This is a genomic window from Cupriavidus sp. TMH.W2 (assembly GCF_050847365.1).
Taxonomy (GTDB): domain Bacteria; phylum Pseudomonadota; class Gammaproteobacteria; order Burkholderiales; family Burkholderiaceae; genus Cupriavidus.
Genome location: NZ_CP193792.1, coordinates 2,150,779 through 3,058,078, shown reverse-complemented (window position 1 = coordinate 3,058,078; position 907,300 = coordinate 2,150,779). Strand labels below are relative to the sequence as shown.

Here is a 907,300-nt window from a genome sequence, read left to right as displayed (position 1 = left end):
CGGCATGGGTACAATCGGCGAATCCGATATTGTAAGGCCACGGGCGCGCTTGCCGCCGGGCCGGGTGTGATACCGGCTATTCGCCAGTGCCGCGCCAGCCAGCCATGCTGAACCGCAGCGATTGCTGATTATTTCTTGCCGATGCCCGGAACCGCCGCCGAACCGATCCACGACCCCGCCGACGCCGCCAAGGACACGGCGGCGCCCGCGCGCGGCAAGGCAGGCGATGCCAAGGGCAAGGCCGCGGCCTCCGGCACGTCCACCGCGGCCGCCCGGCTGGCCAAGCTCGGCCTGCGCCGTCCGGTCGACCTGGTGCTGCACCTGCCGATGCGCTATGAGGACGAGACCACGCTGGCGCCGATCGCCGAGGCGATCCACCGCGCCGGGCTCGGGCTGCCGGCGCAGGTCGAAGGCGAAGTCATCTCCAACGAAGTCACGTTCCGCCCGCGCCGCCAGCTGGTGGTCAAGATTGCCGACGACAGCGGCGAGCTGACGCTGCGCTTCCTGAACTTCTACGGCAGCCAGACCAAGCAGATGGCCGAGGGCGTGCGCCTGCGCGTGCGCGGCGAGGTGCGCGGCGGTTTCTTCGGTGCCGAGATGGTCCACCCGACGGTGCGCCCGGTGGTGCCAGGCGAAGCGCTGCCGGATCGCCTGACACCGGTCTATCCGTCCACCGCCGGGATTGCGCAGGCCTACCTGCGCAAGGCCATCGGCGGCACGCTGTCGCGCACGCCCATGCCCGAGACGCTGCCGCAGGCGCTGCTGGAGGGGCCGCTGGCACGCCTGCACCTGCGCCCGCTGGCCGATTGCCTGCGGCTGCTGCACGCGCCCCCGCCGCAGGAGAGCGAAGCCGCGCTGGCCGACCGCTCGCACCCGGCCTGGCAGCGCATCAAGTTCGACGAGCTGCTGGCGCAGCAGATCTCGCTGCGGCGCGCGCACGCGGCGCGGCGCGAAAAAAATGCGCCGACCATGCCGCGCCGCGAGGGCGGGTTGCTCACGCGCTTCCTGGCTGCATTGCCATTCCGGCTGACCGGGGCGCAGCAGCGCGTGGTGGAGGAAATCGCCGCCGACATGACGCGCCCGCACCCGATGCACCGGCTGCTGCAGGGCGATGTGGGCAGCGGCAAGACCATCGTCGCCGCGCTGGCGGCCTGCCAGGCCATCGACGCCGGCTACCAGGCCGCGCTGATGGCGCCCACCGAAATCCTGGCCGAGCAGCACTACCGCAAGCTGTCCGCGTGGCTGGAGCCGCTGGGCGTGGCGGTGGCGTGGCTGGCCGGCAGCCAGAAGGCGCGCGAGAAGCGCGAGGCCGTGGCGCGCGTGGAATCGGGCGAGGCGCAGCTGGTGATCGGCACCCATGCGCTGATCCAGGACACCGTGCGCTTTGCGAAGCTGGGACTGTCGGTGGTCGACGAGCAGCACCGCTTCGGCGTGGCGCAGCGGCTGGCGCTGCGCGGCAAGGCCGGTGCCGCCGAGGTGTCGGCGCCCGACGCGGTACCGCACCAGCTGATGATGTCGGCCACGCCGATCCCGCGCACGCTGGCCATGACTTACTACGCCGACCTCGATGTGTCGGTGATCGATGAATTGCCGCCGGGCCGCACCCCCATCGTCACGCGCCTGGTCAACGACGAGCGGCGCGACGAAGTGATCGGACGCATCCATCACGCCGCCGCCGAAGGCCGCCAGGTCTACTGGGTGTGCCCGCTGATCGAGGAAAGCGAGGCGCTGCAGCTGCAGACCGCGGTGGAGACCTATGAAACGCTGGTCGCGGCGCTGCCGGACCTGCGCGTGGGCCTGGTGCACGGGCGCCTGCCGCCGGCCGAGAAGGCATCGGTGATGGATGACTTCAGCGCCAACCGCATGCAGGTGCTGGTGGCCACCACGGTGATCGAGGTGGGCGTGGACGTGCCCAATGCCTCGCTGATGGTGATCGAGCATGCCGAGCGCTTTGGCCTGGCGCAGCTGCACCAGTTGCGCGGACGGGTGGGGCGGGGCAGCGCCGAATCGGTCTGCCTGCTGATGTACCAGGCGCCGCTGTCGCCCACCGCGCGCGAGCGCCTGGCGACCATGCGCGAGACCACCGATGGCTTCGAGATCGCCCGGCGCGACCTGGAGATCCGCGGCCCCGGCGAGTTCCTGGGCGCGCGCCAGTCGGGCGAAGCCATGTTGCGCTTTGCCGATCTGCAGACCGATGCGTGGCTGGTGGAATACGCGCAGGAGGCGGCCGAACTGATGCTGGCGCGCTACCCGGAAGCGGTGGAAGCGCACCTGTCGCGCTGGCTGGGCGGGCGCGAGCATTACCTCAAGGCCTGATCTTCCCGCCTGCGCGGGAATGACGGGATTGAGCCGGCGTCGCTGAGGTCTTACGTATGTGGCCAATAATGCGCACGCTTGCGGCGCTCTGACAGAAGCGGCAATCGAAGGTAAAATCTATCGCCTACCGCAAATTGATAAGTCATGACGCTCACCGAACTCAAGTACATCGTCGCCGTGGCGCGCGAGCGCCATTTCGGCCGGGCCGCCGAAGCCTGCTTCGTGTCGCAGCCGACGCTGTCGGTCGCGATCAAGAAGCTGGAAGACGAACTCAACGTGCAGATTTTCGAGCGCGGCACCTCCGAGGTGTCGGTGACGTCGGTCGGCGAGCAGATCGTGGCGCAGGCCCAGCGCGTGCTCGAACAGACCATGGCCATCCGCGAGATCGCCAAGCAGGGCAAGGACCCGCTGGCGGGGCCGCTGCGCGTGGGCGTGATCTACACCATCGGGCCGTACCTGCTGCCGTCGCTGGTCAAGCAGATGATCGAGACCGTGCCGCAGATGCCGCTGATGCTGCAGGAGAACTACACCCACAAGCTGATCGAGCTGCTCAAGCAGGGGGAGATCGACTGCGCGGTGATGGCCGAGCCGTTCCCGGATTCGGGCCTGACCGTGCGCCCGCTCTACGACGAGCCCTTTGTCGTCGCCGTGCCGCGCGGCCACCAGCTGGCGCAGGCGCAGGCCATCGACCCCGATGAACTGAAGCGGCAGACCATGCTGCTGCTGGGCAGCGGCCACTGCTTCCGCGACCATGTGCTGGGGGTGTGCCCGGAGCTGTCGCGCTTCTCGCAGGCGGCCGACGGCATCCAGAAGACCTTCGAGGGATCGTCGCTGGAAACCATCCGCCATATGGTGGCCAGCGGGGTCGGCATCACCGTGCTGCCGCGCACCTCGGTGCCCGACCTGAAGGCCAAGGGCGACATGCTGTCTTATGTGCCGTTCGCCGACCCGGTGCCCGACCGGCGCGTGGTGCTGGCCTGGCGCAAGAGCTTTACCCGCCTGCCGGCCATGGAAGCGCTGGCCAACGCCGTGGCCGCCTGCGAGCTGGCCGGGGTGCGCAAGCTCGACGCCAAGGAGCTGGCCGAAGCGGCCTGATCTTCCTGCCTCGCAGTACCGGCAAATCCCACGGCCGCAGCGGAGATTCCGCTGCGGCCGTTTTCATTCCTGGCCCCGCAACGGGGCATTTCGGGAACCTGTCTTCGGGCGGTCACTCTCCGCTGCGATAAGTTGCAGAAATCCCGGATAGATTTGACCTAATACATAGGTATAAATAATTGAATTCTCATTTCGATAGATCGTTGGTAGGCTGACTCCTGTCGGTGCGGATGGCATCGATCGAAGATCTTTTCAGCCAACCCACAAGAAGGAAAAAATGAGCAAGAAGGACATGCTTACCACCGCCGCCGGCGCACCGGTCGCCGACAACCAGAACTCGCAGACAGCAGGCCCGCGCGGCCCGATGCTGCTGCAGGACGTGTGGTTCCTGGAAAAGCTGGCCCATTTCGACCGCGAGGTCATCCCCGAGCGGCGCGTGCACGCCAAGGGCTCGGGCGCCTACGGCACGCTCAGGATCACGCACGACATCAGCAGGTACACCAAGGCTTCGGCCTTTGCCCAGGTCGGCAAGGAAACGCCGCTGTTCATCCGCTTCTCGACCGTGGCCGGCGAGCGCGGCGCGGCCGATGCCGAGCGCGACGTGCGTGGCTTCTCGATCAAGTTCTATACCGATGAGGGCAACTGGGACCTGGTCGGCAACAACACGCCGGTGTTCTTCGTGCGCGACCCGCTCAAGTTCCCCGACTTCATCCACACGCAGAAGCGCAACCCGCGCACCAACCTGCGCGACCCGATCGCGGTGTGGGACTTCTGGTCGCGCCATCCGGAATCGCTGCACCAGGTCACCATCCTGATGAGCGACCGCGGGCTGCCGCAGAACTACCGCCAGATCCACGGCTTCGGCTCGCACACGTACTCGTTCATCAATGCCGGCAACGAGCGTTTCTGGGTCAAGTTCCACTTCAAGTCGCAGCAGGGCATTGCCAACTGGACCAATGAGGAAGCGGCCAGGGTGGTCGCCAACGACCGCGAGAGCGCGCAGCGCGATCTGTTCGAGAACATTGAGCAAGGCAATTTCCCGCGCTGGAACCTGCGCGTGCAGGTCATGCCCGAGGCCGATGCGGCCAGGTACCACATCAACCCGTTCGACCTGACCAAGGTCTGGCCGCACAAGGACTACCCGCTGATCGACGTGGGCGTGGTCGAGCTCAACCGCAACCCGGACAACTACTTTGCCGAGGTCGAGCAAGTGGCGATGAATCCGGCCAACATCGTGCCGGGCATCGGCTTCTCGCCCGACAAGATGCTGCAGGGGCGGTTGTTTTCCTACGGCGACACGCAGCGCTACCGCCTGGGGATCAACCACAGCCAGATCCCGGTGAACGCGCCGAAATGCCCGTTCCACAACAGCTTCCACCGCGACGGCGCGATGCGCGTGGACGGCAACCAGGGCGGCAAGCTGAACTACGAGCCCAACCGCGACAGCGCCTATGGTGCCAGCGAGCGCGCCATGGAGCCGCCGCTGGCACTGGAAGGTGCCGCCGACCGCTGGGACCACCGCGTCGACACGGACTATTACAGCCAGCCCGGCGCGCTGTTCCGCCTGTTCGACGAAGGCCAGCGCCAGCGCCTGTTCGCCAATATCGCGGCGGCCATGCAGGGCGTGCCGGAAGCGATCGTGCGCGTGCAGCTGGAGCATTTCAGCAAGGCCGACCCGGCCTACGGCGAGGGCGTGAAGCGCGCGCTGAACCTGAAGTAAGCGGCAACCTGGCGCGGCCGTGATATGCGCCAAGATGGCCCCGGGTTTGGCCGGGATCGTTGGCTGATGCAATAATGCGAGGTACCGCGTCGCCCGGCCCCGGATGCACGGGGCAAGCCCGGCGGCGCCCCTCGTGCCTTTACCAGAACGGAGCATACCTGCCATGGCAAAGAAGAATGAGATGAGCGTGAATATCGGTATTTCGGACAAGGACCGCAAGAAGATTGCGGAAGGTTTGTCCAGGCTGCTGGCGGACACCTACACCCTCTACCTCAAGACCCATAACTTCCACTGGAACGTGACGGGTCCCATGTTCAATACGCTGCATCTGATGTTCGAGACCCAGTACACCGAACTGGCGCTCGCGGTGGACTCGATTGCCGAGCGTATCCGCGCGCTGGGCTACCCGGCGCCGGGCACCTACAAGGAATACGCCCGCCTGTCGTCGATTGCGGAAGAAGAGGGCGTGCCCGAGGCCACCGAGATGATCCGCAAACTGGTCGAAGGCCAGGAAGCCGTGGTGCGCACCGCGCGCTCGATCTTCCCGGTGATCGATGCCGCCGGCGACGAGCCCTCGGCCGACCTGCTGACCCAGCGCATGCAGACGCATGAGAAGACCGCGTGGATGCTGCGCTCGATGCTGGCCTGAGGCCTGCTGGTCATCTCTGGCTGCCCCGGCTGTCCTTCTCCGGCAGCCGGCACTGCGCGTCGCAACCATCCGGGCTGCGGCGCGTTTTCATTGAATCCTCCTTCCCGGATCCGCGCTGTGCAGACCCTCTCGCCGTTGCCCCCCACGCCCATGCTTGAACGCCTTTCCCTCTACGCGCGCCTGGTGCGCATCGACAAGCCGATCGGCACGCTGCTGCTGCTGTGGCCGACGCTGTGGGCCATGTGGATGGCCGCGGGCGGTCCGCCGGCCTGGGGGCTGTTCTGGATCTTCGTGGCGGGGACCTTCCTGATGCGCTCGGCCGGCTGTGCCATCAACGACTGGGCCGACCGCGATTTCGACAAGCACGTCAAGCGTACCAGGGAGCGGCCGCTGACCGCGGGCAAGATCGCCGCGTGGGAAGCGCTGGCCGTGGCCGCCGTGCTGGCGCTGGCAGCCTTTGCGCTGGTGCTGCCGCTCAATGCGCTGACCAAGTGGCTGGCGGTGGTGGCGGCGGTGGTGGCGGGCACGTACCCGTTCTTCAAGCGCTTCTTTGCGATTCCGCAGGCTTATCTTGGCATTGCCTTTGGTTTTGGTATCCCGATGGCATTTGCCGCGATCCAGGACCGGGTGCCGCCGGTGGCGTGGCTGATGCTGCTGGCCAACGTGTTCTGGGCGGTGGCGTATGACACGGCCTATGCGATGGTCGATCGCGACGATGACCTGCTGATCGGCATGAAGACTTCAGCCATTACCTTCGGGCGTTTCGACGTGGCGGCAATCATGCTTTGCTACGCCGCGTTCCTGGCGCTGATGGCCTGGGCGGGTGGGCTGCTGGGGTTGGGATGGCCGTACTGGGTGGGGCTGGCCGCGGCAGCGGTTTGCGCCGGGTACCACTACACGCTGATTCGCGATCGGGACCGGATGCGCTGCTTCGCCGCGTTCCGGCATAACAACTGGCTGGGGGCCTGTGTGTTTGCGGGGACGGCGTTGGCTTATGCGATTCGGTGATCTATTCGATTGCTAATGGTTCGCAACTGGTTTGCTCCCCTCTCCCGCTCGCGGGAGAGGGGCAGGGGGTGAGGGTAGGCGCTGGCATACCGACGCGCCTCACTGCGTGGACACTCCGGCCCTCACCCCCACCCCTCTCCCGCAAGCGGGCGAGGGGAGCGTCCACAAGGGGCGGCAGCCAGGCCAGAGCACCTGCGGTTTGGCCGCGCCTCAATCCTTCCCGAACTCGGCCCCCATCTCCTTGCCCCGCGCCGCCGCCGCATGCATGGCACGCACGAAGGCATCACCGATGCCCGAAGCCTCCATCGCCGTCAGCGCCGCATAGGTCGTACCACCTTTTGACGTCACGCGCTCACGCAGCGTCGACACCGGCTCAGGCGACTGCCCGGCCAGGGCCGCCGCGCCGCGGAAGGTCTCCACGGCCAGCTCACGGCCTTGCTCCGCCGTCAGGCCCAGTTCCGTGGCGGCGCGTTCCATCGCCTCGACAAAGTAGAAGACATAGGCCGGCCCGCTGCCCGAGATGGCGGTGACCGCGTCGATCTGGTCATCCCCATCCACCCACACGCACTTGCCCACGGCCTCGGCCACGGCGCCGGCGATCGCGCGGTCTTCGGCCGACAGCCCGGCCTGCGCGGCCAGCCCGGTCATGCCCATGCCCGCCAGTGCCGGCGTATTCGGCATCGCGCGCACCAGGCGGGTGCGGCCGTCCAGCCAGCGCTGCATGTCCTGCAGGCGGATGCCGGCGGCCACACTGATCACCAGGTTGCCGCGGCCGCTGGCCGGCAGATGCGGCAGCAACTGCGCCGCGGCGTCGCGGAACTGCTGCGGCTTGACCGCCAGCACCAGCACGTCGCTGGCGCCGAAAGCGGCGTCCGGCGCCCCGGCGGCATGCACGCCGAGGTCGCGCGCCAGGCGCTGCCGGGCCTCGGGGAAAGGGTCGACCACGCGGATCGAGCCGGCCGGCACGCCGCGGGCAATCAGGCCGCCGATCAGTGCGGTGGCCATATTGCCGCCGCCGAGAAAGCCAAAGGTAAGGGTATCGAGCATGAGAATCCGTTGGGGGGCTGGAAGGGAAATGACAGGGCGCGCCGGGCTACGTGTACTGGCGCGCGCCGAAGATGGCGGTGCCGATCCGCACCAGCGTGGCGCCTTCGGCGATGGCGGCGTCCATGTCGCCCGACATGCCCATCGACAGCGTGTCGAGGTCCAGGCCGTCGGCGCGCAGCGCCTGCAGCATGGCGCGCATGGCCGCGAACGGACGGCGCTGCGCGGCGGGGTCGTCCTCGGGCTCGGGGATTGCCATCAGCCCGCGCAGCCGCAGGCCGGGCAGCGCGGCGACGGCATGCGCCAGCGCCGGGACCTCCGCCGGGGCGACGCCGCTCTTGCTGGCTTCGCCGCTGATATTGACCTGGATGCAGACCTGCAGCGCCGCCATGCCGGCCGGGCGCTGGGCCGACAGGCGCTCGGCGATCTTGAGCCGGTCGATGGCATGCACCCAGTCGAAATGCGCCGCCACCAGGCGGGTCTTGTTGCTTTGCAGCGGGCCGATGAAATGCCAGCGCAAGTGGCTGCGCAGGTCGGCCAGCGCGGCGATCTTGTCGACCCCTTCCTGAACGTAGTTCTCGCCGAAGGCAAGCTGTCCGGCGGCGTATGCGGCCCTTATGTGGTCGGGGGAAACGGTCTTGGAAACGGCCAGCAGGGCGATGTCCCCGGGCCGTCTGCCGGCTTGTTGTGCGGCCGCCGCGATGCGCTGGTGAACGGCTTGCAAGTTGGCGGCAATTACAGACATAATCCGGCGAACATACAAAAGAAGTACGCAAAGTACCGATAACTATTCAGGGTGGGGTCATTATAGATGGACATCGCGCAGCTATTGGCTTTCGCTGTCAAGAACAAGGCGTCTGATCTTCATCTCTCCGCGGACATGCCGCCGATGGTGCGGATCCATGGCGACATGCGCCGGATCAATGTCGCCTCGATGACGCACAAGGATGTCCACGCCATGGTGTACGACATCATGAGCGACACCCAGCGCAAGGCCTACGAAGAACGCCTCGAAATCGACTTCTCGTTCGAGATCGCGGGCCTGTCCCGCTTCCGGGTCAATGCCTACAACACCCAGCGCGGCGCCGCCGCGGTGTTCCGTACCATTCCCTCCAAGGTGCTCACGCTCGAAGAGCTGCGCGCGCCGGCCGTATTTGCCGACCTGTGCATGAAGCCGCGCGGACTGGTGCTGGTGACGGGCCCGACCGGCTCGGGCAAGTCCACCACGCTGGCGGCGATGGTCGACCATCGCAATGAAAACGACATGGGCCACATCCTGACGGTGGAGGACCCGATCGAATTCGTGCACAGCTCCAAGAAGAGCCTGATCAACCAGCGCGAGCTGGGGCCGCATACGCATTCGTTTGCCAATGCGCTGCGCTCGGCGCTGCGTGAAGACCCGGACGTGATCCTGGTGGGCGAACTGCGCGACCTGGAAACCATCCGCCTGGCGCTGACCGCGGCCGAGACCGGCCACCTGGTTTTCGGCACGCTGCACACCAGCTCGGCGGCCAAGACCATCGACCGCGTGGTCGACGTGTTCCCGCCGGAAGAGAAAGACATGGTGCGCACCATGCTGTCGGAATCGCTCGAGGCGGTGATCTCGCAGACGCTGCTGAAGACGCGCGACGGCAACGGCCGCACTGCGGCGCACGAGATCATGATCGCCACGCCCGCGATCCGCCACCTGATCCGCGAGAACAAGATCGCGCAGATGTACTCGATGATGCAGACCAGCAGCGGGCTGGGCATGCAGACCCTGGACCAGTGCCTGTCGGACCTGATCAAGCGCAGCGTCATCAACTACAACGACGCGCGCGCCATTGCGAAGAATCCGGACGCGTTCATGGGCTGAGGCCCGCCCCATTAGCAGGACACCGCCATGCTCGATCGCGAATCCGCCGCCAAGTACATCAACGACCTGCTGGAGCTGATGGTCAGCAACCGCGGCTCGGACCTGTTCATCACCTCCGACTTCCCGCCGGCGATCAAGGTCGACGGCAAGCTCACGCCGGTGTCGCAGCAGCCGCTGAACCCGACCCAGGCGCTGGGCCTGGTGCGCTCGGTGATGAACGAGCGCCAGGTGCAGGAGTTCGACACCAGCCGCGAATGCAATTTCGCGATCACCGCGCCCAAGGCCGGGCGCTTTCGCGTTTCAGCCTTTATCCAGCAGGGCAAGGCCGGCATGGTGGTGCGCACCATCAATACGCGCATCCCTTCGGTGTCCGACCTGGACCTGCCGCCGACGCTGCATGACGTGGTGATGGCCAAGCGCGGGCTGGTGATCGTGACCGGCGCCACCGGCTCGGGCAAGTCGACCACGCTGGCGGCAATGCTCGATCACCGCAACGCGCATTCCTACGGCCACATCATCACCATCGAAGACCCGATCGAGTACGTTCATGCGCACCAGAACTGCATCGTCACGCAGCGCGAGGTGGGCATCGATACCGACTCCTGGCACGTGGCGCTGAAGAACACGCTGCGCCAGGCGCCGGACGTGATCCTGATCGGCGAAATCCGCGACCGCGAGACCATGGAGTACGCGCTGCAGTACGCCGAGACCGGCCACCTGTGCCTGGCCACGCTGCACGCCAACAACGCCAACCAGGCGATCGACCGGGTGGTCAACTTCTTCCCCGAGGAAAAGCGCCAGCAGCTGCTGATCGACCTGTCGCTGAACCTGAAGGCGATGATCTCGCAGCGCCTCCTGCCGCGCGCCGGCAAAAAGGGGCGCGTGCCGGCGGTGGAGATCATGATCGGCACGCCGCTGGTGGCCGACCTGATCTTCAAGGGCGAGATCCACGAGCTCAAGGAAGTCATCAAGAAGTCGCGCGAGCAGGGCATGATCTCGTTCGACCAGGCGCTGTTCGACCTGCACGAGGAAGGCAAGATCACCTACGAGGACGCGCTGCGCAACGCCGACTCGCTCAACGACCTGCGCCTGATGATCAAGCTGCACAGCGCGAGCGCCAAGGACACCGACCTGGGCGCCGGCACCGAGCATCTGAACGTCATCTGATTCGTGCACTGTCGTGCGCATGGCGGTATGCTTGGGCTACTTTGAGGAGTCCGCCATGAGCAATGTCTACCAGTTCGAAGCCAACTCGCTGGCCGGCCAGCCGGTACCGCTGTCGCAGTTCCAGGGCAAGGTGATGCTGGTGGTCAACACCGCCAGCGAATGCGGGTTCACGCCGCAGTACGAGGGCTTGCAGAAGCTCCATGACGAATACCAGGGGCGCGGCCTGGCGGTGCTGGGCTTCCCGTGCAACCAGTTTGGCAAGCAGGAGCCGGGCAATGCGCAGCAGATCGGCCAGTTCTGCGAAACGCGCTTTGCGGTGCGCTTCCCGATGTTCGCCAAGATCGACGTGAACGGTGCCGACGCCCATCCGCTGTACAAGTGGCTGACCACGGAGAAGCGTGGCGTGCTCGGTACCCAGGGCATCAAGTGGAACTTCACCAAGTTCCTGCTGCGCCGCGACGGCACGGTGTTCAAGCGCTACGCGCCAACCACCAGGCCCGATGAGCTGCGTGCCGATATCGAGAAACTCCTGTCCGATCCGGCCGCCTGAGTCCTCGCGGAATCAAAGTCACTGGATCCCCGCTTACGCGGGGATGACGTTCGAAGGTCCGAAGGCAATTCAATCTCCGTCGTTCCCGCGAAGGCGGGAACCCAGCGTCTTGCAGCAGCGCCTCGAAACGACGCTTACGTCGTTCATGACACCCCGCTGGCGCGCACCGCGCGCAAAAAGCCATTGAGCGAGCGGTCCGGGGTTTCATGGAAGTGGTCGTCCAGCATGCGGATGGCGCGGCAGCGGTCCAGCCGGAAGCTGCGGTAGTCCGAGCGCGTGGTGCACCACGCCGCCAGCAGCCAGGCATTGCCCCAGAAGAACAGGCCCAGCGGCATCACCACGCGTTCGGTGATGCGCTGCTGCACGTCGCAGTAGTCGAGCAGCAGCAGCTTCTGCTCGCCCAGCGCGCCGTGCACCACGTCGAAGGCCTGGCGCACGTGCGCCTGGTTGACGTATTCCGGCGCGAACACGCGGCTTTGCTGCGCCGCCAGCCGGCGCGGCGGCGGCAGCGCGGCCATCAGTTTTTCCAGCGCGGGATCGGCCGCGGCGGCCAGCGCGCCACCGCCCCAGGCTTTCAGCAGGCGCAGGCCGGCGACCAGCGCTTCCACTTCCATGGCGGTGAACATCAGCGGCGGGACATCGAAGTCGGCGCGCAGCCGGTAGCCGATGCCGGCCTCGCCCTCGACCGGCACGCCTGACAGCGACAGCGCCTGGATATCACGGTAGACGGTGCGTTCCGACACCCCGAGCCGCTGCGCCAGCAGCGCCGCCGTGGTCAGGCGGCGCCCGCGCAGCACCTGCACGATCTGGAACAGGCGGTCGGCCCGGCGGCTCATCGGTATTGGCCTGCCATGGGCTTATCCGGCCACTGGCTCATGCAGCCCGATGCGGTTGCCTTCGCTGTCGGTGATATGGGCGATGCGGCCGATCTCGCCCGGCAGGCGCAGCGGCCCGAACACGGTCTTGCCGCCGGCGCGCGCGGCGCGCTCCAGCAGCAGGTCCAGTTCCGGCGCGTGCAGGTAGGGCACGGTGCCGTAGTAGTTGCTGGGGCGGTAGCCCTCGCCGGACACCAGCGCGCCGCCCGGGTCCGGGTGCGGGAACACGGCCATGTCGACCTGGCTCATGGTCTCGCGGCGCAGCTGGACATCGAACACCTGCTCGTAGAAGCCGACCGCGCGGTTCATGTCGACCACGGGGATTTCCAGCCAGTTGATCAGACGGTTGCTCATGATGGTCTCCTTGGTTCCAGGTGAAGGGGAGTGAGGAGTTCGCATCATGCGCGGGGGCTGCTGACAGCGTCCTGTCAGGAGGGTGTCAGTGTGGCATCCACGCCGCCATCACCGGCACCAGGATCGCGGTCAGCACGCCGTTCAGGCCCATGCCGAGCGCGGCGAAGGCGCCGGCTTCCTGGTTGACCTGGAAGGCCCGCGCGGTGCCGATGCCGTGCGCCGCCACGCCGGTGGCGAAGCCGCGCACGGTGTAGTCGCGGATGCGCAGCAGGTTCAGCACGCTGGTGGCGCTGACCGCGCCGATGATGCCGGTTGCCATCACCAGCACCGCCGTCAGCGACGGCAGCCCGCCGATCTTCTCGGCCACGCCCATGGCGATCGGGATCGTCACCGACTTGGGCGCGAGCGAGCGCACCGTCTCGGGCGACGCGCCGAGCAGGTAGGCGATGCCCACCGCCGAGACCACCGCTACCACCGAGCCTGCCACCAGCCCCGCCAGCAGCGGCAACACATGGGTGCGCAGCTTGGGCAGCTGCAGGTACAGCGGCACCGCCAGCGCCACCGTGGCCGGCCCCAGCAGGAAGTGCACGAACTGCGCGCCGTCGAAGTAAGTCTTGTAGGGCGTGCCGGTGACGGTCAGCACCGTGACCAGCAGCGCCACCGCGATCATCACCGGGTTGGCCAGCGGCGAGAAGCGCGAGCGCTCGTAGATGCGGAAGGCGAACACGTAGGCCAGCAGCGTCGCGGTCAGCCCGACCAGCGGGCTTGCGGCCAGGTAGACCCAGATCTCGTTCAGGCGGGGCGTCATCATGCCTGCTCTCCTTTGGCATCGGCGGGCGGCACGTCGGGCGTATCCGGCGTATCGGCGCGCTTGCGCATCAGCATGCGGGTGACCACGGCGGTGGTGGCGATGGCCAGCCACGTGGATACGACCAGCGCCACCAGGATCGGCATCCACTCGCCCTCGATGCGGCTGGCGTGGACCATGATGCCGACGCCGGCCGGCACGAACAGCAGCGACAGGTGCTTGAGCAGTTCAGAGGTGGTGCCCTGGATGATGGGCAGCAGGCGGTCGTCGAAGACGAGCCAGCCGAACAGCAGGATCATGCCCAGCACGGGGCCGGGCACGGGCAGCTTCAGCGCGTAGCTGATCACCTCGCCAACGGACTGGAAAACCAACAGGATTGCAAAGGTCTGGAGCATGGGGCGTGGCGTTTGGACGCAGATGCACGGCGCGCGTCCGGAAGGGATGCGCGCTGCCACCCATGCTGCCCGCCCGCACTAGCCGAGCATCTTGTCGACCAGTTCGATCCAGTGCATCACCGGGGTGCCGGTGCCGCTCTGCAGGTGCGAGATGCAGCCGATATTGGCCGAGACGATGGCTTCGGGCTGCGTGGCCTGCAGGTTGGCGAGCTTGTCGTCGCGCAGGCGGTAGGCCAGTTCCGGCTGCAACACCGAATAAGTGCCCGCCGAGCCGCAGCACAGGTGGCTGTCAGCGCAGAGTTTGACTTCCACGCCGAGGCCGGTCAAGAGCGCTTCGACTTTGCCGCGGATCTGCTGGCCGTGCTGCAGCGTGCAGGGCGGGTGGTAGGCCACGCGCCGGCGGTCGCGCGGGACCGCGCCGGCGGCCGCGCGCAGGCCGTCGGCAAAGTCCGGCAGGACCTCGGACAGGTCGCGCGTCAGGGCCGACACGCGGTGCGCGCGCTCGGCGTAGGCGGGATCGTCGCGCAGCAGGTGGCCGTAGTCCTTGACCATCGCGCCGCAGCCCGAGGCCGTCATCACGATGGCCTCGGCGCCCGCTTCGATATGCGGCCACCAGGCGTCGATATTGCGGCGCATATTGTCGAGGCCGCCATCGTGGTCGCCGGTGTGGAAGCGGATCGCGCCGCAGCAGCCGGCATCGCGCGCCACCACCAGTTGTACGCCGACACGGTCGAACACGCGCGCGGTGGCGGCATTGATGTTGGGCGACATCGCCGGCTGCACGCAACCGTCGAGCAACAACATCTTGCGCGCATGCACAGTGCGCGGCCACACGCCTGGCGCGGCAGCGCTGGACAGCGCCGGCACCTTGTTGCGCAGCGCGCCCGGCAGCAGCGGGCGCACCATCTGGCCCAGGCGCAGCGCGGTGCCGAACAGCGCCGGGCGCGTCAGCCCTTCGCGCAGCACCCAGCGCGCGATGCGCTCGCTGGCGGGGCGCTGCACGCCTTCGGCTTCGAGCTTGTCGTCGACCAGCTTGCGGCCGATATCGACCAGGCGCCCGTAGCGCACGCCCGACGGGCAGGTCGATTCGCAGTTGCGGCAGGTCAGGCAGCGGTCCAGGTGCAGGCGCGTGCTTTCGGTGATGGCATGGCCTTCCAGTACCTGCTTCATCAGGTAGATGCGTCCGCGCGGGCCGTCCAGCTCATCGCCGAGCAGCTGGTAGGTGGGGCAGGTGGCGGTGCAGAAGCCGCAATGCACGCACTTGCCGACGATGGATTTGGCTTCCTCGCCTTCGGGCGTGTCGCGGAGAAAATCGGCCAGGGTCGTTTGCATGGTGTGGGGAAGTTGTGCCTGGGGGTGTCAGGGCGTGCCGGATCAGAGTCCGGGGTACATGCGCTGCGGATTGAAGATGCCGGCCGGGTCGAAGGTCTCCTTCAGGCGGCGGTGGATCGCGGCCAGCGGCGAGGCCAGCGGCGTGAACACGCCCACGGCCTTGTCGCCGTTGCGGAACAGCGTGGCATGGCCGCCCGCAGCCTGTGCCACGGCGCGCACGCTTTCGGCATCGGTCCTGGCGGACCCGTCTTCAGGCAGCCACCAGCGCTGGCCGCCGCCCCATTCGATGAGCTGCGTGCCGGGCAGCTCCAGCGGCGCGGCAACGGTGGGCACTGCCAGGCGCCACAGCGCGCGGCCGGCCTGGGCCGGGGCAAAGAACGGGTGGGTCTGCTCGCGCAGCGACTGCCACAGCGATGCGGCCTGCGCCGGGTCCGCGCGCTCCCCGCCCAGCCTGGCGCACGCGGCGCGCACGGCGGCGGTGGCGCCGGCCAGGCGCACGTGCAGCACGCCCGCGTGCCAGGCCGAGGACGCCAGCGGCAGCGGCTGGCCGCCCCACTGGTTCAGTTGGCGGATGGCTTCGGCCTGTGCCAGTTCGAAGCGCAGCGTGGCCTCGTCGAACGGCGCCGGCAGCACCTTCACCGACACCTGCAGAATCAGCCCCAGCGTGCCGAGCGAGCCCGCCAGCAGCCGCGACACGTCATAGCCCGCCACGTTCTTCATCACCTGGCCGCCAAAGTCCATCACCTCGCCGCGCCCGTCCATCAGCTGCGCGCCCAGCACGAAGTCGCGCAGCGCGCCCACCGCCTGCCGGCGCGGGCCCGACAGTCCCGCGGCGACGGCGCCGCCCAGTGTCGCGGTGCTGGGCTGGCCGGGCAGCGCAAAGTGGGGCGGCTCGAACGCCAGCATCTGCCGCCTGTCGGCCAGCGCGGCTTCGATCTCGGCCAGCGGCGTGCCGCAGCGCGCGGTGATCACCAGCTCGGCCGGGTCGTAGTCGACGATGCCGGCATAGGGGCGCGTGTCCAGCAACTGGCCTTGCGGGGGCTGCCCGTAGAAGTCCTTGCTGCCGCCGCCGCGCAGCTGCAGCGCGGTGCGGGTCTCGGTGGCTTGCCTGACGGCGTCGCGGAAGGCGTCGAGGGTGGCTTGCATAGGCGTCGTGGGGTAGGGAGAGTCGGCTCAGGTGCCGGCGGGTCCGCCGGGCACTTCCGGCCGGTCGTTCCGGTATTCGGGCAGGTGGCTGCCGCAATGCTTGCAGTACAGGGCGTCGGGCTCGTGGCCCTCGGTCAGGCAATGGGTGCAGGTGCGCGTGGTCAGCGGCCGCTTGATGATGCTGGCGGCCAGCTCGGCGCCGACGATGCCGGTGGGGAAGGCGATGATGCCGTAGCCCAGCAGGATGGTCAGCGAGGTGATGAACTGCCCCAGCGGGGACTTCGGCACCATGTCGCCGAAGCCCGTGGTGGTCAGCGTCACCACCGCCCAGTACATGCTGACCGGGATGCTGGTGAAGCCGTGCTGCGGTCCTTCCACCACGTACATCACGGTGCCCAGGATCACGGTGATGATGAACACCGTGCCCAGGAACACGAAGATCTTGCGCCGGCTGTTGGCCAGCGCGCGGTACAGGATCTCGGCTTCCTCGAAATACACGGTCAGCTTCAGGATCCGGAACACGCGCAGCAGCCGCAGCAGGCGCACGTCGATCAGGAAGTGCAGCTCGGGCAGGAAGAACGCCAGCCAGGTCGGTATGATCGAGATGAAGTCGATGACGCCGTAGAAGCTGAACACATAGCGCCACGGCCGGCGCACCACCAGGATGCGCATCGCGTACTCGGCCGTGAAGAACAGCGTGAACATCCATTCCAGCACGGTGAACAGCGGACCCAGGCGGTCGTGCACCGCGGGCAGGCTGTCGAGCATCACCACCATCACGCTGGCGACGATGGCGATCAGCAGCGCGACGTCGAAGAGCCGGCCCGCGCGGGTATCGGCCTCGAAGATGATGGTGTACCAGCGCTGGCGCCAGCCGGTCTCGGGCTGGCCCAGGCGCTGGCGGATAAACGCTTCCTGCTGCTGGCGTCGTTGCGGGTTGGGCATGGCGTGGGTCAGAAGCGCGGCAGCTCGGGATGCGGCAGCAGGCCCTTCTTCACGTGCATCTTGCCGTACTCGGCGCAGCGCGCCAGCGTGGGGATGGCCTTGTCCGGGTTGAGCAGCCGCGCCGGGTCGAAGGCGGCCTTGACGCCGAAGAAGGCCTCGCGCTCGGCGGGCGAGAACTGCACGCACATCGAGTTGAGCTTCTCCACGCCCACGCCGTGCTCGCCGGTGACGGTGCCGCCCAGCTCGACGCAGGTTTCCAGGATGTCGGCGCCGAACAGCTCGGCGCGGTGCCATTCGTCCTGGTCAGCGCCATCGAACAGCACCAGCGGGTGCATGTTGCCGTCGCCGGCATGGAACACGTTGATGCAGCGCAGGCCGTACTTGCCCTCCATGGCCTCGATGCGCTTGAGCAGCGTGCCGATATGCTTGCGCGGGATGGTGCCGTCCATGCAGTAATAGTCCGGCGAGATCCGCCCGGCCGCCGGGAAGGCGTTCTTGCGCCCGCTCCAGAAGCGCAGGCGTTCGGCTTCGTTCTGCGAGACCACGATGCGGGTGCAGCCCGATGCCGTGAGCACCGCGCTCATGCGCTCGATCTCCTCGGCCACTTCTTCGGGGGTGCCGTCGGATTCGCACAGCAGGATGGCGGCGGCGTCCAGGTCATAGCCCGCATGCACGAACTGCTCGACCGCGACCGTGGCGGGCTTGTCCATCATCTCCAGCCCGGCCGGGATGATGCCGGCGGCGATCACTTCCGCCACCGCGTTGCCGCCTTTCTCGACATCGTCGAAGCAGGCCATGATCACCTGCGCCAGCTGCGGCTTGGGGATCAGGCGCACCGTGACTTCGGTGACCACGGCGAGCATGCCTTCCGAGCCGATCAGCACCGCCAGCAGGTCCAGGCCCGGCGAGTCGGGGGCCTCGGAGCCGAACACCACCACCTCGCCCTCCATCGTCACCGCGCGCACGCGCAGCACGTTGTGCACGGTCAGGCCGTACTTCAGGCAGTGCACGCCGCCCGAGTTCTCGCTGACGTTGCCGCCGATGGTGCAGGCGATCTGCGACGAGGGGTCCGGCGCGTAGTACAGGTTGTGCGGCGCGGCGGCGTCCGAGATGGCCAGGTTGCGCACGCCCGGCTGGACCACCGCGGTGCGCGCGTACGGATCGACCGACAGGATGCGCTTGAACTTGGCCAGCGACAGCACCAGGCCCTCGGCGATCGGCATGGCGCCGCCCGACAGGCTGGTACCGGCGCCGCGCGGCACCACCGGCACGCCCAGCTTGTGGCACAGCCGCAGGATGGCGCAGACCTGTTCCTCGGTGTCGGGCAGGGCCACGGCCATCGGCACCTGGCGGTACGCGGCCAGGCCGTCGCATTCATAGGGGACGGTGTCTTCCGGCTTGCTCAGCACCGCGGCATCCGGCAGGATCTGCGCCAGGCCGGCCAGCAGCGCGCTGCGGCGGCCTTCGGCCGTGGCCTGGGCGCTGCCGGTGGCGATGGTTTGGGCTTCGTGCGGGGCATTCATGAGCGACTCCTGTGGGGTCTCCGGGATGGCGGCCGGTGCGCGGCCTGCCGGCCGCGGCGGTGCAGGGCCTGCCGCGGGGGACGGGTGACTATAGCGCAGGGCACCTGGCGCGGGCACCACGCGGGACGTGAATTCCGCATGGCAGGCCGATCAAAAATCCTCATCATGACGTTGCCGCCAGTGCTGCTACAGCCACCAGGGCCAACGGCAGCGGATGCAAGTCCAGCGTAGCACCGCAGCGCGCGGGCAGGGAAGGCTGCCTGCGTGGGCTCAGCCGGCCAGCGGCTTGCCAGGTCCTACCAGTCCAGGCTCAGCAGCCAGTCGACGAAATAGCGCGCCTCGGGCTTGAGCGGGGCCTGTTCGCGCTCGACGATGTAGTAGCCGTGCGGCGACACCGATTCCACATCGAGCAGCCGCACCATCTGGCCCAGCGACAGCCAGTGCCGCGCCATGCGCTGGCGCACCAGCGCCACGCCCTGGTTGGAGGCGATTGCCTCCAGCATCAGGCCGATGTCGTTGAACTGCGGGCCGGTCTGGGGCTCGGGCCAGTCCAGCCCGGCGGTCTCGAACCATGGCTTCCACGGCTCCAGCGGGCTGCGCAGCAGCACCAGGCCGTGCAGGTGCTCGGGTCTGGTGATGGCGCGGCCGTTGACGCGCTCGTAGTACTCGCGCCCGCAGGCCGGGAACACCGGCTCGACCAGCAGTTTGGTGGTCTTCAGGCCGGGGTAGCGGCCGGTGCCGTAGCGGATCTCGACATCGGTGTCCTCGGCCTTCACGTCCAGGAACGGGATCGCCAGGTGCAGCTCGAGGTCGATATGCGGATACAGCGCGCCGAACTCAGGCAGGCGCGGCACCAGGTGCTGGCGCCCGAAGGTGGGCGGGATCGCCACCCGCAGCCGGGTGCGCTGCTTGTTGTACTCGGGCCGCGCCAGCTCGTTCAGCGACTTGAGCGCGTCCTGCACGTTGCGCAGGTAGCGCGTGCCGGCGGCGGTCAGCCGCAGCGCCGCGTTGGCGCGCACGAACAGGTCTTCGCCCCACAGCTCCTCGAGGTTCTTGATCCGGTGCGAAACCGCGCTGGGCGTGACCGACAGCTCCTCGGCCGCGCGCGCGAAGCTGCCCAGGCGCGCCGCCGCCTCGAAGGCGATCAGCAGGTGCAGCGGCGGGACGCGATTGAACATGGCGGCCATCAGCCAGGCGCCTTACCGCGAGCCGCCGCGCGTGGCGCTGAAGATCTTGCCCGGGTTCAGGATACGGTTGGGATCCAGCGCGTCCTTGATCGCGCGCATCAGGTCGAGCGCGTCCTCGCCGTGCTCCGCCACCAGGAAGCGCTGCTTGTGCAGGCCCACGCCGTGCTCGCCGGTGCAGGTGCCGCCCATCGCCAGCGCGCGTTCGACGATGCGCTGGTTGATGGCCTCGGCCTCGGCCATTTCCTCGGGCTTGCCGGGGTCGACCAGGATCGCCACGTGGAAGTTGCCGTCGCCGACATGGCCGACGATGGGGCAGGGCAGCGCCGAGGCGTTCAGGTCCTTCTCGGTTTCGGTGACGCAGTCGGCCAGGCGCGAGATCGGCACGCACACGTCGGTGGTCACCGACTTGCAGCCCGGCTTGAGCTGCAGCATGGCGAAGTACGCGGTATGGCGCGCGTTCCACAGCCGGCTGCGGTCTTCCGGGCGCGTGGCCCACTCGAAGCCCTGTCCGCCGTGCTCGGCGGTGATCTGCTGCACGGTCTCGGCCTGCTCGCGCACGCCGGCCTCGGTGCCGTGGAATTCGAAGAACAGGTGCGGGGTCTCGGGCAGGGTCAGGCTGTCGTGGCGGTTGATGGCGCGGATCGCCAGCGCATCGACAAACTCCACGCGCGCCACCGGCACGCCCAGCTGGATGGTCTGGATCACCGCCTGCACCGCGCTGCCCATGCTGGGGAAGGCGCACACCGCGGCGGAGATCGCCTCCGGCTGCGGGTAGAGGCGCACCGTCACCTCGGTGATGATGCCGAGCGTGCCTTCGCTGCCGATAAAGAGCCGGGTCAGGTCATAGCCCGCCGACGACTTGCGCGCCTGCGTGCCGGTGCGGATCACGCGGCCGTCGGCGGTCACCACCGTCAGCGCCAGCACGTTCTCGCGCATGGTGCCGTAGCGCACCGCGTTGGTCCCCGAGGCGCGCGTGGCGCACATGCCGCCGAGCGAGGCATCGGCGCCCGGGTCGATCGGGAAGAACAGGCCGGTGTCCTTGATGTCCTGGTTCAGCTGCTTGCGCGTGACGCCGGGCTGCACGGTCACGGTCAGGTCTTCGGGCTGCACCGCCAGGACCTTGTTCATCTGCGCCAGGTCCAGGCTGACGCCGCCGGCCACCGCCAGCAGGTGGCCCTCCAGCGACGAGCCGGCGCCGTAAGGGATCAGCGGCACGCCATGGTGGTTGCACAGGCGCGCCACCTCGGCCACTTCCTCGGTGCTGTGGGCAAAGACCACGGCGTCGGGCAGCGCCGGCGGGAACGGGGATTCGTCGCGGCCGTGGTGCTCGCGCACGCCGGCGGAGGTGGTGAAGCGCTCGCCGAAGCGTGCCGCAAGGGCTTCGCTGAAGGCGGGCGGCAGCGGACGGCGGGCGAGGGGGGCGGGCGGCGTGGGGTGGTTCATGCGGGTCTCCGGCGGGTCGGCGCGGCGGTGGTGCCAGGCGTGGTCCGGAAACAGCTCCGGAATGGCCGGCAGGGGCGCGACCCGGTTATCGAATGGACGATGAATGGGGGATATCGGCATTCTACGCCGCGCGGCGGCTCATGCACCCTGGCGGGGCACGTGGACCGGGGGGGGGGGCGGCAGGTACTGGCCGATTGCCGCACAGATTGCGGCACAAGCAGCGCCGGCACACAAGTGCGTGGCCCGCCGCCGTGCTCCGGCGCGATAATGCGCCTTTCCCCCGGCGCCCTGCGTCGCGGGCCATACCACAACAACATGCTTGCGAGGAGACCGGCATGGGCCACCGCCTGTCCAAGATTGCCACCCGCACCGGCGACGCCGGCACCACCGGCCTGGGCGACGGCAGCCGCACCGGCAAGGACAGCCTGCGCATCGCCGCCATCGGCGACGTCGACGAGCTGAACTGCCACGTCGGGGTGCTGCTGACCGAGGACCTGCCGGATGACGTGCGCGCCGCGCTGCTGCATATCCAGCACGACCTGTTCGACCTGGGTGGCGAGCTCTCCATCCCGGGCTACACCCTGCTCAAGCCCGGGCAGGTCGCGCAGCTCGACACCTGGCTGGCCGACTACAACGCCAACCTGCCGCGGCTGGCCGAGTTCATCCTGCCGGGCGGCAGCCGTGCCGCGGCGCAGGCCCATGTCTGCCGCACCGTATGCCGGCGCGCCGAGCGCGCGCTGGTGGCGCTGGGCGCGGCCGAGACGCTGAACGAGGCGCCGCGCCAGTACCTGAACCGGCTGTCGGACCTGATGTTCGTGCTGGCGCGGGTGCTGAACCGGGCCGGCGGCGGTTCGGACGTGTTGTGGCAGCGCGATCGGGACGCATCCGGAGATAACGAATAGGGCACTTTTGGTGCCCGAGCGGCGCCTCCGGCTCAAGCCCCGGCGGCGGATGCCGTTGAGAAGGGACAGAAACCGAGAAAATTACTCGGATTTGCCGGCTCCGCCCTTGAAAAGACCCCGGACGGCCACATTTCGGCCTCAGGTTGAATTGCAGCCGCGCGGATAGCGCCGGCTCAAGAGGAGAGAATAATGGGTAAGATCATCGGTATCGACCTCGGTACCACCAATAGCTGCGTCTCGATCCTGGAGGGCAACACCCCCAAGGTCATCGAAAATTCCGAAGGCACCCGCACCACCCCGTCGATCATCGCCTACATGGAAGACGGCGAGATCCTGGTCGGCGCGCCGGCCAAGCGCCAGGCGGTGACCAATCCGCGCAACACCCTGTATGCGGTGAAGCGCCTGATCGGCCGCAAGTTCGAAGAGAAGGAAGTCCAGAAGGACATCGGCCTGATGCCGTACGCCATCGTCAAGGCCGACAACGGCGACGCATGGGTGTCGGCGCGCGACCAGAAGCTGGCGCCGCCGCAGGTGTCCGCCGAAGTGCTGCGCAAGATGAAGAAGACGGCCGAGGACTACCTCGGCGAGCCGGTGACCGAAGCCGTGATCACCGTGCCGGCCTACTTCAACGACTCGCAGCGCCAGGCGACCAAGGACGCCGGCCGCATCGCCGGCCTGGACGTCAAGCGCATCATCAACGAGCCGACCGCGGCCGCGCTGGCCTTCGGCCTGGACAAGAACGAGAAGGGCGACCGCAAGATCGCCGTGTATGACCTCGGCGGCGGCACCTTCGACATCTCGATCATCGAGATCGCGGACGTGGACGGTGAAAAGCAGTTCGAAGTGCTGTCGACCAACGGCGACACCTTCCTGGGCGGCGAGGACTTCGACCAGCGCATCATCGATTACATCATCAGCGAGTTCAAGAAGGACCAGGGCGTCGACCTGTCCAAGGACGTGCTCGCGCTGCAGCGCCTGAAGGAAGCCGCTGAAAAGGCCAAGATCGAACTGTCGAGCTCGCAGCAGACCGAGATCAACCTGCCGTACATCACGGCCGATGCCTCGGGTCCGAAGCACCTGAACCTGAAGATGACCCGCGCCAAGCTCGAGTCCCTGGTGGAAGAGCTGATCACGCGCACCATCGAGCCGTGCCGCACCGCGATCAAGGACGCGGGCGTCAAGGTCAGCGATATCGACGACGTGATCCTGGTCGGCGGCATGACCCGCATGCCCAAGGTGCAGGAACAGGTCAAGGAATTCTTCGGCAAGGAAGCGCGCAAGGACGTGAACCCGGATGAAGCCGTGGCCGTCGGTGCCGCGATCCAGGGCTCGGTGCTGTCCGGCGACCGCAAGGACGTGCTGCTGCTGGACGTGACGCCGCTGTCGCTGGGGATCGAGACCCTGGGTGGCGTGATGACCAAGATGATCACCAAGAACACCACCATCCCGACCAAGCATGCGCAGGTGTTCTCGACCGCCGACGACAACCAGCCGGCCGTGACCATCAAGGTGTACCAGGGCGAGCGTGAAATGGCGACCGGCAACAAGCTGCTGGGCGAGTTCAATCTCGAAGGCATTCCGCCCGCACCGCGCGGCACGCCGCAGATCGAGGTCTCGTTCGACATCGACGCCAACGGCATCCTGCACGTGGGCGCCAAGGACAAGGCCAGCGGCAAGGAAAACCGCATCACCATCAAGGCGAACTCGGGCCTGTCGGAAGACGAGATCCAGCGCATGGTCAAGGACGCCGAGGCCAACGCCGAGGAAGACAAGAAGGCCCGCGAGCTGGCTGATGCCCGCAACCAGGCCGACGCGCTGATCCACTCGACCAAGAAGGCGCTGACCGAGTACGGCGACAAGCTGGACGCGGGCGAGAAGGAAAAGATCGAAGCCGCGATCAAGGAACTGGAAGACGCCGCACGCGGCGGCGACAAGGCCGAGATCGACGCCAAGGTCAACGCGCTGTCCGAAGTCAGCCAGAAGCTGGGCGAGAAGGTCTACGCCGACATGCAGGCCAAGGCCGGCGAAGGTGCGGCGGCCGGTGCCGCCGGTGCCCCAGGTGCGGCCGGGGGCCAGCAGCACGCCCAGCCGCAGGACGACAACGTCGTGGACGCCGAATTCAAGGAAGTCAACGACAAGAAGTAATCGGGATGCGCGGGCGGCGGTGCAGGCACTGGCCGGCACCGCTGTCCGCCCCGACGCCGGGCGACGGCCATCAGACCCAGCGGGAAACCGCCGTCGGATGCCGCGCTCGGCTTTTTTGCTATTCGCCGGCGGGTGCCGCATGCACTGGCCGGCCAATGAGGTAATGAGCCACCATGGCAAAACGTGACTACTACGAAGTGCTCGGGGTAGGCAAGAACGCGAGCGACGACGAAGTCAAGAAGGCTTATCGCAAGCTCGCGATGAAATACCACCCGGACCGGAATCCGGACAGCAAGGAATCCGAGGAAAAATTCAAGGAGGTCAAAGAGGCCTACGAGATGCTTTCCGACCCGGAGAAGAAGGCCGCGTACGACCAGTACGGCCATGCCGGCGTGGATCCGAACATGGCTGGCGGCTTCGGCGGCGGCCAGGGCTACGGCGGCTTTGCCGAGGCCTTCGGCGATATCTTCGGCGACATCTTCGGCCAGCAGGCCGGCGGCCGCCGCGGTGGCGGCGGTCCGCAGGCCTACCGCGGCGCCGACCTGCGCTACAGCATGGAAATCTCGCTGGAGCAGGCCGCGCACGGCCACGAAGCGCAGATCCGCGTGCCGCACTGGGACGATTGCGACCACTGCCATGGCAATGGCGCCGAGCCGGGCTCGAGCGTGGAAACCTGCCCGACCTGCCACGGCGCCGGCCAGGTGCGCGTGTCGCAGGGCTTCTTCAGCATGCAGCAGACCTGCCCGAAGTGCCACGGCAGCGGCAAGTTCATCCCCAAGCCCTGCACCAAGTGCCACGGCCAGGGCAAGCTGAAGTCGCAGAAGACGCTGGAAGTGAAGATCCCGGCCGGCATCGACGAAGGCATGCGCATCCGCTCGTCGGGCAACGGCGAGCCGGGCATCAACGGCGGCCCCCCGGGGGACCTGTATGTGGAAGTCCACATCAAGCAGCACGCGGTGTTCGAGCGCGACGGCGACGACCTGCACTGCCAGATGCCGATCTCGTTCGCCACCGCGGCGCTGGGCGGCGACCTGGAGGTGCCGACGCTGAGCGGCAAGGCCACCTTCCCGGTGCCTGAGGCCACCCAGTCCGGCAAGACCTTCCGCCTGCGCGGCAAGGGCATCAAGGGCGTGCGCTCCGGCTATCCGGGCGACCTCTACGTGCATGTGAACGTGGAGACGCCGGTCAAGCTGACCGAGGCGCAGAAGGACATGCTGCGCCAGTTCGACCGCTCGGTGCACGAGGGCGGCTCGCGCCACAGCCCGCAGGAGCAATCCTGGCTGGACAAGGTGAAGAGCTTCTTCAGCTGATCTGGCTTGGCGGCATAAGACCGGCCACGTGTGAGCGTGGCCGGTTTTGTTTTTTGTGGATGCGGTTACCCTATCCCCTTGTGTTCTCTTCTCCCGCTCGCGGGGGCGGGGGAAAAGCCAGGCCCAGGCACACCGCAGGAACGTGCTTCATCGACGCGCCCGGCCCTCACCCCAACCCTCTCCCGCAAGCGGGAGAGGGAGCACGCAATCGGCAGCTTGAAAGGCCTGTGGCCTATCCCGTCCCGCTGTTTGCTCCCCTCTCCCGCTTGCGGGAGAGCAGGGGGTGAGGGCGGGCGCTGGCAGCATCGACCACGTGCCAAATATCCTCCCGACGCCCCCGGCGCGCGATAATGCATGGCTGTCCCGCCCTTTTTTCCTGACGATTTCCCGTGGTAGCAAGCATCCAGCCTCCGCCCTCTCCCCCGGCCCCTCTCCCGCAAGCGGGAGAGGGGTGCAACCAGCCGGCGGGAGAGGACGTCTTCATTCTTCTCGATGACGCCACGGCTACCGCTGGGGAAGCAGCATCGCGCCTCTACACCGGTTTCATCCGCGAAGAAGTCTTGCCCGCTGGCAGCGGCATCGCCCAGCTCGACACCATGCTCGCCGACGGCTGGCGCCAGGGCTGGCATGCCACCCTGTTTGCGCCATACGAATTCGGCGGTGCCCTGGTCGATGCCCCGGTGCACACCGGCAACGCGATGCCGTTCCACGACGGCGCGCTGCGCCTGCTGTGGTTCCGTGACCTGCGCCGGCTCGATGCCGCAGCGGTCACGGCATGGCTGCAGCCCAGGGCAGACGCGAACCCCGCGGGCCTGATGGATGTCACTTCCGACACCCCCCGCGCAGCCTTCGATGACGCCATCGCCCGCATCCACCAGTGGATCGAAGCCGGCGACACCTACCAGGTCAACTACACCCAGCGCCTGCGCTTCGGCGCGTTTGGCGATCCGCTCGCCCTGTACGCCGCGCTGCGCGCCGCGCAGCCGGTGCCCTATGGCGTGCTGGCCAGCCTGCCGGACGGCGCCACGGTGCTGTCGCTGTCGCCCGAGCTGTTCGTGCGCCACGACGGCCACGGCCATCTGCTGACGCGGCCGATGAAGGGCACCGCACCGCGCTCCGGCGATGCCGCGCGCGATGCGCAGGCCGCCGCCGCGCTGGCCGCCGATGCCAAGAACCGCGCCGAGAACGTGATGATCGTCGACCTGCTGCGCAACGACCTGGGCCGCGTCGCGCAGCCGGGCAGCGTGGCCGTGCCCGAGCGCTTTGCGGTGCAGCCGTTCGGCGCGGTGCTGCAGATGACTTCCACCGTGACCGCGACCGCGCGGCCCGGCACCGGCTTCGGCGCGCTGATGGCGGCGCTGTTCCCGTGCGGCTCGATCACCGGCGCGCCCAAGCGGCGCACCATGCAGATCATTGCCGAACTGGAGCGCGCACCGCGCGGGCTGTACACCGGCGCGATCGGCTGGATCGATGCGCCGTGCGCCGATGCCATGGCCGGCCCGTTCGCGCTGTCGGTGGCGATCCGCACGCTGGTGCTGGCGCCCGCCGCGGCCAACGGACTGCGCGCCGGCGAGATGGGCGTGGGCGGCGGCATCGTCCATGACAGCGTGGCGGCGGAGGAGTTTGCCGAATGCGGCTGGAAGGCGCGTTTCCTGACGCGGCACGATCCCGGTTTCACGCTGTTCGAGACCATGCGCGTGCAGGACGGGGTGTGCCAGCACCTGGGGCGGCACGTGGCGCGGATCGGGGCGTCGGCGCAGGCGTTCGGCTTCGCCTTCGGCGCCGATGCCGCGCGCGCGGCGGTCGCCGTGCAGGTGATGCAGCTGGGTGCCGGCACATGGCGATTGCGCCTGAGCGTGGACAAGGCCGGCACGCTGGCATTTGCCAGCGGCGCGGTGGCGCCGATGCCGGCGGGACCGGTCGGCATCGACATCGCGCCAGAACCGCTGCCCGTTGCCGACCCGCTGCGCCGCCACAAGACCAGTGCGCGCGCGGGGTTCGATGCGGGCTGGCAGGCCGCCGAGCGTGCCGGCGGCTTCGACCGGCTGTTCTTCAATACGCGCGGCGAGCTGCTGGAGGGCGGGCGCAGTTCGGTCTTCGTGCGGATCGATGGGCGCTGGCTGACGCCGCCGCTGTCGGCCGACATCCTGCCCGGCGTGATGCGCGCGGTGGTGCTGGACGAGGGTGGGGCGGCGCTGGGCGCGCCGGGAGAGACGGTGGAGGAAGCGGTGATCACGCGCGCGATGCTGGTGCGTGCCGAAGCCATCATGGTGGTCAACGCGCTGCGCGGCGTATTGCCCGCCACGCTATCGGCTTAGGCGCCGCCGCTACGGGTGGTGCGTGTCCAGCACGCCGTCGCCCAGCTTCCAGCGCACCACGCCCGGCAGGTTGATCAGCTCGCGGTCGTGGCAGATCATCACCACGGTGCGGCCTTCGGCGGCGAGGTCGCCGACCAGCGCAATCACCTGCTCGCGCGCATGGCCGTCCAGGCTCGAGGTGGGCTCGTCCAGCAGCAGCAGGTCCGGCTCCAGCACCTTGGCGCGCGCCAGCGCCACGCGCTGGATCTCGCCGCCGGACAGGTATTCGGGCGCGGTGTCCTGCAGGTGCGACACGCCGGCCCAGCCCAGCGCCTCGCCCACGCGGCGGGCGATGTCGTGGCGCGGCAGGCCGCGTGCATGCAGGCCGTAGGCGATGTTCTCGCGCACCGAGGTGCGGAACAGGTAGGGGTGCTGGTGCAGGTAGGCGATGCGCCGGCGCAGCGCCGGCGGCAGCGGGCTAAGGGGGGCGTCGTGCGCCTGGCCCTGTGCGTCGGTCCACCGCGCGGTGGCGCCCGGTGCCGGCTCCAGCCCGGCCAGCATGCGCAGCAGGGTGGTCTTGCCGGCGCCGTTCATGCCGGTCAGCACGATCGCGGTGGCACGCGGGATCACCAGCATGTCGATCGCAAACAGCTTGCGCAGGCCGATGCTGCGCGCCAGCCCGCGCACGGTCAGCAGCGGGCTGTGGTCATGGGCAGCGGAGGGTGTCATCGGCGGAAACCTCCGGCACCCTGCAGCCAGGCCATGCCGATATTGACCAGCAGCGCCAGCGCCACCAGCACGATGCCCAGCGCAATACCCTGCGCGAACTCGCCTTTGCTGGTTTCCAGCGCGATGGCGGTGGTGATGGTGCGGGTCGAGCCTTCGATATTGCCGCCGATCATCAAGGCCGAGCCGACCTCGGCAATCACGCGCCCGAAGCCGGCGACCACCGCCGCCATCAGCCCGAAGCGCAGTTCGCGGATCACGGTCAGGAAGGTGCGCCAGCGGCCGGCGCCCAGCACCCAGGCGGTCTCGCGCAGGCGCACGTCGGCGCCCTGCAGGGTCGACAGCGCAAATGCCAGCACCACCGGGAAGCCGATCACCGCCTGCCCCAGCACCATGCCCGACGGCGTGAACAGCAGGTGCAGGCTGCCCAGCGGGCCCTGGCGCGTGAGCAGCAGGTAAAGGATCAGCCCGACCAGCACGGTCGGGAACGACAGGAAGGCCTGTGCCACCACCACCACCGCGCGCCGGCCCGGGAACTGCCGCGTGGCGATCAGCCAGGCCGCGGCAATCGCCGGCACCGTGGCGATGGCCAGCCCCAGCACCGCCACCATCAGCGAGGTCCAGACAATGAACCACAGGCCGGCGTCGCCGCTGGCCAGCAGGCGGAAGGCATCGGCGGTGGCGCTGCCGATCTCCACCGGTCAGGCGGAGAAGGTGTGCTCGGCGGCGGGGAAGCTGCCGTCCTTGACGGCGGCCACATAGGCGCGCACGGCGGCCTCGATCGAGGTCTGGCCGTCCATGAAATTGCGCACGAACTTGGCCTTGCGGCCGGGGTAGATGTTGAGCATGTCCTGCAGCACCAGCACCTGGCCGGTGCAGTCCGCGCCCGCGCCGATGCCGATGGTGGGCACCGTCAGCAGTTGCGTGATGTCGCCGGCCAGCGCCGCGGGCACCGCTTCCATCAGCACCACCTGCGCGCCGGCGGCCTGCAGCGCCAGCGCATCGCGCTTGAGCTGGGCCGCGCCGGCGTCGGTCTTGCCCTGCACCTTGAAGCCGCCCAGCGCGTGCACCGACTGCGGCGTCAGGCCGATATGCGCGCACACCGGAATGCTGCGCTCGACCAGGAACTTGACGATCGGCGCGAGCCAGTCGCCGCCTTCGAGCTTGACCATCTGCGCGCCGGCCTTCATCAGCGTGACGGCGCTGGCAAAGGCGGCTTCCGCCGTGGGATAGGTGCCGAACGGCAGGTCCGTCAGCAGCAGCGCGGTCTGGTTGCCGCGCGCCGCGCATTCGGTGTGGTAGGCCATCTGTTCCAGCGTGACCGGCAGCGTGGTCTGCTGGCCCTGCATCACATTGCCCAGCGAATCGCCGACCAGGATCATTTCCACGCCGCAGTAGTCGAGCAGCGCGGCAAAGGACGAGTCGTACGCGGTCAGCATGGCGATTTTCTCGCCGGCGTCACGCATCGCCTGCAGTTTGGGAATGGTGATGGTCTTGCGGGAGGGATCGAGGAGGTAGCTCATGGCAGTGCCCGTGTAGGACGGCTTTGCCGGTGCCGGGAGGGCCGCCCGCACGGCAACGACAGCCGTTGTTATTGTGTTGGGTCTGGCAGGCAGTGCCTGTCAGGGCGCAGCGAGATTGAGAAAGGCCTTGCGGCCGCGCATGTTTTCGATGCGCGACAGTAGTGTACGGAAATCGTCATCATTGTCCACCGGATTGAAGTGGGCGGTGTCGACGACCAGCACGGGCGCCTCGTCGTACCGGTGGAACAATTCGCCGTAGGCGCCGGCCAGGCGCTGCAGATAGTGTTCGTCGATACCGGCTTCGCCGGCCTCGCCGCGGCGCACGATGCGCTCGCGCAGGAGCGACGGCGTGGCCTGCAGCACGATCACCAGGTCGGCGCGTTGCGGCGGCAGGTCCAGGCGCGCGGCAATGGCGTCGTAGAGCGCCAGTTCGTCCGCGGAAAGGGTCAGCGCCGCGTGCAGCCGGTCCTTGGCGATCAGGAAGTTGGTGACCATGCGCTGGCCGGCCATGATCCCCGCCTGCCATTGCTGCAGCTGCACCGCGCGCTGGGTCAGGCACCACAGCTGCAGCGCCAGCGCGTGGCGCGCGGGATCGCGGTAGAAGGGCTCGAGGAAGGGGCTGCGGCGCGCGCTGTCGGGCAGTTCCTGGGCGTGCAGCGTGCGCGCCAGGCGCTGGGCCAGCGAGGTCTTGCCGGATCCGACGGGGCCTTCGACGACAATGCGGCGCAGGTGATCGAGCATGGCGCTCCGGGCGTCAGTAGGGTGGATGGCAGCGCCGCGGGCGCCGCCGGGCGGGTTCAGCCAGCGGTGCCGCCATCGCCCGCGGCGGCCTGCATGCGCAGGCACTTGCAGGTGGAGACCTTCTCGATGCGCTGGGCGCCGACGCCGGCCAGGTAGTCGGCGGCACGGCCGCGGCCGGGGATGGCCAGCGCCGCGTCCAGCTCCAGCAGCGGCACCAGCGTGAAGGCGCGCTCGGTCAGGCGCGGATGCGGCACGGTCAGGTGCTCGTGGTCGTGCTGCTCATCGCCGAACAGCAGCAGGTCCAGGTCCAGCGTGCGCGGTGCGTTGCGGAACGGGCGCTCGCGGCCGAACTGGTCTTCGATGTGGTGACAGATGCGCAGCAGCTGCCCGGCGGTGAACGAGGTCTGCACCTTGACCACCGCGTTGTAGTAGTCGTCGCCGCCGGCATCGACCGGGGCGGTGCGATAGAGCGAGGAGCGCGCCAGCACCGTGATGCCGACCTGCTGGGCCAGGCACACGATGGCGTCCTTGATGGCCTGGCGGGCATCGCCAAGATTGGCCCCGATGCCGATGAAGGCAAGCGTCATTTAAGTTTCCTCCGGCTGGCCGGGGCCGGCATGTGCTGCCTCGCCCGCGTCCGTATCGCTCCGGGAGGACACTTTATCCGATTTCCGCGGACCGCGCCGGCGGCGCTTCTTGCGTGCCGGGCCTTCGCCCTCGGCGCCCTGGCCACTCTGGCCGCCTTGGCCGCCTTGCGCGCCCGGGCCACGGGCGCCACGCACCGCGTCGATCAGGTCCTCGCGCTCGCCCGGGTCGGCGTCCTGGAAGTCCTGCCACCACGTGGCCAGTTCTTCCGGCAGCTCGCCCGACTGGCAGCGCAGGTGCAGGAAGTCGAAGCCGGCACGGAAGCGCGGCGACTCCAGCAGCCGGAACGGCATGCGGCCCACGCGCTTCTCGAAGCGCGGCTGCATGCCCCAGATATCGCGCATGTCGGTGACAAAGCGGCGCTGGATCGCCAGCTGGCCGGTCTGCTTTTCCAGCACCAGGTCCATGGCGGTGTTCAGCGCGGCGATGGCGTGCTCGCCTTCGTCGCGCAGCCTGGTCCAGCGCTGCAGCACGTGGTGCCACAGCAGCGCGGCAAACAGGAAGCCCGGCGAGACCGGCTTGCCGGCCTGCACGCGGCGGTCGGTGTTGTCCAGCGCCAGCTGCACGAAGCGCTGGCCCATGGGCTGCTCCAGCGCCACGTCCAAGAGCGGCAGCAGGCCCTGGTGCAGGCCCGCCTTGCGCAGTTCCTGCAGCGAGGCCCAGGCGTGCCCGGACATGAGCAGCTTGAGCATTTCGTCGAACAGCCGCGCGCTCGGCACATTGTGGATCAGCGAGGCCAGGCCGGCGATCGGGTCGCGCGTGGCCTCGTCGATGTCGAAACCGGTCTTGGCCGCGAAGCGCACCACGCGCAGCATTCGTATCGGATCTTCGCGGTAGCGCGTGACCGGGTCGCCGATCATGCGCAGCGTGCGCGCGCGGATGTCTTCCATGCCGTGATGGTAGTCATGCACGGTCTGCGCGGCCGGGTCGTAGTACATCGCGTTGATGGTGAAGTCGCGGCGTTCCGCGTCTTCGGCCTGCGAGCCCCACACGTTGTCGCGCAGCACCCGGCCCGAGGCATCGATCGCATGGGTCTTGGTGTCGAGTTCGGCGCGCTTCAGGCGGCGGCCTTCGGGCAGGGTCTCGCTGGCGATGGCGTCGACCAGCGCGCGGAAGGTCGAGACCTCGATGATCTCCTGCTCGCGTCCGCCGTAGAAGGTGACGTGCACGATCTGGAAGCGCCGGCCGATGATGCGCGAGCGCCGGAACAGCGCTTGCACCTGCTCGGGCGTGGCGTTGGTGGCGACGTCGAAATCCTTGGGCTTGATGCCGAGCAGCAGATCGCGCACGGCGCCGCCCACGATATAGGCCTGGTAGCCGGCCTGCTGCAGCGTGGAGGTGACTTTGACGGCATTGCGCGACAGCAGCGCAGGGTCGATCCGGTGTTCGTCGGCGCCGACGATGCGCGGCGTATGGGCGCGGCCGGTGCGGCGCTGCTTGGGGCCGGGTTTGCCCAGCAGCCGGGTGATGAGCTTCTTGATCACGTCAGAACAGATCCATGATGCGCCAGCCTGCCGCGGCGGCGTGGTGGCGCAGGCGATCGTCCGGATTGGTGGCGATCGGCTCCGAGACTTTTTCCAGCAGGGGCAGGTCGTTGGCCGAGTCGCTGTAGAAGGTGGTGTTTTCGAAATGGTCCCACTGCGCGCCCTGGCTCTTGAGCCAGGCCTCGACGCGGGTGATCTTGCCCTCGCGGAAGCTGGGCACGCCCTCGACCTCGCCGGTGAACTGGCTGCCGGGCTTGCCGTCGACGGTGGCCGGCTCGGTCGCGATCAGGTGCTTGATGCCGAAGGCCGCGGCGATCGGCGCGGTGACGAAGCTGTTGGTGGCGGTCACCACTGCGCACAGGTCGCCGGCTTCCAGGTGCTTGTAGACCAGCGCGCGCGCCTGCGGCGTGATCACGGGGTCGATCACCTCGTGCATGAAGCGCACCCGCATGGCATCGAGCCGGTCGCGCGGGTTGGCTGCCAGCGGCGCCAGCGCAAAGCGCAGGAAGGCCTGGATGTCGAGGGTGCCGGCCTTGTAATGGCCGTAGAACTCGTCGTTCTTCTGCCGGTAGGTTTCCTCGTCGACGACGCCCAGGCGGACCAGGAAGCGGCCCCATTCATGGTCGCTGTCGGTCGGGATCAGGGTGTGGTCAAGGTCAAAGAGTGCCAGATTCATGGGCGGCGATTTTACCTTAAGGCGGGATGAGAGGCCGGAAGCAGGCGGGAGGCGCCTAATCCCGGAATTCAGCAAACATTTCACGCAGCAGCGGCAGCGTCACCGGCCGCTTGCGTTCCAGCGAATAGGTGTCGAGCGCGTCCAGCAGCGCCATCAGGCTGGGCATGTCGCGGTAGTGCCGCGTCACCAGCCAGTGCGTGATCTCGGGCGACAGCTGCAGGCCGCGCTCGCGTGCCGCTTGCAGCACGGCGGCCTTCTTGTCGTCGTCGGACAACGGTGCAACCTGGTACACCAGGCCCCAGCCCAGGCGCGTGCGCAGGTCTTCGCGCACAGGCATGGCGCGCGGCGCCAGGCCGCCGGCCACCACCAGCGCGGTGCGCACGTGGGCGCGCACCTCGTTGTAGAGCGAAAACACCGCGATCTGGCGCGCTTCATCCAGCAGCTCGACGTCATCGACGGTGTAGAGCTGGCACCAGGGGTCGAACAGGAAGTCCGACAGCGGGTGGTGCGGGCTCAGATAGCGGCAGCGGATGCCATGCTGCGGCCCGGCCTCGCACACCGCGTGCAGCAGGTGGGTACGGCCGCAGCCGACCTCGCCCCACAGGTAGACCAGGCGGTCGCTGGCGCGCTCCTGGGCGAGCGCGGCCGGCAGCTCGCGCAGGCGCTGCAGCGCCTCGCGGTTGGACGCCACCACGAAATTCTCGAAGGTCGAAGGCGGCGGGCTGCCCAGCTCGAGCGACAGTTGCTTGGGACGCGGGAACATGACGTATGGCTAACTTGCGGGTGTGGGCAGCAGTTGGGGGCAGCCGTTATTTTCGATACAGGTCGCTGGCCAGGTAAGCCCGGCGCAACTGGCGCGCGCCCACCAGCAGCACAGCGCAGGTCGGCAGCGCCAGCAGCACGCCGAAGAAGCCGAACAGCTGGCCAAAGGCGAGCAGCGCAAAGATCACCACCAGCGGGTGCAGGCCGATGCGTTCGCCCACCAGGCGCGGCGTCAGGTAAAAGCTCTCGATGAACTGGCCGAAGCCGTAGACCACCGCCACCGCGCCCAGCCCGTACCAGTTGCCGAACTGCAGCAGTGCGGCCATGACCGCCATGACCAGCCCGACACCAAAGCCAATATACGGGATAAATACCGCCAGCCCGGTGAAGACCCCGACCGGCACGCCGATATCGAAGCCGGCGATGGTCAGTCCGATCGAGTAGATCGCCGCCAGGATCACCATCACCAGGATCTGGCCGCGCAGGTATTGCGACAGCAGCGCGTCGGTCTCGTTGCTTAGCTCGCGCACTTTGGGCACCCAGCGGCGCGGCACCACGCCCTCGATGCGGCGCATCAGCATGTGCCAGTCCATCATCAGGTAGAACATGACGATGGGCACGATAAAGACGATGCCCGCCACCGTGATCAGCGCCGAACCCGACATCTTGACGTAGTTCAGCAAAACCACCAGGAGGTCTTCCGGGCTGGCCGCGAAGCGGTCCGACAGCATATTGCGCAGGCCGGGGAAGTCAAAGCGCACGCGCACGCCAAATTCGGCCAGGCGTGGCGAGACCACGGCGTTGAGCTTCTTCAGCAGGATCGGCAGCTGCTCGCGCACCTGCGGGATCTCGCGCTGCAGCACCGCGATCAGCAGCAGCACCAGCATCACGCAGATCACCGTCAGCAGCAGGATCATCAGCGTCACGCCCACCGCGCGCGGCACGCGGCGGCGCTGCAGCCAGTCCACGCCGGGGTTCAGGATATAGGCGAAGATGAACGCGAACAGGAACGGCGTCAGCACCGGCGCCAGCGCAATGATGGCGGCGAACAGCGCGATGGCCACGACGATCCACAGCAGGATGCGCTTGGCCTCTTGGTTCAGCAGCGGGGCATTCATCAATGGTCTGAGGGGAAGGGCGGCAGCGCGGTTCGCGGCGCGATCTCGCCGGAAACTGGAAGCAAGGGGCCTCTATCCGTTAAAATTGCGATTCTACTGGACTCGCGCCCGCCTTCCGATCCCAAGCGACGGAAGCCGCGGCGGCCCGAGCGCCGAATTCCTCACTTTATTTCCTCCAGGACAAGCAGGTTCCCATGAGCGCATCCCCGACCGCCGGCCAGGCAGGCCTTTCCTACCGCGACGCCGGTGTTGATATCGATGCCGGCGACGCGCTGGTCGACCGCATCAAGCCGTTTGCCAAGCGCACCATGCGCGAGGGCGTGATGGCGGGCATCGGCGGGTTCGGTGCGCTGTTCGAACTGTCGAAGAAGTTCCAGGAGCCGGTGCTGGTGTCGGGCACCGACGGCGTGGGCACCAAGCTCAAGCTGGCCTTCCAGCTCAACCGCCATGACACCGTCGGCCAGGACCTGGTCGCCATGAGCGTCAACGACATCCTGGTGCAGGGCGCCGAGCCGCTGTTCTTCCTCGATTACTTCGCCTGCGGCAAGCTCGACGTGGACACCGCCGCCACCGTGATCCAGGGCATCGCCCGCGGTTGCGAACTGGCCGGCTGCGCACTGATCGGCGGCGAGACCGCCGAAATGCCGAGCATGTACCCGGACGGCGAATACGACCTGGCCGGCTTTGCCGTCGGCGCGGTCGAAAAGAAGAAGATCATCGACGGCAGCACCATCACCCCGGGCGACGTGGTGCTGGGGCTGGCTTCGTCGGGTGCGCATTCCAACGGCTATTCGCTGGTGCGCAAGATCATCGAAGTGGCGAGGCCGGATCTGAATGCCGACTTCCATGGCCAGCGCCTGCAGGACGCGATCATGGCGCCGACGCGGATCTATGTGAAGCCGCTGCTGTCGCTGATCGATACGCTGCCGGTCAAGGGCATGGCCCATATCACCGGCGGTGGCCTGACCGAGAACGTGCCGCGCGTGCTGGCGCAGGACGTTACCGCCGTGCTCAAGCGTGACGCCTGGACGCTCCCGCCGCTGTTCCAGTGGCTGCAGGCGCAGGGGCGTGTGGCGGATGATGAGATGCACCGTGTGTTCAACTGCGGCATCGGCATGGTGGTGATCGTGGCCAGGGAAGATGCTGAGCGCGCTATCCGCCACCTGCAGGCGGCTGGCGAGGCGGTTTGGCAGATCGGTGAGATTCGCGAGCGGGCTGAGGGCGAGGCGCAGACGATCGTGGTCTGACACGACCTCCGCGACCCTTATACAAAAAACGGCGCATGCCTCGGGCATGCGCCGTTTTTTTTTGCCCGACTTCCGGCATGCAAGGGTTTACCCGTGCCATTGGCATAGCGGAGCACGTGAACCAGCTTTATGCACTGTATCAATACCCCCCATGCATCCTCGTTAGTGCTGACAAACAAAATTCCACTTGATTGTATGGCGGTTTATGGCCTAATGTACTGAGCAAAGACGCCGCACACGCATGCAGCGTCCGGAGACAACGCCCGAATGCGACGCCGGGGACCACCGGCGCACCAGGGCAGGCCAGGGACCATTGGAGGATCCACCATGCAAGCAGTCGGCGTCGACACAGCGGCCAAGCACGGCGCGTCGCCCCAGAAGCAATCCATTGCGCGCGTCGCCGGGGCGAGCCTGGCCGGCACCACGCTCGAGTTCTACGACCACTTCATCTACGGATCGGCCGCCGCGCTGGTCTTCCCCAAGCTGTTCTTCCCCCAGAGCGATCCGCTGACCGCGACGCTGCTGTCCTTTGCCAGCTACGGCGTGGCCTTCGTGGCGCGGCCGCTGGGTGCGGCGATCTTCGGCCATTTCGGCGACAAGATGGGCCGCAAGTCCATCCTGATCATCACGCTGCTGATGATGGGCCTGGCCACCTTCGGCATCGGCCTGCTGCCGACCTATGCCGCCGCCGGCGCCCTGGCGCCGCTGCTGCTGGTGCTGCTGCGCGTGATCCAGGGCCTGGCCCTGGGCGGCGAGTGGGGCGGGGCGGCGATCATGGTCAATGAGCTGGACCCGGAAGGGAAACGGCGCGGCATCCTCGGCAGCCTGGTGCAGCTGGCGGCGCCGATCGGCTTGCTGCTCGCCAACGGGGTGTTCGCGCTGGTGACCTGGCAGGTCTCGGAGCAAGCCTTCCTGAGCTGGGGCTGGCGCGTGCCGTTCCTGCTGTCGGCGCTGCTGGTCGGGGTCGGTCTCTACATCCGCTCCAACGTGCGTGAATCCGGCATGTTCGAGAAGCTCGAAGAATCGCATGCCGAAGCGCGCGCGCCGATCATGGAGGTGCTGCGCAACTACAAGAAGCAGCTGCTGATCGCCTTCGGTGCGCGGCTGGGCGGCGATATCGCCTTCTATGTGTTCACGCTGTTCCTGCTGTATTACGTGCCGACCAAGCTGGGCCTGCCCAAGAGCATCGCGCTCAATGCCGTGCTGCTCGGCGCGCTGGCGCAGATCCTGTTCATTCCGGTCGCCGGCCTGCTGGCGGACCGCATCGGCCGCCGTCCGGTGCTGATGATCGGCGGGATCGGCGGCGCGGTGTGGGCCTTTGCCTTCTTCGCGATGATCAAGACCGGCAGCCCGGCGCTGATCATGCTGGGCTCGTTCGTCGGCATGGTGCTGGTGTCGTTCATGTTCTCGCCGCTGGCGTCGTTCCTGCCTGAGTTGTTCGCCACCCGGGTGCGCGTGACCGGCGCCTCGCTCGGCTTCCAGTTTGCCGGTGTGTTCGGCGGTGCCCTGGCCCCGCTGATCGCGGTGGGCCTGCTCGACCGCTTCGGCAGCACCACGCCCGTAGCCATTTACCTTGCGGCGGTGTGCGCGCTGATTGCTGTGGCTGCCGCCGCGGCGCGTGAAACCGCACGCATGCATCTGTCCGACGCGGACCGCTGAAGCGCGGCCGCCCTTCCAATCTTCTTGTGAATAGCATCGTGAAACAGTTCGACCTGATCATCCGCAACGGCACCGTGGTGACCGCCAGCGACACCATGCAGTGCGATATCGCCATCGCCGGCGGCCGCATCGTGCAACTTGGCCATGACCTGGGCGAGGCCGCGCAGACCATCGACGCCAGCGGCAAGCTGGTGCTGCCGGGCGGCGTCGATGCGCACTGCCACCTGGACCAGCCGATGCCCGACGGCCTGAAGATGGCCGATGACTTCCGCACCGGCTCGGTCTCGGCGGCGTGCGGCGGCACCACCACGGTGATCCCGTTTGCCGCGCAGGAGAAAGGCCATTCGCTGCGCGCGGCGGTTGCCGACTACCATCGGCGCGCCGGCGGCCAGGCCGTGGTCGACTACGCCTTTCACCTGATCGTCGCCGACCCGACCGAGGCGGTGCTGAACGACGAGCTGCCGGGCCTGATCCGCGAAGGCTATTCGTCGTTCAAGATCTACATGACCTATGACGACCTCAAGCTGAACGACCGCGAGATCCTCGAGGTGCTGTCGGTGGCGCGCCAGGAAGGCGCGCTGGTGATGGTGCATGCCGAGAACTCGGATTGCATCGCCTGGCTCACCGACAAGCTGGAAGCGGCGGGCAACACCGCGCCGAAGTTCCACGCGCTGGCGCGGCCGATGGCGATCGAGCGCGAGGCCACGCACCGCGCCATCACCTTCTCCGAGCTGGTCGACGTGCCGATCCTGATCGTCCACGTGTCGGGCAAGGAAGCGGTGGAGCAGATCCGCTGGGCGCGCAACCGCGGCATGAAGATCTTTGCCGAGACCTGCCCGCAGTACCTGTTCCTGACCGCCGAAGACCTCGACCAGCCCGGCTACCACGGCGCCAAGTGCGTGTGCAGCCCGCCGCCGCGCGACCGCAGCAACCAGGAAGTGATCTGGGACGGCCTGGCCGACGGCCTCTTCACCATCTTCTCGTCCGACCATGCTCCGTTCCGCTACGAAGACGCGCAGGGCAAGAAGCCTGGCGGCGAGGAAGTCCCGTTCCAGTACATCCCCAATGGCATCCCCGGACTGGAGACGCGCCTGCCGCTGCTGTTCTCGGCAGGCGTGGTGGGCGGCCGCATCTCGGTCAACCAGTTCGTCGCGCTGACTTCGACCAACCCCGCCAAGCTCTACGGCCTGCATCCGCGCAAGGGCACCATCGCCATCGGCGCCGATGCCGACCTGGCGATCTGGGATCCGCAGCGCGAAGTGACGATCCAGAACGCCGGCCTGCACCATGCGGTCGACTACACCCCCTATGAAGGCCTGCGCGTGACCGGCTGGCCGGTGACTACGCTGGTGCGCGGCAAGGTGGTGGCGCACGAGGGCGAGGTGCTGGCCGGGCCCGGCCACGGCGAGTTCCTGCCGTGCGGCCTGCCGGAAATGGCCAAGCCGCGCTACCGCACCTCGGGCGGCAGCCTGTGAGGGCCGCCTTGCGTGACTGATGCCCTGACCGACATTGCAGACATGGAACTGACCAACCGCCTGGACGCGGCCACCATCGCGGCCCGCGTCGCCGCAGGCCGCCTCGATCCCGCCGAGGTAGTCGCGGCCTTCCAGGCCCGCATCGCGGCGCGCAACGACCAGCTCAATGCCGTGTTTGAACAGCGCCAGGAGCTGGTCGATGCCGATCTCGCGCAGCTGCGCGCGCGCCTGGCGCAGGGCGAGCGCCCGCTGCTGGCGGGCGTGCCGGTGATCGTCAAGGATGTGATCTGGAGCCAGGGCCGGCGCGTGACGCAGGGCTCGCAGTTGTACCGCGACTTCATCGCGCCCGCTGACGCGATCGCGGTCGAGCGCCTGCGCCAGGCCGGCGCGATCGTGCTCGGCATGGGCAATACCTCGGAGTTCGCCTGCAAGGGCCTGACCACCAACAAGGTCTACGGCGTGACGCGCCATCCGCTCGATGCCACGCTGACCGCGGGCGGCTCTTCCGGCGGCTGCGCGGTGGCGGTGGCCGCAGGCATGGCGCCGCTGGCGCTGGGCACCGACGGCGGCGGCTCCAGCCGGCGCCCGCCCGCGCATGCCGGCGTGGTCGGCTTCAAGCCATCCTATGGCGCCATTCCCGATTCGGTCGGCTTCCCCCACGCCTTCAACGGCATCCAGGTGATCGCGCCGATCACGCGCACCGTGGCCGATGCCGAGCTGATGTTCGAGGCGCTGGCCGGCGCCGATCCGCGCGATCCCGATACGCTGGGCTTCTCGCTAAGCGCGGCGCGGCCGCTGCATACGCTGAAGATCGCGGTCAGCCCGCGCCTGGGCCTGGACACGCCGGTCGACGACGATGTCGCCCAGGCCTTCGAACAGGCCGTGGCCCGGCTGCAGGCCGCGGGCCTGACCATCGAGCGTGCCGACCCGGCGTGGCCGAAAGGCGCCGACGAGGCCGCGCTGATGCCGCTGCAGCATGTCGGCCTGGCCAGTCTCTACGGCGACGCCTGGCGCCGCGACCCGGATGTGTTCGATCCCGATGTGGCGCGCCAGATCGAGCGCGGCCTGGCGTGGAGCGGTGCCGAGGTGGCGCGCGCGCGCGAGGCCAGCCACCAGATCGCGCTGGCCGTGGCCGGATTCTTTACCCGCTATGACCTGCTGCTGTGCCCGACCACGCCGTGCGTGGCCTGGCGCAACGACCGGCTCGGGCCGGAACGGATCGGCGGCGTCGCGGTGGAGCCGCGCGCCCATGCGGTGTTCACGCCGTTCTTCAACCATGCGCTGGCGCCGGCGATCTCGGTGCCCTGCGGCAGCGGCCGCGACGGCCTGCCCGTGGGCCTGCAGATTGCCGGCCCGCGCGGCGCCGACCGCAATGTGCTGGCGGCCGCGAAGCTGGCCGAAAGCGTGCTGGCGTCCTTGCTTAACCCTGCCTGATAAAACAGATATGCGAATTCTCGTTCTTAATCCCAATACCAGCGAAGGCATCACCGCGCGCCTGATGGCCGCGGCCACCGAAGCCGTCGCGCCCGGCACCGAGCTGGTGCCGCTGACCGCCAGCCGCGGCGTGCCGTATATTGCCACGCGCGCCGAGGCGCAGATCGGTGGCGCCATCGCGCTGGAAATGCTGGCCGAGCATCACGGCCAGTTCGACGCGGCCATCATCGCGGCCTTTGGCGACCCCGGCCTGATGGGCGCGCGCGAACTGTTCGACCTGCCGGTGGTGGGCATGGCGGAGGCTGCGATGCTGTCGGCCTGCATGCTGGGCCGGCGTTTTGCCATCGTCACCTTTGCGCGGGCGCTCGGGCCCTGGTATGAGGAGTGCGTGGACATGCACGGCCTGCGCGGCCGGCTGGCCGGCATCCGCATGCTCGACGGCAGCTTTGCCTCGGTCTCGGACGTGCAGGAAGAGAAGGAAGCCGTGCTGGTGGAACTGGCCAATCGCGCCGTGGTGGAGGACGAGGCTGATGTGGTGATCCTGGCCGGCGCGCCCCTGGCCGGCCTGGCCGCGCGCGTGCGCGACCGCATTCCGGTGCCGGTGGTCGACCAGATGGCAGCCGCTGTCAAGCAGGCCGAGGCGCTGGTCGCGCTGCAGCCGCGCAAGGCCACCGCGGGCACCTTCCGCCGCCCGGATGCCAAGCCCACGCTGGGTTTGCCGGAGGCGCTCGCCGCGCGCATCGAGCACCGCTGAGCCGCGCTCCTTCGTTTCCCGACGGTAACGCCGCGGCTCAGACCGCGGCGAACACTGCTTCCAGGTCGACCTTCTCTTGCGCCGGCAGCTCCAGGCGCAGCGTGCTTTCGACATGGCCGAGATGCTCGGCCATCAGCCGCGCGGCGCGCTCGCCGTCGCCGGCTTCCAGCGCATCGACGATATCGTCGTGCTCGTGATGCGGGCATGACGGCACGCCCGGCGCGTCATAGAGCGCGATGATCAGGCAGGTCAGCGAGCACAGCTCGCGCATGTACTTGCCCAGGTACTGGTTGCCGGTCATTTCCGCCAGCTTGCAGTGGAACTCGCCCGACAGCCGGATGATGGCGCGGCGGTCGTCGCTGTCGCGCGCCTGCGCTTCCTGGCGCGTGGTCTCGCGCAGCACGCGCACACCCCGGGCGCCGATCGCGCCGGCGAGGTCGCGCACCAGTGCGGGCTCCAGCAGGTGGCGCGAATGCAGCACCTGGCGCGCTTCGGCCACGCTCGGACTGGAGACGAAGGTGCCGCGGTTGGGATGCACCGTCAGCACGCCTTCGTGCGCCAGCCGGGCGAAGGCCAGCCGCACTTTGGTACGGCTCACGCCGAATACGCCGCCCAGCTTTTCCTCGACCAGCTTGGTGCCCGGCGGCAGCCGGTGCTCCCAGATCGCGGTCAGGATGCGGTCGGCGATTTCCTCGACCGACGACCCGCGCACGCTGTCCGCGTCGGTCTCGGTGATACCGTCGGCGGCGGGTGTGGCGGGTTGTCCGGCTTTGGTTCGTGGCATGGCGGTCGGCTTGGTAGCCCCGAGAAAAGACAGTCGGTGTCGTTATTGTATGGCGGTTCGCCATCAAGTGTATAACACCGGGGGTGACCGGTTGCCGCCTGATGGTGCGCCGGTCCGTCAGTCCGTCACTTGCCGCGCGAACCCGCATGCAACCGGGTCATTGCCCGAAGTCCGCCAGCCTGCGCACCTGGTCGACATAGCCCGGCGCCAGGCAATCCACCACCAGCCGCTCCGGCGTGCTGCGCAGCCACGTCAGCTGGCGCTTGCACAGCTGGCGCGTGGCGGCGACGCCGCGCTCGCGCATGGTGGCGAAATCGGCTGCGCCGTCCAGGTATTCCCACACCTGCCGGTAGCCGACGCAGCGGATCGACGGCAGGCCGGGATGCAGGTCGCCGCGTGCGCGCAACCGCTCGACTTCCCCGATAAAGCCGTTGGCCAGCATGGCGTCATAGCGCTGCGCGATGCGCGCGTGCAGCGCCAGCCGGTCCGACGGCTCGAGCGCGATCACGCGGTAGCGTTGGTCCGCCGCACCGGCAAAGGTACGCCCCTCGGCCTGGCGCGCCAGCAGCGCCGACATCGGCTGGCCGGACAGGCGGTGGATCTCCAGCGCGCGCTGGATGCGCTGCGCGTCGTTGGGCGCGAGCCGCGCCGCGGTGACCGGGTCGACCTCGGCCAGCATCGCATGCAGCGCCGGCCAGCCGCGCTCGGCGGCAAGCTGGTCCAGCTCGGCGCGCAGCGCGGCATCGGCCTGGGGCAGGTCGTTGAGCCCCTGCGTCAGCGCCTTGTAGTACAGCATGGTGCCGCCGACGATCAGCGGCACATGGCCGCGCGCGCGGACCTGCGCGATCAGCCGCGCGGCATCGGCGACAAACTGCGCGGCGGAGTAGCTATCGGCCGGGTCGATGATGTCGATCAGGTGGTGCGGCGCGCTGTCCAGTTCCTCGCGCGTGGGCTTGGCGGTGCCGATATCCATCTCGCGGTACACCAGCGCCGAGTCCAGGCTGATGATCTCAACCGGCGCGTCGGCCGCCAGCGCCAGCGCGGCAGCGGTCTTGCCCGACGCGGTGGGGCCGAGCAGGCAGACCACGGGCGGATGCGCGGCGGAATCGTGGAGTACGGCGGACATCAAGAACCTTGGATGAGTGGTGCGGGCGAGCCGCTTACTGCCCGCGCAGGAACAGCCGGTCCAGCTCGGTCACGGTCAGCTGCACCCAGGTCGGGCGGCCGTGGTTGCACTGGTCGGCACGCTCGGTCTGCTCCATCTGGCGCAGGAGCGCGTTCATTTCCTCGACCGTGAGCTTGCGGTTGGCGCGCACCGCGCTGTGGCAGGCGAGGGTGGCCAGCAGTTCATTGCGGCGCTCGGCCAGCACGCGCGAGCCGCCGTAGGCGTGCAGGTCGCGCAGCACGTCGCGCGCCAGCGCCTCGGCATCGGCCTGCTGCAGCAGGACCGGCACCGCGCGCACCGCCAGCGTGGTGGGCGATACCGGTGCGATATCGAAGCCCAGCAGCGTCAGCGTCTCCTGGTGTTCTTCGGCCACGCCGATCTCGACCGGGCTGGCGGGCAGCGTGACCGGGATCAGCAGCGGCTGCACGGCCAGGTCGCGCGCGTCCAGGCCGGCCTTGATCTGCTCGTACAGGATGCGCTCGTGCGCGGCGTGCATATCCACCAGCACCAGCCCGCGCGCGTTCTGCGCCAGCACGTAGATGCCGTGCAGCTGGGCGATGGCGTAGCCGAGCGGGTGGTCGTCGGGCGCGTCGGCGCGATCGGCGGAATCAGCAGGATCGGCAAACGCCGGACGCGTCGCCGGCGGCAGCCGGCCCAGCAGGCCGGGCGGATCGTCGGCGCGCGCCGCCTGGGCATCGGCCAGCCACGCCGGCGGTTGCGCCGGGGTGCCGGGAAACGCGCCGTAGGGGCGTGCCGCCGGGGCCGTCGCCTCGCGCACCATGCCCAGGTAGGCCTGGCGCGGCTGGGCGATACCCAGTTCGGCCTGGCGCGCCGCGGAATAGTTGATCCATTGGCCACCGCCGGCGCCGCCACCCTGGCCCGGACGCGCTCCGCCCGCCGGCGTCGCGGCACCAGGCCGCATGGTGATCTCGCCGTCGGCATCGGTATGCAGGCTGTCGCCGTTTTCGCCGGCCTGGCGCGCCAGGCAGCGCTGCACCGCATGGTAGACAAACTGGTGGATGGCGCGCGATTCGCGGAAGCGCACTTCGATCTTCGACGGGTGCACGTTGACGTCGACCATCTCAGGCGGCAGGTCCAGGCACAGCACGTACGACGGGAAGCGGTCGCCGTGCAGCACGTCCTGGTAGGCGCTGCGCACGGCGTGGTTGAGCAGTTTGTCGCGCACGAAGCGGCCGTTGACGAAGAAATACTGCTGGTCCGGCCGCCCGCGCGAGGCGGTGGGCAGCCCGGCAAAACCGTACAGGCTCAGGGTATCCGCCTGTTCGTCCAGCGCCAGCCGGGCCCGGGCAAAGTCGTTGCCCAGCACCTGGGCGGTGCGGGTGGCCACGTCGCCGGCATTCCAGTGCTCCAGCGGCTTGCCGTTGTGGTGGACCGAGATTGTCACGTCGGGCCGCGCCAGCGCCACGCGCCGGACCATCTCCAGGCAGTGCCCCAGCTCGGTTTGTTCCGTCTTGAGGAACTTTCTGCGTGCCGGCGTGTTGAAGTAGAGGTGCTGCACGTCGACGGTGGTGCCGACCCCGCCCGAGGCCGGCTGCACCGTGCCGGTATCGGCGCTGACCTGCGTGGCATGGGCATCGGCCGCGGTGCGGCTGGTCAGGGACAACTGCGACACCGAGGCGATCGAGGCCAGGGCCTCGCCGCGGAAGCCCAGCGTCAGCACCGATTCCAGTTCGTCGAGCGATGCAATCTTGCTGGTGGCGTGACGCATCAGCGCAACCGGCAGCTCGGCGGCAGGGATGCCGCAGCCGTTGTCGGTGATGACGATGCGCCGCACGCCGCCTTCCTCCAGCCGGATGCCGAGCTGCGTGGCGCCGGCGTCGAGTGCGTTTTCCAGCAATTCCTTGACCACCGAGGCCGGGCGTTCCACCACTTCGCCGGCGGCGATCTGGCTGATGAGCTGGTCCGGCAGCGGCCGGATCGGGCGCGGCTGCTGGGGGGTGCGCAGGGCGGTGCTGGAGGCGGAGGCAGGCATCCGGCGATTATACGTGGACGCTCGCACGGAGTCGGGCGCGCAAAAGGCGCCGCGGGTGACGGATTGGTGCAGCCGCTCTTGTATGATTCAGGCCATGGCGGCTCTGGTCAGGACACCGGCCGTATCGAACGAACAGTCAACAAACCAAACGGGGAACGACTTGGATCTCGCTTTGCAGCTCATCGACATGCTGGTGCACGTCGACAAATACCTCGGCACGGTCATCGACCAGTACGGCCACTGGGTCTACGCCATCCTGTTCCTGATCGTCTTTGCCGAGACCGGGCTGGTGGTCCTGCCGTTCCTGCCGGGCGACTCGCTGCTGTTTATCGCGGGTGCCTTCTGCGCAACCGGCGCCATGAACGAGTGGGCGCTGATCGGCCTGCTGCTGGTGGCGGCCATCTCGGGCAATACCGTCAACTACCTGGTGGGCAGCTGGATCGGGCCCAAGGTGTTCGATCACAAGTGGCGTTTCCTGGACCAGGACGCGCTGCGCCGCACCCACGACTTTTATGAGCGGCACGGCGGCAAGACCCTGGTGATGGCGCGCTTCGTGCCGATCGTGCGCACCTTCGCGCCGTTCGTGGCCGGTGTGTCGCAGATGACCTTCGCGCGCTTCCAGATGTTCAACGTGGCCGGCGCCGTGGCCTGGGTGGCTGGCCTGGTCTTTGCCGGCTACTTCTTCGGCAACCTGCCGTTTATCCGCCAGTACCTGAACCTGATCGTGCTGGCCGGCATCGGCGCGGCGGTGGTGCCGCTGCTGCTGGGCGGGCTGTGGAAACTGGTGCGCGGCAATCGCCGCCGGCCCACGGGCGTGGAGCGCTGAGCCGCTGCGCTGCAGCAGACCTCGTCAGTTGAGGCTGCGGCTCATCATCCGCAGCGCGGGCATGCGCTCGCGGATCTGGCCGATATCGGCCGCATCGGGCCGGGCCTGGACATAGGCTTCCAGGTCCGCCAGCGCGGGGCGGAAGCACTCCAGGTTGGCATAGGCCAGGCCCCGGTCGCGCACTTCCTCGATCGAACCCGGCAGCAGGATCACCAGCCGGTTCTGCACCCCCAATAGCCGCTGCCAGCGCGACTCCTGCAGGTAGATGGCCTTCAGGTTGCGCAGCATGCGCGCGATGATCTCGCGGTGGCTCGCCGCGCGCAGGAACAAGCCCAGCGGCACCTGGCTGGCATCGCTGATGCCCTCGCGTTCCAGGTACGGATCCAGCATTTCCTGCAATTGTTCCTTCGACAGGGTCTCGCCGGTGAGCGGGTCCAGTATCACTTCGCCGGCCGGAATCGTCATGCGCAGCAGGAAATGGTTGGGGAACGACACCCCCTTGAGCGGCAGCCCGATCTGCTGGCCCAGCTCCATATGCAACACCGCGAGCGAGATCGGGATGCCGCGGCGCTGGCGCAGCACCACGTTCAGGTAGGAATTGTCGGGGTCGTAGTAGTCGTTCGCGTTCGCGCCGAAGCCGAGGTCGCGATAGAAGAAATGGTTCAGCAGGCGCAGACGCTGGATCGCGGGCGTGCCTTCGGCGATCCGGCGCTTCAGGCGCAGGGCCAGCACGTCCAGCGCCGCCAGCTCGCCTTGCAGGTCCAGGTCGGGGTAAGCGTCCTGCGCGACGGACAGCGCGGTCTCGGTCAGCGGGATGCCGTTTTCGTCGGCCACGAGGCTGGCGAAATAATCCAGGACTTTGGTGGATGTCATGTCGGTTTCCCGGTGCAGCCGTCGGCACCGCGGGCAGCGGGGGTCACCATTGCCGGTCCATCAGCCGGCCCGGCGCCTGAAGGCAGAGTAGCGCAGTCCCATGAGCCACAGTGTACCGAAGTAGACCACCGCTGCAAGCACCAGGCACGACGCCAGCAGCGCGATGCGCAGCAGCGGCGTCGCGCCCAGCCCGATCCAGTCGAAGTTGCGCGCGAACCAGAGCAGCATGCCGGACAGCAGCAGCACCGATGCGCCCAGCTGCGCCAGGAACAGCCACCAGCCCGGCGCCGGCCGGTACAGGCCGCGCCGTCGCAGGCCGAAGAACAGCAGCAGCGCATTGATGGTGGCGCCGGCGCTGATCGACAGCGCCAGTCCGGCATGGCCGATCCACGGCACGAACAGGTAGTTGCAGCCCTGCGTGATCACCAGCACCAGCAGCGCGATCTTTACCGGCGTGCGGATGTCCTGGCGCGCATAGAAGCCTGGCGCCAGGATCTTGATCGCGATCAGCCCGAGCAGCCCGGTGCCGTACGAGACCAGCGCCTGGCGCGTCATCTCGACCGCGTGGGCGTCGAACTTGCCATAGTTGAACAGCACCGCGGTTAGCGGCGCGCCGAACACGAACAGCCCCACCGCGCACGGCACCGCCAGCAGGAAGGTCAGGCGCAGGCCCCAGTCGAGCAGGCTCGAGTACTCGGCATGGTCCCCCGAGGCGTTGGCCCTGGACAGGCTCGGCAGCAGGATCGTCCCCAGCGCCACGCCCAGCAGCGCGGTCGGGAACTCCATCAGCCGGTCGGCATAGGTCAGGTACGAGACGCTGCCGGCGGCCAGCCGCGAGGCGATATTGGTATTGATGATCAGGCTGATCTGCGCCACCGACACGGCCAGCAGCGCCGGCCCCATCTGCCGCAGGATGCGGCGCACGCCGGGATCGGACCACGCGGCGCGCAGGTTGAAGCTTAGCCGCGGCATCGCGCCCAGGCGCCGCAGTGCCGGCACCTGGATTGCCAGCTGCAGCACGCCGCCGATCAGCACGCCCCAGGCCTGGGCGTAGATCGGCTGGTCCATGTGCGGGCCGACGAACACGGCCGCCACAATCAGGCACAGGTTGAGCAGCACCGGCGTAAACGCCGGCACCGCGAACTTGCGCCAGGTATTGAGGATGCCCGACGCCAGCGCCACCAGCGAGATCAGGCCGATATACGGGAACATCACCCGCGTCATGAAGACGGCCGCGGTATAGGTCTCGCTCTGCCCGCGGAAACCGGTGGCGACCACCGTCATCACGAGCGGCGCACCGATCACCCCAAGCAGCGACACGCCCATCAGCACCCAGGTCATCACCGTGGCGACGGCGTCGATCAGCGCCTTGGTCGGCTCGTCGCCGCGCCTGGCGTGGTACTCGCCCAGGATCGGCACGAAGGCCTGCGAGAACGCGCCTTCGCCGAAGATGCGGCGCAGCAGGTTGGGGATGCGGAAGGCCACGTTGAACGCGTCGGTCATGTCCGACGCGCCGAAGGCGCGGGCGATCAGAATCTCGCGCATGAGGCCGGTGACGCGCGAGAGCATCGTCAGGCTGCTGATGGTGGCGAGCGCTTTGAGCAGGTTCAAGGTGCGGACGGGTGCTGACAGGTGCGGAAGGGTGGATCGGTGCGCAAGCACCGCATGCCGGGACGCCTCTGAGACGCGGTCCGGACGGTAAAGTTGCCGGCGCGCCACGTGCTTCGGCACAATGTGGCGCTTATTATACGGACCAGCCGGCGCCTGCCCGGCCTGAGCAGGCAAAGTCTCTGCAGTGTTGCTTTGTGCGCCGGCGTCTGTGTATAATTGCCGATTCACAAGGACAGTTGCGTTCCGGATTCGTGTGTCAGTGCATCCCGGGTCGCTCGATATGACTTAATTGTTGTGTCCCCCGCGGCACGCATCTGAATTCAGGATATTTTTACATGGCAAATACCGCACAAGCTCGCAAGCGCGCCCGCCAGGCCGTTGCCCAGAACGCTCACAATTCCAGCCTGCGTTCGCGTCTGCGCACCGCCGTCAAGGCCGTCCGCAAGGCCATCGACGCTGGCGACAAGGCCGCCGCCGCCGAGATCTTCAAGAACTCGCAAGCTGTGATCGACAGCATCGCCGACAAGAAGATCGTGCACAAGAACAAGGCCGCCCGTCACAAGTCGCGCCTGTCGGCCGCCATCAAGTCGATGGCTGCCTGATACCTGCCCGGGCCGCTCACGCGGCCCAGCAGAGGCGGATGCCCATGCATCCGCCAATAAAAAACGCTCGTCGGATGACGAGCTTTTTTGCTTTCCGGCACAAGGCCGGCGGGCTTATTCGAGCGAGCAGGCCTCGACCAGCTGCAGGTTGTTGTCGCGGGCGAAATTCAGCACGAAGTCCAGTGCCTTGGGTTCGATGTCGCGCAGGCGCACATCCACCACCACGCATTTGACGTTGCCGGCGAAGATCGGCCGCACATAGGGCGAGTAGGTCAGGCGCGGGTCGCCGCTGTCGCCCTCGGGGCGGAACTGTGCCATCACGCCGCACAACCGTTCGGCCCAGTCGCTCGGGCGGAAGGTCTTGCCTTCCTTGGTAATGCCTTGGATAAAGTATTCGCGAACGTTGGGGTTCATGAGGCTGGACACTGCGGGTGAGGCGGATGACTCGACGGTAAACCCGCTGGACGGGCGCCCGTTTGACGCGGCCGGGGCGCGATTGGTTCGCGCTGTTTCCAGCCGGAAGGCGGGGCGTCGGTGTCTGGCGGGGGCACTTTTGATGCCGGCGGCGGGCAGCGGCATGGGTATGCCGGGCCCCGCGTGAATCAGCCAGTATTATATCTTATATAAGAGTTGCGCATAAGGGCGAAATCCTGTCAGGAAGCTGTCAACGGGACGGTGGAATGGTCCGGGCCGGGTTGATCCGGACTCGCCAAAGCAGAAATAATCCCTTATGATTCTTGCAGTTAAATTGCGTATGCGACGCGAAAAGGCGGCTCCGCGGCGCGCTTGGGTCATGAACACTTCATGACGGCGCGTCCCCACCGAGCCGCCTTCTTTGTTTTATGAGCTCAACCCCGATCAAGCATTACCTCCAGTTCAGCGACTTCACTCCCGACGAGTACGAGTACCTGCTGGACCGCGCGCGGATCCTGAAGGCCAAGTTCAAGAACTACGAGACCTGGCACCCGCTGCACGACCGCACGCTGGCCATGATCTTCGAGAAGAATTCCACGCGCACGCGCCTGTCGTTCGAAGCCGGCATCCACCAGCTGGGCGGCCACGCGGTGTTCCTGAACACGCGCGACTCGCAGCTGGGCCGCGGCGAGCCGATCGAGGATGCGGCGCAGGTGATCTCGCGCATGGTCGACATCATCATGATCCGCACCTTCGGCCAGGACATCATCGAGCGCTTTGCCGCGCATTCGCGCGTGCCGGTGATCAACGGGCTGACCAACGAATACCACCCGTGCCAGGTGCTGGCCGACATCTTCACCTACATCGAGCAGCGCGGCAGCATCCGCGGCAAGACCGTGGCGTGGATCGGCGATGCCAACAACATGGCCTACACCTGGATCCAGGCCGCCGAGCGCCTGGGCTTCGCCTTCCATTTCTCGGCGCCGCCGGGCTACCAGCTCGATCCGGCCATGGTGCCGGCGTCCGCCGCCAGCCTGGTCAAGGTCTTCGACGATCCGCTCGCGGCTTGCCAGGGCGCCAGCCTGGTCACCACCGATGTCTGGACCAGCATGGGCTTCGAGGCCGAGAACGACGCCCGCAAGCGTGCCTTCAAGGACTGGATGGTCACCACCGCGATGATGGACCGCGCCGAGCCCGACGCGCTCTTCATGCACTGCCTGCCGGCGCACCGCGGCGAGGAAGTCGAGGCCGCCGTGATCGACGGCCCCAGGAGCGTGGTCTGGGAGGAAGCCGAGAACCGCCTGCACGTGCAGAAGGCGCTGATGGAATACCTGCTCTGCGGCCGCTACTAGTCCACTGAATCACTGAAACCGGTCGGTGCCTGCCATGTCATGCGGGCACATCGCGTCGTTGCAAATGCTCGCAATAGCCGTGCTATTGCTGCGCTTTGCGCCTAGCGCTGTATCCCGCATGACATGTCCTTCACCTCCCATTTCAATGATTCAGTGGACAAGCGCGCGGAGCTGAACAGGGAGGGGCCGCGATGGCCCCTCTTTTTACGTCCTTCGTACAGAAACCCAAGGAGATGGAAGTGAGCCAGTTCGACAACGTGTCGGTCGTCAAGAAAGCCAACCTGTACTTTGACGGCAAGTGTGTCAGCCACACCGTGCTGTTCCCGGACGGCACCCGCAAGACGCTGGGCGTGATCTTCCCGGCCGCGCTGACCTTCAGCACCGGCGCGCCCGAGATCATGGAAATCAATGCCGGCACCTGCCGCGTGCGCCTGGCCGGTTCGGAAGACTGGCAGACCTACGGCGCGGGCCAGCAGTTCAGCGTGCCGGGCAACAGCAGCTTCGATATCGAAGTGCAGGAAACCCTGGACTACGTCTGCCACTTCGCGTGACGAACGCGGCGGGCCAGTCCTGGCCTGCCTGCTTTACAGCACGACCGGCTCGGGCTCGATGCGCACGCCGAAGCGCGCCTGCACCGCATCGGCGATGCGGTTGGCCAGCGCCAGCAACATGGCGCCGGTGCCGCCGCCGTGGTGCACCAGCACCAGCGCCTGCTTGCCGTAGACGCCCACCGGCCCATCGGTCACGCCCTTGAAGCCGCAGCGGTCGATCAGCCAGCCGGCGGCCAGCTTGTACGAGCCGTCCGGCTGCGCATAGCTGACCAGGTCCGGATTGGCCTGCAGCAAGGCGTCGCGCTGCGCGGCGCTGACCAGCGGGTTCTTGAAGAAGCTGCCCGCGTTGCCCAGCTGTGCCGGGTCGGGCAGCTTGCGCGAGCGGATCGCGACCACGGCGTCGCGGATGGTTGCCGCGGCCGGCGTGGCCTGGCCGTCCAGCTCGCGCGCCAGTTCTCCGTACGACAGTACCGGTTGCCATGCCCTGGGCAGGCGCAGCGTCACCGCCGTGATGATGTAGCGGCCGGCGCCGGCGCGCTTGAACAGGCTGTCGCGGTAGCCGAAGTCGCAGGCTTGCAGATCGATCCACACAAAGGTGCCAGTGTGCCGGTCATAGGCGCGCAAGCCCGCGAAGCGTTCGCGCAGTTCCACCCCGTAGGCGCCGATGTTCTGGATCGGGGCCGCGCCCGCGGTGCCGGGGATCAGCGCCAGGTTCTCGAGTCCGGGCATGCCGTCGGCGATGGTGCGGTTGACCAGCGCGTTCCAGTTCTCGCCGGCCCCGGCGGTGACCAGCCAGGCATCGCCAGCCTCTTCGGCCTGGTAGCCGGGAATCTCCATCAGCAGCACCAGCGCGTCGAGGTCGCCGGTCAGCACCACGTTGCTGCCGCCGCCCAGCACCACCAGCGGCAGGCCCTCGGCACGTGGGTCGGCCAGGGCTTCGGTCAGGTCGGCTTCGCTGCGCACATGCACCGCAAAGCGCGCGCGCGCGTCGAATCCGAATGTATTGTGGCGACGCAGGGGATAGAATTCGTGGAAATCTGCCATGCAAGGGAAAGGTGACGCGGCCGCCGCTGTTGGTTGGCAAGCGACCCGGAACTGCGAGGTAGGCTGGATTATACGGAAGGCGCCGTGCGCGGCCGCCCTCCGGGCATATGGATCACAAGGAGAATGCAATGCCGTCGTTTGACGTAGTGTGCGAAGCGAACATGGTCGAGGTGAAGAACGCCGTCGAGCAGGCCAACAAGGAAATCTCGACGCGCTTCGATTTCAAGGGCTCGGACTCGCGGGTCGAGCACAAGGAAAATGAACTGACCGCGTTTGCCGACGACGATTTCAAGCTGAGCCAGGTCAAGGACGTGCTGATCAACAAGATGGCCAAGCGCAACGTGGACGTGCGCTTCCTGGACTATGGCAAGATCGAGAAGATCAGCGGCGACAAGGTCAAGCAGGTGATCACGATCAAGAAGGGCGTGACCGGCGACCTGTCCAAGAAGATCGTGCGCTTGATCAAGGACAGCAAGATCAAGGTGCAGGCCAGCATCCAGGGCGACGCGGTGCGCGTGTCGGGCGCCAAGCGCGACGACCTGCAGAGCGTGATGGCCATGCTGCGCAAGGACGTGCCCGAGGCGCCGCTGGACTTCAACAACTTCCGCGACTGAGCTGCGGTTTTCCGATGCCGGCGCGCCCGCCGGCGTCGCTCACTGCCGCGCCTGCGGCAGCCCGCCAATTTTCGCGCCGGCCTTGATGCCTTTCTGCGCGAACCATCCCTTGTTCATTTCCAGCGCAAAGCGGATTGCCGCCTTCGGGCAATGGTTGTCCTCGGTGCGCGGCGCCATGTCCTCGATATTGACGATGGTGCCGTCGTCGGCCAGGAAGGCGATCGACAGCGGCAGCTCGGTATTGCGCATCCAGAAGCAATGGCCCGCCTTCTGCTCGAAAACGAACAGCATGCCGGCGTTGGGCGCCATGGTCTGGCGGTACATCAGCCCCTGCTCGCGCGCCGGCGGCGTGGCGGCAACCTCGGCCTGGATCGCATACATGCCCGCGGTAAGCGGCACCACCGGCAGCTCGGCCTGCGCGTGCGCGATCCCGGCGCTCAGCGCGAGCATGCCGGCAAGGGGGAAGCATCGTGACAACAGCGTCTTGGACAGGAAGGACATGGTGTTCAGTCTGAAATGGCGCGGGCAGCGGCAGCCGCAAGCATAACGCACGCGCGGCGCACTGATGTGCGGCTCACGGTACACAGCCCCCCCGACTATCTGGAACCGGCAATAAAAAAGGCAGGCGCCTGGCGGCAGCCTGCCATTTCTTTCCCGCCTCGCGCATGCACGGGGCAGGGAAGGGGCCAGCAATTACTGGGCAGCCGGGGCCGAAGCAGCGGCGGCAGCCTTCTTCTTGCTGTGCTTCTTGTGGGTGGTCTTCTTCTTGGCAGCCTTCGGGGCTTCCTTGGCTGCGGGGGCAGCGGTGTCAGCAGCAGGTGCCGAAGCCTGGGCGAAGGCGCCGGTGGCGAACAGGCCAACAACCAGAGCAGCGATCAGTTTTTTCATGGCGTATTACCTCGAAGGATATGAGCAGTCTAAAAAGGGTGACGCGTGATAGGACGTGTCCCCGACAAGAACGACGCCGCTGCCGTCAGGGTTGACCCGCGATTTGTTTTTTTTTGTAACGAGAGGGGCGCTTGGTCTGAACTGTCTGGCTGGTTTTCGATACATGGGGACGGCGTGCGGGGTCCGGCCTGGCGCGCGGGGCTGCGGACGCCAGTCCCAGTCGGGCTGGCAATACCTCGCAGCTCTCCCCGGGCGCCAGCCCCAGGGCGCGCAGGTCGAGCGGGCCGATCCCGACCCGCACCAGGCGCAACGTGGGAAAGCCCGCCGCCGCGGTCATCCGGCGCACCTGCCGGTTCTTGCCCTCGCTGATCTTCACCTCCAGCCAGGCGGTCGGGATCGCCGCGCGAAAGCGCACCGGCGGCTGGCGTGGCCACAGCCAGTCGGGCGCGTCGATGGCACGCACGCTGGCGGGCTGGGTCACGAAGTCACCCAGGTCGACCCCGGCGCGCAGCCGGGCCAGGGCGGCGGCATCGGGAATGCCTTCGACCTGTGCCAGGTAGGTCTTCTCCAGCTTGTGGCGCGGGTCGGCGATACGGGCCTGCAGCGCGCCGTCGTCGGTCAGCAGCAGCAAGCCCTCGCTGTCGGCATCGAGCCGCCCGGCGGGGTAGACGCCAGGCGTGCTCACGCACGCGGCCAGCGTCGGTCGCGTCGGGTGTTCCGAGAACTGGCTCATGGTGCCAAACGGCTTGTTCAGGGCAATCAGGGTCATGGGGCGCAAGTATGCCGCAGTGGCGGGCTGCGCCGGAGGATCGGTGGCGGGCCCGATTGGCGGATGATGAAAATTTGCTGCATAATACGAAATTAGTCTTGTGTCTTATATAAGACTGAAAAGACCAGACGCACCCGGAGTGGCGCATGCGTGTGGCAACGCAGCACGGGCACGCATTGAGGCCCGCTACAATGCCACAGCGCCATCTCCCCGAATCTCGCCGTCCGGCCACGAACCGGCGGCAGTTGCAACCGTTCCGCACTGGAGACGTCATGTACCAACACATCAAGGTTCCGGCCGGCGAAAAGATCACGGTCAACCAGGACTTTTCGCTGAATGTCCCGGACAATCCGATCATTCCTTACATCGAAGGCGACGGTACGGGCCTCGATATCACCCCGGTGATGATCAAGGTGGTCGATGCGGCCGTGGCCAAGGCCTACGGCGGCAAGCGCAAGATCGCCTGGATGGAGATCTACGCCGGCGAGAAGTCGACCAAGGTCTACGGCCCCGACGTGTGGCTGCCGGACGAAACCCTGGACGTGCTCAAGGATTACGTGGTCTCGATCAAGGGCCCGCTGACCACGCCGGTGGGTGGCGGCATCCGCTCGCTGAACGTGGCGCTGCGCCAGCAGCTGGACCTGTACGTCTGCCTGCGCCCGGTGCGCTACTTCAAGGGCGTGCCCTCGCCGGTGCGTGAGCCGGAAAAGACCAATATGGTGATCTTCCGCGAGAACTCGGAAGACATCTACGCCGGCATCGAATGGGCGGCCGAGAGCGACCAGGCCAGGAAGCTGATCGCCTTCCTGCAGAGCGAGATGGGCGTGAAGAAGATCCGCTTCCCGGCCACCTCGGGCATCGGCATCAAGCCGGTCTCGCGCGAGGGCACCGAGCGCCTGGTGCGCAAGGCGATCCAGTACGCGATCGACAACGACAAGCCCTCGGTGACGCTGGTGCACAAGGGCAACATCATGAAGTTCACCGAAGGCGGCTTCCGTGACTGGGGCTACGAGCTGGCGCAAAAGGAATTCGGCGCCGAGCTGGTCGACGGCGGCCCGTGGTGCAAGTTCAAGAACCCGAAGACCGGCAAGGACATCGTGGTCAAGGACGCCATTGCCGACGCCTTCCTGCAGCAGATCCTGCTGCGTCCGGCCGAATACTCGGTGATCGCCACGCTGAACCTGAACGGCGACTATATCTCCGACGCACTGGCAGCGCAGGTGGGCGGCATCGGCATCGCGCCGGGCGCCAATATGTCCGACTCGGTCGCCATGTTCGAGGCCACCCACGGCACCGCGCCGAAGTACGCCGGCAAGGACTATGTCAATCCGGGCTCGGAAATCCTGTCGGCCGAAATGATGCTGCGCCACATGGGCTGGACCGAAGCCGCCGACCTGATCATCTCGTCGATGGAGAAGTCGATCCTGTCCAAGAAGGTGACCTACGACTTCGCCCGCCTGCTGGAAGGCGCGACCCAGGTTTCGTGCTCTGGCTTTGGCCAGGTGATGATCGACAATATGTAAGCACGGACTCCCGCTGCGATGGGCGAACTGCGAGCGAAATCCCCGGTGCCGGTTGGTCGGCGCCGGGGGTTTTTTCTTGCCCGCAGCGCAACGGTGATCCTGCAAGGGTGGCCAGAAACCAGAAAGCCCGGCGCGAGGCCGGGCTTTCCGTCGGATGTGGTGCGTGCAGCTGATGCGAGCCCGTGCCCGCCGCGCCGCCATGGCGGCCAGGCGGGGCGCTGGCATCGGTCCCGTCCCGGGGGAGCTCCCCCCACACCCTGGTTGACCGCTCCGCGGCTCTGCGGCCCGGATGCGGTCGCGGCGCGCTTTAGCTGGCGTCCTGGATATTGGTGGCTTGCTTGCCCTTGGGGCCCTGGACCACTTCGAACGAGACGCGCTGGCCTTCCTTCAGCGTCTTGAAGCCCGCCATCTGGATAGCCGAAAAGTGCGCAAACAGTTCTTCTTCGCCTTCGTCCGGCTTGATGAACCCGAAGCCCTTGGCGTCATTGAACCATTTGACGATACCGCTTGCCATATACTCCCCCAACGAAATAGCAGATTTCAAAGCGGGGAAGCCTTGCCAGCCAGACGGCACGGACTGCGGCGCCATGACCCGCCGCGTCCTGAGGCGCGGCCGGCGATGACGCGCGGCGAGGTGCTATCGCGAGGCGGCCAGTCTCGATGCTGACTCGCCGCCGCGGGGCCGTGGGCCTCCCTGCTCACGGATCACCCGCCTTGGCTGTTGCTTTGGCTCGCTGGCCTTCGGCAGGTGTGCGACCGATTTTTCTGGCAAAGCCGGATACTGTCAAGCTGGCGGATTCCCCACTGCCAGCAGGGTGTGGCAGGAATCGGACGGCGCCTGGTGTTACCGTGGCGGCTAGCGCCGGGGCTGCGCGCGGGCATTTTGCCCGGCGCCGTCCACGTGCCTTGCAATGCCTTCCGCGCGGGAATCCGCATCCATTCACCATGGGAAACCGGTGGCCCGGCTCTTGAATCCGGCGCCTTTTCCCCAAATTGCAGAGTTGCGAGTAAGGGTTAGAATAAAGCCATGGCTACACGGCTTGCGAATGTCCCACAACGCGAAGCAGGCACCATCCTGGAGAGGAAAGAGCAGGCGCTTAAACCGCCTGCCATGTTCAAGGTGGTGCTGCTTAACGACGACTACACTCCGATGGAGTTTGTCGTGATGATCCTGCAGCAGTATTTCAGCAGGGACCGGGAAACGGCGACGCAGATCATGCTCACCGTGCACCGGGAAGGAAAGGGCGTCTGCGGTATCTACACCAGGGATATCGCGGCGACTAAGGTCGAGCTGGTGTCAACGCACGCGCGGCAGGCGGGGCATCCCCTGCAGTGCGTGATGGAGGAAGCATGATTGCGCAAGAATTGGAAGTGAGCCTGCATATGGCGTTTGTCGAAGCCAGGCAGGCACGCCACGAGTTCATCACCGTGGAGCACCTGCTGCTGGCATTGCTCGACAATCCCACGGCAGCTGAAGTCTTGCGCGCCTGCGCGGCCAACATAGAAGACCTGCGCACCAGCCTTAAGAACTTCATCGCGGATAACACGCCGGTGGTGCCGGGTACCGACGAGGTCGACACCCAGCCCACGCTTGGTTTCCAGCGCGTGATCCAGCGCGCGATCATGCACGTCCAGTCCACTTCCAACGGCAAGAAGGAAGTGACGGGTGCCAACGTGCTGGTCGCGATTTTCGGCGAGAAGGACTCGCACGCGGTCTACTACCTGCAGCAGCAGGGCGTGACGCGCCTGGACGTGGTCAATTTCATCAGCCACGGCATCCGCAAGGACCAGTCCGAGCCCGCCAAGCATGGCGATGCGGCCGGCGAGGGCGAGGGCGGCGACGGCAAGGAAAGCCCGCTCGAGCAATACACCCAGAACCTGAACACGCTGGCCAAGGCCGGCAAGATCGACCCGCTGATCGGCCGCGAGAGCGAAGTCGAGCGCGTGGTCCAGGTGCTGTGCCGCCGGCGCAAGAACAACCCGCTGCTGGTGGGCGAGGCCGGCGTCGGCAAGACCGCGATCGCCGAGGGCCTGGCGTGGCGCATCACCAAGAACGAGGTGCCGGACATCCTGGAAAAGGCCACCGTCTACTCGCTCGACATGGGCGCGTTGCTGGCCGGCACCAAGTACCGCGGGGACTTCGAGCAGCGCCTGAAGGGCGTGCTGAAGTCGCTCAAGGACAACCCGAACGCAATCCTGTTCATCGACGAGATCCACACGCTGATCGGCGCGGGCGCCGCATCGGGCGGGACGCTGGACGCCAGCAACCTGCTCAAGCCGGCGCTGTCGTCGGGCCAGCTCAAGTGCATCGGCGCGACGACGTTTACCGAATACCGCGGCATCTTCGAGAAGGACGCGGCGCTGTCGCGGCGCTTCCAGAAGATCGACGTGGTCGAGCCCTCGGTCGACCAGACCGTGCAGATCCTGCGCGGCCTGAAGTCGCGCTTCGAGGAGCACCACGGCGTCAAGTACGCGGCTTCGGCGCTGACCGCGGCGGCGGAACTGTCGGCCCGCTTCATCACCGACCGCCACCTGCCCGACAAGGCGATCGACGTGATCGACGAAGCCGGCGCGGCGCAGCGCATCCTGCCCAAGTCCAAGCAGAAGAAGACCATCGGCAAGGGCGAGATCGAGGACATTGTCTCGCGCATTGCGCGCATCCCGCCGCAGAGCGTGAACCAGGACGACCGCAGCAAGCTGCAGACGCTCGATCGCGACCTGAAGTCGGTGGTGTTCGGCCAGGATCCGGCGATCGAGGCGCTGGCCTCGGCGATCAAGATGTCGCGCGCGGGCCTGGGCAAGACCGACAAGCCGATCGGCTCGTTCCTGTTCTCGGGCCCCACCGGCGTGGGCAAGACCGAGGTCGCCAAGCAACTGGCCTTCATCATGGGCATCGAGTTGCTGCGCTTTGACATGTCCGAATACATGGAGCGCCATGCGGTGAGCCGCCTGATTGGCGCGCCGCCGGGATACGTGGGCTTTGACCAGGGCGGCCTGCTGACCGAGGCCGTCACCAAGAAGCCGCACTGCGTGCTGCTGCTGGACGAAATCGAGAAAGCGCATCCGGATATCTTCAATATCCTGCTGCAGGTGATGGACCATGGTGCGCTGACCGACAACAACGGCCGGCGTGCCGACTTCCGCAATGTGATCATTATCATGACCACCAATGCGGGAGCGGAGACCATGAACCGCGCCTCCATCGGCTTCACCAGCTCGCGCGAGCAGGGCGACGAGATGGCCGACATCAAGCGCATGTTCACGCCGGAGTTCCGCAACCGCCTGGATGCCATGATCAGCTTCCGTTCGCTGGATGAGGAAATCATCCTGCGCGTGGTCGACAAGTTCCTGATGCAGCTCGAAGAGCAGCTTCACGAGAAAAAGGTGGAGGCCAGCTTTACCGACAAGCTGCGCAAGTTCCTGGCACGCAAGGGCTTCGACCCGCTGATGGGCGCGCGCCCGATGCAGCGCCTGATCCAGGACATGATCCGCAAGGCGCTGGCCGACGAACTGCTGTTCGGCCGCCTGGTATCGGGCGGCAAGGTGGTGGTGGACCTGGACGAACAGGACCAGATCAAGCTCGATTTCTCCGAGATCGAGCCGGAACCGCCCGAGGCGCCCGAAGAACAGCGTGCAGAAGCCTGAGCGATGATCGGCCGCGTTGCCTGCAACGTGGCCGATCATCGGGCAAAATACGGGGGCGGCAGTCATGCCGCCCCTTTTATTTTGTTCCGGCGGCCGCGGTTGGCCGTCGCAACGGCCAGAATTCCAGCCTGAAAACCCTGATGTCCTCTGCCGAACGCACGCGGCGGCGCCGCCTGCTGCTCAAGATCTTGCCGCTGGGCGCCATGCCCGTCCCGATGCATCACGCCCTTGCCGCCACCGGCGCCACTGTCGCGACCACTGCCGACGGCGCCGCGGGTAATCGCCCGATCGCGCTGGTGCTGCCGTTTCCGCCCGGCGGCAGCGTCGACATCGTGGCCCGGCAACTGCAGCCCGGGCTGAAGTCGACGCTGGGGCAAACCGTGGTGGTGGACAACAAGCCGGGCGCGGGCGGGCTGATCGCATCGAGCACCGTGGCGCGCGCGAAGCCGGACGGCAGCACCTTGCTGATGGCGTTCGACACGCACGCGATCAACCCCTTTGCTTACAAGCAGCTGCCCTACGACACGTTCCGCGATTTCACGCCGATTTCGCAGCTGGTGCGGTTTCCGCTGGTGATCGCGGCCAACCCCGCGTTGCCTGCGTCCAATGTGCGCGAACTGGTGGCGCTGGCCAGGGCCAGGCCCGGCGGCGTGCGCTATGCCTCGTCCGGCATCGGCAGCCTGAACCAGCTGGCGGCCGAGGCGCTGGCGACCGAAGCCGGCGTGCATATGCTGCACGTGCCCTACAAGGGCGGCGGCCCGGCCGTGCAGGCGGTGCTGTCCAATGAGGTCGATATTTTCTTCAGCAGCTACGCCGCCGTGCAGGCGCACGTGGCCGCCCGCACCATCAAGGTGCTGGGGGTGACCGGCACCAGCCGCCTGCGCCAGCTGCCGCAGGTACAGACGGTGGCCGAGCAGGGCCTGAAGGGCTTCGAGGCCTACTCCTGGATCGGCGTGTTCGGCCCGGCCGGCCTGCCGGCGGCGACGGTCGCGCGCGTCCACGACGCACTGGTCGAATCGCTGCGCCAGCCGCGCGTGGTCGATGCGCTGGCCGCGCAGGGCTTCGAGATCGTGGGCGGCAGCCCGGCCGAGCTTGGCGACCTGGTACGCCGCGAGCATGACAAATGGCATGCGGTGGCGCGCAAGGCCAATATCCAGTTCGAATGACCGTGTCCGGCGCCAGCGTGCGCCGTGAAACCGAGAGGATGCCGATGGCAACGCAAGCGGAAATGTTCGACCACGCCGTGGTGGTGTGCCCTGACCTCGATGCCGGGGCGCAGGCCTGGCGCCGGCTCGGCTTTACGCTGACGCCGCGCGGCTACCACACGCTGGGTTCGCAGAACCACTGCATCATGCTGCGGCGGGACTACCTTGAGCTGCTGCACGTGACCGCGCCCAATTCCAGCCGCCAGTACTACTGGGACGCCCAGGCGCGCGGCGGCGGCTGCGCGGCGATGTCGTGCAAGAGCGCCGATGCCTTCGGTACCGCGGCGCGGCTGCGCGCTTGCGGCTGGCACACCTCCGACCCGATCGAGTTCTCGCGCCCGGTGCGGCTGGACGACGGCAGCGAGCACCCGGCCACCTTCCGCGTGACCGCGCTCGACGATGCGCCGGGCGCGCGCTACTTTTTCTGCGAGCACCGCACGCCCGAACTGCTGTGGCGGCCCGAGTGGACCCGCCATGCCAACGGCGCGCAGAGCATCGCCACCATGTTCCTGGTGGTGGCGCCCGCGCTGGTGGACGCCGCCGCGCGCGCCTACGCGGAGCTGACCGGCGGCGAGCTGACGCAGCTGAGCGAACATGTCTGCAGCCTGGCGCTGGACGATGCCGCGCTGGTGATCAGCACCCCGCAGGCGCTGGCCTCGGCCACCGGCACCGCGCATATCCGGCGCGAGGGGCCGGGCTATGCGGCGATCCGCCTGCGCACCGATGACCTGGCGGCGGCGCGTGCCGGCTGGCGCGAGCAGGGCGTGCCAACCCAGGACCTGGGGCCGCGCGAGACGCTGGTGCCGGCCGGGGCCGCCGGCGGGGTGGCGCTGCTGTTCGAACAGCCGGGCTGAAAAGCAGACTGGCGCCCCACGGGGCGCCAGAATCTTGCGTGGCCGGAGGCAGCGTCAGGCGCTGACCTTGGCGTGATGCACGCCGGTCGAGCCAAAGCCGCCCGCGCCGCGTTCGCTGTCTTCGCTGAATTCTTCCACGGTCGAAAACACCGGCCTCAGCACCGGCACGAACATCATCTGCGCAATGCGCTCGCCCGGCTGGATCACGATCGGCTCGGTGCCCGGTGCATTGCGGTTCCACACGCTGACCATGATCTGGCCCTGGTAGTCGGCATCGATCACGCCGATCGAGTTGCCCAGCACCAGGCCCTTCTTGTGGCCCAGGCCCGAGCGCGGCACGATGGTCGCGGCCATGTACGGGTTGCCCATGTGCACGGCGATGCCTGCCGGGACCAATTGCGCGGGCGTGCCCGGCGCGATCGATACCGGCGCGTCGACGCAGGCATGCAGGTCGATGGCGGCGGCCATCTCGCTCTGGTAGGCGGGCAGGCCCCATTCATTCAGGCGCGCATCGAGCACCTTGATTTCGACGGTCGGGTTCAGAGGCTGGGTCATGGGAATCCTGGGGGAAATCGGTTCAACGGAATAGGTGGCAGCCGCGCATGATACCGGACGCGCGCCCGCGATCAGGGCCGCGTCCGCCCGGGCAGGCGCTGGCCGATGGCCGCGACCAGCTGGCGCGCCAGCGACAGCTTGTCGGCGCGCGGCAGCCGGGTCATGCCGGCGGCGTCGAACAGCACGATCTCGTTGTCGTCCAGGCCGAAGGTGTGGTGGCCGATATTGCCGACCAGCAGCGGCACGCCCTTGCGCTGGCGCTTCTGCTCGCCGTATTGCTCCAGGTTCTCGCTTTCGGCGGCAAAGCCGACGCAGTAGGGCGCGTCGGCCCGCGCCGCCACCGCGGCCAGGATGTCGGGGTTCTGCACGAACTGCAGCGTGGGCGTATCGGTGTCGTTGGCCTTCTTCAGCTTCTGCTGCGCGACCTCGGCCGGACGCCAGTCCGCCACCGCGGCCACGGCGACAAAGACATCCACGCCATGCAGCTGCGCGATCACCGAGTCGTGCATCTGCTGCGCGCTGCGCACGTCGGTGCGCACCACGCCGCGCGGGGTGGGCAGGCCGGTGGGGCCGGCCACCAGCAGCACCTGGGCGCCGGCCTCGCGTGCCGCGCGCGCGATCGAGAAGCCCATCTTGCCGGACGACAGGTTGGTGATGCCGCGCACCGGGTCGATCGCCTCGAAGGTCGGGCCGGCGGTGATCAGCACGCGCTTGCCTTGCAGCGGCTTGGGCTGGAAGAAGGCGATGATGTCCTCGACCAGTTCTTCCGGTTCCAGCATGCGGCCGTCGCCGACCTCGCCGCAGGCCTGGTCGCCGCTGCCCGGGCCCAGGATCATCACGCCGTCGGCGCGCAGCTGCGCGGCGTTGCGCTGGGTGGCGGGCGCGGCCCACATCTGGCGGTTCATCGCCGGCGCCACCAGCAGCGGGCAGTCGCGCGCGATGCACAGGGTGCTGAGCAGGTCGTCGCACAGCCCGTTGGCCAGGCGCGCCATGAAATCAGTCGAGGCTGGAGCGATGACGATGGCATCGGCCTCGCGCGACAGGTCGATGTGCGCCATGTTGTTGTCGATGCGGGCGTCCCACTGCGACAGGAAGACCGGCCGGCCGGACAGTGCCTGCATCGTCACCGGCGTAATGAAATGCGTCGCCGCCTCGGTCATGGCCACCTGCACGGTGGCGCCGACCTTGGTCAGCAGGCGGACCAGTTCGGCCGACTTGTAGCAGGCGATGCCGCCGGTCAGGCCGAGAACGATGTGCTTGCCGCGCAAATCCATGGTGAGGAACCTGGCTGGGGAGAAAGGGAAATGATACCGGGGAAGCCGGCTGAGGGTTGGCTCCCCTCTCTGGCACGGCGGGAGAGGGGCAGGGGGAGAGGGCGGGCGGTTCTGGTGGCGTGGTGCCTTGCTAAACCACCCCTCACCCTACCCTCTCCATGAGGGGAGAGGGAACACAATCAGTGCGCTCAGTGGCGCCGCACCCGCCGCAGTTCGTCCACGATCAGCAGTACCGCGCCGACCGTGATCGCGCAGTCGGCCACGTTGAACGCCGGCCAGTGGTAGTTGCGCACGTAGAAATCCAGGAAGTCGATCACGTGTCCGTAGACCACGCGGTCGATCACATTGCCCACCGCGCCGCCCAGGATCAGAGACACCGCGAAGCAGAACATGCGCTGGCCGGTATGGCGGTACAGCAGCCAGACGATGAACGCGCCGACCACGAGGCCCAGCCCGGTGAAAAACCAGCGTTGCCAGCCGCCGGCATCGGCCAGGAAGCTGAACGCCGCGCCCTTGTTGTAGACCAGCACCAGGTTGAAGAAGCGGGTCACCGGGCGCGATTCACCATAGGTGAAGCTGCGGACGATGACGATCTTGAAGAACTGGTCGAGCAGCACCACCAGCAGCGCGAAGGCCATCCACAGTAGCGGCGTGGTGCCGCTTGCGGCCTTGTTGTTGCGGCGTGCCGGACGCGCGGAACGGGACGTGGTCGATGCCATCAGGCATGGCTCCTGTGTTCGCCGGCGCCGAACAGGTTGCTGTCGCAGCGCCCGCAGAGGGTCGGATGGTCCGGGTTGTGGCCGACATCGGCGCGGTAGTGCCAGCAGCGCTCGCACTTGGCATGGGCCGACGGGGTCACCGTGACCAGCAGGTCGCCGGCCTCGGGCGCGTGCGTGACCTTGGCCGACGAGGTCAGCAGCACGAAGCGCAGGTCGTCGCCCAGGCTCTGCAGCGCTTCCAGCACCGGGCCGCCGGCCTGGATGGTCAGCTCGGCCTGCAGGGACGAGCCGATCTCGCCCTCCACGCGCACGGCTTCGAGCTGCTTGGTGACTTCCGCGCGCACTTCACGCAGGGTGTGCCACTTTTGCAGCAGGTCGTCGGTGCCGTCGTCGACTTCCGGCACCGCGTAGTAGGTGCTGGTGAAGATGGTGTCGGTGTGCCCGGTGCCGTGGGCGAAGATCTGCCACGCTTCTTCGGCGGTGAACGACAGGAACGGCGCCATCCAGTGCAGCATCGCCTGGGTGATGTGGTACAGCGCGTTCTGCGCCGCGCGGCGGGCCTTGGAGTCCGGCGCGGTGGTGTACAGGCGGTCCTTCAGCACGTCGAGGTAGAAGCCGCCCAGGTCCTCGGAGCAGAAGGTCTGCAGCTTGGCCACCACCGGGTGGAATTCATACGACTCGTAGTGCGACAGCACTTCCTTTTGCAGCTGCGCGGTCAGCGCCACGGCATAGCGGTCGATCTCCAGCCATTCCGACGCCGGCAGCGCGTGCCTGGCGTGATCGTAGTCGGACAGGTTGGACAGCAGGAAGCGCAGCGTATTGCGGATGCGGCGGTAGCTTTCCACCACGCGCTTGAGGATCTCGTCCGAGATCGACAGCTCGCCGGAATAGTCGGTCGAGGCCACCCACAGGCGGATGATCTCGGCGCCCATCTTGTTCGAGATGTCCTGCGGCGACACGGTATTGCCGACCGACTTGGACATCTTGCGGCCTTCGCCGTCGACGGTGAAGCCGTGCGTCAGCAGCGCCTTGTAGGGCGGCTTGCCGTACAGCATCGACGCGGTCAGCAGCGACGAGTGGAACCAGCCGCGGTGCTGGTCCGAGCCTTCCAGGTACAGGTCCGCCAGGCGGCCATCGGGCGCATCGGCGGACGGATCGTACAGGTCCTCGCGGTGCGAACCGCGGATCACGGTCCAGTGCGTGGTGCCGGAGTCGAACCACACGTCCAGCGTGTCGCGGTTCTTCTCGTACTGGCTGGCTTCGTCGCCCAGCAGCTCGGCCGGGTCCAGCGCCTGCCAGGCTTCGATGCCGTGCTGCTCGACGCGCCTGGCGACTTCTTCCAGCAGCTGCGGCGTGCGCGGGTGCAGCGCGCCGGTTTCCTTGTGCACGAAGAAGGCCATCGGCACGCCCCACTGGCGCTGGCGCGACAGCGTCCAGTCCGGCCGGTTGGCGATCATGTTGTGCAGGCGCTGCTTGCCCCAGGCCGGGAAGAACTCGGTGGCGTCGATGCCGGCCAGCGCGGTCTCGCGCAGGGTCGGCGCGGTCTTGCCGTTCTCCTCGGTCGGGTCCACGTCCATGCCCGCGAACCACTGCGAGGTGGCGCGGTAGATGATCGGCGTCTTGTGGCGCCAGCAGTGCATGTAGCTGTGGGTGTACTTGTGCGAATTGAACAGGTTGCCCGAAGCCTGCAGCACCTCAACGATCTTCGGGTTGGCGTCCCAGATCGACAGCCCGCCGAATAGCGGCAGCGTGCCGGCATAGACGCCGTTGCCCATCACCGGGCTGATGATGTCCGAATCCGCCATGCCGTGCGCCTTGCACGACTGGAAGTCTTCCACGCCGTAGGCCGGCGCCGAGTGCACGATGCCCGAGCCGGTGTCGGTGGTGACGTAGTCGCCCAGGTAGACCGGCGACAGGCGGTCATAGCCCGCGTCCATCTTGGCCAGCGGGTGGTGGAAGCGGATTTCCGACAGCGCCGCGCCGGTGGTGGTGGCCACGACCTTGCCTTCCAGGCCGTAGACCTTCAGTTGCTCCTCGACACGCTCGGTGGCCAGGATCAGGTAGCCGCGCGGGGTCTCGACCAGCGCGTATTCCACCTCGGGGTGCACGTTCAGTGCCTGGTTGCTCGGGATGGTCCACGGCGTGGTGGTCCAGATCACGATCCAGCCCGGCTTGCCGTTGATCTGGTCGAAGGGCACCTTGAAGGCGTGCGCCAGCTTGTCGGCTTCGGCGAACGGGAAGCCCACGTCGATCGACAGGTCGACCTTGTCCTTGTACTCGACCTCGGCCTCGGCCAGCGCCGAGCCGCAGTCGAAGCACCAGTTCACCGGCTTCAGGCCACGGAACACATAGCCCTTCTCCATGATCTTGCCGAGGGCGCGCAACTCATCCGCCTCGTTGCTGTGGTTCATGGTCAGGTAGGGGTGGTCCCAGTCGCCGAGCACGCCCAGGCGCTCGAAGTCCACCATCTGGCGCTTGATCTGCTCGGTGGCGTAGGCGCGCGCCTTGGCCTGGACCTCCTGCACCGGCAGGCCCTTGCCGAACTTCTTCTCGATCTGGATCTCGATCGGCATGCCGTGGCAGTCCCAGCCCGGCACGTAGACGGCGTCCAGCCCGGTCAGGCCGCGCGCCTTGATGATCATGTCCTTGAGCACCTTGTTGACGGCGTGGCCGATATGGATATCGCCGTTGGCATACGGCGGGCCGTCATGCAGCACGAACTTCTTCGCGCCCCTGCGCGCCGCGCGGATCTTCTTGTAGAGCTGCTTGTCCTGCCACTGCTTGACCCACTGCGGCTCGCGCTTGGGCAGGTCGCCACGCATCGGGAAGGGCGTGTCGAGCAGGTTGACGGGGTATTTGCTTTTCTCGGGCTTGGCGCGTTTGTCGTCAGACATTTCGATTCTCAGGGCAATTCGGTTGGCGCGCGGCTGGCAACAGGCCGGCGGGCGCGCGTGAAGACTGGGGCGGGCGGCGTGCGAACCGGGGCCCGCGCAGCACAGTGCGGGGGCGCCGGCCGCTACCTAATTCGGTCGGTGGCGGAGGTGGCGAAGTCGCGGGCGCCGCTGCCTTCAGCGGCGCCCGGCGCGGTCAGGCCGAAGAAGGCGCGTGCATCGGCGCTGTCCTTGGCGATCGCGGCGGTGAGCTCGTCCAGGTTGTCGAAGCGCGCCTCGTCGCGCAGCTTCTTCATGAATTCGACCCGCACCAGCTTGCCGTACAGGCTGTCATTGAAATCGAACAGGTGGACTTCCAGCAGCACGCGGCCGGCGTCCTCGATGGTGGGGCGCACGCCGATGCTGGCCACGCCGGGCAGCGGCTGGCCGGCGATGCCGTGCACCTGGACCACGAAGATGCCGTTGACCGCCGGCCGCTTGTGCGAGATGCGCAGGTTCAGCGTCGGGAAGCCCAGGTCGCGGCCCAGCTTGCGGCCGTGGATCACGTGGCCGCTGATGGCATAGCCGTGGCCGAGCAGGCGCCGGGCATGCTCCAGGTCGCCGTCGGCCAGCGCCTGGCGCACCGCCGAGCTGGAAATGCGGATGCCGCCCTCGGATACCGAGCCCATCTGCTCGACATCGAAGCCATAACGGTGCCCGGCATCCTGCAGGTAGGCAAAGTCGCCGGCGCGCCTGGCGCCGAAGCGGAAGTCGTCGCCCACCAGCAGCCAGCGCGTGTGCAGGCCGTGCCACAGCACGTTCTCGACGAAGTCCTGCGGCGACTGGCCGGCAAAGTGGGCGTTGAAGTGTTCCACCACCACGCGGTCCACGCCGTTGCGGCGCAGGCTTTCCAGCTTGTCGCGCAGCAGCGCGATGCGGGTGGGGGCCTTGTCCGGGGTGAAGAACTCGCGCGGATGCGGCTCGAAGGTCATCACGCACAGCGGCAGGCCGCGCGCATCCGCCGCCGCGCGCGCGCGCGCGAGCAGCGACTGGTGGCCGCGATGCACACCGTCGAAATTGCCGATGGTGAGCGCGCAGGGCGCCCGGCTCTCGGCGTTGGGCAGGCCGCGGAAGACTTTCACGGGGACGGCGGGAAACGTTCAGGTAAAGCGAGCATTATAAGGCGAATGGGTCGGGTTGCCGCTCCTGCCGCCCCAGGCCGGCGCCGCGCTGCGGCTTTTGTGCCGCAACCGGCCCTCATGGCATGGCGCGATGTGGCAAAAGGCGGCATGATATGGGGCACTTCGGCCGCTTTTCGGCCTCATTCCGGACACTGCCCCGCGGCGCTCCCGATCTCCGCCCACTCCAGGCCCACCTCACTTGAAAGCGCTGCCTACCCGGTTTTTTTCCCGGCTCCTGCCCCGAGTCCTGCCCCAGACAACCGCCCAGCTCGACGTCGAAACGCGCGCCAAGCTGATGGCCATCGTGCACAAGAATGCACCCACGGCAATCGTGGCCTCGGTGGTGCTGCCTGCTCTGACCGCCCTTGGCTTCTGGCGCGACGCGAGCCATTCGGCCCTGCTCGGCTGGTGCGCGGTGATGTTGCTGCTGACAGTCGGCGGCCTGTGGTTCTACCTGGGCTACCAGCGCGACCATGCCTCGATGAGCCGTTCGGTGCACACGCGCAAGTGGTGGAACAATATGCGCGCGGTCGCCTTCCTGACCGGCATGACCTGGGGCAGCTCGGCGCTGCTGCATTTGTATACGGACTCGGCGGTGTTCTCCTGCGTGCTGTACCTGCTGACCCTGGGGGTGCTGGCTGGCGGCGCGGTATCGCAGGCGCCGGTGCCGTCGAACCTGGTCTATGCCGGCGTGCCGATCCTGGTGCCCAATATCCTGATGGCGGAATTTGCCTTCCCCGGCCATGGCGCTTATGTCCAGGTCCTGCTGGTGATCTATGGGCTGATGTTGTCGCGCCATGCCTTCAACCTGCAGGTGACGCTGGTGCGCGCGATCCAGCTCGAGAGCGACAGCCGGCGCCTGGCCAAGCAGTTCCAGCACGAAAAGGAGCGCGCGCTGCACGCCAGCGAGGAGAAGTCGCGCTTTTTGGCTGCCGCCAGCCACGACCTGCGCCAGCCGGTGCATGCGCTGGTGATGCTGGTGGAGGCGCTGCGCGCGCGCAACCAGTCGACGGCGCTCCATCCGCTGGTGGAGCAGGTGGCGGCGGGCACCCAGACCATCGACCTGTTGTTCCGCTCGCTGCTGGACCTGTCCAAGCTGGAAGGGCGCAAGGTCTTGCCGACGCTGGAGCCGTGCGAGCTGGGCGCGCTGATCCGCGACGTGATGAGCCAGTTTGCCGCTGACGCGCGCGAAAGCGGGCTGACGCTGACGCCGCGCGTGCCCGACGAGCTCTATGCAATGGCCGAGCCCGTGCTGCTGCGCCGGGCCTTGTTCAACCTGGTGCAGAACGCGCTGCGCTACACCCAGCGCGGCGGCGTGCTGGTGACCGCGCGCCAGCGCCGCAAGAACGTGCGGCTGGAAGTGTGGGACACCGGCGCCGGCGTCACGCCCGAGCACCTGCCGGACATCTTCTCGCCGTACTACCAGGTCCACAATCCGCAGCGCGACCCGTCGCAGGGCCTGGGCCTGGGGCTGGCCATCTTCAAGGAATGTGTGCGGCTGATGCGCGGCACCTACGGCGTGCGCTCGGTGCCGGGCAAGGGTTCGGTGTTCTGGTTCGCGCTGGCGCCGGTGCCGGCCGAGACCGTCGAAAGCGTGCGCGCGATGCGCGCCATGGCGCAGGCCGAGGAGGCCAAGCCCGATCGCCTGCAGGGCACCGTGCTGGTGGTCGATGACGACAGCCAGATCCGCAAGGCCTGGATTGCGCTGATGGAGGCCTGGGGCATCCGCGTCGCCTGCGCCGCGCACGGCGCCGAGGCCGACCAGCTGTTTGCCAGGGGCCTGCGCCCGGACATCATCTTCTGCGACCTGCGCCTGCCCGGCAGCGAGAACGGGCTGGACCTGCTCGAGCGCTGGCAGAACACGCAGCCGCAGGCGCGCAGCGCGCTGCTGACCGGCGACCTGAAGTCGGCCGCGCTGGCGGCGGCGGAAGAGGCGGGATATTTCGTGCTGCCCAAGCCGGTGGACCCGGCTTCGCTGCGGATGCTGCTGCGGCGCTGGCTGCGGCCGGCCTAGGGCCGGAACCAGGGACAGGGTGGGCCGGCCTTACTGGCGCAGCCGGAACCGTTCCATCCGGGACATGACCTGCATGCGGGTGCGCACGCCCAGGCGCTGCAGGATGGCCGACACATGTTCCTTGACGGTGTTCTCGGTCAGCCCCAGCCGGCGCGCGATCACCTTGTTCGGCAGGCCTTCGAGCACCAGCGCCAGCACCGAGCCCTGGCGCGGCGTCAGGCCGAGTTCGGCCGGCGTGACCGGAATGCCGTGGGCCGGGCCGAACGACTGCGCGTGCCCGTTCAGGGCCTCATCGGTGGGGAAGGAGGTGTCGCCCGCCAGCACCTTGCGCACCGCGGCGGTGAAGGCGCTGGCATCCAGATGCTTGCCAACGAAGCCGCAGGCCGACAGCGCGCGGGCGCGGCCGACGATTTCAGGCGTGGCCTCGGCGGACATGAAGATAAAGCGCGCGCCCGGGATGACAGTCTTGAACGACTGCATGGCATCGAAGCCAGTGCCGTCGTTCAGCCAGATATCCAGCAGCACGATATCGGGGCGCAAGCCCTGCTGCAGGGTGGAGAGGGCCTCGCGGGCACTGCCGGCGGCATGGACTGCCACATCCGGCATCACTTCGGCCAGGAAGGCCGTGGTCCCTGACAAGGCCATAGGATGATCATCGACCACCAACAACGTCGGTGCAGCGTTCGACATGCGAATTCCCGTTCAATTTCCCGTTTCGTCCTTGTTGTCACCAGCTCCGCAGAGCCCCGTGTCTTGCACGGGAATGGCGCGTGGACGTATGGCCCACTCTAGCAGAGGGGGCGAAGCGTCACAATCCATCAATCGGGTTATAGGGCTTCGCTACCACAGGGCAGAGTCTTCGCTACTGTCCGAATTCAGTGAATTAAGCCCGTAATGGGTTGGCGTTGCCGGAGTTTGGTGCCTTGCCTTGGTAGAATTGCGCGATGAAAAAAATTGTCATCCTGATTTCCGGGCGGGGCTCCAACATGGAAGCCATCGTCCGTGCCTGCGCAGGCGGCGGCTGGCCCGCCCGCGTGGCGGCGGTACTGTCGAACCGGCCGGATGCCGCCGGGCTGCGGTTTGCGCAGCAGCAAGGCATTGAAACCGGCGTGGTCGACCATCGCCAGCACCCTGACCGGGCCGCCTTTGACGCGGCGCTGGCGGAGGCCATCGACGCCCATGCGCCCGATCTGGTGGTGCTGGCGGGTTTCATGCGTATACTCACGCCCGGTTTCGTCGACCGCTATGCGGGCCGGCTGCTGAATATCCATCCGTCGCTGCTGCCGTGCTTCCCGGGCCTGAACACCCACAAGCAGGCGCTGGACGCCGGCGTCAAGCTGCATGGCGCCACCGTCCACTTCGTGACCCCTGAACTGGATCATGGTCCGATCGTGATCCAGGCTGCACTCGACGTGCTGCCCACGGATACGCCCGAGAGCCTGGCAGAGCGCCTGCTCGAATGCGAGCATGTGATCTATCCCCGCGCCGTGCAATGGTTCGTCGAGAACCGCCTGCAGCTGCAGGACGGCGTAGTCAACGTTATCAACCCGGCCGAACCGCAATTGCTGATGGCCATCTCCGCCGTTATCCCGGCGGCAGGAGTCAAGGCATGAGCCGTACCCAGGCAGGAACCCGGTCCCCGCGCAGCGAAGGCCGCGCCCCCGCGCGCAGCAAGGGCAAGGGCAGCCCCATCCGCAAGTCGCCCGATGCCAGCGGCGCCCCGGTGCGCTCGCACGGCGGGCTGCATGCCACCCATATCCAGCATATCGACCGCCTGCTGGGCAAGGTCATGCTGTTCGCGCGCCCGGCCGATGCCGTGGTCAGCTATTACTTCCGCGAGAACGCCAAGCTTGGTCACCGCGAGCGCGGCATCATCGCCGAGGCGATCTACGCGGTGCTGCGCCGGCGCGTCGAGTTTGCCCAGTTTGCCGAAAGCGGCACGGGCGCAACCTCGCGCCGCCTCGCGCTGCTGGGCCTGGCCGCGACCCTGGGCCGCGACACGCTGACGCCGTTCCTGCATCCCGAAGAAGCCGAATGGCTGGACCGCCTGACCACGATCGAGCGCTCCAGCCTGGCGCCGCGCGTGCGCGCCAACCTGCCCGAGTGGCTGTACGACGAACTGGTGCGCCAGCATGGCGACGCCTTTGCCGCGGCCCTGGGCGATGCCTGGCTGCGCCCGGCGCCGCTGGACCTGCGCGTCAACCTGGCCAAGACCAGCCGCGAGGCGGCGCTGGCCGAGCTGCAGGGCGCCGGCCTGGGCGCCGAGCCCACGCCGATGGCGCCGGCCGGCATCCGCATGGCCGGCAAGCCGGCGCTGAACCAGCTGCCGATCTTCGTCAACGGCCTGGTTGAGGTGCAGGACGAAGGCAGCCAGCTGCTGTGCAACCTGGTCGCGCCCAAGCGCGGCGAGATGGTGGTCGACTTCTGTGCCGGCGCGGGCGGCAAGACGCTGGCGCTGGGCGCGGCGATGCGCTCGACCGGCCGGCTCTATGCCTTCGACGTGTCGGAAAAGCGCCTGGCCAACCTGAAGCCGCGGCTGGCGCGCAGCGGCCTGTCCAACGTCCATCCGGTGCTGATCGATTCCGAGCGCGACGCCAAGATCAAGCGCCTGGCCGGCAAGGCCGACCGCGTGCTGGTCGACGCGCCGTGCAGCGGGCTGGGCACGCTGCGGCGCAACCCCGACCTGAAGTGGCGGCAATCGCCGGAGTCGGTGCTGGAACTGACCGCCAAGCAAAGCGCGATCCTGGACTCCGCCGCGCGGCTGGTGAAGGGAGGCGGGCGCGTGGTCTACGCGACCTGCAGCGTGCTGGAAGCCGAAAACGAGCAGATCGTGCGCGACTTCCTGGCGGCGCATCCCAACTTCCGCCTGGTGCCGGCCACCGACGTGCTGGCCGAGCAGAAGATCGAAGTGACAGGTCTGGCGGACAACGGCATGTTTGCCCTGTATCCGCACCTGCACCAGACCGACGGCTTCTTTGCCGCGGTGCTGGAACGCACCAGCTGAGCGCTGTTGCCTGCCGGACCGCCCGCCGCGCGCGCGGGCGGCGGCGCCAACCCTGAATCTGCACCATGAACGGTGAAACCCTGTCCGACCTGGGTGGCTTGAAGAACCTGAAGGCCTCCCATTCGATGTTCGGCAAGATGCTGGACGACCTGATCCGCGATGCAGGCGGGCCGGGCTTCTTCTGGCAGCTGCTGGTGGTGGCCGGCTGCCTGCTGGTGGCGTGGCCGCTGGCCCGTTTTGTCGTGCGGCGCCTGGAAGCGCGGTATGAAAGCTCGAGCTTTTCCGTGCGCTTTGCCGCCGCCAGCCTCGAGCGCGCCATGTTCCCGCTGGCCGGCTGGGTGCTGGTGCTGAGCGCCCGCTTCGCGCTGGCGCCGCTGATTCCGATCAGCGTGCTGCGGCTGGCGCTGGTGCCGCTGTTCGGCATCACCGCCCTGAATTTCACCTTCTATGTGCTGCGCCGGGTGATGGCGGGCAGCGGGCAGCTGCACGGCATGCTGCTGCTGGTGGAAAAGGTGCTGACCACGCTGGTTTGGGTCGGCATGACGCTGTACGTGCTGGGCGTGCTGGGCGACGTGGTGGCGTGGATGGAGGGTGTGCGTTTTTCCATCGGCGGCAAGCAGAAGATCAGCGTGGCCGAGACCCTGATGGCGGTGGTCTGGATCCTGCTGACGGTGCTGGTGGCGCTGTGGTTCGGCTCCTGGCTGGAAGAGCGGCTGATGCGCTCGACCAGCCTCGACGGCAACCTGAAGGTGGTGCTGACGCGCATCTCCAAGGCCCTGCTGCTGCTGGTGTCGCTGCTGCTGAGCCTGTCGCTGGTGGGGATTGACCTGACCGTGCTGTCGGTCTTCGGCGGCGCGCTCGGCGTGGGCCTGGGGCTGGGTTTGCAGAAGATCGCCAGCAACTACATCTCCGGCTTCATCATCCTGCTGGACCACTCGGTCAAGCTGGGCGACCAGATCACGGTGGACAAGTACACCGGCATCGTGTCGCAGATCCGCACCCGCTACACCGTGGTGCGAAACGGCGACGGCGAAACACTGGTGCCGAATGAGCAACTGGTGGCGCAGCCGGTGCAGAACCATTCATTTTCGAATACCAGTGTGCGCGTGGCGACACGTGTGCAGGCTGACTACAATGCCGATCCGGAAACCGTGATCGCACTGCTGACCGCCTGCGTGCGCGAGCTGCCGCGCGTGCTGCCCGAGCCCGCGCCGGCCGCCTTCCTGGTGCTGTTTGCCGACAGCGGCATCGAGTACGAGGTGGCGGTCAATATCGCCGATCCGCAGAACGGCAAGCTGGGCGTGCAGTCGGCGATGAACCGCGCGATCTGGCGCACGCTGCGCGAGCATGGCATTTCCATTCCCTATCCGCAGCGCGAAGTCCGCGTGCTGGGCGAAGCACCCTTGCCCGGCACCGATCTGCCCCCATCTAAGGCAATAGCGGATGCCGCGAATGCGGCGAGCGCGGCATAGTCCCGCGGATGGGCGCAGTATGCGCCACCCCAGGAACGAAAACCGTTGCGTGCCGTCAAAATCCGGGAAATAGCGTATGCTTGCGCGTCCCGCGATCCGGTAGAATGCCGGGTTGTCGCGGGTTGCAGCCTAGGTTGCAGGCGTACGCTCCCACATCAGACAGCCGCCAGATTGCAGCGGCTCGTACCTTGTCCCGCCAGCCCTGCGCCATTCCAGCGCCGGCGCGAGACTCGTGTGCCTGGGAACCCGGATTGGCTTCAGGTCCCGTGGCAGGCGCCAGAAAGCTACCGCAATCACTTGGGTTCGCAGCCTTTTTTCTGCGCGTTGCGTGCACCGGCCCCGCTGGCCTGCACGGGAAAGTCCCTGTTTAACCGACGGAGAACAGTTTGTTCGACACTATTCTTGACTGGGCCGCCAACGGCCTTGCCAACTGGACCTGGTGGGAGATCGTCATCTACACGCTCGTGGTGACGCATATCACGATCGCCGGCGTCACCATCTTCCTGCACCGCTGCATGGCGCACCGGTCGCTGGATCTGCACCCCATTGCGCAGCATTTCTTCCGCTTCTGGCTGTGGCTGACCACCGGCATGGTCACGCGCGAGTGGACCGCCATCCACCGCAAGCACCACGCCAAGTGCGAAACCGAAGACGATCCGCACAGCCCGCAGACCCGCGGCATCCGCAAGGTGCTGCTGGAGGGCGCGGAGCTGTATCGCGCCGAAGCCAAGAACAAGGAAACCGTCGCCAAGTTCGGCCACGGCTGCCCCAATGACTGGGTCGAGCGCAATGTGTACTCGCGCTTCGGCTGGCAGGGCGTGGGCCTGATGCTGATCATCGACCTGGCGCTGTTCGGCGTGATCGGCATGACCGTGTGGGCGGTGCAGATGCTGTGGATCCCGATCCATGCCGCCGGCGTGATCAATGGCCTGGGCCACTGGTGGGGTTACCGCAACTACGATTGCGAGGACGCCTCGACCAACGTGTCGCCGTGGGGCCTGATCATCGGTGGCGAAGAGCTGCACAACAACCACCACACCTACCCGACCTCGGCCAAGTTCTCGATCAAGTGGTATGAGTTCGATGTGGGCTGGGGCTATATCCGTGCGATGCAGGCGGTCGGCCTGGCCAAGGTCAAGAAGACCCCGCCCAAGGCACGCCTGGTGGAGGCTCGTCCGGTCGACCACAACACGCTGGAAGCCATCATCGCCAACCGCTATGACGTGATGGCGCGCTACGCCAAGGCCGTCAAGGGCGCGTTCCGCCAGGAACTGGAACGGCTCAAGGAAGGCCGCGTGGCCGAGTACCGCAGCTTCAAGCCCGCCAGCAAGTGGATCCACCGCGAGGAAGCCAAGCTGGCCGCGCCGCAGCGCGAGCAGCTGGCCAGTATCGTCGAGCAGAACAAGGCGCTGCAGACCTTCGTGGAAATGCGCCGTGAACTGGCCGCCATCTGGGGCCGTTCCAACCTGACGCGCGAGCAGCTGCTGCAGCAGCTGCAGGCCTGGTGCCACCGCGCCGAGGCCAGCGGCATCCAGGCGTTGCAGGATTTCTCGCTGCGCCTGCGCCGCTACGCCTGATACAATGCGGCCGTGCCGTATGGTTTGACAAAGCCCCGCCCATGGCGGGGCTTTTGTTTTAGATAAACTCCCCAATATTCTGGCCGGGCCGCACCCTTGCTGGCGGAGGTCTAGAGGAGTACCGGAGATGACCCCACAATCGATCAAGACCGTCGAGTTCGAAAAACCGAACCTGGCGGATGCCGAGAACGCCACTGGCGGCAGCTGCGTGGCCCATGCCTGGGCCAAGGTGCCGCCGGTGCTGACGCCCGATGAGCGCCAGTCGCTGAAGGCGCGTATCCGCCGCCTGCTCAAGGAGCGCAACGCGGTGCTGGTGGCGCACTACTACGTCGACGCCGACCTGCAGGACCTGGCCGAGGAAACCGGCGGCTGCGTTTCCGACTCCCTCGAAATGGCGCGCTTCGGCCGCGACCACGAGGCCCAGACCCTGGTGGTGGCGGGCGTGCGCTTCATGGGCGAGACCGCCAAGATCCTGAGCCCTGAAAAGACCGTGCTGATGCCGGACCTGGATGCGACCTGCTCGCTCGACCTGGGTTGCCCGGCCGACGAGTTCACCGCCTTCTGCGATGCGCACCCGGACCGCACCGTGGTGGTCTACGCCAATACCAGTGCCGCCGTGAAGGCGCGCGCGGACTGGATGGTGACCTCCAGCATCGGCCTGAAGATCGTCGAGCACCTGCATGCGCAGGGCAAGAAGATCCTGTGGGCACCGGACAAGCACCTGGGCAGCTATATCCAGAAGCAGACCGGTGCCGACATGCTGCTGTGGCAGGGCTCGTGCCTGGTGCACGACGAGTTCAAGGGCATCGAGCTGGACCTGCTGCGCCGTGAATTCCCCAACGCCAGGATCCTGGTGCACCCGGAGTCGCCGGAGAACGTAGTGGCGCAGGCCGACGTGGTCGGCTCGACCTCGCAGTTGATCGAGGCCGCCCAGAAGCTGGATGCGACCGAATTCATCGTCGCCACGGACAACGGCATCCTGCACAAGATGCGCATGGCCGCGCCCGGCAAGCATTTCATTGAAGCGCCCACCGCCGGCAACAGCGCCACCTGCAAGAGCTGCGCGCACTGCCCGTGGATGGCCATGAACGCGCTCACCAACCTGGCCGAGGTGCTGGAAACCGGCCGCAACGAAATCCATGTCGACCCGGCGACCGGGCGCCAGGCGGTGACCTGCATCGACCGCATGCTGGACTTCGCTGCCGCGCAGAAGCGCAACGTGCGGCCGTCGGCCGACCTGGCCAGGGAGCAGGCGCTGTTCCAGGGGATCGGCCCGGCATGAGCGTGAACCCCGTTTTCGATAGTTACGGCGCGGCGCTGCAGGCCGCGCTGCAAGCCAATGTGCAGGCCGCCATCGCCGAGGATGTCGGCAGCGGCGACCTGACCGGCCTGCTGGTGCCTGCGGCTAAGGCGGCGCGCGCGCGCGTGATCGTGCGCGAGTCGGCGGTGCTGTGCGGCCAGCCGTGGTTCGATGCCTGCATGCGCGCGGTCGACCCGGCGCTGCAAGTGCGTTGGCTGCAGCAGGAAGGCGCGCGCATGGCGCCGGACTCCGTGGTTTGCGAGATCACCGGCCCGGCGCGCTCGCTGCTGACCGCGGAGCGCCCGTCGTTGAACTTCCTTCAGCTGCTGTCCGGCGTGGCCACCGTCACGCGCCGCTATGCCGACCTGATCGCCGGCACCCGCGCACGCGTGCTGGATACGCGCAAGACGCTGCCGGGCCTGCGTCTGGCACAGAAGTATGCGGTCCGCATCGGCGGCGGCGAGAACCAGCGCCTGGCGCTGTACGACGGCATCCTGATCAAGGAAAACCATATTGCCGCGGCCGGCAGCATCACCGCTGCCATGCAGGCGGCGCTGGCGCTGGACACCAGCGCATCGGTGCAGATCGAGGTGGAAACGCTGCCCGAGCTGGAAGAAGCGCTGGCGGCCGGCGCCAGGTCCGTGCTGATCGACAACTTCACCGTGCCGATGATGCAGGATGCGGTCAGGCTCAACCAGGGCAGGGCGCTGCTGGAGGTGTCGGGCGGCGTCAATGCCGATACCATCCGCACCTTTGCCGAAACCGGCGTGGACCGGATCTCGGTGGGTGCGCTGACCAAGGACGTGCGGGCGACGGACTACTCCTTGCGCATCATCGGCTGATTGTTTGCTCCCCTCTCCCGCTTGCGGGAGAGGGGCAGGGGGTGAGGGCAGGCGCTGGCAGACCGACACGCCTCACTTCGTCGATACTCCGGCCCTCACCCCAACCCTCTCCCGCACGCGGGAGAGGGAGCACACAATCGGCTGAAACTCGCGCGTCAGCGCTTGCGAGCGGCAGGCGGCTGCATCACTGTCGGCAACGCCTTGGGCAGCGCTTCCGGATAGTCGCGGCTGAAATGCAGCCCCCGGCTTTCATGGCGCGAATAGGCGCTGTCCACGATCAGCGAGGCCACCTCGACCAGGTTGCGCAGCTCGAGCAGGTCGCTGGTGACGCGGAAATTGGCGTAGTACTCGGCGATCTCCTCGCGCAGCAGGCCGATGCGGTGCTGGGCGCGTTCCAGCCGCTTGCTGGTGCGCACGATGCCGACGTAGTTCCACATCATGCGGCGCAGTTCGTCCCAGTTGTGCGACACCACCACTTCCTCGTCGGCATCGGAGACGCGGCTCTCATCCCAGGCGGGCAGCGTGATGTCCGGCAGGCCGGCCTTGTCCTTGGCCGCGATGTCCTCTGCCGCGGCGCGCCCGATCACCATGCATTCGAGCAGCGAGTTGGACGCCAGCCGGTTGGCGCCGTGCAGGCCGGTGCAGGCGGTTTCGCCCACGGCGTACAGGTTGCCGATGTCGGTACGGCCCGAGGTGTCTGTCACCACGCCGCCGCAGGTGTAGTGGGCGGCCGGCACCACGGGGATCGGCTCGCGCGTGATGTCGATGCCGAGCTCCAGGCAGCGCGCGTGGATGGTCGGGAAGTGTTCCTTCAGGAAGGACTCGGGCTGGTGGCTGATATCCAGGTGGACGCAGTCCAGGCCGCGCTTCTTCATCTCGAAGTCGATCGCGCGCGCGACCACGTCGCGCGGGGCCAGTTCGGCGCGCTCGTCGTGTTCGGGCATGAAGCGGGTGCCGTCGGGCAGCTTGAGCAGGCCGCCTTCGCCGCGCACCGCTTCGGAGATCAGGAAGGACTTGGCATAGGGGTGGTACAGGCAGGTCGGGTGGAACTGGATGAATTCCATGTTCGACACCCGGCAGCCCGCGCGCCAGGCCATGGCGATGCCGTCGCCGGTGGCCGTGTCCGGGTTGGTGGTGTACAGGTAGACCTTGCCCGCGCCGCCGGCGGCCAGCACGGTGTGCGTGGCGGTCAGGGTGTGCACCGCGCCGGTGCTGTCGTCCAGCACGTAGAGGCCGTAGCAGCGGTTGCCCGGCAGACCCAGCTTGCGCGAGGTGATCAGGTCGATCGCGAAGTGGTCTTCCAGGATGGTGATGTTCGGGTGCTGCGTCGCCTGCTGCAGCAGCGTGCTGACCACGGCATGGCCGGTGGCGTCGGCCGCGTGGATGATGCGCCGGCGGCTGTGGCCGCCTTCGCGCGTCAGGTGGAAGCCCAGTTCGGCCTGCGCGTCGCGCGTGAACGGCACGCCGCGGTCGATCAGCCACTGGATGGCCTCGCGCCCATGCTCCACGATGAAGCGCGTTGCCTCTTCATCGCACAGCCCCGCACCGGCAATGAGCGTGTCCTGCGTGTGCTCGTCATGGCTGTCGCCGGAATCCAGCACGGCGGCGATGCCGCCCTGCGCCCAGTCGCTGGCGCCGTGGGTCATGGCGCGCTTGCTGAGGATGGCCACCCGGTGGGTGTCGGCCAGTTGCAGCGCGACCGTAAGGCCGGCCAGGCCGCTGCCGACGATGGCGACGTCGAAATTCATGGTGCGGAGTGCGCCGGGGGCGCTTGGCAGATGGGGGGAACGCGAAAGTCTACACCCGCGCGCCACGCCGTGCAGCAGTGCCGTGCCGACAAACAAAAAGCCCCGCGGCATGGCGGGGCTTTCTGGCGGGAACCGGGATCAATTACTTGATCTTGGTTTCCTTGTAAGCGACGTGCTTGCGAACGACGGGATCGAACTTCATGATCTCCATCTTTTCCGGCATGGTGCGCTTGTTCTTGGTAGTCGTGTAGAAGTGACCCGTACCTGCGGTCGATTCCAGCTTGATCTTGTCGCGGCCGCCCTTGCTTGCCATGATGTGCTCCTAATTAGACTTCGCCGCGTGCGCGCAGGTCGGCGAGCACGGAGTCGATGCCTTTCTTGTCGATCAGGCGCAGGCCGGCGTTCGAGACGCGCAGGCTCACCCAGCGGTTTTCGGATTCAACGAAGAAACGACGATTCTGCAGGTTGGGCAGAAAACGGCGCTTGGTCTTGTTGTTTGCGTGGGAAACGTTGTTGCCGACCATCGGCGCTTTCCCGGTCACTTGACAGACGCGTGCCATGAAGCACTCCTAAATCTTCTATTCGTGGACAATGTTCGCAACAGATCAACAAAAGGCGCGCGGGCCCGGACTGCAGCGGTTGAGACTTCAGCAAAACGGGCATTATAGACCGGATTCCCCCGCCGAATCAATGCCTTCTGTGCTTTGCCGTCACCGGGCGTGGCTGCCTGGCTTGTGCCGTGGCGTTGGCGTCACAGCCCAGGCAGGCGCTCGCAGCAGTCGGCCAGCGAGCGGATTTCCTGTCCGGCCACGATGAAATGGTCCAGCAGCCGCACGTCGATCAAGTCCAGCGTGCGCGCCAGTTCGCGGGTCAGGTGGATGTCGCTCTGGCTGGGCGCGGTGGTGCCGCGCGGGTGGTTGTGGGCCACGATGATGCCCGCCGCATTATGCACCAGCGCCTGGCGCGCCACCTCGCGCGGGTAGACGGCGGTGCGCGTCAGGGTGCCGCGGAACAGTTCTTCGCTGGCCACCATGCGGTTGCGCGGATCCAGGAACAGGCACAGGAAGACCTCGTGCGGCAGCGGTGCCAGCGTCAGGCGCAGATAGCTGCGCACCGCCGCCTGCGAGTCAAAGCCGGTGGGCAGCCGCAGCGATTCTGCCAGCGCGCGGCGCGCCAGTTCGGGGATGGCCTGCAACTGGGCGTATTTGGTTGCGCCCATGCCCCTGATGCCGGTCAGGGCACGCCCCTCGGCCGCGAACAGGGCCGTCAGCGAGCCGAAACGGTGCAGTAGTTCGCGTGCGAGGTCCACGGCACTTTTGCCGACCGTGCCCACGCGCAGCAGGACCGCCAGCAGCTCGGCATCGGACAGCGCGGCGGCGCCGCTTTCCAGCAGTTTCTCGCGGGGCCGCTCGCAGGCGGGCCAGTTGGCAATGGTCATGGGCAGTCCAGGTAGTCACGTCGTGATCAGGTGCTGCGGGCCCGGGGCGGCGGGCGATGGGCTAGTCGAATACAATACGGGCTGTTGACCGGTTGATCACCCATGAATTTGCAAACTTTCGCGTCGGAAGCCGACGGCGGCACGGCTGGCCGCAAGACTGTCCAGCCAGACTCTTTTCTGACCCTGCACTACAGCATCGCGCTCGAGAACGGCACCGAAGTCGTCAGCACGTTCGAAGAGAAACCCGCGACGCTGCTGCTGGGGCAGGGCCAGTTCGCGCCCACGCTCGAACAGGCGCTGCTGGGCATGCCTGAGGGCGAGCGCATGACCTACCGGCTGGCGCCGGAGCAGGCTTTCGGCCCGCGCAACCCCGAGTTGCTGCAGTGGGTGTCGCTCGCCACGCTGCGCGAGAACAGCTCGTTCGAAGAGGACTACAGCCCGGGCGACCTGGTGGAATTCAACGCGCCCGGCGGCGGCAAGTACGCGGGCGTGCTCAAGGAGATCGGAGAGACGGCTGCGCTGTTCGACTTCAACCATCCGCTGGCCGGGCAGACCATCCTGTTCGACGTGCAGCTGATCGGCATTCTGTGAGCGCGCCGAACCTGTTCCGATACCGCAGCATGCCTGACCTGACCCCCGCACCCGACGCAGAAATCCTGATGGCCCAGCCGCGCGGCTTCTGCGCCGGCGTGGACCGTGCCATCGAGATTGTCGAGCGCGCGCTCGCGCGCTTCGGCGCGCCCATCTACGTGCGCCACGAAATCGTGCACAACGCCTATGTGGTGGCCGACCTGCGCCGCAAGGGCGCGGTGTTCGTGCGCGAGCTCGACGAGGTGCCGGCCGGCGCCACCGTCATCTTCAGCGCCCATGGCGTGTCGCGCGAAGTGCGCGAGGACGCTGCCGCGCGCGGGCTGCATGTGTTCGATGCCACCTGCCCGCTGGTGACCAAGGTGCATGTCGAGGTCAGCAAGATGCGCGCGGAGGGCTGCGAGATCGTGATGATCGGCCATCGCGGCCACCCGGAGGTCGAGGGCACCATGGGCCAGGCCAACAGCGGCATGGTGCTGGTGGAGTCGGTCGGCGATGTCGGCAAGCTGCGGATCGCCGATCCCTCGCGCCTGGCCTACGTCACCCAGACCACGCTGTCGGTGGACGAGACCCGCGAGATCGTGGCCGCGCTCAAGGCGCGCTTCCCGCAGATCCGCGAGCCCAAGAAGCAGGACATCTGCTACGCCACGCAGAACCGCCAGGACGCGGTCAAGTTCATGGCGCCGCAGGTGGAAGTAGTGATCGTCGTGGGCAGCCCCAACAGCTCCAACTCCAACCGCCTGCGCGAGCTGGCCGAGCGGCTGGGGGTGCCGGCCTATATGGTGGATGCGCCCGGACAGGTGCGGCCCGAGTGGGTTGCCGGCAAGCGCCGCATCGGCCTGACCGCCGGTGCCTCGGCGCCCGAGGCGCTGGCCCAGTCGATCGTCGAGCGCCTGCGCGAACTTGGTGCGCGCCAGGTGCGCCCGCTCGATGGCATCGAAGAGAACATGGCCTTCCCGCTGCCGCGCGGGCTGGTGCCCACCAGCGCAGCCGCGTGAGGCATGCGCGGGCGTGCCCGCCATTCAGTCCTGCCTGATTAAGAGGGCGCCGCTTGATGTGGCGCCCTTTTTGTTTTTGGCGCCTTCGGACTGGCAGGTCGCCATCGATCGCCCGATTAATGCACGCGCACGGTGCAGCCATTGATGCCTGTCTTTTGCGTCAGACAAATCAGGGTAATCCCCGGATCTCGGGTTTTCCCTATTATGGTGCGGCGTTACATTCTGCACATTAGAGATCGGCGCCATTGCATTTATATGGAACACCTAATTAATAAAGGAGCATTATAGGTGGCGCCGGCGATGCTCATTCGCCCCATGCGGGCAGTGCAGGCACGATTCTTGTAAGTATGTGGGGCAACCGCATCATGTGAGCGGGAATTGCCGCAATCTGTGCATTGGGGAAATTCCCTAGCTCATTTGGCCGGTAAATGGTTAAGGATGTTGCGTCGCGTATTGCATCGACGAAGAAAGGCGATACAATGCGCGCGTTTCAAATTGAAACTAAACAAAGGCGGTCCAGGGAAACGTCCCGGGAGGCGTTGCAAATCCCTGTTCTTGTGAATCCTAGGAGATCACTCATGCAAATCACGTTTGCCAAGATTCTGCCGATCGCGGCCGCAGTGGCGCTGGTCGCAGCTTGCGGCAAGAAGGAAGAGAAGCCAGCTGAACCGGCATCTTCGGCGCCGGCGGCTGCCGCTCCCGCAGCGGGTGGCGGTGAGGTCGTCGTCAAGATCGGCCACGCGGCCCCGCTGACCGGCGGTATCGCGCACCTTGGCAAGGACAACGAAAACGGCGCCCGCCTGGCCGTGGAAGAAGTCAACAAGACCGGCCTGGAAATCGGTGGCAAGAAGATCAAGCTCGAACTGGTCGGCGAAGACGACGCGGCGGATCCGAAGACCGGCACCGCCGTGGCGCAGAAGCTGGTCGACGCCAAGGTCGTGGCCGTGGTCGGCCACCTGAACTCGGGCGTGTCGATCCCGGCGTCGAAGATCTACAGCGACGCCGGCATCGTGCAGATCTCGCCGTCGTCGACCAACCCGGACTACACCAAGCAGGGCTTCAAGACCACCTACCGCGTGGTGGCCACCGACGCCCAGCAAGGCCCGGCCCTGGCCAACTACGCCGCCAAGACCCTGCACGCCAAGAGCGTGGCCATCGTCGACGATGCCACTGCCTACGGCAAGGGCCTTGCCGACGAGTTCGAGAAGACTTCCAAGGCGGCCGGCGTGAATGTGGTCGCGCGTGAAGCCACCAACGACAAGGCCACCGACTTCAAGGCCATTCTGACCAAGATCAAGGGCAAGAAGCCTGACGTCATCATGTACGGCGGCATGGACGCCACCGGCGGCCCGTTCGCCAAGCAGGCCAAGGAACTTGGCATCGGCGCCAAGATCGTCGGCGGCGACGGCGTCTGTACCGACAAGGTGGCCGAGCTGGCCGGCGATGCCGTGTCGAACATCATCTGCTCGGAGGCAGGCCTGGCCCTGTCGAAGATGGAGACCGGTGCCGACTTCGACAAGCGCTACCAGGCCCGCTTCAACGCCCCGGTGCAGATCTACGCACCGTTCACCTATGACGCCGTGATGGTCGTCGTCGACGCCATGAAGCGCGCCAACTCGACCGAGCCGGCTGCCATCCTGGCCGAAATGCCCAAGACCAACTACAAGGGCGTGATCGGCAATATCGCCTTCGACGAAAAGGGCGACATGAAGGAAGGCACCATCACGCTGTACGAGTACAAGGACAAGAAGAAGTCCGTCCTCGACGTCGTGAAGATGTAATCAGGGCTTACCGGCCCGTCCGAACGGCACCGTGAGTATTTTGCGGTGCCGTTCTTTTTAGCCTCGCCTAATGTAGAAGCATCCTTACCCTGGATGGAACATGGCAGGCCGCTTACCAGCAAACCAACCTCAGCAACCTTACCCATCACACATCATGGTCCCCCCCGGCGTCCATACCATGCCGCAAGGTCCGGGACTGAAGCAGGAGTTTTCATGGATATCTTTATCCAGCAGATCGTGAACGGTCTGGTGCTCGGCAGCATTTATGCGCTGATCGCACTGGGCTACACCATGGTCTACGGCATTCTGGGGATCATCAACTTCGCCCACGGCGACGTGCTGATGATCGGCGCACTGACCGCATTGTCAGCGATCCTCGGGCTGCAGAAATACGCCCCCGGCCTGCCGGAATGGCTGACGCTGGTGATCGCCACGCTGATCGCCATGCCGGTTTGCGCAGTACTGGCCTATTCCATCGAGCGGATCGCCTACCGGCCCTTGCGCAATGCGCCACGGCTCGCACCGCTGATCACCGCGATCGGCGTCTCCATCATCCTCCAGACGATGGGCATGCTGATCTGGTCGCGCAACCCGCTGACCTTCCCGCAGCTGCTGCCGTCCGAGCCCATCGATATCGGCTCGACCGGCGCCACCATCACCGGCAAGGAAATGGTCATCATCGGCATGGCCGTGATGGTGATGGCCGGGCTGCTCGCGCTGGTCAACCGCACCAAGCTGGGCCGCGCCATGCGCGCCACCGCCGAGAACCAGAAGGTGGCCGGCCTGATGGGCGTGAACCCCAATTTCGTCATTTCCGCCACCTTCATGATCGGCGCCACGCTGGCCGCGCTGGCCGGCGTGATGATGGCCACCAACTACGGCAATGCCCACTTCTACATGGGCTTCATCCCGGGCCTGAAGGCGTTTACCGCCGCGGTGCTGGGCGGCATCGGCAACCTGGCTGGCGCCATGGTAGGCGGCATGCTGCTGGGCCTGATCGAAGCGCTCGGCGCCGGCTATATCGGCGACCTGACCAACGGCGTCTTCGGCTCCAATTACCAGGACGTCTTTGCCTTTATCGTGCTGATTACCGTACTTGTGTTCCGTCCGTCCGGCATCATGGGCGAGCGGGTGGCCGAACGCGCTTGAGGAGCGAATCCATGAATACTCCGATTCCATCCACGGCGGCGGTTGCGGCGCCTTCGCGCGTTCCGGCAAAGACCCTGGCCGCGCTCATTGGCTTCCTGGTGGTCGCACTGTGCGCGCCGTTCATCGTGCAGACGCTGGGCGGCAACTACTGGGTGCGCGTGCTCGACTTCGCGCTGATCTACATCATGCTGGCGCTGGGCCTGAATATCGTGGTGGGCTTCGCCGGCCTGCTCGATCTCGGCTATATCGCGTTCTACGCCGTCGGCGCCTACCTGATGGCCTTGCTGGGCTCGCCCCACCTGTCCAACCAGTTCGAGTGGATCCATCAGCTGTTCCCCCACGGCCTGCATCTGTCGATGTGGTTCGTGTTGCCGATCGCGATCCTGGTGGCGGCCACCTTCGGCGTGCTGCTGGGTGCGCCGACGCTCAAGCTGCGTGGCGACTACCTTGCCATCGTGACCCTGGGCTTCGGCGAGATCATCCGCATCTTCATGAACAACCTTGACCGCCCGCTGAACATCACCAACGGGCCCAAGGGGATCACGGCGGTGGATCCGGTCCATATCTTCGGCTTCGACTTCTCGAAGTCCCACGAGATCCTCGGCCTCAAGTTCACGCCGGTGTTCATGTACTACTACCTGCTGGTGTTCCTGGTCATCGCGATCGTGTTCATCTGCCTGCGGCTGCAGAACTCGCGTATCGGCCGCGCCTTTGTCGCCATCCGCGAGGATGAGATCGCCGCCAAGGCAATGGGCATCAACACGCGCAACATCAAGCTGCTGGCCTTTGCCATGGGAGCCTCGTTCGGCGGCGCTTCCGGTGCGGTGTTCGGTGCCTTCCAGGGCTTTGTGTCGCCTGAATCGTTCGTGCTGTGGGAGTCGATCTATGTGCTGGCCATCGTGGTGCTCGGCGGCATGGGGCACATCCCTGGCGTGATCCTCGGCGGCATCCTGCTGGTGGGCTTCCAGGAACTGCTGCGCGTGGTGGCCGAGCCGATGCAGACGGGCCTGTTCGGCCACGTGGTCGTCGATGCCGAAGTGCTGCGCCAGTTGCTGTTCGGCCTGGCCCTGGTGGGCGTCATGCTGTATCGCCCGGCGGGCATCTGGCCGTCGCCGCGCAAGGAAGACCGTCCGGTGGTGCGCCGGGCGGGCAGCATCGGCCGATTCTGATCAGGGGGATAACATGAGCAACAACGATTTCCTCCTGTCGGTACAGGGGGTCAACAAGCGGTTCGGCGGCCTGCAGGCGCTGTCCGAGGTGGGCCTGCAGATCAAGCCGGGCGAAATCTATGGCCTGATCGGCCCCAACGGCGCCGGCAAGACGACGTTCTTCAACGTGATCACGGGCCTGTACACGCCCGATTCCGGTGAGTTCGTGCTGGGCGGCAAGCCCTACCAGCCGACCGCCGTGCACGAAGTGGCCAAGGCCGGCATTGCCCGCACCTTCCAGAATATTCGCCTGTTCAACGACATGACCGCGCTCGAGAACGTGATGGTGGGCCGGCACGTGCGGACCAAGGCAGGCCTGCTGGGTGCGGTGTTCCGGCCGCCTTCGGTGCGCCGGGAAGAAGCGGATGTGGAGGACCGCGCGCATGACCTGCTCGACTATGTCGGCATCGGCAAGTACGCCAACTTCACCTCGCGCAACCTGTCGTACGGCCACCAGCGCCGGCTGGAGATCGCGCGCGCGCTGGCGACCGAGCCCAAGCTGCTGGCGCTGGACGAACCGGCCGCGGGCATGAACGCGACCGAGAAGGTCGAGCTGCGCGGCCTGCTCGACAAGATCCGCAATGATGGCAAGACCATCCTGCTGATCGAACACGACGTGAAGCTGGTGATGGGCCTGTGCAACCGCATGACGGTGCTGGACTACGGCAAGGTGATTGCCCAGGGCCTGCCACAAGACGTGCAGAGCAACCCCGCGGTGATCGAGGCCTACCTCGGCGCATCGGCGCACTGATGGCCGGAGGACAAGCAATGACACAGACAGTACTGAAGATCTCGGGCCTGAAGGTTGCCTACGGCGGCATCCAGGCCGTCAAGGGTATCGACCTCGACATCAAGGATGGCGAACTGGTGACGCTGATCGGCGCCAACGGCGCTGGCAAGACCACCACCATGAAGGCCATCACCGGCCTGCAGGGCTGGGCCGGCGGCGACGTGGAGTACATGGGCAAGTCGATCAAGGGCGTGCCCAGCTACGCGCTGCTCAAGCAGGGCCTGGCGATGGTGCCGGAAGGCCGCGGCGTGTTTGCGCGCATGACCATCACCGAGAACCTGCAGATGGGCGCCTACACGCGCAACGACGAAGCCGGCATCAAGGCCGATGTCGAGCGCATGTTCGGCATCTTCCCGCGCCTGAAGGAGCGTGCCAACCAGCTGGCGGGCACCATGTCCGGCGGCGAGCAGCAGATGCTGGCGATGGCGCGCGCGCTGATGAGCCAGCCCAAGGTGCTGCTGCTGGACGAGCCTTCGATGGGCCTGTCGCCGATCATGGTCGAGAAAATCTTCGAGGTCGTGCGCGACATCTCGGCGCAGGGCGTGACCGTGCTGCTGGTCGAGCAGAACGCGCGCCTGGCGCTGCAGGCCGCGCACCGCGGCTACGTGATGGAGTCGGGCCTGATCACCATGAGCGGGGACGCCAGGCAGATGCTGGACGATCCGAAGGTGCGGGCGGCCTACCTGGGTGAGTAAAGGCCATAGCAAGAGCGAGCGGTTTTGGGTGCTCCAAAGCCGCCCGAACTAGCCTGAGCAAGGTGTTCTCCCTCTCCCCTCATGGGGAGAGGGTTGGGGTGAGGGGTGGTCTAGCTAGGAACCACATCAAGCAGGGCCAACGTTTTTTATAAGCTCGTGGCGCTGGCAAACGCTTGCCCTCACCCCCACCCCTCTCCCGCACGCGGGAGAGGGGTGCCTGCTGCGGGCGTCATCGACGCATTGGCATGCAGCGCTCGATAGCAGCCCTCAGGCCTCGCTTTGCGCGAGGCCTCTTTTATCAGCCCAGCTTCTTCAGCAGCGCGCGCAGCATGCCGATCATCTGGTCGATCTCGTCGCGGGTCACGTTCAGGGCCGGCATGAAGCGCAGCAGGTTGGGGCGCGGCGCGTTCAGCAGCAGGCCCTGCGGGCCCATGTCGCGCGCTTCTTCCACCAGTTGCGGGCCGATGTCCTTGTTCAGGAGCAGCGCGCGCAGCAGGCCCTCACCGCGTTCGCCGCCCAGGCCGAACTCGGCCGACAGCGCCAGCAGTTGCTCCCTCAGGTACTCGCCCTTGGCTTTGACCTCGTCAAGGAAGCCCGGCGCGGTCAGCTGCCCGATCACCGCGCTGCCCACCGCGGTCATCAGCGGGTTGCCGTTGTAGGTGCCGCCCTGGTCGCCGGCCTCGAAGCTGGCGACTTCGGCCTTGCACAGCAGTGCCGACAGCGGCACGCCGCCGCCGATGCCCTTGCCCAGCGTCATGATGTCCGGCTCGACGCCCGCCAGCTCGTAGGCGAACAGCGTGCCGCAGCGCCCGCAGCCGGCCTGGACTTCATCGACGATCAGCAGCAGCCTGTGCTTGTCGGCCAGCGCGCGCAGCCCCTGCATGAAGGCGCGGGTGGCGGGGATCACGCCGCCTTCGCCCTGCACCGGCTCCAGCATGATGGCGACGGTCTTGCTGGTGATCAGCTTTTCCACCGAGCCCAGGTCGTTCAGCTCGGCGCGCGGGAAGCCCGGCACCTGCGGCGCGAAGATGGTGTCCCAGCCGGCCTTGCCCGACGCGCTCATGGTGGCGAGCGTGCGGCCATGGAAACTGTGGTCCATGGTGATGATCTCGAAGGCGCCGTCCTTGTGCTTGCGGCCCCATTTGCGCGCCAGCTTGATCGCGCCTTCGTTGGCCTCGGCGCCGCTGTTGGCGAAGAAGACCTTGTCGAAGCAGCTGTTGTCGGTCAGCTGTTTGGCCAGCTTGAGCATGGGCTCGTTGTAGAAGGCCGGGCTCGGGTTGATCAGCTTGTGCGACTGGGCCACCAGCGCGTCGATCATGCCCTGGTTGGAATGGCCCAGGCAGTTCACCGCCCAGCCCTGCACGAAGTCCAGGTATCGCTTGCCGTTGTGATCCGTCAGCCAGGAGCCCTTGCCCTCGGTGAACACGAGTTCGGGCCGGTTGGTGATGTACATCAGGGATTGGACGGGATACTCAGCAAATGCCATGGCGGACTCCAGGGGTCGGCGTGTAACGATGGACGGACGGGCGCGAAAGACGCAGCAGGAACAAGAACAAAAACAAAAAGCCACGGGGGTTGCCCGTGGCTCGTTGACATGAACAGACGCAGTCGACGGTCAGCCGCGCGGCACCCCAGCGGGGAGCGACGTACGGAAGCTGCGGCGTCGGTTGAAGGTCGTGTGCATGCGGGCAAATATAAGGCGCATGGACCCGGGTGTCAAAACGAATTTTGGCGGGCCCGGGCATTGTTGCGCTGAAGGAACGGCTGTCCGGCGGCCTCAGGCCGCGGGAGCGGCCGGGTGCATGTCGGCCTCGGAGGTGAACGAGTCGGCGAAGAACGCGTCCTCGTGCAGCTTGCACTGGCGGGTGAAGTCGCCGCGCGCGGCATTGATCATCACCGGCGCGCCGCAGGCGTAGACCTCGTGGGCCGACAGGTCGGGATGGTCGGCGATCACGGCCTGGTGGACAAAGCCGGTGCGGCCCTGCCAGTCGTCTTCCGGCAGCGCGTCGGAGACCACCGGCACGTAGCGGAAGTTGGGCAGGTCGCGCGCCCACTGCTCGGCGAGCGCGTGCATGTACAGGTCCGTGGGCCGGCGGCCACCCCAATACAGCGTCATCGGGCGGGTGATGCCGGTGTAGGCGGCGTGTTCGACGATGGCCTTGATCGGCGCGAAACCGGTGCCGGAAGCCAGCAGGATGATCGGGGCCTCGGATTCCTCGCGCAGGAAGAAGCTGCCCAGCGGGCCCTCGAAGCGCAGGATGTCGCGCTCCTTCATGGCCGGCTGGCCTTCCCTGGCGCCAAAGACGTAGTCGGTGAAGGCGCCGCCCGGCATATGGCGGATATGCAGCTCGATCGGGCCGTCCTCATGCGGCGGCGTGGCGATCGAGTAGCTGCGGCGCTTGCCGTCGCGCAGCAGGAATTCCACGTACTGGCCGGCCAGGTACTGCATGCGCTCGGTCGCGGGCAGCTGCAGCTTGATGGCGATCACGTCGTCGGCCAGGCGCTCGAGCGAGGTCACGCGGCACGGCACCTTCTTGATCGGGATATCGCCCGCGCCGTGGACTTCGCGGCATTCGATGGTGATGTCCGAGGCGGCGTTGGCGCAGCAGAACAGGGCGCGGCCCTCGGTCTTTTCCTGCGCGGTCAGTGCCGCCGGGGCGTGGTCGCCCTGCACGATGTCGCCGGCGAGCACGCGGCCCTTGCATGAGCCGCAGGCGCCGTTCTTGCACCCGTAGGGCAGCCCGATGCTGTGGCGCAGGGCCGCGCCGAGGATGGTTTCGTCCGTGGCCACTTCAAACTTGTGGCCGCTGGGCATGACGGTTACTTGATAAGCCATAATCGGTCTATGAGCCAAATTCTGTCGAAGCTGCAGCCCTCGCGCCTTCCACAACTGCCGCGGCTGCCGGCGCCTTCGCGCCGGCTGGGCCGCCCGCGCCTGTTGATCGTTGGCTGCGGGGATGTGGGGACGCGCTGCCTGCGTATCCTGTCGTCGCGCATGCGTGTCTTTGCCGTGACGTCGCAGCCGGCGCGCCGCGCCGAACTGCGTGCCGCCGGCGCGGTGCCGCTGGTGGCGGACCTGGACCGGCCGGCCACGCTGGCACGGCTGCACGGGCTGGCCACGCAGGTGCTGGACCTGGCGCCGCCGCCCGGGCAGGGCGCAGGCGATCCGCGCACGCGTGCGCTGCTCGCCGCACTGCGCCGGACGGCCTGGCGCCGTGCCAGGACGTCCGCCGGCATGCTTGCCGGCGAGCCCGCCATTCTACCCGACCGTACCCGGCCCCGCGCTGCGTTTGTCTACGCCAGCACCTCCGGCGTCTACGGCGACCGGCAGGGCGCCCGGGTGTCCGAATTCCACACCGTGCGGCCCCAGACTGCCCGCGCGCGCCGCCGCGTGGCCGCCGAGCAGGCCGTGCGCGCCTTTGGCCGCGATGCCGGCTGGCGCGCCAGCGTGGTCCGCATCCCCGGCATCTATGCCGAAGACCGCCTGCCGGTGGCCCGGCTCAAGCGCGGCACGCCGGCGCTGGTGCCGCAGGACGACGTCTACACCAGCCATATCCACGCCGACGACCTGGCGCGCACCATGATCGCGGCGCTGTTCCGCGGGCGCCCGCAGCGGGTGGTCCATGCCAGCGACGACACCGAACTGCGCATGGCCGACTATTTCGACCTGGTCGCCGACCGCCGCGGCCTGCCGCGCCCGCCGCGGATCACGCGCGGGCAGGCGCATGAAGTGATCGACAAGACGCTATTGAGCTTCATGAGCGAATCGCGCCGGCTTGACAACCGACGCCTGAAACGCGAGCTGCGCCTGCGGCTGCGTTATCCCACCGTCGCTTCCTTCTTCGACGCCTGACCGCCTGGCGGGTTGCGCCCGTGTGACTGGCACAGGGCTTGCTCTCAGAGTGCGCCGTTTGTTCCTGTCTATACAGCAACACATCTGTCGCCCCGTCGCGGTGCTAGATGCGCGCTTCGTGAACCGGCGTGGTGCTGCGCCTGTTGGCGAATCCCAGCCATAAAGCGCCTTGGAAGGCGGTTACCCGCCTGGTTGCTTGGGGGAAGCCCTACGTTGACTTGTATATACAAGCATTGTTTAATGCCCGAAAACGAGCGCGGCCACACGCATGGCCAGCCGTCGACGGACACACCAAAGGAGCGTACAGATGAGGAATCAGAGCAGGATTCGCGGTCGGATGGCAGTGCAGGCTGCGGTGCTGGTTGTGGCTTTGGGGGCTGGGGCGGCCCAGGCGCAGAACACCCCGGTCACGCTGGGCATGAGCGGCTGGACCGGTTTTGCGCCGCTGACGCTGGCCGACAAGGCCGGCATCTTCAAGAAGCACGGCGTCGACGTCGACATCAAAATGATCCCGCAGAAGGACCGCCACCTGGCGCTGGCCTCGGGCGCGATCCAGTGCGCGGCCACCACGGTGGAAACGCACGTGGCCTGGAACGCCAACGGCGTGCCCATCACCCAGATCGTGCAGCTCGACAAGTCCTACGGCGCCGACGGCCTGGCCGTGCGTGCCGATGTGAAGAGCTTTGCCGACCTGAAGGGCAAGACCATCGGCGTCGATGCGCCGGGCACCGCGCCTTACTTCGGCCTGGCCTGGATGCTGAAGAAGAACGGGATGTCGCTCAAGGACGTCAAGACCACCACGCTGTCGCCGCAGGCGGCCGCGCAGGCCTTCGTGGCGGGCCAGAACGATGGCGCCATGACCTATGAGCCGTACCTGTCGACCGTGCGGCAGAACCCGGAGAAGGGCAAGATCCTGGCAACCACGCTGGACTACCCGATGGTGACCGACACGCTGGGCTGCGCGCCCAAGTGGCTGAAGGACAACCCCAAGGCCGCGCAGGCGCTGGTCGACAGCTACTTCGAGGCCCTGGAGATGATCCAGAAGGAGCCGGCCAAAGCCAACGACATCATGGGCGCGGCGGTCAAGCAGACCGGCGAGCAGTTCGCCAAGTCCTCCGCCTACCTGCGCTGGCAGGACCGCGAGGCCAACCGCAAGTTCTTTGGCGGCGAGCTCGCCAGCTTCAGCAAGGAAGCGGCGGGCGTTCTGCTGGACATCGGCGTGATCCGCCAGGTGCCGGATGTGACGGCACTGTATGACGCGCGTTTCCTCAAGTAACCCGGCAGTCCCCAGGAGCGTGACGTCATGACGCAAGCCCGAATTGGTTCACCCGCCCCGGCCGCCGCCGTGGCGGCTCCCGCCGCGCAGGCAGCGCCGGCGCGCCGGCGCCACCCGTGGCTGGCACCGCTGGTGCCGGTGGCGCCCAACACCCGCTGGATGCTGGGCCTGTCCTTCTTCGTGCTGTTCTTCGGCATCTGGGCGGTGGTGACGCTGGGCGGCTTCGTGCCGCGCACGTTCCTGGCCGACCCGATGACGATGGCCAAAGAAGGCGTGGTGCTGTTCACCGAGTACAACTTCATCGGCGACATCGGCATGACCGTGTGGCGCGTGCTCGGCGGCTTCGTGCTGGCCGCGGCGATCGCGGTGCCGCTGGGCATCTTCATGGGTGCCTACAAGGCGGCCGAGGCGTTCTTCGAGCCTTTCGTGTCGTTCTGCCGCTACCTGCCCGCGTCGGCCTTCATCCCGCTGCTGATCCTGTGGGCCGGCATCGGTGAGACCCAGAAGCTGCTGGTGATTTTCATCGGCTCGTTCTTCCAGATCGTGCTGATGGTGGCGGTGGCGGTCGGCGGCGCGCGCAAGGACCTGGTGGAGGCGGCCTACACGCTGGGCGCCAACAGCGCCGGCATCGTGCGGCGCGTGCTGATCCCGGGCGCGGCGCCGGAGATCGCCGAGATCCTGCGGCTGGTGCTGGGCTGGGCCTGGACCTATGTGATCGTGGCCGAGCTGATCGGCTCGTCGTCGGGCATCGGGCACATGATCACTGACAGCCAGGCGCTGCTCAATACCGGGCAGATCATCTTCGGCATCATCGTGATCGGCTGCATCGGCCTGGTCTCGGACCTTGTCTTCAAGCGCGCCAACCAGCGCCTGTTCCCGTGGAGTTCGATCCAATGAGCGCACTGTCCATCCAGCAGGTCTCGCGCACCTTCTCCAACCCGCGCGGCGGCCAGACCCTGGCGCTGCAGCCGGTCGACTTCGAGGTCCGCGACAATGACTTCGTCACCATCCTCGGGCCCTCGGGCTGCGGCAAGTCCACGCTGCTGCGCATCGTGGCCGGGCTGGACACCCCCTCCAGCGGCCGCGTGCTGCTGGACGGCCAGCCGGTGTTCGCCCCCGGCGCGGACCGCGGCATGGTGTTCCAGTCGTACACGCTGTTCCCGTGGCTGACGATCGAGCAGAACGTGCGCTTCGGCCTGCGCGAGCGCGGCATGAGCGCGGCCGGGCAGAAGGAGCGCAGCGACTTCTTTATCCAGCGCGTGGGGCTGCGCGGCTTCGAGCACCATTACCCCAAGCAGTTGTCGGGCGGCATGCAGCAGCGCACCGCGATTGCGCGCGCACTGGCCAACGATCCCAAGATCCTGCTGCTCGACGAACCCTTCGGCGCGCTCGACAACCAGACCCGCGTGCTGATGCAGGAGTTGCTGCTGGGCATATGGGAGGCCTCGCGCAAGACGGTATTATTCGTGACCCACGATATCGACGAGGCCATTTTCATGGCCAACCGGGTGGCGGTGTTCTCCGCCAGGCCGGGTCGGATCAAGAGCGAGATCGCGGTCGATTTCCCGCATCCGCGCCATTACACGATCAAGACCACGCCGGAGTTTTCCGCGCTCAAGGCGCGGCTGACCGAGGAAATCCGCGCCGAGGCCATGGCCTCGGCCGAGCACTAAGACCTTATGAACCACGCCGCCGGCACCCCGACTCCCGCTTCTGCCTCTGCCACCGCGCTCTACCAGCAGGTGAAGGAGTACATCGCCCGCCAGATCCAGAGCGGCGCGTGGCAGCCGGGCGACCGGGTGCCGTCGGAGCAGGAACTGGTGAACCGCTTCGGCGTTTCGCGCATGACCGTGAACCGGGCGCTGCGCGAGCTGCAGGAGCAGGGCCGGGTGGTGCGTGTGGCCGGCGTGGGCACCTTCGTGGCCGAGCACAAGCCGCAGTCGACGCTGCTCTCGGTGGTCAACCTGCAGGACGAGATCCGCATGCGCGGGCATGACTATGCCTGCGACGTGATCCTGGTGGAGCGCGTCTCGGCATCGATCGAGGTGGCTGCCGCGCTGGAGCTGCGCACCGGCGAATCGGTGTTCCACTCGGTATGCGTGCATCGCGAGGACGGCGTGCCGGTGCAGCTGGAAGACCGCTACGTCAACCCGCGCGTGGCGCCGGACTTCATCGGCCAGGATTTCAGCGAGACCCAGCCCGGCGAGTACCTGCTGCGCCATGTGCCCTACGATCAGGTAGAGCATGTGGTCGATGCCATCGCCGCCACGCCGGAGCAGGCCGCGCAGCTGGAAATGCCGCCCACGCAACCTTGCCTGATGCTGACGCGCCGCACCTGGACCAACGGCGTGCCGGTGACCTTTGTGCGTTGCCTGCATCCGGGCAACCGATATCGCCTCGGCAGCCGCTTCCGCGCCGAGGGCAACCCCGCTTTCGGCTGATTCCAGGAATCAGCCCCACGGTTCAGTTTTTACTCTAAGCTGTATAGACAGGAACATACAAATGACCGCGAGCATACCAGCCAGCCAACAAGACCGCGCTTCCCGCCCCGTGCTGACCTTGCAGCCGGGCCGTGTGACCCTGGCCGACCTGCGCCGCATCTACCGCGGCGAGGTGCGCCTGGCCATGGCCGAATCGGCCTGGGCCGGCGTGCGTGCCGCGCAGGCCACGGTGCAGGACATCATCGACGCCGACGCCGTGGTCTACGGCATCAACACCGGCTTCGGCAAGCTGGCGCAGAGCCGCATCCCGCACGACAAGCTGGCCCGGTTGCAACGCAACCTGGTGCTGTCGCACAGCGTCGGCACCGGCCCGGACCTGGCCGAAGACACGGTGCGCCTGATCCTGGCGATCAAGGCCGTGAGCCTGGCGCGCGGCCACTCGGGCGTGCGCCCCGAACTGATCGAGGCGCTGCTGGCGCTGGCCAACCACGGCGTGACGCCGTGCATCCCGGCCAAGGGGTCGGTGGGCGCCTCGGGCGACCTGGCGCCGCTGGCGCATATGTCGTGCACGCTGATCGGCGTGGGCGACGTGCTGGTCGACGGCAAGCGCGTGCCCGCCGCCGAGGGCCTGGCCCACGCCGGCCTGCAGGCCTTCGAGCTGGGCCCCAAGGAAGGCCTGGCGCTGCTCAACGGCACCCAGGTGTCGACCGCGCTGGCGCTGGCCGGCCTGTTTGCCGCCGAAGACGCCTTTGCCGCCGGCCTGGTGGCCGGCGCGCTGTCGCTGGAGGCGATCAAGGGTTCGGTCAAGCCGTTCGATGCCCGCATCCATGAAGCCCGCGGCCAGGCCGGCCAGGTCGCCGTGGCCGGCGCCGTGCGCGCCATGCTGGACGGCAGCGAGATCGTCGATTCGCACAAGGCCTGCGGCCGCGTGCAGGACCCGTATTCGATCCGCTGCCAGCCGCAGGTGATGGGCGCATGCCTGGACAACCTGCAGCACGCCGCGCGCGTCCTGCAGATCGAGGCCAATGCCGCGTCGGACAACCCGCTGGTGTTCTCCGAGCAGGGCGATGTGGTGTCCGGCGGCAACTTCCACGCTGAGCCGGTGGCCTTCGCCGCCGACATCATCGCGCTGGCGATCGCCGAGATCGGCGCGATTTCCGAGCGCCGCCTGGCGCTGCTGCTCGATACCGGCCTGTCGGGCCTGCCGCCGTTCCTGGTGCGCGACGGCGGCCTGAACTCGGGCTTCATGATCGCGCAGGTGACCGCCGCGGCGCTGGCCTCGGAGAACAAGTCGCTGGCCCATCCGTCCAGCGTCGACAGCCTGCCGACTTCGGCCAACCAGGAAGACCATGTGTCGATGGCCACCTACGGCGCACGCCGGCTGGGCGACATGGCCGCCAACACCGCGGTGGTGGTCGGCATCGAGGCCATGGCCGCGGCGCAGGGCATCGAATTCCATCGTCCGCTGAAGTCATCGCCGCTGGTGGAGCAGGAACTGGCCCGCATCCGCGCGCGCGTGGCCTTTGTCGAAGAGGACCGCTACCTGGCGCCGGATATCGAGGCCATGAAGCAATGGGTGGTGCAGGGCGATGCGGGGGCGGGCTGGCCTGCGGCGGTCAGGGCAATTTTGCCGACTAACGCAAGTTGAAGCGCCGGCGCATCCGGATGCGATACCGCGCAAACACCACCAGACCAAACTGATCGCGCCATAGCCGCCATCAAAGGAGAACAAGACATGAACGCCAACGAAAACCAATTCATCCAGCGCGGCCAGCGCGAGATCCGCGCGCCGCGCGGCAGCCAGCTGCATTGCAAGAACTGGCTGATCGAAGCCGCCTACCGCATGATCCAGAACAACCTCGACCCGGACGTGGCCGAGCGCCCGCAGGACCTGGTGGTCTACGGCGGCATCGGCAAGGCCGCGCGCAACTGGGAATGCTTCGACGCCATCCTCGACAGCCTGCGCCGCCTGGGCGAGGACGAGTCGCTGCTGGTGCAGTCGGGCAAGCCGGTGGGCGTGTTCCGCACCCATGCCGACGCGCCGCGCGTGCTGATCGCCAATTCCAACCTGGTGCCGCACTGGGCCAATTGGGACAAGTTCAATGAGCTGGACCGCGCCGGGCTGATGATGTACGGCCAGATGACGGCGGGCTCTTGGATCTATATCGGCACGCAGGGCATCGTGCAGGGCACCTACGAGACCTTTGTCGAAGCCGGCCGCCAGCACTACAACGGCGACCTGTCCGGCAAGTGGATCCTGACCGCGGGCCTGGGCGGCATGGGCGGCGCGCAGCCGCTGGCGGGCGTGCTGGCCGGTGCCTGCGTGCTGGCGATCGAATGCCAGGAATCGCGCATCGATTTCCGCCTGCGCACGCGCTATGTCGACAAGAAGGCCACCACGCTCGATGAGGCGCTGGCGATGATCGCCGAAGCCACGCAGCAGAAGCAGGCGATCTCGGTCGGCCTGCTCGGCAACGCCGCCGAGATCCTGCCGGAACTGGTCAAGCGCGCGCAGGCCGGCGGCATGCGCCCGGACATCGTCACCGACCAGACCTCGGCGCACGACCTGGTCAACGGCTACCTGCCGGCGGGCTGGAGCGTTGCACAATGGGAAGCTGCGCGGACGCAGGATCCCAAGTCGGTGGAAGCCGCCGCGCGCCCGTCCATCGTGAAACACGTGCAGGCCATGCTCGACTTCCAGAAGATGGGCGTGCCGACGGTCGACTACGGCAACAATATCCGCCAGGTCGCGTTCGACGAGGGCGTGAAGAACGCCTTTGATTTCCCCGGCTTCGTGCCGGCCTATATCCGCCCGCTGTTCTGCCGTGGCAAGGGCCCGTTCCGCTGGGTGGCGCTGTCGGGCGATCCGGAGGATATCTACAAGACCGATGCCAAGATGAAGGAACTGTTCCCGGAGGACAAGCACCTGCACCGCTGGCTCGACATGGCGCACGACCGCATCGCCTTCCAGGGCCTGCCGGCGCGCATCTGCTGGGTGGGCCTGGATGAGCGCCACCGCGCCGGCCTGGCCTTCAACGAGATGGTGAAGTCGGGCGAGCTCAAGGCGCCGGTGGTGATCGGCCGCGATCACCTGGATTGCGGCTCGGTGGCCTCGCCCAACCGCGAGACCGAAGCCATGCGCGACGGCTCGGATGCGGTGTCGGACTGGCCGCTGCTCAACGCACTGCTGAACACCGCGGGCGGCGCGACCTGGGTCAGCCTGCATCATGGCGGCGGCGTCGGCATGGGCTTCTCGCAGCATTCCGGCGTGGTGATCGTGTGCGACGGCACCGATGCGGCGGCAAGGCGCATCGAGCGCGTGCTGTGGAACGATCCGGCCACCGGCGTGATGCGCCATGCCGATGCGGGCTATGAACTCGCCATCGACTGCGCGCACGAGAAGGGCCTGAACCTGCCGATGGTGAAGGGTGCATGAGCCTGATGCAACCACAGCGCTTTGCGCTGGCCGACATCGCGCCCACGCGCTGGAAGAATGGCGGCGGCAACACGCGCGAGATCGCGGTGTGGCCACCGGCCGCCGGCATGGATGATTTCATCTGGCGCCTGAGCGTGGCCGATATCGAACGCGACGGCCCGTTCTCGGCGTTCCCCGGCATCGACCGCCAGATCGTGCTGCTCGAAGGCGCAGGCGTGACGCTGCGCGCGGACGATGCCAGCTTCAGCCATCGCCTCGAGCGCATCGGCGAGCCGTTTGCCTTCTCCGGCGATACCGGCCTGCAGTCGACGCTGCTCGGCGGTGCCACGCGTGACTTCAATGTGATGACGCGGCGCGGCCACTGCCGCGCGCGCGTTGAAGCCTTCCGGCAGGGGTTTGCCTGCGACACCGGCGGCCGTACTGTCTGCCTGCTGGCTGTCAGCGGGGCATGGCGGGCGCGCGACGCTGGCCTGGTCCTGCAAGCGGGCGAAGGGGCGCTGTATGGCGCTGCCGACTCCGCGTCGACGCCATCGTTTGAACCTGTGGGGGATGCGGCCCTGTGCCTGTGCGTCACCCTTGAGACGGAGTCCGGTCAATGACGCTTTCCACTGTATCGTCCGCGCCCAGCGCGGACGGCGTCTGGCACAACTGCCACCTGCTGCCCGATGCCGATCCCGCACGGGCGATCCGTGCTGCCGCGCTGGTGGTCGAGCAAGGCCGCATCGCCTGGCTCGGTGCCGCCGCGGACCTGCCGGATGCCTGGCGTGGCGCACCGCGCCATGACGCCAACGGTGCCTGGATCACGCCGGGCCTGGTCGACTGTCATACGCACCTGGTCTACGGCGGCCAGCGCGCCGACGAGTTCGCGATGCGGCTGGCAGGCGCCGGCTATGAAGAGATCGCGCGCGCCGGCGGCGGCATCGTTTCGACCGTGCGTGCCACGCGTGCCGCCGACGAAGACACGCTGTTCGCGCAGGCGGCCGCACGCCTGCGGCCGCTGCTGGCCGAGGGCGTCACCGCCATCGAGATCAAGTCGGGCTACGGGCTGAACCTCGAAGCCGAGCGCAAGCAACTGCGCGTGGCGCGCCGGCTGGGCGAGCACTTCGGCATCTCGGTCCACACGACCTTCCTGGGCGCGCATGCGCTGCCGCCGGAATACGCGGGCCGTGCCGACGACTATATCGACCTGGTCTGCAACACCATGCTGCCGGCACTCGCCGATGAAGGACTGGTCGATGCCGTCGATGCCTTTTGCGAATCAATTGGCTTCTCGCTTGCGCAGACCGGGCGCGTGTTCGAAGCCGCGGCGCGCCAGGGCCTGCGCGTCAAGCTGCATGCCGAGCAACTGAGCAACCTTGGCGGCGCCGCGCTCGCCGCGCGCCACCGCGCCTTGTCCGCCGATCACCTCGAGCATCTCGACGAGGCCGGCGTCGCGGCGATGGCAGAGGCCGGCACGGTGGCGGTGCTGCTGCCCGGTGCCTACTACTTCCTGCGCGACACCAACCTGCCGCCGATCGCGCTGCTGCGCCAGTACGGCGTGCCGATGGCGATCTCGACCGATCACAATCCGGGGACGTCGCCGGTGACTTCGCTGCTGCTGATGATGAATATGGCGTGCACGCTGTTCCGCCTGACGGTGCCGGAAGCCCTGGCCGGCGTGACCGTGCATGCCGCGCGTGCGCTCGGCGCGGCGGATCGCCATGGCTTGCTGGAAGCAGGGCGCGTGGCCGACTTTGCGCTCTGGCGCATCGATTCGCCCGCCGAGCTGGCTTACTGGTTCGGCCGCAATCCGGTCGCGACCGTGGTGCGCCGGGGACGTGTGGTTGCACACGAAGGAGTCTCGGCATGAGCGGCTCGCAACTCTTCGCGCCCTTTGCGCTGCTGCCGACCGGCTGGGCACGCGACGTGCTGCTGGCCTGGGATGAGCAGGGCCGTTTCACCACCGTGCGGACTGGTGCCGCGCCGGAGGCCGGCGTGCCGCGCGCGGCCGGCCCGGTGCTGCCCGGCATGCCCAACCTGCACTCGCACGCATTCCAGCGCGGCTTTGCCGGGCTGACCGAATTCCGCAGCAGCCCGCAGGGCGACGACCCCGCCGGCGCCGACTCCTTCTGGAGCTGGCGCACGCTGATGTACCGCTTCGCGCAGCGGATTTCGCCCGACACGCTGGAGGCCATCGCCACCCAGCTCTATGTCGAGATGCTGCGCGCCGGCTACACCAGCGTGTGCGAGTTCCACTACGTGCATCACGATGCCGGCGGCAAGCCCTATGCCGATGCCGCCGAGATGTCGCTGCGGCTGCTGCGCGCGGCGCAGCGTACCGGCATCGGCATGACGCTGCTGCCGGTGCTGTACCAGACCGCCGGCTTTGGCGGCAAGCCGCCGCTGGCCGGGCAGCGCCGTTTCCTGCACGACACCGACGCGATGCTGAAGCTGCTGGAACGGCTTGGCCCCGCGTGCGCGCAGTCCGGCGCGCGGCTCGGGCTGGCACCGCACTCGCTGCGCGCGGTGCCGGAGGAAAGCCTGGCGCACGCGCTGGCGGGGCTGCAGGCGATCAACCCGCAGGCGCCCATCCACATCCACATCGCCGAGCAGCAGAAAGAGGTCGACGACTGCATCGCGTGGTCTGGCACGCGCCCAGTGACGTGGCTGTTCGATCATGCCGAGGTCGACGCGCGCTGGTGCCTGGTGCATGCCACCCATATGGACTGGGACGAGCGCCGGCGCCTGGCGCACAGCGGCGCGGTGGCCGGCATCTGCCCGACCACCGAGGCCAACCTGGGCGACGGCGTGTTCGAGGCCGCGCCCTACCTGGCGCAGCAGGGCGCATGGGGCATCGGCTCCGACAGCCATGCCAGCGTCAGCGTGGCGGAGGAGTTGCGCCTGTTCGAATACGGGCAGCGCCTGGGGCTGCAGCGGCGCAACGTGCTGGCATCCGACTCGCATGCGCAGGTGGCCGACCGCTTGTACCTGGAAGCCGTGGCCGGCGGCGCGCGCGCCTCGGGCCGCGCGGTGGCCGGACTGACAGTGGGTCAGCAGGCCGACTTCGTCGTGCTGGACGGCACGCATCCGACGCTGGCGGGCCTGGACGGGCCGCAGGCGCTGGCCACCCATGTGTTTGCCTGCCACGGTCATGAGACACTAGCGGATGTCCGCACCGCCGGCCGCAGCCGCGTGCAGCATGGCGCGCATCCGCTGCAGGCGGATGCGGGGCGCCAGTTCATCGCGGCGCGCGCCAGCCTGCTGGCCGACTGAAACCGGGCGCACGCCCATTGCATTGCAATGACCATGTCCTTCTCCACCGATACCCCCGCCTTTACCCTGCATCGCGGCACGCGTCCGTTGCTGGTATCGATGCCGCACGTCGGCACGCACCTGCCGGCTTCGGTCTCGCAGCGCCTGACCGCCGAAGCGCGCACCGTGCCCGATACCGACTGGCACCTGGAACGCCTCTACAACTTCGCCCGCGAACTGGGCGCATCGGTGCTGGCGGCCACGCACTCGCGCTACGTGGTCGACCTGAACCGGCCGCCCGACAACGCCAACCTGTATCCCGGCCAGGACACCACCGGCCTGTGCCCGGTCGATACCTTTGACAAGACGCCGGTGTACGCCGACGGAAATGGCCCTGATGATGCGGAAATCGCCGCGCGCCGCGATGCAATCTGGCGCCCGTACCACGAGGCGCTGGCCGCGGAACTGGCACGGCTGAAGGCGGAGCACGGCACCGTCGCGCTGTGGGACGCACATTCCATCCGCTCGGTGCTGCCGCGCTTCTTCGAAGGCAGGCTGCCGGACTTCAACCTCGGCACGGCCAACGGCGACAGCTGCGATGCCGCGCTGGCCAGCCAGCTGCTGGAGCAGGCCAGTGCCGTTGCGGGCCACACCGCGGTGCTCAACGGCCGCTTCAAGGGTGGCTACATCACCCGGCAATATGGCAAGCCGGCCGACGGCGTGCATGCGGTGCAGCTGGAGCTGTCGCAGTGCGCGTATATGAGCGAGGTCTATCCCTTCGCCTATGACGAGGCGCTGGCCACGGCGCTGCAGCCGGCACTGCGCGGCATGCTGGCGACCGTGCTGGCGTTCGTCGAGTCCCGCTGAGAGCCCGCGGAACAAAAAAGGCCCGGCGCAATGCCGGGCCCGACGCACGCTGGCGCGGCTTATTTCTTCACGACATTCTTGTCGGCCTTGCTTCCCGTCGCCGCGTTGTACTTCTCCACATACGCTTCGAACAGCTTGCGGATCGAGCGCCCGATCTTGGCGTAGTCGGCTTCGTTCAGGTTGGCCAGCGACACCCGCCCCGACGGATGGCGCGTGCCGAAGCCGCGGCCCGGCAGCAGCACCACGCCCGCCTCATCGGCCAGCTGGAACAGCAGCTCGTTCGGCTCGACCGAGTTCAGCACCCATTTGACAAAGTCCGGCCCGATCGCCTTGCCGCCCAGCTGCTCGATGTCGAGCAGGGTGTAGTAGTCGACGGCGTTCGGGTCGTCGCTGTCCGGCGCAATGCCGATCTCGCGGTACAACGCGGCCTTGCGGCTGCGAATGAGCCGCTTCATCGCGTTCTTGTAGTTGTCCGGCGTATCCATCAGCGAGAACAGCGAGAACAGCACCATCTGCACCTGCTGCGGCGTGGACAGGCCGGCGGTGTGGTTCAGCGCCACCGTGCGGCTGTCGGCCACCAGGCGGTCGATGAACTTGAGCTTCTGCGGCTCGGTGGTGATCGAGCTGTAGCGCTTGTTCAGTTCCTGCCGATCCGCATCCGGCAGCTTGCCGATCTTCAGGTCGAAGATATTGTCGCGGTGCGTGGCGATCACGCCCAGGCGCCAGCCGGTCGCGCCGAAGTACTTCGAGAACGAGTACACCAGGATGGTGTTCTTCGGGCACATCGCGAACAGCGAGGTGAAGTTGTCGGCAAAGGTGCCGTAGACGTCGTCGGTCAGGATGATCAGGTCCGGGCGCTCCTTGACGATCCCGGCCAGGTATTCCAGGCTCTCGTCGCTCATGCGCACCGACGGCGGGTTGCTCGGGTTGACCAGGAAGAAGGCCTTCACCTTCGGGTCGCGCAGCTTGTCGAGCTGCTTCTTCGAATACTGCCAGCGCGACTCGGGATCGGCGTCGACCGACAGCTCCACCAGCTGGTAGTCGTTCAGCTCCGGGATCTCGATATACGGCGTGAAGATCGGCATGCCCAGCGCGATGGTGTCGCCGGCCTTGAGCAGGTGGTTCTCGCGGATGGTGTTGAACAGGTAGGTCATGGCCGCGGTGCCGCCTTCGACTGCGAACAGGTCGAACTCGCCGATGAACGGATGGTTGCCGATCATCTCCTTGCGGATGTACTGGCCGACGATGATCTCCGACAGCTTGAGCATGCGGTCCGGCACCGGGTAGTTGCACGCCAGGATGCCTTCGCACATTTCATAGAGGAAGTCGCCCGCGCTCAGCCCGAGCTGGTCGCGCACGTACGACACCGCGCCGGCCAGGAACTGCACGCCCGGGGTGTCGGCGAACTCGCGCGCAAACAGGTCGAAGCGTTCCTCGATGCCTTCGCGGCGCGGGAAGCCGCCCACGCCTTCCGGCATGTACGAGAACGAGCGTTCGGATTCGCGCATCGCGAACAGGCCCAGCTGCCAGAAGCCGTGGCGCGGCACCGTGGCGAGGAAGTTGGGGTTGCCGCGGCCGGCGTTCAGCATCAGGCGTTCCGCGTCGCTGCTGGCCAGCTTGATCAGTTCATCCTTCAGCTCGAAGGGGGAGAGGCTGGACAGCTTGGAGATATCGAACTTGCTCATGGCTTGCTCCTGGGTAGACGCTTGTCGGTTGGGCTGGCGGGCCGGGGCAGGGGTAAGGCCCGCGCAGCAGGAGGGATATCGAAGGAAGCGCGCGCTAGACGAGGCCGACCACCAGCGGCCCCAGCAGCGTCAGCAGCACGTTGGCCAGCGCATAGGTGATGGCGAACGGCACCGTCGGCACCGGGCTTTCGGCCTTGTCGAGAATGCCGCCGAAGGCCGGGTTGGCGCTGCGCGAGCCCGCCAGCGCGCCAGCCAGCACGGCGGCGTTGTCGTACTTCAGCACGTAGCGGCCGAACAGCATCGTCAGGAACAGCGGCAGCAGCGTCACCACCGCGCCCAGCAGGAAGATGGTCAGGCCGCTCTGGCGCAGCGTGGTCACCGCCTGCAGGCCGGAGTTGATGCCGACGATGGCCACGAACGCGGCCAGGCCGAAATCCTTGAGCAACTGGCACGCGGCGGTCGGCATCGCGCCGAACATCTTGTGCTTGGACCGCGCCCAGCCGAACACCAGGCCCGACAGCAGCGCGCCGCCGCCGGCGCCGAGCGTGAGCGGGATCGAGCCCACGCGCCACACCAGCAGGCCGATCAGCAAGCCCACCAGCACGCCGGCGCCGAAGTAGACGAAGTCCGTCTTCTCGCTGGGGACCAGTTCATAGCCGGCGGTCTCGGCGGCACGCCTGGTGTCCGCGGGGGTGCCGTACAGCGTGATGATGTCGCCGTGCTGCAGCTTGAGGTCAGGCAGCAGCGGCAGCGGATGGTCGTAGCGCTCGATGCGCTCGAGATACACGCCATGGCGCATGTCGCGCCCGACCGTGTCGATGATCTCGGCCACGGTCTTGTTGTTCATGCCCTTGGCGGTGAACACCACGCTGCGCGACTGCATCACCACGCCCATGCCGTCGGCATCGGCCACTTCCACGCCGATCTGTGTGGCGGTGGGCACCATGGCGTCGCGCCTGCCCACCAGCAGCACCAGGTCGTCGGCCAGCAGCACCAGGTCTTGCGCGACCGCCACGGGCTTGCCGCCGCGCAGCACTTTTTCCACCGTGACCAGGTCCTCGCCGCCGATCTCGATTTGCGAGACGGTCTTGCCGGCCGCGCCCGTGACGCGGAAGATCCGGCCCACCAGGCGCGGCAGCGCGCCGCGCTGGCCCGGGCCGAATTGCGGCAGGCCGCCGCTGAGCTGCGCTTCCATCTTCTTGGCGTCGGTCTTCAGGTCCGACTTCATGAGGCGCGGCAGGATGTTCACGCACACGATGATCGCGCCCAGCGAGCCGAACACATAGGTCACCGCATAGCCGATGGCCACGTTGGCCTGCATCGTCTTGACCTGGTCGGGCGGCAGGCCCAGCTTGGTGATGGCGTCGCCCGCCGTGCCGATGATGGCCGACTGCGTCATGCCGCCGGCGGCGAGGCCCGCTGCCAGGCCCTTGTCGAGGTGGAACAGCTTGGCCAGCACCACCACCGTGACCAGGCCGCACACCGCCATGAACACCGCCATGGCGATCTCGCGCAGCGAGCTGCGGTTCAGCGAGTTGAAGAACTGCGGGCCGCTTTCATAGCCCACGGCGTAGATGAAGACCGCGAACATCACGGCCTTGACGCCGTTGTCGATCTCGACGCCGACCTGGCTGATCACCACCGCGGCGAGCAGCGAACCTGCCACGCCGCCCAGCTGGAAACGCCCGAACGTGATCTTGCCGATGGCGTAGCCGACTGACAGCGCGAGGAAGAGCGCAGATTCGGGCGACTTCTGGAAAATCTCATGCAACCATTCCATCGAGGGCTCCTGAAGCGAGTGGTGCGGGTTGGGTGAGTCGTTGCATCGGATTGCTTGGGTGGTGGGAATTTCGGTGCAGGACCAGGCGGCGCAGGACTAAGGGTGCGGAGCGGGCAGGGCGGAGGGCGTTTCCATGGCGCGGCGTGTCCTCGGGAAGCAGGTGATCACGGCGATCACGGCTGTCGCGGCGGCGCGCGGGCGCAGCCTGGCGCCGCGTGACGCGCTTGCAGGGCGCGGCCGCATCAACCGTGCAAATGCAGCGTGAGGCATTATCACTGCCGCTTTTCGGCCAGCGTACTGAAAGCTTTTGTCGGCGAATTAAACGCAGTCAACAACGCGCGCGCCGGGCTGCGCGGCAGTGAGGCTGGTGGCGTGAGCGGCGCGCGAGCGAAGCGACGCGGGGGAAGTCCAAGAGGGCGGAAGGGGGATGCCGCCTCACCCGATCGGGTTGGGCGGCGGTGACCGAAGCGCTGCGCAAGGCAGACGCCAGCGCCCGGCGGCGTCCTTCGTCAGAAGGCCGAAGGAATCATGGATCAGGCCGTGCGCTGCCGTGCCAGGTTGCCGCCGGCCCATGGCGCCGCCGCCGTTCCTGCCAGGTCCGGAACCATCTCGTGCGCAGCACCTACGACCTGGTCCACCTGCACGTCGTCGATATCGGTGCCGACCCGCGGATTCGCGATGCGAATCCGCTCACTGTCGCCCGCGGGCCCGGTCACGTGCCAGAGCGTCGGGCCGAAAATGGCAACAACCGGCGTACCGAATGCCGCCGCGACGTGGGTAGGCCCGGTATCCGTGCCGATCAGAAGCGCGGCATCGGCGATCAGCGTCATCATCTCCGGCAGCGGGGTTTTTCCGCAGAGATTGATGGCATCCGGGAATTTGTCGGCAATCTTCGCAATATGCTCGGCTTCGGACGGCGTGCCGATCAGGACCGGCTTATGCCCCGGGAAAAACCGCGGCCAGCCTTCCAGCAGCTCGATCCATTTATCCACCGGCCAGAGGCGCGTGTTCTTTCTGTTGTGGTAGAACGAGCTGTTCCCGGTATGCAGGCAGATATAGGGCCGATCGAGGCCATAACGCGCCCGGATATCGATATCGGGCCTGCGCAACGAAGGCATGGCGCGCTGCGCGATCGCTTCGGGCACGCAATACGCCAGCAAGCGCTGGATGACCTTGGTCCGGTGTGTTTCCGGCGGATCCACCTCGTGGCGGACCTTGTAGACCTTGACCTTGTGGGCAGCGGGAAACAGCCAGCCCAGGCTGGGAAAAAAGTCCGACCGGTTGATGGTCAGGTCCAGGATCAGGTGATACGGGTAGCGAACCAGCGCGCGCGCCAGGATCAGCCATTTGTGCGGATTGATCAGCAGCGGCAGCCGGGGGCCGCCCCGCAGGATCAGGACGCGCGCGACCCGGGGGTCGTGCTTGAACAGGGCGTCGGATCGATGTTTGACCAGCAGATCGATTTCCATATGTTCGCCGTACGCTTCGCGCAGGGCGTCGATCGATGCGCTGGCCCACACGACATCACCCAGCCCGCCCGTGCACATGATCAATGCGCGGGGGCGGGTCTTGCCGGTGGTCAACGGTCTTTTCAAATGCAATGGCCGCTCCAGAGTTCAGGGGGGCGGGGGACGTGTGGTCTCGGACAGCCTGTTGCCCCAGGGTTCCGGCAGGGTTGCCTGCTCGGACTCGGCACCCTCTGCTGACCGGTCGACAAGATTGCCTGCCTGGCTCCCCGTCATGGCCATGTCGGAGGCGCCCCGCCGGGGCGTATTGTATTTCAGTGCCTGGGCGGGGTTGCAGCCGGTTGTAAAAAGATATTACGGAACCCGGGCTGTAGCCGGCGTGTGGTGTCAGCGGGGGCTGCGGCGCAAACGAGACAGAGCCAGGCTGCGTGGTAATGCCGTTCAGTTAACCACCGTCGTCCCCGCGAAAGCGGGGACCCAGTGACTTCATCCCCGAAGGGGACGTGAACGACGCTGGATTCCCGCGTGCACGGGAATGACGGTGGCGCTTGGGACCTTAACTGAACGGCATTGCAGGCTGCGTGGGTCTGTTGCCGTGCTTTTTGGGGATGGGGTCGGAAGGATATCTGGTGCCCGGGGTCGGACTCGAACCGACACGCCTTGCGGCGGGGGATTTTGAGAACCCCACGGCTAAGTCTGATATGTATAAGTATTTGATTTTTAAGTTAAAAAATATAACAAGTTATACGTCTTGCGTCACTTTTCCCACAAATCGGTGCTATACGTATAAGATTTGTGGGAAAATTGTGGGAATGCAAACGTAACCAAACTATGCCGAATACCGAGCCAGCCAACCAACCGAATTCGAGGGAGAAGTCCCAAGCCCAGAAGGTCAACTTTGCTACGAATGCGGCACTTTTGGGTGCATTCAAGAAGCCGGGGCGAAAAACGGACGCCAATCCGACGTCGCTACAGCTTCGGGTATCCGAAACCAAGCGGGCAGTCTGGTATTACCGATTCCGGGGTAAGGATGGCAAGCCCAACGAGGGAACGCTCAAGTTTCGGGCAGTGCCGCAGGATGGCGATGGCAAGTTGACGCTCGACTACGAGCAAGCGAAGGCGCTTGTTGCGCGAATAAAGCTTGACGCTGCGAAAACCGATTCGGAGCGACATGCGGATAACAACAGGGCGAAGTTCGGGACCTTGGAAGATGGATTCAAGTTTTACCTCGAGCACCGCATGACGAAGCGCGACCAAGGGCTGGTGGAAAGCACGAAGAGGGACTACGAGAAGGTCTTCAACACGTATCTGCGCACCCGCATCCTTGACGAGAAGGAATATCCAAAGCCACCGTCAGAATGGGTATTGGCGGAAACAGAGGTCATGCAGTGGCAAGCACTTTTCGCTGCAATTCGGAAGCGCAGTCTGGCAAAAGCTCGCAACTGCCAGAGCATCATCTCTGGAGTATATGGGGTCGGCGTCGCGCTTAAAGTGCTCGATTGGAACCCAATTAATAACGTTCGCTACCTCCGTACGCTTCCGAGCCTGCCCAAAAAGTCGACGCACGTCGATACTGTGAATCTTCCCAAATTCTTTGACGCGATAGATGCACATCTCACAAGGGAAGACTCGAAAGAGGCAGTGCTCCTGCTTACGATGACCGGAACTCGTCTGCTCGGCGGTCTCGGTCTCCGCTGGGACCAAATTGATTTGGACAACGGGTTTTGTTTCGTCCAACCGAATCAGGTGGGTTGGAAGGGCTTCACAGGAATCCTGCCGCTTAGTGATTTTGTAATTGAATTGCTCAAGAAGCGCCGCGTCAGGCGCGCTGCGGACGATGGCGGATATGTTTTTCCTGCTCACGGTGGCTCAGTGTACCCACACCAAAGCCGGTTGAGCGATGCGATGAAAGCGGTATCCGCAGAGTTCAATTTCAAGGCAACAGCGCAGGACCTTCGTCGAACGTTTGCTACTGTCAGCGCCCTCTGCTTCAACGACAACATGCGCAAGGTGGGAGCTCTGTTGACACACAAATGGGCAGTATCAAAGGAGGGTATGGCAATAACGCAAGATGCCATTACGCGACGCTATGTTCAGAACGAACTGTCCAAGCTGCGCGCGGCCGCCAATTTGGCAGCGAACTTCTTGCTTGAATTGGCGAGTAGAGCACCGATGTCTGAGCGCACGATGGCTATCCTAAAAGAGAACGACCCGGAGAACCTTCGGCTATTGAATCTCAGCGCGGGCAACGAAGAGCGTGAGCTACAGCGCCTTGCGCTGGAGGAGTAGAACTGGCTGCTCTTGTGGCGCACCATAGGTTGATTGCCTTGGCGCAACGGGCCGCATCATGCCGAGGCGAGCGTTCTCCATAGCACGATTGCGCCGCTATTCAAGGCGACAGTGCTCCAGAAGGTGACATGAAATTCCTGCTTCCGATTCTTATGTCGCAGGAGGTATTGAGCGGCAAGCGCGCCCGGCCAGTCACCGCAGAGCGCAAACAAATGCAGGGTGGCCTCAGAAATGCGCCATGTGTTGCGGCTGGCGCGCGTCTTGTCGACCTTGTAGGCGAGGAACGCGAGGATGCTGGCGAGGAGGCTGACGATGCCAACCTGGCGGGGGAGAAAGCCGCCAAGGGCGCCGCCGACCATGACCGCCAAGGCAACCAGGCCAATGAGTGCCGGTAACCAGTTTGCGTCTGCGCCGGCGGTTGACTTCGGCGCGCCGACGATTGCGATGTTGAGCGCCTGCATCCGACCGTCCTTGCCTTTGACGAGCTCGAAGCTGACGCGGTCACCCGGCTTCGGCTGGACGGAGCGCGTCTGCACGGCGGTGACATGGAAGAAGACATCTTTGACGTCCGCATGAACATCGATGAAGCCGTAGCCATTATCGGCCTTCCAGGATTTGATTCGCCCCGCCTTTTTCATGTTCTTGGTTTCGAGTTGTCGACGGCAGCAAGTGTAAGCAAAGCCACGCGCGTTAGTCAGGCTTTGGCGTTTCGGGTTGCCGGGCTCAGGCGCCCAGATACGCGCTCTTCGCGGACGCTCGATGACCGATTAGGCGACGGCGCCATTCGTTGCTCGCGCATCATGAGCGGCGTATCGGCACAGCGCGGCTTGGCAGCACCACTAGCCAACGAACTTCGCGATGAATTCTCCGGTGTCGACCTAAAGGAAGCCGCTACGGCGCTAGCCGAATGCCGGTATCAAGTGCGGCTCAATAAGCTGGCGCCAAGCGAACAAGGCGCGGCAATGACTGCATGCTCAGCAAAGGCTTCCGGTGGCGTCCGGTCGTCTGATTTGCATCCTCGCGCGTCGTGGTAATCCGCCGCAATCCTGCGGGCCACGGCCTCGCCTGAACGGGGCAAGCGCCGGACCTGGTTGGCGGCTGCTGGCAACGGTAGCCCTTGGTGGTTTTTCGCCATTGTTCGCCGACCCGTTGCGTCTTAGTGACCCTGCAGTTCGATGTGAGCGACACAGCCAAAGCAGCTAGGAAGGTTTCGGTGGCGCTGTCCGCGCATTACTCTAGGAAAACCAGCTTTGTCCTGGTTACTTTCCGGAAAGAATGCCCCTGTCCAGGGGCATTGATGGTGGTGGCCAGACGTCCACGCTTCGGCAAGGTGTGGACTACCGGCGTTCCAACGAGCCTTTGTGAACCCAGCGACCGTTAACCTCCACCATAATCCACTCGCGGTCATACCAGCGTGGACTCCGGTTCCCGTTCTCCACGGCTTCCAAAACATCCCCAAGACTGCACCAGGTGTAGACGTCACCATAGCCCCACAGGACGCGCTTGGAGCCGTCAGCATGCTCAGATACCGTACAGCCAAATTGGTTGCTCCAGTCTCGACCAAATGCCGCTAACGCGGTACAGCGTTCTGTGAGTGACGCGTCTCGGTCTAAACCGGCATCCCAAGCTGCGTAGTCAAGTAACTCCAGCAGTAGCGCGAAGGGGGATGCCTGGTCCTCGCTATCCGCTAATGAGTTCCCGTGACGCAGCAGGAGCGCTTCCAGATAGTCAGGGGTGAGGTCGCGCGTATTGACAGGCGGTAAGACGTCATTCTGTGCTCCTGCCACAGCCATGGTGGAAGTGTCATTGGTGGCACGCGGGATGGTGATATACCGATGTGCCGGCTCGTTGCTCACAAATATTTTTGAATCCGGATTCTTCATGGGTTATTCAAGTATCGTGGTTTAAAGAAAGTGTAGGTAACTTGCTTTTTAATTTCGGTGATAGTGATTTTCATTCAGATATGACGCATCGCAAATTCGAGTAAATGCAAACTGCGCCTGACAGAGCGCTATATTTCGCCGCTTGAAAACCAGCGGCACCGGACTCAACGCTCCATGACCTCCGGGACCGGTACGGTGACGCGCGGCGTTAAAAAGTTTCTCCGGAGAAACTAATTGGTTGAAAGTTGCCAAGAAGCGAGGTCCCGCGAAGTTTTGGTGAATGGCCAGCGTATCGGCGATGCGCTGGGCAAAAAGTTTCTCCGGAGAAACTTATTGGTCAAAAGTTGCCAAACGCGGGGTTCCCGAAAGCCCTGGCGAGGCGGCCGGCGTTGTCGGCGATGCGCTGGGCAAAAAGTTTCCCCGGGGAAACTTTTCGGTCAAAATTTGCCAAACGGCGAGGTTGTGCCGCCAAGCTTTGATAAGTGGCCAGCGTTATCGGCGATACGGTGCGCAAAAGTTTCTCCGGAGAAACTTAGTGGTCAAAAGTTGCCAAACATGAGGCGATGCCGGGAAGCCGTGGTGAGGCGGCCGGCGTTGCTAGGCCATGTAATGGGCTTCTCCGCGCACCGTTCCCCTGCCGGCTGCACAGCACATCACGCTTCACACGGCAAGCCGGACGGTAGGCTCAAGGTCGAGTGAACGGGCGCAGGCGATTGCCAATGGTGCAAAAGATGCGTGTCACGGCATTCGCGCTGTCTTTCACCGTCTATGCTTTCCCGGCCGAAAAGGCCTTCGATATGCGAGATACCCGCGAAGTGCCTAATTGAGCATTGGCCGTTTGCTTTTGATTTTTTGCGTTGAAACGGCCAATCCTGAAAAATCAACGAGTTAGGCCACCGAGGCGGTCGCTCATGGCTTACGCTGCCGGCCCGTCCATCGGCAGGAGGATTACCTGGGGTGAGGCCGATTTCATGGTTTATGGATTCGCGCCTTCGTGCTGCTAGGCGGCGGATGGTGACCGAGGCCTGAAGCTCAGTCGCCGGAAGGGGCTGTAAATGTGGCTCAAGTTCTCGGCGAAGATGCAGATAGCCCCCGACCTAGGCCGGCCCCTCAGCGGTCTTCTGAGAAAGGAACATTTACTTTAAGCTTTCGCGGTTCTCAATCCAATATTTCGCAGTAGTTGCGCGTTTGAGTAGTGGATTTCCCGGATTCTTCTGCCAAAAATTATCTCGGATTTCGAGCGCCCATTTGATTTGTCTCGGCGAGCCAGACAGCGTCGGCAGATTCTTCGCCGAGGCCGTGTCCTGCAGCCGCTTTATCGTCTCATCGGCAGCTCGCATCTTCTCCGCGTGTGCCTCGCAGTACGTGCAGGGAAGCGATGGTGCGGAGAGGTGAGTGATGAGCTGGTTCATGGTATTCACTGAGATTTCGTCGAAATGTCCGCAGGATTGGTACCTGGTGACCGTGAGGCGGCTCAATTGCAATTGGTCGTCGACGTCAACCTTCGTTACCTCCAGTCGTTCTCCAGCGGCGGCGAAATCGTGGACTTCTGCCTGAACCACTGGCAGTAGTTCCCTTCGGCGAGCGACTTTGCGTTGAGCATGTTCGGCTATTGCGAAGCTATCCGGGCTCAGTGCGCGCAGACGCTCGTCCAGTTCTTGGCGATTCAACTCCTTGAGTGCATAACCCTCCAACTCAAAAAAGAACTCAGGGCCCTCGCTGCGATTCGAGTCTGCATAGGCATAGGCACGATATACGCCGTCGCCAGTCAGTTCATAATCGAGCGAACCGCTGCGTTTACTGCCGCTACGATTGTCGTGAAATGGTAGGCGCTTCACCGTAAGCTTGCCGCTCGCCGATATGCCAACGACCTTTTCGCATATGCCCGGCCCGTAAGCGCCCCCACCGGTTACACCGCCGTAGAAATATGTTGTGTCGACACTGGATTTGCCGAGAGAAATTTTGTCCATCGATTAATTGTATGATTAATTTGGTGGTGAATGTCATGAAAGCGTAATTAGCGTGAGGAATTCTAGGCGCCTGTCTCTGAGGATGCAATATGACTTTTCGCCTGCCAAATTAATACAAATATAGCCTAATGCAATTAGCTTGATTCAATTGCGTTGGATTTTGGGGTGGGCGGCTGTAGGGAATCTTGGCTTTTTCCTCGCCTTCTCCAAAAAACCATTCCTCCTGATTTATTTTGTTTTGGAAGAGTGATTAAGACATCCGTCAAATGTTTGCAAGCACACAGAAATGGACTTTCTAGGGCGGCCACCACTAAGCATGAGGGCCGGCCTCACCGGGACGCTGAGTGGTTGGTGTCTATGTCGCGACGCTTCAGCGGAGGATGGTCGATGCCATCGTGCGTAATGGCCGCTTGCAGTTGGTGCGCCGAGCCCGGAGCTGCGCGAGCGTAGCGACGACGTTCGACGAGATGCGTACTGCTATGTACGTTGTCTATTGTCATAGACGGAGCGGGGCCGAAAGTCCCCCGGTACTTCTGGAGCCCAGCCACTGGTCTCGGCCGGAAGCGGTTGGTGAAGGAATTGAAATCCAGTGCCCGAATAGTTCCTGGCCATGCCTCAAGTTTGCGCCGCAGATGCCGATATGCTGGTCGAGCCGGCGGTATTCCATATCCTGAGAAGCTACGCGACCGGCGTCGCCTCACGACAAAGATTTCCTTTGAAGGTTTAAAAATGTCATACCCGTACGTCCCTGCAACGTCTGTGATTGCCCCTGATTCACCAGCCAGCGAGCGAACCCGGCACCTTTTCTCTGGAGAACTGGGTGGTCTACGAATGGATTGGTCCCCCATCAAGAGCTATAAGAAAATCGAGGAGAAGAACAGCGACCTCCGCGCAGAATATGTGCTGCAAATTGTGACGAAGGCCGTCGAACTCAAATTCATCACGCCCGAGAACTGGCGTACCGACGTATTCGCTAAGCAAGAGGACTGGGAGTTGTTCCTTGACGACTTGTCGGAACGGACTTGGTGGTGCACCGAGCGCGAATGGTTCGCGCTCTCATACCTCAAGGCAATCCCGGACGCGATTCAAACATTTGAGGAAATCGCGGACCACTGGAGGGATGCGTTGGAGCAAGAATGATTGCAGGAACCAGGGACAGAATGATTTCTTTGGGAATCCGCAATGTTTAAAGCTGAAGGAGCGAGACGATGCTGACCGAAGAGAAGGCTGACGAATTTGTCGCGTTGACCCTGGGTATGTTGCGACGCGCCTATTAAAATGAGGGGCTGGTGGCATTCGGGAGAATCATCCAAGACGTCTCAAGGATGGCGGGCGATGACAGGGTCGCATGGTCCGCATTCGACAGCCGCTACCGCAAAGCTGTGCAGTCCAGCGATGAGGGATAGGAACGGTTACGCCGTTGCCGTCACCAATGCCGGGTAGGAGGCCTACTAGAAGGGTGAGATGAAGGAGCGATACCGACCACAGTCATCTAAACAGTGGTCGGTATCGTGATACCCGCTGACGCGGGTGGTGGTGCTATCCCCGCTAACGCGGGGAATGGTACTGCTAACCTGTTTGCGCAGGGAAGGTGTGCCTAGACATAAACACACGCTCTCGAGCTATCCCCGCTGACGCGGGGTTGGTACTGCAAGCCACCTATTCGGTGGCAAAAGCCTGCATAACGGCCAGGCATGCTCTCTCGAGCTATCCCCGCTGACGCGGGGTTGGTACTGCAAGCCACCTATTCGGTGGCAAAAGCCTGCATGACGGCCAGGCGTGCTCTTTCGAGCTATCCTCGCTGACGCGGGGTTGGTACTGCAAGCCACCTATTCGGTGGCAAAAGCCTGTATAACAGCCAGGCACTCCATGCTGACGCATGGTTTTTCTACAAGCCACCTATTCGGTGGTAAATCCGTCAGATAACTTAACTCTCTAGGCCGATTAATCAGATTTCGAGTAGTCATCGCTAACGTGTTTGGACTATAGCGAAACGACTTATTAATTGCAACACCTTTTTGATGCCTCTAATGAAACCAAATACAAACAAACGTAAATAGACTAAATAGAATTACTTCTTTTTTGTGACTACCGGATGCTTGGTGTCGCTGAAGTCCTCGGTTGCTATACGAAGAGCGCCAATTCGGCGTTCTCATGAGGACATAAAATGAACTTTGAACCGACCGTTTGTGGGGCTTTAATAAGCACGGCAAGGCTGATGTCGCCGTGCGAGGTAAGAGCGGCCACTCGCAATCATCCTGGTTTGCCAGGTCCCCTCGACGGCTGGTGCTTGTGTGGCGACGCGTCGGCACGGATGGTGGACACAATTGTTCGCAATAGCGGCGAGGTTGCCATCCGTCTGACCGGGTTCGTCGGGCCATCCGGCGGTCACTACGCTGTACTCACTCATCAGTTGGGCGGCAGTCAGCACCGATTCCTGCTGCCACAGTACGAGCCAGCAGTCGAATTGTATTTCCGGTCGCTAGAGTCGCAACCCATACAGGTGATGCTCGGTAGGCAGGGCGAGGATGACTCAGTCGTGCTGCATAACCGTCTGCCATGGCCCCACATCGTGCCGCTGGTGGAGATGTGCCAGGTGCAGCGTTGCGCGAGCATGGCCACGACGTTCGACGAGAGGCGTGCTACGACTTTTGCTGTTACCAGGCTGGAAACGATTCCTAGCCTGGACGGTAATGTTGCTGTTAGCGACGTGAGCGTGTCATTAGTGGTGCCGTCGGAATACTGCCTGCAGGCAATTCGCAGGACTGTCTCGGCAGGCAGGGAGCCTAAATGAGCTCCAGAGCATCCGCAGGACTACCCTGTGCAAGAGATTGCGAGTACTACCTCGTCACGAGCTCAGACAGGGGCACCGCCATTGCAGTTGTTGAGGCTGGCGGCGAGGCTGAGGCCAGGGAGTTCTTCGAGGCCTTGCGCTGCATGCTCGGCGCTGCCCCAGACGCCGAGGTGAGACTAACAGGTAACGCATCGCCACTTGCCGGCGTCCCATTGTTCAAAGCGACCTACCTCGAGGCACTGCGCTTACGGGCAGCGGCAGAATGCCGCCAGACTGACGCGACACGACACTGAAAGGCTACAGGGACTTGATGTTTGATTGCATGGCGACCGCATCCCACCCCGGGAGGGTCGCCACTTCTCACGGCCTAGCTGCCCGCTCAGCAACTGTGAACAGACATGGAAAAGGGCCGGACAGCCGTTCCGGGCCTTCAGTTTCCCCGGGGAAACAAATCGCACAAATTTCGCCAAATCGAGGCTTGCCATGGCCGGTGGCTCACTGGCAACGTCATCAGCGTTGGGGCTGCTCCATGCGCATCAAGTTTCCCCGGGGAAACTTATCGCCAAAAATTTGCCAAATCTGGGTCTGTGATGGCCTGGTTTGGCGCAGCAGCCCGCATGCAACCTGACGGCGCGGCGACGCCCTATCGAAGTTTCTCCGGGGAAACCGGCCGCGCAAATTTTGGCAAATTGGGGCTTGCCATGGCAGGTGGCTGGTGGCGACGTCGTCAACATAGCAGGCTACGCGCTGCACGCCGAGTTTCCCCGGGGAAACTAACCGCCAAAAATTTGTCAAGTTTGGGTCTGCAGCGGTCAATTGCGAAGCTGCGGCCGGCATGTAATCGGAGGGGATGGTGACACTGCTCCGAAGTTTCTCGAAGAAACCGAGCGGGCGAATTTCGGCAATCACGGCCGGCACCTTGTCGGTACTCTCGCCAGCGATGCCGGGATGAGCGGCCTATTCGCCTTGCATTCAATTCCCGGAAGGAAACTGGATGCTCATCGGTCATTCTCGAGACCGACAGGTGGCATTTCGTCCCAGCCTGTAACGCGTGGCAGACCATTCGGCATTTCTGCCATGAGGGCGGCCAGCTCGTAGCGCGGACGGCAACGAGACTCAATATCTGCGACAGCCGGAGGCTCGGAAGGCGCGGGCAAGCCGTCTGACGGTAGGGGTAGAGGCGTTGCCAGCCTCTTGCGCGGTCTCATTCCCATTGCCCAGAAGACTTGAAGTGCCCCTCAGGGATAGTCATAGAGCCCCGCGTCGACGCCGGCGTCACGGGGTGAGGGCGCACCCTCCTTCTGCTTGGTGCGTGCGGCCGCGTAAGCATCCAGCGCAGATGCATGGATGCGCCGATGCCCGTATTCAATCACAACGATTTCACCGAGCTTCCCTGCGTCACACAGCTTGAACACGTACGGACGGCTGAATTCCAACCGGGCGGCTGCCTCTGCAATTGTCAGCAGTGTGTCCTCGGGTACCTCGGCGGTGGGGCGATGTGTAAGAGCCATTCGTTCTCTCCATCCACTATCCGAAGTGTAGTGTCCGGATTCTGATACTGTTCAAATTGAGCCCGTTCACGACCTTATGCCCCAATGGGAGGTGTGTCGTAGCACCGCTATTCGGTCCACTCTGCATCGACTTCCCGCAGCAGGTGCCCCGCGAGAATGTAGTCCCCAAGATGGCTTGCCTTCGCTTCCAATGCCGCCAGGTCATTAGCTGTCAACCTGTCTAAATTGAACTGGCAGTACAGGTTTCGCTGCCGGAACGTCGCCTTCCGGCGCTTGAGGCCAGCAATCAACGCCGCCCGCGATTTGACCGCGATGTTTTCGTGACCGCGATATTCGACGCGTATTCCGCGCTTGTCGCCAAGCCGGCCGAGCTCGATTGCGTCTTGCCAACCTGACTCGTAGTCCAACTCGACCACCGTTACTCCCTCTGTATCCAGGAGCTTCAGTGCCTCCCCTCTGGTTCCAGCTCGAGCTGTCGCCATTCTTTCCTCCATCGCTATGTGGCAACGCCAACGCAGTTTAGAGGAAGAACGCACCCACGCGCGCTGGCAGGAAAAATGCTGCGCCGGGTGGTCGTGTAGCCGATGCAGAGTGGTTGTGCCAGCACGAAGCACTGGAAGAGTGTCGAGTTCAATCTTGGCGGGGTTCGTAGCTCGAATCAGCAGTCGTGTTCGGCGCGCCGACCATAACGAACTTGCCCTTCCCCGCGTGCTTGGCTGCGTATAGTGCTGTGTCCGCTTTAAGGAATAGCTCGTTTCTGGTATTGCCGTCAGCTGGTTTATGTATGGCAGCGCCAACGCTGGTCCCGCAGGTAATCTGCTGACCTCCAATGAGGTACGGCTCGGAACTTGCTGCGACTATCATCTGCGCTACACGCTCCACAGCATGCGATGTGGAGACGCCTTCCAAAATCACTGCAAATTCGTCGCCGCCTATGCGTGCAACGGCGTCGGATTCGCGAACATTCGATTTGAGGCGTGCCGCAAGAATGTTCAGCAGCGCGTCGCCAACTGCGTGACCAGAGGTGTCGTTCACTTGTTTGAAATTGTCCAGGTCGACGAGAACCAGGGCCATCATCTGCTCCCCTGCATCCGTCTTTGCCACGGCCGAAGCCAAGCGTCGGTCAAAACCTTTCCGATTCAGCAGGCCGGTTGAGTAGTCCAGCAACGTCTTCTGTTCGAGGCGCCGAATGCTCAGGCGCTCCTCTGTTACATCCCTAGCGAAGACATGGACCCCGACGACTATATCTCCTGTGCGGCTCCAGGCGGGCTGATAAGTGACCTCGAGGCACTCATATTGATTCTCGTCATAAAGTTCAGTGGCGAACGTGGCGAGCTCCCCGGAGAACGCGAGCTTGAGATGATGGCTTAGCGCTTTGACGTAAAGGTCCTCTCCCCAGAGCTCTTTGGGTGTTCGGCCGATAATTTCACCTCTCGGTATCTGGAAGCGCTGCTCGTATGCCTTGTTAACAAATACGTAGCGCTCTTCGGCATCAAGATATGCAACGAGCTCTGGTATATGATTGGCTATTGCGTGGATGCGCTCTTCCCGCTCTTCTGCAAGTTTTCTTGCTTCCAACAGGGCGTTCGTGCGTTCGGAAAGCTGTTCCATAACGCTCGAAAACGTTGTGGCCAGGGCGCCGATTTCGTCCGTTCTCGACGTGGGGAGGGCAGCGTGGGCCGACAAATCTGTCGCACTTTCCTGCACAACCTGTTGGAAGCGTGCCAGTGGAGCTAGAAGGTGCCGGACCACCAGCCACATCAATAGTATTGCGCCGACCAGTGCGAGCGCGGCGGCTGTCAGTACTCTTGGCCTTGCATTCGTGATTGGTGAGAAGGCCTCCCTCGCGGGGAGTGTGGCAACGAGTTCCCAGCCCGCCGTTTCCAGGAGATAGCGAGCCACAATTGGCTGCGTCGGCCATACGATTTCCCATGCCGAGGCTGGCTTGGCAGTGCCGCACGACTCACCGATGGCCTTTGCCTGCTGGAATATCTTTGATGTGTCGGCGTGCATGACATAGCGAGGAGACTGACCCGACGAGACAAGGCAGTAGGTGCCAGTTGTGCCAATGCGGTTGCGAGACAATGCAGCGAGGAAGTTCTCTCGCCACAGGTCCAGACTTCCGACGAGAACTGCGCGTAGCCGTCCATCATCGGAGCGTACAGGCACAGCAATGACGATGCCGGGGGCTCCGGTGACCTTCGTTATCAGCGGCTCCGAAACGACAACAGAGGCGCCGTGAAGAATGTCACGAAAATACTGGCGGTCTGAGAAATTAGCGCGTTCTCCGGTCAGCCTGGTGTCAAATGCGCGCGTGCCGTCTGGCCAAATCATAAACACCCAGTTGAATATCTCGGGGATGGATACGCTCTGCTGGGTGAATCGCTTGAGTTCTTCCGGGCTACGGTCCAGCATTGGGTTGAGGTGCTCGGCAAGACGACGAAGAATGATGCTGCGTACTTCGAACTTATCATCGAGTTCCTCGGCGACCAGTTTTACCTGGGCGTCTTGTTGTGCCTGTAGTGAAGCTTGGACGTTCGTGAAGACGTAATGGCGAGCAACCAATAACAGCAGAACCGCGAAGGCGACTACTATTGCTACAGTAGCAGCGACCACGCGGGACTTTAACGACCATCGCACCATCATTTACTCTGCCTCGGTTGCATTCAGCTAACTGCCAACGGTTAGTTGCCTGGTTGATGCCTTCGCCAGATTAGACCCATCTCAAGTGCCGATGGCCCGGACCATCCGGCCTATTGTTGGCGCTGACATCTCCCGGTCTACGAAATCGCTGGTCAATGTTTGGCATCATGTTGGTGCAGGGGCAGCAGACGGAAAGGCTGAGTGCTCCGGGGCGCCATTCGATGGTGTATTCGAATCGACTTGCCCGAGTTCGGCCGGGTGCTGCGGGTGCGTGGATATTTTATCAGGCTCTTCAGTTGCTCTGCGGTTCCGGGGCCTTCATTTCCCGCCGTAAGTTGCACTGCTCCCTCGTGATGGGCAAGCCTGTGCGTCCCTGGCCGTTTCGCCCACACGAGTCCTCCAATTGTGGCTCTGTTTCGCTTGCGTGTTTGGCACAGCTCGGCGTAGCTGTTGCACTACAGTTGCATCATCGGGCGGAGATACGGAAAGCTCAGGAGCTTCCGCCAGCGCCGATAAGTATTCGGTGGATGCTTAATTTTTGTTTGCGGTGAATTTCGGGGATTGCGATTTAGCTACCGCATTCATGGAGATGATGTAGGATGATGGCATTGCATTTTTCCGAGGGAAAAAGAATGGCCACATACAAGCAATTGATTGCAGAGAAGGAAGCACTCGAAGCCCAGCTCGTCGAAGTTCGCGCCAATGAGGTCGCTGGCGTCGTTGAGAAAATCCGGACTTTGATGGCCGAGTATGAACTGACTGTCGATGACATTACGCCGAAGCGCCGGCGCGGTCGTCCGGCAGGTGACGGCGGCGGGAAGGTTGCGGGCAAGGCGAAGCTGACGTTGCCGCCAAAATATTTGGACCCGAAGACCGGAAAGACCTGGTCGGGTCGAGGCCGAGCGCCAGCCTGGTTGGGCAAGAATCCGAAGCGGTTCCTTATTGCTGAATAAGAGACTGTAGGGAGGCAAGTGTTTGTGAATTTTTACTGGAGCATGGTTTGGGACGTGCTCTAGTCCGCATCCAGCACCGATTTCGCGCTGCGAATCTGTGGGAGGGCGGAGGTTTTCACATTAGCCACGAAGATGGCGCGGTACCTGCCTACCATGGCAGGGCGAATACCTGACCGAAGAGCCAGGCCGTGACAGTTGATGCGATGGGACATGACCACTTCAGCGCTATCCGGGTTAGCAATTGCACGCGGTGACAGTAAGACAGGGAATAGGCCTCCTCGGAGACTGCGGCCAGTTGTGGTCCTCTCGCAGTAGGAAGCCTCTTCCTTCCGGTCGCAGCCGGCCTTGTAGGCGAGGAAGTGGAGGTCGTCAAGTCAGAGCTTGCAGCTCATGCGCCAGGAACCCTGGGAGTTGCCTGTCAATTTAGCCATTGTGTTCGATGTTGTATGGCTACTCACCCCCAGCTCGGTCGCGCCTCGAGGTTCACATTTTCCAGCAGAGCCGATATCTGATTGGATTCGAGTGGTCGCGAAAAGTAATAGCCCTGCCCGAAATCGCAGCCAAGCGACCTGAGGTGATTGACGTGCCCTGAGGTCTCCGTGCCCTCCGCGACGACTTCGATACCGAGATTGCGCGCCAGGCTCATGATGGTTTGGACAATTTGTGCCCCTTCATTATCGCGCCCCAGCCGCGCAACGAAAGACCGGTCAATCTTCAGGACGTCGAGCGGGAATCGGTGGAGGTAGCTGAGCGAGGAGTAGCCGGTGCCGAAATCGTCAATGCTTATGCGTACGCCCAGCTGGCGCAACTGTCCTAACACCTCAACTGTGCGTTCCGAGTCAAGCATGGTGACGCTTTCCGTAATCTCCAGCCTAACGGTATCCGGCCGAATACCCGTGTCAGCAATAATTCTGTCGACCTGCTGGACCAAATCATGCTGCGCAAACTGTCGGGCCGAAAGATTGACGCTAACCGTTAGCGGCGGGACGCGCGGAAAGTCGCGATGCCAACGCGCCATGGTGGTGCATGCTTCGCGCAGCACCCAAAGCCCGAGGAAGAGAATCAGCCCAGTATCCTCTGCCACCTGGATGAACTCGCCCGGATAGACCAGTTCAGTTTCCGATTTGCGCCACCGAACCAGCGCTTCCACGCCTACGATATCACCACCATTCAGGCATACGATTGGTTGATAGTGGACCACGAACTCCTGATTCTGTAGGGCGCGCCGTAACCCAGTCTCCAGGGCGAGGCGATTCACTGCCTGTACGTGCATGGTGTGGTCGAAGATTTCATAACGACCTTTGCCTAGCGTCTTCGCGCGGTACATGGCCAGGTCCGCCTGCCGGAGAATTTCCTCGGCGGAGCCATAGTCAGACGTACTGACAGCGATGCCAATGCTGGCGCTAACGTAGAGCTCCTCGCCCGCAATCCCGAAAGGTTCCGCGACTAACTGCATGAGATGGTCCGCAACGCGAACGGCGTCGTTTGCATCGGCAATGTCGTCGAGAAGGATAGTGAACTCGTCGCCTCCCATCCGAGCCAGCGTATCTTCGTCGCGCAGGCCGCCACCCAGGCGTTTGGCAACCTCAATGATGAGTGCGTCCCCGGCATGATGCCCCAGGCTGTCGTTGACGAGTTTGAAACGGTCCAGGTCAATGAAGAGCACGGCAAACACCTTCTCGGTATGCCGGTGGCTGCGCACGACGGCCTGCGCAAGCCGGTCTTGGAAGAGCGCGCGGTTAGCCAGTCCCGTGAGGGGGTCATGAAAGGCGTCGTGTATCAGCTGGTCTTCGGCGCGCTTACGCTCGACCACGCGACCGAGTTGATTGCCGATTTGGGCCATCAAGTGCAGTAGCGTGTCGTCCGGTTCCAGGACCTGGTCGGTAAAGAACTCCAACACTGCCGCCACACTGTCACCCAACAGCACCGGAAACGCGAAAGCTGCCTTAAGCCCCGCAATCGCGGCTGTACTCGCACGTGGAAAGTTCGGGTCACAGGTGACATCTGTCACCCAAGCAGGCGCCGCGCTTGCCAAGACCTTCCCGGGAAGTCCATCGCCCCTGCCAAATTCCACCGTCTCCGTCTGTTGATAGAAGGCGCGAAAGCGCTCGGCATTGGCGCCGTGCCAAATGGATGCCGACAACAGGTATGTTTCCTGGCCGGAGGACTCGACCAGGTAGGCGTGGCCGACTGGCCAACCGGCGAAATGGCAGATTGTTCGGGTGGCGAACTGCAGCGCGTCGGAGACGGAAGTCGCCTGGTTGGCGGCAGCAGCAATAGCTTCGAGCAACTGCAAGTGCTGCTGCTTCATATACAGCTCGCGCAAGCCTTGTTCTGCGATGGCTTCGGCTTGCGTGCGCGCGTCACGTTCACGCTCAAGTCTGCGGCGCAACCGTTGCGTTTCAACCTCCAGTTCCAGTATCCGCGCGGCTGTCACTCAATCTCTCCTCGAAGCGGCGAACGTGATGCGGCACAGGCAACTAGCGTCACCATTGTGCATACATTTGAGGTGCTCGAACTCCACCGATTCGCCGAACTGGTCGCCAGCCCCTTCCACGAAACCTTGGGCGAGCGCGCACAGTCGCCGCGCCGACCGGTATTCCATCAGCAGCGCGCCGCCTGGTTCATCGCGAAATCCAAACGTCGGGACATCCGCACCCGGGTAGACCTTGCGCACCTCCGGATGGATGATGCTGTTGACGCTGAGTACGAATTCGCGGGCGGCCGCGTGACCCTGGAAATAGGCGGGATACCGAGTCGCCATCAATGGCATGGCTTCCCGCCCGAACCACCGCAGGAGGTCGAAAGTCGATAGGTTCAAGGCTTTGGAGGCAACGCCGACGAGTTTGTAGATGTCGTCATCGGGATAGCTGCCCAGCGAGGTATAGGCTCCCGTCAAGCCCGTGTCGTCCAGTAGCGCGTCCCAGGTGTTCTCGCCGTAGTGTCGGATGACGACCTCTTCCAGCAAGTTGAACACAATTCCTTTCATTTCGTTGCTACCCCGGCTTGTCTTGTTGTAGTTCGGCACTTACTCAGTCTTGCACTAAGCATTGTGCCCATTAGGCACTCTACCGCGAAGCCTTCTGGGGCGCTAGCTTGCTCCCTCCGCAGCATCATTAACGCGCATGGTGTAGCGGCACCCTGCGTCCTGATTAGGCGGTGGCGATTGGCTGTTGTCCTCTGATGGCTATGTTCTATGTTCCAGCAGTATCGGCACGTGTATGTCCGGGCTGTAGCCAGGAATAGATAGTATGGACGTGGGGAGTTGCCGTGTAGACGGTTAACGGGTTCAAGACTGCTGCCGCGTGATGATGCACTGGGCCCTTCAAACGCTTTCTATTCTGACCGACGAATCATCCAGCCATGGATGCGTTAGATGCCAGGGAATGGAAGCGCAGGCGGTACGTCGCCGAAAGCTCCACTTCGGCGGCGGCATCGCTTGCTTGTTCGTACATGACGGCCAACCGCCGGACGACATCGCTTTCATTCAGTAGCGTGGCTAGTCAGGTGAGGATGCATCGCTGGCTTCGAAGCGAATCGCCCGACCCCGTGAAAGTGAATCGTCCAACACTGTTGGGGACCATCGTGCCGGAAATGCGACGAAGCGAACAAAATGCTCGACTGCCCATCAGGTCGCGCTCAACGTAGCGACTAGAATTTCCAGCAAGACGGACTTTCGCCAGAAGTGCCAGAGGGGGTCAGTTTCGGTCATGGATATCTACCAGTTGCGTCTCGTCTCCACGGTCGAGCCAGAATGGCTAACCGTCAAACACAGTGGGCGCGTCGCTGTCGAAAGCAATCAGGTAACGCTGGATGGGGAGCGGCTGCAAATAAGCAGCTTGCACCGTTCAGGCCGAACGGAGGGCGTCACCCTTGCCTCAGGTACCTTGCTCGAAGTTTGGCAGCACTCCAATGGGGTGTTCGTCGGTGCCAGGGCCGAGGATTTCGATGGTGCTCAAGCAGCGAAGACAGCGAGGGAAGAGGCAGTCCGAGTCGTTCGTCACCAAAGTGAGGAGCGTCTTCGTACTCAAGCGCTTGCATTCAATGCGAGCCTGGCGATTCCAGTTCGGTGGGTGCCTGGTCTCGTCGCAGATGACTCGAGAAGTGCCTCGGAAGTGCCTGCGCACGACGTGCGCGAGCACGATGTTCACATCCTGCTAAAGCAGACCATTCGCGATGGCCGGCTGATACGTGCGACAGGGGATTTGCTGTGCAGACGCTTGCGCCGAACTGGCGCTGAGCCTGGGTCCACCCTAGGGCTGGATGAGTACGCTCAGGTTTCTTGCACTACGTGTCTGACAGTGGCGAAGCGGTGGCAGAACGGAAAGTATTAGACCATTAGACGGAGCCTCCGTCCAAGCCGAGCCTAGTCAGTCAGGCCCACGCTGTATCGACGTCGCGCAGTAGATGCCCGGCCAGGATGTAGTCTCCAAGCTTCAATGCCCTTGTCTCCAAGGTTGCCAATTCCTCGGCTGGCAGCTCGAGCAGTCCAAACTGGCAATAAAGATTGCGTTGCCGGAAGGACACCTTCGGTCGACTGAGGCCGGCGATGAGCGCCGCGTGCGACTTCACGGCGATATTCTCATGCCCGCGATACTCCACGCGGATGCCCGCCTTCTGGCCCAAGCGCCCGAGTTCGATGGCATCCTTCCAACCTGATTCGTAGTCCAGTTCGACTAGTGCTATCCCCGCTGCTTCCAGGAGTCTAATCGCTTCGCCTTTGGTTCCAGCCCGAGCTGTCGTCATTTCTGCCTCCCCTTACATCATCCGGCACACGGGGCGCCGGTCTGCTTCTACATGCTGCTGATTTCAACTCAATCTTGCCCGGCTGACTTTGAACAGTGGCTTCAGGTTCGAGGTCAAGGCGCTGCTTAATTCTGACGTAAGAAGATTCTAAGTCAAGGTCCTGCGACCCATGCAACTACCGGGGCGACGCGGGGTTCTCTTTTCTTTTGGCCGCCCAGCTAGCGGCCCGTTCTCTCTTTCAGCCTGAAGCGCCATGCTTCCTTCCGCAACCTCATCTCGTTAGTGGAATTCGGGAAGTAGCGCTAACGCATGCCGTCCGTCAGTCGGCGAATAGCCGCTACCCGCACTGCGTACATATCATGTTGCGACATATCCTTGGGTGACTCAAGAAGGGGCCCCCACGCACGAGGGAGGCAACGAAAAGCTAGGGACTATCCCGAACATGACGGCTAGTCGTATTGAACTGTTGGTGGCAAGTAGTTAGGATGTTCTTTCGGAGCGCGGAAGACCAGCGCTCACCAGCCAGACCTCGCGTCCGAGAGGAAGGAAGCGGCCCGCAAGCCCCGGCCGGCCTTCACGGACGGTAGTGAATTCCCGTAGCAAAAATAGACCCCATTGCTGCTTTGGAGACTACCCCTGTGCTGAGTCATCATGAGTTCGCCACCCTGGTACTGCTAAACGACAGTTCTGACCCAACGGAGCTGGACTGCGCGGATGTGGCAGCGCTGCTCGCGCATCAGATGGTTACGCTCGAGCATGTTGGGCCAAATTACAGCCGACCTCGGGTCACAACACAAGGCTACGCCTTTCTCCAAGCCCTCGGGCGTGTTCGCACAATGGATTGTCGAGCGCGCCACGCCTCTCAATGAGCGCAGTGCTCTAACCCATAGAGACTGCCGGCGTTGGAGCCCTTGCGCCCTATCGACGTGGCCCGCCAGGGTCACAACGCTGCAATCGTTATCACTCGATGCCCGCCCCATCGGAACTCTCATCCGACAGCTCAGGTGACGGGCCGCACTTAGGAGATGCAAGATGACTCAGTGGACAGCAGAGCAATGCACAAAGGCGCAGTTGGCGGGCCTTGATGCCCTGGTAGGACTAACCAACAAGGCCGTTGAGAGTTTCGAAAGACTGATGCAGTTGAACCTCAAGACAATGAAGGCGACGCTGGCGCAGACACGGGAGGGGGCAATTAAAGCTGTATCAGTCCAGAATCCGCAAGAATTCTTCGAATTGCAAATCGAATTATTTCAACCTGCAGCCGACAACGTTTTGGAGTATCAGCGTCAAGTGCAGGACATCCTTGCTGCTACGCGGGCGGAGTTCGAGAAGGTCGTCGAAGTCCAATACACAACAAGCAAGGGCCAGTTGCAGGGTCTCATTGATAGCGCGTTGAGCAACGCCCCATCAGGCTCGACGGCTCCGCTGGCCGCCTGGCAGGAGGCCGTAAAGGCGACCACTATGCTCTATGAGTCAATGCAGTCGACGGCAAAGCAGGCAGTGGAAGTAGCTGAGAACAGTTTCAATACGGCTGCGGCGGCAGCCTCGAAAGGCGCGCGGCATCGTGCAGCGCAGGCGTCTACGGCACCTGCAAAGTAGTTCGGCTTTGGCTCCCCGTTGGCCCATTCACGGGCCGAGGGGGGCGAATTCTAGGAGATACTGGGTCTCGGTGAGCAGCGCTGGGCGGCCGCCTCATCCACGCGGTTATATCAAGACATAGAGGACTGGAGACATGAGCAAAAAGCTTGCCGTAGTCACGGGTGGTATTGGCGGTTTGGGCGAGGCCATCAGCATCCGCCTCCATAATGCTGGTTATTTGGTGGTTGTCACGCATTCTCCCGGCAACAGCCGTGTCGCAGACTGGCTAGGGAGGATGGCAGAGCAAGACCGGAAATTTCACGCCTATCCCGTCGACGTCGCCGACTATGACTCGTGCCAGCAATGCGTGGCAAAGATTCGGGAAGAGCTGGGCTCAGTCGACATCCTGGTGAACAATGCTGGCATCACACGAGACGCGAGCTTCAAAAAGCTGGACAAGGTCAACTGGGATGCAGTCCTCCGCACCAACCTCGACTCGGTGTTCAATATGACGAAGCCGGTCTGCGACGGGATGGTCGAGCGAGGTTGGGGACGTATTATCAATGTATCGTCCATCATTGGGTCCAAAGGCGGCTTCGGCCAGACCAACTACGCGGCAGCCAAGGCGGGCGTGCACGGCTTCACAAAGTCGCTGGCGCTCGAAGTGGCTAAGCGGGGTGTGACCGTCAACACCATCTCGCCCGGCTATATTGCTACCAAGATGGTCACAGCGGTGCCGCAGGAGATTTTGGACACCAAGATTATTCCGCAAATCCCCGTTGGCCGACTGGGAGAGCCCGAGGAAGTCGCGGCGCTTGTCGCGTACCTCTGTTCCAAGGAAGCCGCTTTCGTGACTGGCGCGAACATTGCCATCAATGGTGGGCAGCACCTGCAGTGAGCTGATGCTCCGCTCAGGTCGGATTTGGGGCGGAGCATCATTGCTACGCTGCGCTGGCAGCGTCGAAGCCCTTCGAGAAGGGCCTTTTCCACTTGTGGTGCTCAGACGCTCAGGCGACTACAGCTTGCGAATCTGCGATGCTTGTGGACCTCGACTAAGCAGCGGCCAGCCCGTGCCAACGTGCGCGGCTTTCTTGAACGGGCAACATCGCTCGACCGCATCGAACGCCGGAAGAAGAAGCCTGAGGCGGTTATGCAATCATGGCCAGGGAACTGGTGGGCGGGGCGTGTAACCTGCTTTGAGGCCGTTCAGTCCCAGATGAGGGTAGCATCTTCCAAGAGGTGACCGGGTAAGATGTAGTCACCGTGCTCGACAGCGCGAGCCTCCAGTTCAGCCAGGAGAGCATCAGTCATTAAACTCAAATCGAACATGCAATAGAGGTATCGTTGTCTGAACGTGCCTTTCGGTGCTCGCAATCCGCGCAGGAGTGCTTCTGGACTGCGTGCGGCCACGTGTTCGATGGTTCGGAACTGAACCGCAACGCCATATTTTTGCCCGAGCCTTCCGAGAGCGAAAGCATCTTCCCATCCGTTCTCGTAGTCCAGGTCGACGATAGCACTGACCCCAGAGGTGATGCATGCAATTGCATTGGCCTTGTTGCGCGCGACGTGGACAGTCATGGACGAACCTCACCTGCATGGTCACGATATCCAAGATATATAGTGGTCAGGATGGCTTGTCGACTATCCGAATCCGCCAAGGAACAGTCATCTAGAAGACAACCCCCGCAATGACATTGCGCTGGCCTGCCTTCGCAACAGCAACTTCCGAGAGGGGTCTTGTCGAGAATGTGGCTGCCAGCTTGCCCCTACCCTGGATGGCTAATGACTGACGAAGGCAGATGCGTCCTCCATAAGACGTAATCCCAGCGTCTGGATATGACTGTGGGCTCGCTGTGCACACTCCATAGGAGAGGGATGCGACCCTAGCCTCCGCGCCCCTCTGGCGACCCGCCGAAAAATGAAATCAATCTCATCTTCGGCAAAGTCCCCGTAGGCTACGTATGCTCTCAGCATCTGGCTTATGTAGGCATCCCACTCACCTCGCTGCAATGTCAGCGCTCGTGCCAGCAGAGACCGCGAGTGCCACCGCAGCCACCGGCGTCTCCAGTACTGGTAGTCCTCGTTTCCCAATTGCCCCCCCTTTCCCCGGCGGCGCCATTCTTTCCGCTATCCACAAAATGCCAATGAGGGAGAGCACGCGCGGCGCATCGTCTGAAAATCATCATAGCGTGATGGAAATGGAGGAGCAACCGGCTTTGCCGTCGAGAAGGGCCCACCTAAAGAGGGGTATCAGGAGAGTCGAGTCTCAAGCTCGGGCCGCGTGCATCCACGGAACTGAGCTAGCGCGCGAGCCGCCGGCATCCTGCTGGCAGCGGCCGGATAGAAAACCTCTGGCTACAACTGCAGCTACGTCTCTAAGGCTAAATTGCCGCCAAAGGGCGAAGTGCCCTATGCCATCTCTCTCCTTCGCAGGAGCCCTTCATTGCCTTGCGCGCAGCTCCGGCGCTTAGTCGTTATGTCCGTGATGGCCGTGTTCTCCGTGTTCTCCGTGTTCTCCGTGTTCTCGGTAGCCACGCCTGCGCCATCGCCGCTCGCCTTGTTCGTCGTCATCATCGCGCCCTCGCCAGTAAGGGGCGTAAATGGGCGCTGGCGCGACCACCACCGGGCGGGGGACGTAGACTGGCTGTGGCGCGACATACACCGGCTGGGGTGCCACGTAGACGGGTGCTGGTTCCGCATAGACGACACCTGGAATGCCGATTCCTATATCGACGTTCACATGTGCTTGCGCGGTACCGCTGATGGCCAGCAGCGCACCGCCAAGTGCTCCAATGATTGCAATTCGTTTCATTTCTTCCCTCTGGACTGAGCGAGGGGACTGTACCGGTTCGCGGGCGGAGCCTTGGCGCGTCCACTGTAAATATTTGTAACTTAATCGCCTATTGATGGTCCGGCGCGGGGTGCAGACGTCTGCTCTCAGGGGCATGCCACGGATATAAATGGGCCACTCCGCGTTCCTTTTGCCTGGTTGCGCTCGTTGCCCTCTAAGTTCAGCTGCGGTCATGGATGAAGGCTAAATCACGTCAACGACGCCGCGTCCCAATCGTTTATGACAACGAGGCGGACTGCCTCGCATCCTGAGGAGGGTCATCGTGATAAAGAAATTTTGTACTGTAGCCGTTGCAGCGTTGCTGGCGGTAGGTATTGCTCACGCGCAACCGGCTGCGCCGGCGGCCGGTGCGAAGCCTGCAGCGCCCGCCGCCGCAACCCAGCCTGCTGCCTCGGGTTGCGAGGCGCAAGCGGTTGGTAAAAATGGCAAACCGCTAAGTGGAGCAGCTAAGGCCTCCTTCATCAAGAAATGCGAAGGTGGTGGCAAAGGAAACGGGTCGGCCGCGTGCGAAGCGAAAGCAGTTGGGAAGGACGGGAAGCCGCTTGCCGGCGCTGCGAAAGCGTCGTTTATGAAGAAGTGTGAAGCTGATGCCGGCAAGTAATCCCGCATCACATTAAAAAGCCGGCATGATAATGCCGGCTTTTTAGCTTATTGACCTCTGCTTGTCCCCGTGCGGGCACGCGCGCCCAGTGCATGTCAACTCTCGCCCCGATGGATGGCAAGCTGGTGGCAAAGGCAGCTCTCCCATCTTCCGGATAGAGGTTGCATCGGGCGCCGTCGAAGTTGGGGCGAGCCAGCATTTCCGTCGGCCGCTTTAATCATCGTTGTACTCATGCTAACGGTACCATTCGCGATGGCGCTCGCGCCATTGACGTTCTCGCCAGCGTCGTTCGCGCCACTGCTGCTCCCGCCAAGCACGAGCCTGCCAGTCATTGTAGTAGTAGCCATAGCCGGGTGTCACGACCACCGGCCGAGGTTCGACGATAACAGGCGCCGGCTCATAATAGACCGGTGGTGGAGGCTCATAGTAGACCGGTGGCGGAGCAACTACGACTGGCCAGGGAGTGCCGATAGCAACGCCAATGTCCACGCGTGCCTCAGCAACGTTGGAAGCAAGTCCGACAGCTCCGGCCAGAAGCCAAAGCACTGTGACTTTCCGCATGGTTTGCTCCTTGTCCTCATATAGATACTCTAGGCCGCCTTGCTTCGGCAGTGTATTAGCGGATTCGCACGGCGGTTACTTTTTGTAACCCGATATGGAAGCACTCGCTGTCCCTCCGGACGGAGAGCTCGGCCGACAACGTTCACTGAGCATCTTTCTCGCGGGACCAAAATCGCAGAGCTTCCGAAATGACGTTGCGCCGTGCTGAACGTGGAGGCGCATTTGGCCGTGCTCGCGAATCATGTTTGCCAGTTGCATAACTTACCGATTTTGACGTCCTCCCCTTACTCGCCTTCGGCGCCGGCAGAGCCGGAAAGGAAGGGGATTCCTCCTGCGAGACGGCCACGTCCGGCCGCAGCCTCCAAAGAAGCCTGATTCACCCCCGTACTACGCCAATCGGCGCGCTAGGGGAGCGGCAATCTGTTCTTCCAGCCAAGCCATGCCGCGTGCCCGGATGTTGTGCGCGGCATTGATGTCGCGGTCATGCTCGGCCCGGCAGTGCAAACACTGCCAGCGCCGCACCGACAGCCCAGCGAGCCCCTTGGGGCCGCTGCGGCTGCCACAGACGTGACAATCCTGGGTGGAATAAGCTTCGTCGACCTCCTTGAACCACACGCCTGCGCTATCGCATTTGTACTGCAGCATGGTTCGGAACGTGCTCCAGCCCGCATCCAGCACCGATTTCGCGGCGCGCGTCTGTGCGAGGGAGGAGGCGTTCACATTGCCCACGAAGATGGCGCGATACTTTCGTACCAGCGCGGTCGAATACTTGTGCAGGAAATCCTTCCTGCGGTTGGCTATTCTGGCGTGCAGTGCCCGCACGCGCTGCTTTTTGCCCGCACGCTGTGCTGCAGCAAGCTTCGGCTCGAGGTCGCGGTAGAACTGCGGGGCCTCGACCTGCTGCCCGTCCGAGGTAGCAAAGAAATCCTTGAGACCGAGGTCGATGCCAACCTCGGCCTGGCCCGCTGGCGGCCCCAGCTGCACCGGCACTCGTACGGTGACGTTGAGGTACCAGCGTCCTCGAGCGTCTTCACTGAAGTTACCCGCCCGCAGGTCGTACCGAGACAAGCCGTAGCTGTCCCACAGGGACAGGGTCTGGCCGTTGAAACGCACCTGGCCGTTGGCATATTTCAGTGCCCCGGTCTTGAACGGCACCCAGCCGAGACTGCGCCGCGCGCCACCGCTCACGCGCCAGCGCAACTTCACCTTGTGGAACTGGCTGCGCCGGCGACAGTACTCTTGCCCGACCTCCTGCACCGTATGGCTATGCAGGCCGAGTCCTTCCTTGGTTGCGCCGTCGGTGAATTTTTGCAGTTCGTAGGCGCCGATGAACCGCCGCTCGCGCTCGAATACGCGCACCGAGAGTTCGTTGCAAAAGTTCCACACGAAGTTCACCTCGCGCGCTTGTGCACTGAGCCAGGACGCGTGTTTGTCCTTGACGCGCAAACGCAGGACACGAGTAACGGTAGGAGCGGAAGAGGAAGCCATACCGCGTCTAGGACGCGGTTTTAGCCCTCACAACAATTGGCGTTGCGCCGCTTACCCCGACCTGAAGAGACGGGGCTTGCGCGGCGCTATTGCCGGGTCAACTCGGTCTCAGGCAATGCCGTTCTTGACTGTAAGCGCGGCATATTGCCGAGCCATTGATTTCACGATTCTTATGGAGTTTTCATCATGAAAAAGCTCTTCGCTGCTTTCGCCTCCGCTGCACTCGTCACGACCGTTTTTGCACAGACGGGTGTGCCTGCTTCCTCGGCGCATCCGCAAGTCGGAGCGACCAAAGAGCAGGCAAAGGCCGACAAGGAAAAGAACGTTGCTCAGGCAAAAGCCGACAAGACGAAAGTCGAAGCTCAGAGCGATGCGGCCAAGGCTCAAGCCAACGCTAACAAGGATAAGGTGGATGCCCAAGCTGGCGCTAACAAGGCAGCCGCTTCGGCCCAGGTAGACAGCGCGAAGGCCATGTCGACCAAGGGTGCTCATGACAAGGTGAGCAAGTCTCAGATGAAGGCAAACAAGGAAAAGCACGTCGCGCAGGCCAAGGCCAACAAGGCGAAAGTCGAGGCAACGAATGATGCCGACAAGGCGCAGGCCAAGGCGAACAAAACGAAGGTCGACGCACAATCTGACGCGGACAAGGCTGCAGCCGGTGCCAACGTTGATAAGACCAAGAAGCAATAAGCAGCTCCTGCCTGACGGACGGGAGGGTACGTTGCTCGGCCGAAGGCCGTTGTGACGAAGCTCGAGCGCGGGAGCATTGCGAAGAGGCCAAGTTAGCCGGAAGGTGAGCTTGGTCTCTTCGCCTCTTTTTTTGCAAAGCTGAGTCGCTGCGTCGCGGGCTACTGAAGAGGAAAGCGCTTCTGTAACCGACCGGTCGCCAGCAGTGAACTCGGGGAGCGTCGATGCCAGACTGCGCCTTGTCGGCAGATTTTCGCGGCGCGTTAAGGGGAAAACGTAATCTGAGCGTGGGCGTGCGTTCGCTTATCCTGGGACGTATCGCATCACCTTGTTGGCATCGGCAAGATGCGTGCTCAAGCCCCTGGCAGTTTCCCGATTGAGGGAACAAGACCGCGAACGTATGCTTTCAATCCTCTGATGACGCGCGGCAGAAGATTGGTGTGGCAGAACACGCTTCGCGCTGTATCAGCCACAGCCTAGCGACTTAGGAGCTGGCTAGCGGGGGAGTTATGGCGCTTCAGGCTACCGCACCAAACAACGTGCCAACACCCGACGACACGCCCATCGCCAAAGCACTCCAGAAGACCACGCGGGTAACGCCTGGGCCGACTTTCGCGCCGCCCGTTTTTGCAGCTAGACCGCCCAAGAAGGCTAGTGATGTCAAGGCAGAGATGACTATGGCTGGAATCACCGCTGATTCGGGAGCAAGTGCGGCAACGGCGGCCGGCAGCGCGGCGCCCACAGAAAAGCTGCAGGCCGAGGCCAACGCTGCTTGCAAAGGCTGGGCGGAGGTCGTAGTCGAAATGCCTAGCTCATCGCGTGCATGAGTGCCAAGCGCGTCGTGGGCCATCAGCTTTTCGGCAACCTGCTTAGCAAGCGGCAAATCCAAACCACGACGCACATAGATTGCAGTCAATTCTCGCTGCTCGCGTGGAAAATCGGCATTGAGTTCGGCCTGCTCCTCAACCAAAGCCGCCTCTTCGGTATCTGCCTGCGAAGAAACGGATACGTATTCCCCTGTCGCCATCGACATGGCCCCGGCTACCAACCCGGCTACGGCCGTGAGCACAATGCGTCCATGAGCGGTGTGTGCTGATGCCACGCCGATAACGAGGCTTGCAGTCGATACGATGCCATCATTGGCTCCGAGCACCGCAGCACGCAACCACCCAATGGTTTCAAGACGATGCTGTTCCTTATGTCGCCTAGCCATATTTCCTCAACATTAGTAACGTTGACGTGCCATCCTCATGGCGGTGCGACCAATTGTCCAGTGGCGCTGCCACGATAGTGTATGCCATACGTCTCGCGCGGCAGCGTCCATCAGCCAGCTTCCGTCAGCGTTGCCAAATCGAACAGGCAATACAGGTGGCGCTGGCTGCAATCTCAGCCGGGATTCGAGCCACATGATTAGTGCCAGAAGTCCGTCCAGCTACAGCCAATCTGTCTGAACGCGATACGGTGGCAGAAAGTAGCAGTGCTGGGCAGTCGCCTGCGTTAGCCGAGTCGAAGGCGCTTTGCCCTTGTTGGGTGAGCAAGTGTGCGAGCGACTCCTTGCGCGGCGATGCGGACAGGTCAGTACGTACTATATTGACAAGGGGGACCGTTTTGGACAGATGCTCAAGTGTCACGGAGCCAATCCACAGTGGCGCCGCTGACGCCTTGGGCTCGGCCCCAATGAGGTACTCCGTGTGCCACAACCGCACCACCAGGCGAGCATCGGGGTGGTCGGCGGTATGAACGAACTCCATCGCGGGCGCGACTGATTTCGCTCGCGTTTGCTTGCCTGACATCTCTTAGCTCCTTGCTCGTATTTGAACATAGGGCTAAGAACTCCACTCTTCGGGGGCAACATCAGCTCTCGCGTGGGCGCCCGCGCATATTATTCCGGGAATTGTGTTTGGCGCCTCTCTGCAGTTGCCCGGTGCGGTGACATTCCGGCTTTCCATCCTGCTCGCGTTGTTCGTTGCCGTCGTGTGGGGCGTCGTGCGACTCGTTCGGTTGGGGGTCTCCGGAGGCGCGCGATGGGGCGACGCTGTCGGCTCGGGACTGACGAGATGGGCGGCGCGGACAGACAACCGAGCGAGCCGCTCGTTCTTCGGATACTTGTCCCGGAGCAGCCAGAATTGGGGGGGGGAAATGCAGGTAGGATTGTTCCATGGCGCATCGTCGTGTTGATGAGGCAAGAGCGGGAAAGGCTCGGACACGTCGGAGGCGAATGCTGACCCAGCGCGCCGGATTGATACAGGAGTTACCACCTGTAACCGAACGCGAGCGACGAGTTTGACGCGTCGGACATTGCTGTGGCCACGGTTCATGTACACCGCTATCTCGATAACTAATCTGCACTTCCGTTGGAATGATATCCAAAGAAGGGAGCGGGCCTGCCGGAATCAGTGGCCTACTTCCTCGCCTGCGTTGCGGTCAAATCTACCAAAGCGCAGCGCTAAGGTCGGCAGTATCAGCAGGTTCAGCACGGTCGAGGTGAAGAGGCCGCCCAGAATCACAATCGCCATCGGACCTTCCACCTCGTTGCCTGGCTCGCCGGACTGTAGCGCCAGTGGCAACAGACCCAGCCCGGTAACGAGCGCTGTCATCAGGATAGGCGCCAGCCGCTCCTTCGCGCCCAACGTTGCGGTGTCCAGACTCCACGAATGGCCCTCTACGTTGACCAAATGCTGGTAATGCGAAATGAGCATGATGGAATTGCGCAGCGTGATGCCGAACAGCGTGACGAATCCCACCATGGAACCCAGCGAAAGCAAGCCGCCCGTCGCAAAGACAGTGAGCGCCCCGCCGACCAAAGCGAAAGGGAGATTGGTCAAGACCAGCAATAGCCCACGCCAACTGCGCAGGGCGAGGTAGACCAGCAGGCAGATGACAACGGTAGCGATGCCAAAGTACATCGCCAGGTCCCGTTGCGCGCGTGCCTGCGCCTGGGCCTCGCCGGAGAAGACGATGTAGTAGCCCTTTGGCAGCTTTACGTCGGTCGCGATGCGTCGTTGCGCCGCATCGACGAACTGGCCGACCGACGGACCATTGACCTGGGCGGTGACCGTCTGCAATCGCTGTCCCCCGTTATGCTGGATGAGGTAGCGGCCATCGGTCTGCGCAATGTCTGCGAGGCGACCCAATGGAACGATGAGGCCGTCCGCATTGCGTAGCGGCAATTCGCCAAGCTGAGCAGGGCCTCGCCGGGCCTCCCCGGCCAGTATCACCGCCACATTGGAAACCGCATTGGCTTCATAGACCTGCGCCACTTCGGCACCCTGGTACGCCGTCTGAATGGCTTCCATCACGTCCAGCGGCGAAAAGCCCCAGCGGGTGAGCTGGTCCTGCCGCAGCCGAATGGACAACTGGGGAAGCGTCGGCGGGGCCTGCAGCGTAACCCCGGACGCGCCAGGCGTCGCATTTAGCGTTCCTGATACTTGGCGCGCCAGGCTGTCGAGCACATCCAGGTCCGGTCCGAACACGTTGACGATGACGGGGGCGGTGTACCCGGAGATGGTTTCCTGGACACGCTCGGTCAGGAAGGTCTGAGTCGTAAACGTCAGTCCCGGAAACCCGCTCAGCAGTGAGCGCAACTGAGCAAGGGTCTGCTCCTGTGCCTCGGCACCCAGTCCGGGCTTCAGGTCAATCTCGAACTCGCTGTATTGCGGGCCGAAGACGTCCACACCGCGAGCCGTTCGCCCAACGCGTTGCGCTACGGTGCGGACATTGGGAACGGCAAGCAGGGCCCGGCTGATGCGCTCCCCGATGCGCAAGGATTCCTGTAGCGAGGTGCCGGGCGCCGCCTGCATATGCGTGATGAAATGGCCTTCCCTTAGTTCTGGCAGGAATTCCAGACGATAGAACGGAATTGTCGCAAGCGCCATGAGCACAAGGCTCACGAAGGCGCTGACCACCATGACCCAATGACGTTCCACATGGACGAGCATCGCAGCGTAGTGCGTCTTCAACCATTGGTAGACCTTCGGTTCCTCGGCATCTTCGGTCGCTTGCGGCAACAGCGCGTAGCACAGCGCCGGCGTCAGGGTCAGTGCCACCGCCAGGGACGAAATGATGGCCAGGATATAGGCGGTGCCCAGCGGGGCGAACAGCTTGCCGGCCACGCCGGACAGCGTCAGCACCGGAAGGAAGATGACGGCCACGGTGAAGGTGGCATATATCACGGCACTGCGCACCTCGGTGGAAGCGTGAATGACTACCTGGAGCGCCGATTGAGGATTGCCCAGTCGTATGTTTTCGCGCAGGCGTCGGTGAATGTTCTCGACGTCGATGATGGCATCGTCCACCACCTCACCTAGCGCGATGGCAAGCCCACCCAACGTCATGGTGTTCAGCGGCACCCCGAAGTGATGCAGCACGATGATAGCCATCAGCAAGGACAGCGGAATGGCTGTTGCCGATATGAAGGCCGTCCTGACGTTGAACAGGAAGAGGAACAGGACGACGATGACAAGGGCGGCGCCGACCATCAGCGCCGTTCGCAGGTGGTCGGTGGACGCCACAATGAAATTGGCCGGGCGGAACAGGTCCGGCTGGAGCTGGATGTCGTTGGCCGCGAGCACTGGCCGAAGCGCGGCCAGCGCCTCTTCGACGTTCCGCGTAACCGACACGGTGTCGGCGCGGTACTGGTTGCTGACCATCAACACTACGCCGGGCTTACCCTGAACATTGGCGCCGCTGACGGGAACCTCTTGCCCGACCACAACTTTGCCAATGTCCCCGAGTCGTACCACCGCCCCGTTTTTCTGCAGCAGCACAACTTGTCCCAGTTGTTCGGCGGTTGTGGACTGACCCACGGTATTGAGCACGATACGTTGATTGCCGGTGTCCAGCACGCCAGCGCCACGTATGCCGGTTGCGCGCTGCGTCGCGCCGACTACGTCACGAAGAGAAAGCCCAAGACGAGCGAGCCTTTGCGGGTCGACCTGGACCTGATACTGCTTTACCTCGCCACCATAGATGCCGACGTCAGAGACCCCTGCGCGGCTGAGCAGTCGCGGCTTGAGCGTCCATTCGGCGAAGCTGCGCAAGTCCATCAGTGAACGCTTGTTGGAGGTGAGTCCGACGCCTAGTACCACATTGGTGGATGAACTCAGCGGCGTCATTTTGGGTATCCGCACTCCTGCCGGCAAATCGCCCGCGAGCGTTGCCAACTGTTCCGCCACAAGCTGTCGGGCTCGCAGGATGTCGGTCTGCTCGCTGAATGTCAGGGTGATGACCGAGACCCCCTGTATTGACTGGGAGCGCATGGATTCCAGGCCAATGGAGCCGCCCAGAACGTTCTCGACCCGTTGCGTCACCAGTTGCTCGACCTGCTCCGATGAAAGCCCTGGGGCTTCCGTCTGCACGGTCACCAGCGGCGGCGCAAATTCCGGGAAGACGTCGAGCCTGGTTTGATAGAGCGCATAGATGCCGTAGCCAAGCAGAAGACAGGCAAGGGCGAAGACGACGCCACGCAGGCGTACAGAAAAATCAATGATGGACGTCAGCATCGCTTGGTGGGGTAGACGCCCCGTTATTCGTTCTCTGGTTGGCTACCGGCCTGCGCTCGAGACTCTTCAGACAACAGAAGTTGCGCGCCACGGACGACGACGGAGTCGCCCGGCTTGAACCCTTCGATGGCAAAGAAATCTCCGTCTTGGGGGAAACGCGGGTCGACGGCCCGGCGCTGGAATTGGTCTTTCCCGGTCTGGACGAAGGCCCAGGGCTGCCCGCCATACCAGACGATGGCGCTGGCAGGAATCAGAACTCCGGCCTTTGCCGCCGCCGTTGCTGGTGCCCTGGCGCTGATGCGCGCGCCCGTGGCGAGCGGTGCTGCCGCGCGATAGAAATAGGCTTGGCCCTGGATGCCAGGGTCGACCTGCGGCGCGGCAGACACCAGCCGGGCATCGAACGGGGTAATGTTGTCGCCGGTGGCTTTTAACATCGCGGGTGCGGCCCCGGTTTGACCGCCTGGAAACACGATGCGCAGGAGGACCTCGCGCCGTTCCAGGAAGTGAGCCAATTCCGGGGATGCAGTAGACAATGCCCAACTGGAAACGATGGCGCCATACTGCTGTTGGGCCGAGGCGACTATGCCGCTCATATTGGCTTGTAGCGACTTGACCTTGGCAGTTGCCGCAGCATTCGCAGAGCGTGCCGCCTGCAGCGTCTTCAGCGAGGCGTTTTGGACGTCTGCATAGAGGGCCTGAGTCCGTTCCAGTTCGGCCCGTGCCGCTTCCGCCGCCGCTTTCGCCGATTCGAGGTCGGCCGCGCTCGCGGCATACCGGCTCATGAGGTCCACCAGGGGTTGCAAGTCGATGACTGTCCCGTAGACCGTTGTTCCGGTTGTGGGCTGGATGGCATCAAGGGCTTGCAATTGGATGCCGCTACGGGCCTGAGCCGCATCGTCGACCGTTAGCATGGTCAAGCCGTTTTCGACCGCGACGCGGACCGGACTGCGTACCGGCGCCTCGCGCGCCGCTTCGCTGGCCTGCTCCCCTCGGCTCAGCAGGAAGCCTCCCAGCACCAGCGCGGCCAGAATGGCTGGTAAAAGCAGCTGGAGGCCTTTGAGTAGGGTTCTTCTTGACATGGTCACTTGCGTTCGGGATTCGTGTGTTCGCCGGTTGCCTGCGCAGTAAGCGGGCGCTGCATGGCGTCCTCAAGGCGCCCAACGGCTTGCTGCATCTGGAACGTGGCATCTCCTAGCGCTATTCGGGCGGCGAGTTCAGTTCTTCCGGCAAGCGTGAGCGCCAACCGGTCGACCTGTCCGATGTCGAACGAACGCCGCGTCGCCGCTAGCTGGCGGGACTGAACAGCAAGCTGCGCTTCGTTCTGCCTGACGATATCTCGTGTGACTTGGTAGGCGGCAATCGCGCCGTCGGTCTCACTGAACGCCTGAGCCTCCAACTGCTTTACGCGTGCTTCTGCTTCCAGCCGGCGGCTGCGGGCCTCCGCGATAGGGCCTTCATTACGGTTGAATACGGGCAGAACCAGGCCGGCGAAATCGAAGCCAAGTTTGCGGGCGCCCTGGTCGAATGTATAGCCGGGACCGAGATGGATGTTCGGATACTGCTTGGCCACTTCCAGTTGGAGGGCCGCCTGACTGGCCTCATATTGCGCTAGCCCGGCCTGCACGTCGGCCCGGTTCAGCAAGGCTTGCAGCCGGATGGTTTGGGATGGAAGCGCTGGGTAAGCCTGAACAAACTCCGTCAGGTCCAGGTCGACAGTATCGAGGGCGCTCGCGCGTAGCCCCAGTACAGCGGCCACCTGGACCCGTGCTGCTATGGCCTGCCGCTGTGCCGCAAGCAGGTCGGTCTGCGCTTGCATCACCATCAGCCGCTGCTGATTGACCTCCCATGGGGAGGCGTCGCCAACGGCCAGACGCCGCTCCAGCATTGCGACGGTGCGCTGGTCCAGTTCCAATTGTTGCTGTAGGAGCTGTGTCCGCTCACTGGCGAACCAAAGGTTGAGTAATTGGCTTCGAAGCTGGTTGCGCACACCCCAGGCAATATTCGCAACCTGGAACCGGGCTGCGCTGGACAGATGGGTCGCCTCATCGATTCGGTAGCCGCGCTTGCCGGCTGTTTCTATCGGAATGTCCAGGGCGATGCCGAGCGTCCACGGAGAGTCTCCGCCCTTGGGGTTGAGCGTGCGCTGGAACGGCAACTGCAGGGTGGGATTCGGCCGCTGTGCGGCTGTGGTCACAGCTGCCTCCGTGGTCGCAAGCCTTGAGCGCGACACTTCGAGCTCAGGATTGAAGTAGAGCGCTGCGAGCGTCAGGCTTTCCAGGTCCCACTGGTTGGGGGGCCAAACTTCAGCAGCTCGCGGATAATGCCGCTGAATGAACTCGTGCAGCTCAGGCGATTGCAATGAACGCGCCGTATAGGCATCGGCAACCGAGGCGGTGGACAGCGGGCGTGGGTCGTAGCGGTCAAAGGCGCAGGCAGTGAGAAGCAAACCGACGACAGGCGGGAGCAATCGCCGTGCGAAAGCAAGAATACGCAGCGCTGCGCGCCGCCATTCGGTGCTCGCGGTAGTAGCAGCCTTCATCGCCAGACTTCTCCTTTCGCATTGAGCGGCCGAGGGGTCCCGCGATGGTAGTCATCAAGACTTAGAGAAGACTTAGTTGATGTTAGCAATAAAGCACATTGCGGCGACTGATTCTCTGTACATTTGCAATCAGGCCCAGAAAACTCCACGGTTGTGCTGCTAAGCATCCGCTAAGTCTGGGTGGACATGCTGCGCACCGCAGGCAGACTGGTCAGGCGTCGAAGCAGCAACTGGGGACAAGATGAGAACGCTCTTGGTCGAAGACGACCCGCTTATCGGCGAGGCGGTATGCCAGACGCTACGCGATGCCCGGTACGCCGTTGACTGGGTCACCGACGGAAAACAGGCGTCTTTGGCGGCCTCGACCGAGCAGTATTCCGCCATTCTCCTGGACCTTGGTCTTCCAGGGCAGGACGGTCTGGCCGTGCTGCATCAACTGCGGCAGAGTGGGAACGCGGTACCGGTGCTGGTCATCACGGCGCGTAGTGCGATTGATGACCGCATTGGGGGCCTGGACCTCGGTGCCGACGACTATCTGGTGAAGCCATTCCACGTCGGGGAACTGCTGGCCCGCCTGCGTGCACTGACTCGACGGCGAGGCCAGGAGGTCTCCTCCATCTTGCGCAATGGCGAGCTTTCGCTGGACCAGACAAGCCACGAAGTCTGGTTTCATGGCGCGCAACGGCAGCTGTCAGCGCGGGAGTTCGCACTGCTGCGCGAATTTCTGCTGCGGCCTGGCGCCATCCTCTCTCGGGCCGAGCTCGAGACGCGAATCTATGGGTGGAACGAGGAGGTGGAGAGCAACGCCATCGAGTTCCTTATCCACGGCATCAGGAGAAAGCTGGACGCGGGAGTCATCAAGAATATCAGGGGAGTAGGATGGATGGTGCCAAAGGCCGAGTGAACCGGTCGCTTCTGTGGATGTTGTCGGCATCGATTTGCGGAACAATTCTGCTCATTGGCCTGGTGGCAGCAGCGATGTCGTTCTGGTTCGCTTTCGAGGAGGCGCGTGACCTTCAGGACGATGAGCTGCGGGAGATTGCCTGGTTAGTCTCGCCCGGCAATGCCAAATTTCTGTCCTCGCAGGGTGGGTATAAGCCGGTGGACGAGCCCGAGATGCGCATCTGGGTGCTCAAGATTTCCAAGCTGTCCACACACGTCGTGACGCCAGACCTTTCTCTGAGAGTGTCAGGCGACCTCTCGGACGGCTTTCACACCATCGAGTCGTACGGGCAATCCTGGCGCATCTATATCAGGACGCTTAACGAAGAATACGGCCTCGCGGTGGCACAGCGGACGTCGGCAAGGGACGAAATTGCACGCGACAGCGCGCTCCGTACGCTGATTCCGCTGTTGGTCGTGATACCGATATTGGTCCTGCTGTCGGGTTTTCTGATTCGAATCCTGCTGCGCAAAGTTCAGGAATTGTCCGTGGAAGTGGATAAGCGCGGAGATTCGGATTTGACACCGATTTCCGCGACGGACGTGCCAACGGAAATCCAGCCATTCGTCAATGCGACGAACAGGCTGCTGGAGCGGCTGCAGTCTGTCCTTGCTCAGCAGCGTCAGCTTGTCGCTGATGCGGCGCATGAGCTGCGCTCTCCGGTGACGGCGATGACGCTGCAATTGGAGAATGCGCTGGCCTCGGAGGCCGTGCCCGATACGGTCTTGACCCGCCTCGCGCCGTTGGGGAAGAGCGTTTCACGCATGCGGTCGCTGGTGGAGCAGCTGTTGCTGCTCGCGCAGCAAGAGTCAGCCCAGACGACGGCCAGCCATACCTTCGACGCCAAGGCCGTGGTCATCGATGCCCTGGGGGAGATATTCCCGTTTGCGGAATCCAAGGGGGTTGACCTTGGCCTCGACGTGGGCGAGGCGTTGCAGCTTCGCGGTAGTGAACAGGATTTCCTGGCCTTAACTCGCAATGCCATCGACAACGCGACCCTGTACACACCAACCGGTGGCAAGGTGGATGTGCGTCTGTATCGCAATGGTAATGATGCTGTCTTTGAGGTCGAGGATACTGGCCCTGGCATTCCCAAGGGCGAGCTCACTCGCGTCTTCGACCCCTTCTATCGCGTGGTTGGGTCGGGGCAGCCAGGTAGCGGGCTCGGGCTGGCCATCGTTCGACGCGCGGCGTCGCGGCTCGGCGGTCAGGTCAGCTTGCACACCATCTCGTCGGATGGCAGGACAGGGCTACGGTTCACATATACACAGACTCTCCCGAACGACTAACGGCGGGCTCATGTTCTTGAACCAAGGTCCAGGTCGCGACGAGAAGATATTCCATCTCAAGGAAAGCTGAGGTCGAGCACTGCTTGGCGTCACCATCGAGAAAAAAGATGGCAACGACTGCTTCTGCTAGCACCTTACGCCAGATTCCAAGCGGCATCTGGATGCTGGGCTTCGTCAGCCTCTCCTCATGGATGTGTCTTCTGGAATCATCCATAGTCTGCTGCCGGTCTTCATGGTCACCACGCTCGGTGCGAGCGCCCTGGCGGTCGGGCTGATAGAAGGCGTGGCAGAAGCGACAGCACTGATTGTGAAGGTTTTTTTGGGTGCTCTCAGTGATTATCTGGGGAAGCGCAAGGGGCTTGCTGTGTTCGGCTATGCGCTAGGGGCGCTGTCGAAGCCGTTCTTTGCAATGGCCCCAGGCGTCGGCACAGTGCTGGGGGCACGTCTTACCGACCGCATTGGCAAGGGAATGGGACGCGACCCCGCCAAGGGCGTTCGGGCGGTGGTGGTCGCACAGGTCTACCAGAAATGTATTCTGGAAGACATTTCGGGGCAGGTGGTGCCGGTCACCCACTGAATCGCATGTCCACGCGGCGCTCCGAGCACCAACACCAACATTTCCCGAGTGCCTGGGCCGGACGCCGATGGGAGGAGGCCCAGCCCGCAACAGTCCCGAGTCAGACCCGCTGACCGGCACTCAAGCGCTGCTGGTGGAAAACTGCCTGAAGGTATCTTCTATGCCAAAGTTCTCCCGAGTAAGGGCAGATGGTCGCAAAGAGGGGGAGCATGAGCACGAAGATAGCATCGGCCTGTGTGAGCAGCGCCCGGGCTATCTCAATTCGCAATGCATGCACAAAGCTGAGGTTTGTGCGGCGTCTTGAAACTCCGACGAGGCTCTAGCGTCCGAGGGAGCCTTGTCGGCAGGAATAAGCGAAAAGCCCCAGCGTGCGAAATACGCGGGAGCTGACGCCGACAGCAATACTGCGTGTCGCACTTCGGTGCCGCGTGCACGCATCAGGAGGGCGTCGACAAGGCGAGTAGCAACACCTCTATCCCTGCAGGCCGGTTCAACGGCTACTGAGCGGATGACGATGGATTCCCCATGACGCTCTGCCGCTGCGCAGCCGATGATGCGACCATCGCAATGCGCGACGTGGAAGCTATCAACAATCTTCGTTATGCCTTCTCTGGTTAGGCGGCATTGTTCTAGCAATACAGCTATTTGAGGCAAATCGGCTTGGGAGGCCGAACGGAGGTGGGCGTGGGTTGCCATGATGTTGTCTCCTGCTAGTGCTCAACGTGGCTCCACGAAGCCCGCGACACATCTTATATGTTGCTCACAATCACGACGAATCTCTCCGTGCAATCGCGTGGGGCCGCATGCTACCGTTTGGAATCGTTCCTGGCAACGGTGTGCGGCCACTTCGTCGCCGCAAATTTGCGACGAAATGTATCGGGGCCTTTTCGCGGTGCAGAGAATTTATGCGCCAGGCCGAGGCATCTTCGCTCGCGTGAGTAAGCGAGGCAGACTGCCGAACTGCGGCGGCCCGTTGCGGCGAGATGTGAGGCACGCAAATCGCTTATATCACGAAGTGATGGATTTAATAACTATGCATGGATGCGCCGTGTATGGACGGCGCATGAGATGAGCCCGTGGACGACTTCAAATCATATTGAACCGGGCTCATCGAAGCGCAACGATACGCTCAGTAGCCAGATGTCGAGCCAGCGAGGCAAGAGAAGCGGTGCATGAGCCAGGCGTGCAGTCGCTGACTGTCCTGGCAATCGGTTGAAGTTAGCTGGGGGCTACCGCCGGCGCGACCACGGAAGGAGAGAGACCAGCGGGAGGCCGTCCTCTCCCGAAAATATCTTCGGCAAAAACGAATCCCCAGCAAACCGGCGAGTTTGCTGGGGATTTTAGTGAATCACGCGCCGTTTACCCACGCCTCTGTCGAACGGGCAGCGATTAAAAGGGCTATTTGTACCTGCTGGGCGCGAGCGCCTATAGCTTACGAATCTTTGATGCTTGTGGGCCTTTCTGGCCTTGCGTGGCTTCGAACTCTACTTTCGCGCCTTCCTCGAGCGACTTGAACCCAGCTCCTTGTATTTCCGAATGATGCGCGAACAGGTCTTTGCCGCCGTCATCGGGCGTGATGAAGCCATAGCCCTTCTCATTGTTAAACCACTTCACGGTACCTGTTGCCATCTCATCCTCGAAGCCAAAAGCATGCAAACTTGCATGCAAGGAAAATTGTCAAGACGCTGAACTCTAGTGCAGGACTCGCTGCCGGCAGCTTCTTGTGTCGTTAGCATATCGTGTCGCGCTCCCTAGCGCCAAGGGGTCCCTCGCTAGGGTTTACCTTTGGTGATGGGCAGCGAGTCGCGAAGGCGGGATGCTGGTGGGGTTTGATACAGCCGCCCCTCATGCCGAACGAACCGAAGCCAACCATGTTTATGGTGGACCCAGGGACTTTGCATTACTGCCTCATCTGATATTAAAAATATTCACATCAGAATTAAGTCACTCGATGTTGCCTGGCGCTGGGCACGGAATTGCGAAGGCAGCCACTATGTTTAAAATAGTGTCATTCGTACAGTTAGCCGATGGTATGCCTCGAACCCTTGCGACATACTGCTTGGAGGACATCGTTGCACGTGCGTCGGGAGGCAAGAAAAAAGAATGATAAAAGATATGGGAATCCGCGCGGCCGGGGAATCAGACAAGCAAGCCATTTCGCAGGTGCTCCGTTCCTGCGGTTTGCCTGGCAGCGATGTAGACCCCTCGTCCCGTCTCTACAGTCTGGGCGTCCTGGGTGAGAAGGTAATCGGCTGCGCCTGCGGCGAAATGCTTGGTGGGACGGTCATCATCCCGGCCGTTGCGGTTCTTGACGAGTACCGGGGCCACCAGGTCGCCACGCATCTTGTCAGGGCCATCTTGATGCGTGCCCGTGCCAGTGGCTGCACCAGGGCTGCAGTGCTCACGGCCGAGCATCCCGCGTTCTTTGCCCGCTTCGGGTTCACGCTTACCGCGTTGGACGACATGCCGCAGGAGATGCAGTTGTCGAAGGAATTCCTCCGACGCTTTGGTGCGAGGACGCATTACATGTGCCGTCGACTCGACTGAAGCCCGGTGGCGACTAATGAGCATCGTGATGCTGACAGCAGCGGCGCTGGTTCTTGCCTTGGTCCTCCGTGCGCTATATCTACATATACAGGTGACGCACACAGAGTTGATTCGCCGTGACACGAAAGGTGCGCTTAGCTACGAGGTGCGGCGGCGTGTTTATATGCAGATGCTTCCCTTGCATGTTTCGCGATACCCGGAGCCCAGGGAGGTGCGCACCCGTGTACTTCGGCTTACTGGCGTGGTGCTGTGGCGCAAACCATTAAGCATCGCCCTCCCTGCCGAGGTCTGTGAGCACCTTGGGAATATCTCCGCACAAGAATTTGATAGCAGCTTTCCCCCGTGCTTGCAGTTGGGCCCGTCTCGGGAATGGTAGGTGAGTATGAACTCACCCCTCAATTTCATGGTCGCACCCCCCGTCCATTTGTACTACCTCAATTGAGGTACGGTGCAATTGGGGGAGCCGACAGCCCGGCCAACTATTGACGAACTACGGCCGTGCTATCAGTTGATGATGCGCGTTGATGCCAATCTCACCCCGCACTTTCCCGTGCGCTTTCCTGTCCGAATGGTAGACGACGAGAACGGCGTTGTCGTGCGTAGTTATGCTCGGCGAAATGGTGGTCATAACGGCCTTACCCTTGGCATCGGCCACAAAGTTGTTGTCCGTTCCGTTGCCATCCAGCGGCGTGAAGCCAACCGGTTTTTGGTCAAAATGGTTCTCGAACAGGCTGTAGTGCCCATGAGGTTTCAGGCCCGAAAGAATCACGGTGACTTTCTCCCGCCCATCGGGCTGTGGCGTCAAGATGACCGTGCCTTTGGCGCCAAGCCAAGCGTCGAGGGAAATATCGAGAGGCTGGCCCGATGCGTTCATGACGGGCAGGCTCGGCTCGTCAGAAATCAACGCATTGCGCAAGCCGGCGCTGCGCTTGATACCCTGCGGCCCCACAGCCGCCGGCGCAGATGGCGCAGCAACAAACACCTGCGGGTCCAGTGGCGTCTTCCGGTGCGTCTCATTCGAGAAGAAGGATGCGTGGGTTTCAAAGTTCATCACTTGGCTTTCGCTGCCCGCAAGTGCTCCCACGGCCGAGAAACTTCCCAGTCCAACCAAGCACACAGCAACGGTGCGCTTGAGTATCAGAATCGTTTGTGCATTCATTTATTTTCCTTGGTCGTAAACTCTGCATGGTGGCGCCCCGGCAACTGAATTCAGGTAGCAAGCTATCGTGTTGTCTCGGCAGCGGTGGGATGAGCCGGACTTCACCGGGGGCTATTCGTCCGCCTTCTTTTGACGTTCGGGTTCGCCGACGGCACGGCGGAGCTCGCTGTCCTCAATAATCCCTTCCCAGCATGCGGGGCATTTCAGTGCCCTTAGTAATAAGGACGACCAGGATGCGCGAGCATCTATCCCAAGAGCAAGAGGGATTAAGTCAGCTTTGTGGCAGATGGGGCATAGCATGGGCGGTGACGAGTTAGCAGGTGGCAGACGCGCTGGTCGACGAACAGCATAAACCCGGCTGTTGCTGCATCGGGGTGCACATATTGGTGCCATACGAGCAAAAAACGCAGCAGTCGCCGGCCTTTGGCTTCAGCACGGCATTGCATCGCTCACACTCATAGAACCACTGGCACGCATCGGTCGGCATGGTCTCTTCTTTACTGTGACCACAGTGGGGACAGGTGATGATTGATTGCAATTCGACGCTCATCGTGGCTCCTGCCTGACAGTAGACGGGTACCCAGCTTGGGCGGTAGCAGCGGTCAAGGCTTCCGTAGACGCCTTCGCCGGGTCGTATGTGACGACAGCGCGTTTGGTCTTGTAATCGACCTTGGCCGATTCGACTCCCGGCACCTTCTCTAGCGCCATGCGCACCGTGATTGGGCAAGCAGCGCAATCCATCTTCGTCACGTCGAGCGTGACAACGCGTGCGCTGGCGGCGAGTACGCTCGTCGACGCGATGGCCGCAGCAAGTAGAGTGAGTAGCTTCGTTTGCACGGTAATGTCCTAGTAGAACAGCGGCGCATACAGCGGAAATGCCATCAATGCAGCGGCGCTAAGGGCAACCGTCCAGAATATCGCCCGTTGGCGGCGGCGCACTGCAGGGGCCGCGCATACTTCTTCTGGTTCACAAGCTTCAGATTTCCGGTAGAGGCGATAGAAGGCAAATGCGAATAGCACGACCGCCGCCGAGATGAAGTACGGCTGGAAAGGCTCCAAAGCTGCTAGCCGAGAGCCCCATACGCCGCCAAGCCCAAGCATGACCAGGAGCAATGGTCCGGCGCAACAAGCGGAAGCGCCAAGTGCTGCTGCTGCGCCCGCGAACACTGCGCTGAGGGTAGTCCAACGACTCGTCATTACACTTCCTTTCTTACGTCGGTAAGTGTAGTCTAGGTCCGTAGTTCAGTACGGACGCAAGTGATGGACGAGACATTTTCAATTGGTGAGCTAGCAAAGGCGGCGGATGTGAGCGTTGAAACGATTCGCTACTACCACCGATGCGGTCTCCTGCCGCTACCAGAACGGCCCTATGGCTCGTTTCGCCGGTATCCTCCACAAAGCTTGCAGCGGCTGCGTTTCATCCGCCGAGCTCAGGCACTCGGGTTCACCTTGGACGAGGTCCGCACGCTGCTACAGCTCAACGATGGCGGCTCCTGCGCTACCGTCCGCACGCTGGCCGAACACAAGCTCCGGGTTGTCGAGGAGCGATTGAGGGATTTGCGGGTACTGCGAACCGAATTACGAAAGCTCACAAGTCAGTGCCGCGCAAATCCTGACCAAGCCTCATGCCCATTGGTCGATGCACTTTGCGATGCTGGGTGAGCGCAAGTAACAGCCACATTCAAAGTACTACTTTTTCCCCCAGTTCCTGGAAGGTGGGGCGCTGCACTTCGCAAACGAGCAATGGCATGTCACGTGAAGACATCAATTGGTATGCCTGCGTTTCCAAACTTTTGGGCGAAGTCATCGACCGTTCGGCGAGCCGCCGAAGCGTTTATATAAGAGGTGGTCTAGTGACCAGTTTCCGGCTCCTCGGCAAAGTAGAACCAACAGCATGGCCGCCCACTGGATATGCGTAGGCCAAGCCAGCGGATACACGAATACCTCGATAACGGCAGTCATACCGAGCAGCACCAGTGCCACGGGGCGGGTTGCCAAGCCCAAAACAAGTAAAACCGGTGCGGTTAGTTCGATTGACACTGCTATATAGGCGGCAATCTCGGGGGGAAACAACGGCACTCGGTACTCCTCTCTGAAGAGTTCGAGTGCGGCATTCCAATCCGCCAGTTTGGTCATCGCTGAATTCCAAAAGACGGTGGCAACCGCAAGCCGCAGCGGGAGCGCCAGCAGTGTATGAGGAACCCGCTCCAGCCACGCAATGGCGCGGAGCATGCGGCTGGCCGGCCTTCGTGAGTCAGATTGATATGTCTTTGTCATCTGACTAAACCTCACACAATTGGCTTGTATGGCTGCCCAGAAAGGCGAACACCCGCAAAGCATCCCGACGCCAGCAGAGATGCAAGCCATACAGGTGCTTCGTCAGGAGGCGCTTGCACTAGCGCATCGCTTAAGGGGCGTCCTTCGAGCAATGCAGTTGTGAATGACCATTGCCACGCGCCAATCCGCTTAATATCGACGCCGGAAGTGCACCGGCAAACATACAGGGAGACGGGACCAGCGGCCAGATTGATGCTCGCCAGCGCGCTGTCATCTCGTGTCAAAACTGCACTCCAGATAGCATCCACCGGATAGGCAGACTGGAGAAGGCGTACTGCGGGGTTCGGCAAGAAGCAAACTTGTTGCAGCTCCGCTTCGTCCAATTGTCGGAGGCGCCCCAGGTCGAGAGGGTTCGTGTCTGGCGCATGCAACACTTCATTCACTGGCCATTCCAGCCGCGCTGCATCTGGCAGGTAGACAAGCGACTCCGCCTGAGGCATCTGCTCTAGGAAATTGGGGAACGCTCCGCCATAGCCATCTAGTTGGGCGCTTGCAGGCGGGTTATGCTCGATGAACTGTCTGGCGGCTCCTTCGAAGAACTCGGGTCCGACCAGCGCTTGCACGGCCGGATAGGCGAGTCGTAGCGCCGTTAGTAGCGCGCCAGTTGCGGTGTTGCGATAGATGCCGAGCCATGCCTGCGGTTCCAGGCCGTCTGGCACCACGTACCTGGACGCGTCGCCATCGGCTAGGCCGAGAAAATCCCGCCGGACCGCGTGTTGCAATTCAAGCAGCGTTGGTACGGAGGTTGTCATTTCGCTGTCTCTCCATCGCTGCTTGGGCAAGTGCCGATTCTTCCATCAGGACGTCGAGAGCCGGCACATCGGTGTCCCATTCAATCAGTGTGGGAACCGGCCCAAAGTGCTTGAGGGCCTGTTCAAATAGGTCCCACACCGGTTGTGCGACGCGCGAGCCGTGGTCGTCGATGCAAAGGATACGGCCCTGGTCAAGCTGCCGCACGCTGTGACCGGCCAGGTGAACCTCGGCAACCGCCGATGGTGGCAAGGCATCAAGATACGTCAGTGCATTCCAACCGTGATTGTGGGCACTGACGTAGATATTGTTGACGTCGCACAGGATGCCGCATCCAGTGCGCAGAGCGACGTCCGCAAGAAATTCCCATTCGGGGATAGTCGAGTGCCGGAAGCGTAGGTAGGTTGAAGGATTCTCGACCAGAATGCGCCGCTTCAGATAGGTCTGCACCTGGTCGACGTGCCTGCAAACAGTGTCCAGCGCTTCCTCGGTTAGCGGTAGGGGCAGCAAGTCGGCAAAATAAGTACCCCCACTGATGCTCCATGACAGATGCTCGGAGACCAACCCTGGTTCTACACGCTCGATGACGCTGCGCACGCGCTCGAGATGTCCTACTTCTAAGCCTTCCGCACTGCCCAAGGACAACCCGACGCCGTGCAGCGAGATTGGATAGTCTCGTCGAATGGCGTCCAGGTACTCCGGGGCGCTGCCTCCGCCCATGTAGTTCTCGGTATGCACCTCAAACCACGCGATTGACGGGCGCTCTTCAAGTACCGCCTGGTGGTGTCGGAAGCGCAGTCCGACTCCGGCTCGCGCCGGAATCGGGCCGAGTGCGCGCTGCGATGCGGCTGAAGCGGAATTCATGAGCCACTCAAGCTGGCTTCAGCTTGCCGCCTTGAATTTTGCTGCAATCACCAGCGGGAAGGAGAACGAACGACTTCGCATCGCGAGCTTGCGTCGCTTGGCCCGCACAGGAGTGAGCGCCCTCCGCGCAGTCGTTCTTTGCCACGGTGTTTATGCCATAGCACTTCTCTAGCTTGTTTTTCTCCATCCGTGCCATGTTGTCTTTGACAACTTGTGGCATGCCGCTCATGTCTTTCGTGGCCTGAGCCTGAGCTGGCAAGGCCTGCAAGGCGAGGGCCAGACCGATTGCTGACGATAGCGTTGAGGCGGCCAAAACATGTCTGTTCATCTTGCGTCCTCCTAGGGTAGGCCGGGCATTCCGGCCGTGTATCAAGGTTCGGCGGAGCAGCGCCAGAAGTTACAGGCCAATCGAAATATTTTTGCGCGACAAACTGGCCATGCCTGTTGCAAAATTCCCGCATGCTCAGGCATCCACATTCTCCCAGCCCTCCCTCCGGCCCCGAAAATGGTACTCAAGAGTCCGCCGCGAAGGCGCGCGCGGATAACGCTTTGGCTACGCGAGGTGACGGCAGGCTGGACTGGTCCGTCGCAATGGCCAGGGCGCAAGACGGCGACAAGGACGCCTATCGCCGGCTGCTGGAAGCCATCACGCCCTACCTTCGCGCGCTTGCGGCACGGCAAATCCGTAGCGTCGACGACATTGAGGATGTGGTTCAGGATGTGCTGTTAACCGTACATTCTGTGCGTAATACATATGACCCGCTGCGCCCTTTCGGCCCATGGCTGTTGGCTATCGCTAACAGGCGAATTATTGACACAATGCGCCGGCGTGGCCGCGTTGGCTCGCATGAGGTATCCGTGGATAGGGACCTGGAAACCTTTGGCGCCGTCGAAGCGAACTTACAGGAAGAGGCCGTGGATGCTCGCGTGGTAAGGGACGCCATCGAGCAACTGTCTGCTGGGCAGCGCGATGCCGTGCGCATGCTGAAGCTGGAGGAGATGTCCCTGCAGGAGGCCGCTGCGGCGAGCGGAATGTCAATCGCTGCGTTAAAGGTGGCCACCCATCGGGCTTTGAAACGGTTGCGGGAGTTGTTGCAGCAGCGAGGTGGCAAGTCATGACTCGGACCTCTGACCTGGTTGAACGGTTAGTCGCGGACGCAACACCAGTTCGGCGTTTGCGCGCACCGGTGCCCCGAGCTGCATGCTGGCTTTTGTTTGCCACCCTAGTCATGCTTTGCGTCGGTATTGCGCATGGTGTGCGCGCCGACCTCGCGCTAAAGGTTCATCAGTCGACTTTTGTCTTCAGCGTGGCAGCGGCGATGGCAACCGGTGTCCTGGCGGCTGTGGGTGCATTTATCGCCAGTATTCCAGGAATGCCACGTCGTTGGCTTCTGTTGCCAGCCCCGGCCGCGCTCGTTTGGGTTGCCACGATTGGCTATGGCTGTCTTACCAATTGGGTCGTCATTGGGCCTGAGGGGGTTGCGCTTGGAGAGACGGCCCGCTGCTTCGCAACATTGGCACTGGTTGGCATGCCTCTGTCATTTTTGATGCTGACTATGCTGCGCCATGTAGCCCGGCTATCGCCGGCGCCCGTCACAATGGTGGGAAGCCTCGCAGTTGCGGCAGTGACGGCTGCGGCTCTGTCAATCCTGCACCCGCTTGAGGCCACGGCCATGATATTGCTGTGGAATTTCGGTGTGACCGCGCTATTTCTGGCGTTAGGCGGCCGGTATGGGAAGCAGTTGCTCCAATGGCTGTCTCCGCGCTCAGGGGCGGGTTGGTAAGCGGAGTCGAGTAAGGGGCAACGTGCTCAGCTTTCGTCCTTGTTCAGCTTGCGTTCCGCGTCTTTGCCACGGTGTCCAATCGAAGACTCCCGATGACGAGACATGAAGGCCAAGCTCATTTAGCTACGGTCAAGGAGAAAATTACCCAGCCGGACCACTGGCACTGGCCGAGAGTCAACGACGGCACCAACTTGGGGACATTGCGAACCGAATTGGCATTCCACGAAACTGGGATGTCATCATTGATGGTTTGCTGCGCTCCGCAGTTCCATCGAGCCATCCATCTGCGCTGATATTCCTTGAGGCCTTGGAGGGTATCAGGCACAGCGCCCGCTCGGCTGCTTTCTGCCTTCGTGGCCGCTATCGAGCAAGTTCCTGCCCAACCCGAATGACCTTCCGCGAGATTTGGCGCCGCCGCTTTTATCCCCTGGAACTGACTTTTCGATAAGTGAGAGCGGTGGTTAGCGAAATTTGGAAGCCACCTTCTCTTTTCTGAGGGAACCTGCCACGTGCAGCGCATCCGAAGATGTTGTCGAGATGTCTACGGGAAATATAGAGAATGACGCGAGCCTGAACGGGAAGTTCCTCATTCCGGCCGTTGGCTTCGTGTTCTACGTTGACGTTGTCTGCAGTCAGTCTAAGCCTGCCGTCAATTGATTTGGTCATGACTCTATTCCTCCGTCACACGCCGTAAGGGGTACTTCAATGCAAACCGTAAGCGGTAATGACTCGGCATCTGTCAGTCGTCGCTCTGGGGGGTTCGGTCGTGCAGCAGGATAGTCCACTTGTGCAGTGTAGCTAGAGTTCAGCCTTCATGATTGCCGCCGTTCTGGCACCGGTATCGGAGAATTCACGAGAAGCCAGCAGTTCATGAGGTATGGTCGCACGTTCGACTGGCGTGAAGCCAAGGCGAGTGAAATAGCCGGCCGCAGTTTCAGATTGGACGACCAGGGATTCGATGCCGCGCAAACGTACGTCGGCGACCAGTGCGGACACCAGCAAGGCGGCCAGCCCTGCCCGTCTCGCGCGCTCGGCGACAGCGACTCCTCGCAACAGGCCAACGCTGTCACCGAACACCTCGATACCGGCGCATCCAAGGAGGCCGGTCCTGTCGCGGCTGACATGAAATTGCACCGCCTCACTACGTATTCCGCCAACGGGCAGTGAACACGACCGAAGCAATGCTTCCACATCACGAAGGTCTGCCTTGGTCGCACGACGCGGCCTCATAGGGTTACCCTCAAATCTAAGTAGTGATGATGAGCGACCCGGCATCCCGACCGTTACCCACGCCTAGCCGCGCTCGCGCATGCTAGTCATCGTAGTCGTCATGCCAGCGTCGCCATTCGCGTCGGCGCTCGCGCCATTCGTGCTCCCTCCATCGCTGCTCGCGCCATTGGCGCTCTCTCCAAGCGCGGCCCTGCCAGTCGTCGTAATAGTAGGCCGGAGCCGCTACCACGGGCGGCGGCTGAACGACCATGGGAGCTGGCTCGTAGTAGACGGGCGGTGGGGCGACAACCGCTGGCACAGGGATGCCGATACCAATGCCGACGTCCACCCGCGCCTCAGCCATGTTGGAGCCAAGCGCGGTAACGCCGACTAGAAGCAAGAGCGATGCGGTCTTTCGCATGATTTTCTCCTTTTCTCTTGCAGAGACTCTAGGTCAGCATGGTTCGACGGTGTATTAGCGGATTCGCACAGCCGTGACTTTCTGTAACGCCACGTCGACGCGCTCGGCGTTCAGCCGGACTTTTGAGGCTGTAGCCCAACTGACCATCTCTACGTGGACCGAGGTCGGAGTATTTCCGAAAGGACGAAGACCCCTGCTGGGGGGAGGCACATCCAGCCGTACTCGCGAATTATGTTTGCCGGTTGCAGAACTTACGGATTGTCACGACTTGTCGGTCAACTCGGATTCGAGCCGTACCGTTTTCTCCGATAAGCAAGGCGCACTGCCGAGCTGCTAAATTTCCCCCAGGAGTTCACGTCATGAAGAAACTGTTCGCTGCTCTCGCCTCCGCAGCCCTCGTCGGTACCGTTTTCGCGCAGACCGGTGTGCCAGCTTCCGCAACGCAGCCGCAGGGCGCAGCGGCGAAAGACCAGGTAAAGGTCGTCAAGGAAACCAGGCAGGCAAAGGCCGACAAGGACAAGAAGAGTGTCAGCGCGCAGGGCGATGAAGAAAAGGCTCGAGCCAGCGCCAACAAGGAGAAGGCTGACGTAAAGGCTGATGCCAGTAAGTCCGCCGCCAAGGGCACCCACCACGAGGCGAGCAAGATGAAGGCCGCCAATGCCGAGGCCGGTATGGCGAAGGCTGACGCAAAGAACGATTCCGACAACATGAAGGCCAAGGCGGATGTGGCGAAGGCCGAGGCGCCACCCGAAGCCGCGAAGGCCGCAGCCAGCGTGGACAATAAGAAGAAGCAGTAAGCTGCTCCCATCGGGCGAACCGAGGGTTCGTTGCCAGGGCGAAGGCCGCTGCAACGTAGCCTGAGTGCAGGAGCTTTGCGGAGAGCGCAGGTTAGCTGGAAAGCCAGCCTGGCCTCTCCGCGTTTGTCACCTTTGGGGAATCGCCATGAAACCCATTCTCGCATTGCTGATTGCCGTATCTACGCTGCTCGGCGGTTGCGTCGTGGTGCCATATGATGGCGGGTACTACGGTGGTGGATACTACGGTCCATACGGGTAATGGGGCCACCGGCACCACGGATACCATGGACATCATGGAAACGACGACTAACGCGGAAGGAGCGGTGCAGATTGCGAGCAGCCGCAGTACAACTCCACCGTAACGCGTGAGCACTAGCGGGTTCGAGAAGCAAGCCTGGACCACTGCATTTCGTGGGCACTGCGTTTTGCAGTGCCCCGCTGTCAGGCAAGAATGGCGCGACAGATGACGTTTGCGAAGCGGTCGACTAGCCCCGGCTGTGCGCGCATGGCTAAGCCGAGAGCGTGGTCTGTATTGAGGATGTCTACAATTTCCGCATGCTCCGCACGCCTGGCGTTCGCAATGAGCAGCTCGCCGATGGTGGAGGGAACGACGGTGTCATCGGTCGCGCGAACCACCGTTAAGCGGCCAGGAAATGACGCTATCTGTTCGAAGACAACCGACCGACGCCAGCTTTGCGGTGTGCGGAGTATTTTGGTGAAGGCTGGCCCGAAGGGCACCTCGAAAGCGGCTGAATCGTAGGCGGCGCCGACTAGTGTGACCAGTCGCGTTATGCGGTTGCGAGGGTCAGCGGCAAGGCGCACCGCGATTTCACCACTCATGCTGATACCGATGACAGCGCGCGGCTCGGCGTCATCAAGGTACTGCAACGCTGCAACTGCCTCGTTGTAGCGCTTACTTAGGGAGTTGGGCGTTTGTGCCGAGCTCTCCCCGTGCCCTGAGAAATCCACGGCAACCGACCCAATCCCATGGCTCGCTAGATTCTGGCGGAGCACAAGCCAGTGGGACCGTTCGCTCGTGCTTGCACCACCATGCAGCACGAGGCAGCTGGCGCGCCCATCCGCTGCAAGCAGGTCGCCAGCCAACACCTCGGCACCGGTGTCAATTGCGAAACGCTTCAGGGCAAACATGGTCCTCAGCTGTCAGTGCTCTTGGAGTCGGCGGTAGGCGTTGTAATGCCGTAGTCCGCCCTGTTCGTCTCCTCGCAGTTCGTTAGCCGCGCCAGATTGTAGTGCGCAGTTGTGGTTTGTCGCCTGGTTCGCCCCCTCCGTCCTGGCGCTGATGCTATGCGCATCGCGTTTCGTTATGCCGTGCGCGAGTCGAGCACTTCGACGGTAACATGAGACAAGCTCTTGAATTGCCTTAGGCGTGAGTGATAGTACTGAGGCCCACGTTGCGGTTCATTTGTGGCCACAGACACCACAGCACTCAGGTGGCCCGGGCCTACGCGCCATACGTGCAGGTCGACCAGCTTGTCCCCGTCGGCTTCGATTGCCGCCTTGACTTTGCCCGCCATACGCTGGTCAGGATTTATATCGACCAGGATGCCACCGGTGTCGCGGATGAGGCCGTATGACCAGTTGGCAATTACCAGTGCGCCGACGACACCGGCCAGCGGGTCCATCCAAAGCCAGCCAAACGTCTTGGCTAGCAACAGACCGATGATAGCCATAACGGAGACGGCAGCATCGGCCACAACGTGAATGTAGGCGGCCCGCATATTGTGGTCGCGGTGATGTGCGCCGTGGTCCTCCTCGTGACCGTGCTCTTCAAATTCCAGGGTGTGCACACTGCCGGCAAGGCCGACCAACACGGTGAAGGCATGCGGCTCAGGAATCTCGGTCGTGGACTCCAGACAGTTGGCCTTGCGCAATAGCGCAAATTCCTGGCGGCTGCTGTCCGGCCGAATCGTGGTCACAGTCACCGTGCTGGCCGGCAAGGCCAGGTTTGCCGTTTCTGCCGTGAGGCGAAAAACCGGTGGCACGCCATCTTCGAAGATGGATAGCGCGAAGTCGCCCGCTGGCGTGGAAATGAGCTGTACCTGTTCATCATGGTCGTGCTTGTCGCCGTGCGCGTGCCCGTGACCATGACTGTGCCCATGATGGTCGCCACCGCTCAACAGCCAGGCACTCGCGATATTCACCAGCAGGCCGACGACTGCGATGGGGATGGCTTCGTTGAAGTGAATTGGCACGGGAGCAAAGAAGCGGGCGACCGCTTCATAGGCAATCAGCAAGGCAATCATGGCCAGGATGATGGCGCTGGTGAACCCAGCGAGGTCGCCCAGCTTGCCAGTGCCAAAGACGAAGCGCGGGTCATTGGCGTGGCGGCGCGCGTAGGTGTAAGCGAGCGCTGCAATCAGCATGGCGCCGGCATGCGTCGACATGTGCAGTCCGTCTGCGACAAGAGCCAGCGACCCAAACAGACTGCCGCCGACGATTTCGGCAATCATCATGAGGGCGCAGAGGACAATTACGGCCCACGTCTTGCGCTCGTTCTTCTCGTGCCCGGCGCCCAAGAAGACATGGTCGTGGCCTGCCCCAAATGGGGCGTCGTAGAAATTGCTCATTGCTGTCTCACTTAAAGTAGCTGTGCACTACCTCAATGAGTTGCTCCTTGGCGTCGCCTTCAGACTCGCCATGGGCAGGCTCGGCCTCGACAAGGTGCGTGCGAATGTGGTCCTCCAGTACCACCGCCAGGAGGCCATTCATGGCCCCACGGCAACTCGTGATTTGCTGCAGCACGCCCACGCAACCTTGCTCTTCCTCGAGCGCACGTTCGATGGCATCAATCTGACCCCGGATGCGACGCACCCGGTTCAACAACTTCTGTTTCTCGCGGATTGTATGGCTCACGGCTTCACCTCGAATATAGTATGGGGGAGTATATATTCATTGCCGAACAAGATGGTATGACCTTGCAGGCTTCCTGGTCTTGGGCTCCTGGAACCGGCAAGAGCACTTGGCCGGAAGAGCGCTCGCGGCTTGGCTGAGCACCAGGCGGATATCCCCAGGCGTGAACTCGCGTGGTTGTTCGGCGCAATTCTGGCAGGAGGGGTTGCGGGACCAGCCTTTCTGATGAAAGGCCTGGTTGCAACCGACGCGGCTTCGGCATCGCTGCTTCTTAACGTTGAGGGTGTGTTCACGGCGCTCATTGCCTGGATGGTCGTCAAGGAGAATGCTGACAGGACAGATTGTCCTGGGCATGGTCGCCATCGTGGCCGGGGGCGTTTTGCTTTCCTGGCAGCCGGCGGGGGCGACACTGTCGCCGAGTGCACTGCTGATAGTGGCAGCTTGCGTCTGCTGGGCCATTGATAACAACCTGACGCGAAAGGTGTCGTCCAATGACGCTATCTTGATTGCCTGCTTGAAAGGACTGGTTGCCGGTGTGTGTAACACTGCGTTCGCGCTGATTGCCGGTGCCAAGTTGCCGGGTGCGGTACCTCTGCTGTCGGCGATGGTGGTGGGCTTCGCAGGCTACGGGTTGAGTCTCGCGCTCTTCGTGGTGGCGCTACGCTATCTGGGTACGGCGAGAACCGGTGCGTACTTCTCGGTGGCGCCGCTATTTGGCGTCATCATTTCGCTCGCGCTATGGCCACAGATGTCCAACATGCTGTTCTGGTTGGCCTTCGTCCTGATGGCACTAGGTGTCTGGCTGCATTTGCGTGAACGGCACGAACACACGCATGAGCAGATGGAGCATGCGCATTCCCACCGGCATGATGAGCACCATCAGCATGACCACGACTTTCCGTGGGACGGGCAAGAACCGCACACCCATCCACATTGGCATCCGCCGATTACGCACACCCACGCCCATTTCCCGGACATCCACCACCGACATCGCCACCAGAAATCGCAATAGGGTGGCGGCTCTTGGCGAGAACGGTTTGGACTGCCTCCTCCTCTAGTTCGAGCTGACTCAGTTTGCTGCGATGACCGACTTCGCACGACGTAGTGTGCGTGCCATTGCACGGCACCAGCCCGCCAAAAGTGCGCTAAGCGACATGTTCATCGCGCAGCGGTTCTTCGTCCTCATTCATGCCGCCATGGCGGTTGGCATCTTTCATTGCAGTTCAATCCGTTCGGGCTTCGCGTCGCGCCTCGCTGTGTGGTAACGCAGGGTCAGCATGGTCCAAAACGGCTGCTACAAATGGTTCTTGTAGCAGCCGTAACTATGTTGTAGTTTACGTGACATGGATATGGTTAAGCAGTGGTTGCTGTTGGTGCTCACTCTCCCAACTGACAACCCAACCGCACGCATGCGCTACTGGCGCGCTCTCAAGGCCAAGGGCTGTGCGACCTTGCGAGACGGGGTGTACCTGTTGCCGGCGAGCGAGGAGGCCGAGGCGGACCTGTTGGACCTCGGTCAAGGAATTGGTGAGGCCGGTGGCACTGCCCATCTCGTCTGCACGCCGAGTCGTGACGAAAGCCAGGAAGTGGAGTTTCGGTCAATGTTCGACAAGAGTGCCGATTTCGACGCATTCATCAAGTCGTTGGCCGAGGCGCGCAAGACCCTCTCAGTTCTTACGCCGGCCGAAATCACGCGGTTGTTGCGGCGCGTTAGGAAGGACTTCGAGGCGATTTCGAGTGTCGACTACTTCCCGAGCGACGCATCAACGAGAGCAGAAGCTGCCTGGCAGGACTTCGTTGCTCTCGCGGATACCGTTCTGTCGCCGGGCGAGCCGCACCAGGTAGAAGGCAACATTCGGCTGCTCAATCGCGAGGAGTATCAGGGCCGAGTCTGGGCTACGCGCCAGCGACTCTGGGTGGACCGGGTCGCCAGTGCATGGCTGATTCGTCGATTCATCGATGGTCAGGCGCAATTTATCTGGCTCACGTCGCCTGCTGATTGTCCGCCTGACGCGTTGGGATTTGACTTCGACGGCGCCGCGTTTTCGCACGTCGGCGACCGCGTCACTTACGAAGTGTTGGCCGCCAGCTTTGGACTCGAGGCCGAACCGGGGATGCTCGGCCTCGGCACAATGGTTCACTCCCTCGATATTGGTGGTGCCGCCGTTCCGGAGGCTGCGGGATTCGAAGCAATCATGACGGGAGCAAAGCGACGTGGCCTAGGCGACGACGCACTGCTGACCGAAATAAGTCCTGTGCTGGACTCGCTGCTCGAGCATTTCGCTGCGGCCGAGAAGGATGCCGCGAGGAAGCGTCAATGAACACGATGACCCAAACCGCACCAACCTATACGCTCGGCCAGCTTGTCTTTTATATGTTGCGCCTCGGTACGTTTGGTTTTGGCGGCCCGGTAGCCTTGGCAGGCTATATGCGACGGGACCTCGTTGAGCGCCTCGGTTGGATTACCGAGGCAGATTACAAAGAGGGGCTAACGCTTGCGCAGTTGGCACCAGGCCCTATGGCCGCGCAATTGGCCATCTATCTCGGCTTTGTGCATTTCCGAGTCCTGGGGGCGACGCTTGTAGGACTTGCATTCGTTATACCGTCCTTCCTGATGGTCCTGGCGCTCGGGTGGGCATACGCCCACTTCGGCGGACTCTCATGGATGCAGGCGACATTCTATGGCGTTGGCGCAGCAGTCGTTGGCATCATCGCCATGAGTGCCTACAAACTAACCACCAAGACCGTTGGCTCGGACAAACTACTGTGGGTCATCTACCTGACGCTGGCAGCAATCACGTTCATCACAGAGTCCGAGATTGCATGGCTCTTCATTGCAGCAGGAATTATCGGCTGGCTGCGTCGGGCGCCACCCAAGTGGCTGCAGAAGGGCTCTGTCAACGGATTCGCGGTCGGGCTCCTCCCTGCTATGAGCGGAGCGCTAAGCGGCCTCGACATTCCGTTGCTTGGACACATTGCGCTCTTCTTCACAAAGGCCGGGGCGTTTGTGTTTGGGTCCGGGCTGGCAATTGTGCCGTTCCTCTATGGCGGCGTTGTCACCGAACACCACTGGCTGAACGACCGCCAGTTCGTCGATGCAGTGGCGGTTGCGATGATTACACCCGGCCCGGTTGTCATTACCGTAGGGTTCATTGGTTACTTGGTCGCGGGCTTCGCAGGCGCCTGTGTCGCCGCCCTCGGCACCTTCCTGCCTTGCTATTTGTTCACAGTTCTCCCTGCTCCGTATTTCAAGAAATACGGCCACCTGCCTGCCGTGAAAGCGTTTGTCGATGGCATTACGGCGGCCGCTATCGGGGCAATTTCGGGCTCGGTGCTCGTCATCGCGAAGCGCTCTGTCATTGACATACCGACAGCAGCGGTGGCCTTGGCAACGGTCCTGCTGCTCTGGCGATTCAAGAAGCCCCAGGAGCCTGTCATTGTCGTCGCAGCCGCTCTCTTTGGTCTTGTCGTGTTCCCACTTCTACATGCGCACTAGCGCTCAATGCGCCGGCCGCGTTCCTCTGAATGAGAAGTTATGGCGTCGCGTAGAAAGTTCGTCCACCAGGCGGGCGCAGCAACCGCCAGGTTGGTTTTGGCTGCTGGGTCGGCTGACGCGGCGGAATCACCAGGTTACGTCGACAAGCTGACGGACACCGATGGCAAGTACGCGGCGGCCCCGCTGCCGTTTGCCTACGATGCGCTGGAGCCGCATATCGATGCGCGCACTGTCGAGCTGCATTACACCTTCCATCACAAGCCCGCCGTCGCGGCAGCCAACAAGGTGGAGGAAGCACTGGCCAAGGCGCGCGAGTCCAACCTCGTGGAACTGTCGCATGTGGGAGAGTTGTGCAGCTTCGACGCGTTTCTCAAGAAATACAATCTAACTACGCCGCCGCTTCGGCAACTCGCTGCCATCGTCCGAGGAGCAGACACGTCTCGGCTTGACCTGACGCCACAATCGGCCGGCCTGTATGCGATATTGCTCGGGTTGTCCCAGGCGTTTCCCGACGACCATGAAATGCTCCGACACGGCATGGTCATGTACGACGCGCTCTACGCCCGGTGTGAGAGCTGCCAGGGAGAAATGCATAACTGGCCGCCGCAGATGTAAATGGCTACCGGGAGGCTGACGTGAAACGCATCTTCGCCACGTTGTTTGCTGCACCGGCCGTCACGTTCGCTGCTACGACGGTCCCGTTCGACAGCGATGTCGTCGGAGCACTACCCCCTGGTTGGATTGCTGGCTCAACTGGAGGTGGTTCTCCGAAATGGTCTGTGGAAGCAGACTCGACGGCCCCCAGCCCACCGAACGTCCTGAAGCAGATGGGAACTGGAACGTTTCCCTGGTGTGTGAAGAAGGACGTCGCAATCGCTGACGGCTTCGTCGAGGTCAAGCTTAAGCCGCTAAGCGGAAAAGAGGACCAGGCCGGTGGCATTGTGTGGCGCTGGACCAGCGGTGAGGGCTACTACCTGGCGCGCGTGAACGCCCTGGAAAACAACATCACTTTCTACTACGTCGAGCGTGGAAGGAGAAAAGAACTCAAATCCGTCAACGTAGAAGTTCATCGCAATATTTGGCAAACGCTCCGCGTCGAGTTTAGCGGAACGCACGTCCGCGTGCTCTTCGACAGCAAACCTTACATCGAAACGGACGACCGCCACATTGCCGGGCCTGGGGCCGTCGGGGTCTGGACGAAAGCCGACAGCGTGACGGCATTCGATGACTTCAGTTATGACGGAACACGCTAAACGGCACTATGTGGTCAATGGTTATGTCGGTGGCGAGAAAGTGCACATGCATGTGCGTAACAGGTTCGTGCCAATGTGAGGGGGGAGTGTGGGCATGGAGGGGTGGTGCTCGCAGAGATGTGCGATTGGATGCGCGATGGCTATGCGGCCACCCTCGTCGGGGACATTCAGGTGACGGAGGTGGAGCCTTCGCTTCCAGGTTCAACCGTTTCGTGTTTTTGTCTATCTTGTAAGGGTGGCCGGAGTTCATTCTCGCAACGACGGCAGCTGCCCTCAATGTGAACTAACCAATGCAGCTTGAAGACCCCAATTCGCAGAACGCCTTTCTGAACACAGCGCGCAAAGAGCGGAAGCGTGTCGAGGTATACCTAGTCAACGGCATCAAGCTGACCGGTTCAATCGAGTCATTCGACCAGTTCGTGGTGATGCTCGGCGGGCCCGGCGGCACGCAAATTGTCTACAAGCGAGCAATTTCGACTATCCAGGTGCCGACCGGCGTCCGTCAGGCGGGTTCAGGCACTCGTTCCGAAGGGCGTACGAACTTCGGCAGTGAGCCGAAGGAAGGTGTTGTTGTCAAGCGGAAACGCCGTTTCACGGGGGGCGATGGTGGAAACGAATAATCTCCCTTTTGCACTTTGCAGCCTGCGAAGGCGGGTGCCCTTCTGGCGAGAGGCTTAGGATTGGACTGCTTTGGACAAGGCGTCGCCCCATACGTGCAGTTTTTGGACAATGTCTCCTGCTACCAAGCATGAAACGCTGTGTTCTTGGGCATGTGGCGCGCTGTCAGGCTGTTTTTTGAGAGGCGCGGTGCCACGCGTGCCGGGTAAGCACAAGACTGCGACGCCGTCGCTGATAGCAAGCTGCAGGAGTGGCTTTTGGGGCGGTATTCGTCGCTCACCCTAACGCAGAGGGCTGCGCTGGTTGGGACTTTGAACCACGCTGCAGGCGGGAATCGACTTTCGACTTCCCTGGTTGCCGGCTAGTCTCTGGGAACCCGTTGGTACTCTGAAGTCAAGTGAGTCGACTCGGGAAGACTATGGCAGCCCCATCCATCATTCCGATTACGTCAGTAGCGAGTGCCTCGCCGCAGTTCCTCCATGACAGACTCGGTCATGGGCATCGCTTCGCGCATTGATGCCAATTCTTGCGCGAACGCGTTGCGGTCCCAACTGGCTTGCGCGAATGCTGATATTGCCATCCACGGTAAGGTTCGCCTGCACTTGGTCACCCTCCTTGAGGCCAATTTGGCGAGCAAAATTGGCCGGAATGCGCAGCGCGAGACTGCCGCCCCACTTTGCGATACGCAGAATCATTCGGCGGCCCCCGTTTGATATACATGCATTTTCCACCGACCTCGTCCCCTTCGTCCTCGCGGCCATTATCGCGTACGTGAACATGGTGGGTGTGGTCGTCAGTGGCTTCGGGGTGGCGCTGACAATTTTGGACTGTCCGTGATAGCCCACATGGCGACATGCGTGCCCGACAGAAGGTTCATGTGGGACCTGGGCCAAGGAACAACTCCGCGACTTCGTTGTTATGGGTATCAATGTTGTCCGGCACATCAAATAGGCCCTTGGCAACCCCAATACGCTTGCTTTCGGGGTCCACGTTTAGGGGCACCAGCTTCGCGACGGGGTGGCCGGCTCGGGCGATGATGATTTCGCGCTCGCGCCCTTGCTCCACTGCCTGAACCAGGCGCGAGAACGAAGACTTGGCTTCCCGCATGTTCAGTACTTTCATCGGGCACCTCCTTGCCAGTTGATAATGATATTAGTCCAGTCTGCCTAACAGCTATATTCAGCGCCTTTTTCGTAACGAGCGGAGAGTCGTCGTGGGCATCGTAGGTGGAGTAGCCCACGCCGGGTCTCATAGTCATTTCGTCATTTGTCGCCACAGGCCGTGCACTGGCTATCTCACGGATGCGGCCAGTTCCGTTCTTGAGGAGGCAACAGTAGAACTCCTGCGCTGGCTCAAGTCTCTGCGAGTGACTTCTTCTGCTCTCTTGCTTGGCAATTAAAAAAACGCGACAAAATCGCCAACAAAATTCAAAATTTGCGACAAATCATCATCCTCCATGGAAAGAGCTCGAAAAATAGCGACAGTCGATGAGTCCTGATTCTCCATGTCTATTTCGCCCAGCTTGCCCGCGTCACACAGCATCGATACGTATGGTCGGCTAACGTCTAACTGAGCAGCTGCTTCTGCAATCGTCAGCAGCCTGTCGGGCATCTTGGTGGTCGAGTGATATGCATGAATCCCTGAGTTGTGCTTGCCCGTGAGCACTCGGAGGACAGATGGATTCGCCTGCGTAAGTTGCTCCGTCTCCACTTGATATCCATAGAGGTGGTGGAGTCCTAGGGCTATGGCGCAGGACCGCGAGAAACCCCCCTCGCAATGCACTACGACCGAAGCAATGTCGGCGGGCAGGCAGTCGACGAACTGCCGCACCGCCTGGGCTTGCTCAACTGTGAATGCGCTATCAAGCTTTGCCTTCGCTTTTGCGGACAGTTTCGGCCTCAGGAAGTCCACGTCGGCGAAAGATAAACGCAGTACGTGGTTAATGCCGTCGAGCTGTGCCGCTGGTCGCTCCGGTGCGGTGATAGAGATGACCGCAATTGAAGCGAGGCGAGGCAGCCGCTCTGCATCATCACGAGACAGCGCAAAAACCTGCCGCACCCCGACAGGTGGGCGGTATAGCTTGCTGACAATCTCCTGCAGGCGCCGTGGCATCAGCAATCTTCCAAACCGACAGAAGGCGTCCCCTCCCACCCTTGGACGCGCGGCAGCCCGTTCGGCATTTCTGCTATCAGGTCGGTGAGCTTGTGGCGGGGGCGACTCCTGGCCTCTACAGTCATTTCCTTGCCGGAAACATGAAGGTCGGCATTGGCGCTTTCCTGTAAGCCGTCTTGCTCGCTGAGTGCCTTTGGAATCGCCATTACGAGTGACCCTATGGGACTTTCAATGCATCGTGGGGAGGCGGGCTTGGCCGCCGAAGCGCCTTTCTGCGCTCTCCCGTCGTACAGGGCAGTTAGCAGAACAAGCCACTGGCTGTCCGGGCACTGGGCTGACTATGCCGTCAGAGATTTCAGATAGGCCTCATAGTCGAACGAGGCGCGGTCGAACCCTTTCAGTTCAGACCACCTCCTACGCTTGCCCGTCGCCTGGGCTGGGGGAGCGCCCGCCGCCTGGATGACCCGCTCTAGCTCGTCTGACCTGGCGAGCTCAGCAAGTTCGACTATCGTGTACCGATTCTGGTCGCAAGTTGACATACCCACTATCCAGTGTCCGTCCTGTGTACAGCATAGCCCGCAACGGTGATTCCCGCACGAGATTGTTATGCAAGATTTCGTATCAAGACGACGTCTGTAGAGTGGCAATGCCATGGGGTACTGCGGCTCGGCTTTTATTGAAAAATCTCTTAGCTGGGATTTGAAAGTTGATAATTATATTTTTCAATAAAAATTAATTCAAAATATTGAAAACATTGCTGTCAGCACACTACGCGGCTAGTATCAATCTCATGGTGTATGCCGAGCGAGCGTTGGTCGTTGGACGTGATTGATGGGGGGAGCGATGGACATGAGCGCTGCAGGTGGGAAGGGGCGGATAAGCGAGGCGAGTGCGCCGGGGAATGTACTGTTCCTGGATTACGACAATTGCCTCACTCGCTGCGACTGCTATGTAGTGGGAGAGGGCGCTGTCGCGAGCGAGCCTGGCGTAGAGCTGTTCGAGTACGCCGGGATTCTTGAGCAGCTGCTCGAACCGTACCCTGATGTCAGGATAGTTATCTCCTCTGATTGGGTGCTCACCTTTGGATTTGAGCGCGCACGCGACGCGTTGCCGCTTGCGTCATTGCGCGACCGAGTTATTGGTGCTACCTACCCCGACGACGACAAAAACGCGTTGCAGTTCTCCGCCCTTACGCGGGGAGAACAAGTTTTGCAATATGTCACCAGGCACCGGCTGAGAAGCTGGCTAGCCCTCGATGACCGCAAGGACGGATTCGAGAGCTGCATGCTCAATCTTGTTCACTGTCAACGCGGTGTGGGCTTGGGGGATAGGGACGTGCAACGGATGTTGAGGGAAAGACTGTATGCAACCTTCCATGTCCGGGACTGGCGGTGAGTTGCAATTCCGCAATCGAACTTCAACGCGCGAGGGGTAGTCGTCGTTCTGCGCGAGCAGCAATCGCGCACTGAGGAAGGAGAGAGCATCTTGACAATATGGAAGGCGCGCTCGGTAGAGGAACTCCCGGAAGTCGTATTGGTACGATGGCGAGTGTATGAGACTGAACGCGGGCAGCGGCATTTCGTCGGGTCGCGTCCTGGCCGAGGAACGGGCCGAGTCAGCTCTGCAATCGTCGAATTCGATGCGCATACCTGTGTCGGTGTAACCCGTTCCGGGCGGAGATATCTTCTTGAAGGCGCTCCGGGGACCAGTGTCGAGGGTGAATTGACCTGGGCTGGTTGGTGCCATGTGAACGGAGTGACAAGCTTTCGTGACGTCACTGACGAGTCGCTACTGGGTGGTGCGGGCGAAGCTACCTGACAACTCATGCGGGAGCAATGTTCGACTAGTACGACGAGAGCATCATGTATAAAACATTCAAATGTCCCGCCTGTGGGTGGGTCCATGTCGCAGTTCCCTTGTCTGTTGCTGATGCGCAGATTTGTGAAGCCAATCACTATCTGGCGTCTGAGGGGCTAGCGCGAACAGTAACGCTGGAGAGTTACTCCAGATGTTTCCGCTGTAGCGCAAGCAGCGCAACATTCGTTCCGGCTGAGGAAGGTGATGCCCCGGCGGGCTCCACAATTCAGGCTGTTGTTGTCCCCGGCGCCTATCCATGAAGTTAACTGCCTCGCGCTGGAGCGGCTCCCAGAAGCGTGGGACCGCAGGCTGATATCGCAGAGTGATGACGAGCACTGGTCGGCTTGGTGTCAGGGCCGTGCACACCGCTGTCTTCGGCATCGCTGACCGCAACGCCTTTGCTCAATCAGCAGAAGTTGGGAACAATGTTCGGATAGGCACAGAGGAGGGGAGGGCGGATGGCAACAGAAATCTTCTGTTGGGGCTACACAGCGTGGCGCTCGCAACGTCGTGACGGCTATGAAGTGTCAGGCTTCATCGACGGGCAGGAATTCCATGCCGTCAGAAGAACACCAGATGCTGCTGAGCGCGCGTTCTGTCGCGCTGCGTGGAGGGCGTGGTTGCGTCGGAAGGTAAGGGTCGCCTGCGGATTGCCAGCGCGTGAAACGGCACAGATTAGCTCGGCAGATACATATCACGACGTTCGTCTTCGGACGATTTTGTCCATTGTGCTGCGCGAGAGCGCAAAGGGTGTCCGCCGGTGGATTCGGGCAGTTGGACGCTGGCGGCGCTAATTGAGCGCAGAGCGGCCGTCAGCGCGAGTGCGGTAGTCCGCCACGCGAACCAATGGTGTCAGGTAATCGAGGAACCAGGAATGGCCATGTCATACGAGTGCACGCACTCTCTGTTTGAGCGGGACTCCGTCCGGGCTTCGCCATCTGTATCCGGCGGTCCAACGCGGTCCATGGGAGGGGCGCGGCAATGCGCCTAGCACCTGATAACGCCGTCGCCAGCGACATAGGGTTCGCTGCGCTCGCAGCCATCTTCGAGACTGGTGCGCGCGAATGAATTCCTTAAACCGAACCGGTCACTTAGTAGTTATGGCCACAATAGTTACGATGGCCACCGCCACCCCGAAGACGCCAACTACCATGGCGAGCCGGATGGCAAGTCGGTCGATGTTTTCTTGTGATGACGCGAAGCGCAGCAGTTTGCTCATGGCGTGGTCCTCCAATTTCTTGAGCATAGCACTGACCTATCCGTTGTACTTCCACTTGATGGGTGCCGGATTCTAGTTATGCTATCGACGGATAGAGAGTCTCGCATGCGGCTATGGGATGTTGAGGATTGGTTGTTTGCGGACGCGCCGCTACAGTCTCACTGGTGCGACCAACCACTGAAGCAGGCTGTTCGAGCGGTACGGGCCGAGGCGAAGCACGAGCGCATTGTGCTCAATGGCGATGTTGAAACCGCTCTGCTCGATTCTGCGTATGTCGCATTCCGGGATGGTGAGGAGCTCAGCACGGTGCATGTCAGCGCGCTGCTCGGACGTGGCATCATTGACGCAGAAGAGGGCGAACAGTGGCGCCAGGAAACTTGGCGACACCTGCCGAGCAAGCGGGCTTGATTGGCGGTCGATGGTCCGTTGGTATGTATGACAGCGGACCGAGTCTCTAACCGGCTGAGCAGCCACACCAAGAGAAAAAAGGCCACCCATGTCTGGGTGGCCGAATCAATACCGAAGAGCAGTTTTCCGGAGCGGTCTATTCCGCCGCCGGTCCAGCTTCGGCTGCCGGAGCTGGCTGTTTCGCAATCTTCGCTGCCTCAAAAGCCAAAATCAGCAGTGTTCCTGTAGGCTTGCCCTCGCGTGACAGATAGAAGTCTGTCTTGAGCTTGCCGGTGACTTTGACGAAATCGCCTTTCGCGAGGCCCAGGTCGGCGTCTTTCATGACCCTAACCGTATACCAGCAAGGGTCTGAGTCACTTCCGCGCTGGCTTTCGCACATCCGAAATTCGTAATAGGTCTTGCCGGGGGTCTTTGTGGTCCTGCGCTCCGGCTGGGTCGCCAAGTTTCCGAATGCCTGCATGTGTATCCTTTATGGTGTCGTGAACGGGGTGCTCACAAGACGTATAGGCACCAACTACTTAGAGGGCATGGAGTGCCTGCGCAGCAGGGGAGAGGAGGGAGTTGGCCAAGGTCTGGCGCTCTTGGGCCTGCGATAGGGCAGGTAGTTCTCCTCGAACCAGCCTGATAGCGGCTGTCGGTTGCTGGCATCGAGCCTTACTTTCGGTAGCCATGTTGGCAGCAGCTGAAAGATGACGTGGCCCACAATTAGCAGCACAGATTTCGATGCCTTCTCATCCCATATTGGCGCGATGACCTCGAAGACTCCTTCGGCAAGTTCATTGAAATGACATCCGCGTGTAAGGAAGATGTCTGCCTCATTCGCGGACTTCATCTTTTTTCGCATCAGCTGGACGTGCCGTCGATAGACGATTTCATCCCTGGTCATGACAACCACTCGGCGCAATGACTTGCCATTTTCAAGTTTGCAACCAATCTTGGTTGCTAGAGCAGTCAGGGCGGTCGCTCGGTAGGAGCCCCGCGTGCTTATATCGATTTCAAACCAAGTGACGTCGTCGCCTTGAATTGCGATTGCGTCAGGCCTGAGCCATTTCGGCTTTGGTGGTTCCACATCCAGGTCAATCGTGCGCTCCTCCGAGGACGCCTTCCTGGAGTCCGGTTTGATATCCACTTTTGTCAGCCCCTGCTTGAGAGGTTGGCCTTTTTCTGTGTCTGGGTTCAATTCGTCCCACACTTCCGATTCGGTTAGTGCGAGCAGGCCTCTAGCCTCGCACGCAAGAACGATGAAATTCATCCAAAGCTGGTGCTCGGGGTTGGTTTTCTCCGAGACGCGGCGCACCGACGCGGCGGCGGTGACATCGTGCTCTTGCAACCAGCGTGCTCCACGAGTGGTCAGACCATAAATGTGCTGAAACCGGTTAGTGCGATAACGCCGTACAAATTTGGCTTTGGCCAAACCGCGCATGGCACGCTGAGCAGCCGTCAGCGCCGCCTTGAACGGGCGTTCCGGAAAGCAGGCGACAGCGATGTCGATGGCTCTGATGACCCGGAATCGATTGAGGGTACTCAGCGCTCGCAACCAAATGTCCCTCTGCAGCACCGTTGGATGTACCACTGCGGTCAGGCCTCGGTCCTGGCGTCGCGAAGCACGAGGCTCTGGCAACGACACGCTGTGGGCGGATGATTGCGCCACGGCGGGCGCAGCAGATGTCTCCGTCATGCCACGGTCTTTTCCCTCCGTGGCGCCGTGCGTCGGCCTGCATAGTGTGCCACCGGGTGTCTGCGTGGCGCAGCAGTCGGTATCAATGGGCGCGCGAAGCTGCGCCGCTGAGTGTTCTCGCATTGCGATGGTCTCCCTTGGGTTGCGTTTTCAACGCCACGCGAGCTGCCTTGTGCCGCCGGGCGTGCGTGGTCCGTTTTTTCGTATAGCTACTTGTGCAACCAAGGCCCAATAGGCTGGCCACCACGCCCGCCCGCAAGCGTTGTGTGTCTGCGATGGCTCTCTGCACGGAAAAACAAGGGCATGGGGCAACTGTCTTTTCCCCTTGTTTTTCCTCACGCGCACGGGGGCGCGTGGCTTCGACGTATTCGTCGCGACGTCCATCGAGGGTAACGGGCTCCCGGCCCGGCTGCGCCGGGGCGAAACCCCGCCGCCGTCCGCAGATGTTTTATCGAGGCCACCCTGTTACCTCGACGTCGGCACGCAACCCTTCTTCCGGCATGCCGTGCCGTCCTGGCTGCCCCACGCTGCATGAGCAACTCTGCCTTCGATGCAGCGCGGGGACCCCGCGCCACGCCATGCTCGCGCTGCGCGCCTTGCACCTGTTTCCAATGTCGGCACGCGCGGGGCCGGCGGCGGGGTTTCGCCCCGCCTGGCCGCGCCCTGTCGCGAGCAACTGTCTCCCCGTAGCTGTTCTCGCGAGGCCAAGCGTGACCCGTGCACGCCGCATTGCGTGTTCACAAAGGCCCCGGCTGGACGCCGGGCCGTCCGCCCGCTGCTACCATCAAGAGCGCGGGTCTGGTGCCGTCGGGCCGGGCCTATCTCATAGCCGTACTACCCGATGCTGAGGGTGCTGCCTCGACTGGCCTCGGGGATGCTGTTGGCGGTGGCCGTGGTGACGCTCTCACTGCTCCCGTGGCGAATGCACACAGCATCCGTGGTGACGCACGCGAGTATTTACTTGTCGCCAATTTGGTGTCACCCGCGATGCAGCGGTGGAGCACCGCGAGGGCGCTCGTGCATGTGGCGCAGTGGTGCACTGGCCCCGCAACACAGGGTCCGCACGCGACTGTCGGGCTGAGTATTGATAGCAAGCTTGTCTTGTTTTGCAATAGGCGTGAGCCCTGTCACGGGCAACTACAATGCCTTGCAATCAATCGTCCCGCCCACCGCCAACGCGTATGCACACCCTGTTTGATGTCGTCACTCTGTCCAGACTGGCTTCAATGGCCGACGCGAAGACGTTCGCACGCGGCAGGCCACCCAACCGTGGCCGGCGGAACTGACTGGCGACTTAAAGTGAGGGGCGGGCAGTTATCCTCGCAAGGGTTACTCTGCCGCCCGCTCGTGGCCTATGATTGCGCCCCTGGCACGTATTAAGGTGTCGTGCTTGCCGTCGTACTGCTTGCTACCGGCGTGATATCAATTACTCCGGAAGAGCCCCGGTCCATCTCGGCAAACGTTGAGGCGGCGGGTGTAAAGTTGGTCGTGTTGGAGGCGACAGTACCGGAGGCCACAGCGGCGCGCGAGAAGCCGTTAACGCGGGAGTTGAAGACGCCCCCGGGAAATGAGGAGGTGTGCTGAGTGATTGTTGTCCCTGACATCGGTCCATTGCCGGCCCATGTGACATCGACCTGGACGTCAAAATCGGTGGCGCTGACGAAGTCAGTGAGCGTCACCATTCCGGTCACTCTGGAACTGCTCAGGTCCGGTGCAATCTGAAAGGTGAAGGTCGGGTTGTCGCCAAAGGCGCTTAGCAAAACAACTTGCCGGCAAAAGTCGTACTGATTGACAGATACATTCAGGTCCATGGCTGCCGTACGTGCCGGTCCTCCGTTGGCGACTGTCTTCGTTGCACCGTAAATCCAAGCCACAAAAACGTTCGTGTCTACGCACCCAGTCGGGTCAAAGCTATCGAAGAAAGCTATCGCGTCGCTGCCTTGACTCATCGATATCTGCACCGTGGTCGGCGAAGGCGGCGGCGACGCATTGCTGATAGTTTTCGTGGTTGCGACGGACTCTGCTACGGGCTCGGCAGGGTCACCACCTCCGCAACTTGTCGCCAACAGCGCTACGGCAACCGCGACCAAGGAGGTGTGTGCTGTTTTCAAGAGACTAGGGAAATAGAATGTGCGCTCGTCGCGCGCCGGGGAAGGAATTAGCATAATGGCCTCCTTGGAGGCAGTAGCGCACAACGGGCGGCAACTTGCGGCACCGCCCCGTCCGGTTACGTCGCGTGGTTTACGGATGCCAGCGAGTAAATGCCATATCTAATCTCCAACCCTAATCCATAGCGTTACATCTTTAGGGACGTCCACCGCGTCGGGTCCAAACACGCCTGCAGGAATATGGAAGGTTCCGCCATAGTGAATTTCGTGCTTGCCCGGCGATAGAGGCTTCAGCAACAAGAAATAGCCAGCTGCCACAGACGTGGCGGTGGCGTTCGTGGGGTTAGTACCAAAAATCCAGTTCGCTGGAGGCGTAAACGAGAACTGACCGGTCGTCGTCCGATATGCTGGAATATCGGTCACCGAGACACCGTCGATGGTGCAAAACAAATCCGAGATGTAGCTAGCGAAGGTCGTGGCAATTTTGCGCTGCCCATCGGCTGTTGGTGAATTAAAGTGCGGGTCCGAGTCCAGTGACGACGCCTCAACATCAAGCATGGTGAGAAGGATGGCTGTTCCCCCAGGAATCACCGTCCCTGTCTGGTCGCAGAGGAGCGGCGCAGCATCCGGCGCAGACCAATACCAGACGTTTCCAGTCTGGCTTGCCGAGATTGGCCGGTTCTGGCAGTCGTTGAACGGGTGCGGCAGCGGGCCGGTAGGCAAAACCAGGGCCCATTGCCAGAACGATACCACCCACTCCGTGTATGTCTTGCCACGGAAATTTGCATCGAGCGGAACGACCTGGGGATTGATTGAGCCTGCCGGTGGCGCCGCAGTAGCGGCTAATGTTGCATTGCCAGTACTGTCACCGCCTCCTCCACAGGCCGCTAAGGCCAACATCACCGATATGAGAATTGCTGATGTTCGAAATACCCTTTTGTTGAGCATGACCAAGTCTTTCATGGTGACGCCTCCAAATGCAAAAGCGCTTTACGGGGAGCTGGATTCGCGAGACGCGTCGCGTAAGGACGCCAATACTATGCCGAACAGTAGTCGCCAAGTACTTGACTGGCTCCTGGTCGCAAGATTGATATTCTCGGGCCCAATGGCACACCCATGGGGGAGTCATCAATTAGCCGCAAAGTACAGGGCGTAGATGTGGTACGCCGTGCTGAAGATGCGCTCAGAAAACGAATCCGACATTTTTCGTCTTATTCTTGCTTCATTCAGCTCTCCTACGGCCCCGGTGCCATGTAACGACAGACAACGATAGCCGCGCACTCTACTGGTGCACAGGGTGCCGCGCATTCAGCGGTAGACCAGGAGGTCACAACTCCGAGAAATGCGTTGAGGGCCAAGCAAATGATGCGCCATCCTTCGGTGGCTCAACCTTTGCTGGGAAGACGTAGGATTTAGGGAGTTCCCTGAATGCCTAGGTGTTTCACGCTTGATATGGCGTGGACGCCGCCAACACCATTTGGTCGAAAATTCCTGACGATAACGAGTGGTGCTGACGTATTAAAATAATCCGGGAGGGGTGGCCTAATGTGTCGGAATTATTTCAAAAAAATCTTTTGTAAATTATTGGGCGGATGTCATGGCGTAGTCTACGCCCTTGGGCGGTAACCGGGTGCGGCATCCAGCATATACTCCGATTTCGAAACTACTTGTATCGGTGAAATTTGTAGATTTGAATTTGCTGTACGACTACGTATCAATGTCAATACTTTCGATACACCGATATATGGTGTAAAGGGGCACGAAGCTGAGAGTGCCGAGCATCGGTGTGGCCCGCTGTTACTCACAAGCCCTTGTTTTATATAAAGAATCCAGAAGTGTGCGCCATCGCATCGACTCGATGACAATCACATTCAAGCGAGGTTTCATCCGTGATACAAATTCAGGCGCCAGTTTTCGGTACGAAGAAGGGACCGACAAAGCAGGGAAACGCTGAAGGTGCGAATTTTGTGTCAGTCGAGAACCGCGAAAGCGCATAGGTCCCCTCAAGGGCGCAACAATCCTCTCCTGGGCCCAGGCTAAAGGGGTAACTCACCGGTGCGGCCTCTGTAACTACCTCGCATTCGCTTTAATGAGAACGTTCCGCGTCGAGCTGGCTTGACGGCCGGGACGCGACTTCCTTGTCCGCCTTACATCGAGAACGGGCTGCAACCTTTGCAGCCGTCCACGGCTGGCTCAACTCGCACTTGGACGGTCGACGGCTTGCTGCTGCTCAGGTCGTCACTGACGAAAAGGGAGAACACGTACACAAATGGGGCAACCCCAGTCGTTGGCGTTTAAAAACCGGTGCCTATCCTCTTTTGAGCCGCTAATCGGCTCGGGGACGGGGGAGAGGGGAAAACCACCGCGACCGTTCCAATTGCGTCAAGCGGGAAGTTACGGGCGCGCCCTGGGTGGCAGCTAGAGGGGAACTGGCACGCGACAAATGCGTGAATAGTCTGGCTGTGCGTGAGCGAATCGTCTCGACTCACGTGCTCAATGTTCGACGCTGGCTCCGGCACGGCATATTCAAACGAGCGAAGCACGAGCTGCAGGCATGCCTGCGGGTTGGGGGTGCTTTGCTCACTCGGCCTCACCAACACAGCATAAAAATAAAAGAAAAAGAACTTCTCCTTAGGAGCAGTCTTTTGGACGTGCTGCCTATACAGAGTGTCCTAGGTCTCCAGTATGTCCATACGGACTGTGGACGAAATGATATGGCGCTGGCTGCTTGAGGTGTTGTGATTTCGCAACAAACCTCATTAAAATCGATATTATGTATAAATGCTTGGATATTTTGGTTGACTGCTGATTTATACGTTTATTTATCGATTTTGTGCGATTAATATGAATATCAGTTTCAACCGAGTGATGTTTATTATTTTATATGGGGTCGATGATTATGAGCGTGAACCAGGATTTCGAAATAGCAGAAACCGTGCAGACGGCGTCCTGCTGGACAGGTAGCGGCGATGCGGCGGCATCTGAGCCACGGTATAGCATTCAAAACAAGGCGTTAGTCGTTGCTGAATTTATCGCTCGAATGCAGGCCAGAGGGAGTTCAGCTAAAACCCTGCGTGGTGCCCTTAGATACGCCAGGAGCGCTATGGAGGGCGGTATCCCAGGCCTTGCGTTGCTGCGCTCGGGTAAGCACGCCACGGAGGGGCGCTGGCTATCCAGAAGAATCAACTTTGATACCCAGCACAACTGGTCTCACGCCGCGAGGGTGCAGGCGCGAGCCGAAGCCATTTACGCTCTGACAGCGTGTGGGGGTTCGCTGCTGGAGCGCCTCGACGCTTGCCGGAGCGTGTCGCCTAGGGCGACTCCAGACTTACGTCGAGCAATTGAAGAGATTGCGACGTCTGCCATCGAGCGCCAGGTCGCTGCTGTGTTGAGCTACGACTGGCCCTACCGACAGTCATCTAGCACCTGGGCCGGGGGGAAACATAACGTCACGGTGAGCGTCGACGACCATCCCAGCGCCTCTGGCGATAGTGAGCGAGCCTGGTCTGCCAATGGGAAGTGGTCTGGTACGAACAGCACTGCCACACTCACCATCACTGAGCGTTGCCTGCGGAACTTTGGGCTGATGCCGGTTGTAACTGGCTTATTGACCCTGGATGCCGAACGCGTTGGACATCGCGAGTACAGGGCGGTTTGGGTTGAGCAGGGTCGGGGATTCTCCCTGAAGACCGTCGAGGGCTGGATTATTCGCGGCTATCACGTGGCAGGTGGCTCATTGGATGCCGCTCGCAGAAAGGCCGCCGCTGCTCGTCATCAGCGCCTAATGACTTTGCAGTCTGGGCGAGTTGAAGAGAAGTTCCGAAGCCGGGTGTACGATTTGTCGTCGGTGATGGTCACCCGAGGCGACAGTCTTGCCGCCGGCAATTGCAGCGCCGGAACCGATTCCTTCATCGAGCGATTCAAGAAGCAACTGGCTGGCCGTACAGCGGTCTCTGCGGAAGAACTGCTGCAACTGCGTAACGATTCCCGTACGCGCGCTGTGGTATCTGCCGCGATTCTGCGGAGGCGAAAGGAAGGGAACGACGCGACGGAGCGCGAGTGAGCGGCGGCTGCACCTGAACAAATGGGCTTGGCGCGTGGTCTCCGCCCGCGAGTAGTAGGGGAACCTCCGAAGCATCCGTCCGGCAAGAGGCAGAAAATCCAACGGCCGCCTCTTCGGCGGCCGTCGCATGCGGGGGTCTCTATCTGCCTTTCGGCAAAACTCCCACTCCAGGTGGGACCCGGCTTCGCGGGCGGCACTGCGATTTTTCACCCGCTAATACGCAGTCTTGACGCAATATGGTGCCTTCCACTTCGTGTTTGGTCAAGCCGCTTGGGGCATTTCAAAATCAAGCCGTTGTTCGTACAGCACCGCAGAGCTCTCTTGTGCCCTGTCGCGGAGCACCTCGAGATATAGGCAGTACTCGTCGAGATTGTTCTCGACGTGTTGAATGATGTCAGTCGGAGGGGCGGCAAAGTCAGAGGCTTCCAAGTCGGTCCGCCCGGCCGTGTACTCGGAGAACTCTGCCAGTGATTCGGTCGCTACATGGCAGTCGGTCAGGTGGCTAAAAATCCAGCGCAGCATGCCAAGAGTGAGTGTGCACTCCGTTCGAAACGAAAGGCCAACGTCGTAAAGCGTCAAAAAGACGGGGTCTTCGTCCGGAAGCCATGCCGGTTCGTCTCGCATGTCGATTGCGATACCGCGCAATGCCCATTTGAGCAATTCGGCGTCGGCGACGCATTCAGCGCGGCAGCGCCATTGGGTTGTTTGCAAGGTCGTTTCTTTCATTTCTTCTTGTTTTCTAGTCGTGGGTGTCCCATCGCTCGCATGCCGCGTCAGGTGGTCAAGTTGCATTCGAGCGTGGGGTTATCTGGGAACTGGGCGGGTGGTTATTCTTGTTATTGACGGTATGTCGAGGAGGGCAAATTTAGCCTCGTTGAACCCATAAAGCAAGGGGTTTGTGAAAATGCCATGTATAAAAAGGAACGATTATTTTCAGTGGATGATTCCATCGGTGCATTAAGCGGGTGCCTCCAGTCTAAATAGAAGTAATCTCTTTTAGTTCGAAGACGTTTGTCGCGGGGGCGGGCACCGAAAACGTTTCCAGGTTGGTTCAGACGTCGCAACCTCCAAGCAATCGCCACAGCATCCCGTTGAGCACCGCCCGGGCAATGTCGGCGGCGTGTGTTGTGCCTTCAAATGGCCCCCCAATGGGCAACGTTTTTACCTCTGCTGTCCCCGCTCGATATCGCTCGTTGCACGCCCCTGCATCGCAGGTTGCTATACGAATTGTTATCAACTCATTTGGAGACAAAAATGCACGTAAAAAAACGAAACACCCGCTTCCAGCTCTATCGGAGCACCTATGTGCGTGAAGGGTGGAAGGGAATTACCCACGGCTATGCCGAGCTTGAGTTCGTGGGCAGCTTGCCAGTCGACTCAGAGTCCGTCCCGCCGGAGCTTGCGAGCAAGCTGACCTTTGCTGAGTACCGCTATGTTGAAGGCATGCTCCTGAGGTCAAAGGCAAAAAAGAACACGGAAGAGCTTCAGGGGTAACAATATGCATGCAAAACAACGTAGTGGCCGCTTCCAGCTCTATCGAAGCCGCTATGTGCGCAAGGAGCAGAAGGGCAACTCCCATGGCTATGCCGAACAGGTATTTGTCGGCAGCCTGCCCATCGATTCCCTGTCTATCCCGTCGGAGCTTGTTGACAAGCTGACTGATGCTGAACGCATCTATGTTGAAAGCAAGGTCATTGAGCCCGCGCGTCAGACAGCCGAGGCCAAGCGAATTGCGGAAGAGGCGCACGCGCGAGACCCGAATTGGCGTATCAAGGAGGCGGCTGCTTTGCTGCGCGCAGCCAGTGAGCTGCCGGATGCAGGTCCGGAAAGTTTGAGCGCGGTCGGCGTCGCAGCGGTGGAATACGCCATCGCGTCGTTGCGAGCATTTGCACGTCCTTCAGAGGGGGTTAGTCCGGTCGACCATCCTCTCAAACGCGTCGTTGACGCGCTTCAGGATGCGAGTCGCGAAATCAGTGAGGGCCACCACGACAGGGCGCAGGTCGAGAACATGAAGGAAACCGAGGAGAACAAGCTTTGGACCGAAATCAAGAGCGAGACGGATGAGCTTATGCGTGCCCTTCAAGCCGCTGGCTTTGTGAAGAAGAAAGGAGGGTGAGCCCTGAAGGGGCGGGAGCAGGGAAGCATCGGACTTGGCCCCTTTCTTTTCTGTAAGAACACGCTAGCCCCACTAACTTGCACTTGCCAGTGCTTGTGGGGCTAGCGGTCGGCCGAAGACATCGTACACATCAGGAGGCAGCCGTCTGCAATCGTCGCAGGCCCTCAGGTGTGAGCGAGAACGTCCCAGTTTCCTCGTTTTGGACTAGCAGGTCACACTGCGCGGCAAGGAGCAGGGCATGGCGAAGTCGGTCCACCAGCAGGTCGATGCCGAAGAAGTCCTCGCCATTCCCCGTTCGCTCAAGGCCATGGTCACCCTTGAGCAACACGTAGCGGCTGCGACCGTCCCGGGCGGCGCGCTCCTGCACGATGCCGAAATGCTGGAGTAAAACGTAATGCTGAACGATGTGCACCATGAACGCCGCCGGCGAATCGTGCATGTGCGCCAGCATGACGTCGGCGAGCTTCCCGAGCGTAAGCTGTTCATTCTCCAGCGCCTGGTCGAAATACGGGTCCGTCCGGAAGTTCTTCGCTTCGCTTGCGCAGTAGAGTAGGGCGATGTAGGAACTGCGCAATGCCTGCTCTTCCTCATCCGAGTTGTGCGCGAAGTAGCGCACACTCAGTAGGTAATCCAGCAGGGACTCGATACGTTGCGCGTATTCCAGCTGCGGGCCGGCCGCGTAGAGCGTCGGCTCATCGCCGCGCCAGTCTTCCATCAACTTGACGAGGCTTGCTACGTCCTGGCGGGTGTTCTCAGGGAGGAGCGTGAGCAGCTTGTCGCCAAGGCCCTGCGCACAGTTGAGAATCTCGCGGGGCCTGTTCGTCACGACCGCCCGGTGTACCCACGACTCGCACAGCCGCAGCAGGACGCCTTGGGCAATCCTGACGTACTGCCGCAACTGCAAACTGGCCCACCAACTCTGGGCCTGGGCGCAATCATCGAGCGCCAGCTCGTAGCTGCCATCGTGCGTGCGGCCACGTGCCATTGCGAACCGGATGACGTTCTCGGGCACGCCGTCCTTGTACATGCGCGTCTTCTGTTCGGCGTAGATGGCGCGCAGCGCGAGGGTCAAGCCTTGCTGGCGGTACTCCCAGTTCGGCCCCAAGGTGAGTCCGTCCGGGGATTCTGGGTAGTACTGCTCGATGAATGCGTCAATCTCGCCCTGAGACGGATTGAGCAGGTCCAGCATGCCACCCATCTCCGCGACTTCCTCATCCGAGACGTGCTGCTTGCCGATATCGGCGAGCCAGTCCCGGCGCGGATGCTTCGCAATGGCCTTCTCGTAGGCGTCAGCCAGCTTCTCGCCCGCGTCGGTCAGCAGGTAGGCCCCCCGGACACCCGTCACCTTCAGGCAGGGCATGCCATTGATGATGCTGGGGCCGTACTGTACGGCCTGCAGGAAATTGGCACCGGAGCTCGGCTCGTAGTCCGGGTCGCGGTCCATGGCCTTCTGGTCCTGCGCGCCGACGATGACCTTCATGCTCAGCTTCACTTTCGTGCGCCCCTCCGGGTAGAGGCGCCCGCCGCCGGCGAGCCCCCGGATGTTCTGCCGCACGTTGTACCAGCCAAGCAGCAACTGGATTTTCTCAAGACCATCCAGGGAGAGCGCCTCGATATCCGGGTCGCGCTTGCGCCGGGCCGTCTCATCAATCTGGCGCACCATCCAGCAGATGGCGGAGTACACCCGGATGAAGGCCACTACGTTGTTGATGCCCGGAAACACCGAGCGATAGAGCGACTCCACCACCGCGTTCGTGCCCAGCGGGTCGAGCACGAAATTGTCGGTGAGCGGGTCGGTAAAGTACGGCTTGTCGAGATGCTGGAGCATGGGATTCAGTTCTTCTTGTAGCGGCCAGCCAGTCCGTTCTGGTCCAAGGCGGTGGTATCGAGGGCGTAGAAGACGGGGCGCTGGCAGTTCAGGCACAGACAGACCTGGTCCGCCCGCAAACGGGAAGTGTCCTCCGCCTGCAGTCGGCCGTAACAGCATGGACAGGCCATCGGACCCGTGCTTCGCGCCAGTACCCCGAAAGCGCCGCGCGTGCTCTTGCGGTGCTGCCACAGCGCCTCAAATGCCTTTTGATACCGGGGCGGGACCTTCGGTGCCGATTTCGTGGTGGGATTCGTGACCTGTTCAATCAGGGACACCAGCCGCTGGGACTGGGTCTGCTCGGCCTCGATGGCACCGGCGGCCTCCAGCGCGGCGCGCTTCATATCCTCCGGGATGCGGTCGAACCGGTTCGTGCGCAGGGCCAGGCGCGCGCCCGCCGCAATCTCGCCAGGCTCCAGTGAGCGGCCGGCAAGCAGCTCCAGGGCCTCCTTGAGAGACGGCAGCGAAACCTGAGAGTGTGCGGCGACGGCGCAGCACGCCATGGCCGAGAAGAAGGGCAGCAGAACTCCCCGGTTATCCTCACCGTATTCGAAGGTGGCAAAACGGGTCAGCCAACCCTGCAGCATCAGCGCGAGATGGTCGGCTCCATGCCCGCCACGGGCTCCCTGCACAAGGGCATGCTTGAGCTGCGCGCAGCCCGAGAGTTCGACCAGCATCGGGGCGACAGACGACCGGGCTTCCAGGGCGAGGCCCTTCGGAATGGCCTCCAGGAGTGCCTGATACAGCGCTTCGGTGCGCTGGCGGCGCTCCTCGTCAGCCGAGCTACCTCCCGATGTGAACTCGGACTTCTCCGTGGCCAGCAGCGCGCGCTTTACCGGCGGTGACGCCTTGCCGGTAGGCGCACCCTCCGAAGGTGGGGTATCCCGCTTCTTGGGTGGGGTGGTCGGGGACTCTGTCGTTACGTCACGATTCAGCCAGCGCAGTACGGCCTCGACCGTATTCCGGGTGAGGCCCGCCGGGGTTTTGGCCACGTGGGGCGCCTCGATGCTCGCGCGCCACTCGTCGTAGCTCATCTTGCGGACAGGGGCTGGTGCTGTTCCACTCCGGGTCGACGGGGACACGCGGCCCGCGCCACCCGGTTCCCGCTTTTCCTGCGACTGGACATGGGTTTGCAACCGCGAGAGCCAGCCGAAGATGGTGTCCAGGTCTTCCAGCCGGAATTCGTTGGCCATCACGCGACTGGACGCTTTGGCCAGGTTGCGCTGGTTTTCATCGCCGGCCAGGTCAAGTTCGACGTTAATCCAGCCTTCGGCGTGCAAGTCCAGCCCTTCGACGATGAGGCGCAGGGCTCCGCGAGCATTGACGGGCTGACCCATGTTGACCGAGAACTTGCCATTCTCTAGCCGTACCTCGTCCACCAGTGCAGCGCGTTCGTCGCCATCCCAGACGGACAGCGTCACCAGTTCGGTATCCCCGGCCGGCTCGATATGTCCCACCAGCTCGTTGGCTATCGTCCAGGTGACTTGGAGGGCCGGATTGCGGGCGGTCATCGCCTCGACCTTGAACTCGCAGGGCGTGAATTCGACCGGCGTGGCCTTAACCCACTTGAACGGGGACTTGGGTAGCATGCGGATGAGAGACACCTCCACGTTGTCCGTGGAGTTCAGGCTTTGGCCGGTCGCATTGACGGAGCCGGTCATGACGAGCGTGCCGTTGCTGCCCTCAAGTTCGAAGCACTTGGCGTGCAAGAGGCGCGGGTCTTCATCCTCCCGCTTGGCAACCACGTAGTCGGGCTGCGTGTCGAACACGTCTTCGTCCGCGAACGGCGCGATAAGCGAGCGGGCGTCCAATCCGATACGCAGGGTGTCCACACCGATTTCCCGCGCCAGCTTCTGGACAGGAGCGCCGCTGGGAGCGTGAAAGGGCGAGAGCACCGTGAGGCGATGAGCGTCGTCGATGCGTGCTGCATGGTCCAGGAACTGTTCGTCGGCGGGCGTGGCGAGCGTGTGCACGAGCCACGTGCGGCGGGCCGCCTCATCAACCGTTCCCGCACGCGCAAGCTGGGTGGCCGCGCGGCGCCGGTAGGCGTGAAGTACGTCCAGACTCTCTGCGGAGAAGGAATATTTTGCAGTAAGTGCCTGAAGGAAGTCGCCAAACTCGCCGAATACGGCCGGCTCCGTGTCTGAGCTCAGGGCATCGATGACTTCGAGGTTGCGCCCGTGGCCGGACATCGTCAGATTAGTGCTGGCCACCACGAGATGGTCCAGGTCTTCCCAGCCTTCCAGATAGGCGAGCTTGGGGTGAAAGACTGTGGTCTTCCCCATGTAGACCGGGATGACGCGGTAGGCGCTACCGGCGTACAGGCTGGCGGCTTCATCGGTGGACTTGCAGGCCTGCCGCGCATCAACCAGCACGTCAATCTGTTCGCAGTCGCACTGCCGCAGCGCCGGCAGGACGAAGGCCTCGAACCAGGACAGACTGAACGTGAACGTCGTGAAGAGGGCTCGGCGCGGACGCGCCATCTTGATAGCGGAAACAAGCGTATTGGACATGACCTTGGTAGCGGCGACTAGCGTCGTTTCTCTTTCTGTACCCCCGCGCAACGCGAGTGGTGTTCCCACGTTTGCAGGCCTTTCTTACTGCCAAATCCCGTGTGTATTGTCGCATAGGGGATGCGAAACAAACTCCGGCCCATCGTGTGGTAAATCCAGGACTGGACCGCATGAGAAAATTGCGCTGGCGGGAGACGTGGTCGAACCTTGACCAAGTCGAAAGGTTGTCTCATTTGTGTTGGCAGGTAGTCGGGCAAGCGTGTCCTTACATCTTTTCCCACGAGTTTTTCGTCGAGACTAGGAGCGGCTGAATAAAAAGGCCGCCTACACACAGAGTCACGCCGTGGCACCTGTGAGCACGTAGGCCGCTCTTCTGTCCTCCGTGCTCCAGCGAAACTGTTCTCTGGAGTGTAATCCCCATGTCGAAATTACTCGATATTCATGAACTGGCAGCACTGCTCGGTCGCAGCCCGGAAACCATCAAGAAGGATTTGAAGCGAAATCCGCTGGCAGTCCCTCCGCGCCTGCATATCCCCGGTACGCGCCTGTTGCGCTGGCGTCAAGTTGACGTTGACGCCTGGCTCGCCCAATACGTGGTGGGAGGCGTCCAATGACCCGCCTATCAGAGTTGTGCATGGATGTTCGTCTCGCATTGACAACGGCTCCGCCCCCTTTGGACCAGGTGCTCCCTGGCCTTCTGGCCGGTACAGTCGGCGCATTCGTCGGTCCTGGTGGTGTGGGCAAGACCATGGTGCTGACCCAAATCGCCTGTGCACTCGCAACCGGTCTGCCGCCGCTCGGCGGCGCTCTCGGTGTTGCAGGCTCAAAGCCGTCCAAGGTTGTGCTCTTCTTGGCTGAAGAGTCGTGTCTCATCATGCATCATCGATTACACCCAATCGTTGCTCAGCTTGCCAAGAGTTCGAATGTCGAAGACAAGATGGGGCTTCTCGACCTATTGCGCCAGAACCTCAAACTGCTGCCGTTGGCGGGCCATTCCGGTCTGGTGACCTTACAAGCTGGCGCGGACAATTTCGATGACGTGATTGACGTTTGCCAGGGCGCACGGCTGGTGGTCTTCGACCCATTACGCCGCTTTCACCACGGGGATGAGAACCAGTCTAAGGATATGACGGCGGTTGTGAGCCAAGCGGAAAAAGTGGCTTTCACGACAACTGGGGCCGTGCTGCTTTCTCATCACACTAGCCGCAACTCTATCTTGAATGGCACCGCAGACCAGGTGACGGCGTCACGGGGCTCGACGGCATTGCCAGACAACGTTCGTTGGCAGGTCAATCTTTCACCCGTCACGCCTCAGCAAGCCGCGAAATTTGGCCTTGAGCGAAAAGACTTGGTCCGGCTGGACAGCTCAAAGGCGAACTACTGCTCTCCCTTTGATTCGGTGGCGCTGCGAAGGCTTCCTGACTCGGGCATCTTGGTGCCCACGGTCGGCACGAGCCAAAGCAAACGTGTGTTACGAAAGGGCACTGAAGAAAAGGCCGCCAAATGATTCGCCGTTTGTCGGGTAAACGCGTGGTCCGCTACGACCCAATGCTTCCCTCCGCAGGGCTATTTGGGTCGTTTCTCAGTGGTGAGCGGCCAAAGCTCGACGTCGAGTGTGAGTTTGCGAGTGTCAAGTGGCACCTGCGCGGACCGGACATGCTCGGGGTTGCTGAACAGACCGTGTTGCTGGTTCTCATGGAACTGGCCCATGAACAGTACGGTAATGGCTGCGCGCTCAACGTTGACTGGCAGCCTCTAGTTAGGTCAATAGGGGCACAAGATATGGCCGAGGTTGGGCAGTCATCCTCTGAGGGGCGGCCTGTCGCGTTAGCTGGCTTGTCCGTGAGCTACGGCGAACTGGTACGTCGCTGCGGGCGTCGTGACGATGGGGGAAGTGCAGCACGACAACTGCGCATGCAGCTCAGACGGCTCTGTGAGGTGTCTGTTTGGTTCGAGCAACCGAAAGGAGTGGAGCGGCGCTCGCAGTTGCTGCAATGGCGGGTTGGGGATGCCCACGGCGTGGATGTCGTTCTCAACAGCAGACTGACCGAGATTTTACTCGGGAACCAGTATTCGCCGGTCTCTTTGGCTGAAAGGTTGAGGCTCGAATCCGATATCGCAAGAGCCTTGCATTGTGCACTGTCGGTTCATATCCGGCCAGGGGAGACGCGCGCGTACGCTGTCGATGAGCTCGCAGCGTTTGTTTGGCTTGGCAGTGAAATCGCAGACTCAACAAAGCGGAGGCGGCGTCAACAACTGCGAAAGGCCCTGGCAGAAATAGCTCGGCTCACTGGTTGGACGCTTAAGCCGCATGCCGGAGCGACACTGGACCAGGCGGTCAACCTGACCTTTTATCGCAATAAGCTTGCATATGTCCCCGGCGCAGGCAGTCAGCTGAAGTCGGTGTCTGAGTTTGACGATGAGCCCCACCATAGTTCAACACGGGAGGAGGAAGACGATTCAAGCGGTCCCCTCGATATATCGTCGTGGTTCACAACACCGAAGTCCTGACCGCGTCGTAGATGGAAGCTGGCGATGCGTGTCGCCGCTGCCAGCGCTTGAGCACGGTCTAAAAGCGGAAGAGCGTTCACGCTGTGCCGGGGGCATAGCATGAACGCCTCGAAACGAAAAATCATTAAGAAATACTGATTTTGGCGGAGACACCGAACGCGCCCTATATATAAGTGTGGATGGCGGCTCCGTCCGTCCCCGCCATCCACACAAGATGCGGTGCGTAGCACCGACCTATGGACGCCTATGGCGTCCGACTCTCTCATCGGCGAAGTTCTCATGACGTAGCCTTAGCATTTTCTGACCAGAGCTGGTCGTGGTGGCCCGCTCAATCGCCTAAGAAATAGACTTCGTCCTCAAATCGCTTCTTTGGGCGAAGCCCTGGCGTTCCAGGTTGATAGGAGCCGAGGCTCGTACAGTTCTATTCGCCGTCAGTTGCATGGTTCAGACTCATTGCTAGTCATTACATCGGGTGATGCTCCTTGCCTGACAGTAATTTCGGATATGAAGACTGCCTTGATGGAAGGGGTATGAGCTCCCCAAGAGCAGTGTTGGAAAGAAATGCCAGGGACGCGTTCGGCGCTAGAACGTCGAGATGAGCTGCTCTAATCTTTCTCTAGAAAAATAGCTTTATCAGGGAGGAGTATGGTCGACGGGACTTCTTGTCCCCGCTTGCCACGGACGGCGGTGCCCGCCACCTCGCTATGCCAGGACGCCTGCGGCGTACGGAACTATGCCCATGAAGCAGTCTTTTGGGCGAAGCCCTGGCAAATATCCGAGTTCGCAGTGATGGCGGTCTTCTCCATCAGTTTGACTGGTGAAGGCCCTTCATCTGGTGAAGGGTGCTCCTCGGAGTATGAAATGCGCCAGCGTATTCAGCTCGCGGACGCTCACCAGTAAGTGGGTCTTGCGGTATGCAATGCCAGCGCGCTGCGCGCTATACCGCCCTGGGGGCGAAGTGCTTACCCTTCCTCGAAGCGTGTCAGGCAGAACCCACACCCAAAATCCAGCCCTCGACTTGTGCGACAGCCTGGTCTGCGGGGTCAAGGTGAGGATGGAGTGCCGCCTGCAATAGGCCATCTTGGTCAGCACGCCGCAGCCACGCCGCCACGGTGTACGCGTCGTGCTGGTCGCTGGTCATACCTTCCCGCGCGGTGAACGCGTATCGCCACATCGACGGATAGGCCTCGACAATTGCGGAACGACCTGACGGTATGTGCCAGCCGTCAAACGGCCAGAAGTGAACTCTATCGCCGAGTTTCCGGTGCAGATACAGCAGCCACGGGAGGCCGGAATGCGTCGATTTGGCTACTGAGCCTTGCACGTCGAAGTGAAACGAGGATTTCGCTTTGCAGCGCTCTTCGGTTATGCGCCGCCATTTAGGACTTCCCTGCCGCGCGGCGCCGTTGCCGGCGAGACCATCACGAACAAAATCGACGTAGATGTGCTCCTCGTCGGTCGGCCAGTGTCGTTGAAAGTCGTCCAGGAACACGTACCAGTCGGGTTCCAAGTGATGGACCTCGAAGTACCGTAGCGGGAACGAGAAGCTATGGTCGATGCCGACGATGGTAGGAACGTCTTCCCGTAGCAGGTCCTCCAGCCACATAGCAATGCCACGCCGTGTCCAGTACTTGCGGGGGCTCGGTGGCGGGAGAACTTCGACGGGCTCCGGGTTCTCGGAGCCAGCCATGTAAATGCGCAGGCCCTTTAGGCTGTCGCTGGGAGTCCGGGCGCCCGAATAGTCAATACCAACGTAGCGTCGAAAAGCGGCTGGCATGCTGAGTCGTTTTACAAGGTTTACCACGTGAGAACCGTTGGCTGGCAACCGGGCCCTTGGCGCTACGCCTCTGGCCTCTGGGAAGGACCGGAGCGCGCCCGCAGCGCTTCATAAAGCTGCGCAGGCCCAAGCAGGATATCGCGCAGTCCGTCTCGGACGCGTTCCGAACCGAGCGCCTGCGTGCTCATGGTGGTATGGGCATCCAAAGCATCCATGATGGCGTGAAGCAAGGCGTCCTTCAGGTCGGGCGAATTGGCGAACTGTTCCTTGCTATTGCTCATGGCCTGCTGGACGAGCGTCTCGTTCTCCAGCAGCTTGCCCTTCAGCACGCCATTGACGTACACGAGTTGGTCGTCATCGGTCAGCTCGCCCTCGAACAGCCCGTTCACTTTCTCGATAATTTCGTCGAGGAGGGCCTTCTGCTTGTCCTGCACGGCTCCGCTGCCAACGGCATCCATCGGCGGTAGCTTGGGAGCTTCACCGTGATTCAGGCTCAGCGGCTGGCGGCCGGTGTTCCTCAGGCTATGGTGGGTCAGCACTACCTTGGACAGGTCCACGGTATCGCGCTCACGGCCGAACTCCAGCAGCGGGATGAGGCGCTTGTAGAACAGAAAGCGCTTTTCGATATCGGTATTGCCGTAGTCGAAAATCTGCGATAGGAACGCGTAGAGGCGTACAAACGCGCCCATGTCGTTCTTGAACAGGACCAATGCTTCGAGGACGTCCTTGGCAGCCTGAGCATCCTTGTCGTCGTGCTGCGCCTCGGCGGCGGCTTTGTCCTGCTGCGCGGCCTTGTAGCGCTTGAGCAAGCGGTCCGCCACCGGCGCGATGGCGGTGCTCAGTTGTGCCTGCGTACCCTTCGGGTCCAGTTCGACCTTGACGACGCGGTCAACTTCGAACTCATCATAGTAGCCGCTGGCGTCGAGCTTGGCACGCAGGTCGTAGACGTGATGCGGGTCGGTGGCGGCCTCCAGCTCGGCGGTCTCATAGTAGGTCTTGAACGCCTTCAGGACGTCGCCGGCCTCGTTGACGAAATCGAGGATGTAGGTAGTGTCCTTGCCCGGATGGGCGCGGTTCAGGCGAGACAAGGTCTGCACGGCCTGGATGCCGCCGAGCATCTTGTCGACGTACATGCCACAGAGCAAGGGCTGGTCAAAGCCAGTCTGGAACTTGTTGGCGACGAGCAGCAGGTGATACTCGGGCTCGGCAAAGGCATCGCGGATATCGCGCCCCTTGAGACCGGGGTTCAGCTCCTTGCTGGTTTCGGACACCGGCGCCGGGTAGCTCTCGGGGTCATCGATTTCCCCGGAGAACGCCACCAGCACGCCCAAGGGATAGTTGCGTTTCTCGATATACGCGCGAATGGCCTTCTGCCAGCGTACAGCCTCTTTGCGGCTGGCGACGACGACCATGGCCTTCGCCTTGCCATCCAGCAAGGGCTGCACGTTTTCGCGGTAGTGCTCGACAACGATTTGTACCTTCTGCGCGATGTTGTACGGGTGCAGTCGCACCCACTGCATGATGCCCTTCATCGCAGCACTGCGTTCGACCTCTTTCTCGTCATATTCCTGGCCGTCATGGGCCAGCCTGAAGGCGAGCTTGTAGGTCGTGTAGTTCTTCAGTACGTCAAGAATGAAGCCTTCTTCGATGGCTTGGCGCATCGAATACACATGGAAGGGCTGAGGCAGCCCGTCAGGGCCGGTTCGGCCGAACAACTCCAACGTCTTCTGCTTGGGCGTGGCTGTGAAGGCCACGTAGGTCAGCCTCTTGGCGCCGGTGCGCGCTTCCATTTGGGCGGCCAATACCACCTCGGTATCGACTTCACCGCCATCCTGCAACTCAGCCCATTCTTCGGCCGACAGCAGCTGCTTGAGCTTGGCCGCCGCCTCACCGGTCTGCGAGCTGTGAGCCTCATCGGCGATGACGGCGAAGCGCTTGCCTTCCGTCGCTGCCAGCTCCTGCACCGCTTGCAAGGCAAACGGAAAGGTCTGGATGGTACAGACGATGATTTTCTTGCCGTCTTTGAGTGCCTGACCCAGCTGGGCACTCTTACTGCCGTGCTCGGTGGTGATGGTAGCCACCACGCCGGTGGTACGCTCGAAGTCAAAGATGGCTTCCTGCAGCTGTGCGTCGAGCACTGTGCGGTCCGACACCACCAGCACGCTGTCAAACATCTTTTGGTGTTCGGCGTTGTGCAGGTCGGCGAGGAAGTGGGCCGTCCAGGCTATCGAGTTGGTCTTGCCCGAGCCCGCCGAATGCTGAATCAGGTAACGCGCACCGGGGCCCTGCGCCAGCACATCGGTAACCAGCTTGCGGGTCGCATCGAGCTGGTGGTAGCGCGGAAAAATGACGCTCTTCAGTTGTTTCTTGTCGTCGCGCTTGCCAATTAGATAGCGGTGCAGGATATCGAGCCAGCTCTCGCGCGCCCACACCTCTTCCCACAGGTAGGCGGTGGCGAAGCCGTCCGGGTTCGTCGCGTTGCCCGCCGCGCCGAGATTGCCTCGGTTGAACGGCAGGAAATGCGTGGCCGGACCGGCCAGTCGTGTGGTCATCATGACCTCGGCCTGGCTCACGGCGAAGTGCACCAGCGCACCGCCAGGGAAGCTCAGCAACGGCTCGGCCTGGCCGCCCTTGGGTTGCGGATGACGGTCGAATCGATACTGGTCCACCGCATCCTGAACGCTTTGCGTGAAGTCGGACTTCAGCTCGGCCGTGGCGACCGGAATGCCATTGACGAAGAGCACCAGGTCCAGCGCGTCCTGCGGATAGTTCGGCGAATGCCGCACTTGGCGTACTACGCGCAGGCGGTTCTCGACGTAGTGCTGCTGGATGACCGGGTTGATGGCCAGTGCCGGCTTGAACTGCACCAGCGATAGTGGCTCCTTTAGCCCCAGCATTTCGACTCCACGGCGAAGCACATCCAGCGTCCCGCGCTCGTTCAGGCTCTTGCGCACCCGCTCGGCCAGCCGCTCCTTGAGGGCGGGGCCATGGGTCTTCGTCAGACGCTGCCACGTATCCGGTTGGGTCGTCTCAATCCACGCCAGCAAGTCGGGCAAGAAGAGCGCGCTGGCGCGGTCATAGCGCGCGGCATCGCCTTCGGCATAGAACCAGCCGTTACCCGCCAGGGATTGGCAGATTTCGGCCTCGAAGTGGTGTTCCTGGTGCAGGTTGCTCATGCTTGACCCGTCTTCATTCGATATTGTTCTTTGGATGGGCAGGCGAGGGCCGCCCCCTAGCCTTCTGCGTAACTGCGCTCCATCAGCGGTTTGGCTCGTTCGAGGTCCGCCAGTTGATGGAGGGTCAATTCGAGGTCACCGGTGCCCCAGTGGCCGACCTGGCTGACATCGCGACTAAAACCTTCCTCAAGTGCAACCGAGGTCGGGTCGAGCTTGAGCGTAATGAGCAGGCGATTCGGATAGGCAATCACGCAGGCGAAGTTCTTCAAGCGCCGGAAGGCGGTATAGAGTTTCAGGCGCTTCTCCTGCACGTCGTCGCCCAGCGCAGTCAGGAAGCCGGTCGTTTGGGCGTACAACTCGCGAATCTCTGGCGTGGCCACCGCAAGCTGCTCTTCCAGGGACTTGTCTTTGCCTGTCGGTTTTGGTTTGTCCGGCTCAGCGGGCACTTCGGCTGGACCCGGCTTGACCACCGTGGCGTCGGCAACGGTCTGGGCGTTCACCAGTTCCAGCAACAGCAGGTCGTCGCCGAACAACTTGTAGCGAATCAGTTCGATATTGCGGGGAATCTGCTGCACGGCGTGCCGGTCATAACGCGTGAAATCGGCGGCGATGCACAGCAGTCGTGTGCCCGTCCACTCGATTTGCTCGGCCACATCCTTGCCGAGCTTTTCCATGACCAGCCAGCGGAACTCCGCCTGATGGTTCAACAGCCAGTCCAGATAGAACAGGCCTTGGTTGATGACGTTCTCGTTGCTGTGGCGCTTGTACTCGATGATAACGGGGCAGCCGTTCTCATCTAGACCAAGGGAGTCGATACGGCCCTTGTGAGTCTTACCGGTAGCGTACTCGCTGGCTAGAAAGCGCACGCCGAGGAAGGTCGGCATGTGCGTTTCGATGAGGCCTTGCAACTGCTTTTCCAGCTTCGCGGCCTGGCTCGGTAATTCGCTTGCCTTGCCGTTGGAGAGGTGGAACAGTTGGATGTCGCTCATGCGGCCAGTTCCTCCTGCTGATGCGCCACAGCTCCGCGTACGTCGATTTTGCCGGTGACGGCGGCGGCAATCAGGGCGCTGCGGCGTTCTTTGAGCAGGGCGATGGCGCGCTTGGCTTCGATATGAAGCGCATCGAGCTTTGCCGCCTCCGTACTGATGAAAGTCGCGATGGCCGCTCGCTCGTCGCTTGTTGGAGGAGCCGCAATTACTAAGTTCATCAGTGCTTCGATGGTCAGTTTTGGCTGAGCAGAGCCTGTAACCACCGGCGCCAAGTCCAAAGCTTCGATTCTTTCCGCCCAAAAACTGAGATTGCCGTCGATTGGCTTGAGTATGTGGGCGTGATTGTTAACCCAGTACTTACCGGCCGCTACAAAGGCAATTGGCGTCGAGCGGTTCAGAAGATTCGCTCCGTCTTCTGATACGAGGACCAAATCCTCATCGAAGATGTATTCATCAACGAAGTCTATTACGCCGGACGCTCCGTAGTACGGGAACTCGCCTTGTCGACCTCCTCGCTCCTCCGCACTCAAAGGTATTCGCTTCCCATCCAGGCTGGTGAAAAACCGCTTTATGGCACCGACTTCCCAATGCGCCGGCACCTCACCTAGCGACGCCAAGCCGGAATCCTTCATCGGCGCGTTCGGGTTGAGGCCTCGTGTGACGGCGTGCGAGATGGTCGCCTGGCGCTTTTCTGCCAGCAGAGTGAGGAGCTGTTCCTGCTCGGCAATCAGCGCGTCAATTTTGCCGGTCTCACGGTCGAGGAATTGCAAAATCGAAGATTGCTCAATCCTGGGGGGCAAGACCAACGGCAACTCCATGATGTTGGTTGAAGATATCGATGCCAGATTCGTGCTCTGCTTGGCACGCGTCATGAAGTAGAACTGCGCATAGGCGGAGCTGGTGACGGCATTTAACCATTCAGAAGACACTGAGGTGGGTCGCACCGCGAAGACGTGATTTTGATGAATGCACTCGTCAATTTCACCTCGCCAAATGCATCCGCGACCGAGCTTATCGAAATCACCGCCTTCATTCATTAGGACATCACCGACTTGGAGGCGATAGCGCGGCAGGACTTCTCGAGGGACATCAATTTTGGCGACGTCGTCCAATACCAAAAAACCGTCTTGGACATTTGCCACACGAAGGTAAGGAACCTCGATGGTGTCTTTACCCGCGTTGTCTTTACCCTTGGCAATGCCGGTTTGAACCGTGGCAGCAAACTTGAGTCTCGCGATACCCCAATGCGCCGGCACCTGACCCAGCCACGCCACCCCGCTGTCCTTGTACTGCGGATAAGTCGGCAAGCTCATTCCGCCAACTCCTCGAGCATCTTCATGACGTTGGCTGACACCGCCTTCAGTTCCTCGTCAATCGTATGCAGGTCGCGCGGCGGCTCGAAAACATAGAAGTGCCGGTTGAACGGAATTTCGTAGCCGACTTTGCTCTTTTCGTCATCAATCCAGGCATCTGGCGCGTGCGGCAATACTCCCCGCTTGAAATAGACGCCGATGTCCTCGGTGAGTGGTACGTTCTCTGTATCGCGCAGCGCGCTGTCCGCCTGTGGCTTGCCCTTCTGCTTGCCTTTGACACCCAGCACCACGTGGCCCTGCTCGTCACGCAGCGGGCGCTCCACGGTAATCGTCTTGTAGCCGAACTCCTCGTTCTTAAAGATGCGGGAGATGGGCGCGAATTTGACCTTGCCACCGGCCGGCACCTCAGGCGCGTCTGCTGTGGTCGGGACTACATAACGACCTACTTCCTTGTCCTCGGCGTCCAGCACTGTTGCCAGTTCCGCCTCAAGGAAATTGCCGAACAGCTGAGTCACCATGTCGATATGGTCGTCGCTGAGCTCCTTGCGTTTGCTGCCCAGGCTCTTTCGCATCTTCTGCCAGAAACTCGAGGCGTCGATGAGCTGGACGTAGCCCTTGCGGTCATCCGGCTTCTTATTCGAGAGAATCCACACGTAGGTGGCAATGCCCGTGTTGTAGAACATGTCGGTCGGCAGGCCGACAATGGCCTCCACTAGGTCGTTCTCCAGCACGTAACGGCGGATTTCGCTCTCGCCGCCGCCGGCGCCCCCGGTGAACAACGGGGAGCCGTTCAGCACAATGCCGAAGCGGCTGCCGCCTTCCTGCGCCGGGCGCATCTTCGAAAGCAGGTGCATCAGGAACAGCATCGAGCCGTCTGACACACGTGGCAGGCCAGGGCCAAAGCGCCCGTCGAAGCCTTTCTGTTCGTGCTCCTGGCGTACGGCCTTCTCGACCTTCTTCCACTCAACGCCAAAAGGCGGATTGGAGAGCATGTAGTCGAACTTGCGGGTGCCATGACCATCGTCCGCCAGCGTGTTTCCCGCGACGATGTTGGCGACATCCTGGCCCTTGATGAGCATGTCGGCCTTGCAGATGGCGTAGGACTCGTCATTGAGCTCCTGCCCAAACATGGTCAGGCGTGCAGAAGGATTGTGCTCGAGGAGGTGTTCGCCAGCCACCGACAGCATGCCGCCTGTACCCGCAGTCGGGTCGTAGATAGTACGCACTACGGCGTTGCCAGGCGTGAGTACATCGTCGTCCTCAATAAAGATGAGGTTCACCATCAGCCGGATGACCTCGCGCGGCGTGAAGTGCTCCCCGGCAGTCTCGTTCGAGATTTCCGCGAACTTCCGAATCAGCTCCTCGAAGACGAGCCCCATCTGGGCGTTGTCCACCGTGGTGGGGTGCAGGTCAATATTGGCAAACTTCTCGGTGACCAGATAGAGCAGATTGGCTTTGGCAAGCCGTTCAATCTGGGTGTGGAAGTCAAAGCGCTCAAAGATGTCACGCGCTGCGGGCGAGAACGCCTGGATATACGCGTACAGGTTCTGGCGGATGTGGTCCTGGTCTCCCAGCAGCTTGGCCAGGTCGAGAGGCGAAGTATTGTAGAACTTGGCGTCGCCGACCAGGCGTAACAGGAAAGGCTCCGGATTCAGGCCGGCCTTTGACTTGGCGGCGAACTCGGCGAGCACCGCCGTCTTCGTGGATTCCAAGACGCAGTCCAACCGACGGAGCACTGTGAACGGCAAGATGACGCGTCCATATTCGGACTGCTTGTAGTCGCCGCGCAACAGGTCAGCAACGGACCAGATGAAGGACGATAGCGCTTGATGATTCATTGTGTCAGGGCCTGTGCCTGCTTTGGGGTGTTATGGCAACCGAGCGCGGGATAATGGTCACGGTGGGCATCATTTCCGGCGGCAGTAGGAATTGAGCTCAATTTTACCTTGGGTAGGGTGATGCAGAGGTCGGGTTCCGCGTCATTCGGGCAGGGCGTGGCGCATGTAGGGATTCTGGTTCCCGCCTGCCGCAGGTGATTGTGTTCAATATCGCGTTAGGCCATGGTTCGGCTCCGGTCTATCGGGCTGCCTCTGTCGATTTGTCTTCTGTTTTACTTGCCAAACGGTGTGGATTCAGGTAGAAGGCGCCAGCTGGAGCTCGGTGGAAGTGGGGGCGCAAAGCCTCCAAGACTTAGCGTTCGATGCCTACTTCGACGTAAGGGACATCCCGAGCCAGGACGTGCCAAGCGGCCTCCACTCCAGGGCCCACTTCAGCGCGACGGCCCGTCGCGCAAAGTCAGAGATACCAGGACAACCACATGAGTCTGAACTATCAGTCGTATATCGTTGCGGAGTCCAGCATCGTTGGGGTATCCGGCGTCGCAGGTGTCGGCGTGAAATCGCTTCTGTTCAGTTTCAATTTCACCCTGGCTGCCGGGCAGAGAGGGGAGGCCGAAATCCGCATTGACTCCGTAAGCGCGAGAGTAAGTGTTGTGCCGCGCGCGGGAGGGCTCCGATACCTTGCTCGCGGCGAGTTCGAAATTCCACAAGCTTTTCGGCGTCAACCCTATGGTGGGCGAAGCAATTGTCTCCTGCGAGTGGATATTACGGATGCGCAATTACTAGCGCTGGAAGAACTGCGCGGCTCCAGTGGCGTGGAATTTGAAGTTCAGTTAAATGGCCTCGGCCATTCGGCACAAGAAACCATCCCCGTGGTTGACGGGCTTCGGTACACAGTTAATCTGACTGACTGGGCCAAAGTGCTGGGGCAACTCGGGTTTGCGGACATGTTTGTTGTCGGCGTGGAGATGCCAGTAGGTTCGATTCCCGATGAGTTATCCAGCGCGGTGAAGTTGCTTCGTGACGCACAGCGATTTCTTGTGGCTGGGGAATACGAGCTAGTGGTCGCTTCCTGCCGCCAAGCGCTCGATAGCCTGCAGACGGGCCTCGAACGTGACACTGAAATTAAATCGGCTCGGTCTGAGCGGTCGGGGCGCCTGAGGGACCAATCGAAGTTGCAGCGCGCGTTGGCGATTCTCGATGCGGTTCGCCACTACACGCATCTTGCGCACCATGTCGACGAAAACGGGCGTGCGGAGTGGTACAGCCGCAAGGATGCAACGATGGTCTTAACAACAGCTTGTGCGCTTCTAACAAGTGCCACGGAATGGGTGCGGCGCCAGGGCTGAGAAAGCCCAGGTGGCTAGGCGCGTACCAGGCATGCAGCGCCGACTTGACTAGCCAAATCCGAAGGTAGTTTTCGTCGGCGGCGGGCTACCTGTCCGTATCGGTCATGGCTCGGGGGGGGGTGTAGCCGTACTATGCCACGGACGCGAAGTTGCGCGCGAGGCTATTCCCCAGGAGGCAAGGGGGCGAAGCCCTGGCAAATTTCCTTTGCTGCCATCCCTCAGACTGACGTCCATTCCGGAGCGCTGGCCTGAACCTGCACAGGAGAGAAAGGGCTAGCACTCTAGCGCCGATTCGCAGTTGTGAGCCGCTCTCGCCGTTATGGCCTTCGTCAACAACAGAATGTTGCCGCGCACAACCGTGGCCAAGCTGCTCGCAACTTCGCCGGTGAAATAAATGGCTCGTCCGGCGGCATGCCACTTTCGATGTCGTCCACCGTTTGCGTGGGCAGGTGCCAGAGCGAGCGCTCGAGTCGTACTCGTTCGTAGAGCAGCGCCCATCGGCCGCTCAGGGTCTCCGGGGCGTGATTCGCGACCTGGACGAACAGGTCGGCGCAGGCGAGCGACCAGGGTGCCACAGCATCCAAGCCATCAGCAATCATCATGTTGTCGCCGGCCAGTGCATAGCTGACCCGGTGGTCGAGCCATTCTTGCAAGCTCATTCCGGCTCGTTGTGCGGCAGATAGTGCAGCGGCGCAAACCGCTGGGGAGAGATGCAACACGGTTCGCACGCCGGCCGGTGGGCACATTTCTGTCACGCTCATCTGAGTTCTCCATGCGATGTTGAAACAGCGAAAGCATGCCTCTCACCGTTCTGAGTTGCATCAGGTTTTTGTTACGTAACACCTTGCCGTTGCCTATACGAGACGGGTCTGTCCACTCGGGCAGGCATTACTGGAGGTCAGGGATGACAGGACGCAAGGGCATTACCCAGGTCGACGTTGTCAGGGCTTGCGTAGCGTTGATGAAGCGGGGGCGCAGGCCGGCAGCGCGCAATATCCGGCTGGAATTAGGGAAGGGGAGCATGACTACGATACACCAGCATCTGCGCCGGCTGGCGTTGCGTGATGCTCGAGGTCGGTCAGGGCGTGAAGAAGATTGATTCGGCAGAGGGCCGTCCGTTGAGCGGACGGCCTCTCCTTGTCTGGGCGTGCGATTGCACCGTTCTTTTTTCGACGTTATTTCAGTTCCTCTCTGGTCCCTACGTCACGGGGCTGTCGGCAATCGCTCAGGACGACGCCGGCAGACTGGGCATGCCGTACCGTGGCGCAGACTGGCCCAAGATGTAGCCCAGCGGTGACCATACTTGCAGAGCAGCTGGAGCGGCGCATTCTGGCTGACGAATTCTGTGGACTCGAGGCGCCCGCCGCTCTGCGCCAGGCGTCGTTGAATTTTCTCAAACGTTTCTACGCGATGCCGCGTCGCTTGCTCGGTCTTCCGGCAAATGGGGCACCAACCACCCCGCCGGACGGCTCTTGGCGTCAACGGAAATATGTGCCCCTCGCGGCAGCGCCACCGATGGTTTACAGACTGCCCCAAATACTGACTGTTCAGGAAGGCGCCACTGTGCTCACTTGCCATTGTCTGACACCGAGTTAGCCGCTCATCTACGATTATCTCAAGCTGGTCCAGGTCAACGGGTGGCCGACGCCGCCATTCTTTTCTAGCAAAACCTGTGCGCTCTAGTTCGGTTCGTATGTGCGATTCAATAGCCTGGTTGGGCACCGTGTAGGGGATTTCAATCAAGGTAATGCCACGCTCACGGCATCTGGCGCGCTTGAGTTCATCGCGGGCTTGTAGGGCGGACAGCCGCCTCCCATCCATCTTGAATGACCTGACCTTCACGAAGTGCTGCGCACCGTGGTACTCGAAGGCGAGCTTCAGGCCTTCGCAATACCCGTCCAACTCGAGTCGTGCATCTCGCGCGCCGATGAGCCATTTCGGCCGAACCCGGGGGAATTCCATGCCGAATAGACTCACAAAGACCGCGCGGCAGATGCGCTCGCTCAAACCACGCCCGCATTCGGAGCACCAGTGTCCGGCAATGATGTTCGCCGGCGCAGTGGGCCATTGATGGCCGAGAGCGCATTCCCAGTCCAATGGGTGGTAGACATTTCGATAAACCGTTGACCGGCATCTGCCATGCTTCTTGGCGGCAAGCTTCTGCATGTCTTCGATAGTTAGGTTCGTATTGTCCTTGCTCTTTTTCTCATTTGCACAAATCAGGCACCAATGCCCCGCGAAGACATTGACGGGTTTCGTCGGCCAGCGATGCTTTTTCTTGCATTCCCAAAGGGCCGGCGTTTTGTTATCTTCATAGGTCGGGGACAGGAAGCGGCCGCCATGCTCGCGCGCTATCTGTTGGCATTTCAAATATCCCCGAATCCGCAGCCTCCTTTGGTTGCGTTCAATGGCACAGGCCGGGCACCAACTCCCGGCCTTGACACTCTCACCATTTGCCGACCACTCATGCCCCCTGTGGCAGCGCCACGGCAAATGACTTCTACCGCGAACGTACTCGGTGGCTAGGCATTCACCGCCGCGACGCTGTGCAATCGCTCGCATTTCTTCGAGCGTGAGCTTGGGCTTTCCCCTTGACCAGGAGCGCATGGCACTCTCCTATTGACCATCATGGAGATGACAATAGTTCGAATGTAGTGCTTTTTTGTAGGGAATTTCCTGACAACTCGTTGGCAAGAGATTATCTGCATGCTGCATTGGCAGGCGACGTGCCCTACATAAAGTCGGTCAGGGCGCAAATGAAATGGAATCCAAAAAGGGCTCGTCCGCCAGTGCGCGGATGGCCCGCTCTTGTTGCGCTCGTCGAATTACGCGCCGGGCGATGCGATGAGCCAGGGCGTATTGTTTGGGAGCCATGTACTTCAGAGATGGCGTGTTGATGCCGATAACCGTTGTTCCCCGATTTCTCATAGGAGCATCGATGTCAGCAGCAAAGGTCGCAGCAAAAAAAGTAGTTCGGCCGGCTCAGCCAGCGGCGAGGAAGACCCCCAAAGTAACGGCCGTGAACTACGTGGATGGCTTTGAAGACGACATGCAGCGCATGACCGAGCGAGCGCTGCACGTCATGCGCACTTACCGGCCCGCAGACGAGGACGCTTACCAAATGGCGAAACAATCTGCGCTGGCACCGTTGCTACATTTGGCACACTACCTCGAGCACTACCATGCCATCCTGAACGCGCACGGCGATATGAGCGCAGGGGCTCGCCGCAGGCACAACAAGGCATTGACCAGCCTCCAAAGCCTGGTCGACCATACCGAGCACTATGAACTGCGCAATGCAGCCATGTGTGCCACGACTGAGCGCAAGCGCGAGTCCGCGTGGAAGCGCTACGCTAGTGCCCAGCTGAAATCCGATGCGGCGCGCGCGGGCATGACGGTAGCCAAGTACAAGGCGTCGCTGGAAGAGGCTGAGGCGACCGAAAGGTAATCGCTGTTTGGGGGCTTAAGAATCCTCCGTCTGCAGGAAGCATGTCAGTCGACGACGACCATTGGCTGATGCCCGGCGCCGGGGCTCGAAACTGCGTCAGGGTCATCACTATCGGCGGGCATGTCGCCGGGGTCTGGCATGAGGATGCGGTCGTTTGGCTCGTGCTCGGTCGACCGGGCCTTGATGCTGGACTGGCTGCGTCGGGGTGACCGCTCGGAGTCAGCAGAATCGCGCTCCATGTGGAAGCTAATGCCAGGTATCGCGGCTACGTGTGCGCTGGCGCCCCCGGGGGGGCGTTTGCGCGGACGGTCTAGCCGCCGCTGTTGCGACGTTGTTGCAGCTGGTGCTGGGGGTGGCGGAACGACCCAGCGCTGTTCCTCTTTCCCGCAAGTCCTCTCCACGGGTATAAAGAAACATCCTGCGCGTGTGGGAAATTTGTGGGAAATGTGCCGATGACGTCGATTCGGCGTATGCATGTTCGGGCTACAGAATCCGCCGCAAACCGTTGTCTGATAAGGGATTCGAGGAGATGGTGCCCGGGGTCGGACTCGAACCGACACGAGTTGCCTCGGGGGATTTTGAGTCCCCTGCGTCTACCTGTTTCACCACCCGGGCAGGGTGTATGGCGCCGGAACCGGTGCCGTGCTGAGCCCGGAATTATGCCGGAAATCCCGTCTTCGGACAACCGGCGCCGGGCGCTTCGGCGGCCGCACAAATCCGGTAGCATGGCGACCAGCCTTTTACACGCCCACCGCCCCGACCGCCATGACCGACCAAGCTTCGCTGGCGCGCCTCGCCAGCCTGCCTTCGCAGGACCCCGGCTTCTACGACCGGGAGTACAACAACCGCGCCAATGTGCCGGACAACCCGGTGCATATGGCGCGCTGGGCGCAGTGGTCGGCGCAGGTGCGCGCGCGCAGCCCCTTCCTGGCGGACCTGAGCTATGCCGGCGAAAACTCGGCTCATGCGCAGGGCGAGACGCTCGACTACTTCCCCGCGCAGCGGGCCAACGGGGCGCTGCCGCCGCTGCTGGTGTTCGTGCACGGCGGCTACTACCGGGCGCTGGACAAGCACGACCACAGCTTTGTCGCCAGCGCCTTGCCAGCGCTGGGCGTGTCGGTGGCCGTGGTCAACTACACGCTGGTGCCCGCGGTGACGGTGCCGGAGATCGTGCGGCAGGTGCTGCGCAGCGTGGCCTGGCTGTACCGGCAGGCGGACCGGCTGGGCCATGATCCGCACAAGCTCTTCCTGGCGGGGCATTCCGTCGGCGGGCACCTTGTGGCGATGCTGATGGCCGCGCGCTGGCCGCAGCTGGGTGCGGACCTGCCTGCCGGCCTGGTCAAGGGCGGGCTCTCGGTCAGCGGGCTGTACGACATGGAGCCGCTGCGGCGCGCGGCCTTCCTGCAGCGCGACCTGCAGTTCTCGGAAGACGATGTCGCGCGGCTGTCGCCCGCATACATGCCGCCGGCCAGCGGTGCCCCGCTGGCGATTGCGGTGGGGGAGCTCGAGGCCGCGGAATACCACCGCCAGCACGCGCTGATCCGCGCGGCGTGGCCGGCCAAGGTGACGCATCCGGCAGCGAGCGACCTGGTGCTGCCGGACTGCCATCACTTCAATGTGCTGGACAGCTTTGCCAGCCCGGACGGCGCGCTGACGCGCGCGGTGCTGCGGCTGATGGAGCGCTGAGCGCGCACCGGTCTGCGCTGGCCGGAAGGGCGTCAGCCCTCCAGCACGCGCAGCAGCGACGAGGTGTCGTCCGTGCCCCAGCCCCTGGCCATCAGCGCGCTCAGCTGCGCCGAGGTGGCCTGCATCGCGGGCAGGTCCAGGCCAATCTCTTCGGCAATATCGCGCGCCAGCCCGAAGTCCTTGTCGTGCAGCCGCGCCTCGATGCCGGCGGCGAAATTGCGCGCCACCATCTTGGGGCCCATCAGGTCGAGCATGCGGCTGCCGGCCATGCCCGTCGCCATGGCTTCGAAGACGCGGCCGGTGTCGACGTTCTGCGCGGCGGCAAAACGCATGGCCTCGGCAATGCCTTCGATATTGACCACCTGCGCGATCTGGTTGCACAGCTTGGCGACCTGGCCCGCGCCGTGGTCGCCGATATGGGTGATGGTCTTGCCCAGCCGCTGCAGCAGCGGGCGCGCGCGCTCCAGCATCTCGGGCTTGCCGCCGACCATGATGGTCAGGGTGCCGGCCTCGGCGCCCATGGTGCCGCCCGAGACCGGGCAGTCCAGCGCCTCGATGCCGCGCGCGGCCAGCGCCGCGGCGATCTCGCGCGTGACGATCGGCGAGATGGTGCTGTGGTCCACGCAGAGGGTGCCCGGCGCGGCGCCGTGGATCACGCCCTGCTCGCCCAGCAGCACTTCGCGCACGTCTTCGGAGGAGGTCACGTTGGTGAAGACGACGCTGGCGCCGCGCGCCGCTTCGGCGGGGGTGAAGAAGGGTTCCGCCCCCAGCGCGCGCGCGGCCTCGGCGGCTTCGGGGCGGCGCACGAAGGCGCGCACGGTGTGGCCGGCGGCCAGCAGGTGCCGGACCATGTGCGAGCCCATGGCGCCCAGGCCGATGAAGGCGACGGTGGTGGGGGTGAGAGTGGTGCTCATGCCATGCTTCCTTTCTTGATGCAGCGGACTACTTGTCGCCCGCATAGGCAAACTTGCCGTTGCGGATCACCCCCATCACGCGCGAACGCTGGTCGAAGCCCTGGTGGTCCTTCGGGTTCATGTTCATCACGCCGTTGGGGATGGTGAGATTGGTGGTGGCCTCCAGCGCGTCGCGCATGGCGGCGCGGAACTCGCGCGTGCCGGGCTGGGCGCCGGTCTTCAGCGCGCGGCGGGCGGCGTCGTCCAGCAGCATCCACGCGCCCCAGGCGTCGCCGGCAAACTGCGTCACGCTGTCGGCGCCGTACTTGCCTTCATAGCGGTTGACGAAATCCAGCGCGACCTTGCGCACCGGGTGGCTTTCGGGCAGCTGGCGCGCGACCACGACCGGCCCGGTCGGGAACAGCGTGCCTTCCACGTCCTTGCCGCCCATGCGCAGGAAGTCCCAGGTGGCGATGCCGTGGGTCTGGTAGACCTTGCCCTTGTAGCCGCGCTCGCCCAGCGTCTTCTGCGGCAGCACCGACGGCGTGCCGGCGCCGGCGATCAGGATCGCGTCCGGATTGGCCGCCATCAGCTTGAGCACCTGCCCGGTGACCGAGGTGTCGTTGCGCGAGAAGCGCTCGTTGGCGACGACCTTGATCTTGCGCACCTCGGCCAGCTTCGAGAACTCGCGCCACCAGCTCTCGCCGTAGGCGTCGGCAAAGCCGATAAAGCCGACCGTCCTGATACCGTGGTTGCTCATGTACTCGGTCAGCACGGTCGCCATGTGCGAGTCGTTCTGCGGCATCTTGAAGGCCCAGCGGCGCTTGGCGTCGGCCTGCGGCTCGACGATGGCGGCCGAGGCCGCCAGCGCCACCATCGGCGTCTCGCCCTCGGCCACGGCGTCGAGCGCGGCGATGGCGGTGGGCGTGATATTGGGGCCGACGATCACGTCGACCTTTTCCTCGGAGATCAGCTTGCGCACGTTGCGCACCGCGGCGGACGGGTCGGAGCCGTCGTCCAGGATGACGTAGTGAGCCTTCTGGCCGCCCAGGGTCTGGGGCCACATCAGCACGGTGTTCTTGGAGGGGATGCCGATCGAGGCCGCCGGCCCGGTGGTGGACACATCGACGCCGACGCGGATGTCGGCATGCGCGGCGCTGGCGCAGAGCAGGGCGCCGGCCAGCAACAGGGGGCGCAGGGGCAGTTTCAGCATCGTCTCCTCCGTTCTTATATGTGACGGGAAGGATAGCCGAACTTCGTCGGAAGAGGCACGGGCGATTGCCTGGTGCCGCTTTGCCCTCAATGACTGACACGTCGTCCCCGCGCAGGCGGGGACCCAGCGGCTTTTAAGACGCTGGATTCCCGCCTGCGCGGGAATGACGGTGGTTTCTTGGGCGGAGTCGGCTTCGGAACTGTCTGGGGTCAGCGCACGCCCAGGCGCCAGAGCGAGGTCACTTCGGCGGAACGCGCCGCATGCAGCGGGTCGGCGGCATCCGTTGCGCGCGGGTGGCTCGGGCGGATGTCGGAGCGGCCCAGCACCTTCAGCCCGGCGGCGTCGATCCACGCCGTCAGTTCCTCGCGCGGGCGCAGGCCCAGATGCTCGGCCAGGTCCGACAGCAGCAGCCAGCCTTCGCCGCCCGGCTCCAGGTGGTCGGCCAGCCCTTGCAGGAAGCCGCGCAGCATGGCGCTGTCCGGGTCGTAGACCGCGCGCTCGACCGGCGAACTGGGCCGTGCCGGCACCCAGGGCGGGTTGCACACCACCAGCGGTGCCCGGCCTTCCGGGAACAGGTCGGCCTGCACGATCTCGACCTCCGCGGTGTAGCCCAGTTGCGCGATGTTCTCGCGCGCGCAGGCCAGTGCGCGCGGATCCTGGTCGGTGGCGACCACGCGCTGCACGCCGCGGCGGGCCAGCACCGCGGCCAGCACGCCGGTGCCGGTGCCGATATCGAAGGCCAGCGTCTTCGCCGGCAGCGGCTCGGCCGCGACCAGGTCGACATACTCGCCGCGCACCGGCGAGAACACGCCGTACCAGGGGTGGATGCGGTCTTCCAGCGCGGGGATCTCCACGCCCTTCTTGCGCCATTCAAAGGCGCCGATCATGCCCAGCAGCTCGCGCATCGATGCCACATAGGGCTCGCCGGCCGGGCCGTAGACCTGCTCGCAGGCGTCGCGCACATCCGGCGCGCGGCGCAGCGGCACCTCGTGGCTGGCCTCGAACGGCAGCAGCAGCATGCCCAGCGTGCGGGCGCGCTGCGACTGCGCCAGCCGGTGCAGGTGAAAGGCCTCGGTGGGCGAGGCCGCCGCGCCCTTGGTCTTGTCCCTGGCCTTCTGGCCGGGGCGGCTGGCCTTCTTGGGCTTGCGCTCGGTGCGGCGGGCCAGTGCGTGCAGCAGCTGGCGCGCGTTCTGGAAGTCGCCGCGCCACAGCAGCGCGGTGCCTTCGCAGGCCAGGCGGTAGGCGGTGTCGGCGCTGGTGGTGTCGTCGGCGATGACCACGCGCCGGGGCGGCGGCAGGCCGGCTTCTGAGCGCCAGGCGGCGCTGCGCTCGACGCCGTCTTCAGTCCAGTGAATGCGGGGCAGGTCGCTCACAGGGCCTCCGGCCGGCAGGGCGTGATGGGCAGGAAATGCATGGTTGGGTTTGCTTCTTATATCGGAGAGGCGGCGGCGGGCCGTCCTCAGAGTTCGTAGGCTTCGTGTTCGCCGGACATGGCCTGCTCAACCAGCTTGCGGTTGAGCGTCGGCGAGAACAGTTCGATGAAGGTGTAGACAAAGCTGCGCAGGTAGGCCCCCTGCTTGACCGCCAGGTGCGTCACGTTGCTGCCGAACAGGTGCCCGGCCGGGATGCCGCGCAGGTTGCGGTCGCGCTCGGCATCATAGGCGACGCCGGCGACGATGCCCACGCCCAGCCCGATCTCCACATAGGTCTTGATCACGTCCGCGTCGATGGCTTCCAGCACGATGTCGGGCTCCAGGTGGCGCAGCGCGAAGGCCTTGTCGATCTTGGTCCGCCCGGCAAAGTTGGCATCGTAGGTGATCAGCGGGAAGCCCATCAGGTCTTCCAGCGCCAGGTGCTTCTTGTCCAGCAGCGGATGTTCAGGTGGCGTAATCACCATATGCGTCCATTGGTAGCCCGGCAGCGACACCAGGTTCTTGTCGGCGGAGATGCCTTCCGTGGCGATGCCGATATCGGCCTGGTCGTGCAGCAGCATGTCGGCGATCTGTGACGGGTTGCCCTGCTGGATCGACAGCCGCACCTTGGGGTAGCGCTTGGTGAACTCGCTGATCACCCGCGGCAGGGCGTAGCGGGCCTGCGTGTGCGTGGTGGCGATGGTGAAGTTGCCCTGGTCCTGTGCCGCATAGTCCATGCCGACGCGCTTCAGGCTTTCCACCTCCTGCAGGATCTTCTCGACCGAGCTCAGGATGCGCCGGCCCGGCTCGGTCAGGCTGCGGATGCGCTTGCCATGGCGGGTGAAGATATCCACGCCCAGCTCTTCTTCCAGCTCGATGATGGCCTTGGACACGCCAGGTTGTGACGTGTAGAGCGCTTTTGCAGCTTCGGTCAGATTGTAGTTCTGCCGGACGGCCTCACGCACGAAACGAAACTGGTGCAAGTTCATATATCTGGGTTCGTATAAACAAACAACTTCTTATTAGTTTGAGGTATGAGGCCAGTTTATTACGATTCTCGAACTTTGTTAATGAACGGCCTGCCCTCAGTGCGTCTTCTCGCAGCAGCCACTTTGTGATGCGAGATCCACGGGCCAGGTTTCACCGAGTCCCCCATGTCTGTTGCCTATACCGTTTCCGGTCTGTTTGTAGGCGTCCTCGTCGGTCTGACCGGGGTGGGAGGGGGCTCGCTGATGACGCCGCTGCTGACGCTGCTGTTCGGCTTCTCGCCGGCCACCGCGGTCGGCACCGACCTGGCCTTCGCGGCCATCACCAAGGGCTTCGGCACCATCGCGCACCGCGCCCACGGCCATGTGCAGTGGCAGGTGGTGCGGCGCCTGTGCATCGGCAGCCTGCCGGCGGCGGTGGCCGCCATCCTGGTGCTGAAGAGCGCCGGCGAGCTCAACGCGCAGTGGCTGCATGCGATCCGCGTGACCATCGGCGTGTCGGTGCTGCTGACGGTGCTGTCGCTGCTGTTCCGCAAGCAACTGCTGGCCTGGCTGGCGCGCAACCCCCGCTTCCAGCTGGAAGGCCGCCGGCAGGCCGTCGCCACCGTGGTGGTGGGCGTGGTGCTGGGCGTGCTGGTGACGGTGTCGTCGATCGGCGCCGGCGCGGTTGGCGCCACGCTGATCCTGCTGCTGTACCCCCATATGAAGCCGGCTGAAGTGGCCGGCACCGACATTGCCTACGCCGTCCCGCTGACGGCGATTGCCGGGCTGGGCCATGTGTGGCTTGGCACGGTCGACTGGAATTTGCTGCTGGCGCTGCTGGTGGGTTCGATCCCCGGCATCTGGCTGGGCGCGCAACTGTCCCGGGCGCTGCCCGAGCGGCTGGTGCGCGCCGCACTGGCGACCACGCTGACGCTGGTCGCCATCAAGCTCGTTTCCTGAATTCAACGAATACTGAACGGACCCCGCCATGTATCAGTACGATCAATATGACCAGCGCATCGTCGCCGAGCGCGTCGCCCAGTTCCGTGACCAGGTGCGCCGCCGCCTGTCCGGCGAGCTGACCGAGGAAGAATTCCTGCCGCTGCGCCTGCAGAACGGCCTGTACATGCAGCGCCATGCCTACATGCTGCGCGTGGCGATTCCGTACGGCCTGCTGTCCTCCAAGCAGATGCGCAAGCTGGGCCATATCGCGCGCGAGTACGACCGCGGCTATGGCCACTTCTCGACCCGCCAGAACATCCAGTACAACTGGATGGACCTGGAGCGCGTGCCCGACGTGCTGGCCGAGCTGGCCAGCGTCGAGATGCACGCCATCCAGACCTCGGGCAACTGCGTGCGCAACATCACCACCGACCACTTCGCCGGCGTCGCGCCGGACGAATCGGTGGACCCGCGCGTGCTGGCCGAGCTGCTGCGCCAGTGGAGCACCTTCCAGCCGGAATTCGCCTTCCTGCCGCGCAAGTTCAAGATCGCCATCTCGGCCTCGGCCGACGACCGCGCCGTGGTGCAGATGCATGACATCGGCATCTACGCCTACAAGAACGCCGACGGCGAAACGCGCCTGCGCATCCTGGCCGGCGGCGGCCTGGGCCGCACGCCGATCCTGGGCACCATCATCAAGGACGACCTGCCGTGGCAGCACATGCTGTCCTACGTCGAGTCGGCCATCCGCGTGTACAACCGCTACGGCCGCCGCGACAACAAGTACAAGGCGCGCATCAAGATCCTGGTGAAGGCCATCGGCGCCGAGAAGTTCGCGCAGGAAGTCGAGGAAGAATGGCAGCACAGCAAGGACGGCCCGGCCACGCTGACGCAGGCTGAATTCGACCGCGTGGCGCAGTACTTCACGCCGCCGGCCTATGAAAAGCTGGCCGACACCGACGCCTCGTACGAGAACCACCTGCTGGAAGACAAGGCCTTTGCGCGCTGGGTCAGCCGCAATGTGCACGGCCACAAGGTGCCGGGCTACGCCGCGGTGACGCTGTCGACCAAGCCGGGTGTGGTGTCGCCCCCGGGGGACGCCACCGACGCGCAGATCGAAGCCGTGGCCGACCTGGCCGACCAGTTCGGCTTTGGCGAGCTGCGCGTGGCGCACGAACAGAACCTGATCCTGCCGGACGTGAAGAAGCAGGACCTGTTCAAGCTGTGGGGCCTGGCCAAAAAGGCCGGCCTGGCCACGCCCAATATCGGCCTGCTGACCGACATCATCGCCTGCCCGGGCGGCGACTTCTGCTCGCTGGCCAACGCCAAGTCGATTCCCATCGCGCAGGCGATCCAGGACCGCTTCGACGACCTCGACTACGTCTATGACCTGGGCGAGATCTCGCTGAACATCTCGGGCTGCATCAACGCCTGCGGCCACCACCACGTCGGCAATATCGGCGTGCTGGGCGTCGACAAGGATGGTTCGGAGTGGTACCAGGTGACGCTGGGCGGCGCCCAGGGCAACCAGACCGCGCTGGGCAAGGTGATCGGCCCGTCGTTCAGCGCCGAGGAAATGCCCGAAGTGGTGACCCGCATCATCGACACCTTCGTGGCCAACCGCATCGAAGACGAACGCTTTATCGAAACCCTGTCCCGCATCGGCATCGCCCCGTTCAAGGAACGCGTGTATGCCGACAAGCAGCCGCGCGAGCGCGCTGAAGCCTGAGGACCGGAGACTGAACATGGCAAAGATCATTCAACTGCAACAGGACGGCGCTACCGTCGCCCCCGTCATCGTCGATGACGCCTGGACCGTGCTGCGCGGCACCGCCGAGCAGCCGCTGACCGGCGAGCAGATCGCCGCGGCCGCGCAAAGCCAGGACGCGGTGCTGTTCCCGCTGTCGGTGTGGAAGGCCAGCGAAGCGCTGCTGGCCGGCCGCGACGCGGCCCGCACCGGCGTGTGGCTGGCCCCGGAAGACGAACCGGCCGATGCCGAGGCCTTCTTCGGGCGCGTGGCGCTGGTGGCGGTGGACTTCCCGGTGTTCCGCGACGGCCGCGGCTTTTCCACGGCCTACCTGCTGCGCACCCGCTACCACTGGAAGGGCCAGCTGCGCGCCATCGGCGACGTGCTGCGCGACCAGCTCAACTTCATGAAGCGTTGCGGCTTCGACGCCTTCGCGGTGCGCGCCGACAAGAGCATCGACGACGCCATCAAGGGCTTCACCGAGTTCACCGTGACCTACCAGGCCTCGGTGGACGAGCCGCTGCCGCTGTTCCGCCGCGCGCGGGCAGAGGTTGGCGCGCAAGCGAAGGAAACGGCATGAGCACGGTACTGAGCGACATCGCCGTGGTCGACGCTGGCGCCGTATCGGCGCTGCGCCCGCCCGCGCTGTGGGTCGCGCCGGAATACACCGGCAGCATCGCCGCGCTGGAGCAGAAGGAGCGCGAACTGGGCGAGCGCCTGGCGGGCATCGCCGGCCGCTTCTTCCGCGCGCGCTTCGCCTCGAGCCTGGCGGCCGAGGACATGGTGCTGACCGACGCCATCCTGCGCGGCACCGAAGGCGTGCGCGCGGGCATCCGCGTGTTCACGCTGCAGACCGGACGTCTGCATGCCGAGACGCTGGCGGTGCTGGACAAGGTGCAGGCGCACTACGGCTACAGCATCGAGCAGTTCACGCCGGACGCCGAGGCGGTCGAGAACTACCTGAAGAAGCACGGGCTGAACGGCTTCTACGACAGCGTCGATGCGCGCAAGGGATGCTGCGGCATCCGCAAGGTCGAGCCGCTCAACCGCGCGCTCTCGCACGCCGACGCCTGGCTGACCGGCCAGCGCCGCGAGCAGGCGGTCACGCGCTCGGAGTTGCCGTTCGAGGAACTGGACGAGGCCCGCGGCATCCCCAAGTTCAATCCGCTGGCGGACTGGAGCGAGGCCGAGGTGTGGGCCTACCTGAAGCGCCACAACGTGCCCGTCAACGACCTGCACGCCAAGGGCTACCCCAGCATCGGCTGCGAGCCGTGTACGCGCGCGGTGCGCGCGGGCGAGGACGTGCGCGCGGGACGCTGGTGGTGGGAGAGCAAGGACTCGAAAGAGTGCGGGCTCCACGAACAGAACATCAAGCATTGAGGCCGGAACAAAATGGGCATCATGAACGACATCGCAGAAGCCACCAGTAGCGTGGCCCACCTGTTGCAGGTACAGAACGACCATCTCGACCGCCTGGAGGCGGAGTCCATCTACATCATCCGCGAGGTGGTGGCCGAGTGCCGCAACCCGGCGCTGCTGTTCTCCGGCGGCAAGGACTCGATCGTGATGCTGCACCTGGCGCTGAAGGCCTTCCGCCTGGGCGACCGCAAGATCGAGCTGCCGTTCCCGCTGGTGCATATCGACACCGGCCACAACTATCCGGAAGTCATCGCCTTCCGCGACCAGCGCGTGGCTGAACTGGGCGCGCGCCTGGTGGTGGGGCATGTGGAGGACTCGATCAAGCGCGGCACCGTGCGCCTGCGCAAGGAAACCGATTCGCGCAACGCGGCCCAGGCCGTGACGCTGCTGGAAACCATCGGCGAGCACCAGTTCGACGCGCTGATGGGCGGCGCCCGCCGCGATGAAGAGAAGGCCCGCGCCAAGGAGCGCATCTTCTCGTTCCGCGACGAGTTCGGCCAGTGGGACCCCAAGGCCCAGCGCCCCGAGCTGTGGAGCCTGTACAACGCCCGCATGGCGCAGGGCGAGCAGATGCGCGTGTTCCCGATCTCGAACTGGACCGAGCTGGACGTGTGGCAGTACATCGCCCGCGAAAACCTGGCGCTGCCGCCGATCTACTACGCGCACCAGCGCGAAGTGGTGCGCAAGAACGGCCTGCTGGTGCCGGTCACGCCGATCACGCCCAAGCAGGACGGCGACGTCAGCGAAGTGCTGTCGGTGCGCTTCCGTACCGTCGGCGACATCAGCTGCACCTGCCCGGTGGCCAGCGTTGCCGATTCGCCGGAAGCGATCATCGCCGAGACCGCGGTGACCGAGATCACCGAGCGCGGCGCCACCCGCATGGACGACCAGACGAGCGAAGCCTCGATGGAACGCCGCAAGAAGGAAGGCTACTTCTAAGCCGCACGCAGCAAAGGATTCAGACATGACTCACCAAGCAACCCATCAAGGCCTGCTGCGCTTCATCACCGCCGGCTCCGTCGACGACGGCAAGAGCACACTGATCGGCCGCCTGCTGTATGACAGCAAGGCCGTGCTGTCCGACCAGCTGACCGCGCTGGCCAACGCCAAGAACAAGCGCACCGCCGGCGAGCAGATCGACTTCTCGCTGCTGACCGACGGCCTGGAGGCCGAGCGCGAGCAGGGCATCACCATCGACGTGGCCTACCGCTACTTCTCGACCGCGCGCCGCAAGTTCATCATCGCGGATACGCCGGGCCACGAGCAGTACACCCGCAACATGGTCACCGGCGCCTCGACCGCCGACGCTGCCATCGTGCTGGTCGATGCCACCCGCGTTACCGTCAAGGATGGCCGCGCCGAGCTGCTGGCCCAGACCAAGCGCCATTCGGCAATCCTGAAGCTGCTGGAAATCCGCCACGTGATCGTTGCCATCAACAAGATGGACCTGGTCGACTACAGCGAAGAGCGCTTCAACGAGATCCGCACCGCCTACACCGAACTGGCCAGCCAGCTCGGCCTGAAGGACGTGCGCTACGTGCCGGTGTCGGCGCTGCGTGGCGACAATATCGTGCATGAGAGCGATGCCATGCCGTGGTTCCAGGGCGAGCCGCTGCTGCCGCTGCTGGAAGACCTGCCGGTGGAAGAAGCCGCGCCTGAGGACGATGCCGCGCTGCGCTTCCCGGTGCAGCTGGTGATCCGCCAGGACGGCTCCCAGTCGGACGACTTCCGCGGCTATGCCGGGCGCATCGAGGCCGGCACCGTGCGCGTGGGCCAGAAGCTGCGCGTGCTGCCTGCCAACCGCGACGCCGTGGTGGCCGAGGTGCTGACGCCCAACGGCGCGGCCGAATCCGCCAACGTCGGCGACACCGTTACCGTGCGCCTGTCCGAGGACGTCGATGTATCACGCGGTGACATGTTCGTCGCCGCCGATGCCGCCACAGCGCCGGCCAGGAAGCTGCAGGCCGACCTGTGCTGGTTCGACGACGAGTCGCTGAACCCGGCGCGCAAGTACGTGCTCAAGCACACCACGGCCAGCGTGTTCGCGCGCGTGTCGGCGGTGGACCGCGTGCTGGACGTGCACACGCTGTCGCACGAGACCGGCCGCCACGATATCCGCCTGAACGACATCGGTTCGGTGCAGATCTCGCTGCAGAAGCCGATCGTGTGCGATGCCTACGGCGACAACCCGGCAACGGGCGCCTTCGTGCTGATCGACGAAGCGACCAACCACACGGTGGCCGCAGGCATGATCCGTGCGTTCTCCTGATCGCTGACAGACAGGAACAAACGGGCTAGGGGCCGGAGATGAACCAGCAGGCGCAGAAGACTTACGGCAAGGTGACCCTCATTGGGGCAGGCCCCGGTGCGGCAGACCTCATTACGGTGCGTGGTGCACGGCTTTTGGGCGAAGCCCAGGTGGTGCTGCACGATGCACTGGTAGCGCCGGAGATGCTGGCCTGGTGTCCGCAGGCGGAACTGGTCGAGGTGGGCAAGCGCTGCGGGCAGCGTTCCACCGCGCAGCTGTTCATCAACCGACAGATCGTCGACCTGGCCAGCAAGTACCAGCGCGTGGTGCGCCTGAAGGGCGGCGACCCGATGCTGTTCGGCCGCGCCGACGAGGAACTGCAGGCGCTGGAAGCCGCCGGCATCGAATACGAAGTGGTGCCGGGCATCACCGCCGCGCTGGCCGCCGCTTCGGCCATCGGCAAGCCGCTGACCAAGCGGGGCGTGTCGCGCAGCGTGGCGTTTGCCACGCAGGCGAAGGCCGCGGATGGCGAGGGCTCGGCCGACATCGAAGCCGCGGTCAAGGCCGATACGCTGGTCTATTACATGGGCCGCGACCAGGCGGCATCGATTGCCGCGCAGCTGATCGCGCATGGCAAGCCGGCTTCCACGCCGGCGTGGGTGGTGGAAGCCGCCAGCACGCCGCGGCAGCGCAGCCGTGAATTCACGCTCGGCCGGATGGCCGCGGGCGAGGCGGCCGCGTGGATCGATCCGGTGCAGCCCAGCCTGCTGATGATTGGAGCGGCGCTGGCCGCGCGGACGACTGAAACGGGTAAAGGGGCGGCGGCAGACTCGATGACTGTCAGGGCGGCCTGACAAAGCTGGCATGCTGCTGCTGTGCGCCTCTCTCCCGCGTGCGGGAGAGAGGCAGGGGGTGAGGGCAGGCACTGGCATACCACTGCCTTGCACTTCGTGGTCAAGCCCGGCCCTCACCCCAGCCCTCTCCCGCACGCGGGAGAGGGAGCACACAATCGGTGTGCTGGAAGGTCAGCTTCCGTCAGACGAAGCCGCGCCCAACGACTCCACGCAATACGCAGCAATCGCGTCAAGCACACCATCTGACTCACCTACTGCTGCGGCACAGCGAATCCGCAGCGCCGGATATTGCTGTCGGCACTGTTCAACCAGCACCGGCAGATCTCGCCGCAAATGGCCACCCTGGCCAAAAAACACGGGCACGACGGTGACGTCGGCTACGCCAGCCGCGGCCAGCTCCGACAGGCATGCCTGCAGCACCGGCGTCATCAGCTCCAGGAACGCCAGCCGCACCTCGCAGCCGGGGAGGGCGGCAGCCACTTTCTGCTGCAGGCGGTCGAACGGCTCGCGCCAGCGCGTATCGCGCGCGCCGTGCGCGAACAGCACCAGGGCCCGGGTGGGTGCGGTCATGGCAACCCTCGCCTCAGTGCCGGTCCACCCACCGCAGCGCCAGCAGCGCCACTGTCAGGTAGAGCGTGCCCGGCACCAGCGCCGAGATGATCGGTGGCCAGGTATGCAGCAGGCCGACGTGCGAGAACAGCGTGTTCGACAGGTGGAACGACAGCCCCAGCATGATGCCGCCGAACACTTTCACGCCGACGGCGCCGGCGCGCGCGTGCAGGTAGGCGAAGGGCAGGGCCAGCGCCACCATCACGAACAGCGTCAGCGGGTAGATCACCTTCTTCCAGAAGGCGATCTCGTAGCGCTGCGTGTCCTGCTTGTTGTCGCGCAGGTGGCGGATATAGCGGAACAGGTCCAGCGTCGACATCCGCTCCGGCGTTACCAGCAGCACCGACAGGATCTGCGGCGTCAGCTCGGAATGCATGGCCACGCGCGGGAACTTGACCTGCTCGGCGCGGAAGTCCGGGGCCAGGCCGTCGCGCGCGGGCGCGGCGGGTTGGGCGGGTGCCGGCTGCGCGCCATGGGCCGGAGCCAGCTCGATAAAGCGGGTCTCGCTGACGTTCTGAAGCTCCCAGGACTGGCCCCCCTGGTAGCGCCCCTCCTGCGCCACGCGGATCACGCGCAGGCGGTATTGCGGGTCGAACTCATAGATGGTGATGCCGGTGATGGTCTGGTCCGGCCGCAGCCCCGCCACGTTGACGAAGCGGGTGATCTCGCCACCGCCGGCGGCATCCTTGTCGCGGTCCTTGACCCAGACCCCGGAACGGAAGTCCGACGACACCGTTGCGCCGATCGCCTCGAGCTTGACCTTCTGCGCGAACTGCTCGGCGCGCGGGCCGATGAATTCGCCGAAGATAAAGGTCACCAGCGCCAGCGGCACCGCCAGCTTGAACAGCGAGAACAGCGCCTGGCGCGTGTTCAGGCCGGCCACGCGGAAGATGGTGAACTCGGACTGGCTGGCCAGCTGCGAGAACACGTAGATCGCGCTGATCAGCACCGCAATCGGCAGCACCTCGTACACCCGCGTGGGCGCCTGCAGCAGCACGTGGAACAGCGCGATCAGCGAGGTGTACTTGCCCTTGACGCTCTCCAGCTCGCTGAGCATGTCGAAGAACACGAACAGCGACAGCACCGCGAACAGGATGAAGGCGAACACGCCATAGACCAGGCGGCCGAAGTAGCGTTCATAGACGCGCAGGATCCTCATGCCCGGCCTCCGGTGGCCGCGCGCGTGCCGGTATTGCGCCGGCGCAGGCCGAACACGGCGCGCCAGCCGCCCAGGCTGCGGTTCTGGCGGTAGCGGAACAGCAGCAGCGCCCCCAGCAACACCACCAGGTGGATCGGCCACCATGCCAGCCAGAACGGAAGCGCGCCGGAGCGCACCCAGGACTGCGACAGGTTGATCAGGTTGCTGTAGGTCAGGTAGATCAGCACCGCGAACACCAGCGGCGTGTAGCGTCCCAGGCGCGGGTTCACATAGGCCAGCGGGATCGCGATCATGACGAAGTTGAAGGCCAGGATCGGCAGCGAGATGCGCCACAGCAGCTCGCCCAGGTTCTCGCGCGTGGGATTGCGGATCAGGTCGATGGTGTCGCGGCTCTTGGGCGGCTGGTCGGCCTCGGACTCGGGCGGCTTGTTGTCCACCTTGACCGCATAGCGGTCGAACTCCACGATGCGGTAGTCGACCTGGCCGGGCGTGCCCGAATAGCGGCGGCCGTTTTCCATCACCACCAGGCGGTCGCCGTTGGGCATGGTCTCGAACTGGCCCTGGTGCGCCAGCGCCACGCCGATCTTGTTGGCTTCGGCGTTGGCCACGAAGACGTTGCGCGCATGCTTCATGTCGGCGTCCATGCCCTCGATGAACAGCACGTAATTGGCCTTGGCGGGCTCGATGAAGCGGCCGGCGGCGATCATCGACATCACCCCGCGCTGCTCGAAGCGGTCGCGGAACAGCGTGCTCTGCTGGTTGGCCCAGGGCCAGGCGAACATGCCCAGCAGCAGCGCCAGCACGATGAAGGGCGCGGCGAACTGCAGCACCGGCTTGACCAGGTCGCGCAGCGAGATGCCGGCGGAGAACCACACCACCATTTCCGAATCCTTGTACCAGCGCGTCAGCACGATCAGGGTGGAAATGAACAGCGTGGCCGAGAGCAGGATCGACAGGTAGCCGATGGTGGCCAGGCCGATCAGCATCAGCACGTCGTTGGGGCTGGCCTTGCCATTGGCTGCCATCCCCAGGATGCGGATCACGAGCGACGTGAGCATGAAGGTCAGCATCACCAGGAACACCGCCCCGGCGGTGTAGGCGAGCTCGCGTCGCAGGGCTTGTTGAAGGATCATGCGGGTTCGGTTCCGGGCTGCCGGCCGGAGCGGGCGACGTGCCGCGCGAGGTGCCTGGCAGAACGGCAGGCTGGCGGCACAGCGTGCCGGCAGCGTGGCCGGGGCGTATCAGCGGCGGCAGGTCGCGGGGTAAAAATCGCGGATAATGGAGGCTTTCGTGTCTAACGAGCCCCTGGAAGGAAGCGCGATGGAATTTAGCACAAAAGCCCTGGATTGGAGCAAAGCCGGCCAAAATGGTTTCCTGGCGACCAAGACCGACTGCCTCGTGGTCGGACTGTTCGAAGGCCAGAACCTGGCCGGCGTGGCCAAGGCCCTGGATGTGGCCACCAAGGGCTTGGTGGGCCGCCTGGTCAAGCAGGGCGACTTCGAGGGCAAGCGCGGCACGCAGCTGATGCTGCACGAGGTGGCCGGCGTGGGCGCCGCGCGCGTGCTGCTGGTGGGCCTGGGCAAGGAAGCCGATTTCAGCGACAAGGCCTTTGCCGACGCGGTCCGGACCGCCGTGCGTGCCTTGTCGTCCACGCGCGCGGCCACGGCCCTGTGGTGCCTGGCGCAACAGGCGCCGCAGCAGCGCGACGTAGCCTGGGCCATCATCACCACCATCACCCTGGTGCGCGACGCCGGCTACCGCCTGCTGGAACGCCATCCGGGCCTGAAGCGCAACAACGCGCAGAATGCCGCCAACGGCAAGCCCAACGGCAGCGACAAGCCGTCGCTGCGCAAGGTCGTGATCGCGGTCGACAGCGGCGACGCCCGCGCCGCCACCCAGGCCGCGGTGCGCGGCACCGCCATCGCCAACGGCATGGAGCTGACGCGCGACCTGGGCAACCTGCCGTCCAACATCTGCACGCCGACCTACCTGGCCAATACCGCCCGCGGCATTGCCAAGCGCCATAAGCTCAAGGCCGAGATCCTGGGCCGCAAGCAGATCGAGGCCCTGAACATGGGCGCCTTCCTGGCCGTGACCAAGGGCAGCGAGGAGCCGCCGCAGTTCATCGTGCTGCGCTACGACGGCGCCGGGGCCAGACAGGCGCCGGTGGTGCTGGTGGGCAAGGGCATCACCTTCGACACCGGCGGCATCTCGCTCAAGCCGGGCGAGGGCATGGACGAGATGAAGTACGACATGTGCGGCGCCGCTTCGGTGCTGGGCACGATCCAGGCCGTGGCCGAGATGGGGCTGAAGCTCAATGTCGTCGCCGTGGTCCCGACCTGCGAGAACATGCCCAGCGGCATCGCCACCAAGCCGGGCGACGTGGTCACCAGCATGTCGGGCCAGACCATCGAGATCCTGAACACCGACGCCGAAGGCCGCCTGATCCTGTGCGACGCGCTGACCTACGTGGAGCGCTTCAAGCCGGCCGCGGTGATCGACGTGGCCACCCTGACCGGCGCCTGCATCATCGCGCTCGGCCACGTCAACAGCGGCCTGTATGCCCGTTCCGACGCGCTGGCCGACGGCCTGCTGCAGGCCGGCCGCCGCGCCATGGACACCGCCTGGCGCATGCCGCTGGACGACGAATACCAGGACCAGCTCAAGTCCAACTTTGCCGACATGGGCAATATCGGCGGCCGCCCGGCCGGCAGCGTCACCGCGGCCTGCTTCCTGGCGCGCTTCACCGAGAAGTACGACTGGGCCCACCTGGACATCGCCGGCACCGCCTGGAAGAGCGGCGCGGCCAAGGGCGCCACCGGCCGCCCGGTGCCGATGCTGGCGCAGTTCCTGATGGACCGCGCGGCCTGACGGCGGCGGTCAAGGCAAGGAGCATCGACCGTCCATGACGCGCATCGACTTCCACAGCAACGTGCCGGATGTGCCCGGCTATGTCTGCCGGCTGGTCCGCAAGGCCTACGGCGCCGGGCAAAAGGTGGTGATCCATGGCGCGCCGGCGCAGCTGGCGGACCTGGACGCGCGCCTGTGGACGTTCTCCGCGCTGGATTTCCTGCCGCATTGCGGGCTGGAAAGCCCCAATGCGGCGGTCACCCCGATCCTGCTGGCCGCCACCACCGAAGGCGTGCCGCACCACCAGCTGCTGATCAACCTGGCGGACGAGGCCCCGGAGCAGTTTGCCAGCTTTGAACGGCTGATCGAGGTGGTGGGTGCGGGCGACGCCGCGCGCGAGTCCGGCCGCCGGCGTTACCGCTTCTACCGCGAACGCGGCTATCCGCTGACGCACCACGACATCGGCCAGCCCAAGGGAGACGCCGCATGAGCGAACGCACCACCTCGCGGGTGATCCCGCGGCCAGGCCCGAACGACAGCATTCCGCTGCTGACCGAGGTTGTTGAACTGCCGGATGCAGAGGCCGCGCCACAAGACGGCGTGATCGATACCTTCGGCATGGACGATTCCGGGCTGGTGATGCAGGTGGGCGATACCGGCGAGCCGCCGGTGCCGCCCGCCGCGGACGCCGACGCCCGCGATCCGGGCGAAGACGACCTGCGCGCCGTCCGCACCGAGCTGCTCAGCCGCGTGATGATGCGCTTTCGCACCGAATGGCCGCAGGTCGTGGCCGCCCACACCGAAGCCACGCTGCAGTCGCGGCTGGCGCCGCTGACGGCGCAACTCGCCAGCGAGCTGACGCAGTCGCTGGAAGCGCGGCTGGTCGAGTGGCTGGATGCGACGCTGGAGGAGATCGAGAAGACGCCGGGGGCGGACTGATGGCTTGCTCCCCTCTCCCGCTTGCGGGAGAGACCGCCGCATGCGGCCCATGCCGACTTGCCGTACCAGGAACCAGTACTACAGTGGTTGATACTCGGCATGACGCGCAGTGTGGCCGCGTCCCCTCTGGTGCACATTCTGTCGCCCGTGGGAGAGACTGGCTCCGGCAGATGACATTCGGCTTGTTTGGTGAGCGTTGTTAGCTTCCCGCTAGGTAGGTTTGTTTCCATTTTTGTGTCTACCGGGCACGTTGGCGCCGAGCCTTCCGAGCAAGAGGAGGCCGCAGATGAAAACGCTACCGATATTGGATGAACGCGCCACCGGCATCGACGTGGGCAGCCAGAAGTTGCACGTGTCCATCGCGGGTGACACGCCACGGGTCTTTGGCACCATGACCCAAGACGTGTCGATGCTGATCAACTGGCTGCGTGATGAAGGCGTGCGCTCGGTGGCCATGGAGGCGACCGGGGTGTACTGGCTATACCTGTACGGCGCGCTCGAGGCCGCCGGCATCACGGTTCTGGTGGTCAATGGCCGGCAGGTACGCAATCTGCCCGGACGCAAGACCGACATGGCCGACTGTCAGTGGCTGGCCACGCTGCATGCGCACGGTCTGCTGCACTCCGGCTTCGTGCCCCCGGCCGCCATCCGCCGGCTGCAGGACTATTTGCGCCTGCGCCAGGATCACATCACGATGGCCGCTAGCCACGTGCAACACATGCAAAAGGCGCTCGAGCGCATGAACATCAAGTTCCATGCGGTCATCAGCGACCTCACCGGTGTCAGTGGGCTCAAGGTCATCGAGGCCATCCTGGCCGGTCAGCGCGATCCCGCCTGCCTGCTGACGCTATGCGACGTGCAAATCCGCAAGCACAAGGCCGATCGGGTCAAGGAATCGTTGCGCGGCATGTGGAAGGACGAACATCTGTTTGCCCTACGCCAAGCCTTTGAGGGGTGGCAGTTCTACCAACACCAGATCGCCGAATGCGATCGCGCGATTGAACAGGTGCTGCACGAGCTCAGCGGCCCGCACCGTGACGACGATCCGGCGGCCTCGCCGGCCAAGCCGGGTGGCACGCATACGCCCAAGATCGACGGCCTGCACCGCATGCTGCTGCAACTGTGCGGCGGCAATGATCCCACCCAACTGCCGGGGCTGGCCGACTACTCGCTGCTGCTGGTCATCGGCGAGGTCGGCACCGACTTGAGCCGTTGGCCCAGCGAAAAACACTTCACGGCGTGGACCGGGCTCGCCCCCGGCGCCCATCAGAGTGGCAAGCGCCATGGCCACCAGTCCCGCCACCGCAACCGCACCGGTGAACTGTTCTGCCACATGGCACGCAGCCTGGCCAACAGCGTAGACAAGGCCCTGGGCGGCTTCTATCGCCGCCTCAAGGCCCGCCGGGGCGGACTCATCGCCAACAAGGCGCTCGCCCGCAAGCTCGCTGCCTTGTTCTGGCAGACCATGGTCAAGGGCGCAGACTACGTCGAAAAAGGCCTGCGGCATTACCAGGCCCGCGCCGCGCAGTCCGAACAGTGCGTACTGCGCAAGCTCGCGCTGAAACATGGTCTGGCTCTCGTGCCAGTAAAAACAATGGGTTAGCGAAGGTTCCTAGGTAGGGGCAGGGGGTGAGGGCAGGCACTGGCATACCGACGCGCAATACTTCGTCGACGCTCCGGCCCTCACCCCCACCCCTCTCCCACTTCGCGGGAGAGGGGTGCGTCTGCCAGGGGCGGCGGTACTGCATGCGCTCTGCAAATTGAAAAGCCTGCGATCGCTCGCAGGCTTTCTGACATCTGGCGCACCGCAATCAGTCAGTCACCGCGCCCTTGCTGGCCGTCGACGCCAGCTTAGAGAACTTCGCCAGCACGCCGCGGGTGTAGCGCGGGGCGGGCTGCTTCCAGCCGGCGCGGCGCCGGGCCAGCTCATCCTCCGGCACGTTCAGCTGCAGCAGCAGCTTGTGCGCGTCGATGGTGATCGAGTCGCCTTCCTGCACCAGCGCGATGGTGCCGCCCACGTACGCTTCCGGCGCCACGTGGCCGACCACCATGCCCCAGGTGCCGCCCGAGAAGCGGCCGTCGGTGATGAAGCCGACCGACTCGCCCAGGCCCTTGCCGATGATGGCCGAGGTCGGGGCCAGCATTTCCGGCATGCCGGGGCCGCCCTTGGGGCCCAAGTAGCGCAGCACCAGGATGTCGCCGGCGTTGATCTTGTCGGCCAGGATGGCGTCCATCGCGCTCTGCTCGTCCTCGAACACGCGGGCCGGGCCGGTGATGACCGGGTTCTTCAGGCCGCTGATCTTGGCGACCGCGCCTTCTTCGGCCAGGTTGCCCTTCAGGATCGCCAGGTGGCCTTCGGCATAGAGTGCCTTGTCGATGGGCAGGATCACGTCCTGGTCGGCGCGCGGGGTGTCGGGCACGTTCTCCAGTTCTTCAGCCAGCGTGCGGCCGGTGATGGTCAGGCAGTCGCCGTGCAAGAGGCCGGCCTTGAGCAGGATCTTCATGACCTGCGGGATGCCGCCGGCGCGGTGCAGGTCGGTCGCCACGTACTGGCCCGATGGCTTCAGGTTGCAGATCACCGGCACCTTGCGGCGGATGCGCTCGAAGTCGTCGATGGTCCATTCGACCTCGGCGGCGTGGGCGATGGCCAGGTAGTGCAGCACGGCGTTGGTCGAGCCGCCCGTGGCCATGATCAGCGCCACCGCGTTCTCGATCGACTTGCGCGTGATGATGTCGCGCGGCTTGATGTCCTGCTTGACGGCTTCCACCAGCACGCGGGCCGATGCGGCGGCGCTGTCGACCTTTTCCTGGTCGGGGTTGGCCATGGTCGACGAATACAGCAGCGACATGCCCAGCGCCTCGAACGACGAACTCATGGTGTTGGCGGTGTACATGCCGCCGCACGAGCCGGTGGACGGGCAGGCGTTCTGTTCCACGCCCTCGAAGTCTTCCTCGCTCATGCGCCCGGCGGTGAACTCGCCCACGGCCTCGAACGACGACACGATGGTCAGGTCCTTGCCCTTCCAGTTGCCCGGCCTGATGGTGCCGCCGTAGACGTAGATGCCCGGCACGTTGATGCGCGCCAGCGCGATCATGCCGCCCGGCATGTTCTTGTCGCAGCCGCCGATCACGACCACGCCATCCATCCACTGGCCCTGCGCCGCGGTCTCGATGCAGTCGGCAATGACTTCGCGCGAGATCAGCGAGTACTTCATGCCCTCGGTCCCCATCGACATGCCGTCCGAGATGGTCGGCGTGCCGAACACCTGCGGGTTGGCGCCCGATGCCTTGATGGCATCGATGGCGGCATCGGCCAGGCGCTGCAGCCCGGCGTTGCAGGGGGTGATGGTCGAGTGGCCGTTGGCGATGCCCACCATCGGCTTGTCGAAGTCTTCCTTCTTATAGCCGAGTGCGTAGTACATCGAACGGTTGGGGGAACGTGCCACGCCTTGCGTGATGTTCTGCGAACGCTTGTTGAATGCCATGGTGGGAGTCTCCGGGGGGATCTTCAGTGCCGCTGCGCGCCGCGCCCGAAAGCCGAACGCGCGGCGGCGATGTTGTGCGCCAAAGAATGACGCTTGCGTTTTGGAGTGTCAAATATATTATTTGACCTTTATTGAGTCGAAAAACATATCAGGAGCCATATTGGACCTGCGCCAGTTGCGTTACTTCGTCACGGTGGCGGAAGAGTTGCATTTCGGCCGCGCGGCGCAGCGCCTGTCGATGACGCAGCCGCCCTTGTCGCAGCAGATCCAGGCGCTGGAAGAGGAGATCGGCGTGCAGCTGTTCGCGCGCACGCGGCGCTCGGTGGCGCTGACGCCGGCCGGCCAGCAGTGGCTGCCCGAGGTGCGGCGCGTGCTGGCCGATGCCGCGGCGCTGCCCGGGCTGGCGCAACGGCTGGCGCGGGGCGAGCTGGGGTCGCTGTCGCTGGCCTTTGTCAGCACGGCCGACTACGGCATCCTGCCCGACCTGCTGCGCCGTTTCCGTGCCCGCCACCCGGAAGTGCAGCTGCAGTTGCGCGAGGCCACCAGCGACGTACAGCTCGAAGCGCTGCTCGACGGCAGCATCGACGCTGGCCTGGTGATCCGCCCGCAGTTGCCGGCCATGCCGCACGGCCTGTCCTACCTGCCGCTGGTGAGCGAGCCGCTGGTGCTCGCGGTGCCCGACGGCTGGCAGCCGGCGGGCGACGGCACGATCTCGTTGCGCGAGGCCGCCCACGAGCCGCTGATCATCTTCCCGCGCCGAAGCGCGCCGGCGTTTTATGACATCATTACGGGCTACTATGCGCGCGAGGGCCTGGTGCCCGCGGTCGCGCAGGAAGCCATCCAGATGCAGACCATCGTCAGCCTGGTGTCGGCCGGCATGGGCGTGGCGCTGGTGCCGGCGTCGCTGTGCAACCTTCGCCGCACCGGCGTGTCGTACCTGGCGCTGCGCGAGGCCGGTCCGCAGATCGAGACCGGACTGGTGTGGCGCGATGGCGCGTCCGCCGGCGTGGCGCCGGTGCTGCGCTCGTTCATCGATATTGCGACCGCGCTCGCGCACGAAGCGGGCGCAGCCGGGCTTGCCGGTCGCTGACCTTACGAATGTCACCGAGGCCACCGACAATACGCGGGCCGCGGCCTTCTCAACCACCATTCACGCCAACATGCTGATTCATCCCCAGTTCGACCCGGTTGCCATCCACCTGGGCCCGCTTGCCATCCGCTGGTACGGCCTGATGTACCTGGCCGGGTTCATCATGTTCCTGTGGTTCGGGCGCCTGCGCATCCGCCAGCCGCATATCGCGGCCAGGGGCTGGACCACGCGCGACCTGGACGACATGCTGTTCTTCGGCGTGCTGGGCGTGATCCTGGGCGGGCGGCTGGGCTATGTGCTGTTCTACAAGCCGTCGTACTACCTGTCCCACCCGGTCGAGATCTTCAAGGTATGGGAAGGCGGCATGGCCTTCCATGGCGGTTTCCTCGGCGTGGTCGTGGCGATGTGGCTGTTTGCCAGACTGCGCCGGCGCCACTGGATGGAGGTGACCGACTTCATCGCGCCGATGATTCCCTGCGGGCTGGCCGCCGGGCGCATCGGCAACTTCATCAACGGCGAGCTGTGGGGCCGCGCCACCGACCTGCCGTGGGGCATGATCTTCCCCCAGGCGGGCGACAATATCCCGCGCCATCCGTCGCAGCTCTATCAGTTTGCGGGCGAAGGCGTGGCGCTGTTCATCATCCTGTGGCTGTTCGCGCGCAAGCCGCGGCCGATGGGCGCGGTATCGGGTGTATTCCTGATCGGCTACGGCGCCTTCCGCTTTGCCGCGGAGTTCGCGCGCGAACCCGACAACTTCCTGGGCCTGCTGGCGCTGAAGCTGTCGATGGGCCAGTGGCTGAGCCTGCCGATGATCCTGGCCGGCATCGCCATGGTGATCTGGGCCTACCGCCGCCAGCCCGGCGCCGGCGCACCGCAGCCGGCGGCCTGAGCGCCCGCTCCGACTGCGCTATTCGCCGGCGCGGCGCAGGGCCTCGATGCGCGCCTGCGTTTGCGGATGGGTCGACATGAAGTCCTGGCCGCGCTGCGGCTCGGCGTCAGACGCCGCACCGCGCCGGTTCTCCAGCCTGGCCAGCACGTCGGCCAGCGCCGCGGGCGGCAGGCCGTTGCGCCGCATGACTTCGATCGCATAGGCGTCGGCCTCGCGCTCGTGCTCGCGTGAATAGCGCAGCGTCAGCATGGCGGCCGGCACGCCGGCCAGCACCGACGAGATATCCCCGAACAGGTAGGCCGACAGCGCGGCCAGCGCCGATCCCTGGATCACCTGCTGCAGTCCGTGGCGCCTGGCCACGTGGCCCGCTTCGTGGGCCAGCACGCCCATCATGCCGGGCCCGGTGCCGGCCAGGCTGACCAGTTCGTCGGTGACCACGATGGTGCCGCCCGGCAAGGCCAGCGCATTGGCGCCGATTTCTCCGCCCTGGCGGAACAGGATCTGGTAGTCGTGCCCGGCATCGGGCGGGCGCCGCAGTGCCGCGAAGCCAGAGCGGATGCGCTGCTGCTCCGCGGCCGGCAACTGCGTCGGCTTGACCACGCCGTTGTCCAGGCTTGCCAGGGTCAGCTTGCCGAGATGGGCCTCCAGTTCGGGCGGCACCGCACGCGCCATCAGGCCCGCGCCCCAAGGCAGCAACACGTAGTAGCCCAGCACCAGTACCGCGACCAGCGCCGCCACGGCCAGGCCGGCCAGGCGCCAGCTGTTCTGTGCGCGCGCCACCAGGCTGTCGCGGTGGCCGGTGGCGGCCAGCATGTGGTCGAAGGCGGCGTGGTCGGCGATCTCGCAGAAGGCGCCGTCGGCAAAGGTGACCAGCCGCGGCGCGCGGCGCACGCGTTCGGACACGCGCAGGTCCGACAGCGGCGCGCGCCGCAGCTCGCCGCCGGACGCGTCGCGCAGCACGGCCTGCTGCGCCTCGACGGCCAGGGTGGCCGGGTGCGCGCGCGACGAGCGGCCATCGTAGAAGGTGACTGGGATCATGGTGCTGGCGCGGTCAGCGCATGGTGCCTCAGAGCGCGATGTCGATGTCGTACCAGTCTACCGCCGCATCGCCCAGCGCCCCCACTTGCTGGGCCTCGCCGGCCACGAAGCTGTCGAGCGGACCGGCCGCCAGCATGCTCACGCATTCCAGCCGGTAGCGTGCCGAGCGCACCCGCGCGAACGGCAGGAACAGGCCCAGCGTCAGCGCGGTCGCGATCAGGTTGGTGACGAAGATAAACACCATGCGGGCCGCGCCGACCTCGCTGCGGAACGCATGCGGCGCCAGCGTGGTGTGGCTCCATACGACGTTCTGCAGGCGTGCCGTCACGTAAGGGCTGACCGCCAGCAACGCCAGGTAGAAGCCGCCCACGCCCAGGCCGAATGACAGCATCATGCCCGCCTTGCCTGATGCGGTTGCACCCAGCATGAGGCCGGCCAGCGCCGCCACCGCCACCAGTGCAACCATCACGCCGAAGGCGCGCAGGTAGATCCCGTAGAAATCGCCCGCGCCGGCGTCGAAGGCAAACGGTGCGGTGCCAAAACGGGTGTGGTTGTGCTGATAGCGCTTGAAGCGCTGGTGCGCCACCGGCCCCAGCAAGCCCAGCGTGGCCACTGCCGCCAGCGGCCACAGCACGAACACCTTGTACGCCTCGGCATCGCCGCCGGTGAAGGCGAAGCGCAGGCCGCGGTAGCTGGAGTTGGCCATGCGGAAGCGCAGCGAACGCACCAGCAGCAGCGGGAACAGCGCCAGCAGCGCGACCAGCATCGCCAGCGCAAGGAAGGGCGAGAAGGTCGAGGCGAACTGGAAGGCGAACACCAGCGCGAACACGATGGCGCGGCCTTTCAGGATCGCCGACGGCTTGCCGTGGTAGTCGAAGCTGGCGCCGTCGAGCCGCGTATTGCGATAGAAGTACTGCAGCGTGCGGACCTTGGCCCAGGCCGAATAGATGCCGAACGTGACCAGGGTCAGCAGCACATTGACAATCCAGATCCGGAAGTACTCCGAGCCCGATCCGGTAAAGGTCAGGGCCTGTGGCCGCGGTGCGGCATGGCGCGGTCCGGCGGGGAAGACCGCGTCGTCTGCCGGAGTGCCGGCCGAGGTGAAATCGCTGCTGCCTGCTTGCATGGCGGGAGCTCCAGGTGAGTTTGGACAACGACGGTAAAAGACAGCAATCCTTGCCGCAGTTTCAGAAATGCAACCACATTAATCGGGGCATTTGCGGCGACGCGCTCACATTCTCGCACCGATAAATAGCGGACACGGCACAATCTGCATACGCCATTGCCGCCAGGCAGGTTCCCCCAGCGCGAATGTGGGAAAACCCTCGTAACACGCTAGAAACATCCTGTTACACTGGTCTCATTCTGTAACAATTTTTCGATGCGTGCCATCAATGAAATCAGGGACTTAGTCCCGCTGGCACGCAAATCGCTATGGATCTTGTTACAAGATGAGCGGCAAGCCACAGTCGCCACGGTAGCGCCAGGGGGGAGTAGGCCTGTGGGGTCAAGGGTCACTTGCCGCGCTTCACGAACCTATACGGGCACGGGAAAATCCGCGCGTTCAGCGCGTTTCAAGGGGTGGTGCAGGGCCAGCGCCAGGTAATCCATGGACCCACGCGGCGGGCGCTCACGGTGACCGTCTGCGATGAAACAGCAGTACTGGCAGTTCTTTTCAGGCGCGGGCGTTTCCTTGCGGGGAGGCAGGGAAACGCCCGCCGCACCTCGCGCCGTATCTCCTTTCTTCTCCGCGGTTCTTTCCACGACAAGCAGCGCCACGCCAGTTTTCCGCATGGTTGCAGCGCAGCATCGAAATCCCTTGTACCGTTCGCGCCCTAATCCATAATTATGAATTATGGCGAACGGGGCGCATCGGCTCCCGCAGCCGGATCCTGATCAGCGAGCCGGCCACGCCAACGAGACCCGGGGGGAGCATGCGCATCGTCCAGCAGGCGTTGTACCTGGAAGTGGCAGACCGGCTGCGCGCCATGATCGACGCGCATCGACTGGTGCCGGGCGCATGGATAGACGAGAGCGCGATGGCCGAAACGCTGGGCATCTCGCGCACGCCGCTGCGCGAGGCGCTCAAGGTGCTGGCCGCCGAAGGCCTGGTGCGGCTGGAGCCGCGCCGCGGCTGCTTCGTCAATGAACTGTCCGAGCAGGACCTGGACGAGATCTTCCCGCTGATGGCACTGCTGGAAGGGCGTTGCGCCTATGAGGCCGCCCGCAACGCCACCCGCGCCGACCTGGATGCGCTGGACGGCCTGCATGCCGACCTGGCGCGCTACGCGCAGGCCGGCGATATCGACGCCTACTACGAGACCAACGCCCAGATCCATGAAGCGATCCAGCGGCTGGCGGGCAACCGCTGGCTGACGGGGCTGATCAGCGACCTGCGCAAGGTGCTGCGGCTGTCGCGCCACAAGAGCCTGAAGCTGCCGGGCCGGATCCAGGAATCCTGCGCCGAGCATCTGTCGGTGTTTGCCGCGCTCAAGGCCCGCGACCCCGAAGGCGCCGAGGCGATGATGAAGACCCACTTGCTGCGCCAGCGCGGCGCGCTCAGGACGCTGGATGCCGGCGGCGGCGCCATGGCGGCACCGACGCAGGCTGTGCGCGCGCCGCCGGCGTTGCGCGTGGCGGGCGGCGATGAATAGCCCCGCGACGCCATACCACGCCAGTCCGATGTTGTTCCCACGTTCCGATCGATGCACCAAGGCAGGTACCGCATGAATTCCTTCGACACGGGTGACCAGAAGATCAGTGCGCCGCTGGGCGAGAGCGAGCCGTCGGGCTCGAATATCCTGTCGCGGCTGGGCCGCTGGTGGGGACGCAAGGGCGAGGGCGACGCCAGGGCCAATGGCAAGTCCGCCGTGGCCACGCCGGCCGATGGCGAGGCGCCGCTGCCGCCGCGCGTGGTCCGCCGCCAGCGCGAGCAGCTGCGCCTGTGCTTCGACGCGCGCCTGACCGACGGCGCGGCCAACGCCGCGGCGCAGGCCTGGCAGGCCGAATACGAAGCCGCCGGCGAGGCCAGCCGGCGCGGCATGCTGGCGGTGCTGGCCGAGGTGGCCGGCAGCGGCAGCGAAGAAGGCTCGGCCGACACCGACAAGGGTGCGCGCGGCGCGCGCGCGCAGGCTGGGCCGTCGGGCCTGAGCCAGGCACTGTCCAACGCGCGCATCCGCTTTTTCAAGCGGCTGGCCGCGCTGCACGGCCAGCGCGGCAGCAGCGCCTGCGGCCTGCATTTCCTGATCCAGCTGCGCGCCGACATGCTGCGCTGGCAGCGCCGCATGCCCGGCCTGCGCCCGCTCGACGAGGACCTCGAGGCGCTGTTTTCCAACTGGTTCGACGTGGGCCTGCTGGAGCTGCAGCCGATCACCTGGGACTCGCCCGCGTCACTGCTGGAAAAGCTGATCCGCTATGAGGCCGTGCATGAGATCGCCTCATGGACCGACCTGCGCAACCGCCTGGATTCCGACCGTCGCTGCTACGCCTTCTTCCACCCCCGCATCCCGCGCGAGCCGCTGATCTTTGTCGAAGTGGCCTTCGCCCCGGAGATGGCGGCCGATGTCCATACCTTGCTGGATGAGGCCGCGCCGCTGGAGGACCTGCGCCGCGTCAAGTGGGCAATCTTCTATTCGATCAGCAATACGCAGGCGGGCCTGCGCGGCGTCAGCTTCGGCAATTTCCTGCTCAAGCGCGTGATCGAGGAAGTGCAGCGCGAATTCCCGAAAGTGAAGCAGTTCGCCACGCTGTCGCCGATCCCGGGGTTTGCCGACTGGCTGCGCAAGCAGGACGGCGATGCCGTGGCGCGCGTGCTGGGCGACAAGCGTGTGGCGCGCTGGCGTGAGCGCCACGGCGACGTGCCCGCCGACGGTGCGGGGTGGCTGGAGGCACTGGCGCCGGATGCTGCCGATCCCATGATCCGCGACACCGCCATGACCCTGGCCGCGCATTTCCTGGTGCGCGAGCGCAACCAGTCGATGCCGGCCGACCCGGTGGCGCGCTTCCACCTGGGCAACGGTGCTTGCGTGGAGCGGCTCAACTGGGGCGCCGACCTGTCGCGCAAAGGCCGCAGCCAGAGTTGCGGCATGATGGTCAATTACCTTTACGTGCCCGAGGCGCTGGATGACAATCTGGCACGCCTGGGCGCCGGCAACCCGCGCATCAGCCGCAGCGTCGGGAAGCTGCTGTGACCCTGGTCCGCTAGTCCGGTCACGGGGATCGCCCTCGCACCCGCGGCGCCTCGCGCGCCGCGTTCTTTTGTCGGGACCCATGTCGTAGAAGCAAAGCCAGCCGCGCGGCGCACCTGTGCAGGTGCGTGCGGCACATCAGATTGACTTTCCGGAAGAGAGAGGAGACCACAACATGAATCGTCGTCAGTTCAGCCTGGCCGCATGCGCGCGCGCCGCGGGCATGGTCCTGGGCCTGGCCGGCATCAGCGCCGGCGCCATGCTTGCGGCCCCCGCCGCGCTTGCCGATACCTGGCCTGCCAAGCCCGTTACCGTGATCGTGCCGTTCCCCGCCGGCGGCGGCACCGACGCTTTTGCCCGGCCGCTGACCGCGCAGCTGTCCAAGCAGCTCGGCAAGCAGTTCGTGATCGACAACCGCGGCGGCGCCGGCGGCACGGTCGGCGCCAGCATCGCGGCCAAGGCCGCGCCGGACGGCTACACGGTGTTTATCGGCGGCGCCCACCACGCCATCGCGCCGTCGTTCTACAAGAAGCTGGACTACGACATCGAAAAGGATTTCATCCCGGTCACGGTGATCGCGCAGCCGCCGCAGGTGGTGGTGGTCAACCCCAGCCGCGTCAAGGCCAACACGCTGCAGGAGCTGATTGCCTACGCCAGGGCCAATCCCGGCAAGCTGAACTACGGTTCGGCCGGCAACGGCTCGTCGCATCACCTGGCCGGCGAGCTGTTCAAGCTCCAGACCAAGACCTTCATCACCCATATCCCGTACAAGGGCGCGGGCCCGGCGCTGTCGGACCTGATCGCGGGCCAGGTCGACCTGATGTTCGACGGCCTGGGCTCATCGGCGCAGCATATCCGTGCCGGCCGCATCAAGGCGCTCGCAGTGGCTTCGACCAAGCGCTCGGCCGCCTTCCCCAATGTGCCGACCGCGGCCGAGGCCGGCGTGCCCAACTTTGACGTGTCCACCTGGTATGCGATGTGGGTGCCCAAGGGCACGCCCAAGGAGATCGTCGACCGGCTTTACGCCGAAACCGAGAAGGCGCTGAACACGCCGGATCTCAAGCAGGTCTGGCTCAACAATGGCTCGGAGACGCCCGCCTTCACCCAGGAACAGTTCGCGCAGTTCCAGCGCGCCGAGATCCGGCGCTGGGCCCAGGTGGTGCAGCAGTCCGGCGCCACGATCGACTGACGGGACACATGCCAATGCTGATCCGATGCCAGGGGGCACAGCCATGAGCGGCGGCACCGTGCTGTTTGCCGCGCAGGGCACCACCGCCACCGTGACGCTGTCGCACGCGGGCAAGCTCAACGCCATTTCCGCGCAGATGTGGCGCGAGCTGGCCGCGGGCTTTGCGCGCCTGTCGGCCGATACCTCGCTGCGCTGCGTGGTGGTGCGCGGCGCCGACGGCAACTTTGCCGCAGGCGCCGATATTGCCGAGTTTCCCGCCGAGCGCGGCGACGAGGCTGCGGTGCGCCGCTACCACATGGCCACCATTGCCCCCGCGCTGGCGGCGGTGGCGCAATGCACGCACCCGACCGTCGCCATGATCGAGGGCGTCTGCGTGGGCGGCGGGCTGGAAATCGCCTGCCATTGCGACCTGCGCATCGCCGCGTCGGACAGCCGCTTCGGCGTGCCGATCAACCGGCTGGGCTTTCCGATGGCGCCCGGTGAGCTGCAAGGGCTGCTGGCGCTGGCGGGCCGTGCCGCGGCGCTCGAGATCCTGCTCGAAGGCCGCGTCTTCGATGCCGCCGAGGCGCGCGAGAAGGGGCTGCTGACGCGCGTGGTCGAGCCCGGCACGCTGGCTGCGGAGGTCGACGCCACGGTGCGCCGCATCGCCGCCGGCGCGCCCGCCGCGGCCCGCATCAACAAGGCCACCATCCGCCGGCTGGTGTCGTCGCCGGCACCGCTTTCGCCGGCTGAACTGGATGCGCATTTTGCCTATGCCGAAGGCGCTGACCACGCGGAAGGGGTTGCTGCCTTTCTCGCGCGCCGGCCGCCGCAGTTTCGCGGGGAGTAGGGCACGCCGCCAGCACTGCTTCCCACATCCTTGTCTGCTTCGTTTTTCTTAGCTTTTCGTTCGATCCCCGCCATGAACGCCAACCTGTTCGCCCTGTTCGAATCCCGCTTCCCCGTCGACGGCACCGCCTGCTGCATCGAGACCCATGACGGGCTGTACTACAGCTGGGATGATCTTGACCGCGCCACCGCCAGGCTGGCCAACCTGCTGGCCTCGCTGCAACTGCCTGAAGGCGCGCGCGTGGCCGTGCAGGTGGAGAAGTCTCCCGAAGCGCTGTTCCTGTACCTGGCCACGCTGCGCGCGGGCTACGTCTACCTGCCGCTGAACACCGCCTACCAGGAAGCCGAGATCGACTACTTCGTCGGCAATGCCGAGCCCTCGGTGGTGGTCTGCAGCAGCAAGAATTTCGGCTGGGTCTCCAAGGTGGCGTTCCGCCACGGCGTGAACCATGTCTTTACGCTGGACGACGACCGCAGCGGCTCGCTGCTGACGCGCGCGGCGGGCAAGCCAGATGCCTTCGAGACGGTCGCGCGCCAGGACGACGACCTTGCCGCCATCCTCTACACCTCCGGCACTACCGGCCGCAGCAAGGGCGCGATGCTGACACACCGCAACCTGGCTGCCAACGCCCAGACGCTGCATGAATTCTGGGGCTGGCGCAGCGACGACGTACTGCTGCACATGCTGCCGATCTTCCACGTGCACGGCCTCTTTGTCGCATCGCACGGCGCACTGCTGGCCGGCGCCAAGATGATCTGGGCGCCCAGGCTGGACATGGCGCAGGTGCTGAAATTCCTGCCGCGCTGCACCGTGATGATGGGCGTGCCGACCTACTACGTGCGCATGCTGCAGGAGCCGCGCTTCGATGACGACACCTGCCGCCGCATGCGGCTGTTCGTGTCGGGATCGGCGCCGCTGCTGCTGGAAACCTTCGATGCTTTCCGCGAGCGCACCGGCCATACCATCCTGGAGCGCTACGGCATGAGCGAGACTGTGATGCTGGTGTCGAACCCCTACGATCCCGCGCTGGGCGAGCGCATCGGCGGCACCGTGGGCATGCCGCTGCCGGGCGTGTCGGTGCGCGTGGTCGATGGCGAGGGCCAGCCGGGCGAGATCGGGAATGTCGAGGTGCAGGGCCCGAACGTGTTCAAGGGCTACTGGCGCATGCCGGAGAAAACGAAGGAAGAGTTCACCGGGGACGGCTGGTTCAAGACCGGCGACGTCGGCCGCTTCGGCGGCGCCATCGCCAGCCAGGGGGGCGAGCGCGTGGTCCCGGACCACTACCTGACTATTGTCGGGCGCAGCAAGGACCTGATTATCTCGGGCGGCTACAACGTCTACCCGAAGGAGATCGAGAGCTTTATCGACGAGATGCCGGGCGTGGCCGAGAGCGCGGTGATCGGCGTGCCGCACGCGGACTTCGGCGAGGCAGTGGTGGCGGTGGTGGTGCGCAAGGCGGGCGCGCAGATCGATGAGGCGGCGCTGATCGGCACGCTCAAGGGCCGCATCGCCAACTTCAAGGTGCCCAAGCGCGTGCACGTGGTGGACGAGCTGCCGCGCAATACCATGGGCAAGGTGCAGAAGAACGTGCTGCGCGAACAGTTCGCGGTGCTCTGAGGGCGCTTGGAAGCGCTGCTGGTTTGCTCCCCTCTCCCGCTTGCGGGAGAGGGGCAGGGGGTGAGGGCAGGCGCTGGCATACCACCGGCAGTACTTCGTTGATGCTCCGGCCCTCACCCCAACCCTCTCCCGCAAGCGGGAGAGGGAGCAGACAAACGGGCGGTCGCGTGCCTTTGTTCCTTACTTCAGCATCTGCACGGACCCGTTCACCGACACAGTGACCTGGGTCTTGCCGCCCTCGACCGGCACCGGTACCGCCGCGTCGGACATCATGGCCTTGGCGGCACCGTACATGCGCGGCATCGGCGGCACCACGCCGGTTTCATTCAGGCTGACTTCGCGGATGGTGTAGCTGTTATAGCCGAACAACCTGGTGGTCGACTGCGCCTTGCTGCGGAACGAATCGACGGCCTGCTCGGCCAGCTTGGCCTCGGCCGCCTCGCGTGCTTCGCGCGACAGCGAGAAGGCGATGTTCTGCACCTGCATCTGGCTGGCCAGTTCGCCCGCGAGCCTGGACACCGCCGAGAAATCACGCGACTTCAGGATGACCTCGGAACGCCCGCGCCAGGTGCTGATGCGGCCGTTGCGGTCGGTGTTGGGGTGGATGGTGAAGCCGCCAGACTCGGCGGTCACGCCCTGGACGCGGCGCGCCTGCGTGATGACGGCCTGGGTCCGGGTCGACAGACCCGAAGAAATCGCGGCCGGTTCGGCGCCTTCCTGTTCCGCGGCAAGCGTCAGGTGCACGATATCGGTCGGCACTTCGGTGACGGCCTGCGCGCTCAGCGACAGCACGCCCGACGGCGTTTCAGTAGGGCCGCCATGCGCCGAAGCGACGACGGCGGTGGTGCCAAGCAGCGTGGCGGCGAGCCATTGTTTCATGTTGTTCTCCCGTTCAAACGTGATGGGTATCAGACGTAAGCGAAGGGGCAATCGTTCCGCGACATTGCAAACCATTGTTACGAAGCCGGCGCGAGCGTACCTCCCCCGTTCGGGTCAGAAAGCCTGCCAGGCCTTCCACAACATATAGGTTGCCAGGCACAGCAACAGCACGGCAAAGATTTTGCGCAGTTGGCCCACATCCATCCGGTGCGCGGTGCGCGCGCCCAGCGGCGCGGTCAGCACGCTGGCCGCCGCAATCACCAGCAGCGCGGGCAGGTAGAGATAGCCGAGCGAACCGGCCGGCAGTCCCGGCGCCTGCCAGCCGCTCCAGATATAGCCCGCCACGCTCGCGGCGGCGATCGGGAAGCCAAGCGCGGCCGAGGTGGCCACCGCGTTGTGGATCGGCACATTGCACCAGGTCATGAACGGCACCGAGACGAAGGCGCCACCCGCGCCCACCAGGCTCGACAGGAAACCGATCACGCCGCCCGCGCCCGCCATGCCGGCGAAGTCCGGCAGTTGCCGGCCGGGCTTGGGGCGCCGGTTGCGCAGCATCTGCAGCGCCGAGAAACCCACGAAGCCGGCAAAGGCCAGCGACAGCCAGCTGGTCTTGAGCACCGCGAAGACCTTGCCGCCGCCGATCATGCCGCCGATCAGGATGCCGGGCGCCAGCGCCAGCACGATCGGCCAGCGCACCGCGCCGCGCTTGTGGTGCGCGCGCACCGACGACAGCGAGGTGAACAGGATGGTGCCCATCGAGGTGGCAATCGCCATATGCACGATGGCTTCGTCGGCAAAGCCCAGGCTGGTGAACAGCAGCGTCAGGAACGGCACCATCATCATGCCACCGCCCACGCCCAGCAGGCCGGCGCAGAAGCCGGTGAAAGCGCCCAGGGCAAGCAGCGCGGGAATCAGCACCGGCAGGTTGTCGAACTGCATTGTGTCTTGAAGGTCGTTGTTATTGTTGTCAGGCCCGGCCGGGCATGGTTCAGCGCATGAGCTTGCCGGTGATAAAGCGCCATTCCGCCGGCGTCACCGGCGTGATCGACAGCCGGTTGCCGCGCCTGAGCACCACCATGTCGGCCAGCTCCTCATGCTCGCGCAATGCGGCCAGCGGGATCAGCGCGCTCTTGCGCGCGAAGCGCACGTCGACCAGCAGCCAGCGCGGGGCTTCGGCCTTGGAGGCGGCGTCGAAGTAAGGGCTCTTGCGGTCGAACTGAGTGGGGTCGGGGTAGGGCACGGAGCAGACCTCGGCCAGGCCGGCAATGCCGGGCTCCGGGCACGACGAGTGGTAAAACAGCACGCCGTCGCCGAGCTGCATGGCGTCGCGCATGAAGTTGCGCGCCTGGTAGTTGCGCACGCCGGTCCAGGGCAGCGTGCCTTTCCGGGCCAGGTCGTCGATGCTGGCTTCGTCCGGTTCCGATTTCATCAGCCAGTACTGGCGGGCGCGTTGGTTCTGGTTAGGGCTCACGGCGCGGCTCAGGAATGGAGGGCCCGTGGCAAAAACACAGGCAAGAAAAAAGGCGATGGTTGAGAAAACCACCGCCTTTTTAAGGGGTCCCCGCCTTGGCCGCTGGGTCGGCATCCTGAACCCAAGTGAGGTTCAGAGTGGCTGCGGAAGTCGCATTTCGGGTACATCATCCAATCAGGGAGTCCAGGCCAGGCCCAGACTATGAATGCGACGACGCGCTCGCCCACGCGACATGATCCCGCACCATGCAATGCATATCGGTTCAAGGAGTTTATGACCCTCACGAACCAGGCAGGGAAACTGTCAAACGTCTGACTTTCCAGCCGCATCGTCGTGCCCGGAAAACCGGATCCGCGTGCGGGATGTCAGACGTTTGCCGTTTCTGACTAGGATGGGATGAAAACGGCGGCCGGGCGCGATAACCTGGCCTTTCTGCTGCACATCTGTGGTGCCTCGTGCAGTCTGGCTACACTATACACCGCGCTGCAGGCCATACCAAGTCCACTTGCGCATGTCGTTACATTTTGCGCGACAGCGCGGCATCCGCAGCACATCCCACCGTCATCGCTCAGCCTCGCGTGCCGGTGCCCACGTGCGCATATTGGCGCAGGGCTTCGTCGGCGCGGTCGTTGAGTTCGCGGATGCGCGCGCGGATGGCATCGACCGGGATCGCGCCATCGGCCTGCTGCTTGCGCTGCATCGACAGCAGGTCCGAGGCGATGCTGATGGCGGCCATCACCGCCACGCGCTCAACGCCCTTGGCCGCGCTGCCATTGCGCAGCTTGTTCATCTGCGTGTCGACCAGGGCCACGGCTTCGAGCAGCGCTGCCTCGTTCTCGGGCGCGATGGCAAAGCGGTAGGACTGGCCGGCGATGTTGACTTCGACTTGCTTGTTGCTCATGCGTGTTCTCCGGGGGCCTTGTGCGCCGCGGCTTCTTCGCCGAGCAGGTCGAGCTGGCGCGTGTCGCTGGCGGTCGGCAGCTTGTCAAGGATGGACTGGATGCGCAGTTGCGCTTCCTCGATCTTGATATTGAGCAGCTCGCGGTCGGCGGCCATGGCCTCGCGCTCGCCGCGCAACTGCGCGGCTTCGCCCTCCAGCCGGGCGATCTCGTCGCGCAGCCGCTGGTTCTCCGCCGCCAGGGTGTCCGCATGGTGCAGCACGCGCCCGATCTTGGCGGCCAGTTGTTCGAGTTCGGTGAGCATAGGGCCTGTCATGATGGGAGTGGTGTCAGGTATCGCGATTCTAGCCGATGCGCAGGCATGCACAATGCGGAGGAAAGGGTTTGTGACCGGGCACCCGCATGGAAGTTGCAGCCTTCTGCACTCAAAACGCCGCGAGAGTTGTGACAAAACGCTACCGGCTGGTGCGCGGCTGGTGCGTTGACGCGGGGGGCGAAACCACCTAGACTCGCGCACGTTCCAGGTGCTCGCCCTTTTCGTCCCTGGCGAAAGGGCAGTTCAACGGGAAACAGGGAGCCGGGCCGGCCGCGCCGGACGGGCCAACCTGTGCTGCCCCCGCAACGGTAAGCGACCGCGGTGCGCATCTGCCAGACCCCGACATAGCCGACAGCCAGCCTGCCGGCAACGCCGCTGGCAAGGCCGGATCCATTCCCGGCCACATGCCCCGCAGGACCGGCCACACGCCACTGAACCGCAGGTTCGGGAAGGCGCCGGTCCAGTGTCGCCAGCCCGGATACCGGCCTGAACTTGGGCTGCCGCCCGTGCGCGGCACGCCTCATCGCCATATGGTCCGCGGGGGAACGGGCCCGGCCGTTCCTATCCAGTCCTGCATCATGCGTTCATCGCTCCACAGGTCGACCCGCCCGGCAACCCCGGCGGTGCGTCCGTCCGTGCCCGCCATCCTGGCGGCCATCGCCTCGTTCACCCTCGTTCCGACTGCATCGTTCGCCCAGGCGGCCGACAGCGGCGCCGACAGCCGCACCGCGCAGCTTGCGCCGGTGGTGGTCACCTCCACCCGTACTGCCCAGTCGATTACCGAGGCGCTGCCGCATACGACGGTGGTCACGCAGCAGGACATCGTCAACGCGCAGGCGCCCGACCTGCGCACGCTGCTGCGCAACCAGGCCGGCGTGGAGTTCTCGGCCAACGGCGGCATGGGCAGCAATACCACGCTGTTCATGCGCGGCGCCAACTCCAACCAGACGCTGATCCTGATCGACGGCGTGCGGGTCTCGTCGGCCAGCAGCGGCACCGCGCAGCTGGCCAATGTCCTGCCCGACCAGATCGACCACATCGAGGTGGTGCGGGGCAACGTGTCGGCGCTGTACGGCTCGGACGCGATCGGCGGCGTGGTGCAGATCTTCACCAAGAGCGGCACGGGCCAGGCGCCGGCGGCCAATGCGCAGGTGGAATACGGCAGCAACAACACACGCCAGGGCACGGTCGGCTACGGCGGCCAGGTCGGCGATACCTCGTTCAATCTGACCGGCTCGGCATTCAAGACCGACGGCTTTTCGTCGATCAACACGAAGCAGGCGCCGCGCGCCAACCCCAACGACAACCCGTACGAGAACCAGAGCGTGTCGGGCCAGGTGAAGCATCGCTTTACTGCCGACTGGGATGCGGGCGTCAGCGCCTATTACTCCAAGAGCAAGCTGTCCTTCGATAGCGCTTTCGGCCGTCCCACCGACGACAACCGGACCAACAGCGAGTTGTACACGGTGCAGGCCTTTGCCAACGGCAAGCTCATGCCGGACTGGTCCACGCACTTCAGGCTGGCACAGAGCGAAGACCGCAGCGACACCTTCCTCAACGGCACGCAGAACGGCGCCTTCCATACACGCAACCGCCAGTTCAACTGGCAGAACGAGTACGCCCTGGCCGCTACCCACACGCTGCTGTTCGGTACCGACTACCTGCAGCAGGCGCTTGATGCCAACAGCTTCGGCACTGCCTTTGCCCCGACTCGCAATGTGTTTTCCGTATTCGGCGGCTATGACGGCCGTTTTGGCAAACACCAGTTGCAGCTCAATGCCCGCAACGACCACTACTCGGACTTTGGCAACCAGGGGAGCTTCTTCGCCGGCTACGGCTACAACCTGACCAACGCGCTCAAGCTGATCGCCAATGTCAGCAACGCCTTCCGTGCCCCGACCTTCAACGAGCTGTATTTCCCCGGCTTCGGTAACCCCAACCTGCAACCCGAGCGCGCCAAATCCGCCGAAGCGGGCTTGCAGTACGACACTGCGAGCACCGGGCTGCTGCGCGTGACCGTCTTCGAAACCCGCTACGACAACCTGATCGTCAACGCGACGCAGTCCAATGGCCTGCTCGCGCCCCTGAACGTCAACAAGGCTAAAGTGCAGGGGATCGAGGCCTCGTGGCGCGCCAGCGTATATGGCACCGACCTCGGCGCCAGCGTGACCTTCCAGAATCCGGTCGACGAGCAGAGCAACACCCAGCTGCTGCGCCGCGCGCGCCGCCATGCCGCGCTGGACGTGGGCCGCAACTTCGGCAACTGGCGCTTCGGCGGCGAATGGCTGGTGTCGTCGTCACGCATGGATACCGGCTCGCGCCGGCTGGGCGGATACGGTATTGTCAACCTGAACGCCCGCTACAACATCGACAAGCAATGGTTCATCGCCGCCCGCGTCGAAAACCTGTTCGACAAGGACTACCAGCTCGCCTACCCCTACAACACGCAGGGGCGCGCGGGCTTCATCACGCTGGGCTGGCGCCAGCGATGAGCGCGCGGGCGCGCCATGTCTGAGTTCCGGCGCGCCCTGGCGATCTGGCTGGCGCTGGCGCTCGCGGCGCTGCTGGCGTTCGGGTTGTCGCTGGCGCTGGGCAGCGTGTCGCTCGATGCGCGCGAGCTCTGGCTTGCGCTCGGCGGCGCCCAGTCAGGCACCGACGGCGGCACCGCCGGCGCCATCGTGCGCGAGCTGCGCCTGCCGCGCGCGGCAGCGGCCTTTGCCTGCGGCGGGCTGCTGGCCCTGTCCGGCGCGCTGATGCAGGTGCTGCTGCGCAACCCGCTGGCCGAGCCCTATGTGCTGGGCGTATCGGGCGGCGCCTCCACCGCCGCGCTGCTGGCCATGCTGCTGCTGGCGCCATGGTGGGGCGTGCAGGCCGCCGCCGCGGCCGGTGCGCTGCTGGCCATGGTGCTGGTCGCGTCGCTGGCGCGGCGCGACCTGTTGCATCCGCAAGTGCAGGGCGGCCACCGCGAGGCCGGTGCCCGGCTGTTGCTGACGGGCGTGATCCTGGCCGCGGGCTGGGGCGCGGTCATTACCCTGATCCTTTCCGTCGCGCCGGAATCGCGCCTGCGCGGCATGCTGTTCTGGCTGACCGGCGACCTGAGCGGCACTGCTACCTACGGCGGCGCGCTGGCCATGCTGGTGGTGGCGCTCCTGCTGGCCATGCCGATGGCGCGCGCGCTCAACGTGATGCTGCTGGGCGAGACCGTGGCGCAGTCGCTGGGCGTGCGCGTGGGCAGCGTGCGGCTGGCGACCTTCATGCTGGCGTCGCTGTGCATCGCCGCGGCCATCACCACGGCCGGCTCGGTCGGCTTTGTCGGGCTGGTGGTGCCGCATCTGGTGCGCCTGGCCTGGGGCAACGACCAGCGCCTGCTGCTGCCGGCCGCCACGCTCCTGGGCGGGGCACTGCTGATGGCCGCCGACCTGATCGCGCGCACCGTGGTCGCACCCGCGCAGCTGCCGGTGGGCGTGATCACCGGGCTGCTGGGTGTGCCGACCTTCCTCTACCTGCTGCTGCGGAGGCCGCGATGAGCCAGGGTGCGCACTGGTCCCATCCGCTCGCCGCGTGCCCGCAACTCGTGCTGCGCGACGTGACGCTGCGCACCGGCCAGCGCGTGCTGGTGGACAGCCTGAGCATGACCATCGGCCCGGGCCAGCTGTGGTGCATTGCCGGGCCCAACGGCGCCGGCAAGTCCACGCTGATGACGGTGCTGGCCGGCCTGCGCCACGCCGACGGCGGCAGCGTCGAGATCGACGGCACCGCGCCGGCGCAGGTTGCACCCGCGGTGCTGGCGCGCCAGCGCGCCTACCTGCCGCAGGCCGTGCACGACACCTTCCCGATGCCGGTGCTCGACGCCGTGCGCGTGGGCCGCCATCCGCACCTGTCCGGCTGGGGCTGGACCGGGCGCGAGGACGACCGCATCGTCCACGACGTGATCCGCGCCATGGATATCGAGGCACTGGCCGCGCGCGATGTGCTGACGCTGTCGGGCGGCGAACGCCAGCGGGCCTCGCTGGCCGCCGCGCTGGCACAGCAGGCGCCGCTGCTGCTGCTGGATGAACCCGTATCGCACCTGGACCTGCGCCACCAGATCCTGGTGCTGGAGCAACTGGCCGCGCTGGCCAGGGCAGGGCGCCACGCCATCGTGGTGATCCTGCACGACCTGACGCTGGCGCTGCGCTACGCCACCCACGCCCTGCTGATGGCCGAAGACGGCACCACGCTGCACGGCGCCGCATCGCAAGTGCTGACCCCCGAACATTGCTCGCGCGCGCTGCGTACCGCCATCGTCAGCGTCTCCGACGGCGCGCATACTGCGCTGATTCCCGACGGCGCCGCCCCCGCCTACACCCGAGATACACCATGACCGATAGCCAGAACCCGCCTGCCGAAGACCCGGACCGCGATGCCCGCCACAAGGCGCGCATGGCGCGCAAGAAGGAAGTCGTCGACGCCAGCATTGCCGCCGCGCAGGATGAGCGCGGCGTGATCGTCATCACCACCGGCAACGGCAAGGGCAAGTCCAGCTCCGGCTTTGGCATGGTGGTGCGCGCGCTCGGCCACGGCATGCGCACCGGGGTGGTCCAGTTCATCAAGGGCGCGCAGCCGACCGGCGAGGAGATGTTCCTGCGCCGCTTCCCCGATGAATGCGCCTTCCACGTGATGGGCGAGGGCTATACCTGGGAAACCCAGGACCGCGCCCGCGACGTGGCCAAGGCCGAGGCCGCCTGGGAAGTGGCGCGCGGCATGCTGCGCGACCCGGGCATCGGCCTGGTGCTGTTCGACGAGTTGAACATTGCGCTCAAGCTGCACTATCTTGATGTGGAACAGGTCATTGCCGACCTGCGCGCGCGCCCGCCGATGCAGCACGTGGTCATCACCGGCCGCGGCGCGCCGCCGGCGCTGGTGGAGGCGGCCGATACCGTCACCGACATGACGCCGGTCAAGCATGCCTTCCAGCAGGGCATCAAGGCGCAGCGCGGCGTCGAGATGTAGCCCCGTCATTCTGGAACACAAGGTCAAGGCATCATGCAGTTTCCCGAAATCACTCCCCTCGACGACACCCTGCGCCCCGCGCTGCAGGCCGCCATCGACGACAAGACCAAGCCGCTCGGCGCACTGGGCCGGCTTGAGTCGCTGGCCTTGCAGCTGGGCCTGATCCTCGGCACCGCGCGGCCCGTGCTGCAGCGGCCCACGGTGATCGTGTTTGCCGCCGACCACGGCGTGGCCGACGCCGGCGTCAGCGCCTATCCGGCCGAGGTCACGGCGCAGATGGTGCAGAACTTCCTGGCCGGCGGCGCGGCGATCAATGTGTTCTCGCGCCAGCACGGCATTGCGCTGGAGATCGTCGACGCGGGCGTGCGCGTGCCGCTGCCGGCGGCGCAGGGTCTCGTCAATTGCCGCATAGCCGACGGCACCCGCAACTTCGCGGTCGAACCCGCGATGACGCCGGAGCAGGCGGCCGCGGCGATGACCGCCGGCATGGCGCGCGTGCTGCGCCATGCGCAGCAGGGCTGCAATGTGATCGGCTTCGGCGAGATGGGCATTGCCAACACCTCGGCGGCCGCCTGCCTGATGCAGCGGCTGACCGGCCTGCCGCTGGAAGACTGCATCGGGCGCGGCACCGGGCTGGACGATGCCGGCCTGGCGCGCAAGCGCGACGTGCTGCAGCGCGCGCTGGCGCTGCATGCCGATGCGCAGGCACCGCTGGACGTGCTGGCCACCTTCGGCGGCTTCGAGATTGCAATGATGGCAGGCGCGTTCCTGGCTGCCGCAGCGAGCCGCATGGTGATCCTGGTCGATGGCTTTATCGCCACCGCCGCGCTGCTGGTGGCGCAGCGCCTGAACCCCAACGTGCTGCAGTACTGCGTGTTCACGCACTGCTCGCACGAGCGCGGCCACCGCGCGCTGCTGGACCAGTTCGGCGCCGTGCCGCTGCTGGCGCTGGACCTGCGCCTGGGCGAGGGCACCGGCGCCGCGCTGGCGTGGCCGCTGCTGGCCTCGGCGGCGGCGTTCCTGAACGAGATGGCGACCTTCAGCGGCGCCGGCGTCAGCACCGCCTCGCCATGAGCGTGCCGTCCGACCCGGTGCCAGCGCAAGCCAGCCCCGCGGGCGTGGCCGGCGAGCTGCGCTATTTCCTGACGGCGCTGGGCTACTTCACGCGCGTGCCACTGCCGGCCTGGCTGGCGCGCTGGGTCGGATTCGAACCGCATTACCTGCACGCGGCCGCGCGCTACTTCCCGCTGGTCGGGCTGCTGGTGGGCGGTGCGGGCGCACTGGTCACCTGGGGCGCGATGCCATGGTGGCCGCCCGGCGTGGCCGTGCTGCTGGGCATGGCCGCCACGCTGCTGCTGACCGGCGCCTTCCATGAAGACGGCCTGGCCGATTGCGTCGATGCCTTCGGCGGCGCGTCGCAGCGCGAGGACGTGCTGCGCATCATGCATGACTCGCGCATCGGCGCGTTCGGCGCGATTGCGCTGGTGGTGGCGTTGCTGCTCAAGTGGCAGTTGCTGGTAGCGATCGCGGGGCGCGGCGGCCTGGCCGTGCTGCTGGCGGTGATGGTCGCCGCGCACGCCGCCAGCCGTGCGATGGCGGTCAGCTACCTCGCCACGCTGACCTATGTGCGCCCGGAGGGCAAGGCCAAGCCGGTGGCGCAGCGGCTGGCCGGCGCGGGGCTGGTGTTCGCGCTGCTGTGCGGGCTGGTGCCACTGTGGCTGGTGTCGCCGTGGTTCTGCGCGGCGGCCGCTGGCGCGCTGCTGGTGCTGCGCCTGCTGCTCGGCCGTTACTTCGTGCGCCGCATCGGCGGCTATACCGGCGATTGCCTGGGCATGGCCCAGCAGTGCGCCGAGATCCTGCTCTACCTGGTGGCCGCGGCATGGATGTGGTCCTGATCCGCCACGCGCAGCCACAGGTGCCGGCGGGTACCTGCTATGGCTGCCTCGACCTGCCGCTGGTGGCGCCGCTGACGCCGGCGGCGGCGCGGATCGCCGCGGGCCTGCCCGCGCCCGATCGCATTGTCGCCAGCCCGCTGGCGCGCGCGCTCGGCACCGCGCAGGCGCTGGTGCAGACGTTACCGGCCAGCGCGCCGGCCATCGACACCGAACCCCGGCTGCGCGAGATCGATTTCGGCAGCTGGGAGGGCGTGGCCTGGGACGCGATCGACCGCGCCGCGCTCGACCAGTGGGCGGCTGACCTGCTGCACGCGCGCCCGCATGGCGGCGAGTCGCCGGCGCAGGCGGTGGTGCGGGTTGCCGGCTGGGCCGCGACGCTGGCTGAAGATCGCGTGGAATGCCTGTGGGTGGTCTGCCATGCCGGCCCGATGCGCATGCTGGCCGCGCACTGGCTGGGCTTGCCGCTGGCGGCGACGGTCAACTGGGACTTGGGCTTCGGTGCCAGTTGTGGCTTCACGCTGGGGCCGGGCGCTGTCCGGCTCGGCTGGTGGAACCGCGCCGCCTGATCAGCGCGCGGGCCGGCGGCTGCGCGCCGTGTCGAGGTCCTTGCAGATCTGCTCGGCGCCTTGCACCGCGCGCGGACCGGCGCGGTTGACCAGGTCGCCGTCGATCACGAACAGGTTGTTGCGCGCCACTGCCGTGACCTGCTTCCAGCGCCGCCACATCTCGAAATCCGGCAGCGGCTGGTCCGAGCGCGTGGCGCCGATGCCCGCCGTCAGCATCGCTTCCGGATTGCCCGCGATCACGGCTTCGACCGACACGGTCGGCACCAGCGGCGTCTCGGCCGCGAACAGGTTGCGCCCGCCGCACAGCGCCAGCATGTCGCTGACCAGGTGCTGGCCGTTGAGCGTCATCAGCGGCTGCTGCCAGACCTGGTAGAACACCGTCACCGGCGGACGTGACGCGTAGGCCTTGCGCAGTGTCTCCACCTGCTGGCGGAAGCCGTCGGCGGCACGCCGCGCGGTGGTGTCGGTGCCCAGCAGCGCGCCGAGTTTCTCGATGTTTTCCGGGATCGCCGCCAGCCTGCGCGGCTCGCTGTAGAACAGCGGGATCCCGAGCGCGCGCAGCCGGTCGGTCTGCTTCTGCGCATTGCCGTGGCGCCATACCACGATCAGGTCCGGCTTGAGCGCGGCAATGCGCTCGAGGTCCAGCGCCTTGTTGTCGCCCACGCGCGCGATCTCGCGCGCCTGCGGCGGGTAATCGCTGTAGCTGACCGTGCCGACAATGCGATCGCCGCCGCCCGCGGCGAAGAGCATTTCGGTGACGTGCGGCGCCAGCGAGATCACGCGGCGAGCGGGCTGCGCCAGCGTGACGGTCTGGCCCGAGTCGTCGACGGCGGAGACCGCGGCGCAGGCGGGCAGCGCTGCAAGCATGAGGGTAAAAGCGATAACGGGCGTCGGGCGGTTCGACATGGAATCGGGGAAGGGTTCAGACGGTGGCCGCGGTCAGCGCCGTGTCCAGCCGCTGCCAGGCGTGTGGCTGGTCCGGCGGCAGGCCCAGGCGCAGGCTTGGCGGGCAGCCGCCGGCGGCGTCGAAATAGCGGGTCCACACGCCCTGTTGCGCGAGCGCGTGATGCAGCCTTGCGGCTTCGCGATGCGGCACCCAGCAGAACAGCGGATGCATCACCGGCGGCAGGCGATGGCGCTCCAGCAGCGCGGCCAGCTTCGCCCCGCACGCTTGCAGACGCGCTCGGGTAGCGTCCTGCCAGGCGTGGTCGGCCAGGGCGTGCCGCGCGACTTCACGTGCCGGGCCCGATACGGTCCAGTGGCCCAGGCGCGCGCGCAGCGCATCCAGCAGTGCCGGCTGTGCCAGCACGAAGCCGCAGCGGATGCCGGCCAGGCCATAGAACTTGCCGATCGAGCGCAGCACCACCAGGCCAGCCGCGTCGCTGTGCGCGGCCACCGAGCCATCGGGCAGGCAATCGATAAAGGCTTCATCGACCAGCAGCGTGCCGCCCCGCGCCGCCAGCGTCGCATGCCAGCGCAGCAGCGTGGTGGCGCGCAGCATGCGGCCGGTCGGGTTGTTCGGGTTCACGACGACGAGGTGATCGAGCCCGTCGGCCAGGTCCGCCCGTGCAAAACCGGTTTCGTCCAATGCCACCACCGTATGCCCCGCGGCCGCGAAGGCCGGCGCATATTCGCTGTAGCCGAGCGCGGCGATGCCCACGCGGCCCGGGCGCAACAGGCCCGGCAGCGTGCGGATGGCAGCCTGCGAGCCGGCCACGGGCAGGGCAAGCGGCGCGCCGCATGCCTGCGCGGCCTGCTCGGCCAGGCCGTCGTCATCCTGCGGCAGCCGCTGCCACAGCTGCGCGGGCAGCGCCGGCACCGGATAGCCGTCGGGGTTGATGCCGGTGGACAGGTCGAGCCAGTCATCGGCGGGGCGGCCATAGCGGCGCACTGCGGCCAGCAGGTCGCCGCCATGGCGGATCGGGGGCAGGGCGGCGCTCATGTCGGGGTGGATACAGCCAGCACGGCCAGCGCGCTGGCGCCTGCCAACGCCAGCCACAGCCAAAGCGTGCGCTCGACCAGCCGCAGGCAGGCCATCACATGCGCGGCTTGCGGCGCGGTGCCGGCGCCCAGCGGCGGGCGTTGTTCGATTTCACCGTGGTAGCGCGCGGGGCCGCCCAGCCGCACACCAACTGCACCGGCGCCGGCGGCCATCACGGGACCTGCATTGGGACTCGACCACGCCGGCGCCTGCGTGCGCCAGCAGTGCAGCGCCTGCGCGGTGGCGCCGAGCAGCGCATAGGACAGCGCGGTCAGGCGCGCTGGCACAAGGTTGAGCAGGTCATCGATACGCGCCGCGGCCCAGCCGAAATACACCAGCCGCGGGGTGCGGTAGCCCCACATCGCGTCGAGGGTATTGGCCAGGCGGAACACGATCACGGCGGGCGCACCGCCAATCAGGAACCAGAACAGCGCGCCGAAGATCGCGTCATTGCCGTTCTCCAGCGCCGATTCACAGGCGGCACGGGCCAGCGCTTCGGCATCTGCATCGGCGGTGTCGCGCGAGACGATGTGCGCGGTCAGCGCGCGTGCGGCGGGTAGGTCTGCCGTGGCAAGCGCGTTGGCGATCGGGGCGATATGCTGGTGCAGGCTGCGCGCGCCGAGCGCGGCATACAGCGCCACGGCATGCAGTGCCAGCGCGGCAAGGGGGTGCCAGCCGGCGATGGCATCGACCAGCCACCAGGCGAGCGCGGCCGGGACCAGCACCAGCGCGCACCAGCCGGCAAGGCCGGCGAGGCGTTGGCGCCAGGGCGCGCCACGGCGCGCGGGATCGTTGAGTACGCGTTCCAGCGCGGCAGCGACGCGGCCGAAGCCCACCAGCGGATGCCAGCGGCGTGGCTCGCCGAGCCAGCGGTCCAGCAACGCGCCCAGCCATGCCGCTGCCACGCATGCCGGCCAGGCCAGCATCAGCATGTGGGATCCGGGCCCTTTACCGCAACCGGAATACCCGCCACCAGCAGCCGCACGCAGTCGGCCGCGGCGGCCAGCTTCTGGTTCAGGCGGCCCAGTTCATCGACATAGAAGCGGGTGATGGCGCCCATCGGGACCACGCCGAAGCCGATCTCGTTCGAGACCAGGATCACGTGGCCCGGCAGCGTGGGCAGCGCGTTGAGCAGCGCTTCGATTTCTTCGGTGAAGGCATCCGGCGGCGTGATCACCCCGTGCTCGGGATAGCTGCGGCCTTCCGGGAACAGCAGGTTATTCATCCACAGCGTCATGCAGTCCACCAGGATGCAGCCGTCGTGGCGCGCGTTGCCGTAGAGCGCATCGGCCAGGTGCACCGGCTCTTCCACCAGGCGCCAGTCGGCGGGGCGGCGGGCGCGGTGCAGGGCGATGCGGACCTCAAGCTCCTGGTCGGCCCGCGCAGGGTCCTGGTGCGCGGTGGCGATATAGGTGACCGGGCCGCCGGTGATGGTGGCGTGGTCGCTGGCGAGCTGTTCCGCAAAATGGCTTTTGCCGGAACGTGCGCCGCCCAGCACCAGGGTGAGCTGGCGGCTGCCGGCCCCGCTGGCGGCGGCACGCGGCTGGGCAGCCGCGGCGGTGCCGGGCGCGGGGGCGGGTGCGATGGCCGGGGTTTCCATCCGCGTATTGTAGCCGCCGCATCCGGCCCTCGCACGGCCCGCGTGCGGGCAGGTGCGATAATCCACTGATGCAATCCGACTCCCCGCAACCCCTGCCGCCGGGTGCCCTGCGCGGCACGCTGATGGTCCAGGGCACGACCTCCGACGCCGGCAAGAGCACCATCGTGGCCGGCCTGTGCCGGGTGCTGGCGCGCGCCGGCACACGCGTGGTGCCATTCAAGCCGCAGAACATGGCGCTGAACAGCGCCGTCACCGCCGATGGCGGCGAGATCGGCCGGGCGCAGGCGCTGCAGGCGCAGGCCGCGCGGCTGGCGCCGCATACCGACATGAACCCGGTGCTGCTCAAGCCCAGCAGCGACACCGGCGCGCAGGTGATCATCCACGGCCGGGCGCGGCTGGACCTGGATGCGCGCGCGTATCACGCCTACAAGCCCGAGGCGATGAAGGCAGTGCTGGCCTCGCATACGCGCCTGGCGCAGGCCTATGACGTGGTCCTGGTGGAAGGCGCCGGCAGCCCGGCCGAGGTCAACCTGCGCGAGCGCGACATTGCCAACATGGGCTTTGCCGAGCGCGTCGACTGCCCGGTGGTGCTGGTGGCGGACATCGACCGCGGCGGCGTGTTCGCGCACCTGGTCGGCACGCTCGACTGCCTCTCCGACAGCGAGCGCGCGCGCGTGACCGGCTTTATCATCAACCGCTTCCGCGGCGATATCGGCCTGCTGGAGCCGGGGCTGGACTGGCTGGTGGCGCGTACCGGCAAGCCGGTGTTCGGCGTGCTGCCCTATCTGCACGGCCTGCATCTCGATGCCGAGGACGCCATCATCGGCGCGCAAGCGGACAAGGCCGGCACGCCGGCGCAGCGCCTGCGCGTGATCGTGCCGGTGCTGCCGCGCATCGCCAACCATACCGACTTCGACGCGCTGCGCGCGCACCCGCAGGTGGACCTGCAGTTTATCGGGCCGGGCATGCCGATACCGCCCGCGGACCTGGTGGTGCTGCCCGGCAGCAAGAACGTGCGCGGCGACCTGGACTTCATGCGGGCCAATGGCTGGGATGCGGCGCTGGCCCGGCACTTGCGCTACGGCGGCAAGCTGATCGGGATCTGCGGCGGCATGCAGATGCTGGGGCGGCAAGTGCACGATCCCGACGGCCGCGAGGGCCCGGCCGGCAGCAGCGCGGGCCTGGGCTGGCTCGATTACGAGACCACGCTGGCGGCCGAGAAGCAGTTGCGCCAGGTCAGCGGACGGCTGGCGCTGGAGGGCTCGGACGCGCCGGCACGCGGCTACGAGATCCACCTGGGCGTCACCACGGGCAAGGGGCTTGAGCAGCCGGCCCTGTGGCTGGACTGCGGCGACGGCATGGCGCGGCCCGACGGCGCGCGCTCGGCCGATGGCCAGGTGCTGGCTACCTATGTCCACGGCCTGTTCGACGAGCCGGCCGGCTGCCAGGCGCTGCTGCGCTGGGCGGGGCTGGACGGCGCCCAGGCGGTGGACCTGGACGCGCTGCGCGAAGCGTCACTGGAGCGGCTTGCCGACACCATGGACGCGCACCTGGACCTGGGAGCGATGCTGGCGCCTCTGCGGCGCTGAGGCTGGTCAGCCTGGCAAGGCACGTGGAAGACACGGGGTCCTGTTAGAATTGCGAATCCTTCGCATTTGCATTCTGCGTGGAGATGGCTTTTACGCCATATTCCGTGCACTGCAGCGTCCCGTCCGCTCAACATACTTCGCCCCCGTCATGGTCACCGGCCGCCTGCGCGTCGTCTTCGTCAAGCTGCATCTTTATATCGGCCTTAGCCTTGGCCTGTTGTTCGTCCTGCTGGGCCTGACCGGCATGACCATCGCCTGGCGCGACGAGCTGGATGCCTGGCTCAATCCCGACCTGCTGGTGGCGTCCGCGCCGATGACTGCGCCGGTTTCGCCCGCCATCGTCCAGGCGGTGACCGAGCGGCTGGCCGCGCCCGCCTACGGCAAGCCCAACCTCCTGATGCTGCCGGCCCATGCCAACGGCGTCTTCACCGCCTGGTACCCGGTCAAGGGTCCTGACGGCGTGGTGCCCGGGCGCTCGCGCCAGGTGATGGTCGATCCGGTCACGCTGGCAGTGAAGGGCGAGCGCGTCTGGGGCGAGGCTGGGCTGTCGCGCCGGCTGCTGCTGCCCACGCTGTTCCACCTGCATCGCTACCTGCTGTCGGGCGAGACCGGCAAGACCATTACCGGCGTGGCCGGCATGCTGCTGCTGCTGACCACGCTGGCCGGGGTGGTGGTGTGGTGGCCCAGGATGAAGCTGCGCCCGGTGGTGCAGGCGTTCCGCATCACGCATGGCGGCTCGTGGCCGCGCTTCAACTATTCGCTGCACCGCGCGGGCGGCATCCTGGCCGCGCCGGTGCTGGCCACCATCGCTTTTTCCGGCTGGTACCTGAACCTGCCCAAGTGGGTGACGCCGATCGTGGCGGGCGTGGTCACCGTGACGCCGCCGGCCAAACATGCCTCGGCACCGGCGCCGGCCGGCGCCCGGGCGCTGGACGCGGGCGAGATCATGGCCGCGGCGCAGGCGCAGTACCCGCAAGCGCAGGTGACCCGCATCAGCTTTCCGCGCAAGCCCGGCGATGCGTTCGAGGTGCGGCTGCGCCAGCCCGGTGAGGTGCGGCAGGACAGCGGCGCCACGCGGCTTTGGCTCGATGCCTGGACCGGGCAGCGGCTGGGCGTGCGCGATCCGCGGGACGCGCCGGCCGGCGACACGCTGCTGAACTGGCTGTTCCCGCTGCATACCGGCGAGGCCTTTGGGCTGCCGGGCCGGGTCTTCATTACGCTGTTTGGGCTGGCGCCGCTGGTGTTTGCGGGGACCGGCGTGCTGATCTGGTGGAAGCGGCGGCGCGGGCATCAGCGGCATGTGGTGAAGGCTGCGCAGCGCTCCGGCATGCGCCGGGCGTAAAAAAAGCAGGCCGGCGGCCTGCTTTTTTTGTCTGGCACGGCGGCGCCGCTCAGATTTCCAGATTGTCGATCAACCGGGTCGCGCCCAGCTTGGCAGCCGTCAGAATCACCAGCGGCTCGCCGGCAAGGAATTCCTCGCGCGTAGGCGCCTGCAGATCGACGCGCTTGCGGATCGACACATAATCCGGCTTCCACCCGCGCTTGGCGAGCGACGCCTTGGCGCTGGCTTCCACCGCCAGCAGGTCGGCCGAGGCGCGGTCGCTGCCCAGCACGGTGTCGCGCACGTCGTGCAGGGTGCGGTACAGCACCGGGGCCTCGGCGCGCTCGTCCGGGCTCAGGTAGCGGTTACGCGACGACAGCGCCAGGCCGTCGTCGGAACGCACGGTCTCGGCCGGGATGATGTCGATCGGCAGTGCGAACTGCTGCACCATGCGGCGCACGATCATCAGCTGCTGGTAGTCCTTCTTGCCGAATACCGCCACGCGCGGCTGCGCGCACGAGAACAGCTTCATCACCACCGTGCACACGCCCTTGAAGAAGCCGGGGCGGAACTCGCCTTCCAGGATGTCGCCCAGGTCATGCGGCGGCTCCACGCGGTATTCCTGCGGCTCGGGGTACATGTCGCGCTCGGAGGGCGCAAACAGCACGTAGACGCCTTCCTTCTGCAGCTTCTCGATATCGTCCTGCAGCGTGCGCGGGTATTTGTCGAAATCCTCGTTGGGGCCGAACTGCAGGCGGTTCACGAAGATGGATGCCACCACCGGGTCGCCATGCTGGCGCGCCAGGCGCATCAGCGACAGGTGGCCTTCGTGCAGGTTGCCCATGGTAGGGACAAAGGCAGCGCGGTTCTGGCCGCGCAGCTGGTCCCGCAGCTCTTGGATGGAGGAAATGACTTTCATCTGCCTTGGTGTGCTGGTCGTGTGTGGTGTGACCCGGGCGCCTGTCCCGGTTGGGCGGCGCCAGACATACCGGTCTCGGCCTTCTGTCGGGCTTGAGCTTGTCTGGCCGGCTGTCGGCGGATTGTAGAACAAGTGAGGCGGGGCGGGACCCCGCAGCGCGGGTGGGTCAGGTCGGGCTGTACGCCAATCGCACATAAATCGGCGCGAACGGCTCGGCTTGCGTGATCTCCACCAGAGATTCGCGCGACAGCTCCAGCATGGCGATAAAGTTCACCACCACCACCGGCACGCCCTTGCCGGAGCGCACCGCGTCCTCGAACAGCTCGGAGAACTCCATGAAGCGCGCATGCTGCAGCCGGCGCAGGATCTGGCTCATGTGTTCGCGCACCGACAGTTCCTCGCGCGAGATCTTGTGGTGTTGGTTGAGCTTGGCGCGCTTGAGCACGTCGGCCCAGGCGTCCTTCAGGTCCACGGTTTCCACGTCCGGGAAGCGCGGCGCCAGGCTCTGCTCGATGTAGACCTGCGAGCGCAGGAAGTCGCGGCCCAGCTGCGGCACCGTGTCCAGGCGCTGCGCGGCCAGCTTCATCTGCTCGTACTCCAGCAGGCGGCGCACCAGCTCGGCGCGCGGGTCCTCGGCTTCGTCGTCGCTGTCGGCCTTCTTGACCGGCAGCAGCATGCGCGACTTGATCTCGATCAGCATCGCCGCCATCAGCAGGTATTCCGCCGCCAGTTCCAGGTTGGTCTTGCGGATCTGCTCGATGTACGACAGGTACTGCCGGGTGACCTGCGACATCGGGATGTCGAGCACATTGAAGTTCTGCTTGCGGATCAGGTACAGCAGCAGGTCCAGCGGGCCCTCGAAGGCTTCCAGGAAGATCTCGAGCGCGTCCGGCGGGATGTAGAGGTCCTGCGGCAGCTTGAACAGCGGCTCGCCGTACAGGCGCGCGAACGCCATCCCGTCGACCATGTCGGCCGGGCCTGCCGGACTGGATGCGGCCGCCACGGCCGGCAGCTCCACGGGCAGCGGCAGCTTGTCCTGGTCGCCAGCGCTCATGCTCTGGGTGCGGTCGCGGGGGCGGCGGGAATCAGTTGTCCTGCGAGTAGACGTAAGGCTTCTGCGCCACGCGCGAAGCGTCGGCGCGGGCGCGCTCTTCGAGGTTGATCGGCGACTTGTCCCACAGCAGGGCGCGGCCGTCGCGCTGCTCGGCCTCCAGCGTCGGGCGCTCTTGCTTGAGCTGCTTCAGGAACTGGGTGATATCGGATTCGTAGAGGGCCATGGTCAACCGTGATGCGCCCGCGCGGGCGCCAGATAGGTGCAGTGGGCCACGATTTTACAGTATCGGCCCCCCGGAATGCATCCAGACGGGGGTTCGATGGCCGGAAACGCGCCGGAAAGTTCCGGGTGCCAAGCCGGGTGTGGTCAAATACCGACTTTGTATGTGTGGACAATCGGCGATGCCGCAGGACACCGCTAACACCGCTAACTCCGCAAGCCGCGCGCCGTGGCGCGTGGCCGCGCGCGCGCTGGCTGCCCTGGCCGCGCTGCTGGCGCTGGCCGCCGGCCCGGCCCACGCCGCCTACAAGGTCGAGGTCGACGCACCCAAGCCGATCCGCGAGATACTGGAAGAGCACCTCGACCTGGCCCGCTACAAGGACCGGGCCGACCTCTCGCCGGACCAGTTCGACTATATGGTCGAGACCGTCGGCGAGCAGGTGCGCGGGTTCACCTCCACCGAAGGCTATTTCGACCCGACCACCACCACCCGCGTGGAAGGCGAAGGCGACCAGCGCGTGGTCCACGTCATGGTCGACCCCGGCGCGCGCACGCTGATCCGCAATGTCGACATCCAGGTGACCGGCCCGGCCACCACGCAATCGCCCGCGCAGGTGGCGGAGGTGCAGGCCAAGTGGGGGTTGCCGGCCGGTGAGCCGTTCCGGCAGGGCGACTGGGACAAGGCCAAGGAAGACGCGCTGGTCACGCTGCAGAGCCACAACTACTATGGCGCGCGCCTGGCCGCGTCGCAGGCGCGCGTGGAGCCGGACGACCAGCGCGCGGACCTGTCGGCGCACTATGCCAGCGGTCCGGCCTACCGGCTGGGTCCGCTCAAGGTGGCGGGCACGCGCCGCTACCCGGAACAGATCATCCACCACGTCAACCCGCTCAACGAGGGCGAGCCTTACCGCGTGGAGCGGCTGCTGGAGCTGCAGCGCGCGATCCAGAACCAGCCGTACTTCTCCAATGTGCAGGTCGACCTGGAGCCGCCCCCCGATGCCGACAAGGCGGTTGACGGCGTGGTCACCGCGCCGGTGTCGGTGCGGGTGCGCGAGTATCCGGCGCACCGGCTCAACAGCGGCGTGGGCTATACCACCGACACCGGCGCGCAGGTGGAAGGGCGTTATTCGTACTACAACCTGTTCAACCGCGCCTGGACCTTCGACTCGCAGGCGCGGCTGGAGCAGAAGCGTTCCTACCTGTTCGCCGAGACCGCGATGCCGCCGGACCGGGGCAACTACCGCAACAGCGTGTACGGCAGCTACGAGCGCACCATCGACATCGAGAGCACCGACACCACCAGCCTGCGCGCGGGCCTGAAGCGCTCGCGCTCGCGCGAGAAGTACGACGTGACCACGTCGCTGGACTTCTACTACGACAAGCTGCTGCCGATGGACCAGGCCAGCCAGATCAGCAAGGCGCTGGTGCCGGCCTTTGCCTGGACGCGCCGTGACGTCGACAACCCCGTGTTCCCGCGCCGCGGCAATGTGATCAGCACCCAGGTCGGGGTGGCCGCCAAGGGCCTGCTCAGCGATGCCAGCTTCCTGCGGCTGTACGGCCGTATCCGCCAGTACATCCCGGTCGGCAAGCGCGACCTGGTGGTGGCCCGGCTGGAGCTCGGCGCCGACCTGAGCGGCGAAAGCTCGAGCCAGATCCCGGCCACGCTGCGTTTCCGCGCCGGCGGCACCGATTCGATCCGCGGCTACAGCTACCAGTCGATCGGCACGCCCAGCGGCGCCAGCATCTTGCCGGCCAAGTACCTCGGCACCGGCAGCCTGGAGTACCAGTACTGGTTCAGGCCGGACTGGGGCGTGGCCGCATTCTGGGATGCCGGCACCGCCTCCGACAACCTGCGCGGGGTGACCCTCTACAACGGCGTGGGCGTCGGCGTGCGCTGGCGCACACCGGTGGGCCCGCTGCAGCTGGACGTGGGCTACGGCATCCAGAAGCGGCAGTTCCGGCCGCATATCTCGCTGGGGGTGGCGTTCTGATGAGCGCCCACGACCTGCCTTCCGTGCCCGGCGGCGGCGACCGGGCCCCGCCCCCGTCAGCCCCCGCGCCGCGCCGGCGCAGGCGGCTGTGGCGGGTGCTGGCCTGGCTGATCGGGACGCTGCTGTTGCTGGCGGTGGCGCTGGTGGCCGCCGGCGTGGCGGCGCTGCACACCGAGGCCGGCACCCGCCACCTGTGGACGCTGGCCACGCGGCTGTCTGCCGGCATGCTCAGCGGGCGGCTGGAAGGCGGCACCGTCGCGCACGGCCTGCGCCTGCGCGACGTGGTGTTCGCCAGCGGCCAGACCCGCGTCGCGGTGGATCGCGTCGACGGCAGCTGGGCCCTCGGCTGGCAGCCGCGGCGCCTGCATGTGCAATGGCTGCGCATCGGCAAGGCCGAAGTGAAGCTCGGCCCTTCGGAGCCAAGCACCGGGCCGATGCAGATGCCCAAGTCGCTCGTACTGCCGCTGGCCATCGATGTCGATGCGCTTACGCTTGAGCGGCTGTCGCTGCTGCAGGGCACAGCGCCCACGGCCGCGCCGATGGTGTTCAGCAAGCTGGCCGGTGCGCTGCACAGCGACGGCCAGCGCCACGGCGTCAGCGTGGACACGCTGGAAACGCCCTACGGCAAGCTGGCCGCCAACGCGCAGCTGGGCGCGCTTGCGCCGTTCGCGCTCAGCGCCGAAGCCTTGCTGGAGAGCAGCTGGCAGGATGAGTCCGTTGCCGTCAACGCCACCGCCAACGGCAACCTCGAGGCGCTGCGCGCCGAGCTGCAGGCCAGCGGCGACCGCATCCACCTGCGCGCCGGCGTCGACGTGACGCCGTTCGGCAAGGTGCCGTTCACGCACCTGCTGGTCGATGGCGATCGCATCAACCCGCGCCTGTTCAGCCCGTCGGCACCACAGGCCAACCTGACCGTGCATGCCGAACTGCGGCCGGTGGACGGCGTGGCGGCCGGCAAGAGGCCGGCCGGCGCGGCAGCGGCGTCGACCCCTGCGGCAGCTTCCGCACCAGCAGCGCCGGCTGCTTCCGCAGCCTCGGTTCCCGTGGCCACGCCCGCGCCCGCACCGCTGGCCGTCGCCGGCGACATCGAGATCCGCAACCTGGAAGCCGGTCCGCTGGACAAGGAGCGGCTGCCGGTGCAGTCGGTGCGTGCCCATGTCGAACTGAGCGAGATGGCGCAGGCGGTGTCGGACCTGCGCGTGGCGCTGAGCGGCAACGCCGGGATCAGCGGCAGCGGTTCGCTGCGCGGCGGCCGTGGCGGCTTCGACCTGGACGTGCGCAGGCTGGACCCGGCCGCGCTGCATGGCTCGCTGACCAGCGCCAGCCTGTCGGGCCCGGTGGTGGTGCGCATGGAGCCGGGCCGGCAAAGCGCGGCGCTGGACCTGTCGGACGGGCCGCTCAAGCTGTTTGCCGATGCCAGCATGGACGCCGAGACCGTCACCTTGTCCGCGCTGCGCGCGGCGGTCGGGCCGGGCCTGCTGACCGCCGAAGGCAAGCTGGGCCTGAAGGACAAGCAGCCGTTCAGCGTCAAGGGCAAGCTGACCGCGTTCGATCCCTCGCGCCTGGCCAGGGTGGCCGCGGGCCGGATCAACGCGGATTTCACCGCCACCGGCGAGATCGCGCCGCAGCTTGGCGTGGCGCTGGACTTCGCCGTGCATGAGAGCGAATACGCGGGCCTGCCGATGACCGGCGGCGGCAAGGTGCGCCTGGCGGGCGAGCGGCTCTTGCCGAGCGAGGCGTCGCTGAGCATGGCCGGCAACCAGGCCGACCTGCGCGGCAGCTTCGGCGCGCGCGGCGATGCCTTGAAGCTGGCGGTCGACGCGCCGCAGCTGGAGCGCCTCAGGTTCGGCGTGGCCGGCAGGCTCAAGCTCGACGCCACCATTACCGGCACGCTGAAGAAGCCCGAGGTAGTGGCCGACTACAGCGCGCAGGCGCTGGAAGTGGGCCCGCACAAGGTGGCCAGCGCCAGCGGCCGCGCCGAAGTGCGCGGCGGGCTGGACGGCCCGCTGTCGGTGCAGCTGGCCGCGCGCGACTACCGCGGCCCGCAGGCCAGCCTGAGCACGCTCGATGCCACGCTCAGCGGCACCCAGGCCAGCCACAGTTTCGACGTCAAGGCTGCCGGCAGCCTGAACCAGCGGCCCTTGCGGCTGGCGCTGGCGGGGCAGGGCGCGTGGAAGGGCAAGGACGGCTGGAACGGCACCATCAGCACGCTGGAAGAGCGCAGCACCGTCAACCTGCGCCTGGCCGCGCCGACGCAGCTGCTGGTGGCCGACCAGCGCGTGCGCCTGGGCGCCGCGCGCCTGCTGCTGGACCGCGCCACGCTGGCGATCGACAGCCTGGACTGGGACCATGGCCGCATCCGCACCGCGGGCAGCCTGGATGGACTGCAGGTGAGCCACGTGCTCGAACTGATGGAAACCATCACCGGCGAGAAGCCGCCGGTGCGCTCCGACCTGGTCATCGACGGCCGCTGGAACCTGGCGCTGGCCGAGACCGCGACCGGGTTTGCCGAACTGCGCCGGCGCAGCGGCGACCTGTCGGTCAACGCGGGCCGCGGCTTCACCACGCTTGGCCTGGGCGAGACCAGCCTGCGCGCCGAGGCTGGCGGCAACCGCATCGCGCTGCGCGGCGGCATGGTGTCGGGCCGCATCGGCAAGGTGGTGGTGGATGCCTCCGCCGGCCTGGTGCAGGAGCAGGGGCTGCAGACCGTGGGCCCGGCCTCGACCCTGGGCGGCACGGTGACCGCAGACGTGCCGCGCCTGAAATCGCTGGAAGCGCTGACCGGCCCGCAGTACGCCTTTGACGGCAAGCTGGCCGCGGCAATGCGCCTGGCCGGCACGGTCGGCGCGCCGCTGCTGACCGGCACCGTCGACGGCGACAACCTGGCCGTCACGCTGTACGACCTGGGCCTGCGCCTGACTGACGGCACCGTGCGGGTGGTGCTGGACCAGAACGCGGTCGAGCTCAGGCAGGTGGAATTCCACGGCGGCGACGGCAAGATCACCGCCACCGGCAACGTCAAGCTGGGCGAGGCCGATGCCAACCTGACCGGCAAGATCGTTGCCGACAAGCTGGAACTCTTTGCCAGCCCGGAACGCACGCTGGTGATCTCGGGCGATGCCAGTATCGGCAACGAGAACAGGCAGGTCGTGATCCGCGGCAAGTTCCGCGTCGACCGAGGCCTGTTCGACCTGCCCAAGGCCGGCGCGCCGGTGCTGGGCGACGATGTCGTGGTGATCCGCCGCAAGGACCAGCGCGCCGTGAAGACGGCCGCCACGCCGGCGCCCGAGACCAAGCCGGCCAGCAAGTTCAGCCCGGTGATCGACCTGGCCGTCGACCTGGGCAACAACTTCCGCTTCCGCGGCGCGGGCGCGGACCTGTTGCTGGCCGGCCAGATGGAGGTCAAGAGCGAACCCCTGGCGCCGATGAAGGCCACCGGCACGGTGCGCGTGACCGACGGCACCTATGAGGCGTTCGGGCGCAAGCTCAATATCGAACGTGGCATCATCAACTTCAACGGCCCGATCGACAATCCGAACATGAACATCCGCGCCATGCGCCGCAACCAGGAAGTGGAGGCGGGCGTGGAGGTGACGGGCACGGTGCGGCTGCCGCGCGTGCGGCTGGTGTCGGAGCCCAACGTGCCGGATGAAGACAAGCTGTCATGGCTGATGTTCGGCTATGGCGCGGAGAGCGCCGGTGCCGGCCAGCAACGCCAGCTGAGCGGCGGCGCGCTGGGCGGCGCGGCACTGGGCCTGATCGGCGGCAAGGCCGGCAAGGGTATCGTCTCGCATTTCGGCATCGACGAATTCTCGATCGGGCCCAGCACCGCGGGCCTCAATGACCAGCAGGTGGTCAGCATGGGCAAGGCCATTACCGAGCGCATGTCGGTCGGCTATGAACAGAGCCTGACCTCGGCCTCGAACGTGGTGAAGCTGACCTGGCAGTTGTCGCGGCGCTGGTCGCTGATTGCCAAGGGCGGGTCCATCAACGGTTTGTCGGTCTTGTTCAACCGCCGCTTCGACAGCTGGGCGAACCTGTTCAGCGGGACCTCGAATCGCAGCGGCACCAGAAGGAGCCAGGATGACAGTCAGCCACTCGATTCGGAAAGCGCCGCGCAGGCGGCCTCGGCCGTCATCGCCGAGCCTGTGCGCCGCTGATTTATGCCCATCCACTTTTGCGTCGCCGCGACGCCTTGCCGCCATGGGACTGATTGCCTCGATGCTTGCGCTGTTCGGCTGCGACCAGCAGAAGGTCGATGAAGCCATGAAGAAGGCGGGCGACACCGCCCGCAACACCTGGAACGCGATCAAGCCCGACAGCGAGCTGTTCAAGGGCATCGTGCCGGGCCAGTCCACCGAGGAAGACCTGCGCCGCCAGGCCGGCAAGCCCGAGATCGTCTGGGAAGAGGCCGACGGCGGCCGCCGGCTGGAATACCCGCGCGGCCCCGAGGGCACCACCACCTGGATGGTCACCATCGGCGCCGACGGCAAGGTCGCGAAGATCGAGCAGGTACTGACGGCCGAGCACTTCGCGCGCGTGCGCGCCGGCATGAGCCAGGACGACATCCGCCGCCTGCTGGGCAAGCCCACCAAGGTGGAGGCGTTCGCGCTGAAGAAGGAAGAGGTATGGGGCTACCGCTGGATGGAGAGCTCGACCGACAAGGCCTTCTTTAACGTGCATTTCAACAGCGACGGCACCGTCACCACGACCTCGCGCAGCGACGATCCGTCGAAGATGCAGGGCGGCTGACGCGGGCGATCTTGCGGCCGCGGTACTGCGCGCTCATGGTCTTTTCGGGCAACTGCAGCAGGCCCACGCCATCGAGCAGCACCTTGCCGCCCAGCTGCACGCCGCCCTGGCGCGGCAGCAGGCGCAGGATCGACAGGATGGTCATGGACTTTCAAATCCAAGGTGGAAGGAACGCGCACCGGGCGGAAGTCAGGCGCGGAGCACCGTCACGCACGGGGTCGGTGCCGGGTCCGCGATCTGCTTAACCGGGTACTTCGCTGACCTTATGCCGAACCACCGATGTGCCGCATTTCCTCCGCCAGTCTACTTTCCCGCTCAGATCTCCATCAGATCGCGACCCACCACGATACGGCCCTTGTAGTGCTTTCTCACGTCCTGCGCCCACATGTCGTCGGTGATGCTGTCGTCGTCCCCTGGCACGAAATGGCTCAGCACCAGAGTCTTGACCCCAGCGGCCGCGGCGACGCGACCTACATCTTCGGTCAGGGTATGGCTGGCCAGAAAGTGCTTCTTGATGGTGGCGCCGTTGGCCACGCGCGCCACCAGCGCATCGATACCCGGTCCGTACATTGCTTCGTGCACAAGTACGTCGGCGCCTCTGGCGAATTCTGCAAGCCTGGGGTTGTAGGCGGTATCGCTTGAAAAGACGATGCTGCGGTCTGCGCTTTCGAAGCGGTAGGCGAAGTTGTCGACGATAGGCGGGTGGGGTGTGCGGAAGGCCGTAACCTGAACATCAGCGTTCTGCAGCACCACGCCGTTGTCGAGCACGTCCTTGGCCAGCACCAGCTTGCGCAGGTCAGGCCGCCCTTCGTCGGCCATGCGCGTCTCGATATCGAATCGGTTGAGTTCCCAGTAGGTACGGGTCATTGCCTCCGTGCCCTTGGGGCCGAAGACGTCGACCTGCTGGTTCAGTCCTGTGGCCCAGGCGTTGTAGATCAGGTTGCCGTATTCGAGATTGTGATCCGAATGGTGGTGGGTGATAAAGACGTAGCGCAACCGCGCAAGCGGCACGTGCGCGTTGACCAGTTGGCGCGATACCCCGGTGCCGCAGTCAATCACGTAGGGCACACCGTTGATCAGCAGCAGGTTGGCCGGGTTGGAGCGGGACCCGCCAATGCGGGGCCCACCCTTGGTGCCAAGCAGGATCAGGCGCATGCCCCGCGCACCGGATGAGGAACCGCCCTGGGCTACACTCCAGCCCGGCAGCATGGCCGCGCCGGCAGCAGCCAGCCCCATTGTCAGCAACGTTCTGCGTTCCGGTTTGAACATGGCTTGGTCTCCTGTGATCATTTGAATGGTGGGTATTGATGTAATGCGGAGCTCAGGGCATCGGCGCGTAGCCAGCCTTGCCCGTGGACTTGCTCTCCCAGCGGATCGGGTAGGCATCCGTGCGCCCGCGAAACAACCGGCGGAACAGCGCCACCTTGTCGACCGTGGAAAAGTGCGACAGGCTTCCACGCCGCGACCCCTACGGGGAGCGTGCAGAGTGTAGAGCTTGTTCACGTGGCGGCAATGCAATCAGTTGGGAGACCCAGCCACCTGGGATGCCTTCCAGGCTGCGAGTTCCGAGGGGCGCAGCCCGTAGCGGGCCAGTACGCCATCATGCAGCCGTCGGAGTTCTTCTACGATCAGCGCTTGCACGTTGTCACGATCAACCTCCGGCACTGTTGCCATGACGGCCTGCCGAATTACGGATAGCGCATCCTGATCGGGTTGCAGCACGACGTCCCGGATCGCTTGTTTGACCACATCACGCCAGGCAAGGCGTAATGGATCGGGTTCCGCCATATCCTGCCTGATGGCCAGGTACTCTTGCGTTGAGCGCTCATACGCCCAAACGTAGAGATCGCGCAGCAATTCGACGCGGGTCATCTCATACATGCCAAGGATGGCGCGACTATAAGCTTGCTCCGGCACATCCAGGAACGTCAGCGGACAAAAGTTTGCACGGAACAGCGGCAGATTGGCTACCAGGCGCGAGGTGCGTTTATTGACGTCCGCGAATGGCTGCAGGTATGGCAGGTGCACCAGCACGAAAAATGATTGTTCAAAGGGATCGGCAATCTGATTCACTTTCTCGAGCAGGATATCTAGTGCGTCCTCAATTTGCTGTGGGGCGGAGAGGGGGCGGTAAACACTTTGGCCAATGTCCACCGCGTGCTGGCGAATCCGACCTTCATCGGCAGGGTTGGGCAACAGGTTCTCCGACAAGGCGCTATGCAGGTTCATCAAGGTATAGCGGTCGAAACCGACCGTACCGATGTTCTCCACCAGCAGTTCGATGGCAGTCTTGTGGTTGAGGATCATCTGGGTTTCGATGGCCGCCTTGCCTTGCGCCGCCTTCCCGTGCTCAATCAGCTCACGGGTGTCCAGGCGGGAATAGGTGTTGCCCTCCAAATGACTCGATGCCCATGACAGGTCAATCAGCAGCCGGTTCAGAATCGCCCGGCTATAGGTTCCAGCGGGGGCATCAGCCTGTGCGGTCTTGCCCATCTTGTGTAGCTGACGCCGAAGCGATTCCGACAGATACCGTGTGACATTGGGTTGATAGGCGTCAAGGAAGTCACGTTGGTAGCCCACGGGCTTGCGCGCTTCCGGGGGCTGATCGATATACGCCACGATGTCGCGGCTGTCGGCGGAAAGCGGGATGTAACCCGGGAAGCGGTCCCGCTCCGTGGCGGTCGCGGCAACCTCTGTCGTTTTCGCCACGAAATAACGACGGGCACGCCCTTCGCCGATCGCCGTGATCTGTCCGCCATCGATCCATTGGCTGATCCAACGTTGTGCTGTCCGCCGCGCAACATCGGGATGCTTTGCCAGCAACTCGGCGAGCATCAGCCCCGCGGAGGCTTTCCGAATGCTTTCTAGCAGGGCTTGGGCAGTGGACATGTTGGACGTGGCGCAGTTTGCTTAGAGGATGGCGCGATTGTGGCGCAGTTCTTCAAACTGCGCCACAAATTGGCGCGGATGTGGCGCAGTATGAGGGTTCCTTTAAGTGCTTTATAGGGCGCGTTAGACTCGCGCGGTCTACGCGGCTCGTCAAGCGGTCACAAGCGGTCACAAGCGCGATGCGCCAGAACCATGTATGACATGCCGCGTGTGCATAGCGCGGGGGCGAGGGGAGGGGGATCTGTTGCCCGTTTTGTCCTGCATTGCAGAATTCAGGGCGCTGTGATGCAGGCTTGCCATGACACGTCGTCCCCGCGAAAGCGGGGACCCAGCGACTTCATCCCCGAAGGGGGCGTGAAAGGCGCTGGATTCCCGCCTGCGCGGGAATGACGGAGTGGGGTCTACTTTCCTGGCAAGCGCTCGATGGGAGGGGAGCGGTGAGCAGAACCGGCTTCAGCCGATGCGCATGCCCGGCACCGCGCCGCTGTGCGGTTCCAGGATATACAGGCCCGGCGCGGCCTTCTCATCCGCGGCCGAGGCCGCCAGCACCATGCCTTCGGACACGCCGAACTTCATCTTGCGCGGGGCCAGGTTGGCCACCACCACGGTCAGCTTGCCGACCAGCTGCTCCGGCGTGTAGGCCGACTGGATGCCGGAGAACACGTTGCGGGTGCGGCCTTCGCCCAGGTCCAGCGTCAGCTGCAGCAGCTTGTTCGAGCCCTCCACCTTCTGGCATTCGACAATCTTCGCGACGCGCAGGTCCACCTTGGCGAAGTCGTCGATGGTGATGGTGTCGGCGATCGGCGCGATGGCCGTGCCTGCAGCCGCGGCTGCAGGCGCCGCGGTCGCCTGCAGCGATTCGCGGTTGGCGGCCAGCAGCGCGTCGACCTGCTTGGCATCGACGCGCGTCATCAGGTGCTGGTAGGCCTGCACCGGGCTGGCGGCCGACAACTGCTTGTCGATGGCGCGCCAGTCCAGCGGCTCGACATTCAGGAAGCGCTCCACGCCGGCGGCCACGTTCGGCACCACCGGCTTCAGGTACACCGTCAGCAGGCGGAAGGCTTCCAGCGAGACCGAGCACGCCGCGTGCAGCGCCGCGCGCTTGCTTTCGTCCTTGGCCAGCTCCCACGGCTTTACGGTGTCGACGAAGGCGTTGACCGTGTCGGTCAGCTCCATCACCAGGCGCAGCGCCTTGCTGTACTCGCGGCTTTCATAGAGGTGGGCGACCTGCGGCGCGGCCTGGCGCAGCTGCTCGAGCAGCGGATGGGCCAGCGCGGCTTCATCGACCTTGCCCTCGAAGCGCTTGACCAGGAAGCCCGCGGCGCGGCTGGCGATATTGACGTACTTGCCGATCAGGTCGCTGTTCACGCGCGCAATGAAGTCATCGAGGTTCAGGTCGAGGTCTTCCATGCTCGCGTTGAGCTTGGCGGCGAAGTAATAGCGCAGCCATTCCGGGTTCATGCCGGTGTCGATATAGCTCTGCGCGGTGATGAAGGTGCCGCGCGACTTGCTCATCTTGGCGCCGTCCACGGTCAGGAAGCCGTGTGCGAAGACATTGGTCGGGGTGCGGTAGCCCGAGAAGCGCAGCATCGCCGGCCAGAACAGCGTGTGGAAATACAGGATGTCCTTGCCGATGAAGTGATACTGCTCGGCGGTCGAGTGCGGGCCGACCCAGGCGTCGAAGTCGATGCCCTTCTTCGCGGCCAGGTTCTGGAAGCTGGCGTAGTAGCCGATCGGGGCGTCCAGCCACACGTAGAAGTACTTGCCGGGCGCGCCCGGGATCTCGAAGCCGAAGTAGGGCGCATCGCGCGAGATGTCCCAGTCGGACAGGGTCGAGGTCTCGCCCTCGGCACCCAGCCACTCCTGCATCTTGTTGGCGGCTTCGGGCTGGGCCAGGTCGGCCACCCATTCACGCAGGAAGGTCTCGCAGCGGGGATCGGACAGCTTGAAGAAGTAGTGGGCCGACGACTTGCGCACCGGGGTCGCGCCCGACACCACCGAATACGGGTTCTTCAGGTCGGTCGGCACGTAGGTGGTGCCGCAGACCTCGCAGGAATCGCCGTACTGGTCCTTGGCGCCGCACTTGGGGCACTCGCCCTTGATGAAGCGGTCCGGCAGGAACATGTTCTTGACCGGGTCGAAGAACTGCTCGACCTCGCGCTCGGCGATCAGGTCCTCGGCCTTCAGGGCCAGGTAGATCTTCTCGCACAGCACACGGTTCTCTTCCGCGTCGGTGCTGTAGTAATTGTCGAAGGACACCAGGAAGCTGTCGAAATCGCGCTTGTGCTCGGTCCAGACGCGGTCGATCAGTGCCTTGGGCGTGATGCCTTCCTTCTCGGCGCGCAGCATCACCGGCGTGCCGTGGGTGTCGTCGGCGCCGACGTAGTAGACCTCGTTGCCCATCATGCGCTGGAAACGCACCCAGATATCGGTCTGGATGTATTCCACCAGGTGGCCGATATGGATCTGGCCGTTGGCATAAGGCAGGGCGGATGTGACGAGGATGCGACGTGCGGTCATAGACAGGAGCCGGTCAGGAGCGGGGATATATCGGGGGGACGGCGCCAGCCGGGCGGGGCGGGCGCGTGCCGGGAAGGGGCTATTTTAGCAACTGGCCGGCGCCTGCGCGCCGGTTCCGCATGGCGGAATGGCCTGAGCCCTGGATCCGTCCGGCCAAAAAAAAGCGCCGGTCAGAGCCGGCGCAGCTTTCCACAACGGAAAAGGAGGAGAAATCAGGTACCGCCCGGGAGGTCAGCCACCCATCGCGAGCCAGCAACGGTGGCAAGCGGCACCTGTTTCTATGACAGGGTCATCCTTGAATTGGTTTCAAAAAAATTTCGACGCGGCGATTTTGTGCCCGTCCGGCCTCGGTCGCGTTGTCCGAGACCGGCTGGGTCTGCCCGCGCCCTTCTGCCGTCAGGCGGTTCCGTGCGACGCCGCGATCACCCAGGTAGCCGGCCACGCTCTGGGCGCGGCGCTGCGACAGTTGCATGTTGTAGTTGGGATTGCCGGTGCTGTCGGTATGCCCCACCACGTTGGCGCTCACGTCCTGGTGCTGGCTCAGGGTCTGCGCGACCTGGTCGAGCACCGAGCGGAACGACGGCTTGATGGTGGCGCTGTCGGTATCGAAGGTGACCTGGCTGGGGATGTTCACCTTCAGCGAGCCGTCCGGCTGCTCGGTGATCTGGGTGCCCGTGCCTGCGGTGTCCTTGTTCAGCTTGCCGCGGATGGCGTTCCAGTTGTAGCCGGTTGCACCACCGATGGCACCGCCCACGGCCGCGCCCACCAGCGTGCCGGTGGTGTTGCCGCCGATCAGGTTGCCCAGCCCCGCGCCGACCGCGGCGCCGACGCCGGTGCCAACCGCCGTATGAGTCTGCTGTTCGGTGGCGCACCCTGCGGCCAGCAGCGTGGCGGCGGCGAGCGAGACGGTAACGAGCTTGATCTTCATGCTTTCTCCTTCTGATATTCCCGTAAATGTTCTTGGTACCGCATCGCGATGGTAACGCCAAGGCTAGCGGCAGGTAACCCTTTGTACGCGTCGGGCCTGGCCGGTCCGGGCACTGCCTGCGCGTGCCGACGTGCCGGGCCGCCCAACCGCACTACAATATGGATATGGCGGCGCGCGCACAAGTGCAAGCTTGTGAGATTTGTAAATGTCTGTAATCCCCCACATCAAGGAGGGTATTGCGCGCGGATTACCGGCCTTCATGGCCGGTGCTGCATACTTTGATATATCAGGCGCGAGCCATTACGCGCCAGTCCCCCGAAATCATCCAAGCGGAGTTTGTCTTGAGCGTCAGCACTGAGCAGGTCACCGAAGCCCTGCGCACCGTCATCGACCCCAATACGGGCAAGGACCTGGTGTCCACCCGCTCGGCCAGGAACATCCGCGTCGACGGCGGCGATGTCTCGCTGGAGGTCGAACTCGGCTACCCCGCGAAAAGCCAGTTCGATCCGATTCGCAAGCTGGTCGTTGCCGCCGTGCGGCAAGTGCCGGGCGTGGCCAATGTCAGCGTTGCGGTGACCATGAAGATCGTTGCGCACGCGGTGCAGCGCGGCGTCAAGCTGCTGCCGGGCGTGAAGAACGTGATCGCGGTGGCGTCGGGCAAGGGCGGGGTGGGCAAGTCCACCACGGCCGTGAACCTGGCGCTGGCGCTGGCCGCCGAAGGCGCGCGCGTGGGCATGCTCGACGCCGATATCTACGGCCCGAGCCTGCCGATGATGCTGGGCATCGACGGCCGTCCGGAATCCGCCGACGGCCAGACCATGGAGCCGCTGGAAGGCCACGGCCTGCAGGCCAACTCGATCGGTTTCCTGATCGAGCAGGACAACCCGATGGTGTGGCGCGGCCCGATGGTCACCTCGGCGCTGGAGCAGCTGCTGCGCCAGACCAACTGGCACGACCTGGACTACCTGATCGTCGACATGCCGCCGGGCACCGGCGACGTCCAGCTGACGCTGTCGCAGAAGGTGCCCGTCACCGGCGCGGTGATCGTCACCACGCCGCAGGATATCGCGCTGCTGGATGCCAAGAAGGGCCTGAAGATGTTCGAGAAGGTGGGCATCCCCATCCTGGGCATCGTCGAGAACATGGCCGTCTACTGCTGCCCGAACTGCGGCCATGTCGAGCATATCTTCGGCCAGGGCGGCGGCGAGAAGATGTGCGCCGACTACGGCGTGGACCTGCTCGGCAGCCTGCCGCTGAACCTGCAGATCCGCGAGCAGGCAGACTCCGGCCGCCCGACCGTGGTGGCCGAGCCCGACAGCCCGGTGGCCGAGACGTACCGCGCCATCGCGCGCAAGGTGGCGATCAAGGTCGCCGACAAGGCGCGCGACATGACCAGCAAGTTCCCGAGCATCGTGGTGCAGAACACCTGAGCGCGCCGCGCCGCGGCCCCTGCCATGGACAGCCAGCCCACCCCCGACCTGCCGGCACCCGGTGCCCGCCCCGCCGTCACCGTGGCGGTGGTGATGCGCAAGGTTGCGCTGGCCAACCGCTGGCAGCCGTGGAAATGGGAACTGGATGAGGTGCTGCCCGACCTGGGCGAGTTCGGCACCCACCCGGTGTGCCTGGAGCACGACGCCCACGGCGCGCGCTGGCTGTACCCTGGCTTCGAGGTGGAACTGTTCCGCGACCAGGGTGAAGGCTATTACCTGAACCTGACCTCGACCACGCCGTGCTGGTTCGTGCTGTGGCGCATGCCGGAAGACGACGGCAGCGGCGAGGACGCCCATCCGGTCCCGATGACCGTAACGCTGTCGTACAACGAGGCCGGCCGCTGGCTCGATGCCGGCGAGACCGTCGAGAACGTGCCGCTGGCGCCCGAGCAGCGCGAGTGGCTGCAGGCCTACGTCAGCGAACACTACCGGCCCGAGCCCAAGCAGCGGCGCCGGCCCGAATCCTTCAAGGCGCCGGAAGACCGCGCCCGCTACTGACCCTCGCCGATGAGCGATTCGTCCTTCCTGTCGCGCTGGTCGCGCCGCAAGGCCGCGGCGCGCGAGGGCGTTGCCGTGCCGGCTGAACCGCTGACGCCGCCGGTTGCCGAGGCTGTGCCCGCGACGACTGAAGCATTGCCCGCGGTGCCGGAAGTACCGGCCCCGACGCTGGAGGACGTGGCGGCGCTGCAGCCCGGCGATGACATCGCCCGCTTCGTGGCCCGCGGCGTGGATGAATCGGTCAAGCGCGCCGCGCTGAAGACGCTGTTTGCCGATCCGCACTTCAATGTGATGGACGGGCTCGACATCTATATCGACGACTACAGCAAGCCTGACCCGATTCCGCCGGAGATCCTGCGCCAGCTGCGCCAGGCCGAGACCCTGGGCCTGTTCGAGCCGACCGATGAGGAACGCGCGGCGGCCGAGGCCGCGGCACGCCTGTCGGGGCCTGGACAGGTACCGGCGGCAGCGCATGATGCGGCTGAGGAAAGGGCCACGGAATCCACTGAGCCGCTGGCTCAGGCCGAGGTGCCGGCAGCCGTCGAAACGCGGCCGCCGGCAGCCAGTCAAAGCGTAGAACAGGGCCAGCCAGACCCGGATGCCGTTCAGTTAACCACCGTCGTCCCCGCGAAAGCGGGGACCCAGTGACTTCATCCCCGAAGGGGACGTGAACGACGCTGGATTCCCGCCTGCGCGGGAATGACGGTGGCGTTTGATACCGTAACTGAACGGCATGACCAGCCAGACCCGCACAAACGCGCGTAGCCCCCGTGGGGCACCGCAGCCTACAATAGGCGTCCCCACAATCCGCCGGCCCGCAGCCCCTCGCCAAGAAGGGACGCCCGGACCGGTCAGCCGCATTCGCCATGCCGACGCTGATCTGCAACTGCAACGACACCATGCTGCTTGACGGGGCGGCGTTGTCCGAAGCAACCAGGGACGCCAGCCAGGGTCCCTTGAAGGTCCATCGCCTGCTGTGCCGGCGCGAAATCGGCGACTTCACCGCCGCGCTCGACGGCACCGACGACGTGATCGTCGCCTGCACCCAGGAACGCCAGCTCTTTACCGAAGTGGCCGCGCAAGCCGCCCACGGCAACGATGGCCGCCCGGTGGTGGTCGCGCCGGTGCGTTTCGTCAATATCCGCGAGACCGGCGGCTGGTCGCAGGGCGCCCGGCGCGACCCAAAGACCGCCAATGCCAAGATCGCCGCGCTGCTGGCCGTGGCCGCGCTGCCCGAACCCGATCCCGTGCCGGTGGTGGACTACCGCTCCGACGGCGCGGTGCTGGTGCTGGGCCCGGCCCAGCGCGCGCTGCCGTGGGCCGAGCGCCTGGCCGCGATGCAGCTGGAAGTCACGGTGCTGCTGACCGGCAGCGACCAGCGCGAAGGGGCCGCGGCGCAGCCGGCGGCGCGTGCCTATCCGGTCCACAGCGGCCGGCTGGCCTCGCTGACGGGCTGGCTCGGCGCGTTCGAGGCCAGCTGGGAGACCGGCGCCGGCCGCAGCAACCCGATCGACCTGGACCTGTGCACCCGCTGCAATGCCTGCATCGACGCCTGCCCCGAGGACGCGATCGACTTCAGCTACCAGGTCGACCTGTCGCGCTGCCGCTCGCACCGCGATTGCGTGCGCGCCTGCGGCGCCGCCGCGGCGATCGACTTCGACCGCCCGCAGGGCACCGTGCAGGGCCGCTTCGACCTGGTCTTCGATCTTTGCGACACGCCCGCCTTCACCATGCACCAGCCGCCGCAGGGCTACCTGCACGCCGGCGCCGATACCGCGCGCCAGCAGGCGCAGGCGCTGATGCTGGCGGGGCTGGTGGGCGAGTTCGAGAAGCCGAAGTTCTTCCGCTACAAGGAAAGCCTGTGCGCGCATGGCCGCAACCAGACCACCGGCTGCACCGCCTGCATCGACATCTGTTCGACCGAGGCCATCGCGTCGCGCTGGCATGACGGCAAGGGGCGCATCGAGGTCGCGCCCAACCTGTGCATGGGCTGCGGCGCCTGTACTACCGTCTGCCCAAGCGGCGCCATCAGTTATGGCTACCCGGGGCCGGAGGTAACCGGCGCGCGCCTGCGCACGCTGCTGTCGGCATACCGCCAGGCGGGCGCGCGTGATCCGGTGGTGCTGCTGCATGGCGAGGAACACGGCACGCCCGCGCTGCTGGCGCTGGGCCGCGCCGCCCGCGGCGGCAAGGCCAGCGGCGTGCCCGCCAATGTCATGCCGCTGCCGCTGTTCCATCCGGCCTCGGCCGGGCTGGAATTGTGGCTGGCCGCGCTGTGCTGGGGCGCAAGCCGCGTGGCCGTGCTGCTGACCGGCAACGAGGCGCCGCAGTACCGCACCGCGCTGCAGGAGCAGATGGCGGTCGGGCGCGCCATGCTGGCCGGCCTGGGCTATGACGGCGAGGTGCTGTCGCTGGTCGAGGCCGCCGACACCCCGGCGCTCGATGCGGGCCTGGCGGCGCTGCGCCCCGGCCGCAACGCGCTGCCGCCGGCGCCGTTCGGCCCCGTGCCGGCCAAGCGCGAGATGCTGGACTTTGCGCTGGACCACCTGGCGCGGCACGCGCCGGTGCCGGCGCAGAGCGTGCCGCTGCCGGCCGGCGCCCCGATCGGCGCGGTCGCCGTGGATACCGGCAAGTGCACCCTGTGCATGGCCTGCGTGGGCGCGTGCCCGTCGCAGGCGCTGCGCGACAACCCCGAGCGCCCCGTGCTCAGCTTTATCGAGCGCAATTGCGTGCAGTGCGGTCTGTGCGAGAAGACCTGCCCGGAAGACGCCATCACCCTGGTGCCACGCCTGCTGGCCGGCGACGCGGCACGCCGCCCGGTGACCCTGAGCGAGGCCCAGCCGTTCCATTGCATCCGCTGCGCCAAGCCCTTCGGCACGGCGCAGATGGTGGAGTCGATGCTGGTGCGGCTGGCCGGCCATCCGGCCTTTGCCGGCGCCGCGGCCGAGCGCCTGAAGATGTGCCCCGACTGCCGCGTGGTGGACATGATGGAACGCGATCCGGGCACGATAACCGGAGCCACGCTGCGCTGACGGCGGCAAGACCCCAGGACAATTCATCACGACATGACAGATTTCCAGCCGATCCAGCTTACCGCCGCGCCGCCAGCCGACGATGCCGAGGACACCGCCCGCGCCGACCTGTACGGCCTGCTCGCCACGCTGTTCTACCGCGCGCCCGATGCCGCGCTGCTGCACCACATCGCCGCCAACCGCGCCGTGGGCGAGGACGCGAATACCGTGCTGGGCAAGGCGTGGAACGCGTTGTGCGATGCAGCATCCGAAACCACTGCAGCCGAGGCCGAGGAGGAATACCGGCAGCTGTTCGTGGGCGTGGGCCGCCAGGACGTGTTCCTGTACGGCTCCTTTTATATGACCGGCTTCCTCAACGAACGCCCGCTGGTGGCGTTGCGCGAGGACCTGGCCCGCTACGGCCTGGAGCGCCATGAGGGCGTCAGCGAGACCGAGGACCATATCGCCACGCTGTGCGAGGTGATGCGCTTCCTGGTGGCGGGCGATGACCTGTCGGTGTCCAACCCGGGCGAGCAGCAGCGCTTCTACGCGCAGCACCTGCAGCCGTGGGTGGAGCGATTGTGCGACGCGGTAACGGCGCACCCGCAAGCGCGTTTCTATCGCAGCGTGGCGGGCTTGCTGGGCGCCTTTGCCGGCGTGGAGGCCGTCGCGCTCGAGATGCATTGAGCGCGGCCACGGGCTCGAGACGGCTTTAATACTGCGGGGCCAACGGCAGCCGCATACCCGAAATCGGGTGGGCAGGTAAGGAAAACCCTTGCATATCATGGTCTTTCCTGCCAGTTGCTTCTAGAATATGCATAACAACGCATAACGGCGACAACCATCGGGCTTTGACAGCCGAGGAGCCCTCACATGAGAGAGAAGCCAACCAGGGTCGCGCGCCGCACGTTTCTCGCGGGCGCTGGAGTCGTGGCTGCCGCTACGGGTGCGGCAGCACTGACCGCGCGCGGTCCGGCCATGCCGGGCCAGGCCGCAGCCCTGCCGGAACCCACCGACGCCCCGTCGGACAGCAAGGGTTACCGGGTCTCTGACCACATCCGCAAGTATTACCGGACCACGCTGGTGTAACTGCCAGGGCGGTGTGGTCTGCCGCGCCGCCTGCAACCGGACGTCACCGCGCGCACGCGAATCGTCCGCATCTGAGGTGAGACATGATCTTGACCCGCAAACGCGCGGCGCAGGGCGCATCCGCCCGCCTCGCTGACGGCCTTGCCAACCGGCCTGAACATGCTGGCGCAGTCTCCGGCCGGCTCACGCAGCGGCTAGCGGCCAGCCTGGCCGGTGCGATGCCGACCATGGACCGCCGCAGCTTTCTCAAGCGCTCGGGCATCGGCGTTGGCGCCGGGCTGGCGGCCTCGCAACTGACGCTGCTGCGCAAGGCCGACGCGGCCGATGACAAGACGGCCGCCGCCGAAGGCAAGACCGGCATCGTGGTCAGGCGCACCGTATGCGGCCACTGCTCGGTTGGCTGCGCGGTCGACGCGGTGGTGCAGAACGGCGTGTGGATCCGCCAGGAGCCGGTGTTCGATTCGCCCATCAACATGGGCGCGCACTGCGCCAAGGGCGCGGCGCTGCGCGAGCACGGCCACGGCGAATACCGCCTCAAGTACCCGATGAAGCTGGTCAACGGCAAGTACCAGCGCATCAGCTGGGACCAGGCGCTGGACGAGATCACCGCCAGGATGAAGGAGATCCGCCAGCAGACCGGCCCGGACTCGATGTTCTTCGTCGGTTCGTCCAAGCACAGCAACGAACAGTCCTATCTGCTGCGCAAGTGGGTGTCGTTCTTCGGCACCAACAACACCGACCACCAGGCGCGCATCTGCCACTCCACCACGGTGGCGGGCGTGGCCAATACCTGGGGCTACGGTGCCATGACCAACTCGTACAACGATATGCAGAACGCGAAGGCGGCGCTGTATATCGGTTCGAACGCGGCCGAGGCGCACCCGGTGTCGATGCTGCACCTGCTGCATGCCAAGGAGAACGGCTGCAAGGTGATCGTGGTCGACCCGCGCTACACGCGCACCGCGGCCAAGGCCCAGCACTATGTGCGCATCCGCTCGGGCACCGATATCGCCTTCCTGTTCGGCGTGCTGTACCACATCTTCAAGAACGGCTGGGAAGACCAGAAGTACCTGAACGACCGGGTCTACGGCATGGACAAGGTCAAGGAAGAGGTGCTGGCCAAGTGGACCCCGGACAAGGTCGAGGAAGTCTGCGGCGTGCCCGAGGCGCAGGTCTACATGGTGGCCGAGATCATGGCCAAAAACCGCCCCAGCACGCTGGTGTGGTGCATGGGCCAGACCCAGCACACCATCGGCAATGCGATCGTGCGCGCCTCGTGCATCGTGCAGCTGGCGCTGGGCAATATCGGCGTGTCGGGCGGCGGGGCCAATATCTTCCGCGGCCACGACAACGTGCAGGGCGCCACCGACGTGGGCCCCAACCCGGACTCGCTGCCGGGCTACTACGGCCTGGCCACCGGCGCGTGGAAGCACTACGCCGCGGTGTGGGGCGTCGACTACGAATGGATCAAGAAGCAGTTCGCCTCGCAGACGATGATGGAGAAGTCCGGCACCACGGTGTCGCGCTGGATCGATATCGTCACCGAAAAGAACGAGCTGATCGACCAGGACAACAACGTGCGCGGCGTGTTCTTCTGGGGCCACGCCCCGAACTCGCAGACGCGCGGCCTGGAGATGAAGAACGCGCTCGACAAGCTCGACCTGCTGGTGGTGGTCGACCCATACCCGTCGGCGACCGCGGCCATGGCCAACATGCCGCCGGCCGAGGGCGGCAAGGTCAACCCGAACCGCGCGGTGTACCTGCTGCCGGCCTGCACGCAGTTCGAGACCTCGGGCTCGTGCACGGCGTCGAACCGCTCGCTGCAATGGCGCGAGAAGGTGATCGAGCCGCTGTTCGAATCGATGCCTGATCACGCCATCATGCAGGCGTTTGCCGACCGGCTCGGCTTCGGCAAGGAGCTGTCGAAGAACTTCAAGATGATCGAGGTCAAGCGTGCCGGCCGCACCTGGATGGAGCCTGAGACCGAATCGATCCTGCGCGAGATCAACGCCAGCAACTGGACCATCGGCTACACCGGCCAGTCGCCCGAGCGCCTGAAGTCGCATATGCGCAATATGCAGATGTTCGACGTCAGGACGCTGCGCTGCAAGGCGGGCAAGGACCCGGTGACCGGCTATGACCTGACCGGCGACTACTTCGGGCTGCCGTGGCCATGCTATGGCACGCCTGAGCTGAAGCATCCCGGCTCGCCCAACCTGTACGACACCAGCAAGCACGTGATGGACGGCGGCGGCAACTTCCGCGCCAACTTCGGCGTGGAGCGCGACGGCGTCAACCTGCTGGCCGAGGACGGATCGTATTCGCTGGGCGCGGAGATCACCACCGGCTATCCGGAGTTCGACCATGTGCTGCTCAAGAAGCTGGGCTGGTGGGACGACCTGACCGATGCCGAAAAAGCCAGGGCCGAAGGCAAGAACTGGAAGACCGATCTCTCCGGCGGCATCCAGCGCGTGGTGATGAAGAACCATGGCTGCCACCCGTTCGGCAACGCCAAGGCGCGCGCGGTGGTGTGGAACTTCCCCGACGCGATCCCGCAGCACCGCGAGCCGCTGTACTCGACGCGCCCCGACATGGTCGCCAAGTACCCGACCCACGACGACAAGATGGCGTTCTGGCGGCTGCCGACGCTGTACAAGTCGGTGCAGCAGCGCAATATCGAGAACAAGGTCTATGAAAAGTTCCCGATCATCCTGACCTCCGGGCGGCTGGTCGAGTACGAGGGCGGCGGCGAGGAAACCCGCTCCAACCCGTGGCTGGCGGAGCTGCAGCAGGAAAACTTCGTCGAGATCAACCCGCGCGCGGCGTCCGACCGCGGCATCCGCAACGGCGACTTCTGCTGGGTCAAGACGCCCACCGGGGCCCGCATCAAGGTGCGCGCGCTGGTGACCGAGCGGGTGGGGCCCGATACCGCCTTCATCCCGTTCCACTTCTCGGGCTGGTGGCAGGGCAAGGACTTGAAGGACTATTACCCCGAGGGCGCGATGCCGATCGTGCGTGGCGAAGCGGTGAATACCGCCACCACCTACGGCTATGACGCGGTCACGATGATGCAGGAAACCAAGACCACCGTTTGCCAGATCGAGCGGTTTGCATAAGCGCAGAGGAACACCATGGCACGCATGAAATTTATCTGTGACGCCGAGCGCTGCATCGAGTGCAACAGCTGCGTCACTGCCTGCAAGAACGAGCACGAGGTGCCCTGGGGCGTGAACCGGCGCCGCGTGGTCACCGTCAATGACGGCGTGGTCGGGGCGGAGAAATCGATCTCCGTGGCCTGCATGCACTGTTCGGACGCGCCCTGCATGGCAGTCTGCCCGGTTGACTGTTTCTACCGCACCGAGGACGGCGTGGTGCTGCACGACAAGGACGTCTGCATCGGCTGCGGTTACTGCTCCTACGCCTGCCCGTTCGGCGCGCCGCAGTTCCCGTCGACCGGCACCTTCGGCGTGCGCGGCAAGATGGACAAGTGCACCTTCTGCGCGGGCGGCCCGGAAAAGAACGGCTCCGAAGCCGAGTTCGAGAAGTACGGGCGCAACCGCCTGGCCGAGGGCAAGCTGCCGCTGTGCGCCGAGATGTGCTCGACCAAGGCGCTGCTGGGCGGCGACGGCGATGTGATAGCCGACATCCTGCGCAACCGTGTGATCAAGCGCGGCACCGGCGGCGATGTGTTCGGCTGGGGCACGGCCTATGGCACCGCCAAGGGCGGCGCGGCCCAGCCGGCGCAGCCCGCGCCCGCGGCACCGGCGGCCCCCGCGGCCTCGGGAGGGCAGGCGTCATGAACCGCTTCCGCGTGGTTGCAACGATGTCGCTGTGCGGCGTGCTGCTGGCCGCCTGCGGCGAGAAGCCGCAGACCATCGGGGCGTCGCAGCGCAAGGCCGATGCTCCGGCCTACCAGGGCGCGCCGGACGATCCGTTCGTGGTCAAGGGGTGGACCGCGGGGGACAAGACCAGCTGGACCAATCAGATCCGCCAGCGTAACCAGTTGCAGAACGAGTACAACCGCACGCAATGAAGGCGCTGCGGTTGGGCCGCCCCGGCAGGCGGGCGCTGGCCCCCGACGATCCGAAGGAGCGCATATGACGCCGTCGCAGAATGCATGCCGCGCAGGCTGGCGGCGCTGGCTGAGCGCCGGCGCGCTGGCGCTGCTGGCCGTCGCCGGCACCGCCGCCGCACAGGCGCCGGCCTCGGCCCCGCCGGCACCGGCCGCCGCACAGGCCAATGCCGACGCCAACAACCCGGCCACGCACCCGGCGCAGCCGCTGGCCGGGATCGCATCCGAGAACATCTTCAACGTGCCGCGCCGCGACATCGCCGCCGAGGCGCAGTCGCAGAAGAGCCGCACGGTCACGCAGCCCGGCAACAATGCGCCGGTCTGGCGCGAGGTCAATTCCGACCAGCGCCACTACAGCAGCCTGCCGGACAAGGAAGCCGGCGTGCTGATCCAGCGCACCGGCCAGCAATGGCGCCTGTTCCGCAACGGTGTCATCACCGTCTGGGGCGGCTGGCTGCTGCTGGTGGTCCCGCTGGCGATCCTGGGCTTCTTCCTGTGGCGCGGCACCATCCCGCTGCGCTCACCCCGCACCGGCCGCATGATCGAGCGCTTTACGCCGCTCGAGCGCATCGTGCACTGGTCGATGGCGATCTCGTTCGTGGTGCTGGCGCTATCGGGCATCGTGATGCTGCTGGGCAAGCATTTCATGCTGCCGCTGATGGGCCACACGCTGTTCGGCTGGCTGACCTACGTGCTGAAGAACCTGCACAACGTGGTGGGGCCGGTCTTCACGGTATCGGTGATCGCGGGCTTCGTGGTGTTCGTGCGCGATAACCTGCCCAGCCGCGACGACGTGCGCTGGGTGACCAGCCTCGGCGGGCTGGCCTCTGGCAAGCACGTGCCGAGCGGGCGCTTCAATGCCGGCGAGAAGATCTGGTTCTGGGGCGGCCTGTTCGTGTTCGGGCTGGTGCTGTCGGCATCGGGCTGGGTGCTCGACATGATCGTGCCGGGCCTGGACTACTACCGGGCGACCATGCAGATCGCCAACGTGATCCACGGGATCTCGGCGGTGCTGATGATCGCCATGGCTTGCGGCCATATCTACATGGGCACCATCGGCATGGAAGGCGCCTACCGCGCCATGCGCGACGGCTGGGTGGACGAGGCCTGGGCCAGGGAACACCACGAGCTCTGGTACGACGACATCAAGGCCGGCAAGATCCCGGCCCAGCGCTCGGCCAGCCCGGATGCCGCCGCGGGGCGCCCGGCGCGGCATAGCCCCGGCGAAGCCTGAAGCGGGCACCAACGATCAATCGGGAATCTTCGACGATGACACGCCTCCTGACGCTGATTGCCATGGCTGCCGGCGCCGCTTTCGCAGCCTACACCCCGGGCGCACAGGCCAAGCTGCCGCCGCCGACCGAGGCCCAGCAGGCCAAGGCCGCCGAGGCCAAGGCGCGCACCGCCTGGTCGGACAAGGTCGCTGCCTACCAGCTGTGCCGTGCCCAGGACAAGACCGCCGTGCATTACTACGCCGGCCGCAAGGCGCAAGGCAAGGAAGTGCGCGAGCCCGCGCAGACTGCCCCATGTGCCGATCCGGGGCCCTTCGTGGCGCCGGCCGCGGCCACCCCGGCACCCGCCGTGGCAGGCACGCCCGGCGCGGTACAATCGCCTGCGAAGGCGCCGTAATTCCCGCCCCGATGCATGCCGCTCGGGGCCTTCACCAGCGGCCCCGAGCCGCCTCGTCATGACCCTGCGTCCCGAGCTTACCCAGGCAGCCGTTCCCCTGATCGAAGAGGTTGAAGTCGTCGACGAGCAGGGGCGCGTGCGCGCGGCCTACCTGCCGGGCGAGCGGCCGCTGACGGTCTACCTGGACAAGCGCGAGCTGGTCACGCTGATGACGCTGGGCGGCGCGCCCGAGCATCTGGTGCTGGGCTACCTGCGCAACCAGCGGCTGGTGGAATCGATCGAAGACATCGCCGCGGTGCAGGTCGACTGGGAAACCGAGTCGGCCGCCGTGACCACGCGCAACGGCGTGGACCGCATCGAGGAACGCACGGCGCGCCGCGTGGTGACCACCGGCTGCGGGCAGGGCACCGTGTTCGGCTCGCTGCTGGATGAAGTCGACAGCATCCGCCTGCCGGTTGGCGCCACGCTGGACCAGGACACCCTGTACGGCATCATCGACACCATCCGGCTGCAGCAGTCGGTCTACAAGCAGGCCGGCTCGGTGCATGGCTGCGCGCTGTTCCAGGGCACCGAGCTGCTGATGTTTGTCGAAGACGTGGGCCGCCACAACGCCGTGGACGCCATTGCCGGGCGCATGTGGCTGGAAGGCATGACGGGCGGCGACAAGATCTTCTACACCACCGGGCGCCTGACCTCCGAGATGGTGATCAAGGGCGCGCAGATGGGAATCCCGTTCCTGCTGTCGCGTTCGGGCGTCACGCAGATGGGCTACCAGATGGCGCGGCGCGTCAACCTGACGCTGTTCGCGCGCTGCACCGGCAAGCATTTCCTGCTCTACACGGGGCGCGAGCGCTTCCGTCACCGCCTGCCTGAAGATATAGTGGCTTAATATCCACTTTCGCTGCTGCCCTTTGCTTGAAGGGCGGGCGCCGATTGGTTGTACAATGCGGCGCACTCCGAGCCAGTGTGTCTACCTCCCAACCCTATGAGCATTAAATCCGACAAATGGATCCGCCGCATGGCGGAGCAGCACGGCATGATCGAGCCGTTCGCGCCGGGCCAGGTCCGGGAGGCTGACGGCCGCAAGATCGTGTCGTACGGCACCTCGAGCTACGGCTACGACATCCGCTGTGCCGACGAATTCAAGATCTTCACCAATATCAACAGCACCATCGTCGATCCGAAGAATTTCGACGAGAAGTCGTTTGTGGATTTCAAGGGCGATGTCTGCATCATCCCGCCCAACTCGTTCGCGCTGGCGCGCACGATGGAGTACTTCCGCATCCCGCGCAGCGTGCTGACCATCTGCCTGGGCAAGAGCACCTATGCCCGCTGCGGCATCATCGTCAACGTGACGCCGTTCGAGCCCGAGTGGGAAGGCTATGTGACGCTGGAGTTCTCCAACACCACGCCGCTGCCCGCCAAGATCTACGCCGGCGAGGGCTGCGCCCAGGTGCTGTTCTTCGAGAGCGACGAGGTCTGCGAGACCTCGTACGCCGACCGGGGCGGCAAGTACCAGGGCCAGCACGGTGTCACGCTGCCGAAGACCTGAGCGCATTACAATGCCGGCGTTTGCCGGAACGGCTGGTTCCCGGAAGGGCCGCCGAACCTGACGTGAGAGCCACATGTCGCCGTTGCGGGGAACCCCTGCCGGCCATGTGGCTCAAGTCCTTTATGTCACGCTATTCCATCAAGGATGCCCGATGAAATTCCGCTTCCCCGTCATCATCATTGACGAAGACTTCCGCTCCGAGAACATCTCTGGCTCGGGCATCCGCGCGCTGGCCGAAGCGATCGAGAAAGAAGGCATGGAGGTGATGGGCCTGACCAGCTACGGCGACCTGACTTCGTTTGCTCAGCAGTCGAGCCGCGCCTCGAGCTTTATCGTGTCGATCGACGACGACGAGTTCGTGCGCGACGACGACCAGCCCGAAGCCGCCGCCATCGAGAAGCTGCGCGCGTTCGTCAACGAAGTGCGCCGCCGCAACTCGGACCTGCCGATCTTTTTGTACGGCGAGACCCGCACCTCGCGCCATATCCCCAACGATATCCTGCGCGAGCTGCACGGCTTCATCCACATGTTCGAGGACACGCCGGAATTCGTGGCGCGCCACATCATCCGCGAAGCCAAGGTCTACCTCGATACGCTGGCGCCGCCGTTCTTCAAGGCGCTGATCGACTACGCGCAGGACAGTTCGTACTCGTGGCACTGCCCGGGGCACTCGGGCGGCGTGGCGTTCCTGAAGAGCCCGGTGGGCCAGGTGTTCCACCAGTTCTTCGGCGAGAACATGCTGCGCGCCGACGTCTGCAACGCGGTCGACGAGCTGGGCCAGCTGCTGGACCACACCGGCCCGGTGGCCGCATCGGAGCGCAATGCCGCGCGCATCTTCAACTCCGACCACATGTATTTCGTCACCAACGGCACCTCCACCTCGAACAAGATGGTGTGGCATGCCAACGTGGCGCCGGGCGACATCGTGGTGGTGGACCGCAACTGCCACAAGTCGATCCTGCACGCGATCATGATGACGGGCGCGATCCCGGTCTTCCTGATGCCCACGCGCAATCACTATGGCATCATCGGCCCGATCCCGAAGAGCGAGTTCGATCCGGAAACGATCAGAAGGAAGATCGCCAACCACCCGTTCGCCAGCAAGGCCAGGAACCAGAAGCCGCGCATCCTGACCATCACCCAGGGGACGTACGACGGCGTGCTGTACAACGCCGAGCAGATCAAGGAAATGCTGGCGTCCGAGATCGACACGCTGCACTTCGATGAAGCCTGGCTGCCGCATGCGGCGTTCCACGACTTCTATCGCAATATGCACGCGATCGGCAAGGACCGCCCGCGCAGCAAAGACGCGCTGGTGTTCGCCACGCAGTCCACGCACAAGCTGCTGGCGGGCCTGTCGCAGGCTTCGCAGATCCTCGTGCAGGATTCCGAGACGCGCAAGCTGGACCGCTACCGCTTCAACGAGGCCTACCTGATGCATACCTCGACCAGCCCGCAGTACTCGATCATCGCCTCGTGCGACGTGGCCGCGGCGATGATGGAAGCGCCCGGCGGCACCGCCCTGGTGGAAGAAAGCATCCAGGAGGCGCTGGACTTCCGCCGCGCCATGCGCAAGGTCGAGGGCGACTACGAGGCCGGCAACAACGGCGACTGGTGGTTCAAGGTGTGGGGCCCCGATGCGCTGATCGAAGACGGCATCGGCGACCGCGAAGAGTGGATGCTCAAGGCCAACGAGCGCTGGCACGGCTTCGGCGACCTGGCCGACGGCTTCAACCTGCTCGACCCGATCAAGGCCACCATCATCACCCCGGGCCTGAACGTGGACGGCGAGTTCAGCGACCGCGGCATCCCGGCGGCCATCGTCACCAAGTACCTGGCCGAGCACGGCATCATCATCGAGAAGACCGGGCTGTACTCGTTCTTCATCATGTTCACCATCGGCATTACCAAGGGCCGCTGGAACTCGCTGGTGACCGAGCTGCAGCAGTTCAAGGACGACTACGACCAGAACCAGCCGCTGTGGCGCGTGCTGCCGGAATTCGTCGGCAAGCACCCGCAATACGAGCGCATGGGCCTGCGTGACCTGTGCGATGCGATCCACAGCGTGTACAAGGCCAACGACGTGGCGCGCGTGACCACCGAGATGTACCTGTCGGACATGGAACCGGCGATGAAGCCGTCGGACGCCTGGGCCATGATGGCGCACCGCGAGATCGAGCGCGTGCCGGTGGACGACCTGGAAGGCCGCGTCACCGCCATCCTGCTGACGCCGTACCCGCCGGGCATTCCGCTGTTGATCCCGGGCGAGCGCTTCAACCGCACCATCGTGCAGTACCTGAAGTTCGCGCGCGAGTTCAACAAGCTGTTCCCGGGCTTCGAGACCGACATCCACGGACTGGTCGAGGATCAGGTCGACGGCAAGAAGGCGTATTTTGTCGACTGCGTGAAGCAGGGCGGCTGAGCGGTCCGCTACCGGACGCTCCATGCGAGGGTTTGCTCCCTCTCCCGCAAGCGGGAGAGGGAGCACGCAAACGGTTGTCCGGGCCCGGTCGCACTCGTCCCGCATGAAAGCTTTGTCAGCACGCTGGGGCCCCGCTATGCGGGGCCCTTTCTTCTTTGCCTATTGAGCTTTCCCTGATTCGCGACAGTGCAAAAACAACCACAGTCATTCCCGCGCAGGCGGGAATCCAGCGTCTTTGAAGTCACTGGGTTCCCGCCTGCGCGGGAACGACAAGCAAGAAGCGTTGTCGTGAATTTCGGAAACATCAATAGGTGAACGGATTCAGCAGCATCGCGCCCGTGCCGCGGAAGTCCTCCACATTGCGCGTGACAACGGTCAGGTCGTGGATCAGCGCCGTCGCCGCGATGAACTTGTCCAGCGCGTGCTCCGGCCGCGGCGCGCGCAGCTGGCCCCAGACCTGGGCGACGTCGGCATCGACCGGCAATACCTGCCGGCCAAAATCCTCCAGCACCGTCGCCAGCCATTGCTCCAGCACCGCGGCCTGCGCCGTATCGCCGCGATGCCGGATCAGTGCAACGCCTCGCTGGAGCTCGCCCACGGTCAGCGCCGACAGATAGAGCGCGGCACCTTCCCGCGCCGCCTGCCGGAAGAACGCGCACACGCCTGGGTTGGCGCGCTCGCGCTTGCGCGTTTCGCTGATGACGTTGGTATCAATCAAATACACGCGGCGCCTCGCCCGTATCCTGGGTCCGCTCGAAGTCGGCGTCGTCGCCGACGTCCGGGATGCTGGCCAGCACCTCGGCAAAGCTGCGCCGCCGCGTGCCGCCCAGCGCCTGCGCCAGGATGGCGCGGTGCTCGGCCTCGGCGCTGCGGCCGTTGGCGACGCCCCGCTCGCGCAGGCGCTGGACCAGGGATTCATCGATGCCGCGAACGAGTAGTGTTGCCATCTTGACCTCCTCACCATCGGATGGAGGGATGATAGCATTGTTATCAATGCGGCGGTTACGTATCGATGGCAGGCTGTACATCGCGGCGGTGTCGGGCCGGTCCAAGGCTTTGGTGGTCTGCATGGTTGCTCTCCTGGGTCAAGTCGCTGAACGCAGGAGCCAGTCTGGGCCGCGCCGGAGCGCCGGTCGATGAGCCGATTCGCAATCGCGAACGCGTTCCTTTTGCGCAACGCCAGGCTGCCGCATCGCCACAACCCACCCGCGCCAATGAAAAAGCCCCGCATTGCTGCGGGGCCTTGGGCCGACTATCCGGATCAGTTCTTCTTCTCGAATTCGAACTGTGGTGTCGCGGGCTCGGGTGTCGGCGCCGCGCCTGGCAGTTCCAGGGAACCCGGCGCGGATGCCGGTTTCTCCGGCTCCCCGCCAAGCGGGATGCTGACCTCCGCCGCGTTGCTATGGTGCAGCGAACCCTTGTCGAGCAGGGCGGTCACCATGCCTGGCCAGAACATCACCAGCAGCACCATCACCAGTTGCAGGCCCACCCAGGGCAGGGCGCCCCAGTAGATGTCGGAGCTCTTCACTTCCTTCGGGGCGATGCCGCGCAGGTAGAACAGCGCGAAGCCGAACGGCGGGTGCATGAACGAGGTCTGCATGTTCACGCACAGCATCACGCCGAACCACACCAGCGCCGCCGTGGCGGCAGCTTCGGGATTGCCGCCCATGGAATCCATGACCACCGGTGTCAGCACCTTCACGGCCACCGGGGCCAGCATGGGCACCACGATGAAGGCGATCTCGAAGAAATCGAGAAAGAATGCCAGGAAGAAGATGAACAGGTTCACCACGATCAGGAAGCCGATCCAGCCGCCTGGCAGCGAGGTGAACAGGTGTTCCACCCAGGCGCCCCCGTCCACGCCCTGGAACACCACCGAGAAGCAGGTGGAGCCGATCAGGATGAACACCACCATGGCCGTGATGCGTGCGGTTGACTGGTAGGCGTCGACGATCAGCAGGCGCAGCTCGGTCATCTGGCCGGCGCGCAGCAGCAGCCAGAGGATGACCAGGTACACCACTGCCAGCGGGATGCGGAACGCGTGCGAGCCGAAGGCGAAGATGCCCACGCCCGTGGCCACCAGCGTGGCGGCGAGGCCGACGCGGTAGATCTGGCGGTCGATCCGGCTGAATGCCTTGTCGCGGATCACGGCCAGCACCAGCGCGCCGACCGCGCCCATGGCGCCGGATTCCGTCGGCGTTGCGATGCCCAGCATGATCGTGCCCAGCACCAGGAAGATCAGCACCGCGCAGGGGATGATGCCGCGCAGGCATTTGCGCCACAGCGCCCAGCCCCGCAGCGTGCGGGCTTCGGGGGGCACAGGCGGCAGCCAGTCGGGCTTGAAGCGCGCCAGCAGGAAGGTATAGAGCGCGAACAGCGCAATCTGTACCACCGACGGGCCCCATGCACCCAGGTACATGCTGCCCACGTCGGCGCTGCCCAGCGGCGTCTTGAGCTGGTCGGCCAGCACCACCAGCACCAGCGACGGCGGCACCAGCTGCGTGATGGTGCCCGACGCGGCCAGTACGCCGGTGGCGTACTTCATGTTGTAGCGGTACCGCATCATCACCGGCAGCGAGATCATCGCCATTGCAATGACCTGCGCCGCCACGGTGCCGGTAATGGCGCCGAGAATAAAGCCGACGATAATGACCGAATAGCCAAGGCCGCCGCGCACCGGGCCGAACAGCTGGCCCATGGAGTCCAGCATGTCTTCCGCCAGCCCGCATTTCTCCAGGATGGCGCCCATGAAGGTGAAGAACGGAATGGCCAGCAGCAGCTCGTTGGCCAGCACACTGCCGAATACGCGGCTCGGCACGGCCTGCAGGAAGCTGATGGGGAAATAGCCCCATTCAATGGCCAGGAAACCGAAGGCCAGCCCGACCGCGGATAGCGAAAATGCGACCGGGAACCCGATCAGCATGAATACCACCAGGCCGCCGAACATCAGCGGCGGCATATATTCCAACGGGATCATTGCACCGGCCTCTCGTATTTCGATTCGATACGCACCAGGCCTTGCAGGGCGGCGATGCGCTTGATCAGTTCGGACACGCCTTGCAAAGCCAGCAAGGCAAAGCCGACCGGCACCACCAGCTTGATCGGGTATCGCGGCAGGCCGCCGGAATTACCGGATTGCTCGAGGATGCGCCACGAGGGCAGGAACAGGGAATCCCACGACAGCCAAGTGAACAGGATGGCCGAGGGCAGCAGGAATACGACGATGCCGAAGATGTCGATCCAGTGCTGCGCGCGTTCCGACACGTTGCCGTAGATCAGGTCTACGCGCACGTGCTCATTGCGCTGGAAGGTGTAAGAGGCGCCGAACATCACGGCAATGGCAAACATGTACCACTGCAGTTCGAGTGGCCAGTTGTCGCTCAAGTTGAAGCCATAGCGCAGGAGGGCATTGCCTGCGCTGATCAGGCACGACAGCAGGATCATGATGTTTGCAAGCCTGCCAGTGTGCTGATTCAACCTGTCGATCTGTCGTGACAGACCAAGCAAGTAATACATGGGTTGTCTCCCCGGTTTTTGCGGCGATTAGTTTATCTGTAACAAAATTTACAGGCGCTAGGGGCTACTACCTACAGGGGGCGACGAGATTGCGCCGGAATGGGAAATGCCAATAGAAAAAGCCACCGGGCTCGCGCCGCAGTGGCTTCTTCTTGCGTAAAACTTACGCCAAACTTACAGCGCCGCGCGTGCGGCAGCGATGGCGGCGCGCACCTGCGCCGGCGCGGTGCCGCCGATATGGTCGCGCGCGGCGACCGAGCCTTCGAGCGTCAGCACCGCGTGCACGTCGTCGCCGATCAGCGCGGCCTTGTCGCCCAGGCCGGAGACCTCGCGCAGCTCGGCCACGCTCAGGTCGGCCAGGTCGCACTGGCGGCTGTCGCAGGCGCGCACCGCGTGGGCCACGGCCTCGTGGGCGTCGCGGAAGGGCAGGCCCTTCTTGACCAGGTAGTCGGCCAGGTCGGTGGCCGTGGCATAGCCCTGCAGCGCCGCGGCGCGCATGGCTTCCGGCTTGACGCTGATGCCCGGCACCATGTCGGCGAAGATGCGCAGCGTGTCGACCACGGTATCGACCGTGTCGAACAGCGGCTCCTTGTCTTCCTGGTTGTCCTTGTTGTACGCCAGCGGCTGGCCCTTCATCAGGGTCAGCAGGCCGATCAGGTGGCCGTTGACGCGGCCGGTCTTGCCGCGTGCCAGCTCGGGCACGTCGGGGTTCTTCTTCTGCGGCATGATCGAGCTGCCGGTGCAGAAGCGGTCGGCGATGTCGATAAAGCCCACGCGCGGGCTCATCCACAGCACCAGCTCTTCCGAGAAGCGCGACACATGCGTCATCACCAGCGCGGCGGCGGCGCAGAATTCAATGGCGAAGTCGCGGTCCGACACGGCATCCAGCGAGTTGCGGCAGACGCCGTAGAAGCCCAGTTGCTGCGCCACGAACTCACGGTCGATCGGGTAGCTGGTGCCGGCCAGTGCGGCGGCGCCCAGCGGCAGGCGGTTGACGCGCTTGCGGCAGTCGGCCATGCGCTCGGCATCGCGCGTGAACATCTCGTTGTAGGCCAGCAGGTGGTGGCCGAAGGTCACCGGCTGCGCCACCTGCAGGTGGGTGAAGCCCGGCAGGATGGTGTCGGCGTTCTGCTCGGCCAGGTCCAGCAGCGCGCCGCGCAGGGCGCCGAGCAGCACGATGATGTTGTCGATCTCGCTGCGCAGCCACAGGCGGATGTCGGTGGCGACCTGGTCGTTGCGCGAGCGGCCGGTGTGCAGGCGCTTGCCGGCATCGCCCACCAGCGCGGTCAGGCGCGCCTCGATGTTCAGGTGCACGTCTTCCAGGTCCAGCTTCCACTCGAAGCCGCCGGCTTCGATCTCGGCCTTGATCTGCACCATGCCGCGCGCGATCTCGGCGTGGTCGGCCTCGGCGATGATGCCCTGCTTCGCCAGCATGGCCGCGTGGGCCAGCGAGCCCTGGATGTCGAACAGGGCCAGGCGCTTGTCGAAAAACACCGAGGCGGTGTAGCGCTTCACCAGGTCGGACATCGGTTCGGAGAAGCGGGCGGACCAGGCTTCGCCTTTCTTGGCAAGTTGGGAGGTGGACATGGACGTCGGCTGCAGTGGCTCGCGCGGCAGGCGCCGGCGTGCGGACGGCGGCGGGCGCGAGAAATTGGGAAACGGCGATTATATCGCCCGCCGGCCCGCTGGCGGCGCCGGCTGGCACGGCGGCGCCGTTCGTCAGAGCTGGCTGTGGATCACAGGTCCCTTGAAGACCACCGGGCCGCTGGGCCCGTCGGCACTGGGCGAGCCGCCCGGCGGCTCGACGCTGACCGCCAGCGCCGGCACCCCCGCGGGCCGTTGCGCCAGCGCCAGCCGGGCTTGCGGCGCCCGGCCGATCACGCCCAGCGACTGGGGCTTGCCGCCTGCGGGCAGCGCCCAAAGCTGCAGCACCTGCTGCTCGCTCAGTGTCAGGTGATCCAGGCGCCGCACAATGAGGCTGCGTCCACCAGCATCCCATGACACCAGCATGGCCGGCTGGGCGCGGTCGTCGTTCAGCACGGCAACGACTTCGGCCGGTGCCGTTTCGCCCTGCCGCGCCAGCCGCGTGCCAATGCCGACTGCCAGGACCGTCACCAGCGCCATGGCCGCCGCCGCACCGCGCCAGAAGACGGGGGTAGACCACAGGCGCTGCCACCAGCCGCCGCCAGGGTCGCTGGGGCGCAGCGGCCGGACCCGTTCCGGGACCCGATCCTCGGCGGCCTTCCAGCCAAGCCGCTGCTCGATCCCGCACCAGACTTTGTCGACCGGCTCGGCGGCCGCCTGCAATTCGGCCACGCCCGCCAGCCTGGCTTGCCAGCGGAGGATCGCCGCGTGCACCGCCGGTTCTTCGCGCGCCAGCTGTTCCAGGCGGCGGCGCGCGCCGCCGCGCAGCACACCCAGCGCATATTGGGCGGCGATGCGATCGAGCAGCTCGGGATGGGTGGCGAGCCTCATGCTGCCCCCTCCATGCAGCTGCGCAGCCGCTCCAGCCCGCGCCGGATCCAGGACTTGACCGTCCCCAGCGGTGCGCGCAGCCGCGCGGCCAGTTCAGCGTGGCTCAGGTCCTGCAGGTAGGCCAGCATGATGGCCTGGCGCTGTGGCTGCTCCAGCCGCTGCAGGCAGCGGCTGAGCGCGCGTGCCTGCTGGCTGGCATCGGCCAGCTCGGCGGGCCCGGCCGCGTCGTCGGCAAGCCATTCGCCCAGATCTTCGTCAAGCTCGACCGTCTGCCCGACGCGCGCCGCGGTTGCGCGGCGCAGGCAGTCGAGCGCGCGGTTGCGCACGATCGCGGTCATCCACGTCATCGGCGCGGCCAGGTGCGGCCGATAGTCGCCCGCGTGATGCCAGATGCTGACAAAGCTTTCCTGCACGACATCCTCCGCCCAATCGCGCCTGCCAGTGATACGCAGCGCAAGGCCAAACAGTTTCGTCGCGGTGAGGTCATAGAGTCCGCGCAGGGCCTGCCGGTCGCCGATGGCCACGGCCTGGAGCAAGGCGGCAAGGCGCTCGGCGCCGGGGGGCGCGGCATAGCTTTCGGCGGAAGGGGACACCGTGGAAGGGGGCACCGGGGCGTCTCTCGAAGGGGCGTTGCCGGATTATAGGCATGACCTTGCATCCGGTTGGCGCCTGCGTGCGTATCAGTGGCAGGCGCACGACGGCCGGGGGCCGCGGCGCCATTGGCTCCGCCTTTGACCCACTAAGGAGAACACCATGGAACGCATGCGCAGGATTGCCGCCACGACGGACTCGACCGATTCCCCTGGCCGCATCATTACCGCACCCGATGCACGCCGCCGCGGGCTGCTCAAGGTGCCGGGGCTGTTCGCGCTTGGCTCGCTGGCCGTCATCAGCCTGGGGGAATCCATGCCAGCCTGGGCGCAGACCCAGTCGGGCAGCACCAAGGACGACATCAATATCCTGAACACCGCGCTGGGGCTGGAATACCAGGCGATCGCCGCCTACCAGGTGGGCGCGGAAAGCGGCCTGCTGCAAAAGCCGGTGCTCGCCACCGCGGTCAAGTTCCAGGACCACCACAAGGCACACGCGCAGGTGCTGGCGGGCACGGTGCAGAAACTGGGCGGCTCGCCGGTGATGGCGAAGAAGCCGTCGGACTATGCCTTCCCGACCGAACAGCTCAAGAACCAGGCCGATGTGCTGCGTTTTGCCGCCGGGCTGGAAAAGGGCGCCACCGCCGCCTACCTGGGCGTGCTGCCGAACTTCCACAACCGCGAGCTGACCCGCGCCGCCGGCAGCATCCTCGGCGACGAGGCGATGCATTGGGCGGTGCTGCTGCACGCGCTGGGTGAGGATCCGGTGCCTGGGGCGTTTGTGGGGTGAGGGGGCTGAAGCTTGCTGGCTGTTTGCTCTCCCACTTGCGGGAGAGCAAACACCACGCGTGCCATGCCGACTTGTTCCCAGTAACCGACACGTCGTCCCCGCGAAGGCGGGGACCCAGTGACTTTAAAAGACGCTGGATTCCCGCCTGCGCGGGAATGACAGAGTGGGATCTGCCTTCTTGACAAACGGTTCCTGGCCAGGGAGCAAACCGGCAGCCCTCCGGCGCCTATCAGCCTGTATTGCGCAACCCCGCCGCGACCCCGTTGATGGTCAGGTGGATCCCGCGCCGTACGCGGATGTCATCGCCATCCTTGCCCGAGCGGTAGCGCTTGAGCAGCTCGACCTGCAAGTGGTTCAGCGGGTCGAGGTAGGCAAAGCGGTTCTTGATCGAGCGCGCCAGCAACGGGTTGTCCGCCAGCCGTTCCTGGTGGCCGGTGATCAGGGCCAGCATCTCGCAGGTCAGGTGCCATTCCTTGCTGATCCGGTTGAACACATTGCGGCGCAGCGCGGCGTCGTCGCACAGCTGGGCGTAGCGCGAGGCCACCGCCAGGTCGGTCTTGGCCAGCACCATGTCCATGTTGGACAGCAGCGTCGAGAAGAACGGCCAGGTCTTGACCATGCGGCGCAGCGTGGTCACGGCCTGCTTGCGGGCCTTGTCGTCCGGCGCGCTGTCCAGCAGCGATCTGACCGCGCTGCCAAAGCCATACCAGCCCGGCAGCAGCAGGCGGCACTGGCCCCACGAGAAGCCCCACGGAATCGCCCGCAGGTCTTCGATGCGGCGGTTCTTCTTGTCCATCAGCTTGCGCGAGGCCGGACGCGAACCCAGGTTCAGGTCGGCGATCTCGGTGATCGGCGTGGTGGCGAAGAAGTAGTCCTTGAAGCCCGGGGTCTCGTAGACCAGGTCGCGATAGGCCGTGAAGGCGCGGTCCGACAGCTGCTGCATGACGGCCTCGAAGGTATCCAGGTCCTTCGGCGCGTTCTGCTGCGGCAGCAGCGATGCCTCCAGCGTGGCCGCGACCACCGTCTCCAGGTTGCGCCGGCCGATCTCGGCGTTGGCGAACTTGCTGTTGATGATCTCGCCCTGCTCGGTCAGGCGGATCTGGCCGTTCACCGTGCCCGGCGGCTGCGACAGGATGGCCTGGTAGGTCGGGCCGCCGCCGCGGCCGACGGTGCCGCCGCGGCCGTGGAACAGGCGCAGCTTGACCTTGCGCTGCTCGAACAGCTGCACCAGCGCCAGCTCGGCCTTGTACAGCTCCCAGGTCGAGGTCAGGAAGCCGCCGTCCTTGTTCGAATCCGAGTAGCCGAGCATCACTTCCTGCTCGACCCCATGGTGCGCGATCACCGAATCAAAGCCCGGCAGGTCCAGCAGCGACTGCATGATGCCGGCGGCGTTGCGCAAGTCTTCGATGGTCTCGAACAGCGGGATCACCATCAGTTCCATGCGCGCCGGGTCGGTCTTGCTGCCCAGCGTGCCCTGCAGCATGCCGGATTCCTTCTGCAGCAGCATCACCTCGATCAGGTCCGACAGCGTCTCGGTATGCGAGATGATGTAGTTGCGCGCAATGCGCTTGCCATAGCGCGCACGCAGCTCGCGCGCGGCGGCGAAGATCGCCAGTTCCTTGCGGGTCTGCTCCGAGTACTCGTGCCAGGGCAGGGTCAGCAGGCGCGGCTGGCGCAGTTCGGCCAGCAGCAGTTCCAGCTTGCGCGCCTCGGGCAGGGCGGCGTAGTCGGGGGCGATGCCGGCGGCGGCGAACAGTTCGGCGATGACCGCCTCGTGCACGTCCGAGACCTGGCGCATATCGACCGACGCCAGGTGGAAGCCGAACACGCCGATGGCGCGCGCCAGGGCGTCGATGCGGCCATTGGCCAGCGCCTCGCCGTGGTTGGCGCGCAGCGAGTCGACCACCACCTGCACGTCGGCGGCAAAGGCCTCGGCGCTGTCGTAGGGTTCGGCCGGCGCCACCGGGCGGCGCGGCACGGCGTGGCCGGTCAGCGCCTTGCTGGTTGCGGCCAGGCGCGCATAGATGCCGATCAGCGCGCGGCGGTAGGGTTCGTCGGCGCGATGCTCGGAGTGGTCGGGCGAGCGCTCGGCCAGCGCCAGCAGTTCGGGGCTGGCATCGGCCATCAGCGTCGACATCGACAGCTCCGCGCCCAGCGCATGGACTTCATCCAGGTACCAGTCCAGGATCATCTGCCCCTGCTGGCTGGCGGCATGCTCCAGCGTATCGGCGGTGACGTTCGGGTTGCCGTCGCGGTCGCCGCCGATCCAGGAACCCATCTGCAGGAACGGCGCCAGCGGTGCAGCCTTGGTGCCCGAGGCACCCGGGGTGCCCTTGCGCTTGCGCGTGGCCGGGAACACCGCGGCGATGTCTTCTTCCAGCTCGCTCATCAGCTGCGGGATGCCGCGCAGGAAGGTGGTGCGGTAGTACGACAGCGCGTTCTCGATCTCGTCGGCCACTGTCAGGCGCGCGTCGCGCAGCATGCGGGTCTGCCACAGGGTGGTGACCTTGGCGCGCAGCTGCGCGGTGTTGTGCTCGCGCTCGCGCGCGGTCATCGGCAGGTCGCGCTCGGCCAGCAGGCGGGCGATCTCGCGCTCGGCGTCCAGGATGCTCTTGCGCTGGACTTCGGTCGGGTGCGCGGTCAGCACCGGCACGATCAGCGCCTCGTCCAGGAACTTGCGCAACTGCTTGCCGGTCACGCCGGCGGCGTCGATCGACTCCAGCGCGTGCTGCAGGCTGCCGGCCTGCGGCGGCGAGCCGGCCAGCGCGTGCACGCGGCGGCGGCGGTTGTGGTGCTGGTCCTCGGCGATATTGGCCAGGTGCGAAAAATAGCTGAAGGCGCGCACCACCTGGTTGGTCTGGTCGCGCGACAGGCGCTTGAGCAGCCGGTCCAGTTCCGCGCCCGCGGCCCGGTCGTTCTCGCGCCGGAAGCGCACCGCGGTCTGGCGGATGGTCTCGACCACCTCGAAGGCGGCGTCGCCTTCCTGCTCGCGCAGGCATTCGCCCAGCAGGCGCCCCAGGAAGCGGATGTCTTCGCGCAGCGGCACGTCCTTGTCGGCGGTGCGGCGGGCGGGGGCGGCGATGGTGGTTCCGTTGCTCGACACGATCGAAAGCCTGGGCTTGGCGGAGCGCTTGGCTGCGCGGGGGACGGAAGGGGTGGATTTGGCGGTGGTTGCGCCGGTTACGTCACCTTTTGCGGCGGACGGGTCTTTCGCGGCCGCAGGGGTCTTCCGACCGGACCGGCCATTCGGGCGCGCAGCATGCTGCGTCATGCAATCTCCTCGTTCTTGCTTCTCTAAGCTTATCTAATGGTGCGGAGCGGCTATTGGGTCGCGTGCTACCATAGACGAATGTCGTCTGCCACCCCGTCTTCCTCTACCGCTGTCGTGTCTCGCAATCTTCCGCAAAAGCTCATCATCGCCTCCCGAGAAAGCCGTCTGGCCCTGTGGCAGGCAGAACATGTGCGTGCTGCGTTGCAACAATACTATCCCGCGTGCGGCGTGTCCATTCTTGGCATGACCACGCGCGGAGACCAGATTCTAGACCGTACTTTGTCCAAAGTCGGCGGCAAGGGTTTGTTTGTCAAAGAACTGGAGTTCGCGATGGACGAAGGCCGGGCCGACCTCGCGGTGCATTCGCTCAAGGATGTGCCGATGGAGTTGCCCGCGGGCTTTGCCCTGGCCGCCGTGATGGAACGCGAGGATCCGCGCGACGCGCTGGTGTCCTCGGCCTATGCGTCGCTGGACGAGATGCCGGCCGGCACCGTGGTCGGTACGTCCAGCCTGCGCCGTGAAGCGGCGCTGCGCAGCCGCTACCCGCACCTGGTGATCAAGCCGCTGCGCGGCAACCTGGATACGCGGCTGGGCAAGCTCGACCGCGGCGAATACGGCGCCATCATCCTGGCTGCCGCCGGCCTCAAGCGCCTGGGCCTGGGCGAGCGCATCCGCGCGCTGATCCCGGTCGAGGTGTCGCTGCCGGCCGCGGGGCAGGGCGCGCTCGGCATCGAGACCCTGGCGAACCGTCCCGATCTGGCCGAATGGCTGGCGCCGCTGAACCACCAGCCGACCGCGCTGGCCGTGACCGCCGAACGCGCCGTTTCGCGCAGGCTGGGCGGTTCGTGCCAGGTGCCGCTGGCCGCCCACGCGCGCTGGGAAGGCGACCAGCTGAAGCTGGATGCCTTTGTCGCGCTGCCCGACGGCACGCGCGCCATCCGTGCCGCCGCCTCCGGGCCGGCCGCTGACCTGGCCGCCGCCGAGGCGCTCGGCCGGGCCTGCGCGCGCGACCTGCTGGCGCAGGGCGCCGAAGCCATCCTCGCGGCGCTGGCCGATTCTGGCGATCCCGCCGGCGCCCAAGCTCCCGCCTGAGGCTGCCCGATGCCCCGCCCGACCGTCGTTGTCACACGACCCGCCGGGCAGTCCCGGCAACTGACCGAGGCGCTGCAGGCCGCCGGTCTGGACGTACTCAGTTTTCCCCTGCTGGCCATCGGCCCGGCCAGTGACGGCGCGCCCCTGCGCGCGGCGCTGGCGCGGCTGGACATCTTTGCGCTGGTGGTCTTCGTCAGTCCCAATGCCATCGCCTACGCGCTCGACGCACTGGCCGTCGTGCAAGGCGCAGCCGTGGCCCGATGGCCGGCGCAGGTGCCGGTGGCGGTGGTCGGGCCGGCCAGCGTCGCCGCACTGGCCGAGCGCGGCATTGCGCCGCCCGCGTATCGCGTGATCGCGCCCGCGGGCGCTGCCGCGAGCGGGCAGGGCACTGACGATGCCGCACCGGACAACGACTCGCCGCGCTTCGACTCCGAAGCCCTGTGGGCGCAGCTTGATCCCGCCGCGCTGGCCGGCAGGCCGGTGCTGATCATCCGCGGCAATGGCGGGCGCGACTGGCTGGGCGACCGCCTGCGCGAAGCCGGTGCGCAGGTCGAGGCCGTCGAGGCGTACCAGCGCACCCTGCCCGAACCGAGCGCCATGCAGTGGCAGGCCGTGCGCGACAACCTGCGCCCGGGCGCCGCGCCGCACGCGTGGCTGCTAACCAGTTCCGAGGCGGTGCGCAACCTTGACGTGCTGGCGCGGCAGCAACTGTCGCCCCGGGAAGACGCTTGCCTGCGGCAGGTGCAGTGCATCGCGCCGCATGCGAGAATCGCCGAACAGGCGCTGGCGCTGGGCTTCGCGCATATCCAGCGCGCCGCGCCGGGCGATGCCGGCCTGCTGGCGGCGTGCCTGCAGTGGGCCGATGCCCATGCCGGCCCGGCGCCGGCAAGCATGCCAGCGGAAACTGCTGCACCGGCAGCGCCGCCGGCCGCCGGGCCGCCCACCGTAGTCCCCGCAATGTCAACGAAGGTCGAACGCGTGACGCAAGAAACCACGTCCTCCTCCGCTGTGCCGCCTGGCGCGGCCTCTGCCCACCAGGCGCCACCGGCGCCGCCGCAGGGGGCCGGCCATGCCGGTGTTCCCCGTGCCGTGGCACGCCGGCCCGCCGCGCTGTGGGCCTTGGTCGCCGTGCTGGTGGTGGCGACCGCCGGCGGTTTCTGGTGGCTGCAGCAGCGCGTCGACCACCTGACCGGCGAACTCGCGCGCCGCCAGCAAAGCAACGATGCGCTGGTGCAGGAGTCGCGCGTGCTGACCCGCAACGCGCAGGACACGGTCAAGGAACTGCAGGCCAAGGTCGGCGCACTGGAAAGCGAGGTCGGCGAAACCCGCGACAAGCAGGTGGCGCTGGAGCAGGTCTACCAGGACCTGATGCGCAACCGTGACGACTGGGAAATCGCCGAGATCCAGCAGCTGCTGACCAGCGCCGGCCAGCAGCTGCAGCTGACCGGCAACGTGCAGGTGGCGCTGGCCGCGCTGCAAAGCGCCGACACCCGCCTGGCGCGCACCGACAAGCCGCAGTACAACCTGCTGCGCCGCGCGATCGCGCGCGACGTCGCGCGCATGAAGGCGGTGCCCGACACCGACCTGACCGGCGCCGCGATCAAGCTGGACGAGGCCATCAATCAGATCGACGTGCTGCCGCTGCTGTCCAGCGAGCGCATGCTCGAGCGCAGCGAGGCCGATGCCCGCAAGGGCGCCGCCGGCAATGGCGCCAGCGCCCCGGCTGCGGCGCATGGCCCGGGCTGGTTCACCCGCCTGTGGAACTACCTGCGCGAAGAACTGGCACAGGTGGTCCGCATCCGCAAGGTCGACGACGCCGAGGCGCTGCTGCTGTCGGGCGACCAGGGCTGGTTCCTGCGCGAGAACGTCAAGCTGCGCCTGCTCAATGCGCGCCTGGCACTGCTGTCGCGCAACGAGCCGGTGTTCCGCAACGACCTGGCTGCCGCGCAGGCGATGATCGGCCGCTATTTCGATACCAAGTCGCGCCGCGTGCAGGGTGTGCTGACGCTGCTGCGGCAGGCGCAGGCCGGCGCGGTCACGGTGCAGCTGCCGACCATGTCCGAAAGCCTGGGCGCGCTGCATGCCCTGAAGAAGGAGTAAGCCCATGCGCCTTCTGTTCTGGGTTGCGGTCCTGTTTGGCGGCGCCGTCGGGCTGGCCCTGTTCACGCAGTTCAACCACAGCAATGTGGTGCTGTTCTATCCGCCGTACCGTGTCGAGCTGTCGCTGAACCTGGCGCTGGCCTTGCTGTTGCTGCTGTTCTTCGTGGTCTGGACGGTGATGTCCACCATCCGCCATCTGGCCGAGATGCCGCGCCGCGCCGCCGCCTACCGCGAGCGCAGCCGCATGAGCAAGGCGCAGGCGGCGCTGCGCGAATCGATCGAGAACCTGTTTGCGGGCCGCTTCGCCCGCGCCGAGCGTGCCGCGCGCGAGGCCCAGTCCTGGCACGACCAGTCCCAGACCGCCGCGCTGATCGGCGCCCGCGCCGCGCACCGGATGCAGGAAACCGAGCGGCGCGATGCCTGGATGGCCCAGGTTACGGACTCCGAGCGCGAGCAGGCGCGGCTGGTGTCGATGGCCGAGCTGCTGGTCGATGCCCGCGACGCCGACGGCGCGCTGGAAACCATCGCCCAGCTGCAGTCGCAGGGCGCGCGCCAGATCCATGTGCAGCGCATCGCGCTGCGCGCGCACCAGCACCTGAAGAACTGGTCCGAGGTGCTGCGCCTGGCGCGCTCGCTGGAGAAGCGCAACGCGCTGCATCCGGTGCTGGCGCTGCGGCTCAAGCAGATGGCCGTCGAAGCCATGCTGGACGAGCGCCGCCACGACGCCGATGCGCTGTCAGATTTCTGGCGCTCATTGTCCGCCGACGAGCGCCGCGCCACGCGCATTGCCGAACCGGCCGCGCGCTACTTCGCCGCGCTGGGCCGGCAGAACGAGGCCCGCCGCATCATCGAAGACGCGCTCAAGGTCAACTGGGACAGCCGCCTGGTGCTGCGCTATGCCGATTGCGCCGTGCCCGGCCATGCGCTGCCGCAGATCCAGCAGGCCGAGAAATGGCTGGCCGCGCATCCCGCCGACGCCGACCTCTACTACACGCTGGGCGTGCTGTGCCTGGGCGAGAAGCTGTGGGGCAAGGCCCAGTCCAGCTTCGAGCGCGCGCTGAAATATGCCGAGCCCGATCAGCAGCGCCGCCTGCGCGTGCGCACGCACCTGGCGCTGGCGCGGCTCTTTGAGGAAACCGAGCGCCTCGACGACGCGCAGCGGCATTATCGCGAAAGCGCGATGCTGGCGGCCTGACGCTTCGCCTGAAGCCGGGCGCTCCTCCGGGCTCAGTCCTCCACGCCGGCAGCGTCTTCGCTGCCGGTGCGCTTTGTCACTCCATCCCTTACCACCCCATACCGCATCAGCGTTTGCTTGCGCGCCGCGTCATGCTGCACCAGCGGGCGCGGGTAGTTGTCGCCCAGGCGCACGCCGGCATCCGCCAGCACGGATTCGGGCGCGGTCCATGGCGCATGCAGGTGCTTGTCGGGCAGTGCCGCCAGCTGCGGCAGGTATTTGCGGATAAACCGGCCCTGCGGATCGAACTTTTCCGATTGCGTCACCGGATTGAAGATGCGGAACCATGGCTGCGCATCGCAGCCGGTGGACGCGGCCCACTGCCAGCCGCCGTTGTTGGCGGCGAAGTCGAAATCGTTGAGCTGGTCGGCAAAGTACTGCTCGCCGCGGCGCCAGTCCACGCCGAGATCCTTGACCAGGAAGCTGGCCGTCACCATGCGCAGGCGGTTGTGCATATAGCCGCTTTGCCGGATCTGCAACATCGCGGCATCGATCAGCGGGTAGCCGGTGGCGGCATCGCACCAGGCGCGGAAGTAGCGCTCGCCGGTATCACCGTCCTGCCAGCGGATCGCATCGTAGGCGGGATGGAAGGCCGCACCGGCCGCCACGCGCGGATGGTGATGCAGGATCATGAAGTAGAAGTCGCGCCAGATCAGCTCCGACAGCCACACCGAGGCGCCTGCGCCGTCGGCGCCGCCGCGCAGCACGGCCTCGTGCGCGGCGCGCGCCAGCGTGCGGATCGAGACGGTGCCGAAGCGCAGGTGCACCGACAGGTAGCTGGGGCCGCGCAGGGCAGGGTAGTCGCGCCGGCGGCCGTAGTCGCCCATGCGCGCGGTGAACTCATCGAACAGCGCCAGCGCGCCAGACGCGCCGGTAGGCATCGCGATCTCGGCGAGGTTGCTGGCGCGAAAGCCGAGTTGATCGAGCGTAGGCATGGGTCTGCGGTACGCGGCTGGCACCGGCGCCAGTGCCTGCAGGTATGGATCGACCGGGTATGGGCGCAGGTCGAACGGCTGTACGGTCCTGAGCCAGGCATTCTTGTACGGCGTGAAGACCGAGAAGGCCTTGCCCTGGCCGGTCAGGATCTCGTCACGCTCGAAGACCGCCTGATCCTTGAAGGTGAAGAAGGCGCATGCCTGCGCCGCCAGCGCCTGGCGCACGGCGTCGTCGCGGGCATTCGCGGCGGGTTCGTAGTCGTGGTTGACGAAGACCGCTTCGGCCTCCAGTTCACGCGCCAGCGCCGGGAGGGCGGTTTCGGCGCGGTCGTGTAGCACGATCAGGCCGCCGCCGGCCGCGGCAAGCGTTTCCGCCAGTTCGAGCAGCGACTGCCGGATAAAGTCGACCCGACGGTCGGCCCGCAGGCCGCGCGCCAGCAGTGGATCGAGGATGTCGCGGTCGAACACGAACACACACCACACCCGGGCACAGTGCCTGAGGGCATAATGCAGCGCCGCGTGGTCGGTGGCGCGCAGGTCGCGCCGGAACCAGACCAGCCCACGCGCAAAGTTCTTGCCGATCCGGTAGGGTGGCCGGCCCGTGGCCGGGTTGCCTGCTGACTGCATGCTCGCTTGCCTGTCTGACTGGTTTGGCTGGGCCGAAAGGGTGGAAAACCGGGTCGATCGCGCCGATACCCTAACATAGCGGTACCGCGACGGCATTGCCGCCGCCTGACACGCCTATCACAGCTACCACAGAAGCACATGACTCTCGACCGAATTCTTCAATCCCAGGGCTTTGGCACGCGCCGGTACTGCGGCGACCTGATCGCCGCCGGGCTGGTCGAGGTCAACGGCGAGCTATGCGAGGACGCGCGCGCGCAGTTCGATGTGGACGGCCTGCGCCTGACCGTCGACGGCGAGGAATGGCTGGCCTGCACCAAGGCCTACCTGATGCTGAACAAGCCCACCGGCTACGAGTGCTCGCAGCGTCCGCGCCATCATCCCAGCGTCTACAACCTGCTGCCGGTGCCGCTGCGCCAGCGTGAGGTGCAGGCCGTGGGCCGGCTGGACCACGACACCACCGGGCTGCTGCTGCTGACCGACGATGGCCAGTTCATCCATGCCCAGACCTCGCCCAAGCGCAAGGTGCCCAAGGTCTATGAAGTGACGACCGCCGAGCCGGTCACGCCCGAGCAGGCGCAGGCGCTGCGCAGCGGCGTGCAGCTGCTGGACGAACCGGCGCCGATCGCGGCAGAAGAATGCGAGATCACCGGCGAACGCAGCCTGCGGCTGACGCTGGTGCAAGGCAAGTACCATCAGGTCAAGCGCATGGTGGCGGCCGCCGGCAATCACGTCGACGCGCTGCATCGCAGCGCCATTGGCGGCCTGCAGCTCGATCCGGCGCTGGCAGAGGGCGACTGGCGCTGGCTGACGGCGCAAGACCTGGCCGCATTGAACGGTAAAGGTTGAACCATAAAGGGATCAAACACCACTGTCGTTCCCGCGCAGGCGGGAACCCAGTGACTTTTAACGACGCTGGATTCCCGCCTGCGCGGGAATGACTGTGGTTAACTGAGCGGCATTCGGCCCCTGGCGCGCTCATTGCTGCACCGCAGCGTCCCGCCAATCTTTTCCGGAAGACCCCCGGCGATTTGATAAAATGCAAGGCATGGCGAAGCCCGAAGCACCCATCAATCTGACCAATCAGTTCCTGATTGCCATGCCCGGCATGGCCGATCCGACCTTTTCGGGTTCCGTCGTCTATATCTGCGAACACAATGAGCGTGGCGCGCTCGGGCTGGTGATCAACCGGCCCATCGACATCGACATGGCCACGCTGTTCGACAAGATCGACCTCAAGCTTGAAATCCAGCCAGTCGCGCACCAGCCGGTCTACTTCGGCGGCCCGGTGCAGACCGAGCGCGGCTTTGTGCTGCACGACCCGGTGGGGGTCTATGTCTCGTCGCTGGCCGTGCCGGGCGGGCTGGAAATGACCACCTCCAAGGACGTGCTGGAGGCCGTGGCCAACGGCAGCGGCCCGCACCGCTTCCTGCTGACGCTGGGTTATTCCGGCTGGGGCGCCGGGCAACTGGAAGAAGAACTCAGCCGCAACGGCTGGCTGACCGTCCAGGCCGACCCCGAGATCGTCTTCAGCGTGCCGCCCGACGAGCGCTTTGCCGCCGCCATCCGGCTGCTGGGCATCGACTTCACCATGCTGTCGGGCGAGGCCGGGCATGCCTGACGCCGTGGGGCGTGAACTGCCCCGCGACGGCACGGTCCTGGCATTCGACTACGGCGAAAAAAAGATCGGCGTTGCGCTGGGCAACTTCATCACGCGCGAGGCGCGTGCGCTGACCATTCTCCCCAATATCACCGTGGAAGGCCGCTTCGAAGCCGTGGCGGCGCTGATCCATGAGTGGAACCCCGTGCAGCTGATCGTCGGCATGCCAGTCAATCCCGAAGGCGGCGAGCAGCCCTCGATGAAGCTGGCGCGGCGCTTCGGCAACCAGCTCAATGGCCGCTTTAGCCTGCCGGTGGAGTGGGTGGACGAGCGCTATACCTCGCGCGCCGCGTCGATGGCCGGCGCCCGCCGCGGCGAGCTCGATGCCGAGGCCGCCCGCATCATCCTGCAACAGTATTTCGACCAATTCCCGCTATGACGCAGATCTCCGTTCCCGACGCCGAGTTGCTGTACCGCAAGCTGCTGGACCAGGCCCAGGCCCTGATCCCCGAGGCCGAGCGCGCGCGCTGGTCGGTGGCCGGCATCCATTCGGGCGGCGCGTGGATCGCCGCGCGATTGGCCGCCGACCTGAAGCTGCCCGAGCATGGCGTGATCAACGTAGCCTTCCACCGTGACGACTATGCCAAGAAGGGCCTGCACAGCCAGGCCCAGCCGACCACGCTGCCGTTTGCGGTGGATGACCGCAATATCCTGCTGATCGACGATGTGCTGGCCACGGGCCGTACCATCCGCGCCGCCGTCAACGAGCTGTTCGACTACGGCCGCCCCGCGCGCGTGGCGCTGGGCGTGCTGGTCGACCGCGGCGGGCGCCAGCTGCCGATTGCCGCCGACCTGACCGCCGCCGAGATGGCACTGCCGCCCGGCACCACGCTGGTGCTGTCGCGCCAGGGCGAGGGCGCCGGCGCACAATTCGCCTTTGCCACTGAACCTTCCGATTCCGCCACCGGCTGAGCCGGCACCGTTGCCCCAGGCGCGCTGCGCGCGCCTGACACCCAGCTCCGAGACCAGACCACCCCCGTTTTTTGCCCGCGCCCGACCAGCCATGACCAAGACGTTCCGCAACCCGCAGCTCACCAAGAACGGCGAACTGAAGCACCTGCTGTCGATCGAGGGGTTGTCGCGTGACATGATCACGCACATCCTCGACACCGCCAGCCAGTTCGTATCGCTGTCCGACTCAGACCGCGATGTCAAGAAGGTGCCGCTGCTGCGCGGCAAGAGCGTGTTCAACCTGTTCTTCGAGAACTCCACCCGCACCCGCACCACCTTCGAGATCGCCGCCAAGCGGCTGTCGGCGGACGTGCTGAACCTGAACATCAACGCCTCGTCGACCAGCAAGGGCGAGTCGCTGCTGGACACCATCAACAACCTGTCGGCCATGTCCGCCGACATGTTCGTGGTGCGCCATGCCAGCTCGGGCGCCCCATATTTGATCGCCGAGCACGTCGCGCCGCACGTGCACGTGATCAACGCCGGCGACGGCCGCCACGCACACCCGACGCAAGGCCTGCTGGATATGTATACGATCCGGCACTTCAAGAAAGACTTCACCAACCTGACGGTAGCCATCGTCGGCGACATCCTGCACTCGCGCGTGGCGCGCTCCGACATCCACGCGCTGACCACGCTGGGCGTGCCCGAAGTGCGCGCCATCGGCCCGCGTACGCTGCTGCCGTCGGGGCTGGAGCAAATGGGCGTGCGCGTCTTCCACAACATGGAAGAGGGCCTGAAGGGCGTGGACGTGGTCATCATGCTGCGGCTGCAGAACGAGCGCATGAGCGGCGCGCTGCTGCCGTCCGCGCAGGAATACTTCAAGGCCTACGGCCTTACGCCTGAGCGCCTGGCGCTGGCCAGGCCCGACGCCATCGTGATGCACCCGGGCCCGATGAACCGCGGCGTGGAGATCGACTCCGCCGTGGCCGACGGCCCGCAATCCGTGATCCTGAACCAGGTGACCTTCGGCATCGCCGTGCGCATGGCCGTGATGGGCATTGTGGCGGGAAATAGCGACGAATAAGCGGCGACGAATAGCCGCGACTGAGCAAGATTCAAGAAAACACTGACCAATGCGATGCCTTCCGCCCACCGTCGTCCCCGCGCAGGCGGGGACCCAGTGACTTTATCCCCGAAGGGGACGTGAAAGACACTGGATTCCCGCCTTCGCGGGAATGACGGAGGTAAGTTTCGGGCGGGGCAACAAGAACGCCATAGCCAGCGACACAACATGAAAATTCTGATCAAGGGCGGCCGCCTGATCGACCCGGCCAGCAACACCGACGCCGCGCAGGACCTCTACATCGCCGCCGGCAAGATCGTCGGTGTGGGCAGCGCCCCGGCGGACTTCACCGCCAACAAGACCATAGACGCCAGCGGCCTGATCGTGTGCCCCGGCCTGGTCGACCTGTCCGCGCGCCTGCGCGAGCCCGGCTACGAATACAAGGCCACGCTCGAATCCGAAGTGGCCGCCGCCACCGCCGGCGGCGTGACCAGCCTGGTCTGCCCGCCCGATACGGATCCGGTGCTCGATGAACCGGGCCTGGTGGAAATGCTGAAGTTCCGCGCCCGCACCCTGAACCAGACCCACGTGTACCCGCTGGGCGCGCTGACGCTGGGCCTCAAGGGCGAGACCCTGACCGAGATGAGCCAGCTGACCGAAGCCGGTTGCGTCGGCTTCAGCCAGGCCGAGGCCCCGGTGCAAAACACCCAGGTGCTGCTGCGCTCGCTGCAATACGCCCAGACCTTTGGCTTTACCGTCTGGCTGCGCCCGGAAGACCCGTTCCTCGGCGGCGGCGTCGCCGCCAGCGGCGCGGTGGCGTCACGCCTGGGCCTGTCCGGCGTGTCAGTCATTGCCGAGACCGTGCGCCTGCACACCATTTTCGAACTGATGCGCAGCACCGGCGCCCGCGTGCACCTGTGCCGCCTGTCGTCCGCCGCCGGCCTGGAACTGGTGCGCCAGGCCAAACGCGAAGGCCTGAAAGTGACCTGCGACGTCAATATCCACCACGTCTCGCTGACCGACATGGATATCGGCTACTTCAACTCGCAGATGCGCTTCTCGCCGCCGCTGCGCAGCCCGCGCGACCGCGACGCCATCGTCGCCGCGCTGGCCGACGGCACCATCGACGCCCTGTGCTCGGACCATACGCCCGTGGACGACGACGAGAAACTGCTGCCCTTCGCCGAGGCATCGCCGGGCGCAACCGGCCTGGAACTGCTGCTGCCGCTGACCCTGCGCTGGGCCACCGAGCACAAGGTCCCGCTGGCCCAGGCCCTGGCCCGCATCACCAACGAACCCGCCCGCGTGATCGGCCTGAAGGCCGGCACCCTCGCCGTCGGCAGTGCCGCGGACGTGTGCGTATTCGATCCCAGGCAGGTCTGGAAGGTCGAACGCCGCTCCCTCAAGAGCCAGGGCAAGAACTCGCCGTGGCTTGGTTATGAGATGGAGGGCAAGGTCCGCATGACCCTGGTCGGCGGGCAGGTTGTATACGGAAACAATAACCACCACTGAGTCCTCGATGATCTGGATGCGCAAGACGGCGCTGGTGCTGCATCTGCTACGCGGGCTGGTGACCTGCGCCTTGCTGTTCCCGTGGCTGGGCGTGCGCTCGCGCGAGTGGCATATCCGGCGGTGGTCGCGGCGGTTGCTGCGGATTTGCGGGGTGGAGGTGGAGGTGGTCGACGCTACTGGCGCGGCGTCGACTGGCGCCGGCAGGCAGGGTGCGATGGTGGTGTCCAACCATATCTCTTGGCTGGATATTTATGTGATCCACAGCTGGCAGCCGGTGCGGTTTGTTGCCAAGTCGGAGATCCGGAGCTGGCCGCTGATTGGGTGGCTGTGTGACAAGACAGGCACCATCTTTATCGAGCGCGGACGCAAGCGGGATGCGCATCGGGTGTTGCATGACATTACGGATGTGATGCTGCAGGGGGATCTGGTGGGGGTGTTTCCGGAGGGGACCACGACTGATGGCGCCGCCGTGCTGCCGTTCCACGCCAACCTGATGCAGGCACCGATTTCCGGCGGCCTGCCGGTGCAGCCGCTGGGGTTGAGCTACCTCGATGCCGCTACCGGTCAACCGACGCTGGCGGCTGCCTACATCGGCGACACCACGCTATTGCAGTCACTGGAAGCGGTCTTGCGCGCACCGCGTATCAAGGCCCGGCTGGTGATCGGGCCTGCGCTGGTGTCGGTCTCCGGTGACCGCCGTGAGCTTGCGAACTCCGCCAGGGAGGTGGTCGCCCACCTCAGCCAGGGTGCGCCGGAACACGCCGCCGCTGCAGCCAGGCGGCTGAATCAACCCGCCGAGCCCGGCGGCGAACCCCAGCCAGCCCCGGCTGCCATCGGCTAGCCGTCCTGTCGTCCCCGCCAATGCGGAATTGCCAGTCAGGCCAGCGGATTACAATATTGCGGGCAATCAATCTGAACGACGGTCCGTTCGGCAGGATCCCGTGCCAACCGGGCCGCCGTCAGCTTGCCACCCCAGACGCAGCCCGTATCCAGCGCCATCAGGTTCGGCCGCATGACCAGGCCCAGCGTCGACCAATGGCCGCATACCACCGTCACATCCTCGGTGTGCCGCCCCGGGACGTCGAACCACGGCATGAAGCTATCCGGGGCCTTGCCCAGGCCCTCTTTGGTCTTGAAGTCCATCACGCCGTCGACTGTGCAATAGCGCAGGCGGGTGAGGGCATTGACCACCACCCGGTGACGGTCGATGCCGCGCAGCCCATCATGCCAGCGGTCCGCGGCGTTGCCGAACACGTCGGCCAGGAAGCCTTGCCAGTTGGGGCCTTGCAGCTGCTCTTCGACTTCGTGGGCGAGGTCGATGACCTGGGCGGCTGTCCATTGAGGGAGGACGCCGGCATGGACCAGGAGGAAGTTGTTTTCCAGCAGGGCGAGGGGGCGGTGGCGGAGCCAGGTGAGCAGGTCCTCACAGTCGGGGGCGGTCAGGATGTCGTCGAGGGTGTCGGATTTGCCTTTTTTGCGGACGCCGGCGGCTACGGCCAGGAGGTGGATGTCGTGGTTGCCCAGGACGGATTCGGCGCGGTGGCCCATGGCACGGATGGTGCGGAGGGTTTGGAGGGAGGCGGGGCCGCGGTTGATGAGGTCACCGACGAAGCGGAGGTAGGGCTGTGCTGGCAATTCGATGAGTAGAGTGTCCAGCGAGACTGCGCAACCTTGTAGATCGCCGACGGCAATGGGTGTTGAAAGAGGCACTTTAGTGTTGGGCATCAGAACCTTAGCAGAACAATTTCGCTTCTATTTGTAGTTTTGTGACCGATATGCAGTGGCACCGTTACATGACGCTACAAAAAGAGGGAGAGGGGATGTAGGTTAGGGCATTCCGTCGGATAGAATACCGCCACTTCTGCAGGCACTTAACGCCCCGCCCGTCCTGAAGGGGACAAGGTGGGCGCTCGGCTTTTGTCGGGTTGTCGAAACATATCGAGGCAAGGAGCAAGTTTTGTCGCATATTTTGGTCACAGGTGGTGCCGGGTTCATTGGCGCTAATTTCGTTCTGGCATGGCTGGGCGACAAATCGGCGGATGGGGTCATCAACGTCGACAAGCTCACCTATGCAGGCAACCGGAAGACGCTGGCGTCGGTCGAGGACGATCCGCGGCATGTGTTCTCGCAAACGGATATTTGTGACCGTGGTGCCCTGGACAAGCTCTTCGCGACCTACAAGCCGCGTGCAGTCGTGCACTTCGCGGCGGAAAGCCATGTAGACCGGTCCATCCATGGTCCGGGCGAATTCATTCAGACGAATATCGTTGGTACCTTCACGCTCCTGGAAGCGACTCGCGCGTACTGGGGCAGCCTGGAAGAGCCGGCCAAATCCGAATTCCGCTTCCTCCACGTTTCCACCGACGAGGTGTTCGGCTCACTGAGTGAAACCGACCCCCAGTTCTCTGAGACCACGCCGTACGCTCCGAACAGCCCATATTCGGCGTCGAAGGCCGCCTCGGACCATCTGGTTCGCGCCTACCACCATACCTACGGCCTGCCGGTCTTGACGACGAACTGCTCGAACAACTATGGCCCGTACCATTTCCCGGAAAAGCTGATTCCGCTGATCATCGCCAATGCGATGGCGGGCAAGCCGCTGCCGATCTATGGCGACGGGCAGAACGTGCGCGACTGGCTGTACGTGCGAGACCACTGCTCCGCCATCCGTGAAGTGCTGGCACGAGGCCGCTTGGGTGAAACCTACAACGTCGGTGGCTGGAACGAAAAGACCAACCTCGACGTCGTGCACACGCTGTGCGACTTGCTGGACGACCTGTCCCCCAAGGCAACCGGCCCGTACCGTGATCAGATTACCTTTGTGAAGGATCGTCCTGGCCACGATCGCCGTTACGCAATCGATGCCGGCAAGCTGGAGCGCGAGCTTGGCTGGAAGCCGGCGGAGACGTTTGAAACCGGGCTGCGCAAGACGGTACAGTGGTACCTGGATAACCAGGTCTGGGTGCAGGACGTGATGTCTGGCGAGTACCGGAACTGGGTGGCGAAGCAATATGCAGCATAATCCGACGGTCCCGACCATTCTCGTCACGGGCAGCAAAGGGCAGGTCGGTTTCGAACTGCGTCGCAGCCTCGCGCCGCTGGGCAATGTGGTGGCACTGGATCGTGCCTGCTGCGACCTGTCGCGTCTGGACGAGCTCCGCCGCGTGGTGCGTGACTACCGGCCCGACGTGATCATCAACCCGGCTGCCTACACTGCGGTGGACAAGGCCGAAGCCGAAGTGGATCTGGCCTTTACCATCAACGGTACCGCCGCCGGCCTCCTCGCCGAGGAGGCCAAGGTGCTCGGCAGCCTGCTGGTCCACTATTCGACCGACTATGTCTTCGATGGCACGAAGGACCGCCCCTATCTCGAGACCGATCCGGTCAATCCGCAGTCAGTCTACGGCAAGAGCAAGCTGGCGGGAGAACAAGCCATTACGGTGAGCGGTGCACAAGCGCTAATTCTCCGAACCTGTTGGGTGGCTGGTGCCCACGGCGGCAACTTTGCCAAGACCATATTGCGTCTCGGCAAGGAGCGCGACAGTCTGCGCGTCATTGCTGACCAGTTCGGGGCACCGACGACGGCATCGCTGATTGCAGATGTCACCGCACAGATCGTCGCGCGCCACTGGCTGTCCGCCGATCGCGATGCGTTCAAGTCCGGGATCTACCACCTGGCCGCTGCAGGCGAAACGACCTGGCACGCCTACGCCACGGAAGTGCTTCGGTACGCCAAGGCACATGGCGTCGAACTGAAAGCCGACCCCGAGCGGATCGAAGCGATCCCCGCAACGGCCTATCCACTGCCCGCGCCGCGCCCCGCCAACTCGCGGCTCGACACCGCGCGCGTGCGCGAAGCCTTCGGCATCCATCTTCCGGACTGGAAGCAGGGAATTCACTTCCTGCTGGACCAGATCCTTCCATAACAGATATCACCATGCGTAAAGGCATTATCCTGGCTGGAGGCTCCGGCACGCGACTCTATCCGCTCACACGCTCTGTGTCGAAGCAGCTGTTGCCGGTCTATGACAAGCCGATGATTTACTATCCGCTATCGACGCTGATGCTGGCGGGGATTCGGGACATTCTGATCATCTCCACTCCGGAAGACACGCCGCGCTTTTCGGACATGCTTGGCGACGGCAGCAAGTGGGGGATCAACCTGCAATATGCGGTCCAGCCTTCGCCGGATGGCCTGGCTCAGGCCTTTCTGATTGGCCGGGAATTTATCGGAAACAATCCGAGTACGCTGATCCTTGGCGACAACATTTTCCACGGCCACGATCTCGTCAGTCAGCTTACCCGCGCGGCGAAACAGTCAGAAGGCGCTACGGTTTTTGCTTACCACGTTCACGATCCTGAGCGTTACGGTGTTGTTGAGTTTGATGAAAATTTCCGGGCGCTGTCCCTGGAAGAGAAGCCGGTGACGCCGCGTTCCCATTATGCGGTGACCGGGCTCTACTTCTACGACAACCAGGTTTGCGATATTGCGGCGGATATCAAGCCGTCGCCGCGTGGCGAGCTGGAAATTACTGACGTCAACAAGCGTTATCTGGAGATAGCGCAGTTGGACGTGGAAATCATGGGGCGGGGGTATGCGTGGCTGGATACCGGGACGCATGAGTCATTGCTGGAGGCGGCTAGCTTTATTGCGACGCTGCAGCACCGGCAGGGGCTTATGGTTGCCTGCCCGGAAGAAATTGCGTTCCGGAGCAAGTGGATCACTGCCGCGCAGGTTGACGCGTTGGCCACCCCGCTGTCGAAGAATGGCTACGGCAAATACCTGCAGCAAATTATCTCGGAGTCCATCAAATGAGTCTGAACGTAATTCGCACCGCGATTCCGGACGTCATGATTATCGAGCCAAGGGTGTTTGGTGACGATCGTGGGTTCTTTTTCGAGAGCTTTAACGCTCGTCAGTTCGAGGAAGCGACCGGCGTGAATCGGACGTTCGTGCAGGACAACCATTCCCGTTCAGCGCGTGGCGTCCTGCGAGGTCTGCATTATCAGATCAAGAATCCGCAAGGCAAGCTGGTGCGCGTGGTGAGTGGAGAGGTCTTCGATGTAGCCGTAGATATCCGCAGGCAATCCCCGACATTCGGGAAATGGGTCGGTGTCACGCTCTCCGCCGAGAACAAGCGCCAATTGTGGGTGCCGGAGGGGTTTGCGCATGGCTTTGTCGTGACTTCTGATTACGCGGAGTTTCTGTACAAGACCACAGACTACTGGTACCAGGAGTTCGAGCGTAGCATCGTGTGGGATGATCCGACGCTGGCGATCGAATGGCCAGTAGCAGATCCAATGCTCGCGGCGAAGGATGCCGCGGGCCAGCGTTTCGACGTGGCGGAAGTTTTCGAAGGTGCAGTTTGAGTTTGCGCGCTTTCTGTCCGACGGTGGTAGCGAGGAAAATGTGAGTCTGATCCCAATCATTCTGAGCGGCGGCGCTGGTTCCCGGCTCTGGCCGGTATCGCGCGAACACCACCCGAAGCCGTTTATCCGGCTCGCGGATGGGCAGAGTCTGCTCCAAAAGGCTTATCTGCGGGCGGCGGGCTTGCCGGAGGTTGCGCATGTCATCACGGTGACCAATCGCGAACTCTTCTTCAAGACCGTCGACGAGTATCGGGAAGTCAGCGTCGATGGTGTTCGCCCGTCGTTTCTGCTTGAGCCTGCTGGCCGCAATACGGCGGCGGCAATTGCGGTAACAGCACGGCATGTAGCCGATACTTTCGGCGAAGACCAGGTTCTGCTGGTGCTGGCCGCCGATCACTTGATCGCGGATCAGTCTGCTTTCGGTGAAGCCGTCGCGCGTGCCGAAGCGCTTGCGCGCGATGGTCGGATCGTGACGTTTGGGATCCAGCCCGATTCGCCGGAAACCGGCTTTGGCTACATCGAGGCAGATGGTACGAAGGTCAAGCGTTTCGTGGAGAAGCCAACGCTGGAAAAGGCTCAGGAATATCTTGCCTCGAGGTGTTTCCTATGGAACTCCGGCATGTTCTGTTTTACGGCCGGCAGCATTCTCCGCGAGCTGAGCGAGCACCGTCCGGACATTCTTGCCGCCGCTACTGAATGCATGGAACGGTCGCATGTCGCAGCCGGCTCGGAGTGGACCCAGATCGACCTGGATGCCAGCGCCTTTTGTGCGGTGCCCGACGAGTCGCTTGACTACGCCGTGATGGAGAAATGTGCGCGCGCCTCGGTGGTGCCTTGCAGCATTGGATGGAGCGATATCGGCTCATGGAAGGCGCTTGGCGACCTGCAGAAGGCCGACGCGCACGGAAACCGGATCGATGGCGACGTGGTCATGTATGACGTCGAAAACTGCTTCGTGATGAGCCGTGAGCGCCTGGTTGGTGCGGTAGGTGTCGAGAATCTCGTCGTGGTCGATACGCCGGACGCGCTGCTGATTGCCCACAAGGATCGCACGCAGGATGTGAAGCACATCTACGGCGAGCTGAAAAAGCGCGGCCACGATACCTACAAGCTGCATCGCACTGTGCGCCGGCCTTGGGGCGCCTACACGGTGCTAGAAGAAGGTCCGCGTTTCAAGATCAAGCGGATCGAGGTCAAGCCGGGCGCGAGTCTCAGCCTGCAAATGCATCACCACCGCAGCGAACACTGGATCGTGGTGCGCGGCACAGCGAAAGTGATCAACGGCGAGAAATCGTTTTTGGTGGCCACGGATGAATCAACCTATATCCCCGCCGGACACAAGCACCGCCTGGAGAACCCGGGCGTTGTCGATCTCGTCATGATCGAAGTGCAAAGCGGGGACTACCTCGGGGAGGACGACATCGTCCGCTTCGAGGACGTGTATGGACGTGTCTGATATGGATATTGCAGCAGCAGGACGCTCGGAGAAATATCTCGCGGAGCATGCCGGGAACGACGACCTGATCGTCGGCATTCGCTCGGCGCAGATCTGGGGAACCCTAGGCTGGCATGACATCAAGCAGCGGTATCGACGCTCGGTCATCGGGCCATTCTGGTTTACGCTGAGCACAGCGATCATGGTCGTCGTTCTCGGGGCGCTGTATTCAACGCTGCTGCACCAGGAAATCCGCGACTACCTCCCGTACTTAGCCGTTGGACTAGTGGTCTGGCAGTTCATAGGTGCCGTCGCCAACGAAGGCTGCTTGTCATTCATAGGAGCGGCATACCTGATTAAACAAGTTCGGATTCCGTTGACAATTCATGTCTGCCGGATCGCCTGGCGCAATTTCGCGATCTTGCTGCATAGCTTGCCAGTAGTGGTGATCGTGCTGATCGCGTTTGGTCACTGGCCGACTTGGGAATTCCTTTTGGTGCCGCTGGCTCTCGCGCTGTTGCTTCTACACGGCATCTGGTTTGGTGTTGCGCTCGGTGTCCTGTGTGCGCGGTTCCGCGACATTCCGCCGATTGTCGGCAACTTGATCCAGGTGGTGTTTTTCTTCACGCCGGTGATGTGGTCACCGGAGATCCTGAAAGAGCGCAGCTGGGTGGCGGAGTACAACCCGCTGTACCACCTGATCGAAACGGTTCGTGCACCGATCACCGGGCGGCCTGTCCATTGGGAGTCGTGGGCATGGTCAATCGGTCTGCTGGTGTTTGGTTTTGCGATCGCACAGTTGCTGATGCGCCGCTATCGCAACCGTGTTCCTTACTGGCTTTGACATCGTGAGTTCATATATCAGTGCCCGGGAAATCTCGGTTTCGTTTCCCATCTACGAAAACTCGCATCGTTCACTCAAGAAGACCGTGTTGAACCTGACGACCGGAGGCCGGATTGGCCGGGACGCGGGCAATCACGCGGTAGTGACAGCGCTGGATCAGCTGAGTTTCCGCTTTGGCGACGGCGAGCGGATCGCTTTGGTCGGCCACAATGGTTCTGGCAAGACCACGCTGTTGCGCACACTGTCTGGGGTCTACGCGCCCGTGAGCGGTGTGCTGGAAACGCGGGGCAAGATAGCCTCGCTGCTCGATGTGTCGATGGGGCTTGACCCTGATGCGACAGGCTTCGAGAACATTTATCTTCGCGGCATTCTTGATGGCCTGAAGCCCGCAAAGATCCGCAGCAAGATCGATGAGATTGCTGATTTCAGCGAGTTAGACGAATACCTGAACTTGCCGGTGCGGACGTATTCGAGCGGCATGATGTTGCGCCTGGCGTTCGCTATCTCGACGAGTGTCGAGGCTGATATCTTGATCATGGACGAATGGTTGAGTGTCGGTGATGCTGCCTTTGCCGAAAAGGCTGAGAGGCGGCTCGCGGCGCTGGTTGACAATGCATCGATCCTCGTCGTTGCCTCACATGACCCGAACATGGTGCAGCGGATTTGCACTCGGCGGATCGAGATGCAGCACGGCAGGATCGTATCCGACACCCCAATTGTTTCCCCTGAGGTAGAAGTGAAGCTGCGGGAGGCTGTCTGACGTACAGACGAATGGCCGGGACCGGCGAACCCGTGGCGATGTTGCTGACCGCGGAATAGAAAAGTTGAAAGACATGACCGATTGCGGCCACCGGCATATGCCAGCCGCCAGCAGCGAGTTGGAAGCCCCAATTGAACCGAGATGCGAGCTGATCATCCTTTGCTCCAGTACGGCGAGACTTTTTTCGCACAGCAGCCGTTGAGGCTGGTTAAAGGCATCGTAGGTGGCTATATTGCCTATCCGATTGCACACCGTATGGAGCGACGCAATGTGACCGCCAAGGTTGCGGAGCTCCGCCACCATTACAAGTTACCGTTCCCGCAACGTCGCGCCATAGCCTTCCAGCGGTTGCGCGATATCCTGCGCTTTGCTGGCTCAACGGTGCCGTATTACGGAGACCTGTTCCGGGCGCTTTCGTTCGATCCCGATAAAGTCACTGATGCGCGCCAGCTCGAAGTACTCCCCTACCTGACGAAGGACATCATCCGCGAACAGGGTAACCGGTTGCTCTCAAGGCCGCTTGAGGACCTTCGTCATCACGCTTGCAAGACTGGTGGTTCCACCGGTCTGTCGTGCACAATCTTCTACGACCAGCCCGCTGCAGACCATTCCTCGGCTGTGACGTATTTCGCCCGCCAGGCGATCGGCAAGTTGCGCCATCGTTCGGAGCTGCACTTTGCGTGCCGTTTCCCCAACGATCCAGTTCCGCAATGGCCGTCGCGCGAAGACTTCAAATGCTTCGCGATGAACCGCAGCAATATCTTTTTCGATCGTATCGATGACGTCGGCCTCGAGGAAATCTGGACGACGCTGAAGCGGCGCAAGCCCTATCTCGTTCACGCGCATCCGTCGACGATCCATGCGCTGGCCGTCTATGTTCAACGTCGGTATGGCGGCGGCAAAACATTTGACGTGTTCGAGTCGAGCGGTGAACTGCTCGAGCCAAAGGCGCGCGAACTAATTGCGTCGGCATTGCGTTGCCGCGTGGTGGATCGTTACGGACTGGCCGAACTGGGCGTGATGGCTTATGAATTGAACGGTTCCGGAAAGGGCTTGCAGGTCCTCGAGTCGGAAGGCTGGCCCGAGAGTCGGCCGCTTTCCGACAACGTCGATGGCGCGCATGAGCTCGTTTTCACCGGTTTCCGTAACAAGCTCATGCCGTTGATCCGTTATGCCACCGGTGACCTTGCAACTGTTGAAGAGCGTCCGGATGCGTTCGTCCTGACCAATATCACGGGCCGTATTCACGATGTCGTCCCGATCAATGGCGTCGACTACCCCACCCATCATATTCAGGACATTCTTGATCATCGAGTCGGCGGAATTCAGGAGTTCCAGATCGACCTGCGCACGATGCCACCGACGCTGAGGCTGGTGCTCGAACCGTGGGCTAATCCCGACGAGACTCGCCAGAAGCTCAAGACATTCTGGCCGTCGGGATTCGATATTGCCTACGTTGGTCACGAGGACTTCGTGCGTGTGGGGCGCCGCGCAAAGTTCAGGCATGTGGTGACAGCATGATCGGCGTATTGTTCGCGCAACCGTCGAGTACAGCGGGCCGGCTTGTTGCTGCGGCACTGCGCCGATCGGTCAGCCGTGCGCAAGTCGCGCTGGCTGGGCACGGCGCACTCGATGCCAGTTATCCGATACTCGCTGCTGTCGATTTGCCCGATTCCTGGGGGGACTTGCTGGTCGGCTGGCTGCGCGGCGGGAGCCGGAAGCTGATCCTCTTCGGCACGGTTCCGCCTGTATTGGCGGACAGGCTCGGCTGGACATCCGTTGAATGGCTGGAGTCGCTCCCCGAGGCTTGCCGCAGCAAGGCGGCACCGAGTCGTGCCTGGTGCGCCAGCTCTGCAGTTGTGGCCTATAGCGAGCGCGCCGCAATATTGGGCGGGGCGCAATGGGAAAGGGCCTTCGAGCGATTCGATTTCACCGACGAGTGGAATAACCTTGGCTTCGGCGCAATCCGGGCCGATGGTTCGCCCTGGGCTGTCTCTCGCGCGATGGACACAGCTGCTGATGAAATTGCCGCTGTCACTGTCGACGGCGTTCGTGCCGGTTCGTATGCGGCACTGGGGGAGTTGGCCGACGCGAGCGTGTTGTGGTTCAACCGTCCGGTTGGGCCTTGCGATTCATTCGAATGGCGGATTGTTGAGGCGTTCCTCGCGAACCATCGCGCGGAGAGGTTGCCATGCCAACCAGTTCTGAGCGAGATACCTTGGGGCTATGATGCTGCGATCACATCGCGGCTGGATTGCGACGAGGACGTGGAATCCGCGCGCCCATTGCGGGATGCCTATCGGGACATGAATGTGCCGTTCAGCCTGGCAGTCCACACGAGCAATCTGGCCGATCCCCGCAATACTCCGCTGCTTAATGAGTTGCTCGCCCAAGGCGGTGCGCTCCTGTCGCACACAGCTACTCATGCGCCTAATTGGGGTGGCAGTTACGAGGCCGCTTTGCAGGAAGGCTCGCAGTCCGTCATCCGCATCCGTGAGGCAACAGGATGCCATGTGCGCTACGCCGTTTCGCCGTTCCATCAGTCACCCGGCTATGCGCTCCATGCGCTGGCGGATGTAGGCTACCAAGGTTGCATCGGGGGCATCATCCGCAATGATCCCGAATTCGTTCTCGCGCGCGGGGGCGAACTAGCCGGGCTACCAGTCGGCTTCATCGGGCATAGCCAGCAGTGCATGCTGCATGGCGAATGCATGCTGGCGGAAGGCGATCCGCTGGCGATCTTCAAGCAAGCATTTGATATTGCCAGGGAAGCACGCACACTGTTCGGCTACCTCGATCACCCGTTCTCCGAGCGCTACGCCTATGGCTGGCAGGATGAGCAGAGTCGGATCGACGCGCATCGCGCGCTAGTTGCCTATATTCGCCAGACGACCGATAAGCCGCTCTTCATGAATGAGGATATCGCCATGGACTTCCTGCGCGCCAAGTCGTTGACGCAGGTCATCGCTGGAGACGATGGCTACGGCATCGCGGCGGCACCGTTACGTGTCGGCGATCTCGGGCTCGCGGTCGAATACAAGGGCCATCGCTTGCCGGTATCAAAGGAGTTGTGCTTGCCATGAAGGTCATGGTCGTCATGGGCACGCGCCCGGAAGTCATCAAGCTCGCTCCGGTGATTACGGCTCTGCGTCCGCTGGTTGATATTGTTGTTTGTAGCAGCGGCCAGCATCGCGAGATGCTCGAGCACGCCATGTCGTTTTTTTCGCTCAAGCCAGACTTGCGGTACGACGCGATGGTTCCAGGCCAGTCACTGAATGCGCTGACTGCGCGTCTGATTGCGCAGTTCGACACGGCATTGGAGGAAGAGCGGCCAGATTGGGTGCTCGTGCAAGGGGACACGACTACGGCGCTGTGCGCAGGCTTGGCAGCTTTCCATCGAGGGATCAATGTCGGGCACGTGGAGGCAGGCCTGCGCACCGGCGACCTTGCGAGCCCGTTTCCAGAGGAGGCGAACCGGAGTCTGCTTGGCCGTATTGCCACGCGGCATTTCGCGCCGACTGCGCGCGCACGCGCGAGCCTTCTCAGCGAAGGTGTTCGCGACGACGCGATTGTCGTGACCGGCAATACGGTTGTTGATGCCATTAACGCAGTGCGCCGGAGTTGGAGCGTAGCACCGCCGTTTGTTCCGGCGGAGCTTGTCGCGCTGGAGGGCGGAGCACCCCAGGTTCTCGTGACCTGCCATCGTCGGGAGAATCATGGCGAGGTGTTGCTTGCTATCTGCCGGATGCTCAGACGGCTCTGCGCACGGTATTCGGATCATCAGTGGGTGTTCCCGGTCCACTTGAACCCAAAGGTCCGGAAGCCGGTGCTCGAAGAGCTGTCGGGCATTGCGAATCTCATACTGCTTGATCCGGTAGACTATCCGACCAGCCTCTATCTGATCAGCCGAAGTGTGCTGGTTGTCAGCGATTCTGGCGGGATCCAGGAGGAGGCCCCCACGTTTGGCGTGCCTACAGTTGTCATGCGCGACGCAACCGAGCGAATGGAAGGCATCGATGCTGGCTATGCCACATTGGCCGGGCGGTCCGATATCAGCATTGAGCAGGAAGTGATTCGCTGGCTCGAAGAGCCCGCGCGCCGGGCGGCACTGGCGGGCAGAAGCAATCCCTACGGCGATGGCCGCGCCGCGGAACGGATCGTGGCGAGCCTGACTGGACAACCAATGGAGGCGTTCCTTGGGTAGCCATCAAACGTCCGGCGCCGTTGGCGATTGCGTGCTGTTCTCGACGGCCGATTGGGACGAGCCATACTGGACCAACAAGCAGCACATGGCGCGCGTTTTTGCGCGTATGGGCTGGCGCGTTCTCTATGTGGAGAGCGTTGGGCTCCGTGCGCCGCGCATGGCGAGCCAGCGCGACTGGGGTCGCCTCTGGCGCCGGCTCTGGCGAGGCGTGCAGTCAATATTGGTCGGTGCACCTAGGCGCGATAGCAATATATGGGTGTTTTCGCCATTAGTGGTGCCTGCGCTCCATCACTGGCCGCTGGTTCGCCGCTTCAATCAGGCATTGCTGAGCATTGGCATCGGGCGCTTCGCGAGCGTGCTCGGCTTTCGCAAGCCGCTGGTCTGGACATATCACCCATTCATGATGGATGCCGTTGGCGGGCTGCAACGTGGAGCGCTCGTCTACCATTGCGTTGATGACCTGGCTGCAATTCCCGGCGTCGATGTGGACGCATTCAGCACCGCGGAGCGTCGCCTGCTGGCCGGTTGCGATGTGGTGTTCGCCACAGCAATGTCGCTAAAGGAACGATGTGAGCCGTTCAATCCGAACACGCACTTTCTTGCCAACGTTGTGGACGCTCAACATTTCGGCAGGGCGCTCGAACCAGGGCAGTTGCCAGCAGAGCTGATTGAGATTCCCGAGCCGCGCATCGTCTACCACGGCGTGCTATCTGACTTCAAGGTTGATTTCAGTCTGCTTCTTGCGGCAGCGCGCGCTCGGTCTGACTGGCAGTGGGTCTTCATCGGGGAGGAACGTGAGGGCCAGCGTAGTGAGTTGGTCGCGGAACTTGCGCAACTGGCCAATGTGCATTTTCTGGGTTACCGCAGCTATGCGCGGTTGCCGGACTACCTTCGCGCCATGCAAGTTGGTTTGCTGCCGTCACTGATTAACGACTACACGAAGTCCATGTTCCCGATGAAGTTTTTCGAGTACCTTGCGGCCGGCCTGCCAGTCGTTTCGACGCCCCTCGCATTTACCGAGGCACGTTTGGAAGGCCTCGAAGTCGGCGCCGATGCCGACAGCTTTATCGTGGCAATTGAAAATCAGCTCGCGCGTGGCAGGTTGAGCCGCGATGAGTCATGTCATTTCGTCGGCGACAATACCTGGGACGCCCGTACCATCAAGATGCTCGAAACGGTACGCAGTATGGAGGGTCACGCATGAACCGCATGCTCACGCCTGCTTTTCCCCATGGACGTGCTGGCGCTGGTGGCACAGCTGCAAGGCCGCTTCGCGTGCTGCACATCTATCGCACTTACTTTCCGGATCCTCCGGGCGGCCTTCAGGAGGCTATCCGGCAAATCGCGCTGTCCTGCTCGGAACGGGGAATCGAATCGCGAATTTTCACCCTGTCGCCGACACCGGATCCCAAAGTGGTGAGCTTGCCTGAGGCGCAGGTGGTTCGTACCAGGTCGTGGGCGGCACCTGCTTCCTGCGATCTCGGTGGGCCCCACTCCCTGCTCCGCTTTCGCGCGCTCGAGCGTTGGGCTGATGTGCTTCACTTTCATTTCCCCTGGCCGTTCGGCGACGTGCTGCGCATGCTCGGCCGAAGAAACAAGCCGGCGGTGATGACCTATCATTCGGATATCGTCCGCCAGCGGTATCTGGGGATGCTATACAGGCCGCTAATGCGGCGAATGCTCGACTCGATGGATGCGGTCGTTGCGACTTCCCCCACATATGCACGCACGAGCCCGGTGCTCGGGGCGATGGTGAAAAAGGGGCTGCTGCATGCGATTCCGCTTGGTATCGGGGACTACGCTAGTGCGACGCCGACATCGAACGACGCGGCGTTACTTGCGCGCTTTGGACTAGATGATGATTGCGCCGGCGCCCCGGTTTTCTTGGCGCTGGGCGTGCTTCGCTACTACAAGGGACTGCACACGCTGATCGAAGCCGCACGCGATGTGCCGGCAAGGATTGTGATCGCAGGATCCGGCCCTGAGATGGAACGCCTGAGGGCGCTGGCTGTGCAGCATCACGCTGAGCGGGTTGTATTTGCCGGTCAGGTTTCCGACGCGGAGAAGATCGCACTATTACGCCGCTGCCGTGCACTTGTGCTGCCGTCGCAACTCCGATCAGAGGCATTCGGCATGGTACTGGTCGAAGCCGCGATGTTCGGAAAACCGATGGTTTGCTGTGAAATAGGTAGTGGCACATCGTTCGTGAACGAGCACGGTGTGACCGGTCTTGTGGTTCCGCCGGAGGCGCCTGTTGAATTGGCCGCGGCGCTGCGCCAGTTGCTGGCTGATTCGGCACTTGCCGCAAGGATGGGCGAGGCCGCGCGCGAACGATATTTGCGCTTGTTTTCGGGCACGGCGCTTGGCAAGGCTTATGACGATCTATACCGGAAGGTCGCGCAGACGCGTTACGTTGCGCACAGGTTCACCGATGAAGAACGCGGGGCGGAGGGCGCATGTTGACCCGCAATGCCGAACAATCGGCAAGCCTGACCGCGATACGAATGAAGGCACTATTTTCGACCTATCCAATGGCATTCCACACCCCTGGTGGTGGGGAAATCCAGTTGCTGGCGTACCAACGCAATCTTCCGCGCTTCGGTATCGACGTCACGTTGTTTGACCCTTGGAATCCACGCTTCCTCGATCACGAACTGGTTCATTTCTTTTCGTGTGTGGGCGGGTCCGTCCATTACTGCAATTTTGTCCGGCAACTGGGCTTGCCGCTGGTCGTGTCGTCCAGCTTGTGGGTTACCGAAGAGACCGCACACCTGTATCCGATGGCCGAGATCGCACACCAGTTTTCGCTGGCCGATCGTGTCATTGCGAACTCCGAGATTGAATGCGACACGCTCGCGCGAGTATTCGATCAGCCCCGCGAACGCTTCGTCTCGGTGCTCAACGGTGTAGAGCCGATGTTCTATGAGGCGGTTTCGCCTCAACTGTTCCGCGAACATTTCGACATCGGCAGCGCCTTTGTGCTCAATGTCGGGAATATGGAACCGCGCAAGAACCAGCTTTCGCTGGTGCGGGCGATGAAAGCTTTCCCCGATCGTAAGCTCGTTCTGATTGGCCACCAGCGCGATCCGGCCTACGCGCGCCAATGCCTGGAGGAGGGCGGCAACCAGGTGGCCTATCTGGGCCCCCTCCCACATGATTCCCTGCTGTTGCGCTCGGCCTATGCGGCCTGTGAAATATTCTGCCTGCCCAGTACGCTTGAAACGCCCGGCCTCGCAGCTCTCGAGGCCTACGCAGCCAACTGCCGCATTGCTGTTACCCAAGTTGGGTCTACCTGTGAGTATTTCGGCGACGACGCGGCCTATCTGGATCCGGCCGATACCCAAAGTATCGTTCGTGCAATCCTGGCCGCCATCGGTGGTTCAATTGGATCCAGTCAGCATACCCCGACGCGGGACTTTCGCTGGCCAGCTGTGCTTGAACCCATGGCGACAATCTATAGCTCTGTGATTACGAAATGAAAATCCAACTGAAAGCATTCAGGAACGTCGAGGCCGCCACGGAAGCCGCGTTCCAGTGGCAGGCAATCTCCGGGGATCCTCAATTCCTGATAGAGGGCTGGGAGCAGATGCGAGAGCAGGTTGTACGGTTCTCATTCAGGCTTGCCACCAAGCATCTGCGCCGTTCGCCCTGCGTGCTCTATGTTGATGTCGGTGCGGGCCTGTCGGAGCACGGTGCTATCTATTTCAATGTCGATCCTGATGGTTTTGTAGATCAGGAGATCGTTTTCCCGGCGTCGCTGGGTGGTTTGCGATTCGATGCCGTTTCGCATCCGGGCTTGTTCTCGGTGCTTGATCTGCGTATCGAGATTGTCAGCGGTGTCGATCAGGCCGGCCCCGACTCGCGGCGCATAGTTGTGACGGATAAGAATATTGGCAATGGTTCGGGCTGGGCAGGAGATCAGGTTGCTCTGAGCTACGACCAGTGGATCGAGAACAACGAGCCGTCGCCGGCGAACTACCCGCGCTATCGTGAATGCGCTGCGCGTTGGGCGCAGCAGCCGCTGATCAGCATTGCGATGCCGACCTACAACACGCCGGCGCAATGGCTCCAGAAGGCCATCGAGTCCGTCGTCGCGCAGGTCTACGATCGCTGGGAGCTTTGCGTCGCGGACGACTGTTCGGCCGAGCCGCATGTTCGCGCAATGCTCGACGCCTATGCCGCACGCGATCCGCGCATCAAGGTGACTTATCGCGAGACCAACGGTCACATCAGTGCGGCGAGCAATACCGCACTCGAGATGGCGACGGGCGAGTATGTCGGCCTGCTGGATCACGACGACGAGCTACATCCACTCGCACTGTTCCATATGGTCGAAGCAATCAACGCAAGGCGGGATGCCGTGCTGATCTACAGCGACGAGGACAAGATTTCCGTGGAAGGTGTCCGCTCGGAGCCTTACTTCAAGTGCGATCTCAACTATGCGCTCTTCCTGAGCCAGAATATGATCTGCCACTTCTCCGTCTACAAGGCTGCCGCGTTGCGTGAATTGGGAGGATTTCGCGTAGGCTTTGAGGGTGCGCAGGACTATGACCTCGCGTTGCGCGTGATGGATGCCTACGGCATGGAAGCCGTGCACCATGTGCCCAGGGTTTTGTATCACTGGAGACTGATTCCACAGAGCACCGCGTCGAGCCACGAGGCCAAGCCCTATGCTTCCACAGCGGCGCAGCGCGCGATCGGCGAGCACCTCGTGCGCATTGGCGTGTCGGGCACGGTAGAGCCCGCGCCGCGCGCGAGCGGATTCAACAAGGTTGTCTATTCCCTGCCGGAAGATCTGCCCCGTGTGGAGATCATCATCCCGACGCGCGACGCGGCAGTTCTCGTGCGCCAGTGTATCGATTCGATCCGTGAGAAAACCACGTACGAGAACTATATGATCACGATCATCGACAATGGCTCGACCGAACAGTCGACATTCGACCTGTTTGCGTCCTATGCCAGCGACGCACACATCCGCGTTTCGCGTGACGAATCCCCCTTTAACTATTCGAGGATCAATAACCGCGTGGCATTGGCGAGCGAGGCCGAATTCATCTGTCTGATGAACAATGACATCGAAGTCATTGACCCGGATTGGCTTACCGAGATGGTGTCATTGGCGGTTCAGGACAAGGTCGGTGCGGTGGGTGCCAAGCTGCTCTATCCCGATGATACGGTTCAGCACGCCGGCGTGATCGTCGGTCTGGGAGGCGTAGCCGGGCACTCGCACAAGCATTCGCCGCGCCACGCCCCAGGCTATTTCTATCGGACGCTGCTGCGCAGCGACATGAGCGCCGTGACGGCCGCCTGCCTGCTGATTCGCGCATCGATCTACAAGGAGATTGGCGGTCTCGACGAGCAGTTGGAAGTCGCCTTCAATGATGTCGACTTCTGCTTGCGTGTGCAGCGGGCGGGCTATCGCAACGTGTGGACGCCGTATGCCGAGCTTTATCATCACGAATCGGCGTCGCGCGGATATGAGGATACGCCCGAGAAGAAGGCGCGCTTTGACCGCGAGATTGCCTTCGTCAAATCTCGTTGGGGTGAGAAGCTCTTAAATGACCGCTGCTACTCCCCCAATCTTACTCTGGATTCGGAAGACTTCGCGATTGCCATGTATTCGCGTGTCTCCGGTTCGCATTGAACGAGCATGAAGTCGAATATTACCGGTTGGCTTGCCGAATACCGGCACCCCCTCGAAAGTGCACCCTTCGCGTTACCCAGCGCGATCTATTTCCTGATTAAGTTCCGGGCTGATTTGGCGCACTTCGAAAGCCGCACCGTTCGTGGGCGGATGGTGCTGTATTTCTGGTGGAAGGCCCTCGGCCGAAAAGACTATCCGGACTTCGATTGGGAACTCCGCGAACAGGATGTGGCATTTCTACATCAGTTCGATAGCAAGACGCTGATAGCAGAATTTCCGGAATGCGTAGCGCTATGGCTGCGCAGCTCGGCGCCGGATGTTCTAGATCCCGAACCCCTGATTCGTGCACTGAGCGAGCGGCGCCCCATTGCCGGTAGCGGCATGGAGGAATTCCCGCGCTTTCTGGACCTGATCATCAACAGCAGACCGGACCTGCGCCGCACGTTGGACCTGTCTACACTCGCCGGTCAACTTGCGGCGATGAATTGGTGGGAATCGCACGGACGCGAAGAGTACTCGCGCCTCAATTGGACCTCGACTGCGATATGGCGACACCTGAATGAGCCCGCCGGTGCTCCGATGGCGCTGGGGATGCCTGCACCTCGATTTCTCCCAATGCTTCTGGCCGAACGGCCAGACCTCGAGCCCGTACTTACGACGAACACGCTGCTCGGAATGTTCGCATGCGTGGACTGGTGGGAGCGGCATGGTAAGCAAGAGTATCCTCGTCTCAGTTGGTCCACTGCAGCCATTTGGACCGGGATGAATGAGATCGAGCGCATCGACGCACAGACCGGGCTGCGGCTACCCCTTTTTCTCGAAACTCTGTTGGCCGAGCGTACGGACCTCCCGATTTCGATGAGGATTGACTCCGTTACGGGCCTGTTCGAATGTGCGAACTGGTGGGAGCGTCATGGGCGGCATGAGTATTCGAAACTGGCCTGGAGTACAACGCCCCTTTGGGACTATCTGAACGCCGTGGTTAACGACGCGATGGCCGTCTTGAGGTTGCCGCGTTTCCTTAGTGTCCTGTCTGATCTGCGTGCCGATTTGCGAAGCGCGATGCATACAGATACGGTAAGTGGGCAGTTGGCATGCTGCGAATGGTGGAACAGCCACGGCCACAATGAATATCCGATGCTCGAATGGTCGGAGGGCGGGCAATGGGAGCAGCTGCTAGAGCCATATCGAGCAGAGGGCCTCCCTACACCATTGCCAAGGTTCCTCTACGCGCTGTGGCTGGAGCGCTCGGATCTACGAGCAGTTTTCGACCTAAGCGACAAGGAGAGTGTGTGCGGACTTGTGCGTTGGTGGCAGAGTAACGGACGGGGGGAGTACAACGCATTGGCTGGCGCCGTTGTTCAGTTCGATATCCAGCGCGATCAATATGTAGGAACGGCTACGCAGCGCCTCGGTGCACCACCTTTTGGCGTCAACATTGTTGGATTCCCTCAGGGCTCACTTGGATTAGGGGAGGACGCACGAACCGCGGCGCACGTATTCGAGCGGTTGTCGGTCCCGGTGGTGCTAGTCAATGCGCCAATGGTGGGGCCGGAAAAGCGCGACCATTCTGTCGATCACCTGCTCAGTGTCGATCTGCGTTACGGCGTAACCCTGTTCTGCCTGCCGCCACCGGAGATGATCCGCCTTGCGCTCGAGGGCGGCCGCCGGATCATCGATTCCAATACGTACAAAATTGGCGCATGGCCGTGGGAGCTGCCCCATTGGCCCCAGGCATTCGGTCAGGTGCATGGCTTCGTAGATGAGATCTGGGCACAGAGCCGTTTCGTCGAGACGGTCTATACGCGTCTTGGCCACTCGCGTGTAGTCCATATGCCGATGGCCGTTGAGATCCCAAAGCCAGTGAACCCGGATCGTCAGCGCTTTGGAATGGCTGAAGATCGCTTCCTGTTCTATCTGATGTTTGACGGTAACTCCTGGCTCAGCCGCAAGAACCCAATAGCAGGCGTGCAGGCTTTTCAGAAGGCATTCGGCTCGGACAACGAGCCGGTCGGCCTTGTTATCAAGGCAATGAACGTGCGCGACTCCGATCCGACCTGGCAAGGTGTTCTACGGATGGCGGAAGTGGATCCACGTATTCAGATCGTGTCCGAACACATGAGCCGACAGGACTCGGTCGATTTCATGGCCGCTTGTGATGCATACATCTCGCTACACCGCAGCGAAGGCTTTGGGCGCGTGATCGCCGAAGCCATGGGTCTGGGCCAACCTGTCGTAGCGACCAATTTCTCCGGCAATGTCGACTTCTGCGACCCGCAGACGTCGTACCTTGTGGATGGAGAACTCGTTCCGTTGCGTGCTGGCGAGTATCTGTTCAATGAAGGCCAGTACTGGTGTGATCCAGACGTGTCGATTGCCGCTCAACAGCTTCGCCGGCTTTATGAAATTCCCGAGGAGCGCGCGCGCATTGCGGCCGCTGGTCAAGAACGCATCAAAGACTGTTACTCGCTTGCTGCGGTCGCACGCATTTACGAGGCGCGCTTGAAAGACATCGTCGCGGCAGGTGCAGTACCCGGAAGTCCGCAATGAGGCTGATGATCTGCGCTATCGACATTTTCGCCGGCGACGCCGTTGGCAATCATTGCCTCGGCATTGCGCGCAGCGCGCAGCGCTCTGGCTGGGAGGTGCGGTTGTATGCGCGCAATTTCGATATCGGCGTCGCGGACATCCACCCGGTTGATGCATTGTTTGACGAGATCGGTCCCGAGGATCTACTGCTGGTGAGCTATTCCATTGTCGATTCGCAGCTCGACATGCTTCTGGCGCTGCCGAATCGCAAGCTTTGCTATTTTCATGGTGTCACGGATCCTGAGCTGCTTCAGGAGTTCGAGCCGCGCACGGCCGAACTTTGCTCGGAGGCAATCCGGCAGTTGCCACGCCTCGTTGGATTCGACGTGCTCGTGGCAAACTCGCACTTCACAGCAAGCAGCCTGGCACAGGCCGTGGACAATCAACCGGTGCATGTCATACCGCCGGTGTTCGCCGACTTGCCGGGCTTCGAACGCAGGCGCCCGCGCACCCGATCGAACGGCCGTCCGAACCTGCTGATGGTAGGGCGCGTGGTGCCGCACAAGCGGATCGAAGACGCGCTGGAGGTCCTGCAAGTCCTCCGGTACAGTAACGTTGGGGTATCGCTGTCGATCGTCGGCAGTACGCCCAACCACGAGTATTTGCGTTTCCTGATCAATCGTGCCCGTGCGCTGGGTATTCTGGAGTATCTGGATTTCAAAGGGGTGCTCGATGACGAAGACCTGCTCGATTGCTTCGAGGACAGCGAAGCCATTTTGGTCATGAGCCGTCACGAGGGCTTCTGCGTGCCGGTGCTTGAAGCGATGTTCAGGGGCATGCCTGCGCTTGTCCGGGGTGGTACGGCTGCCGAGGAGCTGTGCGATCCTGGGGACGTCTACGCGCCGGACGCGACTGCTGGCGAGTGGGCCGCTGGCGTCGCCCGGCACCTGGATGGGTCCTCAGTTGACCGCGCGGCGCGCGTTTCGCGCGCATTGGGTGTGCTGGACAGGGCATCGGATGCGCACTGGGCGGAAGTGCTGGCCTTTGCCATGGAGGGAAGTCGCAAATGAACGGCATGAAGTTCTTGCTTACCACTTACAGCACGGCTTTCACCACCAGCGGCGGTGGCGAGTCGGAAATGGTGCAGGTGGCGGAGATCCTCAACGCATCAGGTGTCCACGCGGATATCTATGGCATCGGCAGCCGCCCATTCAGCTTCTATGACGGAATCATGCATTTCTCGGTTCACGCCGATGGCGATGCGATGATCCGTGAGGCCCGGCACCGAAACAAGCCAATTTTCCTGTGGCCGAATGTCTGGTGGAACGAGCCGCCGTCGCAATCAGAAGTCGACCGGATAGAGGGCATCAGCGGCATGGTGCAGATGCTGCTGTTCAAATCCGAGTCTGAGTTGCAGAACTTCAGTCGTTACGTGAACTTGCCTGACGGCAAGGCGGAGGTCGTCCCGGCCTGCGTGTCCCAGCGCTTTCTCTCACCGGTTGACAAGGACTTGGCCTCTGCGGTGTGCGGGGCGAGCGACTACGCGCTTTGTCTTGGTTTGATCGAGCCGATCAAGAACCAGCTGCGACTTATTCGCGCCCTGAACATGTTGGGCATGGATGGTGTGTTTGTCGGCGGTGCTCGCGACGACGCGTACAACCGGCAATGCGTGGAGGAAGCGCACGGCCGCATCGTATTCCTGCCGTTTGTGCAGCCGTGCAGTGCGTTGCTTCGGTCGATCATCGACAACTGCAGCGTGATGGTAGAGGTTAGCAGCGACCCGCCCGGGCGGTCCAGCCTGGAAGGCGCGATCATGAAGAAGCCGATGATCATGGAAGATGGTCCTTGGCAACGGGAGCACTTTGGCGGTGATGTCTGGTATGCGCCGCCGGACTCCGCTGAGGCGCTGGCGACCACGATCAGGGCGAGTCTCGTGGATGCCGATCGGGAGCGCAAGATCCAGGCAACATACGAACGCACGGTGAACCGGCACTCCGCAGAGGTGATCGGGCGCCAGCTTGCCGAGCTGCTGGAAAAAGAGGATATCTGACATGGACAGGATTCCTCGCCTGCTGGTTGTCCAGCGTATCTCCCTCTCTCACGACAAGCTGATGTCGCGGTCAATAGCGGCACGTTTTGGTCCGCTGCTGACCTACATGGCCAACGCGGGACTGATCGAGTGGGAAGAGATAGTTGAAGGCGATGTGACGATCAGCCAATTGCGGCGCTTCGATGCCGTACTCTTCAACAAGCACACCTCGACGCGAGCAGTCGACATTATGAAGATGGCCAACGACCTCGGGTTGAAGACCATTTACGATATGGACGACTGGATCATCGACTTGCCGATGTACAGCGTCACCGACCTGAGCGACGATTTGCTCGCTAACATCATTTGGATGGTGCGCCATGCTTCCGTGGCGACCGTATCGAATCGTGTTCTCCAGGAACGCCTCAGGCGCATTCGGCCGTCTGTGGTGATTATTCCGAACGGATTCGATCATCGGTCGATCGCAAGTGCCGACGGCGAATGGCAGGAGGCTCGTCCGCCGCGGATCCTGTTCTCCAATACAGACGGTATCAAGCTGGTCCATTTCAAGAAAGGCTTTCTTCAGGTCATCGCGGATTTCATGGAAAGCCATCCGGAAGCGGAGCTTGATTTCTGGGGAGACCGCTTTCCGGAAATGTCACGCATCCCGCGTTTGCGCGCACGCGGTTTCCTCGACAATACTGGGTATAAGCGTGCGATCCGCAATGCCGGCTATCTCTTCGCAATCGTTCCCCTGGGAGGACGCGAGGATCCGGATGCGTTGTTCTTCAACAGCTGCAAATCCTGTATCAAGTACATCGATTACGGCAGTCTTGGCATCCCGGGAATCTACTCTCGCACGCCGGTCTACGAGGATGCGATCACGCACCGCCAGACTGCCATGCTGGTAGAGAACAATATGGGCGAGTGGTCCGAGGCGATGGAGGAGCTGTATCGAGATGGAACGCTGCGCAACGCACTGCGACAGAAAGCGCATGCGGATACGCGCGCCCGATTCGGGCTTGATCGCCCCGCGCGGACGTTCATGGAACTGCTGGCGCACGGTGCGCAATAACGGTGTAACTGAGGATTGCATGGACCTGTTGATCATTCGTCATGGCCAATCGAATGCAAACGCCAATGGCCTGTTGATTTCCAATGACCAGGACGAGCTGTCCGCGTTGGGGCGAAGCCAGTCGGAATGCTTGCGTGACACTCTTGCGCAGTACGACTATGCACCCTCGCGCGTCATTAGTAGCCCCTGGCGCCGGGCGAGGCAGACTGCTGAGACGGTGTTCAATGCCGCGGAGATTGCATTCGACGCACGCCTGGCCGAAACACATCCCGGCGTTTTTGGAACGTGGCTCGAGCGCGACTTCAATTCCGCCTATCCCGATTTCCATCGCGATATCCGCAATACCTATGAGGGCGGCGAGTCGCATTGGGACATGACGGTGCGTGTTCGCGCGTGGACGGACGAGACTGTGATGCTCAGAATCGCCGAGGCCGGCCTGCTGGCCGTGGTCGCTCATGGCGGGCCAATCAGCGTTATCCTGCAGCACTTGCTGGGCGTGCCAATCGAATCACATTATCCGACCTTCACCGTGCCCAATGCCTCCTTCACTTACTTGAAGTGGCGCGCGGACCTGAATCGCTTCTGCGTTGAGAGGCTTGGGCACGTATGAGCGCCGATATCGCGATCTTTGAGCCGGTTTTCGCGGAAGGAGCGCAACTCGTCGAGCCCGCCTTTCTGCCGCTTCGGTTCGAGAACGCACGGCCCGAGTGGCGCGAATTCCAGATCCTAATCGATCTCTACCGGAACGGCGCGCATCGGCGCCACCGGTATATGGGGCTGTTTTCGCCCAAGTTCGGCTTGAAGGCTGGGATTTCCGGGGAGCGTTTCTTGAGCTTCGTGCAGGAGAATGACTCGGTTGATGTCGTGTTCATCAATCCGTTCCCGCAGATCGCCTACTGGTCCTACAACGTCTGGACGCAGGGCGAGTACGCTCATCCTGGGATTGCCGACGCCGCGCAGGCCTTGCTTGACGCGAGCGGAGTGGCCATGGATGTGCGTCATGCTCCCCGCAATGACTTCCGTACTCTGGTCTATTGCAATTTCTGGGTCGGTAGCCAAGCCTTCTGGGATCAATACCTGGGAGGCGTGCTGGAGCCCATCGCTCGTTTTCTTGAGGGTTGGCCCGATCATCCCGCCGCACTCGGCGTGATGCAGGAAACGGCCCATACCGATAGGGCGCCGTATCTGCCTTTCGTGATTGAAAGGCTGCTTAGCACCTATTTGGCGGTCCATCCCGAGCTCAAAGCGCGAGCTTACGCGTTCGATCAAGAGCAGGTTGAGTCATACTGCGTCAATTCATTCGAGCGCCTGCTTTTTCAGCGCTTGCGCGATGACGTAAATGCTGCCGACAGGGATGGCTTCTTCACGCCGGAGCTGAAGAAGCGCATGGATCTTGCCTGCAGCCTTTGGCAGCAGCATTTCTTTGATTACTTTGCGACACGGCCGCATCCGCATACAGGGCGGGTGGTGGAGAGTTTCGGCACTATCGCGGACGGGTTGAGATAGCGGCAGGAACAGCGGCAGGCTGCGCTAATGCGTCTTTTGTAGGTTTGTGCGGACCATTCGTCGGTGATGTGAACGGTTACCACGTTAGAATTCCTATCTCTAGAATGAAGCAGAAAATCCGGATAGATCCAATGGGTTTTGTCGAGCGGAACTCGGCCATGGTCGCTACGCGCCAGCGCGGCTCTTGGGTGCTGACCGCTGCTGCAGCGCTCTTGACCTGCTTGCTCCTGATACCTGTGGCGCCATTGATGCCTAGCGCCGGACTTGATCCATCATGGACTCTGGTGCTGAACGAGGCCGTCGCCAAGCGCATGGTTTTTGGGCGCGACGTAATTTTCACCTTCGGTCCATACGGTTCGGTCTACACGCATGTTTTTCATCCCGCGACTGAAGCGCTGATGCTGGGCGGCAGCGCTCTGGTCGCGCTGGGTCTCATGTCAGGATTCTGGTTGCTTGCCTTCCCATACCGGGTGGCACGGCTGGTCTTCGTGCCGGTCGCTGTGGCGCTGTGCCAATTGAAGGATGGTATTTTCCTCGTCCTGCCGCTGCTATTGCTCCTCGCGGTCTTCCGCCTCACTAACGCATCCGGGGAGCGCGAGGCCGTCCCAGGCGACAGCACGACCCGCATTGCGATGACGCTGATCGCGGCAGCCGTCGGGCTGCTACCTTTGATAAAGGGTAGCTTGGGCGGTATCGCCGGCGCTGCGGTCGGTCTGTCGGTTCTCCTTTATCTCGTATCGGGCCGGGTGTCGCAGGCGATCACGTTGGCTGCGGTCGTGGCTGCATCGACGGTCATTGGATGGGTGCTCTCCGGGCAGCCGGTTGGCGCGCTACCTAGTTTTTTCGTGTCGCAGGAGCCGATTATCTCGGGGTATACCGGAGCAATGTCGCTCGAAGGCGATACATCTGAGATCGCCATCTGGCTTGTCGCGGCAACCGCATTCGTGCTGGCTCTTGCTGGAACGCTCAAGGGCGCCTCAAAGGTGCGCCAGGCCTGCACGTTGCTGGGCATTCTTTTTTTTGTATTCGTCACTTTCAAGGCTGCCTTTGTGAGGCATGACGGACACAGCCTGATCGCGGCCAACGCGTTGTTATTTATGACGCTTATTGTGCTGATGACAACGCGCGGCCGGAGCACGCTTGCTGTGGCGGCCATTTGCCTTAGCGCCTCCTGGATGGTCAATCAATCGGCCTCCGGGGAATCCCTCCCGGAAAGTGCCGGCCGTCTGAAGCGCTCCATCATCGGTGACGCACGTGCGTTGTCCTCCCGTTTGTCAGGCACGCAAGATCTGCGCGGTGATTTCAAAAAGAGCAATCGCGAGATCCTCCGCAACGCGCACTTCCGCGTGCTCGCAGGCTCCGCTGATGTCTATCCAACAGAGCTGGCTCCGGTGCTTGCATCTGGGCAGCCTTGGGCGGGGCGCCCTGTGCCCCAGAGCTATTCGTCCTATACCGGGACGCTGCTCGAGAAGGACGCCGGCCATCTCACCGGCCCCGGTGCGCCAGAGCATATCTATTTCACGATCGCCCCCATTGACGGCCGCCTACCGTCACAAGACGATTCACTCAGTTGGCCGTTGCTGCTGAGCCGCTACCGAATTATTGACTTCAATGGGATCTTTCTCACGCTGGCTCGGGAGGATGGGAAGCTGGCGCAATTCGGCCCTGAGCGGCAGCAGACAACCAAGGACGGCGAATCCGTGATGGTGGCCAATGATACGGATCTGCTCTGGGCGAAGGTAGACCTGCGCCTGACCCCGATTGGCAAGCTTATGCTCGGGCTTTACAAGCTGCCTCCGGTGGAGATTGAGCTGGCCCTGCGTGACGGCACGATGGTTACGCACCGCCTAATCCCTGACATTGCCCGTCACGGGTTACTCTTATCACCATATGTTTCATCGGCAGGTGATTTCTTGAGTGTCGCCGGCGGTGGCGAGACCCGTCACGTCCGCTCCTTCCGCATCCTGACAGGCGAATCGGTCTACTGGCAGCGCGATATTGCAGTGTCGACCAGCGAGCTCACAATCTCGCGGCAGCCGGGTGCGCTGAAGCTATTGGCGGTGCGGCCGGCGCAGCCGCTTGCGCCCCATTCGGCGAACTGCGCGCTGGACCGCATCGAGCGTCGTGAAGACGGCCGTATTCATGCGGCTGGTTGGATAACCCCGTCAATCGACAAAGGGATCAATCCGGAGAAGATTTGGGCGGTTGTTCAGGTCGCCGATGGTAGCGTCACAACATTCCAGTTGCCCGTGTCCGATCGTCCTGATGTGGCGGTCGCATTCCGCAAGCCAGTGATGAACAAGACTGGCTTCGACACGACTGTCGACGTGTCCAGCCTGAATGGGGAACTGGAGTTCTCGGTGAGAGCGGAGGCGGGAGGCCTCTTGTATGAGTGCCGGAACCGCGCCACCGTCAAATGAAAGCATGCGCCAGCCAACGCACCGGCGCATTGCGGCCGTACTGACAATTTAGCCGCTAGCGGAACGTGAAGCGCTTGTGGCCGATATAGCTAGTGAACACGGGCACCGCTACCCCAACCATGTGCGCAATTTCCTTGCTGTGCCACATCATGCCCAGCGCAGGCAGTACGCGGTACGCCAACAAAACGCTTACAGCCCAAGTCTGGATTACCGCGGCAATATTGACCAAGGTGAAGATCAGCGCCGAACGTCCTGTCGACTGCGTGGAAGTGGTGAAGACGAACATTTTGGCCAGCACGAACGCCGTCACCATGCCAGTCAAGTAAGCGAGCACAATCGCGTACGAGTAGGGCATCCACAGATTGTAGGCAATGCGGCTCGTCCAGTTGACGGCGGCGGCAAAGCCGCCGGTCAGCAGAAACAGCAGAAAGGTCCGCGACTGCATCAACACATCCTTGCCATCTTGCGCGAGAGGCCGATGCTTTCTGAGATACCGCGGTCTTCGGGATAGTAGTATGAGGTATCGGCGACGAGCAGGCCTTTCACGGGCAGTTGGATCGGCGGCAGGCGGTTGAGATAGCCTGGCTCACAGATCGGCTGCGCGAAGCGGTAGCGGCTCGCACGCACAGCGATGAAGTCCGATTCCGTCAGCGCCGGATTGATCCGCTTCAGGTACGACTTCACCTTCTCGATGAAAACGACATCCGGTTCCTGATATTTTGGATGCTCGCCCGGGACGTAGTACGGTACGTAGACGATGTGGCTGTCCATCGGTCGCAGATTGGTGTACTCGACGATACCCGGGATATCCATGTCGGGGTCATTGACGTTCAGCCAGAAGTTCTCCGTAACTGCCTTCTTCAGCTTGGCGATCACGCACACCACGGCTACGTTCTTGACGCTGGAGAACTTGCCCAGCACGTCGGGGGGAAGGTCAGGCATGATGCGCGGCACGTAAGGCAGCGGTACCGTGCTGATGACCGTGTCATACGAATCGAGTCCATCTTTGGTCTGAATCCCCTTGACTGCGCCGTTCTCCATGACCACACGCTGCACCGGCGTCGAAAGGCGAAACTCGCCGCCGCCAGCGACGATGGCATCGCGCATGGCGTTCAGCAGCGTGTCGGAGCCACCCTCCAGATAGCCGAGCTTCTCGTGGAACAGGTTGTAGCGCGACCGGCCAATCCGGCGGATGCGGCTCCAGATCCAGGCGGCGGAGAGGTTGTAAGCGTTGTCGTAGAACTTATAGTCGAACAGTCGGCGCCAGAGCACTTCCCAGGCCTCTTCGCCAATCCACCGGCGAATCCAGCCGCTCGCCTCGACTTTGTCCAGAGAGCGCCAGTCATCACGCTTGGTGGAGAGGAATGCGTGGAACCCGTAGCGGAACTTGGCAATCCAGCCGAGGCCTTTGAACTTCAGCAGGGCTACCGGGTTGCCCCAGGGTTGCACATGACCCTGGTAGTAGTAGCCCATCTTGGTCTCGCGCCATTGCAGCTTGTCGCTCAGACCGAGTTCGCCGAGCATCTCGAAAAAGGCGACGTCCGATGTGGCGTGGAAGTGATAGTAGCGCTCAATCGACGTACCGCCGAAATCGAAGCAGGCCGCCATGCCGCCGACGCGGTCGTCGGCCTCGTACACGATGGGCTTATGGCCATCCTTGACGAGCTGGTAAGCGGCGCCCAGGCCCATCGGACCTGCGCCAAGTACGGCGATGCGTTGCGCCATTTAGAACTCCAGGACCACGCTGCTATAGCGCGGATCGTTAAAGGTTTCGTCGATTGCTCTTTTGAACGGTGTGGAGGATACGCCGAAGATGCCGGGCCAGTCGATCACTTCGAACTCGTCTTTTGCACTCAGCGCCGCGAGTTGCTGGGTTGTGAACGGCGGGTTCTTGTCAAACCGTGACCAGGTCCAGAGGAGCGAGTAGAAGAGACCGTAGGGAATACGGATGATCGGCGTCTTTGCCCGCGTGGCGCGCTTGATCTCACGAATGATGTCGATGTAGTCGACTTTCTCGTGGCCCGAGATATTGTAGACGCCTGCACCGCGGCGGTGCTCGATGCAGCTGATGATGATGCGGCAGAAGTCACCCACGTAGAGGGGCTGGCGCATATAGCGGCCATCGCCGGGGATCGGGAACACCGGCACCTTTTTCATGAAGCGCGACAGCCAGCCGAGATGCTTGCGGTCGAACCAACCGAACATCAGCGTCGGGCGCAGGATCGGGCAGGGAATGCCGCTGGCCAGGACGATCTCCTCTTGCTCCTTTTTGCTGCGTGTGTAGAAATCATCGGCGACTGACTCGACCACGGAAGAGCTGATGTGCACAAGATACGGGACGTTGTTCGATCTGATCGAGTCGAGGATGACTCGCGTCGAGTCAACGTTATTACGCACGAATTCCTGCCAGTCAATGCCGCCGATCTGGGCCTGCAGCATGACAACTACCGAAGCGCCTTCGAAGTGCTTCAGCCAGGCGCCGGGCACCGACACGTCGACGCATTCGACGAGCACGTCGGGCTGGGTCTTTCTGAGGACTTCTACGTTCGCACTGTGCTTGTCAAGCACAATGATGTTGTTGTAGCCCAAGTCTTTCAGGCGGGCCACAAGGTTTTGTCCAACTAGGCCGGCTCCGCCCGGGAGGATGATCTTCTCATTCAGGTTCTTCACACTTCGCCTCGGTCAGTGATGTTCGCTTCGTCTTGCAGTCCGCTAAGGGGCAAGTCATCGGGAGGCAAGAACTCCCCCGTATGCTGCCGCTATGCAGAGCGGAGCCTTGCATTCAAATGTCCATCTTGCTAAACACAACCCCCGGCAAATGCCGGATCACCATCATGATCACCGCCCATTTCCCCGGTGCGTAGACCACCGGCTTGCCCGCTCGCATCCCGTCGACGATGCATTTCGCGACGTCTTCAACTCGGGCCATCTTGCCGGCCTGCGCCGTCATGTGGGCGGTCATCGGCGTGGCGGTGGGTCCGGGTTTGATCAGCACGACTTTCACGCCGTTGCGGCCGCTCAGTGCCATGCGGTGCTGCAGGCCCTGGGCGTAGCGCGTGACCAGTCCCTTGGCGGCGCCATAGACATAGTTGGACTTGCGCCCACGGTCGCCGGCGACCGAGCCGATGATGCCTAGCGTGCCACGGTTGGCGCTGGCCATGTGGCCGGCGAAGGCTTCGGCGAACAGGACCGGCGAGATGCCGTTGACGGTCAGCGCTTCGCTGGCGGTGCCGAGATCCTGCTGGCATTGTGCTTGGTCGGGCAGCGAGCCGTGCGCGATCAGCACGATGTCTAACGGGCCATCGGCAGCGAGCGTGTCGGCAAGCTGGCCGACTGCGGTCGGGTCGGTGAACCCGGTCTCGACAATGCGAATCGCCGCGCGGGGGCCGCGTACCTGGAGATCGGCGGCGATGCGTTCGGCCTTCTCACGGTTGCGTACCACAAGCGTTAATTCGGCCCCCGGTTCGGCGGCCCATGTGCGTGCGCAGTGCTCGGCGATCGAGGATGTTGCGCCGACGATGACGATTCGCTTTCTGTGGTCTTGCAAGGTCAGTGCCCCATGAGTCTGCGTGACAAGGCGGAGCTGATGCCCGGGTCACGAAATGGAAGGAATTCCGCGAGTCGCGGATAACCGGCTTCAAACAGGTCGCGCGGCATGCGCGCATCCTTGGCCGGATAAAGCCGCCCGCGTGCTTCGCGGACGATGGTGTCGAGACGGTCGAATAGTCTGGCGGTTTTCTCGCCCCGGTTGGGGAAATCAAGCGCGAGCGTGACGCCGGGCTCAGGAAAGCTCAGCATGCCCGGAGCCTGCCGGTCGCCGAAGGTCTTGAGGACCGCCAGGAACGAGCCTTCGCCCGACCTGGCGATCTCGGCCAGCATGGCTTGGACGGCATCGCGGCCGACGGCACGCGGCACCACGCTCTGGTACTGAAAGAAGCCCTTCGGACCGTACATCCGGTTCCATTCGTGCAGGTTGTCGAGCGGATAGAAGAACGGCTCATAGTGGGCCGTGCCACGACCTGCCTTCCACTTGTTCAGATGGAAATAAGTCATGTTGAATGGCCGCAATGTCAGCTTGTTTACCAGTGAAACCGGCGGCACGAACGGCATCGTCTTGCTGCGGTCCTTCGGCTCGGGCAGGCCCGTCACGTTTTTCGGGTTGCCACGCATGAATAGCCCGCGTTGCGAACTGCCGCCAAGGCAGTCGATCCAGGACACCGTGTGCTCCCAGCCGGCCTCGGAGCGGTCGGCAATGGCGAAGAATTCGTCGAGGCTGGCATAGGGCAGGGTCTCGGTGTCGAGCCATGGCCCGGGCACGCGCCGCAGCTGCATCTCGGCCGTCACGATGACGCCGGTCAGGCCCAGCCCGCCAACTGTCGCGGCAAACCAATCGGACCGTTCATCAGGCCCACATTCAAGCATGCTCCCGTCCGTGCGCGCCAGCGTCAGCCGTCGAACGTGATCGCCGAATGAGCCGAACACGTGGTGGTTCTTGCCATGCACGTCGTTGGCGATGGCGCCGCCGACCGTGATGAGCTGGGTTCCCGGTGTCACCGGGAGCATCCAGCCGCGCGGTACCGCGAGATGCTGGATGTCGCGCAGCAGCACGCCGGCCTCGCAGACCAAGTGCCCGTTCGTCTCGTCGAATGCGATGAAACGATCGAGGCCGGTCGTCTGCCAGAGCGTATGGCCGGGATTGAGGCACACATCGCCATAGCTGCGGCCCATGCCGTGGGCAAGTCCGGGTAGGGGGGCGGCAAGGTGCCGCGCAACCTGCGTCCGGTCGGTCAGCGCCCGGACTTCATGTTCCAAGCTTGCGAGCCGGCCCCACGACGAAACGCCTACCACGGCCACCCCACCGTCCCCAACGCGAGCACGGCGGCAAACGCGATTCCAGCGAGCTGGCTGGCGCGATCCTTGACCGCGAAGATCAGCGGGTCGTCGTGCATCTCGCCGCGATGAGCCTTCATCCACATCCAGCTGACCCAGAACAGCATGATGGGCACAGCGCCCCAGATGAATTCGGGGGTGCTGTAGAGCACAAGCACGGAATCGCTGTTGAGGTAGAGCGCAAGCACCAGGACGGATGCGTAGCCGGCGCCAATGCCGAGGGACTGGATAAGCTGGGCGTCGCTAGTGTAATAACCGCGGCCATGGACCTTCTCCTTGCCGCTTTGCAGCTGGACTTCGAGTTCGGCGTAGCGCTTGACGAACGCGAGCGACATGAACAGGAAGATCGAGAACGCCAGCAGCCAGAACGTCATCGGCAGCATTGCCGCAGCGGCACCGGCGATGATGCGCAGCGTGTAGAGTAAGGCCAGCACAAGGCAGTCGACCAGCATGATTCGCTTGAGAGCCAGGGAATAGGCGCAGGTGACGATGAAGTAGATGATCAGCCAGGGCAGGAAGCTGCCGCCGACGAACAGTGCCAGCACCACGCTGATTAGCAGTAGCACGGGCGCCAGTACCACCCCCATCCATGCAGGAACCTGGCCCGACGCGAACGGGCGGAAGCGCTTGCGTGGGTGCTGGCGATCACTTTCCAGGTCGAGCAGGTCGTTGGCAATATAGACCGATGACGCGCAGATACTGAAAGAGAGGAACGCCAGGATAATCGCGACCCAGGTCGTGCCGCTGGTCAGCTCGTGGCCGGCCAACATCGGCACGAACAGCAGCAGGTTCTTAAGCCACTGGTGGATCCGCAGCATGCGGCGCCATGCCGTGAAGCCGAGCCCTTCTGCCGGGAACACGCGCTCGACTTCGCAGCAGCCGCTGGCAGCCTTGGCGAGGCTGGCGGATGCATTGACGACGATAGCATTGCGCGCGCAGCGCCAGACCACGATATCGGCGCTCGAGTTGCCAACGTAGTCGAAGCCGGCCTGGCCGAAGCGCTGGTGGAGAGCGGCCGCCTTATTGGGGCCGGCCAGGTTGGTGATGCCGTCGCTGGCCATGACCTCATCGAAAATGGTCAGGTGTTCGGCGATGGCAATTGCCAGCGACTTGTCAGACGCCGTGCACAGGATCAGCTTGCGGCCTTCAGACTTCTGCACCTTGAGCCATTCGAGCAGCTCTGCGTTGTAGGGCAAGGAGGCCGGGTCGATGTCTACAAGTCCCGCTAAGCGTTCCTTGAGCACGGCCTTGCCTCGCGCAAGCCAAAGCGGGATGCGCAGGGCATTGCCCGGGCTCTCACGCAATATTCGCAACGCGGATTCGTGGAGCATGTCCGTGCGAATCAGCGTGCCATCCAGGTCGACTACAAGTGGCATCGAAACCAAGAAACAACTCCCCCTCTGAGCCTTGTTATATATCCCTGTTTCTCGCGCATGACATCCGTATCGCGGTTGCCGCCGGGGGGCGATCGCCTACTGGAGTCAGTGCGCGGACATTTTTCCTATGGCCGAACGCTGCTAGCGCAAGCAAGTATCGCGCTCTGGTGTGTCTGGCCGTTTGAACCCTAAGGGGTCACTTTGGCTGGCGTGACTGCGAACAAATTGTTTCCGCAGTGGAAGGGGCATATTTTAGCGGAATCGACTGAACATGTATCCAGTTGCGAGCTAATTTGGGGTCGCAATGCTGTGGCGCTGTGGCACGCATATGAATGGAGCGCCATCTACATGCGCCCCCTGCTCGTGCCAGAAACCCGTTCCACCAGTATCCAGGCGGCGTTGCTCGCACTCTGCCGCAACTCGGAGCCGGCTCCGGCAATACGCCGCCTGCCGTGTCCACACGTAAGCGAGAAGAGGCCCTAAGGCAACGCAGCGGAACACAGGACGCAATCCGCATAGTATATAGTCCTGCACAATCGCGGCCAACCCGAGGATTGGGTCATGCTCTTTGAGGTTTCTTCGCATACCGCCCCCAGTGTTCGCTTCGAGCGCAGGTTTTGGTGTGCAGAGTAAGTTACGGTAAACGCCAGCTCGAGGCATGCTCCGGGCGTGCTCTGCACCTGCCGGGCAAATAGGCTGTGCAGGATCTATTCAGGTTTGCTAAATGTTTGATTTTTTTTGGGTTCCACTTTTCTCCCTATTGGCCACGGTCATCGCGGTAGTCGCGTTGCGACCGGTGGCAATTGTAGGCGGGTTGGTAGATCGGCCCGACTCGCGCAAGCGTCACCATGGCGAAATACCTCTAGTAGGGGGAATTGCCATCACGATCGCTGTATGGTCGGCCGCGATGCTGTTCATGCGTTCTCAGGGCTACTATGTTGCCCTCTTAGGGGGGTTGACACTCTTGGCGATTGTGGGGATTCTCGATGATATGAAGGGAATGTCGCCAGTGGCGAAACTTGGAGTTCAGTTGCTGGCGGCCATTCTGATGACATCATGGGGTGGGATTTATCTTGGTACTCTTGGAGATATTTTTGGCCGCAGAGAAATTGAACTGGGTAATTGGGGGATTCCTCTGACACTCTTTGCGGTCGTCGCCGTAATTAATGCCATGAATATGTGCGACGGTTTGGACGGCTTAGCGGGAGGGCTATCCGCCATCACATTTGCCTGGTTTGCATATTTGGCAGGGCAGATCGATAATGGTGCTGCTCAGCGCATGTGCGTAATATTCTGCGGCGCCGTTCTTGGTTTTCTCTTATTTAACATGAAGAATCCGTTTCGGGGGGAGAAAAAGGTCTTCCTGGGGGATGCCGGTAGTTTGATGCTGGGGTTCAGTATAGTGTGGTTCGCGGTTCTTCTCTCGCAGCGTAGCTATAATGCAGATCGCCAAATACCTCCTGTGGTGATGTTATGGGTACTTGGCTTTGTTCTGATTGACCTCTTCACTGTGGTAGTGCGACGGGTACTGAAGGGCAAGAACCCGTTAGCGGCGGATAGGACACATCTTCATCACGTGCTGCTGAGACTAGGGTTAGGGGCTGACGCAATTGTCTGGGTCATCCTGTTCAGCAACGCCATATTTGGGTTCTGTGGAGTATATGGTTGGAAAGCAGGATATTCTGAACAAACACTATTTATCCTCTTTCTTGGACTAGTTCTTGTTCACTTGATGATCATGCGCAATGCGTGGCGTTTATTGAGAATAGGCCGTCGTATTGTGGCTAGATTGACGCACAGATCCTATTGATCCGGCATTCAAGCCGCCTATCACGCGGTTCGTTGCCGAATAGGATGATTAGTTGGTAGCCGAGACCTGCACGGCTAGGTTATCTCACTTTGAGTAGCCCCTTATTGGCCGACCGACGGGTTTTGCTGGGAAGGGGCTGGATTTTGGAGCTCCATCGATGCAGTCATCGTCATGGGCGTCAGAACTCAGCGCCTTCAGTCAGCTCGACCCACAGGCCCAGCACATCGCGTTGACCGTTTGCCTGGGTTCCCATTGCCAGATACACAGCCTTATTGCTGACGATGCCGTCACTGCGGATCTTGACCCGCAACGCGTCGAAGAACACGACCGGGTACATGGCGTCGAGCGGGCGGTTCTGCCAGGCGATGGACTCGGCCATGACTTCGTCGTTAACCGAGCTGATGAAGTCCAGGGAGAGTTACCTCTGATGATATGCCTCGCACAAAAAAATTCCGGAGAGATCCTGTCATCCCAAAGTTGATCTCAGTCCAGAGGTCCTGCCGCCCCATCAATAATTCAATTTCAATTGGTGGGGCGAAACAGGCTGGGCTCTTCGTACTGCGCTCTTATCCCAGCCAAATAACAACTTGCCCCGGCTGCACCTCAACCTTCACCGGCTGCCCAACCGCAAAGCCGGCCTCCTCCAACCAAACCCCCTTCAACCGAATCCAAGGCACAGCCCGCAAACCACTAAAGCCATTACTCCTGGCAGGAAGAACCGGAAAGTATGTACGCCCAGTGGTGAGAGTACGCACCTGAGTGCAAGCAGATTGCTCAGTCATAGCCAACTCCTGAGAGATGTCACTTCGCCCCCATTAAGGGGGGCGGCCGGGTACTTGACCACCGCTCGTAGACGGCCCGCATTATTTCCCTTTCGGGTCTTGTATCAATGCGCGCTACCCGGCCAAAGCGGAGCTTTGGCTGTTACGTAACCACGACTGTCGAGTGTGGTTGAGTCGCTACGAGAGGTGTGGTCAGCACCACTGGCAACACTACGCGGCACGGAGACTCGGGAGAATAAGACAACTCTAAGAGTTTCCAAAGGCTACGCTGGCAGGGACGGGTAACCACGCCGGGCACGCCGGGCATGGACTGGCTTATGCGGAGGCGACAGCGGCTGCAAGCCGCGCCCGAAGCACCAAGGCTAGCCCAACGACCAATGCCACGGCATTACCCACGGCATAGCCCAGCACGGCCCCGCGTGTACCCAGGCGCGGTACCGCAATGAGATCGACGATAACTGTCGTGAGGAGCACCAGAGCCCACTTCACCGCCACCCACCTTGGCTTGCGAAGAAACACCGGCAATAGACTCAGCCCAACATCCGCAAAAACCAGCGTCGACGCCAACGCCGCCAGCCGCAACAGCACAACCGTCTCGCCAAACGCCCGCCCATACAGCAACTGAACTACCCATTCAGCACAAAGTGCCAGGATGATTGCCCCACAGAGCCCGACTGCCGTGATGCCGCCAGTTACGCGCAGCACATTCGCTCGTGCCGCCCCCACCGATTGCTGCCCAAACACATACATCGGCGCCACCCCGGCGGCGAGGATCGTGGCGATAGTCGTAAAGTTGTCCAGCACCTGCATCGTTGCCGCATAGGCCCCCAGTTCCGCCAGCGGCACAAACTCCTTGAGAATCAATTGGTCCGCACGTCGCGCGCACACCATCAGCATAAAGCTCACCCAGAACAGCGTGCCATCACGTACCAGGTCCCGGGTCAGTGACGCGTCGCGGGTTGGTAATGTACGCGGTGCGCGTGACAGGTAGTACCAGGCTAGCAATACCGATGCAATCAACGGTTCGATGGCAAAGGCAGTCGCATAAGCGGGCAACAGATTGACACCGGTGAAGAAGAGCGCGCCGATCAGCCCAGCCTTGGCAGCCAGTGCAATGAGGTTGAAGACGACGTTCGGCCGGTTATGCGTACGCGCCTGCATCCACGCGATGACCACGCCGAAGGGTTCCCGCAGCATGATGGCCGTGCCGAGGATAGCTGCGGGGATCCATGTGTCTGCCGGCTGTTGTGTGAATGCCAGGTAGGCGCAAATCAGCGCATAGCCGGCAAGGCCTGCGGTCAGGCGGATGCCAAAGGCATGGGCGAGCAGCGTATGCGTGGCCTCTGGATCGGGTCGGGCGACGAGCCGTGGCACCACGACTTCGGCAGAGCAGATCAATGGAATGGACGCCGCGATAAACACCAGCGACTGTGCATACTGGAAATGCGCGAAGCCTTCAGTACCAAGCGCACGCGCCAGCATGCCTACCACGGCGATCCCGACCGCTACCTGAAGCCCGCGGTCAGCAAGCATCCAGAGCAAGTTGCCGGCAACTTTGCGGCGCATCAGGGGGTTTCCTTCAGTTGTTGGTACTGCGCCAGCCATTGTCTTGCAACGGCGGATATGTCGAAGCGGCTGATCACCTGCTGTCGGCGCCGGTACTGTTGAGCTTGGGTGCCGGGCAGTTCCTCGATGGCGGTCACAAGACCAGTGGCCAGCGCGGCAGCGTCGCCGACTGGCGTGATTGTAGCGACATCGCCTGCCAGTTCCGCTACGCCGGCCGCTGCGGTCGAAACTACCGGCAAGCCGCTGGCCAGGGCTTCGCCGACGGCCAGGGGCATGCCTTCGATGCGCGAGGACAGGACGAATACATCGGCTGCGCGCAGCAACTCAGGGATGTCTTTCCTCGCGCCAATCAGCAGCACGGCATGGTTCAAACCATACCCGGCAATCTGGCTTGTGAGTCCGGCGCGCAGCGGTCCGTCGCCGGCAATCATCAGCCTGGCCCTCGGAATCCTGCGATGCACCTCGCGGAATGCCTCAATCAGCATGGCCTGGTCCTTCTCCGGCACCAGCCTGCCGACATTCAGGACCAGTACTTCTCCGGCGTTGAGGCCAAGATCCCGGCGCATGCGCTCACGCGAGGCATCGTCCTGCCGGAAGCGATTGGTATCGATGCCGTTTGGCATCACGATCACGCGGCCGCTTGGCACAGCGCCGCTCGCAATCATGGCCTGCCTGCCCGCTTCGCTGACATGGGTGGTGAGGTCGCACCACCGGTCGGTCAGGCGATAGGCGAGGGCCCGCAGTTTGCCGCCTTCGCGCGCGCTATGTGCGGAACAGATAACGGGTGGCATCGGGCCGGTCCGCGCCAGCGCTCGTGCAAACAGGTTGCCGTGGATCATATGAGCGTGGATGACGTCTGGCTGCCACTGGCGAATAATCCTCCGTGCCTTGCGCAGCGCAGCCAGCATGGACGCCGGCGTCTTTCGCATGTGCAGCTCTGTAACGGGGACGTCTGGCGGCAGGTCGACTTCCGTGCCTGTCGTTAGATTCAGGATGGCAACGTCGTTGCCCAGGGCTGTGAAGCTTCCCGCAAGTGCGGCGATTTGCTGCTCGGCCCCACCTAGCCTGAGCCCGGTGGTGATCACCATGATGCGCAATGGCCGTTGCGCAGCCGGACTGCCTGCCATCGCCATCAGCGCGCCCCGTAGCCGGTCGCCAGCGTCCGCAGCGTCTTCACCGCAATCAGCAGGTCCAGCGCCAGCGAACAGTGCTTGACGTAATACAGGTCATAGCTCAGCTTGGTCACCGTTTCTTCGTGGCTGCCGGCATAACCCTGCTGCACTTGCGCCCAGCCCGACAGGCCGGGCCGCACCAGGTGGCGGTAGGGGTAGTAGGGAATGGTTTCGGAAAACTGCTCGACCATCGGCGCCTGCTCCGGCCGCGGGCCGATCAGGCTCATGTGCCCGAGCAGGACATTCCAGAGTTGCGGGATCTCATCCAGGCGGTACTTGCGGATGATGCGTCCGACACGGGTCACGCGCGGATCGCGGCGTGCGGCGAACATGGCTGGTGCGCTGCTGTCGACACCCATGCTGCGGAACTTGAGCATGACGAAAGGCTTGCCGAACAGCCCTACGCGTTCCTGCCGGAACATGGCGCCGCCCGGCGTTTCGAGCCGGATTGCGAGTGCCACCGCGAGCCCCAGCGGCATGGCCAGCGGCGCCAGGCACAGGACGGCCACGATATCGACCGCACGCTTAAGGTAGCCGTAGAGGTAGTGGGCGGCGTAGTCATCCAGGAAGTTTTCGTCGATGTGCGCCAGGCCAACGCGGCCGGTCAGCATTTCCCCGACGCGCTCCACCGAGTACATCCGGACGTGGCTCATCTTGTAGTGTGCGAGCAACCGCGTGCGTTCCGGGTCGCCGGTGGCGCTGCGTTCGACCATCAGGCCGTCGAAATGCCTGGCGTCCTCCAGCGATCCTACTGGCTCGAAGCGGATATGGGCCGGCGGTGCGGCGCCCGGCATGGCAAGGATGGATTCGAGCTGCGCCAGGGTACTCGGTTCGGTATAGCCGAACAGCGGCACGTAGTTTTGCACGAAGCGCCGATAGCCGGCCCAGATCCATGCCAGCGTGATGAGGTAGGACAGCAGCAGGGCGCCGCGCGAATACTCGATATGGAAGGCGGCGAACGCAAAGAGCAGGCCGCAGAACGGCAGCGTCGCGGCCAGGCCCGCCAGGCTGTTGCCCTCCATCGCCGGTAAGTGCAGTGATCGGTGAAGCAGCATGAACGCGACCAGGTACGGCACGACTGACCACAGCAATGTACGGGTGAACACGTAGGTGACAATGCCGGCGCGGTGCGCCATCTCGGCGCCGGCCGCGCTGAGCGCGAACAGCGCCAGGCCAAGCACTGCCCAGCCTACCATCCGGCTGACCCGGCGCACGGTTTCGGATCCGCCTGTACGGCTGCGCAAGGCACGGTGGCGCATGCTGTCGGTCTTGATGTTCATCATGTCGGCACCCGCGCAGCGCGGGGCGTTTGCGCCAGGGTGTCGCGGTAGACGGACCACGTCGCCTCGGTCATGCGCTCCAGTTCATAAAATTGCTCCCACCGGCGGCGCGCTTCGCCGCCAAGCGCTGCGCGCAGCGCATCGTCGCCGGCAAGGCGCCGCAGCGCATCGGAGAAGGCATTGTCATCGTCGTGATCCACCAGCACCCCGAGCCTGTTGTTCTCGATCTGTTCGCGGATGCCTGGCAAGTCCGAGGCGACGACCGGCAAGCCGGCCCGCATCGCTTCAAGCACCGAAAGAGGAAAACCTTCATGGTCGGACGCCAGCACAAAGACCTGGGCGGACGCCAGCAGGGCCGGGATGTCGGTCACGTTGCCGGGAAACTGCACGCGCCCGGGCGCTAGCTGTTGCGCCAACTGCTGCATGGCAGGCCGCTGGGGGCCGTCGCCGGCCAGTACAAGTTCGCACGCTTCCAGGCCGGCACGCGCGAACGCGCGAATAGCCGCATCCGGGCGTTTGGGCGCGGCAAAGCGCGCGACCATGACGATTCTACGCAGGGGGGCTTGTGGCGTGGCGCGATGGGCGGTATCGGCGATGCCGTTGGGGATCACCGTGATGCGTTCGGCCGGCACGGGTAGCGACCGGGCCAGCCGCAGTTCTGCCTCCGCGACGCAGATCACACGCGCCGTCAGCGGCGCCAATAGCCATTCCGCCGCGCGTGCGGCGACACGCTGGCGCACTGGGGCCTCAGGCTTGAAGGCGAAGCCATGGACGGTGTAGACGACGGGTATGCCGAGCAGAAATCCGGCGATGCGCCCCAGCGCGCCAGCCTTGGCACTATGCGCGTGGACCAGGTCGGGCGCGGCCTGCTTCAGCGCACTGACCAACTCACGCAGGGCAGCGATCGCACGCCAGGGAGACAGCGCATTGTCTAGACGCGCCAGCCGGATGGTATGGGCGCCCGACTGTTTCGCGATATCGAACAGGGGGCCGTCGCCGCCCGCCAGCAGGACGGTATCTGCCTTGCCCGCCATCGATTGCATCAGGTCAGCGACGTGCGACTGCGCACCGCCGATTTCCGAATTGGTGATCAGATAGGCGATGCGAGGGCGTGGCGAAGGCTGCGCGGCTGGTCTCAAGGGTCTGTAAGTCCGTGGCGGGGTGGAAGCCGCCGCATGTCTCAGGGCAATGCAGGATGAGGGGATGCCAGATGCGGCGGACCGGACACCGCCCGATGTAGGACAGACTCCGAAAATTGTGTCCATCCGTGATAATGCGGCGATTATACCGCCCGGACCTGCCGCAATCCGGCAAAATACCTCCCTTTGGGGTAAAGCCGATCAGTTTGCGACTGTCGTTCCCGCGCAGGCGGGAACCCAGTGACTTCGTCGCCAAAGGGGACGTGAAAGACGCTGGATTCCCGCCTGCGCGGGAATGACGGTGGGGCATGAGACCTTAACTGAACGGCATCACTCCCTTTGGGGCGCCGCATTTACCATCTGGCAAAGTGCGGCGCGGACGACAAGCAACACAGGACGCTACATGCAAATCGACCCCACCATTTTCAAAGCCTACGACATCCGCGGCATCGTGGGCAAAACGCTCACCCGCGACGTCGCGCGCCAGATCGGCTTGTCGTTCGGGTCGGCTGCCGTGGAGCTCGGCGAGAAGTCCATTGCCGTCGGCCGCGACGGCCGCCTCTCCGGCCCTGACCTGCTCGGCGGCCTCGTCGAAGGCCTGCGGGCAGCCGGCCTGAACGTGCTGGACCTCGGCATGGTCGCCACCCCGATGGTCTATTTCGCCACCAATATCGAAATCGACGGCGTCCGCCCCACCTCCGGCATCATGGTCACCGGCAGCCACAACCCGCCCGACTACAACGGTTTCAAGATGGTGCTGGCCGGCCGGGCGATCTATGGCGAGCAGATCCAGGCCCTGCGCCAGCGCATCGAGGCCGGTACTTTCACCAGTGGGGCTGGGACGTACAAGGAAGTCGATGTGCGTCAAAAGTACCTCGACCGCATCCTTGGCGACGTCAAGCTGTCCCGGCCCATGAAGATCGCGCTGGATGCCGGCAATGGCGTGGCTGGCGCCTTCGTCGGCGACCTGTTCCGTGGCCTGGGCTGCGAGGTGACGGAGTTGTTCTGCGATGTCGACGGCAATTTCCCCAACCACCACCCCGATCCGGCCCATGTCGAGAACCTGCAGGACCTGATGAAGTGCCTGCGCGAGACGGACTGCGAACTCGGCCTGGCCTTCGATGGCGATGGCGACCGCCTGGGCGTCGTGACCAAGGACGGACAGGTGATCTTCCCGGATCGCCAGCTGATGCTGTTTGCCGAGGAGATCCTGTCGCGCAATCCGGGTGCGCAGGTGATCTACGACGTCAAGTGCACCGGCAAGCTGGCGCCGTGGATTCGTGAACACGGCGGCGAGCCGCTGATGTGGAAGACCGGCCATTCGCTGGTCAAGGCGAAGCTGAAGGAAACGGGCGCGCCGATTGCCGGTGAAATGAGCGGTCATGTGTTCTTCAAGGACCGCTGGTATGGCTTTGATGATGGCCTGTACACCGGCGCGCGCCTGCTGGAGATCCTGTCGCGCCATGCGGACCCTAGTGCCGTGCTTAATGCGCTGCCGAACGCGAACAACACGCCGGAACTGCAGCTCAAGTGCGCAGAGGGTGAGCCGTTCACGCTGCTCGACAAGATCAGGGCGAACGCAAAGTTCGAGGGCGCGCGCGAGGTGATCACCATCGACGGCGTGCGTGTGGAATATGCCGATGGCTTCGGCCTGGCGCGTCCGTCCAATACCACGCCGGTGGTGGTGATGCGTTTCGAGGCGGACAGCGACGCCGCGCTGGCACGCATCCAGGCGGAGTTCAAGCGCGTGATCCTGGCAGAGAAGCCGGATGCTCAGCTCCCGTTCTGAGCGCGCGACGGTGCCGCCGGCATCGTCTGACGCGGCCGGTGTGGCGCAGCCCATGCCGGCCGCGGTGCCATTTGCGCTGCCGGAGCGACCCCGCATCCTGCTGGTCAAGGTGTCGTCGCTCGGGGATGTGGTGCACAACATGCCGCTGGTGCATGACTTGCGCGCGCGCTGGCCGGGTGCCGAGATCGACTGGGTGGTGGAAGAGGGCTATGTCGAGCTGGTACGCCTGCTGCCTGAAGTGCGCCGGGTAATCCCGTTCGCGCTGCGGCGCTGGCGCAAGCGCATCCTGCAGGGCGGCACCTGGCGTGAAATGGGCGAGGTGCGTGATGCCCTGCGCCAGGATCGCTATGACGCCGTGATCGACAGCCAGGGCTTGCTGAAGACCGCGGTGGTCGCGCGCGTGGCCGGGCGCGCGCCGGGTGCGCCGATTATCGGGCTGGGCAATGCGACGCAGGGCTCGGGCTATGAACCGGCGGCGCGGCTGCTATACACCGACCCGGTGCGCGTGCCGCGCCAGACGCATTCGGTGCGGCGCTCGCGCCTGCTGGGCGCTGCGCTGACCGGCTTCGCGCCGGCGGAGCCGCCGCAATTTTTCGGGCAGGCCGCGCAATCGTTGCATGTCGACGATCCGCTGTGGGCCGATTTGCCTGCCCGCTATGCCGTGTGTTTCCATGCGACCGCGGGTGCGCGCAAGAAGTGGGCGGTGCAAAACTGGCATGCGCTGGGCAAGCGCCTGGGTGAAGAGGGCCTGGTGATGTTGTTGCCGTGGGGCAATGACAAGGAACGCCAGGCTGCCGAAGCCGTTGCGGCCGGCGTGCCGCAGGCCAGGGTGCTGCCGCGCTTCTCCGTGATGCAGGGCTTCGGGCTGATCAACCGGGCCGAGGTGGTAATCGGCGTGGATACAGGTCTGGTCCACATCGCCGCGGCGCTGTGCCGGCCGACGGTGGAGATCTATACAGCCACGTGGCGCTGGAAGACGGAAGGCTACTGGTCCGACCGCATTGCCAATGTCGGCGATGACGGCGTGGTGCCGTCAGTCGATGAAGTCTACGAGGCGGCTTGCCGCGTGCGCGGGGTGTCTGCCTGATGCTGCGTTTTCTCTATAGCTTGTTGTGGGTGGTCGTGCTGCCGCTGGCGGTGTTGCGCCTGGCCTGGCGGGCGCGCAAGGAGCCGGGCTACCTGCAGCATGTCGGCGAGCGCCTGGGGGTATATGGCGGCCTGCCAAGGCAAGGCCCCTGGCTGTGGGTTCATGCCGTGTCGGTCGGCGAGACCCGCGCCGCGCAGCCGCTGATCCAGGCGCTGCTCGCCGCCTATCCGCATCACCGCCTGCTGCTGACGCACATGACCCCAACCGGTCGTCAGACCGGCGCGCAGTTGTTCGGCAATGAGCCGCGCATCCTCCAGTGCTACCTGCCTTATGACCTGCCGTGGCTAGTGGGACGGTTCATGCGGTATTTCCAGCCGCAGGCGGGCATGCTGATGGAGACTGAGGTTTGGCCCAACCTGCTGCGCGGCGCGCGCAAGGCGGCGGTGCCGTTGTACCTGGTCAATGCGCGCCTGTCGCCCCGCAGCTTCCGGCGCACGGCGCGCTTTGGCCGCGCCGCAACGGCGATGTATGGGGATTTCACCAGCGTGCTGGCGCAGACGGCCGGCGATGCCGATCGCTTTCATGCGCTGGGCGTGCCGGCGGTGCAGATCACCGGCAACCTCAAGTTCGATATGCAGCCCGCACCGGCCGGCGTGGCGCTGGGCGAGCGGCTGCGCAAGATCTTCGGCGCGCGCGCGGTGCTGGCGGCTGCCAGTACGCGCGAGGGGGAAGAGCCGATGCTGCTCGAGGCCTTCTCCCGCTGGCAGTCGCTGGCGGGCAACGTCCCGCGCCCTGCCCTGCTGCTGATCCCGCGTCATCCGCAGCGCTTCGACGAGGTGGCCGCGATGGCGGCGCGGGCGGGGTTTTCGGTGGAGCGCCGCAGCAAACTGGATCTTGGCAGCATGCAGTCACCGCTGACCGCCGATATCGTGCTTGGCGATTCGATGGGCGAGATGGCGATGTACTTTGCTGCGTCGGACCTGGCCTTTATCGGCGGCAGCCTGTTGCCGCTGGGTGGGCAGAACCTGATAGAAGCCTGCGCTGTCGGCACGCCGGTGCTGATTGGCCCGCACACCTTCAACTTTGCGCAGGCGACGGAAGACGCGATTGCCGCGGGCGCTTGCCTGCGTGTCGACAATGCCGATGCGCTGATGCGTACCGCAGCAAGCGTACTGGCCGATCCGGCACGGCTGGCGGATATGCGCGCCCATGCGCAGACCTTCGCGGGGTTGCATCGGGGCGCTACGGTGCGCACCCTCGCGGCGCTGGCGCCGGCGCTGGAAGGCTGAACCGGTGGCTATCCTGGCGCCTTGATCAGGGCATCCCACTGCAGGGCAAGCCGTTCCAGCGTGAAATTGCCTGCCTTGTGGCGCCCGCCTGCGCCAAGGCGGGCGGCCATTTCCGGTTGCCGGATCATGGTCAGCAGCGCCTTGGCCAGCGCATCGGCGTCGTCCGCGGCAACCACCAGCGCGTCCTGCCCCGGGGTGAGCAGTTCCCGGGGGCCGGTCTCGCAATCGGTCGATACGATCGGCAGGCCAAACGCCATCGCTTCGATCAGCACCAGCCCGAATCCTTCATAGCGCGAGCTCAGGCAGAAGACTGATGCGTGGCCATAGGCCTGTACTGGATCATGGCAAACGCCGGGCAGGCTTGCCCGGCCTTCGAGCCGAAGCTCTCCGATCATTGCAGTCAGGGCAGGGCGCTCTTCGCCTTCGCCGTGGATGACCAGCTGCCATTCCGGCGCTGCTTCGGCCACCTTCTGCCAGGCGCGCAGCAATACATCGAAGCCCTTGGCCGCGACCAGCCTGCCCATGGCCAGCACCGTCTTCTGCGTGCGTGGCGCCGGTGCGGCCGGCAGGGGAAACGGCAGCGGATTCGGCAGGCAGACGACTTCGCTGCGCGGCCGCAGTGCTTCAAGCCAGCGGCGGCGGTCTCGCTCGGTCAGCACGACCACCTGCCGGCAGAACCGCGCCGCCAGTCGACGCGCCAGCTTGCGTGCCGGCTTGCCGAGATCCTCGTCAAAGTGGCAATGCTCCCACGCGATGTGGTGCAGGCCCAGGCCAAGGGTGGCCGGCAGCACAAACAGTTCGAGCATGGTGTCGACCTGCACCAGTACCTCGATCCGATGTTCGACGCAGTGCCGGCGGATGCCGGCGGCCGTGGCCAGATAAGCGCGCTTGAAGGAAGGGCGCTGCGCAAACAGTGCCTCGTGGCGGATGCGCGGGTGCAGCGCGAACTGGCTGGCGGCGTCCCAGAGACTCAGGATGGTGACGTGATGGCCAAGGTCGGCCAGCGCATTGGCGACGGTAGCCGTCATCCGCTCCGCGCCCGCCATCGCGTTCAGCGTGCCGGTCAGAAAGCAGATATTGCGGCCGGACGTCGGGTTGTGAAGAGGCATGGCTGGCAAGGCGGCAGGTATGGGGGTGCGGCCAGGAAAGAAGCGGGAACTTACAGGCGTCTGCAATTATCCTTGGCTTTGGCCTGTGTTGGTGCCAATCGTGGTGCGATATGCCTACGCGTTAAACTACACCAGCATCGCGCAGCCAGCGATGCTGAACTTGCATGAAGCCGCCAGGCTCTGAGCCAGCTTGCAGCGTCAAGGGCCGCAAATGGCCTTCTCGCCTTGTCACAGGAGCTTACCCTTATGCAGACATCTTATCGCGGTACCCGCCAGGCAATTGGCCTGCACGGCGCTGTCCTGGCCCTCGTTGCCGCCGCAGTGGCGCTTGCCGCCTGTACCACTGGCCCTGTCGAGAACCTCCCCTCAGCCGGCACCAACCTCAACCAGACCCAGCCCTCCGGCCCCAGCCGCTGGGAACTGGTGCGCTGGCAGCAGCCCGACGGCTCCCTGCGCGATATCCCCCACGGCGACAACGGCCAGCCCATCATTTTCGAGTTCAACCAGGGCATCGATGCCGCGCAGGGCACGGTCAGCGGCACCAGCGGCTGCAACCGCTTTGCCGGCAGCTATGGCAAGACCGATACCGGGATCCGTTTCGACGGCATCGCCGGCACGCGCATGGCTTGCCCGCCGCCGCGCATGGAGCTGGAGTCGACCCTGCTCAAGGCAATGCAGACGCCGTTCGCCACTGTCGGCACGCAGCCGTCGGCGGGCAGTATGGGACGACAGATCATCTGGAAGACTGCTGGCGGCGACCTGCTGCAGTTTGTCGAGCGCGAGGGCGTGGGCAAGCGCGGCGCGAGCGTGGATGCAGGCGGCGTCGAGAAGGTCGTGTACATCGATTCGCAGCGCGTGGCGTGCTCGGGCGTGGGCAAGATGACGTGCTATCGCTGGCGTGAATCGCCGCAGGCCCCGTGGCAGCTCTGGTATGGCCCGATCGAAGGGCTGGACTTTGAGCCGGGCGTGGCCTACAAGCTGCGCGTGCGTGAGTACCAGGTGCCGAATCCGCCGGCGGATGCGTCGTCGATCCGCTGGCAGTTGCTGAAGGTGGAATCGAGGACGCGGGGGCAATAGGGTAGCCGAGGCATCTGAAAATCACTGGGTTCCCGCCTGCGCGGGAACGACGCAGCTTTGGCGCTGCGCGCCTCGCTTATGCACGCCGTCATCCCCGCGCAGGCGGGGATCCAGTGTCTTTGGCCGCAGGCCGCCCGCTCAGGAACGCGGTGCGCCGCCCGTGATCGTTTCACGCCTGCCGCCGCGCCGCTGGGCCGCGGCAGGCGGGTTTGACGGCGTTGCCACGGCGCCTATCTTCGTCTTCGACGGCAGCTTGTACATGGCACCCGGCGACGAGGTCAGCAGCGTATTGATCTGCACCACGTCGTCCTCCTGCAGCACGCCGGTCGAGGCCTTCAGCCGCAGCCCGTTCATGATGGTGTCGTAGCGCGCCTTGGCCAGGTTGGCGCGGGTCTGGAAGAGCTGCGCTTCGGCGTTCAGCACGTCGATATTGATGCGCACGCCCACCTCGTAGCCAAGCTGGTTCGACTCGACCGCGCTCTGGGCAGAATGCTCGGCCGCCTCGAGCGCTTTCACCTGTGCCAGCCCGTTGGAAACGCCCGAATAGCTCTGGCGCGCGCTCTGCGCGGCTGTGCGGCGCGCGAATTCCAGGTCGCTGGCAGCCTTGTCGGCTAACGCACGCGTCTCGCGCACGCGCGACTGGATCTGGCCGCCGGAATAGATCGGCAGCGTCAGCTGCACGCCGATCTGGCCGTTGTTGTTGCGGCTGGCGATGTTGACCTGCTGGGTGGCCATCCCGGTGGAGTTGGTGAAGCCGTACGAGGCCACCAGGTCTACCGAAGGCAAGTGGCCGGACTTGGCCTTGTTGTTCTCGCGCTGGGCCGTTTCCAGGTTGTAGCCGGCCAGGCCGACCTGCGGATTGGTGGCCTCTGCCTGGGCCGCCCACGCGTTCGCGTCCGCGGGCTGCGGGCCGGGAATGGCGGCCTCGGGCCGCAGGCCAAGCAGTTCGTCGACGGGCTTGCCGGTGATCTGCTGCAGGTTCGCGCGCGCAACCTCCAGCGCGCTCTGTGCGGCGATCTCGGTCGAGGTTGCCAGGTCGTAGCGTGCCTGCGCGTCGTTGGCATCGGTGATGGTTGCCGTTCCCACCTCGAAATTGCGCTTGGCCTGCGCCAGCTGTTCGGCGATGGCCTTCTTCTGCGCGCCGGCGAGGTACAGGTTGTCCTGCGCGGTGAGGACGTCGAAGTAGGCCTGCGATGAGCGCGTGATCAGGTCGAGCTCGGCCTGGCGGAACGAGACTTCGCCGGCCAGCGCGGCCAGTTCGCCCTGCTTGTAGGTTTCCCAGCGATCCCAGCGGAACAGCGGCTGGGTCAGCTGCAGCGCCCAGTTGTTGTTGTTGAAGAACCGGTTGGCGACGACCGGCACGCTCTGGTCGACGTTGGTGCGCGTTGCACCGGCCGAGCCGGTGATCTGCGGCAGCAGCCCGGCGCGGCCCTGGGGCAGCTTCTCGCGCGTGGCCAGCAGCTGCGCGCGCGCGCTGGCGAACTGCGCGTCATTGGCTTGCGCATCGCGGTAGACCTGCAGCAGGTCGGCCGCGCTTGCCGGCGCCGCGGGCATCATCGCCAGCAGCGGGGCAAGCAGGGAAACCGCGATCGCCAGGCGCGTCCGGATCACTCCGGGCAGGGCGGTGGGCGCAAACGTCATGAAAGCTCCAGGTTGCCGGGCGCGGGGCGCGGCCTACAGTCGTTTCTTCTTGGTGTTGCTGTGCTGGACTGCTGCGTCAGTACTTCGGCATGGCCGGGTCGACATCGCTGGCCCAGGCGTGGACGCCGCCGGTCAGGTTGTAGACCTTGGCGTAACCCTGGCGCTCCAGGTAGGCCGCCACCTGCATGCTGCGTGCGCCGTGATGGCAGATGCAGACGATGTCGGCGTCTTCGTCCAGTTCGGCTGCGCGCGCGGGGATGTCGCGCATCGGGATGTGGGTGATGCCGGGCATGGCGCAGGTCTGCACCTCCCAGCCTTCACGCACGTCGAGCAGAACCGGCTTGGCGCGGCTGGCGTCGGCCAGCCACTGGGCCAGTTCGGTCGCTTGGATGACCTGCATGATGACTTCGTCCTCAGAACTGGAATTGCGACGGCCGCGCCGCGCCCTGCAGGGGCTTGATCGCGGTTTCGAACAGGTTGACGACCTGGTATTCGGTCTCGGACACGCGCGTGACCAGGCGTGCTTCCATCACCGGCAGCTCGCCGATGAAGGCGGCGATGCGGCCGCCCACCTTGACCTGCGACAGGATCGATTGCGGAATCGCCGGCAGCGAGCCGGAGATGCAGATCACGTCGTACGGTGCGGCGGCGCTCCAGCCATCGGCGGCATTGCCTTCGGCCACGTCGACGTTGGTGATGCCGGCGTTGGCCAGGTTGGTGCGGGCCAGCTCGACCAGCTCGGGCACGATGTCCACGCTCAGCACGTGGCGGGCGCGGTTGGCCAGCAGGGCGGCCATGTAGCCGGAGCCGGCGCCGATTTCCAGCACGTTTTCATGCTTGCGCACGGCCAGGTCCTGCAGGATGCGGGCTTCCACGCGCGGCGCCAGCATGTTCTGCCCGGCGGGCAGCGGAATCTCCATGTCGACGAACGCCAGCGAGGCGTACGCGGGCGGGACAAACTGCTCCCGCTTGACTACCGCCAGCAGATCCAGGATTTCCTGGTCCAGCACGTCCCACGGGCGGATTTGCTGTTCGATCATGTTGAATCGGGCTTTTTCGAGATCCATCTTGCCATTCCTTACCAATGCCAACCGCTTGTCGGTCTGTGCGCCGGCCGCGCGGTGCCACGGCCGGACAGTCTTATCAAACCCACTATTTTAACCTTGTGGACGCCGCCGGGCTCATTCCGCGCTGGCCTCTGCCGAGGCCGGCCGGTCTGGTGCTGCTGACTGGCTGGCGGTCTTGCCTTGCCACAGCCGGCGCAGCCAGGCGCCAAAATCATCAAGATACGTATAGATCACCGGCACCACCACCAGCGTCAGGATCGACGAGGTAATGATCCCGCCGATCACGGTCTGGCCCATCGGCGCGCGCTGCTCGGCGCCTTCGCCCAGGCTGAAGGCCAGCGGCACCATGCCGAAGATCATCGCCAGCGTGGTCATCAGGATCGGGCGCAGCCGCACGCGGGCGGCTTCGATCAGTGCCGCTTCCCGGGACAGCGGCGCCTTGCCGTCGGCGCCGTCCACATGCCCGTGCCGCGCCTGGTTGGCAAAGTCCACCAGCAGGATGGCGTTCTTGGTCACCAGCCCCATCAGCATGATGAAGCCGATGATCGAGAACATGTTCAGCGTCGAGCGGAACAGCAGCAGCGCCGCGAACACGCCAATCAGCGTGAGCGGCAATGAGGTCATGATGGCGATCGGCTGGAAGAAGCTGGCGAACTGCGAGGCCAGGATCATGTAGATGAAGATCACCGCCAGCGCCAGTGCCGACACCGCAAAGCCGAAGGATTCGTTCATCGACTTGGTCGAGCCGCCGAAGCGGTACTTGTAGCCGGCCGGCCAGTTCACGCCGTCCAGCGCGGCCTTGACGTCGCGCGCCACTTCGCCCGCCGAGCGCCCGGCCACGTTGGCGGTCAGCTCGACCTCGCGGTTCAGGTCGCGCCGGCTGATCTGGTTGGCGCCCGTGGTGGGCACCAGCTCGGCGATCTGGCGCAGCGGCACCATCTTCGGCGAGCCGTCGGCATTAGTCTGGCTGCTGGCGATCATCAACGCGCTCAGGTCGGCCATGCCGGTACGCGCGTCCTTGGGCAGGCGCACGCGCACGTCGTAGTTCTGGTCGTCGGGGGCGCGCCAGGAGCTGATGGCGTCGCCGGCCAGCAGCGGGCGCAGGGCATTGCCGATCTGCGCGACGCCAACGCCCAGGTCCGAGGCCAGCTCGCGCCGGATGCGCACCTCGATGGTGGGGCGGTCGTCCTTCATGCTTGAATCCAGGTCGGTCAGGCCGCGGATCGCCGTCATGCGCGCGCTGGCTTCCCTGGACAGGCGCCGCAGTTCGTCAAGGTCTTCGCCCTGGATCGATACCTGGATCGCCTTCTGGCCCCCGGCACCGTCAGGCATGCCCACCATCGTCAGCGTGATGCCGGCGATGCCCGCCAGGCGCTGGCGGATCAGCGGGTTGAGCTGCGCGGTGGACAGCTGGCGCGAACGCCGCTCGGTCAGCCGCACCGACACCAGTGCATTGTTGCGGCCCGAGGCATTGCCCGAGTTGATGGTGGCGTAGGTGTAGGCCACTTCCGGGAAGGATTTCAGCGCGGCCTCCACCTGCCGCACCTTGGCTTCGGTGACGTCGATGGAGGTGCCGACCGGCGTGGTGAAGCCCACCTGGGTCTCGCCCAGGTCGGCATTGGGCACGAACTCCGTGCCGATCAGCGGCACCAGCGCAAAGCTGCCGAAGAAGGTCACCGCCGCGATGATGGCGGTGGCCAGCCGGTGCTTCAGCGCCCAGCCCAGCATGCAGGCATAGCCGTTGCCAAGCTTGTCCATCTTTGCCGAAAACCAGTCCAGCAGCCGCCCCACGGTGCGCCCATACCAGCTTGTCTTGTTGCCGGTGCCGTGCAGGTCCGGGTCATGCCAGACCGACGACAGCATCGGGTCCAGCGTGAACGAGACGAACATCGAGATCAGCACCGCCGCCACCACGGTGATGCCGAACTGGTGGAAGAAGCGCCCGATGATGCCGCCCATGAAGCCCACCGGCAGGAACACGGCGACGATCGAGAAGGTGGTGGCCAGCACCGCCAGCCCGATCTCGTTGGTGCCGTCCAGCGCCGCGGTGTGGTGGTCCTTGCCCATCAGGTTGTGGCGCACGATGTTCTCGCGCACCACGATGGCATCGTCGATCAGCAGGCCGACGCACAGCGATAGCGCCATCAGCGTGATCACGTTGAGCGTGAAGCCGCACATATACATCACGCCGAAAGTGCCGATCAGCGCGATCGGCAGCGTCAGCCCGGTGATCACGGTGCTGCGCCAGGAGCCCAGGAACAGGAACACGATCGCCACCGTCAGGAAGGCGCCTTCAAGCAGCGTCGATCGCACTTCCTTGACGCTGCTGCGGATGCCGCGCGCGGTGTCGTTGACCACGTTGAGCTGCACCCCGGCCGGCACCAGTTTGCGCGTTTGCGCGGTCATGCGCACCAGGCCGTCGACGGTGTCGACGGTGTTCTGGCCCTGCGCCTTCACCACCGACAGGAACAGGGCGCGCTTGCCGTCCAGCAGCGCCAGGCTTTCCTGCTCTTCCTGGCCGTCGCGCACGTCGGCGATCTCGCCCAGGGTGACCGGCTGGCCGGCGCGGCGCGCCACGATGATCTGGCGGAACGCGTCAGGCGTCGGCACGCGGCCCTTGATCTGCACCACCGTTTCCGTGGCCGAGGAACGCAGCTCGCCCGCGGGCAGTTCCTGGTTCTCGTTGCGGATGGCGTTCATCACCTGGTCCACGCCGATACCCAGCGCTTCCAGCTGCGCGGGGCGGATGCGGATCTCGACCTCGCGCTTGGTGCCGCCGACGATATTGATGGCGCCCACGCCGCGCACCGTTTCCAGGCGCTTGCGCACGATCTGGTCGGCGATGGTGGTCAGCTCGCGCTGGCTGCGGTTGGCGCCGGGTGCGTTGGAGACTGACAGATAGAAGATCGGCGCGTCGGACGGGTCATAGCGCAGCACGCGCGGTTCCTTCACCTCGTCGCGGAACTGCGGGCGGATCAGCGCGATCTTGTCGCGCACGTCCTGCGCGGCCTGGCCGACATCGACGCTCAGGTCGAACTTGATGACGACGACCGAAGTGCCCTGGTAGGAGTGCGAGAAGATCTCGTCGATGCCGGAGATGGTGTTGACGATCTCCTCGACCTTGCGCGTGACGTCGGACTCCACCGACTCCGGCGCGGCGCCAGGGTATTCGGTCTGCACCACCACCACCGGGAAGGTGATGTCGGGAAACTGGTCGACCGGCAGCCGCTGGTAAGAGAACAGCCCCACCACGATGAAGGCCATCATCATCATGGTGGCCAGCACCGGGTTGCGAATGGACAGGCGGGTGAACCACATGGCGCGGGTCCTTACGCCTTGACGCGCTTGACCTGGCTGCCGCTGCGCAGCGTGCCAAGGTTGTTGCGGACGATCTCGGTGCCGGCGTCCAGCCCGGCGACGATTTCCACCATGCCGCTGGCCTCGTCGCGGATGCCAAGCTGCACCGGGCGCTCGGCCAGCGTGTCCTTGTCAATGGCATAGACGAAGGCGCGCTCGCCCTCAGTGCGCACCGCCGAGGACGGCACCGCCACCACGCCGGCGCGCTCGCCCAGCACCAGCGCACCGCGCGCGAACATGCCGGCGCGCAGCGTCTGGTCGGCGTTCTCGACGCGGATATAGACCATGATGCTGCGCGTGCCCTGGCTGACGGCCGGGTTGATGCGCACCAGCTTGCCGGTAAAGCGGCCGGCGCCTTCCACGTCCAGCGCCACCGGCTGGCCGACCGCGGCGCGCGCCACGTCCGCCATCGGGATCGGCGCTTCCAGTTCCAGCACGCGCAGGTCGACCACGTCGACCAGGCGTGTATCGGGCGATACCTTTTCGCCCGGCTGCACCGCGCGCGCGGCCACCATGCCATCGAGCGGCGCCTTGACCACGGTGTCGGCCAGCGCCTTCTGCGCCACCGCCAGCCCGCCCTGAGCGGCGTCGAGGTTGGCGCGGGCCACGTCCAGGTCGGACTGGAACTTGTCGAAGGCGGTCTTCGAGATAAAGCCCTTGTCGACCAGCTCGCGGTTGCGCTCCCAGGTCTGGCGCGAGTTCTCGAACTGCCCGCGCGCGGCCAGCATCTGCCCGCGCGCCTGCGCCACCTTGGCCTCGTATTCTGTCGGGTCGATGCGAACGATCAGCTGCCCCGCCCGCACCGGCTCGCCTTCTCGCACCAGCACCTCCTTGACCTCGCCCGAGACCTTGGCCTTGACCGAGGCCTGGTTCAGCGCACGCAGTCCGCCCGACAGCGGCAGCGAGACCTGCAGGTCCTGGCGCGCCACGCTTACCAGGTCGGTCTGCAGGAATTCCACCGCGTTGGCGGCGGCCTGGGCCGGCGCCTGCGGCTGGCGCGCGCTGCCGGCCTTGCGCACGGCGGCCGTGGCGGTCAGCGCAAGGGCGATGCAGGCGGCGGTGATCAGCAGGGTCTTTCGCTTCATGTTCAGGTGCCGGGTCGCGGCGCAGGGGAATCGGGCTCGGTGTCGGCATCCATGGCGGCGGCGCGTTGCGCCAGCATGTCGTCGCGGATGCGTTCCCAGATATAGGGGCCGGTCTGCACCGGCAGCGGGCGCTCGCGGGCGTCGCCGGTGGTCAGTCCGAACAGCAGCGTATCCAGCAGGCCGTCCAGGAACGCCTCGGGATCAATGTCCTTCTCCGAGGTGGCGCGCAGCGCGCGCTGCCACAGCATCAGGAACACCAGCGGTGCACAGATCAGCGTCGTGGTGGGGTTGGCCGGCATCGCGCGGAATTCGCCGCGCGCCACGCCGCGCGCCAGCACCTTGGCGAACAACTCGTCGCCGGGCACCATCACTTCCTGGTTATAGAAACGGGCGATGTCCGGGAAATTGGCCGACTCGGCCATGATCAGCTTGGTCAGCCCCGCCACCGGCGTGGCGCCGATCAGGCCCCACCAGCCGCGCAGCAGTTCGCGCAACAGCTCGGGCGTGCTGCCGGCGTAGGCCTCGACCAGGTTGGAGCCGCGCGCCAGTGCCGGCACCAGGTTCTCGCGCACCACCGACTTGAACAGCTCTTCCTTGTTGGCGAAGTAGAGATAGACCGTGCCCTTGGACACGCCGGCGGCCGCGGCCACGTCTTCCAGGCGCGTGGCGGCGTAGCCGCGCTCCACGAACAGGTCGAGCGCGGCGGCCACCAGCTCCTGCGGGCGGGCGGCCTTGCGCCGGCTCCAGCGCGGGGTGTCGGCGTCCTTGTGCGAATCGGCGGGTGTTTTCACGGAGGTCTTGCTGGTACTGCGGGGCACGGGGGCTGGTCTGGAGGTTAATAACTTATGGGTCAGTAATGTAGATGAGCGTCTTGAGGGGGTCAAGCGCAGGCAGTTTGCCCTCGGGAACAGCCCGAGGCGGATTGGTAAATGTGATCCCGGATGCCTGAGCATCGTCGTTCCCGCGCAGGCGGGAACCCAGTGACTTTTAGACGCTGGATTGCTCGCTATCGCTCACCCTGCGGGCCGTCCTTTGGACGTCCAATGCACATACGTGCATTGTCCCGCCTGCGCGGGAATGACGGTGGGCGATGAAAAGTTATCTATCAGGATCCTGACAAGGTTGCCTCTCACGGCGCTTTCCTTTTCTTACAGGACGGCACCGGCCCTTCGGGCACAATGGCCCCTTTGCGTTGGCCGCCTCAGGCGGCTGCCGATCCTGAGCCATTGTCATGAGTTGCCGGTCAGACCTTTCCTGCCGCGCGGGCTGCGGCGCCTGCTGCATCGCCCCGTCGATCGCCTCGCCGCTGCCCGGCATGCCTGGCGGCAAGCCGGCGGGCGAGCCGTGCGCGCAGTTGCTGCCGGACATGCGCTGCGCAGTGTTCGGCAGGCCCGACCGGCCCGCGTTCTGTGGCGGCCTGAAGCCGTCGGCAGAAATGTGCGGCGATTCGCGCGAAGCGGCGCTGCACTGGCTGACCCGGCTGGAAATCCTGACCGCGCCACAGGCCACGCCCGAGCGGCCCGGTCTGCACGCATGACGCCTGGCAGGGGCGACCCATATATCCCGCAATCGGAGGCAATATGATCCGGACTTCCCGACGACGCTGGCTCGCCGCGGCTGGCGCGGCCACGCTGGCCGTGGGCCTGGCCGCCTGCGGCGCCTGGCGCAACGAGTACACCTTCTCGCAAAGCCAGTTGCAGGCGGCGCTTGAGCGCAAGTTCCCGTTCAACAAGCGCTATATGGAGCTGTTCGACATCCAGCTGGCCAACCCGCGGCTGACGCTGGACCCGGCGCGCAACCGCGTCAACGTGCAGTTCGATGCCACCATCGACAACAAGCTGTTCTTCAGCCGGGCCCTGACCGGCCGCTTTGCGCTGGACAGCGGGCTGCGCTATGACCAGCCCTCGCGCTCGGTGGTGCTGCAGGACCCCGAGGTGCAGCGCTTTGACGTGCAGGGCATGCCCGCGCAGTTCTCGCGCCAGCTCAACGCGCTGGGCGGGATCCTCGCTGAGCAGCTGCTGCAGGGCTATCCGCTCTATACCTTCCGCGAAGACCAGCTGCGTGTTGCCGGCAGGCAGGTTGACCCCGGTACAATCACAGTTTTGTCTGACGGCATCAACGTCAGGATCAATCGGCCCTGAACCGGCCCTACGTCAACGCATCTCCCTTCCGCATGGAAATCGCACTTGCCCTGAAAGCCGTGATACTCGGCATCGTCGAAGGACTGACCGAGTTCCTCCCCATCTCCAGCACCGGGCACCTGATCCTGGCCGGCCAGCTGCTCGACTTCAACGACGAGAAGGGCAAGATCTTCGAGATCGTGATCCAGTTCGGCGCGATCCTGGCGGTCTGCTGGGAATTCCGCGCGCGCATCGGCAAGGTGGTGCGCGGCCTGAGGTCCGATCCGCTGGCGCAACGCTTCGCCGTCAATGTCATCGTCGCGTCGGTGCCGGCCGTCGTGCTGGCGCTGATCTTCGGCAAATGGATCAAGGCCCACCTGTTCAACCCGATCACGGTGGCAATGGCATTCATTGTCGGCGGCGTGGTGATCCTGCTGGCCGAATGGCGCGATGCGCGCCGCGGCACGGTCTCGCATCCGCGGGGCAATGCGCTGCTGGAGGCCGCCAAGGCCGGCGCGCCGCGCATTGAATCGGTCGACGACCTGAACTGGCGCGACGCCCTCAAGGTCGGCCTGGCGCAGTGCTTCGCGCTGGTGCCGGGCACCTCGCGCTCCGGCGCCACCATCATCGGCGGCATGCTGTTCGGGTTGTCGCGGCAGGTGGCCACCGAGTTTTCGTTCTTCCTGGCGATCCCGGTGATCTTTGGCGCGACCGTCTATGAACTGTACAAGGCGCGCGCGCTGCTGAGCGCCGATGATCTCGGCATCTTCGCGGTGGGCTTTGTCTTCGCCTTCCTGTCCGCCTTCCTGTGCGTGCGCTGGCTGCTGCGTTTCATTGCCACGCATGACTTCAAGCCGTTTGCCTGGTACCGCATCGCCTTCGGCATCGTGGTGCTGGTGACCGCGTACTCCGGCCTGGTGTCCTGGCACGCCTGATCGGGTTTGTGCCAGAAAAAAAGCATGGCATCGGCCTAATGCCGTTCAGTCAAGGTACCAAACGTTACCGTCATTCCCGCGCAGGCGGGAATCCAGCGTCTTTCACGTCCCCGTCGGGGATGAAGTCACTGGGTCCCCGCTTTCGCGGGGACGACGGTGGTTAACTGAACGGCATTAGTGGCATCGGCCACGCTTTTTTGTTTGTCCGCCGCCAGCGCTCAGGCGCGTTTGCGGAACACCACATCCCACACACCGTGCCCGAGCCGCACGCCGCGCCGCTCGAACTTGGTCACGGGCCGGTAATCCGGTCGCTCGGAAAAGCCGCCCGGGGCGGTCGACGTGTTCTCCAGCAGCGGCTCGCCCGACAGCACTTCCACCATCTGGTGCGCGTACTCTTCCCAGTCGGTCGCGCAGTGGAGATAGCCGCCCGGCTTCAGGCGCGCGGCCAGCACCTTCACCAGCGGCGGCTGCACCAGCCGGCGCTTGTTGTGGCGCTTCTTGTGCCAGGGGTCGGGGAAGTAGATATGCACGCCGTCCAGGCAGTTATCGGTCAGCATATGGGCGATCACTTCCACCGCATCGTGCTGGAGGATCCGCACATTGGCCAGGCCGCGCTCGTCGATCAGCTTAAGCAGCGCGCCCACGCCGGGCTCATGCACCTCGCAGCCCAGGAAGTTGTCCTGCGGGCGCAGGCCGGCGATATGCGCGGTGGTCTCGCCCATGCCGAAGCCGATCTCCAGGATCGACGGCGCCTGCCGGCCGAACGCCGCTTCCCAGTCCAGCGGCTGCGGCGCGTACGGCACCATCATGCGCGGCCCGACTTCGTCGATGGCGCGCTGCTGCCCGGTTGAAGTCCGTCCCGCGCGGCGCACGAATGAACGGATCCGGCGCGGATGCGCAACGCCTTCAGGATCGGCAGGGGAGGGAGCGGGCGCGGGTGCGGCGGCGCTGTCTACCGGCGCGGCGTCGTCGGCCGGCGTCGGTTCGGTGCTGGGGTCTTGGGGAAGCATGGCAACAAAAAAGCCGCCGGGCAGATCACCGTTACGGTGGCAAAGGCGGCTTGTCTCGACTGGAAGTGAAGCGGGCGATGGGAATCGAACAGACTCACATCACAGCGCGCGATGTTGTGATTCGGAACTGAAGCGCTCACTCGGGTTCGGGTGGAGCGCTTCGCTGACGTTGGACGTGATTCTACCTCACTGGCGACAGGGTACCACTGCCTTGCCCGGATGAACCCGCCGCACCTTTGCGTTTGTCCATGTAGACGATGAAGGTGGCAATGCTGACTGCATAGAACGGGAAAACCTCCCACCAGAGGAAGACTACGTCCGTTAAGCCGAGGATAAATATGCCAGTGATTAGCGATAGGCCCATGCAAGCCACGCTCCGGACTTCCCTGTCTGTATGCCTTAGGTCGCGCACAAAGTAATAAGCTGGCACCAAATATAGGGCGAGCAGTGCTGCGAGCCCGAACAAGCCCAGCCTGGCTGCGTTGAACAGGAACTCATTGTGCGAATGTGCAAAGGTCGATGTTGTCGGAGAGATAATCTTGCGTTCTGCAAGATCCCCGAGGGCATCTCGGTATCTGTCGACCCCCACGCCAAAGACCGGATGCTCTTTGAAAATCACTACAGAGCCTTGCCATATCTGAAAGCGTATGCCGATTGAGGTGTCGACATTAGTTCGATCGATAAACTGTTGAATATCTGTTTGGGCCTCATATATGCGTTCCTTTACTAGTTTGGCATGACCCACGCCTACCAGAAGTACAAGCGTAGCGACTGACAGCAGAGCTAGCTTGCGCCCGGCTCGCATGCTCTTGTTTGCCACCAGGGCGATTCCGAAGAAGATGGGTATTGTAATCCAGGCGCCTCGCGATTGCGAAAGGTAGCTTCCATACAAGATGGCAACTGCCGCCAGCAGCTTTAGCAGGATCAATGATTTCTCTTGCCGCGAATTCCAGGAAATCGAGAGCAGGGCGAACACACCGAGCAACAGCCCCATTTCAATGAAAATTGTGATGGGGATGAAGTCGGTCAGATATCTGATCTCGCCGCCATGCGTAAGTCGGTAGATTTTCAGCGCTGAGAGGAAAGTCCCTGCGATGAATGCCCATTGCAGCTTTCGCAGATGCGTGAGGGGTACCAACGAAATCGCCCAGAATGCCAGAGCAAACATCGCAAGCCGCGATGGACCATCGATATTTCTGCCGGAAAACTGGCCTCTGGAAAGTTCATTGGCGATGATGGCGAACATTGGCGCGGCCATGGCCAAAGCCAACGGCCAATACCGGCGCATGAGCCCGCCCAGCAATACGCTGTTGGATTTCCACTGGAATATTAATGCGGCAAGTCCAAGAGCGATTATGATGCCATAAATAACACCTGCCGCTCGATCAGCAAACAGTGCCAGAACATAAAAAGAGGCCAGTGCTGTTGCGATAAGCCATTGAAAATAGCGCAAGATTTATCCTATCTTTCCCGAAATCAAAGCTAAAACATGAGAAGCACTTGAGGTCAAAGTTCGGCTGACCCCGTTTTGGGCTACCGGGACCAGACGTGGTGCATCAACTGCTATGTCATGCCCTGCAGTCAAGCTTATCGCAGGCTCTGTCTCAGCCTCGATCCCAAGTAGCGGCAATGCCAGTAAACTCCCTCCAAGATGCGGTTCTGGAGGATGAGAAATTTTGAGAACAATTTCAACTCTCTTGTGGTTTTCGGCCCGTCAAGCGGAATCTCCGACCACGGCGACCGGGACTGGATGTCTATAAAGAATTGCCTTATCTCATGCAGGCACCAGGTGTGCCATGGTTTGACTGGCCCGGTGAAGTGCATCAGCACGAATGCCTGGGGTACATTCAGCTTGGTCTCGCCTTTGCTGAGATAATCGACGAGATGATAGCGATAGTTCCATCGTTCATCGACATACTTCACGCGCCCATCGAGCGCGATGTTGAGTGCATCTTGGTCGGCAAAGCGCAGATTTTGTGTTGTAAGGCTCTTCAGTGCTGACTCCCGTATGCCTGCGGCAATCCAGTTCTGAACATTTATATACATCACGCCAGCGTTAAAATAGTGTCCGTGCTTTAGACCTAGCGCCGGGATCTGAGTTCGAACCGTAGTGTCTTTTTCATCGGCGACGGCCGCGGCTATGTGGTCCGAAATATCAAGCGAGAGCAGTTCGGAGATGTTGCCGAAGCAAAGCAGGTCAGCATCCAGGTACAAGACCTTGTCGGTGATGCCATTCAGATTATCCGGGATTAGCAGCCGAATAAAGGTGCCGAGTGAATGGTGGCCGAAGCAGGGAAACTGTTTGAAATCCTGCAGCACTTCGGTGTCGAGTAGATGCAATTGAACGGTAATGGTGTGCCGCTCCTGCAGTTGCTGCAGCTTTTGCCTGATATCTGGGGTAATCGAGAACGCGAAAACATGAAAGACAAAGCACATCCCGGGATTATTTTCCACGATGGATGTGATGGTGACGCCCATGCCACGATAATAACCAGCGTCAACGCCAAAGGCGACGTGAACCGGGTTTGGATTGCAGGAGGGGAGGGAGTCTATCGGTGAGTTCGGCGGCACTTGGCAACCTCGGATAGTCATCCGGCAGTGTGGGACAGTTCCAGCAGTCTCACGCCAGCGGAGAGGTGTCAATTTTTGGGGGCAAGGCAGAAACGGCCGGAGCGGAGGTGGTATTCCTTAGTCTGGCGGCCATATGGTCCACGTTTTCGTGGTGTCCTGCGTGTCACTGCCCTGGTGGTGCCCAATTCCTAGCGAATCAGGCCGCATTTAACATGCGGTGGAGCGGGCGATGGGAATCGAACCCACGTCTTTAGCTTGGGAAGCTAAGGTAATGGCCATTATACGACGCCCGCTACGGCTTACTGGGAGCGGATTCTAGCACGATTCACGGCCGCTGCCTTCGGGCAGGGGTACACGGACGGCAGTTCCTTGAGCTTTGCGATCATGGAGATGCCCCGGGACGCCGGAAGAGGACAGCGGTGCCGTCGCCGGGACCCACTTCGAGATTGCCTGCCTCATCACTAAAGCCACTCACACAGCTACCACGTCGAAATCGCCTTCGGCGTATACACCGGCATCCCGATTCCAGCTGCCGCATCAGTCAGCGGCTCGATTTCCACCACGGGCCGCTCCGAACTTACCTGGCCGAAGATGGCCGCAAATGGTATGTCCCCGGCATCCCGGCCGGTGCCGATGCGAAGCAGGCCGGTGGGGATCGAGATGCCCGAAGGATCGAGCAGATACCACCGGTGCGACAGGTAGATCTCCACCACCGCGTGGAAGTCCGGCGCCCCCAGGCGGATGTCCGCGCCATAGTCGAGGCTGCTGGACATGCGCGCCGGAATGCTGAGTGCGCGGCACAGGGCGATCATCAGGTGGGCGAAGTCCCGGCAGACCCCGGTGCGCTCCACGATGGTGTCGGCGGCCGAGGTGCGCTCGTTGGTGGAGCGCGACAGGAAGCGCACGTGATTGCGCACCCACTCGCGGATGGCATACACGCGCGCATAGCCGCGCTGCATGCCGCCGAACTCGCGGCTGGCAAACTCCATCAGGCGGTCGGATTCGCAGTACCGGCTTGGCGCCAGGTAGGGCAGGACGTCGAAGGGCAGTTCGGCAACGGGTGTTTCCAGAAGCTTGTAGCCGTCTTCCAGGTGGTGATCGATGTCGACGACCGCCTCATAGCGGATGGCCAGCCGGCCCTGGGAGGCGCGCAGCCGAAGCAGCCGGTTGGCCAGCACCGGATCCGTGCAGCGGTCGGCTTCGAGGCCGGGCGGCAGCGTCAGCCGCTCCGAGACGACCGTCTGCCGGGCCGTGCAGGCGGCTTCGATATTGAGCAGGAAGTCCGCCATGGGGTCCATGACCTCATAGGAGAGGCTGACTGCGTACCTGAGTCGGTTCATCGGGCGGTAAGTAACGGCGACGGCCGGGGAAGAGAGACCGTTTCCCCGGGGCCCGGAGATGATGGGCTGACATTGCCAGTGTAGTGCGCGCAGCGCCGCACCACAGGGCGTCGGCAGGGGAGACGGGGCCCCGGACCTATACTTGGCAGGCGGCGGCCTTGTGCAGCCGCCGCGCGGGCCGCTGTTGCCGCGGACAGGAGAAAGCCATGCACCAGGAAGCCGTTATCGGACAGTATCGGGTATCGATCGACGCCCTGCAGAAGCCTGGCCCTGACGATCCCTCCGGTGCCGTGGGCTACGCCGTGCGATACACCATCGCCAGGACCGATGGCGCGCCGGTCCGTCCGAATTTCCCGACTGTGTGCTCATATGAGCTGAACGTGGGCACGACGCTGTTCCCCACGGTCGAGGCCGCGCTGGACTATGGCCTGGCCAAGGCCCGCGACGATATTGCGACGTTCGATGCGCAGCAGGACGCGGCCCGGCGGAGTGCGGCAGCCGATCCGTACTAAGGGCGAAGGGCCGGCGTCTGCATCAAGTTGCGCCGCTCTAGTTTGCGAAGTTCACCAGCGAACTGACGTACCCCGTCCCGCCTGTGCCCTCATCCGCCACTTCCACGTAGTACGCCAGCCGATACCCGTCCCGCAGCGGGAGGCCGGCGCCGTACATCGCGCCATCGCGGCGCATCGGAACCGACTCCCACCTGGCCTTGCGCCAGTCAGCGCTCACCGGATTGTAGGCGTAGAACAGCCGCACACCGACCGGCGCCGCATCGGCCTTGATCCTGGCCTGCACGGCGAACTGCTGGCCCTGCACCGCGCCGCTGGCCTCGATCGCGGGCAGCTTCCGCCCCAGGAACGTATGCGCCAGCCACATGCGCCAGGCGGCCAGGTGCTTGGCCGAGACCCAGGAGTGGGGCAGGTTGTCCACCGCCAGGAAGGCCTTGTCGCCGGACATCTCGGTCAGCATGCTGTTGGGCGTGCCGAGCGCGAAGAACTCGTCGTTGGTGCCGAGCGCGACCAGGAAGCTGGAGCGGATCTGCTTGCGCCACATATACGGGTCGAAGTGCGTCAGCATGCGCAAGCCGGTGGGGTTGTTGATGGTGCGCAGCACGGCATCGGCGGGCTGGAAGCCAGGGCCGCTGCGCTGCTGCGCCGGGCCGCCGACGCCGGGTCCGAACTCCGCGTACTTGCGGGCGATAAAGTACAAGCTGTTGCCGCCGTAGTAGCAGGTGGCCATCACCCCCGCGACGCGGTCGGGGTCGACGCCGGTGGCGATGCTGACGGCGAAGCCGCGCTTGGAGCAGCCCATCAGCACCGCGTGCTCGGTGCGCACGCCGGGCAGGCTGTGCATCAGGGTGATCGCGCGCAGATAGGCCATCGCGATCGGGTAATAGCCGTTCCAGGTCAGGTCGCCGGTCTCCATCACCTTCTTCAGCGCATAGCCGGTCAGGTCGGATTCGTTCATGCCCCAGTAGTCTTCAGCCGGGTTGGCGAACAGCATGACGGGCATGCCGAGGTCGATGGCCGTGCCCTCGGCGTACTCGGCTTCGGTGTCGAGGCCCGTGCCGGGGATGGCGTGGCGCGGCCAGGCGGGTTCGTCGAAGAACTGCCGTTCGGTGCCGATGATGCCGGCGTTGCCGCCGCCCTGGTAACCGTCGGGCACATAGATGCGCGCCGGGTGCGTCCAGGGCAGGCCTTTCCAGTCCTGGCTGGTGAAGCGCAGTTCGATCACACGCACGCGCTTGCCTGGGCGCGCCCGGCTGGGCACCACGGCATCGCGGGCAACCGCCGGGGCCAGCGTGCTTTCGTCGCGTACGGCCTGCATGTCGAAGAACGCCGCCGGCCCGACCGGCTGCGCTTGCGCGGTGGCGATGCCGGGCAGCAGCAGTGACGTCAACAGTAACGCCAGCAGCCGGGCCGCCTGCCGCGCGATGCCGATGATCCGTGTTCTCACGATGTCTCCTTCCTGTAGTGGGAAGGGCATTGTCTTGAGCGGGGCCATCACCGGCAATTCGCCAGATTGCATGGCGCCATCACGAATCGATATGCCCAGCCAGTGCCGGCGGTACGCCTGCGTCCTGCCTTGTCACCGCTTCCAGGGCTTCGCGCACCCGGATCACGGCTGGCGGCGCCTCGATCCCTGCCGGGGTGATGAAGACCAGCCGGCCGGAGGCAAACGGGGTGCGCAACCGCACTTCCCGCACCATCGACATGGCCTGGTAGTGGGCCAGAGCCGTGGCGGGCGCCACCGTCAGGAAGCCGCCGGCGGCGGTCATGGCCAGGTTGCTGTGGAACGAGGCCGATTCGATATGCGGCACCGGCGGCAGCTGGCCGCTGTCGAGAAAGGGCTGCTCGAATACGTCGCGCGTGTGGGTGCCGCGCGGTGGCAGGATCCAGGGACCTTCGTGCAGGTCCGCCAGCGCGACGTCGCCGCGCCCTGCCAGCGGGTGGCCGGGGGCGCAGACCACGGCCAGGTATTCGTTGCGCAGCGGCGTGATCTGGGCCCTGGCCTTGAGCTGGTCGGTGTCGTCTTTCTGCAGCCGGCCCACGATGCAGTCGAGCTCGCCTTCGCACAGCATCGCGGTGAGCCCGCCGACGGTATGTTCGCGCACGGCCAGGCGCGGCAGTGTGCCCTGGGCGCGCAGCCATGCGACGGCTTGCGGCAGCACGTCCACGCCCACCAGCGGCAACATGCCGAGGCGGACCAGCGGTATCTCCGGGCGTGCCAGCAGCGCCTCGCCGGCGGCGTCGATCGCGCCCAGCACCACGCGCAGCCGTTCCAGCGCGCGCTCGCCCGCGGGGCTCAGCCGGCCGCCGCGCGTGGTGCGCTCGATCAGCTTGCAGCCGAAGGCTTGCTCCAGTTCCTGCAGCATCTTGGTGACGGCGGGCTGGCTGATATGCAGCGCTTCGCCGGCCGCGGTCAGCGAGCCGCTGCGCGCCACCAGGTCAAGCAGGCGCAGGTGGCGGATGCGCAGACGGTCGATCCGGTTGGGGGAGGGTGCGGCACCGCTCGCGCGCGTGGGGGAGGTAGGACTCATAACAAAACGTGATGGCCTCATCAAGACTGGATAATTGTTTCGAATGGCCAGGCGCCGGACAATCGGGGCAAACCATGGAGGAGACATGCGATGCATGCCAATGTCGGGCGCCGCCTGCTGCTGAAGTCCCTGCTGGCGCTGCCGGCCGCTGCCACGGTGGGCAGGGCCGGTGCGGCCAGTCCCTATCCCAACCGGCCGGTCCGGTTGGTGGTGCCTTACGCCGCCGGCGGCGGGCCGGATATCCAGACCCGCAAGCTGGCCGAGGTGCTGGCGCGCGAGCTTGGCCAGCCGGTGGTGGTCGAGAACAAGGTCGGCGCCGGGGGCATCCTGGCCGCCGAGTTCGTCGCGCAGCAGCCTGCGGATGGCTACACGCTGATGCTGGGGGCTTCGACCCATGTCACGCAGAAGCTGCTGCAGCCCGGCGCGAAGTTCGATCCGATGGCGTTCACCCACATCATTCGCGTTGGCGTCAGCCCGGCGGTGCTGGTGGTCAGTGCCAGCTCGCCCTATCGGACCGTGGCCGACCTCGTCGCGGCAGCGCGGCGCGCGCCGGGCACGCTGAACTACGCCTCCGGCGGAATTGGCTCCGCGGCGCATGTGTCGGGTGCGGCGTTTGCGTCGGCCATGGGCATCGACGTGGTGCACGTGCCGTACAAGGGCTCGGTCGAGATCGTGCCGTCGCTGGTCAAGGGCGACACGCAGTTTGGCTTTCCGGTGGCGGCAACGGCGATTCCGCAGATATCCGGCGGCAAGGTGCGGGCCCTGGCGGTGACCTCGGCCAGCCGCGCCGCGGTGCTGCCGCAGGTGCCCACGCTGAACGAGGCGCTGGGCCGCAAGGATCTCGATCTTGATGCCTGGAGTGGCATCTGGGCGCCGCCGCGGTTGCCCGCGCCGATCGTGGCGCGCCTGCATGCGGCGGTGATGCAGGCGCTGGGCGATCCCGGCCTGCGCCGGCTCTATGCCGAAATGGGTGCCGTGATTGCGCCGACGCCCACGCCCGAAGCCTTCTCGCGGCTGGTGGCCGATGAGACCACCCGCATCCGCCAGGTCATCGACAAGAACCGCATCACCATCGAATAAGCCACCCCATGACCCTCACTTCACAACCGGACTTTGCACCGCTGGCCGGCATCAGCGTGCTGGACTTCTCGCACGTGATCGCCGGGCCGTTTGCCACCTTCCTGCTGGCGCAACTGGGCGCGCAGGTCACCAAGGTCGAAAGCGCCGGCGGCGGCGACGTGATGCGCCGGGCGGGCAAGGGCCATGCCGCCTTTGTCGCGCTCAATGCCGGCAAGTCGTCGCTGGCGCTCGACCTGTCGGACGAAGCCGGCCGCGCCCATGCGCTGGATCTGGCCGGCCGCTGCGACGTCTTTGTCGACAACCTGCGGCCCGGCGTGCTGGAGCGCTTCGGGCTGGGCTACGAGGCAGTGCGCGCGCGCAATCCGCGTGTGGTCTATTGCAGCATCTCGGGCTTCGGCCGCGGTGCAGCCCAGTGGCATGGCCGGCCGGCATATGACCACGTGGTGCAGGCCGCTACCGGCATGGCCTGGATGGGCGGCAGCGAAGGCGATCCGCCAATGAAGACCGGCTTTCCGGTGATCGACTCCGCCACCGGCATGCTGGCCGCCTTTGCCATCCTGGCCGGTGTGCGCGAGAGCGAGCGCACCGGGCGCGGCATGCTGCTCGACGTCTCGATGGCCACGGCCGGCCTGCAGCTGATGTATCCGATGACGTGCGACGCCATGACCACCGGCGGCGTGCCGGCGCGGCAGGGCAACCAGGGGTATTCGGGCAGCCCGTCGGCCGATTTCTTCCGTACCCGGGACGGCTGGCTGGCGATCGGCGCGAATACGCCGAGGCAGTTGCTGGCGCTGCTTGATGCACTCGGGCTGGGCGGGCTTGCCCAGGATCCGGCCTTGTTCGAGACGCCGCTGGATGCCGGTGCCTTGCCTGCCTTCGTGCGCTCGCTGGATCCGGCCGCGCTCAAGCGCGCGATCGCGGGCGCGGTGGCGGCGGGCACCGCGGTGGACCTGGAACTGCGTCTCAGCGCGCTGGGCATCCCGGCGGCACGCCTGCGCAATATCGCCGAGTTCACGGCGGAGTCGATGGCCAATGGCAGCCTGCAGCCGGTGACGCTGCAGGAAGGGCAGACCGGGGTGCTGTCGCCGGGGCTGGGTTTCGGGGTCTACCGCTGCGCGTGACCCGCGGCGTATAGTTGCTGCCACGATGGCGCACGGCAATGTGTCGCCATCGCCTTTCGCAACGTCAGGATGCCCCCACCTTGACCACCGATTTCTTCGCCCGCTTTGAAGCCGAATGCCTGCCGCGCATTGTTGCCGCGATCGGCCAGCACGACCGGCGCGTGCAACTCCAGACCCTGCCTGCGGAAGCCGCCGGCCGGCCGGCGCGCCTGCGCATGACGGGAGACGCGCCGCCAGACCTGCGGCGTCATCCGCACGCACTCGATATCACGCTGGCGTGGGACGGGCTGGAGGTCCAGCGGTTGTTCGCGGCCGGCGGCGAGGCGCGCTTTGCCGGCTACCTGGCGGCGCTGCCTTCCAAGCTGCGTGCGTGGCAGGAGCCGCGCGGGATCGATTTCCGTTCGCTATCGCAGGCTGATCCGCAGATCCTGATCGGCGGGCTGGATTTCGAGCACTGAGCGCATGCGCTGATTCAGGCCGTGACCCGCAGCCGGCACACCGCGCTTTCCGCTTGCCCTGGCTCGATCCAGCGCAGCCCCTGCCCGTGATGGATGGCATCGGGCAGGCCCACCCACGGCTCCACGCAATAGAAGTCGGAGGTGTCGGACTCTGACCACGTGGTCACCGCATGCCAGGGCGCGCTGCCGGGCAGGTCGAGTTCGAACGTGATGCGCCGCTGCGGCATCGCCAGCACCGCTGACGGACTGTTGCGGAAGACGTGGAAGGTGTCTTGCAGCCGTGGATCGTCCAGCTGGTACGAGGTCTCGCCGGGCTCCGCGGGCCCGGGGCTGCCGTCGGGCTGCTGCCGCATGCGGTCCGTGCCGGGCAGCGTCAGTGACGTCGCGGCGCGCTGTGCGTGTGGCAACGCGAAATAGAAGTGGTGGCCGGGATAGCAGAGCAGGCGCTGCGCGCCGGTATTGGTGGTGCGCAGCGTGACGTCGAGGCCGTCGGGCAGCAAGGCGTAGACGGCGTCGAAGGCGAAGGCGAACGGATAGCCGGCGCGCGTGGCATCGCTGTCGCGCAGCGTCATCGTGATCGCGGCCTGCGCGTCGATGGCGGTGACTTCGAAAGGCAGGTCGCGTGCAAAGCCGTGCTGCGCCAGCGTGTGCAATGTCCCTTGACCGTCGCGCCATTGCCCGGGGTTGCCATCGACAAAATGACGCCCGATAAACGGAAACAGCAGCGGGTTGCCGCCGCGGACCTTGGCCGGGCGCGCCCAGTCGGCGTTATCGGGCCAGTACAGGATGTCGTGGCCGCGGTGCACCCAGCGCACCAGCCGCCCGCCGTGTTGCGGGGCGAGCAGCAGCCAGCTGTCGGCGTGGCCGATCCGCACCAGCGGCTGGCCCTGGAAGTCTTGGGTCGTAAGCAAGGTCATGATGGTCGTTGGCGCCGCGCCGTTCGCGTGCCGCCCGGCGCAGCCGCCATGATAAGCCAGCGCGCCGGCGGCGGCCGTCTCAGCTGCTGGTGTAGATGGTGTCGCGCACCAGCGGATACACCTGCGTCTCCCACCGCCTGCCGTTGAACACCCCGTAGTGCCCGACTCCGGTCTGCACGTGGTGCATGCGCATGTAGGAGCGCAGGCTTGTGCACAGGTCCTGCGCTGCCACGGTCTGGCCGATCGCGCAGATGTCATCGCGCTCGCCCTCCACGGTAAGCAGGGCGGTGCGGCGGATGGCGCGCGTGCTGACCCGACGCCCGCAGACGTCAAGCAGGCCCTGGGCCAGCAGGAAGCGCTGGAACACCAGGCTGATGGTCTCCAGGTAGAACTCCGCGGTCAGGTCCATGGTGGCGAAGTACTCGATGTAGAAGTCGCGGATGGCGTCGGCCTTGTCGTCCTCGCCGCGCTCGCGCAGGGCGTAGAAGTTGCGCAGCGCCTGTTCGTGCCGCTCCGGGTTCATGCTCATGAAGGCCAGCAGCTGCACGTGTCCCGGGTAGACGCGCCGCATCGCGCCGGCAAAGCGCAGCGGCACCATGCCGATCAGGGTGCGCTCGAACCACTCGAGGGACTGGCTCATGGCCAGTTCGTTGACCCTGGTCGGGTTGACGCGCGCGTCGATGGGACCGGCCATCAGCGTCAGGCTGGGCGGTTGGGCGGGGTCCGCGTCCTCGGCCATCAGTGCCGCCGCCGCCAGCGCCGCCACGGTAGGCTGGCAAATCGCCACCAGATGCGTGCCGCCGCCCAGCGCCTGCAGGAAGCTGATCAGGTGCTGCACGAATTCATCGAAGCCGAAACGCCCGGCCAGCAATGAAATGTCGCGGGGGTTGTGCCAGTCAGTGATATAGACGTCGTGGTCGGTCAGCATGGTCTGCACCGTGCCGCGCAGCAGCGTGGCAAAGTGGCCGGACATCGGCGCCACCAGCAGCACGCGCGGCTGGCCGGCGATGCCGTGGCGGCGGAAGTGCAGCAGCGAGCAGAACGGCGTGCGCACGACAACGTCCTCGGTGACCTGCACCGGCTGGCCGCCGACGATCGCGCTGTCGATGCCGAAGGCCGGCCGGTGGTGCGTGAGCCGCGCGAGCGCAATGAGCTCGCAGGCGGCACGCAGGCGGTGCGTGGCGTCGAAGCCGCCGGCCCGGGGACTCGCCGCCAGCGTCGCGGCGGCAAGCTCCGCCAGCGTGCACGCCGGCAGTATCATGTCCGCGTAGGTCTGGTAGGCGTGGTACAGCATGGCCCGGCCCCCGTTATCTTGGTGTCCGCATCCCGCAATATATATGCCACCGGCACGCGCTTGGCACGCGCTTTGCGCGGTGCCACGCTAAAGGCGGGCACGAGCGCTCACAAGTTGTGCAAGATGCGCCTGCGGCAGCTGCATCGCGCCCCATCGTGGCACGAACCCGGCTGCCGGCATCAGACTGGTGCCGCATGAGGGCACTGTATGGGTGCGCGGCGCGGTGGCCTCAGGATGCGACACCGATATCGCGAACGCGCCGACGGCCACCGAGGCGCGGCAAAGGAGGCGTGATGAGCAAGACCACACTCACAATCAGCAGCAAGACCTATTCTTCGTGGTCGCTGCGCGGCTGGTTGCTGGCGCGCTTTGCCGGCCTGGAATTCGAGGAAGTGCTGGTGCCGCCGGACGACGCCGCGGCGCGTGCGGAAATCCTGCTGCTGTCCCCCTCGATCCTGGTCCCGTGCCTGCACCACCAGGGCGTGACGGTGTGGGACACGCTGGCGATCGCCGAATACCTGAACGAAATGCGCCCCAAGGCCGGCCTGCTGCCGGAAGACCGTGCCGCGCGCGCCCACTGCCGCGCCATCTGCGGCGAGATGCATTCCGGGTTTGCCGCGATGCGTTCGGCGCTGCCGATGAACCTGAAAGGGAATTTCCCGGGGCTGAAGGTGTGGTCGCGTGCGCAGGCCGACATCGATCGCATTACGGCGATCTGGACCGAATGCCTGACCCGCTACGGCGGACCGTACCTGTTCGGCACGCGCACCATGGCCGACGCCATGTACGCGCCGGTGGTGACGCGCTTTGTCACCTATGGCGTGATGCTCGATCCCGTGCCGGTTGCCTACTGCAAGCAGATCCTGTCGATGCCGGAACTGCAGGAGTGGATCGCGGCAGCGCGCCAGGAACCCGACGAAATCAGCGAACTGGATGTGGAGTTCTGAGGTCCCCGACTGCCGCGGCCGCCGGGGGTGCCGGCGCTACGCCGTGGCGGATTCCGCCTGCCGTGCCTTCAGGAAGCGCTCGGCATAGTCGAAGTACCAGTCGAGCGTGTCAGGGTTGGCCATTGCGTCGCGGTTGGCGATGCCCTGCGGTGCATGGCCGAGCAGCAGCTTCTTGATCGGCACCTCCATCTTCTTGCCCGACAGCGTGCGCGGCACGCCGGGCGCCTGCACGATCTCGTTGGGCACGTGGCGTGAGGACAGCGCCTCGCGGATGCGCGCGCGCAGGGTGTCGCGCAGCGCGTCGTCCAGCATCACGCCTTCGCGCAGGACCACGAACAGCGGCATATAGGATTCGCGGCCCAGGTATTCCAGGTCGACCACCATGCTGTCGAGCACCTCGGGCAGGTCTTCCACCACGCGGTACAGCTCGCTGGTGCCCATGCGGATGCCGTGGCGGTTGATGGTGGCATCGGAGCGCCCGTAGATCACCGCGCCGCCGCGCTTTGTGATCTTGATCCAGTCGCCGTGCCGCCACACGCCGGGATAAGTGTCGAAATAGCTGTCGCGGTAGCGCTTGCCGTCGGTGTCGCCCCACAGGTAGAGGGGCATCGACGGCATCGGCTCGGTGCAGACCAGTTCGCCCACCGCGTCGATCAGCGGCTGGCCGTTGTCGTCGAAGGCCTCGACCTTTGCACCCAGGCAGCGGCATTGCATCTCGCCGGAATAGACCGGCAGCAGCGGGCAGCCGGCGACGAACGAGCCGGCAAAGTCGGTGCCGCCCGACATCGGCACCAGCCAGATGTCTTCGCGCACATGGCGGTAGATCCAGTCGTAGGCCTCTACCGGCAGCGGCGAGCCGGTCGATCCAAGCCCGCGCAGGCGCGACACGTCGGCGATGCGCGCCGGCTCGATGCCGGCCTTCATGCAGTTGGTGAAGAACGCCGCGCCGGCGCCGAACATGGTCACGCCGGCATCGTCGACAAAGCGCCACAGCACGCCCGCGTCGGGCCAGGCCGGGTTGCCGTCGTAGAGTGCGATGGTGGTGCCCAGCAGCAGCCCGGCCACCTGCGCATTCCACATGATCCAGCCGCTGCTGCTGTACCAGTGGAAGACATCGTCCGGGCCCAGGTTGTTGTGGAAGGCCATCAGCTTGAGCTGCTCGATGACGATGCCGCCATGGCCATGCACGATCGGCTTGGGCATGCCGGTGGTGCCGGACGAATAGACGATCCACAGCGGATGGTCGAACGGCACCGGCTCGACCGCCAGGGGCACGTCGTGCGCCAGCACGTCCTGCCAGGCATGAGCGCGTACGCCGGCGGGCGGCGCGGCGCTGCCTATCTGCGCCACCAGCACCAGGTCGGTGAGCGAGGGCAGGGCAGCGACCAGGTCGGCCAGCACCGGGGCACGGTCATAGGTCTTGCCGCCGTAGCGGTAGCCATCGACGGCGATCAGCACCTTGGGCTCGATCTGCCGGAAGCGGTCGATCACTGCGACCTGGCCCATGTCGGGCGCGCAGCCCGACCAGACCGCGCCCAGGCTGGCGGTGGCCAGGAAGGCGACGATGGTGGCAGGGATATTGGGCAGGTAGCCGGCGATGCGGTCGCCGCGCTGCACGCCCATCTGGCGCAGCGCATGCGCCAGCGACGCCACCTGGGCCTCAAGCACCTGCCAGCTGATGTCGGCCAGCGGCTGCGCCTCGCCGGCATGGCGGATGGCGGCGCGCTGGCGGGCGCTGCCGGTGCCGGCGTGGCGGAACACCTGCTGCACGTAGTTCAGCGTGGCGCCCTCGAACCAGCGCGCACCCGGCATGGCGCGGCGGTCCAGCACCTGCGCGGCGGGGGTGTCGAAGTGCACGTCGAAGTAGGCGCGCACGGCATCCCAAAACGCTTCCAGCTCGGTGACGGACCACTGCCAGAGGCCGTCGTAGTCGTCAAAGGCCAGGCCGCGTTCGTCGCGCAGCCAGCGCATGAAGCGCGCGACCTGGCTGCTGTCGCGCAGCGTCTCGGACGGCGTCCACATCAGGTTCCCTTCGGTGAGCGGGGCGGCGGTCGTCATGTCTCCTCCTTGCGCCCGTCTGCCGCGGGCATCGGATGGTGCGATGTTCGGTTGCGGGCGCCTGTTCGAGGCGCCCGGCATCATCCTGCCATGATAACGGGGGATGGGCCCGGATGCCCGTCAGCCGTTGGCGGGGCGCTCGAACAGCGTTTCCCACATGGTGTCGACCCTGGCCCTGACCGCGGCGTCCATGCTGATCGGCGTGCCCCATTCGCGCGTGGTTTCGCCGGGCCACTTGTCGGTGGCGTCGATGCCCATCTTGGAGCCCAGGCCCGACACCGGCGAGGCGAAGTCGAGGTAATCGATCGGCGTGTTGTCGACCAGCACCGTGTCGCGGCTCGGGTCGACGCGCGTGGTGATGGCCCAGATCACTTCCTTCCAGTCGCGCACGTCGACATCGTCATCGACCACCACGATGAACTTCGTGTACATGAACTGCCGCAGGAAGCTCCACACGCCGAACATCACGCGCTTGGCATGGCCGGCGTACTGCTTCTTCATGCGCACCAGCGCCATGCGGTAGCTGCAGCCCTCGGGCGGCAGGTAGAAGTCGGTGATCTCCGGGAACTGCTTCTGCAGCAGCGGCACGAACACTTCATTCAGCGCCACGCCCAGCACGGCCGGTTCATCGGGCGGCTTGCCGGTGTAGGTGGAGTGGTAGATCGGGTCGCGCCGCATGGTGATGCGGTCGATGGTGAACACCGGGAACCAGTCCTGCTCGTTGTAATACCCGGTGTGGTCGCCGAACGGGCCTTCCAGCGCGTGCTGGTAGCCGGACGGGTGGTTCGGGTCGGGCTGGATATGGCCTTCCAGCACGATCTCGGCCGAGGCCGGCACGCTCAGTTCGGACAGCGTCGGCGTCAGGCAGCCGGCCAGCGCCGTGCGGCTGCCGCGCAGCAGGCCGGCGAACTGGTATTCGGACAGCGTATCGGGCACCGGCGTCACCGCGCCCAGGATGGTGGCGGGGTCGGCGCCCAGCGCCACCGCGATCGGGAACGGTTTGCCGGGGTTGGCCAGCGCATGCTCGCGGAAGTCGAGCGCGCCGCCGCGGTGGGCCAGCCAGCGCATGATGACCTGGTTGCGGCTGATCACCTGCTGGCGGTAAATGCCCAGGTTCTGGCGCTTCTTGTGCGGGCCCTTGGTCACCACCAGGCCCCAGGTGATCAGCGGCGCGGCATCGCCGGGCCAGCAGGTCTGGATCGGCAGGCGCGCCAGGTCGACGTCGTTACCCTCCCAGACCACCTCCTGGCAGGCAGGGCTGCTGACGCGCTTTGGTGCCATGTCCCACACGGATTTGGCCAGCGTGAACAGCTTGCCGGCCTCGCGCAGGCCGCGCGGCGGCTCTGGCTCCTTCAGTGCTGACAAGACCCGGCCGATGTCGCGCAGGTCTTCCATTGATTCGGCGCCCATGCCGAGCGCGACCCTGCGTGTCGTGCCGAACAGATTGGCCAGCACGGGCACGCTATGGATGCCTCCGTCGGTGCCGGCCCCGGAAGGTTTCTCAAAAAGGACCGCGGGGCCGCCGGCGCGCAGCAGGCGATCGCAGACTTCGGTCATTTCCAGGTTGGGCGCGACGGGCCGGGCGATGCGCCGCAGCTCGCCCATGCCTTCCAGCTGGCCGATGAAATCGCGCAAGTCTTTGTATTGCATAGTGAATTCTGTTGTGGTGCGGCATCCGCACGGATCGCCGCAATGCCCCGGTGAAGTCGGTGACGATACACATTCGCCTGCCAGGCTGCAAAAAAAACATCGGCACGACGCCGCGCAAATTGTAAGTTTTTTGCCGGTGCAAGCGCGGCTCCGATGGTGAATACCCAAGGCCAGGCCTGCGTTTGCGGGCAAACGAGTGATGCCCGGTCGACTAAATCGGCATTGTTACAAATAACCTAAAGTAGTAGAAATTAAGATTGTTATTCTTGACGGGATATAACAGCGTTCCTACAATCCCGTCTGCTCCATGGAGTGTTGCGTCGCAACATGGATTTTCCCCCTGTGTCAAGGGGTGCACATCAAAGAAATGCGTGCCAGAAGATCCCTCCAGCAAGGACCGATAGTTGGGCCCGATGCATAGCGGGCCGACGGGTCGCCTCCGGCGACTTGCCGGAGCGTAGTGAGTTTAGTCGTGGCAGGTTGCGCTCCCCCAGGGCGTTGCCTGTTTCCAGTTGGGCGCACGGGGAGCGCCTGCCAACAGATGCTTGGCCGTCACTGCTAGACGGCGCGGCATCCTTACTTGAGTACGTTGAGATCGGGCGCGCGCCGCAGTCGGGCACGCGAAGCGGGCAACGGATGGAGGTAAGCATGAGCGGTTGGAAAACCCTTCATCTTCCCGGCATCGGGCGGGCCTTGCAGGTCCGTCTCCGACAGCCGGTACCCGGAGTGAGTCGGGCATTGCAGGTCCGCCTCGCGCATCCGGTCGCGGGCCGCGCGTTGCGCGGTGGCCGCACAACGCTGAAGTACGCCCTGAACAGCCTGGGCGTGGTCGCGGTCGTTTCGGCCGTGTCGCTGTCGCTGAGCCAGGAATGGCGCACCACGCTGGCCGCCATGCTGGCGGGTGACGAAGCACCCGCGGTGCTGGTAAGCGCTGCCATGCCGGCAGCACCGGCCGCGGTCAGCAATGCCGTGCCGCCGAGTTCGGCGGACGTCGCCGCGGCCAGGCTTGGCTATGGCCATGGTGGCAAGCTTGGCCTGCCGACGGTGTCGGGCGTGGACGAATGGAGCCTGGCGGCTGCCGCCAAGGTGCCGTCGGTCGCGCACCTGGCCGCGCAGATCCCGGTGACGCGCGTGGCGCTGGATGCCCGCAGCACCAGCACGCTGGGCACCGCCCGCGAGCAGGCGGCCGTGGCTGACTATATTGCCCGCAAGTACCGCGTGGCGGCCCAGGCCACCGCGCAACTGGTCAAGGCGGCCTACCTGACCGGCCGCGAGGTCGGCATCGATCCGCTGCTGATCCTGGGCGTGATCGCGATCGAGTCCAGCTTCAACCCGTATGCCGAAAGCGGCGTGGGCGCGCAGGGCCTGATGCAGGTCATGACCAAGGTCCACCAGGACAAGTACGAAGCCGTCGGCGGCGTGGCCGCGGCGCTGAACCCGTACGCCAATATCAAGATCGGCGCGCTGGTGCTCAAGGACTGCATCGCCCGCGCCGGCTCGATCGAAGGTGGCCTGAAGTACTACGTCGGTGCCACCACGGCCACCGACGGCGGCTATGGCGCCAGGGTGCTGGCCGAGCGTGCCCGCCTGCGCCAGCTGCTCGGCGTGCGCAACGCGCCGCCCGCCAACGCCGACAAGGCGGCCGACGGCAAGGTCCCGGCCGAGCACGCGCCGACCGAAAAGCTGGAAGCCAATGCCGGGCCGCACAGCGCCTGAGGCTGACCTGGCTGCGCCAATAAGAAAAGCACCCCGCGGGGCTAGCCATTAAATAGAAAGCGTTGAAGATCTGAGCGAGTCGCCCTAGGAGACCTATCCGGCCTAGGGGGGCTCCAAGGCGCCTGTCGACGAAATCTTCGGCAGTTCGCGTTTGGGATGGCCCCGCCCGCGAGCACGGACGTTAAAGCACGCTATGTGTGCGGTGAGGCTGGCACCCGGCGGTACAGCGTCGGAACGGGCGCTTGGCTCGCGTGGCGCTCACCGTGCCGTCAAAAACTCTCTCGCCGCCCGCCCTGGTCAGCGCTTTGCGCCGTTGCGGTTCCCGTTTTCGGCATCCCGGCACACAGCCGGCAGTTGCTTCAGCAGTTCCGGCAGCGCCGTTTGCACGGTGTCCCACACCAGGTCGAGGTTGATGTCGAAGTAGCCGTGGGCGATTCGGTTACGCATGCCGCGCATGCTGCGCCATGGCACCTCGGGGTGCGCCTTGGTGAACTCACCATCCCCATCCATCACCTTCGTCGCGGCCTCGCCGATGATGATGAGACTCATGATCACGGCCTGCTGGGTGCGTTTGTCCAGCAGGAAGTCATCCTTGGTCAACTCGTCCACGAAGCAGCATGCATCTGTCGCGGCTTGCTGCATGTGGCCAAGGTAGTCGGATAACCAGCTCTCGCTCATACCGGCTGCGCCTCGGCGAGTACCTTCGCCCGAAATCTCGGGGGCAGGTCCGTCGGTGTCAACAGATCGACATGGACGCCGAGCAGCGATTCCAACTCGTCTTGCAGGCCGCCGAGGTCGAACAATGTCGCGCCGGGCAACGCATCGACCAACAAGTCCAGGTCGCTGCCGTCCCGGTCGGTGCCGCGGAGCACCGAACCGAAGACGCGCGGGTTTGCCGTGCGAAAGCGACTCGCCGCTTCGCGGATGGCACTGCGCTTGAGATCGAGAGCTAGCGAGGGTCTCATCGGCGCTTTTCCTTTATCGAAACTCGTTGAAATGGTATGCGATTGAGCATGGTATTTCAAAAACGGAACTCGAGAACACGATGCCTTGCCTGGCATCGACGCGACGGCAGCTGATGCTGCGAACGCGCGTCAGCGGAACAGCTTGCCGAGCCGCGCCATCGCCTCTTCGATGTTCTCGCGCGAGGTCGCGTACGAGATCCGGATGTAGTCCTTCGCGGTATGCGGGCCGAAGTCCTGACCCGGCACCATCACCACGCCTGCGTCATGCAGCATCGCCTGCGTCAGCCGGTCGGCATCGCCGGCGGCAGGGTGGTTGACCCCGCGGCAGTCGGCGTAGACATAGAAGGCGCCGTCGGGGTGCACCGGCACGCGCAGGCCCAGCGACTCCAGCGCCGGCACGATCAGGTCGCGGCGGCGGCGGAACTCGGCCTTGCGTTCGTCGTAGATGGCCAGCGCCTCGGGCGTGAAGCACGCCAGCGCGGCGTACTGCGCCACGGCGGAGGCGCAGATGAAGAGGTTCTGCGCCACCTTCTCGAACGCTTCCACCAGCGCTTCCGGCACCACCAGCCAGCCCAGGCGCCAGCCGGTCATGTTGAAGTACTTCGAGAAGCTGTTCACCGTGACCACGTTTTCGTCCAGGCTCAGGGCCGAGACCGGCGGGGCGTCATAGGACAGGCCCTGGTAGATCTCGTCGAGGATGGCAAAGCCGTTGCGCGCGCGCACGGCCTGCAGGATGCGGGCAAGCTCGTCGGGCAGGATCGAGGTGCCGGTCGGGTTGGAGGGCGACGCCAGCAGCACCCCGCGGGTCTGTTCGCCCCAGTTGGCCTCAACCTGTGCGGCAGTCAGCTGGAAGCGCTCGGCCGGGCCGCTCGGGATCATGCGCGCGGCGCCGTCGAAGGCGGCGACGAAGTGGCGGTTGCACGGATAGCTGGGGTCAGGCATCAGCACCTCGGCGCCGATCTCGACCAGCACTGCGCAGGCCAGCAGCAGCGCGCCCGAGGCGCCGGCGGTGACGATCACGCGCCGGGCCGGGATATCCAGCCCGTAGGCCGTCTTGTAATAGCCGGCAATGGCCTCGCGCAGCGGCTGGATGCCGAGCGCGCCGGTGTACTGGGTGACGCCGCGGCGCATGGCGGCTTCGGCCGCGCGCACCACCGGCTCGGCGGCGGTGAAGTCCGGCTCGCCGATGCCCATGTGCACGATATGGCGGCCGGCGCGTTCCAGCTCGGCGGCCTGCTTGGCCAGTTCCATCACGTGGAAGGCATCGATATTGGCGAGGCGGGAGGCGGTGGCTAGGCGCTGGATGTCCATGGTGGTCCGGGGCGGGCCTTCGGGGCCCGTTTAGTCAATATTATCGAGCTTTCCCTAATTCGCGACAGTGCAAAAACAACCACAGTCATTCCCGCGCAGGCGGGAATCCAGCGTCTTTGAAGTCACTGGGTTCCCGCCTGCGCGGGAACGACAAGCAAGAAGCGTTGTCGTGAATTTCGGAAACATCAATAGATAGGCAGGAACGAAAACACCCGCCTGGGCGGGTGTCGTCTTGATCGCGGCCCCGTGCAGGCGCCGCGATGCACTGTGGCCGGCCGCACCGGCCCGGCTGCCAGGCAGTCAGTTCAACGGCGCGCCGCGACCTCGGCCGCGCGCACCTGGGCGGCGAGCTTGTCCAGCACGCCGTTGACGTACTTGTAGCCCTCGACGCCGCCAAAAGTCTTGGTCAGCTCGACGGCTTCATTGATCACGACCTTGTACGGGATGTCGAGGCAGTGCACCAGCTCATAGCTGCCGACCAGCAGGGCGGCGCGCTCCACCGGCGACAGCTCGTTGACGGTGCGGTCCAGGAAGGGCTCGAACGCGGCGGTCAGGCGGGCCTCTTCGCGCACGGCGCCGTTGAGCAGCGCGTCGAAGTGCTCGCGGTCGGCCTTGTTGAAGCCTTGCGCGTCATGCAGGTGGGCCTGGATCGCGCCGATGTCGTTGCGGTTCAGCAGCCACTGGTAGAGGCCCTGCAGGGCCAGCTCGCGCGAGCGGCGGCGCGCGCTCTTGGGCGGCGCCTTGGCTTCGGCGCGGGCCGCGGCGGGCTTGCCGCCGGCTGCCTTGCCGCCGTCGTTGTCAGGGGTGTTCGACGTATCACTCATCGTCGTCCTCGTCCTCGTCTTCATCGTCCTGGCCGCGCAGCGAATCGAGCGCGACGACCAGGTTGGCCATCTCCACCGCGGCGCGGGCGCAGTCGCGGCCCTTTTCGCGGGTGCGGGCGTGGGCCTGCTCGTCGGTGTCCACGGTCAGGATGCCGTTGGCGATGGGCACGTTGAAGTCCAGGCCAACCCGGGTGATGCCGGCGCCCGACTCGTTCGAGACCAGCTCGAAGTGGTAGGTCTCGCCGCGCACCACGGCGCCCAGCGCGACCAGGGCGTCGAACTGGCCGCTCTCGCACATCTTCTGCAGTGCCAGCGGGATTTCCAGCGCGCCGGGGACGGTCACCACCAGGGTGTCTTCGCCCTCGACGCCGAGCTTTTCCAGCTCGGCCACGCAGGCTTCGAGCAGCTCGGCGCAGACCGGCTCGTTGAAGCGGGCCTGCACGATGCCGATACGCAGGCCTTCACCGTCGAGGTTGCTGGGGTAGAAGCCGTGATCCATTGTTCAGTTCTCCAGTTTTCGGGGCGGCAGCGGCGCCGGGGTGCCGCTGCCAAGTATTGGGGGGTTATTCCGTCTCGCCGTTCATCGGCTGGTAGCCGGTCACTTCCAGGTCGAAACCGGTCATGCTGGGCATGCGCTGCCTGGCGGCCAGCACGCGCATCTTGCCCACGCCCACGTCCTTCAGGATCTGCGCGCCCATGCCGTAGGTGCGCAGGTCCGGCTTGCGGCGCGGACGCGACTGCGGGGCGTCGAGTGCGCTGAACTGCGTGAACAACTGGTCAACGGTGTCGCCGCAGTTCAGCAGCACCACCACGCCGCTGTCGGCGGCGGCGATGGCTTCGAGTGCAGCCGGGATGCTCCACGAATGCGTCGTGCGCTTCACTTCCAGCAGGTCCAGCACCGAGAAGGGCTCGTGCACGCGCACCAGCGTTTCCTGGTCCGGCGCGGGCGAGCCCTTGACCAGCGCCAGGTGGGCCTGGCCGGTGGGCTTGTCGCGGTAGGCGATGCTGCGGAAGGTGCCGTACGGGGTCTGCATGGCGCGCTCGCCCACGCGCTCGATAATGCTCTCGGTGCGGCTGCGGTAGTGGATCAGGTCGGCAATGGTGCCGATCTTCAGGTCATGTTCCTGCGCGAACTCGATCAGGTCCGGCAGGCGTGCCATGGTGCCGTCGTCCTTCATGATCTCGCAGATCACGGCCGCGGGTGTCAGGCCCGCCAGCGCGCCCAGGTCGCAGCCGGCCTCGGTATGGCCGGCGCGGATCAGCACGCCGCCGGGCTGGGCCGTCAGCGGGAAGATATGGCCGGGCTGGACCAGGTCTGCCGGCCTGGCGTCGCGGGCCACGGCGGCCTGCACGGTGCGGGCGCGGTCGGCCGCGGAAATGCCGGTGGTCACGCCCTCGGCGGCCTCGATCGATACGGTGAAGTTGGTGCCGTGCTGGGTGCCGTTGCGGCTGACCATGGGATGCAGGTCCAGCTGGCGGCAGCGTTCGGCGGTCAGCGTCAGGCAGATCAGCCCGCGGCCATGCTTGGCCATGAAGTTGATCGTTTCCGGGGTGACGAAATCGGCAGCCAGCACCAGGTCGCCCTCATTCTCGCGGTCTTCCTCATCGACGAGGATGACCATGCGGCCGGCGCGGATGTCGGCAATGATGTCTTCGGTGCGGGCGATTGTCATGGCGTGCTGAACGGCAAATTGGGGCGAATCGAGCGAAAAACCGGCGAATAGCTGGGGCAGGAACCATGGCCGCGGTTGAAAGCGGCCGGACTGAGGCGGGGCGTCGGGCCGGGCCGGCCAGGCCATATACGCCCGGCAGGTTGCCCAGTCAAGCCGGGTATTGTACGCCAAGGCAGGCAAGGCGGGAGGGCGCGGCACCGGAAAGTACGGCGCCTGCCTGAAGTGGGTGGGGAAGGCGGTTGCCGGCAGGGCGCCGGCGCCGGGTGGCCGAGACCTATGCGGCGGCGCCGGCGCCCTGGGCGATCTCGCAGAGCCGCCCCTTTGACTGCCTGTTGCACGCGCATACCATCACCAGCTGGCCGGTCGCCAATTGCCGCTTCTGCCGCATCAGGCTGGCGCGCATGATCCTGGCACCGACCGCGCCGCCAAGGCACCAGCCGATGATGGCGCCAAGCGCCATGCCGCCGAGGTAGGCCATGAAGCCCGCAGCCGCATTGGCCGGCGTGCCGTAGCGGAACAAGATCCAGGCCATCAGCAGCGCACCGGCGGCCAGGCCGGCCGCGGCGGCTTCATTGAGATAGGTGATCTGCGCCGCCCGGGGCGCGGGCAGGCCTTCGGCCGGCTGGTCGTCGCGCTGGAAGAACCATGGGCCGTCAATGCGTGCGGCGGTCGCAGCCAGTTCGCCAAGCTGCGCCTGCGCCCGCCTTGCCGCGGCAATGTCGTCCAGCCGGAAATACAGAAGGGTGCGCATGGTCAAGCCTCGCTTTGTGTCAGGTCCATTTACCGCTGGACCAGGGAAAGCCTGCGTAACGCCGGGCGCCGGGGCGCCGGAATGTCTTCGGCAGGGGTGAGGACGGCGGCTGCAGCCGCGGCCATCCGTCGCCCACCGCCAGCTCCCAGTCGATCAGCAGCGTGGCGGCACGGTGCAGGTGGGTCGCTGCCAGGCGCACAAAACCCAGGCGCGCCTGCGCCGATGCGGTGGTATGCCGGTCGCGCAGCAGGCGCATCGCCGGAAGACGCTGATACAGGATTCTGGTGGCAGGATCAGGCACGGTGGTTTCCTTCATGAAGGACCAGGCAGCGGCCCGGCCGGCAATCGAAAGCAACGGCGGGAGCGCCAGCTTGCGGACGAGCGCGTGGCGCGGCGGGGCAGGGGTGCATGGAGGTCCCGGTGGTCCCCGTGAGTGACTTCAGGAGTCACCAGTCCTAAGACCGTTGTCTAGGGGGGAAGCCCGGAAACGAGTGGCGGGCGCCTGTGAACGCATATGAACGGCGCTGCTCAATCATTCTAGGTGGCGGGCGCCGCGCAGCCTAGTTCACTTACAACAAAGGCCGGCGAGGCCCCGTGCGGCGCACTTGCCACGTCGGCCGCCGCCGCGCCGGGCGCGCAGGAAACAATTCGCCGCAGAATTGGCGTGGCAGCGTAAGGTCCAAACAGGGCAAGTAGCGCTCAAGTAACGGGCAAGTGGCGGCGGCGCGGTAGCCGCCGCATCGTTGCGGTGATCAGGCGGGAGCCTGCGCGGTTGACAGCATCCGCTCCACATAGCGGGCAATCAGGTCAATCTCCAGGTTCACGCGCGCGCCCGGCTTGAGCTCCTGCAGCGTGGTGACTTCCACTGTGTGCGGGATCAGGTTGATCGAAAACACGCAGCCGTCGGCTTCATCATTGACGCGGTTGACGGTCAGCGACACGCCGTTGACCACCACCGAGCCCTTGTAGGCCAGGTAGCGTGCCAGATCGCGCGGGGCGCGGATGCGCAGTTCATGCGATTCGCCTACCGGCGCGAAGTGCACGACTTCGCCCAGGCCGTCGACGTGCCCGGACACCAGGTGGCCGCCCAGGCGGTCGGCCAGGCGCAGCGCCTTCTCCAGGTTGACGCGGCCGGCGCGCTCCAGCCCCACGGTCTTGTCCAGCGATTCGCGCGAGACCTCGACGTCGAACGCATCGGCCCCCATGGCGATCACGGTCATGCAGGCGCCCTGGATGGCGATGCTGTCGCCGATGATGACGTCCGACAGGTCCAGACCGCCCGCGGCGATATGCAGGCGCACGCCGGCATCGGCGGCGCCCAGCGGGGTAACGGATTCAATGCGGCCGACCGCCGCGACAATGCCTGTAAACATGTGGTGTCTTCTGCTTTGAGTATTGGGAATCCAGATGCGCGGTGCAGTGGTGTGTTGCACTACGCGTCGTTGCGCCGGGCAATCAGCCGCAGGTCGTCGCCGATCTGCCGGACCTCATGCCAGCGGAACTGCTCGGCATCCTGCAGCCGCGCCAGCGGCGGCAGGTTGAACATGCCCTGGGCATCGCCCAGCAGCTTGGGCGCCAGGTAGATCAGCAGCTCGTCGGCGCAGCGCTCGCGCACCAGCGAACCGTTGAGCTTGAAGCCAGCCTCGACGTGCAGCTCATTGATGCCGCGCCGGCCGAGCTCCTCCAGCATGCGGCGCAATTCGACCTTGCCGTGCGCGTTGGGCAGAACCACGACCTCGGCGCCGCGGCCTTCCAGTGCGCGCTGGCGTTGCCGGTCTTCCACCGCGCAGAACACCAGCACCGGCTTGGCGAACTCCCCGGTGTCCGGCGTCAGGATCTGCGCGTCCAGCGGGACTTCCAGCCGCGAATCGACCAGCACCCGCTGCGGTTGTCGCGGCGTGGCGATGGCACGCACCGTCAACGCCGGGTTGTCGTCGCGCACGGTGCCGATGCCGGTCAGGATGGCGCATGCGCGGGCGCGCCAGGCGTGGCCATCGTCGCGCGCGGCCTGGCCGGTGATCCACTGGCTGGTGCCGTCATGCAGCGCGGTGCCGCCGTCCATCGATGCCGCCACCTTGACGCGCACCCACGGCAGCCCGCGCGTCATGCGCGAGACAAAGCCGATATTCAGGTCGCGCGCTTCCTTTTCCAGCAGGCCGCAGCGCACGTCGATGCCGGCATCGCGCAGCCGCTGCAGGCCGCGCCCGGATACCGACGGATTGGGGTCTTCCATCGCCGCCACCACCCGCGCCACGCCCGCGCGCACCAGCGCGTCGGCGCACGGCGGCGTGCGCCCGAAATGGCTGCACGGCTCCAGCGTGACGTAGGCGGTGGAGCCGGCCGGATCCAGCCCGCGCGACAGCGCGTCCTTCATGGCCTGGATCTCGGCATGGTCCTGCCCGGCCGGCTGGGTGAAACCCTGCCCGATGACCTTGCCATCCTTGACCAGCACGCAGCCGACGCGCGGGTTGGGCGTGGTGTTGAACATGCCCCGCGCGGCGAGCGCGAGAGCCTGTTGCATGGCGGCGTGGTCGGTATCGGAAAACATTCGGCGGTCAGGTTTGCCTTGGCACAGCGATTGGGAAGACAGGGCTGCCGGGGTCATGGCGCTCCGGAGGATTCCGTCGCCTCGCAGTCGGCGTCGCGGCCGGGGGTGCAGAGCCGGATACGTCCCTGCGCGCCCAGCCTGACTTGCCGCTGCTCGCCACGGCAGCCGAGCGTGAAAGTGGCGGCCTGAAAACCACCCTGCTCAGATCGAGAGTATCCCACAGGCAGGAATTTCAGCACATTCATGCCGCGGGCGGTCTGGCGCAGCTGTACCGACAGGCATGGCATGCCGGGTTCGACCACAGACAGCACCGCGCTGCGGTCCGGGTCGCCGCCGGCGGCAACCAGCTGCCATCCGGGGCCCAGCGTGGTCTCGCCCGGCAGCGGCTGCAGCGTCACCTCGATGCGGCGAGCCAGTGCGGTGGCCCGTGCCAGCGCCAGCGACGCCGCCAGCCGGTCGGCCGCCAGCGCGACCTGCTGGCGCGCGAGCAGGCCGCTGAATACGGGATAGGCTGCCGCCGCCAGCAGGGCCAGGATGGCCAGGCCGGCGAGCAGCTCGGCCAGGGTCAGGCCGTGGTGGCGTTGGCGCTTGCCGGGCATCATCGCGGCTTCAGCAATGGGCCGGAAGCGGCCGCGGCACGGTTCCCCCTTCAGGCAGCGCAAGCCACTGGCCGGTGCTGCGCAGGATCAGTACCCCGCACTCGGGGTCGGGCAGTTGCGGGACGGCGCGCAGTTCAACGCAGGCGTCCAGCGCGGCCTGCGGGCATGCGGCGGCGGTCACCAGATGCCGCACGGCGCCGCTGGCCGGTACGCGCAGGGGCCACTCGCCGGCAGCCACTTCAGCGCCGGGTTCGGCGGCAAACGTCATGGCGCCGACGGCGTGCCGTTCCAGCTGCAGCATCGCTTCGGTCAGCGCGGTACGGGCCTGCGCCCGCCAGCCCCGCATCAGGTAGCCGTGCCACGCGGGCAGGGCGATCGCCGCCAGGATGGCCAGCACGACCAGCGCCGCCGCAAGCTCGACCAGGCTGAATCCGGCTCCGGGCCGGGAGGCAGGCGCCCCCGTTGTCATGGCAAGTCCTCCCGTGCCGGGCCGACGATCTCGCGCCAGCGCAGGCGCCCGGTGCGCCGGCTGGCCAGGGTTTGCGATAGCCGCGTGACCGTGTTGCCAGCGACTGACCATAGCGACAACTCGTATGCCTGGCGCCCGGTGCGGCCCGGCTGCGCCGGCGCGGCGGGCAATTCGGCAGCGGTCACGAACACGCTGGCGCCTGGGGGCAGCAACTGGCCGGTGGCCACGTGCAGGCGCTCGCCGGTGCCGCGCTGGATGACCGACTCCCCGGTCGCCGCCAGCACCAGGTAGCTGCGTTGCGTGCCCTCGGGCGTGCGCGTCACGAACAGCAGATAGCCCGGGAAGACCGGCTGGATCTCCATGACCTGTTCGCCGGAATGGGGCAGCGTCAGATGCCAGCCGGCATCGTCGGCACCGGCAGGCTGGGCGCGCAGGACGTGACCGCCATCGCCGGCCTGCGCCGCGACCTGGACCAAGGGGACGGCCGTGGCGCCGCGCGAGGAGGACCGGTCGGGCACCGCGGCGAGTTCGTTGCCCGCGGCATAGACCACGACTGGCGCAGTCGTCGATCCGACCAGTACGGGCGCTTCAGCCATCAGCGGTTGCGCTGGCGCCTGCATCCGGTGGAGACATGACACCGCAGGCGCGGCACCCGATTGCGGCGCGTCGGCAAGCGGGAAGCGCCATAGCTGGCCGGCATCGTCTGTCGCATAGGCAGCGCGCGCCGCGCCTGTCATGTCGGATAGCACGCTGACGGCCACGAGGTTGCCGGTTGCTGGCCGGCCCAGGCAGTCGCGTTCCGGCAATGACACTGTGCGCACCGCATACTGCCCGGCCCATGCTGCCCCGGTGGGCTTGTCCAGCGGCAGCAGCGCGAGCGCGGAGCGGGCAGCATCCGGCTTGTCATTGGCGGTGGCGCTCAGCGTCACGACCGCGAACCAGCGCAAGCCGTCGGGGCCAGACATGCCTGCGGCACGTACCGGTCCGCGCGCCGTCAGTGGCAAGGTGTCCATAGCGGCGATCTCCCACAACGACGCAAAGGGCATCGGACCGTCGGGATCGGAAACGTCAAGTGCAAAGGCTGCTGCGGGATTGCCGGCTTTGGCGTTGGCAGGAACCCCGCACAGCAAGACGGTGCGCCATTCGCCGCGGATCATCACGTCCTGCGTTTCGGGGCGCGGGCAGGGAGAGGGCGCCAGTGGCGCGTCGGTCGCCGCCATCGCGGCAGCATAGGGCAGCAGTACGCCGGGCAGATACGCGGCACGTTCCTCGCCTGTCACGGCGTCAAACGCATGCAGCAGCCCGTCGGTGGTGCCAAGCCAGGCCACGTGCGCGCGCAGGCTGTAGCGCACGCGAAAGCCTGAGTGCCCGGGCTTGCCTGGGGCCCATGCAGGGGGCGCCATCACCCGGACGCGGGCGCCTGCCGCATTGCCCAGCCGCGTATCGCGCGGGCGCAGGTTTGCCTGGGTGCGGTCGCCGCGCAGCCATTCGAGAGCGGCGCGATCAAGGCCGTTTACAGGATCAGGATTACCTGTATTGCCCAACGCAGCTACCACGGCATCCCAGTGCAGCGGTATGGCGCGCTCCGGCGTGCCCAGCGGTGCCGAGGACGTGAACACCTTGCGCGATGAAACAGCCCGGCGGTCGAGGTGCTCGCCGGCTTCCCACACATAGTGCGACAGAACCGGAGCCGAACCCTGCCAGCCGACCGCGAACAAGCGCCCGGTCCATGGATAGGCACCGTCCGTGGTCCGGTACGCCAGGGGCAGCCCGCCGGCTTCCGATCCGGTGGCGGCGCACACCGGGGCAACGGCGATGGCAAGGCAGGCGAGGGCCGCGGCGAGGAGTCGAATCATGGCTGGATCACGCTCTGGACCACGGCGCGTACGGCACGGCTGCGGCCGAAGCCGATGGCCGTGATCCGGATTCGCGGTGCCAGTGTGGTGGAAGTGACGGCGTCCGGAGTGACGTAGCCGGGCGGCGCCTCGTCCAGGATCTCGGCGACATACCGCGGCAGCTCTTGCGTCCCGGCCGCACTGGCGGGCAGCACCGGCAGCGATGCCCCGCTAAAGCGGCCGAACGGAACGCCGACGGTATCGGCGTCGGCATCCACAAGCAGCCAGGGCTGCCACACAGGCGGACCCGCCACCGCAGGCCGGCAGATCCCGGCTTGTTGGCCGCTGCCGCAGTGCCCCGGCGCCGGCCAGATGCCGAGCCGGCCGTTCATGTCTTGCGAAGCCGCCGCGGTCAGCACGTCCGCCTCCGCATCGAGCAACGCCACCTCGGCGGCCCGGAATGCGATTTCGCGTTCGAGCTGCATGACGGCAAGTTGACGGCCTGACAGCAGCATGTGCAGCGTGCCGGCCGCAGTCAGCACCACCAGCAGCAGCATCGTGCCGCAGAGCAGCAGCGTGACGGCACCCGACTGGCGGCGGACTGGCAGGCGGGGGGCTAGCACAGCGTCTCCTGGCAGCGTGGCGCATTGCGCAGCCGTATCGTGGTGGCGAACACGCGGCGCGCCATGCCTGCCTGCGGCGTCGCCACCGGCGCCAGGTCGCCGGTCGCGGTGCCGGGTTTCGGCAGCAGGTCTGCGCCGCTGCCCGGACTTGCCGCCGCCGAGCCCGGCCGGTCGCCGCGCACGGCGATGGCAATCTGCACGGCTACCACGCGCTGCCAGGCGGCATCACCCAGTGGCTGGATCTCGTCCGCCGTCACGAAGCGGTCGTGCCGGCCGTCGTCATCCGTATCCAGGCCGTAGCGCAGCTGCAGCGATTCAACGCCACGGACCAGCGCGCCGGAGGTCCAGCCGCTGCCATCGATCACGCCACCGCGGCGCGCCGGATAGCGGCACAGCAGTTGCGGCACGCCATCGCTGCCCGCTGCGACATAAAGCAGGTTGGCCGCGACATAGCCGCTGTGTGCGTCGGCGCCGGCGGTGCGCGCGGCGACGGCGTAGCCGCTGCAATCGGTCATGGTTTCATCCGGCTGTGCCGGTGCCGCCGGCAGGCCGCTGCCGCTGAAGCGGATCAGCAGCGCGTCGCTGCGGCCGACGCCGGCCTTGCCGCAGGATGGCACGGCGCCCATGGCAGGCTGCCCGCAGTTGTCAGCGCCGCTCACGGCGGGCAACGCTGCGTGGAGGCTGGCGGACGAGGGCTCGCCCGGCCATCCGGACTGGCGCAGCAGCGTGGAGAGGATCGTCAGGGCACGCTGGCCGCGTTCTTCGAGCAGGACGCGGTCGGTGGTGGTGAGGTAGGCCGTACGCGTGGCATGGAATGCGGCAATGGCCGCCGCGGCGACCATCAGGCTGAGCAGCAGTCCGATCAGCAATTCGACCAGCGTGAATGCCTTCGAAGCAGACCCTGTCATGGCCGCACCCACAAGGCGATCGCGGGCAGGCCGGCCTGCGCGCCAGGCCGGCCTGCCATGATCAGTCGCGTGTCGTCCGGGCACGCAAATGCCGGGACGCTCCGGCACGGCGCCGGCTGCGTGCTTGCCAGCTCAGCATGCTCTGCTGCCAGCCTTGCCGCCTGGGCCAGCGCGTCGAATTCGCGCTGCCGGGACAGCGCCCTGGGCGCCATCCCCATCATGGGCATCAGCCCGATGCCAACGACGACCAGCGCGCAAAGCACCTCGTGCAGGCCGAAGCCGGCAGAGCGGCCGGCTTCGCGCAGCAGGATGCGCGGGCGTTGACGTATGGAGTTGCGAAGCGCGTGCATGAGCGGTCACCAAGACTTGCCGGGACCGTCAAGGTAACTGTCGTGAGGGCGCGGTAATGTGCCTAAGCGTGAAGGATTTGCGGAATCTTGTTTCGCTAGCCCTTGCGCGGGGTGGACGCGGCAAACTCGTCCAGCACGTCGCGGAATTCCGACACATCCTCAAAGCTCCGATACACCGAAGCAAAGCGGATATACGCAATCTTGTCGAGCTTGCGCAGCTCGCGCATCACCAGTTCGCCGACCTGGCTGCTGGGGATTTCCTTCTCTCCCAGTGCCAGCAGTTTCTCTTCGATGCGGGTGATGGCTTCGTCGATGGCTTCGGCCGAGACCGGGCGCTTGCGCAGCGCCAGGCGCATGGAATCCTTCAGCTTGGCGCGGGCGTAGTCCACGCGCGAGCCGTTTTTCTTGACGATGGCGGGGAAGAACAGCTCGATCCGCTCATAGGTGGTGAAGCGGCGGTCGCAGGCTTCGCAGCGGCGGCGCCGGCGTACGGCATCGCCGTCTTCCGACATGCGGGTGTCGAGTACCTGGGTATTGGAATGACCGCAAAAGGGGCATTTCATGCCGGACCACCTTCAGTTGAACCCCGTCGCCTTGTCCGTGTTGTCGTTCTGCGGTGGCGGGGCGGGTTGGCGAGGCCCGCAGGCCAGTGCCCTGGGGCGCCGGCCTGCGGAGCTGCCGGCCGCCCTTGCGCACACGCAAGGGCGGCCTTGGTACATCAGCCGTAGACCGGAAAACGCTTGGTCAGGGCGGCCACCTGCTCGCGCACGCTGGCGATGTTGGCGGCGTCGTGCGGGTTGTCCAGCACATCGGCGATCAGGTTGCCGACGATGCGGGCTTCTTCTTCCTTGAAGCCGCGCGTGGTCATGGCCGGCGAGCCCAGGCGGATGCCCGAGGTCACGAACGGCTTTTCCGGATCGTTGGGGATGGCGTTCTTGTTGACGGTGATATGCGCCTCGCCCAGGATGCGCTCGGCTTCCTTGCCGGTGATGTTCTTGGCGCGCAGGTCGACCAGCATCACGTGGCTTTCGGTGCGGCCCGAAACGATGCGCAGGCCGCGCGCGATCAGGGTCTCGGCCAGCACGGCGGCGTTCTTCACTACTTGCTGCTGGTAGGTCTTGAACTCGGGCGTCAGCGCTTCCTTGAACGCGACCGCCTTGCCGGCGATCACGTGCATCAGCGGGCCGCCCTGGATGCCGGGGAAGATGGCCGAGTTGATGGCCTTCTCGTGCTCGGCCTTCATCAGGATCACGCCGCCGCGCGGGCCGCGCAGGCTCTTGTGCGTGGTGGTGGTGACGAAGTCGGCGTGCGGCACCGGGTTCGGGTAGACGCCCGCGGCGATCAGCCCGGCATAGTGGGCCATGTCGACCATGAAGTAGGCGCCGATCGACTTGGCCACGCGGCCGATGCGCTCGAAGTCGATGCGCAGCGCGAAGGCCGAAGCGCCGGCGATGATCAGCTTGGGCTTCTTCTCTTGCGCCAGCTTTTCGAGCGCGTCGTAGTCGATGTCTTCCTGGGCGTTCAGGCCGTAGCTGACTACGTTGAACCACTTGCCGCTCATGTTCAGCGCCATGCCGTGGGTCAGGTGGCCGCCTTCGGCCAGGCTCATGCCCATGATGGTGTCGCCCGGCTTGAGCACGGCGAAGTACACGCCCTGGTTGGCCTGCGAGCCCGAGTTGGGCTGCACGTTGGCGGCCTCGGCGCCGAACACCTGCTTGACGCGGTCAATGGCCAGCTGCTCGACAATGTCGACGTACTCGCAGCCGCCGTAGTAGCGCTTGCCGGGATAGCCCTCGGCGTACTTGTTGGTCAGCTGCGAACCCTGTGCGGCCATCACGGCCGGCGAGGTGTAGTTCTCGGAGGCGATCAGCTCGATGTGGTCTTCCTGGCGCTGGTTTTCCTGCTGGATGGCGGCAAAGACCTCGGGGTCGATCTGGTCGATCGTAAAACGGCTGCGTTCGAACATGGCGAAACTCGTCTGAAAAAAGGGGATCCGATTCACGCATCGGGGGTAGGGCGCGCGCGGAAGGCTAGCGGCGACCCACACCGGCGGCACGTTGCAACCGTCGGTGCAGGGCGCACCCTGCTTCCCATTCGCTGCCCAGGCGAGCGGCAGGCGCAAAGAACTTCACGCCAGAGAACTTGCGCTTCCTCGTGGTAGTGCCCACTGACTTCGCCAGTCGCGCAAGATGGAATGGTTGGGCGCAGTGTAGCGCGAGGCGGGCGCCCGCCGCAAGCCGTCGGCCCGCCAGCCAAGCGCTGGCAAGGGCTGGCCAGCAACTTGCTGTTGCAAAGTCGTAATGCGGGTTTACACGAAACCGGTATCGGTCTCCGTTACAATCGCGGCCATGCCAAACTTTGTCTGGACCCTGCGGGTGTACTGGGAAGACACCGACGCGGGCGGCGTGGTGTTCTACGCCAATTACCTCAAGTTCTTCGAGCGCGCCCGCACCGAGTGGCTGCGCTCGCTCGGCATCGAACAGCAGGCGCTTGCCGACGAGGCAGGCGTGGTGTTTATCGTCCGCAGCACGGCGGTGGACTACAATGCGCCCGCCCGGCTGGATGACCAGCTTGAGATCCGCACGCGCATCGACCGGGTCGGCCCGGCTTCGGTGCAGTTCACCCAGGAAGCCTGGCGTGGCGAACTGATGCTTGCCACCGGCGCGATCCGCGTCGGGTGCGTCGACAGAAGCACTTTTCGTCCCGCCCCGATCCCCGACCCCGTTCTAGCTACCATCAAGTCAGCACGATGAATCCCGTGACCGTCACGCAAGACCTGTCGATCGTAACGCTGGTGCTCCACGCCAGCCTGCTGGCGCAGGCCGTCATGGCGCTGCTGCTCGTCATGTCGCTGTTTTCGTGGACCTATATCTTTCGCAAGCACCTCGCGGTGCGTGCCGCGCGCAGCCAGACCGAAGGGTTCGAGCGCGACTTCTGGGCCGGCGGCGACCTGCAGGCGCTATATAACAGTGCCGTCAACAACCGCCACAACACCGGCGCGCTGGAACGGATCTTCGAATCCGGCATGGGCGAGTTCCTGAAGGCGCGCGAGCGCGGCAACGAGGCCGGCGCGCTGCTGGATGCGGCGCGGCGCGCCATGCGCGCGGCCTACCAGCGCGAGATGGACGTGCTCGAATCGCACCTGCCGTTCCTGGCGTCGGTCGGTTCGGTGAGCCCGTATATCGGCCTGTTCGGCACGGTGTGGGGGATCATGAACGCGTTCCGCGGTCTGTCGAATGTGCAGCAGGCGACGCTGGCATCGGTGGCCCCCGGTATCGCCGAGGCCCTGGTGGCCACCGCGATCGGCCTGTTCGCGGCCATTCCGGCGGTGATCGCCTACAACCGCTATGCCACGGAAATCGACCGCCTGGCGATCCGGTTCGAGAGCTTCATGGAAGAGTTCCTGAACATCCTGCAGCGGCAGACCCGCTGACCGTACCCAATACCAGCGGTCCGGGCGCCAGTCCGGGCCGGCGTTTCCAGGAGTCCTGCAATGGCAGCCATTCAGCGCCGCGGCGGCTCGCGCCGCCGGGCCAGCGCCGAGATCAACGTCGTGCCGTATATCGACGTCATGCTCGTGCTGCTGGTCATTTTCATGGTGGCCGCACCGATCGTGAGCCCCGCCACCGTCGACCTGCCCACCGTGGCCAATGCCACGCCGCAGCAGAAGGCGCCGCCGATCGTGGTCACCGTGCATGAAAGCGGCCAGCTGACCGCGCGCGGCAAGGACAACGCCGGCAATGCCTTCGAGCGCAAGCTCGACAAGCAGGGCCTGCTCGACTTCGTGCACCAGCGCCAGAACGAGAACCCGGACCAGCCGGTGGTGATTGCCGCCGACCGCTCGGTCAAGTACGAGGCAGTGCTGGACGTGATGTCGATCCTGAAGGCCGACGGCGTCAAGCGCGTTGGCCTGATGGTCAAGTCCAAGACCTCCTGACGCATTGAAGCGCCTATCCGATTGCCGTTGCGCCTGATGACGACCGCCGCCGCCCATCCCTACCAGCCGGTCAAGGAGCGGGGAACCCTGCGTTCCTTCCTGCTTGCGCTCCTCATGCACGTGATGCTGGTCATCGTGCTGTATTTCGGCGTGCACTGGCAGAGCAGCACCCCGGTCGGCGCGGAAGCCGAGTTGTGGGAAGAGATCCCGGCCGTCACCGCGCCGCCGCCGCCGCCGATATCGCGGCCGGAGCCGGTGGTGCAGCCGCGTCCGGCCCCGCCGGCGCCCGAGGTGAAGAGCAAGGTCGAGGAAGACGCCGACATCGCGCTGGAGCGCCAGAAGCGCCGGGCCGAGGCGGCCGCGCGCGAAGAGGCCGAGCACAAGCAGGCGGCTGCCCGCAAGGAAGCCGAGCGCAAGGAGGCGGAACGCAAGGAGGCTGCCGCGCGCAAGGAAGCCGAACAGCGCGAAGCCGAGCGCAAGGAAGCCCAGCGCAAGGACGACGCGAAGAAGAAGGCCGTACAGCAGCAGGAACAGCAGCGCAAGGAACTGGCCGAGCGCAAGGAAGCCGAACGCAAGGAAGCGGACGCCAGGGCCAGGGCCCAGGCGGACGCGAAGGCCAGGGCCGATGCCAAGGCCAGGGCGGATGCCGAGGCCAAGGCCAAAGCCAGGGCGGATGCCGAGGCCAAGGCCAGGCACGAGGCCGCGGCCAATGCCCAGCGCAAGAGCGAGCTGGCGCGCCTGCAGGCGCTGGCCGGCGGCTCCGGCGCTGGCGGTGGCGGCGTGGGCAATACGGCCGGCGCGGGCGCCGGCGGCGGTGGCAAGGCGTCGCCGGGCTATGCCGACCGCGTGCGCCGCCGCGTCAAGCCGAACATCGTCTTTACCGAGGACGTGCCGGGCAACCCGACGGCGGTGGTGTCGGTGCAGCTGGCGCCGGATGGTTCGCTGCTGTCGGCGCGGCTGTCCAAGTCCAGCGGCGACTCGGGCTGGGACAATGCTGTGCTGCGCGCGGTCGAGCGCTCCGACCCGCTGCCGCGCGATGAGAACGGCAAGGCGCCGGCCAGCTTCACCATTACCTTCCGGCCGAAGGACTGAGTGGCCTGCGCGGCATGATTTGCAACATAATGCAACCTTCACCGCCGGGTCTTGGTCCCAGCGCTAGCATGACAGGTTGCCTGACGCAGCCGACAGTGTGCGGGTCGCACGCGGACGGGGCATGCGCCACGCGCTGCCATGCCATCTTTGCCCGTGTTGCCGATTGCCTGTCGTGCCCGACGAAACTTGAAATCGACTGAGGAGCAGCATGCGAAAGCTTTGGGCCCCCAACTGGCTGTCCGCGAGGCGGCACAACGCAAACCAATCCGCATCTCAACGCGCTACCCGGCCGGCCCCCCTGGCTGGCCGCCGCGCGCTGATGGCCTGGCTGGCCGCGGCAATGACGATGGCGGCCGGCGCCGCGCACGCGCAGCTCAACGTTGAGATCTCCGGGGTCGGCTCCAGCCAGATCCCTGTGGCCACCGCCAATTTCCAGGGCGAGGCCCAGGCCCCGCAGAACCTGACGGCGATCATCCGCTCCGACCTGGCGCGCAGCGGGCGGCTTCGCAATGTCGACCCGGGCGGCGCCACCGTGGCGGAATCCGCCAATGTCGACCTGGGCAGCTGGAAGTCGCGTGGCGCCGATGCCTTCGTCGCCGGCAGCGTGACTCCGGCCGCCGGCGGCAATTACGACGTGCGCTTCCGCCTGTACGACACCGTCAAGGGCCAGAGCCTGGGCGGCCTGGCGTTTACCGTCAGCCAGTCCCAGCTGCGCGTGACCGCGCACAAGATCGCCGACTACATCTATGAAAAGCTGCTGGGCGAGCGCGGCGTGTTTGCCACGCGCCTGTCCTACGTGTCGAAGGTGGGGGGCCGCTACCAGCTGCTGATTTCCGACTCGGACGGCCAGAACGCGCAGGTGGCGCTGACCAGCAACGAACCGATCATCTCGCCGTCGTGGTCGCCGGACGGCGCGCGCGTGGCCTACGTCTCGTTCGAGTCCAGGAAGCCGGTGGTGTACGTGCATGACCTGGCCAGCGGCAAGCGCACGCTGGTGTCGAACCAGAAGGGCAACAACAGCGCGCCGTCGTGGTCGCCCGATGGCCGGCACCTGGCGCTGGCGTTGTCGCGCGACGGCAATACCCAGGTCTACCAGGTCAATGCGGACGGCTCCGGCATCCGCCGGCTCTCGCGCAGCAGCGCCATCGACACCGAGCCGCAGTACTCGCCCGACGGCAAGAGCATCTACTTCACCAGCGACCGCGGCGGTGCGCCGCAGATCTACCGCATGCCCGCTTCCGGCGAGGATGGCGGCGCCGCGCAACGTGTCACCTTCAAGGGCAGCTACAACGTGAGCCCGCGCATTTCGCCGGACGGCAAGTACCTGGCGTACATCTCGCGCACGGGCGGCTTCAAGCTGCAGCTGCAGGACCTGTCCAACGGCGACGTGACGTCGCTGACCGATACGGCCAACGACGAAGCGCCCAGCTTCGCCGCCAACGGCAAGTACATCCTTTATGCCACCCGCGTGGGCGGCCGCGCGGTGCTGGCGGCGGTGTCCACTGACGGGCGTACCCGGCAGGTTCTGTCCCTCCAGTCCGGCGATGTTCGCGAGCCGTCCTGGGGTCCTTTCATGCAATAACAGGAGTCATTCACCATGCCCCAACTGATGACCAAAACCCTTGCCGTTGCCGCGTTGCTGGCCCTCGGCGCCTGCAGCTCCGGCGTCAAGCTGGACGACACCGCCAAATCCGGCGCCGGCGCTGGCGGCACGGGTGCCGATGCCCGCGCCGTCACCCCGGTGACCGCCGCCGACCCGCTGAACGACCCGAACGGCCCGCTGGCCAAGCGCAGCGTGTACTTCGACTTCGATAGCTACTCGGTCAAGCCCGACTACCAGGGCATGCTGGGCGCGCACGCCAAGTACCTGTCGGGCAACCAGGGCCGCAAGATCCTGATCCAGGGCAACACCGATGAACGCGGCACCAGCGAGTACAACCTGGCGCTGGGCCAGAAGCGCGCCGAAGCCGTGCGCCGCTCGCTGGCCTCGATGGGTGTGCCTGACACCCAGATGGAAGCCGTGAGCCTGGGCAAGGAAAAGCCCAAGGCCACCGGCCACGATGAAGCCTCGTGGGCCGAAAACCGCCGCGCGGACATCAACTACTGATCTGTGGACAGCCTTTCATGAAAGCACGCGTTTCCACCCTGTTGTGGCTCGCCGCCGTTGCCGGCGGCGGCATGCTGCCGCTGTCGCACGCGCATGCCGGCGTGTTCGACGATGACGAGGCCCGCAAGGCCGTCATCAGCCTGCGCGACCAGTTCAACGGTTTCCAGGCGACCGCGACGCAGCGCATCGAGCAGAACAGCCGCACCACGCTCGACATGCAGAACCAGCTCGAGGGCCTGCGCCAGGAAGTGGCGCGGCTGCGCGGCCAGAATGAAGTGCTGCAGAACACGGTGGACACGCTGCAGAAGCAGCAGAAGGACTACTACGCCGATCTCGATGCGCGCCTGAAGAAATTCGAGCCGCAGCAGGTCACGGTCGACGGCCGCGAAGGCCTGTCGCAGCCCGGCGAAAAGCCCGAATACGATGCCGCGCTCAAGCAGTTCCAGGCGGGCGACTTCAAGAGCGCCGGGAGTGCGTTCTCGGCGTTCGTCAAGAAGTACCCGCAGAGCCCCTACCTGCCGTTGGCGCAGTACTGGCTCGGCAACTCGCTGTACGCGCAGCGCGACTACAAGGGCTCTACCGCGGTGCTGCAGAACATGATCAACGCCAACCCGACGCATCCCAAGACGCCGGACGCGATGATCGCGGTCGCCAACAACCAGCTCGAGACTGGCCAGAAGGCGGCCGCGCGCAAGACGCTGGAACAGGTGGTGGCCAAGTATCCGGGCACCGAAGGCGCGCAGGCGGCCAGCAACCGGCTGAAGACGCTGAAGTAACACCGGAAGCGGCCGGCTCGTCCGGTCCTCTGTCTGCAAGGCCCGCTTCGGCGGTAATGCCGTTCAGTTAACCACCGTCGTTCCCGCGCAGGCGGGAACCCAGTGACTTCATCCCCAAAGGGGACGTGAAAGACCCTGGATTCCCGCCTGCGCGGGAATGACAGTAGCGTTTGATACCTTAACTGAACGGCATTACCGCTTCGGCGGGCCTTTTTCTTGGGGCGCGTTAAAATATCCGATTCGCCTGAATGTTTTGCGCGCCGACACGGCGCTCCCCATCATGACCAAACGCGCCATCGTCCTGCTGTCCGGCGGACTCGACTCCGCCACCGTACTCGCCATGGCCCGCGCCCAGGGCTTCGAGACCTATGCGCTGTCGATGCGCTACGGCCAGCGCCACTCCTCCGAACTGGACGCCGCCAGGCGCGTGGCGGCCGCGCTGGGCGCCACCCGCCACGAGATCGTCGACCTGGACCTGCGCCGCTTCGGCGGCTCGGCGCTGACCGACGACGCGCTGGAGGTGCCGACCGACGGCGCTTCCGGCGGCATCCCCGTCACCTACGTGCCGGCGCGCAACACCATCATGCTGTCGCTGGCGCTAGGCTGGGCCGAGGCCGTCGGCGGGCGCGACCTGTTCTTCGGCGCCAATGCGGTCGACTACTCCGGCTATCCGGACTGCCGCCCGGAATACGTCGCGGCCTATGAAACGCTGGCGAACCTGGCCACCAAGGCGGGGGTCGAGGGCGACCGCTTCCACGTGCATGCGCCCATCATCGACATGACCAAGGGCGAGATCATCCGCGCCGGCATCGCGCTGGGTGTGGACTACAGCCTGACAGTGTCGTGCTACCAGGCCGACGACGACGGCCGTGCCTGCGGCGTGTGCGATTCGTGCCGCATCCGCCGCGCCGGCTTCGAGGCCGCCGGCGTGCCCGACCCGACCCGCTACCAGGCTGCCGCCTGATCACTAGCCGCCGTCCACGCCCCCGACATGCCTGATATCGACCTTGCCGCGCTCTCGCGCACCGTGCTGCTGAGCACGTTCGTCCTGACCTTCCTGTTTGGCGCCGTGCTGCAGCGCACGCACTTCTGCACCATGGGGGCGGTCTCTGACATCGTCAACATGGGCGACTGGAGCCGCATGCGCATGTGGGGGCTGGCGATCGGCGTGGCCATGATCGGCACCGGCGTGCTGGCCTGGGCCGGCGCGATCGACCCCACCAAGACCATCTATACGGCCAGCAAGCTGGGCTGGCTGTCGGCGTTGGCCGGCGGGCTGATGTTCGGCTTCGGCATGGTGCTGGCGTCGGGCTGCGGCAGCAAGACGCTGGTGCGCATCGGCGCCGGCAACCTGAAATCGCTGGTGGTCTTTGTCTTCCTGGGCCTGTCGGCCTACATGACGCTGCGCGGGCTGTTCGGCGTCGTGCGCGTAAATACCGTCGATGCGGTGACGCTGGCGCTGCCCACCACGCAGGACCTGCCGTCCGTGCTGGCGCAGGGCACGGGGCTCGCGCGCGGCGCGCTGCAGTTGGGCCTGGGACTGGTGCTGGGCGGCGTGCTGGTGGCGTGGGCGCTGGCGGGCCGCGGGTTCCGGTCGTTCGACAACCTGCTGGGCGGCATCGGCGTGGGCCTGATCATCGTGGCGATGTGGTACGTGTCCGGCCACCTCGGCTATATCGCCGAAGACCCCAACACGCTCGAAGAATTGTTCGTCTCGACCAACAGCGGCCGCATGGAAAGCCTGAGCTTTGTCGCGCCCTACGCCTATACCCTCGACTGGCTGATAATGTTCAGCGACAAGAGCAAGGTGCTGACGGTCGGCATCGTCAGCGTGTTCGGGGTGATCGCCGGCGCGGCCGTCTGCGCACTGGCCACGCGCACGTTCCGCTGGGAAGGCTTTGGCAATGCCGAGGACGTTGCCAATCACATGGTCGGCGGCATCCTGATGGGCGCCGGCGGGGTGACCGCGCTGGGCTGCACCGTGGGGCAGGGCCTGTCGGGCGTATCGACGCTGGCGATCGGCTCCTTCATCGCGCTTGCCGGTATCCTGGCCGGGGCGGTGCTGGCGTTCCGCTACCAGATATGGCGCCTGGAGCGCATGGTCTGAGGCGGGTAGCCGCGCCGAAGGCTTGACACATCGGGAATCGCGTCACTATAATCGCGGTTCTGTTTTTTCGGGTCGTTAGCTCAGTCGGTAGAGCAGCGGACTTTTAATCCGTTGGTCGCGTGTTCGAGTCACGCACGACCCACCAGCATTTCGAAGGGCCTGTGGCACAAGTCACAGGCCCTTTTTGCGTCTTCTGGCATGCCCCGGCAGCAGGTGGTGCTTTAACTAGTTCGAGTTAGAGACTTAGGCCTGCCTGCGCAGCACAATGGGTCAACCGCGGCGTGTGGACCGCGGTATCTGGGAGCGGCCGCGAGACACGGCCCCCACAAGACCCTATGCGGCGAGCAGGCGTTTCCTTGCCGGCCAGCGGGCACGTGCTGCGCATCATCTGGCCGTTCGTTCCGGTTGTCGTTGCGCTGGCGTTGTTCAGCATCGCCAGCCTGGACCTGTTGTCGGCCGCGCGCGCGTTTGTCGCGGGCGAGAGCCAGTGGTCCAGGGGGCAGAAGAACGCCGTGCTGCATCTGATGCGCTACGGCGAGGAGCGCGATCCTGAGGATTTCAATGCCTATCTGGAGGCGATCGCCATCCCGCTGGGCGACCACCGCGCGCGCCAGGAGCTCGACCGCGACGAACCCGACCAGGAGCGCGTGCGCGAGGGACTCCTCGCCGGCGGCAACGATCCCGAAGACATTGCGCGGATGGCCCGGCTGTACCGCAATTTCCGCAATGTCCGGGAGGTCGATGCCGCGATCCGCGTCTGGGCGGCAGCCGACACTGAAATCTTTGCCCTGCACGAACAGGCACTGGCGCTGCGCCGCCTGGCCGCCCAGCCCGGTTGCGGTAACGAGTGCGTGGCGCCGGTGCTGCGCCACATTGCACAGATCGACGGCAGGCTGACGCCGCTGGAGCGGGCTTTCTCGGGCCATCTTGGCCGGGCCTCGCGCCGCGTGACCCGCTTGCTCACCACCGGCAGCGCGGTGGTGGCGGCCGCGCTGCTGATGTCGGCGATCCTGCTGTCGCTGGCGCCGTTGCGGCGCGAGCGCCGGCTGCGCGAGGCACTGGCGCACCGTGAAGAGCAACTGCAGCTGGCGGTGGAGGGCAGCAACGACGGGCTCTGGGACTGGCACCTCGGTCGCGGCGAACTGTATTTTTCGCCGCGCTGCGCGCAGATGCTGGGCTACCGCGGCGACGAGCTGCCGCATGCGCGCGAAACCGTGCTGGGCCTGCTGCATCCGTCCGAGCTGTCGGCCTTCGAAGAAAAGCTGGCGCGGCACCTGCGCAGCGGCGAGCCCTATGATGCCGAATTCCGCCTGCGCAACCGGGCTGGCGACTACCTGTGGGTGCGCGCTCGCGGCCGGCTGGTGCGCGGGGCAGGGCGCCGGCGCGCGCGCATGGCGGGCTCGCTGACGGATATCTCCGACCACAAGCGTTACGAGACCCAGCTCTTTGCCGAGAAGGAACGCGCCCAGGTCACGCTGCAGGCCATCGGCGACGCCGTGGTGACGGCCGATGTGTGGGGACGCGTGCAGTCGCTCAATCCCGCGGCCGAGGCCCTCACCGGCTGGCGCGAAGCCGAAGCCCAGGGCCGGCCTCTGAGCGACGTCTGCATGCTGCGCGACGAGGAAAGCCTGGCGCCGCTGCCCGATATCGTGACGCTGGCGCTGCGCCAACGCTGGCGCAGCGGGTCGGCGCAAGTGGTGCAGCGCATCGGGTCCGGGCAGCCCGGCCAGGCGCTGGCGGTCAAGCCTTCGGTGGCGTTGATCCGCGACCGCGCCGCGCAGGCCATCGGCGTGGTGGTGGTGCTGCACGACATCAGCCAGGAGCGGGCGCATGCCGCGCGGCTGGCGCACGAGGCCAGCCACGACGCGCTGACCGGGCTGGTCAACCGCGCCGAGTTCGAGCGCCGGCTGGGCGCGGCGATCGCGCGGGCACGCGCGCAAGGCGTCCCCCATACGCTCATGTACCTGGATCTGGACCAGTTCAAGGTGGTCAACGATACCTGCGGCCATGCCGCTGGCGACGAGCTGATCCGGCAGATGGCGGAGGTGATGCGCAGCCAGCTGCGGCGCAGCGATACGCTGGCGCGCCTCGGCGGCGACGAGTTCGGCGTGCTGCTGGAGCATTGCGGCACCGCCGATGGCGAACGCGTGGCCGAAGCGCTGCGCCGTGCCATCGCGAGCTTCCGCTTCGCCCATCGCCAGCGCACCTTCGCGGTGGGTGTCAGCATCGGCCTGGTGATGATGGACCGGCAGACCGGCAGCGTGGCCGAGGCGCTGAGCGCCGCCGACGCGGCCTGCTACGTGGCCAAGGAAGGCGGGCGCAACCGCGTGCAGGTCTACCATCCCATGGACAGCGTGGTGCAGGCGCGCCATGGCGAAATGGAGTGGGTCAGCCGCGTGCATGCGGCGCTGGCGGCCGGCCGCTTCTGCCTGTTCGCGCAGGAGATCGTGCCGGTGCAATATGGCGCGCTGCCGGAGACGAGCCGCCACGTGGAACTGCTGCTGCGCATGGTCGACGAACGCGGCCGGCTGGTGCCGCCGATGGCCTTCGTGCCGGCCTGCGAGCGCTACAACCTGATGCCGATGATCGACCGCTGGGTGGTTGAGACGGCGTTCGGCGCGCTGGCGGGACGGCAGGCGGAGATCGCCACCTGTGCGATCAACCTGTCAGGCTCGTCGCTGGCGGACATCCAGTTTCCCGATTTCGTGCGCGAGCAGGCGCAGCGCTTTGGCATTGCGCTGGACGGCATCTGCTTCGAGATCACGGAAACCGCGGCGATCGCCAACCTGGCGCAGGCCGGCGCGTTCATCCTGCAGCTGCAGCAGCTGGGCTGCCAGTTTGCGCTGGACGACTTTGGCGCGGGCATGTCGTCGTTCACCTATCTGAAGCACCTGCCGGCGGCCTACCTGAAGATCGACGGCAGCTTCGTGCGCGACATGCTGGCTGATCCGGTCAACCTGGTGATGGTCGAGGTGATCCAGCGCATCGGCCACGCCATGGGCAAGAAGACCATTGCGGAATTCGTCGAGAACGAAGCGATGCTCGAGCGCCTGCGCGAGCTGGGCGTGGACCTGGCGCAGGGCTATCACATTGCGCAGCCGGTGCCGTTCGCCCCGGCCGGCCCCGAGGCAGGGGAACGACTGGCGCTGGTGGGTTGAACTGCCGGGCACCGGGTCAGCGAAGCCGCATCAGGGAACCAGCGGATCGCGGAAGCCGGTATCGGTGGCGGTGGCGGTGGCGGTGGCGGTGCCGGCCGGCGCTGGCTTCGGCATGGTCGCGGAGGGCACCGCCTGACTCCTGGCATCGCGCCAGGTGTTGTAGGCCCAGTAGGCGGCGCCAGCCACCATGCCAACCTTGGACAGCTTCCAGGTCCAGCGCAGCACCCGCGTGCGCTTGAGCAGCGGCAGCGCCAGCGTCACCGCGGTGCTCAGCAGCGGGTAGTCCCTGGTCATGCCGACTACCTTCATCCACGAGCCCGGACGGGCGATGCGCGGCAGCCAGCTGCTGAGGGCGCTCAGGCGCTGCGTGCTGCCGCGCACGGCGTGCAGGGCCTGCAGGCAGTCGTGGCGTTCCAGGGCGGCGCGGGTCAGCAGCAGTTCCTTGCGCACTGCCAGCGGCAGGCGCACCTCTTGCGTGAACCGGGCCCGCCTCGGGCGTTCGCGGCGGGGGCGTCCGGTCGTGCTCTCGTCGGATTCCAGGGGGCTCATCGGCGCAGGATCTCCCGGTCTTTGTCGATTTCGGCGAGCGTGGCCTCCAGCATCGGCGGGGCGTTGCGCACCAGGTTGCGTGCATACGCCAGGCAAATCGCGCACAGCAGCAGGTAAAGGACCGTCAGTGCGCCCAGCGCCTGCCAGCGGTAGCTATCCCAGAACAGGATGGCGACCAGCCCGGTCAGGGTGACCAGCCCGATGCCGAAGAACACCAGGCCGAAGCAGGCCAGCAGCGCGACCTTCATCAGGCGCGCGCGTTCCTCGGCAAGCTCCACGCTGGCGAGTTCAAGGCGGGTCTGGATCATTGCCACCAGCGAGCCGGCCAGGTTGCGCACGGAATCAAGGAACTTGGGGGAAGGAGGGGATTCGCTCATGCGGCTCCGGCGTGAAAGAGCGGCGCGCCGGCGTTGCCGTGCGCGCCTTTCCAGCAGGCGGGGCCGGTGCGCCCGCGTGTGTCGCCAACATGCGGGCGCACCGGCCACTGGCAACCCGATGACCGGGTTGCCGCTCTGGCGCGGCAGCAGCGTGCCGCGCCGGGTTGGCACCGCTTACTTGCGGTTCAGCAGCAGACCGATCAGCAGGCCCACGCCGGCCGCCACGCCTACGGCGCGCCACGGGTGGTCGTGCACGTAGTCATCGGTGGCGCGCGCGGCGGCCTTGCTCTTGGTCACGACGGCGTCTTGCAGGTCCTGGGCCTTTTCCTTGGCTTGCTTGAGCAGGCCCATGCCACGCTCGCGCAGTTCGGCGGCCTTTTCCCCGGTGGTCGAGGCGGCTTGCTTCAGCAGTTCCTCGGCGTCGGACAGAACGGTCTTGACATCGCTCATCAGTTTCTCCTGTTTGCGGGCGGATGGTTCGGTTTGTGCGGATTCTGACATTTTCTACGCTCCGAGGCTAATGGCAATTGTCGGACTGATACTTAGCATATGTGGCGGGCGGCCGCGGTTTCAAGGCTACACGCCAGCGTGCGGGCCGCTTCGGTGCCTGGTATCGCCAGCATGCCCGAAAGCCGGCGTCGTGAATGTCAGAAAATGTTTATATGGCTTCGAGTGATTTTGTAGTGACTTTATATTCGTTTGGGTTGGATATCAATCCAGTTACTCTGGTTCCACCCCGAAATCAGGAGAACAGAACAAACGAACGCGGCCCCGCGAAGGCGGGGCCGGCGTGCAAGACAGGTGTTTTATCGACGGGGGCAGCCTCGTCGTCTCCTTGGTAGTGTGCTTGGCCCGGCTTTACCTCCGGGCCTTTTTATTCCAGAGCGCCTGTCCGAAAGTTGCGGGCTGCGATCAGAAGAAGGCCTGCAGGCCGGTCTGGGCGCGGCCCAGGATCAGCGCGTGGATGTCGTGGGTGCCTTCATAGGTGTTGACCACCTCCAGGTTCACCACGTGGCGGATCACGCCGAACTCGTCCGAGATGCCATTGCCGCCCAGCATGTCGCGCGCCACGCGGGCGATGTCGAGCGACTTGCCGCACGAGTTGCGCTTCATGATCGAGGTGATTTCCACCGCGGCGGTGCCTTCGTCCTTCATGCGGCCCAGGCGCAGGCAGCCCTGCAGGCCCAGCGTGATCTCGGTCTGCATGTCGGCCAGCTTCTTCTGCACCAGCTGCGTGGCGGCCAGCGGGCGGCCGAACTGCTTGCGGTCCAGCGTGTACTGGCGCGCGGTATGCCAGCAGAACTCGGCGGCGCCCAGTGCGCCCCAGGCGATGCCGTAGCGGGCCGAGTTCAGGCAGGTGAACGGGCCCTTCAGGCCGCTCACGCCCGGCATCAGGTTCTCTTCCGGCACGAACACCTGGTCCAGCACGATTTCGCCGGTGATCGAGGTGCGCAGGCCAACCTTGCCGTGGATGGCCGGTGCCGACAGGCCCTTCCAGCCCTTTTCCAGGATAAAGCCGCGGATCGCTTCCTTGCCGTCGTCGCCCTGCAGCTTGGCCCAGACCACGAATACGTCGGCGATCGGCGAGTTGGTGATCCACATCTTGGCGCCGGTCAGCTCGTAGCCGCCATCAACCTTCTTGGCGCGGGTGACCATCGAGCCCGGGTCGGAGCCGTGGTTCGGTTCGGTCAGGCCGAAGCAGCCGATCCACTCGCCGGTGGCCAGCTTGGGCAGGTACTTCTGCTTCTGCGCTTCGGTGCCGAATTCATGAATCGGCACCATCACCAGCGACGACTGCACGCTCATCATCGAGCGGTAGCCCGAATCCACGCGCTCCACTTCACGCGCGATCAGGCCGTAGCTGACGTAGTTCAGGCCCGGGCCGCCGTACTGTTCCGGGATGGTGGGGCCGAGCAGGCCCAGTTCGCCCATCTCGCGGAAGATCTCCACGTCGGTCTTCTCGTTGCGGAACGACTGAAGCACGCGCGGCATCAGCTTGTCCTGGCTGTACGCCGCTGCGGCGTCGCGCACCATGCGTTCTTCGGCGGTCAGTTGCTGGTCCAGCAGCAGGGGGTCGGCCCAGTGGAATTCGGCGTTGGCAGCCATGCAGGTCTCCTTCGGTAGCGCGGCGGAAGCGTCGGGCGGGTCGGCTCAAATGCCGCTGGCCGCGCCGGCGTATCCGGAAATCATGACGGGATCGGTGATCGTGCGGAGGATTTTCTTGAGATCCTTGAAGTTCCGCATTGCGGAACTGTGTTCCGTTGAATTAGTATATCGCAATGGGTTTGCCATGCAACTGGCAAAACCCCCGACTTCCGTGCCTTTGTGCGATGAGCGGACACCCGCCGACCTGAGAGGAGCCGCCCTTGACCCGCCCTGCCACCAGCCCGCCACTTTCTCCCGATGCCGCGCCGCCGGGCCCGGCGCGAGAGAGCGATCCCAACTTCGTCACCGCGCTGGCGCGCGGACTGGAGCTGCTGCGCTGCTTCCGCACCGGCGAGGCCATGCTGGGCAACCAGGACTTCGTGCGCCGCACGGGTTTCCCCAAGGCGACCGTAAGCCGGCTGGCGGGCACGCTGGTGCAGCTGGGCTACCTGCGCTATGACGAGAGCCTGGGCAAGTACGCGCTGGATGCCGGGGTGCTGGCGCTGGGCTATGCCTACCTGTCGGCGTCCGACGTGGTGTCGCTGGCGCGCCCGCATATGCTGGCGTTCGCGCAGGCGTACGGGGTCTCGGTGTCACTGGGCAAGCGCGAGCGCATGGAAGTGATCTACCTGGAATCGATCCGCAACGACGCCGGCGTGATGCTGGGGCTGGGCGTGGGGTCGCGGCTGTCGCTGGTGTCGAGCTCGATGGGGCGGGCCTACCTGGCCGCATTGCCTGCGCCGCGGCGCGAGCGCGTGATGGCGGAATTCAGCCAGGCGTTCCCGGAGCAGTGGAAGCAGCAGGAGGCCGCCACCCGCGCGGCCCTGGCCGAGGCGCAGCAGCGCGGCTATGCGGCGTCGTTCCGGGACTGGCATCCGGCGATCCACGCATGTGCGGTGGCGTTCCGGCCGGTGGGGGAGAAGGAGTTGCACATGCTGAGCTGCAGTGCTTCTTATGGGACGGTGGATGAGGCCGTGTTTCACCAGACTCTGGCGCCGGCGTTGCTGGCGCTGGCGGGCAGGTTGTCGGAGCCGGGGGGGTGAAGGTTTTTCGGTGTGGTGCCCAGGTGGTATGCGGTCGGCCTGGGCTCTTGGCGGGTTTTCTGCTCGTTGGCTTGCTTGGGTATGTCGGTCGGGTTCCCTGTTGTCGTAGGTTTAACCGCCTGGTTCCGCCCTGCTGGGCGGGTCACTTTTTGGCCGAGCGCCAAAAAGTAACCAAAAAACGCGTCGCCTCAGGCGGCTGGCCACCAATTCCACGGCGGGGGTGGTTCCAGCGGCGCTGATTTCCGTTCGACGGGGTAGGTAGTTCAACCCTGCTACGCTCCCGGGATGTGCCTTGCGTCCAGGGACTATTGGACGAACCCGACTTTAGGCCGTTGGCAGCCTGCTAACGAAGTGATCGGTAGGACGCCTACGGCTGCGCTGCGCGCACTCAGTATCGTAGGTCGGGGGCTCGGGCACGGAGTGCATCGCTGCGCTCGCACGGCGTTGTCGCGGATGATGTCGGGCCAACAGCGAAAATCAGGAAGAGGTCCGCAGCTCTGCCACGTTAGGGCGTGCGCGCAGCGCAGCCGAAGGCGTCCGACCGACGCGATGGTTAGGAGGCTGCCAACCGCCTAAAGTCGGGTTCGTCCAATAGTCCGTTGATGTGGGCACAGACAGGGTGCGTAGCAGGGTCGAACCACCACCCCCATGGACCGGAAATCACCGCCGCTGGAACCACCATCGCCGAGGAATGGATGGCCAGCCGCCAGAGGCGACGCGTTTTTGGTTACTTATATGAACGCGCCCCGGTTTGCAAGGTAAAGCCAACATCAGGCTTGGACAGGATTGGCTGCAGACTTATATCCGGCCTTGCGGTGCAGGCCTGGCCTGCAGGCCCTGATGGATTTCGCCGGGAGTGTCCCTATCTTTTGGCCGTGCTTTGAGCACCAGTAACCAATTGGGCTTGCACTCCCGCGGTCCAACCTGTTTTGCCATCACGTGGACATTACCCTCGCAACCTGTGGACGGGTTCCTTGCTTGCTAGCTCAGGCCTGCCCGCTAGGCAGGCCTGACCGAGACGTAGTCTCGGTCATAGGTGCGGTCGTGGACCAACAGGGCCCAGATGGTACGCACCGTCTTGTTAGCCAGGGCAACAGCCGCGACGTTTTTCGGCCGTCGCTGGGCGAGCATCAGGCTCCAGCCGGGCTGGTTCTTTCTGCGCAGATGACTCAGCACGACCCGAGCGCCGTGAATCAGCAAGGTGCGCAGATAGGGGTCGCCGCGTTTGCTGATGCCGCTCAGCCAGACCTTGCCGCCGGTGCCGGTCTGTTTGGGCACTAGGCCAAGATAAGCCGCCAGTTGGCGCCCGGACTTGAAGGTGTGCGCGTCGCCAATGGTGGCAACCATGGCCGTGGCGGTAAGCATGCCGATGCCGGGAATGGCCAAAATCGTTTTGCAGGCCTGACTTTGCCGACCCCAGGTATCAATGCGTTGATCCAGGCGAGCTATCTCTTGATCGAGCCGTTCGATGCTTTGCAATTGTTCGCGCACGAACTCGAACAGCAAGGGCGGCACGTCCTGTTCGATTTCGTCCATTCGTTGCACGATTTCCTGCAGGCCAATCCGTAGCCCGGGACGGATCCGGATTCCGAACTCAAACAACGTGCCGCGCAATTGGTTGACCAGCATGGTGCGCATCTTCACGCGCAGCTGGCGCATGGCGTGCAGGCTGAGCACGCACTGTTGCGGCTCGGTCTTCGGGGCCACGAACGGCATCCCGGGCTGCTGCGCCGCGGTCCAGATAGCCTTGGCATCGGCCGCATCGGTTTTGTTCGTCTGCACGAACGGTCGCACGTACCTGGCGTGCAGCAGCACTGGCTCATGACCCAAGGCTTGCAGTTGGCGGGCCCACCAGTGCGCGCTGCCACATGCTTCGAGCGCGATACGTCCGGGCTCGCGATTCGCGAGAAACTCCAGCAGCTTGGGCCGGCTGAAGCGGCGGTTGGAACACTTGCCGGAAGGCTCGACCCAATAGAGCTGGAAGACAGTCTTTGCAATATCCAGGCCGTAAGTCGTAGTATTCATCTCGGGTCCCTCCATCCTCGCGTGGTTGGTGACACTCCCACTCTGGCACATCGATGCCGTTTCGTGATGGGGGACCCGCCTATCCTGTCACGTTTCCCCGGATGCACAACTGAACTACCGGCGCCTTTGATCGGAGGGCCGGGGCGCGTTCATTCCATCTTTTGTCGCTCGGACAAAAGTGACCCGCCCAGCAGGGCGGAACCAGGCGGTCCAACCTACGAAAACATCGAACCCGCCCGACATAACCAAGCAAGCCAACGAGCAGAAAACCCCGCCGGCTACCCCGGCGTAACAACCCACGCCTGCCAAGAGCGAAAACCTACCCTAACCCTCAACCCTCAAAGATCCGTCCGCAACCTCCACAACTCTGGAAACAACACCACATCCAGCATCCTGCGCAGGTAACTGACGCCCTCGGTCCCGCCAGTCCCACGCTTGAAGCCGATCACCCGCTCGACCGTGGTCACATGCCGGAAGCGCCATTGCCGGAACGCATCCTCCAGGTCGACAAACTTCTCGCCCAGTTCATACAGCTCCCAGTGCGCGCCCGGGTTGCGATAGACCTCCAGCCACGCGGCTTCGACCGAAGCGTTGTAGGCCGTAGGCTGGGTCCAGTCGCGCTCGACGCAATCCGCATCGATGGCGAAGCCGCGCCGCGCCATCAGCCGGATCGCCTCGTCATAGAGGGACGGCGTCTTCAGCGCGGCTTCCACCAGCGCAAGGTGCTCTGCCCGGTGCGCATGCGGCTTGAGCATGGCCGCGTTCTTGTTGCCGAGGATGAACTCGATCTCGCGGTACTGGTAGGACTGGAAGCCCGAGGACATGCCCAGATAGGGCCGCATCGCCGAGTACTCCGGCGGGGTCATCGTGGCCAGCACATTCCACGCCTGCACCAGCTGGTCCATGATGCGCGACACCCGCGTCAGCATCTTGAACGCCGGCGGCAGGCTGTCGGCCTTGACCGACTCGCGCGCGGCGCGCAGCTCGTGCAGCATCAGCTTCATCCACAGCTCGGTGGTCTGGTGCTGCACGATAAACAGCATCTCGTTATGGTCCGGCGAGAGCGGGTGCTGCGCGCTCAGGATCTGGTCCAGGCCGAGGTAGTCGCCATAGCTCATGTCCCTGGCGAAATCCAACTGCGCGCCGTGCCAGCCTTCGCCTTGCGGCGCAGCCTGGCCTGCGGTGCCGGCAGCGCCGGAGAAGGGGCATCCCTTGAATTCACTCATGATGCGCTCCCGATCATCAGGTCACCTGGCCGCGTGTCTGGAAGCGCGCGTCGCGATAGGCGCCGCTGTCCAGCACATCGCGCAGGATTTCCACAGCATCCCATACCTCGGCGAAGCTGGTGTAGAGCGGCGTGAAGCCGAAGCGGGCGATGCGCGGCTCGCGGTAATCGCCGATCACGCCGCGCTCGATCAGGGCCTGCACCAGTGCGTAGCCATCCGGGTGCTCCAGGCTGACCTGGCTGCCGCGGCGCGCGTGCTCGCGCGGGGTGACCAGCGACAGCGGGTGGTGGCCGCAACGGGTTTCCACCAGCTGGATGAACAGGTCGGTGAGCTGCAGCGACTTGGCGCGCAGCGCCTTCATGTCGGTCTGCGCGAACACGTCCAGGCCGCATTCGACCATCGCCAGCGAGGTGATCGGCTGGGTCCCGCACAGGAAGCGGCGCACGCCGTCGACCGGACGGTACTGCGGGTCCATGGCGAACGGCGCGGCGTGGCCCCACCAGCCCGACAGCGGCTGCCAGAAGGCATCGCGCAGCGCGTGCGCGACCCAGACAAAGGCGGGCGAGCCCGGGCCGCCGTTCAGGTACTTGTAGGTGCAGCCGATGGCGTAGTCGGCGCCGGCTGCCTTCAGGTTGACCGGCACGGCGCCGGCGGAATGGCACAGGTCCCACACCGTCAGCGCGCCGCGGGCGTGGGCCAGCTCGGTGAGCGAGGCCATGTCCAGCATCTCGCCGGTCTTGTAGTTGACGTGGGTGAGCATCAGCACGGCGGTGTCGGCGCCCACGGCGGCGTCGATCTCGGCCGGCGAGTTCACCAGGCGCAGCGAATAGCCTTGCTGCAGCAGGTCGGCCAGGCCCTGCGCGATATACAGGTCGGTGGGGAAGTTGCTGGCCTCCGACACGATCACCTTGCGCGCCGGGTCGCGCGTCTGCTGCACGCGCAGCGCCGCGGCCAGTACCTTGAACAGGTTGATCGAGGTGGTGTCGGTGACCACCACTTCATCCTGGCCGGCGCCCACCAGCGGGGCCAGCTTGTTGCCCAGCCGCTGCGGCAGCTCGAACCAGCCGGCGGTATTCCAGCTGCGGATCAGGCCGTCGCCCCATTCCTCGGTCACCACCTGGGCGGCGCGCGTGGCCGAGGCGCGGGGGCGGGCGCCCAGGGAGTTGCCGTCGAGGTAGATCACGCCCTCGGGCAGCGCGAACTGGTCGCGCAGCGGGCGCAGCGGGTCTTGCTGGTCGAGCCGGATGCAGTGGTCGCGGTCAAATGTCGTCATGTCGTCGCTTGGGCAGGTGTGGTTCGTGAGGGGTTCAGTCGAGGCTGCGCAGCACGGCGCGCACCGGGCTGGCGTCGAGCCCGGCAAAGCGCAGCGGCAGCGCGATCAGTTCGTAGTCGCCGGCATCGACTTCATCCAGCACGATGCCTTCCAGGATGGCCAGCCCGTGGCGGCGCACGGCGTTGTGCGCGTCCATGGTCTTGGATTCCTGCGGATCGAGCGACGGCGTGTCGATGCCGACCAGCTGCACACCGTGCGCGGCCAGCAGCGCGATGGTTTCAGGCGCGACCGCACAGAAGGCCGGGTCCCACTGTGCCAGCGGCGCCTGGCGGTAGGTGCGCAGCAGCACGCGCGGCGGCAGGCCGGCCAGCGCGTGTTCGATATGGCGCGGCTCCACCCGCGGCGCAGCGCCGATGCAGTGGATCACCCGGCAGGTGCCGAGATATGGCGTAAGCGGCACGGCGCCGATCGGCGCGCCATCGGCGGCGTAGTGCAGCGGCGCGTCGGCGTGCGCGCCGGTGTGCGGCGACAGGGTGATACGGCCCACGTTCACCGGGCAGTGCTCGTCCATCTGCCATGCCGGCGCTTGCTGGAATGGCGTGTCGCCGGGCCAGACCGGGGTCGCGGGGGAGAGCGGCGGGCTGATGTCCCACAGCCGGCGCGGGACTTGATTGGGGGCGGTCATAGGGTGGGCGGCGCCGTCTCGGAGCGCCGTTTCTGTCTGCCTCGATGTCGGGAATCATAGTCAAAATCGGCGGCAAGAGGCTTGCTAAATGGGCCGTCGATGGATGCATCTTTCGCATAAAATGCGAAGAACTGATGATTTGTCGAAGGAAATTCGAATGAACCTCGATCCCACCGATTTGCGCATCCTGACCTGCCTGCAGGAGAACGGCCGCATCAGCAACCAGGACCTGGCCGACCGCGTGGCGCTGTCGCCTTCGGCATGCCTGCGGCGGGTGCGCCTGCTGGAAGAGTCAGGGGTGATCGGCGGCTATCGCGCCTGGTTCGATGCCGAGCAGCTGGGGCTGGAGCTGGAGGCCATCGTGCAGGTGTCGATGCGCCACGACGTGGAAGGCTGGCACGACACCTTTATCGCCGCGGTGCAGTCGTGGCCGGAAGTGCTGTCGGCGTACATCATTACCGGCGACAGCAACTACATCCTGCGGGTGCAGGCGCGCAACCTGAAGCACTACTCGGACTTCATCGTGAACCGGCTGTACCGGACCAAGGGCGTGATGGATATCCGCTCGAATATCGTGCTGCAGCGGATCAAGGTGGACAGTTCGCCGCTGGCGATCCTGAAGGCTGGCGCCGACAGTCAGCGCTGATGCAGCGCAATCAGCTGGCGCAGGGTTTCCTTGAGCAGCGCGCCTTGCTGCGTGCCGAAGTCGTTCAGCACGGCGCGCTCGTGCTGCGCCGCGCGCTCCAGCAGCGGCTGGGCCACCGCCACGCCGCGGGGCGTGATCGAGATCAGGGCCTGGCGGCGGTCGGTCTTGCCGGCGCGGCGCCTGACCAGGCCGCCGGCGGCCATGCGGTCGACCAGCTTGGTCAGCGTCGGCTGCTTGGTCAGCGTGATCTCGGCCAGCATGCCGATGGTGCAGTCGGGGCGGTCGGCCAGCGTGGCCAGCACGCGCCACTCCTGCACGGACAGGCCGCTGGCTTCCACTTCGCGATGGAATTCGCCCGAGATCAGGTGGCTGGCGCGGGCCAGCAGGTAGGCCAGGTAGCCGTCGACGAAAGGCAGGGATGATGCTGCAGGCAGTTCCGCCATGATGGGCCCGTTGCCGTTCAGAGATCGAGCGGGGCGGTGGTGGTGAACTGGCCGCCCTGGAATACCAGCGGGCCGTCTCCGCCATCGAGCACGCCGCAGCGTTCCACTTCGCCGACAAAGATGACGTGATCGCCCTCGTCGTAGCGGCTGCGGTTGTGGCATTCGAACCACGCCAGCGCATTGGACAGGACCGGCAGGCCGTTGGCCGAGAGCCGGTAGTCCACGCCGGCGAAGCGGTCGCCCTTGAGGGTGGCGAAGCGCTGGCACAAGTCCAGTTGAGAGGCCGACAGCACATTGATGATGTAGTGCGTGCCGTCGCGGAACATCGGCAGGCTGTTGGCGCGCGAGGCCATACTCCACAGCACCAGCGGCGGCTGCAGCGACACCGAATTGAACGAGCTGGCGGTGATGCCGATGAACGGCGGCGCGCCGGCGGCGACCGACTGGTTGCTGGCGCGCGTGGTGATCACCGTGACCCCGGTCGCGAACTGCGACAGGGTGCGGCGAAAGTGCATCGCATCGAAGTCGGGCGCGGCGGCTGCGCTGGCCATCCGTGGCTGGGCCTCAGGCATCCCCATGGGGGCTCCACTGGAGTTCATGAAATTTCATATATATTATTCGCGCCAGGGGCTGCGAGTTCAAGTCCGGCGCCGCACATGGCGCGCCGCGGACGTGGGCTGGCGCACAAAGCAGGGCGGCCGTGCCGCCCATAAAACAACAAGCAGGAGACAAACGTCATGCTCATCGAGCAGATCGAACACCGCTGGCTGGCGGCGTTCCGGCGCACGCTGGAACTCTGTGCCCTGCAGGGCGGCGATGTCGTCGGAATTGTAACGGAGTCGCAATCCCGCCCTGTCAACGTGGCCTTGGCCGAGCTGGCCGTGCAGTCGCTGGGCGCCACGCCGGTACGCATCCAGGTGCCGACACCGCCACTGAGCGCGCCCGCGCCGGTGCGCTCGACCGGCGCCAGCGATGCCTTGCAGAACCTTGCCCCGGTGGTGGCGGCGCTGTCGCGCTGCCACCTGGTGCTGGACTGCACCGTGGAAGGCCTGCTGCATGCGCCGGAGCTGCCGCTGATCCTGCGCGGCGCCGACGGCGTGGTGCCGCGCATGCTGATGGTCAGCAACGAACACCCCGAGATCCTTGAACGTTGCCAGCCCGACCCGGCGCTGGAAGGCACCGTGCGCGCGGCGATGAAGCGCCTGCGCGGCGCGCGCGAGATGCGCGTGCATTCGGCCGCCGGCACCGAGCTGCGCATCGGCCTGGCCGATGCGCGCGTGGGCGGGGTCTGGGGCTTCTGCAACAAGCCCGGCCAGGTCTCGCACTGGCCCGGCGGCCTGTGCCTGGCGTTCCCGGCCAGTCGCCAGGTCAACGGCACGCTGGTGCTGGCGCCCGGCGACGTCAACCTGACCTTCAAGACCTACCTGCGCGATACCGTGGTCTGCCATATCGAGGACGACTATATCGTCGGCGTCGAGGGGCAGGGCGTGGATGCCGACATGATGCGCGGCTATTACCAGGCCTGGGCCGACCGCGAGGGCACGCGCGATGCGTATGCGGTTTCGCACGTCGGCTGGGGCCTGAACCGGATGGCGCGCTGGGATGCGATGACCTTCTACGACAAACGCGACTGCAACGGCACCGAGCTGCGCGCGTTCGCCGGCAACTTCCTGTTTTCGACCGGCGCCAACGAGGTGGCCGGGCGGCATACGCTGGGCCATTTCGACCTGCCGCTGCGCAACTGCACGGTATCGCTGGATGGCCGCGCCGAGGTGGAAGCAGGCACGCTGGCGGAGGTGGCCGCATGAGCGCAACAGCGACGACAGCGACAATGGAACGCCACGCCAACGGCATCGCCACGCTGGCCTGGGGCGATGGCCCGGTGGCCGTGGTGATGCTGCACGGCATCGGCGGCGGCAAGGCGGCCTGGCCCGCGCAGGGCGAGGCGCTGGCGCAGGCGGGCTACCGCGCCGCGGCCTGGGACATGCCCGGCTACGGCGACAGCGCCCTGATCGACCCCTATGACTTCGACGGACTGGCGCGGGCGCTGGCCCCATTGCTGCAGGCCGAGCGCGACACCGGCCGGCGCGTGGTGCTGCTGGGCCACAGCATGGGCGGCATGGTCGCGCAGCAGGCCTGCGCGGCCACGCCCGCGCTGATCGACGGCATGGTGCTGTCGGGCACCTCGCCCGCCTTTGGCAAGGGCGACGGGCCATGGCAGCGCGAGTTCATCGCCGCGCGCACCGCGCCGCTGGACGCCGGCAAGACCATGGCCGAGATGGCCGCCGGGCTGGTGCGCACCATGGTCGCGCCCGATGCCGATGCGCAGGCTGTGGCCTTCGCCACGGCGGTGATGGCGGCGGTGCCGGCGCCCGCCTACCGCGCGGCGCTGGGCGCGCTGGTGCGCTTCAACCAGCGCGACGCGCTGGCGCGCATCGCGGTGCCGGTGCTGGCGCTGGCCGGGCAGCACGATACCAATGCCGCACCCGAGGTGATGGAGCGGATGGCGCAGCGCATTGCGGGCGCCGAGTACCGCTGCCTGCCGGATGTCGGCCACCTGGCATGCATGGAGCGGCCCCCGCTGTTCAACGCGGCGGTGCTGGATTTCCTGCGCCGGCGCTTCCCCGTGCACTGAACCGCGCCACCTTCCGGCAACGCTAAACAAGAACCACCGCCGCGCCGCCGCCCCGCATCCGGCGCGCGCAGGAACACAGGAGACCGCGACATGCCATCCGGCCAGCTCGACTTCATCCCCGCCGTCGGTACGGCGGACTTCACCCCGCAACAAGCGCGCCTGCTGGCGCTGGCCAACCGCCTGGGGCGTGAGCGCTTTGCGGCGCGCGCGGCCACCTGGGACCGCGAAGCCAGCTTCCCGTTCGCCAACTATGACGACCTGCGCGAGGCCGGCCTGCTGGCCCTGTGCGTGCCGCAGGCGTTCGGCGGCGAGGGCGCTGACTTTGCCACCTACTGCATGGTGGGCGCCGAGATCGGCCGCTTCTGCGGCGCCACCGCGCTTACGTACAACATGCATATCTGCTCGACCATGTGGACCGGCATGCTGTCCGACGGCATCGACATGACGGCCGGGCAGCGTGCCGAGCACGAAGCCCGGCGTGAGTTGCACTTCGCGCGCGTGGTGGGCGACGGCGCGGTCTATGCGCAGCCGTTCTCCGAAGGCTCCGCCGCGGCCGCGGGCAAGGCGCCGTTCGGCACCACCGCGCGCAAGGTCGAGGGCGGCTGGGTGCTGAACGGGCGCAAGATCTTCGCCTCGCTGTCGGGTGCGGCCGACTACTACGGCATCCTGTGCACCGAGGACCGCGGCGACCATCATCCCGACATGCGCGACACGCTCTATATCGCCGTGCCCGGCAAGGCGGACGGGCTGACCGTGACCGGCGACTGGGACCCGATGGGCATGCGCGGCACGGTGTCGCGCACGCTGCTGCTCAACGACGTATTCGTGCCTGACCAGGAGCAGCTGATGCCGCGCGGCGTGTACTACCGCGCCGCGCAGACCTGGCCGGCGATGTTCTTCACGCTGTCGCCCACCTACCTGGGCGTGGCGCAGGCCGCCTACGACTTCACCGTGCAGTACCTGCGCGGCGAGGTGCCGGGCCAGCCGCCGGTCAAGCGCCGCATGTACCCGACCAAGCAGATCGCGGTGGCGCAGATGCGGATCCAGCTGGAAAACATGCGCTCGATCTTCTGGCGCGTGATCCATGAGGCGAAGCCCAATCCGACCAAGGACGAGCGCCTGCGCCTATATGCGGCGCACTACACGGTGATGGAGGGCGGCAACGATATCGCCAGGCTGGCCATCCGCACCTGCGGCGGGCAGTCGATGCTCAAGGACCTGCCGCTGGAGCGGCTCTATCGCGATTCGCGCTGCGGCGCGCTGATGCTGCCCTGGACCGCCGAGCTGATCCTCGACCGCATGGGCCGCGAGACCCTGTACGAATCCGGCGAGCGCGACGAATGAGCGCCGCCCGCCGCGCCATGCGAGCGGGCGCCGCCGGGCTGGGCGCGCTGCCGGCCATGCTGCATGGCCATGCCGCCGCTGCACCCGGGCGGGCGGCCTTGCATTACCTCGGCCGCACCTTCACCTACGGCAAGCTGTGGCGCCGCGTGGAGCGCGCCAGCGCCCATCTCGCGGCGACGTGGGGCATCCGCGCGGGCGACCGCGTCGGCACGCTGTGCCTGAACCACGAGCTGCAACTGGTGCTGCTGTTCGCCTGCGCACGCGTCGGGGCGATATTCACGCCGCTGAACTACCGGCTCGCGCCCGCGGAGCTGCGTACGATCGCCGGCCATGCGCAACTGGCCGCGCTGTTCCATGACGGGCGCCATGAAGCCTTGGCGCGGGAGGCTGGCGCTGGCTGCCAGGTCGCCCATCTTGACCGGCTGATCGACCATCCGGCGCCGTTCGGCGTGGTCTATCCGCAGGTGCCGGACGATGCGCCGCTGCTGCTGGCCTATACCTCCGGCACCACCGGCAAGCCCAAGGGCGCGGTGCACACCCAGGCCGGACTGCTGGCCAATGCGCGCGCCAGCTGGTGGGCGCATGGCATGACGGCGGAGGACGACCACGTGCTGTCGGTGCTGCCGATGTTCCATGTCGGCGGCCTGTGCATCCAGACGCTGCCGGCGCTGCTGGCCGGCGCGCAGGTCACGCTGCATGACCGCTTTGCGCCGCAGGCGTGGCTCGATGCGGTGGCGCAGGCACGCCCGAGCCTGGCGCTGATGGTGCCGGCGACGCTGCGCGCGGTGCTGGAGCATCCCGGCTGGCCCGCTGCCGACCTGTCGGCGCTGCGCGGCGTGATGGCGGGCTCGTCGACCATCCCGCTGTCGTATATCGAAGCCTTCCATGCCCGCGGCGTGCCGCTGGGGCAGGTCTATGGCGCGACCGAGACCGGTCCGGTGTCGGTGGTGCTGAAGCTGGAGGATGCGATGGCCCGGCCCGGCTATGCCGGCTGGCCGCAACCGGAGGCCGAAGTCCGCCTGGCCGGCCCGGACGGCGCCGAGGTGGCGCAGGGCGAGGTCGGCGAGCTGTGGGTGCGCGGCGCCAATGTGATGGCGGGCTACTGGGGCCAGGCCGACAACGGCCTGCCCGACGGCTGGTTCCGTTCGGGCGACCTCGCGCACCGCGATGCCGACGGTTGCATCGAAGTGGTCGGGCGCAGCAAGGACATGATCATCTCGGGTGGCGAGAACATCTATCCGGCCGAGATCGAGAACGTGCTGGTCGGCCTGCCCGGCGTGCAGGAGTGCGCGGTAGTCGGCGTGGCCGATGCGTGCTGGGGCGAAGTGCCGGTGGCGGTGATCGTGCCCGCGCCGGGCGCGCCGCGCGAAGCACTGGCGGCGGGGCCGCTGCGCGAACTGCTGGCGGCACGCATTGCCCGCTTCAAGCTGCCGCGCGAGGTGGTGCTGCTGGACGACCTGCCGCGCAGTGCGCTGGGCAAGGTGCTCAAGCCGCAACTGCGCGCGATGCTGGAGGCGCAGCGCCAGCCTGGCTGAATCCGGTGCAAGGGGGCTGATCTGCGCTTATGCTTGAGTCCGTGAGACCACGGACGACACGGCAAGGGAGCGGCGCAAATGGAACATGGACTTGAAACGGCCACGCTGGGGGGCGGATGCTTCTGGTGCCTGGAGGCCGTCTACCAGCAGGTGGAGGGCGTGGTGGCGGTGGAGTCCGGCTATGCCGGCGGCCATGTCAATCACCCGACTTACCAGCAGGTTTGCGAGGGGACTACCGGCCATGCCGAGGTGGTGCGTGTCAGCTTCAATCCTTCGGTGATCAACTACCGCGAAATCCTCGAGATCTTCTTTGCCATCCATGATCCGACCACACCGGACCGGCAGGGGAACGATGTCGGGACGCAGTATCGGTCGGCAATCTTTACGCATTCGGAGGCGCAGCGGGCGACGGCGGAATACGTGATGCGGGAACTGGCTGCTGCCAATGTGTTTGATGCGCCGATCGTGACGCAGGTCGAGCCGGAGCAGCCGTACTGGCGTGCGGAGGTAAGCCACCAGAACTACTACCAGGACAATCCGAGCCAGGGGTATTGCGCGTTCGTGATTTCGCCGAAGTTGGCCAAGTTCCGGAAGCAGTTTGGGGCGAAGTTGAAGAAGTAGGGGGCTCCTGGCAAGCGTCTGTTTCGCCGGCGTAGCCGGCGAGTCACATCAGCCAATTCACCCTTCCAGCCTCGCAACGATCGCCTCGGCCAGCCGCACGCAACTGAGCGGTGCACAGCCTTCGGCGTTGTTGCTGACGATAACGATGGCCGGCTGCCCGGCGCGCAGCGTGCGCGCCACCACATCGGCAATGGCATGGCGGGTGTCGGGGTCGTCATCGACGATGCGGTCGAAGGGCGCGTACAGCTTTTCCGCGTAGGCGTAGGGCCGGCCCCCATGCAGCATCCACCGCAGGATCAGCGGACCCGGCGCTTGCTCATCCATCAGCGCCTGCGCCGCGGCCTGGCGCGGCACCGGCGGCAGGCGGTCGCGCGCCGCCAGGCAGAAGCGCACGCCGTGGCGGCGCAGCAGCCGGATGTAGCGCGGTGTCAGCAGTGCCGGGTCGCGCAACTCCAAGGCGTAGCAGGCATGCGGGGTGATCGACGGATCGGGCGGCGGCAGCGCGCCCAGGAAGGCGTCGAGCCGCTCCAGGAATACCGCGCTGTCGGCCAATGGACCCATCGGCGACAACTGGAACAGCAGCGGCCCGCACTTGCTTCCTAACCCGCTGGTGGCCGGCACGATGAAGTCGCGCACCGCGATCTCCGCGTCCAGGAAGGCGGCGTTGGCCAGCCGGCCGGCGCCGTCGGAGCCGCGCAGCCAGGCATCGCAGACGCTGGCCGGTGCCTTGACCAGGAAGCGGAAGCCATCGGGCACCTGCGCGGCGTAAGACAGGTAGTCCGCCAGCGGGATCGGGCCGTAGAAGCCGCGGTCTATGCCGGCGGCGCGCAGCAGGGGGTGGCGCGAATAGGCGGCCAGGCCCTTGCGCGACAGCAAGCTGTCGCTGTGCTCGCCGTCATAGACCAGTCCGTTCCAGCCGGGGTAGGCCCAGGAGGACGTGCCGAAATACAGGTTGGATGGCAGACGCGCGCCCAGCGCGCGCAGGGCTTCGTCTGCCTGCGCTGGCTGCACGCTCTTGCCGCGTGCCGGCTTGCCGGAGGGGGCGGGCGGGGCGGCCGCGCCTTTGTGGGAGGCGGGCCGTTCCGGAGGGGCAGGTGGGGCGGGCAGTGGCAGCCCGCCGAAGAGGTCTTCAGTCAATCGCCAGCGTTGCCTTCAGTCTTTGCTGCCAATGGGTTGGTCATAGATATAGCGGCGCGACCAAGGCAGCGTGCTCGCCGGTAGCCCGGCCTTGTGGCAGACCACCTGGTAGATCGCCATCTTTTCGGTCTCGAAGGCATGCGCGCAGCCGGCCAGGTAGACGCGCCAGATGCGGTATTTCTTCTCGCCGACCAGGCTGCGGATGGTGTCGCCGCGGGCTTCGAAGTTTTCCGCCCAGTGGTGCAGCGTGCGCGCGTAGTGGCGGCGCAGCAGCTCGACGTCGAAGGCTTCCAGGCCGCCTTGCTGCATCGTGCGCAGCACCAGTCCGATATGCGGCAGCTCACCCTGCGGGAACACGTAGCGGTCCATGAACTCGGCGCCGTCCATCGGCGTCGCGCCGTTGTCCGGGTCGGGCGAGGTGATGCCGTGATTCATCGCATAGCCGTCGTCGGCCAGCAGTTCGCGGATGCGGCGGAAGTAGCCGGGCAGGTTGGCCTTGCCCACGTGCTCGAACATGCCGACGCTGGTGATGCGGTCGAAGGTGCCTGCGGTGTCGCGGTAGTCCTGCAGCCGGATCTCGATGCGGTCGGACAGTCCCGCGGCCCGGACGCGCTCGGTGGCCAGGTCGAACTGGTTCTGCGACAGCGTGATGCCCACGCAGCGCGCGCCGAACTTCTGCGCCGCGCGCAGCACCAGCGCGCCCCAGCCGCAGCCGATATCGAGCAGGGTCTGGTTCGGCTGCAGCCGGATCTTGGTCAGGATGTGGTCGATCTTCTTGATCTGCGCGGTGGCCAGGTCTTCGTCGCCGTGCTCGAAGTAGGCGCAGGAGTAGACCATGTTGGGGTCGAGCCAGAGCTGGTAGAAGTCGTTGGAGACGTCGTAGTGGTACTGGATCGACGCCTTGTCTTCCTGCTTGCTATGCGCGAAGTGCTGCGCCACCTTGTACAGCGCGCCGCCGGCACGGCGCGTGGCCGCGGCCGATAAACCGTAGGAGACCTTGATGATGTCGGCCAGCCTGCCATCGAAGTCAATTTTTTCCTGCACATACGCTTCGCCCAGGTTGTCCAGGCTTGGCGTCAGCAGCAGGGGCAGTGCCGTGGCCTCGCGCACGGTCAGCGTGACGGCCGGCTTGTCGAAGTGCCCGAGCGGGTACTCAGTGCCATTCCACAGCCGCAAGCTGACCGGCAGATTGGCATTCTCTCGCAGGTCGGCGATCCAGTTGTCGAGTTGCTTTTCCAGGGCTTGCTTGAAAAACATGCGCTTTACCTCCCGATGGTTGCGGCACACGCTTCGGCCGACGCATCAGGCAAGGCTGGTACTGCGCTGGAACCTTGCCCGATCCGTCACGAGCGCTGCAAGAAAAGAGTAGCCAAGCGACGCCTGTCTCACTTTAGTCCAATTCCGCAACTTGTGCAGCGCACCGTCCAGAAGACCCCACTAGCGGCCTGTTCGGCGCTGTTGGCGAGCGTTCCGGCGTGCCAGCCTCCTCAGGGCGACAGCCGCACGATCTGCCAGTCGCCGCCGGGTTGCAGGCGGAAGGCGATGCGGTCGTGCAGCCGCGAGGGGCGGCCCTGCCAGAACTCCAGCGCGGTCGGCACCACGCGGTAGCCGCCCCAGTAGGGCGGGCGCGGCGGGTTTTCGCCGAACTTGCTGCGGTATTCCTGCTCGCGCTGCTCCAGCACGTCGCGGCCGGGCACCTCGCGGCTTTGCGCGGAGGCCCATGCGCCCACCCGCGAGCCCAGCGGGCGCGTGGCGAAATAGGCGTCGCTCTCGTCGTCCGTGACTTTCTCGACGCGGCCTTCGACGCGCACCTGGCGCTCCAGCTGGACCCAGTGGAACAGCAGCGCGGCGCGCGGGTTTGCCGCCAGGTCCAGGCCCTTGCGGCTTTCGTAGTTGGTGTAGAAGGTGAAGCCCCGGTCGTCGATGCCCTTGAGCAGCACGATGCGCGCGGACGGCTGGCCGTCGGCGTCGACCGTGGCCAGGGTCATGGCGTTGGGTTCGGGCAGCTTGGCCGTGACCGCCTCGTCGAACCAGCGCTTGAACTGGCTCATCGGGTCGGGGGCCACGTCGGTTTCGGACAGCGCGCCCAGCACATAGGTGCGGCGAAGGTCGGCAAGTTGAGTCATGTCGCAATCATCAGGATATCGGTCGGGAAGCGCGGTGCGCCCGGGGGCGGGGGGCCGCAGGTCCGGCTGATTCGAGTATAGCGAATGCATCGGGGATCGCATTTGCGTGGCGACAAGCGTATCGGTGTCAGCACCCGCGGCGGGTGTCAAACCGGCGGCGGCAGCACCTTGCGCCCCTGGCGCCGCGAGTAGTAGCCGGCGGCGCCCATCGCTCCCGCCATCGACAGGAAGATCGGCAGCATGCCCAGCGCGGTGCCGACCACGCCGAAGGTGAGCGGCCACACGACCTGGCTGGTGTTGAGCACGGCCGAGCGCAGCCCCAGCGCCTCGCCGGCGCGGCCGTGCGGCGACACCGTGTGCAGGATGTTCATGACATTGGGCTGGGCGCTGCCCAGCGCCAGTCCCAGCACGAAGGCCAGCCCGCACATCAGCCAGAACTGCGCAACGAAGGGGTAGGCCAGGTAGGCCAGCGCGCCCACCAGCAGCGCGGTGCGGATGATCTTCCACTCGGAGAGCCGGCGCGACACCGCCGGCATCGCCACGCGGATGGCAAAGGTGGCAATGGCGAAGGCGCCCAGCACCCAGCCGATCGACGACGGCGACAGGCCGATGCGCGAGCCCTGGATCGGGATCAGGAAGGCGTGCAGGTCCCATGCAGCCGACAGCACCGCGCTGGCGATGAACACCGCGCGCAGTTCGGGATGCTGCAGCAAGTCCAGCGTGGAGCGGCGGCTGCCGTCCTCGATGGCGATGCGCCCGGCGTTGCCGCCTTGCGCGGGCAGGCGCGGACGCACCCACTGCAGGCCGGCCTGGCCGACCAGCGCCACCGCCACCAGCACCATGAAGGCGGGGCGGAAACCGGCGTGCTCGATCACGTAGCCCATCGCCACCGGGCCCACCGTGCCGGACACCGACAGCCCCAGCGCATGCCAGGTGTAGTTGCGCAGCCGGGTGTCGTTGGTGGAGACCTGGCCGATCAGCAGCTGCATCGCCACCTGGACCAGCATGAAGCCGACGCCGATCAGCGCGCACGACAGGTACAGCGAGCCAATGTCGTGCCACAGCGCCGGCAGCAGCGTGCCCGCCACCACCATCAGCGAGCCCGCGGTCATCGGCTTGCGCGGCCCGATTTCGTCGATGCGCTTGCCGGCGCGGATTGCCAGCAGCATCGGCAGCACTGCGTAAAGCGACATCAGCACGCCAAGCGTGACGGTGGAAGCCTTCAGGGAAATCGCGAACAGCGACACCACCACGCGGCTGGCATTGAAGGCCACGTGGTTGCACACCGTCAGTGCGATCAGCCAGGTGATCGGCGGGACGGCGGCGTGCGTCAGCGTCATGGGGGCGGCGAGTGGCGTCGTGGGGCCGCGCCCGGTGGCGGCCGGCGGCCGGGCCGAGGCGGAAAAACAAGGGCGGCCGTGGCCGCGCCTTTCGAAGGAGGCTGCCCGGGCGAGCCCGCGCCGCATCCAATGCTTGCCATGCTTGAACTTCTTGTAAGTGGCTGTTTAATTATGCGCCCGCCGGGGGCGCGGCACAACGGATAAGTGCGGCCAGTTGTCGCAGCGGGGCAACGTGTTGCGAATTTGCTTCAGCGAATCTGCTTCGGGTCCCGCAGGCGCCGTCCGGGCGGACGTCGGGAAGTCTAAGCGCCCCGGTAGAACGCGTCGTACGGACTTGGCGGTGCCGGGGCGCGCTGGTGGCCGCCCGGCCTGGCTTGCTCGCGTTCGCGGGCACCCACCGGCCTGGCTTGCTCGTGTTCGCGGGCACCCACTGGTTTGCCTTGCTCGCGTCCGCGGGCACCCACCGGTTTGCCGTGCCGGGCGGCTGCGGCAGCCGGCGCCACAACCGGTTTGGCGGCGGGCGCGCGGACGGCCTTCGGATCCTTGTAGGTCTTGCCCGGCGGCGGCGCGGTGGGGCGCTTGCGCAGGTCGGCCAGCAGCTTCGCGCACTGGGTGTTGTCGCTGCCCGTGGACAGGTCGACCAGCGGCAATACCGCCGTGGCCACTGGCGCCAGCAGCGCCAGCGACAGGGCGCCGCCGGCGCGCAGCGCCAGCACGCCGATGTCCGGGCTGACGGATGGCTTCTTCATGGTGCCGCCCACATACAGCGGCGAGCGCAGCGAGAACACGCGCAGGCCCTTGGAGTCCGGGTGGATGGTCAGCGCCAGCCTTTCATTGCGCAGGTCGATGCCGCCGGTGGTCTCGATCACCGCATCCTGCGTATCCAGCACGAAGGTGCGGGCGCGCGCGATGCCGTCGGTGAAGGTAAAGTCGCTGACGCCGCAATTGATCTGCACCGTCTTGTCGCCGAACAGCTTGCGGATCACCACACTGCCCACGTTCAGCCCCATCGCTTCAAGCAGGAACTTGCTGATCGTGCCGTTCTCGACCAGTAGCTTGGCTTCGCCATTGGATGAGCCCATCAGCGCCGCCACCGAATTGCCGGTGGCCGACAGCCTGGCGCTGCCATTGAGCTCGCCTATGCTCGCGCGCATCAGCTCGAAGGTCGGGAACAGCTGCTTGAGCTTCATGCGCCGCGCGCTCATGTCGACCATGGCGCCCATCGGCTCGCGCTTGCCGTCCAGCCTGAGGGTCGACACCAGGTTGCCGCCCGCCACGCCGAAGTTGAGCGGATCGAGCAGCAGCACGCCGTCCTGCAGTTTCAGGTGGGTGAGCAGGTCGGTGATCGGCAGCGCGGCATCGCGGATGATGCGCTTGCCGGTAAAGTGCACGTCGGCATCGATCTCGTCCCAGCGCTCGGTGCGGAACGGGGCCACCGGCAGCACCTTGTCGACGGGCTGGGCCACGGGGCTGTCCTTGGCCGGGCGGCCGGGCCTGGCACCGGCGCCGATCAGCGGGGCCAGGTCGGCAAAGCGCAGCTGTTCCGACACCAGGTTGCCCGCCAGCAGCGGGCGCGGGTCGCGCTTGGTGAAGGTCAGCGTGCCGGACAGGTCGCTGCCGCCGACACGGCCGGTGAAATTCTGGTATTCGTAGATCGAGCCTTCCTTGCGCAGCGTCGCCATCAGCCGGCCGCGGGTCTGGTACGGCGGCGTCGACGGCAGCACCACGCCGGTCAGGGCGTAGAGTCTGGCCATGCTGTCGCCGGCCAGGGTCAGGTGCACGTCCAGCGCGGCCAGGTGGGCCGGGTTGGTCACGGTGCCTTCGATCTGCGCGCGCGTGGTGCCCACGCGCACGTCGGCCTGGATCGGGAAAGGCACGTCGGCATTGCGCAGGCTCAGCACCGTGCCGGCCTTGCCGGTGGCGTTGATGGTGGCCTCGTTGTAGCGGCCGGTGGCCTTCCAGCGCACGCCATAGCGGCCGTTGGCGGCAGCGGCGGCCGCGGAAGCCGGGCCGGCGGCCGCCGGCGCCGATGCCGTCTCGGGTGCGCTGGCAGGCGGCCCGGGCGCTACCGCGGAGGCCTGTGGTGCGATCAGCGCGCCGTCGCGTGCCTTGTCATAGAGGGCGGCGTTGCCGATGGTGTCAAGTTCGGCCTGCAGCTCGATCTTCTTGAGCTGGTCTGTCAGCGCCAGGTTGCCGCGCGCCAGCACCACCTCGCCGATATCCAGTTGCCATTTGGACTTGCCGGTCTTGGGGCCGGTATCGAAGGTCCAGTTGTTGCGGCTGTCGGCCAGGCGCTCCAGCCACACCGCGGGGCTGTCGATGACGATGGTGGGCACGGCGATCTCGTGCGTCAGCAGCGGCACCGGGCGCAGCACGAAGATCAGTTCGCGCACGGTCGCCATCTTGGGCTGCGCGGCCCAGTCGGTATTGTCGATGGTGATGTCGCGCGCCGACAGCCGCGGCCATGGCACCAGCGTATGCCAGCCGGTCTCGCCCTCGCCGCGGCGCCAGGTCACGGTCAGGTCGCCATTGATGGCAAAGGGCCGGCCGATGGCTTGCGAGACGCGGTCATTGAGCCAGGGCTTGAGCCGGTTCCAGTCAAAGGTCAGAATCACGATCACCAGCAGCGCGATCAGCGCAACCGGTGTCAGGACACTCCACAAAACGACCTTGCGGCGCACGGACATGAGGCAGGCTCTCCTGGCTGGCGGAGCAGCCCCGCGGGCCGCCCGCGCAGGCGCGGGGCGGCGAGCGGGCCACTGCACGTCTATTGTATAGTTGCGCGCTTCCCGCATTTGTCGGGGATTGGCTGACATCGCCGCCGGAAAGCGCCGGTATTTTTCCCGACGTTGCCGCATGCGGTGCAGCCTGTTTCCGGTGACCTGATTCTTTCAGTATGAATGATGCCGCACACGAACTGGCCGGCCTGCCCGAGCCGCTGACCCACGAAAGCCCGGCCGACGACGACTACCACCGCCGTTTCGGCGGCGTTGCGCGGCTCTACGGCGCCGCCGGCCTGGCGCGGCTGGAGGCGGCCAGCGTGTGCGTGGTCGGCATCGGCGGGGTTGGCAGCTGGGCGGCCGAGGCGCTGGCGCGCAATGCGGTCGGCCGCATCACGCTGATCGACCTGGACCATATCGCGCTGTCCAACACCAACCGCCAGATCCATGCGCTGGGCGACGCCTACGGGCGCGCCAAGGTCGAGGCCATGGCCGAGCGCATCGTTGCCATCAACCCGCGCTGCCGGGTGACCCAGGTCGACGATTTCGTGACCGAGGACAATGTGCCGGCGCTGCTCGGCGCGGGCTACGACTATGTGATCGACGCCATCGACGCGGTGCGGGTGAAGATCGCCATGCTGGGCTGGGCCCGGCGCCAGGACGTGCCGGTGATCGCCTGCGGCGGCGCTGGCGGCCAGCTTGACCCCACGCGCGTGCGCATCGCCGACCTTGCGCGCACCATCCAGGACCCGCTGCTGTCCAAGGTGCGCGCCGGCCTGCGCAAGCAATGGGGCTTTACGCGCGACCCGAAGAAGAAGTTCGGCATTGCCGCGGTCTATTCGGACGAGCCGCTGCAATACCCCGAGCCCGAGCAGCAGGCCTGCGAGATCGACGAGGCGCCGCCGGCAGACGGGCACCCTGGCCAGCCAGCCATGCGCGGCCCGCAAGGGCTGGCGTGCGCGGGCTTCGGCTCGTCGGTGGCGGTGACGGCGGTGTTCGGCTTTGTCGCGGCGTCGGCGGTGATCGGCGAGATCGCGCGCGGCTGAACATCGATCCGCCGCTCAGGCGCTCAGCGCGCGCAACAGTCCGTCGATCTCCGGCTCACCCGGGGCCTGGTTGTCGAAGAAGATCAGTTCCGGATATGCCTCGGGTGCGGGCATGAAGCGCCGGGTGCGGTAGGCCTCCCAGTGGTGCAGCTTGTAGGCGTCGTTGGGGTTGCCGCGCCGGATGATGCGGGCATGGGCCTCGTCTTCCGGCAAGTGGACCCAGACCGTGCGCACCGTGGTGCCGGCGGGCAAGTGCAGCCAGTCGGGGTCGTTAAGCAGGTGGGCCTTGACCTCGCGCGACAGCGGGCCGATCACGATCACGCTGATGCCCAGCGCCAGGTTTTCGCGCGCGGTGTCGAGCAGCCCCTGGTATTCCGGGTCGCGCAGGTTATCCAGGTAGGCCGGGCTGTCGCGGTCGTCGGGGTCGCCGGTGATGGCCGCCATCGCCGCGGCGCTGTAGCGGCCGTACAGGGTGTCCTTGTCGAGCAGGCAGAAGGGCTCGCCGGTAGCCTGCATCAGCGGGCCGATCAGGCGGTGGGCGAGGGTGGTCTTGCCGGTGCCGGCATGGCCGCAGAAGAAGATCAGTCGTGGCATGAAGTGCAGAGGTGGCGGGCGGGGCGCATTGCCCACAGCATACCCCGTGGCTTGCGCCAGATCAGGCCCGGGCCGCGCCGATTGGGTATCCTTGCCGTTTTTCTCCACGATTGCCGCCGATCCCATGGACGCCAAAGACCAGCTTTCCGCCGCCGGCCTGCCCGACCACCTCCATCTGGGCGAACCGGTCACCGACGCCACCCATGCCGAATTCGTGCAACTGCTGGCCGCGGTGGCCGGCGCCGACGATGCCGGCTTCCTGGCGGCGATGGACGAATGGATCGACCATACCCGCCATCATTTCGCCCAGGAAGAGCAGTGGATGGAGGCGATGGGCTTCGGCCCGCGCCATTGCCACGCGGGCGAGCACCAGCAGGTGCTGGCCGTGGCCGCCGCGGTGCGCGACAAGGTGCACACCGACGCCGAGTTCCAGCTTGGCCGCCGGCTGGTGGCCGAGCTGTCAGGCTGGTTCGACCATCACGTCAAGTCGATGGACGCGATGATGGTCGAGCATATGCGCGAGAACGGCTTCACGCTGGTCGAAGGCCCCGTCACGGCGGCCTGAGCCATCTCGCCCCGCGTCCGGCCCTTCAGTTCAGCGAAGTGCTCAGCTGACGGCGCCAGCGCGACACCGCATCGGGCCGGTCGGCCAGCATCTCGAACACCGACAGCATGGTCTTGCGGCCGATATCGTCCTCGAAGGTCCGGTCGGCGCGCACGATTTCCAGCAACTGCTCCAGCGCCGGCTCGTACTGCTGGCGCGCGATCAGCAGCCTGGCCAGGTCCAGCCTTGCCGCAAGGTCGCGCGGGTTCGCGGCGATGCGCCCGGTGAGCGTGCCCTCGTCGGGCAGGCCCGACACGTTCTCCATGGCTTCCATGCGTGTACGCAGCGCGGCGCAGGCGTTCTCTTGCGCGGCGTTCGGCGACAGCCCCTCGAACTGGGCCCGGGCCGCGCCGATGTCGTTGCCGTCCAGCAGGAAGGCAATATAGGCCAGCCGGGCGGTGTCGGCATGTTCCGGATCCAGCGCGATCGCTTCGGCGAATCTGGCTTCGGCGCCGGTTCGGTCGCCCTCGGCGGCGAGCTGCTGCGCGTCCTGCAGCGCCGTGGGGGCGGGCTGCGGCGCCAGGCGGCCGAGGAATTCGCGCAGGCCCGACTCGGGCAGCACGCCGATGAACTGGTCCACCGCCTGGCCGTCGGCAATCGCCACCACATGCGGGATGCTGCGCACGCCGAAGTGCGCGGCGAGCTCCTGGTTCTCGTCGACATTGACCTTGACCAGCTTCCACTGGCTGCCCGCCTCGGCTTCGAGCCGTTCCAGCATCGGCCCCAGTGTGCGGCACGGGCCGCACCAGGGCGCCCAGAAATCGACGAGCACGGGTATCTCGCGCGAGGCGTCGATCACTTCGGTTTCGAAATTCTGCAGGGTGACGTCGCTCATGGGGAATCCTGGATCGGAAGGGTTCTATCCCTCTATTGTGAGGGCGAAGGCGCCGAATGCAACGCCCGCTGCAAATACCGCGCCGGCGGCGTTCGGGAAAGCCTGCGGTTGAAAATAGAACGATCGTTCGGTTATAGTCCTTGACCATACCGACAGACCCGGTCCGCGAGACCGCACAGGAGACGTTTCATGCAGACCCCAGCCCGCCCGCATTTCCAGTTCTGGCCGAAGCGCCTGCCGACTGCCATCGTGCTGCCGGAGACGTCGCTCTGGGCCAACCTGGAGGTTTCGGCGCTCCGCCATGCCGACAAGGCCGCGATCCGCTACTTCGGCAACGCGATCACCTTCCGTGAACTGGAGGCGCAGGCCACCGCGGTGGCCGGTTGGCTGCAGCAGAAGGCGGGCGTGAAGAAGGGCGACCGGGTGCTGCTGTACATGCAGAACTGCCCGCAGTTCATCGTCAGCTACTACGCCATCCTGCGCGCCGACGCAGTGGTGGTGCCGGTCAACCCGATGAACCGTGCCGAGGAATTCAAGCACTACGTCACCGATGCGCAGGCGCGCGTGGCGATCTTCACCGCCGACCTGGCGGCCGGGGTCGAGCAGGCTCAGTCTGAACTGGAGCCGGCCGAGCGCCTGCAGCATTTGCTGGTGACGCAATATGCCGATGCACTGCCGTCCGCGCACGAGCACCCGGAAGACGCGCCGCCGGCCTGGCTGACCACGCCGCATCCGCTGCCCGCCGGCGCCACAGCGTGGCCCGAGGCGCTGGGCGCCGGCCTGCAGCCCGGCCCGCACACCGCCGGCCCGGACGACATGGCGGTGATGCCGTACACCTCGGGCACCACCGGCTTCCCCAAGGGCTGCATCCATACGCACCGCTCGGTGATGCACAACGTCGTCGGCGGCGCGACCTGGTCGGGCTCGGGCGCGGAATCGGTGATCCTGTCGGTGCTGCCGCTGTTCCATGTCACGGGCATGCAATACGGCATGAACGGCCCGATCTACAGCGGCGCCACCGTGGTGATGCTGCCGCGCTGGGACCGTGAAGTGGCCGGCCACCTGATTTCGCGCTACCAGGTCACGCACTGGACCAATATCCCGACCATGGTGATCGACTTCCTGTCCAGCCCCAACCTGGCCCGGTTCGACCTGTCCAGCCTGCGCTATATCGGCGGCGGCGGCGCGGCCATGCCGCAGGCCGTGGCCGAGCGCCTGCGCGAGCAGTTCGGGCTGAGCTACCTGGAAGGCTACGGCCTGTCCGAGACCATGGCGCCGACGCACAGCAACCCGTCGGACCGGCCCAAGCTGCAATGCCTGGGCGTGCCGACCTTCAACACCGACGCGCGCGTGGTCGACCCGGTCACGCTCAAGGAACTGCCGCCCAACGAGACCGGCGAGATCATCGTCAGCGGCCCGCAGGTGTTCAAGGGCTACTGGGGCAAGGAAGATGCCACCCGCGACGCCTTCGTCGAGTTCGAGGGCAAGACCTTCTTCCGCACCGGCGACCTGGGCCGCATGGACGAGGAGGGCTACTACTTCATCACCGACCGGCTCAAGCGCATGATCAATGCGTCGGGCTTCAAGGTCTGGCCGGCCGAGGTGGAAAACCTGCTGTACAAGCACCCCGACGTGCAGGAGGCCTGCATCATCGGCACGCGCGACCCGTACCGCGGCGAGACGGTCAAGGCGGTGGTGGTGCTGCGTGCCCATGCCAGGGGCAAGACCACGCCGGAGCAGATCATCGACTGGGCCAGGGAGAACATGGCCGCCTACAAGTACCCGCGCGTGGTGGAGTTTGTCGATGCGCTGCCCAAGTCGGGGACGGGCAAGGTGATGTGGCGCCATCTGCAGGAAAGCGAGAATGCGCGCAATGCCGGCGCGGGGGAGAAGCCGGCCGCCTGAGGGCGAGAGTAAGACGAAGCCAACGGTTTCGGGTGCACCAACGCCGTCCGAGCTAGCCTAAGCAAGGTGTTCTCCCTCTCCCCTCATGGCCTCATGGGGAGAGGGCCGGGGGGAGGGGTGATTTGGCTAGAAACCACAAGAAGCGGGGCCAACGGTTTTTCCCAGCCTAGCGGCTCCGGCAAGCGCCCGCCCTCACCCCCCCACCCCTACCCAGGAACCGTTTCTTTAGAACGTTGACCCCACTCCGTCATTCCCGCGCAGGCGGGAATCCAGCGTCTTTGAAGTCACTGGGTCCCCGCCTTCGCGGGGACGACGTGTCGGTTCTTGGAAGCAAGTCGGCATGGCCCGCGTACATCGGTTTCTCCCGCAAGCGGGAGGGGAGCCTGCTGCAGGCGTTATCGCGAGATGCAAACGGTCCGGGCCGCCTCAATGCCCCCGCACCCGCATCAGCATCTTCACCATGGTCTTGTAGCCCCGCTCGCGCGCATGGCGCGTGGGACTCACGCCTTCGCGGTCCGCCAGGTTGGCGTCCGCGCCCGCATCCAGCAGCAGCTGCACGGTTTCCTCGTAGCGGGCGCTGCCATCGCCCAGGATCACCGCCTCCAGCAGCGCGGTCCAGCCCAGGTCGTTGACGTGGTCGACGGCAATGCCGGCCTTCAGCAGCAGCTTCACCACTTCCACATGGCCTTGCTGGCTGGCGATGATCAGCGCGGTGCCGTCGTAGCGGTCGGTGCTGGCCAGGTCGGCGCCGTTGGCCAGGGCCAGGCGCACCACGTCGGCCTGGCCGGTGGCGGCGGCCAGCAGGAAGGGGCTGTTGGATTCGGCGTCTTTCAGGTTCACGTCGGCACCAGCGAGCAGCAGCCTGCGCGCGACCTCGGTGCGCCGGTTCTGCACGGCCGCCAGCAGCGCGCTGCGCCCGCGTTCATCGGCGGCGCGGGCCGAGGCGCCGGCGGCCAGCAGGCGCGCCACCAGTTCCTGGTCGCCGGCGCCGGCGGCGGTGATCAGGTTGCGGTCGAGCGTGCCGATGGCGTCGTGCCGTATTGGCGGCCGCGTGGCCGTGCCGTGCGGCGGGCGGGCGGCGGGCTGGCTGGCCGCGCCGCCGGCGGGCCGTGCCGCCAGCGTCTGGCCGCCCTGCGCCGCCAGCAGGCCGCCGCCCATCAGCAAGCCCACCAGGCCCAGCAACTCATTGAGTGCCTGTCTGCGGGTGCGGGCAGCGGGGCGCGTCATGGCGGCAGCTCCTTGGCTCAGACGGTTTCGTGGCGGCTGGCCGGCAAGGGCGCCGGCACGCCGTCAAGGGCGCCGTCGGTGGCGCTGGCGGCACGCCCGGCGCGCTCGGCGTCGGCGACATCGTCGGCCTGCAGCTGGCGCCACAGCCGTCCCAGGTAGGGATCGTCGACGCCGTTGGTGGCCAGGCCCAGCAGAGTTTGCTGCAGGTATTCGCGCGCCGGGCCGTACAGCCCGGCGGCGTGGCGCAGGCGTTCGACCACGCTGGTATCCGGCAGCCGTCCGGCGTAGGCCTCGTGCGACCGGTTCATGACGAAGGCGAGGGCGCGCTGCTCCGGCGCGCAGGCGCCGCCGATGCGGATGCGCAGCCAGCGCGGATGGTAGGCGCCGGTCAGCATCTCGCGGCGCCACAACACGCGGAACTCCTGCTCGACCACATGGCTGGGGATGCGGAACACCATGCCGTGGCAGCAGCCGCCGCGGTCCAGGCCAAGCACCAGCCCCGGGTTGTCCCAGGTGCCGCGGTTGATGCGTGAATAGAGGTAAAAGCCGCGGTGGTAGCCGTGCACCGTGGCGCGCAGGCGCTCGGTGTGGACCACCATCGGGTTCCAGATCAGGGAGCCGTAGCCGAATACCCAGACATCGCCGCCCAGTGCGGGGTCTTCCGGGCGGCGCGCCAGCGTATCGGAAAGGGACTGCTCCAGCGCCGCCTCGGGCAGCAGCGAGGACGCAACCGGGGTGCTGCACAGCGCGGTGCGCAGCCGGTCGGATTCGAGGTCCTGTCGCGTGATGCCCATGCTGCAAGCATAAATCAAAGCGGCGCCCCGGGCAGGCGGAGGAAATGACATAAGTGCCAGTTTTCCTCGGAATTGGCTGAGTGAGCGGGGCGGGTGTGGGTGGTTCGCAACGGTCGCGGCGCGGTGCCGCCCCTGCCACTCGCAGCGGACCAGCGCTGCCCAACTTTGTCCGCGATCAGGCGGCCGTGAATTGCTGGCCCGCGCGGCTGCCATGTCCTTACAATGGTGACCTCAATCCGATCAGGGGGAACCTGCGATGGCACGTACGCTTACGGTGGTGTTCGGCAGCGGCAAGGAATATGACTTCACGATCGGCACGGACGAGTTGGGCGCCGTCACCGAGGACGCCGCGTGGCGCTGGTTCGACCGGGAATACACCGAACTGGACTGCCAGGCGTCGAGCCCGGTCGGCAAGGTGCTGGTGATCGACAAGATCCTGAATGTCGCCAAGTTCTCGGGAGAAGCGCGCTTCACCGGCGATGCTGCCTGGGCGCAGGACTATGCGCGCCATGCGGCGCGGCTGCTGGACCGGGACAAGGTCCGCGTCGATGTCGGCAACGCCGCCATCGGGTTCTAGCGATTCGCACGGCGCTCCCGCCCACGTGCCCCGGAGGGGTATACGCGGGAGCGCCGTGCTGGCTTTAGACAGCCAGCAGTTCCACTTCAAACAGCAGCGTTGCGTTCGGCGGAATCACGCCGCCGGCGCCGCGGGCACCGTAGCCGAGGTCGGCCGGGATCACCAGGCGGCGCACACCGCCCACTTTCATGCCCTGCACACCCTCGTCCCAGCCGCGGATCACATGGCCGGCACCCAGCGGGAACACGAACGGGTCGTTGCGGTCCTTGCTCGAATCGAACTTGCGGCCGGCCTGGCCGTTCTCGTACAGCCAGCCGGTGTAGTGCACGGTGACGTGCTTGCCGGCGGTGGCTTCGGCGCCGGCGCCGACGGTGGTGTCTTCGTACTGCAGGCCAGAGGGCGTGGTTTGCATGGCGTATTTCCTTCCGATGGGAACAGACGTGAAAGAGAGTTGAGCGCAGCGCCGCTGCGTTCAGGCTTGGGCGCGCTGGAGCACATCCAGCGTCAGTTGCACGTTGTGGTCGTCGTCGGCCACCCAGATATCGCCGTCCTGGATCGTCACCGACAGGCGCATGGCGCGCTGCGCCAGCGCGGCCAGGGCTTCGACGGCTTCCGCCGGGACATTGTAGACGGTGAGGTTGCGCAGCTTGCCGGCCTTGCCCGCCATGCCCTTCCACCATTCGCGCGCGCTGGCGGCGTTGTAGGTGTAGATGGTCACGCGCTCGGCGCGGGCCGATGCGCGCTTCAGGCGCGCTTCGTCGGGCTGGCCCAGCTCCACCCAGTGGGCGATGTCGCCGGTCAGGCGCTTGTCCCACAGGTCGGGCTCGTCGGGATCGTCCAGGCCGCGGGTGAAGGCCAGGGTTTCGGTGGCTTCGCAGGCAAAGGCCAGCAGGCGCACCATCATGCGCGCGTCATTCTCGGACGGGTGCTGGGCGATGGTCAGGCTGTGGCTGCCGTAGTACGGCCGGTCCATGTCCGAGACGGACAGGTCGGCTTTGAAGATGGTGGATTTGAGCGCCATGAGGTGAAGTGAGCGGCAGGCGCCCCGGCTGGAGTGCGGGAGACGCAAAAGGCCGCATCATACGCGAATCGCAAGAAGGCGAATCACAAGACACGCCGTGCGCGCGTCTTGCCGGTGCCGCGGCTCAGCGCTTGCGGTATTCCTTCAGGTAGAAGCGCAGCAGCGCCGAGACCAGCACCGTGCCGAGGAAGGCGGCCGCCAGCACCAGCGCCTGTCCGGGCGGGGTATTGATCTGGCCGGCGACGCCGAGGCGGAACAGCCAGGTGCCGATCATCATCGCCAGGAAGGGCATCAGCAGCGCGCGGCGGCCATAAGTCTGCACCGCCCACAGCGGGAAGCGGCGCACAAAGTCGCCCGGAATGCTGCAGGCGAGGCACGCGCCGGCAGCCGCCAGCGCGGCGGCCACGATGTCGCCGGAATGGATGTCGAACATGGTCTCTGTCTCGCGCCCCCCGCCAGGCACACGCGGCAGGCGTGGCAGGAATTTGGCAAAGCGCTGATTCTACAAGAGAAATTTGCGCTGCAGGTGACGCTTAGGACTAGCGCGGGGCGTTGCCCGCGGGCGATGCCTCGACCGCCACTTGCAGCGTCACGGTGTCGCCGACTTCGGGCAGGAAGCGGGTCATGCCAAAGGCACTGCGCGGCACTTCAGCATGGAAATCGCCGCCGCAGACCTGGCGGCTCACGCCGAAAAAAGTCACCTCGCCGCAGCGGAAGCGCTCGGCCAGCAGGCGCAGCGGCTGCGTGACACCGTGCAGCGTCAGTTCGCCCTCCACCGCGACCAGCCGGCCGCCTTCGGACAGGAACCGGTTCGCGCGCAACCGGGCCACCGGATGCTGGGCAGTATCGAGGAATTGTGCGGAGCGCAGCACGCCGTCCAGCGTGCGATTGCCGGTATCGACCGAGGCGAGGTCCACGGTCACGTCGAGCGCGCCGGCGCCGCTGTCCGCGTCATAGATGAGGCGCCCGTCGATCTTGCCGAAACGCCCGCGCACCGAACTGCGGTCGACATGGCTGGCGGAGAAATAAACGGTGGTGTGGACCGGGTCCAGGGCGTATTCGACCGGTGCCGCGTGAGCGCCGGCAATGCCTGAGACCGCAAGAAGGGCCAGCGTGCGCAGGACCATGGGATCAGTGGACGAATACCGGCAGCAGGAAGATCCCCACCACCGTCAGGTAGCTGACGGTCCAGCACAGCGTGCGCAGCGTGGCGCGGTCCGTCACGTAGCACAGGGTGTAGAGCAGGCGCGCCGCGATGAAGGCCATCGCCAGTTCGTCGATGCGGGCCTGCGGCGCGTGCAGGTGGCTGGCGGTGAGCACCGCGGCGGCAAAGAAGGGGAAGGCCTCGAAGTGGTTGCGGTGCGCCATGTCGGCGCGGCGCGCGCGGCCGGACTGCCGCTCCAGCCAGCCGCGCGGGTCGTGGTTGTCATAGCCCGGCCCGCTGGCCTTGGCGATGGCCACCGTCGCCAGCGGCATGACGCCGGCCAGCAGCACGCACCAGAAAGCGATCGGCATGTTCCATCCTTTCGGTTGCAATGCCGGCGCGGCCATCACTGGCTGCGCCGGCCGGCCCGCGCGGTCAGGCGGCGACCACGCGGATCTCGATGCCCGCCAGGCCCACCACCTGCCCGGCGCGGATCTTCGCAGTCTTGCGCGATTCGGGCGCGCCGTCCACCGACACTTCGCCGGCGGCGACCAGCGCCTTGCCGGCGCCGCCGCTGTCGCATACGCCCGCCAGCTTGAGCAGGTCGTTGAGCGCGATGAACTCGCCCGCAAGCGGGAAGGTGATGGTCTGCACGGCTGCCTTGCCAGGTTTGGCCATCACTTGCCCCAGCTGTCTTTCAGGCCGACGATGCGGTTGAAGACCGGCTTGCCCGGCTGCGAATCGTTGCGGTCGGCGACGAAGTAGCCGTGGCGCTCGAACTGGAAGCGGTCTTCCGGCCGGGCTTCGCGCAGGCCCGGCTCCAGCCAGGCGGTGATGACCTTCTTGGAGTCCGGGTTGAGCGCATCCAGGAAGTTCTTGCCGCCGGCATCCGGGTTCGGGTCGTTGAACAGGCGGTCGTAGAGGCGCACCTCGGCCTCATACCCGTGCGCCGCGCTGACCCAGTGGATCACGCCCTTGACCTTGACGCTGTCGGCGCCCGGCGTGCCGCTCTTGGTGTCGGGCAGGTAGCTGGCGTGCACGGCAATCACGTTGCCGTCCGCGTCCTTGTCCACGCCCGTGCACTCGATCACGTAGCCGTACTTCAGCCGCACCTTGTTGCCCGGGAACAGGCGGAAGTAGCCCTTGGGCGGGTTCTCGTTGAAGTCCTCGCGCTCGATCCACAGCTCGCGCGACAGCGGGAACACGCGCTTGCCGAGTTCGGGTTTCTTCGGGTGGACCGGTGCCGAGCATTCCTCGCTCTGGCCCTCGGGGTAGTTGTCGATGATCAGCTTGAGCGGATCCAGCACGGCGACGCCGCGCGCGGCACGGCCGTCCAGGTCGTCGCGCACCGAGCCTTCGAGCGTGCTCATGTCGATCCAGCTGTCGGCCTTGGCCACACCCACGCGGTCGCAGAACAGCTGGATCGATTCCGGGGTGTAGCCGCGGCGGCGCACGCCGACCAGCGTGGGCATGCGCGGATCGTCCCAGCCGTCGACGCGCTGCTCGTCGACCAGCTGCTTGAGCCTGCGCTTGCTGGTGATGGCGTAGGTCAGGTTCAGGCGCGCGAACTCGTACTGGTGCGGCAGCGGGTCGCGGAACACGCCGCTGTCGCGCAGGTGCTCCAGCACCCAGTCGTACAGCGGGCGGTTGTTCTCGAACTCCAGCGTGCACAGCGAGTGCGTGATGTTCTCCAGTGCGTCCGAGATGCAGTGCGTGAAGTCGTACATCGGGTAGATGCACCACTTGTCGCCGGTGCGGTGGTGATGCGCGTGGCGGATGCGGTAGAGCACCGGGTCGCGCATCACGATGTTCGGCGCGGTCATGTCGATCTTCGCGCGCAGCACGTGCTCGCCGTCGGCGTACTTGCCGGCGCGCATGTCGCGGAACAGCTGCAGGTTCTCTTCGACGCTGCGCTCGCGGTACGGAGAGGGCTTGCCCGGCTCGGAGAAGTTGCCGCGGCTGGCGGCGATCTGCTCGGCGGTCTGGCTGTCGATATAGGCGGCGCCGCGCTCGATCAGGGTCTCGGCAAAGGCGTAGAGCTGGTCGAAGTAGTCGCTGGCGTAGTAGAGGTGCGGCTGCTTCGCGCCGTCCTTGCCCTCACTGTCCCAGGAAAAGCCCAGCCAGTGCACGGCGTCGATGATGGAATCGACGTATTCGGTGTCTTCCTTGACCGGGTTGGTGTCATCGAAGCGCAGGTGGCAACGGCCGCCGTAGTCGCGCGCCAGCCCGAAGTTCAGGCAGATGCTCTTGGCGTGGCCGATATGCAGGTAGCCGTTGGGCTCCGGCGGGAAGCGGGTGATGACGGTCGGCAGCGGCTCGCCGGCCTGGTCCTGGCGGCCGGCATAGGTGGCGGCGGCGAGGTCCTGGTCGATGATGCTCCGCAGGAAATTGGAGGCGGCGGGTGTGCTGTCGGTAGGCTTGTTGTCGTGGCTCATGGTGGCGCCGGTTGGCCGGCCTGATGCGTCTGGGTGCGTCTGGGTGCGCGTCGGGCCGGGTCGTCAGATTGCGTGGCGGAATGCCAATAAGGGGATTTTACCGTGCCGGAGCCGCCGCACGCCGCGAGCTGGCGCCGATTTCCGGCCATGTCCCGGATTTGCGCGGCGCCGATGCATGCCGGTGCGACGAAAGTGACGTGCCGGAGTAGCATGGAAGCCCGTGCCGGCTCGCTGTGGCCGGCCTTGGTCCACCGCTGCAGGAATGCCCATGAACGCCCAATCCGATGCGGCGCCAGTGCCGCTTGAGCCCTCTGAAGTTGTTGCCGCGCTGTGGCGCGACGCCGGCCTGCCCGCCGAAGCGCTGGCGCACCTGAAGGTGGACGGCGCCGAGCCGGTGCTGCCGTCGAGCTTTGCCGTCGGCACCGCCGCCCAGGCCAGCCTTGGCGCCTCGGCACTGGCCGCCGCCGCGCTGTGGCACAGCCGCACCGGCCGCTGGCAGGACGTCAGCGTCGACATGCGCCATGCCATCACCGAATTCCGCAGCGAACGCTACCTGCGCGTCGACGGCGGGCCCGCGCCCGAGCTGTGGGACAAGCTGGCCGGCGTCTACCGCTGCGGCGACGGCCGCTGGGTGCGCCTGCATACCAATTTCCCGCACCACCGCGACGGCGTGGTGCGCCTGCTCGGCTGTGCCAACGACAAGGCGGCGGTGCAGGCCGCGCTGGAAAAGCGCGACGCCGAATCCTTCGAGACCGCGGCCTCCGACGCGGGCCTGGTGGTCGCCGCCATGCGCAGCTTCGAGGAATGGGACCGCCATCCGCAGGCCGCCGCCTTGCGCGGCCTGCCGCCGGTGACGCTGGAGCGCATCGGCGATGCCCCGCCGCAAGCGCTGCCGGCGCCCGCATCCCCGGACGCGCAGCCGCTGTCAGGCGTGCGCGTGCTCGATTTCACCCGCATCATCGCCGGCCCGGTGGCGGGCCGCACACTGGCCGCGCACGGCGCCGACGTGCTGCTGGTCACCGCCTCGCACCTGCCGTCGATCGCGCCGCTGGTGATCGACACCGGCCGCGGCAAGCGCAGCTGCCAGCTGGACCTGCGCGATCCCGACGACAAGCGCACGCTGCACAAGCTGCTGCACGGCGCCGATGTGATGGTGCAGGGCTACCGCCCCGGCGGCCTGGCGGAACTGGGCATGGGGCCGGAGGCCGCGGCGCGCGCGCGGCCGGGCATTGTCTATGTGTCGCTGAGCGCCTACGGCCACGTGGGGCCGTGGTCGCACAAGCGCGGCTTCGATTCGCTGGTGCAGACCGCGACCGGCTTCAATGACGCCGAAGCGCAGGCGGCCGGCAGCGACACGCCGCGCCCGTTGCCGGCGCAGGTGCTGGACCACGCGGCGGGCTACCTGCTGGCCTTCGGCGCGATGGCCGCGCTGCACCGGCGCGCGGTGGAGGGTGGCAGCTGGCATGTGCGCGTGTCGCTGGCGCAGGTGGGGCAGTGGCTGCGCAGCCTGGGGCGCGTGCCGGAAGGGCTCAAGGCGCCCGAACAGAAGATCGACGACGTGGCCGATCTGCTCGAGGTCATGCCGTCGGGCTTTGGCATGCTGACGGTGGTGCGCCACGCGGCGCACCTGTCGGAGACGCCGGCGCGCTGGACCCTGCCGTCCGAACCGCTTGGCACGCATGCGCCGGAGTGGCTGCCGCGGGCTTAGGCGTATCGGGCGCCGCCGGCCCCGCCACGCGCAAGGTGGTGTTAGTAGAGCGTGGTGCGCTGCCGCTCCGGCAGGTCACGGTCGTAGGCGGCGCCGTCGATGGCGTTTTCGGTCAGCGTGGCCAGGATCTCGCCGTTGCTGGGCAGCGACTGGCGCGCGATCTGCGCCTCCGCTGCCCACAGGCGCGAGCGGATCAGCGCGCGGGCGCACTGGAAGAACACCGATTGCACCGTGACCACCAGCACCGTGGTCGGGGCCTTGCCGTCGACCACGCAGCGTGCGATCAGCCCGGGGTCGACGCTGATCCGCGCGGTGCCGTTGACGCGGATGGTCTCGTTGACGCCGGGGATCACGAACAGCAGCCCCCCGCGAAGGCGGGGACCCGGTGACTTTATCCCCGAAGGGGACGTGAAGACGCTGGATTCCCGCCTGCGCGGGAATGACGGAGTGGGGTCAACGTTCTAAAGAAACGGCTCCTGGGTAGGGGTGGGGGAGAGGGCTGGTGCTTGCCGAAGCCAACTTGCTGGAAAAAACCGTTGGCCTTGCTTTTTGTGGTTCCTAGCTAGACCACCCCTCACCCCGGCCCTCTCCCCATGAGGTCCATGAGGGGAGAGGGAGAACACCATGCTTGGGCGAGCTCGATCGGCGTTGGGGCACCCAACACCGGGCGCCTGTTTTTTGCCTCAGAACCCCACCGCCTGCCCGTCACGCCGGCTGTCGCTGGCTGCCACGTAGCCGTGCTCGGCATCGTCCGACAGGCGCCAGATGAACTGGCCCGAGCCGAAGTCCATGTACGGGTCGTCCACCGACTTGAGCTGGTGGCCGCGCGCCTTCAGGCCTTCGACCGTGGCCGGGTCCATGGTGCTTTCCACGTCCAGCGTGAAGTCGCGGTTGACCTTCCAGCGCGGCGCGCAGCAGGCGGCCTGCGGCTGCTGCTGGTAGTCCAGCATGCGCACCACGGTCTGCAGGTGGCCCTGCGGCTGCATGTCGCCGCCCATCACGCCGAAGCTCATCACCGGCTGGCCGTCCCTGGTCAGGAAGGCCGGGATGATGGTGTGGAACGGACGCTTGCCGCCCGCGACCACGTTGGCCGACTTCGGGTCCATCGAGAAGCCCACGCCGCGGTTCTGCAGGCTGATGCCGGTGCCCGGCACCACCACGCCCGAGCCAAAGCCCATGTAGTTGGACTGGATGAACGAGATCATCATGCCGTTCTCGTCGGCGGCGGTCAGGTAGATGGTGCCGCCCACCTTGGGCATGCCGAAGTTGAAATGCGTGGCGCGCTGCATGTCGATCAGTTTTGCGCGCGACTTCAGGTAGGCGTCATCGAGCATGTCTTCCGGCGTGACTTCCATGCTGCGCGGGTCGGCCACGTAGCGGTAGAGGTCGGCAAAGGCCAGCTTCATCGCCTCGATCTGCAGGTGCTGCGAATCGACCGAATCCACGGGGATCGACGCCATGTCGAACTGGTCCAGGATGCCCAGCGCGATCAGCGCGGCGATGCCCTGGCCGTTGGGCGGGATCTCGTGCAACTCATAGCCGCGGTAGGACTTGCTGATCGGCTTGACCCAGTCGGGGCGGTAGTTGCGCAGGTCGTCGAGCGTCATGGCGCCGCCGCACTGCTGGCTGAAGGCGGCGATCTGCTCGGCGATCTCGCCTTCGTAGTAAGCGCGGCCACGGGTTGCGCCGATCTTGCGCAGCGTTTCGGCGGCAGCCTTCATGGTGAACTTCTCGCCCACGGCCGGGGCGCGGCCGCCGGGCATGAAGGTCTCGGCGAAGCCGGGCTGGTCCTTCAGTTCGGGCACCGCGGCGGCCCACTTGTGCGCCACCACCGGCGGCACGGCGTAGCCGCGCTCGGCGATCTCGATCGCCGGCTCCATCAGGTCGGCGAACGGCAGCTTGCCGAAGCGCTCATGCAGTGCGGCCCAGCCGGCGACCACGCCGGGCACGGTGACCGAATCCCAGCCGCGGATCGGGCGCCTGGCCAGGCCGTTGGCGTCGGTGCCGTACTTGTTCTTGAAGTACTCCGGGCTCCATGCCGCCGGGGCCACGCCCGACGAGTTCAGGCCGTGCAGTGTCTTGCCGTCCCAGAGGATGGCAAAGGCATCGCTGCCCAGGCCGCACGATACCGGCTCGACGATGGTGATCGCGGCGGCCGCGGCGATGGCCGCATCGACGGCATTGCCGCCCTTGAGCAGCATGCGCAGGCCGGCCTGCGCCGCCAGCGGGTGCGAGGTGGAGACCACGTTGCGCGCAAACAGCGGGATGCGCACGGAGGGGTAGGGGTTGGTCCAGTTGAAATTCTGCATGCTTGTCTGTGTCCGTTGCTCGGGCGCCTCGGTGGCGCTTATTCTGCCGTGATCTTGCGATCCTTGATCAGCTTGCCCCAGCGCGCGCTGTCCTTCTTCACCATCGCGGCGAACTGCGCCGGCGTGCCGCCGACCGGCTCCGCACCCAGCTTGCCCAGGCGTTCCCGGACGTCGGGCGACTGGATGGCCTTGTTGAACTCGGCATTCAGGCGGTTGACGATGTCGGCCGGCAGGCCCTTGGGACCGTAGATGCCGAACCAGGTATCGGACTCGAAGCCGGGCAGGCCCGACTCGCTCGCCGTGGGGATTTCCGGCGCCAGCGGCGAGCGCTTTGCGCTGGTCACCGCCAGTGCCTTGAGCTTGCCGTCCTTCACGTGCGGCAGGCCCGAGACGATGCTGTCGAACAGCACCTGCACCTTGCCCGAGATCAGGTCCGGCACGGCCAGCGCGGTGCCGCGGTAGGGGATATGGGTGATGAACACGCCCGCCTGCGCCTTGAAGGCCTCGGCGGTCAGGTGCACCACGGTGCCGTTGCCGCTCGAGGCGTAGTTCAGCTCACCGGGATGCTTCTTGGCGTAATCGATCAGCTCGCGCACATTCCTGGCCGGCAGGCTGTTCGGCACCACCAGCAGGTTGGTGGCGATCGCCACCTGGCCGACCGGGGTGAAGTCGGTCTCGGTGTTGTACGGCAGGCGGGGGTTGATATACGGCCCGATCGAATGCGTGCTGGTGGTGGCGATCAGCAGCGTGTAGCCGTCGGGCGCGGCCTTGGCGGCCATGTCCGAGCCGATCGCGCCGCCGGCGCCGGGGCGGTTGTCGACCACGATCTGCTGGCCCATGCTGGCGCCCACCTTCTGCGCGATGGCGCGCGCCAGCAGGTCGGTCGCGCCGCTGGCCGGGAAGGGCACGATCAGGCGGATCGGCTTGCTGGGATAGGTGTCGGCCAGTGCGGGCGTGGTGGCCAGGCACAGGCCGCAGCCAAGGCCGATGCCGAAGCGGCGCAGCCAGGATTTCATATGTGTCTCCGGTGTCAGGCGCATGGCCCCGATTGATGATCGGCCTTCATTATTCCGTGCTGCCGGTCACAAAGAAAGCTAATATTTCTTTCCAATGTCACAAGAAAATCTTAAGAATCACGCCTTGGCGGCATATGCCTGATTCTTCATTTGCATGCACCGATGAGCACTGTCCGCTTCCTCCGCACCTTTGTCGCCGTGGCCGAGCACGGCTCCTTTGCCGCCGCCGCCGGACAGGTGGCGCTGACCCAGGCCGCCGTCAGCCTGCAGATGCGCGCGCTGGAGACCGAGTTGCGCCGCGAGCTGTTCGACCGCAATGGCCGCGTGGCCGTGCTCAATGCCGACGGGCGCGCGCTGCTGCCGCAGGCGCGGCGCATGCTGTCGCTGTATGACGAGATGCGCTTGCCGCTGGCCTCGGACGAGGCCATGGCAGGTGCGGTGGCGGTGGGCGCGGTGGTTTCCGTGATGGGCGGGCTGTCACACGCGGTGGCGCATATGAAGCGCACGTATCCGGCGCTGGAGGTGCGCCTGGTCGGCGCCAAGTCGATCGAGCTCGCGGCGCAGGTCGAGGCCGGCGAGCTGGATGCCGCCATCCTCGTGGAGGGCGCCGCGCGCGTGCCCGGCACGCTGCGCTGGACGCCGCTGTACCAGGAGCCGCTGGTGGCGATCGCGGCGCGCGGCAGCCCGGGACGCGACGCGCGCGAGGCGCTCGCCGCCAATCCCTACCTGCGTTTCGACCGCAGCCAGCGCACCGGCGTGCTGGTCGAGCGCGCACTGCGCCGCGCGCACCTGAAGGTCAACGAGTTCCTGGAGCTGAATGCGATCGAGGCCCTGGTGGAACTGGTGCGGCAGGAGGTCGGCGTGACCGTGGTGCCGCTGCTGCGCCGCGCGCGCTGGCGCGACGACGAGGCCCTGCGCATCCTGCCGCTGCTGGTCAACGGCGAGCCCGTGATGCGCCACATCGGCATGCTGGAGCGGCGCGACCACGGGCGCGGGCAGGTCACCGGGGCGGTGCGGGCGGCCTGTGCCGAATTGTTCGGCGCCTACCTGTCCCCTGCCTGACTGCCATAACCAAGGCCTATCGGCAGGATAGTCAGAAACGCATTCTCCTGAAGATCACTATTGCATATATTCTGGTTGCGGACGGCCGCTGCTGCGGCCCGACTCGCCATGGGCGCCACGACCTCCCGCGTTGGCGCACGCCCTCGCGCGCCCGCTGATCGCCCGACCTTTGACGCCATTGCTGCAGGTGTTTTCAGTACGTCCCCACATGGAGAAACGTATGTCAAACGAAGCAAAGTGTCCCTTCAGCCATGCCGCCGGCGGCGGCACGACGAATCGTGACTGGTGGCCGAATCAGCTGCGCCTGGACCTGCTGAGCCAGCATTCCAGCAAGTCCGACCCGTTGGACGGCGACTTCAACTATGCCAAGGCCTTCAAGAGTCTCGACTTCGCAGCGGTGAAGAAGGACCTGGCTGCGCTGATGACCGACTCGCAGGACTGGTGGCCGGCGGACTTTGGCCACTACGGTCCACTGTTCATCCGCATGGCCTGGCACAGCGCGGGCACGTACCGCATTGGCGATGGCCGCGGGGGTGCGGGGCGCGGCCAGCAGCGTTTCGCACCGCTCAACAGCTGGCCGGACAACGCCAGCCTGGACAAGGCGCGCCGCTTGCTATGGCCGATCAAGCAGAAATACGGCCAGAAGATCTCCTGGGCCGACCTGATGATCCTGGCCGGCAACGTTGCGCTTGAAACCATGGGCTTCAAGACCTTCGGCTTCGGTGGCGGCCGGGAAGACACCTGGGAACCGGATGCAGATGTTTCCTGGGGCAAGGAAAAGACCTGGCTGGGCGGCGACCTTCGCTACGGCAAGGGTGCTGCCGGCAAGGATGACGATGCAGGCGTGATCGTGGCCGATGAGGCGCTGCATGGCACCGAGGCCAGCCGCACCGACCCCGGACGAAACCTGGAGAACCCGCTGGCCGCCGTGCAGATGGGCCTGATCTATGTGAACCCGGAAGGCCCCGATGGCAATCCTGACCCGCTCGCCGCGGCGCACGACATCCGCGAATCGTTCGGGCGAATGGCCATGGACGACGAGGAGACCGTCGCGCTGATTGCCGGCGGGCATGCCTTCGGCAAGACCCACGGTGCCGGTCCCGCGGACAACATCGGGGCCGAACCCGAGGGCGCGGATCTCGAACAACAGGGCCTGGGATGGGCCAGCACCTTTGGCACCGGCAAGGGCGCCGACACGATCACCAGCGGCCTGGAGGTGACCTGGAGCAGTACGCCGACGAAGTGGGGCAATAGCTATCTGGAGAGCCTGTTCGGCAACGAATGGGAGCTGACCAAGAGCCCCGCCGGTGCCAACCAGTGGGTCGCCAGGGATGCGGGCGAAACCATCCCGCACGCTTACGATCCCGCGAAGAAGCTGCGGCCGACGATGCTGACCACGGACCTGTCGCTGCGTTTCGACCCGGCCTACGAGAAGATCTCGCGGCGCTTTCTGGAGCATCCTGAGCAGCTCGCCGATGCCTTTGCGCGCGCGTGGTTCAAGCTGATCCACCGCGACATGGGCCCGCGCGCCCGCTACCTCGGCCCGGAAGTGCCGGCCGAAGAGCTGCTCTGGCAGGATCCCATCCCGGCGGTCGATCATCCGCTGGTCAATGAGCAGGATGTCGCCGCGCTCAAGCAGAAGATCCTGGCGTCCGGGCTGCCGGTTTCGCAACTGGTGCAGACCGCCTGGGCCTCGGCATCCACCTTCCGCGGCTCGGACAAGCGCGGCGGCGCCAATGGCGCGCGTATCCGCCTGACGCCGCAGAAAGACTGGGCAGCCAACCAGCCAGAGCAGCTGGCGAAGGTGCTGAAGGCCCTCGAAGGCATCCAGGCCGAGTTCAACGGCGCACAGTCCGGCGGCAAGAAGATTTCGCTTGCCGACCTGATCGTGCTGGCCGGCGGCGCGGGGATCGAGCAGGCAGCGCAAAAGGCTGGCCACAAGATCACCGTGCCGTTTACGCCGGGCCGCATGGACGCCTCACAGGAAAAGACAGACGTGCAATCCGTCGGGGCGCTCGAGCCGATTGCCGATGGCTTCCGCAACTTCCTGAAGGGGAAGTACAGCATCGCGGCGGAAGACCTGCTGATCGACAAGGCGCAATTGCTGACCCTGAGCGCCCCCGAGATGACGGTGCTCATTGGCGGACTGCGCGTGCTGAACGTCCACACCGGGCAGGATGCGCACGGCGTATTCACCGACCGGCCGGAAACCCTGAGCAACGACTTCTTCCGCAACCTGCTCGATATGCGCACGGAATGGAAGCCGCTGTCGGAGGCCCGGGACGTTTTCGAAGGGCGTGACCGCAAGACCGGTGAGCGGAAGTGGACCGGCACCCGCGTCGACCTGGTGTTCGGGGCGAATTCCCAGCTCCGGGCCCTTTGCGAGGTCTACGCAAGCGAGGACGGGCAGGAGAAGTTCGTCCGCGACTTTGTCGCCGCGTGGGTCAAGGTGATGAACCTCGACCGGTTCGACGTCGCCTGAACACCTGATCGCGTAAGCTATCAGGCGCTTGCATGGCCCCGTCAGGATCTTCTTCCGTGACGGGGCATTTTTCATCCGGACGTGAGCGGGCGGGGCTGCAGCGTTGCCGGCGCAATGAAAAGCGGCCGGCAAGCGCCGGCCGCATGGACCTGTCAGGGCATTCAGATCTGGCCTACATGATCCTGTGCGCAAAATGCCCGTGCCGCGCCTCGGCCATCAGGTCGAGGAACTGCCCGGTGCTCATGTGCACCAGTTCCTGGTGGTCGCCCGCCTCGAAGTAGACGTCCGGATGCGTCAGCAGACTCTCGTCTAGCCAGGTCTGCGTGCCGTACGCCATGCCGACCGGCGGGATCGCGCCCTGGTCGCAGTCGCGGAACACTTCGCGCACGCCATCCTCGTGTGCCAGCGTCAGCTTGCGGCCGGTCTGCTCGCGGATCTCCGACAGCTTCAGGTGGTGCGTCGAAGGAATCACGGCCACGACATAGCCGCCGCCGTCTTCAAGCAGGATGCTCTTGGCCAACCGGTCTCCGGGAATGTTCGCAGCCTGCGCAGTGGCCATGCTGCTGAGGCTGTAGGGGTGCCGAACGGTGTCGAACTGGCTTTGCCTCTTGCTCAGGCACTTCGCCAGCGTGGTAGCCATGGTCATGATCTCAACCTCCATCGCGTCGTGGGCGACAGTTGTCCGAGTGCTACCAATATAGTTCGTCACGCGGCGGGCAGCGGCCGGGAGGAGCAGGAACCTGGCGGCAAGCACAAAAAAAGGGCACCTTGCGGTGTAATGCCGTTCAGTTAGCGACTGTCGTTCCCGCGCAGGCGGGAACCCAGTGACTTCATCCCCGAAGGGGACGTGAAAGACGCTGGATTCCCGCCTGCGCGGGAATGACGGTAGGGCTTGAGACCTTAACTGAACGGCATTACACCTTGCGGTGCCCTGAGTGCGTTGTGCCGCCGGCGCCAGGGCCGGCGAGATTTGCTGCTTATTCTTCCTGGAACGCTTCCTCGCGCTTGGACTTGATCGACGGCATCGCTACGACCAGCACCAGCACCGCGGCCGCAATCAGCAGTCCCAGCGATAGCGGGCGCGTCACAAACACGCTGAAGTCACCACGCGACAGCAGCAGCGAACGGCGGAAGTTCTCTTCCATCATCGGCCCCAGCACGAAGCCCAGCAGCAGCGGCGCGGGCTCGCACTTGAGCTTGATGAACAGGTAGCCGATCACGCCGAAGGCCGCGGTCTGGAACACGTCGAAGGTGGTGTTCTGGACCGAGTACACGCCGATGCAGCAGAACGTCAGGATGGCGGGGTACAGGTAACGGTAAGGCACTTTCAGCAGCTTCACCCAGATGCCGATCAGCGGCAGGTTCAGCACGATCAGCATGAAGTTGCCGATCCACATCGAGGCGATCAGGCCCCAGAACAGCGCCGGATTGCTGGTCATCACCTGCGGGCCGGGCTGGATGTTGTGGATGGTCATCGCACCCACCATCAGCGCCATCACCGCGTTGGGCGGAATGCCCAGCGTCAGCAGCGGGATGAAGGAGGTCTGCGCCGCGGCGTTGTTGGCCGATTCCGGACCCGCCACGCCTTCGATCGCACCCTTGCCGAACTCATGCGAGTACTTCGAGGTCTTCTTTTCCAGCGAGTAGGCCGCGAACGAAGCCAGCGCCGCACCACCGCCCGGCAGGATGCCCAGGGCCGAGCCCAGCACCGTGCCGCGCAGCACGGCGGGGACCATGCGCTGGAAGTCGGCCTTGGTCGGGAACAGGTTGGTGATGTGATCGGTGAAGGTCTCGCGGTGTTCCTTCTGTTCCAGGTTGGCGATGATCTCGGCAAAGCCGAACACACCCATTGCCACCGAAACGAAGTTCAGGCCGTCGGTCAGTTCCGGCACGTCGAACGAGAAGCGCGCGGCGCCCGAGTTCACGTCGGTACCCACCAGGCCCAGCAGCAGGCCCAGCACGATCATGGCGATGGCCTTGACCAGCGAACCCGAAGCCAGCACCACGGCGCCGATCAGGCCCAGCACCATCAGCGAGAAGTATTCGGCGGGGCCGAACTTGAACGCCAGTTCCGACAGCGGCGCGGCAAAGGCGGCCAGGATCAGGGTGGCCACGCAGCCAGCGAAGAACGAGCCCAGGCCGGCTGTGGCCAGCGCCACCCCCGCTCGTCCTCGCCTTGCCATCTGGTAGCCATCGATGGTTGTCACCACCGACGACGATTCACCGGGCAGGTTCACCAGGATGGCGGTGGTCGAGCCGCCGTACTGGGCGCCGTAGTAGATACCGGCCAGCATGATCAGCGCGGCCACCGGCGGCAGCGTGTAAGTCACCGGCAGCAGCATGGCGATGGTGGCCAGCGGCCCCAGGCCCGGCAGCACACCGATCAGGGTGCCCAGCACGCAGCCCAGGAAGGCGTACGCGAGGTTCTGGAAGGTCAGGGCGGTGGAAAAGCCCAGGCCCAGGTTGGCGAGTAGTTCCATATTGGCGGCCTCCTTAGCTTGCCAGGAAAGCCGGCCACACCGGCATCTGCAGGTTGATGCCGTACACGAACGCACCCAGGCTGATCACCACCAGGACGATGGCGTTCAGGATGGCACCCTTCCAGCTGAATTCGTGGCTGGCCATCGACGACACCAGCACCAGCACCAGCACCGACAGCACCATGCCCAGCGGCTTGAGCATCAGGCCGAACAGCACCACCGCGCCGAGGATCCACAACAGCGACTTGACGTCCCAGCGGGCCAGGTGGTCTTCTTCCGCCTTGGAAGACAGCGCCCCCCACAGCACCAGCGCGCCCAGCAGGGCGAGCACGACGCCAAGCCAGAACGGAAAGTATCCCGGTCCCATTTTTGCGGCGGTTCCCATGGAATAACCGCGCGCGACCCAGGAAAAGCCGAATCCGACCAGGATGAACATCAGGCCGGAGGCAAAGTCCTTTTGGCTACGTATGCGCAAAGTGAATCTCCTCGATAAGACTGCTTTGAAATCTGCGGCCGACCTCCTGCTTGCCTTTGTTGCGCTGCATCAATGCGGCATTCTTCGGAGGCCCGGCTGCGGGCAGGGTGCAAATTAAGGGGGCGACCTTTCAGCTACCTTTCAGATGTCTGCAAACAGGGTCATCCTGAGGGTATCCCCTAGTCAGGGAGCGCTTAAAAGCCCGGTGAGCGCCAGTCTGGAGGCGGGTTGGCGGACAGAGGCGCCGTCCCGGGGCGGCACCGCTGCGCTATCATCCGGAGCAATTCGGAGGTGGTCTTCAGCCGCGCAGCGGCACCTGCTGCTGAGCGGCTTGAAAGGTTCCGCAAGGGAACGCTCACGCCACGCAAGGAGCCGTTTGGAAACCATCGACCACGTCATCCTGCTCGGCGCCATCGTGATGTCGCTGGGCATTGTGCTGGGCGCGTTCTCGGCGCGCCTGGGCGTGCCGTTCCTGCTGGTCTTCCTGGCCGTGGGCATGCTCGCCGGCGTGGATGGCCCGGGCGGCATCCGTTTCGCCGATACCTGGCTCAGCTTCCTGGTCGGCAACCTGGCGCTGGCGGTGATCCTGCTCGACGGCGGCTTGCGCACGCGCCTTGCGACCTTCCGGGTGGCGCTCAAGCCCTCGCTGTCGCTGGCCACCGTCGGGGTGCTGGTGACAGCCGCGCTGGTGGGGATGTTCGCCGCGTGGCTGCTGGGCATTGACTGGCGGCTCGGGCTGCTGCTGGGGGCCATCGTCGGCTCGACCGACGCGGCCGCGGTCTTCTCGCTGCTGAACAGCAGCGGCATCCGGCTCAAGGACCGGGTCGCGAGCGTGCTGGAAATCGAATCCGGCATCAACGACCCGATGGCGATCTTCCTGACGCTGACGCTGATTGAATGGCTGACCGCCCCTGAGGGCCTGACGCCGCTGGGCCTGGCCATGCGGCTGCTGGTGCAGTTCGGCTTGGGCGGCGCGCTTGGCCTGGTCCTTGGCTATTGCCTGGCCAATGTGCTGGAGCGCATACGCGTGGCCGAGGGGCTGCAGGCGATCCTGCTTTGCTCGGGCGGCGCAATGGTCTTTGCCATCGTGCAGACCGCCGGCGGCAGCGGCTTCCTGGCGGTGTACCTGACCGGCATGCTGATCGGCAACCGCGAGCGCGCGGTCACCGCCGACACCATGCGCGCCATGGACGGCATGGCCTGGCTGGCACAGTCGGCCATGTTCCTGCTGCTGGGCCTGCTGGTGGCGCCGCACCGGATCTGGGAGGTGGCCGGCCCGGCGGCGGCCGTGGCGGCCTTCCTGATGCTGGTGGCGCGCCCCGTGGCGGTATGGCTGGCGTTGCTGCCGTTCCGCTTCAACGTGCGCGAGACCGCTTTTGTCGCCTGGATGGGCCTGCGCGGCGCGGTGCCGATCGTGCTGGCGCTGTTTCCGCTGCTGCGCGAGGTGCCGCAAGCGGGGCTGCTGTTCCGCATTGCCTTTGCCGTGGTGCTGGCGAGCCTGCTGTTCCAGGGCACCACGGTGTCGGTGGCCGCGCGGCTGGCGCGCGTGCTGCGCCCCGGCTACCCCGAGCCGCTTGCGCGTTCGCGCCTGCGCGGCACGCGCGCGCCGATCCTGGAGGTGATGCAGTTCGAGGTGAGTCCCAACGCGCCCGTCGAGAACGTGCGTGCCGACCAGCTGGAGCTGCCGCCGCGCTGCCGGCTGATGACGGTGGCGCGCGACGACGCGCTGGCGGTGCTGGACCAGACCGTGCTGCGCGCCGGCGACAGCGTCTCGGTGCTGGCCCCGGTGACGACCCTGCCGATGCTGTCGGCGCTGTTCCAGGCGCCGGGCCGCGCGCCCACCTGGGAGCAGGCCTCGCATGATTTCCTGCTGTCCGGCGATGCGCTGCTGCGCGATGTGGCGGCGCTGTACGGCACGCGCGCGCTGACGCCGGCAGAAGCGCCGTTGACACTGGAGGCTGCCATGCTGCGGGCCTTCACCTCGCCGCCGGTGGAGGGCGACAGCGTCGAGATTGCCGGCCTGCCGCTGACGGTGACACGCATGGAGGGCGCGCGGATCCTGCAGGTGGGACTGCTGCTGCCGCGGCTGGAGGGGGATTCGGGCGGGCGGCTGTGGCCGCGGCGGAGAAAGGACGGTGGCGCCAGGAGCGGGGAGGGCGCCGAGGCGGAATAGGGACAAGAAAGGCGGCCATGGCCGCCTTTTCGTTCAGTCCACCTTCGCCCCTGACACCTTCACGATCTGCGCATACTTCTTCAGCTCGCGCTGGACCAGCGCCGCGAACTGCTCGGGCGTGGTCGGCGCCGGCTGCGCGCCGATGCGGGCCAGGCGCGCCTTCATGTCGTCGGTCTTCAGGATCGCCACGATCTCGTGGTTGAGCCGCTCGACGATCTCGCGCGGGGTGTTGGCAGGCGCAAACACGCCGAACCACGTGGAGATGTCGAAGCCTTCCAGGCCCAGCCCCTTGCCGGCTTCGGCAATGGCCGGCAGTTCCGGGAACGCCGCCGCGCGGCTGGCGGTGGTGACGGCGAAGGCCTTGAGCTTGCCGGCCTTGATATTGGCCGACGCCGAAGCCAGGTTGTCGAAGATCAGGTCGGTCTGGCCCGACAGCACCGACAACTGGGCCGGCGACGCGCCGTTGTACGGGATATGGACCATGCTGATCTTCGCCATGCTCTTGAACAGCTCGCCCGACAGGTGCCCGGCGCTGCCGTTGCCGCCCGAGGCGTAGTCCAGCTTGCCCGGGTGCTTGCGCGCGTATGCGACCAGGTCGCGCACATTGTCGATATGCAGCTCGGCGGCCTTGCCCGGGTGCATCACCAGCACGTTGGGGACGTCGGCCACCAGCGTGACCGGGGCGAAGTCCTTGACCGGGTCGTACGGCATCTTGCTGAACAGCGTCGGGTTGATGGCGTGCGTGGCCACCGCGCCCATGACGATGGTGTAGCCGTCGGCCGGCTGCTTGGCGACATAGTCCGCGCCCAGGTTGCCGCCCGCGCCGGGCCGGTTCTCGACCACCACCGGCTGGCCCAGGCTGTCGCGCAGCTTCTCGCCGATGGCGCGCGCGATGGTGTCGAGCGGGCCGCCGGCCGGGTAGGGCACCACGAAGCGGACCGGCTTGGCCGGATAGGCATTGGTGGCCGCCATGGCGGCGGCGGGGAGCAGGGCCGCGGTCAGCGCGGCGGCAAGCAGTTTCTTCAGCATGTCTTGGACTTCAGGGGGATTGGGATACTTACCTGGCGCCGATGCCCCGCGCCATCATGACCGCGCACAGCGGCAGCAGGATCACCAGGTGGGCTTCGATCATGACCCAGCGGCGGGCGGCCTTCAGTTCCGACGGCGGCGGCACGTAATCGGGCAGCCGGAGCGCCTGCTTGCGCCAGCGCGCAATGGCGAAGGTCGGCGGCAGCGAGCACAGCGCGATCAGCACGAACACGCCGATCTTGGCGTGGAACCACGGGTTGTGCAGGTAGAAGTCGACGCCCTTGGCGCCATAGAACAGGCGCAGCAGGCCGGTGGCCAGCACCACCATTGCGGACAGGAAATAGAACAGGTCGTACAGCGACAGGCGCCGCACCGCGGCCGGCGTGATGTCCGGGCGCAGCACCACGGCCTCGGCGGCCATCAGGGTAATCAGGACGAAGATCGCAAGGAAATGCAGGAAGGCCAGTATGGCGTCGGTGAGCATGGGTTCTCCTTTGCTCCTTTGCTTCAGTGGGGACTGAATGGCATCCGGAAGGCACCGGCGGCAGGTCACGGCCCGCCGCCGGCAGGAGGAGAATCTTACAGCACACCCTTTGCGCGTAGTGCTTCGATCTGCCCGGCGCTGTAGCCCAGCGTGTCGGCCAGCACCGCGTCGGTGTGCTCGCCCAGCAGCGGCGGGTGGCGCAGCGCCTGCGGCGGCGTGGCGCTCATCTTGATCGGGCTGCCCACCAGCCTGACCTCGCCGGCGCTGGGGTGGGGCAGGTCCACGCGCAGGCCGCGCGCCTTGACCTGGTCGTCCTCGAACACGTCGTCCAGGGTGTTGATCGGGCCGCACGGCACGCCGGCGGCCTCCAGGTCGCGGATCCACTGGTCGCGGGTGCGCGGGCGCACCATCTCGGCCAGGATCGGCACCAGCACGTCGCGGTTGGCCACGCGCTGCGGGTTGGTGGCAAAGCGCGGGTCGCCGGCCAGCTCGGGTTTGCCGCCGTCGGTGACGAACTTGCGGAACTGCCCGTCGTTGCCCACCGCCACGATCAGCCAGCCGTCGGCGGCCTGGAAGGTCTGGTAAGGGACGATATTGGGATGCGCGTTGCCCCAGCGGCGCGGCGCCTCGCCGCTGGCCAGGTAGTTGGTGTTCATGTTGGCCAGCATCGCCACCTGCACGTCCAGCAGCGCCATGTCGATGTACTGGCCCTCGCCGGTGCGGTCGCGGTGCGCCAGCGCCGCCAGCACGGCGATGGTGGCGTACTGGCCGGTCATCAGGTCGGAAATGGCCACGCCGGCCTTCTGCGGGCCGCCGCCGGGCAGGTCGTCGCGCTCGCCGGTCAGGCTCATGAAGCCGCCCATGCCCTGGATGATGAAGTCATAGCCCGGGCGCGCGGCGTACGGGCCGGTCTGGCCAAAACCGGTGACCGAGCAGTAGATCAGGCCGGGCCTGACCTGTCTGAGCGATTCGTAGTCCAGGCCATACTTCCTGAGCTGGCCGACCTTGTAGTTCTCCAGCACCACGTCGCTCTGCGCCGCCAGCTCGCGCACGATCTGCTGCCCTTCCGGCGTGCTGATGTCGCAGGTCACCGAGCGCTTGTTGCGGTTGGCGGCGAGGTAGTAGGCAGCTTCGGCGGTGTCGCGGCCGTCCTCGTCCTTGAGCCAGGGCGGGCCCCAGGTGCGGGTGTCGTCGCCGGCGCCGGGGCGCTCGATCTTGATTACGTCGGCGCCAAAGTCGGCAAGGTTCTGGGCGCACCACGGCCCGGCAAGCACGCGGGTCAGGTCTAGGACGCGGAGATGGCTTAAAGCTCCCATGGCGGTAGTCAAGGCTGAGGGTAAGGCGGGGATCGGTCGCAATTGCGAGAGGTCGGCGTGGCCCTTGAATCCGGGGCCGGCGCGAGTTGCGTGCACTGTACCATCGGCCAATCGCCGGTGCGCCTGCGAGTGCCTTATGAGGCGCTTAAAGCGATGGGATTTGGGCGATAGCCGGCCGGGTCCGCGGTGCCGTGCCTGGCGTGCCCGACGGGCTGCCTTGCCCGTATAATCAACGGTTTGCAAATCCAATACTGATTCGTCGCGCCCGGCCACGCCAGGGCAAGCGTCCGCCATCCCATGAAAGTCTCAGACATTCGCAGCAAGTTCCTGCAGTTCTTCGAATCGAAGGGCCATACCGTGGTCCGCTCGTCCAGCCTGGTGCCGGCGAACGACCCGACGCTGCTGTTCACCAATTCCGGCATGGTGCAGTTCAAGGACGTGTTCCTGGGCACCGACAAGCGCCCCTACACCCGCGCCACGTCATCGCAGCGCTCGGTGCGCGCCGGCGGCAAGCACAACGACCTGGAGAACGTGGGCTACACCGCGCGCCACCATACGTTCTTCGAGATGCTTGGCAACTTCTCGTTTGGCGACTACTTCAAGCGCGAGGCCATCCAGTACGCATGGGAACTGCTGACCAAGGTCTACCAGCTGCCGGCAGAGAAGCTGTGGGTGACGGTCTACGCCGAGGACGACGAAGCGTACGACATCTGGGCAAAGGAAGTGGGCGTGCCGACCGAGCGCATCGTGCGCATCGGCGACAACAAGGGCGCGCGCTACGCCTCGGACAACTTCTGGCAGATGGCCGACACCGGCCCGTGCGGCCCGTGCTCGGAAATCTTCTTCGACCACGGCCCGGACGTGTGGGGCGGCCCCCCGGGATCGCCCGAGGAAGACGGCGACCGCTATATCGAGATCTGGAACCTGGTGTTCATGCAGTTCAACCGCGACGAGCAGGGCAACATGACGCCGCTGCCCAAGCCGTGCGTGGACACCGGCATGGGCCTCGAGCGCATTGCCGCGGTGCTGCAGCATGTGCACAGCAACTATGAGATCGACCTGTTCCAGGCACTGATCAAGGCCGCCGGGCGTGAAACCCACATCGACAACCTGAACCAGAACTCGCTGAAGGTCATCGCCGACCATATCCGCGCGTGCGCGTTCTTGATCGTCGATGGCGTGATCCCCGGCAACGAAGGCCGCGGCTACGTGCTGCGCCGGATCATCCGCCGCGCCATCCGCCACGGCTACAAGCTGGGCCAGAAAACCCCGTTCTTCCACAAGCTGGTGCCGGACCTGGTCGCGCAGATGGGCCAGGCCTACCCGGAACTGGCCGAAGCGCAGTCGCGCGTGACCGAAGTGCTGAAGGCCGAGGAAGAGCGCTTCTTCGAGACCATCGAAAACGGCATGGCCATCCTCGACACCGCGCTGGCCGACCTGAAGCTCAAGGGCGGCAAGACGCTGGACGGCGAACTCGCGTTCAAGCTGCACGACACCTTTGGCTTCCCGCTGGACCTGACGCAGGACGTGTGCCGCGAGCAGGAAATCGCTGTCGATGAAGCCGCCTTCGATGCCGCCATGACCCGCCAGCGCGAGCAGGCGCGCGCGGCCGGCAAGTTCAAGATGGCCGCGGGCCTGGAGTACACCGGCGACAAGACCGTGTTCCACGGTTACGAGAAGCTGGAACTGCCGCAAGCGAAGATCGCCGCGTTGTATGTCGACGGCGCTTCGGTCGATGCCATGCAGCCGGGCCAGACCGGCGTGGTGGTGCTCGACAACACGCCGTTCTACGCCGAGTCCGGCGGCCAGGCCGGCGACCAGGGCGTGCTGAAGACTGGCAATGCCGTGTTCGCCGTAGCGGACACCACCAAGGTCCAGGCCGATGTGTTCGGCCACCAGGGCACGCTGCAAGGCGGCGCGCTCAAGGTGGGCGATGCCGTGTCGGCCCAGGTCGACGCGCAGCGCCGTGCGCGCACCGTGCGCAACCACTCGGCCACCCACCTGATGCACAAGGCCCTGCGCGAAGTGCTGGGCAGCCACGTGCAGCAGAAGGGCTCGCTGGTGGACGCGGACAAGACCCGCTTCGACTTCTCGCACAACGCCGCGTTGACGGATGCGCAGATCCGCCAGGTCGAAGAGATCGTCAACGCCGAGATCCTGCGCAACGACGACACGCACGCCGAGATCATGCCGTTCGACGACGCGGTCAAGAGCGGCGCGATGGCCCTGTTCGGCGAGAAGTACGCCGACGATGTGCGCGTGCTGTCGATCGGCACCTCGAAGGAACTGTGCGGCGGCACCCACGTGCACCGCACCGGCGATATCGGCCTGTTCAAGATCGTGATGGAAGGCGGCGTCGCCGCCGGCATCCGCCGCGTGGAAGCCATCACCGGCGACAATGCGCTGCACTACCTGCAGGGCCTGGACGCCAGACTGAACGAAGCCGCCGCCGTGCTGAAGGCCCAGCCTTCTGAGCTGGTGCCGCGCATCGGCCAGGTGCAGGACCAGGTGCGCGCGCTGGAGAAGGAACTGGAGCGCCTGAAGAGCAAGCTGGCCGCCTCGCAGGGCGACGAGCTGGCCGCGCAGGCGGTCGACATCAAGGGCCTGAAGGTGCTGGCCGCGCAGCTGGACGGCGCCGACGTGAAGACCCTGCGCGAGACCATGGACAAGCTCAAGGACAAGCTGCAGAGCGCGGCCATCGTGCTGGGCGCCGTGGCCGACGGCAAGGTCAGCCTGATCGCTGGTGTCACCGCCGACGCCACGGGCAAGGTCAAGGCCGGCGAGCTGGTCAACTTTGTCGCGCAGCAAGTGGGCGGCAAGGGCGGTGGCCGTCCCGACATGGCGCAGGCCGGCGGCACCGAGCCGGCCAGGCTGCCGCAGGCGCTGGCGGGTGTCAGCGAGTGGGTGGCGAGCAAGATTTGATGGCGTAGCGTCGCCGCCGGTTTGCTCCCCTCTCCCGCTTGCGCTTGCCTTTACCCACAACTTCCGGCGGCTTACTCGTTTTTCTGGAAGATCCGATACATTTCGGTGATTTCGTGCAAAACGAGGAAGCCGCGCCAGAGGACAGTAGCACCGGGGGGATCGTCGTTTTTGCGACCCAGGTAGCCACCGAGCTTGGCGATCCAAAGGACCGCTTCGCTGAGTTTGGGTGCCTGCTCCGGTGGCTTGGTTGTGCCGTGCGTGCGGCAGTACAAGGCCTGCCATTCGAGCGACTGCAATAGCACCGAGCAAGGGATATCGGCTTCAAGCCGGCCGAGCATGGTCGCGTACATGATGCGCCAGCCGATCACGGCGAACAGCGCCGTGGCGCGCAGGAACCGCTCCAGCGTCCCGAACTGCCGAGCCTCGATCTGGCAGCCACTTTTCAGGACACGATGCCAGGATTCAATGGTCCAGCGCCGGGCATACCAGCTCAGCCGTTCCAGCACATCTTCCAGCGTTTGGGTGGGCATCGAACTGAGCAACATCCATTCGAGCGGCTCAACACCTTCGGGCGGATCGATTTCCAGTGCGTGAATGGCAAACACTTCGAGGCTTGGTAGGGCCTCTGCGCCGCGGCTGCGCGGCGGTCGCAGTTGGACGGGCACACAGCGCAAAGCCAGTCGGGCGCTACGCGCTTGCCTGGCGCCACTCCTGGGCACGTGCAGGACGGTCTCCCCAAGTACGGGGGCCGCAGCAACCGTCTCCCACAGATACTTCTCTGGGTGATCCACGCCCCGATTCCAGGCGGCCCGCACCAACCAGTCCACCCCCGCTGGGCGCTGCGCCAGGAACACGTCGTACACATCGCCCTCGCGATCGCTGACGGCAACAAGGTGCGTGTCCGGACACTGCATCTTGAGCGGCTCAAGGCATTCCAGCCCCTCCAGCCACTTCACGCTTTCCTTGTCACGAATGGACAGCGCCCGGCGCTGCCTGGCCTTGCCCGATGCTTGCGGCGCACGCACCCACGTCTTCATGCTCAACACGCCCAGTGGCAGGCCCTCAGGCGTCACCGCCAGCACGCTGTGCAACATGAATCCGCGCAAATTGCCGCCCGTGCCGTGACCAAGTCCCTCAGTCGCGGGCAAATTTGCCAGATTGAATTCCGTGGTGTCCTGCACCGCCAATACGACAGGTACCTGCTGCATGCGACCCACGGTTTGAACGACGTGGCTCGCCAGTATTCCGTCCGGGTCGACCGCCTCATTATCAAAGAAGCGATATGCCGCCTTGAGTTGGGCACCACTCAAGGCCTGCGGGAACGAAACATGGGCTTTTTGCGCTAGTCCGCGCGCCAATGCCACAAGGCGCTGCGTGCGACGTGCATCGCCCAACTGAGCGCCACCGAATTCGTCGCTGGCCCAGTCTTCCAGATCTTCCGTATCAGACAAAATTGCCACCACTGATTGTCAACTTCCCCGAAGTTAACACCGTCCAATCCCGTTTACAACCTTTCCTATCGAGATGTGGGTAAAGACAAGCCCGCTTGCGGGAGAGGGGCAGGGGGTGAGGGCGGGCGGTGGCATACCGCAGGCTCTACTTCGTTGATGCTCCGGCCCTCACCCCAACCCTCTCCCGCAAGCGGGGGAGCACACAGTTGGTCGATGTCACGTTGTCACAAAAGCAGAAAGGGCGCCACGGCGCCCTTTCTGCTTTTTTACTTTTCCGGCGTTCCCTTGCCGCTGCCCAGCACCGTCAGCAACTCCATCGGCAACGGAAACACGATCGTCGAACTCTTATCCCCCGCAATCTGCGTCAGCGTCTGCATATAGCGCAATTGCATCGCCTGCGGCTGCCGCGCCAGCATCTGCGCCGCTTCCAGCAGCTTCTCGGAAGCCTGCAGTTCGCCCTCGGCATGGATCACCTTGGCGCGCCGTTCGCGTTCGGCCTCGGCCTGCCGCGCAATCGCGCGGATCATGGTCTCGTTCAGGTCGACGTGCTTGATCTCGACGTTCGAGACCTTGATGCCCCAGCCGTCGGTCTGCGCGTCCAGCGCCTGCTGGATGTCGAGGTTGAGCTTCTCGCGCTCGGCCAGCATCTCGTCCAGTTCGTGCTTGCCCAGCACCGAGCGCAGCGTGGTCTGCGCCAGCTGGCTGGTGGCCTCCAGGAAGTTCGCCACCTGGATGATGGCGCGCTCCGGATCGACCACGCGGAAGTACACCACCGCATTGACCTTGACCGAGACGTTGTCGCGCGAGATCACGTCCTGCGGCGGCACGTCCATCACCACCGTGCGCAGGTCGACCCTGACCATCTGCTGCACGGCGGGGATCAGCAGCACCAGGCCAGGGCCCTTGACGCGCCAGAAGCGTCCCAGCATGAACACCACGCCGCGTTCGTATTCGCGCAGCACGCGGAACGACATGATCACCAGCAGTGCCAGCAGGAAGATCACACCGCCGAAGCTGAATCCGTAGGCCATGGTCAGGCTCCCTTGTCTGGCGTCGGTTGGGATGGGGTGGTCGGAACAAACGGGGCGTTGCCGGCGGCGGTCACCTCAAGCACCAGGCCATCGCGGGCGGTGACGAGCACCGGCGTGCCGCGCGGCAGGGGGCTGGCGCTGCGCACGCGCCAGGTCTCGCCGCGCACCGAGGCCCAGCCTTCGCCGCGCAGGTCGTCCAGCATTTCGCCGCGCATGCCGACCAGTGTGTCGGCACCGCTGACCACCGGGCGCCTGCGCGCGCGCAGCAGCATTGCCGACATGCCGAACACGAAGATCGCCGACAGCGCCGACATCGCCGCCACCATCGGCAGCGGCACGCCGAAGCCCGGCACGTCGGTGTCGATCAGCATCACCGCGCCAAAGGCGAAGGCAATGATGCCGCCCACGCCCAGCGCGCCGAAGGTCGGCAGGAACAGCTCCGCCACCATGCAGCCGATGCCCAGCGCCACCAGCGCCAGCCCGGCGTAGTTCACGGGCAGCATATGCAGCGCGAACAGCGCCACCAGCAGGCAGATTGCGCCGCCAATGCCGGGCACCACCATGCCCGGCGTGGAGAACTCGAAGATCAGGCCGTAGATGCCGATCATCATCAGCAGCAGCGCCACGCTGGGCTCGGTGATCACGGCCAGGAAGCGGCTGCGCCAGTCGGGCTCCAGCGTGACCACTGGCGCATTGCCGGTGCGCAGCACGATGGCCTTGCCGGCGGCGGCGGTGAGCTTGCGGCCTTCGACCTGGCGCAGCAGCGCCGGCAAGTCGGGGGCCACCAGGTCGACCACGCGCTGGGCCAGGGCCTCGTCGGCAGACAGGCTGACCGACTCGCGCACCGCGCGCTCGGCCCATTCGGCATTGCGTCCGCGCAACTGCGCCAGGCCGCGGATATAGGCCGAAGCGTCGTGCATCTGCTTGCGCGCCATGGTGTCGCCGCCCGCGGGCTCGCCGGCCGGGGCCGAGGCGGGTTTGGCGCCGGGCAGGGCCTCAGGCTTCTGCGGCCCGCCAATGCCGATCTGCACCGGGGTGGCCGCGCCCAGGTTGGTGCCCGGCGCCATCGCCGCGATATGGCTGGCATAGAGGATGTAGGTGCCGGCGCTGGCCGCGCGCGCGCCGCCGGGATAGACATAGCTGGCTACCGGCACCGGCGACGCCAGGATGGCCTGGATGATCTCGCGCATCGACGCGTCCAGCCCGCCCGGGGTGTCCATTTCCAGCACCACCAGCTGGGCGCCGGCCTCGCGGGCGCGTTCGATGCCGCGCAGGATAAAGCTGGCACTGGCCGGGCCGACCGCGCCTTTCAGCGCAATCACATAGACCGGCGCGGTGCCTGTGCCGATGGCTGTGGCGGACGGTGCCGAGGCGCCGGTGGCGGCCAAGGCAAGGGCGCAGCACGCCAACACCTGGCTGGACAGCAGCCGAAGGGCCCGCAGCAGCGCGGTGACAGGTTTCATGGCAGGGGCGAGGCACGCTGGGTGCAGTGGTGGCGCCACTTCAAGTGTAGGCCACCGGGCACATCTTGCACGCGGCCTGCCGCGCCCGCCCCGGCCCGCTCAGGCAGCCGCCAGTTCCGGCTTTCCGGCGGGCGCGGGGGATGCGGTGGTGAGGGTGTCGACCAGGGCATGCAGGGCCGCACTGGCCATCGACGGGTGCCAGGCCAGCAGCGTGCGCACGCGGCCCGCCGCACCCAGGCTGTGCTGCCGGATGGCGGGCGGGTCCCGGTACAGCCCCAGCACCGAGCTCGGCACGATCGCCGCGCCGATGCCGGCCGCCACGCAGGCGACGATGGCATGGTACGAGTTGAGCTGCAGCACGCGCGGCGTCGGGGCATCGCCGATCACATACCAGTTTTCCAGCCGGGCGCGGTAGTTGCAGCCGGGTTCGAATGCCAGCAGCGTCGGCACCTCCAGGTCGGCCGCGGTGCGCACCGGCCGATGGCGCTCGCGCGTGATCACCACCAGCTCTTCCTCGAATACCGGGACGGCGCTCAGCCCCGGGTCGGTCAGCGGCTCGGCAACGAAGGCGCACTCCACTTCGAAGCGAGCCAGCGCGTCCAGCGCCTGGCGCGTGGGCAGCGTGACCAGTTCCAGCTGCACTTCCGGCCACGCCTGGTGGTACGCGGCCAGCACATTGGGCAGGCGGCTGGCGGCCGTGCTTTCCATCGAGGCGATGCGCAGCCGGCCGTGCGGGCGTGCCGGCAACACCGCCTGGCGCGCTTCCTCGGTCATCGTCAGGATGCGGCAGGCGTAGTCGAACAGGGTCTGGCCGGAGGGCGTCAGCACCATGCGCCGGCCGTCGCGCACAAACAGGTCAACCCCCAGCGACTGTTCCAGCTGGCGGATGCGGGTGGTGACATTGGACTGCACCCGGTGCAGCCGCTCGGCCGCGCGGGTGATGCCGCCGGCTTCGACAACGGCGCGGAAGATTTCAAGCGCGGCAAGATCCATGGGGGGCTCCGGTGGTTATCCATCTGAAATCAAGATGCATGTCATCTCGATTATTCATTTTTTGGGATGATAAAGCCAGCGTAGCATACAGACATCGCAATGCAACCGCTGTCCCCAGCAGCCGACCATCATGCCGACTCCCCACAGCCTCGAGCCTGAATACCCCGCCGCGCGCCTGGCCGCCTCGGCCGGGCCACGCCACGAAGCCGGGCCGGTCGCGGTGGCCGTGGCCGGCCTGGTGTCGCTGGCGGTGGTGATGGGCATCGGCCGCTTTGCCTTTACGCCGCTGCTGCCGATGATGCTGCATGACGGCACCGTCACGCTGCATGAGGGCGGCTGGCTGGCGACGTTCAACTACATCGGCTACTTTGCCGGCGCCGCCGTGTGCATGTTCATCCGGCCCGATGCGGTGCGCATGGTGCGCTGGGGCCTGGTGGCGACGGTGCTGCTCACGCTGGGCATGGCCCTGCCGGGCGGCATGCCGGCCTGGTCGCTGTGGCGCGGCGCCGCGGGCGTGGCCAGCGCGGTGGTGATGGTCTACACCGCGGGCTGGTGTCTGCAGCGGCTGGCGGAACTGGGCAAGCCGGAGCTTGCCGGGCTGATCTTCTGCGGGCCGGGGCTGGGCATTGTCGTCACCGGCCTGGGTGCATCCGGCATGGTTGGCGCGGGCTGGCATGCGGACTACGGCTGGCTGGCGTTCACCGTGCTGGCCGTGATGCTGGTGGCCGCGGTCTGGCGGATCTTCGTCGCGGAGCCTGCCGTGGCGGCCGCGCATGCGCCGGCCCACGCGACGGCAGACACCGCCGCCGCTCCGCTCGATGCCCAGACCTGGGCGCTGACCTTCGCTTACGGCCTGGCCGGCTTCGGCTACATCATCACCGCGACCTTCCTGCCCGTGATTGCGCGCCAGGCGCTGCCGGGCACGGTCTGGGCCGACCTGTTCTGGCCGATCTTCGGCGCGGGCGTGGCGGTGGGCGCGTTCCTGGCGACGCGGGTGGGCATGGCGCACGACAGCCGCAAGCTGCTGACGCTGCTGTACGGCATGCAGGCGCTGGGCGTGGCGATTGCTGTGGTGTTCCCGACCGTGGCCGGCTTTGCCCTCAGCAGCCTGCTGGCGGGCCTGCCGTTCACCGCGCTGGTGGCCTTTGCCATGCGCGAGGCGCGGCGCCTGTGGGGGCCGCACGCGCCGCGGCTGATGGGCCTGATGACGGCATCCTACGGGCTGGGCCAGATTGCCGGGCCGCCGCTGGCGACCGCGCTGGTGGCGCGCACCGGGGGCTTCGCCGGTTCGCTGGCGTGCGCGGCGGCGGCGCTGCTGCTGGGCGCGCTGGTGTTCGCCTGGATGCGCCGCGCCTGGCCGCTGGCGCCGGTCCGGAGCTGACCGGCAAGGTGCGCTAAAGTATTGCCTTTGCCGCCTGGCGCGCCACGCGAGCGGCTGCCGCGCCCATGCGTGCAGCCCGTGGCGCGGCACAGAAGGCCGGGGCCGTACCCGGCACGCGACACCGGGCGGCGCAGGAGCGACCCCATGTCTTTTACCTTGCAGCCCGCGCGTGCCGCGGGTGCTTCCCATCCCGTTTCCGCCGAAGAGCAGCGCGTGCGCGTCGACCTGGCCGCGGCCTATCGCCTGGCCGCGCGCCAGGGCTGGGATGACCTGATCTACACCCATATCTCCGCCACGGTGCCGGGCGAGCCCGACCACTTCCTGATCAATCCCTTCGGCTTTGCCTTCGACGAGATCCGCGCCAGCGATCTGGTCAAGATCAACGGCCGCGGCGAAGTCGTCGGCGAGACCGTGCATCCCGTCAATGTGACCGGCTTTGCGCTGCACGCCGCGGTGCACGCCGCGCGTGCCGATGCAATGTGCGTGATGCACCTGCATAACACCGCCGGCATTGCCGTCTCGGCACAGGCGGCGGGACTGCTGCCGCTGTCGCAGCATGCGATGCGCTTTTACGGCCGCATCGCCTGCCACGACTATGAGGGGCTTGCCTTTACCCCGGCCGAAGGCGCGCGCCTGACCGCGTCGCTGGGTGCGCATCCGGCCATGCTGTTGCGCAACCACGGCACGCTGACGGTGGGCCGCACTGTGGCCGAGGCCTATGTGCTGATGGCGACGCTGATCAAGGCGTGCGAAGTCCAGATCGCAGCACAGGCGGGCGGTGCGCTGGTGCAGCCCGCTGCGGCGGTGGCGGACAAGACCTCTGAACAGCTCTACGACAACGGCGCGGTCGAAGGCGTGATGGAGTGGCCCGCGCTGCTGCGCAAACTGGATAAAATCGACCCCTCATACCGGGAATGAAGGGGGCCGGTTCCCCGCCGGATCCACAAGAATCAAGCAAAGGAGCATTGCATGCCGACTTTTCACGTCGAAATGTTTGGAGGCCGCACCATCGAGCAGAAGCGCAAGTTTGTCGAGGAAGTGACGCGCGTGAGCTGCGAGACTCTGGGCTGCTCGCCCTCGGCCGTCGACATCATCATCACCGACATCAAGCGCGAGAACTGGGCCACCGGCGGCGAGCTCTGGGCCGACAAGAAATAAGGGTTGCCGCAGCGACACACTGAACCCATGCAGCACTGCGCTGGCCGCCGACATGCGCGCGGCATGCGGCGCGTGAGCGGCACCCCAGACCTATAACGACGAGACCTCTCCAGGAGCCCCCAGATGCAATACCGATTCTGTCCGCAGTGCGGCGCGCCGCTGGAGGTGCTGCCGCTGTCCGGACGCGAACGCCATGCCTGCATGCAGCAGGAATGCGGCTTCGTGCACTGGAACAACCCGCTGCCGGTGTTGGCGGCGGTGGTGGAATACCAGGACAAGCTGCTGCTGGCGCGCAATGCCGCATGGCCGGAGACGATGTTCGCGCTGGTCACGGGTTTCCTGGAGCGCGACGAGCCGCCCGAACTGGGCGTGGCGCGTGAACTGAAGGAAGAGACCAACCTCGATGCCGAGTCGGTCTCGCTGATCGGCGTCTACGAGTTCATGCGCAAGAACGAGCTGATCATCGCCTATCACGTCAAGGCCACCGGCACCGTCGAGTTGTCCGAGGAACTGGCCGACTACAAGCTGGTGGCGCCCGAGGACGTGCGCGTGTGGTCGGCCGGCACCGGCTTCGCGGTGGCCGATTGGCTGGCCGCGCGCGGCCACCCGGTGCGCTTCTTCGACCGCCACACCGGCGAGGATATTCCGGACCCGCGCCGCCCGCACGACTTCGGCCAGGTCGGGGCTTCGCTACAATACCGCTGGTAACGCTGGTTTCCAGCCAGCTCCCAGCCCCCAAGCACCGAAGGAAGAGACGAATGGAGTTCCAGAAAGAAGTGGATGCGCGCGGCCTGAACTGCCCGCTGCCGATCCTGCGCACCAAGAAGGCGCTGGCCGACATGGCCAGCGGCGATGTGCTCAAGGTGCTGGCCACCGATCCCGGCGCCACGCGTGATTTCCAGGCCTTTGCCAAGCAGACCGGCAATGAGCTGCTGTCGCACTCGGAAGTGGACAAGGTGTTCGTGTTCTACATGCGCCGGCGCTGACGCGCACATTGGCCCGTACGCTGCGGGCTCGCCCAAGGAAAAAAGCCGCTCGAAGCGGTAATGCCGTTCAGTCAAGGTCTCAAGCCCTACCGTCATTCCCGCGCAGGCGGGAATCCAGCGTCTTTCACGTCCCCTTCTGGGATGAAGTCACTGGGTTCCCGCCTGCGCGGGAACGACAGTCGCCAACTGAACGGCATGACGCTCGAAGCGGCTTTTTCCTTGCCTGGATGACGGCAGGCAGCGTCAGCTGCCGATGCCAGTCAGGTGCTCGCGCGATTCCAGGTAGGCGCTGAAGTCGGCGCCGACTTCCGGGTGCTTCAGGGCAAACTCGACGGTTGCCTTCAGGTAGCCCAGCTTGCTGCCGCAGTCATAGCGCCGTCCCTGGTAGCGGTAGGCCAGCACCTGCTCCTGGCCGAGCAGCGACTGGATCGCGTCGGTCAGCTGCAGTTCGCCGCCGGCGCCCGGCTTCAGGTCGCGCAGGTGGTCGAAGATGCGCGGCGTCAGGACGTAGCGGCCGACCACGCCGAGGTTGGACGGCGCGTCTTCCGGCGCCGGCTTCTCGATGATGCCCGAGACCTTGATCACATCCTCGTCCCACTCGCGGCCATCGATCACGCCGTAGGAGCGGCTTTGCTCGGGCGTGATTTCCTCGACGCCCAGCACCGAGCAGTTGTAGTGGTTGAAGGCATCCACCATCTGCTTCATCACCGGCGGCTTGCCGTCGATCAGGTCATCGGCCAGCATCACCGCGAACGGGGTGTCGCCCACCAGCTTGGCCGCGCACAGCACCGCGTGGCCCAGGCCCAGCGCTTCGGGCTGGCGCACGTAGTAGCACTCGACGTTGGCCGGCTTGATCGAGCGCACCACATCCAGCAGCGCCTGCTTGTTCTTGGCTTCGAGTTCCACTTCCAGTTCGAAGGCCTTGTCGAAATGGTCCTCGATGGCGCGCTTGGAGCGGCCGGTGACAAAGATCATCTCGGTAATGCCGGCGGCCATGGCCTCTTCCACGGCGTACTGGATCAGCGGCTTGTCCACAACCGGAAGCATTTCCTTGGGGCTGGCCTTGGTGGCCGGCAGGAAGCGGGTGCCCAGGCCTGCAACCGGGAACACAGCCTTGGTGACGCGATTTTCCATATCAGGTGTACCTCTCAGAATCCAGTCCATAACCCTGCCAGCCATCGTGGGCGCTGTCTGTCAGGTTCTGTCCGACGAAGCCGGACAGAACCCCGGCCGGCAGGGGCGTGATTGCGGCCGCCGCGCCGTCAGGCCGGCAGCCGCTGCAGCTGGCCTTGCAGCTTGGCCAGCGTCTGCTCGAAATCGGCCAGGCGCTGTGTCTCTTGCGCCACCACGGCGGGCGGCGCCTTGGCGACAAAGCTCTCGTTGGACAGCTTGGCGCGGCACTTGCCGATTTCACCACCGATGCGTTCGACTTCCTTCGACAGGCGCGCGCGCTCGGCGGCGATATCGATCTCGATCTTCAGCAGCAGGTGGTTGCCCCCGGCAATGGCCACCGGCGCGCCGGCGCCTTCAGCCTGCAGGGCAGCTTCATCTTCGAAGACGCGCACCTCGGAAAGTTTCGCCAGTGCCTGGATATGTGCGCTTGCCGCCTTCAGGAAGGCGCTGTCGCCCTCGGCGTAGAGCGGGATGCGCTGGGCCGGCGAGATGTTCATCTCGCCGCGCAGGTTGCGGCAGGCATCGATCACTTCTTTCAGGCGCGCGACCCATTGCTCGGCATTTTCGTCGATCTTGGCCACGGCGGGCAGCGGATACGGCTGCGTTGCGATCGTTTCCGCACCATCGCCCTTGGCCCGGCCGGCCAGCGGGGCCACCTTCTGCCACAGCTCTTCGGTGATGAACGGGATGATCGGATGCGCCAGGCGCAGCACGGTCTCGAGCACGCGCAGCAGCGTGCGCCGCGTGGCGCGCTGCTGGGCCTCGGTGCCGTGCTGGATCTGCACCTTGGCCAGCTCCAGGTACCAGTCGCAATACTCGTCCCAGACGAACTTGTAGATGGCGTTGGCAATATTGTCGAAGCGGTACTCGGCAAAGCCCTTTTCGACCTCGGCCTCCACGCGCTGCAGCAGCGACACGATCCAGCGGTCGGCCTGCGAGAAGTCCAGGTAGCCGTCCGGGCCGCAGTCGTTGTTGCACGGGCCCATGCCGCAGTCATGGCCTTCGGTGTTCATCAGCACGAAGCGGGTCGCGTTCCACAGCTTGTTGCAGAAGTTGCGGTAGCCCTCGCAGCGGCCGGTGTCGAAGTTGACATTGCGCCCGAGCGTGGCCAGCGACGCGAAGGTGAAGCGCAGCGCGTCGGCACCGAAGGCGGGAATGCCTTCCGGGAATTCCTTCTTCGTCTTCTTCTCGATCTTGGGCGCATCCTTGGGGCGGCGCAGGCCGGTGGTGCGCTTCTGCAGCAGGGTGTCGAGGTCGATGCCATCGATCAGGTCCACCGGATCCAGCGTGTTGCCCTCGGACTTGCTCATCTTCTTGCCTTCCGAATCGCGCACCAGGCCGTGCACGTAGACGGTGTGGAAGGGCACCTTGCCGGTGAAGTGCCTGGTCATCATGACCATGCGCGCGACCCAGAAGAAGATGATGTCGTAGCCGGTCACCAGCACCGACGACGGCAGGAAGTGCTGGATCTCGGGCGTTTCTTCCGGCCAGCCCAGCGAGGAGAAGGGCACCAGCGCCGACGAGAACCAGGTGTCGAGCACGTCTTCCTCGCGGCGCAGGCTGCCGGTGCTGCCGGCGGCCTTTGCCTTGGCCAGTGCTTCGTCTTCGGTGCGGCCGACAAAGCAGTTGCCGGCGTCGTCGTACCACGCCGGAATCTGGTGGCCCCACCACAGCTGGCGCGAGATGCACCAGTCCTGGATATTGCCCAGCCACTGGTTGTAGGTGCTGATCCAGTTTTCCGGCACCAGCCTGATCTCGCCGCTCTGCACGGCTTCCAGCGCCACTTCGGCGATCGAGCGGCCCGGGTAGAAGGTGCCTTCCGGCGCCGGCTTGCTCATGGCGACGAACCACTGGTCGGTCAGCATCGGCTCGATCGCGCTGCCGGTGCGCTCGCTGCGCGGGGTCATCAGCTTGTGCTTTTTGACCTCGGCCAGCAGGCCGCGCTTGTCCAGGTCGTCGACAATGGCCTTGCGCGCGTCGAAGCGGTCCAGGCCGGCGTAGGCGGCGGGGGCGTCGGCGACGATCTTCGCGTCCAGCGTCAGGATCGACAGCTGCGGCAGGTTGTGGCGCTGGCCCACGGCATAGTCGTTGAAGTCATGGCCCGGGGTCACCTTGACCACGCCGGTGCCGAACTCGCGGTCGACGTATTCGTCGGCAATCACCGGGATCTGGCGCTCGGTCAGCGGCAGCTGCACGAACTTGCCGATCAGGTGCGCATAGCGCTCGTCTTCCGGGTGGACCATCACCGCCACGTCGCCCAGCATGGTTTCGGGGCGGGTGGTGGCCACGGTCAGGTGGGTCAGGCCGCCCTTGGCGTCAGTCTCGACCAGCGGATAGTGGATATGCCACAGCGAGCCTTCTTCCTCAACGCTGTCGACTTCCAGGTCCGACACGGCGGTGCCCAGCACCGGGTCCCAGTTGACCAGGCGCTTGCCGCGGTAGATCAGGCCCTGCTCGTACAGGCGCACGAACACTTCGGTGACCGCCTTCGACATCTCGGGCGACATCGTGAAGTACTCGCGGCTCCAGTCGATCGACGCGCCCATGCGCCGCACCTGGCGGGTGATGGTCGAGCCCGACTCTTCCTTCCAGGCCCAGACCTTCTCGGTGAATTTCTCGCGGCCCAGGTCATGGCGCGACACGCCCTGCGCCTCGAGCTGGCGCTCCACCACGATCTGGGTGGCGATGCCGGCGTGGTCGGTGCCCGGCACCCACAGCGTATTGGCGCCCTTCATGCGCGCATGGCGTGCCAGGCCATCCATGATGGTCTGGTTGAATGCGTGGCCCATATGCAGCGTGCCGGTCACATTGGGCGGCGGCAGCTGGATCGCAAAGTCCGGGCGGGCCGGGTCGAAGGTCGGCTGGGCAATGCCGCGCTTCTCCCACTCTGGGCCCCATTTCGCCTCGATGGCGGCGGGTTCGAAGCTCTTGGCAAGCGATTGGTCTTGGGCGGTCATGCTGGGATGTCGATGTTGGCGTCGGGGGTCGTCGCAGGTGCTTCGGCCTGCGCCTGGCGAGGCGGCGGCCGTTGGCAGCCGGCATTGCGCCAGTAAAACGTTAAATTATACGGGGGGTGGCAGGCTGGTGCCTATTTCCGGGCATCCGCCCCCGCCGGATGTGACTTGCCGGACAAGGCCGCCCGGTATAATTGCCGCGATTCCACCAGGCCTCTCCGATGTCCGATCTGCTCGCCAACCTGAACGCCGAACAACTAGCCGCCGTCACCCTGCCCGACGAACCGGCGCTGATCCTGGCGGGCGCGGGCAGCGGCAAGACCCGCGTGCTGACCACGCGCATCGCCTGGCTGATCCAGAACGGCCATGTCTCGCCGGCGGGCATCCTGGCGGTGACGTTTACCAACAAGGCCGCCAAGGAAATGCAGACGCGGCTGTCGTCGATGCTGCCGATCAACACCCGCGGCATGTGGATCGGCACCTTCCACGGCCTGTGCAACCGCATGCTGCGCGCGCATTTCCGCGACGCGGGCCTGCCCCAGACCTTTGCCATCCTGGACAGCCAGGACCAGCTCTCGGCGCTCAAGCGGCTGCTCAAGGCGCTCAACGTCGACGATGAGAAGTACCCGGCCAAGAACCTCCAGTACTTCATCAACAACGCCAAGGAGCAGGGCCTGCGCCCGGCCGACGTCGAGGCCAACGACGACTTCAACAAGCGCTTTGTCGACCTCTACGCCGCCTACGACCAGCAGTGCCAGCGCGAGGGCGTGGTCGACTTCGCCGAGCTGCTGCTGCGCTGCTACGAGCTGCTGCGCTACAACGACGCCATCCGCCAGCACTACCAGCACCGCTTCCGCCATGTGCTGGTCGACGAGTTCCAGGACACCAACGTGCTGCAGTACCAGTGGCTCAAGCTGCTGGCCGGCTATGGCACGCAGAACCCGGCCGCGGTCTTTGCCGTGGGCGACGACGACCAGAGCATCTACGCCTTCCGCGGCGCCAACGTCGGCAATATGCGCGACTTCGAGCATGAGTTCCGCGTGCGCCGGATGATCAAGCTGGAGCAGAACTACCGCTCGCACGGGCATATCCTGGATTCGGCCAACCACCTGATCTCGCACAACGCGCGCCGCCTGGGCAAGAACCTGCGCACCGACGCCGGCCATGGCGAGCCGGTGCGGGTGTTCCAGGGCGGCTCGGACGGCCAGGAGGCCGCCTGGATCATCGAAGAAATCCGCGACCAGATCGCGCAGGGCGCCAGCCGCGCCGAGATCGCCATCCTGTACCGCAGCAACGCGCAGTCGCGCGTGATCGAGCATGCGCTGTTCTCGGCCGGCATCCCGTACCGCGTGTACGGCGGCCTGCGCTTCTTCGAGCGCGCCGAAATCAAGCACGCGCTGGCCTATATGCAGCTGCTGGAGAACCCGCGCAACGACGCCGCCTTCGGCCGCGTGGTCAATTTCCCGGCGCGCGGCATCGGCGCGCGCTCGCTGGAAGTGCTGCAGGACATGGCGCGCCAGTACGACAGCGCGCTGGCCGGGGCGGTGGCCTACGTGCCCGGCGCCGCCGGCAGCAAGCTGGCGGCATTCACGCGCCTGATCGACAAGATGCGCGAGGACACGCGCCGCATGACACTGGCCGAGACCGTCGAGTACGTGATCAACCACAGCGGCCTGATCACCCACTACCAGGGCGAGAAGGAAGGCCAGGACCGCATCGAGAACTTGCAGGAACTGGTGACCGCCGCGCAGGCCTTCGTGGTCGAGGAAGGCTACGGCCTGGAAGCGCTGGCCGCGGTGATCCCGGCCGATCGCAGCCCCGCCGCGCCGGCGCTCGCCGATGGCGACCAGGCCCAGCAGGTGCTGGACCCCGAAGCGCTGCCGGTGGTGATGACGCCGCTGGTTGCGTTCCTGACCCACGCGTCGCTGGAAGCGGGCGACAACCAGGCCCAGGCCGGCCAGGACGCGGTGCAGATGATGACCGTGCACGCGGCCAAGGGGCTGGAGTTCGACGTGGTCTTCATCAGCGGCATGGAAGAGGGGCTGTTCCCGCACGAGAACAGCATGATGGACCCGGACGGCCTGGAGGAAGAGCGCCGGCTGATGTACGTGGCGATCACGCGCGCGCGCAAGCGGCTCTACATGTCGTTCGCGCAAAGCCGCATGCTGCACGGCCAGACCCGCTACCACGTGCGCTCGCGCTTCTTCGAGGAATTGCCCGAGGCCTCGCTCAAGTGGCTGACGCCGCCGGCGCAGAGCTACGGCGGCGCGCGCCGCCAGGAGCGTGACAACGCCTGGGGCCGCGACTGGTTCCGCAAGCCCGAGGACGTGCCCTACACCGGCACGCGCCCCACCGGCGGCATGGACACCGGCAACGGCTATGCCGATGCCAGGCGCGAGGCCGGCACCGGCTTCCGCGTGGGCCAGTCGGTGTTCCACAACAAGTTTGGCGAAGGCGTGATCACCGCGCTGGAAGGCGAGGGCACGGACGCGCGCGCCAATATCAACTTCAAGCGCAACGGCGCCAAGTGGCTGGCGCTGTCGGTGGCGAAGCTGGACGCGATCGACTGAGCGGGTCCGGCTTCGCGGCCGACTCAGGGCAAGGCGTGGCGGACCTCGCCAGCCTTCTGCTCGGGACTGTCCACGGTCAGCAGCGGATTGATGAACAGCGAGGCCACTGCGCCAACGCCGAGCAGTGCCGCCGAGATCATGAACGGCAGGTGATAACTGCCGGTAGTCTCGATCAGGTAGCCGAACACCACCGGCGACACCATGCCGGCCACCCCGAAGCCGGTGTTCATCATGCCGCCCGCGGTGCCGGCGTACTTGCCGGCGATGTCCAGCGGCAGGCTCCACAGCACGGCGTTGGTCAGCTCCAGGAAGAAGAACGACAGCGACAGCAGGATCACGGCGTTGACGGCATCGCCGGTGTAGGTCATCGGCACAATGAACATCAGCGATCCGGCCAGCCCCACGAACAGGATCGAGCCGCGTGCCAGGCGCAGGTTGCCGGTGCGCCGGTAGATGCGGTCCGACAGCACGCCGCCGAGCGTGTCGCCGACCACGCCAGCCAGCAGCGGCAATGACGTGAACAGGGCGAGTTGCTTGAGGTCGAAGCCGCGTGCTTCCTTCAGGTAAGAAGGGAGCCACGTCAGGTAGACCCACAGCGACCAGCCGTAGCAGAAGTCGACGAAGGTCACCAGCCACATGCGCCGGAACAGGCGCCGCCACGGCGTCGCCGCCTTGGCGGCCTGCTGGCACTCGCCGCGCCGGTAGCCGATCTCCTGCAGTTCCTGCGCGGTCACGCGGCTATGTTTGTCGGGCGAGTCCTTGAACACGAAGGCATACAGCAAGGTCCAGCCGAGGCTGACCGCGCCCAGCACGATAAACGCTTCGCGCCAGCCGGCGGTGGCCACGATGGCCAGCACGATCGGCGGCGTGATCGCGCCGCCCAGCCGCGCGAAGCTGTGGGTGATGCCCTGCGCGAAGCCACGTTCCGCCACCGGCATCCAGTAGGTGAAGGCGCGCGTCGCGGTCGGGAATGCCCCGCCTTCGCCGATACCCAATGCGAAGCGCAGCACCACCAGCATCAGCACACTGCCGGCGAAGCCGGTCAGGACCGTGGCCACGCCCCAGATCAGCGACAGCACGATCAGCACCCTCTTGGGCCCGAATTTGTCGGACATCCAGCCGCCGAGGATCTGCATGGCGGCATAGGGGTAGGCAAAGGCCGAGAACACCAGGCCCAGCTGCGACGAGGTCAGCCCCATTTCCTCGCGGATCAGGGGGGCGGCGACCGAGATGTTGACGCGGTCGATATAGGCGATGAAATACATCAGGCACATGACGCCCAGGATCATGTGTCGGGTCTTGATGCGTTGCTTCATACCACCTCCTATGTGCGGCGCGCGCACGTGGCGTTGACGGGACGGCGGGCCGGCGCACGGTCCGTAGCCATGCGCTTGCGGCGCGCCGGGGGCGCGGCGCCGGCCGCACTGCCCCGTCCTTGAGCAATCTGTCTGTAGTCTTGCGTAGTGTCTCCTGGTCTGGTGGTTTCCGGTCGGGCAGGCTCCTTGGCGAACGTTGTGGAAAGGGCGCGAGGGTTCAGGCGTGGTCGAGCAGCTTGAGCCGCTGCACCTTGCCCGACGGGCCGCGCGGCAGTTCGGCGATGAAGCGGAACTCCTTTGGCGTCTTGTAGCGGCCCAGCTCGCGCAGGCAATGCGCGCGCAGTTGGGCGAGCGCGTCTTCATCGCAGCGCGCCGCCTCGCGCATGACCACGTAGGCGACGATCTCCTGCCCGTAGGCCGGGTCCGGCACGCCGACCGCAGCGGCTTCGAGCACGGCCGGATGGCGCAGCAGCGCCTCGTCGATCTCGCGCGGGGCGATGTTCTCGCCGCCCTTGATGATCAGTTCCTTGGCGCGCCCGGTGATGTAGAAATAGCCATCGGCGTCGCGGTAGCCGAGGTCGCCGGTGCGCAGCCAGCCATCGTGCGTAAAGGCCTCGCGCGTGATGTCCGGCGCCTTGTAGTAGCCGGCCATCACGTTCTCGCCCTGCAGCACGATCTCGCCGACCTGTCCGTCAGGCACGGGCTTGCCGTCGCGCCCGAGCACGCGGGCGCGCGTGCCCGAGGGCTGGCCGATGCTGCCGATGCGCCGCCGCTCCGGGTCGAGCGGATTGCTGAACGCGGGTGCGGCGGTCTCGGTCATGCCCATGGTCTCGATCACGCCGATGCCGAAGCGCGCTTCGAAGGCGCGGTGATGCTCGGGCGGCAGCGCGGCCGAGGCCGAGCGGCAGAAGCGCACGCCGGCCGGCGCCCGGCCGTGCGTATCGTTCAGCAGGTAGGCGATGATGGTCGGCACCACGTTCAGCCAGGTGCAGCCGTGGCGCGCGCTGTCCTGCCAGAACGCGCTGGCGGAAAAGCGCATCGGCATCACCACCGAGCCGCCGTGCACAAGCGGCGCGATCGCGGTCACGACCAGGCCGTTGATGTGGTACAGCGGCAGCGTCGCCAGGACCCGGTCGGCCGGCCCGAGACAGTGCTCGCGGCTGACGTTGGCACCGTTGGCCATGAGGTTGCGCTGCGTGAGCAGCACGCCTTTGGGCGTGCCGGTGGTGCCGGACGTGTACATGAGCAGCGCGGGCGCGTCAGGCCGTGGCGGGGGCAGTGGCGACGCGGCTTGCTGCGTGGCGGGCAGTGCCGGCAGGGCGCTGGCGTCGGGCGCGGTGACGATCACCGGCAGGTCCAGCCCGGCCTCGCGCAGGGCCTCGCGGATGGCGGCTTCACCGTCGGGCCAGGTGAAGACCAGCCGCGTATCCGAATGCGCAAGGATGTAGCGCAACTGGGCCGGCTGGCACAGCAGGTTGATCGGGTTGGCGACCAGCCCGCAGGCCATGGTGCCGAGCAGGAGCCGCGCGGTCTGCTCGCCGTTGGGCAGGTACACCGACACCGTCTGCCCGCTGCCCAGTCCGGCTGCCGCACAACTGCGGCTTAGCGTGTCGGCGTCGGCCGCCAGCGCGCCGAAGGTGAGCGCATGGCCGCTGTCTGGCGACAGCAGGTAGGGTTTGTCGGGCCACTGCGCGGCACGCACGGCCACCAGCGCGGCGAGGGTGTCGAACACTTCGGGTTCGGTGCGCGCGTTCATTTGCCGACCCTCGCGAAGTAATCGCCCAGCAGGTCCGCTTCATCGGGCACGTGCTCGGCGATGGGCACGGCGATGCGGGTGATGTTCAGGTACTGGCGCCAGCCGAGGTTGTCCGAGAAGTTGTTGCCGCCCCAGGTGCCGCAGCCCATCGACAGCGAGAACGGCAGGCCGTTGTCGAAATTCCCGCCGGTGGCGAAGCAATGCGCCTGGTTCACGATCACGCGCGCCACCGGCAGTTCCTGCCCGAGTTGCAGCGCGTGACGCGGATTGGTCGAATGCAGGCTGACCGAATGGCCGGCGCCCATATAGGCGTACAGGCACGCGACGCGCTCGACCGCCGCCGCGAAGTCGGCGGCGCGGTAGACCGTCAGCACGGGCGAGAGCTTTTCGCCGGAGAAGGGGTAGCCGCTGCCGACGCCGGTTTCTTCCACCAGCAGCATCGCGGGCTGCAGCGCGCGCACGCGTTCCAGCCCGGCAAGTTCGGCAATGCGCGTCGCGCTCTGTCCCGTGAAGGTGCCGGCGAGCTTGCCGTCCTGCCACATCAGCGCCTGCAGCCGCGCCTTCTCCGTAGCCGTGAGCAGCACGCCGCCGACTGCCGCCAGGGCGCCGAGCATGGGCAGGTAGACGGCGTCGAGCACGACCAGGCTGTTCTCTGACGAGCAACTGGTGGCGTTGTCGAAGGTCTTGGAGCGCACCACCTTGGCCGCCGCATCATCCAGCGCCGCGCTGGCGTCGATGATCGAGGCCACATTGCCGGCGCCCACGCCGAAGGCCGGCGTGCCGGACGTGTAGGCCATGCGCACGTTGGCTTGCGAGCCGGTTGCGACCACCAGGTCGGCCTGCCGCATGAGCGCTGCCGTCGCGGCCTTCGACACCGGCGCTGGCAGCATCTGGACCAGGTCGGCGGGCAGGCCGGCGCGGGCGAACTCGGCGTGGATGAACGACAGCAGCAGCGCGCACGTGTCCTGCCCTTTCGGCGACGGCGCCACGATCACGCTGTTGCCGCACTTCAGCGCGTTGATGATCTTGTTGGCCGGCGTGGCCGCGGGATTGGTCGACGGGGTAATGGCAGCCACCACACCCACGGGCCGCGCGATCTCGGTGATGCCGGCGGCCGCATCCTGCGCGATCACGCCCACCGTCTTGCGGCCATGCAGGTCGCGCAGCAGGCCCAGCGTCTTGCGGTAATTCTTGCGGATCTTGTCGTCGACATTGCCCAGGCCGGTGTCGGCGACAGCACGCTCGGCCAGCTGGCGGTTGCGTGCGGGCTCCATGATGGCCCACGCGGCGGCGGCGACCGCGGTGTCGACGGTGGCCTGGTCGGCACGCGCGAACTCGCGCTGTGCGTGCCGGGCCCGGGCCACGACTGCTGTGACGGCTTCGGCTGCATCCGCTGCGGGATCCGCAGACTGCGCGGGCGCCGTCGGTAGGGACAAATCGGAATTGTTGGACTGCCGGCGATGCAGTATTTGCACACTCATGGATTCGACTCCGCGGTTTGGACGGTCAGGGCCGCCGCGCTTTGTCGTGCACTTCGCGACACTGGTCGGCGGCCCTGGATTGAATCTAGTGAAGCGCGCCAGACAGTCCGTCCCAATTTGTGCGCTTTCGCGAGCGCGCAGCCGGGGTGCGATCCGGAATTCAGTTTTCGGGACGGCCTAGCGTCCCGGAATCCTTTAAATTTGATCCATGAGCAATCATTCGAATGCCGCCGCGGTGCGTGCCTTCCGCATTCTCGAGATCCTGTCCACGGCCGATGAGCCGCTGTCGCTGGCGGCCATCGTGCAGGCGATCGAGCTGCCGAAGCAGACCGTCCACCGCATCCTCAAGCAGCTGGAAAGCACATGGCTGGTGTCGCGCACGGCCGGCAACCGCCACTACGAGTGCTCTTCGCGCGTGCGGCAGCTGGCCGTCAATGTGCTGATGCAGGCAGGTCCGGCGGCGGCGCGGCATGCGATCCTGCAGCAATTGGTCGACAAGATCGGGGAGACCTGCAACCTGACCATGCTGTCAGGCGATGACGTGGTCTACCTGGACCGCGTGGAAACGCAGTGGCCGCTGCGCATGCACCTGCAGCCAGGCTCGCGCGTGCCGCTGCATTGCACCGCCAGCGGCAAGCTGCTGCTGGCGTTCCTGCCGAGCGCGCAGCGCCAGCGGCTGGTCGCCAGCCTGCCGCTGCGCGCGCACTCGGCGCACACCATCACCAATGCCGAGGCCTTGCATGCGGAGCTGGCCGAGACGCGGCGGCGGCGCCTGGGGGTCAACAATCAGGAAAACCTGGAGGGCATGATCGCGGTCGCGGTGCCGGTGATGCGCAACCGCAGCCGCGCCTGCGCGGCGATTGCCGTGCAGGTGCCGATGGCGCGCATGACGATGGACCAGCTGATGGGGTTCGTGCCAGACCTGCGCCTGGCAGCGGACGAGATGGTGAAGACGTTCTGCGAGTAAGCCGTGGTTCAGGCGCCTGGCGTTGCCGTCGCGGCGGGGTCAACTCCCGGCGGCGTCACGTTGAAGCAGCCCCGGTACGTCGCATAGAACGAGCAGTACAGGATCGCCAGCATCAGCAGCGAATATGGCGTGACCAGGAACGACAGCACCGTCTCCGCGCCGAAGGCGCTGAACACCGCCTCCAGGAAGAACGGGATCGCCACCAGCAGCATCGCGAACAGCACCGCGTAGGTGAAGAACGCGCCGCGGTTGCGCCAGCACGCGGTCCAGCTGAAGAACAGCGCCTTGACCGGCGGCACGCCGTGCCAGGCCGCCAGCAGCGGCGCGAACCAGAACATCATTGCGATCGGCGTGTACAGCAGCGCGCCGATCAGCATGGCGTAGTACAGCTGGCGCACCGCCTCGGCGGTCGGCGCTTCTTCCTTCAGCACGATCGGCACCAGCGCGCTCATGTCGACCACCGCGCCGGCGATCAGCCCCAGCAAGAACACCAGCCCGGCGTAGATGCCGCCCAGCACCAGCAGGTTGCGCGTGGCTTCCTTGCCGTTGGCGCGAAAGCCCGCCAGCAGCACGGTGGGCAGCACGCGCTTGTTCTGGATCACGTCGCGGCATGCGGTCATCACGCCGACCGACAGGCCGGGGGTGACCACCAGCAGCGCGATGATGCCGATCAGCGGCACCACGATGGCCAGCTGCGCGGCGATCAGGTAGACGAACAGCAGCATCAGGAAGGTCAGCGGATTCTTGCGGAACAGCCAGATGCCCTGGCGGAACCAGGTGTAGCCTTCCTTGGCAGGGACTTCCAGTAGTTGCATACAGATCAGATCCAGGGGAGCGGGGCGCTCGCAGGGTTCGCGGGAGTTGCGTCCAGGCGCCGGCGCAGGATGCGTTCGAAATGGGTCGGATCGTGCGGCTGCAGCATGTCGGCCTCGCGCGGCAGGTAGAAGTCCCACAGCCGCGACACCCAGAAGCGCAGCGCACCCGCGCGCAGCATGTCCTGCCAGTGCGCGGCTTCAGTATCGGTCAGCGGCCTGACCGCATGATAAGCCCGCAGCAGGGCCTGCGCGCGCGCCGGGTCGAGTTCGCCGCTGGCCAGGTCGATGCACCAGTCGTTGACGGTGACCGCCACATCGAACAGCCACTTGTCGTTGCCGGCGAAGTAGAAGTCGAAGAAGCCGCCCAGGCGGTGGCGCCCGCTGCCGTCTTCCTCGAACAGCGCGTTGTCGCGGAACAGGTCGCAGTGGCACGGGCCTTCGCCCAGGCTGGCGTAGGCCGCGCTGGCAAAGAACGCGGCCTGGTGGGCGATCTCCTGCTGCAGCAGCGCGCGCTGGCCGGCATCGAGAAAGGGCAGGATCTCGCGCTCGGTCTGCTGCCACCACGGCAGGCTGCGCAGATTGGGCTGGCGGCGCGGATAGTCCAGGCCGGCCAGGTGCATGCGCGCCAGCATGTCGCCGACTTCGGCGCAGTGCTGCGCGTCGGGCGCCAGCTGCGACGCGCCGGGCAGGCGCGTGACGATGGTGGCGGGCTTGCCCTTGAGCGGGCGCAGGATCTCGCCGTCGCGCGCCGGGATCGGCGCGGGCACGCGGATGCCGCGCTCGGCCAGATGCGCCATCAGGTGCAGGTAGTAGGGCAGCTGCTCGAACGTCAGGCGCTCGAAAATGGTCAGCACGTACTGGCGCGTCTGGCCATCGTGCTCCATGGTGAGGAAGAAATTGCTGTTCTCGATGCCAGAGGCGATGCCGCGCAGTTCGCGCACTTCGCCAAGGTCGAAATCCAGCAGCCAGCGGGCGATCTCGTCCTGCGAGACCGTGGTGAATACGGCCATACTTGTTATGTGAAGCGAATCGGAAAACGGCGCGCGCCAAATTCGGACAAAGTCCGGGCCGCCGCCGCGGCATGACTGCCGGAGGGCCGGCGCGGCCTGGGGCTTATGCCAGGCCGTGGGCAAGCGAACTCAGAACTTCAGGTTGACCGAAGGCACGCGGTTGACGTCGTGCTCGCGGATCTTGGGCGAGCTGTCTTCCGGCTTGCTCATCTCATATTTGGTGCCGAAACCCGATTTGACCTGGATATCGGTGGCCCGACCCTTGTCGCGGTACTCGCGCACCTGGGTGCCATCGCGTTCATTGAGCTGGAAGCTCGGCTCGCGCGGCTGGTTCAGTTGCGACTTGGCCGCCGGGGCGATCGGCTGGTTGTTGATCTGGTTCAGCTCCTGCTGCGTCAGCGCATTGCTTTCCTGCGCAACGGCCCAGCCGGAAGCCAGCGCCAGCGCGGCCGCCACGGCGGCGAGGCTGGACACGGACCGCCTGGCAGGCGATTCGGGCTCGCCGGCCACGGCGGCAGACCGCGTGGACCGGACTGAGCGGACGGGAGAGGGGGAGGTCATCAGGTGCTCCTGTGCGGGCTGCGGAGTGACTGGCGCGCAGCGCCGCGGCATGCGGCGGTTGGACTGCAACCCGGCGGCGCCGGGCTTGGCAGACGGACAGGGTTCCATTCTAGCAATTCCTGCCGTGCGCAGGCCGCCGCCGTGGCCCGAGGGGCACCTGCGTGATGGCAACAAGTGCGGCAAAGACCTCTCGATGACCCGTGCCTGGCCTGGCGCCCGTTCCCGCCTTACAGGTAGAACATCTCTTCCTTGGGCGGGATCGGCTTGTCGCCGCCGCGCTTTTCGTAGTAGTCGTAGACCGCTTCCAGCACTTCGTGCGGCTCGTCCACGATCTTCATCAGGTCCAGGTCGTGCTCGGCGATCAGGCCCATCGGCAGCAGCGTGAAGCGGAACCAGTCCAGCAGGCCCTTCCAGAAGCGGCTGCCGAACATGATCACCGGCACCGAGCGCGACTTGCCGGTCTGCACCAGCGTCAGCACCTCGGCCAGCTCGTCGAGCGTGCCGAAACCGCCCGGCATCACGATAAAGGCGTCCGAGTTCTTGACGAAGGTGACCTTGCGCGTGAAGAAGTGGCGAAAGCGCATGGCAATGTCCTGGTACGGATTGCCCTGCTGCTCGTGCGGCAGTTCGATGTTCAGGCCCACGCTGGCGGACTTGCCGGCGTGCGCGCCCTTGTTGGCCGCTTCCATGATGCCGGGGCCGCCGCCGGAGATCACGGCAAAGCCCGCGTCCGAGAACAGCCGGGCGATCTCGATGGTGCGCTGGTAGTACGGCGAATCCTCGCGCAGGCGCGCGCTGCCGTAGATCGACACGGCCGGGCGGATCTCCGAGAGGTACTCGGTCGCCTCGATGAACTCTGCCATAATCGTGAACATTTGCCACGAGGCGCGCGCCTTCTTTGCGGTAGCGCGGTCTTCGTCGGCCAGCGCACGCAGGCTGGGGATCATCTTGCGCGGATTGGCGCGCGCCGCCGCCGCCGCAGCCTTTTCAGCAGCAACTTCAGGCGGATGGCCCGCGGCGGCGGCATCGGCGGCCGCGGCGATGGCCGCGGCATGCTCGGAAGCAGCCTCCGGCGGGGGTTGCACGGTATCGCCGGAAAGATCGGAAACATCCGGGTCAGCAAGGGGGGCGGTCGAAGCACCGCCTGCAGCGGCACCAGTCAATTTTGAGTCCATGGGAATGTCGGATAGTCCAAAAACACTCTTGCTCGTCGATGGATCGAGCTATCTGTATCGCGCTTATCACGCTCTGCCGGACCTGAGGAATGGGGAGGGTCTGCCCACAGGGGCAATCTACGGCATGATCAACATGCTGCGCAAGTTGCGCAACGACTACCCGGCAGAGTATAGCGCCTGCGTCTTCGACGCCAAGGGCAAGACCTTCCGCGACGACATGTATCCGGCCTACAAGGAGCACCGCCCGTCCATGCCGGAAGACCTGGCGCGCCAGATCGAGCCGATCCATGAAGCGGTGCGCGCCATGGGCTGGCCGATCGTGGTGGTGGAGGGCGTGGAGGCCGACGATGTGATCGGCACATTGTCGCGCCAGGCCACGGAGCAGGGCGTGCGCACGGTGGTGTCCACCGGCGACAAGGACCTGGCGCAGCTGGTCAACGGCCAGGTCACGCTGGTCAACACAATGAGCGGCGAGGTGCTCGATCCCCCGGGCGTGGTGGCCAAGTTCGGCGTGCCGCCCGAGCGCATCATCGACTACCTGTCGCTGATCGGCGATGCGGTGGACAACGTGCCGGGCGTGCCCAAGGTGGGCCCCAAGACCGCGGTCAAATGGCTGGCCGAGCATGGCTCGCTCGACGGCGTGATGGCCGCCGCCCCTGGCATCAAGGGCGTGGTCGGCGAGAACCTGCGCAATACGCTGGAGTGGCTGCCGATGGCGCGCCGGCTGGTCACGGTCAAGACCGACTGCGACCTGTCCGCCGCGGTGGCGGACTTCCACGCGCTGCGCGAAACCGGCGAGGACAAAGAGAAGCTGGTGGCGTTCTTCTCGCGCTACGGCTTCAAGACCTGGCTGCGCGAAGCCACCGGCGAAAGCCTGCCCGATGCGCGCGCCCAGGCCCGCGCCCGCGCGGCGTCGGCCCCTGCCCAGGGCGGCCTGTTCGATGCCCCCGCGGCCGCTGCCGGCGAGGCCGAGGCGCCGGCAGCGGAAGAAGCCGCGCCGACCGAGATCCGCTACGAGACCGTCAGCACCGAGGCCCAGCTGGAAGACTGGATGCGGCGCATCGAGGCCGCGCCGCTGGTGGCGATCGACACCGAGACTACCTCGCTGGATCCGCTGCAGGCGCAGCTGGTCGGCATCTCGCTCTCGGCCGAGCCGGGCGTGGCCTGCTATATCCCGGTGGCGCACCGCGGCCCGGACGTGGCGGGGCTGCCCGACCACGGCCAGTTGTCGCGTGACTTCGTGCTGGGGCGGATGCGAGCATGGCTGGAAGATGCCAGCCGTCCGAAGCTGGGCCAGAACCTCAAGTACGACGTCCATGTCTTCGCCAACCACGGCGTGACGCTGCGCGGCGTGGCGCACGACACCATGCTGCAAAGCTACGTGCTGGCCTCGCACCGCAACCACGGCATGGACAGCCTGGCCGAGCGCCTGCTGAGCCTGAAGACCATCACCTATGAAGAGGTGTGCGGCAAGGGCGCCAGCCAGATCGGCTTCGACCAGATCGACCTGGCGCGCGCCACCGAGTACGCCGCCGAAGACGCCGACGTGACGCTGCGCCTGCACCGCAAGATGTTCCCGCAGGTGGAAGCCGCGGCGGGCCTGCGCCGCGTGTATGAAGAGATCGAGATGCCGGTCTCGGTGGTGCTGCAGAAGGTCGAGCGCAACGGCGTGCTGATCGATGCCGGGCGCCTGGCCACGCAGAGCGCCGAGCTGGGCCAGCGCATGCTGGCGCTGGAGCAGTCCGCCTACGAGGCCGCCGGCCAGCCCTTCAACCTGGGCTCGCCCAAGCAGATCGGCGAGATCCTGTTCAGCCAGATGAAGCTGCCGGTGGTGAAGAAGACCGCCAGCGGCGCGCCCTCGACCGACGAAGAGGTGCTGCAGAAGCTGGCCGAGGACTACCCGCTGCCCAAGCTGCTGCTGGACTACCGCGGCCTGGCCAAGCTCAAGTCCACCTATACCGACAAGCTGCCGAAGATGGTCAACCCGCAGACCGGCCGCGTGCACACCAGCTACGGCCAGGCCACCGCGGTGACCGGGCGGCTGGCGTCGACCGAGCCCAACCTGCAGAACATCCCGGTGCGCACCGAGGAAGGACGGCGCATCCGCGAAGCCTTTATCGCCGAGCCGGGCAGCGTGATCGTGTCGGCCGACTACTCGCAGATCGAGTTGCGCATCATGGCCCATATCTCGGGCGACGAGAACCTGCTGCGCGCGTTTGCCAACGGCGAGGACATCCACCGCGCCACCGCCGGCGAGATCTTCGGGGTCGAGCGCGAGGCTGTCAGCAGCGAGCAGCGCCGCTATGCCAAGGTGATCAACTTCGGCCTGATCTACGGCATGAGCGCGTTCGGGCTGGCCGGCAACCTGGGCATCGAGCGCGAGGCCGCCAGGCACTATATCGACCGCTACTTCATGCGCTATCCGGGCGTGGCCCACTACATGGAAGAGACCCGGCAGACCGCGCGCGAGCAGGGTTATGTCGAGACCGTGTTCGGCCGCCGGCTGTGGCTGCCCGATATCAACGGCGGCAGCGGCCCGCGCCGCCAGGCCGCCGAGCGCGCCGCCATCAACGCGCCGATGCAGGGCACGGCAGCCGACCTGATCAAGCTGTCGATGATCGCGGTGCAGAACTGGCTGGAGCGCGACGGCCTGCAGACGCGCCAGATCATGCAGGTGCACGATGAACTGGTGCTGGAGGTGCCGGAGCATGAGCTGGACCTGGTCAGGGTGCGGCTGCCGGAGTTGATGTGCTCGGTGGCGCAGCTGCGCGTGCCGCTGGTGGCCGAAGTGGGCAGCGGCGCCAACTGGGAAGAGGCGCACTGAAGCCATACACTGGCGCGTCGGCCTTCCCGGCCGGCTCGCCCGCCCTGCGTGGTGGTATCGAATGAAGCGACTGCTGAGTCAGGCCTGCCGGCTTGCCAGCCATGCTGCAATGCAGCAGACTGTGGAAAATGCCTCAGGCAAGAATTCATAAAAACGCATCAGGTAGACCATGACAGAAACTAAGACGCCCCGCATCGTTGTCGTCGGAGGGGGAGCAGGGGGGCTGGAACTGGTAACGAAGCTGGGCGACAAGCTCGGCCGCAAGGGCGAGGCGCAGGTGGTGCTGGTGGACCGCCTGCCCACCCATATCTGGAAGCCGCTGCTGCATGAAGTGGCGGCCGGCAGCATGGACCCCAATACGCACCAGCTGGAATATGCGGCGCAGGCGCGCTGGCATCACTTCGAGTTCCAGCTGGGCGAGCTGACCGGCATCGACCGCACCCGCAAGACCATTTCGGTGTCGGCCAGCTTCGACGAGGACGGTGCCGAACTGCTGCCCGCGCGCGAACTGCCCTATGACACGCTGGTGCTGGCGATCGGTTGCGTCACGCATTTCTTCGGCGTGCCGGGCGCGGCCGAGAATGCCATCGCGCTGGATGTCGTGGCGCAGGCCGAGCGTTTCCGCAAGCGGCTGATCGCGGCCTGCGTGCGTGCCCAGAACGGGCGCGGGCGCATGGGCGAGGACGGCCGGCCGCGCGTGGACATCGCCATCATCGGCGCGGGCGCCACCGGCGTGGAGCTGTCGGCCGAGCTGCGCAACACCGCGCATGTGCTCAGCGCCTATGGCCTGCACCGGCTTGACCCGCGCCGCGATGTGCGTATCCACGTGATCGAGGCCGGCCCGCGCATCCTGCCGGCGCTGTCCGAGCGGGTCTCGGCCGAGACCGCCAAGCTGCTGAAGAAACTCGACGTCAATGTCCTGACCGGCGAGCGCGTCACCGAGGTCACGCCGCAGGCGGTGCTGACCGCCAGCGGCAAGCATATCGATGCCGACCTGACGGTGTGGGCGGCGGGGATTACGGCGCCGCTGGTGCTGGCCAGCCTGGGCCTGCCGGTCAGCCGCCAGGGCCAGATCGTAGTCGGGCCGACGCTGCAGAGCGAGGGCGACCCGGACATCTTCGCCTTCGGCGATTGCGCCAGCTGCCCGTGGCCGGAGAAGCAGGCCTCGGTGCCGCCGCGTGCGCAGGCCGCGCACCAGCAGGCTACCTTCCTCTACGACGCGCTGCGCGCCCGGCTGGCAGGGCGGCCGCTGCCCCAGTTTGCCTTCAAGGACCTCGGCTCGCTGGTGTCGCTGGGGCATTTCAGCGCGGTGGGCAGCCTGATGGGCGGGCTGATCGGCGGCTCGATGTTCATCGAAGGGCTGATGGCGCGCGTCATGTACACATCGCTCTACCGCATGCACGTGATGGCGCTGCACGGCGCCCTGGGCATGGCGCTGGACACCGTCTCGCACTGGCTGCGCCGCAAGACCAGTCCGCGCGTCAAGCTGCACTGACGCGGTGGCCCGGCCGGCTCCGGCCGGGCTCCCAGTCAAGCCTCCAGGCACGCTCCCCCGGCCGGCCGCCGGCGTGCATGCGCCGCCATGTCTTCTCCATGTCTGCTTAAAATCTGGCGCTGGCGCCGCATCTCGGCCCAGCCACCAACGATCCTGGAGACACGCATGCTCAAACCGGAAGTGGATAGCCTGGTCCCCGGCCAGACCTTCGACCGCCGCGGCTTTGTCAAGACGGCGCTGGGTTCTGCCTTTGCCGCGGCCGCGCTGCCGGTGATGGCCCAGCAGGCCATCAAGACCGACTTTGCCGGCCTGAGCGCCGGCGAGATCACCATCCCCTCGGGCGGCTTCAGCATGCCGGCCTATCGCGCCCAGCCGGAAGGCAGGAAGAACCTGCCGGTAGTGCTGGTGGTCAGCGAGATCTTCGGCGTGCACGAGCATATCGCCGATGTGTGCCGGCGCTTTGCCAAGCTGGGCTACCTGGCCATCGCGCCGGAGCTGTTCGCGCGGCAAGGCGATCCCCAGAGCTTCGGCACCATCCAGGAGCTGCAGCGCGAGGTCATTGCCAAGGTGCCTGACGCGCAGGTCCTGGGCGACCTGGACGCCGCCGTGGCCTGGGCCGGTGCCAACGGCGGCGACGTGTCGCGCCTGGCCATCACCGGCTTCTGCTGGGGCGGCCGCATCACCTGGCTCTATGCCGCGCACAATATGCGGCTGAAGGCCGGGGTAGCCTGGTACGGCCAGCTGGCGCCCGAGCCGACCCCGCTCAAGCCGAAGAACCCCATCGACCTGGTCGGCCAGCTCCATGCCCCGGTACTCGGCCTGTATGGCGGCAAGGACACCGGCATCCCGCTGGAGCAGGTCGAGAAGATGAAGGCCGCGCTGGCGTCGTCGTCCGACCCGGACGCCAGGGCCTCGCGCTTTGTCGTCTATCCGGAATCCGGCCACGCCTTCCATGCCGACTACCGGCCCAGCTACCGCGAGGCCGATGCCAGGGACGGCTGGCAGAAGTGCCTGGACTGGTTCAGGCAGCACGGCGTGGCTTGAGCGACAGAACTGGCATGTGGAACCCACTCCGTCATTCCCGCGAAGGCGGGACAATGCACGCATGTGCATTGGGCGTCGACAGGACGGCCCGCAGGGGGAGCGATAGCGAGCAATCCAGCGTCTTGAAAGTCGCTGGGTCCCCGCCTTCGCGGGGACGACGTGCCGGTTTGCCCGTCTTGGCAGGGTGGCGAGCTATGCGTGCCAGAACCTCCAGCCATCCTCAGGATTGCAAAGTCCCGGCGGATACGTACAATGCGGCCTTTGAGTTATTGCAACAATGTTGCGTTTGCCGCCCGGCGCGATGCGGGCGGAACGGCGGGGCCGCGCGGCACCGCCACCCCGGGAGCCCATCATCCATTCGACGCTTTTGTATATCCTGCTCGCCGCCACGATCTCGGGGGTGGGCAGCATCTTCGGGGCGGCGCTGCTGTCGCTGACGGTGGCGTCCCGCGTGGTCGAGCGCATGGTGAGCTTCTCGGTGGGCGTGCTGCTGGCCACCGCGCTGCTGCATTCGCTGCCCGAGGCCTTCGAGTCCGGCGCCGACTCGCGCGCGCTGTTCGGCACCTTGCTGGCGGGGCTGCTGGGCTTTTTCCTGCTGGAGAAGATCTCGCTGCTGCGCCACTCGCACCACCACGAGGGCGACGGGCACCACCACCACCACGGCCATGACCGCGAGGAAGCGGGCCGCAGCGGCCTGACCATCCTCGTCGGCGACACCTTCCACAACTTTGCCGACGGCATCGTGATCGCGGCGGCCTTCCTGGCCGATCCGCATATCGGCGTGGTCACCGCGCTGGCGATCGCGGCGCACGAGATCCCGCAAGAGGTGGGCGACTTCATCGTGCTGCTCAACGCCGGCTTCTCCAAGGCGCGCGCCTTTGCCTTCAACCTGCTGTCGAGCCTGGCGGCAATTGCCGGCGGCCTGGTCGGGTACTACCTGCTCGACGAGATGAGCGGGTGGATTCCGTACGTGCTGGTGATTGCCTCGAGCAGCTTCCTCTATATCGCGGTCAGCGACCTGATGCCGCAGATGCAGCGCAAGCCGCGCTGGCGCGAATCGGCGATCCAGGTGGTGCTGGTGGCCGCGGGCATCTCGGCCATCGTCTTCATCACCAACGGCGTGCACGAGCAGCACAGCCACGGCGGGCACGGCCATGCCGCGCCCGTTGCCTCGTCACGCTGAGGTCAGGCCGCCCCGGTAGCGACCGGGCGCGCCGGGTCGGCGCACCATTCGCTCCACGATCCCGGGTACAGCGCCGCGCCGCCCAGGCCGGCCGCTTCCAGCGCCAGCAGGTTGTGGCAGGCCGTGACGCCGGAGCCGCACTGCATCACCGCCTGCGCCGGGGTGCGTGCACCCAGCACCGCGCCGAACTCGGCGCGCAGGGTTTCGGCCGGCTTGAAGCGGCCGTCCGACCCCAGGTTGTCCTTGAAGAAGCGGTTGACCGCGCCGGGGATATGGCCGCCGACCGGGTCCAGCGTCTCGTTCTCGCCACGGAAGCGGTCTGCGGCGCGGGCATCCACCACCAGCAGCCTGGCGCTGTCGAGGTTGGCGACCAGCGCGGCCGCGTCGACGGTCGGCACCAATGACTTGCGGCGGCTGACCTTGCCGGGGAATTCCGGCTCTTCGGCGGCATCGTGCTCCAGCGGCAGGCCGGCCTTGACCCAGGCGTCCTTGCCGCCGTCGAGCACGGCCACGGCATCGTGGCCGATCCAGCGCAGCAGCCACCACAGCCGCGCGGCGAATATGCCGCCCTGGGCGTCGTAGGCCACCACGGGGGTGTCGTCGTCCACGCCCAGCGCCTGCAGGCGTGCGACCAGGTCGTCGGCATCCGGCAGAGGGTGGCGGCCGTTGCTGCCGCTCCTGGGGCCGGACAGCTCATTATCCAGGTGCAGGTAGAAGGCACCGGGCAGGTGGCCGGTGCGGTAGGCCTCGCGGCCGGCGGCCGGGTCGGCCAGGTCGAAGCTGCAGTCGATCACGACGCAGCGGCCGGGCGCGGCCAAGAGCGATTGCAGCGCGGTGACGGAAATCAGCGGTTTCTGCATGGGAGTCCTGTAGCGATCGAACGAAAGGATCAAGGGGAATCTGGCCTGGCCAATGCTACACCTCGGGATGCACTTCCGCCTCGGGTGACTTGACCGGCGTGGCAGGGGTCGGCTTGGCATCGGTGCCCTGGCGCGCGCGCATCAGCGTGGTGGCGATGCCGCTGGCGATGATCAGCGCCATGCCCAGCCACGACAGCCAGTTCAGGCGGTCGGACCAGATCAGCATGCCCCAGACGCTGGAGAAGACGATGCCGGCATATTGCAGGTTGGCGGTCAGCAGGGTGTTGCCGCGCTTGTAGGCGCGCGTCATCGCGGTCTGGCCCAGCGTGGCCAGGATGCCGATGGCCAGCAGCAGGCCGGCGCCGTACCAGGTATGCGGGCTGACGCCGCCAAGCAGCATCCACCCCAGCCCGGCGATCATGCCGACCAGCGAGAAATAGAACACAATGCGGCCCTCGGGCTCGCCCAGCTGGCCGAGCTGGCGCACCTCGACATAGGCCAGCGCGGTGAACATGCCCGAGATCAGGCCGACCAGGCCGCCGGTGAGCTGGTCCTTGCCGACCGAAGGCTGCAGCAGGCAGATCACGCCGGCAAACGACAGCAGGATCGCCAGCACCAGGCGCCGGTCGGCATTGCCGGCGGTGCCGGCCAGCGCCGCGCCGGCGCCCAGGATCAGCGCGATCCACACCGGCGACATGTAGTTCAGCGTCATCGCCGTGGCCAGCGGCAGCAGCGAGATCGAGGTGAACCACAGCATCAGCGCGGTCACGCCGAATACGCTGCGCTTGATGTGCGACAGCATGTAGGGCGTGCGCACCGGGACCCCGCGCGAGGACAGCAGCACCCACATGATGACCACGCTGATCAGGCCACGGTAGAAGACGATCTCGCCGGTGGTGTAGAGATCGGACGCCAGCTTGACGCCAACCCCCATCAACGAGAAGGCGAAGGCGGCGAACAGCATCCAGAGCGATTGCATGGCGAGGGCGTGGTGAAGCGGGCAGAAGCGGGAGAGGAGTCCGGCGCGCGAGCGGGGCTTCGTGGCTGGCCTCGCGTCGCGGAACGGGCCGGCGCGGGCGGCATGCGCCGCTGGCGCCGAACGATGATTCTAGCAGCGCACATCGCGTGCCAAGGCAAAACGGACCGCCGTGGCGGTCCGTTCCTGTGGGCGTTGTGCGGTTATCGCACTAGCCGGCGTAAGCCATCGCGCGGCGATACCACTCGTGGAAGTGCTGCATGCCGTCTTCCATCGGCGACTGGTACGGGCCGACCTCGCTGGTGCCGCGCTTGAGCAGCGCCAGCCGGCCGGCGTCCATGCGCTCGGCGATCTCGTCGTCCTCGACGCAGGTTTCCATATAGGCGGCGCGCTCGGCCTCGACGAACTCGCGCTCGAACAGCGCGATTTCCTCGGGGTAGTAGAACTCGACCACATTGCGCGTCTTGCGCGGGCCGACCGGGTGCAGCGTCGAGATCACCAGCACGTTCGGGTACCACTCCACCATGATGTTGGGGTAGTAGGTCAGCCAGATCGCGCCGTGCTTGGGCAGCACGCCGTTGTTGAAGCGCAGCACCGCGTCGTGCCATTTCTGGTACGTCGGGCTGCCGGGGCGCTTCAGGCCGGCATGCAGGCCCACGGTCTGCACGCTGTGCCACTCGCCGAACTCCCACTTGAGGTCGTCGCACGACACGAAGCTGCCCAGCCCCGGGTGGAACGGCACGACGTGGTAGTCCTCCAGGTAGACCTCGATAAAGGTCTTCCAGTTGTAGTCGCACTCGTGCACCTCGACGTGGTCCAGCATGTAGCCGTCGAAGTTCAGGTCCTGCGCCACGCCCAGCCTGGCCAGGTCGGCGCGCACGTCGCGCTTGCCCTCGAACAGCAGGCCGTTCCAGTTCTGCAGCGGCGAGCGCTTCAGGTGCAGGCAGGGTTGCTTGTCGAAATGCGGCGCGCCGAGCAGTTCGCCCTTCAGGTCATAAGTCCAGCGGTGCAGGGGGCAGACGATGTTGTGCGCATTGCCGCGGCCGTTGAGCATGATGGCCTGGCGGTGGCGGCAGACATTGGACATCAGTTCGATGCCGGCGGCGTTGCGCACCAGCATGCGGCCTTCGTCCTCGGCCTTGAGCGTATGGAAGTCTCCGACTTCCGCAACCATCAGTTCGTGGCCGACATAGCCCGGGCCATTCCTGAACAGCAGTTCGAGTTCTTGTTGATGCAGTGCTTCGTCGAAATAGACCCCGACGGGCAGTTGCGAATCAGCCGGCGCCAGATTGAGCGCGGTGCTGAGATTGGACATTATCCCCACTCCCAATGAACAGGTGAAAGCAGTGAACAACCCAACCATCGAAAATTGAATCGATTTGGGAAAGACAGTCGCCAGGTCGGAAGAGGCTCCCGCACACCCCTGGCGGCGAACGGGGGATTGTACCCGAGCCAAAAAGTTAAGGGCCTGATTTTTTTGCCTTTTTAGCGAAAAAGTCGACCCGGGTCGTCATCGGGGTGCCGTAGCGGGCGCATTCGGAAAGACGACCCGAGCGCACAAGTCACTTCTCGGGTTCGGGCACCGGAATGGGGCATGTTGTGGACATGTTGCGCTGCGCAAGGTTGGGGGAAAGCGTGCGCTTTGGCGTAAAATCCGGGCTTCCCCATCCGGGCCTCCCCCCCGGCCCTTGATTCCAGGTCCTGATATGCCAAAAACCACGACCGCTCCGGTCCAGACCGACAACACCGACAGCAGCGCCTCGGCGCCGCCGGCTTCCTACGAGGCGGCGATGGCCGAACTGGAAACGCTGGTGGCCAGCATGGAAAGCGGCGAACTGCCGCTGGAGGCATCGCTGGCGGCCTACCGCCGCGGTGCCGAGCTGGTGCGCTACTGCCAGCAGAAGCTGGAGCGGGTCGAGCAGCAGGTCCGGGTGCTGGAGGGCGATGTGCTCAAGCCCCTGGCTGGCGACGGCAATGGTGGCAACGGTGCACTGGGGGCGGACGAGGCATGAGCGACTTTGCACAATGGATGCAGGCCCGGGGGGTCCGCACCGAGGCCGCCCTGCAGGCAGCGTTGCCTGAAGCCAACACCGTGCCGCACACCCTGCACGAAGCAATGCGGTATGCTGCACTGAGCGGCGGCAAGCGCGTGCGGCCGCTGCTGGTGCATGCCGCCGGCGAAGTCAGCGGCGCGGCCCCGGCCGCCTGTGACGCGGCGGCCTGTGCGGTGGAGATGATCCACGCCTATTCGCTGGTGCACGACGACATGCCCTGCATGGACGACGATGACCTGCGGCGCGGCCGGCCGACGGTGCACAAGGCTTATGATGAGGCCACCGCGCTGCTGGTGGGTGACGCCTTGCAGACCCAGGCCTTTGTCGTGCTGGCTGGCGCCGGGGGCATCGCGCCCGCGGTGCGGCTGCAACTGGTGGCGGAGCTGGCGCAGGCGTCGGGCTCCGTCGGCATGGCCGGCGGCCAGGCGATCGACCTGCAGAACGTGGGCCGCGCCATGACGCGCGAGGCGCTCGAGGCCATGCATCGCATGAAGACCGGCGCCCTGTTGCGCGCCAGCGTGCGCATGGGTGCGCTATGTGGTGAAATCGATACCCAGGGCCTGGCCGCGCTGGACCGCTATGCGGCGGCGGTGGGATTGGCGTTCCAGGTGGTTGACGATATTCTGGACGTCACTGCGGATACCGCCACGCTGGGCAAGACCGCCGGCAAGGACGCCGCCCATGACAAGCCGACCTATGTGTCGCTGATGGGACTGGACGCGGCGCGCGAACTGGCCGGAGCGCTGCGCGCAGACGCCCACGAGGCGCTGGCTGGCTTTGGCGACCGCGCGGCCCGCCTGCGCGACCTGGCGGACCTGATTGTGCTGCGCACACATTGAACTGAGAGCCGGACGTGAGAATTCGGCGGCCGAACGGACACCATGACCTACGCACTCCTCAACAAGATTGACGCCCCCGCAGACCTGCGCAAGCTCGACCGGCGCGAGCTCCAGACCCTGGCGGACGAACTGCGCGCCTATGTGCTGGAGTCGGTCTCGCAGACCGGCGGCCACCTGTCGTCCAACCTGGGCACGGTCGAGCTGACCATCGCGCTGCACTACGTCTTCCACACCCCGGACGACCGGCTGGTGTGGGACGTGGGCCACCAGAGCTATCCGCACAAGATCCTGACCGGGCGCCGCGAACGCATGGGCACGCTGCGCCAGTGGGGCGGCATCTCGGGCTTCCCGCGCCGCAGCGAGAGCGAATACGACACCTTTGGCACCGCGCATTCGTCGACCTCGATCTCGGCCGCGCTGGGCATGGCGCTGGGCGCGCGCACGCTGGGCCAGCAGCGCGTCTCGGTGGCGGTGATCGGCGACGGCGCCATGACCGCGGGCATGGCCTTCGAGGCCCTGAACAATGCCGGCGTCTACAAGGACCTGCCGCTGGTGGTGGTGCTCAACGACAACGACATGTCGATCTCGCCGCCGGTGGGCGCGCTCAACCGCCACCTGGCGCGGCTGCTGAGCGGCCAGTTCTACGCGGCCACCAAGAAGGGCATCGAGAAAGTCCTGTCGGTGGCGCCGCCGGTGCTGGAGTTTGCCAAGCGCTTCGAGGAGCATGCCAAGGGCATGATGGTGCCGGCCACGCTGTTCGAGGAATTCGGCTTCAACTACATCGGCCCGATCGACGGCCATGACCTGGGCTCGCTGGTGCCGACGCTGCAGAATATCCGCCAGCGCGCGCTGGAAGGCGCCGGCCCGCAGTTCCTGCACGTGGTCACCAAGAAAGGCCAGGGCTACAAGCTGGCCGAGGCCGACCCGATCCTGTACCACGGCCCCGGCAAGTTCAATCCGGCCGAGGGCATCCGCCCGGCGGCCAAGCCCGCGCGCAAGACCTACACGCAGGTGTTCGGCGACTGGCTGTGCGACATGGCCGCGGCCGACAAGCGCCTGGTCGGCATCACCCCGGCGATGCGCGAGGGCTCGGGCATGGTCGAGTTCGAAAAGCGCTTCCCGGACCGTTACTACGACGTGGGCATCGCCGAGCAGCACGCGGTGACCTTTGCCGGCGGCCTGGCCTGCGAGGGCCTGAAGCCGGTGGTGGCGATCTACTCGACCTTCCTGCAGCGCGGCTATGACCAGCTGATCCACGACGTGGCGCTGCAGAACCTGCCGGTGGTGTTCGCGCTGGACCGCGCCGGCCTGGTCGGCGCCGACGGCGCCACGCATGCGGGTGCCTACGACATCGCCTACCTGCGCTGCATCCCCAACATGATGGTGATGACGCCGTCCGACGAGAACGAGTGCCGTCAGCTGCTGAGCACGGCGTTCCACCAGGCCTGCCCGACCGCCGTGCGCTATCCGCGCGGCGCCGGCCCGGGCGCGGCCATTGCCGCCGCGCTCACCACCTTGCCCGTTGGCAAGGGCGTGGTGCGCCGCGAGGGCCGTGCGCGCGCGGGGCACCGCGTGGGCTTCCTGGCGTTCGGCTCGATGGTGCATCCGGCCCTGGGTGCCGCCGAGGCGCTGGATGCCACGGTTGCCGACATGCGCTTCGTCAAGCCGCTCGACGTGGAACTGGTCAAGCGCCTGGCCGCCGAGAACGACTACCTGGTGACGGTGGAAGAAGGCAGCGTGATGGGCGGCGCCGGCAGTGCCGTGCTGGAGGCGCTGGCCGAGGCCGGCATCGACAAGCCGGTGCTGACGCTGGGCCTGCCCGACCGCTTCGTCGATCATGGCGATCCGGCCTACCTGCTGCAGCAATGCGGCCTGGACGCGGCCGGCATCGAGCGCTCGGTGCGCGAGCGCTTCGGGCTGGACCAGCCCAAGGTTATGGTCGCCTCGCGCGTGGCCTGATTACCTGCCAAGCTCAGGGGGATTCGGGCCACAGCACCACGTGTGCGTCCGAATTTCCTTAAACTCCCCTTTTTTGTGTTCGCAGCTGCGGGCCTGCCTGTGCCGGGTCCCGTGGTTTCACACTCGTTGCGCGGCATGGATGGACTGCGAAAATGCCGCGACCGTAAGGGCTTGTGCCGCCCCCATTGGCGCCACCCTGGAGGAAACCGTAGATGAATGACATCAATCCCGCCTTCGTCATGCCCGACGTCCAGTCGAGCCCCGACACCCGCCAGATCCCCATCCAGCGTGTCGGCGTCAAGGGCGTGCGTTACCCCGTGACCCTGAAGACCCCGACCGGCATCGTGCCGACCGTGGGCACCTTCAACCTGGACGTGCATCTGCCGGCGGACCAGAAGGGCACGCATATGTCGCGCTTTGTCGCGCTGCTGGAAGAAGAGCGCGCGCCGCTGGAGCTGTCCAGCTTCCGGCTGATGCTGGACAAGATGCTGGAAAAGCTGGAAGCCGAGGCCGGCCGCATCGAGGTCAGCTTCCCGTACTTCATCAGCAAGATCGCGCCGGTGTCGGGCGTGGAGTCGCTGCTGGACTACGAGGTCACGCTGACCGGCGAAGTGCGCAACGGCGCTACGCGCGTGTTCCTCAAGGCGCTGGTGCCGGTGACCAGCCTGTGCCCGTGCTCGAAGAAGATCTCGCAATATGGCGCGCACAACCAGCGTTCGCATATCACCATGAACGTGGAGCTGGCCGGCGAGCTGCCGGTGGAAGCGCTGGTGCGCATGGCCGAGGAAGAGGCTTCGTGCGAACTGTGGGGCCTGCTCAAGCGTCCGGACGAGAAGTTCGTCACCGAGCGCGCCTACGAGAATCCCAAGTTCGTCGAGGACCTGGTGCGCGATATCGCCATGCGGCTGAACGCGGATGACCGCATCGTGGCCTATGTGCTGGAGGCGGAGAACTTTGAGTCGATCCACAACCACAGCGCGTATGCCGTGATCGAGCGGGACAAGCGCGTCGACTGATCGGGTTGTCGCTGCCAAGGCAAAAGCCACCGCATGCGGTGTAATGCCATTCAGTTAAGGTCTCAAGCCCTACCGTCATTCCCGCGCAGGCGGGAATCCAGCGTCTTTCACGTCCCCTTCGGGGATGAAGTCACTGGGTTCCCGCCTGCGCGGGAACGACAGTCGCTAACTGAACGGCATTACCGCATGCGGTGGCTTTTGCTTTAGTCGTTTCATTGCCGAGTGTTTGCTCCCCTCTCCCGCCTGCGGGAGAGGGAGCACCCAAGCGGTTATTCGACACGCTTGGGGTTTGCCAAGCGTCAGGCCGCCGACGGCAGCCGGATATCCGCCAGGTCCCAGCGCGGCGTCACGCCGTAGCCGTATTCGTGCCGCCCCAGTTGCGGCGCTGCCTGCAAACGCATCGCCCCGGCAAACGCAATCATTGCCCCGTTGTCGGTGCAGAACGCCAGATCCGGATAGTAGACATCGATCCTGCGCTGCTTGCCCATCTGGTCCAGCCGCTCGCGCAGTTGCCGGTTGGCGCCCACGCCGCCGGCCACCACCAGCCGCTTGTGGCCGGTCTGCTTGAGCGCCGCCATCGACTTGGCGGCGAGCACGTCGACGATGGCATCGACAAAGGACCGCGCCAGGTTAGCGCGGTCCTGCTCGCAGGTATTGGCGAGCTTGCGGGTTTGCGTCAGCACCGCGGTCTTCAGCCCGGCGAAGGAGAAGTCCAGGTTGCCCGAATGCAGCATCGGCCGAGGCAGCGCGAAGGCGCCGGGGATGCCGAACTCGGCCAGCCGCGACACTTCCGGCCCGCCGGGATAGCCCAGGCCCAGCAGCTTGGCGGTCTTGTCGAAGGCCTCGCCGGCGGCGTCGTCCAGCGTTTCGCCGAGCAGCGTGTAATCGCCGATGCCGCGCACTTCCATCAGCTGCGTATGCCCGCCCGACACCAGCAGCGCGACGAACGGGAAGGGCGGCGGCTCGCGCGTCAGCAGCGGCGACAGCAGGTGGCCTTCCAGGTGGTGCACGCCCACCATCGGCACGTTCAGCGCAAAGCCCAGCGCATTGGCCACCGAGGCGCCGACCAGCAGCGCGCCGGCCAGGCCGGGGCCCTGGGTGAAGGCGATGGCGTCGATGTCCTGGCGGGTGCGGCCGGCGTCGGCCAGCACCTGTTCCAGCAGCGGCAGCACGCGCCGGATATGGTCGCGCGACGCCAGCTCGGGGACCACGCCGCCGTAGTCGCGGTGCATGGCGATCTGCGAGTGCAGCGCATGCGCCAGCAGGCCGGAGCCGGTGTCATAGAGGGCGAGGCCGGTTTCGTCGCAGGAGGATTCGATGCCGAGGACAAGCATAGGAAAGTGCGCAGGACCGTCTCCGGTCAGGGAAACGGCTGTCGAAACAACAGGTTGCAGGAAGCGCGCAGGGTAGCACAGCGGCGCGCGGCGTGCTTTTCGCTACAATCTGCCCTTTCTCTGGCGGTGGCAATACACATGGATTCGCGAGGCGTGCAATGAGCGGGGCAACCCCGGCCCGGACGGGCCGGTACGACGTGGCCGTGCTGGGCGCCGGCGCGGCCGGCATGATGTGCGCCGCCGTGGCCGGCCAGAACGGCGCGCGCGTGGTGCTGATCGACCATGCCACCAAGCTTGCTGAAAAGATCCGCATCTCCGGCGGCGGGCGCTGCAACTTCACCAACCTGCAGGCCGGGCCCGCCAACTATCTGTCGTCCAATCCGCACTTCTGCCGCTCGGCGCTGGCGCGCTACACGCCGCAGGATTTCCTGGGACTGATGCGCCGCTACGGCATCGACTGGCACGAGAAGCATCGCGGCCAGCTGTTCTGTAATGACAGCGCCGAAGACGTGATCGCCATGCTGCGCGCCGAATGCGACGCGGGCCAGGTGCGCTGGCAGACCGGCTGCACCGTGGCCGAGATCCGGCGCGAGGGCGACGACTACCTGCTGCTCACCTCCACCGGCACGGTGCGGGCCGGGGCCGTGGTGGTCGCCACCGGCGGGCTGTCGATCCCGAAGATCGGGGCCACCGACTTTGGCTATCGCATTGCCCGGCAGTTCGGGCTGGGCATCGTCGAAACCCGCCCGGCGCTGGTGCCGCTGACCTTCGATGGCAAGGACTGGGCGCCGTTCGCGCCGCTGGCCGGCGTGTCGCTGGAAGTGGATATCGCCACCGGCAACGGCAAGGCCGCTGGCGCTTTCCGCGAAGACCTGCTGTGGACGCACCGGGGCCTGTCCGGCCCGGCCGTGCTGCAGATATCCAGTTACTGGCGCCCCGGCACGCCGGTTGCCATCGACCTGTTCGACGGCGAGGATGCCGCGGCGTGGCTGCTGGAACAGAAGGCCGGCAGCCGCAAGCACCTGGGCAACCTGCTGGCGCAACGGCTGCCGGCACGGCTGGCCGATGCCTGGTGCGCGGCCTCGGGCGTGGATGCGACCATGCCGCTGCATGATGTGACGGACAAGGCGCTGCGCAAACTAGGCGCCACGCTTAACGACTGGCGCATCGTGCCCTCGGGCACCGAAGGCTACCGCAAGGCCGAGGTCACGCTGGGCGGGGTCGACACGCGCGCGCTGTCGTCGGCCACGATGATGGCCCGCGAGGTGCCGGGTCTCTATTTCATCGGCGAGGTGGTGGACGTGACCGGCTGGCTGGGCGGCTACAACTTCCAGTGGGCCTGGGCATCGGCAGTGGCCGCCGGGCAGGCCGTGGCCGAGGCGGCGCGTACTTCGTCGGCAGGGCAATCGGTGGCCTGAGGGTGGTATCGAAGGCGGCGCGGCGTGTCCGTTGCAGGCCACTTTCCCGTTGGATTGTTGGTGCTACAATGCAGAATCTCGTAAAGCCGCTATCCCGAAAATTTTTCTATTTTCTGGCCAGATGACAACGTACTGACCCGGCGCTCCCGCTTGCCTCCGACCCGCTGTGGCGCACGCTTCGGCGGGTTTTTGCGTTCTGGGCCTTGCAGCGGGCGGCTGCCGCCGCCATCTGTGAGTGTCCGCCCACTTTCTGGAAGATCACGATGTCCCTCAAAGCCCGTATCAGCGAAGACATGAAGACCGCCATGCGCGCCCGCGAAGCGGAGCGCCTGGGCACCATCCGCCTGCTGCTGGCCGCCATCAAGCAGCGCGAAGTCGACGAGCGCGTGGAGCTGGACGATACCGCCGTGCTGGCCGTGGTCGAAAAGCTGATCAAGCAGCGCAAGGACTCGATTTCGCAGTTCCAGCAGGCCGGCCGCAATGACCTGGCCGACAAGGAACTGGCCGAGGTTGAAGTGCTGAAGGTCTACATGCCCGCCGCGCTGTCCGATGACGAAGTCGCCGCCGAGGTGCAGCAGGCCGTTGCCGCCACCGGCGCCGCCGGTCCGCAGGACATGGGCAAGGTCATGGGCGTGCTCAAGGGCAAGCTGGCCGGCCGTGCCGACATGACTGCCGTGTCGGCCCTGGTCAAGGCCGCACTTGCGGGAAAGTAAATACTGATTTAATCGGTTGCGAGCAAGATGGGCGCCGGATCTGCGTGGTTCGGTGCAGTTGCACGGAGATATTGCACAGTCCGGGCGGCCTTATCGTGCTGCACTACAATATTCCGATAGCAGCCGGGCGCCGCACCGGTCACGCATTCCTAGAAACACGCCGCCCGCCGCGGGACGGCCATGCCTCAGGACGGTCATTCGGGTGATTCCGCAATCCTTTATTCAGGACCTGCTCAATCGTGTCGACATTGTCGATGTGGTGGGCAAGTATGTGCAGCTGAAGAAGGGCGGCGCCAACTTCATGGGACTGTGCCCCTTCCATAACGAGAAATCCCCGTCGTTCACGGTATCGCCGACCAAGCAGTTCTACCACTGCTTCGGCTGTGGCGCCCACGGCTCGGCCATCGGTTTCCTGATGGAGTTTTCCGGCCAGTCGTACCCGGAGGCGGTGCGCGAGCTGGCCCAGTCGGTCGGCATGACCGTGCCGGAAGAGCGCGACCGGCTGCCGCCCGGCCAGCGCGCCGAGCAGCAGGCACGCTCGGTGGCGCTGTCTGACGCCATGACCCGCGCCACCGATTTCTACCGCCGCCAGCTGCGCGGCGCCCCGCAGGCCATCCAGTACCTGAAGGGCCGCGGGCTGACCGGCGAGATCGCCGGCCAATTTGGCCTGGGCTATGCGCCCGACGACTGGCAGGGCCTGGAAGCGGTGTTCGGCGGCTATCGTGACGACAAGGTGGCGGCACCGCTGGTCGAAGCCGGCCTGCTGATCGAAAGCGACAAGCGCGATGCCGACGGCAAGCCGCGCCGCTACGACCGCTTCCGTGACCGCATCATGTTCCCCATCCGCAACACCAAGGGGGCCGTGATCGGCTTCGGCGGGCGCGTGATGGGGCAGGGTGAGCCCAAGTACCTGAACTCGCCCGAGACCCCGCTGTTCAGCAAGGGCACGGAGCTGTACGGGCTGTTCGAGGCCCGCCATGCAATCCGGGAAACCGGCTACGTACTGGTGGTCGAAGGATATATGGACGTCGTGGCGCTGGCCCAGCTCGGTTTTGCCAATGCCGTCGCCACCCTGGGCACGGCGTGCACCCCTGTGCACGTGCAGAAGCTGCTGCGCCAGACCGATGCGGTAGTGTTCTCGTTCGACGGCGACTCGGCCGGGCGCCGCGCGGCCAGGCGGGCGCTGGAGGCCTGCCTGCCGCATGTGGCGGACAACAAGACCATTCGCTTCCTGTTCCTGCCGGCCGAGCACGATCCGGACAGCTATGTGCGCGAAGAGGGCACCGAGGCCTTTGCCACCCAGGTGCGCAACGCCATGCCGCTGTCGCGCTTCCTGCTGCAGTCGGTCACTGAAGAACTGGACCTGCGCCAGCCCGAAGGCCGGGCCCGGGCCCAGTACGAGGCCAAGCCGCTGCTGCAGGCCATGCCCGCGGGCGGCCTGCGGCTACAGATTGTGCGCGAACTTGCCGATGCCACGGGTACGACACCCGCGGAGATTGAAGCCATCTGCGGCCTGCGCAGCGACCCGGCCCGTGTCGGCCGCTTCGCCCAGCCGCGCCCGCGCGCGCGCCGCCAGGCCCCGACCGGCCTGGAGCAGCGGGTGGTCCAGCTGCTGATGTGCTACCCGGCGCTGTCGGTGCGGCTCGACGAGGATGCGCGCGCACTGCTGCTGGACGGCGAGAGCGGCGACAGTGAAGTGCTGGCGCACCTGGTGCAGGCGTGCGACAGCGTGCAGGGCGAGGTCAATTTTGCGGCGTTCAGCGAACATCTGGCCCAGTCGCCCTACGCCGAGGCATATGCCGTGGCGCGTACCGCGGTGCTGCGGGAAGAGATCGAAGAGGAGCCCGCGACCCAGGAATTCGATGCGGCCATCACCAAGCTGCTGGCCGAGCCGCTGCGGCGTGAACTCGACGCCCTGCAGGCGGAGGTGGTGGCCGGCACGGCCGATGAAGCGGCCAAGCAGCGCATGCGCTGGCTGGTGGGAGAAATCCACCGGCGGCGCCAACTTGGCTAAGGCACATGTGGGTGCCCTGGCATATCAACCAGGAGGCGGCAGTAAGCGTTGGGTAAGCGTTGGATCAGGGACTGAGTCCGGCTCCGCCGAGCTTAAGCCTTGATTTTTCAGGTGAAAACCTCACCTGACAGGGAGCTGGCTATGTGTGGCGTGCTACAATAGCCGGTTTGGATTGCGAAATCTCTCTCCAGTTCTGGTGAAAGTGAGCGTGCCAATGGCAAAGGCCAAAGCAACCGAAAGGGTTACCTCTAAAGCTCCCCAATCAGGGAGCGGCAAGGCGTCTGTGAAAACAACGGCGGCGAAGACATCGACCGCGTCAGTCAAGACACCAGCCCGGTCTGCGCCATCAAAGTCCGTGCGTAGCGCGCAAGCGCCCGCCGAGACGACTCCCACCAGGACCCGCACATCCGAAAAGACAAAGGCCTCGACTTCGGCACGCGAGAGCGGCAAGAGCGCCAGTACGAGCGGCAAGGTCGCCGCATCTGCACCAGTGAAAGGCAAGAGTATCACCGTGGCGAAACAGCAGAATACCGAAGTCGAGAGCAAGCGAGCGGCAGCCGCCGGCGCCAAGAGTGGGGAGGCCAAGGCTGGCACCGCCACCACGGCAACCAAGGCGCGTGCCGCGACACCTGCATCCGTTGCATCCGAGCGTCCCGCTGCGCCGGCAATCAAGCCGGAGCCGAAAAAGCGTGGCCGCAAGCCCAAGGCCGAGATGCAGCACGACGACAGCACAACAGACGACGTGACTGAAGAGTTTTACGAGAACGATACGCGCGCGGCGGCAACACCCGCCGTGGCGCCGAAGACCGAAAAGCAGAAAGCCAAGGACCGCAAGGCCAAGGAAAAGGCGCTGCTCAAGGAGTTCGCCTCGACCCAGCAGGGCACCGAGGAAGAGCTTGAACTGCGTCGCCAGAAACTCAAGGCGCTGATCAAGCTGGGCAAGTCGCGCGGCTACCTGACCTACGCGGAAATCAACGATCACCTGCCGGACGACATGGTCGATTCGGAAACGATCGACACGCTGGTCGCCACGCTGAACGACATCGGCATCGCTGTCTATGAACAGGCGCCGGATGCCGAGACGCTGCTGCTCAACGACAACGCCCCGTCCGCCACCAGCGAGGAAGAAGCCGAGGAAGAGGCCGAAGCGGCCCTGTCCACGGTGGATTCCGAGTTCGGCCGCACCACCGACCCGGTGCGCATGTACATGCGCGAGATGGGCACGGTCGAGCTGCTCACGCGCGAAGGCGAAATCGTGATCGCCAAGCGCATCGAGGCTGGCCTGAAGGACATGGTGATGGCGATTTCGGCTTGCCCGGTCACCATCTCCGAGATCCTGGCCCATGCCGAGCGCGTGGCCAACGACGAGATCAAGATCGACGAATTCGTCGACGGCCTGATCGACCCGAACGCCGAGGAAGTGGCCGAGTCCCCGGCCGCCGCAGCCGCGCCCGCCGCTGACGAAGACCTCGAGTCCGACGATGAAGAAGACGTCGATGAGGACGAGGACGACGAAGGCGACGCGGGTGCCGGTGCCTCCGCGCGCCAGCTTGAAGAGCTGAAGCAGAACGCGCTGGAGAAATTCCGCGTGATCGCTGAGCAGTTCGACAAGATGCGCCGCGCGTTCGAGAAGGAAGGCTACAAGTCCAAGTCTTACGTCAAGGCGCAGGAAGCCATCCAGGCCGAGCTGATGGGCATCCGCTTCACCGCCCGCAACGTCGAGCGCCTGTGCGACACGCTGCGCGGCCAGGTGGACGAAGTGCGCAAGCTCGAGCGTGCCATCCTGAATACCATCGTGGACAAGTGCGGCATGCCGCGCGCCGATTTCGTGGCCCGCTTCCCGGGCAACGAGACCAACCTCGAGTGGGTTCATACCGTGATCGCCGATGGCAAGTCGTACAGCACCATCGTCGAGCGCAACGTGCCGGCGGTGCATGAGTTGCAGCAGAAGCTGATCGACCTGCAGTCGCGCGTGGTGCTGCCGCTGAAGGAACTGAAGGACGTCAACCGCAAGATGGCCGAAGGCGAGCGGCGCGCCCGCGAAGCCAAGCGAGAGATGACCGAGGCCAACCTGCGCCTGGTGATTTCGATCGCCAAGAAGTACACCAACCGCGGCCTGCAGTTCCTCGACCTGATCCAGGAAGGCAACATCGGCCTGATGAAGGCGGTGGACAAGTTCGAATACCGCCGCGGCTACAAGTTCTCGACCTACGCCACGTGGTGGATCCGCCAGGCCATCACGCGCTCGATCGCCGACCAGGCGCGCACCATCCGTATCCCGGTGCACATGATCGAGACCATCAACAAGATGAACCGCATCTCGCGCCAGATCCTGCAGGAAACCGGCAATGAGCCGGATCCGGCAACGCTGGCCGAGAAGATGGAGATGCCGGAAGACAAGATCCGCAAGATCATGAAGATCGCCAAAGAGCCGATCTCCATGGAAACGCCGATCGGTGACGACGACGACTCGCATCTGGGCGACTTCATCGAGGACACCAACACGCTGGCCCCGGCCGAAGCGGCGCTGCATGGCTCCATGCGCGACGTCGTCAAGGACGTGCTGGACTCGCTCACGCCGCGCGAAGCCAAGGTGCTGCGCATGCGCTTCGGCATCGAAATGAGCACCGACCACACGCTGGAAGAGGTCGGCAAGCAGTTCGACGTCACGCGTGAACGGATCCGCCAGATCGAGGCCAAGGCACTGCGCAAGCTGCGCCACCCGAGCCGCTCGGACAAGCTGAAGAGTTTCCTGGAAGGCAACTAAACGCTTCCAAGGGCCTCTAGCTCATGCCTGGTTAGAGCAGCGGACTCATAATCCGTTGGTGCCGTGTTCGACTCACGGGAGGCCCACCAATGTGAAAAGGGACTGCAGGTGATGCCTGCAGTCCCTTTTTTCTTGCCTCGGGCGAAGTCGGGCCGGCCGCTGGGCCAGGCGCCGGCGCTCAGGCAGGCCAGTTCAGATCAGATGGAAGACCATGCCCAGGGCGATGGCGCCACCCAGGGTTTCCACTGCTGCGAGGGCGAGAAGGTTCTTCAGTACGAAAGCGTCTTCTTTCTTCGTCACCATGGTCTGTCTCCCGGTCATTGGACTTGTTCTGCAGCACCATCGGCTGTGGCGATCCGGCGTTTTCGGTGCCAGGCCGTCGATGTGAGTCCAGTAGACCGCATCCGCCCGCTGGCCGGAAGCTGGCGAAAACCCGCTTGGCGAAAACCCGGATTCCTTCAGAAATATGACAGGATCATGATTGACAGGCTTTGCAGGGCACGTTTGCGGCTTGCTGGCGACGCTGCATGGCGCTGGCCCGCATTTGGGGGATGTCCGCCGTAGCCCGATGCGCCAAGATCAAGGCGCGGGTGATCCAAGAGATTGCCCCGCTACCATTTGAGCCCCGCTGCCTCCCCGGCAAGCGGGGCTTTTCTATAAGAGGCGCGAGCGGCTCGACGCGCCTGCGGGATGGTTCTGAAGCGGGCAGCGGCGCCAGGAAACACGTCTCCAGCCGTGCCTTGTCGGATGCCGCTCACGTGGCCCGGCTGAAGCTCAGGCGGGCTGCTGCGCTGGCTGCTGGGTGGCCGGCAGCGCCGGCACCGGCATTGCCGGCTGGCAGGCGGCCGCAGCCAGGCCCAGGAACTGGCTGGAAGTGCGCAGGAACTGCTGGCAGGTCTGGCGGAAAAGCTCGAAGTCCATGTAGGTCTCGGTGTGATTGGGCTGCGCGGTCAGGCCATGGCCGCCGCGCCGCCGGCATCTTGCGTGGCCGATGTGACAGTATCTTGAAATCCCGCCAGCCTGCGCCTGCCACTGTCGCGCCGCACGCACGCTCCCGCCATACCGCCCACTGTGCTGGCAGAGATGCTAAAATGTAAGTCTTTGATTCTCTTGGCCAAATGCTGTAGGCAGCATGGCCGCGCCGGAACCCGCCCGGCGCCAGGCGAGAGTCAGGGCGAGATGAGTTCCAGACGCGTATCCGTTTGTGCCGGGTTCGCCTCCCGCCAACACCGATACCCATGACCACTACGAACGCACCAGAAACTACCACCGCCGCAGGGCAGACCGCCGTTCAGACTTTCGAAAGCTTCGGTCTGGACGCGCGCATCCTGCGCGCCCTGTCCGACCAGGGCTACACCACCCCCACGCCGATCCAGGCGCAGGCCATCCCGGTCGTGCTGCTGGGCAAGGACGTGATGGGCGCCGCGCAGACCGGCACCGGCAAGACCGCGGGCTTCGCGCTGCCGATCATCCAGCGCCTGCTGCCGCTGGCCAATGCCAGCGCCTCGCCGGCACGCCACCCGGTGCGCGCGCTGATGCTGACCCCGACGCGCGAGCTGGCCGACCAGGTCTACGACAACGTCGCCCGCTACGCCCAGCACACCGACCTGCGCAGCACCGTGGTGTTCGGCGGCGTGGACATGAACCCGCAGACCGACGCCCTGCGCCGCGGCGTGGAGATCCTGGTGGCCACCCCCGGCCGCCTGCTCGACCACGTGCAGCAGAAGTCGGTCAACCTGTCGCAGGTGCAGATGCTGGTGCTGGACGAAGCCGACCGCATGCTCGACATGGGCTTCCTGCCGGACCTGCAGCGCATCATCAACCTGCTGCCGGCGCAACGCCAGACGCTGCTGTTCTCGGCCACGTTCTCGCCGGAAATCAAGCGGCTGGCGTCCAGCTACCTGAAGCACCCGGTCACCATCGAGGTGGCGCGCAGCAATTCCACCAACGAGAACGTGCGCCAGATGGTGTACCAGGTCGAAGACGGCCACAAGCAGGCGGCGGTCGTGCACCTGCTGAAGCAGCGTGCGGAGCAGGGGCTGTCGCGCCAGTGCATCGTCTTCGTCAACAGCAAGATCGGCTGCTCGCGCCTGGCGCGCCACCTTGAGCGCGAAGGCGTGAATGCCGCCGCCATCCACGGCGACAAGACCCAGACCGAGCGCATGCAGACGCTGGACGGCTTCAAGAGCGGCACCATCGACGCGCTGGTCGCCACCGACGTGGCCGCGCGCGGGCTGGATATTCCCTCCATGCCCTGCGTGATCAATTTCGACGTGCCGTACAGCGCCGAAGACTACGTGCACCGCATCGGCCGCACCGGCCGTGCCGGCGCCAGCGGCGATGCGCTGTCGATCTACGTGCCGGGCAATGACGAGCGCCTGCTGTCCGATATCGAGAAGCTGATCAAGCGCAGCATCCCGCGCGGCCAGCTGGAAGGCTTCGACCCGACCGGCGAGCGTGCGCGCCAGGCCGACACCGAGCGCCGCCGCGAGCGTGGCGACGTGCGCCGCGCGCGCGGCAACGGCGATGGCGAAGAGCGTCCGCGCCGCCACGACCACAGCGCCAGCCGCCAGGTGTTCCGTGCCTCGGATGACCCGTTCTTCTCGCGTCCGTACGAGCCCAGCGCCGCCAGCGTCGCGCAGGCCAAGGCGGCCGACGAAGTGGCGGCCGCGCTGACCCGCGGGCGCCAGGCGCCCAAGCGGCCGGTGGCAGCCTTGCTGGGCGGCGTGCCGCGCAAGTCCTGATCCTGCCGTAGCCAGGAATGGCCCGCACAGGCGGTAATGCCGTTCAGTTAAGGTCTCAAGCCCTACCGTCATTCCCGCGCAGGCGGGAATCCAGCGTCTTTCACGTCCCCTTCGGGGATGAAGTCACTGGGTTCCCGCCTGCGCGGGAACGACAGTCGCCAACTGAACGGCATCACCGCCTGTGCGGGCCAATTGCTTTTTCGGGGGCCGCTAGCCGTGCGGGGGGCGCGGCAGCGTGGCCAGGCGCTGCCGCCAGCCATCGGTGGCACGCGCAAGCCAGTCCTTCGCATTCCCCGCGTCGTTCGACAGGCCCAGGTGGGTGCCGGCCTCGCGCAGCGCGTCCAGCGGCGCGCTGGTGTCGATCGCCTGCGCGCCGCTCTGCTTGCTGAGCTTCTCGCCGATGTCGTTGGCCACCACCGGCACGTGCAGGTAGGCCGGCGTGGGCAGGCCCAGCAGATGCTGCAGGTGGATCTGGCGCGGGGTGGAGTCGAGCAGGTCGGCGCCGCGCACGATATGCGAGATGCCCTGCAGGCCGTCGTCGACCACCACCGCGAGTTGGTAGGCCCAGAGGCCGTCCGCGCGGCGCAGCACGAAGTCGCCCAGCTCGGTTTCCAGGTCCTGGCACTGGCGGCCCTGCCAGCGGTCGTCAAAGCAGACGGTGGCGGCCGGGCCGTCCGGCACGCGCACGCGCCAGGCGCGCGGCAGCTTGCCGTTCAGGCCGTGGCGGCACGTGCCGGGATAGCCCAGGGTCTGATGCCGCTCGCGCACGTGCACCAGCGAATCGGCGATCTCCTTGCGCGAGCAACCGCACGGGTAGAGTTGCCCGGCGGCGTCGAGGCGGCGCAGCGCATCGGCATAGAGCGGTTCGCGCCGGCTCTGCCACACCGGCGCTTCGTCCGGCGTCATGCCCAGTTGCTCCAGCGTGCGCAGGATGTCTTCGTCGGCGCCGCGCACGCAGCGCGGCATGTCGATGTCTTCGATGCGCACCAGCCATTGCCCGCCATGCGCGCGCGCATCGAGCCAGCTGGCCAGCGCGGTGACCAGCGAGCCCATATGCAGCGGCCCGGTGGGCGAGGGCGCAAAGCGGCCGCGATAGCCGGCCGAGGCAACCGTGGGGACTGCCGTCACTGCCATGGACCTGCCCTCAGCCGGCGAAGTCGGGTTGCTGCAGCAGGGCCTGCGCCAGGCGGGGATCTTCCAGCTTGCCGGCCCACCACTGCAGCGCCTTGCCGCGGTTGCTGCTGCGCCAGGCCACCTTGAAGTTGCCCGGCGCGCGCACCTCGACGGTCTCGCGCGCCTGCAGCACGCCGCTTTCGATATGGGGTTGCGCCATCGGCGCCGGCAGCCAGCCGCAGCCCAGTCCGCGGATCTGCGCTTCGAGCTTGTCGCGCATGGTGGGCACCACCAGCACGTCCTGCCCGGCCAGCACACCGTGGGTGCGGGCCGGCAGGTTGCGCGAAGTGTCGCCCACCGCGACGATGCGGTGTCTGGCGATCTGGATGGTGGTGAGCGGGCCTTCCTCGGTGGCCAGCGGATGGTGCGCGGCCACCGCGAACACGAACGGCATCGACCCCATCGGCCGGATCTGGAAGCCCTGCGTGCTGGGTGCATCGTAGGCGCCGCCGATCACCAGGTCGGCGCGGTTGCTGACCAGCGCATCCCAGGCGCCGCCCAGCACTTCCTTGGAAAAGCGCAGCCGGGTGGCGGTGTTCTCGGCATAGAAGTCTTGGATCACCGGCAGCAGCGCGCGGAAGTTGATCAGGTCGTCGACCACGATGGTGAGGGTGGCTTCCCAGCCGGTGGCCAGGCGCTTGACGCGCCGTGCCAGGTCGTCGGCGGCATGCAGCAGGTGGCGGCCCTCGTCGAGCAGGGCACGCCCGGCCGGCGTCAGCTCGGCGCGGTGGCGGCGCCGGTCGAACAGCAGCACGTCCAGGTCTTCTTCCAGCTTGCGCACCACATAGGTCAGCGCGGACGGGACCTTGCCCATCTCGTGGGCGGCAGCGGCAAAGCTGCCCTTGCGTTCGATGGCGTCCAGGACTTCGAGGGATTCTAGCGAGAGGGCCATATTCAGAAATTCTGAATGACTGCTTCTAAGGTGGTCCCCGCAAATATACGCCTCAAGCCCTAAACTTCCTAGCATCAAAAGCGAAGACGTATGTCGAGACACGGCTATCCAGCCGATGCTTCCCGCGAAAAGGCTCAAGGAGGGCCATCAAAATGATTGAAATCAGAAAGTCGGCAGAGCGCGGTTACGCCGATCACGGCTGGCTGAAGTCCTATCATTCGTTCTCATTCGCCGACTACTACGACCCGCAGCATGTGCAGTTCGGGCCGCTGCGCGTGATCAACGAGGACCGCGTCGCGCCGGGCATGGGCTTTGGCACCCATGGCCACCGCGACATGGAAATCATCAGCTATGTGCTGGAAGGCGAGCTGGCCCACAAGGACAGTATGGGCAACGGCAGCGTGATCCGTCCGGGCGACGTGCAGCGCATGAGTGCCGGCACCGGCGTGCGCCATTCGGAGTACAACCACGCTGCGCACGACACCACCCACTTCCTGCAGATCTGGATCATGCCGGCCGAGAACGGCATCGACCCCGGCTACGAGGAAAAGCACTTTGACGCGGCCGACAAGCGCGGCAGGCTGCGCCTGGTGGCCAGCGCCGACGGCGCCGAAGGCTCGGTGGTGGTGCACCAGGACGTGCGCCTGTACGCCGGGTTGTTCGATGGCGACGAGGCAGCCGCGCTGGCGCTGGCGCCGGGCCGCCGCGCCTACGTCCACGTGGCGCGCGGACGGGTAACGATCAACGGCAAGGCGCTCGAGGCCGGCGACGCGGCCAGGCTGGAAGACGTGGCCGACATCGCGCTGTCCGGCGGCGATGGCGCCGAGGTGCTGGTGTTCGACCTGCCCTGAGCCGCGTTCATTGCCGCATGCGAGAGCCCGCCTGATGGCGGTAATGCCGTTCAGTTAAGGTATCAAACGCTACCGTCATTCCCGCGCAGGCGGGAATCCAGCGTTTTTTGAAGTCACTGGGTTCCCGCCTGCGCGGGAACGACAGTGGTTAACTGAACGGCATTACGCCTGATGGCGGGCTTTTGCTTTTTGCGCGGCGCGCCGGGCCCCGGCAGGTAGCGCTGTGCTATCTTCTCGCTATGCATTGCGCCTGCGCCGGCACATCGCCGGCAAGCCCGGAAGGGCCGGGCGTGCCCTGGGAACACCCCGTACCAAGATGACCTTTGTTTCCATTCTCCTGGCGCTGATCGCTGAGCAGTTCCGTGCCCTGGGCCGCAACAACCCGATCCACGAGATCGTGCGCGCCCTCGGCGACCGCGCGGAACACGCCTTCGACACCGGCCGCCCGCGCGACGCCGCGCTGGCCTGGCTGACCGTGGTCCTGCCCCTGACCCTGGCGGTGATGGTGGTGCACTACCTGCTGGCCTCGATCAGCGTGGCGCTGACGCTCGCCTGGAACGTTCTGGTGCTGTACATGACGCTGGGCTTTCGCCAGTTCAGCCATTACTTCACGGATATCCACGAAGCCCTGAACCGCGACGACGTCCATACCGCCCGCACGCTGCTGCACGAGTGGACCGGCCTGGACACGGTCGAGATGCCGGTCTCCGAGATCGTGCGGCACACGCTGGAAGCGGCAGTCATCGCCGTGCACCGGCACGTGTTCGGCGTGTTCTTCTGGTTCCTGGTGCCGATCGGCCCTGGCGGGGTGGTGCTGTATCGCACCGCCGAATACCTCGGCCGCCACTGGAGCCTGCCCTCGACCGAGCGCAGTCCCGCGCTGGGCCGCTTTGCGGCGCGCGCCTTCTATGTGCTGGACTGGATTCCGTCGCGGCTGACATCGATCGGCTTTGCCATCGTCGGCAACTTCGAGGACGCGGTCTATGCCTGGCGCAACCACGCGCGCAAGTGGAACGATGCCGTCAACGGCATCCTGCTTGCCAGCGGGGGCGGCGCGCTGGGCGTGCGCCTGGGCACGCCCCTGGCCGAGGACGATTCCACCGTGGTGCTGCGCGCCAGCGTGGCCGGCCCGGCCGTGGACTACGCGCCCGGCATGGAAGCGGAGGATGACGGCAGCGGCGGTCCGGAACCCGCGCCGCCAGAGTTTGGCGCCGAGCCCGGCGTGCGCACGCTGCAGTCGGCCGTGGGCCTGGTGTGGCGCGCAGTGGTGTTGTGGATGCTGCTGCTCGCCATGCTGTCGCTGGCGCTCTGGATCGGCTGAGCAGGGGCCTGAACCGGGCCGGCCGCGCTAGTCCCGCGCCGCCCCGCAGCGCCAGCAGGCGCCGAACTGTGCCTCATGCCATTCCAGGCAATGGCGGCATTGCCAACTGGGCCCCGGCGCCGGGTTGGCGGCCGCATTGAGCACCGCCCACGCCTGGGCTTCCATCTCGTCATCCACCAGCCACACCTGTGGCGCACTCTCCCGGAACGGGATCTCGCCGGCCGCGCCGGCCAGCCAGGTATTGCGCAATTCCGCCCGGATGCCGGCCGCCCGCAGGACGTTCCGGCAATGGGCCGCATGGACGAGGGAAGTGGCGGACAGCAGCAGTTTCATGGCAGCGCACCGGGAACCCAGGTGCGCTTACCTTACCACGGCTTCACCAGGGCTTCTGCTGGCTGGATTCGTGCAGCAGCTGCGTGTAGAGCTGGTGCCGGCGCTCGGAAATGGCACCGGATGCCACCGCGGCCAGCACGCCGCAGCCGGGCTCGTTGACGTGATGGCAATTGTAGAAGCGGCACTGGGTCAGCAGCGGCCGGAACTCCGGGAAGGCGCGTTCCAGCATGCCCTCGCTGAGGTGGTACAGGCCGAACTCCTGGAAGCCCGGAGAATCGATCAGCGCGCCCGGGCGGCCGTCCACCGTGCCCCAGTCAGCCGGCAGGTGGTAGAGCCGGGTGAAGGTGGTGGTGTGCTTGCCTGAATCGAGCTTGGCCGAGATCTCGCGAGTCTGCGCGTCGACGCCGGGGATCAGCAGGTTCAGCAGCGACGACTTGCCCATGCCCGACTGCCCGATCAGGATGCTGGCCAGTCCCGCCAGGCGCGGCTTGAGCGTGGCCAGCGCTTGCGCCGGGTCGGCGCGCACCGACAGCTCCAGCGTGTCGTAGCCCAGTTCGCGGTACAGCGCCAGGCGGCCCCGCGCTTCCTCCAGCCGTTCGGGCAGGTCGGTCTTGTTGAGCACGATCAGCGGCCGGATCTCCAGCGCTTCGGCCGACACCAGCGCGCGCCCCAGCAGGTCTTCGGAGAAGCCCGGCTCGGTGGCCAGCACGATGATGACCTGGTCGATATTGGCGGCCAGCAGCTTGGACTTGAACTGATCGGAGCGGTGCAGCAGGTTCTTGCGCGCCGAGGCTTTGGTGATCACGCACTGGTCGGCGGCGGCGCGCTCCACGCTGACATGGTCGCCCACCGCGCAGTCGCTCTTCTTGCCGCGCGGGAAGGCATGCATGCGCGTGCCGTCGCCCAGTTCGACCACATAGTGGCGGCCGTGGGCGGCGACGATCAGCGCAGATTCGGTATGGGTGCCGGCATTGGTGCCGCCGCCGGCGTTGCGGTGACGCGCGGCGCGGCTCATGCGTGCGCCAGCAGTCGGTCGATCCGCTGCGCGGCGGGCGGATGCGAGTAGTAGAAGGCGCTGTAGAGCGGGTCGGGCGTCAGCGTCGAGGCGTTGTCCTTGTACAGCTTCACCAGGGCCGAGACCAGGTGGCCGGCGTTGGTCTGGTCCGCGGCAAAGGCGTCGGCCTCGAACTCGTGGCGGCGCGACGACTGGCTAGCCAGCGGCCCCAGCAGGAAGGTGAAGACCGGCAGCGTCAGGAAGAACAGCACCAGCGCCAGCGCGCTGTTCGATACGCCCAGGTTGGGCACCACGCCCAGCCCGGTGTAGAACCAGCTGCGCGTGGCCAGCCAGCCCAGCAGCGCCAGGAACACCAGGCTCAGCGCAAAGGTGACGGCGATGCGCTTGGCCACATGGCGGCGCTTGAAGTGGCCCAGCTCATGCGCCAGCACGGCCTCGATCTCGTCGCCCGACAGGCGCGACAGCAGCGTGTCGAAGAAGACAATGCGCTTGGCGGCGCCAAAGCCGGTGAAGTACGCATTGCCGTGGGCGCTGCGCTTGCTGCCGTCCATCACGAACAGGCCCTTGCTGGCAAAGCCGCAGCGCTGCATCAGGGCCTCGATGCGCTGGCGCAGCGACTCATCGGTCAGCGGCTCGAACTTGTTGAACAGCGGCGCAATAAAGGTCGGGAACACCACCAGCAGGAACAGGTTGAACGCCATCCACACCAGCCAGGTCCAGACCCACCACAGCGAGCCGGCGCGCGCCATCAGCCACAGCACCGCCAGCAGCAGCGGCAGGCCCAGCGCGCATGCCACCAGCAGCATCTTGGCGATGTCGGCCAGCCACAGGCCGAAGGTCATCTTGTTGAAGCCGAAGCGCTCTTCGATGCCGAACTGGCCGTACAGCGAGAAGGGCAGGTCGACCAGCCCGCCGATCAGCGCCACGCTGGCCACCAGCGCCACGCCGTAGGCGTAGCCCGGCCCAAAGGCGTCGAGCCAGAACTGGTTGAGCCACTGCAGCCCGCCCAGCATGGTGAAGCCGATCAGCACCGCGGCCCCGGCCAGCACTTCCAGCATTGACAGCCGGGTGCGGGCGATGGTGTAGTCGGCGGCCTTCTGGTGCGAGGCCAGGGTGATGGTGTCGGCAAAGCGCTCTGGCACCGCATTGCGGTGCCGCGCCACATGCCGGACCTGGCGGGCGGCCAGCCAGAGCTTGGTCAGCACCATCAGCACCAGGGCGGCGAGAAAGACAATCGTGAACATCGGCAAGAGCCTTGTTGTGGGTGCGGGCGCCCGGCATTGTGCGCGGCGGGCGTCCGTTGGGACCGCCGGATCCCGGGGTGGGGCAGGCGGCGGTCCGGGATATCCGGAAAACGGCCCGGCGCTGGTGCGCAAACGGCCATCCCGGACGGATATGCGAGAATTATAAATTGTTCGCGCCCGGCCCCGCCGCGGCCGCTTCCCTGAAATCCCACTCTTGCGCAGTCCCGATGACAAGCCACGCCGCCGCCAAATCCGTCAAAAGTGAAAATAACCTGATCTGGCTGGACATGGAAATGACCGGCCTGCAGCCGGATACCGACCGCATCATCGAAATCGCGATCGTCATTACCGACTCCGAACTCAACATCCTGGCCGAAGGCCCCGTGCTGGTGATCCACCAGAGCGACGCCGTGCTCAACGGCATGGACAACTGGAACAAGGGCACCCACGGCCGCTCGGGCCTGATCGACAAGGTCAAGGCGTCGACCCTGACCGAAGAGCAGGCCGAGGCCGAGCTGCTGGCCTTCCTCAAGCGCTGGGTGCCGGCCGGCAAGTCGCCGATGTGCGGCAACTCGATCTGCCAGGACCGCCGCTTCATGGCGCGCTACATGCCCAAGCTGGAGTCGTTCTTCCACTACCGCAACCTGGACGTGTCCACGCTCAAGGAACTGTGCAAGCGCTGGGAGCCGGCCATCCACAAGGGCTTTATCAAGCGCCAGCTGCACACGGCGCTGGCCGACATCCTGGAGTCGGTCGAAGAGCTGCGCTACTACCGCACGCACTTTATCCGCCACACCCCGCCGGGCGCGGCACCCGCTGCCGATGCGCCAGCCGCCGACACCCCGGCGCAATAAGCGGGGCCAGCCGCTCCTGTCACAACAACCCACCACAACCGACGCGCCGTCCGCGCCGGGCGGCCGCCTTGCCGCCGCCGGGCGCCCGCGCTGCCCGAGGCGCGCCCCGCCCGCCTGCCCATGTTCGAGCGCATTGTCTCCATCATCACACCGGTCATCCTGATCATCCTGGTCGGGTGGCTGTACGGGCGCAAGGCCCATCCGGACATGGCCGGCATCAACCGCGCCACGCTGGACGTGATCGCGCCGCTGCTGGTGGTGTCGGCCTTCGTCAGCAAGGATTTCGTGCTGGCCGACCAGCTGGTGCTGCTGGGCTGCGCGGTGGCGGTGGTGCTGGGCTCGGGCGTGCTGGCCTGGGGCATGGCGCGGCTGCTGAAGCTCGATCCGCGCACCTTCGTGCCGCCGATGATGTTCAACAACTGCGGCAACATGGGCCTGCCGCTGTCCGTCTTCGCCTTCGGCCCGGCCGGCCTGGCGCCGGCGGTGGCGCTGTTCGCGGCGTCGAACCTGATGCACTTCACCCTCGGCATGAAGATCGTCAACCGGCATGCGTCGCTGGCGCAGATCGCGCGCAACCCGATGGTGCTGGCCACCGTGGCGGGCGTGGCGCTGGCGCTGGCGCGGCCGTGGTTCACGCTGCCCGATCCGGTCTACCAGTCGGTCAAGCTGCTGGGCGACGCCACCGTGCCGCTGATGCTGTTTGCGCTGGGCGTGCGCATGAAGGACGTGAGCCTGCGCAACTGGGGCATGGGCCTGGTGGGCGCCGCGGCGTGTCCGCTGACGGGGATCGCGGTGGCGCTGCTGCTGGCGCAATGGGTGCCGCTGACTGAACTTCAGCGCGGGCTGCTCTTCGTGTTTGCCGCGCTGCCGCCGGCGGTGCTGAACTTCCTGGTGGCGGACCATTTCCGGCAGGAGCCGGACCAGGTGGCGTCGATCGTGCTGCTGGGCAATATCGCCGCGGTCGTGTTCGTGCCGGTGGGGCTGTACCTGGGCTTGCGCTGAGGCCGGCTTTCCGAGGTCGCTAGAAGGCGCGCTCGTCATTCCCGCGCAGGCGGGAATCCAGCGTCTTTCACGTCCCCTTTGGGGATGAAGTCGCTGGGTCCCCGCCTGCGCGGGGGCGACGGGCAAAACCATCAAGCCGCGGGTTTGGCCCGCACGGCGTTCTTCGGGCGCCAGGCCTTGACGATGGCTTCGTCGGTTTCCATGTAGGGGCCGCCGATCAGGTCGATGCAATACGGCACCGCCGCAAAGATCCCTTGCACCACGGACTTGCCGTCGGCGTCGCGCAGGCCTTCCAGGGTCTCGCGGATCGCGCGCGGCTGGCCGGGCAGGTTGACGATCAGCGCGGCGCGGCTGGCGGTCTCGCGGATCACCGCCACCTGCCGCGACAGGATCGCGGTCGGCACGAAATGCAGGCTGACCTGGCGCATCTGCTCGCCAAAGCCGGGCATTTCCTTGGTGCCCACGGCCAGCGTGGCCTCGGGCGTCACATCGCGGCGCGCCGGGCCGGTGCCGCCGGTGGTCAGCACCAGGTCGCAGCCGGCCACGTCGACCAGCTCGATCAGCGTGCGCGCGATCAGCGCCTGCTCGTCCGGAATCAGGCACTCCAGCGCCTGCCAGGGCGAGGTCAGCGTGCGCCCGAACCAGTCGCGCAGCGCCGGGATGCCTTCGTCCTGATAGGTGCCGGCCGAGGCGCGGTCCGAGATCGAAACGAAGCCGACAACAAGTTCGTCGGGATGGTTGCGGACAACCGGCTGGGTGGTCTGGGTCATGCCTCGGGCTCCGGGGTGGGGGCTTGGTCCGCCGTGGCAGCGCCCTTGCCATCCTTCAGGTCGAGCGCCGTCTTGATCGCCTGGAACAGCTCGCGGAAATAGCGCGGCGGCTTGGCCAGCTCTTTTTCCTTGCGCGCGTTGCGGATGGTGTTGCGCAGCGCCTGCACGTCGCTGCCGGGATGCTCGGCCAGGAAGCGCGTCAGCGCCGCGTCGTCGGCCAGCAGCAGTTCGCGCCAGCGCTCGATCAGATGCATGCGGGCGGTCTCGGCCTTGCTGGTGCCTTTGAAGCCTTCCAGCGCTTGCCGGATCACCTCGACCTCTTCGTCCTCAAGGCCGCGCATGATCTTGCCCACGAACTGCATCTGGCGGCGCTTGCCTTCGTGGCTGTTGATGCGGCGCGCCTGGTGGATGGCGTCGGCCAGCGCTTCGGGCATGGGCACGCGCGCCAGGCGGTCCTTGGCCAGCGCTTCGAGTTCGGCGCCAAGGTCCTGCAGGGCGGTCATGTCGCGCTTGCGCTGCGACTTGCTTTTCGGTTCGTCGTCTTCCGGTTCGGGCGCAAAGCCTCCGGGAAAGCGCGAGCCTTGGGGGTTACGGGAATTTCGCGTCATGCCCGGCATTTTATCTTGCTATGATTGCCGCTTGGACTTTTGATGACACCCGCCCCAGCATGGACCACATGGACCAGATCGCCGAACAGACCGCGCATTTCACCTACACCCAGGCCCAGCTCAGCGAGATGGCCGCCGATGTGCTGCGCGTGGCACGCGAACTGGGGGCGACCGACGCCGCCACGGAGATTTCGGAAGGCAGTGGCCTGTCGGTATCGGTGCGCAAGGGGCAGGTGGAGACCATCGAGCAGAACCGCGACAAGGTGGTCGGGGTCACGGTGATGATCGGCAAGCGCCGCGGCAACGCCAGCACCTCGGACTTCTCGCCGGCCGCGCTGCGCGCCACTGCCGAGGCGGCCTACAACATCGCCCGCTTCACCGCCGAGGACGACTGCGCCGGCCTGGCCGAGGAAGACCTGCTGGAACACGCGCCGCAGGATCTGGACCTGTTCCACCCGTGGGCGCTGGACGCCGAGCGCGCCATCGACATCGCCACCCGCGCCGAGGCCGCGGCCTTCGCGGTGTCGCCGCGCATCCGCAACAGCGATGGTGCCAGCGTGTCGGCGCAGCATTCGCAGTTCGTGCTGGCGACCACGCGCGGCTTCTCGGGCGGCTACCCGTATTCGCGCCATTTCATCTCGTGCGCGCCGATCGCCGGCAGCGGCGGCGGCATGCAGCGCGACGACTGGTATTCGTCCAAGCGCTCGCCGCTGGCACTGGCCGCGCCTGAGGACATCGGCCGCTACGCCGCCGAGCGCGCGCTGGCGCGGCTGCAGGCGCGCCAGCTGTCCACGCGCCGCTGCCCGGTGCTGTTCGAGGCGCCGCTGGCCGCGGGGCTGCTTGGCGCCTTCGTGCAGGCGGTATCCGGCGGCGCGCTGTACCGCAAGTCCACCTTCCTGTGCGATTCGCTGGGCCAGGCCGTGTTCGCCCCGCACATCCAGATCCATGAACAGCCCCATACCCCCGGCGCCATGGGCAGCGCCCCGTTCGACGAGGAAGGCGTGCGCACCCGCGCCCGCGACGTGGTGCGCGACGGCGTGGTGCAAGGCTACTTCCTGTCGACCTATTCCGCGCGCAAGCTCGGCATGCAGACTACCGGCAATGCCGGCGGCTCGCACAACCTGACGCTGTCGAGCAAGCTGACCGAGCCCGGCGACGACTTCCCGGCCATGCTGCGCAAGCTCGGCACCGGCCTGCTGGTGACCGAGCTGATGGGGCAGGGCGTGAACTATGTGACCGGCGACTATTCGCGCGGCGCCTCGGGTTACTGGGTCGAGAACGGGGTGATCCAGTACCCCGTGGAAGAAATCACCATCGCCGGCAACATGGCCGAGATGTTCCGGCAGATCGTTGCCATCGGCGCGGATGCGCTGGTGCGCGGCACCAAGGAAACCGGCTCGATCCTGCTTGAGCAGATGACGATTGCCGGCACCTGAGCGGCGCGTGCCACCCAAAGAAGAAGCAGGCCGGCCGGCCTAATGCTGTTCAGTTAAGGTATCAAACGCCACTGTCATTCCCGCGCAGGCGGGAATCCAGCGTCTTTCACGTCCCCTTCGGGGATGAAGTCACTGGGTTCCCGCCTGCGCGGGAACGACGGTGGTTAACTGAACGGCATTAGGCCGGCCGGCCTGCTTTTTTATTGCCCGCGCAACGCCTTACGATTCGTCCGACGGCGGCCGCTCATATGTGACGAAGGCATAGTCGAAGCCATTCGCCTCCGAATGATGCGTCTCGCGCGCGGTTTCAATCCATTGGGTGCGGTCGATCGCCGGGAAGAAGGCATCGCCTTCCACGTCCGCGTCGATCTCCGTCACCACCAGCCGGTCCGCGCATGGCATGGCTTCGGCATAGAGCTGCGCGCCGCCGATCAGGAAGATCTGCTCGGCGCCCACGCATAGCAGTTGCGCGTCTTCCAGCGAGGCGGCCACCTCGGCGCCCTCGATGCGCAGATCCGGGTTGCGGCTGACCACGATATTGCGGCGCCCCGGCAGCGGGCGGCCGATCGAGTCCCAGGTCTTGCGGCCCATGATCACGGGCGCGCCCATGGTGGTGCGCTTGAAGTGCGCCAGGTCTTCCGGCAGGCGCCACGGCAGCGTGTTGTCGCGGCCGATGGTGCCGTTGCGGGCGCGGGCAACAACCAGTGTCAGCAGCGTCATACGGCCACCGGTGCCTTGATGGCGGCGTGCGACTGGTAGCCGGCCAGTTCGAAGTCTTCGTAGCGGTAGTCGAAGATGCTGTCGGGCTTGCGCAGGATCTTCAGTTGCGGCAGCGCCAGCGGCTCGCGCGCGAGCTGGGTCTGCACCTGCTCGAAATGATTGTTGTACAGATGGCAGTCGCCGCCGGTCCAGACGAAGTCGCCCACGTCCAGCCCGGTCTGCTGCGCCATCATGTGGGTCAGCAGCGCATAGCTGGCAATGTTGAACGGCACGCCCAGGAAGATGTCGGCGCTGCGCTGGTAGAGCTGGCACGACAGCCGGCCATCGGCCACGTAGAACTGGAAGAACGCGTGGCAGGGCGGCAGCTTCATGCGCGGGATGTCGGCCACGTTCCAGGCCGACACGATCAGGCGGCGCGAATCCGGGTTGGCGCGGATCTGCGCCACCAGGTCGGTGATCTGGTCGATATGGCGGCCGTCCGGCGCCGGCCACGAGCGCCACTGCGAGCCGTAGACCGGGCCCAGTTCGCCGTTCTCGTCGGCCCACTCGTCCCAGATGGTGACGCCGTGCTCCTGCAGCCAGCGCACGTTGGTCGAGCCCTGCAGGAACCACAGCAGTTCATAGATGATCGACTTCAGGTGCAGCTTCTTGGTGGTGACCACCGGGAAGCCTTCGCGCAGGTCGAAGCGCATCTGGTAGCCGAACACCGAGCGCGTGCCGGTGCCGGTGCGGTCGGCCTTGTCGGTGCCATGCTCGTACACATGGCGCATGAAGTCGAGATACTGTTTCATCGGCGCGGGGCGGGATGGGAAGTGACGCGGGCGCTGGACCCGCAAAGCAGGCATTTTAAAGCAATAAGGGCCGCCCCTCCGGGCGGCCCTTATTGCAGGTTGCCGGGGCTTGCCGCCCCGGCATGGCGGCAGGCCTTAGTGGCTGGTTGCCGGCAGCTGCACGCGGCGCTTCTGCACCAGGTAGCCGGCGCCCAGCACGCCGCCGACGATCAGCACGTACAGGCCCCAGTTGATCAGCGGGTTGGCTTCGAAGTACGCCTTGATCATGGGCTCGTGCACGATCATCTTGACCGCGGTGAACGCCAGCACGCCCGCGCCCAGGTAGATGATGACCGGGAAGCGGGCCATCAGCTTGAGCACCAGGCTCGAGCCCCACACCACGATGGGGATGCTGATCAGCAGGCCCAGCACCACCAGCAGGAAGCTGCCGTGGGCGGCGCCGGCCACGGCCAGCACGTTGTCCACGCCCATCACCGCGTCGGCGATGATGATGGTTTTCATCGCGCCCCACAGGGTCGAGGCGCCCGAGCCGTGCCCGTCGCCGTCGCCTTCGTCGGACAGCAGCTTGTAGGCAATCCACACCAGCGCCAGGCCGCCAACCAGCATCAGGCCAGGAATCTTCAGCAGCCAGACCACGCCGATGGTCATGGCCGAGCGCACCACCACGGCACCGACGGTACCCCAGACAATGGCCTTCTTTTGCAGGTGGGCGGGCAGGTTGCGTGCCGCCAGGGCAATCACGATGGCATTGTCGCCGGCCAGCACCAGGTCAATGACGACGATGGACAGCAGTGCCGTCAGGAACTGCATCGTGAACAGATCGGTAAACCACTCCATGAACTCTCCTCAGGGTACGAATCGGCGCAAGCGCGCGTTGGGTTCGCCTGGATTCACGGAGCATGGGAGGGTGGGGCCGCCTTTGCAAACCATGAGAACCAGGTTGCAAAGGTCTTGCTCGACAGCTGGCGCGGTATGCGCGCCGGTGTCAGCACAACCGGAGGCGCGAGCCTCGGAATGACGATTGTGCTAAGGGCATGGGCCCCGGAGCTACTCCCCTTTGAGGGACGCGACCAATTCGGGGTCGCGCTGGGCGGAATTATAAACGAACTGCAGGGGCCATGCCTCATCAGGAAAGACACTGACGCAAGAAATCAAAGTGCCGAGTTCGGCTCCTATGGGTAGCTCAGGCTGTCCGAACGCCTTCCATATCGCCATTGGACGCTGCGCGATCCGCCGGATCGGCCTATCCTTGAAATTCGGCTCCGCCCGATGCGTCCCGGACAGCACAGGAATGCGTTGCGGAGACCGGCGCGCACGACATGCAAGCGCGGCCTTGGGGAATACGCAGTGCCCATTTGCGACCATACAAGGAAACAACATGCCGGCTGTCCCGAACCCGCCGAACACGCCCCCGCAGAACAAAGCCCCGCAGCCACCTCTCCCGCCTCTGAACCACCATAACGGCCATGCGGCCGCGCCGCTGGCGCTGGTTGCGCTGGCCAATGGCCACCCGCACCGGCCGCCGCAGCCGGAATTCGTGCAGCAGTACCGCGAAGACAGCGGCGCGTTGCGCGAGCAGGTGCTGGCCGGCCTGCGCGCCGGGCAGGCTGCCATCAGTCCCAAGTTCTTCTACGACGTGCTGGGTTCGCGCCTGTTCGAGGCCATCACCGACCTGCCCGAGTACTACCCGACCCGCACCGAGGCCGAGATCTTTGCCAGCGCGGGACCGGCCATCGCGGCGCGCGCCGGCAGCGGTTGCGTGCTGGTGGACCTGGGCGCGGGCAACTGCGAGAAGGCTGCGCGGCTGTTCGGCAGCCTGCGTCCGGCGCAGTACGTGGCGCTGGATATCTCGGTCGAGTTTCTGCGTGCAACGCTGTCTGCGCTGCAGCAGCAGCATCCCGAGATCCCGATGCTGGGCCTGGGCGCTGACCTGTGCGCGCCGTTCGACCTGCCTGTCAATGTCAGGCGTGGCAGGCGCCTGTTCTTCTACCCGGGTTCGAGCATCGGCAATTTCGCCCCGCTGGAGGCCCTGGCGCTGCTGCAGCGCATGCGTGGCGCGGCCGGGCGCGGCGACGGCGTGCTGATCGGCGTGGACCTGCACAAGGACGAGGCCACGCTGGTATCGGCCTATGACGACCCGCTGGGCGTGACCGCCGCGTTCAACCGCAACGTGCTGCGCAACGTGAACCGCATCGTCGGCACGGACTTCTCGATCGATGACTGGCGCCATGTGGCGAGCTTCGACCGCCAGGCCTCGCGCATCCAGATGCACCTGCAGGCCTGCCGCGAAGTGCGCGTGCAGTGGGAGGGCGGGGCGCGCGAATTTGCCGCCGGCGACCGCATCCATACCGAGGATTCGTACAAGTACCGCCCGGAAGACTTCGCACTGCTGCTGGAAGCCGCCGGCTTTGACGATCCGGTGTGCTGGACCGATCCGCGCGGCTGGTTCGCGGTGTTTCACGCGCGCGGCTGATGCCCTGCCGGGGCGCGCCTGGCAGGGTTGGCAGGTGGTGTCATAATGGCCGATAGTCACGGCGCGCCGTGACTGTCGCCTGCTTCAATCCCTGCCTGTCACTGTTCATTCCCTGCGCGGACCCTCCCGATGAGCGGCTTTCCCATGCTTCCCGATCTCTATTTCACCGGCGGCAAGGCAACCTGGTCCGACCCGCGCCGCTTGCCGCGCGAAGGCCTGGCACAGGCGCTGGTCGACGCGCGCAACCGCACGCTGGCGTGGCTGGCGCCGTTCGGGCAGACGCGCCGCGCCTGCGACGTGCCGCGCCAGTACGATGCCGATCCGCCGCTATGGACGCTCGGGCATGTGGCCTGGCATGCGGAGTGGTGGTGCCTGCGCGGCGTGCGCCAGGTCGATCGCGGCGGCGTGCCGGTGCCGGTGGCGTCCGAGCCGTCGCTGCTGGACGGCGCCGACGAATGGTTCGACCCGGACCGCATTGGCCCGGACGAGCGCTGGGATGTCGCGCTGCCGGACGTCGCGGTGGTCAAGCGCTATGCGGCCGACGTGCTCGACGGCGTGCTGCGCCGGATCGCACTGCTGCCCGACGACAGCGATCTGACCCTGTACCCGTACCGCCGCGCCCTGCTGCACGAGGATGCGCGGGGCGAAGGGGTGGCCGCCCTGTTGCAGGCACTGGGCATGGCGCCGGCGGAGGCCATCGGCGCCGGCCCGGCGCAGCCGGCAGGGCATGGCGGCACGCTGCATTTCCCGGGCGGACGCTTCACGCTGGGCTGGAGCGACCCCGACGGCTTTGCCTGGCCGGACGAGCTGCCGCCCCAGCCCACCTATGTCCCTGCGTTTGAACTGGACATGGCGCTGGTCAGCAACGCGCAGTTCCTGGAGTTTGTTGAGGACGGCGGCTATGAGCACCCGGCCTGGTGGTCGTCGGCGGGGCGCCAGTGGCTGATGACGCAGGAGCGCTCGGCGCCGCGCTACTGGTCGCGGCATCCGGATTCGCGCGCCTGGATGGTGGAGCGCTTCGGCACCCTGCGCACGCTCAATCCGGACGAGGCGGTGCGCCACGTCACGCTGTACGAGGCGCAGGCGTGGTGCGTGTGGGCGGGACGGCGCCTGCCGGTGGAATCGGAATGGGAGCTTGCCGCGACGCAGAACCGTGGCCTGCAGTGGGGTGCGCTGCGGGAGTGGACCGCCACGCCGTACGAACCCTATGCGGGCTTTGCCGCGGCGCCGTCCGACGGCGAGATGGTGGGGCGCTTCGGCACGCACCAGGCGGTGCGCGGCGTCTCGTTCGCCAGCCCGGCGCGGCTGCGCCATGTGCGGGCACGGTGGGCGCGGCTGCCCGAGGATGATCTTTCCTTTATCGGCTTTCGCACCTGCGCGCTGTAGCGGCGGCAAGCGGCTTCAGCAGGCGCCTGCCGGAAGAATGGCGATGACGGCCAATCGCCGTCGTGATGGCACTTGCCTGCTTCCGGGGCGCGTACTGAACTCCATTATTCCGGCTTGACGCCGGCTGCGAGCGCCAGCCGGTGCCACGTCTTCATGTCGTGTTCCACGAGTTGCCTGAACTGGCCAGGGCTTAGCGGCGGGACCGATGCGATGTTCAGCGCCGTCAGACGGTCCTGCAGCTGCGGGGTGGCGAGGCCCCCCAGCACTTCGCCATTAAGCCGGCGCACGATTTCGGCAGGGGTGTGCGCCGGTGCAAACAGGCCGTACCAGCTCGTGGTATCGAAGGCGTAGCCCTGTTCCGACATGGTCGGCACATCTGGCAACTGTGGCAGACGACTGCTGCCGCTCACGGCCAGCGCGACAAGCCTGCCCGCCTTGACTTGCTGGATTTGCGAGCTTGAGTCGGCCCAGCCAAGCATGAGCGTGCCGCCCAGCACGTCCGTCGCGACGTTCGCGGCACCCTTGTAAGGAACATGGTTCATGACGATGCCGGCCTGGCCGAGGAACGTCTCCATGGCAAGATGCGCCCCGGAACCGATTCCCCAGCTGCCGTAGCTCAGTTCCCCGGGATGCTTTCTGGCGTAAGCCACAAGCTCGCGCAGGCTGCGCACTGGCAGCCGCGGTGATGCTAGCAACAGGTTGCCGACGGATCCCGCCTGAGCAATGGACTCGAAGCTCTGCAGCGGATCAAGCGCCCTTCGATACAGCGCTGGACTCACGACCATGGCGCCCGCGAAGGAAAACAGGAGCGTGTATCCGTCAGGGGCGGCGCGCGCTACCGTCTCGCTGCCGATCATGCCGTTGGCGCCCGGCTTGTTCTCGATCACGAAGGGTTGCCTGAATGCCGCCGACAACCGCTCGGCCAGCAATCTGGCAAGAATGTCGGTGCCTCCCGCGGGCGGCGCGGGAACGACAATCCTGACCGGCCTGCCGGGCCAGGCCCCGCTGGCCTGCGCGAACAGAGGAGGCGTTGCCGGCAGCGAGGCAATCGCGGCAAGTAGTTGTCTGCGTCGGACGAAAGTCATTCCAGTCAGCTCCATTTCCTGATTGAGGCTCCGCGAGCGCGCTCTATGTGGATTCGCGCAGAACTCCGGATGCTTTGTGCATCGGACGGGGTCAGTTGCCGCCAGCGCCATCGCGGCATTGGGCCGGGATGGGCGCCGCCTTGACATACCGGAACGTGCCAGATGCACGCGAAACCAGCTTGCCGTCGGCATCGACAATCTCGCCCTCGCAAAAGGCCATGGTGCTGGTGTGATGCACGCAATGACCGCGCGCGGTCAGCTTGCCTCGCCCTGGTGCCATGAAAGTCGTCTTCATTTCGATGGTCAGGACACTGCGCACGTCCGGATCCGATGAGCGCCCCGCGTTGGCCATGGCCACGTCGAGCAGTGTCATCAGGACGCCCCCATGGGCCATGTCCCAGCTGTTCTGGTGATCCGGCCGAACGCCGAGTTCGATCTCGCTGCGTGCGTTTGCTGCGGCGTTGAAACGCACGCCAAGCCCGGCGAGGAAGGGGATATGGTGTGGAGTGCCGACAGGCAGTGTCATGGCAATGCGTTCCCGGGCGTGATGCCCGCGCTCAGCGGTCAATGTTCGATGGCCCTGGCAAGGATCTTCAGTCCGTCATCCAGCACTGTTGCTTCGATGGCTGGTGGATAACTTGCCCGAAACGGCTATTGGCGGGCAAGGCCAGTGTCGGACACGACGGCCTGGTACTTCTTCATTTCGGCGGCGATGAAGGCCCTGAATGCGGCACCCTGCAGCGGCGTCGCGGTCAGCCCCTTTTCCTCGAGAGCCTTGACCAGGGCATCGCTCGCGAGCACCTGCCTCACATCGGCACTGATCTTGCCCTCGACAGCCGGCGGCAAGCCGGCTGGCGCGAACACGCCGAACCAGTTTGTCATTTGCAGGGACGCCATGCCCAGTTCCGTCGTGGTGGGCACATCGGGCAACATCCTGTCGCGTGCCGGACCCGCCACGGCAATGGGTTTCAGCTTCCCGGCACGCACATACGGAAGCGCCGCGACCGTGGTCCCAAAGAACAGGTCGATCTGCCCACCCAGCAGATCGGTCAGGGCGGCGGACGTGCCACGATAGGGAACATGGGTCAGCGGCAAGCCGGTCAGCCGCTTCAGCATCTCGGCGGCCAGGTGCTGCTGCCCGCCGATGCCCGGCGAGCCATAGGTGATGGGCCGGCCAGTGGGCTTCAGGGCAAGCAATTCCTGCATGGAGGAAACCGGCAACCCCGGGCCGCTGAACAACACCAGCGGTGCCGAGGCGGCCAGCGAGATGGGTGTGAGATCGTTGATGGGGTCGTAGCGCATCTCCTTGAACACAAGCTTGTTGAAGGACACCTCGGGCGAATAGCCCAGCAGCAACGTATATCCATCGGCCGGCGCACGCACGGTCTGCAATGCGCCGATCATGCCGCTGGCGCCGGGCTTGTTCTCCACCACGACTGGCTGGCCCCATCTGGCGCCCAGGCGATCGGCGAGGAGCCGCGCGACGATGTCGGTCGCGCCACCTGGCGCATAGCCGACGACCAGCTTTACTGGCTTGTCCGGATATGCGGCCAGAACAGGCATACTGCACAGCGCCAGCACGACCAGCACGGCGCCGCGAAGGGAGGAGCGAAGCGACATGGACTTCTCCTGTGGGTTGGAGAACGGATGGAATGCGTCGGCGGCCTATGCGCGACGGATCAGCAAGACCTGGAGTTGCGCATCCTGATCCGGCAACCTTGCCTTGAACGCCTCGGCGTGGCCGGAGGCGGTGTCCCGCCGGCCGGTGACAAGATCGTGAACGATGCTCTGCGCTTGCTCCCGCGCGAGGCTCTCCAGCGCACGGGGCGCATCCAGGCACAGCAACAGGTACGGCTGGCCGTGGGCCGTGAAGCAAAGCATCCCGTCCGATGCTGCAGGATCATCGGTGAGCTCGAGCAGTGTCTCCTGGGAAAACAGCGCCGCGAGCGTCGTGAACGCGTGTGCCGCAGGGCGAAGATCGAAGCGGCGGTCAATGAAGCCGTGGCGCGGGAAATAGCCCCTGTCCACGTCCATGAAGGTGTCGAACACGTAGCGGATATGGGGTGATGCCTTGGACAGGATCATTGCCTGTGCCGTCTTTGCGACCATGCCGCGATCATCGGCTTGCTCGGTTGCGAGACTCGGCCCGCTCGTCTTCAGCGAAGCCAGCACCTTGCACCCCGAGTTCCTGACAAACGCGGCGAGCCGCCGGGCTGCCGGCACCAGCGGCTGGTCGGTCTCGATGCGGACCGTCACGCCGTCTATATATCCATCCTCACGCCATTGCGCCACAGTCTCCTGCCGCTGTTCGAGGTCATCGAGGGTGAAGCCGGCCTTGATGAAGTGACTGAAGTGCTTGCCGTCGTAGTGCGAGTCGTCGAAGGCATGGATCCTGGAGAAGTAGATCCCGGTGCCGGTGTCATGGCGAAGCTTGCGCAGGGCATCCCGCTGGCGCAGGAAGGCATCGAGCGTGGTGTTGACCTCGTAGGCGGCCACACCGCAATCGCCCGTATCCGCGGCAAGCAATGCGGCCTTCGGCCCTCCCAGCACCGTGACGATATGGCTGTGCCCAAGACGGGCCAGCAACCGCATCCGCGAGCGAGACTCCTCTTCGAGAACATCCAGGTCTGTTACTTTCGAAAGGCGCACGCCCATTTCCCACAGTGCAAGCAGCGGATAGTCGTTGCGCGCCCATTTCCTGCCGAATTCCTGCACACCGCCGGTGGCCGTGATCTGCATGCTCTCGGCCCAGGGATGACGCAGTTCCACGCCTACGCAGTCGAATGAAGAGGTCTTGGGGTGGGCCAGATGGCGGAGCTGGGGGCTTGCTGGCGGCTCGCCGGCCTTCGCCTGCGCCCCCATGGTGCGCACCGAATAGGCGACATGCCCCTGCGGGAAGACATCGACGACGAAATAGCCGAATTTCTCGACATCGGCTCGACCAAATTCCACGCCCGGCGCGACGCGGTAGAACTCGGTGAAATCGTGCCGCATGAAAGCGGTGGATGGCAGGGTGTAAAACTCGGCGTCGCCAATGCGGTCGTACCAGAAGTTGTGGACATGGCCGGCGAATATCGCCTCCACGCCGGGCTTGCGGATCAGCGACAGTAGCCAGCTCCGTGCCGGCTCATCGATGTTGTCGTAGTTGCCGCGCTCTGCGCTGGAGTAGATGTAGGGCGGGTAGTGCATGAAAAGGAAGACCCGCTGCCCGTCCGCGATCGCCTCCGCGACCTGCTGCTCCAGCCATGCCTGCTGGGTAGCCTCATCCGGCAGGCCGGAATTCAGCAGCAGTGAATTGACCACAATGAATCGTATGCCGCGCTCCTGGAAAGCAAAGTAGTCGCGCCCGAAAGCCTCCCGGTACGTTTGCAGGTACGCCTCGCACACCTGGCCTGCGGGCATCCACTCTACGCGCTTGTCTCCCACATCATGATTGCCCGGGACAAGGTGCACCGGAATGGTCACGGGTGCCGTGATTTCCCGGTAACGCGCCACGGCATCCTGGAACGTGGGCAGCGACGGCACCGGATTGACGATATCGCCAAGGTGAACCACGAACTTTGGTGCCGGCTCCATGGCGGCGATTTCCTGGAACACGTGCCGCGCGCGGTCGTTGGCCAGCCTGCTCCGCGGAAATGGCGAACTGGATACACCGTCCTGCTCGTTGATATGGGTATCGGCTACCACAACGAAGGAAAAAAGGGGATCCCCGTGCCCCGCACGGCTGGCTTTAAGCATTGTTCACTCCATTCCTGGCGTTATCTGGTCTTGATAACCGAATAGTGGAATTCAAAACCGCATAGTTGAACTTTAGTGTGGTTGTCGTTCGATATAATGTCAAGGCCAAATCAACAGGAGGGCCCCTTTGGAAGATCTCGATGCAGGCGGCGCGGAACTGGTCGATCCCGCTGCGCTGGAGGCGAATCCGCAGTTCGCGTCCACGCTTGCCAATGGCCTGGCCGTGCTCGGCTGCTTCGGCAGCGGGTTGACAGCGTTAGGCAACAAGGACATTTCTGAACGGCTGCAGCTGTCGCGGCCGACGGTGACGCGCCTGACGTTCACACTGATGGGGCTCGGCTATCTGCGGCGTGACCGCAGAACCGGCAAGTACACCCTGGGCCCCGCGGTTCTGTCGCTTGGCTATCCATTGCTATCGCAACTGACCGTGCGCCAGATCGCGTCTCCTGAAATGCTGGAACTGGCGCGTTATGCGCGCGGGCCGGTCTCGATCGGCACACGCGACCGCTTGCAGGTGGTGTATGTGGAAACGGTGCAGGCCAACGAGACCAGTTCCAGCAAGCCGGATATCGGCTCGACCCGGCCGTTCCTGCGCACCGCGATCGGCAGGGCTTTGCTGTCCAGCTACATGGAGCGTGACCGTGCTGTCATCCTGCGGCGGCTGCAAGAGACCCATGCGCAGGACTGGGCTCAGTTTGGCGCTGCCACGACCGAGGCGTTCAGTCAGATCCTGGCTACGGATTTTTGCATCGCGATGGGAGATTGGCGGCCAACGCTGGCAGCCGTGGCGGTACCGATGCGGGCCGAGGTGAACGGCATGCATCTGGCATTCAATCTGACCGTCCCATCCTATGCCACGAATCGCGAGCATCTGGAGAAGGATCTCGGGCCAAGACTTGTCAATCTGGTCAGAAGCATCGAGTACAAGCTTGGCCTGGCCGATGTATGAGGCCGGGTCGCGGGCATGATTTCTGCGCGCGTCGTCCGGCTGCCCGCACGCAAGCGCCGGAAATGAAGACCAAAAAAAAGCGGGGTCAGCCGAAATGGCTGACCCCGCTTCATTCACACATCTTGTGGCTGGCTGAAGGGGGCTGACGCCCCCGTTCAGGTGCGCTCAGCGCACCGCCCCATCAACGCTCGTAGCGCGACCGGCTGTTGCGATTGCCGCTGCCATTGCCACCGAAGCCGCCGCCAAAGCCGCGGTTGCCGTCACGGTTGCCATCGCGGTTGCCGAAGCTGCGGCCTTCGCCGTTGCCACGGTAGCCGCCGCTGGTGCCGCCGCCGTTGCCGCGATTGCCGTCGCCGAAGCTGCGCGCGGCGCCGTCGCGGTTGCCGAAGCCACCACCACGGTTGTCGTCGCCGAACGTGCGGCCGCCTTCGCGGTTGCCGAAGCCACGCGCGCCGTCGCTGGCGCCGCGGTAGCCGGTGCCCTGGGCGCCCTGGCCACGGTAGCCGCCTTCACGGTTGCCGAAGCCGCCGCGGTTGTCGTCACCGAACGGGCGCGCGCCTTCCGTGCGGTTGCCGAAGCCGCGGCTTTCGCCGCTGAACTTGCGCTCGCCGAAGCCGGTGCGGTTCTCGCCGCCGCCGAACTTGCGGTCGCCGAAGCTGCGTTCGCCGCCACGGTAGCCGCCGCCATTGCCGCGGAAGTCACCGCGGGCGCCGCCCGGCTTGCCGCCGAAGTTCGAACGCGGCTTGGGCGAGCGGCGCGGCTCCAGGCCCTCGATCACCGAAGCGTCGATGCGCTGGTTGGTGAAGCGTTCGATGCGCTTCCACTGGAACATGTCGTTGTGGTTCACCAGGTTGATGGCGGTGCCCGAGCGGCCGGCACGGCCGGTACGGCCGATGCGGTGCACGTAGTCCTCGGCCTGCTTGGGCAGGTCGAAGTTCACCACGTGGGTGATATCGGGCACGTCGATGCCGCGCGCGGCCACGTCGGTGGCCACCAGCACGCGCAGGTTGCCGCGGCGCAGGGCGGTCAGGGTGCGGTTGCGCGCGCCCTGGGTCATGTCGCCGTGCAGCGCGCCGGCGGAGAAGCCGGTGTCGGACAGGCGCTCGGCCAGCGAATCGGCATCTCGCTTGGTCGCGGTGAAGACGATGGCCTGCTTGAGCGTTGCGTCGCGCAGCAGGTGGTCCAGCAGGCGTTCCTTGTGCGACATGTCGTCGGTGAAGTGCAGGCGCTGCTCGATATGGCTCTGGTCGGCGCGGGCCGCGGCGATCTCGATGCGTTGCGGGTCGCGCAGCTGGCGCGAGGCCAGCTGGGCGATGCGGGCATCCAGCGTGGCCGAGAACATCAGCGTCTGGCGCGTGGCCGGGGTGGCATTGACGATGGCGTCGATGTCGTCGGCAAAGCCCATGTCGAGCATGCGGTCGGCTTCGTCGAACACCAGCATCTGCAGGGCCGACAGGTCGATGCGGCCGGCGTCGATATGGTCGAGCAGGCGGCCCGGCGTGGCCACCAGGATGTCAGGCATCTTGGCCAGCGCGGCCAGCTGCTTGGGGTAGGGCATGCCGCCCAGGATGCTGGCGCAGACGATGCGGCGCAGGTTGCGGCCGTACTTGGCTGCGGCTTCGGTCACCTGCAGGGCCAGTTCGCGCGTCGGGGTCAGCACCAGCAGAGCGGGCTGCGCCGGCGACGGACGGGGGCGCTTGCCCTTCATGCGCTTGGCGGGCTCGGTCGAGCGTTGCGGCGCCGGCATCTCGCTGATGCGCTGGATCGCGGGCAGCATGAACGCGGCGGTCTTGCCCGAGCCGGTCTGGCTCGAGACCAGCAGGTCGCGGCCGGCCAGGAAGGCCGGGATGGCCTGGGCCTGCACCGGCGTGGGCGTGTTGTAGTTCAGTTCGGAGAGGGCGCGCAGGATGGCCGGATCGAGGCCAAGCGTGGCGAAACCGCTTTCCACGGCCGGGGCTTCCACAGCCGGGCTGGGGTTGAGCAGGGCGTCGAGCTTGTCGAGCGGGCTCTGGGCAGCGTCGGAAGTGATCGAAGCGTCGGTCGCGGAGGCAATAGCTTGCTCCGCACGAATGTCGTGCTGGGTCATGTCGGAATGGTCAAATAAATGCATGGCACCCCGAACGCAATGGGGTGGGCGCAGTGCAAAGTCTTTAAAAAGGCTTCGGCGCCAATCGGTGAGGCCGTTACGACAGACACAGCTGGCAGTACGGCGGCAGGCAGGGCGGTGGCTGGTTCCGCTAGGCGGTCCGGCCGAATCCCTGGCAGGCAAACAGCTCAGGTTTCAGGCTGTTCAACAGGATCGGAGACGAGGCGACGTCAGGTGAGCGGTGCGTTCTGCTGGGCGGCTGGGGCCATGTTGTGATGATTAGGCGTCCGGCAGCGAGGAAACAGAGCTTGGGAGGGCAGCGGATTCGCCGCGGCAGGTAGCCGGGCGCTTGGCGGATCTCACAGTTGCGAAACTCACGGCGCGGATTATAGCAGAGTCAGAAATTTTTGTTGCACTGCGAAAGCGTAACCGGATATGTCAGGCGTTCGGCACCTCGGGGACAGGGCCCGCGCCATGCTGGTTGCAAGCCGGAAAGCCCCGCCTATACTGGAGGCGCGAGCACACAGGATGCCCGCACGGGGCGGACGAAAAACGCTCCCGCTTGACCTCTTCCAGCGGCATTGGGCCGCTGTTCGCGGCGAGCACTGCGGTCATTGACTCCACGCGCCAGGTCTTCCTGCGGCTATCCGGGTGGTCCGGATGGGCGTCCGCTTCATGGGCGGAATCATGGGAAGCCTGCCGGGAACAGAATGACCGAACTGCTGACCGCGTGACCCAGGTGGTCCGGGCCCGTCCGCATCCAAAGCCCGCCAGCGATGGCGGGCTTTTCATTTGGGCGTTCCCGGTTCGTTCCCGGTTGCCGCTCAGTCCTCGGCGTCCTTGCCCGCGGCCTTGCGCGGCAGCCGGCCGAGGGGCTGCTCGCGCGGCATCGCGAGGCGGTTGCCAGGCAATCCACCCGGGTAGTCGACGATGCGCGCGGCGCCCTGACGCCGCAGGCCATGCCATGCCTGGCCGCCGGCGGTGCGCCCGCCACCGAGGATGGCGGTCATGGCCTGCCGGTCGAGATCGATGCTGTCGGGCAAATCCTTGATGACGATCACTGCCATGGCTGTCTCCGGTCAAGCGGGGCCACGGCCATGCGGCCGCGGGACCGCTTCAGTATAGGCGAGGCGGCCCGCGCTCTTGCCCGCGGGCCCGCCGCGCGGTGCGCTCAGACGGCGGCGAAATTGCCGCCCCATTGCGCCGGGTTGACGTTCACGCGCACCGGGCCGGCGCCGGGGCCGACGAAGCTGCCGTTGAGCGTGTTGACGTTGATGGCCTGCAACTGCGCGATGTTCTGGTTGACGTTGACGGTGACGTTGGCCAGCGGGCCGACGTCGCCGATACCGCGGCTGAGCCACGAATTGCCGCCGCGTACGGCGCACAGCGAGGCACGGTCGAGTTCTTTGCTCAGGGCCAGATCGCGGACGAGGATGGTTGACATGATGGTGCTCCTTTGCGTGGGGTGTCGGGGCAGCTGGCGCGCAGATTGCTGCGTTGGGGCGGCGTCTGCGCGCGTGCTGCGCATCCGTGTATCAGCCGAAGATGTTGTTGGTGCCGTTCTGGTTGGTGCGCACGTCGGACTTGACGTGGTCCAGGAAGGCCGAGCCGTTGCCGTTCAGGTTGGTCACGGACTGCATTTGCGCGATGGATTGCGTGGCCTTGATGCTGTCGTCGACCGACACCTTGATCGGCATGTAGACGGCGGCGAAGGGGAGGTAAGCGAGGCCGCCGCGCACGGCGTGCATGCGCTTGCTGTCGAGGGTTTCGGCGGCGGACAGGTCCTTGATGGTCAGCGTGGTCATGATGGTCTCCGGTATTGGTAGTCAGTGCTTCGGTTCAGTCTGCGGGCGCCAGGGCTCAGCCGTAGATGTTGTTGGTGCCGTTCTGGTTGGTGCGCACGTCGGACTTGACGTGGTCCAGGAAGGCCGAGCCGTTGCCGTTCATGTTGGTGACGGACTGCAGCTGGGCGATGTCCTGCATGGCGTTGATGCTCTTGTCGATCGACACCTTCACCGGGCTGTAGACCGCGGCGAACGGCAGGTAGGCGAGGCCGCCGCGCACGGCGTGCATGCCCTTGCGGTCCAGGGTTTCGGTGGAGGACAGATCCTTGATGGTCAGCGTGGTCATGATGGTCTCCTGGTAAAGGAAGGTGTTGCCTTGGGTTGGGTTTCGAGCATCGGGTTGGTGTCGCGCTCGGGAGGTACTAACGCAGGGACTGTGCCAAGGCCGTGGCCGACCTCGCCGGACACGCGCAACTACCTGAAAATATGAGGGATTTATCTTCGATGTCGGCTTGGGCGCACTGGCTGCGGCGCGTGCCGCGGGCCGCGGGTGACGGGCCGCGGCCAACAGGCAGCACACGGGTGTTGGCGCGGCCGCGACAGTGGCGCTCTGCAACGGCCACCGCTGGCCCGTGCGGCCCGCGCGCGGCATTGCACACCGGCTTCGCATGGATTGCGCATGCCATGGGTGCGCACTAGTATCCATCGAAGGCAGGGCATATCCGCACGGTGGGACCAAGCCCTGCCAGCAACCATGTCGGGGCATCCCGTGGCCAGTCTCAAAGACCTGATCCGCAAGTTCCAGAACGGTGGTCTCTCCGACGACGAGTTTGTTGCGTCGATCGAAACCGCCCTGGCGCAGGATCCCACCACGCCCAGCCAGGCCGCGCGCGTGGTCATCGAGGAAAACACGCGCTTTCCGTTCCCGCCGGCGGTCTATGCGGAAGTCATGCGGCGCATCGAGCGCCGCGGCGCCACCCAGTACGAGGGCGCCACCGAAGCCACGCGCCTGGCCGGCACCGAAACCGGCTCGATGTACGTGGCCACGCCCGAGCCGGGCACGCTGCCGCAGACGGCGCACACCAAGGGCGTGGGCGATACGCTCAACGGCCGCTTCGTGCTGGAGGAGTGCCTGGGTGTCGGGGGCATGGGCACGGTCTACAAGGCGCTCGACCTGCGCAAGCTGGAGGCCTCGGACCGCAAGCCGTACATCGCCATCAAGGTGCTGAACCTGCAGTTCAGCGGACATCCCAAGTCGCTGATGGCGCTGCAGCGCGAGGCGCGCAAGGCGCAGACGCTTGCGCACCGGAACATCGTCACCGTTTATGACTTCGACCGCGACGGACCGGTGGTCTTCCTGACCATGGAATATTTGTCCGGCTCGTCGCTCAACCATGTGCTCAAGGCCCCGGGCTTTGCCGGCATGCCGATGGCGCGCGCCATGCCGATCATCAATGGCATGGGCAACGCGCTGGCGTACGCGCACGAGCGCGGCTTCGTGCACTGCGACTTCAAGCCCGCCAATGTCTTCCTGACCGACAACGGCGAGGTCAAGGTGATCGACTTCGGCATTGCGCGCGGCTTCCTGCCGCCGGCCGACGAATCCGACCGCACTGTATTCGATCCCGGCTCGCTGGGCGGCATGACCCCCGCCTATGCCAGCCCCGAGATGTTCGAGCACCGCGAGCCCGACCCGCGCGACGACATCTACGCGCTGGCCTGCGTGAGCTACGAACTGCTGACCGGCAAGCATCCCTACCAGCGGCTCTCGGCCAACCAGGCGCGCGATGCCGCGCTCAAGCCGGTGCAGCCGCCGCAGTTGAGCCGCACGCAATGGAAGACCCTGCGCGAGGCGCTCTCGCTCGACCGCGAGACGCGCACGCCGACGGTCGCGTGCTTCCTGCAGGGCATGAGTGCCGTGCCGGCCGCGCCTATGCGCCGCCCCGACCCGCGCATGGCGGGCGGCGTGCTGGCCGTGCTCGCGGGCGTGGCGGGGCTCGGCTACTACGCCTGGCATTCGCAGCGCCAGGCCCAGGCCCCGGCCACCGACTCCCGCGCCGAAGCGCCTGTCACCCCGGCCGCGCCGGCGCCTGCGACGCCAGCCGCGCCGATGCCCGCACCGGCAGCCCGTCCGGTGGAGTTGTCGATGGCCGAGGTCGGCAAGCTGCTGGCCGCCGTGCCATGCTCGCTGCTCACCGCCACGCAGCAGGGCCAGACGTTGCACGTGCGCGGCCTCCTGGCCGAGAGCGTGGGCGCGGCGCGCCTGCGTGAACAGCTCAACCGCCTGCCGGGCGCCAGGGCGCTGAAGAGCATGGCGGTGGACACCCAGCCGCTGGCCGCTGACAAGTGCGACGTGGCGACGATGATCGCGCCGTACTGGTCGGGCAAGCGGCAGGGCGGGACGGCCTCGTCACTGCGCCTGCGCGGCCAGGGCACGCAGCTGACAGAGGGCTCGCCAATGGTGCTGGAGTTGCGCACGCCGGCGCAGGACTCCTATGTCTACGTCGATTACTTCGCGGCCGACGGCAAGGTGGCGCATATGGTGCCGAGCACGCACATACCCGCCAACCAGGCGCCGCCCGGGTACAGCGCCACGATTGGCGACAGTGGCGACTGGGTCGTCTCCGCGCCCTTCGGCACCGAAGTGGTGGTGCTGCTGACCACGCCGGCGCCGCTGTTCGCGGCACGCCGCGCCGAGGTCGAGTCGCGGCAGGATTACCTGCGGGCGCTGGAAAAGCCGCTCGCGCAGATGGCGCGCACGTACGGCCAGGACCGCATCAGCGCGGACCTGGTGCAGATCTCCACGCGCGCGCGCTGACGGCTGTCCGAGGCCGGCTTGGCATTTCCGCCACTAGTTACTTCATGTCGCGCACTACGCGAAAGCCGTTCTGCGATTGCCGCACGCTGGCGCTGTACTTGAAGCGCGTCGACGACACCATGTAGCTCGCCCCTTCGCGCCAGGAGCCGCCGCGGATCACGCGCGCGCCGCAGCCGTTTTCGTTCCACGCGCGCCCGTCGACGGGTGCGCCCTTGTACGAGCTGTGCCAGCAATCGGCAACCCATTCCCACACGCTGCCATTGACGTCGTACAGGCCATACGGGTTGGCCGCGAACGAGCCGACCGTGGCCGGCGCGTCGGGGTTCCAGGGCTCGCCGCAGTCCTTGCAGTTGGCATTGCCCTTGCGCATCTGGTCGCCCCACCAGTAGGCGCTGGCGGTGCCGCCGCGCGCCGCATATTCCCATTCCGCCTCGGTCGGCAGCCGGTAGCTCTTGCCGGTGGTCTTGCTGAGCCAGGCCACATACTGCTGCGCATCGTCCCAGCTGACATCGCGCACCGGCGCGCTCTTCGGGCTTTCGGCAACGGTGGCAATGCGCTGGCAGCCGCCGGCGTCGGCACAGGCATTCCATTGCTCGACCGTGACCTCATAGCGGCCGATGGCAAAGGGCTGGCCGATGGTGACGTGATGCGGGGGCTTCTCGGCGGGATCGCTGGTGCTGCTGCCCATGGTGAAGTTGCCGGCCGGCAGGGAGACCAGCACGGGGCAGGCCGGGCAATCGCGGATCTCGCCATTGTGCAGCGTGGCGCTGACCGCGCCGCCCGCCGCCACGCCCGGGCGCGGCGGTGTTGCTGCCGGCGGCGCAGCCGGTGGCGCTGCAGGACGCGCTGCGGTGGCAGGTGCGGCGGGGGCGGGCGGAGCAGGCGGGCGCGAGACCTGACCAGCGGCGGAAGTGCTGGAGCGTGGCGGTGGCGTGGGGGCTTGTGCCTTGGGCGCGGAGGCGCTCGCCGCCAGCCGCTCCAGGCGCGCCCTGGCCAGCACAGCGAAGCGCCCGTTGGGGTATTGCTTCAGGTAGGCCTCGTAGTCCGCGGCGTAGTTGCTGTTCTTGATCGATTCCCAGAAGGTCAGTTCGTACTGCTCGTCCGTGTTCTTGGGCATGATGCCGGCGAGCAGCAGTGGCTCAGTGCGCGGTGCATCAGCGGTAACCGCCAGCGCGGCCAACGGCGCGGCGGCGAGGATCGCGGTCATTGTGGCCATTGCGCTTACCGCGGCCACGCGTACGACTGGTAGATTGCGCCACATCTTCACACCTCGCTGGAGCCGCCGCGATCCCGCCGCATGCTGGTACCTGCCAGCCTATGCGTGGGGGCGCATTGTGGTGTTGCCGAGACGTCGACCGGCTTGCTTCAAGATAGCACAGCACTTGTGTGTCCGGCGGAGCATTCCCATGCCGCCGCGGCACGCCGGGGTCGCTTTTTCCGGGCTTGCGTCCTAACCTGAATGACGAATCGCCGAGCGCTGGCCAACAAGCAACAAGAACGGGCTTTCGGGACAACGTGATCGGGTTTCGGACAGAACTCCGGGAGGCGCCGCGTATGTCCAGACGATTTCTGTTCAGCCTGCTGGCGGCCGCAACGCTGGCCGCCGCCCCCTCGCTGTCGTTGTCGACGGCGGCCCCGCCCAATGCCGAGGCCTACATCATCTGGCCGTACGATGGTGCGGTCATCAGCGGCGGCAAGTTCTGGGTGCGCATGGGCCTGCGCAATATGGGCGTCTGCCCCAAGGGCGTCGAATCGCCGCGCTGCGGGCACCATCACCTGCTGATCGACACCGATCTGCCGCCGCTGGACAAGGAAATCCCTTCGGACAAGAACCACCTGCACTTCGGCGCGGGCGAGACCGACGCGCGCATTGAACTGCCGCCTGGCAAGCACACGTTGCAGCTGCTGGTAGGCGATGCCAAGCATGTGCCGTTCGAGCCGCCGATCTATTCGAAGAAGATCACGGTCACGGTGAAATAGCGGTGCAGTGCGTGCGCCGCCGCGCATGCCGACCGAGGCCGATCAGGAAACAGGGGAGAGCGTCATGTCCAGAATACTTGCCGCGGCTGTGTTTGCCGCCAGCCTGCTGCTGTCCGCGCTGGTGCAGGGTGGTTCGACGCCGGCGCCGCCGAACGCCTATCTCTATATCGGCTGGCCCAATAACGGGCAGACCTTGCCCGCGGGCAAGCCGTTCAAGGTGTGGTTCGGGTTGCGGAATATGGGGGTGGCGCCCAAGGATGTGAAGTTCCCGAATACCGGGCACCATCATCTGTTGATCGACGTCGATCTGCCGCCGATGGACAAGGAAATCCCCAATGATCGGAATCATCTGCATTTCGGGGCGGGGGAGACGGAGACGATGGTTGAGTTGCCGCCTGGGACGCACACGTTGCAATTGCTGATGGGGGATGACAAGCATATTCCTACTAACCCGCCGGTTTATTCGAAGAAGATTACGATTTATGTGAAGTGAAGGGGGGGCTGCCTTTCCTGCTGCATCTATCTGGTAGTTGTTCGAATGCCCAGTTCCGCCCTGAAGGGCGGGTCACTTTTGTCCGAGCGACAAAAGATGGAATGAACGCGCCCCGGCCCTCCGATCAAAGGCGCCGGTAGTTCAGTTGTGCATCCGGGGAAACGTGACAGGATAGGCGGGTCCCCCATCACGAAACGGCATCGATGTGCCAGAGTGGGAGTGTCACCAACCACGCGAGGATGGAGGGACCCGAGATGAATACTACGACTTACGGCCTGGATATTGCAAAGACTGTCTTCCAGCTCTATTGGGTCGAGCCTTCCGGCAAGTGTTCCAACCGCCGCTTCAGCCGGCCCAAGCTGCTGGAGTTTCTCGCGAATCGCGAGCCCGGACGTATCGCGCTCGAAGCATGTGGCAGCGCGCACTGGTGGGCCCGCCAACTGCAAGCCTTGGGTCATGAGCCAGTGCTGCTGCACGCCAGGTACGTGCGACCGTTCGTGCAGACGAACAAAACCGATGCGGCCGATGCCAAGGCTATCTGGACCGCGGCGCAGCAGCCCGGGATGCCGTTCGTGGCCCCGAAGACCGAGCCGCAACAGTGCGTGCTCAGCCTGCACGCCATGCGCCAGCTGCGCGTGAAGATGCGCACCATGCTGGTCAACCAATTGCGCGGCACGTTGTTTGAGTTCGGAATCCGGATCCGTCCCGGGCTACGGATTGGCCTGCAGGAAATCGTGCAACGAATGGACGAAATCGAACAGGACGTGCCGCCCTTGCTGTTCGAGTTCGTGCGCGAACAATTGCAAAGCATCGAACGGCTCGATCAAGAGATAGCTCGCCTGGATCAACGCATTGATACCTGGGGTCGGCAAAGTCAGGCCTGCAAAACGATTTTGGCCATTCCCGGCATCGGCATGCTTACCGCCACGGCCATGGTTGCCACCATTGGCGACGCGCACACCTTCAAGTCCGGGCGCCAACTGGCGGCTTATCTTGGCCTAGTGCCCAAACAGACCGGCACCGGCGGCAAGGTCTGGCTGAGCGGCATCAGCAAACGCGGCGACCCCTATCTGCGCACCTTGCTGATTCACGGCGCTCGGGTCGTGCTGAGTCATCTGCGCAGAAAGAACCAGCCCGGCTGGAGCCTGATGCTCGCCCAGCGACGGCCGAAAAACGTCGCGGCTGTTGCCCTGGCTAACAAGACGGTGCGTACCATCTGGGCCCTGTTGGTCCACGACCGCACCTATGACCGAGACTACGTCTCGGTCAGGCCTGCCTAGCGGGCAGGCCTGAGCTAGCAAGCAAGGAACCCGTCCACAGGTTGCGAGGGTAATGTCCACGTGATGGCAAAACAGGTTGGACCGCGGGAGTGCAAGCCCAATTGGTTACTGGTGCTCAAAGCACGGCCAAAAGATAGGGACACTCCCGGCGAAATCCATCAGGGCCTGCAGGCCAGGCCTGCACCGCAAGGCCGGATATAAGTCTGCAGCCAATCCTGTCCAAGCCTGATGTTGGCTTTACCTTGCAAACCGGGGCGCGTTCATATAAGTAACCAAAAACGCGTCGCCTCAGGCGGCTGGCCACCAATTCCACGGCGTTGGTGGTTCCAGTGGCGGTGATTTCCGTTCGGTGGGGTTGGTGGTTCGACCCTGCTACGCACCCTGTCTGTGCCCACATCAACGGACTATTGGACGAACCCGACTTTAGGCTATTGGCAGCCTGCTGATATGACTTCCCGTGTCAATCGAGATTGTTTGGCTCAGGGTTTCATAGTTCCATGCTGTTCCCAATTTCCTGAGGGCGGCGTAGCAGTAAGTCTCGACGGTGGATCACGCTGATATCCGCGGGTTGGTTACCGCATTACAGAGGTCCGCTCAATGAGCCTGCCGCTAACTAAGGCCGCAAGTCGGATGGAATCCGTTGCCTAGCAGGGACGCGGGTTGCTCGTGTGCCGGGCTACGCCGCCTTCAGGAAACTGGCCTCCCAGTAGTTTGTCGGATAGGTTGATTTGTACCCCCCGGTGCCTGGTTACATTGTCCGCGCCTCGTTTGGTACTGAGAGGGACATCGCAAGGCGGCTGATGTCCCAGATGAAGCCGCTCAGTTCGCGGGCCACCGCAACCACCGCAATGTTCGGGTTCTTGCCGCGAGCGGCCAGCCTCCGATAGCGCCGGCAAAGTCGAACCTGGGCGTCCCAGGATCGGTCAACGATGGCCTTTGGAATACCTTCGTGCCGGCGCTGGATCTGAGGGCTCACGCGTGCCGGGTGTCGGTAACTCCAGGCCGCCTCGACCAGTAGCTTTCTTGCATAGCTATTGCCGTTCTTGGTGATGCTGCCCTGGCGCCGTTTCTCGCCCGACGAGTGTTCGGCGGGCGTTACACCAAGCCAGGCCATCAGTTGGCGCGGATGCGCGAAGCGCGAGAGATCGCCCAACTCGGCGAGCATGCCCACCGCCGTGGTGAAGTCGATGCCGCGCATGGTCTGCAAGCCCAGTACAGCCGGATAGAAGCGCCAGTTGACCATTGCCTCGCGCAGGGCCGCTTCGAGACGGCTGCATTGCGCAATCCGGTCCTCGATGGTCCGTCGATATTCCTCAAAGGCAAGTTGCTGCCACACGCTGTCGAACGCATATTGGCTCAACCAACGCTGGTGTGCCGGGCCCCAGTCGGCTTTGCCGGTGTAGCGAACCCCGTGCGAGAGCAGAAAGGCCTTCAGTCGCTGCCGTGCACGCTTCAGATCGTTCTTGGCGCTGACCCACGCGCGCGACAGATCCCGGAAGGCTTCATCCTCCACGCTGGGCACGTACACCGCCGACAGGTCGCCGGCCCGTAGCGATCGCACAAGCTTGACCGCATCGCGTCGGTCGGTCTTGACACGCTCACCGGGCTTCTTCGGGATCAGTGACGGTGCGCATACCATGCACTCGACCCCTTTTCCTGCAAGCTGCCGGTAAAGGCCATATCCGCAGGGGCCGGCCTCGTAGACGATCCGGATGTGGCGCGCTTTGGACTGCAGGCGCTTGCACAGGCGATCGATATCGGCCTGCGACGTACCGATCTTACCAAGCAGTTCCACTTCGCCCATGCCGAGTGCATAGGCGACCGTGATCGAGTCCTTATGGACGTCCAGACCGACATACAAAGTGCTATCGTGTTCCATGCTGGCCTCCGCGCTGGAAATCGCCGGGTGTGGCACTGTCCACACCGTGCGGCTCTGGCAGTCATGCTAACCCGCGTTTGATTCCTCGCGGCGGGCCAGCCCTCTTGCCCCAGGGGAGTCATACTGACTAATCACGTCGTCGGTGGGACGCCTTCGGCTGCGCTTCGCGCACGCCCTAACGTGGCAGAACGAACGACCATTTCCTGGTCCCTGCTTTTGGCCCGGCATCATCCGCGACAACGCCGTGCGAGCGCAGCGACGCACTCCGTGCCCGAGCACCCGACCTGCGATACTGAGTGCGCGCAGCGCAGCCGTAGGCGTCCTACCGATAACCTCGTTAGAAGGCTGCCAACAGCCTAAAGTCGGGTTCGTCCAATAGTCCCTGGACGCAAGGCACATCCCGGGAGCGTAGCAGGGTTGAACCACCAACCCCACCGAACGGAAATCACCACCGCCCGAACCACCCACACCGTGGAATGGGTGGCCAGCCGCCTGAGGCGACGCGTTTTTTGGTTACTTTTTGGCGCTCGGCCAAAAAGTGACCCGCCCAGCAGGGCGGAACCAGGCGGTCCAACCTACGACAGCATCGAAATCCCCCCCCCTGTCGCCCCCCAACCAACACCACCACAAAAATCCGTTGGCCCCTCCCCACCACCACACCGCACATCAACCCCATCACCCCCCAACCCAAACCGCGACCTGAAAAGAAAAACCCCCATATTTTCAGGCACTTCCGCAATCCCCCCGCTCATGGCACCCCAGCTGGCACGCTCCCTGCGATTGTTCATCCCGAGCGCGACACCAACCCGATGCTCGAACCCAACCTCAAGGCAATACCTTCCTCTACCAGGAGACCATCATGACCACGCTGACCATCACCGACCTGACCACCATCGACACCCTGGACCGCAAGGGCATGCTCGCCGTGCGCGGCGGCCACGCCCTGTTGCCGTTCATGCCGGTGTTCCGGCCACTGAGCCTGTCGTTCGACAAGAGCATCACCGCCACGCAGGACATCGCGCAGATGCAGACCGTCACCAACATGAACGGCAACGGCTCGGCCTTCCTGGACCACGTCAAGTCCGACGTGCGCACCAACCAGAACGCCTCCAACAACATCTACGGCTGAGCCCTCGCGCCCGGCTGACTGAACCCAAGCACTGACTACCGATACCGGAGACCATCATGACCACGCTGACCATCAAGGACCTGTCCGCCACTGAAACCCTCGACAGCAAGCGCATGCACGCTGTACGCGGCGGCCTGGCCTACCTGCCCTTTGCCGCCGTGTATGCGCCGATCAAGCTCGCGTTCGACGGCAGCATCACCGCCAAGCAAGACATCGCGCAATTGCAGTCCGTGACCAATCTGAATGGCAATGGCTCGGCCTTCCTCGACCATGTCGATTCGCATGTGAATACCAACCAGAACGCCAGCAACAACATCTATCGTTGAGAAGGTTGTTGAGATGGCGCTGCGCCGCGGGGGCGTCCCCGCGGCGCTTTTGTTGACCCCTTGCATATCGGGGTTGGAGCGCGCGCCAGCGCGCACCACAATACAGACAGACTTCGCGGCCCCGGCATGCCTTGGGGTATCTCCAGCGTATCCCGCCAGCCGCCGTCGCACGCAGGAACACATCGTGCCTGAATCCATCACTGCCTCGACCGGGCTTGCGTCAATCCCCGCGCCGCGCCGCGCTGCCTGGCTGCCCGCGCTGGCGGCTTGCGCGGCGCTGCTGGCAGGCTGCGCCGACTTCCGGCCGCCGGTGTACAAGCGCCCGGAAACGCCGGCCAAGACGGAATGGTCGCGCCAGGGTTCGATCACGGTATCGCCGGCGGAAACGGTGCAGCCGAACTGGTGGGTGGGATTCAGGGATCCCTACCTGAACAAGCTGATCGAGCAGGCGCTTGCCGGCAACTACGACATCAAGGTGCTGGCGGCGCGCATCCGCGTGGCCAACGCGCAGATCGGCGAGGCCCGTGCCGGCGGGCTGCCGGTGGTCGATGTCGCTGCCGGCGCAAGCTTCGACAAGAGCACCGGGCAGAAGTCCACGTGGACGTATAACGCCGCCACCCAGTTGAACTGGGACATCGATATCTGGGGCAAGGTGGAGAAGGGCGTGCAGGCGCAGGCCGCGGAGTTCCGAGCCACCGAGGCCGACTGGCGTGCCGGCTACCTGACGCTGGTGTCCAATGTATCGACCACTTACTTCCAGATCCTGCAGTTCGACGAGCAGATCGAGCAGCAGACGCGCACCGTGGCGAAGAACGGGCAGATTCTGTCGACCTATCAGGCCATGTACCAGAACGGCCTGGTGCCCAAGATCCGCGTGATGCAGCAGCAGGCGGAAATCAACCGGCTGAACAAGGACCTGCTGGAACTGCGCCGTTCGCGCGATGTGGCGGAGAACGCGCTGGCCACGCTGGTCGGCGTGCCCGCCGGCAATCTCAAGGTGCCGCCAGGGCGCCTGCAGGACCGCGTGCAGCCGCCCGCGGTGCCGGCCGGGCTGCCCTCGCAGTTGCTGGCGCGCCGTCCGGATGTGGTGGCGGCTGAATACCGCGTGCTGGCGGCCTACAACATCGTCGGCCAGGCACGCCTGGCGCAACTGCCCTCCATCAGCCTGACCGCGCGCGGCGGCACCGCCAGCTTTGCGCTGAGTGACCTGCTCAAGTCCTTCACCTTCGGCTTTATGCCCAGCATCAACCTGCCGATGCTGGACCCGAGCGTGCGCGCGCGTGTGAAGACCACGGAGGCGCAAGTGGGCGTGGCGGAAAACGAATATGGCCGTACCGTGATGACCGCGTTCGAAGAGGTGGAGACCGCACTGGTCAACGTCGACGCGCACAAGAAGCAGCGCATCGAGCTGCAGCAGCAGGTGGAGCAGCTGCGCGTCGTGTCCGCGCAGATCGAGGCGCAATTGAAGGAGGGGGTGGTTTCGCAGCTGGAGGTGTTCGAGACCGAGCGCTCGCTGCTGGCCGCGCAACTGCAATTGTTGGCGGTCCACCAACAGATCCTGGCCGATACCGTCACGCTGTACAAGGCGCTTGGCGGCGGCTGGCCCGATGCGGATGTGCGCAACACGGCCTTGAATCCGCCGCAATAAGTGCTGCCCACCGCGCTGCGCCGGTGTCCAGGTGACGCCGGCGTACGCAACGCGTTGCGTAACGTGTCTGCACCCGCTGGCCGCTTGCCCCGCTGCAGGTGCCGTTGCCGTGCCAACCGCGCGTCCCGCGGCCGATTGACTAGCCTAAGCCGTCGCCTACTATGTTCTTAGTCGCTTCACCCCCCTGGCCTGCCGCCGCGGCAGCCGCGCTGTTGGCTCGCTGGAAACATGGCTCCTGACGAAGCACTGATCATGGAAATGCCGGTGAAAATGGCCCAGGGATTCGCTCGGGAGTTCTCTCAGGATCAGGCTCAGGAATTCGATGTGTTCCTGACGCCCGTGGCGCGCCCCGAGCTGGGCGAGATCCGCATCGACGAAGACCTGTTCGCGGTCGGCCGCAGCGAGTTGCCGTTCGCCGCCTACCCGGAAGACCTGGCCGCGCCGCTGTCGCGCCGCCATGCGCGCATCTTTGCCGAGCATGGCGCGGTCTACGTGGCGGACCTCGGCAGCAAGAACGGCACGCGCGTGAACGGCGCGGCGGTGGCGCGCCTGCCGGCGCAGCTCAGCGATGGCGATGAGGTGGCCTTCGGGCCGGCGCTGTCGTTCCGGGTGCGGCTGTCGCCGCGCGCGCCGCAGCCCGAGCCGCCGCGGGTGGCGCTGACGCTGGTGCCGGAACGCAATGACGTCGGGCTGCAGCCGCTGCATGTGGATCAGTTCCCCTACCTGATCAGCAAAGCTGACGATGCCTTCGCGCGCTATCGCGACAGCTATCCGCACCAGGTCAACTACCTGTCGCGGCGCCACGCGCATGTGTATCTCAAGGCCGGCGTGCCTTTCGTGGAAGACCTGGGCAGCACCAACGGCACCTTCGTCAACGGCAAGCGCCTGGCGGACCACGGCGTGCCGCTGGACGACGGCGACCTGATCGCCTTTGGCGGCAATCACTTTTTCTACAAGGCGCAGGTCCAGCGCACCGGCGACGGCGAGGTCACGGCGACGCATTCGATGCTGCAGCCCGTCTCTGCGCCGGACGCGCCGCCCGCATCCCCGGCGGCACCCGCGCGCGACGAGGACGACCGCACCACCTTTGTCGGCGCGCCCGATTCCTTTCTCGACATCTTCTGCGTCGACTACGCGGCGCATCAGGATGACGAGATCAACACCGAGGCCGAGGCCCTTGCCGCCGCGGCCACGGCGGCGCACGAAGGCGCGCAGGCGCGCCGCAAACGCGGCCGCGCCGCGCTGCTGCTGGCGGAAGGGGCCCGGATGTTCGGCCTGGACGATCCGGCGCGCACGCGGCGCGCGGCGCGATGGGGAGGCGCCTTGCTGCTGCTCGCGGTACTGGCGGGCGCGGTGGTCTACTGGCGTGGCGCGCCGGAGCGCGAGGTGCAGGCACGGTTCGCCGCCGGCGACCACGCGGGTGCGGCGCAGGCCGCCGACAGCTACCTGGCGCGCCATCCCGACAATACCCAGGTCCAGGGCATCGGCACCGAGGCATTGCTGCAGGCTTATGTGCCCGACTTCGCCGTCAGGCTGAAGTCGGGCGATGTCACCGGTGCGGATGCCGTGCTGGCACAGATGCGCAAGCTGAGCACGCACAATGCCGATGCGCGGCCGCTGGTGGCCGAGCTCGACTGGATCGGCAGGCTCGAACGCTTCACCGCGCAGCGCGGCGCCGACGCGCCGGTCCGCCTCTATACCGACGAGGCGCCGATCCGGCACCTGCTGGCGTACTGGAACGACGACACCACCGCGCACCAGCGCGCGCTCGGGCGCATCGCGGGCGAGGTGCCGGCCTTCCGTGACCTCTATGCCGATGCGCTCAGCGAAGTGCGCCGGCTGCAGAACGACGCCTCGGTCTACCTGGCGGCGGTCGACCGGCTCAATGCCACCATCACTGCCGAACTGGGCCGGGACCGCCCGGAGGCCTTGCCGCCGGTGATTGCCGAGTATCGCGAGAAGTATCCGCGCCTGGCCGGGCTGGACCGCGTGCAGTCGGACCTGGACCGCTACACCGCGCTGATGCAGGCGCTGCGCGCGCGCCGGCCCGGGCCGCTGGTGGCGCGGCTGGCCGACAGCCGCTTTGACACGCCGCCGTTCCAGGCACAGTTCGCCAGCCTGGCGGCGCGCCTGCCGCCGCCGGAGATGGCAAGCCAGTATGCAAGTGTGGCCAAGGCATGGCAGCAGGGAGACAGCACCACGGCAATCGCAGGCCTCAGGCAGATCCGCGGCGGCCCGTGGGCCGACGACCTGGCGCGCGACCTGGCGCACAAGCAGAAGGTGGTTTCGCAGTACGCGGAGCTGCAGTCCGCGCGCGGCACCAAGGGCTACGAAGACCGGCTGCTGGGCTTCTACGCCATGCTCGATGCCGATGAGGACCGCTATTTCGCCAAGGCCGTCGAGGCCGACGTCAACGGCGTGCGCGACAGCGCCCTGCGGCGCGCGCGCGAACTGATGGCAAGCGCCGTCGCGGCCTGGAAGCAATACCGCAGCAACGGCGTGATCGGCGGCGAGCTGCGGCTCGAGGCCGGCATCTCGGCCAAGTTCCGCGCGCAGGCACGGCTGCTGTCGCAAGCGCAGGACGATGCGCGCCAGGGCATGCGCATCTTCACGCAATTGCGCGCGGGGGAAAGCGCCGATCTGGCGCAGCTGGCCAAGGTCGAGGAAGACATCCGCGCCGAGGCCGACCAGCAGCGGCATGCACTGCGTGAACTGCGCACCGTGCTCGATCCGGCTGTGCTCAAGACCAAGCTGGAACTGATCGGCGGCGAGGACACCGGCAAGGCGCCTGAAACAGCCGCACCAGCCGCACCAGCCGCACCAGCCGCGGCGCCTCAACAAGCGGGGCAGTCATGAAGGACGATGCACGCCAGGGCGGCCTCAAGCCGCTTTCGGAGGCGCTGGAAGACCACGGCGCCGAAGGCATCGGCCTGCTCAGCGCCGAGCCGTCGCGGCTGGGCCTGCTGACCATCGTCACCACCTTCGCGCTGGTGATATGCGGGCTGGTATGGTCGTTCGTCGGGCATGCCGATGTCATTGTCACGGCGCAGGGCACGCTGGCGCCGGAATCCGAGGTGCGGCGCTTCTATGCCCCGGTGGACGGCGAGCTCGCCGACCTCTACGTGGCCGAAGGGCAGCCCGTGTCCAAGGACGACGTGCTGGCGCGCCTGAATGCGCGCGGGGCGATCGAGGCCGCGGCCAATGCGCTGGAGGCGCAGCTCAAGCTGGAAGACTCTGAGCGCGAGTGGAAGCAGTTCCCCGACAAGAAGGCGCTGATGGAACGCCGCGCTGCGGCGCTCAAGCAGCAGATCGATGTGGCCACGCGCCAGCACGAGACCCGCATCGCCGAAGGCACCACGCGGCTCGCCGAGCAACAGCGCGCCCAGTTGCAGGAAGCGCGCAGCAACCTCGAGAACGCCCGCCGCGCGCGCGAGTTCGCGCGCCAGGAGCAGGACCGCTATGCGCGCCTGCTGGCACTGCCCGGCGGTGGCGGGGTGTCGCAGTCGCAGGTCGACGCCAAGCGTGCCGCGGCGCAGGACGCCGAGAACAACCTGCGCGTGGCGCAGTCGCGGCTGTCCGAACTGGACGCGCGCCTGGGCCGCGAGCTCACCCAGGCCAGTTCCGAGCTTGAAAGCAGTGGCCAGGACCTGGCCGGGTTGCGCGTGCAGTACGACGCGGCCCTGCGCGAGATCGCCAACACCGAGGACAAGCTGCGCCTGCAGGTGCAGACGGCGCGACTGGTGGCGGACGCGGCGGCGCGCATCCGCTTCGAGAATATCGACAAGGACAACTTCCTGCTGATCCTGGCGCCGGTGTCGGGCGTGATCACCGATGTCACCTCGACCCAGCGCGGCGACAAGGTCCAGGCCAATACGCCGCTGGGCGGCATTGCCCCCAAGGATGCGCGCCCGGTGGTGAAGATCGTGATTGCCGAGCGCGACCGCGCCTTCCTGCGCGAGGGCCTGCCGGTCAAGCTCAAGTTCAGCGCCTTCCCGTACCAGCGCTACGGGATCATCGACGGCACGCTCGAGTTCATCTCGCCCGCCACCAAGCCGGGCGGGCCTGACAAACAGCCGGTCTACGAGGGCCGCGTGCGCCTGGCACGCGACTACTACGCCGTGGCCGACAGCAAGTATCCGTTGCGCTACGGCATGACCGCCACGGCGGAGATCGTGGTGCGCGAACGCCGCCTGATCGACCTGGGGCTGGACCCCTTCCGCGAGGTAGCCGGCTAGCGCAGCAGGGAAGACTGGAACCGCATGTCTGGACAGCCTGGCTGCGTAACCGCGCCGGGCGTCAAAGGAGCCGAGAAAATGACTGGCATTGTGCGTATCGACGACGAGGTGCTTGGCGTCGAGGAATTCGTGCGCATGCTCAAGCTGACCGGGCAGTTCGAAGGGCTGGTCGAGCAGATGGTGCGCGACAAGCTGACCGTGCACGCGGCAAAGCGGCAGGGCCTGGTGGTCACGCCCGAGGAGATCCAGGAGCGCGCCGACCAGTTCCGCCGCGTGCAGGGCCTGCACCGCGCCGCCGACATGAATCATTACCTGGACGCGCTGAACGTCAGCCTGGACGAGTTCGAAGCCTTTATCACCGACAGCCTGTACCAGGAGCGGATGATGGAGCAGGTATGCAGCGAGGCCGCGGTGCAGGAGTATTTTGCGCTCAACTCGCCGCGCTTCGACAGCATCGAGGTCAGCCATATCGTGGTCGACAGCGAAGGCAAGGCCAAGGAACTGATCTCGTATCTGCAGGACGATCCCGAGGCCTTTGCCGAGATGGCGCGCGAGCATTCCATCGCCGACACGCGCGAGCGCGGCGGCGAGATCGGCAAGGTGCTGCGCGGCTCGCTCAAGACCGATATCGAGGCCAAGGTCTTCAACGCCGAGCCCGGTGACCTGCTGGGGCCGTTCCCGGCCGCCGACCGCTCGTTCTTCGAAGTCTTCCTGGTGCGCGACAAGCACCCGGCCGCGCTCGACAGCGACGTGGCGGTGGAAGTGCGCCGCCTGCTGCGCGAGGACTGGCTGATGGCCAGGGCGCAGGAACATGTCATCGAAGCCCGCTAGCGAGTCCGGCGGGGCCGGCGAGGGCGCCGCCGCGGCTGCCGCACAGAAGCCGGAGGCAGGCCAGGCGCTGGCCGCCTTCCTGGCTTCGGTGGAGATCCTGTCGGTGCTGACGCCGGAGGAGCTGGCGCGCCTGGCCGACGCGGCACAGGTGCTGACGTTTGGCTTTGGCGATACCGTCTGCAATGCCGGCGAAGCGGCACCGGGCCTGTTTATCGTCAAGTCCGGCTCGGTGCGCGTGTTCAACGAGGAGCACGGCAAGGAAATCAGCATGGGCGTGCGCAAGACCGGCGAGGTCTTTGCCGATATCGCGCTGCTGCGCGACTACCGGCATGAGTCGTCGGTGCGCGCCTCGGGCAAGACCGAGCTGCTGATGATCCCGCGCAGCGTGAGCGAGCCCGTGGTGGCGGGCAATCCCGCCGCACTGGCCTTTATCACCAGCTATGTCGCGATCAGCTCGGCCGGCGGCTTTGTTGCGCGGCTCTTTGATTTGCGCGGCAAGCTTGACAAGCAGGAGCTGGAAGACGCGGTGCGCAGTGTCGGCGTCAAGCGGGTGGCGGCCGGCAGGGAGATCCTGAAGCAGGACGGGCGCGAGGACCGGCGCCTGTACGTGGTGCGCCAGGGCACCGTGCGCATCGCGCGCAGCGAGGAAGGCAGCGAGTTCCCGCTGGCCACGCTGGGGCAGGGCGATATCTTCGGCGAGCGCGCCTGCGTGATGCGCCAGGAGCAACTGGCCTCGGCCATTGCCGAAACCGACGTGCGCCTGCTGGTGATTCCCGAGAAGACCGTGCAGTTGATCCTGGAGCGCAACCCGCGCCTGCGCGAGGTGCTGGAAGAGCGCATCCGCGTGCTGGACCGCGAACTGCATCGGCAGAAGAAGCTGGCCGAACGGCGCAAGCGCCCGGTGCTGCTGGACCTGCAATCCAGGCCGGAACTGGGCGAGAAGCTGATCCGCCGCTTTGCGCTGGTGGAGCAGGCCGAGGAAATGGATTGCGGCGCCGCCTGCCTGGCGATGATCTGCCGGCACTACAGCATCCCGATGACGCTGGGCAAGCTGCGCGAGCTGGCCAATGTGACCACCCAGGGCGCCACGCTCGACAGCCTGGCGCGCGCGGGCGAATCGCTTGGCTTCACCACGCGCGGGGTGCAGTGCACGCGCGATTCATTGATGGGTTTCGAGCTGCCCTTCATCGTGCACTGGGAGGGCTACCACTACGTGGTGGTGTACGGCATCTCATCGCGCTGGGTGTGGGTGGCCGATCCGGCCATCGGCTTCCGCAAGATGAGCGCGGAGGAGTTCGAGCGCGGCTGGAGCGGGACCTGCCTGCTGTTCACGGCGGGCGAGAGCCTGGCCCAGCTGTCGGTGTCGCGCTCGCCGTGGCTGCGCTTTATCGGCTATCTCGCCCCGTACAAGAAGATCCTGGCGCACCTGTTCCTGGCCACCTTCGTGATCCAGATGCTGGGGGTGGTGCCGCCGCTGATCATCCAGAACATCCTGGACGGCGTGGTGGTGCACCAGAACGTGGGGCTGCTGCACTTGCTGATCGTGGGGCTGATCATCTCCAACGTATTCTCGCAGCTGATGGCGACGATCCGCGCGTACCTGGCCAACTTCATGGTGCGCAACATGGATTTCGCCATGATGTCGCATTTCTTCAAGCACACGCTGTCGCTGCCGCTGTCGTTCTTTGCCAAGCGCAAGACGGGGGACATCTTCGCGCGCTTCCAGGAGAACCAGACCATCCGCGCCTTCCTGACCGAGTCGACGGTGACCACGGCGCTGAACCTGCTGATGGTGTTTATCTACTTCACCATCATGTTTCTCTACAACGTCAAGCTGACGCTGCTGCTGATCGCCTTCGTCATTCCGATCGCCGCATTGACGGTAGTGGTGACGCCCAGGGTCAAGACTTATGCGCGCGAAGTCTTCGCTGCCTCGACCGATGCCAAGGCCTACCTGATGGAGACGCTGGGCGGCGCCGAGACCGTCAAGGGCATGGGCATCGAACGCCCGGTGCGGCTGCGCTGGGAGCGCAAGTACACCAAGGCACTGGAGGCGCAGTACAAGGCGCAGGCCTTCCATATCCTGGTCGGGCTGGCAAGCCAGCTGCTCAATGCCGCGACCACCATCGCGGTGCTGTGGGTGGGCGCGACGCTGGTGCTGGAGCGCGAGCTGACCATCGGCCAGCTCATTGCCTTCAATGCCTTCATGGGCAGCGTGCTGGCGCCGCTGATGGGGCTGGTGGCGTTGTGGGGCCAGCTCAACGACGCCGGCGTGGCGATGGAGCGCCTGGGCGACGTGCTCGACCTGGAGCCGGAGCAGAAGCCGCAGGACGTGCTGTCGCGCGTGATGCTGCCCGACCTGCAAGGCGAGATCGTGATGAAGGACCTGTACTTCCGCTACGGCGGCGAAGACACGCCCTACGTGCTGGAGAACATCAGCTTCGCCATCCGCCCGGGCGAGATGGTGGCCATCGTCGGGCGCAGCGGCTCGGGCAAGACCACGCTGGCCAAGCTGCTGGTGGGCTTCTACAAGCCCACCGAGGGCACCATGACGGTGGACGGCTACGACCTGAACGTGATCGACGCGGCCTTCTACCGCGCGCAGGTGGGCTACGTGATGCAGTCCAACCTGCTGTTCTCGGGCACCATCGCCGAGAACATCGCCTGCGGCGACGACAGCCCGGACCGGCGCCGCATCGAGGAGGTGGCGCGCATGGCCGACGCCCATCCCTTTATCAGCAAGCTGCCGCTGGGCTACGAGCAGGTGGTGGGCGAGCGCGGCATCGGGCTCTCGGGCGGGCAGATCCAGCGCCTGTGCATCGCCCGCGCGCTGTACCACGACCCGCGCCTGCTGGTGTTCGACGAGGCCACCTCGGCGCTCGACACGCAGTCAGAGAGCAACATCCTGGCCAATATGCAGGAGATCCTGCGCGGGCGCACCGCGGTCATCATCGCGCACCGGCTCAGCACCATCATGCAGGCCGACAAGATCCTGGTGCTGTATGAGGGCGCCATCGTCGAGCAGGGCCGGCATGAAGAGCTGATCGAGCGCAAGGGCATGTATTTCCAACTGGTGCAGAAGCAACTGAGCGCGGCATGAAGCTATATAACCAGGGTGCCACCCCCGCCTCGGTCACCTCGCCGGTGTCGTTCGCCGGCCTGATCGAGAAGATCGAGATCCTGCGCTCCACGCTGCGCTGGTCGTCGCGGCTTGACCGGCCGGAGATCGAGAAGCTGCTCAAGCAGGCCACCACGCTGCGCGACGAAGTGATGGGCCTGTCGCACAAGGAGCGCTTCGTGCAGGCGGCGTCGGCCGAGGCCGCGCCGCCGCAGCCGGAAGTCGAGCGCATGCCGCGCGAGCGCCGGCAGGCGCTGATGGAGCGCAGCTTTGTCTTCGAAGGGACCTTTGGCGACAATCCCAAGCTGCTGGAAGCGCTGGAGATTGCCGAGAAGGCGGCGCCGACCGACCTGCCGGTGCTGATCGACGGCGAGAGCGGCACCGGCAAGGAACTGATGGCCAAGGTGATCCATGCCAATGGCTCGCGCACGGACAAGCCGTTCATCTCGGTCAACTGCGGCGCCATTCCCGACAGCCTGCTCGAATCCGAACTGTTCGGCCACAAGAAAGGCGCCTTCACCGGCGCCAGCAACGACCGGCGCGGCAAGTTCGAGAGCGCGCATACCGGCACCATCTTCCTGGACGAGATCGGCGAGCTGCCACTGACCGGGCAGGTCAAGCTGCTGCGCGTGCTGGAGGCGCACGAGATCCAGCGCGTGGGCTCGGATGAAATCATCTCGGTCGATACGCGCATCGTCGCGGCGACCAACAAGGACCTGCGCCGGATGAGCCAGGCCGGCACCTTCCGCGAGGACCTGTTCTACCGCCTCAGCGTGATCCACGTCAGCCTGCCGTCACTGCGTGAGCGGCGCGACGAGATCCCGCTGCTGGTGGCGTACTTCAGCGACGAGGCCGCGGGCATGCTCAAGCGCGCGCCGGTCAGGCTGACGCCGCGGCTGCGCGACTTCCTGCTGCACTACGATTACCCGGGCAACATCCGCGAGCTGCGCAACCTGCTGTACCGGCTGAGCTGCCTGGCCGGCGACACTGCTGACCTGGCCCACCTGCCGCAAGACATCCGGCCGAAGCCCGCCGCGCTGGCAGTGGTGGGCGCGGGCACTGCAGCGGTGGACATCACCATGGCGACGTCACTGAGCGAGGCCAAGCGCGCCGCCAGCGACGAGGCCGAGCGCGCGTTTCTCGAGCGGGGCTTGCAGGAAGTGGGCGGCACCGTCGCCGAACTGGCGCGGCGCTTCGACATGAACCGCTCGCACCTGCAGATGCTGCTGAAGAAGCACGGCATCCACTCGAAGGACTTCCGCGCCAGCCGGCAGGCCGAAGGCGGCAAGGGGTAGGGCGCCGGCGCTTCAGACGTCCAGTTCCGGGTTGACCAGGGTCTTGTCCGAGCCGTAGGAGTCGGCCGCGCGGAGCACCACGACCGACACGTTGTCGCGCCCGCCCGCGTCGAGCGCCATCTGCACCAGTGTCTGCGCGGCCTGCGCAACGTCCTGCTGCGCCAGCACCGCTGCGATATCGCTATCGTCGACCTCGTTGCTCAGGCCGTCGCTGCACAGCAGATAGACGTCGCCGTCGGCCACGTCGGTGAGCAACTGCTCCGGCGCCAGCGTCGGGGCCGCGCCGACGGCGCGCGTGATGGTGTTCTGCGCGGGATGGTGGCGCGCCTGCTCCGGGGTGATCAGCCCGCGCGCCAGCAGGCGCTCGACCTGGTTGTGGTCGCGCGTGAGTCGGGCCAGCTGGCCGCCGCGCAGCCGGTACAGGCGGCTGTCCCCGGCCCACAGGCAGGCGCAGCGGCGGTCTCCGGCCAACAGCACCACCACGGTACTGCCGATGCAGCGCACGCCCAGGCGCGCGGCTTCGTCGACCAGCGCCAGGTTCACGCCCTGCAGCGCCGCGCGGGTGGCCTCGACACGGTCTTCCAGCCGGGCCTGCGGCGGCAGCGCGGCCAGCGCCTGGACCACGGCCTGGCTGGCGAAGTCCCCGACGGCATGGCCGCCCATGCCGTCGGCCACCGCCCACAGGTCCTGGCCGGGCAGGTCCAGGCAAGCGTCCTCGTTGCGCTCGCGCACACGCCCGACGTCCGTGCACGCCGCCGAGGTCCACTGGAAATGCGAGTCGAAACCCAATCTTGCCTCCGGTCCGCGTAAGCTCCGGACGAGCCGGGGCGTTGCCACGGCGGCACTGGCGATCAGATCCGCATCAGATCAGCCGGCCGTCGTTCCTTGCACTCTGGTCGCCACGCACATTGATATTGGCGTTTGGCGCGTTGTTGCGGATATCGATGTTCTGGAACTGGTTGTTCATCTGATCAGCATAGAAGTTGTTGGTGATCTCGTAAAAGTTGATCACCGACCCGAGCGGCAGCGGGGACGACGGCACGAACGGCCGGATCCACCCGAACACCCATTGTCCGCCGGCGCCGCGCACGTGGGCCATGGCGGCGGGAGCAAGGTCGCGGCAGCAGGTGAGGTCGTTGATCGCAAGGGTGGCCATGTTCGGTCTCCGGTGAAAGCGGGGGCGGTACCGGGATTGAGCAAGGCGCGTGCCACACCGCGTGCCGGGCAAGCCGATGTCTCGAATGCAAGGCGTGGCGAGGTTTTCCGGGTGAGGCGGGGACGATGCGCGGCCCGGCGGCAGGCCGGCCGCGTTGGCGGCGCCCCGACACACTGGCAAGCCGGTGTCGGGCAATACCCACCATGGTGTCTCCACTGCGAGAGCCCGCGCTTCCGGCCGCCGCTGCTCCGCGGCATGTCACGGATGGGGGTTGCCTGCCAACAGATCGGCCGTCGCGCCGTTGGCCGGCAACCGACAGTTGATCCCCGCCAAAACCCTCGGATTACACCCGGAACCATTGTGCCGCCGTGGCTCGCTGGCTTTGGCATGGTTGATGCGGTTGGCCTGGCATGAGGCAGCAATGCCTGCAACCACCCGACACACCGAGACCAGCCATGAACATCCGGAACCAACAAGAACGCGAAACCGGCAGCGATGAGCATTTTGCCGACCCGCTGCCGCTCGGCGCGCACCTGGTCACCGAACGCCACGGCTACGCCCACCATGGCATCTATATCGGCGCCGGCCGCGTGATCCACTACGCCGGCTTCGCCCGTGCCCTGCAAGCCGCCCCGGTCGAAGAAGCCAGCATTGAGGCCTTTGCCGCCGGCTTCGGCGTCGCCGTCAAGCCGGAACCCTGCGCGCGCTTTACCGGCCGGCAAGCCGTCGAACGCGCCCGCTCCCGCCTGGGCGAGAACGCCTACCACCTGCTGACCAACAACTGCGAGCACTTCTGCTCATGGTGCCTGTCCGGCGAAAGCCGCAGCGAACAGGTGGAAACCTGCCTGCGCCACCCGCGCGCCGCGCTGCAAACCGTCTGGCTGCTGCTGGCCGCGGTGCTGCAGGCGGAACTGGGCGGCCTGAACCTGAGCGCGCGCCTCGCCTGAGCGCGCGACCGCAACCGAATCAAGGAGCCTGCCATGTCCGGACTGATCGACTGGGAACTGCGCTGCAACCTGCGCGGACAAGCCTGCCACCGCAGCTGTACCACTGCCGCCAGTTGCGCCCGCGGCCGCCACCGCCCGGCGCGCCGGGCCCTGCGCCACGCCGGCCAGCCGGCGCGCCGGGCGTCATCCGGGCGCGCCACGGGGCGAAGCCGGCGGGACTGATCCGCTACCGCCGCCGGGCAGGTCGGGTGCGGATTTTGATATACTTCCGCCCGTCTCCAGGATCACCGCGCCCGCGGCCCCCGATTCTGGCAGTCCTGTCCCTCGCCGTAGTTCAATGGATAGAACGAGCGCCTCCTAAGCGCTAGATACAGGTTCGATTCCTGTCGGCGGGACCAGCCCCACTTTCCCCGCACCACTTCATTTCACCGCAAAGCACCGCAGCATAAGGCTTTGCGGGCGATTCCCGGTCCCCCGGCTACCCTAAGAATCCCACCGTTTACGGTATATTTCTCGCTGCCGTTACGCCGGATTTACGCCTGTGGCGGGCGCCCCCTTGACTCGCAAGTCGGGCGTTTCCCGTCCAGCAGGCCGCCTTGCGCAGCGGGGGGGCGAACGATCAATGCTTGCTGTGCGCATGGTGCTTGCCATGCCGGGTGTGCAACTCGGCCCTGTCCCGCGCGCGCGCGCGCCCCTTGTCGCGGTCTGCCGTATCCGGGCCATTGCTGTTACGCAGTCCCTGGCTGCTGATGTGGCTGTCCGAGCGGCCGCCGAAATCGCCCCTGGCTCCGCCCACGCCGCCTCCACCGCCACGCTGAGCAAACACCGACATCGAGCCTGTTGCCAGCATGGCGACCGCGATCAGGGAAAGTATGCGGGTCTTGCTCATGGGATCCTCCTTTATTCAATCTGTGTTGACATCCTCAGGTGCCCGTTTGGCGCTGCCAGGCTGGAGCATAGGGCGCTTTGTGCCCTGAGCACTGTAATAACTTGTAATCCGCCGAGGCCGTTGCCTGTCCATTGCGCGTTGTAGGAGGAATCCACGTTGTGGAAGACCCCATGTCCTACATCCGTCCGCCAATCCAATACATATGCTGAAAAAGAGGAAGAAGGTTGAATAGGAGAGCCTTATGAAGCCCATCCTTGCGCTGCTTGCCGCTTCCATTGCATTGCTCAGCGGCTGCGTTGTGGCGCCCTATGGAGGCGAGCATCGGGGCGGTGGCGGTTACTACGGCCGAGATGGCCGCGGGGACCACGACCGGGACCACGGCGATCGCGGCTGGGGCGACCACCGGGACTACGGTGGCGACAGAGACCGGTGGCAGGGCGGGCAGCGATACTAGGCCCTCAATCACATGGGCGTATGGAGATCGAGATGCGGAAGATCAAGATGTTTGCCAGCCTGGCGCTAGCGGCGTGCACTGTCATTTCGATTGCCGCCCATGCCCAGGGCAGGGGTCCTGATGGCGATGATCGCGGAAGGCCTTCCATGGGTCACGATCAGGGTCAGGATCGCGATAACCAGCACGGCTACAACGGCCACGGCCGGGACGGTGACCACGGCCGGCAGGGTGACAGAGGCTGGGACGGTGACCGGGGCAGGGGGCAGATGGACGGCGGGTACGGCCCCGATCGTCGCGCTGACCGCCCGGGCCCTGGCCACTGGCAAAAGGGTGAAAGGATCCCGCCGGAATACCGTCACCGTCAGTACGTGATCGATGACTGGCGCGCCTATCGGCTATCGCCGCCGCCGCGCGGATACCAGTGGGTGGGGATTGGCGGGGAATACTTCCTGGTCGCCGTCCCGACCGGCGTAGTCTTCCAGGTGGTCATCGGGCGCTAGGGAACGGTACAAAGGAAAAGCCCCGCCGGCACGAGGCCTGGCGGGGCAGCGACGGATCGACACTTCGCAGTGTCGCCCCGGGCGCCAGTTGCGGTCAGTTGTAGGTGTACACGGCGGTCTTGTTGCTGTTGTTCAGCATCCGATAGCCAAACAGCACGGCGCGTACCGACGACGACGTCATGGCCGGGACCGGGGCCTCGACCACGAGTGAAGTCACGCCCTTGGGAGCCTGCTTGGACGTGCTGTAGCTGCCGATCGCGTCAACCGTTACTGCAACACTGCCAATCTGCTCGGCGGCAATGTTCTGGATCCAGTCAGTCTTGGTCGACGTCTGCGCGCCGGCAAGGCTGCCATTCGGATCCAGGAATGCCAGCGTTGCGCTGCCCGGCGTATTCCACGGCAAGTTCACTGCCTGGGTGGCGACGATCATGTCGCTCAGCAGGGTCTTGTGGTACGTGTAGGTCGGCGTGGTCTTGCTGCCGTAGAACAGCTCGATCTGGTAGCGCTGGCCCTTGGCGGGGAACGTCGTATCGAGATTGTCCGAAGTCTGCGCCCAGGACGGTCCGCCCGCATTGTTGGCAAAGGTGGTGGCGGCGGTGCCGGTCAGGCCGGCGGTACGGCCAATCCAGAAGTTCGGGCAGTTGTAGCTCTGCGCGCCCCCGTTGGAGCCGCCGCAACGCGTCGTGTTGGTCACCGACCCGACCTTGTTGCTGACATCCATGTAGTTCTGGCCGACTTCCGCATTGACCGGAGCGATATAGACCAGCCCTGCCTTGGGCAGCATCGGCCCGGTCACGCGGGCATAGGTCAGGGTGCCATCGGCGGTGACGCTGCCCGGCCCCTTTGCGTTCACCTGGAACTGGATGCCAGTCTGGAACCGGCTGAATACCTGGGTATTGGCCGGGTTGATCTGCTCCACCCGCCGCACCAGGGGCCGCACGGTGACGTCAACCGGCTGCTGGTTGCCAACCAGCCACCACGTGCTCGGGTGCGCCTGCGTGGAACCGCTGGCAATATTGCGCGCGACGGTGATCAGGTTGCCGGGGTTGCCTGCCGCATCCAGGTACTTGATGTTCAGCACGGCTTCGTCTTTGCCCGACGTGGTGCTGCTTGCGCCGTAGAAGGCCATCACCTCAGGGACGCTGAACTGCGCGCCGGTCATCGTATCGCTGGTGAGCGTGTTGTACAGATACTGGCCTGCCTCGAAGCCGTTGTGCAGGAATTCCACGCCTGCCGCGTTATTGCTGGCTGCCGCGATATTCTGGCACGCGGGCGCCGCGGAGGTCACGGTCGGTCCGCCCTGGGCCGCCGGCACGCTGGTGTCGGTCGCCAGCACGCGCTGGGACGTCGGCAAGGCAAAGCAGGCGGTCAGCGACTTGGCGACCAGCTGCGCGGCCTTGGGCAGGTCGGACAGGCCGGCGTCAGGAGCTGGCAGCGCCGTGCCGCTGTTGTCCGCGCCGGCCAGGAGGATGGGCGTCGGGTTGTCGACCGTGGCGATCGCCGGCTTGCCGGTCGTCGGATCGGTGGTCACCTTGACGATGTCCAGGAGCTGGTCCGCCGTATTGCCAGCGCTGGAGGGTGTTGCCGCGGCAATGGCGGTGCTGAACGGGTCGTAGTCTGCCGGGGCGCTGATCGACTTCAGCACGTTTGCAAGCTGCGCCAGGACGTTGGTGGTCACCTTCTTCAACGCGGCGGTGTCGACGGTCTTGCTGTTGACCACGGACAGCGCGTTACCGTCCGAGGCAAGCTGGGCAACGATGGCGGTGGTCAGCGGCGTGGCGTTGACCGTCAGCGCGGCGCCCGCGGCAGGGGTGGTCGTGGCTATGCTCACCAGAGGAGCGCTGTTGCCGGTCGGATCGGTCACCACGACAAAGAAGGGAGCGGTCTCTGCGCTCTTGAGCGTGCACGTGTAGGTGCCCAGGGCAGTCGTCGTGATCGACGCTTCCTCGCAAGGCGAGTTGCCGCTGCTGTTGGTGATGGTGACGTTGGCATTGGCAAGAGCCGCGCCGGTTGCGGCGGTGCCGCTCATCACGGTCTTTGCGGCCGGTGCCGTGGTCGTCTGAGGCGGGGCCGTGCTGCTGCCGTCTCCGCCGCCGCAACCGGCAAGCGTTACCAGTGCGGCGCTGGCCATGGCCAGCGCAAGTTTCGAGCGATGACTCTTCATAAGGTACTTCCTCCCGTTCTTTTATGGGTGATATTGCGCGGGAGGGCCACGAATGGCGGAATGCGGTTCTCTTTCAGGCGATGACGACCGCTGACCTCCGCCCACGCCGGGGGAACTGTACGTTTTCACTTGTTCGAGCGAATACCACACGAAGGAAGGGCGTCAGATTTCATCCCACTCACCAGTTTGGGGGATGCAATCTGGCCTGACAACTGGCAGAAGAGAAGCACTGGCGCTGCCTGAGCCGGTTGCCGCTGCGCAAGCTCAAGTGCCGGTACGCTCGGCGATCAGCACTTCCGCCGGGATCTTCAGTTCGCGAGTGAGCCGCCGGATCATGGCGAGACTCAACGCACGCTTGCCGTTCAGCACTTCATAGACCCGGTTCAGGTTTCCCAGGTAGGGCTGCATGTCGCGCGGCGCCAGGCCTTCCTGCTCCATGCGAAACCGGATGGCGGCCAGGGGGTCGGGCAAGTCCAGCGGGAAGTGCCCGGCTTCATAGTGCTCCACCAGCATGGCAAGGATTTCCAGCTTGTCGCCGTCAGGCGTATCGGGAGCAGGGCCGGCGTCGACCAGGGCGGAGACCGCGGCCAGCGCTTCCTTGTAGTCGGCTTCGGTGTGCAGGGGACGGATATCCATGGTGATCACTCCGTTTCCACGGTGGCGGCATCAAGACTGGTGAATATGATCCACCGGCGAGCATACCCATTATCAGTGCGCGCTGGTCTTCGAAAACAGCTGGATGACGGCCACGCCGCCAATAATCAGACCAATCCCAACGCACGCCGCCAGATCCGGCACCTGCCGATACAGCACCACGGCGATCAGCGACACCAGCACGATCCCCGCTCCGCTCCAGATCGCATACGCGATGCCGACCGGCACGGTGCGCATCACCAGCATCAGCAGGTAGAAGGCGGCGACATAGCCGGCGACCACCAGCACGCTGGGCACCAGCCGGGTAAAGCCCTGCGAGGCTTTCAGGCTGCTGGTGGCGATGACTTCGGCGACGATGGCGAGGGCGAGGAGCAGGTATCCGTTCATGGGAGACAGAAAGCGGGGGCGGGCCGAAACGGGCCGAAGCCGGCATCTTAGCGCCCGCGCGTGTTGCGCCAAAGCCGCGTCCCTCCCTTGCGGTGGTTGTGCAAAGCGGCGATGGGGGATTGAATGTGGCTATAAAGAGGAAAAGAAGCGGGCGCATGCCGGCCCGCAGTGCAAGACAGTCATACAGGTAGTCGCGGTCGTTCGCCCGACCAGGCCGGCACGGACCCGACGATGCCGGCGGCGGGCATGGGGTAAGGGGAGCGGTATGCATCACACTGGCACTGACGACACCGTTGTCTCGACGTCATCCGCGTCCGGGGACGCGGACTTCGCGCCGGACACGAATCCATGGCAGGACACCATTGCAGCGGCGGACACCGCGCTGGAAGAGGCCGCGCGCATCCAGCGCGGTGTGCAGCACAACCTGAAGCTGATGCATGAAGTGCGCTCGCTGCGCGAGGAGCTGCGCAAGGCGCACGCGGAGACCGACCGGTATCGGGGCATGCACGCCCGGGTGGTGGTGGGAATGCGCCAGCTGGAAGATGAGCACGCCAGCGCCATGAGCCAGCTGCATGCCGAGAACGAGATGCTGCTGGTGCGGCATCGGGTCTATCGGCTGATGGCCGAGCACTACGCGCGCGTGGCGCTGCGGCTGGACCCGGACACTTTCGCCGCGCACCGGGACCGCGTGCTCCAGCACATCCTGTTCCAGCGCCGCAAGGGTGTGCCGCCGGAAGAGATTGGCCTGTCGGATCTGGCTTTCCTGTTGCTGTAGCGCGCTGCTCCCGGGCGGCAATCAGGCCGCGCGCGGGCGCAGCACGTGGAAGGCCAGCATTCCGCCCGCCACGCCCCAGAACGCCGAGCCCACGCCGCCCAGCGTCATGCCGGAGGCCGTGATCATGAAGGTCAGCAGCGCCGCTTCGCGCTCGGCCGGGGTTTGCATGGCCACGGTCAGGCCGTTGGCGATCGAGCCCATCAGCGCGAACGCGGTCACGCCCACCACCAGTGCCTGCGGAAAGGCGGCGAACAGCGCGGCGATGCTGGCGGCCAGCGTGCCCGCGGCCAGGTAGCCAATGCCGCAGACCACGGCCGCGGTATAGCGGCGGTTGCGGTCGGGATCGGCCTGCGGGCCGGTGCAGATGGCGGCAGTGATCGCCGCCAGGTTGATGCCGTGCGAGCCGAACGGCGCCAGCACAGCCGAGGCCAGCCCGGTGATCGAGATCAGGCGCGAGGCCGGCACGTGGTAGCCATCGGCCTGCAGCACGGCCAGCCCTGGGATGTTCTGCGAGGCCAGCGCCACGATGAACAGCGGGATCGCCATGCTGACGAAGGCCTGCATCGAGAATGCCGGCGTGGTCCACACCGGCGCCGCCAGCTCCAGCCGCACGCCCGAGAAATCGAGCTGGCCGAGCACCGCGGCCACCACCACCCCCGCCAGCAGCACGCCCGGCACCGCATAGGCCGGCCACAGCCGCCGCCCGAGCAGGTAGGCGCCGAACATGGCCGGCAGCAGCACGGTCTGGTGCTGCGCCTGCACGAACACATCCACGCTGATGCGGAACAGGATGCCGGCCAGCAGCGCCGAGGCGATGCTGGCCGGCAGGGCGCGCATCAGCTTGTCGAACCAGCCGGTCATGCCGGCGGCCGTCATCAGCAGCGAGGCCAGCAGGAAGGCGCCGATGGCTTCGGCGTAGGGCACGCCGGGCAGGCTGGCGATCAGCAGCGCCGCGCCGGGCGTGGACCACGCCACCACGACCGGCACGCGCAGCGCCAGCGACAGGCCGATGGTGGTGATCCCCATCCCCATCGACAGCGCCCAGATCCAGGACGAGATCTGCGCATCGCTCAGGTGGGCGGCGTGACCGGCCTGGATCATCAGCACCAGCGAACTGGTGTAGCCGGTGAGCGTGGCGACCAGCCCGGCGACAAGCGCGGACACGGACAGGTCGGACAATTTCAGCGAGGCGGTGGTCATGGGGCGGCGGCAAGCGCATTGGCACGGCCGACATCTTCGCATGAGTGCCTTGGCCGTACCAATTTGCGCCGGCCGGGTCCCGCCATGGGGGATGACGGGACTTTCCCTTACGGACTTGTCCGACTGGAGCGGGCGAGGGGGCGTTGTTATGCTGGCTTGGTGCCTTGCGAGCAGGGCACCGAGGAGAGACTCTTGGGCCCGCAGTGCGCGGGCCCTTCTTTTTGGGGGCCGGCCTTGGCCCCGCCCCGGTCGTCTACAATGCGGGCTGCCGTGCCCCGCCAGCCCCGGCTGCGGGGCCGTCCCTCCTTTCTCTCGTCGTCTCGTCTTTCTCCCATGGCCCTGTTTTCCATTACCGACGCCCAGCTTGCCTTCGGGCACGTGGCCCTGCTCGATCACACCGACTTTTCGCTGGAGGCCGGCGAGCGCGTGGGCCTGATCGGGCGCAACGGCTCGGGCAAGTCCTCGCTGCTGAAGATCGTGGCCGGGCTGTCGGCGCCGGACGACGGGCTGATCGCGCGCCAGAGCGGGGTGACCAGCGCCTACGTGCCGCAGGAACCGCAGTTCGAGCCGGGCATCACCGTCTTCGATGCAGTTTCCCAGGGCATGGGCGACGCGCACGACCTGCTGGTGCGCTACGAGGCCGCCGCCGACCGCGTGGCCGAGAAACACGACGACGAAGCCGCGCTGGCCGAACTGCACCGGCTGCAGTCCGAACTCGACGCCGCCGGCGCCTGGCAGTTGCGCACCCGCGTGGAAACCACGCTGGCGCGGCTGGGGCTGGATTCGCACACGCGCGTCGACGCACTGTCCGGCGGCCTGCAGAAACGCGTGGCGCTGGCGCAGGCGCTGGTGGCCGAGCCCGACATCCTGTTGCTGGACGAGCCGACCAACCACCTCGACGTGGAAGCGATCCGCTGGCTGGAAGACCTGTTGCTGGGCTTCCGCGGCAGCGTGCTGCTGATCACCCACGACCGCGCCTTCCTGGACCGGGTGGCCACGCGCATCATCGAACTGGACCGCGGCCGGCTGGTGTCCTTCCCCGGCAACTTCGCCGCCTATCAGGCGCGCAAGGAAGAGATGCTGGCCGCCGAGCAGGTCGAGCAGGCCAAGTTCGACAAGCTGCTGGCGCAGGAAGAGGTGTGGATCCGCAAGGGCGTGGAGGCGCGCCGCACGCGCAGCGTGTCGCGCATCCAGCGGCTGGTGGCGATGCGCAACGAGCGCGCCGCACGCCGTGAAGTGCAGGGCAACGTCAGGCTGGAAGTATCGCAGGCCGACCGCTCCGGCAAGATCGTGGCCGAGCTGACCGATGTCAGCAAGGCCTATGGCGACAAGGTGGTGGTGCGCGACTTCACCGCCACCATCATGCGCGGCGACAAGGTCGGCCTGATCGGCCCCAACGGCGCCGGCAAGACCACGCTGCTGCGGCTGATCCTGGGCGAACTGGCCCCGGACGGCGGCACCGTGCGCAATGGCAGCAACCTTCAGGTGGCGTACTTCGACCAGATGCGCACCGCGCTGGACCTGGAGAAGTCGCTCGCCGACACCATCAGCCCGGGCAGCGACTGGGTCGAGGTCAATGGCCAGCGCAAGCATGTGATGAGTTACCTGGGCGACTTCCTGTTCGCGCCGGAGCGCGCGCGTTCGCCGGTCAAGTCGCTGTCGGGCGGCGAGCGCAACCGGCTGCTGCTGGCGCGCCTGTTCGCGCGCCCGGCCAATGTGCTGGTGCTGGACGAGCCGACCAACGACCTCGATATCGACACGCTGGAACTGCTGGAAGAGTTGTTGCAGGACTACGGCGGCACCGTGTTCCTGGTGTCGCACGACCGCGCCTTCCTGGACAACGTGGTGACCTCGACCCTGGCCGCCGAGGGCGACGGCGTGTGGCGCGAGTCGGTGGGCGGGTATTCCGACTGGGTCGAGCAGTCGGCCCGCAGCGCGGCGCTGCAGGCGGCGCGCAAGCCGGAACAGAAGGCCGCGGAGCCGGCCCGCGGCAAGGACTCGCGCGAGGCGCGCGGCGCCAACCGGACCGTCAAGCTGTCGTACAAGGAGCAGCGCGAGCTGGATGGCCTGCCGGAGCGCATTGCGTCGCTGGAAACCGAGCAGAAGACGATCTCGGCGCAGCTGGCGGATGGGTCGCTCTATGTCAGCGATGCGGCCGGGGCCGCGCTGCTGGCCACGCGGCACGACGAGATCGAGATGGAGCTGCTGGAGGCGCTGGAGCGCTGGGAAGTGCTGGAAGCGAAGTCGAAGGGCGAGGGCGCCTGAGGGTCGGCCGGGGCTCGCCTTACCCGCACCACGCCAGCACCATATTGGTCAGATCGACCATAAACGACGGCCGCAGGTAGCCCACGAACCCAAGCGCCAGCAGCCCGGCCAGCACTGCCAGCCCGGCTGCCTTCGCCACGCGGACGCGGGCTGCCGTCATCATGCCGCGGCCGGCTGCGCGCGCACCAGCGCCTGCTCGCGGATCGGCAGGTTCACCAGCGCGGCCAATATGCCCAGCGCGATCGAGATCAGCCACACCGTGCTGTAGCCGCCGGTGCGGTCATAGAGGTAGCCGCCCAGCCAGGCGCCCAGGAAGCTGCCGATCTGGTGCGAAAAGAACACCACGCCCGACAGCATCGACAGATACTTGACGCCGAACACCTGGGCGATGATGCCGTTGGTCAGCGGCACGGTCGACAGCCACAGGAATCCCATCAGCGCGGCGAACACCCAGGTGCTGGCCACCGTCAGCGGCAGCAGCAGGTAGCCGGCGATCACCACCGAGCGCGTCAGGTAGATGGCGGACAGCAGGTAGCGCTTGGGCAGGCGCTGGCCCAGCGCCCCAGCGGTATAGGTGCCGAACACATTGAACAGCCCGATCAGCGCCAGCGCCACGACGGCGACCTTCGGGTCGGTCAGGCCCTGGTCCTTCAGGTACGGTGCCAGGTGCACGCCGATAAAGACCACCTGGAAGCCGCACACGAAGTAACCCAGCGTCAGCAACTGGAAGTTGCGGTTGCCGAAGGCTTCATGGATGGCCTGGCCGATGGTCTGGTGGTGGCCGCCGGTGTGGGCCGCCTCGCGCGGCTCGCGCAGCGTCAGTGTCAGCGGCAGCATTACGCAGGCCATCAACGCCATCACGTAGAGCGCGTTCTGCCAGCCCAGGCCGGAGATCAGGCCCTGTTCCACCGGGATCATCAGGAACTGGCCGAACGAGCCCGCCGCGGCGGCGATGCCCATGGCCCAGACCCGCTTTTCCGGGCTGGCCACGCGGCCGATCACGCCGTAGACGATGCTGTAGGTGGTGCCGGACTGGGCGATGCCGATCATCACACCCGCGCCGGTGGCAAAAGCGGTGCCGCTCGTGGCCAGCGCCATTACCACCAGCCCGGCCACGTACAGCGCCACGCCGATCAGCATGATGCGCAGCGCGCCGAACTTGTCGGCCAGCGCCCCGGCGAACGGCTGGCTGGCGCCCCACATCAGGTTCTGCAGCGCCAGCGCGAAGGCGAAGGTCTCGCGGTTCCAGCCGTGGGCCTGGGTGATCGGCAGGTTGAACAGGCCGAAGCCGTGCCGGATGCCCATGGAAAGTGTGACGAGCAGTCCACCGCACACGAGGACGGTGGTCAGGGAGAGTTGTCGGTTCTGCATGTCTTGGCTCGGTGTGCGGCAGTCCCACCGGGTAGGGCGGCGCCGACAGGGATTGTGTGTGCTTGTTGTTGTTGTTGTTGTTGTTGTCCGTGCCGGGACGGCAATCAGGCTTGCCGGGGCCGGGTGGTGGCGAGTTTACTCCGGCTCGGAAAAACGCGTACGGCGGCGCCCGACTTGCCGGCGCCCCGGCAAAAAGTGGCGCTGGCCCGGCAAACCGGTGCTGGCGCGGGCTGGCGTGGCGAGTGCTTTTTGGCGGGATTGCCGTCGCCCGCTTCCATTACAATGCAGTGCCCGGTGCCCCGGCGCGTGCACAGTTGTGCGCCTCGCGGCAGCCGGGACCATCACTTTCGTAGCGACTCCATGGCGAGCAAAACCAGTCAGTACAGCGAATCTTCCATCCGGGTCCTGAAGGGCCTGGAGCCGGTCAAGCAGCGCCCCGGCATGTACACCCGGACCGACAACCCCCTGCATATCGTGCAGGAGGTGATCGACAACGCCTCGGACGAGGCCCTCGGCGGCCATGGCTCCGAGATCCTGGTGACCCTGCATCGCGACGGCAGCCTCAGCGTGGAGGACGACGGCCGCGGCATCCCGGTGGGTATCCACCCGGAAGAAGGCGTGCCGGTGGTCGAGATCGTTTTTACCCGGCTGCATGCCGGCGGCAAGTTCGACAAGGGCAAGGGCGGCGCCTATGCCTTCTCGGGCGGCCTGCACGGCGTCGGCGTGTCGGTGACCAATGCCTTGTCGACGCAGCTCGACGTGACGGTATGGCGCGATGCCATGTGCTCGACGCTGACGTTCTCCGGCGGCGACGTGACCGTGCCGCTGGCCTCGCGCAAGCTCGAGCGTGGCGAGAAGAAGTGCGGCACCCGCGTGCAGGTGTGGCCGGACGCCAAATATTTCGATTCGGCCGCGATCCCGCTGGCCGAACTACAGCGCCTGCTGCGCAGCAAGGCGGTGCTGCTGCCGGGGGTCAAGGTCACGCTGGTGACCGAGAAGACCGGCGAGCGCCAGACCTGGCAGTACGACCAGGGCCTGAAGGGCTACCTGGTCGAGTCCCTGGCCCAGGGCAGCGGTGCGGAACTGGTGATCCCGATGTTCGAGGGCGAGCACTTCGCCGACCCCGACGCCAATCCCGGCGAGGAAGGCTTTGCCGATGGCGAAGGTGCCTCCTGGGTGGTGGCCTGGACTGAAGACGGCGCGCCGGTGCGCGAGTCCTATGTCAACCTGATCCCCACGCCGGCCGGCGGCACGCATGAATCCGGCCTGCGCGAAGGCCTGTTCCAGGCGGTGAAGAGCTTTATCGAGATGCACGCGCTGCAGCCCAAGGGCGTCAAGCTGATGAGCGAAGACGTGTTCGCGCGCGCCTCGTTCGTGCTCTCGGCCAAGGTGCTGGACCCGCAGTTCCAGGGCCAGATCAAGGAACGCCTGAACAGCCGCGACGCGGTGCGGCTGGTGTCCACCTTCAGCCGCCCGGCGCTGGAACTGTGGCTGAACCACCATGTCGAGTACGGCAAGAAGCTGGCCGAGCTGGTGATCCGCCAGGCGCAGGCACGCACGCGCGCGGCGCAGAAGGTCGAGAAGAAGAAGGGCTCCGGCGTGGCCGTGCTGCCCGGCAAGCTGACCGACTGCGAGTCGACCGACGTGACCCGCAACGAACTGTTCCTGGTCGAGGGCGACTCGGCCGGCGGCTCGGCCAAGATGGGCCGCGACAAGGAATTCCAGGCCATCCTGCCGCTGCGCGGCAAGGTGCTCAATACCTGGGAGACCGAGCGCGACCGCCTCTTTGCCAACAACGAAGTGCACGATATCGCCGTGGCGATCGGCGTGGACCCGCACGGCGCCAGCGACGAGCCCGACCTGTCCAACCTGCGCTACGGCAAGATCTGCATCCTGTCCGACGCGGACGTGGACGGCGCGCATATCCAGGTGCTGCTGCTGACATTGTTCTTCCGCCACTTCCCCAAGCTGATCGAGACCGGCAACGTCTGTGTGGCGCGTCCGCCGCTGTTCCGCGTCGACGCGCCCGCGCGCGGCAAGAAGCCGGCGCAGAAGCTGTACGCGCTGGACGAGGGTGAACTCGTGGCCATCCAGGACAAGCTGCTCAAGGATGGCGTCAAGGACGGCTCGTGGCAGATCTCGCGCTTCAAGGGCCTGGGTGAAATGAGCGCCGAACAGCTCTGGGAAACCACCATGAACCCCGATACGCGCCGCTTGCTGCCCGTATCGCTGGGCGAATACGACCTGCCGCAGACCGTCGAGATGATGAACATGCTGATGGGCAAGGGCGAGGCCGCGCAGCGCCGCAGCTGGCTGGAAGAAAAGGGCAACGAGGTCGAGGCCGATATCTGAGGCCCGATTGGCGCATAATGCCCGCTCCGGTCCGCCGTACTCTGGAACGCACGATGAAGACGACAATCCCCGGCAATGCATGGTGCAAGGCGGCAGCAGCCCTGCTGGCGCTGGCCGGGCTCGCCTTCGTGCCGGCGGCGCATGCCGAGCTGTGGGGCTTTATCGATGCCGACGGCATTGCGCACTTTGCCGACCAGAAGCTCGACGCGCGCTACAAGCTGTTCATGAGGGACGGCGGCAAGCTCGATACCTCGCGCCTGGCCGCGCGGCAGGGGCAGGCAGCCGCCGGTGGCGACATCGACCTGGAACAGCACAAGCTGTACCGCTACGTCGTCAACCATCCCAATATCAAGACGGTCGAGCCGCTGATCCACCAGATCGCCGGCAAGCAGGACGTGGACCCGGCGCTGGTCAAGGCGGTGATGGCGGTGGAGTCGGGCTTCAACCCGGCGGCGGTGTCGCCCAAGGGCGCGATCGGCCTGATGCAGGTGATCCCCGACACCGGCGCGCGCTTTGGCGTGAGCGCCGATGCGCGCCGCACCGTCGAGCAGAAGCTGGCCGATCCGCGCACCAATATCACCGCGGGCGTGCGCTACCTGAGCTGGCTGATGCAGTTGTTCCCGAACAACCTCGAGCTGGTGCTGGCTGCCTATAACGCCGGAGAGGGCGCGGTGCAGCGCTACAACAACCGCATTCCGCCTTACCCGGAGACCCAGCAGTATGTCAGCACCGTGCTGCAGTTCTACCGGCTGTACCAGCCGCAGCAGGGCGCGGTGCTGGCGCGCGCCAGCGCCAGCGGCGACGGCCCGCGCGTGAAGATGGTCATCGGTGGCGGGCGCAGTGCCATGCCCTGACCGGCACTACCGAACAACAAGCAACCCGGCGCGCCGGCAGTTCATCGTGGCGCGCCGAATTCTTGCCTACCCATGGAACAACAAGACATCACGTTTCAACCTGAAGAGCCGGCCGATTCGCTGACGCTGGCGCGCTACGCCGAGCGTGCCTACCTGGATTACGCCGTCAGCGTGGTCAAGGGCCGCGCGCTGCCCGAGGTGGCCGACGGCCAGAAGCCGGTGCAGCGGCGCATCCTGTTCGCGATGCACGAGATGGGCCTGCGCGCCGACGCCAAGCCGGTCAAGTCCGCGCGCGTGGTCGGCGACGTGCTGGGCAAGTTCCACCCGCACGGCGACCAGTCCGCCTATGACGCGCTGGTGCGCCTGGCGCAGGACTTCTCGCTGCGCTACCCGCTGATCGACGGCCAGGGCAACTTCGGCTCGCGCGATGGCGATGGCGCGGCGGCGATGCGCTACACCGAGGCGCGCCTCACGCCGATCTCGCGGCTGCTGCTCGATGAGATCGACGAAGGCACGGTCGACTTCGCCCCCAACTACGACGGCTCGATGCAGGAGCCCAGGCTGCTGCCGGCGCGGCTGCCGTTCGTGCTGCTCAACGGCGCCTCGGGCATCGCGGTGGGCATGGCGACCGAGATCCCGCCGCACAACCTGCGCGAAGTCGCCGCGGCCACGGTGGCGATGATCCGCAACCCGAGCATCACACTGGCCGAGCTGCTGGCGCTGATGCCGGGGCCGGACTACCCGGGCGGCGGCCAGATCATCTCGCCGGCGTCCGACATCGCCCAGATCTACGAAGGCGGGCGCGGCAGCCTGAAGGTGCGCGCGCGCTGGACCATCGAGGAGATGGCGCGCGGCCAGTGGCAGCTGGTGGTGACCGAGCTGCCGCCGAACACGTCGGCGCAGAAGGTGCTGGAAGAGATCGAGGAAATCACCAACCCCAAGATCAAGACCGGCAAGAAGGCGCTGACGCAGGACCAGCAGCAGCTGAAGGCCACCATGCTGGCGGTGCTGGACGCGGTGCGCGATGAATCCGGCAAGGATGCGCCGGTGCGCCTGGTGTTCGAGCCCAAGAGCAAGAACATCGCCCAGCAGGAATTTATCCAGACGCTGCTGGCGCATACCAGCCTGGAGTCGGGCGCGCCGATCAACCTGGTGATGATCGGCACCGACGGGCGTCCGCGCCAGAAGGGCCTGCGCGAGATCCTGTCCGAGTGGATCGCGTTCCGCTTCGACACCGTCACGCGCCGCACGCGCCACCGCCTGGCCAAGGTCGAGGACCGTATCCATATCCTCGAAGGCCGGATGCTGGTGCTGCTCAATATCGACGAGGTGATCCGCATCATCCGCGAGAGCGACGAGCCCAAGCCGGCGCTGATCGAGGCCTTCGGCCTGAGCGACCGCCAGGCCGAGGACATCCTGGAAATCCGGCTGCGCCAGCTGGCCCGCCTCGAGTCGATCAAGATCGAGAAGGAGCTCAAGGAACTGCGCGAGGAGCAGGCCGACCTGGACGTGCTGCTCAAATCCGAGACCATGATGCGCCGTCGCATCATCAAGGAGATCGAGACCGACGCCAAACAGTACAGCCCGGAAGACAAGGACCCGCGCCGCACGCTGATCCAGGAAGAACGCCGCGCCGCCGCCGAGGTGCGCGTGGTCGACGAGCCGGTGACGGTGGTGATGTCGCAGAAGGGCTGGGTGCGCACGCGCCAGGGCCATGGGCACGACGCGCAGCAGTTCACCTTCAAGGCCGGCGATGCACTCTACGGCACCTTCGAATGCCGCACCGTCGACGTGCTGCTGGCCTTCGGCACCAACGGCCGGGTCTATTCCGTGCCGGTCGCCAGCCTGCCTGGCGGGCGTGGGGACGGGGTGCCCATCACCACGCTGATCGAACTGCAGTCCGGCAGCCAGGTCGCGCACACCTTCGCGGGCGCAGCCGAGCAGCGCATGCTGATTGCCACCGCGGGCGGCAATGGCTTCCAGACCAGGGTGGGCGACATGATCAGCCGGCAGAAGGGCGGCAAGTCGTTCCTGACGCTCGATGAAGGCGACAGGGCGCTGGCGCCGGCGCCGCTGGGCGACGAGGCTACCCATGCCGCCTGCCTGTCCGGCAACGGCCGCCTGCTGCTGGTGGCGCTGGATGAAGTGAAGGTGCTGTCCGCCGGCGGACGCGGCGTGATCCTGATGGAGCTGGAGCCCAAGGAGAAGCTGCTGCAGGCCGTGGGCGTCGGCGCGCCGGGGCTGATGCTCTCGGGCGCGGGCCGCGGTGGCAAGCCGACCTCGCAGAAGCTGGCAGGCGTGGCCTTGCAGGCCTACGTGGGCAAGCGCGCGCGCAAGGGCAAGGCGATCGAAGCCAGGCTCAAGGAGCCGCGCATCGATCCGGTGAGGATCGACCCGCCGGCCAGCGGCAACTGATTAGCTGAACCGTCAGCCCAGGCGAATGTTGGCTCCCGTCTCCCATTTATGGGAGAGGGGCGGGGGAGAGGGCTGGCGTCTCCACGAAGTGAGACGCTGTCATGCTTGCCAAAGTCCTGCCCTCTCCCCCTGCCCCTACCCCGCAAGCGGGCGAGGGGAGCAAACAGGCGACTCAATCCACGCCCACGAATCCCCCCGTCTGGTGCGCCCACAGCCGCGCATACAGCCCGCCCTGCGCCAGCAATTGCGCGTGCGTGCCGCTTTCGACGATATGGCCGTTGTCCAGCACCACCAGCCGGTCCATGCGCGCGATCGTCGACAGCCGGTGCGCGATGGCGATCACGGTCTTGCCCTGCATCAGGGTTTCCAGGCTTTCCTGGATTGCCGCTTCCACTTCCGAATCCAGCGCCGAGGTGGCTTCGTCCAGGATCAGGACCGGCGCGTTCTTGAGCAGGACCCGTGCGATGGCAATGCGCTGGCGCTGTCCGCCTGACAGCTTCACGCCGCGCTCGCCGACCTGCGCCTCCAGCCCGGTATTGCCGTAGGCGTCGACCAGGTGCGGGGTGAACTCGTCGGCGCGGGCGCGGTGCAGCGCTTGCGCCAGTTCGGCCTCGGTGCTGGAAGGCTTGCCGTAGAGCAGGTTCTCGCGGATCGAGCGGTGCAGCAGCGAGGTGTCCTGCGTGACCATGCCGATCTGCGCGCGCAGGCTCTCCTGCGTGACCGCGGCGATGTCCTGGCCGTCGATCAGGATGCGGCCGCTTTCCACGTCGTAGAGGCGCAGCAGCAGGTTGACCAGCGTCGACTTGCCGGCGCCGGAGGGGCCCACCAGTCCGATCTTCTCGCCGGGCCGCACGGTCAGGTTCACGCCTTCGATGACGCCGGAACCCTTGCCGTAGTGGAAGCCCACTAGCTCGAAGCGGACTTCGCCCTGCGTGACGCGCAGCGGTTGCGCGCCGGGGCGGTCGGTCACCTTGCGCGGCACGGCAATGGTCTTCATGCCGTCCTGCACCTGACCGACGTTCTCGAAGATGCCGTTGACCACCCACATGATCCAGCCGGACATATTGTTGATGCGGATCACCAGCCCGGTGGTGAGCGCAATCGCGCCGGTGGTGACATGGCCCTCGCTCCACAGCCACAGCGCCAGCCCGGTGGTGCCGGCGATCAGCGCGCCGTTCATGGCGGTGATGGTGATGTCCATGCCGCTGACCATGCGCCCGGCCATGCGCGTCTTTTCGGTCTGCTCGGCCATGGCGTCGCGCGCATAGTCTTCCTCGTGCCGGGTATGGGCGAACAGCTTGAGCGTGGTGATATTGGTGTAGCCGTCGACGATGCGCCCCATCAAGCGCGAGCGCGATTCCGTGGCCACCACCGAGCGCTGCTTCACGCGCGGCACGAAATGGAGCAGGGCCGCCACGTAGCAGACGATCCAAAGCAGCAGCGGGATCATCAGCCGCCAGTCGGCCTGCGCGAACAGCACCAGCGAGCTGACCGCGTAGATCACCACGTGCCAGAGCGCATCCACCGCCTGCACGGCGGAATCGCGCAGCGAGAAGCCGGTTTGCATGATGCGCTGCGCGATGCGCCCGGCAAAGTCGTTCTGGAAGAACGACAGGCTCTGCTTGAGCACGTAGCGGTGATTCTGCCAGCGGATCAGGTTGGCCAGGCTGGGGTTGATGACCTGGTGCACCAGCACATCGTGCAAGCCGAAGAAGATGGGACGCAGCAGCACCGCCACCGCCACCATCCACAGCAGTTCATTGCGGTGCCGGCTGAAGAATTCCGCGCCGGGCGTGGTCTGCGCCATGTCGACCAGCCGGCCGAGGAAGCTGAACAGCGCCACCTCGATCAGCGCGCCGACCAGGCCCACCAGCAACAACAGCACGAACACGCCCCAGACTTCGCGCAGGTACCAGGCATAAAAGCGCCAGACCTGGCCGGGCGGCTCGTGGTCGGGCATGCCCCGGAAGGGGTCGATCAGTCTTTCCAGGCGACGCAACATGGCAGGTTCCCGTTGTGCCCGGCGCGCCCTGGCGTCTTCGTGGGAAGCCGGGCGGGCGTGCGGCGGATCAGACACAACATGATACGCGCCTTGCGCCATGGAAAAGCCCCGCCAGGGGCGGGGCTTCGGCTGCAATGACATGCGGCCGTGGCCGCATGGGTCAGTGGATCACCATATGCGTGAATGGCGGCACATAGGCCTGCAGCGTGACGAAAATGCCGACCAGGATCGCCAGTGCGATCGAGTGGAAGAACACATAGCGCAGGATGTCGCCCTCGTGGCCGTACCACTTGGTTGCGGTGGAGGCCACCACGATCGACTGCGCATCGATCATCTTGCCCATCACCCCGCCCGAGCTGTTGGCCGCCGACATCAGCACCGGCGACAGGCCAAGCTGCTCCGCCGTGGTCTTCTGCAGGCCGCCGAACAGCACGTTCGAGGCGGTGTCCGACCCGGTCAGTGCCACGCCCAGCCAGCCCAGCATGGTGCCGAACAGGGGGTAGAGCACGCCGGTCTGCGCAAAGGCCAGGCCCAGCGTCGCATCCAGGCCCGAATAGCGCGTCAGGTAGCCGATGCCGAACATGGCGCTGATGGTCAGCAGCGAGAACTTGGTCAGCTTGATGGTTTCCCAGTATTCCTTGAGCATGCGCGGGATCGAGTAGCCCATCAGCACGCCGCCCACCACCGCGGACACCAGGATGCCGGTGCCGGCCATCGACAGCACATTGAACAGGAACACCGCCGGTTCGGCGATTTCCTTGGGCGTGACCGGCGGGTGCTTGATGATCGCCTTGTCCAGGCCCGGCACCGGGAATTTGAACTGCCACAGGGCGTCCATCATCTTCTTGAACTCGGGGATGCCCCACACGAAGACGAACACGGTCAGGATGACCCATGGCATCCACGCCTTCGCCACTGAGATGCCGGCCGAGGCGGCGGTGGCGCGGGCGTCAGCTTCGAGCGCCTCGGGGTGGTCGACCTTGGATTCGTCGTGGCGGCCCAGGATCTTGGTCGAAGTCCAGATCTCCTTCGGATGCCAGACCTTCAGGAACAGGGTCAGGCAGCCCATCGAGACCAGCGACGAGATCACGTCCACCAGCCAGGGGCCATGGAAGTTCGACACCAGGAACTGCGGGACGGCGAACGTCACGCCGGCCACCAGGATCGCCGGCCAGATCGCGAGCATGCCGCGCAAGCCCGCGAAGGCCCAGATCAGCCAGAACGGCACCAGCACCGAGAAGAACGGGAGCTGACGGCCGATCATGGCGGACAGCGTGACCTGGTCGATGCCGGTTACCGACGACAGCCCGATGATCGGGGCGCCCAGCGCGCCGAATGCCACCGGCGCGGTGTTGGCGATCAGCGCCAGGCCCGAGGCCGCCAGCGGCGAGAAGCCCAGGCCGATCAGGATGGCGCCGGTCACGGCCACCGGGGTGCCGAAGCCGGCCGCGCCTTCAAAGAAGGCGCCGAAGCTGAAGGCCACCAGCAGCAGCTGCAGGCGGCGGTCTTCGGTGACGCCGGAAATCGAGGTCTGCAAGACCTTGAAGGATCCGTTCAGCGTGGTGAGCCGGTGCAGGAAGATGATGTTGAGAACGATCCAGCCGATCGGGAACAGGCCGGAGACAATGCCCAGTCCGGCCGCTTTGCCGGCCATGGCCGACGGCATGCCGAACACCGCGGAAGCCACCACGATGCCCACCGCCAGCGCCAGGCCGGCGGCAAGATGGGCCTGCATGTGAAAGAACGCCAGTGCGACCAGCAGCACGGCGACGGGTATCCCCGCAGCAATTGTGGACAGCGCCATATTGCTTAGCGGGTCATAGACTTGACTCCACACGATGGAAATCCTCCTCTGGTTTGGCTCGGGCGCCCGGGCAATCTGCGTGCCCTGGACATCCCGCAGGCGCTTTGCACCGGCGCGCGGCTGCCGCCGCGCATCGGCAAAGAACAGGGATTGTAAGAACGGGTTCCCTCGTGGCTGCCGTACATCGCGTCATGCCTGCCATGAGCCACATTCAGGGATCAGGGTTTGCCCCCGGGGGGCATGACAGCGCATGTGCGGCCTTTCCGCCACACTGTCCAGAGTACTCTAAACGGCGCCTGTTGCAAAAGGATGCGCACCCGTTGCGATGCAGCATGAGCGGCCGATACAGCCACAGGGTGCCGGCTGGCGCGAGCGTCGTCGCCAAGCCATACTGGCAGGCAGCGCGCGGGCACGCCGCCCGCGCCGACCATTTCGAGGCGAGGTTTCCCCATGACCGAATTCCTTCCCCCGTGGCCGTTGCTGACCGCGTTCGTGCTGGCCAGCCTGGCGCTGGCGATCACGCCTGGTCCGGCGGTGGTCTATATCGTCACGCGCACGCTGGCGCAGGGCCGGCAGGCCGGGCTGGCCTCGATCGGCGCGGTGGCGCTGGGCAACCTGGGCAATGCGATTGGCGCCTCGCTGGGGCTGGCGGTGCTGTTCTCGGTGTCGGCGCTGGCGTTCACGGTGGTCAAGTACGCGGGGGCGGCCTACCTGATCTGGCTGGGCATCCGCGCGTTGCGCGGTGGCCAGGCGGCGTCCGGCGGCGACACGCCGGAAGCGGCGCCGCGCAGCCTGCGCCAGGTGGTGCGCGACGGCTTCGTGGTGGCGCTGCTCAACCCCAAGACCACGATCTTCTTCGCGGCCTTCCTGCCGCAGTTCATGAACCCGGCGGGCTCGGCGCTGACGCAGAGCCTGGCGCTGGGCGTGGCCTTCGTGCTGATCGCCGCGACCACGGACGCCTGCTACGTGATGGCCGCCGCCGCGGTGATGCCGGCGCTGCGCCGCGCCGGCCGGGCGCGCGCGTTCGGCCGCTACCTGACGGGCGCGGCGTTTATCGGGCTGGGGGTATTTACCGCGACGTCGGGCTCGCGCGCGCCGAAGTAGGGCAGGGCACCGGCCTTTGCCGCGGGAAGAAAAAACTGCCGCGGCTCAGCGCAGCGGCAGTTCCAGGATGCCGCCCGCGGCGGGGCGGGCGCGCATTGCGCTCAGCCAGCGCCCCAGGTCGGGGCGCGGCTGGTGACTGACCGGCAGCCCCATCCAGCGGTGCGCGGCGCAGGCCAGCGAGATGTCGGCCATGGTGAAGCGGTCGCCGCCGATGAACTCGCGTCCGGCCAGGGCCTTGTCGAGCAGCGCGGCCAGCGGCTCGGTGCGTTCGCACGACGCCTGGATGGCGGCGTCGTCGCGCTCCGCCTTGGGCTTGCGCACCAGGTTCAGGAACGCCGTCACCATGGCCGGGCTGAAGGCGGTAGTCTGCCAGTCCATCCAGCGGTCGGCCGAAGCGCGCGCCTTGACGTCCTCGGGCCACAGCGTGCCTTCGCCATAGCGCGCGCACAGGTAGCGCACGATCGCATTGGACTCCCACAGCACGAACGGCTCGCCGCCGACATCGGTGCCGCGGAAGTCCTCGATCACGGGGATCTGGCGGTTCGGGTTCAGGCGCACATAGGCCTCGGTGTCGAGGTCGCCCTTGGTCACGCCGATATCGATGCGCTCATGGTCCAGGTGCAGCTCGCGCGCGCACCAGACCACCTTCTGCACGTTGATGGAGGAGAGTCGGCCCCAGATACGCAACATGGCAGCTCCAGTGGTGAGGCGTGCCCGGGCTTCAGGCTGCGCGCGGCTGCCTGGCGGCGGCCGCGGCAATGGCTTCGCGGAACAGCTCGCCGAGGATCGCCACGCCCTGTTCGATGCGCTCGGCCGACACCGTGACAAAGGCCAGGCGCAGCGCGTTGCGCTTCGGGTTGCTGGCATAGAAGGGCGCGCCCGGCACATAGGCCACGTTGCGCTTCACCGCTTCTTCCAGGATCACCATGCTGTCCAGGCCCTCGGGCAGCTCCATCCAGATGAACATGCCGCCTTCGGGCGCGTTCCAGCTCACGCCTTCGGGCATATGGCGCTTGAGCGCGTCCAGCATGTACTGGCACTGCTTGCTGTAGAGCTCGCGGATGGTCGGGATATGCGTGTCGAGCAGGCCGTCGCGGATGGTTTCGTAGGCCACGCGCTGGGTGAAGGTCGGCGTATGCAGGTCCGATGCCTGCTTGGCCTGGCACAGCTTGAAATGCAGTTCGGGCGGGGCGATCACGTAGCCCAGGCGCAGGCCGGGGGCCAGGATCTTCGAGAACGAGCCCATGTAGATCACGCCGTCGGGGTTCATCGACAGCAGGCTGGGCAGCTGGTCGCCGGTATAGCTGAGCGCGCCGTACGGGTCGTCTTCGACCAGCAGCACGCCCTGTTCCCTGGCGCGGGCCACCAGTGCCTGGCGGCGTTCCAGCGGCAGGCGGCGCCCGGTCGGGTTCTGGAAGTTGGGCAGGGCGTACAGGAAGCGCGCACCGGCGGTCAGCTCGGGCGTCAGCGCTTCGGGCAACAGGCCCTTGTCGTCGCTGGGGATCGAGACGAATTCAGGTTCGAACAGCGAGAACGCCTGCAGCGCGCCGAGGTAGCTGGGCGTTTCCACCAGCACCTTGCTGCCCGGGTCGATCATCACCTTGGCGATCAGGTCCAGTGCCTGCTGCGAGCCGGTGGTAATCAGCACGCGCTCGACCGGCGCGCCATGGCGCTTGGCGATGAACTCGCGCAGCGGCAGGTAGCCTTCGGTCGCGGCATATTGCAGCGCCGCCTGCGGGTTATCGGCGAATACGCGGGCCGTCGCTGCCTCCATGGCCGCTACCGGGAACGAAGCCGGCGACGGCAGGCCGCCGGCGAACGAAATGACTTCCGGACGCTCGGTGACCTTCAGGATTTCGCGGATGGCCGAGCTGGTCAGTTGCTGCGCCCGGCGGGAGATGGCCCATTTCATGATGTGTCTCTTGTGGTCTGGGGGTATGTCGATATGGCGGCGCCGGCAGCGGCGCCGGCGCGGGATTCAGTTCCTGGTCACTGCACTTCAACGATCATTTCGATCTCGACGCAGGCACCCAGCGGGATCTGCGCCACGCCGAAAGCGCTGCGCGCATGCTTGCCCTTGTCGCCGAACACTTCGGCCAGCAGTTCCGAGGCGCCGTTGGTGACCAGGTGCTGCTCGGTGAAGTCGGTGGTCGAATTGACCAGGCTCATCACCTTGACGATGCGGGTGACGCGGTTCAGGTCGCCCACGTGCGCATGCAGCGTGGCCAGCAGGTCGATGGCGATGGCGCGCGCGGCGGCCTTGCCGGTCTCGGTGTCGATGTCCTGGCCCAGCTTGCCGGCCCATACCTTGCCGTCCTTGCGGGCGATATGGCCTGACAGGAACACGGTGTTGCCGGTTTGCGCGGCCATCACATAGGCGGCGGCGGGGGCGCTGACGGCCGGCAGTTCGATGCCGAGGCGGGCAAGGGTATCGTAGACGGACATGCGTTGGACTCCTGGTCAGTGAGTGCGTCCTGGAAGGACAGGGGACGTTGCCGTGGCGGGTGCGGTCTGGCGCACAGCGGCGCGGCGGCCAAGGGCCACGACAGCGATCACCGCCACCGCGAAGGCGATGGTGGGGGCGTCAAGCGGCTCGGCCAGCATCAGCGCGCCGCCCGCCAGCGTCAGGAACGGCTGCAGCAATTGTATCTGGCCGACGCGGGCCACGCCGCCTTTTGCGAGGCCGGCGTACCAGAAAAGGAAGCCGACAAACATCGAAAACACCGAAACATAGGCCATGCCGCCCCAGGCGCGCGGCGACGCCGCGGCGATCGCCGGCAGGTCGCGCAGCGCCAGCCAGGCCACCACCGGCACCAGGACCGGCAGCGACACCACCAGCGCCCAGCTGATGGTTTCCAGCCCGCCCAGCTCGCGCGACAGCTTGCCGCCCTCGGCATAGCCCAGCGCGCCCAGCACCACGGCGGCAAACAAGTACCAGTCCGCATGCTGCAGGCCGCCGGCACCCTGCCACACGGCAAAGCCGACCACCAGCGCGCTGCCGGCCACGGCCGACAGCCAGAAAGCAGGCGACGGCCGCTCGCGCCCGAGCCAGGCGGCGAACACCGCGGTCGCCAGCGGCAGCAGGCCGATCACGATGGCGCCGTGGCTGGCCGGCACCTCGCGCATGGCCAGCGAAGAAAACAGCGGGAAGCCCGCCACCACGCCCAGCGCGGTCACGGCCAGCCGCGGCCACTGGCCGCCGCGCGGCCGGCGGCTGGCGGACAGCGCGCCGCGCCAGGCCAGCAGCACCAGTGCCAGCACCGCTGCCAGCACGGCGCGCGCCAGCGCGACAAAGATCGGGTCCAGCTCCGCCACCGCCATGCGCGTGAACGGCAGCGTCTGGCTGAAGATGGCGACGCCGACAAAGCCCAGCAGCATGCCGCCGGAAGCCGGCGCGGCAGCTGCCAGGGGCGGTGAAGGGGGACGGCGGGTGGCCAGGGCCGGCCTGTTGGTTGTCATGGTCCGAAATCCGGTTGCGATGGTCCTACTGCCCGCCCGGGCGGGCGCTGACGGCAATCCACAGCGCGGTCAGCGCCAGCGCCGCACCCATGGCGCGGTTGAACCAGCGCACGCGCCGGCCCTGCCGCAGCCATTGCCGCAGCGATGCGCCCAGCACGCCGTACACGCCGTTGCTGACAAAGCCGAGCACGCCGAACACGCCGCACACCAGCAGCACGCGCTGCGCCGGCGCGGGCGCGCCGGCCATGTAAGAGGCCGCGACCGCCAGCGCGAGCATCCACGCCTTGATGTTGGCGTACTGCAGCAGCGCCGACTGCCACACGCTGAGCGGGCGCAGCACCTGCTTCTCGGCCAGCGCCGTGCTGCGCGCGATCTTCCACGCCAGCCACAGCAGGTAGGCCACGCCGGCCCCGTGCACGACCGCGGCCAGCGCGGGCTGGCCCAGGATCAGCGCGCCGACGCCCAGCGCGCACAGCGCCAGGATGCTGGCAAAGCCGAAGGCCACGCCCACGCAGTGCGGCAGCGTCGCGCGCAAGCCGAAGTTGGCGCCGGTGACCGCGGCGATGGTGGTGTTGGGCCCGGGCGTGAACAGGCCGACCGTCAGCAGCGTCAGCAGGGCCAGGAATTGCGCGGCGGTCAGGCCGGTGAGCAAGCCGGACGCCATCACGCGAACGCGACCACCACGCGCCGGTTGGTGCGGCTTTTCTTCTCGATCTTTGTCACCACCACGGCGCCGATCTCGCTGGTGTTGGCCACGTGCGTGCCGCCGCAGGGCTGGCGGTCCACGCCCGGGATCTCGATGATGCGGATGCTGGCCGTGCCCGCCGGCGGCGCGGCGCCGATGGTGCGCACCAGTTCGGGCTGGGCGGCCAGTTCCTGCGGCGTGATCAGGGTGGTGCGCACCGCGGTGTTGGCATGGATCAGCGCGTTCAGGCGCTCGGTCAGGTCGGCCTTGTCCAGCGTCGATTCCGGCAGGTCAAAGTCGATGCGCGCCGATTCCGGCGAGATGCCGCAGCCGGTCACCGGCACCGGGATCAGCGAGCCCAGCAGGTGCAGGCAGGTGTGCAGCCGCATCAGCTTGTGGCGGCGCGCCCAATCGATGGTCACGGTGACGCGCTCGCCCGCGCGCGGCAGCGGCGCATCTGGCGCCGGCACATGCAGGATGCGGCTGCGGTCGTCGGCGTAGACGGTGTCGGCGATGGCCACAGTGCGCCCGTCGGCCAGTGCCAGGGTGGCGGTGTCGCCGGCCTGGCCGCCGCTGCGCGCATAGCACACGGTTTCGTCGAGTTCGATCCCTTCGGCGCTGGCCGCTACCACGGTGGCGGTGCAGTGGTCGAGGTAGGGGTCTTCGTCGAAGCGCTTGCGTGTGGCGGACATCGGGGGGGCTCCTTGTGGGCTTGTTCTGGGTGCGGCTGGCGCGGGGTACGGATGCCCTGCGCGGTTGCGGTTCCGGCGCCCAGCTCGGGCGCGTTTCATCCTGGCTTGATGGTAGACAAGGTAGTCGGTACAGTACCGGTACAGTTCAGCGGATCATATTCAGTACAGTTGCGGGAGCAGCACATGGATACCAACAGCAGGGACGGCGGCACTGGCAACGATACCGCCGCCGTTGCCCGTCAGAAGGATAGCGCAGGCGACGCACAAAGCACATCCGGACAAGCCTCCGGGCGTGCGCTGCGGCTGGTGGTGCCGCCCACCGAGCGCCTGCCGGACCCGATCCCCTCGGCGCAGATGACGCTGGTCGAGCAACTGACCGAATGGGCCCGCATGCGCATCGACGAGCGCGTGTTCCGCGCCGGCATGCGCATGCCGTCGATCCGGCAACTGGCGCAGGAGAAAGGCATCTCGCGCTTTACCGTGGTCGAGGCCTATGAGCGGCTGGTGGCGCTGGGCTACCTGGAGTCGCGCCGCGGCTCCGGCTTCTACGTGCGCGAACGGACCCCGGCCGCGCCCGCGGCACCGGTGTCAAGCGACGTCGCGGTGGCGCGCAATATCGACGTGACCTGGCTGCTGCGCAGCATGTTCCATACCGCCGAGGCGCACAAGGCGCCCGGCCTGGGCTTCCTGCCCAACGACTGGCTCGACGGCGAACTGATCGCCAGCGCGCTGCGCGGCCTGGGCCGCCAGCCCGGCAACCATTTCCTGGCCAGCGGCACCCCGCAGGGCTTCCTGCCGCTGCGCCAGCAGCTGCGCACCCGGCTGGAAGAGCTGGAGATCGGTGCCAGCGCCGAGCAGATCGTGCTGACCTCCGGCATCACCCAGGCGCTGGACCTGATCGCGCGGCTCTGCCTGCAGCCCGGCGACGCCGTGCTGGTGGGCGACCCGGCCTGGTTCGTGATGTTCGGCCGCTTTGCCGCGCAGGGCGCGCAGGTGATCGGCGTGCCGTACACCGCCGAAGGGCCAGACCTGGAGGCGCTGGAGCGCATCGTGCAGGCGCGCAGGCCAAAGCTGTTTGTGATCAACTCGGTGCTGCACAACCCCACCGGCACCTCGCTGTCGGCGGCCAAGGCCTTCCAGCTGCTGCGCCTGGCCGAGCAGTACGACTTCCTGATCGTCGAGGACGATATCTACTGCGACCTGTGCCCGCCCGGCCACGCCGCCACCCGGCTGGCCAGCCTGGACCAGTTGCGCCGGGTGATCTACCTGGGCAGCTTTTCCAAGACGCTGGCGGCCAACCTGCGCGTCGGCTTTATCGCCGCGCACCCGGAGATGGCCTCGGCGCTGACCGACAGCAAGCTGCTGGCGGGGCTGGCCACGCCGGAGATCAACGAGCGCGTGCTGTACAAGGTCCTGACTGAAGGCCACTACCGCAAGCATGTAGAGCGCGTGCGCACCCGGCTGGACCGCGCCCGCGACGACATCCGGCGCGAGCTGGAGCGCCTGGGCCTGCGCCTCTTCCCCGGCCAGCATGCCGGCATGTACCTGTGGGCCGATACCGGCCGCGACACCAACGCGATCGCCACGGCCGGGCATGAAGAGGGCTACCTGTTCGCCCCGGGCAGCCTGTTCTCGCCGTCGCAGATGCCGTCGGGCTGGATGCGCTTCAACGTGGCCAGCAGCGGCGACCCGGACATGCTGGCCTTCCTGGCACGCCAGCTCGAACGCATGTAAGCCACGCCGCCGTTACACGCCGGGGCCTTGAAAAATGGCCCGGGCGGCCCTATTTCTGGCGGCACCGGCCACGTTGGCGTGGCCCCATCCACTTTCCCGATTCGCCTGTTTCCAAGAGGAGAACCATGACCGCACCGCACGAGACGATGAGCTTCCAGGCGGAAGTGAAGCAACTGCTGCACCTGATGATCCACTCGCTGTACAGCAACAAGGAAATTTTCCTGCGCGAGCTGGTCTCGAATGCTTCGGACGCCACCGACAAGCTGCGCTTCGAGGCGATCGCCAACCCGTCCCTGCTGGAAAACGACGCCGACCTGGCCATCCGCATCGAGGCCGATGCGCAAGCACGCACGCTGAAGATCTCTGACAACGGCATCGGCATGAGCCGCGACGAGGCCATCCGCAACCTCGGCACCATCGCCCGTTCGGGCACCAGGGAATTCTTCCAGCAACTGTCCGGCGACCAGCAGAAGGACGCCGCGCTGATCGGCCAGTTTGGCGTGGGCTTCTACTCGGCCTTTATCGTCGCCGACAAGGTCACCGTGGAAACGCGCCGCGCCGGCCTGGGCGCCGAAGACGCGGTGCGCTGGGAAAGCACCGGCGACGGCGAGTTCACCGTCGATGCCATCGCCCGCACCGGGCGCGGCACCACCATCACGCTGCACCTGCGCGAGGGCGAGGACGATTTCCTGTCTGCCTGGCGCCTGAAGAGCATCATCCAGAAGTACTCGGACCATATCTCGCTGCCGATCCGCATGCCCAAGGAGGTGTGGGACGCCGAATCCAGCACCTACAAGCGCACCGACGAATGGGAAAGCGTGAACCAGGCCAGTGCGCTGTGGACCCGCGCCAAGTCCGACATCACCGACGAGCAGTACACCGCTTTCTACCAGCACATCGCGCACGACAACGAGGCGCCGCTGGCCTGGACCCACAACCGCGTGGAAGGCCGCAGCGAATACACCCAGCTGCTGTATATCCCGGCGCGCGCGCCGTTCGACCTGTGGGACCGCAACCACAAGGCCGGCCTGAAGCTGTACGTCAAGCGCGTTTTCATCATGGACGACGCCGACCAGCTGCTGCCGGGCTACCTGCGCTGGGTCAAGGGCGTGGTCGATTCCGCCGACCTGCCGCTGAACGTATCGCGCGAGCTGCTGCAGGAAAGCCGCGACGTCAAGGCCATCCGCGAAGGCTGCACCAAGCGCGTGCTGTCGATGCTGGAATCGCTGGCCGACAGTGAAGAGGAAGCCGAGCGCGCCAAGTACACGACCTTCTGGCAGCAGTTCGGCCAGGCGCTCAAGGAAGGCATTGGCGAAGACCAGGGCAACCTGGAGCGCGTGGCCAGGCTGCTGCGCTTTGCCTCCACCCACAACGACACCGCCGAGCAGAACGTGGCGCTGGCCGCTTATGTCAGCCGCATGAAGGAAGGCCAGGACAAGATCTACTACGTCACTGCCGATACCTGGTCCGCGGCCAAGAGCAGCCCGCACCTGGAAGTGTTCCGCAAGAAGGGCATCGAAGTGGTGCTGCTGACCGACCGCGTCGACGAATGGATGCTGTCGTTCCTGCGCGAGTTCGACGGCAAGGAACTGGTCTCGGTCGCACGCGGCGACCTGGATCTGGGCAAGCTGGCCGACGAAGCCGAGAAGGCGGAGCAGGAAAAGGCAGAGGCCGACTGGAAGGGCGTGGTCGAACGCGCCAGGGCCGTGCTCGACGGCAAGGCCAAGGACGTGCGCGTGACGCTGCGCCTGACGGCATCGGCTTCTTGCCTGGTTTCTGACGAAGGCGACATGAGCGGCTACCTGCAGCGCCTGCTCAAGCAGGCCGGCCAGAAAGCGCCGGACGCCCAGCCGATCCTGGAGCTGAACCCGGAGCATGCGCTGGTGCAGAAACTACGCGATCTGCCCGAGGGGGATGCCTTCAGCGACCGCGTGCAGGTGCTGTTCGACCAGGCGCTGCTGGCCGAAGGCGGCATGCTGGAAGACCCGGCCGCCTACGTGCAGCGCGTCAACAAGCTGCTGGCCTGAAGCCGGCACGGCTCCTCCGCTGCGCAAGCGGCGGGGGAGTTCCATCACACATTGTCGCAACGGAGGGCGTGACCGATGACGCTGAAGCGATGCTTCCCGCCCGTCGTTGATGCTGACACGCGGGTGCTGATCCTCGGCAGCCTGCCGGGCGAAGCGTCACTGGCGCAGAGCCAGTATTACGCGAACCGGCAAAACCAGTTTTGGCGTTTGGTCGGCGATATCACCGGCGAAAGTCTTGTCGGGATGGAATATGCGGCGCGGTTGCGAACGCTGCTGGCCCACAGCATTGGGTTATGGGATGTGGTGGCGGAAGCGAAGCGCGAAGGGAGCCTGGACAGCAACATCCGTGAGCATGCCGGCAATGATCTTGTGGGTCTGATTGAATCGCTGCCGAATCTGGCAGTGATTGCGTTCAATGGCGGCACCGCTGAACGTATTGGATTGAAGGCCCTTGGCCGGCCCGCCGACGGTCATCACCTGGTCAGGTTGCCTTCCAGTAGCCCGGCTCATACCATGTCCTACGTGGAAAAATTGCGTGCCTGGCAGGCGTTGCAGATGTGGCTACGGGACTGAGGCCGATGCTCGTAGCGGCAACTTCCTGTCACATTACTTCCCTGAAAGCCAAACAGATACAAACACTCCCCGACCCTGCGGACAAGGGTGGTATCGTACGCTTTTGGCCTGAGCGTCGATGATGCGCAGTTGCAACATCAGCGTTGCTGGGGGATTGGACGTCAACCGCGATGGTGGATTCGGATTACCCACAATTCTTTCGTCCGTTGACGCTAAAGAGGCGTCGGCTGATCGCTGCCTGCATCCGCGCATTCTATGCGCGGCTTTATGGTTCCCATGCCGATTATCGTTCCATTCTTGGGCGCGAGGATTTGCGCGATCTGTTTGTTCAGGTCATGCAATCCGTTCCGATGCCGCTCGATCCGACCGAGGATGATGGCGACGAAGGCTTCGCTACCGGAGACCTTGCAGACGACCAGAAGCTGGCGAGTGCCATTGTGCGTCTCCTCGTCGCGGATGGCTGGCTTGAAACCGCGGAAGATCGCGTGCGACTGGTTACCGCCTATCGGTTCACCCGGGCAGGCAAGATCTTTGCTCAAGCGCTGACGCTGGCCGACCGTCCGCGCGAGCGGACCCGCCAGCGCAACATGCGTTCCTGCAAGAACGCCCTGAGCGCTTTCATCGAGCGCCGCGACGTGGAGGATCTGCTCGACGCCTATGAATATGCCGACCGGGTCATTGCCGACCTCTCCGAGGATATCGAGCTCTTCTACGACCTCGCGCGCAAGATACTTCTCGACGCGCATGGGCAGGGAAACTGGGACGGCTTCATCGAGTTCGTCGAGCGACGCTTTCGTGACGAGTTTTCGCCGCGGTTGGTCTATGACAATGCCGAGCGCCACCGGCTGGACATCGGGGCACTGATCGGGCGTCTTAACGAGCTGAGCGCGGCCGAGATGCAGGCTATTGACGATGACCTGGCAAACCATGCGGCCTGGGCCGCTCAGGCCGCGCCGGACGGGGCCATCCTGAGATGGGTGCTCGATCGGATCGACGAGATGGTGACCGCGGCTTGCAGGACCAAGCAGCCGGAATTGTTCCGGGCCATGGAAAGCTATGTCCGCCGCCATGTGGTTTTGTTGTCGCAGAGTCTGTTCATGGGGGCTTCGGGCAGTGGCGCGGCGTTGTCCGCGCTGATTCGCCGGGTGGGCGAGATGCCGCCGCGGGAACAGGCCGTCTGGCTGGAGCGGCACGGCAAGGTGCTCGCACCGATGAGTGTAGCCCTGTACGACCCGGCCACGGTGCAACTGCGCAAGGTCGCTGAGCGCAATCAGGCGCAGGCCGTGAGCATTGTTCCTGAGATCACCCGGGAAGAGCGCTTACGTCAATTCGTGCGGCAGGCGGAGGAGCGGGCCTTCTCGCTGTCGCATCACGATGTCGTGGAATACCTGCTCGGCAACATGCGTGGAACAGGCGCGTTGCGCTTGTCCGAGCTGGCCGTCGACGACGCCATCCAGGCGCTGTCGTTGCTGCGGGCTGTCGAGGCGGCGCGGGATCACGACGGACTGGAGGTGGAGCGTCTGGATGGCGAGCCGCTGGACAACGAGATCATGTCGGGCACTGACTATGCAATCAGGAGGCGCCATATCGGCCATGGATGACATTACGATCGGGCAACTGGTGGAAGCGGAATTGAAGGCCCGGGGCGTCAGGCAGGAGGCGTTCCAGCAGATTGTCGGCCGCCTGTTCGGGCTGTCGATTCTGCACCGGGAGGACAGTGCCATTGAACGCCAGCTTTACGACGATGCCGTGCGTATCGAAGGCCTGCTCAATGCGTACTTCGACTTGGGCGGCTTCCGGCTGCTGCATGAGCGGCATCAGAGTTATTTCCGGCTTTACCCGCCAGGCGCGCGCGTGCCGGGACTGCCCGCCGAGGACGATGCTGTCGTGGTGGATGCAGTGCGGGCGAGGTTGTCCGCCGATTTCGTAGCCTGCTGCCTGGTGCTGCGCTTGCTGTACAACGAATGCCTGCGGCAAGGCTCGATCAACGACCGCAATGAAGCACTTGTCACAGTGGAATACCTGAACGCCACGCTTACCGCGCAGGTGCGCCGCTCATTGCCGGCCAAGACTGCCCGGGAGAAGCTTTTCGCCGATCTGAAGCGTGCCCGACTGATTGACTACCGGGCGGACTCAGAGGTGGAAGATGCTGATGCGCTGATCGCCATTCGCGGTACGATCCTGCAGTTCGTGGCGGATTCCGCCATCAATGCCTTGCTGGCCGAAGCACAGATGCCAGCACAGGCTGCCAAGCCGTCGGAGCCTGATCATGAAGCTTGAGAAGCTCATCCTGGTCAACTGGGGCTTCGTGATGTCCCGGGAATATCCTTTTGGCGACACCACCTTGCTGTCAGGATCGACCGGGGTCGGGAAGTCCTCTTTTCAGGACGCGATCCAACTGGTCATGACCGGCGGCAAGCAGCACATCAACGTGTTCAACTCCGCGCAGGACGAGAGCGGCGCCTCGCGCGCGGGCGGCAAGGTGAGGCGGACGCTGGCGTCCTACGCGGTAGGCATGCGCGACAACCTCTGCGTCCGGCCGCATGGGTCGCACACCTACGTCGTCGCCGTCTTCGCGCCCGATGCCGGAGAATCCGCCGAGCCGTTCACCGCCGTGGTGGCCGTCGAAGTCACTGTGTCCGGCACGCGCGAGCAAGGCCGCAGCGTTGAGGTGGCGCGCAAGCTCTACTTTGTGCTGCCAGCCAGCCGCGCGATGGAGGCGGATTTCATCGAGTCGCGCAAGGGCAATTCGGTTACTGCGGTGAAGGTCGAGAATATCTATCATCGGCTGCGCCAGCGCTATCCGCGCGTCCTGCCGTTCGAGAACAGTATCGAAGACTATCTATGCAGGCTTTACGCAGAGTTTCGCGGTGGCGGCAAGACGCTGGTCGGGCCGCGCGAGGCTGAAGCCGCTGCGCGGGCCTTCGTCCAGTCCATTGCTCGCAAGACTGTCGGCTCGGTGGACGAGTTGATTCGTGAGCAGGTGCTGGCCGAGCCTGATTTTTCGGAGCAGATCGGGCATATTGCGTCGCTTATGCAGAACGTGCAGCGTCTGCGCAAGATCGCTGCGGAATTGCTGGCGTGCCGGGAGCGGCTGGGAGAGCTGAAGGCGCATGCGGATGCATTTCTTGCAGCGTTCGAAGAGGCCATGGAGGCTGAGCTGGGCGAAGCCCTGCGCCGGCAACAGGATGTCAAGGAGGATATCCTGCGACTGGAGACTTCCAGGCGCCTTGCCTTGACCGAGGTTGAAAGGCAGCAGGCGCTGGCCGACCGGCATGCACGGGCGCTGCTACGCGCCATGGATTTGCACGGCACGGCCAATGGGCGTCTCAATAGCAACCCGGTCGCGCAGGACCGTGAGCGGCTCAACCGCGGGATCGTGGAGGCTACCAACGACCGATCCCGCATTGCCGTGGACATCCTGGTGGCCCTGGCGGGCTTGCGCGGTATGTTGGATGAACTAACTGCCTTGGCCGGACGACCTGCCGGGAAAAGTTCCGCCTACTCAGCCCATGTGGAACGGCTGGTTGTGGACGCCGCGGCGATCGATGTTGCCGACGGCCGAGCCGCAGCGCGTGAGCTGGAGGCGATGCTTGCCAACGCACAGGTTGATCTTTCGAGTTCGCGGCGCGATCGACTCGCCAGGCTGGATGCCGCACTGACTCCCATTGCGCAGCGGCTGCAAGGCGCAGATGGCTTGTATGGGGCGGTGGTTCAGGAGCAGACCCGGGAGTCAGATCGCGCTGCGACCTTGCAAACTGAAATTGATGAACTGAAGCGGCGACGCCAAGGACTGGAAGATGGCCATTTTGACCTGCCCTCGCATGTCGAGGTTGCTGTCCGCTATCTTGAAACCCAGATGCCGGGCGCCCGCCCCAGGGTGCTGTGCAACCTTGTTCAGCCTCGCGAGGGCTCGCGATGGCAAAACGCTATTGAAGGACTTCTGGGTGGCAACCGCTTTGTGATTCTGGTCGACGCGCAGTACGAGGCGCGTGCGATCCGGGCTCTGCGGCACGAATTGCCGGGGATTCGGCAGGGGCGGGAGGCTTCCGTTGTGCAGGGCGAACTGGCGAAGCGGCGGGCCGAAAGCCAGGCGCTGTCGCCCGACGCCATACTGCAGGAGCTGGTGATTGCCGATGAGACCGCGAGGGCTTATCTGGTTGCAAGCTACGGTCGTTACATCAAGGTGACGGACGCTCAGGCGCTGCGCAGCGCGCCGCAGGCCCTGACGGTAGACGGCATGGCCAGCGGCGGATTCAAGATGTTCTCGTCATGGGTGGAAGACGGCGAACTGGCCTTCGGCGCCGAGGCACGGCGCAAGCGCGTAGTGAGGCTTGGCAGCCAAATCGAAGAAAAATCGCGGGAACGAAGCACGCATCGGGAACGCGCTGAGGAGTTGGCAGCCTGGGGCGCGCGCCTGCTCGGTCTGAAGCTCGTGCCTGTTGCCCCGATGCTGGACGAGCTGGGCGAGGCGCAGCGCAAACTGAGCAACCTCGCAGCGCAACTCGCGAGTCTGGATGACGCCGATCTTCTCGTGCTGGAGCGCCGCGTAGCCCGCGCGAAGCAGTTGGCGGATGGTCACCACCAACTTTCCAATGCCGCGTCGCACGCGGCAGGCGAAGCGGCAGGCCGGGCGCGCGGTCTGGAAGCGGATATCGCTACCGCCGAGGCTGCCCGTGCCGACTGCCTGGATGGGGTGCGGCGGGTCAACGCTCGTGTGACCGAACTGATCCGGCTCAACCCATATTTTGACCCGGCCCAACTGGATCAGCGCGCCCGCGAAGCAGCCATGGAGCAGAACACTGCGTCTTTCGAGGGCCGCCGGCGCCAGCAGGCCGGCCTGTATCGTCAGGAGCGCGAGGCGTTCGAGCGGAAGCTGGAGGACCACAATCGCTTGTCGTCCTCTTTCGATGAGCGGGTCGAGTATCAGCCGTGCCGGTCCACTGAAACCGAATACGAGTGGCAGGCCTATGGCGGAGTACCCGCCGCCCGGCGCCAGATCGCGGCCATGCTGGAGCGGCTCGACCAGGTGCGAATTCTCAACAACTCCCGGGAACTGCAGGGCGCCGAGAAAAGCTTCAACAACACGTTCAGCACTCACTTCGCATTGCTGGTTCGCACGGCGGTGGAGCAGGGCGTCGACCCCCTCAAGCGGCTCAACGAAAAGCTCAAGCGCCTGGCATTCGGCGAAGACCGCTTCGAGATCGAATATGGTCAGATGGTCAAGGAATACAAGAAGTACTTCGACCTGTTCCAGGAATTGAACCGCCTGGCCGAGACGCAAACGCCGGTAGACCTGTTCTCGGCGGCTGAAGGCGTGCTGTCCGCCGACAGCGTGGTGGCGCTGGACGACATCAAGGCGCTGTTGCTCGACACCAACCGCGACTATGCGCTGCGGCGGTTGAAGGATATTGCGGACTACCGCAATTATCGCGAGTATGACATCCGCAAGTATTCGGAGGATGGGCGCGAGGCGTCCCTGGCGAGAATGGCGACATTCTCCGGAGGCGAGCTGATGACGCCGGCCTATCTGGTGCGGGCCGCGGTGCTGGCCCAGGCATTTCGCCAGTTCGAGAAGACGCCAAGCCTGAAGCTCATGATGATCGACGAGGCCTTCGACAAGATGGACGAGGGCCGCACTGCCGCTGTGATGCGCTATCTCAACGAGAATCTTGGCCTGCAATTGGTGGTTGCCATGCCGTCCCGCTCCTCCGGCCCGCTGCTCGAACTATTCAGTTTCGAGCATCGCTTTTCCCTGATGAAGGTGGCGGGTCTGGCTGGAGAGCTCGACAGAATTACCGAGGTGGACAGCTCGTTGTTGAAGGCTGACCGTCTGCATGCGCTGTGGACTGAGCGCCGCGCGTCAGTGCGGCGTGAAGCGGCGCGGGAGTTCGACCTGCAGGAGGCGCGCAAGCAACTGGCTTCGGGGACGGAAACATGAGTGCCGACGGTCTGCCGGGAGGCCGACCGGCCGCCCTTGCTGCGTTGCTGAATGCGCTGGTGGACCGCATCGAGGCGAAGCCATTTGCCGAAAGGCGCCGTGATATCAGCTACCCGCTGAGTGCGGGGACTTGGCCCGAGTTTTTCTCGATTGCTCTCCACGGCGAACGTATGTTCGTTTGGCGCGCACTGGAAGCGTTGCAGGCACAGCCGGGGTTGGGTCTGGCCCTCGACCAGCGTCGCGGACAGCGGGATCTCGATATCTGGGAGCGTTCACCACGGCTCATCGTTGGCGCGCAAGCGGAAGCGTTCCTTCGTGACGAGACGGGGCGTCGGCCCGGTGCAGTGGTCGCCTGGATGGCGCAATGGCGGCAGGCAGTGCTGGCGCGTTTCAGCAACATGGCGCTGTGCGAGCGGTTGCTGTCCCGCCCTATCCTTATCCTGTCGCGTCCACCGGAGCAGGTGTTGGAGCGCCTTGCCGGCATTCCGGCACTTGCCGGTGAGAACCTTATGCTCCATGAGGCAGCGAGCCGGCAGTTCTGGGGCTTGTCAAAGATTCTCAATGGCCAGCAGGAGACCATTGCCCTGCTGCTTGATGCCGATACCTGTCCGTTTCCGGACAAGCCGGTGCAACTACTGGTTGCGGCTCGCACAGCCGATCCCGCAGCACCGATCCTGTTTGTGGAAAATGCTGCGACGTTTGAATCGATGGCAGTAGGGAGGCTGAGCGCTGCCGAAGGTTTTGTTCTGATATACGCATCAGGATACAAAGCTAGCGCGCGGCGGCTGCGCCAGCCAGGAGGCAGCTCCGTCTATTTTGCGCCTGACGTGATTGAGCGGAATGCGGCATTGATAGGCAGCTTCCCGGCATGGCTGCAGGGCACCGATGTCTCGCGCCCGGTTCATTTCTGGGGCGACCTGGATTTCTCCGGCATGGATATTCTCAAAGAATTGCGTGTAGTGTTCCCTGGCGCGCAAGCGTGGAAGGCTGGCTACGAAGCATTGCTTGCACGCCTTCTCGCGGAGGAGTCCCACGCGCCGGATGAGGCAAGAAAGTCGGGTCAGGCCGATCCGGGGCTGACCGGCTGCAGCTATGCCGATGAAGTACTGCTACCGGCGCTGCGCAGGCTTGGCCGGTTTGTCGACCAGGAGAGTCTGTAGCTGTAGCCTTTCGCTATTCAGCAAGTGGTGTCAAATTGGCATAGCCCGTTCACGCTCCCGCTTTACTTGGGCATCGCCTCATACATGCCGGTGACGTCATCCATCACCTGAAGAATTCGCTCGCTGGTCGTGGCAATGTTTCTCAACTGTTCCGGGCGACTGACCCCGGTCTGATTGAGCGCCTCTTCGAAGAACAGCCACTGAGAGCCGGCAAGTTGCAGTTCGTGTCGGATAGCTGCCGTGTTTTGCGGCGCCGAGGTGAGAAGTTCCTGCGCGACGGCGAATTCCCTGGTTGCCGTGTCCAGATCCTGCGCCATCCGGGGCGAGGAGATGCCCCAGGCGCGGAACATGCTGATCTTGGCGATTCTCTGCGAGAGCATCCGCTGGCGGCCGGCAACGTTGATCAGCTTGCCCGTCGTAGTGCCGGAATGCTTCTCGAGCAGGAGGGTTCCCTGCTGCGCAAGCTTCAGCGTGTCCTCGCTCATCCTTGCGATTGTTTTCGCGTTCTCGGGATTCGGGTCGCCGCCGGACAGCAACTGCCGGTAGGGAATCCACGTCTGCTCGAGCCTGGCGTAGATGTCCTTGATCTCAGGCGTGGGGGCAAAGGCCTTCAGCTCCGTGAGCTGCTTGTCGAAGAGCGCCACGGATTGTTCGAGAATCTTCTTCGAACGTTCGACTTCAACGCCGAGGCCAGCCTGGCAGTAGGCCTTGGCCATGCGCTGAGACAGCATGCGCTGGCGGCCCGCCTTGTTGATCGCCGCGTTGATCGTCAGCGTTTCGGCGAAGGCGGTCCCGGCCAAAGCCAGCGCCAGGACGCCGCAGACAATCGTGCAGAAGGAACAGAGGTAACGTTTCAAAGGCGTCTCCGCATCAAACTCTGGTTGAACCTCTGGACGTATCGCTCGAGCCGACGACGTGACGGATCAGCTGGTCCATCTCCTTGATGATGTCCGCAAGCACCTGCGTGATCACCGAGAACTCCCTGCCATGTTCTCCGGCCCGTGCCGCCGAGATGCGCGCATTCATTGCGACGATGTTTGCCTGCATCGAAATACCGCTGAGGCGCCCGACGAGGTCGGTCTGGCGTTTGCGCACGGCGGCTTCACAACGGTGCATTTCCTCCTGGTAGGCCTGCGTGACGGTCTGCAGCAGTTCAAGAATTGACGTGGCCTGCGCCACCAGCACATCGAGGGATGACGCTTGCCGGCTGGTGTCCGCCAGTGGTGCGTCTGTCGCTGTTCTGACCTGGGCGATGAATGCACGGATACGCGCGTCAGCGCGCGGACTACCAAAGTACAGCTGCTGCAAGGCGCCGGAGAATGTGCCGGGAAAACGCTCATTGCCCGTCACCAGATCCGAATGCGCCGATTCGAACATTGACAGGCACTTGCGTGCGATATCGAGCGCGGCAGTGTCCCCGCGCGAAGCGAGCAACAACTGGAGGATGATCCGTTGCGACAGCATGCGCTGCCTTCCGGAAAGGTTGATCAATGCGCCGATGGTTTCGGCGGACACTTCGGCCTCGGGTGACGGAGTAGAGAAAGCGTTCATGCCATGCCTTGCAGGTAGTGTCGACGCAGACGCGCACCGCGCTGACCGGCAAAGAAAAAGCGCCCCGAAGCGAGATGCCTGCGAACCGGTTGGCCGGTTCGTGGTCATTTCCCTTCGGGGCGCCGTTGCCCGGGATGCTCCTTTTCGGAGCGTGTCATCGCGACTTGCCAGTTTGTTTCAAGGCCGCCGTTGGCCTGTGTGTCTCTTGAGCAATATCTATGCCATAGCTCATGGGAGTTGCCTCGGGTTGCGGGCGCAGCGAAATGGCGCGGCGGGACCGGCCCGGGCACTGATCTTGTGCCAGATGCGTCATCACGACGCATGCGTTGGGGAGTCTCGGCAAGGGCGGCATGGCTGACAGCCCGCGCCGCACCTGAACCCGTCCCGGCTTCTTTGTGAAAGGCGCTCTCAGCCCAGTTGCGGCTGCGTGGCCGCATAGCTCAGCCGCTCGCGCATGACAGCTTGCGCGCGCCGCACATTGGGATACTTCTCCAGCAACGCTGCACCCTCAGGGAACATGCCGACATACATCAGGATCGGCGCGAGGAACAGGTCGGCCATCGACAATACGCTGCCGACCAGGTAATCGCGGTCGCCATAGGCCGCGTCGAATACCGCCAGATGCTTGTCGATGTCGGGCACTGCAGCGTCGATGACGGCGCGGTCGGGCTGGCCGTTCTCACCCTTGGGGAAGATGTACTGCAGCACGTAGCGGCGGACCATCGCATCATAGCCATGGCAGTTGATCAGGCTGATCCATTGCTCGCCGCGCGCGCGGGCGGTGACTCCCCATTGCGGCAGCAGGCTTGGCCCTTCGAAGGCCTCTTCGATGTAGCCAAGGATGGCGCGGGTTTCGTAGAAGGTGATCGGGCCGTCGCTGAACGCCGGCACGCGGCCGAACGGGTTGTGCGCGAGCACCTCCGGCGAATGCGGGGGCACGGGATTCAGGGTGTAGGCCACGCCTTTCTCTTCCAGCGCCATCCGCACCGTGCGGCAGTAGCTGCTGCGCGGATCGCCGAAGACGGTCACGGTGCCCGCGCTGCCCTTCGGGTCCAGGTAATCGCTGAGGCGGTTGAACACGGATTGCCAGCCGCCCATGTGCGAGTCGCGCGCCTGTGCGTTCGGGAAGCCGCTGTGGCGCATGTGCAGGTGGGTGCCGTCCTCCTGCTCGGTCAGCGTGACTTCGATCAGGGTCTTGAGATCGGGCGGCAGCGAGCCCGACTCCCAGGCCCAGGTGTAGGCAAGGAAATCGGCGCGGTCGATGGCCTGGTATTCGCCGCCGACAATGTGCTGCGAGCCGTCGCGTCCGCCCATCACGATGCGGTAGCTGCCGCCGACCCGTGCATCGGCGCTTGCCTCCAGCACGCTCATGCCGCGCGGGCAATGCCACGCGGCCAGTGCGGCCTGGTTGGTAAAGGCATCGAAGACCCGCTCGCGCGGCGCGCGGATCAGGCGGGTCATTTCCAGGTGGAAGGTGGCAGCTTGGTCCATGATGGTTTCCCTCAGTCCTTGGTTGAGTCGTCCGGGCCCGTGGCGGACGCCGCCGCGTGGGTTCGTTCGACGAATTCGACGAGCCGGTCGAGGTTGCCTTCCCAGTGGCGGCGATAGGTGTCCAGCCAGTCGTGTGCATCGCGCAGGGCGTTGGCGCGCAGATGGCAAATACGCCAGCGCGCGTTGATCTCCCGCTCGATCAGCCCGGCTTCGGCCAGCACGCGCAGGTGCTTCGAGATGGCCGGGGCCGACATCTCGAACGGGCGCGCCAGTTCGCTCACCGGGGCCTCGCCCTCCGACAGCCGGGCCAGGATCGCTCGCCGGGTGGGGTCGGCCAGTGCGGCGAAGATGCTGGAGAGGTTGTCGGGCGTGGCAGGCATGGGTTCATTTAACCAATCGGTTAAATGAAAGTCAAGCAGGAAAATGAGTGCAGGGGCATCGACGCCATGGCGGGCGGCCGGCCGCAATTGGCCGGCGCGGGCATTCCGGCGGGCGGCTGAAACCGTTTGCCGTGCCTTTCTGTCACAATGCCGGCGGCTGGCGCGCCGGCCATTGATTCAAAGGTGAATTCTCTATGCGTATCTTCGGCGTCAGCATCCATATCATCGTTGCACTGTTCTTCGCGGTGCACGCGGTGCGCACGCACCAGAACATGTACTGGCTGCTGATCCTGTTCCTGTTCCCGGGGCTGGGCAGCGTGGTGTACTTCTTTGCGATCTACCTGCCCGGGCTGCGCCAGTCGCGCGGCGCGCGCGCGGCCACGCGGGCCATCACGCAGCTGGTCGATCCGAACCGCGCGGTGCGCGAGGCCCGCTCCGACTTTGACCGGGCCCCGACGGTGGCGCACCGCATGCGCCTGGGCGCTGCCTTGCTGGCGGCCGGTGAGCCGGCAGAGGCCTTGCAGCACTACCAGGCCGCGGCCAACGGCCCGTTTGCGACTGATCCCGCGCTGCTGCAGGGCCTGGCGCGGGCGCAATTCGCCACCAACGATGCAACCGGCGCGCTGGCGACGCTGGAGAAGCTGTTCGCGGCCAGTCCGCAGTCGCGCCAGCAGCCCGATCCGGCCTTGCTGTATGCGCGGGCATTGGCCGCCACCGGTGCCGCCGGCACGCGGGCTGCCTTTGAGCAGGCGCTGACCAGTGCCAGCGATGCCGCGCCGCGCTGCCTGTTTGCCGACTGGCTTGCCGCGCAGCCCGACGCCGCTGACCGCGAACGCGCGCAGCAGCTCTATGCCGAAATCGTCCACGACGCCCGCCACTGGCCGCGCCACGCCCGCGAACACAACCGCGAATGGCTGCAGCGCGCGCAGGCGGCGCTGGGCAAGTAATCCGCGCCCCCAACTCCATGCTGGATCGGGTGCTGAACGCCATTCTCGACAACATGACCCTACTGAAACGCAAATCGATTGAAGCCGTGGCTTCGCGCCGTCCGGCACGTGGCACCCGTACCCGTGGCGAGGCGCCGGCACGCGAAGAGAAACGCATGACGCCGCGCTTCGCGCCGGTGACCTTCTCGGAAATGGACGGGGTGCGTTACCTGCACTTCGGCACCGAGTGGGTGCAGGGCGCGATGCGCCTGCGCAAGCCCGATGCGATCGAGCTGGAATACGCGCAGCAGATGATGGCCTGGCTGCTGTTCCTGTCGCCGTCCGTTGAAGAATTCCACGTGGTCCAGCTGGGCCTGGGCGCCGCGGCGCTGACCAAGTTCTGCCACCGCCAGTTCAGCCGCGCGCGTGTGACGGCGGTCGAGCTGAACCCGGCCGTGATCATCGCCGGGCGCAGCATGTTCGGCCTGCGCGAGGACGACGCGCGCCTGACCGTGCGCGAGCAGGACGCCTGGGACTACGTCATGGACGGCGCCCACACCGGCGTCATCGACGTGCTGCAGGTGGACCTGTACGATGCCACCGCGCGCGGCCCGGTGCTGGACACCACCGCGTTCTACCGCGCCTGCCGCCGCACGCTGAGGGCACCCGGCGTGATGACCATCAACCTGTTTGGCGACCACGACAGCTTTCCGAAGAACATCGAACGCATCTGCGATGCCTTCGACAACCGCGTGCTGGTGTTCCCGGAAGTGCATGACGGCAACATCATCGCGATGGCCTTCAACGGGCCGGATATCGATGTGTCGTGGGAAGCGCTGGAGGGGCGTGCCGAGGTGGTGGAGAAGTCCACCGGACTGCCGGCGCGCGACTGGGCGCAGAAGCTGCGCGCGGCGAATGCGCGGCAGGAAGAGCGGTTGAAGATCTGAGGTACTGAGGAACTGTCCCTCTCCCGCCGCGCAGGAGAGGGAAGCCGCCGCTCTTACTCCTTATGGAAGAACTGCGCCAGCGACCATTCGTCGGTGCGCGCTTCGTACTTCAGTCCCTTCTTCATCGCCCACATTGCCAGCTGGCTGTGCGACGGAATGATCGCGTGGTCGGCCAGCGCAAATCTTGCCGCGGTGCGGGCATTCTCCTCGCGCGCCTTGTCGCTGCTGACCGTGGTCAGCGACTTCTCGATCAGCTGGTCCAGTTGCGGGTTGCTGTATTTGCCCCAGTTCCAGGTGCCGTAGCCGGTCTTGGGATTGGGCGTGCCGGTGATCGAGCGCAGCGCCACGTCGGCAGCGGCCGAGCCCCAGCCCAGCATCTGGAAGGCAAACTCGCCCTGGCGCGCGCGCGTGAAGTAGGCCGCCACCGGCAGGGTTTCGACCTTGGTCTGGATGCCGATGCGCGTCAGCATGCTGGCGGTGGCCTGCGCCACCGCGGCGTCGTTCAGGTAGCGGTTGTTGGTGGCGTGCAGCGTCAGGCCGAAGCCGTCGGGGTAGCCCGCGGCGGCCAGTAGCTTCTTCGCGCCTTCCGGGTCGTAGGCTTCGGGACGGGTGCCGGGATGGCCGAAGATCTGCGGCGACACGATCGACGATGCCGGCACCGCCAGCCCTTCCATGATGCGGCTGACGATGGCGTCGCGGTTCAGCGACTTGCTGATTGCGGCGCGCACGCGCGCGTCCTTGAACGGGTTCTTGCCCAGCGGCTTGCCGGCCTTGTCGGTGACAAAGGGCGGGTTGTCGCGCGACTGGTCCATCTGCCAGAAGATGGTGCGCCACGACACCTGCTGCTCGATCCTGAAATTGGGGTTCTGTCTGAGCCTGGCCACATCGGCCGACGGCACGCTCTCGATCACGTCGACGTCGCCCGCCAGCAGCGCGGCGCTGCGCGCGCCGTTGTCGGTGATGATGCGGAACACGGCGCGGTCCCACTCGGGCCTGGGGCCCCAGTAGTTCGGGTTGCGCTCCATCACGATCTCTTGCCCGCGCGCGAAGCGCACGAACTTGAACGGGCCGGTGCCGATCATCGCCTTGCCCGAGTCAAAGTCCGCCTGGGTCAGCGTGGCGGCGACCTTCTTCGGCATGATCGGCACGCTGTTCAGGTCGTTGGGCAGGTTGGCGTAGTTGGGCACGCTCATGGTCAGGCGCACCGTCAGCGGGTCGGGCGTGTCGATGCGCGCGATCGGCTTGGTGTAGCTGGTGAACGAGCCCGGGCTGTTGGTGAGCTTCTCCGGGCGCTCCAGCGAGGCCTTGACGTCCTCGCTGGTAAAGGGCGAGCCGTCGTGCCACTTCACGTTCGGGCGCAGCCTGATTTCCCAGGTGATGGCGTTGACCGGCTTCCACGACAGCGCCAGGCCGGGGATGTAGCGGGCGTTCTTGTCGAGGAACACCAGCGACTCGAAGATATGCAGCGCGATGGCGTTGTTGGGGCCGGAATTGTTCCAGTGCGGATCCATCGACGTGACGTCGGCCGACAGGCCGATGCGCAGGTCTTCGGCATGGGCGGCGCCGGCCGGCAGCAGCGTGAAGGCGGTGCTGCCCAGCACCAGCGCCGCGGCGGCATGGAGTGCCGCGCGGCGCGTGGGGTGGGCAAGGCGGCGGGGCGGACGGGTCGATGTCATCTGGCTGGCTCCTCGTACGGGTCCGCGCGGGCGCGGACGGGTTCTCACGCGGTTTTGTCCCGCATTGTGCCGCTAAAGTGACATGGTTGCAGCCTTTGGCGGAAGCGCAGGTTCCCGACCGGTAAAATGGCGCCCATGTTTGCCAATTCCCGCACCATTGTCTCGGCCCAGGCCGATGTCCACGAGCACCTGGCTGCGCGCGTTGCGCGCCACCTGGCCGAACCGTTCCGCAAGCCCGTCGGCGAGCCCAGCCGGCGCGAGCTGGCCGCGGCGCTGCAGCGCTGGCAGCAGGCCGGCGGTGCACCGCTGATCCTGGATGCGGGCTGCGGCGTCGGCGAAAGCACGCTGCGCCTGGCGACGCAGTTCCCGGACCATTTCGTGATCGGCATCGACCAGTCCGAGAAGCGCCTGGCCGCCGGCAAGGACTGGTGGGGCGAGGCGCCCTTGCCAGCCAACTTCTGCTGGGCCCGGGCCGACCTGGTCGACGTCTGGCGCCTGCTGCAGGCCGAGGCGGTGCCGGTGGCGCGCCACTACGTGCTGTACCCGAATCCGTGGCCGAAGATCGGCCACCTGGGGCGGCGCTGGCAGGGGCACGCGGTGTTCCCCGCGCTGGCTGCCTGCGGCGATTACCTCGAGTGCCGCAGCAACTGGCGCATCTATATCGATGAGTTCGCCCAGGCGCTGGAGCAGGTCGGGCGCCCGGCGCGGCTGGAGGCCTGGGAGCCGGCGCAGGCGATGACGCCGTTCGAGCGCAAGTACGGGGCATCGGGCCACGGCTTGTGGCGTTGCCTCACCGAGCGCACGCCTGCCTGATCCGTGCACCAATGAAAAACGGCCCGCGCATGCGGGCCGTTTTTCAGTCTGGTGCACGGCGCGTCAGTGGAACAGCGGCTGCTGCGTCGGCGCGTCCTCAGGCAGTTCGGCGTGCACGATCTCGCCGTTGCGGTCCGCGTACAGCGGCGTGCCGCAGTCTTCGCAGTACTCCGGATCGAACAGCGCGGCATGGCGGAAGATGTCTTCCACACCGGCGTTGCGCAGTTCCTCGCAGATCTGGTCGAGCGGGTTGCCCTTTTCATCGGCGTCGACCTCGCCGGCTTCGCGGCCGTAGACCGGCCAGACGATGCCGTAGATCACATCCTTCTCGCCGCGCATGGTGAAGCCCACGCGGTATTCCTCGACCACTTCCTCGCCGAAGGCGGCCACCACCGCGGCCAGCTGGCCGGCGGAGATGTCCAGCGTGCCGCACAGGTAATTGACAGCGGCGCGCACGGTCAGCGGGCGGATGCTCTTGTCGGATTCGCGGCAGGACAGGAAGAAGGCATCGGGCAGCAACAGCTCGAACTCGCAGCCCGGCAGCAGCAGCGCCACCGACGGCTGCACCTGGTTGCGCCATTGCTCCAGGCAGGTCGAGCGCTCGGCGTGGTGCTCCTTGGCGTCTTCCTGCCAGCGGAACAGCGCCTGCTCGTGCGGAGCCACCACCACGGCCAGCAGGTAGCGCGGATCGGCCAGGATCGGCGCGGTCTCGGGCAGGTCGCGCAGGTCGACCTTGGGGACCGCACCGGCCAGCGCGGCCGCGGCCAGCTTGTGCGTCAGCGCGAAGGTGTCACTATGCGTGCGCGGCAGCTGGTCGATGCTGTACAGGTAGGGCGACAGCGACACCCTGGTGCCGTTGGCCAGCACATGTGCCTGCAGGTGCACGGCCAGCGTCTGCGCCAGTTCCGGCTTGAGCGCGCCGGAAGGAATGGCGTAGCGCGTGTGCGCCAGGATCGGGGCGGCGATCAGCAGCGCGTCATAGACCTGGCCGTCCACCTCGATAGTGGCGGATTCGGCCAGTGTCTCGGCCTGCTCGGCCAGCACGTCGGACGCGTCTGCATTGTGCTTGAACAGGTGTTCCAGCGCCGCGTCGAGCGCGGTCTGGCTCCCGTTCTTCAGCAGGCGGCCCAGGCGCTGAGATAGCCGCCGTTCCCAGTATCCGTCCTCCATGCGGCTGCCCGATGCGTCAAGGGCGAGCGCGTCGGCCACCAGACGCTCGGCGTCTGGGGAGAGTCGTGGGGAAGCCTTGGGGCGAAAACCTGCCATAGAAAGAAACCGTCCGTTTATGCGTAAAACGGTATTCTACTCGCTGCGTTGACACGCAGGCCGCTATATGCGTGCGGTCGGCGCCGGTGCAGGCTGCACGTGCGGCTTATTTCTCGGCCGGCGCGGAGGCGGGGGCGGCGGGGGCGTGGCTTTCGACGCTGTGCGACTCGCCGGCAATGGAAACGTCGCTGCCGCCCTTGGTCAGCAGATAGAGGGCCGCGCCGGCGACGACGACGAATGCGATAAGGATCTTGACCACGGTGTCTCCTGATTTTGGCTGATGCCGGGGGATCCCGGCCTCCGGTCGTGCGACCGCTGTTCTTGTGGGGCACAGTGTGGCAGCGCTGGCTTGCGTGGAACTTACACGCGCCGGGCATCGTGCCGAGTGACTCAGAGGCCGCAGGGGGCAATGAAAAACGCCGCCTGCGACCCCGCAGTGGAGGCCAGGCAGGCGGCGCCGACGGCGCAGGTGACGCTCAGGCGGCCAGCAGCTGGCGCAGCACGAACGGCAGGATGCCGCCGTGGTTGTAGTAGTCGACCTCGATCGGCGTATCGATGCGCAGCAGCACCGGCACCCGCTGCGCGTCGCCGTTGGCGCGATGGATCACCAGCACCACGTCCTGCTGCGGCTTCAGCTCGCCCTCGATACCTTCGATGTCGAAGGTCTCATCGCCAATGATGCCCAGCGTCTGCGCACTGTCGCTGCCCTTGAACTGCAGCGGCAGCACGCCCATGCCGACCAGGTTGGAGCGGTGGATGCGCTCGAAGCTGCGGGCCACCACGGCCTTCACGCCCAGCAGCTGCGTGCCCTTGGCCGCCCAGTCGCGCGACGAGCCGGTGCCGTACTCTTCGCCGCCGAACACCACCGTGGGCGTGCCCTCGGCGACGTACTTCATGGCCGCATCGTAGATCGACATTTCATCGCCGGTGGGCTGGTGCAGCGTGATGCCCCCTTCCACGCGCGAGCCGTCGGCCTTGGCCGGGATCATCAGGTTCTTGATGCGCACGTTGGCGAAGGTGCCGCGCATCATCACTTCATGGTTGCCCCGGCGCGAACCGTAGCTGTTGAAGTCGGCCTTGAGCACGCCATGCGACAGCAGGTACTTGCCTGCCGGCGAGGTGTCCTTGATCGAGCCGGCCGGCGAGATGTGGTCGGTGGTCACGGAATCGCCGAAGATGCCCAGCGCGCGCGCGCCGCGCACGCTGGCGCTGGTGGCGGCCGGCTGCATGCTGAAGTCCTGGAAGAAGGGCGGCTCGGCGATGTAGGTCGATTTGGGCCAGTCATAGACCTGGCCCTTGGTGCCCTTGATGCCGGCCCACAGCTTGCTCGGCTTCTTGACCTGTTCGTAGTTGCCCTTGAAGGTCTTGGCGTCCATCGCATACTTCATCAGCGCGTGGATCTCTTCCGAGGTCGGCCAGATGTCGCCCAGATAGACGTCGCGGCCCTTCTTGCCCTTGCCGACCGGCTCGGTCATCAGGTCGCGGGTCACGTTGCCGGCGATGGCATAGGCCACCACCAGCGGCGGCGAGGCCAGGAAGTTGGCGCGGATGTTCGGATGGATGCGGGCCTCGAAATTGCGGTTGCCCGACAGCACCGCGGCGGCCACCAGGTCGTTGCTGGTGATGGCCTCGTTCAGCTCGGGCGTCAGGTCGCCGGCATTGCCGATGCAGGTGGTGCAGCCATAGGCGGTCACGCCGAAGCCCAGCTTTTCCAGGTACGGCAGCAGGCCGGCGGCCTTCAGGTATTCGGTCACCACGCGGCTGCCCGGTGCCAGCGAGGTCTTGATGTGCGGCGCCACCGTCAGGCCGGCTTCCACCGCCTTCTTGGCGAGCAGGCCGGCGCCCAGCAGCACGCTCGGGTTGGAGGTGTTGGTGCAGGAAGTGATCGCGGCAATCAGCACGTCGCCGTTCTTCACCTCGAGGCCGTCGGCGGTGGTGTAGGCGCGGTCCAGGTCGGCAGCATCCTTGTTGAAGCCGTTCTCGGCCACCGGCTTGCTGAACAGCGAGGCAAAGGTGGTCTTGACGTTGCCGATCTCGATGCGGTCCTGCGGGCGCTTCGGGCCCGCCAGCGACGGCGCCACGGTGCCCAGGTCCAGCGTCACCACCTTGCTGTAGTCGATCTCGCCGGCCTTGGGAATGCCGAACATCTTCTGCGCGCGGAAATAGCCCTCGAACGCGGCGATTTCCTCTTCGGTGCGGCCGGTGCCCTTGAAGTACTCGATGGTCTTCTCGTCCACCGGGAAGAAGCCCATGGTGGCGCCGTACTCGGGCGCCATATTGCCGATGGTGGCGCGGTCGGGCAGGGCCAGGCTGGCGGTGCCTTCGCCGAAGAACTCGACGAACTTGCCCACCACCTTTTCCTTGCGCAGCATCTCGGTGACGGTCAGCACCAGGTCGGTGGCGGTGACGCCTTCGCGCAGGCGGCCCTTCAGTTCCACGCCGACCACGTCAGGTGTCAGGAAATACACCGGCTGGCCCAGCATGCCGGCTTCGGCCTCGATGCCGCCGACGCCCCAGCCGACCACGCCGATACCGTTGATCATGGTGGTGTGCGAATCGGTGCCGACGAGGGTGTCGGGGTAGTAGACCCCATCCTTCCTGTGCACGCCGCGGGCCAGGTACTCCAGGTTGACCTGGTGCACGATGCCGAAGCCCGGCTGCACCACGCCGAAGGTGTCGAAGGCCTGCATGCCCCACTTCATGAACTGGTAGCGCTCGTTGTTGCGCTGGAATTCCAGTTGCATGTTCAGGTCCAGCGCTTTCTTCTCGCGGAAGTGGTCGACCTGCACCGAGTGGTCGACCACCAGGTCCACCGGCACCAGCGGCTCGATCTTCTTGGGGTTCTTGCCCATCTTCTCGGCGACGTTGCGCATCGCCGCCAGGTCGGCCAGCAGCGGCACGCCGGTAAAGTCCTGCAAGACCACGCGCGCCACCACGAAGGGAATCTCGTCGACGCGGTCGGCGTTCGGCTTCCAGCCGGCCAGCTGCCTGACGTGTTCCTCGGTGACTTTCTTGCCGTCGCAGTTGCGCAGCACCGATTCCAGCACCACGCGGATCGACACCGGCAGGCGCGCGATATCCAGGTCCAGCGCCTCGCCCAACTGGGGCAGGGAGTAATACTGGCCCTTGCCGGAAGAGCCGATCTTGAATTCTTTTAGCGTGTTCTTGAGGTTGTGGGGCATTGCCGTACTCCGATCGAAGGATGATGCGATGGCATTTGGCTCGGACCTGATTCGAGACCCCGGTGCGCTGCCGCGGCGATTGACCGCGGTCCGAGGCCGGCAGCGCACTGCAACTGCATACTCTAACCGGGGCGCGGCTTTGCCGCCACCCGGCTCGGCATCCAGCCGGCCACAACGACGCCGGCCCGACAGCATGCCCCGCCCGGGATTGACTGCCCGGCAAGGCAAAAAGGGCGCTGGCGGCCGGAATTCAACGGCTGCCAGCGCCCCGGTACGGACTTACTGCTTAGGTGCGGCGGATTGCTGGGTGCCTGCCGGCTGCAGCGCCTGGCCGCCCGGCACCTGCGTCGGGCCGCCCGGGGGCGTGACCAGCAGCGGGGCGGTCACCGGGGCGCGCAGGCCGCCGGCCTGGGTCGGGGCAGCCGCGCCGGCCTGCATCGCTGCGGACTGGCATTCGTCGGCCAGGCGCTGGCCCAGGTTCTTGTTGAACAGCATGGCCTTGCTCGGGATCACCACCAGGTCCAGCCCGGAGCGGGCGTCGTAGTAGCGGTCGGCGCCGGTCACCGTGGTCTGGCGCGGCAGCTTGTAGTCCTTGCCTTGCCAGTGCACGGTCAGGACTTCGTCGCGCAGCATGTCGCCGGCGATATACAGGCTGTTGCCCAGTTCGCACTGCCACTTTTCGCCGTTCGGGGTGACTGCGGCAGCGGTGCCTGCGGCCGCGGCGGTGCCGGCAGCCGCCTTCTTCTTGGCCGAGGACTTCTTCGCGGTGGTCTTCTTGGCGGGTTCCTGCGCCATCGCGGCGGTGGCGGTGGTCAGGCTGAATGCGCCGATGCAGGCGGCAAGGACAAGATGTTTCATTTTGTGAGTGCCTTTCGGATACTGAAATCGATCTATGTTTGATTCGCCGCCCTGGGATCGGGGCGGCGCCGGGACAATTTCCGCCGTTATTCTCTACGATTTGGCGAAGGCGGCGTAGTGCTCTGGTCTTTGGTTACATAATCGGCGCCGCTGTTGGCCCGGCTTCACTTGCGCTTGCCGATCGGCACGAACTTAAGGTTCTCCGGACCGGTGTAGTTGGCGCTCGGGCGGATGATCTTGTTGTCGATGCGCTGCTCGATGATGTGCGCGGCCCAGCCCGAGGTGCGCGAGATCACGAACAGCGGGGTGAACATCGCCGTCGGCACGCCCATCATGTGGTAGCTCACCGCGCTGAACCAGTCCAGGTTCGGGAACATCTTCTTGATGTCCCACATCACCGTTTCCAGGCGCTCGGCGATGTCGAACATCTTCATCGAGCCGGCGTCCTTCGACAGCTTCTTCGCCACTTCCTTGATCACCTGGTTGCGCGGGTCGCCGGTGGTGTACACCGGGTGGCCGAAGCCGATCACGACTTCCTTGTTCTCGACGCGGCGGGTGATGTCGGCCTGCGCTTCATCCGGGTTGTCGTAGCGCTTCTGGATCTCGAACGCGACTTCGTTGGCGCCGCCGTGCTTGGGGCCGCGCAGCGCGCCGATGGCGCCGGCGATCGACGAGTACATGTCCGAGCCCGTGCCGGCGATCACGCGCGCGGTGAAGGTCGAGGCGTTGAACTCATGCTCGGCGTACAGGTTGAGCGAGGTGTTCATGGCGCGCTCCCACAGCGCCGACGGCTTCTCGCCGTGCAGCAGGTGCAGGAAGTGGCCGCCGATGGAGTCATCGTCGGTTTCCACTTCGATGCGGCGGCCGTTGTGGCTGTAGTGGTACCAGTACAGCAGCATCGAGCCGAGGCTGGCCATCAGGCGGTCGGCGATATCGCGCGCGCCCGGGGTGTTGTGGTCTTCCTTCTCCGGCAGCACGGTGCCCAGCACCGACACGCCGGTGCGCATCACGTCCATCGGGTGGGCGCTGGCGGGCACCCATTCCAGTGCGGCCTTGACGTTGGCGGGCAGGCCGCGCAGGCTCTTGAGCTTGGCCTTGTAGGCGGCCAGTTCGGATTTGGTCGGCAGCTTGCCGTGCACCAGCAGGTGGGCGATTTCCTCGAACTCGCAGGTCTCGGCGATGTCGAGGATGTCGTAGCCGCGGTAGTGCAGGTCGTTGCCGGTGCGGCCGACGGTGCACAGCGCGGTGTTGCCGGCGGTCACGCCCGACAGGGCGACGGATTTCTTGACCCGGGGTGCGGCCGGCTCGCTGGCCGTGGCGGCAGGTGCGGCGATCTTCGAGGCGGACATTCGTGTCTCTGGCTATTGGTATGGGTATCGGCTTCAGGCGAAGAACAGCGCTTCCACATTGGCCGGCAGCGGCGTGCCGGTGGCCTGCGCGCGCTGCAGCAGCGACCAGTAATAGCGGTAGCTGGCGCGGTCGTGTAGCTGGCCATCGTGGCGGATCGGTGCCCAGTTGTTCTCGTGCGCCGCCAGCAGGATCTGGCTGGCCGCGCCGATCTCTTCCTGGCCCGGGCAAAACGCCGCCACGATCGGCGCGATCTGGCCCGGATGGATGCTCCACTTGCGCCGGTAGCCGAATTCGCTGCGCGCGCGCAACGCATCGTCGCCGGCACGCTGCGGCGCCTGCACGTCGGTGCTGACGTTGTGCGACGGCACCTTGCCGTGCCGATGGCAGGCGGCGGCAATCTCCAGCATGGCGCGGCGGATCAGCGGGTGCTCGAACTGCTGCGGCGAACGCATGGCCTCGCCCGGGATGGCGCCATGATGCGCCGAGACAAAGTCCATCAGCCCGAAGCTCAGGCATTCCACCTGCACCAGCGCGGCGATATCGAAGGCCTGCTCCAGCGCGGCATGGGTCTCGATCAGGACATGGATCGGGATATGACGGGCGATGCCGGCATTGCGCGCCGCCTGGTTGACATGGTCGGTCACGCGTGCGACCTCGACCACGTCGGTAACCTTGGGCACTACCACATAGGCCAGGCGCGCGCCGGCAGCACGCACCAGCACGTCGACGTCCTCGCGCCAGCTGGGGTGGGCCGGGTCGTGGATGCGCACGCCGACGCGGTTGTGGGCATTGAGCGGGCTGTTGACCAAATGCGCGCACAGTTCGGCGTGCTCGCGCTCATGGCCGACGGCGGCGCCGTCCTCGCAGTCGAAGGTGATGTCGAACACCGGCCCAAGCTCTTGTTGCAGGGCAAGCGATTTGCGCATCAGCTTTTCGCTGCCCGCGTAATGGTCACACACCGGCAACTGGACCGGGATGGCTTCGCCCTGGAACAAGACCTCGGAAGGATGCACGTTGATTCGGATAGATTGGCGTTGACGGGAAAGCGCAGGGGCCAGCCTGGCCCCTGCATATGAAAAAACCGGGGTCCGCGCTGATTCTTGAATCGTTGCGGAACCCCGGTCTTTCCTCGAGCGAGCGGAAGGTCAGCCCAGCAGGTGCTGCACGCCGGCCTTTTCTTCTTCCAGTTCGTTCAGGGTGATGTTGATCTTTTCGCGGCTGTAGGCGTCGATCTCCAGACCCTTGACGATCTCGTACTTGCCGTTGGCGGTGGTCACCGGGTAGCCGAACATGGTGTCGGCCGGGATGCCGTATTCACCGTTGGACGGGATGCCCATGGTAACGACCTTGCCGTTGGTGCCCAGCACCCAGTCGTGCACGTGGTCGATGGCGGCGTTGGCAGCCGAGGCAGCCGACGACAGGCCGCGCGCTTCGATGATGGCGGCGCCGCGCTTGCCGACGGTCGGCAGGAACACGTCGTTGTTCCACACCGGGTCGTTGATCATGTCCTTGACGCTCTTGCCGTCGACGGTGGCGTAGCGGTAGTCGGCGTACATGGTCGGGCTGTGGTTGCCCCACACGAACAGCTTCTCGATCGACGACACCGGCTTGCCGGTCTTGGCGGCGATCTGCGACAGGGCACGGTTGTGGTCCAGGCGCAGCATTGCGGTGAAGTTCTCGCGCGGCAGGTTCGGTGCCGACTTCATGGCGATGTAGGCGTTGGTGTTGGCCGGGTTGCCGACCACCAGCACCTTGACATTGCGGCTGGCGACTTCGTCCAGCGCCTTGCCCTGCACGGTGAAGATCTGGGCATTGGCTTCGAGCAGGTCCTTGCGCTCCATGCCCTTGCTGCGCGGACGGGCGCCCACCAGCAGGGCCACGTCGGCGTCCTTGAAGGCAACCTTGGGGTCATCGGTGATGACCACGCCGGCCAGCAGCGGGAACGCGCAGTCTTCCAGTTCCATCACCACGCCCTTGACGGCTTGCTGGGCTTGCGGGAGGTCGAGCAGTTGGAGGATGACCGGCTGGTCTTTGCCCAGCATGTCGCCGTTGGCGATGCGGAACAGCAGGGAGTAGCCGATCTGGCCAGCGGCGCCGGTCACTGCGACGCGCATTGGGGCTTTAGCCATGAGTAAATCTCCAAACGATAGAAGGGGGGAAGCCGGCCGGCGTCACGCCGCTGTCATGCAAAGGGGCGCGGTGCGTCACCGGGTGCTGGTTGTCGCCACAGCGGGGAGCGGCCGTCCGCCGGAGCCAGGTGGCGGGGCCACGGGGCCGAACCGGTGGGGAGAGCCGCAACGGGTCATGGTGATGCAACAAAGCGTTAGTCTACTGCGAAGCGAGGCGCCATTTCCAGACCGGGCCGCCGCCGGACCGGCACATTCCGGTATGCTGGCGGGCCTGGGCGGACCATCGCGGGCGTGGACCAGCGCGAGTGTAGGCCGGGCCTCCCATGATGTCAATTCATATGTCTTATATAAGACATAAGACAATTAACGTAAGGCTGGACGTATCTCGCCCTTTTGTGGTGAAATCCCGCTATGTCCTCCCTGCCTACGTCCCTGACCGGCGCAGCCGCCCCCGGCGCGCAGGAATCTGGCGCCGCCACGCCTGGCGCCGGGACGCAGCCGCTTTCGCCTGCGCCTGCCCAGCAGTCCGCCCCGCAACCTGCTTCCGCCCCTGGTCCGCACGCCGTGCCGTCGCCCACCTTCAGCCCGCTTTACCAGCAGATCAAGGCGCTGATCACGCGCAGCCTGCAGTCCGGCGAATGGAAGCCCGGCGAGATGATCCCCAGCGAAATGGAGCTGGCCTCCCGCTACAAGGTCAGCCAGGGCACCGTGCGCAAGGCTATCGACGAACTTGCCGCCGAGAACCTGGTGGCGCGCCGGCAGGGCAAGGGCACCTTCGTGACCACGCACCATGAAGACGTGGTCAAGTTCCGCTTCCTGCGCCTCGTCCCCGACGAAGGCGAGCCCCATTATGGCGCCAGCCATGTGCTGGAATGCAAGCGCCTGCGCGCCCCCGCGGAGATTGCCCGGCTGCTCGACATCCGCACCGGCGACAGCGTGGTGCAGATTCGCCGCGTGCTGAATTTCTCGGGCGAATCGACCGTGCTGGACGAAATCTGGCTGCTCGGCGCGAACTTCAAGGGTCTCACCGCTGAAAAGCTGACGGAGTGGAAGGGCCCCATGTATGCATTGTTTGAGGCCGAATTCGGTACGCGCATGATTCGCGCCTCGGAGAAAATCCGCGCCGTGCCCGCCGATGAGACGGCGGCCGAGTTGCTGTCCGTTCCGGTGGGCTCGCCGCTGTTGTCGGTCGAGCGCGTTTCCTACACTTATGGCGATCGCCCCGTAGAGGTGCGCCGCGGGTTGTACGTAACGACCAGGCACTATTACCAGAACGACCTGAGCTGAATCACGGAGCCGGCGGGATGCCCGCGCCGGCGCCGGTTATTGCGGCTTTTGTCATGGTAATGCGGGCCGTTGCGCGGCGCATGTGGTTGTTGCGTGACGCGGCGCGCCGGATGTGGTTTGTGTGCGATTGTCGGGCGGCGCTTGTCGACGCCTGATAGCTGAAAATTATTGGTGCAGCGCGCAACAAAGGCGCTAAAATCTCATGGTTTTGCCCTAATGCATCCCGTTGCATGCAGGGCAATGGCAGTTTCGTTTCTTTGTTTACCGCTAATGGGGTCTCGCATGGCTGAAGCCGTCAAACAAGCCAGGCCGGAGTTCCGGAATATCGGTATTTCGCAGATCGCGAAATACCGGTTGCCCTGGGCCGGCAAGGTATCCATCCTGCATCGCGCGAGCGGTGCACTGATGTTCCTCCTCCTTCCCTTCGTCCTGTATCTGTTTGAACAGAGCATCACCTCCGAACTGAGCTTCGCAAAGTTCTCGGCCCTTTTGTCCGGTGGCTTTGTCAAGCTGGTTGTGCTGGCCCTGATCTGGGGTTATCTGCATCACTTCTGCGCTGGTATCCGCTTCCTGCTGCTGGATGTGCATGTGGGTGTCTCCAAGCCCGCCTCGGCCAAGTCTGCCATCGGCGTGCTGGTTGTGAGCCTGCTGCTTACCCTGATTTTCGGCCTGAAGCTGTACGGCCTGTTCTGAGGAGAATCACGGTGGCAAACAACAATATCGGTCCCAAGCGTCTTGTCGTCGGTGCGCACTACGGCCTGAAAGACTGGCTCGCGCAACGCGTCACGGCCTGCATCATGGTGGTCTTCACCGTGGTCCTGGCCATTGCCTTCCTGCTGTCGAACGGCGCTTCGTATGAAGCGTGGGCAGGGCTCTTCTCCAACCAGTGGATGAAGATCATCACGTTCCTGACCATCCTGTCGCTGCTGTATCACGCCTGGATCGGCGTGCGTGACATCTGGATGGACTATGTGAAGCCGATGGCCGTGCGCCTCGTGCTGCAAGTTCTTACGATTCTGTGGCTCGTCGGTTGCGCGGGCTACGCTGCTCAGATTCTCTGGAGGGTGTAATAAATGGTCGCAGTCAAGACTGGATTGCCGCGTCGCCGTTTCGACGTGGTCATCGTCGGTGCTGGCGGCGCCGGGATGCGCGCATCCCTCCAGCTCGCGGAAGCCGGCCTGAACGTGGCCGTGCTGTCCAAGGTGTTCCCGACGCGCTCGCACACGGTGGCGGCCCAGGGCGGCATCGGCGCTTCGCTGGGGAACATGAGCGAGGACAACTGGCACTACCACTTCTACGACACCATCAAGGGCTCGGACTGGCTGGGTGACCAGGACGCCATCGAGTTCATGTGCCGTGAAGCCCCGAAGGTCGTGTACGAACTCGAACACTTCGGCATGCCGTTCGACCGCAACCCCGACGGCACCATCTACCAGCGTCCGTTCGGCGGCCACACCGCCAACTACGGTGAAAAGCCCGTGCAGCGCGCCTGCGCCGCGGCTGACCGTACCGGCCACGCACTGCTGCACACGCTGTACCAGCGCAACGTGCGCGCCAAGACCCACTTCTTCGTCGAGTGGATGGCGCTGGACCTGATCCGCGACCAGGACGGCGACGTGCTGGGCGTGACCGCGCTGGAAATGGAGACCGGCGAGGTCTACATCCTCGAGGCCAAGACCACGCTGTTCGCGACCGGCGGTGCCGGCCGTATCTACGCCGCTTCCACCAACGCCTTCATCAACACCGGTGACGGCCTGGGCATGGCGGCGCGCGCAGGCGTGCCGCTGGAAGACATGGAGTTCTGGCAGTTCCACCCGACCGGCGTGGCCGGCGCGGGCGTGCTGATCACCGAAGGCGTGCGCGGCGAGGGCGGTATCCTGCGCAACAAGGACGGCGAGCGCTTCATGGAGCGCTATGCCCCGACGCTGAAGGACCTGGCGCCGCGCGACTTCGTCTCGCGCTCGATGGACCAGGAAATCAAGGAAGGCCGCGGCTGCGGCCCGAACGGCGACTACGTGCTGCTCGACCTGACCCACGTCGGTGCCGAGACCATCATGAAGCGCCTGCCGTCGATCCGCGAAATCGGCATGAAGTTCGCCAACGTCGACGCGATCAAGGAACCGATCCCGGTGGTCCCGACCATCCATTACCAGATGGGCGGCATTCCGACCAACTTCCACGGCCAGGTCGTGGTGCCGAAGAACGGCAACCCGAACGAAGTCCTGAACGGTTTCTACGCGATCGGCGAATGCTCGTGCGTGTCGGTGCACGGCGCCAACCGCCTGGGCACCAACTCGCTGCTCGACCTGGTGGTGTTCGGCCGCGCCGCCGGCAACCACATCATCGCGCAGAACCTGAAGCAGAAGGAACACAAGCCGCTGCCGGCCGATGCCGCTGACCTGGCGATGTCGCGCCTGGCCAAGCTGCAGGCCACGTCGTCGGGGGAGTACACGCAGGACGTCGCCAACGACATCCGCAAGAACATGCAGTCGCATGCCGGCGTGTTCCGTACCCAGAAGCTGATGGACGAAGGCGTCGAGCGCATCCTGGAAGTATCCGAGCGCGCCAACAACATCCACCTGAAGGACAAGTCCAAGGTCTTCAACACCGCGCTGGTGGAAGCCCTGGAAGTGGCCAACCTGGTGGAAGTGGCCAAGGCCACCATGATCTCGGCGGCCGCCCGCAAGGAATCGCGCGGTGCCCACGCGCACAGCGACTTCCCGAACCGCGACGACCAGAACTGGCTCAAGCACACGCTGTTCTACAGCGAAGGCAACCGCCTCGACTACAAGCCGGTGAAGATGGAACCGCTGACGGTGGAAAGCGTGCCGCCGAAGGCCCGTACGTTCTGAGCACCGCATCGTAGAGACAACAGGACCCACAGAAATGAAGCGTATTTTCGAAGTCTACCGCTACGATCCGGACAAGGATGCGGCGCCGCGCATGCAGACCTACGAGGTCGAACTGGACGGTCACGAGCGCATGCTGCTGGACGCGCTGGTCAAGCTGAAGAAGCTGGACGAAACCATCTCGTTCCGCCGTTCGTGCCGCGAAGGCGTGTGCGGCTCGGACGCGATGAACATCAACGGCAAGAACGGCCTGGCCTGCCTGACCAATATGCGCGAGCTGCCGGACCGCATCGTGCTGCGTCCGCTGCCCGGCCTGCCGGTGGTGCGCGACCTGATCGTCGACATGACGAACTTCTTCAAGCAGTACAACTCGATCAAGCCGTTCCTGATCAACGACGAGCCGCCGCCCGAGAAAGAGCGCCTGCAGTCGCCGGAAGAGCGTGACGAGCTGGACGGCCTGTATGAGTGCATTCTCTGCGCCAGCTGCTCGACGTCGTGCCCGTCGTTCTGGTGGAACCCGGACAAGTTCGTCGGCCCCGCCGGCCTGCTGCAGGCTTACCGCTTTATCGCGGACAGCCGCGACCAGGCCACCAGCGAGCGTCTGGACAACCTGAACGACCCGTACCGCCTGTTCCGTTGCCATAGCATCATGAACTGCGTCGATGTGTGCCCGAAGGGTCTGAACCCGACCAAGGCCATCGGCAAGATCAAGGAGCTGATGGTCCGCCGCGCGGTCTGATCCGGCGGCTGTCTGCAGTAGTTGTAAGCGACACGTCAGCCCGAGCGGCTATATCGGGCTGGCGTGTCGGAAGTAGGAAGCCATGACTGAGAGTCCTGCCACCACTTTCTCCCATCAGGCCGATCCGCACAAGCGCGCCCGCCTGCGCTGGCGCGCCCGCCGCGGCCTCCTGGAGAACGACATCATCGTCGAACGTTTTTTCAACCGTTACGAGGAGAGCCTGTCCGACGAGGACGTGGCTTCGCTGAGCACCCTGTTCGAACTCAGCGACAACGAGTTGATGGACCTGCTCCTTGCGCGCAAGGAACTGGACGGTGAGCTCGACACGCCCCCGATGCAGCGAGTCATCACCCTGCTGCGTACGGTCTGAGTTTTGGTCAACATTATTATTCACAGCATTTGAAGGATCCGACATGACGCCGTCCGATGTGAAAGCCACGCTATCGTTCTCCGATGGTTCCCCCAGCGTTGAGCTGCCGATCTACACGGGTACCGTTGGCCCGGACGTAATCGACATTCGCAAGCTGTACGGACAGACCGGTAAGTTCACTTACGACCCCGGTTTCATGTCGACGGCTTCGTGCAATTCCAAGATCACCTATATCGATGGTGACAAGGGCGAACTGCTGTACCGCGGCTACCCGATCGAGCAACTGGCGCAGAAGTGCGACCACCTCGAGACCTGCTACCTGCTGCTCAAGGGCGAACTGCCCAACGCCAAGCAGAAGGAAGAGTTCGTCAACTCGGTGATGAACCACACCATGGTTCACGAGCAGCTGCAGTTCTTCCTGCGCGGCTTCCGCCGCGATGCCCACCCGATGGCGGTGCTGACCGGCCTGGTGGGCGCCATGAGCGCCTTCTACCACGACGCGATGGACATCGACGATCCGCACCAGCGCGAGATCTCGGCCATCCGTCTGATCGCCAAGATGCCGACCCTGGTCGCCATGGCGTACAAGTACAACATCGGCCAGCCGTACATCTACCCGCAGAACGACCTGTCCTACTCGGGCAACTTCATGCGCATGATGTTCGCCACCCCGTGTGCGCCGTACACCGTGAACCCGGTGCTGGAACGCGCGCTGGACCGTATCTTCATCCTGCACGCCGACCACGAGCAGAACGCGTCGACCTCGACCGTGCGCCTGGCCGGTTCGTCGGGCACCAACCCGTTCGCAGCCATCGCCGCCGGCGTGGCCTGCCTGTGGGGGCCGGCCCATGGCGGCGCCAACGAAGCCGCGCTGAAGATGCTGGAAGAAATCGGCAGCGTCGACAACATCAATGAGTTCATCAAGCAGGTCAAGGACAAGAACTCGGGCGTGCGCCTGATGGGCTTTGGTCACCGCGTGTACAAGAACTACGATCCGCGCGCCAAGCTGATGCGCGAAACCTGCCATGAAGTGCTGGAAGAGCTGGGCCTGCACAACGACCCGCTGTTCAAGCTGGCCATGGAGCTGGAAAAGATCGCGCTGGAAGACGAGTACTTCGTCAGCCGCAAGCTGTACCCGAACGTCGACTTCTACTCGGGCATCGTCCAGCGCGCGCTGGGTATCCCGACGTCGCTGTTCACCTGCATCTTCGCGCTGGCTCGTACCCCGGGCTGGATCTCGCAGTGGGAAGAGATGATTACCGATCCGGAATACAAGATTGGTCGTCCGCGTCAGCTGTTTGTTGGCGCGGCTACGCGTGATGTGCCGGATGTGGCCAAGCGGTAAGCGGTTGGCTACTGTTTGACCACCGCGTCGAAGCGGTAGGAGAAACGCCTCGGTTATCCGGGGCGTTTTTTTTTGTGTTTTAGGTCGGCGCGAAGGCCCGGAAAAGAGGGGCGCCGGCCAGCGAACCGGTCTCAATTGCTGCGCAGTTTCCGGCATCCAGTCCACCCCGCAAGTGCCTCCTACACCAATCCGTGTCGCAATGCACAAAAGTGGTGATAAAAGCAATTTGTGGGCAATCGTGCCGCAGTCTGCCAATCTGGTCCGCCATATATTGTGCGATTTTCGCATCCATCAGGAAATTTGACCCTATAATGCGGGCTGCTTTGCCGACGGCAGCCGGGCCACCCTTCCGGCATGCAGTGTGGCAAGCGGGGCAGGCGAATCGCTTGCGCAATAGAGAACGCATCAATCGTTGTCTTTCCGAACCTTGGTCCCCATTACCTCAGGGGGACTGACACATGCCGGGCCCCGCAAAAGCTGTCTCTCCCTTGCAGGCCCGTCTTCCGCGTCTCGGGCGTCTTTATCTGTAGTCCGCGGGTGTTGTTCGATTGCGCAGGTCATACCGTTTCTGCCCGGTTGACCCAAACATAAATCGAGGAGCTCCTGATGACGCTGTCCCGTCTTACGTCCATCTCGCTGGCCGCCATGCTGGCCACCTTTGGCGCCGCCGCCAACGCTGAAACCGTGAAGATCGCCATTGCCGGCCCGATGAGTGGCTCGGTGGCGCAGTATGGCGACATGGTCAAGGCCGGTGCGCTGACCGCCATCGAACAGATCAACGCAGCTGGCGGCGCCGGCGGCAACAAGTTCGAAGTGGTGATGATGGACGACGCCTGCGAGCCGAAGCAGGCCGTGGCGGTTGCCAACAAGATCGTCAGCCAGAACATCAAGTACGTGATCGGCCATGTCTGCTCGGGTTCGACCATCCCGGCCTCGGACATCTATGAGAACGAAGGCATCGTGATGGTGACGCCGTCGGCCACCGCGCCGCAGCTGACCGAGACCAAGAAGCGCAAGTTCATCTTCCGCACCATCGGCCGCGACGACCAGCAGGGGCCGGCTGCCGCCCAGTACATCATCAGCAAGGTCAAGCCGAAGAAGGTTGCCGTGCTGCACGACAAGCAGTCGTACGGCCAGGGCATCGCCAGCTCGGTGAAGAAGGACCTGGAAGCCGCCAAGATCCCGGTGGCCGTGTTCGAAGGCATCAACGCCGGCGACTCGGACTACTCCGCGGTCATCACCAAGCTCAAGTCGCAGGGCGTGGACTTTGTCTACTTCGGCGGCTACCACCCGGAAATGGGCCTGCTGCTGCGCCAGGCGCGCGAGCAGGGCGTGAAGGCCACCTTCATGGGCCCCGAGGGCGTGGGCAACAAGGACGTGACGGCGATTGCCGGCCCGTCCTCGGAAGGCATGCTGGTGACGCTGCCGGCCGACTTCTCGGCCGACCCGGCCAACGCCGCGCTGGTGAAGGCCTTTGCCGACAAGAAGCGTGACGCCAACGGTCCGTTCCAGATGCCGTCCTATGCCGCCGTCAAGATCATCGGCGACGCCATTGCCGGCGCCAAGAGCACCGATCCGGCCAAGGTCGCGGCGTGCATGCACAAGAACGCCTTCCAGACCCCGATCGGCAAGGTCGAGTACGACGACAAGGGCGACCTGAAGTCCTTCAAGTTCGTGGTCTACACCTGGCACAAGGACGCCAGCAAGACGGCCGCCAACTAAGGCATTCGCATCCCGATGGGGTGCTCCCCTCTCCCGCTTGCGGGAGAGGGGCAGGGGGTGAGGGCAGGCGGGTCAGAGGCTGACGGCCGCGGGGTCAAACCGATGGCCCCGCTTGATGTGGCTCCTAGCTAGCCCACCCCTCATCCCGGCCCTCTCCATGAGGGGAGAGGGAGAACACCTTGCTTTGGCAAGTTCGAATGGTTTTGGTGCATCCCTGCTGAGGCCAGCTCTGCGGCTTCGAGGTTTTCCCCCAATGAATGAATTCCTTCCACAGTTCACCCAGCAGCTGGTCAACGGCCTGACGCTGGGTGCGATCTATGCGCTGATCGCCATCGGCTACACAATGGTCTACGGCATCATCGGCATGATCAATTTCGCGCACGGCGAGATTTACATGATCGGCGCCTATGTCGGCCTGGTCACGCTCACCGCGATCGGCGCCCAGGCAGGCTACCCCCTGCCGCTGGTGCTGGGCGCCGCCTTGCTGGTCTCGGTGCTGGTCACCGGCGTCTACGGCTATGCGGTCGAGCGGGTGGCATACCGGCCCTTGCGGGGCGGACCGCGGCTGGTGCCGCTGATCTCCGCCATCGGCATGTCGATCTTCCTGCAGAACTATGTCCAGATCGGGCAGGGCGCGCGCGACGTGTCGGTGCCGGTGCTGATCTCGGGCGCCATCGAGTTCCAGATGGGCGGCGACTTCACCGTGACGGTGCCTTACTCGCGCCTGCTGATCGTGGGCGTGACGCTGCTGCTGATGATCGCGCTGACGCTGTTCATCGGCCGCTCGCGCATGGGCCGCGCCTGCCGTGCCTGCGCCGAGGACATGCGCATGGCCAACCTGCTGGGCATCGACACCAACAAGGTGATCTCCTTCACCTTTGTGCTGGGTGCGATGCTGGCGGCGGTGGGCGGCGTGCTGATCGGGCTGACCATCGGCAAGCTCAATCCCTTCATCGGCTTTATCGCCGGCATCAAGGCCTTTACCGCGGCGGTGCTGGGCGGCATCGGCAGCATCCCGGGCGCGATGCTCGGCGGCGTGCTGCTGGGCCTGGCGGAGACCTTCGCCTCGGGCTACATGCCGGCCGAATACAAGGACGTGGTTGCGTTCAGCCTGCTGGTGCTGGTGCTGCTGTTCCGTCCGACCGGGCTGCTGGGCAAGCCTGATGTCGAAAAGGTCTGAGGGAGGACGAGACCATGACTAACAAAGTTGGCGCAATACCCGCCGGGCAAGCCGCACGCGCTGCGGCGCCGGGCCAGTCGCTGAAGAACGCGATCACCGCGGCCGTGATGACGGCCATCCTGACCATCCCCATCCTGGGCCTGCAGCTCAAGCTGGAAGGCTACAAGGTGGTGCTCGAGCCGCACTGGCGGCCGGTGTGGATCGCCGTGGCGGCGGTCTTCCTGTTCCAGCTGTTCAAGCCGATGCTGTCGCGGGCCGGCAGCGCGGTGCACCTGCCGGCGGTGCCGCAACTGGGCGCGCGGCAGCAGCGCGTGGCGGTATGGGTGCTGCTGGCGGTGGGGCTGGTGTGGCCGTTCTTCGGTTCGCGCGGCGCGGTCGACGTGGCCACGCTGGCCCTGATCTACGTGATCCTGGGGCTGGGCCTGAATATCGTGGTGGGCTATGCCGGCCTGCTCGACCTGGGCTATGTCGGCTTCTACGCCATTGGCGGCTATACCTACGCGCTGCTCAACCAGTATTTCGGGCTGAGCTTCTGGGAATGCCTGCCGATCGCCGCGGCGATGTCGGCCACCTTCGGCTTTATTCTTGGCTTCCCGGTGCTGCGCCTGCGCGGCGACTACCTGGCCATCGTGACGCTGGGCTTTGGTGAGATCATTCGCCTGCTTGCCAACAACCTGACCAGCCTGACCGGCGGCCCGGACGGCGTCTCGGGCATCCCGAAGCCGACCGTGTTCGGCATCGAGATGGCGCGCAGCGCGAGCGTGGAGGGCGCCAGGACCTTCCATGAACTGCTGGGCTGGGACTACAGCGGCCAGCACATGGTGATCTTCCTCTACCTGCTGGCGCTGCTGCTGGTCGGCTTCACGCTGTTCGTGACCGGCCGGCTGATCCGCATGCCGATGGGCCGCGCCTGGGAAGCGCTGCGCGACGACGAGATCGCCTGCCGCTCGCTGGGCCTGAACCCGACCCGCATCAAGCTGTCGGCGTTCACGCTGGGGGCTTCGTTCGCCGGCATCGGCGGCGCCTTCTTCGCGGCGCGGCAGGGGCTGGTCAATCCGGAATCGTTCACCTTCATCGAGTCGGCGCTGATTCTGGCGGTGGTGGTGCTGGGCGGCATGGGCTCGCAGCTGGGCGTGATCCTGGCGGCGATCCTGCTGACCGTGCTGCCCGAGGTGGCGCGCGGCTTTGCCGAATATCGCATGCTGATCTTCGGCCTGGTGATGGTGCTGATGATGATGTGGCGTCCGCAGGGCCTGCTGCCCGCGAGCCGTCCCCACGTGGAGTTGCCGCGATGAGTGCAAACGCAGAATTGCTGAAGGTCTCCGGCCTGCAGATGCGCTTCGGCGGCCTGCTGGCGGTGGACGGTATTGATTTCGATGTGCGCAGCGACGAGGTCTTCGCCATTATCGGCCCCAACGGTGCCGGCAAGACCACGGTGTTCAACTGTGTGGGCGGCTTCTACAAGCCCACCGCCGGCGAGGTCACGCTGGATGGCCACGCCATTGCCGGCCTGCCCAGCCACCAGGTGGCGCGCAAGGGCCTGGTGCGGACCTTCCAGAATATCCGCCTGTTCAAGTCGCTGACGGTGGTGGAAAACCTGCTGGTGGCGCAGCATCGCCAGGTGCAGGCCGGCATCCTGCGCGGCCTCTTTGCCACGCCCGCCTACCGCCGTGCCGAGCGCGAGGCGCTGGAGCGCGCCGCGGTCTGGCTCGAGCGCATGAACCTGACCTCGGTGGCCAACCGCGAGGCGGGCACGCTGTCGTACGGCCACCAGCGCCGGCTGGAAATCGCGCGCTGCATGATCACCAAGCCGCGCCTGCTGATGCTGGACGAACCGGCGGCTGGCCTGAACCCGCAGGAGAAGATCGAACTGCAGCAGCTGATCGACCAGCTGCGCCGCGAGTTCGGTATCTCGGTGCTGCTGATCGAGCACGACATGAGCCTGGTGATGGGCGTGTCGGACCGCATCCTGGTGATGGAACACGGCAAGCCGATCGTGATCGGCAAACCGGAGGAAGTGCGCAACGACCCGCGCGTGATCAAGGCCTACCTGGGAGAGGACTGATGCTGAAGCTGGAACAGGTCCATACCCACTACGGCGCGGTGGAGGCGCTGTCGGGCGTATCGATCGAAGTCAACAAGGGGGAGATCGTCACCCTGATCGGCAGCAACGGCGCCGGCAAGACGACGCTGATGATGACCGTGTGCGGCACGCCGCGCGCCTCGAGCGGGCGCGTGCTGTTCGAAGGGGAGGACATCACCAACCGGTCCACGCACGAGATCATGCGCTTGGGGCTCGCGATCTCGCCCGAGGGCCGGCGCGTGTTCCCGAGCCTGACCGTGCTGGAAAACCTGAAGATGGGCGCGTTCTTCGCCAAACGCGACGAGATCGAGGCCGGCATCGAGCACGTGTTCAAGCTGTTCCCGCGCCTGAACCAGCGCGCCAGCCAGCGCGCCGGCACCATGTCCGGCGGCGAACAGCAGATGCTGGCGATCGGCCGCGCGCTGATGAGCCGGCCGCGCCTGCTGTTGCTGGACGAGCCCACGCTCGGCCTGGCGCCGCTGATCATCGCGCAGATCTTCGACATCATCCGCACCATTCGTGACGAAGGCGTCACTGTGTTCCTGGTCGAGCAGAACGCCAACAAGGCGCTGCAGGTCGCGGACCGGGGCTATGTGCTGGAAACCGGCAAGGTAGTGCTGGCCGATACCGGCGCCAACCTGCTGGCCAACGACCGCATCAAGGCGGCGTATTTGGGCGGCTGACGAAGCCGCGCCCCGGGCGCAGACGAGGAGGGTGGTGTTGGGTGCTCCCAAGCCGCCCGAGCTTGCCCAGGCAAGGTGTTCTCCCTCTCCCCTCACGGCTTGCCTTTACCCACAACTTCCGGCGGCTTACTCGTTTTTCTGGAAGATCCGATACATTTCGGTGATTTCGTGCAAAACGAGGAAGCCGCGCCAGAGGACAGTAGCACCGGGGGGATCGTCGTTTTTGCGACCCAGGTAGCCACCGAGCTTGGCGATCCAAAGGACCGTTTCGCTGAGTTTGGGTGCCTGCTCCGGTGGCTTGGTTGTGCCGTGCGTGCGGCAGTACAAGGCCTGCCATTCGAGCGACTGCAATAGCACCGAGCAAGGGATATCGGCTTCAAGCCGGCCGAGCATGGTCGCGTACATGATGCGCCAGCCGATCACGGCGAACAGCGCCGTGGCGCGCAGGAACCGCTCCAGCGTCCCGAACTGCCGAGCCTCGATCTGGCAGCCACTTTTCAGGACACGATGCCAGGATTCAATGGTCCAGCGCCGGGCATACCAGCTCAGCCGTTCCAGCACATCTTCCAGCGTTTGGGTGGGCATCGAACTGAGCAACATCCATTCGAGCGGCTCAACACCTTCGGGCGGATCGATTTCCAGTGCGTGAATGGCAAACACTTCGAGGCTTGGTAGGGCCTCTGCGCCGCGGCTGCGCGGCGGTCGCAGTTGGACGGGCACACAGCGCAAAGCCAGTCGGGCGCTACGCGCTTGCCTGGCGCCACTCCTGGGCACGTGCAGGACGGTCTCCCCGAGTACGGGGGCCGCAGCAACCGTCTCCCACAGATACTTCTCTGGGTGATCCACGCCCCGATTCCAGGCGGCCCGCACCAACCAGTCCACCCCCGCTGGGCGCTGCGCCAGGAACACGTCGTACACATCGCCCTCGCGATCGCTGACGGCAACAAGGTGCGTGTCCGGACACTGCATCTTGAGCGGCTCAAGGCATTCCAGCCCCTCCAGCCACTTCACGCTTTCCTTGTCACGAATGGACAGCGCCCGGCGCTGCCTGGCCTTGCCCGATGCTTGCGGCGCACGCACCCACGTCTTCATGCTCAACACGCCCAGTGGCAGGCCCTCAGGCGTCACCGCCAGCACGCTGTGCAACATGAATCCGCGCAAATTGCCGCCCGTGCCGTGACCAAGTCCCTCAGTCGCGGGCAAATTTGCCAGATTGAATTCCGTGGTGTCCTGCACCGCCAATACGACAGGTACCTGCTGCATGCGACCCACGGTTTGAACGACGTGGCTCGCCAGTATTCCGTCCGGGTCGACCGCCTCATTATCAAAGAAGCGATATGCCGCCTTGAGTTGGGCACCACTCAAGGCCTGCGGGAACGAAACATGGGCTTTTTGCGCTAGTCCGCGCGCCAATGCCACAAGGCGCTGCGTGCGACGTGCATCGCCCAACTGAGCGCCACCGAATTCGTCGCTGGCCCAGTCTTCCAGATCTTCCGTATCAGACAAAATTGCCACCACTGATTGTCAACTTCCCCGAAGTTAACACCGTCCAATCCCGTTTACAACCTTTCCTATCGAGATGTGGGTAAAGACAAGCCTCACGGGGAGAGGGCCGGGGTGAGGGGTGGTCTAGCAAGGAGCCACATCAAGCGGGGCCAACGGTTTTTTCCAGCACCGTGGCTCCGGCCAGCGCCCGCCCTCACCCCACCCCCCCGCGGCAGAATAGATGTCGCCCCTATAGAATTTGAACCCTGGGGGCGATAAGAGAAAGAAGTGGCTCGTTACGGACAAGAATTCAAGGACCGGGCGGTAGCACGGTTGTTACCGCCGGAGAGTGCGGCGGTGGAAGTGGTTTCAAGGGAATTGGGTGTGGCAGTGGCCACGCTTGAGCGCTGGCGTGCGGACGCTATGTCCATGCCCGCTCGCGAGCGAGCATGGACAGCGGCGGCCAGGTTTGAGGCGGTGCTGGCGACGGCTGCGATGGACGAGGCCAGTAAGAACGCCTGGTGCCGTGAGAAAGGTGTGTATCCGCAGGAGTTGGAGCAGTGGCGCACCGCCGCCACGCAGGCGCTGGCTGAGCCCGAGGATGCGCGCGCCACCCATCGTGAGACCAAGGCCGATCGGCGCCGCATCAAGGAACTCGAGCGCGAGCTGCGCCGCAAGGAGAAGGCCCTGGCCGAAGCCGCCGCCCTGTTGATACTCTCAAAAAAGCTCGAGGGCATCTTCCCGAAGGACAAGGACGAGGACGCATGATCGGCCTGGAAGATCGCCACACGATGGTCCGCCATATCGAAACCGCTCACGCAGGCGGTGCTCGCCTGCGCCTGGCCTGCGAGGTAGCTGGCATAACCGTGCGGACGCTGCAACGCTGGAAGGCCCACGATGGCTTGGTGGTCGGCGACCGCCGCCCCGGGGCCGAGCGGCCCACGCCCGCGCATGCGCTGAGCATCGAGGAGCGCGAACGCATTCTGGCCGTTGCCAACGAGCCGCGCTTCGCCGACATGCCGCCGGCGCGCATTGTGCCCATGCTGGCCGATGAGGGTGTCTACCTGGCCAGCGAGTCGAGCTTCGGCCGGGTGCTGCGCGCCCATGGGCAGGCCCGGCACCGAGGACGCGCCAAGGCGCCGCGCCAAAGCCGTCCGCCCACCACGCACGTGGCCACCGGGCCACGCCAACTGTGGTGTTGGGACATGACCTATTTGCCGGCTGAGGTCGCCGGGCGCTGGTTCTATCTGTACCTCATCCTGGACGTGTACAGCCGCAAGATCGTGGGTTTCGAGGTTCACGACCGTGACGACGCCGACCACGCGGCGCATCTGGTCAAGCGCACGGCGCTGGCCGAAGGCATCCATGCCATGGCGGCCAAGCCGGTGCTGCATGGCGATAACGGCGCCACGCTCAAGGCCACCACGGTGCTGGCGATGCTGCACTGGCTGGGGGTCAAGCCTTCGTACTCGCGCCCGCGCGTGAGCGACGACAATGCCTTCGTCGAAAGCCTCTTCCGCACGGCCAAGTACCGGCCGGAGTTCCCGTCTACAGGCTTTGCCGATCTGGCCACGGCGCGTACGTGGGCGGCCCACTTCGTCCACTGGTACAACCATGAGCACCGGCACAGCGGCATCCGCTACGTGAGCCCGGCACAGCGCCACGCCGGTCAAGACGACAAGATTCTCGCCGCGCGCCACGCGCTGTACGTTCAGGCCCGTGAGCGCAACCCGCGTCGCTGGTCATGCAACACTCGAGATTGGTCGCCAATCGACACGGTCACGCTCAATCCGGAGCGCGAGATTGCCGTGCCCACCGGTATCAAGCCAGGCGCCGAAAACCAGCGTTTGGCTGCATGAATGAGGCGACATCTACCTTGACGCGCGCCGCCACCCCTCTCCCTCGCTGTACAGGCCGGGGAGCCTGCTGCCGGCGTCGTCGCAAGGCGAAGCCGGCAAAACCTTTTCGCCATCCGCGAAATCCCCCTTTCGCCAATCACATTACATTCCAGCCGCCGCCCGGGCCGGGCAGGGGGCTGACTGCCGCACCCCCTGTGGCATAATTGATTGCACAGTCAAGCATCGCAGTCACGCTTGAAATAACGCTCGCTTCAGGCGGCTTCCGGCGCGATCATGCGTTATCGCATTGCCATCGCATCGGCATGCCGCTTCGCTCGCCACCGCGATTGAAGCGAATAAAACCCCTGCAAACTACTGCGCGGTTTCCGCGGGCCTCTCCTGCCAGGGACGGGTCATCCGGGCCGCCACCGCATCATGGCCAAGACGCTCTACGACAAACTCTGGGATGACCACACCGTCCACGTCGAGGAAGACGGCACCACGCTGCTCTACATCGACCGCCACCTGCTGCACGAAGTGACCAGCCCGCAGGCGTTCGAGGGGCTGAAGCTGGCGCAGCGTCCGGTATGGCGCATCAGTGCCAACCTGGCCGTGTCGGACCACAACGTGCCGACCACCGACCGCAGCCAGGGCATTGCCGATCCGGTGTCGAAGCTGCAGGTCGACACGCTGGATGCCAACTGCGACAGCTTTGGCATCACCCAGTTCAAGATGAACGACCACCGCCAGGGCATCGTGCACGTGATCGGGCCGGAGCAGGGCGCGACGCTGCCGGGCATGACGGTGGTGTGCGGCGACTCGCATACCAGCACGCACGGCGCGTTCGGCGCGCTGGCGCATGGCATCGGCACCTCCGAAGTGGAACACGTGCTGGCCACGCAGACGCTGCTGGGCAAGAAGGCCAAGAACATGCTGGTCAGGGTGGAAGGCAAGCTGCCGCGCGGCTGCACCGCCAAGGACATCGTGCTGGCCGTGATCGGCAAGATCGGCACCGCGGGCGGTACCGGTTTCACCATCGAGTTCGCCGGCTCGGCCATCCGCGACCTGACCATGGAAGGCCGCATGACGGTCTGCAACATGGCCATCGAAGCGGGCGCGCGCGCCGGCCTGGTGGCGGTGGACGACGTCACGCTCGAATACGTGAAGGGCCGCCCTTACGCGCCGCAGGGCGTGGAGTGGGAGCAGGCCGTGGGCTACTGGCGCACGCTGCATTCCGATGCGGGTGCGCACTTTGACCAGGTGGTCGAACTGCGCGCCGAAGAGGTCCGCCCGCAGGTGACCTGGGGCACCTCGCCGGAAATGGTGATCAGCATCGAAGACCGCGTGCCGGATCCCGAGAAGGAAAAGGACCCGAACAAGCGCAACGCCATGGAGCGCGCGCTGGAATACATGGGCCTGCAGCCCAACGTGCCGGTCGAGAGCATCAATATCGACAAGGTCTTTATCGGCTCCTGCACCAACAGCCGCATCGAAGACATGCGCGCCGCCGCCTGGGTGGTGCAGAAGCTGGGCCGCAAGATTGCCTCGAACGTGAAGCTGGCGCTGGTGGTGCCGGGTTCGGGCCTGGTCAAGGAACAGGCCGAGCGCGAAGGCCTGGACAAGATCTTCAAGGCCGCCGGCTTTGAATGGCGCGAGCCCGGCTGCTCGATGTGCCTGGCCATGAATGCCGACCGCCTCGATGCGGGCGAGCGCTGCGCCTCGACTTCGAACCGCAACTTCGAAGGCCGCCAGGGCGCGGGCGGACGCACGCACCTGGTAAGCCCGGCGATGGCCGCGGCCGCCGCCATCGAAGGCCATTTCGTCGATATCCGCAAGCTGGGCTGAGGAAGCAAGGAAAGAGAACATGGACAAGTTCACCGTACACAGCGGCCTCGTGGCGCCGCTCGACCGCGAGAACGTCGATACCGACGCCATCATCCCGAAGCAGTTCCTGAAGTCGATCCAGCGCACCGGCTTCGGCCCCAACCTGTTCGACGAGTGGCGTTACAAGGATGTCGGCCAGCCCGGCATGGACAACAGCAAGCGTCCGCTGAACCCGGACTTCGTGCTGAACCAGCCGCGCTACCAGGGCGTTTCGATCTTGCTGGCGCGCCGCAACTTCGGCTGCGGCAGCTCGCGCGAGCACGCACCGTGGGCGCTGACGCAATTCGGCTTCTGCGCCGTGATCGCGCCCAGCTTTGCCGACATCTTCTTCAACAACTGCTACAAGAACGGCCTGCTGCCGGTGGTGCTGACCGAGCAGCAGGTCGACCACCTGTTCAACGAGACCAACGCCTTCAACGGCTACAAGCTGACCATCGACCTGGACAAGCAGGTGGTGCTGACGGCCGGCGGGCAGGCGTATGAGTTCGACATCGCCCCGTTCCGCAAGTACTGCATGCTCAATGGCTTCGACGATATCGGCCTGACCCTGCGTCACGCCGACAAGATCAAGGCCTACGAGGCCGAACGCGTGGCGAAGATGCCGTGGCTGAACAACCGCCTGGTCGGCTGAACGCCGTACGGACATAAAACAAGGAAGACACAGCATGAAGATCGCAGTCCTGCCGGGTGACGGCATTGGTCCCGAAATCGTCGCGGAGGCCGTCAAGGTCCTGAACGCGCTCGACGAGAAGTTCGAACTCGAAACCGCCCCGGTGGGCGGCGCCGGCTACGAGGCCGAAGGCCATCCGCTGCCGGAGAACACCCTGAAGCTGGCCAAGGAGGCCGACGCCATCCTGTTCGGCGCCGTCGGCGACTGGAAGTACGACAGCCTGGACCGTCCGCTGCGCCCCGAACAGGCCATTCTGGGCCTGCGCAAGCACCTGCAGCTGTTCGCCAACTTCCGCCCGGCGATCTGCTATCCGGAACTGACCGGCGCCTCCAGCCTGAAGCCCGAGCTGGTGGCCGGCCTGGATATCCTGATCGTGCGCGAACTGAACGGCGACATCTACTTCGGCCAGCCGCGCGGCGTGCGCGAAGCGCCGGACGGCCTGTTCAAGGGCGCGCGCGAAGGCTTCGACACCATGCGCTACAGCGAGCCCGAGATCCGCCGCATCGCCCACGTGGCGTTCCAGGCTGCCGCCAAGCGCGGCAAGAAGCTGTGCAGCGTCGACAAGGCCAACGTGCTCGAGACCTTCCAGTTCTGGAAGGATATCGTGATCGAGGTGCACAAGGAGTACCCGGAGGTCGAGCTGTCGCACATGTACGTGGACAACGCCGCCATGCAGCTGGTCAAGGCGCCCAAGAGCTTCGACGTGATCGTCACGGGCAATATGTTCGGCGACATCCTGTCGGACGAGGCCGCCATGCTGACGGGCTCGATCGGCATGCTGCCGTCGGCTTCGCTGGATGCCAACAACAAGGGCCTGTACGAGCCGTCGCACGGCTCGGCGCCGGACATCGCCGGCAAGGGCGTGGCCAATCCGCTGGCCACCATACTGTCGGCGGCGATGATGCTGCGCTATTCGCTGAACCGCGCCGGGCAGGCCGACCGCATCGAGAATGCGGTCAAGAAGGTGCTGGCCCAGGGCTACCGCACCGGCGACATCCTGACGCCGGGCTGCAAGCAGGTCGGCACCCGCGAGATGGGTGACGCGGTGCTGGCGGCACTGTAAGTCACTGCAGCACGCATCAAAATTCCACCGTCATTCCCGCGGAGGCGGGAACCCAGCGTCTTAAAAGTCACTGGGTTCCCGCCTTCGCGGGAACGACGATGATTGAGCGGGAATGGTGTTGCGTGTTCAGTTCGATTTCTTGAATTTGTCCCCAATTCCCACGCTGCGGCAGCGCCGCAAAATCGTGTAGACTTCCCGGATGGCCCGATTTTCCCAGTCCACCCTGACTGCTGTTGTTGCCCTGACCGCTACCCGCGGCCCGGTCGGCACGATTTCGCTCGGCCAATCTGCAACGACGATTAAAACCACTATTAAAACCGCGATCGCCTAGATCCGTTCGTCGTGCCTGCCCGTCTTCCCCGCGCAGCCACGCCGGGCGAGGAAAATGGCGGGGAAGTTCAAATCACATCGAGGTAAGTCATGATTGTAGGTCTCGTCGGTTGGCGGGGAATGGTTGGCAGCGTCCTGATGCAACGCATGCAGGAAGAGCGTGATTTCGACCATATCGAGCCCGTCTTCTTCAGCACGTCCAATGCCGGCGGCAAGGCGCCCGCCATGGCGAAGAACGAAACCACGCTGAAAGATGCCAATGACATCGAAGCGCTGAAGAAGTGCGATGTGGTCCTGACCGCCCAGGGCGGCGACTACACCAACGAGGTCTTCCCCAAGCTGCGCGCGGCCGGCTGGAAGGGCTACTGGATCGACGCGGCGTCTTCGCTGCGCATGAAGGACGATGCCATCATCGTGCTGGATCCGGTCAACCAGGGCGTGATCAAGGACGCGCTGTCCAAGGGCGTCAAGAATTTCATCGGCGGCAACTGCACGGTCAGCTGCATGCTGATGGGCCTGGGCGGCCTGTTCCAGGCCGACCTGATCGAGTGGATGACCTCGATGACGTACCAGGCGGCCTCGGGCGGCGGCGCGCAGCATATGCGCGAACTGCTGACCCAGTTCGGCACCCTGAACGCGTCGGTCAGGCCGCTGCTGGACAACCCGGCCTCGGCCATCCTGGAAATCGACCGCACCATCCTGTCGACCCAGCACGGCCTGTCCGCCGAGGAAACGAAGCAGTTCGGCGTGCCGCTGGCCGGCAACCTGATTCCCTGGATCGACAAGGACCTGGGCAACGGCCAGTCCAAGGAAGAGTGGAAGGGCGGCGCCGAGACCAACAAGATCCTGGGCCGCGGCGAGGGCTTCCTGGGCGCGACCGGCGCCACGCCGATCGCCGTGGACGGCCTGTGCGTGCGCATCGGCGCGATGCGTTGCCACTCGCAGGCGCTGACCATCAAGCTGCGCCGCGACGTGCCGCTCGATGAGATCGAAGGCATGCTTGCCGCCCACAACCCGTGGGCCAAGGTGGTGCCGAATACGCGCGAAGCCAGCATGACCGGCCTGACGCCCGCTGCCGTGACCGGCACGCTGACGATCCCGGTTGGCCGCCTGCGCAAGATGCAGATGGGCGGCGAGTACCTGTCGGCCTTCACGGTCGGCGACCAGCTGCTGTGGGGCGCGGCCGAGCCGCTGCGCCGCATGCTGCGTATCCTGATCGAATCCTGATCCAGGGCCGCCACCTGTTGCCCGGCTGCGTCCGTTGCAGCCAGGCAACAGAATGGATCGCATTGTCAACAACGCCGCGCCCATGCGCGGCGTTGTTGTATCCGGGCGCCTATTTTCCCGGGCGATGCGTCACAATACGCCGGCATGCGCCCCGCGCCTGCAGGTGCTGGCATCTGCACGCGGGCTGGCAAAGGGGCCGTTCAGAATGTCCCGCCAGCCGGGCGGACCTGGTTTATGGGGTCGGTTTGTCGATTCATATCGCTACTAAAACATAACGGAGCATAAGGTGAGTGTGAGCCAACATCGCCGGAAAGATGCGCCTACTGCCCGTCAGCGCTGGTCAACGCTGGCCGTCACGGCACTGGGCCTGCTGCTTGCGCAGCCGGCCGCATATGCCGCGGGGTTCGGGCAATTGCGGGTACAGTCGAATCTGGGGCAGCCGCTGCAGGCTGAGATCGACATCAGTGGGGTCAGTGCCGAGGAGGCTGCGGGACTCAGCGTCAAGCTGGCGCCGCCAGCAGCCTATGCCGCGGCCGGGCTGACCTACTTGCCGGCCATCGGCAGCCTGCGGCTTGAGGTCGAGCGCCGCCCGAACGGCAGCTACGTGGCCCGGGTCCGCTCCGCCCAGCCGATCAGCGAGCCCTTTGTCGACCTCCTGGTCGACATGAGCTGGGCCAGCGGCAAGGTTTCGCGCGCCTATACCTTCCTGCTTGACCCTGCTGGGGCCAGGCCCTCCAACCAGACTTTCTCGCCGGCGACGGTGGTGCCGGCCGCAACACCGGATGCACCGCCGGCAGCGGCCGCACCGCAGCCCGCGCAGCAGGCTGCGCCTGCCGCCACGGCCGAGGTTGCCAGGCCAGCCGCACTCGCGCGCCCGGCCCGCCGGAGTGCGCAGCGCGCCCCGGCGCCGGCCGCCAGCGGCGGCGCCGACATGGCGCCCGGCGGCGGCTACACCGTGCAGCGCGGCGACACGCTTTCCGGCATTGCCGGCGAAGCCGTGCAAGGCCAGGAATCGGTCTCGCTGGACCAGATGCTGGTGGCGCTCTACCGCAACAATCCCAACGCCTTTATCGGCGGCAACATCAACCGGCTGCGCAGCGGCGCGGTGCTGCAGGTCCCGACCCAGCAGCAGGTGCAAGCCGTGACGCCGAAGGCCGCCCGCCGCGAGGTGGTTGCGCGTACGCAGGGCTTTGACGCCTACCGCAGCCGGCTGGCCAGCGCGGCCGCGGCCAAGTCGGTCGAGCCCGACAGCGGGCGCCAGCAATCGGGCAACGTGACCGCGCGCGTGCAGGAGCAGGCCGCCCCGGCCGACGGCCCGCGCGATGAACTGAAGCTCAGCAAGGCCGCGCGTGGCGCGCAGGCCGACGCCGCGGCCAAGGCCGAAGCCGGCGTCGCGCGCGAGCGCGAGCTCAAGGAGGCGCAAGCGCGCCTGGCGCAGCTGGAAAAGAACGTCGGCGACATGCAGAAGCTGCTCGAGCTGAAAAACGTCGAGATCGCCAAGCTGAGCCAGGCCAACCAGGCCGCGCTGGCCGACAAGGAAAAGGCTGACGCAGCGGCCAAGGCCGCGGCGGCGGCGCCGACCGTGGTGGCGGCCCAGCCGCCGAAGGCCGATGCCGTGGCCCCGGCTGCTGCCGCCGCGACGGCTGCCGCAACCGTTGTTGCGGCAGCCAGCGCACCTGCCGCGGCAACAGCCGGCGCCAGCGCCGCGGACGCCGCGGCACCGGCAGCCGCCTCGGCCGTGGCGGCAGCGCCCGCCTCGCAACCGGCTGCCGCCGTGGCTGCCAAGGCCGCACAGGATGCGGCCGCGGCATCGGCTCCTGCGGTCAAGCGCACGCCGCCGGTGGTGGCGCAGCCCGCGCCGGTGCCCGAACCGTCGTTTGTCGATGGCCTGCTGGCCAACCCGATGCTGCTGCCGGGCGGCGGCCTGCTGGTGGCGTTGCTGGGCGTCTACGCGATCTACCGCCGTCGCCAGCAGCAGAAGACAAGCGATACGACCGGCTTCGGCGACAGCGTCCTGTCGCAGGAAAGCACGGTGATGGCCGGCGCCAATTCGCTGTTCGGCACGGCCGGCGGGCAGAGCGTCGATACCTCGCAGCACAGCGTGTTCGGTGCGGATTTCCGTATTGGCAACAACACGCCGGAAGCCAACGAGGTCGACCCGATCGCCGAGGCCGAGGTCTATATCGCCTATGGGCGCGATGTGCAGGCAGAGGAAATCCTGCGCGAAGCCCTGGAGAAAAACCCGGAGCAACAGCCGGTACGGCTCAAGCTCCTGGAGATTTACAGCAACAGACAGGATGTGGAAGGGTTCCGCGTGATTGCAGAAGAAATGTTCGCCCAGACCGGCGGACACGGGGCGGAATGGCTGAAGGCAGCAGAAATGGGGCGCGCGCTGGAACCGGGCAACGCGCTTTTCCTGGCGGTGACGCCCGAGGCCGCGGGTCCCGAGACGGCATCGCCGGCAACGGACCAGTGGCGCACGCAGGATCCGTCGCATAACCCGGCCTCGATCCCGACGCTGGAGCCGTCGCTGGGCGACCTGGCGCTGCCGCTGGACGCCTTCCCGGCACCGGCCGCCGGCGATCCGATCGTCGCCCCGGCCTCCGCGGCCATGGTGTTCGGCGCCGAGGCGCAGGATGCCGGCGAGGCCGTGCGCCTGGATCTTGGCCTGCCTGAGTCCGGCGTCGACCCGCTTGCCGACGACGTGCCCAGGCTCGACACGCCGACCCGCGGCCGCCCGCTGGAGTTTGACATGTCGGGGTTGTCGCTCGACCTGGGCAGTGCCCCGCTGGACGATGCGCGCAGCAAGGCCGCGCTGGACGAGGCCACCGCGCCGCTGCCGGCCACCACCCTGCTGCATGACGGCAAGCTGGCCGAGCCGATCGACCTGTCGCGCGTGGCCCCCGACACCGGCGGCTACCTCACGCAAGGGGGGGCGCCGAGCACGCTGTCGGCCGACGGCATGGACGGCGGGCGCGACATGCAGATCAAGCTGGACCTGGCCCGCGCCTATATCGAAATCGGCGACAAGGAAGGCGCGCGCGAACTGCTGCAGGAAGTGGTCGAGCAGTCGCAGGACCCGCTGCAGGCCGAGGCCCGTTCCCTGCTCCAGGAAGTGGCCTGAGCTATCATTGACGGTCCGGCCGCGGCACGCGCTGCCGCGGCCTGAAGCGATGCGCCGGAAGCGTCCCTTCCGGCGCATTTGCTTTTCCGGCGGGCGTGGCGTGAACCACTGCGCCTGAGCCTGTGCCCGCCGCCTTGCCTGATCCCCTGACATGAACCGCATCGCCCTTGGCCTGCACTACGACGGCGCCGCCTTTTCGGGCTGGCAGTCGCAGCCGCACCGCAACACCATCCAGGACCGCCTGGAAGACGCCATCGAGCGCTTTGCCGGCGTGCGCCTGCTGACCACAGTGGCGGGGCGCACCGATACCGGCGTGCATGCGCTCGGACAGGTCATCCACCTGGATACAGCACTGGAGCGCGAGCCTTTTTCCTGGGTGCGCGGCGTCAATGCCTTCCTGCCGCCATCGATCGCGCTGCAGTGGGCATTGCCGGTCGACGATGGCTTCCATGCCCGTTTCCTGGCGTTCGAGCGCATGTACTACTACGCGCTCTACACCGGCCCGCACCGGGTGCCGCTGGTGCAAGGCCGAGCCGGCTACCAGATGCTGCCGCCGGGCCAGCGGCTGGATGTCGACGCCATGCGCGAAGCGGCCGCCTGCCTGATCGGCGAGCATGATTTTTCCGCCTTCCGCGCCGCCGAGTGCCAGGCCAAGTCGCCGGTCAAGACGATGTACGACGTCACCATCCGGGACGACGGCAACTGGGTGTTCCTGCGCTTTCGCGCCAGTGCCTTCCTGCACCACATGGTGCGCAACCTGATGGGCTGCCTGGTGGCGGTGGGGCGCGGACGCTACCCGGCGCAGTGGCTGGCGCAGGTGCTGGCCGGGCGCGAGCGCAAGCTGGCGGCGCCGACCTTCATGCCGGACGGCCTCTACCTCGTCGGCGTCAAGTATCCTGATCCTTACCGGCTTCCCGCGGCCGATCCGTCCGCAAGCCTGTTCCATGGAGTCTTCGATGACGCATCCTGAAGCCGCCGAAGGCAGCACGACGCACATGCCGGCCCGCACCCGCATCAAGATCTGCGGCCTGACCCGCGAGGAGGATGTGCGCGCCGCCGTGGACGCCGGCGCCGACGCCATCGGCCTGGTGTTCTACCCGAAGAGCCCGCGCTACGTCGACGTGGCGCGCGCCGCGGCCCTGGCCGAGGCCGCTGGCCCGTTCGTGGCGATCACGGGGCTGTTCGTCAATGCCGACGTGGAAGACATCGCCCATGTGGCCGAGCGGGTGCCGCTGACGCTGCTGCAACTGCATGGCGACGAGACCCCCCAGTTCTGCTCGCAGGCATCGCAGCGCTGCCGGCTGCCGTTCCTGCGCGCCGCCCGTGTCCGCCCCGGCCTCGATTTGGTAGAATTCGCCGATCAATACCGTGATGCCGCTGCCTTGCTGCTCGATGCCTTCGTCGAAGGCTATGGCGGTGGCGGCCACGTCTTCGACTGGACCCTGATTCCTCCGGCATGGCTTCCGCCTACTCCCCCGGTACCAGCTACCGGCAACCCGAACGCAAGCGGCGCTCCTCGCATCGTTTTGAGTGGTGGGTTGAACGCGCAAAACGTCGCTGGCGCGATTGAACGCGTGCGGCCCTACGCCGTGGATGTCAGCAGCGGGGTAGAGGCCGCCAGGGGCGTGAAGGACCACGCCCGCATCGCCGCGTTCGTGCGCGCAGTGCGCAGTGCCGAGGCAGGATGAGCCGGGCCGTCTTTCGCGTCTCCCGCGTCTTTCCCCATGCCGCCCGTGGCCTGCCGCTTGCGGGCACACGCATCGCAGTCAACCATGCGCCCTTGCCGGATGAGGCAAGGCCGCTGTTCCGAAGAGTCTAGACATGTACGACTTGCCCGATTCCCGTGGCCATTTCGGCCCCTATGGCGGCACCTTCGTGTCCGAAACGCTGGTCCACGCGCTCGATGAGCTGCGCGAGGCCTATGCGCACTACCAGAAGGATCCGGAGTTCGATGCCGAATACCGCCGCGAACTGAAGCACTTTGTCGGCCGTCCGTCGCCGATCTACCACGCGCAGCGCTGGAGCGAGACGCTCGGCGGCGCGCAGATCTACTTCAAGCGCGAAGACCTGAACCACACCGGCGCGCACAAGATCAACAACGTGATCGGCCAGGCGCTGCTGGCCAGGCGCATGGGCAAGCCGCGCGTGATCGCCGAGACCGGGGCAGGGCAGCATGGCGTGGCCACCGCCACCATCGCCGCGCGCTTCGGCATGGAGTGCGTGGTCTACATGGGGGCCGAGGACGTCAAGCGCCAGGCCGCCAACGTCTACCGCATGAAGTTGCTGGGTGCCACCGTGGTGCCGGTGGAAAGCGGCTCGCGCACGCTCAAGGACGCGCTCAATGAAGCCATGCGCGACTGGGTCACCAACGTCGAGAACACCTTCTACATCATCGGCACCGTGGCCGGCCCGCACCCGTACCCGATGATGGTGCGCGACTTCCAGTGCGTGATCGGCGAGGAAGCCAAGGTGCAGATGCCGGAAATGACCGGCCGCCAGCCGGATGCCGTGATCGCCTGCGTCGGCGGCGGCTCCAATGCCATGGGCATCTTCTACCCGTATATCGAGCACCAGGACGTGCAGCTGATCGGCGTGGAAGCCGCTGGCGACGGCCTGGACACCGGCCGCCACGCGGCCTCGCTGACCGGCGGCACGCCCGGCGTGCTGCACGGCAACCGCACCTACCTGCTGCAGGACGCCAACGGCCAGATCATCGAGACCCATTCGGTGTCGGCCGGCCTGGACTACCCGGGCGTGGGCCCCGAGCATGCCTGGCTCAAGGACAGCGGCCGCGCGCAGTACGTGCCGATCACGGATGAGGAAGCGCTCAAGGCCTTCCATGACTGCTGCCGCATCGAGGGCATCATCCCGGCGCTGGAATCGAGCCACGCCATCGCCTATGCCTGCAAGCTGGCGCCGACGCTGCCCAAGGACAAGCTGCTGCTGGTGAACCTGTCCGGGCGCGGCGACAAGGACATGCACACCGTGGCCGAACGCGCGGGGCTCAAGCTCTGATGCGCGCGCTGCCTCCGACCGGACTTGCCGTGGGCGGCGCGGGTGCACCGGATGCGTCCGGTGCGCCCGATTCCGCCCAGTTGCGCCTGTTCCAGGAAGACATGTTCGAGGGCATTGCCCGCCTGCCGGACGGCTCGGTCGACCTGATCGTCGCCGATCCGCCCTACGGGCTGGGCAAGGACTACGGCAACGATTCCGACCTGCTGTCGGGCCAGGCCTACCTGGACTGGTCCGAGCGCTGGATGGACGCGGTCGTGCCCAAGCTCGCGCCCAAGGGCACGCTCTACCTGTTCTGCACCTGGCAGTACTCGCCCGAGCTGTTCGTGATGCTCAAGCGGCGCCTGACCATGATCAACGAGATCATCTGGGACCGCCGCGTGCCCAGCATGGGCGGCACCACGCGCAAGTTCTCGTCGGTGCACGACAACATCGGCTTCTTTGCGCGCGCGCGCGACTACTACTTCGATCTCGACCCGGTCCGCATCCCCTACGACCCCGAGACCAAGAAGGCGCGCAGCCGCCCGCGTTTCGAAGGCAAGAAGTGGCTGGAGGTGGGCTACAACCCGAAGGACCTGTGGAGCGTCTCGCGCATCCACCGCCAGGACCCGGAGCGCGCCAACCACCCGACGCAGAAGCCACTGGAGATCGTCGAGCGCATGGTGCTGTCGTGCTGCCCGCCGGGCGGCCTGGTGCTGGACCCGTTCGCCGGCAGCGGTACCACCGCGGTGGCCTGCCTGCGCCATGGGCGGCGCTTTGCCGGCTTCGAGATCAATCCGGAGTATGTGCAGGTGGCGTGCGGCCGTGTGTCCGCCGCTGCCGCCGCCCTTGCCGTCGCGAACGCGGCCGCCGAGCCCGCCGCCACCCAAACCCTGGCCGCCGCCAACGACGATGTCTCGCCGGTGCCGCGGCCTCACCTGATTCCCTGATATGTCCCGTATCCAGAAGACGTTCGCGGCACTGGCCGCGCAGCAGAAGAAGGGCCTGATTCCGTTTATTACCGCCGGCGATCCCGAGCCCGGCCTGACCGTGGCGCTGATGCACGCGCTGGTGGCGGGCGGCGCCGACGTGATCGAGCTGGGCGTGCCGTTCTCGGACCCGATGGCCGACGGCCCCGTGATCCAGCGCGCCTCCGAGCGCGCGCTGGCGCAGGGCGTGTCGCTGACCCAGGTGCTGCAGTGGGTGCGCGAGTTCCGCCAGACCAACGCCGACACCCCGGTGGTGCTGATGGGCTACGCCAACCCGATCGAGTGCATGGGCGAGCAGGCCTTTGCCGCCGCCGCGCGCGAAGCCGGCGTCGACGGCGTGCTGGTGGTCGACTATCCCCCCGAGGAGTGCGAGTCGTTCGCCGGGTTGATGCGTGACAACGGCATGGACCCGATCTTCCTGCTGGCGCCGACCTCGACCGATGCGCGCATCGAGGCGGTGGCGCGCGTGGCCAGCGGCTACCTGTACTACGTGTCGCTCAAGGGCGTGACCGGCTCGGCCGCGATCGACCTCGGCAGCGTGGCCGCGCGCCTGCCGCTGATCAAGCAGCACGCCAACCTGCCGGTGGGGGTGGGCTTCGGCATCCGCGACGCGCAGACCGCGCGCGCGATCGGCAGCGTGGCCGACGCCGTGGTGATCGGCAGCCGCCTGGTGCAGTTGCTCGAGGACACGCCGCGCGAGCAGGCGGTGGCGACGCTGCAGGCATTTATCGCCGAGATCCGCCAGGCGCTCGATAGCTGAAGTGATGCAATGCCGACCCGGTGGTCGCCTGGAAGTGCGTCAGTATGCGCAAATTGCGCGTTGCGCTTCGAGGTCACCGGGCCGGCATGGTAAATTCGCGGGTTGATTCCCTGCCATCTGCCAACGGGCGTCCCGACACCGGGCTTGCCGGCGGACCGCAGTCATCCGAAAGGAGCTTTCATGAGCTGGTTGGATAAACTCCTGCCCCCCAAGATTCAACAGACCGACCCCAGCACCCGCAAGGGCATCCCTGAGGGTTTGTGGGTCAAGTGCCCGTCGTGCGAGTCCACCCTGTACCGGACCGACGTCGAGGCCAACCTGCACGTCTGCCCCAAGTGCGACCACCATATGCGCATCAGCGCGCGGGCGCGCCTGGACGCGCTGCTGGACGCCGAAGGCCGCTATGAGATCGGCCAGGAGATCGTGCCGGTCGACGCACTCAAGTTCAAGGATTCCAAGAAGTACCCGGACCGCATCAAGGCCGCCATGGACGACACCGGCGAGACCGATGCCATGGTGGTGATGGGCGGTGCCATCCACACCATCCCGGTGGTGGCGAGCTGCTTCGAGTTCGAGTTCATGGGCGGCTCGATGGGCTCGGTGGTGGGCGAGCGCTTCGTGCGCGGCGCGCAGGCCGCGCTGGAGCAGAAGGTGCCGTTCATCTGCTTTACCGCCACCGGCGGCGCGCGCATGCAGGAAAGCCTGCTGTCGCTGCTGCAGATGGCCAAGACCACCTCGATGCTGAACCAGCTGAGCGCGGCCAGGCTGCCGTTCATCAGCGTGCTGACCGACCCGACCATGGGCGGCGTGTCCGCCAGCTTCGCCTTCCTGGGCGACGTGGTGATCGCCGAGCCCAAGGCGCTGATCGGCTTTGCCGGCCCGCGCGTGATCGAGCAGACCGTGCGCGAGAAGCTGCCGGAAGGCTTCCAGCGTTCAGAATTCCTGCTGACCAAGGGCGCCATCGACATGATCGTCGACCGCCGCAAGTTGCGCGCGGAACTGGCGCAGCTGCTGGCGCTGCTGCAGAAGCAGCCCGCCGACGCGGTGGCATAACAACGTCTGCATGGCAGATCAAGGGCGCGGATGGTTGACGCGCCTTTTATGTTTTTTGGATTGTCGTTCCCGCGCAGGCGGGAACCCAGTGACATTTTAAGACGCTGGATTCCCGCCTGCGCGGGAATGACGGTAGAGACTGGATTCGTTATCTCAACAAACGACGTCTGCCCTTGACTTTGCGGGCGGCTGGCCGAATCTGGTAGCAAAGCATTCTCGTATCCCCGCTTCCACGCACCCCACATGCCTGTCTTCCATACGCTCCCCGAATGGCTTGCCCATCTCGAAACCGCCCATCCCGTGGGCATCGACATGGGCCTGGCGCGCATCACGCGCGTGAAGGAGGCCCTCGGGCTGCGCATCGACGCCGTGGTGTTCACGGTGGGCGGCACCAACGGCAAGGGCTCTACCTGCGCCATGCTGGAGCGCATCCTGCTTGAGGCCGGCTACAAGGTGGGCTGCCATACCTCGCCGCACCTGATCTCGTTCAACGAGCGCGCCCGCATCAATGGCGAGATCGCCAGCGATGCGCAGCTGCTGCCGCATTTCGAGGCGGTCGAGCGCGCGCGCAACAGCTTTGCCGACCCGATCAGCCTGACCTACTTCGAGTTCACCACGCTGGCGATCATCCATGCCTTCGCCGCGGCCGGGCTGGACGCGATCATCCTGGAAGTCGGCCTGGGCGGGCGGCTCGATGCGGTCAACGTGATCGATACCGACTGCGCCATCGTCACCAGCGTCGATATCGACCATACCCAGTACCTGGGCCACACGCGCGAGGAGATCGGTTTCGAGAAGGCCGGCATCTTCCGCCCGGGCGTGCCCGCGATCTGCGGCGACCCGGTGCCGCCCAAGTCGCTGGTGGCGCACGCCGAAGCCGTCGGTGCCGAGTTGTGGCTGCTGGGGCGCGATTTCCATTTCCACGCCGCCAAGGGCCAGGAACGCCAGCAATGGGACTGGAGCGGCGGCGGGCGCAAGCTCAACGGCCTGGGCTACCCGGCGCTGCGCGGCGCCAATCAGTTGCTCAATGCGGCGGCGGCGCTGGCCGCGCTGCAGGCCATGCGCCAGCGCCTGCCGGTGAGCGCGCAGGAAGTGCGCAACGGGCTGGCCTTCGTCGAACTGCCTGGCCGCTTCCAGGTGCTGCCGGGCCGCCCGGCGGTGATCCTGGACGTGGCGCACAATCCGCATGCGGCGGCCACGCTGGGGCAGAACCTGGAGAACATGGGGTTCTTCCGCTACACCTATGCGGTGTTCGGCGCGATGCAGGACAAGGACATCGCCGGGGTGCTGCAGCATGTGGCCGACAAGGTCGACCACTGGTGCCTGTGCGACCTGCCGACCGAGCGCGCGGCCAGCGCCGCGGAGCTGCTGGCCAAGCTGGAGGCCGGCGGATTCCAGCCCGGGCCGGATGCCACCGCGGCCTGCTTTTCCAGCCCTGAGGCGGCATTCCGGGATGCCATCGAGCGCGCCACCGAGAATGATAGAATTCTGGTCTTCGGATCGTTCTATACCGTCGCCGGCGTCATGGCCTATCGTGCCACGCAGGCTAACTGAAGCAGGCGCCCCGGCGCCCGCTGACCTGGCAACCCCGGCGGCCTTGGCCGATCATTGAGCGGCAAACGCAACGAGCGGCCCACGAGGCCGTATCACCGAACCAATCTATGGGCCTGCTTTCGCTGTTTTCTTCCCGCAAGGGCAACGACCCGGCACCCGAGCGTGCGCGGCGCCAGCGCACCGACACGGGTGCGGGCATCGCCTCGTCGCGCCGCCTGGCCGATGAGTATGCCGACGACACGCTGGACCCCGAATTCCCGCAGAAGCAGCGCGCGCGCCGCCGGCTGATCGGCGCCGTGGTGCTGATGGTGGCCGCCGTGATCGTGCTGCCGATCGTGTTCGAGACCAAGCCGCGGCCGGTGTCCGAGGACGTCTCGGTCAAGGTCACGGGCGGGCAGGGGGCGCAGAAGCCGCGCGTCGAGCCCCGCAAGGCCGATCCGCTACCGCCCGCGCCGGCCGCGCGCAACGATGCCGCGGCACTGGACGCCGGCGAGGAAATCGTCAACACGCCGCAGCCCGCGGCAACGGCCGCTGCCGCCGACAAGCCCGCGCAGCGTGCCGAAGCCAAGCCTGGCAGCGGCAAGTACCTGATCCTGATCGGCGCTTTCTCTTCCGAAGAACGCGCCAAGGGCTGGCTGGCCAAGCTCAAGGCGAGCAAGGTCCCGGCCTATGTGGAAAAGAAAGTGCTGGCCGACGGCGATCGCATCCTGCTGCGTGCCGGCCCCTTCAGCGACCGCGATGCCGCCGACGCCGCCGACAAGCGCATCCGGGCAGTGGGGTTGGCCTCCAAGGTCGTGGAACAGTAAAGGGCAGCCACGGCCGGTGCCTGTGCCCGGCCGCCAGCAACGATGCAGCCGACTTTCTTCGACTATGCCGTGGTCTTCATCCTGCTCGCCTCGGGCCTGCTCGGCGTGCTGCGCGGCCTGGTGCGCGAGGTGCTGTCGCTGATCGGCTGGGTGGTGGCGTTCTGGGTGGCGTTCCGCTACGGCGCGGTGGCCGCGGGCTGGATGCCTGAATCGATGCCCGGTGGCGAGCTGGCCCGGCATGCGCTGGGCTTCGTGGTGCTGCTGATCGGCACCGTGCTGGGGGCCTCGCTGGCCGGCATGGTGGTCGGGCAGCTGCTGGAGAGCACCGGGCTCAAGCCCGCCGACCGCGGGCTGGGACTGATGTTCGGCCTGGTGCGCGGCGTGCTGCTGGTGATGGTGATGGTCACGCTGGCGAGCCTGACCAAACTGCCGGAAGAACCGTTCTGGCGCAACGCGGTAAGCCGCCCCTACGTGATGCAGGCCATGGAATCGGTCAGGCCATGGCTGCCGCCGGAACTGGCGAAGTACGTGAAGACATGAGGCCGGGCACGTTGCCCGGCTGGTAGTAACGCAGGCCTTGGGGTCCGGAGGATATGCCGGGCCAGGCTGCGCCCCCTGAATCAAAGCCTTTCCTGGGAGCTTGGCATGTGCGGTATCGTCGGTGTGGTGTCATCCACGCCCGTCAACCAATTGATTTACGACAGCCTGCTGTTGTTGCAACATCGCGGACAGGATGCTGCCGGCATCGCCACCGCCAACGGCAGTACCTTTCACATGCACAAGGCCAACGGCCTGGTGCGCGATGTCTTCCGCACCCGCAACATGCGCAGCCTGCCCGGCGCCGCCGGTATCGGCCAGGTGCGCTATCCGACCGCCGGCTCGGCATCCAGCGAGGAAGAGGCGCAGCCGTTCTACGTGAATGCGCCGTACGGCGTGATCCTGGCGCACAACGGCAACCTGACCAACTGGGAGCAGTTGCGCGAAGAGATGTTCCGCCGCGACCGCCGCCACATCAACACGCATTCGGACACCGAAGTGCTGCTGAACGTGCTGGCCGACGAGCTGCAGCGCGCCAGCAGCGGCATGGCGCTGGACCCGGACATGATCTTCACGGCGGTCAGCGGCCTGCACCGCCGCGTGCGCGGCTCGTATGCCATCGCCGCGCAGATCGCCGGCTACGGCATGCTGGCGGTGCGCGACCCGTTCGGCATCCGCCCGCTGTGCCTGGGCAGCGTCGAGACCCCGAGCGGCAAGGAATGGATGGTGGCGTCGGAGTCGGTGGCGCTGGAAGGCATCGGCTACAAGCTCGAGCGCGACGTGGCGCCGGGCGAGGCCATCTTCATCGACCTGGACGGCAAGCTCCATAGCAAGCTGTGCGCCGAGAACGCCGTGCTGACGCCTTGCATCTTCGAATACGTCTACCTGGCCCGCCCGGATTCGTGCATCGACGGCGTGCCGGTCTATGACGCACGCCTGCGCATGGGCGACTACCTGGCCGAGAAGATCCGCCAGGAAGTGTCGGCCGGCGATATCGACGTGGTCATGCCGATCCCTGATTCCAGCCGTCCGGCCGCGATGCAGGTGGCCAACCGCCTGGGCGTGAATTACCGCGAAGGCTTCTTCAAGAACCGCTATGTCGGCCGCACCTTCATCATGCCCGGCCAGGCGGTGCGCAAGAAGTCGGTGCGCCAGAAGCTCAACGCCATGGGCGTGGAGTTCAAGGGCAAGAACGTGCTGATCGTCGACGACTCGATCGTGCGCGGCACCACTTCGTTCGAGATCGTGCAGATGGCGCGCGATGCCGGCGCCAACAAGGTGATCTTCGCCTCGGCGGCGCCGCCGGTGAAGTACCCCAACGTGTACGGCATCGACATGCCGACCCGCAGCGAACTGGTGGCCCACAACCGCACGCACGAAGAGATCGCGAAGATCATCGGCGCGGACAAGCTGGTGTACCAGGACGTGGAAGCGATGAAGCAGGCCGTGCGCGACATCAACCCGGCGCTGAAGGACTTCGATGCTTCGTGCTTCGATGGCCGCTACATTACCGGCGATATCGACGAGGCCTACCTGAACCGCCTGGAAACGGCGCGCAGCCAGGCCGACCGCGATGGCACCAATGGTGACACCGAGCGCTCGCAACTGCACCTGCAGCGCTCCGGCGGCAACGAGTAAGCGGTGCCGCACGCGCCAGCGCGTTGACTAACGCGAAGCCCGGCCGTAACATGGCCGGGCGTCGATTTGATAGTCAGCTTGCGGACGCGGGTACAGCCCGAAACAGCTAAAGAGATGGCGGTCAGCAACGAATTCCGGTCCCCAGTGCCTTCCCGGCACCGCGATTCCCGGAAGCCGGCCGCCACAGCCTGAAGCCAAAGGCCATTCGCAGAACAGCAAGCCCGTCGATCCGACCACCCGATCGCACGGGCTTTTTTCATGGCTGCGCGCCGCTTCCCCGGACCGGCGCGCAGCTTGTCGAAACCATCGCATTTGCGCGGGTACGACCGCGCCACCAGCATGAACGAACCGCTCAACCCCGAATCGCTTGGCATCGACACCCTTGGCGTGCGCGCCGGCACGCTGCGCAGCGAATTCATGGAGCACTCCGAGGCCATGTACCTGACCTCGAGCTTCTGCTTCGGCAGCGCGGCCGAGGCCGCCGAACGCTTCGCCAACTCGGAAGAGGGCTTCACCTACTCGCGCTTCACCAACCCGACGGTGTCGATGTTCCAGTCGCGCCTGGCCGCGCTCGAAGGCGCGCAGGCCTGCATGGCGACCGCCTCGGGCATGAGCGCGATCCTGTCGGTGGTGCTGTCGTCGATGCAGGCGGGCGACCACCTGGTCAGCTCGCGCGCGATCTTCGGCTCGACCATGACGCTGTTCGGCAATATTTTCTCGAAGTTCGGCGTCGAGACCACCTTCGTCGATCCCAGCGACCTGAACGCCTGGCGCGCCGCGGTGCGCCCCAACACCAGGCTGTTCTTCCTGGAAACGCCGTCGAACCCGCTGACCGAAGTGGCCGACATTGCCGCCGTGGCCGACATCGCCCACGACGCCGGCGCGCTGCTGGTGGTCGACAACTGCTTCTGTTCGCCGGCGCTGCAGCAGCCGATGAAGTTCGGCGCCGACATCGTGGTGCATTCGGCCACCAAGCATATCGACGGCCAGGGCCGCGTGCTGGGCGGCGCGGTGCTGGGCTCGCACGATTACATCATGGGCAAGGTGTTCCCGTTTGTGCGCACCGCTGGCCCGACGCTGTCGGCATTCAATGCGTGGGTGCTGCTCAAGGGCATGGAGACACTGGCGATCCGCATGGAGCGCCATTCGGCCAGCGCACTGACGCTGGCGCAGTTCCTGGAGTCGCATCCGGCCGTGGCGCGCGTGTTCCACCCGGCGCTGAAGTCGCACCCGCAGCACGAGATCGCCATGCGCCAGCAAAGCGGCGGCGGCGCGATCGTGTCGTTCGAGCTGAAGGGCGCCACGCCCGAGCAGCAGCGTGCCAACGCCTGGCGCGTGATCGACAACACCCGTCTGTGCTCGATCACCGGCAACCTGGGCGACACCCGCACCACCATCACCCACCCGTACACCACCACGCACGCGCGCGTGAGCCCCGAGGCCAAGGCGGCCGCGGGCGTGGGCGAAGGGCTGATCCGCCTGGCGGTGGGACTGGAGTCGGTCGAGGACCTGAAGGCCGACCTGCTGCGCGGCCTGGGCGACTGAGAGCGCTTACTGCGCAGGCGGCGGCGACGCAGGGCGATCGTCGCTGCCCGCCACGGCCTTCACGCCAGCGGCCGTGATGTCATAGGTGGTGCTGACCGTGGTCGTGGCCACGCTGACGGCGGCGGATCCCACGGTTGCCACTGTCGACACCGCGGCACTGCCCACCGCCACCACCATGCATCCGGCCAGCGGCGCCGTCGCGAACGCGGCCGCCAGCGCCAGGGCGGTGCGCGGCAAGGCGGCGGGTTCTCCGCTGTTGTTGCGCGCGTTGCGGCGCAATCCTGGAATTTGATATGGCATGGACACTGCTGGCCCTGGCAGGGCTGTTCGAGGTGGTGTGGGCGGCCGGCCTCTGGGCCGGCATCGGCGCGGCCGGTACCGCGATCCCCGGCATCATACTCTTCAATGAGCCCGCCACCGCCGCGCGGCTGGGCTGCATCGGCCTGATCGTGTGCGGGTTTGCCGGGCTCAAGCTGATAGGCAGCGCCTGAGCCTGGCATGCGGCAGTCTTAGCGCAGCAGCCGGCGGCGCAGCAGCACCAGGCATACCACCAGCGCTGCCACCGCATAGGCGCCCAGCACCGCGAGATGCAGGCCGGCGCCATCCACCGGACGGCCCAGCATCAGCGGGCGGATCAGTGCCACGGTGTGCGCCAGCGGCAGCAGCTTGGTGGCTGCCTGCACGCCTTCGGGCAACTGCTCCAGCGGGAAGAACACGCCGGAGAGCAGCAGCATCGGCGTCATCACCAGCGTCTGGTAGAACATGAAGAAGTCGTAGCTGGGCGCCAGCGCGGTGACGATCATCGCCAGCGCGGCAAAGGCAATGCCGGCCAGCACGATCACCGGCAGCGCCAGCAGCGCGCCGGGCATCTGCGCATAGCCGAGCGCGCCCGCCACCAGCATGATTGCCAGCCCGGACAGCACCGCCTTGCTGGCGGCCCAGGCAATCTCGCCCAGCACCACGTCGCCCAGCGTCAGCGGGGCATGCATGATCGCTTCCCAGGTGCGCTGCACATGCATGCGCGAGAAGGCCGAATACATCGACTCGAAGCTGGCCGACATCATCACGCTGGACGCGGTGGTGCCGGCCGCCAGGAAGGCGATATACGACACGCCGTTGACCTGGCCCACCATCAGCCCCAGCCCGAGGCCGAGGCCGAACAGGTAGATCATCGGGTCGGCCAGGTTGCCGATCATCGACGGGATGGCCAGCTTCTTCCACACCATGTAGTTGCGGTACCAGACCATCATCCAGTTGCGCAGGTTGCGCGGCAGCAGCGGCTGCGGATAGGTCTGCCGCGGGGGCGCGGCCGTGTGGCCGGCGATGGCGGGGGAGGTATCGGTGGTATCCGCGCGGGGATCCTGTTCGCTCATGTCAGTGCCTCGGTTCAGTCCCGCATCTCGCGGCCGGTCAGCTTGAGGAACACGTCCTCCAGGTTGGCCGGGCGGTGCAGGTAGCGCACGCCGCTCCTGCCGTGCAGCGCCGCCAGCAGCGGGGCGGGCTCGCGCACATAGCAGAACAGCGTCTCGCCGCTCATCTCCGTGCGCTGCGCCAGCGGTGTCAGGCTGTCGCGCAGCGTGTCCAGTTCATCGCCATAGACCTCGACCACGTCGCAGCCGATCTGGCTGTCGATCAGGTCGTGTGGCTTGCCTTCGGCAATCTTGCGGCCGCCGTCGATCACGCACAGGTAGTTGCACAGCCGTTCGGCCTCTTCCATGAAATGCGTGGTCAGCAAGATGGTCTTGCCGCTGGCCATCAGCGACTTCAGGCGCTCCCAGATCAGGTGGCGCGCCTGCGGGTCCAGGCCGGTGGTGGGCTCGTCCATTACCAGCAGGTCGGGGTCGTTGATCAGCGCGCGCGCCACGGTCAGGCGCCGGCGCATGCCGCCGGAGAGGTCGCGCACCTGGGCATCGGCGCGGTTCTCGAGCCGGGCGAATTCCAGCAGCATCGGCACGCGCCGCTCGATCTCGGCCGACGACAGCCCGAAGTAGCGCCCGAAGATGCGCAGGTTCTCGATCACCGAGAAGTCAGGGTCGAGGTTGTCGAACTGCGGCACCACCCCCACGCGCATGCGCGCCTGCGGCGCGCGCTCGGGGATGGGCTCGCCGCACAGTGTCAGCGTGCCGGCCATGGGCGTGCTCAGGCCCAGCAGCAGGCGCAGCGTGGTGGTCTTGCCGGCGCCGTTGGGGCCCAGCAGGCCGAAGCACTGGCCGCGAAATACCTGGAGGTCGAGGTCGTCGACCACGACCGTGTCGCCGTATTGCTTGCGCACCTTGCGCAACTCGATAATGGCAGTCAAGGCTGGGTCCGGTGTGGCGCCGCACGGGCGCAATATTCGCCATTATGCCGGTCATCGGCGCAGCGCTCAGATGGTGCCATGCAGCAAAATCCGCGGCCGCAACGAGCGGGGGCTGGCCTGGTGCGCGGGCATAAAAAAACCGCCAGCGAACTGGCGGTTCTTCTTGCCTGGCACTGCCAGGCGGCGAAGCGTACTGGAATCAGTACATCTTCTTCGGCAGCATCTGCATGCGCAGGCGCTTGCGCAGACGTGCTTCGGCGGCCTTCTTCTTGCGCTTGCGCTCGGTCGTCGGCTTCTCGTAAGCGGTGCGGCTCTTGAGTTCAACGATCAGGCCAGTCTGCAGAATGGCGCGACGGAAACGCCGCATTGCAACTTCAACGGGCTCACCGGGTTTCAAGACGATCTTAGTCAATTCAGTCCTTTAGGGGATTGCCGCAAGGAGCGGCTGGTTCACACGGGGGGAAACTGCGGTCGCCGGAGCGACTGGTATTGCACGCCGGGCTAATGCCCTGTGCGCCCCCGCGAACCTGAAAGATGTGGACGTTTCAGTCCGTGCAACCAGTGTCAGGGGTGATAGCGCCAGGTCCTATACAACTGGAGCCTGACAGTACCGGTTTCCATGAATGCTATACGCCCGTAACTATGGCATGTATACGACGCCACTGTCAAGAATGCAGTGCAATGCGCGTGCGGCCGTGGCGTCGGAAATCTCCCGGCAGTCTCTTTTGGCGCACTTTGTACCGCCGCCTGCGTGGCACAATCTGGCTGCGCTCCCGCCGCTGCGAGGGGAGCGCGCCCACCATGCCTGTGCCGCGCCAAGCCGACGACCTCCGTCCTGACCCCGACAACCATTCAAGGATCCGACGCCTCATGCCATTCGAGTTTTCGCCCACGGTGCTGCTGGTGGAAGACGAGCCCCATATCCGCCGCTTCGTGCGCGCGGCGCTGCAGGACGAGGGCTGCACCGTGCACGAGGCCGAATCGCTGCAGCGCGGCCTGATCGAGGCCGGCACGCGCCAGCCCGACCTGGTGATCCTGGACCTGGGCCTGCCCGATGGCGACGGCGTATCGATGATCGGCGACTTGCGCACCTGGACCGAGGTGCCGGTGCTGGTGCTGTCGGCACGGACCGGCGAGGCCGAGAAGATCCGCGCGCTCGACGCCGGCGCCGACGACTACCTGACCAAGCCCTTCGGCGTGGGCGAGCTGGTGGCGCGCCTGCGCGTGCTGCTGCGCCGCCATGCGCGTGCCGGCGTGCAGGCGCGGGCGCAGGTGGCGTTCGGGGACGTTGCTGTCGACCTCGCCAACCGGCAGGTCACGCGGGCGGGCGAGCCGGTGCACCTGACGCCGATCGAATATCGGCTGCTGGCGGTGCTGCTGGCGCATCGGGGCAAGGTCATGACCCACCGGGAGCTGCTGCGGGAGGTGTGGGGGCCGTCGCATGCCGAGAGCAGCCAGTATCTGCGGGTCTATATGGGCCACTTGCGCCACAAGCTGGAGGCCGACCCGGCCCAGCCTGCCTTTCTGCTGACCGAGATCGGCGTGGGCTATCGCTTCGCCGGCTGATCGCCAGGTCACTCCCGGGACACTTTTTTTGCCGATCACGCGCCGCGTGAGGCCGGTGCTCGCCTGCCGCATCCGCTCCCGGTAAACCCGAAACGGCGTCGAAAAGGTTTGACGATTAAATTCATATGTATAAACTAATATTCATAAATATGAATTCATGCAGGAGTGACGCATGCCAGACCAACCCGTCTATTTCATCTCGACCGACGACGTCGAGGGCTACCACCCCGCCAACCATGTCGGCACGCTCAACCGCCGGCTGATCGGCCCCGAGACCGTGGGCTCACGCCACCTGGAAGTCATCCACGGCACCATCGAAAAGGGCAAGGGCGCGCTGCCGCATGCGCATCCCGGCATCGAGCAGGTCTGCTATGTGCTGGAAGGCCGGGCCGTGGCCGAGGTAGGCGGCCAGCGCAAGGAACTGGGCCCGGGCGACTGCTGCTTCTTCCCGCCGGACCAGATGCACGTGTTCACCGTGGTCAGCGACGAGCCGGCCAGAATTCTGGTGATTTATTCCCCGCCATACGAGGAATCCCCCGAGCGCGTGATACGGCCCGCATAAGACGCGGCCGGTCACGGGAAGGGATCAGAAAACTACAGGAGACAACCACCGTGAAGTCCTTCAAAAACACCTTTGCCAGCCTGGTGGTCGGGTGCGCTACGGCGCTGGTCGCCACCCAGGCGCTGTCGGCCGACGAATTCCCGTCCAGGCCGCTGCGCCTGGTGGTGCCGTTTGCCGCCGGCAGCGGCACCGATGCCGTGGCGCGCCTGACCGCGAAGTACCTGGGCGAGTCGCTGCACCAGCCGGTGGTGGTGGACAACAAGCCCGGCGCTAACGGCACCATCGCCGCCGAGTTCGTGGTCAAGGCTCCGGCCGATGGCTACACGCTGTTCATGACCACCAACACCACGCATTCGGCCAACCCGTCGCTGATGAAGCAACTGCGCTATGACCCGGTCAGGGATTTCACGCCAGTCTCGCGCATGGGCAACCTGCCGTTCATGCTGGTGGTCAACCCGGCGCTCCCGGTGAAGACGCTGCGCGAGTTCATCGACTACGCCCGCGCGCATCCGGGCCTGAGCTATGCCAGCGGCAACAGCACCGGCATCGTGTCCGGCGCCACCCTGTCCAAGATGGCCGGCCTGAACATGCTGCACGTGCCCTACAAGAGCACGCCGCCGGCCATGACCGATGTGATGGGCGGCCAGGTGCAGGCGATGTTCGTCGACTTTGCCGCCGGCATCGCCAACGTGCGCGCCGGCAAGCTGCGCGCACTGGCGGTGACCACCGCGCAGCGCAGCGCGCTGCTGCCCGACCTGCCGCCGGTGGCGAGCGTGCCCGAGCTGAAAGGGTTTGACATCACCTCGTGGAACGGCGTGTTCGCGCCGGCCGGGGTGCCAGCGCCGGTGGTGGAGCGCCTTAACCGGGAACTGGTTGCCATTGCCAGCAACAAGCAACATGCGGCTCAGTTCCACGCGCTGGGCTTCGAGCCGTTCGGCAGCACGCCGGCCGAGCTCAGCCAGTTTGTCGTGGCCGAGCTGCAGAAGTGGTCGCGGCTGGTGAAGGACGCAGGCATCCAGCCGGAATAAGCGACGAACAAGACAACGAAAGCAAACAAGTAACGCCATGAATTTCGATCTCTCCGAAGAACAGTCATCCATCGTCGAGGCCGTGCAGCAGGTCTGCGCGCAATTCGACATGGAGTACTGGGACCGCCTCGACAAGTCCGCGACCTATCCGCACGAGTTCTACAAGACGCTGTGCGAAGGCGGCTGGCTCGGCGTGGCCATGCCCGAGGCCTTCGGCGGCGCGGGCCTGGGCATCCTGGAAGCGGCGCTGGTGATGCAGACCATCGCGCAGTCGGGCGCGGGCATGACCGGCGCTTCGGCGGTGCATATGAATGTGTTCGGCTTGAACCCGGTGGTGGTGTTCGGCACCGACGAGCAGAAGGGGCGCTTCCTGCCGCCGCTGATCGCCGGCCAGGAGAAGGCCTGCTTCGGCGTGACCGAGCCCGACGCGGGGCTGGACACCACCAAGCTCAAGACCTTTGCGCGCAAGGTGCCGGGCGGCTATTCGGTGAGCGGGCGCAAGATCTGGATCTCGACCGCGCAGGTGGCCGACCGCATGCTGCTGCTGGCGCGCACCACGCCGCTGGAGGCGGTAAAGAAGCCGACCGAAGGGCTGTCGCTGTTCTACACCAGGGTCGACCGCAGCAAGATCGAAATCCGCGAGATCGACAAGATGGGCCGCGCCGCCGTCGATACCAACATGTTGTTCATCGACGACCTGTTCATCCCCGAGCAAGACCGCATCGGCGCAGAGGGCAAGGGCTTCGAGTACATCCTGCACGGCCTGAATCCGGAGCGCATCCTGATCGCCGCCGAGGCCATCGGGCTGGGCCGCGCCGCGCTGGCCATCGCCACCCGGTACGCCAAGGAGCGCGTGGTGTTCGGCCGCCCGATCGGCATGAACCAGGGGGTGCAGCACCCGCTGGCGCAGGCGTGGATGCAGCTGGAATCGGCCAACCTGATGATGCTCAAGGCCGCCGCGCGCTACGATGCGGGCCAGTCCTGCGGCGCCGAGGCCAATGCCGCCAAGTACCTTGCCGCGGAAGCCGGCCACAACGCCTGCCAGACCGCGATCCTGACGCTGGGCGGCATGGGCTACTCGCGCGAGTACCGCGTCGAGCGGCTGCTGCGCGAATCGTATATCCCGCGCATCGCGCCGGTCAGCCCGCAGCTCATCCTGTGCTTTATCGCCGAGCGCGTGCTGGGCTTGCCCAAGTCGTACTGAGCGGAGCGACGATGCCAGACAAGCAAGCACAGGCAAGCGCCGCCACCGGGCCGCTGGCCGGCATCCGCGTGATCGACATGACCTCGGTCGCGATGGGGCCGTATGCCACGCAGATCCTCGGCGACATGGGCGCCGAGGTGATCAAGGTCGAGCCGCCGGCCGGCGATGTGTTCCGCCACGCCGAACCCGCGCGGCACGCGGCCATGGGGGCCAGCTTCCTGAACCTGAACCGCAACAAGCAGTTCGTGGTGCTGGACGTGAAGCAGCCCGACGACCTCGCCGCGCTGAAGGCCCTGATCGCCACCGCCGATGTCTTTGTCTCCAACGTGCGGCCGCAGTCGCTGCGCAAGCTTGGGCTGGACTATGCGTCATTGCGCGCGGAACATCCGCGGCTGATCTACTGCGGCGCCTATGGCTATTCGGAAGCGGGCCCCTATGCGGGCGCGCCGGCCTTCGACGACATCATCCAGGCGCGCAGCGGCATGGCGCAGTTCCAGGGCGCCAACTCGAATGAAGGGCCGCAATACGTCAACACCATCCTGGCCGACAAGGTGGCCGGGCTGACCGTGGCCTACGCAATCCCGATGGCGCTGTACGAGCGCGAGCGCTCCGGCCAGGGGCAGGCCATCGAGGTGCCGATGTTCGAGACGCTGGTGTCCTTTCTGGCCGCCGAGCAACTTGCCGGGCAGACCTTTGTCCCGGCGCTGGGACCGGCAGGCTATCCGCGCGTGATGTCGCTGCACCGCAAGCCGTACCGCACGCGCGACGGGCATATCGCGCTGCTGCCGTACACCAGCGCGCAATGGCTGCGCTTCTTCGATGTGTCCGGCCACGGGCAGCTGGCCGGCGATCCGCGTTATGCCACGCCTGCCGCGCGCAGCGCCAATATCGACGCGCTCTACGCCACGCTGGCCGAGATCGTCGCGCAACGCACCACGGCCGAGTGGCTGGATCTGCTGCGCGATGCCGATATCCCGCACAGCGAAGTGCCGCACTTCGACAGCCTCGCTGACGACCCGCACCTGCGCGCCACCGGCATGATGTTCGAGTACGACCACCCGAGCGAAGGGCGTCTGCGCGGCGTGGGCATTCCCACGCGCTTCTCGCGCACGCCGGGCAATATCCGCAGCTGGCCGCAGGCCTTGCCGCAATCCGGGAGCGAGGAGGACTGACCCGCGCCGCCGCGTACAATCCCGGCCAACGGAAACTGAAGTCGAGGAAGCCAACGATGGCAGAAAACGAAGCGGCGGAGAAATCCGGTTACGCCAGCGTCAAGACGGCGCTGCGCGTGATCGAGATCATGGAGATCTATGCGCGTGAAGGGCGCTCGCTGACGCTGACCGAGCTGGCCAGGCTGCTGGGCGCGCCGATGTCGAGCTGCCTGGGACTGATCCGCACGCTGGCTTCGCTGGGCTACCTGTACGAGACCGGTCGCCGCCAGGGCTATTACCCGACGCGCCGGCTGCTCGACATCGCCCAGCGCATCGCGCGCAACGACCCGCTGCTCGAACGCGTGCAGCCCGTGCTGGAATCGCTGCGCGACACCACCGGCGAGACCGTGGTCTTCGGCAAGCTGCAGGATGACGGGCGCGTCCTGTACCTGGAAGCGCGTGAATCCGCCAACCCGGTGCGCTATATCGCCGCGCCCGGCGAACTGCGCGACGCGCATGTCAATTCCATCGGCCGCGCCATACTGGGCACGCTGACGGCCGGCGCGCGCGGCGAGCTGCTGTCAGGGCTTTCGTTTGCCGCGCGCACGCCGCGCACCATCGGCTCGGCGCAGGCGCTGGAAGCGGCCATGCAGGGCTGGCAGAAGCAGGGCTGGTATCCGAATTTCGGCGAGTCGTTTCCCGACCTCGGTGCCATCGCCATTCCGGTGACGATAGGTGGCGCAATTTTTGGCCTGTCGGTCGCGGGACCGCTGCATCGGGTGGAAGCCAATGCGCAGAGCATCGTCGCGGCACTGAAGGCTGCCGGTGCTTCGCTGCAGGGATGAGATAAGAGAGAAAGAGGGGGGCGTTGCGGCAATGCGTGTGCCGTGATGCTTTCCGCGACGACTTGTGCCGAAGCCGGAAACGAAAAAGCCCGGTGCGTTTGCACCGGGCTTCCGTATCGGTTGGCTCCCCGACCTGGGCTCGAACCAGGGACCTGCGGATTAACAGTCCGTCGCTCTACCGACTGAGCTATCGGGGAACAGCTGAGAAAGAAATTATAGCCAGTTTCTCTTTTCTTCGTCAACACCTTTTCGACATTTTGTTTTTGTCAGAAGGTGTCTGGAAGCTTCCGGCTTGCTGTCTGCCGTACGGTGCGAAGGGCATCTCTGCTGGCTTCGTGCCGTCGTGCTGAACAGCGAGGCCGCATTATAGCTACGGTTTTGGATTTGTGCCAGAAAAAAACCGCCTCGCGGCGGCTTTTTTCTGCGGGTCTCGCTCGGGTCAGTCGAACACCGGCGAATCCACGCCGAGGATCTTGTGCAGCTTCGGCGAGGTGGTGGTGTACTGCATGTGGATTTTCTTCTCGGGGAAGATATACGGGGCAGCCCCGAACGCGGCCAGCGCGGCCTCGTGGAAGCCGGACAGGATCAGCTTCTTCTTGCCCGGGTAGGTGTTGATATCGCCCACCGCGAAGATGCCCGGGATATTGGTCTCGAACTTCTCGGTGTCCACCTTGATCTGCTTGCGCTCCAGGTCCAGGCCCCACTCGGCGATCGGCCCCAGCTTGGGCGACAGGCCGAAGAACACCAGCAGGTCGTCCACCGGCAGGCGGCGGGTCACGCCGTCGGCGCCGGTCACCTTGATCTCGGTGAGCACGCCGTCCTTCTCTTCATAGCCGCCGATCTGGCCGACCAGGAACTGCATTTCCATCTGTTCGCACAGTTCCTTCATCTTGGCGACCGAGGCGGGCGCGGCGCGGAAGCCGTCGCGGCGGTGGATCATCACCACCGACTCGGCCTTGCCGACCAGGTCCAGGGTCCAGTCCAGCGCCGAGTCGCCGCCGCCGACGATCACCAGGTTGCGGCCGTGGAAACGGCTCGGATCCTTGACGCGGTAGTACAGCTGCTTGCCGTCGAACTTGTCGATGCCCTCGACCTTCAGCGTGCGCGGCTGGAACGAACCCACGCCCGCAGCGATGAAGATGGTCCTGGTGATGAAGCGGGTCCCGAGCGAGGTCTCGACGAAGAAGCGGCCGTCTTCACGGCGCTCGACCACGGCGACTTCCTGGCCCAGGTGGAAGGTGGGCTCGAACGGCTCGATCTGCTTGAGCAGGTTGTCGGTCAGTTCCTGGCCGGTGCAGATGGGCACGGCCGGGATGTCGTAAATGGGCTTGTCCGGATAGAGCTCCACGCACTGGCCGCCGACCACCTTCAGGGAATCGATGACATGTGCCTTGATTTCGAGCAGGCCCAGTTCGAAGACCTGGAACAGGCCCACCGGACCCGCACCGACGATCAGCGCATCGATTTCCAGCGGCTGGCCGCCGGCGGGGCTGCCGCCGTCGACCTGCCTGGTCGTGTCGGCGACGGGATTTGGAATGCTCAAGTCCATATTCGTCCTGATACGTTTGCGTGGGCAGCTGGTGCCCGGTATTGCGGAAAGCGCGTGGGGACGGCCTTCTGGTTCTGTCAGCGCTGCAGGTATTGCAGCTTGTCCGTGGCGTCCTTCCACTCCTCGGCCTCGGCCAGCGGGGCCTTGGTCTTGGTGATGGAAGGCCAGTTGCGGGCCAGTTCGGCGTTCAGGTCGATGAACTGCTGCTGGTCGCCCGGCACATCTTCCTCGGCATAAATGGCATTCACCGGGCATTCGGCCACGCACACGGCGCAGTCGATGCACTCATCCGGGTCGATGGCCAGGAAGTTGGGGCCTTCGCGGAAACAATCGACCGGACATACGTCAACGCAGTCTGTATAGCGGCAACGGATGCAGGATTCGGTGACAACGTGAGTCATTTCGGTTCCAGGAAAACGGGTCGGCTTTTAATGGGAAACAGTTGGGCCGCTTCTTGCCGGCGGACGCGCTGTGTCTACCGCGCGAGTGCTGCTACACGGGTGCCACATGTTGCCGCAGGGCAGCATGGGTTGGACGAGCGCCGGCCGAGGCCTTTCGGAAGCCGATATTGTAGCCGAGCCTTCTGGCAAGGATAGCGGGTCTATATAGCCGGATAAGATAGTTTTCTTATTTCTTTATGTGCTTTTGACTTGAACCATGGGGCGCGCTGGCATCTCGGCCCGCCTGAGGGCATGATGAGGGCCGCCAGCAGTCACTTGCATCCGTGCCGGGAGACCCATATGCCACGCCAGCCTTGCCTTGCCAGCCGTGCCAGCTTGCGGCGCCATGCCGCGATGTGCCGGACGTTCGCACCCATTGCTGTGCTGCTGACGGCATTTCTGGCGCCGATAAGCGCCGCTTCCGCGCAGACCCTGGCCCAGTCTCCGGCCATGGCCGACAGCGTGGTGTCGCGCCTGGTGGCCTGGCGCGCGCGCACCGACGCGCCGGTCGCCTTGCCGGCGCTGACCAGCTTCGACTGGGATACCTTCAGCGTGACCGATGCGCCCGCGGGCGACGGCGTTGCCCATTGCGGCCGGGCCGGCCTGATGCCGTGCGGGCCGCAACTGCAGCCGCAGCCGGGCGACCGCGTGCAGGTGCTGCGCTTCGACCGCGCGGGCGCGCAGGTCTACACCGAACGCATTATGGCCGCCGATGGCGCCTTTGCCGAACCGCTGCCGCGGCAGGTGCGGCGCGCTGCCGCCACGCTGGTGTCATGCCCCGGCGCGCAGGGGCGCCAGCTGTGGTGCCTGCAGGGCAAGGCCAGGGGCAGGGGCGCGTTGCGGCAGCCACAACCCTTTCTCGATGGTGCCTGAGCGGCAGGCGCGGCGCCGGAGGTGGCCGGACTTCGGTTAGCATGACGTACTGACCCCGGCATTGCCGTCTGGCTCGTTATGATCATCCAGTCTCTGCTCGACACCGACCTGTACAAGTTCACGATGATGCAGGTGGTGCTGCATCAGTTCCCGCAGGCGCAAGTGGAATACCGCTTCAAGTGCCGCAACGCGGGTGTCGACCTCACGCCCTATATCGATGAGATCCGCGCCGAGGTGGCACACCTGTGCCAGCTGCGCTTCACCGACGACGAACTGGCCTACCTGCGCGGCCTGCGCTTCATCAGGAGCGATTTCGTCGACTTCCTCGGGCTGTTCCACCTGAACGAGAAATATGTCTCGGTGCGTCCGTCCCCGCAGGGCAACGGCGAGATCGCGATCTCCATCGTCGGCCCGTGGCTGCACACCATCCTGTTCGAAGTGCCGATGCTGGCGATCGTCAACGAGGTGTATTTCCGCCGCACCCAGCCGCGGCCCGACCTGGCCGAAGGCCGCCGCCGTCTGGAAGACAAGATGGCGCTCCTGAAGACCCCGGAGCTGGCCGATTGCGTGATCGCCGACTACGGCACGCGCCGGCGCTTCTCGCGCGACTGGCAGGAAGAGGTGCTGCTGACCATGCGGCGCCTGCTGGGCCCGCAGCTGGCCGGCACCAGCAACGTCCACTTTGCCCGCCTGCACAATATGGTGCCGCTGGGCACGATGGCGCATGAATACCTGCAGGCCTGCCAGGCGCTGGGCCCGCGGCTGCGCGATTCGCAGGTGTTCGCGCTGGAGCGGTGGGCGCGCGAGTACCGCGGCGACCTGGGCATCGCGCTGTCGGATACCTACGGCTTCGACGCCTTCCTGCGCGACTTCGATCTTTATTTCTGCAAGCTCTTCGACGGCGTGCGCCACGATTCCGGCGACCCGATGCTGTGGGGCGAGCGCATGGTCGCCCACTATGCGGCCAACCGCGTCGACCCGCGCACCAAGACGCTGATCTTCAGCGACAGCCTCGACATCCCGCGGGTGATCGAACTGTATGAGCGCTTCCATGGCCGCTGCCGGCTGGCATTCGGCGTCGGCACCAACCTGACCAACGATCTCGGCTACACGCCGCTGCAGATCGTGATCAAGATGGTGCGCTGCAATGGGCAGCCGGTGGCCAAGCTGTCGGACACGCCGGAAAAAACCATGTGCGACGATGTCGGCTACCTGTCCTACCTGCGCCAGGTGTACTCCGCTCAGTCTGGGGCGTAGCAAAATTCAACACATCGCGAGCGCCCCGACACGCTTTGCATGCGGCGCTCGCCTCTATAATCGGCGCTTCGCGACCTCCAGCCACACCTTATGGAAACCAACGACGCCCGCGACCGCATCTTTGCCCGCATCCGTGCTGCCCAGGGCCGGCCGACCCGGCCGAGCGCAGGCGAACGCGAGGCCGTGGCCGACTACCTGGCGCGCCACCCGCAGGGCCCGCGTCCGGCGGTGGGGGCCGACCTGGCCGAAGCCTTCCTGGCCCAGGCGCAGCGCATGGCCTCGACCGTGGACCGCGTGGCGACCATGGACGAGGTGCCCGCCGCCACAGTGCGCTTCCTGGACAGCCTGAGCCTGGTGCACCGCGCGGTGGCGTGGGACGCGCTGGGCCCGCTGCCGTGGCAGGCCGCGGGGCTGGCGGTGGAGTGCCGCCCGCCGGTGCGCGAGGTCGAGGCCGACCACGATCATGGCGACCTGGTCGGCATCACCGGCTGCTTCTGCGCGATCGCCGAGACCGGCTCGCTGATGCTGCTGTCGGGCCCGGCCACCTTCGCCTCGGCCGCGCTGCTGCCCGAAACCCATGTGGCGGTGGTGCCGTGCTCGCGCATCGTCGCCGGCCTGGAAGACGCCTTTGCGCTGGTGCGCAGCGAACGTGGCGAACTGCCGCGCGCCACCAATATCATCAGCGGCCCGTCGCGCACGGGCGATATCGAACAGACCATCGTGCTTGGCGCCCATGGCCCGTACCGCGTGCACGTGATCCTGGTCGACGGGGCCTGAGCCCGGGGGCGCTTGCGGCACGGAAGGCGGCGCTCCGCGCAGGCCGCAGGCGCGGGCGCAAGCGGTGCTTGAATTACACTTGCAGGCTTGCCTTCGTGCCTTGGCTTCGTGCCGTGGCGCGCCCATGATCGCTGCATTCCCGAGGAGATCCTGCCTGATGCGACGTGCCTCCGTGCTGTTGCCGCCGCTGGCCATGCTGGCCGCCTTTCCCGCCGTTGGCCATGCCGCGGGCCTTGACGGGGCCTCGCTGTCTCCGCTGTGGGGGCTGCCATTCGCCGGCATGCTGCTGTCGATCGCGCTGTGGCCGCTGCTTGCGCCCAGGTTCTGGCACCACCACTACGGCAAGATCGCCGCGGGCTGGGGGCTGCTGTTCCTGTTGCCGTTCGCGGCCGTGTTCGGCGCGCATGCGGCTGCCGCCAGCGCGGTGCACGCGCTGCTGGCCGAGTACATCCCGTTCATCGCACTGATCGCCGCGCTGTATATCGTCGCCGGCGGCATCTGCGTGCGTGGCAACCTGCACGGCACGCCCGGGCTCAATACCGGCATCCTGGCGCTGGGCACGCTGCTTGCCAGCTTCATGGGCACCACCGGCGCGGCCATGCTGCTGATCCGCCCGCTGCTGCGCGCCAACGACAACCGCCGCCATGTGGCGCACGTGGTGGTGTTCTTCATCTTCCTGGTGGCCAATGCCGGCGGCGCGCTGACGCCGCTGGGCGACCCGCCGCTGTTCCTGGGCTTCCTGAAGGGCGTGGACTTCTTCTGGACCATGCGCAACATCTTCCCGCAGACGCTCTTTATCTGCGTGCTGCTGCTGGCGCTGTTCTACCTGGTCGACCGCCACTACTACCACAACAAGGAAGAGGAACTGCCGCCGGGCAGCGACCCGACGCCGGACTCCGGCGGCATCGCCATCGAAGGCAAGTTCAACTTCGTGCTGCTGCTGGCCGTGATCGGCCTGGTGCTGATGAGCGGGCTGTGGCAGCCGGGCATTTCGTTCGACATCCTGGGCACCGAGGTGCCGCTGCAGGCCGCGGTACGCGATGCGCTGCTGGTGGTGGTGGCGGTGGTTTCGCTGCTGGTGACGCCGCACACGGCGCGCGCCGGCAATGAATTCAACTGGGAACCGATCCTCGAGGTCGGCAAGGTCTTTGCCGGCATCTTCCTGACCATCGTCCCGGTCATCGCGATGCTCAAGGCGGGTACGGACGGCGCCTTCTCCGGCGTGATCCGCGCGGTCAGCGACAGCAACGGCCAGCCGGTCGACAGCATGTACTTCTGGGCCACCGGTCTGCTGTCGTCGTTCCTGGACAATGCGCCGACCTACCTGGTGTTCTTCAACACCGCCGGCGGCGACGCGGCCACGCTGATGACGCGCGATGCCCCGACGCTGGCGGCGATCTCGGCCGGGGCGGTGTTCATGGGCGCCAACACCTATATCGGCAATGCGCCCAACCTGATGGTCAAGGCCATTGCCGAGAGCCGCGGCGTGCGCATGCCGAGCTTCTTCGGCTACATGCTGTACTCGGGCATCTTCCTGATGCCGCTGTTCGTCATCATGACCTTCCTCTTCTTCCATATCTGATGCCATGAAGCCGTCCGTCCTGGTCACCCGCGCCATCTATCCCGACGTCATCGCGCACCTGGCGCAGTACTTCGATGTCGACGACAACCAGCAGGACGCCGTGCTCGACGCCGCCGCGCTGAAGGCGCGCCTGGCGGGCAAGGCCGGTGTGCTGGCCAACGCCGCCGACCGCATCGACGCCGACGTGGTCGCGGGGCTGCCGTCGCTGCGCGCCGTGTGCAACATGGCGGTCGGCTACAACAACCTGGACGTGCCGGCGCTGACGGCAGCGGGCATTGTCGCCACCAATACGCCGGACGTGCTGACCGAGACCACCGCCGACTTCGGCTGGGCCCTGCTGATGGCCACCGCGCGCCGCGTGACCGAAGCCGAGCACTACCTGCGCGCCGGCAAGTGGCAGCGCTGGAGCTACGACATGCTGGTCGGCATGGACCTGTACGGCAGCACGCTCGGCATCCTGGGCATGGGCCGCATCGGCCAGGCGCTGGCGCGGCGCGCGAACGGGTTTGGCATGAACGTGCTGTACCACAACCGCAGCCAGCTGCCGGCGGAGACCGAGCGCGCGCTCAACGCGCGCTATGTCAGCAAGGAAGACCTGCTGCGCCAGTCCGACCACCTGCTGCTGGTGCTGCCCTATGGCCCGCACAGCCACCACGCCATCGGCGCCGCCGAGCTGGCGCTGATGAAGCCCACCGCGACGCTGGTGAACCTGGCGCGCGGCGGTATCGTCGACGACGCCGCGCTGGCGCAGGCGCTGCGCGACAAGCGTATCTTTGGCGCCGGCCTGGATGTGTTCGAGGGCGAGCCCAGCGTCCATCCGGACCTGCTGACAGTGCCCAACGTCGTGCTCACGCCGCATATCGCCAGCGCGTCCGAGAAGACCCGCCGCGCCATGGCGATGCTGGCCGCCGACAACCTGATCGCCGCGCTCGACCAGGGGCCGCAGGCCGGCCATCCGCCCACCGTGATCAATCCTGAAGTGATGCCGCATCGCCGCTGAGGCGGCCGCGGCGCTTCATCCAACCTGTTTTCTGCTGCATGACCCTGATTCCGTTCCTGACGCTGGCCGTGGCGCTGCTCGCGGTCGTCCTGCTGGTAATCGTATTGCTGCGCCAGCAGGCTGCCTCGCCCGGCGCCGGCATGGCGCGGCAACTGGACGAGATGCGCGTGGAGAACGCGCGCGGCATGGAGCGGCTGGAGCGCGAAGTGCGCACCGAGGTGGCCGAGTCCGCGCGCGGCAGCCGCGGCGAGTCGGCGCAGCAGATGCTGCGCTTCCAGCAGGCGCTGTCGTCGCAGCTGACCGGCATTGCCACCTTGCAGAACAACCAGATCGACACCTTCGCGCAGCAGCTGGCCAAGCTGACCGAGACCAATACCCAGCAGCTCGAGCAGGTGCGCCAGCACCTGATGCTGCAGGGCCAGCAGGCGCGCGACGAGCAGGCCGGCACGCTGCGCCGCTTCGGCGACGGGCTGCAGCAGCAGCTGGCACAGATGTCCGAAGCCAACGAGCGGCGCCTGGCCGAAGTGCGCGCCACGCTGGAGAAGAAGCTGCAGGACATTGAGGCCAACAACGCCGCCAAGCTGGAGGAAATGCGCCGCACCGTCGACGAGAAACTGCATGCGACGCTGGAGCAGCGCCTGGGCGAGTCGTTCCGGCTGGTGTCCGACCGGCTCGAGCAGGTGCACCGCGGCCTGGGCGAGATGCAGGTGCTGGCGCAGGGCGTGGGCGACCTGAAGAAGGTGCTGACCAATGTGAAGTCGCGCGGCACCTGGGGCGAAGTCCAGCTGGAAATGCTGCTGGAGCAGATGCTCACGCCGGAGCAGTATGGCAAGAACGTGGAAACCGTGCGCAATTCGGGCGCGCGGGTGGAGTTTGCGATCCGGCTGCCGGGCAAGGCCGCGGGTGGCGAAAATGGCGATGGCGCGCCGGTCTGGCTGCCGGTCGACGCCAAGTTCCCCAAGGAACAGTACGAGCGCCTGGTGGATGCGCAGGAGCGGGGCGATCCGGACGGCGTGCTCGCCTTCGGCCGCGAACTGGAAGTGGCCCTGCGGCGCGAGGCCCAGACCATTGCCGAGAAATACCTGTCGCCGCCCCAGACCACGGACTTTGCCATCCTGTTCCTGCCGACCGAGGGGCTGTATGCCGAGGTGCTGCGCCGGCCCGGCCTGACCGATCTGCTGCAGCGCGACTACCGTGTGACCGTGGCCGGGCCGACCACGCTGACCGCGCTGCTGAACAGCCTGCAGATGGGCTTCCGCACGCTGGCGCTGGAAAAGCGCTCAAGCGAGGTGTGGGAGGTGCTGGGGGCGGTCAAGACCGAATTCGGCAAGTTCGGCGACGTGCTGGCCAAGACCCGCGATACGCTGGAGCGCGCCGCGCGCAATATCGAGCAGGCCGAAGTGCGCACGCGCCAGATGGCACGCAAGCTGCGCACGGTGGAAGCGCTGCCGGGCGAGGCCGCGCAGCAGGTGCTTGGCCTGAACGCGGCGGATGCCGCCGCAGGCAGCACGGAAGACAGTGCGGAGAGCGGCGGGGGCTGACCGTGCTGCCGGGAAGGCGCAGGGCGGGAGGGGGGCGGCCGGCATGCCGCCGGCCTGGATTGGTGCGCGCCGCTCAGACCTCTTCTTCGGGCGGCAGCTCGCGTACGTGGACTTCGATGCCGCCGAAGCGGGCGGCCACCCAGTTGTAGGCCTTGCAGGCCAGCCACAGCAGGCCGAAGCCGATCAGCGCATTCAGGATGATGGCGCTAAAGACCGTGATGGCCGGCAGGTCACCATAGCGGACGAAGGTGACGAACAGGCCCAGCGACACGATCGGCAGCGAGAAGCACAGGTAGACCAGCACCAGCGCGCGAGCTGTCTTGACGGGGTGGAGGTAGGCGATCTCCTGATTCATGACGGGGAGTTACTCAATTGTTTCAGAATCGTGCGCCAAGTGTAACGATTGGCCGATCCCAAGCATAGTCCGGCGTCCGTGGGGTGGTCGAAAGCCCCGCGCCAGGCGTACGGTTACCGAAAATGTGCGGCACAAAAACGACACATTGATACCGCCGCGTAGCGAATCGTTGCGCGCAGACCCGCCGGACCGGCTAGACCAGCCCGTCGAACAACAGCACCTCGACCCCATCCCCGGCCTTGACCGAATCCTGTTCGTGACCGAGTACGATAAAGCAGTTGGCCTCGCTCATCGAGCGCAGCACGCCCGAGCCCTGCTGGCCGGTGATGCGCACCTCCCATTGTCCGTCTTCGGCGCGGGCCAGGATGCCGCGCTGGTATTCGGTGCGGCCGGGTTTCTTGCGGATGGCCTGCGCGCTGCGCACGCGCAGCAGCGGCAGCGGCGGCACGCTGGCGCCCATGAGGCGGTGCAGCGCGGCGCGCACGAAGTGGTAGAAGGTGACCATCACCGCCACCGGGTTGCCCGGCAGGCCGAACAGCAGCGCGTCGCGGCCGTTGGAGTTGATGCGGCCGAAGGCCATCGGCCGGCCCGGGCGCATCGCGATCTTCCAGAACGTGACATCGCCCAGGCGCGCCATGATCGGCTTGGTGTAGTCGGCCTCGCCGACCGAGACGCCGCCGGAGGTGATGACCGCGTCGGCGGTCTCGCAGGCGGTGCGGAAGGCGGCCTCGAGCGCGTCGGGGTCGTCGCGCACCACGCCCATGTCGAGCAGGTCGACGTTCATCCGGCGCAGCATCCCGTGCAGCGTGTAGCGGTTGGAATCGTAAACGCAGCCGGGATCGAGCGGCTCGCCGATCGAGCGCAGCTCATCGCCGGTGGAGAAGAACGCCACGCGCAGGCGCCGGCGCACGCGCACCTCGGCCACGCCCAGCGAGGCCAGCAGGCCAAGGTCGGCCGGCTGGAGGATGCGGCCGGCCTGCAGCGCGGACTGGCCGCGCGCCAGGTCTTCGCCGCGCAGGCGCCGGTTGTCGCCGGTGCGCACGCAGCCGGCGGCAAAGCGGATGCGCGCGCCGTCGGCCGCAGTTTCCACGAATTCCTGCGGCACCACCGTATCGCAGCCGGCCGGCATCACCGCGCCGGTCATGATGCGCACCGCCTGCACGGCGGTCGGGGCCAGCTCGCCGGCGCCGCCCGCGAAGGCGCTGCCGATCACTTCCAGCTCGACCGTGTCGGTCTGCGCGGCAGCCAGCGCCGCGCCCTGGAAGGCGTAGCCGTCCATGGCCGAGTTGTCATGCGCGGGCACGTCGATGGGCGAGACGATGTCCTCGGCCAGCACGCGGTCCAGCGCGCTGCGGATCGGCACCTGTTCGACGCCGCGCACCGGCTCGACCACCTCGCCGATGATGCGGTTGGCCTGGTCCACCGGCAGCGCGGTGGGATCGTAGTCGGAAAGGCAGGAAATGACGGATTGCAGGGAGGGCATGTTGGCTCGGCGGTGGCTCGAAGAAGGCTCAGCGCGTCTCGTGCGTGCGCAGTTCGTCCAGGGTATTGATATTGGCAAAGGCCGCGGCGTCGTCGAACAGCACTTCGGCCAGCCGGCGCGAGGCGGCCCAGGTCTCGATCTTGCGGCCGCCGCCGGCAAGATAGGCCACCAGGCTGTCGAGCGCACTGACCGGCATCAGGCAGAACACGGGTTGGGTCTGGCGCCGGCCGTCCTGGTCCAGCGTGACCGGGATCGCCACCTCAGCGCCTTCGGCCTCGATGGCCTGTGCCAGGCGCGCCACCAGGTCGGCCGGCAGGAAGGGCGAATCGCAGGGCGCGGTCACCATCCACGGCGTGGCGCATTGCTCCAGGCCGGCCAGCATCCCCGCCAGCGGGCCGGCGAAGTCGGGCACGGTGTCGGTGTAGACCGGCACGCCGAATGATTCGTAGGCGGCCAGGTTGCGGTTGGCATTGATCATCAGGCCGCCCACCTGAGGCGTGAGGCGCATCATGGTGTGCATGGCCATCGGCGTGCCGTGCAGCGGCTGCAGGCCCTTGTCGGTGCCGCCCATGCGGCTGCCCCTGCCGCCTGCGAGGATCAGGCCGGTGATGTCGTCGCGTGCAATCATGGCTTTTGGTGTGCCGGCGGGATCAGCCACCGATATAGGACATCTCGATCTTGCGCTCGGCGCGCCTGGCGCGCACCGTCGGGTCGCTGCGCTGCTCGGAGTAATTGTCAGTGCGGCCCTGCCACACTTGTGCGATGGCGTTGGAGATTTCCAGGTCGCTGTAGCCGCCGCGCAGCAGCGCGCGCAGGTCGAAGCCCTCGGTGGCGAACAGGCACAGGTAGAGCCGGCCTTCGGTGGACAGCCGGATGCGGCTGCAGTCGCCACAGAAGGCGTGGGTGACGCTGGAGATCACGCCGATTTCGCCGCTGCCGTCGCGGTAGCGCCAGCGTTCGGCGGTTTCGCCGGAGTAGTTGGCCAGCACGGGCTCGAGCGGGAATTCCGCTTCGATGCGCTTCACCACCTCGGCCGACGGCAGTACTTCGTCCATTTGCCAGTGGTTGCTGGCGCCGACGTCCATGAACTCGATAAAGCGCAGGATGATGCCGCTGTGGCGGAAGTGGCGCGCCATCGGCACGATTTCCTGGTCGTTGGTGCCGCGCTTGACCACCATGTTGACCTTGATCGGTGACAGTCCGACGGCCTGGGCGGTCTCGATGCCGTGCAGCACGTCGGCCACCGCGAAGTCCACGTCGTTCATGCGGCGGAAGGTGGCGTCGTCGATCGCGTCCAGGCTGACGCTGACGCGCGTCAGGCCCGCATCGCGCAGCGAGCGTGCCTTGCGCGCCAGCAGCGAGGCGTTGGTGGTGAGCGTCAGGTCCAGCGGCTTGCCCGAGGCGGTCTCGATCTTTGCGAGCATCTCGACCAGGTGCTCGATGTTCTTGCGCAGCAGCGGCTCGCCGCCGGTCAGGCGGATCTTCTCGACGCCGTGGGCGACGAACAGGCGCGCGGTGCGCTCGATTTCCTCGAAGCTCAGCAGTTCGGAATGCGGCAGGAAGGTGTAGTCCTTGTCGAACACTTCCTTCGGCATGCAGTAGACGCAACGGAAGTTGCAGCGGTCCGTCACCGAGATGCGCAGGTCATGCAGCGGCCGGCCGCGGGTATCGGCCACCAGGCCAGTGGGTGCAACCAGCTTGCCGGGAATGCTGGGCGTCATCGAGCGGTAGCGATGGTCGCGCAGGTCGAAAATCGGGATGACGGATTCGGTCATGGCCTGTGGGTGGGCACGGCATCCGGGGAACGGCCTGGCGGCAGGGCTGGTCAGGGCATTCGGGGGCCGGATGCATTCTGCTGCCATTCTAGCCGAGCCGGGGGCGGGGCACCCGCATCCCCCGGTGATGGCGGGGATTCATCTGGCCGGCTGCCCATGAAAAAAGGGGACGGCCTGGCCGTCCCCTTCTCACTTTGGCTGCGGTGCAGCGGCGTCGCTTACTGCTGCGATGCCATCTCCACTTCGCGGCGGCCGGTTTCCACCAGGATCATCGGACCCTGGGGCAGCGGCGGCAGCGGCTTGCGCTCGCGCGGCGCGCGCGGGGCAGGCACGATGCGGGCGGCGGCTTCCTGGGCCGTGCGCAGCTTGTCGCTGTCGGTGTGGACCCATTGCAGGCCGGCGGTGGCGAGCATCGGTTCCAGGTTCTCCAGCGCTGCCGGGGTGGCGGGTGCTGCCGGTGCTGCCGGTGCGAAGGGCGCTGCGGCCACCGCCGGAGCGAAGACCTCGGGCTGGGCTGCCGGTGCGGTCTCGGCGACAGGTGCAGCCACAGGGGCGGCGACAGGTGCCGGCACGGCTTCAGCGGCCGCGCTCACGGCGGGCTCGACGATAGCTTCGGCGGCTACGGCTTCCGTGACGGCGACGGCCACCGGGGCGGCTTGCTCGGCGACCTGCGGGGCCACCGGTGCGGCCTCGGCAACCGGGGCAGGCGTCACGCCTTCCGGCACGGCGATGCGGATCGCTTCGACAGCCTCGGCTGCGGCCACCACGGCCACGGCCGCTTGCGGTGCCGGCTCTGCCTGCACGCCGGCCTCAGCCGTTGCCGGGGCAAAGCCTTCGGCAGCGGTTTCGCCGTCGCCTTCACCTTCACCCTGCGCGCCTTGCGCCGACTCGTCGCGCTCGCGGCGATAGCGGTTGCGGCCACGGCGGTTGCGGCGGCGGCGCTCTTCGCCTTCAGCGGTCTCGGCTACACCTTCGGCGCCTTCCGGCAGCTCGACGCGGGCTTGCGTCTCTTCGGTCACGGCCTGCGGCAGCACGCCCAGGGCCTGGGCGGCGGCGATGGCCTCCGGCTGCGGCGCTTCACCGGCTTCGGCTTCGCGCAGTTCACTGCGCTCGCGCTGGCGTTCACGCTGGCGCTCGCGGCGTTCCTGGTTGCGGTCGCGGCGGCCTTCCTGGCGGCCCTCGACGCGCTCGCCCTGGGCGCGCTCGGCTTGCACCGCCTCGCCCTGGCGGGCGACGGCCGGAGTGGTCTGGCCTTCACCTTGCTGGCGCGGCGGGCGGGCCTGGCGTTCGCCACGGCCTTCGCGCTGCTCGCCGCGCTCGCCACGTTCCGTGCGCTCGGCACGCTCACCACGCTGGCCACGGCCCTGGCGCTCGCCACGCTCACCGCGCTCGCCACGTTCCGCGCGCTCACCACGCTCGCCACGCTCACCGCGTTGGCCACGGCCTTCGCCGCGCTGGCCGCGCTCGCGGCGGCCTTCGGCGCTACGGGCTTCCGCGGCGGCTGCCGGCTTGGCCGGCTCCACCACCGGCGGGGTTGCCGGGCGGGCACCGAACAGGCCCTTCAGCCAGGCGATGAAACCGCCGCTGACCACCGGCTGGGTGGCCGGCACGGGCGGGGCGGCCGGGGTTTCCGGCTTGGGGGCGCGCTCGGGGCGCGGCACCGAGACCGGGGCGGGCTGTTCCGGGGTGATGCCCTTGACCGCGGCTTCCTGGCGCGGCTTGGCTTCTTCCTTGCGGCGGCTGCTGTAGCTGGTGTCGGCTTCCAGTTCCTTGGCGGCAGCCTCGGCCATCTTGTAGCTGGCGGTGCTGTCTTCCAGGCGCGGGTCGTCGTGGCGCAGGCGCTCCAGCTTGTAGTGCGGCGTTTCCAGGTGCTTGTTCGGAATCAGCAGCACGTTGACCTTGAAGCGCAGCTCGATCAGGTTGATTTCCTGGCGCTTCTCGTTCAGCAGGAAGGCGGCGACCTCCACCGGCACCTGGCAGTGGATGGCGGCGGTGTTTTCCTTCATCGCCTCTTCCTGGATGATGCGCAGAACCTGCAGGGCGGACGATTCGGTATCGCGGATGTGGCCGGTGCCGTTGCAGCGCGGGCAAGTGATGTGCGAGCCCTCCGACAGCGACGGGCGCAGGCGCTGGCGCGACAGCTCCATCAGGCCGAAGCGGCTGATCTTGCCCATCTGCACGCGGGCGCGGTCGTGGCGCAGGGCGTCCTTCAGGCGCGTTTCCACGTCCTTCTGGGCCTTGCCCGACTCCATGTCGATGAAGTCGATCACGATCAGGCCGCCCAGGTCGCGCAGGCGCAGCTGGCGGGCGATTTCGTCGGCGGCTTCGAGGTTGGTGCGCAGCGCGGTTTCCTCGATGTCGGCGCCCTTGGTGGCGCGGGCCGAGTTCACGTCCACGGAGACCAGCGCCTCGGTGTGGTCGATCACGATGGCGCCGCCCGAGGGCAGCATCACCATGCGCGAATAGGCCGACTCGATCTGGTGTTCGATCTGGAAGCGCGAGAACAGGGGCACGTCGTCCCGGTACTTCTTCACGCGGTTCATGTTGTCAGGCATCACCACGCTCATGAAGGCGCGGGCCTGTTCGTAGATCTCGTCGGTGTCGATCAGGATCTCACCGATATCCGGCTGGAAGTAGTCGCGGATGGCGCGGATGACCAGGCTCGATTCCAGGTAGATCAGCAGCGGGGCCTTGTTGTCGCCGGCGGCGCCGTCGATGGCCTTCCACAGTTGCAGCAGGTAGTTCAGGTCCCACTGCAGTTCCTCGGCCGAGCGGCCAATGCCGGCGGTGCGGGCGATGATGCTCATGCCGTCCGGCACGGTCAGCTGCGCCATGGTTTCGCGCAGTTCCTGACGGTCTTCGCCTTCGATGCGGCGCGACACGCCGCCGCCGCGCGGGTTGTTCGGCATCAGCACCAGGTAGCGGCCTGCCAGCGAAATGAAGGTGGTCAGGGCCGCGCCCTTGTTGCCGCGCTCTTCCTTCTCGACCTGGACGATCAGTTCCTGGCCTTCATGCAGGGCGTCCTGGATGCGCGCGTTGCGCACGTCGATGCCTTCCTTGAAGAAGGCGCGGGCCACTTCCTTGAACGGCAGGAAGCCGTGGCGCTCTTCGCCGTAGTTGACGAAGCAGGCCTCGAGCGACGGCTCGATGCGGGTGATGACGCCCTTGTAGATGTTGCCCTTGCGCTGTTCGCGCCCGGCAGTCTCGATGTCGATATCGATCAGCTTCTGACCGTCGACGATGGCGACGCGCAATTCTTCCTGTTGCGTCGCGTTGAACAGCATGCGTTTCATCGCAATACCTCACTCCAGTGTCGCGGGTGGCACCGTCTGGGCGGTGTCCGCGGCGATCCATGGAGCACGCGAGGGAGCGAGCGAGGCGCGAGAATTGCCGGAAAGCGCCGCTGCGCGAGACATGCGAGCGGCTGGGCGCGGGTGAAAGAGAGCGATGACGTCGGGGTAACGTCCGCGGGCGGGAGAGAACACCGGAGGCTGCTCTTGCGCAGACATCCGGCGCATTCCCGTGCCGGAGGCGATGCAGGACGCCGGCGCAACCGGCGCCGGCGGCATCGCGGCCGGCCGCGGAAGGCCTAGACGCGTCAAAGAGCAAATTTTTCGGACACGGCCTGGTTGCCGTTGCTGCCTGACTTCTCCTGGCGGGCGCACCTACTACTTCTTGGAGTTCTGCGACCGGGCGCCGGTAACTTCCAGTCAGGCGGCAGGCTAACCTGCCGGCCGGCACCGTTTCCCGGTGCGGGCGGGACTTCTCTCACCGAAGCGGATGCCGGCAGTGGCATCCGCCTTTAAATTCTGTTTTACCTGAACACTCAGTTCCCACGTCACCGCCTGCCCGTGCCGAAGCCACCTTTGGGCGACTTCCTGCATGCCGGCGGCACCGTGCGTGCTGCTTTTACTGCCATTTACCCGTCTGGGGCGCCTGCGGATCACGCGAAGTTGCGGGAGACGGGCGGGGTTGGCGGCAACCCCAAGTGTAGAATGCGAAAAATCGAAGAAACTCGAAGACTAATCGCTTACACAGGTCTTGCGCTGCCGGCCACAAGCCGGGACAGCGAGGAAATTATATTGAAAATGAATGAGTTACGCCATCAAATTGAAAAGGTTGCCGAAGCTGCGCCGGCCAGCCCACAGGTGGCGTATGTCACGATTGACGAAGGCTCGGAAGGTCAGCGCATTGACAACTTCCTGCTGAAAGTCGCCAAGGGCGTGCCCAAGAGCCATATCTATCGGGTGCTCCGTTCGGGGGAAGTTCGCGTCAATAAGGGGCGGATCGATGCCACTTACCGGCTCCAGTCGGGGGATGTGGTGCGCATCCCGCCGATGCGGGTGGCGAGTCCGGCGCAATCGGCCAATGCCCAGCATGTGCCGGCGGGCGAATTCCCGGTGCTGTTCGAGGACACGCACCTGCTGGTCATCAACAAGCCGGCTGGCGTGGCGGTCCATGGCGGCTCCGGCGTGGCCTTCGGCGTGATCGAGCAACTGCGCCGGTCGCGGCCGCAGGCCAGGTTCCTGGAACTGGTGCACCGGCTCGACCGCGAAACCTCCGGCATCCTGGTGCTGGCCAAGAAGCGCTCGGCGCTGGTCCACCTGCATGAGCAGATCCGCGGCAACGCCATGGACAAGCGCTATTTCGCCTGCGTGGCCGGCGAATTCCCCAACGCGCGCCAGCATGTGAAGCTGCCTCTATATAAGTACAGCACGCCGGACGGCGAACGCCGCGTGCGGGTGCAGGCCGACGGGCTGGCGTCGCACACCGTGTTCAACCGGGTCGAGGCCTTTTCCGGGTTCACCCTGCTGGAGGCCGAACTGAAGACCGGCCGCACCCACCAGATCCGCGTCCACCTGGCGCATTCGGGTTTCCCGATCGTCGGTGACGAAAAATATGGCGACTTCTCGCTGAACAAGGCGCTGGCGCGTTCCGGCGCCAGGCCCGGCCTCAAGCGCATGTTCCTGCACGCCCACCGGCTGGTGTTCATCCATCCGGACACGGGCGAGCCGCTGGCCGTGGAAGCTCCGCTGCCCGACGAATGCGTCGGATTCCTGCAACAATTGCGTGAACTGCGTGCCCCAGAGTAGGGTAGTGCATCAAACGACACAAGGACTGCCATGTCCAGGCAACAATTTGATCTGATCGTATTCGACTGGGACGGGACGCTGATGGACTCGACCCCGACCATCGCCAAGTGCATCCAGCTTGCCAGCCGCGACCTGGGCCTGCCGGTGCCGGACGACCGCGCAGCCAGCCACGTGATCGGGCTGGGCCTGAAGGACGCGCTGTCTTATGCGGTGCCGACGCTCGACCCCGCCGACTACCCGCGCCTGGCCGAGCGCTACCGCTACCACTTCCTGACCCGCGACGCCGACCTGGTGTTGTTCGACGGCGTGCGCGAAATGCTCGAGACCTTGCGCGGCGAGCACTATTTTCTCGGCGTGGCCACCGGCAAGACCCGCGTGGGCCTGCAGCGCGCGCTGGCCTCCAGCGGCCTGACCCGCCTGTTCGACGCCACGCGTTGTGCCGACGAGACCTTCTCCAAGCCGCATCCGGCCATGCTGCACGAACTGACCCGCGAACTGGGCCAGGACGTGGAGCGAACGGTAATGATCGGCGATACCACCCACGACCTGCAGATGGCGGCCAATGCCGGCGCCAAGGGGATCGGGGTGTGTTACGGGGCCCATCCCGCCGATTCGCTGCGCGCGATGGCGCCCGTGCACTGCGCCACCTCGATCGCCGACCTGACCGAGTGGCTGCTTGCCCATGCCTGAGGCACTGTCCGGCCAGGTGCCGGTGCGGCTGTGCGCAGCGGCCGACCTGGAGGAAGGCGGCCTTGGCGTGCGTTTCTCGGTGGCGCTGGACCGGCGCGAGATCGGCGCCTTCGTGGTGCGCTTCGACGGCGCCGCGCATGGTTATCTGAACCAGTGCGCCCATGTGCCGATGGAGCTGGACTGGCAGGAGGGCCGGTTCTTCGATGCCTCGGGCCTATACTTGCTGTGCGCGACACATGGCGCGGTTTATGCCCCGGACAGCGGCGAGTGCGTCGGCGGCCCCTGCCGCGGGGCTTCGCTGGCCAAGCTGCGCATCGAAGAACGCGACGGCCAGGTCTACTGGCTGCCGGAGGCGCCGTACCGGATGGCTGAACCCGCCGGCGGTGCCTGAATGGATTTCCACGAGCGAGTTGCATGACAGAACAACAGAAACCGCCTTTGGGCGGAACGGGTGAATCGGGTGCGTCGGGTCAGTCAGACGAGCGCAAGCCAGCTGGCGAGGGCGCACCGGGCGAACGGGTTGGCGAGCAAGGGCGCCAGCCCGAGTCCGAGCGCCTGGTCACTGCTACGCACGCTGACTATCCGCTGGACGATGAACTGCGCGCGGGAGAGGACGCCGCACGGCGCGAAGCGCGCGAGCGCAAGGCGCGCATGGCCGGCGCGGCCGGCGGCGGTCCGGTTGGCGGCTCGACAGGCGGCTCGGGCGGCGGCTGGGAGCGCGATGTACTGGAAAGGGTGCTGACCGCGTCGCTGCGCGAGCAACGCGCGGCGCGGCGCTGGCGCATCTTCTTCCGCTTTGTCGGCCTGGCCCTGTTGGCGCTGATCCTGCTCGCCGTGTTCGACTTCAAGGGCGACGGCGCCATCAGCACCTCGGGCCGCCATACCGCGATGGTCACGCTGGAGGGCGAGATCGCCGCCGGCACGCCGGCCAGCGCGGATTCGATCAATACCGCGCTGCAGGCGGCGTTCGCGGACAGCAACGCCGCCGGGGTGATCCTGAAGATCAACTCGCCGGGCGGCTCGCCGGTGCAGGCCGGCATGATCAACGATGAGATCCATCGGCTGCGCAAGCTCTATCCGTCCAAGCCGTTCTACGTGGTGGTGGAAGAGATCTGCGCCTCGGGTGGCTATTACGTGGCCGCCGCGGCCGACAAGATCTATGTCGACAAGGCCAGCATCGTGGGCTCGATCGGCGTGCTGATGGACGGTTTCGGCTTTACCGGCCTGATGGACAAGCTGGGCGTTGAGCGCCGCCTGTACACCTCGGGCGCCAACAAGGGCATGCTGGACCCGTTCTCGCCGCAGGTGCCAAGGCAGAAGGCCTTTGCCGAGGCCATGCTCAAGCAGATCCACCAGCAGTTCATCGACGTGGTCAAGGAAGGGCGCGGCGACCGGCTCAAGGACGATCCGGAGCTGTTCTCCGGCCTGTTCTGGTCGGGCGAGCGCAGCGTCGAGCTGGGCCTGGCCGACGGGCTGGGCAGCACCGACTATGTGGCGCGCGACCTGTTCAAGGCCGAGGACATCGTCGACTACACGGTCAAGGAGAACATCGCCGAGCGCGTGGCCAAGCGCTTTGGCGCGGCCGTGGGCACGGCGGCGATGAAGACCATGCTGTGGAGCACCGGCATGCAAGGCATGCGCTGACAACGGCTGGTGCAGCGGCCATGACAAAGGGGGCGTTCGCGCCCCCTTTGCCGTTTGCTGCACCGTCGCTTCTTATAAGGCCAGCAGCGAGAAGATCGCCGGGCGCTTGTGCACTTCGATCCGCTCGGGGCGCCAGTCCGACAGCGGCAGCGTGACGATGGTCTCGCCGGGCAGCGTCAGGTCCACTGCCACGGACAGCAGCGTGGTGCCGGCGCAGTGCTGGCGCATGGCCTCCAGCAGGGCCGCGTTGCGGTAGGGCGTTTCGATGAACACCTGGGTCTGGCTGGCCTTGCGCGAGCGCTGTTCCAGTTCGCGCAGCCGCTGCGCGCGCTCGCCGGCGTCGACGGGCAGGTAGCCGTTGAAGGCAAAGCTCTGGCCGTTCAGGCCCGAGCCCATCACCGCCAGCAGGATCGAGCTGGGCCCGACCAGCGGCCGCACGCGGATGCGGCGCGCATGGGCCAGCCGCACCAGATCGGCGCCCGGGTCGGCCACCGCCGGCACGCCGGCTTCGGACAGCAGGCCGCCGTCGCGACCGGCTTCGAGCGGGGCCAGCAGCGCGGCCAGGGCGTCGGCGCGGGTATTGACGTTCAGTTCGCGGATCTCGATCTGCTGGATCGGCCGCGCCAGCGGCGTGGTTTCGCTCAGCTTCTTCAGGAAGGCGCGCGCGGTCTTGGCGTTCTCGGCGACAAGGTAGTCAAGGCTGGCGGCGATCTGCTGCACGCCGGCCGGGATCACATCGGCCAGCGGGTCGGCTTCGTCGCGTTTGCCGAGGGTATTGGGGATCAGGTAAAGAGTGCCGCTCATGGTGGGCTCGTGCGGGTCATGCGGTAAGGAGAGGGTAGCCGGCCAGGCGCAGCATGCCGGTCAGCGCGATCAGCGGCAGGCCGATGAGCGCGGTGGGGTCGTCGGACTCGACACGTTCCAGCAGCGTGATGCCCAGGCCCTCGGATTTGGCGCTGCCGGCGACGTCGTAGGGGCGTTCCGCCTGCAGGTAGGCCTCGATCTCGGCGTCGGTCAGGTCGCGCATGGTCACGCGGGTCTGCACGTCCGCCAGCTGCACGGTGCCGGTGCGCGCGTCCAGCAGGCACAGGGCTGAATGGAAGGTGGCGGTGCGCCCGCGCATGCGGCGCAGCTGCGCCACGGCCTTGTCGTGCGTGCCGGGCTTGCCCATCTGTTCGCCGTCCAGGGTCAGCACTTGGTCCGAGCCGATCACCAGCACGCCCGGGTGGCGCGCGGCAATGGCTTCGGCCTTGCGCTGCGACAGCCGCAGCGCGGTGGCCTCGGGTGCTTCGCCGGCAAGCGGGGTTTCGTCGATGTCGGGCACGGCCACCTCGAACGGGATGCGCAGGCGCTCCAGCAGTTCGCGTCGGTAGGGCGAGCCGGAGCCGAGGATCAGCCGGGGGCGGGAATCTGGGGGCATATGTCGTTGAATCGGAACTGGAAGCCATGTGGCCTGGGAAGCAAGCCCTTTGACCTCGGAAAGGTTTACGTCGTATAATCGCGCGTTTTGCCGCATCCGCACCCGGGCGCTGTGCCGCCAAAGTGCGCGGCCCGTAGTCCGTCAGGCGAGGAATGTGGCGAACCAGTCATTGTATTGCGACAGGAGCCACGCACATGACCCAGCCGATTGACCTGCGCGCGCTTGATCTCTTCGCCATGTGCCGAAAGGGTGAAAGCCTGGCCGGCGACGTGGCAGTGCGGGATTTGCCGCGCATCTTAGCCGAGACCGCCGCGCAAGCGCCAGCCTCGGCACCCGATGAGACGTTTGCCTACACGGCCACCGGCTTCATGCGTGAAGAGGCGGCCGAGCCGGGCGCCCCGGCGGCGCGGCGGCTGTTCCTCGATGTGACCGTGAAGGGCCGGGTATGGCTGGATTGCCAGCGCTGCCTGGCACCCTACGCCGAGCCGATCGATACGGCAACGCGATTCGAGGTGGTGGAAAGCGAAGAAGCGGCCGACGCCGCGCCGATGGACGACGACGAAGTCGACGTGATCGCCGGCTCGAAGCGTTTCTCGCTGCTGGACCTGATTGAAGATGAAGTGCTGCTGGCGCTGCCGGTGGCACCCAAGCATGACGTCTGCCCGACGGTACACGAAAGCCTCGTGACCGGTTCGGACGGCGAGGCACAGCCAGAGGCTGAGCCTGAGGAAGAAAAGCGGCCTTCGCCCTTTGCGGCGCTGGCCGGCCTGAAGACCAGGCATTGAGCCGCCGGCAGGCGGTGCGCAAGGTCTTGCAGGTGAATCTGAAGCATCCGGCCGGGCCCCGGCTACGCCTTGGGCGGGATGCGTGTGTTAATATTGAAAAATTCTCGAAGGAGTCATCATGGCTGTTCAACAGAACAAGAAGTCGCCGTCCAAGCGCGGCATGCACCGTTCGCACGATCACCTGTCGGCCGCGCCGCTGGCAGTTGAGCCGACCACCGGCGAAACCCACCTGCGCCACCACGTGAGCCCGAACGGCTACTACCGTGGCCGCAAGGTCATCAAGACCAAGAACGACTGATAGCTTCGCCAGGCGTGACGTTGCGTCTCGCTCGCGCATGCCTGTAGGTCGGACACTTAAAGGTCAGAGACAAAAAAGCGGCAAGATCGTTGCCGCTTTTTTGTTGGGCGCTCGGGATTCCCGCCGGGCGCGGCGTGCGCCGCCGCGCTATCCGTACCAGGAACAATGACGATCAAAATCGCTATCGACTGCATGGGCGGCGATCACGGTGTCTCCGTGACGGTGCCTGCGGCGATCAGTTTTCTTTCCCGCCACGACGATGCCGAGATGGTGCTGGTCGGCTTGCCCGACGCCATCCGGGCGCAGCTGAAGAAGCTGCACGCGCTGGACCATCCGCGCGTCAGCATCGTCGAGGCCACCGAGGTCATCACCATGGATGACCCGGTCGAGGTGGCGCTGCGCAAGAAGAGGGACTCCTCGATGCGCGTCGCCGTCACGCAGGTCAAGGAAGGCCTGGCCGGTGCCTGCATCTCCGCCGGCAATACCGGCGCGCTGATGGCGGTGTCGCGCTATGTGCTGAAGACGCTCGAAGGCATCGAGCGGCCGGCCATCGCCACCACCATTCCCAACGAGCAAGGCTGGGGCACCACGGTGCTGGACCTGGGCGCCAATGCCGACTGCGAGCCCGAGCACCTGCTGCAGTTCGCGCGCATGGCCGAAGCCATGGTGGCCGTCGTCGATCACAAGGATCACCCCACGGTGGGCCTCCTGAACATCGGCGAGGAAGTCATCAAGGGCAACGAGGTGGTCAAGCGCGCGGGCGAACTGCTGCGTGCCTCCGAGCTGAACTTCTACGGCAACGTGGAAGGCAACGACATCTTCAAGGGCACTACCGACATCGTGGTCTGCGACGGCTTTGTCGGCAACGTGGCGCTCAAGAGCACCGAGGGCCTGGCCAAGATGATCGGCAGTATGATCAAGGAAGAATTCACCCGTTCGTGGTTCACCAAGCTGCTGGCCGCGGTCGCCATGCCGGTGCTGTCGCGCCTGGCCAGGCGGCTCGACCCGGCGCGCTACAACGGCGCCTCGCTGCTGGGGCTGCGCGGGCTGGTGATCAAAAGCCACGGCTCGGCCGATGCCCATTCTTTTGAGTGGGCCATCAAACGCGGGTATGATGCCGCCAAGAATGGCGTGATCGCCCGCATCACCCGGGCTTTTGCCGATAAATCCAGCGCCGCAGGCGCTGCACAGCCCGCCCCGGAGACAGAGGCGCCTGGCGCGCATCCCAGCCCCCACGTCGCCTGAGCGCCACGCGCGCCGGTCGCGGGTGCCAGCGGGCCATACGATCCGACAACACATGACCAAGTACGCAAAAATCATCGGTACCGGGAGCTACCTGCCGCCGCGGCGCGTGACCAACCATGACCTGGCCGCGCAGCTTGCCGAAAAGGGCATCGAGACCAGCGACGAGTGGATCGTCTCGCGCAGCGGCATCTCGGCGCGCCACTGGGCCGAGCCCGATGTGGCCAGCAGCGAGCTCGCGGTCAAGGCCGCCGAGCAGGCCATCGAGGCCGCCGGCATCGACCGCCAGGACATCGACCTGATCATCGTCGCCACCTCGACGCCGGACTTCGTGTTTCCCAGCACGGCCTGCATCGTGCAGGAGAAGCTGGGCATCACCAACCACTGCCCGGCGTTCGACCTGCAGGCGGTGTGCTCCGGCTTTGTCTACGCGCTGGCCACCGCCGACAAGTTCATCCGCAGCGGCTCGCACCGCAACGTGCTGGTGATCGGCACCGAAGTGTTCTCGCGCATCCTGGACTTCAACGACCGCACCACCTGCGTGCTGTTCGGCGACGGCGCCGGTGCGGTGGTGCTGTCGGCGTCCGAGGAGCCGGGCATCCTGTCCAGCGCGATGCACTCGGACGGCAGCCATGTCGATATCCTGTGCGTGCCGGGCAACGTCGCCGGCGGCAACATCACCGGTAACCCGTTCCTGCGCATGGACGGCCAGGCTGTATTCAAGCTGGCCGTGAACGTGCTGGACAAGGTCGCGCGCGAAGCCATGGAGGCCGCCAGCGTGACGCCGGACCAGGTCGACTGGCTGATCCCGCACCAGGCCAATATCCGCATCATGCAGGGCACGGCAAAGAAGCTGGGCCTGCCGGCGGAGCGCATGGTCGCCACCGTGCACGAGCACGGCAACACCTCGGCCGCGTCGATCCCGCTGGCGCTGGACGTCGCCGTGCGCGACGGCCGCATCCGCCCGGGCCAGACCGTGCTGATGGAAGGCGTGGGCGGCGGCTTCACCTGGGGCGCGGTGCTGTTGCGCATGTAATACGCGGCCGGCGCCCGGGGCGTGCCGTGCAGGCAGGATCTGCCGCGGCGCCGGCCACCGATTTCTTGTTAGGGTTTCCATCCGATGAAATTCGCTTTCGTATTTCCCGGCCAGGGTTCGCAGTCGGTCGGCATGCTCAATGCCTTCGCGGATAACGCCGTGGTACGCGCTACCGTGGAAGAAGCCTCGGCCGCGCTCGGCCAGGACCTCGGGCGCCTGATCGCCGAAGGCCCCGCCGAAGAACTGAACCTGACCACCAACACGCAGCCGGTGATGCTGACCGCCGCCGTGGCGACCTACCGCGCCTGGCTGGATGCCGGCGGTCCGGCGCCGGCGCTGGTGGCCGGGCACAGCCTGGGCGAGTACTCGGCGCTGGTGGCAGCGGGTGTGATCCCGTTTGCCGACGCGGTGCCGCTGGTGCGCTTCCGCGCGCAGGCCATGCAGGAAGCCGTGCCGGTGGGCGAGGGCGCCATGGCCGCGATCCTGGGCCTGTCCGACGACGACGTGCGCGCCGCGTGCGCCGAGGCAGCGGCAGCCGGCGTGGTCGAGGCCGTGAACTTCAACGCGCCGTCGCAGGTGGTGATCGCCGGCAACAAGGCCGCGGTCGAGAAAGCCTGCGAGATCGCCAAGGGCAAGGGCGCCAAGCGCGCGCTGCCGCTGCCGGTGTCGGCGCCGTTCCACTCGTCGCTGCTCAAGCCCGCTTCGGACCGCCTGCGCGAGCGCATGGCCGGGCTGGCTTTCTCGGTCCCGTCGATCCCGCTGGTGAACAACGTCGACGTTGCCATCGTCAACGATCCGGATGCGATCAAGGACGCGCTGGTGCGCCAGGCCGCCGCCCCGGTGCGCTGGGTCGAGTGCGTGCAGAAGATGGCCGCCGAAGGCGTCACGCACGTGATCGAATGCGGCCCGGGCAAGGTGCTGGCCGGCATGACCAAGCGCATCGACGGCAACCTGACTGGCGGCGCGATCTTCGATCCGGCCTCGCTGCAGGACACGCTGGCACTCCTGAAGTAAGCAAGAGGACATCCGCATGACCAAACTTCTCGACAACCAGGTTGCGCTGGTCACCGGCGCCTCGCGCGGCATCGGCCGCGCCATCGCGGTGGAACTGGCCCGCCAGGGTGCCACCGTGATCGGCACCGCCACCAGCGAAGCCGGCGCGGCCGGCATCACCGACTACCTCGGTGCCGCAGGCCTGAAGGGCAAGGGCGCCGTGCTCAACGTCAATGACGCAGCCGCTTGCGACGCGCTCATCGACGAGATCGTCAAGACCCACGGCGGCATCGGCGTGCTGGTCAACAATGCCGGCATCACGCAGGACCAGCTGGCAATGCGCATGAAGGACGAGGACTGGCTGGCCGTGATCCAGACCAACCTGACTTCGGTGTTCCGCCTGTCGCGCGCGGTGCTGCGCCCGATGATGAAGGCGCGCCAGGGCCGTATCATCAACATCACCTCGGTGGTGGGCTCGGTCGGCAACCCCGGCCAGATGAACTACTCCGCCGCCAAGGCAGGCGTGGCGGGCATGACCCGTTCGCTGGCCGCCGAGATCGGCAGCCGCAATGTGACCGTGAACTGCGTCGCGCCGGGCTTTATCGATACTGACATGACCAAGGCGCTGTCCGAAGAGCAGCATGCTTCGCTCAAGACGCAGATTCCGCTGGGCCGCCTGGGCCAGCCGGAAGATATCGCCAATGCAGTGGCCTTCCTGGCCGGTCCGCAAGCCGCCTATATCACCGGCACGACGTTGCATGTGAACGGCGGGATGTACATGAATTAATGGATTTTCGGGCGGCTTTTTTCGGGTAAGAAGCCAGAAGAAGCCGCCGGAAGTAGTAGTTTTCCGAACCAAACGGGCGCGATTCTTGCAAAGGTTGGCAGGCAGCATTTCTGTCGCCTCAAACCTGCTAAAATGCGCCCACTTTTTGTCGAACTTCCCTGGAGGGTTACATGGACAATATCGAACAACGCGTCAAGAAAATCGTGGCAGAACAGCTTGGCGTGGCCGAGGCAGACATCAAGAACGAATCGTCGTTCGTGAACGATCTCGGTGCGGACTCGCTGGACACGGTTGAACTCGTGATGGCGTTGGAAGATGAATTCGGCATGGAAATTCCCGATGAGGAAGCCGAAAAGATCACGACCGTGCAACAGGCCATCGACTACGCCACTGCGCACGTCAAGGCCTAAGCCCGTCGTCTCTGCATTCCGAGCCACAGAAGGCAGGTGGGTGGGCCGTCTCGGCCTCGCCTTGCTGTTTTCTGTGGCTTTCGTCTGTTCGAAGAAGCAGAATGGAATGCGCTTCGCCGCGCGGCCCGCAGGGCCGGCGGCGGGTAGCTCTGCGTTCCGTTCCCGTTTCACGCACTCGTAGGAAAACATAGTGAGCCGTCGTCGCGTCGTCGTCACTGGGCTTGGCCTTGTGTCTCCGGTCGGAAACACGGTTGCCGAAGGCTGGGCCAACCTGGTAGCCGGCAAGTCCGGCATCGCCACCATCACCAAATTCGATCACTCCGCGCTTTCCGTGCATTTCGCCGGCGAAGTGAAGGGTTTCAATGCCGAGGATTACATCCCCGCCAAGGAAGCCCGGAATATGGATACCTTCATCCATTACGGCATCGCGGCCGGTACCCAGGCGCTGAAAGACAGCGGCCTGGAAGTGACCGAAGCCAACGCCGACCGCATCGGCGTGCTGGTGGGCTCGGGCATCGGCGGCCTGCCGATGATCGAGGACACCCATGCCGTGCTGACCGAACGTGGTCCGCGCAGGATTTCGCCGTTCTTCGTGCCGGGCTCGATCATCAACATGATCGCGGGCCACCTGTCGATCATCCATGGCATCAAGGGCCCGAACCTGGCTGCCGTGACTGCCTGCACGACCGGCCTGCACAGCATTGGCCTGGCCGCCCGCCTGATCCAGGCCGGCGATGCCGACGCCATGCTGGCCGGCGGCGCCGAGTCGACCGTGTCGCCGCTGGGCATCGGCGGTTTCGCCGCTGCGCGCGCACTGTCGACGCGCAACGACGACCCGGCCGCCGCTTCGCGTCCGTGGGACAAGGACCGCGACGGCTTCGTGCTGGGCGAGGGCGCCGGTGTGATGATGCTGGAGGAGTACGAGTCGGCCAAGGCCCGCGGTGCGCGCATCTATGCCGAGCTGATCGGCTTCGGCATGAGCGGCGACGCCTACCACATGACCGCGCCGAACATGGACGGCCCGCGCCGCTGCATGGTCAACGCGCTCAGGGACGCCGGCATCAATGCCGACCAGGTGCACTACCTGAACGCCCATGGCACGTCCACGCCGCTGGGCGACAAGAACGAATCCGATGCCATCAAGGCGGCATTCGGCGACCAGGCCTACAAGATGGTGGTGAACTCGACCAAGTCGATGACCGGCCATCTGCTGGGCGGCGCCGGTGGCCTGGAATCGGTCTTCACCGTGCTGGCGCTGCACAACCAGGTATCGCCGCCGACGATCAACCTCGACAACCAGGACCCGGAGTGCGACCTGGACTACGTGGCCAATACGGCACGGGAGATGAAGATCGACGTGGCGGTGAAGAACAACTTCGGTTTCGGCGGCACCAACGGCACGCTTGTTTTCCGCCGCGCCTGATCCGTGGTTGAGGCGGGCCCTTCGCGGGCTGCGCCAGGGCAGGGTCCAACCGTTGCGATGGGCCCTGTTTGTGTTTTGTGCCGGCGAATTGCTGGCGCTCGCGCTGCTGGCGCGGACGCTGGCCGACGCCATCGCCGGTAGCCAGGCCGGGTTCCTGTGGTGGCACGCCGCCGCCGCGCTGGGACTTGCGCTTGCCACCCTGGCAACGGTGCGCGCCTGGCCGGCGCGGTGGCAAGGCCTGCGCTGGCGCTGCACGGCCATGCAGGATGTGGCCGACGGCAGGGGGGCATTGCGGATCCGCCTGGAAGGACCGGGCGGTGCCCGGCACGAGGCCGTTGTCGGGCAGTGCTGGCAGGCCGGCGGCGCCGCTGTCGTGCGCCTTGTTCCTGGTGCTCCCGACATGCCGGGAGCCATCTTTCTCCCCTGGCAAGTGGCTTCCCCCGAGAAGGCGCGGCAGTTGCAACGTGCCGCCAGAGTTGCACTGCAGGTGCAACCTGACTTGTCGACAGGGAACGATCTTGTTAGCTTGCGGTCACAGGATGCGCGTTGCTCCACCGGGCGGGCTGAGAATCGTAGGTAAAATACAACGTTTGTCGTGACGACCAAACCAAGAGATACACTGCAGGTGAGCCATACGTGAGCGAACGCGAAGCCGATCAGCTCCTAGTTGAACGCGTCCAGCAGGGCGACAAGCGGGCCTTTGAACTTCTGGTGACCAAATACCATCGGAAGATCATTCGCCTGATTTCGCGCCTGGTCAGGGATCCCGCTGAAGTCGAGGATGTGGCGCAGGATGCCTTCATCAAGGCATACCGCGCCTTGCCCCAGTTCCGCGGGGAGTCGGCCTTCTACACATGGCTGTACCGGATTGCCGTCAACACGGCCAAGAACTACCTGGCTACCCAGGGCCGCCGCCCGGAAGCGTCCAGCGATATCGATGCGGAAGAGGCTGAAACTTTTGCGGACGGTGAGCAACTAAGGGATATCAATACGCCGGAGTCGATGCTCCACACGCGCCAGGTCGCCGAGACGGTGAACCGCGCGATGGAGGCGCTTCCGGAGGAATTGCGGACTGCCATCACGCTGCGCGAGATCGAAGGCCTCAGCTATGAGGAAATCGCCGAGGCGATGGGATGTCCGATCGGCACGGTGCGCTCGCGGATCTTCCGGGCGCGCGAGGCGATCGCCGATAAATTGCGTCCGCTGCTGGGAACGGCAGAGGGCAAGCGGTGGTAGTGGTTCGCTAGTAGTCGGCAGTAAAGAAGAATGTCGTGCGGCCAGCGTTGCAGCCTATTCCTGCATCGATAAGCGACAGAAGCAACGGGATTATCGGTGTTCAATGGAATGTCTTGGGGTGGGAAATGGGTCAGGCTCATAAGCAGTCGGTTCATGTAGTGGAAGCAGCGGAGCAGATCTCCGTACTGATGGATGGCGAACTGGCGCCGCATGAAGTCGATGCCGTGCTGGGCCTCGCGAAAAGCGATGCCGGCATGTCCGACTGGACCACGTACCAGTTGATCGGCGACACGCTGCGTTCGGAAGAGCTGACGCATGCGGGCTCCACCGCCGATTTCCTCTCTCGTTTCTCCGCACGCCTGGAAGCCGAGCCGCACGTACTGGTGCCGGCCGTGGCGCAAGCGAGCGCCCGCCACCGCCTGCTGGTCAGGCCGTCGTGGGTGCGCCGCGTGATGCCTGGCACCGCGATCGCCGCCGCGGTCGCTGCGGTCAGCTGGGTGGTTGTGCCGCAGATGCGCGGCCCCGCCACGCTGGGCACGCCGGACGCCGTGGTGGCGCGTGCCGACCAGCCCGCTGCCGCCCAGGGCGCCGGCATTGTCACCGTGGCCGCCGAAGCGCCCCAGATGATCCGCGACCCGCGGCTGGACGAATACCTGCGTGCCCATCGCACGTCCGTGGCAACGGAAGCGTTCGTGCCGACCATGCGCACGGTTGCCAACGGTGCAAACTTCACTCAGGAAAATACGCAGGAATAATGCCGGACATGCATAAAGGAGGGTCGCCCGCCCATGTAGCGGGCGCCCAGAAAATCAGGGCCCTGCGTAGGTCCTTTTTTCTGGCCTTGTGTCTGAGCGCTGCCGCGGCGACCGCGCAGCCTTCGGACAGTACGCTGAACCGACGCGACGCCACCGCCTGGCTCAACAAGATCCACAAAGCCGCGCAGCACGAGAACTACGTCGGCACGCTGATCTATCAGCGCGGCAGTGTCATGCACGCCTCGCGTATCCAGCATTACAGCGATCTCGTCCACAACGAGTACGAACGACTGGAAACGCTTGACGGCAAGCCGCGCGAAGTGCTGCGGCAGAACGACGTGGTGCACAGCCTGATTCCGGAAGCCAAGCTGGTGGTAGTGGAGAAGCAGGAAGCCAAGGACCGCTTCCCCGCGCTGCTCGCCACCAACAAGAACGACGTGCTGGACCTGTACGACATGCGCAAGATGCCCGCCGAGCGCGTGGCCGGCGTTGAGTGCGAGGTCTTTGCGCTGGAGCCTCACGATGCTGCGCGCTACGCAGTGCGCCTGTGGGCGGAGAAAAACTCCGGCCTGCTGATGCGCGCGCAGACCATCGGCGAAGGCGGCAAGGTGCTGGAGCAGGTGGCGTTTTCGCAGGTGCAGATCGGCGTGCCGTCCGAAAAGCAGCGCATCCTGGGCGCAATCAAGAATTCCAGCGGCTGGAATCACTATGAGGTGACCTACCAGCCGGCCAATATTGCCGACGAGGGCTGGTCGATCACCGTGCCGCTCAAGGGTTTCCAGAAGATCCGCGAAGTCCGCCGGCCCCTTGGCGAGTTGCGCGCGCCGGCCCCGGGCAATGCGCGCGGGCAGGTCTTTGAAGTGCTGCAGGTCGTCTACAGCGACGGGCTGACCGGCCTGTCGGTCTTTATCGAGCCGGTTTCCGAGCAGCGTGTGCGCCGCGAAGGCGTGGCCGCGCTCGGCGCGACCCAGGTCGTGGTGCGCCGGATTGCCGATTACTGGATTACCGTGGTGGGCGAAGTGCCGGCGAGCACCGTTCGCCAGTTTGCGACGGCCGTGGAATATCGCCCTCCCAAGGCGGTACACTGAGCTTGACGCAGGTGCAGCCGACGCCGCCGGACTTTGTCCCGGCGCCGGCGCCATGAAACCTGTGCAGGGGTCCCCGCCACGGGATCATATCCAGTCGGTTTTTCTTCTTTTCGCTGAATCCCGGGAGTTGTCGATGATGTTCAGATCTCCAGCCCTGGCGCGGGCCGTGGTCATGGCTGCCATGATGCTGCTCGGCCCTACCGTTGCCGAAGTCAGCCACGCCCAGGCTGCCGCCTCCAACTACAACCTGCCCGACTTCACCGACCTGGTCGAGAAGGCGAGCCCGGCCGTGGTCAATATCCGAACCACCGAACTGGTGCGCCAGCGCGGCGCGCCCGGTAGCGATGACGAGATGGCCGAGTTTTTCCGCCGCTTCTTCGGTGTGCCGATGCCGGGTGCGCCGGCGCCCGGCGCCCCGCGCCGCGGCCAGCCGCCGCAGCAGGAAGAGCAGAGCCGCGGGGTGGGTTCGGGCTTCATCATCAGCCAGGACGGCTACGTGATGACCAACGCGCACGTGGTGGCAGACGCCGAAACCATCTATGTGACACTGCCCGACAAGCGCGAATTCAAGGCCAAGCTGATCGGCTCAGACAAGCGCACCGACGTGGCGCTGCTCAAGGTCGACGCCACCGGCCTGCCGCGCCTGCCGCTGGGCGATTCCAACAAGGTCCGCGCCGGTGAATGGGTGCTGGCGATCGGCTCGCCGTTCGGGCTGGACAACAGCGTGACCGCCGGCATCGTCTCGGCCAAGGGCCGCGACACCGGCGACTACCTGCCGTTCATCCAGACCGATGTGGCGGTCAACCCCGGCAACTCCGGCGGCCCGCTGATCAACCTGCGCGGCGAGGTGATCGGCATCAACTCGCAGATCTACAGCCGCAGCGGCGGCTATATGGGCATCTCGTTCGCGATCCCGATCGACGAGGCCATGCGCGTGACCGAGCAGCTCAAGGCCACGGGCCGGGTGACGCGCGGCCGCATTGCCGTGGCAATCGGCGACGTCACCAAGGAGGTGGCCGATTCGCTGGGCCTGGGCCGCGCGCGCGGCGCGCTGGTCGGCAGCGTGGAACCGGGCGGTCCTGCCGAGAAGGCGGGCATCGAGGCCGGCGACATCATCCTCAAGTTCAACGGCCGCGATATCGAACGCGCCTCGGACCTGCCGCGCATGGTGGGCGAGACCAAGCCGGGCACGCGCGTGCCGCTGCAGCTGTGGCGCAAGGGGGCGACCCGCGACGTCACGATCACGGTGACCGAGCTGGAACCGGACGGCAAGACCAAGGCGCGCGGCAACGCCACGCCCAAGGATGACAGCACGGCGCAGGCCAGCAAGCCCAACGCGCTGGGGCTGGTGGTCAACGACCTGCCCGATGCACGCCTGAAGGAGCTCAAGCTCAAGTCCGGCGTCGAGGTGGAAGTGGCCGACGGCCCGGCGCTGCGTGCCGGCATCCGGCCGGGCGACATCATCCTGCGCCTGGGCGACACGGACGTGACCAACGCCCGCCAGTTCAATGAGCTGGTGCGTGGCCTGGACAAGAACCGGATTGCCGCGGTGTTTGTGCGGCGCGGCGACGCCACCCAGGTGCTGACGCTGCGTCCGGGCGCAACGTCCAGCTCCAGCCGCTGAGCCACCGTGGCCGCCATGCCCGCGCTGACGCTGTACGGCCGGGCATACTGCCACCTTTGCGAAGACCTCAAGGTCGCGCTGGAGCCGCTCCGGCGCGATTTTTCTTTCACCCTGCATGAGGTGGATGTCGATGCCGACGCGGGGCTGGAAGACCGCTTCGGCGAACTGGTGCCGGTGCTGATGCCGGGCACGCCGGCCGACCTGCAAGACGGCGCGAAGCCGCTTTGCCACTATTTCCTCGACACGGCGGCGGTATGGGTGTGGCTTGACGCACATGATGCCGCGCATACCATCCGCTGAATGCCGCCCGCGGCAGTGTCGCGCCGCCATTTGATGACCCGGAAGTCATTGAAAATCCGGTAAAATTGCGGATTGGCGCAAAAAATTGCACCCCCCGAACCTGCGGTACGCCCGCGCACGCCTTGTGGCGCGCGGCGCCGGGCCGCTCAACCGCTTGTTGCCGCCCGGGCCCTCATGCCGGCGCTCCCCTGAACACTAGATGGACCATATCCGTAATTTTTCGATCATTGCCCATATCGACCATGGGAAGTCCACCCTGGCCGACCGGATCATTCAGCTTTGTGGAGGGCTGTCGGATCGGGAGATGGAAGCGCAGGTCCTCGATTCGATGGATATCGAAAAAGAGCGCGGCATCACCATCAAGGCGCAGACCGCCGCGCTCAGCTACAAGGCGCGCGACGGCCAGGTCTACAACCTGAACCTGATCGACACCCCGGGGCACGTCGACTTCAGCTATGAAGTGAGCCGCTCGCTGTCCGCCTGCGAAGGCGCGCTGCTGGTGGTCGACGCCTCGCAGGGCGTCGAGGCGCAGACCGTGGCCAACTGCTACACCGCGATCGAGCTGGGCGTGGAAGTGGTGCCGGTGCTCAACAAGATCGACCTGCCGCAGGCCGACCCCGATAACGCGATCCAGGAAATCGAGGACGTGATCGGCATCGACGCGCAGGACGCCACGCCGTGCTCGGCCAAGACCGGGCAGGGCGTGCAGGATGTGATCGAGGCGCTGATCGCCAAGGTGCCGCCGCCCAAGGGCGACACCGACGCCCCGCTGCAGGCGCTGATCATCGACTCGTGGTTCGACAACTACGTGGGCGTGGTGATGCTGGTGCGCGTGGTCAACGGCACGCTGCGCACCAAGGACAAGGTGCTGCTGATGGCCACCGGCTCGCAACACCTGGTGGAGCAGGTGGGCGTGTTCACGCCCAAGTCGATCCAGCGCGATGCGCTGACCGCGGGCCAGGTAGGCTTTGTCATTGCGGGCATCAAGGAACTGAAGGCGGCCAAGGTGGGCGACACCATCACCACCATGCAGCGCAAGGCCGAAGCGCCGCTGCCGGGCTTCAAGGAAGTCAAGCCGCAGGTGTTCGCCGGCCTGTACCCCGTCGAGGCCAACCAGTACGAGGCGCTGCGCGAGTCGCTGGAAAAGCTGCGGCTGAACGATGCCTCGCTGCAGTTCGAGCCGGAAGTGTCGCAGGCGCTGGGCTTCGGCTTCCGCTGCGGCTTCCTGGGCCTGCTGCACATGGAGATCGTGCAGGAGCGCCTGGAGCGCGAGTTCGACATGGACCTGATCACCACCGCGCCGACGGTGGTCTACCAGGTCGAGATGCGCGACGGCACCATGGTCACCGTGGAAAACCCGGCGAAGATGCCGGACCCGAGCAAGATCGAGGCGATCCTGGAGCCGATCGTCACCGTCAACCTGTATATGCCGCAGGAATATGTCGGCTCGGTGATTACGCTGTGCACACAGAAGCGCGGCTCGCAAATCAATATGAGCTACCACGGCAAGCAGGTGCAGCTGACCTACGAGATCCCGATGGCGGAAATCGTGATGGACTTCTTCGATCGCCTGAAGTCGGTGTCGCGCGGCTATGCGTCGATGGACTACGAGTTCAAGGAATATCGCCCGTCGGATGTGGTCAAGGTCGATATCCTGATCAACAGCGACAAGGTCGATGCGCTGTCGGTAATCGTGCACCGCTCGAATTCGCAGTACCGCGGCCGCGAGGTGGCAGCCAAGATGCGTGAGATCATTCCGCGCCAGATGTACGACGTGGCGATCCAGGCGGCCATCGGCTCGAATATCATTGCGCGCGAGAACGTCAAGGCGCTGCGCAAGAACGTGCTGGCCAAGTGCTACGGCGGCGATATCACGCGCAAGAAGAAGCTGCTGGAAAAGCAGAAGGCCGGCAAGAAGCGGATGAAGCAGGTCGGTACCGTCGAGATCCCGCAGGAGGCCTTCCTGGCTATCCTGCAGGTGGACGACAAGTAAGGCGCTGCGGCGGGCAGTGACAGTGCCACGCGCGGCGGCTTGCCGCCGTGGCGACAGAACAGGCTGTACCAGGATTTCAAAGAACCAGAAGCCGTCATGAATTTTGCACTGATCCTTTTTGTGCTGGTGTTGATTACGGGCGTTGCGTGGGTTGCGGACAAGCTCGTGTTCGAGCGGCAGCGCCGCTCTTCGGCGCGGCTGGCGCTGGCCGAGTTCGACTCGCGCCAGGCCAGCCTGCAAGGCAGCTTCGGCGCGGCGGACGCTGATGCCACGCGCAAGCGCCTGGCCGAGGAAAAGCTGCGCCAGCCGTGGTGGCTGGAGTATTCAGCCAGTTTCTTCCCGGTGATCCTGGCGGTGTTTGTGCTGCGCTCGTTCGTGGTCGAGCCGTTCAAGATCCCGTCCGGCTCGATGATCCCGACGCTGCTGATCGGCGACTTCATCCTCGTCAACAAGTACGAGTACGGCATCCGCCTGCCGGTGGTGAACAAGAAGGTCGTAGAGACTGGCCAGCCGCAGCGTGGCGACGTGATGGTGTTCCGCTACCCGAAGGACCCGTCGCTCGACTACATCAAGCGCGTGATCGGCGTGCCGGGCGATGTGGTGCAGTACGCCAACAAGCGCCTGACCATCAACGGCAAGCCTGCCGAGTACACCGCGCTGCCGGACTTCCTTGACGAGGAACGCTTGGCGTATTCGAAGCATTTCCGTGAAAAGCTGCCGAACGGCGTCGATCATGGCATCCTGAACGACGCCGACCGTCCGGCGTTTGTCGCGGGCGCGGATCCGGAATTCCCGTACCGGGAAAACTGCACTTACAATCAGCAGGGTGTGACCTGCAAGGTACCTGCAGGTCACTATTTCGTCATGGGCGACAACCGGGACAACAGCCTGGACTCCCGTTACTGGGGCTTCGTGCCGGACGAGAATATCGTCGGCAAGGCGTTCGTGATCTGGATGAACCTGGGCAACTTCGGACGCGTGGGATCGTTCAAGTAAGAATCTCCGCGGCGCAAGAACACTCAACACAAAAAGAGGGCAAGCGCGATGGGTCGATTTGGGAAGGTGGGGGCAAGGAATCCGGCGCGGCGCCGGGCGGGCATGGGCGGGTTTTCCGTCTGGACGCTGCTGGTGATCGTGGTGTTCGTGATCGGCGTGGCCTTGCCGGCCCTGCGCGCGATCCCGAGCATGGTGGAGTATTTTTCGGTGAAGCGCGCCGCCAGCTATGCCAAGCAGCGCGCCGCCAACAAGCGTGAAGTGGTCGAATTCTTTGAGAAGCAGGCAGTCATCGACCGGATCACCGCAGTAAAGGGCGAGGATCTCCTGGTCCAGGAAGACGAGAACGGCACCATCCAGTCGGTCGAATTCTCGTACCGGACCGAGGTGCCCGTCTACGGACCCCTGAGCCTGTTGATTACCTATTCAGGAACGCAGCACTGATATGAACCTCGACGCCTTGCAGCAACGACTCGGCTACCGATTCAGCAAGCCCGAATTGCTGCAACAGGCGCTGACGCACCGCAGCCACAGCGCCCAGCACAACGAACGCCTTGAATTCCTGGGCGATTCGGTGCTCAACTGCGCCGTGGCGGACATGCTCTATGGCATGTTCGGCAAGCTCGACGAGGGTGACCTGTCGCGCGTGCGGGCCAACCTGGTCAAGCAGCAGGCGCTGTATGAGATCGCCCAGATGCTGCAGTTGTCCGATACGCTGCGCCTGGGCGAGGGCGAACTGAAGAGCGGCGGCTTTCGCCGCCCGTCGATCCTGGCCGATGCGCTCGAAGCCATAGTCGGCGCGGTGTTCCTGGACGCCGGCTTCGATGCCGCCCGCGCACTGATCCGCAAGCTCTATATCCCGATCCTGGAACAGGTCGATCCGCGCACGCTGGGCAAGGACGCCAAGACCCTGCTGCAGGAATACCTGCAAGGCCACAAGATTGCCCTGCCGCAATATAACGTAATCGCCACACACGGGGCCGCGCACAGCCAGCAGTTTGAAGTCGAGTGCACGGTGCCTAAACTGGAAGTCCGGGTGTTCGGCACCGGCGCCTCGCGGCGCGCCGCGGAGCAGGCCGCCGCCAAGCTGGCGCTGGATGAAGTCCAGAAGCTGGTGCCGCAGCTGCTCAAGCGCAGCCGCGCCGAGCGTACCGGCAAGACCCGCAAGCAACCCGTGCCGCAAGACCCACAGCTGTCTCTCAGGTTGAAGGAATGACCGAATCTACCCATCCGCAGCAAGACGCGGCGGATACCCAGGCCGCGGCGTTCCGCTGCGGCACCGTGGCCATCGTCGGCCGCCCCAACGTGGGCAAGTCCACGCTGATGAACGCGCTGGTCGGCCAGAAGATCAGCATCACCTCGCGCAAGGCGCAGACCACGCGGCACCGCATTGTCGGCATCCAGACCACGGACGACGCGCAGTATGTGTTCGTCGACACGCCGGGTTTCCAGACCCGCCACGCCAGCGCCCTGAACCGTTCGCTGAACCGCGCGGTCACATCCACGCTGTCGTCGGTGGACCTGGTGCTGTTCGTGGTCGAGGCCGGCTACTACGGCGCCGACGACGAGAAGGTGCTGTCGCTGCTGCCGAAGAACACCCCGGTGCTGCTGATCGCCAACAAGCTGGACCGCGTCAACGGCGAAAACCGTTCGGAAGTGATGATGCCCTTCCTGGAAAAGATGGGGCAGCAGTTCCCGTTCCGCGAAGTGGTGCCGATGACGGCCAAGACCCGCGACCATATCGCGCGCCTGTTCGAGATCATCCGGCCCTACCTGCCGGAAGGCGAGCCGATGTACGACGCCGACGCCATGACCGACCGCAGCGAGCGCTTCCTGGCCTCGGAGATCATCCGCGAGAAGGTGTTCCGCTGGACCGGCGACGAGCTGCCGTACACCAGCACCGTGATCATCGACAAGTTCGAGACCGAAGGCCGCCTGCGCCGCGTCTTTGCCACCATCCTGGTCGAGCGCGATGCGCACAAGGCCATGATCATCGGCAACAAGGGCGCCAAGCTCAAGACGATCTCCACCGAGGCGCGGCTGGACATGGAAAAGCTGTTCGACGGCAAGGTCTACCTGGAAATGTGGATCAAGGTGAAGAGCGGCTGGGCCGACAACGAAGCAGGGCTGCGCGCGTACGGCTACGAGTGAGCACAACTGCGAGCGACCAGTGAGCAAGACGGCTGACATCGCGCGCGCTCCGGCGCCGGCGCCCCGGTCCCGCCGCGCCGACCCCGTGGTCGACGAGGCCGCCGAACTGCTCGACAGCAAGGCGCTGCCGGGCATGGCCGACGCCGCCGCACGGGCGATGATGGACCGCGCCATGCGCATCGTGCCGGCGCGCCCCGAATCGCGCGTGGCCGAGCAGCCGGGCTTCGTGCTGCACGCCTGGCCGTATCGCGAGACCAGCCTGATCCTGGACCTGTTCACGCGCGACTACGGCCGCATCTCGATGGTGGCCAAGGGGGCCAAGCGCCCGCACTCGGCGCTGCGCGCGGTGCTGCAGCATTTCCACCCGGTTTCGGTGTCTTGGAGCGGGCGCGGCGAGGTCAAGACCCTGACCAAGTCCGAGTGGGTCGGCGGCATGCCGCCGCTGGACGGCGATGCGCTGCTGTCGGCGTTCTACCTGAACGAACTGCTGATGCGCTTCTGCCCGCGCGAGGACGCGCATCCGGTCCTGTTCCGCCATTACCTGACAACGCTGACGCGGCTGGCGCAGGGCGAGCAGGCCGGGCTGGTGCTGCGCGGCTTTGAGCGCGTATTGCTGCAGGAAACCGGCTTCGCGGTGGCCTTCGACCAGTGCCTGAGCACCGGCGAGCGGGTCCTGCCGGGCCTGGACTATGTCTACCAGCCTGAACGCGGCGTGCGCCGCGCGCAGCCGAGCGACCCGTCGTCGTGGCCGGTGGTGTCGGGCCAGACGCTGCTGGACATGGCGCAGGACGACTACAGCCGCGCGCAGACCGCCGCGCAAAGCCGTGCGCTGATGCGTTTCCTGCTGCATTATTATCTGCAAGGCGAGCCGCTGAAGACGCGCCAGATACTGATCGACCTGCAGTATCTCTGATACAAGAACCCTCCGACTTACTCCTGCTCCTGCTCGCATGATCTTCCACGCAAATCCGGGCGTCATCGACCTTGGCGTCAATATCGACCACGTCGCCACGCTGCGCAATGCGCGCGGCACCGTGTATCCCGATCCCATCCGTGCCGCGCTGCTGGCGGAACAGGCCGGCGCCGACCTGATCACGCTGCACCTGCGCGAAGACCGCCGCCATATCCGCGATGCCGACGTGCGCGCGCTGCGCCCGCAACTGGCCACGCGCATGAACCTGGAATGCGCGATCACCCAGGAGATGCTCGACATCGCCTGCGAGATCCGCCCGCAGGACGTGTGCCTGGTGCCCGAGCGCCGCGAGGAAGTGACCACCGAAGGCGGGCTGGATGTGGCCGGGCGCTTCGGGCAGGTCAAGGCGGCGTGCGCGCAGCTGGCCGGTGCCGGCATCCGCGTGTCGCTGTTCATTGATCCCGATGCCGACCAGATTGCCGCTGCGGCCGCGTGCGGCGCGCCGGTGATCGAGCTGCACACCGGCCGCTATGCCGATGCGCATACGCCCGACGAGCAGGCCATCGAGTTCCGCCGCATCGCCGATGGCGTCGATGCCGGCCAGAAGCACGGACTGGTGGTCAACGCCGGCCACGGCCTGCACTACACCAACGTGCAGCCGATTGCCGCGCTGCCCGGGATCAAGGAGCTGAACATCGGCCACGCGATCGTCGCGCACGCGGTGTTCGCGGGCTGGGAGAACGCGGTGCGCGAGATGAAGGCCATCATGGTCGCCGCGCGCCTGGGCACGCAATACCCTGCCGTGGGCACCCCGGCGTGATCTACGGCGTCGGCACCGACATCATCCAGATCGCCCGCGTGCAGGGCGTGATGGAACGCACCAACGGCCGCTTTGCCGAGAAGGTGCTGGGCCCGGATGAACTGGCCAAGTACCATGCCCGCAAGGCGCGTTCCGAAAAGCGCGGACTGGCCTTCCTGGCCACGCGCTTCGCGGCCAAGGAAGCCTTCTCCAAGGCCATCGGCCTGGGCATGCGCTGGCCGATGACGTGGCGCGCCATGGAACTGATGAACCTGCCGTCGGGCGAGCCGACGCCGGTGTGCCATGGCGAGCTGGCTGCATGGCTGGCGGAACGCGGGCTCGCCGTGCGGGTCAGTGTCAGTGATGAACATGATTACGCAGTCGCCTTCGCCATTGCCGAGCGCACGGGCGGGGCGGCGTCCCAACCTACAGCTTCGTGAATCCAACCACTTCCATGTCCAAGAAGAATTCCGGCAAGCGGCCGGGCCCGGTGGTCCTCGACGTCGTCGGCAAGCAGCTCGACGCGGAAGACGCGCGCCGCATCGCGCATCCGCTGACCGGCGGCGTGATCCTGTTCGCGCGCAATTTTGAGTCGCGCGCGCAACTGCTGGCGCTGACGCGCGCAATCCGCGCGGTGCGCGACGACGTGCTGATCTGCATCGACCATGAAGGCGGGCGCGTGCAGCGCTGCAAGACCGACGGCTTCACCCACCTGCCGGCGATGCACCGCCTGGGCGAGCTGTGGGAGCGCGACGTGCTGGCCGCGACCAAGGCGGCAGTCGCCTGCGGCTACGTGCTGGCCGCCGAGCTGCGCGCCTGCGATATCGACCTGAGCTTCACCCCGGTGCTGGACCTGGACTACGGCCGCAGCGCCGTGATCGGCGACCGCGCTTTCCACGCCGACCCGCGCGTGGTGTCGATGCTGGCCGGCCACCTGAATCACGGCCTGCTGCTGGCGGGCATGAGCAACTGCGGCAAGCACTTCCCCGGCCACGGCCATGTCGAGGCCGACTCGCACGTGGCGATCCCGGTCGACGAGCGCCCGCTGGACCAGATCCTCGGCCAGGATGCGCGCCCGTACGAATGGCTGGGCCTGTCGCTGTCGTCGGTGATGCCGGCGCACGTGATCTACCCCAAGGTCGACCCGAACCCGGCCGGCTTCTCGCGCTACTGGCTGCAGGACGTGCTGCGCGCCCAGCTGGGCTTCGAGGGGGTGATCTTCAGCGACGACCTCAGCATGGAAGGCGCCAGCGTGGCCGGCAACGTCACCGAGGCCGCGCGTGCCGCGCTGACCGCGGGCTGCGACATGGTGCTGATCTGTAACCATCCGGACCGCGCCGACCAGCTGCTGACCGAGCTGGACGTGGGCATCGGCAAGACCTCGCAGCGCCGCGTCCGCAAGCTGTTCGCGCGCAGGAAGCCGCTGGACTGGAACAAGCTGCACCAGGAAGGCGAGTACCGTGCCGCGCTGCGCACGCTGAAGGAGCACGGCCTGATCGCCTGACCGGGGTCTCGTGCGGAAACAAGAATGGCAGCCGAGGCTGTAATGCTGTTCAGTTAAGGTATCAAACGCTACTGTCATTCCCGCGCAGGCGGGAATCCAGCGACTTTCACGTCCCCTTTGGGGATGAAGTCACTGGGTTCCCGCCTGCGCGGGAACGACGGTGGTTAACTGAACGGCATTACAGCCGAGGCTGCCATTTTTGTTGACCGGCCCCGCGCTGAAGCGGGGCGAAGCAAGCGCCTTAGTTGGCGCGGCTGCGGTATTCGCCGGTGCGGGTGTCGATTTCGATCTTGTCGCCGATGTTGCAGAACAGCGGCACCTGCAGTTCGAAGCCGGTGTTGATCTTGGCGCCCTTGAGCACCTTGCCCGACGAGGTGTCGCCCTTGACGGCCGGCTCGGTGTAGATGATTTCACGGACCAGCGTGGTCGGCATTTCGACCGAGATGGCCTTGTCGTTGTAGAACACCACTTCGACGTTCATGCCGTCCTCGAGGTAGTTCAGCGAGTCACCCATGCTGTCCTTCTCGACTTCGTACTGGTTGTATTCGGTGTCCATGAACACGTACATCGGGTCAGCGAAGTACGAGTAGGTGCATTCGCGGCGCTCGAGCACAACCACTTCGAACTTGTCGTCGGCCTTGAACACCGACTCGCCCGGTGCGTCCGTCAGCAGGTTCTTGTACTTCATCTTGACCACAGCGGCGTTGCGGCCCGACTTGTTGTATTCGGCCTTCTGCACGACCATCGGATCGCCGCCGATCATGAACACGTTACCGACGCGGAGTTCCTGTGCGATTTTCATCTGAACTGATTTCCTGAAAAATAAAGTCTAGGAATTTGGAATGGCGAAGGCGCGCTGCCGGCGTTCCCGCGGTAAGCCCGCGAGAGCCAGGATCCACGCGCTCGCGACCCCGTGCCCAGCTTGCTTTCAGGTCTTTGCCCAAGGTTGTTTCAACGCCTGGACAAGACCCTGGTTCTCCGGCCCGGTCGCCATTTGGATCAACCGGCTATTTTACCTGATTTTCGCAGAACGCCACCAGGTTGGCGGCAAGGTCGCCGGGATGCTGCAAACGCCGCTCCCAGCGCGGCGCGATCGCCGCAAGTGCCGGCAGCTGCGCGCGCAGGCGCGGCCAGTCCGCGGCGTTGCCGTAGCCGTTCCAGGCGTGCCAGAAATCCGTCAGCGCGGCCGCCGCCTCCGGGGGCACGCCGCCCTGGCCGAACAGGCCGAGCCAGGCGTCCAGCTTGACCCGGTGCGCGGCGTCGTCCTGCGGGTAGATATGCCAGACCAGCGGCCGCGCCGCCCATTGCGCGCGCACGAAGGAATCCTCGCCGCGCACGAAATTGAGGTCGCAGGCCCACAGCAGTTCGTCATAGTGCTCTTGCCGCACGAAGGGGATGGCCTGCACGCACAGGCTGCCGCGCTCCACCGGCGCGCCAGGCTGCAGCGGCACCCCAAGCCATTCCGCCACCTGGCTGGCAGCCAGGCCCGCTGGCACCAGGCAGTGGATGGCCTCGGCGCCGTCGCGCCATTGTTCCAGCAGCGCCGGTAGGGCGGGGTTGCGGTAGGCGAACAGGCTCACGCGCAGCGCATCGGGCCGCGGCGTCACGCTGAGCCGGTGCCACAGTGCGGCCTGCGCCGCCGCCCCGCCCAGGAACGCCTCTCGTTGCGCGCCCAGCATCGATTCACGCAACAGGCCGCCGGTGCCGGGCTCGAAGCCGGGGAAGAAGAAGTGCTTGACCAGCGGCAGCCGCGGATGGGGCGAGGGCATCGCGTGGTGTTCGCGCACCCAGGGCTCGGCACTCAGGTATTCCAGGTTGATCCAGGCGGGTTTGGGCTGGCGTGCCGCCATGCGCTCGAGGAAGGCCTGCGGCAAGTGGCAGGCAAAGGCTTCGATGACGGCGTCGTGGGGCATGGCGTCGCCGGTGCTGTCCGGTGCGCCGGGCTGCCATGGGCGGATCTCGACGCCGGCCAGGTGTTGCACGGCGGCGCCCGGGTCGAGCTCCGGCGCAAGCCGGGCGAAGCTTGGCAGGTCATCGACCCACAGCCGCACCGCGTGTCCGTGCTCCTGCGCCAACTGGCGGGCCAGCCGCCAGCAGACGCCGATGTCGCCGAAGTTGTCGATCACGGTGCAGAAGATGTCCCAGGAGCGGATAGGCATGTGAGGTAGGCGTGTGGGTAGGGCATGCGGGCAGGGCGCCCGCTGAATTGCTCTAAACTTGCGATTTTAGAGGCCGCGCTGCTTTGGTGCGCGCCGGCCCGCAGCGGTCACCGTCCCCACATGTCAGACCAGCAACCCGATTCCCCGAATCCCGCCGACGAGGTACCGGCCAAGGCGCCTGCCGACGTGCCGAACGATAAGTCCGCCGATAAGTCTGAGGACAAGCAGGCCGATGCGCCGGCCGAACCGTTCGACGCCCGGCCGGTCATCTCCCGCCTGCCGGGCCTGCCCGGCGTCTACCGCTATTTCGACGCCAGCGGCAATGTGCTGTACGTCGGCAAGGCGCGCGACCTGAAGAAGCGGGTATCGAGCTATTTCAACAAGACCCAGTTGTCGCCGCGCATTGCGATGATGGTGGCGCGCATTGCCCGCATCGACACCACGGTGGTGCGAACCGAGGCCGAGGCGCTGCTGCTCGAGAACAACCTGATCAAGGCGCTGGCGCCGCGCTACAACATCCTGTTCCGCGACGACAAGTCGTACCCGTTTCTCAAGCTGACCGGGCACCGCTTCCCGCGCATGGCGTACTACCGCGGCGCCACCGACCGCAAGCACCAGTACTTCGGGCCGTTCCCGAGCGCCTACGCGGTGCGCGAGAGCATGCAGATCCTGCAGAAGGTGTTCCAGCTGCGCACCTGCGAGGACACCGTCTTCAACAACCGCACGCGGCCGTGCCTGCTGCACCAGATCCACCGCTGCACCGGGCCGTGCGTCAATGCCATCAGCGAAGAGGACTACGCGCGCGATGTCACCAACGCGGCGCGCTTCCTGCAAGGCCGCCAGAGCGAGGTGCTGGAAGGCCTGCAGGGCAAGATGGAGCAGCACGCCGAGCGGCTGGAGTTCGAGCAGGCCGCGGCGGTGCGCGACCAGATCGCGGCGCTGTCGACCGTGCTCAAGCGCCAGGCGGTGGAAGAAGTTGGCGGGCAGGCGCGCGACATCGACGTGCTGGCCGTCGCGGTGGAGGGCGGCCGTGCCTGCGTCAACCTGGCCATGGTGCGCGGCAGCCGCCATCTGGGCGACAAGGCGTACTTTCCGGCGCATGCCGACGAAGCGGCGATGATCGTCGAGGATGCCGACGAGCGCGCGGAGGCTGGTGCGGATGAGCGCGCGGAGGGGGCGGACAGCGCCCGGGCCGCGCCGCCGCTGACTGTCGACCGCATCGCCACGCGCGTGCTGTCGGCCTTCATGGTGCAGCACTACCTGGAGCAGCCGGCGCCGCCCATCATCGTCGTCAGCCATGTTCCGGACGATGCCACGGTGCTCGAGGCGCTGGCGCTGCACGCCGGGCGCAAGGTCACGCTGGTGCGCCAGCCCCAGGGCCAGCGCAAGGTCTGGCTCGAGATGGCGCAGCAGGGCGCGGCGCTGGCGCTGTCGCGCCGGCTGGCCGAGCAGGGCAGCCAGGAAGCCCGCACGCGCGCGCTGGCCGAAACCATCGCGCTGGACCTGGAAGACCTGGCGCTGCTGCGCGTGGAATGCTTCGACATCAGCCATACCGCCGGCGAGGCCACCCAGGCGTCGTGCGTGGTGTACCACCACCATGACATGCAGAACAGCGAATACCGCCGCTACAACATCCAGGACATCATTCCCGGCGATGACTACGCGGCCATGCGCCAGGTGCTGACGCGGCGCTACCAGAAGCTGGTCGAGCAGATCCAGGAAGACGGCGGCATGGAGGCAGGCGGCGAAGCCGCGGCCCTGGTGCCGCAGATCGTGCTGATCGACGGCGGCAAGGGCCAGGTCGAGGTGGCGCGGCAGGTATTCGAGGAGCTGGGGCTGGATATCGGCCTGCTGGTCGGCGTGGCCAAGGGCGAGGGCCGCAAGGTCGGCCTGGAGACGCTGGTGTTCGCCGATGGCCGTCCGTCGCTGGAGCTGGGGCAGGGCAGTGCCGCGCTGATGCTGGTGGCGCAGATCCGCGACGAGGCGCACCGCTTTGCCATCACCGGCATGCGCGCGCGCCGCGCCAAGACGCGCACCACCTCGCGGCTGGAAGAGATCGAGGGCATTGGCGCGCGCCGGCGCCAGAAGCTGCTGACCCGTTTCGGCGGGCTGCGCGGCGTGATGGCAGCCAGCATCGATGAACTGGCCAGCGTCGAGGGCATTTCACGCGGTCTTGCCGAAGAGATCTACCGGCAGCTGCACTGATCGCGCCGGCCGCGCCTTGCGGCGGGCGTGCAGGAAAATGGCCAATGATGGTCGATTGGCCTGGAAATCGGCGACAATCGCAAGATTGGTTACCGTCCCCGCCGCCCGAGTTCCATGCCCTTCAATATCCCGATCCTGCTGACCTGGCTTCGCGTCGCCATGATTCCCCTGGTGGTAGGGGTCTTCTACCTGCCGGACGCATGGCTGCCGATGCACACCAAGAACCTGACGGCGGCATCGTTCTTCATCATTGCCGCGGTGACGGACTGGCTGGACGGGTTCCTGGCGCGGCGCTGGAACCAGACGTCGTCGTTCGGCGCTTTCCTGGACCCGGTCGCCGACAAGCTGATGGTGACGGCGGCGCTGCTGTCGCTGCTGGCGCTGGGGCGGGTCACCGACCTGATCGCGCTGGTGATCATCGGGCGCGAGATCACCATTTCGGCGCTGCGCGAATGGATGGCGCAGATAGGCGCTTCCAAGAGCGTCGCGGTGAATTTCCTCGGCAAGCTCAAGACCACCGTGCAGATGATTGCGATCCCGCTGCTGCTGTACAGCGACCGCCTGCCCGTCTTCGATGCCCGTCTGCTCGGCACGTGGATGATTTATGTAGCGGCGGTGCTGACGCTGTGGTCGATGTTCTATTACATGAAGCTCGCCTGGCCGCAGATCCGCGAGCGCAGTGGGATGGTGGCGCGCGCCGGCGCACCGAAGTGAAAAGAATTTTCGAAAAGATGTTGACGGCGAGAGCAGTTCTTTGCATAATCTCATTCTCGTTGCTGACGACGCAAACGAAAGCAGCGAGATAAGGTTGGTTTGACGCAAGATGTTGTGAGTTGGCAGCGTGTTGCGGCATAAATCGCCTTAGTTTGATTTTCAGCAGTGCCCTGCGGGAGTAGCTCAGTTGGTAGAGCGCAACCTTGCCAAGGTTGAGGTCGCGAGTTCGAGACTCGTCTCCCGCTCCAGGTTAAAGAAGGTCCGGCAGCGTGGTTACGCGATGCGGGGCTGGCAGTACAAGTTGTATGCGGGAGTAGCTCAGTTGGTAGAGCGCAACCTTGCCAAGGTTGAGGTCGCGAGTTCGAGACTCGTCTCCCGCTCCAATCCCCAAAGGGAAGCAACGCTTCCCTTTTTGTTTGGGTTGAATTGCGGCAAGCAACAGGCCGCAAGCAGTTTGCCGCAAGATGCGCTCCGGCAGCATCGGCTGAATGCGGATACAATCCAGCAGCACGTCACCTGGCGGGGTGGCAGAGTGGTTATGCAGCGGCCTGCAAAGCCGTGTACGCCGGTTCGATTCCGACCTCCGCCTCCAGTTGCATGCAGAACGGCGCCTCGCGGCGCCGTTTTTGTTTTCCGCGCCTGCTTCGGGCACATCTCTCGTTCCATACACCAAGCAGGCACCAGGGTACCCGCTATCTCCCTGGTGCTGGCGTGTGGCGGGCATGTTACATTACTCCTGTCGTACGCTTTTCGGGGGGCTCCGCGTGATGGATTGCGGAGCAGCATGTCAATCGCCATCCCCGATCCGTGACGCGCCGCCGGCGTGTCCGGGGCCGCTGCGGCACTTCCCGTTCTTCCCCGTTCCGATGCTGCTGCCGATTGTTGCGGCGACTGTCCCGCGCTGACCGCTGGTGCGCGCCGGATGCGCTGTTGTGGTTGCCAGGGCAGGGAACGGGTTAGCCGTTCAGCCCCTGACACGAGGAATCCCGCACGCATGCATCACGCCACCCCGCTTATCAGTACCATCGTCGGCGGCATCGTCCTGGCCTTTATCCTTGGCGCGGTCGCCAGCCGGCTGCGCCTGCCGCCGTTGGTCGGCTACCTGTGCGCGGGCATCGTGGTCGGGCCGCACACGCCCGGCTACACCGCTGACCAGGCGCTGGCGCCGGAGTTGGCCGAGCTTGGCGTGATCTTGCTGATGTTTGGCGTGGGGCTGCATTTCTCGATCAAGGACCTGATGGCGGTCAAGCGCATCGCCATCCCGGGCGCGGTGGTGCAGATCGGCATTGCCACGCTGATGGGTATGCTGGTGGCCTGGGGCTTCGGCTGGTCATGGGGGCAGGGGCTGGTGTACGGGCTGGCACTGTCGGTGGCCAGCACGGTGGTGCTGCTCAAGGCCCTGCAGGAGCGTGACCTGGTGGAATCGCCGCAGGGCCGCATCGCGGTCGGCTGGCTGATCGTGGAAGACCTGGCGATGGTGCTGGCCCTGGTGCTGCTGCCGGCGCTGGCGGGCCTGCTGGCCGGTTCCGGCGCAACCCCGGGCGAAGTTTCCGGCGAGGCCGCGCCGGGTACCAGTGACGTAGTGGTTGCGATCTTCACGACGCTGGGCAAGGTGGCTGCCTTTGTCGCGGTAATGCTGGTGATCGGCCGGCGCTTTATCCCGTGGATGCTGGAGCGCATCGTCTGGACCGGCAACCGCGAGATGTTCCGCCTGGGCGTGCTGGCGACGGCGCTGGGCGTGGCCTATGGGGCTTACGCACTCTTTGGCGTGTCGTTCGCGCTGGGCGCATTCTTCGCCGGCATGGTGCTGGCCGAATCCGAATTCAGCCATCGCGCGGCCGAGGAGTCGCTGCCGCTGCGCGATGCTTTCGCCGTGCTCTTCTTCGTTTCCGTGGGCATGCTGTTCAACCCGATGGTGCTGGTCAACGACCCGTGGGGCGTGCTGGCGACGGTGTTTATCATCGTGGTTGGCAAGTCGCTGGCGGCGCTGGGCATCGTGCGCGCCTTCGGGCATTCGGGGCAGACCGGCATGACCATCGCCGTGAGCCTGGCGCAGATCGGCGAGTTCTCGTTCATTCTCGCCAGCCTTGGCGTCTACCTGAAGATCCTGCCCGAGCGGGGCCAGGCGCTGATCCTGGCCGGCGCACTGCTGTCGATCCTGCTCAATCCGGTGCTGTTCCGTTTGCTCGATCTCTACACGGCGCGGCGCAAGCCCAGCGCAGACCCGCAGCCGGCCTGATGTGCGCCTGGGCCACGCTCAGGTGCCTATCCGCGGCGCCATGGTGCGCAGATATTCGGTAAAGGCCAGCAAGCCCTGGGTCGGGAACTTGTCCTGGTGCACCACCAGTTGCAGCGGCCGCACAATGCGCGGCATGCCGTCGCGGATCGCGACCAGCGTGCCGCGTTCCAGTTCATCGCGCACCACGTGCAGCGACAGGCAGCTGACGCCGAAGCCGCTCATCACGGCGCGCTTGATGGCCTCGGCGTTGCCCAGTTCCAGCGCGAAGCGCAACTCACCCAGCAGCGGCACCAGCCGCTCCTCGATCACTTCGCGCGTGCCCGAGCCGGGCTCGCGCACGATCCACTCGGCGTCGCGCAGCGCCACCAGGTCGTGCGGCGCGGCGGCCAGCGGATGCGACGGTCCGACGATCACCACCATCTCGTCGTCGCACCAGTGCACGCTGCGCAGGTCGCGCTCATGGCTGGCGCCTTCGACCAGGCCGATATCGGCTTCGAACTGCAGCAGCGACTGCAGCACTTCGCGGGTATTGCCGATGCGCAGGTCCAGCGTGCACGGGCCGCTGCGCGAGTGACGGAAACCCGCCAGCAGCGGTGGCAGCATATAGCTGCCGATGGTATTGCTGGCGGCAATGCGCAACTGGACCCCGGTCTGGGTCGCAAAGCGTTCCAGTTCCTGGGCCTGGTCCAGCAGCGACAGCGCGCGCGGGAAGAACTGCCGTCCGGTTTCATTGATGCTGAGGCGGCGGGCAACGCGGTCGAACAGCGGGCTGTCCAGGGCACGCTCCAGTTCAGCCAGCGAGGCGCTCACGGCCGATTGCGACATCGCCAGCGCCTGCGCGGCCGCCATGGTGCTCCCATGCTGCGCCACGGCCACGAAGACGGAGAGCTGGCGCAGCGTCAGGCGCAGGGGCCGGTGTTCGGGGCGCAGCGAAGGATGGTGGGAGTCTGGGCGGGGATCCATATCGATAAAACAAATAATGCATAACGATATTACCCGTTTTACGGGTTAGGTGGGCGCCAGTACGCTTGAGTCACCAAAGCACACGACCCGAGCCCGCCATGTCTTCCGTCTCCGCCCCCCGCACCGCCCCCGCCGCTGCACCGGCCTTGCCGCCGCCCTGGTCACAGCGCTTGCTGACGCTGGTCCCGCTGGGCGGCATCGCCTGGCTGGCGATGGTGCTGGCCGAGCATCCGGCCGTGTCGCGCTACGGCCTCAGTGCGTTGACGCTGGCCATGTGCGCCGGCATGGTCGCTGCGAATACGCTGCCGCGCCACTGGCTGGCGCCGCTGGCACCCGGGATGCAGGTCGCCCGCCATTACCTGCTGCGCACGGGTGTGGCGCTCTATGGTCTGCGTTTGACTTTCGCCTCGATCGTCGCGCTGGGCCTGCCGGGCATCGTGGTGCCGCTGACCATGCTGGTGGCCACGCTGCTGTTCGGCACCTGGGTGGGCACGACGTTCTTCGGCCTGAGCCGCCGCGAGGCGATCCTGGTCAGCTCGGGCAGCGCCATCTGCGGTGCGGCCGCGGCCATCGCCGTGTCCTCGGTGGTGCGCACCGACGACAAGCAGACCGCGGTCGCGGTGGCGACGGTGGTGCTGTTCGGCACCGTCGGCATGCTGCTCTACCCCTATCTGTACGAGCTGGCGACCGGCCACTGGCACTGGGCGATCAGCGAGCGCATGTTCGGCATTTTCACCGGCGCGACGCTGCATGAAGTGGCGCAGGTGATCGCCGCCGGCAAGATGATCAGCGAGCCGACTGCAGACGCCGCCGTGGTGGCCAAGATGGTGCGCGTGCTGGCCCTGGGTCCGCTGCTGCTGGTGATGGCGCTGTGGCCGCAAGGCGGTTCGCAAGCGGAGCAAGGCGCCGCCGGCGGCAACCGTCTGCGCGGCATCCTGAAGTCGGTGCCGTGGTTCGCGGTGGGGTTTGTCGCGGTGATGGCGGTCAATTCGGCCGGCACCGTGCCCACCGCCTGGAAGGCTCCGCTGATCGCACTGGATAACTGGCTGCTGGCCTGCGCCATGCTGGCGATCGGCCTGCACACCCGCATCGGCGACCTGTTGCGCGCCGGGCGCAAGCCGCTGGCGCTGGCCGGGGTCCTGTTCGTGTTCCTGATGGGAGTGGGTGCGCTGATGTGCTACGCGATGGCGTAAGGCGCGCTTGCAATGACCGGAGGAGGGGGCGATAGCCCCCTTTTTTGCTTGCTGGTGTTGCTCCGGGGGGTACTTAACGCAAACCGCAAGCGGTAATGACTCGGCATCTGTCGGTCGTCGCTCTGGGCGGCCCCATACTGTTACCTGCAAACCTAATGCGTGATGGCGAGCCCCCCGGCGTTCCGACTGTTACGCACAAGCAACTAGCGCTCGCGCATGCTAGTCATCGTAGTCGTCATGCCAGCGCCGCCATTCTCGCCTGCGTTCCCGCCATTCGTGCTCCCTCCATCGCTGTTCGCGCCATTGGCGCTCTCTCCAGGCGCGGCCCTGCCAGTCGTCGTAATAGTAGGCCGGAGCCGCTACCACGGGCGGCGCCTGAACGACCACGGGAGCTGGCTCGTAGTAAACGGGCGGCGGGGCGACAACCACTGGCACAGGGATGCCAAACCCAATGCCCACGTCCACCCGCGCCTCAGCCATGTTGGGGCCGAGCGCGGCAACGCCGACCAGAAGCAAGAGCGATGCGGCCTTTCGCATGATTTTCTCCTCATTCTCTTGCAGAGACTCTAGGTCAGGATGGGGCCACAGTGTATTAGCGGATTCGCACGGCGGTGACTTTCTGTAACGCGACATTGATGCGCCGGGTGTCCAGCCGTACTGGCGGGGCCATAAAACAATCGAGCATTTTTCAGCGTGGACCGGAGTCGGAATTATTCCGAAAGGACGACGCCCCATGCTGCAGGTGTAGGCATATCCGGCCATGCTCGCAAAATCGGTTTCGCCTGTTTCAGAACTTACGGATTGTCACCGGTTCTGAGTCAACTTGGCTCAGGACGGTGCCGTTCTAGCGGGTAAGCACGGCGCATTGCCGAGCTGCCAAAAATTCCTCAGGAGTTCGTCATGAAGAAGCTGTTCGCTGCTTTCGCCTCTGCAGCCCTTGTCGGTACCGTTTTCGCGCAGACTGGTGCGCCAGCTTCCGCGATTCCGCCGCAAGCACAGGCGACGAAAAACCAGGCAAAGGTCGTCAAGGAAAAGAAGAGCGTCAGCGTGCCGGGCGACGAAGCAAAGGGTCAAGCCAGCGTCAGTAAGGAGAAGGCTGAAGTAAAGGCGGATGCCAACAAGTCCGCCGCCAAGGGCACCCACCATAAGGCGAGCAAGACGAAGGCCCCCCATACGGAGGCTGGTATGGCGAAGTCTGAAGCCAAGAATGATTCCGACAAGGTGAAGGCCAAGTCAGAGGTGGCAAAGCCCGAGGCGCAGCCCGAAGCCGCAAAGGCCGCAGCCAGCGTGGACAAGACGAAGAAGCAGTAAGCTGCTCCCATCGGGCGAGCCGAGGGGTGTTGCCCGGGCGAAGGCCGCTGCAACGTAGCCTGAGTGCTGGAGCTTTGCGGAGAGCGCGGGTTAGCTGGAAAGCCAGCCTGGCCTCTCCGCGTTTGTCACCTTTGGGGAGTCGCCGTGAAGCCCTTCTCGCATTGTTAATTGCCTCTTCCACGCTCGGCGGCCACGTTAGTGATACGGCTATGGCCGTCACAGTAATGTCATTTGGATACCGACATAATTGCTCATCAAGCGACTCCGAAGTTCCGAATGATATGCACGTAACGATTCGTACATTTACTATTCCAGGAAAGCGGAGCCGCGAGCCTCTGCACCAAGCGGTCGTGTACGCCGCAACAGCGCAGGACGCCACTCCCCTAATGAGAAGTGAATGGAGTCAGCGAGAGTCCGAGGTATTCAAAGCAGCGCTGAATTGGGCTCGACGGAATTCTTATATCGTGTCGAATCCCCTGTCGGGCTCATTCTATGGAATCGCTGCCAGCGGCTAATCGGAGCGGATGCCATGGCACCGCTGCCAAGTGCAATGGGATTCAGGCGCGATAGTACGTTTCAGCCTACCATTTTCCGCGCTTGGTACCCGTGCGGCCTCTTGTGTGCATCCAGGCGGGAAGAGAGGGTTTGAACGGTGGCGGTCGAGGATTGCTCGCTCCGGAAAATTCGCCGTCTCAGGCGTTCATGTCGACCCAGATGCGGTCCCAAGAGCTCGCATAACTCAAGGCGTGCTCTCTGTCGAAAAATAGTCGAGAGTTGAGCAGGTGCGCGCGGGCCGCCAAGTTTCTCGATGACAAGCTCGGCGGCATGAAGACCGCCTTGCGCAGGGACTGCGCTGGCTTTGAGCAGGTATCCCCTATGCGAGGTCAGAGCGGGTACCGTCATGTATGGGTTCACGCATCTGTAACCGTTTCTCGGAGCATCGGGAGGCACGGGGGAAGGCTGGCGATACTTGCGGGAGCAGACGCTAGAACTCAATTTTCATCACTTCCGCTGTGCTGGCCGTGGGCACACTTGCCATTTCCGGTTCAGCGCTCCTCCAGCCGTCTTCCCGTGGTCAATCTTGCCAGCATGACTAACGCGATGCCGGTTTGCCTTCGGTTTAGCGGGGAGTGCCAGTTTTCGCCCCTGTGTTGGCTGTGTTCCTCACGCTATGCTCTTCCTGTTCGTGCCATCGCCGTTCACGCCAATATTCTTCTCGTTGTTCGCTTTCACCCCTATAGGGCGAGTACCGTGAGCTCGGAACAGCAACATATACAGGCCGGGGTGCAACGTAGGGGGAGGATTCCGCAGGAGCGACGCCAGCAACATCAATATCGACATTCGCTGCGGCAAAGGCCGACGAGACGACGCAGAACAGCGTGCCGACAACAGCCTTGCTGATTGCACGGTGCTTCATTCCTGCCTTCTTGGCTTTTCGTGGCTGCAATTCTACGGACGCGTTTGTGCCTGGCTCAATCATCTTCATCATCGTGCCAGCGACGCCACTCCCGGTGATGGATGCGCCATTCACGCTCGCGCCAGCGCCTTTCTCGCCACTGCTGTTGTTGCCAGGCACGGGCTCGCCAATCGTCGTAATAGCCGGGCGCAGCGACAATCGGCGGCGGTTGGACATAAGCCGGTGCCGGCTCATAGTAGACGGGCGGGGGCTCGTAATAAACGGGGGGAGGTGGAACAACGAACGCCGGCCCGGGAACGCCAATCCCTATTCCCACATCTACGCGCGCCTCAGCGATGCCCGAGGTAAGGGCGACACCTGCAGCCAGTAGGCAAATGGCCAAGGCTTTTCGCATGATGATGCTCCTTTGTTTCTATTGATACTCTAGGCTGCAAGTAGGGGCGCGCGTCTTTGTGAACTTATACAGGCGTTACGACCTGTAACAAGGCGGACGTGGTCGAGCGCTGCTTGACGTGGTTAGGGGAAATGGAATGGCAATGAATGCTTCTGCCACCACGCTGCGCCAGATTCCAACCGGCATCTGGATGCTGGGCTTCGTCAGCCTCCTCATGGATGTGTCGTCGGAAATCATCCACAGCCTGCTGCCGGTCTTCTTGGTAACTACGTTGGGCGCCAGTGCCATGGCGGTCGGGCTGATAGAAGGCGTGGCAGAAGCGACAGCGCTGATGGTGAAGGTCTTTTCCGGTGCTCTCAGTGACTATCTGGGGAAGCGCAAGGGACTTGCTGTGTTCGGCTATGGGCTCGGCGCGCTGTCGAAGCCGCTTTTTGCAGTGGCTCCAGGCGTCGGCACGGTGCTGGGGGCACGTCTTACCGACCGCATTGGCAAGGGAATTCGCGGTGCCCCGCGCGATGCCCTGGTAGCGGATATTGCCCCTGCGCATCTTCGCGGCGCTGCCTTTGGCCTGCGGCAGTCCCTTGACACGGTGGGCGCATTCCTTGGCCCCCTGATTGCCATTGGACTGATGTATCTGTGGGCAAACGACGTCCGGGCTGTTTTCTGGGTAGCTGTCATCCCCGGCATATTGTCAGTTGCCCTGCTCATGTTCGGCGTGCAAGAGCCAGAGGCGAACCAAGGGGTGCGAAGGGTGAACCCCATCCGGCGGGCAAACGTTGCTCGCCTGAGTCCCGCCTATTGGGGCGTGGTTGCCGTGGGTGCGGTGTTTACGCTGGCACGCTTCAGTGAAGCCTTCCTGGTGCTGCGAGCTCAGCAAGTCGGCCTGCCGCTATTTTTGGCGCCGTTGGTTCTCGTAGTGATGAATCTCGTGTATTCCGTCTCGGCCTACCCATTTGGGAAGCTTGCGGACGGACACAGCCATACCAGACTTCTGGTGTGGGGGCTGGTGTTACTGATTGCCGCTGACATCGTGCTTGCGATGAGCTCGCACTGGGCGGTTACGCTGTGCGGGGTTTCGCTCTGGGGCCTGCACATGGGTATGACGCAGGGGCTCCTGGCGACTATGGTCGCCGATACCGCGCCGGCTGACCTCCGGGGCACGGCGTTTGGGGTTTTCAATCTGGCGAGTGGTTTGGCGCTGCTGATGGCCAGCGTATTTGCAGGTTGGCTTTGGGACAAACTGGGTGCGGCGTTCGCGTTCTACGGTGGAGCGGCCTTCTGCGCCGCGACTATCGTATTGATTTTGTCGATGCGTCCACGTGCAGGGCGGCAGAACGGATGAAATAAGAATGCCCACTTGGGCGGCCGAGGAGGCTTGGATGCCGGCAGCGCCCACAGTAGTTCGTGATGCTCGTCCTCACCGCTACAAAAGAAGGCTGAAGAAACTGAGGCGATTGCAGGTCGCGTGGTCCGCGCCTTCGGCGCCGAAGCGCCGAAGCGCCGAAGGCGAAGGAGGATGTGAATGGGTATGCGGCGTTCCCAATCGGTCGTGCGAAGTCACCGACCACCGGACTTTCTGCCAATTCGGCCATAAAAGAAGTGGTCCAATGACCAGTCCCCGGCTCCACGGCAAAGCAGAATCAACAGCATGGCCGCCCACTGGATATGCGTGGGCCAGGCCTGCGGATACACGAATATCTCGATGACAGTGGTCATCCCGAGCAAGATAGTTGCCACGGGGCGTGTCGCCAGGCCCAACACCAGCAGCACCGGTGCGGTCAGTTCGATTGACACCGCCAGATAGGCCGCTATCTCGGGTGCAAGCAGTGGCACTCGGTACTCTTCCCTGAATAGTTCGAGCGCCGCTTCCCAGTTGGCCAATTTGGTCATGGCCGAGTTCCAGAAGACCGTGGCGACAGCGAGCCGCAGCGGAAGCGCCAGAAACGTATAGGGCACGCGCTCCAGCCATCCGATTGCCCGCAGCACGCGGTCGTTCCACGTTGACTTCCGTGAGTCGGACTGAGATACCTGCGTCATCTGGCTGGACTCCCCATTGCTGGATTGCATGGTCGGCCGCAAAGGCGGACATCGGCGAAGCATGCTGATGCGAGCAGAGAAGCCAGCCATACCGGCGCTTCGTCACCTGGCACTTCGACAAGCGCATCGCTCAAGGCGTAGCCTTCGAGCAATGCGGTCGCAAATAACCATTGCCATTCGCCTATTCGCTTAATGTCCACTCCGGAAGCGCTTCGGCTGACGTACAGAAAGACAGGGCCAGCGCTCAGGCTGATGCTCGCCAATGAGCGGTCATCACGTGTCAGCACCGCATTCCAGATGGCATCCACTGGATAAGAGGACCGAAGAAGCCGCACGGCGGGGTTCGGCAAGAACTTGACAAGGTGCAGTTCGGCTTTGTCCAGTTGCTCCAGGCGACTCAAGTCGAGTGGGTTCGTGTCCGGCGCGTGCAGCGCTTCATTCACCGCCCATTCCAGTCGCGCAGTGTCAGGCAAGTAGACCAGCGAGGCCGCTTGCGGCAATTGCGCCAGGAACTCCGGGAACTCAGCGCCGTAGCTATCGAGTTGGGCGCTTGCGGGCGGCTTGCAGGCGATGAACTGTCTGGCTGCGCCTTCGAAGAACTCTGGCCCCACCAGCGCCTCCACGGCCGGATAGGAAAGCCGTAGCGCCGTCAGTAGCGCACCAGTTGCCGTGTTCCGATAGATACCGAGTCTTGCCTTCGGGTCCAAGCCATCGGGCAACACATACCTGGAAGCGCTGCCGGAAGCGCTGCCATCGGTAAGGCCGAGTAAGTCCGACTGGACCGCGCGTTGCAGTTCAAGCAGCGTTGGCGCTGAGGCTGTCATTTCGCTGTCTCTCCATCGCTGCCTGGGCAATCGCCGATTCTTCCATGAGAACTTCGAGAGCGGGCACATTGGTGTCCCATTCAATCAGTGTGGGAACCGTGCCAAAGCGCCTGAGGGCCTGTTCAAACAGGTCCCACACCGGTTGTGCGACGCGGGAGCCGTGGTCATCGATGCGAAGTACGCGTCCCTGGTCGAGCGGCCGCACGCTGTGGCCCGCCAGATGGACCTCGGCAACTGCCGATGGCGGCAAGGCATCCAGATAAGTCAGTGCGTTCCAACCGTGGTTGCTGGCACTGACGTAGATATTGTTAACGTCGCACAGGATGCCACACCCCGTGCGTCGACTCACCTCGGCGAGGAACTCCCACTCCGGAATGATTGAGTGCCCGAAGCGCAGGTAAGTGGACGGATTCTCAATCAGAATGCGGCGCTTCAGATAGGTCTGGGTCTGGTCAACGTGCCGACAGACGACGGTCAGTGCTTCCTCGGTTAGCGGCAATGGCAGCAGGTCGGCGAGATAAGTGCCGCCGCTGATGCTCCAGGAAAGATGCTCGGAGACAAGTCCAGGCTCGACACGCTCGACAACCCTGCGCACCCGCTCGAGATGCCCGGCGTCCAGCCCTTCCGCGCTGCCCAGAGACAGGCCGACGCCGTGCAGCGAGATGGGATAGTCTCGTCGAATGGCGTCCAGGCAGTCTGGCGCGCTGCCTCCACCCATGTAGTTCTCGGTATGCGCCTCAAACCACGCGATTGGCGGGCGTTCTTCGAGCACTGCCTGATGGTGACGGAAGCGCAGCCCGATTCCGGCGCGCGCCGGAATCGGGTTGAGCGAGCCCTGCGATGAAGCGGCATGCATCGGATACCCCAACGCTTAAGCTGGCTTCAGCTTTCCGCCCTGAATTTTGCTGCAATCCCCAGCGGGAAGGAGAACGAATGACTTGGCATCGCGCGCCTGGGTCGCCTGGCCGGCACAGGAGTGAGCCCCCTCCGCGCAGTCGTTCTTCGCCACCGCGTTTATCCCATAGCACTTCTCCAGCTTGTTCTTCTCCATCCGGGCCATGTTGTCTTTGACAATTTGCGGCATGCCGCTCATGTCTTTCATCGCCTGGGCCTGAGCTGGCAAGGCTTGCATGGCGAGCGCAAGGCCGATTGCTGACGATAGCGTTGAGGCGGCCAAAACATGCTTGTTCATCTTGTGTCCTCCTGAGGGTGCGGCCGGAAGTCTGGCCGTGTATCTAAGTTCGGCGGAACGCTGCCGGAGGTTACAACGCACAGTGACTTTTTTTGCGCGACAAATCGTCTTGCCTGTCGCAGAATTCGGGCATGCCCAGGCATTCAACCTTACTTACATCTGGCTCGGCCCCCGAGGGAGACGCTCAGGTGTCCCCTGCGACAGGCCGGGAGGCTGGCCCCTTGGTCAGACGAGGTGATGGCAGGCTGGACTGGTCCGTCGCCATGGCCAGGGCGCAGGAGGGTGACCAGGGCGCCTATCGCCAGCTGCTTGAAGGCATCACGCCTTACCTCCGCGCACTTGCGGCGCGCCACTTCCGCAGCGGCGATGATATCGAGGACGTGGTTCAGGATGTGTTGCTGACGGTACATGCGGTGCGCGGCACTTACGACCCGGCGCGCCCGTTCGGTCCCTGGCTGGTTGCTATCGCCAATCGGCGGATTGTTGACGTACTGCGCCGGCATGGGCGCGCTGGCTTGCATGAGACGCCACTGGATTCGGAGCACGAAACCTTTGTTGTCGCCGGAGCGAACTTACAAGAAGAGGCAATGGACGCCCGCTTTGTGCGTGAGGCCATCGAGCAGCTGTCTGCGGGGCAGCGCGATGCGGTGCGCATGCTGAAGCTGGAGGAAATGTCCTTGCGGGAGGCCGCTGCGGCTAGCGGGATGTCCGTCGCCGCGTTGAAGGTGGCCACCCACCGGGCAATGAAACGGCTGCGCGAGCTGTTGCGGCAGCGGGGTAGCAACTCATGACACGGACCTCCGACTTGATTGAACGCCTGGTTGGGGACGCAACGCCGGTCCGGCGGCTGCGCGCACCGGCGACGCGAGCTGCGTGCTGGATTCTGTTCGCCGTACTGGTTGTGCTCTGCGTCGGTATTGCACATGGCGTGCGCGCAGACCTGGCGCTTAAGCTGCACCAGCCAACCTTTATCCTCAGCGTGGCTGCAGCCACGGCCACCGGTGCTTTGGCCGCGGTGGGAGTGTTTTTCGCCAGCATTCCGGGTATGGCGCGCCGCTGGCTTCTGCTGCCAGTTCCGGCTGCTCTCGTATGGATTGTCACGATTGGCTATGGATGTCTTGCCAACTGGGTTGTCATCGGGCCGGACGGAATGTCTGCCGGAGAAACGGCTCGCTGCTTTGCGACATTGGCATTGGTTGCCATGCCGCTATCTCTTGTGACGCTGATTATGCTGCGTCACGTTGCTCGACTGTCGCCGGTCCCTGTCACGATGGTAGGCAGCCTCGCGGTCGCGGCAATGACGGCAGTGGCTTTGTCGATCCTGCACTCGCTCGAGGCCACGGCCATGATATTGCTATGGAATTTCGGTGTGGCCGCGCTATTTCTGGCATTGGGCGGCCGGTACGGGAAGCAGCTGGTTGAATGGCTGGCTCCGCGCTGAGGGGCGGGTGCTTGCCGAGCCCGGGAGGCGGTCAGGGCGGCTGCTGCCACGCTATCGCTCCGGTACGCCAGACGTAGAGCGACAGAATCTACTGGTGCGGCCGACGGGACTCGAACCCGTAAGCCTGGAAAGGCGGCAGATTTTAAGTCTGCTGAGTCTACCAATTTCTCCACGGCCGCATGGCAAGCCCGGTATTGTGGTGGCTCCGCATCCCGGATGCAAGCGCGCAGCAGGAGAGAGCGCCGGCAAGTGGCGCAGCCGGGGCCACGCCGCCTAAAAGTGACGCCACTGTTACGGCTGGTAACAATGTCGTGTGCACCGTTGCACCTGGAAATTTCCGAACCTCTACAATACCGAGTAAGAGAATTCTCACATTGAGAGGCGGATATGAAACGTTGGTGGCTCGCAGCATTCGGTATCGCGGCCGGGTTGGCGTCTGGGGCAGCAATGGCCCATGTAAGCGTCGGCGTGGCGATCGGCGTGCCGGGCGTGGTGATCGGCGCGCCGGCCTACTATCCGCCCCCTCCGGTGTACTATGCCCCGCCGCCGGTGGTCGTAGCCCCGGCTCCGGTGTACTATGCCCCGCGTCCGGTCTATTACGGTCCGGGCTATTACGGCCCGCCGCGCTATTACGGTGGTTACCGCGGTTACTATGGCCCGCCGGGATGGCGCCGTGGTCATGGTCACGGCCGTTGGCGCGACGACGACTGATGGTCGCGCGTACGAAGCAAGTCGTACGAAGCAAGTTTTTGAAAGAGAAGGGGCCCTGCAGGGTCCCTTCTCTTTTTCTTGCCGCACTGCGACATGAAGACGATAGGCCGGTTCCGGGAAACCTACGTCTTTCTGATCGCCGTCAAAATATTTGAACAGAATGCTCAAAGGATCACGTCTGTCGATATAAGGGTTTTCCCCTAAACTACGCCCATGGCATCGTGATGACGCCTGTTTCGTGGGCCTCCGCGGTGCCTCGACCAACCAAGTAGCAAGGGGAATTTCATGAAGATCAAACAAGCCGTTGTTGCCGCCGCCGCGCTGGCGGTGCTGGCCACTGTATCCAGCGCCTCGTTCGCCGCTGTCGGCAAGGTCGACCCGTATCTGGACGGCGCCAAGATCGGCGCGGTCGATCCGTACACCGACGGTGCCAAAGTGGGCAAGCCGGATCCGTTCACCGATGGTGCCCGCATCGGCAAGGCCGACCCGTACACCGACGGCGCCAAGCTGGGCAAGCCCGATCCGTTTACCGACGGCGCCTGATCCCGAAGCTGTGCCTGCCTGACAAATGGCCCGCCTTGCGCGGTAATGCCGTTCAGTTAAGGTCTCAAGCCCTACCGTCATTCCCGCGCAGGCGGGAATCCAGCGTCTTTCACGTCCCCTTAGGGGATGAAGTCACTGGGTTGCCGCCTGCGCGGGAACGACAGTCGCTAACTGAACGGCATTACCGCCTTGCGCGGGCCGTTTCGCTGTGGAACGCACCGCTGTACATGCCGCAGCGGTGCGTCTGCCATGACGATGGCGGGGGCGCGGCGCTATACTTCGGCCTCAACCAAATGAATGTCCAGGAGAGTGGTATGCAGCAAAAGACGGTTCTGACGGCAGACGACGTGAAGAAGATCATGGCCGCAGCGGAAACCGAGGCAAAGAACCATCAGTGGGCCGTGTCCATCGTCGTGGTCGACGACGGCGGCCATATGCTGGCCATGCAGCGCCTCGACGGCGCCGCACCGATTTCGGCCTATATCGCCAGTGAAAAGGCCCGTACCTCGGCGCTGGGCCGCCGTGAGTCGAAGATCTATGAAGATATGATCAACAATGGCCGCCACTCGTTCATGACGGCGCCCCTGCTGCAAGGCATGCTGGAGGGTGGCGTGCCCATCGTCTGCAATGACCAGGTGGTCGGTGCCGTGGGCGTGTCGGGCGTGAAGTCGACCGAAGACGCGCAGATCGCGCGTGCCGGCATCGCTGCGCTGGGCCTGTAAGGCATCGTGCCGGCGAATGTGCTGACCATCGCGCCGGCGCATGAAAAAGCCCCGCAGGCATGGCCTGCGGGGCAGAATAAAAGAGGGCATGGCTGGGTACGGTCGGCCTGGCGTGGGGTCTGAATCCCGCCCGCGATCATTACCTAGCTACTACCCAACACCTCGTTCCGAGGTGGTCCCCACAAAAGTCTTTACTGCCACTTGCGTGGCGCCCGCGCCCGGCGCGGGTCTCGATCGTCTCCCTTTGGCTTCCACCTCGCGGTAGCGCGCCAGGGCCGCGTCATTTCGTCAGGATCAGCTTGCCGTAGCGCGTCACGCGCAGCGTGTAGACCTCGCCGTTATGCAGGATCGGCAGGGTGTTGGCGCCGCGCATGATGGCGTCCAGTGCCACGGGATCGCCGGCCGGCGCCGACGACAGACTGTCGCGCACCAGCGCCTCCAGGCGGGCGGGCAGGGCCGCCACGGCGGACTTCACGGAGGCAATGGCCGACGGCGCGGCCTTCGCGCTGGCCTCGCGGCGCGGTTGCGCGGCCACCTCGACGCGGCGTAGCGACAGCCGGCGGCGGGTGACTTCACGCGGTTGCGGCAGCGGCAGGGAAAGTGTGCTCATCATCTGGCTCCGTTCTGCAATAAGGGAGGGCAATCAGGGGAGGGTGCGCCGCGCATGGCGCAGTCGATGGAGTGATATTAAATGAGAATGATTATTAGTACAATAGCCTTCGACAAGATTCGGAAAACGGCTACGAGTCGGCTGAAGGGCATGCAGAGACGATGTGGCGCGCGGTGGCATGCTGAATGGGCAAAGGGCCCCCGTGAGGTGTAATGCCGTTCAGTTAAGGTCTCAAGCCCTACCGTCATTCCCGCGCAGGCGGGAATCCAGCGTCTTTCACGTCCCCTTAGGGGATGAAGTCACTGGGTTGCCGCCTGCGCGGGAACGACAGTCGCTAACTGAACGGCATTACCCCGTGAGGTGCCCTTTCCCATTCGCAAGCGCCTGGAGGCGCCGCTTTAGTGCTTGGGTTCGGTGATAAAGCCGATCTTGCCCAGGCCGCCGTGCTGCGCGGCGGCCATGACCTCGGCCACGCGCTCGTAGCGCACCTCGCGGTCGGCGCGCAGGTGCAGCTCAGGCTGCGGCTGCTGCTGCGCGGCCAGCGCGATATTGCTTTCCAGCGTGGCCTGATCCACTTCCACCTGGTTCCAGAAGACCTTGCCGCTGGCGTCGATCGAGACGTTGATGCTTTGCGGCTTCGGGTCGTTCGGCGTGTTGGTGGCGCGCGGCAGGTCGATCTTCACCGCGTGGTTGATCACGGGGATGGTGATGATGAAGATGATCAGCAGCACCAGCATGACGTCGACCAGCGGCGTCATGTTGATCTCGCTCATCACCTCGTCGTCGTCGCCGTCGAGAGTACCGAATGCCATGATGACTTCCTTGCTGGCGGTTTAGCGCTGTGCCGCGGCCAGGCGCACGGTGCCGTCCTCGGCGCGGGCGCCGCTGGGGCGCACGCGCGCGCCGGTGACGAAGTAGGCGTGCAGGTCGTGGGCAAAGCGGTTGAGTTTCGAGATCACCGACTTGTTGCCGCGGGTGAGGGCGTTATAGCCCAGCACGGCGGGAATTGCCACGGCCAGGCCGAAGGCGGTCATGATCAGCGCCTCGCCCACGGGGCCGGCAACCTTGTCGATGGTCGGCACGCCCGAGGCACCGATGCCGATCAGTGCGTGGTAGATGCCCCACACGGTGCCGAACAGGCCGACGAACGGTGCGGTCGAGCCCACCGAGGCCAGCACTGCCAGGCCCGACTGCATGTGCGCCACCGAGTCATCGATGGAGCTCTTGAGCGATCGGGTCAGCCAGTCGGAGATATCCATCACGTCGTGCAGCTGCGGCTGGCTGGCGCGGTGGTGCTGGGCGGCTTCCTTGCCGGCGACGGCCAGGGTGCGGAACGGGTTGGCATCGCTGGCGCCCAGGGTTTCGAGCGCGTGGTCGAAGTCGTCCGAGTGCCAGAAGCGCTTTTCCGCGCCTTGCGCCATCTTCTTCAGGCGCACCAGATCCCATGCCTTGGTAAGGATCACGATCCATGAGGAGAGCGACATGATCAGCAGAATGATCGCGGTCGCACGCATGACGAAGTCGCCTTGCGTCCAGAGGTGGGAGAGTCCGAGGTCCTGCATGTGTTGGTTCCTGGTGAGTTCGCTTGGTTTAGGTCAGATCAGTCAGACAGATCAGAGATCGGAAACCGGGGTCAGTTCAGTTCGAAGCCGATCGGCTGCTGCGCCGTCACGGCAACGGCGCGGCCGTTGTCCATGTACGGCTTGCAGCGCATGCCCTGCACGGCTTCCACCGCGGCCTGGTCCAGCCGCGACGAACCGCTCGACGACACCACGGCAGTCTTCACGACCTTGCCGCTCTCGTCGGTGGTCAGGCGCACCACGGCCTTGCCGGTCTCGCCCATGCGGCGTGACTGGGAAGGATACTTCGGCTGCGGCGGCGTGCACTGGATTTCGCCGATGCCGACCGCGCGCGGTGCGGCGGATACCGGTGCCGGGGCGGGTTCAGGGGCTGGTGCCGGAGGGGCCGGCGGTGCGGGCGCAGCCTCGGGCGCATTCGGCGTCGGCGGCAGGCTGGCCACCGGCTGCGGGGTCGGCCTGGGCTGCGGCGGGGTCGGCCTGGGCGTGGTCACCTTCACCTGCTTGGGCGGGGTTTCCTGCTTGGGCGTGGCTTTGGGCGGCTCCGGCGGGGCTTCTTGTTTGGGGGGCTCCAGCGGAATGATGCGCGCGATGATCTCGGGCGCGATCACGGCCTCGGTGAGCTTGCGGCCCAGGCCGCTCTGGATCAGGTATAGCAGGCCGACGTGAAACAGCAGTACGGCGAGCGTAATCTTGAAGAAGCGTTGGTCGAACATGTGTCAACAACAAAAGTCTGCCGGCGGCGGCACCGCAGCGGCTGTGCGCGTCATTTGCGATAGAACAGGATCAGCGAGATGCCGCAACCGACCAGCAGGCTAAGCAGCAATTCCATGATAAACGCTCCTTCAACTGGGTTGACGTGGGAGCGCCACTCTGGGGCAGCGTGTCAGCTGCGCAGTATAAACGATAATGATTCTTATTTGTTGTGATTTGTGCATCGCAACTGGAATTTTCGATCCCGGCACGTTATACCGGCTAGTCCAGACAGTACTTACGGAGGTGAGGCAGTAGCGCGCGCGTTGGCGTCCTGGCACTTGGCTGCGCTTCGGTGCCCCAGGCCACAATCGCCGGCGCCCGTTGTGCACAGGCATGCGCGAGTGGCGTCAAAGCGCGCTAGCATAGGAAGACACAGCAGACGTGGCGGTGCGCCGGTTGCGGCCCCGCCATCGCGCATAGCGCATTCAGGGACCCGTCCATGGACTTCACACGTTTTGCTGAAGATGACCGATCGACGATTCTGCGCTCCATGCCTGGCACGTCGTCCAGCTCGGCGCTGGACTGGATGTGTGCCCAGTTTGCCCTGCGTGTGGTCTGCGCACTGGGCCCGCGCTTCAACCTGCGCAGCAATATCAACGATGTCCTGACCGTCAGCGCGCAGGAGATGGTGTGGCCATACGGCGTGGTGCTGCGCGTACAGCGCTTCCTGGCCGCGCGCTGCGCCGACATGCCGGCCTGGAAGGGCACGGCCCGCCTGACCCCTGAGGAATTCCTGGACCGCCACGGCCAGTGGAACAGCGCCTTCGACGAAAGCGCGCTGTTTTATTACCTGGACGAGTACGTCAAGCACCACGCCAAGGACATGTTCGCCGTGTTCGACGCGTCGGCCGCCGCCATCGCCCAGCGCCTGGAGGGCGAGCGCGTGCTGCTGGTGCGCAATATCGATATGCTCAGCCATGTGCTGGACCTGCCCGAGCACGAGCGCAAGCTGCTGCTGTATGCGGCGCTGGCCAAGTACAAGCGCGACCTGCGCGCGGTGATGGTCGACTGCAAGGTGGCGCACAGCCAGGAGGCGTTCCAGATCCTGGCCGGCCTGACCGGCGCCGGCGCGGCCGACGTGGCCGCCTCGCTGCGGCCGGGCTCGCGGCTGGAGACCCTGAACCTGATCGAGCAGCCGCTGCCGGAAAACAGCGTGACCGACCTGGGCGACCTGATGCGGCTGTCCGACCGGCTGCTGCACGTGCTGCTCGGCAACTATGCCAACGAGGCCGAGATGATGGCGGTGTTCACGCGTCCGGCCGCGCCGCCCACGCTGACCACCGCCGACTACCCGCATGTCGAGACCGATGCCCGCTACCTGTGCGCGCTGCTGGCCAATGCCACGCGCCAGCATGCCAGCGGCGTCAACGTGCTGATCTACGGCCCGCCCGGCACCGGCAAGACCGAGTTCGCGCGCTTGCTGGCGCGCGAGGCCGGCTGCGAGCTGTATGAGGTGGATTGCCTGGACCGCGACGGCAACAGCCTGTCGGGCAAGGACCGCTACCGCTCGCTGCAGGTGTCGCAGGCCTTCCTGCGCGGGCGCGCCCATACCGCGCTGCTGTTCGACGAGGTGGAAGACGTCTTCCCCGGCAGCGCGCGCGAGCTGATGAGCCTGTTTGGCCAGGAAGACACGCGCGCCTCGGTCAACGGCAAGGCCTGGGTCAACCAGACGCTTGAGCAGAACCCGGTGCCGGTGATCTGGATCTCGAATTCGATCCGGCAGATCGATCCCGCCTACCTGCGCCGCTTCCAGTTCCATCTTGAGCTGAAGATCCCGCCGCCGCTGGTGCGCGAGAACATCATCCGCAAGCACCTGGGCGGGCTGGATGTCAGCGATGCCTTTATCACCGGCCTGGCCGGGCGCAAGACGCTGACGCCGGCGCAGGTGCAGTCGGCCGCGCGCTTTGTCGAGCTGGCGCGTCCCGATGTGGAAGAGCCGGTGGAGGCGCTGATCCTGCGCCAGCTGGAACACGCCGACCGCGCCATGGGGCTGCGCCCCGAGGCCGAGGCGCGTCCGGTGGTTACGCACTACCGGTTGGAGAACCTGCATCTGGAAACGCGCTACGAGGTGGTCAAGATGGTCGACGCGCTGCGCGTGCGCCAGCGCGGCACGCTGTGTTTCTACGGCCCGCCCGGCACCGGCAAGACCGCACTGGCGGAGCATATGGCGGCGGAACTGGACCTGCCGCTGATGATCCGCCGCGCCTCGGACCTGATGAGCAAGTATGTGGGCGAGACCGAGCAGCAGATCGCCGCCATGTTCGCGCGCGCCGAAGAGGACGGCGCCGTGCTGCTGCTGGACGAGGCCGACAGCTTCATGCAGAGCCGCCAGCAGGCGGTGCGCAACTATGAGATCTCGGAGGTCAACGAGATGCTGCAGGGCATGGAGCGCTTCAACGGCATCTTTATCTGCACCACCAATCTGTTCGACCGTATCGACGAGGCCGCGCTGCGCCGTTTCTCGTTCAAGATCCGCTTCCTGGCACTCAGGCCCGCGCAGCGCGTGGCGATGTTTGTCGACGAGGCGCTCGACGGCGACGCCGCCGGCCTGACCGATGCCATGCGGCGCGAACTGGACGCAATGGATTGCCTGACACCGGGCGACTTCGCCACGGTCAAGCGCCAGTGCGTGCTGCTGGGCGAGGCGCTGACGCCCGATGAATTCCTGGCGCAGCTGCGCCAGGAGCATGCGATCAAGCCCGAGGTGCGCGAGCACCGGCCACTGGGCTTCCTGCAGTAAGGGAAGGCGCCGGTCAGAGGGCCGGCGCCGGCTCGATCACCACCGTTTCCGTATCCGCTTCCACCTGCAGCAGCGTGGCTGCCATCGCGCGCAGGTGCGCGGCGTCCTTGGTGGAGGCAAAGCGGTCGTGCGGGGTGGCATCGGGCGCGGCGGCCAGCTTGTGCTCGGCCAGCTTGCGCGCCAGCTGGCGCGCGATGGCACTGCCGGTATCGACCAGCGCCAGCTGGTCGCCCACCATCGCGCGGATGGTGCCGGAAAGAAAAGGGTAGTGGGTGCAGCCCAGCACCAGGGTGTCGGCGCCGGCTTCCAGCATCGGGGTCAGGTAGGCGTCCAGGCGCTGGCGCACGGCCGGGCCGTCGGTCTCGCCTTGTTCGATCAGTGACACCAGTCCCAGGCCCGCCTCGCACAGGAAGCGGCTTTCGCCTTCCAGCGATGCCAGCAGCCGCGCGAACTTGGCGCTCTTGAGGGTATTGGCGGTGGCCAGCACGCCTACGACCTTGCTGCGGCTGGCGGCGGCAGCGGGCTTCAGGCCGGGCTCGACGCCGATGATCGGCACTGCCAGCCGTTCGCGCAGCGTCTGCACCGCATGCATGGTGGCGGTATTGCAGGCGATTACCAGCGCCTTGCAACCCTGGCCGAGCAGCCATTCGCAGGCCTGCAGCGTGCGCGCCTCGACGAACGCCTCGGGCTTCTCGCCATAGGGCGCATATTTTGAATCCGCCAGGTACAGCAGCGATTCATGGGGCAGCTGCGCGCGGATCTCGCGCAGCACGGACAGGCCGCCAAGGCCCGAATCGAAGACGCCGATGGGTGCGGGGTTCACGAGGATGGTGGAGCGAAGCCGAAGAACTTGCTGGTGGTTTGCTCCCCTCTCCCGCTTGCGGGAGAGGGGCAGGGGGTGAGGGCAGGCGCTGGCATACCGATACGCTGCACTTCGTTGGGACTCCGGCCCTCTCCCCAACCCTCTCCCGCCGGCGGGAGAGGGAGCACGCAGGTGGTGTCCGGAAGCGGTGGCGCTACCCTCCCGTGAGGAGGGTGCCGGCTTTACAGCGCGGCGACCGGGATCTTGCCGATCCTGGCCTGCCATTCGGCGGGGCCGGTCTTGTGCACCGAGGTGCCTTCGCTGTCCACGGCGACGGTCACCGGCATGTCCTTGACGTCGAACTCGTAGATGGCTTCCATGCCCAGGTCCTCGAAGCCGACCACTTTGGCTTCCTTGATCGCCTTGGCCACCAGGTAGGCGGCGCCGCCCACGGCCATCAGGTAGGCCGACTTGTGCTTCTTGATCGCCTCGATCGCCACCGGGCCGCGCTCGGCCTTGCCGATCATCGAGATCAGGCCGGTTTCGGCCAGCATCATCTCGGTGAACTTGTCCATGCGGGTGGCGGTGGTGGGGCCGGCCGGGCCGACCGCCTCGTCGCGCACCGGATCGACCGGGCCGACGTAGTAGATCACGCGGTTCTTGAAGTCCACCGGCAGCTTCTCGCCCTTGGCCAGCATGTCGGCGATGCGCTTGTGCGCGGCGTCGCGGCCGGTCAGCATCTTGCCGTTGAGCAGCAGGGTCTGGCCCGGCTTCCACGAGGCCACTTCTTCCGGCGTCAGCGTGTTCAGGTCGACGCGCTTCGAGGTCTCGGTGTTCGGTGCCCACTCCACCTTCGGCCATTGCGACAGGTCAGGCGCTTCCAGCCTGGCGGGGCCGCTGCCGTCCAGCGTGAAATGCACGTGGCGGGTGGCGGCGCAGTTGGGGATCATGGCGACCGGCTTGGACGCGGCGTGCGTCGGGCTGGCCATGATCTTGACGTCCAGCACGGTGGCCAGGCCACCGAGGCCCTGGGCGCCGATGCCGAGCGCGTTGACCTTCTCGTACAGCTCGACGCGCAGTTCCTCGACCCAGTCCTTCGGGCCGCGGGCGATGATGTCCTGGATGTCGATGGACTCCATCAGCGATTCCTTGGCCATCACCATCGCCTTCTCGGCGGTGCCGCCGATGCCGATGCCCAGCATGCCCGGCGGGCACCAGCCGGCGCCCATGGTCGGCACGGTCTTGAGCACCCAGTCGACGATCGAGTCGGACGGGTTCAGCATCACGAACTTGGACTTGTTCTCCGAGCCGCCGCCCTTGGCCGCGACCTGGATGTCGACGGTGTTGCCCGGCACCACTTCATAGTGGATCACGGCCGGGGTGTTGTCTTTGGTGTTCTTGCGGGCGCCTTCGGGCGGGCTGACGATCGAGGCGCGCAGCACGTTGTCGGGGTGCGTGTAGCCGCGGCGCACACCTTCGTTGATCATGTCGGTCAGGCCCATGGTGGCGCCGTCCCAGCGCACGTCCATCCCCACCTTGACGAAGATCGTGACGATGCCGGTGTCCTGGCAGATCGGGCGCTTGCCCTCGGCGCACATGCGGCTGTTGGTCAGGATCTGCGCAATCGCGTCCTTGGCCGCCGGGCTCTGCTCCAGCTCATAGGCGCGGCCCAGGCTGGTGATGTAGTCCATCGGGTGGTAGTAGCTGATGTACTGCAGGGAGTCGGCGACGCTCTGGATGAGGTCTTCTTGCTTGATGACAGTCATTTTGTGGGGGAGGGCAGCGGTGAAACACAGCCTGAAATCATACACTGAGCCGGGGCGCTCTGCCCGGCTGCATACATCCGTCCACAAGCGATAATGTGCGGCAAGCGCCGCCAGGTGCGTGGTGGCCGGCCGGAAAGCAAAAACCGCGGCACATGGCCGCGGCCTGGCAAGGGCAAAACGCCCTGTATCTTGCCCGCAGTGACCCTCAGCCAGGGGCTCCGCCGTCCGCGCCGGCGGGTTTGCTGCGCCAGGCGGCGCGCGCCAGCCGCCCCGGCCAGCTGGCCAGCACGATCCCGGCCAGCACGCACGCCAGCGCCACCCCATGCGGCCAGCCAGGCTGCTCGCCCAGGAAGACGATGCCATAGGTGGCGGCCGCCACCGGCAGCACCGAGGTGAATACCCCCGCCAGCTGCGCCGGCACATGACGGATGCCCTTCATCCACAGCCAGAACGAGAACACGCTGGCCGACAGCGCGTACCACAGCACCATCAGCCAGGTCTGCGCCGGCACCGCGGCGGCATCGAAGTTCAGCAGCGGGACCAGCCCCAGCGGCAGCATCAGCAGCCCGCCGATCAGATGCGTATAGGCACAGATCTCGATCGCGGCCAGGGTCTGCGTGAGCCGGCGCGACAGGATCACGTAGATCGATTCGCATACCACCGCGCCCATGATCATCAGGTTGCCCAGCCATGCCTGGCTGCCATTGCCGGCGCCGTGGGAATCGCCCCGGGCGATGTTGAGCACCACGATGCCGGCCACGGCCAGCAGCACCGACAGCACCGTGCGCCGCGACAGGCGTTCGCGCAGCAGCAGCCACGACAGGATCGCCACCGTGGCGGGGATGGTGCTGGTGATCACGCCGGCGGCCATGGCGCTGGTCAGCCGCACGCCGTTGAGCATCAGCAGCGTAAACAGGAAAGTGCCGAAGAACGCCTGCAGGAACAGGTTCAGCCATTCCCCGCGCGAGACCCGGCGCATGCGCGCGGGCCGGTACCAGGGCGCCAGGCAGACAATGGCAATGGCAAAGCGCAGCAGCGCAAACAGCAGTACCGGCACATGCGCGATGATCGATTTGCCGAGGCCGACATTGCTGCCGACCAGCGCCATCGAGGCAATCAGGAACAGGGCGTAGACAGGTGCGAAAACTGGCGCATTGGCGGGCACGGGAACCTTGCCTTGGTGGTCCGGCGGGCCGGCCGGCGTCTGGCGCGGCAGCCTCGGTGCCGGTCGAATGCGGCAAGGGAGAGCGCCGCGTTCGGGTATCGGGTCCGCGGCATTATAGCTGTGCTAGCCTAATGGAGAAGGCAGCACATTCGCGCCGGGCGGCGGGACTTTCCTGTTGCGCTGCAGCATGCGGGTGAGCGTCGGGGTGGGCGTCGGTGCGGGCGTATATCCGCGCCGACCGTCAGGTTTAAGTAAGCCGTCGGGCGTACCTTGGCAGCCAAAGCCAGTCCAAAGTCAGGAGACAAGTCCATGTCCAACATCGAATCGGTGATGCAAGAGCATCGCGTGTTCAACCCGCCCGAGGCATTTGCCAGCCAGGCCGCGATCCCCAGCATGGAGGCCTACCGCGCCCTGTGCGACGAAGCCGAGCGCGACTACGAAGGCTTCTGGGGCCGCCACGCGCGCGAACTGCTGCACTGGAACAAGCCCTTCACCAAGGTGCTGGACGAGAGCGACGCGCCGTTCTACAAGTGGTTCGAGGACGGCGAGCTCAATGCTTCGTACAACTGCCTGGACCGCAACCTGCAGAACGGCAACGCCGACAAGGTCGCGATCGTGTTCGAGGCCGATGACGGCACCGTCACCCGTGTCACTTACCGCGGGCTGCACGGCAAGGTCTGCCGCTTCGCCAACGGCCTGAAGTCGCTCGGCGTCAAGAAGGGCGACCGCGTGGTGATCTACATGCCGATGTCGGTCGAAGGCGTGGTCGCGATGCAGGCCTGCGCGCGCCTGGGCGCCACGCACTCGGTAGTGTTCGGCGGGTTCTCGGCCAAGTCGCTGCAGGAGCGGCTGGTGGATGTCGGCGCGGTGGCGCTGATCACCGCTGACGAGCAGATGCGCGGCGGCAAGGCACTGCCGCTGAAGGCCATCGCCGACGACGCGCTGGCGCTGGGCGGCTGCGAGGCCGTCAGGAACGTGATTGTCTACCGCCGCACCGGAGGCAAGGTCGCGTGGGCTGAAGGCCGCGACCGCTGGATGGAAGACGTCAGCGCCAACCAGCCGGACACCTGCGAGGCCGAACCCGTCGGCGCCGAGCATCCGCTGTTCGTGCTCTATACCTCCGGCTCCACCGGCAAGCCCAAGGGCGTGCAGCACAGCACCGGCGGCTACCTGCTGTGGGCGCTGATGACGATGAAGTGGAGCTTCGACATCAAGCCCGACGACCTGTTCTGGTGCACCGCCGACATTGGCTGGGTCACCGGCCACACCTATATCGCCTATGGGCCGCTGGCCGCCGGCGCCACCCAAGTGGTGTTCGAGGGCGTGCCGACGTACCCGAACGCCGGCCGCTTCTGGGACATGATCGCGCGCCACAAGGTCAGCATCTTCTACACCGCGCCGACCGCGATCCGCTCGCTGATCAAGGCCGCAGAGGCCGACGAGAAGATCCACCCCAGGCAATACGACCTGTCCAGCCTGCGCCTGCTGGGCACCGTGGGCGAGCCGATCAATCCGGAAGCCTGGATGTGGTACTACAAGAACATCGGCAACGAGAACTGCCCGATCGTCGACACCTTCTGGCAGACCGAGACCGGCGGCCACATGATCACGCCGCTGCCGGGCGCCACGCCGCTGGTGCCGGGCTCATGCACGCTGCCGCTGCCGGGCATCATGGCCGCCATCGTCGACGAGACCGGCCATGACGTGCCCAACGGCAACGGCGGCATCCTGGTGGTCAAGCGCCCGTGGCCGGCCATGATCCGCACGATCTGGGGCGATCCCGAGCGCTTCAAGAAGAGCTATTTCCCCGAAGAGCTGGGCGGCAAGCTCTACCTGGCCGGCGACGGCTCGATCCGCGACAAGGACACCGGCTACTTCACCATCATGGGCCGCATCGACGACGTGCTGAACGTCTCGGGCCACCGCATGGGCACCATGGAGATCGAGTCGGCGCTGGTAGCCAACCCGCTGGTGGCCGAAGCCGCCGTGGTCGGCCGTCCCGACGACATGACCGGCGAAGCCATCTGCGCCTTCGTCGTGCTCAAGCGCTCGCGCCCCGATGGCGACGAGGCCGTCAAGATCGCCACCGAGCTGCGCAACTGGGTCGGCAAGGAGATCGGCCCGATCGCCAAGCCCAAGGACATCCGCTTTGGCGACAACCTGCCCAAGACGCGCTCGGGCAAGATCATGCGCCGCCTGCTGCGGTCCCTGGCCAAGGGGGAGGAGATCACGCAGGATACTTCGACGCTTGAGAACCCGGCCATCCTGGAGCAGCTCAAGCAGGCCCAGTGATCCGGTAGCGCAAGCCTGAGCGCAACCCTGAACCCGCCGCCGCGCACCCGCGCGCCGGCGGGTTTGTTACGATAGCCCCCCACCGACCACGGACCGTCCCCATGCCTGAAGCCCAGTCGCGCTTTCGCCGACGGTTGCTGCTGTACTACGGCCTGTTCACGCTGGGCTTGTTCGGCTTCGTCGGCATGATGGCGCTGCTGGAGAAATCCAATGCCGATGCGCTGTGGCTGGGCTACGTCTTCCTGTTCGTCACCATCGCGATCTATGCCTGCATCGGGCTGATCTGCCGCACCTCGGATCTCAGCGAGTACTACGTTGCGGCGCGGCGCGTGCCAGCCCTGTTCAATGGCATGGCGATCGCCGCCGACTGGATGAGCGCGGCGTCCTTCATCGGCCTGGCCGGCATCCTGTTTTCGTCCGGCTACGAAGGGCTGGCCTACGTGATGGGCTGGACCGGCGGCTACTGCCTGGTGGCCTTCCTGCTGGCGCCGTACCTGCGCAAGTACGGCGGCTACACCATTCCGGATTTTCTCGCCGCGCGCTACGGCAACGGCAAGCCGGGCGGCAACCTGCCGGTGCGCGCGATCGCGGTGCTGGCGGCCTCGCTCTGCTCCTTCGTCTACCTGGTGGCGCAGATCCAGGGCGTGGGGCTGGTGGTGACGCGCTTTATCGGCGTGGAGTTCGCTGTCGGGATCTTCTTCGGGCTGGCGGGCATCCTGGTCTGCTCGTTCCTGGGCGGCATGCGCGCGGTCACGTGGACGCAGGTGGCGCAGTACATCATGATGATCGTGGCCTTCCTGGTCACGGTATCGATGATCGCCTGGAAGCATCATCACGAACCGCTGCCGCAGCTGAGCTACGGCACGCTGCTGTCACAGCTCGACGCGCGCGAACAGCAGCTGGAGCGCGAGCCCGCCGAGCAGGCCGTGCGCGAGTATTACCGGCAGCAGGCCATCCTGCTGCAGGAGCGCATCGCCCGGCTGCCCGAGTCCTTCGCGCAGGAGCGCGACGCGCTCGACGCGCGCCTGCAGGACCTGCGCGCGCGCAACGCCCCGCTGCGCGAGATCAAGTCGCTGGAGCGGGAACGGCTGGAATTCCCGCGCGACGCCGCGGCCGCGCAGCAGCAATGGAACCAGCAGCGCGAAGATGCGCTGGCGCGCAGCCGCAATTCGCTGTCGTCCACCGAACCCTATCCCGCGGCATCCGAGCAGGAGCGCAAGACCAAGCGGCTCAATTTCGTCTTGCTGGTGTTCTGCCTGATGGTAGGCACGGCCAGCTTGCCGCACATCCTGACGCGGCTCTACACCACGCCGTCGGTCAAGGAAACGCGCAACTCCGTGGCCTGGGCCGTGTTCTGCATCGCCTTGCTGTACGTGTCGGCGCCCACGCTGGCGGCGCTGGTGAAATACGAGTTCTTCCAGCACCTGGTCGGCACCCCCTATGCCGAACTGCCCCAGTGGGTGGTGCAGTGGCGCAAGGTCGATCCACCGGTGTTCAGCATCCGCGATGTCAACGGCGACGGCATCGTGCAGTGGGCCGAGATCCTGCTGCAGCCCGACATGATCGTGCTGGCCGCGCCGGAAATCGCCGGCCTGCCATACGTGATCTCCGGCCTGATCGCCGCCGGCGCCCTGGCCGCGGCGCTGTCCACCGCCGACGGCCTGCTGCTGACCATCGCCAACGCGCTCTCGCACGACGTCTTCTATCACATGGTCGACCGCGAAGCGAGCCACCAGCGCCGCGTCACCACCGCCAAGATCGTGCTGCTGGCCGTAGCGCTTTTCGCCTCTTACGTCACATCGCTGCGCCCCGGCAACATCCTCTTCCTGGTCGGCGCCGCCTTCTCGCTGGCCGCCTCCAGCTTCTTCCCGGTACTGGTCCTCGGCATCTTCTGGCGCCGCACCACCGCGGCCGGCGCCGTCGCCGGCATGGTGGCCGGGCTTGGCGTGGCGGTGTACTACATCTTCGTCAACTACCCGTTCTTCACCCGCATGACCGGCATCTTCGGCAACCGCTGGTTCGGCGTCGACCCCATCGCCTCCGGCGCCTTCGGTGTGCCGGCGGGCTTTGCGGTGGCGATCCTTGTCAGCCTGATGACGCCACGCAACGCGCCGGTGATCGACCGGCTGGTGAGTTACCTGCGCAAGGGGTAGGGCGGGGGCTGTTGCGTAGGGCGAGTTACGGTGACGAAGCACTGGATTCGTCGAACAACTCTGCTATAATCTCGGACTTCCCGGAGAGATGGATGAGTGGTTTAAGTCGCACGCCTGGAAAGCGTGTATAGGTTAATAGCCTATCGGGGGTTCGAATCCCCCTCTCTCCGCCACTTATTCTGTAAGGCTTTGCGGGCTCTGTAAGAGCTAACTGCCGGGTCATAAAGCGCCATGTGGGTCATTCCCCCTGGCGCTTTTTGTTTGCCTGCAGCGCCTCGATAAACTTTCGCCAGGCACTTGCCGTGAGTGCGCGGCCCATTCCCAGCCCATCATCCATCCCATCAGCAAATGCCGGATGGTGCCGGAACATCCTAGACTTCACCGGGCAAGAAACGAGGTGAACCATGGCGATCACAACGTCGATCTTCCCCCGCCGGCGCTCTGTCTCAAGGATCCGATGGGGCATCGTTTGCGCGCTGCTGCTGCTGACGCCGGGCACTCACGCCGATGACGACCTGCAGAACCGCGGTCATGACCCGTTCTTCCAGGTCTCCTCGGCCATTCCTGACTGCCCCGAACCTGCCGGCCCACGCGTGAATGAAGCCGAGTGGAAGCGCGACTCGCATCATCGCATCGAGCACGGCAACCACTGCTGGCTGGAAGGGCGCTGCCGCCTGCCGAATGCCTTCGCTTACGATGATGAGATTGCCGACAGCACGCGCCGCCGGCTGCAATGGCTGTCTGCCAACTTGCCTGCGTGGCGGCAGAGTACCTTGTGGGTGACGGTGTGGCAGCGCTGGATACTGATCCAGGGCTGCGTGGCACCGGGCTTTCCTGTGGCACCGTTCATGGCTGCGTTGCGCGAGGTGCCTGACGTCGAGCGCGTCATTGACGAATCCACCGCGCATCCCGAGCGGGGGGTGCCTTATGCGCTGTTTCGCAAAGACCTGTCGCGGCATGGCGGAACGAAAGCGCAAGCGGCCGAGGGCTCGGTGCAGGGCAAGTGACCAGGCCTGGCATGGGAGCGGCCCTATGGCACTCCGGCGCCTGGCGGGATAAAGAAAAGCCCTCGGCCAGGGTAGGCGAGGGCTGAAATGGTATGGGGCGAGTCGCGGAACCGCCCCTGGGGAATGGTCGTACAGAGCATTGTGATCGCGCATCCCTCTAAATAGAGGTGTCGCTGCCATGCGACGGACGAAGCGGCGGCTCCCGTCTCCCTTTGCCGCCATAGCGTCAGCCTGGGAAGGACCGGATACAAAGCCTTACAAGACTCTCAGGCGCCAGGGTCAACCGTCACAACCTCCCCCCGTTACACGAGGTAACCAGCTTTAGGTTCTGGTCATACCAATCAGGGCGATAACGCCCTAAGGTATTGGCACCAATCGACGGAACAGCATCATGCAAAAGATCCTGGCAGTTTGTGCAATTGCTGCGGCAACCCTGCTTGCCTCTGGCGCCGCGCAGGCAAGAGTAGATGTAGGCATTGGCATCGGTATTCCTGGTGTCGTCGTCGCTGCGCCTCCGCCACCCGTGTACTACGAGCCGGCTCCTGTTTATGTGGCTCCGCGCCCGGTAGTCGTGGCGCCTGGCTACTACGATGACTGGCAAGGACGCGCGTGGCGAGAGCAACAGTGGCGTGAGCAGCGGTGGAGAGAGCACGAGTGGCGGGAACGCCATCGCAAGTGGCACCGCTGGCATGATGACGATGATGATTGATGCTGGCGCTATCGGACAATGAAAAGCCCTCGGCCGGGGTTGCCGAGGGTTCGACGTTGCGGCGGGCGAGTCGCGGCCGGCGATCCCGAACGCCGGCGCATTCGGCAGCCGTATTGGCCAGCCTCATGCGCAAATTGCATAACCCTGCTTGCGCTGCCGTGAAAGAATCAGGCATCTCTTTCGAAGGTCTCGCAGCAAGCCCATGTCCGACCCCGTCGTCCACCTCAACGGCACCCTGACCCCTCTCTCCGAAGCCCGCATCCCCGTCCTCGACCGCGGCTTCATCTTTGGCGACGGCATCTACGAAGTCATCCCGTACTACAACCGCAAGCCGTTCCGTGGCGCCCAGCACCTGGCGCGCCTGCACCGCAGCCTGGAAGGCATCGGCATTCCCGATCCGTATAGCGTTGCGCAGTGGCTGGAACGGGTTGGCGAAGTGGTCCAGGCCAACGGCCTGTCGGATCAGCTGGTCTATATCCAGGTGACGCGTGGCGTGGCCAGGCGCACGCATGCGTTTCCGAAAGAGGTCGTGCCGACGGTGCTGATCATGACCAGTCCGATGGCGTTGCCGTCGGCGCAGATGCTTGAGCAGGGCGTGGCGTGCGTGACGATGGAGGACCGGCGCTGGCTGAATTGCCAGATCAAGTCGACGTCGCTGCTTGGCAACGTGCTGGCGGCGCAGCATGCGGCGGAGCGCGGGGTGACCGAGGCCATCCAGTTCCGGGATGGCTGGCTGACCGAGGCGTCGGCGTCCAATGTGTGGGTGGTGCGCGATGGCCGCGTGCTGGCGCCGCCCAAGGACAACCTGATCCTGGAAGGGATCCGCTACGGGTTCATGGAAGAGATGTGCGCGGCGATGGAGATTCCGCTGGCGTCGCGCCGGATTGCGAAGGAAGAGGTATTTGCGGCCGATGAGGTGCTGCTGTCGTCGGCCAGCAAGGAATTGCTGCCGGTAGTGAGCATCGATGGCCGCGCGATTGGCAAGGGCGTGCCGGGGCCGGTCTTCGTGCGGCTCTACGCGGCTTACCAGGCCGCCAAGGCGGCCCTTTGAGCCTAATGCCGTTCAGTTAAGGTCTCAAGCCCTACCGTCATTCCCGCGCAGGCGGGAATCCAGCGTCTTTCACGTCCCCTTCGGGGATGAAGTCACTGGGTTGCCGCCTGCGCGGGAACGACAGTCGCTAACTGAACGGCATTAGCCCTTTGAGCCCCCTTCATGCTCACCCACATGCGTGCTAGGATGCGCTCGGATTCAGCCAGGAGACTGTCATGGCCAAGCGCGAGCGCGGCCGGCGTGCCCTGCAGGACGAGGTGAGCCGGCGCATCCAGCAAATCTATGAAATCGGCGAAGACGGCGCCAAGATCCGGGTGCCGGCGCCGGCGCCGGTGCCGCATCCGCGCGACGCCCGCGGGCGCAACTGGGACATGACCGGCTTCGCCCATGTGCATGGTTACGAGGCCAGCGTGCGCAAGGTAGTCGACAAGGTGCGCGACGAGTTCGACCTGAACGATGCTGTGGAGAATCGCGCGCCCAATCCCTTCGGGGACTGAACGAGCGGTCTCAATCGACGCAGACGATGATGGCTACGCGCCGGTTCTCGGCGCGTCCTGCCGCGGTGCGGTTGCCGGCCGCCGGGCGGGTCTTCGGGTTCTCACTGCGTGACGTCCAGGCGTGGCTCGGCGCTCTGCCAGATGCCGCCTGAGCGCCGCTTGGCGCCGTACATGGCGGCGTCGGCGGCGTGCAGCAGTGCCTGGCTGCCTTGCGCGTGGACAGGGAAGACGGCCACGCCGATGCTGAGCGAGGCCTGCACCGTGGCGCCGCCGGGCAGTCCGATGGGGGCGGCCATGGCCTGCAGGATATGGTCGGCGATATGCATGGCATCGCGCGGCGCGCGCAGCGCCGCGGCCAGCACCGCGAACTCGTCGCCGCCGATGCGCGCCACGGTGTCGCCGGCGCGCAGGCTGGCGCGGATGCGCTGGGCCACCGCTACCAGCACCGCGTCGCCGGCCGCATGGCCGTGCCGGTCGTTGATGTGCTTGAAATCGTCGCTGTCCAGGTACAGCACGGCTGCGTACTCGTCGTTGGCCGCGGCGTGGCGCACGGCGTGCTCCAGCGCCTCGACAAAGGCGGCGCGGTTCAGCAGTCCGGTCAGCGCATCGTGGTTGGCGCGATGGGCGAGCGAGCGGTTCTCGTGCTGCATCTGGTTCTGCCAGGTCTGCAGCTCGTCGAGCAGGCCGTTGAAGTCTTCGCTGAGCGCATTGAGTTCGGCGATGCTGGCGGGCGGCGTGCGCTGCGCGAAATCGCGCTGGGAGCGCACCGCATGCGCCACGTGCATCAGGTTGCGCAATGGCTCGACGATCTGCACCAGCAGCCGGCTGGCCAGGTAGTGCGCGCCGACGGCGGTCAGCAGCAGGCAGCCCAGCAGGCCCAGCGCGCCCTGCAGCAGGAAGTGCAGCAGGTAGCGAGGGTCGCCACTGACGCGCAGCATGCCTACCTGCTGTGCCTGGTGCAGGATTGGTTGCTCGACGGCATCCATGGCGAGCCATTCGCCCAGCGCGTGACGCGGGCCGGTCAGCGGTGTCTGGCCGGGGCGCTGCCACTCAGCCAGGACATGGTGGTCGAGGTCGTAGACGGTGGCGCGCGCGATATCCTCGGACGCGGCAATCATGGCCAGCGTTTCCGTGGTGGCCGCCTGGTCGCGGAACACGACCGGCGCCTCCAGCGTGTAGGCGATGGAGCGGGCCAGCAGCCGCACGTTATGCTCGGCGTAGACGCGCAGCGCCGTCACGCCGATCGCGCTCAGCGACAGCCCGGCGGTGCAGACGGCGATCAGCGCCACGCCCAGGTGAATGCGGCGCAACACGCTGTACAGGGTGGGGCGCGGGCCATTGCCGCGCAACGGTTTGCGCGCGCTCATGACGGTGCCCCCTTGCGGCGGCCAAGTTGCAGCACGCTGGGGTGCATGTGCACGCCGCTGCGGGCAAGGGCATCCAGGTTGACGCGGAACGAAACCTGGTTGTCGCGGATGTTCAGGCAGAACATGCTGCCGCCTTCGCACTCGAAGTCTTCCTCGGCGATCACCAGCACCGGGCGGCCGGTCAGCTCGGCCGATATTCGCTTGCGGCGCGCTTCGCTCATCGTGCCGACATACAGCGCATCGCACGCCGGGTGCAGCATGTCGGCCAGCACGTCGACCTGGCGGGTTTGCACGGTCCGTCCGTTGGTGAGCGTGCCGCCTTCCAGCAGCCGCGCGGCATAGCGGCTGGCGTTGTCCACACACAGCCGCACGGGATCGCGCTCCACCGGCCAGCGCGCGTAGCCCAGCAGGCTGAGCACCACGCGCGCGACCAGGTCGGTACGCTGCGGCGCGGGCTGCGCGGTCACGACTGGCGGCAGCATGGCCGGCAGCACTGCCAGTGTCACGGCGAGCAGCAGCGCCGTCAGGCCACGGCGCAGCAGCGGGCGTCGCCAGACAGGGGCTGTATTCGGAGGGGGGCTGGCTGGGGCAGGAGCCATGTTCTGGGGGCGTTCATCGACCCGAAGTGGTGGGTATGAGCAGTAATCCGTGGAGCCCCGCGAGTGGCGCGGCTTGATACGAAATGTTTATCGGTTCCGCGTCGATTTCCTGAAGGACGCGAAAACGGTGTTGCACGCGCGCAGCGCTTCGCCGTGGCGGACACAACACTTAGAATGGGGCCATCGTCCCCAACGCGCGCCTCGCCGCCGCCTGCCGCCATGACTGCTGACCCGCTTTTCCGCTTCCTGCACGTAGCCGGCGTCGCCGTCTGGGTGGGCGGCATGTTCTTCGCCTACCTGTGCCTGCGGCCCGTGGCCGGCAGCGTGCTGGAACCACCTGCGCGGCTGCGCCTCTGGCGTGGCGTGTTTGCGCGCTTCTTCCCCTGGGTGTGGGCAGCGGTGATCGCAATCCTGCTGAGCGGCGCGGCGATGATGGCCGCGGTGGGCATGGCTGGTGCCCCGCGCAACTGGCACCTGATGCTGGGGACCGGGCTGGTCATGACCCTGATATTCTGCTACGTGTGGTTCGGGCCGTATCGCCTGCTGGGCCAGGCCGTGCAGGCCCAGGACTGGCCGGCCGGCGGTGCCGCGCTGAACCGTATCCGGCAGGCCGTGGGCACCAACCTGGCGCTCGGGCTGGTCAATATCGCCATGGCCACGCTGGGGCGCTGGCTGGCCTGAGCGGGCAGACGTCCCGCCATGGCCCCGCACTAATTGGCATCACCAAGCAAAAGGGAGAGCCGCAATGCGCGTCATCGCATGTCTTGCCGTCCTGGGTCTTGCCGTGGCGGCCGCACCGGCCTGCGCCGCGGAAAACGATGGCCTGAGCGACGAATACGAGCGTTGCATGGCCAAGACTGTGTCGACCGCCGACATGCTCAACTGTGCCGCGATGGAATCGCGGGTCCAGGACTCGGCGCTGAACAGTACCTACCAGGCCCTGCTGCGGCGGCTGGAAGCGCCCCGCACCGGGCAGCTGCGGGTGGCGCAGCGGGTCTGGCTTGAATTCCGCCAGGCCAATTGCGCCTATGTGGCCAATCCGACCGGCGGCACGGCCGCGCGGGTGGCCGGGGCGACCTGCATGCTGCAGATGACGGCCGCCCGGGTGCGCGAACTGCGTGCCTTTGCCACCGAGGCTTCCGCCCGGTGAGCTGGCGGGGCTTGTGCTAGAGTTCTCAGACACCTGTGCTGCGGCACGTCTCACCAGGAGATGGATCATGGCAAGTGAATCGCGGAACAACCTGAAGGCATTCGTGCAGACCGCGCCCCAGGCGGGGCGCTATGTGTGGGTGATCGCGCTGGTGGATTTCGGCGCGCAGCAGGTCCGGCGCGCCATCGTTTCGGACGACACCTTCACCACTTCGGACGCCGCGCGGGTCGCCGGCGAGGCCCAGCTCAAGGCGATGGCCGAGGATCACTAGCGCCGCGCGCACACACGCGCAAGCGTGTGTTGCGCGTCGGCATCTCTGTGATCGTCCGATACCCATTCTTACAATTCCATGGGATCAGGGAGCGCTAGACTGTGGGCATGTTCCTCCACAAGAAAGGACTCCCATGAGTGATCGCACGCTGCGCCCGGCCAGGGCTCTCCTGCTGGCGGCCCTGCTGGGTTCGGGCCTGACCTTCAGTGCCGCGTCGATGGCCCAGGTTTCGGTCAATATTGCCATCGGCGTACCGCCGCCGGCCCCGGTCTATGAGGTCGTGCCCGCGCCGCGCGCCGGCTATGTCTGGATGCCCGGCTACTGGGACTGGGACGACCACTACCACAAGCATGCGTGGAAGAAGGGCCGCTGGGAACGCGAACGCCCTGGCTATATCTATGAGTCGCCGCGCTGGATCCAGTCGCGCGACGGCTGGGTGCTGGTACCGGGCCGCTGGGACCAGGGCGGGTACAAGGACAAGGGCTACAAGGACAAGGGCCACAAGGACAAGGGCTACCACTGCCCGCCCGGCCACGCCAAGAAGGGCGAGTGCTGATGTGCCCGCGGCCCGGCGCCACGCGGTGACGCCGGGCTGCCCTGCCATGCTACGATCCCCGCCATGACAACCGCGCCAGCGCGGCGCATCGGCAGCGGATACCCGGAGGGAGTGATGGCTAAGCATGTCTTCACGCGCGCGCAGTATCTCGACATCCTCAATGACAGCCTGCGCAAGCATCCCGGCTGGCAGCCCGGCATGGCCTTTGTGTTCCTGCCGCCCGGCGCCGATGCCAGCCAGGCCACGGCAGTGGGCTGCACCGGCCCGATGGACGCCATCCCGGTCTATGCGGAAATCCAGCGGGTGGCTGCCGAACTGATCGAAGTCAGCAACGCCTAGCACAACCGGATGGCGCAACCGGCGCGGGGCGCCAGCCGCGGGGCGGCCGGTGGCCGCCGCAGGTGCGTACAATACCGGCCTCTACAGACTTTCGGATATTGCCGTGAAGAAAACGGACCTGGAAAAGAACAAGGGCCTGAAAATCGCCAACAGCCTGAAGCAGGCTGCGGCGGGGCGGGGCGGCATGCCTGGCGGCGCGGCGCGCCCGGACCGGCGCGAGCAGCGCCGGCTGGACCAGGAGCAGGGTCTGGTGCCCTTTGCGTGCAAGCTGGACGGCACGCTGGTGAAGCGCCTGCAGGCGCTTGCCGTCGATCACCCGGGTGGCATGACCGGGTTGCTCAATGAACTGCTGACCGGCGCATTGCCGCCGGAACAAGGCCAGGCCTGAGCGTTTGCGCGGCGGCCGCGGCCGCCGCTGGCCTGACGCCCTGGCTTAGTCCTCTTCCTCGTCGTCGAGGAATTCGCGGCGCAGCATCCAGTTGGCAATAGCTTCGTCGCAGATGCGCTTGAATTTCTGCTTGTCGGGCATCTTGTCGAACAGCTGGAAATTGACCAGCGCCATGCCGGCATCGGTGATGTAGAACATCCGGCTCGGATCGTCTTCATGGACAATGCGGCCATCGATGGCGTCTTCCCCGCTTTCCGCCGGCATGTCCTCCAGCTCGACCACGCGGCAGGTGAAGCGCGGGCTGCGGGTGTGGGTCAGATACTCGAACTCGTCGTGCATGACCTCGCCGCCTTTGCCTGCGATAACGGCGAAGCCCCAGATAAAGCGGGGCATCGGCAGATCGGACAGATCTTCAATCTCGTCCATGGTGTTCTCCCTGATTCAATCCCCGCATTATCGCCCGGAACGGCGCTGCCTCAAATGGTGACGTGGCGTGACGGTGTCATTTGCGTCCCGCTCAGGGCTTTGCATGGCAATTGGCCAGCGCCGGCGCGGCGTTTTCGGCCTGCATCAGGTCGCGCAGCGTGCCTTCCTCGCCCTTGGTCCACCATTCGTAGCGGCCGCCGACATAGCGCGCGCCCGAGGCCGACACGGTGCTGACCGCCAGCACCGGCTTGCCTTCCAGGCGGAAGACCGCCGCCTGGTTGTCCGGGCTGTTGAAATAGCGCACGGACAGCGTCTTGCCGCCGTCGCACTGGTAGCGCACGGTGCGCACGTCCGGGAAGCGCACGCCGTCGATGCCCGGGGCGCGGGCGGCGTTGGCCGCGGCGCAGGCGCCGATGGTTGCCAGCAGGGCCACGGTGTGGGCGCAGGACAGGATTGGGCGATGGGTCATGGCTGTGCGTAGGTCGATGGGTGGTTTATCAGCCGAGCATGTAGCCGGCGGCGAGCGTGCGGAAGCTCTCGACTTCGCGTGCCTGCCAGGCGTCGTCTTCGCCGAGTTCTTCGGCCAGGATCGCGGCCACGGCCGGGGCGGCGCCGACGGCCGCCCGGGCGTCCAGGAACAGCGCGCGGTTGCGGCGGGCCAGCACGTCCTCGACCCGGCGGGCCAGTTCATGCCGGGCGGCAAAGCGCACATGGGCCTCGGTCAGGCCCGATGCCGGCGCCAGCATCCGGTCGTGGCCCGGCAGCGCGCGCAGCATGTCCAGTTCGTTGCCGTAGTAGCGGTCCGGTGAGCCTGCATCCGTCGGCGGCAGCTCGGCGGGCAAGCCCGCGGCGCCGTGCAGCGGTAACTCCGCGGTCACGCACGGAGCCGCGCGCACCATCTGGCGCTGGATCGCGGTCTCGATCACGTCTTCGGCCATCTTGCGGTAGGTGGTCCACTTGCCGCCGGTGACGGTGATCAGCCCGGCCCTGGACACCAGGATCGTATGCTCGCGCGACAGCGACGCGGTCGAGGCCTCGCCGGTGGCCCGCACCAGCGGCCGCAGGCCGGCCCAGACGCTGGTGACGTCAGCGCGGGTCGGGTCCCTGGCCAGGTAGCGTGACGCAGTTTCCAGGATGAAATCGACATCGTCGGCACCGGCGTCGGGCTCCAGCGGCAGGTCGCGGCGCGGCGTGTCGGTGGTGCCGACGATGGTATGGCCATTCCAGGGCACGACGAACAACACCCGGCCGTCGTCGGTCTTGGGGATCAGGATGGCGCGCTCGCCCGGCAGGAAGCTGCGCGGCAGCGTCAGGTGCACGCCCTGGCTGGGCGCGACCATGGCGCGGGCCTGGCCGTCTTCCATCTGGCGGATCGCATCGACCCACACGCCGGTGGCATTGATCACGCAGTCCGCCCGCAGCCGGAAGGTGGCGTCTCCGAGCGCATCCTGCACGGTCACGCCGCTGATCACGCCGCCTTGCTGGCTCAAGCCCGTCACGCGCATGTAGTTGATCGCGGTGCCGCCCACGTCGAACAGGGTGCGCATCAGCGCCACCGCCAGCCGGGCATCGTCGAACTGGCCGTCGAAATACAGGTTGCCGCCGCGCAGTGCACGCCCGCCGACATGCTCGGCCAGGTTGGGCGCCGCGGCCAGCACTTCGCGGTGGTTCAGCCAGCGGCTGCCGGCCAGGTTGAGGTTGCCGGCCAGCATGTCATAGACCTTCAGGCCGATACCGTAGAAGGGCTGGTCGAACATCTGGTAGGCCGGCACCACGAAGCCCAGCGGCCACACCAGGTGCGGCGCGTTGCGCGCCAGCAGGCCGCGCTCGTGCAGGGCCTCGCGCACCAGGCTGATATTGCCCTGGGCCAGGTAGCGCACGCCGCCATGCACCAGCTTGGTGGCCTTGCTGGAAGTGCCCTTGGCAAAGTCCGCGGCTTCGACCAGCAGCGTGCGGTAGCCGCGCGAGGCGGCATCGACCGCAGTGCCCAGGCCGGTGGCGCCGCCGCCGATGACGATCACGTCCCAGCGCGGCTCGCGCTCAAGCGTGGCGAGCAGGGCCGCGCGCTCAGGTGGCTGGATCGGGGGGGGAATTCTTTGCATGACGCTGTTTCAAGTGTGTGCGGATCGGGCTGGCGCTCAGGTGTGACTGCTGTTGCTTTCGTCCTCGCGCGCCCAGTCGCGCGCACGGTCGACGGCGCGGTGCCAGCGCGCCAGCCGGTGGCCGCGTTCGTCGGCCGACAGGTTTGGCTCGAAGCGCCGCTCCACCTGCCATTGCTGCGCGATCTGTGCCGGATCGCTCCAGTAGCCGGTGGCCAGCCCCGCCAGGTAGGCGGCGCCCAGCGCGGTGGTTTCGGTCACGCGCGGGCGCACCACCGGGGTGCCGAGCAGGTCGGCCTGCATCTGCATCAGCAGGTCGCTGCGCGAGGCGCCGCCATCCACACGCAGCTCGGCCAGCGAGATGCCGGCGTCTTTCTGCATGGCCTCGAGCACGTCGACGCTCTGCAGCGCGATCGACTCCAGCGCCGCGCGCGCGATCTGCGGCCGGCCCGTGCCGCGCGTCATGCCGACCAGCGTGCCGCGCGCAAAGGCGTCCCAGTGCGGCGCGCCCAGCCCGGCAAAGGCGGGCACCAGCACCACGCCGCCGGTGTCGTCGCACTGGCGCGCCAGCGGCTCGACCTCGGGCGCGCTGTTGATGATCTTCAGGCCGTCGCGCAGCCACTGGATGGTGGCGCCGCCCATGAACACGCCGCCCTCCAGGCAGTACCGGGTCTGGCCGCCGATCTGCCAGCCGACCGTGGTCAGCAGCCGGTTGCGCGAGACCACTGGCTGCGAGCCTGTGTTCATCAGCAGGAAGCAGCCGGTGCCATAGGTGTTCTTGGCCATGCCCGGCGACAGGCAGGCCTGGCCGAAGGTAGCCGCCTGCTGGTCGCCGGCGATGCCGGCAATGGGGATCTGCATGCCGAACAGCCGCGCCGACGTGCGCGCCACCTCGCCGCTGGACTCAACCACCTCGGGCAGCAGCGCGTGCGGGATGTCGAGCAGTGCCAGCAACGTGTCGTCCCATTCGAAGCTGTGGATATTGAACAGCATCGTGCGCGAGGCATTTGACACATCGGTGACATGGCGCGCGCCGTCGGTCAGCTGCCAGATCAGCCAGCTGTCGACGGTGCCGAAGGCCAGCTCGCCGCGCTGGGCGCGTTCGCGCGCGCCTTCGATGTTGTCGAGCATCCAGCGCAGCTTGGTGCCGGAGAAGTACGCGTCGATGATCAGGCCGGTCTTCTCGCGGAACAGCTCGCCGTGCCCGGCCGCCTGCAGTGCCTCGCACATGGGCGCGGTGCGGCGGTCCTGCCAGACCAGCGCGCGGCCGACCGGCTCGCCGGTCTTGCGGTCCCACAGCACGGTGGTCTCGCGCTGGTTGGTGATGCCGATGGCGCGCACCTGCGAGGCCGAGATGCCGGCATCGGCCAGCACCGCGTGCGCCACCGCCAGCTGCGTCTGCCAGATCTCGTGGGGATCGTGCTCGACATGGCCGGGATGTGGGTAATATTGGCGGAACTCGCGCTGCGCGAGCCGCACCACGCTGCCGGCATGGTCGAACAGGATGGCCCGCGAGCTGCTGGTGCCCTGGTCGAGCGCCAGCACATATTGCGGCTCGGTGGGAAGCTGGGACGATGCAGGGCGCTGGGCCTGCGCGGCTGGCTGGTTCATGCGTTCGATCCTGACAATGACAAAGCGCGCCGGCCCGGCCGGCGCATGGATTCCTGATGGCTGAAATGTCTTTCCTGCCGGCTGCCGATGCCGCCGGCACCCCGGCGGCGCGGATTGCCGCTTCGCTGGCGGCGCGCAGCGGCTTCGATCCCGCCACCAAGCTGCGCCTGATGGTGTCCGGCCTGCAGGTCGGCTGGCTGCCACGCGCGCATGCCGGCATCCTGCGCGGCATGGGCGGCGTGCTCGGGCCGGACGAGCGCCTGGCCGATGGCACCGCTGCCGTGGCGTTGCTGCCAGGGCGCGACGATTTCAACGCGCGCAGCGCCGCGCTGCAGGCGCTGGCCCGCCAACTGGCCGATACCGGCCACGTGCGCGGCTGGCGCGATGAACTGTTCGCGGTGACCCCCGCGCTGGACGCGCCCGCGGTCGCGGTGGTGGAGCGCGCCGCGGCGCGGTTCCTCGGGCTGCTGACCTTTGCCTCGCACATGAACGGCATTGTCGATGGCGGGATGGGTGCACAGCCCGAGGGCGGCCCCGCGCTGTGGATCTCGCGGCGCAGCCCGGCCAAGGCCGTCGACCCCGGCATGTGGGACAACCTGGTGGCCGGCGGCATGCCGCACGGCAGCGATCCGCTGGCGACGCTGGTGCGCGAGTGCGAGGAAGAGTCCGGCATCCCGCCCGACCTGGCGCAGGGCGCGCAGGCCCACGGCGTGATCGAGGTGCTGCGCGACCTGCCCGAAGGCGTGCAGTGGGAACAGGTCTATGTCTACGACCTGCTGCTGCCGCCCGGCTTCACGCCGCATAACCAGGACGGCGAGGTCAGCGAGCACCGGCGCGTCGGCGTGGCGGCATTGCTTGCTATCATGTCGGCCGGCGCCATGACGGTCGATGCGACAATGGTGACGCTGGATGCCCTTGGACGGCGTGGCTGGCTCGGTGCCGGCCATCGCGCCTGAGCCCCCGCCTGTTCGCGTACCGACCGAGCCGACCTTGCCGACCTGGCTTCCCCGGCCCTGCGCCGCGCCACTCCGACAGAACCACACACCATGAGCAACACCGGATTCATCCTGACCCTCTCGTGCCCCGACCAGCCGGGCATCGTCCATGCCGTTTCGGGCCTGCTGTTCCAGCACGGCTGCAATATCGTCGATTCCGACCAATACGGTGACGAATTCACCGGCCGCTTCTTCATGCGCGTGCATTTCACGCCGGCCGCCGGCGGTCCGGACCTGGACACGCTGAAGGCAGCGTTCACGCCGGTGGGCGACCAGTTCGGCATGCAATGGGAGCTGAACGACGCCGCGGTCAAGCCGCGCGTGATGATCATGGTGTCCAAGATCGGCCATTGCCTCAACGACCTGCTGTTCCGCGCCAAGGTGGGCGGCCTGCCGGTCGAGATCGCGGCCATCGTCTCGAACCACCGCGACTTCTACCAGCTGGCGGCGTCGTATGACGTGCCGTTCTTCCACCTGCCGCTGATGAACGCCTCGGCCGAGCAGAAGGCCGCGCAGGAAGCGCGCGTCTTCGACGTGGTGCAGGAGCAGAAGATCGACCTGGTGGTGCTGGCGCGCTACATGCAGGTGCTGTCCGACGACCTGTGCCGCAAGCTGGCCGGGCGCGCGATCAATATCCACCATTCGTTCCTGCCCAGCTTCAAGGGCGCCAAGCCCTACTACCAGGCGCATGACCGCGGCGTGAAGCTGATCGGCGCCACCGCGCACTATGTCACCGCCGACCTGGACGAAGGTCCGATCATCGAGCAGGAGATCGAGCGTGTGGACCACAGCATGGACCCGGAGCAACTGACCGCCGTGGGACGCGACGTGGAATGCGTGGCGCTGGCGCGCGCGGTCAAGTGGCATGCCGAACACCGCATCCTGCTGAACGGCCACAAGACCGTGGTGTTCAAGTAATCCTTCGTTTCCCCCGGGGTTTGCTCCCCTCTCCCGCTTGCGGGAAAGGGGCCGGGGGAGAGGGCAGGTGCGTGCCATGGCGCAGACGCCAGGTACTGCCCCAGCGCCCGACGTCACCACCCGCTCCGCCTCCGCCAGCGTGCCAGCCTCAAGCCGGCCCACGCCGCGCTCAATCCCGCTCCGCCACCACACACTGCACCCCACTGTCGGCCAGGATCTGGTCGAACGGCGCCGCCAGCGGCTCATCGGTAAAGAGCCGGTCGACCTCCGACACATGCGCTAACTCCACCATCGCCTGGCGGTTGAACTTGCTGATGTCCGCCGCCAGCCATACCTCGCGTGAATGCTCGATGATGGTCCGCGCCACCTTGACCTCGCGGAAGTCGTAGTCGCGCAGCGTGCCGTCGGCCTCGATGCCCGAGATGCCGATCAGCCCGATATCGACCTTGAACTGGCGGATGAACTCCACCGTGGCCTCGCCCACGATGCCGCGGTCGCGCGAGCGCAGCACGCCGCCGGCGACGATGACCTCGCAATCGGGATTGTCGGCCAGGATGTTGGCCACGTTGAGGTTGTTGGTGATCACGCGCAGCCCGCGATGGTGCATCAGCCCGCGCGCAATTTCTTCCACCGTGGTGCCGATGTTCAGGATCAGCGAGCAGCCTTCGGGCACCGCGGCCGCCACCGCGCGCGCGATGCGCGACTTGCCCTCGGCATTGAGCACCTGCCGCTGCCGGTAGGCGATGTTCTCGGTGGTGGAGCCCTCCACCCGCACCCCGCCATGGAAGCGCGCCAGCATGCCGTTCTCGGCCAGCAGGTTGACGTCGCGGCGCACCGTCTGGAGCGTGACGCCGAACTTGCGCGCAAGTTCGTCAATGGAGGCAAAGCCCTGGGTGCGGACTTCTTCAAGCAGGGCCGTCTGGCGGGGATTCAGGGTCATGCCGGGATTCTAGTTCAAACAGAAACGAAAACAAATGATGCGGTGCACTATTGTTTTATGTTCGTTTTGTTGCTAAAACGAGCGTAAAGCCAAGATTTGTGCGCTCGCATCGAGCGATAACTGTGACGCAGGAAGCATATCGAACATGGAGACCGGATGCAGCTACGTTTGGAAGGCGTCGCACAGCAGGCAGGTTCGCAGGCGTATCTCTATCCGATGACGCTGGCCCCGGTCCCCGGCGCGGTGACCATCCTGCTGGGCGCCACGCAGGCGGGCAAGACCTCGCTGATGCGGGTGATGGCGGGGCTGGACCGGCCCAGCGCCGGCCGCGTGCTGGTCGACGGCCACGACGTGACCGGCATGCCGGTGCGCGAGCGCAATGTGTCGATGGTCTACCAGCAGTTCATCAACTACCCGTCGCTCAAGGTCTTCGACAACATCGCCTCGCCGCTGAAGCTGCGGCGCAAGGCCCCGGCCGGCGAGATCGGCGCGCGCGTGCGCGAGCTGGCGGCGCGGCTGCACATCGATCACCTGCTGGACCGCTACCCGTCGGAACTGTCCGGGGGGCAGCAGCAGCGCGTGGCCCTGGCGCGCGCGCTGGCCAAGGAGGCGCCGCTGATGCTGCTGGACGAGCCGCTGGTCAACCTTGACTACAAGCTGCGCGAGGAACTGCGCGAGGAGCTGGCGCAGCTGTTCGCGCATGGCGACGCCACCGTGATCTACGCCACCACCGAGCCCGGCGAAGCGCTGCTGCTGGGCGGGCATACCGCGGTGCTGGATGCGGGCGAGCTGCTGCAGTACGGCCCGACCCCGCAGGTCTTCCACTATCCCGATTCACTGCGCGTGGCGCGCGCGTTCAACGATCCGCCGATGAACCTGGTCGAAGGCAGGCTGCAGGGCGGCCGGGTCGCGCTGGCCGGCGAGATTTCGGTGCCGGTGCCCGGCGCGGGCGGGCACGACGGCCCGGTCACGATGGGCGTGCGGGCGTCGGCCTTGCGCCTGGCCGGCGAGCCTGGCGCGGTGGCGGTGCCCGGGCGCGTGGCGCTGGCCGAGCTGTCGGGGTCCGACACCTTCGTCCACGCCGATACCCCGGTGGGCAACCTGGTGGCGCAGTTCGCCGGCGTGCTCGACCTGCAGCTGGGCGAGCCGGTGTCGCTGCACCTGCTGCCCGAGCAGATCTACCTGTTCGACGCCGACGGCCGCCGCATCCACGCGCCGCGCCGGCCGGGCGGGCTGGCGGCTGACGTGCCGGGCGGCACGGTCGCGGCTGCCGGGGCAGGGGGCTGAGATGGCGCGCATCGACCTGGACCTGGCGCACGCCTATGTGCCAACCCCGCGCACGGATGAAGACTACGCGCTGCTGCCGCTGCGCTTCACCTTTGAAGACGGCGGCGCCTATGCGCTGCTGGGCCCGTCCGGCTGCGGCAAGACCACGCTGCTGAACTGCATTTCCGGGTTGCTGCGGCCCTCGCATGGCACCATCGCCTTTGATGGCCGCGACGTGACCGCGGCCACGCCGCAGGCGCGCAATATCGCCCAGGTGTTCCAGTTCCCGGTGATCTACGACACCATGACCGTTGGCGAAAACCTGGCGTTCCCGCTGCGCAACCGCGGCGTGCCGGAAGCCCAGGTGCGCGAGCGGGTCGGGCGCGTTGCCGAAATGCTGGACCTGTCGGCAACGCTCGACCGCCGCGCCAGCGGCCTGGCCGCCGACGCCAAGCAGAAGATCTCGCTGGGGCGCGGGCTGGTGCGCCAGGACGTGTCGGCCATTCTCTTCGACGAGCCGCTGACCGTGATCGACCCGCAGCTCAAATGGCAGCTGCGGCGCAAGCTCAAGGAAATCCACCACGAGTTCCGCCTGACGCTGATCTACGTGACGCACGACCAGACCGAGGCCCTGACCTTTGCCGACCAGGTGGTGGTGATGTCGCGCGGCAAGGCGGTGCAGGTGGGGCCGGCCGATGCGCTGTTCGAGCGGCCCGCGCATACCTACGTCGGGCACTTCATCGGCTCGCCGGGCATGAATTTCCTGCCCGGGCAGTGGCGCGACGGCGCGATCGAGCTGGCCGGGCGCCGCTACCTGCCGGAGTTGTCACCGTCGGTCGAAGCGGCGCTGCGCGAGGCCGGCAGCTTCCGCATCGGCGTGCGGCCCGAATACCTGCGCCTGGCGCCGGAGCGCGACACGCAGGCGGTGCCGGTGCGGGTGGAGCGCGCACAGGACATCGGCACTTACTGGTTGCTGACCAGCGGCGTGCAGGAGGCGGGCGCACTGGCCGGCACGCTGCGCGCACGGCTGGGCGTCGAGGCGGCCGGCCTGCGCGCGGGCGACACGGCCTGGCTGTCGGTGTTCAACCGGCATACCTGCTACTACGTCAATGAGGAACTGGTGTCATGAAGCCCGTCAACCAGAAGGCCTGGCTGCTGGTGTTGCCGGTGGTGGCGTGCGTGGCGTTCTCCGCCATCCTGCCGCTGATGACCATCGTCAATTATTCGGTGCAGGACATCATCTCGCCCGAGCGGCGCGTGTTCGTCGGCACCGAATGGTTCCGCACCGTGCTGCGCGACGGCGAGCTGCACGACGCGCTGCTGCGCCAGCTCGGTTTTTCGCTGGCGGTGCTGCTGGTGGAGATCCCGCTCGGCATCCTGCTGGCCTTGTCGATGCCGGCAAAGGGCTGGAAGGCGTCGGCGGCGCTGGTGACCATCGCACTGTCGCTGCTGATCCCGTGGAACGTGGTCGGCACCATCTGGCAGATCTTCGGGCGCACCGATATCGGCCTGCTGGGCGCCGCGCTGGCGGCGATGGGCTTCGACTACAACTACACCGGCAGCGCCTTCGATGCCTGGGTCACGGTGCTGGTGATGGACGTCTGGCACTGGACGCCGCTGGTGGCGCTGCTGTGCTACGCCGGCCTGCGCGCCATCCCCGACGCTTACTACCAGGCCGCGCAGATCGACGGCGCCTCGCGCCTGGCAGTGTTCCGCTATATCCAGCTGCCCAAGCTGCGCGGGGTGCTGATGATCGCGGTGCTGCTGCGCTTCATGGACAGCTTCATGATCTATACCGAGCCGTTCGTGCTGACCGGCGGCGGTCCTGGCAACGCCACCACGTTCCTGTCGCAGTACCTGACGCAGAAGGCCGTGGGCCAGTTCGACCTGGGGCCGGCGGCGGCGTTCTCCATCGTCTATTTCCTGATCATCCTGCTCATGTGTTTCATCCTCTACAACTGGATGCAGCGCGCGGGCACCGCCGGCAGCGAGGACATGCCCCATGGCTGAGATGGCTTCCGTGATCCCTTCCGTGGTCCCTGCCGCGATCCCTGCGCAGGCCAGCCGCGCCACCTGGTGGCGCGCCGGCTTCTTGCTGGCTTACCTGCTGTTCGCCATCGTGCCGATCTACTGGATGGTGAACATGTCGTTCAAGACCAACGAGGAAATCGTCTCCACGCTGTCGCTGTGGCCGGCCGAATTCACGCTGGAGCATTACAAGACCATCTTCACCGATCCGTCGTGGTATTCGGGCTATGTCAACTCGATGATCTATGTGGCGATGAACACGGTGATCTCGATCAGCGTGGCGCTGCCGGCGGCCTATGCCTTTTCGCGCTACCAGTTCATCGGCGACAAGCACGTGTTCTTCTGGCTGCTGACCAACCGCATGACGCCGCCGGCGGTGTTCCTGCTGCCGTTCTTCCAGCTCTACAGCACCATCGGGCTGATGGATACGCACCTGGGCGTGGCGCTGGCGCACCTGGTCTTCAACGTGCCGCTGGCGGTGTGGATCCTGGAGGGCTTCATGTCGGGCGTGCCGCGCGAGATCGACGAGACCGCCTATGTCGACGGCTACTCGTTCCCGCGCTTCTTCCTGACCATCTTCCTGCCGCTGATCAAGGCCGGCGTTGGCGTGGCGGCATTCTTCTGCTTCATGTTCAGCTGGGTCGAGCTGCTGCTCGCGCGCACGCTGACCTCGGTCAACGCCAAGCCCATCGTGGCCACCATGACGCGCACGGTGTCGGCCTCGGGCATGGACTGGGGCGTGCTGGCCGCGGCCGGCGTGCTGACCATCGTGCCCGGCGGCATCGTGATCTGGTTCGTGCGGCACTACATCGCGAAGGGCTTCGCGATGGGCCGCGTGTAATCCCTGCCTTGTCGTTCCTGAAGCCAACGCTAGGAGATGGCGCAATGCTGAGCTGGATGGTGTGGACCACACCGGTGGCGGTGTTCTTTGCCTGCATCGTGGTCATGCTGATCGGCATGACGATCCTGGAAGTCCGGTCGCCGTCGGTGCTGCGCAAGGGCTTCCTGCCGATCGCCACCACGCGCGGCGACCGGCTGTTTATCGGGCTGATGTGCGCGGCCTGGGTCAACCTGGCGTGGGTGGGGCTGGGCGAGAAGGTTGCGGCGTGGCTGTCGCTGGCGGAAGAGCCCTCGGTGTGGATCAGCTTCACGGTGTCCATGCTGGTGCTGGCGCTGGTCTTGCGCAAAGGCTAGTGGCAGCGGGCAAGCAGACATGAATGGGATTTGCGGCTTATCCCTGCCCGGGGCCGCCATCCAGACGACAAGCCGGGGAGGGGAACTCTTGAGGAGACACGGATGAAAGTGCACGTGAAGTTGGGGATGTCAGCCCTTGCCTGCGCGGCTGCGCTGGCTTGCGGGTCCGCCTGGGCGGGCGAAGCGGAAGCGAAGAAGTGGATCGACAATGAGTTCCAGCCCTCGTCGCTGGCCAAGGACAAGCAGGCGGCGGAAATGAAATGGTTTATCGATGCCGCAGCCAGGCTCAAGGCCAGGGGCGTCACGCAGGTCAGCGTCGTGTCGGAGACCCTCACCACGCACGAGTACGAATCCAAGACCCTGGCCAGGGCGTTCGAGGAGATCACCGGCATCAAGGTCAAGCATGACCTGATCCAGGAAGGCGACGTGGTGGAGAAGCTGCAGACCTCGATGCAGTCCGGCAAGTCGATCTACGACGGCTGGATCTCCGACTCCGACCTGATCGGCACGCACTACCGCTATGGCTCGATCCTGCCACTGACCGATTACATGAGCGGTGCGGGCAAGGAGTGGACCAACCCCGGGCTGGATGTGAAGGACTTCATCGGCACCAAGTTCACCACCGCGCCGGACGGCAAGCTGTACCAGCTGCCCGACCAGCAGTTCGCCAACCTTTACTGGTTCCGCGCCGACTGGTTCGCGCGCAAGGATCTGCAGGACAAGTTCAAGGCCAGGTACGGCTACGACCTGGGCGTGCCGACCAACTGGTCGGCCTACGAGGACATTGCCAATTTCTTCACCAATGACGTGAAGGAGCTCGACGGCAAGAAGGTCTACGGCCATATGGACTACGGCAAGAAGGACCCGTCGCTGGGCTGGCGCTTCACCGACGCGTGGCTGTCGATGGCCGGCGCCGCCGACAAGGGCCTGCCCAACGGCATGCCGGTGGACGAGTGGGGCATCCGCGTGGCCGAGGACAAGTGCACGCCGGTGGGCGCTTCGGTGTCGCGCGGCGGCGCCACCAACAGCCCCGCGGCGGTCTACGCGCTGACCAAGTACGTCGACTGGATGAAGAAGTACGCCCCGCCGCAGGCAATGGGCATGACGTTCTCCGAGGCCGGCCCGGTGCCCGCGCAGGGCCAGGTGGCGCAGCAGGTCTTCTGGTACACCGCCTTCACCGCGGACATGACCAGGAAGGGCCTGCCAGTGGTCAATACCGACGGCTCGCCCAAGTGGCGCATGGCACCGTCGCCCTACGGCCCGTACTGGAAGCAAGGCATGCAGAACGGCTACCAGGACGTGGGCTCGTGGACCTTCTTCAAGAACACCGATCCCGACAAACTGGCGGCCGCCTGGCTGTACGCCCAGTTCGTGACCTCCAAGACGGTGTCGCTGAAGAAGTCGCTGACCGGGCTGACCTTTATCCGCGACAGCGACATCCATCACGACTACCTGACCAAGAACGCGGCCAAGTACGGCGGGCTGATCGAGTTCTACCGCAGCCCCGCGCGCGTGGCCTGGACGCCGACCGGCACCAACGTGCCTGACTATCCAAAGCTGGCCCAGCTGTGGTGGAAGAACGTGGCCACCGCGGTAACCGGCGAAAAGACGCCGCAAGCCGCCATGGACACGCTGGCCGAGGAAATGGACCAGGTCATGGCGCGGCTGCAGCGCGCCGGCATGAGCAACTGCGCGCCCAAGCTCAACCCGAAGGGCGATCCCGGCAAGTGGCTGTCAGGCGATCACGCACCGTGGAAGAAGCTGGGCGATGAGAAGCCGAAGGGCGAGACCATTGCCTACGACAAGCTGCTGCAGGCGTGGAAGGAAGGGAAGGTGCGCTGAGGCATATCTGAATGCCGTTGGTTTGCTCCCCTCTCCCGCAAGCGGGCTTGCCTTTACCCACAACTTCCGGCGGCTTACTCGTTTTTCTGGAAGATCCGATACATTTCGGTGATTTCGTGCAAAACGAGGAAGCCGCGCCAGAGGACAGTAGCACCGGGGGGATCGTCGTTTTTGCGACCCAGGTAGCCACCGAGCTTGGCGATCCAAAGGACCGTTTCGCTGAGTTTGGGTGCCTGCTCCGGTGGCTTGGTTGTGCCGTGCGTGCGGCAGTACAAGGCCTGCCATTCGAGCGACTGCAATAGCACCGAGCAAGGGATATCGGCTTCAAGCCGGCCGAGCATGGTCGCGTACATGATGCGCCAGCCGATCACGGCGAACAGCGCCGTGGCGCGCAGGAACCGCTCCAGCGTCCCGAACTGCCGAGCCTCGATCTGGCAGCCACTTTTCAGGACACGATGCCAGGATTCAATGGTCCAGCGCCGGGCATACCAGCTCAGCCGTTCCAGCACATCTTCCAGCGTTTGGGTGGGCATCGAACTGAGCAACATCCATTCGAGCGGCTCAACACCTTCGGGCGGATCGATTTCCAGTGCGTGAATGGCAAACACTTCGAGGCTTGGTAGGGCCTCTGCACCGCGGCTGCGCGGCGGTCGCAGTTGGACGGGCACACAGCGCAAAGCCAGTCGGGCGCTACGCGCTTGCCTGGCGCCACTCCTGGGCACGTGCAGGACGGTCTCCCCGAGTACGGGGGCCGCAGCAACCGTCTCCCACAGATACTTCTCTGGGTGATCCACGCCCCGATTCCAGGCGGCCCGCACCAACCAGTCCACCCCCGCTGGGCGCTGCGCCAGGAACACGTCGTACACATCGCCCTCGCGATCGCTGACGGCAACAAGGTGCGTGTCCGGACACTGCATCTTGAGCGGCTCAAGGCATTCCAGCCCCTCCAGCCACTTCACGCTTTCCTTGTCACGAATGGACAGCGCCCGGCGCTGCCTGGCCTTGCCCGATGCTTGCGGCGCACGCACCCACGTCTTCATGCTCAACACGCCCAGTGGCAGGCCCTCAGGCGTCACCGCCAGCACGCTGTGCAACATGAATCCGCGCAAATTGCCGCCCGTGCCGTGACCAAGTCCCTCAGTCGCGGGCAAATTTGCCAGATTGAATTCCGTGGTGTCCTGCACCGCCAATACGACAGGTACCTGCTGCATGCGACCCACGGTTTGAACGACGTGGCTCGCCAGTATTCCGTCCGGGTCGACCGCCTCATTATCAAAGAAGCGATATGCCGCCTTGAGTTGGGCACCACTCAAGGCCTGCGGGAACGAAACATGGGCTTTTTGCGCTAGTCCGCGCGCCAATGCCACAAGGCGCTGCGTGCGACGTGCATCGCCCAACTGAGCGCCACCGAATTCGTCGCTGGCCCAGTCTTCCAGATCTTCCGTATCAGACAAAATTGCCACCACTGATTGTCAACTTCCCCGAAGTTAACACCGTCCAATCCCGTTTACAACCTTTCCTATCGAGATGTGGGTAAAGACAAGCGCAAGCGGGAGAGGGAGCACCCAAGCGGTCGTCTGAGCCCGGACTCCGGTACTAGCTCTCTTGCGTTGCCAGGTCGGTTGTTCCAGGGTGCGGCTTTGCCGTGACCCCTGACTGCACCGCATAACACGCCTTCCCATGCCGCTTGGCCTCATACAGCGCCATGTCGGCATGCATGAACAGCTCGCTGACCGTCATGGCATGGCGCGCGGCATGGATGGCGGAGCCGACGCTGGCCGATGCCGCCACCGTGTGGCCGTCGATCACGAAGGGCATGCGCGCCGCCTGCACGACGGTGTTGGCGACCGATGCCATGGCATTGCGGTCGGCAACGCCATCCAGGATCACCGCGAATTCGTCGCCGCCGATGCGCGCGACTGCATCGCCCTTGCGCACGCAGGCGCGCAGCCGCTGCGCGAAGGCCACCAGCAGCTGGTCGCCCACCGGATGGCCAAAGTTGTCGTTGACGCCCTTGAAGTCATCCAGATCCACCAGCAGCAACGCCAGCGGCCGTCCGCCGGCGCTGGCGCGCGCCATGGATTCGGCCAGGCGCCGGTCGAACCCCTTGCGGTTGAGCAGGCCGGTGAGATAGTCGGAGATGGTCTGCGCTTCCAGGCTGCGCAGCTTTTCGCGCTCATGCGTGACGTTGCGCCCGAACATGTGCAGGCCGATGACGGTGTCCTGGGCATCGTTCCAGGCCGGCTGGCAGGTGATTTCGATGCATTCGGTGCCATCTGCGCTTTCGCGCGTGAAGGTCACCGCGCGTCCGGCGCGGGCTTGCTCCAGGTACTGCTGGCACGCCACGTATTCCTGCGTGCCCCACAGCTCGCGCAGCGACAGCCCCACAATCTGCTGCGCTGGCACGCCGTACCGCTGCGCATACGCCTGGTTGACGAAGACGTAGCGCTGCTGCATGTCGATGAACGAGATGAAGTCCGGCACATGGTTGGCGATGGCCTCGATGCGCTTTTCGCTTGCGGCGGCTCGGTCCTTGGCCGCCTTCAGGGCGGCTTCACGTTCCGACAACTGCGCCACCACTTCGGCGAAGGTCACGGCCAGTTCGCCGATCTCGTCGGCGCGGCCGGCGGGCAGGTCCGCCACTGCGGCCGGGTTGGTGCCGATCTGGCGCACCGCGCGGTGCAGCCGCTGCAGCGGCTCGAGCAAGCGCAGCATGACCAGCCACATCAGCGCGGCGGCAATCAGCATGGTGGTGCCGCCGACGACGAGGGTGCGCTTGCGGACCGAAACCAGTGGCGCATAGGCTTCGGCGGCGGGCAGGATCGCCACGACTTCCCAGCCGTTGGATTCCAGCAGATAGCGCGCCACGACCGGCTGCGTCGGTGTCAGGACTTCCAGCAGCGCGGGGGCTTGGTCGGCACCGCAGGCTTCACCGATGGCGCGTGCGGGGCTCAGCACCCGGGTCACGTCCGAATGCATCGCATAGCGGGGGTTGCTGCCTCCGGAAACCAGGCAGAAGCTGCCAGTGGTGCCCACGCGGTTGTGCGCAAGTTCGCGCAGGAAGTTGCTGTCGGCGAGGTTCAGCACGCCCCCGACCACGCCGCGCAGTTCGCCCCCCGGCCCGAGCATCGGCACTGCCAGCACCACCCCGGGGGCGTTGGTCTGCTTGCCCTGGATCAGGTCCGACACCGCGAACGCCTGGCCGCGCAGGATATCGCGGAAATAGTCGCGGTCATCCACGCGCATGCGTACGCCATCCGGCACGGCGGTGCTGAACAGCAGTTGCCCGTCGGTCGCGGTCAGGAAGACTGCATTGAAGGTTTCGGGTATTTCCACCAGGCTCTCCGCGGCCCGGCGCAAGTCGGCCGGCTTTGCCGCAACCATGGGGGAGAACTGGCGTGCCAACCGGCGCAGGACCGCGGCCCGGCTCTGCAGCTTTTCATCGAGCTGCTCGGCGACCATCTTGACTAGCGTGTCCTGCTGGCTCTGCCGCAGGTTCTTCAGGCCATCGTAGGCGTAGTACTGGGCGTAGAGCGCGCGCAGCACGATGATCAGCGTCACCACACCCGCCGTGGCAAGCGCCATCCGATACTTCAATGAGTGCTGCATGGTTGACTTCTTTCTTGTGCGCACTGACCTGTTATTCCCGTCCCCCCGGCACTGGGCGGTCGGTTCCCGATGTCCAGTGGCGTGCTTGGAAGGTTAGCAGATGTCAAGGGGTATTTCGCAACTGTTTGCAACCAAAAGAGCGTGCGGCAAGCAGAATGTGCCTTCCTGTCCGCTCTGGCGAGGCTGACCAGTCGAGGGCTTCACATGCACAACTCGTTGCCGCGCAGGTGCCTGGCGCCGCTAACCCGCGACTGGCCAGGTGCGCACGCACAGCACCGTCTGGTCGCGCGGGCGCAGTGTCAGTTCCAGGGCGGTCGGTACGCCCCGTCGCGTGATCTGGGCAATGAAGCGGGCGGTGTCCACCGCGGCCACACCACCCGCGGCGAGCCGCGTGCCACAGCGTATCGCCAGCCGCAGGATATGCATCGGGACGAACCGGATTGGCTCGTGCATGTCCGCCAGCGCGCCGAGCGTGAAATACAGTGGCTGCCGGGCCAGTGCGATGAAGCGCCCGCGCAGCCGCGCGAGCGTTGCCGAGGGCGCCGCCAGTCCTTCCCCCTCTGCGCCGCTGCGCGTCATGCCGCGCACGCGCGGCTGCCACAGCGTGCCGGCGACCAGCAGCGGCGCATGCGCCGCGCCATCTTCATCCGGACATGCATCGATTGCCGCGACCTGCCCCGCGAGGTCATAGGTGGACGCCACCGAGGCAAAGCTGCGGTGGTAGCCGATGATGCAATCCATGTCCTCGTCATAGACCGGCCGCGCATCGCGCGGCACGCGCACCGGGCGCATCTCGAACCAGCCGGCACTGACCGGATTGCGCCCGGTCCAGGGCAGGGCGGGTTCCTGTTCGCTTGGGGCGGGGCTGGAAAAGGGCAAGGCGCGCTCCGGTGGCAGTCGTGGCGTTCAAGGTATCCAGTGCGCTAGTGGCCGGAAATGAGACAAGCCTTGCCCGCGAGAACGCGTTTGTTTCGGGTCGGCGCGCGGAGTCAATCCAACGCCTTGAGTTGGACTACGCTGAAAGCGCATCGAAGCGCTTCGCATCAGCCATTTGCAACGCAATGAATCAATATGATTAATGCGCGTACCGGTAGACCTCTTACCACTGACCGTCCGGAAGCTGCAGAACGGTATCAGCTCGCTGTTGATCGCATTCTCGGTTCCGAGGCGGGCGCCGCGGAAGCACTGGATCAGGCTTTGGCGCTGGACAGCAATCTCGCGCTGGCCCTCGCTGCGCGCCATATGCTTGCTAAAGACGCCAACGCCGCGGACGCCGGTTCTTTCAAGGAGCGCACGCTACTGGCAGCACGGGTTGCGTTGCCCTGGGAGCGTGCGCATATCTCCGCGCTCTTTGGCCTGCTTGAAGACCCTTACACCAACCTTGCAGCGACTGAGGCCTACATCGCTGCCAATCCCAGTGACCTGCTGGTCATCTCGCAACTTTGCGGGTATCTGATCTTTTATGGCGGTGCGCGCAAGCTTGAGCGCGTTCTCAACATCATGGAATCGGTCGATCCCGGTTTGCATGATGATTGGGCCTGGCTCGCACGCATGGGGTTCGCGGCCAGTGAGGCCGGTGATCAGGGCCGTGGTCATGCACTTGTCGAGCGAGCATTGCAGCAGCGCCCACAGGCTCCCTACGTCATCCATAGCTATGCGCATGTGCTGCACGACCAGGGTGAGCCTGGAGAGTCATTGGAATTGCTGGGAAACTGGCTAAATGAGCACCGTCCGTCAGCGGAGGGCGGCGCCATGTATGGTCATGTGCAGTGGCACCTGGCCCTGGCAGAGTGGCAGCTGGGGTTAACCGAGCAGGCATGGCAGCGCTATGAGCGCTACTGTGCACCAGAGACCACTCGCTGTGGTCCGGTGTTGACGCTGGCCGATTGTGGCGGCTTTTTGTTGCGTGAATACCTGCGCACAGGAACCGCACGTCCGGTCTCAGCCGCGGTTTCCGCCCTGTCCGAGCGCTTCAACTCTATGCTGTCGCATCCGTTCATAGCGCTGCATCTTGCTGGAATTCAGGCGTCGGCGGGCGATATTGCTGCGCTTGAGCAAAGCAAGGCCGCTATCACGGCTCAGGGATCCAGCGACCAGGCGCGGCTCTCGCTCAGGCTGGTTGATGCCGTCAGTCAGTTTGCCAGAGGGCAGTACGCTGAGGCAGCCAATACATTAAAGCTGATATCTGCGGATCAACGCGTTGGTGTCGGTGGAAGCCGTGTTGAGCGCATACTGATCGATCTGCTTGAAGCGAGAGCAGTTGAGCTCGCGGCCTAGTTCGCATCTTCTTCTGGTTGCAACAGTCGCCGGCGTGAAGCGGCCGGCCGTCGCATGGTGAGCGCGCTGCCGCACAGAGTGGCCACATCCTGGCGTGCCAATGTTTCTATAAAGAAACGTGACGGGTCCAGATACATTACAACGCCGCTGCTCGCTGCAGCCATGCCGGGGGAACTCGGACTCACGTCAGCAGATAGCGAGGAGGCGTCGTGAGCGAAGTCAAGATGGGCATTCTGTCCCTGGCCCTGTTGGGAGGAGCCCTTTATGGATTGGCAAGCACGTTGGGCATAAATTCGAGCATTGCCGATATGGCGGGGCAACTCGTGCAGCTAGGTTCTGATCTGCTGCACCGGCTATGGCTCTGAAGAACCCATGCCCGGCGCGCCAGGCAAGATTACCCGCGGCCGTGGCAGGCCGACGCTGAAGCCAAGGCCAGGGACAGGTGGGGGCGCCATGATGGCCTGGCGCCATCGTCTCAGCGTTTCCAGACAATCGGCGCGGTGGCGGAGCAGTCGGTTACCTTGCCGAACCAGTTCCTGCTGGTGTTCAGCTTGAAGCGTTGATCGTCCACGGGTTCGATCTGCCTGTGCCTGCGGTCGGCCAGGCTGTTGGCCACATTGATCGCGGCTGCCTTGCACTCGGCCGCCGCGGTACCGGGCAGCATCGTGAATCGCTGGTAACGGTAGTTGACCGTGAGCGTGAAGCCGTCCGGCACGTATTCCACCGTGTACTCCGTCGCCATATCGTAGGTGGACATCTGGCGGCCGGAGTGGGGTGGCGCTGTGGTGGTGCAGGCAGCAAACACCAGGCAGGCCATCACCGCCGGGATCTTCAGGTGTTTCACAGTGCGATCTCCATTCGTGCCCACCCAGAATACATACCCTCAAGGGGCGTGGATACCGGCGGCAAACCGTGGCAAGCGCTGGGCAACAAAAAACCCAGAAGGCCTGACGCCGTCTGGGTTCCTTGGCAACGTAGGCAGTTGCTAGCCCTTTGTCTGGTGGGCGGTACAGGGATTGAACCTGTGACCCCTGCTGTGTGAATCGGCAGTGCTGCCCCAAAACCAAAAAGGGAAAAAATCACAATACGCTCTATAAAAATAGCTTACGTTAGCTACTATTAGCGCATGTTAGCACGGGCGCGATTCTTGCGCGGAGCATTTTTGGGGCACTTCCAGACGCGCGGTTGCGCCGTTTCACCGCGCGCCATTCCTCCGGCGAGAATTTGAACGGTTCGCTGAGCTGTTTTGAGTCAACCCATCCTTATTTGCCATCGCCTCTACAAACTTCGCCCAGTCACTGTAGAGCTTGCTCCGCTACTGTTGATATGTCGAGCGGCTCGGGCCGAGTCCCGCCCGTCGACCCCACCCAGCCCACCGCCATTGTGCTGGTCGGCAAGCACCGCGGCGTCAGCATGCATGCCCTGCTATGGGTGGAGCGGCTGTTTCCCGGGCATTTCAAGAACGTGATCTTCCTGGCGGTGGGAGAAGTCGATGCCCAGAGCTACGAAGGCCAGGAAACGCTGCACCACCTGCAGCAGGCCATCGGCGAATCGCTGCACTACTACGTCGCAAGCTGCCAGCGCCACGGTCTGGCCGCCGACTCACGCGTGGCTTTCGGCACGAACCCCGTGCGCGAGTTCATGAAGCTGGTCGAGGGCGTGATGGACGAATATCCGAACAGCGTCTGCTTCGCCAGCAAACTGATCTTCCAGCATGTCAACTTCCTGACCGCCTGGCTGCATAACCAGACTCCGAACGAACTACAGGCCAGGCTGCATCTGCTTGGCAAGCAGATGGTGTTGCTGCCGATGAACGTGCCGTAAGTGGTATATCCCGTGCGCGGGAGGCTCACTTGCAGCGCTACGGGCTCGAAGCTGTGTGCGCCCATGCCCCACCAAAGCGGTCAGCAGGCGACCGTGGCTCGGCCGCTTCAGCCGTTCGCTATCGATCCAGCAATGGCTTGCCGAACAATGAGGGCAAGATGTCATCCAGGAAGAACAGTAGCTGGATGTTTGCACCGACTCCGCGCGTCGATCCATGGGTTAGCGGAAGAACCAGTTCCGCTGCGACCTGCCAGGTATCCCTCACGTAGGCGATGCCCGGGTTGACCGTGCCTCTGGTCCGTTGGCCAACCGGCGAGTCAAAGGCAAACTCCACGAGTGGAACGAACTGGTGAAGCGGCTCCTCCTTTGGCAGTACGCCCGGAACGAAGCGATCGGTCAGGTAAAGCGTGCTGTATTCGACTGCAAAGCTCCAATGGACGGTGGTGACGTTTCGCGTTCTGACACTGTTGAACTGGCGAGCAGCGGGGACGTAGTTCAAGTTGTCGGACTCTTTGCTAGTTGGGACGGCAACGCTGACGCCCGCTGTCACGCCGAAAGGGCGCAGCCACGCAAGGGATTGCGGTAAGGCTCCAAAACCCTGTCCTATATAAAGGCTTGGTGCAATGGTGGCAGGTGCATTTGCGCCGATCCGCTGGGCGCCACTGTGTGGCATGCCGAAGATCAGCGAGCCCGCGACGAGGGTTTCATTGAGATCGTTCTCGTAGAGTCGGGATTTGAGTGTGATGCTGGTTCCGGATGCCCCCGATTGTCGGGCGCCCTCCCAGGTGCGTCGCGTTAAGCCGCTATCGAACCCGATGGAAACATCCGGTGTCAGCAGACGGGCAAATGAAACCGTCACGTTCTGATCTGTTACGGCATTGCCGTTGGCGGATTGACGCAAGAATCCAGGCGTGATGACAAGCTCGTCGGCCACGGCAGGATCGTCGAATGTCAGCGTTCCTGGAAAGAAGCGATTGCCGGCAATACCATGCGCGTGCGACGCTACGGGCGCAATCGCACAAAGTACCGCCGCTGCCATGAGTTGGTGGGCCAAAACCGGGAAGCGATTCATGTTGGCTAATGCCGGCTGGCAGTCTGCTGGTTGCCCGTGTGCGCCAGTGCTGGTGCGGCAGTCGGTTTGCTGAGTCCCTGCACACCCTGACCGCCAACATACAGGCCGACCAGCACGATCAGGGCGCCGGACAGGTAGGGCGCCTTGCGCGCAAAGTCACCGAAGCCGCCCCAGCGTCGGGATACATGCTTGACGCTCAGCGCAGCCAAGGCTCCGGATGCGACCATCGTCATGGCCAGGCCAATGCTGAAGCACAGTACAAGCGTGGCGCCGAGCGTGATCTTCTTGAGTTGCAAACAGAGCAAGAGCACCGTGACGGACGCGGGGCACGGAATCAGGCCACCGGTCAGGCCAAAAACGATGATCTGGCCAGTTGTCACCTGCCGGTTGGCGAAGCGACGGCGGATGTCGTTCGCGTGCGCAAGTTCATGGGCATCCTGGTATCCAGGAGCCGAGACATCCAGCGCTTCGTAGTCCTTGACCACGTGGTGATGGTGATCGTGCTCGACGAACTCGATGTCGTAGTCGTGACTATGGTGTCCGTGTCCCAGGCTCAGGCGCGCAACGAACTCATGCGGTTCAGGGATCGTCTGTGCGGATTCCACGAATCCATCTCGTTGCGCAAAAGTGAAGGTTTGGCGAGTGTCCTCAGGGCGCTCGGTTTCGATGCGCACATCGCTCGCCGGCCAAGCATGCCCATGCTGGCTGTCGCGATAGAGGCGGAAACGAGGTGGCACGCCGTCCTCAAACACTTCCAGCCGGACCACGCCGTGACCGGTGACGATGAACTTGGCGTCGTCGTGCTGGTGGTCATGGCGGTGATCATGACCATGGGCGTGCGCCAGCCGCTGCTCCCGCCACGTTCGCCAGATCATCCACACCGCAACACCGATGATGAGAGCGGCGGAGGCGACCTGGAGATACGGCTCCGTTGACTCAGCGCTCCAGTTCCGACCGAAGTACAGGCCAGCCATGGCGACCGCCCAGACCACGGCTGTGTGGGAGACCGTTGCCGAGAGGCCAAGCAAGACGGCCTGCGTCAGCGTCCCCCGGATAGCCACAATAAACGCCGCCATCATGGTCTTCGAGTGGCCAGGTTCCAGGCCGTGCAATGCACCCAGCAGGATGGCGCTGGGAATGAACAGCCAGGCGTTGCCCTGTTGCAATAGGGTGGAGAACTCAGTCATGGTCGACGATCGCTAGACATTTTGCGTCGGCGAATTATACTCCCCCCTAGTATATTGGTGCTACGCTCCGTCGCTGACGAACCACACTGATCCCCGATTCATGCCACATACCATTCGTGACAAGGCCAAATTGTTGGCGCGCTTGCGGCGCATCCAGGGGCAAGCTGCTGCCCTGGAGACGCAACTCAATGAAGAGGAGGATTGCACGGCGGTGTTGCAACAAATCGCAGCCATTCGGGGTGCGGTGAATGGGTTGATGGCGGCCGTGATTGAGGGTCATTTGACCGACCACGTGGTCAAGGAGCCTGCGGAAGAGCAACGCCAGCAGGATCTCGATGCAGTCATGCAGGTGATCAAGTCGTACTTGAAATGAAGTAGGCGTGTACCTTGGTCATGCCTCGAAAGCTTCGGGGCGTCGCACATCGATCAACTGCATGGCGACCGGACCTTGCGTCGTCGCGGCAAGCTCATGCGGGGAAATTGGCTTGGGCATGTCCTGGCAACTCCGCTCTAACGCTGCGCCGCCGTCTCGAAACGGGCGGAGACTTGTCGCCAATGGATGTTTTTCATGAACGCGTCGACGTAGGCCGCTGCCTTGGCACCATAATCCATGTGATAGGCGTGCTCGTACATATCGAGCGCCAGGATCGGTGTGCCTCCGGCGAGCGTATGGGCATGATCCGCAGCCCATTGGTTGACGAGCCGCCGGTCGCGCGGCGAGTAGGAGAGCAACACCCACCCCGAGCCACCGCTAAGCGCCTTGCCCATTGCCGTGAACTCGGCCTGCCACCGCGCGACCGAGCCGAAGTCGCGTTCGATGGCGTCCCGCAGGTTGCCCTCTAGAGGCCCGCCATCGCCGAGGCTATCGAAGTACACCTCATGCAGGATCATGGAATTCGTGGCGATCAACTCCTCACGCTTCAAGCCGTTGAGAACGAAAACCGGGGCGGTTGCCACATCCAGGGCGGCAATGTCCGCCGTGATCGCATTCAGGCGCCTCACGGCACCGCCATAGTTGTTCTCGTAGTGGCTGACGATCAGCTTCTCGGACAAACCTCGCAAGTTGGCCGGAGCGCATGCCAGCGGCTTCATTTGATAGGTCATGGGTTCTCCTCTTGCAACTCAATGGTGCAACAGCGGATACGCGGCCAGCCCGATCACGGCGGCCCCGACAACGATCACGGGCTCCGACAGCTTCTTGAACTTCAGCAGCAGTGCGACGGTGACCAGCGCCAGCAGCGCTGTGGTAGTAGCCAGGCCTTGCCGTCTTCCTGCTGCGTTTCGTCGGCCAGCTCACGCAATTGTGCGGCTTGCTCCGCATTTTCAGGCAGAAGATAGGCGCCGTCACGCAAGGCCGCGCAGCCGAGCGCCTTGACCGTACGCCAGATACGCATGCGCGCGATCGCGCCGGCTGTCGGCAGGCTGACGATCAGCAGAAGCCAGGAGTTGGTCTTGGTAGTCATGACGGCAGCATGGAGTACCGTACGGACTACTGCAATACTGTAGAGATCGCTACAAAATATGGCTTATACGGCGCCTGTGGCTCGGTGAGCGCCCAGATCATCCGACCATCCGCAGGTGCTGAAATCGCTCAGAAATGTTAATCGGCGTTAATGACTCACGAGCGATGAGGCGAAGTGGCGCGCTTCGTGGTCAACGGTGCTGGACTACAAGGAGATAATCTGCCCCGAAGCGCCCGATAGGAGACTCCATGACGGTGGCCCAAGCGCGAGCGTCTGTTTTTTGGGGAAGCCGCGGGAGATCGCTGGCCACCCCTTACGGCGGACCCGTGCTTCCCAATAGCTTCCTCGCTGCCTGATCGTTGCCAACTCTAGCCTCCAAAGCTCAACGCATGGAGCAAATTGGAGTGGTCGAACCGATTCGGCGAGGGCACAAAATTCCGGGTTAGTGCCTTCTAACTCCGGAAATGAGAAAAGCCAGCGCGAGGCTGGCTTTTCCGAATCTGGTGGGTGGTACAGGGATTGAACCTGTGACCCCTGCCGTGTGAAGGCAGTGCTCTACCGCTGAGCTAACCACCCCTTGCTGCGCCGTCGTTGCCGTCGTGCAGCGGAGAAATGAGATTATGCAGAGGTTCTTGTATCTTGTAAAGCCCTTTTTTGATTTTTGTCAGGCGGCCAGGTTTCCGGGCGCCGCCGCGGGGGCTTCCTGCCACACCGTCTTGCCGCCGCTGGCCTTGTCCAGCCCCTTGAGCAGGTCGAGGTGAGCCTGGTGTTCCTCGTCAGTGGCGCGCAGCACGGGCAGGGCGAGGCGCGACAGGTCGGCCGCCGCAACCGCGCCACCGTGGCTTGCGCTGCTGTCGTGCATGTCGATCACCAGCGAATCCTGGCCGCGCGTCATGGCCAGGTAGACCTCGGCCAGCAGCTCGGCATCCAGCAGTGCGCCGTGCAGTGTGCGGTGGGCGTTGCTGATGCCCATGCGGTCGCACAGGGCGTCGAGCGAGTTGCGCTTGCCGGGGAACATCTGGCGGGCTTCGCGCAGGGTATCGATCACATTGCCCGCATGCTGGCGGAATGGCGGCAGGCCCAGCAGCTGGAATTCCATGTCGAGGAAGCCCAGGTCGAACGGCGCGTTGTGGATGATCAGTTCGGCGTCCCGGACGAACTCGCGGATGTCGTCGACGACCTCGGCAAAGCGGGGCTTGTCGGCCAGGAATTCGACCGTGATGCCGTGGACGGCGATCGCGCCCTCGTCGATATCGCGTTCCGGATTGACGTAGAAGTGCAGGTGGCGCCCCGTCAGGCGGCGGTTCATCAACTCGACGCAGCCGATTTCAATCAGGCGGTCGCCGGTGGCGGCATTCAGGCCGGTGGTTTCGGTATCGAGAACGATTTGTCGCATGGCGGGCATTCTAGCGGAGCGGCGCGGGCCTTCCGCGGTTCTTGTCGCTTGTGATGAAGAATCCGGTCAGCGGCCGATCGATTCGACGCCGCGGTTGGCCAGCGCGTCGGCGCGCTCATTGCCGGGGTGGCCATTGTGGCCGCGCACCCAGTGCCACGAGATCTGGTGCGGCTGCGCCAGGGTGTCCAGCTCCTGCCACAGGTCGGCGTTCTTGACGGGTTTCTTGTCGGCGGTCTTCCAGCCGCGGGCCTTCCAGCCGGGCAGCCATTCGCTGATGCCTTTCTGGACGTACTGCGAGTCGGTGTAGACGCGCACGACGCAGGGCCGCTTGAGCGCGCGCAGCGCTTCGATCACGGCGGTCATTTCCATGCGGTTGTTGGTGGTGTTCGGCTCGCCGCCGAACAGTTCCTTTTCGCTGGTGCCGGCGACGAGCACCGCGCCCCAGCCGCCGCGGCCGGGATTGCCCTTGCAGGCGCCGTCGGAGTAGATCGTGACTTCTTGCATGTGATTCCGTAGTGGCCACCCGCATGGCGGGTGGCGCATTGAGGTGTCAGGGGAAGGGCGCAGGACCGCGTCAGCGTTCTTCGCGGGGGGTCTTGCCGTGCGTGCCGGTGGGTGTGGCCACGGGCGACGATACCGGGGCCAGCGCCGGCTTGCTCTTCCAGGCCGGTCCGACCAGGCGGATATTGCGCACGCGCTTGATCGCCGAGATCATATAGACCGCGCCGAAGATCGGCCACCAGCGGTCGCCGGCCTTTTCCATGAAGGCGGCGCGCTGCAGCCAGCGGTCGGTGCGGTAGGGCGGACAGTAGCAGCCGAAGCGGCCGCGGATGATATCGAAGCCCAGCAGCTTGAGCCAGTCCTTGATGCGCACGAAGCCGATCTGCTGGGCGTCGGTGGGCAGGAAGGGCGTGGCGCCAAGCCGGTTCATGCCCTGGCGCGCGCCCCACAGGCTCATCGGATTGAAGCAGGTGACCACCACGCGGCCTTCGGGCATCAGCACGCGCGAGACCTCGCGCAGCACTTCGTGCGGGTCTTCGGCGAATTCCAGAATGTGCGGCAGCGTGACCAGGTCGATGCTCTGGGTGTCGAACGGCAGTTCGTCGAAGCGGCACAGCAGCTGGCGCGCGTCCGGATGTGCGGCACGCGGCCCGTGCGGCCCGCTGGACGGGTCCAGCGCCAGCGCCGAGAACGGCATCCGGTTTTCGCGCAGGGTATCGATAAAGGGCAGGCCCATCTGCACGGCGTGGTAGCCGAAGATGTCGGTCACGATCCGGTCGTACTGCTGCGCCTCCCAGCGCAGCATGTACTCGCCGGGCGGCGAGGCCAGCCAGTCTTCCCAGCTTACAATCGGATGTTTGGGACGATTGGACATAGGAGCATGCGCATGTTGAAGGTTGAGCCGATCCCGGCGTTCCAGGATAACTATATCTGGGCCATCCACGACGGCCATTGCGCGGCCGTGGTCGATCCTGGCGAGGCCGCGCCGGTGGAGCGCTTCCTAGCGCAAAGCGGTCTGGCTCTGGGCGCTATTGTAATCACCCATCACCACGGCGATCACCAGGGCGGCGTGGCCGAGTTGCTGGCGGCGCACCCGCGCACGCCGGCGGGCGAGCCGATGCCGGTGCTGGGGCCGGCCGGCGAGCGTATCGGCGCGCGCACCCAGGCCCTGCGCGAGGGCGACCTGGCGACCCTCAAGGCGCCGGCGCTGACCCTGCGCGTGCTGGACGTGCCGGGGCACACCGCCGGCCATATCGCCTACGTGGGCGACCTGGGCGCAGCCGGCCCGGCGGTCTTCTGCGGCGATACCCTGTTCGCCAGCGGCTGCGGGCGGCTGTTCGAAGGCACGCCGGCGCAGATGCTGGATTCGCTCGACAAGCTGGCGGCGCTGCCGGGCGATACCCGCGTCTATTGCGCGCACGAGTACACGCGCAGCAATGTGCGCTTCGCGCGCGCGGTCGAGCCGGGCAATGCCGCGCTGGCGGTGTGGGAGCAGCGCGTCGAGGCGCTGCGCGCGGCGGACCAGCCGACGCTGCCGACCACCATTGCCCACGAGCGCGAGGTCAACCCCTTCCTGCGCTCGCGCGAGCCGGCGGTGCGTGCCGCGGTGTCGGCCCAGGGCGGCGCCACCGCGGGCGACGCGCAGGCGTTCGGTGCCCTGCGCGGCTGGAAGGATAATTTCCGCTAGGCCCGCCAGGGCTGCAATGCCTTGCGCCACAAGGCTTTGCAGCTGACCGCCGGATATGGGACATGTGGAAAATCTGATTGACGCGATACGCGGTTTTTTTTAGCATCACGCATCCTTTTAGCGTCACGATTCGAGAACTTAATGAATATTGGTCGATTACTGGCGGTGGTCGCGTGCGCCGCGCTGCTTGCAGCGTGCGCCAGCACCCCCACGCCGCCTGATGGCGCCGACGGCGCCGCGACCGCCCAGACTGCCAAGCGCCAGGATCCGCTCAACTCGCTCAGCGACAAGTCGGCGCTGCCTTCCTCAGCCACGCTCAATGCCGACCGGGGTGGCCTGGACTGGCTGCGCGGCCCGTCCAACGACATCTGGGACCGCATCCGGCGCGGCTTTGCCATGCCGGACCTTGAGGGTACGCTGGTCGATGACCGCACCCAGTGGTATGCGCAGCGGCCGGAATACATGGAACGGATGGTCGGGCGCTCAAGCCGCTACCTGTATCACATCGTCGAAGAACTGGAGCGGCGCAAGATGCCGACCGAGCTGGCGCTGCTGCCGTTCGTCGAGAGCGCATTCAACCCGCAGGCGCAGTCCACCGCCAAGGCGGCCGGGATGTGGCAGTTCATCCCGAGCACGGGCAAGACGTACAACCTGAAGCAGAACATGTTCCGCGACGAGCGTCGCGACGTGCTGGCCTCGACCGACGCCGCGCTGGACTACCTGGCGCGGCTTTACGACATGTTCGGCGACTGGCAGCTGGCGCTGGCGGCGTACAACTGGGGCGAGGGCGCGGTGTCGCGCGCGATCGCGCGCAACCAGGCGCGCGGGCTGCCGACCGACTACGCCAGCCTGCCCATGCCCAACGAGACGCGCTACTACGTGCCGAAGCTGCAGGCGGTCAAGAACATCATCGCCAACCCGGCGGCGTACGGCGTCAAGCTGCCCGAGATCCCGGACCACCCGTACTTTGTCACGGTGACCACGTCGCGGGATATCGACGTGAACCTGGCGGCCAAGCTGGCGGACATGTCGTTGGAGGAGTTCAAGGCGCTCAACCCGTCGTTCAACCGGCCGGTGATCCTGGGCGCGTCGAACCCGCAGATCCTGCTGCCGTTCGATAACGCCGAGCGCTTCCAGTACAACCTGAACACCTATCGCGGCGGGCTGTCGAGCTGGTCCGCGGTGACGGTGGACAGCCGCGAGCGTGTTGAATCGCTGGCGGCGCGGCTGAATGTCGACGCCGATACGCTGCGCGAGATCAACAGCATCCCGAAGGGCATGCGCCTGAAGGCGGGCTCGACCGTGATGATCCCGCGTTCGGGCCCCCACGACCAGGACATCAGCGCGACCCTGGCCGACAGCGCCATGCTGGCGATGGAGCCCGACCTGCCGGATGCGCGCCGCGTGGTGGTGCGCGCCAGCCGGCGCGACACCGTGGCCTCGGTGGCGCGCCGCTATGGCGTGTCGGCGGGGCAGGTGCAGTCGTGGAACAAGCTCTCCGGCACCAAGCTGGTCGCCGGGCAGAGCCTGGTGCTGATGGTGCCGGTGCGCGGCGCCGGCGCGGTGCGGGCGGCACGGGCCGAGCAGGCTGACCGGGCCGAGCGCGCGGAGATTGCCGAGCGCCCCGAGCATGGCAGCAAGGCAGGCAAGGGCGGCATCGTCCGGGTTTCCGCCAAGGGCAAGGCGGATCCGCGCAAGCGCGTTGTCGTCGAGGCCTCGCCGCGGCACACCACCAGGACGGCGCCGGCGCGCGTGACGCGCGAGGCCAAGGCCGGCCCGACCGTCAAGGCGTCGGCCAAGGCCGGCACCAAGGCCAAGGCCCGCTGACGCAAGCGGGCGTGGGCACATGAAGAAAGGGGCGATGCTTCGGCACGCCCCTTTTTTCATGTGCCGGCTCCGCCGCCGTGCGGCGCCCCTCCCAAACTGTAGCCACGCGCACCCGCGCCGGTGGCAAACTACGGCCATATCACAAATGACCGCAGACGCGGAGGAGACAGACATGACGGCAAGCCATGCCGCGCATGCCCGTTCGCTGGCCGACCCCGAAGGGTTCTGGGCCGAACAGGCGGCACGCATCGACTGGGAAACCCCGTTCAGCCAGGTGCTGGACAACAGCCGCGCGCCCTTCACGCGCTGGTTCGTGGGCGGGCGCACCAACCTGTGCCACAACGCGGTCGATCGCCACCTGGCGGCCCGCGCCGGCCAGCCGGCGCTGCACTGGGTCTCGACCGAGACCGACCAGGCCCGCACCTATACCTATGCCGAACTGCACGACGAAGTCTGCCGCATGGCTGCGACCCTGCAGGGCCTGGGCGTGCAGAAGGGCGACCGCGTGCTGATCTATATGCCGATGATCCCGGAGGCCGCGTTTGCGATGCTGGCGTGCGTGCGCATCGGCGCGATCCATTCGGTGGTGTTCGGGGGCTTTGCCTCGGTCAGCCTGGCGGCGCGCATCGAGGATGCCCGCCCGCGCGTGGTGGTCAGCGCCGACGCCGGCTCGCGTGCCGGCAAGGTGGTGCCGTACAAGCCGCTGCTGGACGAGGCCATCCGGCTGTCGTCGCACCAGCCCGAAAAGGTGCTGCTGGTGGACCGGAAACTGGCGGACATGCCGCGCACCGAAGGACGCGACCAAGACTATGCCGCCTGGCGCGAGCGCGTGGCCGGCACGCAGGTGCCGTGCGTGTGGCTGGAATCGAGCGAGCCATCGTACGTGCTCTACACCTCCGGCACCACCGGCAAGCCCAAGGGCGTGCAGCGCGATACCGGCGGCTATGCGGTGGCCCTGGCCACGTCGATGGAATACATCTTCTGCGGCAAGCCTGGCGACACCATGTTCACCGCGTCGGATATCGGCTGGGTGGTGGGGCACAGCTATATCGTCTACGGGCCGCTGCTGGCCGGCATGACCACGCTGATGTATGAAGGCACGCCGATCCGCCCGGACGGCGGCATCCTGTGGCGGCTGGTGGAGCAATACCAGGTCAACCTGATGTTCAGCGCGCCGACCGCCATCCGCGTGCTGAAGAAGCAGGACCCGGCCTGGCTGAGCCGCTACGACCTGTCCAGCCTGCGCCTGTTGTTCCTGGCCGGCGAGCCGCTGGACGAGCCCACCGCGCGCTGGATCCAGGACGGCCTGGGCAAGCCGGTGGTCGACAACTACTGGCAGACCGAATCCGGCTGGCCCATCCTGGCGATCCAGCGCGGCATCGAGCCGCTGCCGCCCAAGCTGGGCTCGCCCGGCGTGCCGGCCTATGGCTATGACCTGAAGATCGTCGACGAGAACACCGGCGCGGAATGCCCGCCGGGGCAGAAGGGCGTGGTCGCCATCGACGGCCCGCTGCCGCCCGGATGCATGAGCACGGTGTGGGGCGACGACGACCGCTTCGTGCGCACTTACTGGCAGGCAGTGCCGAACCGGCTGTGTTATTCGACCTTCGACTGGGGCGTGCGCGACGCGGACGGCTATGTCTTTATCCTGGGCCGCACCGACGACGTGATCAACGTGGCCGGCCACCGCCTGGGCACCCGCGAGATCGAGGAAAGCCTGTCGTCCAGCGCCGCCGTGGCCGAGGTGGCGGTGGTGGGCGTGCACGACGCGCTCAAAGGGCAGGTGGCGATGGCCTTCTGCATCGCGCGTGATCCGGCGTGCACGGCCACGCCCGAAGCGCGGCTGGCGCTGGAGGGCGAGTTGATGAGAACGGTGGAGCAGCAACTGGGCGCCGTGGCCCGGCCGGCACGCGTCTTCTTTGTGAATGCGCTGCCCAAGACGCGTTCGGGCAAGTTGCTGCGGCGCGCCATGCAGGCCGTGGCCGAAGGGCGCGACCCCGGCGATCTGACTACGATTGAGGATCCGGGCGCCCTGGAGCAGTTGCAGGCGGCGCTGAAAGGCTAGCCTGTCATTCCCGCGCAGGCGGGAATCCAGCGTCTTTCACGTCCCCTTTGGGGGCGAAGTCACTGGGTTCCCGCCTGCGCGGGAACGACGGTGGTTAACTGAACGGCATTAGGGCGATTGGGGGTGCCTTGCGGGGCACACTGCATCGCGTCCTTGCCATCGGTCGTGATGCAGACTAATATTTGAAGCATAAAATATTTAAACATGATGTAGATGGCGGTGCGGCCCCGGGGCAAGGTGCCGCGGCGCAGCCGGCAGGAGGCAAAAAAGATGCGAGTGCTTTGTATTGGTGGCGGCCCGTCAGGCCTGTATTTCGGCCTGCTGATGAAGCTGCAGGACCCGGCCAACGAGGTCATCGTGGTCGAGCGCAACCGGCCCTACGACACCTTCGGCTGGGGCGTGGTGTTCTCCGACGCCACCATGGACAACCTGAAGGAAGCCGACCCCGTCAGTGCCGCCGAGATCAACGCGGCCTTCAACCACTGGGACGATATCGACATCCATATCGGCGGGCGCACCATCCGCTCCGGCGGCCATGGCTTTATCGGCATCGGCCGCAAGCGGCTGCTCAATATCCTGCAGGCGCGCTGCGAGGCGCTGGGTGTAAAGCTGGTGTTCGAGACCGATGTGTCCGACGACCAGGCGCTGGCGATGCAATACCAGGCCGACCTGGTGATCGCCTCCGACGGCCTGAACAGCCGCATCCGCACCCGCTACGCCGACACGTTCCAGCCGGATATCGATACGCGCCAGTGCCGCTTTGTCTGGCTGGGCACGCACAAGCTCTTCGACGCCTTCACCTTTGCCTTCGAGAAGACCGAGCACGGCTGGTTCCAGGCGCACGCCTACCGCTTTGACGACACCACTTCTACCTTTATCGTGGAGGCGCCGGAACCGGTCTGGCGCGCCGCGGGCATCGAGCAGATGAGCCAGGAAGAGGGCGTGGCCTATTGCGAGAAGCTGTTCGCGCGCTACCTCGACGGCAACAAGCTGATCACCAATGCGGCGCACCTGCGCGGCTCGGCCATCTGGATCCGCTTTCCGCGTGTGATCTGCCGGCAGTGGGTGCACTGGAATACCTTGCCCGACGGCCGCCGCGTGCCGGTGGTGCTGATGGGCGATGCCGCGCACACCGCGCATTTCTCGATCGGCTCGGGCACCAAGCTGGCGCTGGAAGACGCCATCGACCTGGCCGAGGAGATCCGCGGCAAGGGCCATGACGGCCTGCCCGATGCACTGTCGCGCTATGAAGCCACGCGCGGCGTGGAGGTGCTGAAGATCCAGAACGCTGCGCGCAACTCGACTGAATGGTTCGAGAACGTCGAGCGCTACGCCGGCAGCCTGCCGCCGGAGCAGTTCGCCTACTCGCTGCTGACGCGCTCGCAGCGCATCTCGCATGAGAACCTGCGCGTGCGCGACGCCGGCTACGTGGCGCAGTTCGAACACTGGCTGGGGCAGCAGGCCGGCGTGCCGGCGGACAGCCTGCGCCTGCGCGAGCACCAGCCGCTGCCGCCGATGTTCACGCCGTTCCGCATGCGCGGGGTCATGCTGAAGAACCGCGTGGTGGTGTCGCCGATGGCGATGTACTCGTGCACCGACGGCGTGCCGGGCGACTTCCACCTGGTCCACCTGGGCTCGCGCGCGCTCGGCGGCGCCGGCATGGTGGTGGCGGAGATGACCTGCGTGTCGCCCGATGCGCGCATCACGCCGGGATGCCCGGGTTTGTGGAATGACGCGCAGCGCGACGCCTGGCGGCGCATCGTCGACTTCGTGCATGCCAACAGCGATGCACGCATCGCCATGCAGATCGGGCACTCGGGCCGCAAGGGCTCGACGCAGCTCGGCTGGGAGGCGATGGACCATCCGCTGCCGGAAGGCAACTGGCCGGTGATGTCGGCCTCGCCGCTGCCCTACCTGCCGGGCGAATCGCAGACCCCGCGCGAGATGACACGCGAAGACATGGACCGCGTGCGCGATGACTTCGTCGCCAGCGCGCGCCGCGCTGCCGAGGCCGGCTTCGACTGGCTGGAACTGCACTGCGCGCACGGCTACCTGCTGTCGAGCTTTATCTCGCCGCTGGCCAATACGCGTGAGGACGAGTACGGCGGCTCGCTGGCGGCGCGGCTGCGCTACCCGCTCGAGGTGTTTGCCGCGGTGCGCGCGGTCTGGCCGCAAGACAAGCCGATGTCGGTCCGTATCTCGGCGCACGACTGGGTGGAAGGCGGCATCACGCCCGATGACGCAGTCGAAATCGCGCGCGCCTTCAAGGGCGCCGGCGCCGACATGATCGACTGTTCGTCCGGGCAGGTCAGCCCCGACCAGGCGCCGGTCTACGGCCGCATGTACCAGACCCCGTTTGCCGACCGCATCCGCAACGAGGCCGGCATCGCCACCATCGCGGTGGGCGCGATCTTCGAGGCCGACCATGTCGACTCCATTGTCGCCGCAGGCCGCGCCGACCTGTGCGCGATCGCGCGGCCGCACCTGGCCAACCCGGCCTGGACGCTGCAGGAAGCGGCGCGCATCGGCTACCGCGATATCGCCTGGCCCAAGCAGTACCAGGCCGGCAAGCGGCAACTCGAAACCAACCTGGAACGCGCCGCGGCGCAGGAGAAGCAGGGATGACGCGCAGCACGGGTTCATTGTCAGGACGCCACGCGCTGGTCACCGGCGGCGGGCGCGGCATCGGCGCGGCGATCGCGCGCCGGCTGCTGGCCGATGGCGCCAGCGTGACGCTGCTGGGGCGCGATGCCGGCACGCTGGAGGCGGCGGTACAGGCGCTGCGCGATTCGGCCCTTGCAGGCGCCGTGGTGTCCTTTGTCACGGCTGATATTGCCGATGCCGACAGCGTGGCGCATGCCTTTGCCGCCGCCAGTGAGCAGGCCGGCCCGGTGTCGATGCTGGTCAACAACGCCGGCCAGGCGCACAGCGCACCGTTCCTGAAGACCGATGCCGCGCTGTGGCAGCGCATGCTGGACGTGAACCTGACCGGCACCTTCCTGTGCACGCAGGCGGCGCTGCCGGCAATGCTCGACGCGGGCTGGGGCCGCATCGTCAATGTGGCCAGCACGGCGGGGCTGATCGGCTATGGCTACGTCAGCGCGTACTGCGCGGCCAAGCACGGCGTGATCGGCCTGACGCGCGCGCTGGCGCTGGAAACCGCGGCCAGGGGCGTGACCGTCAACGCGGTCTGCCCGGGCTATACCGAAACCGACATCGTGCGCGACGCGGTCGCCAATATCGTCGGCAAGACCGGCCGCACCGAGGAACAGGCGCGCGCCGAACTGGCCGCGCGCAACCCGCAACGCCGGCTGGTGCAGCCCGAGGAAGTGGCCGACGCGGTGGCCTGGCTGTGCCAGCCGTCCGCGGGCGCGATCACCGGCCAGGCAATTCCCGTCGCCGGCGGCGAAGTGATGGCAGGCTGAACCAGACCGACTGCAACTGACAACGAGAGAAACCCATGACAGACATCGCACTCGACATGCGCCACCACAAGCGCAGCTTTGCCGGCTATGCGCCGAAGCACTTCCTGTGGTCGGTGTCCGGCGACGGCAAGGTCGGCACCGTGACGCTGAACCGTCCGGAGCGCAAGAACCCGCTGACTTTCGATTCCTATGCCGAGCTGCGCGACCTGTTCCGCGGCCTGTGCTACGCCAGCGACATCAAGGCGGTGGTGGTGACCGGCGCGGGCGGCAACTACTGCTCGGGCGGCGACGTGCACGAGATCATCGGCCCGCTCACGCGCATGACCATGCCGGAACTGCTCGATTTCACGCGCATGACCGGCGACCTGGTCAAGGCGATGCGCGCCTGCCCGCAGCCGGTGGTGAGCGCGGTCGACGGCATCTGCGCCGGTGCCGGCGCGATGATGGCACTGGCCTCTGACTTGCGGCTGGGCACGGCGCAGGCCAGGACCGCGTTCCTGTTCACGCGCGTCGGCCTGGCCGGTGCCGACATGGGCGCGTGCACGCTGCTGCCGCGCGTGATCGGGCAGGGGCGCGCCAGCGAGCTGCTCTACACCGGCCGCGCGATGAGCGCGGAAGAGGGCCTGCAATGGGGCTTCTTCAACGCGCTGCACCCGTCCGAAGCGGTGCTGGCGCAGGCGCAGGCGCTGGCCGCGCAACTGGCCGCCGGCCCGACCTTTGCCCACGGTGTGACCAAGAAGCTGCTGCACCAGGAATGGAACATGGGGCTGGACGAGGCCATCGAAGCCGAGGCTGAAGCCCAGGCCATCTGCATGCAGACGCGCGACTTCCGCCGCGCTTACGAGGCCTTCGTCGCCAAGACGAAGCCGGTATTCGAAGGGGACTGAGCCGCCATGTCCGACAAGACCTACCTGGACCTGCCGCTGTTCGACGACGCGCACCGCACGCTCGAGTGCGAACTCGACGCCTGGTGCGCGCAGCACCTGCATGTCGACCACAGCGATACCGATGCCGCCTGCCGCGCGCTGGTGCGGCAACTGGGCGAGGCCGGCTGGCTGCGCTACTGCGTGCCGGCCGCGCACGGCGGTGCGCTGCCCGCGCTGGATTCGCGCTCGCTGTGCCTGCTGCGCGAGACGCTGGCGCGCCACGACGGCCTGGCCGATTTCGCCTTTGCCATGCAGGGGCTGGGCTCGGGGGCGATTTCGCTGGCCGGCAGCGACGCGCTGCGCGCGCACTACCTGCCGCGCGTGGCCCGCGGCGAGGCGATCGCAGCGTTTGCGCTGTCGGAGCCGGAGGCCGGCTCCGATGTCGCCGCGATGCAGTGCAGCGCACGGCTGTCGGATGACGGCAGCCACTATGTGATCGATGGCGCCAAGACCTGGATTTCCAACGGCGGCATCGCCGACTTCTACTGCGTGTTCGTGCGCACCGGCGAGGCGCCGGGCGCGCGCGGCATCTCCGCCTTCGTGGTGGATGCGGATACGCCGGGCCTGACCATCGCCGAGCGCATCGACGTGATGGCGCCGCATCCGCTGGCCACGCTGCGTTTCGACAACTGCCGCGTGCCGGTGGGCAACCGGCTGGGCGAGGCGGGGCAGGGCTTCAAGGTGGCGATGATGACGCTCGACATCTTCCGTGCGTCGGTTGCGGCGGCTGCGCTGGGCTTCGGCCGCGCCGCGCTGGACGACGCGCTGGCACGCGCCTGCGCGCGCCCGATGTTCGGCGGCGTGCTGGCCGACCTGCAGCTCACGCAGGCCGCCATCGGCGACATGGCCACCGCCATCGACGCCGCGGCGCTGCTGACCTACCGCGCGGCCTGGCTGCGCGATGTCAAGGGCCAGCGCACCACGCGCGAGGCGGCCATGGCCAAGATGGTGGCGACCGAGAACGCGCAGCAGGTGATCGACCGCGCGGTGCAGATGTTCGGCGGCCTTGGCGTCAAGGTTGGCACGCGGGTGGAGAGCCTGTACCGCGAGATCCGCTCGCTGCGCATCTATGAAGGCGCCACCGAAGTGCAGAAGCTGATCATTGCGCGCGAGACGCTGGCCGGGCGCAAGGCCTGACGCGCCCGCGAGCTGCCCACGAACTGCCGTACCGATACAGAGCAGACAGGAGACAAGTCATGGCGACCACAGCCCACCTGGATACCTTCGCGCGCGACCGGCTGCCGCCGCCCGACACGTGGCCGGTGTTCCGCTTCAATGCCGATACCGACTATCCGGAGCGGATGAACGCCGCGGTGGAGCTGGTCGACCGCCATGTCAGCGAGGGCCGCGGCGAGCGCATCGCCATCCGCCATCGCCGCGAAGGGAAGATCGAGACGGTCACCTATGCGCAGCTGGCGGCGCTGGTGAACCGCATCGCCCATGTGCTGGTCGAGGACATGAAGCTGGTGCCGGGCAACCGCGTGCTGCTGCGCGGACCCAACAACCTGATGATGGCGGCCAGCTGGCTGGCTACCGTCAAGTCCGGGCTGATCGCGGTGCCGACCATGCCGCTGCTGCGCGCCAAGGAACTGAAGCAGATCATCGACAAGGCCCACGTCAGCGCCGCGCTGTGCGATGCGCGGCTGCGCGAGGAACTCGATGCCAACCAGCAGGCGGGCGGCGAGTTCCATTGCCCGAGCCTGGCACGCGCGCTGTACTTCAACGGTGAAGGCGAGGGTTCGCTCGAGGCGGCGATGGCGGGCAAGCCGCAGACCTTCGACGCCTGCGACACCGCCAGCGACGATGTCTGCCTGATCGCCTTCACCAGCGGCACCACCGGCCAGCCCAAGGGCACCATGCACTTCCACCGCGACGTGCTGGCCATGTGCGACCTGTTCCCGCGCCAGGTACTGCGCCCGCAGCCGGACGATGTGTTCTGCGGCACGCCGCCGATCGCTTTTACCTTCGGGCTGGGCGGCATGCTGTGTTTCCCGCTGCGCATCGGCGCCAGCGCCGTGCTGGCCGAGAAGCTGACGCCAGAGACATTGCTCGAACTGATCCAGGATTTCCGCGCCACCATCGTCTTTACCGCGCCGACCTTCTACCGGCAGATGGCTGCGCTGGCCCCGCGCTATGACCTGTCCAGCCTGAAGAAGAGCGTGTCGGCCGGCGAGGCCCTGCCGGATGCCACGCGCCAGAGCTGGAAGGCAGCCACCGGTATCGAGATGACCGATGGCATCGGCGGCACGGAGATGATGCATATCTTTATCTCCAGCGCCGGCGCCGACGTGAAGCCCGGCGCGATCGGGCGCGTGGTGCCCGGCTATGTGGCGCAGATCGTCGACGAGAACATGCAGCCCTTGCCGCCGGGCCAGGTCGGCAAGCTGGCGGTGCAGGGCCCGACCGGCTGCCGCTACCTGGACGATCCGCGCCAGGCCAACTATGTGAAAGCGGGCTGGAACCTGCCGGGCGATACCTTCGTGGCCGACGAGGACGGCTACTACTTCTACCAGTCGCGCTCGGACGACATGATCATCTCGGCCGGCTACAACATTGCCGGGCCGGAGGTGGAAAGCGCGCTGATGCAGCACCAGGCCGTTGCCGAATGCGGCGTGGTCGGCGCCCCCGACGATGAGCGCGGGCAGGTGGTCACCGCCTATGTGGTGCTGCGCGAGGGCACGGCGGCGGACGACGCCACGCGCACCGCGCTGCAGGACTACGTCAAGCGCCAGATCGCGCCCTACAAGTATCCGCGCCGCATCGTGTTCGTGCCCGCGCTGCCGCGCACCGAGACCGGCAAGCTGCAGCGCTTCCGGCTGCGGCAGATGGCGGAGCAAGGCAACGGCAATGGTGGCAACAACAACGGCGGAGGGAAGCCATGAGCCCCGTGTTCCGCAGCACCGTGCTGGTGCGCTTCAAGCACTGCGACGCCGCCGGCATCGTGTTCTACCCGCGCTATTTCGAGATGCTCAACGACCTGATCGAAGACTGGTTCAGCGAGGCGTTGGGCTGGCCGTTCGATGCCATGCATGGCGAGGGCCGCGCCGGCGTGCCGACCGCCGAGCTGGCGTGCCGCTTCCTGGCGCCAAGCCGGCTGGGCGAGGTGCTGACGCGTGAACTGCGCGTGCTGAAGCTCGGGCAATCCAGCTTCACCCTGGCGATCCGCTTTGCCGGCCCGCACGACGATACCCGCATGGAAGTGACGCAGCGGCTGGTCTGTGTCGATACCGGCTCGATTGCTCCCCAGCCGTTGCCCGATGCCGTGCGCGCGGCCATGTCGGCCTATCTGGTCGCCACGGCCTGAGTCCCGGACTCCATTCATCCATAAAGCTATCAACAGGAACACACCATGAAGATCCTGCAGCCGCCCGACTGGGCACCCCCGCGTGGCTACGCCAACGGCACCATGACCGAAATGCAGGTGGGCAGCCGCCTGCTCTTTGTCGGCGGCCAGATCGGCTGGACCGGTAAATGTGAATTCGAGACCGACGACTTCGGCCTGCAGGTGGCGCAGGCGCTGCGCAATGTGGTTGCCGTGCTGGCGGCCGGCGACGCGCGGCCGGAGCATATCGTGCGCATGACCTGGTATGTGAAGGACAAGGCGGAATACGTCGGTGCCTACCGGGCGATCGGCGAACATTACCGGGCCATCATCGGCCGCCACTTCCCGGCGATGACGGCGGTCGAGGTCGCGGACCTGGTGGAGCCGCGCGCCAAGGTGGAAATCGAGGTCACGGCGGTCGTGCCGCCGCAGGCGTAACGCAGCTGGCGCAGGGCGGCGCGGCCGCCTGCCGCGCGCAAGTCCTTGAAAACTTGAGAAATTGGGTGGCGCGGGATATAATTCGAAAGTTTCGCTTTCAGAACCCTTCACCCTAGCGCCTACCGCTTTCCACCTTCCGCCGCCCCCATCCGCGCCGCCTTTGCCGTCCGCACTTGATGTGATGCAAAGAGCATGTCGCGACCGGATCCGACCGCATCGGCGCAATGCCGCTGCCGCCGTCACGGATCCGGCCTGGGAGGCACGAGGCGTCGATTGGTCGGTCACGGGGTGAGTCCAGCAGGAGCCTACCCGTGTTACCGTCTTTTCCGTCCGCCATTCTCGCGCTTGCAGACGGCACGGTCTTTCGTGGCTATTCCATTGGCGCTTCCGGCCATACCATCGGTGAAGTGGTGTTCAACACCGCCATCACCGGCTACCAGGAAATCCTCACCGACCCGAGTTACTCGCGGCAGATCGTCACGCTGACGTATCCGCATATCGGTAACTACGGGGTCAACCCTGAGGATGTCGAAGCCACGAAAGTCCATGCCGCCGGCCTGATCATCAAGGATCTGCCGATCCTGGCCTCCAACTTCCGCAAGGAACACACCCTTGGCCACTACCTGAAGCAGGAAAAGGTGGTGGCCATCGCCGGCATCGATACGCGCAAGCTGACGCGTATCCTGCGCGAGAAGGGCGCCCAGAACGGCTGCATCCTGGCCGGCGAGGACAATGTCCAGAAGGCCATCGACCTGGCCCGCTCGTTCCCCGGCCTGACCGGCATGGACCTGGCCAAGGTGGTTTCGGTCAAGGAACCGTACCAGTGGACCCAGTCCGAATGGAAGCTGGGCGAAGGCTACGGCAAGCAGGACCAGCCGCAGTTCCACGTGGTCGCCTATGACTACGGCGTCAAGTACAACATCCTGCGCATGCTGGCCGAGCGCGGCTGCAAGGTCACGGTGCTGCCCGCCCAGGCAAGTGCCGCCGACGCGCTGGCGCTGAATCCGGACGGCGTGTTCCTGTCCAACGGCCCCGGCGACCCCGAGCCGTGCGACTACGCCATCGCCGCCACGCGCGAGTTCATCGAACGCGGCATCCCGACCTTCGGCATCTGCCTGGGTCACCAGATCATGGCCCTGGCCGTTGGCGCCAAGACCCTGAAGATGAAGTTCGGCCACCACGGCGCCAACCATCCGGTCAAGGACCTGGACGACGGCCGCGTGGTGATCACGTCGCAGAACCACGGCTTCGCGGTCGACGCCGACACGCTGCCGTCGAACGTGCGCGTCACGCACAAGTCGCTGTTCGACGGTTCGCTGCAGGGTTTCGCGCTGACCGACAAGCCGGCGTTCTGCTTCCAGGGCCACCCGGAAGCATCGCCCGGCCCGAACGACGTGGCCTACCTGTTCGACCGCTTTATCCAGCTGATGACCGACGCGCGCAAGTAAGCGCAGCCGGGAACAGCGCAGACACAGGGACATCCCATGAACGCCTTCATGCATACCGCCTTCGGCATCACCGATTTCTGGACCTACGTGCTGGGCACGATCTTCATCGTGCTGCTGCCGGGGCCGAACTCGATGTATGTGCTGTCGGTGGCGGCGCAGCGCGGCGTGCGCGCCGGCTACAAGGGCGCGTGCGGGGTGTTCCTGGGCGACTTCGTGCTGATGGTGCTGTCGGCGGCGGGCGTGGCCTCGCTGCTCAAGGCCAGCCCGGCGCTGTTCTACGTGGTGAAGTACATCGGCGCGGCCTACCTGGCGTGGATTGGATTCAACATGCTGCGCGGCGCGCTGCGCAACTGGGCAGCGCGCGGCGAAGCCGCGCCTGCCACGGCGAGCGCGCCCGCACCCGCACCCGACCAGTCCAACCCGTTCCGCAAGGCGCTGCTGATCAGCCTGCTGAACCCGAAGGCCATCCTGTTCTTCATCTCGTTCTTCATCCAGTTCGTCGACCCGGCCTTTGCGTACCCGGTGCTGTCGTTCGGTGTGCTGGGGCTGGTGTGCCAGATCTGCAGCTTTGCCTACCTGACCACGATCATCTTCGTGGGCGCGAAGCTGGCCGAAGCGTTCCGGCGCCGCCGCCGGCTGTCGGCCGGCATGTCCAGCGGGGTAGGCGCGATGTTCATCGGCTTCGGCGCCAAGCTGGCGACGGCCACGATGAACTGAGCCAGACGATATTTTGAATCCGGAAGGATTCCCTGATTACCGGCGCGGTCCGCAGGCAAGGCGGACCGGCCCATAAAGAGAGCGTGCAATGCCAAAACGCACAGACATCAAGAGCATCCTGATCATCGGCGCGGGCCCCATCATCATCGGCCAGGCGTGCGAGTTCGACTACTCCGGCGCCCAGGCCTGCAAGGCGCTGCGCGAGGAAGGCTTCAAGGTCATCCTGGTCAACTCCAACCCGGCGACCATCATGACCGATCCCAACACGGCCGATGTGACCTACATCGAGCCGATCACCTGGGAAGTGGTCGAGCGCATCATCGAGAAGGAGCGTCCTGATGCGATCCTGCCGACCATGGGCGGCCAGACCGCGCTGAACTGCGCGCTGGACCTGCATCGCCATGGCGTGCTGGACAAGTACAAGGTGGAACTGATCGGCGCCTCGCCCGAAGCCATCGACAAGGCCGAGGACCGCCAGAAGTTCAAGGACGCGATGACCAAGATCGGTCTGGGTTCGGCCAAGTCGGGCATCGCCCACTCGATGGACGAAGCCATGGCCGTGCAGTCGCGCATTGCCCAGGAAACCGGCAGCGGCGGCTACCCGATCGTGATCCGCCCGTCGTTCACGCTGGGCGGCAGCGGCGGCGGCATTGCCTACAACCGCGAAGAATTCGAAGAGATCTGCAAGCGCGGCCTGGACCTGTCGCCGACGCGCGAGCTGCTGATCGAAGAATCGCTGCTGGGCTGGAAAGAGTATGAGATGGAAGTGGTCCGCGACAAGAAGGACAACTGCATCATCATCTGCTCGATCGAGAACCTGGACCCGATGGGCATCCACACCGGCGACTCGATCACCGTGGCCCCGGCCCAGACCCTGACCGACAAGGAATACCAGATCCTGCGCAACGCCTCGCTGGCCGTGCTGCGCGAGATCGGCGTCGATACCGGCGGCTCCAACGTGCAGTTCTCGATCAACCCGAAGGACGGTCGCATGATCGTCATCGAGATGAACCCGCGCGTGTCGCGTTCGTCGGCGCTGGCGTCCAAGGCCACCGGCTTCCCGATCGCCAAGGTCGCGGCCAAGCTGGCCGTGGGCTACACGCTGGACGAACTCAAGAACGAAATCACCGGCGGCGCGACCCCGGCCTCGTTCGAGCCGTCGATCGACTACGTGGTCACCAAGGTGCCGCGCTTCGCCTTCGAGAAATTCCCGCAGGCCGACAGCCACCTGACCACCCAGATGAAGTCGGTGGGCGAGGTGATGGCCATGGGCCGCACCTTCCAGGAATCGTTCCAGAAGGCCCTGCGCGGCCTGGAAGTGGGCGTCGACGGCCTGGACGAAAAGTCGTCGGACCGCGATGAGGTGGTCGAGGAAATCGGCGAAGCCGGCCCCGACCGCATCTGGTACGTGGGCGACGCGTTCCGCCTGGGCATGTCGCTGGAAGAGGTCCATGCCGAGACCGACATCGACCCCTGGTTCCTGGCCCAGATCGAAGACATCGTCAAGACTGAAGGCCTGGTCAAGTCGCGCACGCTGGACAGCCTGTCGACCGCCGAGCTGCGCTACCTGAAGCAGAAGGGCTTCTCGGACCGCCGCCTGGCCAAACTGCTGAAGACCGATGCCAAGGCGGTGCGCGAGGCGCGCATCGCCCAGAACGTGCGCCCGGTCTACAAGCGCGTGGACACCTGCGCGGCCGAGTTCGCCACCAACACCGCCTACATGTACTCGACCTACGAGGCCGAGCATGGCGAGTGCGAGGCGCAGCCGACCGACAAGAAGAAGATCATGGTGCTGGGCGGCGGCCCGAACCGGATCGGCCAGGGCATCGAGTTCGACTACTGCTGCGTGCACGCCGCGCTGGCGCTGCGCGAAGACGGGTACGAGACCATCATGGTCAACTGCAACCCGGAAACCGTGTCGACCGACTATGACACCTCGGACCGCCTGTACTTCGAGCCGCTGACGCTGGAAGACGTGCTGGAAATCGTCGACAAGGAAAAGCCGGTCGGCGTGATCGTGCAGTACGGCGGCCAGACCCCGCTGAAGCTGGCGCTGGACCTGGAAGCCAACGGCGTGCCCATCATCGGCACCAGCCCCGACATGATCGACGCGGCCGAAGACCGCGAGCGCTTCCAGAAGCTGCTGCAGGAGCTGGGCCTGCGCCAGCCGCCCAACCGCACCGCGCGTGCCGAGGACGAAGCGCTGCGCCTGGCCGAAGAGATCGGCTACCCGCTGGTGGTGCGCCCGTCGTACGTGCTGGGCGGCCGCGCCATGGAAATCGTGCATGAGCCGCGCGACCTCGAGCGCTACATGCGCGAGGCCGTCAAGGTGTCGAATGATTCCCCGGTGCTGCTGGACCGCTTCCTGAACGACGCCATCGAGTGCGACGTCGACGCACTCTGCGACGGCAAGCGCGTGTTTATCGGCGGCGTGATGGAACACATCGAACAGGCCGGCGTGCACTCGGGCGACTCCGCCTGCTCGCTGCCGCCGTACTCGCTGTCGGCCGAGACCGTCGCCGAACTGAAGCGCCAGACCGCCGCGATGGCCCGCGCCCTGAACGTGATCGGCCTGATGAACGTGCAGTTCGCGATCCAGCAGAGCAACGGCGTCGACACCGTCTACGTGCTGGAAGTGAACCCGCGCGCCTCGCGTACCGTGCCGTACGTGTCCAAGGCCACCGGCATGCAGCTGGCCAAGATCGCCGCGCGCTGCATGGCCGGCCAGTCGCTGGACGAGCAGGGCATCGGCGAAGAGGTCATCCCGCCGTACTACAGCGTCAAGGAAGCGGTGTTCCCGTTCAACAAGTTCCCGGGCGTCGATCCGGTCCTCGGACCTGAAATGCGTTCGACCGGCGAAGTGATGGGCGTGGGCAAGGCCTTCGGCGAGGCGCTGTTCAAGAGCCAGCTGGCCGCGGGTTCGCGCCTGCCCGAGAAGGGCACCGTGCTGATCACCGTGAAGGACAGCGACAAGCCGCGCGCCGTCGGCGTGGCCCGCATGCTGCACGACATGGGCTACCCGATCGTTGCCACCCGCGGCACCGCCTCGGCCATCGAGGCCGCCGGCATCCCGGTCAGGGTGGTCAACAAGGTCAAGGACGGCCGTCCGCATATCGTGGACATGATCAAGAACGGCGAACTGGCGCTGGTGTTCACCACCGTGGACGAGACCCGCACCGCGATTGCCGATTCGCGCTCGATCCGTACCTCGGCGCTGGCCAACCGCATTCCTTACTACACCACCATCGCCGGCGCCCGCGCCGCGGTGGAAGGCCTGAAGCACATGCAGAGCCTGGAGGTCTACGACCTGCAAAGCCTGCACGCTTCGCTGGCCTGACGTCCGCAAGGTAAGGCGAAAGCACATTGCAAAAGGCCGGGCGCACTGTGCCCGGCCACCCCAGGAAGCCCGCCGGAGTTGCTGCCGGCGGGCTTCCTGGCCTAAACTACGTCAAATTCGTCGATCGATGCGGCGTGCCCGCATTCGGTCCTGTCTGAAAGCCGCGGTTGAGCGGAAGTGCCCTGGCGGGGTTTGCCAGGGATGGCTCCAGCTCCGCTGCGGCTCATTTTTTTGTTGAACGAAGACATGAGCACCATTCCGATTACCAAGCGTGGCGCAGAGCTCCTGAAGGAGGAGCTGCAGCGCCTGAAGGCTGTCGAGCGTCCGGCGGTGATCAATGCGATCTCGGAAGCCCGCGCGCAAGGCGACCTGTCTGAAAACGCCGAATACGACGCCGCCAAGGAAAAGCAGGCCTTTATCGAAGGCCGCATCCTGGAAGTGGAGGCCAAGCTGTCGGCCGCGCAGGTCATCGACCCGACCCAGCTGGATACCGACGGCCGCATCGTCTTTGGCGCCACCGTGGACCTGGAAGACCTGGAGTCTGGCAGTCCCGTCAGCTACCAGATCGTGGGCGATGACGAGGCCGATATCGACATCGGCAAGATCTCGGTCAGCTCGCCGATCGCGCGCGCGCTGATCGGCAAGTTCGAAGGCGACGTCGCGACCGTGCTGGCCCCTGGCGGCGAGCGCGAGTACGAAGTCATTACCGTACGCTATATCTGACGCCGGCGCGGCCGGCAGGCGTGGCGCCTGGCCCGGCCACCGGAAAGACCGGCTCGTGTTCTCCAGTTCCTATAACAATCTGCCGCCGCTGCCGCACCGCATCTTCCTGTTGCTGACGGTGGTGTGGGCGGGCAGCCTGTGGACCGTCGGCTACATGGTGGCGCCGACGCTGTTTTCCGTGCTGCCCAGCCGCGAGACGGCGGGCATGATCGCCGGGCACCTGTTCCATACCGAAGCCATCACCGGCGTCACCATCGGCGTGCTGCAGCTGGTGCTGTGCAACGTGATGATCCGGCGCGGCGCCCATCGCTACCGTGGCCTGCGCTGGCTGGTGCTGGGCATGCTGTGCTGCGTGCTGGCGGGTTACTTCGGCACCCAGCCGTTCATGGCCGGCCTGAAGGAAAAGGCGCTGGCGCTGGGCGTCGGCGTTTCCGAATCGCCTTACAAGGGGCAGTTCGGCATGCTGCACGGCGTGTCGAGCGCCTTCTACCTGCTACAGAGCCTGCTGGCACTGGCGCTGGTGTGGCGCGCTTCGGCGCCGCGTTCGGCCGGGGAGTGAGTCCGGTCGCCGGCGCCGCCACAGGCGTGGCGTGCCGGCATCGGGGGCGCCTGGCGGCGGCCCCTTTATGCTTCAGCTGGCAGCGTTCAGCCCAGCGCCTTCTTCTTCTGGCTGGTCGGGCGGGCGCGCGAGCGCTTCACATTGCCGCCGGCGGTGACGCGCTCGTTGCCAAGCACTGTGACTTCCTTGCGGGTCGGGCGGCGGTTCGGCGCGGCGCTGGGCTTCTTCACTGTCACCGTGCGCGGGGCGGCGCCGCCGCGGCGGGCGGGGGTGTGGCGGCCGAGGTCTTCCGCCTGGTTTTCCTTCAGGCGGGCTTCGCCCGGGCGCCAGACCACCAGCAGCTTGCCGATATGCTGGATCGGCGCGGCGCTGAGCTGGTCGCAGATTTCTTCGTAGATGGCGATGCGCGCTTCGCGGTCGTCGCCGAACACGCGGATCTTGATCAGGTCGTGGGCAGCCAGGCTGCGGTCGATCTCGGCCAGCACGGCACGGGTCAGGCCTTCGGCGCCGACCATCACGACCGGGTTCAGGGCATGGGCACGGGAGCGCAGGTCAGAGCGCTGGGCAGGGACTAGTTGTAGAGCGGGCATAGGTTGGCGCTGGTATTAGGCGCTTGAAATAGTGATAGAGCGCTGGGCGCTGGAAAATCGGGCGCTGCAGCCCGCGCCGGTCGTGACACGGCGGGTCGGGCAAAAACAGGCTGCCGACGGCCGCCGGAGGCGGCAAGCCGGTGGCCGATCAAGGCGCGCCGGCGGTCGGGATGCGGATTGGCGCGTATTATCCGTCAATCCGGCACTGTCGGGCAGCAAAATCATCAAAACAGTAGGAAAACCTTCGTGCGCGGCACTGAGCGGCGGGCGGGGGCAGGGAACAGGCTGGTATCTGGCATGGCAAAAAACAAGTTCAATCATTCGTGGCTGCACGACCACATCAACGATCCGTACGTGAAAATGGCGCAGCGCGAGGGCTATCGCGCCCGCGCGGCCTACAAGCTCAAGGAGATCGACGAGCAGGACAAGCTGATCCGCCCGGGCCAGGTGATCGTGGACCTGGGCGCGGCACCGGGCAGCTGGAGCCAGTACGCCCGCAACAAGCTGGCGGACTCGCCCCGGGCCAAGGACGGGAGGATCGACGGCGCCGTGGTGGCGATCGACCTGCTACCGATGGAGCCTGTCGCCGACGTCACTTTCATCCAGGGTGATTTCCGTGAGGAATCGGTGTTCCGCGAGCTGGAAAGTGTGGTGCTGGACGCGTCCGGCGGCAACAAGATCGATCTTGTTTTGTCCGACATGGCCCCCAACTTGTCCGGTGTAGCCTTCGCCGATGCAGCGCGGATCGAGTACCTGTGCGACCTGGCGCTGGAATTTGCGCAGGCCCACCTTAAGCCCGAGGGAGCATTGCTGGTAAAGTGTTTCCACGGGAGCGGCTACAGCCAGATCGTGGAAAAGTTCAAACGGCACTTCAAAGTGGTCGCGAAGCGCAAGCCCAAGGCGTCGCGCGACAAGTCTTCCGAGACCTTTATCCTTGGGCGCTACCTCAAGGCGGTGGATTGACCGATCTCGATATAAGCCAGGGCGGAAGCGGAAATGTAGGGGAAAGTGCCCCCACCCGGTGCTATCGGCATCATAGTTTCTCTGTTTCCCCTCGAGGGCGGGCACTGCATTACAATGCAGCTATCCGTTGGCAAGGCAATTGCAAAGGAGTTCGGCCTTGAATAACAACCTGTTTCAAAAGGCGGCAATCTGGCTCGTGATCGCGCTGGTGTTGTTTACCGTCTTCAAGCAGTTCGACAAGCCCCGTGCGCAGGACAGCGTCACCTATTCGCAGTTCATGGATGACGCCAAGAACGGCAAGGTGTCGCGTGTCGACGTGCAGGGCCGCAACCTGGTGGTCTCGCCCAAGGAAGGCGCCAAGTACACCATCATCTCGCCGGGCGACATCTGGATGGTCGGCGACCTGATGAAGTACGGTGTCCAGGTGACCGGCAAGGCGGACGACGAACCCAACGTGCTGGTCCAGGCCCTGTATTACCTCGGACCGACCCTGCTGATCATCGTGTTCTGGTTCTACATGATGCGCCAGATGCAGGGGGGCGGAAAAGGCGGCGCTTTCTCATTTGGCAAGTCGCGTGCGCGCCTGATCGACGAGAACCAGAACGCCGTCACGTTCCAGGACGTGGCCGGCTGCGACGAGTCCAAGGAAGAAGTGGTCGAGCTGGTCGACTTCCTCAAGGACCCGCAGAAATTCCAGAAGCTGGGCGGGCGCATTCCGCGCGGCGTGCTGCTGGTCGGCCCTCCGGGTACCGGCAAGACGCTGCTGGCGCGTGCCATCGCCGGCGAGGCCAAGGTGCCGTTCTTCAGCATCTCGGGCTCCGACTTCGTCGAAATGTTCGTTGGCGTGGGCGCGGCCCGCGTGCGCGATATGTTCGAGAACGCCAAGAAGCAGGCCCCCTGCATCGTGTTCATCGATGAAATCGACGCGGTCGGCCGCCATCGTGGCGCCGGCATGGGCGGCGGCAACGACGAGCGCGAGCAGACCCTGAACCAGATGCTGGTCGAGATGGACGGCTTCGAGGCCAACTCGGGCGTGATCGTGATCGCCGCGACCAACCGTGCCGACGTGCTGGACAAGGCGCTGCTGCGTCCGGGCCGCTTCGACCGCCAGGTCTACGTGGGCCTGCCGGACATCCGCGGCCGCGAGCAGATCCTGAAGGTCCATATGCGCAAGGTGCCGATCGGCAACGATGTCGACGCCTCGATCATCGCGCGCGGCACCCCGGGCTTCTCGGGCGCCGACCTGGCCAACCTGGTCAACGAGGCCGCGCTGTTTGCCGCCCGCCGCAGCAAGCGCGTGGTCGACATGCAGGACTTCGAGGACGCCAAGGACAAGATCTACATGGGTCCGGAGCGCAAGTCGACGGTCATGCGCGAGGAAGAGCGCCGGGCCACGGCTTACCACGAGTCGGGCCATGCGGTGGTGGCCAAGCTGCTGCCCAAGGCCGACCCGGTGCACAAGGTCACTATCATGCCGCGTGGCTGGGCCCTGGGCGTGACCTGGCAGTTGCCGGAGCATGACAAGTATTCGAAGTACAAGGACAGCATGCTGGAAGAGGTTGCCATCCTCTTCGGCGGCCGCGCGGCGGAAGAGGTCTTCCTCAATGCCATGAGCACGGGCGCTTCCAACGACTTCGAGCGCGCCACCAAGATCGCCCGCGACATGGTGACCCGCTTCGGCATGAGCGATTCGCTGGGTGCCATGGTGTACGTGGATACCGAGCAGGACGGCATGTTCGGCAAGCTGTCGTCGAAGACCGTGTCGGAAGCCACGCAGCAGAAGGTCGACGCCGAGATCCGCCGCATCATCGACGAGCAATATGCGCTGGCCAAGCGCCTGCTCGAAGAGAACCGCGACAAGGTCGAAGCCATGACCAACGCGCTGATGGAATGGGAAACCATCGATGCCGACCAGGTCAACGACATCATGGCCGGCAAGCCGCCGCGCCCGCCGCGCAGCGCGTCGGGCCAGAACGGCGGCGGCAGCACGCCTTCGGGCGGCTCGCCGGTGGCGCCGACCAACGCGCCCGCGACAGCCTGATCCTGCGCTCGTCCCACTGACGACGCTGTCATGATGGCTGAGTAGTATCTGTCCCTGAAGCCGGTGCCTGGTGCACCGGCTTTTCCTTTTGCGCGGCACCTTCGTGCCCGGATTGATTCAGGCATTCCTACCTTGCAGCAGACTTCTCAGACCCGGTATTTCCAGTGCGGCCGTTTCCGCTTTGCCCTGGACCAGCGCCCGCTGGTGATGGGCATTCTCAACGTCACGCCCGATTCTTTCTCCGACGGCGGCCAGCACGCCAGCCGCGACGCCGCGCTGCGCCATGCCGAGCAGATGATCGCCGAGGGCGTGGACATCGTCGACATTGGCGGCGAATCGAGCCGGCCGGGTTCGGCGGCGCTGCCGCTGGAAGAGGAACTGGCGCGCGTGATCCCGGTCGTGGAAGCGCTGCGCGACTGCGGCAAGCCGCTGTCGATCGATACCTACAAGCCCGAGGTCATGCGCGCGGCGCTTGCGGCGGGAGCCGATCTCATCAACGATATCTGGGGGTTTCGCATGCCGGGCGCGGTCGAGGCCGTGGCGGCGGGGCAGGCGGGCCTGTGCGTGATGCATATGCAGCGCGACCCGCAGACCATGCAGGAGGACCCGCACTACGACGACGTGGTCGCCGAAGTGGCGCAGTTCCTGGCCGAACGCATCGATGTGCTGCGCGCTGCCGGCATCGACGCCAATCGGATATCCCTCGATCCGGGGTTTGGCTTCGGCAAGACGCCGGATCATAATCTGCGCCTGCTCGGACAATTGCCGCGGCTGGCGCTGGAGGGCCTGCCGGTGCTGGCGGGCATCTCGCGCAAATCGACGCTGGGCGCGGTCCTCGGCGGGCGGCCGCCGCAGCGGCGCATCGCCGCCAGCATCGCCGCGGCGGTCTGTGCGGTGGAGCGCGGCGCGTTCATTGTCCGTGTGCACGACGTGGAGCAGACCGTGGATGCAGTGAAGACCTGGTGGGCCGTGCGCAACGAATCCGTCGGTATCGGCTGAGCCGCTTGCGGGCACGGCCCGGGCAGCACAACGAACACAGAACACAGAACAGAGAGGGAAACAGCGAATGACGCGCAAGTATTTCGGGACAGACGGCGTGCGGGGCAAGGTCGGCGAGGCGCCGATCACGCCGGACTTCGTGATGCGGCTGGGCCATGCCGCCGGCAAGGTGCTGGCCCACGGCGCCAGGACCGGGCAGGGCAAGCCGACCGTGCTGATCGGCAAGGACACGCGTATTTCCGGCTATATGCTGGAAGCCGCGCTGGAAGCCGGCTTCACCTCGGCGGGCGTGCATGTGCTGCTGACCGGCCCGCTGCCGACGCCGGGCATCGCCTACCTGACGCGGGCGCTGCGGCTGTCCGCCGGCGTGGTGATCTCGGCCAGCCACAATCCCTACTATGACAACGGCATCAAGTTCTTCTCGGCCAACGGCGACAAGCTGCCCGACGCGGTCGAGGCGGCGATCGAGGCCGCCATCGACGAGCCGATGGTGTGCGCGCCGTCCGACGACCTGGGCCGCGCCCGCCGCATCGACGATGCCGCCGGTCGTTATATCGAATTCTGCAAAAGCACCTTCCCGTATGAACAGGACCTGCATGGCCTGAAACTGGTGGTCGACTGCGCTCACGGCGCGGCCTATCACATCGCGCCGCCGGTGTTCCATGAACTGGGCGCCGACGTGGTGGCGATCGGCAACCAGCCGGACGGCCGCAATATCAACGCCGGCTACGGCGCCACTGCGCCGCAGAAGCTGATCGAGGCGGTCAAGGCCAATGGCGCCGACCTGGGCCTGGCCTTTGACGGCGATGCCGACCGCCTGCAGGTGGTGGATGCGGATGGCCGCCTCTACAACGGCGACGAACTCCTGTATCTGATCGTGCGCGACCGCCAGGCCGCCGGCCATGTGGTGCCGGGTGCCGTGGGCACACTGATGACCAATATGGCGGTGGAACTGGCGCTCAAGCGCGAGGGCGTGGAATTTGTGCGGGCCAAAGTGGGCGACCGCTATGTGCTGGAAGAACTGAACAAGCGCCACTGGACGTTGGGCGGCGAGGGCTCCGGCCACTTGCTGTGCCTGGACCGCCACAGCACTGGCGACGGCATCGTGTCGGCGCTGCAGGTGCTGGGCGCGCTGCGCCGCAGTGGCAAGACGCTGGCGCAGCTGCTCGACGGCGTGAAGCTGTTCCCGCAGACGCTGATCAATGTGCGGGTGCAGAAGGGCTTCGACTGGCAGACCCATGCCGGCCTGCAGGCGGCACGCGCGGCGGTAGAGCCGGAACTGGAAGGCCGCGGCCGGGTGCTGATCCGTGCCTCCGGCACCGAGCCGGTGGTGCGTGTGATGGTCGAGGCGGAACAGGCCGAGATGGCCGAGCGCGCGGCCAGGACGCTGGCGAACGCGCTGGGCGCCTGATACGTCCCACCCTTGTCAGAAACGCCGGGTTTGTCCCGGCGTTTTTTTGCTCACTAACGCAATTAACCGCCGTCATATTGCGCCGGCATGACAACCGCATGGCAACGGCGAACCCTTGCTGGGGGCGGCTTTCAAGAAGATTTGAAGATGTCACGGAATTGTCATATAGGGAGCATAGAGTTCGTCTTGTCAAAAATTTGTCATTCCCAACCAATGTTCTCTGGAGGACATATGAAGCTGGTCAAGACTGCCGTGGCAGGCATCGTTTCGATGGTGGTGGCGGGTACTGCGTTCGCGGCGGAAATTACCGGTGCAGGCGCTTCTTTCCCGGCGCCGGTGTATTCCAAGTGGGCCGACGCATACCAAAAAGCAACGGGTAACAAGGTCAACTATCAATCCATCGGCTCGTCGGGCGGGATCAAGCAGATCGGCGCCAAGACGGTTGATTTTGGTGCCTCGGACGCGCCGCTGAAGGACGAAGACCTGAACAAGCAGGGCCTGGTCCAGTTCCCGACCGTGATCGGCGGCGTGGTGCCGGTGATCAACCTGCAGGGTGTGAAGCCGGGCGAGCTGACCATCACGGGCGAAGTGCTGGCCAACATCTACCTGGGCAAGATCAAGAAGTGGGATGACCCCGCGATCAAGGCGCTGAACCCGCACGCCAAGCTGCCGAGCCAGGACATCCTGCCGGTGCGCCGTGCCGACGGTTCGGGCACGACCTTCATCTTCACCAACTACCTGTCCAAGGTCAGCCCGGACTGGAAGAACTCGGTGGGCGAGGGCACCACGGTCAACTGGCCGGGCGGCGGCACTGGCGGCAAGGGCAATGAAGGCGTGGCCGCCTTCGTGCAGCGCCTGAACGGCGCCATCGGCTACGTCGAGTACGCCTACGCCAAGCAGAACAAGATGACCCACCTGAACATGAAGAACGCTTCGGGGGCCGTGGTGCAGCCGGGCGATGACGCCTTCAAGGCCGCTGCCGCCGGTGCGGACTGGAGCAAGAGCTACTACCAGATCCTGACCAACCAGCCGGGCAAGACCGCATGGCCGATCGCCGGTGCCACCTTCATCCTGGTCCACAAGCACCAGGAAAAGGCCGCGCAGGGTGCCGAAGTGCTGAAGTTCTTCGACTGGGCCTACAAGAGCGGCGCCAACATGGCCGCCGACCTGGACTATGTGCCGCTGCCGGAAAACGTTGTGAACCAGATCCGTTCGACCTGGAAGACCAGCGTCAAGGACGCCTCGGGCAAGGCGCTGTACTGATCTGACGGTATCGCCGGCCCCGCTGCGTGCGGGGCCGGTGTCCGGGCAGCCCGAAACCGGCCCGGACACCGGGCTTCCGCCCAGGCGGGAGCGGCGACCCCCCTGAATTCCCGACATGGCGACTACCCCCTCCGAGTTCCGCAACGTGCAGCCCCCCAGCAGGCTTGGCGACATCCTGTTCGGCGGCCTGACGCGTGGCGCCGCCATCGTGACGCTGCTGCTGCTGGGCGGCATCATCGTTTCGCTGGCGATCAGCGCCTGGCCTTCCATCCAGACTTTCGGCGCGCGCTTCCTGTGGACTGCGGAATGGGATCCTCCCGCTGATGTCTACGGCGCGCTGGTGCCCATCTACGGCACCATCGTGACCTCGCTGATCGCGCTGATCATCGCGGTGCCGGTCAGCTTCGGCATCGCGCTGTTCCTGACCGAGCTGTCGCCGGCCTGGCTGCGCCGCCCGCTGGGCACCGCCATCGAACTGCTGGCCGCGGTGCCGTCGATTGTCTACGGCATGTGGGGCCTGCTCGTGTTCGCGCCGATCTTCGGCGAGTATTTCCAGAAGCCCCTGGCCGCCACGGTGGGCCAGCTGCCGGTGATCGGCAAGCTGTTCCAGGGCGCGCCGCTGGGTATCGGCCTGCTGTGCGCGGGCGTGATCCTGGCGATCATGATCATCCCGTATATCGCTTCGGTGATGCGCGACGTGTTCGAAGTTACCCCGGTGCTGCTCAAGGAATCCGCCTACGGCGTGGGCTGCACCACCTGGGAAGTGATGTGGAACGTGGTGCTGCCCTACACCCGCGCCGGCGTGATCGGCGGCGTGATGCTGGGCCTGGGCCGCGCGCTGGGCGAGACCATGGCCGTCACCTTCGTGATCGGCAACACCAACCTGCTGGACAGCGCCTCGCTGTTCTCGCCGGGCAACAGCATCACCTCGGCGCTCGCCAATGAATTTGCCGAAGCCGGCGCCGGCCTGCATACCGCCGCGCTGATGGAACTGGGCCTGATCCTGTTCTTCATCACCTTCGTGGTGCTGGCGTTGTCCAAATTGCTGCTGCTGCGACTGGCAAAGAATGAGGGAACCAAATGAGCCACGCGAGCCAAGCCCGAGCCGTGCCTAGCTCTACCGTATCGGTCCCGGCGGTCCGCCCCGACGCGGACGCCATCCGCACCCGCCTGCAGGCGCGCCGCCGCCGCACCAACTTCTATGCGCTGACCGCCTCGCTGGCGGCCATGGGCTTCGGCCTGTTCTGGCTGGCGTGGATCCTGTGGACCACCGTCACGCTGGGCGTGGGCGGCCTGTCGCTGGACCTGTTTACGCAGATGACGCCAGCGCCCAATACCGCCGGCGGCGGCCTCGCCAACGCCATCTTCGGCAGCTTCGTGATGGTCGGCATGGCCACGCTGTTCGGCACGCCGCTGGGCATCCTGGCCGGCATCTATCTGGCCGAGTACGGCAAGAGCTCGCCGCTGGCCAGCTTTATCCGCTTTATCAACGATATCCTGCTGTCGGCGCCGTCGATCGTGATCGGCCTCTTTGTCTACGCGCTGGTGGTGACCCGCATGGGCCACTTCTCGGGCTGGGCCGGGATCTGCGCGCTGGCGCTGCTGCAGGTGCCGATTGTGGTGCGCACCACCGAGAACATGCTGAACCTGGTGCCCAACGCGCTGCGCGAGGCCGCCTTCGCACTCGGCACGCCCAAGTGGAAGATGGTGCTGTCGATCACGGTGAAGTCATCCTACGCGGGGATTGTGACCGGCGTATTGCTGGCCGTGGCCCGCATCGCCGGCGAGACCGCGCCGCTGCTGTTCACCGCACTGTCCAACCAGTTCTGGACCAGCGACCTGAACAAGCCAATGGCCAACCTGCCGGTGACGATCTTCCGCTTTGCCATGAGCCCGTTCACCGAATGGCAGCAGCTGGCCTGGGCGGGCGTGTTTCTGATTACGGTCGGTGTGCTGGCCCTGAATATCCTGGCGCGCATCCTGTTCAAGAAATAACCGGCGCGGCCGCTGATCCGTCCCGCCCCAAAGACTGCAAGCGAGAAAACGCAATGACCTCCACCGTCATCGACATTCCCGATTCGGTACGCGCCAAGATCGACGTGCGCAACCTGAACTTCTACTACGGCCAGTTCCATGCGCTGAAAGACATCAACATGTCGATCCCGGACCGCAAGGTCACGGCCTTCATCGGACCGTCGGGCTGCGGCAAGTCGACGCTGCTGCGCACCTTCAACAAGATGTACGCGCTCTATCCCGAGCAGCGCGCCGAGGGTGAGATCAACATGGACGGCGACAACCTGCTGACCGCGCGCCAGGACATCGCCCTGCTGCGTGCCAAGGTCGGCATGGTGTTCCAGAAGCCGACGCCGTTCCCGATGTCGATCTACGACAACATTGCCTTCGGCGTGCGCCTGTTCGAAAAGCTGTCGCGCTCGGAGATGGACGACCGCGTGGAATGGGCGCTGACCAAGGCCGCGCTGTGGAACGAGGCCAAGGACAAGCTGCACCAGTCGGGCTACGGCCTGTCCGGCGGCCAGCAGCAGCGCCTGTGCATCGCGCGCGGCATCGCCATCCGCCCCGAAGTGCTGCTGCTGGACGAGCCGTGCTCGGCGCTTGACCCGATCTCCACCGGCCGCATCGAAGAGCTGATCGCGGAGCTGAAGGACGAGTACACCGTGGTGATCGTTACGCACAATATGCAGCAGGCCGCGCGCTGCTCGGACTACACCGCCTACATGTACCTGGGCGAGCTGATCGAGTTTGGCGAGACCGAAAAGATCTTCATCAAGCCGCACCGCAAGGAAACGGAAGACTACATTACCGGCCGCTTTGGCTGATTCGGGCTGATTGTTACCGCAGGGCGTAGCATATCCATAAGCGGCCAGGAGAATTCCATGACTGACAAACACCTGTCGACCCAGTTCGACGCAGACCTCAACGCGATCAACACCAAGCTGCTGCAGATGGGCGGGTTGGTCGAGTCGCAGATCGAGTTCGCCATGCGCGCGCTCGCCGACTTCGACGGCGAGATTGCCGACCAGGTCATTGCCCGCGAACAGCAGCTCAACGCGCTGGAAGTCGAGATCGATGCCGATTGCGGCAACATCATCGCCCGGCGCCAGCCGACCGCGCGCGACCTGCGCCTGGTGATGGCCATCTCCAAGACCATCACCAACCTGGAGCGCGCCGGCGACGAGGCCGAGAAGATCGCCAAGCGCACCAAGCACATCATGGAAGACGCGTCGGCGCACAGCATCAACTATGCCGAGGTCAAGCTCTCGGGCGAGATGGCGATCTCGCTGCTGCGCCAGGCGCTGGACGCGTTTGCCCGCCTGGACACCGTGGCGGCGGCCCGCATCGTCAAGGACGACAAGGCCATCGACGAGGAATTCCGCGGCTTCGTGCGCAAACTGATCACGTACATGATGGAAGACCCGCGCACCATCTCGGTCGCGCTGGATTTCCTGTTTATTGCCAAGGCTGTGGAGCGCATCGGCGATCACGCCAAGAACATCGCGGAATTCATCATTTACATTGTCAAGGGGACGGATGTCCGCCATGTCTCGCGCGAGGAACTGGAGCGCGAAGCGCTGAGCTGAACTCAGCCGCCCACGGAGAACAATACACATGCCAAGCAGTATTCTCGTTGTCGAAGACGAACCGGCGATCGCCGAACTGATCGCCGTGAACCTGCAGCACGCGGGGCACTATCCGATCCGGGCCTACAACGCCGAGCAGGCGCTGTCGCTGATGAGCGACGTGCTGCCTGACCTGGTGCTGCTGGACTGGATGCTCCCGGGCAAGTCGGGCGCGAACTTCGCCAAGGAGTTGCGGGCCAACGACCGCACCCGCCAGATCCCGATCATCATGCTGACCGCGCGCGGCGAAGAGCAGGACAAGGTGATGGGGCTTGAGGCCGGCGCCGACGACTACGTCACCAAGCCGTTCTCGCCCAAGGAACTGCTGGCGCGGATCAAGGCCGTGCTGCGCCGCCGTGCGCCGCAGCTGACTGACGACGTGGTGGCCATCAACGGCCTGCGCCTCGACCCGGCCACGCACCGCGTCACCGGCCAGGACGACAGCGGCCCGATCAAGCTGGACCTCGGGCCGACCGAGTTCCGCCTGCTGCACTTCCTGATGACGCATCCGGAGCGCGTGCACAGCCGGTCGCAATTGCTCGACCAGGTCTGGGGCGACCATGTGTTTGTCGAGGAACGCACTGTCGATGTCCATATCAAGCGCCTGCGCGCCGCGCTGACCCCCGGCGGCTACAGCAATATGATCGAAACCGTGCGCGGCAGCGGCTACCGCCTGGCGCGCACGCCCGGCGCCTGAGGCGCTGGCCAGGCCCACGCTGCTGGCAGGGCGCGGCGAAATCGTGGCACACTCCGTCGCAACCCTGCAGCCGGCACCCTTGGCCGGCTGCGAGCCTGAACCCTGCGCATGAACGTCATCTGGGCCCGTTCCGCGGCCATCCTGATCTGCCTGCTGGTGCTGTCCGCCGGTATCTACCTGGCCGTGGGCCCGGTGCCGGCGCTGGCGCTGGCCTGCGTCTCGCTGTTCGGGCTGCTGGCCTACTACCTGTACCAGATCAACCGCTTGTGGAAAGTGCTGGATGCGCCGGTCTACGGCGAGATTCCCAGCGCGCTCGGCCTGTGGGGCGAGGTGTATTACCGCCTGCACCGGCTGGTCAAGCGCTGGCGCACCCAGGTGCTGCAGGTCGAGCAGCAGCATACGCGCTTTATCCAGGCCATCCAGGCTTCGCCCAACGGCGTGCTGATGCTGGATGACGTCGACCAGATCGAGTGGTGCAACGACGTCGCGGAGCAGCATTTCGGCCTGAACGCGCGGCGCGACGTGCGCCAGCGCATCACCCACCTGATCCGCCGTCCCGAATTCGTCCACTACCTGACGCTGCAGCGTTTCGACGACCCGCTGGTGATGCGCGACATGGGCGAGCACAAGCACAGCGTGATCGCGGTGCAGATCCTGCCCTACGGCGACAACCGCAAGCTGGTGATCACACAGGACATCACCAAGCTCGAGAACACCGAGTCGATGCGGCGCGATTTCGTCGCCAACGTCTCGCACGAACTGAAGACGCCGCTGACAGTGCTGACCGGCTTTCTTGAAACCGTGCGCGATCTGCCGGTATCCGAGGACGACCGGCGCCGCTACATCGACATGATGCTGGCGCAGTCGGTGCGCATGCAGAGCATCGTCGAAGACCTGCTGGCGCTGGCCAAGCTGGAAAGCGATGCGCAGCCGCCCGGCAATGACATCGTGCCGATCCGGGCGATGGTGGCGCACCTGACCCACGACGCCGAAGCCCTGTCGCAGGGCCGGCACCAGGTCGCGGCCGAGGTCGACCCGACCGTGGGCATGCGCGGCGCCGAGACCGAATTGCTGTCGGCGCTGGGCAACCTCGTGTCGAACGCGGTGCGCTACACGCCTGACGGCGGGCGCATCACCATCAGGCTGGCCTGGGAAGATGGCCATGCGGTGTTTTCGGTGGCCGATACCGGACTGGGCATCGCGCCCGAGCATATTCCCCGGCTGACCGAACGCTTCTACCGCGTGGACCGCAGCCGCTCGCGCGATACCGGCGGCACCGGGCTGGGGCTGGCCATCGTCAAGCACGTGCTGTCGCGCCACCATGCGGATTTGCGCGTGACCAGCGAAGTGGGCCGGGGCAGCGTGTTCCGGGTGATCTTCCCGCTCGAGCGCAGCCTGCGTTTTGCCGGCGAGGGCGCGGACACACCAGCGCCAGGCGCGGGTCCCACGTTACCGCCGCAGGCGCCGGATACGTCGCGGCGCGCCGCCTGAGCCCAAACGAAAATCCCGCCTTGGCGGTAATGCTGTTCAGTTAAGGTATCAAACGCTACTGTCATTCCCGCGCAGGCGGGAATCCAGCGTCTTTCACGTCCCGTTCGGGGATGAAGTCACTGGGTTCCCGCCTGCGCGGGAACGACGGTGGTTAACTGAACGGCATTACCGCCTTGGCGGGGTTTTCGGGCCCCTCAGGGCGTGCCCCCGAACATCACCAGCATATCGTTCTGGCTCACATGCGGATGCTTGGACCGTGTCTGCTTGCGCTCATAGTTGCCGTCTGGCTGCATGATCCACGCCGAGGCGTTGTCGCGCAGATGCACCTGCAGGCTTTCCTTGATGACTCGCGCCTTCAGTGTCTTGTCCAGCACCGGGAAGGCAACTTCCACCCGGCGGAACAGGTTGCGGTCCATCCAGTCGGCGCTGGACAGGTACAGCACCTCCTCGCCGCCGGCGTGGAAGTAATAGACCCGGTGGTGCTCCAGGAAGCGCCCGATGATCGAGCGCACCGAGATGTTCTCGGACATGCCCGGCACGCCCGGCATCAGCGCGCACACGCCGCGCACGATCAGGTCGATCTTCACCCCCGCGCGCGAGGCCTTATACAGCTCGTCGATGATCGACGGCTCCAGCAGCGCGTTCATCTTGGCGATGATGCGCGCCGGCTTGCCGGCGCGCGCGTTGCGGGCCTCGGCGCGGATATGGTCGACCAGGTTGCTCTGCATGGTGAAGGGCGACTGCCACAGGTGGTTCAGCCGGATGGTGCCGGCGGTGCCGGTCAGCAGCTGGAACACATGGTGCACGTCTTCGCAGATGGCCTCGTCGGCCGTCAGCAGGCCGAAATCGGTATAGAGCCGGGCCGTGCGCGGGTGGTAATTGCCGGTGCCAAGGTGGGCGTAGCGCCGCAGCTTGACCTGCTTGGCCTTGGGGCCGGTGGGCTCGCGCCGCACGATCAGCAGCATCTTGGCGTGGCACTTGTGGCCGACCACGCCGTAGATCACGTGGGCGCCGGCGGTCTCCAGGCGCTCGGCCCAGTTGATATTGGTTTCCTCGTCAAAGCGCGCCAGCAGCTCGACCACCACCGTCACTTCCTTGCCGTTGCGGGCGGCGGTCATCAGCGCTTCCATCACCAGCGATTCGTTGCCGGTGCGGTAGACCGTCTGCTTGATCGCGACCACGTTGGGGTCGGCCGCCGCCAGCTGCAGCAGGTCGAGCACGGAACTGAAGCTCTCGTACGGGTGGTGCAGCAGCACGTCCTGCTGGCGCATCACGTCGAACATCGATGCGCCGCCGGAAAAGACCTTGACCGGGGCCGGCACGTACGGCGCGAACTTCAGTGCGGGCCGATCGACCATGTCGGGGATCTGCATCAGCCGCACCAGGTTCACCGGGCCGGAAACCCGGTACAGGTCCTGCTCCGACAGGCCCGATTCCAGCAGCAGCCGGCGCGCCAGTGAGGCGGGGGTATCGGACGAGACTTCCAGCCGCACCGTGTCGCCGAAATGGCGCGTGGGCAGTTCGCCCTGCAGCGCCTCGCGCAGGTCGGTGATCTCGTCTTCGGAGACGAACAGGTCGGAGTTGCGCGTGACGCGGAACTGGTAGCAGCCGTGCACGGCGATGGCGGGGAACAGCTCATGCACGAAGCCCTGCATGAACGACGACAGCATCACAAAGCCGTACGGGTAGCCCGACAGCTTTTCCGGCATTTTGACCACGCGCGGCAGCGCACGCGGCGCCTGCACGATGGCCAGATCGGCGTCGCGCCCGAAGGCGTCCTTGCCGGACAGCTCCACCACGAAGTTCAGGCTCTTGTTGAGCACGCGGGGGAAGGGGTGGGCCGGGTCCAGTGCGATCGGCGTCAGCACCGGCGCCAGTTCGCGCTGGAAGAACTCGCGCGCCCATTCGCGCTGGGCGTCGGTCCAGGTGGTGGTCAGGTGGAAAAAGACCCCTTCTTTTTCAAGAAGTGGAAAAATGGTGTTCTGCAGCATGTCATACTGCGAAGCCACAAGCCGTTGCGTGCGCTCGGTGACAAGCTGGTAGCTCTGCTGGAACGAGAGGCCATCCGGCGTCAGGCCCGACGCGTTGTCGCGCATCTGTTCCTTCAGGCCCGCCATGCGGATTTCAAAGAACTCGTCCAGGTTGCTGGACACGATGCAGATGAATTTCAGCCGCTCCAGCAGCGGGACCTTGGGGTCCGCGGCTTGCGCCAGCACGCGGGCATTGAATTCCAGGATGCCCAGTTCGCGGTTGAGCAGCGTGCTGGACGGAGTCGTCGACATGAGCATGGCCTTCTTTTGGTAATGTGGCGACTTTTTCATAAGAAAGTGTCACTTTTATGACAGTTTGATTTTGTCATGATGCAGACATCACAACGACATATTTTTCCCGGGCGCGAACGCCGGCAGGCCAAGGCACCAGAGTGCACCTGCCGCGCCACGCAACGCCAACGCGAATCAGCCCTCCCAAGCACACGATGAACAACACTCCACGCCTGCTGGCCGCCGTCGACATGGGTTCGAACAGCTTCCGCCTGATGATCGGGCGGGTGGACGAGACCCCCACGGCCAACGGCCCGGCCAGCCAGATCTTCCAGGTCGACGCGCTGCGCGAGCCGGTCCGGCTGGCCGCCGGTCTGACGCCCGACAAATACCTGGACCAGCCCGCGCGGCGCCGCGGCATCGACGCGCTGCGGCGCTTCGGCGACCGCCTGCGCGAGTTCGCGCCGGGCCAGGTGCGCGCCGTGGCCACCAACACCCTGCGCGTGGCCAAGAATGCGTCCGAGTTCCTGATCGAGGCCGAAAGCGCGCTCGGCTTCCCGATCGAAGTGATCGCCGGGCGCGAAGAAGCGCGCCTGATCTACCTCGGGGCCTCCCACGATGCGCCGGCGTGTCAGGGCAACCGGCTGGTGGTCGATATCGGGGGCGGCTCGACCGAGTTCATCATCGGCAGCGGCTACCAGTCCAAGCTGATGGAAAGCCTCTATATCGGCTGCGTATCGCATAGCCGCCAGTTCTTTCCCAGCGGCAACGTCGACGAATACGCGATGAAGCAGGCCGAGCTGGCCGCGCGCCGCGAGATCCAGGTGCTGGTGCGCCAGTACCGTGCCGCGGGATGGCAGCAGGCGGTGGGCTCGTCAGGCACCGCGCGCGCGCTGGCCGAGCTGATCGAGCTGAACGGCATGAACGACAGCACCTCCGAGCACGGCATCACGCGCGAAGGGCTGGAACGCCTCAAGCGCGCGCTGATCAAGGCCGAGAACACCAACCGCGTCAAGCTGACCGGCCTCAAGCCGGACCGCATCCCGGTGCTGCCGGGCGGGCTCTCGATCATGCTCGGCGTGTTTGCCGAACTCGATATCGAGCGCATGGACGTGACCGACGGCGCGCTGCGGCTGGGCGTGCTGTACGACCTGCTCGGACGCAGCCATCACGAGGACATGCGCACGGTCACGGTGGACCAGTTCATGCGCCGCTACGGCGTGGACCGGGCCCAGTCCGGCCGCGTGCGCCGCGCCGCGCAGACGCTGCTGTCACAGTTTCCGGAGCCGGTCAACGAACGGCGCGAGGACAACCTGGCGCTGCTGGGCTGGGCCGCCAGCCTGCATGAGACCGGCATGTCGATCTCGCACAGCGGCTACCACAAGCATTCGGCCTATATCGCCACGCATGCCGACATGCCGGGCTTCTCCAAGACCGACCAGGCGCGGCTGGCAACGCTGCTGCTGGGCCACGCGGGCAAGCTCGGCAAGCTGTCGGGCAGCGGCAAGTTTGTCGACTGGCGCATGCTGTTCAGCCTGCGCCTGGCCTTTGTGCTGTGCCGCCGCCGCTCGGACGTGGCCTTGCCCGATATCCGCGTGAGCCAACTGACCGAAGCGCTGGATGAAGGCTTCACGGTGCGCTTGCCGAAGGCGTGGATCGAGGCCAATCCACTGATCGAATACAGCCTGGCGCAGGAGGCTGACGAGTGGCAGCGGATCGGCAAGCGCTACAAGGTGATTTACGACTGAAGCGGAAGCAAAAAAGCAGGGCGGCCGCCGATATGGCGGCCGCAAGCGGAAGGGATCTGGCGCGACGCCGCTCAGGCGGCGTTGTTCAGGCCCAGGAAGTGGCGGGCGTAGCGAGGGTTCATGTCGTTCACGCGCAGCAGCGTGAGGAAGTCCGCCACGTTGAAGTCGGGATCCCAGGCCGGCTGGCCGCAGATCTTCGCGCCCAGGCGCAGGTAGCCCTTGATCAGCGCGGGCGGCTCGACGTCCAGCTGCTGGTTCAGGTCTTCCACCGGCAGCGGCAGGCGCGGGAAGGCGTGGTATTCGATCGGCGCCAGCGAGCGCTCGCTGAACAGCCGGTGCAGGCTGGCCGCGTAGTGCCCGCCGTCGCTCATCGGCACGCTGGCGCAGCCCAGCATCGACTCGATGCCCCAGCGTTGCAGGTATTCGCCCAGCCCGCCCCACAGCGCCATGATGACGCTGCCGGAGCGGTAGTCGCGATGCACGCACGAGCGGCCCAGTTCCAGCATCTTGGGGCGCAGGTGGGCCAGGCGCACCAGGTCGAATTCCGATTCCGCGTACAGGCAGCCCAGGCGCTTGGCCTGGTGCGGCGGCAGCACGCGGTAGGTGCCGACCACGCGCAGCGTGGTCATGTCGCGCACGATCAGGTGGTCGCAGTAGGCATCGAACATGTCGATGTCCAGCTCCGGCACCGAAGACGTCAGGCGCGCGCCCATCTCCTCGGCAAAGACCTTGTAGCGCAGGCGCTGGGCCTCGACTACTTCATCCTGGTGGCGCGCCCACGCCACGCTGAGAACAGGCGACTCATGTGCCGGTGTATCTGATTGGCGATGAAGACGCCTCCGCGCCGTCTGGCCGAGGCCATTGGGCAGAGAGTCGAAGAGCGGCTGGGTTGGCGTCGGCAGATCTCGCATCAGTATGTCCTTTTGGTGACGAAACTGTTGCGATGCAATGTAGTGAGGGCGGGTGACAGTGCCGTGACCCGGCGATGACGGTTCCGTGACGTCGTTAGCCAGGGCGGGGCGCCGGGATGCATCCGGCGGCGAATCGGGCAGCGAATTGCGGTCCTCGCCAGCAATCCGGCGAGCGGCGGGGTCATTCATGGGGAATCTCCGTGACACCTGCAAGCGGCGCCAGGAAGGGGCGCCGGGGCCACTTTAGTAGGGAGGGATTCCGCCCGCCATCAGCTATTTCTGATTTTGGCGGGCCAGGATGAGCCAGGCGCCGTCAGCCGGCACCCGCAAAGCCGCAGGCAGGGTTCAAAGGAATTCGGGGTTGATGACCGCGCGCAGCACGGTCTGGGCCTCGCTCTCGCGCGTACGGCCGGTCAGCCACCAGATGCCGCTCTTGCGCACGCTCCAGTTCATTTCCGAGCCGGCCAGCAACAGGCTGGCGACGCGGCCGATCCATGGCTGGTGCCCGACCACCACCACGTGCTCGGGGCGCTCCGGCCATTCGACGGCGGCCAGCACGGCGCTGACGTCGGCGCCGGGTGCCAGGGCATCCACGATTTCAGGCTCGCTGGCCAGTGCCGCCGCGGTTTCGCGGGTGCGCAGGGCGGGGCTGCACAAGACGCGGGTATCGGCCGGCAGATGCGCGCGCAGCCATCTGGCCGAGACTTCCGCCTGCTTGCGGCCGCGGCGCGTCAGCGGACGCTGCAGGTCCGCATGCCGGCTCAGGCTGAGCGCATCGGGGAGGTCTTCCGCTTCGGCGTGGCGCCACAGGATCAGGTTCATGTCGGGCTGAGCGATGGGGATGATTCGAGTATGGTGAAGCGGCCCGACCGGCGCAAGCGCCCGCTTGCCCGTTCCACCGGCACCGGCATGGCCTGGCGCGGGCGACGCGTAAACGAAAGCAGGCTGCCGGTCGGGCAGCCCGCAAGTGTGTCCGGGCGCGGTGTCAGCGGCGTGACAGCGCGTCGGCGCACCACGGCAACGGCGCGGGCGACGGGCGCGAATGCGGCGTCGCCGGGGCCGTTCGGAAACTCAGGACTTGTGGCGGAAGTTGATGCGTCCCTTGGTCAGGTCGTAGGGCGACATTTCCAGGGTGACACGGTCGCCGGCCAGGATACGGATGCGGTGCTTCTGCATCTTGCCCGAAGCGTATGCCCAGATTTCGACGCCGTTTTCCAGCGTGACACGATAGCGGTTGTCAGGCAGGGCTTCCGACACCACGCCGCCAAATTCAATGAGTTCTTCCTTAGCCAATCTGTCTTCCTTTTCGGCAGCCCGCGAAGGCTGCATGGTTGCGTTATCAAAAATCCTGTTCGGTTCGCCCGGCCCGGCGCGGAACCGCGGCGCATTTCGCCGTCGCGGCGAACTGCGCCTTGGGGTTGTTCGGGGCAGGCTCACGCGGACTGCGGCGCGTGGCGCCTGATTGCTCGGTGTCAGCGGTATTGCCCGACGGGCGCGGATAGCTTGGGCGATTACCTTGCCGCGGACGGCCGGAGAGACCGTGTGCTTCGCGGAGCAGGCGGGCAGGTGTACCCGGTGGTTCGCCAGTTTGGTGTCGTCGCGGATGGCCCGCGCCGGCGGCTGCTGTTCGCTCGCAAGAGCGCGCTGGTGAGAACGCCCGGTTACAGGGATGCTCGGACACCCCGGGGGCTACTTTGACATTGTACCACGTACGCAGTTGCAGCATGGCCACTTCGTCGGTTGCACCTTCGTTGCTGGCCGGCAATAAATGTGCTTAAAGCACTACTCAAAGAAGTCAGGACGGCTTGGTATTTGCCTCGTATGAGCTAGAACTGACTTGTACGGCCTTGCCGGGCCGGATCTCGCAAGGAGACTGCCATGGAACTCCATCTGGAATCGCATCGCTATGTCCGCTGCCGGCCCGACTGGCGGGCCGCGGTGCTGGCGGGGCTGATTGCCGGCGCGGTCTACATGGTGCTGGAGTTGCTGACCGCGCGCTTTCTGCTGTACCAGGGCGCCTGGGGGACCGTGAAAATGGTCGCGGCGATCATTCTGGGGCGCGAGGCGCTGTCGGCGGATGCCTTCAACTGGACCGTCGTGCTGGCCGCGGGCACGGTGCACTTCGGCCTGTCTATCATCCTGGCGGCGGTGCTGGCCCTGATCCTGTCGTCGTTCCGGCTGGATTCCAGCCTGGGCCTGGCCTCGCTGGTCGGCATCGCGTTCGGCGTGGTGGTGTACCTGATCAATTTCTACGTGCTCGGGCGCTATCTCAACTGGTTCGACGAGGCTCGCGGCTGGGAAAGCCTGTTCGCCCATGCGCTGTTCGGGCTGGTCGCGGCCGATGTGTACTGCAACCTTGAGCGGCGGCGCAACGATGCGGCGGGCCAGCATCCCGCCTGAACCGCTTAACCCATCTGGTCGATATGACGTACAACGCCCCCGCACTAACCTTGAGGAAAACGATCACAGCGGCTGCCGCCAACCAGGCCTGCGGGCAGCCACACCGGAGTGCCCATGCGGGTCGCCATCGTCAGTACCGAAACCACCGGGCCCATGCCAGCTGATGAGCCCGTCAGCATCGGCTTGTTGCTGGTCGAGGTGGCGCCGCGCGTGGGCAGGCTGTTGCGGGAGGTCGCCAGCTATTACGGCTCACAGGAGCCCGCTGTGCCGATCAGCGCGGCTGCCACCGGCACCCACGGGCTGACCGCGGAGATGCTGCGCGGCCGCCGCTTTGACGTCGACGCCATCCGTGCCATTGTCGACGACGCCGACGTGCTGGTCGCACACGGTGCGGATTTCAACTCGAAGATGCTGGAGAAGGTGCTGCCCGACATCCGGCACAAGTCCTGGCGCTGCTCGGTGCGACAGGTGCGCTGGTCCCGCTTGTTCCACGTCCCCGACCACAAGCTCGATACCCTGTGCGAGCATCTGCATATCTTCCGGCCGCGTCCGCAGGTCGCCCTGGACGATTGCCTCGCGCTGTCCAAGCTGCTGTTCCGGCCGATGGGGGGTGCCGGCCCGCCAACGCCCATGAGCTTCCTGTTGGCCGAGCCCGATTTTGTGCCGCGCGCGGCCATCAGCGCGTCCGCGCAAGCTGCCGCCGAGTCCGCGGCGACGGATCGATCAGACGCCGTGCCGTCCTGGATGCCGCAAGTCGATACCAGCCGTGATGGGCCCGGCCGGGGGCTCGTCATTGCTGCCGTGGTGCTAATGCTGTTCGCTGGGGCACTGATCTGGCCGGATTTGTAGTTGTGATAAGTGATGCGGCCGGCCTCTGGGGATGAGCGGAAGTTGCTGCGGAAAAGAAAAACGGCTTGGATCTTCCGATCCAAGCCGTTGTTTCCACTACATATTTCTGGTCGGAGCGATAGGATTCGAACCTACGACCCTCTGATCCCAAATCAGATGCGCTACCAGGCTGCGCTACGCTCCGAAGCCCGCGATTGTAGCGCGCTCCCCGGAGTGTGGTCAATCTGAAGTAATGCAGCCCGCTTTGGCCTCCTCAACTCTGTTATCCGGCTCCCCCTTCTGGCGGGGGCGCTTTGGCTTGACTTGGGTTTGCGCGCTGCGATAATCCCGCACACCGCTCAAGTCCGACCGGCGTGCTGTTGGGAACGCCCGGTTGGCGTATTTCCTTCCGGACTGACCTGATCACCAAAACAAGGACGGCGCTCCCGCCCCCGGCGAGCGGCCCGGTGTGCTTGCGTTTGCCGGCTGGCGGCGCCGGCCGGCCTGAAGCGGGATGTGCGGCAATTGATAACAACGGTCCGGTACAGGACCGGCAAAGAAGCAGGGAAGCGCGGTGCCATGCGGAGCGCCGCTTGTTGCCTTGGACGGGAATAAAGATGTTTCAGTCGCACATAGTTGTGCTCATCGCAGGGTTGTTTGCCCTGCAGATGGGGGTGGTTTGCGTCGTATTGCGCCGGTCGTCAGGCATGGATCGCAGCGGCCTGACGTCTTGGGCGCTGGGGAGCGTGCTGGCGGCGCTTGCCGCGGCCCTGGCGGCGGTGCAGGAACTGCGCCCGATGTGGCTGGTGCGGGAGTCGACAGACCTGGCGCTGCTGGCGGCGCTCTCGGTGATGGTGGTGGGAGCGCGTCACTTCGCGGGACGGTCCGGCCGTGCCACGCTGTTGCTGGCGCTGAACCTGGCGGCCGCGGCTGGGGTGGCCTGGCATGACCTGGCGCCGCAGTACCTGGGGGTGCCGGTGGCCCTGCCGGAGTTGGCGCCGCTGCTGAGCGCGTGCCACATCGTGGTGCTGCTGGACCTGGCACGCAGTGTCATTCGGTCAGTGCCCGCCACGCGCGGCACGGGCCGGCTGGCGGCGTTGTCGCTGGCATTGATCGTGATCGCGGCGGCGGCCATCAATGCATGGACCGTGTCGCTGCCGCTGGCGGTGGTGGCGCAGGACGGCGCCTGGCCGCGGTCGATGCCGTGGGACGGCGAGCTCGCCATGCTCAATGTCTTTGCCCTGGTGGGCGTGTCGGTCAGCTTTGCGCTGATGGCGCACGACCGGCTGCGCCGCATGCTGGAGCGGCGCGCGCGGCATGATGACCTGACCGACGTGCTGCTGCGCGGCGCATTCTGGGAAGCGCTCGAGGCGGCATGCCTGCGCGCCGAGCGGCAACGCAAGCCGCTGACGGTGGCCTTTGTCGATCTCGATCACTTCAAGGCCATCAACGATGTCTATGGCCACCTTGCGGGCGATAGCGTGCTGCGGCATTTCGCCGGGCTGCTGCGCAAGACGGGTGGCCAGGTCGATGTGGTGGGGCGCCTCGGTGGAGAGGAATTTGCCATCGTGATGCCGGACACTGCGCTGGAGCAGGGCCGGCTGGCCTGCCTGCAGCTGGCCACGGCGGTGCGCGCCACGCCGTGTCCGTCCGAGCCTGACCCGATCGCCTATACCGTCAGCATCGGCGTGGCCTCGCGCCAGCCCGGCGAAGGCGCCGATGCCCTGATGCGCCGAGCCGACCGCGCGCTGTATGACGCCAAGCTGAAGGGGCGCAATTGCGTGTCGCTGCACCCGGCGGGGGCCGATGGCGTTGCCGACCCCGCGCCCGATGGCCGCTATGTCACGCGCGGCCAGCCGCGGGTGGCGTCCTGACACTTGCTCCTTGTCACCACGATGCGGCGCTGCGGTAGAATGCACGCCTTCGCGTCCTTAGCTCAGTTGGATAGAGCACTCGCCTTCTAAGCGAGCGGTCAGAGGTTCGAGTCCTCTAGGACGCGCCACGGTTTACAGGCAATCGCCCACGCCGTGCGATCGCCCATGGGGCCCCGCCCCTTGCTTCAGGGCTGGCTTTGAATCTGCCTGCTTGGCAGCCGCCCCCAGCGCGCGGAACGTCGCCCCCACCGCACGCGCGGCGGTGGCTGGACCACTCGACGTCGAAGTCGCGTCCCGATCAAGGCAACGCGAAGGTGCGCATCACAACCTTCAACCAGCATGACGAACCCATGCAGGCCGGCGTCGTCAATCTGGTCGCGCAATGCCGTCCCGCTGGCACCGCATGGATATGGGTACTCGGTGCCGGCCGGCCGTTCAGCAGATCGTGTAGGTGGTCCGCTCACCAGGGTTGTAGAGCTCCCTGGCCAGTTCCAGGATCTGGTCCCGATGATCGTCGAAGGTGGCGAGAAGGGCGGCTTCTTCAGCGGCGCCCTGATGGCTCAGGCGCAAAAGGATGGCGTCAGTGACCTGGAATGCCACTTCGCGCGCGTTGTCGTAGCCCCAGAAGCAAACGCAGTGCCGCGCCGCATCGTAGCTGCGGCTGGGATTGGGAAAGTTCAGTGCCATTGCAGACTCCTGTCCGGTGAGGGAACGCCGTGCAAGGTCGGCTTGCAGGCGCCGGCGAGTGCTGCCGACCCTAGTATGCGCCTGTTTGCCGGAAGCCGGGCACCTGTTCGCCATCCCTTGCCAGAGCCCATGGCCGCTCCCTGCGGAAAGTTATTTATTTGGCCGGCGATTTAGCGCGTATGCTGGTGTTGCCATTACCTCCAGGCAAGCCATTCAGGAGTTCATCATGGCCAAGAGTCAACTACGCAGCAGCCGCGAAGCCAAGAAACCCAAGCAACCGAAGAAGCCATCCGTGCCGGCTTCCCCATTCAGCACGGCCCAGGCCCAGGCTCGGGGCGGGCACGATGATGTCGCCAAGAAAAAAAAGTGATTGAAGCCGGTGGCACAGCAGCCACTCCGACCGGCGGGCCAGCCGCAGCTTGTCGACTACCGGCGCCCCGCAATCAACCACTCTGGCCGCATCCGCGCGGGCAAAGGCCTGGTGCGCGTGGGGCGGGATCACCCTGAAGCCCAGCGCGCGCGACACCGGTTCCAGGACTGACCCGGGGCAGCGCCGGCAAATTTTGCGGTTTTGCCGCACAATACGGCCTGCGCGCCGCACAGGAGCACGCTGGATCGATCAGAGGCGAGGGCACTGACCTCGCCCGTCAGCGGGCGGCATTTTGTTGAACATCCTGCAATCCTGTACATGGCCGCCCCACATGCACAATCGGCCGCGGATCCCGTCCGCGGCGCCGACGCTTTCCTGTCTTCCCGCGATAGCAATCCATCCGGCCGCCTGCCGCTGCTGGCACTCGGCGTCGGCAGTTTCGCCATCGGTACCGGCGAGTTTGTCATCATGGGTTTGCTGCCCGATGCCGCGAGCGACCTCGCCATCTCCATCCCGCAAGCCGGTCACCTGATCAGCGCCTATGCGCTGGGCGTGGTCATCGGCGCGCCGCTGTTGGCGGTGCTGGGCGCGCGCTGGCCGCGGCGCAACCTGCTGATCGCGCTGATGGCGGCGTTTGCCGCCGGCAATGTCGCCAGCGCGCTGGCACCTTCCTACCTGTCGATGATGGTGGCGCGCCTGCTCACGGGCTTTCCGCATGGCACGTATTTCGGCGTGGCGGCGCTGGTCGCCGCCAGCCTGGTCCCGCGTGCGCGGCGCGCGCAGGCGGTGGGGCTGGTGATGCTGGGCCTGACCATTGCCACGCTGGTGGGCGTGCCGATCGCGGCCACCGTCGGCACCTGGCTGGGCTGGCGCTCGGCCTTCCTGATCGTCGGCGCGCTCGGCGCGCTGACGGCGCTGCTGGTATGGCGCTGGGTGCCATTCGTGCCGGCCGACCGCCGCGCCAGCCCGCTGCGCGAACTGTCGGCGCTCAGGCGCAAGCAGGTGTGGCTGACGCTGGGCATCGGCGCGATCGGCTTCGGCGGCATGTTCTCGGTGTTCAGCTACATCAAGCCGACCATGCTGGAGCTGGCGCATATGCCGGCGGCGGGCATCCCGGTGGTGCTGGCGCTGTTCGGCATTGGCATGGTGACGGGCAACCTGGCCGGCGCGAAGCTGGCGGACAAGGCGCTGATGCCTGCCATCGGCGGCGTGCTGGTATGGACAGCGCTGGTCCTGGGCGCCTTCACCTTCACCGCGCCGCATGCCTGGCTGGCGGCCTTCAATGTGCTGCTGGTGGGCACCGCCGTGGCGCTGGGGCCGGCGCTGCAGATCCGGTTGATGGATGTGGCCGGCGACGCGCAGACGCTGGCCGCGGCGCTCAATCATTCGGCCTTCAACATGGCCAATGCGCTCGGCGCGTGGCTGGGCGGCGTCACCATTGCCGCCGGCTATGGCTGGGAATCGACCGGCTGGGTGGGCCTGCTGCTGGCGCTGGGCGGACTGGTGGTCTATGCCTGGTCGATGCTGAGCATGGGCCGGCAGGGGGCGCCCGCCGCGGCGTAAGGCGTGCGGGTGCACCTGGTGCGCCCGTACATCCGCAAGGAACGAAAAAGGGGTGCCACATCGGCACCCCTTCTTCAATCGCGTCCCGCAAGCGGGCGGGCTTACTCCGCGTCCGCGAGGCTTGCGCCGACCACGTTGAAGCCGCCGTCGACATAGGTGATTTCACCGGTCACGCCGCTGGCCAGGTCGGACAGCAGGAAGGCGGCCACGTTTCCGACTTCTTCGATGGTGACGTTGCGGCGCAGCGGCGCGGCGTCCTCGAAGTGGCCGAGCAGCTTGCCGAAGCCCTTGATGCCCGAGGCGGCCAGGGTCTTGATCGGGCCGGCCGAGATGCCGTTCGCGCGGATGCCGCGCGGGCCGACCGAGGCGGCCAGGTAGCGCACGCTGGCTTCCAGCGAGGCCTTGGCCAGGCCCATGGTGTTGTAGTTGGGGACCACACGCTCGGCGCCCAGGTAGGTCAGCGTCAGCAGCGAGGCCTTGTCCGACAGCAGCGGCAGCGCGGCCTTGGCCAGTGCCGGGAAGCTGTAGGCGGAAATGTCATGGGCGACGCGGAAGCCTTCGCGCGACAGGCCTTCCAGGAAGTCGCCGGCGATGGCTTCGCGCGGCGCGAAGCCGATCGAGTGCACCAGGCCGTCGAATTTTTCCCAGCGCTGGCCCAGCGCGGCGAAGGTTGCTGCGATCTGCTCGTCGCTGCCGACGTCGCACTCGAATACCAGGTCGCTGCCGAATTCCTTGGCAAAGTCGCTGATCCGGTCCTTGAACCGTTCGCCGACGTAGGTGAAGGCCAGGTCGGCGCCTTCGCGCTGGCACGCCGAGGCGATGCCGTAGGCGATCGAGCGGTTCGAGAGCAAGCCGGTGATCAGGATCCGCTTACCTGCCAGAAATCCCATAAATTCTCCAAGGTGGTGTATCAGGCACGCTTCGTGCGTCCGCCATGCGGCCGTGCGGGTGCCGGGCTGTCTTGCGGCCCTTTTATTGCGCCGCGCAGAGGGAATGTCCGGATGGCTGGGGCCACCCCGGACGCATGTAAAATTGTCTCATACTTGGCCCGGCCGCAGAATGCCGGGCCCGACAGGTCATAGCGGAGGAATCCAAAGGGATGCCTATTCAAGCACGTTGGCCGCTTCAGGCGGCATGGCAGTGCTTCCGGCGGGATGCAGTACTGCGCGGGTGGGTGGCAATGGGGCTGGCGATGGCGCTGGCGGCGGGGGGGTCACTCTGCTCCGGTCCGGCCCTGGCGGCGCATGGCTTCGCCCTGCACGGGGACCTGAAATACCCTGAGAATTTCCACCATTTCGACTATGCCAATCCGGATGCGCCGGTCGGCGGCACGCTGACGCTCGCCAATCCGGACCGGCGCACCAGTTTCGACAAGTTCAACCCGTTCACGCTGAAGGGCACGGCCGCGCCCGGCCTGAACGCGCTGATGTTCGAGTCGCTGCTGATCAGCAGCGCCGACGAGAGTGCCAGCGCCTATGGCTTGCTGGCCGAGGACGTCACGGTGGCGCCGGACGAATTGTCCGTCGCGTTCACGGTCCGCCCGCAGGCGCGCTTCTCCAATGGCGACCCGGTGCTCGCGTCGGATGTCAAGTATTCATACGACATGCTGATGAGCAAGGCTTCGAGCCCGGGCTATCGCAGCATGTGTAGCGATGTGAAGGCGGTGGTCGTCACCGGCGAGCGCACGGTGCGCTTTGATTTCAAGCAGCGCAACCGTGAACTGCCGCTGATCGTCGGCTCGCTGCCGGTGTTCTCGAAGAAGTGGACGGAAAAGGTCCCGTTTGAAAAGCTGACCTTCGAGCCGCCGGTCGCCAGCGGGCCCTACCTGATCGAGCGCTACGACGCCGGCCGCGGCATCATCTTCCAGCGCGACCCGAAATACTGGGGCAAGGACCTGGCGGTGCGGCGCGGCACCTTCAATTTCGCGCGCGTGGTCTACCGGCTCTACAAGGATGAGACCGCCAGGCTGGAAGCCTTCAAGGCCGGCGAGTTCGATGCCATCGTCGAATACAAGGCCAAGAACTGGGCCAAGAGCTACCAGGGCACGCGTTTTCGCACTGGCGAACTGCTCAGGACCGAGTTCCCGCACCGCAACGGCGCCGGCATGCAGGGCTATGTCATGAACCTGCGCAAACCGGTGTTCCAGGACGTGCGCGTGCGCCAGGCGCTGATTCTTGCGCTGGACTTCGAATGGCTGAACCGGCAGTTGTTCTACGGTGCCTACAAGCGGCTGGACAGCTGGTTCTCCAATAGCGAACTGGCCGCCAGCGCCACCTTCGATGGCCGTCCCGGCCCGGGCGAGCTGATGCTGCTGGAGCCGCTGCGCGCGCAGCTGCCGCCGGAGGTGTTCGGCCCCGACGTGGTCCAGCCCAGCACCGCGGCGCCGCGCTCGCTGCGCGACAACCTGCGCCTGGCGCGGCGCCTGCTGGCCCAGGCCGGATGGACCTATACCGATGACGCGCTGCGCAATGCCAAGGGCGAGCCGCTGGTGTTCGAGTTCCTTGACGACGGCGGCGCCATGAGCCGCGTGATCACCACCTATGTGCGCAACCTGGAGAAGCTCGGCATCCAGGTGCACCAGCGCACCACGGATTTCGCGCTGTACCAGAAGCGGCTGGAAGATTTCGACTTCGACATGGTGTCGATCCGCTTCCCCGACTCGCAAAGCCCCGGCAATGAATTGCGCGACCGCTTCTCCAGCGAGGCGGCCGCCACGCCGGGCTCGGACAATCTGTTCGGGCTGAAATCGCCGGTGGTAGACAAGCTGGTGGACAATGTGCTGCACGCCCACACCAGACAGGAACTGGTCACCGCCGGGCGCGCGCTGGACCGGGTGCTGATGCATGGCTATTACATCGTGCCGAACTGGTACAGCGCCTCGCACCGGGTCGCATACCGCAAGACGCTGGCCTATCCGGAGCGGCTTCCGTATTACTACACGGCTGAAGGCTGGATCCTGAGCCACTGGTGGCGCACGGACCTGCAGGCGCAGGCCCGTTGACGCGCACGGGCGCTGACGCGTTCGGCAAGGAAAAAGGAAGGAACGGGCCATGCTTGCCTATTTGCTCAAGCGCATCCTGCTGATGATCCCGACGCTGATCGGGGTTATCACGCTGACCTTCGTCGTGATCCAGTTCGTGCCGGGCGGTCCGGTCGAACAGATGATGATGGAACTGAAAGGGCGCGGCGGCGCTGGCGAAGCCAGCGGCGGCGGCGGCGCCGAATACCGTGGGCGGCGTGGCGTCGACCCCGACAAGATCAAGGAGATCCAGGCTCTGTACGGCTTTGACAAGCCGCCGCTGGAGCGCTACTTCCTGATGCTCAAGCGCTTTGCGCAGTTCGACCTGGGGCAAAGCTACTTCCAGCACCGCAGCGTGTGGGAGCTGGTCAAGTCCAAGCTGCCGGTGTCAGTCAGCATCGGTTTGTGGACCTTCTTCCTGACCTACCTGATATCGGTGCCGCTCGGCATCTCCAAGGCGATCCGGGCGGGCAGCCGTTTCGACGTGGTGACCAGCATCATCGTGCTGGTGGGCTATGCCATTCCGGGCTTCGTGCTGGGCGTGCTGCTGCTGGTGCTGTTCGGCGGCGGCACCTTCGTGCAGTGGTTCCCGCTGCGCGGGCTGACCTCCGACAACTGGGAGCAGCTGTCACTGATGGGCAAGGTGATGGACTACCTGTGGCACCTGGTGCTGCCGATCACGGCGTCGGTGGTGGGCAGCTTCGCGGTGGTGACCATGCTGACCAAGAACGCCTTCCTCGAGGAAATCCGCAAGCAGTACGTGCTGACCGCGCGCGCCAAGGGCCTGGGCGAGCGCCGCGTGCTGTGGAAGCATGTGTTCCGCAATGCCCTGATTCCCCTGGTGACCGGCTTCCCGGCGGCGTTCATCGGCGCCTTCTTCACCGGTTCGCTGCTGATCGAGACGCTGTTCTCGCTGGACGGGCTGGGCCTGCTGTCCTATGAGGCGGTGCTGCGGCGCGACTATCCGGTGGTGCTGGGCACGCTCTATCTGTTCACGCTGATCGGGCTGGTCACGCGCCTGATCTCCGATGTCTGCTACGTGCTGGTGGACCCGCGCATCCATTTCGAAGGCCTGCACCGATGAAACCGTTCACGCACGCGGCCCCCAACGGGCTGCCGCATTCGCCCTCGCCGCGCCAGCGCGCCTGGCAGCGCTTTCGCCGCAACCGGCGCGGCTACTGGAGCCTGGTGATCTTTGTCGCCATCTTCGTGCTGAGCCTGGGCGCCGAGCTGCTGTCCAGCAACCGGCCGCTGGTGGTGCACTACAAGGGCGAATGGTATTTCCCCATCGTCAAGGTCTACCCCGAAACCACCTTTGACGGCGATTTCGCCACGCCCGCCGACTATCTGGACCCGTATATCCGCGACCGCATCACCAGCAACGGCAATTTCGCGGTGTTTCCGCTGAACCAGTATTCGTACGACTCGCTCAACTACTTTGCCAAGGAGCCCAATCCGGCGCCGCCGTCCGCGGAGAACTGGCTGGGCACCGATGACCGTGGCCGCGACGTGCTGGCGCGGCTGCTGTACGGCTTCCGCGTGTCGGTGCTGTTCGCGATGGCGCTGACGGTGATCGGCATGCTGGTCGGCACGCTGACCGGCGCGCTGATGGGCTTCTTCGGCGGGCGCTTCGACTTGTTCTCGCAACGGGCCATCGAGATCTGGAGCTCGATGCCCGAGCTGTACCTGCTGATCATCTTCGCCTCGATCTTCGAGCCCAGCCTGGCGCTGCTGATCATCCTGCTGTCGCTGTTTGGCTGGATGGGCTTGTCCGACTACGTGCGCGCCGAGTTCTACCGCAACCGCTCGCTCGACTACGTCAAGGCGGCGCGCGCGCTGGGGCTGTCCAACGTGCAGATCATGTGGCGCCATATCCTGCCCAACAGCCTGACGCCGGTGATCACCTTCCTGCCATTCCGCATGAGCGCCGCGATCCTGGCGCTGACCAGTCTGGACTTCCTCGGCCTGGGTGTGCCGCCGACCACGCCCAGCCTGGGCGAGTTGCTGGCGCAGGGCAAGGCCAACCTGGACGCGTGGTGGATTTCGCTGTCGACCTTCGCGGTGCTGGTGGTCACGCTGCTGCTGCTGACCTTCATGGGCGATGCGCTGCGCGATGCCTTCGATACCCGGCTGGGCCTGGCCGCGCTGCGCGGCCGTGTTGAACCCAAGGTCCCGGCGGGCGCGCCCACCGGGGCGGCACCGGAGGCCACGCCATGACCGCGGTGTCTCCCGTGATCCAGCCGGATCTGGTGCCGGCGGCGGTGCCGGCACCCGGTTCCACGCTGATGTGCGTGGACAAGCTGTCCGTCACCTTTGGCCATGGCGAGCATGCCACCCGCGCCGTGCGCGAGATCAGCTTCGACCTGCGCGCCGGCGAGCGCTATGCGCTGGTGGGCGAGTCGGGCTCGGGCAAGACCGTGACCGCGCTGGCCATGCTGCGGCTGGTGGAAGACGCCTACTACGACGGTGCGATCCGCTTCGAGGGCAAGAACCTGCTGGAGGTATCGGACCGCGAGATGCGCGGCATCCGCGGCGCCGAGATCGCGATGATCTTCCAGGAACCGATGACCGCGCTCAACCCGCTGTACACCATCGGCAACCAGATCGTCGAGACACTGGCGTTGCACGAGGGCCTGGACCGCCGCGCCGCGCGCGAGCGCGCCATCGCGCTGCTGGAGCGCACTGGCATCAGCGACGCCGCCCACCGGTTCGACAGCTTTCCGCACCAGCTCTCCGGCGGCCAGCGCCAGCGCGCCATGATCGCCATGGCGCTGGCGTGCCGTCCCAAGCTGCTGCTGGCCGATGAGCCGACCACGGCGCTGGACGTGACCATCCGCGCGCAGATCCTGGACCTGCTGCGCGACCTGCAGGCCGAGTTCGGCATGGCGGTGATGCTGATCACGCACGACCTCAACCTGGTGCGCGCGTTTGCGCAGCGCGTGGGCGTGATGGAGAAGGGCGTGCTGGTCGAGACCGGCGAGACCGCCAGGGTATTCGCCGCCCCGCAGCATCCCTATACCCGCAAGCTGATCGACAGCCGCCCCCGGCGCGAGGTGCTGCCCCTGGTGCCGCTGGCGCCGATGCTGCTGGAGGCGCGCAAGCTGGGGGTCAACTATGCGCGCAAGCGCCGTGGCCTGGCCGGCTGGTTCGGCAAGGACCAGTTCGCCGCGGTCAAGGACGTGGACTTCCAGTTGCGCGAGGGCGAGACCCTGGGCATCGTCGGCGAGTCCGGTTCGGGCAAGACCACGCTGGCGCATACCGTGCTGGCCCTGCAGCGCAAGAGCGCGGGCACCATCCATTTCCTCGGGCGCAGCTTCGACACCGCCACCCGCGACGATCGCCGCCAGTTGCGTGCGCGCATGCAGGTGGTGTTCCAGGATCCGTTCGGATCGCTGGCGCCGCGCATGACCATCGAGCAGATCGTCGGCGAAGGCCTGGCGCTGCACCAGCCCGGGCTGTCGCGCGAGGGCACGCGCCAGCGCGTGATCGAGGCGCTGCGCGAGGTCGGACTGGACCGCACCGCGCTGGGGCGCTATCCGCACGAATTCTCGGGCGGGCAGCGGCAGCGCATCGCCATTGCCCGGGTCCTGATCCTCAAGCCGCAGGTGCTGGTGCTGGATGAGCCGACTTCGGCGCTGGATGTGTCGATCCAGCAGCAGGTGCTGGCGCTGCTGTCCCAGTTGCAGCACAAGTACAACCTCAGCTACCTGTTTATCAGTCACGACCTGGCGGTGATCCGCGCCATGGCGCACCGGGTCATCGTGATGAAGGCGGGTGAGGTGGTCGAGGCCGGCGATACCGAAGTGGTGCTGGGCGCACCGCAGCATCCCTATACGCGCAAGCTGATGGCGGCAGCGCAGGTCGGCGCGGCTTGAATGGCCGGCGCGGGTGCTGGGGGCCATCAGCGCCGCAGTACCGGCCGGCTAGCACCGATCGATAGGATTAATCCGACAAAGAAGATGCGAAAACCTGCCTATATCTTTGATTCGGAAGCCAAATCCGCCGAATTTGTAACGAACTTTGACATGTGAATGACAACCCTTTACCATCCCGCCAGAACTATTTTTGGGGGTGGTCCGTCCGTCGCATCGATGCATGCCACGCACGTTTGCGGTGCAGGACCGGCCAGATCGCCTGGCGCAGATGTTGCGTAAGGTTCGCCCCCGTAGTTCACAGGATTTTCATGCGACGTTCCTGAAACGACCGCGCGAAATTCACAGATACCCAGCCGCCCCGGACTTTGTGCCGGGGCTTGCTTTGGAACGTTCAACGGGAGAACCAATGCAGCGATCGGTGCTTCATTCCCTGGCGCGCGCCGCTGTCGGAATTGCCATTGCCTGCGGTGCGACTGTGTCGAATGGAGTGCTGGCGGACACGGTATTCAAGGATGCCGACACCCGTATCGATGCCACGGCCCAGGCCGCGGACTCGCATCCGGAAGGCAAGCGCGGCTTGCTGTCGTCGGTGGTGAATTCCACCAGCAATGTTGCCAGCAAGGCTGGCGACCTGGTCATGAACGCGCTGGGCCTGATCGGCGTGCGTTACCGCTTCGGCGGCAACAGCCCCGAATCCGGCCTGGACTGCAGCGGCTTTGTCCGCTACGTGTTCCAGGACACCTTCGGCTTCATGCTGCCGCGCCGCTCTGTCGAAATCAGCCGTGTCGGCACCACCGTGGCAGCCAGCGACCTGCGTCCGGGCGACCTGGTGTTCTTCAACACCATGCGCCAGACCTTCTCGCACGTCGGCATCTATATCGGCGACAACAAGTTCGTGCATGCCCCGTCCACGGGCAGCAAGATCCGTGTCGACGACATGCGCGCGACGTACTGGGTGACCCGCTACAACGGTGCCCGCCGCATCGACGATGGCAAGGACGGCAGCAGCCGCGTCGAAGGCCTCGGCGACATGGTCGAGACGCTCAAGCGCTACGACCCCAACGCCGCCCGCGCATCGATGTACGGCGGCTGAGGTTTCGCTGCGCTACAAGCAAAAAGGACTGCCGCGGCAGTCCTTTTTTGCTTTGGCCGGATCCGGCCTCCCCGGCTATTGCGCGGCGACCGCGCCAGCCGGCGTCAGGCGGGCCTGTTCCAGCCGCTGGCGCAGCGTTGCCATCACCGCGGCGGTGGCCTGCTCGCCCGCCAGCACGGCGCGGTTGCGCGCGTTGAAGTCGCTGCCGCCCATGTCGGGCAATTCCGGCCGGATCACCACGTCGGCGCGCGCCAGCGCCATCTTGTTGATCGACTGGCCCATGATCGCGGTGGTCTGCAGCAGCACGCCGCTCTGGCCGGCGTTCTTTTGTGCCGACGGCTCGGCCGAGATATTGACCGCGATGACAAAGTCCGCGCCCATGCTGCGCGCGGAATCCACCGGCACCGGCTCGACCAGGCCGCCATCGACATAATCGCGGCCCTGGATCGACACCGGCTGGAACACGCCGGGCACGCTGCTCGACGCGCGCACGGCCTGGCCGGTGTTGCCGCGGCGGAACAGGATCTTCTCGCCGCTCTTGAGGTCCGTGGCGACGATGCCCAGCGGCAGCTTCATGGCCTCGATGGTCCGGTTCTGCACCAGCCGGTTGACGTAGTTCTGCAGCGCCTCGCCCTTGAGCCAGCCGCCGAAGCGGGTGCCGAAGGGCAGGGCCCAGTCGGCGATGGCGGCCTCGTCCATGGTCAGCGCCAGCTTGTTCAGCTGGAACCCGTTCAGACCGCTGGCGTACAGCGCCGCCACGACCGCGCCGGCGCTGGTGCCGGTGACCAGGTCGACGTGGATGCCCTGGGCCTCGAGCGCCTTGATCACGCCGATGTGGGCAAAGCCGCGCGCCGCGCCGCCGCCCAGCGCCAGGCCGATCTTGATGGGCCGCGGCGCTGGCGGCGTGGTGGCGACCGGCGGCGCGGGACGCGGGCCGAACGAGCAGCCAGCCAGCAGGGCGGCGGCGGAAATGCCGAGGAAATGACGTCGTTGCATGAAGCGGGATCAGTAAACAGGTGGGGCCGGCGGATACAGGAATGTGACGCGGGCGCACCTCCCTGGGGGTGGCGCCGCATTGCCTGAATCACCGGCATCACCTCAGACCGGCGCAAGCATAAATGATTCCGCACGGCGCCGGCACGCGGGGCGGGGCGGGCGATACGCGTTGGTATAATGCAAGACCTGCACATACACCAGCCTGCGCGCCGCTGCGCGCGGGCTTTCTTGTTTCTGCCCCTGACCATGACCCAACGCGTCCGCACCCGCTTTGCGCCGAGCCCGACCGGTTTCATCCACCTCGGCAACATCCGCTCCGCGCTCTATCCCTGGGCCTTCGCCCGCCGCATGCAGGGCGACTTCATCCTGCGCATCGAAGACACCGACGTCGAGCGTTCGTCGCAGGAAGCGGTCGACGTGATCCTGGAAAGCATGGCCTGGCTGGAGCTGGACATCGACGAGGGCCCGTTCTACCAGATGCAGCGCATGGACCGCTATCGCGAGGTGGTGGCGCAGATGGTCGAGGCCGGGCTGGCTTACCGCTGCTACATGAGCACCGAAGAGCTGGACGCGTTGCGCGAAGCCCAGCGCGAGCGCGGCGAGAAGCCGCGCTACAACGGCTTCTGGCGTCCGGAACCGGGCAAGGTCCTGCCCGAGCCGCCGGCCGGCGTGGACCCGGTGATCCGCTTCAAGAACCCTATCGGCAGCAGCGTGGTGTGGGACGACGCAGTCAAGGGCCGCATCGAGATCTCCAATGATGAGCTCGATGACCTGGTGATCGCGCGCCCGGACGGTACCCCCACCTACAACTTCTGCGTGGTGGTGGACGATCTCGACATGCAGATCACCCACGTGATCCGCGGCGACGACCACGTCAACAACACGCCGCGCCAGATCAACATCATCCGCGCGCTGGGCGGCACGCCGCCGGTCTACGCCCACTTGCCGACCGTGCTCAACGAGCAGGGCGAGAAGATGAGCAAGCGCCATGGCGCGATGAGCGTGACCGGCTACCGCGACGAGGGCTACCTGCCCGAGGCCGTGCTGAACTACCTGGCGCGCCTGGGCTGGGCCCACGGCGACGCCGAGATCTTCTCGCGCGAGCAGTTCGTGGAATGGTTCGACCTGGATCACCTGGGCAAGTCGCCCGCCCAGTACAACCCCGAGAAGCTCGCCTGGCTGAACAACCACTACATCAAGACCGGCGACAACCAGCGCTTGGCCGCGTTGACGCAGCCGTTCATCGAGGCACTCGGCGGCAAGGTGGAAGGCGCCGACCTGGTTGGTGTGGTGGCACTGGTGAAGGACCGCGCCAATACGCTGAAGGAAGTCGCGCAGGCCGCGCTGCTGTTCTATCGTGGCGAGCCGCAGGCCGACGCCGCGCTCAAGGCCGAGCACCTGACGCCGGAGATCCAGCCTGCGGTGGCCGCGCTGGCGACCCAGCTGGCAGCGCTGCCGGAGTGGAAGCGTGAGGCCATCGGCGCCGCCTTCAAGGCGGTGCTGGCCGAGTTCGGTCTGAAGATGCCCAAGCTCGCCATGCCGGTGCGCCTGCTGGTGGCCGGCCAGTTGCAGACCCCCGGCATCGACGCGGTGCTGGAGTTGTTCGGCCGCGGCACGGTGCTGCGCCGCCTGGGCGCGGTGTCCAACGCGTAAAAAATCATGCAAAAGTCCGCGCCGGGGGCTTGCGCTTCGGGCCGGACTTGCGCATAATCTCGTTCTCCCTGCAGCGCGGTCACTGACCGAGCGGGCTGACGAATCCGAAAGGGTTCTCGCGGTCTCCGGAGCTGGTTTTACGGCGAAAGAGAATGCGAAAAAATCAAAACGGGAGCTTGCAAAGATTAGCAGTTGATATATAATCTTGGCTTCGCTTGAAACGGTAGTTAAATCAGGCGAAAACGCAGCAAGTTGCAGTAAATGGCAGTACCATGGGGCTATAGCTCAGCTGGGAGAGCGCTTGCATGGCATGCAAGAGGTCAGCGGTTCGATCCCGCTTAGCTCCACCAAGATTTCAGCGTCATCCAGGCAGTATCGGGTGGCGCCAGACGGAACGTGTTGCAAGACAAGTTTCTGTCCCCTTCGTCTAGAGGCCTAGGACATCACCCTTTCACGGTGAGTACAGGGGTTCGAATCCCCTAGGGGACGCCATAACAGCAGGGCGTAATCAGACGCCCAGCATGTCGTCTCAAGCATCAGCTTGAAACGGCAGCCGACTAAGGAGTGGTAGTTCAGTCGGTTAGAATACCGGCCTGTCACGCCGGGGGTCGCGGGTTCGAGTCCCGTCCACTCCGCCAAAACTAGACCCGCATGGTTCGCGCCATGCGGGTTTTTCTTTGGGTGAGGGATTATGTCGTTAATCGCCGCAAACGCAATAAAAAATGTTGCATTCGTTGCGAAATTCGCTATATAATCCTGTCTTCGCTGCAAATGCTGCGGTAAGCGGCAGACAGCGAAGGTAGTTCCAGCAGTAACCGTCCAGCAGTACCGGATACGGGGCTATAGCTCAGCTGGGAGAGCGCTTGCATGGCATGCAAGAGGTCAGCGGTTCGATCCCGCTTAGCTCCACCAGAATTTGGGAGGCGTCTGAAAAGAAGCTTCCCAGGCGCGAAAAAGCCTGCTATGATGCCGGACTTTCCAGCGCAAGGCAGAAAACGCGTTGTAAAACAAGTTTCTGTCCCCTTCGTCTAGAGGCCTAGGACATCACCCTTTCACGGTGAGTACAGGGGTTCGAATCCCCTAGGGGACGCCATAACAGCAGGGCGTAATCAGACGCCCAGCATGTCGTCTCAAGCATTGGCTTGAAACGGCAACCGACTAAGGAGTGGTAGTTCAGTCGGTTAGAATACCGGCCTGTCACGCCGGGGGTCGCGGGTTCGAGTCCCGTCCACTCCGCCATATTAGAACGCCCGCGCAAGCGGGCGTTTTTCTTTTTGCGTACGCGGATCGCACGCTTCGGATTCGCTCCCTGTCCTGCGTGCGGGAGAGGAGCATCCGGCAAGTCATTCGAGGGCCTTACCTGTTTCAGTTTTCCGGATCCTTGCTGACCCGGCTGAAATACCGCACCAGCAGCACGCCTGCGATCGCCAGGCTGACGCTGTTGGCCAGCCAGAAGCCGCTCGCGCCGCGCGTGAAAGCCGGCATGCCCTCGATCAGCCCGAAGCCCAGCACGTACCCCCCGCCAAGTCCGATGCCCCACAACGAGCCAGCGTAGATCAGCGTCGGGATCAGCGCGATCTTGTAGGCGCGCAGGATAAAGGCCGTCATCACCTGCACCGCGTCGAAGGCCTGGTAGAACGCCACGAACAGCACCAGCGGCAGCGCCGCCGCGACCACCGCGGGGTCGCTCGCATAGGCGTCCAGCACTGGCTTGCGCAGCGACCAGAGCAGGGCGCCAGTCAGCAGGGCCAGTGTCACCGCCGTGCGGATGCCGCGCCAGGCAAGGCGGCTGGCGCCGGCCAGGTCGCGCGCGCCGAGATGCTGCGCCACCAGTGTCGAGGTGGCAATCCCCAGCGACAGCGGCAGCATGTAGGCCACCGCGCCCAGGTTGGCGATGATCTGGTGCCCGGCCAGCGTCACCGTGCCCAGGCGCGTGATGAAGATCGACATCAGCGTGAACGAGGTGATCTCGATCAGGTAGGTCAGGCCCATCGGCACGCCCAGGCGCAGCAGCGCGCGCAGCGGTGCTGCGGCCGGCCAGCTCCATGTACTGAAGATACGCAGCGGGTGATAGGCGCTGCCGTAGCGCAGGATCAGCAGCCCGGCGATGCACCAGGCCCAGCTGATCAGCGTCGAGGCCAGGCCGCAGCCGGGACCGCCCATGGCCGGCACGCCCAGGCCGCCGTGGATGAACCACGCATTGAGCGGCACTTTCAGCGCCAGGCCACCGATCTGCAGCACCGTCACCATGATCGGGCGCGACAGCGCATTGTTCAGCGCCGAATAGATGCGGAAGCCCAGTGCCGCCGGCAAGCCGAAGGCGCCGAAATGCAGATAAGCGGTGGCCTTCTCGACCAGCTCGGGCGGGGCCTTGGCGAAGGCCAGCAACGGTCCGGGGAAGGCCAGCAGCAGCACGCCGGGAAGCGCCAGCGCTGCGCCCAGCCATGCGGCCTGCCGGACTTCAGCACCGATCGCTTCGATGCGGCCGGCGCCGTAGAGCTGCCCGGCGATGGGCGACAGCGCCTGCAGCACGCCCATCAGGCTGATATAAATGGTGACGTAGATCGAGCCGCCCAGACCCACCGCGGCCAGGTCGGTGGCGGAGGCGCGCCCCGCCATCACGGTATCGATCACGCCGAAGGCGATCACGGCGAGTTGGCCGGCGAGCACCGGGGCGGCGAGGCTGGTAATGCGGCGAAGGTCGTGGAACAGCGTCATTCAGGGCTCTGCAGGCTCGGTCGGGGCTGGCGCTTCAGCCCCGCAACTGCCTGCGGCCGGAATGGTTCGATGGCGCGTCAGGCGCTGCGTATGTTGCGCGGTCCATGGATACGGTTCAGGGCTGGCGCGGCAGGCGATGCCGCGGCAGGTCCGGGCGCGGATGGCTGGCGCGCGTGGTATCGATCAGGCGATACATGCGGAAGCGTTCATCGCGGTCCGCGGGGCGGCGGCCTTCCCAGATCAGGCGCCATTCGAAGTGCGAGATATTGCCCGGTTCGCCGTAGTCGGCCCCGTCATGGCGCAGCAGCACGTCGCAGCCGTCGCTGGGGCCGCCAAAGCGGATATGGCCGAAGTAGGCGAACGAGGCCAGCTGCGCATCGCCCATGCGGATCGGCTGCACGCACTGGTACGCGGGGGGCAGCGCCATGGCCGCGGCCTGGGCCACGTCGCGGTAGGTCTTGCCGTAGTTGATCGAAGGCAGCCACAACGTCATCGCCATCACCCACATCAGCGTCGTGCCGGCGGCAGAAATCACCACCGGGCGCCAGATCTGCTTGGGGGCGCGCGACAGGCGCCAGCGCACGATCAGCACCCATGCAAGCGTCGCCGCCAGCGCGAACACCACCGCGGCGACGGTGAACTCGTGCTGGTAGCCCGGCAGCTGGCGGAACACGTTGCGCGCGATGCGCGGGGGCCAGCCCGTGGTCTTGGCGATCCACATGAACCAGACCGTGCCGCCGAAGATGGTGAAGAACAGCAGCGCGAACCAGTCGATGGCGTTGATCACGCCGCGCGCCAGCGTGGGCAGCGCAAAGGCTGCCAGCACGGCCATCGGGGGCAATAGCAGGATGAACTGCGCATCGCTCGCAATGCGTTGCAGGAACAGCAGGATCAGCACCGGCAACAGCAGCGCCAACGGTGCCGCGACGTGGGGTGCGCGCCGCATGCCTGTCCACGCAATCCAGGCCCAGCCGGCGATCGGCCACACTGGCCACGTGTACAGGAACAGGTTGCGCATATTGAAGCCGAAGGTCGCCATATTGGGCGAGCCGTAGCTGCGGCGGTCATAGCGCGACCAATCGCGGATGAAGGTCACTGCCTCACTGCGGTCGGCCGCGCCGAAATAGGCGGCCGCCATCCACGCCAGCACGATCAGCAGGGCCAGCGGAATGCCGATGGCACCCAGGCGCCGCCACGGCAGCGGCTTGCACGCCAGCGCGCAGACCGCGCTGCCACCCAGCAGCGCCAGCGGCAGCAGGGGCCCGCTGGCCAGCGTGAGCCCGCCCAGCGCGGCGCCATAGGTCAGGCTGCCCTGGATGGGCTTGTCGAGGCTGCGCACCATGCCGTACAGGGCCATTGCGATGAACGCGACCTGGCCCACCTGCGGCGTGGTCTCGTGCCCACGCATGGCCAGGCCCACGCAAGCCAGGAAGATCAGCAGCGCGCCGTCGGCCAGGGTGCGGCCGTAGTCGCGCGCATTGGGCTGGCCGCCGAAGGCATAGGCAAACGGCTGGACCTCGTCGCGCCGGCCCAGCAGGTAGGTGGTGTACCAGATGCAGGCGCAGGTCGCGAAAAAGAACAGCGCCGTGGCCAGCCGCGCGGCGTCGGCCGCGCCCAGCCAGCCGCCGAAGCCGCGGATCATCAGCGCGCCGATCCAGAACACCAGCGGGCCGTCCTCGCTGTACGGGCGGCCGACGATATTCGGCATCAGCCAGTCGTGCAGGCTGCCGGTCGCCACCTGCCACATCACGCCAAAGCCGGCGGCGTCCTCGTTCTTCCACGGGTCGCGGCCGAACAGGCCGACCAGGCCGTAGATGATGCAGATCGCCAGCAGCAGCGCGCGCGGCAGGGCGCCGGTTGCGGCAGCGGTCAACTGGACGGGTGAGGTATTGGCTTGACGCATCGATGCTCAGGTCGGGCCGTGGCGCCATGGCGCGAAGGCCACAGTATCGCGCATGCGGCGGCCGCGCGGGCTGTGGCATGGCGTGGAAGCCACACGGGGTGTGGGGTAAATCCCAGGGTGCAGCAGTGCCGGCCAATTGTCCGGCACAAAAGCAAAGAGGCAGCCGATGCTGCCTCTTTGCTGGTTCGCACAGGCCCCGGAGCATCTGTCCGCGGGCCTTGCAAAGCGGGGGTCGCCGAAAGCGATTACTTCGCAGCCTTGCCCAGCTTGTTGCCGAACTTCTGGCGGAACTTTTCCACGCGGCCGGCCGTGTCCATGATCTTCTGGGTGCCGGTGTAGAACGGGTGCGATTCCGACGAGACTTCGATCTTGGCCAGCGGGTATTCCTTGCCGTCCTTCACGATCTTGTCCTTGGTCTGGATGGTCGAGCGCGTGATGAAGCTGAAGTCGCTGGACATGTCCTGGAACACGACTTCGCGGTAATTCGGGTGAATGCCTTCTTTCATGATGAGTCCTTTCTGGTTGGGTAGCCAGTCCGTTGCAATCCGCGGTTCTCCGCCAAATGGCGAGAGGGCATGGCGCGGCGACGAACGAACCACTTGCCGGTAACGGGCAAACTGGGATTATGGCAGAAAAACAAAGACCTGGGGAAGGGGCCGCGCAGTGTCGGACACAGAAAGTGTTGCGCGCGAATGCAGCAAAAACGTCACATCGCGGCCGGATCCTGCCGGTAGAACGTAGCCAGCGACTGGTAAACCACCGGCCAGTGCCGCGCCAGTCCGGCTGGCTCGACAAAAAATGCCTCTGACGTCACGGCAAAGAACTCGCTCGGCGCTTCCCTGCCATATGGGTCGATGATGCGCAGCGCCGGCGGCAACCGCTCGGGGTGCTCCCAGTCGGCTTCGTCGCGCGTGTCCCAGGCTTCGGCAAAGCGGTCGTACTCGGTCAGGAAGGTTTCTGCCCAGGCCTCTGCGTCGATGTCCGGATGCAGCACGCGCGAAAAGGGCGGCACGCCGTCAGGCTCGCCGTCGAGCATGTCCAGCTTGTGGGCGAATTCGTGGATGACCACGTTGTAGGTGTCGGCCGGCAGGTCGTGATCGCTGCCGATGCCCGCGCCGGGGGTGTGCACGTCGGGCCAGGACAGGATCACCGGTCCGTGCTCCCATGCTTCGCCGCTGGCTTCCTCGACCACGCCGTGCACCAGGCCGATTTCATCCTGCACGGTCCGGCGGATGATGAACTCGCCCGGGTAGAGCACGATGCCATGCCAGCCGCGATACCAGGGCAGCCCCAGCTTCAGGATCGGCACGCAGGCCTGCACCGCGACGCTCACCACCATGTCGTCGGCCAGCGGCAGGTCGTGCGCGGTGGAGTATTCCTTCTCGGCGATAAACAGCGTGGCCAGTTCGCGCAGCGCCGCCAGGTCGGCGCTGCCGTAGCGCTGCACGAACGGCAGCGTGGCCACGGTCTGCGTCCACAGCGCGTCGGGGATCGCGTAGTGCTCCAGCTTGCGGGCCCGGGAGCGGGTGCGCAGGAATGCGGTCAGTTTGCCGAACATGGCGGGGCGCCGGTTGGCCCGGCGCGTGAAATCGTCAGAAAACAAAAAAGGCGTGCCGCGGCACGCCTTCCTGTCTGCATTGCGGCAATGCCGCAGCGAGGCTTAGCCGCCTCTGCGCATCATATCGAAAAACTCGGCGTTGTTCTTCGTGGCCTTCATCTTGTCCATGATGAATTCCATCGCCTGCACTTCGTCCATGTCGGAAATGAACTTGCGCAACACCCAGATCTTCTGCAGGATTTCCGGCTTGATCAGCAGTTCTTCGCGGCGCGTGCCGGACTTGTTCAGGTTGATCGACGGATAGACGCGCTTTTCGGCCAGGCGGCGTTCCAGGTGCACTTCCATATTGCCGGTGCCCTTGAACTCTTCGTAGATCACGTCGTCCATGCGGCTGCCGGTTTCGATCAGCGCGGTGGCGATGATGGTCAGCGAGCCGCCTTCTTCCAGGTTACGGGCCGCACCAAAGAAGCGCTTGGGGCGCTGCAGGGCGTTGGCGTCCACACCACCGGTCAGCACCTTGCCCGAGGCCGGCACCACCGTGTTGTAGGCGCGTGCCAGGCGGGTGATCGAGTCCAGCAGGATCACCACGTCGCGCTTCAGTTCGACCAGGCGCTTGGCCTTCTCGATCACCATTTCGGCGACCTGCACGTGACGGATGGCCGGTTCGTCGAAGGTCGACGCGACCACTTCGCCGCGCACCGAACGCATCATCTCGGTCACTTCTTCCGGGCGCTCGTCGATCAGCAGCACGAACAGGTCGGCTTCGGGATGATTGTTGGCGATCGCGTGGGCGATGTGCTGCAGCATCACGGTCTTGCCGGACTTGGGCGATGCCACCAGCAGCGCGCGCTGACCGCGGCCGATCGGCGCGATCATGTCGATGATGCGGCCGGTGATGTTCTCTTCCGCCTTGATATCGCGTTCGAGCGTGAGCGGCCGGTTCGGGTGCAGCGGCGTCAGGTTCTCGAACATGATGCGGTTCTTGACCGCTTCGGGCGGCTGCCCGTTGACCTTGTCCACCTTGACCAGTGCAAAGTAGCGCTCGCCGTCCTTGGGCGTGCGCACTTCACCCTCGATCGAATCGCCGGTATGCAGGTTGAAGCGGCGGATCTGCGACGGGCTGATGTAGATGTCATCCGTGCTGGCCAGATACGAAGTTTCGGGCGAGCGCAGGAAGCCGAAGCCGTCGGGCAGCACCTCCAGCGTGCCGTCTCCAAAGATGGTTTCGCCCATCTTGGCGCGCTTCTTCAGGATCGCAAACATCAGTTCCTGTTTGCGCATCCGTTGTGCGTTGTCGATCTCGAGCGTAGCCGCCATTTCGAGAAGCGCAGACACGTGAAGCGATTTGAGTTCTGTCAGGTGCATAGACGAGGGGTACAGATGGGCCCGGACGGGCGAGACCTAAAGGAAGGGGGAGAAAATGAGCGAACGCTCGGGGAGTTGTTGGTGGCATCTTAGCACAATCCGACCGGCGCGCCAGGGTGTGGCGCACGCACGTCGGATCGTGACGAAACCGGGACTGTTGGTCAGGTCCCGGCGCGCAGCTTACAAGTTGCCGTCGAGGAAGGCCGTGAGTTGCGACTTGGACAGGGCGCCGACCTTCTGGGCCGCGACCGCGCCGTTCTTGAACAGGATCAGCGTCGGGATGCCGCGGATGCCGAACTTGGCCGGCACCTGCTGGTTTTCATCGACATTGATCTTGGCGATCTGCAGCTTGTCGCCGTAGTCCTTGGCGACTTCGTCCAGGATCGGCGCGATCATCTTGCAGGGACCGCACCATTCCGCCCAGAAGTCGAGCAGGACGGGTTTGTCGGACTGGAGGACGTCAGCGTCGAAGGAGGCGTCGCTCACATACTTGATTTGTTCGCTCATGGCGGAAAACCTCTGGTTTCGCTCTGTTTATGTTGAAGGCTGGAGACTTCGGAGGGCCGAACCGTTACCTTACACGAGATTGCGCGGACTCGCCGGGCAGCCACTGCAGCCTGAAAACAGACTGTGGTGGCCGCTGCCGCGCCCGGTGCTGCCGATATGTTACCAGTTTGCCGATTTTCAAGACCGACCCGGCAAACACCCGGAAGACCGCCGGCATGGAAATGATTCTGCTGCAATCGGGGGATTCATTGAAATGCTTATTTTCTATGGCGCCGAGAGATTCGGCCAATCGCTTGCGGTGTGCGAACGGGTGTGTCATAGAATGCACTTAGAACCCATTTCATCATGAAGAAGGGGACGCGTTCAAGCCAGGCGCGGCGCAGGCTAGGCGCGGGCCGCCGGCCTTGGTCATTCCAAGGTCAAGGCCCGCAACAACGCATGCGCCGCGCCTGGCTTGAACCCGAAGGGAAGGCTGCTGCCGGGTCGCATGGCGTTGTTGCAGCTGGATTGCGTGGAATGACCACGCGGCGTCGGCTGCGCCTAGCCCTGCGGCCCGGCAGCAGCCTTCGCGCCCCTTCTTCATTATGAAATGGGTTCTTATGCGTGCGCCGCGCGGTGCCGGATGCGTGGTGTGTGCGGGTAGAATAGAAAGCGGTTCGCAGGCGCCGCCGGCGGACCATCCATGCATCCTGCGCCACCGACTAGGTCATCGACATGAACACCGATCCCCGCAAGCCTTCGCAGCCCGAGCCCGGCCAGGCGCCCGACGTGGAGCACCTGAGCGATGCGCTGGACCATATCAGCAGCGCCGTGGAGACCAACAGCATTGCCAGCGGTGCCGCCCGCGGCCTGGTCTACAGCATCATCGAGACCCTGGGTACCCTGGTGGGCGATCCTGACCTGCCCGAGCATGCACGCTCGGGCTATGAAGGCCTGCTTGAAACCGCGCGCGAGATCCGCGCCCGCCTGGAAAGCGGTTCAGACTGAGCCGGCACCGCCTGGCACGCATCGCACTTGCCGCCTGCCTTCCAGGCCGGCGGCGCCCGTCTTGTTCCCGCTTGTTCCGTTGCCACCTGACGCTTTCGCTGACCGACGCAGTTCACGCAGCCATTCCGGGCTGCGCCCCACGCGCCCATGACGTCGCTACGTTTCCGCCCTGGCCCTGACTTCCTCGACCAGGCCGCCACCGCTGCCTGGTATTTCCTCGACCGCTGCGGCGCGCCGGAGGCGGGCGCGCACGTGGTCGTGCCGACCGCCGCGCAGATCCCGGGCGTGCGCCAGGCGCTGGACGCCGCCGCGCGCGCCGCGGGCCGCCCGCGGCTGCTGCCGCGCGTGCTGACGCTGGGCCACTGGCTGCTCGACCTGCCGCCCGAAGGCACCCCGGTGCGCAGCCCGGCCGCGCGCCTGCTCGCGGTGCAGCAGGCGGTGCGCGGGCAGGACTGGCTGCGCCGAGCCTTCGGCGCCCAGAACGAGACCGCCGCATGGGGCCTGTCGCAGACGCTGCTGTCGGTCTGCGATGAACTCAACGCGCGCTGGCTCGAAGACGCCGCCATCCGCGACGATGACGAGATCGATGGCGACGATCGCGCCGCCCTGCTGCAGGGCGCGCTGGAGCGGACCTTTTCGCATCTGTCCGAGCGCTTCCTCGGCGAAGAAGCGCGCATCGTGCTGGCCTTCTGGCAGGCGCTGTCCGGGCCGGACGATCCGCTGCCGGCGCGGCGCCGCGGCCTGCGCGAGCTGTCGCAGCAGTTGCGCGGCCCAGTGATCTGGATCGCGCCGACCCCGCCCACGCCGCTTGAAGCCGCGTTTCTGCGCGATGCCGCCGAGCTGGTGCCGGTGCTGCAGGTCGGCTATGACTGGACCGGGCAGGGCGAGAGCGATGCCGACTGGTACCAGACGCTGCTGGCGCTGTGGCCGGAAGCGAGGATCGCCGACGATGCGGAAACCGTCGCCATGCCGCCGGCGATGCCTGCGCTGCCGCCGCAGCGGCCGTCGGTCCGCGTGATCGGCAGCGCGCGCTTCGAGGATGAGGCCGCCGCCGCGGCCGCGCAACTGGTGCAGTGGCTCAACGAGGGCCGTCGCCAGGTGGCGTTGGTCGCGCACGACCGCGTGGTGGCAAGGCGCGCGCGCGCCTTGCTGGCGCGTGCTGGTGCGCCGGTGCGCGATGAAACCGGCTGGAAGCTGTCGACCACGCGTGCCGCCGCCGCGCTGATGCGCTGGTTCGACCTGCTGGTGCGCGAGGGCGACACCGCCGCGCTGCTGGACCTGCTCAAGAGCCCGTTCTGCCTGCCGGAGGTTGCCGGGCGCGGCGCGGCCATCGCGCTGCTCGAGCGCCAGGTGCGGCGCGAAGGCATCACCGGCGGCTGGGCGCGGCTGCGCCAGCTGTTCGGTCACGCACCGACCGCCGCGCAGCAGGCGCTCAGTGAGGACGAGGATGCCGGCGAAGGGCCGCGGCGCGCGGCACACGGCCTGATTGCCTTGCTTGCCGACGAAGCCGCGCGCTGGCCGCGCGGCTTCGCGCAGCATCCGCTGGCGACCTGGCTGGAACGGCTCGATGGCATGCTCGATGGCCTCGGCATGCGCGCCGCGCTGGCCGCGGACGATGCCGGCAGCCAGCTGCTCGATGCGCTGGCGCGGCTGCAGGAACTGCCGCGCGACGAGACCGGCGGCCATGCCACGCTGTCACAGGGCGAGTTCCGCGCGATGCTGTCGGCGCTGCTGGAGTCGGTCGCCTACAAGGAGCCCTCTGCCAGCGGCCCGGCGCGCATCACGATCCTGCCGCTGAATGGCGCGCGCATGCGCCGCTTCGAGGGCGTGGTGATCGTCGGCTGCGATGACGCGCAGTTGCCGTCCAGCGCCGCCGAGCTGATGTTCTTCTCGAACCAGATGCGGCGCGAGCTGGACCTCGAAGACCGCGAGGCGCGCTTTGCACAGCAGGCGCGCGACCTGGCCGAGGTGCTGCTGAACAACGACGACGTGGTGCTGACCTGGCAGCGCTACGGCAGCCGCGGCGAGCCGCACCATGTGTCGGGCTGGATCGAGCGGCTGGCGGCGTGCTGCGCGCGCGCCGGCGTCAGCATCGAAGCCGTGGCCGCGCCGCAGGCGCACGAGACCTTTGCCGATCCGCACGGCATGCCGGCGCCGGTGGCGGAGCCCGCGCTGGTGCCTGAGCGCTGGAGCGCGCAGGCCTACAACATGCTGCGCCGCTGCCCCTACCAGTTCTTTGCCGGCCGCATGCTGGGCCTGGCCGGGCTGGAGACGGTCAGCGACGAGCTGGAAAAGCGCGAGATCGGCGAGACCCTGCACCACGTGCTGCTGCGTTACCACAAGGACCTGCAGGCGCGGCGCGAGCGCGGCGAGACGCTGGCCGAAGACCAGCGCCAGGCCCGCCTGGCCGAGATTTCCGACGAGGTCTTCGGCGCGCTGATGGCCGAGGACGGCAATGCCATTGCCTACTACCGGCGCTGGCGCGAGGTGCTGCCGTCCTACGTTGGCTGGCAGTCCGCGCGCGAGGCCGAGGGCTGGTTCTGGCGCGGCGGCGAACTCGATGCCGGCATCGACCTGCCGATGCCCGACGGCCAGCCGCTGCGCCTGACCGGGCGCATCGACCGGCTCGACCAGGGGCCGGGCGGCGCGCATGCCGTGCTCGACTACAAGACGCAGAGCGCCACCCGCCTCAAGCGCAAGCTGGCCGAGGTCGAGGAAGACTGCCAGTTGCCGTTCTATGGCCTGCTGCGCGCGGATGCAGCGGCGGGCAGCTGGGTGTCGCTCGAAGGCGCGCGCGAGGGCGCACCGGCGGCGCAGCGCGAAGTCGGCCTGCCGGATTTCGAGGCCGCCGTCACCTGGCTGGAACGGCAGATGCGCGACGACGTGATGCGCCTGCGCCAGGGCGCGAAGCTGCCGGCCTTCGGCGATGCCTCGGCGTGCCTGTATTGCACCGCCCGCGGCCTGTGCCGCAAGGGCTTCTGGGAATCCACCGCCGTGCCGGCGCTGACATCATGACGCCTCACGACCTGGACCACGTCCAGCCTTACCAGCGCGATGGCCAGCCCGTTTCCGAGGCCGACTTCACGCGCGCCGCCTGCGATCCGGCACGCTCGGTCGTGGTGGAAGCCTGCGCCGGCAGCGGCAAGACCTGGCTGCTGGTGGCGCGGCTGGTGCGCCTGCTGCTGGCCGGCGCCGCGCCGCACGAGATCCTGGCCATCACCTTCACGCGCAAGGCCGCCGAGGAAATGCGCGACCGTCTGCTGGAGGTGCTGGCACAGCTGTCGCGCGACCGCGACGAGGACGTGATCGCGGCGCTGGTGCAGCGTGGCCTGGCACCCGACGCCGCGCGCGAGGCGCTGCCGCGCGCGCGGCGCCTGCATGCGCAGGTGCTGGCCGCGCCCGGGCGCATGGCCATCGATACCTTCCACGGCTGGTTCGGCACGCTGCTGCGCGGCGCGCCGCTGGCCTCGGGCATCGTGCCGGGCGCGGCGCTGCGCGAAGATGCGCTGCGCATGAAGCGCGAAGCCTGGGCCCCGGTCTGGCGCGCGCTGGCCACGGAGCCATACACCGACCTGCGCGCCGCGTGGGAAACGCTGGTCGATACCGTGGGCGATTTCCAGGCGCGCGCGCTGCTGGACGCGATGTTCCACGCCCGCAGCGAATGGTGGGCGATGCAGGAGGGCGGCGAACCGCTGCAGGCCCTGTCCGAGTGCCTGGGTGAAGATGCGCAGGGCGACGTACTGCTGCAGGCACTGGCCGACGAAGGCTGGCGCGATGCCTGCGAGTCGCTGGCGTTGCGCCTGGGCGCGGCCGGCAAGACCGAGCAGACCCACGCCGCCCGCATCACCGATGCGCTGATGGCGGTCACCGCCTGGCGTGAAGCAGGCGCAGCGCCGGGCAAGCCCGCCGAGCGCGTATTCGCGCAACTGCGCGCGGCGTTCTTCACCACCACCGGCGGCCCGCGTTCCCTGCGGCGCACGGCGGCGCTGGTCAAGGCCGCGGGCGGCGAAGGCATGGTCGATGCGTTGCTGGACGAGCATGCCGCGATCTGCGCCATGCTCGACGACATCAGCGCACGCTGCTGCGAGGCCGCGGTGCTGGCGATCAACCAGGCCTTGTTCCGCATTGGCGATGCCTTGCTCCGGCGCTACCAGCAGCACAAGGATGAACAGCGCGCGATGGACTTCGCCGACCTGGAATGGCAGGCCGCGCGGCTGATGTCGGACGAAGAGACCGCCACCTACCTGCAGGTCCGGCTCGATGCGCGCTACCGCCATTTGCTGCTTGACGAGTTCCAGGACACCAACCCGCTGCAGTGGCGCATCCTGCAGGGCTGGCTGGCCGGCTACGCCGGCCTGGGCGAGCGGCCGACGGTGTTCCTGGTGGGCGATCCCAAACAGTCGATCTACCGTTTCCGGCGCGCCGATGCACGGTTGTTCGGCGCCGCCGGCGAGATGCTGCGCGATGCGTTCGGCGCCACCGTGCTGCGCACCAATCGCACCCGGCGCAATCGTGCCGAAGTGCTCGACTGGGTCAATGCCGTGTTCGACAGCGCGCGCGCCGAGGGCCGCTATCCGTTGTACGCGACCCAGACCACGGCACTGGCCGGAGGCAATGGGCCGGTCTGGCTGCTGCCGCTGGTGGAGCCCGAGGACAAGGCCGCAGACACCGTGGACGGTGCTGCCGAGGATGAGCCCGCCGAAGCCGCCTCCGCGCATCGCGACACGCTGCTGCAACCGCGCCGGCAGGCCGGCGATTCGCTGCGGCTGGAAGAGGGCCGGCGCGTGGCCGCGTGGCTGCGCCTGGTGCGCGACACCGTGCCGGTCCACGACGGCGGCGGGCAGCGCCCCGCGCGCTGGAGCGACATGCACCTGCTGGTGCGCCGCAAGACGCATCTGGCCGACTATGAGCGCGCGCTGCGCGAGGCCGGCATCCCGTGCCTGAGTCCGCGCCGCGGCGGCCTGCTGGCCACGCTCGAGGCGCTCGACCTGTCGGCGCTGCTGGCGTTCCTGATGACGCCGGAATCGGACCTGGACCTCGCGCACGTGCTGAAGAGCCCGCTGGTGGGGGCGACCGACGACGACCTGCTGGCCCTGGCCCAAATGGAGGGCGAGGGCGGCTGGTGGGCGCGCATCGAGGCCGGCGGCCTGCCCGCGCACGTGTCCGACGCGCTCTGCGAAGGCGTGCCGCGGCTGCGCCAGTGGCTGCGCGTGGCACCGCACCGGCCCGTGCATGACCTGATCGACCAGATCTTCCACGGCGGCGAAGTGCGGCGCCGCTACGCCGAGGCCGCGCCGCCGGATATCCGCGAGCAGGTGCTGGCCAACCTCGATGCCTTCCTCAAGCTGTCGCTGGACCTCGACGGCGGGCGCTATCCAAGCCTGCCGAAGTTTATCGACGAACTGCAGGAAATCCGCCGCGGCGACGAGGGCGAAAGCCCCGACGAAGGCGGCATGGGCGAGAGTACCGAAGACGTGGAGCCGGCCGAGGACGATCCGGCGTATGCCGGCCTCGACGCGGTCCATATCCTGACGGTGCACGCGGCCAAGGGGCTGGAGGCGCCGTTCGTGGTGCTGCTCGATGCCAACCACAGCGAGCCCGCCGCGGACCGGGGCGGCATCCTGGTCGACTGGCCGCCGTCGTCGCCGGTACCGCGGCATTTCTCGGCCTACGGCAAGCGCAGCGAGCGCGGGCTGGCGCGCGCGCCGTTGTTCGAGGCCGAGGCGGCGCTCGGCGAGCGCGAGAACTGGAACCTGCTGTATGTGGCCATGACGCGCGCGCAGCAGGGCTTGCTGGTCAGCGGAGTCAAGGGCCGCGCCAGCCGCAGCAGTGCCGGCGAGGGCAATACCGAGATCGCCGGCAGCTGGTACGTGCGGTTGCAGGCCGCGGGCGTCGGCGAGTTGGTGCCGGCCTATCCGGGCGAGCTGGTCGATGAGGTCGATGCGCAAGACCAGGCCTCCGAGCTCGCGCGCCTGAGCGAGCCCGTGCGCTTTACTGACTTCCGGCTGCGCTACCGCGATGCGGTGGAGGATCGGCAGGGGATGCCGTTTGAAGAAGACGGGGCAGAAGCTGAGGACGAATCCGATGGCATCGTCTTTAACGCCGCGGCCGCGCGCCACGGCGAACTGGTGCATGCCTTGCTGGAACGCCTGACGCGCTATCCCGAAGCCTTTGCCGGCGTGCCCGCGACCGACACCGTGTTGCGCTGGTTCCCGCTGACGGGCGCACACACCGAGGCGGCGCGGCAGGCGTGGCGGCAACAGGTGGAAGACGCGCTGGAGGCGGTGGGGGCGATGCTGCGTGCGCCGGCGCTGGCGCTGCTGCTGGGGGCGGGTGAGGCCTGCAGCGCGCGCAACGAAGTCGAACTTTACGACGCGCGTGGCCGGCTGCTGCGTATCGACCGGCTGGTGGAGTTCGACGACCGCGTGGTGATCGTCGACTACAAGCTGCGCCTGCTGCCGCAGGAGCACGTGTCGTATCGCGCGCAGCTGGGCCGCTACGCGGCCGCGATCGCGCCGATGTTCCCGGGCAAGCGTATCGAGGCCGGCGTGGCCACCGCCGCTGGCGAATGGATTCCCGCCGAACGCCTGGCGCCGCCGGTACCGCAGCAGGGCACGCTGTTCTGAGCGCCGGCATGGCGCCCGCACAGGGTGCCAGAATCGGCGCAAAATGGGGTGTCCGGCGCGCGCGATGGCGGCCCGGCTGTACTAAAGTGACAGGGACTGCGCTGCAAGCGGCTCGTGCGTGCGGGGGGTATTGCCGGGGGTGGGGTGAAACAGGGGGGCAGCAGGAGGGGGTGTGAGGTGGACGAGCCTGACCCTCGGCACTGGCGGAAAACGGCTGTGGCTGCTTCGTTCCCGACCTGACCAGGTTGACCGCGCCACCATGCGAGGAGGCCCGTCCGAGCGGCATTGTAACCCAGACCGCGAGGTCGCGGAGAATATCGCGGAGAAATTGCGTCGAATGCCCTTTGCGAGCGCGGGTCATTGCCCGCGGCATGGCGCTGGCTTGATCTGGCGCAGGCGATGCGGGCCGCGCCGGCCCGACCATTCATGAACCCGCACACGTGGTGAGCCAATACATGAACGCAAACGACCAGATCATTCGCGGCACGCTGGCGCCGCAGGAAATCTCCACCGAAGTCCTGATCGAGAAATACGCCAAGGGCGAAGAGGGCAGCATTGCCGAGGTCAGGCAGCGCGTGGCGCGCGCGCTGGCGCAGGCCGAGCCCGAGGCGCAGCGCGACGCCTGGAGCGCGCGCTTCCTGTGGGCGCAGGAAAACGGCTTCGTCCCGGCCGGGCGCATCAATTCGGCGGCGGGCACCGGCATCCAGGCCACGCTGATCAACTGCTTCGTGCAGCCGGTGGGCGATTCGGTGTCGGAGCCGCGCGAAGGCCGCCCCAGCATCTACACGGCCGTGGCGCAGGCCGCCGAAACCATGCGCCGCGGCGGTGGCGTGGGCTATGACTTCTCGGCAATCCGCCCGGCCGGCGCGCTGGTGCGGGCCACGCATTCGCGCGCTTCGGGGCCGGTGTCGTTCATGAAGGTGTTCGATGCGTCGTGCGCCACCGTGGAATCCGCCGGCGCCCGGCGCGGCGCGCAGATGGGCGTGCTGCGCTGCGACCATCCCGATATCGAAAGCTTTATCCACGCCAAGGACAAGGGCGAGCTCAGCAACTTCAATATCTCCATCGGCGTCACCGATGCCTTCATGCAGGCAGTGCAGGCCGACAGCGAGGTCGAACTGGTGCATGAGGCCGAGCCGGGTGCCGACATGATTGCCGCCGGGGCCTATCGCCGCGACGACGGCCAGTGGGTGTACCGGCGCGTGCCGGCGCGCAACCTGTGGGACCAGGTCATGCAGGCCACCTACGACCATGCCGAGCCGGGCATCCTGTTCCTGTCGCAGATCAACGCCGACAACAATCTCTATTACTGCGAGCGCATCGAGGCCACCAACCCCTGCGCCGAGCAGCCGCTGCCGTCCTATGGCTGCTGCTGCCTGGGCTCGGTCAACCTGACGCGCTTCGTGCGCCAGCCGTTCACGCCGCAGGCTGAATTCGATTTCGATGCCTTTGCCGAGGTGGTGCGCGTGGCCACGCGCATGCTCGACAACGTGCTCGACGTGACCTTCTGGCCGTTGCCGGAGCAGCAGGCCGAGGCCCACGCCAAGCGGCGCGTCGGGCTGGGCTTCCTGGGGCTGGGCAGTGCGCTGGTGATGCTGGGCCTGCGCTATGACACCGAGCCGGCGCGGCAGCTGGCGGCGCGGATCTCGGAACGCATGCGCGACGATGCCTACCTGGCGTCGGCCGGGCTGGCAGCGGAGAAGGGCGCCTTCCCCCTGTTCGATGCCAGTGCCTACCTGCAGAGCGGGTTTGCCAGCCGGCTGCCGGAACGCGTGCGCGATGCCATTGCGCGCAACGGGCTGCGCAACTCGCACCTGCTGTCGATCGCACCGACCGGCACGATCACGCTGGCCTTTGCCGACAATGCCTCCAACGGCATCGAGCCGGCCTTCTCGTGGACCTACAACCGCAGGAAGCGCACGCCGGACAACGGCTATCGCACGTTCGAGGTGGCGGACCATGCCTGGCGGCTTTATCGTCACATGGGGGCCGACATGTCCCAGTTGCCGGATGCCTTCGTCACGGCGCTGCAGATGTCGGCGCTGGACCATATGCGGATGCTGGAAGCGGTGCAGCCGTATATTGACACCAGCATCAGCAAGACCGTCAATGTGCCGGAGGACTACCCGTACGAAGCTTTCCGCAACCTGTACCTGGAGGCCTGGAAAGCCGGCCTGAAAGGGCTGGCGACCTATCGCCCCAATTCGGTGCTGGGGGCCGTGCTGTCGGTGGAGGCCCCGGCGGCGGCTGCCGTGGCCGACGACAACCCGCTGGTGCGGCCCTTCGGCAGCCGGCCGGTGGGCGACCTCGAGGGCGTGACTTCCAAGGTCGAATACCTGACCTACGAGGGCCACAAGACCGTCTACCTGACCGTCAACTTCATGCGCGTCGCCGGCGTGGCCGACGGCAAGCCGGTGGAGATCGAGCGTCCGGTGGAGTTTTTCATGCCGGCGGGGCAGCGCAGCGAGGGCCAGCAGTGGATCACCTCGACCATGCGGCTGTTGTCGATGGTGGCGCGCTCGGGCGGGTCGGTGGCCAAGGCGCTGGCGGACATGCGCAACGTGGTGTGGGACAAGGGCACGGTGCGCTACGGCTCGCTGGTGCGCCAGGACGGCTCCGAGGTGCCGCGCTTCCATGACTCCGAAGTGGCCGCGCTCAGCTATGCCTTGCAGCGCATCCTGATCAAGCGCGGCTTCCTCGATGCCGAGGGCGGCCAGGTGCCGGTGGCCGCGCTGGCGGCACGCCTGGCGCAGCGCGGGGGCGCGCCGCCGGCGCTGGACGCCGGCGCGGGTCTCGCCAGCGAGTCCCGCGCCCCTGGCACCCCCGGTGTCGGCACCGGCAAGCCTTGCCCGGAGTGTGGCGCGCACGCCCTGCACAAGGTCGACGGCTGCGCCAAATGCGCCAATTGCGGCTACGTGGGCGAGTGCGGCTGAGTCCCGCCGCGCGCGGGTTGCGGCCACCGGAGCCGGCCCGCGCGGCGCGTGGCGAATAAAGACCGCGGGGCCGGGGCGGCGGCGGCCGGAGGGGGGCCGCCTTTTGCTACAATCGCCGCCATGAGTTATCAAGTTCTAGCGCGCAAATGGCGCCCCAGGGATTTCACCACGCTGGTCGGCCAGGAGCACGTGGTCCGCGCGCTCACGCACGCGCTGGAACAACAGCGGCTGCACCACGCCTACCTGTTCACCGGCACGCGCGGGGTCGGCAAGACCACGCTGTCGCGGATCCTGGCCAAGGCCCTGAACTGCACCGGCCCCGACGGCAACGGCGGCATCACCGCCCAGCCGTGCGGGCAGTGCAAGGCCTGCCAGGAGATCGACAGCGGCCGCTTCGTCGACTACATCGAGATGGATGCCGCCTCCAACCGCGGCGTCGATGAGATGGCGCAGCTGCTGGACAAGGCGGTCTACGCCCCGGCCTCCGGGCGCTTCAAGGTCTACATGATCGACGAAGTGCACATGCTGACCAACCACGCCTTCAACGCCATGCTGAAGACGCTGGAAGAGCCGCCCGGGCACGTCAAGTTCATCCTTGCCACCACCGACCCGCAGAAGATCCCGGTCACGGTGCTGTCGCGCTGCCTGCAGTTCAACCTGAAGCAGATGCCGCCGGGGCATATCGTCTCGCACCTGGACCATATCCTGGCGCAGGAAGGCATTGCCCACGACGGCAATGCGCTGCGGCTGCTGGCCCAGGCCGCGCACGGCTCGATGCGCGATGCGCTGTCGCTGACCGACCAGGCCATCGCCTACAGCGCGGGCCAGGTGTCGGAAGACGCGGTGCGCGGCATGCTGGGCGCGATCGACCAGGGCTACCTCGTGCAACTGCTCGACGCGCTGGCCGCCGAGGACGGCGCCGCCATGCTGGCGCTTGCCGATGCCATGGCCGACCGCAGCCTGTCGTTTGCCGGCGCGCTGCAGGACCTGGGCTCGCTGCTGCACAAGGTCGCGCTGGCGCAGGCCGTGCCGGCCTCGGTGCAGGACGAATGGCCCGAAGCCGATGAGGTGCGGCGCCTGGCCGGCGTGTTCGACGCGCAGGAAGTGCAACTGTTCTACCAGATCGCCAACCTGGGCCGCAGCGAGTTGGCGCTGGCGCCGGACGAGTACGCCGGCTTCACCATGACGCTGCTGCGCATGCTGGCGTTCCGGCCGTCGTCCGAGCCGACCACGACGCAGGGGCAGGGCGGCGGTGCCGCGCCTGCGCGCCAGCGCGGCGCCGCGGCGCTTGAAGTTGCCCAGCCCGTCGACGGCCGCTACGCGGCGGCTGCAGCCAATCCCGTCGCACACGCCAAGGCTGCTACGGCGGTGGCACCGGCGCCTGCCCCGATGCCCGCACGGGCGGTACCGCCCGCGTCCGTGGCCGAAGCTGCCGCGGCGCCGGCCACAGTTCCCGCATCCGCTGAAGCCACGCCAGCACGCCCGGCGGCCGCCAACGGCACCATGTCGCCCGCCGCCGCCGCACTGGCCGCTGCCCGCCAGGCTTCCGCCGCGCGCGGCGGCGGTGCCCGCAAGACCCCGCCGCCGGCCATGCCGGCCGCACCGGCCGCCGCGCAGCGCCCGCCGGCCCAGCCCTTGCGCGCCCCCGGCGCGGCAGCCGTGAGCCGCCCGCCTGCAGCGCCGGCGCCGGTTGCGAAGGCGCCCGCGCAGCCGCCGGCCCAGCCGCCTGCAGCGGCGGCACGACCCGCGGCGCGCCAGCCGGATCCGGAATCCGTGCCACCCTGGGAACTGGCGGGTGGCAGCGACGTGCCGCCGTGGGAAGAACTGCCGCCTGACCTGCCGGTCATCGGCCCCTATGACAGCGATCCCGGCTACAGCGACCACGGTTTCAGCGAACCGGCACCGCGCGCCGCCGCGCCACGCAACGGCGCCGCCCGGCCGGGCAGGGTGCCTGCGCGTGAGGCCGAGCCGGCCCGCGAGGCCGCCGCCCCTGCCACGCAGCCGGCCCCGGCGCCCGCAGAGTCCGCCAAATTGGTCGCCCCGCGTCCGCCTGCGGCGGGCGAGGATGGCACCCCGCCGGCCTTCACCGGCGAATGGCCGGTGCTGGCCGCCGGCCTGCCCCTGAAGGGCCTGGCGCAGCAGCTGGCCTACCAGAGCGAACTGACACAGGTGGTCGGGCGTACCTTCCACCTGCGCATCCCGGTCGCGGCCCTGGGCGAGAACGGCGTGGCCGAGCGGCTGCAGCAGGCGCTGTGCGACCACTTCGGCGAACCCGTGCGCGTGGTCTGCGAGGTGGGCGGGGTTTCCATCACCGCGGCGGCAGCCGATGCCGAGGCCCGCGCCGAACGCCAGCGCCAGGCCGAGGCCGTGATCCAGGCCGATCCCTTCGTGCAGGGGCTGCTGCGCGACTTTGGCGGCCAGATCGTGCCGGGCTCGATCCAGCCGCGCGCCGCCTGACCGGCGGCCTGCATTGGCCTTACCGAATTACCGTCACCGAATTTCTTACCGAATCCAGGAGCATTCCATCATGATGAAAGGTCAACTCGCCGGGCTGATGAAGCAAGCCCAGCAGATGCAGGAAAACATGAAGAAGATGCAGGAGCAGCTGGCCCTGATCGAAGTCGAGGGCCAGTCCGGCGCCGGTCTCGTCAAGGTGCTCATGACCTGCAAGAACGACGTCAAGCGCGTCACCATCGACCCCAGCCTGCTGGCCGAGGGCGAGGACAAAGACCTGCTGGAAGACCTGGTCGCCGCCGCCTTCAACGACGCCGTGCGCAAGGCCGAAGCCACCACGCAGGAAAAGATGGGCTCGATGACCTCCGGCCTGCCTCTGCCCCCGGGCTTCAAGCTGCCGTTCTAAAGACAAGCGACCGTGAAGGCATCGTCCCCGACCTCGCTGCAGGCACTGGTCGAAGCGCTGCGGGTGTTGCCCGGCGTCGGGCCCAAGTCCGCCCAGCGCATGGCCTACCACCTGCTGCAGCACGACCGCGAGGGCGCGCGCAAGCTGGGCGATGCACTGCGCGGCGCGGCGGACCATATCCGCCACTGCCAGCGCTGCAACACCTTCACCGAGCAGGAGATCTGCGAGACTTGCCTGGACGACCGCCGCGACGCGTCGGTACTGTGCGTGGTGGAAACCCCGGCCGACCAGGTCATGATCGAACAGACCCTGACCTATCGCGGCAAGTACTTCGTGCTGATGGGCCGGCTCTCGCCGCTGGACGGCATCGGCCCGCGCGAGATCCACCTGGACCGGCTGCTCGCGCGCGCGACCGAGCCCGAGCTGGGCGGCCCGGTCGGCGAAGTCATCGTCGCCACCAACTTCACCAGCGAGGGCGAGGCCACCGCGCACTATATCGGCGAGATGCTCAAGGCGCGCGGCCTCAAGGTGTCGCGCCTGGCGCGCGGCGTGCCGGTGGGCGGCGAGCTGGAATACGTCGATGCCGGCACCATCGCCCGCGCGGTGATGGACCGCCGCAACCTCTGAGCCCGATCGCGCGGGGCCGCTTGCCCGCGCGCCGGTCTTCGGATTTCTACGCCATCTTGCCCGCCCCATGAACCTGGCCCGCTTCGATCTTGTCACGCTTGGCTTGTTCGTCGCCGTGGCCCGGCAGGGCAGCATCTCGGCCGGCGCGCGCCAGTCGCACCTGGCCGTGGCGGCCGCCAGCAAGCGCATCTCCGACCTGGAAACCGCGGTCGGCGCGCCGCTGTTCTTCCGCCATGCCGCCGGCGTGCAGCTCACCGAAGCCGGCCAGGCCTGTTTCCACCACGCGCTGACCATCCTGCAGGATGTGGAGCGCATGGCCGGGGTGATGTCGGACTACGCCTCGGGCGTGCGCGGGCAGGTGCGGGTGTGCGCCAATACCTCGGCGATCACGCAGTTCCTGCCGGACGACCTGGCGTCGTTCATGCAGCGCCATCCCACCATCCGCATCGAGCTGGAAGAGCAGAACAGCCGCGATATCGTCGCCGCGCTGGTCGAGAACCGCGCCGACGTCGGCATCTTCGCCGACCGCACTCCTGCTGCCGGGCTGATGACGATCGAGTACCGGCAGGACGAGCTGGTCATCATTACCCCGCCCAACCATCCGCTGGCCGCGCGCGGCCCGGTGCGCTACGCCGATACGCTGGAATTCGACTTCGTCAGCCTGCCGCAGGAGACTTCGCTGGCTGCGCGCCTGCTGGAGGAGAGCAGCCGGCTGGACCGGCCGTTCCGGCTGCGCATCCAGGTGCGCAGCTTCGATGCCATGTGCCGCATGGTGATGGCGGGGCTGGGCGTGGGCGTGCTGCCGCGCATCGCGGCCGAGCCGCACGTCAAGTCGATGGGGCTGTCGCTGGTGTCGCTGCAGGACGCGTGGGCGCGCCGCTCGCTGCTGATCGGGCTGCGCGACCCGGCCGGCCTGACCGTCTCGGCACGCTTGCTGATTACCCACCTGTGCGGGGACCGGGCGCCGTTCTGACGCCTGCTGCCTAGGGCTTTCCCCAGGCCTTTCGCGTTCCGAGAAAGCCCGCTTCACCGATTGCCGATTCCTGGCAAGCCCCGTGCTGGGGCACACTCCGTCCGAACGCAATGTATGGCACGCCAGTCATTGGCTTTGCCGCACTGCAACAAGACAGCCGCATCGCACGGAGACACCCCATGGCGCAACAGATCCTCGAGGGCATTCGCGTCCTCGAACTCGGACAACTCATCGCCGGCCCCTTCGCCGCCAAGACCCTGGCCGACTTTGGCGCCCATATCATCAAGGTGGAGCCGCCGGGACAGGGCGACCCGCTGCGCAAATGGCGCATGCTGCATGAGGGCACCTCGGTCTGGTGGGAAGCGCAGTCGCGCAACAAGGAATCGATCTGCATCGACCTGCGCCAGCCGGAAGGCCAGGCGCTGGTGCGCAAGCTGGCCGCCCAGGCCGACGTCCTGATCGAGAACTTCCGCCCCGGCACCATGGAGAAGTGGGGCCTTGGCTGGGACGTGCTGCATGCCGACAACCCGCGCCTGATCATGCTGCGCGTGTCGGGCTACGGCCAGACCGGGCCGAAGAAGGACGAGCCCGGCTTTGCCGCCGTGGCCGAAGCCATGGCCGGCCTGCGCCACCTGACCGGCGAGCCGGGCCGCGCGCCGGTGCGCGCCGGCCTGTCGCTGGGCGACACCATCGCCGGCCTGCACGGCGCCATGGGCGTTCTGCTTGCGCTGTATCAGCGCGACGCGCGCGGCGGCGAAGGCCAGGTCATCGACGTGGCGCTGTACGAGTCGCTGTTCAACCTGAGCGAAAGCCTTCTGCCGGAATACTCGGCCTTCGGCGCGGTGCGCCAGCCCGCCGGCGGTGCGCTGCCCGGGATCGCGCCGTCCAACGCCTATCCCTGCGCCAGCGGCGAATACGTGCTGGTGGCAGCCAACGGCGACGCCATCTTCAAGCGCATGATGCTGGCCATCGGCCGCGCCGACCTGGCTGACGATCCCGCCCTGGAACGCAACGACGGCCGCGTGCAGCGCGTCGACGAGATCGATGCCGCGATCGCCGACTGGACCCGCACGCAGACTGTGGACGCGGCGCTGGCGGTGCTGCGCGACGCGCAGGTGCCGTCAGGCCGCATCTATACCGTCAAGGACATCGCCGAAGACCCGCACTACCGCGCCCGTGGCGTGATCGAATCGGTGACCTCGGCCGGCGGCCTGACGGTGGAAGTGCCGGGCGTGGTGCCCAAACTGTCGGCCAGCCCCGGCGCCATCCATGACCGTGCGCCCACGCTCGGCGAGCATACCGATGACGTGCTGAAGCAGGCGGGCTTCGATGACGCGGCTATCGCCGACCTGCGCGCGCGCAAGGTGATCGCATGAGCGCCGCCAGCCGGTTGCGCGGCCCCGCGCGCGTCGAGATCAACGAAGTTGCGCCGCGCGACGGCCTGCAGATCGAGCCGGTGGTGGTGCCGACCGACGCCAAGGTGGCCTTCCTCGATGCGCTCTCGGCCTGCGGCTTCGCCCGCATCGAAGCCACCTCGTTCACCTCGGCCCGCGCCATCCCCGCGCTGGCCGATGCCGAGGCGCTGATGCACCGCATGCAGCGTCACGCAGGCGTGCGCTACACCGCGCTGGTGCCCAACCTGCGCGGGCTGGAGCGTGCGCTGTCGTGCCGCCCGGACGAGGTCAACCTGGTGATGTCGGCCAGCGAGACGCACAACCGCGCCAACCTGCGCATGACGCGCCGGCAGTCGCAAGAGCAGTTGCTGGCGATGATCGGGGCGGCGCGCGGCGCCGGGGTACCGGTCAATATTTCGCTGTCGACCGTGTTCGGCTGCCCCTTCGAGGGCGAGGTCGACAGCGCCGCGGTGATGGCGCTGGCCACGCGCTTTGCCGAGGCCGGCGCGGCCGGCATCACGCTGTGCGACACCACCGGCATGGCCTGTCCGGACCAGGTCGCGGCACTGTGCGAGACCTTCCAGGCAGCGCTGCCGCGTACCGGCCTGACCATCCATCTGCATAACACCCGCGGCATGGGCCTGGCCAATGCCCTCGCTGCCTGGCAGACCGGCGTGACGCGCTTCGACGCGGCCGCCGGCGGCCTCGGCGGCTGCCCGTACGCCCCCGGTGCCAGCGGCAATGTCAGCACCGAAGACCTGGTCCACATGTTCGACTGCATGGGCGTCGAGACCGGCGTCGACCTGGGCGCACTGCTCGACGTGGTGGCCGGCATGCCGGCGCTGGTCGGGCGCGACCTCCACAGCCAGCTGCTCAGCGCCGGCCCGCGCCTGCACACGCACCAGCCGCCGGCCTGGATGGCGGAGCATTTCGCCGGGCAGGTCTAGCACGGCCCGCCAGTACAAGAACAAAGCATTCACAAGATAACGGAGACCCTCATGAAGAAAGCCCTTCAACACAAGCCGGTCGTGCCCGTACGGCGCAAGGCCGTGGCCGCCGCGCTGGCGGCACTCGGCGCGGCGTGGATCGCCCCCGCCGCGCTGGCGCAGGACGGTGGCTATCCCAACCGGCCGGTGACGCTGGTGGTATCGGCCGCGGCCGGCGGCACCACCGACCTCGCGGCGCGGATGATTGCCGAACCGCTGTCCAGGGCCCTCGGCCAGCCGGTGGTGGTGGACAACCGTCCGGGTGGCAATGGCAGCATCGCTGCGCAGCTGGTGGCGCGTGCCAGGCCCGATGGCTACACGCTGATGCTGCAGTACTCGGGCTTCCACGTGATCACGCCGCTGCTGGTGAAGAACTTGTCGTGGGACCCGGTCAAGGACTTCGCGCCAGTGGCCAACATCCTGTCGGCGCCGCAGGTGCTGGTGGTGCGTCCGAGCCTGCCGGTCAAGACGCTGAAGGAACTGGTGGCCTACGCCAAGGCCCATCCGGACAAGCTCAACTACGCCTCGTCGGGCAACGGCTCGCTGCAGCATGTGTCGACCGAGCTGCTGAACCAGATGGCCGGCACGAAGATCACGCACGTGCCCTACAAAGGCACCGGCCCGGCCATGACCGACCTGCTGGGCGGCTCGGTCGACCTCACCATCACCACGCCGCCGCCGCTGATGGGCCATATCGCCGCCGGCAAGCTGCGCCCGCTGGTGGTGACCAGCAAGACCCGCCTGCCCAGCCTGAAGGACGTGCCGTCGGCGCCCGAGGCCGGCTACCCCGACCTGGACGTGTCGTCGTGGTTCGCGATGTACGCGCCGGCGGGCACGCCCAGGCCGGTGATCGACAAGCTGACTGGCGAGATCGAGAAGATCATGCGCACCGAGGCCTTCCGCAAGAAGGCCGAGGAACTGGGCGCCGAGGCGAAGTACATGAACCCGCAGCAGCTGGCGCAATACCAGCAGGCGGAACTGGTGCGCTGGGCCAAGGTGATCAAGTCCGCCGACATCCACGCGGAATGATGGCGATGGCTGAGGCAAGGTGATCGAAAGGTAGGGGCGCTAGGCTGCCGGGTTTGCTAGGTATTGATACCGATGCGGTACATCACACCGACCGGTAGCATCGCAATTTGCCGCGCCGCGGCGCGCCCCCTGCGAGCGCACGTGCCGCAGCGCCAGTCCAAACGGGTAGGAGATCCGCATGTATAACAAAAAATTCTGGAAGCAATTCCTGATCGCGCTGGCGCTGTTCCTGGCTGGCTGGTTCACCTTCGGCCAGGCGCAGGCGCAGGGCAAGCCCGAGAAGACCAAGGTCACCATCGCGGTCGGCGGCAAGAACCTGTTCTACTACCTGCCGCTGACCATCGCCGAGCGCCTGGGCTACTTCAAGGACGAAGGGCTCGACGTCGAGATCGTCGACTTTGCCGGCGGCGCCAAGGCGCTGCAGGCCGTGGTGGGCGGCAGCGCCGATGTGGTCTCGGGCGCGTACGAGCACACCATCAATCTGCAGGCCAAGGGCCAGCGCTACCAGGAATTCGTGCTGCAGGGCCGCGCCCCGCAGATCGTGCTGGTGGTGTCGAACAAGACCATGCCCAACTACAAGTCGATCGCCGACCTGAAGGGCAAGAAGATCGGCGTGACCGCGCCGGGCTCTTCGACCAACATGATGGCCAACTTCGTGCTCGCCAAGGCCGGCATGAAGCCGTCCGACGTGTCCTTCATCGGCGTGGGCGCCAGCGCCGGCGCGGTGGCGGCGATGCGTTCGGGCCAGATCGATGCCATGGCCAACCTGGACCCGGTGGTGTCGATGCTGACGCAGAAGAACGAAGTGCGCATCGCCTCGGATACCCGCACGCTCAAGGACACGCAGGCCGTGTTCGGCGGCAGCATGCCGTCGGGCTGCCTGTATGCCTCGCAGGCGTTTATCCACCAGAACCCCAACACCACGCAGGCGCTGACCAACGCCATGGTGCGCGCGCTCAAGTGGCTGCAGAAGGCGGGCCCGTCGGATATCGTCAAGACCGTGCCGGAAAGCTACCTGCTGGGTGACCGCGCGCTGTACCTGGCCGCGTGGGAGAAGGTCAGGGAAGCCATCTCGCCGGACGGCACCATGCCGGCCGACGGCCCGCGCACCGCGTTCAACGCGCTGAGCCAGTTCGACGCCGAGCTGAAGGGCAAGCCGGTCAAGCTGGAAGAGACCTACACCAACGCCTTCGTGCAGAAGGCCAACGCCAAGTACAAGTAAGACCCCTGCCGCCGGTGCCACCGGCCCGCTGTCCGCAGCGGGCCTATGCTTCGCAGCATCGATGGCCAATCCATCATCACCCGCCCGTGCCGCGCCCCCCGGCGCCGCCGCCGCGGGACCGAGACGGTACACCATGAGCACTCCCGCACTTTCCCTCGACCAGGTCACCTGCACCTTTGTCTCGCGCGATGAGCGCAGCCAGCGCTATACCGCGGTCAAGGATGTCACGCTGTCGATCCAGCCCGGCGAATTTGTATCCGTGGTCGGCCCGACCGGCTGCGGCAAGTCCACGCTGCTGAACGTCGGCGCCGGCCTGCTGGAGCCTTCCAGCGGCGAGGTGCGCGTATTCGGCGAGCCCCTGCGCGGCATCAACCGGCGCGCTGGCTACATGTTCCAGGCGGAGGCGCTGATGCCCTGGCGCAGCGCGCTGGATAACGTCGTTGCCGGCCTGGAATTCCGCGGCGTGGCACGTGCCGAGGCCGTGCAGCAGGGCGAGGAATGGCTGCGCCGCGTGGGCCTGGGCGGCTTTGGCGACCGCTATCCGCACCAGCTCTCGGGCGGCATGCGCAAGCGGGTCGCGCTGGCGCAGACGCTGGTGCTGGACCCGGACATCATCCTGATGGACGAGCCGTTCTCGGCGCTGGATATCCAGACCCGCCAGCTGATGGAGAACGAGGTGCTGGAACTGTGGGCCGCCAAGCGCAAGGCCGTGCTCTTCATCACCCACGACCTGGACGAGGCCATCGCCATGAGCGACCGCGTGGTGGTGCTGTCGGCCGGCCCCGGCACGCATCCGATCGGCGAGTTCGAGATCGACCTGCCGCGCCCGCGCGACGTGGCCGAGATCCGCAACCATCCGCGTTTTGTCGAGCTGCACGCCGCGATCTGGGACGTGCTGCGCGAGGAAGTGCTCAAGGGTTACGCCCAGCAGCGCAAGGTGGCCTGAGCCATCCAACAAACAAGACCTGAATCCCGATGGCATTCCGTACTGACTCCAAGGGCATGCTGCGTGTCTGGCAGCTGCTCGTCCTGGTGGTGATCCTCGGCGTGTGGCACCTGGCCACGCGCTCGCAGGAGGTTGCCTTTTTCTTCGGCGAGCCGCTGATGGTGGCGCAGCGCATCTGGAGCTGGTTTATCGTCGAGCGCGATATCTACCTGCACCTGGGCGTGACGCTGATCGAAACCGTGCTGGCCTTCGGCATCGGCACGGTGGCGGGGCTGGGCGTGGGCCTGTGGCTGGCGCTGAGCCCGCTGACCTCGGCCATCCTCGATCCCTACGTCAAGGCCATGAACTCGATGCCGCGCGTGATCCTGGCGCCGATCTTCGCGGTCTGGTTCGGCCTGGGCATCTGGTCGAAGGTAGCGCTGGCGGTGACGTTGGTGTTCTTCATCGTCTTCTTCAACGTCTACCAGGGCGTCAAGGAAGTGAGCCCGGTGGTGCTGGCCAACGCGCGCATGCTGGGCGCCAACCACAAGCAGCTGCTGCGCCATGTCTACCTGCCGAGTGCGACCAGCTGGGTGTTCTCGTCGCTGCATACCTCCGTGGGCCTGGCCTTCGTGGGCGCGGTGGTGGGCGAATACCTGGGCTCGGCGCGCGGCGTGGGCTACCTGATCCTGCAGGCCGAAGGCACGTTCGACATCAATACCGTGTTTGCCGGCATCGTGGTGCTGACGGCGTTTGCGCTGGTGCTGGACTGGATGGTCGGCACCGGCGAGAAGCGGTTGATGAAGTGGCAGCCGAAGAGCGGGGAGACGGAGAAGCTTTGATGCAGGACATGCCGGCAAGCGTGGCAGGCCGGCGGTTTGCTCCCCTCTCCCGCTTGCGGGAGAGGGGCAGGGGGTGAGGGCAGGCGGTGGTATACCGCAGGCTGGACTTCGTGGATGCTCCGGCCCTCACCCCAACCCTCTCCCGCAAGCGGGAGAGGGAGTACCCAAGCGGTTAGGGACAAGCCTCGCGATTGCTGTCGACAGCGCCGAATTGCACCGACACCGTCAGCCCGCCTCCGGCCGTATCCTCAAGTTCAACCACTGCCCCATGCAACCGCGCGATCTCCCGCACGATCGATAATCCCAGGCCCGTGCCATCCACCGCCTGTCCGCGTTCGCCCCGATAGAAGCGCCCGAACACAGCATCGCGTTCGGCCGGCGCGATGCCAGGGCCATTGTCGATCACCTGCAGCCGCGCCACGCCGCCATCCAGCGCCATGCGCACTGTCACCACCGCGCCACGGCCCGCATAGCGGATCGCGTTGTCGATCAGGTTGCCCGTCAGTTCCTGCAGCAGCTCGGCCTGGCCCGCGACCTCAACCGGCCCTTCCTGCTCGAAGCCCAGGTCCACCTCGCTGCCCCGCGCCACCGGCGCCCAGTCCAGCGCCACGCCCTGCGCCAGCGTATCGAGCCGCAGCGGCCTGAGCGTGGGCATATAGCCCGCGTCGGGTTCCAGCCGCGATAGCGAGAGCAGCTGCTGCACGCCCTTGGACGCATGGCGCACGGTGCCGTGCAGCAGCCGCATATGCTCGCGCACGCGTTCGCCGTCGCGCTCGCGCAGCGCCAGCTCGGACTGCGCCTGGATGATCGCCAGCGGCGTCTTGAGCTGGTGCGCGGCATCGGCGAAGAAGCGCTTGCGCGCCTGCACCATGCCGTGGAGCCGGTCCATATACTGGTTCAGCGCCTGCACCAGCGGCTTCATCTCGGCGGGCAGGTCCTTCTGTTCGATCGGCTCGAGCTGCGTGCCGCGCCGCGCCACGGTGTCGGAGAGCCGGTTCAGCGGCCGCAGCCCGCGCCGCACCCCGAGCCAGACGATGCCCAGCGCCAGCGTCACCAGCATCAGCTCCTGCAGCAGCGAGCCGATCAGGATGTCGCGCGCCACCAACTGGCGCGGCTCGATGGTCTCGCCCACCAGTACCCATACCAGCCGCGCATGCGCCGAGCCCACGTCGTGCACCGGCAGCGGCTGGGCCGCCATGCGCAGCGGCTGGTCGCGGAATACGGTGTCATAGAACACGGTGCGGTACAGCCGCAGCGGCGCCTCGGCCGGCATCGGCAGGTCGTCGTAGCCGGTCACGGTGGCGCCGTGCTCGTCGCGGATGCGGTAGTAGATGTGCGGGCCGGCCTGGTCGTCGAAGAGTTCCAGCGCCAGGTTGGGCACGTCGACGTCAAGCCGGCCCTCGCGCAGGCTGATGCCTTCGCGCATCGCGCGCAGCGACGCCTCCAGCGTGCGGTCGAAGGCGATATGCGCGGCCGACATGGCGCGCTCATAGGTCATCCACGCGTCCAGCGCGAGCAGGCCCATCAGCGGCAGCAGCAGCCACAGCGACAGCTGCAGCCGCAGGCTGGGCGCCCGGCGCGGCTTCATGCCGCCGGCCGCGCTTCGAGCAGGTAGCCCAGCCCGCGCAGCGTGACGATGGCCACGCCGCTGCCGTCGAGCTTCTTGCGCAACCGGTGCACGTAGATCTCGATCGCGTCCGGATTGACCGATTCGTCGATGCCGAAGATCTTCTCGGACAGGGCGCCCTTGTTGACCGCGCGGCCGTCGCGCAGCAGCAGCACTTCCAGCACGGCACGCTCGCGCCCGGTCAGCGGCAGCAGCTCGCCATGGAGCAGGAAGGCACGGCTGATGCTGTCGTAGTGCAGCGGGCCACAGGCGATCTGCGTGCTGTCGTGGCCATGGGCGCGGCGGATGAGCGCGCGGGCGCGCGCTTCCAGCTCGGACAGGTCGAAGGGCTTGGCCAGGTAGTCGTCGGCGCCCAGGTCCAGCCCGCGCACGCGGTCCTCGACCGAGCCGTGCGCGGTCAGGATCAGCACCGGCAGCGGGTTGCGGCGCTGGCGCAGGCGGCGCAGCACTTCCAGCCCGTCCAGGCCGGGCAGGCCCAGGTCCAGGATCAGCAGTGCGTAGTCCTGCGTGCTGAGCAGGTTGTCGGCGCTGCGGCCGTCGTGCATGCAGTCGACCGTGAAGCCGGCCTGGCCCAGGGCCTGGCTCAGGGAGTTCGCCAGCATCACATTGTCTTCGGCAAGCAGGATACGCATGGGGCAGGGCAGTCAGGCGGCAAACCGGAAAAACGGCCGCAACGGCCGAGGCCAGACTGATACAGGGAAGCGCGCCCGCTTTGAAGCTAGGGAAACCACCAACCCCGCGGCGGCGCGTGCCCGCGAAAAGCCTGCATTCCGAAAGCGAACTGAAAGTGCGTGTCCCCTACCATCCGGCCGGCTAACGATTACCACAACAAGCACAAGCAAGGAGAGAGCATGAAGCGTACGGCAATGACATTCGCAGCGCTGGGTCTGGCTGCGGCCGGGTCGGCATCCGCCCAATCGAGCGTGACCATGTATGGCCTGGTGGACGCCGGCATCGAATATGTCAGCCACGCGGGTCCGAACGGCTCGGCAGTCAAGCTGACCTCGGGCGGCAAGAACACCTCGCGCTGGGGCATCCGCGGCAGCGAAGATCTGGGCGGCGGCCTGAAGGCGGTCTTTGCCCTGGAAAGCGGCATCGCCATCGACACCGGCAAGCTGGACACCGACAACACGCTGTTCGATCGCCGTGCCACGGTGGGCCTGGCGAGCCGCTACGGCCAGGTAGTGCTGGGCCGCACCTTCACCACGACCTACGACTTCATGCTGCCGTTCGACCCGATGGGCTACGCGCCGGCCTATTCGTGGGCGACCTCGTCGACCGCGACCGGCGGCCGCAAGGACGGGCTGTTCTCGCGCGCCTCGAATGCGATCCGCTATGACGGCACCTTCGGCGGCCTGAAGCTGGGCGCGACCATGGCGATGGGTGAAGTGGCGGGGGATTTCAAGAGCTCGTCCAAGTACGCGCTGGGGGTGGGCTACAACGCCGGCAAGTTTGCCGCGGCCGCCACCTGGGACCGCCAGAACGGCGCCGGCAGCAGCACCACGCCGGCCGACAGCACCAACTACATCCAGGGCATCCATGCCGGCGCCAGCTACGACTTCGGCAACCTGGCGCTGTTCGCCGGCTACCGCAACTACAAGCGCACCTTCACCACGGGCGCGCCGGATGACCGCAGCGACATGTACTGGGGCGGCGCCAGCTATGACTTCACGCCGGCGTTCACGCTGTACGGCGCGGTCTACAAGCAGAACATCAAGGGCGGCAGCAATGCGGACCCGATCCTGTTCTCGCTGCGCGGCCAGTACGCGCTGTCCAAGCGCACGCTGGCTTATCTGTCGGTGGGTTATGCCGAAGCGCGCAACGGCCAGAAGGTCAGCGTCTCGCGCGACCTGGTCGGCTTCGGCGGCAACCAGACCGGCGTGATGGCCGGCCTGCAGCATCGCTTCTGAGGGCAGGACGGCCTCGTTGGCCTGCTTTGCCTGATTGGGAACTGCCAGCCGCCTGGCGCATGGGTGTGCGCCATCCAGGGTGGCCGGCAGCTTGAGGCGTGTTGCCTCAGCCGGGCGCAGGGCGTAGCCGCACGCCTTGCGCCCATTCTTTTACCGGCGGGCCTGCCCGTGAGCGAACCGCCGGCGTGCGTGCCGCTCAGGGCACGATCACGATCTTGCCGGTGACCTTGCGCGCTTCCATGTCCTTGAGCGCCTGCGGAGCCTGCTCCAGCGGGTAGCGCGCCGAGATATGCGGGCGGATCTTGCCTTCCTTCATCCAGCCCAGCATCTGCGCCATATTGGCCTGGTTGGCCTTGGGCTCGCGCCGCACAAAGTCGCCCCAGAACACGCCCACCAGCGAGGCCCCCTTGAGCAGCGCCAGGTTCAGCGGCAGCCTGGGGATCTCGCCGTTGGCGAAACCCACCACCAGGTAGCGGCCGCGCCAGCCGATCGAGCGGAAGGCCGGTTCGGCATAGATGCCGCCCACCGGGTCATAGACAACGTCCGGGCCCTTGCCGTCGGTCAGCGCCTTGACGCGCTCGCGCAGGTCCTCGGTGCTGTAGTTGATGAAGGCATCGGCGCCGTGCTCCTTGCACACCGCCAGCTTTTCGTCGGTCGAGGCGGCCGCGATCACACGCGCGCCGATGGCCTTGCCGATCTCGATCGCCGCCAGGCCGACGCCGCCGGCCGCGCCCAGCACCAGCATGGTCTGGCCGGCCTTCAGCTCGCCCCGGTCGATGACCGCGTGGTGCGAAGTGCCGTAGGTCAGGGTGAAGGCCGCCGCGGTCTCGAAGTCGATGCCCGGAGGCATCGGCACCACCGACGCCGCCGGCGCCTTGGCCTGGCTGGCGAACGCGCCATTGCCCAGGTAGGCGATCACCTTGTCGCCCGGCTTGACGTGGGTGACGCCTTCGCCCACCGCATTGACCACGCCGGCCAGTTCCGAGCCCGGGCTGAACGGCAGTTCAGGCTTGGCCTGGTATTTGTTCTGGATGATGAGCACATCCGGGAAGTTGACGGCGGCCGCCTTGACGTCGATGACCACTTCGCCCTTGGCCGGCACCAGGTCGGGCAGGGTTTCGATGGTCAGCGAATCGGGCGGGCCCCAGGCTTTGCACAGTACGGCTTTCATCTTGTCTCCGGTGATGTTGGTGGCATTCCGCGCCAGTCAAGCTTATGCGGACGGGCAGGGCAAGTGTAGCGCAGAAATAGCACGGTCGTTCTGTTCCATGCCGAAGCTGTGGAGGCGGTTATTTGTGGCCTGCATACCGTGCCGGAAACGCGCTTTCAGGGCGGCGCGCGGGCCGCTTGCGCCCGCGCGCTCAGGTACAATCGCGGCATGCATATCCTTCTCGCCAACGACGACGGTTATCTCGCGCCGGGACTGGCCGTTTTGCATGCTGCGCTCGCGCCGCTGGGCCGGATCACGGTCATCGCGCCGGAGCAGAACCATAGCGGCGCCTCCAATTCCCTGACCCTGCAGCGCCCGTTGTCGATCTACGAAGCGCGCGAAGGCGTGCAAAAAGGTTTTCGCTTCGTCAACGGAACGCCGACCGACTGCGTGCATATCGCGCTGACCGGGCTGCTCGACGAAAAACCCGACCTGGTGGTGTCAGGCATCAACCAGGGACAGAACATGGGCGAGGACGTGCTGTATTCCGGCACCGTCGCCGCCGCCATCGAGGGCTACCTGCTGGGCATTCCGTCAGTGGCCTTCTCGCAGGTGGACAAGGGCTGGGAACATCTGGACGCCGCCGCACGCGTGGCGCGCACCGTGGTGGAGCGCATCATCGGCATGCCGCCCGCCGAGCCATTCCTGCTCAACGTTAATATCCCGAGCCTGCCGTTCGAACATATCAAGGGCTACCGCGCCACGCGCCTGGGCAAGCGCCATCCGTCGCAGCCGGTGATCACGCAGGTCAATCCGCGCGGCGACATCAACTACTGGATCGGCCCGGCGGGCGATGCGCGCGATGCCAGCGAGGGCACTGATTTCCACGCGACCGCGCAGGGCTATGTCTCGCTCACGCCGTTGCAGCTCGACCTGACCCACCGCGGGCAGCTCGACGCGCTCGAACAGTGGCTGAAGTAGGCCGCCTGTCCTGAGCCGCAGAGTCGCCGTATCGCGCCCCCGATGAGTCCCACGCCCCCCCGCAACAAGTTTCCGCTGCCGCTGGATGCGGTGGTCGAACGCAAGCCCGCACCTGCCCGCACCGCCGGCATGCCTGCCGTGGGCGCGCCGCGGCCTGCAGCGCCTGCACCCAAGCCGGCCAAGGCGCGCCCGGCGCGCGCCGCCGCACCGGCGCCCGCGCCGGTACCTGCGAGCGCGGTCGAGCAGCGCGCCTCGGCGGCCACCGCCGGTGGCGGCGGCATGGCCTCGGCACGGGCACGGGTTGCGCTGGCGGCGCGGCTGCGCGCCGCGGGCATCCGCGACGAGCGCGTGCTGTCGGCCATTGCCACCGTGCCGCGCCACCTGTTCGTCGAGCCGGGGCTGGCATCGCAGGCGTATGAAGACGCCGCGCTGCCGATCGGCCACCAGCAGACCATCTCCAAGCCGTCGGTGGTGGCGCGCATGATCGAGCTGCTGCGCGAGGGCCTGGCCGCCGATATGCCGCTGGAGCGGGTGCTGGAGATCGGCACCGGCTGCGGCTACCAGGCCGCGGTGCTGAGCCAGGTGGCGCGCGAGGTTTTCTCGATCGAGCGCATCCGGCCGCTGCATGAGCAGGCCAAGGCGAACCTGCGGCCGCTGCGCGTGCCCAACCTGCGCCTGCATTATGGCGACGGCATGCTGGGATTGCCCCAGGCCGCGCCGTTCTCGGCCATCATCCTTGCCGCCGCCGGCATGGAGGTGCCCGAGGCGCTGCTCGAGCAGCTGGCCGTGGGCGGGCGCCTGATCGCCCCGGTGGCGGTGGTGCCGCCGGCGGGCGTGCCGGGCCAGACCGTTACCCAGCAGCTGTTGCTGATCGAGCGACGCAACCGCCATCGCTTTCACAGAACCGCGCTTGAAGCCGTTTTCTTTGTGCCCTTAAAATCGGGCACCATCTGAGTCGAACTATGCACAACATCGTGAAATCGCAATATTTCGCACGCGCCGGACAACTTTTTGCGGCTTCGGCGCTGACGGCCCTGCTGGCCGCCTGCGCCAATTCGCCGATGCCGGCGCCGGTCGTTGACCGTACCTCAACTTCCGGTACCACGGCCGCGACGCAGGAACCGGCCCCCCCTGGATACTATCGGGTCAAGCGAGGCGATACCCTTTACCGTATCGCGCTGGAAAACGGCCAGTCGTACCGCGATGTGGCTGCGTGGAACAACCTGACCAATGTGAACCAGATCGAGGTCGGCCAGTTGCTGCGCATCGTGCCGCCGGGTGCCGACGTCAACACTGCGCCTGGCGTGGCCACCATGCCCGTGGCGCCGGGCACGGTGCAGGCGCAGCCGATCGACCAGGCCCGCCCGGTGGGCTCGCCGGTGACCCCGCCTGCCGCTGCTCCGGCGCCGGCGGCAGCGCCTGGCGCGGCCGCTGCCCCGTCGGCGCCGGTCGCCGACGGTTCGATGAAGCTGGCCTGGCCGGCAACCGGCCAGATGGTCGCTAAATTCGACGACAAGGGCAATAAAGGCATCGATATTGCGGGCAAGAAGGGTGATGCGGTGCTGGCCGCGGATGACGGTCGGGTGATTCACGTAGGCCCCTTGCGCGGCTACGGGAATCTTGTCATCATCAAACACAACGAGACATTTCTTACTGCTTACGGGCACAACGACAAGGTGCTTGTGACTGAGCAATCCACGGTCCGAAAGGGCCAGAAGATTGCGGAGATGGGCAACAGCGATACCGACCGGGTGAAGCTTCATTTCGAAGTTCGCAAGAACGGCAAACCGGTTGATCCGATGCGGTACCTGCCGCCACAGTGAGGGTTCATGCCACGCCAGAAAACTGTCTCCTCCGGAACCGTCAGCAGGGCACGCCGTCCCAAGCAGCCGGAAGTGAAGGCTGGTGTGGCACATCCCGACGAGCGCGCCGATGCGGAAGGCTTCGAGCCTGATCTCGCAGCCGAGCTGATCCCCGTGACCGACGAGCCTATCGCCACGTCCACTTCAGTGGGCCTGCGCGAGGCCGACCTGCTTGCCGACGACAGCGAGCGCAACGAGCGCCAGCTGCGCGACGACGACGAGGACGAGTCGGAGGACGAGGAAGAAGAAAGCGCGGAGAATGGCACCGATGGCGCAGCCGCCGAGCACGACGATTTCCGCACCGTGCTGCATACCGAGCTGGCCGCGGACACGGTCCAGCATTACCTGAACCGCATCAGCATCAAGCCGCTGCTGTCGGCGCCGGAAGAACTGCATTTCTCCACGCTGGCCAAGGACGGCGACTTTGCCGCGCGCCAGGTCATGATCGAGCGCAACCTGCGGCTGGTGGTCAGCATCGCCAAGGGCTACCTCAATCGTGGCGTGCCGCTGCTCGACCTGATCGAGGAAGGCAATCTCGGCCTGATGCACGCGATCGAGAAATTCGATCCGTCGCGCGGCTTCCGCTTCTCGACCTACGCGACCTGGTGGATCCGCCAGAGCATCGAGCGCGCCATCATGAACCAGGCGCGCACGGTCCGCCTGCCGGTCCACGTGATCCGCGAACTCAACCAGGTGCTGCGCGCCAAGCGCCATCTGGAGAAGGGCGGCACCGACGGGCGCGACGCCAGCCTGGAAGACATCGCCCACCTGCTGGGCAAGACGCCGGACGAAGTGCAGGACGTCCTGGCCCTCAACGAACACACCACCTCGCTCGATACGCCGTTCGATCTCGATCCCGGCTCGAGCCTCCTGGATTTCCTCTCCGACGAGCACAACGCCGCCCCCGACCAGGAGGTGGCGCACCGCGAGCTGGAAGGGCTGATGAAGCTCTGGCTGGCGCGCCTGTCGGAAAAGCATCGCTATGTGGTGGAGCGCCGCTTCGGCCTCAACCATATCGAGCCCGCCACGCTGGAAGAGCTCGCCGAGGAGATGGGCCTGACGCGCGAGCGCGTGCGCCAGATCCAGCAGGAGGCGCTGGTCAAGCTCAAGCGGCATTTCGCTTCGCAAGGTGTCAGGAAGGACGCCGTTCTATGACCACTGTGCTGGTATTCGACATCGAGACCATTCCCGATGTCGCCGGCCTGCGCCGTTTGCATGACCACCCCGATACGATGAGCGACGCCGAAGTCGCCGAGCATGCGTTTGCCGCCCGCCGCGAAAAGACAGGCAGCGATTTCCTCCCGCATTACCTGCAGCGCGTCGCCGCGATTTCCTGCGTGCTGCGCCGCACGCACCGCGACGGCTCGGCGGTGTTCCATGTCGGCTCGCTCGGCACCCCGCAAGACGGCGAGGCCACGCTGATCCAGAAGTTCTATGAACTGATCGCGCGCTACAGCCCGCAACTGGTTTCATGGAACGGCGGCGGTTTCGACCTGCCGGTGCTGCACTACCGCGGCCTGGTCAACGGCGTCACCGCGCCGCGCTACTGGGAGATGGGCGAGGGCCGCGACGACGACAGCCGCGACTTCAAGTGGAACAACTACATCAGCCGCTACCACATGCGGCACCTGGACCTGATGGACCTGCTGGCGATGTACCAGCCCCGCGCCAGCGCGCCGCTGGATGACCTGGCCAAGCTGTGCGGCTTCCCGGGCAAGATGGGGATGGACGGCAGCAAGGTCTGGCACGCTTACCAGTCGGGCCAGCTCGACGAGATCCGCGCCTATTGCGAGACCGATGTTGTCAACACCTACCTGATGTACTGCCGCTTCCAGCTGATGCGCGGCGGGCTCTCGCCGCGCGAGTTCGACGTCGAGATGGAGTTCGTCCAGGAATCGCTGGCCGAGCTGCCGGGCGAGCAGTGGATGGAATACCTGCAGGCGTTCCGGCTGCAGCGTCTCACGCCCGAAGCCGAAGACCTCGAAGACTGAGGCAGGCGGCGTCCCGCCGGCATGGACTCACAGATCCAGTGACAGCAGGATCGGCTGGTGGTCCGAGCCGGCGGTATCCCCATCGACCTCGCAGCGCAGGATGCGCGCGGCGAGGTTCTCTGTCACGAACATGAAATCGCAGGCGAACGGCGGCTCGGGCCATTGCTCCTTGTCGTAGAGGGCGCAGGTGGGCGCATGCGGCTGGCCGGGATGCGTGTGCAGCCAGGCATCGCGCCAGGGGGGCGTGGCATCGTCAAAGGGCTCGAGCACGCGGCGATAGGCGATATCGTCGGGTTTGCTGTTGAAGTCGCCGCAGAGGACGGCCTCGGACGGGCGCGGCTCGGGTGTGAACGGGCCCGGCCGTTGCTCGCTGCGTCCGGGGTGGCGCGCATGATCGCAGGCTTCGGCGTGCCAGTTGCGCAAGGCTTGGGCCTGGGCGGCGCGCTGGTGTGACGAGTAATACTCCAGGTGCGTGCAGATCAGGCGCAGCCGCCGGGTGCCGACCTCTACCGTGGCTTCCAGGGCCACGCGCGGCATCGACGCCACCTGCGGGTCCGCCGGCCAGGGCAGGGCATGGCGGAAGACTTCGCGCACGGGCAGGCGCGTGGCGATCAGGTTGCCGAACTGCTTGCGTCCTCCGGTGGCAGTGCGCCGGTCGACGCCCGGCGCGTAGAGCAGGTGGTAGCCGGGCAGCAGGGCGGTCAGTTCCGCCACCTGGTCTTCACCGGGGCTGCCGCGCAGTTCGCCGAACCCGCGCGTGACCTCCTGCAGGCACATGACGTCGGCCTCGGCAATGCCGCGCAGGGCGTCGACCTGGCGGGCCAGGTCGACATGCCCGTCGGCGCCGCGGCCCCACTGGATATTCCACGAGATCAGTTCCATTTGCCGTCTCCGTCACATCGCCGGGACGCTGCCACCGGTGGCAGCCCGGTCTGGCATACAATCCCGCTTTCGCAAAACAATACGTCAGGTTTCGTCTGGTGTCCCAAGCCGTGTCCTCCCCCCAAGAAACGCCGGCAGCCCCGGCCGCTGTTGCCGATTCAGGTGCTGCTCCCGCCGCAAAAGAGTCCCGTGTCCGCGCTGCCGCCGATGCTGGCGCCCCCACGGCCGATCCCGTGGTATCGATCGACAGCCTCGACATGGAGGCCCGCGGTGTCGGCCGCCTGGTGAATGAGGACGGCACGCCCGGCAAGGTGATTTTCGTCGAGGGCGCGCTGCCCGGCGAAACCGTCAGCTACCGCAGCTACCGCCGCAAGCCCAGCTATGAGCAGGCTCACCTGGCCGAGATCCGGCAGGAGTCGGTGATGCGGGTGAAGCCTGGCTGCCAGCATTTCGGCGTCTGCGGCGGGTGCTCGATGCAGCATCTGGACTCGCGCGCGCAGCTGGCGATCAAGCAGCGCGTGCTGGAAGACAACCTGTGGCACCTCTCCAAGGTGAAGCCCGACGTGGTGTTCCGCCCGATCGCCGGCCCGGACTGGGGCTATCGTTACCGCGCGCGCCTGACCGTGCGCCACGTGGCCAAGAAGGGCGGGGTGCTGGTCGGCTTCCATGAGCGCAAGAGCAGCTACGTGGCCGACATGACCCGCTGCGAAATCCTGCCGCCGCATGTGTCGGCCATGCTGGTGCCGCTGCGCGAGCTGGTGGGCGGGTTGTCGATCCGCGACCGCATGCCGCAGATCGAACTGGCCGTGGGCCAGGAGGTCACCGCGCTGGTGCTGCGCATCCTGGAACCGCTGACCGATGCCGACAAGGACCTGCTGCGCGCCTTCGCCGACGAGTACAAGGTGCAGTTCTGGCTGCAGCCCAAGGGCCCGGACACGGTTTACCCGTTCTACCCGGCCGATGCCGAGCTGGCCTACACGCTGCCGGAATTCGGCATCCGCATGCCGTTCAAGCCGACCGACTTCACCCAGGTGAATCACCAGATCAACCGTGTGCTGATCGGCCGCGCGCTGCGCCTGCTGGACGCGCAGCCGCAGGACCGCCTGCTCGACTTGTTCTGCGGCATTGGCAACTTCACGCTGCCGCTGGCCACGCAGGGCAAGTCGGTGATGGGCATCGAAGGCAGCGAGGCCCTGACCACGCGCGCGCTGGCCAACGCCGAATACAACGGGCTGGCGGCCAGGACCGGGTTTGCATGCCGCAACCTGTTCGAGGTCACGGCCGAGGACATTGCCGCGCTGGGCCGCTTCGACCGCTGGCTGGTCGATCCGCCGCGCGAAGGCGCGCTGGCCGTGTGCAAGGCGCTGGGCGAACTGGCGCAGCAGGGCAGCGACGTGCTGCCGCAGCGCATTGTCTATGTCTCGTGCAGCCCGGCCACGCTGGCGCGCGACGCCGGCCTGCTGGTGCACGAGGCGGGCTACCGGCTGAGCGGCGCGGGCGTGGTCAACATGTTCCCGCATACCTCGCATGTGGAGTCGATCGCCGTGTTCGATCGAGGCTGATCGCGCGGGTGCGCCAAAAGAAAAACCGGCCATCAGGCCTAATACCGTTCAGTTAAGGTATCAAACGCTACCGTCATTCCCGCGCAGGCGGGAATCCAGCGTCTTTTAAAGTCACTGGGTTCCCGCCTGCGCGGGAACGACGGTGGTTAACTGAACAGCATTAGGCCATCAGGCCGGTTTTTTCGTGCCGCGGGGGGCGGTTGCCGTCAGTCGCGGCTGCCGCCGAAGATGCCCAGCAGCGCCAGCAGGTTGACGAAGACGTTGTACACGTCCAGGTAGATCGCCAGCGTGGCGGTGATGTAGTTGGTCTCGCCGCCGTTCACCACGCGCTGCACATCGAACAGGATGTACGCCGAGAAGATGCCGATCGCGATCACCGACACCGTGATCATCAGCGACGGCAGTTGCAGCCAGATATTGGCAACGCTGGCCAGGATCAGCAGGATCACGCCGACGAACAGGAACTTGCTCAGGCCGGAGAAATCGCGCTTGCTGACCGTTGCGATGGTGGCCATTGTGCCGAACACCGCCGCCGTGCCGCCGAAGGCATACATGATCAGCGCCGGACCGTTCGAGAACTGCAGCGTCGCGCCGATCAGGCGCGACAGCATCAGGCCCATGAAGAACGTGAACGCCAGCAGCAGGACTACGCCCATGCCGCTGTTCTTGGTCTTCTCGATGCCGTAGAAGAACGCGAACGCGATGCCCAGGAACAGGATCAGCGACAGGCCGGGGCTGCCCGCCATGAGGCTGAAGCCGGTGGCCACGCCGATCCACGCGCCGAGCACGGTGGGGATCATCGAGATGGCCAGCAGCCAGTAAGTGTTGCGCAAGACCCGGTTGCGAACGACGACGTCAGTGACGCCCGACGCACTATTGCCGAAACCGTAGGTGTTCAGCTTGTTATCCATGGTGACTCCTGTCTCAAAACGGTGAGGCGCCGGGGATTCGAGGCTTCGGTTGCGAAGATTCGCATGGACCCCGGACGGAACCATCGTCAATGTGGCATCGGGTAGGCCGAATTGCAAGAGCGGAGTAATTCAAAGGGCACTCCGCGCTGCTTTTACGTCCGTTCGACGCCGCTTACATTGGATGGTAGCCGGGGCGCCGTGTTCCGGGCATGACAAGGTTGTAATGTGCGCCGTGGGATACCTGGCGCCGGCTTGTACCGCAAGGGCGACCGGACACTGCCCGATACAGGGAAGACCCTCGAAAGGGTCATAGTCTTCGTGCTAGAATCGCATGTTTAATCCATTTGTAACCCCTTCATTTTTCGGAGTTTTTCATGGCGATCGAACGCACCCTGTCGATTATCAAGCCGGATGCCGTGGCCAAGAACGTCATTGGCCAGATCTACGCCCGTTTCGAGGCCGCCGGCCTGAAGATCGTTGCTGCCAAGATGGTGCACCTGTCGCGCGGCGAAGCCGAGCAGTTCTACGCCGTCCACAAGGAGCGTCCGTTCTTCAAGGACCTGGTGGACTTCATGGTTTCCGGCCCGGTCATTATCCAGGCCCTGGAAGGCGAGAACGCCATCGCCAAGCACCGCGACCTGATGGGCGCCACCGACCCGAAGAAGGCCGAGAAGGGCACCATCCGCGCCGACTTCGCCGACAGCATCGATGCCAACGCCGTGCACGGCTCGGACGCTGCTGAAACGGCTGCCGTGGAAGTGTCGTTCTTCTTCCCGGGCATGAACGTCTACAGCCGCTGATTGCCTGGCGCTGCTGGACTAGACTGATACCGAAGCTGAGTTTGCCGTCATGAACGCTCTCGTCAACCTGCTCGACCTCGACGCGGACGCGCTCACCGCTTATTGCGGCGAGCTCGGCGAGAAGCCGTTCCGTGCGCGGCAACTCCAGCGCTGGATCCACCACTACGGTGCCAGCCGCTTCGACGCCATGTCGGATCTCGCCAAGTCGCTGCGCGAAAAGCTCGCGACGCGGGCCGAGATCCGCGCGCCCGCCGCCATTACCGACAACCTGTCGGCCGACGGCACGCGCAAGTGGCTGCTCGACGTGGGCGAGGGCAACGCGGTGGAAACGGTCTATATCCCCGAGGAAACGCGTGGCACGCTGTGCGTTTCCTCGCAGGCGGGATGCGCCGTCAACTGCCGGTTCTGTTCCACCGGCAAGCAAGGCTTTTCGCGCAACCTCAGCACCGGTGAAATCATCGGCCAGCTGTGGATGGCGGAGTTCGCCATGCGCGAACAACTGGGCCGCGGCCCCAAGGACGACCGCGTCATCTCCAATGTGGTGATGATGGGCATGGGCGAGCCGTTGCTCAACTACGACGCCGTCGTGCCGGCCATGCGGCTGATGCTCGACGACAACGCCTACGGCCTGTCGCGCCGCCGCGTGACACTGTCCACCTCCGGCGTGGTGCCGATGATGGACCGGCTGTCCGGGGACCTGCCGGTGGCGCTCGCCGTATCGCTGCACGCGTCCAACGACGCCCTGCGCGACGTGCTGGTGCCGCTGAACAAGAAGTACCCGCTGGCCGAACTGATGGCGGCATGCCGCCGCTACCTGGAATTCGCGCCGCGCGATTTCATTACTTTCGAATACTGCATGCTGGATGGCGTCAACGACGGCGTCGAGCATGCGCGGGAACTGCTGAAGCTTGTGGCCGACGTGCCGTGCAAGTTCAACCTGATCCCGTTCAACCCCTTCCCCGAATCGGGCCTGAAGCGTTCCAACAACGAACAGATCCGGCGCTTTGCGCAGGTGCTGATGGACGCGGGCATCGTGACCACTATCCGCAAGACCCGCGGCGACGACATCGACGCCGCCTGCGGCCAGCTGGCCGGGGAAGTGAAGGACCGCACGCGCCTGGCCGAACGCGGCAAGTTCGGCAAGATCACGCCACTGGTGCCGGTCAATGCCAACGGCCAGCCTCGGGAGGTTCGCCCTGCATGATCCGTCTGCTCGCTGCGGCCCTGCTCGGGCTGCTGATGTTGTCCGGCTGCCAGCTGCCGCATGCGCCGGCGCAGGATCTCCAGACCGCTTCCGACCAGACCGATGCGAGGCGCCGCGCCGGCATCCGGCTGCAGTTGGCCACCAACTATCTCGAGGCCGGCCAGAACGCGGTCGCGCTTGATGAGATCAAGCAGGCCATCGCCATCGATCCGTCGCTGGCCGATGCCTACCATGTGCGCGCGCTGATCTACATGAACATGAATGAGCGGGCGCTGGCCGACGACAGCTTCCGCACCGCGGTGTCGATGCGTGGCAACGACGGCGACCTGCTCAACAACTACGGCTGGTTTCTGTGCCAGGAAGGGCGCTACGGCGATGCCGTGCCGATGTTGCAGCGCGCGGCGTCGGCGCCGTCGGCCGGCGGCCCGGCCAAGCCCCTGATCAGCCTGGGCGCGTGCGAGCTGCGCCAGGGCCACAGCGCCGAGGCGGAGAAGAACCTGAAGGCCGCGCTCGGCTACGACCGCAACAACCCGGTGGCCAACACCAACCTCGCGCTGGTGTTCTACCGGCGCGGCGACTTCGCGCAGGCCCGGCAGTATGTCCAGCGCGTCAACAGCAGCCAGTTTGTCAGTGCGCAATCCCTCTGGCTGGGAGCGCGCATTGCCCACCGTGAGGGCGACGGCCGCACGCAGGATGCGCTTGGGGCGCAGCTGCGCAGCCGCTTCCCCGACTCGCGTGAGTTGACCGCCTACGAACAAGGAGCATGGGATGAGTGAGCACGACCGCGCCGCAGGCCAGGCCGTACCGACGCAACCAGTCGGCGGCGGTGCGCACGAAGGAGACCGCGAAGCTGCCGCGCGCGAGATCGGCGCAGCGCTGACGCGCGAGCGCGAGGCGCAGCGGATGACGGTGGAAGACGTCAGCGCACGGCTGAAGGTGGCGGCAGGCAAGCTGCGCGCGATCGAGGCCGGCGACCTGCAGGCGCTGCCCGACGTGACCTTCGCCAAGGGCGTGATGCGTGCCTATGCCCGCATGCTGCATGTCGACATCGACCCGCTGCTGGCGCGCTTCCAGCCGCGCGCGGTGGCGCAGGTGGCGGAAATCGCCCGCCAGCGCGAAGGCGGCATCAACGCGGCCTTCGACGACCGCAAGCGCTTCCGCTCCGGCGGCAGCGGCGGGCGCTGGGTCTGGCTGGCGCTGGTGGCGGTGGTGGTGGCCGCGGGCGCCTGGTTCGGGTTCGACCATATCCGCGCATGGATCGATGCGCGCAGCAGCGCTGCCGAAACGGTGAAGGCCGAAGCGCCCGCCGCCGAGATCCAGAGCACGGAAGCCGGCACCGTGACCGCGGCACTGCCGCCGGTGATGGCTGCCAGCGATGCGCCGGCGCCGTCCGCCGAAACCGTCCCGGCCAGTGCCGCGGCTGCCCCCGCGGCCACGGTCGCGCCGGCTGTCGCGGCAGCGGCGTCGGCGCCCGCCGCCGCGGCACCTGCGGCTCCCGCCACGGCACCTGCCGCGGCAGCGGGCGAGGGCGAACTGCAGATCCGTTTTGCCGCCGATACCTGGTATGAAATCCGGGACAGTCGCGGCAAGATCGTCATGGGCGGTACCGCCAAGGCTGGCCAGACCGTGGCCGGCGGCGGCACCGCTCCGTACAAGGTGGTGATCGGCAATGTCAAGGGCGTCGAATCGCTGACGCGCAATGGCACGCCGGTTGACCTGAAGGCAGCCAACCGCAACAACGTGGCCCGCCTGACGCTGCCCTGAGGCGGTGCAAGGTGCGTCTTTGCAAGGTGGTAACGCTATGAACCAACAGCTCTGTCTCCCGGTCCTGCCCGGCCCGCTGTCGCGCCGCCAGACGCGCCAGGCGCGTGTCGCGTGGGGCGCCAACGTCGTGACCATCGGCGGCGGCGCGCCGGTGCGCGTGCAGTCGATGACCAACACCGACACGGTCGATGCGATCGGCACCGCGATCCAGGTCAAGGAACTGGCGCGCGCCGGCTCGGAGATCGTGCGCATCACGGTGAACACACCCGAGGCGGCGGCCGCGGTGCCGTCGATCCGCGAGCAGCTCGACCGCATGGGCGTCGATGTGCCGCTGGTGGGTGACTTCCACTACAACGGCCACAAGCTGCTGCAGGACTATCCCGCGTGCGCCGAGGCGCTGTCCAAGTACCGCATCAACCCGGGCAACGTCGGCCAGGGCGCCAAGCGCGATACGCAGTTCGCGCAGATGATCGAGATGGCGTGCCGCTACAACAAGCCGGTGCGCATCGGGGTGAACTGGGGCAGCCTGGACCAGGACCTGCTGGCGCGCATCATGGACGAGAACGCCGGGCGCGCCGAGCCGTGGCCGGCGCAGAGCGTGATGATCGAGGCGCTGATCACCTCGGCCATCGATTCGGCGAAGAAGGCCGAGGAAATTGGCCTGCCGGGCGACCAGATCATTTTGTCGTGCAAGGTGTCGCAGGTGCAGGAACTGGTCGCGGTGTACCGCGAGCTGGCGCGCCGCTGCGACTACGCGCTGCACCTCGGGCTGACCGAGGCCGGCATGGGCAGCAAGGGCATCGTGGCCTCGACCGCGGCGCTGTCGGTGCTGCTGCAGGAGGGCATCGGCGACACCATCCGCATCTCGCTGACGCCGGAACCCGGCGCGCCGCGCGAGAAAGAGGTGTACGTGGGCCAGGAAATCCTGCAGACCATGGGCCTGCGCAATTTCACCCCGATGGTGATTGCATGTCCGGGCTGCGGGCGCACCACCAGCACCGTGTTCCAGGAGCTGGCGGCCAGCATCCAGACCTACCTGCGCGAGCAGATGCCGCAATGGAAGACCGCCTACCCTGGCGTCGAGGAAATGGACGTGGCCGTGATGGGCTGCATCGTCAACGGTCCGGGCGAGAGCAAGCACGCCAACATCGGCATCTCGCTGCCGGGCTCGGGCGAATCGCCCGCGGCGCCGGTGTTCGTCGATGGCGTCAAGGTGAAGACGCTGCGCGGCGAGCGCATTGCAGAAGAGTTCCAGGCGATCGTAGACGACTACGTTCGCACGCATTACGGCCCGGGCGCTGCGCGGGCCGACCAAGAAGTGGCAGCCTGAGCCGGACAGGCCGGGTGCCAGCAGCCTGACAAGAACAGAATGACGCAATCCGAGAACGTGGCCGCCGAAGGCGCCAAGACCGAACCGAAGGTGCGCCCCGCCAAGGCCCTGCAGGGCGTGAAGGGCATGAACGACATGCTGCCGGCCGACGCGCCGCTGTGGGAGCATTTCGAGAATGCCGCCCGGGCCATGCTGCGCGCCTACGGCTACCAGCAGATCCGCACGCCCATTGTCGAGCACACGCAGCTGTTCGTGCGCGGCATCGGCGAGGTCACCGACATTGTCGAGAAGGAGATGTACTCCTTCACCGATTCGCTCAACGGCGAGCAGCTGACGCTGCGCCCGGAAGGCACCGCCGCCGCCGTGCGTTCCACCATCGAGCACAACCTGCTGTACGACGGCCCCAAGCGCCTGTGGTACACCGGCCCGATGTTCCGCCACGAGCGCCCGCAGCGCGGTCGCTACCGCCAGTTCCACCAGCTTGGCGCCGAGGCGCTGGGCTTTGCCGGCCCGGATGTCGACGCCGAGATCATCCTGATGTGCCAGCGGCTGTGGGACGACCTGGGCCTGGTTGGCGTGCGCCTGGAGCTCAATTCGCTGGGGCAGGCGCATGAACGCGCCGCGCACCGCGAACAGCTGATCAAGTACCTGGAAGGCTTCCAGGACATCCTGGACGACGACAGCAAGCGCCGCCTGTACACCAACCCGCTGCGCGTGCTGGACACCAAGAATCCGGCGCTGCAGGAGATGGCGTCCAACGCGCCCAAGCTGATCGACTTCCTGGGCGAAGAGTCGCTGGCGCACTTCGAGGGCGTGCAGCGCCTGCTGAAGGCCAACAACATCCCGTTCAAGATCAACCCGCGCCTGGTGCGCGGCCTGGACTACTACAACCTGACGGTGTTCGAGTGGATCACCGACAAGCTGGGCGCGCAGGGCACCATCGCCGGCGGCGGGCGCTATGACCCGCTGATCGCGCAGATGGGCGGCAAGCCGGCGCCGGCCTGCGGCTGGGCCATGGGCATCGAGCGCATCATCGAGCTGATCCGCGAAGAGGGCGTGGTGCCCGAGGCGGTGGGCTGCGACGTCTACCTGGTGCACCAGGGCGAGGCCGCCGCGCAGCAGGCGATGGTGGCCGCCGAGCGCCTGCGCGACGCCGGCCTGGACGTGGTGCTGCATGCCAGCCCCGACGGCAAGGGCGGCAGCTTCAAGTCGCAGATGAAGCGCGCCGATGCAAGCGGCGCGGCCTATGCCGTTATCATTGGCGACGACGAAGTTGCCGCCGGCGTGGTTCAGGTCAAGGAACTTCGCCAGCGCGAGGAGGCCGAAGGCGGTGGGCAACAGGCCACCGTGCCGGCCGAAGGGCTGGTCGATTACCTGATCGACGCCATGGTGGGCGCCAGCGAATAACGGCGCGCCGCCAGCGCAGTACCCAAGTATCCAACCAACGCAGGTGATTGCCTCGACATGGCTTACGATCTAGAAGAACAGGAACAGCTTGAGAATCTGAAGGCCTGGTGGCGCCAGTATGGCAATGCGCTGACCTGGGTGCTGATCATTGCGCTGCTGGCGTTTGCCGGCTGGAACGGCTGGAAGTACTGGGAGCGCAAGCAGGCCGGCGAAGCCGCGGTGCTGTACGAACAGGTGCTCAAGGCCGCCGAGGCGCGCGATGTCGAACGCATCAAGCGCGCCGCGACCGACCTGGAAGGCAAGTTCGGCCGCACCGCCTACGGCCAGATGAGCGCGCTGGTCGCGGGCCGCGTGCTGTACGATGCGGGCGATCTGGCCGCGGCCAAGAGCCAGCTGCAATGGGCCATCGACCACGGCGACGAAGCCTATTCGCACCTGGCGCGCGTGCGCCTGGCCGGCGTGCTGCTCGACGAGAAGGCCTATGACCAGGGCCTGGCGCTGCTCAAGGACGAGCCGCCGGCCGCGTTCGCCGCGCTCTATGCCGACCGCCGCGGGGACCTGCTCGCCGCGCAGGACAAGCGCGACGATGCGCGCACGGCTTATCGCAAGGCGCTGGACAAGCTGGACCAGGCCGAGCCGGCGATGCGCCAGATCATCCAGTTCAAGCTCGATGCGCTGGGCACGGCCTGATCCGGCCGCTCCCGAACTTGTGCCACACCGTTTATCCCGCGGATCGAATAACAGGACCTTAACTCTATGACGTCAGTGCTTTCCCGTGCCGTACATCGCCAGCCCGCCCGCACCATGAGCCGTGCGCTGGTGGTAGCTGCCTGCCTGGCCGCACTGGGCGGCTGCTCGCTGTTCGGCAAGGAAAACAAGCACCCGCCCGCCGCACTCAAGCCGCTCTCGGCCACGTTGCAGGTGCGCCAGGCCTGGAAGGCCGATGTCGGCAAGAGCGGCCCCTATTCGATGCAGCCGGCCGCGGCAGGCAACAATGTCTACGTGTCGTCCAACAACGGCAACGTGATGGCGCTGGAAGGCGCCAGCGGGCGCGTGTTGTGGAAGGCCAAGACCGATGTCGACCTGACCTCCGGTCCGGGCAGCGATGGTTCGGTGACCGCGGTCGCGGGCGAGAAGGGCGCGATCTATGCCTTTGACGCCGGCGGCAAGCAGATCTGGAAGAAGCAGGTCAACGGCGAGGTGCTGTCGGCGCCGCTGGTCGGCAACGGCCTGGTGGTGGTGCGCACCACCGACACGCGCGTGTTCGGCCTGGATGCCGAGACCGGCGAGCGCCGCTGGATCTACCAGCGTTCGCAGACCCCGCTGAACCTGCGCGCGGCGATGGGGATGGTATTCGCCGGCGACGGCATCGTGATGGGCTTCCCCGGCGGCAAGCTGGGCGTGCTGACGCCGGGCAACGGCGTGCTGCGCTGGGAAAGTGCAGTCTCGTACCCGAAGGGCGTGTCGGAGATCGAGCGCCTGAACGATGTCACCGGCCTGCCCATGGTCAGCGGCCGCCAGGTCTGCGCCACCACCTTCCAGGGCCGGATCGCCTGCCTGGAACTGGCCAGCGGCCAGCCGCAGTGGGGCAAGGATTTTTCGTCGCCGAGTGGCCCCGCGCAGGATGACAATGCCATCTACGCCAGCGACGAGCAGTCGGTGCTGCATGCCTTTGACCGCCAGAACGGCGCCGAACGCTGGAAGAACGCCGACCTGCGCAACCGCCGCCTGGGTGCGCCGCTGGCGCTGGGCCGCTCGGTGGTGATGGGCGACTTCGAAGGCTATGTTCACTTCATGTCGCGCGAAGACGGCCAGGTCGTCGCGCGCATGAAGACCGATGGCAGTGCCATCACCGCCGCGCCCGTCGTGGCGGGGCAGACCCTGATCATCCAGACCCGCGACGGCGACGTCTACGGTTTCCAGCCTGGCTGACAGGACACTAACGCGCGCTGCCGTACACCTGTCGGTACGGTCAGCGCCGAATCCGGTAGCATGATCCTTAGCGCGGCAATTGCGGCGGGTCCGTAGACCCGGCGCCGCGCCCGACAGGACAAGCGGTAATTCGCGCCCAGGTGGCGCGCACTGCCGTCGGATCCATTGACTCCGGAGTTACCGGGGGGCGGCGTGCCGGCCCCCGTTTCCGTTTATTGCATGAAACCAGTTATCGCACTTGTCGGCCGCCCCAATGTGGGCAAGTCGACGCTATTCAACCGCATGACCCGCTCGCGCGACGCCCTTGTCGCCGACCTGCCGGGCCTGACGCGCGACCGCCATTACGGGGAAGGGCGCATCCACGAACGTCCGTTCATTGCCATCGATACCGGCGGCTTCGAGCCGGTGGTCAAGGAAGGCATCGTCGCGGAGATGGCCAAGCAGACCAAGCAGGCCGTGGTCGAGGCCGACGTGGTGATCTTCATCGTCGACGGCCGCCTCGGCCTGGCGCCGCAGGACCGCGCCATTGCCGACTACCTGCGCAAGACCGGCCGGCGCATCATGTTGGCGGTCAACAAGGCCGAGGGCATGAAGTACACCTCGGTGGCGGCCGATTTTTATGAGCTGGGCATGGGCGATCCGTACGCGATTTCCGCTGCCCACGGCGACGGCGTCAGCGAACTGGTCGACGAGGCCATCGAGCTGGCGGTCCAGGAACGTCCCGAGCTGGCCGAGGAAGTGTCCGACGAGGGCAAGGGCGTCAAGATTGCCATCGTGGGGCGCCCCAATGTGGGGAAATCCACCCTGGTCAACACCCTGATCGGCGAAGAGCGCGTGATCGCGTTCGATATGCCCGGCACCACGCGCGACGCCATCTACGTGGAGTTCGAACGCGGCGGCAAGCCCTATACGCTGATCGATACGGCCGGCCTGCGCCGGCGCGGCAAGGTGTTCGAGGCGATCGAGAAGTTCTCGGTGGTCAAGACGCTGCAGTCGATCGCGGACGCCAACGTGGTGATCCTGCTGCTCGATGCGCAGCAGGATATTTCCGAGCAGGATGCGCACATCGCCGGCTTTATCGTGGAATCCGGCCGCGCGCTGGTGGTGGGCGTCAACAAATGGGACGGGCTGGACGGCCATGCCCGCGACCGCATCAAGCACGACCTGGAGCGCAAGCTGCAATTCCTGAGCTTCGCGAACTTCCATTTTGTGTCGGCACGCGAGCGCACCGGTATCGGCGCGCTGATGCGTTCCGTCGATGACGCCTTTGCCGCGGCCATGGTCAAGCTGCCGACGCCGCAACTGACGCGCGTGCTGCAGGAGGCCGTGGAGTTCCAGCAGCCCAAGCGCGTCGGCGCGTCGCGCCCGAAACTGCGCTACGCGCACCAGGGCGGCTCGAACCCGCCCATCATCGTGGTCCACGGCAATGCCCTGTCGGGCGTGGCGGAAACCTACCGGCGCTACCTGGAAAACCGTTTCCGTGCGGCGTTCAAGCTCAAGGGCACGCCCCTTCGCATCGAATTTCGCACGAACAAAAATCCGTACGCGGACTCGAAGGATTGAGTCCGGAATCGGATCCCTGGCGGGGCCAGTTTTCGTTTGCGTTCGTTTGGAACTGCGGCTAAATTCACGGTAGCAGGGGGTGCCCTGCGCATTGACGCCGACTTGGTACCGTTTTTGATCTTTTTTCTGGCGCGTTTTTGCGCCGACTGACTTGAACCGGGGATTTCCATCCCCATCATTCACCACTAAACCTATAAATTTGGAGTGTGCCATGAGCAACAAAGGGCAACTGCTACAAGACCCGTTCCTGAACGCGCTGCGCAAAGAGCACGTGCCGGTTTCCATCTACCTCGTCAATGGCATCAAGCTGCAAGGCAATATCGAATCGTTCGACCAGTACGTCGTCCTGCTGCGCAATACCGTGACGCAGATGGTCTACAAGCATGCGATCTCCACCGTCGTTCCGGCGCGCGCGGTCAATTTCCGCGTGGATGATTCCGCCGAGGCCTGATCTGACCGATCTGCCCGAGGGCATCACGCGGGCGCCAGGCGGCGCCGCCCCGATGCCCGGCACCGGTGTGCCAATGCGCCCGGTGCTGCGCGGTCCGGCGGTTGCCAATGCAGCCGCCGCTGCCGCCACGTTCCGCACCATGCGGCGGCCTGTCCCGGCAGGGGCCAGGACAGTGTCCGACATCCGCCAGCCTTCCCCCTGAACCCGTATTTCCCTGCGCATCCGCGCCCTCCCTTGGACCCCAGAGCCACTTCCAATACCGCCCCGTCGCGCGCGATCCTTGTCGGCGTCGACTTCGGCAAGCATGATTTCCAGGAAAGCCTCAGCGAACTGGCGCTGCTGACCTCAACCGCCGGTTCGCTGCCGGTGCATACGCTGACGGGCCGCCGCTCGCGGCCGGACCCGGCGCTGTTCATCGGCTCTGGCAAGGCCGAGGAGCTGAAGGAGGCCGCCGACGCGCTGGACGCCGACGTGGTCGTCTTCAACCACGCCCTGAGCCCGGCGCAGCAGCGCAATCTCGAACGATTCCTGAACCGCCACGTGATCGACCGTACCGGCCTGATCCTGGATATCTTCGGGCAACGCGCGCAGAGCCACGTCGGCAAGGTGCAGGTGGAGCTGGCGCAGGTCCAGTACCGCGCGTCGCGGCTGGTCCGCGCGTGGAGCCACCTGGAGCGGCAGAAGGGCGGTATCGGCATGCGCGGCGGCCCCGGCGAGCGCCAGCTCGAACTGGACCGCCGCATGCTGGACGAGCGCGCCAAGCGGCTCAAGTCCGATCTGTCGCGGCTGCAGCGCCAGCACAGCACGCAGCGGCGCGCCCGCGCCCGCAATGACACGCTCAGCATTTCACTGGTGGGCTATACCAACGCGGGCAAGTCGACGCTGTTCAACGCGCTGACCAAGGCAGGCGCCTATGCGGCCGACCAGCTGTTCGCCACGCTCGACACGACCTCGCGCCGGCTGTTCCTGGACGGGCTGGGCAACGTGGTGCTGTCCGACACGGTCGGCTTTATCCGCGACCTGCCGACGCAGCTGGTGGCAGCGTTCCGCGCCACGCTGGACGAGACCGTGCATGCCGACCTGCTGCTGCATGTGGTGGATGCATCGAGCCCGGTGCGCCACGAGCAGATCGAGCAGGTCAACCGCGTGCTGGCGGAAATCAACGCGCTGGACATCCCGCAGATCGTGGTGATGAACAAGATCGACGCGGCGCCCGAGCTGATGGACCAGGGCCCGCTGATCGAGCGCGACGAGGACGGTGTTCCCACCCGCGTGTTCCTGAGCGCGCGCGAGGGGCTGGGGCTGGACTCGCTGCGCGAGGCCGTGGTCGAGCTGGCGCAATGGCTGGCCACCCGCCCGCCCGAACCGGAGCCTTACGATCCGCGCCTGGGCGACGTGCCGCAGTACGACGATGCCGGCGCGGCTGACGGCAGCGACGACGCCGATGCGGGGGATCCGCGCAGGCCTTAGCCCGGCCGCCGTGCGCCGCAAGGTCGGCGCAAGTTCGGTGGCGGTTCTGCCCAATTCCGGTGCGATTACTGCCCGGATTGCGCGAATTGGCCAAAAGTGGCGCAGATGACTGCTAGAATCCCCCTGTTACAAACTTCCCCGGACCCGTGCACTTCATGCCCCAGTTTCCCCGGAATGCTGATTCGAGCCTGACACCAGGCGGCCGCTTCGCGCTGAGCGCGGGCTGGCAGCGCCTGCGCGCCATCTTCTCGCTGAACGATCCGCGCTGGGGTCGGGACGGTCAGGACGATGACAAGAAGGATGGCCGCGACGACAACCGCCAGCAGAACCAGCGTCCGCAGCAGGATGGCGGCCCGCCCGACCTGGATGAACTGTGGCGCGACTTCAACCGCCGCCTGAACGGCCTGCTCGGCCGCAAGGAAAACGGCGGTGGCGGCAACCAGGGCTTCGGCGGCCCGCGCACGCCGGGCAAGGGCTCGGGCGTGGGCGCCGGCGTACTGGTGGCGGCCGTGGTCGGCATCTGGCTGGCCAGCGGCTTCTTCATGGTGCAGGAAGGCCAGACCGCGGTGATCCTGCAGTTCGGCAAGTTCAAGTACACCACCGGCCCCGGCATCAACTGGCGCATGCCCTGGCCGCTGCAGTCGGCCGAGATCGTCAACCTGTCGGCCGTGCGTTCGGTCGAGGTGGGGCGCGCCACCTCGATCAAGGACAGCAACCTGAAGGACGCGTCGATGCTCACGCAGGATGAGAACATCATCGACGTGCGCTTTACCGTGCAGTACGTGATCCAGGACGCAACCGAATTCCTGTTCTACAACAAGACCGACCGCGGTGGCGATGAAGAGCTGGTGACGCAGGCCGCCGAGACCTCGGTGCGCGAGATCGTGGGCCGCAACAAGATGGACGCGGTGCTGTACGAGAACCGCGAGCAGATCGCGCAGGGTCTGGCCAAATCGATCCAGGCCATCCTGACGGCGTACAAGACCGGCATCCGCGTGATTTCCGTCAACGTGCAGAGCGTGCAGCCGCCCGAGCAGGTGCAGGCCGCGTTCGACGACGTCAACAAGGCCAGCCAGGACCGCGAGCGCGCGATCAGCGAAGGCCAGGCCTATGCCAACGACGTCATTCCGCGCGCCAAGGGTACCGCGGCGCGCCTGAAGGAAGAGTCCGAAGCCTATCGCGCACGGGTAGTGGCGCAGGCCGAGGGCGATGCCTCGCGCTTCCGTTCGGTGCAGACCGAATACGCCAAGGCGCCGCAGGTGACGCGCGACCGCATCTATCTGGAAACCATGCAGCAGATCTACTCCAACTCGACCAAGGTGCTGGTCGACTCGCGCCAGGGCAACAATCTCCTCTACCTGCCGCTGGACAAGCTGATGGCGCAGGCCGACAGCCGCGCCGCGCCGCAACCGGGCCAGCCGGGTGCCGCGAGCACGCCGGCACCGACGCCGGATGCATCGACGGACATCCGTTCGCGCGAATCGCTGCGCAACCGCGACCGCGACTCGCGCTGAGGAGACCGTCATGAACCGACTGATTTCCTTCGCGATTGGCCTTTTCATCCTGCTGGCCGTGGTGTCGTCGATGCTGTTCGTGGTCGACCAGCGCCAGTTCGCCGTGGTGTTCGCCTTCGGCGAGATCAAGCAGGTGGTGCGTGAGCCGGGCCTGCATTTCAAGCTGCCGCCGCCGTTCCAGAACGTGGTGTTCATGGACCGCCGCCTGCAGACCATCGATGCGGCCGCCAACGAGCGTTTCCTGACCGCCGAGAAGAAGAGCATGGTGGTGGACTGGTTCGTCAAATGGCGCATCACCGATCCGCGCAAGTTCTTCGTCGCCTTCGGCGGCAACCTGCGCGGCGCGCAGGACCGCATGACCCAGCGCATCGACTCGGTGGCGCGCGAGGAGTTCGGCAAGCGCACCGTGGCCGACGTGGTTGCCGGCGAGCGCGAGCAGGTGATGCAGGCCATCCGCAACGGCATGAGCGAGTACGCCAAGTCGGTCGGCGTCGAGATCCTGGACGTGCGCCTGAAGCGCGTCGACCTGCTGCCCGCGATCAGCGAATCGGTGTACCGCCGCATGGAGGCCGAGCGCAAGCGCGTGGCCAACGAGCTGCGCTCCACCGGCGCCGCCGAGGGCGAGAAGATCCGCGCCGATGCCGACCGCCAGCGTGAAGTGGTGCTGGCCGAGGCCTATCGCGACGCCCAGGTGATCAAGGGCGAGGGCGATGCCAAGGCGTCGCAGATCTATGCCGAGGCGTTTGGCCGCGACCCGCAGTTCGCGCAGTTCTGGCGCAGCATGGAAGCGTACCGCAACACCTTCCGCGACAAGCGCGATGTGCTGGTGCTGGAGCCCAACTCGGACTTCTTCCGCTACATGCGCTCCAGCGGCGGTGCCGCCGCGGCGGCACCGGGCGGCGCCGGAGGCAAGCGCTAGCACCGTCGCTTGTCCGTGTGGCGAATTGACGAAACCCCGGCTTGCCGGGGTTTTGTCCGGCTGGAGCCATCATCGCCATGTGATGGCGCGGGCGCGCGGCGCCCGCAACATTGAGTTTCCGGGCAAGGCCCGGCACCTGCGGGCCCTGCGCCCGCGGGCAACCGAATGACCGAGAAGAGATTCACCATGTCCAATCATTGGCTGCTGCCAGAAAACATTGCCGACGTGCTGCCGTCGGAAGCGCGCAAGATCGAAGAGCTGCGCCGCCGCATGCTCGACCTGTTCCGCACGTACGGCTACGAGCTGGTGATGCCGCCGATGCTGGAATACCTGGAGTCGCTGCTGACCGGCACCGGCCATGACCTGGACCTGCGCACGCTCAAGCTGGTGGACCAGCTGTCGGGCCGCACCATGGGCCTGCGCGCCGATATCACGCCGCAGGTCGCGCGCATCGATGCCCACCTGCTGAACCGCCCGGGCGTGACCCGCCTGTGCTACGCCGGCAACGTGCTGCATGCGCGCCCGGCGGGTTTCCATGCCACGCGCGAGCCGATCCAGATCGGCGCCGAGATCTATGGCCATGCCGGCCTGGAAGCCGACGTCGAGATCCAGGAACTGATGCTGGCCGCACTGACGGCGGCGGGGCTGTCGGAGATCCGCATCGACCTGTGCCATGCCGGCATCCTCGAGGCGTTGCTGGCCGGCCTGCCGTCGATCCGCAAGATCGAGGACGCGCTCTTTGCCGCGCTGGAAACCAAGGACGTGCCGGCGCTGCGCGAACTGACCGCGGGCATGCCGCAGACCGAGCGCGATGCTTTGCTGGCGTTGCCGACGCTGTATGGCGGCGTCGACGTGATCGAGCGCGCGCGCGCGACGCTGCCGGCCAGCCCGGCCATCGGCCGCGCGCTGGATGAGCTGGCGGCACTGGCGGTGCAGGTGCGCGGTGCCAGCGTGAATATCGACCTGTCGGATTTGCGCGGTTACCACTATCACAGCGGTGTGATGTTCGCAGCCTATGTTGCCGGCCTGCCCAACTACGTGGCGCGTGGCGGCCGTTATGACAAGGTGGGCGAGGCGTTTGGCCGCGCCCGTCCGGCAACCGGTTTCTCGCTCGACTTGCGCGAAGTGGCATCACTGTCACCCGTCGAGGTGCGCGCCCTGGCCATCTTCGCGCCTTGGGATGCGGACCCGGCACTTCGGGCCACTATTTCCGCGCTGCGTGCGGCCGGCGAGGTCGTGATCCAGTCGCTGCCCGGCCACACCCACGAGCTGGATGAATTCAACTGCGACCGGCAACTGGTGCGCCAGGACGCCGGCTGGGCCGTGGTGCCGCGCTGACGCCTGTGCGCCGGGCGTGCCCAAAAATCGAGAATCGCCCGGCAACAAGAGTAGAATACGTTTTTAACCTATTGACCAAAGCAATATGTCCGCATCCGCAGTAGGCCAGGGACGCAATGTCGTCGTGATCGGCACCCAGTGGGGTGACGAAGGCAAAGGAAAAATCGTCGATTGGCTTACCGACCATGCAAAGGGCGTGGTGCGGTTCCAGGGTGGCCACAACGCCGGCCACACGCTGATCATCGGTGGCAAGAAGACCATTCTCCGTCTGATCCCCTCGGGCATCATGCGCGAAGGCACGGTCTGCTACATCGGCAACGGTGTGGTGCTGTCGCCCGAAGCTTTGTTCCGTGAAATCGAAGAACTCGAAGGCGCCGGCCTGCAGGTGCAGAGCCGCCTGCGCATTTCCGAGGCCGCCACGCTGATCCTGCCGTACCACGTTGCCATCGACAAGGCGCGCGAAGCCCGCCGTGGCGCGGCCAAGATCGGCACTACCGGCCGCGGCATCGGCCCGGCCTATGAAGACAAGGTAGCCCGCCGCGCGCTGCGCGTGCAGGACCTGTTCGATCCGCAGCAGTTCGCCGAGCGCCTGCGCGAGAACCTGGATTACCACAACTTCATGCTGACCCAGTACCTGGGCGCGGAAGCCGTGGACTTCCAGCAGACCCTGGACGACGCGCTGGCCTACGCGCCGCGCCTGGCGCCGATGGTGGCCGACGTGTCGGCCGAGCTGTACGCGGTCAACGCCGCCGGCGGCAACCTGATGTTCGAAGGCGCGCAAGGCACGCTGCTGGACGTGGACCACGGCACCTATCCGTTCGTGACCTCGAGCAACTGCGTGGCCGGTGCGGCCGCAGCGGGCGCCGGCGTGGGCCCGGGCCGCCTGAACTACATCCTGGGCATCACCAAGGCCTACTGCACTCGCGTGGGCGCCGGCCCGTTCCCGAGCGAGCTGTACGACAACGACAACCCGTCGCGCCAGGACCCGGTCGGCGTGCGCCTGGCCAACGTCGGCAAGGAATTCGGTTCGGTGACTGGCCGTCCGCGCCGCACCGGCTGGCTCGATGCTGCCGCGCTCAAGCGCTCGGTGCAGATCAACGGCGTGTCCGGCCTGTGCATGACCAAGCTGGACGTGCTGGATGGCCTGGAAAGCATCAACCTGTGCGTGGGTTACGAGCTGGACGGCAAGACCGTCGACATCCTGCCGCGCGGCTCCGACGCGGTGGCGCGTTGCGTGCCGGTCTACGAGGAATTCCCCGGCTGGAACGAGTCGACCTTCGGCGTGAAGGCGTGGGACGCGCTGCCCGAGCAGGCCCGCGTCTACCTGAAGCGCGTGGAAGAAGTGGTCGGCATTCCGATCGACATGATCTCGACCGGCCCGGACCGCGACGAGACCATCCTGCTGCGTCACCCGTACAAGGCCTGACCCGCCGGCAGTGCCCCCACAAGGCCGCGCGCCACGAGCGCTGCGGCCCGCCAGAATTAAATCGGCCCGCGCAAGCGGGCCGTGCCATATCGGTCAACCGACCGGACGATACAAAGAGTAAAACGATGAACCTGCCAACGAACGATGACGAGAACCTGTGGGTTTCCTGGGACGAATACCATCGCCTGATCGCACGCCTGTCGCTGAACGTGCATGAGTCGGGCTGGAAGTTCGACAAGATCCTGTGCCTGGCGCGCGGCGGGCTGCGCGTGGGCGACCAGATGTCGCGCATCTTCGACGTGCCGCTGGCCATCCTGGCCACCAGCAGCTACCGCGAAGCCGCGGGCACGCAGCAGGGCGACCTGGATATCGCGCAGTACATCACCATGACCCGCGGCGAACTGACCGGCCGGGTGCTGCTGGTCGACGACCTGGTGGATTCGGGCATCACGCTCGAACGCGTGGGCCGCCACCTGAAGGAACGCTATCCGGCCGTGACCGAAGTGCGTTCGGCGGTGCTGTGGCACAAGGCCTGCTCGAAAGTCGAGCCGGACTATCACGTGACCTTCCTGCCGTCGAACCCCTGGATCCACCAGCCGTTTGAAGAGTACGACACGCTGCGTCCGCACAACCTGGCCGCCTGGCTCAAGCGCGGCAAGCGCGCTGCCCAGGACGACGGCGCGCAGGCCTGATGCGCTTGCGCCGGGTCCCGCCGCTGGCAGGCGGGGCCCGGTGGCCGGCTTAGTAGCCGACCGTGAAACGCTGGCGCGAATGCGCCGGCTTCTCGATCTCGTCGAGCATCGCGATGGCGTAGTCTTCCATCGAGATCCAGCTCTTGCCTGCTGCGTCGCTCAGCAGGTTTTCCTCGCCGATACGGAACTTGCCGGTGCGCTCGCCCGGTTCGAACAGCGCCGATGGCGACAGGAAGGTCCAGTCGATCTGTTGTTCCCCGCGCAGCGCGTTCAGGAAATCCCGGCCCGCGAGCGCCTCGGGCTTGTAGGCATCGGGGAAGTTCGGGGTATCGACCAGCTGCACGCCCGGTGCGACATAGAGGCTGCCGGCACCACCCACCACCAGCAGGCGCGGCACGCCGGCCTGGCGCACTGCCGAGGTCACCTGCTGCGCGTTCAGCTGGGCGAAGCGCGCGCTGCTGATGACGACGTCGCTGCCGGCCAGGGCCGCGGCCAGTGCGGCGCTGTCGGTCGCATCCACGTCCTTGCTGGTCACGCCTGCGCGTGCGGGCAGATTGCTGGCCTGGCGCGCAATGGCGGTCACCTGGTGGCCGCGGCGCACGGCTTCGTCGGTCAGGCGCGTGCCAACGCGGCCGGTGGCGCCGATGATTGCGATCTTCATGGTCATTCCTTCTTTCGGGTGGGGTTGATATGAAACCAATGTGGTTACATATCGGGATAAAAAAATCAGCGCTTGCGGCGCTGGCTGCTGCCTTCGACATCGGCGAGCATGCTGGCGATGGTGATGCCGGCAAGGGTATCGTCCATGGCCGCCTGCGCGCGGTCAGCGACCTTGCGAAGCGCACCGGTGATCTCGCGTCCGACCAGGCAGGCCGGATTGGGCGCGCTCTGGTGCAGCGTGATCAGCGCAGTGGTCTCGACCACGCGGAACACGTCCAGCAGCGTGATGGAGGCTGCCGGGCGCGCCAGCGTGGCGCCGCCGGTGCTGCCCATGGTGGTCGTCACCAGCCCGGCCTCGGCGAGCTGGCTCACCAGCCGCCGGATCAGCGCCGGATTGGTGCCAACGCTGCCGGCGATCAGCGACGACGGCACCGGCTGCGCCGAACTGGCGAGCAGAGTAAGGATATGGACCGCCACGGCGAACCGGCTGCTGGTGCTCACTGCTTGGACTCAGGATGTCGGGGTCAATGTGAAACCATGATAGTTACACATCGACGCGCTTGTCAAGCAAGGGGCAAGAATGCAGGCAGGGGAGTCGGTGATACGCCGAAGTGGCCGGTGGAATGCCGGAATCGCCACTGAAGCTGTTACACTCCTCGACATTGCCGTACCCTTGTGGTTCGGCTGCCGCGCGGGGTACGGTGCGCGGTTTCACGGACGGGAAAAAACCCGTACGCTCGCAGTGATGACATCGCGGCAAGGCCGCCAAGCAAGGAGTGCAAGTTGCCGGATCTGATGCGCAAAACAGGCGTCAAAAACAAAAAACCCGCAGGGCTTGAAAGCGCTGCGGGTTTTCCGTTGATCTGGTGCCCAGGAGAGGACTCGAACCTCCACAGTGTTGCCACCGCTAGGACCTGAACCTAGTGCGTCTACCAATTCCGCCACCTGGGCAGGTGTCGAAACAACCGAAGCGCTCATTATAGAGAGCGCGAGAATTTTGTCAAATAGTTTCCAGAAAAAATTGAATCAGAACAACTATCCGATCCCCAGCCGGGAAGAAATCCTGGGCGTGCTGAGAACGTCGGGATCCCCCCAGTCGGCCGGCGATATCGCCAAGGCCCTGGCCGTCACGCGCAAGGAACACGACGGCTTCCAGAAGCGCCTGGCGGCGATGGAACGCGACGGCCAGATCGAGCTGAACCACAAGGGCCGCTATGAGCTGGCCCATCAGCCCAACTTCGTCACCGGCCGGGTGCAGGGCCACCGCGACGGCTTCGGCTTCCTGATCCGCGACGACGGCGAGGACGATATCTTCCTGCCCGAGCGCGAGCTGCAGAAGGCCATGCACAACGACCGCGCGCAGGTGCGCGTGATGGGCTATGACCGGCGCGGGCGCCCCGAAGGGCAGATCGTCGAGATCATCGAGCGCGCCAACCGCTATGTCATCGGCCGGCTGCTCAGCGAGGGCGGCGTGCTGGTGGTGGCGCCCGAAGACAAGCGCATCAGCCAGGACATCCTGATCCCGCCCAAGGCGCAGGGCAAGGCACGGGTGGGGCAGGTGGTCAGCGTCGAGCTGATCGAATACCCCGACCGCTACGCGCAGCCGGTGGGCCGCGTGGTCGAGGTGCTGGGCGATATCGACGATCCCGGCATGGAGATCGAGATCGCCGTGCGCAAGTACGGCGTGCCGCACGCGTTCTCGCCGGCGGCCGCCCAGGAAGCCGCCGGGCTGCCCGACGAGGTGCGCCAGGCCGACCTGGACCACCGTATCGACCTGCGCGACATCCCGCTGGTGACCATCGACGGCGAAGACGCGCGCGACTTCGACGACGCGGTCTATTGCGAGCCGGTCAGGATCGGCCGCGCCAAGGGCTGGCGCCTGATCGTGGCGATTGCCGACGTGTCGCACTACGTGCGTCCGGGCACGCCGCTGGATGCCGACGCGCTGGACCGCGCCACCTCGGTGTACTTCCCGCGCCGCGTGATCCCGATGCTGCCGGAGAAGCTGTCCAACGGGCTGTGCTCGCTCAACCCGCACGTGGACCGCCTGTGCATGGTGTGCGATGCCGTGATCACCGCCAAGGGCGAGCTCAAGGGCTACCAGTTCTATCCGGCCGTGATGCATTCGACGGCGCGCCTGACCTACAACGAGGTCTGGTCGGTGCTGTCCAACACCAAGGGTCCCGAGGCGCACAAGCGCGGCGAGCTGGTGCCGCACCTGCAGAACCTGTACGAGCTGTTCCAGGTCCTGCTCAAGTCGCGGCGCGCGCGCGGCGCGATCGACTTCGACACCACCGAGACCTATATCGTCTGCAACGCGCAGGGCAAGATCGAGCAGATCCTGCCCCGCACGCGCAACGACGCGCACCGGCTGATCGAGGAATGCATGCTGACCGCCAACGTGTGCGCGGCCGACTTCCTCGAACGCTTCAAGCACCCGGCGCTGTACCGCATCCACGCGGGCCCCAGCGAAGAGAAGCTGAAGAACCTGCGCGAGTTCCTGCGCACCGCCGGCCTGTCGCTGGGCGGCGGCGACAAGCCGCAGGCGTCGGACTACGCCGAGGTGATGGACAAGATCAAGTCCCGCCCGGATGCGCCGATGCTGCAGACCATGCTGCTGCGCTCGATGCAGCAGGCGGTGTACAGCCCGGACAATATCGGCCACTTCGGCCTGGCGTACGAGGCCTACGCGCACTTCACCAGCCCGATCCGCCGCTACCCCGACCTGCTGGTGCACCGCGCGATCAAGGCGGTGCTGGCGCATACCAAGTACCAGCCGGCGTTTGCACACGGCACCGAGCTGAATACGGCGATCTCGCCCAAGGCGCGCAAGCTGCAGGCCAGGGACGCCGAGCAGAAGGCAGAGCTGACCGCGGCGCGCGCCAGGCGCAACGAGGCCATCTGGGACGAGCTCGGCCTGCACTGCTCGGCCAACGAGCGCCGTGCCGACGAGGCCTCGCGCGATGTCGAGGCCTGGCTCAAGTGCTACTTCATGCGCGACAAGCTGGGCAGCGACTTCGCCGGCACCATCAGCGCCGTGACCTCGTTCGGCATCTTCGTGCAGCTCGACGAGCTGTATGTGGAAGGCCTGGTCCACGTGACCGAGCTGGGCAGCGACTATTTCCAGTACGACGAGGCCCGCAACGAACTGCGCGGCGAGCGCACCGGCATCCGCTACCGGCTGACCGACCGCGTGCGCGTGCAGGTGTCGCGCGTGGACCTGGATGCGCGCAAGATCGACTTCCGCCTGGTGCAGGAGCCGTCGGCGAAGACCCTGCGTGCCCGCACCGGCGGCACCGAGGCCCAGCCGCGCGTGCCCGCCGCCCACGCGGTGCCGGCGCGCAAGAAGGGCCGCCAGCTGGCGGCGCTGCTGGGCGGCTCATCCAAGCCGGAAGAGTCGTTCGACGAGACGCTGGATCGCGTGATCGAAGAGCAGCCGGTGTTCGAGGCCGTGATCACGCCGCTCAAGCCGCATCTGAAGACCGGCGGCAAGCCGGCCAAGCGCGCGGCCAAGCCCAAGCCTTCGCACCTGGAGAAGCCGCGCAAGCCGGCCTCCAAGTCGCACCAGGCCAAGCCGGCCGGCAAGACACCGGCCAAGAGCCCGCGCACTCCGCGCAAGCGCTGAAGCCTGCGGCGGCCGCCATGGCCGCCGCCTTTCGCCCCCCGGCCGCTGCCCTGCCTCGCGCAGCAGCGGACGGGGGCGAGAGGGCGAGTACAATCGCGCCATGGCTAAAAACAAACTCCTGATCGGCTTTCACGCCGTCACCGCACGCCTGCGCCAAGATGCCAAGGGCGTGACCGATGTCTATATCGAATCCGCCCGCCGCGACCGGCGCATGCAGGACTTCGTGCGCCTGGCCGAAAGCCTGGGCGTGCGCCTGCACCCCGTCGACGCCGAGCGCCTGCGCGGCATGGCCGGCACCGACCGCCACCAGGGCGTGGTGGCACGTGCCGAAGACGTGGCACTGGCGCTGAACCTGGATGAACTGCTCGACGGCATCGAAGGCACGCCGCTGCTGCTGGTGCTGGACGGCGTCACCGATCCGCACAACCTGGGCGCCTGCCTGCGCGTGGCCGACGGTGCCGGCGCGCATGCCGTGATCGCCCCCAAGGACCGCAGCGTCGGCCTCAATACCACCGTGGCCAAGGTCGCCAGCGGCGCCGCCGAGACCGTGCCCTATATCACCGTGACCAACCTGGCCCGCACCCTGCGTGAATTGCAGGAACGCGGCATCTGGGTCATCGGCACCGCCGACGGCACCGAGAAGTCGCTGTACGACATCGACTTCAAGGGCCCGACCGCGATCGTGATGGGCGCCGAAGGCGAGGGCATGCGCCGCCTGACGCGCGAGACTTGCGACGAGCTGGTCGGCATCCCGATGGCGGGCGGCGTGGAAAGCCTCAACGTTTCCGTGGCCAGCGGCGTGTGCCTGTATGAGGCCGTGCGCCAGCGGCGCCTGCCGGGCTAAGCCTATGGCTGCTGATACCGGTCTCTCTGGATTGCCAGAGCTTGAGGAAGCGCGCCGGCTGCTCTCCGCGGCCAGCAACATCTTCGTGCTGACCGGTGCCGGCATTTCCGCCGAGTCCGGCGTGCCGACCTTCCGCGATGCGATGACCGGGCTGTGGGAACAGTTCGACCCGGAAGAGCTGGCCAGCGAGGACGCCTACCGCCGCCAGCCGGCGCTGGTCTGGGAGTGGTACCTGCACCGGCGCGAGCTGGTCGCGGCTGTGCATCCCAATCCGGCGCACCATGCGCTGGTGGCGCTGGCTGCGCAGAAGCCCTTCACGCTGGTCACGCAGAACGTGGATGGCCTGCACCAGCGCGCCGGCAGCGAGGGCGTGATCGAACTGCACGGCAACCTGTTCGCCAACAAATGGCTGGATGGGTGCGGACGCTGCAACGAGGCGACCGCGCTGCCCGGCATGCCGCCGCGCTGCAGCCTGTGCGGCGCGCTGATGCGTCCTGGCGTGGTGTGGTTCGGCGAGGACCTGCCGCGCGTGGCGCGCTACCGCGCCGAGCATGCGGCGCAGACCTGCGACCTGTGTCTGGTGGTCGGCACCTCGGGGCTGGTGTATCCGGCGGCGGGGTTGCCGGGCCTGGCGCGCGAGCATGGCGCGCCGGTGATCGTGGTCAATCCGCAGCCGTCGGCGCTGGACCAGACCGCGGATATCGTGCTGAGTGCAGCGGCCGGCGCCTGCCTGCCGCGGCTGTGGCCGCAACTGGCTCCGGCAGCCGGCTGAGCCGGGCCAATGCGTCAATTTCTACTGTCATTCCCGCGAAGGCGGGAATCCAGCGTCTTTCAAGGCCCCTTTGGGGATGAAGTCACTGGGTTCCCGCCTTCGCGGGAACGACGGTAGCTTCGCTGTCCGGCGCGCCTTACTTTGCGATCTCGCCGATCAGCTTCTCCAGTTTGACCGCATCGGCCGCGAACAGGCGGATGCCTTCGGCCAGCTTCTCGGTGGCCATGGCATCTTCGTTCAGCTGCCAGCGGAAGGACGGCTCGTCCGCCGCGATGCGGGCGATATTGGCGGCCTGGGCCTGGTCCACCGACAGCTTGTGCGCCACCGGGCCCTGGCCGGCGGCCAGTTGCTCCAGCAGCTCGGGGCTGATGGTCAGCAGGTCGCAGCCGGCCAGCGACAGGATCTGCGCGGTGCTGCGGAAGCTGGCGCCCATCACCTCGGTGGGGTAGCCGAACTTCTTGTAGTAGTCGTAGATCTGGCGCACCGAGCGCACGCCGGGGTCGTTGTCGCCGCTGTTGGCGGCCGCGTCCCATTGCTCGCCGGCCTGCTTCTTGTACCAGTCGAAGATGCGGCCGACGAAGGGCGAGATCAGTTGCGCGCCGGCCTCGGCGCACGCCACCGCCTGCACCAGCGAGAACAGCAGTGTCATGTTGCAGCGGATGCCGTCGCGCTGCAGGATCTCGGCCGCGCGGATGCCTTCCCAGGTGGATGCGATCTTGATCAGCACGCGCTCGCGCGCGATGCCGCGCTGCTCGTACAGCTGGATCAGGTGGCGCGCCTTGGCCACGCTGGCTGCGGTGTCGAAAGACAGGCGCGCATCGACTTCGGTCGACACGCGGCCCGGCACGATCGCCAGGATCTCGCAGCCGAAGGCGATCAGCACGGCATCCATCACCGCATCGACGCCGCCGTTGCCGTGGTGGTCGCGCACGGCTTGCTCCAGCAGGTGGCGGTATTCGGGTTTCTGCACCGCCTTCAGGATCAGCGACGGATTGGTGGTCGCGTCCTGCGGGGTGTACTGCTTCATCAGCTGGAAGTCGCCGGTATCGGCCACCACCGTGGTGAACTGCCTGAGTTGTTCGAGCTGGTTCATGGTCGCTTGGTCGTCTGCTTGAGCGTCTGCAAAATCGTTCGCGGGCGTAAGGGCGCGCGCAGGTCGCACCCGGAACGCTGGTCTGGTCCATTGTACCGTCGCCTGCATGGCCTGCCGCCGCAATCCGCTACACTACGCGTTTCCCCAACGCAATCTGGCTGTTGTCATGACTCAGGATGAACTCAAGGCGCTGGTCGCGCAAGCCGCCGCCGACTACGTCAAGCAGGAAGTGCCCGAAGGTGCCGTGCTCGGCGTGGGCACCGGCTCCACCGCCAATCTCTTCATTGACGCCGTGGCGGCGTTCAAGGAGCGCTTTGCGGGTGCGGTGTCCAGCTCAGAGGCTTCCACGCGCCGCCTGCAGCAGCACGGCTTCAAGGTGCTGGACCTGAACGAGGTCGACGAGATCCCGGTCTATGTCGACGGCGCCGACGAGATCGACGCCAGCGGCGCCATGATCAAGGGCGGCGGCGGCGCACTGACGCGCGAGAAGATCGTCGCCTCGGTAGCCAGGCGCTTTGTCTGCATCGCCGACGGCAGCAAGCTGGTCCAGACCATGGGCACCTTCCCGCTGCCGGTCGAGGTGATCCCGATGGCACGTGCCGCGGTGGCGCGCAAGCTGCAGGCCCTGGGCGGCCAGCCGCGCCTGCGCATGACCAAGGAAGGCGGCATCTACAAGACCGACAACGGCAATGTGATCCTGGACCTGGTCGGCCTGAAGATCGACGATCCGCGCGGCCTGGAGCAGACCGTCAACCAGGTGCCGGGCGTGGTCACGGTGGGCCTGTTCGCGCTGCGCGGGGCGGATGTGCTGCTGCTGGGCACCGGCGACGGCGTGCAGCGCACGGACTACTGAGCCGGGTCTTCGGCGGCATCAAGCAAAAAGGGGTGCCTCAGGCATAATGCCGTTCAGTTAACCACCGTCGTTCCCGCGCAGGCGCGAACCCAGTGACTTCATCCCCAAAGGGGACGTGAAAGACGCTGGATTCCCGCCTGCGCGGGAATGACAGTAGCGTTTGATACCTTAACTGAACAGCATTAGTGCCTCAGGCCCCCCTTTTTTCATGCGGCGGTCCGGATCAGGACTGCGGCGGCACGTAGCCCTGGGCCTGGTCGGCGCCTTCGCCGAAGAAGTACTTCTCGGTCTGCTTGAGCAGGTACTGGCGCGCGCGCGCATCGGCCATGTTCAGGCGGTTTTCGTTGATCAGCATGGTCTGGTGCTTGAGCCAGCCAGCCCAGGCTTCCTTCGACACGCTTTGCCAGATCTTCTTGCCCAGTTCGCCGGGCAGCGGCGGGAAGTCGAGGCCTTCGGCTTCCTTGTTCAGCTTGATGCATTGGACCATGCGGGCCATGGGGACTCCTTGGTATGTTCGTTAGAGCTTCGGCGCTGGCGCTATTGTAGCCAAGCGGGGCGGCCGGCCGCGGCGCGGCGGCGATTGCCCCTACGGTGTCACAGCTTTTTCATCAGCACCATGGACTTGCGCTGCCAGTTATAGAGCTTGCGCTTGTCCTCGGGCAGGTCGTCGACGTTGGCGTGGACGAAGCCGCGCTTGAGGAACCAGTGTTCGGTCCGGGTGGTGAGCACGAACAGCTTGTCCAGGCCGAGCGCGCGGGCGCGGCGCTCGATGCGCTTGAGCAGGCGCTCGCCGTCGCCGGTGCCCTGGGCTTCCTGCGAGACTGTCAGGCAGGCCATCTCGCCCATGTTTTCGCGCGGGTAGTCGTACAGCGCGGCACAGCCGAACAGCACGCCGTCGTGCTCGATCACCGAGAAGTTGGCGATATCGCGCTCGATCAGGTGGCGTCCGCGCGGTACCAGCGTGCCGTCCTGCTCCAGCGGGGCGATCAGCTGCACGATGCCGCCGACATCGTCGAGCGTGGCCTCGCGCAGGCTTTCCAGGTCGGTGTCGGACAGCATGGTGCCGACGCCGTCGTGCAGGAACAGTTCGAGCAGCACCGAGCCGTCGAGCGAATAGGGGATCAGGTGCGCACGCGGCACGCCGCCCTTGAGCGCCTTGACCAGGTGCTGCAGGTAGTTGGCCACGTCCGGCGGCAGGTGCTTGTTCTGCAGGCGCTCTACCGCGGTGCGCAGGGACATTTCCTGCATCATCTTGCCGACCGGGTCGGGCACGCCCGGCACCTCGGTGATGAAGATCAGCTTGTCGGCCTTGAGCGCCGTGGCGGTGGCGCTGGCCACGTCTTCCATCGACAGGTTGAAGGCCTGGCCGGTGGGCGAGAAGCCCAGCGGCGACAGCAGCACCACCTTGCCGTGCGACAGCGACATGCGCACGGATTCGGCGTCGATCTTGCGCACCAGGCCGGTGTGCTGGTAATCGGTGCCGTTGACGATGCCGATCGGGCGCGCGGTGACGAAGTTGCCTGAGATCACCGACAACTGCGCGCCGGCCATCGGCGTATTGGGCAGGCCCTGGCTGAAGGCGGCCTCTATGTCCAGGCGCAGTTCGCCGGCGGCTTCCTTGGCGCATTCGAGCGCGGCGTTGTCGGTGACGCGCACGCCGTCGACAAACTGCGACTCGACATGGCGCAGCGCGAGCTGTTCTTCTACCTGCGGGCGCGAGCCGTGTACCAGCACGATCTGCATGCCCATGGCGTGCAGCAGCGCGACGTCGTTGACCAGCGCGTTGAGCACGCCCGACTTGACCAGTTCGCCGGCGAAGGCGATCACGAAGGTCTTGCCGCGGAAGGCATGGATATACGGCGCCACCATGCGCAGCCAGTCGACGAACTGCTGGTGGTCGGGGCCGCTGCGCTCGGGGTCGTCCGCCGTGGCGGGCAAGGCGGAGGCGGGCGAGGGGAGTTCAGCCGCGGCGGGCGGCTGCGCCGGCACGGGGGCGGCGGGTGACGGGGAGGCAGGCGCCGTCTGCGGCGCGTCGGTTCTGGCGTTCATCCCGCGGATTATAATCCCGGCCAATGCCAGAACAACGCCCCGTCAAGCCCAAACCACCCGCCGCGCCGCGCCAGCGTGCCGGTGCCGGTCAGTCCGCCTCCCCAGCCCAGTCCCGGCCGGCCCCAGGCCCGGCCAGGCAGCCGGACGTCCGTGCGCAGCCCGTCGCTGTGCGGCCGGCCGCTGAAGCCGGACAGCGGCCGCCGCGCGGCCCGCGCCCGCCGCGTGCGCCAAGGCCGGTCAACCCGCTGCCGCCGATCATTTTCCCCGAGGCTTTGCCGGTATCGGCCCGCCGCGACGAGATCGCCGCGGCGCTGCTGGCCAGCCAGGTGGTGATCGTCTCGGGCGAGACCGGTTCGGGGAAAACGACGCAGCTGCCCAAGATCTGCCTGTCGATCGGGCGCGGCCCGGGGCGAGAGGGCGGAGGCCTGATCGGCCACACCCAGCCGCGACGCATTGCCGCCACCTCGACCGCCAAGCGCATCGCGCAGGAACTCGGCACGCCGCTGGGCGAGCACGTGGGTTACCAGGTGCGTTTCAACGACACCATGTCGTCGGGTGCGTCGGTCAAGCTGATGACCGACGGCATCCTGCTGGCCGAGACCCAGAACGACCCGCTGCTGCGCGCCTACGACACGCTGATCATCGATGAGGCGCACGAGCGCAGCCTGAACATCGACTTCCTGATCGGCTACCTGCGCCAGATCCTGCCAAAGCGGCCGGACCTGAAGGTGATCATCACCTCGGCCACCATCGATGCGCAGCGCTTTGCCCAGCATTTCGCCTCGGGCGACAAGCCGGCGCCGGTGATCGAGGTCAGCGGCCGCCTGTACCCGGTGGAAGTGCGCTACCGCCCGATCACCGGGGACGTGGCCGCCGCCGGCGCGCCGCGCAGCCCACAGGCGCGCGAGCGCGACCTGTACGACGGCATCGTCGATGCCGTGGACGAGCTGTGCCGCGCCGGCCCCGGCGACGTGCTGGTGTTCCTGCCCGGCGAGCGCGAGATCCGCGAGGCCGCCGAGGCGCTGCGCAAGCACCACCCGCCGCATACCGAGATCCTGCCTCTGTTTGCGCGGCTCTCGGTGCAGGAGCAGGAGCGCGTGTTCAAGCCGTCGAATGCACGGCGCATCGTGCTGGCGACCAACGTCGCCGAAACCTCGCTGACGGTGCCGGGCATCCGCTACGTGGTCGATACCGGGCTGGCGCGGGTCAAGCGCTATTCGTACCGGAACAAGGTGGAGCAGCTGCAGGTCGAGTCGATCTCGCAGGCGGCCGCCAACCAGCGTGCCGGCCGCTGCGGCCGGGTTGCCAACGGCATTTGCATCCGCCTGTACGAGGAAACCGATTTCTCCGGCCGGCCGCGCTTTACCGACCCCGAGATCCTGCGCTCGTCGCTGGCCGCCGTCATCCTGCGCATGAAGGCGCTGCGGCTGACGGACATCGAGTCGTTCCCGTTTATCGAGCCGCCGCTGGGCCGCGCCGTGGCCGACGGCTACCAGCTGCTGCAGGAACTGGGCGCGGTCGACGACGCCAACCAGCTGACCGGCACCGGCCGCCAGCTGGCCAAGCTGCCGCTGGACCCGCGCGTGGCGCGCATGATCCTGGCCGCGCGCGAGCACCAGTGCCTGCGCGAAGTGCTGGTCATCGCCAGCGCGCTGTCGGTGCAGGACCCGCGCGACCGCCCGCAGGAGGCGCAGGAAGCCGCCGACCAGGCCCATCGCAAGTTCATGGACGAGAAGTCCGAGTTCCTGGGCTGGGTCAGGCTGTGGAAGTGGTTCGAGGACGCGGTGGCGCACAAGAAATCCAACCGCCAGCTGCAGGACCAGTGCCGCGCCCACTTCCTGTCGCATCTGCGGCTGCGCGAGTGGCGCGACGTGCATTCGCAGCTGATGACCACGGTGACCGAGCAGGGCTGGCGCCTGAACGACAGCGAGCCCACCTATGAGCAGGTGCACAAGGCGCTGCTGACGGGCCTGCTGGGCAATGTCGGCTGCCGCATCGAGGATGGCGATGGCAAGGGCCGCGAATACCTGGGCGCGCGCGGCATCAAGTTCCACCTGTGGCCGGGCTCGCTGATCGCGCGCAAGGTCGGGCGCTGGATCGTCGCGGCCGAACTGGTCGAGACCAGCCGGCTGTTCGCGCGCACCCTGGCGCGCATCGAGCCCGAATGGCTGGAGCAGGTGGGCCGCCACCTGCTCAAGGTCAGCTGGAGCGATCCGCACTGGGAAAAGAAGGCCGGCCAGGTGCTGGCGCTGGAGCGCGCCACGCTCTACGGGCTGGTGGTCTACCAGCACCGCCGCGTGCACTACGGCCCGATGAACCCGCAGGAAGCGCGCGAGATATTTATCCGCCGTGCGCTGGTCGAGGGCGAGTTCGACACGCGCCTGCCGTTCTACACGCACAACCAGCGCCTGGTGCGCGAGATCGAGAACCTGGAGCACAAGTCGCGGCGCCAGGACGTGCTGGTCGACGACGAACTGATCTACGCCTTCTACGATCGTGCGATTCCCGCCGACATCTGCCAGCAGGCCACCTTCGAGCAGTGGTACCAGGCCGAGAGCGCCCGGGACCGCAAGCTGCTGTACCTGAACCGCGACGAGCTGATGCGGCACGAGGCGGCCGGCATCACCACCGACCTGTTCCCCAAGACCATGAACGTGGCCGGGGTCGACATGGGGCTGACCTACCACTTCGAGCCCGGCAGCCACCGCGACGGCGTGACCCTGACCGTGCCGCTGTACGCGCTCAACCAGGTGCGCCAGGAGCGGGCCGACTGGCTGGTGCCGGGCATGATCAAGGAGAAGGTGCACCTGCTGCTCAAGTCGTTGCCGCAGAAGCTGCGCCGCCACTGCGTGCCGCTGCCGGATTATGCCGCCGGCTTTGTCGCGCGCCAGCCGTCTGGCGTGGGCGAGCTGCTGGACGTGCTGATCGCCGATATCCGCGAGCAGACCGGCACCATGGTCAAACGGGCCGACTTCAAGCTGGAAACGCTGCCCGCGCACCACACCATGAACTTCAAGGTGATCGACGAGCACGGCCGCCAGCTCGACATGGGCCGCAACCTGGCCCAGCTGCGCGCCGAGCTGGGCGGGCAGGCGCAGCAGTCGTTCCAGCGGGTGGCCGCGCAAGCCGCGGCACAGGCCGCACAGGCAGCAACCGAGGCCCCGGAGCAGGCGGCGCCGCTAGTGGCGGCCGAGCCCGGCAAGTACGAAGGCCTGACCGGCTGGACCTTCGGTGAGCTGCCCGAGCTGCTGGAGATCCGCAAGGGCAGCCAGACCCTGTTCGGCTACCCCGCGCTGGTCGACCGCGGCACGCACTGCGACGTGGAAGTGTTCGACGACCCGCAGGAAGCCGCCCGCGTTCACCACCTGGGCCTGCGCCGGCTGTTCGCGCTGCAGCTGCGCGAGCAGGTCAAGTTCATCGAGAAGAACATCCCGGGCCTGCAGCAGATGGCGATGCAGTACATGACGCTGGGCACGCAGGAGATGCTGCGCGAGCAGATCGTGATGCTGGCGCTGGAGCGCGCCTGCATGCAGGCGCCGCTGCCGCGCAACGAGGCCGAGTTCAATGCCCGCAAGGACGAGGGGCGCACCCGGCTGTCGCTGTTGGCGCAGGAGATCGCGCGGCTGGTGGGGACCATCCTGGCCGAATACGCCGGGCTGCCGCGCAAGCTGCTGCAGGCCAAGCCGTTCGCCGGGCCCCATGCCGACATGGAGGCCCAGCTCGGGCGGCTGATGGGCAAGCGCTTTGTCGACGAAACCTCGTACACGCAGCTGGTTCATTTCCCGCGCTACCTGAAGGGCATTGCCATGCGGGTGGACAAGCTCAAGGGCGACCCGGCGCGCGACACGCAGCGCATGCAGGAGATGGCGCCGCTGGTGCAGCAATGGCAGCGGGCCGAAAAGCAGCTGCGCACCCAGGGCCGCGGCGGCGAGGATGCGCGGCTGGAGGAATTCCGCTGGATGCTGGAGGAACTGCGCATCGCACTGTTCGCGCAGGAGCTGCGCACGCCGGTGCCGATGTCGGTCAAGCGGCTGCAGAAGGTGTGGGAATCCATGCAGCGCTGATGGTAAGCATGGGCAGGTATGCGGCGCAATGTCGGGGCGAGCCGGGTTTGGTCGCCAACGCGCCACAATCTGCCAAATTCTTGATCGCCATCAGCCGCGACGTCAGCGGATTGCCGCGCTCAACCGTTAGAATCGCCGATTCAGTCTTATTCTGGCAGGTCTTATGTTTGCATTGCAGTTTGCGTGGCGTCGTGTTGTGGCTGGTGGGATCATGGCGGGCGCGCTCGCGCTGGGCCTACTGGCTGCACCGGCATCGGCGGAAGTGGTGGTGATCCTTAATTCGGGTGATGCAACCGTCACACTGATCGACAAGGACACGCAGAAGGTGCTGGAGACCTTCCCGATCGGCAAGGAGCCGCACCATTTGATCGCCACGCCGGACGACAAGTCGCTGATTGTCGCCAACGCGGTCGGCAACGACCTGGTGTTCCTGGATCCGGTCACGGGCAAGGTCCAGCAGCGCGTGCCCAATATCGACGATCCCTACCAGATCGGCTTCTCGCCGGACCAGAAGTGGTTTATCACCACCGGCAACCGGCTTGACCGTGTCGATCTCTACCGCTGGGACGGCAAGGCGCTGAAGCTGGCCAGGCAGTTCCCGCTGGCCAAGACGCCCAGCCATATCGCCTTTACCGCCGACAGCCGCATCGCCTTCATCACGCTGCAGGACTCCAACGAGGTGGTGGCCATCGACCTGGTCACGCAGAACGTGATGTGGCGCATGGCAACCGGCTCGTCGCCGGCCGGCGTCTGGGTCACGCCGGACCAGAAGTACCTGCTGGTGGGCATGACCGGGGCCGACTACGTGGCCGTGATCGACTGGCGCACGCGCACCGTGGTCAAGCAGATCCAGACCGGCAAGGGCGCGCACAACTTCCGCGCCGTGGGCGACAAGCGCCACCTGTTCCTGAGCAACCGCGTCACGGGCAGCATCAGCATCATCGACCAGCAGACGCTGACCAAGGTCGGCGACATCACCGGCCTGCCGCCGGGCCCGGACGACATGGAGCTGACCGCCGACGGCAAGACCCTGTGGGTGACCTTCCGCTGGGCGCGCTCGGTCGGGCTGATCGACGTGGCCAGCCGCAAGCTGGTCAAGACCGTGCGCGTCGGGCGCTCGCCGCACGGCATCTATTTCCGCACGCGCGCGCCGCTGTACTGAACCGGGCAGGGCAGGGACCATGCATGAGACCAAGGCATCGCGACCGGGACGGCTGGGGAAGCTGCTGGCTGCGCTGGCGCTTGCCTGCGGCCTGCCGTCCGCGCTGCAGGCGGCGGATGCCCCCACGCCTGCCGCCAGGGCATGCCCGGCCGGCACGCTCTACCTGACCTTCGACACCGGCAGCATGAGCCAGGCGCAGTTGATTGCCGACACGCTGCGCCGCCACCATATCCGCGCCACCTTCTTCCTGGCCAATGAACCGACGGTGCGCCAGGACAATTCCCTTGACCCGTCCTGGGCGCCATACTGGAAGGGGCTGGTGGCCGACGGCCACGCCTTCGGCACGCACACCTTCGACCACGTCTACCTGCGCAGCGTGCGCGCCGGCCAGGTCACCATGCGGCCGCAGTTCGGCGCGCAGGCCGGCAAGGACGTGGCCATGGACGCGGCTGCCTTCTGCCAGGAACTGCGGCGCAGCGCCGACGCCTTCCACGGCATGACCGGC

The 907,300-nt window shown here is 65.7% G+C and carries 802 protein-coding genes, 21 tRNA genes, 2 other RNA genes, 8 pseudogenes and 1 riboswitch (1 of these 834 cut by a window edge); of the genes and pseudogenes, 462 read left to right on the top strand and 371 right to left on the bottom strand.

Translation table 11 applies throughout. The features are described from left to right. Positions 1 to 141 precede the first annotated feature (141 nt). From recG to ubiA, 5 genes are all read left to right on the top strand, one after another. Positions 142 to 2,316, top strand: coding sequence for an ATP-dependent DNA helicase RecG (gene recG, locus ACREYQ_RS14030; RefSeq protein ID WP_432260420.1), 2,175 nt, complete (start codon positions 142 to 144; stop codon positions 2,314 to 2,316). Between the two features lie 144 nt (positions 2,317 to 2,460). Further along, entirely contained in the window at positions 2,461 to 3,411 is a 951-nt protein-coding gene (locus ACREYQ_RS14025) for a LysR substrate-binding domain-containing protein (RefSeq protein ID WP_432258184.1), read from the top strand. A gap of 277 nt (positions 3,412 to 3,688) precedes the next feature. Next, the gene (locus ACREYQ_RS14020; protein ID WP_432258183.1) at positions 3,689 to 5,131 is read left to right on the top strand and encodes a catalase; all 1,443 of its coding nucleotides are present in this window, start codon (positions 3,689 to 3,691) and stop codon (positions 5,129 to 5,131) included. Between the two features lie 163 nt (positions 5,132 to 5,294). Next, positions 5,295 to 5,780, top strand: coding sequence for a Dps family protein (locus ACREYQ_RS14015; RefSeq protein ID WP_432258182.1), 486 nt, complete (start codon positions 5,295 to 5,297; stop codon positions 5,778 to 5,780). A gap of 150 nt (positions 5,781 to 5,930) precedes the next feature. After that, a complete protein-coding gene (gene ubiA / locus ACREYQ_RS14010) occupies positions 5,931 to 6,788 on the top strand; it encodes a 4-hydroxybenzoate octaprenyltransferase (protein WP_432258181.1) in 858 nt (285 codons plus the stop codon). Positions 6,789 to 6,998: 210 nt separating this feature from the next. On the opposite strand, the gene proC is transcribed toward ubiA, so the two are convergent. After that, positions 6,999 to 7,835: a pyrroline-5-carboxylate reductase gene (proC, locus tag ACREYQ_RS14005; RefSeq protein WP_432258180.1), complete on the bottom strand. Its 837-nt coding sequence runs from the start codon at positions 7,833 to 7,835 to the stop codon at positions 6,999 to 7,001. 46 nt (positions 7,836 to 7,881) lie between these two features. Continuing rightward, a complete protein-coding gene (locus ACREYQ_RS14000; RefSeq protein WP_432258179.1) occupies positions 7,882 to 8,577 on the bottom strand; it encodes a YggS family pyridoxal phosphate-dependent enzyme in 696 nt (231 codons plus the stop codon). 66 nt (positions 8,578 to 8,643) lie between these two features. Between ACREYQ_RS14000 and ACREYQ_RS13995 the strand changes: the two genes are divergently transcribed. From ACREYQ_RS13995 to ACREYQ_RS13985, 3 genes are read left to right on the top strand one after another with little or no spacing between them, the layout of a single operon-like run. After that, positions 8,644 to 9,687: a type IV pilus twitching motility protein PilT gene (locus tag ACREYQ_RS13995; RefSeq protein ID WP_432258178.1), complete on the top strand. Its 1,044-nt coding sequence runs from the start codon at positions 8,644 to 8,646 to the stop codon at positions 9,685 to 9,687. 27 nt (positions 9,688 to 9,714) lie between these two features. Then, positions 9,715 to 10,854 carry a PilT/PilU family type 4a pilus ATPase gene (locus tag ACREYQ_RS13990; protein ID WP_432258177.1) on the top strand — a complete coding sequence of 380 codons (1,140 nt, stop codon included), beginning with the start codon at positions 9,715 to 9,717 and terminating at the stop codon, positions 10,852 to 10,854. Positions 10,855 to 10,909: 55 nt separating this feature from the next. Then, entirely contained in the window at positions 10,910 to 11,404 is a 495-nt protein-coding gene (locus ACREYQ_RS13985; RefSeq protein WP_432258176.1) for a glutathione peroxidase, read from the top strand. Positions 11,405 to 11,547: 143 nt separating this feature from the next. Here the strand turns inward: ACREYQ_RS13985 and ACREYQ_RS13980 are convergent, their stop codons facing one another. From ACREYQ_RS13980 to ACREYQ_RS13935, 10 genes are all read right to left on the bottom strand, one after another. Further along, positions 11,548 to 12,240: a helix-turn-helix transcriptional regulator gene (locus ACREYQ_RS13980; RefSeq protein ID WP_432258175.1), complete on the bottom strand. Its 693-nt coding sequence runs from the start codon at positions 12,238 to 12,240 to the stop codon at positions 11,548 to 11,550. Positions 12,241 to 12,261: 21 nt separating this feature from the next. Then, a complete protein-coding gene (locus ACREYQ_RS13975) occupies positions 12,262 to 12,633 on the bottom strand; it encodes a VOC family protein (protein ID WP_432258174.1) in 372 nt (123 codons plus the stop codon). Positions 12,634 to 12,718: 85 nt separating this feature from the next. Then, positions 12,719 to 13,444: an LrgB family protein gene (locus tag ACREYQ_RS13970; RefSeq protein WP_432258173.1), complete on the bottom strand. Its 726-nt coding sequence runs from the start codon at positions 13,442 to 13,444 to the stop codon at positions 12,719 to 12,721. After that, the gene (locus ACREYQ_RS13965) at positions 13,441 to 13,836 is read right to left on the bottom strand and encodes a CidA/LrgA family protein (protein WP_432258172.1); all 396 of its coding nucleotides are present in this window, start codon (positions 13,834 to 13,836) and stop codon (positions 13,441 to 13,443) included. Before ACREYQ_RS13965 ends, ACREYQ_RS13970 begins: the two co-directional genes overlap by 4 nt. Before the next feature lie 78 nt (positions 13,837 to 13,914). Then, complete coding sequence (gene glcF, locus ACREYQ_RS13960) at positions 13,915 to 15,168, bottom strand: glycolate oxidase subunit GlcF (protein ID WP_432258171.1); 1,254 nt, start codon at positions 15,166 to 15,168, stop codon at positions 13,915 to 13,917. Positions 15,169 to 15,210: 42 nt separating this feature from the next. Next, positions 15,211 to 16,314 carry a glycolate oxidase subunit GlcE gene (gene glcE, locus ACREYQ_RS13955; RefSeq protein WP_432258170.1) on the bottom strand — a complete coding sequence of 368 codons (1,104 nt, stop codon included), beginning with the start codon at positions 16,312 to 16,314 and terminating at the stop codon, positions 15,211 to 15,213. A gap of 27 nt (positions 16,315 to 16,341) precedes the next feature. After that, complete coding sequence (locus ACREYQ_RS13950; protein ID WP_432258169.1) at positions 16,342 to 17,259, bottom strand: ion transporter; 918 nt, start codon at positions 17,257 to 17,259, stop codon at positions 16,342 to 16,344. 8 nt (positions 17,260 to 17,267) lie between these two features. Further along, on the bottom strand, positions 17,268 to 18,782 hold the full coding sequence (locus ACREYQ_RS13945; RefSeq protein ID WP_432258168.1) for an FAD-linked oxidase C-terminal domain-containing protein: 1,515 nt from the start codon (positions 18,780 to 18,782) through the stop codon (positions 17,268 to 17,270). A gap of 296 nt (positions 18,783 to 19,078) precedes the next feature. Next, complete coding sequence (locus tag ACREYQ_RS13940) at positions 19,079 to 19,969, bottom strand: LysR substrate-binding domain-containing protein (RefSeq protein WP_432258167.1); 891 nt, start codon at positions 19,967 to 19,969, stop codon at positions 19,079 to 19,081. 12 nt (positions 19,970 to 19,981) lie between these two features. Next, positions 19,982 to 21,412 carry an FAD-binding oxidoreductase gene (locus ACREYQ_RS13935; RefSeq protein ID WP_432258166.1) on the bottom strand — a complete coding sequence of 477 codons (1,431 nt, stop codon included), beginning with the start codon at positions 21,410 to 21,412 and terminating at the stop codon, positions 19,982 to 19,984. Positions 21,413 to 21,747: 335 nt separating this feature from the next. Here ACREYQ_RS13935 and ACREYQ_RS13930 point away from each other — a divergent pair, with 335 nt between their 5' ends. From ACREYQ_RS13930 to ACREYQ_RS13915, 4 genes are all read left to right on the top strand, one after another. After that, the gene (locus tag ACREYQ_RS13930) at positions 21,748 to 22,314 is read left to right on the top strand and encodes a cob(I)yrinic acid a,c-diamide adenosyltransferase (protein WP_432258165.1); all 567 of its coding nucleotides are present in this window, start codon (positions 21,748 to 21,750) and stop codon (positions 22,312 to 22,314) included. Between the two features lie 189 nt (positions 22,315 to 22,503). Then, complete coding sequence (dnaK, locus tag ACREYQ_RS13925; RefSeq protein ID WP_432258164.1) at positions 22,504 to 24,459, top strand: molecular chaperone DnaK; 1,956 nt, start codon at positions 22,504 to 22,506, stop codon at positions 24,457 to 24,459. Between the two features lie 173 nt (positions 24,460 to 24,632). After that, positions 24,633 to 25,769, top strand: a complete 1,137-nt coding sequence (dnaJ, locus tag ACREYQ_RS13920) for a molecular chaperone DnaJ (RefSeq protein ID WP_432258163.1) — start codon at positions 24,633 to 24,635, stop codon at positions 25,767 to 25,769. A gap of 389 nt (positions 25,770 to 26,158) precedes the next feature. After that, positions 26,159 to 28,087, top strand: a complete 1,929-nt coding sequence (locus ACREYQ_RS13915) for a chorismate-binding protein (protein ID WP_432258162.1) — start codon at positions 26,159 to 26,161, stop codon at positions 28,085 to 28,087. A 9-nt stretch (positions 28,088 to 28,096) separates the two neighbouring features. Here the strand turns inward: ACREYQ_RS13915 and ACREYQ_RS13910 are convergent, their stop codons facing one another. The 9 genes from ACREYQ_RS13910 to ACREYQ_RS13870 all read right to left on the bottom strand — a co-directional run bounded on the left by ACREYQ_RS13910 (position 28,097) and on the right by ACREYQ_RS13870 (position 35,741). Further along, the gene (locus tag ACREYQ_RS13910; RefSeq protein ID WP_432258161.1) at positions 28,097 to 28,795 is read right to left on the bottom strand and encodes an ATP-binding cassette domain-containing protein; all 699 of its coding nucleotides are present in this window, start codon (positions 28,793 to 28,795) and stop codon (positions 28,097 to 28,099) included. Then, the gene (locus tag ACREYQ_RS13905; RefSeq protein WP_432258160.1) at positions 28,792 to 29,490 is read right to left on the bottom strand and encodes an ABC transporter permease; all 699 of its coding nucleotides are present in this window, start codon (positions 29,488 to 29,490) and stop codon (positions 28,792 to 28,794) included. Before ACREYQ_RS13905 ends, ACREYQ_RS13910 begins: the two co-directional genes overlap by 4 nt. 3 nt (positions 29,491 to 29,493) lie before the next feature. Next, positions 29,494 to 30,315, bottom strand: coding sequence for a 3-methyl-2-oxobutanoate hydroxymethyltransferase (gene panB / locus ACREYQ_RS13900; protein WP_432258159.1), 822 nt, complete (start codon positions 30,313 to 30,315; stop codon positions 29,494 to 29,496). A 99-nt stretch (positions 30,316 to 30,414) separates the two neighbouring features. Next, positions 30,415 to 31,056, bottom strand: coding sequence for a deoxynucleoside kinase (locus ACREYQ_RS13895; RefSeq protein ID WP_432258158.1), 642 nt, complete (start codon positions 31,054 to 31,056; stop codon positions 30,415 to 30,417). Positions 31,057 to 31,112: 56 nt separating this feature from the next. Next, entirely contained in the window at positions 31,113 to 31,643 is a 531-nt protein-coding gene (gene folK, locus ACREYQ_RS13890) for a 2-amino-4-hydroxy-6-hydroxymethyldihydropteridine diphosphokinase (RefSeq protein WP_432258157.1), read from the bottom strand. Then, the gene (gene pcnB / locus ACREYQ_RS13885; protein ID WP_432258156.1) at positions 31,644 to 33,185 is read right to left on the bottom strand and encodes a polynucleotide adenylyltransferase PcnB; all 1,542 of its coding nucleotides are present in this window, start codon (positions 33,183 to 33,185) and stop codon (positions 31,644 to 31,646) included. A 1-nt stretch (position 33,186) separates the two neighbouring features. After that, complete coding sequence (locus tag ACREYQ_RS13880; RefSeq protein ID WP_432258155.1) at positions 33,187 to 33,861, bottom strand: HAD family hydrolase; 675 nt, start codon at positions 33,859 to 33,861, stop codon at positions 33,187 to 33,189. Between the two features lie 55 nt (positions 33,862 to 33,916). Continuing rightward, positions 33,917 to 34,624, bottom strand: a complete 708-nt coding sequence (gene hda, locus ACREYQ_RS13875; RefSeq protein ID WP_078197780.1) for a DnaA regulatory inactivator Hda — start codon at positions 34,622 to 34,624, stop codon at positions 33,917 to 33,919. Positions 34,625 to 34,670: 46 nt separating this feature from the next. Then, a complete protein-coding gene (locus ACREYQ_RS13870) occupies positions 34,671 to 35,741 on the bottom strand; it encodes an AI-2E family transporter (protein ID WP_432258154.1) in 1,071 nt (356 codons plus the stop codon). A gap of 194 nt (positions 35,742 to 35,935) precedes the next feature. On the opposite strand from ACREYQ_RS13870, the gene purM reads away from it, so the two are divergent. From purM to ACREYQ_RS13845, 5 genes are all read left to right on the top strand, one after another. Then, on the top strand, positions 35,936 to 36,988 hold the full coding sequence (purM, locus tag ACREYQ_RS13865; protein ID WP_432258153.1) for a phosphoribosylformylglycinamidine cyclo-ligase: 1,053 nt from the start codon (positions 35,936 to 35,938) through the stop codon (positions 36,986 to 36,988). A 327-nt stretch (positions 36,989 to 37,315) separates the two neighbouring features. Beyond that, positions 37,316 to 38,647, top strand: coding sequence for an MFS transporter (locus ACREYQ_RS13860; RefSeq protein ID WP_432258152.1), 1,332 nt, complete (start codon positions 37,316 to 37,318; stop codon positions 38,645 to 38,647). Positions 38,648 to 38,685: 38 nt separating this feature from the next. Beyond that, a complete protein-coding gene (gene hydA / locus ACREYQ_RS13855; RefSeq protein ID WP_432258151.1) occupies positions 38,686 to 40,122 on the top strand; it encodes a dihydropyrimidinase in 1,437 nt (478 codons plus the stop codon). A gap of 12 nt (positions 40,123 to 40,134) precedes the next feature. After that, positions 40,135 to 41,556 carry an amidase gene (locus tag ACREYQ_RS13850; protein ID WP_432258150.1) on the top strand — a complete coding sequence of 474 codons (1,422 nt, stop codon included), beginning with the start codon at positions 40,135 to 40,137 and terminating at the stop codon, positions 41,554 to 41,556. Between the two features lie 10 nt (positions 41,557 to 41,566). Further along, positions 41,567 to 42,310 carry an aspartate/glutamate racemase family protein gene (locus ACREYQ_RS13845; RefSeq protein ID WP_432258149.1) on the top strand — a complete coding sequence of 248 codons (744 nt, stop codon included), beginning with the start codon at positions 41,567 to 41,569 and terminating at the stop codon, positions 42,308 to 42,310. A 37-nt stretch (positions 42,311 to 42,347) separates the two neighbouring features. Here ACREYQ_RS13845 and ACREYQ_RS13840 read toward each other — a convergent pair whose 3' ends face one another. The 3 genes from ACREYQ_RS13840 to mutL all read right to left on the bottom strand — a co-directional run bounded on the left by ACREYQ_RS13840 (position 42,348) and on the right by mutL (position 46,252). Then, a complete protein-coding gene (locus tag ACREYQ_RS13840; protein ID WP_432258148.1) occupies positions 42,348 to 43,094 on the bottom strand; it encodes a GntR family transcriptional regulator in 747 nt (248 codons plus the stop codon). Between the two features lie 157 nt (positions 43,095 to 43,251). Then, the gene (gene miaA / locus ACREYQ_RS13835) at positions 43,252 to 44,220 is read right to left on the bottom strand and encodes a tRNA (adenosine(37)-N6)-dimethylallyltransferase MiaA (RefSeq protein WP_432258147.1); all 969 of its coding nucleotides are present in this window, start codon (positions 44,218 to 44,220) and stop codon (positions 43,252 to 43,254) included. Positions 44,221 to 44,254: 34 nt separating this feature from the next. After that, positions 44,255 to 46,252, bottom strand: a complete 1,998-nt coding sequence (gene mutL / locus ACREYQ_RS13830) for a DNA mismatch repair endonuclease MutL (RefSeq protein WP_432258146.1) — start codon at positions 46,250 to 46,252, stop codon at positions 44,255 to 44,257. A 172-nt stretch (positions 46,253 to 46,424) separates the two neighbouring features. On the opposite strand from mutL, the gene ACREYQ_RS13825 reads away from it, so the two are divergent. Then, complete coding sequence (locus ACREYQ_RS13825) at positions 46,425 to 47,078, top strand: VTT domain-containing protein (protein ID WP_432260419.1); 654 nt, start codon at positions 46,425 to 46,427, stop codon at positions 47,076 to 47,078. Between the two features lie 24 nt (positions 47,079 to 47,102). Here the strand turns inward: ACREYQ_RS13825 and ACREYQ_RS13820 are convergent, their stop codons facing one another. Together ACREYQ_RS13820 and murJ are read right to left on the bottom strand one after the other, a co-directional pair. Beyond that, the gene (locus ACREYQ_RS13820) at positions 47,103 to 47,951 is read right to left on the bottom strand and encodes a SirB1 family protein (protein ID WP_432258145.1); all 849 of its coding nucleotides are present in this window, start codon (positions 47,949 to 47,951) and stop codon (positions 47,103 to 47,105) included. A 60-nt stretch (positions 47,952 to 48,011) separates the two neighbouring features. Further along, positions 48,012 to 49,562, bottom strand: coding sequence for a murein biosynthesis integral membrane protein MurJ (gene murJ / locus ACREYQ_RS13815; RefSeq protein WP_432258144.1), 1,551 nt, complete (start codon positions 49,560 to 49,562; stop codon positions 48,012 to 48,014). 335 nt (positions 49,563 to 49,897) lie between these two features. Between murJ and rpsT the strand changes: the two genes are divergently transcribed. Further along, a complete protein-coding gene (gene rpsT / locus ACREYQ_RS13810) occupies positions 49,898 to 50,164 on the top strand; it encodes a 30S ribosomal protein S20 (protein WP_432258143.1) in 267 nt (88 codons plus the stop codon). Positions 50,165 to 50,278: 114 nt separating this feature from the next. Here rpsT and ACREYQ_RS13805 read toward each other — a convergent pair whose 3' ends face one another. Further along, positions 50,279 to 50,578 carry a DUF3579 domain-containing protein gene (locus ACREYQ_RS13805; RefSeq protein ID WP_012353767.1) on the bottom strand — a complete coding sequence of 100 codons (300 nt, stop codon included), beginning with the start codon at positions 50,576 to 50,578 and terminating at the stop codon, positions 50,279 to 50,281. Positions 50,579 to 51,006: 428 nt separating this feature from the next. On the opposite strand from ACREYQ_RS13805, the gene argF reads away from it, so the two are divergent. Both argF and ACREYQ_RS13795 read left to right on the top strand, forming a co-directional pair. Beyond that, entirely contained in the window at positions 51,007 to 51,930 is a 924-nt protein-coding gene (gene argF, locus ACREYQ_RS13800) for an ornithine carbamoyltransferase (protein WP_432258142.1), read from the top strand. 239 nt (positions 51,931 to 52,169) lie between these two features. Continuing rightward, the gene (locus tag ACREYQ_RS13795) at positions 52,170 to 52,481 is read left to right on the top strand and encodes a pyrimidine/purine nucleoside phosphorylase (RefSeq protein WP_432258141.1); all 312 of its coding nucleotides are present in this window, start codon (positions 52,170 to 52,172) and stop codon (positions 52,479 to 52,481) included. Between the two features lie 33 nt (positions 52,482 to 52,514). Here the strand turns inward: ACREYQ_RS13795 and murB are convergent, their stop codons facing one another. Further along, the gene (gene murB, locus ACREYQ_RS13790; protein WP_432258140.1) at positions 52,515 to 53,525 is read right to left on the bottom strand and encodes a UDP-N-acetylmuramate dehydrogenase; all 1,011 of its coding nucleotides are present in this window, start codon (positions 53,523 to 53,525) and stop codon (positions 52,515 to 52,517) included. 128 nt (positions 53,526 to 53,653) lie between these two features. Between murB and ACREYQ_RS13785 the strand changes: the two genes are divergently transcribed. Continuing rightward, positions 53,654 to 54,139, top strand: coding sequence for a YajQ family cyclic di-GMP-binding protein (locus ACREYQ_RS13785; protein WP_432258139.1), 486 nt, complete (start codon positions 53,654 to 53,656; stop codon positions 54,137 to 54,139). 39 nt (positions 54,140 to 54,178) lie between these two features. Here ACREYQ_RS13785 and ACREYQ_RS13780 read toward each other — a convergent pair whose 3' ends face one another. The 3 genes from ACREYQ_RS13780 to ACREYQ_RS13770 all read right to left on the bottom strand — a co-directional run bounded on the left by ACREYQ_RS13780 (position 54,179) and on the right by ACREYQ_RS13770 (position 55,796). Beyond that, a complete protein-coding gene (locus ACREYQ_RS13780; protein ID WP_432258138.1) occupies positions 54,179 to 54,640 on the bottom strand; it encodes a DUF192 domain-containing protein in 462 nt (153 codons plus the stop codon). A 192-nt stretch (positions 54,641 to 54,832) separates the two neighbouring features. After that, a complete protein-coding gene (locus tag ACREYQ_RS13775) occupies positions 54,833 to 55,027 on the bottom strand; it encodes a hypothetical protein (protein ID WP_432258137.1) in 195 nt (64 codons plus the stop codon). Positions 55,028 to 55,112: 85 nt separating this feature from the next. Continuing rightward, on the bottom strand, positions 55,113 to 55,796 hold the full coding sequence (locus ACREYQ_RS13770) for a pseudouridine synthase (protein ID WP_432258136.1): 684 nt from the start codon (positions 55,794 to 55,796) through the stop codon (positions 55,113 to 55,115). 272 nt (positions 55,797 to 56,068) lie between these two features. Here ACREYQ_RS13770 and icd point away from each other — a divergent pair, with 272 nt between their 5' ends. Next, on the top strand, positions 56,069 to 57,319 hold the full coding sequence (icd, locus tag ACREYQ_RS13765) for an NADP-dependent isocitrate dehydrogenase (protein ID WP_432258135.1): 1,251 nt from the start codon (positions 56,069 to 56,071) through the stop codon (positions 57,317 to 57,319). 307 nt (positions 57,320 to 57,626) lie between these two features. Here icd and ACREYQ_RS13760 read toward each other — a convergent pair whose 3' ends face one another. After that, entirely contained in the window at positions 57,627 to 57,833 is a 207-nt protein-coding gene (locus tag ACREYQ_RS13760) for a cold-shock protein (protein WP_012353757.1), read from the bottom strand. 513 nt (positions 57,834 to 58,346) lie between these two features. Between ACREYQ_RS13760 and clpS the strand changes: the two genes are divergently transcribed. From clpS to ACREYQ_RS13740, 4 genes are all read left to right on the top strand, one after another. Then, positions 58,347 to 58,673 carry an ATP-dependent Clp protease adapter ClpS gene (clpS, locus tag ACREYQ_RS13755; protein WP_010814998.1) on the top strand — a complete coding sequence of 109 codons (327 nt, stop codon included), beginning with the start codon at positions 58,347 to 58,349 and terminating at the stop codon, positions 58,671 to 58,673. Then, on the top strand, positions 58,670 to 60,964 hold the full coding sequence (gene clpA / locus ACREYQ_RS13750; protein WP_432258134.1) for an ATP-dependent Clp protease ATP-binding subunit ClpA: 2,295 nt from the start codon (positions 58,670 to 58,672) through the stop codon (positions 60,962 to 60,964). Before clpS ends, clpA begins: the two co-directional genes overlap by 4 nt. Before the next feature lie 140 nt (positions 60,965 to 61,104). Continuing rightward, complete coding sequence (locus tag ACREYQ_RS13745) at positions 61,105 to 62,130, top strand: tripartite tricarboxylate transporter substrate binding protein (RefSeq protein ID WP_432258133.1); 1,026 nt, start codon at positions 61,105 to 61,107, stop codon at positions 62,128 to 62,130. A 44-nt stretch (positions 62,131 to 62,174) separates the two neighbouring features. Beyond that, the gene (locus ACREYQ_RS13740) at positions 62,175 to 63,023 is read left to right on the top strand and encodes a VOC family protein (protein WP_432258132.1); all 849 of its coding nucleotides are present in this window, start codon (positions 62,175 to 62,177) and stop codon (positions 63,021 to 63,023) included. A gap of 54 nt (positions 63,024 to 63,077) precedes the next feature. Here ACREYQ_RS13740 and dut read toward each other — a convergent pair whose 3' ends face one another. The 5 genes from dut to ACREYQ_RS13715 all read right to left on the bottom strand — a co-directional run bounded on the left by dut (position 63,078) and on the right by ACREYQ_RS13715 (position 69,583). Beyond that, on the bottom strand, positions 63,078 to 63,578 hold the full coding sequence (gene dut, locus ACREYQ_RS13735; protein WP_432258131.1) for a dUTP diphosphatase: 501 nt from the start codon (positions 63,576 to 63,578) through the stop codon (positions 63,078 to 63,080). 71 nt (positions 63,579 to 63,649) lie between these two features. Further along, positions 63,650 to 64,852, bottom strand: a complete 1,203-nt coding sequence (gene coaBC, locus ACREYQ_RS13730) for a bifunctional phosphopantothenoylcysteine decarboxylase/phosphopantothenate--cysteine ligase CoaBC (protein WP_432258130.1) — start codon at positions 64,850 to 64,852, stop codon at positions 63,650 to 63,652. A gap of 188 nt (positions 64,853 to 65,040) precedes the next feature. Next, positions 65,041 to 65,571, bottom strand: coding sequence for a signal peptidase II (lspA, locus tag ACREYQ_RS13725; protein WP_432258129.1), 531 nt, complete (start codon positions 65,569 to 65,571; stop codon positions 65,041 to 65,043). Further along, the gene (gene ileS / locus ACREYQ_RS13720) at positions 65,571 to 68,465 is read right to left on the bottom strand and encodes an isoleucine--tRNA ligase (protein ID WP_432258128.1); all 2,895 of its coding nucleotides are present in this window, start codon (positions 68,463 to 68,465) and stop codon (positions 65,571 to 65,573) included. The genes lspA and ileS overlap by 1 nt, the downstream gene beginning before the upstream one ends. 122 nt (positions 68,466 to 68,587) lie before the next feature. Further along, on the bottom strand, positions 68,588 to 69,583 hold the full coding sequence (locus ACREYQ_RS13715) for a bifunctional riboflavin kinase/FAD synthetase (protein WP_432258127.1): 996 nt from the start codon (positions 69,581 to 69,583) through the stop codon (positions 68,588 to 68,590). Between the two features lie 238 nt (positions 69,584 to 69,821). Here ACREYQ_RS13715 and ACREYQ_RS13710 point away from each other — a divergent pair, with 238 nt between their 5' ends. Continuing rightward, positions 69,822 to 71,636 carry a hybrid sensor histidine kinase/response regulator gene (locus ACREYQ_RS13710; RefSeq protein ID WP_432258126.1) on the top strand — a complete coding sequence of 605 codons (1,815 nt, stop codon included), beginning with the start codon at positions 69,822 to 69,824 and terminating at the stop codon, positions 71,634 to 71,636. A gap of 30 nt (positions 71,637 to 71,666) precedes the next feature. Here ACREYQ_RS13710 and ACREYQ_RS13705 read toward each other — a convergent pair whose 3' ends face one another. Continuing rightward, entirely contained in the window at positions 71,667 to 72,326 is a 660-nt protein-coding gene (locus tag ACREYQ_RS13705; protein WP_432258125.1) for a response regulator, read from the bottom strand. 254 nt (positions 72,327 to 72,580) lie between these two features. Between ACREYQ_RS13705 and purN the strand changes: the two genes are divergently transcribed. From purN to nadC, 6 genes are all read left to right on the top strand, one after another. Continuing rightward, positions 72,581 to 73,249 carry a phosphoribosylglycinamide formyltransferase gene (gene purN / locus ACREYQ_RS13700; protein WP_432258124.1) on the top strand — a complete coding sequence of 223 codons (669 nt, stop codon included), beginning with the start codon at positions 72,581 to 72,583 and terminating at the stop codon, positions 73,247 to 73,249. Then, complete coding sequence (locus ACREYQ_RS13695) at positions 73,246 to 74,640, top strand: RsmB/NOP family class I SAM-dependent RNA methyltransferase (RefSeq protein WP_432258123.1); 1,395 nt, start codon at positions 73,246 to 73,248, stop codon at positions 74,638 to 74,640. Before purN ends, ACREYQ_RS13695 begins: the two co-directional genes overlap by 4 nt. Before the next feature lie 65 nt (positions 74,641 to 74,705). Beyond that, complete coding sequence (locus tag ACREYQ_RS13690; protein ID WP_432258122.1) at positions 74,706 to 76,112, top strand: mechanosensitive ion channel family protein; 1,407 nt, start codon at positions 74,706 to 74,708, stop codon at positions 76,110 to 76,112. Positions 76,113 to 76,498: 386 nt separating this feature from the next. Then, positions 76,499 to 77,689 carry a DesA family fatty acid desaturase gene (locus ACREYQ_RS13685; RefSeq protein ID WP_432258121.1) on the top strand — a complete coding sequence of 397 codons (1,191 nt, stop codon included), beginning with the start codon at positions 76,499 to 76,501 and terminating at the stop codon, positions 77,687 to 77,689. A 127-nt stretch (positions 77,690 to 77,816) separates the two neighbouring features. After that, complete coding sequence (gene nadA, locus ACREYQ_RS13680; RefSeq protein WP_432258120.1) at positions 77,817 to 78,971, top strand: quinolinate synthase NadA; 1,155 nt, start codon at positions 77,817 to 77,819, stop codon at positions 78,969 to 78,971. Further along, positions 78,968 to 79,831, top strand: a complete 864-nt coding sequence (gene nadC / locus ACREYQ_RS13675; RefSeq protein WP_432258119.1) for a carboxylating nicotinate-nucleotide diphosphorylase — start codon at positions 78,968 to 78,970, stop codon at positions 79,829 to 79,831. The genes nadA and nadC overlap by 4 nt, the downstream gene beginning before the upstream one ends. Before the next feature lie 155 nt (positions 79,832 to 79,986). Here the strand turns inward: nadC and nadB are convergent, their stop codons facing one another. The 4 genes from nadB to radC all read right to left on the bottom strand — a co-directional run bounded on the left by nadB (position 79,987) and on the right by radC (position 83,017). Beyond that, positions 79,987 to 81,579, bottom strand: a complete 1,593-nt coding sequence (gene nadB / locus ACREYQ_RS13670) for an L-aspartate oxidase (protein ID WP_432258118.1) — start codon at positions 81,577 to 81,579, stop codon at positions 79,987 to 79,989. 142 nt (positions 81,580 to 81,721) lie between these two features. Beyond that, a complete protein-coding gene (gene rpmG / locus ACREYQ_RS13665) occupies positions 81,722 to 81,892 on the bottom strand; it encodes a 50S ribosomal protein L33 (protein WP_078197739.1) in 171 nt (56 codons plus the stop codon). Between the two features lie 13 nt (positions 81,893 to 81,905). Beyond that, positions 81,906 to 82,139: a 50S ribosomal protein L28 gene (gene rpmB / locus ACREYQ_RS13660; RefSeq protein WP_006575661.1), complete on the bottom strand. Its 234-nt coding sequence runs from the start codon at positions 82,137 to 82,139 to the stop codon at positions 81,906 to 81,908. 191 nt (positions 82,140 to 82,330) lie between these two features. Continuing rightward, the gene (gene radC, locus ACREYQ_RS13655) at positions 82,331 to 83,017 is read right to left on the bottom strand and encodes a RadC family protein (RefSeq protein ID WP_432258117.1); all 687 of its coding nucleotides are present in this window, start codon (positions 83,015 to 83,017) and stop codon (positions 82,331 to 82,333) included. A gap of 102 nt (positions 83,018 to 83,119) precedes the next feature. Between radC and ACREYQ_RS13650 the strand changes: the two genes are divergently transcribed. The 7 genes from ACREYQ_RS13650 (at position 83,120) to ACREYQ_RS13620 (ending at position 90,226) form a co-directional block, all read left to right on the top strand. Beyond that, positions 83,120 to 83,608: an FKBP-type peptidyl-prolyl cis-trans isomerase gene (locus ACREYQ_RS13650; RefSeq protein ID WP_432258116.1), complete on the top strand. Its 489-nt coding sequence runs from the start codon at positions 83,120 to 83,122 to the stop codon at positions 83,606 to 83,608. Between the two features lie 29 nt (positions 83,609 to 83,637). Further along, positions 83,638 to 84,603, top strand: a complete 966-nt coding sequence (ispH, locus tag ACREYQ_RS13645) for a 4-hydroxy-3-methylbut-2-enyl diphosphate reductase (protein ID WP_432258115.1) — start codon at positions 83,638 to 83,640, stop codon at positions 84,601 to 84,603. Positions 84,604 to 85,181: 578 nt separating this feature from the next. Further along, positions 85,182 to 86,384, top strand: a complete 1,203-nt coding sequence (locus ACREYQ_RS13640) for a branched-chain amino acid ABC transporter substrate-binding protein (protein WP_432258114.1) — start codon at positions 85,182 to 85,184, stop codon at positions 86,382 to 86,384. A 213-nt stretch (positions 86,385 to 86,597) separates the two neighbouring features. Further along, positions 86,598 to 87,533 carry a branched-chain amino acid ABC transporter permease gene (locus ACREYQ_RS13635; RefSeq protein ID WP_115012883.1) on the top strand — a complete coding sequence of 312 codons (936 nt, stop codon included), beginning with the start codon at positions 86,598 to 86,600 and terminating at the stop codon, positions 87,531 to 87,533. An 11-nt stretch (positions 87,534 to 87,544) separates the two neighbouring features. Beyond that, entirely contained in the window at positions 87,545 to 88,702 is a 1,158-nt protein-coding gene (locus tag ACREYQ_RS13630) for an ABC transporter permease subunit (protein WP_432258113.1), read from the top strand. 13 nt (positions 88,703 to 88,715) lie between these two features. After that, a complete protein-coding gene (locus ACREYQ_RS13625; RefSeq protein WP_432258112.1) occupies positions 88,716 to 89,492 on the top strand; it encodes an ABC transporter ATP-binding protein in 777 nt (258 codons plus the stop codon). Between the two features lie 17 nt (positions 89,493 to 89,509). Beyond that, positions 89,510 to 90,226, top strand: a complete 717-nt coding sequence (locus tag ACREYQ_RS13620; RefSeq protein WP_432258111.1) for an ABC transporter ATP-binding protein — start codon at positions 89,510 to 89,512, stop codon at positions 90,224 to 90,226. A gap of 298 nt (positions 90,227 to 90,524) precedes the next feature. On the opposite strand, the gene ACREYQ_RS13615 is transcribed toward ACREYQ_RS13620, so the two are convergent. Both ACREYQ_RS13615 and ACREYQ_RS13610 read right to left on the bottom strand, forming a co-directional pair. Then, positions 90,525 to 91,712 carry an acetylornithine transaminase gene (locus ACREYQ_RS13615; RefSeq protein ID WP_432258110.1) on the bottom strand — a complete coding sequence of 396 codons (1,188 nt, stop codon included), beginning with the start codon at positions 91,710 to 91,712 and terminating at the stop codon, positions 90,525 to 90,527. Positions 91,713 to 92,003: 291 nt separating this feature from the next. Next, a complete protein-coding gene (locus ACREYQ_RS13610; RefSeq protein ID WP_432258109.1) occupies positions 92,004 to 93,062 on the bottom strand; it encodes a CDP-6-deoxy-delta-3,4-glucoseen reductase in 1,059 nt (352 codons plus the stop codon). A 9-nt stretch (positions 93,063 to 93,071) separates the two neighbouring features. Between ACREYQ_RS13610 and ACREYQ_RS13605 the strand changes: the two genes are divergently transcribed. The 11 genes from ACREYQ_RS13605 (at position 93,072) to hutG (ending at position 105,330) form a co-directional block, all read left to right on the top strand. Next, on the top strand, positions 93,072 to 94,079 hold the full coding sequence (locus ACREYQ_RS13605; RefSeq protein WP_432258108.1) for an NAD-dependent epimerase/dehydratase family protein: 1,008 nt from the start codon (positions 93,072 to 93,074) through the stop codon (positions 94,077 to 94,079). A gap of 307 nt (positions 94,080 to 94,386) precedes the next feature. Further along, entirely contained in the window at positions 94,387 to 95,355 is a 969-nt protein-coding gene (locus tag ACREYQ_RS13600) for an ABC transporter substrate-binding protein (RefSeq protein ID WP_432258107.1), read from the top strand. Between the two features lie 27 nt (positions 95,356 to 95,382). Further along, positions 95,383 to 96,252: an ABC transporter permease gene (locus tag ACREYQ_RS13595; protein ID WP_432258106.1), complete on the top strand. Its 870-nt coding sequence runs from the start codon at positions 95,383 to 95,385 to the stop codon at positions 96,250 to 96,252. After that, on the top strand, positions 96,249 to 97,028 hold the full coding sequence (locus ACREYQ_RS13590) for an ABC transporter ATP-binding protein (RefSeq protein ID WP_432258105.1): 780 nt from the start codon (positions 96,249 to 96,251) through the stop codon (positions 97,026 to 97,028). Before ACREYQ_RS13595 ends, ACREYQ_RS13590 begins: the two co-directional genes overlap by 4 nt. A gap of 6 nt (positions 97,029 to 97,034) precedes the next feature. Further along, positions 97,035 to 97,796 (top strand): histidine utilization repressor, encoded by a 762-nt coding sequence (gene hutC, locus ACREYQ_RS13585; RefSeq protein WP_432258104.1) that lies wholly within the window; start codon positions 97,035 to 97,037, stop codon positions 97,794 to 97,796. A gap of 61 nt (positions 97,797 to 97,857) precedes the next feature. Then, the gene (hutH, locus tag ACREYQ_RS13580; protein WP_432258103.1) at positions 97,858 to 99,444 is read left to right on the top strand and encodes a histidine ammonia-lyase; all 1,587 of its coding nucleotides are present in this window, start codon (positions 97,858 to 97,860) and stop codon (positions 99,442 to 99,444) included. 87 nt (positions 99,445 to 99,531) lie between these two features. Beyond that, on the top strand, positions 99,532 to 101,232 hold the full coding sequence (gene hutU / locus ACREYQ_RS13575) for a urocanate hydratase (RefSeq protein WP_432258102.1): 1,701 nt from the start codon (positions 99,532 to 99,534) through the stop codon (positions 101,230 to 101,232). Next, positions 101,229 to 101,831, top strand: coding sequence for a HutD/Ves family protein (locus ACREYQ_RS13570; RefSeq protein WP_432258101.1), 603 nt, complete (start codon positions 101,229 to 101,231; stop codon positions 101,829 to 101,831). Before hutU ends, ACREYQ_RS13570 begins: the two co-directional genes overlap by 4 nt. Next, entirely contained in the window at positions 101,828 to 103,081 is a 1,254-nt protein-coding gene (gene hutI, locus ACREYQ_RS13565; protein WP_432258100.1) for an imidazolonepropionase, read from the top strand. The genes ACREYQ_RS13570 and hutI overlap by 4 nt, the downstream gene beginning before the upstream one ends. Next, positions 103,078 to 104,484, top strand: coding sequence for a formimidoylglutamate deiminase (locus tag ACREYQ_RS13560; protein ID WP_432258099.1), 1,407 nt, complete (start codon positions 103,078 to 103,080; stop codon positions 104,482 to 104,484). Before hutI ends, ACREYQ_RS13560 begins: the two co-directional genes overlap by 4 nt. Positions 104,485 to 104,517: 33 nt before the next feature. Next, positions 104,518 to 105,330 carry an N-formylglutamate deformylase gene (gene hutG, locus ACREYQ_RS13555; protein ID WP_432258098.1) on the top strand — a complete coding sequence of 271 codons (813 nt, stop codon included), beginning with the start codon at positions 104,518 to 104,520 and terminating at the stop codon, positions 105,328 to 105,330. Between the two features lie 59 nt (positions 105,331 to 105,389). Here the strand turns inward: hutG and ACREYQ_RS13550 are convergent, their stop codons facing one another. The 3 genes from ACREYQ_RS13550 to ACREYQ_RS13540 all read right to left on the bottom strand — a co-directional run bounded on the left by ACREYQ_RS13550 (position 105,390) and on the right by ACREYQ_RS13540 (position 110,378). Next, complete coding sequence (locus tag ACREYQ_RS13550; protein ID WP_432258097.1) at positions 105,390 to 107,015, bottom strand: bifunctional aspartate transaminase/aspartate 4-decarboxylase; 1,626 nt, start codon at positions 107,013 to 107,015, stop codon at positions 105,390 to 105,392. 94 nt (positions 107,016 to 107,109) lie between these two features. After that, complete coding sequence (gene aspT / locus ACREYQ_RS13545) at positions 107,110 to 108,795, bottom strand: aspartate-alanine antiporter (protein WP_432258096.1); 1,686 nt, start codon at positions 108,793 to 108,795, stop codon at positions 107,110 to 107,112. Positions 108,796 to 109,328: 533 nt separating this feature from the next. Continuing rightward, positions 109,329 to 110,378, bottom strand: coding sequence for a glycosyltransferase family 9 protein (locus ACREYQ_RS13540; RefSeq protein WP_432258095.1), 1,050 nt, complete (start codon positions 110,376 to 110,378; stop codon positions 109,329 to 109,331). Between the two features lie 714 nt (positions 110,379 to 111,092). Between ACREYQ_RS13540 and ACREYQ_RS13535 the strand changes: the two genes are divergently transcribed. Then, entirely contained in the window at positions 111,093 to 112,550 is a 1,458-nt protein-coding gene (locus tag ACREYQ_RS13535; protein ID WP_432258094.1) for a tyrosine-type recombinase/integrase, read from the top strand. A gap of 56 nt (positions 112,551 to 112,606) precedes the next feature. On the opposite strand, the gene ACREYQ_RS13530 is transcribed toward ACREYQ_RS13535, so the two are convergent. Both ACREYQ_RS13530 and ACREYQ_RS13525 read right to left on the bottom strand, forming a co-directional pair. Continuing rightward, entirely contained in the window at positions 112,607 to 113,188 is a 582-nt protein-coding gene (locus ACREYQ_RS13530) for a DUF1294 domain-containing protein (RefSeq protein ID WP_432258093.1), read from the bottom strand. A 699-nt stretch (positions 113,189 to 113,887) separates the two neighbouring features. Then, positions 113,888 to 114,433, bottom strand: coding sequence for a hypothetical protein (locus tag ACREYQ_RS13525; protein ID WP_432258092.1), 546 nt, complete (start codon positions 114,431 to 114,433; stop codon positions 113,888 to 113,890). Positions 114,434 to 114,713: 280 nt separating this feature from the next. Between ACREYQ_RS13525 and ACREYQ_RS13520 the strand changes: the two genes are divergently transcribed. Next, the gene (locus ACREYQ_RS13520; RefSeq protein ID WP_432258091.1) at positions 114,714 to 114,992 is read left to right on the top strand and encodes a hypothetical protein; all 279 of its coding nucleotides are present in this window, start codon (positions 114,714 to 114,716) and stop codon (positions 114,990 to 114,992) included. A gap of 577 nt (positions 114,993 to 115,569) precedes the next feature. Here the strand turns inward: ACREYQ_RS13520 and ACREYQ_RS13515 are convergent. Continuing rightward, positions 115,570 to 116,403: a hypothetical protein gene (locus ACREYQ_RS13515; RefSeq protein ID WP_432258090.1), complete on the bottom strand. Its 834-nt coding sequence runs from the start codon at positions 116,401 to 116,403 to the stop codon at positions 115,570 to 115,572. A 570-nt stretch (positions 116,404 to 116,973) separates the two neighbouring features. Between ACREYQ_RS13515 and ACREYQ_RS13510 the strand changes: the two genes are divergently transcribed. After that, positions 116,974 to 117,543: a hypothetical protein gene (locus tag ACREYQ_RS13510; protein WP_432258089.1), complete on the top strand. Its 570-nt coding sequence runs from the start codon at positions 116,974 to 116,976 to the stop codon at positions 117,541 to 117,543. Between the two features lie 1,027 nt (positions 117,544 to 118,570). Further along, entirely contained in the window at positions 118,571 to 119,197 is a 627-nt protein-coding gene (locus tag ACREYQ_RS13505; RefSeq protein WP_432258088.1) for a hypothetical protein, read from the top strand. A gap of 1,238 nt (positions 119,198 to 120,435) precedes the next feature. Here ACREYQ_RS13505 and ACREYQ_RS13500 read toward each other — a convergent pair. The 3 genes from ACREYQ_RS13500 to ACREYQ_RS13490 form a co-directional block, all read right to left on the bottom strand. Beyond that, complete coding sequence (locus tag ACREYQ_RS13500; RefSeq protein WP_432258087.1) at positions 120,436 to 120,708, bottom strand: helix-turn-helix domain-containing protein; 273 nt, start codon at positions 120,706 to 120,708, stop codon at positions 120,436 to 120,438. Positions 120,709 to 120,815: 107 nt separating this feature from the next. Next, complete coding sequence (locus ACREYQ_RS13495; RefSeq protein WP_432258086.1) at positions 120,816 to 121,190, bottom strand: PHA-granule associated protein 4; 375 nt, start codon at positions 121,188 to 121,190, stop codon at positions 120,816 to 120,818. Between the two features lie 148 nt (positions 121,191 to 121,338). Further along, positions 121,339 to 123,354, bottom strand: a complete 2,016-nt coding sequence (locus tag ACREYQ_RS13490; RefSeq protein ID WP_432258085.1) for a diguanylate cyclase domain-containing protein — start codon at positions 123,352 to 123,354, stop codon at positions 121,339 to 121,341. A gap of 629 nt (positions 123,355 to 123,983) precedes the next feature. On the opposite strand from ACREYQ_RS13490, the gene ACREYQ_RS13485 reads away from it, so the two are divergent. After that, entirely contained in the window at positions 123,984 to 124,304 is a 321-nt protein-coding gene (locus ACREYQ_RS13485) for an H-NS histone family protein (protein WP_432260418.1), read from the top strand. Positions 124,305 to 124,758: 454 nt separating this feature from the next. On the opposite strand, the gene ACREYQ_RS13480 is transcribed toward ACREYQ_RS13485, so the two are convergent. The 3 genes from ACREYQ_RS13480 to ACREYQ_RS13470 form a co-directional block, all read right to left on the bottom strand. Next, entirely contained in the window at positions 124,759 to 126,741 is a 1,983-nt protein-coding gene (locus tag ACREYQ_RS13480; RefSeq protein ID WP_432258084.1) for an EAL domain-containing protein, read from the bottom strand. Next, the gene (locus ACREYQ_RS13475; RefSeq protein WP_432258083.1) at positions 126,742 to 127,332 is read right to left on the bottom strand and encodes a heme NO-binding domain-containing protein; all 591 of its coding nucleotides are present in this window, start codon (positions 127,330 to 127,332) and stop codon (positions 126,742 to 126,744) included. A gap of 1,346 nt (positions 127,333 to 128,678) precedes the next feature. Then, complete coding sequence (locus ACREYQ_RS13470) at positions 128,679 to 129,050, bottom strand: PHA-granule associated protein 4 (RefSeq protein WP_432258082.1); 372 nt, start codon at positions 129,048 to 129,050, stop codon at positions 128,679 to 128,681. A gap of 1,032 nt (positions 129,051 to 130,082) precedes the next feature. On the opposite strand from ACREYQ_RS13470, the gene phaP2 reads away from it, so the two are divergent. Together phaP2 and phbB are read left to right on the top strand one after the other, a co-directional pair. Next, positions 130,083 to 130,649, top strand: a complete 567-nt coding sequence (gene phaP2 / locus ACREYQ_RS13465; protein WP_432258081.1) for a TIGR01841 family phasin PhaP2 — start codon at positions 130,083 to 130,085, stop codon at positions 130,647 to 130,649. A gap of 133 nt (positions 130,650 to 130,782) precedes the next feature. Next, positions 130,783 to 131,526 carry an acetoacetyl-CoA reductase gene (gene phbB, locus ACREYQ_RS13460; RefSeq protein ID WP_432258080.1) on the top strand — a complete coding sequence of 248 codons (744 nt, stop codon included), beginning with the start codon at positions 130,783 to 130,785 and terminating at the stop codon, positions 131,524 to 131,526. A 308-nt stretch (positions 131,527 to 131,834) separates the two neighbouring features. On the opposite strand, the gene ACREYQ_RS13455 is transcribed toward phbB, so the two are convergent. Both ACREYQ_RS13455 and ACREYQ_RS13450 read right to left on the bottom strand, forming a co-directional pair. Next, complete coding sequence (locus ACREYQ_RS13455; RefSeq protein WP_432258079.1) at positions 131,835 to 132,206, bottom strand: PHA-granule associated protein 4; 372 nt, start codon at positions 132,204 to 132,206, stop codon at positions 131,835 to 131,837. A gap of 889 nt (positions 132,207 to 133,095) precedes the next feature. After that, positions 133,096 to 133,440 carry a hypothetical protein gene (locus ACREYQ_RS13450; protein ID WP_432258078.1) on the bottom strand — a complete coding sequence of 115 codons (345 nt, stop codon included), beginning with the start codon at positions 133,438 to 133,440 and terminating at the stop codon, positions 133,096 to 133,098. A gap of 301 nt (positions 133,441 to 133,741) precedes the next feature. On the opposite strand from ACREYQ_RS13450, the gene ACREYQ_RS13445 reads away from it, so the two are divergent. Then, positions 133,742 to 134,080: a hypothetical protein gene (locus ACREYQ_RS13445; RefSeq protein WP_432258077.1), complete on the top strand. Its 339-nt coding sequence runs from the start codon at positions 133,742 to 133,744 to the stop codon at positions 134,078 to 134,080. Positions 134,081 to 134,314: 234 nt separating this feature from the next. On the opposite strand, the gene ACREYQ_RS13440 is transcribed toward ACREYQ_RS13445, so the two are convergent. Next, positions 134,315 to 134,641, bottom strand: coding sequence for a hypothetical protein (locus ACREYQ_RS13440; RefSeq protein ID WP_432258076.1), 327 nt, complete (start codon positions 134,639 to 134,641; stop codon positions 134,315 to 134,317). 387 nt (positions 134,642 to 135,028) lie between these two features. Next, positions 135,029 to 136,087, bottom strand: a complete 1,059-nt coding sequence (locus ACREYQ_RS13435; protein ID WP_432258075.1) for an RNA-guided endonuclease InsQ/TnpB family protein — start codon at positions 136,085 to 136,087, stop codon at positions 135,029 to 135,031. 228 nt (positions 136,088 to 136,315) lie between these two features. Here ACREYQ_RS13435 and ACREYQ_RS13430 point away from each other — a divergent pair, with 228 nt between their 5' ends. After that, positions 136,316 to 136,819, top strand: coding sequence for a hypothetical protein (locus tag ACREYQ_RS13430; RefSeq protein WP_432258074.1), 504 nt, complete (start codon positions 136,316 to 136,318; stop codon positions 136,817 to 136,819). A 514-nt stretch (positions 136,820 to 137,333) separates the two neighbouring features. On the opposite strand, the gene ACREYQ_RS13425 is transcribed toward ACREYQ_RS13430, so the two are convergent. The 4 genes from ACREYQ_RS13425 to ACREYQ_RS13410 form a co-directional block, all read right to left on the bottom strand. Next, positions 137,334 to 138,029: a VIT1/CCC1 transporter family protein gene (locus ACREYQ_RS13425; protein WP_432258073.1), complete on the bottom strand. Its 696-nt coding sequence runs from the start codon at positions 138,027 to 138,029 to the stop codon at positions 137,334 to 137,336. A gap of 1,180 nt (positions 138,030 to 139,209) precedes the next feature. Beyond that, a complete protein-coding gene (locus ACREYQ_RS13420) occupies positions 139,210 to 142,317 on the bottom strand; it encodes an efflux RND transporter permease subunit (RefSeq protein WP_432258072.1) in 3,108 nt (1,035 codons plus the stop codon). Positions 142,318 to 142,340: 23 nt separating this feature from the next. Beyond that, a complete protein-coding gene (locus tag ACREYQ_RS13415; protein WP_432258071.1) occupies positions 142,341 to 143,396 on the bottom strand; it encodes a metal transporter in 1,056 nt (351 codons plus the stop codon). 2 nt (positions 143,397 to 143,398) lie between these two features. After that, complete coding sequence (locus ACREYQ_RS13410) at positions 143,399 to 144,856, bottom strand: TolC family protein (protein ID WP_432258070.1); 1,458 nt, start codon at positions 144,854 to 144,856, stop codon at positions 143,399 to 143,401. A 241-nt stretch (positions 144,857 to 145,097) separates the two neighbouring features. Between ACREYQ_RS13410 and ACREYQ_RS13405 the strand changes: the two genes are divergently transcribed. The 3 genes and pseudogenes from ACREYQ_RS13405 to ACREYQ_RS13395 all read left to right on the top strand — a co-directional run. Next, positions 145,098 to 145,760, top strand: a complete 663-nt coding sequence (locus ACREYQ_RS13405; RefSeq protein ID WP_432258069.1) for a response regulator — start codon at positions 145,098 to 145,100, stop codon at positions 145,758 to 145,760. Next, the gene (locus tag ACREYQ_RS13400; RefSeq protein WP_432258068.1) at positions 145,736 to 147,088 is read left to right on the top strand and encodes an ATP-binding protein; all 1,353 of its coding nucleotides are present in this window, start codon (positions 145,736 to 145,738) and stop codon (positions 147,086 to 147,088) included. Before ACREYQ_RS13405 ends, ACREYQ_RS13400 begins: the two co-directional genes overlap by 25 nt. A 107-nt stretch (positions 147,089 to 147,195) precedes the next feature. After that, positions 147,196 to 147,572: pseudogene (locus ACREYQ_RS13395) on the top strand (MFS transporter); the annotation flags it as partial. Between the two features lie 345 nt (positions 147,573 to 147,917). Here ACREYQ_RS13395 and ACREYQ_RS13390 read toward each other — a convergent pair. Next, complete coding sequence (locus tag ACREYQ_RS13390; RefSeq protein ID WP_432258067.1) at positions 147,918 to 148,361, bottom strand: GNAT family N-acetyltransferase; 444 nt, start codon at positions 148,359 to 148,361, stop codon at positions 147,918 to 147,920. 729 nt (positions 148,362 to 149,090) lie between these two features. Then, on the bottom strand, positions 149,091 to 149,294 hold the full coding sequence (locus ACREYQ_RS13385; protein WP_432258066.1) for a cold-shock protein: 204 nt from the start codon (positions 149,292 to 149,294) through the stop codon (positions 149,091 to 149,093). 474 nt (positions 149,295 to 149,768) lie between these two features. On the opposite strand from ACREYQ_RS13385, the gene ACREYQ_RS13380 reads away from it, so the two are divergent. After that, positions 149,769 to 150,212: a GNAT family N-acetyltransferase gene (locus ACREYQ_RS13380; RefSeq protein ID WP_432258065.1), complete on the top strand. Its 444-nt coding sequence runs from the start codon at positions 149,769 to 149,771 to the stop codon at positions 150,210 to 150,212. A 490-nt stretch (positions 150,213 to 150,702) separates the two neighbouring features. Here ACREYQ_RS13380 and ACREYQ_RS13375 read toward each other — a convergent pair whose 3' ends face one another. The 4 genes from ACREYQ_RS13375 to ACREYQ_RS13360 form a co-directional block, all read right to left on the bottom strand. Continuing rightward, positions 150,703 to 151,371 (bottom strand): hypothetical protein, encoded by a 669-nt coding sequence (locus ACREYQ_RS13375; protein ID WP_432258064.1) that lies wholly within the window; start codon positions 151,369 to 151,371, stop codon positions 150,703 to 150,705. A 313-nt stretch (positions 151,372 to 151,684) separates the two neighbouring features. Continuing rightward, entirely contained in the window at positions 151,685 to 151,921 is a 237-nt protein-coding gene (locus ACREYQ_RS13370) for a GDCCVxC domain-containing (seleno)protein (protein ID WP_432258063.1), read from the bottom strand. Continuing rightward, complete coding sequence (gene merP, locus ACREYQ_RS13365) at positions 151,918 to 152,208, bottom strand: mercury resistance system periplasmic binding protein MerP (RefSeq protein ID WP_432258062.1); 291 nt, start codon at positions 152,206 to 152,208, stop codon at positions 151,918 to 151,920. Before merP ends, ACREYQ_RS13370 begins: the two co-directional genes overlap by 4 nt. 9 nt (positions 152,209 to 152,217) lie before the next feature. Continuing rightward, positions 152,218 to 152,568 (bottom strand): mercuric transporter MerT family protein, encoded by a 351-nt coding sequence (locus tag ACREYQ_RS13360; RefSeq protein ID WP_432258061.1) that lies wholly within the window; start codon positions 152,566 to 152,568, stop codon positions 152,218 to 152,220. A gap of 63 nt (positions 152,569 to 152,631) precedes the next feature. On the opposite strand from ACREYQ_RS13360, the gene ACREYQ_RS13355 reads away from it, so the two are divergent. Beyond that, positions 152,632 to 153,033 (top strand): MerR family transcriptional regulator, encoded by a 402-nt coding sequence (locus ACREYQ_RS13355; protein WP_432258060.1) that lies wholly within the window; start codon positions 152,632 to 152,634, stop codon positions 153,031 to 153,033. Positions 153,034 to 153,174: 141 nt separating this feature from the next. On the opposite strand, the gene ACREYQ_RS13350 is transcribed toward ACREYQ_RS13355, so the two are convergent. Genes ACREYQ_RS13350 through bufA1 (ACREYQ_RS13335) form a run of 4 tightly spaced genes read right to left on the bottom strand, consistent with a single transcriptional unit; the run spans position 153,175 to position 155,650 of the window. Then, positions 153,175 to 153,603 carry a DoxX family protein gene (locus ACREYQ_RS13350; RefSeq protein WP_432258059.1) on the bottom strand — a complete coding sequence of 143 codons (429 nt, stop codon included), beginning with the start codon at positions 153,601 to 153,603 and terminating at the stop codon, positions 153,175 to 153,177. A gap of 56 nt (positions 153,604 to 153,659) precedes the next feature. After that, on the bottom strand, positions 153,660 to 154,460 hold the full coding sequence (locus tag ACREYQ_RS13345) for an HvfC/BufC family peptide modification chaperone (protein WP_432258058.1): 801 nt from the start codon (positions 154,458 to 154,460) through the stop codon (positions 153,660 to 153,662). After that, complete coding sequence (gene bufB, locus ACREYQ_RS13340; protein ID WP_432258057.1) at positions 154,432 to 155,322, bottom strand: MNIO family bufferin maturase; 891 nt, start codon at positions 155,320 to 155,322, stop codon at positions 154,432 to 154,434. The genes ACREYQ_RS13345 and bufB (ACREYQ_RS13340) overlap by 29 nt, the downstream gene beginning before the upstream one ends. A 7-nt stretch (positions 155,323 to 155,329) precedes the next feature. Continuing rightward, positions 155,330 to 155,650 carry a BufA1 family periplasmic bufferin-type metallophore gene (gene bufA1 / locus ACREYQ_RS13335; RefSeq protein ID WP_432258056.1) on the bottom strand — a complete coding sequence of 107 codons (321 nt, stop codon included), beginning with the start codon at positions 155,648 to 155,650 and terminating at the stop codon, positions 155,330 to 155,332. Between the two features lie 263 nt (positions 155,651 to 155,913). On the opposite strand from bufA1 (ACREYQ_RS13335), the gene ACREYQ_RS13330 reads away from it, so the two are divergent. Continuing rightward, the gene (locus tag ACREYQ_RS13330; protein ID WP_432258055.1) at positions 155,914 to 156,441 is read left to right on the top strand and encodes a sigma-70 family RNA polymerase sigma factor; all 528 of its coding nucleotides are present in this window, start codon (positions 155,914 to 155,916) and stop codon (positions 156,439 to 156,441) included. Then, positions 156,438 to 157,106, top strand: coding sequence for an NrsF family protein (locus ACREYQ_RS13325; protein WP_432258054.1), 669 nt, complete (start codon positions 156,438 to 156,440; stop codon positions 157,104 to 157,106). The genes ACREYQ_RS13330 and ACREYQ_RS13325 overlap by 4 nt, the downstream gene beginning before the upstream one ends. A 798-nt stretch (positions 157,107 to 157,904) precedes the next feature. On the opposite strand, the gene ACREYQ_RS13320 is transcribed toward ACREYQ_RS13325, so the two are convergent. Next, positions 157,905 to 158,336 (bottom strand): GNAT family N-acetyltransferase, encoded by a 432-nt coding sequence (locus ACREYQ_RS13320; RefSeq protein ID WP_432258053.1) that lies wholly within the window; start codon positions 158,334 to 158,336, stop codon positions 157,905 to 157,907. 82 nt (positions 158,337 to 158,418) lie between these two features. Beyond that, complete coding sequence (locus ACREYQ_RS13315; protein ID WP_432258052.1) at positions 158,419 to 158,736, bottom strand: hypothetical protein; 318 nt, start codon at positions 158,734 to 158,736, stop codon at positions 158,419 to 158,421. 359 nt (positions 158,737 to 159,095) lie between these two features. On the opposite strand from ACREYQ_RS13315, the gene ACREYQ_RS13310 reads away from it, so the two are divergent. Next, positions 159,096 to 159,533 carry a hypothetical protein gene (locus tag ACREYQ_RS13310; protein ID WP_432258051.1) on the top strand — a complete coding sequence of 146 codons (438 nt, stop codon included), beginning with the start codon at positions 159,096 to 159,098 and terminating at the stop codon, positions 159,531 to 159,533. Between the two features lie 441 nt (positions 159,534 to 159,974). On the opposite strand, the gene ACREYQ_RS13305 is transcribed toward ACREYQ_RS13310, so the two are convergent. From ACREYQ_RS13305 to ACREYQ_RS13295, 3 genes are all read right to left on the bottom strand, one after another. Then, complete coding sequence (locus ACREYQ_RS13305; protein WP_432258050.1) at positions 159,975 to 160,682, bottom strand: alpha/beta hydrolase; 708 nt, start codon at positions 160,680 to 160,682, stop codon at positions 159,975 to 159,977. Between the two features lie 173 nt (positions 160,683 to 160,855). Then, on the bottom strand, positions 160,856 to 162,121 hold the full coding sequence (gene dmeF, locus ACREYQ_RS13300; RefSeq protein WP_432258049.1) for a CDF family Co(II)/Ni(II) efflux transporter DmeF: 1,266 nt from the start codon (positions 162,119 to 162,121) through the stop codon (positions 160,856 to 160,858). A 7-nt stretch (positions 162,122 to 162,128) separates the two neighbouring features. Then, positions 162,129 to 162,407 carry a metal/formaldehyde-sensitive transcriptional repressor gene (locus ACREYQ_RS13295; RefSeq protein ID WP_215242566.1) on the bottom strand — a complete coding sequence of 93 codons (279 nt, stop codon included), beginning with the start codon at positions 162,405 to 162,407 and terminating at the stop codon, positions 162,129 to 162,131. 75 nt (positions 162,408 to 162,482) lie between these two features. On the opposite strand from ACREYQ_RS13295, the pseudogene ACREYQ_RS13290 reads away from it, so the two are divergent. The 6 genes and pseudogenes from ACREYQ_RS13290 to hfq (ACREYQ_RS13265) form a co-directional block, all read left to right on the top strand. Next, positions 162,483 to 163,416, top strand: a pseudogene (locus ACREYQ_RS13290) (DMT family transporter); the annotation flags it as partial. A 331-nt stretch (positions 163,417 to 163,747) separates the two neighbouring features. Next, positions 163,748 to 164,725, top strand: coding sequence for a chromate resistance protein ChrB domain-containing protein (locus tag ACREYQ_RS13285; RefSeq protein WP_432258048.1), 978 nt, complete (start codon positions 163,748 to 163,750; stop codon positions 164,723 to 164,725). Next, positions 164,722 to 165,900: a chromate transporter gene (locus ACREYQ_RS13280; protein WP_432258047.1), complete on the top strand. Its 1,179-nt coding sequence runs from the start codon at positions 164,722 to 164,724 to the stop codon at positions 165,898 to 165,900. Before ACREYQ_RS13285 ends, ACREYQ_RS13280 begins: the two co-directional genes overlap by 4 nt. Before the next feature lie 39 nt (positions 165,901 to 165,939). After that, the gene (locus ACREYQ_RS13275) at positions 165,940 to 166,515 is read left to right on the top strand and encodes a chromate resistance protein ChrB domain-containing protein (protein ID WP_432258046.1); all 576 of its coding nucleotides are present in this window, start codon (positions 165,940 to 165,942) and stop codon (positions 166,513 to 166,515) included. Positions 166,516 to 166,535: 20 nt separating this feature from the next. Beyond that, entirely contained in the window at positions 166,536 to 167,153 is a 618-nt protein-coding gene (locus ACREYQ_RS13270) for a hypothetical protein (RefSeq protein ID WP_432258045.1), read from the top strand. A gap of 290 nt (positions 167,154 to 167,443) precedes the next feature. After that, entirely contained in the window at positions 167,444 to 167,773 is a 330-nt protein-coding gene (hfq, locus tag ACREYQ_RS13265) for an RNA chaperone Hfq (protein ID WP_432258044.1), read from the top strand. Between the two features lie 441 nt (positions 167,774 to 168,214). Here hfq (ACREYQ_RS13265) and ACREYQ_RS13260 read toward each other — a convergent pair whose 3' ends face one another. The 4 genes from ACREYQ_RS13260 to ACREYQ_RS13245 all read right to left on the bottom strand — a co-directional run bounded on the left by ACREYQ_RS13260 (position 168,215) and on the right by ACREYQ_RS13245 (position 170,089). Beyond that, the gene (locus tag ACREYQ_RS13260) at positions 168,215 to 168,466 is read right to left on the bottom strand and encodes an AbrB/MazE/SpoVT family DNA-binding domain-containing protein (RefSeq protein ID WP_432258043.1); all 252 of its coding nucleotides are present in this window, start codon (positions 168,464 to 168,466) and stop codon (positions 168,215 to 168,217) included. 178 nt (positions 168,467 to 168,644) lie between these two features. Next, positions 168,645 to 168,893, bottom strand: a complete 249-nt coding sequence (locus tag ACREYQ_RS13255; protein ID WP_432258042.1) for a type II toxin-antitoxin system Phd/YefM family antitoxin — start codon at positions 168,891 to 168,893, stop codon at positions 168,645 to 168,647. Positions 168,894 to 169,166: 273 nt separating this feature from the next. Beyond that, a complete protein-coding gene (locus tag ACREYQ_RS13250) occupies positions 169,167 to 169,883 on the bottom strand; it encodes a hypothetical protein (RefSeq protein ID WP_432258041.1) in 717 nt (238 codons plus the stop codon). Next, entirely contained in the window at positions 169,883 to 170,089 is a 207-nt protein-coding gene (locus ACREYQ_RS13245; RefSeq protein WP_432258040.1) for an AbrB/MazE/SpoVT family DNA-binding domain-containing protein, read from the bottom strand. The genes ACREYQ_RS13250 and ACREYQ_RS13245 overlap by 1 nt, the downstream gene beginning before the upstream one ends. 643 nt (positions 170,090 to 170,732) lie before the next feature. Between ACREYQ_RS13245 and ACREYQ_RS13240 the strand changes: the two genes are divergently transcribed. Next, positions 170,733 to 171,278, top strand: coding sequence for an HAD domain-containing protein (locus ACREYQ_RS13240; protein WP_432258039.1), 546 nt, complete (start codon positions 170,733 to 170,735; stop codon positions 171,276 to 171,278). 1,549 nt (positions 171,279 to 172,827) lie between these two features. On the opposite strand, the gene ACREYQ_RS13235 is transcribed toward ACREYQ_RS13240, so the two are convergent. After that, entirely contained in the window at positions 172,828 to 172,959 is a 132-nt protein-coding gene (locus ACREYQ_RS13235) for a hypothetical protein (RefSeq protein ID WP_432258038.1), read from the bottom strand. A 105-nt stretch (positions 172,960 to 173,064) separates the two neighbouring features. Here ACREYQ_RS13235 and ACREYQ_RS13230 point away from each other — a divergent pair, with 105 nt between their 5' ends. Then, the gene (locus ACREYQ_RS13230; protein WP_432258037.1) at positions 173,065 to 173,367 is read left to right on the top strand and encodes a hypothetical protein; all 303 of its coding nucleotides are present in this window, start codon (positions 173,065 to 173,067) and stop codon (positions 173,365 to 173,367) included. Between the two features lie 136 nt (positions 173,368 to 173,503). On the opposite strand, the gene ACREYQ_RS13225 is transcribed toward ACREYQ_RS13230, so the two are convergent. The 4 genes from ACREYQ_RS13225 to ACREYQ_RS13210 all read right to left on the bottom strand — a co-directional run bounded on the left by ACREYQ_RS13225 (position 173,504) and on the right by ACREYQ_RS13210 (position 178,116). Then, entirely contained in the window at positions 173,504 to 173,827 is a 324-nt protein-coding gene (locus ACREYQ_RS13225) for a single-stranded DNA-binding protein (protein ID WP_432258036.1), read from the bottom strand. Positions 173,828 to 173,881: 54 nt separating this feature from the next. Beyond that, positions 173,882 to 175,045 carry a replication-relaxation family protein gene (locus ACREYQ_RS13220; RefSeq protein ID WP_432258035.1) on the bottom strand — a complete coding sequence of 388 codons (1,164 nt, stop codon included), beginning with the start codon at positions 175,043 to 175,045 and terminating at the stop codon, positions 173,882 to 173,884. Positions 175,046 to 176,421: 1,376 nt separating this feature from the next. Next, positions 176,422 to 177,210, bottom strand: a complete 789-nt coding sequence (locus tag ACREYQ_RS13215) for a hypothetical protein (protein ID WP_432258034.1) — start codon at positions 177,208 to 177,210, stop codon at positions 176,422 to 176,424. 105 nt (positions 177,211 to 177,315) lie between these two features. Continuing rightward, positions 177,316 to 178,116: a hypothetical protein gene (locus tag ACREYQ_RS13210; protein ID WP_432258033.1), complete on the bottom strand. Its 801-nt coding sequence runs from the start codon at positions 178,114 to 178,116 to the stop codon at positions 177,316 to 177,318. Positions 178,117 to 180,058: 1,942 nt separating this feature from the next. On the opposite strand from ACREYQ_RS13210, the gene ACREYQ_RS13205 reads away from it, so the two are divergent. Further along, complete coding sequence (locus ACREYQ_RS13205; protein ID WP_432258032.1) at positions 180,059 to 181,216, top strand: hypothetical protein; 1,158 nt, start codon at positions 180,059 to 180,061, stop codon at positions 181,214 to 181,216. Between the two features lie 261 nt (positions 181,217 to 181,477). Here ACREYQ_RS13205 and ACREYQ_RS13200 read toward each other — a convergent pair whose 3' ends face one another. Continuing rightward, on the bottom strand, positions 181,478 to 181,942 hold the full coding sequence (locus ACREYQ_RS13200; protein WP_432258031.1) for a hypothetical protein: 465 nt from the start codon (positions 181,940 to 181,942) through the stop codon (positions 181,478 to 181,480). 528 nt (positions 181,943 to 182,470) lie between these two features. On the opposite strand from ACREYQ_RS13200, the gene ACREYQ_RS13195 reads away from it, so the two are divergent. Together ACREYQ_RS13195 and ACREYQ_RS13190 are read left to right on the top strand one after the other, a co-directional pair. Further along, entirely contained in the window at positions 182,471 to 182,710 is a 240-nt protein-coding gene (locus tag ACREYQ_RS13195; RefSeq protein ID WP_432258030.1) for a hypothetical protein, read from the top strand. 4 nt (positions 182,711 to 182,714) lie between these two features. Next, positions 182,715 to 183,332, top strand: a complete 618-nt coding sequence (locus ACREYQ_RS13190; protein ID WP_432258029.1) for a hypothetical protein — start codon at positions 182,715 to 182,717, stop codon at positions 183,330 to 183,332. Positions 183,333 to 183,462: 130 nt separating this feature from the next. Here the strand turns inward: ACREYQ_RS13190 and ACREYQ_RS13185 are convergent, their stop codons facing one another. Both ACREYQ_RS13185 and ACREYQ_RS13180 read right to left on the bottom strand, forming a co-directional pair. Beyond that, entirely contained in the window at positions 183,463 to 185,160 is a 1,698-nt protein-coding gene (locus ACREYQ_RS13185) for a hypothetical protein (RefSeq protein ID WP_432258028.1), read from the bottom strand. 5 nt (positions 185,161 to 185,165) lie between these two features. Beyond that, a complete protein-coding gene (locus tag ACREYQ_RS13180; protein WP_432258027.1) occupies positions 185,166 to 187,712 on the bottom strand; it encodes a hypothetical protein in 2,547 nt (848 codons plus the stop codon). Between the two features lie 419 nt (positions 187,713 to 188,131). On the opposite strand from ACREYQ_RS13180, the gene ACREYQ_RS13175 reads away from it, so the two are divergent. From ACREYQ_RS13175 to repC, 3 genes are read left to right on the top strand one after another with little or no spacing between them, the layout of a single operon-like run. Then, positions 188,132 to 188,326: a helix-turn-helix transcriptional regulator gene (locus ACREYQ_RS13175; RefSeq protein WP_432258026.1), complete on the top strand. Its 195-nt coding sequence runs from the start codon at positions 188,132 to 188,134 to the stop codon at positions 188,324 to 188,326. A gap of 20 nt (positions 188,327 to 188,346) precedes the next feature. Next, positions 188,347 to 189,219, top strand: a complete 873-nt coding sequence (locus tag ACREYQ_RS13170; RefSeq protein ID WP_432258025.1) for a helicase RepA family protein — start codon at positions 188,347 to 188,349, stop codon at positions 189,217 to 189,219. Then, the gene (repC, locus tag ACREYQ_RS13165; protein WP_432258024.1) at positions 189,216 to 190,223 is read left to right on the top strand and encodes a replication protein C, IncQ-type; all 1,008 of its coding nucleotides are present in this window, start codon (positions 189,216 to 189,218) and stop codon (positions 190,221 to 190,223) included. The genes ACREYQ_RS13170 and repC overlap by 4 nt, the downstream gene beginning before the upstream one ends. A 982-nt stretch (positions 190,224 to 191,205) precedes the next feature. Here repC and ACREYQ_RS13160 read toward each other — a convergent pair. The 5 genes from ACREYQ_RS13160 to ACREYQ_RS13140 all read right to left on the bottom strand — a co-directional run bounded on the left by ACREYQ_RS13160 (position 191,206) and on the right by ACREYQ_RS13140 (position 199,316). Further along, positions 191,206 to 192,000 carry a hypothetical protein gene (locus tag ACREYQ_RS13160; RefSeq protein WP_432258023.1) on the bottom strand — a complete coding sequence of 265 codons (795 nt, stop codon included), beginning with the start codon at positions 191,998 to 192,000 and terminating at the stop codon, positions 191,206 to 191,208. A gap of 62 nt (positions 192,001 to 192,062) precedes the next feature. Beyond that, positions 192,063 to 195,176: a type I restriction endonuclease subunit R gene (locus ACREYQ_RS13155; RefSeq protein WP_432258022.1), complete on the bottom strand. Its 3,114-nt coding sequence runs from the start codon at positions 195,174 to 195,176 to the stop codon at positions 192,063 to 192,065. 56 nt (positions 195,177 to 195,232) lie between these two features. After that, entirely contained in the window at positions 195,233 to 196,165 is a 933-nt protein-coding gene (locus tag ACREYQ_RS13150; RefSeq protein WP_432258021.1) for a DUF5655 domain-containing protein, read from the bottom strand. Then, a complete protein-coding gene (locus tag ACREYQ_RS13145; protein ID WP_432258020.1) occupies positions 196,162 to 197,478 on the bottom strand; it encodes a restriction endonuclease subunit S in 1,317 nt (438 codons plus the stop codon). Before ACREYQ_RS13145 ends, ACREYQ_RS13150 begins: the two co-directional genes overlap by 4 nt. After that, positions 197,475 to 199,316, bottom strand: a complete 1,842-nt coding sequence (locus ACREYQ_RS13140) for a type I restriction-modification system subunit M (RefSeq protein WP_432258019.1) — start codon at positions 199,314 to 199,316, stop codon at positions 197,475 to 197,477. Before ACREYQ_RS13140 ends, ACREYQ_RS13145 begins: the two co-directional genes overlap by 4 nt. A 479-nt stretch (positions 199,317 to 199,795) precedes the next feature. Here ACREYQ_RS13140 and ACREYQ_RS13135 point away from each other — a divergent pair, with 479 nt between their 5' ends. After that, the gene (locus ACREYQ_RS13135; RefSeq protein WP_432258018.1) at positions 199,796 to 200,665 is read left to right on the top strand and encodes a hypothetical protein; all 870 of its coding nucleotides are present in this window, start codon (positions 199,796 to 199,798) and stop codon (positions 200,663 to 200,665) included. Positions 200,666 to 200,994: 329 nt separating this feature from the next. On the opposite strand, the gene ACREYQ_RS13130 is transcribed toward ACREYQ_RS13135, so the two are convergent. Next, positions 200,995 to 201,324, bottom strand: coding sequence for a hypothetical protein (locus ACREYQ_RS13130; protein WP_432258017.1), 330 nt, complete (start codon positions 201,322 to 201,324; stop codon positions 200,995 to 200,997). 137 nt (positions 201,325 to 201,461) lie between these two features. Between ACREYQ_RS13130 and ACREYQ_RS13125 the strand changes: the two genes are divergently transcribed. Next, positions 201,462 to 201,764, top strand: coding sequence for a DNA-binding protein (locus ACREYQ_RS13125; protein WP_432258016.1), 303 nt, complete (start codon positions 201,462 to 201,464; stop codon positions 201,762 to 201,764). Between the two features lie 104 nt (positions 201,765 to 201,868). Here ACREYQ_RS13125 and ACREYQ_RS13120 read toward each other — a convergent pair whose 3' ends face one another. Next, a complete protein-coding gene (locus ACREYQ_RS13120) occupies positions 201,869 to 203,272 on the bottom strand; it encodes a hypothetical protein (protein WP_432258015.1) in 1,404 nt (467 codons plus the stop codon). 331 nt (positions 203,273 to 203,603) lie between these two features. On the opposite strand from ACREYQ_RS13120, the gene ACREYQ_RS13115 reads away from it, so the two are divergent. Next, positions 203,604 to 204,113, top strand: coding sequence for a hypothetical protein (locus tag ACREYQ_RS13115; protein WP_432258014.1), 510 nt, complete (start codon positions 203,604 to 203,606; stop codon positions 204,111 to 204,113). Between the two features lie 530 nt (positions 204,114 to 204,643). Here ACREYQ_RS13115 and ACREYQ_RS13110 read toward each other — a convergent pair. Continuing rightward, positions 204,644 to 204,728, bottom strand: a tRNA-Leu gene (locus tag ACREYQ_RS13110). 150 nt (positions 204,729 to 204,878) lie between these two features. Between ACREYQ_RS13110 and ACREYQ_RS13105 the strand changes: the two genes are divergently transcribed. Then, entirely contained in the window at positions 204,879 to 205,799 is a 921-nt protein-coding gene (locus tag ACREYQ_RS13105; RefSeq protein WP_432258013.1) for an alpha/beta hydrolase, read from the top strand. Positions 205,800 to 205,831: 32 nt separating this feature from the next. Here ACREYQ_RS13105 and ACREYQ_RS13100 read toward each other — a convergent pair whose 3' ends face one another. The 4 genes from ACREYQ_RS13100 to ACREYQ_RS13085 all read right to left on the bottom strand — a co-directional run bounded on the left by ACREYQ_RS13100 (position 205,832) and on the right by ACREYQ_RS13085 (position 210,306). Continuing rightward, the gene (locus ACREYQ_RS13100; protein WP_432258012.1) at positions 205,832 to 206,758 is read right to left on the bottom strand and encodes an NAD(P)-dependent oxidoreductase; all 927 of its coding nucleotides are present in this window, start codon (positions 206,756 to 206,758) and stop codon (positions 205,832 to 205,834) included. Next, positions 206,742 to 207,905, bottom strand: coding sequence for an ABC transporter substrate-binding protein (locus tag ACREYQ_RS13095; protein WP_432258011.1), 1,164 nt, complete (start codon positions 207,903 to 207,905; stop codon positions 206,742 to 206,744). Before ACREYQ_RS13095 ends, ACREYQ_RS13100 begins: the two co-directional genes overlap by 17 nt. A 209-nt stretch (positions 207,906 to 208,114) precedes the next feature. Beyond that, positions 208,115 to 209,278 (bottom strand): methyltransferase, encoded by a 1,164-nt coding sequence (locus ACREYQ_RS13090; RefSeq protein WP_432258010.1) that lies wholly within the window; start codon positions 209,276 to 209,278, stop codon positions 208,115 to 208,117. A gap of 86 nt (positions 209,279 to 209,364) precedes the next feature. Then, the gene (locus ACREYQ_RS13085) at positions 209,365 to 210,306 is read right to left on the bottom strand and encodes a CysB family HTH-type transcriptional regulator (protein WP_432258009.1); all 942 of its coding nucleotides are present in this window, start codon (positions 210,304 to 210,306) and stop codon (positions 209,365 to 209,367) included. Between the two features lie 165 nt (positions 210,307 to 210,471). Between ACREYQ_RS13085 and ACREYQ_RS13080 the strand changes: the two genes are divergently transcribed. The 7 genes from ACREYQ_RS13080 to cobA are packed head-to-tail and all read left to right on the top strand — an operon-like array spanning position 210,472 to position 217,495. Continuing rightward, on the top strand, positions 210,472 to 211,245 hold the full coding sequence (locus tag ACREYQ_RS13080; protein ID WP_432258008.1) for a sulfite exporter TauE/SafE family protein: 774 nt from the start codon (positions 210,472 to 210,474) through the stop codon (positions 211,243 to 211,245). Between the two features lie 28 nt (positions 211,246 to 211,273). Then, positions 211,274 to 212,956, top strand: a complete 1,683-nt coding sequence (locus ACREYQ_RS13075) for a nitrite/sulfite reductase (RefSeq protein ID WP_432258007.1) — start codon at positions 211,274 to 211,276, stop codon at positions 212,954 to 212,956. 16 nt (positions 212,957 to 212,972) lie between these two features. After that, on the top strand, positions 212,973 to 213,554 hold the full coding sequence (locus tag ACREYQ_RS13070) for a DUF934 domain-containing protein (protein ID WP_432258006.1): 582 nt from the start codon (positions 212,973 to 212,975) through the stop codon (positions 213,552 to 213,554). Further along, positions 213,551 to 214,354 carry a phosphoadenylyl-sulfate reductase gene (locus ACREYQ_RS13065; RefSeq protein ID WP_432258005.1) on the top strand — a complete coding sequence of 268 codons (804 nt, stop codon included), beginning with the start codon at positions 213,551 to 213,553 and terminating at the stop codon, positions 214,352 to 214,354. Before ACREYQ_RS13070 ends, ACREYQ_RS13065 begins: the two co-directional genes overlap by 4 nt. Before the next feature lie 12 nt (positions 214,355 to 214,366). Next, the gene (gene cysD / locus ACREYQ_RS13060) at positions 214,367 to 215,332 is read left to right on the top strand and encodes a sulfate adenylyltransferase subunit CysD (RefSeq protein ID WP_432258004.1); all 966 of its coding nucleotides are present in this window, start codon (positions 214,367 to 214,369) and stop codon (positions 215,330 to 215,332) included. A 25-nt stretch (positions 215,333 to 215,357) separates the two neighbouring features. Continuing rightward, the gene (locus tag ACREYQ_RS13055; RefSeq protein WP_432258003.1) at positions 215,358 to 216,662 is read left to right on the top strand and encodes a sulfate adenylyltransferase subunit 1; all 1,305 of its coding nucleotides are present in this window, start codon (positions 215,358 to 215,360) and stop codon (positions 216,660 to 216,662) included. A 38-nt stretch (positions 216,663 to 216,700) separates the two neighbouring features. Continuing rightward, positions 216,701 to 217,495, top strand: a complete 795-nt coding sequence (gene cobA, locus ACREYQ_RS13050; RefSeq protein ID WP_432258002.1) for a uroporphyrinogen-III C-methyltransferase — start codon at positions 216,701 to 216,703, stop codon at positions 217,493 to 217,495. A gap of 171 nt (positions 217,496 to 217,666) precedes the next feature. Here cobA and ACREYQ_RS13045 read toward each other — a convergent pair whose 3' ends face one another. From ACREYQ_RS13045 to lptF, 3 genes are read right to left on the bottom strand one after another with little or no spacing between them, the layout of a single operon-like run. After that, on the bottom strand, positions 217,667 to 218,065 hold the full coding sequence (locus tag ACREYQ_RS13045; RefSeq protein WP_432258001.1) for a sirohydrochlorin chelatase: 399 nt from the start codon (positions 218,063 to 218,065) through the stop codon (positions 217,667 to 217,669). A 13-nt stretch (positions 218,066 to 218,078) separates the two neighbouring features. Continuing rightward, positions 218,079 to 219,263: an LPS export ABC transporter permease LptG gene (gene lptG, locus ACREYQ_RS13040; protein WP_432258000.1), complete on the bottom strand. Its 1,185-nt coding sequence runs from the start codon at positions 219,261 to 219,263 to the stop codon at positions 218,079 to 218,081. After that, on the bottom strand, positions 219,260 to 220,396 hold the full coding sequence (gene lptF, locus ACREYQ_RS13035) for an LPS export ABC transporter permease LptF (protein WP_432257999.1): 1,137 nt from the start codon (positions 220,394 to 220,396) through the stop codon (positions 219,260 to 219,262). The genes lptG and lptF overlap by 4 nt, the downstream gene beginning before the upstream one ends. 187 nt (positions 220,397 to 220,583) lie before the next feature. Here lptF and ACREYQ_RS13030 point away from each other — a divergent pair, with 187 nt between their 5' ends. From ACREYQ_RS13030 to ACREYQ_RS13015, 4 genes are all read left to right on the top strand, one after another. Then, the gene (locus tag ACREYQ_RS13030) at positions 220,584 to 222,134 is read left to right on the top strand and encodes a leucyl aminopeptidase (protein WP_432257998.1); all 1,551 of its coding nucleotides are present in this window, start codon (positions 220,584 to 220,586) and stop codon (positions 222,132 to 222,134) included. A gap of 34 nt (positions 222,135 to 222,168) precedes the next feature. Then, positions 222,169 to 222,603, top strand: coding sequence for a DNA polymerase III subunit chi (locus tag ACREYQ_RS13025; protein WP_432257997.1), 435 nt, complete (start codon positions 222,169 to 222,171; stop codon positions 222,601 to 222,603). Beyond that, a complete protein-coding gene (locus ACREYQ_RS13020) occupies positions 222,600 to 223,052 on the top strand; it encodes a hypothetical protein (protein ID WP_432257996.1) in 453 nt (150 codons plus the stop codon). The genes ACREYQ_RS13025 and ACREYQ_RS13020 overlap by 4 nt, the downstream gene beginning before the upstream one ends. A 286-nt stretch (positions 223,053 to 223,338) precedes the next feature. Beyond that, a complete protein-coding gene (locus tag ACREYQ_RS13015) occupies positions 223,339 to 224,655 on the top strand; it encodes an IS110 family transposase (RefSeq protein ID WP_432257995.1) in 1,317 nt (438 codons plus the stop codon). A gap of 208 nt (positions 224,656 to 224,863) precedes the next feature. On the opposite strand, the gene ilvD is transcribed toward ACREYQ_RS13015, so the two are convergent. Then, entirely contained in the window at positions 224,864 to 226,537 is a 1,674-nt protein-coding gene (gene ilvD / locus ACREYQ_RS13010) for a dihydroxy-acid dehydratase (protein WP_432257994.1), read from the bottom strand. Positions 226,538 to 226,697: 160 nt separating this feature from the next. On the opposite strand from ilvD, the gene ACREYQ_RS13005 reads away from it, so the two are divergent. Continuing rightward, a complete protein-coding gene (locus tag ACREYQ_RS13005; protein WP_432257993.1) occupies positions 226,698 to 227,627 on the top strand; it encodes a LysR family transcriptional regulator in 930 nt (309 codons plus the stop codon). A gap of 70 nt (positions 227,628 to 227,697) precedes the next feature. After that, positions 227,698 to 228,516 carry a prolipoprotein diacylglyceryl transferase gene (gene lgt, locus ACREYQ_RS13000; RefSeq protein WP_432260417.1) on the top strand — a complete coding sequence of 273 codons (819 nt, stop codon included), beginning with the start codon at positions 227,698 to 227,700 and terminating at the stop codon, positions 228,514 to 228,516. An 18-nt stretch (positions 228,517 to 228,534) separates the two neighbouring features. Here the strand turns inward: lgt and ACREYQ_RS12995 are convergent, their stop codons facing one another. The 3 genes from ACREYQ_RS12995 to ACREYQ_RS12985 all read right to left on the bottom strand — a co-directional run bounded on the left by ACREYQ_RS12995 (position 228,535) and on the right by ACREYQ_RS12985 (position 231,333). Next, positions 228,535 to 229,554, bottom strand: a complete 1,020-nt coding sequence (locus tag ACREYQ_RS12995; protein WP_432257992.1) for a M48 family metallopeptidase — start codon at positions 229,552 to 229,554, stop codon at positions 228,535 to 228,537. 28 nt (positions 229,555 to 229,582) lie between these two features. Continuing rightward, entirely contained in the window at positions 229,583 to 230,680 is a 1,098-nt protein-coding gene (locus ACREYQ_RS12990; RefSeq protein WP_432257991.1) for a YjgN family protein, read from the bottom strand. Between the two features lie 410 nt (positions 230,681 to 231,090). Next, positions 231,091 to 231,333, bottom strand: coding sequence for a hypothetical protein (locus ACREYQ_RS12985; RefSeq protein ID WP_432257990.1), 243 nt, complete (start codon positions 231,331 to 231,333; stop codon positions 231,091 to 231,093). A gap of 155 nt (positions 231,334 to 231,488) precedes the next feature. Between ACREYQ_RS12985 and ACREYQ_RS12980 the strand changes: the two genes are divergently transcribed. The 5 genes from ACREYQ_RS12980 to ACREYQ_RS12960 all read left to right on the top strand — a co-directional run bounded on the left by ACREYQ_RS12980 (position 231,489) and on the right by ACREYQ_RS12960 (position 237,376). Continuing rightward, a complete protein-coding gene (locus ACREYQ_RS12980) occupies positions 231,489 to 232,208 on the top strand; it encodes a GntR family transcriptional regulator (RefSeq protein WP_432257989.1) in 720 nt (239 codons plus the stop codon). Positions 232,209 to 232,280: 72 nt separating this feature from the next. Then, positions 232,281 to 233,744: a malonyl-CoA decarboxylase domain-containing protein gene (locus ACREYQ_RS12975; RefSeq protein WP_432257988.1), complete on the top strand. Its 1,464-nt coding sequence runs from the start codon at positions 232,281 to 232,283 to the stop codon at positions 233,742 to 233,744. A gap of 172 nt (positions 233,745 to 233,916) precedes the next feature. Next, entirely contained in the window at positions 233,917 to 234,930 is a 1,014-nt protein-coding gene (locus ACREYQ_RS12970) for a Bug family tripartite tricarboxylate transporter substrate binding protein (RefSeq protein ID WP_432257987.1), read from the top strand. A 43-nt stretch (positions 234,931 to 234,973) separates the two neighbouring features. Next, a complete protein-coding gene (locus ACREYQ_RS12965; protein ID WP_432257986.1) occupies positions 234,974 to 235,759 on the top strand; it encodes an enoyl-CoA hydratase/isomerase family protein in 786 nt (261 codons plus the stop codon). Positions 235,760 to 235,831: 72 nt separating this feature from the next. Next, positions 235,832 to 237,376: a malonate--CoA ligase gene (locus tag ACREYQ_RS12960; protein ID WP_432257985.1), complete on the top strand. Its 1,545-nt coding sequence runs from the start codon at positions 235,832 to 235,834 to the stop codon at positions 237,374 to 237,376. Positions 237,377 to 237,556: 180 nt separating this feature from the next. On the opposite strand, the gene ACREYQ_RS12955 is transcribed toward ACREYQ_RS12960, so the two are convergent. The 6 genes from ACREYQ_RS12955 to ACREYQ_RS12930 all read right to left on the bottom strand — a co-directional run bounded on the left by ACREYQ_RS12955 (position 237,557) and on the right by ACREYQ_RS12930 (position 240,929). Continuing rightward, entirely contained in the window at positions 237,557 to 238,255 is a 699-nt protein-coding gene (locus ACREYQ_RS12955; RefSeq protein ID WP_432257984.1) for an SIMPL domain-containing protein, read from the bottom strand. 114 nt (positions 238,256 to 238,369) lie between these two features. Further along, positions 238,370 to 239,194 carry a sulfite exporter TauE/SafE family protein gene (locus tag ACREYQ_RS12950; RefSeq protein ID WP_432257983.1) on the bottom strand — a complete coding sequence of 275 codons (825 nt, stop codon included), beginning with the start codon at positions 239,192 to 239,194 and terminating at the stop codon, positions 238,370 to 238,372. Between the two features lie 49 nt (positions 239,195 to 239,243). After that, a complete protein-coding gene (locus ACREYQ_RS12945; RefSeq protein ID WP_432260416.1) occupies positions 239,244 to 239,684 on the bottom strand; it encodes an EVE domain-containing protein in 441 nt (146 codons plus the stop codon). Positions 239,685 to 239,809: 125 nt separating this feature from the next. After that, positions 239,810 to 240,027, bottom strand: a non-coding RNA gene (ssrS, locus tag ACREYQ_RS12940) — 6S RNA. A gap of 267 nt (positions 240,028 to 240,294) precedes the next feature. Continuing rightward, positions 240,295 to 240,627, bottom strand: a complete 333-nt coding sequence (locus ACREYQ_RS12935; RefSeq protein WP_432257982.1) for a cell division protein ZapA — start codon at positions 240,625 to 240,627, stop codon at positions 240,295 to 240,297. Further along, the gene (locus ACREYQ_RS12930; RefSeq protein ID WP_432257981.1) at positions 240,624 to 240,929 is read right to left on the bottom strand and encodes a hypothetical protein; all 306 of its coding nucleotides are present in this window, start codon (positions 240,927 to 240,929) and stop codon (positions 240,624 to 240,626) included. Before ACREYQ_RS12930 ends, ACREYQ_RS12935 begins: the two co-directional genes overlap by 4 nt. Positions 240,930 to 241,519: 590 nt before the next feature. On the opposite strand from ACREYQ_RS12930, the gene ACREYQ_RS12925 reads away from it, so the two are divergent. From ACREYQ_RS12925 to ACREYQ_RS12895, 7 genes are read left to right on the top strand one after another with little or no spacing between them, the layout of a single operon-like run. Then, complete coding sequence (locus tag ACREYQ_RS12925) at positions 241,520 to 243,433, top strand: TonB-dependent receptor plug domain-containing protein (RefSeq protein WP_432257980.1); 1,914 nt, start codon at positions 241,520 to 241,522, stop codon at positions 243,431 to 243,433. 15 nt (positions 243,434 to 243,448) lie between these two features. After that, entirely contained in the window at positions 243,449 to 244,468 is a 1,020-nt protein-coding gene (locus ACREYQ_RS12920) for a FecCD family ABC transporter permease (RefSeq protein WP_432257979.1), read from the top strand. Next, the gene (locus ACREYQ_RS12915) at positions 244,465 to 245,304 is read left to right on the top strand and encodes an ABC transporter ATP-binding protein (RefSeq protein ID WP_432257978.1); all 840 of its coding nucleotides are present in this window, start codon (positions 244,465 to 244,467) and stop codon (positions 245,302 to 245,304) included. The genes ACREYQ_RS12920 and ACREYQ_RS12915 overlap by 4 nt, the downstream gene beginning before the upstream one ends. Then, entirely contained in the window at positions 245,301 to 245,933 is a 633-nt protein-coding gene (gene cobO, locus ACREYQ_RS12910) for a cob(I)yrinic acid a,c-diamide adenosyltransferase (RefSeq protein ID WP_432257977.1), read from the top strand. The genes ACREYQ_RS12915 and cobO overlap by 4 nt, the downstream gene beginning before the upstream one ends. A 33-nt stretch (positions 245,934 to 245,966) precedes the next feature. Then, positions 245,967 to 247,007: a nicotinate-nucleotide--dimethylbenzimidazole phosphoribosyltransferase gene (cobT, locus tag ACREYQ_RS12905; RefSeq protein ID WP_432257976.1), complete on the top strand. Its 1,041-nt coding sequence runs from the start codon at positions 245,967 to 245,969 to the stop codon at positions 247,005 to 247,007. Continuing rightward, positions 247,004 to 247,828: an adenosylcobinamide-GDP ribazoletransferase gene (locus ACREYQ_RS12900; protein ID WP_432257975.1), complete on the top strand. Its 825-nt coding sequence runs from the start codon at positions 247,004 to 247,006 to the stop codon at positions 247,826 to 247,828. The genes cobT and ACREYQ_RS12900 overlap by 4 nt, the downstream gene beginning before the upstream one ends. Continuing rightward, positions 247,813 to 248,394: a histidine phosphatase family protein gene (locus tag ACREYQ_RS12895; RefSeq protein WP_432257974.1), complete on the top strand. Its 582-nt coding sequence runs from the start codon at positions 247,813 to 247,815 to the stop codon at positions 248,392 to 248,394. Before ACREYQ_RS12900 ends, ACREYQ_RS12895 begins: the two co-directional genes overlap by 16 nt. On the opposite strand, the gene ACREYQ_RS12890 is transcribed toward ACREYQ_RS12895, so the two are convergent. From ACREYQ_RS12890 to cobU, 4 genes are read right to left on the bottom strand one after another with little or no spacing between them, the layout of a single operon-like run. After that, complete coding sequence (locus tag ACREYQ_RS12890; protein ID WP_432257973.1) at positions 248,395 to 249,300, bottom strand: cobalamin-binding protein; 906 nt, start codon at positions 249,298 to 249,300, stop codon at positions 248,395 to 248,397. It lies immediately after the preceding gene. Between the two features lie 16 nt (positions 249,301 to 249,316). Next, positions 249,317 to 250,336 carry a threonine-phosphate decarboxylase CobD gene (gene cobD / locus ACREYQ_RS12885; protein ID WP_432257972.1) on the bottom strand — a complete coding sequence of 340 codons (1,020 nt, stop codon included), beginning with the start codon at positions 250,334 to 250,336 and terminating at the stop codon, positions 249,317 to 249,319. After that, the gene (gene cbiB, locus ACREYQ_RS12880; protein WP_432257971.1) at positions 250,333 to 251,307 is read right to left on the bottom strand and encodes an adenosylcobinamide-phosphate synthase CbiB; all 975 of its coding nucleotides are present in this window, start codon (positions 251,305 to 251,307) and stop codon (positions 250,333 to 250,335) included. Before cbiB ends, cobD begins: the two co-directional genes overlap by 4 nt. Further along, positions 251,301 to 251,975 carry a bifunctional adenosylcobinamide kinase/adenosylcobinamide-phosphate guanylyltransferase gene (cobU, locus tag ACREYQ_RS12875; RefSeq protein ID WP_432257970.1) on the bottom strand — a complete coding sequence of 225 codons (675 nt, stop codon included), beginning with the start codon at positions 251,973 to 251,975 and terminating at the stop codon, positions 251,301 to 251,303. The genes cbiB and cobU overlap by 7 nt, the downstream gene beginning before the upstream one ends. Positions 251,976 to 252,043: 68 nt before the next feature. On the opposite strand from cobU, the gene ACREYQ_RS12870 reads away from it, so the two are divergent. Together ACREYQ_RS12870 and ACREYQ_RS12865 are read left to right on the top strand one after the other, a co-directional pair. Further along, positions 252,044 to 253,564: a cobyric acid synthase gene (locus ACREYQ_RS12870; RefSeq protein ID WP_432257969.1), complete on the top strand. Its 1,521-nt coding sequence runs from the start codon at positions 252,044 to 252,046 to the stop codon at positions 253,562 to 253,564. A gap of 148 nt (positions 253,565 to 253,712) precedes the next feature. Further along, positions 253,713 to 254,906, top strand: coding sequence for a PepSY-associated TM helix domain-containing protein (locus ACREYQ_RS12865; RefSeq protein WP_432257968.1), 1,194 nt, complete (start codon positions 253,713 to 253,715; stop codon positions 254,904 to 254,906). A 49-nt stretch (positions 254,907 to 254,955) separates the two neighbouring features. Here the strand turns inward: ACREYQ_RS12865 and panC are convergent, their stop codons facing one another. The 3 genes from panC to ACREYQ_RS12850 all read right to left on the bottom strand — a co-directional run bounded on the left by panC (position 254,956) and on the right by ACREYQ_RS12850 (position 257,081). Next, positions 254,956 to 255,804 carry a pantoate--beta-alanine ligase gene (gene panC, locus ACREYQ_RS12860; protein WP_432257967.1) on the bottom strand — a complete coding sequence of 283 codons (849 nt, stop codon included), beginning with the start codon at positions 255,802 to 255,804 and terminating at the stop codon, positions 254,956 to 254,958. A gap of 166 nt (positions 255,805 to 255,970) precedes the next feature. Beyond that, positions 255,971 to 256,858 carry a segregation and condensation protein A gene (locus ACREYQ_RS12855; protein WP_432257966.1) on the bottom strand — a complete coding sequence of 296 codons (888 nt, stop codon included), beginning with the start codon at positions 256,856 to 256,858 and terminating at the stop codon, positions 255,971 to 255,973. A 31-nt stretch (positions 256,859 to 256,889) separates the two neighbouring features. Further along, entirely contained in the window at positions 256,890 to 257,081 is a 192-nt protein-coding gene (locus ACREYQ_RS12850) for a DUF3460 family protein (RefSeq protein WP_432257965.1), read from the bottom strand. 178 nt (positions 257,082 to 257,259) lie between these two features. On the opposite strand from ACREYQ_RS12850, the gene ACREYQ_RS12845 reads away from it, so the two are divergent. From ACREYQ_RS12845 to bamE, 3 genes are read left to right on the top strand one after another with little or no spacing between them, the layout of a single operon-like run. Next, a complete protein-coding gene (locus ACREYQ_RS12845) occupies positions 257,260 to 259,068 on the top strand; it encodes an autotransporter assembly complex protein TamA (protein WP_432257964.1) in 1,809 nt (602 codons plus the stop codon). Beyond that, a complete protein-coding gene (locus ACREYQ_RS12840) occupies positions 259,068 to 263,228 on the top strand; it encodes a translocation/assembly module TamB domain-containing protein (protein WP_432257963.1) in 4,161 nt (1,386 codons plus the stop codon). The genes ACREYQ_RS12845 and ACREYQ_RS12840 overlap by 1 nt, the downstream gene beginning before the upstream one ends. A gap of 43 nt (positions 263,229 to 263,271) precedes the next feature. Beyond that, positions 263,272 to 263,820 carry an outer membrane protein assembly factor BamE domain-containing protein gene (bamE, locus tag ACREYQ_RS12835; RefSeq protein WP_432257962.1) on the top strand — a complete coding sequence of 183 codons (549 nt, stop codon included), beginning with the start codon at positions 263,272 to 263,274 and terminating at the stop codon, positions 263,818 to 263,820. Here bamE and ACREYQ_RS12830 read toward each other — a convergent pair. The 6 genes from ACREYQ_RS12830 to ACREYQ_RS12805 form a co-directional block, all read right to left on the bottom strand. Next, positions 263,771 to 263,965: a hypothetical protein gene (locus ACREYQ_RS12830; protein ID WP_432257961.1), complete on the bottom strand. Its 195-nt coding sequence runs from the start codon at positions 263,963 to 263,965 to the stop codon at positions 263,771 to 263,773. The genes bamE and ACREYQ_RS12830 overlap by 50 nt on opposite strands. Positions 263,966 to 264,135: 170 nt before the next feature. Further along, on the bottom strand, positions 264,136 to 265,089 hold the full coding sequence (locus ACREYQ_RS12825; RefSeq protein ID WP_432257960.1) for an MBL fold metallo-hydrolase: 954 nt from the start codon (positions 265,087 to 265,089) through the stop codon (positions 264,136 to 264,138). A gap of 52 nt (positions 265,090 to 265,141) precedes the next feature. After that, positions 265,142 to 265,243 (bottom strand): TOTE conflict system archaeo-eukaryotic primase domain-containing protein, encoded by a 102-nt coding sequence (locus tag ACREYQ_RS12820; protein WP_432257959.1) that lies wholly within the window; start codon positions 265,241 to 265,243, stop codon positions 265,142 to 265,144. Positions 265,244 to 265,338: 95 nt separating this feature from the next. Further along, a complete protein-coding gene (locus tag ACREYQ_RS12815) occupies positions 265,339 to 266,709 on the bottom strand; it encodes a Fic family protein (protein WP_432257958.1) in 1,371 nt (456 codons plus the stop codon). 453 nt (positions 266,710 to 267,162) lie between these two features. After that, the gene (gene metG / locus ACREYQ_RS12810) at positions 267,163 to 269,229 is read right to left on the bottom strand and encodes a methionine--tRNA ligase (RefSeq protein WP_432257957.1); all 2,067 of its coding nucleotides are present in this window, start codon (positions 269,227 to 269,229) and stop codon (positions 267,163 to 267,165) included. Positions 269,230 to 269,518: 289 nt separating this feature from the next. Beyond that, positions 269,519 to 270,157, bottom strand: a complete 639-nt coding sequence (locus ACREYQ_RS12805; protein WP_432257956.1) for an OmpA family protein — start codon at positions 270,155 to 270,157, stop codon at positions 269,519 to 269,521. Between the two features lie 341 nt (positions 270,158 to 270,498). On the opposite strand from ACREYQ_RS12805, the gene apbC reads away from it, so the two are divergent. The 14 genes from apbC (at position 270,499) to ACREYQ_RS12735 (ending at position 285,920) form a co-directional block, all read left to right on the top strand. Continuing rightward, entirely contained in the window at positions 270,499 to 271,587 is a 1,089-nt protein-coding gene (gene apbC / locus ACREYQ_RS12800) for an iron-sulfur cluster carrier protein ApbC (RefSeq protein ID WP_432257955.1), read from the top strand. Positions 271,588 to 271,611: 24 nt separating this feature from the next. Next, positions 271,612 to 272,145, top strand: a complete 534-nt coding sequence (locus ACREYQ_RS12795) for a DUF3305 domain-containing protein (RefSeq protein ID WP_432257954.1) — start codon at positions 271,612 to 271,614, stop codon at positions 272,143 to 272,145. 9 nt (positions 272,146 to 272,154) lie between these two features. Further along, a complete protein-coding gene (locus tag ACREYQ_RS12790; RefSeq protein WP_432257953.1) occupies positions 272,155 to 272,793 on the top strand; it encodes a DUF3306 domain-containing protein in 639 nt (212 codons plus the stop codon). Between the two features lie 218 nt (positions 272,794 to 273,011). Continuing rightward, entirely contained in the window at positions 273,012 to 275,177 is a 2,166-nt protein-coding gene (locus tag ACREYQ_RS12785) for a 4Fe-4S binding protein (RefSeq protein ID WP_432257952.1), read from the top strand. 33 nt (positions 275,178 to 275,210) lie between these two features. Further along, positions 275,211 to 275,843 carry a TorD/DmsD family molecular chaperone gene (locus tag ACREYQ_RS12780; RefSeq protein WP_432257951.1) on the top strand — a complete coding sequence of 211 codons (633 nt, stop codon included), beginning with the start codon at positions 275,211 to 275,213 and terminating at the stop codon, positions 275,841 to 275,843. A gap of 186 nt (positions 275,844 to 276,029) precedes the next feature. After that, the gene (locus tag ACREYQ_RS12775) at positions 276,030 to 276,245 is read left to right on the top strand and encodes a formate dehydrogenase (protein WP_115012811.1); all 216 of its coding nucleotides are present in this window, start codon (positions 276,030 to 276,032) and stop codon (positions 276,243 to 276,245) included. Between the two features lie 83 nt (positions 276,246 to 276,328). After that, positions 276,329 to 279,361: a molybdopterin-dependent oxidoreductase gene (locus tag ACREYQ_RS12770; protein ID WP_432257950.1), complete on the top strand. Its 3,033-nt coding sequence runs from the start codon at positions 276,329 to 276,331 to the stop codon at positions 279,359 to 279,361. A gap of 15 nt (positions 279,362 to 279,376) precedes the next feature. Continuing rightward, positions 279,377 to 280,045 carry a formate dehydrogenase FDH3 subunit beta gene (gene fdh3B, locus ACREYQ_RS12765; RefSeq protein ID WP_432257949.1) on the top strand — a complete coding sequence of 223 codons (669 nt, stop codon included), beginning with the start codon at positions 279,377 to 279,379 and terminating at the stop codon, positions 280,043 to 280,045. Then, positions 280,042 to 280,278, top strand: coding sequence for a hypothetical protein (locus ACREYQ_RS12760; RefSeq protein ID WP_432257948.1), 237 nt, complete (start codon positions 280,042 to 280,044; stop codon positions 280,276 to 280,278). Before fdh3B ends, ACREYQ_RS12760 begins: the two co-directional genes overlap by 4 nt. Positions 280,279 to 280,342: 64 nt before the next feature. After that, positions 280,343 to 281,551, top strand: coding sequence for a formate dehydrogenase subunit gamma (locus ACREYQ_RS12755; protein WP_432257947.1), 1,209 nt, complete (start codon positions 280,343 to 280,345; stop codon positions 281,549 to 281,551). Positions 281,552 to 281,586: 35 nt separating this feature from the next. Then, on the top strand, positions 281,587 to 281,946 hold the full coding sequence (locus ACREYQ_RS12750) for a hypothetical protein (RefSeq protein WP_432257946.1): 360 nt from the start codon (positions 281,587 to 281,589) through the stop codon (positions 281,944 to 281,946). Between the two features lie 58 nt (positions 281,947 to 282,004). Next, on the top strand, positions 282,005 to 282,835 hold the full coding sequence (locus ACREYQ_RS12745; protein ID WP_432257945.1) for a formate dehydrogenase accessory sulfurtransferase FdhD: 831 nt from the start codon (positions 282,005 to 282,007) through the stop codon (positions 282,833 to 282,835). Positions 282,836 to 282,931: 96 nt separating this feature from the next. Beyond that, entirely contained in the window at positions 282,932 to 283,498 is a 567-nt protein-coding gene (gene dcd / locus ACREYQ_RS12740; protein ID WP_211945564.1) for a dCTP deaminase, read from the top strand. Between the two features lie 151 nt (positions 283,499 to 283,649). Further along, entirely contained in the window at positions 283,650 to 285,920 is a 2,271-nt protein-coding gene (locus tag ACREYQ_RS12735; RefSeq protein ID WP_432257944.1) for an Orn/Lys/Arg decarboxylase N-terminal domain-containing protein, read from the top strand. Positions 285,921 to 286,224: 304 nt separating this feature from the next. Here the strand turns inward: ACREYQ_RS12735 and ACREYQ_RS12730 are convergent, their stop codons facing one another. The 7 genes from ACREYQ_RS12730 to ACREYQ_RS12700 form a co-directional block, all read right to left on the bottom strand. Continuing rightward, positions 286,225 to 286,644, bottom strand: coding sequence for a type II toxin-antitoxin system VapC family toxin (locus ACREYQ_RS12730; protein ID WP_432257943.1), 420 nt, complete (start codon positions 286,642 to 286,644; stop codon positions 286,225 to 286,227). Next, complete coding sequence (locus ACREYQ_RS12725; RefSeq protein ID WP_432260415.1) at positions 286,631 to 286,867, bottom strand: FitA-like ribbon-helix-helix domain-containing protein; 237 nt, start codon at positions 286,865 to 286,867, stop codon at positions 286,631 to 286,633. The genes ACREYQ_RS12730 and ACREYQ_RS12725 overlap by 14 nt, the downstream gene beginning before the upstream one ends. A 314-nt stretch (positions 286,868 to 287,181) precedes the next feature. Continuing rightward, positions 287,182 to 288,897 (bottom strand): TRAP transporter large permease, encoded by a 1,716-nt coding sequence (locus tag ACREYQ_RS12720; RefSeq protein ID WP_432257942.1) that lies wholly within the window; start codon positions 288,895 to 288,897, stop codon positions 287,182 to 287,184. Further along, positions 288,894 to 289,436: a TRAP transporter small permease subunit gene (locus ACREYQ_RS12715; protein WP_432257941.1), complete on the bottom strand. Its 543-nt coding sequence runs from the start codon at positions 289,434 to 289,436 to the stop codon at positions 288,894 to 288,896. The genes ACREYQ_RS12720 and ACREYQ_RS12715 overlap by 4 nt, the downstream gene beginning before the upstream one ends. Before the next feature lie 174 nt (positions 289,437 to 289,610). Continuing rightward, a complete protein-coding gene (gene argH, locus ACREYQ_RS12710; RefSeq protein ID WP_432257940.1) occupies positions 289,611 to 291,023 on the bottom strand; it encodes an argininosuccinate lyase in 1,413 nt (470 codons plus the stop codon). A gap of 132 nt (positions 291,024 to 291,155) precedes the next feature. Next, positions 291,156 to 291,911 carry an anti-sigma factor gene (locus ACREYQ_RS12705; RefSeq protein WP_432257939.1) on the bottom strand — a complete coding sequence of 252 codons (756 nt, stop codon included), beginning with the start codon at positions 291,909 to 291,911 and terminating at the stop codon, positions 291,156 to 291,158. Beyond that, the gene (locus tag ACREYQ_RS12700; protein WP_432260414.1) at positions 291,908 to 292,504 is read right to left on the bottom strand and encodes a sigma-70 family RNA polymerase sigma factor; all 597 of its coding nucleotides are present in this window, start codon (positions 292,502 to 292,504) and stop codon (positions 291,908 to 291,910) included. Before ACREYQ_RS12700 ends, ACREYQ_RS12705 begins: the two co-directional genes overlap by 4 nt. Before the next feature lie 160 nt (positions 292,505 to 292,664). Between ACREYQ_RS12700 and ACREYQ_RS12695 the strand changes: the two genes are divergently transcribed. Continuing rightward, positions 292,665 to 293,291 carry a ferritin-like domain-containing protein gene (locus ACREYQ_RS12695; RefSeq protein WP_432257938.1) on the top strand — a complete coding sequence of 209 codons (627 nt, stop codon included), beginning with the start codon at positions 292,665 to 292,667 and terminating at the stop codon, positions 293,289 to 293,291. A gap of 229 nt (positions 293,292 to 293,520) precedes the next feature. Here the strand turns inward: ACREYQ_RS12695 and ppc are convergent, their stop codons facing one another. Continuing rightward, positions 293,521 to 296,562, bottom strand: a complete 3,042-nt coding sequence (gene ppc, locus ACREYQ_RS12690) for a phosphoenolpyruvate carboxylase (protein WP_432257937.1) — start codon at positions 296,560 to 296,562, stop codon at positions 293,521 to 293,523. Between the two features lie 78 nt (positions 296,563 to 296,640). Between ppc and hemC the strand changes: the two genes are divergently transcribed. From hemC to ACREYQ_RS12675, 3 genes are read left to right on the top strand one after another with little or no spacing between them, the layout of a single operon-like run. After that, positions 296,641 to 297,654: a hydroxymethylbilane synthase gene (gene hemC / locus ACREYQ_RS12685; protein WP_432257936.1), complete on the top strand. Its 1,014-nt coding sequence runs from the start codon at positions 296,641 to 296,643 to the stop codon at positions 297,652 to 297,654. Between the two features lie 9 nt (positions 297,655 to 297,663). Continuing rightward, positions 297,664 to 299,754, top strand: a complete 2,091-nt coding sequence (hemDX, locus tag ACREYQ_RS12680; RefSeq protein ID WP_432257935.1) for a fused uroporphyrinogen-III synthase HemD/membrane protein HemX — start codon at positions 297,664 to 297,666, stop codon at positions 299,752 to 299,754. Between the two features lie 4 nt (positions 299,755 to 299,758). Continuing rightward, the gene (locus tag ACREYQ_RS12675) at positions 299,759 to 300,949 is read left to right on the top strand and encodes a heme biosynthesis protein HemY (RefSeq protein ID WP_432257934.1); all 1,191 of its coding nucleotides are present in this window, start codon (positions 299,759 to 299,761) and stop codon (positions 300,947 to 300,949) included. 32 nt (positions 300,950 to 300,981) lie between these two features. Here ACREYQ_RS12675 and ACREYQ_RS12670 read toward each other — a convergent pair whose 3' ends face one another. Continuing rightward, a complete protein-coding gene (locus ACREYQ_RS12670) occupies positions 300,982 to 302,550 on the bottom strand; it encodes a cryptochrome/photolyase family protein (RefSeq protein ID WP_432257933.1) in 1,569 nt (522 codons plus the stop codon). Between the two features lie 138 nt (positions 302,551 to 302,688). On the opposite strand from ACREYQ_RS12670, the gene ACREYQ_RS12665 reads away from it, so the two are divergent. From ACREYQ_RS12665 to ACREYQ_RS12635, 7 genes are all read left to right on the top strand, one after another. Next, complete coding sequence (locus ACREYQ_RS12665) at positions 302,689 to 303,396, top strand: pseudouridine synthase (protein ID WP_432257932.1); 708 nt, start codon at positions 302,689 to 302,691, stop codon at positions 303,394 to 303,396. A 199-nt stretch (positions 303,397 to 303,595) separates the two neighbouring features. Continuing rightward, positions 303,596 to 304,168, top strand: coding sequence for a YqgE/AlgH family protein (locus tag ACREYQ_RS12660; RefSeq protein WP_432257931.1), 573 nt, complete (start codon positions 303,596 to 303,598; stop codon positions 304,166 to 304,168). Then, on the top strand, positions 304,161 to 304,586 hold the full coding sequence (ruvX, locus tag ACREYQ_RS12655; RefSeq protein ID WP_432257930.1) for a Holliday junction resolvase RuvX: 426 nt from the start codon (positions 304,161 to 304,163) through the stop codon (positions 304,584 to 304,586). The genes ACREYQ_RS12660 and ruvX overlap by 8 nt, the downstream gene beginning before the upstream one ends. Next, complete coding sequence (gene pyrR / locus ACREYQ_RS12650) at positions 304,583 to 305,119, top strand: bifunctional pyr operon transcriptional regulator/uracil phosphoribosyltransferase PyrR (RefSeq protein ID WP_432257929.1); 537 nt, start codon at positions 304,583 to 304,585, stop codon at positions 305,117 to 305,119. Before ruvX ends, pyrR begins: the two co-directional genes overlap by 4 nt. A gap of 91 nt (positions 305,120 to 305,210) precedes the next feature. Beyond that, positions 305,211 to 306,185: an aspartate carbamoyltransferase catalytic subunit gene (locus tag ACREYQ_RS12645; protein WP_171515697.1), complete on the top strand. Its 975-nt coding sequence runs from the start codon at positions 305,211 to 305,213 to the stop codon at positions 306,183 to 306,185. Between the two features lie 207 nt (positions 306,186 to 306,392). Next, positions 306,393 to 307,676, top strand: coding sequence for a dihydroorotase (locus ACREYQ_RS12640; RefSeq protein WP_432257928.1), 1,284 nt, complete (start codon positions 306,393 to 306,395; stop codon positions 307,674 to 307,676). A gap of 7 nt (positions 307,677 to 307,683) precedes the next feature. Next, positions 307,684 to 308,517 carry a lysophospholipid acyltransferase family protein gene (locus ACREYQ_RS12635; RefSeq protein WP_432257927.1) on the top strand — a complete coding sequence of 278 codons (834 nt, stop codon included), beginning with the start codon at positions 307,684 to 307,686 and terminating at the stop codon, positions 308,515 to 308,517. Between the two features lie 35 nt (positions 308,518 to 308,552). Here ACREYQ_RS12635 and ACREYQ_RS12630 read toward each other — a convergent pair whose 3' ends face one another. Next, positions 308,553 to 309,401 (bottom strand): symmetrical bis(5'-nucleosyl)-tetraphosphatase, encoded by an 849-nt coding sequence (locus tag ACREYQ_RS12630; RefSeq protein ID WP_432257926.1) that lies wholly within the window; start codon positions 309,399 to 309,401, stop codon positions 308,553 to 308,555. 232 nt (positions 309,402 to 309,633) lie between these two features. Here ACREYQ_RS12630 and rfbB point away from each other — a divergent pair, with 232 nt between their 5' ends. From rfbB to ACREYQ_RS12525, 21 genes are all read left to right on the top strand, one after another. After that, positions 309,634 to 310,698: a dTDP-glucose 4,6-dehydratase gene (gene rfbB / locus ACREYQ_RS12625; RefSeq protein WP_432257925.1), complete on the top strand. Its 1,065-nt coding sequence runs from the start codon at positions 309,634 to 309,636 to the stop codon at positions 310,696 to 310,698. Continuing rightward, a complete protein-coding gene (gene rfbD / locus ACREYQ_RS12620) occupies positions 310,688 to 311,602 on the top strand; it encodes a dTDP-4-dehydrorhamnose reductase (protein WP_432257924.1) in 915 nt (304 codons plus the stop codon). Before rfbB ends, rfbD begins: the two co-directional genes overlap by 11 nt. An 11-nt stretch (positions 311,603 to 311,613) precedes the next feature. Beyond that, positions 311,614 to 312,492 (top strand): glucose-1-phosphate thymidylyltransferase RfbA, encoded by an 879-nt coding sequence (gene rfbA / locus ACREYQ_RS12615; protein WP_432257923.1) that lies wholly within the window; start codon positions 311,614 to 311,616, stop codon positions 312,490 to 312,492. After that, positions 312,489 to 313,046 carry a dTDP-4-dehydrorhamnose 3,5-epimerase gene (gene rfbC, locus ACREYQ_RS12610; protein WP_432257922.1) on the top strand — a complete coding sequence of 186 codons (558 nt, stop codon included), beginning with the start codon at positions 312,489 to 312,491 and terminating at the stop codon, positions 313,044 to 313,046. Before rfbA ends, rfbC begins: the two co-directional genes overlap by 4 nt. 40 nt (positions 313,047 to 313,086) lie before the next feature. Beyond that, positions 313,087 to 314,502: a mannose-1-phosphate guanylyltransferase/mannose-6-phosphate isomerase gene (locus ACREYQ_RS12605; RefSeq protein WP_432260413.1), complete on the top strand. Its 1,416-nt coding sequence runs from the start codon at positions 313,087 to 313,089 to the stop codon at positions 314,500 to 314,502. Between the two features lies 1 nt (position 314,503). After that, positions 314,504 to 315,325 carry an ABC transporter permease gene (locus tag ACREYQ_RS12600; RefSeq protein ID WP_432260412.1) on the top strand — a complete coding sequence of 274 codons (822 nt, stop codon included), beginning with the start codon at positions 314,504 to 314,506 and terminating at the stop codon, positions 315,323 to 315,325. A gap of 1 nt (position 315,326) precedes the next feature. Continuing rightward, positions 315,327 to 316,085, top strand: coding sequence for an ABC transporter ATP-binding protein (locus ACREYQ_RS12595; protein ID WP_432260411.1), 759 nt, complete (start codon positions 315,327 to 315,329; stop codon positions 316,083 to 316,085). Between the two features lie 141 nt (positions 316,086 to 316,226). Continuing rightward, positions 316,227 to 317,606 (top strand): phenylacetate--CoA ligase family protein, encoded by a 1,380-nt coding sequence (locus ACREYQ_RS12590; RefSeq protein ID WP_432257921.1) that lies wholly within the window; start codon positions 316,227 to 316,229, stop codon positions 317,604 to 317,606. Continuing rightward, complete coding sequence (locus ACREYQ_RS12585) at positions 317,603 to 319,168, top strand: polysaccharide deacetylase (protein WP_432257920.1); 1,566 nt, start codon at positions 317,603 to 317,605, stop codon at positions 319,166 to 319,168. Before ACREYQ_RS12590 ends, ACREYQ_RS12585 begins: the two co-directional genes overlap by 4 nt. After that, the gene (gene wecB / locus ACREYQ_RS12580; RefSeq protein ID WP_432257919.1) at positions 319,165 to 320,289 is read left to right on the top strand and encodes a non-hydrolyzing UDP-N-acetylglucosamine 2-epimerase; all 1,125 of its coding nucleotides are present in this window, start codon (positions 319,165 to 319,167) and stop codon (positions 320,287 to 320,289) included. The genes ACREYQ_RS12585 and wecB overlap by 4 nt, the downstream gene beginning before the upstream one ends. 85 nt (positions 320,290 to 320,374) lie before the next feature. Further along, positions 320,375 to 321,493 (top strand): glycosyltransferase, encoded by a 1,119-nt coding sequence (locus ACREYQ_RS12575; RefSeq protein ID WP_432260410.1) that lies wholly within the window; start codon positions 320,375 to 320,377, stop codon positions 321,491 to 321,493. A gap of 5 nt (positions 321,494 to 321,498) precedes the next feature. Next, entirely contained in the window at positions 321,499 to 322,752 is a 1,254-nt protein-coding gene (locus tag ACREYQ_RS12570; protein ID WP_432260409.1) for a glycosyltransferase, read from the top strand. Between the two features lie 41 nt (positions 322,753 to 322,793). Then, positions 322,794 to 323,768, top strand: coding sequence for a glycosyltransferase family 4 protein (locus ACREYQ_RS12565; RefSeq protein WP_432260408.1), 975 nt, complete (start codon positions 322,794 to 322,796; stop codon positions 323,766 to 323,768). Further along, a complete protein-coding gene (locus tag ACREYQ_RS12560) occupies positions 323,765 to 325,933 on the top strand; it encodes a glycosyltransferase family 2 protein (protein ID WP_432257918.1) in 2,169 nt (722 codons plus the stop codon). Before ACREYQ_RS12565 ends, ACREYQ_RS12560 begins: the two co-directional genes overlap by 4 nt. Positions 325,934 to 325,939: 6 nt before the next feature. Further along, positions 325,940 to 328,483 (top strand): glycosyltransferase family 4 protein, encoded by a 2,544-nt coding sequence (locus tag ACREYQ_RS12555; RefSeq protein ID WP_432257917.1) that lies wholly within the window; start codon positions 325,940 to 325,942, stop codon positions 328,481 to 328,483. Next, positions 328,480 to 329,532 carry a glycosyltransferase family 4 protein gene (locus tag ACREYQ_RS12550; RefSeq protein ID WP_432257916.1) on the top strand — a complete coding sequence of 351 codons (1,053 nt, stop codon included), beginning with the start codon at positions 328,480 to 328,482 and terminating at the stop codon, positions 329,530 to 329,532. Before ACREYQ_RS12555 ends, ACREYQ_RS12550 begins: the two co-directional genes overlap by 4 nt. Then, complete coding sequence (locus ACREYQ_RS12545) at positions 329,529 to 330,512, top strand: glycosyltransferase family 4 protein (RefSeq protein ID WP_432257915.1); 984 nt, start codon at positions 329,529 to 329,531, stop codon at positions 330,510 to 330,512. The genes ACREYQ_RS12550 and ACREYQ_RS12545 overlap by 4 nt, the downstream gene beginning before the upstream one ends. 1 nt (position 330,513) lies before the next feature. Further along, positions 330,514 to 331,566 (top strand): glycosyltransferase family 1 protein, encoded by a 1,053-nt coding sequence (locus tag ACREYQ_RS12540; protein ID WP_432257914.1) that lies wholly within the window; start codon positions 330,514 to 330,516, stop codon positions 331,564 to 331,566. A 19-nt stretch (positions 331,567 to 331,585) separates the two neighbouring features. Next, complete coding sequence (locus tag ACREYQ_RS12535; RefSeq protein WP_432257913.1) at positions 331,586 to 332,176, top strand: histidine phosphatase family protein; 591 nt, start codon at positions 331,586 to 331,588, stop codon at positions 332,174 to 332,176. Further along, on the top strand, positions 332,173 to 333,072 hold the full coding sequence (locus tag ACREYQ_RS12530; RefSeq protein WP_432257912.1) for a hypothetical protein: 900 nt from the start codon (positions 332,173 to 332,175) through the stop codon (positions 333,070 to 333,072). Before ACREYQ_RS12535 ends, ACREYQ_RS12530 begins: the two co-directional genes overlap by 4 nt. A gap of 131 nt (positions 333,073 to 333,203) precedes the next feature. Next, the gene (locus tag ACREYQ_RS12525) at positions 333,204 to 335,492 is read left to right on the top strand and encodes a hypothetical protein (RefSeq protein ID WP_432257911.1); all 2,289 of its coding nucleotides are present in this window, start codon (positions 333,204 to 333,206) and stop codon (positions 335,490 to 335,492) included. A gap of 55 nt (positions 335,493 to 335,547) precedes the next feature. Here ACREYQ_RS12525 and ACREYQ_RS12520 read toward each other — a convergent pair whose 3' ends face one another. The 6 genes from ACREYQ_RS12520 to ACREYQ_RS12495 form a co-directional block, all read right to left on the bottom strand. Further along, positions 335,548 to 335,937, bottom strand: a complete 390-nt coding sequence (locus ACREYQ_RS12520) for a GtrA family protein (RefSeq protein ID WP_432257910.1) — start codon at positions 335,935 to 335,937, stop codon at positions 335,548 to 335,550. Then, entirely contained in the window at positions 335,937 to 337,217 is a 1,281-nt protein-coding gene (locus ACREYQ_RS12515) for an NAD(P)/FAD-dependent oxidoreductase (RefSeq protein WP_432257909.1), read from the bottom strand. The genes ACREYQ_RS12520 and ACREYQ_RS12515 overlap by 1 nt, the downstream gene beginning before the upstream one ends. Next, complete coding sequence (locus ACREYQ_RS12510) at positions 337,218 to 338,153, bottom strand: NAD-dependent epimerase/dehydratase family protein (RefSeq protein ID WP_432260407.1); 936 nt, start codon at positions 338,151 to 338,153, stop codon at positions 337,218 to 337,220. A 121-nt stretch (positions 338,154 to 338,274) separates the two neighbouring features. Then, positions 338,275 to 339,039, bottom strand: coding sequence for an SDR family NAD(P)-dependent oxidoreductase (locus tag ACREYQ_RS12505; protein WP_432257908.1), 765 nt, complete (start codon positions 339,037 to 339,039; stop codon positions 338,275 to 338,277). Positions 339,040 to 339,041: 2 nt separating this feature from the next. Continuing rightward, positions 339,042 to 340,340, bottom strand: a complete 1,299-nt coding sequence (locus tag ACREYQ_RS12500; RefSeq protein WP_432260406.1) for an FAD-binding oxidoreductase — start codon at positions 340,338 to 340,340, stop codon at positions 339,042 to 339,044. Further along, on the bottom strand, positions 340,334 to 341,767 hold the full coding sequence (locus ACREYQ_RS12495; protein ID WP_432257907.1) for a UbiA family prenyltransferase: 1,434 nt from the start codon (positions 341,765 to 341,767) through the stop codon (positions 340,334 to 340,336). Before ACREYQ_RS12495 ends, ACREYQ_RS12500 begins: the two co-directional genes overlap by 7 nt. A gap of 715 nt (positions 341,768 to 342,482) precedes the next feature. On the opposite strand from ACREYQ_RS12495, the gene ACREYQ_RS12490 reads away from it, so the two are divergent. Beyond that, complete coding sequence (locus ACREYQ_RS12490; RefSeq protein WP_432257906.1) at positions 342,483 to 343,568, top strand: MraY family glycosyltransferase; 1,086 nt, start codon at positions 342,483 to 342,485, stop codon at positions 343,566 to 343,568. A 181-nt stretch (positions 343,569 to 343,749) separates the two neighbouring features. Here ACREYQ_RS12490 and ACREYQ_RS12485 read toward each other — a convergent pair. The 6 genes and pseudogenes from ACREYQ_RS12485 to ACREYQ_RS12460 all read right to left on the bottom strand — a co-directional run. Further along, a pseudogene (locus ACREYQ_RS12485) lies at positions 343,750 to 343,986 on the bottom strand (transposase); the annotation flags it as partial. A gap of 148 nt (positions 343,987 to 344,134) precedes the next feature. Then, the gene (locus tag ACREYQ_RS12480) at positions 344,135 to 344,350 is read right to left on the bottom strand and encodes a SymE family type I addiction module toxin (protein WP_432257905.1); all 216 of its coding nucleotides are present in this window, start codon (positions 344,348 to 344,350) and stop codon (positions 344,135 to 344,137) included. 315 nt (positions 344,351 to 344,665) lie between these two features. Continuing rightward, positions 344,666 to 345,916 (bottom strand): lipopolysaccharide biosynthesis protein, encoded by a 1,251-nt coding sequence (locus tag ACREYQ_RS12475; protein WP_432257904.1) that lies wholly within the window; start codon positions 345,914 to 345,916, stop codon positions 344,666 to 344,668. Beyond that, positions 345,916 to 347,049 (bottom strand): glycosyltransferase, encoded by a 1,134-nt coding sequence (locus ACREYQ_RS12470; RefSeq protein ID WP_432257903.1) that lies wholly within the window; start codon positions 347,047 to 347,049, stop codon positions 345,916 to 345,918. The genes ACREYQ_RS12475 and ACREYQ_RS12470 overlap by 1 nt, the downstream gene beginning before the upstream one ends. Next, positions 347,049 to 348,368, bottom strand: a complete 1,320-nt coding sequence (locus tag ACREYQ_RS12465; RefSeq protein ID WP_432260405.1) for a sugar transferase — start codon at positions 348,366 to 348,368, stop codon at positions 347,049 to 347,051. Before ACREYQ_RS12465 ends, ACREYQ_RS12470 begins: the two co-directional genes overlap by 1 nt. Further along, the gene (locus tag ACREYQ_RS12460) at positions 348,368 to 349,633 is read right to left on the bottom strand and encodes a glycosyltransferase family 4 protein (protein ID WP_432257902.1); all 1,266 of its coding nucleotides are present in this window, start codon (positions 349,631 to 349,633) and stop codon (positions 348,368 to 348,370) included. The genes ACREYQ_RS12465 and ACREYQ_RS12460 overlap by 1 nt, the downstream gene beginning before the upstream one ends. Positions 349,634 to 349,910: 277 nt before the next feature. On the opposite strand from ACREYQ_RS12460, the gene ACREYQ_RS12455 reads away from it, so the two are divergent. The 3 genes from ACREYQ_RS12455 to waaA are packed head-to-tail and all read left to right on the top strand — an operon-like array spanning position 349,911 to position 353,672. Continuing rightward, entirely contained in the window at positions 349,911 to 351,296 is a 1,386-nt protein-coding gene (locus ACREYQ_RS12455) for a phosphomannomutase/phosphoglucomutase (protein ID WP_432257901.1), read from the top strand. Further along, on the top strand, positions 351,277 to 352,383 hold the full coding sequence (gene waaC / locus ACREYQ_RS12450) for a lipopolysaccharide heptosyltransferase I (RefSeq protein WP_432257900.1): 1,107 nt from the start codon (positions 351,277 to 351,279) through the stop codon (positions 352,381 to 352,383). Before ACREYQ_RS12455 ends, waaC begins: the two co-directional genes overlap by 20 nt. After that, positions 352,383 to 353,672: a lipid IV(A) 3-deoxy-D-manno-octulosonic acid transferase gene (gene waaA, locus ACREYQ_RS12445; RefSeq protein WP_432257899.1), complete on the top strand. Its 1,290-nt coding sequence runs from the start codon at positions 352,383 to 352,385 to the stop codon at positions 353,670 to 353,672. Before waaC ends, waaA begins: the two co-directional genes overlap by 1 nt. 8 nt (positions 353,673 to 353,680) lie before the next feature. On the opposite strand, the gene ACREYQ_RS12440 is transcribed toward waaA, so the two are convergent. Continuing rightward, on the bottom strand, positions 353,681 to 354,781 hold the full coding sequence (locus ACREYQ_RS12440; protein WP_432257898.1) for a glycosyltransferase family 4 protein: 1,101 nt from the start codon (positions 354,779 to 354,781) through the stop codon (positions 353,681 to 353,683). Between the two features lie 246 nt (positions 354,782 to 355,027). Between ACREYQ_RS12440 and ACREYQ_RS12435 the strand changes: the two genes are divergently transcribed. Beyond that, on the top strand, positions 355,028 to 355,858 hold the full coding sequence (locus ACREYQ_RS12435; protein WP_432257897.1) for a DUF4377 domain-containing protein: 831 nt from the start codon (positions 355,028 to 355,030) through the stop codon (positions 355,856 to 355,858). A gap of 138 nt (positions 355,859 to 355,996) precedes the next feature. On the opposite strand, the gene ACREYQ_RS12430 is transcribed toward ACREYQ_RS12435, so the two are convergent. The 6 genes from ACREYQ_RS12430 to ACREYQ_RS12405 all read right to left on the bottom strand — a co-directional run bounded on the left by ACREYQ_RS12430 (position 355,997) and on the right by ACREYQ_RS12405 (position 363,826). Beyond that, the gene (locus tag ACREYQ_RS12430; RefSeq protein ID WP_432257896.1) at positions 355,997 to 357,499 is read right to left on the bottom strand and encodes a TolC family outer membrane protein; all 1,503 of its coding nucleotides are present in this window, start codon (positions 357,497 to 357,499) and stop codon (positions 355,997 to 355,999) included. Between the two features lie 76 nt (positions 357,500 to 357,575). Then, positions 357,576 to 357,899: a rhodanese-like domain-containing protein gene (locus ACREYQ_RS12425; RefSeq protein ID WP_432257895.1), complete on the bottom strand. Its 324-nt coding sequence runs from the start codon at positions 357,897 to 357,899 to the stop codon at positions 357,576 to 357,578. A 13-nt stretch (positions 357,900 to 357,912) separates the two neighbouring features. Continuing rightward, positions 357,913 to 358,566 carry a protein-L-isoaspartate O-methyltransferase family protein gene (locus ACREYQ_RS12420; RefSeq protein ID WP_432257894.1) on the bottom strand — a complete coding sequence of 218 codons (654 nt, stop codon included), beginning with the start codon at positions 358,564 to 358,566 and terminating at the stop codon, positions 357,913 to 357,915. A gap of 114 nt (positions 358,567 to 358,680) precedes the next feature. Beyond that, on the bottom strand, positions 358,681 to 361,884 hold the full coding sequence (locus ACREYQ_RS12415; RefSeq protein ID WP_432257893.1) for an efflux RND transporter permease subunit: 3,204 nt from the start codon (positions 361,882 to 361,884) through the stop codon (positions 358,681 to 358,683). 11 nt (positions 361,885 to 361,895) lie between these two features. Continuing rightward, the gene (locus ACREYQ_RS12410; RefSeq protein WP_432257892.1) at positions 361,896 to 363,008 is read right to left on the bottom strand and encodes an efflux RND transporter periplasmic adaptor subunit; all 1,113 of its coding nucleotides are present in this window, start codon (positions 363,006 to 363,008) and stop codon (positions 361,896 to 361,898) included. Positions 363,009 to 363,010: 2 nt separating this feature from the next. After that, the gene (locus ACREYQ_RS12405) at positions 363,011 to 363,826 is read right to left on the bottom strand and encodes a TetR/AcrR family transcriptional regulator (RefSeq protein ID WP_432257891.1); all 816 of its coding nucleotides are present in this window, start codon (positions 363,824 to 363,826) and stop codon (positions 363,011 to 363,013) included. 413 nt (positions 363,827 to 364,239) lie between these two features. On the opposite strand from ACREYQ_RS12405, the gene ACREYQ_RS12400 reads away from it, so the two are divergent. The 3 genes from ACREYQ_RS12400 to ACREYQ_RS12390 are packed head-to-tail and all read left to right on the top strand — an operon-like array spanning position 364,240 to position 366,063. After that, positions 364,240 to 364,545: a YkgJ family cysteine cluster protein gene (locus ACREYQ_RS12400; protein ID WP_432257890.1), complete on the top strand. Its 306-nt coding sequence runs from the start codon at positions 364,240 to 364,242 to the stop codon at positions 364,543 to 364,545. 43 nt (positions 364,546 to 364,588) lie between these two features. Further along, positions 364,589 to 365,149 carry a DUF1439 domain-containing protein gene (locus tag ACREYQ_RS12395; RefSeq protein ID WP_432257889.1) on the top strand — a complete coding sequence of 187 codons (561 nt, stop codon included), beginning with the start codon at positions 364,589 to 364,591 and terminating at the stop codon, positions 365,147 to 365,149. Positions 365,150 to 365,181: 32 nt separating this feature from the next. After that, a complete protein-coding gene (locus tag ACREYQ_RS12390) occupies positions 365,182 to 366,063 on the top strand; it encodes an undecaprenyl-diphosphate phosphatase (protein ID WP_432257888.1) in 882 nt (293 codons plus the stop codon). 218 nt (positions 366,064 to 366,281) lie between these two features. On the opposite strand, the gene trmB (ACREYQ_RS12385) is transcribed toward ACREYQ_RS12390, so the two are convergent. The 5 genes from trmB (ACREYQ_RS12385) to ACREYQ_RS12365 all read right to left on the bottom strand — a co-directional run bounded on the left by trmB (ACREYQ_RS12385) (position 366,282) and on the right by ACREYQ_RS12365 (position 370,984). Further along, on the bottom strand, positions 366,282 to 367,073 hold the full coding sequence (gene trmB, locus ACREYQ_RS12385; protein ID WP_432257887.1) for a tRNA (guanosine(46)-N7)-methyltransferase TrmB: 792 nt from the start codon (positions 367,071 to 367,073) through the stop codon (positions 366,282 to 366,284). A 181-nt stretch (positions 367,074 to 367,254) separates the two neighbouring features. Next, positions 367,255 to 368,526, bottom strand: a complete 1,272-nt coding sequence (locus tag ACREYQ_RS12380) for an O-antigen ligase family protein (protein ID WP_432257886.1) — start codon at positions 368,524 to 368,526, stop codon at positions 367,255 to 367,257. Positions 368,527 to 368,660: 134 nt separating this feature from the next. After that, the gene (locus ACREYQ_RS12375; protein ID WP_432257885.1) at positions 368,661 to 369,665 is read right to left on the bottom strand and encodes a glycosyltransferase family 8 protein; all 1,005 of its coding nucleotides are present in this window, start codon (positions 369,663 to 369,665) and stop codon (positions 368,661 to 368,663) included. Between the two features lie 197 nt (positions 369,666 to 369,862). Continuing rightward, positions 369,863 to 369,937 (bottom strand) — tRNA-Gly (locus tag ACREYQ_RS12370). Between the two features lie 186 nt (positions 369,938 to 370,123). Further along, a complete protein-coding gene (locus ACREYQ_RS12365) occupies positions 370,124 to 370,984 on the bottom strand; it encodes a transglutaminase-like domain-containing protein (protein ID WP_432257884.1) in 861 nt (286 codons plus the stop codon). Positions 370,985 to 371,190: 206 nt separating this feature from the next. On the opposite strand from ACREYQ_RS12365, the gene ACREYQ_RS12360 reads away from it, so the two are divergent. After that, entirely contained in the window at positions 371,191 to 371,496 is a 306-nt protein-coding gene (locus tag ACREYQ_RS12360; protein ID WP_432257883.1) for a hypothetical protein, read from the top strand. Between the two features lie 37 nt (positions 371,497 to 371,533). Here ACREYQ_RS12360 and ACREYQ_RS12355 read toward each other — a convergent pair whose 3' ends face one another. After that, a complete protein-coding gene (locus ACREYQ_RS12355) occupies positions 371,534 to 372,940 on the bottom strand; it encodes a PhoPQ-activated protein PqaA family protein (protein WP_432257882.1) in 1,407 nt (468 codons plus the stop codon). A 79-nt stretch (positions 372,941 to 373,019) separates the two neighbouring features. Beyond that, on the bottom strand, positions 373,020 to 374,024 hold the full coding sequence (locus tag ACREYQ_RS12350; protein ID WP_432257881.1) for a LysR family transcriptional regulator: 1,005 nt from the start codon (positions 374,022 to 374,024) through the stop codon (positions 373,020 to 373,022). 90 nt (positions 374,025 to 374,114) lie between these two features. On the opposite strand from ACREYQ_RS12350, the gene ACREYQ_RS12345 reads away from it, so the two are divergent. The 3 genes from ACREYQ_RS12345 (at position 374,115) to ACREYQ_RS12335 (ending at position 376,683) form a co-directional block, all read left to right on the top strand. Beyond that, entirely contained in the window at positions 374,115 to 375,104 is a 990-nt protein-coding gene (locus ACREYQ_RS12345; protein ID WP_432257880.1) for a tripartite tricarboxylate transporter substrate binding protein, read from the top strand. Between the two features lie 8 nt (positions 375,105 to 375,112). Next, positions 375,113 to 376,225, top strand: coding sequence for a CoA transferase (locus ACREYQ_RS12340; protein WP_432257879.1), 1,113 nt, complete (start codon positions 375,113 to 375,115; stop codon positions 376,223 to 376,225). Between the two features lie 80 nt (positions 376,226 to 376,305). Further along, complete coding sequence (locus ACREYQ_RS12335; protein WP_432257878.1) at positions 376,306 to 376,683, top strand: DUF5594 family protein; 378 nt, start codon at positions 376,306 to 376,308, stop codon at positions 376,681 to 376,683. A gap of 14 nt (positions 376,684 to 376,697) precedes the next feature. Here the strand turns inward: ACREYQ_RS12335 and ACREYQ_RS12330 are convergent, their stop codons facing one another. Further along, positions 376,698 to 377,600, bottom strand: coding sequence for an aldose epimerase (locus ACREYQ_RS12330; protein WP_432257877.1), 903 nt, complete (start codon positions 377,598 to 377,600; stop codon positions 376,698 to 376,700). 79 nt (positions 377,601 to 377,679) lie between these two features. Further along, a complete protein-coding gene (locus tag ACREYQ_RS12325; RefSeq protein WP_432257876.1) occupies positions 377,680 to 378,894 on the bottom strand; it encodes a polyhydroxyalkanoate depolymerase in 1,215 nt (404 codons plus the stop codon). Between the two features lie 293 nt (positions 378,895 to 379,187). Between ACREYQ_RS12325 and ACREYQ_RS12320 the strand changes: the two genes are divergently transcribed. After that, entirely contained in the window at positions 379,188 to 379,841 is a 654-nt protein-coding gene (locus ACREYQ_RS12320) for a glutathione S-transferase family protein (protein WP_432257875.1), read from the top strand. A gap of 36 nt (positions 379,842 to 379,877) precedes the next feature. Here the strand turns inward: ACREYQ_RS12320 and ACREYQ_RS12315 are convergent, their stop codons facing one another. Then, positions 379,878 to 381,899 (bottom strand): acetoacetate--CoA ligase, encoded by a 2,022-nt coding sequence (locus tag ACREYQ_RS12315; protein ID WP_432257874.1) that lies wholly within the window; start codon positions 381,897 to 381,899, stop codon positions 379,878 to 379,880. 120 nt (positions 381,900 to 382,019) lie between these two features. Next, positions 382,020 to 383,549 (bottom strand): 4-hydroxy-3-polyprenylbenzoate decarboxylase, encoded by a 1,530-nt coding sequence (gene ubiD / locus ACREYQ_RS12310; protein WP_432257873.1) that lies wholly within the window; start codon positions 383,547 to 383,549, stop codon positions 382,020 to 382,022. A 648-nt stretch (positions 383,550 to 384,197) separates the two neighbouring features. Between ubiD and ACREYQ_RS12305 the strand changes: the two genes are divergently transcribed. Next, entirely contained in the window at positions 384,198 to 385,265 is a 1,068-nt protein-coding gene (locus ACREYQ_RS12305) for a transglycosylase SLT domain-containing protein (protein ID WP_432257872.1), read from the top strand. Positions 385,266 to 385,562: 297 nt separating this feature from the next. On the opposite strand, the gene ACREYQ_RS12300 is transcribed toward ACREYQ_RS12305, so the two are convergent. From ACREYQ_RS12300 to glyA, 18 genes are all read right to left on the bottom strand, one after another. After that, a complete protein-coding gene (locus ACREYQ_RS12300) occupies positions 385,563 to 385,943 on the bottom strand; it encodes a HepT-like ribonuclease domain-containing protein (protein ID WP_432257871.1) in 381 nt (126 codons plus the stop codon). Next, positions 385,940 to 386,230: a nucleotidyltransferase family protein gene (locus tag ACREYQ_RS12295; protein ID WP_432257870.1), complete on the bottom strand. Its 291-nt coding sequence runs from the start codon at positions 386,228 to 386,230 to the stop codon at positions 385,940 to 385,942. Before ACREYQ_RS12295 ends, ACREYQ_RS12300 begins: the two co-directional genes overlap by 4 nt. A gap of 129 nt (positions 386,231 to 386,359) precedes the next feature. Next, positions 386,360 to 387,541: a pyridoxal phosphate-dependent aminotransferase gene (locus ACREYQ_RS12290; protein ID WP_078197513.1), complete on the bottom strand. Its 1,182-nt coding sequence runs from the start codon at positions 387,539 to 387,541 to the stop codon at positions 386,360 to 386,362. A gap of 305 nt (positions 387,542 to 387,846) precedes the next feature. Next, on the bottom strand, positions 387,847 to 388,365 hold the full coding sequence (gene nusB, locus ACREYQ_RS12285) for a transcription antitermination factor NusB (protein ID WP_432257869.1): 519 nt from the start codon (positions 388,363 to 388,365) through the stop codon (positions 387,847 to 387,849). Continuing rightward, the gene (gene ribH, locus ACREYQ_RS12280) at positions 388,358 to 388,864 is read right to left on the bottom strand and encodes a 6,7-dimethyl-8-ribityllumazine synthase (RefSeq protein ID WP_432257868.1); all 507 of its coding nucleotides are present in this window, start codon (positions 388,862 to 388,864) and stop codon (positions 388,358 to 388,360) included. Before ribH ends, nusB begins: the two co-directional genes overlap by 8 nt. A 64-nt stretch (positions 388,865 to 388,928) precedes the next feature. Further along, the gene (gene ribBA, locus ACREYQ_RS12275) at positions 388,929 to 390,038 is read right to left on the bottom strand and encodes a bifunctional 3,4-dihydroxy-2-butanone-4-phosphate synthase/GTP cyclohydrolase II (RefSeq protein WP_432257867.1); all 1,110 of its coding nucleotides are present in this window, start codon (positions 390,036 to 390,038) and stop codon (positions 388,929 to 388,931) included. A gap of 274 nt (positions 390,039 to 390,312) precedes the next feature. After that, entirely contained in the window at positions 390,313 to 390,789 is a 477-nt protein-coding gene (locus tag ACREYQ_RS12270; RefSeq protein WP_432257866.1) for a hypothetical protein, read from the bottom strand. 19 nt (positions 390,790 to 390,808) lie between these two features. Continuing rightward, entirely contained in the window at positions 390,809 to 391,090 is a 282-nt protein-coding gene (locus ACREYQ_RS12265; RefSeq protein ID WP_432257865.1) for a hypothetical protein, read from the bottom strand. Positions 391,091 to 391,541: 451 nt separating this feature from the next. After that, positions 391,542 to 392,162, bottom strand: a complete 621-nt coding sequence (locus ACREYQ_RS12260; RefSeq protein ID WP_432257864.1) for a riboflavin synthase — start codon at positions 392,160 to 392,162, stop codon at positions 391,542 to 391,544. A gap of 59 nt (positions 392,163 to 392,221) precedes the next feature. Beyond that, positions 392,222 to 393,337, bottom strand: a complete 1,116-nt coding sequence (gene ribD, locus ACREYQ_RS12255; protein WP_432257863.1) for a bifunctional diaminohydroxyphosphoribosylaminopyrimidine deaminase/5-amino-6-(5-phosphoribosylamino)uracil reductase RibD — start codon at positions 393,335 to 393,337, stop codon at positions 392,222 to 392,224. A gap of 53 nt (positions 393,338 to 393,390) precedes the next feature. Continuing rightward, a complete protein-coding gene (locus ACREYQ_RS12250; protein WP_432257862.1) occupies positions 393,391 to 393,939 on the bottom strand; it encodes a GspH/FimT family pseudopilin in 549 nt (182 codons plus the stop codon). A gap of 7 nt (positions 393,940 to 393,946) precedes the next feature. Next, complete coding sequence (locus ACREYQ_RS12245) at positions 393,947 to 394,405, bottom strand: type IV pilin protein (protein WP_432257861.1); 459 nt, start codon at positions 394,403 to 394,405, stop codon at positions 393,947 to 393,949. Then, the gene (locus ACREYQ_RS12240; RefSeq protein WP_432257860.1) at positions 394,402 to 396,261 is read right to left on the bottom strand and encodes a pilus assembly protein PilY; all 1,860 of its coding nucleotides are present in this window, start codon (positions 396,259 to 396,261) and stop codon (positions 394,402 to 394,404) included. Before ACREYQ_RS12240 ends, ACREYQ_RS12245 begins: the two co-directional genes overlap by 4 nt. After that, a complete protein-coding gene (locus ACREYQ_RS12235) occupies positions 396,258 to 396,863 on the bottom strand; it encodes a pilus assembly protein (RefSeq protein ID WP_432257859.1) in 606 nt (201 codons plus the stop codon). Before ACREYQ_RS12235 ends, ACREYQ_RS12240 begins: the two co-directional genes overlap by 4 nt. Then, a complete protein-coding gene (locus ACREYQ_RS12230) occupies positions 396,857 to 397,771 on the bottom strand; it encodes a PilW family protein (RefSeq protein WP_432257858.1) in 915 nt (304 codons plus the stop codon). Before ACREYQ_RS12230 ends, ACREYQ_RS12235 begins: the two co-directional genes overlap by 7 nt. Continuing rightward, complete coding sequence (locus ACREYQ_RS12225) at positions 397,768 to 398,121, bottom strand: type IV pilus modification PilV family protein (protein WP_432257857.1); 354 nt, start codon at positions 398,119 to 398,121, stop codon at positions 397,768 to 397,770. The genes ACREYQ_RS12230 and ACREYQ_RS12225 overlap by 4 nt, the downstream gene beginning before the upstream one ends. Before the next feature lie 95 nt (positions 398,122 to 398,216). Further along, positions 398,217 to 398,684 (bottom strand): transcriptional regulator NrdR, encoded by a 468-nt coding sequence (gene nrdR, locus ACREYQ_RS12220; protein ID WP_432257856.1) that lies wholly within the window; start codon positions 398,682 to 398,684, stop codon positions 398,217 to 398,219. A gap of 155 nt (positions 398,685 to 398,839) precedes the next feature. After that, entirely contained in the window at positions 398,840 to 400,087 is a 1,248-nt protein-coding gene (gene glyA, locus ACREYQ_RS12215) for a serine hydroxymethyltransferase (RefSeq protein WP_432257855.1), read from the bottom strand. Between the two features lie 126 nt (positions 400,088 to 400,213). Continuing rightward, a riboswitch (ZMP/ZTP riboswitch) is annotated at positions 400,214 to 400,315 on the bottom strand. A 154-nt stretch (positions 400,316 to 400,469) separates the two neighbouring features. On the opposite strand from glyA, the gene ybgC reads away from it, so the two are divergent. The 11 genes from ybgC (at position 400,470) to ACREYQ_RS12160 (ending at position 411,298) form a co-directional block, all read left to right on the top strand. Next, positions 400,470 to 400,874 carry a tol-pal system-associated acyl-CoA thioesterase gene (gene ybgC / locus ACREYQ_RS12210; protein WP_432257854.1) on the top strand — a complete coding sequence of 135 codons (405 nt, stop codon included), beginning with the start codon at positions 400,470 to 400,472 and terminating at the stop codon, positions 400,872 to 400,874. Next, the gene (gene tolQ / locus ACREYQ_RS12205) at positions 400,871 to 401,554 is read left to right on the top strand and encodes a protein TolQ (RefSeq protein WP_208647542.1); all 684 of its coding nucleotides are present in this window, start codon (positions 400,871 to 400,873) and stop codon (positions 401,552 to 401,554) included. The genes ybgC and tolQ overlap by 4 nt, the downstream gene beginning before the upstream one ends. A gap of 60 nt (positions 401,555 to 401,614) precedes the next feature. Then, on the top strand, positions 401,615 to 402,058 hold the full coding sequence (gene tolR, locus ACREYQ_RS12200) for a protein TolR (RefSeq protein ID WP_115012730.1): 444 nt from the start codon (positions 401,615 to 401,617) through the stop codon (positions 402,056 to 402,058). A gap of 36 nt (positions 402,059 to 402,094) precedes the next feature. Next, the gene (gene tolA / locus ACREYQ_RS12195; protein ID WP_432257853.1) at positions 402,095 to 403,150 is read left to right on the top strand and encodes a cell envelope integrity protein TolA; all 1,056 of its coding nucleotides are present in this window, start codon (positions 402,095 to 402,097) and stop codon (positions 403,148 to 403,150) included. A 208-nt stretch (positions 403,151 to 403,358) separates the two neighbouring features. Further along, a complete protein-coding gene (gene tolB, locus ACREYQ_RS12190) occupies positions 403,359 to 404,732 on the top strand; it encodes a Tol-Pal system beta propeller repeat protein TolB (protein WP_432257852.1) in 1,374 nt (457 codons plus the stop codon). A gap of 15 nt (positions 404,733 to 404,747) precedes the next feature. After that, positions 404,748 to 405,257 carry a peptidoglycan-associated lipoprotein Pal gene (gene pal, locus ACREYQ_RS12185; protein WP_432257851.1) on the top strand — a complete coding sequence of 170 codons (510 nt, stop codon included), beginning with the start codon at positions 404,748 to 404,750 and terminating at the stop codon, positions 405,255 to 405,257. Between the two features lie 17 nt (positions 405,258 to 405,274). After that, complete coding sequence (gene ybgF, locus ACREYQ_RS12180) at positions 405,275 to 406,033, top strand: tol-pal system protein YbgF (protein ID WP_432257850.1); 759 nt, start codon at positions 405,275 to 405,277, stop codon at positions 406,031 to 406,033. 280 nt (positions 406,034 to 406,313) lie between these two features. Next, the gene (gene queC, locus ACREYQ_RS12175) at positions 406,314 to 406,997 is read left to right on the top strand and encodes a 7-cyano-7-deazaguanine synthase QueC (protein ID WP_432257849.1); all 684 of its coding nucleotides are present in this window, start codon (positions 406,314 to 406,316) and stop codon (positions 406,995 to 406,997) included. A gap of 27 nt (positions 406,998 to 407,024) precedes the next feature. Further along, positions 407,025 to 408,140, top strand: coding sequence for a YeeE/YedE family protein (locus tag ACREYQ_RS12170; RefSeq protein ID WP_432257848.1), 1,116 nt, complete (start codon positions 407,025 to 407,027; stop codon positions 408,138 to 408,140). Positions 408,141 to 408,209: 69 nt separating this feature from the next. After that, positions 408,210 to 408,285: transfer RNA gene (locus tag ACREYQ_RS12165), tRNA-Lys, on the top strand. A 190-nt stretch (positions 408,286 to 408,475) separates the two neighbouring features. After that, positions 408,476 to 411,298, top strand: coding sequence for an EAL domain-containing protein (locus tag ACREYQ_RS12160; protein WP_432257847.1), 2,823 nt, complete (start codon positions 408,476 to 408,478; stop codon positions 411,296 to 411,298). 30 nt (positions 411,299 to 411,328) lie between these two features. Here the strand turns inward: ACREYQ_RS12160 and ACREYQ_RS12155 are convergent, their stop codons facing one another. From ACREYQ_RS12155 to ACREYQ_RS12140, 4 genes are all read right to left on the bottom strand, one after another. Next, positions 411,329 to 411,847, bottom strand: a complete 519-nt coding sequence (locus ACREYQ_RS12155; protein ID WP_432257846.1) for a DUF3318 domain-containing protein — start codon at positions 411,845 to 411,847, stop codon at positions 411,329 to 411,331. Next, positions 411,844 to 412,224 (bottom strand): phage holin family protein, encoded by a 381-nt coding sequence (locus ACREYQ_RS12150; RefSeq protein WP_432257845.1) that lies wholly within the window; start codon positions 412,222 to 412,224, stop codon positions 411,844 to 411,846. The genes ACREYQ_RS12155 and ACREYQ_RS12150 overlap by 4 nt, the downstream gene beginning before the upstream one ends. Before the next feature lie 174 nt (positions 412,225 to 412,398). Then, positions 412,399 to 412,725: a DUF883 family protein gene (locus ACREYQ_RS12145; protein WP_340526281.1), complete on the bottom strand. Its 327-nt coding sequence runs from the start codon at positions 412,723 to 412,725 to the stop codon at positions 412,399 to 412,401. 411 nt (positions 412,726 to 413,136) lie between these two features. Next, entirely contained in the window at positions 413,137 to 414,330 is a 1,194-nt protein-coding gene (locus tag ACREYQ_RS12140; RefSeq protein ID WP_432257844.1) for an acyl-CoA dehydrogenase, read from the bottom strand. Between the two features lie 260 nt (positions 414,331 to 414,590). Here ACREYQ_RS12140 and ACREYQ_RS12135 point away from each other — a divergent pair, with 260 nt between their 5' ends. Then, the gene (locus tag ACREYQ_RS12135) at positions 414,591 to 415,412 is read left to right on the top strand and encodes an IclR family transcriptional regulator (protein WP_432257843.1); all 822 of its coding nucleotides are present in this window, start codon (positions 414,591 to 414,593) and stop codon (positions 415,410 to 415,412) included. Positions 415,413 to 416,411: 999 nt separating this feature from the next. Here ACREYQ_RS12135 and ACREYQ_RS12130 read toward each other — a convergent pair. The 4 genes from ACREYQ_RS12130 to kynB all read right to left on the bottom strand — a co-directional run bounded on the left by ACREYQ_RS12130 (position 416,412) and on the right by kynB (position 420,621). Beyond that, a complete protein-coding gene (locus tag ACREYQ_RS12130; RefSeq protein ID WP_432257737.1) occupies positions 416,412 to 417,437 on the bottom strand; it encodes an IS110 family transposase in 1,026 nt (341 codons plus the stop codon). 338 nt (positions 417,438 to 417,775) lie between these two features. After that, a complete protein-coding gene (gene kynA / locus ACREYQ_RS12125) occupies positions 417,776 to 418,663 on the bottom strand; it encodes a tryptophan 2,3-dioxygenase (RefSeq protein WP_432257842.1) in 888 nt (295 codons plus the stop codon). 16 nt (positions 418,664 to 418,679) lie between these two features. Beyond that, positions 418,680 to 419,936: a kynureninase gene (kynU, locus tag ACREYQ_RS12120; RefSeq protein WP_432257841.1), complete on the bottom strand. Its 1,257-nt coding sequence runs from the start codon at positions 419,934 to 419,936 to the stop codon at positions 418,680 to 418,682. Positions 419,937 to 419,970: 34 nt separating this feature from the next. After that, the gene (gene kynB, locus ACREYQ_RS12115) at positions 419,971 to 420,621 is read right to left on the bottom strand and encodes an arylformamidase (RefSeq protein ID WP_432257840.1); all 651 of its coding nucleotides are present in this window, start codon (positions 420,619 to 420,621) and stop codon (positions 419,971 to 419,973) included. Between the two features lie 157 nt (positions 420,622 to 420,778). Here kynB and ACREYQ_RS12110 point away from each other — a divergent pair, with 157 nt between their 5' ends. Next, positions 420,779 to 421,267: an Lrp/AsnC family transcriptional regulator gene (locus ACREYQ_RS12110; protein ID WP_432257839.1), complete on the top strand. Its 489-nt coding sequence runs from the start codon at positions 420,779 to 420,781 to the stop codon at positions 421,265 to 421,267. Here ACREYQ_RS12110 and ACREYQ_RS12105 read toward each other — a convergent pair. After that, entirely contained in the window at positions 421,258 to 421,710 is a 453-nt protein-coding gene (locus ACREYQ_RS12105) for a MarR family winged helix-turn-helix transcriptional regulator (RefSeq protein ID WP_432257838.1), read from the bottom strand. The two genes, ACREYQ_RS12110 and ACREYQ_RS12105, sit on opposite strands and share 10 nt — an antisense overlap. A gap of 17 nt (positions 421,711 to 421,727) precedes the next feature. Further along, on the bottom strand, positions 421,728 to 422,288 hold the full coding sequence (locus tag ACREYQ_RS12100; RefSeq protein WP_432260404.1) for a flavin reductase family protein: 561 nt from the start codon (positions 422,286 to 422,288) through the stop codon (positions 421,728 to 421,730). 159 nt (positions 422,289 to 422,447) lie between these two features. Here ACREYQ_RS12100 and ACREYQ_RS12095 point away from each other — a divergent pair, with 159 nt between their 5' ends. From ACREYQ_RS12095 to msrA, 5 genes are all read left to right on the top strand, one after another. Next, positions 422,448 to 423,518: a peptidase M29 gene (locus ACREYQ_RS12095; RefSeq protein WP_432257837.1), complete on the top strand. Its 1,071-nt coding sequence runs from the start codon at positions 422,448 to 422,450 to the stop codon at positions 423,516 to 423,518. Continuing rightward, a complete protein-coding gene (locus ACREYQ_RS12090) occupies positions 423,515 to 424,345 on the top strand; it encodes an alpha/beta fold hydrolase (protein WP_432257836.1) in 831 nt (276 codons plus the stop codon). The genes ACREYQ_RS12095 and ACREYQ_RS12090 overlap by 4 nt, the downstream gene beginning before the upstream one ends. A 90-nt stretch (positions 424,346 to 424,435) precedes the next feature. Beyond that, on the top strand, positions 424,436 to 425,689 hold the full coding sequence (locus ACREYQ_RS12085) for an acyl-CoA dehydrogenase family protein (RefSeq protein ID WP_432257835.1): 1,254 nt from the start codon (positions 424,436 to 424,438) through the stop codon (positions 425,687 to 425,689). Beyond that, on the top strand, positions 425,686 to 427,224 hold the full coding sequence (locus ACREYQ_RS12080; RefSeq protein ID WP_432257834.1) for a class I adenylate-forming enzyme family protein: 1,539 nt from the start codon (positions 425,686 to 425,688) through the stop codon (positions 427,222 to 427,224). Before ACREYQ_RS12085 ends, ACREYQ_RS12080 begins: the two co-directional genes overlap by 4 nt. A gap of 78 nt (positions 427,225 to 427,302) precedes the next feature. Further along, a complete protein-coding gene (gene msrA / locus ACREYQ_RS12075; protein ID WP_432257833.1) occupies positions 427,303 to 427,845 on the top strand; it encodes a peptide-methionine (S)-S-oxide reductase MsrA in 543 nt (180 codons plus the stop codon). 57 nt (positions 427,846 to 427,902) lie between these two features. Here the strand turns inward: msrA and ACREYQ_RS12070 are convergent, their stop codons facing one another. From ACREYQ_RS12070 to ACREYQ_RS12050, 5 genes are all read right to left on the bottom strand, one after another. After that, positions 427,903 to 428,982, bottom strand: a complete 1,080-nt coding sequence (locus ACREYQ_RS12070; protein WP_432257832.1) for a DUF72 domain-containing protein — start codon at positions 428,980 to 428,982, stop codon at positions 427,903 to 427,905. Between the two features lie 15 nt (positions 428,983 to 428,997). Beyond that, positions 428,998 to 430,239 carry a class I SAM-dependent methyltransferase gene (locus ACREYQ_RS12065; RefSeq protein ID WP_432257831.1) on the bottom strand — a complete coding sequence of 414 codons (1,242 nt, stop codon included), beginning with the start codon at positions 430,237 to 430,239 and terminating at the stop codon, positions 428,998 to 429,000. 230 nt (positions 430,240 to 430,469) lie between these two features. Then, positions 430,470 to 431,108 (bottom strand): pyridoxamine 5'-phosphate oxidase, encoded by a 639-nt coding sequence (pdxH, locus tag ACREYQ_RS12060; RefSeq protein WP_432257830.1) that lies wholly within the window; start codon positions 431,106 to 431,108, stop codon positions 430,470 to 430,472. 146 nt (positions 431,109 to 431,254) lie between these two features. Next, complete coding sequence (locus tag ACREYQ_RS12055) at positions 431,255 to 432,448, bottom strand: MFS transporter (RefSeq protein WP_432257829.1); 1,194 nt, start codon at positions 432,446 to 432,448, stop codon at positions 431,255 to 431,257. A 302-nt stretch (positions 432,449 to 432,750) separates the two neighbouring features. After that, positions 432,751 to 435,135: an AsmA family protein gene (locus tag ACREYQ_RS12050; protein ID WP_432257828.1), complete on the bottom strand. Its 2,385-nt coding sequence runs from the start codon at positions 435,133 to 435,135 to the stop codon at positions 432,751 to 432,753. A gap of 209 nt (positions 435,136 to 435,344) precedes the next feature. On the opposite strand from ACREYQ_RS12050, the gene tcdA reads away from it, so the two are divergent. After that, a complete protein-coding gene (gene tcdA / locus ACREYQ_RS12045; RefSeq protein ID WP_432257827.1) occupies positions 435,345 to 436,214 on the top strand; it encodes a tRNA cyclic N6-threonylcarbamoyladenosine(37) synthase TcdA in 870 nt (289 codons plus the stop codon). 15 nt (positions 436,215 to 436,229) lie between these two features. On the opposite strand, the gene ACREYQ_RS12040 is transcribed toward tcdA, so the two are convergent. Beyond that, positions 436,230 to 436,808 carry an AAA family ATPase gene (locus ACREYQ_RS12040; RefSeq protein WP_432257826.1) on the bottom strand — a complete coding sequence of 193 codons (579 nt, stop codon included), beginning with the start codon at positions 436,806 to 436,808 and terminating at the stop codon, positions 436,230 to 436,232. 124 nt (positions 436,809 to 436,932) lie between these two features. Between ACREYQ_RS12040 and ACREYQ_RS12035 the strand changes: the two genes are divergently transcribed. Next, on the top strand, positions 436,933 to 437,373 hold the full coding sequence (locus tag ACREYQ_RS12035; protein WP_432257825.1) for a bacteriohemerythrin: 441 nt from the start codon (positions 436,933 to 436,935) through the stop codon (positions 437,371 to 437,373). Positions 437,374 to 437,398: 25 nt separating this feature from the next. Here ACREYQ_RS12035 and trxA (ACREYQ_RS12030) read toward each other — a convergent pair whose 3' ends face one another. Continuing rightward, entirely contained in the window at positions 437,399 to 438,247 is an 849-nt protein-coding gene (gene trxA, locus ACREYQ_RS12030) for a thioredoxin (RefSeq protein WP_432257824.1), read from the bottom strand. Positions 438,248 to 438,436: 189 nt separating this feature from the next. Between trxA (ACREYQ_RS12030) and ACREYQ_RS12025 the strand changes: the two genes are divergently transcribed. Continuing rightward, positions 438,437 to 440,152, top strand: coding sequence for a long-chain fatty acid--CoA ligase (locus tag ACREYQ_RS12025; RefSeq protein WP_432257823.1), 1,716 nt, complete (start codon positions 438,437 to 438,439; stop codon positions 440,150 to 440,152). 426 nt (positions 440,153 to 440,578) lie between these two features. Here the strand turns inward: ACREYQ_RS12025 and ACREYQ_RS12020 are convergent, their stop codons facing one another. Together ACREYQ_RS12020 and ACREYQ_RS12015 are read right to left on the bottom strand one after the other, a co-directional pair. Then, positions 440,579 to 441,379, bottom strand: coding sequence for an ankyrin repeat domain-containing protein (locus ACREYQ_RS12020; RefSeq protein ID WP_432257822.1), 801 nt, complete (start codon positions 441,377 to 441,379; stop codon positions 440,579 to 440,581). 17 nt (positions 441,380 to 441,396) lie between these two features. Then, positions 441,397 to 442,224, bottom strand: coding sequence for a gamma-glutamylcyclotransferase (locus ACREYQ_RS12015; RefSeq protein ID WP_432257821.1), 828 nt, complete (start codon positions 442,222 to 442,224; stop codon positions 441,397 to 441,399). A gap of 205 nt (positions 442,225 to 442,429) precedes the next feature. Here ACREYQ_RS12015 and ACREYQ_RS12010 point away from each other — a divergent pair, with 205 nt between their 5' ends. Next, complete coding sequence (locus ACREYQ_RS12010) at positions 442,430 to 442,750, top strand: hypothetical protein (protein ID WP_432257820.1); 321 nt, start codon at positions 442,430 to 442,432, stop codon at positions 442,748 to 442,750. A 64-nt stretch (positions 442,751 to 442,814) separates the two neighbouring features. Here ACREYQ_RS12010 and ACREYQ_RS12005 read toward each other — a convergent pair whose 3' ends face one another. The 7 genes from ACREYQ_RS12005 to ACREYQ_RS11975 form a co-directional block, all read right to left on the bottom strand. Next, complete coding sequence (locus ACREYQ_RS12005; RefSeq protein ID WP_010813699.1) at positions 442,815 to 443,162, bottom strand: FKBP-type peptidyl-prolyl cis-trans isomerase; 348 nt, start codon at positions 443,160 to 443,162, stop codon at positions 442,815 to 442,817. 60 nt (positions 443,163 to 443,222) lie between these two features. Next, positions 443,223 to 443,771: a YaeQ family protein gene (locus tag ACREYQ_RS12000; RefSeq protein ID WP_432257819.1), complete on the bottom strand. Its 549-nt coding sequence runs from the start codon at positions 443,769 to 443,771 to the stop codon at positions 443,223 to 443,225. A 124-nt stretch (positions 443,772 to 443,895) separates the two neighbouring features. Beyond that, the gene (locus tag ACREYQ_RS11995) at positions 443,896 to 444,204 is read right to left on the bottom strand and encodes a hypothetical protein (protein WP_432257818.1); all 309 of its coding nucleotides are present in this window, start codon (positions 444,202 to 444,204) and stop codon (positions 443,896 to 443,898) included. Between the two features lie 106 nt (positions 444,205 to 444,310). Then, positions 444,311 to 444,898 carry a YceI family protein gene (locus tag ACREYQ_RS11990; RefSeq protein WP_432257817.1) on the bottom strand — a complete coding sequence of 196 codons (588 nt, stop codon included), beginning with the start codon at positions 444,896 to 444,898 and terminating at the stop codon, positions 444,311 to 444,313. A gap of 4 nt (positions 444,899 to 444,902) precedes the next feature. Further along, positions 444,903 to 445,286 carry an MAPEG family protein gene (locus ACREYQ_RS11985; RefSeq protein ID WP_432257816.1) on the bottom strand — a complete coding sequence of 128 codons (384 nt, stop codon included), beginning with the start codon at positions 445,284 to 445,286 and terminating at the stop codon, positions 444,903 to 444,905. 64 nt (positions 445,287 to 445,350) lie between these two features. After that, entirely contained in the window at positions 445,351 to 445,593 is a 243-nt protein-coding gene (locus ACREYQ_RS11980; protein ID WP_078197376.1) for an RNA-binding S4 domain-containing protein, read from the bottom strand. Beyond that, entirely contained in the window at positions 445,593 to 447,350 is a 1,758-nt protein-coding gene (locus ACREYQ_RS11975) for a glutamine--tRNA ligase/YqeY domain fusion protein (RefSeq protein ID WP_432257815.1), read from the bottom strand. Before ACREYQ_RS11975 ends, ACREYQ_RS11980 begins: the two co-directional genes overlap by 1 nt. Positions 447,351 to 447,618: 268 nt before the next feature. Here ACREYQ_RS11975 and ACREYQ_RS11970 point away from each other — a divergent pair, with 268 nt between their 5' ends. Then, positions 447,619 to 449,058 (top strand): CoA transferase, encoded by a 1,440-nt coding sequence (locus ACREYQ_RS11970; protein ID WP_432257814.1) that lies wholly within the window; start codon positions 447,619 to 447,621, stop codon positions 449,056 to 449,058. 41 nt (positions 449,059 to 449,099) lie between these two features. Here the strand turns inward: ACREYQ_RS11970 and ACREYQ_RS11965 are convergent. The 3 genes and pseudogenes from ACREYQ_RS11965 to ACREYQ_RS11955 form a co-directional block, all read right to left on the bottom strand. After that, a pseudogene (locus ACREYQ_RS11965) lies at positions 449,100 to 449,429 on the bottom strand (pyridoxamine 5'-phosphate oxidase family protein); the annotation flags it as partial. Positions 449,430 to 449,741: 312 nt separating this feature from the next. Continuing rightward, positions 449,742 to 451,367, bottom strand: a complete 1,626-nt coding sequence (ggt, locus tag ACREYQ_RS11960; protein ID WP_432257813.1) for a gamma-glutamyltransferase — start codon at positions 451,365 to 451,367, stop codon at positions 449,742 to 449,744. Between the two features lie 38 nt (positions 451,368 to 451,405). Next, on the bottom strand, positions 451,406 to 452,383 hold the full coding sequence (locus ACREYQ_RS11955; protein WP_432257812.1) for a Bug family tripartite tricarboxylate transporter substrate binding protein: 978 nt from the start codon (positions 452,381 to 452,383) through the stop codon (positions 451,406 to 451,408). Between the two features lie 162 nt (positions 452,384 to 452,545). On the opposite strand from ACREYQ_RS11955, the gene ACREYQ_RS11950 reads away from it, so the two are divergent. Together ACREYQ_RS11950 and katG are read left to right on the top strand one after the other, a co-directional pair. Next, complete coding sequence (locus ACREYQ_RS11950) at positions 452,546 to 453,445, top strand: LysR substrate-binding domain-containing protein (protein WP_432257811.1); 900 nt, start codon at positions 452,546 to 452,548, stop codon at positions 453,443 to 453,445. Positions 453,446 to 453,665: 220 nt separating this feature from the next. Continuing rightward, entirely contained in the window at positions 453,666 to 455,927 is a 2,262-nt protein-coding gene (gene katG, locus ACREYQ_RS11945; RefSeq protein WP_432257810.1) for a catalase/peroxidase HPI, read from the top strand. A 172-nt stretch (positions 455,928 to 456,099) separates the two neighbouring features. On the opposite strand, the gene ACREYQ_RS11940 is transcribed toward katG, so the two are convergent. The 3 genes from ACREYQ_RS11940 to ACREYQ_RS11930 form a co-directional block, all read right to left on the bottom strand. Further along, the gene (locus ACREYQ_RS11940; RefSeq protein WP_432257809.1) at positions 456,100 to 456,573 is read right to left on the bottom strand and encodes an aminoacyl-tRNA deacylase; all 474 of its coding nucleotides are present in this window, start codon (positions 456,571 to 456,573) and stop codon (positions 456,100 to 456,102) included. A 331-nt stretch (positions 456,574 to 456,904) separates the two neighbouring features. Further along, entirely contained in the window at positions 456,905 to 458,407 is a 1,503-nt protein-coding gene (locus ACREYQ_RS11935; protein ID WP_432257808.1) for a tripartite tricarboxylate transporter permease, read from the bottom strand. Positions 458,408 to 458,420: 13 nt separating this feature from the next. Further along, positions 458,421 to 458,882: a tripartite tricarboxylate transporter TctB family protein gene (locus ACREYQ_RS11930; RefSeq protein WP_432257807.1), complete on the bottom strand. Its 462-nt coding sequence runs from the start codon at positions 458,880 to 458,882 to the stop codon at positions 458,421 to 458,423. A gap of 376 nt (positions 458,883 to 459,258) precedes the next feature. Between ACREYQ_RS11930 and ACREYQ_RS11925 the strand changes: the two genes are divergently transcribed. After that, on the top strand, positions 459,259 to 461,055 hold the full coding sequence (locus tag ACREYQ_RS11925; protein ID WP_432257806.1) for a potassium/proton antiporter: 1,797 nt from the start codon (positions 459,259 to 459,261) through the stop codon (positions 461,053 to 461,055). Between the two features lie 33 nt (positions 461,056 to 461,088). On the opposite strand, the gene ACREYQ_RS11920 is transcribed toward ACREYQ_RS11925, so the two are convergent. The 3 genes from ACREYQ_RS11920 to ACREYQ_RS11910 all read right to left on the bottom strand — a co-directional run bounded on the left by ACREYQ_RS11920 (position 461,089) and on the right by ACREYQ_RS11910 (position 463,884). Further along, entirely contained in the window at positions 461,089 to 462,084 is a 996-nt protein-coding gene (locus ACREYQ_RS11920) for a tripartite tricarboxylate transporter substrate binding protein (protein ID WP_432257805.1), read from the bottom strand. A 28-nt stretch (positions 462,085 to 462,112) separates the two neighbouring features. Further along, positions 462,113 to 462,568, bottom strand: a complete 456-nt coding sequence (locus ACREYQ_RS11915) for a DUF2214 family protein (RefSeq protein ID WP_432257804.1) — start codon at positions 462,566 to 462,568, stop codon at positions 462,113 to 462,115. A gap of 95 nt (positions 462,569 to 462,663) precedes the next feature. After that, on the bottom strand, positions 462,664 to 463,884 hold the full coding sequence (locus tag ACREYQ_RS11910; protein WP_432257803.1) for a CaiB/BaiF CoA transferase family protein: 1,221 nt from the start codon (positions 463,882 to 463,884) through the stop codon (positions 462,664 to 462,666). A 297-nt stretch (positions 463,885 to 464,181) separates the two neighbouring features. Between ACREYQ_RS11910 and alaS the strand changes: the two genes are divergently transcribed. After that, positions 464,182 to 466,806, top strand: a complete 2,625-nt coding sequence (gene alaS / locus ACREYQ_RS11905; RefSeq protein WP_432257802.1) for an alanine--tRNA ligase — start codon at positions 464,182 to 464,184, stop codon at positions 466,804 to 466,806. A gap of 71 nt (positions 466,807 to 466,877) precedes the next feature. On the opposite strand, the gene ACREYQ_RS11900 is transcribed toward alaS, so the two are convergent. The 4 genes from ACREYQ_RS11900 to ACREYQ_RS11885 form a co-directional block, all read right to left on the bottom strand. Next, positions 466,878 to 468,266 carry an IS4 family transposase gene (locus tag ACREYQ_RS11900; RefSeq protein ID WP_432257801.1) on the bottom strand — a complete coding sequence of 463 codons (1,389 nt, stop codon included), beginning with the start codon at positions 468,264 to 468,266 and terminating at the stop codon, positions 466,878 to 466,880. Positions 468,267 to 468,523: 257 nt separating this feature from the next. Beyond that, on the bottom strand, positions 468,524 to 469,288 hold the full coding sequence (locus ACREYQ_RS11895) for a slipin family protein (RefSeq protein ID WP_432257800.1): 765 nt from the start codon (positions 469,286 to 469,288) through the stop codon (positions 468,524 to 468,526). A 2-nt stretch (positions 469,289 to 469,290) separates the two neighbouring features. Then, a complete protein-coding gene (locus tag ACREYQ_RS11890; protein ID WP_432257799.1) occupies positions 469,291 to 470,751 on the bottom strand; it encodes an NfeD family protein in 1,461 nt (486 codons plus the stop codon). A 99-nt stretch (positions 470,752 to 470,850) separates the two neighbouring features. Continuing rightward, positions 470,851 to 471,744, bottom strand: a complete 894-nt coding sequence (locus ACREYQ_RS11885; RefSeq protein WP_432257798.1) for a LysR substrate-binding domain-containing protein — start codon at positions 471,742 to 471,744, stop codon at positions 470,851 to 470,853. 130 nt (positions 471,745 to 471,874) lie between these two features. Here ACREYQ_RS11885 and ACREYQ_RS11880 point away from each other — a divergent pair, with 130 nt between their 5' ends. The 5 genes from ACREYQ_RS11880 to ACREYQ_RS11860 all read left to right on the top strand — a co-directional run bounded on the left by ACREYQ_RS11880 (position 471,875) and on the right by ACREYQ_RS11860 (position 475,269). Next, on the top strand, positions 471,875 to 473,125 hold the full coding sequence (locus ACREYQ_RS11880) for a YbfB/YjiJ family MFS transporter (RefSeq protein WP_432257797.1): 1,251 nt from the start codon (positions 471,875 to 471,877) through the stop codon (positions 473,123 to 473,125). A gap of 144 nt (positions 473,126 to 473,269) precedes the next feature. Further along, positions 473,270 to 474,043: a class II aldolase/adducin family protein gene (locus tag ACREYQ_RS11875; RefSeq protein WP_432257796.1), complete on the top strand. Its 774-nt coding sequence runs from the start codon at positions 473,270 to 473,272 to the stop codon at positions 474,041 to 474,043. Positions 474,044 to 474,094: 51 nt separating this feature from the next. Then, positions 474,095 to 474,283 (top strand): 4-oxalocrotonate tautomerase, encoded by a 189-nt coding sequence (locus ACREYQ_RS11870; protein ID WP_432257795.1) that lies wholly within the window; start codon positions 474,095 to 474,097, stop codon positions 474,281 to 474,283. Between the two features lie 123 nt (positions 474,284 to 474,406). Beyond that, positions 474,407 to 474,991: an NUDIX domain-containing protein gene (locus ACREYQ_RS11865; RefSeq protein ID WP_432257794.1), complete on the top strand. Its 585-nt coding sequence runs from the start codon at positions 474,407 to 474,409 to the stop codon at positions 474,989 to 474,991. Positions 474,992 to 475,041: 50 nt separating this feature from the next. Further along, complete coding sequence (locus tag ACREYQ_RS11860) at positions 475,042 to 475,269, top strand: sulfurtransferase TusA family protein (protein ID WP_010813669.1); 228 nt, start codon at positions 475,042 to 475,044, stop codon at positions 475,267 to 475,269. Between the two features lie 243 nt (positions 475,270 to 475,512). Here the strand turns inward: ACREYQ_RS11860 and galU are convergent, their stop codons facing one another. Together galU and ACREYQ_RS11850 are read right to left on the bottom strand one after the other, a co-directional pair. Beyond that, positions 475,513 to 476,403: a UTP--glucose-1-phosphate uridylyltransferase GalU gene (galU, locus tag ACREYQ_RS11855; protein WP_432257793.1), complete on the bottom strand. Its 891-nt coding sequence runs from the start codon at positions 476,401 to 476,403 to the stop codon at positions 475,513 to 475,515. A 128-nt stretch (positions 476,404 to 476,531) separates the two neighbouring features. After that, a complete protein-coding gene (locus ACREYQ_RS11850; protein WP_432257792.1) occupies positions 476,532 to 479,399 on the bottom strand; it encodes a valine--tRNA ligase in 2,868 nt (955 codons plus the stop codon). Between the two features lie 218 nt (positions 479,400 to 479,617). Here ACREYQ_RS11850 and ACREYQ_RS11845 point away from each other — a divergent pair, with 218 nt between their 5' ends. Next, positions 479,618 to 481,966, top strand: coding sequence for a UvrD-helicase domain-containing protein (locus ACREYQ_RS11845; protein WP_432257791.1), 2,349 nt, complete (start codon positions 479,618 to 479,620; stop codon positions 481,964 to 481,966). A 23-nt stretch (positions 481,967 to 481,989) separates the two neighbouring features. Here the strand turns inward: ACREYQ_RS11845 and ACREYQ_RS11840 are convergent, their stop codons facing one another. The 3 genes from ACREYQ_RS11840 to sauS form a co-directional block, all read right to left on the bottom strand. Next, complete coding sequence (locus tag ACREYQ_RS11840; RefSeq protein ID WP_432257790.1) at positions 481,990 to 483,282, bottom strand: MFS transporter; 1,293 nt, start codon at positions 483,280 to 483,282, stop codon at positions 481,990 to 481,992. A 217-nt stretch (positions 483,283 to 483,499) separates the two neighbouring features. After that, a complete protein-coding gene (locus tag ACREYQ_RS11835; RefSeq protein ID WP_432257789.1) occupies positions 483,500 to 485,038 on the bottom strand; it encodes an acyl--CoA ligase in 1,539 nt (512 codons plus the stop codon). Then, entirely contained in the window at positions 485,035 to 486,519 is a 1,485-nt protein-coding gene (sauS, locus tag ACREYQ_RS11830) for an acylating sulfoacetaldehyde dehydrogenase (protein WP_432257788.1), read from the bottom strand. Before sauS ends, ACREYQ_RS11835 begins: the two co-directional genes overlap by 4 nt. Positions 486,520 to 486,727: 208 nt before the next feature. Between sauS and ACREYQ_RS11825 the strand changes: the two genes are divergently transcribed. Next, a complete protein-coding gene (locus ACREYQ_RS11825; protein WP_432257787.1) occupies positions 486,728 to 487,486 on the top strand; it encodes an IclR family transcriptional regulator in 759 nt (252 codons plus the stop codon). 8 nt (positions 487,487 to 487,494) lie between these two features. Here the strand turns inward: ACREYQ_RS11825 and ACREYQ_RS11820 are convergent, their stop codons facing one another. The 4 genes from ACREYQ_RS11820 to ACREYQ_RS11805 all read right to left on the bottom strand — a co-directional run bounded on the left by ACREYQ_RS11820 (position 487,495) and on the right by ACREYQ_RS11805 (position 491,047). Next, entirely contained in the window at positions 487,495 to 488,301 is an 807-nt protein-coding gene (locus ACREYQ_RS11820; protein ID WP_432257786.1) for a BPSS1780 family membrane protein, read from the bottom strand. Between the two features lie 5 nt (positions 488,302 to 488,306). Then, positions 488,307 to 489,311 (bottom strand): homoserine kinase, encoded by a 1,005-nt coding sequence (locus ACREYQ_RS11815; RefSeq protein WP_432257785.1) that lies wholly within the window; start codon positions 489,309 to 489,311, stop codon positions 488,307 to 488,309. Positions 489,312 to 489,440: 129 nt separating this feature from the next. Next, positions 489,441 to 489,872: a hypothetical protein gene (locus ACREYQ_RS11810; protein ID WP_432257784.1), complete on the bottom strand. Its 432-nt coding sequence runs from the start codon at positions 489,870 to 489,872 to the stop codon at positions 489,441 to 489,443. Positions 489,873 to 490,099: 227 nt separating this feature from the next. Beyond that, positions 490,100 to 491,047 (bottom strand): TIGR00730 family Rossman fold protein, encoded by a 948-nt coding sequence (locus ACREYQ_RS11805; RefSeq protein WP_432257783.1) that lies wholly within the window; start codon positions 491,045 to 491,047, stop codon positions 490,100 to 490,102. Positions 491,048 to 491,051: 4 nt separating this feature from the next. On the opposite strand from ACREYQ_RS11805, the gene polA reads away from it, so the two are divergent. From polA to ACREYQ_RS11785, 4 genes are all read left to right on the top strand, one after another. Then, entirely contained in the window at positions 491,052 to 493,871 is a 2,820-nt protein-coding gene (polA, locus tag ACREYQ_RS11800; protein ID WP_432257782.1) for a DNA polymerase I, read from the top strand. Positions 493,872 to 494,040: 169 nt separating this feature from the next. Beyond that, on the top strand, positions 494,041 to 495,366 hold the full coding sequence (locus tag ACREYQ_RS11795) for an NAD(P)/FAD-dependent oxidoreductase (RefSeq protein WP_432257781.1): 1,326 nt from the start codon (positions 494,041 to 494,043) through the stop codon (positions 495,364 to 495,366). 165 nt (positions 495,367 to 495,531) lie between these two features. Further along, on the top strand, positions 495,532 to 496,410 hold the full coding sequence (locus tag ACREYQ_RS11790) for a dienelactone hydrolase family protein (RefSeq protein WP_432257780.1): 879 nt from the start codon (positions 495,532 to 495,534) through the stop codon (positions 496,408 to 496,410). A 301-nt stretch (positions 496,411 to 496,711) separates the two neighbouring features. Beyond that, on the top strand, positions 496,712 to 497,593 hold the full coding sequence (locus ACREYQ_RS11785) for a ZIP family metal transporter (RefSeq protein ID WP_432260403.1): 882 nt from the start codon (positions 496,712 to 496,714) through the stop codon (positions 497,591 to 497,593). Positions 497,594 to 497,595: 2 nt separating this feature from the next. On the opposite strand, the gene ACREYQ_RS11780 is transcribed toward ACREYQ_RS11785, so the two are convergent. From ACREYQ_RS11780 to ACREYQ_RS11770, 3 genes are all read right to left on the bottom strand, one after another. Further along, on the bottom strand, positions 497,596 to 498,453 hold the full coding sequence (locus ACREYQ_RS11780; protein WP_432257779.1) for a sulfurtransferase: 858 nt from the start codon (positions 498,451 to 498,453) through the stop codon (positions 497,596 to 497,598). Between the two features lie 55 nt (positions 498,454 to 498,508). Then, on the bottom strand, positions 498,509 to 499,432 hold the full coding sequence (locus tag ACREYQ_RS11775) for a DMT family transporter (RefSeq protein ID WP_432257778.1): 924 nt from the start codon (positions 499,430 to 499,432) through the stop codon (positions 498,509 to 498,511). Between the two features lie 208 nt (positions 499,433 to 499,640). Further along, complete coding sequence (locus tag ACREYQ_RS11770; protein WP_432257777.1) at positions 499,641 to 500,744, bottom strand: aromatic ring-hydroxylating oxygenase subunit alpha; 1,104 nt, start codon at positions 500,742 to 500,744, stop codon at positions 499,641 to 499,643. Positions 500,745 to 501,135: 391 nt separating this feature from the next. Between ACREYQ_RS11770 and ACREYQ_RS11765 the strand changes: the two genes are divergently transcribed. The 4 genes from ACREYQ_RS11765 (at position 501,136) to folE2 (ending at position 505,297) form a co-directional block, all read left to right on the top strand. Next, positions 501,136 to 501,441: an exodeoxyribonuclease VII small subunit gene (locus tag ACREYQ_RS11765; protein WP_432257776.1), complete on the top strand. Its 306-nt coding sequence runs from the start codon at positions 501,136 to 501,138 to the stop codon at positions 501,439 to 501,441. After that, positions 501,438 to 502,322, top strand: a complete 885-nt coding sequence (locus ACREYQ_RS11760; protein ID WP_432257775.1) for a polyprenyl synthetase family protein — start codon at positions 501,438 to 501,440, stop codon at positions 502,320 to 502,322. Before ACREYQ_RS11765 ends, ACREYQ_RS11760 begins: the two co-directional genes overlap by 4 nt. A 42-nt stretch (positions 502,323 to 502,364) precedes the next feature. Beyond that, positions 502,365 to 504,281 (top strand): 1-deoxy-D-xylulose-5-phosphate synthase, encoded by a 1,917-nt coding sequence (gene dxs, locus ACREYQ_RS11755; RefSeq protein WP_432257774.1) that lies wholly within the window; start codon positions 502,365 to 502,367, stop codon positions 504,279 to 504,281. A gap of 212 nt (positions 504,282 to 504,493) precedes the next feature. Continuing rightward, entirely contained in the window at positions 504,494 to 505,297 is an 804-nt protein-coding gene (gene folE2 / locus ACREYQ_RS11750; RefSeq protein WP_432257773.1) for a GTP cyclohydrolase FolE2, read from the top strand. A 299-nt stretch (positions 505,298 to 505,596) separates the two neighbouring features. Here folE2 and tsaD read toward each other — a convergent pair whose 3' ends face one another. Continuing rightward, positions 505,597 to 506,631 (bottom strand): tRNA (adenosine(37)-N6)-threonylcarbamoyltransferase complex transferase subunit TsaD, encoded by a 1,035-nt coding sequence (gene tsaD, locus ACREYQ_RS11745; RefSeq protein WP_432257772.1) that lies wholly within the window; start codon positions 506,629 to 506,631, stop codon positions 505,597 to 505,599. A 158-nt stretch (positions 506,632 to 506,789) separates the two neighbouring features. Between tsaD and ACREYQ_RS11740 the strand changes: the two genes are divergently transcribed. The 3 genes from ACREYQ_RS11740 (at position 506,790) to dnaG (ending at position 510,776) form a co-directional block, all read left to right on the top strand. Then, positions 506,790 to 508,049 carry an NAD(P)/FAD-dependent oxidoreductase gene (locus ACREYQ_RS11740; protein ID WP_432257771.1) on the top strand — a complete coding sequence of 420 codons (1,260 nt, stop codon included), beginning with the start codon at positions 506,790 to 506,792 and terminating at the stop codon, positions 508,047 to 508,049. A gap of 263 nt (positions 508,050 to 508,312) precedes the next feature. Beyond that, complete coding sequence (locus tag ACREYQ_RS11735) at positions 508,313 to 508,762, top strand: GatB/YqeY domain-containing protein (RefSeq protein ID WP_432257770.1); 450 nt, start codon at positions 508,313 to 508,315, stop codon at positions 508,760 to 508,762. A 202-nt stretch (positions 508,763 to 508,964) separates the two neighbouring features. Next, on the top strand, positions 508,965 to 510,776 hold the full coding sequence (gene dnaG / locus ACREYQ_RS11730; protein ID WP_432257769.1) for a DNA primase: 1,812 nt from the start codon (positions 508,965 to 508,967) through the stop codon (positions 510,774 to 510,776). Between the two features lie 153 nt (positions 510,777 to 510,929). On the opposite strand, the gene ACREYQ_RS11725 is transcribed toward dnaG, so the two are convergent. Next, the gene (locus ACREYQ_RS11725) at positions 510,930 to 511,277 is read right to left on the bottom strand and encodes a hypothetical protein (RefSeq protein ID WP_432260449.1); all 348 of its coding nucleotides are present in this window, start codon (positions 511,275 to 511,277) and stop codon (positions 510,930 to 510,932) included. On the opposite strand from ACREYQ_RS11725, the gene rpoD reads away from it, so the two are divergent. Next, positions 511,267 to 513,543: an RNA polymerase sigma factor RpoD gene (gene rpoD / locus ACREYQ_RS11720; RefSeq protein WP_432257768.1), complete on the top strand. Its 2,277-nt coding sequence runs from the start codon at positions 511,267 to 511,269 to the stop codon at positions 513,541 to 513,543. The genes ACREYQ_RS11725 and rpoD overlap by 11 nt on opposite strands. A gap of 10 nt (positions 513,544 to 513,553) precedes the next feature. Further along, positions 513,554 to 513,632: transfer RNA gene (locus tag ACREYQ_RS11715), tRNA-Ile, on the top strand. 685 nt (positions 513,633 to 514,317) lie between these two features. Here ACREYQ_RS11715 and ACREYQ_RS11710 read toward each other — a convergent pair. Then, entirely contained in the window at positions 514,318 to 514,464 is a 147-nt protein-coding gene (locus ACREYQ_RS11710; protein WP_432257767.1) for a hypothetical protein, read from the bottom strand. Between the two features lie 317 nt (positions 514,465 to 514,781). On the opposite strand from ACREYQ_RS11710, the gene ACREYQ_RS11705 reads away from it, so the two are divergent. Next, positions 514,782 to 516,287, top strand: a complete 1,506-nt coding sequence (locus ACREYQ_RS11705; RefSeq protein WP_432257766.1) for a DEAD/DEAH box helicase — start codon at positions 514,782 to 514,784, stop codon at positions 516,285 to 516,287. A gap of 210 nt (positions 516,288 to 516,497) precedes the next feature. On the opposite strand, the gene gluQRS is transcribed toward ACREYQ_RS11705, so the two are convergent. After that, complete coding sequence (gene gluQRS / locus ACREYQ_RS11700) at positions 516,498 to 517,421, bottom strand: tRNA glutamyl-Q(34) synthetase GluQRS (RefSeq protein WP_432257765.1); 924 nt, start codon at positions 517,419 to 517,421, stop codon at positions 516,498 to 516,500. 10 nt (positions 517,422 to 517,431) lie between these two features. After that, the gene (locus tag ACREYQ_RS11695; RefSeq protein ID WP_432257764.1) at positions 517,432 to 518,352 is read right to left on the bottom strand and encodes a LysR family transcriptional regulator; all 921 of its coding nucleotides are present in this window, start codon (positions 518,350 to 518,352) and stop codon (positions 517,432 to 517,434) included. A gap of 152 nt (positions 518,353 to 518,504) precedes the next feature. Between ACREYQ_RS11695 and ACREYQ_RS11690 the strand changes: the two genes are divergently transcribed. After that, on the top strand, positions 518,505 to 519,203 hold the full coding sequence (locus tag ACREYQ_RS11690; RefSeq protein WP_432257763.1) for a pirin family protein: 699 nt from the start codon (positions 518,505 to 518,507) through the stop codon (positions 519,201 to 519,203). 316 nt (positions 519,204 to 519,519) lie between these two features. Beyond that, positions 519,520 to 520,524, top strand: a complete 1,005-nt coding sequence (locus ACREYQ_RS11685; RefSeq protein ID WP_432257762.1) for a CobD/CbiB family protein — start codon at positions 519,520 to 519,522, stop codon at positions 520,522 to 520,524. 27 nt (positions 520,525 to 520,551) lie between these two features. On the opposite strand, the gene ACREYQ_RS11680 is transcribed toward ACREYQ_RS11685, so the two are convergent. From ACREYQ_RS11680 to ACREYQ_RS11670, 3 genes are read right to left on the bottom strand one after another with little or no spacing between them, the layout of a single operon-like run. Further along, positions 520,552 to 520,857, bottom strand: coding sequence for a putative signal transducing protein (locus ACREYQ_RS11680; RefSeq protein WP_432257761.1), 306 nt, complete (start codon positions 520,855 to 520,857; stop codon positions 520,552 to 520,554). 43 nt (positions 520,858 to 520,900) lie between these two features. Beyond that, positions 520,901 to 521,872, bottom strand: coding sequence for a ribosome small subunit-dependent GTPase A (gene rsgA, locus ACREYQ_RS11675; RefSeq protein ID WP_432257760.1), 972 nt, complete (start codon positions 521,870 to 521,872; stop codon positions 520,901 to 520,903). Continuing rightward, entirely contained in the window at positions 521,869 to 523,116 is a 1,248-nt protein-coding gene (locus ACREYQ_RS11670) for a M48 family metallopeptidase (RefSeq protein WP_432257759.1), read from the bottom strand. Before ACREYQ_RS11670 ends, rsgA begins: the two co-directional genes overlap by 4 nt. A 227-nt stretch (positions 523,117 to 523,343) precedes the next feature. Between ACREYQ_RS11670 and orn the strand changes: the two genes are divergently transcribed. Together orn and ACREYQ_RS11660 are read left to right on the top strand one after the other, a co-directional pair. Beyond that, a complete protein-coding gene (orn, locus tag ACREYQ_RS11665) occupies positions 523,344 to 523,970 on the top strand; it encodes an oligoribonuclease (RefSeq protein ID WP_432257758.1) in 627 nt (208 codons plus the stop codon). Between the two features lie 120 nt (positions 523,971 to 524,090). Continuing rightward, entirely contained in the window at positions 524,091 to 524,972 is an 882-nt protein-coding gene (locus ACREYQ_RS11660; protein WP_432257757.1) for an AEC family transporter, read from the top strand. Between the two features lie 131 nt (positions 524,973 to 525,103). Here the strand turns inward: ACREYQ_RS11660 and mog are convergent, their stop codons facing one another. After that, positions 525,104 to 525,742 carry a molybdopterin adenylyltransferase gene (gene mog / locus ACREYQ_RS11655; protein WP_432257756.1) on the bottom strand — a complete coding sequence of 213 codons (639 nt, stop codon included), beginning with the start codon at positions 525,740 to 525,742 and terminating at the stop codon, positions 525,104 to 525,106. Beyond that, on the bottom strand, positions 525,739 to 526,350 hold the full coding sequence (gene yjgA / locus ACREYQ_RS11650; RefSeq protein WP_432257755.1) for a ribosome biogenesis factor YjgA: 612 nt from the start codon (positions 526,348 to 526,350) through the stop codon (positions 525,739 to 525,741). Before yjgA ends, mog begins: the two co-directional genes overlap by 4 nt. A gap of 68 nt (positions 526,351 to 526,418) precedes the next feature. On the opposite strand from yjgA, the gene pmbA reads away from it, so the two are divergent. After that, positions 526,419 to 527,786, top strand: a complete 1,368-nt coding sequence (gene pmbA / locus ACREYQ_RS11645) for a metalloprotease PmbA (RefSeq protein ID WP_432257754.1) — start codon at positions 526,419 to 526,421, stop codon at positions 527,784 to 527,786. A 219-nt stretch (positions 527,787 to 528,005) separates the two neighbouring features. Here pmbA and ACREYQ_RS11640 read toward each other — a convergent pair whose 3' ends face one another. The 3 genes from ACREYQ_RS11640 to ACREYQ_RS11630 form a co-directional block, all read right to left on the bottom strand. Then, a complete protein-coding gene (locus ACREYQ_RS11640; RefSeq protein WP_432257753.1) occupies positions 528,006 to 528,506 on the bottom strand; it encodes a dihydrofolate reductase in 501 nt (166 codons plus the stop codon). Beyond that, positions 528,503 to 529,297, bottom strand: coding sequence for a thymidylate synthase (locus ACREYQ_RS11635; RefSeq protein ID WP_432257752.1), 795 nt, complete (start codon positions 529,295 to 529,297; stop codon positions 528,503 to 528,505). Before ACREYQ_RS11635 ends, ACREYQ_RS11640 begins: the two co-directional genes overlap by 4 nt. Positions 529,298 to 529,432: 135 nt before the next feature. Further along, a complete protein-coding gene (locus ACREYQ_RS11630) occupies positions 529,433 to 530,134 on the bottom strand; it encodes a TerC family protein (RefSeq protein WP_432257751.1) in 702 nt (233 codons plus the stop codon). A 541-nt stretch (positions 530,135 to 530,675) separates the two neighbouring features. Here ACREYQ_RS11630 and egtD point away from each other — a divergent pair. Both egtD and ACREYQ_RS11620 read left to right on the top strand, forming a co-directional pair. Next, positions 530,676 to 531,770, top strand: coding sequence for an L-histidine N(alpha)-methyltransferase (egtD, locus tag ACREYQ_RS11625; protein ID WP_432257750.1), 1,095 nt, complete (start codon positions 530,676 to 530,678; stop codon positions 531,768 to 531,770). A gap of 129 nt (positions 531,771 to 531,899) precedes the next feature. Further along, entirely contained in the window at positions 531,900 to 533,156 is a 1,257-nt protein-coding gene (locus ACREYQ_RS11620; protein WP_432257749.1) for an SUMF1/EgtB/PvdO family nonheme iron enzyme, read from the top strand. A gap of 104 nt (positions 533,157 to 533,260) precedes the next feature. Here the strand turns inward: ACREYQ_RS11620 and ACREYQ_RS11615 are convergent, their stop codons facing one another. The 4 genes from ACREYQ_RS11615 to ACREYQ_RS11600 form a co-directional block, all read right to left on the bottom strand. Then, entirely contained in the window at positions 533,261 to 534,241 is a 981-nt protein-coding gene (locus ACREYQ_RS11615; protein WP_432257748.1) for a Bug family tripartite tricarboxylate transporter substrate binding protein, read from the bottom strand. A 91-nt stretch (positions 534,242 to 534,332) separates the two neighbouring features. Further along, positions 534,333 to 534,767 carry a PaaI family thioesterase gene (locus ACREYQ_RS11610; protein WP_432257747.1) on the bottom strand — a complete coding sequence of 145 codons (435 nt, stop codon included), beginning with the start codon at positions 534,765 to 534,767 and terminating at the stop codon, positions 534,333 to 534,335. 125 nt (positions 534,768 to 534,892) lie between these two features. Beyond that, positions 534,893 to 535,831 carry a Bug family tripartite tricarboxylate transporter substrate binding protein gene (locus ACREYQ_RS11605; RefSeq protein WP_432257746.1) on the bottom strand — a complete coding sequence of 313 codons (939 nt, stop codon included), beginning with the start codon at positions 535,829 to 535,831 and terminating at the stop codon, positions 534,893 to 534,895. A gap of 75 nt (positions 535,832 to 535,906) precedes the next feature. After that, on the bottom strand, positions 535,907 to 537,979 hold the full coding sequence (locus tag ACREYQ_RS11600) for a metallophosphoesterase (RefSeq protein ID WP_432257745.1): 2,073 nt from the start codon (positions 537,977 to 537,979) through the stop codon (positions 535,907 to 535,909). Between the two features lie 127 nt (positions 537,980 to 538,106). Between ACREYQ_RS11600 and ACREYQ_RS11595 the strand changes: the two genes are divergently transcribed. Further along, positions 538,107 to 538,928 (top strand): IclR family transcriptional regulator, encoded by an 822-nt coding sequence (locus ACREYQ_RS11595; protein WP_432257744.1) that lies wholly within the window; start codon positions 538,107 to 538,109, stop codon positions 538,926 to 538,928. A 181-nt stretch (positions 538,929 to 539,109) separates the two neighbouring features. Here the strand turns inward: ACREYQ_RS11595 and ACREYQ_RS11590 are convergent, their stop codons facing one another. The 5 genes from ACREYQ_RS11590 to ACREYQ_RS11570 all read right to left on the bottom strand — a co-directional run bounded on the left by ACREYQ_RS11590 (position 539,110) and on the right by ACREYQ_RS11570 (position 543,144). After that, complete coding sequence (locus tag ACREYQ_RS11590; RefSeq protein WP_432257743.1) at positions 539,110 to 541,014, bottom strand: DEAD/DEAH box helicase; 1,905 nt, start codon at positions 541,012 to 541,014, stop codon at positions 539,110 to 539,112. Between the two features lie 824 nt (positions 541,015 to 541,838). Next, positions 541,839 to 542,081, bottom strand: coding sequence for a hypothetical protein (locus ACREYQ_RS11585; protein ID WP_432257742.1), 243 nt, complete (start codon positions 542,079 to 542,081; stop codon positions 541,839 to 541,841). 104 nt (positions 542,082 to 542,185) lie between these two features. After that, positions 542,186 to 542,458, bottom strand: a complete 273-nt coding sequence (locus tag ACREYQ_RS11580) for a hypothetical protein (RefSeq protein WP_115215534.1) — start codon at positions 542,456 to 542,458, stop codon at positions 542,186 to 542,188. Positions 542,459 to 542,549: 91 nt separating this feature from the next. Continuing rightward, entirely contained in the window at positions 542,550 to 542,819 is a 270-nt protein-coding gene (locus tag ACREYQ_RS11575) for a hypothetical protein (protein ID WP_432257741.1), read from the bottom strand. A 55-nt stretch (positions 542,820 to 542,874) separates the two neighbouring features. Next, positions 542,875 to 543,144, bottom strand: a complete 270-nt coding sequence (locus ACREYQ_RS11570; protein ID WP_432257740.1) for a hypothetical protein — start codon at positions 543,142 to 543,144, stop codon at positions 542,875 to 542,877. Positions 543,145 to 543,552: 408 nt separating this feature from the next. Here ACREYQ_RS11570 and ACREYQ_RS11565 point away from each other — a divergent pair, with 408 nt between their 5' ends. Continuing rightward, positions 543,553 to 545,616: a serine/threonine-protein kinase gene (locus ACREYQ_RS11565; RefSeq protein ID WP_432257739.1), complete on the top strand. Its 2,064-nt coding sequence runs from the start codon at positions 543,553 to 543,555 to the stop codon at positions 545,614 to 545,616. A 37-nt stretch (positions 545,617 to 545,653) separates the two neighbouring features. On the opposite strand, the gene ACREYQ_RS11560 is transcribed toward ACREYQ_RS11565, so the two are convergent. Beyond that, complete coding sequence (locus tag ACREYQ_RS11560) at positions 545,654 to 546,733, bottom strand: formylglycine-generating enzyme family protein (RefSeq protein ID WP_432260402.1); 1,080 nt, start codon at positions 546,731 to 546,733, stop codon at positions 545,654 to 545,656. A gap of 437 nt (positions 546,734 to 547,170) precedes the next feature. On the opposite strand from ACREYQ_RS11560, the gene ACREYQ_RS11555 reads away from it, so the two are divergent. From ACREYQ_RS11555 to ACREYQ_RS11545, 3 genes are all read left to right on the top strand, one after another. Further along, the gene (locus tag ACREYQ_RS11555; protein ID WP_432257738.1) at positions 547,171 to 547,596 is read left to right on the top strand and encodes a DUF4399 domain-containing protein; all 426 of its coding nucleotides are present in this window, start codon (positions 547,171 to 547,173) and stop codon (positions 547,594 to 547,596) included. A gap of 64 nt (positions 547,597 to 547,660) precedes the next feature. Further along, positions 547,661 to 548,089 (top strand): DUF4399 domain-containing protein, encoded by a 429-nt coding sequence (locus tag ACREYQ_RS11550; protein ID WP_432260401.1) that lies wholly within the window; start codon positions 547,661 to 547,663, stop codon positions 548,087 to 548,089. A 254-nt stretch (positions 548,090 to 548,343) separates the two neighbouring features. After that, positions 548,344 to 549,369 carry an IS110 family transposase gene (locus ACREYQ_RS11545; protein WP_432257737.1) on the top strand — a complete coding sequence of 342 codons (1,026 nt, stop codon included), beginning with the start codon at positions 548,344 to 548,346 and terminating at the stop codon, positions 549,367 to 549,369. A 748-nt stretch (positions 549,370 to 550,117) separates the two neighbouring features. Here ACREYQ_RS11545 and ACREYQ_RS11540 read toward each other — a convergent pair. Continuing rightward, entirely contained in the window at positions 550,118 to 551,248 is a 1,131-nt protein-coding gene (locus ACREYQ_RS11540) for an IS110 family transposase (protein WP_432257736.1), read from the bottom strand. Between the two features lie 859 nt (positions 551,249 to 552,107). Between ACREYQ_RS11540 and ACREYQ_RS11535 the strand changes: the two genes are divergently transcribed. The 8 genes from ACREYQ_RS11535 (at position 552,108) to ACREYQ_RS11500 (ending at position 563,830) form a co-directional block, all read left to right on the top strand. After that, positions 552,108 to 552,377: a hypothetical protein gene (locus tag ACREYQ_RS11535; protein WP_432257735.1), complete on the top strand. Its 270-nt coding sequence runs from the start codon at positions 552,108 to 552,110 to the stop codon at positions 552,375 to 552,377. A gap of 56 nt (positions 552,378 to 552,433) precedes the next feature. Continuing rightward, on the top strand, positions 552,434 to 552,703 hold the full coding sequence (locus ACREYQ_RS11530; protein ID WP_432257734.1) for a hypothetical protein: 270 nt from the start codon (positions 552,434 to 552,436) through the stop codon (positions 552,701 to 552,703). 184 nt (positions 552,704 to 552,887) lie between these two features. Further along, positions 552,888 to 554,351, top strand: a complete 1,464-nt coding sequence (locus ACREYQ_RS11525) for an efflux transporter outer membrane subunit (protein WP_432257733.1) — start codon at positions 552,888 to 552,890, stop codon at positions 554,349 to 554,351. A gap of 228 nt (positions 554,352 to 554,579) precedes the next feature. Then, on the top strand, positions 554,580 to 557,207 hold the full coding sequence (locus ACREYQ_RS11520) for an FHA domain-containing protein (RefSeq protein ID WP_432257732.1): 2,628 nt from the start codon (positions 554,580 to 554,582) through the stop codon (positions 557,205 to 557,207). Next, a complete protein-coding gene (locus ACREYQ_RS11515; RefSeq protein ID WP_432257731.1) occupies positions 557,204 to 558,586 on the top strand; it encodes an HlyD family efflux transporter periplasmic adaptor subunit in 1,383 nt (460 codons plus the stop codon). Before ACREYQ_RS11520 ends, ACREYQ_RS11515 begins: the two co-directional genes overlap by 4 nt. Positions 558,587 to 558,664: 78 nt before the next feature. After that, positions 558,665 to 559,417, top strand: coding sequence for a peptidylprolyl isomerase (locus ACREYQ_RS11510; protein ID WP_432257730.1), 753 nt, complete (start codon positions 558,665 to 558,667; stop codon positions 559,415 to 559,417). Beyond that, positions 559,398 to 562,517 (top strand): peptidase domain-containing ABC transporter, encoded by a 3,120-nt coding sequence (locus tag ACREYQ_RS11505; RefSeq protein WP_432257729.1) that lies wholly within the window; start codon positions 559,398 to 559,400, stop codon positions 562,515 to 562,517. The genes ACREYQ_RS11510 and ACREYQ_RS11505 overlap by 20 nt, the downstream gene beginning before the upstream one ends. Then, positions 562,514 to 563,830 carry a sigma-54 interaction domain-containing protein gene (locus ACREYQ_RS11500; protein ID WP_432257728.1) on the top strand — a complete coding sequence of 439 codons (1,317 nt, stop codon included), beginning with the start codon at positions 562,514 to 562,516 and terminating at the stop codon, positions 563,828 to 563,830. The genes ACREYQ_RS11505 and ACREYQ_RS11500 overlap by 4 nt, the downstream gene beginning before the upstream one ends. Positions 563,831 to 563,842: 12 nt before the next feature. Here the strand turns inward: ACREYQ_RS11500 and ACREYQ_RS11495 are convergent, their stop codons facing one another. Then, entirely contained in the window at positions 563,843 to 564,619 is a 777-nt protein-coding gene (locus tag ACREYQ_RS11495) for a PP2C family protein-serine/threonine phosphatase (protein ID WP_432257727.1), read from the bottom strand. 73 nt (positions 564,620 to 564,692) lie between these two features. Further along, a complete protein-coding gene (locus tag ACREYQ_RS11490; protein WP_432257726.1) occupies positions 564,693 to 564,986 on the bottom strand; it encodes a hypothetical protein in 294 nt (97 codons plus the stop codon). Between the two features lie 455 nt (positions 564,987 to 565,441). Between ACREYQ_RS11490 and ACREYQ_RS11485 the strand changes: the two genes are divergently transcribed. Continuing rightward, the gene (locus tag ACREYQ_RS11485; protein ID WP_432257725.1) at positions 565,442 to 565,933 is read left to right on the top strand and encodes a lecithin retinol acyltransferase family protein; all 492 of its coding nucleotides are present in this window, start codon (positions 565,442 to 565,444) and stop codon (positions 565,931 to 565,933) included. Positions 565,934 to 566,256: 323 nt separating this feature from the next. Beyond that, positions 566,257 to 566,331 (top strand) — tRNA-Arg (locus ACREYQ_RS11480). A 221-nt stretch (positions 566,332 to 566,552) separates the two neighbouring features. Here the strand turns inward: ACREYQ_RS11480 and ACREYQ_RS11475 are convergent. Beyond that, positions 566,553 to 566,822, bottom strand: a complete 270-nt coding sequence (locus ACREYQ_RS11475; protein WP_432257724.1) for a hypothetical protein — start codon at positions 566,820 to 566,822, stop codon at positions 566,553 to 566,555. Positions 566,823 to 567,308: 486 nt separating this feature from the next. Between ACREYQ_RS11475 and ACREYQ_RS11470 the strand changes: the two genes are divergently transcribed. After that, entirely contained in the window at positions 567,309 to 567,776 is a 468-nt protein-coding gene (locus ACREYQ_RS11470) for an RcnB family protein (RefSeq protein ID WP_432257723.1), read from the top strand. Positions 567,777 to 567,870: 94 nt separating this feature from the next. Here ACREYQ_RS11470 and ACREYQ_RS11465 read toward each other — a convergent pair whose 3' ends face one another. The 3 genes from ACREYQ_RS11465 to ACREYQ_RS11455 all read right to left on the bottom strand — a co-directional run bounded on the left by ACREYQ_RS11465 (position 567,871) and on the right by ACREYQ_RS11455 (position 570,981). Continuing rightward, positions 567,871 to 569,940, bottom strand: a complete 2,070-nt coding sequence (locus ACREYQ_RS11465; protein ID WP_432257722.1) for a hypothetical protein — start codon at positions 569,938 to 569,940, stop codon at positions 567,871 to 567,873. 264 nt (positions 569,941 to 570,204) lie between these two features. Beyond that, the gene (locus ACREYQ_RS11460; protein ID WP_432257721.1) at positions 570,205 to 570,576 is read right to left on the bottom strand and encodes a helix-turn-helix domain-containing protein; all 372 of its coding nucleotides are present in this window, start codon (positions 570,574 to 570,576) and stop codon (positions 570,205 to 570,207) included. Between the two features lie 72 nt (positions 570,577 to 570,648). After that, the gene (locus tag ACREYQ_RS11455) at positions 570,649 to 570,981 is read right to left on the bottom strand and encodes a DMT family transporter (protein WP_432257720.1); all 333 of its coding nucleotides are present in this window, start codon (positions 570,979 to 570,981) and stop codon (positions 570,649 to 570,651) included. 265 nt (positions 570,982 to 571,246) lie between these two features. On the opposite strand from ACREYQ_RS11455, the gene ACREYQ_RS11450 reads away from it, so the two are divergent. Then, positions 571,247 to 571,756 (top strand): hypothetical protein, encoded by a 510-nt coding sequence (locus ACREYQ_RS11450; RefSeq protein ID WP_432257719.1) that lies wholly within the window; start codon positions 571,247 to 571,249, stop codon positions 571,754 to 571,756. A gap of 21 nt (positions 571,757 to 571,777) precedes the next feature. Here the strand turns inward: ACREYQ_RS11450 and ACREYQ_RS11445 are convergent, their stop codons facing one another. Then, on the bottom strand, positions 571,778 to 572,956 hold the full coding sequence (locus ACREYQ_RS11445) for a benzoate/H(+) symporter BenE family transporter (RefSeq protein ID WP_432257718.1): 1,179 nt from the start codon (positions 572,954 to 572,956) through the stop codon (positions 571,778 to 571,780). 333 nt (positions 572,957 to 573,289) lie between these two features. Between ACREYQ_RS11445 and ACREYQ_RS11440 the strand changes: the two genes are divergently transcribed. Beyond that, complete coding sequence (locus ACREYQ_RS11440) at positions 573,290 to 575,221, top strand: ATP-binding cassette domain-containing protein (protein WP_432257717.1); 1,932 nt, start codon at positions 573,290 to 573,292, stop codon at positions 575,219 to 575,221. A gap of 19 nt (positions 575,222 to 575,240) precedes the next feature. Here ACREYQ_RS11440 and ACREYQ_RS11435 read toward each other — a convergent pair whose 3' ends face one another. Then, positions 575,241 to 575,384, bottom strand: coding sequence for a hypothetical protein (locus ACREYQ_RS11435; protein WP_432260448.1), 144 nt, complete (start codon positions 575,382 to 575,384; stop codon positions 575,241 to 575,243). After that, the gene (locus tag ACREYQ_RS11430; protein ID WP_432257716.1) at positions 575,381 to 576,592 is read right to left on the bottom strand and encodes an MFS transporter; all 1,212 of its coding nucleotides are present in this window, start codon (positions 576,590 to 576,592) and stop codon (positions 575,381 to 575,383) included. Before ACREYQ_RS11430 ends, ACREYQ_RS11435 begins: the two co-directional genes overlap by 4 nt. A gap of 360 nt (positions 576,593 to 576,952) precedes the next feature. On the opposite strand from ACREYQ_RS11430, the gene ACREYQ_RS11425 reads away from it, so the two are divergent. The 3 genes from ACREYQ_RS11425 (at position 576,953) to parC (ending at position 582,213) form a co-directional block, all read left to right on the top strand. Beyond that, positions 576,953 to 578,944, top strand: a complete 1,992-nt coding sequence (locus ACREYQ_RS11425) for a DNA topoisomerase IV subunit B (RefSeq protein ID WP_432257715.1) — start codon at positions 576,953 to 576,955, stop codon at positions 578,942 to 578,944. Between the two features lie 53 nt (positions 578,945 to 578,997). Then, positions 578,998 to 579,798, top strand: a complete 801-nt coding sequence (locus tag ACREYQ_RS11420) for a lytic transglycosylase domain-containing protein (protein WP_432257714.1) — start codon at positions 578,998 to 579,000, stop codon at positions 579,796 to 579,798. Positions 579,799 to 579,870: 72 nt separating this feature from the next. Next, the gene (gene parC, locus ACREYQ_RS11415; protein WP_432257713.1) at positions 579,871 to 582,213 is read left to right on the top strand and encodes a DNA topoisomerase IV subunit A; all 2,343 of its coding nucleotides are present in this window, start codon (positions 579,871 to 579,873) and stop codon (positions 582,211 to 582,213) included. A gap of 172 nt (positions 582,214 to 582,385) precedes the next feature. Here parC and ACREYQ_RS11410 read toward each other — a convergent pair whose 3' ends face one another. Further along, complete coding sequence (locus ACREYQ_RS11410) at positions 582,386 to 584,215, bottom strand: ABC transporter ATP-binding protein (RefSeq protein WP_432257712.1); 1,830 nt, start codon at positions 584,213 to 584,215, stop codon at positions 582,386 to 582,388. A 160-nt stretch (positions 584,216 to 584,375) separates the two neighbouring features. Continuing rightward, positions 584,376 to 586,052, bottom strand: coding sequence for an L-lactate permease (locus tag ACREYQ_RS11405; RefSeq protein ID WP_432257711.1), 1,677 nt, complete (start codon positions 586,050 to 586,052; stop codon positions 584,376 to 584,378). A 417-nt stretch (positions 586,053 to 586,469) separates the two neighbouring features. Between ACREYQ_RS11405 and ACREYQ_RS11400 the strand changes: the two genes are divergently transcribed. Further along, a complete protein-coding gene (locus tag ACREYQ_RS11400; protein ID WP_432257710.1) occupies positions 586,470 to 587,123 on the top strand; it encodes a LysE family translocator in 654 nt (217 codons plus the stop codon). Positions 587,124 to 587,168: 45 nt separating this feature from the next. On the opposite strand, the gene ACREYQ_RS11395 is transcribed toward ACREYQ_RS11400, so the two are convergent. From ACREYQ_RS11395 to ACREYQ_RS11370, 6 genes are all read right to left on the bottom strand, one after another. Further along, positions 587,169 to 587,813 carry a glutathione S-transferase family protein gene (locus ACREYQ_RS11395; RefSeq protein ID WP_432257709.1) on the bottom strand — a complete coding sequence of 215 codons (645 nt, stop codon included), beginning with the start codon at positions 587,811 to 587,813 and terminating at the stop codon, positions 587,169 to 587,171. 31 nt (positions 587,814 to 587,844) lie between these two features. Further along, positions 587,845 to 589,035 (bottom strand): PLP-dependent aminotransferase family protein, encoded by a 1,191-nt coding sequence (locus tag ACREYQ_RS11390; protein WP_432257708.1) that lies wholly within the window; start codon positions 589,033 to 589,035, stop codon positions 587,845 to 587,847. Between the two features lie 77 nt (positions 589,036 to 589,112). After that, a complete protein-coding gene (locus ACREYQ_RS11385; RefSeq protein ID WP_432257707.1) occupies positions 589,113 to 589,568 on the bottom strand; it encodes a RidA family protein in 456 nt (151 codons plus the stop codon). A gap of 15 nt (positions 589,569 to 589,583) precedes the next feature. Then, the gene (locus tag ACREYQ_RS11380; protein WP_432260400.1) at positions 589,584 to 590,501 is read right to left on the bottom strand and encodes a DMT family transporter; all 918 of its coding nucleotides are present in this window, start codon (positions 590,499 to 590,501) and stop codon (positions 589,584 to 589,586) included. Positions 590,502 to 590,607: 106 nt separating this feature from the next. Next, positions 590,608 to 591,246, bottom strand: coding sequence for a LysE family translocator (locus ACREYQ_RS11375; protein WP_432257706.1), 639 nt, complete (start codon positions 591,244 to 591,246; stop codon positions 590,608 to 590,610). Next, positions 591,246 to 591,959, bottom strand: a complete 714-nt coding sequence (locus ACREYQ_RS11370; protein ID WP_432257705.1) for an alanyl-tRNA editing protein — start codon at positions 591,957 to 591,959, stop codon at positions 591,246 to 591,248. The genes ACREYQ_RS11375 and ACREYQ_RS11370 overlap by 1 nt, the downstream gene beginning before the upstream one ends. 183 nt (positions 591,960 to 592,142) lie before the next feature. Between ACREYQ_RS11370 and ACREYQ_RS11365 the strand changes: the two genes are divergently transcribed. From ACREYQ_RS11365 to ACREYQ_RS11335, 7 genes are all read left to right on the top strand, one after another. After that, the gene (locus tag ACREYQ_RS11365; protein ID WP_432257704.1) at positions 592,143 to 593,693 is read left to right on the top strand and encodes a PLP-dependent aminotransferase family protein; all 1,551 of its coding nucleotides are present in this window, start codon (positions 592,143 to 592,145) and stop codon (positions 593,691 to 593,693) included. A 125-nt stretch (positions 593,694 to 593,818) separates the two neighbouring features. After that, the gene (gene htpG / locus ACREYQ_RS11360; protein WP_432257703.1) at positions 593,819 to 595,720 is read left to right on the top strand and encodes a molecular chaperone HtpG; all 1,902 of its coding nucleotides are present in this window, start codon (positions 593,819 to 593,821) and stop codon (positions 595,718 to 595,720) included. A gap of 75 nt (positions 595,721 to 595,795) precedes the next feature. Further along, a complete protein-coding gene (locus tag ACREYQ_RS11355) occupies positions 595,796 to 596,293 on the top strand; it encodes a DNA-deoxyinosine glycosylase (RefSeq protein ID WP_432257702.1) in 498 nt (165 codons plus the stop codon). A 170-nt stretch (positions 596,294 to 596,463) separates the two neighbouring features. Continuing rightward, positions 596,464 to 597,894: a Wadjet anti-phage system protein JetA family protein gene (locus tag ACREYQ_RS11350; RefSeq protein WP_432257701.1), complete on the top strand. Its 1,431-nt coding sequence runs from the start codon at positions 596,464 to 596,466 to the stop codon at positions 597,892 to 597,894. Next, complete coding sequence (locus ACREYQ_RS11345) at positions 597,887 to 598,573, top strand: DUF4194 domain-containing protein (protein ID WP_432257700.1); 687 nt, start codon at positions 597,887 to 597,889, stop codon at positions 598,571 to 598,573. The genes ACREYQ_RS11350 and ACREYQ_RS11345 overlap by 8 nt, the downstream gene beginning before the upstream one ends. Beyond that, complete coding sequence (locus ACREYQ_RS11340) at positions 598,563 to 602,234, top strand: SbcC/MukB-like Walker B domain-containing protein (protein ID WP_432257699.1); 3,672 nt, start codon at positions 598,563 to 598,565, stop codon at positions 602,232 to 602,234. Before ACREYQ_RS11345 ends, ACREYQ_RS11340 begins: the two co-directional genes overlap by 11 nt. After that, a complete protein-coding gene (locus tag ACREYQ_RS11335; protein ID WP_432257698.1) occupies positions 602,231 to 603,394 on the top strand; it encodes a Wadjet anti-phage system protein JetD domain-containing protein in 1,164 nt (387 codons plus the stop codon). The genes ACREYQ_RS11340 and ACREYQ_RS11335 overlap by 4 nt, the downstream gene beginning before the upstream one ends. Before the next feature lie 62 nt (positions 603,395 to 603,456). Here the strand turns inward: ACREYQ_RS11335 and ACREYQ_RS11330 are convergent, their stop codons facing one another. The 4 genes from ACREYQ_RS11330 to ACREYQ_RS11315 all read right to left on the bottom strand — a co-directional run bounded on the left by ACREYQ_RS11330 (position 603,457) and on the right by ACREYQ_RS11315 (position 606,816). Then, positions 603,457 to 604,251 carry a type IV pili methyl-accepting chemotaxis transducer N-terminal domain-containing protein gene (locus ACREYQ_RS11330; protein ID WP_432257697.1) on the bottom strand — a complete coding sequence of 265 codons (795 nt, stop codon included), beginning with the start codon at positions 604,249 to 604,251 and terminating at the stop codon, positions 603,457 to 603,459. Between the two features lie 13 nt (positions 604,252 to 604,264). Beyond that, a complete protein-coding gene (locus ACREYQ_RS11325) occupies positions 604,265 to 604,945 on the bottom strand; it encodes a methyl-accepting chemotaxis protein (protein WP_432257696.1) in 681 nt (226 codons plus the stop codon). 408 nt (positions 604,946 to 605,353) lie between these two features. After that, on the bottom strand, positions 605,354 to 606,436 hold the full coding sequence (locus tag ACREYQ_RS11320; RefSeq protein WP_432257695.1) for an SRPBCC domain-containing protein: 1,083 nt from the start codon (positions 606,434 to 606,436) through the stop codon (positions 605,354 to 605,356). An 11-nt stretch (positions 606,437 to 606,447) separates the two neighbouring features. Further along, positions 606,448 to 606,816 carry an ArsR/SmtB family transcription factor gene (locus tag ACREYQ_RS11315; protein ID WP_432257694.1) on the bottom strand — a complete coding sequence of 123 codons (369 nt, stop codon included), beginning with the start codon at positions 606,814 to 606,816 and terminating at the stop codon, positions 606,448 to 606,450. Between the two features lie 194 nt (positions 606,817 to 607,010). Here ACREYQ_RS11315 and ACREYQ_RS11310 point away from each other — a divergent pair, with 194 nt between their 5' ends. Both ACREYQ_RS11310 and ACREYQ_RS11305 read left to right on the top strand, forming a co-directional pair. After that, entirely contained in the window at positions 607,011 to 607,763 is a 753-nt protein-coding gene (locus tag ACREYQ_RS11310) for a tetratricopeptide repeat protein (RefSeq protein WP_432257693.1), read from the top strand. 53 nt (positions 607,764 to 607,816) lie between these two features. Continuing rightward, positions 607,817 to 608,689: a spermidine synthase gene (locus tag ACREYQ_RS11305; RefSeq protein WP_432257692.1), complete on the top strand. Its 873-nt coding sequence runs from the start codon at positions 607,817 to 607,819 to the stop codon at positions 608,687 to 608,689. Positions 608,690 to 608,742: 53 nt separating this feature from the next. On the opposite strand, the gene ACREYQ_RS11300 is transcribed toward ACREYQ_RS11305, so the two are convergent. After that, on the bottom strand, positions 608,743 to 610,365 hold the full coding sequence (locus ACREYQ_RS11300) for an ABC transporter substrate-binding protein (protein ID WP_432257691.1): 1,623 nt from the start codon (positions 610,363 to 610,365) through the stop codon (positions 608,743 to 608,745). A gap of 126 nt (positions 610,366 to 610,491) precedes the next feature. On the opposite strand from ACREYQ_RS11300, the gene trmB (ACREYQ_RS11295) reads away from it, so the two are divergent. Beyond that, a complete protein-coding gene (gene trmB, locus ACREYQ_RS11295) occupies positions 610,492 to 611,178 on the top strand; it encodes a tRNA (guanine(46)-N(7))-methyltransferase TrmB (RefSeq protein ID WP_432257690.1) in 687 nt (228 codons plus the stop codon). 63 nt (positions 611,179 to 611,241) lie between these two features. Here the strand turns inward: trmB (ACREYQ_RS11295) and ACREYQ_RS11290 are convergent, their stop codons facing one another. From ACREYQ_RS11290 to ACREYQ_RS11260, 7 genes are all read right to left on the bottom strand, one after another. After that, positions 611,242 to 612,444 (bottom strand): DUF2863 family protein, encoded by a 1,203-nt coding sequence (locus tag ACREYQ_RS11290; RefSeq protein WP_432257689.1) that lies wholly within the window; start codon positions 612,442 to 612,444, stop codon positions 611,242 to 611,244. A 106-nt stretch (positions 612,445 to 612,550) separates the two neighbouring features. Further along, positions 612,551 to 612,703 carry a hypothetical protein gene (locus tag ACREYQ_RS11285; protein WP_432257688.1) on the bottom strand — a complete coding sequence of 51 codons (153 nt, stop codon included), beginning with the start codon at positions 612,701 to 612,703 and terminating at the stop codon, positions 612,551 to 612,553. A 217-nt stretch (positions 612,704 to 612,920) separates the two neighbouring features. Continuing rightward, positions 612,921 to 615,626: an aconitate hydratase AcnA gene (acnA, locus tag ACREYQ_RS11280; RefSeq protein WP_432257687.1), complete on the bottom strand. Its 2,706-nt coding sequence runs from the start codon at positions 615,624 to 615,626 to the stop codon at positions 612,921 to 612,923. A gap of 279 nt (positions 615,627 to 615,905) precedes the next feature. After that, complete coding sequence (locus ACREYQ_RS11275) at positions 615,906 to 616,484, bottom strand: hypothetical protein (RefSeq protein WP_432257686.1); 579 nt, start codon at positions 616,482 to 616,484, stop codon at positions 615,906 to 615,908. Positions 616,485 to 616,648: 164 nt separating this feature from the next. Beyond that, a complete protein-coding gene (gene prpC, locus ACREYQ_RS11270; RefSeq protein WP_432257685.1) occupies positions 616,649 to 617,833 on the bottom strand; it encodes a bifunctional 2-methylcitrate synthase/citrate synthase in 1,185 nt (394 codons plus the stop codon). Between the two features lie 33 nt (positions 617,834 to 617,866). Next, positions 617,867 to 618,847, bottom strand: coding sequence for an HpcH/HpaI aldolase/citrate lyase family protein (locus tag ACREYQ_RS11265; RefSeq protein ID WP_432257684.1), 981 nt, complete (start codon positions 618,845 to 618,847; stop codon positions 617,867 to 617,869). A 132-nt stretch (positions 618,848 to 618,979) separates the two neighbouring features. Then, a complete protein-coding gene (locus ACREYQ_RS11260) occupies positions 618,980 to 619,963 on the bottom strand; it encodes a malate dehydrogenase (RefSeq protein ID WP_432257683.1) in 984 nt (327 codons plus the stop codon). Between the two features lie 411 nt (positions 619,964 to 620,374). Here ACREYQ_RS11260 and ACREYQ_RS11255 point away from each other — a divergent pair, with 411 nt between their 5' ends. From ACREYQ_RS11255 to ACREYQ_RS11200, 12 genes are all read left to right on the top strand, one after another. Further along, positions 620,375 to 621,250 (top strand): UTRA domain-containing protein, encoded by an 876-nt coding sequence (locus ACREYQ_RS11255; RefSeq protein WP_432257682.1) that lies wholly within the window; start codon positions 620,375 to 620,377, stop codon positions 621,248 to 621,250. Positions 621,251 to 621,532: 282 nt separating this feature from the next. After that, the gene (sdhC, locus tag ACREYQ_RS11250) at positions 621,533 to 621,943 is read left to right on the top strand and encodes a succinate dehydrogenase, cytochrome b556 subunit (RefSeq protein ID WP_432257681.1); all 411 of its coding nucleotides are present in this window, start codon (positions 621,533 to 621,535) and stop codon (positions 621,941 to 621,943) included. An 11-nt stretch (positions 621,944 to 621,954) separates the two neighbouring features. Continuing rightward, entirely contained in the window at positions 621,955 to 622,320 is a 366-nt protein-coding gene (gene sdhD, locus ACREYQ_RS11245; RefSeq protein WP_432257680.1) for a succinate dehydrogenase, hydrophobic membrane anchor protein, read from the top strand. A 3-nt stretch (positions 622,321 to 622,323) separates the two neighbouring features. Continuing rightward, positions 622,324 to 624,102 carry a succinate dehydrogenase flavoprotein subunit gene (gene sdhA / locus ACREYQ_RS11240; RefSeq protein ID WP_011298474.1) on the top strand — a complete coding sequence of 593 codons (1,779 nt, stop codon included), beginning with the start codon at positions 622,324 to 622,326 and terminating at the stop codon, positions 624,100 to 624,102. Positions 624,103 to 624,136: 34 nt separating this feature from the next. Beyond that, positions 624,137 to 624,838 carry a succinate dehydrogenase iron-sulfur subunit gene (locus ACREYQ_RS11235; RefSeq protein ID WP_011298473.1) on the top strand — a complete coding sequence of 234 codons (702 nt, stop codon included), beginning with the start codon at positions 624,137 to 624,139 and terminating at the stop codon, positions 624,836 to 624,838. An 82-nt stretch (positions 624,839 to 624,920) separates the two neighbouring features. Next, complete coding sequence (locus ACREYQ_RS11230; protein WP_018309460.1) at positions 624,921 to 625,208, top strand: succinate dehydrogenase assembly factor 2; 288 nt, start codon at positions 624,921 to 624,923, stop codon at positions 625,206 to 625,208. Between the two features lie 43 nt (positions 625,209 to 625,251). Beyond that, positions 625,252 to 626,553, top strand: coding sequence for a citrate synthase (gene gltA, locus ACREYQ_RS11225; protein WP_432257679.1), 1,302 nt, complete (start codon positions 625,252 to 625,254; stop codon positions 626,551 to 626,553). Between the two features lie 606 nt (positions 626,554 to 627,159). Further along, positions 627,160 to 628,275, top strand: coding sequence for a branched-chain amino acid ABC transporter substrate-binding protein (locus ACREYQ_RS11220; protein ID WP_432257678.1), 1,116 nt, complete (start codon positions 627,160 to 627,162; stop codon positions 628,273 to 628,275). A 253-nt stretch (positions 628,276 to 628,528) separates the two neighbouring features. Next, positions 628,529 to 629,455: a high-affinity branched-chain amino acid ABC transporter permease LivH gene (livH, locus tag ACREYQ_RS11215; protein WP_432257677.1), complete on the top strand. Its 927-nt coding sequence runs from the start codon at positions 628,529 to 628,531 to the stop codon at positions 629,453 to 629,455. 14 nt (positions 629,456 to 629,469) lie between these two features. After that, complete coding sequence (locus tag ACREYQ_RS11210) at positions 629,470 to 630,750, top strand: high-affinity branched-chain amino acid ABC transporter permease LivM (RefSeq protein ID WP_432257676.1); 1,281 nt, start codon at positions 629,470 to 629,472, stop codon at positions 630,748 to 630,750. After that, entirely contained in the window at positions 630,747 to 631,520 is a 774-nt protein-coding gene (gene livG / locus ACREYQ_RS11205; RefSeq protein WP_432257675.1) for a high-affinity branched-chain amino acid ABC transporter ATP-binding protein LivG, read from the top strand. Before ACREYQ_RS11210 ends, livG begins: the two co-directional genes overlap by 4 nt. Then, complete coding sequence (locus ACREYQ_RS11200; RefSeq protein WP_432257674.1) at positions 631,520 to 632,221, top strand: ABC transporter ATP-binding protein; 702 nt, start codon at positions 631,520 to 631,522, stop codon at positions 632,219 to 632,221. The genes livG and ACREYQ_RS11200 overlap by 1 nt, the downstream gene beginning before the upstream one ends. 126 nt (positions 632,222 to 632,347) lie before the next feature. On the opposite strand, the gene ACREYQ_RS11195 is transcribed toward ACREYQ_RS11200, so the two are convergent. Then, positions 632,348 to 633,736, bottom strand: a complete 1,389-nt coding sequence (locus ACREYQ_RS11195) for an IS4 family transposase (protein ID WP_432257562.1) — start codon at positions 633,734 to 633,736, stop codon at positions 632,348 to 632,350. A gap of 258 nt (positions 633,737 to 633,994) precedes the next feature. Here ACREYQ_RS11195 and ACREYQ_RS11190 point away from each other — a divergent pair. The 17 genes from ACREYQ_RS11190 to ACREYQ_RS11110 all read left to right on the top strand — a co-directional run bounded on the left by ACREYQ_RS11190 (position 633,995) and on the right by ACREYQ_RS11110 (position 655,715). Continuing rightward, positions 633,995 to 635,565, top strand: a protein-coding gene (locus ACREYQ_RS11190; RefSeq protein ID WP_432257673.1) for an IS3 family transposase whose coding sequence is annotated in 2 segments (ribosomal slippage) — positions 633,995 to 634,424 and positions 634,424 to 635,565 — 1,572 coding nt in all. Because the reading frame shifts where the segments join, the coding sequence is not laid out codon by codon here. A gap of 414 nt (positions 635,566 to 635,979) precedes the next feature. Beyond that, positions 635,980 to 637,389, top strand: a complete 1,410-nt coding sequence (leuC, locus tag ACREYQ_RS11185) for a 3-isopropylmalate dehydratase large subunit (RefSeq protein WP_432257672.1) — start codon at positions 635,980 to 635,982, stop codon at positions 637,387 to 637,389. 19 nt (positions 637,390 to 637,408) lie between these two features. After that, positions 637,409 to 638,059: a 3-isopropylmalate dehydratase small subunit gene (gene leuD, locus ACREYQ_RS11180; protein WP_432257671.1), complete on the top strand. Its 651-nt coding sequence runs from the start codon at positions 637,409 to 637,411 to the stop codon at positions 638,057 to 638,059. 34 nt (positions 638,060 to 638,093) lie between these two features. Continuing rightward, positions 638,094 to 639,161: a 3-isopropylmalate dehydrogenase gene (leuB, locus tag ACREYQ_RS11175; protein WP_058698476.1), complete on the top strand. Its 1,068-nt coding sequence runs from the start codon at positions 638,094 to 638,096 to the stop codon at positions 639,159 to 639,161. A gap of 420 nt (positions 639,162 to 639,581) precedes the next feature. Then, positions 639,582 to 640,718 carry an aspartate-semialdehyde dehydrogenase gene (gene asd / locus ACREYQ_RS11170; protein WP_432257670.1) on the top strand — a complete coding sequence of 379 codons (1,137 nt, stop codon included), beginning with the start codon at positions 639,582 to 639,584 and terminating at the stop codon, positions 640,716 to 640,718. A gap of 286 nt (positions 640,719 to 641,004) precedes the next feature. After that, complete coding sequence (locus ACREYQ_RS11165; RefSeq protein WP_432257669.1) at positions 641,005 to 643,842, top strand: FimV/HubP family polar landmark protein; 2,838 nt, start codon at positions 641,005 to 641,007, stop codon at positions 643,840 to 643,842. Positions 643,843 to 643,993: 151 nt separating this feature from the next. Then, positions 643,994 to 644,812 carry a tRNA pseudouridine(38-40) synthase TruA gene (gene truA / locus ACREYQ_RS11160; protein ID WP_432257668.1) on the top strand — a complete coding sequence of 273 codons (819 nt, stop codon included), beginning with the start codon at positions 643,994 to 643,996 and terminating at the stop codon, positions 644,810 to 644,812. Beyond that, the gene (locus ACREYQ_RS11155; RefSeq protein WP_432257667.1) at positions 644,799 to 645,530 is read left to right on the top strand and encodes a phosphoribosylanthranilate isomerase; all 732 of its coding nucleotides are present in this window, start codon (positions 644,799 to 644,801) and stop codon (positions 645,528 to 645,530) included. Before truA ends, ACREYQ_RS11155 begins: the two co-directional genes overlap by 14 nt. A 133-nt stretch (positions 645,531 to 645,663) precedes the next feature. Next, positions 645,664 to 646,857 carry a tryptophan synthase subunit beta gene (gene trpB / locus ACREYQ_RS11150; RefSeq protein WP_432257666.1) on the top strand — a complete coding sequence of 398 codons (1,194 nt, stop codon included), beginning with the start codon at positions 645,664 to 645,666 and terminating at the stop codon, positions 646,855 to 646,857. Continuing rightward, positions 646,857 to 647,783 carry a DNA-methyltransferase gene (locus ACREYQ_RS11145; RefSeq protein WP_432257665.1) on the top strand — a complete coding sequence of 309 codons (927 nt, stop codon included), beginning with the start codon at positions 646,857 to 646,859 and terminating at the stop codon, positions 647,781 to 647,783. The genes trpB and ACREYQ_RS11145 overlap by 1 nt, the downstream gene beginning before the upstream one ends. A 1-nt stretch (position 647,784) precedes the next feature. Further along, positions 647,785 to 648,582 (top strand): tryptophan synthase subunit alpha, encoded by a 798-nt coding sequence (gene trpA / locus ACREYQ_RS11140; RefSeq protein WP_432257664.1) that lies wholly within the window; start codon positions 647,785 to 647,787, stop codon positions 648,580 to 648,582. Positions 648,583 to 648,762: 180 nt separating this feature from the next. Continuing rightward, positions 648,763 to 649,635 (top strand): acetyl-CoA carboxylase, carboxyltransferase subunit beta, encoded by an 873-nt coding sequence (accD, locus tag ACREYQ_RS11135; RefSeq protein WP_432257663.1) that lies wholly within the window; start codon positions 648,763 to 648,765, stop codon positions 649,633 to 649,635. Positions 649,636 to 649,878: 243 nt separating this feature from the next. Further along, positions 649,879 to 651,189, top strand: coding sequence for a bifunctional tetrahydrofolate synthase/dihydrofolate synthase (folC, locus tag ACREYQ_RS11130; protein WP_432257662.1), 1,311 nt, complete (start codon positions 649,879 to 649,881; stop codon positions 651,187 to 651,189). Between the two features lie 107 nt (positions 651,190 to 651,296). Beyond that, positions 651,297 to 651,995, top strand: coding sequence for an SPOR domain-containing protein (locus ACREYQ_RS11125; protein WP_432257661.1), 699 nt, complete (start codon positions 651,297 to 651,299; stop codon positions 651,993 to 651,995). A gap of 42 nt (positions 651,996 to 652,037) precedes the next feature. Then, positions 652,038 to 652,535, top strand: a complete 498-nt coding sequence (locus ACREYQ_RS11120; protein WP_432257660.1) for a CvpA family protein — start codon at positions 652,038 to 652,040, stop codon at positions 652,533 to 652,535. Between the two features lie 105 nt (positions 652,536 to 652,640). Beyond that, the gene (gene purF / locus ACREYQ_RS11115; protein ID WP_432257659.1) at positions 652,641 to 654,170 is read left to right on the top strand and encodes an amidophosphoribosyltransferase; all 1,530 of its coding nucleotides are present in this window, start codon (positions 652,641 to 652,643) and stop codon (positions 654,168 to 654,170) included. 339 nt (positions 654,171 to 654,509) lie between these two features. Beyond that, on the top strand, positions 654,510 to 655,715 hold the full coding sequence (locus ACREYQ_RS11110) for an O-succinylhomoserine sulfhydrylase (RefSeq protein ID WP_432257658.1): 1,206 nt from the start codon (positions 654,510 to 654,512) through the stop codon (positions 655,713 to 655,715). Between the two features lie 6 nt (positions 655,716 to 655,721). On the opposite strand, the gene ACREYQ_RS11105 is transcribed toward ACREYQ_RS11110, so the two are convergent. Beyond that, positions 655,722 to 656,015 (bottom strand): hypothetical protein, encoded by a 294-nt coding sequence (locus ACREYQ_RS11105; RefSeq protein WP_432257657.1) that lies wholly within the window; start codon positions 656,013 to 656,015, stop codon positions 655,722 to 655,724. On the opposite strand from ACREYQ_RS11105, the gene ACREYQ_RS11100 reads away from it, so the two are divergent. Beyond that, positions 656,009 to 656,206, top strand: coding sequence for a hypothetical protein (locus tag ACREYQ_RS11100; protein ID WP_432257656.1), 198 nt, complete (start codon positions 656,009 to 656,011; stop codon positions 656,204 to 656,206). The two genes, ACREYQ_RS11105 and ACREYQ_RS11100, sit on opposite strands and share 7 nt — an antisense overlap. 18 nt (positions 656,207 to 656,224) lie before the next feature. On the opposite strand, the gene ACREYQ_RS11095 is transcribed toward ACREYQ_RS11100, so the two are convergent. The 3 genes from ACREYQ_RS11095 to rpsU form a co-directional block, all read right to left on the bottom strand. Beyond that, complete coding sequence (locus ACREYQ_RS11095; RefSeq protein ID WP_432257655.1) at positions 656,225 to 657,088, bottom strand: ABC transporter permease; 864 nt, start codon at positions 657,086 to 657,088, stop codon at positions 656,225 to 656,227. 14 nt (positions 657,089 to 657,102) lie between these two features. Further along, entirely contained in the window at positions 657,103 to 658,014 is a 912-nt protein-coding gene (gene nodI / locus ACREYQ_RS11090) for a nodulation factor ABC transporter ATP-binding protein NodI (RefSeq protein ID WP_432257654.1), read from the bottom strand. A 199-nt stretch (positions 658,015 to 658,213) separates the two neighbouring features. Further along, positions 658,214 to 658,426, bottom strand: coding sequence for a 30S ribosomal protein S21 (gene rpsU, locus ACREYQ_RS11085; protein ID WP_010814647.1), 213 nt, complete (start codon positions 658,424 to 658,426; stop codon positions 658,214 to 658,216). 458 nt (positions 658,427 to 658,884) lie between these two features. Between rpsU and kdpE the strand changes: the two genes are divergently transcribed. The 6 genes from kdpE to ACREYQ_RS11055 all read left to right on the top strand — a co-directional run bounded on the left by kdpE (position 658,885) and on the right by ACREYQ_RS11055 (position 664,370). Beyond that, positions 658,885 to 659,580, top strand: coding sequence for a two-component system response regulator KdpE (gene kdpE, locus ACREYQ_RS11080; RefSeq protein ID WP_432257653.1), 696 nt, complete (start codon positions 658,885 to 658,887; stop codon positions 659,578 to 659,580). Positions 659,581 to 659,752: 172 nt separating this feature from the next. Then, positions 659,753 to 660,142: a cupin domain-containing protein gene (locus ACREYQ_RS11075; RefSeq protein WP_432257652.1), complete on the top strand. Its 390-nt coding sequence runs from the start codon at positions 659,753 to 659,755 to the stop codon at positions 660,140 to 660,142. A gap of 50 nt (positions 660,143 to 660,192) precedes the next feature. Beyond that, on the top strand, positions 660,193 to 661,170 hold the full coding sequence (locus ACREYQ_RS11070; protein ID WP_432257651.1) for a Bug family tripartite tricarboxylate transporter substrate binding protein: 978 nt from the start codon (positions 660,193 to 660,195) through the stop codon (positions 661,168 to 661,170). A gap of 37 nt (positions 661,171 to 661,207) precedes the next feature. Continuing rightward, on the top strand, positions 661,208 to 662,374 hold the full coding sequence (locus tag ACREYQ_RS11065) for an acyl-CoA dehydrogenase family protein (RefSeq protein WP_432257650.1): 1,167 nt from the start codon (positions 661,208 to 661,210) through the stop codon (positions 662,372 to 662,374). 11 nt (positions 662,375 to 662,385) lie between these two features. After that, positions 662,386 to 663,546 (top strand): CaiB/BaiF CoA transferase family protein, encoded by a 1,161-nt coding sequence (locus ACREYQ_RS11060; protein ID WP_432257649.1) that lies wholly within the window; start codon positions 662,386 to 662,388, stop codon positions 663,544 to 663,546. A 56-nt stretch (positions 663,547 to 663,602) separates the two neighbouring features. After that, complete coding sequence (locus tag ACREYQ_RS11055; protein WP_432257648.1) at positions 663,603 to 664,370, top strand: IclR family transcriptional regulator; 768 nt, start codon at positions 663,603 to 663,605, stop codon at positions 664,368 to 664,370. Between the two features lie 121 nt (positions 664,371 to 664,491). Here the strand turns inward: ACREYQ_RS11055 and ACREYQ_RS11050 are convergent. The 3 genes from ACREYQ_RS11050 to fdxA form a co-directional block, all read right to left on the bottom strand. Beyond that, positions 664,492 to 664,567 (bottom strand) — tRNA-Asn (locus tag ACREYQ_RS11050). A gap of 242 nt (positions 664,568 to 664,809) precedes the next feature. Then, on the bottom strand, positions 664,810 to 665,919 hold the full coding sequence (locus ACREYQ_RS11045; RefSeq protein ID WP_432257647.1) for an NAD(P)/FAD-dependent oxidoreductase: 1,110 nt from the start codon (positions 665,917 to 665,919) through the stop codon (positions 664,810 to 664,812). 77 nt (positions 665,920 to 665,996) lie between these two features. Further along, the gene (fdxA, locus tag ACREYQ_RS11040; protein ID WP_010814656.1) at positions 665,997 to 666,320 is read right to left on the bottom strand and encodes a ferredoxin FdxA; all 324 of its coding nucleotides are present in this window, start codon (positions 666,318 to 666,320) and stop codon (positions 665,997 to 665,999) included. Between the two features lie 339 nt (positions 666,321 to 666,659). On the opposite strand from fdxA, the gene ACREYQ_RS11035 reads away from it, so the two are divergent. The 6 genes from ACREYQ_RS11035 (at position 666,660) to rmuC (ending at position 673,389) form a co-directional block, all read left to right on the top strand. Continuing rightward, positions 666,660 to 667,232: a hypothetical protein gene (locus ACREYQ_RS11035; RefSeq protein WP_432257646.1), complete on the top strand. Its 573-nt coding sequence runs from the start codon at positions 666,660 to 666,662 to the stop codon at positions 667,230 to 667,232. Positions 667,233 to 667,310: 78 nt separating this feature from the next. After that, positions 667,311 to 668,489: a nicotinate phosphoribosyltransferase gene (gene pncB / locus ACREYQ_RS11030; protein WP_432257645.1), complete on the top strand. Its 1,179-nt coding sequence runs from the start codon at positions 667,311 to 667,313 to the stop codon at positions 668,487 to 668,489. Between the two features lie 90 nt (positions 668,490 to 668,579). Continuing rightward, positions 668,580 to 669,266: a LutC/YkgG family protein gene (locus tag ACREYQ_RS11025; protein WP_432257644.1), complete on the top strand. Its 687-nt coding sequence runs from the start codon at positions 668,580 to 668,582 to the stop codon at positions 669,264 to 669,266. A 157-nt stretch (positions 669,267 to 669,423) separates the two neighbouring features. Then, positions 669,424 to 670,848 carry a sodium:proton antiporter gene (locus ACREYQ_RS11020; RefSeq protein ID WP_432257643.1) on the top strand — a complete coding sequence of 475 codons (1,425 nt, stop codon included), beginning with the start codon at positions 669,424 to 669,426 and terminating at the stop codon, positions 670,846 to 670,848. Positions 670,849 to 670,852: 4 nt separating this feature from the next. Beyond that, on the top strand, positions 670,853 to 671,848 hold the full coding sequence (locus tag ACREYQ_RS11015; protein WP_432257642.1) for a 2-hydroxyacid dehydrogenase: 996 nt from the start codon (positions 670,853 to 670,855) through the stop codon (positions 671,846 to 671,848). Between the two features lie 38 nt (positions 671,849 to 671,886). Further along, positions 671,887 to 673,389: a DNA recombination protein RmuC gene (rmuC, locus tag ACREYQ_RS11010; RefSeq protein ID WP_432257641.1), complete on the top strand. Its 1,503-nt coding sequence runs from the start codon at positions 671,887 to 671,889 to the stop codon at positions 673,387 to 673,389. 73 nt (positions 673,390 to 673,462) lie between these two features. On the opposite strand, the gene ACREYQ_RS11005 is transcribed toward rmuC, so the two are convergent. The 5 genes from ACREYQ_RS11005 to ACREYQ_RS10985 all read right to left on the bottom strand — a co-directional run bounded on the left by ACREYQ_RS11005 (position 673,463) and on the right by ACREYQ_RS10985 (position 680,295). Further along, positions 673,463 to 673,744, bottom strand: coding sequence for a hypothetical protein (locus ACREYQ_RS11005; protein WP_432257640.1), 282 nt, complete (start codon positions 673,742 to 673,744; stop codon positions 673,463 to 673,465). Between the two features lie 193 nt (positions 673,745 to 673,937). Continuing rightward, positions 673,938 to 675,227, bottom strand: a complete 1,290-nt coding sequence (gene moeA, locus ACREYQ_RS11000) for a molybdopterin molybdotransferase MoeA (protein ID WP_432257639.1) — start codon at positions 675,225 to 675,227, stop codon at positions 673,938 to 673,940. Between the two features lie 28 nt (positions 675,228 to 675,255). Next, complete coding sequence (mobA, locus tag ACREYQ_RS10995; RefSeq protein ID WP_432257638.1) at positions 675,256 to 675,855, bottom strand: molybdenum cofactor guanylyltransferase MobA; 600 nt, start codon at positions 675,853 to 675,855, stop codon at positions 675,256 to 675,258. Between the two features lie 22 nt (positions 675,856 to 675,877). Further along, positions 675,878 to 677,002 (bottom strand): GTP 3',8-cyclase MoaA, encoded by a 1,125-nt coding sequence (gene moaA / locus ACREYQ_RS10990; protein WP_432257637.1) that lies wholly within the window; start codon positions 677,000 to 677,002, stop codon positions 675,878 to 675,880. 218 nt (positions 677,003 to 677,220) lie between these two features. Next, positions 677,221 to 680,295 (bottom strand): Rne/Rng family ribonuclease, encoded by a 3,075-nt coding sequence (locus tag ACREYQ_RS10985; protein ID WP_432257636.1) that lies wholly within the window; start codon positions 680,293 to 680,295, stop codon positions 677,221 to 677,223. A gap of 795 nt (positions 680,296 to 681,090) precedes the next feature. Between ACREYQ_RS10985 and ACREYQ_RS10980 the strand changes: the two genes are divergently transcribed. Genes ACREYQ_RS10980 through ACREYQ_RS10965 form a run of 4 tightly spaced genes read left to right on the top strand, consistent with a single transcriptional unit; the run spans position 681,091 to position 684,429 of the window. Beyond that, complete coding sequence (locus ACREYQ_RS10980; protein WP_432260399.1) at positions 681,091 to 682,095, top strand: RluA family pseudouridine synthase; 1,005 nt, start codon at positions 681,091 to 681,093, stop codon at positions 682,093 to 682,095. A 30-nt stretch (positions 682,096 to 682,125) separates the two neighbouring features. Beyond that, the gene (locus ACREYQ_RS10975) at positions 682,126 to 682,785 is read left to right on the top strand and encodes an HAD-IA family hydrolase (protein WP_432257635.1); all 660 of its coding nucleotides are present in this window, start codon (positions 682,126 to 682,128) and stop codon (positions 682,783 to 682,785) included. After that, positions 682,778 to 683,176 (top strand): Rieske (2Fe-2S) protein, encoded by a 399-nt coding sequence (locus ACREYQ_RS10970; protein ID WP_432257634.1) that lies wholly within the window; start codon positions 682,778 to 682,780, stop codon positions 683,174 to 683,176. The genes ACREYQ_RS10975 and ACREYQ_RS10970 overlap by 8 nt, the downstream gene beginning before the upstream one ends. A gap of 23 nt (positions 683,177 to 683,199) precedes the next feature. Further along, a complete protein-coding gene (locus tag ACREYQ_RS10965) occupies positions 683,200 to 684,429 on the top strand; it encodes a S49 family peptidase (protein WP_432257633.1) in 1,230 nt (409 codons plus the stop codon). Positions 684,430 to 684,501: 72 nt separating this feature from the next. Here the strand turns inward: ACREYQ_RS10965 and ACREYQ_RS10960 are convergent, their stop codons facing one another. Next, positions 684,502 to 685,233 carry an SAM-dependent methyltransferase gene (locus ACREYQ_RS10960; RefSeq protein WP_432257632.1) on the bottom strand — a complete coding sequence of 244 codons (732 nt, stop codon included), beginning with the start codon at positions 685,231 to 685,233 and terminating at the stop codon, positions 684,502 to 684,504. Positions 685,234 to 685,249: 16 nt separating this feature from the next. Further along, positions 685,250 to 685,849 (bottom strand): Maf-like protein, encoded by a 600-nt coding sequence (locus ACREYQ_RS10955; protein WP_432257631.1) that lies wholly within the window; start codon positions 685,847 to 685,849, stop codon positions 685,250 to 685,252. A 194-nt stretch (positions 685,850 to 686,043) separates the two neighbouring features. On the opposite strand from ACREYQ_RS10955, the gene ACREYQ_RS10950 reads away from it, so the two are divergent. The 23 genes from ACREYQ_RS10950 to nagZ all read left to right on the top strand — a co-directional run bounded on the left by ACREYQ_RS10950 (position 686,044) and on the right by nagZ (position 706,179). Continuing rightward, the gene (locus ACREYQ_RS10950) at positions 686,044 to 686,634 is read left to right on the top strand and encodes a DUF177 domain-containing protein (protein ID WP_432257630.1); all 591 of its coding nucleotides are present in this window, start codon (positions 686,044 to 686,046) and stop codon (positions 686,632 to 686,634) included. Between the two features lie 118 nt (positions 686,635 to 686,752). Beyond that, the gene (gene rpmF / locus ACREYQ_RS10945; protein ID WP_010814675.1) at positions 686,753 to 686,932 is read left to right on the top strand and encodes a 50S ribosomal protein L32; all 180 of its coding nucleotides are present in this window, start codon (positions 686,753 to 686,755) and stop codon (positions 686,930 to 686,932) included. 165 nt (positions 686,933 to 687,097) lie between these two features. Further along, positions 687,098 to 688,177 (top strand): phosphate acyltransferase PlsX, encoded by a 1,080-nt coding sequence (plsX, locus tag ACREYQ_RS10940; protein WP_432257629.1) that lies wholly within the window; start codon positions 687,098 to 687,100, stop codon positions 688,175 to 688,177. A gap of 52 nt (positions 688,178 to 688,229) precedes the next feature. Continuing rightward, the gene (locus ACREYQ_RS10935; RefSeq protein WP_432257628.1) at positions 688,230 to 689,210 is read left to right on the top strand and encodes a beta-ketoacyl-ACP synthase III; all 981 of its coding nucleotides are present in this window, start codon (positions 688,230 to 688,232) and stop codon (positions 689,208 to 689,210) included. A gap of 84 nt (positions 689,211 to 689,294) precedes the next feature. After that, the gene (gene fabD, locus ACREYQ_RS10930) at positions 689,295 to 690,224 is read left to right on the top strand and encodes an ACP S-malonyltransferase (protein ID WP_432257627.1); all 930 of its coding nucleotides are present in this window, start codon (positions 689,295 to 689,297) and stop codon (positions 690,222 to 690,224) included. 16 nt (positions 690,225 to 690,240) lie between these two features. Then, positions 690,241 to 690,990, top strand: a complete 750-nt coding sequence (fabG, locus tag ACREYQ_RS10925; protein ID WP_432257626.1) for a 3-oxoacyl-ACP reductase FabG — start codon at positions 690,241 to 690,243, stop codon at positions 690,988 to 690,990. Between the two features lie 170 nt (positions 690,991 to 691,160). Then, a complete protein-coding gene (acpP, locus tag ACREYQ_RS10920; RefSeq protein ID WP_008644813.1) occupies positions 691,161 to 691,400 on the top strand; it encodes an acyl carrier protein in 240 nt (79 codons plus the stop codon). A gap of 190 nt (positions 691,401 to 691,590) precedes the next feature. Next, a complete protein-coding gene (gene fabF / locus ACREYQ_RS10915; protein WP_432257625.1) occupies positions 691,591 to 692,823 on the top strand; it encodes a beta-ketoacyl-ACP synthase II in 1,233 nt (410 codons plus the stop codon). A gap of 52 nt (positions 692,824 to 692,875) precedes the next feature. Further along, positions 692,876 to 693,403: a hypothetical protein gene (locus ACREYQ_RS10910; protein ID WP_432257624.1), complete on the top strand. Its 528-nt coding sequence runs from the start codon at positions 692,876 to 692,878 to the stop codon at positions 693,401 to 693,403. A gap of 56 nt (positions 693,404 to 693,459) precedes the next feature. After that, entirely contained in the window at positions 693,460 to 694,059 is a 600-nt protein-coding gene (rpoE, locus tag ACREYQ_RS10905) for an RNA polymerase sigma factor RpoE (RefSeq protein ID WP_432257623.1), read from the top strand. Between the two features lie 125 nt (positions 694,060 to 694,184). Continuing rightward, entirely contained in the window at positions 694,185 to 694,814 is a 630-nt protein-coding gene (locus tag ACREYQ_RS10900; RefSeq protein ID WP_432257622.1) for a sigma-E factor negative regulatory protein, read from the top strand. 8 nt (positions 694,815 to 694,822) lie between these two features. Continuing rightward, positions 694,823 to 695,902, top strand: coding sequence for a MucB/RseB C-terminal domain-containing protein (locus ACREYQ_RS10895; protein WP_432257621.1), 1,080 nt, complete (start codon positions 694,823 to 694,825; stop codon positions 695,900 to 695,902). Positions 695,903 to 696,035: 133 nt separating this feature from the next. After that, positions 696,036 to 697,526, top strand: coding sequence for a DegQ family serine endoprotease (locus tag ACREYQ_RS10890; RefSeq protein WP_432257620.1), 1,491 nt, complete (start codon positions 696,036 to 696,038; stop codon positions 697,524 to 697,526). A 15-nt stretch (positions 697,527 to 697,541) separates the two neighbouring features. Beyond that, positions 697,542 to 697,826 (top strand): glutaredoxin family protein, encoded by a 285-nt coding sequence (locus tag ACREYQ_RS10885; protein WP_432260398.1) that lies wholly within the window; start codon positions 697,542 to 697,544, stop codon positions 697,824 to 697,826. Between the two features lie 199 nt (positions 697,827 to 698,025). Next, positions 698,026 to 699,819, top strand: a complete 1,794-nt coding sequence (gene lepA, locus ACREYQ_RS10880; RefSeq protein ID WP_432257619.1) for a translation elongation factor 4 — start codon at positions 698,026 to 698,028, stop codon at positions 699,817 to 699,819. A gap of 96 nt (positions 699,820 to 699,915) precedes the next feature. Then, complete coding sequence (lepB, locus tag ACREYQ_RS10875; protein WP_432257618.1) at positions 699,916 to 700,815, top strand: signal peptidase I; 900 nt, start codon at positions 699,916 to 699,918, stop codon at positions 700,813 to 700,815. 48 nt (positions 700,816 to 700,863) lie between these two features. Then, a complete protein-coding gene (locus tag ACREYQ_RS10870; RefSeq protein WP_432257617.1) occupies positions 700,864 to 701,256 on the top strand; it encodes a DUF4845 domain-containing protein in 393 nt (130 codons plus the stop codon). A 1-nt stretch (position 701,257) separates the two neighbouring features. Continuing rightward, positions 701,258 to 702,028 carry a ribonuclease III gene (gene rnc / locus ACREYQ_RS10865; protein ID WP_010814690.1) on the top strand — a complete coding sequence of 257 codons (771 nt, stop codon included), beginning with the start codon at positions 701,258 to 701,260 and terminating at the stop codon, positions 702,026 to 702,028. Next, positions 702,025 to 702,963, top strand: coding sequence for a GTPase Era (era, locus tag ACREYQ_RS10860; RefSeq protein ID WP_432257616.1), 939 nt, complete (start codon positions 702,025 to 702,027; stop codon positions 702,961 to 702,963). The genes rnc and era overlap by 4 nt, the downstream gene beginning before the upstream one ends. Positions 702,964 to 702,982: 19 nt before the next feature. Beyond that, positions 702,983 to 703,876 carry a DNA repair protein RecO gene (gene recO / locus ACREYQ_RS10855; RefSeq protein ID WP_432257615.1) on the top strand — a complete coding sequence of 298 codons (894 nt, stop codon included), beginning with the start codon at positions 702,983 to 702,985 and terminating at the stop codon, positions 703,874 to 703,876. Positions 703,877 to 703,913: 37 nt separating this feature from the next. Next, a complete protein-coding gene (gene pdxJ, locus ACREYQ_RS10850) occupies positions 703,914 to 704,696 on the top strand; it encodes a pyridoxine 5'-phosphate synthase (protein ID WP_432257614.1) in 783 nt (260 codons plus the stop codon). Then, the gene (gene acpS / locus ACREYQ_RS10845; RefSeq protein ID WP_432257613.1) at positions 704,693 to 705,115 is read left to right on the top strand and encodes a holo-ACP synthase; all 423 of its coding nucleotides are present in this window, start codon (positions 704,693 to 704,695) and stop codon (positions 705,113 to 705,115) included. The genes pdxJ and acpS overlap by 4 nt, the downstream gene beginning before the upstream one ends. Before the next feature lie 14 nt (positions 705,116 to 705,129). Further along, entirely contained in the window at positions 705,130 to 706,179 is a 1,050-nt protein-coding gene (gene nagZ, locus ACREYQ_RS10840; RefSeq protein ID WP_432257612.1) for a beta-N-acetylhexosaminidase, read from the top strand. A 241-nt stretch (positions 706,180 to 706,420) separates the two neighbouring features. Here the strand turns inward: nagZ and efp are convergent, their stop codons facing one another. Together efp and earP are read right to left on the bottom strand one after the other, a co-directional pair. After that, positions 706,421 to 706,981: an elongation factor P gene (gene efp, locus ACREYQ_RS10835; RefSeq protein WP_432257611.1), complete on the bottom strand. Its 561-nt coding sequence runs from the start codon at positions 706,979 to 706,981 to the stop codon at positions 706,421 to 706,423. 205 nt (positions 706,982 to 707,186) lie between these two features. Continuing rightward, positions 707,187 to 708,338 carry an elongation factor P maturation arginine rhamnosyltransferase EarP gene (earP, locus tag ACREYQ_RS10830; RefSeq protein WP_432257610.1) on the bottom strand — a complete coding sequence of 384 codons (1,152 nt, stop codon included), beginning with the start codon at positions 708,336 to 708,338 and terminating at the stop codon, positions 707,187 to 707,189. Between the two features lie 120 nt (positions 708,339 to 708,458). On the opposite strand from earP, the gene uvrC reads away from it, so the two are divergent. The 6 genes from uvrC (at position 708,459) to ACREYQ_RS10800 (ending at position 713,496) form a co-directional block, all read left to right on the top strand. Continuing rightward, complete coding sequence (gene uvrC, locus ACREYQ_RS10825; RefSeq protein WP_432257609.1) at positions 708,459 to 710,543, top strand: excinuclease ABC subunit UvrC; 2,085 nt, start codon at positions 708,459 to 708,461, stop codon at positions 710,541 to 710,543. A 114-nt stretch (positions 710,544 to 710,657) separates the two neighbouring features. Then, positions 710,658 to 711,257, top strand: a complete 600-nt coding sequence (gene pgsA / locus ACREYQ_RS10820) for a CDP-diacylglycerol--glycerol-3-phosphate 3-phosphatidyltransferase (RefSeq protein WP_432257608.1) — start codon at positions 710,658 to 710,660, stop codon at positions 711,255 to 711,257. A gap of 172 nt (positions 711,258 to 711,429) precedes the next feature. Beyond that, a tRNA-Gly gene (locus ACREYQ_RS10815) sits at positions 711,430 to 711,505 on the top strand. A 59-nt stretch (positions 711,506 to 711,564) separates the two neighbouring features. Then, positions 711,565 to 711,640 (top strand) — tRNA-Gly (locus tag ACREYQ_RS10810). Positions 711,641 to 711,775: 135 nt separating this feature from the next. Next, positions 711,776 to 711,849 (top strand) — tRNA-Cys (locus ACREYQ_RS10805). Between the two features lie 402 nt (positions 711,850 to 712,251). Continuing rightward, on the top strand, positions 712,252 to 713,496 hold the full coding sequence (locus tag ACREYQ_RS10800; RefSeq protein ID WP_432257607.1) for a cation:proton antiporter: 1,245 nt from the start codon (positions 712,252 to 712,254) through the stop codon (positions 713,494 to 713,496). Positions 713,497 to 713,514: 18 nt separating this feature from the next. Here ACREYQ_RS10800 and ACREYQ_RS10795 read toward each other — a convergent pair whose 3' ends face one another. Further along, complete coding sequence (locus ACREYQ_RS10795; RefSeq protein WP_432257606.1) at positions 713,515 to 714,459, bottom strand: LysR family transcriptional regulator; 945 nt, start codon at positions 714,457 to 714,459, stop codon at positions 713,515 to 713,517. 98 nt (positions 714,460 to 714,557) lie between these two features. On the opposite strand from ACREYQ_RS10795, the gene ACREYQ_RS10790 reads away from it, so the two are divergent. Beyond that, entirely contained in the window at positions 714,558 to 715,652 is a 1,095-nt protein-coding gene (locus tag ACREYQ_RS10790; RefSeq protein ID WP_432257605.1) for a YeiH family protein, read from the top strand. 219 nt (positions 715,653 to 715,871) lie between these two features. On the opposite strand, the gene ACREYQ_RS10785 is transcribed toward ACREYQ_RS10790, so the two are convergent. Continuing rightward, the gene (locus tag ACREYQ_RS10785; protein ID WP_432257604.1) at positions 715,872 to 716,189 is read right to left on the bottom strand and encodes a hypothetical protein; all 318 of its coding nucleotides are present in this window, start codon (positions 716,187 to 716,189) and stop codon (positions 715,872 to 715,874) included. 363 nt (positions 716,190 to 716,552) lie between these two features. Between ACREYQ_RS10785 and ACREYQ_RS10780 the strand changes: the two genes are divergently transcribed. After that, on the top strand, positions 716,553 to 716,963 hold the full coding sequence (locus ACREYQ_RS10780; RefSeq protein ID WP_432257603.1) for a hypothetical protein: 411 nt from the start codon (positions 716,553 to 716,555) through the stop codon (positions 716,961 to 716,963). Between the two features lie 1,472 nt (positions 716,964 to 718,435). Here ACREYQ_RS10780 and ACREYQ_RS10775 read toward each other — a convergent pair. Then, positions 718,436 to 718,774 carry a hypothetical protein gene (locus ACREYQ_RS10775; protein ID WP_432257602.1) on the bottom strand — a complete coding sequence of 113 codons (339 nt, stop codon included), beginning with the start codon at positions 718,772 to 718,774 and terminating at the stop codon, positions 718,436 to 718,438. A gap of 136 nt (positions 718,775 to 718,910) precedes the next feature. Between ACREYQ_RS10775 and ACREYQ_RS10770 the strand changes: the two genes are divergently transcribed. After that, complete coding sequence (locus ACREYQ_RS10770) at positions 718,911 to 720,116, top strand: MFS transporter (protein WP_432257601.1); 1,206 nt, start codon at positions 718,911 to 718,913, stop codon at positions 720,114 to 720,116. A gap of 215 nt (positions 720,117 to 720,331) precedes the next feature. Here ACREYQ_RS10770 and ACREYQ_RS10765 read toward each other — a convergent pair whose 3' ends face one another. Genes ACREYQ_RS10765 through bufA1 (ACREYQ_RS10750) form a run of 4 tightly spaced genes read right to left on the bottom strand, consistent with a single transcriptional unit; the run spans position 720,332 to position 722,827 of the window. Further along, complete coding sequence (locus ACREYQ_RS10765; protein ID WP_432257600.1) at positions 720,332 to 720,811, bottom strand: DoxX family protein; 480 nt, start codon at positions 720,809 to 720,811, stop codon at positions 720,332 to 720,334. Then, complete coding sequence (locus ACREYQ_RS10760) at positions 720,808 to 721,635, bottom strand: HvfC/BufC family peptide modification chaperone (RefSeq protein WP_432257599.1); 828 nt, start codon at positions 721,633 to 721,635, stop codon at positions 720,808 to 720,810. Before ACREYQ_RS10760 ends, ACREYQ_RS10765 begins: the two co-directional genes overlap by 4 nt. Then, a complete protein-coding gene (bufB, locus tag ACREYQ_RS10755) occupies positions 721,607 to 722,491 on the bottom strand; it encodes an MNIO family bufferin maturase (RefSeq protein ID WP_432257598.1) in 885 nt (294 codons plus the stop codon). The genes ACREYQ_RS10760 and bufB (ACREYQ_RS10755) overlap by 29 nt, the downstream gene beginning before the upstream one ends. Positions 722,492 to 722,506: 15 nt before the next feature. Continuing rightward, positions 722,507 to 722,827: a BufA1 family periplasmic bufferin-type metallophore gene (gene bufA1, locus ACREYQ_RS10750; protein WP_432257597.1), complete on the bottom strand. Its 321-nt coding sequence runs from the start codon at positions 722,825 to 722,827 to the stop codon at positions 722,507 to 722,509. A gap of 263 nt (positions 722,828 to 723,090) precedes the next feature. Here bufA1 (ACREYQ_RS10750) and ACREYQ_RS10745 point away from each other — a divergent pair, with 263 nt between their 5' ends. Further along, positions 723,091 to 723,618, top strand: a complete 528-nt coding sequence (locus ACREYQ_RS10745) for a sigma-70 family RNA polymerase sigma factor (RefSeq protein WP_432257596.1) — start codon at positions 723,091 to 723,093, stop codon at positions 723,616 to 723,618. Next, a complete protein-coding gene (locus ACREYQ_RS10740) occupies positions 723,615 to 724,268 on the top strand; it encodes an NrsF family protein (protein ID WP_432257595.1) in 654 nt (217 codons plus the stop codon). Before ACREYQ_RS10745 ends, ACREYQ_RS10740 begins: the two co-directional genes overlap by 4 nt. A 92-nt stretch (positions 724,269 to 724,360) precedes the next feature. On the opposite strand, the gene ACREYQ_RS10735 is transcribed toward ACREYQ_RS10740, so the two are convergent. After that, a tRNA-Leu gene (locus ACREYQ_RS10735) sits at positions 724,361 to 724,447 on the bottom strand. A 208-nt stretch (positions 724,448 to 724,655) separates the two neighbouring features. Between ACREYQ_RS10735 and ACREYQ_RS10730 the strand changes: the two genes are divergently transcribed. The 3 genes from ACREYQ_RS10730 (at position 724,656) to ACREYQ_RS10720 (ending at position 726,244) form a co-directional block, all read left to right on the top strand. Then, entirely contained in the window at positions 724,656 to 724,979 is a 324-nt protein-coding gene (locus ACREYQ_RS10730) for a hypothetical protein (protein WP_432257594.1), read from the top strand. A 285-nt stretch (positions 724,980 to 725,264) separates the two neighbouring features. Further along, positions 725,265 to 725,522 carry a hypothetical protein gene (locus ACREYQ_RS10725; RefSeq protein WP_432257593.1) on the top strand — a complete coding sequence of 86 codons (258 nt, stop codon included), beginning with the start codon at positions 725,265 to 725,267 and terminating at the stop codon, positions 725,520 to 725,522. Between the two features lie 314 nt (positions 725,523 to 725,836). Next, positions 725,837 to 726,244: a heme-binding protein gene (locus ACREYQ_RS10720; protein ID WP_432257592.1), complete on the top strand. Its 408-nt coding sequence runs from the start codon at positions 725,837 to 725,839 to the stop codon at positions 726,242 to 726,244. A gap of 280 nt (positions 726,245 to 726,524) precedes the next feature. Here the strand turns inward: ACREYQ_RS10720 and ACREYQ_RS10715 are convergent, their stop codons facing one another. From ACREYQ_RS10715 to ACREYQ_RS10700, 4 genes are all read right to left on the bottom strand, one after another. Continuing rightward, the gene (locus ACREYQ_RS10715; protein WP_432257591.1) at positions 726,525 to 726,854 is read right to left on the bottom strand and encodes a hemin uptake protein HemP; all 330 of its coding nucleotides are present in this window, start codon (positions 726,852 to 726,854) and stop codon (positions 726,525 to 726,527) included. A gap of 398 nt (positions 726,855 to 727,252) precedes the next feature. Beyond that, complete coding sequence (locus ACREYQ_RS10710; protein ID WP_018309363.1) at positions 727,253 to 727,666, bottom strand: ExbD/TolR family protein; 414 nt, start codon at positions 727,664 to 727,666, stop codon at positions 727,253 to 727,255. Between the two features lie 21 nt (positions 727,667 to 727,687). Then, positions 727,688 to 728,416: a MotA/TolQ/ExbB proton channel family protein gene (locus tag ACREYQ_RS10705; RefSeq protein ID WP_432257590.1), complete on the bottom strand. Its 729-nt coding sequence runs from the start codon at positions 728,414 to 728,416 to the stop codon at positions 727,688 to 727,690. 71 nt (positions 728,417 to 728,487) lie between these two features. Further along, positions 728,488 to 729,147 (bottom strand): energy transducer TonB, encoded by a 660-nt coding sequence (locus ACREYQ_RS10700; RefSeq protein ID WP_432257589.1) that lies wholly within the window; start codon positions 729,145 to 729,147, stop codon positions 728,488 to 728,490. A 479-nt stretch (positions 729,148 to 729,626) separates the two neighbouring features. Here ACREYQ_RS10700 and ACREYQ_RS10695 point away from each other — a divergent pair, with 479 nt between their 5' ends. Beyond that, complete coding sequence (locus tag ACREYQ_RS10695; RefSeq protein ID WP_432257588.1) at positions 729,627 to 731,927, top strand: AAA family ATPase; 2,301 nt, start codon at positions 729,627 to 729,629, stop codon at positions 731,925 to 731,927. A gap of 13 nt (positions 731,928 to 731,940) precedes the next feature. Here the strand turns inward: ACREYQ_RS10695 and murI are convergent, their stop codons facing one another. From murI to ACREYQ_RS10680, 3 genes are all read right to left on the bottom strand, one after another. Further along, positions 731,941 to 732,750 (bottom strand): glutamate racemase, encoded by an 810-nt coding sequence (gene murI / locus ACREYQ_RS10690; RefSeq protein ID WP_432257587.1) that lies wholly within the window; start codon positions 732,748 to 732,750, stop codon positions 731,941 to 731,943. A gap of 221 nt (positions 732,751 to 732,971) precedes the next feature. Beyond that, a complete protein-coding gene (locus tag ACREYQ_RS10685) occupies positions 732,972 to 734,495 on the bottom strand; it encodes a fumarate hydratase (protein WP_432257586.1) in 1,524 nt (507 codons plus the stop codon). 205 nt (positions 734,496 to 734,700) lie between these two features. Continuing rightward, complete coding sequence (locus ACREYQ_RS10680) at positions 734,701 to 735,660, bottom strand: DMT family transporter (RefSeq protein ID WP_432257585.1); 960 nt, start codon at positions 735,658 to 735,660, stop codon at positions 734,701 to 734,703. A 309-nt stretch (positions 735,661 to 735,969) separates the two neighbouring features. Here ACREYQ_RS10680 and acs point away from each other — a divergent pair, with 309 nt between their 5' ends. The 7 genes from acs (at position 735,970) to ACREYQ_RS10645 (ending at position 743,369) form a co-directional block, all read left to right on the top strand. Next, positions 735,970 to 737,952: an acetate--CoA ligase gene (acs, locus tag ACREYQ_RS10675; RefSeq protein ID WP_432257584.1), complete on the top strand. Its 1,983-nt coding sequence runs from the start codon at positions 735,970 to 735,972 to the stop codon at positions 737,950 to 737,952. 101 nt (positions 737,953 to 738,053) lie between these two features. Then, entirely contained in the window at positions 738,054 to 740,105 is a 2,052-nt protein-coding gene (locus tag ACREYQ_RS10670; protein WP_432257583.1) for a VC_2705 family sodium/solute symporter, read from the top strand. Between the two features lie 82 nt (positions 740,106 to 740,187). Continuing rightward, positions 740,188 to 740,278 (top strand) — tRNA-Ser (locus ACREYQ_RS10665). A gap of 231 nt (positions 740,279 to 740,509) precedes the next feature. Beyond that, on the top strand, positions 740,510 to 741,112 hold the full coding sequence (locus ACREYQ_RS10660) for a BON domain-containing protein (protein WP_432257582.1): 603 nt from the start codon (positions 740,510 to 740,512) through the stop codon (positions 741,110 to 741,112). Between the two features lie 391 nt (positions 741,113 to 741,503). After that, a complete protein-coding gene (locus ACREYQ_RS10655) occupies positions 741,504 to 741,821 on the top strand; it encodes a PXPV repeat protein (protein ID WP_432257581.1) in 318 nt (105 codons plus the stop codon). A 202-nt stretch (positions 741,822 to 742,023) separates the two neighbouring features. Further along, entirely contained in the window at positions 742,024 to 742,872 is an 849-nt protein-coding gene (locus ACREYQ_RS10650; protein WP_432257580.1) for a D-amino acid aminotransferase, read from the top strand. A gap of 215 nt (positions 742,873 to 743,087) precedes the next feature. Then, a complete protein-coding gene (locus ACREYQ_RS10645) occupies positions 743,088 to 743,369 on the top strand; it encodes a hypothetical protein (RefSeq protein WP_432257579.1) in 282 nt (93 codons plus the stop codon). A gap of 10 nt (positions 743,370 to 743,379) precedes the next feature. On the opposite strand, the pseudogene ACREYQ_RS10640 reads toward ACREYQ_RS10645, so the two are convergent. From ACREYQ_RS10640 to ACREYQ_RS10630, 3 genes and pseudogenes are all read right to left on the bottom strand, one after another. Then, positions 743,380 to 743,463 (bottom strand): annotated as a pseudogene (locus tag ACREYQ_RS10640) (OmpA family protein); the annotation flags it as partial. A gap of 7 nt (positions 743,464 to 743,470) precedes the next feature. Further along, the gene (locus tag ACREYQ_RS10635; RefSeq protein ID WP_432257578.1) at positions 743,471 to 744,736 is read right to left on the bottom strand and encodes a diguanylate cyclase domain-containing protein; all 1,266 of its coding nucleotides are present in this window, start codon (positions 744,734 to 744,736) and stop codon (positions 743,471 to 743,473) included. Next, a complete protein-coding gene (locus tag ACREYQ_RS10630) occupies positions 744,733 to 745,335 on the bottom strand; it encodes a YfiR family protein (protein WP_432257577.1) in 603 nt (200 codons plus the stop codon). Before ACREYQ_RS10630 ends, ACREYQ_RS10635 begins: the two co-directional genes overlap by 4 nt. 219 nt (positions 745,336 to 745,554) lie before the next feature. On the opposite strand from ACREYQ_RS10630, the gene ACREYQ_RS10625 reads away from it, so the two are divergent. The 6 genes from ACREYQ_RS10625 to ACREYQ_RS10600 all read left to right on the top strand — a co-directional run bounded on the left by ACREYQ_RS10625 (position 745,555) and on the right by ACREYQ_RS10600 (position 748,039). Beyond that, entirely contained in the window at positions 745,555 to 746,016 is a 462-nt protein-coding gene (locus ACREYQ_RS10625) for a CopD family protein (protein WP_432257576.1), read from the top strand. Between the two features lie 64 nt (positions 746,017 to 746,080). After that, on the top strand, positions 746,081 to 746,485 hold the full coding sequence (locus tag ACREYQ_RS10620) for a lysozyme inhibitor LprI family protein (RefSeq protein ID WP_432257575.1): 405 nt from the start codon (positions 746,081 to 746,083) through the stop codon (positions 746,483 to 746,485). 67 nt (positions 746,486 to 746,552) lie between these two features. Then, complete coding sequence (locus tag ACREYQ_RS10615) at positions 746,553 to 746,756, top strand: hypothetical protein (RefSeq protein WP_114132475.1); 204 nt, start codon at positions 746,553 to 746,555, stop codon at positions 746,754 to 746,756. Between the two features lie 133 nt (positions 746,757 to 746,889). After that, on the top strand, positions 746,890 to 747,312 hold the full coding sequence (locus ACREYQ_RS10610; RefSeq protein WP_432257574.1) for a YXWGXW repeat-containing protein: 423 nt from the start codon (positions 746,890 to 746,892) through the stop codon (positions 747,310 to 747,312). A gap of 114 nt (positions 747,313 to 747,426) precedes the next feature. Then, complete coding sequence (locus ACREYQ_RS10605; RefSeq protein WP_078197054.1) at positions 747,427 to 747,651, top strand: hypothetical protein; 225 nt, start codon at positions 747,427 to 747,429, stop codon at positions 747,649 to 747,651. A gap of 97 nt (positions 747,652 to 747,748) precedes the next feature. Then, positions 747,749 to 748,039: a hypothetical protein gene (locus ACREYQ_RS10600; protein ID WP_432260397.1), complete on the top strand. Its 291-nt coding sequence runs from the start codon at positions 747,749 to 747,751 to the stop codon at positions 748,037 to 748,039. Between the two features lie 45 nt (positions 748,040 to 748,084). Here the strand turns inward: ACREYQ_RS10600 and ACREYQ_RS10595 are convergent, their stop codons facing one another. From ACREYQ_RS10595 to glpK, 4 genes are all read right to left on the bottom strand, one after another. Next, on the bottom strand, positions 748,085 to 748,465 hold the full coding sequence (locus ACREYQ_RS10595) for a hypothetical protein (RefSeq protein WP_432257573.1): 381 nt from the start codon (positions 748,463 to 748,465) through the stop codon (positions 748,085 to 748,087). A gap of 91 nt (positions 748,466 to 748,556) precedes the next feature. After that, entirely contained in the window at positions 748,557 to 748,934 is a 378-nt protein-coding gene (locus ACREYQ_RS10590) for an MliC family protein (RefSeq protein WP_432257572.1), read from the bottom strand. 28 nt (positions 748,935 to 748,962) lie between these two features. Next, on the bottom strand, positions 748,963 to 750,567 hold the full coding sequence (locus ACREYQ_RS10585; RefSeq protein WP_432257571.1) for a glycerol-3-phosphate dehydrogenase/oxidase: 1,605 nt from the start codon (positions 750,565 to 750,567) through the stop codon (positions 748,963 to 748,965). Positions 750,568 to 750,603: 36 nt separating this feature from the next. Next, on the bottom strand, positions 750,604 to 752,175 hold the full coding sequence (gene glpK, locus ACREYQ_RS10580; protein ID WP_432257570.1) for a glycerol kinase GlpK: 1,572 nt from the start codon (positions 752,173 to 752,175) through the stop codon (positions 750,604 to 750,606). A 56-nt stretch (positions 752,176 to 752,231) separates the two neighbouring features. On the opposite strand from glpK, the gene ACREYQ_RS10575 reads away from it, so the two are divergent. Both ACREYQ_RS10575 and purU read left to right on the top strand, forming a co-directional pair. After that, positions 752,232 to 753,131, top strand: coding sequence for a DUF4743 domain-containing protein (locus ACREYQ_RS10575; protein ID WP_432257569.1), 900 nt, complete (start codon positions 752,232 to 752,234; stop codon positions 753,129 to 753,131). Positions 753,132 to 753,221: 90 nt separating this feature from the next. Continuing rightward, positions 753,222 to 754,088 (top strand): formyltetrahydrofolate deformylase, encoded by an 867-nt coding sequence (gene purU / locus ACREYQ_RS10570; protein ID WP_432257568.1) that lies wholly within the window; start codon positions 753,222 to 753,224, stop codon positions 754,086 to 754,088. Positions 754,089 to 754,257: 169 nt separating this feature from the next. On the opposite strand, the gene ACREYQ_RS10565 is transcribed toward purU, so the two are convergent. Further along, positions 754,258 to 755,028 (bottom strand): DeoR/GlpR family DNA-binding transcription regulator, encoded by a 771-nt coding sequence (locus ACREYQ_RS10565; protein WP_432257567.1) that lies wholly within the window; start codon positions 755,026 to 755,028, stop codon positions 754,258 to 754,260. Positions 755,029 to 755,184: 156 nt separating this feature from the next. Between ACREYQ_RS10565 and ACREYQ_RS10560 the strand changes: the two genes are divergently transcribed. The 6 genes from ACREYQ_RS10560 (at position 755,185) to ACREYQ_RS10535 (ending at position 761,358) form a co-directional block, all read left to right on the top strand. Further along, the gene (locus tag ACREYQ_RS10560; protein ID WP_432257566.1) at positions 755,185 to 756,315 is read left to right on the top strand and encodes an ABC transporter ATP-binding protein; all 1,131 of its coding nucleotides are present in this window, start codon (positions 755,185 to 755,187) and stop codon (positions 756,313 to 756,315) included. 1 nt (position 756,316) lies between these two features. Further along, positions 756,317 to 757,423 (top strand): ABC transporter ATP-binding protein, encoded by a 1,107-nt coding sequence (locus ACREYQ_RS10555; RefSeq protein ID WP_432257565.1) that lies wholly within the window; start codon positions 756,317 to 756,319, stop codon positions 757,421 to 757,423. Continuing rightward, a complete protein-coding gene (locus tag ACREYQ_RS10550) occupies positions 757,420 to 758,304 on the top strand; it encodes a carbohydrate ABC transporter permease (protein ID WP_432257564.1) in 885 nt (294 codons plus the stop codon). The genes ACREYQ_RS10555 and ACREYQ_RS10550 overlap by 4 nt, the downstream gene beginning before the upstream one ends. A gap of 1 nt (position 758,305) precedes the next feature. Continuing rightward, entirely contained in the window at positions 758,306 to 759,163 is an 858-nt protein-coding gene (locus tag ACREYQ_RS10545) for a carbohydrate ABC transporter permease (RefSeq protein ID WP_432260396.1), read from the top strand. Between the two features lie 44 nt (positions 759,164 to 759,207). After that, entirely contained in the window at positions 759,208 to 759,516 is a 309-nt protein-coding gene (locus ACREYQ_RS10540) for a DUF2160 domain-containing protein (protein ID WP_432257563.1), read from the top strand. 114 nt (positions 759,517 to 759,630) lie between these two features. Continuing rightward, a complete protein-coding gene (locus tag ACREYQ_RS10535; RefSeq protein WP_432260395.1) occupies positions 759,631 to 761,358 on the top strand; it encodes an ABC transporter substrate-binding protein in 1,728 nt (575 codons plus the stop codon). A gap of 74 nt (positions 761,359 to 761,432) precedes the next feature. Here ACREYQ_RS10535 and ACREYQ_RS10530 read toward each other — a convergent pair whose 3' ends face one another. The 3 genes from ACREYQ_RS10530 to ACREYQ_RS10520 form a co-directional block, all read right to left on the bottom strand. Continuing rightward, positions 761,433 to 762,821 (bottom strand): IS4 family transposase, encoded by a 1,389-nt coding sequence (locus tag ACREYQ_RS10530; protein WP_432257562.1) that lies wholly within the window; start codon positions 762,819 to 762,821, stop codon positions 761,433 to 761,435. A 133-nt stretch (positions 762,822 to 762,954) separates the two neighbouring features. Beyond that, positions 762,955 to 764,967, bottom strand: coding sequence for a diguanylate cyclase domain-containing protein (locus ACREYQ_RS10525; RefSeq protein WP_432257561.1), 2,013 nt, complete (start codon positions 764,965 to 764,967; stop codon positions 762,955 to 762,957). A gap of 240 nt (positions 764,968 to 765,207) precedes the next feature. Further along, a complete protein-coding gene (locus ACREYQ_RS10520) occupies positions 765,208 to 765,846 on the bottom strand; it encodes a hypothetical protein (protein ID WP_432257560.1) in 639 nt (212 codons plus the stop codon). A gap of 192 nt (positions 765,847 to 766,038) precedes the next feature. On the opposite strand from ACREYQ_RS10520, the gene ACREYQ_RS10515 reads away from it, so the two are divergent. Both ACREYQ_RS10515 and ACREYQ_RS10510 read left to right on the top strand, forming a co-directional pair. Then, positions 766,039 to 767,244, top strand: coding sequence for a hypothetical protein (locus ACREYQ_RS10515; RefSeq protein ID WP_432257559.1), 1,206 nt, complete (start codon positions 766,039 to 766,041; stop codon positions 767,242 to 767,244). Between the two features lie 209 nt (positions 767,245 to 767,453). Next, positions 767,454 to 767,609 carry a hypothetical protein gene (locus tag ACREYQ_RS10510; RefSeq protein WP_432257558.1) on the top strand — a complete coding sequence of 52 codons (156 nt, stop codon included), beginning with the start codon at positions 767,454 to 767,456 and terminating at the stop codon, positions 767,607 to 767,609. Between the two features lie 110 nt (positions 767,610 to 767,719). On the opposite strand, the gene ACREYQ_RS10505 is transcribed toward ACREYQ_RS10510, so the two are convergent. Next, positions 767,720 to 768,088: a hypothetical protein gene (locus ACREYQ_RS10505; protein ID WP_432257557.1), complete on the bottom strand. Its 369-nt coding sequence runs from the start codon at positions 768,086 to 768,088 to the stop codon at positions 767,720 to 767,722. A 515-nt stretch (positions 768,089 to 768,603) separates the two neighbouring features. On the opposite strand from ACREYQ_RS10505, the pseudogene ACREYQ_RS10500 reads away from it, so the two are divergent. Then, a pseudogene (locus tag ACREYQ_RS10500) lies at positions 768,604 to 769,068 on the top strand (amino acid transporter); the annotation flags it as partial. 118 nt (positions 769,069 to 769,186) lie between these two features. Here ACREYQ_RS10500 and ACREYQ_RS10495 read toward each other — a convergent pair. Both ACREYQ_RS10495 and ACREYQ_RS10490 read right to left on the bottom strand, forming a co-directional pair. Next, positions 769,187 to 770,140 (bottom strand): hypothetical protein, encoded by a 954-nt coding sequence (locus ACREYQ_RS10495; RefSeq protein ID WP_432257556.1) that lies wholly within the window; start codon positions 770,138 to 770,140, stop codon positions 769,187 to 769,189. Positions 770,141 to 770,145: 5 nt separating this feature from the next. After that, on the bottom strand, positions 770,146 to 771,327 hold the full coding sequence (locus ACREYQ_RS10490; protein ID WP_432257555.1) for a nickel/cobalt efflux protein RcnA: 1,182 nt from the start codon (positions 771,325 to 771,327) through the stop codon (positions 770,146 to 770,148). 100 nt (positions 771,328 to 771,427) lie between these two features. On the opposite strand from ACREYQ_RS10490, the gene ACREYQ_RS10485 reads away from it, so the two are divergent. Further along, complete coding sequence (locus ACREYQ_RS10485; RefSeq protein WP_432257554.1) at positions 771,428 to 771,700, top strand: metal/formaldehyde-sensitive transcriptional repressor; 273 nt, start codon at positions 771,428 to 771,430, stop codon at positions 771,698 to 771,700. 137 nt (positions 771,701 to 771,837) lie between these two features. Here the strand turns inward: ACREYQ_RS10485 and ACREYQ_RS10480 are convergent, their stop codons facing one another. From ACREYQ_RS10480 to ACREYQ_RS10450, 7 genes and pseudogenes are all read right to left on the bottom strand, one after another. Next, positions 771,838 to 772,431 carry a superoxide dismutase gene (locus ACREYQ_RS10480; RefSeq protein WP_432257553.1) on the bottom strand — a complete coding sequence of 198 codons (594 nt, stop codon included), beginning with the start codon at positions 772,429 to 772,431 and terminating at the stop codon, positions 771,838 to 771,840. An 18-nt stretch (positions 772,432 to 772,449) separates the two neighbouring features. Continuing rightward, a pseudogene (locus ACREYQ_RS10475) lies at positions 772,450 to 772,572 on the bottom strand (chromate transporter); the annotation flags it as partial. A gap of 2 nt (positions 772,573 to 772,574) precedes the next feature. Then, a pseudogene (locus tag ACREYQ_RS10470) lies at positions 772,575 to 772,790 on the bottom strand (chromate resistance protein ChrB domain-containing protein); the annotation flags it as partial. Between the two features lie 501 nt (positions 772,791 to 773,291). Beyond that, positions 773,292 to 773,366, bottom strand: a tRNA-Val gene (locus ACREYQ_RS10465). 88 nt (positions 773,367 to 773,454) lie between these two features. Then, positions 773,455 to 774,195 (bottom strand): DNA polymerase III subunit epsilon, encoded by a 741-nt coding sequence (gene dnaQ, locus ACREYQ_RS10460; protein ID WP_432257552.1) that lies wholly within the window; start codon positions 774,193 to 774,195, stop codon positions 773,455 to 773,457. 57 nt (positions 774,196 to 774,252) lie between these two features. Next, positions 774,253 to 774,690 (bottom strand): ribonuclease HI, encoded by a 438-nt coding sequence (gene rnhA, locus ACREYQ_RS10455; RefSeq protein ID WP_018309325.1) that lies wholly within the window; start codon positions 774,688 to 774,690, stop codon positions 774,253 to 774,255. A gap of 70 nt (positions 774,691 to 774,760) precedes the next feature. Then, entirely contained in the window at positions 774,761 to 775,561 is an 801-nt protein-coding gene (locus ACREYQ_RS10450) for a class I SAM-dependent methyltransferase (RefSeq protein ID WP_432257551.1), read from the bottom strand. 12 nt (positions 775,562 to 775,573) lie between these two features. Here ACREYQ_RS10450 and gloB point away from each other — a divergent pair, with 12 nt between their 5' ends. The 15 genes from gloB (at position 775,574) to ACREYQ_RS10375 (ending at position 795,161) form a co-directional block, all read left to right on the top strand. Continuing rightward, a complete protein-coding gene (gene gloB / locus ACREYQ_RS10445) occupies positions 775,574 to 776,374 on the top strand; it encodes a hydroxyacylglutathione hydrolase (RefSeq protein WP_432257550.1) in 801 nt (266 codons plus the stop codon). Positions 776,375 to 776,515: 141 nt separating this feature from the next. Continuing rightward, the gene (locus ACREYQ_RS10440) at positions 776,516 to 778,201 is read left to right on the top strand and encodes a transglycosylase SLT domain-containing protein (protein WP_432257549.1); all 1,686 of its coding nucleotides are present in this window, start codon (positions 776,516 to 776,518) and stop codon (positions 778,199 to 778,201) included. Positions 778,202 to 778,373: 172 nt separating this feature from the next. Further along, positions 778,374 to 780,266: a propionate--CoA ligase gene (locus ACREYQ_RS10435; RefSeq protein ID WP_432257548.1), complete on the top strand. Its 1,893-nt coding sequence runs from the start codon at positions 778,374 to 778,376 to the stop codon at positions 780,264 to 780,266. A 270-nt stretch (positions 780,267 to 780,536) separates the two neighbouring features. Continuing rightward, a complete protein-coding gene (locus tag ACREYQ_RS10430) occupies positions 780,537 to 782,891 on the top strand; it encodes a bifunctional salicylyl-CoA 5-hydroxylase/oxidoreductase (protein ID WP_432257547.1) in 2,355 nt (784 codons plus the stop codon). Continuing rightward, positions 782,888 to 783,691 carry an SDR family NAD(P)-dependent oxidoreductase gene (locus tag ACREYQ_RS10425; RefSeq protein ID WP_432257546.1) on the top strand — a complete coding sequence of 268 codons (804 nt, stop codon included), beginning with the start codon at positions 782,888 to 782,890 and terminating at the stop codon, positions 783,689 to 783,691. Before ACREYQ_RS10430 ends, ACREYQ_RS10425 begins: the two co-directional genes overlap by 4 nt. 35 nt (positions 783,692 to 783,726) lie before the next feature. After that, positions 783,727 to 784,578, top strand: a complete 852-nt coding sequence (locus ACREYQ_RS10420; RefSeq protein ID WP_432257545.1) for an enoyl-CoA hydratase family protein — start codon at positions 783,727 to 783,729, stop codon at positions 784,576 to 784,578. 6 nt (positions 784,579 to 784,584) lie between these two features. Beyond that, entirely contained in the window at positions 784,585 to 785,754 is a 1,170-nt protein-coding gene (locus ACREYQ_RS10415; protein WP_432257544.1) for an acyl-CoA dehydrogenase family protein, read from the top strand. 59 nt (positions 785,755 to 785,813) lie between these two features. Continuing rightward, a complete protein-coding gene (locus tag ACREYQ_RS10410; protein ID WP_432257543.1) occupies positions 785,814 to 787,499 on the top strand; it encodes an AMP-binding protein in 1,686 nt (561 codons plus the stop codon). Next, the gene (locus ACREYQ_RS10405) at positions 787,496 to 787,921 is read left to right on the top strand and encodes an acyl-CoA thioesterase (RefSeq protein WP_432257542.1); all 426 of its coding nucleotides are present in this window, start codon (positions 787,496 to 787,498) and stop codon (positions 787,919 to 787,921) included. The genes ACREYQ_RS10410 and ACREYQ_RS10405 overlap by 4 nt, the downstream gene beginning before the upstream one ends. A gap of 45 nt (positions 787,922 to 787,966) precedes the next feature. Next, positions 787,967 to 788,377 carry a RidA family protein gene (locus ACREYQ_RS10400; protein WP_078197003.1) on the top strand — a complete coding sequence of 137 codons (411 nt, stop codon included), beginning with the start codon at positions 787,967 to 787,969 and terminating at the stop codon, positions 788,375 to 788,377. A 311-nt stretch (positions 788,378 to 788,688) separates the two neighbouring features. Next, positions 788,689 to 789,825 carry a glutamine-hydrolyzing carbamoyl-phosphate synthase small subunit gene (carA, locus tag ACREYQ_RS10395; RefSeq protein WP_432257541.1) on the top strand — a complete coding sequence of 379 codons (1,137 nt, stop codon included), beginning with the start codon at positions 788,689 to 788,691 and terminating at the stop codon, positions 789,823 to 789,825. Between the two features lie 36 nt (positions 789,826 to 789,861). Continuing rightward, entirely contained in the window at positions 789,862 to 790,542 is a 681-nt protein-coding gene (leuE, locus tag ACREYQ_RS10390) for a leucine efflux protein LeuE (protein WP_432257540.1), read from the top strand. 88 nt (positions 790,543 to 790,630) lie between these two features. Next, on the top strand, positions 790,631 to 793,879 hold the full coding sequence (gene carB / locus ACREYQ_RS10385) for a carbamoyl-phosphate synthase large subunit (RefSeq protein WP_432257539.1): 3,249 nt from the start codon (positions 790,631 to 790,633) through the stop codon (positions 793,877 to 793,879). A 246-nt stretch (positions 793,880 to 794,125) separates the two neighbouring features. Next, positions 794,126 to 794,602 carry a transcription elongation factor GreA gene (gene greA / locus ACREYQ_RS10380; RefSeq protein WP_316150524.1) on the top strand — a complete coding sequence of 159 codons (477 nt, stop codon included), beginning with the start codon at positions 794,126 to 794,128 and terminating at the stop codon, positions 794,600 to 794,602. Between the two features lie 55 nt (positions 794,603 to 794,657). Beyond that, positions 794,658 to 795,161, top strand: coding sequence for a DUF4149 domain-containing protein (locus ACREYQ_RS10375; RefSeq protein WP_432257538.1), 504 nt, complete (start codon positions 794,658 to 794,660; stop codon positions 795,159 to 795,161). Between the two features lie 86 nt (positions 795,162 to 795,247). On the opposite strand, the gene ACREYQ_RS10370 is transcribed toward ACREYQ_RS10375, so the two are convergent. Next, positions 795,248 to 795,751: a YhbY family RNA-binding protein gene (locus tag ACREYQ_RS10370; RefSeq protein ID WP_018007828.1), complete on the bottom strand. Its 504-nt coding sequence runs from the start codon at positions 795,749 to 795,751 to the stop codon at positions 795,248 to 795,250. A gap of 297 nt (positions 795,752 to 796,048) precedes the next feature. Between ACREYQ_RS10370 and ACREYQ_RS10365 the strand changes: the two genes are divergently transcribed. The 11 genes from ACREYQ_RS10365 to phoR all read left to right on the top strand — a co-directional run bounded on the left by ACREYQ_RS10365 (position 796,049) and on the right by phoR (position 808,254). Next, a complete protein-coding gene (locus tag ACREYQ_RS10365; protein WP_010814316.1) occupies positions 796,049 to 796,714 on the top strand; it encodes an RlmE family RNA methyltransferase in 666 nt (221 codons plus the stop codon). Between the two features lie 157 nt (positions 796,715 to 796,871). Continuing rightward, positions 796,872 to 798,755: an ATP-dependent zinc metalloprotease FtsH gene (gene ftsH / locus ACREYQ_RS10360; protein WP_432257537.1), complete on the top strand. Its 1,884-nt coding sequence runs from the start codon at positions 796,872 to 796,874 to the stop codon at positions 798,753 to 798,755. 132 nt (positions 798,756 to 798,887) lie between these two features. After that, entirely contained in the window at positions 798,888 to 799,754 is an 867-nt protein-coding gene (gene folP, locus ACREYQ_RS10355; RefSeq protein WP_432257536.1) for a dihydropteroate synthase, read from the top strand. A 67-nt stretch (positions 799,755 to 799,821) separates the two neighbouring features. Then, on the top strand, positions 799,822 to 801,165 hold the full coding sequence (gene glmM, locus ACREYQ_RS10350) for a phosphoglucosamine mutase (RefSeq protein ID WP_432257535.1): 1,344 nt from the start codon (positions 799,822 to 799,824) through the stop codon (positions 801,163 to 801,165). A gap of 231 nt (positions 801,166 to 801,396) precedes the next feature. Further along, positions 801,397 to 802,428: a phosphate ABC transporter substrate-binding protein PstS gene (pstS, locus tag ACREYQ_RS10345; protein WP_432257534.1), complete on the top strand. Its 1,032-nt coding sequence runs from the start codon at positions 801,397 to 801,399 to the stop codon at positions 802,426 to 802,428. Between the two features lie 115 nt (positions 802,429 to 802,543). After that, complete coding sequence (pstC, locus tag ACREYQ_RS10340) at positions 802,544 to 803,512, top strand: phosphate ABC transporter permease PstC (RefSeq protein ID WP_432257533.1); 969 nt, start codon at positions 802,544 to 802,546, stop codon at positions 803,510 to 803,512. After that, positions 803,509 to 804,423 carry a phosphate ABC transporter permease PstA gene (gene pstA / locus ACREYQ_RS10335; RefSeq protein WP_432257532.1) on the top strand — a complete coding sequence of 305 codons (915 nt, stop codon included), beginning with the start codon at positions 803,509 to 803,511 and terminating at the stop codon, positions 804,421 to 804,423. Before pstC ends, pstA begins: the two co-directional genes overlap by 4 nt. Before the next feature lie 53 nt (positions 804,424 to 804,476). Beyond that, the gene (gene pstB / locus ACREYQ_RS10330) at positions 804,477 to 805,265 is read left to right on the top strand and encodes a phosphate ABC transporter ATP-binding protein PstB (protein WP_010814309.1); all 789 of its coding nucleotides are present in this window, start codon (positions 804,477 to 804,479) and stop codon (positions 805,263 to 805,265) included. Between the two features lie 57 nt (positions 805,266 to 805,322). After that, positions 805,323 to 806,027: a phosphate signaling complex protein PhoU gene (gene phoU / locus ACREYQ_RS10325; RefSeq protein WP_432257531.1), complete on the top strand. Its 705-nt coding sequence runs from the start codon at positions 805,323 to 805,325 to the stop codon at positions 806,025 to 806,027. A gap of 28 nt (positions 806,028 to 806,055) precedes the next feature. Continuing rightward, positions 806,056 to 806,763 (top strand): phosphate regulon transcriptional regulator PhoB, encoded by a 708-nt coding sequence (gene phoB, locus ACREYQ_RS10320; protein WP_022535813.1) that lies wholly within the window; start codon positions 806,056 to 806,058, stop codon positions 806,761 to 806,763. A gap of 108 nt (positions 806,764 to 806,871) precedes the next feature. Next, positions 806,872 to 808,254, top strand: a complete 1,383-nt coding sequence (gene phoR, locus ACREYQ_RS10315; protein WP_432257530.1) for a phosphate regulon sensor histidine kinase PhoR — start codon at positions 806,872 to 806,874, stop codon at positions 808,252 to 808,254. A 194-nt stretch (positions 808,255 to 808,448) separates the two neighbouring features. Here the strand turns inward: phoR and ppk1 are convergent, their stop codons facing one another. Next, positions 808,449 to 810,575, bottom strand: coding sequence for a polyphosphate kinase 1 (ppk1, locus tag ACREYQ_RS10310; RefSeq protein ID WP_432257529.1), 2,127 nt, complete (start codon positions 810,573 to 810,575; stop codon positions 808,449 to 808,451). A gap of 155 nt (positions 810,576 to 810,730) precedes the next feature. Here ppk1 and ppx point away from each other — a divergent pair, with 155 nt between their 5' ends. Then, the gene (gene ppx / locus ACREYQ_RS10305; protein WP_432257528.1) at positions 810,731 to 812,263 is read left to right on the top strand and encodes an exopolyphosphatase; all 1,533 of its coding nucleotides are present in this window, start codon (positions 810,731 to 810,733) and stop codon (positions 812,261 to 812,263) included. A gap of 71 nt (positions 812,264 to 812,334) precedes the next feature. Here ppx and ACREYQ_RS10300 read toward each other — a convergent pair whose 3' ends face one another. The 3 genes from ACREYQ_RS10300 to infA all read right to left on the bottom strand — a co-directional run bounded on the left by ACREYQ_RS10300 (position 812,335) and on the right by infA (position 814,467). Then, positions 812,335 to 813,174 carry a GNAT family N-acetyltransferase gene (locus ACREYQ_RS10300; protein ID WP_432257527.1) on the bottom strand — a complete coding sequence of 280 codons (840 nt, stop codon included), beginning with the start codon at positions 813,172 to 813,174 and terminating at the stop codon, positions 812,335 to 812,337. A gap of 345 nt (positions 813,175 to 813,519) precedes the next feature. Beyond that, positions 813,520 to 813,996 carry a SixA phosphatase family protein gene (locus ACREYQ_RS10295; RefSeq protein WP_432257526.1) on the bottom strand — a complete coding sequence of 159 codons (477 nt, stop codon included), beginning with the start codon at positions 813,994 to 813,996 and terminating at the stop codon, positions 813,520 to 813,522. A 249-nt stretch (positions 813,997 to 814,245) separates the two neighbouring features. Beyond that, positions 814,246 to 814,467: a translation initiation factor IF-1 gene (gene infA, locus ACREYQ_RS10290; RefSeq protein ID WP_008641674.1), complete on the bottom strand. Its 222-nt coding sequence runs from the start codon at positions 814,465 to 814,467 to the stop codon at positions 814,246 to 814,248. Positions 814,468 to 815,052: 585 nt separating this feature from the next. Between infA and ACREYQ_RS10285 the strand changes: the two genes are divergently transcribed. Next, positions 815,053 to 815,574 carry a hypothetical protein gene (locus ACREYQ_RS10285; RefSeq protein ID WP_432257525.1) on the top strand — a complete coding sequence of 174 codons (522 nt, stop codon included), beginning with the start codon at positions 815,053 to 815,055 and terminating at the stop codon, positions 815,572 to 815,574. Between the two features lie 114 nt (positions 815,575 to 815,688). Next, positions 815,689 to 816,423: a DNA polymerase III subunit epsilon gene (locus tag ACREYQ_RS10280; RefSeq protein WP_432257524.1), complete on the top strand. Its 735-nt coding sequence runs from the start codon at positions 815,689 to 815,691 to the stop codon at positions 816,421 to 816,423. Positions 816,424 to 816,530: 107 nt separating this feature from the next. On the opposite strand, the gene ACREYQ_RS10275 is transcribed toward ACREYQ_RS10280, so the two are convergent. Next, positions 816,531 to 816,607: transfer RNA gene (locus ACREYQ_RS10275), tRNA-Pro, on the bottom strand. Between the two features lie 412 nt (positions 816,608 to 817,019). On the opposite strand from ACREYQ_RS10275, the gene ACREYQ_RS10270 reads away from it, so the two are divergent. Together ACREYQ_RS10270 and ACREYQ_RS10265 are read left to right on the top strand one after the other, a co-directional pair. Beyond that, a complete protein-coding gene (locus tag ACREYQ_RS10270) occupies positions 817,020 to 818,276 on the top strand; it encodes a GGDEF domain-containing protein (protein WP_432257523.1) in 1,257 nt (418 codons plus the stop codon). A 51-nt stretch (positions 818,277 to 818,327) separates the two neighbouring features. After that, positions 818,328 to 818,404, top strand: a tRNA-Arg gene (locus tag ACREYQ_RS10265). Positions 818,405 to 818,711: 307 nt separating this feature from the next. On the opposite strand, the gene ACREYQ_RS10260 is transcribed toward ACREYQ_RS10265, so the two are convergent. Continuing rightward, positions 818,712 to 818,963 (bottom strand): DUF1488 domain-containing protein, encoded by a 252-nt coding sequence (locus tag ACREYQ_RS10260; RefSeq protein WP_432257522.1) that lies wholly within the window; start codon positions 818,961 to 818,963, stop codon positions 818,712 to 818,714. 226 nt (positions 818,964 to 819,189) lie between these two features. On the opposite strand from ACREYQ_RS10260, the gene ACREYQ_RS10255 reads away from it, so the two are divergent. After that, positions 819,190 to 819,333, top strand: coding sequence for a hypothetical protein (locus tag ACREYQ_RS10255; RefSeq protein WP_432257521.1), 144 nt, complete (start codon positions 819,190 to 819,192; stop codon positions 819,331 to 819,333). Positions 819,334 to 819,651: 318 nt separating this feature from the next. Then, the gene (locus ACREYQ_RS10250) at positions 819,652 to 820,896 is read left to right on the top strand and encodes an MFS transporter (RefSeq protein ID WP_432257520.1); all 1,245 of its coding nucleotides are present in this window, start codon (positions 819,652 to 819,654) and stop codon (positions 820,894 to 820,896) included. Positions 820,897 to 820,997: 101 nt separating this feature from the next. Here the strand turns inward: ACREYQ_RS10250 and fabI are convergent, their stop codons facing one another. Further along, positions 820,998 to 821,786 carry an enoyl-ACP reductase FabI gene (gene fabI / locus ACREYQ_RS10245; protein ID WP_432257519.1) on the bottom strand — a complete coding sequence of 263 codons (789 nt, stop codon included), beginning with the start codon at positions 821,784 to 821,786 and terminating at the stop codon, positions 820,998 to 821,000. 209 nt (positions 821,787 to 821,995) lie between these two features. Here fabI and ACREYQ_RS10240 point away from each other — a divergent pair, with 209 nt between their 5' ends. From ACREYQ_RS10240 to ACREYQ_RS10220, 5 genes are all read left to right on the top strand, one after another. After that, entirely contained in the window at positions 821,996 to 823,897 is a 1,902-nt protein-coding gene (locus ACREYQ_RS10240; RefSeq protein ID WP_432257518.1) for an extracellular solute-binding protein, read from the top strand. A gap of 49 nt (positions 823,898 to 823,946) precedes the next feature. Then, positions 823,947 to 824,999 (top strand): microcin C ABC transporter permease YejB, encoded by a 1,053-nt coding sequence (locus ACREYQ_RS10235; protein WP_432257517.1) that lies wholly within the window; start codon positions 823,947 to 823,949, stop codon positions 824,997 to 824,999. After that, a complete protein-coding gene (locus ACREYQ_RS10230) occupies positions 824,996 to 826,132 on the top strand; it encodes an ABC transporter permease (protein WP_432257516.1) in 1,137 nt (378 codons plus the stop codon). The genes ACREYQ_RS10235 and ACREYQ_RS10230 overlap by 4 nt, the downstream gene beginning before the upstream one ends. Beyond that, a complete protein-coding gene (locus tag ACREYQ_RS10225) occupies positions 826,129 to 827,790 on the top strand; it encodes an ABC transporter ATP-binding protein (RefSeq protein WP_432257515.1) in 1,662 nt (553 codons plus the stop codon). The genes ACREYQ_RS10230 and ACREYQ_RS10225 overlap by 4 nt, the downstream gene beginning before the upstream one ends. A 406-nt stretch (positions 827,791 to 828,196) precedes the next feature. Then, entirely contained in the window at positions 828,197 to 828,883 is a 687-nt protein-coding gene (locus ACREYQ_RS10220; RefSeq protein ID WP_115014183.1) for a C40 family peptidase, read from the top strand. 75 nt (positions 828,884 to 828,958) lie between these two features. On the opposite strand, the gene ACREYQ_RS10215 is transcribed toward ACREYQ_RS10220, so the two are convergent. Next, the gene (locus ACREYQ_RS10215; RefSeq protein ID WP_432257514.1) at positions 828,959 to 829,879 is read right to left on the bottom strand and encodes a patatin-like phospholipase family protein; all 921 of its coding nucleotides are present in this window, start codon (positions 829,877 to 829,879) and stop codon (positions 828,959 to 828,961) included. A gap of 246 nt (positions 829,880 to 830,125) precedes the next feature. Here ACREYQ_RS10215 and gltX point away from each other — a divergent pair, with 246 nt between their 5' ends. The 7 genes from gltX (at position 830,126) to ACREYQ_RS10180 (ending at position 832,771) form a co-directional block, all read left to right on the top strand. After that, positions 830,126 to 831,532, top strand: a complete 1,407-nt coding sequence (gene gltX, locus ACREYQ_RS10210) for a glutamate--tRNA ligase (RefSeq protein WP_432257513.1) — start codon at positions 830,126 to 830,128, stop codon at positions 831,530 to 831,532. 274 nt (positions 831,533 to 831,806) lie between these two features. Continuing rightward, positions 831,807 to 831,882, top strand: a tRNA-Ala gene (locus tag ACREYQ_RS10205). Between the two features lie 66 nt (positions 831,883 to 831,948). Then, positions 831,949 to 832,024: transfer RNA gene (locus tag ACREYQ_RS10200), tRNA-Glu, on the top strand. Positions 832,025 to 832,093: 69 nt separating this feature from the next. Continuing rightward, positions 832,094 to 832,170: transfer RNA gene (locus tag ACREYQ_RS10195), tRNA-Asp, on the top strand. 198 nt (positions 832,171 to 832,368) lie between these two features. Next, positions 832,369 to 832,444 (top strand) — tRNA-Ala (locus ACREYQ_RS10190). A gap of 105 nt (positions 832,445 to 832,549) precedes the next feature. Then, a tRNA-Glu gene (locus tag ACREYQ_RS10185) sits at positions 832,550 to 832,625 on the top strand. Between the two features lie 69 nt (positions 832,626 to 832,694). Beyond that, positions 832,695 to 832,771 (top strand) — tRNA-Asp (locus ACREYQ_RS10180). Between the two features lie 126 nt (positions 832,772 to 832,897). Here ACREYQ_RS10180 and ACREYQ_RS10175 read toward each other — a convergent pair. The 6 genes from ACREYQ_RS10175 to trxA (ACREYQ_RS10150) all read right to left on the bottom strand — a co-directional run bounded on the left by ACREYQ_RS10175 (position 832,898) and on the right by trxA (ACREYQ_RS10150) (position 839,583). Continuing rightward, positions 832,898 to 834,250, bottom strand: coding sequence for an MATE family efflux transporter (locus ACREYQ_RS10175; protein ID WP_432257512.1), 1,353 nt, complete (start codon positions 834,248 to 834,250; stop codon positions 832,898 to 832,900). Between the two features lie 115 nt (positions 834,251 to 834,365). Continuing rightward, positions 834,366 to 836,153, bottom strand: a complete 1,788-nt coding sequence (locus tag ACREYQ_RS10170) for an ArnT family glycosyltransferase (RefSeq protein ID WP_432257511.1) — start codon at positions 836,151 to 836,153, stop codon at positions 834,366 to 834,368. Positions 836,154 to 836,398: 245 nt separating this feature from the next. Beyond that, positions 836,399 to 836,659 carry a type B 50S ribosomal protein L31 gene (locus ACREYQ_RS10165; protein ID WP_010814268.1) on the bottom strand — a complete coding sequence of 87 codons (261 nt, stop codon included), beginning with the start codon at positions 836,657 to 836,659 and terminating at the stop codon, positions 836,399 to 836,401. Positions 836,660 to 836,859: 200 nt separating this feature from the next. Next, on the bottom strand, positions 836,860 to 837,711 hold the full coding sequence (locus ACREYQ_RS10160) for a M90 family metallopeptidase (protein WP_432257510.1): 852 nt from the start codon (positions 837,709 to 837,711) through the stop codon (positions 836,860 to 836,862). A 102-nt stretch (positions 837,712 to 837,813) separates the two neighbouring features. Beyond that, on the bottom strand, positions 837,814 to 839,076 hold the full coding sequence (gene rho, locus ACREYQ_RS10155; RefSeq protein ID WP_432257509.1) for a transcription termination factor Rho: 1,263 nt from the start codon (positions 839,074 to 839,076) through the stop codon (positions 837,814 to 837,816). 180 nt (positions 839,077 to 839,256) lie between these two features. Continuing rightward, on the bottom strand, positions 839,257 to 839,583 hold the full coding sequence (gene trxA / locus ACREYQ_RS10150; RefSeq protein WP_010814265.1) for a thioredoxin TrxA: 327 nt from the start codon (positions 839,581 to 839,583) through the stop codon (positions 839,257 to 839,259). 714 nt (positions 839,584 to 840,297) lie between these two features. Here trxA (ACREYQ_RS10150) and ACREYQ_RS10145 point away from each other — a divergent pair. The 3 genes from ACREYQ_RS10145 (at position 840,298) to ACREYQ_RS10135 (ending at position 847,196) form a co-directional block, all read left to right on the top strand. After that, on the top strand, positions 840,298 to 840,570 hold the full coding sequence (locus tag ACREYQ_RS10145; RefSeq protein WP_432257508.1) for a hypothetical protein: 273 nt from the start codon (positions 840,298 to 840,300) through the stop codon (positions 840,568 to 840,570). Positions 840,571 to 840,717: 147 nt separating this feature from the next. Next, positions 840,718 to 843,585: a PD-(D/E)XK nuclease family protein gene (locus tag ACREYQ_RS10140; protein WP_432257507.1), complete on the top strand. Its 2,868-nt coding sequence runs from the start codon at positions 840,718 to 840,720 to the stop codon at positions 843,583 to 843,585. Further along, positions 843,582 to 847,196, top strand: coding sequence for a UvrD-helicase domain-containing protein (locus ACREYQ_RS10135; protein WP_432257506.1), 3,615 nt, complete (start codon positions 843,582 to 843,584; stop codon positions 847,194 to 847,196). Before ACREYQ_RS10140 ends, ACREYQ_RS10135 begins: the two co-directional genes overlap by 4 nt. Before the next feature lie 177 nt (positions 847,197 to 847,373). Here ACREYQ_RS10135 and ffs read toward each other — a convergent pair. Further along, positions 847,374 to 847,472: signal recognition particle sRNA small type (gene ffs / locus ACREYQ_RS10130), an RNA gene on the bottom strand. A gap of 179 nt (positions 847,473 to 847,651) precedes the next feature. Here ffs and ACREYQ_RS10125 point away from each other — a divergent pair. The 11 genes from ACREYQ_RS10125 (at position 847,652) to ACREYQ_RS10075 (ending at position 860,987) form a co-directional block, all read left to right on the top strand. Beyond that, on the top strand, positions 847,652 to 850,129 hold the full coding sequence (locus tag ACREYQ_RS10125) for an adenosylcobalamin-dependent ribonucleoside-diphosphate reductase (RefSeq protein WP_432257505.1): 2,478 nt from the start codon (positions 847,652 to 847,654) through the stop codon (positions 850,127 to 850,129). A gap of 120 nt (positions 850,130 to 850,249) precedes the next feature. Further along, positions 850,250 to 852,586 (top strand): DNA polymerase III subunit gamma/tau, encoded by a 2,337-nt coding sequence (locus ACREYQ_RS10120; protein ID WP_432257504.1) that lies wholly within the window; start codon positions 850,250 to 850,252, stop codon positions 852,584 to 852,586. A 70-nt stretch (positions 852,587 to 852,656) separates the two neighbouring features. Next, positions 852,657 to 852,989, top strand: coding sequence for a YbaB/EbfC family nucleoid-associated protein (locus ACREYQ_RS10115; RefSeq protein ID WP_078196851.1), 333 nt, complete (start codon positions 852,657 to 852,659; stop codon positions 852,987 to 852,989). 12 nt (positions 852,990 to 853,001) lie between these two features. Next, the gene (gene recR, locus ACREYQ_RS10110) at positions 853,002 to 853,616 is read left to right on the top strand and encodes a recombination mediator RecR (RefSeq protein ID WP_010814257.1); all 615 of its coding nucleotides are present in this window, start codon (positions 853,002 to 853,004) and stop codon (positions 853,614 to 853,616) included. Between the two features lie 67 nt (positions 853,617 to 853,683). After that, positions 853,684 to 854,589 (top strand): LysR substrate-binding domain-containing protein, encoded by a 906-nt coding sequence (locus ACREYQ_RS10105; protein ID WP_400313612.1) that lies wholly within the window; start codon positions 853,684 to 853,686, stop codon positions 854,587 to 854,589. A 179-nt stretch (positions 854,590 to 854,768) separates the two neighbouring features. Beyond that, positions 854,769 to 855,965, top strand: coding sequence for a CaiB/BaiF CoA transferase family protein (locus ACREYQ_RS10100; RefSeq protein ID WP_432257503.1), 1,197 nt, complete (start codon positions 854,769 to 854,771; stop codon positions 855,963 to 855,965). Then, entirely contained in the window at positions 855,962 to 856,930 is a 969-nt protein-coding gene (locus ACREYQ_RS10095) for a hydroxymethylglutaryl-CoA lyase (protein WP_432257502.1), read from the top strand. The genes ACREYQ_RS10100 and ACREYQ_RS10095 overlap by 4 nt, the downstream gene beginning before the upstream one ends. Before the next feature lie 51 nt (positions 856,931 to 856,981). Beyond that, the gene (locus tag ACREYQ_RS10090; protein WP_432257501.1) at positions 856,982 to 857,998 is read left to right on the top strand and encodes a Bug family tripartite tricarboxylate transporter substrate binding protein; all 1,017 of its coding nucleotides are present in this window, start codon (positions 856,982 to 856,984) and stop codon (positions 857,996 to 857,998) included. Positions 857,999 to 858,176: 178 nt separating this feature from the next. Further along, positions 858,177 to 859,220: an ABC transporter substrate-binding protein gene (locus tag ACREYQ_RS10085; RefSeq protein WP_432257500.1), complete on the top strand. Its 1,044-nt coding sequence runs from the start codon at positions 858,177 to 858,179 to the stop codon at positions 859,218 to 859,220. A 133-nt stretch (positions 859,221 to 859,353) separates the two neighbouring features. After that, positions 859,354 to 860,166 (top strand): ABC transporter ATP-binding protein, encoded by an 813-nt coding sequence (locus tag ACREYQ_RS10080; protein ID WP_432257499.1) that lies wholly within the window; start codon positions 859,354 to 859,356, stop codon positions 860,164 to 860,166. Between the two features lie 29 nt (positions 860,167 to 860,195). Continuing rightward, positions 860,196 to 860,987: an ABC transporter permease gene (locus ACREYQ_RS10075; protein ID WP_432257498.1), complete on the top strand. Its 792-nt coding sequence runs from the start codon at positions 860,196 to 860,198 to the stop codon at positions 860,985 to 860,987. A 172-nt stretch (positions 860,988 to 861,159) separates the two neighbouring features. Here the strand turns inward: ACREYQ_RS10075 and ACREYQ_RS10070 are convergent, their stop codons facing one another. Both ACREYQ_RS10070 and ACREYQ_RS10065 read right to left on the bottom strand, forming a co-directional pair. Next, positions 861,160 to 862,575 carry a sensor histidine kinase N-terminal domain-containing protein gene (locus ACREYQ_RS10070; protein WP_432257497.1) on the bottom strand — a complete coding sequence of 472 codons (1,416 nt, stop codon included), beginning with the start codon at positions 862,573 to 862,575 and terminating at the stop codon, positions 861,160 to 861,162. Further along, positions 862,572 to 863,246 (bottom strand): response regulator, encoded by a 675-nt coding sequence (locus tag ACREYQ_RS10065; protein ID WP_432257496.1) that lies wholly within the window; start codon positions 863,244 to 863,246, stop codon positions 862,572 to 862,574. The genes ACREYQ_RS10070 and ACREYQ_RS10065 overlap by 4 nt, the downstream gene beginning before the upstream one ends. A 219-nt stretch (positions 863,247 to 863,465) precedes the next feature. Between ACREYQ_RS10065 and ACREYQ_RS10060 the strand changes: the two genes are divergently transcribed. Beyond that, a complete protein-coding gene (locus tag ACREYQ_RS10060) occupies positions 863,466 to 864,524 on the top strand; it encodes a porin (RefSeq protein WP_432257495.1) in 1,059 nt (352 codons plus the stop codon). 196 nt (positions 864,525 to 864,720) lie between these two features. On the opposite strand, the gene ACREYQ_RS10055 is transcribed toward ACREYQ_RS10060, so the two are convergent. Then, positions 864,721 to 865,695, bottom strand: coding sequence for an NADPH:quinone oxidoreductase family protein (locus tag ACREYQ_RS10055; RefSeq protein ID WP_432257494.1), 975 nt, complete (start codon positions 865,693 to 865,695; stop codon positions 864,721 to 864,723). Between the two features lie 207 nt (positions 865,696 to 865,902). On the opposite strand from ACREYQ_RS10055, the gene surE reads away from it, so the two are divergent. From surE to ACREYQ_RS10030, 5 genes are read left to right on the top strand one after another with little or no spacing between them, the layout of a single operon-like run. Continuing rightward, positions 865,903 to 866,655, top strand: coding sequence for a 5'/3'-nucleotidase SurE (gene surE / locus ACREYQ_RS10050; protein WP_432257493.1), 753 nt, complete (start codon positions 865,903 to 865,905; stop codon positions 866,653 to 866,655). A 42-nt stretch (positions 866,656 to 866,697) separates the two neighbouring features. Further along, positions 866,698 to 867,609, top strand: coding sequence for a protein-L-isoaspartate(D-aspartate) O-methyltransferase (locus ACREYQ_RS10045; RefSeq protein WP_432257492.1), 912 nt, complete (start codon positions 866,698 to 866,700; stop codon positions 867,607 to 867,609). 8 nt (positions 867,610 to 867,617) lie between these two features. Then, on the top strand, positions 867,618 to 868,478 hold the full coding sequence (locus ACREYQ_RS10040; protein ID WP_432257491.1) for a peptidoglycan DD-metalloendopeptidase family protein: 861 nt from the start codon (positions 867,618 to 867,620) through the stop codon (positions 868,476 to 868,478). A gap of 6 nt (positions 868,479 to 868,484) precedes the next feature. Then, positions 868,485 to 869,672, top strand: a complete 1,188-nt coding sequence (gene rpoS / locus ACREYQ_RS10035) for an RNA polymerase sigma factor RpoS (RefSeq protein WP_432257490.1) — start codon at positions 868,485 to 868,487, stop codon at positions 869,670 to 869,672. After that, entirely contained in the window at positions 869,669 to 870,508 is an 840-nt protein-coding gene (locus ACREYQ_RS10030) for a 3'-5' exonuclease (protein ID WP_432257489.1), read from the top strand. The genes rpoS and ACREYQ_RS10030 overlap by 4 nt, the downstream gene beginning before the upstream one ends. 27 nt (positions 870,509 to 870,535) lie before the next feature. Here the strand turns inward: ACREYQ_RS10030 and ACREYQ_RS10025 are convergent, their stop codons facing one another. Next, on the bottom strand, positions 870,536 to 871,390 hold the full coding sequence (locus ACREYQ_RS10025; protein ID WP_432257488.1) for an endonuclease/exonuclease/phosphatase family protein: 855 nt from the start codon (positions 871,388 to 871,390) through the stop codon (positions 870,536 to 870,538). A gap of 257 nt (positions 871,391 to 871,647) precedes the next feature. Between ACREYQ_RS10025 and rlmD the strand changes: the two genes are divergently transcribed. After that, positions 871,648 to 872,952, top strand: coding sequence for a 23S rRNA (uracil(1939)-C(5))-methyltransferase RlmD (gene rlmD, locus ACREYQ_RS10020; protein WP_432260394.1), 1,305 nt, complete (start codon positions 871,648 to 871,650; stop codon positions 872,950 to 872,952). Positions 872,953 to 873,158: 206 nt separating this feature from the next. Here the strand turns inward: rlmD and ACREYQ_RS10015 are convergent, their stop codons facing one another. After that, positions 873,159 to 873,863 (bottom strand): Bax inhibitor-1/YccA family protein, encoded by a 705-nt coding sequence (locus ACREYQ_RS10015; protein ID WP_432257487.1) that lies wholly within the window; start codon positions 873,861 to 873,863, stop codon positions 873,159 to 873,161. Positions 873,864 to 874,237: 374 nt separating this feature from the next. Between ACREYQ_RS10015 and ndk the strand changes: the two genes are divergently transcribed. From ndk to ACREYQ_RS09935, 16 genes are all read left to right on the top strand, one after another. Beyond that, entirely contained in the window at positions 874,238 to 874,663 is a 426-nt protein-coding gene (ndk, locus tag ACREYQ_RS10010) for a nucleoside-diphosphate kinase (protein WP_432257486.1), read from the top strand. Positions 874,664 to 874,712: 49 nt separating this feature from the next. After that, positions 874,713 to 875,867: a 23S rRNA (adenine(2503)-C(2))-methyltransferase RlmN gene (gene rlmN / locus ACREYQ_RS10005; protein WP_432257485.1), complete on the top strand. Its 1,155-nt coding sequence runs from the start codon at positions 874,713 to 874,715 to the stop codon at positions 875,865 to 875,867. Next, positions 875,864 to 876,643 (top strand): type IV pilus biogenesis/stability protein PilW, encoded by a 780-nt coding sequence (pilW, locus tag ACREYQ_RS10000; protein WP_432257484.1) that lies wholly within the window; start codon positions 875,864 to 875,866, stop codon positions 876,641 to 876,643. Before rlmN ends, pilW begins: the two co-directional genes overlap by 4 nt. Then, a complete protein-coding gene (locus ACREYQ_RS09995; protein ID WP_432257483.1) occupies positions 876,636 to 877,631 on the top strand; it encodes a helix-turn-helix domain-containing protein in 996 nt (331 codons plus the stop codon). Before pilW ends, ACREYQ_RS09995 begins: the two co-directional genes overlap by 8 nt. A 37-nt stretch (positions 877,632 to 877,668) precedes the next feature. Then, a complete protein-coding gene (gene ispG, locus ACREYQ_RS09990) occupies positions 877,669 to 878,961 on the top strand; it encodes a flavodoxin-dependent (E)-4-hydroxy-3-methylbut-2-enyl-diphosphate synthase (protein ID WP_432257482.1) in 1,293 nt (430 codons plus the stop codon). 39 nt (positions 878,962 to 879,000) lie between these two features. Further along, positions 879,001 to 880,368, top strand: a complete 1,368-nt coding sequence (gene hisS, locus ACREYQ_RS09985; protein ID WP_432257481.1) for a histidine--tRNA ligase — start codon at positions 879,001 to 879,003, stop codon at positions 880,366 to 880,368. A gap of 57 nt (positions 880,369 to 880,425) precedes the next feature. Further along, positions 880,426 to 881,058: a tetratricopeptide repeat protein gene (locus ACREYQ_RS09980; protein ID WP_432257480.1), complete on the top strand. Its 633-nt coding sequence runs from the start codon at positions 880,426 to 880,428 to the stop codon at positions 881,056 to 881,058. A 66-nt stretch (positions 881,059 to 881,124) separates the two neighbouring features. Continuing rightward, positions 881,125 to 882,300 (top strand): outer membrane protein assembly factor BamB, encoded by a 1,176-nt coding sequence (gene bamB, locus ACREYQ_RS09975; RefSeq protein WP_432257479.1) that lies wholly within the window; start codon positions 881,125 to 881,127, stop codon positions 882,298 to 882,300. Positions 882,301 to 882,519: 219 nt separating this feature from the next. Further along, positions 882,520 to 883,863 carry a ribosome biogenesis GTPase Der gene (gene der / locus ACREYQ_RS09970; protein ID WP_432257478.1) on the top strand — a complete coding sequence of 448 codons (1,344 nt, stop codon included), beginning with the start codon at positions 882,520 to 882,522 and terminating at the stop codon, positions 883,861 to 883,863. A 211-nt stretch (positions 883,864 to 884,074) separates the two neighbouring features. Continuing rightward, positions 884,075 to 884,314 (top strand): RNA chaperone Hfq, encoded by a 240-nt coding sequence (gene hfq, locus ACREYQ_RS09965; protein WP_012353158.1) that lies wholly within the window; start codon positions 884,075 to 884,077, stop codon positions 884,312 to 884,314. Positions 884,315 to 884,548: 234 nt separating this feature from the next. After that, positions 884,549 to 885,784, top strand: coding sequence for a GTPase HflX (hflX, locus tag ACREYQ_RS09960; protein WP_432257477.1), 1,236 nt, complete (start codon positions 884,549 to 884,551; stop codon positions 885,782 to 885,784). A gap of 155 nt (positions 885,785 to 885,939) precedes the next feature. Beyond that, positions 885,940 to 887,298: an FtsH protease activity modulator HflK gene (gene hflK, locus ACREYQ_RS09955; protein ID WP_432257476.1), complete on the top strand. Its 1,359-nt coding sequence runs from the start codon at positions 885,940 to 885,942 to the stop codon at positions 887,296 to 887,298. A 10-nt stretch (positions 887,299 to 887,308) separates the two neighbouring features. Then, the gene (hflC, locus tag ACREYQ_RS09950; RefSeq protein WP_432257475.1) at positions 887,309 to 888,217 is read left to right on the top strand and encodes a protease modulator HflC; all 909 of its coding nucleotides are present in this window, start codon (positions 887,309 to 887,311) and stop codon (positions 888,215 to 888,217) included. A gap of 186 nt (positions 888,218 to 888,403) precedes the next feature. Next, positions 888,404 to 889,555 carry an ATP phosphoribosyltransferase regulatory subunit gene (locus tag ACREYQ_RS09945; RefSeq protein WP_432257474.1) on the top strand — a complete coding sequence of 384 codons (1,152 nt, stop codon included), beginning with the start codon at positions 888,404 to 888,406 and terminating at the stop codon, positions 889,553 to 889,555. A gap of 85 nt (positions 889,556 to 889,640) precedes the next feature. Then, positions 889,641 to 890,981: an adenylosuccinate synthase gene (locus ACREYQ_RS09940; protein WP_432257473.1), complete on the top strand. Its 1,341-nt coding sequence runs from the start codon at positions 889,641 to 889,643 to the stop codon at positions 890,979 to 890,981. A gap of 125 nt (positions 890,982 to 891,106) precedes the next feature. Continuing rightward, entirely contained in the window at positions 891,107 to 891,673 is a 567-nt protein-coding gene (locus ACREYQ_RS09935) for a phosphoribosyltransferase (RefSeq protein ID WP_432257472.1), read from the top strand. 49 nt (positions 891,674 to 891,722) lie between these two features. Here the strand turns inward: ACREYQ_RS09935 and ACREYQ_RS09930 are convergent, their stop codons facing one another. The 3 genes from ACREYQ_RS09930 to ACREYQ_RS09920 all read right to left on the bottom strand — a co-directional run bounded on the left by ACREYQ_RS09930 (position 891,723) and on the right by ACREYQ_RS09920 (position 893,284). Beyond that, positions 891,723 to 892,334 (bottom strand): NAD(P)-dependent oxidoreductase, encoded by a 612-nt coding sequence (locus ACREYQ_RS09930; RefSeq protein ID WP_432257471.1) that lies wholly within the window; start codon positions 892,332 to 892,334, stop codon positions 891,723 to 891,725. A 65-nt stretch (positions 892,335 to 892,399) separates the two neighbouring features. Further along, entirely contained in the window at positions 892,400 to 892,834 is a 435-nt protein-coding gene (locus ACREYQ_RS09925) for an Rrf2 family transcriptional regulator (protein WP_432257470.1), read from the bottom strand. A gap of 363 nt (positions 892,835 to 893,197) precedes the next feature. Further along, a tRNA-Leu gene (locus tag ACREYQ_RS09920) sits at positions 893,198 to 893,284 on the bottom strand. A 70-nt stretch (positions 893,285 to 893,354) separates the two neighbouring features. Between ACREYQ_RS09920 and rnr the strand changes: the two genes are divergently transcribed. From rnr to ACREYQ_RS09905, 3 genes are all read left to right on the top strand, one after another. Then, positions 893,355 to 895,958: a ribonuclease R gene (gene rnr, locus ACREYQ_RS09915; protein WP_432257469.1), complete on the top strand. Its 2,604-nt coding sequence runs from the start codon at positions 893,355 to 893,357 to the stop codon at positions 895,956 to 895,958. 100 nt (positions 895,959 to 896,058) lie between these two features. Then, positions 896,059 to 896,802 carry a 23S rRNA (guanosine(2251)-2'-O)-methyltransferase RlmB gene (rlmB, locus tag ACREYQ_RS09910; RefSeq protein ID WP_432257468.1) on the top strand — a complete coding sequence of 248 codons (744 nt, stop codon included), beginning with the start codon at positions 896,059 to 896,061 and terminating at the stop codon, positions 896,800 to 896,802. Positions 896,803 to 896,806: 4 nt separating this feature from the next. Further along, positions 896,807 to 897,574, top strand: coding sequence for an SIR2 family NAD-dependent protein deacylase (locus ACREYQ_RS09905; RefSeq protein ID WP_432257467.1), 768 nt, complete (start codon positions 896,807 to 896,809; stop codon positions 897,572 to 897,574). Between the two features lie 136 nt (positions 897,575 to 897,710). Here ACREYQ_RS09905 and tal read toward each other — a convergent pair whose 3' ends face one another. Then, positions 897,711 to 898,667, bottom strand: a complete 957-nt coding sequence (tal, locus tag ACREYQ_RS09900; protein ID WP_432257466.1) for a transaldolase — start codon at positions 898,665 to 898,667, stop codon at positions 897,711 to 897,713. A gap of 166 nt (positions 898,668 to 898,833) precedes the next feature. On the opposite strand from tal, the gene rpiA reads away from it, so the two are divergent. Then, positions 898,834 to 899,520 (top strand): ribose-5-phosphate isomerase RpiA, encoded by a 687-nt coding sequence (rpiA, locus tag ACREYQ_RS09895; RefSeq protein ID WP_432257465.1) that lies wholly within the window; start codon positions 898,834 to 898,836, stop codon positions 899,518 to 899,520. A gap of 223 nt (positions 899,521 to 899,743) precedes the next feature. Here rpiA and ACREYQ_RS09890 read toward each other — a convergent pair whose 3' ends face one another. Together ACREYQ_RS09890 and argA are read right to left on the bottom strand one after the other, a co-directional pair. Further along, entirely contained in the window at positions 899,744 to 900,016 is a 273-nt protein-coding gene (locus ACREYQ_RS09890; RefSeq protein ID WP_010809445.1) for an oxidative damage protection protein, read from the bottom strand. Between the two features lie 98 nt (positions 900,017 to 900,114). After that, complete coding sequence (gene argA, locus ACREYQ_RS09885) at positions 900,115 to 901,569, bottom strand: amino-acid N-acetyltransferase (RefSeq protein WP_432257464.1); 1,455 nt, start codon at positions 901,567 to 901,569, stop codon at positions 900,115 to 900,117. A 23-nt stretch (positions 901,570 to 901,592) separates the two neighbouring features. Between argA and hrpA the strand changes: the two genes are divergently transcribed. From hrpA to ACREYQ_RS09870, 3 genes are all read left to right on the top strand, one after another. Then, positions 901,593 to 905,633 carry an ATP-dependent RNA helicase HrpA gene (hrpA, locus tag ACREYQ_RS09880; RefSeq protein ID WP_432257463.1) on the top strand — a complete coding sequence of 1,347 codons (4,041 nt, stop codon included), beginning with the start codon at positions 901,593 to 901,595 and terminating at the stop codon, positions 905,631 to 905,633. A gap of 211 nt (positions 905,634 to 905,844) precedes the next feature. After that, complete coding sequence (locus tag ACREYQ_RS09875; protein WP_432257462.1) at positions 905,845 to 906,795, top strand: cytochrome D1 domain-containing protein; 951 nt, start codon at positions 905,845 to 905,847, stop codon at positions 906,793 to 906,795. Between the two features lie 19 nt (positions 906,796 to 906,814). Further along, on the top strand, positions 906,815 to 907,300 hold the 5' portion of the coding sequence (locus ACREYQ_RS09870; protein WP_432257461.1) for a polysaccharide deacetylase family protein. Its footprint extends 375 nt past the window's final position; only the first 486 of its 861 coding nucleotides appear in the window; the start codon lies at positions 906,815 to 906,817; its stop codon lies beyond the right edge, outside the window.

Bases quoted from the DNA above. Each gene is read 5' to 3' on its own strand.
- recG (WP_432260420.1), top strand. From the start codon at position 142: ATGCCCGGAACCGCCGCCGAACCGATCCACGACCCCGCCGACGCCGCC.
- ACREYQ_RS14025 (WP_432258184.1), top strand. From the start codon at position 2,461: ATGACGCTCACCGAACTCAAGTACATCGTCGCCGTGGCGCGCGAGCGC.
- ACREYQ_RS14020 (WP_432258183.1), top strand. From the start codon at position 3,689: ATGAGCAAGAAGGACATGCTTACCACCGCCGCCGGCGCACCGGTCGCC.
- ACREYQ_RS14015 (WP_432258182.1), top strand. From the start codon at position 5,295: ATGGCAAAGAAGAATGAGATGAGCGTGAATATCGGTATTTCGGACAAG.
- ubiA (WP_432258181.1), top strand. From the start codon at position 5,931: ATGCTTGAACGCCTTTCCCTCTACGCGCGCCTGGTGCGCATCGACAAG.
- proC (WP_432258180.1), bottom strand. From the start codon at position 7,835: ATGCTCGATACCCTTACCTTTGGCTTTCTCGGCGGCGGCAATATGGCC.
- ACREYQ_RS14000 (WP_432258179.1), bottom strand. From the start codon at position 8,577: ATGTCTGTAATTGCCGCCAACTTGCAAGCCGTTCACCAGCGCATCGCG.
- ACREYQ_RS13995 (WP_432258178.1), top strand. From the start codon at position 8,644: ATGGACATCGCGCAGCTATTGGCTTTCGCTGTCAAGAACAAGGCGTCT.
- ACREYQ_RS13990 (WP_432258177.1), top strand. From the start codon at position 9,715: ATGCTCGATCGCGAATCCGCCGCCAAGTACATCAACGACCTGCTGGAG.
- ACREYQ_RS13985 (WP_432258176.1), top strand. From the start codon at position 10,910: ATGAGCAATGTCTACCAGTTCGAAGCCAACTCGCTGGCCGGCCAGCCG.
- ACREYQ_RS13980 (WP_432258175.1), bottom strand. From the start codon at position 12,240: ATGAGCCGCCGGGCCGACCGCCTGTTCCAGATCGTGCAGGTGCTGCGC.
- ACREYQ_RS13975 (WP_432258174.1), bottom strand. From the start codon at position 12,633: ATGAGCAACCGTCTGATCAACTGGCTGGAAATCCCCGTGGTCGACATG.
- ACREYQ_RS13970 (WP_432258173.1), bottom strand. From the start codon at position 13,444: ATGATGACGCCCCGCCTGAACGAGATCTGGGTCTACCTGGCCGCAAGC.
- ACREYQ_RS13965 (WP_432258172.1), bottom strand. From the start codon at position 13,836: ATGCTCCAGACCTTTGCAATCCTGTTGGTTTTCCAGTCCGTTGGCGAG.
- glcF (WP_432258171.1), bottom strand. From the start codon at position 15,168: ATGCAAACGACCCTGGCCGATTTTCTCCGCGACACGCCCGAAGGCGAG.
- glcE (WP_432258170.1), bottom strand. From the start codon at position 16,314: ATGCAAGCCACCCTCGACGCCTTCCGCGACGCCGTCAGGCAAGCCACC.
- ACREYQ_RS13950 (WP_432258169.1), bottom strand. From the start codon at position 17,259: ATGCCCAACCCGCAACGACGCCAGCAGCAGGAAGCGTTTATCCGCCAG.
- ACREYQ_RS13945 (WP_432258168.1), bottom strand. From the start codon at position 18,782: ATGAATGCCCCGCACGAAGCCCAAACCATCGCCACCGGCAGCGCCCAG.
- ACREYQ_RS13940 (WP_432258167.1), bottom strand. From the start codon at position 19,969: ATGGCCGCCATGTTCAATCGCGTCCCGCCGCTGCACCTGCTGATCGCC.
- ACREYQ_RS13935 (WP_432258166.1), bottom strand. From the start codon at position 21,412: ATGAACCACCCCACGCCGCCCGCCCCCCTCGCCCGCCGTCCGCTGCCG.
- ACREYQ_RS13930 (WP_432258165.1), top strand. From the start codon at position 21,748: ATGGGCCACCGCCTGTCCAAGATTGCCACCCGCACCGGCGACGCCGGC.
- dnaK (WP_432258164.1), top strand. From the start codon at position 22,504: ATGGGTAAGATCATCGGTATCGACCTCGGTACCACCAATAGCTGCGTC.
- dnaJ (WP_432258163.1), top strand. From the start codon at position 24,633: ATGGCAAAACGTGACTACTACGAAGTGCTCGGGGTAGGCAAGAACGCG.
- ACREYQ_RS13910 (WP_432258161.1), bottom strand. From the start codon at position 28,795: ATGACACCCTCCGCTGCCCATGACCACAGCCCGCTGCTGACCGTGCGC.
- panB (WP_432258159.1), bottom strand. From the start codon at position 30,315: ATGAGCTACCTCCTCGATCCCTCCCGCAAGACCATCACCATTCCCAAA.
- ACREYQ_RS13895 (WP_432258158.1), bottom strand. From the start codon at position 31,056: ATGCTCGATCACCTGCGCCGCATTGTCGTCGAAGGCCCCGTCGGATCC.
- folK (WP_432258157.1), bottom strand. From the start codon at position 31,643: ATGACGCTTGCCTTCATCGGCATCGGGGCCAATCTTGGCGATGCCCGC.
- ACREYQ_RS13880 (WP_432258155.1), bottom strand. From the start codon at position 33,861: ATGAATCTGGCACTCTTTGACCTTGACCACACCCTGATCCCGACCGAC.
- hda (WP_078197780.1), bottom strand. From the start codon at position 34,624: ATGTTCCCGCGTCCCAAGCAACTGTCGCTCGAGCTGGGCAGCCCGCCG.
- ACREYQ_RS13870 (WP_432258154.1), bottom strand. From the start codon at position 35,741: ATGAATGCCCCGCTGCTGAACCAAGAGGCCAAGCGCATCCTGCTGTGG.
- purM (WP_432258153.1), top strand. From the start codon at position 35,936: ATGAGCGCATCCCCGACCGCCGGCCAGGCAGGCCTTTCCTACCGCGAC.
- ACREYQ_RS13860 (WP_432258152.1), top strand. From the start codon at position 37,316: ATGCAAGCAGTCGGCGTCGACACAGCGGCCAAGCACGGCGCGTCGCCC.
- ACREYQ_RS13845 (WP_432258149.1), top strand. From the start codon at position 41,567: ATGCGAATTCTCGTTCTTAATCCCAATACCAGCGAAGGCATCACCGCG.
- ACREYQ_RS13840 (WP_432258148.1), bottom strand. From the start codon at position 43,094: ATGCCACGAACCAAAGCCGGACAACCCGCCACACCCGCCGCCGACGGT.
- miaA (WP_432258147.1), bottom strand. From the start codon at position 44,220: ATGTCCGCCGTACTCCACGATTCCGCCGCGCATCCGCCCGTGGTCTGC.
- mutL (WP_432258146.1), bottom strand. From the start codon at position 46,252: ATGCCTGCCTCCGCCTCCAGCACCGCCCTGCGCACCCCCCAGCAGCCG.
- ACREYQ_RS13820 (WP_432258145.1), bottom strand. From the start codon at position 47,951: ATGACATCCACCAAAGTCCTGGATTATTTCGCCAGCCTCGTGGCCGAC.
- rpsT (WP_432258143.1), top strand. From the start codon at position 49,898: ATGGCAAATACCGCACAAGCTCGCAAGCGCGCCCGCCAGGCCGTTGCC.
- ACREYQ_RS13805 (WP_012353767.1), bottom strand. From the start codon at position 50,578: ATGAACCCCAACGTTCGCGAATACTTTATCCAAGGCATTACCAAGGAA.
- argF (WP_432258142.1), top strand. From the start codon at position 51,007: ATGAGCTCAACCCCGATCAAGCATTACCTCCAGTTCAGCGACTTCACT.
- murB (WP_432258140.1), bottom strand. From the start codon at position 53,525: ATGGCAGATTTCCACGAATTCTATCCCCTGCGTCGCCACAATACATTC.
- ACREYQ_RS13785 (WP_432258139.1), top strand. From the start codon at position 53,654: ATGCCGTCGTTTGACGTAGTGTGCGAAGCGAACATGGTCGAGGTGAAG.
- ACREYQ_RS13780 (WP_432258138.1), bottom strand. From the start codon at position 54,640: ATGTCCTTCCTGTCCAAGACGCTGTTGTCACGATGCTTCCCCCTTGCC.
- ACREYQ_RS13775 (WP_432258137.1), bottom strand. From the start codon at position 55,027: ATGAAAAAACTGATCGCTGCTCTGGTTGTTGGCCTGTTCGCCACCGGC.
- ACREYQ_RS13770 (WP_432258136.1), bottom strand. From the start codon at position 55,796: ATGACCCTGATTGCCCTGAACAAGCCGTTTGGCACCATGAGCCAGTTC.
- icd (WP_432258135.1), top strand. From the start codon at position 56,069: ATGTACCAACACATCAAGGTTCCGGCCGGCGAAAAGATCACGGTCAAC.
- ACREYQ_RS13760 (WP_012353757.1), bottom strand. From the start codon at position 57,833: ATGGCAAGCGGTATCGTCAAATGGTTCAATGACGCCAAGGGCTTCGGG.
- clpS (WP_010814998.1), top strand. From the start codon at position 58,347: ATGGCTACACGGCTTGCGAATGTCCCACAACGCGAAGCAGGCACCATC.
- clpA (WP_432258134.1), top strand. From the start codon at position 58,670: ATGATTGCGCAAGAATTGGAAGTGAGCCTGCATATGGCGTTTGTCGAA.
- ACREYQ_RS13745 (WP_432258133.1), top strand. From the start codon at position 61,105: ATGTCCTCTGCCGAACGCACGCGGCGGCGCCGCCTGCTGCTCAAGATC.
- ACREYQ_RS13740 (WP_432258132.1), top strand. From the start codon at position 62,175: ATGGCAACGCAAGCGGAAATGTTCGACCACGCCGTGGTGGTGTGCCCT.
- dut (WP_432258131.1), bottom strand. From the start codon at position 63,578: ATGACCCAGCCTCTGAACCCGACCGTCGAAATCAAGGTGCTCGATGCG.
- coaBC (WP_432258130.1), bottom strand. From the start codon at position 64,852: ATGGATTTGCGCGGCAAGCACATCGTTCTCGGCCTGACCGGCGGCATC.
- lspA (WP_432258129.1), bottom strand. From the start codon at position 65,571: ATGGCATCGACCACGTCCCGTTCCGCGCGTCCGGCACGCCGCAACAAC.
- ileS (WP_432258128.1), bottom strand. From the start codon at position 68,465: ATGTCTGACGACAAACGCGCCAAGCCCGAGAAAAGCAAATACCCCGTC.
- ACREYQ_RS13705 (WP_432258125.1), bottom strand. From the start codon at position 72,326: ATGTCGAACGCTGCACCGACGTTGTTGGTGGTCGATGATCATCCTATG.
- purN (WP_432258124.1), top strand. From the start codon at position 72,581: ATGAAAAAAATTGTCATCCTGATTTCCGGGCGGGGCTCCAACATGGAA.
- ACREYQ_RS13695 (WP_432258123.1), top strand. From the start codon at position 73,246: ATGAGCCGTACCCAGGCAGGAACCCGGTCCCCGCGCAGCGAAGGCCGC.
- ACREYQ_RS13690 (WP_432258122.1), top strand. From the start codon at position 74,706: ATGAACGGTGAAACCCTGTCCGACCTGGGTGGCTTGAAGAACCTGAAG.
- nadA (WP_432258120.1), top strand. From the start codon at position 77,817: ATGACCCCACAATCGATCAAGACCGTCGAGTTCGAAAAACCGAACCTG.
- nadC (WP_432258119.1), top strand. From the start codon at position 78,968: ATGAGCGTGAACCCCGTTTTCGATAGTTACGGCGCGGCGCTGCAGGCC.
- nadB (WP_432258118.1), bottom strand. From the start codon at position 81,579: ATGAATTTCGACGTCGCCATCGTCGGCAGCGGCCTGGCCGGCCTTACG.
- rpmG (WP_078197739.1), bottom strand. From the start codon at position 81,892: ATGGCAAGCAAGGGCGGCCGCGACAAGATCAAGCTGGAATCGACCGCA.
- rpmB (WP_006575661.1), bottom strand. From the start codon at position 82,139: ATGGCACGCGTCTGTCAAGTGACCGGGAAAGCGCCGATGGTCGGCAAC.
- radC (WP_432258117.1), bottom strand. From the start codon at position 83,017: ATGACCATTGCCAACTGGCCCGCCTGCGAGCGGCCCCGCGAGAAACTG.
- ACREYQ_RS13650 (WP_432258116.1), top strand. From the start codon at position 83,120: ATGAATTTGCAAACTTTCGCGTCGGAAGCCGACGGCGGCACGGCTGGC.
- ispH (WP_432258115.1), top strand. From the start codon at position 83,638: ATGCCTGACCTGACCCCCGCACCCGACGCAGAAATCCTGATGGCCCAG.
- ACREYQ_RS13640 (WP_432258114.1), top strand. From the start codon at position 85,182: ATGCAAATCACGTTTGCCAAGATTCTGCCGATCGCGGCCGCAGTGGCG.
- ACREYQ_RS13635 (WP_115012883.1), top strand. From the start codon at position 86,598: ATGGATATCTTTATCCAGCAGATCGTGAACGGTCTGGTGCTCGGCAGC.
- ACREYQ_RS13630 (WP_432258113.1), top strand. From the start codon at position 87,545: ATGAATACTCCGATTCCATCCACGGCGGCGGTTGCGGCGCCTTCGCGC.
- ACREYQ_RS13625 (WP_432258112.1), top strand. From the start codon at position 88,716: ATGAGCAACAACGATTTCCTCCTGTCGGTACAGGGGGTCAACAAGCGG.
- ACREYQ_RS13620 (WP_432258111.1), top strand. From the start codon at position 89,510: ATGACACAGACAGTACTGAAGATCTCGGGCCTGAAGGTTGCCTACGGC.
- ACREYQ_RS13615 (WP_432258110.1), bottom strand. From the start codon at position 91,712: ATGGCATTTGCTGAGTATCCCGTCCAATCCCTGATGTACATCACCAAC.
- ACREYQ_RS13610 (WP_432258109.1), bottom strand. From the start codon at position 93,062: ATGGCTTATCAAGTAACCGTCATGCCCAGCGGCCACAAGTTTGAAGTG.
- ACREYQ_RS13605 (WP_432258108.1), top strand. From the start codon at position 93,072: ATGAGCCAAATTCTGTCGAAGCTGCAGCCCTCGCGCCTTCCACAACTG.
- ACREYQ_RS13600 (WP_432258107.1), top strand. From the start codon at position 94,387: ATGAGGAATCAGAGCAGGATTCGCGGTCGGATGGCAGTGCAGGCTGCG.
- ACREYQ_RS13595 (WP_432258106.1), top strand. From the start codon at position 95,383: ATGACGCAAGCCCGAATTGGTTCACCCGCCCCGGCCGCCGCCGTGGCG.
- ACREYQ_RS13590 (WP_432258105.1), top strand. From the start codon at position 96,249: ATGAGCGCACTGTCCATCCAGCAGGTCTCGCGCACCTTCTCCAACCCG.
- hutC (WP_432258104.1), top strand. From the start codon at position 97,035: ATGAACCACGCCGCCGGCACCCCGACTCCCGCTTCTGCCTCTGCCACC.
- hutH (WP_432258103.1), top strand. From the start codon at position 97,858: ATGACCGCGAGCATACCAGCCAGCCAACAAGACCGCGCTTCCCGCCCC.
- hutU (WP_432258102.1), top strand. From the start codon at position 99,532: ATGAACGCCAACGAAAACCAATTCATCCAGCGCGGCCAGCGCGAGATC.
- ACREYQ_RS13570 (WP_432258101.1), top strand. From the start codon at position 101,229: ATGAGCCTGATGCAACCACAGCGCTTTGCGCTGGCCGACATCGCGCCC.
- hutI (WP_432258100.1), top strand. From the start codon at position 101,828: ATGACGCTTTCCACTGTATCGTCCGCGCCCAGCGCGGACGGCGTCTGG.
- ACREYQ_RS13560 (WP_432258099.1), top strand. From the start codon at position 103,078: ATGAGCGGCTCGCAACTCTTCGCGCCCTTTGCGCTGCTGCCGACCGGC.
- hutG (WP_432258098.1), top strand. From the start codon at position 104,518: ATGTCCTTCTCCACCGATACCCCCGCCTTTACCCTGCATCGCGGCACG.
- ACREYQ_RS13550 (WP_432258097.1), bottom strand. From the start codon at position 107,015: ATGAGCAAGTTCGATATCTCCAAGCTGTCCAGCCTCTCCCCCTTCGAG.
- aspT (WP_432258096.1), bottom strand. From the start codon at position 108,795: ATGGAATGGTTGCATGAGATTTTCCAGAAGTCGCCCGAATCTGCGCTC.
- ACREYQ_RS13535 (WP_432258094.1), top strand. From the start codon at position 111,093: ATGCCGAATACCGAGCCAGCCAACCAACCGAATTCGAGGGAGAAGTCC.
- ACREYQ_RS13530 (WP_432258093.1), bottom strand. From the start codon at position 113,188: ATGAAAAAGGCGGGGCGAATCAAATCCTGGAAGGCCGATAATGGCTAC.
- ACREYQ_RS13525 (WP_432258092.1), bottom strand. From the start codon at position 114,433: ATGAAGAATCCGGATTCAAAAATATTTGTGAGCAACGAGCCGGCACAT.
- ACREYQ_RS13520 (WP_432258091.1), top strand. From the start codon at position 114,714: ATGGCCAGCGTATCGGCGATGCGCTGGGCAAAAAGTTTCTCCGGAGAA.
- ACREYQ_RS13515 (WP_432258090.1), bottom strand. From the start codon at position 116,403: ATGGACAAAATTTCTCTCGGCAAATCCAGTGTCGACACAACATATTTC.
- ACREYQ_RS13505 (WP_432258088.1), top strand. From the start codon at position 118,571: ATGAACTTTGAACCGACCGTTTGTGGGGCTTTAATAAGCACGGCAAGG.
- ACREYQ_RS13500 (WP_432258087.1), bottom strand. From the start codon at position 120,708: ATGGCTCTTACACATCGCCCCACCGCCGAGGTACCCGAGGACACACTG.
- ACREYQ_RS13495 (WP_432258086.1), bottom strand. From the start codon at position 121,190: ATGGCGACAGCTCGAGCTGGAACCAGAGGGGAGGCACTGAAGCTCCTG.
- ACREYQ_RS13490 (WP_432258085.1), bottom strand. From the start codon at position 123,354: ATGATGGTGCGATGGTCGTTAAAGTCCCGCGTGGTCGCTGCTACTGTA.
- ACREYQ_RS13485 (WP_432260418.1), top strand. From the start codon at position 123,984: ATGGCCACATACAAGCAATTGATTGCAGAGAAGGAAGCACTCGAAGCC.
- ACREYQ_RS13470 (WP_432258082.1), bottom strand. From the start codon at position 129,050: ATGACGACAGCTCGGGCTGGAACCAAAGGCGAAGCGATTAGACTCCTG.
- phaP2 (WP_432258081.1), top strand. From the start codon at position 130,083: ATGACTCAGTGGACAGCAGAGCAATGCACAAAGGCGCAGTTGGCGGGC.
- phbB (WP_432258080.1), top strand. From the start codon at position 130,783: ATGAGCAAAAAGCTTGCCGTAGTCACGGGTGGTATTGGCGGTTTGGGC.
- ACREYQ_RS13455 (WP_432258079.1), bottom strand. From the start codon at position 132,206: ATGACTGTCCACGTCGCGCGCAACAAGGCCAATGCAATTGCATGCATC.
- ACREYQ_RS13450 (WP_432258078.1), bottom strand. From the start codon at position 133,440: ATGAAACGAATTGCAATCATTGGAGCACTTGGCGGTGCGCTGCTGGCC.
- ACREYQ_RS13440 (WP_432258076.1), bottom strand. From the start codon at position 134,641: ATGCGGAAAGTCACAGTGCTTTGGCTTCTGGCCGGAGCTGTCGGACTT.
- ACREYQ_RS13430 (WP_432258074.1), top strand. From the start codon at position 136,316: ATGAAAAAGCTCTTCGCTGCTTTCGCCTCCGCTGCACTCGTCACGACC.
- ACREYQ_RS13425 (WP_432258073.1), bottom strand. From the start codon at position 138,029: ATGGCTAGGCGACATAAGGAACAGCATCGTCTTGAAACCATTGGGTGG.
- ACREYQ_RS13420 (WP_432258072.1), bottom strand. From the start codon at position 142,317: ATGCTGACGTCCATCATTGATTTTTCTGTACGCCTGCGTGGCGTCGTC.
- ACREYQ_RS13415 (WP_432258071.1), bottom strand. From the start codon at position 143,396: ATGTCAAGAAGAACCCTACTCAAAGGCCTCCAGCTGCTTTTACCAGCC.
- ACREYQ_RS13410 (WP_432258070.1), bottom strand. From the start codon at position 144,856: ATGAAGGCTGCTACTACCGCGAGCACCGAATGGCGGCGCGCAGCGCTG.
- ACREYQ_RS13405 (WP_432258069.1), top strand. From the start codon at position 145,098: ATGAGAACGCTCTTGGTCGAAGACGACCCGCTTATCGGCGAGGCGGTA.
- ACREYQ_RS13400 (WP_432258068.1), top strand. From the start codon at position 145,736: ATGGATGGTGCCAAAGGCCGAGTGAACCGGTCGCTTCTGTGGATGTTG.
- ACREYQ_RS13390 (WP_432258067.1), bottom strand. From the start codon at position 148,361: ATGGCAACCCACGCCCACCTCCGTTCGGCCTCCCAAGCCGATTTGCCT.
- ACREYQ_RS13385 (WP_432258066.1), bottom strand. From the start codon at position 149,294: ATGGCAACAGGTACCGTGAAGTGGTTTAACAATGAGAAGGGCTATGGC.
- ACREYQ_RS13380 (WP_432258065.1), top strand. From the start codon at position 149,769: ATGATAAAAGATATGGGAATCCGCGCGGCCGGGGAATCAGACAAGCAA.
- ACREYQ_RS13375 (WP_432258064.1), bottom strand. From the start codon at position 151,371: ATGAATGCACAAACGATTCTGATACTCAAGCGCACCGTTGCTGTGTGC.
- ACREYQ_RS13370 (WP_432258063.1), bottom strand. From the start codon at position 151,921: ATGAGCGTCGAATTGCAATCAATCATCACCTGTCCCCACTGTGGTCAC.
- ACREYQ_RS13360 (WP_432258061.1), bottom strand. From the start codon at position 152,568: ATGACGAGTCGTTGGACTACCCTCAGCGCAGTGTTCGCGGGCGCAGCA.
- ACREYQ_RS13355 (WP_432258060.1), top strand. From the start codon at position 152,632: ATGGACGAGACATTTTCAATTGGTGAGCTAGCAAAGGCGGCGGATGTG.
- ACREYQ_RS13350 (WP_432258059.1), bottom strand. From the start codon at position 153,603: ATGCTCCGCGCCATTGCGTGGCTGGAGCGGGTTCCTCATACACTGCTG.
- ACREYQ_RS13345 (WP_432258058.1), bottom strand. From the start codon at position 154,460: ATGACAACCTCCGTACCAACGCTGCTTGAATTGCAACACGCGGTCCGG.
- bufB (WP_432258057.1), bottom strand. From the start codon at position 155,322: ATGAATTCCGCTTCAGCCGCATCGCAGCGCGCACTCGGCCCGATTCCG.
- bufA1 (WP_432258056.1), bottom strand. From the start codon at position 155,650: ATGAACAGACATGTTTTGGCCGCCTCAACGCTATCGTCAGCAATCGGT.
- ACREYQ_RS13330 (WP_432258055.1), top strand. From the start codon at position 155,914: ATGGCCAGGGCGCAAGACGGCGACAAGGACGCCTATCGCCGGCTGCTG.
- ACREYQ_RS13325 (WP_432258054.1), top strand. From the start codon at position 156,438: ATGACTCGGACCTCTGACCTGGTTGAACGGTTAGTCGCGGACGCAACA.
- ACREYQ_RS13320 (WP_432258053.1), bottom strand. From the start codon at position 158,336: ATGAGGCCGCGTCGTGCGACCAAGGCAGACCTTCGTGATGTGGAAGCA.
- ACREYQ_RS13315 (WP_432258052.1), bottom strand. From the start codon at position 158,736: ATGCGAAAGACCGCATCGCTCTTGCTTCTAGTCGGCGTTACCGCGCTT.
- ACREYQ_RS13310 (WP_432258051.1), top strand. From the start codon at position 159,096: ATGAAGAAACTGTTCGCTGCTCTCGCCTCCGCAGCCCTCGTCGGTACC.
- ACREYQ_RS13305 (WP_432258050.1), bottom strand. From the start codon at position 160,682: ATGTTTGCCCTGAAGCGTTTCGCAATTGACACCGGTGCCGAGGTGTTG.
- dmeF (WP_432258049.1), bottom strand. From the start codon at position 162,121: ATGAGCAATTTCTACGACGCCCCATTTGGGGCAGGCCACGACCATGTC.
- ACREYQ_RS13285 (WP_432258048.1), top strand. From the start codon at position 163,748: ATGGATATGGTTAAGCAGTGGTTGCTGTTGGTGCTCACTCTCCCAACT.
- ACREYQ_RS13280 (WP_432258047.1), top strand. From the start codon at position 164,722: ATGAACACGATGACCCAAACCGCACCAACCTATACGCTCGGCCAGCTT.
- ACREYQ_RS13275 (WP_432258046.1), top strand. From the start codon at position 165,940: ATGGCGTCGCGTAGAAAGTTCGTCCACCAGGCGGGCGCAGCAACCGCC.
- hfq (WP_432258044.1), top strand. From the start codon at position 167,444: ATGCAGCTTGAAGACCCCAATTCGCAGAACGCCTTTCTGAACACAGCG.
- ACREYQ_RS13260 (WP_432258043.1), bottom strand. From the start codon at position 168,466: ATGATTCTGCGTATCGCAAAGTGGGGCGGCAGTCTCGCGCTGCGCATT.
- ACREYQ_RS13255 (WP_432258042.1), bottom strand. From the start codon at position 168,893: ATGAAAGTACTGAACATGCGGGAAGCCAAGTCTTCGTTCTCGCGCCTG.
- ACREYQ_RS13250 (WP_432258041.1), bottom strand. From the start codon at position 169,883: ATGCCACGGCGCCTGCAGGAGATTGTCAGCAAGCTATACCGCCCACCT.
- ACREYQ_RS13245 (WP_432258040.1), bottom strand. From the start codon at position 170,089: ATGGCGATTCCAAAGGCACTCAGCGAGCAAGACGGCTTACAGGAAAGC.
- ACREYQ_RS13240 (WP_432258039.1), top strand. From the start codon at position 170,733: ATGAGCGCTGCAGGTGGGAAGGGGCGGATAAGCGAGGCGAGTGCGCCG.
- ACREYQ_RS13235 (WP_432258038.1), bottom strand. From the start codon at position 172,959: ATGAGCAAACTGCTGCGCTTCGCGTCATCACAAGAAAACATCGACCGA.
- ACREYQ_RS13230 (WP_432258037.1), top strand. From the start codon at position 173,065: ATGCGGCTATGGGATGTTGAGGATTGGTTGTTTGCGGACGCGCCGCTA.
- ACREYQ_RS13225 (WP_432258036.1), bottom strand. From the start codon at position 173,827: ATGCAGGCATTCGGAAACTTGGCGACCCAGCCGGAGCGCAGGACCACA.
- ACREYQ_RS13220 (WP_432258035.1), bottom strand. From the start codon at position 175,045: ATGACGGAGACATCTGCTGCGCCCGCCGTGGCGCAATCATCCGCCCAC.
- ACREYQ_RS13215 (WP_432258034.1), bottom strand. From the start codon at position 177,210: ATGCTAATTCCTTCCCCGGCGCGCGACGAGCGCACATTCTATTTCCCT.
- ACREYQ_RS13210 (WP_432258033.1), bottom strand. From the start codon at position 178,116: ATGAAAGACTTGGTCATGCTCAACAAAAGGGTATTTCGAACATCAGCA.
- ACREYQ_RS13200 (WP_432258031.1), bottom strand. From the start codon at position 181,942: ATGAAAGAAACGACCTTGCAAACAACCCAATGGCGCTGCCGCGCTGAA.
- ACREYQ_RS13195 (WP_432258030.1), top strand. From the start codon at position 182,471: ATGCACGTAAAAAAACGAAACACCCGCTTCCAGCTCTATCGGAGCACC.
- ACREYQ_RS13190 (WP_432258029.1), top strand. From the start codon at position 182,715: ATGCATGCAAAACAACGTAGTGGCCGCTTCCAGCTCTATCGAAGCCGC.
- ACREYQ_RS13185 (WP_432258028.1), bottom strand. From the start codon at position 185,160: ATGCTCCAGCATCTCGACAAGCCGTACTTTACCGACCCGCTCACCGAC.
- ACREYQ_RS13180 (WP_432258027.1), bottom strand. From the start codon at position 187,712: ATGTCCAATACGCTTGTTTCCGCTATCAAGATGGCGCGTCCGCGCCGA.
- ACREYQ_RS13175 (WP_432258026.1), top strand. From the start codon at position 188,132: ATGTCGAAATTACTCGATATTCATGAACTGGCAGCACTGCTCGGTCGC.
- ACREYQ_RS13170 (WP_432258025.1), top strand. From the start codon at position 188,347: ATGGATGTTCGTCTCGCATTGACAACGGCTCCGCCCCCTTTGGACCAG.
- repC (WP_432258024.1), top strand. From the start codon at position 189,216: ATGATTCGCCGTTTGTCGGGTAAACGCGTGGTCCGCTACGACCCAATG.
- ACREYQ_RS13160 (WP_432258023.1), bottom strand. From the start codon at position 192,000: ATGCCAGCCGCTTTTCGACGCTACGTTGGTATTGACTATTCGGGCGCC.
- ACREYQ_RS13155 (WP_432258022.1), bottom strand. From the start codon at position 195,176: ATGAGCAACCTGCACCAGGAACACCACTTCGAGGCCGAAATCTGCCAA.
- ACREYQ_RS13150 (WP_432258021.1), bottom strand. From the start codon at position 196,165: ATGAGCGACATCCAACTGTTCCACCTCTCCAACGGCAAGGCAAGCGAA.
- ACREYQ_RS13145 (WP_432258020.1), bottom strand. From the start codon at position 197,478: ATGAGCTTGCCGACTTATCCGCAGTACAAGGACAGCGGGGTGGCGTGG.
- ACREYQ_RS13140 (WP_432258019.1), bottom strand. From the start codon at position 199,316: ATGAATCATCAAGCGCTATCGTCCTTCATCTGGTCCGTTGCTGACCTG.
- ACREYQ_RS13135 (WP_432258018.1), top strand. From the start codon at position 199,796: ATGAGTCTGAACTATCAGTCGTATATCGTTGCGGAGTCCAGCATCGTT.
- ACREYQ_RS13130 (WP_432258017.1), bottom strand. From the start codon at position 201,324: ATGAGCTTGCAAGAATGGCTCGACCACCGGGTCAGCTATGCACTGGCC.
- ACREYQ_RS13125 (WP_432258016.1), top strand. From the start codon at position 201,462: ATGCCTCTCACCGTTCTGAGTTGCATCAGGTTTTTGTTACGTAACACC.
- ACREYQ_RS13120 (WP_432258015.1), bottom strand. From the start codon at position 203,272: ATGCGCTCCTGGTCAAGGGGAAAGCCCAAGCTCACGCTCGAAGAAATG.
- ACREYQ_RS13115 (WP_432258014.1), top strand. From the start codon at position 203,604: ATGTCAGCAGCAAAGGTCGCAGCAAAAAAAGTAGTTCGGCCGGCTCAG.
- ACREYQ_RS13105 (WP_432258013.1), top strand. From the start codon at position 204,879: ATGACCGACCAAGCTTCGCTGGCGCGCCTCGCCAGCCTGCCTTCGCAG.
- ACREYQ_RS13100 (WP_432258012.1), bottom strand. From the start codon at position 206,758: ATGCGGGCGACAAGTAGTCCGCTGCATCAAGAAAGGAAGCATGGCATG.
- ACREYQ_RS13095 (WP_432258011.1), bottom strand. From the start codon at position 207,905: ATGCTGAAACTGCCCCTGCGCCCCCTGTTGCTGGCCGGCGCCCTGCTC.
- ACREYQ_RS13085 (WP_432258009.1), bottom strand. From the start codon at position 210,306: ATGAACTTGCACCAGTTTCGTTTCGTGCGTGAGGCCGTCCGGCAGAAC.
- ACREYQ_RS13080 (WP_432258008.1), top strand. From the start codon at position 210,472: ATGTCTGTTGCCTATACCGTTTCCGGTCTGTTTGTAGGCGTCCTCGTC.
- ACREYQ_RS13075 (WP_432258007.1), top strand. From the start codon at position 211,274: ATGTATCAGTACGATCAATATGACCAGCGCATCGTCGCCGAGCGCGTC.
- ACREYQ_RS13070 (WP_432258006.1), top strand. From the start codon at position 212,973: ATGGCAAAGATCATTCAACTGCAACAGGACGGCGCTACCGTCGCCCCC.
- ACREYQ_RS13065 (WP_432258005.1), top strand. From the start codon at position 213,551: ATGAGCACGGTACTGAGCGACATCGCCGTGGTCGACGCTGGCGCCGTA.
- cysD (WP_432258004.1), top strand. From the start codon at position 214,367: ATGGGCATCATGAACGACATCGCAGAAGCCACCAGTAGCGTGGCCCAC.
- ACREYQ_RS13055 (WP_432258003.1), top strand. From the start codon at position 215,358: ATGACTCACCAAGCAACCCATCAAGGCCTGCTGCGCTTCATCACCGCC.
- cobA (WP_432258002.1), top strand. From the start codon at position 216,701: ATGAACCAGCAGGCGCAGAAGACTTACGGCAAGGTGACCCTCATTGGG.
- ACREYQ_RS13045 (WP_432258001.1), bottom strand. From the start codon at position 218,065: ATGACCGCACCCACCCGGGCCCTGGTGCTGTTCGCGCACGGCGCGCGC.
- lptG (WP_432258000.1), bottom strand. From the start codon at position 219,263: ATGAGGATCCTGCGCGTCTATGAACGCTACTTCGGCCGCCTGGTCTAT.
- lptF (WP_432257999.1), bottom strand. From the start codon at position 220,396: ATGATCCTTCAACAAGCCCTGCGACGCGAGCTCGCCTACACCGCCGGG.
- ACREYQ_RS13030 (WP_432257998.1), top strand. From the start codon at position 220,584: ATGGAATTTAGCACAAAAGCCCTGGATTGGAGCAAAGCCGGCCAAAAT.
- ACREYQ_RS13025 (WP_432257997.1), top strand. From the start codon at position 222,169: ATGACGCGCATCGACTTCCACAGCAACGTGCCGGATGTGCCCGGCTAT.
- ACREYQ_RS13020 (WP_432257996.1), top strand. From the start codon at position 222,600: ATGAGCGAACGCACCACCTCGCGGGTGATCCCGCGGCCAGGCCCGAAC.
- ACREYQ_RS13015 (WP_432257995.1), top strand. From the start codon at position 223,339: ATGAAAACGCTACCGATATTGGATGAACGCGCCACCGGCATCGACGTG.
- ilvD (WP_432257994.1), bottom strand. From the start codon at position 226,537: ATGGCATTCAACAAGCGTTCGCAGAACATCACGCAAGGCGTGGCACGT.
- lgt (WP_432260417.1), top strand. From the start codon at position 227,698: ATGCTGATTCATCCCCAGTTCGACCCGGTTGCCATCCACCTGGGCCCG.
- ACREYQ_RS12995 (WP_432257992.1), bottom strand. From the start codon at position 229,554: ATGATCCCAGTCACCTTCTACGATGGCCGCTCGTCGCGCGCGCACCCG.
- ACREYQ_RS12990 (WP_432257991.1), bottom strand. From the start codon at position 230,680: ATGCAAGCAGGCAGCAGCGATTTCACCTCGGCCGGCACTCCGGCAGAC.
- ACREYQ_RS12980 (WP_432257989.1), top strand. From the start codon at position 231,489: ATGCGCATCGTCCAGCAGGCGTTGTACCTGGAAGTGGCAGACCGGCTG.
- ACREYQ_RS12975 (WP_432257988.1), top strand. From the start codon at position 232,281: ATGAATTCCTTCGACACGGGTGACCAGAAGATCAGTGCGCCGCTGGGC.
- ACREYQ_RS12970 (WP_432257987.1), top strand. From the start codon at position 233,917: ATGAATCGTCGTCAGTTCAGCCTGGCCGCATGCGCGCGCGCCGCGGGC.
- ACREYQ_RS12965 (WP_432257986.1), top strand. From the start codon at position 234,974: ATGAGCGGCGGCACCGTGCTGTTTGCCGCGCAGGGCACCACCGCCACC.
- ACREYQ_RS12960 (WP_432257985.1), top strand. From the start codon at position 235,832: ATGAACGCCAACCTGTTCGCCCTGTTCGAATCCCGCTTCCCCGTCGAC.
- ACREYQ_RS12955 (WP_432257984.1), bottom strand. From the start codon at position 238,255: ATGAAACAATGGCTCGCCGCCACGCTGCTTGGCACCACCGCCGTCGTC.
- ACREYQ_RS12950 (WP_432257983.1), bottom strand. From the start codon at position 239,194: ATGCAGTTCGACAACCTGCCGGTGCTGATTCCCGCGCTGCTTGCCCTG.
- ACREYQ_RS12945 (WP_432260416.1), bottom strand. From the start codon at position 239,684: ATGAAATCGGAACCGGACGAAGCCAGCATCGACGACCTGGCCCGGAAA.
- ACREYQ_RS12935 (WP_432257982.1), bottom strand. From the start codon at position 240,627: ATGAGCAACAAGCAAGTCGAAGTCAACATCGCCGGCCAGTCCTACCGC.
- ACREYQ_RS12930 (WP_432257981.1), bottom strand. From the start codon at position 240,929: ATGCTCACCGAACTCGAACAACTGGCCGCCAAGATCGGGCGCGTGCTG.
- ACREYQ_RS12925 (WP_432257980.1), top strand. From the start codon at position 241,520: ATGCGTTCATCGCTCCACAGGTCGACCCGCCCGGCAACCCCGGCGGTG.
- ACREYQ_RS12920 (WP_432257979.1), top strand. From the start codon at position 243,449: ATGTCTGAGTTCCGGCGCGCCCTGGCGATCTGGCTGGCGCTGGCGCTC.
- ACREYQ_RS12915 (WP_432257978.1), top strand. From the start codon at position 244,465: ATGAGCCAGGGTGCGCACTGGTCCCATCCGCTCGCCGCGTGCCCGCAA.
- cobO (WP_432257977.1), top strand. From the start codon at position 245,301: ATGACCGATAGCCAGAACCCGCCTGCCGAAGACCCGGACCGCGATGCC.
- cobT (WP_432257976.1), top strand. From the start codon at position 245,967: ATGCAGTTTCCCGAAATCACTCCCCTCGACGACACCCTGCGCCCCGCG.
- ACREYQ_RS12900 (WP_432257975.1), top strand. From the start codon at position 247,004: ATGAGCGTGCCGTCCGACCCGGTGCCAGCGCAAGCCAGCCCCGCGGGC.
- ACREYQ_RS12895 (WP_432257974.1), top strand. From the start codon at position 247,813: ATGGATGTGGTCCTGATCCGCCACGCGCAGCCACAGGTGCCGGCGGGT.
- ACREYQ_RS12890 (WP_432257973.1), bottom strand. From the start codon at position 249,300: ATGTCGAACCGCCCGACGCCCGTTATCGCTTTTACCCTCATGCTTGCA.
- cobD (WP_432257972.1), bottom strand. From the start codon at position 250,336: ATGAGCGCCGCCCTGCCCCCGATCCGCCATGGCGGCGACCTGCTGGCC.
- cbiB (WP_432257971.1), bottom strand. From the start codon at position 251,307: ATGCTGATGCTGGCCTGGCCGGCATGCGTGGCAGCGGCATGGCTGGGC.
- cobU (WP_432257970.1), bottom strand. From the start codon at position 251,975: ATGGAAACCCCGGCCATCGCACCCGCCCCCGCGCCCGGCACCGCCGCG.
- ACREYQ_RS12870 (WP_432257969.1), top strand. From the start codon at position 252,044: ATGCAATCCGACTCCCCGCAACCCCTGCCGCCGGGTGCCCTGCGCGGC.
- ACREYQ_RS12865 (WP_432257968.1), top strand. From the start codon at position 253,713: ATGGTCACCGGCCGCCTGCGCGTCGTCTTCGTCAAGCTGCATCTTTAT.
- panC (WP_432257967.1), bottom strand. From the start codon at position 255,804: ATGAAAGTCATTTCCTCCATCCAAGAGCTGCGGGACCAGCTGCGCGGC.
- ACREYQ_RS12855 (WP_432257966.1), bottom strand. From the start codon at position 256,858: ATGAGCGCTGGCGACCAGGACAAGCTGCCGCTGCCCGTGGAGCTGCCG.
- ACREYQ_RS12850 (WP_432257965.1), bottom strand. From the start codon at position 257,081: ATGGCCCTCTACGAATCCGATATCACCCAGTTCCTGAAGCAGCTCAAG.
- ACREYQ_RS12845 (WP_432257964.1), top strand. From the start codon at position 257,260: ATGCCGCAGGACACCGCTAACACCGCTAACTCCGCAAGCCGCGCGCCG.
- ACREYQ_RS12840 (WP_432257963.1), top strand. From the start codon at position 259,068: ATGAGCGCCCACGACCTGCCTTCCGTGCCCGGCGGCGGCGACCGGGCC.
- bamE (WP_432257962.1), top strand. From the start codon at position 263,272: ATGGGACTGATTGCCTCGATGCTTGCGCTGTTCGGCTGCGACCAGCAG.
- ACREYQ_RS12830 (WP_432257961.1), bottom strand. From the start codon at position 263,965: ATGACCATCCTGTCGATCCTGCGCCTGCTGCCGCGCCAGGGCGGCGTG.
- ACREYQ_RS12825 (WP_432257960.1), bottom strand. From the start codon at position 265,089: ATGTTCAAACCGGAACGCAGAACGTTGCTGACAATGGGGCTGGCTGCT.
- ACREYQ_RS12815 (WP_432257958.1), bottom strand. From the start codon at position 266,709: ATGTCCACTGCCCAAGCCCTGCTAGAAAGCATTCGGAAAGCCTCCGCG.
- metG (WP_432257957.1), bottom strand. From the start codon at position 269,229: ATGACCGCACGTCGCATCCTCGTCACATCCGCCCTGCCTTATGCCAAC.
- ACREYQ_RS12805 (WP_432257956.1), bottom strand. From the start codon at position 270,157: ATGAAGATCAAGCTCGTTACCGTCTCGCTCGCCGCCGCCACGCTGCTG.
- ACREYQ_RS12795 (WP_432257954.1), top strand. From the start codon at position 271,612: ATGGACAGCCAGCCCACCCCCGACCTGCCGGCACCCGGTGCCCGCCCC.
- ACREYQ_RS12790 (WP_432257953.1), top strand. From the start codon at position 272,155: ATGAGCGATTCGTCCTTCCTGTCGCGCTGGTCGCGCCGCAAGGCCGCG.
- ACREYQ_RS12785 (WP_432257952.1), top strand. From the start codon at position 273,012: ATGCCGACGCTGATCTGCAACTGCAACGACACCATGCTGCTTGACGGG.
- ACREYQ_RS12780 (WP_432257951.1), top strand. From the start codon at position 275,211: ATGACAGATTTCCAGCCGATCCAGCTTACCGCCGCGCCGCCAGCCGAC.
- ACREYQ_RS12775 (WP_115012811.1), top strand. From the start codon at position 276,030: ATGAGAGAGAAGCCAACCAGGGTCGCGCGCCGCACGTTTCTCGCGGGC.
- ACREYQ_RS12770 (WP_432257950.1), top strand. From the start codon at position 276,329: ATGATCTTGACCCGCAAACGCGCGGCGCAGGGCGCATCCGCCCGCCTC.
- fdh3B (WP_432257949.1), top strand. From the start codon at position 279,377: ATGGCACGCATGAAATTTATCTGTGACGCCGAGCGCTGCATCGAGTGC.
- ACREYQ_RS12760 (WP_432257948.1), top strand. From the start codon at position 280,042: ATGAACCGCTTCCGCGTGGTTGCAACGATGTCGCTGTGCGGCGTGCTG.
- ACREYQ_RS12755 (WP_432257947.1), top strand. From the start codon at position 280,343: ATGACGCCGTCGCAGAATGCATGCCGCGCAGGCTGGCGGCGCTGGCTG.
- ACREYQ_RS12750 (WP_432257946.1), top strand. From the start codon at position 281,587: ATGACACGCCTCCTGACGCTGATTGCCATGGCTGCCGGCGCCGCTTTC.
- ACREYQ_RS12745 (WP_432257945.1), top strand. From the start codon at position 282,005: ATGACCCTGCGTCCCGAGCTTACCCAGGCAGCCGTTCCCCTGATCGAA.
- dcd (WP_211945564.1), top strand. From the start codon at position 282,932: ATGAGCATTAAATCCGACAAATGGATCCGCCGCATGGCGGAGCAGCAC.
- ACREYQ_RS12735 (WP_432257944.1), top strand. From the start codon at position 283,650: ATGAAATTCCGCTTCCCCGTCATCATCATTGACGAAGACTTCCGCTCC.
- ACREYQ_RS12725 (WP_432260415.1), bottom strand. From the start codon at position 286,867: ATGGCAACACTACTCGTTCGCGGCATCGATGAATCCCTGGTCCAGCGC.
- ACREYQ_RS12720 (WP_432257942.1), bottom strand. From the start codon at position 288,897: ATGATCCCGTTGGAATATATGCCGCCGCTGATGTTCGGCGGCCTGGTG.
- ACREYQ_RS12715 (WP_432257941.1), bottom strand. From the start codon at position 289,436: ATGTATTACTTGCTTGGTCTGTCACGACAGATCGACAGGTTGAATCAG.
- argH (WP_432257940.1), bottom strand. From the start codon at position 291,023: ATGTCCACCTCCCAACTTGCCAAGAAAGGCGAAGCCTGGTCCGCCCGC.
- ACREYQ_RS12705 (WP_432257939.1), bottom strand. From the start codon at position 291,911: ATGAGGCTCGCCACCCATCCCGAGCTGCTCGATCGCATCGCCGCCCAA.
- ACREYQ_RS12695 (WP_432257938.1), top strand. From the start codon at position 292,665: ATGGAACGCATGCGCAGGATTGCCGCCACGACGGACTCGACCGATTCC.
- ppc (WP_432257937.1), bottom strand. From the start codon at position 296,562: ATGACGCAGCATGCTGCGCGCCCGAATGGCCGGTCCGGTCGGAAGACC.
- hemC (WP_432257936.1), top strand. From the start codon at position 296,641: ATGTCGTCTGCCACCCCGTCTTCCTCTACCGCTGTCGTGTCTCGCAAT.
- hemDX (WP_432257935.1), top strand. From the start codon at position 297,664: ATGCCCCGCCCGACCGTCGTTGTCACACGACCCGCCGGGCAGTCCCGG.
- ACREYQ_RS12675 (WP_432257934.1), top strand. From the start codon at position 299,759: ATGCGCCTTCTGTTCTGGGTTGCGGTCCTGTTTGGCGGCGCCGTCGGG.
- ACREYQ_RS12670 (WP_432257933.1), bottom strand. From the start codon at position 302,550: ATGCAGTCAGCAGGCAACCCGGCCACGGGCCGGCCACCCTACCGGATC.
- ACREYQ_RS12665 (WP_432257932.1), top strand. From the start codon at position 302,689: ATGACTCTCGACCGAATTCTTCAATCCCAGGGCTTTGGCACGCGCCGG.
- ACREYQ_RS12660 (WP_432257931.1), top strand. From the start codon at position 303,596: ATGGCGAAGCCCGAAGCACCCATCAATCTGACCAATCAGTTCCTGATT.
- ruvX (WP_432257930.1), top strand. From the start codon at position 304,161: ATGCCTGACGCCGTGGGGCGTGAACTGCCCCGCGACGGCACGGTCCTG.
- pyrR (WP_432257929.1), top strand. From the start codon at position 304,583: ATGACGCAGATCTCCGTTCCCGACGCCGAGTTGCTGTACCGCAAGCTG.
- ACREYQ_RS12645 (WP_171515697.1), top strand. From the start codon at position 305,211: ATGACCAAGACGTTCCGCAACCCGCAGCTCACCAAGAACGGCGAACTG.
- ACREYQ_RS12640 (WP_432257928.1), top strand. From the start codon at position 306,393: ATGAAAATTCTGATCAAGGGCGGCCGCCTGATCGACCCGGCCAGCAAC.
- ACREYQ_RS12635 (WP_432257927.1), top strand. From the start codon at position 307,684: ATGATCTGGATGCGCAAGACGGCGCTGGTGCTGCATCTGCTACGCGGG.
- ACREYQ_RS12630 (WP_432257926.1), bottom strand. From the start codon at position 309,401: ATGCCCAACACTAAAGTGCCTCTTTCAACACCCATTGCCGTCGGCGAT.
- rfbD (WP_432257924.1), top strand. From the start codon at position 310,688: ATGCAGCATAATCCGACGGTCCCGACCATTCTCGTCACGGGCAGCAAA.
- rfbA (WP_432257923.1), top strand. From the start codon at position 311,614: ATGCGTAAAGGCATTATCCTGGCTGGAGGCTCCGGCACGCGACTCTAT.
- rfbC (WP_432257922.1), top strand. From the start codon at position 312,489: ATGAGTCTGAACGTAATTCGCACCGCGATTCCGGACGTCATGATTATC.
- ACREYQ_RS12600 (WP_432260412.1), top strand. From the start codon at position 314,504: ATGGATATTGCAGCAGCAGGACGCTCGGAGAAATATCTCGCGGAGCAT.
- ACREYQ_RS12590 (WP_432257921.1), top strand. From the start codon at position 316,227: ATGCGAGCTGATCATCCTTTGCTCCAGTACGGCGAGACTTTTTTCGCA.
- ACREYQ_RS12585 (WP_432257920.1), top strand. From the start codon at position 317,603: ATGATCGGCGTATTGTTCGCGCAACCGTCGAGTACAGCGGGCCGGCTT.
- wecB (WP_432257919.1), top strand. From the start codon at position 319,165: ATGAAGGTCATGGTCGTCATGGGCACGCGCCCGGAAGTCATCAAGCTC.
- ACREYQ_RS12575 (WP_432260410.1), top strand. From the start codon at position 320,375: ATGGCGCGCGTTTTTGCGCGTATGGGCTGGCGCGTTCTCTATGTGGAG.
- ACREYQ_RS12570 (WP_432260409.1), top strand. From the start codon at position 321,499: ATGCTCACGCCTGCTTTTCCCCATGGACGTGCTGGCGCTGGTGGCACA.
- ACREYQ_RS12565 (WP_432260408.1), top strand. From the start codon at position 322,794: ATGAAGGCACTATTTTCGACCTATCCAATGGCATTCCACACCCCTGGT.
- ACREYQ_RS12560 (WP_432257918.1), top strand. From the start codon at position 323,765: ATGAAAATCCAACTGAAAGCATTCAGGAACGTCGAGGCCGCCACGGAA.
- ACREYQ_RS12555 (WP_432257917.1), top strand. From the start codon at position 325,940: ATGAAGTCGAATATTACCGGTTGGCTTGCCGAATACCGGCACCCCCTC.
- ACREYQ_RS12550 (WP_432257916.1), top strand. From the start codon at position 328,480: ATGAGGCTGATGATCTGCGCTATCGACATTTTCGCCGGCGACGCCGTT.
- ACREYQ_RS12545 (WP_432257915.1), top strand. From the start codon at position 329,529: ATGAACGGCATGAAGTTCTTGCTTACCACTTACAGCACGGCTTTCACC.
- ACREYQ_RS12540 (WP_432257914.1), top strand. From the start codon at position 330,514: ATGGACAGGATTCCTCGCCTGCTGGTTGTCCAGCGTATCTCCCTCTCT.
- ACREYQ_RS12535 (WP_432257913.1), top strand. From the start codon at position 331,586: ATGGACCTGTTGATCATTCGTCATGGCCAATCGAATGCAAACGCCAAT.
- ACREYQ_RS12530 (WP_432257912.1), top strand. From the start codon at position 332,173: ATGAGCGCCGATATCGCGATCTTTGAGCCGGTTTTCGCGGAAGGAGCG.
- ACREYQ_RS12525 (WP_432257911.1), top strand. From the start codon at position 333,204: ATGGGTTTTGTCGAGCGGAACTCGGCCATGGTCGCTACGCGCCAGCGC.
- ACREYQ_RS12520 (WP_432257910.1), bottom strand. From the start codon at position 335,937: ATGCAGTCGCGGACCTTTCTGCTGTTTCTGCTGACCGGCGGCTTTGCC.
- ACREYQ_RS12515 (WP_432257909.1), bottom strand. From the start codon at position 337,217: ATGGCGCAACGCATCGCCGTACTTGGCGCAGGTCCGATGGGCCTGGGC.
- ACREYQ_RS12490 (WP_432257906.1), top strand. From the start codon at position 342,483: ATGTTTGATTTTTTTTGGGTTCCACTTTTCTCCCTATTGGCCACGGTC.
- ACREYQ_RS12480 (WP_432257905.1), bottom strand. From the start codon at position 344,350: ATGACTGAGCAATCTGCTTGCACTCAGGTGCGTACTCTCACCACTGGG.
- ACREYQ_RS12475 (WP_432257904.1), bottom strand. From the start codon at position 345,916: ATGCGCCGCAAAGTTGCCGGCAACTTGCTCTGGATGCTTGCTGACCGC.
- ACREYQ_RS12470 (WP_432257903.1), bottom strand. From the start codon at position 347,049: ATGGCGATGGCAGGCAGTCCGGCTGCGCAACGGCCATTGCGCATCATG.
- ACREYQ_RS12465 (WP_432260405.1), bottom strand. From the start codon at position 348,368: ATGAACATCAAGACCGACAGCATGCGCCACCGTGCCTTGCGCAGCCGT.
- ACREYQ_RS12460 (WP_432257902.1), bottom strand. From the start codon at position 349,633: ATGGACACAATTTTCGGAGTCTGTCCTACATCGGGCGGTGTCCGGTCC.
- ACREYQ_RS12455 (WP_432257901.1), top strand. From the start codon at position 349,911: ATGCAAATCGACCCCACCATTTTCAAAGCCTACGACATCCGCGGCATC.
- waaC (WP_432257900.1), top strand. From the start codon at position 351,277: ATGCTCAGCTCCCGTTCTGAGCGCGCGACGGTGCCGCCGGCATCGTCT.
- waaA (WP_432257899.1), top strand. From the start codon at position 352,383: ATGCTGCGTTTTCTCTATAGCTTGTTGTGGGTGGTCGTGCTGCCGCTG.
- ACREYQ_RS12440 (WP_432257898.1), bottom strand. From the start codon at position 354,781: ATGCCTCTTCACAACCCGACGTCCGGCCGCAATATCTGCTTTCTGACC.
- ACREYQ_RS12435 (WP_432257897.1), top strand. From the start codon at position 355,028: ATGCAGACATCTTATCGCGGTACCCGCCAGGCAATTGGCCTGCACGGC.
- ACREYQ_RS12430 (WP_432257896.1), bottom strand. From the start codon at position 357,499: ATGACGTTTGCGCCCACCGCCCTGCCCGGAGTGATCCGGACGCGCCTG.
- ACREYQ_RS12425 (WP_432257895.1), bottom strand. From the start codon at position 357,899: ATGCAGGTCATCCAAGCGACCGAACTGGCCCAGTGGCTGGCCGACGCC.
- ACREYQ_RS12420 (WP_432257894.1), bottom strand. From the start codon at position 358,566: ATGGATCTCGAAAAAGCCCGATTCAACATGATCGAACAGCAAATCCGC.
- ACREYQ_RS12415 (WP_432257893.1), bottom strand. From the start codon at position 361,884: ATGTGGTTCACCCGCCTGTCCATTCGCAACCCGGTGCTGGCCACCATG.
- ACREYQ_RS12410 (WP_432257892.1), bottom strand. From the start codon at position 363,008: ATGAAGCGAAAGACCCTGCTGATCACCGCCGCCTGCATCGCCCTTGCG.
- ACREYQ_RS12400 (WP_432257890.1), top strand. From the start codon at position 364,240: ATGAGTTGCCGGTCAGACCTTTCCTGCCGCGCGGGCTGCGGCGCCTGC.
- ACREYQ_RS12395 (WP_432257889.1), top strand. From the start codon at position 364,589: ATGATCCGGACTTCCCGACGACGCTGGCTCGCCGCGGCTGGCGCGGCC.
- ACREYQ_RS12390 (WP_432257888.1), top strand. From the start codon at position 365,182: ATGGAAATCGCACTTGCCCTGAAAGCCGTGATACTCGGCATCGTCGAA.
- trmB (WP_432257887.1), bottom strand. From the start codon at position 367,073: ATGCTTCCCCAAGACCCCAGCACCGAACCGACGCCGGCCGACGACGCC.
- ACREYQ_RS12375 (WP_432257885.1), bottom strand. From the start codon at position 369,665: ATGACTATCCGAGGTTGCCAAGTGCCGCCGAACTCACCGATAGACTCC.
- ACREYQ_RS12365 (WP_432257884.1), bottom strand. From the start codon at position 370,984: ATGAACCGACTCAGGTACGCAGTCAGCCTCTCCTATGAGGTCATGGAC.
- ACREYQ_RS12360 (WP_432257883.1), top strand. From the start codon at position 371,191: ATGCACCAGGAAGCCGTTATCGGACAGTATCGGGTATCGATCGACGCC.
- ACREYQ_RS12350 (WP_432257881.1), bottom strand. From the start codon at position 374,024: ATGAGTCCTACCTCCCCCACGCGCGCGAGCGGTGCCGCACCCTCCCCC.
- ACREYQ_RS12345 (WP_432257880.1), top strand. From the start codon at position 374,115: ATGCATGCCAATGTCGGGCGCCGCCTGCTGCTGAAGTCCCTGCTGGCG.
- ACREYQ_RS12340 (WP_432257879.1), top strand. From the start codon at position 375,113: ATGACCCTCACTTCACAACCGGACTTTGCACCGCTGGCCGGCATCAGC.
- ACREYQ_RS12330 (WP_432257877.1), bottom strand. From the start codon at position 377,600: ATGACCTTGCTTACGACCCAAGACTTCCAGGGCCAGCCGCTGGTGCGG.
- ACREYQ_RS12325 (WP_432257876.1), bottom strand. From the start codon at position 378,894: ATGCTGTACCACGCCTACCAGACCTACGCGGACATGATACTGCCGGCG.
- ACREYQ_RS12320 (WP_432257875.1), top strand. From the start codon at position 379,188: ATGAGCAAGACCACACTCACAATCAGCAGCAAGACCTATTCTTCGTGG.
- ACREYQ_RS12315 (WP_432257874.1), bottom strand. From the start codon at position 381,899: ATGACGACCGCCGCCCCGCTCACCGAAGGGAACCTGATGTGGACGCCG.
- ubiD (WP_432257873.1), bottom strand. From the start codon at position 383,549: ATGCAATACAAAGACTTGCGCGATTTCATCGGCCAGCTGGAAGGCATG.
- ACREYQ_RS12305 (WP_432257872.1), top strand. From the start codon at position 384,198: ATGAGCGGTTGGAAAACCCTTCATCTTCCCGGCATCGGGCGGGCCTTG.
- ACREYQ_RS12300 (WP_432257871.1), bottom strand. From the start codon at position 385,943: ATGAGCGAGAGCTGGTTATCCGACTACCTTGGCCACATGCAGCAAGCC.
- ACREYQ_RS12295 (WP_432257870.1), bottom strand. From the start codon at position 386,230: ATGAGACCCTCGCTAGCTCTCGATCTCAAGCGCAGTGCCATCCGCGAA.
- ACREYQ_RS12290 (WP_078197513.1), bottom strand. From the start codon at position 387,541: ATGGACATCCAGCGCCTAGCCACCGCCTCCCGCCTCGCCAATATCGAT.
- nusB (WP_432257869.1), bottom strand. From the start codon at position 388,365: ATGAGTGATACGTCGAACACCCCTGACAACGACGGCGGCAAGGCAGCC.
- ribH (WP_432257868.1), bottom strand. From the start codon at position 388,864: ATGGATCACGGCTTCTACCCCAGCAACCTCGACGGTGAAGGCCTGCGT.
- ribBA (WP_432257867.1), bottom strand. From the start codon at position 390,038: ATGACAATCGCCCGCACCGAAGACATCATTGCCGACATCCGCGCCGGC.
- ACREYQ_RS12270 (WP_432257866.1), bottom strand. From the start codon at position 390,789: ATGCGCACCCTTCTGTATTTCCGGCTGGACGACATTGCCGCGGCAAGG.
- ACREYQ_RS12260 (WP_432257864.1), bottom strand. From the start codon at position 392,162: ATGTTTACAGGCATTGTCGCGGCGGTCGGCCGCATTGAATCCGTTACC.
- ribD (WP_432257863.1), bottom strand. From the start codon at position 393,337: ATGTTTTCCGATACCGACCACGCCGCCATGCAACAGGCTCTCGCGCTC.
- ACREYQ_RS12250 (WP_432257862.1), bottom strand. From the start codon at position 393,939: ATGATGCCCGGCAAGCGCCAACGCCACCACGGCCTGACCCTGGCCGAG.
- ACREYQ_RS12245 (WP_432257861.1), bottom strand. From the start codon at position 394,405: ATGACAACGGGGGCGCCTGCCTCCCGGCCCGGAGCCGGATTCAGCCTG.
- ACREYQ_RS12240 (WP_432257860.1), bottom strand. From the start codon at position 396,261: ATGATTCGACTCCTCGCCGCGGCCCTCGCCTGCCTTGCCATCGCCGTT.
- ACREYQ_RS12230 (WP_432257858.1), bottom strand. From the start codon at position 397,771: ATGACAGGGTCTGCTTCGAAGGCATTCACGCTGGTCGAATTGCTGATC.
- ACREYQ_RS12225 (WP_432257857.1), bottom strand. From the start codon at position 398,121: ATGCACGCGCTTCGCAACTCCATACGTCAACGCCCGCGCATCCTGCTG.
- nrdR (WP_432257856.1), bottom strand. From the start codon at position 398,684: ATGAAATGCCCCTTTTGCGGTCATTCCAATACCCAGGTACTCGACACC.
- glyA (WP_432257855.1), bottom strand. From the start codon at position 400,087: ATGTTCGAACGCAGCCGTTTTACGATCGACCAGATCGACCCCGAGGTC.
- ybgC (WP_432257854.1), top strand. From the start codon at position 400,470: ATGCCAAACTTTGTCTGGACCCTGCGGGTGTACTGGGAAGACACCGAC.
- tolQ (WP_208647542.1), top strand. From the start codon at position 400,871: ATGAATCCCGTGACCGTCACGCAAGACCTGTCGATCGTAACGCTGGTG.
- tolR (WP_115012730.1), top strand. From the start codon at position 401,615: ATGGCAGCCATTCAGCGCCGCGGCGGCTCGCGCCGCCGGGCCAGCGCC.
- tolA (WP_432257853.1), top strand. From the start codon at position 402,095: ATGACGACCGCCGCCGCCCATCCCTACCAGCCGGTCAAGGAGCGGGGA.
- tolB (WP_432257852.1), top strand. From the start codon at position 403,359: ATGCGAAAGCTTTGGGCCCCCAACTGGCTGTCCGCGAGGCGGCACAAC.
- pal (WP_432257851.1), top strand. From the start codon at position 404,748: ATGCCCCAACTGATGACCAAAACCCTTGCCGTTGCCGCGTTGCTGGCC.
- ybgF (WP_432257850.1), top strand. From the start codon at position 405,275: ATGAAAGCACGCGTTTCCACCCTGTTGTGGCTCGCCGCCGTTGCCGGC.
- queC (WP_432257849.1), top strand. From the start codon at position 406,314: ATGACCAAACGCGCCATCGTCCTGCTGTCCGGCGGACTCGACTCCGCC.
- ACREYQ_RS12170 (WP_432257848.1), top strand. From the start codon at position 407,025: ATGCCTGATATCGACCTTGCCGCGCTCTCGCGCACCGTGCTGCTGAGC.
- ACREYQ_RS12160 (WP_432257847.1), top strand. From the start codon at position 408,476: ATGCGGCGAGCAGGCGTTTCCTTGCCGGCCAGCGGGCACGTGCTGCGC.
- ACREYQ_RS12155 (WP_432257846.1), bottom strand. From the start codon at position 411,847: ATGAGCCCCCTGGAATCCGACGAGAGCACGACCGGACGCCCCCGCCGC.
- ACREYQ_RS12150 (WP_432257845.1), bottom strand. From the start codon at position 412,224: ATGAGCGAATCCCCTCCTTCCCCCAAGTTCCTTGATTCCGTGCGCAAC.
- ACREYQ_RS12145 (WP_340526281.1), bottom strand. From the start codon at position 412,725: ATGTCAGAATCCGCACAAACCGAACCATCCGCCCGCAAACAGGAGAAA.
- ACREYQ_RS12140 (WP_432257844.1), bottom strand. From the start codon at position 414,330: ATGGCTGCCAACGCCGAATTCCACTGGGCCGACCCCCTGCTGCTGGAC.
- ACREYQ_RS12130 (WP_432257737.1), bottom strand. From the start codon at position 417,437: ATGAATACTACGACTTACGGCCTGGATATTGCAAAGACTGTCTTCCAG.
- kynA (WP_432257842.1), bottom strand. From the start codon at position 418,663: ATGAGTGAATTCAAGGGATGCCCCTTCTCCGGCGCTGCCGGCACCGCA.
- kynU (WP_432257841.1), bottom strand. From the start codon at position 419,936: ATGACGACATTTGACCGCGACCACTGCATCCGGCTCGACCAGCAAGAC.
- kynB (WP_432257840.1), bottom strand. From the start codon at position 420,621: ATGACCGCCCCCAATCAAGTCCCGCGCCGGCTGTGGGACATCAGCCCG.
- ACREYQ_RS12110 (WP_432257839.1), top strand. From the start codon at position 420,779: ATGAACCTCGATCCCACCGATTTGCGCATCCTGACCTGCCTGCAGGAG.
- ACREYQ_RS12105 (WP_432257838.1), bottom strand. From the start codon at position 421,710: ATGGCGGAACTGCCTGCAGCATCATCCCTGCCTTTCGTCGACGGCTAC.
- ACREYQ_RS12100 (WP_432260404.1), bottom strand. From the start codon at position 422,288: ATGGGGATGCCTGAGGCCCAGCCACGGATGGCCAGCGCAGCCGCCGCG.
- ACREYQ_RS12095 (WP_432257837.1), top strand. From the start codon at position 422,448: ATGCTCATCGAGCAGATCGAACACCGCTGGCTGGCGGCGTTCCGGCGC.
- ACREYQ_RS12090 (WP_432257836.1), top strand. From the start codon at position 423,515: ATGAGCGCAACAGCGACGACAGCGACAATGGAACGCCACGCCAACGGC.
- ACREYQ_RS12085 (WP_432257835.1), top strand. From the start codon at position 424,436: ATGCCATCCGGCCAGCTCGACTTCATCCCCGCCGTCGGTACGGCGGAC.
- ACREYQ_RS12080 (WP_432257834.1), top strand. From the start codon at position 425,686: ATGAGCGCCGCCCGCCGCGCCATGCGAGCGGGCGCCGCCGGGCTGGGC.
- msrA (WP_432257833.1), top strand. From the start codon at position 427,303: ATGGAACATGGACTTGAAACGGCCACGCTGGGGGGCGGATGCTTCTGG.
- ACREYQ_RS12065 (WP_432257831.1), bottom strand. From the start codon at position 430,239: ATGTTTTTCAAGCAAGCCCTGGAAAAGCAACTCGACAACTGGATCGCC.
- pdxH (WP_432257830.1), bottom strand. From the start codon at position 431,108: ATGACTCAACTTGCCGACCTTCGCCGCACCTATGTGCTGGGCGCGCTG.
- ACREYQ_RS12055 (WP_432257829.1), bottom strand. From the start codon at position 432,448: ATGACGCTGACGCACGCCGCCGTCCCGCCGATCACCTGGCTGATCGCA.
- ACREYQ_RS12050 (WP_432257828.1), bottom strand. From the start codon at position 435,135: ATGTCCGTGCGCCGCAAGGTCGTTTTGTGGAGTGTCCTGACACCGGTT.
- tcdA (WP_432257827.1), top strand. From the start codon at position 435,345: ATGAATGATGCCGCACACGAACTGGCCGGCCTGCCCGAGCCGCTGACC.
- ACREYQ_RS12040 (WP_432257826.1), bottom strand. From the start codon at position 436,808: ATGCCACGACTGATCTTCTTCTGCGGCCATGCCGGCACCGGCAAGACC.
- ACREYQ_RS12035 (WP_432257825.1), top strand. From the start codon at position 436,933: ATGGACGCCAAAGACCAGCTTTCCGCCGCCGGCCTGCCCGACCACCTC.
- trxA (WP_432257824.1), bottom strand. From the start codon at position 438,247: ATGAGCGACGTCACCCTGCAGAATTTCGAAACCGAAGTGATCGACGCC.
- ACREYQ_RS12025 (WP_432257823.1), top strand. From the start codon at position 438,437: ATGCAGACCCCAGCCCGCCCGCATTTCCAGTTCTGGCCGAAGCGCCTG.
- ACREYQ_RS12020 (WP_432257822.1), bottom strand. From the start codon at position 441,379: ATGACGCGCCCCGCTGCCCGCACCCGCAGACAGGCACTCAATGAGTTG.
- ACREYQ_RS12015 (WP_432257821.1), bottom strand. From the start codon at position 442,224: ATGTCATTTCCTCCGCCTGCCCGGGGCGCCGCTTTGATTTATGCTTGC.
- ACREYQ_RS12010 (WP_432257820.1), top strand. From the start codon at position 442,430: ATGGCACGTACGCTTACGGTGGTGTTCGGCAGCGGCAAGGAATATGAC.
- ACREYQ_RS12005 (WP_010813699.1), bottom strand. From the start codon at position 443,162: ATGCAAACCACGCCCTCTGGCCTGCAGTACGAAGACACCACCGTCGGC.
- ACREYQ_RS12000 (WP_432257819.1), bottom strand. From the start codon at position 443,771: ATGGCGCTCAAATCCACCATCTTCAAAGCCGACCTGTCCGTCTCGGAC.
- ACREYQ_RS11995 (WP_432257818.1), bottom strand. From the start codon at position 444,204: ATGTTCGACATCCATTCCGGCGACATCGTGGCCGCCGCGCTGGCGGCT.
- ACREYQ_RS11990 (WP_432257817.1), bottom strand. From the start codon at position 444,898: ATGGTCCTGCGCACGCTGGCCCTTCTTGCGGTCTCAGGCATTGCCGGC.
- ACREYQ_RS11985 (WP_432257816.1), bottom strand. From the start codon at position 445,286: ATGCCGATCGCTTTCTGGTGCGTGCTGCTGGCCGGCGTCATGCCGCTG.
- ACREYQ_RS11980 (WP_078197376.1), bottom strand. From the start codon at position 445,593: ATGGCCAAACCTGGCAAGGCAGCCGTGCAGACCATCACCTTCCCGCTT.
- ACREYQ_RS11975 (WP_432257815.1), bottom strand. From the start codon at position 447,350: ATGAGCCACGACAACAAGCCTACCGACAGCACACCCGCCGCCTCCAAT.
- ACREYQ_RS11970 (WP_432257814.1), top strand. From the start codon at position 447,619: ATGAACGCCCAATCCGATGCGGCGCCAGTGCCGCTTGAGCCCTCTGAA.
- ggt (WP_432257813.1), bottom strand. From the start codon at position 451,367: ATGCAGAATTTCAACTGGACCAACCCCTACCCCTCCGTGCGCATCCCG.
- ACREYQ_RS11955 (WP_432257812.1), bottom strand. From the start codon at position 452,383: ATGAAATCCTGGCTGCGCCGCTTCGGCATCGGCCTTGGCTGCGGCCTG.
- ACREYQ_RS11950 (WP_432257811.1), top strand. From the start codon at position 452,546: ATGAGCACTGTCCGCTTCCTCCGCACCTTTGTCGCCGTGGCCGAGCAC.
- katG (WP_432257810.1), top strand. From the start codon at position 453,666: ATGTCAAACGAAGCAAAGTGTCCCTTCAGCCATGCCGCCGGCGGCGGC.
- ACREYQ_RS11940 (WP_432257809.1), bottom strand. From the start codon at position 456,573: ATGACCATGGCTACCACGCTGGCGAAGTGCCTGAGCAAGAGGCAAAGC.
- ACREYQ_RS11935 (WP_432257808.1), bottom strand. From the start codon at position 458,407: ATGGAACTACTCGCCAACCTGGGCCTGGGCTTTTCCACCGCCCTGACC.
- ACREYQ_RS11920 (WP_432257805.1), bottom strand. From the start codon at position 462,084: ATGCTGAAGAAACTGCTTGCCGCCGCGCTGACCGCGGCCCTGCTCCCC.
- ACREYQ_RS11915 (WP_432257804.1), bottom strand. From the start codon at position 462,568: ATGCTCACCGACGCCATACTGGCCTTCCTGCATTTCCTTGCGATCTTC.
- ACREYQ_RS11910 (WP_432257803.1), bottom strand. From the start codon at position 463,884: ATGGGAGCTTTAAGCCATCTCCGCGTCCTAGACCTGACCCGCGTGCTT.
- alaS (WP_432257802.1), top strand. From the start codon at position 464,182: ATGAAAGTCTCAGACATTCGCAGCAAGTTCCTGCAGTTCTTCGAATCG.
- ACREYQ_RS11895 (WP_432257800.1), bottom strand. From the start codon at position 469,288: ATGGCCTACGGATTCAGCTTCGGCGGTGTGATCTTCCTGCTGGCACTG.
- ACREYQ_RS11890 (WP_432257799.1), bottom strand. From the start codon at position 470,751: ATGAAACCTGTCACCGCGCTGCTGCGGGCCCTTCGGCTGCTGTCCAGC.
- ACREYQ_RS11885 (WP_432257798.1), bottom strand. From the start codon at position 471,744: ATGGATCTTGCCGCGCTTGAAATCTTCCGCGCCGTTGTCGAAGCCGGC.
- ACREYQ_RS11880 (WP_432257797.1), top strand. From the start codon at position 471,875: ATGCCGACTCCCCACAGCCTCGAGCCTGAATACCCCGCCGCGCGCCTG.
- ACREYQ_RS11875 (WP_432257796.1), top strand. From the start codon at position 473,270: ATGTCTTTTACCTTGCAGCCCGCGCGTGCCGCGGGTGCTTCCCATCCC.
- ACREYQ_RS11870 (WP_432257795.1), top strand. From the start codon at position 474,095: ATGCCGACTTTTCACGTCGAAATGTTTGGAGGCCGCACCATCGAGCAG.
- ACREYQ_RS11865 (WP_432257794.1), top strand. From the start codon at position 474,407: ATGCAATACCGATTCTGTCCGCAGTGCGGCGCGCCGCTGGAGGTGCTG.
- ACREYQ_RS11860 (WP_010813669.1), top strand. From the start codon at position 475,042: ATGGAGTTCCAGAAAGAAGTGGATGCGCGCGGCCTGAACTGCCCGCTG.
- galU (WP_432257793.1), bottom strand. From the start codon at position 476,403: ATGGAAAATCGCGTCACCAAGGCTGTGTTCCCGGTTGCAGGCCTGGGC.
- ACREYQ_RS11850 (WP_432257792.1), bottom strand. From the start codon at position 479,399: ATGACCGCCCAAGACCAATCGCTTGCCAAGAGCTTCGAACCCGCCGCC.
- ACREYQ_RS11845 (WP_432257791.1), top strand. From the start codon at position 479,618: ATGTCCGATCTGCTCGCCAACCTGAACGCCGAACAACTAGCCGCCGTC.
- ACREYQ_RS11840 (WP_432257790.1), bottom strand. From the start codon at position 483,282: ATGAAGCAACGCATCAAGACCCGACACATGATCCTGGGCGTCATGTGC.
- ACREYQ_RS11835 (WP_432257789.1), bottom strand. From the start codon at position 485,038: ATGAACGCGCGCACCGAACCCGAAGTGTTCGACACCCTCGCCGCGCTG.
- sauS (WP_432257788.1), bottom strand. From the start codon at position 486,519: ATGAGTGTGCAAATACTGCATCGCCGGCAGTCCAACAATTCCGATTTG.
- ACREYQ_RS11825 (WP_432257787.1), top strand. From the start codon at position 486,728: ATGAGCAATCATTCGAATGCCGCCGCGGTGCGTGCCTTCCGCATTCTC.
- ACREYQ_RS11820 (WP_432257786.1), bottom strand. From the start codon at position 488,301: ATGCAACTACTGGAAGTCCCTGCCAAGGAAGGCTACACCTGGTTCCGC.
- ACREYQ_RS11815 (WP_432257785.1), bottom strand. From the start codon at position 489,311: ATGGCCGTATTCACCACGGTCTCGCAGGACGAGATCGCCCGCTGGCTG.
- ACREYQ_RS11810 (WP_432257784.1), bottom strand. From the start codon at position 489,872: ATGACCTCCCCCTCTCCCGTCCGCTCAGTCCGGTCCACGCGGTCTGCC.
- ACREYQ_RS11805 (WP_432257783.1), bottom strand. From the start codon at position 491,047: ATGGACTCAAAATTGACTGGTGCCGCTGCAGGCGGTGCTTCGACCGCC.
- polA (WP_432257782.1), top strand. From the start codon at position 491,052: ATGTCGGATAGTCCAAAAACACTCTTGCTCGTCGATGGATCGAGCTAT.
- ACREYQ_RS11795 (WP_432257781.1), top strand. From the start codon at position 494,041: ATGACAGAAACTAAGACGCCCCGCATCGTTGTCGTCGGAGGGGGAGCA.
- ACREYQ_RS11790 (WP_432257780.1), top strand. From the start codon at position 495,532: ATGCTCAAACCGGAAGTGGATAGCCTGGTCCCCGGCCAGACCTTCGAC.
- ACREYQ_RS11785 (WP_432260403.1), top strand. From the start codon at position 496,712: ATGCGGGCGGAACGGCGGGGCCGCGCGGCACCGCCACCCCGGGAGCCC.
- ACREYQ_RS11780 (WP_432257779.1), bottom strand. From the start codon at position 498,453: ATGCAGAAACCGCTGATTTCCGTCACCGCGCTGCAATCGCTCTTGGCC.
- ACREYQ_RS11775 (WP_432257778.1), bottom strand. From the start codon at position 499,432: ATGCAATCGCTCTGGATGCTGTTCGCCGCCTTCGCCTTCTCGTTGATG.
- ACREYQ_RS11770 (WP_432257777.1), bottom strand. From the start codon at position 500,744: ATGTCCAATCTCAGCACCGCGCTCAATCTGGCGCCGGCTGATTCGCAA.
- ACREYQ_RS11765 (WP_432257776.1), top strand. From the start codon at position 501,136: ATGCCAAAAACCACGACCGCTCCGGTCCAGACCGACAACACCGACAGC.
- ACREYQ_RS11760 (WP_432257775.1), top strand. From the start codon at position 501,438: ATGAGCGACTTTGCACAATGGATGCAGGCCCGGGGGGTCCGCACCGAG.
- dxs (WP_432257774.1), top strand. From the start codon at position 502,365: ATGACCTACGCACTCCTCAACAAGATTGACGCCCCCGCAGACCTGCGC.
- folE2 (WP_432257773.1), top strand. From the start codon at position 504,494: ATGAATGACATCAATCCCGCCTTCGTCATGCCCGACGTCCAGTCGAGC.
- tsaD (WP_432257772.1), bottom strand. From the start codon at position 506,631: ATGCTTGTCCTCGGCATCGAATCCTCCTGCGACGAAACCGGCCTCGCC.
- ACREYQ_RS11740 (WP_432257771.1), top strand. From the start codon at position 506,790: ATGAGCGGGGCAACCCCGGCCCGGACGGGCCGGTACGACGTGGCCGTG.
- ACREYQ_RS11735 (WP_432257770.1), top strand. From the start codon at position 508,313: ATGTCCCTCAAAGCCCGTATCAGCGAAGACATGAAGACCGCCATGCGC.
- ACREYQ_RS11710 (WP_432257767.1), bottom strand. From the start codon at position 514,464: ATGGACTTCGAGCTTTTCCGCCAGACCTGCCAGCAGTTCCTGCGCACT.
- ACREYQ_RS11705 (WP_432257766.1), top strand. From the start codon at position 514,782: ATGACCACTACGAACGCACCAGAAACTACCACCGCCGCAGGGCAGACC.
- gluQRS (WP_432257765.1), bottom strand. From the start codon at position 517,421: ATGGCAGTGACGGCAGTCCCCACGGTTGCCTCGGCCGGCTATCGCGGC.
- ACREYQ_RS11695 (WP_432257764.1), bottom strand. From the start codon at position 518,352: ATGGCCCTCTCGCTAGAATCCCTCGAAGTCCTGGACGCCATCGAACGC.
- ACREYQ_RS11690 (WP_432257763.1), top strand. From the start codon at position 518,505: ATGATTGAAATCAGAAAGTCGGCAGAGCGCGGTTACGCCGATCACGGC.
- ACREYQ_RS11685 (WP_432257762.1), top strand. From the start codon at position 519,520: ATGACCTTTGTTTCCATTCTCCTGGCGCTGATCGCTGAGCAGTTCCGT.
- ACREYQ_RS11680 (WP_432257761.1), bottom strand. From the start codon at position 520,857: ATGAAACTGCTGCTGTCCGCCACTTCCCTCGTCCATGCGGCCCATTGC.
- rsgA (WP_432257760.1), bottom strand. From the start codon at position 521,872: ATGAGCCGCGCCGCGCGTCACCGCAACGCCGGCGGCGGCACCAATGCC.
- ACREYQ_RS11670 (WP_432257759.1), bottom strand. From the start codon at position 523,116: ATGTTCACGATTGTCTTTCTCGCCGCCCTGGTGCTGATGGTGCTGACC.
- orn (WP_432257758.1), top strand. From the start codon at position 523,344: ATGACAAGCCACGCCGCCGCCAAATCCGTCAAAAGTGAAAATAACCTG.
- ACREYQ_RS11660 (WP_432257757.1), top strand. From the start codon at position 524,091: ATGTTCGAGCGCATTGTCTCCATCATCACACCGGTCATCCTGATCATC.
- mog (WP_432257756.1), bottom strand. From the start codon at position 525,742: ATGACCCAGACCACCCAGCCGGTTGTCCGCAACCATCCCGACGAACTT.
- yjgA (WP_432257755.1), bottom strand. From the start codon at position 526,350: ATGACGCGAAATTCCCGTAACCCCCAAGGCTCGCGCTTTCCCGGAGGC.
- pmbA (WP_432257754.1), top strand. From the start codon at position 526,419: ATGGACCAGATCGCCGAACAGACCGCGCATTTCACCTACACCCAGGCC.
- ACREYQ_RS11640 (WP_432257753.1), bottom strand. From the start codon at position 528,506: ATGACGCTGCTGACACTGGTTGTTGCCCGCGCCCGCAACGGCACCATC.
- ACREYQ_RS11635 (WP_432257752.1), bottom strand. From the start codon at position 529,297: ATGAAACAGTATCTCGACTTCATGCGCCATGTGTACGAGCATGGCACC.
- ACREYQ_RS11630 (WP_432257751.1), bottom strand. From the start codon at position 530,134: ATGGAGTGGTTTACCGATCTGTTCACGATGCAGTTCCTGACGGCACTG.
- egtD (WP_432257750.1), top strand. From the start codon at position 530,676: ATGCCGGCTGTCCCGAACCCGCCGAACACGCCCCCGCAGAACAAAGCC.
- ACREYQ_RS11620 (WP_432257749.1), top strand. From the start codon at position 531,900: ATGAGCGGCTTTCCCATGCTTCCCGATCTCTATTTCACCGGCGGCAAG.
- ACREYQ_RS11615 (WP_432257748.1), bottom strand. From the start codon at position 534,241: ATGACTTTCGTCCGACGCAGACAACTACTTGCCGCGATTGCCTCGCTG.
- ACREYQ_RS11610 (WP_432257747.1), bottom strand. From the start codon at position 534,767: ATGACACTGCCTGTCGGCACTCCACACCATATCCCCTTCCTCGCCGGG.
- ACREYQ_RS11600 (WP_432257745.1), bottom strand. From the start codon at position 537,979: ATGCTTAAAGCCAGCCGTGCGGGGCACGGGGATCCCCTTTTTTCCTTC.
- ACREYQ_RS11590 (WP_432257743.1), bottom strand. From the start codon at position 541,014: ATGACCCAGCACGACATTCGTGCGGAGCAAGCTATTGCCTCCGCGACC.
- ACREYQ_RS11585 (WP_432257742.1), bottom strand. From the start codon at position 542,081: ATGGCAGTGATCGTCATCAAGGATTTGCCCGACAGCATCGATCTCGAC.
- ACREYQ_RS11580 (WP_115215534.1), bottom strand. From the start codon at position 542,458: ATGTCAACCATCCTCGTCCGCGATCTGGCCCTGAGCAAAGAACTCGAC.
- ACREYQ_RS11575 (WP_432257741.1), bottom strand. From the start codon at position 542,819: ATGACCACGCTGACCATCAAGGACCTGTCCGCCGCCGAAACCCTCGAC.
- ACREYQ_RS11570 (WP_432257740.1), bottom strand. From the start codon at position 543,144: ATGACCACGCTGACCATCAAGGATCTGTCCTCCACCGAAACCCTGGAC.
- ACREYQ_RS11565 (WP_432257739.1), top strand. From the start codon at position 543,553: ATGTCGGGGCATCCCGTGGCCAGTCTCAAAGACCTGATCCGCAAGTTC.
- ACREYQ_RS11560 (WP_432260402.1), bottom strand. From the start codon at position 546,733: ATGCCCAAGAACACGGACGAGCAGTACGAACTGACCTTCTGGGAATCG.
- ACREYQ_RS11555 (WP_432257738.1), top strand. From the start codon at position 547,171: ATGTCCAGACGATTTCTGTTCAGCCTGCTGGCGGCCGCAACGCTGGCC.
- ACREYQ_RS11550 (WP_432260401.1), top strand. From the start codon at position 547,661: ATGTCCAGAATACTTGCCGCGGCTGTGTTTGCCGCCAGCCTGCTGCTG.
- ACREYQ_RS11545 (WP_432257737.1), top strand. From the start codon at position 548,344: ATGAATACTACGACTTACGGCCTGGATATTGCAAAGACTGTCTTCCAG.
- ACREYQ_RS11540 (WP_432257736.1), bottom strand. From the start codon at position 551,248: ATGGAACACGATAGCACTTTGTATGTCGGTCTGGACGTCCATAAGGAC.
- ACREYQ_RS11535 (WP_432257735.1), top strand. From the start codon at position 552,108: ATGACCACGCTGACCATCACCGACCTGACCACCATCGACACCCTGGAC.
- ACREYQ_RS11530 (WP_432257734.1), top strand. From the start codon at position 552,434: ATGACCACGCTGACCATCAAGGACCTGTCCGCCACTGAAACCCTCGAC.
- ACREYQ_RS11520 (WP_432257732.1), top strand. From the start codon at position 554,580: ATGGCTCCTGACGAAGCACTGATCATGGAAATGCCGGTGAAAATGGCC.
- ACREYQ_RS11515 (WP_432257731.1), top strand. From the start codon at position 557,204: ATGAAGGACGATGCACGCCAGGGCGGCCTCAAGCCGCTTTCGGAGGCG.
- ACREYQ_RS11510 (WP_432257730.1), top strand. From the start codon at position 558,665: ATGACTGGCATTGTGCGTATCGACGACGAGGTGCTTGGCGTCGAGGAA.
- ACREYQ_RS11505 (WP_432257729.1), top strand. From the start codon at position 559,398: ATGTCATCGAAGCCCGCTAGCGAGTCCGGCGGGGCCGGCGAGGGCGCC.
- ACREYQ_RS11500 (WP_432257728.1), top strand. From the start codon at position 562,514: ATGAAGCTATATAACCAGGGTGCCACCCCCGCCTCGGTCACCTCGCCG.
- ACREYQ_RS11490 (WP_432257726.1), bottom strand. From the start codon at position 564,986: ATGGCCACCCTTGCGATCAACGACCTCACCTGCTGCCGCGACCTTGCT.
- ACREYQ_RS11485 (WP_432257725.1), top strand. From the start codon at position 565,442: ATGAACATCCGGAACCAACAAGAACGCGAAACCGGCAGCGATGAGCAT.
- ACREYQ_RS11475 (WP_432257724.1), bottom strand. From the start codon at position 566,822: ATGAGCAAGACCCGCATACTTTCCCTGATCGCGGTCGCCATGCTGGCA.
- ACREYQ_RS11470 (WP_432257723.1), top strand. From the start codon at position 567,309: ATGCGGAAGATCAAGATGTTTGCCAGCCTGGCGCTAGCGGCGTGCACT.
- ACREYQ_RS11465 (WP_432257722.1), bottom strand. From the start codon at position 569,940: ATGAAGAGTCATCGCTCGAAACTTGCGCTGGCCATGGCCAGCGCCGCA.
- ACREYQ_RS11460 (WP_432257721.1), bottom strand. From the start codon at position 570,576: ATGGATATCCGTCCCCTGCACACCGAAGCCGACTACAAGGAAGCGCTG.
- ACREYQ_RS11455 (WP_432257720.1), bottom strand. From the start codon at position 570,981: ATGAACGGATACCTGCTCCTCGCCCTCGCCATCGTCGCCGAAGTCATC.
- ACREYQ_RS11450 (WP_432257719.1), top strand. From the start codon at position 571,247: ATGCATCACACTGGCACTGACGACACCGTTGTCTCGACGTCATCCGCG.
- ACREYQ_RS11445 (WP_432257718.1), bottom strand. From the start codon at position 572,956: ATGACCACCGCCTCGCTGAAATTGTCCGACCTGTCCGTGTCCGCGCTT.
- ACREYQ_RS11440 (WP_432257717.1), top strand. From the start codon at position 573,290: ATGGCCCTGTTTTCCATTACCGACGCCCAGCTTGCCTTCGGGCACGTG.
- ACREYQ_RS11435 (WP_432260448.1), bottom strand. From the start codon at position 575,384: ATGATGACGGCAGCCCGCGTCCGCGTGGCGAAGGCAGCCGGGCTGGCA.
- ACREYQ_RS11430 (WP_432257716.1), bottom strand. From the start codon at position 576,592: ATGCAGAACCGACAACTCTCCCTGACCACCGTCCTCGTGTGCGGTGGA.
- ACREYQ_RS11425 (WP_432257715.1), top strand. From the start codon at position 576,953: ATGGCGAGCAAAACCAGTCAGTACAGCGAATCTTCCATCCGGGTCCTG.
- ACREYQ_RS11420 (WP_432257714.1), top strand. From the start codon at position 578,998: ATGAAGACGACAATCCCCGGCAATGCATGGTGCAAGGCGGCAGCAGCC.
- parC (WP_432257713.1), top strand. From the start codon at position 579,871: ATGGAACAACAAGACATCACGTTTCAACCTGAAGAGCCGGCCGATTCG.
- ACREYQ_RS11410 (WP_432257712.1), bottom strand. From the start codon at position 584,215: ATGTTGCGTCGCCTGGAAAGACTGATCGACCCCTTCCGGGGCATGCCC.
- ACREYQ_RS11400 (WP_432257710.1), top strand. From the start codon at position 586,470: ATGACCGAATTCCTTCCCCCGTGGCCGTTGCTGACCGCGTTCGTGCTG.
- ACREYQ_RS11395 (WP_432257709.1), bottom strand. From the start codon at position 587,813: ATGTTGCGTATCTGGGGCCGACTCTCCTCCATCAACGTGCAGAAGGTG.
- ACREYQ_RS11390 (WP_432257708.1), bottom strand. From the start codon at position 589,035: ATGAAATGGGCCATCTCCCGCCGGGCGCAGCAACTGACCAGCTCGGCC.
- ACREYQ_RS11385 (WP_432257707.1), bottom strand. From the start codon at position 589,568: ATGTCCGTCTACGATACCCTTGCCCGCCTCGGCATCGAACTGCCGGCC.
- ACREYQ_RS11380 (WP_432260400.1), bottom strand. From the start codon at position 590,501: ATGCTGCTGGGCTTTGTCGGCGTCGCCATCTTCAGCCAGACGCTGCCG.
- ACREYQ_RS11375 (WP_432257706.1), bottom strand. From the start codon at position 591,246: ATGGCGTCCGGCTTGCTCACCGGCCTGACCGCCGCGCAATTCCTGGCC.
- ACREYQ_RS11370 (WP_432257705.1), bottom strand. From the start codon at position 591,959: ATGTCCGCCACACGCAAGCGCTTCGACGAAGACCCCTACCTCGACCAC.
- ACREYQ_RS11365 (WP_432257704.1), top strand. From the start codon at position 592,143: ATGGATACCAACAGCAGGGACGGCGGCACTGGCAACGATACCGCCGCC.
- htpG (WP_432257703.1), top strand. From the start codon at position 593,819: ATGACCGCACCGCACGAGACGATGAGCTTCCAGGCGGAAGTGAAGCAA.
- ACREYQ_RS11355 (WP_432257702.1), top strand. From the start codon at position 595,796: ATGACGCTGAAGCGATGCTTCCCGCCCGTCGTTGATGCTGACACGCGG.
- ACREYQ_RS11350 (WP_432257701.1), top strand. From the start codon at position 596,464: ATGGTGGATTCGGATTACCCACAATTCTTTCGTCCGTTGACGCTAAAG.
- ACREYQ_RS11345 (WP_432257700.1), top strand. From the start codon at position 597,887: ATGGATGACATTACGATCGGGCAACTGGTGGAAGCGGAATTGAAGGCC.
- ACREYQ_RS11340 (WP_432257699.1), top strand. From the start codon at position 598,563: ATGAAGCTTGAGAAGCTCATCCTGGTCAACTGGGGCTTCGTGATGTCC.
- ACREYQ_RS11335 (WP_432257698.1), top strand. From the start codon at position 602,231: ATGAGTGCCGACGGTCTGCCGGGAGGCCGACCGGCCGCCCTTGCTGCG.
- ACREYQ_RS11325 (WP_432257696.1), bottom strand. From the start codon at position 604,945: ATGAACGCTTTCTCTACTCCGTCACCCGAGGCCGAAGTGTCCGCCGAA.
- ACREYQ_RS11320 (WP_432257695.1), bottom strand. From the start codon at position 606,436: ATGGACCAAGCTGCCACCTTCCACCTGGAAATGACCCGCCTGATCCGC.
- ACREYQ_RS11315 (WP_432257694.1), bottom strand. From the start codon at position 606,816: ATGCCTGCCACGCCCGACAACCTCTCCAGCATCTTCGCCGCACTGGCC.
- ACREYQ_RS11310 (WP_432257693.1), top strand. From the start codon at position 607,011: ATGCGTATCTTCGGCGTCAGCATCCATATCATCGTTGCACTGTTCTTC.
- ACREYQ_RS11305 (WP_432257692.1), top strand. From the start codon at position 607,817: ATGACCCTACTGAAACGCAAATCGATTGAAGCCGTGGCTTCGCGCCGT.
- ACREYQ_RS11300 (WP_432257691.1), bottom strand. From the start codon at position 610,365: ATGACATCGACCCGTCCGCCCCGCCGCCTTGCCCACCCCACGCGCCGC.
- trmB (WP_432257690.1), top strand. From the start codon at position 610,492: ATGGCGCCCATGTTTGCCAATTCCCGCACCATTGTCTCGGCCCAGGCC.
- ACREYQ_RS11290 (WP_432257689.1), bottom strand. From the start codon at position 612,444: ATGGCAGGTTTTCGCCCCAAGGCTTCCCCACGACTCTCCCCAGACGCC.
- acnA (WP_432257687.1), bottom strand. From the start codon at position 615,626: ATGCCCCACAACCTCAAGAACACGCTAAAAGAATTCAAGATCGGCTCT.
- ACREYQ_RS11275 (WP_432257686.1), bottom strand. From the start codon at position 616,484: ATGAAACATCTTGTCCTTGCCGCCTGCATCGGCGCATTCAGCCTGACC.
- prpC (WP_432257685.1), bottom strand. From the start codon at position 617,833: ATGTCCGCCTCGAAGATCGCCGCACCTGCCGCCACGGCCAGCGAGCCG.
- ACREYQ_RS11260 (WP_432257683.1), bottom strand. From the start codon at position 619,963: ATGGCTAAAGCCCCAATGCGCGTCGCAGTGACCGGCGCCGCTGGCCAG.
- ACREYQ_RS11255 (WP_432257682.1), top strand. From the start codon at position 620,375: ATGTCCTCCCTGCCTACGTCCCTGACCGGCGCAGCCGCCCCCGGCGCG.
- sdhC (WP_432257681.1), top strand. From the start codon at position 621,533: ATGGCTGAAGCCGTCAAACAAGCCAGGCCGGAGTTCCGGAATATCGGT.
- sdhA (WP_011298474.1), top strand. From the start codon at position 622,324: ATGGTCGCAGTCAAGACTGGATTGCCGCGTCGCCGTTTCGACGTGGTC.
- ACREYQ_RS11235 (WP_011298473.1), top strand. From the start codon at position 624,137: ATGAAGCGTATTTTCGAAGTCTACCGCTACGATCCGGACAAGGATGCG.
- ACREYQ_RS11230 (WP_018309460.1), top strand. From the start codon at position 624,921: ATGACTGAGAGTCCTGCCACCACTTTCTCCCATCAGGCCGATCCGCAC.
- gltA (WP_432257679.1), top strand. From the start codon at position 625,252: ATGACGCCGTCCGATGTGAAAGCCACGCTATCGTTCTCCGATGGTTCC.
- ACREYQ_RS11220 (WP_432257678.1), top strand. From the start codon at position 627,160: ATGACGCTGTCCCGTCTTACGTCCATCTCGCTGGCCGCCATGCTGGCC.
- livH (WP_432257677.1), top strand. From the start codon at position 628,529: ATGAATGAATTCCTTCCACAGTTCACCCAGCAGCTGGTCAACGGCCTG.
- ACREYQ_RS11210 (WP_432257676.1), top strand. From the start codon at position 629,470: ATGACTAACAAAGTTGGCGCAATACCCGCCGGGCAAGCCGCACGCGCT.
- livG (WP_432257675.1), top strand. From the start codon at position 630,747: ATGAGTGCAAACGCAGAATTGCTGAAGGTCTCCGGCCTGCAGATGCGC.
- ACREYQ_RS11200 (WP_432257674.1), top strand. From the start codon at position 631,520: ATGCTGAAGCTGGAACAGGTCCATACCCACTACGGCGCGGTGGAGGCG.
- leuC (WP_432257672.1), top strand. From the start codon at position 635,980: ATGGCCAAGACGCTCTACGACAAACTCTGGGATGACCACACCGTCCAC.
- leuD (WP_432257671.1), top strand. From the start codon at position 637,409: ATGGACAAGTTCACCGTACACAGCGGCCTCGTGGCGCCGCTCGACCGC.
- leuB (WP_058698476.1), top strand. From the start codon at position 638,094: ATGAAGATCGCAGTCCTGCCGGGTGACGGCATTGGTCCCGAAATCGTC.
- asd (WP_432257670.1), top strand. From the start codon at position 639,582: ATGATTGTAGGTCTCGTCGGTTGGCGGGGAATGGTTGGCAGCGTCCTG.
- truA (WP_432257668.1), top strand. From the start codon at position 643,994: ATGAACCGCATCGCCCTTGGCCTGCACTACGACGGCGCCGCCTTTTCG.
- ACREYQ_RS11155 (WP_432257667.1), top strand. From the start codon at position 644,799: ATGACGCATCCTGAAGCCGCCGAAGGCAGCACGACGCACATGCCGGCC.
- trpB (WP_432257666.1), top strand. From the start codon at position 645,664: ATGTACGACTTGCCCGATTCCCGTGGCCATTTCGGCCCCTATGGCGGC.
- ACREYQ_RS11145 (WP_432257665.1), top strand. From the start codon at position 646,857: ATGCGCGCGCTGCCTCCGACCGGACTTGCCGTGGGCGGCGCGGGTGCA.
- trpA (WP_432257664.1), top strand. From the start codon at position 647,785: ATGTCCCGTATCCAGAAGACGTTCGCGGCACTGGCCGCGCAGCAGAAG.
- accD (WP_432257663.1), top strand. From the start codon at position 648,763: ATGAGCTGGTTGGATAAACTCCTGCCCCCCAAGATTCAACAGACCGAC.
- folC (WP_432257662.1), top strand. From the start codon at position 649,879: ATGCCTGTCTTCCATACGCTCCCCGAATGGCTTGCCCATCTCGAAACC.
- ACREYQ_RS11125 (WP_432257661.1), top strand. From the start codon at position 651,297: ATGGGCCTGCTTTCGCTGTTTTCTTCCCGCAAGGGCAACGACCCGGCA.
- ACREYQ_RS11120 (WP_432257660.1), top strand. From the start codon at position 652,038: ATGCAGCCGACTTTCTTCGACTATGCCGTGGTCTTCATCCTGCTCGCC.
- purF (WP_432257659.1), top strand. From the start codon at position 652,641: ATGTGCGGTATCGTCGGTGTGGTGTCATCCACGCCCGTCAACCAATTG.
- ACREYQ_RS11110 (WP_432257658.1), top strand. From the start codon at position 654,510: ATGAACGAACCGCTCAACCCCGAATCGCTTGGCATCGACACCCTTGGC.
- ACREYQ_RS11100 (WP_432257656.1), top strand. From the start codon at position 656,009: ATGGCATGGACACTGCTGGCCCTGGCAGGGCTGTTCGAGGTGGTGTGG.
- ACREYQ_RS11105 (WP_432257657.1), bottom strand. From the start codon at position 656,015: ATGCCATATCAAATTCCAGGATTGCGCCGCAACGCGCGCAACAACAGC.
- ACREYQ_RS11095 (WP_432257655.1), bottom strand. From the start codon at position 657,088: ATGAGCGAACAGGATCCCCGCGCGGATACCACCGATACCTCCCCCGCC.
- kdpE (WP_432257653.1), top strand. From the start codon at position 658,885: ATGCCATTCGAGTTTTCGCCCACGGTGCTGCTGGTGGAAGACGAGCCC.
- ACREYQ_RS11075 (WP_432257652.1), top strand. From the start codon at position 659,753: ATGCCAGACCAACCCGTCTATTTCATCTCGACCGACGACGTCGAGGGC.
- ACREYQ_RS11065 (WP_432257650.1), top strand. From the start codon at position 661,208: ATGAATTTCGATCTCTCCGAAGAACAGTCATCCATCGTCGAGGCCGTG.
- ACREYQ_RS11060 (WP_432257649.1), top strand. From the start codon at position 662,386: ATGCCAGACAAGCAAGCACAGGCAAGCGCCGCCACCGGGCCGCTGGCC.
- ACREYQ_RS11055 (WP_432257648.1), top strand. From the start codon at position 663,603: ATGGCAGAAAACGAAGCGGCGGAGAAATCCGGTTACGCCAGCGTCAAG.
- ACREYQ_RS11045 (WP_432257647.1), bottom strand. From the start codon at position 665,919: ATGGACTTGAGCATTCCAAATCCCGTCGCCGACACGACCAGGCAGGTC.
- fdxA (WP_010814656.1), bottom strand. From the start codon at position 666,320: ATGACTCACGTTGTCACCGAATCCTGCATCCGTTGCCGCTATACAGAC.
- ACREYQ_RS11035 (WP_432257646.1), top strand. From the start codon at position 666,660: ATGCCACGCCAGCCTTGCCTTGCCAGCCGTGCCAGCTTGCGGCGCCAT.
- pncB (WP_432257645.1), top strand. From the start codon at position 667,311: ATGATCATCCAGTCTCTGCTCGACACCGACCTGTACAAGTTCACGATG.
- ACREYQ_RS11025 (WP_432257644.1), top strand. From the start codon at position 668,580: ATGGAAACCAACGACGCCCGCGACCGCATCTTTGCCCGCATCCGTGCT.
- ACREYQ_RS11020 (WP_432257643.1), top strand. From the start codon at position 669,424: ATGCGACGTGCCTCCGTGCTGTTGCCGCCGCTGGCCATGCTGGCCGCC.
- ACREYQ_RS11015 (WP_432257642.1), top strand. From the start codon at position 670,853: ATGAAGCCGTCCGTCCTGGTCACCCGCGCCATCTATCCCGACGTCATC.
- rmuC (WP_432257641.1), top strand. From the start codon at position 671,887: ATGACCCTGATTCCGTTCCTGACGCTGGCCGTGGCGCTGCTCGCGGTC.
- ACREYQ_RS11005 (WP_432257640.1), bottom strand. From the start codon at position 673,744: ATGAATCAGGAGATCGCCTACCTCCACCCCGTCAAGACAGCTCGCGCG.
- moeA (WP_432257639.1), bottom strand. From the start codon at position 675,227: ATGCCCTCCCTGCAATCCGTCATTTCCTGCCTTTCCGACTACGATCCC.
- mobA (WP_432257638.1), bottom strand. From the start codon at position 675,855: ATGATTGCACGCGACGACATCACCGGCCTGATCCTCGCAGGCGGCAGG.
- moaA (WP_432257637.1), bottom strand. From the start codon at position 677,002: ATGACCGAATCCGTCATCCCGATTTTCGACCTGCGCGACCATCGCTAC.
- ACREYQ_RS10985 (WP_432257636.1), bottom strand. From the start codon at position 680,295: ATGAAACGCATGCTGTTCAACGCGACGCAACAGGAAGAATTGCGCGTC.
- ACREYQ_RS10980 (WP_432260399.1), top strand. From the start codon at position 681,091: ATGAATGAGTTACGCCATCAAATTGAAAAGGTTGCCGAAGCTGCGCCG.
- ACREYQ_RS10975 (WP_432257635.1), top strand. From the start codon at position 682,126: ATGTCCAGGCAACAATTTGATCTGATCGTATTCGACTGGGACGGGACG.
- ACREYQ_RS10970 (WP_432257634.1), top strand. From the start codon at position 682,778: ATGCCTGAGGCACTGTCCGGCCAGGTGCCGGTGCGGCTGTGCGCAGCG.
- ACREYQ_RS10965 (WP_432257633.1), top strand. From the start codon at position 683,200: ATGACAGAACAACAGAAACCGCCTTTGGGCGGAACGGGTGAATCGGGT.
- ACREYQ_RS10960 (WP_432257632.1), bottom strand. From the start codon at position 685,233: ATGAGCGGCACTCTTTACCTGATCCCCAATACCCTCGGCAAACGCGAC.
- ACREYQ_RS10955 (WP_432257631.1), bottom strand. From the start codon at position 685,849: ATGCCCCCAGATTCCCGCCCCCGGCTGATCCTCGGCTCCGGCTCGCCC.
- ACREYQ_RS10950 (WP_432257630.1), top strand. From the start codon at position 686,044: ATGACCCAGCCGATTGACCTGCGCGCGCTTGATCTCTTCGCCATGTGC.
- rpmF (WP_010814675.1), top strand. From the start codon at position 686,753: ATGGCTGTTCAACAGAACAAGAAGTCGCCGTCCAAGCGCGGCATGCAC.
- plsX (WP_432257629.1), top strand. From the start codon at position 687,098: ATGACGATCAAAATCGCTATCGACTGCATGGGCGGCGATCACGGTGTC.
- ACREYQ_RS10935 (WP_432257628.1), top strand. From the start codon at position 688,230: ATGACCAAGTACGCAAAAATCATCGGTACCGGGAGCTACCTGCCGCCG.
- fabD (WP_432257627.1), top strand. From the start codon at position 689,295: ATGAAATTCGCTTTCGTATTTCCCGGCCAGGGTTCGCAGTCGGTCGGC.
- fabG (WP_432257626.1), top strand. From the start codon at position 690,241: ATGACCAAACTTCTCGACAACCAGGTTGCGCTGGTCACCGGCGCCTCG.
- acpP (WP_008644813.1), top strand. From the start codon at position 691,161: ATGGACAATATCGAACAACGCGTCAAGAAAATCGTGGCAGAACAGCTT.
- ACREYQ_RS10900 (WP_432257622.1), top strand. From the start codon at position 694,185: ATGGGTCAGGCTCATAAGCAGTCGGTTCATGTAGTGGAAGCAGCGGAG.
- ACREYQ_RS10895 (WP_432257621.1), top strand. From the start codon at position 694,823: ATGCATAAAGGAGGGTCGCCCGCCCATGTAGCGGGCGCCCAGAAAATC.
- ACREYQ_RS10890 (WP_432257620.1), top strand. From the start codon at position 696,036: ATGATGTTCAGATCTCCAGCCCTGGCGCGGGCCGTGGTCATGGCTGCC.
- ACREYQ_RS10885 (WP_432260398.1), top strand. From the start codon at position 697,542: ATGCCCGCGCTGACGCTGTACGGCCGGGCATACTGCCACCTTTGCGAA.
- lepA (WP_432257619.1), top strand. From the start codon at position 698,026: ATGGACCATATCCGTAATTTTTCGATCATTGCCCATATCGACCATGGG.
- lepB (WP_432257618.1), top strand. From the start codon at position 699,916: ATGAATTTTGCACTGATCCTTTTTGTGCTGGTGTTGATTACGGGCGTT.
- ACREYQ_RS10870 (WP_432257617.1), top strand. From the start codon at position 700,864: ATGGGTCGATTTGGGAAGGTGGGGGCAAGGAATCCGGCGCGGCGCCGG.
- rnc (WP_010814690.1), top strand. From the start codon at position 701,258: ATGAACCTCGACGCCTTGCAGCAACGACTCGGCTACCGATTCAGCAAG.
- era (WP_432257616.1), top strand. From the start codon at position 702,025: ATGACCGAATCTACCCATCCGCAGCAAGACGCGGCGGATACCCAGGCC.
- pdxJ (WP_432257614.1), top strand. From the start codon at position 703,914: ATGATCTTCCACGCAAATCCGGGCGTCATCGACCTTGGCGTCAATATC.
- nagZ (WP_432257612.1), top strand. From the start codon at position 705,130: ATGTCCAAGAAGAATTCCGGCAAGCGGCCGGGCCCGGTGGTCCTCGAC.
- efp (WP_432257611.1), bottom strand. From the start codon at position 706,981: ATGAAAATCGCACAGGAACTCCGCGTCGGTAACGTGTTCATGATCGGC.
- earP (WP_432257610.1), bottom strand. From the start codon at position 708,338: ATGCCTATCCGCTCCTGGGACATCTTCTGCACCGTGATCGACAACTTC.
- uvrC (WP_432257609.1), top strand. From the start codon at position 708,459: ATGTCAGACCAGCAACCCGATTCCCCGAATCCCGCCGACGAGGTACCG.
- pgsA (WP_432257608.1), top strand. From the start codon at position 710,658: ATGCCCTTCAATATCCCGATCCTGCTGACCTGGCTTCGCGTCGCCATG.
- ACREYQ_RS10800 (WP_432257607.1), top strand. From the start codon at position 712,252: ATGCATCACGCCACCCCGCTTATCAGTACCATCGTCGGCGGCATCGTC.
- ACREYQ_RS10795 (WP_432257606.1), bottom strand. From the start codon at position 714,459: ATGGATCCCCGCCCAGACTCCCACCATCCTTCGCTGCGCCCCGAACAC.
- ACREYQ_RS10790 (WP_432257605.1), top strand. From the start codon at position 714,558: ATGTCTTCCGTCTCCGCCCCCCGCACCGCCCCCGCCGCTGCACCGGCC.
- ACREYQ_RS10785 (WP_432257604.1), bottom strand. From the start codon at position 716,189: ATGCGAAAGGCCGCATCGCTCTTGCTTCTGGTCGGCGTTGCCGCGCTC.
- ACREYQ_RS10780 (WP_432257603.1), top strand. From the start codon at position 716,553: ATGAAGAAGCTGTTCGCTGCTTTCGCCTCTGCAGCCCTTGTCGGTACC.
- ACREYQ_RS10775 (WP_432257602.1), bottom strand. From the start codon at position 718,774: ATGCGAAAAGCCTTGGCCATTTGCCTACTGGCTGCAGGTGTCGCCCTT.
- ACREYQ_RS10770 (WP_432257601.1), top strand. From the start codon at position 718,911: ATGGCAATGAATGCTTCTGCCACCACGCTGCGCCAGATTCCAACCGGC.
- ACREYQ_RS10765 (WP_432257600.1), bottom strand. From the start codon at position 720,811: ATGACGCAGGTATCTCAGTCCGACTCACGGAAGTCAACGTGGAACGAC.
- ACREYQ_RS10760 (WP_432257599.1), bottom strand. From the start codon at position 721,635: ATGACAGCCTCAGCGCCAACGCTGCTTGAACTGCAACGCGCGGTCCAG.
- bufB (WP_432257598.1), bottom strand. From the start codon at position 722,491: ATGCATGCCGCTTCATCGCAGGGCTCGCTCAACCCGATTCCGGCGCGC.
- bufA1 (WP_432257597.1), bottom strand. From the start codon at position 722,827: ATGAACAAGCATGTTTTGGCCGCCTCAACGCTATCGTCAGCAATCGGC.
- ACREYQ_RS10745 (WP_432257596.1), top strand. From the start codon at position 723,091: ATGGCCAGGGCGCAGGAGGGTGACCAGGGCGCCTATCGCCAGCTGCTT.
- ACREYQ_RS10740 (WP_432257595.1), top strand. From the start codon at position 723,615: ATGACACGGACCTCCGACTTGATTGAACGCCTGGTTGGGGACGCAACG.
- ACREYQ_RS10730 (WP_432257594.1), top strand. From the start codon at position 724,656: ATGAAACGTTGGTGGCTCGCAGCATTCGGTATCGCGGCCGGGTTGGCG.
- ACREYQ_RS10725 (WP_432257593.1), top strand. From the start codon at position 725,265: ATGAAGATCAAACAAGCCGTTGTTGCCGCCGCCGCGCTGGCGGTGCTG.
- ACREYQ_RS10720 (WP_432257592.1), top strand. From the start codon at position 725,837: ATGCAGCAAAAGACGGTTCTGACGGCAGACGACGTGAAGAAGATCATG.
- ACREYQ_RS10715 (WP_432257591.1), bottom strand. From the start codon at position 726,854: ATGAGCACACTTTCCCTGCCGCTGCCGCAACCGCGTGAAGTCACCCGC.
- ACREYQ_RS10710 (WP_018309363.1), bottom strand. From the start codon at position 727,666: ATGGCATTCGGTACTCTCGACGGCGACGACGACGAGGTGATGAGCGAG.
- ACREYQ_RS10705 (WP_432257590.1), bottom strand. From the start codon at position 728,416: ATGCAGGACCTCGGACTCTCCCACCTCTGGACGCAAGGCGACTTCGTC.
- ACREYQ_RS10700 (WP_432257589.1), bottom strand. From the start codon at position 729,147: ATGTTCGACCAACGCTTCTTCAAGATTACGCTCGCCGTACTGCTGTTT.
- ACREYQ_RS10695 (WP_432257588.1), top strand. From the start codon at position 729,627: ATGGACTTCACACGTTTTGCTGAAGATGACCGATCGACGATTCTGCGC.
- ACREYQ_RS10685 (WP_432257586.1), bottom strand. From the start codon at position 734,495: ATGACTGTCATCAAGCAAGAAGACCTCATCCAGAGCGTCGCCGACTCC.
- acs (WP_432257584.1), top strand. From the start codon at position 735,970: ATGTCCAACATCGAATCGGTGATGCAAGAGCATCGCGTGTTCAACCCG.
- ACREYQ_RS10670 (WP_432257583.1), top strand. From the start codon at position 738,054: ATGCCTGAAGCCCAGTCGCGCTTTCGCCGACGGTTGCTGCTGTACTAC.
- ACREYQ_RS10660 (WP_432257582.1), top strand. From the start codon at position 740,510: ATGGCGATCACAACGTCGATCTTCCCCCGCCGGCGCTCTGTCTCAAGG.
- ACREYQ_RS10655 (WP_432257581.1), top strand. From the start codon at position 741,504: ATGCAAAAGATCCTGGCAGTTTGTGCAATTGCTGCGGCAACCCTGCTT.
- ACREYQ_RS10650 (WP_432257580.1), top strand. From the start codon at position 742,024: ATGTCCGACCCCGTCGTCCACCTCAACGGCACCCTGACCCCTCTCTCC.
- ACREYQ_RS10645 (WP_432257579.1), top strand. From the start codon at position 743,088: ATGGCCAAGCGCGAGCGCGGCCGGCGTGCCCTGCAGGACGAGGTGAGC.
- ACREYQ_RS10635 (WP_432257578.1), bottom strand. From the start codon at position 744,736: ATGAGCGCGCGCAAACCGTTGCGCGGCAATGGCCCGCGCCCCACCCTG.
- ACREYQ_RS10630 (WP_432257577.1), bottom strand. From the start codon at position 745,335: ATGGCTCCTGCCCCAGCCAGCCCCCCTCCGAATACAGCCCCTGTCTGG.
- ACREYQ_RS10625 (WP_432257576.1), top strand. From the start codon at position 745,555: ATGACTGCTGACCCGCTTTTCCGCTTCCTGCACGTAGCCGGCGTCGCC.
- ACREYQ_RS10620 (WP_432257575.1), top strand. From the start codon at position 746,081: ATGCGCGTCATCGCATGTCTTGCCGTCCTGGGTCTTGCCGTGGCGGCC.
- ACREYQ_RS10615 (WP_114132475.1), top strand. From the start codon at position 746,553: ATGGCAAGTGAATCGCGGAACAACCTGAAGGCATTCGTGCAGACCGCG.
- ACREYQ_RS10610 (WP_432257574.1), top strand. From the start codon at position 746,890: ATGAGTGATCGCACGCTGCGCCCGGCCAGGGCTCTCCTGCTGGCGGCC.
- ACREYQ_RS10605 (WP_078197054.1), top strand. From the start codon at position 747,427: ATGGCTAAGCATGTCTTCACGCGCGCGCAGTATCTCGACATCCTCAAT.
- ACREYQ_RS10595 (WP_432257573.1), bottom strand. From the start codon at position 748,465: ATGGACGAGATTGAAGATCTGTCCGATCTGCCGATGCCCCGCTTTATC.
- ACREYQ_RS10590 (WP_432257572.1), bottom strand. From the start codon at position 748,934: ATGACCCATCGCCCAATCCTGTCCTGCGCCCACACCGTGGCCCTGCTG.
- ACREYQ_RS10585 (WP_432257571.1), bottom strand. From the start codon at position 750,567: ATGCAAAGAATTCCCCCCCCGATCCAGCCACCTGAGCGCGCGGCCCTG.
- glpK (WP_432257570.1), bottom strand. From the start codon at position 752,175: ATGAACCAGCCAGCCGCGCAGGCCCAGCGCCCTGCATCGTCCCAGCTT.
- ACREYQ_RS10575 (WP_432257569.1), top strand. From the start codon at position 752,232: ATGGCTGAAATGTCTTTCCTGCCGGCTGCCGATGCCGCCGGCACCCCG.
- purU (WP_432257568.1), top strand. From the start codon at position 753,222: ATGAGCAACACCGGATTCATCCTGACCCTCTCGTGCCCCGACCAGCCG.
- ACREYQ_RS10565 (WP_432257567.1), bottom strand. From the start codon at position 755,028: ATGACCCTGAATCCCCGCCAGACGGCCCTGCTTGAAGAAGTCCGCACC.
- ACREYQ_RS10560 (WP_432257566.1), top strand. From the start codon at position 755,185: ATGCAGCTACGTTTGGAAGGCGTCGCACAGCAGGCAGGTTCGCAGGCG.
- ACREYQ_RS10555 (WP_432257565.1), top strand. From the start codon at position 756,317: ATGGCGCGCATCGACCTGGACCTGGCGCACGCCTATGTGCCAACCCCG.
- ACREYQ_RS10550 (WP_432257564.1), top strand. From the start codon at position 757,420: ATGAAGCCCGTCAACCAGAAGGCCTGGCTGCTGGTGTTGCCGGTGGTG.
- ACREYQ_RS10545 (WP_432260396.1), top strand. From the start codon at position 758,306: ATGGCTTCCGTGATCCCTTCCGTGGTCCCTGCCGCGATCCCTGCGCAG.
- ACREYQ_RS10540 (WP_432257563.1), top strand. From the start codon at position 759,208: ATGCTGAGCTGGATGGTGTGGACCACACCGGTGGCGGTGTTCTTTGCC.
- ACREYQ_RS10525 (WP_432257561.1), bottom strand. From the start codon at position 764,967: ATGCAGCACTCATTGAAGTATCGGATGGCGCTTGCCACGGCGGGTGTG.
- ACREYQ_RS10515 (WP_432257559.1), top strand. From the start codon at position 766,039: ATGATTAATGCGCGTACCGGTAGACCTCTTACCACTGACCGTCCGGAA.
- ACREYQ_RS10495 (WP_432257556.1), bottom strand. From the start codon at position 770,140: ATGAATCGCTTCCCGGTTTTGGCCCACCAACTCATGGCAGCGGCGGTA.
- ACREYQ_RS10490 (WP_432257555.1), bottom strand. From the start codon at position 771,327: ATGACTGAGTTCTCCACCCTATTGCAACAGGGCAACGCCTGGCTGTTC.
- ACREYQ_RS10485 (WP_432257554.1), top strand. From the start codon at position 771,428: ATGCCACATACCATTCGTGACAAGGCCAAATTGTTGGCGCGCTTGCGG.
- ACREYQ_RS10480 (WP_432257553.1), bottom strand. From the start codon at position 772,431: ATGACCTATCAAATGAAGCCGCTGGCATGCGCTCCGGCCAACTTGCGA.
- dnaQ (WP_432257552.1), bottom strand. From the start codon at position 774,195: ATGCCCGCCATGCGACAAATCGTTCTCGATACCGAAACCACCGGCCTG.
- rnhA (WP_018309325.1), bottom strand. From the start codon at position 774,690: ATGCAAGAAGTCACGATCTACTCCGACGGCGCCTGCAAGGGCAATCCC.
- ACREYQ_RS10450 (WP_432257551.1), bottom strand. From the start codon at position 775,561: ATGTCCAATCGTCCCAAACATCCGATTGTAAGCTGGGAAGACTGGCTG.
- gloB (WP_432257550.1), top strand. From the start codon at position 775,574: ATGTTGAAGGTTGAGCCGATCCCGGCGTTCCAGGATAACTATATCTGG.
- ACREYQ_RS10440 (WP_432257549.1), top strand. From the start codon at position 776,516: ATGAATATTGGTCGATTACTGGCGGTGGTCGCGTGCGCCGCGCTGCTT.
- ACREYQ_RS10435 (WP_432257548.1), top strand. From the start codon at position 778,374: ATGACGGCAAGCCATGCCGCGCATGCCCGTTCGCTGGCCGACCCCGAA.
- ACREYQ_RS10430 (WP_432257547.1), top strand. From the start codon at position 780,537: ATGCGAGTGCTTTGTATTGGTGGCGGCCCGTCAGGCCTGTATTTCGGC.
- ACREYQ_RS10425 (WP_432257546.1), top strand. From the start codon at position 782,888: ATGACGCGCAGCACGGGTTCATTGTCAGGACGCCACGCGCTGGTCACC.
- ACREYQ_RS10420 (WP_432257545.1), top strand. From the start codon at position 783,727: ATGACAGACATCGCACTCGACATGCGCCACCACAAGCGCAGCTTTGCC.
- ACREYQ_RS10415 (WP_432257544.1), top strand. From the start codon at position 784,585: ATGTCCGACAAGACCTACCTGGACCTGCCGCTGTTCGACGACGCGCAC.
- ACREYQ_RS10410 (WP_432257543.1), top strand. From the start codon at position 785,814: ATGGCGACCACAGCCCACCTGGATACCTTCGCGCGCGACCGGCTGCCG.
- ACREYQ_RS10405 (WP_432257542.1), top strand. From the start codon at position 787,496: ATGAGCCCCGTGTTCCGCAGCACCGTGCTGGTGCGCTTCAAGCACTGC.
- ACREYQ_RS10400 (WP_078197003.1), top strand. From the start codon at position 787,967: ATGAAGATCCTGCAGCCGCCCGACTGGGCACCCCCGCGTGGCTACGCC.
- leuE (WP_432257540.1), top strand. From the start codon at position 789,862: ATGAACGCCTTCATGCATACCGCCTTCGGCATCACCGATTTCTGGACC.
- carB (WP_432257539.1), top strand. From the start codon at position 790,631: ATGCCAAAACGCACAGACATCAAGAGCATCCTGATCATCGGCGCGGGC.
- greA (WP_316150524.1), top strand. From the start codon at position 794,126: ATGAGCACCATTCCGATTACCAAGCGTGGCGCAGAGCTCCTGAAGGAG.
- ACREYQ_RS10370 (WP_018007828.1), bottom strand. From the start codon at position 795,751: ATGCCCGCTCTACAACTAGTCCCTGCCCAGCGCTCTGACCTGCGCTCC.
- ACREYQ_RS10365 (WP_010814316.1), top strand. From the start codon at position 796,049: ATGGCAAAAAACAAGTTCAATCATTCGTGGCTGCACGACCACATCAAC.
- glmM (WP_432257535.1), top strand. From the start codon at position 799,822: ATGACGCGCAAGTATTTCGGGACAGACGGCGTGCGGGGCAAGGTCGGC.
- pstS (WP_432257534.1), top strand. From the start codon at position 801,397: ATGAAGCTGGTCAAGACTGCCGTGGCAGGCATCGTTTCGATGGTGGTG.
- pstC (WP_432257533.1), top strand. From the start codon at position 802,544: ATGGCGACTACCCCCTCCGAGTTCCGCAACGTGCAGCCCCCCAGCAGG.
- pstA (WP_432257532.1), top strand. From the start codon at position 803,509: ATGAGCCACGCGAGCCAAGCCCGAGCCGTGCCTAGCTCTACCGTATCG.
- pstB (WP_010814309.1), top strand. From the start codon at position 804,477: ATGACCTCCACCGTCATCGACATTCCCGATTCGGTACGCGCCAAGATC.
- phoU (WP_432257531.1), top strand. From the start codon at position 805,323: ATGACTGACAAACACCTGTCGACCCAGTTCGACGCAGACCTCAACGCG.
- phoB (WP_022535813.1), top strand. From the start codon at position 806,056: ATGCCAAGCAGTATTCTCGTTGTCGAAGACGAACCGGCGATCGCCGAA.
- phoR (WP_432257530.1), top strand. From the start codon at position 806,872: ATGAACGTCATCTGGGCCCGTTCCGCGGCCATCCTGATCTGCCTGCTG.
- ppk1 (WP_432257529.1), bottom strand. From the start codon at position 810,575: ATGAAAAAGTCGCCACATTACCAAAAGAAGGCCATGCTCATGTCGACG.
- ppx (WP_432257528.1), top strand. From the start codon at position 810,731: ATGAACAACACTCCACGCCTGCTGGCCGCCGTCGACATGGGTTCGAAC.
- ACREYQ_RS10300 (WP_432257527.1), bottom strand. From the start codon at position 813,174: ATGCGAGATCTGCCGACGCCAACCCAGCCGCTCTTCGACTCTCTGCCC.
- ACREYQ_RS10295 (WP_432257526.1), bottom strand. From the start codon at position 813,996: ATGAACCTGATCCTGTGGCGCCACGCCGAAGCGGAAGACCTCCCCGAT.
- ACREYQ_RS10285 (WP_432257525.1), top strand. From the start codon at position 815,053: ATGGAACTCCATCTGGAATCGCATCGCTATGTCCGCTGCCGGCCCGAC.
- ACREYQ_RS10280 (WP_432257524.1), top strand. From the start codon at position 815,689: ATGCGGGTCGCCATCGTCAGTACCGAAACCACCGGGCCCATGCCAGCT.
- ACREYQ_RS10270 (WP_432257523.1), top strand. From the start codon at position 817,020: ATGTTTCAGTCGCACATAGTTGTGCTCATCGCAGGGTTGTTTGCCCTG.
- ACREYQ_RS10260 (WP_432257522.1), bottom strand. From the start codon at position 818,963: ATGGCACTGAACTTTCCCAATCCCAGCCGCAGCTACGATGCGGCGCGG.
- ACREYQ_RS10255 (WP_432257521.1), top strand. From the start codon at position 819,190: ATGGCCAAGAGTCAACTACGCAGCAGCCGCGAAGCCAAGAAACCCAAG.
- ACREYQ_RS10250 (WP_432257520.1), top strand. From the start codon at position 819,652: ATGGCCGCCCCACATGCACAATCGGCCGCGGATCCCGTCCGCGGCGCC.
- fabI (WP_432257519.1), bottom strand. From the start codon at position 821,786: ATGGGATTTCTGGCAGGTAAGCGGATCCTGATCACCGGCTTGCTCTCG.
- ACREYQ_RS10240 (WP_432257518.1), top strand. From the start codon at position 821,996: ATGCCTATTCAAGCACGTTGGCCGCTTCAGGCGGCATGGCAGTGCTTC.
- ACREYQ_RS10235 (WP_432257517.1), top strand. From the start codon at position 823,947: ATGCTTGCCTATTTGCTCAAGCGCATCCTGCTGATGATCCCGACGCTG.
- ACREYQ_RS10230 (WP_432257516.1), top strand. From the start codon at position 824,996: ATGAAACCGTTCACGCACGCGGCCCCCAACGGGCTGCCGCATTCGCCC.
- ACREYQ_RS10225 (WP_432257515.1), top strand. From the start codon at position 826,129: ATGACCGCGGTGTCTCCCGTGATCCAGCCGGATCTGGTGCCGGCGGCG.
- ACREYQ_RS10220 (WP_115014183.1), top strand. From the start codon at position 828,197: ATGCAGCGATCGGTGCTTCATTCCCTGGCGCGCGCCGCTGTCGGAATT.
- ACREYQ_RS10215 (WP_432257514.1), bottom strand. From the start codon at position 829,879: ATGCAACGACGTCATTTCCTCGGCATTTCCGCCGCCGCCCTGCTGGCT.
- gltX (WP_432257513.1), top strand. From the start codon at position 830,126: ATGACCCAACGCGTCCGCACCCGCTTTGCGCCGAGCCCGACCGGTTTC.
- ACREYQ_RS10175 (WP_432257512.1), bottom strand. From the start codon at position 834,250: ATGACGCTGTTCCACGACCTTCGCCGCATTACCAGCCTCGCCGCCCCG.
- ACREYQ_RS10170 (WP_432257511.1), bottom strand. From the start codon at position 836,153: ATGCGTCAAGCCAATACCTCACCCGTCCAGTTGACCGCTGCCGCAACC.
- ACREYQ_RS10165 (WP_010814268.1), bottom strand. From the start codon at position 836,659: ATGAAAGAAGGCATTCACCCGAATTACCGCGAAGTCGTGTTCCAGGAC.
- ACREYQ_RS10160 (WP_432257510.1), bottom strand. From the start codon at position 837,711: ATGTTCGGCAAACTGACCGCATTCCTGCGCACCCGCTCCCGGGCCCGC.
- rho (WP_432257509.1), bottom strand. From the start codon at position 839,076: ATGCACCTGACAGAACTCAAATCGCTTCACGTGTCTGCGCTTCTCGAA.
- trxA (WP_010814265.1), bottom strand. From the start codon at position 839,583: ATGAGCGAACAAATCAAGTATGTGAGCGACGCCTCCTTCGACGCTGAC.
- ACREYQ_RS10145 (WP_432257508.1), top strand. From the start codon at position 840,298: ATGAACACCGATCCCCGCAAGCCTTCGCAGCCCGAGCCCGGCCAGGCG.
- ACREYQ_RS10140 (WP_432257507.1), top strand. From the start codon at position 840,718: ATGACGTCGCTACGTTTCCGCCCTGGCCCTGACTTCCTCGACCAGGCC.
- ACREYQ_RS10135 (WP_432257506.1), top strand. From the start codon at position 843,582: ATGACGCCTCACGACCTGGACCACGTCCAGCCTTACCAGCGCGATGGC.
- ACREYQ_RS10125 (WP_432257505.1), top strand. From the start codon at position 847,652: ATGAACGCAAACGACCAGATCATTCGCGGCACGCTGGCGCCGCAGGAA.
- ACREYQ_RS10120 (WP_432257504.1), top strand. From the start codon at position 850,250: ATGAGTTATCAAGTTCTAGCGCGCAAATGGCGCCCCAGGGATTTCACC.
- ACREYQ_RS10115 (WP_078196851.1), top strand. From the start codon at position 852,657: ATGATGAAAGGTCAACTCGCCGGGCTGATGAAGCAAGCCCAGCAGATG.
- ACREYQ_RS10105 (WP_400313612.1), top strand. From the start codon at position 853,684: ATGAACCTGGCCCGCTTCGATCTTGTCACGCTTGGCTTGTTCGTCGCC.
- ACREYQ_RS10100 (WP_432257503.1), top strand. From the start codon at position 854,769: ATGGCGCAACAGATCCTCGAGGGCATTCGCGTCCTCGAACTCGGACAA.
- ACREYQ_RS10095 (WP_432257502.1), top strand. From the start codon at position 855,962: ATGAGCGCCGCCAGCCGGTTGCGCGGCCCCGCGCGCGTCGAGATCAAC.
- ACREYQ_RS10090 (WP_432257501.1), top strand. From the start codon at position 856,982: ATGAAGAAAGCCCTTCAACACAAGCCGGTCGTGCCCGTACGGCGCAAG.
- ACREYQ_RS10085 (WP_432257500.1), top strand. From the start codon at position 858,177: ATGTATAACAAAAAATTCTGGAAGCAATTCCTGATCGCGCTGGCGCTG.
- ACREYQ_RS10080 (WP_432257499.1), top strand. From the start codon at position 859,354: ATGAGCACTCCCGCACTTTCCCTCGACCAGGTCACCTGCACCTTTGTC.
- ACREYQ_RS10075 (WP_432257498.1), top strand. From the start codon at position 860,196: ATGGCATTCCGTACTGACTCCAAGGGCATGCTGCGTGTCTGGCAGCTG.
- ACREYQ_RS10070 (WP_432257497.1), bottom strand. From the start codon at position 862,575: ATGAAGCCGCGCCGGGCGCCCAGCCTGCGGCTGCAGCTGTCGCTGTGG.
- ACREYQ_RS10065 (WP_432257496.1), bottom strand. From the start codon at position 863,246: ATGCGTATCCTGCTTGCCGAAGACAATGTGATGCTGGCGAACTCCCTG.
- ACREYQ_RS10060 (WP_432257495.1), top strand. From the start codon at position 863,466: ATGAAGCGTACGGCAATGACATTCGCAGCGCTGGGTCTGGCTGCGGCC.
- ACREYQ_RS10055 (WP_432257494.1), bottom strand. From the start codon at position 865,695: ATGAAAGCCGTACTGTGCAAAGCCTGGGGCCCGCCCGATTCGCTGACC.
- surE (WP_432257493.1), top strand. From the start codon at position 865,903: ATGCATATCCTTCTCGCCAACGACGACGGTTATCTCGCGCCGGGACTG.
- ACREYQ_RS10045 (WP_432257492.1), top strand. From the start codon at position 866,698: ATGAGTCCCACGCCCCCCCGCAACAAGTTTCCGCTGCCGCTGGATGCG.
- ACREYQ_RS10040 (WP_432257491.1), top strand. From the start codon at position 867,618: ATGCACAACATCGTGAAATCGCAATATTTCGCACGCGCCGGACAACTT.
- rpoS (WP_432257490.1), top strand. From the start codon at position 868,485: ATGCCACGCCAGAAAACTGTCTCCTCCGGAACCGTCAGCAGGGCACGC.
- ACREYQ_RS10030 (WP_432257489.1), top strand. From the start codon at position 869,669: ATGACCACTGTGCTGGTATTCGACATCGAGACCATTCCCGATGTCGCC.
- ACREYQ_RS10025 (WP_432257488.1), bottom strand. From the start codon at position 871,390: ATGGAACTGATCTCGTGGAATATCCAGTGGGGCCGCGGCGCCGACGGG.
- rlmD (WP_432260394.1), top strand. From the start codon at position 871,648: ATGGAGGCCCGCGGTGTCGGCCGCCTGGTGAATGAGGACGGCACGCCC.
- ACREYQ_RS10015 (WP_432257487.1), bottom strand. From the start codon at position 873,863: ATGGATAACAAGCTGAACACCTACGGTTTCGGCAATAGTGCGTCGGGC.
- ndk (WP_432257486.1), top strand. From the start codon at position 874,238: ATGGCGATCGAACGCACCCTGTCGATTATCAAGCCGGATGCCGTGGCC.
- rlmN (WP_432257485.1), top strand. From the start codon at position 874,713: ATGAACGCTCTCGTCAACCTGCTCGACCTCGACGCGGACGCGCTCACC.
- pilW (WP_432257484.1), top strand. From the start codon at position 875,864: ATGATCCGTCTGCTCGCTGCGGCCCTGCTCGGGCTGCTGATGTTGTCC.
- ACREYQ_RS09995 (WP_432257483.1), top strand. From the start codon at position 876,636: ATGAGTGAGCACGACCGCGCCGCAGGCCAGGCCGTACCGACGCAACCA.
- ispG (WP_432257482.1), top strand. From the start codon at position 877,669: ATGAACCAACAGCTCTGTCTCCCGGTCCTGCCCGGCCCGCTGTCGCGC.
- hisS (WP_432257481.1), top strand. From the start codon at position 879,001: ATGACGCAATCCGAGAACGTGGCCGCCGAAGGCGCCAAGACCGAACCG.
- ACREYQ_RS09980 (WP_432257480.1), top strand. From the start codon at position 880,426: ATGGCTTACGATCTAGAAGAACAGGAACAGCTTGAGAATCTGAAGGCC.
- bamB (WP_432257479.1), top strand. From the start codon at position 881,125: ATGACGTCAGTGCTTTCCCGTGCCGTACATCGCCAGCCCGCCCGCACC.
- der (WP_432257478.1), top strand. From the start codon at position 882,520: ATGAAACCAGTTATCGCACTTGTCGGCCGCCCCAATGTGGGCAAGTCG.
- hfq (WP_012353158.1), top strand. From the start codon at position 884,075: ATGAGCAACAAAGGGCAACTGCTACAAGACCCGTTCCTGAACGCGCTG.
- hflK (WP_432257476.1), top strand. From the start codon at position 885,940: ATGCCCCAGTTTCCCCGGAATGCTGATTCGAGCCTGACACCAGGCGGC.
- hflC (WP_432257475.1), top strand. From the start codon at position 887,309: ATGAACCGACTGATTTCCTTCGCGATTGGCCTTTTCATCCTGCTGGCC.
- ACREYQ_RS09945 (WP_432257474.1), top strand. From the start codon at position 888,404: ATGTCCAATCATTGGCTGCTGCCAGAAAACATTGCCGACGTGCTGCCG.
- ACREYQ_RS09940 (WP_432257473.1), top strand. From the start codon at position 889,641: ATGTCCGCATCCGCAGTAGGCCAGGGACGCAATGTCGTCGTGATCGGC.
- ACREYQ_RS09935 (WP_432257472.1), top strand. From the start codon at position 891,107: ATGAACCTGCCAACGAACGATGACGAGAACCTGTGGGTTTCCTGGGAC.
- ACREYQ_RS09930 (WP_432257471.1), bottom strand. From the start codon at position 892,334: ATGAAGATCGCAATCATCGGCGCCACCGGCCGCGTTGGCACGCGCCTG.
- rlmB (WP_432257468.1), top strand. From the start codon at position 896,059: ATGGCTAAAAACAAACTCCTGATCGGCTTTCACGCCGTCACCGCACGC.
- ACREYQ_RS09905 (WP_432257467.1), top strand. From the start codon at position 896,807: ATGGCTGCTGATACCGGTCTCTCTGGATTGCCAGAGCTTGAGGAAGCG.
- tal (WP_432257466.1), bottom strand. From the start codon at position 898,667: ATGAACCAGCTCGAACAACTCAGGCAGTTCACCACGGTGGTGGCCGAT.
- rpiA (WP_432257465.1), top strand. From the start codon at position 898,834: ATGACTCAGGATGAACTCAAGGCGCTGGTCGCGCAAGCCGCCGCCGAC.
- ACREYQ_RS09890 (WP_010809445.1), bottom strand. From the start codon at position 900,016: ATGGCCCGCATGGTCCAATGCATCAAGCTGAACAAGGAAGCCGAAGGC.
- argA (WP_432257464.1), bottom strand. From the start codon at position 901,569: ATGAACGCCAGAACCGACGCGCCGCAGACGGCGCCTGCCTCCCCGTCA.
- hrpA (WP_432257463.1), top strand. From the start codon at position 901,593: ATGCCAGAACAACGCCCCGTCAAGCCCAAACCACCCGCCGCGCCGCGC.
- ACREYQ_RS09875 (WP_432257462.1), top strand. From the start codon at position 905,845: ATGGCGGGCGCGCTCGCGCTGGGCCTACTGGCTGCACCGGCATCGGCG.